The following is a 922746-nucleotide window of genomic DNA, read 5'->3' as shown; positions in this document are numbered from 1 at the left end:
GGCAGCAGGCCGTAGAGGGTGGCACGGGTCATGTCGACCCAGAAGTTACCCAAGGTCTTGGTGGACTTGCGACCGATACCGCGGCACAGGGCAACCAGCACGGCGAGGCCGGTGGCGGCGCTGACGAAGTTCTGCACGGTGAGGCCGGCCATCTGACTCAGGTAGCTCAAGGACGCTTCACCGCTGTAGGACTGCCAGTTGGTGTTGGTCATGAAGCTGATGGCGGTGTTGAACGCCAGCGTCCACTCTTGACCCGGCAGGTTTTGCGGGTTGAGCGGCAAGTGGTCCTGGAACAACAGGATCGCGAACAACAGCAAGAAGCCCGCAAGGTTGAAGGCGAGCAAGGCCAGGGTGTATTTCTGCCAGCTCTGTTCTGCCTGCGGGTCTACCCCGGCTACGCGATAACAGCCGCGCTCCACCGGGCCAAGGATCGGTGACAGCCAAGTGCGCTGCCCCTCCATCACCTTGTAGTAAAAACGCCCCAGAAACGGTGCCGGAATCAGCACCAGGGCGAAGAAGGCCAGGATCAGCCAATAGTCATAACTGTGCATAGCCGCTCCTAGTTCCGATCCGCGCGCAACAGCGCAACCAACAGATAAATGAACAGCCCCACTGCCAGTAGCAGTGACACCCCGTCCAGAACGCTCATGGAAGTTCTCCGTGTTACGGCGTATTGCCGCGTGTGGAGTCATTGTCCGCAGGGTGGCTGTAAAGGAACGAGACCGAGGGGTGTGACGGGGCATAAAGAAAGCGTAAAGAGTGGCTTTATGCCGGCGTTACAGCGGGGTTGGGGCGGACGCCATCGCGAGCAAGCTCGCTCCCACAGGGATCGGTGTTGTTTGGGCGAACGCATTCCAACTGTGGGAGCGAGCTTGCTCGCGATGGCGGCATAAATGACGACACCGCCCCCAACTGGCGCACAAAAACAGGCCATCGCGCGGCGATCATCCCCGATACGACAGCTTTCACCCCTTTACGACGCACAAATACAAAATGGCACGCCCACTGCAAAGCCCTCCCCCGAGCTTTCCAAACCGTTCAGGGAGCAACGCATGAACACACAACTCAAACCCACGCTGGGCACGCTGCACTTGTGGGGCATCGCCGTCGGGCTGGTGATTTCCGGTGAGTACTTTGGCTGGAGTTACGGCTGGGGCGTGGCCGGGACATTGGGCTTTCTGGTGACTTCCTTTATGGTCGCCACCATGTACACCTGCTTCATCTTCAGCTTCACCGAACTGACCACGGCGATTCCCCATGCCGGCGGTCCCTTTGCCTACAGCCGCCGCGCCTTTGGCGAGAAAGGCGGATTGATCGCCGGGATGGCGACACTGATCGAATTTGTCTTCGCCCCGCCCGCGATCGCCTTGGCGATTGGCGCGTACCTGAATGTGCAGTTTCCAGCGCTTGATCCGAAACACGCAGCCGTCGGCGCCTACATCGTGTTTATGGGCCTGAACATCCTCGGAGTGAAACTGGCGGCGACGTTCGAACTGGTGGTCTGCGTATTGGCCGTGGCCGAACTGCTGGTGTTTATGGGCGTGGTCGCCCCGGCGTTCAGCTTCAGCAACTTTGCCCTTAACGGCTGGGCCGGTTCCGATGTGTTCAGCATGCCGGCGATTGCCGGGATGTTTGCGGCGATCCCGTTTGCGATCTGGTTTTTCCTGGCCATCGAAGGCGCGGCAATGGCGGCCGAAGAAGCCAAGGACCCGAAACGCACGATTCCGAAAGCCTACATCAGCGGTATCCTGACCCTGGTGCTGCTGGCCATGGGCGTGATGTTCTTTGCCGGTGGCGTCGGTGACTGGCGCACCCTGTCGAACATCAACGACCCGCTACCGCAAGCGATGAAAGCGGTGGTTGGCGAAAGCTCCGGCTGGTTGCACATGCTGGTGTGGATTGGTCTGTTCGGTTTGGTGGCGAGTTTCCACGGGATCATTCTTGGCTACTCGCGGCAGTTCTTTGCCCTTGCTCGGGCCGGTTACTTGCCGAAATCCCTGGCCAAGCTGTCACGCTTCCAAACCCCGCACCGGGCGATTATTGCCGGCGGCCTGATCGGCATCGCAGCGATTTACAGCGACGGCTTGATCAACCTCGGCGGCATGACGCTGACGGCGGCGATGATCACCATCGCGGTGTTCGGCGCGATTGTGATGTACATCATGAGCATGCTCAGCCTGTTCAAACTGCGTAAAACCGAGCCGAACCTGGAACGGACTTTCCGCGCGCCGTGCTATCCGCTGGTGCCGATGATTGCGCTGGTGCTGGCGGTGGTGTGCCTGGTGGCGATGGCCTGGTTCAACGCATTGATCGGGGTGATCTTCCTCGGCTTCATGGCGGTGGGATTCGTGTACTTCATGCTCACCGCACAATTGCGTGCCGATGCGCCAGCAGATGCGATGCTGACCGGGCTCTGACATGCCGAGCCACCCGATCCTAGGGTGGCAACACACCCTTCGGCAGCTCCTACAAGGGTGTTTCGGGCGACCGTGACACCATGCAGGTGAACGAGGCATAACAGGCATAGAATGGAACCACTGCGATTTTCCATCGCTCAAAGTGGTATGCACGATCGGTTGGCGAAATCCGTCAACCGGCCTGCCCTCAAGGAGAGCCCTATGCCCTGGTATGCCTGGTTGATTCTGGTCGTTGCAATCGGCTCGATCGTTGGTGGTTTGATGATGTTGCGCGACACCGCCACCAAGGTCGATATGACCGAAGAGCAACGTAAACGCGTCGCCGAACGCAATGCGGAAATGGATGCCAAGGAAGCGCAGGACCGCTAAACGAAAAACCCCACTCTTGCAGGTGGGGTTTGCTATTGGTCTCAACACAAATCCCTGTGGCGAGGGAGCTTGCTCGCGCTGGGTCGCGCAGCGGCCCTAAAACCGCCGCCTCCTTTCTTGCAGACATACGCATGTATAGGCCTGACGGCTGCTTCGCAGCCGTACGGGTGCAAGCTCCCTCGCCACAAAAGCACGGCTACTTTTCCCAATCGGCCTTGGCGATATGCAAGCCATGCAGCCCTTTATATGCAGCACGTTCAGGCTGGCTCCAGCCTTCGAGCAACGAATCCTCCAACCGATAAATCTCCACCCCCAACGGGCGACACACGCTCAGCGGATCCTGCGCATCCGGCCCCCACATGGCCAGAGACAGGTCGCCACCCGGGCAGGTCGACAGCGCGCACAACAAATCGATTTCGGCAAAGAACTCCAGGTAGTCGCCCTTCTGCGCCGGGCAGGCCTTCATGAAATACATGTCGTCGTGGTTAAGGCCGGTGCACTGGAAGATATTCAGCACGTCATGCACGTCGAACTCGGTCAGGCCATGGGGCAACACGGCGCGGGTCAGGTTCGAATGGCAGTGATGATGGAAGTCTTCGCCGGTGAGCATTTTGTTCACATACGGATCGCAGCGCGTGCCCAGCAAATCGTGCAGCCGGCCACCGTGCTCGTCGATGCCGTATCCCGCCAGGCTGTCATCGGTGATAGTCACCAGCGGACGTAAAAACGGCAGGTTCGACCACAGACGGTCATGAGTACTGACGTGGGCACCCTGCAACTGGCGGGTGCGCGCGGCCCACAGACGTTCCCGTGGGTCATGGGCATTCCAGACGTTGAAATCCCCGACCTGCGGGCCGACCGGCGTGGTCACCCGAAACACATGCCCGGCCGGCACATGCCAGGCGCGCCCGGTGCGGATCGGCACTTCGAATTGCTCGATCAGCGTGCGCCCGTCCTTCGCATCGCGGACTCGTTCATAGAACGCCTTGTCGACCTGCAAGGCCGAGCCTTTGCTGACTTGATAGGCCGCCGGATAGTCTTTGTACATGGCTCGAATCCTCGATCAGTGATGGGAAACAGGGGTCAGCATCTGCAACAGCAGTTGCTCGGAATCGTCGAGATACAGGCTCATTTCATCCAGAGCCAGCGCTTTGTCACCGTCTGCCAGCAAGTCGTGGATCAAACGGTCGCGGGCCAGCCACGGCGCTTGAAAACGCGATTCATCGGGGGCGCTGCAAAACACCAGGCGCAGTTGGGCGACGACGTTGGTGAAGAACTCGTCGAACAAGGGGCTACGCAACAACCCGACGATGTGTTGATGAAAGGCCAGGCTATAGGTACCGACCGCGCGCCAGTCTTCACGATCCCGAGCCAGTTCGGTGGCCTCCAGGGCTTCGAGCATCCGGTCCGACTGGTACTCACGCAGCGGTTGGCTGGCGCTGATGGCTTGCAATTCCAGGGTACGGCGCACGTTGAACAGATCCCGCACGTCTTCGACACCGACCCTGCGCACCATCACGCCTTTGTTGCGCACATAGCGCGTCAGCCCTTCCTGCCCCAGACGGTGCAGCGCTTCGCGAATGGTATTGCGCGATGCGTTGTAGGCCGACACCAGATCGTTTTCCACTAGCGCCATGCCCGGTAGCAAGCGACCGCCAATGATGTCGGCGCGCAACTCCCGGGTGATGTGGTCAGCCAGGGACAGTCCGCTGTTCATGCTCATCGCCTCATGATTGTTCAACAATCGTTGACGAGAGAGTAATCATTATTCATGCCAAGTAGCTGGACACCTCTGGACCCAGTCAGACGCATCTGCATGCTTTTTAGAAGTAGAAGTACAGTCACCATTCAACATTCATTGGTTAATATGGCGCATTGTTGTGGAGAATAAAGATGCGTTACTCGCAGGACCATAAAGCCCAGACCCACCAACGCATCATCAAGGAAGCATCAGCACGCTTTCGCCGCGACGGTATCGGTGCGACTGGCTTGCAACCGCTGATGAAAGCGCTGGGCCTTACCCATGGCGGCTTTTACTCACACTTCAAATCCAAGGATGAACTGGTTGAAAAGGCCTTGGTGGCCGCTGGCGAAGAAGTCGAGGGATTGTGCGCCGAGCTGTTCGCGTCGGAGCATCCGCTGGACGCGTTCATCGACACCTATTTGTCCGAATGGCACCAGACATCGCCCCATGAAGGGTGCCCGCTGCCAACCATGTCGTCGGAGCTCGGGCTGCGCGGGCAGCCGAGCCCGACCAGCGATACGGTGCTCAATGCACGACTCGAACAGGTGCAAGGCACCCTTGAAGGCGAAGATGCCGCCGAGCGCAGCATCGTTATCATGTCGACCCTGATTGGCGCACTGCTGCTCTCTCGCAGTGTCGAGAACACCGAGCTGGCTCAGCGGATTCTCGACGTCACTCGCGATCACCTCAAGCAGTCCAAAGACTAGCCCTGCCAGCGCTTGAACAATACGCTGGCATTTACCCCCCCAAATCCGAAGCCGTTGGACAGCGCGTATTCGATAGGCATCGAACGTGCCTGGCCATGGACGATGTCCACCCCTTGCGCCGCCGGATCCGGGCTATCGAAATTGAGGGTGGCGGGAACGATCTGATCTCGGATAGCCAACAGCGTGAAGATCGCCTCGATCCCGCCGGCCGCACCAAGCAGATGTCCGGTAGCCGACTTGGTCGATGTCACTGCAATCTTGTTATCCGTCCCGAACAACGACTTGATCGCTGCCAACTCACCCAAATCACCGACGGGTGTCGAGGTAGCGTGTGCATTGAGGTGCTGGACCTGCGCCGGCGAAATGCCTGCCTGCGCCAATGCCAACGACATCGCCCGACGCGCTCCGCTGCCATCCTCGGGGCCAGCAGTCAGGTGATAGGCATCAGCGCTGGTGCCGTAGCCGACCAGTTCCGCGATGGGCTGAGCACCACGAGCTAACGCGTGTTCAAGGGATTCGATCACCAGAAGACCGGAGCCCTCCCCCATCACAAAGCCATCGCGACCACTGTCGAACGGCCGCGAGGCGCGCTCCGGAGTCTCGTTGAAGCCGCTGGACAAGGCCCGGGCAGCGGCAAAACCGGCCAAGCTGACGCGATCGATTGCCGCTTCCGCCCCACCGCACACCGCAATATCCGCCTCACCACAACGAATCAGCCGCGCCGCATCACCAATTGCCTGAACACCCGCCGCACAGGCGGTGACCGGTGCGCCCAACGGGCCTTTGAAACCATGCTGGATCGAAACATGGCCAGCCGCGAGATTGACCAGAAACGACGGAATAGTGAACGGCGACAAACGTCGCGGCCCCCGACTGTCAGTGGTGCGCACCGCATCGGCTATCGCGCCAAAACCGCCAACACCCGAACCGATGATGGTCGCCGTCCGTTCCTGAGCGTTGGCGTCCAGGGCTTGCCAATCGGCTTGCTCCAGCGCCTGGCGTGCGGCCTCCATGGCAAACAGGATGAAGCGATCCATCTTCTTTTGCTCTTTGGGCAGCGTTGCCCGATCCGGGTCGAAACCCGCTTCCGCATCTTCAGCCAGGGTCGGCACAGCGCCACCGACCTTGGCCGGCAAATCGGCAACCACCTCATCCGGCAACGCCCGCAATCCGGAACGTCCGGCCAACAAACGCGCCCAGACCGCCTCGACACCGCTACCCAGCGGCGACACCAGGCCCATTCCTGTTACAACCACTCGACGATCACTCATACCGCATTCACCTCAAGCCGATACATGGCGCCTCACTTATAGCGTGCGGCGGCTTTGTCTCGGGACAAGTTCGGCGCCATCACATGACGGGCCGCAACAAAGGCTTCCCATTCGCTGGCCTGTGGCAAGGAAGGAATGGTGATCAACTCACCCTGGTCCAGACCAGCCAAGGCAGCGTCGACCATTTCCCCTGCTTCCATGACCATTTCCGCCGGTATGCCACTGGCGTCGATACCGGAACGCTCCCAGATTTCGGTGCGTGTTACCCCAGGCAACACCGCTTGAACCTGGACCCCGGTGCCATTGAGTTCAGTGTTCAATGACTGAGTCAGACTCAGAACATACGCCTTGCTGGCGCTGTAAGTCGCGTTGAACCGCTCAGGGAACAAGGCGACTACCGACGCGATATTGATGATCGTCCCTCGCCCAGCCTTGGTAAAACTAGCGGCTGCGGCCGAGGCCAATCGTGTAACCGTGGTGACGTTGAGCTGAATCAGGCGCTCCAGTTGCTCCATATCGGCGTTGGCCAACAAACCATCGGCCGCGACGCCGGCGTTGTTGAGCAACAGGCTGATACTGGAATCACTGCGCAGGCGTTGCTCGAGTTTGAGCACTTCATCCTTTTGCGTCAGGTCTGCCTTGAGCACTTCGACCTTGATTCCATACTCTGAACGCAGCTTGCTCGCCGCCGCCTCCAGCCGCTGCTCGTCGCGTGCCACCAACAACAAATCAAAACCACGGGCCGCCAAACGCTCGGCGTAAACCGCCCCGATGCCCGAAGAGGCGCCGGTAACAAGGGCCGTGCCTTGAGACTGGACTGAATTCATGACTGTGCTCCTGAGGAATGCTTGAGGAAGACGAGCGCCAGTGCGCTTCGGCAATTTATTATAGGCATAATCAAAACGCCATATGATAGTCGTAATTTTTTAAATCCCGACGAAAGGGAGCACATCGACGCTTTCGCCAGAATGCAAAAAGGCCGGTCAATGACCGGCCTCTTGGCGTTGATCTACAAGCTTAGTTCACTTGGAGCTTTTCACGATTCCTGTCCAGAATCGCCTTGCCGATCCCTTTCACTTCCAGCAACTCGTCCACGGATGCAAACGGCCCGTTTGTCTCACGATACGCAACAATCGCCTTGGCCTTGGCTTCACCGACGCCGGCCAGTTCGCGCTGCAGTGTCGGGGCATCCGCACCGTTCAGATCAATTTTTTCGCCCTGCGCCTTGGCGGCAACGTCCAGCACCATCGGTGCATTGACAGCCTCAGGCTTGGCCGCGGGTGCCGCGATCGCCGCGATAGAAGCGCTGGTAAGCAGTGCAAAAACCAAGGAGGAGAAATAGCCTGTACGCATAAGTGAAGCTCCATGACATCGATTGAGAAAAGCAGCTTTTCCGAAGCTGCTCCCCAAATTTAGGCGATGTGATGAAGCTGTCAAAAGTGTGTACGTTACAGGATGTGAAACAATCAGGGTTCGAGACGACGTTCCTGATAAATCCAGTCGACGATCTCGCCATCCGGGTTGTAGCCGCTGACGGTGTCGCGCAGGAGTTGACGGACGCGGGAGTAATCGTCTTGCTCAACGGCGTTAAGCAAATCCGTCAAACGCCCCTTGAGCACGTCCCATGGCAGGTGATCTTCATTGGCGCTCATAATCATCGGATGCTGAGTCGCCACGACGTTGTCACCGATCAGCAATTCTTCGTAGAGTTTTTCGCCCGGCCGCAACCCTGTGAACTCGATGGAGATGTCGCCTTGAAGATTTTTATCAGAACGAATACTCAAGCCGGACAAGTGAATCATCTTCTCCGCGAGCTCGACGATTTTTACCGGTTCGCCCATGTCCAACACGAAAACATCACCACCCTGCCCCATGGAACCGGCCTGGATCACCAGTTGTGCGGATTCGGGGATGGTCATGAAGTAGCGAGTAATTTTCGGGTGCGTGACGGTCAATGGGCCACCCGATTTGATCTGGCTGTGGAACAGCGGAATCACTGAACCGGAAGAGCCCAGTACATTGCCAAAGCGCACCATGGTAAATCGGGTCTTGTTCACGCGCGACACATTGGCCTTGTCGCCGAACAACACGGGAGCAATTTCGCGGCTGAGAGCTTGAAGGGTCAACTCGGCGAGACGCTTGGTACTGCCCATGACATTAGTCGGACGTACAGCTTTGTCGGTAGAGATCAATACGAAATTGGCAACACCCGACTGTAAAGCAGCCTGAGCCGTGTTGAGTGTACCGATGACGTTATTGAGCACTCCTTCGGCGATATTGTGCTCGACCATGGGCACATGCTTGTAAGCCGCGGCATGGTAGACCGTGTCTACGCGCCAAGTCTTCATCACATCCAGGAGTTTATCCTTATGGCGGATAGAGCCCAGGATCGGCAACAACTTGACCGATACTGACTCGCGACAGCCACGCTGTTCCAACTCGGAAAGAATGCTGTAGAGATTGAATTCACTGTGTTCGAACAGCAAAAGCGTGGTCGGACCCAGCGAGAATATTTGCCGGCAAAGCTCCGCGCCTATCGATCCGCCTGCGCCAGTTACCATCACTGTCTTGCCCTTGATACAACGAGCGAGCAGGTCCGGTTGCGCGGGTACCGAGTCGCGGCCCAGCAAGTCTGCGATATCGACTTCCTGGATATCCTCGACCTTTACCCGACCACTGGCCAAGTCGGTGAAGTTGGGGACGCTTCGTATGTGAAGGGGGTAACCTTCAAGCAGATTGAGGATCTCCCTGCGCCGTGCGCGGGTCGATGAAGGCAGAGCCAGGAGAATTTCCTGCGCACCAGTGACGTCGATCATCTGTTGAATATGTTTGGGCTTGTAGACCTGGAGCCCCGAGATTGAGCGATCAGAAATACTGGGGTCGTCGTCGATAAACGCTACCGGACGCATTACCCGGCCCATGCGAAGAGCGGCCACGAGCTGGTTACCGGCTACGCCAGCACCGTAGATGGCGACTTTGGTCAGACCATCGTCGCGGTTGGTAAACGGTACGTGCTGGGCGGCGGTGAACCAGTCACCCATGAAGTACTGGCGCATGCACAAGCGCAGGCCACCGATGATGACGAGGCTTAGCCACCAGTAGTTGAAGATGATCGAGCGGGGAACGACGGCTTCGTGATTGCTGTACCAGTAGACGACGAGCGCCAGGATCAGGGAAGAGAGACTAACGGCCTTCACGATCGCGATCAGCGCGTCATTGCCAAAGTAGCGCATGACTGCGCGATACATGCCAAAGCGTATGAAAAGCGGTATGGCTATGATCGGGGCGCAGACGAACAGCCAGAAATGAACCCTGAGGGGGTTGTACATATCATCGATGCCGAGGCGAACGATAAACGCGAGCCAGAGAGAGCCCCAGACCAGAAAAACATCTGTGGCGACTTGAATCAATCGTTTTTGCCTACGTGGCAAACCTAACAAAAAGGCACGTATTTTATCCATAAACCTCAACCGACCAGGCCCATTCCTTGACGAAATCAGCCGTCATTGTACGGAACAATCTGAAACCATTCTGAATTTATCCAATGATCAGCGCTTAACGGTCAACACTTCCACTTTTCCCGCCTTATACCTAACCGCTATTACCAGCAACGGTATGTAAGCGATTACTACCCCAAGCGCCCCATCCAGCCCAAAAATGGTCACGCAAAGCGCAATGGGCAACAGCCAGAACACATTGATCAAGGCTACCGCAGTCGTCACTGGTAAATGCCGCCCGTATTGGCGCGAAGCGTACTGATAAGCGTGGCTTCTATGAGCTTCATAGACCTTGTCGCCACGCAATAGACGTCGTAGCAAGGTAAACGTTGCATCAACAATAAAAACACCCAGCAGAATCAACCACACCCACAGAAAACGCGGCTCGACCGCTGCGGCCTGAAGCGACAACACCCCCAGAATGATTCCAAGGAACCCGCTCGCCGCATCGCCCATGAATATTTTTGCAGGAGGAAAATTCCAGAACAGGAAGCCAAGTACTGACATCGCCAATAGCAGCGGCCCCCAAATCAAGCTCTGGTGCCCACTGACCCAGTAAAGCAGACAAGCAGACAAGCATACGCAGATAGCCTCGACGCTAGCGATACCGTCAATCCCATCCATGAAGTTATAAAGGTTCAACAACCACACCAGATAGAACAACGCCAAAAAATCTCCGGCCCAGCGCAAGTTCAAGACCATCCCGGCCACTTCGATCGGAGCAAGCCCCCCTGTCCAGGCCAGGACCCATGCAGCACCGGCAAAATGGCCAAGCAAGCGCCAGCGGGCAGCAATATGGCCATGGTCATCCATGAAGCCAACGACCGCCACGAGCAAACCAGCCCCCGCCGCGCCGAAAAAAAACTGGGTATCGACAAAATTCCAGCCCCACATTACCGCCAGGGACGTCAGAAAAGTCACTACGATTGACACGCCCCCGCCCCTTGGGGTCGGCACCGTATGTGAGCTGCGATCATTCGGCACATCGAGCATGCTGCGTGCCAGCGCATATCGACGCAATGCTGCAGTCAAAACGAAAGAAAGGCCGCAGACAGCCGGTATGAGCCACCAGAAAATCATTGATCAGAACACTCCGAAAATGTAAGTCGGTACACGTGGCAGAATCCCCATGGGAGCAGAGAGTTGCCTGGAATCAAAGAAAGCCATCACGTAGGTATCGATCCGATACCATTGCGTACGCCCGAAACGAAGCCCGCCACATAACCTGTGATTGCCAAAGCGACAAAGGGTACACGATGTATCGTACCGTCGTGCGCGGGAAAAACCGGCTGAAGAAGCCCTGAAATGCTGCGTTAGTAAGCGGTGGCCTGCAAATGGCGGGTGAACGAAAAGAGTGACGTTCCCTACCCTGCGGATTAAGATTACGGGCTTTTTTTGAAAACATAGGCGACAGCCAAAGGGCGGACGTCTGAAGGAACGCTAAGTGATATTTTTTCTAGTATTACTCTCCGTTGTATTTGTTGTGCGCAGCCAATCAAACCAAATTGGGACTTCCCGGACAGCAGAAAAGACGAAGAAAAAAACAACGACCTGGTGGTCATACAAACTAAATAGTCTCCTTACTGTACAGAAAACCAAATGACCCCCACGACGCATCAAAATATCCGGCATGGGCTTTTCAAGACACTTGCGCTGTCAGCTTTTGTCGTTTTTATTGCATTTACCTGGCAGGGAAACGTCGGTTTCAGTCTCTGGGATGAGGGTTTCCTTTGGTACGGTGCCCAGCGTGTAATGGTGGGAGAAGTTCCATTAAGAGACTTCATGGCCTACGACCCTGGTCGTTATTACTGGTCGGCCGCATTCATGAGTGCTATGGGAGACAGCGGAATTATGGCGCTTCGTTTATCCTTGGAGTCCTTTCAGGCACTGGGGATATTTGTAGGCTTATTACTTATTTCACGCACAGCCAAGCAACATAACAAACACTCTTTTTATTTCCTCTTGCTTGCCAGCATAGTTTTTGCGCTCTGGATGTTTCCAAGGCATAAAATATTCGATTTATCGCTATCAATATTTATGACCGGCGCGCTGACCTTTCTTATCGAAAACCCGACTCGCCTACGTTATTTTATTACGGGTGCATGTGTTGGCCTGGCGGCTTTTTTCGGGAGAAATCATGGCATATATGGTGTCATAGGCAGCCTAGGAGTAATGATATGGCTCTGCATCAAACCAATTGACCTCCCAGGCTTTTTTCGCGGGGGCGTTCTTTGGGGGCTTGGTGTTGTGGTGGGCTTCTCTCCGATATTTTTCATGGCCATATTAATCCCAGGATTTGGTTCGGCGTTTGAGGCAAGCATTCGTTTGCTTTTTGAAATAAAAACAACAAACATTCCTTTGCCGATCCCGTGGCCTTGGACAGTAAATTTTGCGTCCTCCTCTATAATTGATTCAATTCGCCAATTACTTATTGGTATTTTTTTTATTGGCCTACCTTTATTCGGAATAGCGTCCATTGCCTGGATAACATTTCAACGATTTAAAGGTAGATACGTTCCACCCACCTTTGTAGCAGCGTCCTTCCTCGTATTGCCTTACACCCACTATGCGTTCTCCCGGGCGGACATAGCTCACCTTGCACAGGGTGTATTTCCATTTTTAGTGGGGTGCCTGACGCTGCTTTCGGTACAATCACCGAAAAAAAAATGGTCTCTAGGGCTATTACTGGGCGCTGCAAGCTTGTGGGTCATGTCAGCCTTTCAACCCGGCGGGCAATGCCTGTCAAGCATGCAATGTGTGGACATCAATATTTCAGGCAGTACGCTCAAGATCGACCCTAATACTGCCAACGACATAATCCTGCTCAGAAAACTGAGCGCCGAATATACCCCCGATGGCGGAAACTTTATTGTAGCGCCTTTTTGGCCAGGTGCTTATCCGTTACTGGAGCGTAAGTCGCCCATGTGGACAATCTATGCTCTTTGGCCGCGTTCAATTGATTTTCAAAATCAAGAAATTGATCGAATAAAAGCTGCCTCTCCTGAATTCGCACTTGTTCTGGATTGGGCATTGGATGGCCGGGATGACTTACGCTTTAAAAACACCTACCCCTTACTTTATCAATACATCCAGAACAACTTTTATCGCTTGCCTGATTCACCAGCTCCAGGCTATGAAATTTATAAAGCAAAAGAGGCAAAACCATGAAAAAAATTGCCATTTTGCAATCCAACTATATCCCTTGGAAGGGGTATTTCGACATGATAGCTGCTGTTGACGAATTCATTATTTACGATGACATGCAGTACACCAAACGTGACTGGAGAAACAGGAATCAGATAAAAACTCCACAGGGAGTCAAATGGCTGACTGTCCCGGTATTGGTGAAAGGTAAATATCATCAGAAAATTCGCGATACTGAAATCGATGATAATGATTGGGCAGCAACTCACTGGGCCATCCTCTGCCAAAACTATCGAAAATCAGCGAATTTCGACGAGATAGCGAGCTGGTTAGAACCTTTGTACCTAAAAAACAAACACAGTCATATCTCCTCTTTAAATAGGCACCTTATTGAACATATCTGCCTTTATCTAGGAATCAGGACAAAAATCAGTAATTCGTGGGATTACCCTTTGATCGATGGTAAGACTGAACGTTTGGCTGGCTTATGTACTAGCGCAGGCGGCACTGAATACATATCAGGTCCCTCAGCAAAAGACTATATTGATGAAACAGTATTTAAAACCTCGGGGATAAAGCTCACCTGGTTTGATTACAATGGATATGATGAGTATCCACAATTGTGGGGAGAGTTCACCCATGGTGTCACCATTCTTGATTTGCTGTTCAACTGCGGTAAAGACGCATACCGCTATATGAGGCATGTTGACGCATGAAGCTTTCCATCGTTTCCACACTCTACCGTTCTGCTCCATTTTTGGAGGAGTTCTATCGCCGTATCAGCGCTGCAGCGCAGCAGATCGCGGACCAAGACTACGAAATCATTCTGGTTAACGACGGATCCCCTGACCACTCGCTGCTAATGGCGCTTGAACTCCAAGCCAATGACAGCCATCTGCAAATAGTGGATCTATCGAGAAATTTCGGGCATCACGCGGCGATCGTTGCGGGACTGGAACATACGCAAGGCGAATACGTTTTTCTGCTGGACTGCGACCTTGAAGAGCAGCCTGAGTGGCTAGCATTGTTCGTTGATAAAATGCAGGAGACGAAGGCAGATGTAGTCTTTGGCGTTCAATTGGAAAGGGTTTCGTCAGCGGTATCCAATTTGTTGGGGGAGGCATTCTGGTCGTCCCTCAATATCATGTCCAACGTTCGTATTCCTCACAACCCCATGACCTGCCGTTTAATGACTCGACGCTACGTGGACGCCTTATTGAGCATAGGCGATCGAGTCCTTTACCTGGCGGGGGTATTTGCATGGGCGGGTTTTACACAAGCACCTCTTCCTCTGACAAAAACGCCTCGCCCCAAGACTCATAAGTCGACCTATAGTCTGTCACGCAAGCTACTTCAGGTTGCTGATTCTTTTTCTTCATTCAGCGTCGCGCCACTTTCCTTGATTTTCTCCACTGGCTTACTCATCTGGCTAGGTTCTGTACTTTATGGTTTGTACCTACTGATTCAAAAATTGATAAACCCAGAGATTGTGCTTTCTGGTTTTACATCTGTAATGCTATCTCTGTGGTTTTTAGGGGGCACCATTATTTTATTCTTGGGCGTCCTCGGACTGTACGTGGCAAAAATCTTCTATGAAGTAAAGCGTCGACCACTTTATATCGTTCGCAACCTTCACAAAAGGAATCAACATGACTAATCGTCTCGATAGCTATTTGTCTGCCTACGGTGAAGGCTTTGGGTTTGCATTCGACAATAGCATTATGCTGAATTGGTATCCCGAGCGAATTATGCGCCGGTGCAAGAGCGCCGACAGTTTGTTGGAGCTTGGCATAGGCCATGGATACACAACCCAACGCTTCTCCCAGTTTTTTTCTCGACACGTAGTGGTCGATGGGTCTGCATCAGTTATTGAACAGTTTAATCAGCAGTTCCCGGATTGCAGCGCATCTGTCATAGAGTCCTACTTTGAGAACTACTCACCTGATGAGAAGTTCGATATCATCGTTCTCGGCTTCATCTTGGAGCACGTCGCGGACCCCGAAGCCATCCTCCAGCGCTTTAAACAGTTCCTTGCGCCCGGCGGAAGGTGTTTTGTCGCGGTACCCAACGGGGAATCCCTGCACCGTCGTTTCGGACATGCTGCTGGCTTATTGGACGATATGATGGCGCTGGGTGCAGGTGATCTGGAGCTGGGTCATGAGCGCCTCTATTCCGTTACCAGCTTATCTGCAGAGCTTGAGAATTGCGGGTACAGCGTCTTGCGTAAAGAAGGTATCTTCTTGAAGCCGATGACCACCAATCAACTTCTCTCACTGCAACTGACGCCAGAAATCATTCAAGCCATGTGCGAAGTCGGCATTGGTTATCCAGAGCTTAGTTGCGGCTTATTGTTTGAAGTACAGGCAGTTGGCAGTTGAAAATCTTGATTGTCGGGAGCACGTCAGTGATCGGTAGATCGCTGGCAGCACGCCTTATGGCTCAGCATCACGAGGTCAGGCTCGCTGGGCGGCGCGAAGCAGACATCTCTTTCGATCTGACCGACTGGGGAAACCGCCCTGCGCCCAGCGAGACATTCGATGCCGTGGTGCATATCGCCGCAGACTTTGGAGGCGCTACAGACAAAGACTTTGTCCGAGCTGAACTGGTTAATACAGTCGGAACGTTATCGGCCTGCTCATTGGCACGCAAGGTTAATGCAAAACACTTTATTTTGCTGTCTTCCATCTTTGCAACTTATTCTGCCGCAGATCCCTACTTCGGAATCTATGCGCTGTCAAAGCGGCACGGCGAAGAAGTGGCACAGTTGTTTTGTGCAGAAAGGAACATTGACCTGACGATACTCCGACCCTCACAGGTCTACGACGATATAGGCCTCTGCCGCCCGCATCAAGAGTTTCTATATTTGATCGCAGACAAAGCCCAGAATGGCCAGCCTATCGAGATTTATGGTGCGCATGATGCGCGACGCAATTATATTCACCTATTAGATCTGACAGAAACAATTGCTCGCGTAGCAGAGCAACGCCAAGTGGGTGTATTCGCCTGTATACATCCCGACCACGTCCTCCTCAGTGAAATGGCCAACGCAGCATATTGCGCTTTTGAGACAGTCGGCCAAATTACGTTTTTAACAGATAAACCCGATCTCGCGGACTTACCCCAGACGGACGACTTCGAACTGTATTCGAAAATCAGTTTTTGGCCCAGAATTGATATCAAAGACGGTTATAAACGCATAAAAAACCAAAGGGAGATGCGCTCGTGACAACCGTATTAGTTACTGGGGTTGGAGCAATCATGGGGTACGGACTGCTTCGCTCTCTAAGAGCCACCAGGCCAGATATCCGCTTGGTAGGGACTGACATTTTTTCCAACGCGGTCGGGCAGGCATGGTGCGATAAATTTGAACAAGCACCGCTGACTAACAGTAGTCACTATTTGCATTGGCTCAATGACGTTGTAGAAAAACACCACATCGACCTCGTTATCCCCGGTATTGAGCAGGACGTTCAGCGTCTATCGGATGAGCGGGAGAAAATTTTGACTTTCAATTGCAAATTTGTACTCAACAACGCCCTGCTCATTGACCTGTCACGAGATAAGTGGGCAATGCATCAAGCGCTGCTTGAACTGGATGACCCTTCAAGGATTCCAAGCTATTTATCCGGAGATTACGCTAGCCTTTCAACATTATTGAAGGTTCCGTTCATTCTAAAACCTCGTAGCGGTTATGCGTCCAAGGGTTTGGTTAGAGTCAGAAGCGAAAATGACTTCGCGCTCGAAAAAACGCGACTGGGTGAACACCTCATGGCACAGCCTCTAATCGGCTCTGATGATGATGAATTTACCGTAGGTGTCTTTGGGGATGGACAGGGGCAAGTGTGTGCCTCCATCAGTATGCAGCGCCATCTCTCAAAGGAAGGCGCCACTGCTAACGCAAGGATTGTGAATGACGAGAGCCTGAACGACGCAGTGTCTCGCTTGTGTGCTCATTTCAAGCCAATCGGTCCGACAAACCTTCAGTTTCGAAGAGAAGGATTGGAATGGAGACTCCTGGAGATCAATCCTAGAGTATCCTCTACCAGCTCGATACGTACCGCGTTTGGGTACAACGAAGCAGAAATGTGTCTGGATTTTTATCTAAATGGGTTACTGCCCTCTCAACCCGCGATAAAAAATGGTTTTGCAACACGCTTCATAGAGGATTTCATAGTTTATGATCGGGATCATTTCTGATATCCACGGCAATCATGTCGCCCTCAGCGCAGTACTCGCTCGCCTCGACAAGCTGGGCGTCTCTGAAATCATTTGCTTGGGTGATGTCGGCGGTTACTACTGTGAAATCAATGAGTGCTGCGAAGAGCTGCAAGTGCGCAATATATTTAGTTTGATGGGTAACCACGACTGGTATCTTGCTACAGGCGAAAGCTGCCCGCGCTCCAATAGCGTAAATGTATGCCTTGATTATCAACGAGGGGTCATTACTGAAGCCAATAAAAAGTGGCTTTCTTCGCTGAGTCCACAAGCCCAGAGAGGGGCACTGAATATCGTACACGGAGGCTGGCTGGATCCTCTGGACGAATACCTTGTTCCGTCATCAGAGTACTTTTCCCGCATTGAAGGCAAATTTTTTGCTTCAGGACACACGCATGTGCCCTGTATTTGGAAGGGTAGAGAACAAACTTATTGTAATCCGGGCTCAGTAGGGCAACCGAGAGATGGTGATCCGAAAGCTTCTTTTGCGATTCTCGACGAAATAGATTTTACGATACATCGTGTCGAATACGATATTGAAAAAATACAGGCCAAAATGAAAACCGCAGGTTTCACTTCTTATTTCTATGAAAATCTCTCGATCGGCTCCAGAATTGGTGGAAAAATTGACACGCTTAAAAGGTTGATCTGATGGCTCGTCTATTTGATTATTTTTACATTTTGGCCACTATCGGTTTTACCGTTTACGGACAACTAATTCTCAAATGGCGTATCAGTAAATTTGGCCCATTACCGGTTGATGCGTTCGACAAACTGAAATTTGTCATTTCGCTTTTATTCGACCCCGCTATTTTTTCGGGCTTTACTGCTGCGTTTCTCGCCTCTTTAGCGTGGATGGCCGCAATGACCAAGTTTGACTTGAGCCACGCGTATCCGTTCATGAGTTTGAACTTCGTCGTCGTGCTTTTTTTGAGTGGCTGGTTATTGAACGAGCCTCTGACACTTCAAAAAATATTTGGAGTTGCATTGATCGTACTCGGCACTGTAGTCGCCGCTCGAGGCTGAAGGCTCTACAAGGTTCTGGATTTTTCAGTAATATGAATAAAGTAATTTCGTGACGGCTGCATATAAACAACTGTAGTCGGGCGCTGATGGAGTATAGACATATGAGCGATCGCATCCCGTTTAACTGGCCCCATATGACGGGCAAAGAGTTGTACTACATCGCAGAGGCCCACTTTAACGGTCGCCTGGCAGGTGACGGTCCATTCACCAAGCGTTGCCATGGCTGGCTTGAAGATCGAACGGGATGCAGCACCGCGCTGCTCACCCACTCCTGCACAGCTGCGCTAGAGATGGCGGCGCTGCTGATGGATATTCAGCCCGGTGATGAAATCATCATGCCGTCTTACACCTTCGTGTCCACCGCGAATGCGTTTGTGCTAAGAGGCGGCGTACCGGTATTTATTGATATTCGCGAAGACACGCTGAATATGGATGAGCATCTGATCGAGGCTGCTATCACGCCACGCACACGAGCAATAGTCCCGGTCCACTATGCAGGGGTGGCATGTGAAATGGACACCATCATCTCAATCGCTCGCCACCACCAGTTGATGGTGGTGGAAGATGCAGCCCAAGGTGTGATGGCGAGCTACAAGGGCCGGGCCTTGGGCAGCATCGGGGATCTGGGCGCCTATAGTTTTCACGAAACGAAAAACGTGATTTCGGGGGAAGGTGGAGCCCTGCTGGTCAATGATCCTGAGCTCTCCTTGCGAGCGGAAATCATCCGGGAAAAAGGCACCGACCGCAGTCGGTTTTTCCGCGGTGAAGTCGACAAATACACGTGGCAGGAAGTGGGCTCATCATTCTTGCCTGGTGAACTAATTGCAGCGTTCCTCTGGGCCCAACTGGAGGAAGCGGATCGCATTACCCACGCGCGCCTAGCCAGCTGGCAGCGATACCATGAGCTGCTGGAACCGTTGGAATCATCCGGTGTATTGCGTCGCCCTATCGTACCGGTGGAGTGTGAGCACAATGCCCATATGTATTACGTTTTGCTTGCCCCAGAAATCGATCGGCAGGCCGTTCTCGATGAATTGAAGAGCAACGATATCTGGGCCGTTTTTCACTACGTTCCCCTGCACTCATCACCGGCAGGTCAGCGTTACGGCAGAGCGAATGGCGAACTGAATGTGACTAACCATCAATCCGAACGCCTCGTTCGACTACCTCTATGGGTAGGGTTGACCGAGAAACAACAAGACAGGGTGGTTAGTGCACTCAAAAAAGCAGTAAATCTCTTACGTTGATTCGTGCGGTGCTCGCCCGACCTTCGACTAATACTGCCTCTTCTATGTAGAGGACTTCCACTTCAAAGCTTCCAGTTCGACCACCTTGGGCCGAGCTGGTTGCGCTTGTGCGCAACGCCGCACTCGACGTAGGTTCGACGTTTTTTTTCAGCGTGTTTATTGCAAACGAGCTGGTTTACGTTACGTTCAGGCTGCCTCCTCTTTTTGAAGCGCAGCTTTTCGTGATCTCGATTTAGCGTTTGCCATACTCTGCAAAGGCTTTAGTTTGAGCGCTGGTTTTTCAACCAAGTACCAACTGGCTAAGCAAACCGCCAGCAGGGGCAAGGGGAGCCATATCGCCATGTCAGTTGTGGTAGTCGCAATATCGTGCCGAATTAAATAAATAACGATTGGCATATGATAGATGTAGACGCCATAGCTGATATCCGGGAATCGGAACGGGATAGCCTTAAGGCCCACCATGCCTACCCATACAACAGCAAACGCTTGAAAACCTACAGGGCTTAACTGGACAAGCTGATTAAAGTATGGAATGCGGTAATTAAAGATAACGGCGAAAAGCAAAACCCACGGAATGATCGGGTTAACCTTTAGCAAGGTACTACGATGCAGGTATGCCAGATTGCCAATAAAGAACGATGGCAAAAGGAACAAAATCATTTGAGTATGTCCGTCAAGGACACGCCCCCAGTAAACGACGGCGAACGAAGCGGCCAGCAATAGCCAAATGATAGTGCGATGCTTGTAAGCACCAACCAACCAGAGCAAAGCCAGGCAAAGATACGCGATTTCTTCCCACATTAGCGACCAGAGAGGGCCATTGGCTACACCCGGCAATGTATATAAGCCACCTGTAATCCAGTTCAGGAACGAATTGTATAGGGCAAACCAGTCAAAAAGCGCCCAACACAGAATCATTGAAACCACTAATGCCGGAAACAGTCGCAGTGCTCTCTTTCGAATGAAAATACCCCATGAACCGGACTCTTCATAACTTTTGAGTACCAAGAACCCACTGATTGCCAAGAACGCCGGCACCGCCATGATATAACCCGCCCAATTAAATGCGACGTCTGTCATGGCCCAACCATGGACAAATGCTACTTCTACCGCTAGTAACAAGCGAAGTAGATCAAAGTTTGGATATCTCGTATTCATTGGCCAGCACTTTACCTAGATTTTTGGTGTGCGTATGTAAGACGCTACCGCGTTCAAAAAATCAAGCATCTTACCCAGTAACGGCCTCCACGTCGACTGAACGCCCCGAAAAAAGGGGAGCCGATGCTGCCCCCCTTTTCGACCCGCGCCGCTGGGCGCCTTGTAGCATGGATTTTAACCGGCCTTTCGAAGAGCCTCGTGCTTGGCGTATGCAACAGCACCCACATCTCGTTGGTTGCAGCCCTCAGAGCCCTTTATTGCTCTACCCCAGATAACGGGATAGTTTTCAGCGAATCAGGTTGACCAGACTGGTCGCCAGAGATTTCGCGTGTTGTCGCAACTCTGGAACCGCCGTGGCTTCCCAAAGATCGGCCTTAAGCATAGGTCCAATGTAGTGCAGCCAAGTGGATGCTTCACCGTCAGCACCTTTCACTGCAAGGCGCTCATCAACACTCAAGCCCAGACCAAAGGGATCAAGTTGCACAAACCCCTCTGCCCTCAACTGAGTGATCAGACCATCATCGACACGTCGCAGGTTTGTATTGGGGCCAGTGCAGTTAATGACCCGGGCCACATTGATTTGCTCCAGTCGCTGTTCGCCGCGCAATTGGATATCGATGGTCAAACCTGCCTTGCCTGCATTGACGCGTTGAATGCGCCCAGCCATTGAATGTATCTGCCCACTGACAACCGCTTCTTCGAAGCGTTGATAAGCCGCTGGCGCTACCCGATGGCGATGTACATCCCAGTAGGGCTGGACATGGCGCAAGAAGCGTCGGCGCTCGGCATCTGACAGCCGAACCCACAACCCTGGGGTGCTGGAACGCAGGACTGCGAGCAAATCGCGCCAATCAAGACCTTGCAGTTCTGCTGCATCGATTTCTCGACGAATGAGCCGCATGTACTCACGTACGGAGGGGGGAGACTGCATGAGTATGTCGATGAGACCAACTGGCACTTCATGAGCAGGGCGCTGCGGGCGATGTGGCAATGGGCGAAGTCCACGCCGGGAGACCATATGAATAGGTCCACGATGCCCCTGTTGTAACAACCCAAGGGAAACATCCAGGGCCGTAAGCCCTGCGCCCACCAGAAGTACCGGACTATCTGCTTCAGCCAGGGGCGCCACTCCACCAGTCCAAGGATCTGACTGGTAACAGCTCATTGATTTGGAGAATCCTGGAGGATCAAGCGGGGAAAAGTTGCCGAACGCCAACACTACCTGATCGGCCTGGATGCTCTGGCCATTAACCAACTCCAGCACAGCCCCCTTCCCATCTGCCCGCAGACGACGCACCTCCGCGACCACACGCTCAAGTTTTACCCCTACGGAACTATGCTTTTCAGCATGATCCAGCACCGAAGCCAGGTAGTCGCCGTATAATTTTCGGGGTACGAATGACGACGCGGTGTACGTAGGGTTCAGCGCCTGGCAAAACCGCAAAAAATGATCAGGCTCTTCAACATAGGCACTCATGTTGCCGGCAGGCACATTTAGTAAATGCAGTGAGCTGTTTGTCCCGTAGGCCAGACCTCGCGCCATGGTTCCGGAACGGTTGATCAATACGACTCGCACATCGGGTGGGCTATGGCGCAGGAACTGCGCTGCAGTGACCGCGCCGCTGAAACCAGCCCCGATAATGACGAGTGTCTTCATTGAGCGGACCCTTTATCGAGGTAGTCCAATACCCGCTCAACGGAGACCGCCAGATCTTCTGTAACCGTGTTAATGCGAATATTAGGATTGACAGGCGCTTCATACGCAGAGTCGATACCCGTAAAATTTTTGATCTCACCTGCCCGTGCTTTGCCGTACAACCCTTTAGGATCGCGTCGCTCGCACTCTTCCAGCGACGTATCGATGAAGACTTCGACAAACACATCGCTTCCAATTACTTCACGCGCTATGGCACGGTCGCGATGAAATGGAGAAATGAATGCGGTAATCACGATCAACCCGGCATCAACAAACAACTTTGAAACTTCCGCTACGCGTCGAATATTTTCTACGCGATCCGCATCTTTAAACCCCAGATCCTTACACAGACCCATGCGCAGATTGTCGCCATCCAACAGGAAGGTATGTCGACCTTTAGCAACCAAAGCCTGCTCGAGCGCGTTGGCGATTGTCGACTTTCCGGCACCGCTCAGTCCCGTGAGCCAGATAACTGCAGGTTTTTGCCCCTTCACCTGGGCTCTTGCCGAAGCACTGACCGCGGTTGCGTGAAAAACCAGATCCTTACTCATACTGATAAACCTTAAATAAATCAGACGACCAAGGCCCGCCCATGACAACGGCGGGCCTACTTCACGTTATGCCTTCACAATCAGACGATCGCGTAAGGCCTTGATACGAGCTTCGCAGACGCGATACGACTCACTGCCCAGCAAGTCCACCCGCTGCTGCTCATCAGTCAGCGCGAGTGTATGGGTGTCGCCTCCGATACGGTGAATGTAGTCGCCGATGAAGCCGCAGCTTCGCAATGAAGCCCAGTCAGTCCCGTCTCGAGAAAACAATTGCATTGTCAGGTAGTAATCTTCCATGTACTTCATGTCGTCAAAGTAGTGGATCGCCTCAAGATCACATTTATCTAGGTCCAGCATGAAGCTGTGCAATGGCGCATGGTTATGCTGTACAAAATCGAGATAGGAATCACCATAATCATAGATCTTGTCGCGCTTGATAATGCACCCTGTCGCGGAATCCACCATAGTGGAATAGACACGTGCGAAGGTGGCGTTCTTGCCGCTTGCCTTCAGTTGTTCCAGAAGCACGCAATAGGCGTCCGGAAACAGCAAGTCGTCATAATCAAGGAACGCCGCATAGCCCGTGCCGACGGCTTTGAGCGTGTCGTTTAGCATCAACGAGCGCAGATCCGGAGACTGTTCTGTAGAGAAATAGCGGCGGATCACCGGCGCACAATCAACGCTCCAGGGCAGTCTGGCCAGTTCAACCTCAAGTGCTGCTATTTCTTCATCACTCATATCCTGAATGGCCAAAACGGGCTTTACCCGACAACCCGACTGAGCGACCAGGGAAAGAAGTGCGTTCACCAACGACCGCCTGTCACCACGACGGTGGTAACGCATGATTGTTGACACCGTCTCCAGCGCAACTTCCGTGCTGCCGACTTGCGGCAGGAGGCGGAAACACGAAGCCTCACAGCAGATTTTGTAGCCTACCGCCGGATCAACCGGACATAGCTCCATACAGCCGCGCTGAGAAGCGTCGATTGTAAAGTTGACGGTGCTTTCACTTTGTAGAGAGGCCGGATCATTGCGCACGCTGGCAGAGATATTAAAGCCTTTATGCCGCTGCGCCATCTTCAGAAGCGATTCAACAACCTCTGAGGAAAACAGGCAGACATCGCTGAACTCCAGCGTGAAATCAGCAGCGCTGCTTTCATTGTCAACTGCTCTTACGCCCAGCGCCTGTAACGCCTTACTCAGTTGCGCATCTTCTACAACGACCCTGCAACGTTCAAATACATTGGAGTTGGCAAGACACGCCAGGAACTTGCGTTGTGATTCTGGCTCGGCTTGTAATCGCGAAAGCGCCCCTGCCGTCAGCACAACCTTGAGCGTCAGGTTCGAGTCTGGCGCAAAATGACTGGTCTCGGAGAACGACTGACCGGACAGGGCTCGTCCAATGGAGTTGAGGTATCCGTAGCCGAATCGAGTATCCGGCTCCAGGTGTGCGCCTTCAGCCCATTCATTCCATGCATTCACTACCAGGAATCGACGGTCAGCCGGCAGGTTTTGCTCAGAATACTGAACCAGATATTCCATCCAGCTCTGGAATTTCGCTGTGGTGAAGTTGTTCAGCACATAGGCATTGGAGCCATAACGTGCGGTGTTGTCCCACGTTGGAACCAGGGAGCGGAACAGAGTGTAATCTTTGCCCAGATCCTGCCCCATGTAGTGATCAGCGACATCACTGTACTCCAGAACGCTGCCATTGAGCGGCCAGTACGGACGTAGTTCATGGCGTCTGTCATCTACCGCATCGCCAGTCCAGTCGTGTAGCACTCGTTCGACTGCAGCCTCCATGCCGTAGTCCTGCGGCAACGTTGCTCCGCGGGTCAATGTTGCGACTACATAAGGGGCCTTTAGTCCGTTGCTTTCGCACTCCTGGCGCCAGATAGCCATGTAATCATCGACGTGCTCCATCGACGAAGGGCGATAGACAAACAGAACCGGACGCCCGTCTATCTTTATGTAGCGTTCATCTTTGAAGAATGGGATGACGTACTGAATAAACGCTCTTGCGTCGTCTTTTGAATAGACTTGGCCCAGCAGGATTTCCTGCTCGTTGCCATCCCAACGGCGAGTCCAGTTTTCATTCGCCCAGCAGAAAGAAAACGGCATGTTGATCTGTGGATTATCCAGCAGCATCTGCGCCGGCTTCTCCAGGATAAGTTTTCCAGAGAACCAGTAGTGATAGAAGATCAGGCCATGAACGCCCGACTTTTGCATCATTTCCGTTTGTTGGCTTAACTGTGCTGGAGAATCCAGATGGTAGTAGCCGATGTCTTCATGGGGAACATGCTGCTGATAATGCCCATAAAACAGCGGGTTCGCGGAACGAACTTTGTGCCATTCAGTGAAGCCGGCCCCATGCCACTCGTCATTCTCAGGTGTTGGGTGGAACTGCGGCAAATAGTACGCAAGCACTTTGATAGTATCGTGCACGATCGAACCCGAGTAATCGCCCTGCGGTTCGTAATACGCTAGAGGCTCGCGGGTAAGTTGAGGCGATTCGAGCTGATAGTTGCGCCCTTGCGTCTGTGTTGTGAAAATCAGAAGCAGACGCTCAAGACAACGAGTAAGCATTTCTGGTGCTGCAGCTTCTGGCGCATCGACAAAGTCTTCATATTGCAAAGACAATTGAACAAATTTCTCCACCGCACTTGCGCGGGCCCAGAACATGCCGCAACGAGGAAACTCTTTGGTCGGGAACGCAGCACTATCAATCAGGCTATATTTTTCCAGAGCTGCCGGAATCACGCCTCGGGAATCGCTCCAACCAGCCTGATGATACGCTTCCGGCTCGACCAGGTTATCCACCGGATAGACAATTTTACCGTCGCCATTGAGCAAACCGAAAATTTGCGCAACATAAGTGGCGGAACCACATAGAAGGTCCATCAAATCGTTAAAATGCAAGCGCTCACCAGCATCCGGTATACCACCGGCCGCATGGAAGTGCGCCACATAATCGTAAACGCTGAGACGACTACCAAATTGAATGATAAAAGGTGCGATATGCCCGACGTTATCCGGTACCTGTTCAACAACCAGCTTACGCAACAGAGGGGTAGTGGCACGCAGGGCTTTATCGTTTAAAATCTTATCGTGATTGCCTGACCTCGAAACGTAAAGGTCGAACTCGACAGGAATATTTGCGAGGTAAACGTAACCCGCCTCAGCGAGGCTACCATCATTCAGATGAAGATGAACGGCGACCTTCTTCTGCTCAACTTCCGCAACCTCTGACTGATAGGGATCCAGATAATACGGAACTACTTTGAACACCTCGTACTCCATCGCCGCATTGTCACACAGCGGCTTTAATGGTACGAGGTCAAGTAGCTTTTGGTTGCGTTTGAGTTTCCGCGTCGCTATAGCCATGGCATGGCGCAACCCACCACGGCGAGCTTCACGAACAAAGCGTCCCAGTAACTCTGGCTGCTGTACAACCAGATTCAACAACTGCACGACAGTCCGGTTACGACTGACTTTTCTAGAAAAATGGTAGTTGCGCCCATTCGTGTCGTATATCGATCGACCTTCGTAATAGCCGTGACGCAGGTAGTGGACCAATGGATTGATACGTCTCAGACGTACATCTTCATACTGGTTCAGATAAGCCTGAGTCGAGAAGCCGGCGGAAGGATCGCGCCCTTCACGCCAACCTTGCTCCAGGTAATGCTGCAACGGATTGACACCTGCCGCCCTGACATCTTCGTAAGTGTTCAGATAGTAATTGGCGTCGAACAACTCACTTTCGCCAGGATTGTCATCGCGATAACGAAAACCAAAACGTTTGGCAACGAGTGACGCCAACGACTTGATCAGGAAACGCCCAGATGCATAGCGTCGCAAATCCTCCTCGAGCGCGTGCATCGAACGCTCAGACTCTGCCACTACGGACTGGGCAGTATTTACGTGCATCTCAAGTGTGCTGAGCTGAGTCTGGAGGGTACTGAGATGAGTCTGGAGTACACTGCGGTCAGCATTGAGGCTGGCATGTTCTATCTCAAGGTTGCCGTACTCAATCTTAAGAGCGTTAATGCTTTGGCCACTGATCGTATTCTGATTGAAAAGTTGCTGTGCCAGATCAGCATTATTTTCATCAAAGCGGCGCATCAGACGATAGGCTGGCAACCGCTCCAGCATTGCGCGGTAGAGCTCATCCAGCGGCCCCTCAAGAGCCTCGTCGTCTGCCCGCAAGTCACTGGAAAGTTCCAGAAGCAACTTGCTGAGTTTCAAGATATCAACCGATACGGCCTCATCCAGACTAAGTTCTTCCAGGGTAAAATTGTTATGCTGCAAAGAGTGCTGGAGAAACTTGTGCTGGTACTCTAAAAAATCCGGACCTTGTGGGTAAAATGGAAGATCTAGAGCTGCAGAGATACGTTTTAGTTGATGCTCAGGGTCCTGAAGCATCAAGTCATAGTTAACAAATACCCGAGAGAAGCCTTGGCTGTATTTTAGGCTGAGCAACATGTGCTCCAACCAGAGAAAATAGCCTTTCTCCAGTTCGAACTCATTACGTTTGACCAACGAATGAGTGACACTTTTCGGGTTGCGAAATGCAACAACGTAGCTAACTTTTAAATTCAGTTCAGCAAAGACGCTCTGCCAAAAAGGTAAAAGTCTCGCCATGCGAGGGTCTTTCACGCCGAAACAATCAATACCCGACAATTTGTTGCGCAGAATTTCCACTGCACGAAGTTTGCGGTTCTGGGCAATCTGAGAATGCAGCTCATGAGGCATGATTGGCGTCAAACTGTGCCAGTCATGCCCAAGCTCTTTAAGAAACTCATCATTGAATGCCGTTACGTCAATGTCTTCCCAAAAGCCCTTGTCATTGATACCCACTTCAGGGGACAAGAGTTTGCTACCCAGCTCGACGCCGAGAACCTTTAAGCCACGAGTGATGGCACTGGTACCACTTCGGTGCATGCCCAACACGACAACTATTTGTTTATGATCCATAAGATTAATTATGCTCAACACTTGAAATGGTAAAAGCTGAAGTACACTTAAAGTCTACGGTCCCAGTAGCCGTACTCTCCGTTTCCGGGAGAACGCGAAACAGGCATGCATCTATCAAACGGTGCAGATAGGTTTCACCCTCCCCTGCGACGCCGACTACGCCTGAGTTAAGGAAATAGGTGCCAGGATTCAAGTTGCACTCAAATTTGAATTCGACCTCGATATCGGTCTCTGCGGCTACGTACGTAATAGCGTCCTGAACCTTGGCCGAACTCGCGGCCCCACCGATTTCAATACCCGCCAACGTTTTGATCATCATGCCAAAGCGAACAGCGACCGCCCCCGTCGAAAACGCGACCCGATAGGTATAACGGTAGACATCCCCTCGTTTGAGGCAGTTAACTTGCTTACCGGCGGCATTCAGGATGCGCGGATCACTGATCAGAACCCCATGAGACTCATAAGACAATACGCTTTTGGAGACAATGTGCGGATCGTAGTATTCTTCCAGACCATTGTCAGAGGCTTGCGAAACCTCAACAGCAATCGCTGACTTTATCGCCTCACGCTCCAGCTCGAGACGCTCAAGACCGCCAGATTTGATTGCTTCGCGGATGCCGCTTACTTTATCTGCAGGCGCATACAACAACTTCTGGTACTGGCCAACGATGACTTTCGGTACACCCTCTGCCAGTTTTTCACCTTTATCCAGCAACACCGCACGGTCGCAAAGCTCGATAACTGCGCTGCCCGAGTGCGAAACGAAAAGGATGGTGGCACCGCTTGCCTTGATCGCCTCAATGCGCGCAAAGCATTTACGCTGGAACAGCTCATCACCGACTGACAACGCCTCGTCGACAATCAGGATCTGCGGGTCAACATTGATGGCTACAGCGAAGGCCAGGCGCACCATCATGCCACTGGAGTAGGTCTTGACCGGCTGATCGATAAACTCGCCGATCTCTGCAAAAGCCTCGATCTCGGCAAAACGGTCGTCGGTTTCGTCTTTCGTAAGACCTAGAACCGCCGCGTTCATGTAGACGTTTTCTCGCCCGCTGAACTCCGGATTAAATCCCGACCCCAGCTCGAGAAGTGCCGCAACGCGACCATGAGTCAAGATGTCGCCATGGGTCTGATTAAGCGTGCCGCAGATCATTTGCAACAACGTGGATTTGCCGCTTCCGTTGCGTCCCAGAATACCGACCGTCTCGCCCTTGTTGACGGAAAACGAGACGTCCTGCAACGCCCAGAACTCCCGAAAATACTGCTTTTTTCCCCGAGCGAACATTTGTAGCAGCCGATCTCGAGGCTTATCGTAGATCTGGAAGCACTTGCTCAGACCATTAACCGCGATTGCTGTATTAGAGGACATCGGCAAACCCTTTACGCGTTTTTTGGAACCACACAAACCCTAGCCAGAAGACAAGGGCTGCAGCGATATAGTAGAACCCCAAGTGAACCAGGCTCGGAAGCTCCCCACGGAAAAGCAATGCCCTCGTATCTTCAATTGCAGGCGTCAGGGGGTTGAGAAATAGCAAATGTCTGTATTGCTCAGGCAGTGCGGTAATAGGGTAGAAAATCGGTGACAGGAACATAAGAACCGACGTGATGACGCCGATGATCTGACTCACATCTCGCAGGTACACGCCCATAGACGCCAGAAACCAGACCAGACCGATGATAAAAATCAACAGAGGCCCCAGGAACACCGGCAGAAGAAGTGCAGTGTATTGGAGCTTTCCAAAAAATATCATGTAGGCAATCAACCAGACGCTCAGGCTGACCAAAAAGTGGAAAAGCGCTGCACCCAGGGTAACCCACGGCAGGATTTCCAACGGAAAAACGACCTTTTTCACATAATTGACATTGCCAAGGATCAAGCTGGGCGCTTTGTTGATGCACTCTGCAAATAAGTTGAACACGATCAGACCAGCAAACAGCATCAAGGCAAATTCTGTTTTTGAACTGCTATCGACACTCCATCGAGCCTTGAACACGACACTGAACACGAATGTGTAGATCACCAGCATGACGATCGGGTTGAACAGCGACCACAGCATCCCCATGATCGATCCGCGATAGCGCCCGATGATTTCTCGCTGCACCAAGGCTTTGACCAAACCGCGATTGCGCCAGAAACTGCCAACCATCTCCTTCGGCGACGTAGAAAAATTCAGCATTATGCAAAAACCTCAAAAAAGTCGAGGGAGTTGAACTTCATCAGTGAACTCTCTTGTTCAAATATTGCATGAATTACCACAGAACGATTCCCTAAGGAGCCTTCCAGGCTCGTGCGCGCGTCAGATACCATTAAACAGTGTCGCCAAAATCAGCCCCAGGTTGCCCCAAAGGGTCTGCCGATAAACGCCGGACCGTCGCAACCAAATGAGCCTGGCCAATCCTCGTGAGCTACGCGCTCTTTTGAATAGATCCAGCCTCATTCGACTTTCTTCATTCAATCGGGGCCGGACCGCATCCAGCGCCGCGATATTCTTTTGGTTCCAATTGCGGAAACGCCCTTTAAAGAGCATCCGCAGGCGTCCCATCTGCACACCAAACCCCGAGCTCGAACCAATCAGGTTCGAATCATGCTGCCTATAGAGTATCGAGGGAGAAAAGTCGTAAAAAACCTGACCGCCGGCACCAGAAACAAGCAAATACGCCCACCAGTCATGAGAGACAATCTCCAACTCGGCTCCCGCTTGCTGAAACAGCTCCCTGGCAGCACGATTGAAGACCATCGTGTTACCCCCACTGATGCTCTGTACTAACGCATTAGCAAAACCGATAGGACGATCAAACAATGGTGAGAGACCTATATGCTCTCCGCGTTCATCAATCAACTCTGTTCGCCCGCAATAAAGTGCCGGGGTATCAGAAGGGGTACGTTGCAGACGTTGGATTGCCAGCTCCAGCTTGTTCTCCTGCCAGATGTCATCTTGGTCAGCCCAGGCGAAGAAATCGGAATCAACTGACCGATCGCAAGTGACCGACAAGAAATTCGCCGCGAAACCGTGTCCTGGACCATGGAGAATGGTCATTTTGTCTGCGCCCCAGCGATCGCTGTACTCGTGCAACAATTCGAGGGTGGCGTCTGTTGAACCATCGTCCGAGACCCAGACGGTCCAATGAGGATAGGATTGACGCGCAATGGAATCCAATTGCTGAGCCAAAAAACGTTCGCCATTGAAGGTACACAACAGAATCGCTACACGCCCCGCTTGCGCCGTTTTTTTTTGCTTAAAATTGCCTACGTCGCTGGAATCCGATTCGGTTTTTTGAACGATCGGAAAAATAGGGGCTACCACCTAGCGCTCCATTGCCTAAATGATAAAAAATTGACTATGTTCATTCGTTCAACATAGATATGAATTCGACTGGAAGAGCGAGCGCCAAATAATCCACTCATGCATCGCTTCCTGCCGCGAAAAATTCGCAATTATAACGACTATGCATTGCCATTTGATAGCCCAGTGACATTATCGCCTTGAGGCTGCTGAAGACGATAATCAGGGTATAGAAATAAAAATGGAGGCCAGATGCCACCTCCATTCAAAGCGAAAGATCCCCAGATATCAAAGGGAGCGTAGGGTACCAAGTGCCCCTCACCGGAAAAAGGGTGGCAATCTGCCAATGAACAGCGAAATCCAATCGCCGCTTTCGACACGATGCGTTCATCGAGTTCACTTAACGCAGCATTGACTGGCTGTGCGACGCAACGCTTTATCCACACTGACGGGAGGAACCCAACCGAGCGTGGAGCACGTTTTTCCGATGTCCACTTGCAAAGACCCACACAATCTTTGGGCCAGAGAATGCCGCCCGACGAGTACTGCGCCAACATTTAACATCCACGTAGGCACAGCCAACAAACGTGGACGAACATCCATAACGCCAGCCATCCGCCTAAGCAATTGCGAGGTGGATAAGTCCTCACCATCACTGACAAGAAAAGTGTTATCCGCTGCGGCGGGATGGGCAATACAAACGATGACGAGGTCGACCAGATTACCAATCGCAACCAGACTGCGGCGGTTATTAATCGCGCCAAACGGAAGCGGTACCCCCCGCCTCAACCAGCGCATCATATTTAAAAAATTAGCTTTGACACCGGGACCGTACACCAGTGGCGGACGGATGATAACGATCTCCATACCGGTATCCCTGCCGATTTTCCGCAGCGCATCTTCAGCCTCTCGCTTCGACACGCCATAAGGATCGACAGGGGCCGGCTGATCATCAGCCTTGAACGGCGCCCCCGGAGCAGTACCTTCGCCGTTAACCTTGATAGAACTGATGAAAATAAACCGCTTAACACCGGATTGCGCCGCCTTGAGAGCCAGTCGAACTGTCCCCTCCACATTAACCCTACGAAAACTCTCAAGCGGATTCGTCGCAGTGTCTTTCATCACGTGAACTCGAGCAGCGCAATGAATGACAACTGCGACATCGCTCATTGGAGGTAGAGCGAGCTCGTCGTTCAGGTCGAACGGTACAACGGGACACAGACCACTCAACCGTGTTTCGCCACGCACCGCAGCGACAGGCATGAACACCTTGTCGAGCAACAGTTGAAACACTATGGCCTCGCCTACAAAACCGGTAGCACCTGTCACTAAAATCCGACGACGATTCATTTACTTTTCCCACCGATTACCGCAGTGGCGCAGCAAACACAGAAGAAGAACACCTTATCGCGGGTGCGTCGTCGACATTTCCAGGCACTCAGAGACAGCCACAGCAGTTGCCTGCGCCCCAAAGGCAACCATTGCCGAACAAAAGCATCAGTCCCCCGCCCTACCAGGCAAGAAATCATCCGAACCTGAGAAAACCACCACCCGTCATGGATCGTCTTGTAACGTGCGATCAACGGATTGATACCGGTGTTGGCCCCGATCTGATTTCGCTCGTGCTGACGATATTGCATAGACGGCTGCGCATCGATAAACCATTTGAACCCATGACTGCGCGCAAAAGCGTAGCAGTACCAATCGTGCAAACTGACTCTTTGCAACTCAACCCAATTAGCCAGCATTGAAGCTTTCAAAGGCACTATCACGTAACAGCTCATCACATACGTGCAACCTGGTCCGGCCGCCTCAAACAAAAAATCCCAAGCCACCTGGGGCTGAGCCTTATCCAGCAACTGCGTCCTGCCATTTGACCAGAAAGCAGTGACGTTGCTGGAGTAGGCATCTACATGGCGGACTCGGATCGCATCGGTCGCGCGCTGAAGCTTGTCCAAATACCAGATGTCATCTTGATCGGCAAAGGCAACAAAGTCGTACTCATCCAGTTCGACATCGCGGATCAATCTGAAAAAATTGCGCGAAGCCCCGCCAAAGGCTCCTGCAGGAGGAAGAACGACAACACAAGGGTGTTCAACCGCATATGCCGCGCACCAAGCTTCGGTACCGTCAGTAGAAGGGTCGATACTAATGTAAACAGTCACGTCGACAGCTAGCTGACCTAGGATCGAGGCCAGTTGCTCCTCGATCCATTGCATACCATTGTAGGCAGCCAGCAAAACCGCGATCTTGGGACGTTTTACTGACATGCTATTCCTGCTTGTACCGGTTAAACGCGTCGGTCCGAAGTATTGAACTTTCGAGTCAATGAGCAGGCGAATCCAGCAGCTTCTGCAGGTACTGACCATAGCCAGTCTTCTTCAAGGCGTCGGCTTGAGCACCCAACTGCTCGGATGTGATCCATCCGTTGTGATAGGCGATCTCCTCCAGGCAGGCAACCTTCAGACCTTGACGCTGTTCGATGGTGTGCACGAAGTGGCTGGCTTCCAACAGAGAATCATGGGTACCGGTGTCGAGCCAAGCGAAACCACGGCCAAGCATTTCGACGCTGAGTGTATTGCGCTCCAGATAAGCACGGTTCACATCGGTGATTTCCAGCTCGCCACGTTCCGATGGCTTGATACACTTCGCGATCTCGACAACCTCGTTATCGTAGAAATAGAGACCGGTTACCGCATAGTTCGACTTGGGCTTCAGCGGCTTCTCTTCAATACTGAGAGCACGCCCCGTTGCGTCGAATTCAACCACGCCAAAACGCTCGGGATCGGAGACGTGGTAACCAAATACCGTCGCCCCACTCTGCTGATTGGTCGCCGAACGCAAGTTATCCGAAAAGTGCTGACCGTAGAAGATATTGTCGCCAAGGATCAGGCAGCAAGGATCCTTGCCAATGAACTCTTCACCGATGATGAAGGCCTGGGCCAGACCATCCGGGCTAGGCTGCTCGGCGTAGGTCAGCTTGATGCCGTACAAGCTGCCGTCACCCAGCAACTTGCGAAAACACGGCAGGTCCTCCGGCGTGGAGATGATCAGGATCTCACGCATACCGGCGAGCATCAGCACTGACAGCGGGTAAAAGATCATCGGCTTGTCGTAGATCGGCAACATCTGCTTGGACACACCAAGCGTCAACGGATGCAGACGTGTGCCCGAACCGCCAGCGAGGATGATGCCTTTACGATTTGTCGTGGTCATTTGTTCAGAACTTCCCTAAGCATTCGGGTTACGCCACTTTGCCAATCCGGCAAGTGTAGAGAAAAATTGTCACGCAGCTTCTGAGTATTCAAACGGGAATTCAGAGGACGGCGCGCGGGTGTTGGATAGGCGGTCGTTTCGATTGGATTAATTGCCGTGACGGCGAGGTGCTCGCCATTGGCCTGAGCGAAAGCGATCACGTGGCTGGCATAGCCGTGCCAGGACACTTCGCCACTAGCGGCCAAGTGATATAGCCCCGCGAGTTCCGGGCGCAGCAGCACTTGTTGAATGGCCAGCGCTGTCACGTCGGCAATAAGATCCGCACCGGTAGGTGCACCGATTTGGTCAGCGATGACGCTCAGGCTTTCGCGATCCGCGGCCAGGCGCAGCATGGTCTTCGCAAAGTTGTTGCCGCGAGCACCGTAGACCCAACTGGTACGAAAAATCACATGCTTGCAGCCAGACGCAATAATCGCCTGTTCGCCGGCCAGTTTACTGGCGCCATAGTGATTCACTGGTGCGACCGCATCAGTCTCTTGCCATGGTGTCGAACCCTGGCCGCTGAAAACGTAGTCGGTCGAGTAGTGAATCAGCCAGGCATCCTGGGACGCGGCCTCTTCAGCCATGACCTGACTTGCCTGACCGTTCACACGGTCGGCCAGCTCAGTGTCGGACTCGGCCTTATCGACAGCGGTATAGGCCGCGGCGCTGACGATGATGTCGGGCTTGACCTGACGGATCGTCGAGCGCAAAGCGTCGAGGTCAGACAGGTCGCCGCACAAGCCATCGAGCGCATGACGATCCAGTGCAATCAACTCACCAAGGGGCGCGAGAGAGCGCTGCAGCTCCCAGCCGACTTGGCCGTTCTTTCCTAACAGAAGGATCTTCATGCCTTACTCGAGCGATCCGCGTAGTTTTGGTCGATCCACTGTTGATAGCTACCGCTCTTAACGTGATCCACCCACTCAGTGTTACTCAGATACCATTCAACCGTTCTACGGATACCGGTTTCGAACGTTTCTTCCGGCGTCCAGCCCAACTCGCGCTGGATTTTGCTGGCGTCGATTGCGTAGCGCTGATCGTGGCCCGGGCGATCCTGAACATAAGTGATCAGGCTGGCGTGCGGACGATGAGCGGAGTCAGGACGCAGCTCATCGAGCAGTGCACACAGGGTATGTACGACTTCGATATTTTGCTTTTCGTTATGACCGCCGATGTTGTATGTCTCGCCGATAACGCCTTCGGTCACGACTTTGTACAATGCACGGGCGTGGTCTTCGACATAGAGCCAGTCACGAACCTGGTTACCTTTACCGTAAACCGGCAGCGGCTTGCCTTCCAGCGCATTGAGGATGATCAGCGGGATCAGCTTTTCAGGGAAGTGGCACGGGCCATAGTTGTTCGAGCAGTTGGTGACCAGGGTCGGCAGGCCGTAGGTACGGCTCCAGGCGCGAACCAGGTGATCGGAACTGGCCTTGCTTGCCGAGTACGGCGAGCTTGGCTGATACGGGGTGGTCTCGGTGAAGAGATCTTCCGGACCGTCAAGGTCGCCATAGACTTCGTCAGTGGAAATATGGTGGAAGCGGAAGTTGGCCTTGCGCCCGTCATCCAGCGCAGCCCAGTAGTGGCGTGCAGCTTCCAGCAGGGTGTAGGTACCGATGATGTTGGTCTGAATGAACTCAGACGGACCAGTGATCGAGCGGTCTACGTGGGATTCTGCGGCCAGGTGCATGATGGCATCTGGTTGGTGTTCACGCAGAACACGGTCGATCTGATCGCGATCGCAGATGTCGACGCGTTCAAACACATAACGCGAGTTTTGGCTAACTTTGGCCAACGACTCAAGATTACCAGCGTAAGTCAGCTTATCGACGTTAACGACAGAGTCGGTGGTGTTGGAAATAATATGACGAATGACTGCCGAGCCGATAAACCCGGCGCCGCCGGTTACTAGAATTTTCACGCGAAACCATACCCTTTGAGTTGCTGACAGGGCCGGCAACCGAGCGCTGTCTAGTCCATGAGTGCAGAAGCCCTCGTCTAAGCTGAGGCTTCTGACAGAGTCAGTCTGATTCGATGTGGGAATGCCACTATCGGACAAGCCCAGTATTTTACAGCTTAATGACGGTTTTACTAATGGATATAGACAAGCTGTGTTGCAAATTCGATAGGTATTTACTTTTTCGAATTCAGACCAGGCGCTTGCGGGCGGTTCTGGATGCACGCCCCAGAAACCAACCCAAAACAGGTCCGATCAGCATACCGATCAGCAGCGCTAGCACCATGACCAACGACACAGGCAATTGTGGACCTGCCCAACCGAGGAACAGCAGCGAAACCGATTGCTGATTTTCAAGAACAAACGCCAGAATCACCAGAATCAGCAACAGAATAAATACGCCAAGGAGTACACGCTTAAGATTGCGCATGCGTCGCCCCTTTAGTTATGGAGATCAAAGCCTTCCTCCTCTTCCTCATTCACCCGGTCACGCAACTCTTTGCCCGGCTTGAAATGCGGAACAAACTTGCCATCAAGGCTGACGGACTGACCGGTTTTCGGGTTACGACCTACCCGTGGGGCGCGGTAGTGCAGGGAGAAGCTGCCAAAACCACGGATCTCAATACGATCCCCAGTGGCCAGACATTGGGACATTTGCTCAAGCATGGTCTTGATGGCCAGCTCAACATCCTTGGATGAGAGCAGCCCTTGATGGGTGACAATTCGTTCGATCAACTCCGACTTCGTCATATTTTTCCCTTCTTTTTCAAGCAGCTAGATCAGCGCTTCAAAGGTTTTAGCATGCCCGGATGAATTTGAACAGCCCGTGTATTGACATATATTTAGCAAAGATGTGACGCCCATTTGCGGAGCACCACAACACGACAAAATCATTACGCACTCACCGACAAATAACCAACATGGTGCGCGTCACAAACCCTGCCGGATTGAAGCCGAACGGAAATTCGTCCTCGTCCTTAGCATCATCAGATCTGGCGACAACCTTGTAACCACTACCCTTACACTCCCTGTCAGCTCGCTTGCGGCACTTCTCCCACCCGGAACCCAAACCGGAACAATCAACCTCGATACCACTGACGCCACGCACGACGTGAGTCTTGGCATTGGTGGTACAACCTGCCAGTGTCAATAACGCTACTGCGACAATGAGCCTGTTCATTCACTTCCTTATACCGGGCGCTCCGCCCTACCGTCGTTCGTATCAAGCCTAAGCCTAGCTGCAAATAAACGATTGATCCTGTTAAAGAAAGAGACAGCAGGTGTTAGGGATTGGTTTCATAAGGGTCGTTTTTTGGGACGCTAGAAACATTACCAGGATCGCAGCCTTCGACATCCCCGAGCGACTCAGGGAGCTAGCCAAATCGCAGGCACAAAAAAGGGCGACCGAAGTCGCCCTTTTTCTATGGTCTGACAGAACTTAGTTCTGTTTTTCCATTTGTGCACGCAACAGGTCGCCCAGAGTGGTAGGACCAGCAGCAGGTTCCGAAGTCGCTGGCTTGTCGCGCAGGCTCTGGATTGCTTCTTTCTCGTCTTCAACGTCTTTCGACTTGATCGAGAGCTGGATTACGCGGCTCTTACGGTCAACGCTGATGATCTTGGCTTCTACTTCTTCGCCTTCTTTCAGAACGTTACGCGCGTCTTCAACGCGGTCACGGCTGATTTCGGAGGCTTTCAGAGTCGCTTCGATATCGTCGGCCAGAGTGATGATGGCGCCTTTAGCGTCAACTTCTTTCACGATGCCTTTAACGATTGCGCCTTTATCGTTCTCTTGAACGTACTCGGAGAACGGATCGCTTTCCAGTTGCTTGATACCCAGGGAGATGCGCTCGCGCTCTGGGTCAACCGACAGGATAACGGTGTCCAGCTCGTCGCCCTTCTTGAAGCGGCGAACGGCTTCTTCGCCCACTTCGTTCCAGGAGATGTCGGACAGGTGAACCAGACCGTCGATGCCGCCGTCCAGACCAATGAAGATACCGAAATCGGTGATCGACTTGATGGTGCCGGAGATTTTATCGCCCTTGTTGAACTGGCCAGAGAAATCTTCCCATGGGTTAGATTTGCACTGCTTGATGCCGAGGGAGATACGACGACGCTCTTCGTCGATGTCCAGAACCATAACTTCCACTTCGTCGCCGACTTGTACGACTTTCGAAGGGTGGATGTTCTTGTTGGTCCAGTCCATTTCGGAAACGTGTACCAGACCTTCAACGCCTTCTTCCAGCTCAGCGAAGCAGCCGTAGTCGGTCAGGTTGGTTACACGAGCGGTAACGCGAGTGCTTTCTGGGTAACGGGCTTTGATAGCAACCCATGGATCTTCGCCCAGTTGCTTGAGGCCCAGGGAAACACGATTGCGTTCGCGATCGTACTTCAGAACCTTGACATCAATCTCGTCGCCAACGTTGACGATTTCGGAAGGATGCTTGATACGTTTCCAAGCCATGTCGGTAATGTGCAGCAGGCCATCGACGCCACCCAGATCGACGAATGCGCCGTAATCGGTGAGGTTCTTGACGATACCTTTGACTTGCTGGCCTTCCTGCAGGGATTCCAGCAGAGCTTCACGCTCAGCGGAGTTCTCGGCTTCGAGGACGCTACGACGGGAAACGACAACGTTGTTGCGTTTCTGGTCGAGCTTGATGACCTTGAATTCCAGCTCTTTGCCTTCCAGGTGCGTGGTGTCGCGCACTGGACGGACGTCAACCAGAGAACCTGGCAGGAACGCACGGATGCCGTTAACGTCGACAGTGAAGCCGCCTTTAACCTTACCGTTGATAACGCCCTTGACCACTTCTTCGGCTGCGAAGGCTGCTTCCAGAACAATCCAGCATTCAGCGCGCTTGGCTTTTTCACGGGACAGCTTGGTTTCACCAAAGCCGTCTTCAACCGAGTCCAGAGCAACGTGAACTTCGTCACCGACGTTGATAGTCAGTTCGCCAGCATCGTTGTAGAACTGCTCAAGCGGGATGAGTGCTTCAGACTTCAGGCCAGCGTGAACGGTTACCCAGCGAGCTTGGTAATCGATATCAACGATAACACCGGTGATGATGGAGCCTGCCTGAAGGTTCAGGGTTTTTAGGCTTTCTTCAAAGAGTTCCGCAAAGCTTTCGCTCATTTTAATTCCTGTTGAATAAGGGCGAAGAATACGCCCATCTCCACATCCCAGACGATGTGGGTTACGTTCATTAGAAGAAGCATCGCAAGACTATGACTGGCCCCCTGCAAAGCTTCTTGGTCACCCGGCGATATCGCGAATGGCGATCTCGCTCATGATGCGTTCCAGCACCTGATCGATGGATAATTCCGTGGAATCCAGCTGTATGGCGTCAGCCGCCGGTTTGAGCGGGGCTACCGCTCGCTGGGTGTCACGCTCATCGCGGACACGTATCTCATCTAGCAGACTCGACAGACTAACACCATCGACTTTGCCCTTCAACTGCAAGTATCGACGGCGCGCACGCTCCTCGGCACTGGCCGTAAGGAATATCTTCAGCGGAGCATCGGGAAACACCACTGTGCCCATGTCGCGACCATCGGCCACCAGGCCCGGCGCCTCCTGAAACGCCCGCTGGCGCTGTAGCAGCGCATCGCGCACAGCCGGCAGTGCGGCGACCTGAGAAGCCCAGGCGCCGACTTGCTCATTACGCAGGTCGTCGGTGACATCGTCACCTTCGAGAATGATCCGCTGCGGATGACCTTCCGTCGCGCCGACAAACTGCACGTCCAGATGAGCGGCCAACAGCTTCAGCGATTCTTCATTGGTCAGGTCGACGCCATGGTTGCGCGCAGCGAATGCCAATAAACGATACAGCGCACCGGAATCCAGCAGACACCAACCCAGACGCTTGGCCAGAATCCCGGCAATAGTGCCCTTGCCCGAGCCGCTTGGCCCGTCGATGGTGATGACCGGTGGCTTGATAATCACGACTGAGCCTCTTGTGCAACACGAATACCGACCTGCGCGCACAGCGCGAGGAAGTTCGGGAACGAGGTCGCGACGTTGGCACAGTCGTGGATGCGGATCGGTGCAGTGGCGCGCAGCGAAGCAACGCTGAATGCCATCGCAATCCGGTGATCGCCGTGACCATGCACTTCGCCGCCGCCGATCTGGCCGCCGTCGATGATAATGCCGTCCGGGGTCGGTTCGCACTTGACGCCCAGCGCCAGCAAGCCATCAGCCATGACCTGAATCCGGTCCGACTCTTTGACTCGCAACTCTTCGGCACCGCGCAACACGGTGCGCCCTTCGGCACAGGCCGCAGCCACGAACAATACCGGGAACTCGTCGATGGCCAGCGGAACCAGCGCTTCGGGAATCTCGATACCTTTGAGTTTAGCTGCCCGCACGCGCAAGTCCGCAACAGGTTCGCCACCCACTTCACGCTGGTTTTCCAGGGTGATGTCGGCGCCCATCAGGCGCAGGATGTCGATCACGCCAGTGCGGGTCGGGTTGATGCCAACGTGCTCGAGCACCAACTCCGAACCTTCGGCGATCGACGCGGCCACGAGGAAGAACGCCGACGACGAGATGTCGCCCGGCACTTCAATGTGGGTCGCAGTCAGTTTGTGGCCGGACTCGACCGACGCGGTGGCGCCGTTGACGGTCACCGGGTAGCCGAAGCCGCGCAGCATGCGCTCGGTGTGGTCGCGGGTCGGCGCAGGCTCGGTGACGGTGGTCTTGCCTTCAGCGTACAGACCGGCCAGCAACAGGCAGGACTTAACCTGGGCGCTGGCCATCGGCATGGTGTAGGTCAGGCCTTTGAGCTTGTTGCCGCCACGGATAGTCATCGGAGGACGACCTTCTGCGGCGGTCTCGATCACGGCGCCCATTTCACGCAGCGGATTGGCCACGCGATTCATCGGACGCTTGGACAGCGAGGCATCACCGGTCAGGGTGCTGTCGAAGCTTTGCGCAGCCAACAGGCCAGACAACAAACGCATCGATGTGCCGGAGTTGCCCAGATAGATCGGACCTGGCGCAGGCTTCAGGCCATGCAGGCCCACGCCGTGAATGGTCACGCGACCGTGGTGCGGACCTTCGATCACAACACCCATGTCGCGGAAGGCTTGCAAGGTCGCCAGGGCATCTTCGCCCTCAAGGAAACCTTCCACTTCGGTGGTGCCTTCGGCTAGGGAGCCAAGCATGATCGAACGGTGGGAAATCGATTTGTCGCCCGGTACACGAATCCGCCCAGTCAGGCGGCCACCAGGTTGTGCCAGGAAAATCAGGTCGTTGGAGTTCATAGCGTCCACATAAGCCCGGCGGGCCAGGATTTTACTGAAATGTTCGCGGGCAACCCGGGCGCGAGTGAATACGCCCAACAATTGGTGCCCATCCCCTGCATCGACCGCGTCGCGCAAGGCGTCGAGGTCGCTGCGAAATGTATCGAGTGTGCGCAGGACAGCTTCGCGGTTGGCGAGGAAGATGTCATGCCACATGACCGGGTCGCTACCGGCGATTCTTGTGAAATCGCGGAAACCGCCCGCAGCGTAACGGAAGATCTCAAGATTTTCATTGCGCTTGGCCAATGAGTCGACCAAACCGAATGCCAGCAAGTGTGGCAAATGGCTGGTTGCCGCCAACACTTCGTCATGGCGCTCGACCTGCATGTGCTCGACGTCGGCGCCCAATTCGCGCCACAAACGGTCGACCACAGCCAGAGCTGCCGGATCGGTCTGATCCAGCGGCGTCAAAATCACTTTATGGCGACGGAACAGCTCGGCATTGGAGGCTTCCACCCCGCTCTGCTCGGAACCGGCTATCGGATGCCCCGGCACGAAACGCGCCGGCATACCGCCGAACGCCTCAGTAGCCGCACGTACCACGTTGCCTTTGGCACTGCCAACGTCAGTCAGGATCGCTTGCCCCAGATCCATGCCAGCCAGTCGGCCGAGCATTTTTTCCATGGCGAGGATCGGCACGGCCAACTGAATCACGTCTGCGCCCTGACAAGCAGCTGCCAAGTCTTCTTCACAGCGATCCACCACGCCTAACTCAACCGCCAGCTTGCGCGACTGCGGATCAAGATCGACCCCGACCACTTCGCGGCACAGGCCACTTTCACGCAAGCCCTTGGCAAACGAACCGCCGATCAACCCCAGACCGACCACCACCAGGCGACCAATCATAGGTTCAGCAGATTGCAGTGCAGTGACATCAACCACGAGCCAGAACCTTGGTCAGCGCCTCAAGGAAGCAGCTGTTTTCAGCCGGCAGACCAATGGTGATGCGCAAGTGATTCGGCATGCCGTAATTAGCCACCGGACGCACGATCACGCCTTCGCGCAACAAGCCCTGGAAGACCGGCGCCGCAACCTGCCCCAGATCGACACAGATAAAGTTGCCCTTGGACGGAATCCAGCTCAGCCCCAGCTCACGGAAACCCGCTTGCAGTTGCAGCATGCCGGCTTCGTTCAGGCGACGGCTTTCGGCCAGATAGTCGGCATCCTGAAGTGCGCCGCAAGCAGCGGCCAAGGCCAGGCTGTTGACGTTGAACGGCTGGCGCACGCGGTTCAGCACATCAGCGACCACCGCGGAGGACAAGCCATAACCAACCCGCAGCGCCGCCAGGCCGTAGGCCTTGGAGAACGTGCGCGAGACCAGCAGATTCGGGTACGCCGCCAGGAAGTCCAGGCCATCCGGCAAGTCACTGCCTTCGGCGTACTCGATGTAGGCCTCGTCCAGTACCACCAGCACATGAGCCGGTACATCCTGCAGAAACTCGTCCAGTGCTTCGGCGCCGAACCAGGTCCCGGTCGGGTTGTTCGGGTTGGCAATGAATACCACACGGGTGTCGGCATCGATCGCGGCCAGCATGGCCGGCAAATCATGCCCCCAGTCTTTGGCAGGGATAACGCGCGCGTCAGCACCCACGGCCTGGGTCACGATTGGGTAGACCGCAAACGCGTGCTCGCTGAACACGGCGTTCAGGCCCGGCGCCAGATACGCACGACCGACCAGTTCCAGAATGTCATTGGAACCGTTGCCCAGCGTCACTTGATTGAGCTCGACGCGGCATTGATCGGCCAGCAGGGTCTTGAGCGCAAAACCATTGCCATCCGGATAACGGGTCATCTCAGCCAATTCTTCGCGAATGGCTGCTAATGCCTTGGGACTGGCGCCCAGCGGATTTTCGTTGCTCGCCAGTTTGACGATTTTGGCCGGATCGATATCCAGCTCACGCGCCAGTTCGTCCACGGGCTTGCCCGGAACGTAGGGCGAAAGTTGTTGCACGCCCGGCTGTGCCAGAGCGAGGAAGTCACCACTCATTTGCTACCGCCCTTAGAGAACTGCTTTCGGGTAGGAACCCAGCACTTTGAGTGCCACTGCTTCCTGACTGATCTTTTCCAACACACTCTTGACCAGTGGGTCGCGGTGGTGGCCGACGAAGTCGATGAAGAACACGTAGGTCCATTTACCGCTGCGCGACGGACGGGTCTCGATCCGTGTCAGATCGATGCCGTTGTCGTGGAACGGCACCAGCAACTCGTGCAGTGCGCCGGGCTTGTTGCTCATGGAGACGATGATCGAAGTCTTGTCGTCGCCAGTCGGCGGCACTTCCTGGCTGCCGATCATCAGGAATCGCGTGGAATTGTCCGGGCGATCCTCGATTTTCTCGGCCAGACGGGTCAACCCGTACAAACCTGCAGCCATATCGCCGGCAATCGCCGCCGAGTTCCACTCACCCTTGACCCGCTTGGCCGCTTCGGCGTTGCTGGACACCGCCACGCGCTCGACATTCGGGTAATGGGCGTCCAGCCACTTGCGGCACTGGGCCAGGGACTGGGCGTGGGAATAGATGCGACTGATGCTGTCGGTCTTAGTGTTCTCACCGACCAGCAGGTGGTGGTGAATCCGCAACTCGACTTCACCACAGATGACCATGTCGTGTTCAAGGAAGCTGTCGAGGGTGTGGTTGACCGCGCCTTCGGTGGAGTTTTCCACCGGGACCACGCCAAAGTTCACCGCACCGGCCGCCACTTCACGGAACACTTCGTCGATCGCCGCCATCGGCTTGCTGATCACCGCATGACCGAAATGCTTCATAGCAGCGGCTTGGGTGAAGGTGCCTTCGGGGCCGAGATAAGCCACTTTCAATGGCTGCTCGAGGGCCAGGCACGAGGACATGATTTCGCGGAACAGTCGCGCCATCTCTTCGTTGCCCAGCGGCCCCTGGTTACGCTCCATCACGCGCTTGAGCACCTGAGCTTCGCGCTCAGGACGATAGAACACCGGCACTTCGCCTTCGGCCAGCGAGGCCATCTTTACTCGCGCAACTTCCTGGGCGCAGCGTGCACGCTCGCTGATCAGCTCCAGGACTTTGGTGTCCAGGGCATCAATGCGAACGCGCAGTGCCTTGAGTTCTTGCTCAGACATTAGCCGTGTTCCTTCTCGAACTCTGCCATGTACGAAATCAGTGCGTTGACCGCAACGATGTCGACGGCGTTATAGATGGAGGCACGCATGCCGCCCACGGAACGGTGACCCTTGAGATTCAGCAGGCCGCGCTCGTCGGCACCGGCCAGGAATGGCTTGTCCAGGCGATCATCGGCGAGGCGGAACGGCACGTTCATCCACGAGCGGTCCGACTTGTTGATCGGGTTGCTGTACATGCCGCTGGCGTCGATGAAGTCGTACAGCGTGCGCTGTTTCACTTCATTGAGCTTGCCGATGGCTTCAACACCACCCTGCTCTTTCAGCCACTCGAATACCAGCCCCGACAAGTACCAGGCGAGGGTCGGCGGGGTGTTGTACATCGAGCCGTTATCCGCTGCGACCTTGTAGTTGAGCATGGTCGGGCACAGGGAACGGGCATGACCGAGCAGGTCTTCACGAATGATGTTCACGACGATGCCGCTCGGACCGATGTTTTTCTGAGCGCCTGCGTAGATCATGCCGAAGCGCGACACATCGACCGGACGCGAGAGGATGTCGGAAGACATGTCAGCGACCAGTGGTACATCACCGGTTTCCGGGATCCACTGGAATTCCAGGCCGCCAATGGTTTCGTTCGGCGCGTAGTGAACGTAGGCAGCGTCTTTCGACAGCTTCCACTCGTTCTGACCGGGAATTGCGAAATAGTCGTAAGGCTTGGCGGTAGCGGCGACATTGACGTGGCCGTAACGCGAGGCTTCTTCGATGGCTTTCTGCGACCAGATACCGGTGTCGATATAGTCGGCCGAGCCGCCTTCAGGCAACAGGTTCAGAGGGATCTGAGCGAATTGCTGGCTGGCGCCGCCTTGCAGAAACAGCACTTTATAGTTCGAAGGGATATTCAGCAGATCACGCAGATCCTGCTCGGCCTTGGTGGCGATGGACACGAACTCATCACTGCGATGGCTCATTTCCATGACCGACAAGCCCTTGCCGTGCCAATCAAGGAGTTCACCCTGGGCGCGTTTCAGGACAGCTTCAGGAAGTGCCGCAGGACCGGCACAGAAGTTATAGGCTCTCTTGCTCACATCCAATCTCGCTCTGATTTGGTGGTATCACGCAATAAATCTATTTGATCTGTAGGAGCTGTCGAGCGGAGCGAGGCTGCGATCTTTTCGTACGGACCCACATAACAAAAGCGAGAGCAAGATCAAGAGATCGCAGCCTCGCTTCGCTCGACAGCTCCTACAGTCCTACATTAAAAACAATCCCACAGGACAAACAACAAGGGGGCGAATCTTCATCCGCCCCCTGTTTGTCCGCTTATTCCTGCGGTTCTTCGTCGGCTGCGGCGTCGAGTTGCTGGTCTTCGACAGCGTCGTCGATCACGACCTCGCCGTCGAACACTGCACCTTCTTCACCTTCCAGCTCTTCGCCCTCGACTTCCGACGGCTCCTGAACCCGCTCCAGACCGACCAGCGTTTCATCGCTGGCGAGCTTGATGAGGGTCACGCCCTGGGTGTTACGACCCAGGCTGGAGACTTCGTCGACACGAGTACGAACCAAGGTGCCCTGGTCGGAAATCAGCATGATTTCCTCGCCGTCGAGCACCTGGACTGCACCGACCAGACGGCCGTTACGCTCGTTGCTGACCATGGCGATAACGCCCTGACCGCCGCGCTTGTACTCAGGAAACTCGGTAATCGCTGTACGCTTGCCGAAACCACGGGCCGAAGCGGTCAGGATCTGGCTGCCTTCTTCCGGGATCAGCATGGAAATCAGCTTCTGGCCTTCCGGCAGACGCATGCCGCGGACACCGCGAGCGGTACGACCCATGGCGCGAACGTCGGTTTCCTTGAAGCGAGTCACCTTGCCGCCGTCGGAGAACAGCATGACTTCACGATCACCGTCGGTAATCGAGGCAGAAATCAGCACGTCGCCTTCATCCAGCTCCAGCGCGATCAGACCAACGCTGCGCTGACGGCTGAAGGATTCCAGCGGAGTCTTCTTCACGGTGCCATTAGCGGTAGCCATGAAGATGAAGTGACCTTCGGTGTACTCATCGACCGGCAGCATGGTGGTGATGTATTCACCATCGCCCAGCGGCAGCAGGTTGACCAACGGACGACCACGGGCAGCGCGGGATGCTTCCGGGATTTCGTAGGTTTTCAGCCAGTACACTTTGCCTTTGCTGGAGAACAGCAGCAGCGTGGTGTGGCTGTTGGCAACCAGCAGGTGAGCGATGTAGTCCTCATCCTTGACGCCGGTCGCCGATTTGCCTTTACCGCCACGACGCTGAGCCTGGTACGCAGCCAATGGCTGGGTCTTGGCATAGCCACCGTGGGAGATGGTCACGACGCGCTCTTCTTCCGGGATCATGTCACCCAGGGTCAGGTCGAGACGGGCATCGAGGATTTCGGTGCGACGCACGTCGCCGTATTCGGCGCGGATCACTTCCAGCTCTTCGCGGATCACTTCCATCAGGCGCGTGGCGCTGCTGAGGATGCGGATCAGTTCGCCGATCTGGTTGAGGATCTCTTGATACTCGGCCAGCAGCTTCTCGTGCTCCAGACCGGTCAGACGGTGCAGACGCAGTTCCAGAATGGCTTGCGCCTGTTCTGGCGACAGGAAGTACTTGCCTTCGCGCAGACCGTATTGCTCGTCCAGGGTCTCTGGACGGCAGGAATCGGCACCGGCACGTTCAACCATCGCGACTACGGCGGAAGATTCCCACGCGGTCTTGATCAGCGCTTCCTTGGCTTCCGACGGCGTCGGCGAAGCCTTGATCAGGGCGATGACCGGGTCGATGTTCGACAGGGCAACCGCTTGACCTTCAAGGATGTGACCACGCTCGCGGGCTTTACGCAGTTCGAACACGGTGCGGCGGGTAACGACTTCACGACGGTGACGAACGAAGGCTTCCAGCAGGTCCTTGAGGTTCAGGATCCGCGGACGGCCGTCGATCAACGCAACGATGTTGATACCGAACACGGCTTGCAGCTGGGTCTGGGCGTAGAGGTTGTTGAGAATGACCTCAGGCACTTCGCCACGACGCAGCTCGATCACGACGCGCATGCCGTCCTTGTCGGACTCGTCGCGCAGTTCGGTGATGCCTTCGAGCTTCTTCTCTTTTACCAGCTCGGCGATCTTCTCGATCAGACGGGCCTTGTTCAGCTGGTAAGGGAGTTCGGTGATGACGATCTGTTGGCGACCACCGACCTTGTCGATGTCTTCGATCATCGAGCGGGCGCGCATGTAAATGCGACCGCGACCGGTGCGGTAGGCTTCGATGATGCCGGCGCGACCGTTGATGATCGCAGCGGTCGGGAAGTCCGGACCCGGGATGTATTGCATCAGCTCATCGATGGTCAACTCTGGGTTGTCGATGAGCGCCAGGCAACCGTCGATGACTTCACCGAGGTTGTGCGGCGGAATGTTGGTCGCCATGCCCACGGCGATACCGCTGGAGCCGTTGACCAGCAGGTTGGGAATACGGGTCGGCATGACCGCCGGGATCATTTCGGTGCCGTCGTAGTTCGGCACCCAGTCCACGGTTTCTTTGTGCAGGTCAGCCAGCAGCTCGTGCGCCAGCTTGGTCATGCGCACTTCGGTGTATCGCATGGCCGCGGCGTTGTCGCCGTCCACCGAACCGAAGTTGCCTTGACCGTCTACCAGCAGGTAGCGCAGGGAGAATGGCTGCGCCATCCGAACGATGGTGTCGTACACCGCGGTATCACCGTGAGGGTGATACTTACCGATCACGTCACCGACAACACGGGCAGATTTCTTGTACGGCTTGTTGAAGTCGTTGCCCAGCTCGCTCATCGCGAACAGCACACGCCGGTGCACGGGCTTCAAGCCATCGCGCGCATCCGGCAGTGCCCGCCCGACAATTACGCTCATCGCGTAGTCGAGGTAGGACTGCTTCAGCTCGTCTTCGATATTGACCGGGAGGATTTCTTTGGCCAGTTCGCCCATGAGAAGCTCGATTCCTTTTTCTGGTGAAACTTCGTCACATCCATATGGGACGAACGAAGCTCGCCGACGCAGGCTGAGTGCCATGCACCGACTTACGACAAATCAACGAGTTAAGCCATGGATCTGCGCAGTAAAGACAACCCCGTGGGACTGCCTCGGAAAACGCCGGATGTTATCACAAGAGCCGCCACGCACCTATCCCCCAGATGCGCATGGAGCATAGTTAGTTGACCGGTGACAGGCTTAACGGGGACGAGAGAGGCTTAGAGCTGCCACAGCCCCAGATTTGCTAGCGAAATGCGGGAGCTCGGAAGCAGGAGACCGTGTCATCGTTCTTCGCGGGCAAGCCTCGCTCCTACAGGTTTGTGTGTTCAGTAGGAGCGAGGCTTACCCGCAAAGGCGATTTATCGGACAACAAATACCGTCAATGTAGACGCTTGCGGCACATCAACTGCGCCATTTTCGCCGTGTCCGGCCGCTCGACAATGCCCTTTTCAGTGACGATCGCATCGATCAGGTCGGCCGGCGTCACATCGAACACCGGATTGAAGGCGTCAACATTCGCCCCGACCCGCTTGCCGCCGACGTCCAGCAATTCGCTGCCGTCGCGCTCTTCGATAGGAATGTCATCGCCGCTGGCCAGGTTCATGTCGATGGTCGAACTCGGCGCCACCACCATGAACCGCACGCCGTGGTGCATGGCGCTCACTGCCAGTTGATAGGTACCGATTTTGTTGGCCACGTCGCCATTGGCGGTGATCCGGTCGGCGCCGACGATGACCCAGGTAATGCCCTTGGTCTTCATGATGTGCGCGGCAGCAGAGTCAGCATTGAGGGTTACCGGAATGCCTTCATTGGCCAATTCCCACGCGGTCAACCGCGAACCTTGCAGCCAGGGACGGGTTTCGTCGGCGTAGACGCGCTCGACCATGCCCTCGATAAACGCGCCGCGAATGACGCCCAGTGCCGTGCCGAAACCGCCAGTGGCCAAAGCGCCAGTGTTGCAGTGGGTCAGGATCGCCTGAGCGTTGCCCTGATGCTTACGGATCAGGTCGACACCCAGTTGCGCCATGGTCAGGTTGGCTTCGCGGTCGCTTTCGTGGATGGCGATAGCTTCAGCCTCCAGCGCCGCCAGAGGGTCTGCATCTCCCTTGAGACGATCCAGGCGATCCCGCATGCGACTCAAGGCCCAGAACAGATTCACCGCCGTCGGACGGGAATCGGCCAGCACCGCGTAGTCCTCCTCCCACGCTGCCTGCCAGTCACCGCCCTCGGCAATTCGGGCGCGGGCTGACAACACCATGGCATACGCGGCGCTGATGCCAATCGCCGGCGCACCGCGCACCACCATCGAACGAATGGCTTCGGCCACGCCAGCAGCGCTGGTGTAGGCGATCCAGGTTTCCTCGAACGGCAAAATACGCTGATCCAGCAGGTACAGGGCGCCATCACGCCAATCGATGGCCTTCACCTTCTCCGCAGCCAACAGTCGATCGCGCATCATTCACCCCGCACTCATGAACAAAAGCCGCCGATTATAGCGATCCCCCCGCGAAGACGCTCGGGTATACTTCGCCATCCTTTACAAAAGCACTGGAACCGACCCTCGATGCCGAAACCTGCCGTTGCGCTCGACTTATTATTGCTGCCGACCTGGCTGGTACCCGTCGAACCCGCAGGCGTGGTCCTCAAAGAGCACGGCCTGGGTATCCGCGACGGTCGCATCGTGTTTATCGGCCCGCGTGCCGAAGCGCTGAAGTGTAACGCGACTGAAATTCGTGAGCTGCCAGATGTTTTGCTCAGCCCCGGCCTGATCAACGCCCATGGCCACGCGGCGATGACGCTGTTCCGCGGCCTGGCCGATGATTTGCCGTTGATGACTTGGCTGGAAAACCACATCTGGCCGGCCGAGGCCAAATGGGTCGATGAAGATTTCGTGCGCGATGGCACGGATCTGGCCATCGCCGAGCAAATAAAAGGGGGCATCACCTGCTTCTCTGACATGTATTTCTTCCCGAAGGTTGCCAGCGAGCGGGTGCATAACAGCGGTATTCGCGCGCAAATCGCGATTCCGATCCTCGATTTCCCGATTCCAGGTGCTGCCACTGCGGATGAAGCCATTCGTCAGGGCGTTGAACTGTTCGGCGATCTCAAGCACCACGAGCGTATCAAAATCACCTTCGGCCCCCACGCCCCCTACACTGTGGGCGACGAAAACCTGGAGAAAATCCGGGTAATCGCCGAGGAACTGGACGCGGCGATCCACATGCACGTCCATGAAACCGCCTTCGAAGTGCAGCAATCGCTCGAACAGCGCGGCGAACGCCCGCTGGCGCGCCTCGGTCGGCTGGGCTTGCTCGGTCCGCGCTTCCAGGCCGTTCACATGACCCAGATCAGCGATGAAGACCTGGCGTTGCTGGTAGAAAGCAACACCAATGTGATTCATTGCCCGGAATCAAACCTGAAACTGGCCAGCGGCTTCTGCCCGGTGGAACGCCTGTGGCAGGCCGGGGTTAACGTCGCCGTCGGCACCGATGGCGCGGCCAGCAACAATGACCTGGACCTGCTCGGCGAAACCCGTACCGCCGCGTTGCTGGCCAAGGCTGTCGCCGGCTCGGCCACGGCGCTGGACGCCCACCGCGCCTTGCGCATGGCCACGCTCAACGGTGCCCGCGCGCTGGGAATCGAAGCTGAAGTCGGCTCGCTGGAAGTCGGCAAAGCCGCCGACATCGTCGCTTTCGACCTGTCCGGCCTGGCACAGCAACCGGTCTACGACCCGGTTTCGCAACTTATTTACGCCACCGGTCGCGACTGTGTGAAACACCTTTGGGTCGCCGGCAAGCAACTGCTCGACGACCGGCGCCTGACGCGGCTGGATGAAGAACAACTGTGCGCCACGGCCAAGGCCTGGGGCCAACGCATCAGCGGCCATACAGAATCGTAAGCCCCCCGGACCGAACACCGGGGCAACAGGATTTTTCAAGTTTTAGAGGACTTAAACCATGAGCAACGTCGACTACGCCGAAATCGCCAAATTCGAAGCCCTGGCCCATCGCTGGTGGGACCGCGAAAGCGAGTTTAAACCGCTACACGACATCAACCCGCTGCGGGTCAACTGGATTGACGAACGAGTCAACCTGGCCGGCAAGAAAGTCCTCGACGTCGGTTGCGGCGGCGGCATCCTCAGCGAAGCCATGGCTCAGCGCGGCGCTACCGTCATGGGCATCGACATGGGCGAAGCACCGCTGGCGGTCGCGCAACTGCATCAGCTGGAATCCGGCGTGACGGTCGAATACCGGCAGATCACCGCCGAAGCCCTGGCCGAGGAAATGCCCGAGCAATTCGACGTGGTCACTTGCCTGGAAATGCTCGAACACGTGCCGGACCCATCCTCGGTGATCCGCGCTTGCTTCCGCATGGTCAAGCCTGGCGGCCAAGTGTTCTTCTCCACCATCAACCGCAACCCGAAGGCGTACCTGTTCGCCATCATCGGCGCCGAATACATCATGAATCTGCTGCCGCGCGGCACCCATGACTTCAAGAAATTCATTCGCCCGTCCGAACTGGGCGCCTGGAGCCGCATGGCCGGCCTGACCGTCAAGGACATCATCGGCCTGACGTACAACCCGCTGACCAAGCACTACAAACTGGCGGCCGACGTGGACGTCAACTACATGATCCAGACCTTGCGCGAGGAGTAAGCCGATGCGAATCAGAGCAGTCCTTTTCGACATGGACGGCACTCTGCTCGACACCGCGCCGGACTTCATTGCCATCTGCCAGGCGATGCGTGCCGATCGCGGCTTGCCGCCGATGAATGACAAGCACGTTCGCGACGAGATTTCCGGCGGCGCCAAGGCGATGGTCGCAGTGACGTTCTCCATGGACCCGGAATCGCCGGGATTCGAGCAATTGCGCCTGGAGTTTCTGGAGCGTTACCTCAAGGATTGCGCAGTTCACAGCAAACTCTTTGACGGCATGGGCGAACTGCTGGCCGACATCGAGAAGGCCAACCTGATCTGGGGCGTGGTCACCAACAAGCCGCTGCGCTTTGCCGAACCGATCATGCAGCAACTGGGGCTGGCGGAGCGCTCTGCGCTGCTGATCTGCCCGGATCACGTAAAGAACAGCAAGCCTGACCCGGAGCCATTGATCCTGGCGTGCAAGATGCTCAATCTGGACCCGGCCAGCGTGTTGTTTGTCGGCGATGATTTGCGTGATATCGAGTCTGGTCGCGATGCTGGCACCAAGACTGCTGCCGTGACGTATGGCTACATCCATCCGGACGATAACCCGCGGCATTGGGGTGCGGACGTGGTGGTGGATCATCCGCTGGAGTTGCGCAAGGTTCTGGATAGCGCGCTCTGCAGTTGCTAAACCGAGCGTCTTTTTGTGGCGAGGGAGCTTGCTCCCGCTGGGTCGCGAAGCGGCCCCTCTGTCTACCACCGCAATCTGTCAGGCACACCGCATTGCTGGTTTTACGACTGCTTCGCAGCCGAGCGGGAGCAAGCTCCCTCGCCACAAGTGCAACGCCTGCCTACTGCTGAATTGTTGTGAGGTTTTTTATGTTTGATTATTCCGCCCGCCCTGAATTGCTCAAGGACCGGGTCATCCTGGTCACCGGTGCTGGCCGTGGCATCGGTGCTGCCGCCGCGAAGACCTATGCCGCCCACGGCGCCACCGTATTGCTGCTGGGCAAGACCGAAGCCAACCTGACTCAGGTCTACGACGAAATCGAAGCGGCCGGTCACCCACAACCAGCCGTGATCCCGTTCAATCTGGAAACCGCCCTGCCCCATCAATACGATGAGTTGGCAGCGATGATCGAGACCGAGTTCGGCCATATTGATGGCCTGTTGCACAACGCCTCGATCATTGGTCCGCGCACGCCGATCGAGCAGTTGTCCGGCGAAAACTTCATGCGGGTCATGCATGTCAACGTCAACGCCATGTTCATGCTCACCAGCACCTTGTTGCCGCTGCTCAAGCTCTCGCAGGACGCCTCCGTGGTGTTCACCTCCAGCAGCGTCGGGCGCAAGGGTCGGGCGTATTGGGGAGCTTATGGCGTGTCCAAGTTTGCCACCGAAGGCTTGATGCAAACTCTGGCCGACGAGGTCGACACCGTGGCACCGGTACGCTCCAACAGCATCAACCCCGGCGCGACCCGCACCAGCATGCGCGCCCAGGCGTATCCCGGTGAAAACCCGCAGAACAACCCAACGCCTGAGGAGATCATGCCGGTCTACCTTTACCTGATGGGCCCGGACAGCACCGGCATCAACGGCCAGGCATTCAACGCCCAGTAACGGCCGTGCGTCGCTTTTGTGCTGCGGCATTTTATTGCCGCTGCACGCTTCAACCGCTGCAACCCCTGCCCTTTACAGTCAAACAAATGCCGCCGAACTGCGCGGCACTTCTTCAAAAGCGTCCTAACCAAATGATTTAGAACGGCTTTTATCCGAATGAACCGAATGGCACGACTTTCGCTCTAATTTTGTTCAGACACGCAGTGTGAAAGCAGTTGGCAGCAGCGCCTGAGTCGGCAGGTTACTAATCTTCGACAAAGCGGACTAGACTCGGACCAAATGTCCTACGGGACTGATGGACCAGTATGACGCGCAGCCCAAAGCCGCTCTCACCCAGCCTGTAAGACAGCCTTACTGCTTAGGGGCTCACGCCATATGAAATCACCTTCCCAGACCAACGCAATTGACTTCGATAGCGCCAAATTGCAACGCCTGGGCTTTGGTCAGCAGCCTCCTCTTCCGGAACGGCCGGTCAGTCTTGCGCAATTGCGTCAGCAACTGAGCTTGCAGCTGCAAACCAGTCTTGAGCCGCAACGCATTCTCGGGCTCTTTTTTCGTGAAATTCAGCGTCTAGTACCGCTCGATGCCTTGGGCTATCAGCACAAGGCCAGTGACTTGCGGCTGGAGTTTGGTCTTCGCGGTCATCATTCGGTCAGCTACAGCCTGAGCCATGAAGGTGAACATCTGGGTGAACTGGTGTTCCGCCGCAATCAGCGTTTCAGCGAGCAGGAACTGGGCAACCTGGAGTCGCTGCTGTCTGCACTGCTCTATCCAATGCGTAACGCCCTGCTCTACCGCGCAGCGACCCAAAGTGCCTTGCGTGACCCGCTCACCGACACCGGCAACCGCGTTGCCATGGACCAGACCCTGCAACGGGAAATCGAAATGTCGCGGCGGCATTTGCAGCCCTTGTCGTTGCTGATGCTCGATATCGACCACTTCAAACGCGTCAATGACAGCCATGGGCACAGCGCTGGTGATGAAGTGCTCAAAGCGGTTGCCGCCTCGATCAAGGGCCAATTGCGCAACGTGGACATGGTGTTTCGGTTTGGCGGCGAGGAGTTTTTGATTCTGCTGTCCAACACCACTCGGGAAGCGGCGGCCATGGTCGGCGAGCGCCTGCGGTTTGCCGCCCAGGCTCAGGAGTATCACGCCGATGGCCAGTTGATCGAGCTGACCGTTAGCCTGGGTTGTTCGACCCTGCTGCCCGGTGAATCCGCCGAGAGCCTGTTGCGCCGAGCCGACAGTGCGCTGTACGTGGCCAAGCGCGAGGGGCGCAATCGACTGGCGATGGCGGGCTGAGCGTTCACGAACAATACAAAACAATGTGGGAGCGGGCTTGCTCGCGAAAGCAGTGTGACAGTCGACTTAAATGGTGACTGTCAGTCCGTCTTCGCGAGCAAGCCCGCTCCCACATTAGGTTGTGTGTTGCAGTTAGATCAGCTTTCAGCCAGCGCCATCCGCCCACGAACTACCGGCGCCCGTTCCGCGTGTTCCTGCTGCATGCAGCGCTCCAGAAACAGAAACATGTAGTCGTAGCTTTTGCACACAGCCTGGCGCAGTTCCACTTGCAGGGATTTGCTCGGGTTCTGGCCCGCCAGGGTGCAGATGATTTCCAGCGCTTCCCACGGGTGGGCATCGTCGTACTGGGCGTGCATCTTCAGCCACTTCATGGCCCGCTTGCGATCTTCCTCAGGGAAGGCTGCCGCGTACACGCCACTGGAACAGACCAGCGCCGACCACTCCCCGGTCGCGCCCTCAATGGCGTAGTTGGTAGCGGCGATGGCCACGATCAGCGAATCCGCTGAACTTGTGTGCCAGCACCAGTGGCTCAACGCATGAAGCTCCGGGGGCACTTGTTGCGCTTGCAGATCTTCCAGGCTGACACCGTGAGCCCGACTCCAGTGCACCCAGTAATCGGCGTGGTTCAGTTCGACGCGAATGTTACGCATCAACCAGCGGCGCGCCATGTCTTCACCAGGATGGCGGGCAAAGCGGGTTTTAGTCAGGTTTTGTGCCATATACAACGCGAACTGCTCGACTACCGGCCAGCCACCTATCAGGTACTGACGCATCGTCTTGGCGCTGAGTTTGTTATCTCGCATGCGCTGATACAGTTCGTGCTCGACAACCCGACGTTTGCTCTCGCTGCAATCCTGGATCAGTTGCTGAGCCCAGGCGGGATAACTTGCAGCTTCCATGAGTGGTCCGGTTCGGTTGAATGTGTCGATCACTGTTCGGCTCCTTTTGATTTGTGATTGTAAGGATCAGCAAGAGATTTCAACGGAACGTGCCAGGCGCCTTGAATAACAGCGGTTGCGGTCTGGCGGGACGACTTTGCAAGCTATCGCAGGTAAACAGTTGCGGGCGTTCGATGACATACCCTTGAGCGTAATCCACACCGATCTCGAGCAACGCCTGCTCGATCTGGGGTGTCTCGACAAACTCGGCAATGGTGCGTTTACCCATGACATGGCCGATGTGATTGATCACCTCGACCATAGCGCGGTTAATCGGGTCGTCCAGCATATCCTTTACGAAACTCCCGTCGATCTTCAAGAAGTCTACAGGTAAATGTTTCAAGTAAGCGAACGAGGACATTCCGGCGCAAAAGTCATCTAGCGAGAAGTGGCAACCTAAACCTTTGAGTTCATTAATAAATCTGATTGCACTTCCTAAATTCGCAATAGCGCTGGTTTCTGTAATTTCAAAACAAATCATTTCAGGAGGAATAGCGTAAGTAACAAACTGTTCACGCAGGAAGTCCAGGAACGCCTCATCTCCGATAGTAATGCCTGACAGATTAATCGCACACATGGCCAACGGGCCTTTGCGCTGTTCGGCAATACATTGGGCAATGATCTTGAATACGTTCTCCACAACCCAGCGATCCAGCGACGTCATCAGCCCATAACGCTCAGCGGCCGGGATGAAACTGTCGGGCAAAATCATCCGCCCGGCCTCGTCATGCAGCCGCAGCAGTATTTCGATATGCCCACCGCCCTGCTCGACATGCCCCAAAGGAGCGATTTCCTGGGCGTACAGGCAGAACCGGTTTTCTTCCAGCGCCATGTGCAAACGCTGCACCCAGGCCATTTCACCAAAACGCAGAGACAGTTCCGAGTCGTCGGCATGGTAGACCTGAACCCGGTTGCGGCCCTTTTCCTTGGCCATGTAACAGGCCATATCAGCGGCGCGCAGCGAGGATTCGAGCGTGGTGGGTGTCTGCGCTACATGGACCAGACCGATGCTGACGGTGGTCAGGAACGGCCGGCCTTTCCAGACAAAATGCAGGTTTTGCACGGTCTGGCGCAGTACCTCGGCGATTTTCTCCGCATGCTCCGGTGCGCAGTTCTCCAACAGGATGCCGAACTCGTCGCCACCCAATCTGGCCAGGGTGTCGCCTTCGCGCAAACCGGATTGCAGCAAGGCGCAGATATGCCGCAGCAATTCGTCGCCCGCCGCATGGCCGCAGGTGTCGTTGACCAGTTTGAACTGGTCCAGGTCGAGGAACATCAAGGCGTGGCGCCCCGGCTGCCGTGTCAGGTTGTGCAGCGCCTGCTCCAGGCGATATTCGAATTCGCGGCGGTTGGCCAGCCCGGTCAGGGCGTCGTGGGTGGCCTGCCAGGACAGATTGGCGATGTATTGCCGTTCCTGGGTCATGTCATGCAGCACCAGCACGGTGCCGCTGACCTTGCCGGCGTTGCGGATCGGTGCGCCGACCAGGGTCACCGACACGGTGCTGCCATCCAGACGCTGGATCAGTTTGGAATGCTCGCTGCCGCCGCTGAGCTGGCCACTCAAGATGTGCTCGATCAAGGTAAAGCCGTCGGCCTGGGCGTTCTCGTCCAGCAGATTGAACAGCGCGGCCAAGGGCAACCCCGTGGCCTGCTCGGCTTTCCAGTGGGTCATGGCCTCGGCTGCCGGATTCATGTAGGCAATCGCCCCTTCGACATCCGTGGTGATCACGCCATCGCCAATTGACTGCAGGGTGATCTGCGCCCGGTCTTTCTCCAGTTGCAGGGCCTCGGCGAAGGCGTGGCGCTGTTTGAGCAGTTTGTGAGTGCGCAGCAACGCCAGGACGATCAACCCCAGCGCAGTGGCCAGGTTGGTCACCAGCAACAGCCGCAGAATCACCCGCGAGCCCTCGCCCAATGCATCACTGAAGGCCTTGGCGGCCGGGGTTACGCCGTCGTTAATCGCAAAAATCTGATCCTTCCAGCGCTTGATGTCGGCAGAGGTGGCCTGATTATCGACGACACCCTGGTGCATCTCCCGAGCAACGTCATCGAGTTGCACCAGGTAAGCGTCGCCCACGGTCCAGCGATCAATGGCCTTTTCCAGATAACTGAAATGCCGGAAGTTCAGGTACAGCCAGATCAGGCTGGAGACGTCGTCCGGGTGATTGCCGCCCTTGAGAATCCCCACCCGCGCGGCGTCGAGATCCGGCGGCTGCTTGTCCAGCGCCAGACGCAACTCATGCCCGCCCTGAGGCACGGCAATTGCGTTCTGGTATTTGAGGAAGATCGCCTCATCGCGGCTGTCGGCGTAGAGATTGAGGTAATAAATGGCGTCTTTCTGGCCCTTGGACCACAGGCTTTCACCGGCCACATAGCCGCGAACCGCCGACAGCACATACAGGCTGACGCCACCGAGCAACGCTTGAAATAGCACGACGGCGATAAACGGCCAGACGATGCCCAACAATCGTGGCGTTCCGAGAGTCCGTTTTGGCTTCATGAGGTCCCTTGCATAGGCACTGCCCTGATCATCATCCAGATCCGACCACTCCCGCAAGACTAGGAGGCGTTCCCACTCCCCGCAAGGGGCAGGACGTACACCGAAAAAGACGCATCATCCCAGCATAGAGGAACAACGCGACCTTCGCCGTCAGTTGAGCGTTGCCGGGCACGAATGCCCGCCTCCCGGTTAAAGGGTTTCTATATATATGCACCGCACTAGAGCTTCTCGGACTCGCTTAACTGGGCGCCGGTCCTGCCCTTCGGTACGTCAATGAAGTGCAGGTTAAGCAAGCAACTTTGCGAAGAGAATCATTATTAATGTCTGCTGCATTACCAAACACCACCGAATTATCCTCACCGTCATATGCACAACGGCATCAAGGCCAGCTGGAAGATTACGATCTGTTGCTGTCGTCGATGCGCGCCCGTGAACAACCTGCCAATACATTGGCAATGAAGTTGTTGCGACCCAGTCGCTATTCCCCCATGGATCTGGACAGCCAAACAGCACAAGAAGCACTGAAAGCACTGGAAGTGCTTTATGCAAACGAAAACAAAAGTGCACCGGTTATTGAGTCCTACAGTAATAACGTCCCTTCCGCGACCGGCAACTGGGTCGCGACCACAACGCTCCCGCCCCTGTCGACCAACAACCCGCAATGGCGTCTTTACAAGGATGCCCTCGACAATGCCGTGCAATCTTTGGGAGGAACGATTCGCCGCGATGGCCTGTTCCCCCTTCAACAGATGGCGCTGTATTACGGCATCGCGCCGTGGGACCCGCAGAACGCGACCCAGCATCAATCGGTCATCGATACCCTGGAAGAAAAACGCGCCTGCCATTCTCTGGAACTTGAAAATGGCCTGGACCTTGACGAACTGCGACGCCCCGTGAGTTCGAAAGACCGAAAAGCCTACGACTCCATACGCAAAAGCGCTCCGCACCTGATCGAAACGCTGACGTTTGAGCGCTATCTGGCTAAACGGACGAATACCCTGATTATCGAGACCGTACGGGATTTTTTACCGCAACAGACATCGTTGATCGGCTATTTGAGCGATGCGGTTGACGCCAAGGTAGCGCTTGAAACGATGCGGGCAAAACCGAGCGTCTACCTGGAAAAACTGCTGAAATCGCCCAAGGCTCAGGCCCTCGCGAACCTTTTGATCAAGGCACTGGACTGGTACGGCGAAAGGCCCGGGGAGCAGACCTCACCGGCCATGCGCGCCAAACTGGTCTGCCGGGCCATCCGCCTTCATCGCCATGCTCCCTCCGGGGATGCGCCGCAAGAAACCGCCGGTTACGACTGGCGGCAATCCGCTCATTGGGGCAAGAGTTATCAGTCGATCCGCATTGCATTCGAAGCCCACTTGCTCAGCACCCGGCGCGTTGCTACAGCCAATGAGGCGGTCATTCTCGCCCGCCTCTATCAATCGCAACTGACGAAGGATTTTGCGGTACATGATGTCCCCGCCGAACTGCCATATAGAAGTTCTGTGGTGTGGGTGAACTTCATACACGGCGTCTTGCTCTCCGATGCCATGGGATCGGGCTGGATTCAACGACAGACTTTCCAGCAACTGGTCAATCTGCCAATGGCGCTATCGACCGACGCCTCTGCCGAAGAGCTGGAAGCCATTGCGTTTGCGCGGTTGGTCCCAACAATCCATTGGGCAGTGACCCAGGGCATCATTCCCGATCGCGCCGATCGGGATTACAGCCAGGATGAACTCGAACGCGCTTCGAAAGCGCTTGATGCTCACAGCCAGGACCTGCAAAAAGCCATTGTTGAACTCGATGTTCCCCCGCCTGAAAGACTGAAGATGGCCAAGCAAGAGATGGCCAATCTGTTCGGAAGCAAAACCTTCACCAGCGATGGACGCAAATTGGTCGTGCAGGATAAAACCCGCGCGGCTGGCGGCTTTCGCAGTACACCGCTGTTAGATAATCCCCGTGTTCAGGCTTTCACCTTTCTGGACGTTTACGCAGGGGGAAAATTCGACAACGGCGAAATTTGGGGAATGACCGGCAGCGATGGAAAATCTCAAACAGACCGAATATTCAAATTGGGAAATGAGCGCGAGTTACTGACGTCGGTGACGGCTAACACCACTGATCACGACAGGAACGGCTTTTTTATATTCAGCTCCAGAGCCAAGAAGCTGCCCGATGTGAACAAGCTGTTCGAATCGGCATTCGACCTTCACATAGCATCGATCAAAGGGGCTTATGAATCACTGATCATCAGCCAGATCGCCTCTCTGCCGCTGGCCGAGCGCCAGTTGTTCAAGCTTGGAAAGCTAAGAATGCTGGCACTGCGAAAGGAAACGGAAAACCTCAGAGAAGCCGATGAAACCGAAGACATCATCCGGCAGAAGACCGCTCGAATGGGCTTTCTTTTACAGATTATCCACGAGCGTAAAACCTATTTTTATGAGCTGTTTCCGCGGGCCGGCACGATTCGCCAACGCCCGGATTTGACCCTTGACATGACGGGTGCCGTTCGAACAACCGCAGAGTTCGAAGGCTGGTTCTTCGGAGAAAAGTTTGATGCGCCTGTTCTACGAGGCAAACAGCTTCCGCTGGATTGGTCAGCCTATGCAAACGGTACGGCACCCAAAAAAGGGGCGAGCTGCCGAGCGATTCTGGAACAACGAGGAGCAATACTGCTCGCGCCCTCCGCTACAACCGGCGAAAGCGTTGACCCCTCCGGCTGGTCTCGTTTCAAGGAAATTGCCCAACTCGTCTCATCGAACCACCTTTACGTCGATGAAAAACAACTCCGTACCGAAGCGAGTGGCAGAACGGCTTTCGACGAAATCGAAAGCGCTTTCGAAAACAAACTCGACACCGTGAAATCGTTCATCCCGTTCTGGGGCAGCATTGAGGATTTGATGTCTGGGGACACGGATCGAATCTACAGCGGATTGCTTGGCCTCATGATGGACTTGACGGCGTTTGCCTTGCCCATCGGAAAATTCGTTTCCGGCTCGGTCAGGTTGGTCAAATTGGCCGGCACCGCCTCCGTGGCCGGGCGGTTAGGCAGCCAGGCCACGCTCCCCTCATTCTCCACGCTGACCCGCAAGCTGCTGGTTTCGACCGTGCAAAACCTGAACCCGCTGGATGGCATGCCGACCCTGCTTGCGTCGCTCGGCAAAGGGGTTTTATGGCTCGGAAAATTCGGTGCTCGCAAGGTCAGGACACTGGCCGGGGTATCAGGTCAGTACAACTTCATCCAGGGCTTTGCTCAAGCGACAACACCCGGTCGCTGGATGCCGCTCAACAGTGGTGATCAGTTGGCCACCGTCAAAGCCGTCGACGACGTTCCGGTGCGCAACGTTCCTCATGCTGGCTCGCCCCGACACTATTTGGTCGATCCTTTATCCTCCCTGCCTTATGGGCCACAACTGACCACCAGGAAGAAGGATTTTTCACCAGGAAGATCTGCGTTCACGCCCCTGGAAATAAACCACAGCCACGTCATTGTCGAGCTCCCCGAAAACGCCCGGGTGCTTGAAGTGCTTGAGGTCGACGGCCGAACTACCCTGTTCATCGATGACGTACCGTATCGCCTGGATGGGGACACGCTGCGCCGAGCGGACAAGATTGATATCGGTGACACCCCCAAGGCGTTGCCATGCCGGATACGTCGCGCCTTGGGTGCGGATGTTTGTCAGACCCGCTACGTCATCCGCACACCGGGGCCCACACCTCACCTCGGGGTCTTCGATGAAACCAAAAGCTGGGCGCCCTGGTTCGGAAACAGTATTTACACGCCAGCCCCCAACAGAATGCCCATAAGCAGAACCTCGCTTGCCGCACATTCCACCCTCGAAGCCACGATGGAGTTTCAAACCGGTATTTATGGGCGGGTGAAAGTCCGTGTCCCCACACCCGAGCAGGATTTTTTCCATACCTTTAACGCAGGGGCGGTGATTGTCGAAGCCATAGACGACTCCAAACACTATCTTTTCACCCGCCTGAACGCTGGAGACTTTTACGTTGCCGAAGTCACCAAAGGTCAAAGCCTGCGCGATGCGCTGATTTTCAGGAAAGCGTCCTCCCTTCCCGACGAAGTAAGGAAGGAGTTGCTGGTGGTTTACACCGGGTCCCTCAACGCCAATAACACGGTGCGAATCCATGGTTTGAATTCCGTTGAGCGCGCCGTGAAGACCATGGAGGAAATCGCCATTCCGATTGGCGGCCACGCCAACCCACCCGAGACGCTCAAATGGCTGAAGGTCGATACCAGCCCTGGTGAGGCAGCGATGTTCGATCATCGGTCGCGGATGATCATCAGCAAACTGCCAGAAGGTGCCACGTCCTGGACCCGCAGCAAGGACGCCCCGGAGGCCTTGCGCCAGAGAACGGCGGAAATCTTCGATACGCTGTTCCTGGAACCGGTCATTACCCTGAGAAAAGACAGTGCCTTGAAGATCGACGCCACGATGCAACGCCTCCAGAAACTGATCCCGCGTAGACAGCGCCCCCACAACGCTCGGAACATCGCCTATGCCCAAGTCACTACTGCAGCGGGCAAGCAGGAAGTCTATGTCAGTGTTTCAGGCGCTCAGGGGGCTACCGCGCATCTTCCGCTGTTCAAGCACAATGGGGGCACCCATCCGGTCATCGTCGGTGAAACGACCTACTTCAATATCGACCATAACCAATCGTTTCCCAGTACCGCCCTCAACGTTACGGAGGACGGGAAACTGCTCGCCGTGCCACGCACCATCGACAACATCGACACCTACCGCCCGGAGCTGACCAGCCGACCTACTTCGCTGGACAGTGAAAGCAAGTTGATCAGCGTGATTCGCAAGAAATACCCAGATCGCACGTCGATCAAATCGGTCGACGTCGCCACGACGATGCCGCCGTGTGATTCCTGCTCGGTGGTGATGAAGGAGTTCGCCTACGACGGCGGGGAAAATGCGCTGCAAGTCTTGTGGAAATGACTTACAGCTGCTGCAGATGCCCGTAAAGCTTGGCGTACAAACCACCCTCAGCAATCAATTGCTGATGGTCGCCATCCTCGGCAATGCGCCCGCCATCGAACACCAGCACGCGGTCAGCCTGCTTAACGGCTGACAGTCGGTGGGCAATGATCAGGGTGGTGCGCTCGCTGAGGAACCGCGCCAGCGCCTCGTGCAGGTTGTATTCGGTGGCGGCATCAAGGGCCGAGGTGGCTTCATCGAGGATCACCACTTTCGGTTGGGCCAGGACCATCCGGGCAATCGCCAGACGCTGGCGCTGCCCGCCGGACAAGCGCACGCCGGAACGACCTACAACACTGTCCAGGCCCTGGGGCAAGGCGCGAACCGTGCCATCGAGCTGAGCGATTTCCAGGGCCTGCCAGCAGGCTTCGTCGCTGCGTTCGCGGCCCATGGTCAGGTTCGCCCGCACGGTGTCGTTGAACAACGCCGGATGCTGCAGTACCACCGCGACATTTTCCCGAACCGTTTCCAGGCCGATCTCCTGCTGGGTCGAGCCGCCGAAGCGGATCGTCCCGGCCAGCGGCGTGTACAAGCCCAGCAGCAACTGCACCAGGGTGCTCTTGCCGCCACCGCTGGCGCCGACAATCGCGACTTTTTCACCGGGAGCGATGGTCAGGTTCATCTGGTCCAGCACCAACTCGTCGCCGTAACTGAAACTCAAGCCCTGAACGTCGATGCCCACCGTGTCGCGCCCCTGGAACGGATCGACGCCGCCCGGGTATTGCGGCTCATCGGCGCGGGCCAGCAACTCGTTGATCCGTGACAGCGCACCACCGGCAGCGTAGTAGGCGTATTGCAGATTCAGCAATTGCTCCACCGGGCCGATCATGAACCACAGGTAGCTGAACACCGCGAGCATCTGGCCGATGGACAGGTCGGAGAACAGTACGGTGAGCATCGCCGCCGCGCGAAAAATATCGATACCAAACTGGAACAGCAAGCCGCTGGCACGGTTCGACGCATCGGTTTTCCACTGGGAATTCACCGCGTAGTCGCGCACTTCCCGGGCGCGTTGGCCGAGTCGTCCGAGGAAGAAGCCCTGACGGTTGCCAGCGCGCACTTCCTGAATCGAATCCAGGGTTTCGGTCAACGCCTGGGTGAAGCGCGAGGTGCTGTCGTTCTCCAGCTTCTTCAGGTGCTTGACCCGCTTACCCAGTTGCACCGTGGCGTAGATCACCAGCGGGTTGAACAACATGATCAGCAGCGCCAGTTTCCAGTGCATCCAGAACAAAATGCTCGCGGTGCCGACCAGGGTCAGCATCGCCACGAGGAAACGACTGAGGGTTTCGCCGACAAACTTGTCGAGGGTGTCCAGGTCGGTAACCAGGTGCGTGGTCACCGTGCCGCTGCCCAGGCTTTCGTATTCGCCCAGGGAAATACGCTTGAGCCGTTCGATCAGCCGCACACGGATCCGATAAACGATGTCCTTGGCCAAACCTGCAAACAACTTCGCCTGCACCACGTTGAACAGCAATGCCGCACAACGCAGGGTAAACGTCACGAGCAGCATCAACCCGATATAGCCGGCGGCTTTCTGCCAGGCATCGGGCAGTGCGTGGTTCATGATCTTCAGGGCCGAGTCGCCGTGACCCAGCAACACTTCGTCCACCAGCAACGGCAAAAGCAAGGGAATCGGCACGCTGCACAGGGTCGCCAGAACGGCGACGCCGTTGGCGATCCACAGGGATTTCTTGTGATGCAGGGCCAGTCGACGGATTTCCGCCCAGCTCAGTCGATCGACACGCGGTGGAGTTGGGGCGTCATCGGGCAGGTCATGCACAGGCAGCGCGCTCCAGCCAGCGGCCGAGCAGCGGTGACAGGACACTCAGCGGCTGATAGCCGTTGGTAAGTAACGCCAGTTGACCATCACGTTCGGCCAGCAAGGTCGGGAACCCGGCAATGCCGAGGTCCTGAACCCAGGTGAAATCGGCCGCGGTGGCGGCGTGTTGATCGGCGCGGTCGAATGCGGCGGCGAACTCGATACGCGGCACACCGGCCTGCTCCGCCAACTCCACCAGCACGCTGGCATGAGTGACGTCGCGCCCTTCGGCGTAAAACGCGTGTTGAATCAGCCCCAGCAGCGTCCAGGCGCAATCCGGCGCCAGGCTGCGCGCCGTCACCAAGGCCCGGCAAGCAGGCTCGGTGTCGTAGACAAAGCCCTCAGGCAGCGCGCCGTCGAGCTTGAACGGCTGACCGGTAGCCTCGGTGACCGCCTGCCAGTGCTCAAGGATGTAGCGCCGGGTGGTCGGCTCCAGAGCCGCGCCACTGCCGGTGCGCAAGCCGCCTACAACCAGATGCAACTCCACCCCTGCCGCCTGCGCCTGCTCGACCAGCGCTTCGGCCACCGGCGCAAAACCCCAGCACCAGGAACACATCGGGTCCATCACATAGAGCAGGCGGGCAGACATGGATTCAAGCCTCGGAAGGTGATTGCTTGTAGTTGTAACCAATCGGGTGCGGCAGGTTGCGCGCCTTGGCCAGTTCGATCTGCTTCTGCCGGTCGATGGCGCTACGACGGGTTTTCTCGCTCAGCTTATCCCAGCAATGCGGGCAACTGATGCCGGCCACGTAGTGCTCGGATGCGCGGTCGCAGGCGCTGATCGGTGTACGACAGGCATGACATTGATCGTAGTCGCCTTCGCTCAGGTCGTGGCGCACGGTCACACGGTTATCGAACACAAAGCAGTCGCCCTGCCACTTGGTTTCTTCCTGCGGCACCTCTTCGAGGTACTTCAGAATCCCGCCCTTGAGGTGGTAGACCTCATCGAAGCCCTGGCTGAGCATGTAGCTCGAAGCCTTCTCGCAACGAATGCCGCCGGTGCAGAACATCGCGACTTTTTTGTGCACGGCCGGGTCGAAGTGTTCTTTGATGTAGTCGGGGAACTCACGAAAACTGGTGGTTTTCGGATCGATGGCGCCTTCGAAGGTGCCAATCGCGACTTCGTAGTCGTTGCGGGTGTCGATCAACAGGACTTCCGGATCACTGATCAGCGCGTTCCAGTTCTCTGGATCGACGTAGGTGCCGACCTTTTTGTTCGGGTCCACGCCTTCGACGCCGAGGGTGACGATTTCTTTCTTGAGTTTGACTTTGGTGCGGTAGAACGGCTGGTCGTCGCAGTACGATTCTTTGTGATCGATATCGTCCATGCGCGGGTCGTTCTTGAGCCAGGCCATCAGCCCGTCAATGCCTTCGCGGCTGCCGGAGACGGTGCCGTTGATGCCTTCTTCGGCGATCAGCAGCGTGCCTTTGACGCCGTTGTCGACCATCGCTTGCAGCAGTGGCTCGCGCAGCTCAACGTAGTTTTCCAGGGTGACGAACTTATAAAGTGCCGCCACGACAATCTGTTGTGTCATGGGTGATTCTCCAGGTGGCTACCCTCGTAAGGGGTGAACCGGATGCGAAAAAAAACGCGCCGGGTAAGCGGCGCGTTGCGGATTCTAGCAAAAACGGTGTGGTTTTAGGACTGCGAGATGCCTTTGTGGCGAGGGAGCTTGCTTGTGGCGAGGGGGCTTGCCCCCGTTGGGTCGCGAAGCGGCCCTGAAAATACAGGGATCACCTCGGTGCATCTGTCCAACCGAGTTTGCCGGTTTTACGACTGCTTCGCAGCCGAACGGGGGCAAGCCCCCTCGCCACAACAAGCTCCCTCGCCACAACAGCCCATCAGCCCATCAGCCCATCAGCCCACTACCTTAATGCGTGCTACCGCCAGCACAGGTCGGCGAGGCCGGGGCCGCGTCGATCTGTGCCCATTCTTCAGGCGTGTAGGTATGCAGCGCCAACGCATGAAACTCACCCATCAGCTCACCCAGAGTGCCGTAGACCTTCTGGTGACGCTTGACGCGATTGAGACCTTCGAACTGCTGACTGACCACCACAGCCTTGAAGTGGGTTTGCAACCCACGGCTGTGCATGTGGCTTTCATCCAGCACTTGCAGGTGCTCGGGCTGCAACAGCCCCAGCGTCGACTCGATGCGTTGTTGCATGGTCATACCGAACTCCGCTTAAGGCTTTTTCTTGACAGCTGGAGCAGCGGCGCCTTTAGGCACCAGCTCGTTGGTCATGTCATCCAGCAGTTTGTTGACCACAGGCACTGCGCTTTCGAGCTTGGCTTGAGTCATCTGGGCCGATTGCTGAGTCAGCTGCGGCATTTTTTCCAGGACTTTTTTACCCAGTGGCGACTGGTAGAACGCAACCAGATCTTTCAGCTCGGATTCGCTGAAGTTGGTGGTGTAGAGCTTGACCATGTCCGGCTTCAGCTTGTTCCAGCCAATGGCTGCGTCCAGCGCGGCGTTGGCCTTGGCCTGGTAGGTATCCAGCAGGGCTTTTTTCGATTCAGGGGCTTTGGTTTGCTCAAAGCGCTGAGCGAACATTTGCTGCACTTGCATGTACACCGGAGTGCCCAATTTGTCAGCGTGCGCCAGGGTCAGGAAAGCTTCGGCACTGGCGTTGTGGCTGGCGGTATCGGCAAAAACCTGGCCGCTGGCGCAAACCAGTGCAACCGCGGTACAGATGGCACGAAGACGAGTCATCGAGTTTCCTTTTCTAGCAGGCGAGGTAAAACCCCAAGGGCGACCATTCTGCGCCTAAAAAACGTCATGGCTCAACCCCCACCCCTTATGGGGCTTGATTTCTAAGGCTCAGTGGTCAAAAAACAGACTGATGGAACCACTGCTGCCGAACACGGCCTAAACTGCGCAATCAGACCTACAGGAGTGTGACCGATGAGCCGTATCGAAACCGACAGCCTTGGTGAAGTGAACGTCCCGGATGACGCCTACTGGGGCGCCCAGACCCAACGTTCGCTGATCAACTTCGCCATCGGTCAGGAACGCATGCCCCTGGCTGTGCTGCACGCCCTGGCGCTGATCAAGAAAGCCGCGGCCCGGGTCAACGACCGCAATGGCGACTTGCCCGCGGACATCGCCCGGTTGATCGAGCAAGCGGCCGACGAAGTACTCGACGGCAACCACGACGATCAGTTCCCGCTGGTGGTCTGGCAGACCGGCAGTGGCACCCAGAGCAACATGAACGTCAACGAAGTGATCGCCGGTCGCGCCAACGAACTGGCCGGCAACGCCCGCGGCGGCAAGTCGCCGGTACACCCCAACGATCACGTCAACCGCTCCCAAAGCTCCAACGATTGCTTCCCTACCGCCATGCATATCGCCACCGTTCAAGCGGTGCAGCAGCATTTGCTGCCGTCGATCAATGAGTTGTCTGGCGGGCTGGCCGAGCTGTCGGCCCGGCACATGAAACTGGTCAAGACCGGGCGTACCCACATGATGGACGCCACGCCGATCACCTTTGGCCAGGAACTGTCCGCGTACATCGCACAATTGGATTACGCCGAGCGGGCGATCCGCAGCGCACTGCCAGCCGTGTGTGAACTCGCGCAGGGCGGCACCGCTGTCGGCACCGGGCTGAACTCGCCTCACGGCTTTGGCGAGGCGATCGCCGCCGAACTGGCCGCGCTCTCCGGCCTGCCATTCGTCACTGCGCCAAACAAATTCGCCGCGCTCGCCGGCCACGAACCGCTGACGACGCTGTCGGGAGCGCTGAAAACCCTCGCCGTGACGCTGATGAAAATCGCCAACGACCTGCGTTTACTCGGCTCCGGACCACGCGCCGGTATCGCTGAAGTGAAACTGCCGGCCAACGAGCCAGGCAGTTCGATCATGCCTGGCAAGGTCAACCCGACCCAGTGCGAAGCCTTGTCGATGCTGGCTTGCCAAGTGATGGGCAACGACGTCGCCATCGGCTTTGCCGCGAGTCAGGGGCACCTGCAATTGAACGTGTTCAAACCGGTGATCATCCACAATTTGCTGCAATCGATTCGCCTGCTGGGCGATGGTTGCAGCAACTTCCAGCAGCATTGCATCGCCGGGCTGGAACCGGATGCAGCGAAAATGGCGGAACACCTGGAACGTGGCTTGATGCTGGTGACCGCGTTGAACCCGCACATTGGTTACGACAAGTCCGCCGAGATTGCCAAGAAGGCTTACGCCGAAGGACTGACCTTGCGTGAGGCGGCGTTGCAGTTGGGTTATCTGACCGATGAACAGTTTGATGCCTGGGTGCGGCCGGAGAATATGTTGGAGGCCGGCGCCAAGGGCTGAGATGTGTAGCGCCTGAAAGTCAGTTTTCGCGGGCAAGCCTCGCGCCTACAGGTGATCGCATTCCCCTGTGGGAGCGTGGCTTGCCCGCGAAGAACGATGACGCGGTCTATCGACCGACCGCCATCCGCGTCCGCCGCGCCCTGAGCCCGGCCATCAACGATGGCCCCAACGCCACCAGCGCCGACCCGAGCACCACCAACACCGCCCCGCCATAACCCAGGCCATTGATCGTTTCGGCATGCACGTACTCCGGCCACAACGATGCGGCCAGTGCCACGGCGACAAACGTCACCAGCGGCGTAATGGCCAATGTCGCGCTGACCCGCGAAGCCTCCCAGTGCGCCAACGCTTCAGCAAATGCGCCATAAGCGATTAGTGTGTTCAGGCAGCACGCCAGCAGCAGCCAGCCTTGCAGCGGGCTCAGATTCAGCGCCTCCAGCGGATGCACCCACGGCGTCAGCAGTAGCGCGCAGAACAGATAAATCACCATCATCACCTGCAACGAATTCCACACCGTCAGCAATTGCTTCTGGCCCAGCGCATAGAAGGTCCAGACCGTGGACGCCGCCAACACCATCAATACGCCAGCGGTGTAGTCAGTCAGGGAGGTGAGCAATTCGATCAGGCGCTGATTGAAAAACAGCCCGAAACCGATCAGCAGCACCAGCAGGCCAATCCCCTGCCCCACGCTGAACCGCTCCTTGAACACAAACAGACTGGCGATCAGCAACATGATCGGTCCCATCTGCACCACCAATTGCGCGGTGCCGGGACTGAGCAGGTTTAGGCCCATCAGGTACAAAACGTAATTGCCCACCAGGCCGAGCACCGCCATCAGCACCAACCAGCCACCCTTCGGGCCGAGCGCTTTGCGGCTCGGCAGACGCTTGGTCGTCGCCAGATATAGAAAGAGGCAACCGCCGGACACCAGCAAGCGAAACCAGGTCACCGTCACCGGGTCCATCACCAGCAGCACTTGCTTGAGTTTGATCGGCAGGATTCCCCACAGCAGGGCCGTCAGCAACGCCAGGAACAGCCCGTAAACCCAGCGACCTGATGAAATGTGCATGCTGCCCCCGAAGCCCAATGGCGAGAGCGGTCATTCTAGGCCCAGCGCCCGGAGGCACACAGGGACAGTTGCTCGCTGGCCGCAAATGAAACGGTGCAGGTCGCAACGCTAAATTGACGAAGTGCCGTCGATCAGGTCGCCAGGCGCCGCAAGTACTTCAGGCATAAGCTCATTGGATCCGTAAACAGGACCTACACTCAGGAGATTGCCATGTACGGCATGCGCGCCCAGGACAACGCCCCTACCACGCACTTTCGCAGTGACCGGTTGTGCAGGGTGAATGGGGAGTTGTATTTCAGCACTCGGGAAAACACCCTCGAGGGGCCGTTTGACAGCCCTGAAGCGGCGATGCGGGAGATTCAGGCGTATATCGAGCGGATGCAACTATTGAGTACCAGTCACTAGACCGCAGTGCTGCTTTCGCGAGCAAGCCCGCTCCCACATTTAACCGAGTTCTCCCAGGAGAATGCGGTTAAATGTGGGAGCGGGCTTGCTCGCGAAGGCTATTCAACAGGCAATACAAATCTATCGATTTAACGCACCGCCTCAAACAACCCCGTAGCCCCCATCCCGCCACCGACGCACATGGTGACCACGCCATAACGCAAATTGCGCCGTTGTAGCTCATGCACGATATGCCCGACTTGACGCGAACCGGTCATGCCAAACGGATGACCAATGGAAATCGACCCGCCGTTGACGTTGTATTTCGCGTTGTCGATTTCCAGTCGATTGCGGCTGTAGAGGCACTGGGAGGCAAACGCTTCGTTGAGCTCCCACAAGTCGATATCAGCGATCTGCAAACCCTTGGCCTTGAGCAACTTCGGCACCGAGAACACCGGGCCGATGCCCATTTCATCCGGGGCGCAACCGGCCACGGTGAAACCACGGAAGAAGGCTTTAGGCTTGAGCCCCAACTCCAGGGCTTTTTCCAGGCTCATCACCAGGGTCATCGACGCACCGTCCGACAGCTGCGACGAGTTGCCCGCCGTCACCGAGCCGTCCTCGGCAAACACCGGCTTCAAACCGGCGAGGCTTTGCAGCGTGGTGTCAGGACGGTTGCAGTCATCGTGATCAACAACACCATCGAGGATCTGCCCCTGGCCGGTGGCCTTGTCTTCGACCCGGTACTTGACCGCCATCGGCACGATTTCATCATTAAACAACCCGGCGGCCTGAGCCTGGGCTGTGCGTTGCTGGCTCTGCAACGCGTAAAGATCCTGCTCTTGGCGGCTGACGTGGTAGCGACGGGCGACGATTTCGGCGGTCTGGCCCATTGGGAAGTAGATGCCCGGCACCTGTTCCTTGAGCAACGGGTTGATCAGGTTGTCGGTGTTGACGCTTTTCATCGTCAGGCTGATGGACTCGACGCCACCGGCGACGATGATGTCGCTGCAACCCGAGGCGATCTGGTTGGCGGCAATCGCAATGGCCTGCAAGCCTGAAGAACAGAAACGGTTGAGGGTCATGCCGGCAGTGCCGATGCCCAGGTGCGACAGCACCGCAACGTTACGCCCGATGTTGTAACCCTGGGCGCCTTCGTTGGAACCGGCGCCAACGATGCAATCCTCGACGCTGGCCGGGTCAATGTCATTGCGTGTGAGCAGCGCATTGACACAGTGGGCCGCCATGTCGTCCGGACGGGTCATATTGAACTTGCCGCGAAAGGATTTGGCCAGGCCGGTCCGTACGCTGTCGACGATCACCACTTCACGCATGGCATACCTCATTGTTGTTGTCGGTTGAGAGTGGACCGAGCATAAGTCCACCCCATTACCGACCGCGACAATCATTCACCCGGCGTATGCGTAACCATCGTCTTAGTGCTTGTGCTTCTTGGCCTTCTTGTCGGCCTTTTCGAACGCCACTTCCAGCGCCCGGTTGATCGTGCGCAACACTTTGACCCGGGCCCAGCGCTTGTCATTGGCTTCCACCAGGGTCCAGGGCGAGATCTCGGTGCTGGTGCGATCGACCATGTCACCGACGGCGTCGCGGTAGGCGTCCCACTTGTCACGGTTGCGCCAGTCGTCCTCGGTGATCTTGAAGCGTTTGAAGGGAATCTCTTCCCGCGCCTGGAAGCGCTCCAGTTGCGTCTGCTTGTCGATGGCCAGCCAGAACTTGACCACGATGACGTTTGACTCGGAAATCTGCTCTTCGAAATCGTTGATCTCGCTGTAAGCCCGCAGCCAGTCCGCTGGCGGGCAAAAGCCCTCAATGCGCTCCACCAGGACCCGGCCGTACCATGAGCGATCGAACACCGTGAACTTACCCTTGGCCGGGAGGTACCGCCAGAAGCGCCAGAGATACGGTTGCGCCCGTTCCTCCTCAGTGGGCGCGGCAATCGGGATGATGCTGTATTGACGTGGATCGAGTGCGGCGGCAACCCGGCGAATAGCCCCGCCCTTGCCCGCCGCGTCATTGCCTTCAAACACCGCCACCAAGGCGTGCTGGCGCATGCGTTTGTCGCGCATCAGGCCAGAGAATCGTGCCTGTTCGGTAATCAGTTGTTCTTCGTAATCGTCCTTTTCCAGGCTCTGGGTCAAATCCAGGCTGTCGAGCACGTTCATCTGATCAATATGGGTGGGCAGCGGCGCGGCACTGACTTTGTCGGGATGGACCTTGGGCCGCTTCAGCGCATTTTGCAGGCCTTCGAGAAGGATCTGGCCCACCATCAGACTGCGGTAATACGGGTCTACACCTTCAACCACATGCCACGGCGCATAGTCGCGACTGGTGCGGCGTAACACCCGCTCGCCGAACTTCACAAATTTGTCGTAGGTTTGCGATTGCTGCCAGTCCAGCGGGCTGATGCGCCAACTGTGCAGCGGGTCGTCGGCGAGCGCCTTGAGGCGCGCCTTCATTTGCTGCTTGGAGAGATGGAACCAGAACTTGAAGATCAGCGCGCCTTCATCGCAGAGCATTTTCTCCAGGCGTTCGGACTGGTTGATCGCCTGGTCCAGCACCGCGTTCTTGAAATCGCCATGGACTCGCCCTTGCAGCATCTGGCTGTACCAGTTGCCAAAGAAAATACCCATGCGACCCTTGGCCGGGAGCATCCGCCAGTAGCGCCAGGCCGGTGGCCGCGCCAGTTCTTCGTCGGTTTGCTGGTCGAAGGTGCGGACCTCGATCAGGCGCGGGTCCATCCATTCGTTGAGCAACTTGACCGTCTCGCCCTTGCCAGCGCCTTCGATACCGTTGATCAAAATGATCACCGGAAAACGCTTTTGCTGCTGCAGTTCGAACTGCGCTTCAAGCAAGGCTTCACGCAGGGCCGGCACTTCAGCGTCGTAGGTTTCTTTGTCGACGGCGTGACCGATTTCGGCAGATTCGAACATGGGCGGCTCCCTTCCAAGATTGAGCAAGACTAGCGGATTGGGCTGGTGATCATCAGAGAAATTCCCTGTTGCGTGGGGCTTTTGGCTTTTGTGGCGAGGGAGCTTGCTCCCGCTCGGCTGCGAAGCAGTCGTGAAATCAGCCAACTCGATTTACCTGATAAATCGAGTCGTCTGGTTTGAGGGCCGCTTCGCGCCCCAGCGGGAGCAAGCTCCCTCGCCACAAAAGCTTTCAAACCCAATCGCGGATGTTCCCTGACATCTCGTCATCAAGGCTTGCCATGGATCAAGCACACAAGCCCTGATCAGCTAGAATGCCCGCCTTGCCGTTGCCGAGCCTGCCATGAAACCTGTAATGCCTAACGCCCAGCTCGACTGGGACGATCAGGGTCGCCCGTATTCGCGGGTGTTCGATGATGTGTATTTCTCCGACCTGTCAGGGCTTGAGGAAACCCGCTACGTGTTCATCGAGCAAAACCGCCTGAAGGAACGTTTTGCCGCGTTGCCTGCGGACGGTCGACTGGTGATTGGCGAGACCGGTTTCGGCACCGGGCTGAACTTCCTGTGTGCCTGGCAACTGTTTGAAGAGCAGGCCGTGGCCGGTGCACGACTGCATTTTGTCAGCGTGGAAAAGTACCCGTTGACCGCCCCTGACCTGAAGCGGGCGCTGGCGTTGTGGCCAGAACTGAAACCGTTCGCCGATCAACTGCTGGCCCAGTACGTGGCGATCCATCAGGGCTTTCAACGCCTGATTCTGGATAACGGCCGCGTGACCCTGACGCTGCTGATTGGCGATGCGCTGGAACAATTGCCGCAGCTGGATGCGCAGATCGATGCGTGGTTTCTCGACGGTTTCGCCCCGGCGAAAAACCCCGCCATGTGGACCGCCGAACTGTTTGCCGAACTGGCGCGCCTGGCCGCACCCGACTCGACCATCAGTACCTTCACCAGCACGGGCTGGGTGCGTCGATTACTCAATGCGGCAGGCTTCAAGATGAAGCGCACGCCGGGCATCGGGCACAAATGGGAAATCCTTCGGGGTGCCTTTATCGGCTGGCCGGCCGAGGTGGCGACACCGACACCGGCCAAGCCGTGGTTCGCTCGCCCGCCTCGACCTGAAGGCGAACGCCGCGCCTTGGTGATCGGCGCCGGCCTCGCCGGTTGTGCCAGCGCTGCGAGCCTGGCAGCACGGGGCTGGCAGGTGAGTTTGCTGGAACGTCACGCCGACATCGCCCAGGAAGCCTCGGGCAATCCGCAAGGCGTGCTGTACCTCAAACTCTCGGCCCACGGCACCGCATTGTCGCAACTGATTGTCAGCGGTTTCGGGCATACCCGGCGCGTGCTCGAACACCTGCATCGCGGCGTCGACTGGGATGGTTGCGGCGTGTTGCAACTGGCGTTCAATGCCAAGGAAGCCGAGCGCCAGGCGCAGTTGGCGGCGGCGTTTCCTGCGGACCTGCTGCATTTGCTGGACCAGCCACAGGCCCAGGCTCAAGCCGGCATCGCGTTGGCCCACGGCGGATTGTTCTATCCCGAAGGCGGCTGGGTTCATCCTCCGGCGCTGTGCCAGTGGCAAGCCACGCAACCCAATGTTCAACTGCTGACTCATCGCGATGTGTTGGAGCTACGCAAGGTGGATGACCAATGGCAAGCCTGGGACGGCGACACCTTGCTCGCCAGTGCCCCGGTCGTGGTGCTGGCCGGTGCCGCCGAGATCAAACGTTTTGCGCAAAGTGCCGACTTGCCGCTCAAACGCATTCGCGGGCAAATCACCCGATTGGCGCAAACCACCGAGAGCCAGAGCCTGGCTACGGTGGTCTGCGCCGAAGGTTACGTGGCACCAGCACGCCTGGGCGAACACACCCTGGGCGCCAGCTTCGATTTCAACAGCGACGACCTGACGCCGACCACTGCCGAGCACTTGGGCAATCTGCAGCTACTGGAAGAAATATCCAGCGATCTGGTCAGCCGCCTGCACGCCGAGCAACTCGACCCGGAGCAACTTCAGGGCCGCGCCGCATTCCGTTGCACCAGCCCCGATTACCTGCCCATCGTCGGGCCTCTGGCCGACGGCCAAGCGTTCAGCCAGGCCTATGCCGCCCTCGGCAAGGACGCCCGTCAAGTGCCGAATGTCCAGTGCCCATGGCTCGACGGTTTATACGTCAACAGCGGTCATGGTTCACGAGGCTTGATCACCGCCCCGCTGTCCGGTGAGTTGCTGGCGGCATGGCTGGATAACGAACCGTTGCCGTTGCCGCGCAGCGTGGCTGAAGCCTGCCACCCCAACCGCTTTGCCTTGCGCCGGTTGATCCGCGGGGCCTGATCACAGCTGCGGTATCGCGCAAATACCCTGGTCGGCGAGCGCCCCTGTGCCTGCCGCCCGCGATAGCCCAGCCTCACGGCTTATAACCGATCGATCTAAAACTCCCATCAATCCACCAGGTCAGTTTCAGAGTACCCGCCGTTTTGGCGCGGTTTTGATTGACCCTCCCCAACGGAAAAACCGGTAAGGACTTTATGTGTGGATTAGCTGGCGAGTTACGCTTTGATCATCAACCTGCCGACCTCGCAGCGGTTGAGCGAATCACCCATCACCTGGCCCCCCGTGGCCCGGATGCGTGGGGCTTTCATGCCCAAGGGCCGATTGCCCTGGGCCATCGTCGCCTGAAAATCATGGACCTGTCGGACGGCTCGGCGCAGCCAATGATCGACAACCAACTGGGCTTGTCCCTGGCCTTCAACGGCGCGATCTACAACTTCCCGGAACTGCGCACCGAGCTTGAAAGCCTTGGTTATGCCTTCTATTCCGGCGGCGACACCGAAGTGCTGCTCAAGGGCTATCACGCCTGGGGCGAAGCACTGCTGCCCAAACTCAACGGCATGTTCGCCTTCGCCATCTGGGAGCGCGACGCCAAACGGCTGTTCATCGCTCGCGACCGTCTCGGTGTGAAACCGCTCTACCTGTCGCGCACCGGCCAGCGTTTGCGCTTTGCCTCGGCCTTGCCGGCGCTGCTCAAGGGTGGCGATATCAGCCCGATGCTCGACCCGGTGGCGCTGAACCATTACCTGAATTTCCACGCGGTGGTCCCGGCCCCGCGCACGTTGATCGCCGGCATTGAAAAACTGCCGCCAGCGACCTGGATGCGCATCGAGGCCGACGGCACCACCGAGCAGAAAACCTGGTGGACCCTGCCCTACGGCCCCCACGCCGACGAGATGAACCTGACGCTCGAAGACTGGCGCGACCGGGTGCTCGACAGCACTCGTGATGCGGTGGCGATTCGTCAGCGGGCGGCGGTAGATGTCGGCGTGCTGCTGTCCGGCGGTGTCGATTCGAGCCTGTTGGTCGGTTTACTCCGCGAAGTCGGCGTCGAGAACCTGTCGACCTTTTCCATCGGTTTCCAGGATGCCGGCGGCGAGCGCGGCGACGAGTTCCAGTATTCGGACCTGATCGCCAAGCACTACGGCACCCAGCATCACCAGTTGCGCATCCAGGAGAGCGAAATCATCGAGCAACTGCCCGCGGCGTTCCGCGCCATGAGCGAGCCGATGGTCAGCCATGACTGCATCGCCTTCTATCTGTTGTCCCGTGAAGTGGCCAAGCACTGCAAGGTTGTGCAAAGCGGCCAGGGCGCGGACGAGTTGTTCGCCGGTTATCACTGGTACCCGCAAGTGGATGGCGCGGCCGATCCGTATACGGCCTATCGCGATGCATTTTTCGACCTCAGCTACGAAGACTACGCCGCCACTGTGCAGCCGAAATGGCTGACGGCCAACGATGCCGCGGGCGACTTCGTGAAGGAGCATTTCGCACAACCCGGCGCCGATGCGGCAGTGGACAAAGCCCTGCGGCTGGACAGCACGATCATGCTGGTGGACGACCCAGTCAAACGCGTCGACAACATGACCATGGCCTGGGGCCTGGAAGCGCGAACACCGTTTCTCGACTATCGCCTGGTGGAGTTGTCGGCCCGCGTGCCTGGCAAATTCAAACTGCCGGACGGCGGTAAACAGGTCTTGAAAGAAGCGGCACGACTGGTCATTCCAAGCGAAGTGATCGACCGTAAAAAGGGCTACTTCCCGGTGCCCGGTCTCAAGCACTTACAGGGCGATACGCTGAACTGGGTGCGCGAACTGCTGCTCGATCCAAGCCAGGATCGCGGCCTGTTCAACCCGGCCATGCTCGACCGCCTGCTGACCGATCCGCAAGGCCAGTTGACCCCGTTGCGCGGCTCCAAGCTGTGGCAATTGGCGGCGCTGAACCTGTGGCTCAGTGAACAAGGAATCTGATTGATGAAACCCCACGCCACGGCTTACAGCCAACGCTTGTTGCGCGGCCAGTCACCCTCCTACGAACGCTTGCAGGCGCGCCTGGCCGAGGACGGCAGTGAACTCGGCGCGGCACCGATTGCGGTGCATTGCGGTTGGGGCCGGCTGCTGATCGGCCATACCTTTCCCGATGCCGCGAGCATCGCCCAGGAGTTGCTCAACGAGCAGCCCGGCGAGCGCGACATCGCGCTGTATGTCGCCGCGCCCCAGCAGGTTTTGGGGCTGGAACCGGCGCAGTTGTTTCTCGACCCGTCGGACACTTTGCGCCTGTGGTTCAGCGATTACCGCCAGGCGACCCGAGTGTTTCGCGGCTTCCGGATTCGCCGGGCGCAGAGCGAGGCGGACTGGCAGGCGATCAATGTTCTGTATCAGGCCCGCGGCATGCTACCGATCGACGCGTCGTTGCTGACCCCACGTCATCAGGGCGGCCCGGTGTATTGGCTGGCCGAAGACGAGGACAGCGGCGTGATCATCGGCAGCGTCATGGGCCTCAATCATCATAAGGCCTACAACGATCCGGAAAACGGCAGCAGCCTCTGGTGCCTGGCGGTTGACCCACACTGCTCGCGGCCCGGCGTCGGCGAAGTATTGGTGCGGCATTTGATCGAGCACTTCATGAGCCGTGGGCTCAGCTACCTGGACCTGTCCGTGTTGCACGACAACCACCAAGCGAAAAGTCTTTACGCCAAGCTCGGTTTTCGCAACTTGTCGACCTTCGCCATCAAGCGCAAGAACGGCATTAATCAGCCGTTGTTCCTTGGGCCGGGGCCTGAGGCTGAATTCAATCCTTATGCGCGGATCATCGTCGAAGAAGCTCACCGTCGCGGCATTGATGTACAGGTCGACGACGCTGACGCCGGGATGTTTACCCTCAGTCATGGCGGGCGCCGGGTGCGTTGCCGCGAATCCCTGAGCGACCTGACCAGCGCCATCAGCATGAGCCTGTGCCAGGACAAAAGCCTGACCCACAAGGTGTTGAAAGCGGCCGGTCTAACCCTGCCCTCCCAGCAACTGGCCGGTAATGCCGACGACAACCTGGCGTTTCTCGACGAGCACCAACGGGTGGTGGTCAAGCCGCTGGACGGTGAACAGGGCCAGGGTGTGGCGGTGGATTTGCAGACGATCGAAGAGGTCCAGCAAGCCATCGACGCGGCGCGCCAGTTCGACACTCGGGTGTTGCTGGAAAGCTTCCACGAAGGTCTGGACCTGCGAATTGTAGTGATTGGCTTTGAGGTGGTCGCCGCAGCGATTCGGCGTCCGGCGGAAGTGGTTGGCGATGGGCAGCATTCAATCGGTGCGCTGATCGAAGCCCAAAGCCGTCGACGTCAGGCGGCCACCGGCGGTGAAAGCAAGATCCCGCAGGACCACGAAACCCAGCGCACCCTGCACGCGGCGGGTTACGACTACAGCAGCATTCTGCCGGCCGGAGAGCATCTGTTCGTACGGCGTACAGCGAATCTTCATACCGGCGGCGTGCTTGAGGATGTCACCGCGATCCTTCACCCGACACTGGTGGATGCCGCCGTGCGTGCGGCGCGGGCGCTGGATATCCCGATGGTCGGACTCGACCTGATGGTGCCGGCCGCCGACCAGCCGGAGTATGTGTTTATCGAAGCCAACGAGCGCGCCGGCCTGGCCAATCATGAACCGCAGCCGACGGCGGAGCGGTTTGTGGATTTGTTGTTTCCGCACAGTCAGCCGGCGGTTTCCTAGCGATGTAGCGCCTGGACTGGCTTGCTCGCGAAGGCGTCAGCCCAGGCAACAATTGTTTTTCCCTTCATCGAAACCATCGATGTTCGTTACTCATCAGGAGTTTCCATGACCAGCAAAATTCCCGAACCGGATCTCAACTACCTGCAAAAGGTCCTGCTGGAAATGCTCGCTATTCCCAGCCCGACCGGGTTCACCGACACCATCGTGCGTTACGTCGCCGAGCGGCTCGAAGAGCTGGGCATTCCGTTCGAAATGACCCGGCGCGGTACTATCCGCGCCACCCTCAAGGGCAAGAAGAACAGCCCGGACCGCGCGGTATCCGCTCACCTGGACACCATCGGCGCAGCCGTTCGGGCGGTGAAGGACAACGGGCGCCTGACCCTGGCACCGGTCGGCTGCTGGTCCAGCCGTTTTGCCGAGGGCAGCCGAGTCAGCCTGTTTACCGACAATGGCGTGATCCGTGGCAGCGTGTTGCCCTTGATGGCTTCCGGGCATGCGTTCAATACCGCAGTGGATGAAATGCCGATCAGTTGGGACCACATCGAATTACGGCTGGACGCCTACTGCGCCACTCGCGCCGATTGCGACTCTCTAGGCATTAGCGTCGGCGATTTCGTGGCGTTCGACCCGTTGCCGGAATTCACCGAAAGCGGCCACATCAGCGCTCGCCATCTCGACGACAAGGCCGGGGTTGCGGCCCTGTTGGCCGCGATGAAAGCGATTGTCGACAGCGGCGAAGAGTTGATGATCGACTGCCATCCGCTGTTCACCATCACCGAGGAAACCGGCAGTGGCGCGGCGGCAGCGTTACCGTGGGATGTCAGCGAATTCGTCGGCATCGACATCGCGCCGGTCGCACCCGGCCAGCATTCCAGCGAACACGCGGTGAGCGTGGCGATGCAGGATTCCGGCGGACCGTATGACTATCACCTGTCGCGGCACCTGCTGCGCCTGGCCAGTGACAACGAATTGCCAGTGCGCCGTGACCTGTTCCGTTACTACTTCAGCGATGCCCATTCGGCGGTGACCGCCGGGCATGACATTCGCACGGCGTTGCTGGCGTTTGGCTGCGATGCGACTCACGGCTATGAGCGGACTCACATCGACAGTCTGGCGGCGCTGAGTCGTCTGCTCGGCGCATACATCCTCAGCCCGCCCGTGTTTGCCAGCGATGCGCAACCGGCCAAGGGTTCGCTGGACCGGTTCAGTCATCAGATCGAACATGACACGCAGATGGAAAGCGATACGCGGGTGCCGTCGGTGGACAGTTTGGTGGGGCAGCGTAGCGATAGCTGAACCTGGCCTTGTGCTGATGGAAAAATCGCCTTCGCGAGGCTTGCCCGCGAAGGCGTCAGATCAGACACCTCAGGACACCAAAGCTAGCCGCAATCCATCATTCGCCGTAGCATCGCGCCATTGTTTTCGCCGAGGTGCCCATGCTGATCCCCTATGACCAACTTGAAGTCGACACCCTGACCCGCCTGATCGAGGATTTCGTGACCCGCGACGGCACGGACAACGGTGATGACACACCGCTGGAAACCCGGGTGCTGCGAGTTCGCCAGGCACTGACCAAGGGCCAGGCGCTGATCGTTTTCGACCCGGAAAGCGAGCAGTGCCAGTTGATGCTCAAGCACGATGTGCCCAAGCACCTGTTCGACTGATCCTTAACGACCTTTGCTTTTCGCCAGTTTGGTCTGGATGCGTTCGTAGACCTCGGCCCGATGCACGTTGACGTTTTGCGGCGCTTCGACGCCGAAGCGTACGCTGCCGCCATTGACGGCCAGAATGCGCACGGAAATGTTGTCACCAATGGAAATCAACTCGCCTACAACTCGACTGAGTACAAGCATGGCATTCGTCCTTCAGGGTTACTGGCCCCTGAAGATGCCCCGCGTGCGTCGGCGCTTCAATGTGACAGCCGCAAATCAGTCCCGCCCTACGGCACAGGACGAATCCCCCGACAGACGCTTCATGCAAACCGTCTGGATGAAGGACCGTTCCTTCAGGATGCGGAGAAGCGCGGGCCGAACAGAATGACACTCGCACCGATCACGCACAGCGCCACGCCGATCCAGTCCGAGCCCAGCGGACGCACTCGCTCGACCACCGCCAGCCAGCCAATGGACGCAATGATGTAGATGCCACCGTAGGCGGCATAGGCGCGGCCGGCGTAGGTTGCTTCCACTCGAGTCAGCAGCAGGGCGAACAAGGTCAGGCTCAGCAATGCCGGGACGACCCACAAGGCACTCTTGCCTTGGCGCAACCACATCCAGAACGCGAAGCAACCGGCGATTTCGAACAGCGCGGCGAGGAAAAACCACAAGTAATTGAGCATGCAGACGTCTCGTGAGGATGGCCGATGGCGGCCACCCTAACGGCGGTGCTGGCTGCGGGCAAGATCAGCTGGCGGTTTGTTTGGCCTTGGCGCGCATTTTGTCGGCCATGACGGTCATTTCGTTGTAGAGCAGTTGCGGGTTCTTCTGCTTGATCGCCCAGGCCATGCGGCCCTGCTCGTGGGGCAGGATCATGAACTCGCCGGCGGCCACCTGGGTGTAGATGTAGTCGGCAATGTCAGTGGCAGTGATCGGCGAACTCTCCAGCAACTTGCCGACCTGGGCTTTCATGGCCGGCGTCGGGCCGCGGAAAGAATCCAGCAGGTTGGTCTGGAAGAACGACGGGCAAACCACATGGACGCCGACTTCCTGCTGCGCCAGTTCGATCAGCAGGCTCTCGGACAATGCCACCACTCCGGCCTTGGCCACGTTGTAGTTGCTCATGGCCGGGCCTTGCATCAGGGCTGCCATCGACGCGATGTTGATGATCTTGCCTTTGCTTATTTCCAGCAGTGGCAGGAAGGCCTTGCACCCCTTGACCACGCCCATCAGGTTGATTGCGATCTGCCAGTCCCAGTCTTCCAGGGACAATTCGCTGAAGAACCCGCCCGAGGCCACGCCGGCGTTGTTGACGATGATGTCGATGCCACCCAGTTTCTCTTCGCAAGCCTGGGCGAACGCGGTCAGTTGGCTGTAATCGCGCACATCGCAACGCTGGGTAAAACCGTCGCCGCCCGCTTCGCGAACCAGCTTCAGGGTTTCTTGCAGGCCGGATTCGCTCACATCCGACAAGGCCAGTTGCCAGCCTTCGCGGGCCCAGCGCAGCGCGATTTCGCGACCCAGGCCAGAGCCCGCGCCAGTGATCATCATGCGATTTTGCATAGCAAACAGCCTTGTTGTTCTGGGGAAGATGCCCCGAGTGTAGCGAAGGATATTGCCCGACCCACGCTCCATCAGATTGCTGAATGGTCCGGGCAAACCGGCGCGCGTCTTTGGATCGAGTCGCGGCCTTCGCGAAGAACGATAACGCGGTTCAACTAACCAACTAGCGAGACTGCATAAACGAAATAAGCCTGCTTTCTAAAAAACATTAAAAAACTTTGAATTATCTTTCGCACGCACCGGTCGGATTTTGTAAGCAGTTCGGATTTATCGCATTCCGGCTGATAGTTAAAACATTCGGTCAATCCAGAACACTTCCAGTAAGGAAATCGTCATGGGCACAATTCTTATCGTAATTCTGATCCTCTTGGTGATCGGTGGTTTGCCAGTCTTCCCGCACTCCAGAAGTTGGGGGTACGGCCCGTCAGGCATCCTCGGCGTGGTGTTGGTGGTGCTGTTGATTCTGCTCTTGCTTGGCAAGATATAAAGTTTTAAACAGGCAAAAAAAGAGGCCCTTAAAGGGCCTCTTTTTATTGGGTCACCGGTTAGTCCGGCTTGCCGTTCACCACACCGGCCGTATTATCCAGCAGGCTCTTGGTCGCGGTTTGCAGGAACGCCTCGAGTTTCAGCTTGAGGGCCGCCTCATCACTCGACTCTGGAATCACTTCGCCTTTCGGGTCAGCGCCCAATTCGTAGTGATAAAGCTTTGGCGGCATCTCTTTAGGCAATACCAGCACGCGGTCCGCGGTCAGCAATGCCACGGTCTGATCACTGCCCGAAGGCTTGATCACGCCGAAACCCTTGTCGCCTTCCGGCAGGTTCAGCAGGTCACGACCCCAGCATTGATGAACCACATCACCACCGACACGGCCCATGATGGTCGGCACGATGTCGATCTGGGTGCCCACGGTGTGGTCACGCTGACCGAATTTTTCCTGGATGCCAGGTGCGATCATCAGCATCGGCACGTTGAAGCGGCCCAGGTCCATTTCGGTGATCTGTTGCTCGTCGCCGAAACCATGGTCGCCGACAACCACGAACAGGGTTTCTTTGAAGTAAGGCTCTTTACGCGCCTTCTCGAAGAACTGACCCAGCGCCCAGTCGGAGTAGCGCATGGCGGTCAAGTGTTCGTTCAGGCTGCCACGATCGGTCACACGCTCTACCGGCAATGGCGTCGGCAAGGCGTACGGCGTGTGGTTGGACAGGGTTTGCAGCAAGGCATAGAACGGTTTTTTGTCCTTGCCATCACGTGCCTTCAGTTCTTCCAGGCCGCGGTTGAACATGTCCTGGTCGGACACGCCCCACGTCGGGTCGGAGAACACCGGGTTAACGAAGTCGTTGCGTCCGATGAAGTTGGTCATGCCCTGGTTGCTGAAGAAGCCCGACTGATTGTCCCAGGCAAAGTCACCGTTGTAGACGTACACGTCGTCGTAGTCACGGGCGCTGAGCAATTGCGGCAGGCCGGACAACTTGTGGCTGCCTTCCGGGGTTTGCATCAGGTATTCGAAACCCGGCAGGTTCGGGAAGCAGGCCATGGTGGCGAACATACCCTGGTGGGTATGGGTGCCGTTGGAGAAGAAGCGGTCGAACAGCAGGCCTTCCTTGGACAGTTTGTCGAAGGCTGGCGTGATGTTGCCCGGACGACCCAGCGCGCCCACCGAGTGACCGGCGAAGCTTTCCATCAGGATCACGACGACGTTCTTGATCGGCAGGGTCTTGGTGGTGTCCGGCGTGTAGTTACGGCGTACCGCGGCGATGTCGGGATCGACCAGTTTATCGCTCGGGGTCAGCAACATGTCACGCACGGTCTGCTGGGCCAATGGCTGATCCAGCGTGGCTTTCCAGATATTGCTGCGCTCGTCCGACATCCGGCTCTTGGCAGCAGCAATCAGTTGCAAGGTGCCGTTAAGGCCCAACTGGTTGGCGAAGTTGGAATCGGTGGTGTACACGTCACCCCAGCGCAACGGCGGGCCTTGGCGCAGGGTGCCACGGGCGGCGACCACGCAGATCACAAGGCAAACCACGAACACTGCGATGCGCGCATACCACGGCGCAACCTGGCGCGTGCCGATGCTGCCACCGCTGAACGGACCACGAGGACGGGTCGCGCGGTCGGCGCCCTTGAACGCCAGGGTCAGGATCACGGTACCCACGGCCCAGGCCAGCAGGTAGCGAACCACCGGAAAACCGTACCAGAGCATGCTCATCACGGTTTTCGGGTCTTCTTTCACATACTGGAAGACCAGGCCGTTGAGGCGCTGGTGGAACTCGCGGTAGAAGTCCATTTCCATCAGGCCGAGGAACAGCGCGATGCTGGAGGTCACGGTCAGCCAGAAACGGAAGAGCCCGCGAGCCGCCATGGCCCGGGCACTGAACAGCGCCAACAGCAATGGAATAATGAGATAGACCACGATGCGCAGGTCGAAACGCAGACCGTTGGCAAAAGCCTCAAGGAAGGTCGCGGCTGGCGTATCGAGGATCATCGAGCGGTTGTAAACCAGCAGCGCGACGCGCAGCAGGCTGAACATGACCATCATGACCAGGGCGCACAGTAGCGTGTAGGCCAGATGCGATTTGACGGTCGGTTGCAGCAAGCGACTAGAAGCTCGCTGCTGATTCAGGGCGTCCGGGTTTGCCATGTCGTTTTAGGACCCATTGGAAGTTTAAGTTTCAAAAATATAGCTGCGCCCTGCCCTCTGTTGGCCAGTACCTGGCCCCGGGGCTTGCGCGGGTGCGCAAATGTTGCACGATCAGTCGCGTCATTGCCATTGATTACTGTTCGAGGCGTCCAACTCTGTGCTGTAGCGCTCTGGAACACGGGCATTGAGGCTAAGTCGTGGGGAAAGTGGCGAGGTCGGATTGTCTTGGAGACTTTGTGAAAATTTCGTGCAACGCATATCTGGAAACACAATAAAGCCGCTGCACTGATACCTCTCAGCCAAGCCCGCTCCCACATTGGATTGCGCACAACCGGCTGATATCGGCTCAACCCCCAAACAAAAACGCCCCGAACTAAGTCGGGGCGTTCTCACAAGCGCGGCGCTGTTACTTCTCGGCGCGTTCTTTCAGGGCTTTCAAGGTATTAAACGGGGCATCGACCACGAACTTGTTAGCGATCATCGACGGCACACTGCCACCTGGCTCGGTGTGCACCTGATAGGTCACTTCGACCTGATCACCCTTGGGCACGAACTTCCAGAAGCCGTCGACCTTGGTGACCCGCACAAAGCCTTTTTCCTCAGGAATGTACTTCGGCACGCCTTCGAGCTTGCGGGTCAGGCTGCCATCGGCACCTTCGATGGTGGTGACGTGCAACACCGAATCACGCGCGGTCACTGGCCATGGGGTGTTGAACTGGGTATAGGTCCAGCTCTGGTCGCCTTCGTGCTTCAGCAACTTCTGGGCTTTGCATTCGTGAATCCAGGTGCAGGCTCCCGCCACGTCTTCCTGGAGCGCACGCAGTTTGGCGATGCTGGTCTTCATCAGGGTGACGCCCTGATAGGCCTTGTAATCGGAACCGGCCACTTCACTCAGGGAAACCTTGATGCCGTCTTCGTTTTTGGCGACTTTCCAATCGTCGGCCTGAGCAGCCGAGGTGGCCAGCAGAACCGTCAAACCACACAGCACAGCAATACGATGCAGCGAACCCATAGTCTTATTCCTTATTGTTGAAGTTCCGTTCTTTGACACATCACGCGGCCGTCATTTGCTCCCACCAGCCAATCAACCGGATGGCTTCTTCACTGCTGTTTCCGCAGACCTCGGCATCGGCTTCAAAGGCCGAACAGACTGCCGGGCGCTCTGCCTGGCCGAAAATATTGCACAAGTTTTCGACAGACAGTTGTATGCAACGTTCTCCGGCGGCTTTGCCATTGGGCATGCCGGGAATCGCTGAACTGATGGAAGGGGCAATACAACAAGCGCCACAGCCTTCACGGCATTTCATGACGACAAGCACCTCGCGACGGGCAATATGTAAAAGGGACGTGGCACAGAGTAACCGCTAAAACGACTGTTTAAAATTACTTGGACCGGGGTTTTTTCGCTCAAGCGAACGTGACTGAGCAGTCTCCGACGAAGTGTCTGGCCTGCGGCTTACAGATGGGCATGATTTACTGCTTGAACTCGAACTCCAGCGCCGCACCTTCAACGTCACGCCGCTCTTCGTTACGTAGTTGCAGCTGCATTTCGTTGCTGATCAGACGACCATTGAGTTGGAACTGACTGGTCTTGTCGCCGAACATTTGCGGCAGTACCCCGTCGTGTTTGGGCAATGCCACGGTACCGGAGGGTTTGAGCTGTTCAACCATGTGCTGAGGCAAGCTCAAGTCGAGACTGACGGGAGGCAGTTGGGTTTTCACCACTTCGCTGGCCGGCTTGGACTTGGAAGCAATCGGCGGACGTTTCTTTATCGGCGTGGCTTTCTTTTGGACCGGAGCCGCTTTTTTGGCCGCAACCGGCTTCTTCGTCGTTGTCTGGGTGGTGTTGGTGGCCGGGTTTTCCTGAGCAGCCGCCATGACACCTTCCGGTAACACAGTCATCAACAGGCAAATCGACAGCCCGACGGCAGTAAAAATCGGTTTCATGGACCCAACGGCGCTAACGGCAGAGGGCCATATGCTCGCTTGTTGGAAGCGACATGACAAGCGCGGGCAGTGGATGTCCTGCCCGCGGAATCAAAAACCGCTGGCCGTCTCCTGGCAGAGTTGGGTCGCCAGCATGCCAAGCGTCATCAATGCCCGCTCGGCCTCGCGGTTCCAGGGTGTGCCACAGTTCAGGCGAATGCAGTGATTGAACTGCTCCGTATTACTGAAAATCAGCCCCGGCGCAATACTGATGCCCTGCTGCAGTGCGCGCACATGCAACTCCTGAGTGTTGACCCGTCCCGGCAGGCTGACCCACAGAATAAAGCCACCCGTTGGCCGACTCATCTGCGTACCCTCAGGGAAATACTGCTGTACCGCCAACTGGAAAGCGCTGAGGTTTTTGCGATACTCCTGACGGATATAGCGCAAATGCCGGTCGTAGCCACCGTTTTCCAGGTACGCCGCGATGCCCATCTGCGTGACGCTGCACGCCGAATGGGTGCTGAACGTTTGCAAACGCTGGATCTCCTGCTGGTACTTGCCGGCAATCATCCAGCCGATCCGCACGCCCGGCGACAGGGTTTTGGAGAAGCTTGAGCAATAGATCACCCGATCCAAACGGTCGTAAGCCTTGAGCGCTTTGGTACGGCCCTGCTCGAACATCAATTCGCCATAGATATCGTCTTCGACGATCTGGATGTCGAAATCCGAGGCCAGGCGCAGCAATTGCTTCTGGCGCTCTTCAGGCATGGTGCCGCCCAGCGGATTGCTCAGGCGGGTGGTCAGCACCAAGGCCTTGATCGACCACTGGTTCGCGGCCAGTTGCAAGGCTTCCAGGCTCATGCCGGTGGCGGGATCGCTGGGAATTTCGATGACTTTTAGACCGAGCAAGTCGGCCAGTTGCAGCAGTCCGTAATAGGTCGGTGACTCGGCGGCGATCAGGTCGCCCGGCCGGGTCAGGACCCGAAGCGACATCTGCAAGGCATCGACGCAACCGTGGGTGATCACCACTTCAGACGGATCGACCACCACGCCAGCATCGCGCATGCGGATCGCGACCTGACGGCGCAACGGTTCGAAACCTGGGCTGAACATGTAGCTGAACGCCCGCGGACTATGAAATCGGGTGACCTTGGCCAACTGCTGATGCAGCGCCCGCACCGGCAAATAGTCGACGCTCGGCACGGCAGCGCCCAGAGGGAAGACGCCCTCGCGACGGGATTCAACCAGTACTTGCTGAATGATGCTGCTGCGGGTAACCAGCCCAGGCCGTTCGACCCTGGCAATGTCGGGTGTCGGCGCGGTCAGGGCCGGGGTCTGGTGCACGTAATAACCGGACTGCGGCCGGGCGCGGATCAGGCCCTGGTCTTCGAGGTTGGCGTAAGCCTGCAATACCGTTGCATGGCTGACATTGAGCTGCGAGCTCATCTTGCGCACCGAAGGCACGCGCTCCCCCGGTTGGTAGACACCACGGCGGATGTCCTCGGCCAGTTGCTGAGCAATACGTTGGTAGAGCAAAAGATTGGTCATGACGCAGCACTCGATTTCACGGGCATTTTATTCTTGTGTGAAACAATACCGGAACAGTTTAGAAGTGTACTGGGACAGTTGCCACAATAGTCGACCGTACAGTGCGGTGTCAGCAAAATCTGTACTGCTTTGCGAAGCAATTGGCAGGCGCAAAAAAACCCGGCGCTGACTGGCAGGCCGGGTTTTCCAGTGACGCAGCCCTTATCGGGCGGCGCCGAGCTGGCCTTTTTCGTCGGAGAACACAATTTCCACCCGACGGTTCTGCGCGCGACCGCGCTCAGTGGCGTTCACGTCTACCGGGTATTCATCGCCGTAGCCTTCGACCTGAATGCGTTTGTCTTCGATGCCCAGGTCCATCAGCACGTCTGCCACCGATTGCGCACGGTCGCGGGACAGCTTGAGATTGTCCTGCTTGCCGCCGGTGCTGTCGGTGTAGCCCTCGATCCGCACCACGCGCTTGGGATTGAGCTGCAGGAACTGAACGATCTTCAGCACCACACGGTTCGCCGAGTTCTTCAACTCTGCTTCGCCGGTGTCAAACAATACGTCGCCCAAGGTCATCACCAGCCCGCGATCAGTCTGGGTGGTGGCCAGCGCCACGATCTGTTCTTCCAGCCACTTGCCCTGCTGCTGCACGCTGAGCAACTTGGATTCGCGCAGGGCCAGTTGCAGGCGCTGACGCTCCAGTTCGAGCTTCGCGGCTTGCTCCTCGTTGAGCACCTGATTGGTGTGTTCGCGGGCAATTTCGCTGTAGCGCTGGCTCAGATACGCGTAATGCACCACGTCGTAACCGCTACCCCAGTAGGTGGACAGGCGATCGGCCCGAGCCAGGGACTCGCCGGCGCGGATAACGTCCTTGGGCGCGATTCGCAGCACGTTGGAATCTTCCTTGACCTTCTGGAAGTCCGTACCAGCCTGCTGCAACGCGACGTCGCTGTGCTGACCGGCGCAGCCATACAGGCTGGCGCAGCCTGCCAGGATCAAACCACCGATTGCTTTGGTCTTGAGGCTCATTGGGCATCTCCCAGTTGCTTGCGCAGACGAGCGATGCGGGTATTGAGTACGTCCAACTGCTCCTGGCTCTTGAGGGTCAGGACCTTGGCTTCGGCCAGACGCGCGTCCAGCTCGGCTTGTTCGGCCCGCATGCGCGCATTCCTGTAGGACTGGTCGGTCATGTTGCCCTTGGCACGGTTGAACTTGTCTTCGGCCAGTTTCAGTTCTGGCACATCATCAACAGTGGCGCCAACGGCTTTGGCTTGTTCGAGTGCCTGCGCGGTCAGGCGTATTTGTTCATTCGGCGCCGGATCGGCTGCACAACCCGCCAGAGCCAGAACGGCCAGGGCAGCGAAAAGAGGTCGAATACTCACTAAAAATCCCTACTGTTTTGGGGTACTGGCGGGTTGTGGCTGCAGTTGCTGTTGTTGCGCCTTCCAGCGCTCGATATTGCGTTGCAGCACGGCTTCCGTCAGTCCGGACGCGGGCAATTCTGTCATCTTTTTGGCCAGCTGTCCGCGCAACCAAGGATCGTTGCAGGCGGAGTTATGGGAAACCGCGAGGAACAGGCCAGGTTTGTCGACCGGCTGCGGGAATGCCTGCAGGTCATTGACCATGCCCAATGCCTGCGCGGCGGCCATGCCCGCGTAGCGCCCGGCGAGTACATATTCCACCTCCCCCAACAGCAATTTCTGAAAGGCCTGGGTCAGGTTTGGAGTACGGCTGAGGGTTAATTGCTGCTCGGCGAAAGTGCCGAATTCCTGGGTCAATCGAGCCTTTTCCGACACGGCGCCGGGATGTCCGTGCAGGTCTTTCGCCTCGCTGTAGGTCAAGGTCGAGCCTTTGCGAGTCCAGACCAGATAGTCGTTTTCCAGCAGCGGCGGGTAGATGTAATCGAGATTTTCCAGCTCATTGAACGTCAACGGTGCGTCCGCCAGCATGTCCATGCGTCCGCTGCGCACTTCGTCCAGAGCCTGGGAGCGTTTGCCGGCGTAGAGCATTTCGACCTTGATGCCCAACTCCCCCGCCACTTGCTGCAACAAGTCAGCACTGGCACCGATCAGATGTTTGGGGTTTTGCAGGTCTTGCCACAGATAAGGCGGCGCATCCGGGCTGCCGGTGACCACCAGGCGCTCACACTTGCCCGCGGCGACAGTTAGCCCTGGAAAAACCGCCAATCCCATCAGCAATGACCAGCCACATAGGCGGCGCAGATCCATGGCAAAACTCTCCCACTCAAATTCGGAACAAAAAAAAGCCCGACCAAAAGGTCGGGCTCTTTATAAGTCAAGCGACTGGATTAGACCAGTTTCTCGAACTCAGGGATTGCTTCGAACAGGTCTGCCACCAGGCCGTAATCGGCCACCTGGAAGATCGGCGCTTCTTCGTCCTTGTTGATCGCAACGATCACTTTGGAGTCTTTCATGCCGGCCAGGTGCTGGATCGCGCCGGAGATACCGACCGCGATGTACAGCTGTGGAGCAACGATCTTGCCGGTCTGACCGACCTGCATGTCGTTGGGTACGAAACCTGCGTCGACCGCAGCGCGGGAAGCGCCGACTGCCGCGCCCAGCTTGTCGGCCAGGGCGTACAGGTGTTTGAAGTTGTCGCCGTTCTGCATGCCGCGGCCGCCGGAAACGACGATTTTGGCAGCGGTCAGTTCCGGACGATCGGACTTGGCCAGTTCTTCGCCAACGAAGCTGGAAGTGCCAGCGTCGTGAGCAGCAGCAACCGCTTCAACCGAAGCCGAACCACCTTCAGCGGCAACCGGGTCGAAACCGGTGGCACGCACGGTGATCACTTTGACCGCAGCGTTCGATTGAACGGTAGCGATGGCGTTACCGGCATAGATCGGGCGCTTGAAGGTGTCAGCGCTTTCGACCGAGATGATCTCGGAGATCTGGTCAACGTCCAGCTGAGCGGCAACGCGCGGGAGGATGTTTTTACCGTTGGAAGTCGCGGCAGCCAGGATGTGGCTGTAACCAGCGCCCAACTCTGCAACCAGAGGAGCGACGTTTTCCGGCAGTTGGTGAGCGTAGGCGGCGTTGTCGGCCACCAGCACTTTAGCCACGCCTGCGATTTTCGCGGCGGCTTCAGCCACGGCGCCAACGTTCTGGCCAGCGACCAATACGTGGATGTCGCCACCGATTTTCGCAGCGGCAGCCACGGTGTTCAGGGTGGCCGGGGCCACTACCTTGTTGTCGTGTTCTGCGATTACCAAGATAGTCATGATTAGATTACCTTCGCTTCGTTTTTCAGTTTCTCGACCAGTTCAGCCACCGACTTGACCTTGATACCCGCGCTGCGTGCAGCCGGCGCTTCGACTTTCACGGTCTTGTTGGTGGAGGCGGTGGAAACGCCCAAAGCGTCAGGAGTCAGCACTTCGAGAGGCTTCTTCTTGGCTTTCATGATGTTTGGCAGGGACGCGTAGCGCGGCTCGTTCAAACGCAGGTCGGTGGTGACGATGGCCGGCAGTTTCAGGGAAACGGTCTGCGCGCCGCCGTCGACTTCACGGGTCACGGCAACGCTGTCGCCGGACACTTCGACTTTGGACGCGAACGTGCCCTGACCGTAGCCGCTCAATGCAGCGAGCATCTGGCCAGTCTGATTGTTGTCGCTGTCGATGGCTTGTTTGCCGAGGATCACCAGCTGAGGCTGTTCCTTGTCGACAACAGCTTTCAACAGTTTGGCAACGGCCAGGGACGTCAGATCTTCAGCGGATTCGACGAGGATGGCGCGGTCGGCACCCAGAGCCAGCGCGGTGCGCAGTTGCTCTTGGGCGGTGGACGGGCCGATCGAGACGACGACGATTTCAGTCGCAACACCTTTCTCTTTCAGGCGTACGGCTTCTTCCACTGCGATTTCGCAGAACGGGTTCATCGACATCTTCACGTTGGCGAGGTCGACGCCGGAATTGTCCGCCTTGACGCGAACCTTGACGTTGTAATCCACAACGCGTTTGACAGCTACAAGAACCTTCATGGATTCCTCGTTACTCTCCGGTGAAAAGAAAGTCGCCTAGGCGAACCTGGCGGTTGATGCTCGTGGGCGCAAGGGCACCTCTAAAAACGCTGGCATCTGAACGGGGTGACACTGTTCGCAGTAGATGACGACCGTTCGTCAGTGGTGACTGACGAGTCATTCATTACCGCGGCGTGTAAACTGCGCGCCGAATCTTCGCTGCGCATCACCTTGTACTGCCATCGCCCTGTCTTTAGAGGTGCTCTTGAAACCAACAGTCAGCCTACGGCGAGCGCAAAACCGCCCGTATCTTGACCGGAACGCCTATTCCGGTCAATACGGCAAAATGGCCAGTCATAAGCCGAGTTACTTTGATTTCTCTGGCCTGGAGCCGATTCAAACAAACGTTTGTATTGGACGCTAGGAGTGGTGTAGATATAATGCGCCACCTAGAGAGAAAGGTGGTTCATCGATTGTCCACTTCCGGCATTGCGCTGGGGTTCATGGATGCGACACCAAACCTCCATATTAGAAAAAAAACTGTTGAGCCTTGAGTAGGAGATAACCTGTGGAACGCGAATACATGGAATTCGACGTGGTCATCGTCGGTGCCGGCCCCGCGGGTCTTTCCGCCGCTTGCCGCTTGAAGCAGAAAGCCGCCGAAGCCGGTAAGGAAATCAGCGTCTGCGTGGTCGAAAAAGGCTCCGAAGTCGGTGCTCACATCCTGTCCGGTGCGGTGTTCGAACCCCGCGCCCTGAACGAATTGTTCCCGGACTGGAAAGAACTCGGCGCCCCGCTGAACACGCCGGTCACCCGCGATGACATCTTCGTTCTCAAGAACGCCGACAGCGCGCAAAAAATTCCAGACCTCCTTGTGCCCAAGACCATGCACAACGAAGGCAACTACATTATCTCCCTGGGCAACCTGTGCCGCTGGCTGGCCCAGCAAGCCGAGAACCTGGGCGTAGAAATCTACCCAGGCTTCGCCGCTCAGGAAGCGCTGTTCGACGAGAACGGCGTAGTCCGCGGGATCATCACCGGTGATCTGGGCGTTGACCGCGAAGGCCATCCGAAAGAAGGCCTGTACACCCCAGGCATGGAACTGCGTGGCAAGTACACGCTGTTCGCCGAAGGTTGCCGTGGCCACATCGGCAAGCAACTGATCAAGCGCTTCAACCTCGACAGCGAAGCCGACGCCCAGCACTACGGCATTGGCCTGAAAGAAATCTGGGAAATCGACCCGGCCAAGCATCAGCCAGGCCTGGTGGTGCACACCGCCGGTTGGCCGCTGGACATCATGGGCACCGAGAACACCGGGGGCTCGTTCCTCTATCACCTGGAAAACAACCAGGTGGTGGTCGGTCTGATCGTCGATCTTTCCTACAGCAACACTTACTTGTCGCCATTCGATGAATTCCAGCGCCTCAAGCATCACCCGGTGCTCAAGCAGTATCTGGAAGGCGGCAAACGCATCAGCTACGGCGCTCGCGCGATCGCCAAGGGCGGCCTGAACTCGCTGCCGAAAATGGTCTTCAAGGGCGGCGCGCTGATCGGTTGCGACCTCGGCACCCTGAACTTCGCCAAGATCAAAGGCAGCCACACCGCGATGAAGTCCGGCATGCTCGCCGCTGAATCGGTGGCCGAGGCGTTGTTCGCTGACAAGGACGGCACCGAAGAGCTGACCACCTACGTCGACGCCTTCAAGAAGAGCTGGCTCTACGATGAACTTTTCGCCAGCCGCAACTTCGGCCCGGCGATCCACAAGTTCGGCGCTATCGTTGGTGGCGGTTTCAACTGGCTCGACCAGAACATCTTCGGCGGCAAACTGCCGTTCACCTTGCACGACACCAAGCCGGATTACGCTTGCCTGAAGCTCGCGGCGGACTGCAAGAAGATCGACTACCCGAAACCGGACGGCAAGATCAGCTTCGACAAACTCAGCTCGGTGTTCATCTCCGGTACCAACCACGAAGAAGAGCAACCGTGCCACCTGAAGCTGACCGACCCGAGCATCCCGATCAGCAAAAACCTGCCGCTGTACGATGAGCCCGCCCAGCGTTATTGCCCGGCCGGCGTGTACGAAGTGGTGACCAAGGAAGACGGCGAGAAGCGCTTCCAGATCAACGCCCAGAACTGCGTTCACTGCAAGACCTGCGACATCAAGGACCCTTCGCAGAACATCACCTGGGTGGCACCGGAAGGCTCTGGCGGCCCGACTTACCCGAACATGTAAGCCGAACGCTTGAACATCAAGGCTCCCGAAATGGGGGCCTTTTTGTTGCCCACGATTCAAGCAACAACACAAGCCCCCTGTGGGAGCGAGCTTGCTCGCGATAGCAACTTATCATTCAACATCAATGCAAGCTGACCCACCGCCATCGCGAGCAAGCTCGCTCCCACAGGGAATCAACGTCAACTCAAGCAGCGCGCTCATCCCCAGGATTACGCTCAAAGTAGCGCTTGTACTCGCGACTGAACTGCGACGTACTCTGATACCCCACCCGGTGCGCGACCTGCGCCACGCCCAACCCTTCCGACATCAACAACTGCTGCGCCTTGAGCAACCGCAAGCGCTTCAAATACTGCACTGGCGACAACAACGTGCTGCGCTTGAAATGCTCATGAAAGGTCGACGCACTCATGTTCGCGCAACTGGCCAGGGTCTCGACATTCAAAGGCTCGGTGAAATGCCCGTGCAGATGGTTGAGTGAAGCCGCAATCCGCGCGAACTGCCCCTGTTGCTCCACCAGCGCGCGCAATACATCAGCCTGCGGACCACGCAATGCGACGAACAACAATTCCCGCAAACGCGCCTGGCCCATGATCTGGCATTCCAGCGGATCGTGCAGACAGCGCAACAACCGCTCCACGCAACCGCGCATGCCATCATCGAGCACCGTCGAGGTCATGGACTCCAGTGTCTGCGCAGGAATGTTACGCCCCGACACCAGCCCCATGGCCAACACCAATTCGCCAAGCAGTACCCGGTCGATGGCGATGGAAATCCCCAGCATCGGCCCCTCCGGCGCGGCAAAGGTTTCGCACTCGAACGGCACCGGCAGCGCCTGAATCAGATAATGCCCGGCGCCATATTCCAGCGTACGAGCCCCCAAATACGCCAGTTTGCTGCCCTGAACGATGATGACCAGGCTCGGCTCATAGATCTGCGGACCACGGGCCACATCGCAACTGGCGCGCAACACCTGCACACCCGGCAACGCCGTCGGGGCGAAACCGTCGCGATTGGTCAGAGGTTGGAGCAGTGAAACCAACGTGGCATTGGCATCGAGATGACGGGTCAACAACATGGGAAGTTCATCACAGAAAAAGTTGCAGAAATCGGGATGAAAACATCATCGCAGGTCTGAGGACCAATGCGACCAATCCGAGGCACATGCCGGAGGATTAGGCATGACACCCGGAGGAATCGCCATGGCCGCCCTCAGGCACCACGCCCAGAATGGCCCACCTCACCTGTCACCGCTTTTGCGAGGTTCCTCATGTACACCGCTATCGGATACGCCGCCCAGTCGGCCACCACTCCCCTCGCCCCCGTGAAATTTGAACGCCGCAGCCCTCGGGCCGACGACGTGGCGATCGAGATTCTCTACTGCGGCGTCTGCCACTCCGACATCCACCAGGCACGCAACGAATGGGGCATTGCCGTTTACCCGCTGATGCCTGGCCACGAGATCGTGGGTAAAGTTACCGCCATCGGTACGAACGTGACCAAGCACAAAATCGGCGATCTGGTCGGCGTCGGTTGCATGGTCGATTCCTGCCGCAGCTGCGAAGCCTGCCAATCCAACCTCGAGCAATACTGCCTCGAAGGCCCGACCATGACTTACGCTACCCCGGACCGGGTCGATGGCAGCAACACCATGGGCGGCTACTCCGACAGCATCGTGGTCAGCGAGCACTTCGTGGTGCGCATTCCGGAAAAACTCGACCTGGCCAGTGCCGCGCCGATTCTCTGCGCCGGTATCACCACTTACTCGCCGCTCAAGCACTACGGCGTGAAGGCAGGCGACAAGGTCGGGATTCTCGGCATGGGCGGCCTCGGCCACATGGGCATCAAGTTCGCCAAGGCCATGGGCGCTGAAGTGACGTTGTTCACCCGCTCGGCGAGCAAGGCTGAAGAAGCTCGCCGTCAGGGCGCGGACCACGTGATTGTGTCCACCGATGCTGAGCAGATGAAAGCTGCGGCCGGCCATTTCAACTTCCTGCTGGACACCATTCTGGTGCAGCACGACCTCAATCCCTACCTCGATACACTCCGTTTCGACGGTGTGCACATTCTGGTGGGCTTGATCGAACCGGTCGATCCGCCGGTGCATGCAGCCAAACTGGTGTTGGGTCGTCGAGTGCTGGCCGGCTCGCTGATCGGTGGCGTCGCAGAAACCCAGGAAGTGCTGGATTTCTGCGCCGAGCACAACATCACCTGCGACATCGAGATGCTCAACATCCATCAGATCAACGAAGCGTTCACCCGCATGATTGCCGGTGACGTGAAGTACCGCTTCGTGATCGACATGGCGACGCTCAAGGTCTGATCAGACTTTAGCGCCGAGCTCCGCCGAGAGCCGAGCCGTGACCCCTTTGATCAGGGGAATCAGCTCGGCCATTTTTTCCAGCGGCATGTACGGCACCGTACTGGCGATGCTGATGCCAGCAACGATGCGCTTGCTGGCATCACGGATCGGCGCTGCCACGCAGCGGATCGACGGTTCGTTGTCTTCCAGATCGAACGCGTAACCGCCCGCCACATATTCAACCATGCGCTGCTGAAATTGCTCCCAGGACTGCTCCGGGTGCTGCGGCCAGAACTGACTTTTCCCACCCGCCGGCAGGCTGACTTCGTACAGCCGTTTCCAGTCTTCCTGCGTGTCATCGAGCATCAGCGCCTTGCCGATCCCGGTGCGCGCCAACGGCATACGATGGCCAACCCGCGAACGCATTTCCGGGCCGTTGCGCCCCGGATTCTTATGCAGGTACAGCACCTCATCGCCTTCACGAATCGCCAAGTGAACGGTGTCGCCGGTCAATGCCGACAACTCATCCAGATACGGCCCGGCCAAGGTCACCAATGGCAACTCTTCGCGCGCCTGGAAACCCAGCTCGATCAGCTTCGGCCCCAGCAAATAACCGACTTGCGGGACCACACGCAGGTAACGCTCGTCCACCAGGCAACTGGCCAGACGATGGGTGGTGCTACGCGTGGTGCCGATCAGTCGGGCGATTTCCTTGAGATCGCGGGCGCCACTGGCCACGGCCTGAACCACACCCAAACCACGAAGCAGTGTCTGGGTGCCGGTCGGCGCGGCGTCCTTGGCGATTTTTGGGGCGTCTTCCTGCATATCCAGCCTTTACCGTTGAGCGAGTGAACGGGCGGCATTATGGTCGCCCGACGGCTGCGACTACAACTTGATACGTTCGACCTTGCCGACCAGCAACACGTAGGAAAGCGCACCAATCAATGCGAGAACCGCGATGTAGGTAATCGCCGGGGCAAACGAATCACCGCTGGCGAGGAAACCGATGACAATCGGCGTGGTAATCGCCGACAGGTTGCCAATGAAATTGAACACCCCGCCGGTCAGCCCGAGCAACCGCGCCGGGGCCAGGGTCGAGACCAGCGACCAGGTGATCGACGCGAGGCCGTTACCAAAGAACGCCAACGCGAGGAAGGCAATCACCAGCGGCGTCGACTCGACGAAGTTGGCGCCGATGATCGAGGTGGAAATCAGCAGGCCGCCAATGATCGGCAGCTTGCGGGCGAAACCGACGGTGTAACCACGACGGATCAAGAAGTCCGAAAAGAACCCGGAACACAGCACGCCGACAAACGCCGCGAGAAACGGCAGCGACGCCAGCAAGCCAGACTTGATGAAGTCCATGCCGCGATATTTCACCAGGTAGGTCGGGAACCATGTCAGAAAGAACCACAACGTCGAGTTGAGGCAGAACTGGCCGAGGTAAATGCCCCAGAGTTTGCGTTTGCTCAGGACAATCCCGAGGTCGATCCAACTGAATTTGGCTTTGACTTTGGCTTGCTCGGCCTGGATATCCACCAGCCCGCCGCCCTCGCGGATCAGGTCGATTTCAGCGTCGTTGGCGCCCTTGAAATCCCGAGGCTCGCGATATACCGCGTACCAGATCACCGCCCAAATAATGCCGACGATACCGGTGCTGACGAACACCATGTGCCAGCCGTATTGGTGTTGCAGCCAGGCCAGTACCGGCGTGAGAAACGCCAGCCCGACAAACTGCCCGGAGGTGTAGAAACCAATGGCCGTGGCGCGTTCGCGTTCAGGGAACCAGGTGGTAACTACACGGCTGTTGATCGGATACGCCGGGGCTTCCAGCGCACCCACCGCCATGCGCAGGACGAACAACGCGATGAAGCTGGCGGCAAAGCCGAGCATCACCGTGGCCAGCGACCATAGCAGCAGTGCAACACTGTAGAGAATTCGTGGTGGGACGCGATCCACCAGCCAGCCGCCGGGGATCTGCATGGCCGCATAAGTCCAACCGAACGCCGAGAAAATCAGCCCGACATGGATCGGGTCGATGCCCAGTTCGCTGGTCAGCGCCGGGGCGGCAATCGACAGGTTGCTGCGGTCCAGGTAGTTGATCACCACCGTGATAAACAGCAGCACCATAATGAAAAAACGCTTGCGACTGGGCGTCACCAACGTCGCCTGCCCGGTGAGGGTTTGCGGTTGCATGGGGTGTGCCTCTTCTTATGTTTATTGAAGGCGATCTAAAGACTGGCGCTGAAACCCTGTGGGAGCGGGCTTGCTCGCGAATGCGGTTTGTCAGTCGAAATCGATGCTGAATGACACACCGCATTCGCGAGCAAGCCCGCTCCCACATTGGATTTGTGTTGAGTCAGAGCGAACTCACCACTCCGCAAAACTGCCATCGGCATGGCGCCAGATCGGGTTGCGCCAGCGGTGGCCGACTGCCGCGCGTTCGATGACGTATTCCTCGTTAATCTCAATCCCCAGGCCTGGGCCATTCGGGATTTTCACGAAGCCTTTGTCGTAATCGAACACCCGCGGATCCTTGACGTAATCCAGCAGGTCGTTGCTCTCGTTGTAGTGGATGCCCAGGCTCTGTTCCTGGATGAATGCGTTGTAGCAAACCGCGTCCAGTTGCAGGCACGCCGCGAGCGCGATCGGGCCCAATGGGCAATGCAGCGCCAGCGCCACATCGTAGGCTTCGGCCATGTTGGCGATCTTGCGGGTTTCGGTGATGCCACCGGCGTGGGACGCATCGGGCTGAATGATGTCGACGTAGCCTTCGCTGAGCACCCGTTTGAAATCCCAACGGGAGAACAACCGCTCACCGAGGGCAATCGGGGTGCTGGTCAGCGGCGCCAGTTCCTTCAACGCTTCGTAGTTTTCGCTGAGCACCGGCTCTTCGATGAACATCAATTTGTACGGATCAAGTTCCTTCATCAGCACCTTGGCCATGGGTTTGTGGACCCGGCCATGGAAGTCGACGCCGATGCCGACGTTCGGGCCGACCGCGTCACGCACGGCGGCGACGTTGGCCAGGGCCAGATCGACTTTCTCGAAGGAGTCGAGGAATTGCAGCTCTTCAGTGCCGTTCATTTTCACCGCAGTGAAACCGCGCTCGACCGCTTCTTTCGCTGCACGCGCGGTGTCTGCCGGGCGGTCGCCGCCGATCCACGAATACACGCGGATCTTGTCGCGCACCTGTCCGCCCAGCAAGTCACTGACCGAGACGCCCAAGGCTTTGCCCTTGATGTCCCACAACGCCTGGTCAATACCGGCCAGAGCGCTCATGTGGATCGCGCCGCCGCGGTAGAAGCCGCCGCGGTACAGCACGGTCCAGATATCTTCGATGTTGCGTGGGTCTTTGCCGATCAGGTAGTCGGACAATTCCTCGACGGCAGCCGCAACCGTGTGGGCGCGGCCCTCGACCACGGGCTCGCCCCAACCGGTCACGCCTTCGTCGGTTTCGATCTTGAGGAAGCACCAGCGTGGCGGGACGATGAAGGTGGTCAGTTTGGTGATTTTCATCTTTTGCCTCTCTTATTAGATGCAGCGCGCTCGGCGCCAAAAAGTCTTAACGCAGAGCGTTCCATGCCGCGACGTAGGCCTTGGCATTTACCGCGACGTCTTCAGGCGTCATGCCCGGTTTGAACAACCCGGAACCGAGACCAAAGCCTTTGACGCCAGCGTCAATAAACACCTGCATGTTGTCCGGCGTAATCCCGCCGACCGGCGCCAAAATAGTTCCGGCGGGCAACACGGCGAGCCAGGCTTTCACTACGGCTGGGCCCATCTGCTCGGCCGGGAACATCTTCAGCACATCCGCGCCTTCGGCCAATGCAGCAAAGGCTTCAGTCGGCGTCGCTACACCCGGCGACAAGAACAACCCCGCCGCCTTCGCCGCGCGCAACACCTTGGGATCGCTGTGGGGCATGACGATCACCTGGCCGCCCGCCGCTTTCACTAGCTCGACCTGTTCCGGCGTCAGCACTGTGCCTGCGCCGATCAGGCAATCGGCGGGCAAGGTGCTGCGCAGGATGCGGATACTTTCGTACGGCTCGGGGGAATTAAGCGGCACTTCGATGACGCGAAATCCGGCGGAATACAGGACGTTTCCGATGGCCGCTGCTTCCTGCGGGCGCAGGCCACGCAGAATCGCGATCAGGCCGTTTTGCGCCAGGGCTTGCTTGAGCATGTCAGACCTCCAGTCAGGTTTAACGGGATGGGTTGTGTTTGATCAGTCCGGCGGCAACCGCCAGTTGCCACAACCCGTGCTCGGTGGCTTGCTCGGCCAGCGTCACTCGGGCAAAGCCGCAAGCGTCGAGGGCCCGGCTGTAGCGGGCACAGAGTTGTGAATTACCAATAAGAATGATCGAGGGCAGGTGCACGCTGTTGCGTCGGCGCCGCTGAACATTGGCCAGGGCCGACAGTTCATGGCCGATCAACAGGCCGGACAGATAGTCCGGCTGGGCCGTGGCGCTGAGTTCGCCGGTCAGCCCGAGGCTGCGGGCGCTGAATAACGTCGACAGCGGCCCGATCTCGCCGTCCGCCGACAAGGCCACTTGCACACCACGGTCAAACGCCGGGCCATCGAACGACGCGCCCTGTTGCTGGGTGCGCCCGAGAATGCTGTGTTCACTGAGCACGGCGAAGACTTCGCCGGTCATGAAGGTGTCGAAATGAACGATGCAGCCATCGGCCACTTCGACCCATTTCGAATGGCTGCCCGGCAAACCGATCAACAGATCGTTGCCCGCCCCGCTCGGCAGATTCTGCAACACGCCAAGGACCTGGGTTTCTTCGCCGCGCATCACGTTCGGCAGACGCGAACGCTGAATCACGCCCGGCACGATGTGCACATCGACACCGCGAAGACTGCGAACGGTTTGTAGGGAAGTTCCGAGATTAGCGACGTTTGCCGGCGTGTCGCAGTAGGCTGCTTCGCGCCAGCCCTGGGCGCTGCCGACCATGCCGCAGGCAATCACCGGCAAATCGGGTTGGGCATCGAGCCAGTCACCGCAGGCCTCATCGAACGCCAGTTCAAAACCGTTGGTGCATTCCTGGCCGTTGATGATTCGCGGCGTGCGTGGCAATTGCATGATGCCGGACGACAGCGAACGCTGTTCCAGCACCTGGCCACCCGCGGCGAGTTTGTAAGCACGTAATGAGGTTGTCCCCCAATCGAGCGCGATCAATTGCGCCAGCATCGCTTCACCTGTTTTGTTTTTGGCAGTGAGTGAGCTGGACTATAAACCCGGACGCGGGAAAATCTCAATATATAAATATCATTCCCATATTATGGGATATCCAATAACAAAAAAAATACCCGCCGGCGCAGATTTCGGCATTCAATCAGGGATTATGTGCAATGCAGAGCGGCCTCGATGAGATCAAGGCCGGAGAGCTTTCAGATAGTAGTACGACAAGCGCCAAATGGCTGGGCCGTTAGAGGCGGGCAAACACGTGGCGGGCGATGCAGGTACCGCTTGTATTTGCGCAAGTGAGCCTTGTGGCAGATGCTCGCGTTTACTGTTTCGTCGCCGCTTTTAGCAACTCACTCGTCGGGACGCGCATAACCTTTGAGAAGTACGTCTTGTAGGTTGTGGTCTGGACTCTAAATACACATGAAATAAAATCGCATCGTTTCAACAGCGGGACCAAGGTTTCACCGTCTAGATAATTTTCCCCGCCCTTGCCACTTTCCGATTCCCTGAAAATGACATTCGCGCGATACCGCAACGGCAGATCGCCCGCCACGGGTTCTACCAGACCAAAACCAGAACGTTTTATGTGATGGGCTTCGGTAAAGTCGAGGTCATCTTCCAACGCACAGACAAGCCCCTGACCAATCCTGGACTTAAACAACTGCAGAACATCGACGTCAGAGCTGAAATAAATCTGATAGAGCCCAGTATTACGAAGCTCCTCCACACTCAAATACTCGAGAGTGGCCTCTGGTTTTCCGTGATTTAACGAGCATCCGGCACTCATCAATATAAATAGACATAGAAGAACCTTGCGCACCCGGACTTACTTCCTGAAATAGATCAAAATTGATTCATAAAATATTTGTCGAGCCGATTTGCCGCCGGGCAGTATTTGCAAAAACATCCTGTCGGCATCCGCATGATTGACGTCAACGCGACCCATGACATTAGGGCCTTGCGTCACTTCCCACTGTTCACCAAAGTCGGCAACCAGGTCCGACACGTTCCAGTCGACGGCGGCAGCCGGGATATTCAACCAGTAGTCAGCCTTGGGTTTAGGCTCGCGCCGGTAGATATTGGAAATGCCGTAGACAATCTTGCCTTCGCCTACCGGGTCCAGCGTCATTAACATTTTTACTTTAAAGCCTTTATCCGTCAGCACACTGGACAGGTGAGCACCTGTTCCAGCCTCCCAGGCTATGGCCCACAATGTAAATCGCAGTGGAACAATTTGGTATCCGGCTCAGTACGTTCTTTTCGAGATCTTCATCACTGATAAACGCGTTATAACTGAGCGGCCAGGACGGGCAGCGCTTCAATATATTCAACTGCGTTGCATCGTCAATGGTGATCTTTCGGACATAGTCAATATTATTATTCGGCCCCGTCCCGTAGTAACTTTCCTGATCGCCCGCACCGCCAATAAAGAATATGACCAAATCGCGCAAGGCCACAGGAACCGGCTTGACGGATTGGTCGGTCTTGCACGTTAACGTGTGAGTTTTTACTTCTCTTTTTGGCAGTTCTTCCTTCACCGCCGGCGCTGCACCTGCCATCCCGATCACTCCACAAACAGTTTGATAGTTTCAGCCAGATGCGAACTGACGGTGTGGGTGAATCCGGACACGTCCGTAATCCCATGCTCTTCGCTGCCGTCGCCACGCTGAATGGTGTAAGGGTGATAAGGCACCGGTTCTCCAGAGGCCTCGTTAACCACCTGTAGCCTGTCAGTGAAATGCACCGGCATCGGCAACAACCCACTAAACGCAGCCCCGCCGCCACTCTGGCCAATAATCACAGTCCCGGAGCCACCGATTACCACGTTGCCGTGACCACCGGTGCTGTCGAGGGTGGCGGCGTTGAGACCGTTGATGAACACCGTGCCGGACACCGCGCCGGTAATCGGGCTACCGCAGGCGGATTTGTCGGTCATGCGGGCGGCGGCGAGAATACGTCCGGGGAGCCAGAAGCGATCGGGTTGGTGCCATGGCCTGGCAATGGGCACGCGGTAGGGTCGGTTACACGCGCGGCGGGTTTTCCACTCAAGTCAAAGCTCCTTGCTCATGAGTTATAAGTAATGGCGGGGAGATAGCCATGTCGCTCACGGCGAAGACGCCACGGGCGTGGAGATAGAGTGCCAAATGCATTGCAAGTGTCGTCCGTGAGCGCGCAAAAGGCGCGCACAATGCCGGACTAGAGCGGTCGGCACAACAAAATCATCAGATTGCCATCATCCACCTTCGGCAAATTCCCGGAGCACCGTCCCATCCATCCGATACCGCACCCACTCTTCCTGTGGTTGCGCGCCGAGGGATTTGTAGAAGTCGATGGCCGGTTTGTTCCAGTCCAGCACGCTCCATTCAAAACGCCCGCAATCATTGGCGCAGGCGATTTTTGCCAAGTGGCGCAGCAACGTTTTGCCGGCGCCACCGCCGCGTTGTTCGGGGGTGATGTAGAGGTCTTCGAGGTACAGGCAATTGCTGCCGAGCCAGGTGGAATAGCTGAAGAAGAACACCGCAAAACCAATCGGTAAACCGTCCCGCAGGCAGATCAGGCCGTGGGCGGTGGCGCCTTCGCTGAACAGGCTGCGCTCGATGTCGGCAACGCTGGCGATGACTTCGTGGCGGGCACGTTCGTAGTCGGCCAGTTCAGTGATGAACGCGAGAATTTGCGGTGCATCGCTGGGGGTCGCCGGGCGGATCTCGATCGTCATGGACGTGCCTTGTCAGAAGTTGAAAACGCCATACTAAGGCGGTAATCGGCGCTCGTCATATGGGAATGCAAAAAGTACCCTACAAATGGCTTTGTTGGGCCTTGTGTGGGAGCGGGCTTGCTCGCGAAAGCAGTCTTCCAGACACATGAACTTTGAATGTGAAACCGCTTTCGCGAGCAAGCCCGCTCCCACATTTTTACCGCGCATGACCAAAAGGATGTTTATGACCGCCGCCGCTTTCGTACCACTGCAAACCCTCGCCGATACACTGCTGCCCCACGCGCTGGAACCCTCGGAGGACGGCGCCCACGACCTGTCGCACTTGCAGCGGGTATGGCACAACGTACGCACGCTTCATGCGCAAGAAGGCGGAGATCTAGAAGTGCTGCTGGCGGCGGTGTTGCTGCACGATTGCGTGGCGGTGGAAAAGAACTCGCCCCTGCGTTCCCAGGCGTCTCGATTGGCAGCAGAAAAAGCCGCAACGCTACTGACGACACTGGATTGGCCAAACACAAAAATCGCTGCCGTCGCCCACGCCATCGAAGCCCACAGCTTTTCCGCCAACATCGCCCCGACCACCCTCGAAGCCAAAATAGTGCAGGACGCCGACCGTCTCGATTCCCTCGGCATGCTCGGTGTCGCCAGAACGTTCTATATCGCCGGGCGCATGGGCAGTGCGCTGTACGACCCGCAAGACCCGGAAGCCAAGGCGCGGGACTACGACGACAAGCGCTTTTGCCTCGATCATTTCCAGACCAAGCTGCTGCACCTGGCGGACGGTTTCCAGACGACCACAGGCCAACGCCTGGCGCAGACTCGCCATCAACGGCTCAAGGGTTTCATGGAACTGTTCAAGGAAGAAATCGGCGTCTGCTGAACCCCTTACTCCGGTCCGCGCTAACCCTGAAATCGGCAACCTCGGACCTAACATCGGCGACTTGCATGGTAGATAGATGAAGCGCTCATTTATCTGGTCAAGGAACCGCCTCATGTCTACCGCCCCACCCCAGGTCTCAAGCAAGTTGTTCGGCCTGTTTTGCCTCGCCAGTTACCTGCTGTCGCTGTCCTATGGCGCGACGTTTTTGCTCTCGCTGCTGATCGGTTCCCGGGGCGGTAATGAACATGACGCCGGCAGCGTGATTTCGGCGGCAATGCTCAGCACCTTTGCGGCGGTGATTGTCTCCGGGCATCTATCGGACCTGCTCGGTGCAGCGCGTTCGATCGCCCTGTTCGGTCTATTGCTGGTGGCGGCGAGCCTGGGCTTCGCGCTGACACCGGGCTTCGGTAACTTGCTGCTGTTTTTCGGTCTGTTGCTGGGGCTCGGCTGGGGCGTGTTCTACACCTTGGGGCCGATCATTGTGGCGAGCCTGGTCACGCCGTCCCAACGAGCCAAATACTTTGCGTTGCTGTCGGGCAGCATGATGACCGGCATTGGCAGCGGCCCGTTGCTGGGTCGCGCCGCCAGCGCGTTGGGCTATCCGGTGACAGCGGCGTTTTACCTGGCAGCGCTGGCCAGCCTGATCGGCGTGGTGCTGTTCTGGCGATTGGATTCGCACCTGAAAAAAGCCCACACCAACCCGACAGCGGTGTCGCGAATTTCCTGGGGCGCCGCACAGCAAGTGCTGTCCTCCAAAGCGCTGTTCCCCATCATCATGGTCGGTCTCGGCGGGTGCGTTTTTGGTGGACTGTCGAGTTTTCAGACCAGTTACGCAGCGTCGCGCGCACTGGATTACTCGCTGTTCTTTTTCGGGTTCATGGGTGCGGCCATCAGCAGCCGCATGCTGATCGCCAGTTTCGTGGTCAGGCGTGATCCGTTCCGGGCGTCCTGCCTGTTGTCGGGGCTGATGATGGGTTCGATCCTGATGTTCGGCTTCGTGGTCGATAGCAGCTTCACTTACCTGCTGGCGGCGGTGATGCTCGGGGTCGGTTACGGCCTGACCTATTCGGTGATCAATGGCCTGGCAGCAAACGAAGCGCCGACCGGCACCACCGCGCAAGCCTTGCTGCTGTTCAGCCTGTCGTACTTTATCGGCGTGTTCGGCTTTCCGCTGCTGGCCGGAAAAATCATCGTCGAGCACGGGATGGCGACATTATTGTTTGCCGTTTTGCTGATTGCCGCGTTGAACTGGCTGATCACGGTGGGCCGGCTGCTTTGGCGTCGAACTACACTCGCCAAAGCGCTGCAGCAAGCCTAGACCGTTCGTCATTCATCAGGCACCAATCCAGATCGGGGGCGGACCAACATCAGGTAAGGACTCTAATAATTGGAGACGACACCATGATCATGTCCCGGCTGACCGCCCTCGCTCTCGCTGCCCTGCTGTCCTCTACTGCCTTCGCCGCCACCATGGCCTCCGGCACCGGCCCGACCGACCCGGTCGAAAAACCCAAAGCCCCGGCCATCCAGGGTGCCCCGGGCATGAACAGCAATGGCTCGGGCATCGACAGCAGTTTGCCGCCAGCCACGGGCACTGACCCGCGACTCCAGGGCAGCGACGCCGGCCGTCAAGGCGGGATGAACATGCCGGACACCCAGACACCCGATAACGCTGGCAGCGGCATCGGCTCGAAAACCACAACCAGTGGTTCGGATTCCGAAGGTGCCGACCAATAGTTCGCCGACGCGAGTACCGCAACACCCTATCCACATCCATGAAAGAGGTAACCATGAACGTCGATAAAAACCTGGAAAAAGAAGTCCTGACCCGTCTGTTGCACGCCCACCCAAGCGGTTTGGGCAAGGAGGTCCTGGACAATTACCGGGGGGAGAAAGTCGTGGCCAATACCCTCGCCGCTTTGCAGGATCGCGGACTGATCCACCATGGTCATGTGACCTGTAACGAGGCTGGCGAGCATTCACTGAGCTTGCCGATCAAACTCAGCGCGGCGGGGGTTGAGGCGGCGCGCAAGTTGGACGTTTAACCGCAGCAAGATCAAAAGATCGCAGCCTGCCACAGCCCCTACACGGTAGTGCCATACCCGTAGGAGCTGCCGCAGGCTGCGATCTTTCAAAAAATTCGTGAAGCCAGGAGAAATCCCATGCCTCGTGGAAGCAAAGACAAATACACCGCCGAGCAAAAACGCAAGGCCGAGCACATTGAAGAAAGCTACGAACACAAAGGTGTTTCGAAGGATGAGGCCGAAGCCCGGGCCTGGGCGACGGTGAACAAGCAGTCGGGCGGCGGCGAACGGGCCGGTGGTTCCGGGCGCAGGAAACCGGCAAGTGCCAAATCTGAAGATCGTAAAGAGTCGTCCCGTCGGGCGGTGGCCAGCCGTGAAGGTCATTCGCGTAACAGCAAGGCTTCGCGGGACACGCAAACCGTCGACAGTTTGATGAAAGAAGCCCGGGCGAAGAAGATTCCGGGGCGGTCGGGGATGCGTAAGCAAGAGCTGATAGAGGCGTTGCGCAAGGCTGGCTGACGGTCAGGATTTGTGTTGGGTTTGAAGGCCCCTTCGCGGGCAAGCCTCGCTCCTACGGATATACGCGATCCCCTGTAGGAGCGAGGCTTGCCCGCGAAGACGTCGGTTCAATCACCAAAAGTCTTACGGATCAACGCATCCACTTCAGCAGCCCCCGGCGAAGTCGCCGGCCCCCACCGTGTAACGGCCAAAGCCGCCGCCGCATTTGCCCGCCGTGCCGCCTCAACCGCCGCCAACCCTTGCGCCAACCCGGCCACAAACACCCCAGCATGGGCATCCCCGGCACCGTTGCTGTCCACCGCATCAACCTTGAACCCCGGCACGTGCTGACGCTCGCCACGCTGGCTGATCCAGCAGCCCTGCGGCCCATCGCGCACCACCATCAACACCTCGGCCGGCAGATGATCGACCAACCGATCCAACGCCTCGGCGATGTTTGGCGCGCCGGTAAACTTCAGCGCCTCGACGCCGTTGCTGGTCCACAAATCGATACGCGCCAGCAAGGCTTGCATCAATGGTTCATCCGGCGAATCCACCAACGGTCCCGGATCGAACACCACGTTGATCCCCTTCGGCAAACCCAGCACCCAATCCACCAGCGCCTGGGCCTTGCCGCTATGCAGCAGGCTGTAGCCACTGACGTAGACATAGTCACCCACCTCGGCCGGCACGCTGGCCAAATCTTCAGCAGTCACTTCGCCTTCAGCGCCGATGTAGGAAATGAAACTGCGCTCAGCCGAGGCGTCGGTCACCGCGACGCACAATCCGGTATCGCGCTCGGCGCTGTGAGTGATGCCGATCCGAATGCCTTCGGTCCTCATCGCCTCCCGGGCCAGGTCGCCAAAACGCCCGGTGCCATGGCGACCTAGGTAGACCACCGGCAAGCCATTACGCTGGGCCGCAGCCATCACGTTGAACCCGCCGCCGGCTTCGAAACTGGCGGATTGCGCCAACACGTCGCCGCCCGCCTGAGGCAGTTTATCCACGGCCATGACCAGGTCGATGATGACCTGGCCGGTGTGCAACAGCTTAGGCATGAGCGTTCTCAATCAGTGCAGCGCGACGATCCTTGGCCCCGCCGAGTACAAAGTAAATCCCGCCGGCCACCAGGAAGGTCACGATCCAGCCGAGGCCGTTATGGCCCAGCCAGGAGTCGGACAGGAAGCCGCGGAACCAGATGTTTTCTGCAGTGGTGCCGATGGTGGTGAAGCTGAAACCCAGCACAATCGCGAATGCCCACGCACCGAAGGCGCGCCATTCGATGCCGCCGCGATACCAGTAGGCGCTGCTCGGGCTGACGTCCAGCAAGTCTTTGGGGCTGTAGTAATGACGATGAATCAGGTCGACCACGAAGATCCCGACCCACGCGGTGATGGGCACTGCCAGCAGGGAAATGAAGGTGATGAACGGACCGTAGAAACTGTCGGCAATCAGCATGAAGTAGATCGAGCCGGCGAAGATCGCGACGATATCAACCACCACTGCGTACACCCGCTTGACCTTCAGGCCGAGGGTCAGCGTGGTCAAACCGGCGGAGTACACCGACAGGTTGTTCGACAGCAGCAGCCCGCCGAACGCGGTGATCAGGTACGGCACGGCCATCCAGGTCGGCAGCATGTCGCGGATCGCGATGATCGGGTCAGTGGCTTGGGCCAGGTCGTTATTGCCCACCGAGAGCAAGCCGCCGAGGGTGATCAGCAGCACCAGCGGAATCCCCGCACCGAATGCGGCCGAGGCCACCAGGCGCACGGCTTTGACGCTGCGGTGCTGATAGCGCGACATGTCCGCGCCAGCGTTGGCCCAGCCAATCCCGGTGCCGGCCGCCATGGTGCCGACGCCGATGATCATTGCACTCAGTGGTGCCGGCGTGGCGTTGAACACCGCGCTCCAGTCGATGGTCGCGCAGAGGAAACCGCCGACCACAATGTTCAGCGCGCCGAACACATAGGTCGCCCACTTCTGGATCACCAACAACGTAGCGTGGCCCAGGCCAGACACCGACAGGGTCAACAGGACGAAAATCGCAATGAAGATCAGCGTCAGCACGGGTGCGCTTTTGGCTTCTACAGGCGAACCGAACAGGATCGAGCACAACGACAACAACACGAACGCGGCGGTGGTGGTGTTGACCGTTTCCCAACCCAGGCGGGACATCAGCGAGACCACGGTCGGGCCGATGTTGCCGCGCACGCCGAAGATCGCTCGTGACAGGGTCAGACTCGGTGCGCGACCACGACGGCCGGCGATGGAGATGATCCCGACCACCGCGAACGAACCGGCTGCACCAAGGATTGCGACGATGATCGCCTGCCAGATGGCCAACCCGCGAAAGGCCACGAGGGTCGCGCCCAACGGCAGACCGAGGATTGAAATATTGGCGGCGAACCAGACCCAGAACAGTTGCAGCGGATGACCGTTGCACTCGCTTTCCGGCACCGGCTCGATACCGCGGGTTTCCAGTTGCCCGGCGCTTGGCCCGGCGTTCGATGAACTCATGTTGGATGCTCCTGTTGCCATTGTTTTGGTTGTGGGCAGTTTCGGAAGTCGACATCACATCCCGGCAGTCCTGGCCGTCTTCGTGCTTTCCGTTGCGGGTAAAAAAATCAGATCGGCGGCGCGCCCTTCGCGAGCAAGCCCGCTCCCACAGGGGATTTGTGTCGTGCACAGATCAAATGTGGGAGCGGGCTTGCTCGCGAAGGCGTCAGCCCGGTCAGCGTAAAGCCAACAGGCCTTTCACCAACGGTTCAAGCTCCAGACCATTCACGGCTTTGATCTCGTCGATCATCGCCACCGGCCAACTCTCAAGCCCCAGACAGGCCCCGAGCATTGCGCCGAGAATCGCCGCAATGGTGTCGGTGTCGCCGCCCAGACTGGCGGCCATGCACACCGCTTCGAAGGCATTCATCTCGCCAATGGCCACTTGCTGAGCCAGGGCAAACGAGACCACCACCGATTCCTGCGAAGCCACCGAGGTGCCGATCACGTCGTACAGCAAGTCCGCCAACAAGGCCTTGTCGCTGTCGACGCTGATGGTCCGCGCCCAACTGATCCGCGAGGCGATACGTCCGCCAGCGACCCAGTGACCATGGCTTTCAGCTTGCTGGGCGATCTGCATGCCCAGGTTCAAAGCCTCGCCCAGGTCCATGCCATTGATGCCGGCCGAGACCACCGCCGCCACCGCCGCCGCACTGGAAATCCCCAGCGTGGTGTTGTGGGTGACTTGGCAGGCTTGCACCACGGCTTTAATGAAGCGCTGCGGATCGGCGACATCCGCCGCGATCCCGACCGGGGTGATGCGCATCGCTGCGCCATTGGTGGTGCCGTAGCGCCCCGCCTCTTCCGGCGAATGACCGGCGAGAATCATCTCGATCGCGCGTTTGGTCGAAGGGCCGAGCAAATCCTGCGAGCCCTTGGCCTGCATCTCGGCTTCCCACTCGATCAGCCGCTGGGCGAGCACGGCCGGTTCGATCCGGCCCTCGCCTTCAATCAGCAACTGGCCGACCAGGATCGCCTGTTCGGTGTCGTCGGTGATCGAGCCTTTGGGCATGTTGGCGGCGATTGGTTGATCGGGACCGGCATCTTCCAGGTCAGTGATTTCGCCGAAGCGCGCCTTGATTTCGGCACGGCTCAGGGATTGGGTCGGCATGCCCAGGGCGTCGCCTAACGCCAGGCCATAGAACGCGCCCAAGGCACGGTTGAGCGCGGTCACTTTGACTCTCCAAATTGCAGGTGCAAACGAAAATGCACCGGGTCGAGCAGGCTTTCGACCTGTTCCATAAACCGGCCCTGACGGTCGTACGTGGTGCGCAGGGCCTTGAGGAATACCGTGCCGTGCGGACGACCGAGCAGGTCGGCGTCTTCGGCACTCAACGGCTCGGCGCCGATCCACTGATCACCGCGTTCGCCGATGTAACCGTAGGCGGCCAGGGTGATGGTCAGCGAGTTATCAATCAGGCCAACCCGCGGCAGGCTTTCCAGGCCTCCGGTGGCGGGCATCAGTGAACGTTCGAGGGACACCAGCGTGCCGTCGTTGGAACGGCGGCGACGATCAAGGGTGATGAACTTCTCGGTGCCGAACCGCGGCAGCAAGTCAGGACGAGTGACCGCCTCGAGCCGCAGCACTTCGGTATTGATCAGCGCCCCGCTGTCCGCCAGGGCCTGGGCCCAACCACTGCGCTGATCGAGCACCACACCGTCGAAGGTGACAATGGAGCCGACTCCGCTTTGCGTGGCGATGTAGTTGCGCCTCTTCAGTTCGGCCAGGGCTTCACGCAGCGTGCCGCGGCTGACCTTGAATTCTTGAGCCAACTGATGCTCGCCCGGCAACAGAAAGCCGTCCTCCATGAGGCCGCTTTCGATGCGCCGGATGAGTTCGTCGACCACCCGTTGTTTCTTGTCAAATCGAACCTGTCTAATCATGTACAAAGTGATAACCGAAACAGGGTCGGGCGAGCAAGGAATTTTTTGAGGGAGGTGATGGAAGGAAGGAGGATCATAGATCAAATGTGGGAGCGGGCTTGCTCGCGAAAGCGGTCTGTCTGACACATCAATATTGAATGTGCCGACGCTTTCGCGAGCAAGCCCGCTCCCACACTGGATCTCCTGCCCCCACACATTTTGTGTGAGGCAGGTGAATTTATTTAGCGTTGTTTCAGTCGGTCAATCACCACCGCCAGCAACAGGATCGAACCGCGAATCACATACTGATAAAACGTATCGATGTTTTTCAGGTTCATCGCATTTTCGATGATCGCCAGAATCAACACCCCGGCAATCACATGCCGAATCATGCCGATCCCGCCACTCAACGACACCCCGCCCAACACACAGGCGGAGATCACCGTCAGTTCAAAACCCTGGCCAATCATCGGCTGGCCCGAGGTCATGCGCGAGGCGAGAATCACCCCGGCCAACGCCCCGATCAAACCGTGCACGGCGAAGATGATGATTTTGGTCCGATCAACGTTCACCCCGGCCAGCAGCGCCGCTTCCTGGTTACCGCCGATGGCCATGGTGTTGCGCCCGTAGGTGGTGTAGTTCAGCAGCCAACCGAAAAACAGGAAGCAGACGATGGTGATCAGGATCGGTACCGGCACGCCGAACAACTGGCCGTTGCCGAATACGAAGAACTGCTCCTGCGACACGCCCACCGCTTTACCGTTGGCAAAAATGTACGCCAGACCACGGACGATCTGCATGGTCGCCAGCGTGGTGATTAACGCATTGACCCGCAACTTGGCGATCACAATCCCGTTGATCAACCCGACAATCAGGCCCATGAACAGCGCAGCGACAACACCGAGGAACACGCTGTCGGTGTCGCGCATCACCACCGCCGCGACCACGCCGGCGCAGGCAATCACCGAGCCCACCGACAAGTCGAAATGCCCGGACGCCAGGCAATACAACATGGTGCACGCGGCAATCCCGGTGGTGGAAATCGCCAGCCCCAGGCCACGCATGTTCAGCGGCGACAGGAAGTTGTCGATCAGCAAGGTACACGCCAGGAAGATCGCGATGGCCGCCAGCAACATGACCCAGTCGTCGAGAAAACGCCGCAGGTCCAGAGGTTTGCGCGGGGTCGGCAGAGCGTTGTTTTGGATTGTCATCATAGTCACCTCTCAGTTCGCCACGCCGTCAGCGCGTTGGCGCGGCAAAGCCAGTTGCAGCAAGTTGGATTCATTCGCTTCGTCGCGGGACAGTTCACCGCGCAGCGCGCCTTCGCAGAGCACCAGGATGCGGTCGGAAATGCCCATGACTTCCATCAAGTCGCTGGACACCACGATCACCGCGATCCCGCTTTGCGCGAGGTTGTGGATGATCTGGTAGATCTCGGCCTTGGCGCCGATGTCGATGCCGCGAGTCGGCTCGTCGAGCAGCAGGACTTTCATCGGCATCGACAGCCAGCGACCGAGAATGGCCTTCTGCTGATTGCCGCCGGACAGGTACATGATTTTCTGCGACGCACTGGGCGTCTTCACTTTAAGCGCGGCGATCTGCTTGTCGGCGTTGCCCTTTTCCCAGAGGCCGCGCAACAGGCAACCGAAGGTGGAATGGGCGCCACGGGCGCTGATGTTGATGTTCTCGGCGACGCTGGAGAGCGGCATGATGCCCTCCTTCTTGCGGTCCTCGGGGCACAGCAAAATCCCGGCGGCAATCGCATCCCGCGGTGAACGCAGTTTCAGTTCATGACCGCGCAGCTCCAGGCGTCCGGCGGTGTTGCGCGTCAGCCCGCTGAGCATCCGGAACAACTCGGTGCGCCCTGCCCCTACCAGGCCAAACAATCCGAGGATCTCGCCTTTGTGCACCTCGAAACTTACCGGCTCACGCAGGCCCGGCCCGAGCAACCCGTCGACCTTCATCGCCACTGCACCTCGCTGGCGTGGGCGGTAATCGTAGATGTCCTGAATGTCGCGACCGACCATGCAGGTCACCAATTGGTCGTGGGTCAGTTCGCTCATGTTCTCGAACGTGCGCACGAAGCGGCCGTCCTTGAACACCGTCACCGCGTTGCAAATGCGGAACACTTCTTCCATTCGATGAGAGACGTAGAGCACCACTTTGCCTTCGTCCCGCAGCCGCCCAATGATCGCCATCAAACGATCAATCTCTCGGGCCGAGAGGCTGCTGGTCGGTTCGTCAAACGCAATCACATGGGCACCACGGGACAACGCCTTGGCGATTTCCACCAGTTGCCGCTGGCCGAGGGACAGCCGTCCGACTTTCTCTTGCGGATCGATTTCATCCGCCAGGCCCTTGAGGCAGGCCAATGCTTGCTGGCGCAAGGCGCCGCGATTGATCAGACCGAAACTCGCCGGTAAGTGACCGAGGAACAGGTTCTCCGCCACGGTCATTTCCGGGACCAGGTGCAGCTCTTGGTGGATCACCGCCACGCGGCTGGCGATGCTGTCGGCGGTGGACTTGAAGACCATCGTCTGCTCGCCGATCTGCAGATCGCCGCTGCTCGGGATGTAGGCGCCGCCGAGGATTTTCAGCAGCGTCGATTTGCCCGCGCCGTTCTCGCCCATCAAGGCATGCACCTGCCCCGGATGCGCAACGAAGCTGATGCCGTCCAGCGCCTTCACGCCGGGAAAGGTCTTGCCGATCCCGTTGAAGCGCAAGCTGTCGCCGCGGTGTTCTTGTGTTTGTGTTTGCGCTTGCATAACCACCTCATCACACAGATCAGGCAGCCCCGTCGCCAGGGCCACCGATGAAATCAACCGGCCTTCAGTTCCACAGGCCGATCTTTTCCAGTTCCTGCTTGAAGTTTTCACGCGTGATCAGCGTCACATCGTCCATGGCGGTGTATTTCGGCGGTTCTTTGCCGGTGGTCACCCACTCATACATCATCGCCGCAGTGTTGTAGCCCTCGATGTGCGGGCTAGGCAGCATTGAGCCGAAGAAGCCGCTGTTAGGCTTTTTCAGTTCGCCGATGGCGTCGGTGCCGTTGATGCCGATGCCGATTACGTTGGCCGCCGCAAACCCGGCGCTTTCGGTGGCGCGCACGCCGCCGAGCACGGTGTTGTCGTTCATGCCGCCGATGATCAGGTTTTTCGCACCGCTGGGCAGTTTCACCAGCGCCGAGTTGGTGGCGTCCATGCTGCCCGGTACGTCGAGGGTTTTCTGTGCGGTGTAGAGGATGTGGTCTTTCGGGAAGCCCGCATCTTCCAGCGCCTTGGCCGAACCGTCGGTGCGTTTCTTGCCGGTGTCGAGTTCGTTGAAGGTGTTGATCACCGCGTAGGTTTCTTTCCAGTCCCAGCCGCGCTTTTTAGCTTCGGTGGCCATGGCGGCACCCTGTTTCTGGCCGACTTCGAAAGCCGCCATGCCGAGGTAAGGCACGTCTTCCATGAACTTGCCGTTGGCATCGACAAAACGGTCATCGACCGCCATCACTTTCAAACCGTTGAGCTTGGCCTTGGCCACGATGGCCGGGCCGAGGCCGACGTCCGGCGGGCAAATGACGAAGCCCTTGGCGCCGTTGGCCGCCAGGCTGTCGATGGCCGAGAGGGTTTTCTCGCCGTCAGGCACGGCGATCTTGATCACGGTGAAGCCCTTCTCTTTCCCGGCCTTTTCAGCGAAAGCCCATTCGGTCTGGAACCAGGGCTCTTCCGCCTGCTTGACCAGAAAACCGATCTTCACTTGCTCGGCCGCCAGCAGCGAACTGCTCAGGCTGACCGCCGTGACCGCCAAAGCGGCACAGCACAGGGAACGGATCCCACGACGACGATTCATAAGCTGACTCCTTGTTATTTTTTTTGAGCGTTATTTGAAAGCCGATGCAGCGGTCAAACCGTGAAGCGAATAGTCATATCGTATGATGATTGGAATTCAGACGGAGTTCCGCGCTGAAATCCACTTACTCAGTCGTGGTACATCACCGAGCGACCACCATCGATGGTGATGCATGAGGCATTGATGAATGGCGCTTCATCGCTGGCCAGGAATACGGCAGTCATCGCCACTTCCATCGGCTGACCGATGCGGCGCGGTGGATGCAGGTCAAACGCCCGCTGACGCTCAGCATGTGGGTCGGCAAAACCGTTCCAGTAGTCGACGTTCAGTTGGGTTTCGATGTAGCCCGGCGCAATGGCGTTGACGCGAATGCCCTTCGGCGCGTACTCGATGCCGAGGGCGCGGGTCAGGCCGAGCAAGCCGTGTTTGGCTACCGGGTACGGGAAGCAACCGGGAATGATGTGGGTGGAATGGGTCGAGGCAATGTTGATGATGCTGCCGATACCCTGCTCGATCATCTGCGGCAACACGGCTTTGCAGCCATACCAGGCGCCGTCCAGGTCGATGGCGAAGCAACGGCGCCAGTCTTCGTCGGTCATTTCCAGCGGATCGCGGAACACGTTGACCCCGGCGCAGTTGACCAACACGTCGATCCGGCCGTGACGTTCGACGGCCAGTCTGGCCATGGCGTGCAGGTCTTGCTGGCTGGACACGTCAGCCTTGATCGCCTGGACGTCAAAACCTTTGTCCCGCCAATGGGCCGCGACTTTTTCGACTTTCTCGCCCTGGATATCGCTGATGATCAGCTTGGCTTGCTGGGAAACAAAGGTGGCGACGATGGCTTCACCGATGCCTTGAGCCGCACCGGTCAACAGCACGACTTTGTTTTTCAGTCGTTCGCCCTTCGGCGGCTCGGGCACCGGTGGCAAGGAAAGAGGTTCAGCCATGAATCCAGACTCCCTTTTTCAGGCACGACAAAAACCGGGCATCTGTCGATGTCCGGCCGAAAAGCTTTTGAGAAAATCGCTGCATCACTTCACCTGTTTTGTTTTTTTAAGTGTGAGTGCGTGTAACTGATGGAGCCGACTATAAACCCGACCACCAAATAATCTCAATATATAATTTTACGTCTCATATATTGGGATTTATCCGGCAAACCGGATGCAGGTTTTTCCAGGCACATCGAGCCGAATCGATAGCACCGCGCCGTCCAACGGATGGTTAAACGGGCTGGCGGCACTGGTGATGTACAGGGTTTTCAAGTCTTCGCCGCCGAACACACAGCTGGTTGGGCGGCTGATCGGCAGTTCAATGATTTGATCGACATGGCCTTCGGGACTTAATCGCAGCAGACAGCTGCCGTCCCATCGGGCGTTCCAGAGATAGCCCTGCGCGTCCATCGCCGAACCATCCGGGCCGCCGCGTTCGTGGGGGCCGAACCAGGCTTGCGCAGGTTCGAGGCTACCGTCGGTGCGAATGACATGTTGATAGAGCGTGCGGTCGAGGCTGTCGGCGAAATACACGCGGGTCAGGTCATCGCTCCACAATAGGGTGTTGGGAATGCCCAACCCTCGGAGCAGCGGCGTGACCCGTGCGTCGGCATCAATGCGGAACAAGCCACCGGAGCGGCGCTCGATGGGCAAGTCCTCGCCCTGTAAACCGATGTTGTTCTGCATGGTGCCGAGCCAGAGCCGGCCGAGTGCATCGCAGCGGGCTTCGTTGGGGCGATTGCCGGGTTGCGGGTCAGCGACACAAAGCAAAGTCAGGCGCGGTTCCAGGCCTGGCGAATCCAGGTCCAGCCGATACACGCCGCTGGTCATGGTCACCAGCGCATCGCCGCTTTCGCAGGGGATGAAGGCGGACACGTGTTCGGGCATTTGCCAGATCTGCACGTTGGCACCGATCAGCCTCAGCGCTTGCTTGCCGGCGATGTCTACCCAGTACAACGCCTGGGTTGACGCATCCCAGAACGGGCCTTCACCGAGCTGTGCCCGGTGTTGGGTAACGGCAGTCCACGTCATGAAACCTCCTGCATTGTTCTTGTTTTAGGTGGGAGGGGGCTTGCTCCCGAAGGCTGTGTATCTGTGACACCCATGTTGAATGTGTCGACGCCTTCGCGGGCAAGCCTCGCTCCTACAAGGGGACTTGTGTGGTCAGCTGGCTTTTTTGTCGGCCATGACTTGCGGGTAGAAACGCTTGATGGCCAGGTCGGCGTTGTCGATCAGGGTCATGCACGCCCACACACCCCGCGCGGCGTCCCGGGCGGCGATGGCGTCGGCCATGTCTTTGTGGATGGGCAGTGTGCGGCGCAGTTCGTCCGGGTCGGCAGCGGACACTTCGAACGACACCGCCAGCAGCGCGCCGAGGGCCGGGACCATTTGTTCGATGAATTGATTGTGGCTGGCGGCGAGGATGCACTCGTGGAAGAACTGGTCGGCGCGGTTGTAGTCGATGCCGCTATCCACCGCTCGTTCCAGCGCGTTGTAAGCCTGAAGGATCGCTTGAACCTGTTCGACAGTGGCCCGCTCGCAGGCCCAGCGCACCGCCATGGGTTCGATGGTGCGGCGCAAGTCGAGCAAGTCGTCGACAAAGTTTTCCGGCAAGCCGCTGCGGGACAACCAGCCGACGACTTGCGGATCAAACAGGTTCCAGCGGCGCACCGGCAGCACTCGTGTGCCGACCTTCGGCCCGACTTCGAGCATGCCTTTGGCAACCAGGGTTTTGATGGCTTCGCGGATGACCGTGCGACTGACCCCGAGCTGCTCGCCCAGGTCGGCTTCAACCTTGATGGTTTCGCCGGGCTTAACCTGGCCGGCGGCAATCCAGCAGCCTAGCCAATCGACCGTCGACGCATGAAAACTGCTGGACATGAAAACCTCGAGGCAGGGACGGCAAAAAGCCGTTCGCGATGGAGGCCACGCTAATCATCATATGATTGGGTGTCAATTTGATTTTTTCTGATCCGGCAAACGGCCCTTCCAGGCTGACGGTGCTTTTCTCAAGCGATTTGAAACAACCCATTTTGTGACCTACGGTTAGCCCGCGACAGATCAGGCAGTCAATAGCATCTGTTTCACTAAAGTCCGCTATCGACAGGTATGAGCATGAACATGGATGCGTCTACGCAATACCCAATTGTTTTGGTCCACGGCCTTTTTGGCTTCGACACAATCGCCGGCTATCCCTACTTCTTCGACATCAAGGAAGCGCTGGAACGGGCCGGCGCCAAAGTGTTTACCGTTAACATTCCAGCGGTTAATGGAAACGAGGAACGCGGTGAAAAACTGCTCGAACACGTCAATCGCATTTTGCTGGAAACGGGAGCAGCCAAGGTCAATCTGATCGGCCATAGCCAAGGTCCACTGTCCGCACGCTATGTAGCAGCGCTGCACCCGGAAAAGGTAGCGTCAGTCACCTCGGTCAGTTGCCCCAATCATGGTTCCGAAATTGCCGATCAGTTGCATAAGGCTTTGACGCCCGGAGAGTTGCCGGAAGCGTTCGTGCTGGCGCTGTTTGGAGCGGTCGGCACCTTCATATCGCTGATCAGTGGCCATCCGCAAAACCCACAGGACCCTCAAGCAGCTTTCGAATCGTTGACCAGCGCGGGATTGGCAGCCTTCAATAAGAAATACCCACAAGGGGTGCCGAAACACTGGGGCGGGGAAGGCAACGAAGTTGAAAACGGGGTCTATTACTATTCCTGGAGCGGGATCGTACAAAACTTTCAAAGCCTGCAACCACTCGATCCGACTCATTTGAACTGCATCGTGCTGTCGAAGTTATTTTATAAAGAGAAACACGCCAACGATGGACTGGTCGGACAGTACAGCTCGCACTTGGGCAAGGTCATTCGTTCGGATTACCCCATGGACCATTTTGATGCGGTCAATCAAATGGCCGGGATCACGAGTTGGAACGTAAGCCCGGTCCACCTCTATCTTGAACATGCCGCTCGGCTCAAGGACAAAGGTTTGTAGACCCAAAAAAAATGGCCCGCTTAATAGCGGGCCATTGTCCAGAACAAAAAAGCATCGCGCGTTACGGCTCAAGCCCGATGGGAAAGAACTCCCCGCCGCTCCACACACCCAACCATCGCTGCCCGTCGATTTCACGGCTCACCGCCAGTTCCACCAATTGGTAGAACACATTGCGATGGATCAACGCTTCAAGGTTGGTCCGCACGTGCACGTACGGCGCAGGCTCCTGGGTCACTGGATCAATCATCACGCGAATGGGATGTTCAGTGCCCGCCTCGGCGGTCTCATCGACATTGGTGGTGAAGCGCAAGACCTGGGCTTCGCCCTCGCCTTCGACGTCCACGGCAATCGCCACAAACGGCGCGTCATCGACCTTGATGCCGACTTTCTCGACCGGGGTGATCAGGAAGTAATCATCGCCGTCGCGGCGAATGATGGTGGAGAACAGCTTGACCATCGGCTTACGCCCGATCGGCGTACCCAGGTAATACCAGGTGCCGTCGCGGGCGATGCGCATGTCGATGTCGCCACAGAAGTCGGGGTTCCACAGGTGGACCGGGGGCAAGCCTTTGGTCTTGGGGATTTGCCCCAACAGGTCGACGGCTTTTTGCGGGCCACTCATGGCGATCTCCTTTGAATTACTGGTCGCTGAGCCCTAACAAGCCGCGAGCATATTGCGCCAGCGGCGGGCCTATCAGGTCTTCAGGCTTGGTATCGTGGAACGTCAGTAAACCGCCACGACTCTTGATCCGTGCAGTATCAATCAAATACTGGGTGCTGGTCTCGATCAACATGATCTGAATCACGCCGCTGTCTAGACCGAGGCGATCTACGGCTTCCTGGTCGATCAATTCGTCCGAGTTGCCGATACGGTCGTCAGCCTTGGCGAAACGGGTGTAGAGCAGGTAATGCGCGCCAGCAGCACGAGCTTCACCCATGGCAGCGTCGAGACCTTCCGGCGCCTGGGCGCGACGGACCATGGGGAAGTATTCGATAAAGCCTTCGAAGGCGGTTTCCGCCACCACGTTAGGGCGTGGGTAGGCGCTGCCCGGTGGCGCGAAAGCACCTTGGGCGATGAAGATGAACGAGTCCGGCTGAATGCGGAAGTTGTTCGAGCGCTGACTGTTGCTGTGATCCAACAGCCCCGCGTCGCTCATGTGGTAGCGAACACCTTCGCCCATATCGCTGACATTCATGCAGCCACCAAGCGCCAAAACGGCCAGCAGCAAAACCAGGCTACGCATCCTACCCTCCAGAGGCCGGTGACGGAAAACCGGCGAATGGGCGTTGAATGCAGCTTCCGCGCCAGTCCTTGAGTTGATCGAGATTTCAGGCTTGGGAATACAAACCTGTGGCGAGGGGGCTTGCCCCCGTTCGGCTGCGCAGCAGTCGTAGAGTCGGTGAATGCGGTGTTTCTGACGCAACACGGGAATGATTGGGGGCCGCTTCGCGGCCCAACGGGGGTAAGCCCCCTCGCCACAGAGGGACTTTCAGCCGCCGATAATTTTCATGATGGTCGCGCCACCGGAGAACGCCACTTCCTGCTTATCCCCCAGGGCTTTTACCAGCAGTCGCTGCAAGGCCGGCAGCGCTTGATGACGTGGCTTGTCCAGCAGGTCGCCGACATAGTGCCGATTACTCGACGACAGGCAGCCATGGAGCCAACCGGTGGACGACAGCCGCAGGCGTGAACAGGTCCGGCAGAACGGCACGCTTTCGTTGGCGATCACGCCGAAGTGGCCCAGCTCCGGAATCGCGTAGCGTACCGCCGTGGCATCCACCGGCGCGTCGGCTTGCAGGTATTCGTAGCGTTCGCCGATCAGGCTCAGCAACTGCTGAAGGCTGACGAACTGTTGTAGGAAGGCGTTGTTGTCGCTGGCCAGGTGGCCCATGCGCATCAGCTCGATAAACCGCAGCTCATAGCCACGTTCCAGGCAGTAATCGAGCAGCGGCATCACCTGATCGAGGTTCTGCCCACGCAACGGCACCATGTTGACCTTGATCTTGATGCCGGCAGCAGCGGCCTGATTCATGCCGTCGAGCACCGTCGCCAGATCGCCACCACGGGCAATGGTGCGAAACGCACTGGCGTCCAGGGTATCGAGGGAAACGTTGATGCGCCGAATGCCGGCATCCACCAGCAGCGGCAGTTTTTTCGCCAGCAACTGACCATTGGTGGTGAGGCTGATGTCCTCAAGGCCCATCTGGCCGACGGCAGTCATGAAGGCTTCGAGTTTGGGGCTGACCAGAGGCTCGCCGCCGGTGATGCGCAAACGCTCGATGCCGGCGGCTTCGATCAGATACGCCACGCCACGCGCCATGGCCTCGGCCGACAGTTCATCCTGCGCTGCCACCAACCGCTTGCCGTTAGGCACGCAATAGGTACACGCGTAATTGCAGGCTGAGGTCAGGCTGATCCGCAAATTGCGAAAACGCCTGCCTTGACGGTCAACGATCATGATCACTCCGGCGAAAGGATATTCGGACCGCTAAAACCTGACTCACAAATCAAGTTTTAGCAAGTCCTAAGCCTGAGTATATTCCTGCGGTACTGCGCCATGTAGCGAAATAATGGCGCAATAAGGGCGCTGAATGATTTAGCTGCTTGGCGTGTCGGTATCGCGCTTGCGCTTGTTGCCCATGCGCACGCCGATGTCCATCAGGAACTGGAAGAAGCCTTCCTGATCTTCCAGCACATTGCTCCAGAACGGCGAGTGATACAGCGCCACGGCGCCGTGCACCAGCGCCCAGGACGCGCAGTAATGGAAATACGGCGGCACGTCTTCGAGCTTGCCTTCGCTGATCCGGCCCTTGATCAGCAGGGTCAGGCGTTCGAAGTTCGAGGCACGGATCTTGTGCAGCTCCACGACCATCTCCGGCACCTGGTTGCCCTTGACCACCTTTTCTTCCAGGCGATCGAACAAGCGATAGCGTTGCGGATCGCGCATGCGGAATTCGAAGTAGGCCCGGGACAGGGCTTCCTTGTCCTTGTCGACATCGGCCGAATGCAACAGCTCGTTCAAATCGCGCTCGTAATCGAGCATCAGGCGCAGGTAGATCTCCGCCTTGGATTTGAAGTGCTTGTAGATCGTGCCTTTGCCGATACCGACGGCATCAGCAATCATCTCGACGGTGACACTGTCTTCACCTAGTTCGAGGAACAGCTTGAGCGCGGTATCGAGAATTTCTTGCTCGCGGCGACGAAACTCACGGACCTTACGAGGTTCTTTATGCATAAGAAAAGGTCTGTTGGGGTCAAAATTCGAAGCCGCGTATTATGCCTAACTTGCGCCAAAATGCACGGATCATCCGAGCATATCTGTGTTTCTTGATGATTTCATGCAGGGTCGACGATTGATGAGAACTCTTCCGAAGCGCCCGTATTCCAAATTTGTTTAAAAACCGGGGCGGCGAAACTGGCGTCGGCGCAATACTGATCAATACTTGAACTGTCGGCGAGGCATCTCCCCCAAGTGTCGCGCCGATATAGGTACCAACGGACCGCGTACCTTTGTTTTACTCCTAATGGTCTTAACCCGGATTCACCCCCCAGAACCCGGGTTTTTTTTGCCTGCGATTTAACCTTTCACATGCGCAAGCGGGAACAGTCGCTTGAAGTTTTCCGTCGTCTGCTCGGCAAAACGCTCGTAGGACTCACCGCGCAGCATCGCCAGAAACTCTGCCACTTCCCGCACATATTGCGGCAGGTTCGGTTTGCCGCGATAAGGGATCGGCGCCAGGTACGGCGAATCGGTTTCCACCAGCAAACGGTCGGCCGGCACTTTGCTCGCGACGTCGCGCAGGGCATCGGCATTGCGGAAGGTCACAATCCCGGACAGAGAAATGTAATAGCCCATGTCCAGCGCTGCCTTGGCCATGTCCCAGTCTTCGGTAAAGCAATGCAGCACGCCAGCCTGCGGCAATGCGGCCTCGCGCAACAGGTTCAAGGTATCGGCGCGAGCACCGCGGGTGTGGATGATCACCGGTTTGCCGGTCTGCTGGGCGGCTTGCAGGTGCAGGCGGAACGATTCCTGCTGGAGCTCGGCCGCTTCCGGCTCGTAGTGATAATCCAGGCCGGTTTCACCGATCGCCACCACGCGTGGATGATTCAGCTCCTGCAGCAGCCAATCGAGCGCGGGCGCGGCACCGGGTTGAACATCCAGCGGATGCACGCCCACCGAACAATCGACGTCGTCATAGCGCTCGGCCAGGGCTTTGACATCGGCGGCATTTTCGACGCTGACGCCGATACACAGAAAGTGCCCTACCCCGCGCTGACGCGCGGCATCGAGTGCGGCATCCAGAGAGCCGTCATGGGCGGCGAGGTCGAGGCGATCAAGGTGACAATGGGAATCTACGAGCATAAAGGGCTGCAACTTACATCGTATGAGTGGGACGGTCGGATTTCAGGGCTCCGGCCAGATGGGTTTCGATTCGACTGCGGGCGGTGTTGTCACCGTCATTGAACTGCACGCCAACTCCGGCGGCCCGGTTACCCTGCGCACCTTTGGGAGTGATCCAGGTAACTTTGCCGGCGACCGGAATTTTTTCCGCCTCGTCCATCAGGTTCAGCAACATGAACACTTCATCCCCCAGCTTGTAGCTTTTGTTGGTCGGGATGAACAGGCCACCGTTCTTGATGAACGGCATGTAGGCGGCGTACAGCACGGACTTGTCCTTGATGGTCAGGGACAAGATGCCGTTACGGGGTCCGGTGTTGAGCGGTTCATTCATGCTGACCTCCACTGCTGATGGTCAGAGTCTAGGCGCACACGGTCACTTCTGGATAGGCAAAGAGGCCCATTGCACCAGCAGCGCCTCAAGCAGCAACGCCGGATTGAGGTTGGCTTTGCTCATCACTTTCTGACGCTGGGCGAGGATCCAGTCCTGAATGGCGAGCACTTTGCCCTGCGCGGTTTTCTGCGCCAGGTATTGGATGACCTTGCGCATGTCCGTCAGGCCCAGGCCTTCCTCATCCTGGGTCAACTGATAACGCAGGATCAGGCTCGACCAATCGCAGAACCAGTCGAACAACAGCAATTGCGGGATGCTTTTCCATTCTTCCGCAAGCTGGGTCGGTGATTTCTGCTGTTTGAGCAACTGCTTCACGCCTTCAACCACCAGCAAACGCTGTTCGCGCACACCCTGGGTCTGCAACTTGACCGCGGCCAATGGCGAACCGGCGGCGAGGGTCAACAGTTCGACGCGTTCTTCTTGCGAGCAATCCGGCAGCGCCGTCGCCAACCAGGCCAGGCTCATCGCCTCGCTCGGCAGCGGACAGGCCTGCTGCTGGCAGCGGCTCTTGATCGTTGGCAGCAAACGACTGGTCTGGTGGCTGACCAGCAGCAACACCGTATCGCCGGACGGCTCTTCAAGACTTTTGAGCAAGGCGTTGGCGGCGTTGACGTTCATCGACTCTGCCGGCTCGATCAACACCACTTTGCGCCCGCCCATCTGTGCAGTCTGAACCACGAAGCCGACCAGATCACGGACCTGATCGACCTTGATCGCCTTGTCCGCCTCTTCCGGCTCGAGGATGTAGTTGTCGGGGTGACTGCCGGCCTTGAGCAACAGGCAGGATTTGCACTCACCGCAAGCATCCTGCGCGGTTGGACGCTGACACAGCAAATGCGCCATCAGCCGTTCGGCCAAGGCACGCTTGCCGATTCCGGCCGGGCCATGCAGCAAATACGCGTGAGCGTGCTGTTTACGCCCCGCCAATTGCTGCCAGAGGGCGTCCTGCCATGGGTAGGCCTCAGCCACGGGTCAACTCCAACAAGCGCGGCAACAACGCATCCAGCGACTGCTGAACCTGCGGCAACGTCTGGGCAGCATCCACCAGCACATAACGCGCAGGATCTGCTTCAGCACGCTTGAGAAAAGCACTGCGCACAGCATCGAAAAAGGCTCGACCTTCGAGTTCGAAGCGATCCAGTCGACCGCGCGCACTGGCGCGGGCCAGGCCGACTTCTACCGGCAGATCGAAAATCAGCGTCAGGTCCGGGCGCAAGTCACCTTGGACGAAGGTTTCCAGCGTCGCGATGCGCTCCAGCGACAAACCGCGACCGCCACCCTGATAAGCGTAAGTCGAGTCGGTAAAACGGTCACACAAGACCACCGCGCCCCGCGCCAGCGCCGGGCGAATCACCTCGGCCAGATGCTGGGCTCGCGCGGCAAACACCAGCAACAGCTCCGTGTCGGGGTTCATGACTTCGTCCACCGGCGCCAGCAGCACTTCGCGGATGCGCTCGGCCAACGGCGTACCACCCGGCTCGCGGGTCAACAGCACTTCGATACCGGCGGCGCGCAGGCGCTCGGCCAGGTATTCGCGATTGGTGCTCTTGCCGGCGCCTTCAGGGCCTTCGAGGGTAATAAACAAGCCAGTCACAGGCAGTCCTTAATCAGAGTCATTGCGGGCTTTGCGGCGCGGGTGCATCCGGCACAGGCGCGGGTGCGGGTTCTGGCGCCGGCGCTGGTGTTGGCGGTGATGGTTCAGGCGCGGCCGTCGGTGCAGGAGCGGGCTTCTGCGTCGGCACCTGAGGCACTTCTTCGGCCGCGGTATCGGGGGATGCGGCGGGTATCGGCGTTTCGGCATCCGGCGTCACCGGAGCGTTGGCCGGTGCCGGGCTGGAACGGTAATCGGCACGACGCTTGAGCTGGAACTCGCGCACTGCCGTGTTGTGGGCGTCCAGGTCATCGGAGAACACATGGCTGCCGTCACCGCGAGCCACGAAATACAGGCTGTTGCCGGCCACCGGGTTCAACGCCGCATGAATCGCTTCACGGCCGACCATGGCAATCGGCGTCGGCGGCAGGCCGGAGATCATATAGGTGTTATACGGCGTCGCTTCCTTGAGATGGGCGCGAGTCAACTTGCCCTGGTAACGATCACCGAGGCCATAGATCACCGTCGGATCGGTCTGCAGCAACATGCCGATCGCCATCCGTCGCACAAAGACGCCGGCGATCTGCCCACGTTCTTGTGGCACGCCGGTTTCCTTCTCCACCAGCGAGGCCATGATCAGCGCCTGATAGGGTTCGGTGTACGGCGCGTCAACGGATCGTTTGTCCCACTCCTTGGCGAGTACTTCGTCGAGTCGGTCATAGGCTTTTTTCAGCAGCTCGGCGTCGGACATGCCACGCACAAAGCTGTAAGTGTCCGGAAAGAAGCGGCCCTCAGGGAAAATTCCGCTATGGCCCAGCTTGTCCATCACTTGCGTATCAGTCAGCCCCGTCAGGGTTTGTTTGAGCTTGTCGTCCTTGGCCAGCGCCGCGCGGACCTGACGGAAATTCCAGCCCTCGACCAGTGTCACGCTGTACTGCACCACTTCGCCGCGCTTCCACAGATCGATCAAACCGTCGACGGTCATGCCGGGCAGCATGCGGTACTCACCACTGTGGATCGGTGTGCCGGCGAGGTTGAAACGCCAATAGACGCGCAACCAGAACGCGTCTTTGATGACGCCATCGGTTTCGAGTCGAATGAATGTGCCGGTCGGCGTAGAGCCTTTGGGCACCTCCAGCAGTTCTTCCTGGGTGATGTTCAGCGGCTGTTCCAGCGCCGAATTGATTTTCCAGGCCGAAGCGCCCAACAGCAGCCCCGCCAGAACCAGTCCGGTTTCCAGCAGCAGCAAGAATTTACGTCTCACGTATCAAGCATCCAGTAGCGCGCGGGCAATGGTTTGGAGTTTACGGGTGAGCGGGCCAACCGACCAGCTCAGTGCTGCATAGGCGCGCACCGGCCAGATGCCATACACGCTGTTGCAGATGAAGACTTCATCGGCCCATTGCAGCTGATCGAGGCTGATGTCGGTAATTTGCGTGGGGATTCCCAATGACGCAGCCTGAAACAATAACTCAGCGCGCATCACGCCGGCCACGCCGCAACGTTTGAGATCGGCAGTGATCAGTACGCCATCGCGGACCATGAACAGATTGCTGAAGACACATTCGATCACGCGACCAGCCTGATCGAGCATCAAGCCTTCGGCGTGCTCGGCGTCTTGCCACTCGGAACGGGCGATAACCTGTTCAAGTCGATTCAGGTGCTTGAGGCCGGCGAGCAAAGGTTGTTTGGACAATCGTGTCGCACAAGGGAACAAACGAACGCCCTGCTCCCCATGAATAACAGGATAAGCAGCGGGAGGATTGCCTTGCAGAATGCGCCGGGCGCGGGCCGCAGGATCGGGGGCGTAACCGCGCAATCCGTCGCCGCGGGTGAGGATGAGTTTGAGCACGCCTTCACCCAGCACGGCGGCATAGGCTTGCAACTCGCTGCGAATCAACAGGTGATCGGCAGCGATCGCCAGGCGCGAACAGCCGTCAGCCAGACGCGACAGATGCCGATCCAGCAACAACGGTTGCCCACTCCTCACAGCGATAGTCTCGAACAGACCATCACCGTAAGCCAGGCCGCGATCCTTCAGCGACAGAGCGTCAGCCGGCTGACCGTCGACCCAGCTGTCCATCAGTCAGCGAACCGGCGGAACACCAGCGAGCCGTTGGTACCGCCAAACCCGAAGGAGTTGGACAGCACCACATCGATATCCATGTTGCGCGCGGTGTGCGGCACAAAATCGAGGTCGCAGCCTTCGTCCGGCTCATCAAGGTTGATGGTCGGCGGCGCTACCTGGCTGTTGATCGCCAGCACACTGAAGATCGCCTCGACCGCGCCCGCTGCACCCAGCAGGTGACCGGTCATGGACTTGGTCGAACTGACCGCCAGTTTGTAAGCGTGGTCGCCAAACACCGACTTGATCGCACGGGCTTCGGCGAGGTCGCCGGCCGAAGTCGAGGTGCCGTGGGCATTGATGTACTGAACCTGGTCGCCATTGATCTTGGCGTCGCGCAGGGCATTGGTGATGCAACGTGCAGCACCGGCGCCATCGGCGGGAGGCGAAGTCATGTGGTAGGCATCGCCACTGGTGCCAAACCCGATCAGCTCGGCGTAGATCGTCGCGCCGCGAGCCTTGGCGTGCTCCAGTTCTTCGAGAACCAGTGCACCGGCACCGTCAGACAACACGAAGCCATCACGGCCCTTGTCCCATGGACGGCTGGCGCGGGCTGGTTCGTCGTTGCGGGTCGACAGCGCGCGGGAGGCACCGAAGCCGCCCATGCCCAGACCGCAGGCCGCCATCTCGGCGCCGCCGGCAATCATCACGTCGGCTTCGTCGTACATGATGTTGCGTGCCGCCATGCCGATGCAGTGCGTACCGGTGGTACATGCGGTGGCGATGGCGTAGTTAGGTCCCTGTGCACCCAAGTGGATGGACAGGAAACCGGAAATCATATTGATGATCGAGCCAGGCACGAAGAACGGTGAAATTCGACGAGGGCCGGAATCATGCAGCGTGCGGCTGGTTTCTTCGATATTGGTCAAACCGCCAATACCCGAACCCATGGCCACGCCGATGCGCTCGCGGTTGGCGTCAGTGACTTCCAGACCGGAGTTGCGCACAGCCTGGAACCCTGCGGCCAGACCGTATTGAATGAACAGGTCGAGCTTGCGAGCTTCCTTGACCGACAGATACTCCTCGACATTGAAGCCCTTTACCGAGCCGCCAAAGCGGGTGGAATAGGCAGAAAGGTCGGTGTGTTCGATCAGACCAATGCCACTGCGGCCAGCCAGAATGCCCTGCCAACTGCTCGGCACATCCGTGCCCAGTGGCGACAACATACCCATACCGGTGACTACGACGCGTCTACGCGACACAGCACTCTCCTTTTTCAAATGACGACTTTGCATCAGGCCTAAAGAAAAAACCGCACGCCGTGATGGCAGTGCGGTTTTTCCATGACAGCAAGCAACGATTACAAGCTATTAAGCCTGGTGGTTAGTAACGTAATCGATTGCAGCTTGTACAGTAGTGATCTTCTCAGCTTCTTCGTCAGGGATTTCGGTCTCGAATTCCTCTTCCAGAGCCATCACCAGCTCAACGGTGTCAAGGGAGTCGGCACCCAGGTCTTCAACGAAGGAAGCAGTGTTGACCACTTCTTCTTCTTTAACGCCCAGTTGCTCAGCAACGATTTTCTTGACGCGCTCTTCGATGGTGCTCATACCTTGTTTTCACTCCTAATGGACAAATTCAGGCAGCTGGCCAGTGGGTAAGTGTATAGAAAGACTTTTCAGTTTTTCAACTGAAAGCTTCACTCCTCAAACCCAGGGACCCTCTGCCTATAAATAGATTGCAGCTTTATAACGGATTTTAGACAGCTCGTATGACATTTTTTTGAAGCAATCCGTCACATTTAACTCATGTACATCCCGCCGTTCACCGGGATTGTAGCCCCAGTAACGTAAGCCGCACCGTCGGAAGCAAGAAAAGCGACCACAGACGCGATCTCTTGAGCTTGCCCCAGACGGCCCAGCGGAATCTGCGTCTGCAAGGCTTCACGCTGCGCCTCGGGCAGTTCGCGGGTCATATCGGTGTCGATGAACCCAGGGGCCACCGAGTTTACCGTAATCGAACGCGAACCGACTTCACGCGCCAGTGCACGGCTGAAACCTTCCAGACCGGCCTTGGCGGCTGCGTAGTTTACTTGGCCTGCGTTGCCCATGGCACCCACAACAGAGCCAATACTGATAATTCGTCCCCAACGGGCTTTGGTCATGCCGCGCAGAACGCCCTTGGACAGGCGAAACAGACTGTTCAGGTTGGTATCGACGACGTCATGCCATTCGTCATCTTTCATGCGCATCATCAGATTATCGCGGGTGATGCCAGCATTATTGACCAGGATCGCCGGCGCACCGAACTGTGCACTGATGCTCGCCAGTACCGCAGCAACGGACTCGTCGCTGGTGACGTTGAGTTCCAGGCCAGTGCCCTGGATACCATTTTCTTTCAGGGTAGCGGCAATGCGCTCGGCACCCGAGGCGGAGGTCGCGGTGCCGATGACGATGGCGCCCTGACGACCCAGTTCCAGGGCGATAGCCTGGCCGATACCGCGGCTCGCGCCGGTGACCAGTGCAACTTTACCTTGCAGACTCATGCAAGCTTCTCCTGATTCAGACCAACGCTGCACGGGCGGCAGCGAAAGCGTCTGGGGTATTGAGGTTGGATGTCGACACGCCTTCGGCGCAGCGTTTGTTCAGACCGGCAAGCACTTTGCCTGGACCGCACTCGACCAATTGGGTCGCGCCCTTGGCAGCCAGTGCCTGGACTGATTCAACCCAGCGCACAGGCTTGTAGAGCTGTTCAAGCAAATCGCGCTTGAGGGTTTCCAGATCGGCCGGCACGCTGGCGCTGACGTTCTGCACCACCGGAATCTTCGGCGCCTGCCAATCAATGGCAGCGATGGACTCGGCAAACCGTTCGGCCGCCGGACGCATCAGTTCGCAGTGGGACGGCACGCTGACCGGCAATGGCATGGCGCGCTTTGCACCACGGGCCTTGCAGCCTTCGATAGCGCGCTCGACCGCAGCCTTTGCACCAGCGATAACAACCTGGCCAGGGGAATTGAAGTTGACCGCACTGACCACTTCGCCTTGCGCCGCTTCGGCACAGGCTGCCAGCACATCGGCATCTTCCAGGCCGAGGATAGCGGCCATGCCGCCCTGCCCGGCCGGAACGGCTTCCTGCATCAACTGGCCACGACGCTCAACCAGTTTAACGGCGTCGCCCAGGCTCAGGCTGCCTGCAGCTACCAGGGCGCTGTATTCGCCCAGGCTGTGACCGGCAACGTAAGCCGGACGCGCGCCGCCTTCTGCCAACCACAGACGCCACAAGGCGATCGAGGCCGTCAGAATGGCTGGCTGGGTTTTATCGGTTTGATTGAGTTGCTCTTCCGGCCCTTGCTGGGTCAGTGCCCACAGGTCGTAACCCAGGGCATCGGAAGCTTCTTTGAATGTTTCGAGGACAATCGGATGTTGCGCGCCCAACTCGGCCAGCATGCCGAGGGACTGCGAACCCTGTCCTGGAAAGACGAATGCGAGGGAAGCAGACATGTAACAAGCCCCTAATGATCTTGTCGTCGGAGAATTGACGTCCCGCTTGGGGGACGCAAGAAACTGACAGTTGGATGGCCAATTGAACTGAGCGGTCACATTTAAGCATTGTCCGACGAAAACGCCTAAGGCAACAAATCCTCCAGACGACCGTGAAGCCGCTCCGGGAGGTTTTCCTGAATTTCGATCAGTGCGCGCTGTATCGCACTCTGAAAACCCTGCACCCCGGCCGAACCATGGCTTTTGACCACGATACCCTGCAAGCCGAGAAAGCTTGCGCCATTGTGCCGTGCCGGGGCCAGATCCGCCTGCAAGCGCTTCATCAGCGGCAACGCCAGTGCACCGACTATTTTCGACGCCAGGTTTTTCCTGAACAAGGCTTCGATGCGCCCGGCGATCATGGTCGCCAGGCCTTCGCTGGACTTGAGCAGGATATTGCCGACAAAGCCGTCACACACCACCACGTCCGCCTCGCCCCGGTACAAACCGTCGCCTTCGACAAAACCGATGTAATTGATACCACGGGCACTTTGCAACAATGTTGCAGCAAGCTTGACCTGCTGATTGCCCTTGATGTCTTCGGTGCCGATGTTCAGCAACGCCACACGCGGGCGAACGACACCCAGGGTTTCTGCCGCCACCGACCCCATGATCGCGAACTGCAGCAAGTGCTCGGCACTGCAATCGACATTGGCGCCCAGGTCGAGCAACTGGCAATAACCCTTCTGGGTCGGAATGGCCGCGACCATCGCCGGCCGATCGATGCCCGGCAAGGTCTTGAGCACAAACCGCGACAACGCCATCAGCGCCCCGGTATTGCCGGCGCTGACACAGGCCTGAACCTTGCCATCACGCAGCAACTCTAGCGCCACGCGCATTGACGAATCAGGTTTGCCACGCAAGGCCTGGGCAGGCTTTTCGTCCATGGCGATGACTTCGGACGCCGGCGTAATCGACAGGCGCGCGCGATCCACAGCCGGATGACTGGAGAGCAGCTCTTCTAAAAGGGTGGCTTGACCGACGAGGGTCAGGTGCAGCGAGGGCGTAGCAGACAGGCAAGCAAGGCTGGCCTGAACAATGCTGCGGGGACCGAAGTCCCCGCCCATTGCGTCAATCGCGATGACTTGAGCAGACAAGTGATTACTCGTCAGCGCCCTTGTCGATCACTTTACGGCCACGGTATACGCCTTCTGGCGATACGTGGTGACGCAGGTGAATTTCACCGGTGGTTTTTTCTACAGACAGAGTGCTTGCCGTCAGGGCGTCGTGCGAACGACGCATGTCACGGGCAGAGCGGGATTTTTTGTTCTGCTGAACAGCCATAATTGATTAACTCCTAAACGTTTGGGTCACGCTTTAACTGCGCCAATACACTGAACGGGTTGGACCGCGTTACCTCGTCCTCGCTCGGTTCGGGCTCATCGAGACCCGCCGGCTGCTGGCATTCTTCCGGATGATGAGCAGGCACAATGGGCAAGGCGAGCAGAAGCTCCTCCTCGATCAGTGACTGCAGATCCAATGGATCTTCGCCCAGTTCCAGCACGTCATAACCTTTCGGCAACGACTGGGTATTCGCACCCTCCTTCACCACAGCATAACTGCATTCGCTATGGATCGGCAGGGTGACCAGCTCAAGACAACGCTGGCAAACCATTTTGACCTCGGTGTCGATAAAGCTGTGGATGACCACAGATTTACGTTCATCTCGTTCAAAAACGAATTTAGCCTGCACCGTACCGACAGTGTCGGAAAGCGGGTCGCAGAGTCTCTCCAAATCGGCCAGCAGCATTTCACCTTGAAGGGTGGTGCCACGATCAGCCAATTTGCGCGGGTCAACGTGAGGTGGAATCGGGTCATTCAACATAGGCGCAGCATTATAGGGATGCACCCAGCCATGTCAAAGGAAATTCAACCCTGTCCGTCACTTGGAAGCCTCGCTAGAATTCGCCCCTGCCTTTTGGAGATGCGCATGCTGCCTTTATTACTCGCTTCAAGCTCGGTTTATCGCCGGGAATTGCTGGCCCGCCTGCAGCTTGAATTCACCTGCAGCTCGCCAGACATTGACGAAAGCCACCGTCACGACGAATCCGCAATCGACCTGGTAAAACGCCTGGCCGAAGAGAAAGCGCGCGCACTGGCCGGCAGTCATTCCGCTCATCTGATCATCGGCTCAGACCAAGTGGCGGTACTCGGCGAACGGATTATCGGCAAACCCCACACCTTCGAAAAGGCTCGTGAGCAGTTACTGGCCTCCAGCGGCGCCAGCGTGACCTTCCTGACCGGCCTGGCGCTGCTCAATAGCCAGACCGGCCAGTGCCAGGTCGATTGCGTGCCCTTCACCGTCCACATGCGCACACTCGATCAGGCGCGCATCGAGCGCTATCTACGCGCAGAGCAGCCCTACGACTGCGCTGGCAGCTTCAAGGCCGAAGGTTTGGGGGTGAGCCTGTTTCAAAGCACCGAAGGCCCTGACGCCACCAGCCTGATCGGGCTGCCACTGATTCGCTTGATTGATATGTTGTTGGCTGAAGGTGTGCAGATCCCCTGAGCGGCAAAAGATCAAAAGACCGCAGCCTTCGGCAACCCCTACATGCCTGTGGCCGCCGCCGAAGGCTGCGATCTTTTGACTTAAAAAAAACCGGCCACGAAGGCCGGTTCTTTTGTGCATCAAAGAGACTTATCGCAATGACGGGCCATGAAACCCCATCCACATCGCCAACTGCTCGGCCACGCTGGCACCGAGCTTCTTCGAGAAGCGATCAAACGTCGACTCCTGAATAGTGAAGTCCACCAGTTCTTTCTCGCCGATCACGTCACGCGCGACTGAGCTGGTGTTACCCAGCCCATCGATCAAGCCCAGCGGCAGCGCCTGCTCGCCAGACCAGACCAACCCGGAGAACAACTCCGGATGCTCTTTGTCCTTGAGACGATCGCCACGCCCCTTCTTCACACTGTTGATGAACTGCTGGTGCGTGGTATCGAGCACGCCCTGCCAGAACTGAGTTTCCTCAGGCTTCTGCGGCTGAAACGGATCGAGGAACGATTTGTGCTCGCCAGAGGTGTAGGTGCGACGTTCGACACCAAGCTTCTCCATGGTCCCGACAAAACCGTAGCCGGCCGCCGTCACACCAATGGAACCTACCAGGCTCGCCTTGTCGGCATAGATCTCGTCCGCCGCACTGGCGATGTAATAAGCGCCGGAAGCGCCCAGATCGGAAATCACCGCATACACCTTGGTATCCGGGTGCAGACCACGCAGGCGTTTGATCTCGTCGTACACGTAACCCGACTGCACCGGACTGCCGCCCGGGCTGTTGATGCGCAGGATCACGCCCTTGACCTTGGTGTCTTCAAAGGCTGCACGCAGACTGCCAACGATGTTGTCGGCGCTGGCAGATTCCTTGTCGGCGATCACGCCATTCACGTCGATCAACGCTGTGTAACTGGAGCCGCGGGTGGCGCTTTTTTCCATGTCCATCAGCGGCGTGAACAACAGCAACGCCGCAAACAGGTACACAAAGGTCAGCAGCTTGAAGAAAATCCCCCAGCGACGGGAGCGACGCTGTTCCTGCACGCTGGCCAGCAAGGTCTTTTCCAGCAGCTTCCAGCTCTTATCGTCACCGCCATCCGCGCTTGCCTTGGCAGGCGCTTTCCATTCGTCGGTCATGCCATCTACCCCAGCAAAAACGTATTAAGCCCGGTTGAGCCAGGCGTGCAATTCTGAAAAACGATCAATGGCCAGCTTCGGCTCGAACAACTTCAGCGCTTCGATGGATTGGGCGCCATAACTCACCGCAACCGAATCCATGCCGGCGTTACGCGCCATCTGCAGGTCAAAAGACGAATCCCCGACCATTAGCGCCTGTGCCGCCGGCACATCGCAATGAGCGAGGATCTCTTCAAGCATGAGAGGGTGAGGCTTGCTGGCAGTTTCATCCGCCGCACGGGTGATATCGAAATAGGTTTCCCAGCCGTGCGCCTTGAGTACCCGATCCAGCCCGCGACGAGCCTTGCCGGTAGCCACCGCCAAACGGTAACCCTGAGCCCGAAACGCTGCCATCGACTCGACCACACCCTCAAACAACGGCGAAGGCACAGCCTCTGCGGCGATGTAGTGATCGGCATAGTGCTGACGGAACGCTATCAGTTCGTCATCGTCGATTTCCGGGTACAACGTGCGAATGGCCTCGGGCAACCCAAGGCCGATGATGCCTTTGACGGCAAAGTCATCGCACAACGGAAAACCGGAACGCTCGGAAGCGACATGCATCGCCTCGACAATCCGACCAATGGAATCGGCCAGGGTGCCGTCCCAATCGAAAATCAGCAGTTTGTAATCAGATGGGTGCACTCAGGCGCTCCACAGTCTTGGCCCACATCTCATCCACAGGCGCCTGCAGCTTCAGCTCGCCGCCATCAGGCAACGGCACGGTCAGCATGTAGGCGTGGAGGAACAGGCGCTTGCCACCCAGGTCACGAATTTCCTTGCTGAAATCGTCATCGCCGTACTTGGTGTCGCCAGCAATGCAGTGTCCGGCGTGCAAGGTATGGACGCGGATCTGGTGAGTCCGGCCGGTGATCGGTTTGGCTTCGATCAGGGTGGCAAAATCGCCGAAACGACGCAGGACCTTGAACACGGTCACAGACTCCTTGCCCTCCTCCTCGTCGACCTCGACCATGCGCTCGCCGGAGCGCAGATTGCTCTTGCCCAGCGGCGCACGGACTTGCTTGATCGAGGCCGCCCAGTTACCGCGGACCAGTGCCATATAGCGCTTATCGATACCATCACCGCGCAATGCCGTGTGCAAGTGACGCAGCATGCTGCGTTTTTTGGCGATCATCAGCAGGCCGGAGGTGTCACGGTCGAGACGATGAACCAGCTCGAGCTCCTTGCAATCAGGACGCAACTGACGAAAGGCTTCGATCACCCCGTAAGTCAAGCCGCTACCGCCGTGAACAGCGATGCCGCAAGGCTTGTTGATCACAATCAGGGCCTTGTCCTCGAAGACAATCGAGGCTTCGAGGCGCTGGAGCAGGCCTTGTGCCAGTGGCACTGGCTCATCGCGCTCAGGCACGCGAACCGGCGGCACGCGCACGATATCGCCCGCCTGCAGCTTGTATTCGGGCTTGATCCGACCTTTGTTCACTCGCACTTCGCCTTTACGCAAAATGCGGTAAATCAAGGTCTTGGGCACGCCTTTGAGCCGAGCGAGAAGGAAGTTATCAATGCGTTGGCCGGCATATTCCGGCGAGACCTCCAGCAGTTGTACGGCTGGGGTCGAAGGGGCAGTAGTCGTCATGGCGCGGATGATAACAATTTTTTATGGAATTGAAGCACTTAATCATTGCTGCTATAGTCGCGAACGCCGCCAAAAGCGGCCTGGACAGCGGACTAACGGTCAAAAACCGGCCCTGACCAACGCAATTCACCAGGACGCGAGGCCGTCCTACGGGGCTTTCGCTACGTAACGGTGGAGTTTGCAGGTGTAACGAGCGCAGGTGACATGAGGCCTGAATCAAGCGGCAAAGCAGAGTTTTCACTCGCCTTGCGAGCCAATATTCATGGCCAGTTCACAAAGTGCAGTCAGCTGCGAATGACCCCGAGCGAACGCTTCGGAAACAACGCCTAAATTAGCCATGATGCGTGACCTCCCCTTTCGGAGCTCACGGTAAATGCCAACCCGCTGCGGATTCTGCGCGCGGCAGCACCCGAATTATCAGGGATACGTGTAGGGTGGAGATGCACAACCGCTGGACTGTGTAGCAATAGGCTTTATCAAGACGCTTCATCTCGTCCACAGCCGCTGGTTGATTCCTCCTCCTGACTGAGTGCTTAAGTAGCCACAGCAAGCAGGACGCGTACGTCGCGACGCCGGCCCACATTGGCCGGACATCGCTAGACACTGGAGTGTCCAACCACACTCCTGACGCACCTGACACCGACCGTGAGAAGTCGTGTGTGCCGAACGCCGTTTCCGGCAGCCCGGAAACCGACGGTACTACATGAAAAGAATGCTGATTAACGCAACTCAACCCGAAGAGTTGCGTGTTGCACTGGTAGATGGCCAACGCCTCTACGACCTGGACATCGAATCCGGTGCACGCGAGCAGAAAAAGGCCAACATCTATAAAGGCCGGATTACTCGCATCGAACCAAGCCTTGAGGCTGCCTTTGTCGATTTCGGCTCTGAGCGCCACGGCTTCCTGCCCCTCAAAGAAATCTCCCGCGAATACTTCAAGAAAGCCCCCGAAGGCCGCGTCAACATCAAGGACGTCCTGACCGAAGGCCAGGAAGTCATCGTTCAGGTCGAAAAAGAAGAACGTGGCAACAAAGGCGCAGCCCTGACCACTTTCATCAGCCTGGCCGGTCGTTACCTGGTTCTGATGCCGAACAACCCGCGTGCCGGCGGTATCTCCCGTCGCATCGAAGGCGAAGAGCGCAACGAACTGCGTGAAGCCCTGAACGGTCTGGTTGCTCCAGCCGACATGGGTCTGATCGTTCGCACTGCCGGCCTGGGCCGCAGCAGCGAAGAAATGCAGTGGGACCTCGACTACCTGCTACAACTGTGGACCGCTATCAAAGAAGCCTCGCTGGATCGCTCCGCGCCGTTCCTGATCTACCAGGAAAGCAACGTGATCATCCGCGCCATCCGCGATTACCTGCGCCAGGACATCGGCGAAGTGCTGATCGACAGCGTTGAAGCCCAGGACGAAGCCCTGACCTTCATCCGCCAGGTGATGCCGCAGTACGCCAGCAAGATCAAGCTGTACGAAGACAGCGTTCCGCTGTTCAACCGTTTCCAGATCGAAAGCCAGATCGAGACCGCTTTCCAGCGCGTCGTTGAACTGCCTTCCGGCGGCTCCATCGTTATCGATCCGACCGAAGCCCTGGTGTCCATCGACATCAACTCGGCGCGCGCCACTAAAGGCAGCGACATCGAAGAAACCGCCCTGCAGACCAACCTTGAAGCCGCCGAAGAAATCGCCCGTCAGTTGCGCTTGCGCGACATCGGCGGCCTGATCGTCATCGACTTCATCGACATGACTCCTGCCAAGAACCAGCGCGCCGTGGAAGAGAAAGTCCGCGAATGCCTGGAAGCCGACCGCGCTCGCGTGCAAGTCGGTCGCATCTCGCGCTTCGGCCTGCTGGAAATGTCCCGTCAGCGCCTGCGTCCATCGCTGGGCGAAAGCAGCGGCATCGTTTGCCCGCGTTGCAACGGCACCGGCATCATCCGTGATGTTGAATCGCTGTCGCTGGCAATCCTGCGCCTGATCGAAGAAGAAGCCCTGAAAGACCGCACCGCCGAAGTTCGCGCGCAAGTGCCGATCCCGGTGGCCGCGTTCCTGCTCAACGAAAAACGCAACTCGATCACCAAGATCGAACTGCGCACCCGTGCCCGCATCGTCATTCTGCCGAACGATCACCTCGAAACGCCGCACTTCGAAGTTCAGCGTCTGCGCGATGACAGCCCGGAAGCCCACATCAACCAGTCCAGCTACGAAATCGCTGCTGCCGCTGCCGAAGTGGAAGAAGTCCAGCCAGCCGCTGCGACCCGCACCCTGGTTCGCCAGGAAGCCGCGGTCAAGACTGCACCGGCCCGCGCCAACGCTCCGGTTCCGGCCGAAGTCGTCGCTGTCGCTCCGGTTGCTGCACCGGTTGCCGTACCAGAGCCAAGCCTGTTCAAAGGCCTGGTGAAGTCGCTGGTCAGCCTGTTCGCGACCAAAGAAGAGCCTGTTGCTCCAGTCGTGGTTGAGAAGCCAGCGACCACCGAGCGTCCGGCGCGTAACGAAGAGCGTCGCAACGGTCGTCAGCAGAGCCGCAACCGTAATGGTCGCCGCGATGAAGAACGCAAGCCTCGTGAGGAACGTGCACCGCGTGAAGAACGCGCACCACGTGAACCGCGTGAAGAGCGTCAGCCACGCGAAGCCCGTGAAGAGACCACCACGCCAGTAGTTGCTCGCGAAGAACGCGCACCACGCGCCCCTCGTGAAGAACGTGCACCGCGCGCTCCACGTGAAGATCGAAAGCCACGTGGCGACCGCGAAGAGCGTCCGGTTCGTGAACTGCGTGAACCACTGGATGCCGTTCCTGCTGTTGCAGCCGCTGCCGTTGATGCTACCGCTGAAGAGCGTCCAGCCCGTCAGCCACGCGAAGAACGCGCTCCACGCCCACCGCGTGAAGAACGTCAGCCACGTGCCGAACAGGAAACTGTTGCCGCCGTCGCCGAAGAAGAGCTGCTGACCAACGAAGAGCAACTGCAGGAAGACGGTCAGGAAGGCGCCGAAGGCGATCGTCCACGCCGCCGCTCCCGTGGCCAGCGTCGTCGCAGCAACCGTCGCGAGCGTCAACGTGATGCCAACGGCAACGTGATCGAAGGTTCGGAAGAATCCGAGTCCGCCGAAGGCGAAACCAACGAAACCAACAAAGCGCCAAGCGTTGCCGATCTGGCCGCCGGCCTGGCTGTTACCGCGGCCGTTGCCAGCACCGTGATCAGCGCTCCTGCTGAAGCCCAGGCTAACGAGCAAGCCGAACGCGCCACCGCTGCCGTGCAGGAAACTGCCCCGGTAGAAGCGCCGGTTGTTGAAGCGACTACTCCGGTAGAAGCTCCAGCGGCTCCGGAAGTTGAAGTGGCACCGGTACGTGAAGCACAGCCTGAAGTTCAAGCTGCCGCCGAACCTGCTTTCGTCGCTGAGCCAGTGGTTGTCGCAGAACCGGTTGTCGAAACGATCACCGAGACCGTGACCGAAGCTGTCCGCGAAGTTCGTGAAGAGCAAACCGCGTTCAACTGGGTTGCAGAGCCAGTCGTTGAAGCGCCAGCGCCAGTCGCTGAAGCTCCGGTAGCTAAAGCGATGGTCTCCGAGCCAGTGGTTGTGGCTGCCGAGCCTGCTCCAGTGGTTGAAGCCCCGGTTGTAGCCGAAGTGGTTGCACCGGTGGTCGAAGCCGCCCCAGCCAGTGCCCTGACCGAAAATGGCCGTGCGCCGAACGACCCGCGTGAAGTGCGTCGCCGCAAGCGTGAAGCCGAGCGTCTGCAGAAGGAAGCCGAACTGGCTGCCACAGTTGCACCGGTTGCTGCTGAAGTTGTCGAGGCAGCCCCTGCCCCGACTGCCGACGTTGCTGCCGAGCCGGTTGAGTCTGTGATCGACGAAGCACCACGCTCTGTTCAGGATGCGGTACAGCAACACGAACAAGCCCTGGAAAAAGAGCACGAGCCTAAACCTCTCGTCTGATTCCATCGGCCACTAAAAAGCCCCGCCTGGTGATCCAGGCGGGGCTTTTTTTTGCCGGTCCATAAATAGGCAGGCGAGTATTACGAAAGCGTCGCCCAACAGGCAGAATAGAGCGCTTGCAGGGCCCAAAGCACGCCCTGTCACGGCCCGAAAGTCTTCGGCCGGTTATGGAGCAAAGAGTGCATGACGATGGAAATTGCTGAACTGGACGCCTTCAAGGCGATTGTCGACTATGGCAGTGTCACGCAAGCCGCGATCAGGTTGAACCGCGCTCAATCCAGTATTTCCTTTCGGATCAAGACCCTCGAATCACGGCTCGACGCCAAGTTGTTCGAGCGCTCCGGCCGCGGCATCACGATGACGGCTCAAGGCAAGGAGCTCTATACCTACGCCTCACAAATCCTCGAACTGGTCGCTCGCGCCCAAGCCAGCCTGAGCCAGGCCAAAACCGAAACGCGGGTTCGTCTGGGGGTTATCGAGAACCTCTCCATCACTCGCCAGAACCTGCTGCAAGGCATTGTCGCCAATACCGACGGCCTGGCGGTGGATATCAGCATTGGTAACACCCAGTCACTGCTCAATGATCTTGAGGCTGACAAACTCGATGCGGTGATTGTCGGCGCCGGCTTCGCACCTGCGCATTATCGCCGGGTGACGTTGTTCAATGACCCACTGGCCCTGATCTACAGCGCGACACAGCCCGCCATCCAGGATCTGAAAGCCTTTAGCGGCCAGGTATTCCTGGTCAACAGCCGGCGCAGCGCTTCGCAACGCAACCTCGACGAGCTGTTTCTGACGGGAAGCATCACCCCGAAAAAGATCATCGAGTGCGGCTCTTATCCTCTGTTGTTTTCAAACGTGATCAACGGCATGGGCGTCGCTCTGGTGCCCTTGTCACTGATCGATTCGTGCTGCGACAACGAACAGGTGCAGACCTACCGCCCGAACGATTCGTATGGCTCACTGACCACTGAATTCGTATTTTTCGATCATCCCGGCAAGCCTGCACCCAAGGCCTTGGCACAATGGGTGCTGGACTTCGAAAACCCGGATCGCTCACAAACATCAGGCGATCCTGGCGAGCAGTTCAGTTGATGCGCGCCGCTTGATCGAACAGAGGATGACCCCGAAAACGATCAGCACCAGGCTGACCAGGTGATAGGCGTGTAATTGAACGTCGAGAAACACAATGCTGAACAAGCCACCTGACAATGGGACCAAGTGAGTGAAGATCTCGCCGCGTGTAGCCCCGATTTCACCGATGCCTTTGCTCCAGAACAGGTATGAAAGCCAGGACGGGAACACCACCAGATAGGCCAGACCGAGCCAGGGTGCAGCGCCCTCCCCCAAATTGAACGTCAGATCCGGGTGCAAAATCAAAACCCCGACGCTGAATGGAATCAGGCACAACGCCCCCACCACGGCGCAATAAGTCACGAACGCATTGCCGGCGATGGTTTTGGGCTTTGTCCGCAGAAAAGAACAATAGAAAGCCCAACTGACGGCCGAGGCCATTGTCCAGAAATCCCCTTTGTTAAAGCCTTCCAGAAAGCTCAGATCGGAAAGATGTCCCATGGTCACCAGCCAGAACACGCCGACCGTACTGATGAGGACGCCGAACATGTTCGACCTGGAGATGAAATCACCAAAAACGAAACGATTGAGGGCCAAGACCAGGCAAGGCGTGGCCGACAGATAGATCGCGGCATTCAAAGAACTGGTGTACTGCAATCCGATGTACAAGGTCAGCGGGAATACAACTTGCCCGCACACCGCCAACATCACCAGGGTCAACCATGACTGGCGCGCCGCCGGCAAACTGGCGATCACCGCTTTATAGTTGATCAACACCAGCAACCCACTGGTTATGAGCCATCGAAGTTGTGACAGCAGCACCGGGTCGACGTCCACCACCATCAACTTGCCGACAACATAGTTACCGCCCCAGAACACGGCGGCGAGTGAAAGTAATAAGTACGGCATTGACGTCTCCGTTAGGTCTTCCTCAGCAACAGGAAGGGAGGCGGTGTCGGACTCGACACCACACGTCAAATGATCGTAAGTGGGATAAAACCCGTTGAATAACGAGTTCTATAGCTGGCACCCATCGATAAATACGAATGGGCTAAGTGTTTACCCAAACACCAGTTTCTCAGGCACATCCACATCCCATAACACGCCAGGATCGTCCAGCGTCACCTCGACCACCCTCGCCTGCGCGAACAACGGCTTGGCCCCACGATCACCCGACAACCCCATCAACCCCGGACCAAAACTGCGCCCGAACCCGACGGGGTGCCCGAACTCGCCCTCGTGTACCGGCACGCTGATGCAATCGTCCGCAATGCCTGCCAGCACCCGTTCGATACTCGATGGCAGGATGAACGGCATATCCCCGAGCGCAATCAGCCAGCCACCGAGCTGCGAACAGGCGGCAACACTCGCAGCAATGCTGTCGCCCATGCCGGTGGATTCGATCAATACGATCTCGTAACCGTAAGCCTGAGCCATGCGAATCACCTGCGGGCGATCCTCGGTGGTCACCAGCACACGTGTCTCAATCGACGCTGGCAGATTCACCAGCACCTGCTCAATCACCGAGCGCACCGCGCCGTCGCGTCCGACACAGTCGGCCAGCAGCTTGTCCTTGTCAGCACCCGCGACTTGCCGAAACCGACTGCCCTGCCCCGCCGCCAGCACGATGACGCCGATGGATTCACTCATACGTCCTCCCGCAACGGCTTCTTCTGCTTCAGCTCGACGCCATTCTTGATCGCCACAATCTCGGCCAGCAGCGACAAGGCGATTTCCGCCGGAGAGTGGCTGCCGATGTGCAGACCAATCGGGCCGTGCAGCCGATTGATGGCCTGTTCAGACAAGCCTAGCTGAGCCAGGTTGTCTCGGCGCTTCAGGCTGTTGACCCGCGAACCCAGGGCACCGACGTAAAACGCCTTGGAATCGAGGGCGGTGAGCAGCGCCATGTCATCCAGCCGTGGGTCGTGGGTCAGGGCGACGATGGCCGTGCGTTCGTCGGTCTGGATGTTCAGCACGGCCTCGTCGGGCATGCCCGGCACGAAGCGACCGTGTTGCTCTTCCCAGCCGTAGACGAACTCGGTGCGTGGATCGCAGATCAGCACTTCGAAATCCAGCAGTCGAGCCATTTCCGCGACGTATCGCGACAGTTGCCCGGCACCGATCAGCAACAATCGCCAGCGCGGACCGTAAATGGCGCGCAAGGTGTTGCCGTCAAAACTTATCACGTCGGTTTTGCTGGCCGAATGCAAAAGCACTTCGCCGGTCGTGAGATCCAGCGAGCGCGAGACGATTTCATGCGCCTCGCAACGGGCCAGCAACTCGGCAACCCATGCCGGATCACCGACGCGTTCCTCGGTCAGGCGCAACGTGCCGCCACAGGGCAAACCGAAACGCGCCGCCTCCTCACGGGTAACGCCGTAGGTGATCAACTGTACCGGCGGTCCGTCGGCTGGAATGCGGCCATCGTGCAGCCGCGCGATCAGATCGTCCTCGACACAACCGCCCGACACCGAGCCAATTACCACGCCGTCTTCACGCAAGGCCAGCATGGCGCCCGGCGCCCTAGGCGCCGTGCCCCAGGTCTGGACCACGCTGTACAACACCACTCGCTGGCCGGCGCGGCGCCATTCGAGCACGCTGCGCAGAACGTTCAGATCGACGCTGCCCATCAGGCGTCAGCCTTCTGCCAGCCTTGCAATTGATAGCGAACCGGCAGGCTGCGGACGCGTTTGCCGGTGGCGGCAAAGATCGCGTTGCACAGTGCCGGCGCAATCGGCGGCACGCCCGGTTCACCGACCCCGCCCAACGGCACCTCACCCGGCGGCGTGACCAAATGCACCGCGACTTCTTTCGGCGCCAGGGACATGCGCGCCACTTCGTACATGTGGAAGTTGTCCTGCTGAACCTTGCCGTCCTTGAAGCTGATTTCGCCCAGTACCGCGTTGCCCAGGCCCATGACGCAGGCGCCTTCGAACTGTGAGCGAATCCGCTCCGGGTTGATCTGCGGGCCGCAATCGACGGCGATGTCAGCCTTGTGCACGATCAAAGTGCCGTCATCTTTGACTTCCACTTCGATCACCGCCGCCACATAGGTGACGAAGCTGTAATGCACCGCCAGTCCCAAGCCTCGGCCCTTGGGCAACTTGCGGCCCCAACCGGCAGCCTTGGCGGCGGTTTCCAGTACCGTGCGCATCCGCGCGGTGTCGATCGGATAACGCTCGGGGGATTCGCCGTAGTTCCACTCTTCACTCAAGGTGCGCGGATCGATCTGACGGTCCGGGCCGAGCAACTTGATCTGGTACTTGAGCGGATCTTGCCCAGCCTTGTGGGCCAATTCATCAACGAAGGTCTGAATCGCGAAGCCGTGGGGAATGTTCGACACCGAGCGATACCAGCCGACCCGGGTGTGAACCGTCGCTTCCGGGTTTTCCAGACGCACGTTGGGGATCGCGTAAGCCATGTTGGTAAAACCCATGCCCAACTCGAACGCCGCCTCGTGGTTCATACCGGGGGCGAACAGCGCGGTGATGCTCGGCGCGACGGTCCGGTGCAACCAGCCGGACGGCATGCCGTCCTTGTCGAGGCTGGCCTTCAGGTATTCGGCGGACACGGTGTGGAAATACGAACAATGGATGTCGTCTTCCCGAGTCCACTGCACGCGCACTGCCTTGCCGGGGAATTCCTTGGCGAGGATCGCCGCTTCGACAACGAAATCCGGCTTGGATTTACGCCCGAAACCACCGCCCAGCAAGGTGACGTTAAACGTGACGTTATCGAAGGGCAGGCCGAGGCGTTCGCCAATCCGCTCGCGGGTGACTTGCGGCGCCTGGCTTGGTGCCCAGGCTTCGCACACGCCATCCTTGTAGCGGGCGATGGCGACCATCGGTTCCATCGGCGATTGCGCGAGATGCGGTAAGTAGTAGGACGCTTCCAACGTGCTGTTGGCACTCCCCACGGCTTTGTCGATGTCGCCAGTATTGCGCACCACTTTGCCGGGTTTGAGGGACGCGGCTTCCAGCTCTTTGCGATAGGCAATCGAGTCGTAACTGGCGTTCGGGCCGTCGTCCCACTCGATTTTCAGCGCTTCGCGGCCCTTGATTGCGGCCCAGGTGTTGCTGGCCACTACGGCCACGCCACCCAGTGGCTGGAACTCGGACGGCAGCGGACGGCTTTCGATCTGCAAGACCTTGATCACGCCCGGGACTTTCATCGCGTCGCTGGCATCGAAAGATTTGACCTTGCCGCCGTACACCGCAGGCCGGGCGATGGTCGCGTAGAGCATGCCGTCGAAATGCACATCGGCACCGTAGACCGCCCGACCGTTGACGATGTCAGCACCGTCGATGGCGCGCACGCCTTCCTTGCCGATGTAGCGAAACTCCGACGGTTGCTTAAGCCGCAGGCTGTCGCGGGCCGGTACCGCCAGCGCACCGGCAGCGGCGGCCAACGCGCCATAACCCAGTTCGCGACCGGTCGGCTGGTGAATGACCTTGTGCAGGTTTGCGTGGCATTCGCCGACCGGGACTTTCCACTGCTCGGCGGCGGCCTGCTCCAGCATGGTCCGCGCGGCGGCACCGCAACGGCGCATCGGTTCGTACCAATGGCGCATGCTGCGCGAGCCGTCGGTGTCCTGGTTGCCGAAGCGCACTTCATCGCCCGGCGCCTGTTGCACCTTGACCAGCGCCCAGTCGGCGTCCAGTTCATCGGCCACCACCATGCTCAGGCTGGTGCGCACGCCCTGGCCCATTTCCGAACGGTTACAGACCACGGTCACCGTGCCGTCGGCGGCAATGCTGACGTAGACCTTCGGATCGTCGATCCAGCCGTTGGGCATCCCATCAGCACCGAATTTCTTCGGTTTGTCTTCGGCGAAAGCGTCCTGCCAGCCCCAACTTGCGGCGAGCACCAGCGCACTGGTGGCGCCCACACCTTTGAGAAAACCGCGACGGCTGAGGTTGCTCAGCGCGAAATCATTCGGGAGCTGGCTCATGCCTTGGCCTCCTTCAGGTGAGCGGAGGCCTGGCGGATGGCGGTCTTGATGCGGTTATAGGTGCCGCAACGGCAAATGTTGCCGACCATGGCTTCTTCGATCTGCTCGTCGCTGGGATTGGAATTGGTCTTGAGCAGCGCGGTGGCGGACATGATCTGCCCGCCCTGGCAGAAACCGCACTGGGCCACGGCGGTGTCGAGCCAGGCTTGCTGGACGATCTGGCCGACGGGGTCAGCGTGCAGGTTGTCGATGGTGCTGACGTTTTGGCCAACCACCGAACCGATTGGCGTGATGCAACTGCGAGCCGGCAAACCGTCGATATGGATGGTGCAGGCGCCGCACAGGCCCATGCCACAGCCGAACTTGGTGCCGTTGTAACCGGCTACATCGCGGATTGCCCAGAGCAGCGGCATATCCTCGGTGACATCGAGTTGATGATCTTGACCATTGAGTTTCAGGGTAATCATGGGCACGCCCGCATAGTATTTCGGTTATGGGGTCGAGCAATCTGCCGCCAGGGGTTAGCGGTGGGTTCATGCAGATCGGCTCAGGCTAAATGGGCTCTCTTACGCGGACGGCAACGTCTGCATCGGGCTTTGGATGGAGCAAAAGATTGCATCGTTAGGGTGCTAAGTTAACCCAGCATTAACAAAAAAGCCCTGCACATTTGAAGTGTGCAGGGCTTCGAAATTCGCCTTGAAAGCGTAGCTTCAATAGCGATTGGGCTCCATTTCCAGCTCGACGCTGAATCGTTGCCAAATATCTTTCTGGATCCGTTGCGCCAGTTCCAGCAGTTGCAAACCGGTCGCGCCGCCGTAATTGACCAGCACCAGCGCCTGCAATTTATGCACGCCGGCATCAGCCTCACGGAAACCTTTCCAGCCAGCCTTCTCGATCAACCAGCCAGCCGCCAGTTTCATTTGCCCATCGGGTTGCGCATAGGCGACCAGATCAGGGTATTCACCCTTGAGCCGGGCCACCAGCGCCGCCGGCACCAAAGGGTTTTTGAAGAAACTGCCGGCATTGCCAAGCACCAGCGGGTCCGGGAGTTTTTCGCTGCGGATGCTGCAAATTGCCTGGCTGACATCGGTCGGCGTCGGCTGATCGATGCCTTGCTCGGTCAGGCGCTGACGCACCGGGCCGTATTCCAGATGCAAATGTGCGGTGCGGTTCAGGGTGAACCGAACCCGCAAGATCAACCATCGGCCCGGCTGCTGTTTGAACAGGCTGTCGCGGTAGGCGAAATTGCATTCTGCCAGCGTGAAGTCACGCAACTCGCCGGTCTGGCGATCCAGCGCGGTGAGGCCGGCGAACACGTCTTTGATCTCGACGCCGTAAGCGCCGATGTTCTGCATCGGCGCCGCGCCGACAGTGCCGGGGATCAGGCTGAGGTTTTCCAGGCCCGACAAACCCTTCGCCAAGGTGTGTTGCACGAACGGATGCCAAGGCTCGCCGGCCTCGGCTTCGATCACCACCTGACTGCCGTCATCACTTAATACACGAATCCCGCGTGTCGCCATGCGCAGCACCAGTGCCTGGATATCAGCGGTCAGCAACAAGTTGCTACCGCCGCCAATCACCAACAGCGGCACAGCGTTCGTCGCTGCATAGGCCAGGGCTTCGCGCACGTCGGCATCGCTGTGGGCTTCGGCGAACAGTTGCGCCTGGACGTCTACGCCAAAACTGTTGAACGGCTTGAGGGAAACGCCGGGGTGTACCTGCAAACTCATAACCGTCCCTTTAACTCGATCACCAGCAGATCACTGGCGCGCTCGATCAAATCCAGTACTTGCTCGAAGCCTTGGTCACCGTCGTAATACGGGTCCGGCACTTCGTCGATTTCTGAAGCGTAGCGGCGCAGGAACAAGTCCAGCTCAGCCTTGCTCTTGGCCGGTTGCAGGACCTTGAGATTGCGCAGGTTGCTGTTGTCCATCGCCAGGATCAGGTCGTAGGTGGCGAAATCGGCACGGCTGACTTGCTGGGCACGTTGGGCTGACAAGTCATAACCGCGCAACTTGGCCGCAGCCTGGCTGCGCTTGTCCGGGGCCTTGCCGACGTGCCAGTCACCTGTACCGGCGGAGGCCACTTCGATTTGATCGGCCAGCCCGGCCTCGCGCAATTTGTGCCGCAGCACACCTTCAGCCGTAGGCGAACGGCAGATGTTGCCCAGGCAGACGAACAGAACCCGCATCAGGCCTCCAGCAGGCGACGAACGCGCTCAAGGTCTTCGACGGTATCAACGCCGGTCGGCGGTGCGATCAGCGCATCGGCAACGTGAATCCGCACGCCGTGCCACAGGGCTCGCAGTTGCTCCAGGGATTCGGTGTTTTCCAGCCAGCACGGCCCCCAGCTGACGAAGTCATGCAGGAAACCGGCGCGGTAGGCATAAATGCCGATGTGGCGGCGATACGGCACGCCTTCCGGCAACTGGTCGCGGCTCTTGGCGAACGCGTCGCGGGCCCACGGCAAGGTGGCGCGGCTGAAAGTCAGCGCCAGACCATTGAGGTCGCTGACGACCTTGACCACGTTGGGATTGAACAGGGTTTCCACGTCTTCGATCGGCTCAGCCAACGTGGCCATGCTTGCTTCAGTGTGGGCAGCCAGGTTGGCAGCAACCTGATCGATCACACTCGGCGGGATCAACGGCTCGTCGCCCTGGACGTTGACCACAATGGCGTCAGGCGCCAGACCGAGTTTCGCGGCGACTTCCGCCAGGCGATCGGTGCCGGAATTGTGGTCTTCACGGGTCAGTACCACTTCAGCGCCAAAGCCTTTGCAGGCCTCGACGATGCGGCTGTCATCCGTGGCGACTACCACGCGCTGGGCGCTGCTTTTGCTCGCCTGTTCCCAGACGTGCTGGATCATCGGCTTACCGGCGATCAACAGCAGCGGTTTGCCCGGCAAGCGGGTGGAGGCGTAACGCGAAGGAATGACAACGGTAAAGGCTGTGGTCATTTATCCAGACGCTCGTCGGTGGTCAGGGTGCGGGCTTCGGTTTCGAGCATCACCGGGATGCCGTCGCGAATCGGGTACGCCAGGCCTGCGCCTTTGCTGATCAGCTCGGTCTTGTCGGCGCTGAGCTTGAGCGGGCCTTTGCAGACCGGGCAAGCGAGGATATCGAGCAATTTGGTGTCCATGAGCATTCCCTGGATAAAAACGGATTTAAGGCAAAAGACGAGCCGGCAACAGGCGTATCAGCTGCGTATCGAACCAAGCCACGAAGGCCGGCGACGGCACAGCATCAACCGCCAGGTACCACCAATCGGCGGCGGCAAAGGCACGGCACTTCACCGCATCCTTTTCAGTCATCACCAACGGCAATGACGGTGTGAAATTCAAGGCCTGCACGCTGTATTCGGCGTGGTCGGCAAATGCGTGGGGTACTGGCTGCCAGTGTAGCGTTTCGAGGGTTTTGAAGAAACGCTGCGGATTGCCGATCCCGGCGACCGCGTGCAGGGTCTGGCCTGCCGGGAAATGGTCGAATGGTCGACGTTCGCCCGTTTTCAGATTGATCAGCGCAGTGGGTTGCAGTTGAAAGGCAAAACCGTCGTCGCGATCATTGGCGGCGCCGTTGTAGAGCACGGCGTCGACGCTTTGCAGACGCTCGATCGGTTCGCGCAATGGCCCGGCGGGCAGGCAACGTTTATTGCCCAGGCCACGGACGGCATCGATCAGCACCAGTTCCAGATCCCGGGCCAATCGATAATGCTGCATGCCGTCGTCGGACAGGATCAGGTCCAGCTGTTCATTGGCCAACAAGGCTTTGACGGCGCTGCTGCGGTCCGGGTCGATCATCACCGGCACGCCGGTGCGCTGGACGATCAACAGCGGCTCGTCGCCCGCGATGTCGGCGCTTTGATCGGCCTCGACCCGCCACGGCAATTGCGGCGGCTTGGCGCCGTAGCCACGGCTGACCACGCCAACCCGCAATCCGCTTCTCTGACAATGCTCGATCATCCACAGAATCATCGGCGTCTTGCCGGTGCCTCCGACGGTGATATTGCCCACGACAATCAGCGGCACCGGAGGTTGATAAATTTCGCCCTCACCCGCCAGAAAACGTTCGCGCTTGGCGTTGACCACCCGCCGATACAGCCATTCCAGTGGCTGCAACAACTTCAGGGCCGGATGACCTTGGTACCACGCGGCGAGCAAACGATCAGACATGGCCATCAGTGCGCCGGCGCTGCCTCGACGGTGGTCATGCGCAGATGGCTGAAACCGAGCTTGCCGGCGGCGTCCATGGCGGTGATGACAGACTGATGTTGAGTCTTGCCATCGGCGCTGATGGACAGCGGCATGTTGGTGTCGCCGTTTGATTCTTTCTGCATTGCGTCCATCAGGCTGGCCAGGTCGTTCTTGGGCAACAACTGGTTGTTCACCGAGAACACGCCTTCGGCACTGATGGCGATGTCCAGCTGCTTGAGCTGCTGGTCTTCGGCCGGCGAGCCGCTGACGGCTTCCGGCAATTCGACGCGCAACTGGGTTTCCCGGGTAAAGGTGGTGGTCACAACGAAAAACAGCAGCAGGACAAATACCACGTCGATCAGCGACACGAGATTGATGTCCACATTCTCCCGTTGCTTGCGGCGGAATTTCACGCTTTGCCCTCAGCCAGATCCACGTCACGGTCGCCCTGCACCACTTCGACCAGCTTGATGGCTTCCTGCTCCATCCCCACCACCAGCTCATCGATGCGCCGTTGCAGGAACCGGTGGAAGAATACCGACGGGATACCGACGATCAGGCCCGAAGCCGTGGTGATCAAGGCTTTGGAAATACCGCCGGCCAGCACCGCGGCGTTGGTGGTCATGCCCGTGCCCATGAACGAACTGAAGATATCGATCATGCCCAGCACCGTCCCCAGCAACCCGAGCAACGGGGCCATGGCGGCGATGGTGCCCAGGGCGTTGATGTAACGCTCCAGTTCGTGGATGACCCGGGCGGCGGCCTCTTCAATGCACTCTTTCATGATCTCGCGACCATGCCTGGAGTTGGCCAGGCCCGCGGCCAGGATCTCGCCCAGCGGCGAGTTGGCGCGCAGTTCCTTGAGTTTCTCTTTATTGAGTTGCTTGTCTTTGATCCAGACCCAGACCTGCCCGAGCAAATGCTCCGGGGTCACACGGCTGGCACGCAGGGTCCACAGACGTTCGGCAACAATCGCCATGGCCGCGATGGAACTCAGAATGATCGGCAGCATCATCCAGCCGCCGGATTTGACCAATTCCCACACAGTGACAGTCCCCTCGAAAAAGTGCGCCACTCTAACATAGGGGGTCGGCGCACCGAAGACCGTGATGTCGCATCCCGTCCGGCTGTAATAACTCATGGTTATTTGTTCAACCCGGGCGCATCACGCCAGAAGCGTCGTTGCTGACGCAGGGTCCGGGGTGGCTTGAAGCTGCCCAGTTGCAGACGGACGGCACCATCCTCGGCGCTGTCATAGATGTGCAGACCACGCTTGCGATAGCGCGCCATCACCGTGGGATGGGGATGCCCGAAAGAATTACCGTGGCCGCGGGAGATCAGCACGGCTTTGGGTTGCAGGGTTGTGAGCAGTGCCATGGATGAAGAACTGCGACTGCCGTGGTGTGGCGATTGCAACCAATCGGTGGGCACCGCCAGTGGACTGTCCAGTAATGCGCGCTCGGCATGGGTATCGATGTCGCCGGTCAGCAGCAGTCGCTCGCCGCTGGCTTCGATCTGCAGGACGCAGGATTTCTGATTGCTTTCACTGGCTGATGACCATTGCCAGAGCCGGAACGTCACGCCATCCCAGGTCCATTGCTCGCCACTTTCGCAGCCTTCGGCTTGCAGCTCGACGGGCAGCGCCAACGGATCGCCACTGAGTACCCGCGCAACGGGCAGTCCGCTGGCGATTGCTCGCGCACCACCGGCATGGTCGGCGTCAGCATGGCTTAGCAGCATCAGGTCGAGCCCATTCACCCCCAGTTTGCGCAATGACGGCAGCACCACTCGTTCACCGAGGTCGAAATCACCGAAACGCGGGCCGGCGTCATACAGCAGTGTGTGATGGCGAGTGCGCACCAAAATCGCCAAACCCTGGCCAACGTCCAACTGCCAGATATCAGCCAGTCCTTCGGGAACGTCCTCGCGCGGTGAAAAAACCAACAGCAACAACATCGGCCATCCCAGCGGACGTAAGGGCACGCCTCGCGGCATTAAAAGAAGAAAGGCGCCTAATGCGCCGATGGCCCCGATCCATATCGGCACGGCCACTGGCTCCCACGCCGGTAATTGATTCGCCATCAATGCCAGCGCCTTGAACAGCAGGTCGATCAGACCGCCAGCCAACCACAGCAACCCTTCTCCCACGTAGGGGACCGGCAGCAACAAGGTTCCCAGCAAGGCGGGTGGCAATACCACCAGACTGATCCACGGCACCGCCAGCAGATTGACCAGCGGCCCGCTGACACTGATGGGTAATCCCAGCACCAGCAACAACGGCCCCAGACCAATCGCGATCAGCCACTGGGCGCGGGTCCAGGTTTGCCACCAACGCCATGGGCCGAGACGGCCACCGAAGGTGAAAATCAACACTGCCACCGCTGAAAAGGACAACCAGAAACCCGGTTGCAGACTCGCCAGCGGATCGAGCAGCAAAACGCCATTAAGCGCCAGCAACAATGGCCACCAAGCGCCGAGATGACGAAAGCGCAGCCGCCACAACAGCACCAGACCGATCATCACGCACGCCCGCCGCACCGGCACCTCGAATCCGGCCAGCAGCCCGTAACCGAGAGCGGCGGCAAACGCCAGGCCGCAAGCCCACGGCAACCAGGGCCTGCGAGCCGGCCACACGCCATAACGGGCCAGCCCGGCGATCAGCAAATAGACCAACCCCGCCAACAAACCGATGTGCTGACCGGAAATCACCAGCAAATGCACGGTGCCGGTGTCCTGCAATACTTGCCAGTCCTCGCGGCTCAACCCGCCACCATCCCCCAGCACCAGCGCCGTCAGTGCTCCCGCTCGACCTTGGGCATCGACACTGAGCAAACGCTGGCGGATGCCGTCGCGCCAGGCCCAGCGGGCAGGTGACAGGCGCTGGCCATCCTTGACCGTACCAGTGGCGCCGATGCCTTGGGCCAGCAGCCAGGCGTCGTAATCAAAGGCATGGGGATTGAGCAGCCCGGTTGGACGCTTCAACTTCACCGCCAGACGCCAGCGCTCGCCGCTGTTGACCGGCGGCCCGCCGTACCAGGCCAGGCGCATCAGCGACGGAAGCGTCCCGTGGCGCGAGCGCGCGTCCGCCAGTTCGAATCGCACCACCGCTTCATTGTTCTGCGGCAACCCCGTGACCCGGCCTTCAACCCAGCGGGTTTCGCCGTCCAGGCTCGCCCGTAGCCGATCATCCAGCGCCGACTGCGCCTGCCCGCAGGCCCAACTGAAGCCGAAGAGGAAAAACGCCAGCGGATATGTGCGAAACGGCAGCAGCATCAAACCCGCGACCGGCAACAACAGCCATAACCAGACCGGCGGTAAAACCGGTAAAAAACGCAACGCCAATAACCCAAGGGCCAGCGCCACCATCCCTGTGCGCATAAGCCCGTCCTTGAGAGTCCCCCTCCTAGGCATAGCCGGCTCGTTGCACGGGCGTCGTTATTAATTGTCACAAAGTCTGAATGGGCGGCTAATAGAATCCAGACATACTTGCCGCCTGAACCGACCGAGAAGCCTTATGCCCCGGCGCTTATTCAAACGTTACATGCCAGACCCGACCAGCATCAGGGAACACAAATCCTTACGCTTTCTCGGCACGTTGCTGCATGACCCGAACCTTTGGCACCTCAACCGCCATTCTGTGGCACGGGCGATGGCTGTCGGTCTGTTCGCCGCATTCCTGCCGATTCCGCTGCAAATGCTCCTCGCCGCCTTCCTTGCGATCATGGTGCGCGGCAACATGCCGATTGCGGTGAGCCTGGTCTGGCTGACCAACCCGATCACCATGCCGGCGGTGTTCTTCTGCACGTACCAGACCGGCGCCTGGCTGATGGACGTGCCGGCCCGTTCACTCCCGGACGAGCTGACCTGGGAGTGGATCAGCGGCGAACTCTCGACGTTGTGGCAACCGTTTCTGCTTGGCTCAGTGGTGACCGGGCTAGTGCTGGGCGCCCTCGCCTATTGCCTGACGATGATGTATTGGCGTTGGTGGGTCGGACGACAATGGAAGCGGCGCAAGCAACGCCGGATGTAAGAATGCAAAACGGCCTCCGCTTGGGAGGCCGTTTTTATGCGGTGTCTGAGCTGGCGCCTTCGCGGGCAACTCGGTCCCGAATCAGGTACGCATCCCACGTCCACTCACCAGCAACCGCGCACAACCGACGTACAACACCACGGTCGCGACCAGCATGAAGGTGATCGCCACGCTGATCTTGATGTCCGAAACGCCGAGGATGCCGTAACGGAACGCGTTGACCATGTGCAGCACCGGGTTGGCCAGGGACACGGTCTGCCAGAACGGCGGCAGCAAAGTGATCGAATAGAACACGCCGCCCAGGTACGTCAGCGGTGTCAGCACGAAGGTCGGGATGATCGAGATGTCATCGAAGTTGCGTGCAAACACCGCGTTGATGAAGCCCAGCAGCGAGAAGATCGTTGCCGTCAGCACCACCACCAGAATGGTCACGCCCAGGTGATGAACCTGCAAATCGGTGAAGAACAGCGACAGCAGGGTCACGATGACCCCGACCATCAACCCGCGCAGCACGCCGCCCAGGGTGTAGCCGATCAAAATCGTATGCGGTGATACCGGCGAGACCATCAATTCTTCGATGGAGCGCTGGAACTTGCTGCCGAAGAAGCTCGACACCACGTTGCCGTAGGAGTTAGTGATCACCGACATCATGATCAGCCCCGGCACGATGTACTCCATGTAGGTGAAACCACCCATGCCACCAATCTGCTTGCCGATCAGGTTGCCGAAGATCACGAAGTACAAAACCATGGTGATGGCCGGCGGCAGCAAGGTCTGCGGCCAGATCCGGGTAAAGCGCCGGACCTCACGGTAAACGATGGTATTGAGGGCAACGAGGTTGGGTTGCAGCTCGGAACTCATACCGCCACCTTCGACAGATTTTTCTCCACCAGGGACACGAACAACTCCTCGAGGCGATTGGTTTTGTTACGCAGGCTCAGCACTTCGATGTTCTGCTGCGCCAATTGAGTGAACAACGCGGTGATGCCCATGGCCTTGTCCACCTGGACTTCCAGGGTGTGAGCATCGAGCAGTTTGGTCGGGTAACCGAGCAACTGTGGGACCACGGCCAGTGTGTTCTTGGTGTCGAGCAGGAAGGTTTCCACATGCAGTTGGCTGAGCAACTGCTTCATGCTGGTGTTTTCGACAATGGTGCCGTGGTCGATGATGCCGATGTTGCGGCACAACTGCTCAGCCTCTTCCAGATAGTGCGTGGTGAGGATGATGGTGATGCCTTTCTGGTTCAGCTCGGTGAGGAAGGCCCACATCGAACGACGCAGTTCAATGTCCACCCCCGCCGTCGGTTCGTCGAGGATCAGCAGGCGCGGTTCGTGAACCAGGGCGCGGGCGATCATCAGTCGACGCTTCATGCCGCCGGACAGCGAACGCGACGGCACATCGCGTTTGTCCCACAGGCCCAGTTGCGTCAGGTATTGCTCGGCGCGTTCCTTGGCGATTTTCGGCGGGATGCCGTAGTAACCGGCCTGGGTCACGACGATGTCGAAGGTCTTTTCGAACTGGTTGAAGTTGAATTCCTGAGGCACCACGCCGATGGAGCGCTTGAGCTGCGCAGGATTCTTGTCCAGGTCGTGACCGAAGATATTCACCGTGCCGCTGGTCTTGTTCACCAGGGTCGAAAGGATGCCGATGGTCGTGGATTTGCCGGCGCCGTTAGGGCCGAGCAAGGCAAAAAAGTCACCTTCGGCGACATCCAGATCGATACCACTCAAGGCCTGGAAACCGTTGCCGTAGGTTTTGGTTAGCTGCCGGATGGACAGAGCGGAACTCATATCGGGATACGCACCAAGAAGGGAAGAAAGGAATAAATAAGGGCGGGCGGCGACTTATACAACCACGGCGCACGAACGCAATGGTGCTTGTCGCCGCCACACAAGTACAGTCAAGTGTGTCGATAGTGAGTATTAAGTCAACGCGGTCATGACGGCTTTCTGATACGCCGGGCGCTGTTTCAGTCGCGCATACCAGGCCTCTAGATGGGGCTGCGGCGCGCGCTCGATCGGCATCTCGAACCAGGCATAAATGAAACTGCCCAAGGGAATGTCGCCCATACCGATCTCATCGCCGGACAGGTACGGTTTGTCTGACAACGCCTGATCGGCCATCGACAGCAAGCCTTCGCATTCCTTGATCGCCGCGTTGATGGCCGACCAGTCCTGCTGATCTTTCGGGGTGCGCAACACGCCCCAGAACACAGTACGGAACGGGCCGGCAAAGCTTGAAGTGGTCCAGTCCATCCATTTGTCGGCGGTGGCGCGGGCCTGCAGATTTTCCGGATACCAAGCGGTGTTACCAGCATGACGAGCCAGCAGATAACGCACGATGGCGTTGGATTCCCACAGTACGAAACCGTCGTCCTGGATCACCGGCACGCGGCCATTGGGATTCATCGCGCGGTACTCAGGCGTATCCACCACACCGAAAGCGCCGCCGGCATCGATGGCTTCATAAGCCAGGCCCAGTTCCTCGGCGGCCCATAGCGGCTTTCTGACATTCGACGAATTTTTCCGACCCCAGATCTTCAGCATGACCGCCTCTTTATGGATGAATGCGCAGGCAGCATACGCCGGATCAGGCGCGACTCAAATCGCTCTGCATATCGCCCAACAGCGATGGCAGTTGCTCGCCGAACAGGTGCGGATAGCACTTTTGCAAATGCTCGAAAAAGAACGCTTCGGGCACGTCGGAGAACTGGCCATGGTCCACCACGTACTCCATCAGCTTCGCGCCATCGCGGTTGAACGGATGGAAAACGCTGTCGTTGATCCCGTCAAATTCCAGCGGCGCGACATTGAACACTTCGCACAAGCCTTGATTGAACGCGGGCGTGGCTTTGACCCAGCGCTCGTTCAAGTACAGCTCGGTGTAGCCGTGCATGGCGAACACATCGCTCTTGAGCAGTTCGAGCAGGCGCGGGGTCGACAGGTGATTACGCACGTCCGCCAGACCGATCCTTGCCGGGATGCCGCAATGCCGGGCGCATCCGGCCAGCAGCGTAGCCTTGGGCACGCAATAACTTTCGCCCGTCGCCAACGCGTAGCTGCCGCGCAAGGTATCTGGGTCGCGGCTGAAGGTGTAGGGGTTGTAGCGCACCGCCTCGCGCACGACGTAATAGAGATTGATCGCTTGCTCGCGAGGATCACGACTGACGCCGCGATGTTTTTCCGCGAACTCCACCACCGAAGGGTGGTCACTATCGATGAAGCGGCCGGGACTCAGGTACTCGTGCATGAGGATGATCTCCTGGGGGAATCTCGAGTCTATCGACACCTTCAGCACAGAGACAACGACGATTCGGCCAAACATGGGCGCTTTGCCGCTTGCTCCACGAACGATTTCCCAGGCCTGTTGCCCACAGGTCTTACAAAACCCATCTAAGGTTTCCCACGATTTCAATCACCTTGCTCTGACCACCTGTTTTGCGGATGCCGTCTAAGCTCTGAAGGTTGGTTTTGCCTTGGCTTCACGGAGGATTAAATATGCTGTTGTTGTGGATACTGGTTCTGATCGTCGGAATTGCCTATTTGGCCCACCGCCGCATCGCCCCGTTACCTGCTTTGGGTATCGTGGCTGTCTATGTGGTGGCGATGGGTGCCTTCAGCCACCACGCACCAGGCTGGCTGCTGCTGATTCTCTGGGTGTTGATCGCAGCAGTCGCGGCGCCACTGTTGCTACCTGACCTGCGCCGCAAATTCTTCAGCGCGCCGCTGTTCATCTGGTTCCAGAAAACCCTGCCGCCGATGTCGCAAACCGAACGCGATGCGATCGATGCCGGCACGGTCTGGTGGGACGGCGAACTGTTCAGCGGCCGTCCTGACTGGAACAAGCTGCTGTCCTATCCAAAAGCGCAACTGAGCGAAGAGGAACAGGCCTTCATCGACGGCCCGACCGAAGAACTCTGCGCAATGGTCACCGACTGGCAGATTGGCCAGCACATGGACCTGCCAGCCGAAGCCTGGACCCACATCAAGGAACACGGCTTCTTCGCGCTGATAATCCCCAAGGAATTCGGTGGCAAAGGCTTCTCCGCCTACGCCCACTCCCAGGTGGCGATGAAACTCGCGACCCGCAGCGGCGACCTCGCGTCCACTGTGATGGTCCCCAACTCCCTTGGCCCGGCCGAACTGTTGCTGCATTACGGCACCGACGAACAACGCAACCATTACCTGCCACGGTTGGCCCGCGGCGATGACATTCCGTGCTTCGCCTTGACCGGGCCTCTAGCCGGTTCCGATGCTGGCGCGATGCCCGACACCGGGGTGATCTGCAAGGGCGAATGGGAAGGCCAGGAAACCCTTGGCCTGCGCCTGAACTGGGAAAAGCGTTACATCACGCTGGGCCCGGTGGCCACCCTGCTCGGCCTGGCCTTCAAGGCCTACGACCCGGATCATTTACTGGGCGAGAAAGAAGATTTGGGCATCAGCCTTGCGCTGATCCCGACCGACACCGCCGGGGTTGAAATCGGTCGCCGTCACCTGCCGCTCGGCGCCGCGTTCATGAACGGCCCGAACTCTGGCAAGGACGTGTTCATTCCACTGGACTTCCTCATTGGCGGCCAGGAAATGCTCGGCAAAGGCTGGATGATGCTGATGAACTGCCTGTCGGTGGGGCGTTCGATTTCCCTGCCGGCGGTCGGTACTGGCGCGGCGAAGTTCACCAGTCTGGTCACCGGCCAGTACGCTCAGGTCCGCGAGCAGTTCAACGTACCGCTGTCGGCGTTCGAAGGGATTCAGGAAGCCATGGCCCGCATCGGCGGCAACGCCTGGATGATGGACGCCGCCCGGATGCTGACCGCGAATGCAGTGGATCTTGGCGAAAAACCGTCGGTACTGTCGGCGATTCTCAAGTACCACCTGACCGAACGCGGCCGCGAGTGCATCAGCCACGCCATGGATGTGCATGGCGGCAAGGCGATCATCATGGGGCCGAACAACTATCTGGGCCGCAGCTGGAATGGCGCGCCAATCTTCATCACCGTGGAAGGCGCGAACATTCTCTCGCGCAACCTGATGATCTTCGGCCAGGGCGCGATTCGCTGCCATCCGTTTGTACTCAAGGAAATGGCGCTGGCCGGTCGTGAAGACAAGGACCAGGCACTCACCGAGTTCGATGGCCTGCTGCTCAAGCACATCGGTTTCGCGGTGAGTAACGCCGCCAGCACACTAGTGCTGAACCTTGGTTTTGGTCACTTCGAACATTCACCGGGTAACACACTCAGCCAGGGTTACTTCCGCGCGCTGAACCGTCAGGCTGCCGCGTTCGCCATGCTCGCCGACCTCAGCATGATGCTGCTGGGCGGTGAATTGAAACGTCGCGAACGCCTATCGGCCCGTTTGGGGGATGTGCTCAGCAACATGTACCTGGCCTCGGCCGCGCTCAAGCGTTATCACGACCTCGATTCGCCGGAGCACATGGCACCGTTGTTTAACTGGGCGATGGAAGAAAGCCTCGGGCAGTCGGAACGGGCATTGGATGAACTGCTGACTAACTTCCCGAATAAGGTGCTGGGTTGCCTGCTACGGGTGATCGTGTTCCCGTTCGGTCGTCGTCACAAAGGCCCGTCGGACAAACTCGGCGCCGAAGTGGCTGCAGTGATTGGTCGGGCCAAGGGCGATCCGACCCTCGAAGAATTGCTCGGCGGTTGCTACCGTCCGCAATCGGCCGAGGATGCCGTTGGTGCTCTGCAACACGCCTGCAACCTGCTGAATGCAGCGCAACCGTTGCAGAAAAAGCTGCATGTGGCGCTAAAAAGTGGCCAAGTCAAACCGGCGGCCGGGGAGCACGCCATCGATGCCGCGCTGGAAGCCGGGGTGTTGCAGCCGGGTGAAGCGCAGACCCTGCGTGACGCCGAAGTGGCGCGGCGCAAGGTGATCGACGTCGATGATTTCGACAAAGAGGAGTTGGCGCTGGCCGAAGGAAAGGTCCGCTGATCCAGCCATCGATGTAAAAATGGGCGCAGGAGCTTTATACTCCTGCGCCCGTTTTGCTCTTGAGGACTTATCTCGTGTCCAATGTCGTTGCCGACCATCTCGTCTTGCTTGACCACTTGCGCAGCATCCTGGTCGCCGTAGGTGAGGCCGAACAGGTTCCCGAAGAAAGCCATGCCTTGTTCCTGGAGCGCTTCGACGAATTGCGTGCGTTGCTGCCGGTCGATCCGATCGAAAGCCAATACCTGGGCCAGGACATCCTGTGCCAGGTGATCACCCGCTACCCGCAAATCGCTCATCTGGTGCCGCGCGACCTGCTGTGGTACTTCGCTGGTGACTGCCTGCATTACATGCCCGATGATGAAATCGACTTGTATCAGGCGCTGGAAGAGCGTCGTTTCGAAGCCGAACAGAACGATGAACCGTTCGACTGGAACCAGGAAAAACAACTGCTGGCGATGTCGAACCAGGACAGCAAGCACTGATCCCGGATCAGTAATACAAAAGGCCCGCATGGTTGAACATGCGGGCTTTTTTTGTGTTTTGAAGATCAAAAGATCGCAGCCTTCGGCAGCTCCTTGCGCCTGTGGGCGCTGCCGAAGGCTGCGATCTTTTGATCTTGACTTCAGAGCAACCCATCACGCTCGGGTAACTCATACTCCGCCGCCACCTTACCCAACGCACCGGGCTTACCCGGCTTACTCAATGTTGGCTCCTTCTCCAGGCACTCCACCAGATAATCGATAAACACCCGAAGCTTGGGCGGCAGATAGCGGGTCGGTGAGTGCAACAACCAGGCACCGCCATGATAGGAGGCCAGAAAGGTCCAGTCCGGCAGCACTTGCACAATCAACCCCTGCTCCAACGCATAACGGGCGGTGAAGTACGGAAGGCTGCCAATGCCGATGTGCTGCAACACCGCGCCCAAACGCACGCCAGTGTGATTGGCGGCGTATCGCCCGCGCACACCGACGGTCACGGCTTTAGTGCCTTTCTTGAATTTCCAGCGCGCATCGCTCGGGGTTTCGCCCAGGTAGATGCAGCTGTGATTGAGCAAGTCGTGGGGATGCATCGGCGTGCCGTGCTCGGCCAGGTACTGCGGCGTCGCACAGAGCAAGTGGTCAATGGTCAGCAACTGCCGCCCTACCAGTCCTGCGGGCGGCCGATCAGTAATACGGATCGCCAGATCGACATGGTCATCGATCAAATCCACCTGCCGGTCTTCGAGCAACAACTCCACATCCACTTTGGGATATCGGCGCAGAAATTCCGGCATATGCGGGTGAATCACAAATCGCCCCACTGCTTTTGGCACGCTGACCCGCACCAGGCCTTCAGCCTCATGGGTGAACTGGCCGCTGATTTCCATCACTGACTTGGCTGCGCTGACCATCTCCTGGCAACGCTTGAACACCTCTTCGCCACCGTCGCTCAGCCGCAGCTTGCGTGTGGTGCGCTGCAGCAACCGGGTGGCCAGGGCTTTTTCCAGACGCGAAATACTGCGACTGACTGCCGAAGGTGACGAGCCCAACTGACGTGCCGCTTCGGAGAAGCTGCCGGTTTCGACAACCTTGACGAAAATCGCCATTTCACCCAACAGCGGTAGCGGTAGATTTATGCTCACAGCGCAACAGTCCTTTGATGTTTGAACGGATTATCACGCAATTCCACGCTTCATATAATAAAAATAGAAACTTTAATAAGGGCATGGAATATGACGCTTCGCCTCTTTTTCCATAGTGATGACCTCAAAGCCAATGTGGAAGTCCTGGATTGCACGCCCCACGAGAATGAATTCGCGGTCGTTTTGCGCGCCACACTGTTTCACCCCCAGGGCGGTGGACAGCCCTTTGATACCGGCTGGATTGGTGAAAGCCAGGTGCTACGGGTGGTCCAGGATCCGGACCGGATCATCCATTACGTCGACCACCCGGTAAAACTCGGCATGACTCAGATACGGGTCGACGAGCAACGCCGCCAATTCAATACCCGCATGCATTCGGCCGGCCACCTGATTGGCCACTTCGTTCAGGCGCTGGGCTGGATGCCGACCAAGGCGCATCACTGGCCCAACGAAGGCCGCGTGCAGTTCAAACCGGCAGACTCGGCACAAGAGGTTGATGCGCAGATCGTTCAGAGCGGCATCGAACAGTGGATCGCCCATGACCTGCCACGCCTGACTTCACTGCGCGAAGGCGCCCGGGAAATCGGTTTCGGTGAACTTCCGGCCTACGGCTGTGGCGGCACCCATGTACGTAGCCTGAAGGATTTGGGCACAGTCTCGATCGACTCCCTTTCTCAGAAAAAGGGCACGTTGTCCGTCCACTACCACGTGGATTGAGCATTTTGGCGATGTCGACACCGTCATCGCCTGACGCGGGGGCGCCTGCATTCGCGGGCTCCGTTGACTACTCGATAGATGGACCTAAACCATGATGCTTGACGTCGAGCGTCTCGATGAGACGTGCATAAAAAAACTGGCCAATGAAGAAGTCCTCGCCATCCGCGTCAAAGGCTTTTTGCCTCAGCCGCTGGCGGTGCAGATTGGCGACAAGATTCTTGCACCGGGCTTTGAAGGCTATATCAATGCGCCGAGCATCGGTCGCATCGGCATGGCGTTTTACGAAGCGGAAAACCAGCCACTGCTGATCGAAGACTATTTCGAGCGCGCCACCAGCAACATCGAGGAACTGCGCAACCGATGCGCGCCCTACTCGTCCCCGGTCGACACCCTGCGTTGCATGCTTGATGAGTCCTGGCCAGCAGGCGCGCACCTGGAGAACCTCTACGGTCGCAAAATGTATGTCGGGCTGTCCCGAGTGGTGAAGCCCGGGGTGTGCTTTCTCGCCCATCACGACATTTTCGCCAAGGACGCCCCGGACAGTTTCCAGGCCAAAAGCCTGGAGGCGCAATTTGCCTGCAACGTGTACCTGAACATGCCCACCGAGGGCGGCGCGTTGCAGATGTGGGACCACGACATTACCCCCGACCAGTTCGACGAAATGCGTGGCGACAGTTACGGCATCGAGCCGACCCTGCTTGGACCTCCAACCCTGGAGATTCGCCCCGACCCGGGCGATTTCATCATGTTCAATTCGCGCTGCATGCACTCGGTGACCCCGGGCGTGGCAGACCCGCGATTGAGCCTTTCGTTCTTTGTCGGCTACCGCGGCAATGCTTCACCCCTTACCTTTTGGAGTTGAGATGCTTTCGAATTACCTGGGCGAGTTTCTGGCGCTGGCGACCATCCACTTCCTGGCCGTGGTCGCACCCGGACCGGACTTCGCCGTGACCATTCGCCAGAGCGTGCGCTTTGGTCGACTGGTGGGTATCTGCACCGCACTGGGCATCGGTGCGGGGATTTCCGTGCATGTGCTTTACACCCTGCTGGGCGTTGGCGCGCTGATGCACACCACGCCCTGGTTGCTGACAGTGGCCAAGGTCGTGGGCGGCGCCTACATTCTGTATCTCGGCGTCAGTCTGTTGCGCAGCAAACCGAAAACCGCGCTGGAAGGTGACAAGGCGGCAGACGAACCAGTGGTCGAGCAAACACTGTTGAAGGCATTCACCACCGGCTTCCTGACCAACGCGACCAACCCGAAAGCCACGCTGTTTTTCCTGGCGATCTTCACCACCATCATCAGCGCCACGACGCCGCTAAAGATCCAGGCTTTGTATGGCCTTTGGATGTGCTTCGTGAACGCATTGTGGTTTGTGATCGTTGCGCTGTTCTTTTCCAGCGCTCGAGTGCGACTGCTGTTTATGCGCATGGGGCATTGGTTCGAACGCACCATGGGAGTGATTTTGATCCTGTTCGCCGGGCGCCTGATTTTATCGATGTAAACCTCGCGCTCATGCAAAAGGCCCGCTCAGTCTGACTGGCGGGCCTTTTTCGTTTGTGCGTCGCTTTTGCGTTTCTGTGCGACAGATCCCACTTCGAGGGCTCCCCTATCGCTCCCTCATGGTGTTAGTTTAAAAAATGTTTCTGACCTATCGATCAGACATTTCTCACAAACCGCCTGCAAAGGAATGCCCCCAGCAATGGATTTTTCTCTCAAACAACTGGCCGCAACTACATTGATGCTGGCCAGCCTTTCGTCGTTTACCACACTTGCGCACGCCAGCATCACCCCGCAACAGAGCGCGACCATTCTCAAGACTTTCAGTGACGCCTCGGTGACAGACTTCAGGCAGTTCCTGGGAAGCCTGGCCAAGAGCGATCTTGCCAAAACCGACGACCTCGGCCCGGCAATCAGTGCTTTCCTCGACAACAAGACACTTTCCCCAGATCAGCAGAACGAGATATATCGCCTGCTTGGCCTCTATGCACGAGTGAAGTATGGCGCCGATGCCACCGAGACTCTGCGCGAACTGGTGGAAATCCCGACCTTCCAAGTGGAAGGTGTTGCCCAGCATGACAACCCGCAATTCATCAAGATCGCCGACAAGATCAAGGGCCTTGCCCAGGCCTTCAACCTGAACTTTCGCAACATCGACAACCGTGTCTATGAAATCTCCCTGGAAGGCAGTGGCGATGAAGTCGTGGGCATTCACGCGCATGCCGATGTGGTGCCCGTGACGCCGGAGAACTGGGTCCTGAAAGATGGCACCAAACTCGATCCATTCAAGATCACCCTGATCGGCGACCGCATGTACGGCCGGGGCACCGAGGATGACAAAAACGGCATCGTCGTAGCGCTCTACGCCATGAAGATCATCAAGGAAGAGAAGCTGCCACTGGCGAGGAATTTCAAGCTGCTGGTCGACACCACCGAGGAAACCACCGGCGACGCCATCCCCTATTACTTCGAACACAACCCGATACCCAACTACAACCTGGCGCTGGATGGCGGCTATCCGGTAGTGATTGCCGAGAAAGGCTACGGCACCGTCATGGCGAGCTTTGCCAAGCGCAAGGCAGAGGGCAAAGGCGCCGAAATCATCTCGATGACGGGCGGCCTGGCCACTAACCAGATTCCGTCGGCTTCGGTCGCCACCCTGGTGACTGACAAACCCGCCGAATTGGCTGCCAGCCTGCAGACGGCCGGGACTGACTATGCCAAGCGCAATGGCGGCAACTTCGAAGTGAGCGCCAAGGTCGACGGCAAGGACGTCAAACTGACGGTCACCGGCGTCTCCGCCCACTCCTCCGAGCCCGAATCAGGCGTCAACCCGGTAGCCAGGATGCTGGACTTCATCAACAGCCTCGACGGCAAGGTTGCGCTCAAGCACAACCACATCACTGACGCCGCCCGTTACGCCGCCGATAACTGGGGCCTGGACTATCTGGGTGGCAAATTGGGCGTTGGTTTTTCCGATGCCTTCATGGGGCCGCTGACCACGTCCCTGACCTATGTCGGGATGGATAAGAAAGCCTTCAAGCTCGCGGTCAATCTGCGCGTGCCGAAGGGCGAGTCCCCGGAAGCGCTCAAGACGAAAATTGCTGAAAAGATTGGCGCCTGGAGCAAGAAGTCCCACGTTGCAGCAACCTTCAACTACTCGATCGCTGAGCCTATGTACCGCAACCCTGAGGGCGAATGGGTCAAAGCCCTGCTGGCCGTGTCCACTGAAAACCTCGGCATGGAACACAAGTTCGGCAGCTCCGCTGGCGCCACTTCGGTCCATGAGCTGCCCAATGGCGTGCAGTTCGGCCTGGCCCGGCCAGAGGTCAAGTACACCGGGCACACTGACAACGAGTTCAAGACTGTCGACCAGTTCCTGCTGGACCTGCAGATCGTGACCGAGATGATGGGGCGTATCGGGCAGTTGCCGAAGCTCTGATTCGCTAGTCGGGCCCGCTCTATTGGCGGGCCCTACGCAAAAAAATGTGGGAGCGAGCCTGCTCGCGATTGCGGTGTATCAGTCGAAAAGTGCGCCAACTGACAGGCCGTAATCGCGAGCAGGCTCACTCCCACAAAAAAAATGCGCAAACAAAAACGCCGCTCATCACTGAGCGGCGTTTTTGTTAAATATGGAGCGGGAAACGAGACTCGAACTCGCGACCCCGACCTTGGCAAGGTCGTGCTCTACCAACTGAGCTATTCCCGCAAATGGCGTCCCCTAGGGGACTCGAACCCCTGTTACCGCCGTGAAAGGGCGGTGTCCTAGGCCACTAGACGAAGGGGACACGCTAACTGAAACACATGGTGTGTATTCCAGTGCCCAAATCCGTATCCGAAGATATCGGTTCTGGTTTCACTCAGCTTTGCCCGAAAGCAACGCTGTTTAAAATTGGAGCGGGAAACGAGACTCGAACTCGCGACCCCGACCTTGGCAAGGTCGTGCTCTACCAACTGAGCTATTCCCGCATATGGCGTCCCCTAGGGGACTCGAACCCCTGTTACCGCCGTGAAAGGGCGGTGTCCTAGGCCACTAGACGAAGGGGACACACGTACAACATTCACTACCTACCGCGTTTCGCTGTGTGCTTTACGCTGTAAGTGGCGCGCATTCTATGGATGGATTGAGGGGTCGTCAACCCCCTGATATAAATTTATTTAAATCAATGACTTCGCCCCGCTTTGGGAGGCGAATCCGGGTTTTCCGTCGTCCGGCGTTTGACGCCTATATTCTGGCACCCGCCAAGGCGCTATAGTCCACCCACGCAACAAATGATGGCAATGTGCACCTCGCGCGCTATTACTTATATAAGCAGCCTTGCGGCCGATATAAGTAGAGTCGTGGCCGATTCAACTCGTCGAGCGGCCCTATGCGCCCCCATGCCAAGCCACTACACTCGCACGCGAACCCTATAAAGAGGTCTTACCGGTGACACCACTCATGATCACCCTGCTAGTCATAGCCGGGATCGCACTATTGATCGCCATTGGCTACATGAACCATGTGGTGGAAAACAATAAGCTGGAAAAGGCCCGTACCAAGGTTGAACTCAACGACCGTTTGCGTCGCTGTGGCGAAATCACCGAGACCTTCCCCGGTCAGTTGATGACACCAGCGCTCAAGCTGCTGCTGACCCGTCTGGAGCTGAACGTCTGCCAGCGCCTGCTGAACCTTGAGAAAACCAGTGCATCGGTCAAGGCACGAATCGCCGAGCTGAACACCCTGGTTGCCCAAGGCGAATCGATCCCGGTGAACAACCCCCCGGCACCGATCCAGACCGAGGCCAAGGCCAAGGACGTGCGCTTCCTGCTCGAAGCCTTGCATGGCCAGATCACCCGCGCTGCTCAGGACGGCTTCTTGCCGACCAATGAAGCCAAGCGCTGGATCCGCGAAGTGCGCCACATCCTGGTGCTGCTGCACATCGAGTTCTTCAACAACCTCGGCCAACACTCCCTGCAACAGAACCAGCCTGGCCAGGCTCGCCTGGCGTTCGAACGCGGCGTGCAATACCTGCGCAAGCAACAAGAACCGCAGATATACGCCGAACAACTCGAATACCTGGAAAAACTCCTGGCTCGCGCCAACGCCCAAGTCATGGACAAAACTGCCCCGGCAGAAGGCGAGGTCAACCAATTGACCGAAGGCCTCAAAGACGTCGAGGCCGATGCCGACTGGAAGAAGAAAGTGATTTACGACTGATTGGAAGAAAAAAAGAGCCACCGAGAGGTGGCTTTTTTTTGCCTTGGATTTGATGGGGGAAGATCAAAGGATTGCAGCCTTCAGCGCCCACAGAAACCATTGCACTAACAATAGATTGATAGGCCTTCAGTGCGCCTTCGCGAGCAAGCTCAACTCCTACAATGGGGGTGAGTACATCCGAGGGAGATTGGTCGGCTGTCAGGCCGCCTTCGCAGGCAATCCAGCTCCCACAATTGGACCGAGTGCATCCGAAAGATATGGGTCGGCTGTCAGGCCGCCTTCGCGGACAAGCCTCGCTCCTACAAAAGCAGAATCAAAAGCAGAGCGGCGTACACCCACCCGCTCCTCACCACTCATTAGGCCGAGCGTTAGCTCGCCTGCTCTTGATCTTGCTCTACCCGCCCCTTCGGGAGGCTGAGTGGAGGTGTTCATCTGGGGGTTAGGCGCGTAGCGCCGTTCGACGAAGTCGAACACATCGAGAGGAGGTCGAAGCGAAGCCGACCGGAGGCGATGCCCCCAGATGAATACCGGAACGAAGGCACGCCGAGCCTAAGCGAGGGGCCGGACGCCGGGGCGAGACCTTTTGGTTACTTTTGGGGCGTTTGCCAAAAGTGACCCGCTGTAAGAGCGGAACCATAAGAAGCCGTTACCGCAACAAAGGATATGTACTCAACCAACAAGAACCTGGTCGGCCCTAAGGCCGCCAAGTCAACGCGTCAAAGTCGAAAATGCCCGACCATCCCCTTAAGCTCAACCCCCAACTGCGCCAACTCAATACTGGACGCCGCATTCCCCCGCATCGCCAACGAAGACTGATCCGCACTCGCACGAATACTCGTCACACTGCGATTAATCTCCTCAGCCACCGAACTCTGCTCCTCGGCCGCCGCCGCAATCTGCTGGTTCATCTGCTGAATCAACGACACCGCCGCCGCAATACTCCCCAACGCACTCTCAGTCTGCAGCGCATCACTGACCGCCAACTTAACCAACTCACCACTGTTCTGAATCTGCCGTACCGACGACTGCGCCGCCGAACGCAAGGCACTCACCAACCGCTCGATCTCCTCAGTCGATTGCTGAGTACGCTTGGCCAGCGCCCGTACTTCGTCGGCCACCACCGCAAAGCCCCTGCCCTGCTCACCCGCCCGGGCTGCCTCGATGGCCGCGTTGAGGGCCAACAGGTTGGTCTGCTCGGCCACGCTTTTGATCACGCTGAGCACCGTGCCGATGTTCTGGATCTCCGCACTCAGGCTCTCGATACTGGAACTGGCCGAAGTCGCCGAATCCGCCAGTTGCTCGATCCGCGCCATGCTCTGGCGTACGACCTGCTGACCACTCTCGACCTTGTCGTCCGCGGTCTGCGCCGCCGTGGCGGCTTCCTCCGCGTTACGGGCGACGTCATGCACCGTGGCGGTCATCTGATTCATTGCCGTGGCGACTTGCTCGGTTTCTTCTTTCTGGCTGCTGACTTCCAGGTTGGTCTGCTCGGTCACCGCTGACAGCGATTGCGCGGAACTGGCCAACTGTTCGATGCCGGCCTGCAAACCACTGACGATACTGCTCAGGCCTGCGCCCATCTGTTGCATGGCCTGCATCAACTGACCGATTTCGTCGCGGCGGGTTACTTCAACCGTCGCACTCAAATCACCCGAGGCAATCTGCTGAGCGACACGAATCACACTGCGCAGCGGCGCCACAATCAACCGGGTAATCACCCACGCCGCGATCAGCCCGACCAGCAGCGCCAGCGCCGAGGAGCCAATGATCAACAACGAGTTCTTTTTCAGCTCGGCCTGCATCGCCCCGTCTTCAGCCACGTAGGCCTGATCCACCCGCTCCACCACTTGAGCGGCGCGCTGGTGCAGTTGCTCATAGACGGTTTTTTCCTGGGCCAGGAGGCCGGTGTACTCGGTGAGTTTGTCACTGAAACTGGCGATATGACCGGTCACTTCATTGAGGACAGTCTGGTAACCCTCGTCCTTGACCGTGGTTTTCAGCTGCTCGGCCTGAGCCAGTGCCTGGTCGGCCTGCTCGATCTTGCCCTTGCCGGCGCTGTCGTCGTCACCCTTGCGGCTCTGGTCGAGGCGCACACGGGCCTCATTCATGGCCTGCAACATCAACCGTGACACTTGGCTGACCTGATTGGCCTGCTCAATGAACTGCGAACCATCCTTGCCCTCGGACTCCTTCAAGGCATAGGCGCCATCGTCTGCGAGGCCGGCCTGCAATACATCGAGGTTATTGGCCACGCTGGACACCGACCAACTGGCCATTTCCAGGGCCAGGTCCTTGGCCTGGGTCAATGAGACAAATTCGTCGAAGGCCTTGCGATAGGCACCAAGCGACTGCTCGACATCGTTCATGACCGGCACGTTGAGCGCCGACTGCGCCTTCAACTGAGTCGCCAGGGCAATCAGCGCATCAACCCCCTGATGCAGCGCATCGGCGGTTTTCGGGTTGCCGTGCAAGGCGTACTCCTGCTCTAGCAAACGCACCTTGAGCAAGCCGCTGTTAAGCGATGACATCTGCTTGAGCCCGTCGAAACGCTGACTGATGGTTCGCAGGGACCATACGCCAATGGCTGCCACCAAGGCTGTCAACAACAGCACCAGGACAAACCCGACACCCAGTTTTTTTGCCATACCGAGGTTGGCAAAACGTCCTTGCACGGCCGAAATCATTGCTCGTAGTCCCCTGCCAAAGTCTGTAGATGGAGATTCGCAACGGGCCTGTGTCAACACAAGTCTCTGGCGTCGGAATAATGGCAAAAAGCTACGCCTACGTCGTTTTCAGAACGTTTTAGGTCGATCCACAGCGGTGGCCTGAAAAAACCGCCGGGCACGCGGATCGCAGGCACTGGCGACATTGATCCGTTGCCAGTCATTGGCTTCACCGGTCGGGCTGAATGCCGTAGGAGAAGACAGCAGCACACCGAAACGCCGCGCCTGCACGCGCAGCTGAGCGTAGTCGGACATCGGCGGTCGCGCCCAGATGAACAAGCCTCCGGCAGGCTTGCCGAAGACTTCCCACTCGGCATCTTCGAGCAACTGCAACGCCGCAACCCGGTCCATGCTCAGACGCTGACGCAGGCGTTGTACCAATTTGCGATAGGCACCTGAGGCCAACAACCCGGCCAGCACCGACTCGCAAAACCGCGAGCCGCCCATGCTGCTGATCATCTTGACCTCGGCCAGCCGTGAAATGAGCCCGGCACCCGCCACCACAAACCCCACCCGCAATGAGCTGCTGAGGGTCTTGGAAAAGCTGCCGACGTAGATCACCCGGGCGTCGTCATCCAGCGCGGCGAGGCGTGTGCCCGGACCATGGTGCAAATCCGCATAGACATCATCTTCGATCACCAGCACGCCATGGGTTTTGCACAGTTGCAGAACCCGCTGCGCCACTGCCGGCGTCACGCAACTGCCGGTGGGGTTGTGGTGGTAGCTATTGATGAACAAGGCTCGAGGATTGTGTTTGATCAACAACCGCTCAAGCGCTTGCGTGTCGGGCCCACGCGGCGTGCGGGGCACCTCGAGCATGCTGACTCCGTGCAGCCGGAGCAAATCGAACAGATGAGAAAAACCGGGGTTTTCCACCACCACGCAGTCCCCCGGCCTGAGCAAGGTCCGCACAATCAGGTCGAGCCCTTGGCTGGCGCCGACCGTGGTCAGGACACAACTGTCGTCCACCTCGATATTGAGCGGCTTCAAGCGCTTGAGGATCTGCTGACGCAGCGCAAGCAAGCCCAGTGGCGTGCTGTAGTTGAACAGACCGGCCATGTCGGTACGGGCCACCTGACGGATCGCGTAACTGAGGTCGTCGGTTTCGCGCCAGCTTTCGGGCAGCCCGCCACACCCCAGCATCAGCTCACCCGACAGACTGTTGCTGAAATCCGTTTGCATCGCCTCTGCGCCTTCGAACCTGGGAAGATCCCACGCATCCGGCACCACCGGTGCTGATGCGGCGACAAAGAACCCCGAACCATGACGCGAGGCCAGGACCCCTTGGGCGACGAGGCGCTCACAGGCTTCAACGACACTGGATTGACTGAGCAAATTGATCCGCGCGATGTGTCGCACAGAAGGCAAGCGAGTCGCGGGCGGCACTTCGCTTTGACGGATCCAGCCCGCGAGTCCGTCGACGATTTGCTGTACGACGGGCACCATTGCCTGTCGATCAATTCTCAATTCCATGAGCAAGCCAACTCCTGTCCATTTTGCTGACAGCAGTTAATCACAGGAACACTCGTTCGGCTGTGCGACAACACCGCCAAAACCGCCGGTTCTAACCATTTGAAACACATTGTCCGGGGTCTTCACGGAACCTGTGGGAGCGGGCTTGCTCGCGAAGGCGGTATAACAGTCAACAGAAGTGTTGAATGCCAAGCCGCCTTCGCGAGCAAGCCCGCTCCCACACGGTTCGCGTTAGCAACATTCAGAATGCAGTGACGCCACCATCCACGGCCAGCGAATGCCCGGTAGTGAAGGCCGCGCCGTCACTGCACAGATACAGCACCGCGCTGGCGATTTCCTCGACCTTGCCGATGCGACCTACCGGGTGCATGGCATTGGCGAACTCACCCTTCTTCGGGTCAGCCTCATAGGCGCGACGGAACATGTCGGTGTCGATCACCGCCGGGCACACTGCGTTTACGCGGATCTTTTTCTTTGCATATTCAATGGCGGCCGATTTGGTCAGGCCGATCACCGCGTGCTTGGAGGCGGCGTAAATGCTCATCTTCGGCGCAGCACCCAGGCCGGCTACCGACGCAGTGTTGACGATCGCCCCGCCGCCCTGGGCCAGCAGCAACGGCAACTGATACTTCATGCACAACCAGACGCCTTTGACGTTGACGCCCATGATCGCGTCGAACTCATCGATCGTGCCGTCGGCCAGCTTGCCTTTTTCGATCTCGATACCGGCGTTGTTGAAGGCATAGTCGAGACGGCCGTAGGTATTCACCACTTCGTCCATCAGATGTTTTACCTCGCTTTCCACGGTGACGTTGCAGCGCACGAAGGTCGCTTCGCCGCCCGCCGTGCGAATCAGCGCTACCGTGCCTTCGCCGCCCGCCGTGTCCAGATCGGCAACCACGACCTTCAACCCTTCAGCCGCAAAGGCCTGGGCGGTGGCGCGGCCAATACCGTTGGCGGCACCGGTCACAACGGCTACCTGGCCGGAAAACGTCATGCTCATTGTTATGTCCTCGAAGAGAAGAATGCGGCGCGATTGCGTGCTTGCAGTCTAGCCACAGGGGCCTGCCGCGCGGCAGCACTATCAGAAGGCCGGTTGAGCGCCCATGAATCGCAGTGATAGAAGCGACCGCCCGACTATCACTGCACTGGATCGACCTGCATTCGCCGCATCAGCCAACCTTGCGGCATCAGCCATGAAGGTCTATCAACAAAGCTTCATTCATCTTGAGTGCCTGTCATGACTACCCAGACCAATCGCCAGTTCCTGCTCGCCAAACGCCCGGTAGGCCCGGCGACCCGCGAAACCTTCACCTATCAAGAAGTACCGGTCGGCGAACCGGCCACGGGTCAGATCCTGGTCAAGAACGAATACCTGTCCCTGGACCCGGCCATGCGTGGCTGGATGAACGAGGGCAAGTCCTACATCCCGCCGGTCGGCCTGGGTGAAGTAATGCGCGCATTGGGTGTAGGCAAAGTGATTGCGTCGAACAGCCCGGGCTTTGCGGTGGGCGACTACGTTAACGGCGCCCTGGGCGTTCAGGATTACTTCCTCGGCGAGCCGCGAGGCTTCTACAAGGTTGATCCGAAACTGGCGCCACTGCCGCGCTACCTGTCGGCGTTGGGCATGACCGGCATGACCGCCTACTTCGCTCTGCTCAACGTCGGCGTACCGAAGGCCGGCGACACCGTAGTGCTGTCGGGCGCGGCAGGCGCGGTGGGGAGCATTGCCGGGCAGATCGCCAAGATCAAGGGCTGCCGCGTCATCGGCATTGCGGGCGGCGCCGACAAGTGCAAGTTCCTGATTGATGAACTGGGTTTTGACGGGGTCATCGACTACAAGAACGAAGACGTGGTCGCCGGGCTCAAGCGCGAATGTCCGAAGGGCGTGGATGTGTATTTCGATAACGTCGGCGGCGATATTCTCGATGCTGTACTGAGTCGCCTGGCAATGAAAGCGCGAGTGGTGATTTGCGGCGCCATCAGCCAATACAACAACAAGGAAGCGGTCAAGGGCCCGGCCAACTACCTGTCGCTGCTGGTCAATCGCGCACGGATGGAAGGTTTTGTAGTGATGGACTACGCCGCGCAATTCACCGCCGCCGGACACGAAATGGCCGGCTGGATGGCCAAGGGGCAGTTGCAGAGCCGGGAAGACATTGTGGAAGGACTGGAGACGTTCCCCGAGACGCTGATGAAGTTGTTCAGCGGGGAGAATTTCGGGAAGTTGGTTCTGAAGGTTTAACCCGATATTTCAAAGCACCACAAAACCAATGTGGGAGCGAGCTTGCTCGCGATAGCGGTGTGTCAGACAACATTGATGTCGACTGACATGCCCTCATCGCGAGCAAGCTCGCTCCCACATTTTGATCTTCAGCGTTTGGTCAGGCGATTTCGGCTACAACCGCCGCCAACGCCTTCGCCGGATCCGCCGCCTGGCTGATCGGACGGCCGATCACCAGATAGTCGGAACCAGCATCCAGCGCCTGACGTGGGGTCAGGATGCGGCGTTGATCGTCCTGGGCGCTGCCCGCCGGACGAATCCCCGGGGTGACCAGTTGCAGCGACGGGTGGGCCGCCTTCAGGGCCTGGGCCTCCAGGGCCGAGCACACCAGACCGTCCATCCCGGCTTTTTCCGCCAACGCGGCCAGACGCAGCACCTGCTCCTGCGGCTCGATATCCAGGCCAATAGCCGCCAGATCCTCACGTTCCATGCTGGTCAGCACGGTCACGCCGATCAACAACGGCTTGGGGCCGGTACGCTGGTCGAGCACTTCACGGCAGGCTGCCATCATGCGCAAGCCGCCGGAGCAGTGCACGTTGACCATCCACACGCCCATTTCCGCCGCAGCCTTGACCGCCATCGCGGTGGTGTTCGGAATGTCGTGGAACTTGAGGTCCAGGAACACTTCGAAACCCTTGTCGCGCAAGGTGCCGACGATTTCCGAGGCGCAGCTGGTGAACAACTCTTTACCGACTTTGACCCGGCACAATTTAGGGTCCAACTGGTCGGCCAGCTTCAGTGCGGCGTCACGGGTGGGGAAATCCAGGGCGACGATGATAGGAGTCTGGCAGACGGACATGTGCGGGCTCTCAGGCAGGACGAAATCGGCGCGCATTGTAGCGGAACCAGCGCCGCTGCGGGACCCGATGATCGGTAATTCGTCGTCGCAGCTCAAGCAAGACTAGCCCTTTGGCCAATTGTGTCTAGCCGGATACACTCACGACACGCCCACAACATCCTTCATCGCTACCCTCGGGAGCCGCAACACGCCCTTACAGCACTTCCCGCCTTCGGGCAGGACGCCTATGCTGAAGCCACAACCTCGCAGCCCATCTTTGTGGTTGGCAGCCTACCTGGCAGATGAACGCACGCATGCAAAACACCCCTGCACCTGTGAACGACGATCAAAAAGCGCCCGGCGACGACAAACGCTGGAGCATTCGCGCCCTGATCGTCGACGATGACGTCCCGATCCGCGAATTGATGATCGACTATCTGGCCCGGTTCAATATCCACGCCAGCGGCGTCACCGATGGCGCAGCCATGCGTCTGGCGCTGCAAGCGGAACATTTTGACGTGGTGGTGCTCGACCTGATGCTTCCCGGCGAGGACGGCTTGTCTCTGTGCCGTTGGCTGCGTGCCGAATCGGACATCCCGATCCTGATGCTCACCGCGCGCTGCGAACCCACCGACCGGATCATCGGCCTGGAACTGGGCGCCGACGACTACATGGCCAAGCCGTTCGAGCCACGGGAACTGGTGGCGCGGATTCAGACCATTCTGCGTCGGGTGCGCGACGATCGTACCGAACAGCGTGCGAATATTCGATTCGACAACTGGCGCCTGAACAGCGTTTTGCGCCAGTTGATCGCCGCCGATGGCCTGGTGGTGCCACTGTCCAACGCCGAATTCCGCCTGCTCTGGGTGTTCATCGAACGTCCGCGCCGGGTGCTCAGTCGCGAACAATTGCTGGATGCTGCTCGTGGTCGTTCGATCGAAGCCTTTGATCGCAGCATCGACCTGCTGGTGTCGCGCCTGCGCCAGAAACTCGGGGATGACCCCAAGGCACCGCAGTTGATCAAGACCGTTCGCGGTGAGGGTTACCTGTTCGACGCGAGGGACATCGGCTGATGCGTGCGCGCTTCGATACGCTGTTCGGCCGCCTGTTTGGTGTGTTGCTGATCGCGATCATCCTGGCGCACCTGTTGGCATTTTTCTGGTTTCACCATTACGGCCCACCTCCCCCTCCGCCGCCACCTGGGTTCTCCGAGAACTTCGACGGGCAACAGCCGCCGATGGACCCGCGCTTCCAGAAACGGCCACCACGGCCCTGGTTCGGCGGCCCGTTGGTGCCGCTGACCTTTCAGCTGATCTCACTGGTCATCGCGGCCTGGTACGGCGCCAAACTGCTGAGCCGGCCGATTCAACGCCTGAGCGATGCGGCCGAACGCTTGAGCGAGAACCTCGATAGCCCGCCACTGGACGAGTCCGGCCCCCGGGAAGCACGGCAAGCAGCCCACACCTTCAACAAGATGCAGCGACGCATCATCGAGCAAGTGCAGCAGCGCTCTCGGATGCTCGGTGCGGTGTCCCACGACCTGCGCACCCCGCTGTCGCGACTCAAGCTGCGACTGGAACAAATCGAAGACGACAAGCTACAAGGCCAGATGCGTCAGGATCTGGACGACATGATCGGCATGCTTGACGCCACCCTCACCTACCTCCACGAACAGCGCACCAGCGAGGCCCGCCAGTGGATGGACGTGCAGGCACTGGTGGAATCCCTGAGCGAAAACGCCCAGGACCAGGGCGCCGATGTTCAGGCCAGTGGTCATTGCGCACCGCTGCAAGTCCAGCCCATGGCCCTGCGTTCGTGCATAAACAACCTGATGGACAACGCCCTGCGTTATGCCGGGCAAGCACTGATCACCCTCGAAGACAGCCGTGGGCAACTGGTGATCCGGGTAATCGACCACGGGCCAGGGATTGCAGAAGACAAACGCGAAGCGGTGTTCGAGCCATTCTTTCGGCTGGAGGGTTCACGTAACCGCAACTCCGGTGGCGTCGGCCTGGGCATGACCATCGCCCGGGAGGCGGCGGAACGCCTGGGCGGGCAACTGAGCCTGGAAGAAACCCCCGGCGGCGGCCTCACTGCGGTCATTTGCCTTCCCCGAACCTAAGCCCAACACCTATCCAATGTGGGAGCGGGCTTGCTCGCGAAAGCGATGTATCAGTCAACATGGAATCGACTGACACACCCTCTTCGCGAGCAAGCCCACTCCCACAGGGTTTGCTTCAGCCTGACGACTGTGTACCAACCGGTACAAACGTCACATACCCACGACAACTTGCCCCTTGAGGCTGCATAAGCCGGTGCACTCACCGGTTTTCCATCCCAAGGAGTGAGCCCAATGATCGGTAGCGTTAGCAGCAGCAACACGAGCTATACCAGCACGAGTACCAGCAGCACGTCGGCCAACGCCGCGCGCCGTGCACAGTTCCAGAAAGAGCTGTTCACCAAGCTCGACACTAATGGCGACGGTAAGGTCAGTCAGGACGAGCTGAAGACCGCCCAGGCAGAGAAACCCAACAGTCGCCTGTTGGCCGACCTGAGCAAGAACTTCACCAGCCTGGACAGCGACAGCAGCGGCAGCCTGAGCAGTGAAGAAATGGCCGCAATGGCGCCGCCGGCACCGCCCGCGCAGGATCAAGCGCCTAACACTGATCTGGCTGACGCGATCCTCGGCGCTCTGGATGCCAACGGCGACGGCAACCTCAGCAGTGCGGAACTTAGTAATGGCCTGACCAATGCCGGCAGCAGCGCCGACAGCAGCGCAATTTTCTCGGCCCTGGACAAAAACCAGGACGGCACCGTCAGCAAGGACGAACTCGCCGCCGCCCTCAGCCCTCCGCCACCGCCACCGCCGCAGCAGGCATCCAGCGATCAGTTGTTCAGCCAGCTCGACACCAACAACGATGGAAGTATCAGCGCCACCGAACTGAGCAGCGCGTTGCAGGCCAGCACCAGCAGCTCATCGACCGCTACGTCGAACGCCACCGACACAAGCGCCGCATTAATGAAGATTCTCGACCGCGACAACAGCGGTGGCGTCAGCAACTATGAACTCAAAGCCGCCATGCAAGCTGGCCGCGAGAAAAACAGCGACAGCTCCACCGCTCAGTCGAACGTCAGTGCAGCCCTGGACAAAATGATCGCCAGCCTGAGCCAGCAGTATTCGCTCGACAACGTAGCGAGCGCGGGCAAGAACCTGAGCGTCGCGACCTAAGCCAAAAGCTTCGCGGGCAAGTCGGATCGCCGCACCGCTCGCTCCTTCAGGTCATGCGTTGTTCGCCTCATCGCGATACAACAAAAACCTGTAGGAGCGAGCGGTGCGGCGATCCGACTTGCCCGCGAAGAGGCCATCACAGACACAGAAAAGCCCACTGACCTTCACAGGTTCAGTGGGCTTTTCAAGATCAAAAGATCGCAGCCTTCGGCAGCTCCTGCATAAGTAAATCAGCGGCGATCTTCGACCCGCGCCTGGCTTTTGCTCCAATCGGTCAACAGGCTGTAAGCCACCGCCAACAACGTCGGGCCGATGAACAAACCGATAAACCCGAACGCGATCAACCCGCCAAACACACCCAACAGCACAATCACCAACGGCAAATTTCCGCCGCGACTGATCAGGTATGGCTTCAGCACGTTGTCCACGCCACTGATGATGAACGTCCCCCAAATCCCGAGGAACACCGCCAGCCCGTACTCGCCCTTCCACGCCAACCAAGCCGTGGCCGGGATCCAGATCAGTGGCGGCCCCATCGGAATCAGGCTCAACAGGAACGTCACGATCCCCAGCACCAACGCACCAGGAACCCCGGCGATCAAGAAGCCGATCAATGCCAGAATCGCCTGGGCCGCCGCGGTGCCGATCACACCGTTGACCACCCGTTGCACCGTCCCGGCGACCAGTTCGATGTAGTACCCGGCGCGGTCACCGATCAACCGCTCCAGCAACCCATGGACAAACGCCGCCAATCGCGGCCCGTCACGGTAGAAAAAGAACACGAAGACAATGCTCAACGTCAGTTCGAGAATACCGCCGCCGATCTGCGCACTGCGCGCCAGCAACCAGTTGCCGACCTGCCCCAGATAAGGTTTGACCGCCAGCATCATCGCCGCACCTTGCTCATCAATGCTGTTCCAGACACCCACCAGGCGTTCACCGACCAAGGGAAGTGTACCCAGCCAGGCCGGAGCTTCCGGCAGGCCGTCGACCTGCACATCCTTGATAAACACCGTGGCATCGCGCACGTGATCCGCCAGGTTGAACCCCAGCCACACCAACGGCACCGCCACCAGCAACATCCAGCACAGGGTCAGCAACGCCGCCGCCAGGGATTCACGGCCATGGAGCCAACGGGTCAGTAAACGCATCAGCGGCCAACTGGCGAACGCCAATACCGCGCCCCAGAACAATGCCGACCAGAACGGCGCCATCACCCAGAAGCTCGCGCCAAACAGCACCAGGAGCAGAATCTGCACCAACAGCCGATCGTTATTGAGCATGTAAGGTCTCGAAAAAGTCAGTTCGCAAAAGAGTAGGCGAACGCGCGGGACGCGTTCGCCTGATGCAGCTTATCGCAACAATTCGATGTGCAGCCCAGCACCTTCGACGTTGCCGGCTTCCATCCGCGCCGCACGCACGCCCTGGGCGATCAGCGATTGGCGCCAAGCCTCGGCTTTAGGCCCGGAAACACTGACTCGCAGCGTAGTGTCCAGGTTCAAACCGCGAGAAATCAAACGCAGCCAGGTGTCGTCGGGATCGGCACTCAGTTTCGGGAAATCGAGCTCACCGGTGCTTTTGAGCTGGCGAAGCAAGGTCGCGGACGTTGGCAACAAATCCCCCAGCGGCGCGGCGGCTTCAAATTGCTCGACGTGCAGGTAGGCTTTGCGATTGCCGCGAGTGATGCTGTAGAGCGCCACCAGCGAATTGTCCTTGGGTGCCGCCAGCCGCAGCAACAAGTAAGACTGTTGATCGTCGGCGCCAAACAGCTTGGCGTTGCCGAAGACTTCATTGGCCCACAGGCTGCTTTCGCCGCAATCGCGGGCCTGGCACCAGAACAGCAGTTCGGCGCCCTGCTTCTGCAAGGCTTCGCGCGCAACGGTAAACGCTTCGGTGGCGGAATGTTCCGGCGGTAGCTCGTAGGTCACCGAGGTGGTTTGCCCGCGGGCGCTGACCTGGCCGTCGAAACGCAACTGGCCGCTGATCTTGCGGATCGAGCCCAGCGGATAAATCCGCTCAAGATCCACCGGTGGGCGAAAGTCGACGATCTGCGCATCGGCCAGGCGCGGCACAATGGGCAAGTCCTGACTGCCCGGCACATCGGCGGCAAACAATAAAGGGCTGAAACAACACAACGCCAGCAGACTGAGTGATCGCATGGGCAGGCTCATCGGATCAGCATGGCCTGGGCACCCTTGACGATACTGGCGTCATCGACGTACTCCGGCACCAACAAACCACGCTGTACCGCCGGGCGCGCTTCCATGGCTGCCAGCCAACGCTGCAAGGCCGGCAAGCCTTCGACTTCGACCCCGGACCAGTCGTGACTACGCACCCATGGGAAGGTCGCAATGTCGGCAATGCTGTACTCGCCGGCCAGAAATTCCACAGTTTGCAAACGCGTGTCGAGCACTTCGTACAGGCGCCGGGTTTCATGCTGGTAGCGGTCGATGGCGCCCTGAAGTTTTTCCGGAAAATAACGGAAGAACACGTTGGCCTGGCCCTGCATCGGGCCGATGCCACCCATCTGGAACATCAGCCACTGCAACACCACCGAGCGCCCCTTGGGGTCCTTGGGCATGAGCTGGCCGCTCAGTTCAGCGAGGTAAATCAGGATGGCGCCGGATTCGAACACGGCGAAATCGCCGTTGGCGCGGTCGACAATCGCGGGAATCCGGCCATTGGGATTGATCTTGAGGAAGTCCGCGGACTTCTGTTCCTTTTTGTCGAAACTCAAGGCGTGCACCGTATAGGGCAGGCCGAGTTCCTCGAGCACGATAGAGACCTTGTGGCCATTCGGGGTCGCAGCGGTGTAGAGATCTATCATGGTTGTCTCCCATTTCAACCCGCCCAGCCTCGACAGTTGCCCGGCGCAAGTCAAGGAACGGCGAAGAACCGATTGAAACAGTCTGCGACAAGGTCGGCGCCGGGTTCGTCATTCAGGTGCAAATGATGGCCGCCTGGCAGCTGTTCACGGCTAAAGGGTAGACGCTCCAGCAACTCGGGATGTTTGGCGAGCATGCCGTCAGCCGCGACCACCAGTTTCGCAGGACAACTGATGCGCTGGACGAAGGCCATCGCTTGTTCTTGTGTCAGACGCAGCGGCGATGGCAGCGTCAGGCGGTTGTCGGTGCGCCAGGTGTAACCACCCGGCACCGGCATCAGGCCCCGTTGCGCCAACAGTTCGGCGGCTTCGCGACTGACCGCCACCAGGCCTTTCATGCGCGCTTCGATGGCGCGGTCGAGGGTGCTGTAGACCGGTTTGCGTTTCTCCCGCAGATCCAGTTGCGCTTGTAGGGCCATGCCCATGCGTTCGGCGGCGTTTTCACCTTTATCTGTCGGAGGAATCACGCCATCGATCAAGGCCAGATGCGTGACACGCTCAGGCATCGACCCGGCAATAATCAATGAAGCAATCGCGCCCATGGAGTGCCCCATCAGCGCAAACCGCTTCAAACCCAGCTGTTCTGCGACTTGTAACACGTCGTGGGCGTAGTCCCACATCGCGTAGCCGGCGCCAATCGGACGATGCCCGGAATGACCGTGACCGGCCATGTCCAGCGCAATGATGCGCAAGCCTTTGAGCTTGGGCGCCAGCCGGGCAAAGCTGTTGGCGTTGTCGAGCCAGCCGTGCAAGGCAATCACCGGCAGACCGTCCTCGGGGCCGAACAGGTGCGCCGCCAGCTCGATGTGCGGCAGGCTCAGGCGGACTTCTTCGACAACGTGGCTCATGCGCAATCCTGTTGGTGGCGACCGTCCCAGCGACTGAACAGATCCTTCAGCAGCGTGGCGGTGTCCTGCGGACGTTCGAGGGGAAACATGTGGCCGCCGGGCATGGTCAGCGACTCGCCCAACGGCATGCGCCCGACAGAGCTGGCGTGGTGACGCATGACCACACGGCTGTTACGTCCGCGCACCACCGCCAGTGGCACTTTCAACTGTCGTGCACGACCGGGGCTGGTGTGGGGCACGCCACGGTAGATGCTGATTTCCGTGGCCGGATCGAAGCGCAGGCGCAGCTTGTCGCCGACCTTGTGCAAGCCGTGCTGCAAGTAGGCGTCGAAGCATTCCGGGTCAAAACCGCGAAACAGGGTTTTGCCGGCAAAATAACTGCGCGCGCTGTCCAGATCGGCAAACTCTTCGCGCCGGCCCAAGGTGCGACCGGCCGGGGTCAGGCGATCAATGAAACCGAAGCGCTTGGCGGCGAGGATCACCCATTGATCGGCACGGGTCAGTACCGGCGAATCGAGCATCACCACACCGCGATACAGCTCGGGGCAACGCAGGGCCGCGTGCAAGTGCAGCACGCCGCCAAAGGAGTGGCCGACGCCCCAGACTGGTTCTGGTTGCTGCTTGAGGTGATGGATCAGTTCGTCCACCAGGTTGTACCAGTTGTCATCCGCCGGGAAGCGCGGATCATGGGCGTGCTGCTCCAGATGCGTCACCTGATACTCAGGTGCCAACGCCGCGAACAACTTGCCGTAGGTCCCCGAAGGAAAGCCATTGGCGTGGGCGAAAAAGATCTGCTGCGACATACCGGTCAATCCATGGGCGAGAAACATGGGGTTGATTGTCCGCAAGACGCCGTCCTACAGCAATGACCGTAACTGACAGGAATGATGACAGTCCGGCCAGAGCTATAACCCATTAAGCATTCACGCAGAACCCTGTGGCGAGCGAGCTTGCTCGCGCTCGGTTGCGTAGCAGCCGCAATACCGGCGAACGCGGAACATCTGGGGAGCGATGGTGCCGGGGTTGGCGCCGCTTCGCGACCCAGCGGGAGCAAGCTCCCTCGCCACAGAACTCCGTCTGCAGATAAAACGTCGTTTAACGCGTCGGAGGATTCTCACCCAACGGCACCACAGCCATGGTCAACCGCGAAACACAACTGGCCTTGCCTTCATCACTGCTCAACCGAATATCCCAAACATGCGTGGTGCGCCCAATGTGAATCGCCTTGGCCACCGCCGTCACCCGCCCGCTGCGCAAGCCGCGCAAATGGTTGGCGTTGATTTCCAGGCCCACGCAGTAAAACTTGCTGGCATCGATGCACAGGTAGCTGGCCATCGAGCCGACAGTTTCGGCCAGCACCACCGAGGCGCCGCCGTGCAGCAAACCGTAAGGCTGGTGCGTGCGATGGTCGATGACCATGCTCGCGGTCAGGGACTCGTCGTCGAAGGCTTCGAAGCGGATATCCAGCACTTCGCCGATGGTGTTTTTCTGGATCGCGTTCAACTGTTCGATGTTGGGAGCGGTACGCCAAAGACTCATCGCCGTTTTTCCTTTGTTGGTTTTGTTCGTCACTCAATCCTGCCACAGCACCGCTTCGTTGCGCTCGCTCCATTCTTCGAAACGGGCGCCATACGCGGCTTCGATGACGTTGCGCTTGATCTTCAGGGTCGGGGTCAGAAAACCGTTTTCCACCGCCCAACTGTCCTTGACCACCACTAACCGGCGCAAGCGCTCATGCTTGTCGAGGACGGCGTTGACCTCTTCCAGGAGTTTTTCCAGGCTGGAATGCAAACCCGCCCGCGCCGTGCCAATGGCATCCTGCTGCCCGACTGCCGAGAGTACGCACAACCCTAGCGGCGCACTCAGGCCATCGCCGACCACGCACACCTGCTCGATCCGCGAATGCACCGCCAGGCGATTCTCGATGGGTGCCGGAGCCACGTATTTTCCTTTGCTGGTTTTGAAGATTTCCTTCAGGCGCCCGGTCAAGCGCAGGTTGCCTTCGGCATCTTGTTCGCCCTTATCGCCGGTACGCAAAAAGCCGTCCTCGGTGATGGTTTCGGCGGTTTTTTCCGGTTCCTTGAAGTACCCGAGCATGGTCGCGCCGCTGCGCACCATGACCTCACCGGACTCGGCAATCCGCACCTCGACCTCGGGGCAGGGCTTACCGATCCAGCCGGGTTTGTTCTCACCCGATCGGCCGATGTGCGAGTAACCACAGCTTTCGGTCATGCCATACACCTCCAGCACATCCAGCCCCAGTTTGCGGTACCACAATAACAAGGTCTGCGGCACAGGAGCCGCACCGGACAACGCGATGCGCAACGCATCCAGCCCCAACCCGGCGAGGACTTTGTGCCCTACCCGCTTGCCGATAATCGGCAGGCCAAGCAGGAAATCGAGGCGCTTTGCCGGAATCTTGCTGTACACGCCCATCTGGAATTTGGTCCAGATGCGCGGCACGCCAAATAGCGCTGTCGGCCGGGCGCGCTGCAAGTCGGTGAGGAAAGTGTCGAGGCTCTCGGCAAAGAACACGGTTTGCCCGGTATAGATCGACGCGAGCTCAACGAACATCCGCTCGGCAACGTGGCACAGCGGCAAGTAGGACAACAGCCGATCCGACTCATTGAGGCCAAACAACTGCGTACCACGGGTGGTGGCGAACCCCAGATTGCCGAAGCTGTGCATCACGCCTTTGGGCAGGCCAGTGGTGCCGGAGGTGTAAATGATGGTCGCCAGCTGATCGGCGGCGGGTTTCGGGTCGTCCTGGATCGGCGAGCTTTTTTGCAGGTCGTCCCAACTGAAATCAAAGGTGCCTGGCGGGTGCAATGGCAGGCTGATGGTCGGCAGGTCGGGGCTGACGCCACGGGACATGCCGGGCCAGTCATCGAGTTTGCCGATGAACGCCAGCGCGGCTTCGGAGTGAGTCAATACTTGAGCCACGGACTCGGCAGTGAGGTTGGGGTACAACGGCACCGACACATGCCCGGCCATCCAGATCGCCAGGTCAGCGATGATCCAATGGGCGCAGTTTTTCGAGATCAGGGCGATGTGACTGCCTTGCGGCAATTCCCGGGCGCGCAGCCAGTGAGCGGCGCAGCGAGCCTGATGGCCGACGTCGGCCCAGGTCAGCGTCTCGACCTGGCCACCGCCCACCGGCTGCACCAAAAAGCGCTGGCGGGGATGACGGGCTTCACGCTCGTAGAACACGTCCAGCGGCAAACGAAAGGCAGCAGACATAAGGCTTGCTCCTGATTTTTTGGTCTGGAGCAAGCGTAGTCAACCAAGCAAGTGCTTGGTTGACTATTTCACACAAAAAATCAGGTACACCGCAAAACAATGTGGGAGCGGGCTTGCTCGCGAATGCGGAGGATCAGTCGACATAAATGTTGCCTGACACACCGTATTCGCGAGCAAGCCCGCTCCCACATTAGTCCTGCGCTCACCGAGCTATGGGTGTTTGATACCGTTGAGTTTCATCGCCCCAGCCAGCGGCAAGTCGCCTTCCAGCTCGGCCAAGCCAGCCGTTTTTACCGCTTCCGGCTGCTGCACATGGCCGTGCTGCAAGTAGCCCAACAGGTTGCCCACCAACGGGTTATGGCTGACCAGCAACGCGTAATCCACCGACACCAACTGCTCCGCCACCGCTTGCGGGCGGTTGTCGGGGGTCAGCCACTCGACGGTACGAATCTCCGGTTCAAAGCCCAAGGCCTCACGCACCAACTGCGCAGTCTGCTGTGCTCGCAGGTAAGGGCTGGCGTAGATCGCGCTGATCGGCTGACCGATCAACTCGGCAGCGCTGCGCAGCGCCTCTTCACGACCGTGGGCGGTCAGTGCCCGTTCGGAGTCGGGACGCGAGCCATAAGGCTCGGCTTCACCGTGACGCAATACCCAGAGTTTCATAGCTTGGGTTCCTCATCTCGAACCGGATGCGGAGCAGGCGCCACCACATGCGGCGCTTCACCTTCCGGTGTACGCGGCGCCGGCCAGTCGGCGAACGGCCAAGGTTTCTGGTCGCTGTGAAAGCTGCCGAAACGACCGATCTGCGCCAGGAACTGGCTCAGGCTGTCGCCGAAGTTCATCAGGCTGGCGCTCGGGGCGCCATAGATCAAACGATAGATCAACTGCACCAGCACTACCGCGCCGAGGATGAATTGCGCCACTTGCCAGACCAGCAAGAAGACGATCATCCACAACACCCGCAGCAGGATGGATTCGTACTTGGCTTCTACTTTCGGATCGTTCATGTCTCGTTCTCCCTGCCCGTAGATTAAGGATTCAGTTGAAACCGCTGGTGGAGATAAAGTCGACGTCGGTTTTCGGCTCGGCACGCATTAGCAGCCCGATCACCTGCTCAAGCGTGCGCCCTTCGAACAAAATCGCGTGCAGGCCGGCGACCAGTGGCATGTACACGCCCACTTCCTGAGCCTTGGCCTTGAGCACTTTCAAGGTGTTCACACCTTCGGCGACTTCGCCCAGGCGCGTCACCGCGTCTTCCAGGCTCAAGCCCTGGCCGAGGGCGAACCCGACCTGGTAGTTACGGCTTTTCGGCGACGAACAGGTGACGATCAAGTCGCCCACGCCCGCCAGTCCGAGGAAGGTCATCGGGTTGGCACCCTGATTCACCGCAAAACGGGTCATTTCCGCCAGCGCCCGAGTGATCAGCATGCTCTTGGTGTTTTCGCCCATGCCCAGCGCCACCGCCATGCCGGCAATGATCGCGTAGACGTTTTTCAACGCGCCGCCCAGCTCTACGCCGAAGCGATCGGCACTGGCGTACACGCGAAAGGTGCGACCGTGCAGCGCTTCCTGCACCCGCACGCACAGCTCTTCGTCTTCACTGGCGACGACAGTGGCGGTCAGCGCATGTTCGGCGATTTCACGGGCCAGGTTCGGCCCGGACAACACGCCAATACGCGCTTGCGGAGCGATCTCTTCGAGGATCTCGCTCATCAGTTTGAACGTGTGGGCTTCGATGCCCTTGGTCAGGCTGACCAGCAGCTTGCCGCTCAGACGATTGGCAAAAGGGACCAATACCGAGCGTAGCGCGCTGGATGGCAGTGCGACGAAGCACAGGTCGCAGGCTTCCAGAGTGGCTTGCAGGTCAGTGACTGCCGTAACACCCGGCAGAATCTTGATGCCTTTAAGGTAACGCGGGTTCTCGCGATTGACCCGAATGGCCTCGGCCTGCTCGGGGTCACGCATCCACTGCAAGACCTGATGTCCGTTCTCGGCCAGAAGATTAGCCACGGCGGTACCAAAACTTCCGCCTCCCAGGACCGCAATTGGGCGCTGTTCAGTCATATGCAATCCGTTAATCCATACCAGTGGCGATGCCAGCATTATACGGAGCGGCCCAGTGGCGGCCAGCCCCTGCGTCAATTACCGGCACTTGTAGGAAGAAGACCAATAAAACCGAGGAAAATGCCCCTAACGTGACTGGAAAAGTCACTGAGCTCGGTTAACATGCGCGCCAATTAATCGCTATCAAGGCTGTGTTGTGTCTTTTGGCCCGCCCTCACCTCGCTCGCCGCTGCTTCTGGCGCTGGTCTTCAGCCCGGCATTGCTGGCCGACGATCTGTTCCTGGACAGTGAAACGTTGCCGCAAGTGCTGACAGCCACGCGATTGAAGCAGTCGCCAGCGGCGGTGCCAGGCAGCATGACGGTGATCGACAGCGAACTGATCAACGCCAGCGGCGCCCGGGACATCAGCGAATTGCTGCGACTGGTGCCGGGCATGATGGTCGGCAACATTACCGGCAATCAGCCAGCGGTGAATTACCACGGCACCAACGCCAGCGAAGCCCGGCGTATGCAGGTGTTGATCGATGGCCGTTCGGTGTACCGGGCCGGCCTGGCCACAGTGGACTGGAGCGATATTCCGGTGGCCATGGAAGACATCGAACGTATCGAAGTCTTTCGCGGCCCGAACACCGTCAGCTATGGTGCCAACGCGCTGATGGCGGTGGTCAACATCATCACTCGCAACCCCGCCGACAGCCATGGCACGCGGCTGAAAGTCACCCAGGGCCAGCGCGGCATCAATGACTTTTACGCCAGCCAGGGCACCGGTTGGGACGGTGGCGATTTGCGCCTGTCACTTTCCGGCCAGCAAGACGATGGCTTCGACTCGGACCGCACCGGCGCCGATTACCGCGACAGCCGACGCTTGAACCGCTTCAATCTCGCGGTCAGCCAGACGCTCAACGACAGTCAAAGCATCGACTGGCAATTGAACGCCAAGGACGGGACCAACCAGCGCCCCTACACCTACCGCCCGGTGTTTTCGGGGATTACCGCTGCCGGGAACAATTCCGACGTGGTCGCCAAGGATTACGCCGGCTCGCTGCGCTGGAACCTGGACATCAATCCCGAGCACAGCCTCTATATCCAGGGCTCGGCGCAACACTGGGATCGCCAGCAGACCTGGCGCGCCTGCGACGCCGAAGTGTCGTTCAGCCCACAACTGACTGATCTGTGGCAACTCAGCCCGAACTATGCCGAACGCCTGGCGCGCAACATGGAGCGCTACACCGGCCCCGGCGCACCGGCCGGCAGCCCGGCTGAACGCGCATTGGGCAATCAGGTGCTGGACCAATGGAGAAACGGCGCCCGGCAAACCCTGTGCGGCGACATTGACCAAAGCGCCCGGGAGTCGCGCTATGACCTCGAACTGCAAGACACCCTGAGCCTGTCCGATAGTCTGCGACTGGTCAGCGGCATGAACTATCGTTACGACCGGGCAGACTCCGAGACCTACTTCAATGGCACGCTCGACGACACCACCTGGCGTACGTTCGGTCAACTCGAGTGGCGCGCCAGCGAACACTGGCTGCTGCAGGGCGGTGCCATGTTCGAAGACTCGAAGCTGACCGGCAACTCGCTGACGCCACGGGTAGCGGTCAATTATTTGATCAACCCGCGCCATGGCCTGCGCGCGGTGTATTCCGAAGCGATCCGCTCCCCGGACATGTTCGAGAACAATGTGAACTGGAGTTATCAGGTGACCAACCTGCGGCCCAGCGCCTATGGCCAGACCAGCGCCCGCTACTTTGTGAAGACCCGCGGCCCCGGCGACCTCGACAAGGAGCGCATGCGTTCACGGGAACTGGGCTACAACGGCTACTTCGCCGAACTGGGCCTGGCGGTGGATGTGAAGCTGTTCTACGACGAAATCACCGGCATGATCAGCGAGCCGTTGCGCAACAATCAGTACATTGCCAGCAACGCCAACAACTCGCGGTTCAGCGGGACTGAAACCCAGCTCGACTGGCGCCTCAGCAACGCCGATCGCCTGCGCCTGACGTATGCCTACGTCGATGCCAAGGCCAGCAACCCGCTGGACCAATTGCAGACGGCGCGTAACAGTGGTTCCGCCGGTTGGCTGCGCAATTGGGGCCGGGGCTGGAACAGCGCGCTGTTCTATTATGGTGACGACGCCCTCAACGGCTACCGCTTCGAACGGCTCGACACACGCATCGCCAAACGCATCGGCCTGGGCAAGGCCAACCTGGAACTGGCAGGCGTGTTGCAGCAACGCCTCGACAATCAACCCACCACCTTCGTCGACAATAATTACGACGAACGCCGAGTGCTCTACTTCAGCGCGGAGCTGGCGTTTTAGATGCAGCCTTCGTCACGGAAGACGCCAACCCTTGGCCGCCTGCTGGCCGGGTTGTGCCTGGCCGTCAGCGGCCTGCTGTGCAGTCTGCCGGTCAGTGCCGCGGACATTCTGTTGACCGGCGCCGAAGACAGCCCCGGCGTGCAATCCTTCACTCAGGCCCTGAGCGAGTTACGCCCCTCCGACAGCGTGCGCTTCAAGCTGCTGGCCAGCCTGCCGGCGCCGGGCAAACTGCCCAGCGACACGCGCTTGATCCTGCTCGATTTGCCGAGCCTCGACTGGCGCCTGCAAGACAGCCAGGGCCCGGCGACACTGGTGCTGCGCATCAGCCGCCTGCAAGCGCGGCAACGGCTGAACAATCTGCTGCCATCCCATTTGAGCCTGCTGTGGAGCGATCCGCCGATTGAGCGGCAATTGCGCCTGACCCGGCTGATCCTGCCCCAAGTCCGTCGGGTCGGCGTGCTGTATGACCGGCACAGCGAATTCCTTTTGAAAGAACTGCGCCTGGCCACCCTGCCCCTGGGCCTTGAGATCGTCACGCAACGTTGGGAAAACACCAGCGACAGCCGTCCATTGCAGGCGTTGCTGAAAAACAGTGACGTGCTGCTGGGGCTCGACGACCCCGACCTGTACAACCCCAAAACCGCGAAAAATCTGTTGCTCAGCAGCTACGCGCGGCAGATGGCGCTGATCGGCCCCAATGCCGGTTTCGTCAAGGCCGGCAGCCTGGCCAGCACTTACAGCGACCAGAGCGACTGGCTGGCGATTCTCGACGACTTGCTCGACCAGTCACCGGCCAGTTGGCCACGCACGCTCTACCCCAAACACTTCAAAGTCTTAAGCAACCCGCAAGTGGCTCGTTCATTAGGTATTGAACAGATGGATGAAGCATCGGTCGCAAGCCAGTTGGCCGAAGGAGAACGCCGCCCATGACCTTCCGCCGTTGGGACATCAACACCCGGACCCAGATCATCAGCCTCGGCCCTGCCCTGCTGTTGACCTTGCTGCTGATCAGTTTCTTCACGTTCGTACGGATCCAGGACCTGCGCCAGGAGCTCAACCACACCGGTCAACTGATCGCCAACCAACTGGCACCGGCCACCGAGTACGGCGTGATCTCCGGCAACAACGATGTGCTGGAAAGCCTGCTCAAGGCCACGCTTGCGACGCCCAACGTGCGTTTTCTGGAAGTCCAGGACAGCGCCAACCGCATTCTGGTGTACGTCGAGCAACCGTCGGAGTCGCACACCCGTTCGCAGCAAGTCGAAGTGTTCCAGGCGCCGGTGCGGTTGCAACGCATCGCGCTGAACAATGACTTCTTCCAGAACACCCGCACCTCGGTCAGTGCGCCGAGCGAGGACTACCTGGGGCGAGTGATCGTCGGCCTGTCCAACGACGCCTTCAGCCAGCGCCAGCAAGAAATCCTGTTCAAGGCCGGGATCCTCGCGCTGTTCGCCCTTCTGTTTACTTTCCTGCTGGCCCGGCGCCTGGCGGGCAGCCTGTCGCAGCCGATCCGCGACATCGGCAACGCGGTCAAGGCGATCCAGAAAGGCGACTACACCACGCCCCTGCCGATCGTCGATGACACCGAGCTGGGCGCCTTGTCGCAACACATCAACAACCTCGCCGAGGGGCTCGAACAGGCCAGCCGCGAACAGCATCAAGCGATGGCGCAGCTGATCCAGACCCGCGAAGAAGCGGAAAAGGCCAACAACGCCAAATCCGACTTCCTGGCGATGATGAGCCACGAACTGCGTACGCCGATGAATGGCGTGCTGGGCATGCTGCAACTGTTGGAAACTACTGACATGACCGAGGAGCAGGTCGAATACGCGGCGCTGGCCTCGGAGTCCACCGAACACTTGCTCAAGGTCATCAACGACATTCTCGACTTCTCGCGCATCGAACGTGCAGAGCTGGAACTTGAGCATATTCCGTTCAACCTCGCGGACCTGATCGGCAGTTGCGCCCAGTCTTTCCTGCACAGTGCCGCGCAACGCAAACTCGACCTTGAGCTATTGATCCCTGAAGACATGCGCGCCTTGCAGGTTCAGGGCGACCCGACGCGGATCCGGCAGATTCTGGTGAACCTGATCGGCAACGCATTGAAATTCACCGAACAGGGTCGCGTAACCATCGAGCCGCAGTGGCAATCGCTGGATCACGATCTGTTGTGGTTTACCTGCACTGTGCGCGACAGCGGCATTGGCATTTCGGCCGAAAGCCTGGAATTAATGTTCAACGCGTTCCAGCAGGCCGACAGTTCCATTTCAAGACGTTACGGCGGCACCGGGCTCGGTTTGCCAATTGCCCGCACCCTGGCCGAGCGCATGGGTGGCACATTGCGGGCCCAGAGCGAAGAAGGTCGCGGTTCGGTGTTCACCCTGGAAATCCCCCTCGCCCTTTATAAACAGGCGCTGCCGGAACTGGCGCCGCCGCGGGTACCGACAGGCAATGGCAATGGCGAAGGACGCAATGTGCTGCTGGTGGAGGACAACCCGGTCAACCAGACTGTTATTGAGGCCATGTTGCGCAGCTTGGGCTTTACTGTGAGTGTCGCCACCGATGGCGCGCAGGCGGTACGCAGTGCCGAGAGTCTGATTTTCGAGGCCATTTTGATGGACTGTCGATTGCCGATCATCGACGGCTATGAAGCCACCCGACAGATCCGCCAACTGCCCGGCGGCCTGGACGTGCCGATCATCGCCCTGACGGCCAATGCCTTGCAGGGTGACCGCGAAGCGTGCCTGTCGGCGGGCATGAACGATTACCTGGCCAAGCCCTTCAAACGGACTGATCTGCAGCAAATTCTGCAACGATGGGTGCAGTAGAACTGTCCTTTCGGCTATCTGCGACTGGCGTGAAAGGCGAAAGTGCGGCAGTCTTAGGCACCCGAACAGGCCCGAAAAGGGGCTTGAATAATAATTTCAGTGCACAAGTGTACATTCATGTCCTTGGTGCTGTGACTTTCACCACAACGCAATAGTCTATGAGTAGGCTGTCGACTCGAGGCATGAATGCTTCGATCGGCCGGGAAGATTCGCCCCACCTGCCGCACGGGACTATTGAGGAGCTCGCATGACCAAACAAAACGCCTTTACTCGGGAAGACCTGCTGCGCTGCAGTCGCGGTGAGCTGTTCGGCCCAGGTAACGCGCAACTGCCCGCGCCTAACATGCTGATGGTGGATCGCATCACCCATATCAGCGAAGAGGGTGGCAAGTACGGCAAAGGTGAATTGGTCGCCGAGCTGGATATCACTCCGGACCTGTGGTTCTTCGCCTGTCACTTCGAAGGTGATCCGGTGATGCCGGGCTGCCTGGGCCTCGATGCCATGTGGCAACTGGTCGGTTTCTTCCTCGGCTGGCAGGGTCTGCCGGGCCGTGGTCGTGCGCTGGGTTCGGGCGAAGTGAAGTTCTTTGGTCAGGTCCTGCCGACCGCCAAAAAAGTTACGTATAACATTCAGATCAAGCGTGTCCTCAAAGGCAAGCTGAACCTCGCTATCGCCGATGGTTCGGTCAGTGTCGACGGCCGCGAAATCTACACCGCCGAAGGCCTCCGGGTCGGCGTGTTCACCTCCACTGAAAACTTCTAAGGGTTATCCGCATGCGCCGCGTCGTTATCACTGGTCTGGGCATCGTTTCGTGCCTGGGCAATGACAAAGAGACCGTCTCCGCTAACCTGCGTGCAAGCCGCCCTGGCATCCGGTTTAACCCGGAATATGCTGAAATGGGTCTGCGTAGCCAGGTTTCCGGCTCCATTGACCTTCCTCTCGAAGAGTTGATCGATCGCAAGATCTATCGCTTCGTTGGCCACGCAGCGGCTTACGCCTACCTGGCCATGAAAGACGCTATTGCTGACTCCGGCCTGACCGAAGAGCAAGTGTCCAACCCGCGTACCGGCCTGATCGCCGGTTCCGGTGGCGCCTCCACGCTGAACCAGATGGAAGCGCTGGACATCCTGCGCGAGAAAGGCGTGAAGCGCGTTGGCCCATACCGTGTAACGCGGACCATGAGCAGCACCGTTTCCGCTTGCCTGGCCACCCCGTTCAAGATCAAGGGCCTGAACTACTCCATCGCTTCTGCCTGCGCCACCAGTGCTCACTGCATCGGTACCGCCATGGAACAGATCCAGATGGGCAAGCAGGACATCGTGTTCGCCGGCGGCGGTGAAGAAGAACATTGGAGCCAGTCGTTCCTGTTCGACGCCATGGGCGCATTGTCCAGCAAGCGCAACGACACCCCTGAACAAGCCTCCCGTGCCTACGATGCCGACCGTGACGGTTTCGTCATCGCTGGCGGTGGCGGCATGGTCGTGGTTGAAGAGCTGGAACACGCTCTGGCCCGCGGCGCGAAGATCTACGCGGAAATCGTTGGCTACGGCGCGACGTCCGACGGCTACGACATGGTCGCTCCAAGCGGCGAAGGCGCCATCCGCTGCATGCAGATGGCCATGTCCACCGTCGACACCCCGATCGACTACCTGAACACCCACGGCACCTCGACTCCGGTCGGCGACGTCGCGGAAATGAAAGGTGTGCGTGAAGTGTTCGGCACCAACGCTCCGGCCATCAGCTCCACCAAGAGCCTGTCGGGTCACTCCCTGGGCGCCGCCGGCGTTCACGAAGCGATCTACTGCATGCTGATGATGGAAGGCAACTTCATGGCGGGTTCCGCCAACATCGACGAACTGGACCCGGAAGTGGCGGACATGCCGATTCTGACCAAGACTCGCGAAGATGCCACCATCAACACTGTGATGAGCAACAGCTTCGGTTTCGGTGGCACCAATGCCACGCTGGTACTGAAGCGCTGGGCCGGCAAGTAATACCCCGCCGCCTCGCTGCACACAAAAACGCCCCGACTGGTTCGGGGCGTTTTTTTTCGTCTGGAAAAACTGGCTCGTCCTGCCAACACAAAACCTGTGGGAGCGAGCTTGCTCGCGATGGCGTCGGCATAGCTAAAATAAAGGTTGCCTGACACAACGCTATCGCGAGCAAGCTCGCTCCCACAGGGGATTAGCGCCTGGTTCAGGCAACGGTTTTGTTCAGTGCGAACATGAAACTTTTGTCATTTAACTCAGCAGCCTGCGACCGAATGTCGCGTGTTTAGCGGCCTGCGGGACTTTTGCAGATTTCGCAATTATTCGTTACCGAACGAAAGCGTTTACTTAGGAAGCTAACAAAATATATAACAGAGGCCTGCACACGCCTTGGTGCAGGTAACTGAGATTGGAGCTAGCAGATGACTGTAAAAGTAACTGAACGCGACGATTCACATAAATCCCACGAAGGCATCGCCGCCGGTATCCGCATCTGGGATGTACATCAACAAGACATGCTGGTGGGGATGTTCCATTCCGAGACTGACGCCCACAACTACAAGTCCGAACTGGAAACACTGGAGCAAAAACGCGAAGCGCGTTCCGCCTAGGCGCAAAGCATAAGCAATTACAGCATTGAAAACGACAAACCCCGCCATGAGCGGGGTTTGTCGTTGTTGCAGGCCTTAAAGGCTTACCACATCAGATCATCAGGAATCTGATAGGCCGCGTACGGATCGTCCTCGGCAGCGACTTCTTCTGTCTTGACGTTCAGCTGCACGATCCGCTGTGGATCACGCTCCTGGATCTTCAGGGCCGCCTCATGCGGGATCACTTCGTAACCGCCAGCATGGTGCACGATCGCCAGGAAACCATTGCTGAGCTGGTTGCGCATCAGCGTGTTGACCGAGAGGCGCTTGACCTTCTTGTCGTCCACGAAGTTGTAGTAGTCCTCGGTGGTCAACTTCGGCAGGCGCGAGACTTCGATCAATTGCTTGACCTGGGCCGCACGAGCCTTCGCCTCAGCCTTTTCTTGCTGCTGACGGTTGAGCTCCTGGTCACGCTTGACCTTCTCGGCCAAGGCTTCCTGAGCCAGGCGCTGCTGGGTGTCATCCTGTTCGATCTGGCCTTTGTGAACCAGACGTTGCTGCTTCTGCTTGTCTTTGCCGACCTGTTTGGCCTGCTTTTGGTTGACCAGCCCTGCTTTGAGCAACTGGTCGCGAAGGGAAATGCTCATGGTGCTTATTTCTCACTTAGGCAACTGCTCAACCGCAGCTGGGCAAATTCTTTTCCTGACGTTTGGCTTCGCCCCACAAGGCGTCCAACTCTTCGAGGGTGCAATCTTCTATGGGACGGTGGGTGTCGCGCAATGCCTGTTCGATAAAACGGAAGCGTCTTTCGAATTTGCTATTCGCGCCGCGCAAGGCGGTTTCCGGATCGACCTTGAGATGCCGCGCCAGATTGACCACGGAAAACAGCAGATCACCGACTTCGTCGGCAATCGCCGCCGAGTCATTGTCGGCCATGGCTTCGAGCACTTCATCGAGTTCTTCGCGGACCTTATCGAGCACCGGCAACGCATCTGGCCAGTCGAAACCGACCTGCCCTGCCCGTTTCTGCAACTTCGCCGAGCGGGACAGTGCTGGTAGCGCAGCAGGCACATCATCGAGCAAGGACAGTTGCTGCGGCGCGGCTGACTTCTCGGCCCGTTCTTCAGCCTTGATCTCTTCCCAGCGCTGCTTGACCTGTTCTTCATTCAGACGCGGGACGTCCAGCGGTGCGTACAGATCACCGGTAGGGAATACGTGAGGATGACGACGAATCAGTTTGCGGGTGATGCTGTCGATGACGCCGGCAAATTCGAAACGCCCTTCTTCCCGGGCCAGTTGGCTGTAATAAACCACCTGGAACAGCAAATCGCCCAACTCACCCTGCAAGTGATCGAAGTCACCACGCTCGATGGCGTCGGCGACTTCGTAAGCTTCTTCCAGGGTGTGCGGAACGATGGTGGCGTAGGTTTGCTTGATGTCCCACGGGCAGCCGAACTGCGGGTCGCGCAGGCGGTTCATCAGGTGCAATAAATCTTCGAGTGAATACATCAATCAATCTCTACACAAAACCAATGTGGGAGCGAGCTTGCTCGCGATGCGGTGTGTCAGGCAACGGTGATGTCGACTGACACGCCCTCATCGCGAGCAAGCTCGCTCCCACAGGGGATAATCATCACGGCGTGCGGTTACGCCGGGTTTCGATGATGTTCGGCAATTGGGAAATCCGTCCCAGCAACCGGCCCAATGCATCCAGCCCTGGAATCTCGATGGTCAGGGACATCAACGCAGTGTTGTCCTCTTTGTTCGAGCGGGTGTTGACCGCCAGCACGTTGATCCGCTCGTTGAGCAGCACCTGGGACACGTCACGCAGCAGACCGGAACGGTCGTAGGCGCGGATGATGATGTCCACCGGGTAGGTGAGCACCGGCACCGGGCCCCAACTGACCTGAATGATCCGCTCCGGCTCGCGCCCGCCCAGTTGCAGCACCGAGGCGCAGTCCTGACGGTGAATACTCACGCCGCGGCCCTGGGTGATGTAACCGACGATTGCATCGCCCGGCAACGGCTGGCAGCAGCCGGCCATTTGGGTCATCAGGTTGCCGACGCCCTGGATCTGAATGTCGCCGCGCTTGCCGGGCTTGTAGCCGGTGGCTTTGCGTGGAATCAATTCCAGCTGTTCGTTGCCGCGTTCCGGCTCGACCAGTTGCTGCGCCAGATTGACCAGTTGCGCCAGACGCAAATCGCCGGCACCGAGGGCGGCGAACATGTCCTCGGCAGTCTTCATGTTGGCCTTTTCGGCCAACTTGTCGAAATCCACCGCTGGCAAACCCAGGCGCGTGAGTTCGCGCTCGAGCAAGGTCTTGCCGGCCGCGACGTTCTGATCGCGAGCCTGCAATTTGAACCAATGAACGATCTTCGCCCGCGCCCGCGAGGTGGTGACGTAACCCAGGTTCGAGTTCAGCCAGTCACGGCTCGGGGTACCGTGTTTGCTGGTGATGATCTCGACCTGCTCACCGGTTTGCAGGCTGTAGTTGAGCGGTACGATGCGCCCGTTGATCTTCGCGCCACGGCAGTTGTGACCGATTTCGGTGTGTACGCGGTAAGCGAAGTCCAGCGGCGTCGAGCCTTTCGGCAAGTCGATAGCGTGACCGTCCGGGGTGAAGATGTAGACCCGGTCCGGCTCGATATCGACCCGCAGCTGTTCCGCCAGGCCACCAATGTCGCCGAGCTCTTCGTGCCACTCGAGGACCTGACGCAGCCAGGAGATTTTCTCTTCGTACTGGTTGGAGCCGGCTTTGACGTCGGTGCCCTTGTAGCGCCAGTGCGCGCAAACCCCCAACTCGGCTTCTTCGTGCATGGCGTGCGTGCGGATCTGCACTTCCAGCACCTTGCCTTCCGGACCGATTACCGCGGTGTGCAGCGAGCGGTAGCCGTTCTCTTTCGGGTTGGCGATGTAGTCGTCGAACTCTTTCGGGATGTGCCGCCACAAGGTGTGGACGATGCCGAGCGCGGTGTAGCAGTCGCGCATTTCCGGCACCAGCACGCGCACGGCGCGCACGTCGTAGATCTGGCTGAACTCCAGACCCTTGCGCTGCATTTTGCGCCAGATCGAATAGATGTGTTTGGCCCGGCCGCTGATGTCGGCATCGACGCCGGTGGCGGTCAGCTCATTCTTCAACTGACTCATCACGTCGGCGATGAAGCGCTCGCGATCCAGTCGCCGCTCATGCAGCAACTTGGCGATCTGCTTGTACTGGTCAGGCTCAAGGTAACGGAAGGACAAGTCCTCCAGCTCCCACTTGATATGACCGATACCGAGGCGGTGGGCGAGCGGCGCGTAGATGTCGAAGACTTCACGGGCGACGCGGTTGCGCTTTTCGTCGTCGGCGGTTTTCACCGCTCGGATAGCGCAGGTGCGTTCGGCCAGTTTGATCAGCGCGACGCGAACGTCGTCGACCATGGCCACGAGCATCTTGCGCAGGTTTTCCACCTGGCCCTGAGTGCCCAGCACCAAGGATTGACGGGGGCTCAGGCTCGCGCTGATCGCCGCCATGCGCAACACGCCGTCGATGAGTTTGGTGACGACAGGGCCAAAGCGCTGGCTAACCGCCGGCAACTGGATCTGGCCTTCGCGCACGCCGCGATACAGGATCGCGGCCACCAACGAATCCTGATCGAGCTTGAGGTCGGCGAGAATTTCGGCGATCTCAAGGCCCGTGCGAAAACTCGAGGTCCCTTCGGACCAGAGGTTTTTCGCCGCATTGGCTTGCTGTTCAGACGCACGAGCGAACTCGCACGCTTCTTTCAAGGCTTCGCGATCCAGTGCCTGATCGACAGTGACCGCGTGATCGAGCCAAGCCTCGAGATTGATACTGCCGTCGGTGTTGATCGGCTGGTGTGCTCTCACCTGTACCATCTTGCTTTACCTTCCCTACGACGCAGATTCAATGCGTCAAATCGCTGACCTTCATTGCCCGTGAGCCCGCGCCGGGCTGGAGCGCGGCTGCACAGGCGGCCAGTCGGACCAGACGAGCCTTCCTAGCTCGCTTCAAATAACGCCATGGCCTCGACATGTGCCGTTTGAGGAAACATATCGAGAATCCCGGCACGTTTTAACCGGTAGCCCTGCTTGATCAATTCGACCGTATCGCGCGCCAGAGTTGCAGGGTTGCACGACACATACACCAACCGTTCGGCGCCCAGGGACTTGAGCTTGCGCACCACCTCAAAAGCACCATCACGTGGTGGGTCCAAGAGTACCGCACAAAAGCCTTCGCGCGCCCATTCGGCATCAGTCAAAGGCTGGGATAAATCGGCCTGAAAAAACTTCGCGTTATGCAGATTGTTGCTAGCGGCGTTCGCGGCAGCGCGCTCGACCATCGCTTGCACGCCTTCCACCGCCACCACTTCGCGAACGGTTTTGGCCAGCGGCAAGGCAAAATTGCCTAGACCACAGAACAGATCGAGGACACGCTGATCCGCTTGCGGTTTGAGCCAGTCCAGCGCCTGGGCGACCATCGCTTCGTTGACCCCGGCGTTGACCTGGATGAAATCCCCCGGCCGATACGCCAGGCTCAAGTCCCACTGTTCCAGGCGATAACCCAGCTGTTGAGTGACATCGACCGGTTGCGGCTCGCCATCGCCATGCAACCACAACTGGGCTTCATGGAACGCACAAAAATCCTTGAGGATCGTCATGTCGGCGTCGGACAACGGCGCCATGTGCCGCAGCAATACCGCCAACGACGAACCACTGAACAATTCCACATGCCCCAGCGCCTGAGGTTTGCTCAAGCGGCGGAGCATCTCCGGCAAGCGGGTCATGATCGGCTGCAAGGGCTGTACCAGCACCGTGCATTCGGTGATCGCAACGATGTCCTGACTGCCCGCAGCGCGAAAACCGACTTCGAGTTTTTTCGCCTTCATGTCCCAGCGCACCGCCACACGGGCGCGACGCCGGTAACCGAATTCCGGACCGCTCAACGGCGCGGCCCACTCTTCGGGTTCGACCCCGGCCACCTTGGACAACTGCTCGGCGAGCATGCGCTGTTTCAGGGCGAGTTGTTCGTTGTGGGGCAAGTGCTGCACGCTGCAACCGCCACAGCGACCAGCGTGCGGGCACGGTGCCGGGCGACGCAGTTCGCTGGCCTGGAACACCCGTTCGGTGCGTGCCTCGACCACTTTACCGTGGGCACCCAAGACTCGCGCCTCGACTTCCTCACCGGCCAATGCGCCGATGACGAACCAGGTGCGACCTTCAAAAAACGCGATACCGCGACCGTCGTTAGCCAGGCGCTCGATGTTCAAGCGCTGCTTTTTGCCGGTCGGAATTTGCGGGGCCTTGCTGCCGCCCGTGGGCTGGAAGCGCAGGCCTCTCTCTTGCTTGGCCATCAGTTAGGCGCGTCGAAAATGCCGGTCGACAAGTAACGGTCGCCACGGTCGCAGATGATCGCGACGATCACCGCGTTTTCAACTTCCTGGGACAGACGCAGCATCGCTGCCACCGCACCGCCCGAGGACACACCACAAAAAATGCCTTCTTCGCGTGCCAGACGACGGGTCACGTCTTCGGCTTCGCTTTGCGCCATGTCGACGATGCGGTCGACACGATCAGCTTGATAAATCTTCGGCAGGTATTCCTGCGGCCAGCGACGGATGCCCGGAATCGCCGAGCCTTCCATCGGTTGCAGACCGACGATCTGCACGTTGTCGTTCTGCTCTTTCAAGTAGCGCGACACGCCCATGATGGTCCCGGTGGTGCCCATCGAACTGACGAAATGAGTGATGGTGCCCTCGGTCTGGCGCCAGATTTCCGGGCCGGTGGTGGTGTAGTGCGCCTCGGGATTATCCCCGTTGGCGAACTGGTCCAGCACCTTGCCACGGCCTTCGGCTTCCATTCGCTGAGCGAGGTCGCGAGCGCCTTCCATGCCTTCTTCCTGGGTGACCAGAATCAGCTCGGCGCCATAGGCGGTCATCGCAGCTTTGCGTTCGGCGCTGGAGTTGTCCGGCATGATCAGGATCATCTTGTAACCCTTGATCGCGGCGGCCATGGCCAGCGCAATCCCGGTGTTACCCGAGGTCGCTTCGATCAGCGTATCGCCGACGTGGATCTGCCCACGCAACTCGGCGCGAGTGATCATCGACAACGCCGGCCGGTCCTTGACCGAACCCGCCGGGTTATTCCCTTCGAGCTTGAGCAAAAGGGTGTTGCTGGTGGCGCCAGGCAGGCGCTGCAAACGAACCAGCGGAGTGTTGCCGACGCAATCGGCAATGGTTGGGTACTGCAAGGTCATGGCGTATTCGCAATCCAGACTGCGGGGGCGCCTATCATACCGGCAAACGTTGGCAGGCCATATCACGCAAAGTGCGGTGCTTATGGCTTATGGGAATAAGCGCGGGGTTTGCAGCGAAAGAAATCCTACACAAATGGGTAATAGCTCCGTAGGAACAAGGATTGCCCACGATGATTCTGCAATACACAACGATGTTTCCGGACAATCGCCTAGGATATTTCCCGCAGGTTTTGGCGGCTTTCATGAACTAGTGAGTAAAAGATTTCATTGATAGTCTTTTGGTCGCATTCCGCGCTCCCTAGCGAAATGAAGCACATGCAAACCTCCTGAAGGACTCTAAATCAATGTCCGAAACCTTGACTTTATTTCGCTCTGAAGTTGCTAACGCGAAGAACGAACAACACTTCGGTCGCGTGCTGATCCATCAACCCTGGGGATATGGTGTAGCCGCCATCTTGGCTAGTATGTTGATACTACTGTTGATGACCTATGCCTACTTCGGAACCTATACCCGTAAATCAACTGTTAATGGCTTGCTTATGCCAGAGCAGGGAATGTTGCGTTTAACGTCTGTGGGCACAGGATTACTAACAGAGGTTCTTGCTAAGGAGGGACAAGCCGTTGAGATCGGCCAAGCTTTATTCATAGTTTCTGGCGAACGCTTCGGTACAACGGGCGGTGTACAAAATCTCATCTCAGAGCAACTTACTCAACGCATACAGATAACTGAGCGAAACCTCAACTTGGCGAACGAGCGTCGGAGAGGACAGCTACTCATGCTTGATGGTCGCCTCACTGCGATTACCGAAGAACTGAGTCAATTTCGAGAAGAAATACGACTGCTAAAACGGCGGGTAGCACTGGCTGAAACACAACAGCAACGACAGCACGAACTGGCAGCAGTTGACTTCATTTCGGTTGCACAGCTTCAAAAAGGAGAAGGGGAATTTCTAGCGCTGCAGGGGCAACAGCAAAGTATTCAACGCGCTCGTGCGAGTCTCAATCGCGAACGCATGGAACTGGTGGCGCAAAGACAAGAGGTCGAATTGCGACATCGCGCTGAGACTGCAGAGATAGATAACAGTATTTCCCTGGTCAGGCAGGAGCAGGCGGAAAACGAAGTTCGCCGAAAACAGATAAGCGTGGCACCGTTTGCCGGTACCGTCACTGGTTTGAACGTGCAAAAAGGTCAACAAGTCGAGGCCGGCTCACTGCTGGCTAGCCTTATCCCTCAAGGAGAAAATCTTACTGCTCACTTATATGTCGCTTCTCGTCAAGCGGGGTTTATAGAGAAAGGGCAGACCGTGTTAATCCGCTACGCCGCCTACCCTTATCAGAAATTCGGCATGGCCCGAGGACGGATCTTAGAATTGACGAAGAGCCCCTACGCAGCTCAGGAGTTACCTACCCATATTGCAAGTGCTCTTTATAGCACCGCTCCGCCGTCTGAGCTTTTTTATCGCGTAACCGTTGCACTCGATTCACAGAACATCGCCGTCTACGGTAATTCACACCCCCTGCAAGCAGGCATGCTATTGGAAGCCGATATTCTCCAGGACGAACGTCGCCTTTATGAATGGGCTCTGGAACCGATTTACTCTCTCACAGGCAAACATCTCTATTAAACAGCATTTAAACAGAAACAACAGGGAGCGGTAAACATATGACAAAAAGGGAGCAAGAAGTCCTAAAATCACTTCTCCAAGGACATACCAACAAACAAATCGCCATATTACTTGGAATAAGCGATTTCACAGTACGCGATCACGTTTCTTCAATTCTACGTAAGAAAGGAGCCGGATCAAGGGCGGAGTTATTCGCAGCAGAAATAGGCCAAAGAAAGCCTTACCCCCTACATTTATAGGATTAAAAAATCTCACCAAGTGAATTACACTTCCAATCACACCCAAAACAATACAATCCGTTTTTATTGCCAATGATACAGCGCCCAGCAAATACCAATTATCGGCTACCACCTTGACAAGTAAAAAAGCGCAACCAATTCAACCTCATCCTTAAACCAAAGATAAAAACAGAGAGGACTTAAGCCCAATGGTCGACCACAACCTTGGAGAATCGAGTGAAGGATGGAGCATAGTTGTATTGGGTATTCGCTTTGTAGAAGGCACTGTATCGAACGCCCTAATCTCCGCCCTTTCAATAACTCTTTATTTTATTTTCTTTTATTGGATATTCAGATTGTTACGCTTACGATGGGGACCACCTAAAAGCTTATTCATTACCCTCCTCTTACTTCATATAATTCCCGCCATTATTCTATGGACAACAAAATACGCCCTTCAACAATAGATAGTCAATTGTTCACAGTTCACCCCACCCAGCATCAGGAGCAACTATGCGTGAATTAACGATATGTGACTTTGAATTAGTATCTGGCGCAGTAGGTCCACCCGGAGCTGTTGTTGGAGCGGTTACGGGCGCGGCAACTTATATTGGAGGCGCAATGGCTACTGGCCAGGGCGATGTCGCTGGCCTTACTGCAAGTGCAGTGGCGGGGGGAGCCGCAGGCTTTCTACTGGGGCCTGCCGGTATGGGAGTAGCCCAAACTACCGCTGCAACCATCCTTGGTGCTGAAGTAGGGTTTTATTCCGGCATGCTAGGAGGACAAGCTCAAAGTGCTGTCAATGCAGCCGGGACGAACTACGGCGGCACAAACTACAACTAAATAATAAACTCAGAATGGAGCCTTGCCGCCTTAATGCCGCCAGGCTCCTAAGGTCTATCTTTATGAGCATATCGCTCAACATGTCTTTTGGTGAATTTTTTGAACAATATCAAGAAAAAAAACCACTACTTATTAAGGGGGCAGCTTCTAATACTCGATTCTCATGGGAGGACGTAAATGATATTTTCGATAACAGCGATGCAGCATCCAATGATTTCAAACTTGCCCTAGACGGCATACGCCCCAAATCAGAGTACGTAGAGAACTATCTAGATATTGGAGTATTACGCCATCGACTGATCAAGCCCGTCATCTACGAAAATCTAAAAAACGGCGCTACACTAATCGCCAACAAGATAAAAAATTCAAAAAAAGTCAATGAAGTATCAAATCAAATTGCAGCATTTACCGGCAGACAAGTCGTAAGCAGCGCATATCTATCTTTCGGAAGCAAGGATTCCTTTCGATGCCACTGGGATACTCGGGACGTATTTGCGATCCAATTAATTGGCCGTAAACGCTGGATCGTTTACGAGCCATCGCTGCAGTCCCCTTTATACACCCAACAAAGCAAGGATTACGAACACATGTATCCTTGCCCACCTAGTCCATACATGGATATCGTTCTAGAGGCTGGTGATGTTTTATATCTCCCTCGAGGTTGGTGGCACAACCCTTTGCCATTGGGGGAGGCTACCTTCCATCTTGCGATAGGTACTTTCCCGGCGTACACAGTTGATTATCTATCATGGTTATTCAAACGACTTGAGGTCTTCAATGGTTTACGTCGTTCGCTCCATAATTGGCAACAAGACAAGGACTCCCTTTCGTCGGTGGGTCAGCACCTCAATGAGTTGATCACCGACCCCAACAACTACCATTGTTTCCTTGATGAATTCACTGGTGCAACGCGGGTAGATTCTTCACTGGCTCTGGATATTTTTGGCAATCCTAACGCGGGCACACTCTCCGATCATTACGGCGTTCGACTGTGTACAAATAGTTGCCACGGCCTAAATGATGGTTACATTATTGCTAATGGAACCCGATTAAATCTTGACAAGCAAAGTCAAAAACTAGTACGACATATAGCTAAATCCCCTGACACAAGTATCGGAACGCTGCTCATCAACTTTCCAGAAATGCCGGCTAACCAAGTACGGAAACTGATCATCCAACTCTGCCATCTAGATATCTTGGAACTCTCCCGAGCCTGATCACGTCGTACAACTACCAGGAAGTTCTGCCACATGAAAGTTACGCTACAAGTAGAGAGCCCGGAGTGCGGCCTTGCCTGCCTAGTGATGATCGCCTCATTCCACGGGTTGCACTTGGACCTGATGAACATGCGCAGACACTTCTCCATTTCGCTAAAGGGAACCGACCTATCCCAATTAATGCGGCATGCTCAGTCACTCAATTTTTCCTGCAGGCCTCTGCGATTAGAATTGGAGGAGTTATCCCAGTTACGCACACCATGCATTCTTCACTGGAATATGAATCACTTTGTGGTGCTAGAGAGAGTGAAGGGAAACAGCCTAAGTATTCTAGACCCAGCATTTGGTCGTAGGGTGATGACATCGTCTGAGGCCTCGAGGCATTTCACCGGCGTAGCTCTGGAATTGACACCTAACGCTACATTTCGCCCCGATTCACAGAAAGCTCGAGTCCGCCTGTACGACTTGATTCGCCGCACCATTGGGCTCAAGCGCGCTTTAGGCAATATATTTGTACTTGCACTGGCGTTGGAAACTGTCGCACTACTCGCTCCACAAGTTACTCAATGGGTAATCGATGGGGCACTGGTGTCTTCTGATCATGATCTGCTGTTGTTGGCTGTATTGGGGGGCTGCCTACTGATGGTGACGGATTTTGTCCTACGGATGGCTCAGGGTTGGATGTCATTACGTCTGGGCCAACAGTTGGCAATACAGTGGTCGGGAAACTTGTTCAGCCATATGTTACGTCTGCCCTGGACATTTTTTGAAAAACGTCAACTTGGGGATATCGCTGCCCGTTTCCAGTCATTTGCTGTCATCCGCAAAATATTGACAAACGGCGCTATCACAGGAGTACTTGATGGATTAGTTGCAATAGCGACACTAACAATGATGCTTTTGTACAGCCGCGCACTTACAGCAATTGTATTGATTGCCTTGGTACTGTATGGCGTCGCGCGACTAGTTTTTTACCACCCGCTCCGCAACGCTTCTGAGGAGCGCATAGTACTTGGCGCCAGAGAAAACTCTTATTTCCTGGAAACAATAAGGGCAATTTTACCCATCAAGTTATTCAATGCAACCCAGTTGCGATTGGCGACTTGGCAAAATATGATTGCAGATGTTCAGAATCGAGATGTAACAACACAGAAAATATTGCTAGTGTTTGCCTGTTTGAACATTCTGATCTTTGGATTAGAAGGAATGCTGCTGCTCTATGTCGGTGGCTCCGCCGTTCTCCAGGGCGCACTATCATTGGGTATGTTGTTAGCATTCATCGCCTACAAAACCCAATTTACTGGACGAGCAAGCAAGTTGATTGACTTGGGCATTGAAATTCGTATGCTTTCACTACATTCCGAGCGACTGGCCGATATTGCTTTAGAAACACCAGAGCCTGATGAACCGATGGAAGCGGATTTTGATCGTATAGAACCTTATATTGAATTCAGACACGTTTCATATCGATATGCACATGGCGAGCCCTCGGTAATACACAATCTGTCTCTCACGATCAACGCAGGGGATTCAGTAGCAATCGTCGGTCGTTCTGGTTGCGGTAAAAGCACATTGCTTAAATTAATACTCGGCCTGCTTACACCGACAGAAGGGGAGATTTTGATTGGCGGAATACCTATGCGTCAGCTGGGGCCTCGGACATGTCGTAGCTTAGTAAGTGCTGTAATGCAGGAGGATCAATTACTGGCAGGATCTCTAGCCGAAAATATTGCTTGTTTCGATCCACACTTCTGTCAGGAACACATAGCGGAAGTAGCTCACCAAGCAGATATCCACAAGACTATTACTAATATGCCTATGGGCTACCAGACGCTTGTGTCTGAGATGGGAACCGGATTATCTGGCGGACAGAAACAGCGAATTTTTATAGCACGCGCCTTATATCGAAAACCAAAAATTCTTGCGCTTGACGAGGCAACTAGCCACTTGGATCTGCACAGTGAGCAGCATGTAGTCAGGGCGCTGCGTGAAATGCCAATTACGCGAATAATTATTGCTCATCGTCGTGAAACAATCGCTTTCGCTAAGCGTCTTGTCTGCCTGGACAATGGGAAGGTCGTGGAAGATGTTCGTCTCGATGAGACAAGGGTCAATATATGAGACCCATCAAAATAATTGTGATAAGTGCTGTCTTGTTGCTGGATGGGATGATTGCTAAGGCTCATGACAGTGATCTTTTGCACATCTATCAACAGGCATTATTGAATGATGCTCGGTACACCGCAGAGAAAGCCCATCAGCGCACGGGGCAGGAGCACTGGTTACAAGGCCGATCAGGACTTTTACCCAAAATATCGCTAGATGCTCAAACCCACTGGATAGAAACCGACTACCAAGTTCCTACCGGCAATATCGAGCACAGCCGACAGAATCGTAGTTACGGCATCCAATTGATACAACCTATCTTTCGTTGGCAGAACTGGGTTCAGTTCAAGCAGGGTGAACTTCAACGTGTGCAAGCAAAAATCCGTCTTGAAAACGCGGGACAGGTCTTAATGTTGCGTGTTGCGCATGCTTACTTTGAAGTACTGAATGCAACTGACGTACTTCGGGCAGTACGGGATCTACGAGCTGCCGATGGGGAGCAGTTAGCAAGCGCTAAAAAGAACTTTGAATTAGGTAACACCAGCATCATTGATGTGCATGAGACTCAGGCAAGTTTTGATCGCAGCACCGCGCAACTTATCAAAGCTAAAAGCGACCTGGATCTGACCCAAAACTCCTTAGTTCGAATCATTGGGCAGCATCCAGGCTTACTGAGAGGATTGGACGACAATGTGACTCTCTTACCTCCGCAACCATTAGAGCTATCTACATGGGTTAAAGCGGCTCAGCAATTTAGTCTTGCTGTACAAGCACAAGCATTACTCCTAGACATCGCAGGCAATGAAGTACGTATTCGTAAGGCCGAACACTTACCGTCTATCGATCTGATCATCAGTCAGAACATACAGCAAAACCCTAATGCCAATACGAACCGCATTGACTCGTCTAGTATTGGACTACGTTTAAGCATGCCACTGTATAGCGGGGGTAGACTGAGTTCTGCTACTCGGCAAGCAGTAGCGATGCAGGAACAAACTGAATTTGAATTGGAAGACGCCCGCCGCGCTGCTGCGCTGACAGCCCGAAAGGCTTGGTCGGGCGTAATGGACGGCATAGCGCAGGAAAATGCGCTTAAGGCAGCGAAATCGTCCGCACTCTCGGCAGTGACATCTAATAAAATCGGATACAAGGTCGGAATTCGAGTTGGTATCGATGTACTAGAAGCTCAAAGAAAATACAGCGACATAGTTCAACAACTGTCTCGCGTCCGTTATGACATCTTGTTGGCCCAGTTACAGCTTAAGGCCGCGGTAGGTACATTAAATGAAGTTGATATTGCCGAAATCAACGCGTTGCTGAGCGGTTGATAAAACAATAATTGAAAGTACATTGCTACAAGCTATCTATTATGGGATGTTTCCCCTACTACCAAATCGACTATTTGCCGCCCGATAGGTCGAGAAACTCAACCATGTACGCATCGCGGAATATCTCAAGCGCCGCAGGGTGAGTTTGTCTCAGCGCTGCCGAGACTTTTGCCGGTTGGGTGACGCTGCGCTCGAACAGGGCCGCTTTGAACTGGCGCTCCAGTTCGCGCGTCGACCACCTCTCCTGTATCGCCATACGCAGGTAAAACTCACGCTCTTCCGGGAGTCTGCTCTGAGTCAGGATGAGCAGATTGTGGGTTCAGAGCAATTGTGTCAGCAGCGCTGACACTTTTTTACCGGATGGCACGGCTTCATCGCGAGCAAGCTCACTCCCACAGTGTTCAGTGTTGTTCACGCGGTTTGTGACCTACACAAGTCCACTGTTGATCGGGTTGTCCGACCAAGGCAATTGTCTCACCAGTGGTGAGACTATCTCTTCAGCGCTGTAGAGGGCGGTGACTGGTAGGACGTCTTCGCGAGCAAGCCCGCTCCCACAAGGTTCGGTGTTGTTCATACGGTTTGTAGCCTTACACGAGTCCACTGTTGATCCCGGTTTTGCGACCTGGGCAATTGTCGCACCAGTTGCACGACTATCTCTTCAGCGATGCAGAAGGTGGTGGTTGGGAAGGCCTCTTCGCGAGTAAGCCCGCTCCCACAGGGGATCGGGGGTAACTACACAATTTGTGGGCGACACACATCCACTGTGGGAGCGGGCTTGCTCGCGAAGGCGTCGGCACTGACATCATCGATATCAGCCAACAACCGCATATTCAGCCGCAACCCAGTCCTGGTGTTCTCAGCCCAAAGCTCCCCGCCCTGGCGTTGCACCGCATTACGGGCAATGCTCAATCCCAGTCCAAATCCACCATCCCCCGGCCGCGAACCATCCAGGCGAATGAACGGCGAGAAGATCCGTTCCAGATTGACTTCAGCCACCCCGCCGCCCTGATCCTCCAGCCACAAATGCCAAAAGTCGCCATCGCGCTGTCCACCGAGGCGGACAATGCCGCCATCGGGAGAATGCCGAATCGCATTACGCAGAATGTTTTCCAGCGCCTGGGCGAGGGTATTCAGATGGCCGCGCACCCAGCAGGAAGAATCCACCGCACAGTGCAACCGACTCGCCGGCCAGCCACTTTCATAGCAGGCGTTTTCAGTGAGCATGTCCCACAGCGCCGGAACCTGGATCGATTCGTCGGGCAACCGTGTGCGTTCGGTGTCGAGCCAGGCCAGTTGCAGGGTGTCATCTACCAGCCGTTGCATGCCGTCGACTTCGCGCCCAATGCGCTCGCGCAATTGCACCAGGCCTTGCTCGCTTTCGCTGGCCACTCGCAGACGGCTCAACGGCGTGCGCAATTCGTGGGACAGGTCGCGCAGCAGTTGTTGTTGCAGGGCGACGGTGCTTTGCAGGCGCTCGGACATGTGGTCGAAGGCCCGACCCAGTTCACCCAGCTCATCCGAACGGTTGGTGGTGTGGCTCGACAGACGCACGTTCAACTGATCGGCCCGCCAGGCGTTGGCCTGTTCGCGCAAGCTGTTCAACGGCACCACCAGCAACCGGTATAAACCGACACACAGCAGCAAGGTGAACAGTCCGGGAATCACCCCATTGGTGATCACGCGCCAGAACACCCGGTATTGCCCGGGCAAGAAACGTTGCGGAAGCTCAATCACCAGGCTGCCAGCGGCCGGATCCTTTGGGAACGGCACTCGCAGCCACGGCAAGCCTCGAGTATGGCGACTGGTTGGCCAATCGAGACCGCGTAGAAAGGTCAGGCGTTGGATTTCCTTCTCCACCAGCGGATAGCTGCTCAAGGACTGCAGATCGCTACCGATCACGCCGACCCAGGTTGTCTCGCGCTGACCGACATCCTGCAACCAGACATCGACGCCTGCGCTCTTGCGCTCATCCCACGCCTGCTCCGCCTCAGCGGCATAACGCGTCAGGGTGCTTCGGGCCTCGTCGGACAGGAACAGGTTTTTCTGTTCCATGTAGCGGCCCCAGGACCAGCTCAGCCAGATCATCAGCAAACAGAACGCCACCAACAGGCACGCCAGCTTCCAGAACAGCGAGTGCCGGCCCGGCAGGTCAGACCATTTCATCGACGGCGCTCAATACATACCCTTTACCCCAGACTGTGCGCACTTCGCGCTCGGTATAACCGACGGCCTTGAGCTTGCGACGGATTTGGCTGATGTGCATGTCGAGGCTACGGTCGTGGGCCGCGTAGCCCCGTTGCAGCACCTGCTGATAAAGGAAGGCTTTGCTCAACACTTCATCGTTGTTGCGATTAAGGGTTTCCAGCAGCCGATACTCGCTGCGAGTCAGGCCGGCGGCTTGCTCGCGATAAAAGACTTCGCACTGCTCATCGTCGAAACACAGGCTATGGACCGGCGTCGCAATCGCTGTCGGGGCGGGTCGACGGTCGAAAGCCACCCGCCGCAGGATGGCTTCGATGCGCACCCGCAACTCGGCCATGCTGAACGGCTTGGGCAGGTAATCGTCGGCGCCCAGGCGAAACCCGCTGATGCGATCCGCCTCGGCGCCCAGTGCCGACATCAACACCACCGGGGTGGCATGGCTCTGACGCAGTTGGGTCAGAACGTTCAGGCCGTCCAGGCCCGGCAACAGAATGTCCATCAGCACCACATCGAACGGTTGCCCTCGGGCGATGGCCAGGCCTTCCTGGCCGTTCTGGCACCAGGTCACTTGAAAACCGCAGCGTCCCAAGTGCTCATGGACATAAGCACCCAGCACGAGGTCGTCTTCTATAGACAGGATACGAGGAAGGCCAGCAGCGATGGGAGTCATGACTATCTGCAAATAATTCTCAGTTGCCGATTATTCAAGATTGCCTCGCCAGGGGCAACCCACGGTTTGCCCGGAAGGCAAAAGCGCCCATCCAGCCGACGAATGACGACATCAACTTTACGAAGATTGCCCGCTAGCAAATCGCTACACTGCGCAAGTGGTGCGTGCCGGATGCACGTGCGGGTTATTCAATCGCGGGATGCAGGAGAGTTGCGTGCTCAAGAAACTGGGAATTAAAGGCCGCGTGCTGTTGCTGACCTTGCTTCCAACCAGCCTGATGGCGTTGGTGCTGGGCGGCTATTTCACCTGGATGCAGCAATCGGACCTGCAAACCCAACTCATGCAGCGCGGCGAGATGATCGCCGAACAACTTGCACCGCTGGTTGCCCCGGCCATGGGCCACAAAAACACCGAGTTGCTGGAGCGCATCGCCACCCAGTCGCTGGAACAGACCGATGTGCGCGCGGTGACCTTCCTCGCGCCCGACCGTACACCGTTGGCCCACGCGGGCCCGACCATGCTCAATGCGGCACCGACCGGCAACGGCTCGCAGATGCTACGCCGCAGCGGTAACGACGCGACCCGCTACTTGCTGCCGGTGTTCGGCAAGCATCGCAATCTGGCTGGCGACGTGATTCCCGACGAAGCTGATCGCCTGTTGGGCTGGGTCGAACTCGAACTGTCCCACAACGGCATGCTGCTGCGCGGTTACCGCAGCCTGTTCGCCAGCCTGCTGTTGATCGGCGCCGGCCTGGCCGGTGCGGCGTTGCTGGCTCTGCGCATGGGCCGGACCATCAATCGGCCGATCAGCCAGATCAAACTGGCAGTGGCACAACTCAAGGACGGTCATCTGGAAACCCGCTTGCCGCCCCTCGGCAGCCAGGAACTGGATGAACTGGCGTCGGGCATCAACCGCATGGCCGGCACCCTGCAAAACGCCCAGGAAGAATTGCAACACAGCGTCGACCAGGCCACCGAAGACGTGCGCCAGAACCTGGAAACCATCGAAATCCAGAACATCGAGCTGGACCTGGCGCGCAAGGAAGCCCTGGAAGCGAGCCGGATCAAATCCGAGTTCCTGGCCAACATGAGCCACGAAATCCGCACGCCGCTCAACGGCATTCTCGGCTTCACGCACCTGTTGCAAAAAAGCGAGCTGACCCCGCGCCAGCTCGACTATCTGGGCACCATCGAAAAGTCCGCCGACAGCCTGCTGGGGATCATCAACGAGATCCTCGATTTCTCGAAAATCGAGGCCGGCAAACTGGTGCTCGACAATATTCCGTTCAACCTGCGCGACTTGCTGCAAGACACCCTGACCATCCTCGCTCCGGCCGCCCACGCCAAACAGCTGGAACTGGTGAGTCTGGTCTATCGCGACACTCCCCTGTCGCTGGTCGGCGATCCGCTGCGGCTCAAACAGATTCTGACCAACCTGGTCAGCAACGCGATCAAGTTCACCCGCGAAGGCACCATCGTCGCCCGGGCCATGCTTGAAGAAGAGCACGAAGACAGCGTGCAACTGCGCATCAGCATTCAGGACACCGGCATCGGCCTGTCGAACCAGGACGTGCGCGCCCTGTTCCAGGCATTCAGCCAGGCCGATAACTCGCTGTCGCGCCAGCCCGGCGGCACCGGTTTGGGGCTGGTGATTTCCAAGCGCCTGATCGAACAGATGGGCGGCGAGATTGGCGTCGACAGTACACCGGGTGAAGGTTCGGAATTCTGGATCAGCCTGAGCCTGCCGAAAACCCGCGACGACGCCGAGGACCTGCCCGGCCCGCCGTTGCTCGGGCGTCGCGTGGCGGTGCTGGAAAACCATGAACTGGCCCGCCAGGCGTTGCAGCATCAACTGGAAGATTGCGGCCTGGAAGTCACGCCGTTCAATACGCTGGAAAGCCTGACCAATGGCGTCACCGGCGCCCATCAGACCGAGCAGGCAATCGATCTGGCGGTGCTTGGCATCACCAGCAACGACATGCCGCCGGAGCGCCTCAACCAGCACATCTGGGACCTCGAACACCTGGGCTGCAAAGTCCTGGTGCTGTGCCCGACCACCGAGCAGACGCTGTTCCACCTCTCGGTACCCAACCCTCACAGCCAGCTCCAGGCCAAACCCGCCTGCACCCGCAAACTGCGTCGGGCCTTGTCTGATCTGGTCAACCCGCGCCAGCAGCGCAGCGAGCCCGGCGAACCGGTGTCGAGCCGGGCGCCGAAGGTCCTTTGCGTCGACGACAACCCGGCCAACCTGCTGCTGGTGCAAACCCTGCTCGAAGACATGGGCGCCAAAGTGCTCGCCGTCGAAAGCGGTTACGCCGCGGTCAAAGCGGTGCAGAACGAAACCTTCGATCTGGTGCTGATGGACGTGCAGATGCCCGGCATGGATGGGCGTCAAAGCACCGAAGCGATTCGTCAGTGGGAAAGCGAACGGCATTGCACGCCGCTGCCGATTGTCGCCCTCACCGCCCACGCTATGGCCAACGAAAAACGTGCGCTGCTGCAAAGCGGTATGGACGATTACCTGACCAAACCCATCAGCGAACGGCAACTGGCCCAAGTGGTGCTGAAGTGGACCGGCCTGGCGCTGCGTAATCAGGCGCCGGAGCGCTCCAGTGACAGCCATGGTGCCAGCGACTTGCAGGTGCTCGATCACGAAGAAGGCTTGCGTCTGGCTGCCGGCAAGGCGGATCTGGCGGCGGACATGCTGGCGATGCTGCTGGCTTCGCTGGAAGCCGATCGCGAGGCGATTCGCGTCGCCCGCGAAGCCAACGACCAGAACGCCTTGATCGAACGGGTCCATCGCCTGCACGGGGCCACGCGTTACTGCGGCGTACCGCAATTGCGTGCGGCCTGCCAGCGCAGTGAAACGCTGCTCAAGCAACAGGACCCGAAAGCTGCGGCGGCACTTGAAGAACTGGAGCGCTCGATCAATCGCCTGGCCGCGCAGGCGCGTATCAGCGCCTGACCCAGCGCAATAACACCTGACGCCATCACGGCTAAGATGTTGCAGGGACATTTCCAGGAGGACACGATGCGCACCATTCTTTTCAGCAGCCAGGGCTACGACCGCGACAGCTTCCTCGCCGCCGACTTGCCCGCCGGCATCGAGTTGCAGTTTCAATCGGCACGTTTGAGCCTCGACACCGTGGCATTGGCCGAGCATCACGAGGTGGTGTGCGCCTTCATCAATGATGACCTCAGCACCCCGGTGCTCGAACATCTCGCGGCTGGCGGCACCCGCCTGATCGCCCTCCGTTCCGCCGGTTACAACCATGTCGACCTGGTCGCGGCGAAACGCCTGGGCCTGGCCATCGTGCGGGTGCCTGCCTATTCACCCCACGCCGTGGCCGAACACGCAGTGGCGCTGATCCTGGCGCTTAACCGTCGCTTGCATCGCGCCTACAACCGCACCCGCGAAGGGGATTTCAGCTTGCACGGGCTGACCGGCTTCGACTTGGTGGGCAAGACTGTCGGTGTGGTCGGCACCGGGCAGATCGGCGCGACGTTCGCCAAAATCATGAACGGGTTTGGTTGCCAGTTGCTGGCCTACGATCCGTTCCCGAATCCACAAGTCGAAGCCCTCGGCGCGCGTTACCTGAGTTTGCCGCAATTGTTGGCCGAGTCGCAGATCATCAGCCTGCACTGCCCGCTCAATGAGCAGAGCAAGCACTTGATCAACCGTCAGTCACTGGCCCACATGCAACCGGGAGCGATGCTGATCAACACCGGACGCGGTGGCCTGGTTGACACCCCGGCACTGATCGACGCCTTGAAAGACGGACAACTGGGCTATCTGGGGCTGGATGTCTATGAAGAAGAGGCGCAGCTGTTTTTCGAGGATCGCTCGGACTTGCCGCTGCAAGACGATGTACTGGCGCGGCTGCTGACCTTCCCCAACGTCATCGTCACTGCGCACCAGGCCTTCCTGACCCGCGAAGCCCTTGGCGCGATTGCCGCGACGACCTTGCAGAACATCGCTGCCTGGTCGGCCGGGGCGCCGCAAAATCAAATCGAAGGTTAATGATGCTCAGGGCTTGGGGCCGATCGAGGACGCCAGGATCAACAATCCCAGCCAGCCGAAGCCGATCAAGCGCTGGTGCAGGGAATGCCCGCGGCGCAGCAAAAACCAGACAAAAAACGGTGGTAGTAAAAACGCCATGATCTTCAGCCAACCTTCCACCGGACGTGGCCACGGGTCGGTCGATGGCGCATTCACCGGCGCGCCCCGACGCCTGTGCCGGGAGACGGGAAGTGGAATTTCTGGAATCTCGGGCGCTGGCTCGACCGTCGGTTCAGGTTCGACAACAACCGTCGACACCTCAGGGACATGCTCATCGCGCGGCAGTTGTCCGAATGAAATAGGCGCTGCCCGGGAGGTGTTCGCTTGCCTGGCCGCTGCTGGAGCGCCGCAGTGAATGCACGATAGTGTTTCAGAGCTGATGCTCCTTTTGCATTCATAACACTCGGTCAATGCCATTTCCATTCCTTAGGGGTGCAAAAGCGGCAGTGTGCCATGACTGGGCAGGTGATTTGAACCTGATCGAAGGTCACATGCCCACGCCATGCTGCGTTGATGCCCGTGCTAGCATATCGCGCATATTTGGAGGACCCATGGTCGAACACGATTTTCGCTACACCCTGATGAACCCTCAACACACCCTGACCGAATGCCGCGCCCTGGTGCCGGGGCGTTATCAGGTCACCGGCAACGGCGGCTCGATTCGCAATAATGACGTCCTGGTGGTCACCCTCAAAGGCAGCAAGGACTTGTCCATGCGCCTGAGCGTCGAAACCGTTCGCCACTTGATCAACCCGCCCGGCCAATGGGTCGCGGTGGCCAGTGGTCCGGTGTTTGGTGAACTGGCGATCCACACCTGGAAGGTCAATTGCGACAGCTGCGCCAAAGAACTGAGCTTCGAGTTCGCGGTCGACGCCAAATTGGGCAACAAGGCTGAAAAGCCTGCCGCCACAGCGCGCATTGCCGAGCTGGGCTGGACTAGCGTCGGCGAGAAACACCTGTGCCCGAAATGCCAGGAGCCTGCGTGATGAAACACCTTGTTCTGGCCGCGATGGCGGGCGCCAGCCTGATGGGCTGCGCCGCCGACCCGGTGCAATTGCAGCAAAACCACAGTTACATTCTGGAGTGGATCGGCGAACGTCCGTTGATGGACTACAGCCATTTGACCATCACCCTGGGTGACGACGGTCGCGCCTACGGTAATGGCGGCTGCAACCACTGGTTTGCGCCCTACACCCTGGAAGGCGACAAGCTGAGCTTCGGCAAAGTGGGCAGCACCCGCAAACTGTGCGCACCGGCGTTGATGGAGCAGGAAAAACGTTTCCTGCAAGCGCTGGAAAACGTGCAGCGCTGGGACATCTCGCCAATCGACCAGATGCGTTTCTGGCCGGCAGAGGGCAAGCCGTTGCGTTGGTGGCTTGAAGAGGGTTGATCCCTTCCTCTTTGTGGCTTGGAGAATAACTGTGGCGAGGGAGCTTGCTCCCGCTGGGCTGCGAAGCAGCCCTAAATCCAGCCCCCTCGTTTCGTCAGGGACACCGCATACACTGGTTTTGCGACTGCTGCGCAGTCGAGCGGGAGCAAGCTCCCTCGCCACAGGTGGGAACAATCACTCCCACCGCACCGTTCAGTTAGTTGCCTGCAACGCCTCCAGCTTCGCCATCACCCCCGCCGCCGTCTGCTCACCCATCAACTGTTCCCGCACCTTGCCCTTGTTATCGATGATGTAAGTCACCGGTAACGCTTCACTGCGTGGCAGATCAAAGAAATCCGCCGGGTCCTGGGCCAGCACGGTGAACCTGATCCCCAGTTTCTCACTGGCGCTCTTCAGCTCTTCACCCTGCACATTGTCGAAGTTGACCCCGAACACACCAATTTTCTTGCCGTTGAGCTCTTCGGCCAGCGCGTTCAACTGCGGGATCTCGGTGCGGCACGGGCCGCACCATTCGGCCCAGTAATTGACCACAATCCATTGTTTGTCGAGACGCCCGGACGCCACTTTGTGGCCATCCTGGTCGATGCCATAGTCACTGCCGCAGCCCCCCAGCATTAACGCCCCGATGATCGCCAACGCCGCTGCCAATCGTCTTGTCATGTCGTGATCCTTGCTCAAAATTGAATGCGCCTGCGACCCATCGACTCTCACGGTTCTGGATTGCGCGCTGCACAGTTAGAATAGACGCCACCTTACGCAAGATGCGACCCGCAAATGACCGATCTGACGCTTTATCACAACCCGCGCTGCTCGAAATCCCGCGGTGCGCTCGAACTCCTTGAAGCCCGCGGCCTGACGCCGACCGTGGTCCGCTACCTCGAAACCCCACTGGACGCTGCGCAACTGCAGAGCCTGTTGGGCAAACTCGGGATCAACGCCCGGCAATTGCTGCGCACCGGTGAGGACGAGTACAAAACCCTCAACCTGGCAGATGCCACGCTGACCGAAGCGCAATTGATCGCGGCCATCGCGGCCCACCCGAAACTCATGGAACGGCCGATTCTGGAAGTCGGCGACAAAGCCGTCATCGGCCGTCCGCCGGAGAATGTGCTGGAGTTGTTGCCGTGAGCGCGCCGTACATTCTGGTTCTGTATTACAGCCGCAGCGGCTCGACCAATGAAATGGCCCGGCAGATTGCCCGTGGGGTTGAACAGTCGGGAATGGAAGCGCGCCTGCGCACCGTGCCGCCGATTTCCACCGAGTGTGAAGCGGTGTCGCCGGATATCCCGGACGAAGGTGCGTTGTACGCCAGCCTCGACGACCTGAAAAACTGCGCCGGCCTGGCCCTCGGGAGCCCGACCCGCTTCGGCAACATGGCGGCGCCGCTCAAGTACTTCCTCGACGGCACCAGCAACCTGTGGCTGACCGGCGCCCTCGTCGGCAAACCGGCCGGCGTGTTTACCTCCACCGCGAGCCTGCACGGCGGCCAGGAAACCACGTTGTTGTCGATGATGTTGCCATTGCTGCACCACGGCATGCTGATCACCGGCCTGCCCTACAGCGAATCGGCCCTGCTGGAAACCCGGGGTGGCGGCACGCCTTACGGTGCCAGCCATCACGCCGGGGCTGATGGCAAACTCGGATTGAATGAGCATGAAGTCGCACTGTGCCGGGCCTTGGGCCTGCGCCTGGCGAAGACCGCACAGAAGCTGGAGGGCTGACATGGCCAAGAAGCCAAAGATACTGCCCTCGATCGAATGGCTCGAACCTCGGGTCCGGGCGATGCGGGTTGTCAGCCTGGTGTGCTTTTTCGGTCTCGTGGGGCTGCTGTGCGCCTACTACCTGCTGGTCGCCGACCTGCATGGCGCACGGCCGTGGGTGATTTTGCTGATCGAACTGGTGCCGCTGCTGTTGCTGGCGCCGGGGATGATTGTCGGCAGCGCCCGCGGGCATTCGTGGATGTGCTTTGTGGTGAATCTGTATTTCATCAAAGGCGCACTGGCCGCGTATGACCCTAACCGGCAGTTGTTTGGTTTGCTGGAGATGGGCGCGAGCCTGGCGGTGTTTTGTTCGGCGTTGTTGTATGTGCGGTGGCGGTTTCAGTTGAATCGCAAGTTGGCTGGCGAGGGCGAGATCAGCATCGCCTGATCTGACGCCTTCGCGGGCAAGCCGCGCTCCCACATTGGATCTTCAGGGGACACATTATTTGTGAACACCACAGATCCCCTGTGGGAGCGGGCTTGCTCGCGAATGGGGCGACTCGGTCTCAATGATTCACGGTATAAGCGAGCATCATCGAAATCTGGCTCATCGCCCGCCCACCACTCTGTTCATGCCACTGGTTAAACACGTCCTGCACCAACGCCAGATCCCGCTGGCTGGTCGGCACCTTGTCGACGATTTTCTGTGCATTCAACCCCGCGACCACGTCGTAGCTCGGCACAAACGTGTCTTTGCCAACCATGCGCAAGAAGCGCGGTGCCGACAACCCGCCCAATTGATGGCCGTGTTTTTTCAGGTAGGTCCACAAGCCGACAATATCGGTCACCGGCCAATCGGCGATCAACGCGCCGAAACTGCCCTTCTCATGGGCCACATCCAGAATGAATTGCGCATTGCGCGGCACGCTCTTGAGCTTGCCCAAGTGGCGGATGATCCGCGCGTCCTGCATCAGTCGCTCCAGGTGTTCGGCGCTCATCAGCACGACTTTTTCCGGATCGAACTTGAAAAACACTTCCTCGAAGGTCGGCCACTTGGCGTCCACCAGGCTGTGCTTTAGCCCGGCGCGAAAGACCCGCAGCGCCATGGTCGAGAGGTAGCGGTCGTCGCTGATCTTGCGCAATTGCGCCGGGGTCTTGGGAACCGGCAGATGGGCTTCCAGTTCAGCTGCCGAACCGAAGCGGTTCAGACAGTACTCGTGTAGCCACTTGTAATCGCGCATGCCCTCTCCTGAGGATTGGAATACATCACCTGTGGGAGCGGGCTTGCTCGCGAATGCGGAGTGTCAGCCGACATTGTTATCGACTGAAAGGACGCCTTCGCGAGCAAGCCCGCTCCCACAGTTTGTTCAGAGGTTGACCACGTTGACGAAGCGCGAGGCGGCGGTTTCATCGATGCGCAGGTTGGTGAAGTCAAACAGGTTGCGGTCCGCCAGTTGCGACGGCTGCACATTTTGCAGACTGCGGAAAATACTTTCGGTGCGACCCGGGGTCTTGCGATCCCACTCTTGCAGCATGTCCTTGACCACCTGGCGTTGCAGGTTTTCCTGGGAGCCGCAGAGGTTGCACGGGATGATCGGGAACTGTTTGAAATCCGAGTAAGCCTGGATGTCTTTTTCGTTGCAGTAGGCCAGCGGACGGATCACCACGTTGCGCCCGTCATCGGCACGCAGTTTCGGCGGCATGGCTTTGAGCGTGCCGTTGAAGAACATGTTCAGGAAGAACGTCTCGACGATGTCGTCGCGATGGTGACCGAGGGCCATTTTGGTCGCGCCGATTTCGTCAGCAAAGGTGTACAGCGTGCCGCGACGCAGGCGCGAGCACAGCGAGCAGGTGGTCTTGCCTTCCGGGATCAGCTCTTTGACTACCGAGTAAGTGTCTTTCTCGACGATGTGATACTCGACGCCCAGTGCTTTCAGGTACGCCGGCAACACGTGCTCGGGGAAGCCTGGCTGCTTCTGGTCCATGTTCACGGCCACGATGTCGAACTTGATCGGGGCGACCTTCTGAAAGTGCATCAGCACGTCGAGCAGGGTGTAACTGTCCTTGCCACCGGACAGGCAGACCATGACCTTGTCGCCGTCTTCAATCATGTTGAAATCGGCAACAGCCTCACCGGCCTGGCGGCGAAGGCGCTTTTGCAGTTTGTTCTGGTTGACCGTAAGAGTGCCCATGACGCGAAATCCGTGAGGAGTGACGAAAGGCCGGCATTTTACGCAAAAACGCTTCGCCGGCGAAGTGCCCACAGGGGATTGTGATGACAGACCCGCCCGCGATTAGCAGGTGTATTTACAGCGCGATTTGCTCTAAAGCCCCCCAACCTGCGCCGTTAAGACCTTTCTATACTGCGACATAAGGTCGCATACATATCCAGACCTTTACTTACTTGGCCACTTTGGGCCCGTAGGCGCTCCGCTGGGGGGCGATGGTAAAAACAAGAGGAGTGACTGGCATGATCCATCACGTAGTGGGGCTCTTCACCCACCCCGACCAGGAATGGAAAGAAATCCGTGGCGACCAAGAGGAAAGCATCAGCCACATGTACCTCACCCACACGCTGATTCTGGCGGCGATCCCTGCCGTGTCCGCGTTTATCGGCACCACCCAGGTCGGCTGGGTCATCGGCAGCCGCGCGCCGGTGATGCTGACCCAGGAAAGCGCGATCTGGATGACGGTCATGTCGTACCTGGCGATGCTCGGTGGTGTGGCGGTGATGGGCGCGTTCATTCACTGGATGGCCCGCACCTATGACGCCAACCCGAGCCTGGCCCGTTGCATCGCGTTTGCCACCTACACCGCCACACCGCTATTTATTGGCGGGCTGGCGGCGCTGTATCCACACATGTGGCTGGGGATGATCATCGGCACGGCCGCCATCTGCTACACGGTGTACCTGCTGTATGTGGGGTTGCCGACCTTCATGAACATTCCATCGGACGAGGGTTTCCTGTTTTCAAGCTCGGTGCTCGCCGTAGGGTTGGTGGTGCTGGTAGCCATCATGGCGTTTACCGTGATCGTCTGGGGCCTGGGCGTTGGTCCCGTCTACACGAACTAGAACTCCAATAGAACAAGATCTGCCAATACAGGCCGCCGCGAGGCGGCCTTTTAATGTCTATTGAAAGAGCACGAACAACGACCATTCGGCGCCTGGCCGATTCGCAAGCCCCGGGGGTTGCGGCATACTCGACGTCTCTGGAGATCCATCAAGCATGCCCGAGCAACTCAATACCCGCGTCGAAGACTGTTACCAACAAGCCGAAACCTTTTTCAAACGACCTTTCAAACGCCCCGTGGTAAGCCTCAAGCTGCGCGGGCAAAAAGCCGGTGTCGCGCATTTGCACGAGAACCTGCTGCGCTTCAACCCGCAGCTATACCGGGAAAACACCGAAGACTTCCTCAAGCAGACCGTGGCCCACGAAGTCGCGCACCTGATCGCCCATCAACTGTTTGGCGACCGCATCCAGCCCCACGGCGAAGAGTGGCAACTGATCATGCGCGGTGTCTACGAACTGCCGCCCAACCGTTGCCACACCTACGACGTCAAACGCCGCAGCGTGACCCGCTACATCTACAAATGCCCGTGTGCCGACAGCGATTTCCCGTTTTCGGCCCAGCGGCACAGTTTGGTGCGGCAGGGGCGGCGGTATTTGTGCCGGCGTTGCCGCAGTACGTTGGTGTTTAGTGGGGAAATGCGGGTCGAGTAACAGGTTTTTTTGTGTTCATGCCGGCCTCATCGCGAGCAAGCTCGCTCCCACAGGGGATTTTCGGCGTGACACAGAACCAGTGTGGGAGCGAGCTTGCTCGCGAAGGCGTCTTATCAAGCGCTACACAACCACCTTGGCACGCCGCAATTCCTCGATCCGCTGCGCACTAAACCCCAACTCTCCCAACACCTGATCCGTGTGCTGCCCCACCGCCGCACCGATATACCTGGGCGCCGGCAACCCTTCGGAAAACTTCAACGGACAAGCCATTTGCTGCTGAGTTGATCCGTCACCGCGAGGCACCTCAGTCACCAATCCCCGCGCCTGCAACTGCGGATGCCGCACCGCCTCGCCCACACTCAACACCGGCTCGACACACGCATCAACCCCGGCAAACAGCTCACACAACTCAGAAAAGTCATGCTTCTCGAATTCAATTTTCAAGTCATTTTTCAACGCCTGTTGCTGCTCTGGCTTGGGCGATAAACCCTGGACCGCCAGTTCCGGGCGACCCAGCACCGTGCACAGTTGCTGCATAAACGCCGGCTCCAGGCTGCCCACCGATAACCAGCGTCCATCCCGCGAACGGTAATAGTCATAAAAACTGCCGCCATTGAGCATCTGATCTTCGCGCTCCGGTTCCACACCGCAGGCCAGATACCCGGCGCCGGCCATGGCGTTCAGGCTGAAGGCGCAATCGGTCATGCTCACATCCAGATACTGTCCCTGCCCCGTCTGCTGCCGGGCGATCACCGCCGCCAGCAATCCAATGACGCCGTGTAACGAGCCACCGGCTATGTCTGCGGCCTGAATCCCCAACGGTAGCGGGCCGCTGTCGGCGCGGCCGGTGTAACTTGCCAGCCCCGCCAGCGCCAGGTAGTTGATGTCGTGGCCAGCACGGTCCTTGTAGGGGCCAGTCTGGCCGTAACCGGTGATCGAGACGTAAATCAACTTCGGATTGATCGCCTTCAAGGCTTCATAACCCAGGCCCAGGCGCTCCATCACCCCGGGGCGGAATTGCTCCAACACGATGTCGTGGTCCTGCAGCAGTTGCTTGATCACCTCCAGCGCCTCGGGCTGCTTGAGGTCCAGCGCCAGGCTGCGCTTGTTGCGATTGAGGTACGCATGACTCGCCGAGACGCCCTGGTCGTGGGGCGGCAGCACCCGCAGCAGGTCCATGCGGGTTGGCGATTCGATGCGCAGCACCTCGGCGCCCATGTCTGCCAACAGCAGGGAAGCAAACGGCCCCGGCAGCAGTGTCGAGAAATCCAGAACCTTGAGTGATGCCAGTGGACCGGGCATGGGTGTACTCCTTGAGCGATGCCTCCAGCCTAGGCAGCCAATCGCATTGCAGCAATCACCCGATGTGTCAGCCGTCGTGACCGTTACGCTCAAATCCCAGGCATAAAAAAACCCGCCGAAGCGGGTTTTTCAGTGCAGCCGTCTTATTTGACGTTGCTTGGGGTGACGCCTTCGGACACGCCCAGATCGTCTTCAGGACGGGTGTCGACAATACCGCGACCGCCAGAAGCCAGTTCGGCCTGCATCACGTCGGTGTCCAGTTCCTTGACCCACTTGGCCACAACCAGCGTGGCAACGGCGTTACCCACGAGGTTGGTCAACGCGCGGGCTTCGGACATGAAGCGGTCGATACCGAGGATCAGCGCCAAGCCGGCAACCGGCAGGTGGCCAACAGCCGACAGGGTCGCGGCCAACACGATGAAGCCACTACCGGTCACGCCAGCAGCGCCTTTGGAGGACAGCAGCAACACCACCAGCAGGGTGATCTGGTGCGTGATGTCCATGTGGGTGTCGGTCGCTTGAGCGATGAACACGGCCGCCATGGTCAGGTAGATCGCAGTACCGTCGAGGTTGAACGAGTAACCGGTCGGGATCACCAGACCCACAACGGATTTCTTCGCGCCCAGACGCTCCATTTTGATCAGCATGCGTGGCAGCACGGATTCCGAGGAGGACGTACCCAGCACGATCAGCAGTTCTTCACGGATGTAGCGAATCACTTTCAGTACGCTGAAGCCGTGAGCGCGAGCGATACCGCCCAGCACGACCAGCACGAACACCAGGCAGGTGATGTAGAAGCACAGCATCAACTGGCCCAGTTGCACCAGCGAACCCACACCGTAGGCACCGATGGTGAACGCCATGGCGCCCAGGGCACCGAGTGGCGCGAGCTTCATGATCATGTTGATGATGTTGAACATCACGTGAGCGAAGCGATCGATGAAGTCCAGGATCGGCTTGCCGTAGGCACCCAGGCGATGCAGGGCGAAACCGAAGATCACCGAGAACATCAGCACTTGCAGGATATCGCCGGTGGCGAACGCACCGATGATGGTGTTCGGGATCACGTTCAGCAGGAAGCCGACGACGCTTTGATCAGCACCGGCTGCTACATATTGAGCGACTTTGGAAGCATCCAGCGTGCTCACGTCGATGTGCATGCCGGCGCCCGGCTGGACGATGTTGACCACCACCAGACCGACCAACAGTGCAATGGTCGAAACGATTTCGAAGTAGAGCAGCGCGTAACCGCCGGTCTTGCCGACCGATTTCATACTCTGCATGCCCGCGATACCGCTGACGACGGTGCAGAAGATGATCGGCGCGATGATCATTTTGATCAGTTTGATGAACCCGTCACCCAGTGGCTTGAGGGCCACACCGGTCTGCGGGTAGAAGTGACCGACCAGGATGCCGATGGCGATGGCAACGATCACCTGGAAATACAGGGATTTGTACAGTGGCTGACGAGTCGTCATTGCAAAGTTCCTCAAGAGTGCCCCGTGACAACATCCATCTGTTGCCCCATGACACTTCAATTGCGAACCCTCCTGCACTGGAGGGATTTGTTTTGTCGAGCCGCTCAACGGCAGGCATCTGCCCGATATATCGCAAAGCCCGTGCCACCTCTGCCGAATTCCCTGCAAGCCTTTTGACATCAAGGGTTACAGGGGTTTCTTTGTCACTGGCCGGTTACAGCAATGTGGCGGATTTCCGCCTATCGGCCAGACCGCGTCCTACAATTTGGCGGATATCCGCCTTGTTCATCGCCAAGTCCTGCGGCTACCATCCGGCGCTTAGTGGACGGACCTGCCTCCTATGCGCGAACGCACCATCGCTAGTCATTTCGCCCGTGCCGCCCTCGGTGGCGCGCGTCGGCGTGGTTATGATTATTCAGGCTTGTTGTTACAACTGGGGATCAGCCCCGAGTTGCTCGACGAGCCAAGGGCACGCATCGCGCCGGAACAATTTACCCGGCTGATCCAGGGCCTGTGGCTGGCGCTGGACGACGAATACCTGGGATTCGGGCAGGCACCGAGCAAACCCGGCAGTTTCGCCATGATGTGCCACGCGATTATCCATTGCCGCAGCCTGGAGAAAGCACTTCATCGCGGCTTATTGTTTTATAGCCTATTCCCCGAGGCGCCGCGTCTGACCCTGACCCGCGAAGACGAAATGATCCGCCTGAGCCTCGACGATTCACAGTTGCGGGACCCGGATCACTTCCTCAGTGAATCCCTGCTGGTGATCTGGCATCGTCTCGGCAGTTGGCTGATCGGCCAGCGTATTCGCCTGGAGCAGGCGACGTTCAGCTATCCGAGACCTGAACACGGCGCCGAATACGATCTGCTATTCCCCTGCCCGCAGGAGTTTTCAACGGCCCAGAGCAGCCTGCTGTTTCACAGTCGCTACCTGAGCATGCCGTTGTTGCAGGACGAGCGCACGCTCAAACATTTCCTCGAACGCTCCCCCGCCGACCTGTTGTCGCGCCCGGATGACGGCGACAGCTTGAGCAGCCAGTTGCGCCGTTTGCTCAGCCGCGACAGTGCGCGCTGGCCGGACCTGGAAGCGGTGGCCGCGCACTTGCACATCAGCCCGCAGACCTTGCGCCGGCATTTGCGCGAAGAAGGCAGCAGTTTTCAGGAATTGAAGGACCAGTTGCGGCGGGACATTGCGATTTATCACTTGGGGCGGGCGGATCTGTCGTTGCAACAGATTGCCGAGCAGTTGGGGTTTTCCGAGCCTTCGGCGTTTCATCGGGCGTTCAAGAAGTGGACTGGACTTACACCTGGGGCTTATCGCGCGCAGGAGAATTGAGATCAGTTTGGCTTACTGGCTTTTGTGGCGAGGGAGCTTGCTCCCGCTGGGCTGCGAAGCGGCCCCACGATTTTGCGAGCGCTGCGCACTCGAACGGGAGCAAGCTCCCTCGCCACAATGGATCGGCTATTCCCGCGAACAACCTCAAACCACCGGAAAATGAATCCGGAACGCCGCGCCGCCCATGGCCGAATCCCCCAGAGTCAACTGGGCGCTGTAGCTTTCGATGATGTCCTTGACCACCGCCAACCCGATCCCCTGCCCCGGATGCTGTCGATCCAGTCGTTCACCCCTTTGCAGAATCCGCGCCCGCTGATCCGGCGGCACGCCCGGCCCGTCATCCTCGACGCACAACTCAATCCCGCTAAGCGTTTCGCGCACGCTGATGCGCACCTCACTCAGGCACAGGCGATAGGCATTCTCCAGCAGGTTGCCCATCATCTCCAGCAAGGCGCCCTGCTCGATCGGCACGTAACACGGGTCCGGCAGGTCGAAAGCGACCCGCACCCGTTTGTCGCGGTAGACCTTGTCCAGCGTGTCGCACAGGCTTTGCAGCACCGGGCGCAGGCGCACCTGATGGCGTACCAGACCGCTTTTGCGCAGGCTGGCGCGCTGCAACTGATAGCTGATCTGCTGACTCATACGTTCGATCTGCGATTGCAGCACCCAGGCCTGGTCACGGTCCTGCGGGCGCTGGGCCATGTCCTCGCTGACGCCTTGCAACACGGTCAACGGGGTTTTCAGGCTGTGGGCCAAGTCATCGAGGGAATCGCGATAACGGCTGCGCTGCTCACGCTCGCTGTGCAGCAAGCGGTTGAGGGAACCGGTCAGGCGCAGCAGTTCACGCGGGTGTTCTTCGCTGAGGCTTTCGCGGGTGCCGCTTTCGATCTGGTCCAGTTCCTGGCTCAGCCGGCGCAACGCCTGCAAGCCCCAAGTCAGGCCGATCCACAACAACGACAACAACACCAGCAACGCCGCGCCAAACCCCAGATAGAGATTTTCCCGCAGGCCTTCAAGGGTGGCTTCGTACTCACGAACCGGCTGCAAGGCCACGATACTGAACGCCGCACTTTTACCGCCCAGCAGTTTGACCTCGACGTCATAGACGAAGAACTCATGACCATTGGCCTCGCGAATGCGTGCAAACTCGCTACCGCGCCCGTCGTAACGCGGCTTGTAGTTGATGATCTCTTCCTGGGAGGCCTTCGAGCGCCAGACCAGATGCCCCTCGCGGTCATAGATGTAGCCCAGCAAACGGCTGTCGGTGAGGTTGAAACGCTCATCGGGCAATTGCAAAGGCATCTGCAAGTGGTTGTTCTCCACCCGGGCAGCGGAGATCAGCGTGGTGACGTCCGAGGCCAGGCGTTGCTCAATGGAATCCTGCAACGCCAGGCTGAACGCGCCCTGCATCGCCGGCAGCAACGCCAGCATGAACAACACCGCCAACAGGGTGGCGGCGAGCATCAGGCGAACGCGAAGAGAACGAATCAAGTACAGCGCTCGTTGAACAAGTAGCCGAGGCCACGCACGGTGTCGATCGGTTTGAACCCGGCGGGACCTTCGAGTTTGCGGCGCAGGCGACCGACCAGCACTTCGATCACATTCGGATCACGCTCGTCGTCATCCGGGTAGAGCTGTTCCATCAAGCGGTCCTTGGCCACCACTTGCTGGTGATGGCGCATCAGGTACTCGAGGATCCGGTATTCGTATGCGGTCAGCGCCAGCGGCTGTTCTTCGAGTGACGCCTGCTTGCGATTGAGGTCGAGCATCAACGGCCCGGCGACAATGGTCGACTGAGTGAACCCGCTGGAACGGCGCAACAAGGCATTAAGCCGGGCGTCCAGCTCTTCGAACTGGAACGGCTTGACCACGTAGTCGTCGGCACCGGCGGCGAGGCCTTCAACCTTGTCCTGCCAGTTGCCGCGGGCGGTGAGGATCAGGATCGGAAAGGTCTTGCCCTGGGAGCGCAGCAGACGGATCAGGTCGAGCCCGCCCATGCCCGGCAGTCCGAGGTCGATCACCGCCAGGTCATGGTTGAACTGCTCGGTCTGATACAGCGCCTCTTCGGCGTTGCCCACGGACTCGACCACGTGGCCGCTATCCGTCAGGCGGGTTTGCAGGTGATGGCGCAGCAGCGCTTCATCTTCGACGACCAGCAATTTCATAACGCTCTCCCGGGCAAAACAACATCTCCAAAGGTGCAACGGCAAATCTCGATGGCGACAAGGTGAAGCTTGCAGCCATCCACCAGGCAGAACTGATCATAGCGACCCATGAGGTCTTCCTGACGCAGTTTAATGCCATTGTGCGAGGCCGACATGCAGTTGTAGGTGAGATTGGCACTGGCATGACTGTTTTGCTGGACCAGTCATTGGGGGCATTTCCTCATGCGCAGGCGCGTTTGATCATGGGTCTACATTACCGACCGGCCCCTGAACTCCCCCTGAACGCACTCTAAACCTGAGCTGAATCAAATCGACTAGGCTGTTTTGACGACTTTATTAAAAGGAGATCCGACCATGCGCATGTTCTTCGTCCTCGTTTTACTGGCCTTGAGCGGGCTGACTCAGGCTGCGATCAAGACTCAGGAAATTCCCTACCAAAGTACCGACGGTACAAAAATGATCGGCTACTACGCCTACGACGACGCGATCAAAGGCCCACGCCCGGGAATTGTGGTGGTGCATGAGTTCTGGGGGCTGAACGATTACGCCAAGCGCCGCGCCCGGGACCTCGCCGGTCTGGGCTATAGCGCGTTGGCTATCGACATGTATGGCGGCGGCAAGAACACCGAGCATCCGAAGGACGCCATGGCGTTCATGCAAGAAGCACTGAAGGACAGCGCGGTGGCCAGCGCACGTTTCCAGGCCGGGCTTGATCTGTTGAAACAACAGCCACAGACCGACCCGAACAAACTCGCGGCCATCGGTTACTGCTTCGGCGGCGGTGTGGTGCTGAATGCGGCGCGTCAGGGCTTGCCGTTGAAAGGTGTGGTGAGTTTCCACGGGGCACTGGCGACCAACACGCCCGCGACGCCGGGCAGCGTGAAGGCGAAAATCCTCGTCGAGCATGGCGCCAAGGACAGCATGGTCACCCCGGATAATGTGGCGGCGTTCAAGTCTGAAATGGACAAGGCCGGGGCCGACTACAAATTCGTCAGCCTGGCAGACGCCAAGCATGGGTTCACCAACCCGGATGCGGATCGCTTGAGCCATGGTGATCATGGCGGGCCGGACATTGGTTACAACAAGGCGGCGGATGCCAGTTCGTGGGCGGATATGAAGGCGTTCTTCAAGAAAATATTTAGCTAAGCACACCAGAAACTGGGGCGGGACAGTGACCTCTGTGGTGAGGGGGCTTGCCCCCGTTCGGCTGCGAAGCAGTCGTAAAATCAGCAAACGCGGTTTACCAGTTGAAACCCGATTGCAGGTTTTAGCACTGCTTCGCAGCGCAACGGGGGCAAGCCCCCTCGCCACAGGTTGAGTTTCAACTGGGGTTCTTGCTGTGAACACTACCCAGCCGCAACCCAACCCGGCAAAATGCCCGCCATGAATCCCGCCCCCGCCCTACCCGTCTGCTGCACCCCACTTGAGGCCCATTGGCCGCTACCGTTCGTGCTGCCCGATGCGGTGCTGCTGAGTACTCACTTCGACACCTCGCAACTGGCCAGCGATGACTTCCAGCGCAGCGCCATCGAGCCGCCCGCGAGCATCCAGCGTTCGGTGGCCAAGCGTCAGGCCGAGTTTCTGGCCGGACGCGTCTGCGCCCGGGCCGCACTGCAACAACTGGAAGGGCTGAGCTTTATCCCGGCCATTGGCGAAGACCGGGCACCGGTTTGGCCTGCGCACATCACCGGTTCGATCACCCACAGCACCGGCCGGGCCGCGGCAATTGTTGCGAAGAAGGCCCACTGGCGCGGCTTGGGCATGGACCTGGAAAACCTGCTCAATGTCGAACGGGCCGAACGCCTGGCCGGGGAGATCCTCACACTGCCGGAGTTACAGCGCATGGCGGCGAGCGGGACCGATCAATTGGCGCTGCTGGTTACCCTGACGTTTTCGGTGAAGGAAAGCCTGTTCAAGGCGCTCTACCCGATCGTGCAAAAGCGCTTTTATTTCGAACATGCGGAAGTGTTGGAATGGACCGAGAGCGGTCAGGTGCGGTTGCGGCTGCTCACGGACTTGTCCAGTGAGTGGTGTAACGGGACCGAATTGGACGCGCAGTTTGGGGTGCAGGATGGGCAGTTGTTGAGCCTGGTCAGCATCAAGGCCTGAAGATCTTCAGTGTCTCGAGGGGCCTCATCGCGAGCAAGCTCGCTCCCACAGGGATTTGCGGGGTGGCATAGATCCAATGTGGGAGCGAGCTTGCTCGCGATGGGTCCCTGACTGACAACAAAGACTTCAGCGTTTTTCTTGATTACGCGGCCAACTCAAACTGAAACACGCCCCGCCCAAACTTTTGCTCTTGCTGATCAGCGCCCGCCCGTCATGCCAATGGACGATCCGGCGCACGATGGACAAGCCCAACCCATGCCCGCCCGATGCCCGGGTCCGGCTGTCATCGAGGCGCAGGAACGGCGTGAAGATTTTCTCCCAGGCCACTTCCGGCACGCCCGGCCCGTCATCCTCGACATCGACCCGGCAGCGCAACTGCCCCACCTGATAACTGACGGTCACCCGCGACTGCGCATGGCGCATGGCGTTACTGACCAGGTTTTGCAACGCCCGGTGCAGGTAGCGCGGCTCAGCTTCGACCCAGGCATCGTCACAATCGGCGGCCGACAGGCACAACCCTCGTTGTACCGTGACGTCCGCACGCAACGGTGCCAGTTCCTCGATCACCTGATTGACCAACGCATCGAGATCGATGCGCTGGAAATTCAGCGCCGGTGAGCCTTGTTCCAACCGCGCGTAGGTGAGCATCTCGTCCACCAGTTTGTCGAGGTCCTCGATGTCGTGGTCCATGCCTTCGCGGTACTTTTCCAGTGCCTGGGGCGTGGTGGCCGAGCCGATCATCTCCAGACCAAAACGCAGGCGTGCCACCGGCGTACGCAGTTCATGGGACACCGCGCGCACCAGTTCGCGCTGAATCGCCAGCAGTTGCTGCAAGTGCTCGGCCATGCCGTTGAACGCCGCCGCCAGACGCCCGACCGAATCTGCGCCGCGCGCCGGCACGCGGGTTTCCAGGCTGCCCTTGGCGATGCGCGTGGCGGCGGCTTCGAGGCCACGCAAACGACGCTCCAGTTGCCGCACCAACAGATAGACGATCAAACCGATCAGCGTCAGCCCAAGGGCGGCGATCAGCACCAGCCATTCCGGCGGATACGGGTTCATCTGAAACAGCGGGCCGATTTCCAGCACCCACGGCGTGCCGACCATGCCGGCAAACACCCGGATCGAATCGCCGCCCTTGCCCAGCGCCATCACCGTGTCGCCTTCGGACACCCGGCGACTCTGATCCTCGTCCATGTCGGCCTCTTCGACCGTGACCAGCCGCAGGTCGAAACCGAAGCCTTTATCTTCTTTCAATTGCGCCAGGCGTTTGGGTTGTTCGGCGACCGGGTAGCGCACCAGTTCATCGGCCAACAAGTAAATGGTCGCGCGGGCCAGTTGCTCGCTGATCTGCTGGACTTCCCCGGTGAGTACCAGTTGTTCCTTGTCACTGACCAACCGGTAAACCTTTGCTGCGTGAGGGCCGGTCTGTTCGACCAGCGCATGGCCACGCAACACACGGGTGCGCTGGGTCAGGTCGAGGTCGGTCTGGGCGAAGGTCTGCAACGACAAGGGAATGCCCAACAGACGCTCCCAGACCAGCAACGCCCGGTGGCGCTCGGTCTCGTTCATGGGTTGCAGGTTATCGGCCATCAGCGAAAACGTGCCGTGGGCCAGGCGTTCACGGTATTGCTCGCTGCGCACCTGGTTGAGCAGGTGCAGCGCCAGCACGCCGAGCACTGCCACCAGGACCAGCGCCGCACACATGCCGCCGTAGATGCGCAGGAAGATCGAGTTCACAGCGTGCAGGCTTCCGGAACGAACAGATAACCTTTGCTGCGCACGGTCTTGATCAACCGTGGGTGCTCCGGGTCATCGCCGATCTTGGGGCGAATGCGCGAGATGCGCACGTCGATAGAGCGGTCCTGGCCGTCATAACCGATGCCACGCAATGCGGTGAAGATTTCTTCCCGAGACAGGATGCGCCCGGCGTTGGCCACCAACAGCCAGAGCAAGTCGAACTCGGCGCTGGTCAGTTCGATGCCGTTGTCATTGAGCCAGGCTTCACGCAAAGCGTTGTCCACCACCAGCGGGCCGAACTGCAAACGCCGAAGTTTTTCCGGGGCCACTTCCGGCGCTTCGCTGCGGCGCAACAAGGCCTGGATGCGCGCCAGCAGCAACCGCGGGCGCACCGGTTTGCACACGTAATCATCGGCGCCCAGGTCCAGGCCGAGAATCTGATCGGCGTCATCGGTACGGGCGGTGAGCATCAGGATCGGGCCGTCATATTTGTCGCGCACCTTGCGGCAGATGCTCAGGCCATCCTCGCCGGGCAGCATCAGGTCGAGAATCACCAAGTCTGGCTGCTCCTTGATGATCCGCGCCGCCGCCAGGGCGCCATTGCCTTCGATTGCCACGCACAGGCCATTGGCTTCGAGGTAATCACGGGTCAGTTCGGCCAGACGTTGGTCGTCTTCGACAATCAATACCTGCCAGGCTTCTTGCTCCACGGGTGACCTCTGCTTGCCAACAACACTAATAAGGAAGGATCCGCCCGTCTTTTTGTAATGATTGGGGAGGATAAGAATGCTTGCGTACCGGCCGATTGTATAAACGTCGACTGCCGAGAAAACAAGTCGGCAAATGCGTTCGGACAACGCGGTTTTTTGTGATAGGGTTCGCGCCCTTAAAAACTGCCCCAACCGTTTTCAATCATGAAAATACCATGACAAACGGTCGACTCCAGTAGGGTCGCGGCCTACACGCTGTTTCCACGTTTCACACACAATTTACGCACAGGTTTATCCACAGGTAGTACGTTGCAATCACCCCCCAAAACGCATTATCTTGTACCTCGGCGCTAAAAAAACCCTACATGTAGGGTTTTCGCCCAAAAACCAAACACAAATCAGACACCGAATTCAAGCGCTTTTATTGCCTTTGTCTGGTTGAACCAAACGTATTTTCAGAAGACCAAACCGCACGAGCGGATGGCTGCTGTTTTTGACCCCCAAGCGGCGAAAACGGTACGGGTGTTGCAGTCCATAACTGTCACCCAAAAGGAATTCGGTTTTCAGCCTACGGCTTGAAACCAAAGACTTCGGCATGGAAGCGGCGCTCAAAAGGCCCCCTTCCTGAACTGTCCCGAAGTTGTTATGCCCGGCGCTCGCCGGTTGTAGTGCTTCAGGACGGAACGGTGGGCACCGTGATGGTGCCCAAACAAACATAGAGAACGTGGAGACACCCATGCAAACCGACACAACTCGCGAGAACCCGCAGGGCACCTTGCCGCAGGCCGCTGATTCGAATTCGGATCTGTCCGCCACCGCGCCTGGCCAACTGCGCGTGATCAAGCGTAACGGCACTGTCGTTCCTTACACCGATGACAAAATTACCGTCGCCATCACCAAAGCGTTTCTCGCAGTTGAGGGTGGCACCGCTGCTGCCTCGTCGCGAATCCACGACACCGTTGCCCGCCTGACCGAACAAGTCACCGCGACCTTCAAGCGTCGCATGCCTTCGGGCGGCACCATCCACATCGAAGAAATCCAGGACCAGGTTGAACTGGCCCTGATGCGTGCCGGCGAGCAGAAAGTGGCCCGCGACTATGTGATCTACCGTGACGGTCGTTCGAAAGAACGCGCTGCCCACGCGCCGACCGAAGAAGCCGTCAACGCTCACCCGTCGATCCGCATCACCCGCGCCGACGGCACCTTTGCTCCTCTGGACATGGGCCGCCTGAACACCATCGTCACCGAAGCGTGCGAAGGCCTGGCAGAAGTCGACGGCGACCTGATCCAGCGCGAAACCCTGAAAAACCTGTACGACGGCGTGGCCCTGACCGACGTCAACACCGCTCTGGTGATGACCGCCCGTACCTTGGTTGAGCGTGAGCCGAACTACTCGTTCGTGACCGCCCGCCTGCTGATGGACACCCTGCGTGCCGAAGGCCTGAGCTTCCTGGAAGTTGCCGAAAGCGCAACCCACCACGAAATGGTCGACCTGTACGCCAAGGCCCTGCCTTCGTACATCGCCAAGGGCATCGAATTCGAATTGCTGAACCCGATCCTGGCCACGTTTGACCTGGAAAAACTCGGCAAGGCAATCAACCACGAGCGCGATCAGCAGTTCACGTACCTGGGCCTGCAAACCCTGTACGACCGTTACTTCATCCACAAGGATGGCGTGCGTTTCGAACTGCCGCAGATCTTCTTCATGCGCGTGGCCATGGGCCTGGCGATCGAAGAGAAGAACAAAGAAGACCGTGCGATCGAGTTCTACAACCTGTTGTCGTCCTTCGATTACATGTCCTCGACTCCAACACTGTTCAACGCCGGCACCCTGCGTCCACAGCTGTCGAGCTGCTACCTGACCACCGTGCCGGATGACCTGTCGGGCATTTACCACGCGATCCACGACAACGCCATGTTGTCCAAATTCGCTGGCGGCCTGGGCAACGACTGGACGCCGGTTCGTGCCTTGGGTTCGTACATCAAGGGCACCAACGGCAAATCCCAGGGCGTTGTTCCGTTCCTGAAAGTGGTGAACGACACCGCCGTAGCCGTTAACCAGGGTGGCAAGCGCAAAGGCGCTGTCTGTGCCTACCTGGAAACCTGGCACATGGACATCGAAGAGTTCATCGAACTCCGCAAGAACACCGGTGATGATCGTCGTCGTACCCACGACATGAACACTGCCAACTGGATCCCTGACCTGTTCATGAAGCGCGTCTTCGATGACGGCAAGTGGACCTTGTTCTCGCCGTCCGAAGTTCCGGATCTGCACGACCTGACCGGCAAGGCTTTCGAAGAGCGCTACGAGTACTACGAAGCGCTGTCCGAGTACCCGGGCAAGATCAAGCTGTTCAAGACCATCCAGGCCAAAGACCTGTGGCGCAAAATGCTGTCCATGCTGTTTGAAACCGGCCACCCATGGCTGACCTTCAAAGACCCGTGCAACCTGCGCAGCCCGCAGCAGCACGTTGGCGTGGTTCACAGCTCGAACCTGTGCACCGAGATCACCTTGAACACCAACAAGGACGAGATCGCCGTTTGCAACCTGGGCTCGATCAACCTGCCGAACCACATCACCAACGGCAAGCTGGACACCGCCAAGCTGGAACGTACCGTGAACACCGCCGTTCGCATGCTCGATAACGTTATCGACATCAACTACTACTCGGTGCCACAAGCGAAGAACTCCAACTTCAAGCACCGTCCGGTCGGTCTGGGCATCATGGGCTTCCAGGACGCTCTGTACCTGCAGCACATTCCTTACGGTTCCGACGCTGCCGTCGAGTTCGCCGACAAGTCCATGGAAGCGGTCAGCTACTTCGCTATCCAGGCTTCCTGCGACCTGGCCGACGAGCGCGGCGCCTATGAGACGTTCCAGGGTTCGCTGTGGTCCAAAGGCATCCTGCCGCTGGATTCGCAACAGATCCTGATCGAGCAACGTGGCCAGAAGTACATCGACGTTGACCTGAACGAATCCCTGGACTGGGCACCGGTTCGTGCCCGTGTACAGAAAGGCATTCGTAACTCCAACATCATGGCCATCGCACCGACCGCCACCATCGCCAACATCACTGGCGTATCGCAGTCGATCGAACCGACCTACCAGAACCTCTATGTGAAATCGAACCTGTCGGGCGAATTCACCGTGATCAACCCGTACCTGGTTCGCGACCTGAAGGCTCGCGGTCTGTGGGACTCGGTCATGATCAACGACCTGAAGTACTACGACGGTTCGGTTCAGCAGATCGAGCGCATTCCGCAAGAACTCAAAGAGCTCTACGCGACTGCCTTCGAAGTGGACACCAAGTGGATCGTTGACGCGGCAAGCCGTCGTCAGAAGTGGATCGACCAGGCTCAGTCCCTGAACCTGTACATCGCCGGCGCTTCGGGCAAGAAACTGGACGTGACCTACCGCATGGCTTGGTACCGTGGCCTGAAAACCACTTACTACCTCCGTGCCCTGGCCGCGACCAGCACCGAGAAGTCGACCATCAACACCGGCAAGCTGAACGCTGTTTCCAGCGGCGGCAACCACGGTGACGATTCGGTCCTGGCAGCTCCTGCCGGTCCGGCACCAGTGCCAAAGGCTTGCGCGATTGACGAGCCGGATTGCGAAGCTTGCCAATAAGCTGAGCCGGTAAGCGCTTAACGGCGCTTATCTGAAACCCCCGATTAGTTCTCTGGACTGGTCGGGGGTTTTCTTTTGCCTTAGGGAAAGTGTTGGTCGGTCTGACGTCTTCGCGGGCAAGCCTCGCTCCTACAGATTCTATGTCGCTCCCAAGGCAAATGAACGACGCCAAATCTGTAGGAGCGAGGCTTGCCCGCGAAGAGGCCATCACCCACAACGCAAATTCAGAGACCAGCCTCAAATCCCGTGCATAAAAAAGCCCCTCTTCCGAGGGGCTCTTGGTGAAGCGCTACAACCCAACCAGCATCAGGTCATCTGAATGATGGTCTGCATGATGGTGCTCTGGGTGGAGATGGTCTTGGCGTTCGCCTGGTAGTTGCTCTGCGCCTTGATCAGGTTGACCAGTTCGTTGGTCAGGTTGACGTTGGACTCTTCCAGGGAGTTGGACTCGATAGAACCCAGAGTCCCGGTTTCCGGAGCATCGTAGCCCGGGATACCCGAAGAGAACGTCTCTTTCCAGCTAGTGCCGCCAACCGCTTGCAGGCCTTGTTCGTTAGTGAAGCTTGCCAGTGCAACCTGGCCGATAGCCTTGCTCTGGTTGTTGCTGAAGTTGGCGAACAGGGTACCGGTGCCGTCGATGGTCAGGTTGGTGATCTGGCCAGTGGCGTAACCGTCCTGAGTCGGGATCGAACGCGCGGTGTCAGCGTTGTACTGAGTGGTATTGGCCATGGAGATGGTCACACCGGCCGGGTTAGCGGCAGCGCCATTGGCTGTCCAAACGCCATTGGTCACAGTGCCTGGCACCCAGCTGTTAACCGTCAGGTTGCTGCTGATGATTGGAGCGCCACCCGCCGGATTAGGCGTGCTGACCTGAGTCAACTTACCAGTGGCGTCAAACGACAGTGTCGAAGCGACCGGTGCAGTGGTTTTCGGGTCGCTGCCGGTAGCATCCGGGTTGCGGCCGTCTACCAGGGTGTAGACCTTCCAGGTATTGCCACCGGTTTTCACCAGGTATTGATCCATGGAGTGCTGGTTGCCCTGACTGTCATAGATCGGGGTGCTGAACGACTTGGTGTAGGTCGCCGTCAGAGTCGGGTCGAACTTGCCGGCCGGAACGGTATCGTCGATGACCGGGGCCGTCGAGTTCAGGTTGATCGTCGAAGTCACCAACGAAGTGGTCTTCGGCGCCAGGTTCGAAGTGTCAATTTTCAGATCGGTCAACACACCGTTGATGACTTTGCCATTGGCATCCACACCGTAGCCTTGCAGGCGCGAGGTGTAGTCGGTGTTGGTGATGTAACCATCGCTGTTGACCTTGAACGTACCGGCACGGGTGTAGGTCGTCGAACCGTTGTTGCTCAGGGTGAAGAAACCCGAACCGTTGATGCCCATGTCCAACACGTTACCGGTGTTGTTGATGTCACCTTGGGTGAACTGTTGGGACACGTTGGCCAGTTTTACACCGCTGCCGACGACTTGGCTGCCGCTGCCGAGTTTGGTCGCCGAATAGACGTCTTCAAACTCTGTACGGGAGGATTTGAAACCGGTGGTCGCGACGTTGGCGATGTTGTTACCGGTTACATCCAGTTGTTTGTTGGCTGCATAGAGACCGCTAAGGCCGATATTGAAAGACATATTCCACTCCTTTGTGCCGGTTAGTCGGCTCTATATACCAATGGTTTGAACTTTGGACAGGGCGACCGGGCCCAGGCCTGCGAGGTTGAGCGTCAGCTCGCCGCCGGTCTGGCTCAGGGTCACGCTGTTGACGGTGGCCGGCAGGTAAACCGCCAGGTCCGTCGCCGTACCGTTGACAGGCGCGCTGGCCTTGACGGTATAAGTGCCGACTGGAACGGTGGCGCCGCTCGAGTCCTTGCCATCCCAGGTGAAGGCAGCACTGCCTGCCGCCTGAGTGCCCAGATCGATGGTTCTGACTGTGTTGCCACTGCTGTCGGAAATGGTCACGGTGCCGCTGGCGATGGACGACGTCAGGTTCACCGAACCGTTAACCGCTTTGGTCGGATCATCAACCTGCAGTGAGTTGGTCTGCACGATCACCGAACGACCGACCAACGACGAAGCCTGCAACGCTTGCGAAGAGCTGAAGTTGCTGGCAATCGAGCTGACCGTGGTGTTCAGCGTGGTGATGCCTTCCAGACTGCTGAACTGGGCCAACTGGGCGACGAACGCACTGTTGTCCTGCGGGTCCAGCGGGTTCTGGTTTTTGAGTTGGGTCACCAGCAATTGCAGGAACGCGTCCTTGCCCAGTGTCTGGCCGCCGGTCGCGGCGCCGGCCAAAGAGCCAAGGCTATTCGCGGTGGAGCTGTTGGCCGTCACCGAGGAGTTGGCCAGAATGTCGTTCATGCTGAGGCTGCTGGTGGTATCGGTAACACTCATCTGAGTCGCCCCTTATCACTGACCGAGGGTCAGGACCTTCTGCATCATGGTTTTGGCGGTGTTCATCATTTCCGCGTTGGTCTGGAACGAACGGCTCGCGGAAATCATGTCAGCCATTTCTTCGACGACGTTGACGTTCGGGTAGTAGACGTAGCCCTTGGCGTCGGCGGCCGGATGGTTCGGCTCGTAGCGCGCTTCAAGATTGCTCTGGTCTTCGACCACGCCCAGCACTTGCACGCCTTGACCGGCGGCGTCCTGGCTCTGGAACAGCGAATCGCTGCCGCCGTTCTGGCCGCCCTGGAACATGGTGGCGAATACCGGGTGACGGGCACGATAGGTCTGGTCGATGCTCGACGAGACGGTTTCGGCGTTGGCGATGTTCGAGGCAACGGTGTTCAGGCGAGTGGTCTGGGCACTCATGCCGCTACCGGCAATGTTGAAAACACTGGCAAGAGACATGACTTACTCTCCACGCAGGGCTGAAACCAGCCCTTTGAATTTGCTGTTGAGCAGGGTGAAGCTAGCCTGGAAGCCCACCGCGTTTTCCGCGTAGTTGGATTGTTCCAGTTGGGCGTCCACGGTGTTCTGGTCGATCGACGGTTGCATCGGCGTGCGATACAGCAGCGACTCGTCACCATTGCCCAGGCCTTCGGCTTCGATATGACGGCTGTTCGTCATGTTCAAGGCGAAAGTGCCGTTCTTGGTTTTCTCGTTCTGTGCGGCAAGCACCTTGGAGAAATCCAGGTCCCGAGCCTTGTAGTTCGGGGTGTCGGCGTTGGCAATGTTGTTGGCCAGGACTTCGGCACGCTGAGCGCGGAAGCCCAGGGCTTGTTCGTGGATACCGAGCGCTTTATCGAAGCTGATGCTCATGTCGGGAAACCTTCGGGTGACCTGATTTTTCGTAACGTGAACATAGCAAGCCGCGTGCCAATTAAAAAAAGCCCGTAAACCGGGCCTTTGCGGGCATCGGCAAGGCGGCAATGCCAGAAAAGCGGCAACGGGTTTCCGCCGCCTGCCGCTTTTCTGCCGCTTTCCCGAATCGCGCGCGGCCCCTGTAGGAGCTGCCGAAGGCTACGATCTTTTGATCTTGATCTTAAAAACCAGGATCAAAAGATCGCAGCCTTCAGCAGCTCCTACGTGATGCAAAAGCGGCAGGCATAAAAAAGGGAGCCCTTGAGGACTCCCGTTTTTTTATGCCTGCCGCTTTTGCATCACTTCGCCTGGTAAATGATCCCCGGACTGCACTGGACCATTTGGTAATGGTCCGGCAAACCGTTCAGCGCTTCAGAAGCGCCCAGGAACAAGTAACCACCCGGCTTCAACGTGCTGTGAATGCGCAACAGGATGTCTTTCTTCACCTCGGCGGAGAAGTAGATCAGCACGTTGCGGCAGAACACGATGTCGAACTTGCCCAGTGCTGCGTAGCTATCGAGCAGGTTGAACGAGCGAAACTCCACCCGACTCTTGATCGGCGCCTTGATTGCCCAACGCCCCGGCCCTTTCGGGTCGAAGTAACGCTGCAAACGCTCGGGCGACAGACCGCGACCGATCGCCAGGCTGTCGTACTCGCCAGTCTTGCAGTTGGTCAGCATGGTGCCGGACAAGTCGGTGGCAACAATCTGCACGCCCATCTTCAACTGGCCCATGTTGACCCGTTCGAACTCGTCGATGGACATCGACAGCGAATACGGTTCCTGACCCGACGAGCAAGCCGCCGACCAGATGCGCAGACGTTGACCGGGAGCAGCCTTGATTGCTTCGGGCAGCACCTTGTTCTTCAAGACTTCAAACGGATAGGTGTCACGAAACCACAGGGTTTCGTTGGTCGTCATGGCATCCACCACCATTTCGCGCAAACCACTGCGCGGCTGGGTCTGGATGCGCTGCACCAGTTCACCCAGGGACTTGATGCCCTGCTGTTCCATCAGTTTGTTGAGACGGCTCGAGACCAGGTACTGCTTGTTTTCACCGAGCAAAATGCCACAGGCTTTTTCCAGGAATACCCGGAACTGTTCGAAATCCAAATTACCCGTAGACAAAGATACCGCCTCTTAAATCGTGTTGACCGCCAGGGGCAAAAGGCCCCTAGCTGATGTCTGCTGCTTTGATCCGGTCGACTACCCGGGATGCCAGGTCATCAGGACGGAATTTGGCAAGGAAGTCATCGGCACCGACTTTCTTGACCATCGCCTGATTGAACACACCCGACAACGAAGTATGCAGGATGATATGAAGCTTTTGCATGCGAGGGTCGTTGCGGATCTCGGCCGTCAGGGTGTACCCGTCCATCTCCGGCATCTCGATGTCGGAGATCATCATCAGGAACTCTTCTTCCGGCTTCTTGCCCTCGTCGACCAGCTTGCGCAGGTACTCCAGCGCTTGCCGACCGTCGTTCAACGCCACCACTTCGACACCGATCGTTTGCAGGCAACGGGTCACCTGCTTGCGCGCCACCGACGAGTCATCGACCGTCAGCACTCGCAAGGACAAGGCCTTGTGCTGGGTTTCGACATCGACCACCCCCACCGAAATCGCTTCCGGTGTCGGCGCAACCTCCGCCAGGACTTTCTCGACATCGATGATTTCGACTAACTGATTGTCGACCCGAGTCACAGCCGTGAGGTAATGATCGCGTCCAGTGCCCTTGGGTGGCGGATGAATCTCCTCCCAGTTCATGTTGACGATGCGCTCTACCGACCGGACCAGGAAACCCTGAGTCTTGGTGTTGTACTCCGTGATGATCACGAAGGGATTGCTTTGATCTTTAAGTGCACCGGCACCGGTCGCCATCGCCAGATCGAGGATCGGGATGGTCGCCCCACGAATATTTGCCACACCGCACACGACGGGACTGGACTTGGGCATCAGAGTCAGTTTGGGGCATTGCAGCACCTCACGAACCTTGAACACGTTGATCCCGTAGAGTTGCTGGCCGTCGAGACGGAACAACAACAGCTCCAGGCGATTCTGCCCTACCAGTTGCGTGCGCTGGTTTACCGAATCCATTACACCAGCCATGCCCAGACTCCTACACCAACGCTAAGTTGTGTTGCGACGCACATTCATCACTAAACGGCACGGCGCTTGCTTTTTAACCCTTATGAACGATCAAACGACATTTTTCCGACGCCTGACATCAAACTACCGCAAATTGCTTTGCGTGATGTCGGCTGCTTGCCTGTTGACCCCTGGCAGCCCTGCCGTTGCTGATGCGGTTACCTTGCCTGACATGCTTATCGGCGTCACTCAGGGCTTTCTTGAATTCACCGTAGAGGACTATCTGGCTACCAGTCAAACGGAAGGTCGCTACGAAATCGAGGTCAAGCAGCTCGATCCGCGACTGCGCATGCCCATGTGCGACAAGGAATTGACAGCCTCCCTGGAAAGCCCGGCCACCCCCATCGGGCGGGTTACAGTCAAGGTTCGTTGCGAGGGCAGCTCCCCCTGGACCGTGTTCGTACCCGCTCAAGTGCACCTGTTTCGAGAGGTCGTCACCACCACTCGCCCGCTCAGGCGCGCCGGCATCATCGAACCGGGCGATGTCGTTTTACGCGAGCGCGACATCAGCTTGATCAACCAGGGGTATTTCACCTCGGTTGACCAGGCCATCGGACAGAAACTTACCCGACAAACGGTAGGCGATCAGGTCATCACCCTGGTCCATCTCGAACAGGCGGAAGTCGTACGCAAGGGTGATCAGGTGGTGATTACCGCACGCAGTGGTACGCTCAGTGTGCGCATGCCGGGCGAAGCGCTCTCCAATGGTGGCCTGGCTGAACAGATAAGGGTAAAAAACCTCAATTCCATGCGAGTCATCAAGGCGCAAGTCACCGCGCCAGGCCAAGTGGAAGTGTCCATGTAGGGCTCTCTGTTTTGTGAAGCTATGGCGCGCCGCCTGGCTGTTGCCTAAACTGTGCCCCATGCAGGACAAGTGCTGGCGCATGCGGCTCATTGCTTAAATGAGCCTAAAGTTTTCGCAGGGATTGCCGAAAACATGGCAAGCGTCCAAATACCCAGAGGTTTTTTATCATGGTCATCGATTTCAGCCGTTTAAACAGCTCCTCGCCACTTACGGGCAGTACACGTACCAGCGTTGCCAAGGAAACCGCCGACGCCGGCAAATCCGCACCGCTGACTACCCCGGCCGAACAGGCCAGTACCGTCACAAGCGGGGAATCGGTACATCTCAGCAATGAGGCTCAACAGTTGCAAAAGGTCACTGACAAGCTGCGCGATCAGCCTGCCGTCGACAACGCCCGTGTGGCCGAGTTGAAAGCAGCGATTGCCGATGGCAGCTATAAAGTCGACAGCAACCGTGTAGCCAGCAAACTGCTCAACTTCGAAGCCCAGCGCTAGGCCATCGCCTGCGCCAGGCTTTTGGACGCTTAAAACCCAAGGCCAGCCATGCACGACACTAATCTACTGCAACTGATCACCGACGACTTTGCTCCAGCTCAACGCTTGCTGGCGTTATTGCAAACCGAGTCCCTCGCCTTGCACGGTCGCGACATGCCACTGCTTGAAGAAATTCTGGCGGAAAAACAGGCATTGATCATTTTGCTCGAACAGCATGGCCGCAAGCGCAGCGAAATCCTCGCCAGCCTGAACCTGCCCCTCACTCGCGCCGGCCTTGAGCAACTCGCCAGCCATTCGAGCATTGGCGGTCAGTTGCTGGAACAAAGCGATGTGCTGACCGATCTTCTGGCTCAATGCCAGGCTGCCAACGTCAAGAATGGCCAGTCGATCCTGATGCAGCAGGCCGCTACGGCCAATCAGCTGAAAATCCTCACCGGTGGCGAACCTCCAGCGCTCTATGATGCACGCGGATCAACTGCCAAGATGGCCGGGCCTCGTCCGCTCAGTCAGGCTTGAGTCCGCTAATGAGCACGCCCTATCAAGACGCGAAACATGCTGGCAGAATGCCGGCTAGTAGTCATATTTTGTCTGGAGATTGATGAACCGTGTTCAATGCCTTAAGTGCGGAAGATGCTCCGCAGCCACCCAAGGTGCTCACCACACCCCTGGAAATCTCCGGCAACCTGCGCCAGCTGCAAGACAGCCATGATCCGCTGATCATCACGTTCCACGAACGTAGCCAGCGCTTCCAGAGCTATCTGGTGGACATCGATCGTGACAGCAACATGATCGCCCTGGACGAGATGATCCCCCGTGACGGTGAACGCTACCTGTTGGCCGGTGAACCATTCCGGGTCGAAGGCTTCCACGACGGTGTGCGCATTGCCTGGGAAAGCAACGGTCCGTTGACCATCGACGAGTCCGGTGGTGGTCGTTGCTATCGGGGCGCGCTGCCGACCGAGGTGGTGTACCACCAGCGTCGCAATGCCTTTCGCGCCGCGTTGAAGCTGGCGCAACTGGTTAATGTCGAACTGGGTGGTGAAAAACTCAAGTCGCCGATCAACGGCAAGTTGCTGGATATCTCTGCCACTGGCTGCAAGCTGCGCTTCGAAGGCGATATCACTTCCAGCCTGCAACTGGGCCAAGTCTATGACCGCTTCATCGCCGCCCTGCCCTTTGGCAGCATGACGGCCCCGGTTGAACTGCGTTACTTACACTTCGAAGAAAGAATCTCCACCACGTTCGCCGGCGTACGCTTTCACAACATGAGCGGCCTGGTGCAACGGCAGGTCGAGCGCTTCGTCTATCAGCTTCAGCGCGAAGCCCGGCGCTTCGACAAAGACGACATGTAAGCACTGCGCTTCAATAAAAAACGGGCAGTCCCTTGCGGTGACTGCCCGTTTTTTTATGCATGGATATTAAGGTCTGGCCTCGGTGAAGCTTTGTTCGCGACCTGTGTCCGGGTCGTGCGGTTCTTCCGGGGACGGATCGGTTTCAGGTTTCGGCTCAGGGTCCGGTTCAGGATCGATCGGGTTCTGCATCTGATCCTGCACCACTTGCTCATCGACCCGCGGGTCAAGGGCTGCCACCAGCGGTGAACTCGACATGCTGTCAGGCATGGCCACGTGATGCAGTGGCGCATCGTCGACCTGATGCAGGTTGGTCACCGCTTTCGGGCGAATCCGCCACACCAGCACCAGCGCAAAGAAGCTGAAGAAGGCATACAGCATGTGGCTGCCGAACAGTTTCATCAGCACCCCGGCCACCAGCGGCCCGATACTGGCGCCAACGCCGTAGGTCACCAAAAGCATCGCTGTCAGGGAAACCCGACGATCCCCCTCAACGTGGTCATTGGAAAACGCCACCGCCAACGGATACAGGCAAAACTGCACCAGCGAACAGAAGAACCCGGCGATGAACAGCACCTCCAGCGGCACTTCGGTCATGATCGCCAGCGGCAACGCAGCAACGGCCAGACACAAAGCGAAGCAGCGGATCAGCAACGCCCGATCATAACGATCAGACAACCAGCCCAACGGCCACTGCACCACCAGACCGGCAAAAATGCAGCTACCCATGAACAGACCGACCTGCTCGGTCGAAAGCCCTTGTTGCGAGGCATACAACGGTGCCAGACCGTAGAACGAACCGACGATCAACCCGGCCCCCAACACCGTGCTCAACGACTGCGGCACTCGCTTGATGAAGAACCGCGGCTCCATCGGTGCCGGATGCAAAGGCGCCGGGTGAATGCGTCGGGTCAGGGCCACCGGCACCAGGCACAACGCGAAGCACAAGGCGACCAGCATCAGCAGCTCCAGGCCCAAGGCCGGGTGCAGAACCAGAATCAGCTGCCCCAACACCAGCCCCAGGTACGAGGCAATCATATAACCGCTGAACACCAACCCGCGCTGCTTGGCTTCGGCCTGCTCATTGAGCCAGCTCTCGATGACCATGTATTGGCACATCATGCCAAGACCCACGATCACCCGCAGAAACAGCCACGCAGGCAACCAGTTGATCAAGCCATGGCCCAACACTGCCGCGCCGACAATCCCGGCACACGCTGCATAGGCGCGAATATGCCCGACCCGGGCAATCAACCGGTGGCCGATTTTGCCGCCCAGCACCAGGCCAAAATAGTTGGCCGCCATCAACGCACCGACCCACAAGCTGTCGACATGGTCAGCCGCCAGGCGCAAGCCCAGATAAGTACTCAACAGACCCGAGCCGATCAACATCATCAGCGAGGCGAAATACAGCGCTCGAAAGGATTTCCAGATTTGGCGCATCGGCGTTCCGAGCGGCTCCTTGCAGTGAGTATCGGGCTAGCGAGAACGATAGCCCGAAGACGACGGGTCGTCAGGCCTGGGCTGCTAAAACACGCCGTTCCCAGGGAGTAATTTCATCAAAGAAGCTGGTCAGTTCCATGGTCTTCGAAGCGATGTAGCCTTCGATGAACTCCTTGCCAAACAGTTCCATCGCCAATTGGCTACGTTTCAGACGTTCAAGGGCAGCGTGCAAGGTACATGGCAACGTAAGATTATCCGGCACCACGAATTCGCCCTGAATCGCCTCACTCGGCTCCAGCTCGTTTTCGATGCCGTGCAGCCCGGCGGCCAGGCTTGCGGCAATCGCCAGGTACGGATTGGCATCGGCGCCAGGCAAGCGGTTCTCGACCCGACGGGCCACCGGCGAACTGGCCGGAATACGCAGACCCGCCGCACGATTATCGTGGGACCAGCAGGCATTATTCGGCGAAGCAAACGGGTGGCACAAGCGCTGATAGGAGTTCACGTTCGGCGCAAACAACGCGGTGAAGTCGGCCATGCCGGCCTGCTGACCGCCGATGAAATGACGGAAGGTCGCCGTTGGCTGCCCGGCCTCATCGCTGAACACGTTACGCCCGCTGCCGATCTCGACGATACTTTGGTGAATATGCATCGAACTGCCCGGCGTGTGCGCCAACGGCTTGGCCATGCACACCACCGTCAAGCCGTGCTTGAGCGCAACTTCTTTGAGCAGGTGCTTGAATAAAAAGGTCTGGTCAGCCAACAGCAACGGATCGCCGTGCAGCAGGTTGATCTCGAACTGGCTGACGCCCATCTCGTGCATGAAGGTATCGCGAGGCAAGCCAAGGGCGGCCATGCATTCGTAGACTTCACTGAAGAATGGTCGCAAACCGTTATTGGAACTGACGCTGAACGCCGAATGACCGTCCTCGCGACGACCGTCCAGGCCAATGGGCGGCTGGAACGATTGCGTCGGGTCGGTGTTGGGCGCGAAGACAAAAAACTCAAGTTCGGTCGCCACCACTGGCGCGAGGCCATGTGCGGCGTAACGCGCGATAACCGCTTTGAGTTGGCCGCGGGTCGACAGACGGGAGCTTTCCCCGGTCAGTTCATCCGCATCACAAATGGCGAATGCCCGAGGCTGTTTGCTCCACGGCAAACGGTGGATTTGAGCAGGGTCCGCAACCAGCGCCAAGTCGCCATCATCGCTGCCGTAAAAACGCGCCAGCGGATATCCGCCCATGATGCATTGCAGCAGCACACCCCGCGCCATCTGCAACCGCCGCCCTTCCAGGAAACCCTCGGCAGTCATTACCTTGCCCCTGGGTACGCCGTTCAAATCCGGCGTAACACACTCAATCTCATCAATGCCCGTCAATCGCTGAGCGAGTGAACGCTGGCCATCGGTTGTCATGACGCAATCCTTGTTGTTGTGCGAGCCGCGAACGGCGACCCGTACAAAATAGGCTCCGCCCGTTCGGAATATCAAGCACTGGCGAACAAAAAACCAAACCGATGTCCCACACCCCGGTAGGAGCTGGCGAAGCCTGCGATCTTTTGATCTTGTCTGTAAAAAGTCAAAAGATCGCAGGCTTCGCCAGCTCCTACAGGAACGTGTATCAGGGCAAGTAGAGGCTGAAGACGCCACCGCCCAGTGGACCGCCGTTGCTGATGCGCGTGTATCCGCCAACGCCGTTGCGCTGATGCAACGCAGCGATGCGCCCGGCGAAGTAAAGGCCCAGACCAGTGCTGCCGGTGCTGTGGTTGATGCCCTGCACGTAATCGTCCTGGCGCTCGATCATCTCGGGCGGATAGCCTTCGCCATCGTCGTTGATGGTCACCACCAGTTGACCGGCCTCGTCGCTAACCGTGATCAACAGCGCATCGCGTGCGTAACGGATAGCGTTGTTGATGCTGTTGGCCAGCACCGAAGCAACCAATTCCCGGTCAAAGAAACCCAACGGGCTCAGCGGGTCCACTTCGTAGGTCGCCATGATGCCGCGACTGGCGAACACCTCCTGATGCGCGGCCAGTTGCGCTTCAATAAAGTCATCCAGCTCATGGTAAGCCGGCTGCAATGGCATCTGGTTGACGCCGAGCTTATAGAGCCCGAGCAACTGCACCAGCATGCCGTTGAGGTGGGCGAACTCGAAGTCGATGACGCCCTGTTCCTTGGTGTGCTGCTGATCGGGCAAGCGCGCCAGCCATTGGCTGTGAGCCTGCATCAGCATCGCTAGAGAGTTCTTCATGTCGTGCACGGTAGAGGCAATTACCGTGGAGAAGTCGAGTGCCTGTTCGCTGTCGTTCATTCGCCAAACGCCTTGCTTCGCAGCTTCTGATAACGGGGAAAACGGGTGTCGGTATCGGGCATCAGGCCGACCGTTTTCAGGCAGGTCCGGCACTCTTCGAGTTCCGCCGATGGGACATTGGTGTCAGTGCCATGCAGCAGCGATTGCGCCATGTTCAGCGCAATACTGATGTTCTTCGGTTGCAGCGCCAGGGCTTTGCGGAACACATCCCGTGCTTCCACCAGGTTACCGGTCTTGTACACCCGCACGCCCTGTCGGTTGAGGTCGGCGGCGGCGTTACCGGCATTGAGGATAGTCGGATCGTCAGTCAACTTGGCGATGCCCTGCATCACTGTCGGATCGTCACCGTAGATCTCCGCACAGTTTTTAAGCATCGAAGCGCCCGCAGTGGCTTGCCCGAGCATTTGCAGTTGCTTGGCCACCAGCAGCGCCGCTTCGGCACTCATGAATTGCTCCATGCCATCGAGGCGCATCATCGCTTGTTCGGTGAGCTTCTCGGCGGTCTCGGCATCGTTGAGCAGCAGGCTGGTAGCCTTCATCAGCCGTGCACGAATCTGCAGGCCCGGGTCGGAGGGGTTCTCCTTGGCCACAGCACTGAGGGTCGTGTTGATTTCCAGCCGAGTCCGAGTGTCCAGCCCCTTTTCGCTGCCCTTGCTGATCAAGGCGTGGGCCAGGCCAAGGTTGCTTTCGGCATCCTTGAAGCGAGACTGGGCACCTTGAGCCACCGCCTGGCGATAGGCTTTAGAGGCGGTGTCAAAATCTTCGTTGGCCATCGCCAGTTTACCCAGCAACGCTTGCCGGCGGACCGCCAGTGGCGACAGGCGAATGGCTTCCTCCAACACGCGCTGGGCACCCTTGGTATCGCCTTGCGAGACCAACACATCGGCCATGCCGTCATAGAGCGCCGGCATCATCGGGAATACTTTCAGCGCTTTTTCATAGACGCCTTTGGCCTGGGCAACCTGGCCGCGCTTGAACAGCAACTTGCCCAGCCCGGCAAACGCCCATGGCAAAGGCCGATCAGCGATGATGCCGTCGTAAAGACGTTCCAGCGCTTCGTTCTGGTTCAGGTCGCGCAAGGCATCGGCGCGATAACGCAGGCACAGCGGCGAGTAGCGGATGTCTTGCTTGCACAAGGCGATACAGGCGTTGAGCACCTCGACCGGTTTACCCCGGTCAAGCGCCTGCAGGATCGGCTTGAGCAACGTCTTTCGCTGCACCAGCCGTTCCAGCCGCTGGGCCAGACCAGAACGGTTGAACGGCTTGGTCAGGTAAGCATCGGGCTCGTGCTCCAGGGCGCTGAGCACCATGGCCTGACTGGTTTCGGCGGTGACCATGACGAACACACTTTCATGGCTGATCAGCTTCTCGATCATCAGGTCTTCAAGCACCTGCTGACCGTTTTTCTTGCCATCGCCCAGATGAAAATCCTGCAGGATGAAATCGTAGGACTTCTGCGCACACATACGCAGCGCCTGCTCACCGGTATCAGCGGTGTCGACATCCTTGATGCCCAGCTCCCGCAGCATGGACCTGACGGAGCTGCGGAAATCCGAGAAATCATCGACGATCAGAAAACTCTTTTGGTGATACGACAGCATCGAAGATTTCCAGGCAATTTAAGAAGAACAACCCAAGGGCAAATACACCAACACGCTTAAGTTCGCTGTCTCTTGGCGCGCAGATGATAGCTGGAGGCCAAAGGCTATCAAGCGTTTTCGCATCAACCCGCAAGGATACTTTCGGCTTGCCGCGAGCAAAGAGAACAACGACCGTTTGGGTTATCGGCCAGTGGTGGCCTTCCCTTGAAGCGGTGAGTGTGAAAACGTGCATTTGCCTGAGCTTAATGCACACTTGCACGGCGACAGATTGCCAAGGTCGCTTACTTTATGAACTCAAGGTCTTATTACTGTGCACACCCAAGGACGCTGGATGTTGTCCGCTTGTGCTCTGTTGGTTACCCAGCAGGCACTGGCGACTGGAATGGACTGTACAAAAGCGGCAAGCGCCGTTGAAAAAACCATCTGTGCTGATACGGGACTGTATGAACTAGACACTCAGATGGGGTCGGCTTACCGAGGGTTAATGGATGCGGCTCCTCATTCAAAGTCCGAATTGAAAACCGCTCAGCGCGCTTGGCTAAAGGCGCGCGATCAGTGCGCTGAAAAGGTTGATTGCCTGGATCAGAGCTATCGGAAACGTCTGCTGTCGCTGCAACAGCAGACGAATGAAGCGGTTGCTCAGCAGCCGGCGGGCATAGACAGGTTGGTACTGGATGACCTGAAACAAGCTATTCAGACAGCCAGTAAAACCGATGCAGAGTTTCCGTTAGAGCGGGCACTTGATCCACTGGTGATCAAAAAGGGCACTACTACGTTTTCAAATGTCAGGGATGATGAAAAATCTGTTGAAGACCCGCAGTTCCCGAAGGCGATTCCCAAAGGCGTGACGCAGGACGAGTGGCAGGCTCTCACGGGCTCTAAAGTTGAGAGCGAGGGTGAGAACGGCAACACCTCCTATACCTTGATGGACTTGGACGGTGATGGATTGCGGGATCTTGTTGTCGACACCTATTCTGGCGGCACTGGGTTGTTTTCTTACATAGAAACGTTTCACCGGGTTGGAGACGTATTTGTCAGAAGGACAGGTGCTGGTGACACTGAATCTGAAAGCTCGCTTTTTTCCCTTAATGGTCGCGGTGCGAACCAGTCAGTTGATTGGATAAATATTCGTGGCCGGGTTTATGCCGCTTATCGAAACAGCTACTACGGTGTTGATCAGGTTTACCTGCTTGATCCTCTTAAGGCTCCTGACGCGGTTCCGACTGTGAGCATCAATTACCGCTATCAACTGTCTGTGCCCAATACTCAAAAAGATGATGCCAAAGGCACTAGCGTCACGTTGGACGCGGTGCTGCATACAGCACTGACTAAGGCATTGGTTGGTGTCAGTAAAACTGAAGCCAAGGATGTAGGTGATCAGAGTCGTCCCCTTTGCCCTATCCCCCCAGCAGGACCGGGCGATGGTGATTATTACAGTTATGGCCCTGGGCACTACACCATCGAAATTGTGGGTGATATGCCTGTTGTGATTGGGGAGCAGTGCTATATCGGGAGGTTGGCGGATTGGTTTGGAAGTTATAGCGCCAAAGATGGACTGTTCACAGAACTCGCCCTCCGAAAGCCAGACTTGGAGGGTGACGGACGTAGTTATGAGGTCAATGGGCGACGCCGCATGACCGATGTAACCACTTCGGTTGGCAAGTTTGAAGAAGGCAATGGCGGCTGACGGGGGTGTCGATTGAGGGATACTAAAAAGCCCCATCAGTAGATTCTGATGGGGCTTTTTTATTTATGTGTTTTCGGACACTTTCCTGCAGGCAAAACAAAACCCCTACCTGCATACGCAGATAGGGGTTTCGGAATTTAATCTTGACGATGACCTACTCTCACATGGGGAAACCCCACACTACCATCGGCGATGCATCGTTTCACTGCTGAGTTCGGGATGGGATCAGGTGGTTCCAATGCTCTATGGTCGTCAAGAAATTCGGTAGCCAGGTCGTTCTCCTTGCGGAGTACGCTCCAGCGAATGGGTATGTGATAGATCGTGGTGTTTTGTGAGTGCCTCGAACTTTCGGTTCGTTTCGTCTTCACACACCGCAATCTGGTGCTCTTTCGCTTTTCAGCTCGAAGCAAGCAAATTGCTTGGGTGTTATATGGTCAAGCCTCACGGGCAATTAGTATTGGTTAGCTCAACGCCTCACAGCGCTTACACACCCAACCTATCAACGTCGTAGTCTTCGACGGCCCTTCAGGGGACTCAAGGTCCCAGTGAGATCTCATCTTGAGGCTAGTTTCCCGCTTAGATGCTTTCAGCGGTTATCTATTCCGAACATAGCTACCCGGCAATGCCACTGGCGTGACAACCGGAACACCAGAGGTTCGTCCACTCCGGTCCTCTCGTACTAGGAGCAGCCCCTCTCAAATCTCAAACGTCCACGGCAGATAGGGACCGAACTGTCTCACGACGTTCTAAACCCAGCTCGCGTACCACTTTAAATGGCGAACAGCCATACCCTTGGGACCGGCTTCAGCCCCAGGATGTGATGAGCCGACATCGAGGTGCCAAACACCGCCGTCGATATGAACTCTTGGGCGGTATCAGCCTGTTATCCCCGGAGTACCTTTTATCCGTTGAGCGATGGCCCTTCCATACAGAACCACCGGATCACTAAGACCTACTTTCGTACCTGCTCGACGTGTCTGTCTCGCAGTCAAGCGCGCTTTTGCCTTTATACTCTACGACCGATTTCCGACCGGTCTGAGCGCACCTTCGTACTCCTCCGTTACTCTTTAGGAGGAGACCGCCCCAGTCAAACTACCCACCATACACTGTCCTCGATCCGGATAACGGACCTGAGTTAGAACCTCAAAGTTGCCAGGGTGGTATTTCAAGGTTGGCTCCACGCGAACTGGCGTCCACGCTTCAAAGCCTCCCACCTATCCTACACAAGCAAATTCAAAGTCCAGTGCAAAGCTATAGTAAAGGTTCACGGGGTCTTTCCGTCTAGCCGCGGATACACTGCATCTTCACAGCGATTTCAATTTCACTGAGTCTCGGGTGGAGACAGCGCCGCCATCGTTACGCCATTCGTGCAGGTCGGAACTTACCCGACAAGGAATTTCGCTACCTTAGGACCGTTATAGTTACGGCCGCCGTTTACCGGGGCTTCGATCAAGAGCTTCGCGTTAGCTAACCCCATCAATTAACCTTCCGGCACCGGGCAGGCGTCACACCCTATACGTCCACTTTCGTGTTTGCAGAGTGCTGTGTTTTTAATAAACAGTCGCAGCGGCCTGGTATCTTCGACCGGCATGGGCTTACGCAGTAAATGCTTCACCCTCACCGGCGCACCTTCTCCCGAAGTTACGGTGCCATTTTGCCTAGTTCCTTCACCCGAGTTCTCTCAAGCGCCTTGGTATTCTCTACCCAACCACCTGTGTCGGTTTGGGGTACGGTTCCTGGTTACCTGAAGCTTAGAAGCTTTTCTTGGAAGCATGGCATCAACCACTTCGTGTTCTAAAAGAACACTCGTCATCAGCTCTCGGCCTTAGAATCCCGGATTTACCTAAGATTCCAGCCTACCACCTTAAACTTGGACAACCAACGCCAAGCTGGCCTAGCCTTCTCCGTCCCTCCATCGCAATAACCAGAAGTACAGGAATATTAACCTGTTTTCCATCGACTACGCTTTTCAGCCTCGCCTTAGGGACCGACTAACCCTGCGTCGATTAACGTTGCGCAGGAAACCTTGGTCTTTCGGCGTGGGTGTTTTTCACACCCATTGTCGTTACTCATGTCAGCATTCGCACTTCTGATACCTCCAGCAAGCTTCTCAACTCACCTTCACAGGCTTACAGAACGCTCCTCTACCGCATCACCTAAGTGATACCCGTAGCTTCGGTGTATGGTTTGAGCCCCGTTACATCTTCCGCGCAGGCCGACTCGACTAGTGAGCTATTACGCTTTCTTTAAAGGGTGGCTGCTTCTAAGCCAACCTCCTAGCTGTCTAAGCCTTCCCACATCGTTTCCCACTTAACCATAACTTTGGGACCTTAGCTGACGGTCTGGGTTGTTTCCCTTTTCACGACGGACGTTAGCACCCGCCGTGTGTCTCCCATGCTCGGCACTTGTAGGTATTCGGAGTTTGCATCGGTTTGGTAAGTCGGGATGACCCCCTAGCCGAAACAGTGCTCTACCCCCTACAGTGATACATGAGGCGCTACCTAAATAGCTTTCGAGGAGAACCAGCTATCTCCGAGCTTGATTAGCCTTTCACTCCGATCCACAGGTCATCCGCTAACTTTTCAACGGTAGTCGGTTCGGTCCTCCAGTTAGTGTTACCCAACCTTCAACCTGCCCATGGATAGATCGCCCGGTTTCGGGTCTATTCCCAGCGACTAGACGCCCTATTAAGACTCGCTTTCGCTACGCCTCCCCTATTCGGTTAAGCTCGCCACTGAAAATAAGTCGCTGACCCATTATACAAAAGGTACGCAGTCACCCAACAAAGTGGGCTCCCACTGCTTGTACGCATACGGTTTCAGGATCTATTTCACTCCCCTCTCCGGGGTTCTTTTCGCCTTTCCCTCACGGTACTAGTTCACTATCGGTCAGTCAGTAGTATTTAGCCTTGGAGGATGGTCCCCCCATATTCAGACAAAGTTTCTCGTGCTCCGTCCTACTCGATTTCATGACTAAGAGATTTTCGCGTACAGGGCTATCACCCACTATGGCCGCACTTTCCAGAGCGTTCCGCTAATCTCAAAGCCACTTAAGGGCTAGTCCCCGTTCGCTCGCCACTACTAAGGGAATCTCGGTTGATTTCTTTTCCTCAGGGTACTTAGATGTTTCAGTTCCCCTGGTTCGCTTCTTAAGCCTATGTATTCAGCTTAAGATACCTAACTTATGTTAGGTGGGTTCCCCCATTCAGACATCTCCGGATCAAAGTCTGTTTGCCGACTCCCCGAAGCTTTTCGCAGGCTACCACGTCTTTCATCGCCTCTGACTGCCAAGGCATCCACCGTATGCGCTTCTTCACTTGACCATATAACCCCAAGCAATCTGGTTATACTGTGAAGACGACATTCGCCGAAAATTCGCAATTACTCACAAATTTTACCTTAGCCTGATCCGTTACCAGTGAAAGTAACGTCCAGTCTATCTTTCTATCACATACCCAAATTTTTAAAGAACGATCTAATCAAAGACTAGAAATCAATATTCACCGAGGAATACTCATTTCTAAACTCTAACGACACAAGCCACCTTAAAGGCTGGCTTCTCGTCTTCTTCAATGAATCAAGCAATTCGTGTGGGAACTTATGGAGCAGCTGATGTCGTCGATTAAGGAGGTGATCCAGCCGCAGGTTCCCCTACGGCTACCTTGTTACGACTTCACCCCAGTCATGAATCACACCGTGGTAACCGTCCTCCCGAAGGTTAGACTAGCTACTTCTGGTGCAACCCACTCCCATGGTGTGACGGGCGGTGTGTACAAGGCCCGGGAACGTATTCACCGCGACATTCTGATTCGCGATTACTAGCGATTCCGACTTCACGCAGTCGAGTTGCAGACTGCGATCCGGACTACGATCGGTTTTCTGGGATTAGCTCCACCTCGCGGCTTGGCAACCCTCTGTACCGACCATTGTAGCACGTGTGTAGCCCAGGCCGTAAGGGCCATGATGACTTGACGTCATCCCCACCTTCCTCCGGTTTGTCACCGGCAGTCTCCTTAGAGTGCCCACCATTACGTGCTGGTAACTAAGGACAAGGGTTGCGCTCGTTACGGGACTTAACCCAACATCTCACGACACGAGCTGACGACAGCCATGCAGCACCTGTCTCAATGTTCCCGAAGGCACCAATCTATCTCTAGAAAGTTCATTGGATGTCAAGGCCTGGTAAGGTTCTTCGCGTTGCTTCGAATTAAACCACATGCTCCACCGCTTGTGCGGGCCCCCGTCAATTCATTTGAGTTTTAACCTTGCGGCCGTACTCCCCAGGCGGTCAACTTAATGCGTTAGCTGCGCCACTAAGAGCTCAAGGCTCCCAACGGCTAGTTGACATCGTTTACGGCGTGGACTACCAGGGTATCTAATCCTGTTTGCTCCCCACGCTTTCGCACCTCAGTGTCAGTATCAGTCCAGGTGGTCGCCTTCGCCACTGGTGTTCCTTCCTATATCTACGCATTTCACCGCTACACAGGAAATTCCACCACCCTCTACCATACTCTAGCTCGACAGTTTTGAATGCAGTTCCCAGGTTGAGCCCGGGGATTTCACATCCAACTTAACGAACCACCTACGCGCGCTTTACGCCCAGTAATTCCGATTAACGCTTGCACCCTCTGTATTACCGCGGCTGCTGGCACAGAGTTAGCCGGTGCTTATTCTGTCGGTAACGTCAAAACACTTACGTATTAGGTAAATGCCCTTCCTCCCAACTTAAAGTGCTTTACAATCCGAAGACCTTCTTCACACACGCGGCATGGCTGGATCAGGCTTTCGCCCATTGTCCAATATTCCCCACTGCTGCCTCCCGTAGGAGTCTGGACCGTGTCTCAGTTCCAGTGTGACTGATCATCCTCTCAGACCAGTTACGGATCGTCGCCTTGGTGAGCCATTACCTCACCAACTAGCTAATCCGACCTAGGCTCATCTGATAGCGCAAGGCCCGAAGGTCCCCTGCTTTCTCCCGTAGGACGTATGCGGTATTAGCGTCCGTTTCCGAGCGTTATCCCCCACTACCAGGCAGATTCCTAGGCATTACTCACCCGTCCGCCGCTCGCCACCAGGTACAAGTACCCGTGCTGCCGCTCGACTTGCATGTGTTAGGCCTGCCGCCAGCGTTCAATCTGAGCCATGATCAAACTCTTCAGTTCAAACATCTTTGGGTTTTTAAGAAACCCTAAACTTGGCTCAGCAATCGTTGGTTACATCTTTGATTTCTCGCGGAGTAACTTGTGATGCTGATAATCTTGTTGACTATCAGTCTGACTCCACAAGCACCCACACGAATTGCTTGATTCAGTTGTTAAAGAGCGGTTGGTTAAGATCTTTCGTCTCAACCGAGGCGCGCATTCTACAGCAGCCTCTGTCACTGTCAAGCGGTTATTTTCAGAAGTTTTCAAAGTTTCCTTTGCAACTTCAACCACTTGCGCTTCCGATCTCTCGTTAGCGGGAGGCGAATTCTACAGCGTTACTCGCTGCTGTCAACACCTCTTTTCCGCTACTTTCGACCGAGAAGATCGAACCGTTAATAGAGCCCTACAACACCGCTCCACCAACTCCTTCTGGGCTTCGATGACCTGAAGCAACTCGCTGCCGAAAACTGCATAACTCTTTGTTTACCAAGGAGTTTTCCGTTTCGACTGCGCCGGAAGTGGGGCGAATTATAGACTTCCAGAATCTGCCGTCAAGCCCTGATTTAGCTTTTCTATCAATAACTTGCTGAAAGCTGGAAAACCGCACGATTCCTTCTATATAGGAGAGCAAAACAACGCCTTCTATATAGAAGGAACCCTCAAAGCGCCCTGAATGCAGAACTCAGCGCTCACGCACTGACAGACAGCCGCCGCCAAAGAGGCAAATGAGCACCTAACAAGAAATGGTCTTTTGGAAATCGCTAGCCAGTTCAGGAAGAAAACGACTGAGCGTGAAATTAAGTGGTGTCCCAGGGCAGGTTCGAACTGCCAGCCTTCCCCTTAGGAGGGGGATGCTCTATCCAATTGAGCTACTGAGACACAAGTCGCCCGCGAGAACCGCGGTGCGATGGACGGCGAGCATGTTAACGGGCAAGCCTGCTTTTGTCATGTCGTCCTTAGGCTTTTTAAGTGTAGGCAAATGCCTCAAGCCCAGGGCGCACCACTCGTCATGCAAATTGCATCACCTCAAAACGCCACCATTGCGATTTGCAATAATGAGCCCTCTCAGGAGCACCTTAATCCATTGTTTTTAAAGGAGTTAACAGGCGTTAGACTATTGGCATGCAGGCTGCTTTAGCTGTTCCAAGAACAAGATGGAGCCCCCCCCCCATGAACAGCGCCCTTTTACTCTCGAATGCAATCACCTTGGCGGTGCTGCTCGGCTTTCAATTTACCCCCGAGAATGACACTGCAATGCTCACTCAGCGCGCGCCTCATTACCTGCCGCTGCAAAAGGCACCTCAATTAGCGGTCATGAGCGATCTGCAAGGCGCTGCTAGCCAAGACGTCAGCCAACGCAGATACCTGTTGCCAGCAGAGTCTTCCGAACGCCTGGTATTTTGAATTACCTTAACAGGAGCACCGCATGTCCAAATCAGCCACAGTTTTTTTTATCCTGGCCTTGTTGAGCGGCATTCTTCATCTGTCATTACCCCAAGATAAAGCTGTCACTCTGCCCTTAATCGCCTGCGGCGTATTTGGTGTGTTGTTCGTACTGGCGCTGATCATCGGGCGTCGAATCAAATTTGATCCGGTTTTGCGCTGAGCTTCAGCAGACTCAAAAGCCCCTTGACCGTGACAGCCAAATCACCAGAGTTATCCAGCCGATGGATCAGCACATCACCGATCGAACCGTCAGCCACAAATAGTCCATTGCGTCGAAGCCTGGCCTCAATATCTACCAGACTTTCACGACCCCGCCGCAACAAACGCTCGCGTAACACGTCATCCTTGACCGTCAGCAATACCGGCAGCAGCGTGGGATAACGCTCCAGCGCAGCGAGCAAATGCCCCCGAGAGCCATTCATTAGCACATGGCAACCCGTACTAAGCCATTGGTCTATTTCGATGGGAATGCCGTAATCCAGCCCATTTGCATGCCAGAAGAGTGCGAAGTCGCCCTCGCGCCGGTGCCGCTCGAATTCCGCCAAGGAAACGCCTACCGCCTCCTCCCCTTTAGATTCGGCCGATCGAGTAATGACGCGCCGGACCACCTCACAACCGAGCGCCCGCAATGGCTCTCTAGCGGCATCGATGAGCGTGTCTTTACCCGACCCGGAAGGCCCCATCAGATAAATCAATCTGCCATCCATCCTGAAATCATCCCGCACGACAGGCTCGCCTCTAGTAAATCGGCCATTTGCCACTATCCTATACAAGGTAAGGATCGTGATCGAATCCGCATAGCATGCACCCTCAGGCGTCTTCGGACATTACCCGCGGGAGCAAGAGGACGCGGTCAGAGATGTGGACCTGGGCAAACTTTTCAAACCAGTCCGCATTTCTGATAATTGGTGCTGGCATAACGCCTTTATCCAGTTCAATATTTGTCACAGAATTGACGCCAATGATCTGGCTACTTTGAGGCATGATGCGAGCCTCTATCAATTCAGGTTGAACATTTGGCCAGAGTGCTTGTCCTAACAGACATCCTGCGGCCAATCCCGAGAACCGCTCCCCTGAACTAACCGGTTAAATATATGCGCCCATTGAAACAGGCAATTTATTCCAGCCGTACGGCTGACAAGTTCGTCGTACGTCTGCCAGACGGAATGCGTGAACGCATTGCCGAGGTGGCTCGCAATCATCATCGCAGCATGAACTCCGAAATCATTGCGCGCCTTGAGCAGAGTCTTATTCAGGAAGGCGCACTGGGCGAAGAGCTGAGCATGCGCCTGGACAGCCCAGAGCTGTCACTGCACGAACGCGAACTACTGCAACGCTTCCGCCAACTCTCCCACCGCCAGCAAAACGCACTTGTTTCGCTGATCGCCCATGACGCCGAAATGGCCGCAGACGCGTCCTGACTCACTCTAGAAAACTCAGGCCAGCATAATCGCTGGCTTTTTTTTGCCCGAAATTCGGAGCAAAAAAAAGCCCGCCAATTTGGCGGGCCTTGAAGAAGCTATTCAGAGCAGGAAGATTGTCGCCAACCCCAGGAAGATGAAGAACCCGCCGCTGTCGGTCATGGCCGTGATCATCACACTGGCGCCCATTGCCGGGTCGCGCCCCAGACGCGCGAGAGTCATGGGTATTAATACCCCCATCAGCGCCGCCAGCAACAAGTTGAGCGTCATGGCGGCGGTCATCACTACACCAAGGGACCAACTGCCATAGAGCAGATAGGCGACGACACCAATTACACCACCCCACACCAAGCCATTGATCAAACCCACCGCAAGCTCTTTGCGCATCAAGCGCGACGTGTTGCCGGTACTGACCTGGTCCAGGGCCATGGCTCGAACGATCATTGTGATCGTCTGGTTACCCGAGTTACCACCAATACCCGCCACGATAGGCATCAATGCCGCGAGCGCTACCAGCTTCTCGATGGAGCCTTCAAACAGACCGATTACCCGGGACGCTATAAACGCAGTGATCAGGTTCACCGCCAGCCAGGCCCAACGGTTACGCAGGGATTTCCAGACTGACGCGAAAATATCTTCTTCTTCACGCAGACCTGCCATGTTGAGAACTTCGTTTTCGCTCTCTTCACGAATCAGGTCGACCATTTCATCGATGGTCAGACGACCAATAAGCTTGCCGTTCTTGTCGACAACAGGCGCGGAGATCAAGTCATAACGCTCGAACGCCTGAGCGGCATCGTAAGCGTCTTCGTCCGGGTGAAAACTCACCGGATCGCTAGCCATGACTTCGGAAACCTGTTTATCCGGATCGTTAACCAGCAACCGCTTGATCGGCAGGACACCCTTGAGCACGCCGTCGTAGTCGACGACAAACAACTTATCGGTATGCCCCGGCAATTCTTTAAGGCGACGCAGGTAACGCAGAACCACTTCAAGACTGACATCCTCACGGATGGTCACCATCTCGAAGTCCATCAGCGCACCGACCTGCTCCTCGTCATAGGACAACGCGGAGCGAACGCGCTCACGCTGCTGGCCATCAAGGGTTTCCATCAGCTCATGGACGACGTCTCGCGGCAGCTCGGAGGCCAGGTCAGCAAGTTCGTCGGCATCCATGTCCTTGGCTGCAGCCAGGAGCTCGTGATCGTCCATGTCGGCGATCAGGGTTTCACGGACCGAGTCGGATACTTCGAGCAGAATATCGCCGTCACGATCAGCCTTGACCAATTGCCAGAGCGTCAGACGATCGCCCAGCGGCAGAGCTTCAAGGATGTAGGCAACGTCAGCGGAGTGCAGATCATCGAGCTTGCGTTGCAGCTCGACGAGGTTTTGCCGGTGAACCAGGTTCTCGACCCGATCGTGATGCGGACCTTCCTGGCGATGAGTCAGGTCTTCGACCACTCGCTGACGCTGCAGCAGCTCAACAACTTGAGCGAGGCGGTCTTGCAAGCTTTCCTGCGTTTTCTTTACTTCAACTTCGGACATAGGCGAACTCCACTCCCAGCAGCGGGGTACGCCGGAAGGATCAATCAGTCAATTCATGATTGGAAAAACGGGGTACTGAGTAACTACTGGGTAAGTCCATGGAGGTTTTCCACAAGCCCCGGCGGGGCTGACGGGCGCAATGATACACCGCCTGACGGTTTAAAACGCTAAAAAATCGTGGTTGAAACAAGCGCTTGCAAGACAAACCTGAGCGCTGCCCTTACCGATGAAACTGCGACGACTTATCCTGAAAAGAAAACACACCACCGCCAAAAAATGTAGCGACTACCCTTCAGGCGGAACGTCATGGAGGACGCCGAATGCCATCGAACACACACCTTCTTTTGTTGACCACCCTACTCTGCCTGCCACCTTGGGCGCTTTCAGCGACCATCCACCGATGCGAAGCACCCGACGGGCGCATCACCTTCACAACGATGAGTTGCAAGGCCGAGGAGAGCCTTTCACTTCAGACCGTGCGCCCGTTCATGCCGGGAACCACAGTGGCGGTCATGCCTGAAGCCGACACCCAGGAAAAATCAGGTATGAATGCAAAAAGGAGGGAACTGACCGTTGTCGGCCAATCAGAGGACAAATGTGGAAACCTGATCGACGCCAAACAACGTCGCGAAGCAATCATCAATCAGCGGGTCGTTGCCGGCATGACCCAGCAGGACGTTGAAAGCGCTCTCGGCAAACCGGACAAGATCAGCATTCGGAATTCGGCCACTAGTTATCGCTATGACCTCAAGCGAGGTCGCAGCGCACACGTCGAGTTTGATGAGAAAGGATGCGTCAAAGGAAAAGCCAAATCCCAGACAGCAAAAAGCCCGCGTTAGACGCAGGCTTTTTGGTGTTTGGTGCACTCGACAGGATTCGAACCTGTGACCGCTCGGTTCGTAGCCGAGTACTCTATCCAGCTGAGCTACGAGTGCATTTTGTGTTTTTAAACCAGACCACAACTGGCTGAAGCAAAGTCGCTCGCATTACTGCAAACAACTCTTAAATGGTGCACTCGACAGGATTCGAACCTGTGACCGCTCGGTTCGTAGCCGAGTACTCTATCCAGCTGAGCTACGAGTGCATTTGTTGCCGCGCATTATAGGCCGTCTAATCTCTATGTCAAACACTTTTTCTAGTAATTTCAACAACTTACCGAAGAAGCCAGATTACAACGTACTACGCAAATAATGGCGGAGAACGGGGGATTCGAACCCCCGACACCCTTTTGAGGTGTACTCCCTTAGCAGGGGAGCGCCTTCGGCCACTCGGCCAGCTCTCCGCAACACGGGGCGTATCTTAACCAACCTTTTCCCCGTTTGCAAACATAAAAAACGATAAAAATTAATGGCTTGGTTCTTCGTCCTTCTCTTTCTTGATACGCAGGTAAATTTCCTCACGATGCACAGCCACCTCTTTCGGGGCGTTGACACCAATACGCACTTGATTTCCTTTGACGCCGAGCACGGTCACAGTGATTTCGCCATCACCAATAATCAGGCTTTCTGCGCACCGACGAGTCAGAATCAGCATACCTTTCTCCTCACGCATTTCAGTTCAGGGACAACAGTCTGCAAAAAAAAGGCACTCGACCTACAACCGGAACGATCGCAGCCCTACATGCCTGAGTATTGACCAGCGCGAGCAAAAGAACAGTTCTCGGGTCGCGCTATTCAAAAAAGACGAAGGGCGCGGTCAGACCGCGCCCTTCGGGAACCGCATCACTCACCCTGACGGGCAGGCGCATCCAGTTCGAAAGCCGTGTGCAGAGCGCGCACAGCCAGTTCCAGGTACTTCTCTTCAATCACGACGGAAACTTTGATTTCCGAGGTCGAGATCATCTGGATGTTGATGCTTTCCTTGGCCAGGGATTCGAACATGCGGCTGGCTACGCCTGCGTGAGAACGCATGCCGACGCCGACGATCGAGACCTTGGCGATCTTGATGTCACCAACGACTTCACGGGCACCGATCTCGCGAGCGGTGTTTTCCAGCACGGTTTGTGCGGCCTGGAAGTCATTGCGGTGCACGGTGAAGGTGAAGTCGGTGGTGTTATCGTGCGCAACGTTCTGCACGATCATGTCGACTTCAATGTTCGCAGCACTGATAGGCCCAAGAATCTTGAACGCCACACCCGGGGTGTCTGGCACGCCACGGATGGTCAGCTTGGCTTCATCGCGGTTGAAAGCGATGCCGGAAATGATCGGCTGTTCCATGGTTTCCTCTTCATCAATAGTAATGAGGGTGCCCGGACCCTCCTTGAAGCTGTGCAGTACGCGCAGCGGAACGTTGTACTTGCCGGCGAATTCCACCGCACGGATCTGCAACACCTTGGAACCGAGGCTGGCCATTTCCAGCATCTCTTCAAAGGTAATCTTGTCCAGGCGCTGGGCCACGGACACCACACGTGGGTCGGTGGTGTAGACGCCGTCCACATCGGTGTAGATCTGGCATTCGTCAGCCTTCAAGGCCGCTGCCAGCGCCACGCCGGTGGTGTCGGAACCGCCACGACCGAGGGTGGTGATGTTGCCGTGCTCGTCAACGCCCTGGAAACCGGCGACAACCACCACGCGACCAGCCTTCAGGTCACCGCGAATCTTCTGATCGTCAATCTGCAAGATACGCGCTTTATTGTGCGCGCTGTCCGTCAGAATCCGTACCTGATTGCCGGTGTAGGACACCGCTGGCACGCCGCGTTTGATCAGCGCCATGGCCAACAGGGCAATCGTCACCTGCTCACCGGTGGAGACGATCACATCCAGCTCACGCGGAACCGGCTGACTGTCGCCACTGATTTGCTTGGCCAGATCGATCAGACGGTTGGTCTCGCCGCTCATTGCAGACAGCACAACCACCAGGTCATCGCCGGCATCGCGGAATTTCTTAACCTTGTCGGCGACCTGCTCGATTCTCTCGACAGTACCGACTGAGGTGCCTCCAAATTTCTGTACGATCAAAGCCATTTCAAAGCCGCCTCTGCCCATGAAGGGCGCCCAATAATCACTCAAACAGTTGCCGACACCGCCACTAGACCGCGGCGCCGGCAAACCGCCTTATAAACCCTGCTCTACAAATGGAACGGTCAGGGCCAATGCGGCATCCAGTGCGCCGGCGTCTACACCACCGCCCTGCGCCATGTCTGGACGACCACCGCCCTTCCCGCCCACTGCCGCAGCGGCTTGCTTCATCAAATCACCGGCTTTGAGTTGGCCAGTCAGGTCCTTGGTTACGCCTGCAACCAGAACGACCTTATCCTCATGGACACTGCCGAGCAGGATCACTGCGCGGCCGAGTTTGTTTTTCAGTTGATCGACCAGCGCCAGCAGCGCCTTGCCGTCCTGACCGTCCAGACGCACGGCCAGCACTTTCACACCTTTGACATCCAGCGCGGAAGACGACAGATCGTCGCCCGCCGCACTGGCGGCCTTGGCTTGCAACTGCTCGAGTTGCTTCTCCAGCAGACGGTTGCGCTCCAGCACAGCCGACAGCTTGTCGATCAGGTTGTCGCGGCTGCCCTTGACCAGGTTGGCCGCTTCCTTGAGTTGTTCTTCAGCAGCGTTCAAGTAGGCCAGTGCCGCAGCTCCCGTGACCGCCTCAATACGACGCACACCGGAGGCCACACCGCCTTCGCTGATGATTTTCAGCAGGCCGATGTCGCCGGTACGGTTAGCGTGAATGCCACCGCACAGCTCGACGGAGAAATCACCGCCCATGCTCAGCACGCGCACGTTGTCGCCATACTTCTCACCAAACAGCGCCATGGCGCCTTTCTTTTTGGCGGTTTCAATATCGGTTTCTTCAGTTTCAACCGCGGAGTTCTTGCGAATCTCGGCGTTGACGATGTCTTCCAGCGCCTTCAACTGCTCAGGCTTGATGGCTTCGAAGTGGCTGAAGTCAAAGCGCAAGCGCTGACTGTCGACCAGCGAGCCTTTCTGCTGAACGTGTTCGCCCAGCACCTGACGCAATGCAGCGTGCAGCAAGTGCGTCGCCGAGTGGTTCAGCGAAGTCGCGTGACGCACGTCGGCATCGACATGAGTTTCTACCGGCGCGCCGATCGTCAGACTGCCCGAAGCCAGCACACCGTGATGCAGGAACGCACCGCCGGTCTTGGTGGTGTCGCGCACATCGAAACGGCTGCTGCCGACTTGCAGATAACCGCAGTCGCCGATCTGACCGCCGGACTCAGCGTAGAAAGGCGTTTGATTGAGAACAACCACGCCTTCTTCGCCTTCACTTAAGACGTCGACCGAGCGGCCTTCTTTATAGATGGCGACAATTTTGGCCGAACCGCTGGTGGCCTTGTAGCCGGTGAACTCGGTCGCTACGTCAACCTTGACCAAGGTGTTGTAGTCCAGACCGAACGAGCTGGCCGAGCGAGCACGAACACGCTGAGCTTCCATTTCGCGCTCGAAACCGACTTCGTCAACCGTCAGGTTACGTTCGCGAGCGATGTCAGCGGTCAGGTCCATCGGGAAACCGTAGGTGTCATACAGCTTGAACACCACATCGCCCGGCACCACGGTGCCTTTGAGTTCCAACAGATCCTGCTCGAGAATCTTCAGGCCGTGCTCCAAAGTCTTGGAGAACTGCTCTTCTTCGGCCTTGAGTACGCGCTCGATATTGCCCTGTTGCTGCTTGAGCTCCGGGAACGCTTCGCCCATCTCGGCAACCAGCGCCGCGACGATCTTGTAGAAGAAGCTGCCGGTCGCACCCAGCTTGTTACCGTGACGGCACGCACGACGAATAATCCGGCGCAGCACGTAGCCACGGCCTTCGTTGGACGGCAGCACGCCGTCGGCAATCAGGAAACCGCACGAACGAATGTGGTCGGAGACGACTTTGAGTGAAGACTGATCGTCGTTGCTGCAACCGATAGCCTCGGCCGACGCGCTCAGCAGGTTCTTGAACAGGTCGATTTCATAGTTCGAATGAACGTGCTGCATCACCGCACTGATCCGCTCCAGGCCCATGCCGGTATCTACCGATGGCGCTGGCAACGGATGCAACACGCCATCGGCGGTGCGGTTGAACTGCATGAACACGTTGTTCCAGATCTCGATGTAACGGTCGCCATCTTCTTCCGGCGAACCCGGCGGGCCGCCCCAAATGTGGTCGCCGTGATCGTAGAAAATCTCGGTGCAAGGGCCGCACGGGCCGGTATCGCCCATGGTCCAGAAGTTGTCGGACGCGTATGGCGCACCTTTGTTGTCGCCGATGCGAATCATGCGCTCGACCGGAACACCGATTTGTTTGGTCCAGATGTCGTAAGCCTCGTCATCCGAGGCATAGACCGTTACCCAGAGTTTTTCCTTGGGCAGTTTCAGGACACCGGTCAGGAAGGTCCAGGCGTAGGTAATCGCATCGTGCTTGAAATAGTCACCGAAGCTGAAGTTACCCAGCATTTCAAAGAACGTGTGGTGACGAGCGGTATAACCGACGTTTTCCAGGTCACTGTTCTTGCCACCGGCACGCACGCACTTCTGGCTGCTGGTCGCACGGGTGTACGCACGTTTTTCCTGGCCCAGGAAGCAGTCCTTGAACTGGTTCATCCCCGCGTTAGTGAACAGCAGGGTTGGGTCGTTGCCCGGAATCAAAGAGCTGGAGGCTACACGGGTGTGGCCTTGCTCTTCGAAGAAGCGAAGGAAGGCTTCACGGATTTCTGCGCTTTTCATTAGGTTCTTCCACGGAGGCTGCGGCCAAAGGCCTGTGCGAAACGTCAACAGACGAAGCGACGGCAAAGGGCCGCATTATATCGGCCCTGCGCGCGGGGTACAGCGTGTTTATACGATAGAAACGGTCAATTGGACGGCTAACGCTGTCAGTTGCGCGAAAACTCGACGAATGTCGCGATGACCTGCTCGATTTGTGCGCGGCTGACGTCCATGTGCGTGACCATTCGCAGACGGCCGGCGGCGCTCAGCTTGATACCACGCTCAGCCGCGAACGCCTTGATCGCCTCGGCCTTGTCGCCTATCTGCACGTAAACCATGTTGGTCTGCACCGGTTCGATGTCGTAACCGGCTTTACGCAGGCCGTCGGCAAGAAATTGCGCATTGTCATGGTCGTCGGCCAAGCGCTGGATATTGTGATCCAGCGTATACAACCCTGCCGCCGCCAGAATCCCGGCCTGACGCATGCCACCACCGACCATTTTGCGCAGGCGTCGCGCCTTGCCGATCAACTCGACCGAGCCGCACAACACCGAACCGATCGGAGCGCCCAGCCCCTTGGACAAGCAGACCGATACCGAATCGAAATGCTGAGTGATCTCCCGGGCATCAACCCCCAGCTTGACCGCCGCGTTGTAAAGCCGCGCGCCATCCAGGTGCAGGGCCAAACCGTGTTCACGGGTGAAACTGCGCGCCCGGGCCAGATACTCCAGTGGCAGGACTTTGCCCTGCATGGTGTTTTCCAGGGCCAGCAAGCGTGTGCGGGCGAAGTGGAAGTCGTCAGGCTTGATCGCTGCGGCAACCTGGGCCAGGTCCAGGGACCCATCGGCCTGCACTTCCAGCGGCTGTGGCTGGATTGAGCCGAGCACCGCGGCACCGCCACCTTCGTACTTATAAGTGTGAGCCTGCTGACCGACGATGTATTCCTCGCCGCGCTCGCAGTGGGCCATCAACCCTAGCAAGTTACTCATGGTTCCCGTCGGAACGAATAGCGCTGCAGCAAAACCCAGTCGCGTGGCCAGTTCGGCTTCCAGACGATTGACCGTCGGATCTTCACCGTAAACGTCGTCACCGGTGGCCGCTGTGGCCATCGCGTCGAGCATTCCTTTGGACGGTTGAGTGACGGTGTCGCTGCGAAGATCGATAACGCTCATAAATCTGGCCTCGGTAATCAGGGGAATTCGCTTTCCAAGAGGAATTACTGCGGTCATGCCGACGAATAATCAACCCTTGGGCGAGGAAAAGACGCTTTACCCCTTCGAAAAAATCGATATCAATCATCAGAAAGCAGCGATGCGCATGCACAAAATATGTGTTAAAAACGCTTCGCCGCCAAACATTCTGGCGGCAAAACGTTCTCAGGGCGGGGTGCAACTCCCCACCGGCGGTAATTGCGCGCAATGCGCATAGCCCGCGAGCGCTTGGTGACAGCACGCCTTGGGCGGTGACTGGCGGCAAGGTCAGCAGACCCGGTGTGATCCCGGGGCCGACGGTCATAGTCCGGATGAAGAGAGAACGGGATTGGCGCCAAAGGGCCGTCCGCCGGCATTCGTGCGAGCGCGCGTACCCTTAAATCCCATTCGATTCATAAGCCCTGTTTTTCACACAAACAGGAACCAGAACATGCAACCCACCGCAATCGATAGCAAAAGCAAAAACCATCAGGGCGAGCGCGTTGCGTTCATCCAGGCCTGCTGGCACAAAGAAATCGTCGACCAGAGCCGTAAGGGCTTCCTGGCCGAGATGATTGCCCTGGGCTATCAGGAATCGGACATCGACTTCTTCGAACTCGGCGGCGCCTTTGAAATTCCGCTGCACGCCAAGCTGCTGGCCAAAACTGGCCGTTATGCCGGTATCGTTGCCGCAGGCCTGGTGGTGGACGGCGGGATCTACCGTCACGAATTCGTCGCCCAGTCGGTGATCAGCGGCCTGATGCAGGTTCAGCTGGAAACTGAAGTGCCGGTATTCTCGGTGGTCCTGACCCCGCACCACTTCCATGCTGGCGAAGAACATCAGAAGTTCTTCTTCGAGCATTTCGTGCATAAAGGCCAGGAAGCAGCGAAGACTTGCGCGGATACGCTGCACAAGACGCGTGCATTGCGTCGTAGTGAACCGCGTGCGGTAGCGGTCTAAACACAAAAACTGTGTATGCGGGTGGGGCCTTCGGCCTCACCCAAACCAAATGTGGGAGCGAGCTTGCTCGCGAAAGCGGTTTAACATTCAACACCTATGTTGACTGTCAGTCCGCTTTCGCGAGCAAGCCCGCTCCCACATTGGTTTTGTGTCGGGTTTGAGATCGAGGTCAGGCGAGGTTCTCGTCGCTGGTCGGCACGATCAGGATGCCGGCGCGCAGGCCGTTCTTTACCTTGGGGTTCGGGAAGATGATCCGGGCGCCCTTCTCTTCGATGATCCAGCGGGTCTGGGCGATGTCTTCGGCCAGCACGTAACCCACTTCCAACTCCGAAAAGTTCTCGATGTCCGCTGGCAGGTTCAAGCGAAAGCTGTCGCTGTGCTTGATGATTTCCCGCGCCACGCTGAATAGCTGCAAACCGTCCAGCGACGCTTCGGCCAGGGCTGGCTCGTTGCCTTCGATGATCTGTTTGAGACGGGTCTCGAGCAGATCGACATTAACCCCGGCGTTCTGCCCGAACGGTCGGGCCTTGCCCAATTCGAGGGTAAAAGCCTCGGCCCCGAGCTTGTCGTAGGTGTAGGAACTGAAGACGATGGACGGCTTGTTCTGCAACAGCACTGCTTCCATGCCGGCGGCGCGCAGGCGAGCCAGTTCCAGTCGCGAATGCTGGCGACCTTCCTTCCACGGATACAGCGCGAACTGCTCAATTTTCGAGCCACGAATCGCGGTGTGCAGGTCGTAGTGCAGACGGTCGCGATCCGGCAGGCTGAAGAAACTCGCCGCCAGTCGCTCCAGTTCACAAGCGCGCAGGGCTTCGGAACCGCTGCTTTGCTCATGACGGCCGTTGAATAGCCGGTTGACGTCCTGCTCGATGAAACGCTCGCCGCGACGGATCGCCTCGGGGTTACCGAACAGGAACAGAATACGTGCGCGCGGTTTAAGATCGCCGCGGGCGATGTCATGCAACAGGCGATCAAGCAACTCGATCGGCGCTGTTTCGTTGCCATGGATACCGGCTGACAGCAGCAGGTCCAGGCCATTGTCCCGCGCTTCAGGTGGCCGGACTTCCAGCGCGCCTTCGCTCAACCAGCGCATCCGCACGCCTTCGACAGTCAGTTGAGTCTTCTCCGCCGGTTCGCGGCCGGCGAGGGTCAGTTCAAGCAGTTTGCCGAGGGCGAGCATAGAGCGATTTCCTTAGTGGTCGTGTGCGCAATCCGGGCCGTGCACGTGGTTTTCGTCACCGACTTCGGCCGGTTCCATTTCCAGTTGCAGACTTACCAGATTAGTCGCCAATGGGCGCAGCAGCAGGTTGGCGTATTCAGCATCGCCTTCTTCGACGTCGACGCCGATCAGCAGTTGGCCGCGGCCGTCTTGCTGGATCCACAGCTCTTTGCCTTGCCACATGACCGCGACGCGGGTGCAGGAGGTTTCCAGTTGCGTGCCGTCGGTGTCTTCAAGGATCAGCTGCAGGGTATCGCTCATGTTTTTTACGCTCTCGTTTGAGATGAAGCAGCGCACGCTCAGGTAGAGCGCGCGCCGACGTTCAATTGATCTGGAATGGATAAACCGCGCCCAGTTTAAGGATTTGCGTCAGTTCATCCAGTGCCGTCCGGCACTCAAGCAGCAATTGCGGGTCCGCCAGATCGTTTTCGGTCATGCGGTCGCGGTAGTGCTTGTCGACCCATTCGGTCAATGTGCCGTACAACGGTGCCGTCATGATAACCCCTGGATTGACGGCCGCCAGTTCGGTTTCGTTGAGGGCGACGCGAAGTCGCAGGCAAGCCGGGCCACCGCCGTTCTGCATGCTCTGCTTCAGATCGAAAACTTTCACTTCGCGGATCAGCCCGCCAGAGCTGGTCAAACCTTGCAGGTACTGCCAGACACGCTCGTTGCCACGGCACTCTTCCGGCACGATCAACAGCATGGAGCCGTCAGGACGCGACAGCAGTTGGCTATTGAACAAGTAGGACCGAACTGCATCTTCGACGGTTACCGCGGAACGCGGTACGCAGACAGACTGAAATTTCCCACCGACCTTGGCGAGTTTTCCGGAAAGCTCGGCCAGCATCTGTTCGGTGTCGAGGAACGCGTCCTCGTGATAGAACAAGACCTCGCCATTACCCACTGCGATCACGTCGTTATGGAACACGCCCTGATCGATCACCGAAGGATTCTGTTGCGCGTAGACCACGCCGTCATCGCTCAAACCGTGCAAACGAGCCACAGCCTGGGAAGCTTCGAGGGTCTGTCGCGCCGGGTATTTCTGCGGTGCCGGGTAACGGGTATCGAATGCGCTGCGACCGAACACGAAGAACTCGACGCCGGCTTCGCCATATTCACGGCAGAAACGGGTGTGGTTGGCCGCGCCTTCGTCGCCGAACTGCGCCACGGCCGGCAATGCGGCGTGGTGAGCAAAGTGCTTCTGGTCAGCGAACATCGCGCCCAGCACGCGGCTGGTGGTCGGGTGTTCGATGCTACGGTGATATTTGCAGTTCAGGTTGGCAGCGGTGAAATGCACACGGCCATCGGCGGTGTCAGCACTTGGGCTGACGGTGGCGGCGTTGGCTACCCACATGCTCGAGGCTGAGCAACTGGCGACCAACAGCGGCATTGCATCTTTAGCGGCCTGTTCGATCACCTGAGCGTCGGTGCCGCTGAAACCCAAACGGCGCAATGCAGCAACGTCCGGACGCTCTTGCGGTGCCAGTACGCCTTGTTGAAAGCCCATTTCCATCAGGGCTTTCATTTTCGCCAGTCCTTGCAACGCCGCTTCCTTCGGATTCGAAGACTGCTGGCTGTTGCTTTGGGACGCGACGTTGCCGTAGGACAGGCCGCCGTAGTTATGGGTCGGCCCCACTAGACCGTCAAAATTGACTTCATAGGATTTCATCAGCGAGGCTCCACGAGAATCTGTTTTTATAGGCATCAAGTAACAATTCAGTACAACGTGTCGCGGCCATCGCGAGCAGGCTCTCTCCCACAAGTTTTGCGTAATCCATGTGGGAGCGAGCCTGCTCGCGAATGGGCGTTACGACATCCGCACGCCAGGCGTCAGCGAGGCAGGCATGACCAGGCTCGGGGTTTCCAGCGAAGCCACCGGGTACGCACAGTAATCTGCCGCGTAATAAGCGCTGGCGCGATGGTTACCCGAAGCACCGACGCCGCCAAATGGCGCGCTGCTCGCAGCACCGGTCAGTTGCTTGTTCCAGTTGACGATACCGGCGCGGCTTTCCAGCCAGAACTGCTGATAACGTGCTTCGGAATCCGACAGCAAACCGGCGGCCAGACCATAGTCCGTGTCGTTGGCTTCAGCGATCGCCGCTTCAAAATCAGCGTAGCGGATCACTTGCAGCAACGGGCCGAACAGCTCTTCGTCAGGACGATCAGCCACTTCGCTGACATCAAGAATACCTGGCGTCAGCAAGGCTGCCTGAGCCTGCGGTTGAGTCATTTCCAGCAGCGCGACGGCACCATTCGCCAGCAAATGTTCCTGTGCATCCATCAACGCTTTCGCCGCGCCGAGGGAAATCACCGAGCCCATGAACGGCGCAGGCGTTTGATCAAATGCACCGACTTCAATCGTCGAGCTGACCGCTACCAGACGCGCCAGCAAGGTGTCACCCCAGGCGCCTTGCGGCACCAGCAAGCGGCGAGCACAGGTGCAACGCTGACCGGCAGAAATGAACGCCGACTGGATGATGGTGTAAACGGCGGCATCAAGATCAGCGACCTCGTCGACCACCAGCGGGTTGTTACCGCCCATTTCCAGCGCGAGGATCTTGTCCGGACGACCGGCGAATTGTTGGTGCAAGTGATTGCCGGTACGGCTGGAACCGGTGAAGAACAAACCGTCGATGCCCGAGTTCGCCGCCAGTGCGATACCCGTTTCGCGAGCACCTTGCAGCAGGTTCAACACACCTGCCGGCAGGCCGGCTTCGATCCAGCACTTGACCGTCAGTTCAGCGACTTTCGGGGTCAGTTCGCTTGGCTTGAACAGCACGCTGTTACCGGCCAGCAGCGCCGGTACGATGTGACCGTTTGGCAAGTGACCCGGGAAATTGTAAGGACCAAACACCGCCACCACGCCGTGTGGCTTGTGGCGCAATACCGCGGTGGCGTCGCCCAACGGGCCGCTCTTCTCGCCGGTACGTTCGCGGTAGCTCTGTACCGAGATCGCAATCTTGTTGACCATGCTGGTGACTTCAGTCGCCGCTTCCCACAGGGGTTTGCCGGTTTCTTCACCGATGCAGCGAGCCAGTTCGTCAGCGTGGTTCTTTAGGGCGGCGGCAAAGGCTTCCAGCACTGCGATGCGCTCGTCCAGGGTCCGACGGGCCCAGCCCGGGAACGCCTGACGCGCGGCTTGCACGGCCGATTCAACCTGAGCAGTGGTCGCGCCTTCGCCGGTCCACAGTACTTGTTGGGTCACTGGGTTCAGCGATTGAAAAGCTTCACCCTGGCCAGCCAGCCATTCACCTGCGATGTATAGCGAATTCATTATTTCGACTCCCGAGCAGCGGACAACGGAACGGCGCGCACTTGATCACCGGCGTTGAGTTGAAGGCGTTTGGCGGTCTGCGGATCGACCACCAAAGTACCGGCGGCGAAGCGTGCTGGCGCGGCAGTGATCCGGCAGTCTTCGCGCTTGCGGTTGTGAATCAGGAATGGCGTGGCATCGTCACCCGGCGTGCCGATGGCCAGCACCAGCGCCTGGCTGTCGCGTACCGCTCGGATCTTGCTGGTTTCGCACTCCACTGCCGGGCCTGCGTCGAAAATGTCGACGTAGCCCTGATAGCTGAAACCTTCGCTTTTGAGCATGGCCAGGGCCGGTTCGGTATCAGGGTGAACCTGACCGATCACGTTGCGTGCGTCTGGCGACAGGAAGCAGGTGTACAGCGGAAACTTCGGCATCAGCTCGGCGATGAACGCCTTGTTGCCAACACCCGTGAGGTAATCCGCCTGGCTGAATTCCATTTTGAAGAAGTGTCGGCCCAGGCTTTCCCAGAACGGCGAACGCCCGGCTTCATCGGACACACCGCGCATTTCGGCAATGATCTTGTTGCCAAACAGTTGCGGGAATTCAGCGATGAACACCATCCGCGCCTTGGCCAACATGCGGCCATTGAGGCCTGTACGGTAATCGGCGTGCAGGAACAGCGAGCACAACTCGGAGTTACCAGTCAGGTCGTTGGCCAGGAATAGCGTTGGAATTTCGCGGTAGATGTTCAGCTCTTGCGATGCACTGACAGTCAGGCCAACCCGGAAGTTGTACCAAGGCTCACGCATGCCGACGGCACCGGCGATGGCGGAAATGCCCACCACGCGACCGTTGTCGTCTTCGAGCACGAACAGGTAGTCCGCATCGCCCCGCCCGGCTTCGCCGCGGAAGGTCTTCTCGGCCCAGCCGACCCGATGGGCCAGACGTTCTTCGTTGGCCGGCAAGGTGGTCAGGCCGGTGCCGGTGCTGCGGGCCAGGTCGATCAGAGCGGGTAAATCGCTGCTGCGTACGGGACGAACGATCATGCTATCTCCTCAAACGGGCCGCTTGCGCCACCCGTGAAACTCGCTGCTTTTCAGGCATTCTTTCTAGACACAACGGCAGGCGTTAAACCGCTACCAGGCGCACGCTGGCACCTTCACCGACGCCCAAGGCCTCGGCCGCTTCAAGATCCAGGGTCACGGGTTTGCCCGGCGCGTAATCGAGCTCGAGCAATACGGCGCGGTAATCCTGCAACTGGGCGTTGGCTACCAGGTACTGACGACCGGCGCCTTTGACCGGCTCACCGATTTTCACCGGGACCACACGGCTCTGGGCGATCGAACGAATCCCCGAGACGCGGGCGTGCAGGGTCGGGCCGCCGTCGAAAATGTCGATGTAATGATCAGTCTCGAAGCCTTCGCGCATCAGTATGTCGAAGGTGATTTGCGCACGCGGGTGCACCTGGCCCATCGCTTCTTGAGCGGAGTCCGGCAGCAGCGGCACATAGATCGGGTAATGCGGCATCAGTTCGGCCAGGAAAGTCCGGCTCTTCAGACCACACAGACGCTCGGCAGCGGCGTAGTTGAGGTCGAAGAAGTTGCGACCGATGGCGTCCCAGAACGGCGAATCGCCATTCTCGTCGCTGTAACCGACGATCTCGGTCACGACCGAATCGGCGAAGCGTTCCGGGTGGCTGGCGACAAACAGCAGACGACCACGGGAATTGAGTTCCGCCCAAGGCGAGCCCACCAGTTCTCGTTGCACGTAGAAGCTGGTCAGCAAGCTGTTGCCGGTCAGGTCGTGGCACTGGGAGAGCACGTGGATCTTGTTATGAATCTTCAGCTCGCGGGAGGCATGCACGAAGGTTTCATTACGGAAACTGTAGAACGGCTCGGAATAACCGGCCGACGCAACGATGGCCGAGCAGCCCACCAGTTTGCCGGTGGCGATGTCTTCGAGGACAAAGAAATAGCTCTCTTCACCGTTGAAGCTGACTTCAGCGGAAAACGAGGCTTCGCTTGCCGCGATCTTGTCGCTCAGGCGTTCAACGTCATCCGGCAAGGAAGTGACACCAATCGGGCTGTCCGCAGCCAGACGCTGTACCTCGCCCAGATCAGCCATTTGCGCGGGGCGCATCACCAGCATGGTGTCACTCCTTTCTCGAAAACTCTTTTAGGAAAAATAACCGGGCAGTCATTGCAAACACTCGGACTAATGTGGGACCGGGCTTGTGTGGCGAGGGGGCTTGCCCCCGTTGGGGTGCGAAGCGCCCTTAAAACCAGTTACCACGATCTTTCAGTCAGAAAGAGGTGACCGATTTACGATTGCTTCGCAACCGAACGGGGGCAAGCCCCCTCGCCACAACAAGCCCAGTCCCACATTGAATCTGGCCCGGCATAAAAAATTGGGTTCGACGCCCGAACAGTCAGGCGTCGAAGGGTCTATCAGGCTTGAGTCAGTTTCGCCGCAGCGCGTTCGAAACGGTCCAGCCCTGCATCGATGTCAGCGTCTTCAACCACCAGGCTTGGCGCGAAACGAATCACGTCCGGGCCGGCTTGCAGAATCATCAGGCCTTCACGCTCGGCGGCGTTGAAGATGTCCTTGGCCTTGCCTTTCCAGGCATCGCTCAGCACACAACCGATCAACAGGCCCAGGCCTCGCACTTGAGTGAACAGGCCGTATTTCTCGCCGATCTGCTCCAGGCGAGCCTTGAACTTGTCGTGCTTGGCGTTGACGCCGCTCAGCACTTCAGGGGTGTTGATCACGTCGATCACGGCTTCTGCGACAGCGCACGCCAGCGGGTTGCCGCCGTAAGTGGTGCCGTGGGTGCCGACGACCAGGTGCTTGGCCAACGCTTCGGTGGTCAGCATCGCCGCGATCGGGAAACCACCGCCCAGGCTCTTGGCGCTGGTCAGGATGTCCGGGGTCACGCCGTAATGCTGGTAGGCGAACAGCTTGCCGCTGCGGCCCATACCGGTTTGCACTTCGTCGAACACCAGCAGCGCGTTGTGCTCGGTGCACAGCTCGCGGGCGCCTTGCAGGTAAGCCAGCTCGGCCGGCAGTACGCCGCCCTCGCCCTGGATCGGTTCCAGCACCACGGCGCAAGTCTTATCGGAAACGGCAGCTTTAAGAGCAGCCAGATCGTTGTAAGGAACGTGGGTGATGCCGGTGATTTTAGGACCGAAGCCGTCGGAGTACTTCGACTGGCCACCCACGTTCACGGTGAACAGGGTGCGGCCGTGGAAGCTGTTCAGCGCGGCGATGATTTCGTACTTCTCGCTGCCGAAACGATCGAACGCGACGCGACGGGCCAGCTTGAAGGCGGCCTCGTTGGCTTCGGCGCCCGAGTTGCAGAAGAACACGCGCTCGGCAAAAGTGGCGTCGATCAGCTTATGCGCCAGGCGCAGGGCCGGCTCATTGGTGAACACGTTGGACACGTGCCACAGCTTGTTCGCCTGTTCGGTCAATGCACTGACCAGCGCCGGGTGCGCATGGCCCAAGACGTTAACGGCAATCCCGCCGGCGAAGTCGATCAGCTCGCGGCCAGACTGGTCCCAAACGCGGGAACCGGCACCACGCACAGGGATGAATGCGGCAGGCGCGTAGTTGGGAACCATTACCTGGTCGAAATCGGCGCGTTGTACCGCAGCGTGCTCAACGGACATCGGAGTCTCCTGATGAGGAACACTCGCCTGAAACTGGCGAGCGATGAGGGGATTGTAAGGACAGTTTTCAGCCCGGCCTTGCCGCCAAGCGACAACTTCTTATAGCGCAAACCCCGGTTTCAGCCGGGTTTACGGCAATGCGACATATACCGTCGCAAAGGCGCAGTTTAAACCGATGCACGGGATTAGCGGCAGCGCGGGCGACATTAGATTTCAAGTCGTTGGTGAATGTGCGGTAACTATGTACCGCACATGCCTTTGTCAAAACGGGTTTCCTTGGGTGCCGCCCTATTCAAGGATGAAACCCGTGAATCTTTCCAATCAGTCGTCGACACCGGTATGGCCAATCCATCCGGATGGCCATTTCGAACATCTGGCCAATAATATGCCTCAGTGGCTGCTCAAGGCCTCAACCAAACGGCGGATTGCGCTGGGAAAAACCACGCCGCTTCTGCGAGATGAGTTCCGTAACGCCTCGACCGGCCAACACCGCGTGCTGAAGCGTCTCAATGCCGCCTACTGGACGGCCCAGAACACCGTGGACGAGCGCCTGGAACACCTGCAAGACGCCCGAGCTTTTGGCGAACCCTTGCTGCGTGACGCGATAAAGCAACGCTACGGCCTGGATCTCGATGTGAGCGCCACGTTCTTGCGCCTCTACATCCCGGCCTCAATCCCCTGGTTCCCGGTCAAGTCGGGGGCCGCCCGGACCTGGACGGTGTCGCTGCTCGATGCCGCCCTGCACAACTTCGAACGGTCAGAGACCGGCGAAGGCGCCCACGAGACAGATTCAACCTTCATCACCCAGCCATCCCCCGCCGGTCAATTCGAAACCCTGAATTACATCAAAGACAAACTGACGATCAACGCCTTCACGACGCTATGCCGCGAGCTGGATATCGGTGGGCAATATCGGGCCTGGCTCGAAGACAACCTTGGCGTGAGCAATCCAGTAGTCGCGGCCGTTTTGCGCCCGCAGATCAAGCAAAGCCATAAAGCCGCGCTACGTATGGCGCTGGAGCTGGCGCGCCTTCAGAAAGACACGCTAAAGGAAGACGCCTACCGGTCCATTTCCGGGCTGGTGAACGGCGTGCAAGGCATGCTGCTCGATGGCAAACCCTTGCTGTGTCATGACCTGACGATGATGTCCGCGCAGCTAACCGGCATCATCCTGTTCGCCCCGGATCTGGAGCAGCACCGTGGTGCAGTGAGGGTTATCGCCTACCTACCTGATGATCCGCAGCACCCGATCAAGGAATATCCGTCCAGCGGACACTTCATGATCGAACTCAGCCAAAAATTACGCTCGGGCGATTACCAGCACTTTTTCAGCCGCTTCGTCGCCCATGGCGATCGTGGCTACTTCTTCGCCAACCTGAACAGCCGTCTGACGCAAACCACCTGGCATCCGCGCGCCTCCGGCGACCCACTGCCCTCCTGGCGTGATTCGCCCGCCAAGCATATGAATTTGCAGTTTTGCGCTACACCCATCGCCGGCGATCTGTGGGAGCACCTGTATCAACGAAAACTCGACAAGATTCTCAATGATGCGCGCACGCTTGCCGTGTCCACCGCCAGTGCCGACCGTAAGGCTCGATGGGAGCTTTGGGATTCCTTCAGCAGCATCGCTTCGACACTGCTGCAGATTGCCGCTTTCGTTGCACTGCCGTTTGTCCCCGTTCTGGGCGAGTTGATGATGGCTTATATGGTTTATCAACTGCTGGACGAGGCTTTCGAATCAATCGTCGAATGGTCGCAAGGCCTGACACATCAAGCCCTCACACACACCCTGGAGTTCATCGAATCGCTGGTTCAACTGGGAGCGTTCGCAGCGGGAGGCACCCTTGTTGCGGGAGAGTTTCGCAACGTAATGCCCAAGGCATGCGTGGATTTCATTGACCGTTTCATTCCCGCGCAATCAGCTGACGGTCGAACCCGTTACTGGAACGGCGACCTCAAACCCTACGAGCAGAACATCTCCCTGGCAACCGACAGCAAACCCAACAACCTGGGTCTGTACCCCCACGAGGGAAACGCCATCCTGGCGCTGGAAAACAAACACTACGCCGTGACTCACGACACAAGGATCGGTCAGTTTCAAATTGACCATCCAACCCGCCCCGACGCCTACAAACCGTTGCTGGAACACAATAGCAACGGGGCCTGGCACACAGCGATCGAAAAACCGCTGACCTGGGACCGTGACACGCTATTGCGGCGCCTGGGGTATTTGGCCGATTCGCTCTCCAGCAGCGAACGCGAGCAAGTACTGAAGATCAGCGGCCACCACGAAAACGCGTTACGCCGGATGCACGTCGACAACGCCCCACTGCCGCCGCTCGTGGCCGATACGCTCAAACGCTTCAAGATCGACAAGGACATCCAGACCTTTATCGAACGGATCGGCAGTGAGCATTCACAACGTTGGCAGACGGCGGATCGACCGACCCAATTGCAACTGCTGACAGAACACTTTCCATGGCCGGAAAACAAAGCGTTGCGTCTGATCGACAGCGAAGGCCACACGACATGGCAAAGCGCAAACAGCCTGCCCCACGGCGTACACCTCTATGACGTCCCCGTCAGCAGCGCCGATGTGCTGAAAACGGCGCTACTGTGCTTGAGTGAAGATGAAATAAAAGTGCTGTTTGACGAAACATTCGGCGCACCTGCGCTGGCGCTCGAAGCACGAGCCAGGAACCTTAGAAGCCGTCTGGCGCAGATCGCATTCAAACAGCAACGCTCATTGTTCGACGCACGCTATCGGGCGCAGGAAACCAAGGCCGACCCACTGACCCAACGTCTCATGGACACTGTTTCAGGCTTGCCGAGCAGTGTTGCCGAAGAACTATTGAACACCGCCAGCGGAAATGAGCTACAGCAACTGGAACAGGGCACAGTCCCGTCAGGACTCCATGAACTGGCGCGCTGGGCACAACAACATGTCCGCGCCGTGCGCGCCCGCGAAGGTCTGGAGCTTTCGTCGCAGAACAACCCCGACACCGATCGGCTGGTCATGCACTCGCTACCGCGCCTGCGTGGCTGGTCGGGGGAGGTTCGAGTCGACGTCAACCGTTTTTCATTCAACGGGAAAACCATCGATACGATCGGCAATCCTGAGGCGTCCATGCGCAAGGTGCTGGTCCAGCTCATAGACGGGGAGTACCAGGCCTACAACGATCTCGGAGAAGAACTGTCCGGAGCTGAAGACCTCTATAACGCACTGTTGCGGGCATTGCCCGACAGCGAACGCAACGCAATGAATCTGCAGACAGGGCAAGGCTCGACGCTCAAACAATTGATCGCTGAACACGCGCTGGACCACGAGGAACTGCAAAAGCTCCTGGCGCTAACCCCACTGCGCAAACCACACTACGACCCGAACCTCATGCGCCTGCCCGGCGGCGCGGACTATCCTCAACGCCCCCCCGCAGCCGCGTCACTGCAAGACCATGTCAGGGACCTCTACCCTTCCTTCACCCTTGAGGAGGTGGAGCGTTTTACCCTGGGGTTGCAACGCCACCCCACGGGCGCTCGAATAGAACTTTCGAGGCTCTTCGACGAATACAACCGACTGATTAACGAACTGCGTATCTGGTGCAGTGCAATCCCCCCTTATCACCCGGAAACCGGCGCCCAACTCAGCGCCCGCCAGATCACCGCCTCCCGACGCAACCGCGCACTGCTCGCAGATGAACTGCAACGCTGCTGGCGCCGCCAGACCGCGCTCAACGACGGCGATCAGGATGCCGGCGATCGCGGCTACATGTTCAGGTTCACTCGGCCCATCATTGGAGAGTTGCCGACTATTCAGGCGGATTTCAGCCACATTGCCTACCTGACCCTCGAAGGTGGCGAGGCGACACGCGGTACTCATGAGTTCCTGCGCCACTTCACCGGTTTGCGCCGCATGGAAGTGCGCAATATTCCCTTGGCCACACTGCCCGACGTCCTGCCCTCATTGCCGAATCTTGATCAACTGGTCCTGAGTAATTGCGGGATCGCGTTGACCGCCGAATCTCAGGCAACGCTTTCGTCCTTGAATCGGATGCGTACGCTGGAGTTGTACAAGAATCCGTTGGGGCGGGTATTCAGTGTCGAGGCCATGAATCAACTGGACTACATAGACCTGGGCGAGACCGGTATCTCCAGCCTTCCACCCGGCCTGTTCAGTCGTCCACAGCTGAAAACCGGGATTTTCTCGAACAACCGGATTGTGGAGCTGCCAGCCGAACTGTTCGAGTTGCCCGCGAGCAAGGGCAACGGTTTCGATTTCGCTGATAACCCCTTATCCATCGGCACGCAAAATCGGGTGAAAACCTACTTTCAGAAGACTCGTGAAGACTTGGGCGTGTACGCCGAACTGGGCGATATCGAGCGGATTGCCGCCCTTTACCCGAGTATGGATCGCGAACAGGCCAGCGATTTTGTGTACAGCCTGCCCGGCACGCTGGCGGCAGGGCGAATCGAGCTCAGCCGACTGGAGACAGAGTACGCCACCCTGAGCACCGACCTCGCGACGTGGACCGGCAACATTCCCCCGCTGCACCCGCTCAGCGGCGAACCCTTCAGCGCACAGCAACTGCTGATCGAGCACAACACTCGGGATGAATTCAAACGGATCGTTGAACAAGGCTGGCGCCGGGAAACCGAACTGGATGACTTTAACGAAACCCTTGAACCCTCTTATGAGCTCAGCCTGTCACTGATAGTCACCGGCGAGTTGCCCACACTGAGTGCTGACTTCAGCCACGTTTCCCATCTTTACCTGCATAGCTACAGCGGGTTGACGTCGGTTTCCGATGGATTCCTGAGGTGCTTCCCCAAACTCAAGGGGCTGACCATTCGCGACTACAGCCTGGGCAATATTCCGCCGTCGGTATTCAACCTGGGTGAGCTGGTGGCATTGGTGCTGCCCAACTGCCGAATCAGCCTGACGGACGACACGGTGGCGGCGCTGGCCGGCATGGAACGCCTGGACTTTCTGGACCTGAGTAATAACCCGCTACTGCTGACACCCGATGTCAGTCAGATGCCAAATTTGTCCACGCTCATCCTGAGCCACACGCACATCACCGAGTTACCGCCAGGGTTGTTGAAACTGGAAGCGCTCGACATTGCCAACCTGAGCAATAACGCCATTCGAGAGCTACCTAGCGACATCCTCGAACTGCCCATGGAAATGGGCGAGAGCATCAACCTGCTTGGCAATCCGCTTTCTGAGCGAAGCCTGCAACTGTTGCGTGCTTACTTCAGGCAAAACGGCACCGATTTTGGCGTTGAGGAAATCTTTAACACTGCCGAGATGGAGGTGTCCGATTCAGACGACTCAGAGATAGAGCAATAACCGAAAATCAACCACGCTCTGAAGGTACCGACGACAACTCGAACGGGCTGCTGCTGCGCCGCTGGTTGCGATCTTCCCGCGGCGTGGCACCGAAGAAGTTGCGATAGGCGCTGGAGAAGTGCGGCCCCGAAGAGAAGCCACAGGACAGGCCGATCTGGATGATCGACTTGCTGGTTTGCATCAACATCTGCCGGGCCTTGTTCAGGCGCAGCTCCAGGTAGTACTGGCTCGGCACACGGTTGAGGTATTGCTTGAAGATCCGTTCCAACTGCCGACGGGACACGCACACGTGTTGGGCGATTTCGTCGGTGGTCAGCGGTTCTTCGATGTTGGCTTCCATCAGCAACACCGCTTGGGTGAGCTTCGGATGGCTGGAGCCGAGGCGGTTTTGCAGTGGAATGCGCTGGCGTTCGCCGCCTTCACGGATGCGTTCGACCACCAGTTCTTCCGAGACCGCACCGGCCAGTTCGGCGCCGTGATCGCGGGCCAATACGGCCAGCAGCAAATCGAGCACCGACAGGCCGCCGCACGCGGTCAAGCGATCGCGATCCCAGTCAAACAAATGACTGGTGGCGATGACTTTCGGGAAACGCTCGGCGAAATCGTCCTGCCAGCGCCAATGCACAGCCGCGCGATAACCGTCGAGCAAACCCAACTGCGCCAACGGATAAACACCAGCGGACAAACCGCCAATCACACAACCGGCACGCACCAGTTGTTTGAGCGAACTGCTGAGGGCCGGCGCAAGTGCGGTCGGCGGCTCATCGGCGAGCAAAAACAACTTCTGGAAATTTTCGAGCTTGCCGGCCCAAGGCTCACCGGGCAATTGCCAGGCGCCTTCGGTCGGCGGTTCGGCCTGCAAGAACGACAGTTCGTAGACAACGTCTGGATGCACACGCTGAGCAACACGCAAGGCCTCCTCAGCCAGCGCAAGCGTCAGAGCTTTAGTGCTGGGCCAAATCAGGAAACCAATTCGATGGGCAGTCATGGCGGGCAATCCGAAACTAAAACAGTGTTAAAGGCCGAAGGCGGCTGCAACCAAATTAGACCATCTGGCGCGCGGTGCGCAGCATGACCTAATTTGGTGCGTAACGGGAGCGATTACTTCAGGCTGCCCGAGAGGAATTGTTGCAAGCGTTCGGACTGTGGATTGACCAGTACTTCACGCGGGTTGCCGCTCTCTTCGACGACACCTTTGTGCAGGAACACCAGTTGGTTCGACACTTCACGGGCAAAGCCCATTTCGTGCGTCACCACCACCATGGTCCGGCCTTCCAGCGCCAGGGCTTGCATGACTTTCAGCACGTCACCGACCAGTTCCGGATCGAGGGCCGAGGTCGGTTCGTCGAACAGCATCACCTCAGGTTCCATCGCCAGCGCACGGGCAATCGCCACGCGCTGTTGTTCGCCGCCCGACATGTGGCCCGGGTAAGCGTCCTTGCGATGCGCCACACCGACCTTGTTCAGGTAGTGCTCAGCCTTTTCGCGAGCTTCGGCCTTGGTCATGCCGAGCACGTGGACCGGCGCTTCCATGATGTTTTCCATCGCGGTCATGTGTGACCACAGATTGAAATGCTGGAACACCATCGACAGGCGCGAACGCATGCGTTGCAACTGTTTCGGGTCGGCGGCTTTCAGCGCGCCTTCCTTGTTGGCGACCAGTTTCAGCTCTTCGTTATTGAGCAGAATCCTGCCTGCGTGTGGCTGCTCAAGCAGGTTGATGCAGCGCAGGAAAGTACTTTTGCCGGAGCCACTGGAGCCGATGATGCTGATCACATCGCCAGCCGCCGCTTTCAGGGACACGCCCTTGAGCACTTCGTGACTGCCATAGCGTTTATGCAGGTCTTGGACTTCAAGTTTGTACATGCGGTCGGTTCTCACAAAAACAGTCAGTCAGTCGTTGAGCAAGCGCCCGTGACGCAGCGCTTCGCGCCCCGCCACCTTGGCCAGCCAGAAACCGGGTTGGGCATAACGCAGCCGTTCAATGGCAAACAGCACCCCGGACGTACCAGCACACACCGTGCTGACCCGATCCGCCAACGGATCGATCACTTCGAAAATCTCATCGCCAGCTTCAACCCATTCACCGGGTTTACGCAGGAAACTCACCACACCCGGGTGCGGTGCGAACAACAATTCAGTGCCTTCGAACGGCATGCCTTCGCACGCGTCCTGGGCCGGTTTCGGCCATTCTCCGCTGATCAGGCCTTGCTCGGCGAGGAACGCCAGAATGCCTTCGGCGTACGCTACGGCATCGGCGCGAGTGGTATCGGCCTGACCGCCCAGTTCAATGGTAGTCGCCAGGCACGCCAGTGGAATCTGCGCATCCGGAAAGTGGCGCGACAGACGCAGCCACGGCAGCGAACAGGCTTCGTCAAAGGAACTGCCGCCGGAGTCTTCCGCCAGCAGGCCCACTTTCACATTCAGGTGTGCGGCGAGCGAACGCCATTGCGGCCAGTGTTGCGGCAACGCGTACATGTGCAGCGCCGCTTCGGCATCGCAATGCAAATCCAGCACCACGTCAGCCGTGCAGGCATGGCTGAGCAAGACGCGCTGCATGCCTTGTAGCTGACTCGCCGCCGGTGGCAATGCCGCCAAGGCGTCGCTCATGGCTTGGCGGATCAAGTGAATATTGGCGTGAGGATCATCCCCCAGGCGCCCTTCCAGTTCGGCGGCCACTGGCGCGCTGAGCTCGACGAAATCCCGGTTGAAGTTCTTGCCGCTGCCCGCCTCGAAACGCCCTTGATGATTGCCTTGCAGCAATTGGCCGAGGCCCAGCGGGTTGGCCACGGGCACCAGTTCAATGACGCCGTTCAACAAGCCTTGGGCTTCGAGTTCGGTCAGGCGCTTTTTCAGCTCCCAAGCGGTACGCATCCCCGGCAGTTCATCGGCGTGCAGGCTGGCCTGAATGTAAGCCTTGCGCTCGCCGCGGCCGAAGCGGAACACCGAAATCTGGCGTTCGCTGCCCAGGTGACTCCACGGCAATGAATGATCGATGCGTTCCATATCAGTGCTTCCGCGGGGCCATATAGCCCAGCCAGCGGCGCTCGGCCAGTTTGAAGATCTTCACCAGAATGAAGGTCAGGCACAGGTAGAACACACCCGCCGTGATGTAAGCCTCGAACGGCAAGTAGAACTGGGCGTTGACCGTGCGCGCGGCACCGGTGATGTCGATCAGGGTCACGATGGACGCCAGACTGGTGGTCTGCAGCATCATGATCACTTCGTTGCTGTACTGCGGCAGCGCCCGGCGCAGGGCCGACGGCAACAGGATGCGCTTGTACATTTTGTAGCGCGACATGCCCATGGCCTTGGCCGCTTCGATCTCACCGTTCGGCGTAGCGCGCAGGCTGCCGGCGATGATTTCAGCGGTGTAGGCGCTGGTGTTGATCGCGAAAGCCAGGCACGCACAGAACGTTGCGCTGGACAGCCACGGCCACATGAAGCTTTCACGCACCGCTTCGAATTGCGCCAAACCGTAGTAGATCAAGAACAGCTGCACCAGCATCGGCGTGCCGCGGATCACGTAGGTGAACAGCCAGGCGCTCATGTTGACGACTGCGTTCTTGGAGACGCGCATCAGCCCCAGCGGCAACGCCGCCAACAGACCAAAGAACAGCGACAGCGCGAGCAACTTGAGGGTGGTCACCAGGCCGCCGAAGTACAGCGGCAGGGCCTCCCAAATGACGTTGTAGTCGAAGATCATAGATCAGCCGCCCTTACGCCTACCGAGTAGCGCTTCTCAAGGTGACGCAATGCCAGCAACGAGACGCTGGTGATCACCAGGTACATCGCCGCCACTGCGAGGAAGAAGGTGAAAGGCTCGCGGGTGGCATCTGCCGCCTGCTTGGCCTTGAACATCATGTCTTGCAGGCCCACTACCGAAATCAGCGCGGTCGCCTTGGTCAATACCAGCCAGTTGTTGGTGAAACCTGGAATCGCCAGGCGAATCATCTGCGGCACCAACACCCGGAAGAACACCTGAAAACTGCTCATGCCGTACGCCATGCCGGCTTCTGCCTGACCTTTGGGGATCGCCATGAAGGCGCCACGGAAGGTTTCGGACAGGTACGCACCGAAGATGAAACCCAGGGTGCCGATACCGGCGGCCAACGGGTTCAGATCGATGTAGTCGTTAAAGCCGAGCATCGGTGCGACGCGGTTGAGCAAGTCCTGACCACCGTAGAAAATCAGCAGGATCAGCACCAGGTCGGGAATCCCGCGGATCACCGTGGAATACAGGTCGCCCAGCCAAGCCAGCCAGCGGATCGGGGACAGACGCAGCGAAACGCCGATCAGACCCAGAACAATGGCCAAGACCATGGACGACAAGGCGAGCTGAAGCGTCAGCCATGCGCCATCGAGGATGACAGCCCCGTAGCCTTTCAACATGATTCAGGTCCTCGAAAGTTGGGATGAAAAAATGGCGCAAACCTCAGAGATCCTGTTGCTTGCGCCATTTCGGACTTGTCGCCGGGACGTGTTACTTACCGTAGATATCGAAGGCGAAGTACTTGTCCTGGATTTGCTTGTACTTGCCGTTCTCGCGAATGGCAGCGATCGCACCGTTGATCTTGTCTTTCAGTGCGTCACCTTTACGAACTGCAATACCTACGCCGTCGCCGAAGTATTTGACGTCGGTGAAGGCCGGGCCAACGAAGGCGAAACCTTTGCCAGCGTCGGTTTTCAGGAAGCCGTCATCCAGCAGGGTTGCGTCAGCCACGGTACCGTCGAGGCGGCCGGCAGCTACGTCGAGGTAGATTTCGTTCTGCGAACCGTAAGGCTTGATCTCGGCACCCAGCGGGGCCAGGACTTCGCGGGCGAAACGCTCATGGATCGAACCACGTTGTACGCCGATGTTCTTACCCTTGAGCTCAGTCAAGCCTTCGCTGACTTGAGTGCCGGCCTTCATGACCAGGCGAGCCGGGGTGTTGTAGTACTTGTTGGTGAAGTCCACAGACTTCTTGCGATCTTCAGTGATCGACATGGACGACAGGATCGCGTCGATCTTGCGCACTTTAAGTGCCGGGATCAGACCGTCGAACTCTTGCTCGACCCAGACGCACTTGACCTGCATCTGTTCGCACAGGGCGTTGCCGATGTCGTAGTCAAAACCAACAATGCTGCCGTCCGGCGCCTTGGAGGCAAACGGAGGGTAAGCAGCTTCGATACCGATTTTCAGAGGTTTTTCATCGGCGAAGGTCGGCAGGGACAGCACGGACAGTGCCAGGGCGCCAAGCAGCACAAGTTTCTTCATCTTGGGACTCCATCGGTAAAGGGCAAAAACGGCAGAGTGAGCACAGGCCCAATATGCGAATGGGTTAAACCGGAATGCGGTGCTGCGTCCTGGAAACCCACGTTGATTTCAACGCGAGCAACGACGAGCGAGTGATCGGCATTCTAACGACAGGCCGGAAGCCGATATTTCTTCAATGCGACAACAAATTACAGATGCACTGAGAATGCCGCTTGGGCACGTTGACAGCCTCGCAATTTCATGCAAGAGCAAAAGATAGTGAACCGATCTATGCTGCAAATTGCGGGCCTATTATTGGCAAACCCTTCTAATCCGGCAAGCGCAGCGTGATGTCTAATTTTTCGGAGGGGGTTGAGAGGCCCTGATACGGGGCTTTGCGTTTCCCAATGCCCCGGATCGGGGCGGGCGGTTACACATTCAGTTACTTTCTTGGGACGGGGTAACAGTGGGAAATCGCCTACACGTGAGGCCGATAATTATTGGGCGTTGTTGATCAGGTGTCTGACAGACCGCTTTCGCGAGCAAGCCCGCTCCCACAGGGGATCTGCGTCTGACACACACTCTGTGTTCGCCGCAGATTTAATGTGGGAGCGGGCTTGCTCGCGAAGAGGCCAGTACTGCCAACACAAAAACATCAGTCAACAAAAAGCCCCACCCGGCGCAATGCCGGACAGGGCTTCGTCGACTCAGAAACCGCGCTTACGCGACGTTCATGGTCTTGTGCGTATCAATCAAATGCTGCACCACGCCCGGATCCGCCAGGGTGGAGATATCCCCCAACCCGTCGTATTCAGCCGTGGCAATCTTGCGCAGAATCCGGCGCATGATCTTGCCCGAACGGGTTTTCGGCAGCCCCGGCGCCCACTGGATAACATCCGGCGAAGCAATCGGTCCGATCTCCTTACGCACCCAGTTTTTCAGCTCCAGGCGCAATTGCTCGCTTGGCTCTTCGCCACCGATCAAGGTGACGTAGACATAGATGCCCTGCCCTTTGATGTCATGCGGCACACCGACCACCGCCGCTTCGGCGACTTTCGGGTGAGCAACCATCGCGCTTTCGATTTCGGCAGTGCCCATCCGGTGGCCAGAAACGTTAAGCACGTCATCCACACGACCGGTGATCCAGTAGTAACCGTCTTCGTCGCGACGAGCACCGTCACCGGTGAAATACATGCCACGGAACGTCTTGAAGTAAGTATCGACGAAGCGGTCATGGTCGCCATACAGCGTGCGCGCCTGGCCTGGCCACGAATCGAGAATCACCAGGTTGCCCTCGGCGACGCCTTCGATGATGTTGCCCAGGTTGTCCACCAACGCTGGCACCACGCCGAAAAATGGTCGAGCCGCTGAACCCGGTTTGAGTGCGTGCGCACCCGGCAGCGGGCTCATCAGCGTGGCGCCGGTCTCGGTCTGCCACCAGGTATCGACGATCGGGCAACGGGACTGGCCGACATTCTTGTAGTACCAATCCCACGCTTCCGGGTTGATCGGCTCACCGACCGACCCCAACAGACGCAGGCTGCTGCCATCGGCGCCTTCAACAGCCGCCTTGCCCGAGGCCATCATCGCGCGGATGGCGGTTGGTGCGGTGTAGAGGATGTTGACCTTATGCTTGTCGACGATCTTCGCCACCCGGGTGATGTCCGGGTAGTTCGGCACGCCTTCGAACAGCAGGGTGGTCGCGCCATTGGCCAGCGGGCCGTAGACAATATAGGTGTGGCCGGTGACCCAACCGACGTCGGCTGTGCACCAGTAGACTTCGCCCGGACGGTAGTCGAACACGCGCTCGTGGGTCAGCGCCGCGTACAACAGATAACCCGCGGTGGTGTGCTGCACACCTTTCGGCTTACCGGTCGAACCCGAGGTGTAAAGGATGAACAGCGCTTCTTCAGCGCCCATTTCTTTCGGCGCGCAGACAGTGCCCGCCACTTTCATCAGGTCTTCGTACCAGATGTCGCGATGCTGGTTCCACTTGATGTTGCCACCGGTGCGCTTGCACACAATGACTTTCTGGATGCTGCTGGTTTCCGGGTTGGTCAGCGCGTCGTCGACGTTGGACTTGAGCGGGATCTTCTTGCCGGCACGAATGCCTTCATCGGCGGTGATCACCACTTTGGATTTGCAGTCGATGATGCGACCCGCCAGGGCTTCCGGCGAGAAACCACCGAACACCACCGAGTGAATCGCGCCGATCCGGGTGCAGGCCAGCATGGCGACCACGGCTTCGGGGATCATCGGCATATAGATAGTCACCACGTCGCCGCGGTGCACATCCTGGCCGCGCAAGGCGTTGGCGAACTTGCAGACTTCTTCGTGCAGCTCGCGGTAGGTGATGTTGCGGCTCTCGGCCGGGTCATCCCCTTCCCAGATAATCGCGATTTGATCACCGCGCTCGGCCAGATGACGGTCGAGGCAGTTGTAGGAAACGTTCAGCGTGCCGTCGGCGAACCATTTGATGTCGACATGGTGATCGTCAAAGGACGTCTGCTTCACCGTGGTGAAAGGCTTGATCCAGTCGAGGCGCTTGGCTTGTTCGCGCCAGAAGCCGTCCGGGTTGACGACCGACTGCTGGTACATGGCTTTGTAGGTCGCCTCGTCAGTCAGCGTATTGGCTGCTACCTCGGGACGAACGGGATACAGAGAAGCCGCACTCATCTTTCTTACCTCGGTGGAATAGTTGTTTTTGTATGACCCTGTTGTAGCCGGGCCGGGCCTATAGAACCATTCGACGATGGTAGTAACAAGCCCCTACAAAATGCTGTGAATATCCCGTTAAACCGCTCGAAGCCACGCAACCCGGGCCTCCACATCCCCTGTAGGAGCTGGCGAAGCCTGCGATCTTTTGATCTTTTCAAGGATTGTTACCAAATCCGCGAAAGGTGTTTATCAAAAGCATGGGTATATGAATGTAAACCCGACGCCTAAAATCAGCCTCGCCAACAAGGCAAACCTGATTAACCAAGTTGCAGCCCCCACGAAGGCAGTTAATCAAAAACCAAGTACTGAAGTTCCACACGCAATCCCAAAAGGATTGCGTGACCCCTCTCGACTTTAGAAAGGTAAATTTGAAATGAAAGCTTTATTAGTTCTGGCCCTCAGCAGTCTGTGCGCAACCGCCATGGCAGACGAGATCCCGACTGATGTCGCACAGCAAAAACCCGTGGTAGTTGAGGAATACACTTACTCCACCCACCTGGACATCGCCAACATCGTGTCCATGAGCGAAGTCCCGAACGTGTGTGAAGTTGTTCCGATGAAAATGGAATACGACGACTCCAAAGGCCAACGCCACATCCTGCGTTACAGCGTTATGGGTAACGGCTGCTCTAACGGCTAATCACCCGCACTCCCCTTAACGGTTCGACCCATTTGCCCGCTGCTTAAGGCAGATGAAGCGCCGAACCGTATACATCGATAGATACGATTGTTTAGTGCAATTATCTGCTCTTTTTAATCAAATTTACTGGCGTAGTATGAATTCCACACCCAAGGCACAAAACGCCAACGAACCTGGAGCCACTACCATGAAAACCCAACTGATCCTCGCCCTGACCCTCTCCGTACTGGCCGGCAGCGCTTTTGCCGCCGACGGTTATGACCGCACTGGCTCGGCTGCTTTTACCAGCGATGCGGCTGTCGCTTCCGATGGCTACGACCATACCGGTTCGGCGTCTTTCGCCTCCGATGGTGCTGATCACACTGGTGCTGCGAAACTGGCTTCTGACGGTGCCGACCACACTGGCGCGGCCAAGCTTGCCGCTGATGGTGCAGATCGCGTCGGCGCTGCCCGTTTCAGCTGATGGCTGAACGCGACATTAGGGCCCGACTTCGGTCGGGCTTAGTTGTGTCTGGAGTGGTTGAAAATCGACCAAAACCACAACATGTAGTGATTTTGGCTGTTTTTTGAGCAAAACCGCATCAAAACATTTTCAGCTGAAAACTGCACACAATCGCGTCCACAAAACCCTCTGCATCGCCCTGTAAGCCGTGCCCTGTCTGGCTTGCGGCACATCAACAGACCGCAACGACACCCACACCCCGACTCCACCGTCAAAAACCAGCCAAAAAAAAGCGAAAAAAAACTTCATCCGCCAAAGCCCTGTAAACCCTCGCTCCAACCTCAAAACGCGCCCCGCCGACCGTTCCCAGTGCCACTTGGTCGCACCACGAAGGCAATTTTTTCCCTATAATGCGGGCTTAAACGGGCCTGCAATATTCCCTTACAGGGGATGAACAGTCAGTCCGAAGCCCAAGCAGACGCCGTTCACGTTTCTGCGCACCTCGGCTGCTTCGGATCCTCCGTACAAAATTCTGTTTGATGCCTGCGTATAGCTGCTGCAAAAAACGATTCCTTTAGATCCAACGCGGTCAGTACGACCGTGTGAAAAACCATCACACGGGCAACTGGCCCTCACGCAGGAGACGACACGTCATGCTGAGCTGGGACGAATTCGACAAAGAAGACACGGGCGAAGTAGCCGTAAAAGGCGCCAACGCTGGCCACGCGACTGAAGCCAACATGGACCGCCTCGACACCGCCGGTGGCGTCGCCGCCCAAGAAGCGCGTGCCGTGACCGCGTCCGACTCCGCCGCCATCGCCCGTGCCAAGGCTGCCCTGGACAACCTCGACGTTGCCGAAGGCCTGGCCGAACTCGAAGGCGCCTCCGCCCGTGTCGCCGTCGACGAAAAGCGCATGATCAACTGCCGCGCCGACCTCAACCAACTCGTGCCATTCAAGTACGACTGGGCTTGGCAGAAGTACCTGGACGGTTGCGCAAACCACTGGATGCCGCAAGAAGTCAACATGACCGCCGACATCGCCCTCTGGAAAGACCCGGAAGGCCTGACCGACGACGAACGCCGCATCGTCATGCGCAACCTCGGCTTCTTCTCCACCGCCGACTCCCTGGTTGCCAACAACCTGGTCCTGGCCGTGTACCGCCTGATCACCAACCCGGAATGCCGCCAGTACATCCTGCGCCAAGCTTTCGAGGAAGCGATCCACACCCACGCCTACCAGTACTGCATCGAATCGCTGGCCATGGATGAAGGCGAGATCTTCAACATGTACCACGAGATCCCATCGGTCGCGAAAAAAGCCACTTGGGGCCTCAAATACACCCGCTCGATCTCCGATCCGAAGTTCGAAACCGGCACCGTCGAAACCGACAAAGAACTGCTGCGCAACCTGATCGCCTACTACTGCGTCCTGGAAGGCATCTTCTTCTACTGCGGCTTCACCCAAATCCTCTCCATGGGCCGCCGCAACAAAATGACCGGCGTCGCCGAGCAGTTCCAATACATCCTGCGCGACGAATCCATGCACCTGAACTTCGGCATCGACGTGATCAACCAGATCAAAATCGAAAACCCGCACTTGTGGGATGCTGAGATGAAGGAAGAAGCTTCGCAGATGATTCTGCAGGGTACTCAGCTGGAGATTGAATACGCTCGCGATACCATGCCTCGCGGGGTGTTGGGGATGAATGCGGCGATGATGGAGGACTACCTCAAGTTTATTGCTAACCGTCGTCTTTCGCAGATCGGTCTTAAAGAAGAGTATCCGGGGACTACGAACCCGTTCCCTTGGATGAGCGAGATTATGGACTTGAAGAAAGAGAAGAATTTCTTTGAGACTCGCGTAATCGAGTACCAAACAGGTGGTGCGCTTAGCTGGGATTGATTCCGAGTGCACTGCCTAAAGTAACGATGTGGTTTTTTGGCCCATCGTACTTTTTTGAATGAGAAATAAGTCAGAGCGGAGCCGCAGTCATTGAGATTAGCGGCTCCTACTCAATGTTTCTGCGCACGACTGTTAACCACTGAGCATCTAGCAGTAGCTAAGAATAGAGCCTTGACGTCTGCTATCGAGAGATTGCGAAAAAGATGAGGGGGCAAAAACAAGAAACCCACAGCAACCGTTCGAGCGGATGCTGCGGGCCTTGACCGTACAGGTGAACAAAGCCCACTCGTACGGGCCGTAATCGGGGAAACCCACAATCACGAAAGCATTTGGGAATGCGGGGCGTGATTATGGACGACCTTTGAGCGGTGTCAACGGCTGATCGTCGGAGATCGGATTTCGCACGAAATTTGGTTTCCAAAGTAAATCGGCAAGCTAGGCAAATTATTTGCTAACGCTCAGACATAAACTTGAAGAGAGAACCACATCATGTCTAAGAAAAATCAACACGTCGTTCCCCATGGCAACGACTGGGCAGTTAAAGGTGCAGGCAACTCGAAGGCAACAAAAGTTGTCGGCACCCAGGCAGAAGCTATTGAGCTCGCGCGCGAAATTGCAATAAATCAGGGAAGCGAAATGCTTATCCACGGACAGAACGGACAAATTCGCGAACGCAATACCTACGGAGACGATCCGTTCCCCCCTAAAGGCTAACTATGTAGGCTCAAGAAGGAGCCCCGATCTGATCGGGGCTTTTTTTGGGGTCGGATGAATATGCTTTGCTCATCCCTACGCCACGACGCTAAAACTCCTACAACATTTACAGCCGCTTCCGCGTTGCTGCCCAATCAAAGCATCTCTAAGCTCCATCGCAGGTGCCTAAGAAACGCCCAACGTAGAAGCTGCTCACTCACACAGAATCGTGCTCGTCTCGGAGACAGACGTGCGACTTTTTGTTTGAGAGCGAGTGCTTGTTGGGATTTTCTTGAATCCTCTACGTCGGGTATTGGCCCTCTCCAAAACTACGTAGAGGTAATGGAAATGCCCATAACGATTTCACTCCGTCCCTCCGTCTCGGAGATCGGTCATGCTTGATCCATTCATCCCAACAGTATTCGCCCGCCACAACCTCCCCCTCCACGCCCTCCTACTGGAAAACCAGCCATGGTTCTGCGCCCGCGATCTGGGTCGCTTGATGGGCTTTCATCTGAGTGATCGTGTAGTGAGTAAACTGGATGAAGATCAACGGCATACGTTGCTGATCGACTACCACGGCCAACCAGAGAAACGGTTGATGCTCAGCGAGTCAGGCGTGTACGCGCTCCTGGTCTATCACTACGCGCCAGGAAATCGATTGTTGCGTGAATGGCTGACCCATCAAGTGGTGCCAGCCTTACGCGATGCGGGGCAGTCGAAGAATTCTGATCGGCCGATGTTGAGTTTGCTGGATTGGCCGGAGATGTCATTGAGTCTGTTGCATTGGCAGGATGAAGGCTGGATTCGGCTGCGTGACATGCCTTATTTATTGCTCAATCGCACGCGGCGGCGGGTGCCGGTGGTTAAGCCTTGGTGGCGGAGGGTTTGGGAGGTGTTTCAGTCGTCTAAGCAGTCGGTGGGTTAGTGCGGCAGTGTCTTTGTAGGATAGCTTGAACGACGCGTCGGTCTTTTCTGTAGGAATTTTCGTAGACAGTCGTAATGGCCACTCAGTATCGTCCGAGGGTTTTCAACCCTCGGCGATTGTATGGACACTGAAAAGAAGCAATCTAGATGGACTGACGAGGAGCTAGCAGCTTCGGTCGATACCTATCTAAAAATTCTTGCGCACGAAGAGGCCGGTCAGGCCGTCGACAAACCGCATGAACAGCGAATGCTGCAAGAAGGGGTATTAATCAATCGCAGCACCAAAGCCGTAGATTTCCGCTTACAGAACCTTTCGTTCCTGTTTGTAGAGTTAGGCCTCAAGCCTAATAGTTACCCCTTAATGGCAAATATCGGGTCAGGGGTAGCAGCGCGTGTAGAAATAATCCTTGCCTCAAGAGGCGTGATCGACCTTGACGACTATTTACCAACTGCGGACGAAGAGACGCTTAACCGTCGAACTGAAAAGCTTCGAGGAAAAAAACTCCTAGGCGAACCGGAAGGTATAGAGAAGCCCAAAAAGGTAACGGTCACCACCACCTCGTACGCTCGTTCCCCTCGGATCAAAGCCTGGATTTTGGATAACGCAAAAGGGATTTGCGAAGGTTGCAATCAGCCAGGTCCTTTCGAACAGGCTGATGGCACTCGCTTTCTTGAGGTCCACCATGTAAAGCATTTAGCTGACCGCGGATCGGATCGTCGGAGTAACGCGGTCGCCCTTTGTCCTAACTGTCATAAGCGTTGCCATCATGCCAACGACAAAGACGAATTCACCGAGTCGCTTTATCAGAAGATAGAACGGTTGAAGCGTGAGAAGCTGGACTGAACAACATCTGTGGCGAGGGAGCTTGCTCCCGTTCGGCTGCGAAGCAGTCGCCATGCAAACAACTCGATCTGTCTGATGCAACGCGTTTGCCGGGTTTGGGGCTGCTGCGCAGCCCAGCGGGAGCAAGCTCCCTCGCCACAGTAAGGTGTGTTGCTGCGGAGTCGGCGCGGGGTAGATTGATCGCGTTGATGCGGGGATTCGCGAGCAGGCTCGCTCCCACAGGTTTGGTGTGTTGCCACGGGTTTTGCGGTGTTTTGAAAACAGTCAGTGCAACCCGCCGCGCCTCCCTCTATTAATACCCTCCCCCACTCAAGGACCCGAGCCCACCATGAAATTCGACCTCGCCTACTGCCTCAGCCTCGACGACAAGCTGTCGATCTATGACGTGCGGGATTTGAATTTCGACGAGACGATGGAGTTCGACTCCGCCAAGGAACACTTCCAATGTCCCAATGACGCCTGCAGAGCGGCCTTCGATGGGTTGAATGTGTTGACGACGTTCAACGCCAAGAATGTGAATTACGTTCGCACCCCGCACTTCAAGAACACGCCCAGCACGCGGCATGTGGCGGATTGTCCTTATGTCAGTTTGAAGACGCCGGCGTCGGGGCTTGAGGCGGACGGTGCGGAAACGGATGACAGTCGCGAGGAGCATTTTCCGTCGGAGTTGTTGCTGACTCGGCGTGAGTATGTGCGTAAGCCGTCGAGCCCGGCGGTGGCGGCGGATATGGTGCGGGATGACATAAAACCGGTTGCAGCGGACAGCCACGCTGAGCATCCAACTCGGGAGTCGGCGCCGGACAAGACCAGTGTCTTCGCTCATCCGGTGGAGTGTTTTGTGTCGAACTTCGAGGACAAGGAGTTGCTCAAGCGCACGCCGCTGAAGATTGGCGAGCATACGGCGCCTTATGGGTCGTTCTTCAAGAAGATTGAGTATCTACAGGACAACAAGGGGCTGATTTACTGGGGCAAGATCAAGGAGATCAAGGATTACACCCAGAGCTTTCGCATCGATTTTGAACAGAAGGTCTGGTTCAAGGCGCCGGACGAGGCGAAGAAGAAGCCTTACTCGGTGAATGTTTATTTGAGCAAGAAGCTGATCGACAACTACCGCAAGCGCAAGGCGTTTCTGGAAGAGATCAAGCATGCCATCGAGAGCGGGAAGGAGTTGTTCTGTTTCTTCTATGGCGTGACGCCGGAGTTGAAGCAGGTGCCGAGCAAGAAAAACCCCGAGCAAACGTTCGGGGTGTTCAGTGCGAGTATTGAGAACCTGGATCACTTTATTGTTCGGGAAGCACCGGGGTTGGAGTAGCTATTAACTCTTGGGTAGTTCCAGTTTCACTGCGCCGGGGTGCTGTTTGATCAGCGAGTACGGCAGCACTGACCAGTCCGGCGAGTCGCATCCCCGTTGGAAACGGGCGAAGTAGGCGCCTAGGTACAAGCCCTTCGCGGTGAAGTGCCAGTTGGAGTAACCCCAGACACTTTCGTCGGTGTAGTCGCAGGTGTCTTCATCGCCTTCAGACGGTTTTTTCATTTCATCTGGATAGAGCGCGGTGAATTGCTTGATCAGCCAAGGCACCATCACGTCGCGCTGATGGCTGGCGCGGGTAGCGCATTCTGACCGGAGAAAATCATCCGGCACGGTGAGCAGGCTTATACTCGAGACGTTCCTCTACATCCGTCCACCATGTCCCGCCGCGACCCGAGTATGCAGACCGGCGTTTGTTCACCACGCAGGCGAACGCTGTTGTCATGCTTCGAAAACCAGGCCCCCAACACTGATCAATCCATCACAATCAGACGCGCTGATTTGACACCGATTGCCCAGCATGACGCCTTGGGACAGGATGATGTTTCTTGCCAGAAATAAACTGAGCGCGCCAGCCGCCACCCCCGTTGCAGCATCCTCCAGGTTCTCATCCAGATGATTGAAATTTCGTCCCTCGTACTTATTCAGTTCGTGGTGCGCGTAGGCATAAACGCCGCTCACGGCTGACACCTTCCCCCATTCAACAATCCCATTCAGTGGGGGGCGCAACGCGTACAACGCCTCTGGACTGACCATTTCAACCAATAACTTCGGACTACCAATTGACGCTATTGCAGCGGGGGGCTTGATCGCCGATTCAGTACAGCCGAGCAGTTTTGCAACGGCCCCCATAGAGGGTACAGGCATTTTCACTTGATCAGGTTCGACGCTGATGTGCAGCTCATTTCCTGAGTGCGTAAAGGTCAATAACTGTTTATTCATGGATGTCAGCACCGACCCGGAATATTCAGCGACATTATGGGTGTGCAAGTAATACGCGGCCGCCAGTGATGCGTGCAGACAGAGCGGACTTCTGGCATGCGGATAATAAAAATCGAGAACGCACGACCCGACACCATCCTCCATTATGTTGATAAACACGCAAGCCTTAGCCTTCTGCGCGGCTGCAAAACTTTGACGCTCAGCTATCGACCGTCCGGAGGAAACCCCTTCAAAAATGACCAAAGCTTCATTTCCGCTATTCGGGTCTGCTCCAAAACATCTAAATCGCTTCGAGTGCATTTGGTAGATTCACAAGTGGTTTGGTCATGCGTATTCAGTGTAAGGGGTGCGCCCAATACGCGGACACCATCGCCCTTAATGCTGGAGCTCTGAAGGTGAGTTGGCCGCACGCTTGCGTTTAAGGTCCATGCTTGCGCTCAAGACTGGCACCAAACCCGCGAATCACCTCCAGCAGTGCCTTCACCCGCAGTGGCAGGTTCCCGGCCGGGTACACCGCGTGCATCTGCGGGCTGTCACCGTTGCTGGAGGTGAGCCGGTACTCGGGGCAGACCCGGCGCAGGCGCCCCGCTTGCACTTCGGGCTCCGCCAGCCAGTCCGCCAGGCGGGCGATTCCGATGCCCGCCAGGGCGGCCTGCAACACCGCCACGCCCGAGCTGAAACGAAACCGTGGATGGACCCGAACGCTGATGGCCTGCTGCTCACTGCGGAAATTCCATTCCTTGAGGATGCGCGGCGCCGTGTGCAGGATCAGCGCGTGGGTCTCCAGCGCTTCAATGGCCTCAGGCGTCCCGCGCCGCTGCAGGTAGCCGGGGCTGGCGTACAGATGACGCGAGTAACTCCAGAGTGGATAGCCGATCAGGTCACTGGATTGCGCAAACGCGCCGCGAATCGAGAAGTCCAGCTTGCTCTTGACCGGGTCGAGGGTCCCATCGGTGAAGATCACGTCGACGTTCACATCCGGATAATCCTCGGCGTACTGCGCGATCAATTGCGGCAAAACGCCGTGGCCGAGGGACTCGGGGGCGGAAAAACGCACCCAGCCGCTCGCCATGCCGCTCAGACCGGCCAGGTCTTCATCCGCCTCACGTTGCAATTCCAGCATTTTGCAGGCGTGGGGCAGCAAGCGTTCACCCGCCTCAGTCAAGCTTACGACGCTGGAGGAGCGATTAAACAACTTGACCCCGGCACTGTCCTCCAGGCCTTGAACGGCGCGGGTCAACGCACTGGGGGAGCGGCCCAGCGTGCGTGCCGCCGCGACAAAGCTGCGCTTGCGCGCGACGGTCGCGAAGGCTTCAAGCGTCCATAACTGATCCAGAGCCATTGATCACCTCATTGCATTTATCGCAACGTGGCATTGCAACACAAAAAAGGCCCTTCCGTTAACCTTCGCGCTCAACTTACAGGGATGTAGGCAAACAGGAGCAAATGGACATGGCAAAGATGGAAAAAATGGTCGGGACATCAACGACCTCTGGGGGTGAACACATTCGTGACTGGCAGCGCAGTCACTCAGCGAGCTCAACCCGACAGGCGATACCGACAATTCATGTTTCGTTCGAAGAACGGCACGCGTTACACGCCGGCCTGGCCTCCCTGGACGTGACCGACAGTCTCTCGGGTATCCGTCACATGCCGGCTTTGGGGCAGCTGCTTGAGAGCGTCCTGTGCGGTGAAAAAATCGATCGCTTGCGCAACTTCCCCAAGGCTCCCGAGGCGGCAATGATCGTCAGGGGGTTGCCCCTGGACTCGCACCTGCCCGCCACCCCCTACGACATGGCGCCGGGTATCGAGCAACTGCGGGTAGTGGCCGGCGCGATCCTGGCGGTGCTGCAGACCCTGCAAACCCATCCGGTGGCCTACGAGGGTGAAAACGACGACACGGTGTTCCGCCACGTGTCGCCCAAGCGCCAGCGTGAAACCGAAGAGAGCTCCTATGGATCGCGCATGGACCTGTGCATGCACGTCGACAACCCGCACCTGCCCTTGACCTGCGAACCGGTCTCAGCGTTGTCGGCCTGTCCGGAGTACCTGTGCCTGACCGGCCTGCGCTGCGAGCTGGATGTGCCGACCCGCATCGTTGCCATTAGCGAGGTGCTGGCCATGTTGCCCGACTGGGTTGAAACAGCCTTGTCACAACCGCAGTTCGCCATTCGCCGACCGGTGTCCTTCGGCAAGCCGGGCAATGTGCTGGAACACGTCCCCCTGCTGTACAAAAGCGCAACCGGCGAGCTGTTTTGCCGTTACAACAAAGCCAGTGTCACCGCCACCTGCGCCATCGCGAAGTTGGCCCTGCAGCTGTTTGAAGCCGCCGCCAATCACCCCGACGTCGTACGCTCCGTCCTGCTGCAACCAGGGGACATGCTGATCTTCAAGAACCAGCAAACCCTGCATGCCAGGGAAGGTTTTACCCCGCGCTACGACGGGCGCGACCGCTGGCTGCTGCGGGTTTTCGGGGTCAATGACCCGGCCCGCGTGCTGGCGATGAACCCCCAACAACCCTTCATCGCCAGAGCCTGATATTAATGGTCGATATTGTCCTTCTTTGTGTGTTCGCCTTCGCCGCCGGCCTGATCGATGCGGCGGTGGGCGGCGGCGGCCTGATCCAGATACCCGCATTGTTCAACGTGCTGCCCGCCGCACCACCGGCGGCGCTGCTGGGGACCAACAAAGTCGCGGCCGCGTTCGGCACCGCGTTCGCAGCTCGGTCCTTCGTGCGCAAGGTGGTGATCGACTGGGGCTTGGTGATTCCAGCCGCCTGCGCCGCCTTTGTCATGGCCTTCTTCGGCGCGGCCACGGTATCGTTCGTGCCCCAGTCAGTGATGCGCCCGGCGGTGCTGGTATTGATCGTGCTGATGGCGATATACACCTTCTGCAAAAAGGACTTCGGCGCCCTGCACGCCCCCACTTTCATCGGTATCCGGCAGAAGTGGCTGGCGGTCGTCATCGGCGGCGCCATCGGTTTCTACGACGGGCTGTTCGGCCCTGGCACCGGTACCTTCCTGATCTTCCTGTTTATCCGCTGCTTCGCCTTCGACTTCCTGCACGCCTCGGCGTCAGCCAAGCTGGTGAACATCGCGACCAATGTGGCGGCGCTGATATTCTTCATCCCGACAGGTAACGTGCTGTACCTGATCGCCCTCCCCATGGCGGTCTTCAACATCCTGGGCGCGCTGACCGGCACCTGGCTGGCGGTGCGTAAAGGCGTGCCCTTTGTCCGGGCGCTGTTTCTGGTATTGCTGGTGATCCTGATCAGCAAACTGTCCTACGACCTGTTACTGAAAACCTGAGGAAAGCCCATGCAGCCCATGTTTGATCGCCTGGTCGCGCTACTCGATGCCCACGCCGCCTCCTATCGGGTGTTGATGCACGATGCCGAGGGCCAGTCGGCGCGGGTCGCCGAACTCCGTGGCACCGAACCCGGCCAAGGCGCAAAAGCCATGCTCTGCGCGTTAAAGGGTCAGGCCGAACCCTATGCCTTGGTGATACTGCCAGGGGACCAGAGGCTCGACATGAAGAAAGTCGGAGCGGCCCTGGGAGGAAAAAAAGCCGAGCTGGTGAACGCGCAAACGGCCATGCAACTGACCGGCTGCAGGATCGGCGCCATCCCTCCGTTTACCTTCGATGAGCGGATTCAATTGATCGTCGACCCGTCCCTGACCACGGGCTACGGCGAAATCGCCTTCAACGCCGGTCGGCTGGATGCATCAATGGTGCTCGATACGCAGGATTACCTGTCGATTGCCAAGCCACGGTTGCTGGATATCCGCCAGGGTTGAGCAGCGATGGGCAGGACTGGATTGCGCTGATGGGTGCCGGTGCGAGCTGGCTCCGGGCGGCGTTGCGACGAAAACCTGAGAACGCCACGAGGTGTCAGGTTTTATGCATTATCGTTGGCAACCATCGCGAGCAAGCTCGCGCTTGCAAGGACCCGAACCCACCATAAAATTCGACCTCGCCTACTGCCTCAGCCTCGACGACAAGCTGTCGATCTATGACGTGCGGGAATTGAATTTCGACGAGACGATGGAGTTCGATTCCGCCAAAGAACACTTCCAATGCCCCAACGATGCCTGTCGTTTGGCCTTCGATGCAGCGAATGTGCTGACAACGTTCAACGCCAAGAATGTGAATTACGTTCGCACCCCGAACAGACGTTCGGGGTGTTCAGTGCGAGTATCGAGAACCTGGATCACTTTATTGTTCGGGAAGCGCCGGGGTTGGAGTAGCTATTAACTCTTGGGTAGTTCCAGTTTCACTGCGCCTGGGTGCTGTTTGATCAGTGAGTACGGCAGCACTGGCCAATCCGGCGCGTCGCACGAACGTTGCACTCGGGCAAAGTACGCGCCGAGGTAAAGTCCTTTCGGGGTGAAGCGCCAGGACGAGTAACCCCAGACGCTTTCGTCGGTAAAGTCGCAGCCGTCTTCGTCGCCCTCAGCCGGTTTTTTCATGTCGTCGGGGTACAGCGCGGTAAGTTGTTTGATCAGCCACGGCACGAACACTTCGCGTTGGTAGCGCGAGCGTGCTTCGTCTTCTTCCTTGGTCAGAGGCGTATCGCCGGCGTTGTCACGGTCGGCGTGCAGCAGTGGTTTGCCCTCGCCCACCCACAGCACGTCTTCCAGGGACAAGGTGTGCCCGGTGTGCACGTCGAGGTTGATCGGCGAGTCGCCAAAGTCCGGGTGGGCGCCGCCGCAGTAATAGCTGGTGGAGATGTTCAGGCTGACCACGTCGGGTGACAGCAGCGCCGGTTCGACATGCTGGTCAAACTCAACGTTCTCCCCGCCCTGCAACTGGCAGCCGTGATAGCTGATGACCTCTCGCCACAGGCGCCCCAACAACTGCTGGTTTACTCGAGCCTGATCAGCCTTCGGGTAACCTGACTCGACGCTGAACATCGAAATTTTCGACTCGGGCTCGGTCCACCATTGCAAGTTGTAGCCCATCAGCGATTCTTTTTTGCCGGGCTTGAGCTTCAGCCCTTGCACACGCAAATACTCGTACGGATCGCTTTTCGGCAGCGCGGCGATGAAGGGCAAGGCGTCCGCCGCTGGCGCTGTAAGTTTGGCCTCGGTCAACTGCACCGGGAGGGTTTTGCCCTTGGGGCTTGTCCATTCACCCTGCCAGCCGCTGGCGGTTTGTTTCAGCGTCAGGGTTGGCAGAGGCTTGTCATCGCCGTAGCGGTTATTGCCCTCGTTGAGCGTCAGGGTCTGGTCTTGCAACGCCCCACTCAGCGCCAGATCGCGATGGAATTTCTCATAGAAGTAGCGGCCGGTCACTTCGCTCGCATCGCGGGTGTTCAGCTCCACGACAATCGGCATCTTGCCCAAGGTGCCGGTGAAAACCTGCCCACCGAATTCGGCATGGGCGGTTGAGGCCAGCGTAAGAAACAAAGCGGCGCAGAGTACGAGGCGCAACAGACCTTTAAACATCAAATCATCCTTGGATATGAGAGCGGGAAATGGCGGCGCGCAGTTTAAGGTAATTGCAGCGCTACGCCGCCGGGGTGTTGTTTGATGAGGTTGTAGGGCAAAACATTCCACTCCACATATGCACACGGCGCTTCCGCATGAGAGAAGTAGGGCCCTAGCTTGATTCCCTTCTCAGTGAAATACCAAGTCGGGAACGGCCAACGGTCTTCTTCGCCGTAAGCACAGTTCTCGTCACTGCCAGGTATCTGATCGGGATGAAGCTTATGCAACTGTCCAACTAGCCAAGGTGCAAATTCTTTGGTGCGGTACTCGGAATAAACTTCGCGCGCATCCGGGGACTGTTCGTCATTCAGCTCTTCGTAGTGCAGCGGTTTACCCTGCCCGACCCAGAGGACGTCATCTAACGTCAGGAACTTACCGGTTTTGGCATCCAGGTTGATGGGAGACTCGCTGTAATCCGGGTGCGGGCCGCCACAGCGGGCTTCGGTTTCGACGTTCGCGCTGATTAGCGATGGGGTAATCAGCAACGGTGTGATCGTTTGGATAGAGGAGGTATCGCTACCGCCAGCGAGGCATCCGTAATACGCCACCACTTCCCGCCACATACGTTCCATCAACCGCTGATTAATGCGATCCCGCGCTTCAGGGGTGTAGCCCGAAATAACTTCAAACATCGTCAACTTTGTTTGCGGTTCGCTCCACCACTGCAACGAATAACCATTGAAGGTCTCTGTCTTGCCTTGTTTGAGTTTCAGACCTTGAAGTCGCAGATATTCGTAGGGCTCAGTGTCATGGAGCTTGGCGAGGTAGGGAAGAGTATCGGCCGGGATGGCTGGCGGTTTGGCTTCAACCAGTTCTATCTTCAGCGTTTTGCCTTGCCCGTTGCTCCAATCTCCGAATAAACGATGGGGCTCGATATTTAGATGAATTTTAGGCCCAGGCGCTGTTTCGTCGTAAAGCTCACCTTCATCTAGCACCAGCGTCTCTCCATCCTTGATACCGCTGAGGACCAAGTCTTTGCGGTATTTCTGATAGAAGTAGCGGCCGCTTATGTGTTCAGCAGAAGACGTTTCCAATTCCATAAGGATTGGCATCTTGCCCAGCGTGCCGGTGAAGAGGCGTCGCCCGTCTTCGGCGTGCGCGATGGAACACAGCATGACTAACAGCGAGGCAATTGGCGCCAGGCGTAACAATCCTTTGAGCATCGATCAATCCCTGAATAAGTCGGAGCAGCACCGCATTGAACATCCGCGGCGCACTTAAAGCGACGCGGATTATGGCGGGGTTGTGCAGGAGAATCGAGCCTCATTACATGCTTTAGCTCAGCATCATGCTGACCATCACAAATACCAGCAAACCGACATAAACCCACGCATGAACGCGATCCGGTATCCGCCCAATCCAGGGCGTTGCCAGGCGAATACCAACGATCGATCCAATCGCCAATATCACAAACGCCAGCACATCCACATACCCAATAAACCACGGCCCCAGATCAAACTCGGTGAAGTGCGCCATCGCCATGTAGGTCAGCGTTCCAGCCAGCGCCACCGGCAAACTCAACGGATTGGCCATGGACGTAGCTTGCGACATGCTCAGCCCACAGCGCCTCAGTAACGGCACCGTCATGACACTTCCACCAACTCCGAGAAAGGTTGCAACTGCGCCGATTCCTACACCAGACACCCGCGCTTTCCCCAGTCGCCGTGGGATGGCGCTATCGGCCTGCGTGAGAAAACCACGCCTGAACAAGCAGTCCAGAATCGTGATGCCGAGATAGACGATGAACGCATACCGAATCACCTCGCCATCAGCCCACATGGCGGCAACAGCACCGATGATTGCACCCAGCCCGATGTACCCGCCCAACGGCCACAGATAATGGCGAATGAGGTTACCGGCTCGGTGATGTTTGGCCGTGGCGACTAGGGCGTTAACGATCATCACGCAGGTCGAAGTGGCCACGGCGATGTGCATCGCCGATTGGCCGATGGGGTCGTCGGCGCCGTGGCTGGCCATGAGCATGCGATACAACAACGGCACCACGACGAAGCCGCCGCCGAAGCCGAATAGCACAGCGGTGACGCCGGTCATGCAGCCGAAGAGTGTCAGTAAGAGATAGAACATCACGCGTCGTCCGTTAGCAGAGAGTTGTCAACGATAGGGCGATGCGGCTTGGCCTGCTTCAGCAAGTCAGCCAATAATGTTCGTGTTTACGCCAACCACTGAGTGCTGCTCCGATGCGCAATGTTTCGATCAATCTGCTGGATGACACGCCACGGCCGGTGGTGGCGATCGGGACGGATTATTCCCACGGTCATGTGTTGCCCCGCCATACACACCGCCGAGCACAACTCCTATACGGCGCCACCGGGGTGATGCAGGTCAGCACCCACGACGGCAATTGGGTGGTGCCGCCGCAGCGGGCGGTGTGGATTCCGGCCGGGGTGGCCCATGAAGTGTTGATGCTGGGGGTGAGTACGCGGAGTGTGTATATCGAACCGAGGGCGGTCGATCTGGGGAGTCGGTGCCAGGTGATCAGCGTCTCGCCGTTGATGCGGCACTTGTTGATGGAGGCGGTGGAGGTTCCGCTGGCGTATGACGAGGCCGGGCGCGATGGTGTGCTGATCGACTTATTGCTGCATGAACTGGCCCGCAGCGCTCATCTGCCGTTGCACATTCCGCTGCCCGTCGAAAGACGATTGCTCGGGTTGTGTCAGACGTTTCTCCAGCAGCCGAACATCCATCAATCGCCGCAGCAATGGGCCGATCAGTTGCACATCAGCCTGCGCACCTTCAATCGATTGTTCCGCCAACAGACCGGCCTGAGCTTCAGCCAATGGCGGCAACAAGCCTGCGTGGTGCTGGCCCTGGCGCGGCTGGCGGTGGGGACGCCGGTGACGCGGATTGCCGTGGATTTCGGCTATGACAGCCCGGCGGCGTTCTCGACGATGTTTCGTCGGGTGCTGGGGCAGGCACCGTCCGTCTGGATGGAGACGGCGAAATAGCAAAAATCAAAAAATGCGTTTGATCCGGGATCAAAACAACTGTACAAAAACACAGTATATTTTGAATCAGCACTCTCGAGCCCGGAGAACACCATGGCCTCTCTTGCGATGAAAATCACCCTGGAACGTATCGCCCTCTTCCAATTCACCCCGGCCCACAGCGCCCAGGCCCGAGCGATGCTGGGTTGGAGTGTGGAAGAACTGTCCCGCGAATCCGGGGTTTCCGTGGAGGCCATTGAGCGTTTCGAGGCCGAGCACGATGTGCTGGATGTCACTCGGTTGGCGCTGGCTTATCGGTTTGAATCGGAAGGGTTGGTGTTCTTCCCGGGATTTGCGCCGGGCAGAGGGATGAATGTGAAAGGCTCTACGCCGAACCCGGTGGCGCGGGCGGATTATGCGATGGTTGAGTAAGGAGCCTGCGAATGAATGAAATCGATGGAAGCAACAGCAGCGTTTATGAAGCGCTCGGTTATCCCGATGCTGACGAGATGCGTGCCAAGGCTGAATACGTCATGAAGATAGGCATGCTTCTCGAAACCGGGCATCTGAGTCAGGCCGAGGTTGCGCAAAAGCTCAGGCTGTCTCAGGAGGAACTGAGTGAAATGCTCCGCGGACAATTTCGCGATTTGACCGTCGCAAAGATCTCGGAATACCTGAACCGACTAAACGATGACAGCAGGTAGTTTAGTGGTGAGGCCAGGGCCGCTTTCATGGCAAGCGGCCCGGCGCCACACCATCAAGCGTTTTGCACCTTCACCTGATCCCCAACGTTTTCCAACCCCAGCCACCAGGGGTTGCCACGCTGCGGATACATCACGTTGAACGCCTCGCCCATCTGCGGCGTACTGATCGACACATTTCGCTCCCAGGCCAATGCCAGGATGCGATCAAAGGGTTCGTACCAGGCGTGCATCGAGAGGTCGAAGGTGCCGTTGTGAATCGGCAGCAGCCAGCGTCCTTTGAGGTCAATGTGGGCTTGCAGGGTTTGCTCGGGCTGCATGTGAACGTGCGGCCATTCAACGTTGTAGGCGCCGGTTTCCATCAGGGTCAGGTCGAACGGGCCGTACTGTTCGCCGATGTGTTTAAAGCCGTCGAAGTAACCAGTGTCACCGCTAAAGAAGATTCGTGTGTGGCCTTCGATCATCACCCACGAGGCCCACAGTGTGCTGTTGCCGTCGAACAGGCCGCGACCGGAAAAGTGCTGCGACGGTGTGGCGATAAATTGAATGCCGTCGACTTCAGTACCCTGCCACCAGTCCAGTTGACGGATTTTGCTGGCGTCGATGCCCCACTTGATCAGGGTGTCGCCGACGCCCAGCGGGGTCAGGAAGTACTTGGTCTTGTCCGCCAGTTTGAGCACGGCCTGGTAGTCGAGGTGGTCGTAGTGATCGTGGGACAGGATCACCGCTTCAATCGGTGGCAATTCTTCCAGGCTGATGGGCGGTTGGTGGAAACGCTTGGGGCCGGCCCATTGCACCGGTGACGCACGCTCGGCGAAGACCGGGTCAGTGATCCAGAATTTGTCCCGCAGTTTGAGCAGTACGGTGGAGTGGCCGAGGCGATAAACACTGTGATTGGGTGCGGCAATCAGTGCCGCCCGAGTCAGCGCTTGCACCGGGACGGCAGCGCTCGGGCGGGTGTTGCGTGGTTTGTGGAAGATCATGTTCCATATGATGCGCAGGGTTTTGCGAAAGCCTTCGCGCTCTACAGGGACGTGGTTTCGGAAGTGCCCTTCTACCTGATGGGATGCTTCAGGCGTAGAGGCGTTATCCTCAGGGGAAATTGAAATGGCCATGACTGAATGACTCCAGAAAAACCGCGCAATTCACAGTTTTCCGCTTTGGGACGATAAATGGCCAAGGCACGCACGCATCAGCCGAAGATTCTATTTTTCACTGTGCAGGATGAACAAAACATTACACTGCACAGTGTAGTTTCTAGGTTGCATGAAAGTGGATCACAAGTAAACTGCCGAGTGTAATTCCCCACTTCTTCTTGCCGAAGCGTATTTATGACAGCTCCACAGCGCCTGACCGACCGAAAACGCGAAGCCATCATCCTGGCGGCGATTACCGAATTCCGTGCCAACGGTTTTGAAATCACCAGCATGGACAAGATTGCTGCCACCGCCGGCGTGTCGAAGCGCACGGTGTACAACCACTTCCCGAGCAAGGAAGAGTTGTTCGCCGAAATCCTCAGTCAATTATGGGCGCGGGTGACGGCCGAACAGGAAGCGTCCTACCACCCTGATCTGTCGCTGCGCGACCAACTTCGGCAGATCTTGTTGGCGAAAGTGCAGATGATGGGCGACAACAACTTTCTCGACCTGGCACGAGTCGCCATCGCGGCCACCATCCACTCCCCCGAGCGCGCCCAGAACATGATCACTCGCATGGGTGAACGCGAAGAAGGCCTGACCCTGTGGATTCGCGCTGCCCAGGCCGATGGCCGACTGAAGCCGGTCGCACCGGAGTTTGCCGCGCAACAGGTCCAGGGGCTGCTCAAGTCCTTTGCATTCTGGCCGCAGATTTCCATGGGCCAGACAGGCCTTTCGCCCGATGTACAAACCACAGTGGTCGAGTCGGCCATGGACATGTTCCTGGCCTGCTATCAGCTCTAGATCACGCCTGTGCCACGCCTGCGCCCTGGTTAAATGGCTTCCAGGGACACTGATTATTCCTGTTGGAATAAATGACAATGTCCGCCGCTTTACCGATGAACGGTAGCTCTGAATAACACCAGACAATGTGTTACAGAATGAATCTGGCGCAGAGAACTATGGAAAACCATCGCGGCAAGGGCTTGTCATTTGCCAGACGTATTTACATGCCGCGGATCATCGGCCTGGGCATCGGCAGTATCAGTGTGGGTGCAGCGCTTTATCCGTTGAACCTGCCAGGTTGGGTCTGGGCATTTTTGTTGTTCAACGGGACACTCTGGCCCCACCTCGCCTATCAACTGTCGACCCGCGCGGCTTTTCCCTATCGGGCCGAGCGCCGCAACCTGCTGTACGACTCGCTGTTCGGCGGGTTCTGGACAGCCACGTTCCAATTCAATCCGCTCATCGCTGTCACCATCCTTTCGATGATGACGATGAACAACGTCGCGGCGGGCGGCCTGAAACTGTTTCTGCTCGGTGCTCTGGCCCAGGTGACTGGCGTGATGATTTCGTGGCTGTTGTTCGGCGTGGCGTTTACCCCGTCGGCCACGCAACTCCAGGTGTGGGCCTGCTTGCCGATGCTCACCCTCTATCCGCTGGCAGTGGGCATGGTCTGCTATCGACTGGCGATCAAACTCTCCGAACACAAACGCGCCCTGAGCGCCCTGAGCCGCACCGACAGTTTGACCGGCCTGCTCAACCATGGCGCCTGGAAGGACCTGCTGCACATCAAGTTCCAGCAATGTCGCCAGAACCAGGTGGCGTCGGTGATGGCCCTGATCGACATCGACCACTTCAAAGCGATCAACGACACCTACGGGCACATCATCGGTGATTCGGTGCTGCGTCAATTGAGTATTGAGCTCAGGCGTAACCTGCGTGAAGGGGATCTGGCGGGACGTTATGGTGGCGACGAGTTTTGCGTGATCCTGCCCGCCATGTCGTTGCAGCAAGCCTGGGAAGTCATGGAGCGCTTGCGCGAGGTGCTCAATGACTATCGCCACCCGCAAGTTCCCGAACTGCGAATCCAGCTGAGCATTGGCCTGGCCACCTATCAAACGGCGTTCACCGACGCGATTGCGTGGCTCAACGACGCAGACAAAGCCCTCTACATCGCGAAAAATACCGGGCGCAACAAGATCAGTGTCACCTCGCCCCCTCCAAGCGGCGGCTCAACAACACGCCTCTCAGCCTAAAAACTTGTGCAACATGTCAACAAGCGGGGCCGTTTTTAGTTGCTTGGTCAGAGACCTTGTCGCCGCCTTCGCGAGCAAGCTTTGCTCCTACTGGGGATTTGTGTCGTCCATCGATCAAATGTAGGAACAGAGCTTGCTCGCGAAGACGGACTGTCGTTCAACATTGATTCAGCTAATCAACGCCTGCGCAGGACTATAGTGAACCCAAGTCCCGAATCCTTGCCGAGCGAACTATGAATTCAACCAAGTCCGACACCAAACCCACCGCCGCCCCTGTCGACCACCTGCGCTTCCACCGCCCTCACGCTCACCTCGCCCCGACCTTTGGCACTGACACATTCGCCCTGCGCGCCGAGGCGTTTGCGCGGTTCTTCGGCACGCCGACGTTTCTCGGTGCACAAACCCTGATCGTGGCCATCTGGATCGGCGTCAACCTGGCGGGCGTGACTCACTTTGACGTCTACCCGTTTATCCTGCTCAACCTGGCGTTCAGCCTGCAAGCGGCCTACGCCGCGCCGCTGATTCTGCTGGCTCAGACCCGTCAAGCTGCGCGTGATAAAGCCCAGTCCGAGGCCGACGCGCAACACCGCGAAGCCCTGGCGGTTGCTAACAGCGAGCGCCAGGCTCAGGCCGCACAGAACACGACGCAATTGATGGAGTTGCTGGAGCAGAACACCCGCCTCACCGAGTTGACCAAGAGCCTGACCGAGCGCATCGAAAACCTGACCTCGGAAATGCATCAGCATTTTGTCCACAAGGGCGATCCGAAGGCCTGACGCTCACTCAAGGTAGTCGCAGCGCCCGCCCCAATTCGTCAAACAACGTCACTACCGAGCGCAGCGCGCGGCAGTCCGGGCGGGTCAGCAACCACAGCGCCGTGTCGCAACCGGGCAACGGTTCGGTCAACGGCTGCAAGCTGTCACCTATCAGAAAGTCCGGCAACGCCGCGACACCGAGCCCCGCGCGCACCAACTCCGTCACCGACAACATGCTGTTGCATCGATAGCCCGGCACCACGCCGGGCAATTGCTGACGACGCCAGGCAATGGTCGGATGATCGGGCAGGAAGTCGTCCGGGGCGATCCAGGTCAGTGAAGCCAGATCGGTGGGATCAACGGTTTTCAGGTAGGCCGCACTGCCACAGAGCCGATACGACACTTGCGCCAGGCACCGACCGACCAAATGCTCGGGCGGTGTGCGGGTCAGGCGCAGGGCGATGTCGGCATCCCGGCGGCTGAGGTTGGCGAAGTCGTTGGAGGTACTGAGTTCGATGGTCAGCGCCGGGTAGGACGGCATGAACTGCGCCAGCGCCGGCAGCAACAAACCTTGCAGGACTGAATCGGTGCAGGTCAGGCGTACGGTGCCACTGATGACTTCACCGCCCTGCTCGACGCCGATGCGTGCCGCGTCCAGCGCCTGTTCGGCGCGTTCAGCCTGTTCCGCCAGGGTCTGCGCCAAGGTGGTCGGCAGGTAACCGGCGCGGCTTTTTTCGAATAATTGCTGACCCAGCGCGGCCTCCAGTCGGCGCACGGCGCGGAACACCGTCGAGACGTCGACTTTCAATAGCTGTGAAGCCCGGGCCAGAGAGCCGCCGCGTACCAACGCCAGGATCAGCGCCAGGTCTGGGTAGTCGAGCCGATAGTGCGTCGGTGCATTGATCAATTGGGTTAACGCCAATATTGAGTGCGTGAACGCCAATCTATAGTGGGTGCCAGAAACGAACAACCTTGCTCTTTTGCCCTGTTCCTGTGGCTTGCTCTTGTGGCGAGGGAGCTTGCTCCCGCTGGGCTGCGCAGCGGCCCCGGTTTTGGGGTACGTAAAAGCGACGACTGCTTCGCAGCCGAGCGGGAGCAAGCTCCCTCGCCACAGGGGTTGTTCGGCACAGGGATTGTTCGGCACATTCGTAAATCGCTGTTTAAAAGGAAAACCAAATGGATGCTGTTTCTCCTGCGACTGAAATTCGCATCGCCCTGATCGGCGACTACGACCCGCAAGTCACCGCCCATCAAGCCATCCCCGTCGCCCTCGGCATGGCCGCCGAACATTCAGGCCTGGACGTGCACTTCCAATGGCTCGCCACTGACCACATTCACGCCGATACACCACTCGATACGTTCGACGGTTTCTGGTGTGTGCCCGCCAGCCCCTATCGCGATATGAACGGCGCGCTACGGGCAATCCGTTTTGCCCGCGAACAACAGCGACCATTCCTCGGGACCTGCGGCGGCTTTCAACATGCGGTGCTGGAATACGCCCGCAATGTGCTGGGCTGGGCAGATGCCGAGCACGGTGAGACCTCCCCCTACGCCGCACGGGCATTGCTCACGCCGCTGACGTGTTCGCTGGTAGAAGCGGTCGACAGCATCCGTCTGGTTGAAGGCTCGTTGATCGCCAAGGCGTATGAAAAGTCCGAGATTCACGAAGGCTATCGCTGCCGCTACGGTGTGAATCCGGAGTTCGAACAGGCGTTGCTGAACCATCAACTGACAGCCGTCGGTCATGATTCGATAGGGGATTTACGGGCGGTGGAATTACAAGGTCATCCGTTCTTCGTTGCCACCTTGTTCCAGCCGGAACGAGCCGCGCTCAAGGGGACTTTGCCGCCTCTGGTTCGAGCATTGATCGAGGCCTGTGCGAGGCAAAAGCCATGATCGCCAATACCCCGCCACCTCACTACTACGCCGTGATCTTTACCTCCCTGCGCACCGACGGTGATCAGGGTTACGCCGAGGCGGCCGAACGCATGGTCGAACTGGCTCGCGAGCAACAGGGCTTCCTCGGTGTTGAGTCAGCCCGGGGCGAGGACGGGCTGGGAATTACCGTGTCGTACTGGGCCAGTGAGGCGGCGATTCTGGCTTGGAAGCATCACCCGGAGCACAGTGCGATTCGTGAGCGTGGGCGGTCGACCTGGTATGCGGCGTGTCATACACGGGTGTGTCGGGTTGAGCGGGCTTATGAGTTCAAACTTTAATTGATGCAGCGTTTTGAAGGACGCCTTCGCGAGCAAGATCACCACAAAAACATCACCCCTGAACCAAACTCCGCACCGCCGAAATCTCCGGCACTTCCCGCCGATTCATATAAACCCGCAACGGTTCGCTAATGTTGATCCGCTCATCAATATTTTGATCCAGCAACAACTGAATCAACTCACGCTTGAGGGTCATGGCCTGCTCCGGGCCGGGCGCCCAGACGAACTCGCTGGTGGGAATGATGCCGTCGTCCGCCACGTCCATGCCGAAGGAGTCTTCGCTGAAACGCACGATGTATTGACCGGTTTTGCGATTGAGGCCAACGAAGCCTTTGAGCTGGTCGGCGGCCTGGCAGATGAGCTGGGAAGTGATGCGCATGATAAACCTCACAAAAGGTCGCAAAGGGACCGGTGATCGATGGTTTACACGCAGGGCTGGCGAACGGGTTTCCCTCTGCCGGGGAAACTACCGCGGCCAAGAGTACTGCAAAGAACCGCACAAAAGCGCAGAAAAAAACTGTTTTAAACCGGTTTATGTCGGTCTTGCGATAGCGCTCGCGGCGCTCAGTTGTTAAAAGGGACGTCTTTGAAAACCTCTGCGAAAGGATCTCGACCATGCCTGTTACCTTCACCAAAAGCGCCTTGGTGCTGGGCCTGCTGCTCGGCCTCGGCCAGGCACAGGCTGCCAGCCAGCCCAGCCCCTCCGCGCTGGCGACCACTTTAGGCATCCCGCATCCGGCCGTGATTGCCCACCGTGGCGCGTCCTTCGATGCCCCGGAATCCACCGCCGCCTCCTACAAACTGGCCCGCGATTTGGGCGCCGACTACCTGGAAATGGACCTGCAACGCAGCAAGGACGGTGTGCTGTTCGCCCTGCACGACAACAACCTGCAACGCACCACTGACGTTGCCAGCAAATTCCCTGAGCGCAAGGATGCGCCGGCCAACCAGTTCACCCTCGCCGAACTGAAAACCCTCGACGCCGGTAGCTGGTTCAACGCCGCTTACCCGGATCGTGCGCGTCCGGCCTACGTCGGCCTGAAGATTTTGACCCTCGATGAAATCATCGACATCGCCCAGGGCAATCCGCTGCACAAGCCCGGCCTGTACATCGAAACCAAAGAACCAAAGCAATTCCCCGGCATCGAGCATGACCTCAAGGAGAAACTCCAGGATCGCGGCTGGCTGAGCCCGGCGGGTTCGAAACTGGCGAAGAGCGAGCTGTCGGTCGGTCAGGGCAAAGGCAAGGTCGTGCTGCAAACCTTCGAGAAGAGCAGCCTCGAATTGCTGCAAAAAGAAATGCCGAACGTGCCGAAGGTCCTGTTGCTGTGGGTCGGTGAAGGCAGTATCGAGCCGAAATCCAAAGTGACCTTCGTGGAGTCCGGCGACAAGGACAAAGCCACTTACTACGCCAAGCAAGAGCCGAAAAGCAAAGCCGAATTCCAGCAATGGATCGAGTACGCCAAGGCCCAGGGCGCAATCGGCACCGGCCCTTCGGCGGCGCTGACCAAGGGCGGCGATCAGAGCTATTCGGATCTGGTGCAACCCTGGATGAACCAGTACACCCACGATCAGGGCATGCTGGTGCACGTCTACACGGTCGACGATGCCGTGGATTACCAGAAGGTGATGGACGCCGGCGTCGACGGCATCTTCACCAACCGCGCCAGCGAACTGCTGAAGTTCTACAAACGGCCAGCCGCTGGCACCGTGGCGCAATTGCTGCAGAACAACGGCTACTGATCGGCACCTGACGCGACACCGCGTCAACTTCTTCGCGAGCAAACCCGCTCCCACACTGGATCGCAGTCGTTCACAGACTCTGTGTATGCAGGCGATCCAATGTGGGAGCGGGCTTGCTCGCGAATGCTTTTCAGCAGCCGAGGGGTAATTAAGGGTGAATTAAGTTGCGCTGGCTAACCTGAGCCCACTTAAACAGCTCACCCAAGGAAAGAACCTCATGAAAACCCTGACTGCCCTGTTCGCCGCCGCTGCCCTGACCGTTACTGCGGGTCTGGCCCAGGCTGACGTTCGCCCGGACTTGATTCCGGGGCTGCTCAAGGCCGGCACTATCATGGACCTGGAAAAACTCAACCAGGCCGCCCTCGCCCAGCACCCAGGCACTACGGCGGCGAACATCACCGACACCGAGCTTGAGCAGAAGGCTAACGCTTACGTCTATCAGGTAGAAATCCGCGATGCTAAAGGCGTGAAGTGGGACGTGGACCTGGACGCCAAGACCGGCCAGGTGCTGAGCAACAAACAGGACAAGTAATCACCGCAATCCCTGTAGGAGCGAAGCTTGCTCGCGAAGACGGCAGCACATTCAACATTGATGTGACAGACACACCGCTTTCGCGAGCAAGCTTCGCTCGTACACGTTTTTTGATAACGCACGATCTTCGGGTCGTGCGTTTTTTTGTGCCTGCGTGCGCCAGGGGTCACTAGAATCCGTTCGCGGCGCAGAACGGCACGTTGTTTACCTTCAGCCTGCCGACAGTGGATTAAGCAGTAGTACTGACCATCGACCCGGAAGTGCTGCTGCCTTCGTCTTGTAACGCCTGCACCAACGCCGAGGTGGCGGTTTCCAAAGAGCCCGAGGTGGCTGAGAGCTGCGACTGCGCGGCGGCAACAGCGGCGGCTTTGGCATCGGGGCTTTCTTGCTTGGCCTGAGCCGCTTGCAGTTGCTGCTGTTGTTCCTGCAATTGCTTTTGCAGTTCGGCGATCTGCTTGCGCAGCTCTTTTACGGCATCGGAATCGGTGCTGCTGCTCGAACTGCTACTGTCGCCAGCCGGCGCGGCGCCGCCAGCAGAAGCCTTGGTGCTATCGCTGGAAGTTGTGGTGCTGGAGGTGGTGGAGGTTGCTGACGTACTGTCGTCAGTGCTGCCGTTGATCGAGGTTTGGCTCGTCGGCGTCGAGAGGGTTTGGTTGATCGAAACAGAGGTGATGCTGACCATGGGGCTTATCCTATTTGGGTTCAGGTTAAATCCATCATCGACATCGTTTAGCCGGACTTGAGATCAACTGTGTACCGACTCGGTAAGCAAGCCGGTACACAGCCTTTTCGGTTACGCGCTCAGGCGCGACGTCACTTCATTCAACTGCCCCGACAACCCGTGCAGGTTGTGGCTCGCCGCTTCAGTGCGCTGCACGTGGTCCAGGTTGGTACTGGCGATGCTGGTGATCTCGGTCAGGTTGCGCGAGATGTCTTCGGCCACCGACGTTTGCTCTTCGGCCGCCGTGGCGATCTGGCGGTTCATGTCGCGGATGGCTTCCACGGCATGGGTGATGCGCTCCAGCATGGCGCCGGCCTGCGTCACTTGCTCGACACTTTCTTCGCTGCGCGATTGACCGCTTTCAATCGCCTGGGCCGCGTCCACCGCGCCGGTTTGCACGGTCTGGATGATCTGGTTGATTTCGATGATCGACGCCGCCGTGCGCTGGGCCAGGCTGCGGACTTCATCGGCCACCACTGCGAAACCGCGTCCGGCTTCACCGGCGCGGGCCGCTTCGATCGCCGCGTTCAGCGCCAGCAAATTGGTCTGCTCGGCGATGCCGCGAATCACTTCCAGCACCTTGCCGATACGCCCGCTGTCGGTTTCCAGACGACGGATCACAGTGGCGGTGTTGGCGATCTCGCCGCGCATTTGAGTGATGGTGTGAATGGTGCCCTGCATGACTTTTTCGCCCTGCTGGGCGGACTGGTCGGCATCATCGGCCGCGCGTGCTGCGTCCGCTGCATGACGAGCAACTTCCTGCGCGGTGGCAGACATTTCGTTCATCGCCGTGGCTACCTGATCGGTGCGGTTGAACTGCTCGTTGGTGCCGTTGGCCATCAACGTGGCGATGGAGTTCAGCTCGCCGCTGGCGCTGTCCAGGTCCGACGCACTGCGCTGCAAACGGGTGAAGGTTTCGGCAAGGAAATCGCGCAAGGTGTTGGCGGCCATCGCCAGTTTACCCAACTCGTCTTCACGGCTGCTGGCCACGCGTTCGGCGAATTTGCCCTGGCTGAGTTGTGCCACGTAGTCGATCAGTTTGCGAATCGGGTCCACCAGGTTTCGGTTGATCAGCCACAAGCTCAACAGCCCGATCAGCAGCCCGGACGCGAGCATCACGATGATCCCCAACAACACCGTGCGATCGGCACTGGCGCTGATCAATGCCGACTGCTCGGTGCCGTGCTTGCGCAGCTCGCCGACCAACTCGCTCATCTGATCGCTGGTGGCGCGGTCCATACCCTTGACCGCGTTGTCGCCAGCGGCTGGATCGGCACCGGCAGCAACATAGGCATCACGACCTTTCTGATAGGCGTTGCCCAACTGACGATGTTCGTCACGCAGGCGTTCGATGCTGCTCTTGAGTTGGCTATCCAGACCTTTCTGCCCGACCAGTTCGCCGAGAATGCCCTGCACGTCGCGCTGACGGTCCTCGAATTGCTGCCAGTATTTGTCCAGGTCCGCCGGCTGTTTGCCGCGCAGCAGAACGTTTTTCCACTCCTGAACCTGCACCTTGAATTGCAGGTTGGCTTCATCGATCAATTGCGACGTGCGCAGTGGGCCGTCGATCAGGTTGGCGTAACTTTGGACGCCACTGGACAGGAAGTGAAAGCAGGCCAAAGCGATCAGCAACATCGCCAACAGACTGCCGCTCAGCAACGCGAGGATTTGGGCTCTCAGGGATTTTTGCAGCATCGAGTGATACTCATGACAGGAAAGAAGCACGCCTGATTGGGCGTGAAAGACGTCCAAACTTCCCTGTCTGCAATCTCGGCTCGTGGCCAAAGCCGCGCAACCTAACACCTGCGTCATCGGCGTGCCAGAGCGCTTCTTGAATCAATCCCGACCATCGGTAACGCACACGTTTGCGTCGCCGTGCAACTGTCACAAAACCGTCAAAACTCCTTGCGATGATGCGGCCCAAGTGAACCTGTGAACCCGCGACAGGCGCTTCCTCTCAGCGAGACCTCATGAACCACAGCATCGACCAAAGCCATCGCGACACTGACTTGTTCGGCCTGCTTTACGGCTTCCGTTTTCGTCCCGGTGAGCGCGGCCGGGAGATCGACTCGGCCGAAGCCCTGCGATGCTTGCAACACACCGAAGACAACGACGAATTCCTCTGGCTGCACCTGAACCTGGCCCACGCCGCGTGCGAGCGCTGGATGAAAAGCCATCTGGAATTGCCCGAGGAGTTTTTCGAGGCGCTGCACGAAGGTTCGCGCTCGACCCGCATCGAGCATGTCGATTCGGCGTTGCTGGCGGTGGTCAACGACGTGGTGTTCAACCTCAGCAGCATGGTGTCTTCGGATGTCTCGACGCTATGGGTCTGCGCCCGCAGCAAGCTGATCATCAGCGCGCGATTGCAACCGTTGCACTCGGTGGACAAGCTGCGTTCTTCGGTGAAGGCCGGGGAATGCTTTCGCTCACCGCTGGAGTTGCTGGTGCACCTGCTGCGCGATCAGGGCGAAGTGCTGACGCAGATCGTGCGCAAGACCAGCCAGAGTGTCGATCAGATCGAAGATGAGTTGCTGTCTTCGCGGCTGTCGACCAACCGTGCTGAGCTGGGCGCCAATCGCCGGGTACTGGTGCGGTTGCAGCGGTTGTTGGCACTTGAACCGGGGTCGCTATTGCGCCTGCTCAACCGTCCGCCGCAATGGTTGCAGAAGGAGGACGTCAAGGAGCTGCGCAAGTCCACCGAGGAGTTTGCGCTGATCATCAACGACCTCACGGCCCTCGGTGAACGGATCAAGCTGTTGCAGGAAGAAATCGCGGCCAACCTCAACGAACAGAGCAACCGCACGTTGTTCACCCTGACGGTGGTGACAGTGCTGGCATTGCCGATCAACATCATTGCCGGTTTTTTTGGCATGAACGTCGGCGGGATACCGCTCTCGGGCGACCCGGAAGGGTTCTGGATTCTGGTGGCATTGGTCGCGACGTTTACCGTGCTGGCCGGGCGCTGGGCGTTTCGCAAGCGCCAGGATTATTGAGTCACCTTTTTTGATTCACCGCGATCCCTTGTGGCGAGGGAGCTTGCTCCCGCTGGGTTGCGAAGCGACCCCCAGCACTCTCCCAGGCAAACCGTGCCAGCAGGATTAGCGACTGCTTCGCAGCCGAGCGGGAGCAAGCTCCCTCGCCACAGGTCGTGCCTTGCCTGTAGATCAGTAGTGGATTCCGATCAACGGAAATGCAAAAGAAACCCAAACCCTGACCCACCGCAGTCTCTCTGTCATATTTTGAAACGATCATGGGCGATACTCCTTCCTCACTCAGGATTGTCCGTGATGGCTACTCCTTCCTTGTCCGCTGGTCAGGCGCCTGCCCGCAGCGCCAGACCGCACTTCGATAAAAAACCCGGCCTGTTCACCTTCGTGATTTTCTTCGGGGTGCTGGCCAGCGGGTTGTTGTTCACCGCCTACAGCCTGATGCACGACATGCACGAACTCGGCACGGTGGTAACCACCTGGACACCGTTTCTGCTGCTGGGCGTGGCGCTGCTGATCGCCCTCGGTTTTGAATTCGTCAACGGCTTCCACGACACCGCCAACGCGGTGGCCACGGTGATTTACACCAACTCGATGCCGCCGAACTTCGCGGTGGCCTGGTCCGGGTTCTTCAATTTTCTCGGTGTATTGCTTTCGAGTGGCGCGGTGGCGTTCGGTATCATCGCGTTGCTGCCGGTGGAGCTGATTCTGCAAGTCGGCTCCTCCGCCGGGTTCGCGATGATCTTCGCCCTGTTGATCGCGGCGATCCTGTGGAACCTCGGCACCTGGTGGCTGGGCTTGCCGGCCTCCTCGTCGCACACCCTGATCGGCTCGATCATCGGCGTCGGCGTCGCCAATGCCCTGATGCATGGCCGCGATGGCACCAGCGGCGTGGATTGGGCGCAAGCCACCAAGATCGGTTACGCGCTGCTGCTCTCGCCGTTGGTCGGCTTCGGCTTTGCCGCACTGTTGCTGCTGGCCCTGCGGGCGTTCGTCAAGAATCGTGCGCTGTACAAGGCACCGGAAGGTGATGCGCCGCCACCTTGGTGGATTCGCGGTTTATTGATTCTGACCTGCACCGGCGTGTCCTTCGCCCACGGCTCCAACGACGGCCAGAAAGGCATGGGCCTGATCATGTTGATTCTGGTCGGCACCCTGCCGATGGCGTATGCACTGAACCGCACCATGCCGGCCGATCAAGCGTTACAGTTCGCCGCCGTGGCCGAAGTCACCCAGCAAGCCCTAGTGAAAAGTGCACCGCTGCCGACACCTGCCGACCCGCGTGCAGTGCTGTCCGATTACGTGCGCAGCAAGGAAGTCACGCCGCAACTGGTGCCCGCCCTCGCCTCGCTGGCCGGCAACATCGGGAACGAAGTGAAGGGCTACGGCTCGCTGTCGAAAGTCCCGGCCGAAGCCATGGGCAACGTGCGTAACGACATGTACCTGACCAGCGAAACCATTCGCCTGATGGACAAGAACAAGGTCGGTAACTTCGACGCTGACACCACCGGCAAGCTGCAACTGTTCAAGCAACAGATCGACAACGCCACGCGCTTCATTCCGCTGTGGGTGAAGATCGCCGTGGCCATCGCGCTGGGGCTGGGCACCATGGTCGGCTGGAAGCGCATCGTGGTGACGGTCGGTGAAAAAATCGGCAAGACCCACCTGACGTATGCCCAGGGCGCGTCGGCCGAAACCGTGGCCATGCTGACCATCGGTGCCGCCGACATGTTTGGCCTGCCGGTGTCCACCACCCACGTGTTGTCTTCAGGGGTGGCCGGGAGCATGGTCGCCAATGGCGGCGGCTTGCAGATGAAGACCATCCGCAACCTGATGATGGCCTGGGTGCTGACCTTGCCGGCGGCGATCCTGTTGTCGGGCAGTTTGTACTGGTTGTTCACCAAATTGTTCTGACCCACCAAGGATTTGTAGGAGCGAAGCTTGCTCGCGAAAGCGATCTGTCAGTCAACATCAGTGTTGAATATGAAATCGCCTTCGTGAGCAAGCTTCGCTCCTACACAGGTCAGTCAAAAGATCGCAGCCTTCGGCAGCTCGGGGGCGAATATGTCCCGGCCTGGTTCATTCCGGAGCCGGGATTTTTTTGCCTGGCCTAAGCATTTCGTCGCAAATGCAGCCGTTCTCACTTTTATTGACCCACCAAGCGATGGATCGCACTTCAGTTTGTTACCGTGGTGCCGATTCTTAAGAGACTCGATGCATTCAGGAGTGCGAACCGTGAATCTGTACATCAATCAGCTTCAGAAAAAAGCTGACTTCAAAGAAGCCATCTACGCCGGCGACATCTTCTTGAACACTGAGCTACGCGCTGCCAAAGCGCTGTGCGCGTTCGCCCAGGAAAGCATCACCGCCGCCTTCAATGGCGAGACTAACCACCAGGCCCTGCATACCTTGATGCCGGTGGAAGAATTCGTTGTGCTGGTGACGCGCCTCAAGGGCCAGTTCACCAACAGTCTGCGCGCCAAGGAATTGATCCTGAGCTTCATCGATGAAATCGGTGTCGACCCGCACGAATACATTTTCGACGTGCCGCGTATTCGCGTCGTGCCCAACTACGAATACCTGCACGCGGGCGTGAGCTACGCCTACAAGCCCCATCGCGATACCTGGTACGGCAGCGTCGATTGCCAGATCAACACCTGGATGCCGGTGCACACCATCAGCCCCGACCAGACCATGATGATCAATGCTGGCTACTTCGACATGCCGGTGAAGAACACCTCCAGCGAATGGAGCCTCAACGACTGGATCAGCAACCAGCGGCATAAAGCCAAGGACAACCTCAAAGAGGAAGTCCGCGTGCACCCAGTGCCGCTGGAAGCGATCAACAGCGCCTCTGAAATGCGCGTGGCCGGCAACACCGGTGACATGCTGATCTTCTCCGGCTCGCACCTGCACGGTACTGTTCCAAACCACACGCAACAGACCCGCTTCAGCGTGGACTTCCGCCTGATGCACCTCGACGACCTCAAGCACAAGCGCGGCGCGATCAACGTCGACAGTGCCTGCCCTGACGTCGGCGCCGGTTTCAAAGACTATTTCCACGCCCACGACTTTTCGAATTTCCAAGGAATCCAGCAATGACCAAGCGTCGCATCACGCCCGCCGAGGCCCAGTACAACGAAACCCGTGCCAACGTCCTGAAACGGGTCGATGCCGAGTACGTGGCCGACGCGCCGTTCGTCTTTGCCAACCGCATTGGCGTAACCGCTGCACTGTCGCGCATGGAGCTGTTCAAGAAAGTCGCCGAAGTACCCGGCGCGATCATTGAGTGCGGCGTGTACAAGGGCAACTCGCTGATGCTTTACATGCACTTGTCGATGATCCTGGAACCCTACGCGATCAACCGCTCGATCATTGGCTTCGACACCTTCGAAGGCTTCCAGAGCATCGACAAGAAAGAAGACCCGGCGGACGTCAACGAGACCATGTTCTCCGACACCGACCAGTCGCTGATCCAGGACATGATCGACGCCAACGACCTGCTGCGCCCGGTCAACCGCATCCCGCGTTGCGAGCTGGTCAAAGGCGACATCGTCAAGACCGTGCCGGAGTGGGTCAAGACTCGCCCGGACCTGGTTGTCGCGATGCTGATCCTCGACACCGACCTGTACGAATCGACCAAAGTCGCGCTGGAAACCTTCCTGCCGTACATGCCAAAAGGCGCGGTCGTGGTGCTGGACGAAGTCGCGTACCGCAACTTCCCAGGCGAAACCAAAGCCCTGCGCGAAGTGCTGGACCTGAACAAAATCGAACTCAAGCGCCTGCCGTTTGATTCGTGCGTAGGCTACTTCCACGTTTGATGCATAACCCTGTGGGAGCGGGCTTGCTCGCGAAAGCGGTCGATCAGTCAACATTTGCGTTGAGTGTTATTCCGTCATCGCGAGCAAGCTCGCTCCCACAGGGGATTACGGTTGATCACAGATTTTGTGTACGCCGTAGGTCCATTGTGGGAGTGAGCCTGCTCGCGATAACGGACTATCTGTCGACATCAGTTTTGCAAGTGCCCCAATCCCACAATTCAATGGGTTGTCGGGATGACTTGTCCCAGCCAATCCATGAACGCCCGCACCCGCAAGGGTAAATGCCGTTGCCGTGCATACAGCAGCGACACGTCCATCGACGGCGCGTTGAGTTGCGGCAAGACCGCCACCAGTTCACCGCTCAGCAAGTACAGGTGCATGCCCATCAGCGGCGCCTGGATCAAGCCGAAACCGCCCAGGCACGCCGACTCATAACCATCGGTGTTGTTCACCGTGATGCTGCCGGCCATCGGCACGCGATGCAGCTTGCCCTCTTCCTCGTACAGAAAACCTTCCGAACGCGAACCCAGCACGCCGACGTAATGCACCAGCCGATGCTGCGTCAGGTCTTCGAGTTGCTGTGGCATGCCATAGCGTTGCAAATAGGCCGGGCTATGCGGCGATGAAAGGCGCGATGGAAGCGCTGACTCGGTATCAGGCCAAGGAGTTGGGCGCGCGTGCGATTGCGGTGAACATCCTCGCACTTGGGGCCATCGAAACCGATTTCGGCGGTGGGACCGTGCGTGATAACAGCGCGGTGAACCAGATGGTGGCGAGCAATACAGCCCTGGGTCGCGCCGGTCAGCCGGATGATATTGGTGCGGCGATTGCGCTGCTGCTGTCGCCAGGTGGCCAGTGGATCAACGGCCAGCGCATCGAAGCGTCGGGCGGGATGTTTTTGTAAATAACCCATGGCATGAGCGGGCCGGCATCAGCCCGCTCAACGCGATCAATGGCGCGATAACAGTTGCCCCAAGACCGTCAACAATTCGACCCGGCCCTTGCGCGGTTCGCCTTCAAACTCGATCCAGCCCTCGTTGAAGCCATCGATCATCTGCATCCGTGGCAGTGGATGGTTCATCCCCTGACTTTCGAACAGCCCCTGCCACGTCTCCCGAGGCACGCTTTGCATGCGCACCGGTTTGCCCAGCAGTTCGCTGAAACCGGCGCCCAGTTGCAGCGGTGAAATCCGATGTGGGCCTTCCAGTTCGACAATGCGCTGACCGCTCCAGGTTTCCAGCAGCAGTTGCGCCGCCACTCGACCGACGTCAGCGGTAGCAATCATCGGCACTGGTTTTTCCAGCGGTTGCAGGAAGCTCGGAATGACGCCCGAGCCGAGCGCATGCTCGACGTCCCACAAGGCGTTTTCCATGAACCAGGCTGGCCGCAGAAAAGTGACTGGCAGCGCCAGCGAACCCAATGCCAGCTCCAGCAATCGCAATTGATTGAGCAGGTTTGGCTGACTGGCCTGGGCGCCAATGGTCGACAGGCCCACCACTTTGCCGGGGCGTGCAGCTTCCAACGCCGAACGAATGTTTTCCACCACTTGCCGGGTTTCCGGGAAGCCTGGCGATGGGTCGAAATTCGACGGCATCATCACGAACACCCCTTCTACGCCGGTGAACGCTTCGATCATGGCGTCGCGGTCATCGACATCGGCCACGGCCAATTCACACCCTTGCTGCGCCCACACCGCGCCTTTATCAGCACTGCGAACCACCGCACGCACAGTGTGCCCGGCGGCCAGCAACGTCCGGGCGACCGCGCCGCCCACTTTCCCGGTAATGCCCATGACTGCGTACATCAGCTGTTCTCCTGCTCGAGGGCGACGGTTATCGCGTTGGGCAGATTATTGAGCGCAAGGCAGACATTCTCCGATAGCATGAATGTCATTGAACAAATGACCAGGAATCACCAATGAGCTTTGACGCCAGTCTCGCCAGCGGCATGAGTGTGTTCAGCGCGGTGGTCGATGGCGGCAGTTTTGTCCGCGCCGCCGAGGTGTTGGAGCTGACACCGTCCGGGGTCAGCCGGGCCATCGCCCGACTGGAGAAACGCCTGGGTATCCGGCTGTTTGATCGCACCACCCGCACCGTCACTCTCACCGATGAAGGTCGGCGCTTCCATGGGGAAATCGCGCCGCTGCTGGCCAGTCTGGAAGAAGCCGCCAACTCGGCCTCGACCAGCGCCACTCAGGTGCGCGGCCGGCTGCGGGTCAACATGGACCCCTATTTCTCGCGGCTGATTCTGGGACCGCAGTTGGGGCAGTTCATGACGCGCTATCCCGAGCTGTACCTGGAACTGCAAACCCGCGATCAACTCGGCGACATGGTGGCGGACGGCTTTGACCTGGCGGTGCGTTTCGGTCATCCAACGTCCTCGTCGCTGGTGGCGCGCAAGTTACTGGAAGTGCGAGTCCTGACCCTCGCCTCGCCGGCGTACCTGAAGCGTCATGGCCGACCGCTGGCGCCGCTGGACATGGAGGACGAGCGGCATGTGTGCGTGCAGTTCCGTGACCCGCAAACCGCCCGGCCGTTTGGCTGGGAATTTCATCGCCCGGGGCGCGCGGTGCTGCATGTGCAGCCGCATTGCCGGTTGCTGGTCAATGATGTCGGCACCTTGCACAGTGTTTGCGAAAGCGGCCAGGCCATCGCCCAGGTGCTGGATTTAGGGATTGCTCCGGCGTTGGCCGAAGGACGGTTGGTGGAGTTGTTTCCCGATTGGCCGGATGAGAGATTTCCGTTGTACGCGCTGTACCCGTCGCGGCATTTTCCGGCGGCGAAGGTTCGGGCGTTTTTGGAGTTTGTGAGTGAGTTGTGTGGCGAATAACCCAGGCATCACACAGACCCTGTGGCGAGGGAGCTTGCTCCCGCTCGGCTGCGAAGCAGTCGTAAAACCATCCAACGCGGTTCCTCCCGATGCACCGCGGTTTGCCATTTTGGGACCGCTTCGCGCTCCAGCGGGAGCAAGCTCCCTCGCCACAAAAGCTAGTTGTGCCTCTTAACGCAGCGCTCGGCTCATCAACATCCGCTCCCGCACCACGTCATACCCCCAGTGGTAAACGTAGGTGTATGGCAGGAAGAACAGGAGCACACCGATGTCTAGCAGGAACGCCTGCCACAGACTGACGCTCAGCCACCAGGCAATCAGCGGCACGCCCATCACGATCAGGCCGCCTTCAAACAACAACGCGTGCACCACCCGGACCCAGGCGTTGCGCACAATATCCAGACGCTTGAGCAACCGGTCGAACATGCCGTTGAAGATCACGTTCCAGATCAGGGCAAGCGCGGCGATGGCCATGGTGACGAGACCCATTTCCACCATCGGTTTGTCCATGACCCAGGCCAGCAGCGGGGTGCAGATCATCACGGCGAGCGTTTCGAAACCGACGGCCTGGAAAATACGTTCAGTAATGGATTTGTTGGCATTCATGGCCAGACTCCCTGAGTGACTGTGGTTGCCATGATCTGTCAGCACACCGATACTTCATAACCAATAACCATCGATCAAGGCGATAGTTCATGGCCTCTCACGAAGTGTTGCTCGCGTTTGTCCAGGCCGCGACCCAAGGTTCGTTTTCCGCGGCGGCACGCAAACTCGGGCGCAGTCAGTCGACCATCAGCGCCGCCGTGGCGAGCCTGGAAATCGACCTGAACCTGGTTCTGTTCGACCGCAGCAGCCGCAAGCCCAGCCTGACCCCGGCCGGGCACGTGATGCTGCAACGGGCCGAAGAAATCCTCGCCGCCACCAGTCGCCTGGAAATGACCGCCAGCCAATTGTCCCAAGGGGTCGAGGCGAAGCTGACCGTGGCGATTTCCGACACTTATCAGTCCGACCGTTTCGAAGCGGCCCTGAGTGCGTTCGAGCAGCGTTATCCGGACCTGGAGCTTGAATGCCTGATCGCCGAATGCGACGACCTGGTGGCCTTGCTGCAACGGGGGCGGGCTCAAGTCGCCTTTGCCGAAATGCAGGACAGTTACCCGCCGGACCTGGTCAGTTCGACTGTCGATGAGCGCACGGAAATCGCGTTGTTCGTTGCCCAAAAGCACCCGTTGGCGACGCTCAGCGGGATCGATCAAGACGTGTTGCGACAGCACCGGGAGTTGCGTCTGGCGACCATCGTCAACCCGTATGAAAGCCGTGCCAAGGGCCGGGTCTGGTCGGCGCCGAGTTACTTGATGCTGCTGGAAATGGCTCAGGGCGGATTCGGCTGGGCACCGCTGCCGCGTTGGCTGGTGGGGCGGTTTGGCGCCGGGTCGCTGGTAGAACTGGAGGTGCGGGGCTGGCCAAAACCGGTGTATGTCGATGCACTGTGGTCACGGCTGCATCCGCCGGGGCCGGCGGGGAGTTGGCTATTGAGCAAGATGTTGGAATGAGATCTTTTGATTTTGGTTTTGTTATGCAGCCTCAACCTTTACCGGCCGATTCACCTGAAAATACTCATGCAACCCCCGCAACGCCGGCAACTCCAGCGCCTGCGCCGCGTAACACAACCCGACCCGACGCGTCGGTGCCGGCAGGTGCAAGGCGCGGGTCACGACCCGTTCGTGCCCACTGACCAACGACTGCGGCAACATCGCCACACCGACCCCGGCGGCGACCATGTGCAGCGCCTGTTTCAATGACCCTGCTTGCCCCGCCACCGCTTCCGGCGAACGCCCGTACAACGCCATCAAGCGCTGATGGGACGGATGTTGCGGGCAGGTGATCCAGTCATCGATCGGCGCCCAGGCCTGTCCCGATTCCGCCGATGCCATCGGATGCCCGACCGGCAACGCCATCACATAGGACTCTTCCCACAATGGCAGGAACAATTCGTCCTCGCAGCACATCTCTTCCACCGCCAACCGACCGTCGCCGTGACAGCCTTCTTCCAGCGTCAGCAGCAGGTTGGGCAGCGCCTGATGAGCCATGCGCACGAAGGCTTCGATCTGACGATCTGCGATATCGCCTTCAATGCCCAAGGTTAGCGGCGCACGGTTTTCCCGGCCCCGAAACAAACGGCTCAAGGCCTCGGCTTCGGCCACCATCCGCCGCGCTTGCGGATACAGCACCCGCGCCTCGTCACTGACCTCGACACCTCGGGGCTGACGTACAAACAGCACGGCACCCATTTCTTCTTCGAGTTGCTTGATGGTCACGGATAACGTCGGCTGACTGATGAACAGCCGCTGGGCCGCCGAGGTGATATTGCGTTCCTCGAACACCGTGAGGAAGGCTTTGAGATGACGGATATCCATAGGAAATTCCGATAGCAGACAGAGGAATAAGGCATTTTTCAGCCTGAACGGCGGTAAATATACTGCGCCCCACGTTCAGATATTTGTTTTTCTTATTTCAGGAGTCTAGCCATGAGCAAGCCATTGATCATCATCACCGGGGCCAGTTCGGGCATTGGCGAAGCCGCTGCAAGGCTGTTGAGCGCTGCCGGCCATCCACTGTTGCTGCTGGCCCGTCGGGTTGAACGCCTGGAGGCGTTGGAACTGCCGAACACCCTGAGCCGCCGCGTCGACATCACCGACCGCGCCGCCCTGCTCGCGGCGGTCGCCGAAGCTGAAGCGCAATTCGGCCCGGCGGATGCCTTGATCAACAACGCCGGGGTGATGCTGCTGGGTGAAATGACCAAGCAGGACCCGGCCCAGTGGGACCAGATGCTCGACGTCAATGTGAAGGGTTTGCTCAACGGCGTGCACGCGGTGGTCGCGGGGATGGTCGAGCGCAAACACGGGACGATCATCAACATCAGCTCGGTGGCCGGACGCAAGACGTTCCCGAATCACGTGGCGTATGTCGGCACCAAGTTCGCGGTGCATGGTTTGTCGGAAAACCTGCGTGAAGAGTTGTCGCCGCACAATGTGCGGGTCATCACCATTGCACCGGGCGCGGTGGAAACCGAGCTGTTGAGCCACACCACCGATGAGGCGATCAAGACCGGTTACCAGGCCTGGAAACAGGACATGGGCGGTACAGTGTTGAGTGCCGAGGATGTGGCTTCGGCGATTGCTTATGCGTATCAGCAGCCGCAGAACGTGTGTGTTCGCGAGATCGTGTTGACCGCGACTCGGCAGCAGGCCTGATCCTTTATCGCCGGTCCTGATGACGCTTTCGCGAGCAAGCCCGCTCCCACAGTGGATCCTCGGTGTGCATACAATCTGTGGCACACAGGCGATCAAATGTGGGAGCGGGCTTGCTCGCGAAGAGGCCGGCAATCATAAAGCACCTCCCGAATCATTCCAGATCCCTGAGCCGCCCCTCGATAAACCGCCGCTCCGGCTCTTGCTGCGTCAGTTCAAGCGCCCGTTGATACGCCTCCCGCGCCTCTTCCACCCGTCCCAACTGCCGACAAAACTGCGCTCGCGCCGAGTGCACCAAGTGGTAATCGCGCAACTCCCCGCGCGCCAGTATCCCTTCCACCACCGTCAACCCCGCCAACGGTCCATCGCGCATGGCCAGCGCCACCGCACGGTTCAGTTCGATTACCGGCGACGGCACCGCCCGCAGCAACAAGTCATACAAGCCAACAATCTGCGGCCAATCGGTCTCCCCCGCCGTCGGTGCTTCGGCATGCACCGCCGCAATCGCCGCTTGCAGGCAATACGGCCCGAAGCGCCGCAAAGTCAGCGCCCGCTCCACCAATGCACAACCTTCGGCAATCATCCCGGCGTCCCACAATGAACGATCCTGCTCATCCAGCAGGATCAGCTCGCCAGTGTCCGAGGTCCGGGCCGGGCGCCGCGATTCATGCAACAGCATCAGCGCCAGCAACCCCATTACCTCGGGCTCGGGCAACAATTCCATCAACAAGCGCCCAAGGCGAATCGCTTCGCGGGTCAGATCTTCCCGGGTCAGTTCGGCGCCGATGGACGCCGAGTAACCTTCGTTGAACACCAGGTAAATCACTCGTAACACGCTGTCGAGGCGCTCGGGCAACTCGGCCAGTGACGGTACTTGATAAGGGATTTTCGCGTCACGAATCTTCGCTTTGGCCCGCACGATGCGCTGGGCGATGGTGGCCGGCGCCGAGAGGAAGGCCCGGGCGATTTCTTCCGTGGTCAGGTCACAGACTTCGCGCAAGGTCAGCGGCACTTGGGCGTCGGCCGCGAGTGCCGGGTGACAGCAGGTGAAGATCAGCCGCAAGCGATCGTCTTCCACGTCTTCGTCACTCCAGTCGGCCTGTTCCAGCGCTTCCAACTGAGCGATCAACATCGGTCGCGACGCGTTGAAACGAGCGCGCCGACGCAACACGTCGATGGCCTTGAAGCGCCCGGTGGACACCAGCCAGGTCCGTGGATTGTCCGGCACACCATCGCGCTGCCAGCGCTCGACCGCGACGAAGAAGGCCTCGTGCAAGGCCTCTTCGGCGAGGTCGAAATCGCCGAGCAAACGGATCAGCGTCGCGAGAATCCGCCGCGAGTCTTCGCGGTAGACCTGCTCGACCCGCGCCTTGACGGCCTCGGCCGACATCAGTCCGGCATGCCTTCAGTCACCAGTGTCACCAGGCGATCGAGGCTCTGCCCCCAGCCGTCGTGGAAACCCATGGCCTCGTGGGCCTGGCGATCTTCTTCGCTCCAGTGCATGGCGCGGGCGGTGTAGAGGGTTTTGCCGCCCTGGTCTTCGAGGGTCACTTCGGCACTCATGAACGGTTTGCCCGACGGAATCCAGCCGGGGATAAACGCGTCGGTGAACACCAGTCGCTCAGGCGCGACGATCTCCAGAAACACGCCCATGGTCGGGTACTCGCTGCCGTCCGGGGCGCGCATCAAGGTGCGAAACTGGCCGCCGACCCACAGGTCCATTTCGCACTCCGGCGTGGTCATGCCGTGCGGCCCCCACCATTGGACGAGCAAGGCCGGCTCGGTCCAGGCACGAAAGATTTTGCGGCGTGGCGCGTCGATCACGCGGCTGATCGACAACTCAAATGGGGCAGGTTGTTTTTTAATCGGTTGTGGGCTCATGCAGATCTCCTGTTTATTTTTGATTGTTCAGGGATTCAACTGGCGAACGGGACGGACCTCGACGCAGCCGACCCGGGCCGCCGGAATATTGCCGGCGACCTGGATGGCTTCATTAAGGTCTTTGGCATCGATCAGGTAGAAGCCGGCCAACTGCTCCTTGGTTTCGGCAAACGGGCCATCGGTGATCGATAGTTTGCCGTTGCGCATACGCACGGTAGTGGCGGTCTGCACCGACTCCAGCGCCTCGGCGGCGAGCATCCGGCCGCTGCCCTGGATCGACTCGGCATAGGCCATGCATTCGGCGTCTTCGGGGCTGTCGGGCAGTGAGTGCAGCGCCTGCTCGTTGCTGTAAACCAGGCATAGGTATTTCATGGGGCTCTCCGTGATCGGCTGATCAACTATGGCTGCTGTTGGGTGGGGTGGCTGCTTTTCCGACGAATAAGCTCGACGAATTGGCCCGGGCGATCAGGGTTGCAGGCCGAACAGCGCAGTGCCGGTCATCATGTCGAACGGCGCCGACCAGTGCTCATGGATGATCTGCCAGAGCCCCGACTCTTGCCGATAGCACGCGGTGACGCGCATCCAGCAGGCCTGGGTTTCGCCCTTGTCATTGGTGCCACCGCAATGGGCCAGCCAATGAGCGAACGCGACTTCTTGCGACGCCTCGATGTCGAGTTCATGGAATTCGAAGATGTGCGGGCCGGGGCACATTTCCAGGCATTCCTGCCAATGCGCGCGGTACGCCGCTTTACCCTTGAATTGCAGGGCCTTGACCGCGTCGAAGGAGACGATGTCGTCGGCGTACAAGGCCATGACTTTTTCCACGTCCTTGGCGATGACAGCCTGGCGGTAGGTTTCGATCAGGTTGCGAATTTGGGTTTGCGCATTCATGGCGGTTCTCCATGTTTTTTGTTGTGAAGACACCCTTAGTCGTTCGGCGAAAAGCCAAATCGACAACCGAAATAAAAATAATCCAACAACGCAAACTCGCTAGAATCCGAAGCTCATTTCTATTGGGAAAAGGACACTCCAGTGACAGCCCTACTTGTGCCATACGAAAGCCTGAATGCGTTGCAGCGCCAACAGGTCGAGGCCATTGAAGTCCATTCGGAACAGATCAAGTTTAGCGGCGACATCCATGGTGCGTTGCACACCCTGCTGTCCAAACCCGGCCCCGGCGTCAAAGGCTTTGCTTTATTGGTCGAAGAGATTCCCGTGGCGTTCCTGCTGCTCAAGCGCCCACCGGTTTTACCCGCCTGGGCGAATGAACACAGCGCCACGTTGCACGCCTTGCAGGTCGATCAACGCGCCCAGGGCAAAGGTTACGGCAAGGCCTGCCTGCAAGCCCTGCCCACAGCCGCGCGCCAGGCGTTCCCGGAAATAAAAGGGCTGGAATTGTCGGTGGATGCCGACAATGAAGCGGCTATTGCGTTGTATGCCCGATATGGCTTTGTCGACAGCGGCGAGGCGTACAAGGGCCGGATCGGTTACGAGCGGCGGATGGGTTTGGTTTTCTGAATCGCTTAGGGAAAAACGATGCCGAAGACTACGATCGGGAGGCGTCGGCTCGGGTGCGCGACAGCCTCTATTAGAGATTGAGATCTTCCGATCGCCTTCGCGGGCAAGCCTCGCTCCTACAGGATCGCGCGGGACCTGTAGGAGCGAGGCTTGCCCGCGAAAGCAATTTACGCTGCACCGAATCAATCAGAGCTCAAGCACCATCTCATGCCACGCCATCCCGCCATGATCCGACGCCGAGGGCTTGATGTAGGCAAACCCGAACCCGGCATACAGCGGAACATGCCGTTCCTTGCACATCAGGTGGATGCTGGCCTTGCCCATCGCGCGCATCCGCTCGATGAACTCACCCATCAAGCGCTTTGCCAAGCCAAGCCCCTGATAATCCGGATGCACCACCACCGACATGATCACCACATGGGGACCTGCCGGGTCGTGGCCGATCAGTTCCTTGAACGCTTCGTCCGACATTTCCACCTCAAACGCCGCACCGGAATTGACGAAACCGGCTACAACGCCATCGACTTCGGCCACGATAAAGCCTTCGGGCCAGGTGGCGATGCGGGTGGCGATTTTTTCCCGAGTGGCGGCTTCGTCGCCTTCGTAGGCGACGGTTTCGATGGCGTAGCAGCGTTCCAGATCGGCAGGCGTGACGTGGCGGATGACGGTGTTCATGGCAGCTCGGTTTCAGCGATGGAAAGGTGGGAGATCATAAATTAATAAGGTGTTCATATCGATCACCGCAAGCGCCGTAAAGCCTGCGTATAGGCGCTGTCATTGCTCAATAATTCAGACTATTTGTGTTTCCTGTCTCTGATCATCAATAGGGAAACACACCATGAGCAGCGTTCAGATCGGCCTTCTTATGCTGTTGGGCATCAGCACCTTTGGCTTCATTACCTTGTCTGTCGACCTGTTGCGGGCGCGACGGATGAAGCAAGGTAAATGAGAAGTCGAGAGGCGGACGCGTGGTCCGCCTCTCGCGGTATTCATTCGGGTTTGAGCGGCAGCCAGATTTCCAGCACGCCGGTATTGAGCTTCGGGTTGAAGTCCTCGCTGTAGCGTTCAAACTCCGGGGCATCCGCCGCCGCGCGACCAGACTGCGGCAACCAGGTTTTCCAGATGTACTGAAAGGTCTGCGCCAAGGTGTCCAGTGAACCCTGGTGTTCGAAGACTGCGTAATGCTGTGGCTGAACCTCGACCCAGCGATACTTCTCAGGCAGGTCGTCGAGCTTGCTGATTTCGACGCCGGCGATGTACTCGAAACCGCCCTTGCCGTCGGGATTGCAGCAGATGCCGTAGGTCACTTCGCCTTTTTGACCTGGAATTTTGCCAATCTCGGGAATGAATTTGTCCCAGAGATCGGGGATTTTCTTCGAGGTTTCCTGGGTAAATCGCCCGCCAAACCCGGCAATGAGCAGGAAATGCCCGCTCTCGAATCGTGGCTCGGCCGGTTTGACGCGTGTTTGCTCATCCATGACTCGACTCCTGGTACAAAAAAGTGGGTTCGGCTGGAAGTATAGAAGCCAAACCCGATTCGCCCAATCAGAGGCCGGGAAGCTGCCCGACGGCAGCCTTTTCGATGAACTCGTTATAGCCCGATAGAATCACGTAAACCGCGAAATAGCAGAAGATCGCTGCTGATGCCATATAGGAATAGCGCAGTAACTTGTCACCCAGCAATTTGCCGCCATGGCTCGCAGCGAAGCACAAACCGGCACTCCAGAGCAGACCGGCACAGAGAAACCCACCAAGGAACAACGCAGAACTGAGTGCACCACCACCGCCGGAACGCGCGATCAGCGTGCCGCCCACCGCGGCGAACCAGAGAATCGCGCTAGGCGACGACATCGCCAGGAAAATGCCACGAAAAAATTCTTTGCGGTGCGAGTTCTGACCGACTTCGGCGGTCTGGGCCAACGCTGCTTCGTGGTGAATCGCCGAATAAATCATCTTCGCCGCGAAGTACACCAGCAGCGCCGAACCACCGATCCACAGTACCCAGCGCACGGTTTCGTATTGCAGCAAAACGGTCATACCGGCCAGAGCCAGCACGGCGTAGATTAGGTCGCCGACACACGTCCCCAACCCCAGCGCAAAGCCTTGAAAATAGCCGCGCTGCATCGCCAAAGTGATCATTGCAATGTTGGCCACGCCGATATCCAGGCACAGCGAAAGGCTCAGCAAGAAGCCGCTGCTAAATTCCATCAACCCGTTTCCTTCGGAAAAAATTGTTCACATAGTCGCTGGACAGTGTGCCACATCAGCCCTTACATTCCGCCACAGGCCACCGCAGTGGCCAGCGTCGCTCGGACGGTTCCGGGCGCTCACGTTATCCGAGGCAACAATGGCTAACCCAGGTTCGCCGCGCCGCTTTGCGCGCATAGATCGACTCCCCCCTTACGTATTCAACATCACTGCCGAGCTGAAGATGGCCGCCCGTCGTCGTGGCGAAGACATCATCGACTTCAGCATGGGCAACCCTGATGGCCCGACCCCGCCGCACATCGTCGAAAAACTGGTGACCGTCGCCCAGCGCGAAGACACCCACGGTTATTCAACGTCCAAAGGCATTCCACGTCTGCGCCGGGCGATTTCCAATTGGTACAAGGATCGCTACGAGGTCGACATCGACCCGGAAACCGAAGCCATTGTCACCATCGGCTCCAAGGAAGGCCTGGCGCACTTGATGCTGGCCACCCTCGACCAGGGCGACACCGTGCTGGTGCCAAACCCGAGCTACCCGATTCACATCTACGGCGCGGTGATTGCCGGCGCCCAGGTGCGTTCGGTGCCGTTGATACCGGGCGTGGACTTCTTCGCCGAACTGGAAAGCGCGATTCGCGGCTCGATCCCGAAACCGAAGATGATGATCCTTGGCTTCCCGTCGAACCCTACCGCTCAATGCGTAGAGCTGGATTTCTTCGAACGAGTGATCGCCCTCGCCAAACAGTACGACGTTTTGGTGGTGCACGACCTCGCCTACGCCGACATCGTCTACGACGGCTGGAAAGCCCCGTCGATCATGCAAGTGCCAGGCGCCAAGGACATCGCAGTGGAGTTTTTCACCCTGTCCAAGAGCTACAACATGGCGGGCTGGCGGATTGGTTTCATGGTCGGTAACGCTGAACTGGTCAACGCCTTGGCGCGGATCAAGAGTTACCACGACTACGGCACCTTCACTCCGCTACAAGTTGCAGCGATTGCCGCGCTCGAAGGCGATCAGCAGTGCGTCAAAGACATCGCCGAGCAGTACCGCCAGCGTCGCAACGTGCTGGTCAAAGGCCTGCATGAACTGGGCTGGATGGTCGAAAATCCGAAAGCATCGATGTACGTCTGGGCCAAAATTCCCGAGGCCTATGCACATTTGGGCTCGCTGGAATTCGCCAAGAAAATGCTCGCCGAGGCGAAGGTTTGCGTCTCGCCGGGGGTAGGATTCGGCGAATACGGGGATGATCATGTGCGCTTCGCACTGATCGAAAACCAGGACCGGATTCGTCAGGCCGTGCGCGGGATTCGCGGGATGTTCCGGGCGGATGGGTTGGTAGCAAAAACCAACGCCTGACACACACCAATGTGGGAGCGGGCTTGCTCGCGAAGAGGGCCTGACATTCAACGATGATGTTGACTGTCAGACCGCTTTCGCGAGCAAGCCCGCTCCCACATTTGGTTTTGCGGTGTACTTAGACCACCAGCGACAACAACATAATGAAGCCCAGCGCGACCACAGACAGGATGGTTTCCATCGCAGTCCAGGTCTTGAAGGTTTCCGCTACGGTCATGTTGAAGTACTGCTTCACCAGCCAGAAACCCGCGTCGTTGACGTGAGACAGCACCAACGAACCGGCACCGGTGGCCAACACCAGCAGCTCACGGTTCACACCTGGAATCATCCCCACCACCGGCACCACGATGCCCGCGCCAGTAATGGTCGCCACGGTCGCCGAACCCGTTGCTACGCGAATCACCGCCGCTACCAGCCAGGCCAGCAGGATCGGCGAGATCTGCGCGTTCACTGCCATGTGGCCGATCACGTCACCCACACCGCTGGTGACCAGCATCTGCTTGAAGCCACCACCGGCACCGATGATCAGAATGATCGCCGCAGTCGGCGCAAGACTCGAATCCAGCAGTTTGAGAATCTGTTTGGAGCCGATGCCCTGACGATGGCCGAAGGTGTACAGCGACAGCAGCAACGCCAGCAACAGTGCCGAAATCGGGTGACCGATCAGGTCCATCCAGTTGCGGAAGAAATGCCCGTCCGGCAGTGCCACGTCGGCAAAAGTCTTGAGCAGCATCAGGAATACCGGCAGCAGCACGGTGATCAAGGTGATGGCGAAGCTCGGCAGGGTCGTGGCTTGTGGCTCGCGCGCCAGTTGATCCACCAGTTCCTGGTTAGCATGGCCGGGAATGTACTTGGCGATGAACGTGCCGTAGATCGGGCCGGCAATGATGGCCGTCGGCAACGCAACGATCAGGCCGTACAGAATGGTTTTACCGATGTCGGCACCGAACACGCCGATGGCCAGCAGCGGACCGGGGTGCGGAGGCACCAGGCCGTGCACCGCCGACAGACCGGCCAACAGCGGGATACCGATCTTGATGATCGACACGCCGGTACGCCGGGCAACGATGAACACCAATGGAATCAGCAACACGAAGCCGATTTCGAAGAACAGCGGAATACCGACCAGGAACGCCGCGAACATCATGGCCCACTGCACGCGTTCTTTACCGAACGCGCGAATCAGCGTCTGGGCAATCTGATCCGCCCCGCCTGATTCCGCCATCATTTTGCCGAGCATGGTGCCCAGCGCCAGGATGATCCCGACAAAACCAAGCACACCACCGAAGCCGTCCTGGAACGCCTTGAGAATGGTGCCTACCGGCATGCCGGAAGTCAGGCCGAGGAAACCGGCGGCAATGATCAGGGCAATGAACGGGTGCAGCTTGAACTTGGTGATCAGGAAGATAAGCCCGATCACAGTGACCACTGCATCTAGCAGTAGAAAGGTTTCATGGGACATGCCAAACATGGGGGGGTGTCTCCTGTTTGTTGTTGTTATGAAAGCAATTATTCAAAAGCTATCAGGACAGCGCTATCTCTTGGAGCAAGACTTAACCGGCGAGTTTCAAACCGTGTTTGAGCCACCAGGCTTGAGCTTGTTGAGCCAATTCGTCGACGCTGTGATTCGAGGCGTCGAGGGCCAGGGTCAAGGGTTCGCCGACTGGCGACTCAAGGGTGGCGAACTGGCTGTCGATCAGGGTCGACGGCATGAAGTGGCCCGGTCGATGGGACACCCGCTCGGCGGCGACTTCAGGGGTCAGCTCAAGGAACACAAAGCCCAGGCCCGGCAAGGCACTGCGCAGTACTTCGCGGTAACTGTGTTTGAGGGCCGAACAGGTCAGCACCGGGCGTTCGCCCTTGGCATCGACGCGGCGCAGTTCATCGCACAGGCTGTCGAGCCAGCCGGCACGGTCTTCGTCATTCAGGGGAATACCCGCGCTCATCTTTTCGATATTGGCGGCAGGGTGGAAAGTATCGCCTTCAATGGCAGTCGCGCCGCTGAGTTGGCACAAGGCCTCGCTGACGCAAGTCTTGCCGCAACCGGCAACGCCCATGATGACCAGGGCGGTGATGGGATGATTCATGAAACACCTCAGCGCGCAGACAGCGCTACCTTTGCCAGTTATGACACTAGACCAAAAGTAGAAGTTGCCGACGCCTTCTTGTCATTTTTGTGGGTTGCAGCATGTTCGTTCCCAACGCCAAAAAGCGAGGATCAGGCAAAACTCGCTTACGCATTTGCAGCTGCTTCGGGACAGCGCTACCTTAGTGCCTTGAATTTTGTTTGGCAAGCCGCCCGATGACCTCCCCTAAAAACGACAAAAATACACGCACCACCGGCCGCCCTACCCTCAATGAAGTCGCGCGCCTGGCCGGCGTCAGTCCGATTACCGCTTCCCGGGCCTTGCGCGGTGTCAGCACCGTGGCCACCGAACTGGTGGAAAAAGTCCAGAAAGCGGCGCTTGAGCTGAACTACGTGGTCAACCCCGCCGCCCGCGCCCTCGCCTCGGCCCAGAGCCATTCGGTGGTGGTGTTGGTGCCGTCGCTGTCCAACCTGTTGTTCATCGACACCCTGGAAGCCATTCATCAGGTTCTTCGGCCCAAGGGCTTTGAAGTGCTGATCGGCAACTTCCATTACTCGCGCGATGAAGAAGAAAACCTGCTGCGTAACTACATGGCCTATCAGCCACGCGGCTTGCTGCTGACCGGTTTCGACCGCACCGAAAGCTCGCGACGGATGATCGAGGCGAGCAATATTCCCTGCGTGTACATGATGGAACTGGACAGCGGCGCGGGCCTTAATTGCGTCGGTTTCTCGCAACTGGCCGCCGGCGAAACGGCAGCCGAGCATCTGCTGTCCCGCGGTCGCAAACGCCTGGCCTACATCGGCGCGCAGCTCGACCAACGCACCTTGTTGCGCGGCGAAGGTTTCCGCAAATCCCTGCAAAAGGCCGGCTTGTATGACCCGGACCTCGAAGTGCTGACCCCGCGCGCGTCCTCCGTCGGTTTGGGCGGCGAACTGTTCCTGCAACTGCTGGTCAGCCATCCGGACGTCGATGCGATCTTCTTTGGCAACGACGACCTGGCCCAGGGTGCACTGCTCGAAGCCATGCGTTGCGGGATCAAGATCCCCGAGCAAGTGGCGATCCTCGGCTTCAACGACCTGCCGGCCTCGGCGCACATGGTGCCGCGCCTGAGCAGCATCAGCACCCCACGCGAAGCCATCGGCCGGCGCGCGGCGGAACAGATGCTGACGCTGATGGCCGGCAATGCAGTGGCCAAACCGGTGCAGGACATGGGGTTTGAGTTGATGGTGCGGGAAAGCACCTAAGGCCAACCGCAGTCCATTGTGGCGAGGGGGCTTGCCCCCGTTGGGTTGCGAAGCAGCCCCAGAACCTACGACCGCATTTTTTCAGGTAGTCCGCGTGCACCGGTCTACGACTGCTTCGCAGCCGAACGGGGGCAAGCCCCCTCGCCACAGGTTAACTCGCAGCCCTGGATTCAGCGGTTAGTCTTGCGAATCGAGGTTATCCAGCACCCGATTCACCGCCAGTTCAGCCTGCATGATGATCTGGGCAATCCCCAACGCCGTGTTGCGCTGCGTACCTTCCAGAAACACAGCGAAGTCATGGGCAATGACACACGCCGAGGCCAGTGATTCGCAGGCGTGGGCCAGCAGGGTCTCGTTGTCGATATTGGGGTTGATGGCGAAGATTGGACTGGGTTTGCGCGGGGGGTTGGGAGTTGGTTTGAACATGATCACGCTCCTAGAGTTATGGAGCTGCCACGATTCGCTGCTAGACGAAAATAAGGTGACAGCTGTGCGCGGGCTAGCAGACCGGGACTCTAGAGACCGGTAGACCCGAAGGTCTTCCCACGCACAGCCGCCATAACGTGAACGGATCACGAACGGTGAACGCTATGCGTCTAAAGTACCCAGGCTGCTAGACCCGATCGCTGAATTGCAGCGACACGGGAACGATAGTGTCCGGATGCCAGGCACACAAGCCGGCGGATTCTGGCGTAGTTGTAGGCAATGGAGCAAGAACCTGTAGCCTTCGGCAACCTGCTGAAACCTCTTTCCTACGGAGCATTCCTACATGCTTGTCTGTGGCGAGAGAAGCTGAGACCGGCGACTGATCATCCGCATTCTGAAACACCTTTTATCGGACACTCTATCGGCACGCGTGCAGAATCCTCGGCACTCGTGACCTGACTCAACAACGGCCCCCGGCACTTCCCCCCGGACACCTCCATGCGCAAAACATCCCTTTTTAACCCACTCCTGCTGCTCTGCATCAGCCAGCCACTCCACGCCGCAGAGCCAGACAACTGGACGCACCTTTTGAACGAACCCGGCTTCATGCCGGCGATCAAAAGCTGCCTCGCCGTTCATCCGCAAGGTCAGGGACCGGCCGTTGTCATGAATGTCTGGCATGCCAGTCTCGAAGAGGCCGGCGTCATGACCACCGATCTGGGCGGAGGCCGACAGGTATGTTACGCCAGTAAACAAACGGGCCAGGTCAGTCGATCCGAGACGTTGTTCGATCTGCCCGGGCCGTTGTTTGTTTCCGTTGATCAGGTTTCGGTCGCCCCCAAGGGAACGTGCATCGAATCCACCCCGGTGTACGTCAACCTAAAACTCCAGGGCTGGATTCTCAGGCAACCCGTACTCGACCCCAACCTTCCCAGCGCCTGTTCGTCTCCAATCTGGGACGAACTGCTCAACACTGAACGGGCTAAGTCCGCCCCATCAACTCAACAAACGCCAACGCGCCCTTCTGCAACGGCTGGCTCTTGAGCCACACCGCATGCACCGGTAACACCAAGCCGTTTTCGATGTTCCTGAACCTCAGGCGCTTGAGCCTTCCAGCGTCCAGCAACGGCTGCACCACCGACAACGGAAAGTTGCCCCAGCCCAACCCGGCTTCGACCATTTCCAGTGCCGCCGCCAAGGTGTCGGTACGCCAATAAGACTCAGCCACCAAGGGGCGGGTTTCGCTGATCGGCAAGTCACGGCTGGCGACGATGATCTGCCGTACATGCACCAGGTCTTCCAGAAACAAATCCTGCCCCTGGAACAGCGGATTGTCCGCCGCCAGCGTGGCGATCATCCGCTCGCTGCCGACGAACTGAAAACGCTCCAGCACGTTCATGCTCAACCCGGCGAATGCCAGGCACACGCTGACACGACCACTGTGGAGCAGCGCCAACACATCATCCTGGGGCGCACTGAGCACTTCGATCTCCAGCAGCGGATGACGCTCGGCAATGACCTTGATCGCCGCCATCAAACCGCGTTTGTCGATGTCCGCCACCACCCCGATCGATAACTTGCTTTCCAGCCCCAACGACAACTCGACCGCGTGCACCTGCAACTGCTTGAGCTGATCAAAAATCAGCCGGGCATGAGGCACCAAGGCACTGGCCATGGCGGTCGGCACCGGTTCGCGATGGCTGCGGTCGAACAGCGGATAACCGAGCTCGGCTTCTAGGTTGCCGATGCCCATGCTCACCGCCGACGGCACTTTGCCTAACGCCCGGGCAGCGGCGGAAAACGAGCCGCGCTCGATCACCGCGAGAAACAATTCGATGCTGTCGCTGTTGAAGTTCATCCGGCGTCCTATCAATAAAACTGAAAGCTACTGACTTTTTCTATCAGCTATATTGAAGCTATCTTTTGTCGCCTTCGCCAGTGCTGCTGGCATTTGTTCGCAAGAAAGAGGCAAAACCCTATGCAAGGCGTTAAACGCAAACTGGTCTACGTGTCGCTGTATGAAGTCATCGGCATGACCTTCTCGGCCCTCGGTCTGGCGCTGTTGTCCGGCACTTCACCCGGCAGCACTGGCCCGCTGGCGGTGATCATCACCACCCTCGCCGTGACCTGGAATTTCATCTACACCTCGCTGTTCGAACGCTGGGAAAGCCGCCAGCCTTCGCGCACCCGTACCGTTAAACGGCGCATCGCCCATGCCGTGGGTTTTCAACTAACCTTGATTGTGTTCCTCATCCCGTTGATCGCCTGGTGGATGAACATCAGCCTGGTCCAGGCGTTTCTCCTCGACCTGGCGCTGATCATCTTCATCCCGTGCTACACCTTCGCGTTCAATTGGTTGTTCGATCGCACGCTTGGCTTGCCGGCGTCGGCGCTGCCGGACCCCGCTTAATGTTAGATTCCCGAGGCGTCGATTCGCTAAAGGAGTAGCTCCATGGAACATGCACTGAAGATTCTCGGTAAAGCGTCGTCCATCAACGTCAGAAAAGTCCTGTGGACCTGTGATGAGCTGGGCGTTTCCTACGAACGTGAGGATTGGGGCAGCGGTTTTTCCTCGACCCACAGCCCCGAGTTCACCCGTCTCAACCCCAACGCCCAAGTGCCGGTGATCATCGATGAGGCCGGGGTGTTGTGGGAGTCCAATACCATTTGCCGTTACCTGGCCGGCAAGCATCACAACCACGATTTGCTGCCCAGCGAACCGGCCGCGCGCGCGCGGGTAGAACAGTGGATGGATTGGCAGGCCACCGAACTCAATCGGTCCTGGGGCTATGCGTTTACCGCGTTGGTGCGCAAGGACCCGGAATGCCAGGACCCGCACCAGATTGTCGTCGGCGTCAATGACTGGAACCACAAGATGGGCATCCTCGAACATCAACTCGCGACCACCAAAGCCTACGTCGCCGGACCACGCTTCACACTGGCCGACATCGTTATCGGTTTGTCGGTCAACCGCTGGTTGATGACGCCGATGGAGCGGCCCGACTACCCCGCTGTCGACGAGTATTTCCAACGGCTGGCGCAGCGTCCGGGCTTCATGAAGCACGGCTGCAACGGCTTGCCATAACGACTGTCATCGCCCAAAAAGATAAAGCTGACAATGAATACCCTGTGGCGAGGGAGCTTGCTCCCGTTGGACTGCGCAGCAGTCCCCTTCTTTTTGGATAAAGAGAGGGGCCGCTTCGCAGCCCAGCGGGAGCAAGCTCCCTCGCCACTGGTTCGGTGTCAGGCTTAACTGATCGGCATTACCACCGCCCCTTTTCCAAAAAAGAGAGATTCATGAACGGACTCAACGTACTGCTGACCGGTGCCTGCGGCAGAATCGGCAAAACTTTTTTCGAAGCCTCGAAAGATCGCTACACCTTCGTGCTGACTGATCGCATCAAACCCGACTTTCCGGTCGATGCGCCGCACCGCTTTGTGCGCCTGGACATGGCCGATCCCAAGGCAATAGAAGAGGTGCTGGAAGGCATCGACGTCATCGTCCACCTGGCCGGAATCCCCCACGCCACCGCGACCTTCGATGAACTGTTGCCCAACAACATTCTGGCCACCACCTACCTGTTCGAAGCGGCAGTGGCGGCGGGTTGCAAGCGATTGGTGTTCGCCAGCAGCGCGCAAACCATCGAAGGCTACCCGGTGGACCGGCAGATCACCCCTGGCATGCAGGTCATGCCGGCCAATCTGTATGGCGTCAGCAAATGTTATGGCGAAGCGTTGTGCGCGTTTTACGCCACAAAACGCGGGCTCTCGACCATCGCCATTCGCATCGGCGCATTCGAATTCCCGGATCGTCATGAGCTGACCAACGCCCGAGACTTGAGCGCCTGGCTCAGTCCTCGGGATGCGGTGCAGTTGCTGCAGCGTTCCGTGGAAGTCGAAGGCGTGCAGCACCTGATCGCCCATGGGATTTCCAACAACCGGTTCAAACGTCTCGATCTCAGTGAAACCACGCGGGTGCTCGGTTATCTGCCAGTGGATGATGCGTTTCGCGAGTTTGATATCCCGATCGCGCCATAAACCCTTAAAACGTAAGCCGTTATTGCAATAAATAAGCGAGTTTCGGGATAACGCCGCCAAGATTCACAACCATTCATTTCCGATAGCAGGCTAAGCTTCCTCTTCAACAAGAATCGGATCAGCCCATGCCTGCTCACTCCCCCGCCGCTGCTCAGTCAGACGGCATCGACCCTGTTCGTGCCGCACAGATTTCCGCCCGCATCGACCGCCTCCCCGCCGTCTCCACGATATGGAGGCTGGTGGCATTACTGTCGATTGGTGGTTTTTTCGAGCTGTATGACCTGTTCCAGACCGCATACATCAGCCCCGGCCTGATCCGCGACGGGATCTTCACCACCGGCAGTCAGGGTGTGTTCGGTTTCTCCGATCAGGCAGCGTTTGCCTCGGCGACATTTCTTGGACTGTTCCTTGGCGCGAGCTTGCTGAGCCCTTTGGCTGACCGCTTCGGGCGGCGTGCGATCTTCACGTTTGCGCTGATCTGGTACACCATCGCGACCGTGGCCATGGGCGTGCAGAGTTCGGCATTGGGCATCATCTGCATGCGCTTTCTGGTGGGCATTGGTCTGGGCATTGAGTTGGTGACCATCGACGCCTACCTCTCGGAATTAGTGCCCAAACGCATGCGCAGTTCGGCGTTTGCCTTCGCGTTTTTCGTGCAGTTTCTGTCGGTGCCGGCGGTGGCACTGATGTCCTGGTGGCTGGTGCCGCAGGCGCCGTTCGGGGTGTCCGGCTGGCGCTGGGTGGTGTTGGCCAGTGCGGTGTTTGCCTTGTTCATCTGGTGGTTGCGTTCGCGCTTGCCGGAGTCGCCGCGGTGGTTGGCCCAGCATGGCCGTTTTGATGAGGCCAGCCGGATTCTGGATGGCGTCGAAGCGCGTTGTGTGAAGGATCAGGGCAAGCCACTGGACGAGCCGGAACTCGCGGCGGTCGACGTTCAGGGCCCGGGCCGTTTTGCCGATATCTGGCAGCCACCCTATCGTCGTCGGGCGTTGATGCTGATTGTCTTCCACGTGTTCCAGGCCATCGGCTTCTTCGGTTTCGGCAACTGGTTGCCGGCGCTGCTTTCGGGCCAAGGCGTGAGCGTGACCCACAGCCTGATGTACGCCTTCATCATCACGCTGGCCTACCCGCTCGGGCCGCTGCTGTTCGTGAAGTTTGCCAACCGCTTCGAGAACAAATGGCAGATCGTCGGTTCGGCCTTGGGCGCCATGACCTTCGGCACGCTGTTCGCGCTGCAGACCAGCGCTGTCGGACTGATCGTCTGTGGGGTGATGATCACCTTCTGCAACGCCTGGCTGAGCTTCGCCTATCACTCCTACCAAAGCGAACTGTTCCCCACCAACATCCGTGCCCGGGCCGTGGGCTTCTGCTATTCGTTCAGCCGTTTGTCGACGGTGTTCAGCAGTTTGCTGATCGGGATCTTTCTCGAACACTTCGGCACGCCGGGGGTGCTGGCGTTTATTGTCAGCAGCATGTTGATCGTGATGATCACCATCGGCTACTTCGGGCCGCGCACCCGGAACCTGGCACTGGAGAACATTGCTCACCGCTGACGCCTGCGCGGTTGCCGCCCAGCGGCAAAGTTTGACCGCTGCCGTCGCTCAAACGCCCCAAATACAGGGCGATTCAGCGACGGCACGCTAATTGCTCCGACACACCCGACAGCAATTACCTACAGGCTTACCCATCATGTTGGTCAACGCCCAGAAAGCTTCCATCATTCAACCGACGCAACGCACGGACATGGACCCGACCACGGCCGCCGCCAGCGCGCTGTACAGTGGTTTGATCCAGAACGCGCAGAACACCGTCGCGCAGATCAAGCAGGACAGCACCAACGTCCAGGCCTCCGGACTGACATCTGCCACCCAACAAGTCAGCGCCGCGAGCACCATCAGCGACAACGTTGATGAAGCGTTCGCCAAAACCCGCGTAGGCCTGCAAACCGCTGTCCCGGATGACTCCACCACCAAGTCCACCGACAGCACTGCGATGACCGACTTCAAGGACTACATGAGCAAATCCCCGGAACAGCGGATGCGCGACAGTATCCTGCAAGGGATGGGCATTACCGAAGACCAATTGAGTGCCATGCCACCGGCGCAACAACTGGCCATCGGCAAAGAGATCGCCCAGCGCCTCGAAGATAAAATGAAAGTGGCGCAGACAGAGAAAGCAAATAGCAGTACCTCGAGTGACACGACTCAGGCGACTGACAAGTTTCTTGCTTCGCTGTAAGCCAAAGTACAAAACCTGTGGGAGCGGGCTTGCTCGCGAAAGCGGTATGACAGTCAACGTAGATGTTGAATGTAATTACGCCTTCGCGAGCAAGCCCGCTCCCACATTTGATTTGCGGTGTTCCTGGGATCAGTTCAGTTGCAGGGTTGAGTTGAACTGACTGATCGCATCCACCACATGCCGCGACCCTTGCTGAATCTCCAGAATCACCTCCCCCGCCTCGTTCGCCAGTTCCACGCCTAGCCCGGTTCGGCTCAAACTCGATTGCATGCTCGACACCGCGCTCAGCGACAAATCATGGTTTTTGCGCACCACCTCGACAATCTCCAGCGTTGCCTGACTGGTTCGGGCCGCGAGGCTGCGGACTTCATCCGCCACCACCGCGAACCCGCGCCCATGCTCCCCGGCCCGGGCCGCTTCGATCGCGGCGTTGAGCGCCAGCAGGTTGGTCTGGTCGGCGATGCCGCGAATGGTCTGGACGATGGTGCCGATGATGTCGGACTGCTTGCTCACCGCATCGATGCTCAGGGCCGCTTCGTTGAGGTCGCGGGAAATGTCCTGAATGATCTGCACCGTTTGCTGAACCACCAGGGAACCTTTCTGCGCACAGGCGTCGTTTTGTACCGAGGTGCTGTGGGCCGATTCCGCGGCGGTTTGCAGGGTCATGACCTGTTGAGTGATATCGCTGGCGAACTTGACCACTTTGTACAACCGGCCCTTGGTATCGAACAGTGGGTTGTAGGACGCTTCCAGGAATACCGTATGACCGTACTTGTCTTTGCGCTCGAAACGGTGCGAGTGATATTCGCCGCGATTGAGTGACGCCCAGAACGCTTTGTACTGCGCGGACTCGGCTTCGGCACGGTGGCAGAACAGGCTGTGGTGTTGACCCACTACTTCGTGGAGCGAGTAATGCATGGTTTTGAGGAAGTTTTCATTGGCGGTAATAACGCGACCGTCCGGGGTGAATTCGATTACCGCCATGGACCGCCCGATGGCCGCCAGCATGCTCTCCTCTTCGTGCTCTTTATAGATTCGGCCAGAGATGTCCGAGGCCACTTTCATCACACTTTTAATCTGGCGATCGGGTCCGAATACCGGCATGTAACTGGCTTCAAGCCAGATCTCTTTGCCCGCCTTGTTCAATCGCAGGAAGGTGCCACTGACCGGTTCGCCACGAGCGAGGTCGCGCCACAACTTGGCGTAGGCTTCACTGCGATAGAACGCTTCTTCACAGAAAATGCGGTGGTGTTTACCGCGAACTTCTTCGACGCTGTAGCCCATGGCGGCGCAAAAGTTTTCGTTGGCGTCGAGCACGATGCCTTCGGGGCTGAACTCGATCATCGCCATCGAACGACTGACCGCCGCCAACTTGGCGTTGGTCTCGGTCAATGCACAGTTGAAGCGTTCGATCTCCAGCAAGTCAGCCTTGTGATGTAGGTTGAACATGGCTCTATCACCTTAAGCGCGTTTTTTTGATTGATGAAAGTTCTTGGTCTTTCAAGATCCACCACTACGTTCCACGGAACAGGCGCACGCATCCCTCCACAGGAAGGATTTGTCAGGTGATAAATGATGTTTAATCGGAGAGTCCCTGCTGCGACGCTCTTATCAAGGCATCCTTCTCTTGATAGCCCGGTCGGGCCAACCTAACGTTTTGCTAAGTAACTCCATTTACCGGATGGCTCCATGTTGTTCAGTGTCGGTGCCTTGAGTTGCGCACTCTGCGGCTTATGTCACGGGCTCACTTTTGCAGTCACGAACCATTCATTTTTGCGACTGAAATAGTTAGTTACGACTGAGCATAGCCAGTGAAATGTCGGATGCAATGCCATTAGTCGGCCAGTATTCAGCACAAAATCGGTTCAGCATCCATTCATTGCCGATCATTGATCGGCGAGCATGCCCAGCAACGCTTGTACTGCGGCCGACGGTGCCTTGTGTGCCGCCACCACCAGGGCAAACTCGCGATCGATCCGCGGGGTTAACGGAACAACCCGCAGGCCCTGGCGATTGGCTGGCAGTGTCATTTCTGGCACCAGCGTCACCCCGATGTTTTCTCGCACCAGGGTGAACGCGCTGCTCCACTCGCGGACCTCGGCCCGCACGTCCAGCAATTGCAACCCGGCGTCGGCCGCCAGGCTGCGGGCATTGGTCGAACAACCGCCGGTGGCCAGTACAAAGGGTTGCGCCACCAATTGAGCGAGACTGATACCGTCTTCAATGCAGCCACGCGCCAGAGGGTGGCCGGCGGGCAGCACCGCCACCCAGGCATCGCGCCCCAAGCGCCCGACGCTGCGCCCGGACGCCGGGTTCAACACCACGCCGACATCCACCAAACCGGCTTCGAGCAAGGTTTCGACTTCATCGTCGCTGACTTCCAGGGCCACTACTTGAATGCCGGGGTAGAGACGATTGAACTGGCGTAGCAGCGGCGGTAGAAACGTTGCCAGCACCATCGGAAAACTGGCCAGCCGAATGCTCCCGCGCTGGACGTCCCTGGCGGCATCGACGGTGCTGCGAATGTTCTCCAGGGCACCGAGCATGGTGCGTGCCTGCTCGATCACCGGCAGGCCGATGGCGGTCGGCAGGGTCTGGCGGTTTTCCCGGCTGAACAGTTGAACGCCCAGGGTCTCCTCGATCAGCGCCAACGCCTGACTGGCGCCGGACTGCGTCATGCCGACCCGCTCGGCCGCCCGGGTGATGTTGCCGGTATCGGCCACCGCCACCACCATTCGCCAATGCATCAGATTCATCATGGCAGTAGCTGTCCTTATGGCAGTGTTCTGAAAGATTAATTTTACGAAGCCCGGCGCGCACTATGACACTGGCCTAAACCCCCAACCAGAGCCCTGCCCATGAAGTTGTATTACGCACCCCAAGCCTGTTCGATGGCGCCGCACATTGTGTTGCGCGAACTGGGTCTGCCCTTCGCATTGATTCGTGTCGATAACAGCACCAAGCAAACCGTCGCCGGTGAAGACTTCCTCGCCATCAACCCCAAGGGCTACGTCGCGGCGCTGCAACTGGACAACGGCGAGGTGTTGACCGAAGGCCCGGCGATCCTGCAATACCTGGCGGACCTGCGGCCCGAAGCGAATCTGGCGCCGGCGAACGGGAGTTTCGAGCGAGTGCGATTGCAGGAATGGCTGAACTTCGTCTCGACCGAGATTCATGGCGGGCTCGGTGCATTGTTCAATGCGCAGTTTCCCGATGAGGTGAAAGTGCTGATCAAGGCGAAACTGTTCAAGCGTTTTGGGGTGTTGAGCCAGACGCTGGAGCGACAGGATTATTTGATGGCGGGTGGGTTCAGTGTTGTCGATGCGTATCTGTTTACGGTGATGCGCTGGACCGGTTTTTTTGGCATCGATCTAAACGAATGGCCAGCATTGGCGCGGTTTCAGGCAAGGATTGATTCGCGGCCGACGGTGAAAGCGGCGTTGGCGGCGGAATTGGCGTAGGGCTGAAGGCCATTCGCGAGCAAGCCCGCTCCCACAGGGGATCTCCAGTGAACACAGACTTTGTGAACACCAAAAATCCAATGTGGGAGCGGGCTTGCTCGCGAAGGCTATCGCTCAAACACCACAAAAACATCAGAAAGAACCTACAAACTCCCACTCACCTTGGTCGCCACCTCCCCCGGCACCCAAGCCTTCCATACCTGCGGCTGATCACGCAAAAACGCTTCGGCCACCTGACGCGGTTGCTGACGTTTTTCGCTCATCTGCGCCAGGGTCTGGTTCAGCAGACCAATCGGCAAGTCGACCTTTTCAAAGAACGCCACCAGGTCCGGGTACTGCGTCTTGAACGGCGCGGACACGCCAATCGCCAAGCTGGCCGGCATTGAACGGGTGCCCTTCGGATGCGGGTTGTTGGCATCGGCCAGGGTCTTCCAGGCTTCGGCATCGAACGGCGGCTCTTCAAGTTTCACCAGTTTGAAACGGCCCAACAACGGTGTCGGCGACCAGTAGTAGAACAGCACCGGTTTGCCACGACGGATCGACGACGCCACCTCGGCATCCAGCGCCGCACCGGAGCCGGTGCGGAAGTTGACGTAGTCGGCAGTCAGGTCATAGGCCTTGAGTTTCTGACTGTTGACGATCTCCGAAGTCCAGCCAGTAGGGCTATTGAGAAAGCGCCCGCGACTCGGGTCTTCAGGGTCGCGGAACACGTCCTTGTAGCGGGCCAGGTCAGCAACGGACTTCAGCTCCGGGGCCAACGGTTTGATGCCGCGTTCCGGGTCACCCTTGATCACGTATTCCGGCACCCACCAACCTTCGGTGGCGCCTTTGACCGTGTCGCCGAGGCCGAACACTTTGCCTTCGGCCGAGGCCTTGACCCACGCCGGACTGCGCCCGGCCCATTCTTCGCCGATCACCTGGATATCGTTCTTGGACAGCGCCGCTTCGAGGCTGACGGTGCTGCCGGGCAAGGTGTCGGTCGGGTAGCCGTAACCTTTCTCGACGATCAGTCGCAGGACTTCGGTGATGAAACTGCCGCTTTCCCAGGCAATGTCGCCAAAGTGGATCGGCGTGGGTTTTTCGGCGGCAGGAACGTGGGTAGCCACGAGGCTCAGGGCCAGCAGCGAACTGCCGAGCAGGGTTTTGATCGATCTCATGCGGACCTCTGGGTCAAAGGTGTTCGATTGATGGATTCATTGGCGCTGTGCTGGACGCACAAAGCCTGGGAGCGGGTCATGTAGACGCTGACCGAACGCTGGGAAATGCCCAGTTCGGCGGCGATTTGCGGGTAGGTCAGGCCATCGATTCGCGACAACAGGAACGTTGCCCGGACCTTGCCCGGCAAGCGTTCAAGCGTGCGGTCGAGGCCATGCAAGGCTTGGGTCAGTTGCAGCAGGTCTTCGGGCGATCCCGCCTGATGCGGGTCGAGTTGCTGCAATTGATCGAGGTGCTGGCGCTCTAGATCCCGGCGGCGCCAAAGCTGATAGATCAAGCGCTGGGCGATGGTGGTCAGCAAGGCGCGGGGCTCGCGAATTGGCGTCAGCCCTGGGGATTCCAGCAGTTGGGTGAAGGTTTCGGCGGCAATGTCTTCGACGCTTGCGCTGGCGCCCAACTGCCGGCGCAACCGTGCGCACAGCCAGGCGTAATGCGCGCGGAACAATCCGCCCACGTGGTGACGATGGGAAAGGTCGGCGCCGGACATAGGGGCTCCTGGGGTTAGGGGTCGCTGAATGTCCGGTGATCCGGTGGCGCGATTCTAGCCAAGAGCCTTATTCTTTAATAAGACTTAAAAGGCATTTTTATATTCGATTATGGAATTTACAGAGATAAAGTCAAAAGATCGTACCTAACGCAACCGCCCATACCCCAACGCCTCGGCCTCTTGCTGGTAATCGAGCACGATCTGATAGTCGCTTTCCGTCGCGGGTAACACCTCTCGCAAACCCAGGATCTCGGCAACGTCCGGCAACTCCCGCAACGCCTCATTCATCACCCGCCGAAGCCTCTCGATCTGCTCATCGCTGGCACTGGCAGCGGTGATGTAAGGCAAGGTCGGACTGAAGGCACTTCGAGCGATAACGCGCAAGCCGGCCACTTCCGCTTCGGCGTGCCGCGCCAGGTAGGCGAAGGTCACGCTGTCGATGGCCGCCAGGTCAGCCAGGTCTTCACGCAGCCAGCGCAGGCTTTCGCGGTGGCCACCGCTGATGCCGACACTGGCGAAGAACTGGCCGTCGCGGTGCAACGGCGCCAGTCGATGACGCAGCAGGTTCATGCCGCTGTTGGAGCCTTCGTCGTTGATCACCCCGCGACTGTTGTAAAAGGCCGGCAAGCTGCGGCGCGGATCGTCGGCGCGGCAGAGCAACAGGCTGCAATGGTTGCCGGTGTTGCTGTCCGGCAGTTCGTAATGCGGGCGACCAACGACCCGGACCTGACCGCGTAACAAGGTCATCAGCGGATAGCCGCAGGTTTGGGTCAGCAGCAGGTTCGGGGAGCACCAGAGGTCTGGCAGTGACAGCCCTTCGGCGGTTTGGCGGGACACGCCCAGTCGCTCGATAATTCGGGTCAGCCAGACTTCATTGGCCTGGCGGATTGGCTCGGGGGCGACGTACATCAGTAGTTCGGCGATGCGTTGTGTCATCGAAATCTCCCATACAACGAATATCCAATGTGGGAGCGGGCTTGCTCGCGAATGCGCTGTGTCAGTCGACATCTTGGGTGCCTGATACGCCGCATTCGCGAGCAAGCCCGCTCCCACAAGGGATCACCTTCAATCAATAGAATGGATGCTGCGGGCTGTCGATCGCCTTCACGCCATTTTGGCGCCACAACTGCCCATAACCCTGCACCAAAAACCCGCCACTGCGCGCCAGCCATTGCTCACGACGTGCGTGATAAGCCGCGGGCAAGTCATACCAGGGCAGGCTCGGCAAGTCGTGATGCACCAGGTGCAGGTTGTTGTTCAGGAACAGCCAGCTCCACGGCCACGCCGCTTCATTGAGCACGGTACGTTGCTCGGGTTGGGCGTTCGGGCGGTGTTCATAGTAGGAGCGAATCATTGCAATCGACAGCGCCGGCACGCTGATCAGCAACAGGTAATGCCACACCGGCAGCACGCTGAAGTGCGCGATGAACGCCAGCATCAACACCGTAAGCGTGCTGTGGGTCAACCACATCAGCCAGGCTTGGCGCTCGCCCGCGCGCAGGCGTCGCAGTTCTTTGCGGGCCAGGGCCTGCAACGCCATGGGCGCGCCAACCATGACGCGCCCGAGCACGGTTTTGTTCAGCCGGTGCAGGGCCTGTTTGAACACCGAGCTGCGTTGCCAGTGCGCGGCGCTGAGGTAACGGCTTTCCGGGTCGCGACCGGGGACGGTCAGGTCTTCGTCGTGGTGATGCAGCAAATGGCTGTCGCGATAGAGGGTGTACGGAAACCACACTGCAAACGGTGCGTAACCGATGAGTTTGTTCAGGGCCAGCCTGCGCGTGGGGTGCCCGTGGAGCAATTCGTGTTGCACCGACAACCAGAGCACCACCAACGGAATCAGCAACAGCGTGCTCCACCAAAGGCCCAGCCGGTCACTGGCCAAGACAATGCTGAACCAGGCCGCGTACACGCCAATCAGCAACAACCAGGTGGGCCATTCGGTGCGAGCGGTCAGGCGTTGGCGCAGGGTTTCGATTTCTTCTCGATGGGCGGCGTCGAAGTAATGGGACATGGCTTTGCTCAGAACGGGACTTGTCCCTCTCTGTGCAATAGCGTGGGGAAATCTTGCAGATTATTTGGTTAGGTCGTCAGAGTGTGTTGGTTAAGCATTTGTGGCGAGGGGGCTTGCCCCCGTTCGGCTGCGCAGCAGTCGCAAAGGCGATGACCATTCTTCAGGTCAACCGCAGGGGAGCGCTTCGCGCTCCAACGGGGGCAAGCCCCCTCACCACAAAAAGCCCCTTAGCCACAGGGTGATTCAGGTCTCAGTGCCCGAACACGTCCACCTTCTTGGCCTTCTTGTCCGCGCGCTTTTCATCGGCGGTTTTTGCCGGTTTTTTCTTCGCAGCTTTCTTTGAATCCATGCCTTTGGCCATGATACGTACTCCACTTATACGGGATGTGAAGTCAGGTATACACCTATCGCGCCGCTCGCGTTCTTTTATAATCGCCCGCTCAGCCAACCGACAGCCAAAGCCCATGCCAGACACCCAATACACCTTGCTCGACGAGCCGTTATGGCCGTTGATGAACAAGTTTTACCGCGCCCACCAATCGCCAATGAAAGCGGTGCGCGATGCTCGACTCTGGGTAGCCAGGCGCGGGGAAATCGTCGCCGCGCTGTGCTTGCGCCCTGTGTCGGGCGGGCATTGGTTGACGGGGTTGTTTGTCGATCCGGCCTGTCGCGAGCAAGGCGTGGCGGCGGCGCTGATCGCCGCAGCCGTCAAGGACCTCGACAGCCCGGCGTGGCTGTTCTGCCACCCGGATTTGCGCGGGTTTTACGAGCGTCGCGGCTTTTATTTCGACCCGCAAATGCCCTACGCCATGGTCGAGCGCTTGAGCCGTTACGCGCGTAGCAAACCCATGATCGCCATGGGCTTAGAACCGTTGGCGAGGTCGACCATCGATAATGTGTGATCGCCCGTCGATGGCTGCGTGCTAGCCTCGTGGTCGACTTCGACTTCGCCAGGATGCGCCATGAAACCTGCCCTACTCGCCTTGACCCTCACCGCCCTGCTCGCCCCTGTTTTGGCTCACGCTGCCGACACGCAACCCCTCTCGGCCAAGCAATACGCCGAGGTGCTAAAAGGCACTTGGCGCGCGCCGCAGAACGTGGTGCGCGACGTCTACCGTCACCCGCAACAGAGTCTGCAATTCTTCGGGTTGCGGCCGAATCAAACAGTCATCGAAATCACCCCCGGCAGCGGTTGGTACAGCGAATTGCTCGCCCCGCTGCTCAAGGATCACGGCACCTATATTGCCGCTGTCCAGGCGCCGACGGTCAGTGACTCGGCGCGCAAGAACGAAGAAACGCTGAAGGCGAAATTCGCCGTCGCGCCTGCCCAATATGCCAAGGCCCGGGTGGTCGAGTTCGACCCCAAGGCCCCGGTGTTGGGCAAACCCGGTTCAGCCGATACCGTGCTGACCTTTCGCAACGTGCACAACTGGGTGCTGGCGGACACGGCGCCGTTGATGTTCGAGTCGTTCTTCAAGGTGTTGAAACCGGGTGGCGTGCTCGGTGTGGTGGATCATCGGGCCAAGGACGGGGCGTCGCTGGAGGACATCAAGCACAGCGGTTACCTGACCACGGCGTATGTGGTGAAACTAGCGACCGATGCCGGGTTCAAGCTTGAGGGACAAAGCGAGATCAATGCCAACCCGAAGGACACCAAGGATTACCCTGAAGGCGTCTGGACCTTGCCGCCGACGTTGACGTTGGGGGAGAAGGACAAGGCTAAATATCTGGCGATTGGTGAGTCGGACCGGATGACGTTGCGGTTCATCAAACCCGCGAAATAAAGATTCAGAGCACACCTAAATCAACTGTGGGAGCGGGCTTGCTCGCGAAGAGGGAGTGTCAGTCGATATCTTTTCGCCTGACACACCGCTTTCGCGAGCAAGCCCGCTCCCACATTGTTTTGTGGTGATTCAGTCGTCTGCGTTGGGGTCCAGGTCCGGGAACATCACTTCGGTAAACCCGAACTTGCTGAAGTCACTGATCCGCGACGGGTACAACCGACCGATCAAATGATCGCACTCATGCTGCACCACCCGCGCATGAAACCCCGAGGCAATACGCACGATCGGCTGGCCCCTCGGGTCAACGCCTTCATAACGAATGTGCTGGTAACGATCCACCGCGCCGCGCAGGCCGGGCACCGACAGGCAACCTTCGAAGCCCTCTTCCAGGGTCGGACTCAACGGCGTGATCAGCGGGTTGATCAGAATCGTCTGCGGCACGGCTTCGGCGTCGGGATAGCGTTCGCTGTGCTCGAAACCGAAGATCACCAGTTGCAGGTCGACGCCGATCTGCGGCGCGGCCAGGCCAACGCCACCCACGCTTTCCATGGTCTGGAACATGTCGTCGATCAGTTGCCACAACTCGGGGCTGTCGAACATTTCGGCCGGCACGGGAGGGGCAATGCGCAGCAGGCGTTCATCGCCCATTTTCAGAATTTCACGGATCATGTTCAGGCTTCGTCAGAGGTCGGTTTGAGCGAGTGGTCCCGTCCCAGTCCCGAAACGTGTTGTTTGGGTTCGTCGTTCTCGCCAGGGACCTTTTCGCCAGGGTCCTTGCCTTCGCTCGACATATGCTCGATCACCGCATTCATCTCCGCGCCGAGCAACAGCACCGCCGAGGAAATGTAGAAGTACAGCAACAGCACGATGATCGCGCCGATACTGCCATACATGGCGTTGTAGTTGGCGAAGGTCTTGACGTAAAACGCGAAACCCAACGACGCGATAATCCACACCACCACGGCCAGCACCGAGCCTGGGGTGATGAAGCGAAACTCTTGTTTGACGTCAGGCATGACGTAATAGATCAATGCCACCGCGACCATCATCAGGATCACGATGACCGGCCAGCGCGCGATGGTCCAAACCGTGACGATGAAATCTTCCAGCCCGACCTGCGACGCGATCCAGCCCATCACCTGCGGCCCGAGCACCATCAACGCGGCAGCGGCCAGCAGCATGCCAGCAATGCCGACGGTGTAGAAAACCGACAGTGGAAAACGCTTCCAGAGCGGACGACCCTCGACCACATCGTAGGCGGCGTTCATCGCGTTCATCATCAGCCGCACACCGGCAGAGGCGGTGTACAGGGCGATGACGATACCGACCGAGAGTAACCCCCCCTTGGATTGCTGGAGCTGATCGATGACCGGGTTCACTTGTTCCAGAGCCTGGGGCGGCAACACCAGTTCCGATTGCAGACGCAGCCAGGAGAAGAAGTCCGGCAGGTGCAGGAAACCGATCAGGGCAATCAGGAACAGAATGAAGGGGAACAACGAGAACAGCATTTGATAGGCCAGCGCCGAGGCGTAGGTCGACATTTCATCGTCGATGAACTCTTTGACCGTACGCACCATCACGTGGTGCAGGGGCAGACCTTTCATGTCCGGGAAAATCATTAGCGTCTCCTTTCGCCGCAAAAAGGTTGAAGTCGGGGCGACTCAGAGGCCGTTTTCTACATCAAAGTAGCCTACTTGGCGACTCTGAAACAATTTCGTTGTTTTAACCGGGGCGGCTGACGCAAAAACGGCCATCCGCGGATGGCCGTTTCAGTGTGCCTTGAAGGGGCGGCACGTCAGGACTTATCGACCGCTTTCTTGATCGCGTCCTTGGCTTTGCCGACTGCTTGCTGTGCCTCGCCTTTCTTCTCCTGCATCTTGCCTTCAACTTGCAGTTTGGTGTTGTCAGTGGCCTTGCCGACGCCTTGCTTGACGTTGCCGACCGCTTCGTTTGTCACGCCTTTAACTTTATCGCCAGTGCTGCTCATGGTGTTTCTCCTGTGAACAATTCAAAGGGCATAGTCGTTACACAAAGATTGACCGGCAGCGTTTGCACGGAGTTTCATTTATTTTTAACGCGACATTTCATCGCTGCGCGCAGGTTGGGCTTTATGTTTGCCGTCCAACCCCCGAGAATGCGCAACGTATTCAGGCCATGGCGCTGAAGATCCAATCCCGTAGGAATGTTATGAAACTCGATAAAAAGCAGGCCATTGCCCGCAGAAACCTGGAGCTCGGCGGTGCTGTGCTTGGCGTCAACAACTGCCATTTCACCGAATTGAACCGCAATCGCAACATCTGGTGGTTCGACATCCCGGTAGCGCGCCTTGCCGTTGGTCAGTACGAATGGGTTCACCTGCTGATGCACACACCGGACACCGACGAACTGGTGCACCTGAAAGTGCCGACGGTGTTCCTGCGCGAGAAGCTCGAAGGCCTGGTGGTGCGCAATGAAGGCAAACGCAAAGCAGCCCTGAGCCTGGAACTGAGCGCCGACAAGGACTCGTACCTGCAGGACATGCGTCCGGCGGGCACCAACGTCAACTTCGCGCCGTTCCGACTCTAAAAGCCAACGCGGACCATTGTGGCGAGGGGGCTTGTCGGAATGCCGCACCACCCCGTTCGGCTGCGAAGCAGTCGTAAAACCATCTTATGCGGTGCACCTGATGCACCGCGGTTGCAGGTTTTAGGGGCGCTTCGCACCCCAACGGGGTGGTGCGGCATTCCGACAAGCCCCCTCGCCACAGAAAGCTCTTTGCCCACAAGAGCGCGCCTGATATTTCGGGCAAACAAAAAGCCCCGCATCTGCGGGGCTTTTGTGTTTTACGCGGGGCTTACTTCTTCAGGCCCAGCTTTTTCAGCTCTTCGTCGCGCAGTTCGCGGCGCAGGATCTTGCCGACGTTGGTGGTCGGCAGCGCATCGCGGAACTCAACGGAACGCGGGACCTTGTACCCGGTGACGTTGGCGCGCATGTGCTCCATCACCGTTTCCTTGGTCAGCGTGACGCCCGGCTTGGCAACGATGAAGATCTTGATCGCCTCGCCCGACTTCTCGTCCGGAATACCGATGGCTGCGCATTGCAGCACGCCCGGCAGGGTCGCGAGCACATCTTCCAGTTCATTCGGGTATACGTTGAAACCCGAGACCAGAATCATGTCTTTCTTGCGATCGACAATGCGCATGTAGCCATCAGGCTGGATCAGCGCGATGTCACCGGTCTTCAACCAGCCTTCGCTGTCGAGCATTTCATCGGTGGCTTCCTGACGCTGCCAGTAGCCCTTCATGACTTGCGGACCTTTCACACACAGTTCGCCGATTTCGCCTAGCGGCTGTTCAACACCGGCATCGTCGATGACTTTGCACAGGGTCGATGGAACCGGAATACCGATGGTGCCGACCTGAATGTTCTGGATCGGGTTGACCGTGGCCACCGGGCTGGTTTCGGTCATGCCGTAACCTTCGCAGATGGCGCAACCGGTGACCGCTTTCCAGCGCTCGGCGGCGGCCAGTTGCAGGGCCATGCCACCGGACAGGGTGACCTTCAGCGCCGAGAAATCCAGCTTGCGGAACGCTTCGTTATTGCACAGCGCCACGAACAAGGTGTTCAGGCCAACGAAACCGCTGAACTTCCACTTCGACAGTTCCTTGACCATCGCCGTCAGGTCGCGTGGGTTGCTGATCAGGATGTTGTGGTTGCCGATCAGCATCATCGCCATGCAATGAAAGGTGAAGGCATAGATGTGGTACAGCGGCAGCGGCGTGATCAGGATCTCGCAACCTTCATTAAGGTTGGAACCCATCAGCGCCTTGCACTGCAGCATGTTCGCCACCAGGTTGCGGTGGGTCAGCATCGCGCCCTTCGCTACGCCAGTGGTACCGCCGGTGTATTGCAGCACCGCGACATCGCCGCTGTCCGGGTTGGCTTCAGCCACTGGCTGGCCGTGGCCCTTGCTCAGCACGTCGTTGAACTTGACGGCCTTGGGCAAGTGATACGCCGGGACCATCTTCTTCACATACTTGATGACGCTGTTGATCAGCAGACGCTTGAGTGGCGGCAGCAGGTCGGCGACTTCGGTGACGATGACGTGCTTGACGCCGGTTTTCGGCACCACGGTCTGGGCCAGATGCGCCATGTTGGCCAGGCAGACCAGGGCTTTGGCACCGGAGTCGTTGAATTGGTGTTCCATCTCCCGCGCGGTGTACAGCGGGTTGGTGTTGACTACGATCAGCCCGGCGCGGATCGCACCGAATACGGCGACCGGGTACTGCAACACGTTAGGCAGTTGCACGGCGATTCGATCACCGGGCTGCAAGTCGGTATGCTGTTGCAGGTAAGCGGCAAAGGCACCGGACAATTCGTACAGTTCACCGTAGGTGATTGTCTTGCCCAGGTTGCTGAATGCCGGTTTGTTGGCGAAGCGTTGGCAGGACTGCTTCAACACTGCCTGAATATTCGGATACTCGTCTGGATTGATGTCGGCAGCAATCCCGGCAGGGTACTTATCCTTCCAAAAGTCTTCGATCATGGAAGCCCACTCCTCAGCAACGCGAATTCATCACCGCATTTGATGCGATTATTATTGGTGTATGTTTTTTATTGGTGAGTCTGGCTTTTATATAGCCGAGATGTCACAAAGCGCGCCGAGAGTAGCAGCTTTGCAAAGGGCCGCCTAGAGCCCAAAACAGCCTCCACAGTCATATTAGTGACTCAAGACCAATCAATGGTCTTTTTTAGAGCAAAGATTCTATAGCGACAGAAAACGCTCTAAAACAAGCCTTACAGCCAAACAGCGAATACAAAAAAAGGGGCGACCGCATTTGGTCGCCCCTTTTTGCTGTAGCTTCGCTAACAATTCATTACGCGATATCGCGTAACTCCCGCCGCAAGATCTTGCCCACCGGCGTCATCGGTAACGACTCACGCAACACAATATGCTTGGGCACTTTGTAGGCGGTGAAGTTTTCTTTGCAGTACGCCTTCAACTCTTCAAGGCTGACTCCCGACTCACGGGCCACCACAAACAACTTCACCGCTTCCCCCGAACGTTCGTCCGGCACGCCGATGACTGCGCAGTTGGCGACTTTCGGGTGAGCCATCACCACGTCTTCGATTTCGTTCGGGTACACGTTGAAGCCCGAGACGATGATCATGTCTTTCTTGCGATCGACGATACGCACGAAACCGTCCGGGTCGATCACCGCGATGTCACCCGACTTGAACCAGCCCTCGGCATCCAGCACTTCGGCGGTGGCTTCGGGTTTCTGCCAGTAGCCCTTCATGATCTGCGGGCCCTTGATGCACAACTCGCCCCGCTCGCCCAACGGCTGCTCAATGCCGTCATCATTGATAATTTTGAGCGTAGTGCCCGGCACCGGCAGGCCGACCGTGCCGATTCGCGACTTATCGCCATACGGGTTGGTGCAGGCCACCGGTGAGGTTTCGGTCAGGCCGTAACCTTCGGTGATGCGGCAACCGGTGAGCTGTTCCCAACGCTCGGCGGTGGCCTTGACCAACGCGGTGCCGCCGGAGTTGGTGAGCTTGAGGCTGGAGAAGTCGAGGGTCTTGAAGTCCGGGTGATCCATCAGCGCCACGAACAACGTGTTGAGCCCCAGCAATGCCGAAAACCGCCAGTTCTTGAGTTCCTTGATAAAGCCTTTGATGTCCCGTGGATTGGTGATCAGCACGTTGTGGTTACCGGTCACCATCATGCACATGCAGTTCGCCGTGAATGCATAGATGTGGTACAGCGGCAGCGGCGCGATCATCACCTCCTGCCCTTCGCGCAGCAGCGGCTGACCGTCGTCGCCGAACTGCCCCAGGCACGCCCGCGCCTGCTGCATGTTTGCCACCAGGTTGCCATGAGTGAGCATCGCGCCCTTGGCCAGACCGGTGGTGCCGCCGGTGTATTGCAACACCGCGATGTCGTCGAGGCCGACGCTCAGTGGCTTGATGCCCAGGCCCCGGCCCAGACGCAGCGCGCTTTTGAAGGAAATAGCCTGGGGCAAGGAATAGTCCGGGACCATTTTCTTGACCTTGCTCACCATCGTGTTGACCAGCCAGCCTTTGGCGGTGGGCATCAGGTCGCCCATCTTCGCTTCGATCAAATACTGGATGTCGGTGTCGGCCAGCACTTCCTGAACCTTGGCGCCGAACATGTTCAGGTAGACCAGCGCCCGGGCACCGGAATCCTTGAACTGATGACGCATCTCCCGCGGGGTGTACAGCGGGTTGGTGTTGACCACGATCAGCCCGGCGCGCAAGGCACCAAACACCGCTATCGGGTAATGCAGGACGTTGGGCATCTGCACCGCGATGCGATCGCCCGGCAGCAGGTCGGTGTGGGCTTGCAGGTAACCGGCGAAGGCAGCGCTGTGGCGTTCGAGTTCGGCGTAGGTCAGGGTCACGCCCATGTTGCTGAACGCCGGGCGATCCGCGAACTTCTTGCAGGAACGCTCGAACACCTCGATCACCGACTTGTAAGCCCCAAGATCAATGTCCAGGGGCACGCCGGCCGGGCGTTTGTCATTCCAGAAATCAGGTTGCATTGTTCTTGTCCTCTTTACCTGAATCACCTCGGCCACTTTTCTGTCACTTCTGAAAAAACAAAAAGTGAAAAGCGGAGCTTCACGGACACTAGCAGCTATGGCGAATCAGGCAAATACGGCCAACACCGTCATTGATCGTGTGAATCTTCCTAGCGTGCTGTGGGCTGATCAGACGCCGGGCGAGGGATGCGCTATACAATGCAACCACATCGTGCAAAGGAATCGCCATGATCCACGACACTTTCTGGCTGACCGCGTCTGACCACAGCCGCCTCTTCGTCAACCAATGGTTGCCCGCCACGCCTTTAAAAGCCGTGATTCTGCTGGCCCATGGCATGGCCGAGCACAGCGGTCGCTACGGGCGTCTGGCAGAAAAACTCTGCGAGCAGGGCTACGGTGTCTGCGCGCCGGACCTGCGTGGACATGGCAAAACTGCCGAAAACGGGACACTGGGCCATTTCGCTGATGACGATGGCTGGTGCAAGGTCGTCGGCGACCTGGCCAGCCTCAACCAGCACATCGGCCAGCAGCACCCCGGGGTGCCGATTGTGCTGCTTGGCCACAGCATGGGCAGCTACATCGCCCAAGCCTATCTGCTGCATCACAGCGCCAGCCTGCACGGGGCGATTCTCAGTGGTTCGAACTTCCAGCCCGTGGCGCTTTATCGCGCGGCGCGGCAGATTGCCCGTCTCGAACGGTTGCGTCAGGGGCCGAAGGGGCGCAGCGCGTTGATCGAGTTCCTGTCCTTTGGCTCGTTCAACAAGCAATTCAAACCGGCGCGCACGCGATTCGACTGGCTGAGCCGCGACCCGCTCGAAGTCGATAAATACGCCAACGACCCGCTCTGCGGCTTTCGCTGTACCAATCAGCTGTGGATCGATTTGCTCGGCGGCTTGCAGCAAATCAGCAAAGCGTCCAATCTCGCCCAGGTCGATCCGGGCCTGCCCTTGCTCGTAATAGGCGGCGAATGTGATCCGGTAAGCGAAGGTAAGCGTCTCAAAGATCTGGCTCATGCGCTACGCGCGGCCGGCAGCCAGAACCTGCAATTGAATATTTACCCGCAGGCACGGCATGAGCTGTTCAACGAGAGCAACCGCGATGAAGTGACCGCTGACGTACTGAACTGGATCGCCCAGGCGCTCAGCCACCGCCGTCCGGCCAGAACCGAATAGTTTTTCGAATAGTTTTTTTGTGGATTTTTAAATTCGTCACAGGAATTGAGACAGATGACCCAGGTTACCAACACCCCTTACGAAGCCCTTGAAGTCGGCCAGACCGCCAGTTACAGCAAGACCGTCGAAGAGCGCGACATTCAGTTGTTCGCCGCGATGTCCGGCGATCACAACCCGGTGCATCTGGACGCCGAATTCGCCGCCGGCACCATGTTCAAGGAACGTATCGCCCACGGCATGTTCAGCGGCGCCCTGATCAGCGCTGCCGTCGCCTGCGAGTTGCCTGGGCCGGGCACTATTTATATCGGTCAACAGATGACCTTTCAGAAACCGGTGAAAATCGGCGACACCCTGACCGTGCGTCTGGAAATTCTCGAAAAGCTGCCCAAGTTTCGGGTGCGCATTGCCACTCGCGTGTTCAACCAGCGCGATGAGTTGGTAGTGGATGGCGAGGCCGAGATTCTGGCGCCGCGTAAGCAGCAGACGGTGAACTTGCCGGTTCTGCCGCCGATCAGCATTGGCTGAAACGCCGCTTATCTGTGGCGAGGGAGCTTGCTCCCGCTGGGGCGCGAAGCGGCCCTAGAGTCTGAAACCGCGGAGTATCAGGTACACCGAGTGCAATGGTTTTACGACTGCTGCGCAGCCGAGCGGGAGCAAGCTCCCTCGCCACAGTGATTAGCAGGCACAAAAAAACGCCAGTCAGACTGGCGTTTTTTATTACAGCCAAGAACCCTTACGAACGAGCACGAGCCTGATTACGCAGGGCTTTCACCTGGTCGTGGTTGCGTTGCACGCCGTGATACTGACGCTCAACCAGGTCACGAATACCCACCAGGTTGTGTTTGGTGATTTTTTCCAGCGCTTCCTTGTAGGCCTTCAGCGCATGGTCTTCACCGCGCTCGGCTTCGTTGAGCACAGCCTCCTCGCCCTTGCCGGTAAACATTGCTTTCACATCGACCCAGCGACGATGCAAGTCACCGCTAACGCTGGTGGAGGTTTCCGGATCGCCACCCATGGAACGCACAGCGCTCTGCAGTTCGGCAGCAGCAGTCGCGCAATCGGCGGAACGCTGAACGAACAGGGTTTTGAGTTCTGGGTGTTTGATGTCTTCAGCGCAAGTCTTGAACCCTTCCTGACCGTCTTTGCTGGTTTCAATCAGGTCGTTGAGTACAGAGATCGCTTCTTTATTGAGGTCGGTCATTTTTCAATTCCTTGCGGGTTGATGAAAGATGCAATAGTTGTTGCAGCTCGCATGCCAGCCTTGAATTGATAATTTATTTGTTATTTTTCAATTGCTTAACCTTTAATCAGAAATCTGCATCCGCTTTATTTGCATGATCTGTCAATTGGCCTGCATGCAGAATGCCTGTATTTTCCAGACTGTTTGAATCAAGACGATTAATTGATGAATCCTGAAAAGCTCGAACTGCTGATTACCCGCGAAATGCCCTTCGGCAAATACAAGGGCCGCATCATTGCCGACCTGCCCGGCCAGTACCTGAACTGGTTCGCTCGCGAAGGTTTCCCCCATGGCGAACTGGGGGGATTGCTGGCGCTAATGCAGGAAATCGATCACAACGGTTTGTCGGAACTGCTCGAACCGCTGCGCGCCAAACATGGTAGACCAGCCCCCCGCCACTGAATTGATTGAGTAGCCCATGCCCGAGAATACTCGCCGTGCCCGTGATGAAGCCTTCTGGCAAACCTTTGCCGACCGTTACGCAGTCGAACCTGGCCCCATCAACCTGGAGAACGGTTACTTCGGGCGCATGTCGCGCACGGTGGTCGAGGAGTACCAGCGCAATATCGAGCTGATCAATCGCAGCAACTCGGTCCATGTGCGCCAGCGTTTCGAACAGGGCGAAAGCCTGGACATTCGAGCGCAGCTGGCCGAGATGATTGGCGTGCGCGCTCAATCCGTCGCCTTCACCCGCAACGCCTCGGATGGCCTGCAGTCGCTGATCCGCAACTACAACCGTTTACAACCCGGCGATCAGGTGCTGCTGTGCGACCTGGAGTACGACACGGTCAAGGGCGCGATGCGCTGGCTGGCCCGGCATCGCGGCGTCGAAGTAATCGAAATCGACCACCAGCACCCCGCCACATTCGAGAGTTTGCTGGCCACTTACCGCGAAGCTTTCGTGCGCTATCCGCGACTCAAACTGATGGCCCTGACCCATGTCACCCACCGCACCGGCCTGGTAATGCCGGTGCAGGCGATTGCCGCACTCGCCAAGGAGCACGGCATTGATGTGATCCTCGACGGCGCTCATGCCCTGGGTCAGATCGACTTCGATCTGGAAACGCTGGGCATCGCCTTTGCCGGCTACAACCTGCACAAATGGATCGGCGCGCCGCTAACCCTCGGGTTCATCTACATAGCTCCCCAACGCCTGGCCGATATCGACCCGGACATGGGCGAGATGCATTTCCCGGTCAACGACATTCGCGCCCGCACGCCCTACAGCACGCCGAACATCCCGGCGCTTTTGACCTTGCCGCTGGTGTTCGAAGAACATCTGGCCATGGGCGGTTCCGCCGCCAAGGGTGCACGGCTCAACTACCTGCGAAATCGCTGGGTCAACGCCGTGCGCGAGCTGCCGGGGATTGAAGTCATGACCCCGGATGATCCTCGACTGTATTGCGCCATCACCTCGATGCGTTTTACCCGTCATGCCGATCAATACCTGATGGTCGAACGGCTGCTCAACGACTACAACCTGTTCACCGTGGCCCGCAGCGGCGCGGCGTGCGGGCCGTGTATCCGCATTACTCCGGGGCTGACTACCACCGCGGCGCAAATGGACCTGCTTGTGCAGGCACTGACCGACCTGCGCTGACGCACTGAGGACTGGCGCCTACACCGTGTACTTGTCGAAGTCCTCGGGCCTGATCTGGCTCGACACCGCAAAGGTGTCGATGCCAATGGTCAATTGCCCGAAAAAACCGTCGTCATGGGACTCTCGACCGATGGAGTGAACATCCAGGGTCGAAGCCTCACCGCCCATGCGTTCGTAGTAGTGGTCTTGATCGTTGGTCAGCCGCGACACGGTTCGGCCCCGATACTCCCGCGCATTGAGCACCGACCGGGACGCCACTTCGGGGAAGTAAAGCTGACCGACCCAGGCGACATGCCGCTCTTCCAGATAATTGTTGCCCGCCGTGATTCGAACCGCTACGTGAATGTGCAGCGCACGACCGGCATAAAAACCCGGGTAGATGGTGGTAAACCGCACGACGCCTTTGTTGTCGCTGAATTGCCCGCCGCGCAGGTAGGTGTGGTCATCCGTACGCGGAATCGAACCGATGGTGTCAGCGTCGACCTCTTTGTCCGGATCGACTTTGCTCCAGCCCGAGTAAGCCCCGCGAGCATTGCAATGCCAGATGTCCACCAACGCCCCGATCACCGGCTCGCCGGTCATGGCATCGACAATCGCCAGCCGCATCACCAGGGGAATGCCATCCTGGCCTTCGCTGATGTTTCTTCTGATCAGTTTCGAATTGCGGAAATAGGGACCGGCGATTTGCTCCGGGGACAGCAGGCAGACGGTTTCGCGGGGAGTTGCAGTGTTGTAATCCATGAGGTTCTCTCTTCCATAAGATGATTCAAGGATAGAGAGAGATGCTGGCGGGTATGCGGTAACTATGTATCGTCTGATGTTTTTGTGTAGGAGCGAAGCTTGCTCGCGAAGGCGGTCTGACATTCAACATTTTTGTTTGATGTGATGGCCTCTTCGCGGGCAAGCCTCGCTCCTACAGAGGAATTCTTGTGAGGGACACAGGCATTTTTTTGGGCAAAAAAAAACGGTGCACCGACCAAGTGCACCGCTAAAGCCGTAGAACACACAACGAAGTGTCAGGTAACAATCAGTCCAGCATCAGTCCAGCAGCGCCAAGGCCTCGGCGGTGCATTCCTGAATGCGGGCCCAGTCGCCGTTCTTGATCCACTCCGGATCAAGCATCCAGCTACCGCCCACGCACATCACGTTTTTCAACGCCATGTAGCTTTTGATATTGGCCGGGCTCACGCCGCCAGTCGGGCAGAATTTAACTTCGCCGAACGGACCGCCCAACGCCTTGATGGCCGCGACGCCACCGCTGACTTCCGCCGGGAACAGCTTGAAGCGGCGATAGCCCAGGCCATAGCCTTCCATGATGCCGGAGGCGTTGCTGATGCCGGGTAACAGCGGGATCGAGCTGTCGACACTGGCTTCGAGCAAGTCACGGGTGATGCCCGGGGTCACGATGAACTGCGAACCGGCCCTTTCGGCGGCGGCCAACATAGTGCGGTCAAGCACGGTGCCAGCACCGGTCACCAGTTCCGGACGCTGCTCGCGCAAGATCTGGATGGCTTTGAGGCCGAACTGCGAACGCAGGGTCACTTCCAGGGCTGTCAGGCCACCGGCGGCCAGGGCGTCGGCCAGAGGCAGAATGTCCTGTTCGCGAGCGATGGTGATCACCGGCAAAATCCGCGCTTTGGCGCAGAGGCTGTCGATCAGGGCAACTTTGTCCGCCATGGAAACGGTCGGGGATGTGTTTGTCATAGCGGCTGATCCTTGGCTCATGGGCACCAGTAAATCTCTAACGTAGGTTGCAGAAACGCGCGAATCGGCATGGCGGCGACATCGTCACCGGCCAATGCGGCACTCAGGGTGGTCAGCTTGGACTGACCGGAAATCGATAGAACGGTGTTCTTCGCCGAAGCCAGCAGCGCCAGGCTCATGGTCAGGCGCTGATGCGGCACGGTCGGCGCCAGCATCGGCCAGCAACGACGGCTGCCGTCGACTTTCAAGGCGTCGGCCAGGTTCGGGCTGTTGGGGAACAGCGAGGCGGTGTGACCGTCGTCGCCCATGCCCAGGATTAGTACGTCGATCGCCGGTAGTTCGGCGAGCAAACGGTCGGCCTGCTCGGCTGCCAGTTCAAGGTTGGCCGTGGCGCTATAGAGGCTCAGAAACTTCGCCTTCGACGCCGGGCCTTGCAACAAGTACCGCTTGAGCAAACCAGCATTGCTGTCGGCGTGCTCGACGGGTACCCAGCGCTCGTCGGCCAGGGTCACGACAACCTTGGACCAGTCCAGCGTCTGCTTGGCCAGATGCTGGAAGAACGCTACCGGGCTGCGACCACCGGAAACCACCAGGGTCGCGGTGCCGCGAGCGTCGACCGCCTCACTCAGTTGCTTGGCCACGCTCAGCGCGAGGCCTTCGGCCAACAACGCCGGGCTCTTGAACTCATGGGCGCTGACGCCCTGAGGCAGTTTCAAATTAGATATCGCCATACCACGACCTCCCATCCCGCGTGATCAGTGCAATGGAGCTCATCGGCCCCCAGGACCCGGCCGCGTACGGCTTGGGCGCATCACCGGATTTTTTCCACCCGGCGATCAACTGGTCACACCACTTCCACGCGGCTTCGATTTCATCTTTACGGACAAACAGGTTCTGATTGCCGCGCATCACTTCCAGCAACAACCGCTCGTAGGCATCGGGAATCCGCGCGCTGCGATAAGTGTCGGAAAAATTCAGCTGCAACGGACCGCTGCGCAGCTGCATGCCCTTGTCCAGGCCTTGTTCTTTGGTCATCACGCGCAAGGAGATGCCTTCGTCCGGTTGCAGGCGGATAATCAGCTTGTTGCTGATTTGCAGGCGCTGCTCGGGAGCGAAGATGTAGTGCGACGGCTCCTTGAAGTGAATGACGATCTGCGACAGCTTCTGCGGCATGCGCTTGCCGGTACGCAAGTAAAACGGCACGCCGGCCCAGCGCCAGTTGCGGATGTCAGCACGCAGGGCGACGAAGGTTTCGGTGTCACTCTGGGTATTGGAATTCGGCTCTTCCAGATAACCCGGCACCGGTTTGCCTTCGCTGTAACCGGCAATGTACTGACCGCGTACGACCTGAGTGGTCAGGCCTTCCGGACTGATCGGCGCCAGCGCCTTGAGCACTTTGACTTTCTCGTCACGGATGCTGTCGGCGGACAGGTCGGCCGGTGGGTCCATGGCGATCAGGCAGAGCAGTTGCAGCAGGTGATTCTGGATCATGTCCCGCAGCTGGCCGGCCTTGTCGAAGTAACCCCAGCGGCCTTCGATCCCGACCTTCTCGGCCACGGTAATTTCCACGTGGGAGATGTAATTCTGGTTCCACTGGGTTTCGAACAGACTGTTGGCAAACCGCAGGGCGATCAGGTTCTGGACGGTCTCTTTGCCCAGGTAATGGTCGATGCGGTAGGTGCGGTTCTCCGGGAAGAACTGCGCCACAGCGTCGTTGACCTTGCGCGAGGATTCCAGGTCCGAACCGATGGGTTTTTCCAGAACGACACGGGTGTTTTCAGTCAGACCGACCTTCGACAGGTTGTCGCAGATGGCGCCGTAGACCGCTGCCGGGGTGGCGAAGTAAGCAATGACTCGCTGAGCGGTCCCGGCCTGTTCGGCCAGGGCGACGTAGTCGTCAGCCTTGAGGAAGTCGACGTGCAGGTAGCTCAACCGAGCGAGGAAGCGTTCGAGCACGGCCTCATCCAGCTCTTTGGCGTCGACGTAGCGGCGCAGCTCCGAGGCGATGAACGCCAGGTGTTGCTGCTCGCTGCCGGGTTCACGGGCCAGCGCGATGATTCGCGAGTCCTCGTGCAACAGGCCGGCGCCGTCGAGTTGATAAAGGGCAGGAAACAGCTTGCGCAAGGCCAGATCGCCAAGGGCGCCGAACAAGGCAAAGGTGCACGGTTCAACCGTAATCGAAGGCATGATGTTTGTTCTTTTATCAAGTTAAGCTACAAATACCTTTTTTCAAGGCATCACTCAAGGGAAAATGTAGTAATAACCACAACATTTTCTCAAAATACAGATTCCGAGTGGTGGTCGGTCGGAGCCATCAGTAGGATAGGCCACCGTTACGGGCCACATCAAAGGCCCTTTTTGCATAGCAGACTGCGTGTTTGCGCTGCTGACTCAAGGAACATCTATGGACCGCGTGCGAAATTTACTGGAACAAATCCAGAGTCGCCTTGAAGACCTGAACAAGGCCGAACGCAAAGTCGCTGAAGTGATCCTGCTCAACCCACAGCAGGCCACCCGGTTCAGCATCGCTGCGCTCGCCCAAGCTTCAAAAGTCAGCGAGCCGACGGTCAACCGTTTCTGCCGCTCATTCGGCGTCAGCGGCTACCCGGAACTCAAACTGCAACTGGCCCAGAGCCTGGCCAGTGGCGCGGCGTATGTCAGCCGAGCGGTTGAGGCCGATGACAATCCTGAAGCCTACACCCAGAAGATCTTCGGCAGCGCCATCGCCTCGCTGGACAGTGCTTTGCAGGCCCTGGACCCAAGCCTGATCAGCCGCGCCGTCGACCTGCTGATCCAGGCCCGGCAGATCCACTTTTTCGGCCTCGGTGCTTCGGCCCCGGTGGCGCTGGATGCGCAGCACAAGTTCTTCCGTTTCAATCTGGCCGTTACCGCCCACGCCGATGTGCTGATGCAACGGATGATTGCCTCCGTGGCGCACACCGGCGAGTTGTTCGTGATTATTTCCTACACCGGCCGCACCCGCGAACTGGTGGAAGTGGCGCGCATCGCCCGGGCGAACGGTGCTTCGGTGCTGGGTTTGACCGCCGAAGGTTCGCCATTGGCCAAGGCCAGTACCCTGAGCTTGAACATTCCGCTGCCAGAAGACACCGACATCTATATGCCGATGACGTCGCGGATTATTCAACTGACCGTGCTGGACGTGTTGGCGACCGGCATGACCTTGCGCCGCGGGGTGGATTTCCAGCCGCATTTGCGCAAGATCAAAGAGAGTTTGAATGCAAGCCGATATCCGGTGGGTGACGAGTTCAACTAGTCAGATATCTTCATTGGCTGTCCCGGCCTCTTCGCGGGCAAGCCTCGCTCCTACAGGGATAGGTGATCTTCTGTAGGAGCGAGGCTTGCCCGCGAAGGCGTCAGTAGCAACACCGCAGATTTTCGCCTACACCCCAACCCGCGCCTGCAAACTCAAATGCGCCCTCTCCCCCGGCGCCAGGCTCAGGCTGTCGGTCCCGCCACTCGCCGCTTCCACACAGACAAATTCCAACACCTCGTTCCAGCTCACTCCCAGCAACGGCCGCGCCCCCGGATGCCAGACCACCGTGTCTGCATGGTCACCGGTGTCGATGCACAATTCGCGCTGCCAGGCGTGATCCTTGAGCTGCAATTCGCCGTCATGCTGGAACACTCGCTGACAGCCGCCATCGACCCGCAACTCGCCTTCCTGATGACAAACCTGGCGGTTCAACTGATCGTAACCTTGCGCCCCATCAAGCCCGGACAGCGCTACCTCACCCACGTCACCAATACGCCAGTAAGCATGCAATGCCTGACTCAGTTGGCACGGTAAGGTGTCTTGATGCTCAGTGCTCAGGCGCAAATCCATGCGTTCGCCCAGGTGCGCATGCAGGTCCACCGTCCAGTCGCACAGCTGCAATTGCCAATGCAGGCGCACACCATCGTCGTCATGACTGCTGTCGAGCAGCTTCCAGTCAATCAGCCGCGCCCAACCATGGGACGGCCAGGCGTTTTCGCTCGGATGACGACCAAACCACGGCCAGCACACCGGCACGCCGCCCCGAATGGCACCCACCTGCGGCCATTTCGCTGCGCACCATAACCAGGGTTTCTGCCCCTTTGGCTGAAAGTGCAACAACTGCGCGCCCTGGCGACTGAACACCGCCTGGCACAGCGGATGATCGATCACCAGCACATCGCGCATCTGATAGCGTTCCCACGCAAACACCGGACGTTCGCGCAAGGATTTGAAGAAGCGTTGTAGCGGATGCTCATGCATGTGCCGCGGTCCTGAAAATCATCTTTTACCCGGGGTGCGCAGCCCCCAAAAAAAAGCGGATAGCCTTGGCCATCCGCAAATATGCGCACATAGAGAGGAGCTTATCGCAACAGCGTTAGAACACCGACTGAATTTTCAGACCGGCCACCAGCGCGTTGTCGACTTCATCAACACCGCCCGGGTGAGTGATGTATTGCAGGTTAGGACGCACAGTCAGCCAGTTGGTAACGTGGAAGCCGTAGTTGATCTCGTAGTTGTATTCGGTGGAACGCAGCGGCGAAAACAGCGGATCGTCGTAGTTGGTGGCACCATCGGCGGCGTTGACCAACTCGGCGTTTTTCTTCACGTCATCGTTGACATGGATACGGGCGAAACCGATCCCGACGTCATCTTTTGGACGTGCATCAAACGGACCTTTGTAGACAAACATCAGCGACTGATAGTTGTCGACGACGTTGGTGTCTTTGTCGTGGAAGGTGGCGTTGGCCGCAACGTTCAGACCGCGGGAAGCGTCGCCGTTGTGGGTCGTGAGTTGCTGTTGGATGACGCCCCAGTAGCCGTGCTTGCTGTCGTGAACGCGATAGGCTTCACCGGTGGTCGCTGCGTCATTGCCGTTGCTGTCCTTGAGAACGTCATTGGCGTTGGCCGTGCTCTTGTAGTAACCCACACGGTATTCACCCGGCAGGCCGTTGAGCTTCGGCGACCAGACCAATTCGACCGGCAACACGGTGCCCGCGGTACCACTGCCGCTGAGTTTGAAACCGTTGCCGTGTTCCAGTTGCGACGGGTTCTGGTTGTACGCACCGATCTGCGCATACAACTCAGGTGTGATGTTGTACTTCACACGCAGCGCGGCTTGGCTGACTGGCCAGTTGTACCAGATACCGGTCGCCCAGTTCCCCGCCTGGGAACCGCAGAACGCCAGGTTCTGGAACTCGCACGGGAAGGTGTTGAAGTCTTCGCCTTCGCCGAAGTAACCGGCCTTGACGTCCAGCTTGCCGTCGAGGAACTGGTGCTGAACCCACAACTGGGTCAGACGGACCATATGGCCACGGCCGTAGACTTCCTGGGAGGAACTCAAGGTGCCGGCACGCGGGTCGCCCACACGGTCATTGGAGATGTTCTGACCGTTACGGCTGGTAAGCTCGATCTTGGCCTGGGTGTTATCCCAGCCCATCAGTTTTTGCAGGTCCAGCGCCACGCCCAAGCCAAACTGGTCGGCGTAACGCGCGGTCTTGTCGTTGTTGTAGCCGCCATGAAGGTTGCCGCCCACTTCACCGACGTAGTCAGCCTTGATGTCGACACCCTGCTCAAGCAGCTTGGTCCGCTCGCCACCCCAGTCACCGGTCATCCACTTGGAATCGGCGCTGAACGCGTCAGCCGCGTGAACGCTACCGGCCAGGGTTAATGCCGCCGCAACAGCAGACAACTGGCAGATAAGCTGAGCGTTGTTCTTCTTCTTCATCCCTACATCCTCGTTTTATTGTTATTAACTGTTTTTATCTAACGCGGTTTACATTGAATGCGACGGATGTCCCCATCCGTCGCGTATCCCCTTGTGGGAGCGGGCTTGCTCGCGAAAACGGTGTATCTGTCGACATCACAGGTGAATGTCAGACCGCTTTCGCGAGCAAGCCCGCTCCCACATTTGATCTTCAGCGACCCTTGAACTGGGCGATGTTGCCTACCGATGCTTCGGCTTTTGGCACACCGGCAACCCCCAGGCGCTCCCCAGTCTTGGCATCGAACAACAGCACTTTCGACGGATCAAATTGCAGGGTCAGGGTCTCGCCCACACCCGGCGCAACGTCTGGCGCCAAGCGGCAGCAGACCTTGGTTTCATTCAGATTGACGAACACCAGGGTGTCCGGACCGGTCGGCTCAGTCACCTGGACTTCGGCACGAATGGTCGGCAAACCATTGGCTTCGCTGCCGGCCAGCACGATCTGCTCCGGACGCAAGCCGAGGATCACTTCGCGATCTTCCAGCCCAGCGTCTTGCATGCCCATTGGCAGTTCGCAACGGGCCTGGCCGCTGTCGAGCAGCGCTACCAGACGACCATCCTTGCGCTGCAAACGCAGCGGGATGAAGTTCATCGGCGGCGAACCGATGAAGCTCGCCACGAACAGGTTGGCCGGGTTGTTGTAGATGTCTTTCGGCGTACCGAACTGCTGAATGATCCCGTCCTTCATCACCGCCACTTTGTCGCCCAGAGTCATCGCTTCGATCTGGTCGTGGGTCACGTAGACCGTGGTGGTTTTCAGGCGCTGGTGCATCAGTTTCATTTCGGTACGCATCTCGACCCGCAGCTTGGCGTCGAGGTTGGACAGCGGTTCGTCGAACAGGTAAATCTTCGGCCGCCGCGCCAGGGCACGACCCATGGCCACACGCTGTTGCTGGCCACCGGAGAGCTGGCCGGGTTTACGGTTAAGCAAGTGTTCGATCTGCAACAGCTTGGACACCCGCGCCACTTCGGCTTCGATATCGGCGGCGGGCATTTTGCGGATCTTCAAGCCAAAGGCGATGTTCTCGCGCACGCTCATGGTCGGGTACAGCGCGTAGGACTGGAACACCATGGCGATGTCGCGGTCTTTCGGGCTCATGCCACTGACGTCCTGGTCACCGATCATGATCGCGCCGCCGGTGATGGTTTCCAGGCCGGCGATGCAGTTCATCAAGGTCGACTTGCCGCAACCCGAAGGTCCGACCAGGATCAGGAACTCACCGTCCTTGATCGACAGTTCGATGTTCTTGAGGGTGTCCGGCAGGCCGGGGCCATAGGTCTTGTTTACATTGCGAAGTTCGAGCGTAGCCATGATTACCCCTTGACTGCGCCGGCCGTCAGCCCGCGCACGAAATACTTGCCTGCGACCACATAGACCAGCAGGGTCGGCAGCCCGGCGATCATCGCCGCCGCCATATCAACGTTGTATTCCTTGGCACCGGTACTGGTGTTGACCAAGTTATTCAGCGCCACTGTGATGGGTTGCGAGTCACCGCTGGAGAACACCACGCCGAACAGGAAGTCGTTCCAGATCTGGGTGAACTGCCAGATCAGGCAGACCATGATGATCGGGGTGGACATCGGCAGGATGATCAAACGGAAGATGGTGAAGAAACCCGCGCCATCCAGCCGCGCCGCTTTCACCAACGCATCCGGAACGCTGACGTAGTAGTTACGGAAAAACAGCGTGGTGAACGCCAGGCCGTAGACCACGTGCACAAACACCAGGCCGGTGGTGGTGCTGGCCAGGCCCATTTTGCCGAGGGTGAACGAGGCTGGCAGCAGGACTGTCTGGAACGGCAGGAAGCAACCGAACAGCAACAGGCCGAAGAACAGCTGCGACCCACGAAAGCGCCACATCGACAGCACATAGCCGTTCAGCGCACCGATGGCCGTGGAGATCAAAACCGCTGGGACGGTGATCTTGATCGAGTTCCAGAAATACCCGTCGACCGTGGCCCAGGCCTTGACCCAGCCAATGCCGCTGACCACGGTCGGCCAGCTCAGCAGGTTGCCGGTGTTGATGTCTTCCGGCGTCTTGAAACTGGTCAACAGCATGACCACCAGCGGTATCAGGTAAAGAAATACCGCAAGGATCAGCACCGCGTAGATCGCGATGCGACTCAGGCTGATGGAAGGTTTGGCGGCGAAACTAGTCATGACGCTTGGTCCTCAGCTCGGAGTACAGGTAAGGCACGATGATTGCGAGAATCGCACCGAGCATCAGAATCGCACTGGCCGAACCCATGCCCATCTGGCCGCGACTGAAGGTGAAGGAATACATGAACATCGCAGGCAGGTCGGAGGAGTAACCCGGACCACCGGCAGTCATTGCCGCCACCAGGTCGAAACTCTTGATCGCGATGTGGGCCAGGATCATCACGGCGCTGAAGAACACCGGGCGCAGGCTTGGCAACACCACTTTCAGGTAAATGCGCGGCATGCTCGCGCCATCGATCTGGGCGGCACGGATGATCGATTGATCAACGCCACGCAGGCCGGCGAGGAACATCGCCATGATAAAACCCGAGGCTTGCCATACCGCAGCGATCACCAGGCAATACACAACGCGATCCGGGTCGATCAGCCAGTCCAGGCGGAAGCCTTCCCAACCCCAGTCACGCAGCAATTTGTCCAGGCCCATGCCCGGGTTGAGCAGCCATTTCCAGGCCGTACCGGTGACGATCATCGAGAGCGCCATCGGGTACAGGTAAATGGTGCGAATGAAACCTTCGCGACGAATGCGCTGATCCAGGAACACCGCCAGCAGCACACCGATCACCAGGGTGATGCCGATAAACATGCCGCCGAAAACCGCGAGGTTCTTGCTTGCTACCCACCAACGGTCGTTCTCGAACAGCCGCTGGTATTGCGCCAAACCGGCCCATTTATAAGTCGGCAGGAAGGTCGAAGTGGTGAACGACAGGACGAACGTCCACAGGATATAGCCATAGAAGCCCACCAGGACGATGAACATGCTAGGCGCCAGCACCAGTTTTGGGAGCCAGCGCTGCAGTGCATCTAACGGCGAGGCCTTGCTGAACACAGCAACAGAACTCATGGGAAGATCCAGTACGTAGAGAAAGGATTACAAGCGCATTCCCTTGTGGGAGCGGGCTTCTGTGGGAGCTGGCTTGCCTGCGATGGCATTACCTCGGTGCAACTGATAAACCGAGTTGTCTGCATCGCGGGCAAGCCCGGCTCCCACAAAAGCCACTCCCACAGGGGGCTGCGGCTCTAACAGTTACTTGGCAGACTTGACCGCTGCGCCGAGTTTCTTGGCAGCATCGGCCGGATCGGCTTTCGGGTCGTTGATGAAGTTGGTCACGACATCAAAGAACGCACCCTGTACCGCCAGCGTGGTCGCCATGTTGTGCGCCATGCTCGGCTGCAGGCCGCCGGACTTGGCATCCGCCAGGAAGTCCTTGGCAGCGGTCTGGGCGCAGGAGTCGAAGCCGTACTTGGCCATGTCGTTCAGCATGTCGATTCGAACAGGGATCGAGCCCTTGTTGATGCTGAAGACTTTCTGGAAGTTCTCACCCAGCACGACCTTGGCAATGTCCTGCTGACCGGCAGCAGTGCCCGCGTTTTTCTGCTTGAACACGGCCAGGGAGTCGATGTTGTAGGTGAATGCCTTGTCGGTGCCCGGGAAGGCTACGCACTCGTAGTCCTTGCCGGCGACTTTCTTGGCCGCTGTCCACTCGCTCTTGGCCCAGTCACCCATGATCTGCATGCCGGCCTTGCCGTTGATGACTTTGGCCGCTTCCAGGTTCCAGTCCTGGCCTTTGCCGTCGACGTCCATGTAGGTCGCGACTTTCTTCAGCTCGGTCAGCGACTTGACCATTTCAGGACCGGTCAGAGCAGCGTTGTCCAGGTCGACCAGGGCTTTCTTGTAACCGTCGACGCCCATGACCGAAAGAACCACCGCTTCAAACACGGTGCTGTCCTGCCAAGGCTGGCCGCCGTGGGCAAGCGCGATGAAGCCCGCTGCTTTCAGCTTGTCGCCGGCTGCGTAGAATTCCTGAAGGGTGGTTGGGGCTTTTTCGATGCCGGCTTTCTTGAAGACTTCCGGGTTGATCCACAGCCAGTTGACGCGATGGATATTCACCGGCACGGCCACGTAGTCGCCGTTGTACTTCACGGTATCAGAGACTTTCTTGTCGAGCAGGCTGTCCCACTTCTCTGATTTGGAAACGTCTTTCAAGACGTCGGTGTCGAGCAGACCGGTAGACGCCCATTCCTGGATGTCTGGACCTTTGATCTGTGCGACACCCGGCGGGTTACCGGCAACGGCGCGGCTCTTGAGCACGGTCATGGCCGTAGCTCCGCCACCACCGGCGACAGCGCCGTCCTTCCAGGTGAAACCGTCTTTTTCGACTTGGGCTTTGAGCACGTCAACGGCAGCTTTTTCGCCACCGGAGGTCCACCAGTGAACGACTTCTACCGAACCTTTGGATTCGGCGGCAAGCGCACTGACAGGGAATGCAGAGATAGGAAGCAATGAGGCAAGAGAAATGACAGTAGCGAGGCGAGAAATCGCATTCATCTAGAATTACCTTTCTTGTTGTTATGCATGCAAGTCTGGTGCTTGCGCTGCATGGGATTTTAAACAGGAGTTATCCCTTCGCAGGTAACGAAGGGACGCTTGAATGTCACCACATGGTTACACAGGAGCACTCTGGGACAACTGCCCCAAGGCAGTCGCCATGCTCGGCGCCAGCGGCAGGCGCGGAATCAGCACGGCTTGCCAGGCGTGATACAGATCCGGTTTGCCGGCCCAGATATCGGCGCTCGGGCGGTTTTGCGGGTCGAGTTCATGGTGCCAACTGCCATCGCAGCGGTCGATGAAATGACTGTCACAGAAATCCCAGAACAGTCGGTACCAGGCTTCGTATTGCTCCTCGCCGGTGCGTTTGAGCAACGCACTGGCAGCGGCGCTGGCTTCGCAATGGGTCCAGTGCAGACGATGGCGGACCACCGCGCGGTTGTCCCAGTCGAGGGTGTAGACAATCCCCGGCAGCCCGTCGACATCCCAGCCGTGACGGCAGTTGTGATCGAAGAGTTTTTGCGCATCGGTCGCCAGCCAACCCGGCGTGAGCATCCCCGCCTGCACTCGCGCGGCTTCGAGGTGCAGCAACAGCCGCGCCCATTCAAAACCGTGGCCCGGCGTGGTGCCGTAGGGGCGAAAACCGTCGGCAGGGTTGTCGTGGTTGTACTCGCGCAGCGGCTGCCAATCGCGATCGAAATGCTCGACCACCAGGTAATCGTTGGCGGCGGCGTGAGCGTGGATCACTCGCTCGACAATCCGCTGGGCGCGGACCAGCCAGCGGTTGTCCTCGGTGACATCCGCCAGCGCGAGGAAGGCTTCGGTGGCGTGCATGTTGCTGTTGGCGCCGCGGTAGGCTTCTTCGCAACTGAAGTCGCGATTGAAGGATTCGCGCATCGCGCCCTCCTCCTCGCTCCAGAAATGCGTGTCGATGATGTGGATGGCATCATCGAGCAAGGCGTGTGCGCCGGGCCGTTGCGCGACTACAGCGGAACTTGCGGCGAGGGCGACGAAGGCGTGCAGGTAAGCGGCTTTGCCGGTGTTGTCATCACGATGATGGGCGGTGGCGAACCAGCCACCGTGCTCGGCATCCTTTAGCGGGCCGCTGAGCGCCTGGACGCCGTGATCCACCAACTCGGCAAACCCTGGCAGGCCCTGGATGTGAGCCATGGCGAAGCTGTGGGTCATGCGTGCGGTGTTCATGGTTTCGGCTTGGGCATTGGCCAGGAGGCGGCCCTTTTCATCGAGATTGCCGAAGCCTTCAGGGAGCTTCGAAGCCTTGGCGAACGCCAGCAGGCGCAGCCCTTCGGCGGCGAGCCATTGCTGGTGGGCAGGCGCGTTCAGCCAACTGCTGAAAGCGGGTTGGAAGGTGTCCATGGGGTACCTTTTTTGTTGTTATGACTGGAGGGCAGTCTAAACAACGGTTGAGGCGAGGCAGGTAACGAAGGGGGCGAGTTATGTCACTGAGCCGTGACAAAGCAAAAGCCAGATCAAAAGATCGCAGCCTTCGGCAGCTCCTACAGGCGTACACATTCCACTGTAGATACCGTCTTGAATCTCACCGAGCAAGCGCAAATTCAGGGTCATATGGCTGGCCCGATTTGAGCACTGCGTAAACGTAATGCAGCAGCTTGCGCATGGCAGCACAGATGATCTGCTTGGGGGCCTTGCCGTTGGCCTTCAGGCGATCTTTCATGGCGATTATTGCTTTGTTGTGTTGCAACGCGACCAAGCCCGGCATGTATAGGCCTGCGCGCAAGCGCGCTGAGCCGATCTTCGAGATCGGGCTGCGGCCCTTGAGGAGCCCTGATTCCTGGAGTTCTGGATTCAGGCCAGCAGCCGCGACAAGTTTTCGAGGGTCGTCGTACTTGCGCAGGTCGCCCAGCTCAGCCAGCAACCGCTCAAGCGTTTTCTCGCCAATGCCGTCGATGGTCACGACCAAGTCGCGCATCTGGCGCATGTCGGGGTCGTCATCGATATGTTTTTTGATCGCCTTGTGGGTTTCAACGATTTCTTTTTCGATGTGGCCAATCACCGAGTTGATCGACTCTTTGACCTTTTCGTCGGACACGTCCAGACGATTACGCTCCATTTGCTCCATCTCTTGAAGGTCATCCAGGCGACGAACCATGGCCTTCAGTTGGCGGAACTTCAGCGGTTCCGGAGCCCAAAGCTTGAGCTTTTCATTTTTTTCTTTAGCGAAGTCGGCGATCAGCTTGGCATCACTCTTGTCGGTTTTGATCCGACGTAACTCGCTGCCCGCATACGCGTGAGTCGTGGCCGGATTCACCACGCAGACCCGATAACCCTTGTTGTAGACGAACTCGGCGAGCTCCAGATGATAGACACTGGTCGCTTCCATCACGATCAGGGTCGAAGGCTCGGCCTGCTTCTGCAACCAAACTTCAAACTCTTTGAAACCCTTGGAATTGTTAGCCAGTTTGGCCTTGGTTTTATGCTTGCCATTTGGCAGATGTGTAGCGATATCAAAGGTGTTTTTAGCGACATCGACGCCGACGAAACTGGACATAACACTCTCCCAATCAGATCAATTGCGATCATCACTGCACTCTGCCCGACCTTGCGAATGCGGGCTCTAGCCAGAGGCGGGCCCAAGATACCGTTCGAACTATACGAGTGAGTGCGGAGGGTTGGAGCACGATCTACGTCACAGGCAAAAAGCCTAAGGAGCTGCACGGCTTCCAGGTCCCTCCCTCGATGATCAGTCGAGAACTATCGCTCCTGACGGAGCGATAGTCGAGATACAAGGAGCTGCCGAAGGCTGCGATCTTTTGATCTTTTCAATCGATTGATCGAGGAAGCTGCAACGTCACCCGCAATCCGCCTTCGCGCAGATTCTGCAGGCTGACCTCGCCACCATGGCTATGGGCAATATTGCGCGCAATCCCCAACCCCAACCCATAACCCTGCTGCTGTCCGGCCAGGCGGAAGTGCGGCTCGAACACCTGCTCCATCCGCTGCTCCGGCACTCCGGGCCCTTCATCATCCACATGCAGGATGAACGCGCTCTGGTCGTCATCGATGTGCAGGTGCGCGTTCTGTCCGTACTTCAAGGCGTTGTCGATCAGGTTGCCGATGCAGCGCTTGAGCGCCAGCGGCTTGCCGGGGTATGCCGCCAGTGCCCGGCCCTGTTGGGTCACGCGACCATTGCCGTTGGGCGCCAGGTACGGCTCGACCAAACAATCGAGCACGTGATTGAGGTCCACCGGCTCAATGTTTTCGTGGATGTCGGTGTCTTTCACGCATTGCAGCGCGCCTTTGACCAGCAACTCCAGCTCATCCAGATCGCGGCCGAACTTGGCTTGCAGCTTTTCGTCTTCGAGCAATTCGACCCGCAGTCGCAACCGGGTGATCGGCGTGCGCAAGTCGTGGGAGATCGCACTGAACAACTGACTGCGCTCGGTCAGGTAGCGGCTGATGCGCTCGCGCATCGCATTGAAGGCGCGGCCAACCTCGACCACTTCACTGCCGCCACCTTCGGGCACCGGCTCGACTTCCGCACCGAGGGACATGTCCCGTGCCGCCCGCGCCAGGCGCTTGAGCGGACGGCTCTGCCAGTGCACCAGCAGGCCGATGAACAACAGCAAAAAGCCGCTGGTGAGCACGATGAACCAGACTTGCTGCGCCGGCAGGCCTTGCTCTTCAAGACTGGTGTAGGGCTCAGGCAGCAGCGAAGCGATGTACAGCCATTCGCCCGGCGCCATCTGGATTTGCGTGACCAGCACCGGCGGGTTCACCGGTTCCAGGGTCAACGCGTAGTGCGCCCAGGACCGCGGCAATTCATCGAGTTTCAGCCCGCTGTTGAAGATCCGCAGGTCTTCGGGGCTGACGAAGGTCACCGAGATATCCGTGTCGTGGCCCAGGGACTCGCGCAGCACCTCGTCCACCGCTTTGAGCACCGCTTCTTTGCGCGGGGTGATCGGCAGCACTTCCATGCCCAAGGGTTTGTCGTTGAGGGTCACCACGAACCGGGTGCCGCCCATGCTGCGTAATTGATCGAGTACCAGCGGCCGAAACGCCACCGGCAACGAACGGAAGTAACTGACGCTGGCGGTCATCGAATGCGCCAGGCTACGGGCGCTGGTGACCAGGCCTTCGAGCTGAGTAGCGCGCAGCTGCGAAACCCAGATCACGCTCGACAGCGCCTGAGCGAAAAGCACCACCAACAGCGTCAGCAGCAACATCCGCCCGAGCAACGAGCGTGGCACCGGCACCTTGGCGGCGAGCCGGCGCAACCACTCAGTGGCCATTGCTGGCAACCACATTGGCGGCCAGTTGGTAGCCACTGCCCCGCACGGTACGGATCAGCCGCGGTGGTTTTTCGGTGTCGCGCAGGCGCTGGCGCAAACGGCTGACCGCCATGTCGACGATCCGATCCAACGGCATCAAATCGCGGCCACGGGTGGCGTTACCGATGGTGTCGCGGTCGAGAATTTCCTGGGGATGATCGAGGAACAGTTTCAGCAGCGCGAAGTCGGCGCCGGAGAGAATCACTTCTTCGCCATCGATGTGGAACAGCCGATGGCTGACCATGTCCAGCCGCCAGTCATCGAAGGCCAGTACTTCACTGCCGGAGCGTTCCTGACCGAACTGCGCACGGCGCAACAACGCCTTGATCCGTGCCTGCAATTCCCGGGGGCTGAAGGGTTTGCCGAGGTAATCGTCGGCGCCCAGTTCCAGGCCAATAACGCGGTCGGCCTCGTCGGAGCTGGCGGTGAGCATGATGATCGGCACCTGGGCCTGACGCGGGTGCTGGCGAATCCAGCGGCAAAGGCTGAAACCGTCTTCGTCCGGCAGCATCACATCGAGGATCACCAGATCACTCGGCGCCTCGTTCATCGCCTGGCGAAAGCCTGCGCCATCGGGCGTGGTGCGCACCTGAAAACCTGCACGGGTCAGGTAGGTGTCCAGCAACTCGCGTATCTCTTGATCGTCATCGACCAACAAAATCGACTTGTTGACTGAGCTCACAGGGGCGGCATCCTTGTTGTTTGAATTGGGCGGATTATGCCTTACCACAGAATCTACAAACACCGCAGATCCCATGTGGGAGCGGACTTGCTCGCGAAAGCGGTGTATCAGTCGACATCAATGTTGAATGTCAGTCCGCTTTCGCGAGCAAGCCCGCTCCCACAGTTGATCGTGTTTCAGGCCTGTTCGAGCGCCACACCCGCGCCCATCAGGCCGGAATACGGCGCCGTCACCAGCCACACCGGAATGCCTTTGAAGTAATCGCTCATGCAGCCCTTGTCGGCGAAGCATCGGGCAAAACCGCTTTCAACGAAGAAATCGGCAAACCGAGGAATCACCCCGCCCACGATATACACGCCACCGCGCCCACCCACCGTCAGCACGTTGTTGCCGGCCACGCGACCGAGCCAGCAGCAGAACTGCTCCAGCACTTCCAGCGCGACCGGATCACCGGCCAGTCCTGCCGCCGTAATGGCTTCGGGAGTGTGGAACTGCGGTTCATGACCATCCACCGCGCAGATCGCCCGATAGACCCGCGGCAAGCCGCTGCCACTCAAGGCTGTCTCGGCACTGACATGGCCAATCTCATTGAAGATGTGTTGCCACAGTTGGGTTTCCCGCGGGCTGCTCAGCGGCAAGTCGACGTGACCGCCCTCCCCCGGCAACGCGGCAAATCGGCCTTCGCCGAGGTCCAGCAACGTGCCAACGCCGAGCCCGGTGCCCGGGCCGATTACCACCGCCGGCCGCAACGGTTCCGGCGTACCTTCGCAGACCACCCGAAACTCGTCCGGCTGCAAACGGGTCATGCCCAGCGCCATGGCCGAGAAGTCGTTGACCAGCAGCAGTTGATCCACCTGCAAGGTCTGGCAGAACGCCTTGCGGCTCAGGCGCCAGTGATTGTTGGTGAACTTGAATTCATCACCGCTCACCGGACCTGCCACCGACAGGCACACCGAACCGATCGCGCCAGGCGCCAGGCCCAACCCGCTCAGGTAGACAGCGATAGCCTCCTCCGGGCTGGTGTGATCTGCCGTCGGCAACACCTGGATCGATTCCAGTTGCTGGTTTTTCCACAACGCGAAACGTGCGTTGGTCCCACCGATGTCACCGACCAAAGCCAGTTTCAATTAAGCGTCTCCAGGGCAGAAGTAAAGGCGCTGGCGCCCTGCTCTGCGGAGCTGAAGGCCATGCGCATGAAACCAAACAGTTCGCGCCCGCTGCCGATGTTGTTGCCCAACAGGCCTTTGGCTGGCGTGCGCGCTGCGAATTCTTCGGCGTCCACCTTAAGCTCCAGGGTGCCTTTGACGCCATCGACGCGGATGATATCGCCCTCTTGCACGCGCGCCAAAGCGCCGCCCACAAACGCTTCGGGACTGACGTGGATCGCCGCCGGGATTTTTCCCGAGGCGCCGGACATGCGCCCGTCGGTGACCAGCGCGACTTTGAAGCCGCGATCCTGCAGCACACCGAGGAACGGCGTCATCTTGTGCAGTTCCGGCATGCCGTTGGAGCGCGGGCCCTGGAAGCGCATCACCGCGACGAAATCTTTCTCCAGCAAACCGGCCTTGAACGCATCGGCCAGATCCTGTTGATCCTGGAACACCATGGCCGGTGCTTCGACGACCTGGTTTTCCAGGGCCACGGCGGAGACTTTCATCACCCCGCGACCAAGGTTGCCTTCCATTACCCGCAGGCCACCCTCGGGCGAGAACGCACGGGCGACCGGACGCAGAATAGTTTCGTCGAGGCTTTCAATCGGGCCTTCGCGCCAGACCAGTTCGCCGTTATCGAGGAACGGTTCCACGGTATAGCGGCTCAGGCCATGACCGAGCACGGTGTTGACGTTTTCGTGGAGCAGGCCGGCTTCCAGCAGTTCGCGGATCAGGAACGACATGCCGCCCGCGGCCTGGAAGTGGTTGATGTCGGCTTTGCCGTTCGGGTAGACGTGGCTCAGGGTCGGCACCACCTCGGAGAGGTCGGCCATGTCCTGCCAGGTCAGTTGAATGCCCGCCGCCATGGCGATGGCCGGCATGTGCAAGGTGTGGTTAGTCGAGCCGCCGGTGGCGTGCAGCGCCACAATCGAGTTGACCAGCGAGCGCTCGTCGACGATTTCGCCGATCGGCATGAAGTCGCCGTTCTGCTTGGTCAGTCGCGTGACTTGGTGCGCCGCTTCACGGGTCAGGGCATCGCGCAACGGGGTGTTCGGGTTGACGAAAGAGGCGCCCGGCAAGTGCAGGCCCATGACTTCCATCAGCAACTGGTTGGTGTTGGCGGTGCCGTAGAAGGTGCAGGTGCCAGGGCTGTGGTAGGAATTCATTTCCGATTCCAGCAATTCTTCGCGGCTGGCTTTGCCTTCGGCATAGCGCTGGCGCACATCGGCTTTCTGCTTGTTGGAAATGCCCGAGACCATCGGTCCGCCCGGCACGAAGATCGTCGGCAGATGACCGAAACGCAGCGCGCCCATCATCAGGCCCGGCACGATCTTGTCGCAGATGCCGAGCATCAGCGCACCGTCGAACATGTTGTGAGACAGCGCCACGGCGGTGGACAACGCGATCACTTCACGGCTCGGCAGGCTCAGTTCCATGCCGGGCTCGCCCTGGGTCACGCCATCGCACATGGCCGGGGTGCCGCCAGCGAACTGGCCGACCGAGCCGATTTCGCGCAGGGCTTTTTTGATCTGTTCAGGAAAGACTTCGTACGGCTGATGCGCCGAGAGCATGTCGTTATATGACGAAACAATTGCGATGTTCGCGGAATTCATCATCCGCAGGCTGTTCTTGTCGTCAGTGCCGCACCCGGCCACGCCGTGGGCGAAGTTGGCGCATTGCAGCTTGCCGCGCATCGGACCATCGCTGGCAGCGCCGCGAATGAGCGCAAGGTAAGCCTCGCGAGTTGCACGGCTGCGGGCGATAAGCCGTTCGGTGACCTCAAGGACGCGGGGATGCATGTGTAGAACTCCAGGCTAACGGATGTGGCGACCTGATTGTCTATGCTGATCAAGGGCCGTTGTCGATGGGCTGACGGGCGGCTTTCTTGATCGATCGGACCAGTTGATTCAGGTCACTCGTTGTAGATTGAACAAAATATTGCCATTAAAAAGGCTTGTTTTCTATTTTTATGCGAATAATCTTGTAATTCCAACAACAAAACGACGGCGGCGCTGTTAAATGACTCTTCGAATCGCAATCAATGGTTTTGGCCGAATTGGCCGTAATGTCCTGCGCGCACTGTATACCCAAGGTTATCGTCAGGATCTGCAGATCGTCGCCATCAATGACTTGGGCGACAGCTCGATCAACGCTCATCTGCTCAAGTACGACACCGTTCACGGCACTTTCGACGCTGATGTCCAGCACGATAACGAAAGCCTGACGGTCAATGGCGACCGCATTTCGGTCAGCGCCATCCGCAACCCGGCTGAACTGCCGTGGGCTGCCGAGAAGATCGATGTGGTCTTCGAATGCACCGGTCTGTTCACCGACCGTGCCAAAGCCGCCGCGCATATTACGGCCGGCGCGCGCAAAGTGATTATCTCGGCCCCGGCCAAAGGCGCCGACGCCACCGTGGTTTACGGTGTTAACCACGACATTCTGCGCCAGTCGCACCAGATTATTTCCAACGCCTCGTGCACCACCAACTGCCTGGCCCCGGTGGCCCAGGTGCTGCACCGCGAGTTGGGCATCGAAAGCGGTCTGATGACCACGATCCACGCCTACACCAACGACCAGAACCTGACTGACGTCTACCACACCGACCCGTACCGCGCCCGTTCCGCCACCCAGAACATGATCCCGAGCAAGACTGGCGCTGCCGAAGCCGTCGGCCTGGTGCTGCCGGAGCTGGCGGGCAAACTGACCGGCATGGCGGTGCGTGTTCCGGTGATCAACGTGTCGCTGGTGGACCTGACCGTACAGCTAAAACGTGAGGCGAGCGCAGAGCAAGTGAACGCGCTGCTGAAAGAAGCGGCCCAGCACTCGAAGATTCTCGGCTACAACACCCTGCCGCTGGTCTCCAGCGACTTCAACCACAACCCGCTGTCGTCGATCTTCGACGCCAACCACACCAAGTCCAGCGGCAAACTGCTCAAGGTGTTGGCGTGGTACGACAACGAATGGGGCTTCTCCAACCGCATGCTCGATAACTGCCTGGCGCTGTGCAACGCGGAATAAGCAACGTGATGGGGCACGTCGCCTCATGACGGGTTGACGCGGACCTGTAGGAGCTGCCGAAGGCTGCTCCTACGCGATATTTGCAAGGCCCCCACCGAGAGCAACATTCAATGATCGGTATCAGCTTTACGCAAAAGACCCTGGCGGCGCGCAAGCGTATCGCCCTGGTCGCCCATGACCACTGCAAAGTGTTTTTGCTGGACTGGGCCGAGCGGCAGAAAGACAAGCTGGCGCAACATGAACTGGTCGCGACCGGCACCACCGGGTTGTTGTTGCAACAACGCCTCGACCTGCCCGTGGAAAGCATGATCAGCGGCCCGTTGGGCGGCGATCAGCAACTTGGCGCGCGTATCGCCGAGCAACGGGTCGACATGCTGGTGTTCTTCTGGGACCCGTTCGAACCGCAGCCCCACGACCCGGATATCAAGGCGTTGCTGCGAGTCGCGGCGGTCTGGAACATCCCGGTCGCCTGCAATGAATGCAGCGCCGACTACCTGCTGAGCAGTCCGTTGATGGATCAGGCGCACGAGCACCGGATCCCGGATTACGCGACCTATCTGTTGGGCCGCGCCTAGCCCTCCGCAAATCAGCACTTGACCATTTGAGCGGATGATAAGCATTATCATTCGCTCGAAATGGATCAGGTCCTCCCGTGAGTCAATCGCGCTTCAATCACGTCTTCATCGCTCAGCGGGTTTCGCTGCTGCGCACCTTGGAGCGGATGGTCAACAATCACAGCACCGCCGAAGACCTGTTGCAGGAAACCTACCTGCGCGTGACCCGGGCGCTCAGTGAGCGGGCCATCGATCACCTTGAACCCTTCGTCTTCCAGACCGCCCGCAACCTGGCGCTGGATCATTTGCGTGCGCGGCGCATTCAGTCGCGCACCCTGCTCGATGACGTCCCGCTGGACGTGGTGGAAAGCATCGCCGCCCCGGTCAGCAGTGCCGAGGACGCCGCCCATGCCGAACAATTGCTGGAGCGTTTGAACGTGAGCCTCAGTGAACTTAGCAGCCGTCAGCAGCAGATTTTCATCCTCAGTCGCCTGCACGGCCACAGCTATCTGGAGATCGCCGAACAACTCGGCGTGTCCCTAAGCACTGTGCAAAAAGAACTGAAGCTGATCATGGCGATCTGCATTGGCGTCGCGCAACGGTTAAACGGCGACTGAGTCTGTAGGTTTACTCGCTACCTGCCGAGATCGACTGCGCAGGGCCTTCGAGCTTTGCTACCCTTGCCGCACTTCCACGCTCTACTAAAAAAAACAGCGGTGCACAGACACTGCCGAGGAAACACCGTGACGGACACCCGCCGCTCCCAAACGCCTGACCCGGCGCGGGACACTGCAAGCGCGATGGACCAGGCCCTGGACTGGCTGATCGTGCTGGGCAGTCCGAGTGCGGAACAGAGCCGACAGTTCCACGAATGGCTCGCCGCCGATCCATTGCATGCCGAGGCGTTCGCCAAGGCCCAGGCGATCTGGGACGGCCCATTGGTCCTCCAGTGCGCACAAAACCTGGCCGCTAAACCTGCGAAAGTCACCGTGTTGTCGCGCTTGCGTCCGCACTGGAAACCACTGGCCACGGCGGCGGTGTTGATCCTCGGTTTGTTCAGTTTCAGCAATCTGCCGATGCGTCTTCAGGCCGATCACCTGACCGTGGTCGGTGAACGCCAGCGTCTGCAATTGGAAGACGGCTCGAAGGTCCTGCTCAATACCAATTCGGCGTTTTCCAGCACCATCAACGATCAGCAGCGCGTCGCTCGCTTATATCAGGGCGAGGCGTTTTTCGAAGTGCCGGCCAACCGTGGCCAACCGCTGGAAATCGACGCCGGGCCGGTCAAGGCCAGTGTCCGCGATACTGCGTTTGCCGTGCGTTACCTCGATGGCGTGGCCCAGGTTCGGGTGCAGCGCGGCGACGTGGATTTGCGTGCCACCCGTGACGATGCGCGAGTACGGCTGTCGGCCGGTGAAAGCATCCGCATCGGCCCCAACGGTTTCGACCGCCCGGCCAAGCTCGACGCCGCCACCGACCTGGCGTGGGTTCAGGGCCGACTGGTGTTCGAGAACTGCCCGCTGAGCCAGGTGCTGGCGGAGCTGCGGCGCTACTATCCAGGCTGGATCATCAACAACAACGAGCAGTTGGCCGACGTCGCCGTCACCGGCAATTACCGCCTCGACCAGCCGCTGGACGTGATCCGCTCCCTCGCTCACATCACCTCGGCCAAGCTTCAGGAATTTCCGGCGCTGGTGATCTTGAACTAAATGAGAATTATTTTTACTCGATAGCCGAAGCTCGTTCGTCTCGTTATAGCCAATGCAATTGATTCGCATCTATCGATGCCAATCTGCACCTATAAAGATTCGTGCGACACGGAGCGCTATCGATGTCCTCTCGCCATACCCGCCAGTCCTCTTCACCTTCCTGCGTGCTGTCATTGCTGACCGCCGCCATCCTGATGGCCGGTGCCGCGCCGCTGATGGCAGCCACTGCCGCCGAGCAGCCGAGCCGCAACATGGGCGATTACTCGTTCGCGATTCCTCAGCAGTCGCTGGTTTCGGCACTCAATGCCTTTACCGCCGTGACCGGCTGGCAGGTCGGCTTGCCAGCAGAACTGGCTGAAGGCATCGCCTCGCCGGGTGTGCGCGGATCCTTGCCACCGGAAAAAGCCCTGGATCGCCTGTTGGTGGGGACCAACCTGAGCTATCGCAAACTGGGCACTAACAACATCGTGCTGGAAAAACGCAACGGCGGCGGCGCCCTCAACCTGCAACAGGTGACCATCAGCGCCACCCGTCAGGAACAAAGCATCGACAGCGTGCCGGCCACTGTCAGTGTCCAGACCCGCGAAGAACTGGACCGCAACAACGTCAACAACATCAAGGATCTGGTGCGCTACGAGCCGGGTGTTTCGGTGGGCGGCGCCGGCCAACGTGCCGGGCTGACCGGCTACAACATCCGTGGTATCGACGGCGACCGCGTGCTGACCCAGGTCGACGGCGTGCAAGTGCCCGACAGTTTCTTCAACGGCCCGTACGCCCAGACCAACCGCAACTACGTTGACCCGGAAATCGTCAAACGCGTCGAAATCCTCCGTGGCCCGGCGTCGGTGCTCTACGGCAGCAACGCCATCGGCGGCGCCGTCAGCTACTACACCCTCGATCCGGACGACATCATCAAGCCTGGCAAAGACGTCGGCGCACGTTTGAAAACCGGCTACAGCTCGGCCGATGACAGCTGGCTGACCTCCGGCACCATCGCCGGTCGCACTGGCGACTTCGACGGCTTGCTGCATTTGAACCAACGCAATGGGCATGAAACCGAATCCTACGGCGAAACCGGCGGCACCGGCCTGAACCGCACCGAGGCCAACCCCGAGGACGTGCGCACCACCAACGTGTTGGCCAAACTCGGCTGGAACTACGCCGACGACGCGCGCCTGGGCCTGACCTACGAGCACTACAAGGACGACCGCGACACCAATCAATTGAGCGCGGTCGGCGGTCCGTTCAACGCCGGACGCGGTTTCGGCTTCTACAAATCCCGTACTGGCAACGACACCGTGACCCGCGAACGCTTCGGCCTGGAACACAGCTTCGCGCTGGACACGGCGTTGGCCGACAACATCAAGTGGTCGCTGAACTACCAGATCGCCAAGACCGACCAGTCCACCGAAGAAATCTACGCGCCATCGCGCACCGTGTTGCGCGAACGCAATACCAATTACAAGGATCGCCAATGGGTGCTCGATGCCCAGGCTGACAAATCCTTCGCTATCGCCGACACCAACCACACGGTCACTTACGGCACCACCATCAAACAGGACAAGGTCACCGGCCTGCGCACCGGCACTGGCACCTGCCTGACCGTGGCCGGCGCCTGCCGAGTGATCGGTGCACCGAGCGCCGCGGATACCCTGAAACCGGCCAGCGACTTCCCGGACCCGACCATCAACAGCTACAGCCTGTTTGCCCAGGATCAGATCAGTTGGGGCAACTGGACCTTCCTGCCCGGCGCTCGCTACGACTACACCCAGCTCAAGCCGCACATCACCGACGAGTTCCTGGCTACCGCCGACCAGAGCGGCAACGGCGTGGTGAGCGACGACACCAAGACCTGGCATCGTCTGTCGCCGAAGTTCGGCACCACCTACAGCTTCAACGACAACTACACCTGGTATGGCCAATACGCCGAAGGCTTCCGCACGCCGACCGCCAAGGCGTTGTACGGTCGCTTCGAAAACCTGGCCGGTGGTTATCAGGTCGCGCCGAATCCGGACCTGGAACCGGAAAAGAGCAAAAGCTACGAAACCGGCCTGCGCGGCCGATTCGAGGCAGGCACCTTCGATGTGGCGGTGTTCTACAACAAGTACCGCGACTTCATCGACGAGAACGCGATCACTCCCGGCTACACCGAGACCACGTTCCAGAGCAACAACATCAAGCACGCCACCATCAAGGGCGTGGAGCTCAAGGGGCGCCTGAACCTGGACAGCTTCGGTGCGCCGACCGGCCTCTACACCCAAGGCTCGATGGCGTACCTGTATGGCCGTAACGATGACAGCGGCCAGCCACTGAACAGCATCAACCCGCTGACCGGCGTGTTCGGCCTCGGTTACGACCGGGACAACTACGGCGCCCTGTTGAGCTGGACACTGGTCAAACGCAAGGACCGCGTCGACAGCACCAGCTTCAAGACCCCGGACGGCACCAGCACCCAGTTCAAGACCCCGGGTTATGGCGTGCTCGACCTGGCCGGTTTCTACAAGGTCACCGACGATGTGACCGTCAATGCCGGCCTCTACAACCTGACCGACAAGAAATACTGGCAGTGGGATGACGTGCGCGGCTACGACAGTGTCGGCGAAGCCTCGGTGACCCAACCGGCCAACCTGGATCGCCTGACCCAGCCGGGTCGCAACTTCGCGATCAATCTGGTCTGGGACATCTGACCCTGAGTGCCTCACTGCGACACATTTGTTAATGGGTTGCCGTGAGGTTTTTTTACTGTTTGGCGCCTTGTTGTTCGTCTCGTTACCAAGCGCCTCTTTTTTCTCAAGGACTTCCCATGACCTCCCAGGACACTGCTCAACGCCCTGCTCTGCGTTCGCAACGCTTGAACCAGATCACCAACGAGCCACACACCAAACTCGACGCGTTGGTCAAAGCTCATGCGCCGTTCGAAACCCAGGCTAATTTCGCCCGTTTCGTGGTCGCGCAGTATTTGTTCCAGTCGGAATTGGTGTCGCTGTACAACGATACTGAACTGACTACGATCGTCCCGGACCTGCCGGCACGCTGCCGTGCCGAAGCGGCCAAGGCTGACCTGGCCGATCTGGACACTGACGTTCCGGCAGCGGTGGCTGACGCGGTGAAGAATCCAACCAAAGCCGCGGCCCTGGGCTGGTTATTTGTCTCCGAAGGCTCGAAGCTCGGCGCTGCGTTTTTGATCAAGCGTGCCGTGGGCCTGGGTTTGAGCGACACCTTCGGCGCCCGCCACCTGGGCGAGCCGGCCGGTGGTCGTGCGCAAGGCTGGAAGAGTTTCGTCAGAACCCTCGACTCGCTGGAATTCAGCGCTCAGGAAGAAGCCGAAATCGAGCAAGCGGCGGTTGATGCGTTCAACCGCTTCACCGTGTTGCTGGAACAGGCCTACACCCCGGAACTCGCCTGACAAACCACATTCCCCTGTGGGAGCGGGCTTGCTCGCGAAGACGGAGTGTCAGTCAATATCAATGTTGCCTGTCACACCGCTTTCGCGAGCAAGCCCGCTCCCACAATGGATCTGTGTGTACCTGCAGACATCAATCAACACTTGCCGATCACGCATCACACTGGTCACCATACGCCCCATGCCTCACCTCGCCGCCTCCAAACTCGCCCGAATCCTCTTCGGCCTGCTGGCCTACGTCAGCCTGGGCATCGGCCTGATCGCGATTGTCGTGCCGGGCCTGCCGACCACCGAGTTCATCCTCCTGGCCGCCTGGGCCGCCACCAAGAGTTCGCCGCGCCTGAGTGCCTGGCTGGAAAACCATCGCTTGTTCGGGCCGATCCTGTGCAATTGGCGAAACGGCAAAATCATCGTCCGCCGGGCCAAGGTCAGCGCCACCGTCAGCATGCTGCTGTGTGCAGGCTTGATGCTGGTGATGCTCGATCACGGCTGGCCGGTTTACCTGGCGATTACTGGCATGAGCCTGGGCAACCTGTGGATCTGGTCGCGCCCGGAATCGGCACCTCAACCGTCCTGACAAATAAAAATCCCCTGTGGCGAGGGAGCTTGCTCCCGCTGGGCTGCGAAGCGGCCCCAAAATTCTCCAGACGCACCCGCTACACCGAATTGCGACTGCTACGCAGCCGAACGGGAGCAAGCTCCCTCGCCACAGAATCAACGAAATTCTCCTGAATCCCAGCCCTTTTCAGGGCATTCCCCTGCGCAAACGTTCACCTGTTACCGCTCGTCGGCTTGCCATTCATGCACGCCCTGCCCACGCCGATGTGGATTAAATGGCGCTGAATGGACTTGGCGGATGGGAGTACCCCCGTCTCTTGGCCAACACCTCATCCATTTGCGAGTTCGCCCTATGTTCGACTCCCTGTCCATCCGCCTGAAAATCGTCCTGTTGTCCGGTCTGTGCCTGCTCGGTGTCGTCGCCCTGATCGTCGGCATGAACATGTACCAGACCAACCGCAACAACGACCTGGTCAGCGCCTCCAGCAGCAAAATGCTCACCGCCAGCGTCCAGGACCTGCTCCAGGCCAAAGCCGCCGAGCAAGCCGTGCGGGTGCAGAAGACCTTCGGTGAAAGCCTGTTGGTGGTCACGGCGTTGGCCGATCAGATCAAGGACATGCGCACCATGGCCGCCAAGCGTTCGCTGGACGCCGGCGCCCTGCGCGAGGAGTTGAACCAGAGCCTGAAAACCGCTTTCGAGCGCAACGGCAAAGTGCTGGGGATCTGGCTGGCGTTCGAGCCCAACGGCCTGGACGGCAAGGACAGCGAATTCGTCAATGACGCTGTCAGGCAGTCCAACGAGGTGGGACGTTTCGCCAGTTACTGGAGCCGCGCGGGCGGGGTCGGGCTCAACACGATCATGGTCGAAGACGACATGACCAAAACCACCCTGAGCCTCAGCGGTACGCCGTACAACAGCTGGTACACCTGCCCTCGCGACAACAAACGCACCTGCTTACTCGACCCGTATTCCGACACCGTGGGCGGCAAGGAAGTGCTGATGACCACCATTTCCGTGCCGTTGCTGGTGGACGGAAAAGCCATCGGCGTGGTCGGCGTGGACATCGCCCTCGATGCGTTGCAAGCAGCGGCGGTGGATTCCCAGCGTGACCTGTTCAATGGTGCCGGCCACATGCTGATCGTCTCCGGCAGCGGTGTGCTTGCCGGTTACAGCGTTGATGCCGGCAAGGTGGGTAAAAGCATCGGCGACACCCTCGGTGCCGACGGCAAGGAAGTCCTGCAACTGCTCGGCAACGGCTCGCCGAAGATTCTCGAACAGGGTGACCTGATCCGCGCGGTGTACCCGGTCAGCCCGATCACCGATTCCAAGGCCTGGGGTGTGGTGATCGACCTGCCCAAACAAGTGCTGCTGGCCGATTCGGTGAAGCTGCAAACGGTGCTCGATTACGCGCAACAAACCGGCACACTCAAGGCGTTATTGGTGGCGGTGACGGCCGGTTTGATCGGTCTGTTGCTAATCTGGCTCACGGCGTCGGGCGTGACCCGGCCAATCAACAGCGTGGCGCAAATGCTCAAGGCGATTGCCAGCGGCGACGGCGACCTGACCCAACGTCTGCACTACAGCAAGAAAGACGAACTCGGTGAACTGGTGAGCTGGTTCAACCGCTTCCTCGACAAGCTGCAACCGACCATCGCGCAGATCAAACAGAGCATTACCGACGCCCGTGGCACCGCCGACCAGTCTTCGGAAATCGCCCGCCAGACCAGCGAAGGCATGCAGGTGCAGTTCCGCGAAATCGACCAGGTCGCCACCGCGTCCAATGAAATGAGCGCGACCGCCCACGACGTCGCCAATAGCGCGTCGAACGCTGCCAACGCCGCCAAAGGTGCCGACCAGTCAGCCCGCGATGGCATGCAGATCATTGAGCGCAGCACCCGGGATATTAATTTGCTGGCTGACGAAGTCAGCAAAGCCGTGATCGAAGTCGAAGCCCTGGCGGTGAACAGCGAGCAGATCGGCTCGGTGCTGGAAGTGATCCGCAGCATCGCCGAACAAACCAACCTGCTGGCGCTCAACGCCGCGATTGAAGCGGCCCGTGCCGGCGAAAGTGGTCGTGGCTTTGCGGTGGTTGCCGATGAAGTGCGCAACCTGGCCAAACGGACCCAGGACTCGGTGGAAGAAATTCGCATCGTGATCGAACGCATCCAGACCGGCACCCGCGGCGTGGTTGCCACCATGCACTCGAGCCAGACCCAGGCCCACAGCAACGCAGGGCAGATCCAGCAAGCAGTCCAGGCCCTGGGCAAGATCAGCGACGCGGTGACGGTGATCAGCGACATGAACCTGCAAATCGCCAGCGCCGCCGAACAGCAAAGCGCCGTGGCCGAAGAGGTCAATCGCAACGTCTCGGCAATCCGCACCGTCACCGAAACCCTGACCGGGCAAGCCACTGAATCGGCGCAGATCAGCAGCCAGCTCAATGCGCTGGCCACGCATCAGATGAAATTGATGGATCAGTTCCGGGTTTAAGCGGCTAGCGCCAAACCCTGTGGGAGCGGGCTTGCTCGCGAAGGCGGTGTATCAGTCAAAATTGATGTCGACTGACACACCGCCTTCGCGAGCAAGCCCGCTCCCACAAGGGATTTCATCTGGCCCGGCAGATTTTTGATCTATCATCGAACCCTCGTTCCGGAGGGCCTTCGATGACTGATTTACTCACGTCCATTCAAGCCGCACTCGGCTTGCCGCATACCCCGATCCCGTTTACGTCGAGCGGCGCCCTGCCCTCGGCGTTCGCCGTCACTGACCTGGCCTGCGCCAGCATTGCCGCCGCCGGTCAGGCTGTCAGCGAATTGCTGCACCAACAGACCGGCCGCTTGCCCACCCTTGAAGTCGACCGCCGCCTGGCTTCGTTCTGGTTCGCCACCTCGATCCGTCCGCTGGGCTGGAGCGCGCCGCCGCTGTGGGACCCGGTCGCCGGTGACTATGAGACCAAGGACGGCTGGATTCGCCTGCACACCAACGCCCCACATCACCGCGCCGCCGCCGAAAGCGTGCTCGGTGCCTGTGCCGACCGCGCCGGCATGGCGAGTCAGGTCGCGAAGTGGGCCAAGACCGATCTGGAACACGCCGTGGTCGAGGCCGGTGGCTGCGCCGCTGAGATGCGCACCTGGGCGCAATGGCAGGCCCACCCTCAAGGCATCGCCGTAAACGCCGAGCCATTGATTCAATTCGCCGCCCACAGCAGCCAGAACGCCAAACCGTGGCAAGGCTCGGTGGCGCGACCACTGGCGGGAATCAAAGTGCTTGATCTGACCCGCGTGCTCGCCGGCCCCATCGCCAGCCGCTTCCTCGCCGGCCTCGGCGCCGACGTATTGCGCATCGACCCGCCGACCTGGAACGAGCCCGGTGTCGTGCCGGAAGTCACTCTCGGTAAACGCTGTGCGCGGCTGGATTTGCATGACACGGCTGATCGCGCAGTGTTCGAAAGCCTGCTCAAGGACGCCGACATTTTGCTCCACGGCTACCGCGCCGATGCATTGGAACACTTGAGTTACGGCGCCGCTGAACGCCAGAAGTTGTCCCCAGGCTTGATCGATGTCTGCCTCAACGCCTACGGCTGGAGCGGCCCGTGGCAGAACCGTCGGGGTTTCGACAGTCTGGTGCAGATGAGCAGCGGGATTGCCGAGGCTGGCATGCAGTGGAAGAAAGCCGACAAGCCAACACCATTGCCAGTTCAGGCGCTGGATCACGCGACCGGGTATTTGATGGCGGCTAGTGCGATCAAGTTGTTGGCTGAGCGGTTGACTCGCGGGTTCGGTGGTTCGGCGCGGTTATCGTTGGCGCGGACCGCGAAGTTGTTGATTGAGAATGGTGCAGGGACAAATGAGCCGTTGCGGGCGGAAGATCAGGACGATCAAGGGTTGTTGGTCGAGCAGACACCTTGGGGGCCGGCGCACCGGTTGCACGTTCCGCTGAAAATCACCGGAACGCCTGTGCAATGGGCCATTCCCGCCACGGAATTGGGCTCCCATCGCGCGCAGTGGTGGTGACTGTTAGATAGCCATCGCGAGCAAGCTCGCTCCCACAGGTGACCGAGTTCTCCCGGACGAACGCCATCAAATGTGGGAGCGGGCTTGCTCGCGAAAGCATCAGACCAGCCGCTACAAATCCCGGATCAGCTCAATCAACCCGGCTCAGCGATGTCCACAACTGCTGCGCCGCGTACCCCCGATAAGGTCGCCACACCTCAGCCCGCCGCAGCAACTCCCGCGCCGTCACCGGTCCGCCTTCAAGCGCCGCCAACGCATTGATCAACCCCACATCCCCACTCGGAAACGCATCCCTCTCCCGCAACTGCCGCAACGCAATGTACTGCGCCGTCCAGTCGCCAATCCCATGCAATGCCAGCAACCGCGCCACGCCGCCCTCGCGCGCCGGCTCAAATAACAACGGATCATCGAGTAACGCCTGAGCCACACCGGACAGCGTTCGCCCACGGCTTTTCGGCATCCCTAGCGTCGCCAGGTCCGAGACCGCCAACACCGCCGCCCCAGGAAACACATGAGTCAGCCCGGGCGGCGCTGAATCCAATGCCTCGCCATACTGCGCCACCAGTTTCCCTGCCAGTTTGATCGCCGCGCGCACCGTAATCTGCTGCCCCAACACCGCGCGAATCGCCAGCTCCAGACCATCCCATGCACCCGGCACGCGTAATCCGGGACGCTCGGCAATCAACCGCGCCATTAGCGGATCGGCCGTCAAATGTCGATGGATTGCAGGCAGATCAGCATCCAGATCAAACATCCGCCGCAACCGCGCCACGATCTCGGGCACGCCCGCGGGGTCAGGAAAATCCAGCGTCAGCTCAAGCGCAGCATCCCCCACCGGCTTGATCGAAAACGTGCCGTGCACACCATCCAAGCCGATGCTGCGCGAATACACGCCATCGACCACCGTCTCCATCCCGGCAATCGCCCGCGCCGACAAAAAAACCAACATTGCGGCCCAGTCATAAGGCGGCCGATACGCCAGCAGCAACCTCATAGCGACAGCACCCCACTAACAAATGGATTAATTTAACTAAATAGGCAAAGCGTAATAACGTTCAATAATTAACACCTATTAATGCCTTTTATTTATAGCCGATCAATCTGTGGCAATCGGTGCATAACAGTTTTGTGAGTCAATCCTAATAAATCAATTCTGTACTGAAAACAGTTATCAAAAAGTTGCGAATTCGCGAAAACGAACTAGCTTAAAAACCTCAACGCGATACGTATTATTCCTGCTTGAACTGGCCGAGGCCTCTGAGCCGGGCTTTTCCAGCAATACAGTTATGCCCGCGAAAAGTTCATAAGTCTTTCATTAACAATGGAATGTGCCGATGCACTGATCTATGTCAGCTGATTGAACAGTTAACAGATTTAATCTGTTGTCTCTCTTCTCCTGCATTGGAGTCATGCAATGTCTGAATCCCCCGGAAAACTGAAGCTCGGCGCGCTCGTTGCATTGGTAGTTGGCTCAATGATTGGTGGCGGGATCTTCTCTTTACCGCAGAACATGGCCGCCAGTGCTGATGTCGGTGCGGTGCTGATTGGTTGGGCAATTACGGCGGTCGGCATGCTGACCCTCGCGTTCGTCTTTCAAACCCTGGCCAACCGCAAGCCTGACCTGGACGGCGGTGTCTACGCCTACGCCAAGGCCGGTTTCGGCGACTACATGGGTTTCTCATCCGCGTGGGGTTACTGGATCAGTGCCTGGCTGGGCAACGTCGGCTACTTCGTCTTGCTGTTCAGCACCCTGGGTTACTTCTTTCCGATCTTCGGCGAAGGCAACACCGTTGCCGCTGTGATCGGCGCCTCGGTGCTGCTCTGGGCCGTGCACTTCCTTGTTTTACGCGGGATCAAGGAAGCGGCGTTCATCAACCTGGTGACCACCGTCGCCAAGGTCGTGCCGCTGGTGCTGTTTGTGTTGATCGCCGTGTTCGCTTTCAAGCTGGACATCTTCACTGCCGACATCTGGGGCACTAAAAACACTAGCCTGGGCAGCGTGATGAACCAGGTGCGCAACATGATGCTGGTCACCGTCTGGGTGTTCATCGGCATCGAAGGCGCGAGCATCTTCTCGGCCCGGGCCGAAAAACGTAGCGACGTTGGTAAGGCCACCGTGATCGGTTTCATTACCGTGCTGCTGTTCCTGGTGCTGGTGAACGTGTTGTCTCTGGGCATCATGACCCAACCGGAACTGGCCAAGCTGCAGAACCCGTCGATGGCGGCCGTGCTGGAACACGTGGTCGGTCACTGGGGCGCGGTGCTGATCAGCATTGGTCTGATCATTTCCTTGCTTGGCGCGCTGCTGTCCTGGGTGCTGTTGTGTGCGGAGATCATGTTCGCCGCCGCCAAGGACCACACCATGCCGGCGTTTTTGCGCCGCGAAAACGCCAACCATGTACCGGCCAACGCCCTGTGGCTGACCAACGCGATGGTTCAGGTATTCCTGATCATCACCCTGTTCTCGGCCAGCACTTACCTGTCGCTGATCTACCTTGCCACCTCGATGATTCTGGTGCCTTACCTGTGGTCGGCGGCTTATGCGCTGCTACTGGCGGTACGCGGCGAGACTTATGAACACGCCCTGGCCGAACGCAAGAAAGACCTGATCATCGGCGCCATTGCCGTGATCTACGCGGTCTGGCTGCTGTATGCCGGCGGCATCAAATACCTGCTGCTTTCCGCCCTGCTCTATGCCCCCGGCGCGATCCTGTTCGCCAAGGCCAAGATGGAAGTGGGCAAACCGGTTTTCACTAATGTCGAGAAGCTGATTTTCGCGGCCGTAGTCGTCGGCGCCCTGGTGGCTGCCTACGGGCTGTATGCCGGTTTCCTGACGCTGTAATAGCTGATTGTTTAGATCTGGAGGATCACTGTAATGACCACGGAAAAAGTTAAGTACGGCGTACATTCCGAGGCCGGCAAACTGCGCAAAGTCATGGTTTGCTCCCCCGGTCTGGCCCACCTGCGGCTGACCCCGAACAACTGCGACGAATTGCTGTTCGATGACGTGCTATGGGTTGCCCAGGCCAAGCGTGACCATTTCGATTTCGTCACCAAGATGCGCGAACGCAACGTCGACGTGCTGGAAATGCACAACCTGCTGACCGACATCGTCGCGAACCCTGAGGCCCTGGACTGGATTCTCGAACGCAAGATCACCGCCAATACAGTGGGCCTGGGCCTGGTCAACGAAACCAGTTCCTGGTTGCGCAGCCTGGAGCCGCGCAAGATCGCCGAGTTCCTGATCGGCGGCGTGTCGGCCGATGACCTGCCAACCAGTTTCGGCGGCAAGACCATCGAGATGTTCCGTGACTTCCTCGGCCACTCGAGCTTCATTCTGCCGCCGCTGCCCAACATCCTGTTCACCCGCGACACCACCTGCTGGATCTACGGTGGCGTGACCTTGAACCCTATGTACTGGCCGGCGCGCCGTCAGGAAACCCTGCTGGCCAGCGCCATCTACAAATTCCACCCCGAGTTCACCAACGCCGACTTCCAGGTCTGGTACGGCGACCCGGATCAGGAGCACGGCAACTCGACACTCGAAGGCGGCGACGTGATGCCTATCGGCAACGGTGTGGTGTTGATCGGCATGGGCGAGCGCTCGTCGCGTCAGGCCATCGGTCAACTGGCGCTGAACCTGTTCAAGCACCAAGCCGTGGAGCGAGTGATCGTCGCCGGTCTGCCGAAATCCCGCGCCGCGATGCACCTGGACACCGTGTTCAGCTTCTGCGACCGCGACCTGGTCACCATTTTCCCGGAAGTGGTCAACCAGATCGTCGCGTTCACCCTGCGCCCTGATGAAAGCAAACCGGGTGGCATAGACATCCGCCGCGAAGAAACCAACTTCCTCGACACCGTGGCGGCCGCACTCAACCTCAAGGCCCTGCGCGTGGTGGAAACCGGCGGCAACAGCTTCGCCGCCGAACGCGAGCAATGGGACGACGGCAACAACGTGGTGGCCCTCGAACCGGGCGTGGTGATCGGTTACGACCGCAACACCTACACCAACACCTTGCTACGCAAGGCTGGCGTGGAAGTCATCACCATCAGTGCCGGCGAACTCGGGCGCGGCCGTGGCGGCGGCCACTGCATGACCTGCCCGATCATTCGCGACCCCATCGACTATTAATTCTTGTGCCCCGCTTCGTGCTTATAAAGCGCGAAGCCGGCGGATAACCGAAACCCAAGGAGATCCAAATCATGGCTTTTAACATGCGCAACCGCAGCTTGCTGAGCTTGATGCACCACACCACTCGCGAGCTCAACTACCTGATCGACCTGTCCCGGGACCTCAAACGCGCCAAGTACACCGGCACCGAGCGTCCACACCTGCAAGGCAAGAACATCGCGCTGATCTTCGAAAAAACCTCGACCCGCACCCGTTGCGCCTTCGAAGTCGCAGCCCACGACCAGGGTGCTCACGTCACCTACATCGACCCGGTGTCGTCGCAGATCGGCCACAAAGAAAGCATGAAAGACACCGCCCGTGTGCTGGGCCGGATGTTCGACGCCATCGAGTACCGTGGCTTTGAACAGGAAATCGTCGAAGAGCTGGCCAAGTTCGCTGGCGTGCCGGTGTTCAACGGCCTGACCGCTGAATTCCACCCGACGCAAATGATCGCCGACGTACTGACCATGCGCGAGCACAGCGACAAGCCGATGCATGAAATCAGCTACGCCTACCTCGGCGATGCGCGCTACAACATGGGCAACTCGCTGCTGATGATCGGCGCCAAATTGGGCATGGATGTGCGCATCGCTGCACCCAAAGCCCTGTGGCCACACGCGGACTTCATTGCCCAGTGCAAAGAATTCGCTGAAGAAAGCGGCGCCCGCATCACCATCACCGAAGACCCGAAAGAAGCGGTCAAGGGCGTGGACTTCATCCACACCGACATCTGGGTGTCGATGGGTGAGCCGGTGGAAGCGTGGGACGAGCGCATCGAGCAACTGCTGCCGTACCAGGTCAACGCGAAAATGATGAAAGCCTCGGGCAACCCGCGCGTGAAATTCATGCACTGCCTGCCGGCATTCCATAACAGCGAAACCAAGGTCGGCAAGGACATCGCCGCGCGCTATCCGCACCTGGCCGGCGGCGTTGAAGTGACCGAAGAAGTCTTCGAATCGCCAGCCAACATCGCCTTTGAACAAGCGGAAAACCGCATGCATACCATCAAGGCGATCCTGGTGTCGGCGTTGGCGGATATCTAAAAAGACTGCCGCTTTCCTTCCTGTGGAAGCGGCTTTTTGTGGCGAGGGAGCTTGCTCCCGCTCGGCTGCGCAGCAGTCGTAAATGCATCACCGCATCGCGTCAGGTACACCGCGTATAACCTGATTGCGACCGCTGCGCGCTCGAGCGCGAGCAAGCTCGCTCGCCACAAAAGCCAGTCAACACAGGGATCACCGAACTCTGAAAGGACTGCATTATGCGTATCGTCGTTGCTCTGGGCGGTAACGCCCTGCTCCGCCGTGGTGAACCCATGACCGCGGACAATCAACGCGCCAATATCCGCGTCGCCACCGAACAGATCGCCAGGATCTACCCCGGCAACCAATTGGTCATCGCCCACGGCAATGGCCCGCAAGTCGGCCTGCTGTCGCTGCAAGCGGCAGCCTACACCTCGGTTTCGCCCTACCCGCTGGACGTGCTCGGTGCCGAAACCGAAGGCATGATCGGCTACATCATCGAACAGGAACTGGGCAACCTGCTGGACTTCGAAGTGCCGTTCGCCACCCTGCTGACTCAGGTCGAAGTCGATGCCAAGGACCCGGCGTTCCAGAACCCGACCAAACCCATCGGCCCGGTGTATTCAAAGGCTGAAGCGGAAAAACTCGCCGCCGAAAAAGGTTGGGCGATTGCCCCGGATGGCGACAAGTATCGCCGTGTGGTTGCCAGCCCACGGCCAAAACGCATCTTCGAAATCCGCCCGATCAAGTGGCTGCTGGATAAGGGCAGCATCGTGATCTGTGCTGGCGGTGGCGGCATTCCAACGATGTACGGCGCCAGCGGAAAACTCGAAGGCGTGGAAGCGGTGATCGACAAGGACCTGTGCTCGGCGCTGCTGGCCGAACAGCTGGAAAGTGATCTGCTGGTAATCGCCACCGACGTCAGCGCCGCATTTATAGACTTCGGCAAGCCAACCCAGAAAGCCATCGCCCAGGCCCACCCGGACGACATGGAAAAACTCGGCTTCGCCGCCGGCTCCATGGGGCCGAAGGTCCAGGCCGCGTGCGAGTTCGCCCGCCATACTGGCAAAGTCGCGGTCATCGGTTCACTCTCGGACATCGAAGCGATCGTCCAGGGCAAGGCCGGCACCCGCATCAGCACAGCGACACCTGGCATTACTTACCTCTAAAAAAGAAACTCAGCGGCAGGCCCGGGGTCTGCCGTTCTCCAATGCCTTCGAAGGAGAGATGTTTATGGCTACGTTCGAGCCCGGTCACTTGCACATCGAGCGCCACGCGCTGAACAAGGACGATTACAGCTACAACCTGTGCATCGACTATGAAGTCACCCAGGACCCCAAGGAAGGCAAGGGCATGCTGTTCAAGATGCATGGCAGCATCGAAGGCAAAGACATGAAAGAAGAGTTCTTTCTGCCCAAGGACCAAGCGTTTGACTTCGCCCGGCATGCCATGCAAATCGCACATAAACATGGCATCCCCAAAGAAGCCAACATCGCGTCGATGCACAGGACCTACGACGCAATGTTCGAGGACGTGCGGGCGCAGCTGGACGTTAAATCCGGCGACCCGGTGAAACCCGAACACCTCGAATAAAGGGTTCTGTGCCGAACACAATTGTGCGAACACCAACGATCAACTGTGGGAGCGGGCTTGCTCGCGAAAGCGGTCTGTCAGTCAACATTAATAGTGACTGAGACCCCGCTTTCGCGAGCAAGCCCGCTCCCACAGGGGATCATCGCCACACCGAAGACCTGCGCCAGATTTCACCTAACCCCCTCCTCCAAGGCATACTTGCCACCCTCCGCACTCCAGAACCAAAAACCGCCCCATGCGTATCCACGTCAGCTTCATCGACCGCGTCGGCATTACCCAGGAAGTCCTGGCCTTGCTCGGTGGGCGCAATCTCAATCTGGATGCGGTGGAAATGGTTCCGCCCAACGTCTACATCGACGCCCCGACCCTGAGCCCGGAAGTGCTCGAAGAGCTGCGCGATGCGCTGTTCAGCGTGCACGGCGTGCAAGCGGTGACGGTGGTCGACATCCTGCCCGGCCAGCGCCGGCACTTGCAGCTCGACGCATTGCTCGCGGCCATGACCGACCCGGTGCTGGCCCTGGACAGCGCCGGCAACGTGTTGCTGGCCAACCCGGCGCTGATTGCCTTGTACGGTCGCGAACCCGCCGGTGAAAGCATCACCGAATTGTTTGCCGACCCGGCGCTGCTCGATGCCTTGCTGGAAAACGGCTTTCGCCTGCCGCTGCGCGAGATCACCGTCAACGGCCAGACCCTGCTGCTGGACGCCACGCCGATCACCGACGCGGGCGCCCTGCTGACGCTGTATCAACCGAGCCGCATCGGTGAACGCCTTTCAGCATTGCACCATGACCACGCCGAAGGTTTCGATGCATTGCTCGGCGAATCCCCGGCGATTCGCACCCTTAAGGCTCGCGCCCAACGTGTCGCGGCCCTCGACGCACCGCTATTGATCCAGGGCGAAACCGGCACCGGCAAAGAACTGGTAGCCCGGGCCTGTCACGCCATCAGTGCGCGGCACAGTGCGCCGTTCCTCGCATTGAACTGCGCGGCATTGCCGGAGAACCTCGCCGAAAGCGAACTGTTCGGCTATGCCCCCGGCGCATTTACCGGCGCGCAACGGGGCGGCAAACCGGGGCTCATGGAACTGGCCAACCAAGGCACGGTGTTTCTCGATGAAATCGGCGAGATGTCGCCGTACTTGCAGGCGAAACTGCTGCGGTTTTTGAACGACGGCAGCTTCCGTCGAGTGGGCGGTGATCGTGAGGTCAAGGTCAACGTGCGGATCCTCAGCGCCACCCACCGAGACCTGGAAAAAATGGTCAGCGAAGGCACCTTCCGCGAAGACCTGTTCTATCGCCTCAACGTGCTCAACGTCGAAGTCCCGCCGCTGCGTGAACGCGGCCAGGACATTCTGCTGCTGGCCCGTTACTTCATGCAGCAGGCCTGCGCGCAGATCCAGCGTCCGATCTGTCGCTTGGCGCCGGGCACTTACCCGGCACTGCTCGGCAACCGCTGGCCGGGCAATGTGCGGCAATTGCAGAACGTAATCTTCCGCGCCGCCGCGATTTGCGAAAGCAGCCTGGTGGACATCGGCGACCTCGACATCGCCGGCACCTCCGTGGCGCGCCAGAGTGACAGCGACGTCGACAGCCTTGAGCAAGCGATGGAAGAGTTCGAGAAGACGCTGCTGGAAAAACTCTACGTCAGCTATCCCTCGACCCGGCAATTGGCCAATCGGCTGCAAACCTCCCATACCGCGATTGCTCATCGATTGCGCAAGTACGGCATTCCAAGCAAACCCTAAGCCTTACTCGGTCAAAATGTGGGAGCGGGCTTGCTCGCGAATGCGGTGTGTCAGTTGGCATTGATGTGACTGACACACCGCATTCGCGAGCAAGCCCGCTCCCACAGGGTTCTATGGCGCATTCAAAACCATGCTCGAAAGCGACCTTCATCTGTACTGAAAGCGCTACAGCGGAACGATATCGATACACTGTCCTCCGATCACCGCTGTGCAAGGCTTTGATCCCATTACGCTTTTTTCTTTGCTTCGTACTGTAGCGATTTCGCTACGGGCATTCATTTTGCTCGCCTCTCGAAAGCCAACAAGACTTTGATTTATAAGGACTTATTAACATTGGCAGCGATTTTGCTTAGTAACCTCCTATAAAGAAGGGCTTTTGCCCAAGCATTCAATCGCGTCCACCAGACGAGTCTGGCCCCCTTAGGAGTTTCCATGAGCGAGTTGCGTTTTACTGAAGATCACGAATGGCTGCGTACCGAAGCTGACGGCAGCGTCACAGTCGGTATCACCGCTTTCGCACAGAACGCCTTGGGCGACGTGGTTTTCGTACAACTGCCTGAGCTGCAGTCCTACGAAAAAGGCGCTGAAGCCGCCACCGTGGAATCGGTGAAAGCCGCCAGCGGCGTCTACATGCCGCTCGACGGTGAAGTGCTGGAAGTGAACTCGGCACTCGACAGCAGCCCTGAGCTGGTCAACGAAGATCCCCTGGGCGAAGGCTGGTTCTTCCGCTTCCAGCCAACCGACGCATCGGCTGTTGCCCAATTGCTGGATCAAGACGCTTACGACCGTCTGATCAAAGCCAACGCCGAAGCCTGAGGAGCGCCGACATGACTCAAGTAAACCTCACGACCGCCAACGAATTCATCGCCCGCCACATCGGCCCGCGCTCCGGCGACGAACAAGCGATGCTCAACAGCCTCGGCTTCGACTCCCTGGAAGCCCTGAGCGCCAGCGTCATCCCGGACAGCATCAAAGGCACCAGCGTGCTCGGCCTCGAAGATGGCCTGAGCGAAGCCGATGCCCTGGCGTTGATCAAGTCCATCGCCAGCAAAAACCAGCTGTTCAAGACCTACATCGGCCAGGGTTACTACGGCACCCACACGCCGTCGCCGATCCTGCGCAACCTGCTGGAAAATCCGGCCTGGTACACCGCGTACACCCCGTACCAACCGGAGATTTCCCAGGGTCGTCTCGAAGCGCTGCTGAATTTCCAGACCTTGATCAGCGACCTGACCGGCCTGCCGATTGCCAACGCCTCGCTGTTGGACGAAGCCACTGCCGCTGCCGAAGCGATGACCTTCTGCAAACGCCTGAGCAAGAACAAAGGCAGCCATGCGTTCTTCGCTTCCGTGCATTGCCACCCGCAAACCCTCGACGTGCTGCGCACCCGTGCCGAGCCGTTGGGCATCGACGTGGTGGTCGGCGACGAGCAAGCACTGACCGACGTGACGCCGTTCTTCGGCGCGCTGCTGCAATACCCGGCCAGCAACGGTGACGTGTTTGATTACCGCGAACTGACCGAACGCTTCCACGCCGCCAATGCCTTGGTCGCGGTGGCCGCTGACCTGCTGGCCCTGACCGTACTGACCCCGCCGGGCGAGTTCGGTGCCGACGTGGCCATCGGCAGTGCGCAACGTTTCGGTGTGCCACTGGGTTTCGGTGGCCCGCACGCGGCGTACTTCTCGACGAAAGATGCGTTCAAGCGCGACATGCCGGGCCGTTTGGTCGGCGTCTCGGTGGACCGTTTCGGCAAGCCGGCCCTGCGCCTGGCGATGCAAACCCGCGAGCAACATATCCGCCGCGAGAAGGCCACCAGCAACATTTGCACGGCGCAGGTTTTGCTGGCCAACATCGCCAGCATGTACGCCGTTTATCACGGCCCGAAAGGCCTGACGCAGATCGCCAACCGCGTGCATCACCTGACGGCGATTCTGGCCAAAGGCTTGAGCGCACTCGGTCTCACGGTTGAGCAGGAAAACTTCTTCGATACGCTGACGCTGAACACTGGCGCCAACACCGCCAAGCTGCACGACAAGGCTCGCGCCCAGCAGATCAACCTGCGTGTGGTCGATGCTGAACGTCTGGGCCTGTCCCTCGACGAAACCACTTCGCAAGCTGATGTTGAAACCTTGTGGGCGCTGCTGGCTGACGGCAAAGCGCTGCCAGATTTCGCGGCATTGGCTACAAGCGTTCAAAGCACCATCCCAGCTGAACTGGTTCGCCAATCGCCGATCCTCAGCCACCCGGTGTTCAACCGTTACCACTCGGAAACCGAGCTGATGCGCTACCTGCGCAAGCTCGCCGACAAGGACCTGGCACTGGATCGCACCATGATCCCGCTGGGTTCCTGCACCATGAAACTCAACGCCGCCAGCGAAATGATCCCGGTGACCTGGGCTGAATTCGGTGCCCTGCACCCGTTCGCCCCGGCCGCGCAAAGCGCCGGCTACCAGCAACTGACCGACGAACTGGAGGCGATGCTCTGCGCCGCCACCGGTTACGACGCGATCTCGCTGCAACCGAACGCCGGCTCCCAGGGTGAATACGCTGGCCTGCTGGCGATCCGCGCCTATCACCAGAGCCGTGGCGAAGATCGTCGCGACATCTGCCTGATACCGTCCTCGGCCCACGGCACCAACCCGGCGACCGCCAACATGGCCGGCATGCGCGTGGTGGTGACCGCGTGCGATGCCCGTGGCAACGTCGACATCGAAGACCTGCGCGCCAAGGCCATCGAACACCGTGAACACCTCGCTGCGCTGATGATCACTTACCCGTCGACCCACGGCGTGTTCGAAGAAGGCATCCGCGAAATCTGCGGCATCGTTCATGACCATGGCGGCCAGGTCTACATCGACGGCGCCAACATGAACGCGATGGTCGGCCTCTGCGCACCGGGTAAGTTCGGCGGCGACGTCTCGCACTTGAACCTGCACAAAACCTTCTGCATCCCCCACGGCGGTGGCGGCCCGGGCGTTGGCCCGATTGGCGTGAAATCGCACCTGACGCCGTTCCTGCCGGGCCATGCCCAGATGGAGCGTAAAGAAGGCGCGGTCTGCGCCGCACCGTTCGGCAGCGCAAGCATTTTGCCGATCACCTGGATGTACATCCGCATGATGGGCGGCGCCGGTTTGAAGCGTGCTTCGCAACTGGCGATCCTGAATGCCAACTACATCTCCCGTCGCCTCGAAGAACACTATCCAGTGCTCTACACCGGCAGCAACGGCCTGGTCGCGCACGAGTGCATCCTCGATTTGCGTCCGCTGAAAGACAGCAGCGGCATCAGCGTCGATGACGTCGCCAAACGCCTGATCGACTTCGGCTTCCATGCCCCGACCATGTCGTTCCCGGTGGCCGGCACGCTGATGATCGAGCCGACCGAAAGCGAATCCAAGGAAGAACTGGACCGCTTCTGCGACGCCATGATCCGCATCCGCGAAGAAATCCGCGCGGTGGAAAACGGCACGCTGGACAAGGACGACAACCCGCTGAAAAACGCCCCGCATACCGCGGCGGAAATCGTGGGCGAGTGGACGCATCCGTATAGCCGTGAGCAAGCGGTTTACCCGGTTGCCTCCTTGATCGAAGGCAAGTACTGGCCACCGGTCGGTCGGGTCGACAACGTGTTTGGTGACCGCAACCTGGTTTGCGCCTGCCCGTCGATCGAAAGCTACGCTTAAAAATGTAGGGGCGGGTTCGCTCGCCCCCACTCTCAAGAGCACCGCATATCCCCTGTGGGAGCGGGCTTGCTCGCGAATGCGGTAGATCAGTCACCATCAACGTTGCCTGACCCACCGCATTCGCGAGCAAGCTCGCTCCCACAGGGTCCGTGCAAAGCCCCAGATTCCGTGAATTCCTATAACAAGAAACCGGAGAACAACTCATGTCGTTAAGCGTGTTCGACCTGTTCAAGATTGGCATCGGCCCCTCCAGCTCCCACACCGTCGGCCCGATGCGTGCTGCTGCGCGTTTCGCCGAAGGTCTGCGCCGTGAAGGGCTGCTGGCCGCAACAACCTGCGTCAAAGTCGAGCTCTACGGCTCGCTCGGCGCCACCGGTAAAGGCCACGGCAGCGACAAGGCTGTGTTGCTCGGCCTGGAAGGTGAACACCCGGACACCGTGAACACCGAAACCGTCGCCGCCCGTCTGCAAGAGATTCGCAGTAACGGTCGTTTGAACCTGCTCGGTGAGCACTCCATCGAATTCAACGAAAAGCTGCATCTGGCGATGATCCGCAAACCGTTGGCTTATCACCCCAACGGCATGATCTTTCGCGCGTTCGATGCGGCAGGCATACAAATCCGCAGCCGCGAGTACTACTCGGTCGGCGGTGGTTTCGTCGTCGATGAAGACGCTGCCGGCGCCGATCGCATCGTCGAGGACGCCACGCCGCTGACCTTCCCGTTCAAAAGTGCCAAGGACCTGCTCGGTCATTGCGCCACCTACGGCTTGTCGATCAGCCAGGTGATGCTGACCAACGAAAGTGCCTGGCGCCCGGAAGCGGAAACCCGTGCCGGTCTGCTGCACATCTGGCAGGTGATGCAGGACTGCGTCGACGCCGGTTGCCGCAACGAAGGCATCCTGCCCGGTGGCTTGAAGGTCAAACGCCGAGCGGCGGCGCTGCATCGGCAATTGTGCAAGAACCCGGAATCGGCGCTGCGCGATCCGCTGTCAGTACTGGACTGGGTCAACCTCTACGCTTTGGCGGTCAACGAAGAAAACGCCAACGGCGGACGCGTGGTCACCGCGCCCACTAACGGTGCAGCCGGGATCGTCCCGGCAGTGTTGCATTACTACATGCGCTTCATCCCCGGCGCCAATGAAGACGGCGTCGTGCGTTTTCTGCTGACCGCCGCCGCGATCGGCATTCTGTACAAGGAAAACGCCTCGATTTCCGGCGCTGAAGTCGGTTGTCAGGGGGAGGTCGGCGTCGCCTGTTCGATGGCGGCCGGTGCGTTGTGCGAAGTCCTTGGCGGCAGCGTTTCGCAGGTGGAAAACGCCGCCGAAATCGGCATGGAACACAACCTCGGCCTGACCTGCGACCCGATTGGCGGCCTGGTGCAAGTGCCGTGCATCGAGCGCAACGCCATGGGCTCGGTGAAAGCCATCAATGCGGTGCGCATAGCCCTGCGTGGTGACGGTCAGCACTTCGTTTCCCTCGACAAGGTCATCCGCACCATGCGCCAGACCGGCGCCGACATGAAAAGCAAATACAAGGAAACCGCCCGTGGCGGTTTGGCGGTCAACATTATCGAGTGCTAATGCGCGCGCATTGGCATCTGCACACTTTTTCAGGAGCTGAATATGTCCACCGAACAATTGCTGAAAACCCCGCTGCACGCACTGCACATCGAACTCGGCGCGCGAATGGTGCCGTTCGCCGGCTACGACATGCCGGTGCAATACCCATTGGGCGTGATGAAAGAACACCAGCACACCCGTGATCAGGCCGGGCTGTTCGATGTCTCGCACATGGGCCAGATCCGCCTGACCGGCGCCAATGCCGCCAAAGCCCTGGAAACCCTGGTGCCGGTGGACATCATCGACCTGCCGGTGGGCATGCAGCGCTACGCAATGTTCACCAACGAGACCGGCGGCATCCTCGACGATCTGATGGTCGCCAACCTCGGTAACGACGAACTGTTCCTGGTGGTCAACGCCGCCTGCAAGGATCAGGACCTGGCGCACCTGCGCAAGCACATCGGCGACCAGTGCAGCATCGAGCCACTGTTCGAAGAACGCGCGTTGCTGGCCCTGCAAGGCCCGGCTGCTGTGACTGTGCTTGCACGCCTGGCGCCTGAAGTGTCGAAGATGACCTTCATGCAGTTCGCCCGCGTGAAACTGCTGGGCGTGGACTGCTTTGTCAGCCGTTCGGGCTACACCGGCGAAGACGGTTTTGAAATCTCGGTGCCGGCCGCCAACGCTGAAGCCCTGGCGCGCGCGCTGTTGGCTGAACCTGAAGTGGCGGCCATCGGCCTCGGCGCTCGCGACTCCCTGCGCCTGGAAGCCGGCCTGTGCCTCTATGGCCACGACATGAACACCGAGACCACCCCGATTGAGGCAAGCCTGCTGTGGGCCATCTCCAAGCCACGTCGTGCCGATGGCGCACGGGCCGGCGGCTTCCCGGGCGCTGAAAGCGTATTCGCCCAACAACAAGGTGGTATCAGCCGTAAACGCGTTGGTCTGTTGCCGCAGGAACGCACGCCAGTGCGCGAAGGCGCAGAAATCGTCAACGAAGCCGGCGACATCATCGGTAGCGTGTGCAGTGGTGGTTTCGGGCCGACCTTGGGTGGTCCTCTGGCCATGGGTTACGTCGACAGTGCTTACATCGCGATCGATACGCCGGTTTGGGCAATTGTCCGTGGGAAAAAGGTGCCTTTGCTTGTAAGCAAAATGCCATTTGTTCCACAACGCTACTATCGTGGTTGATTGACTGTTTCTATAAGTAACGCGATTGCGTTAACAGTGCACTAATCTGTAACGCAACCGCCATAAAACAGTGCAGTCGTTCGATTATGAACTTTGCTTATAACGTTCGAAAACAATTGAACACCTTCATCGAATAAGCACGCACTAGTGGACCGACTAATAGCCACCAAGCCGAGCAAAACCGGGCCCCTCACAGGGGCTTGTTTTTTATCGGCTAGTTGGCGTAGAGTTTGTTCACTGTGTTTGCATGGGTCGCTTGGAATCGTGACCTGGGCAGTAGCCTACAAGTTAGCTACATCCCGTTCTACGTCTTCTTACTTTCCTGCAACCAGCCCCAGTACTCTTTCATATGAAGGAGACTGTCATTAATTTTTGCGTCAAAGGAAATAAGAAATGTCCCAACGTCAGAGCGGTACCGTCAAGTGGTTTAACGACGAGAAAGGTTTTGGTTTTATCACTCCAGAAAGCGGTCCGGATCTGTTCGTGCATTTCCGCGCTATTCAGGGCAACGGCTTCAAGAGCCTGAAAGAAGGCCAGAAAGTGACCTTCGTTGCTGTGCAAGGCCAGAAAGGCATGCAGGCTGACGAAGTACAAGCAGAAGCCTAACCTTCTGTAACGAAAAAGCCCCTGATGCTGACATCAGGGGCTTTTTTGTGCGCGTAAATCCGTAAAATGGCTTTCTTTTTTCGCCCAGAGGCTGCCATGTCGAAACACTTGCTCAACCCCCAGGGCGACTTTCCCGCCCCTACCTTGGGCCGTCGCCTGGCAGCGATGTTCTATGACTTTCTGTTATGCACGGCCCTGCTGATCGTCACCAGCGGCATTTACAAGATGATCCAGATGGCGATCATCGGCGAAGACAAGATGCGCAAGCTCACCGAAGCCGGCGCGCTGGACGGCGATCCATTGCTGTCGACGGTGCTGTTTTTCGTGCTCTTCGGTTTCTTCGCCAAGTTCTGGACCTGGTCCGGTCAGACCCTGGGTATGCAGGTGTGGTGCATCCGTGTTCAGAATGCTGACGGCTCGTCCATCAGCCTGTGGCAGGCGCTGCTGCGGTTTGTGGTGTCGATCGCGTCGTGGCTGTGTGTGGGGCTGGGGTTTCTCTGGCCGCTGTTCGACAAACAGAAACGCAGCTGGCATGACATGTATTCCAACACCCAGCTTGTTCGTGTTCCAAAGAAACAAAAGTAGCGCCCATAAAAAAAGATCGCAGCCTTCGGCAGCGCCCATAGGCGCGGAGCTGCCGAAGGCTGCGATCTTTTGATCTTGCTCTTTAAGCGTTACCCGCCAACTTCATCCGCGCCGCCTGGGTGAAGTCCAGCATCCGCTTCAACGGCCGAATCGCCTGCGGAATCAACGCCGGATCCACAAAGATCTCGTTCGTCCCTTCCTTCAAGCTCTTCAGCGTCCGCTCAAGGGTATTCATCGCCATCCATGGGCAGTGCGCGCAACTGCGGCACGCTGCGCCGTTACCGGCCGTTGGAGCCTCGATGAAGACCTTGTCCGGGCACAGCTGCTGCATCTTGTAGAAGATGCCGCGGTCGGTGGCGACGATGAAGGTCTTGTTCGGCAGGGTTTGCGCCGCCGCGATCAACTGACTGGTGGAACCGACGGCATCCGCCAGTTCGATCACCGACGTCGGCGATTCCGGATGCACCAGAATGGCCGCGTCCGGGTACAGCGCCTTCATGTCCTCAAGCTGCTTGGATTTGAACTCCTCGTGAACGATGCAGGCACCGTCCCACAGCAGCATGTCCGCGCCGGTCTTACGCTGGATGTAAGTACCCAGGTGCTTGTCCGGCCCCCAGATGATGGTCTCGCCGTTATCCATCAGGCTTTCGACAATCTCCAGCGCGCAGCTTGAAGTCACCACCCAATCAGCCCGGGCTTTGACCGCCGCCGAAGTGTTGGCATACACCACCACCGTGCGCTCCGGATGCTGATCACAGAACGCCGAGAACTCGTCCACCGGGCAACCCAGGTCCAGCGAGCAGGTCGCGTCCAGGGTTGGCATCAGGACGCGTTTTTCGGGATTGAGAATCTTCGCGGTCTCGCCCATGAACTTCACACCGGCGACCACCACGGTTTTGGCCGGATGGGCATTGCCGAAGCGCGCCATTTCCAGGGAGTCAGAGACGCAGCCACCGGTTTCTTCGGCCAGGGCCTGAATCACCGGATCGCAATAGAAGTGGGCAACCAGCACCGCGTCCTGAGCCTTGAGCTCGGCAGCAATGGCAGCGCGGTAATAAGCCTCTTCCTCGACCGTCAGCGGCTTGGGCTGCTTGGCGTCGAGGTGAGCTTGAACCAGTAAGCGTTCAGAAATTTGCGTCATGATCGCAAGACCTGCGGGCGCTTTCGCGCGAAAGTCGAGTATACACCCGGCTCCGGACCACTTAAGGGTACCGCCGGGAGAGTGAGTATTCATCAGGCACAGCGTTGAAGCTGCGCAAGGCTACAGAATATCCCGCTGATGCAAAAGATGATTCTGACCTGCGTCACGCGGGGCAGCCCAGGACTTGTGCGAGCACAAATCGCGGACAAAAAAAAACCCGGAAATCCTCACTTTCGTGGGCCTTCCGGATTTTCTAAACTGCTATAAAAATGGTGGGTCGTGTGGGATTCGAACCTACGACCAATTGGTTAAAAGCCAACTGCTCTACCAACTGAGCTAACGACCCGCTGTGTGGTGGCGCGTATAATACTGATTTTTAAGGACTATTCAACACCTAATTTGAAATAAATCAGAAATAAGGTGTTGGGTCACTGATTCCGGCCGCCGCGAAGCCTTCTGCACGCAGGCGGCAGCTGTCGCATTTGCCGCACGCATAGCCTTTATCGTCGGCCTGATAGCAGGAAACGGTCAGCCCGTAATCGACGCCCAGCTTCACGCCCGCCTCGACGATCTGCGCCTTGCTCAGGTTTTGCAGCGGGGCCTGGATGCGGAAACCGTTGCCTTCGACACCGGCCTTGGTCGCCAGGTTGGCCATGCGCTCGAAGGACTCGATGAACTCGGGACGGCAGTCCGGGTAACCGGAGTAGTCCACGGCGTTCACACCAATAAAGATGTCGCGGGCGCCCAGCACTTCAGCCCAGCCCAACGCGAGAGATAGAAACACCGTGTTGCGCGCCGGCACATACGTCACCGGGATACCTTCACCCAGAGTTTCCGGGATATCGATACTGTTGTCGGTCAGCGCAGAACCGCCAATGCCATTGAGGTTAATACCGATCACCTTGTGTTCGACCACACCCAAATCACGGGCAACCCGTGCGGCCGCGTGCAATTCGGCGTGGGAACGCTGGCCGTAGTCAAAGCTCATGGTGTAGCAGCTATAGCCTTCAGCACGGGCCATGGCCACGACCGTCGCCGAGTCGAGGCCGCCGGACAGCAGGATCACCGCACGTTTTTCGGTAGTGTTCAGTGGTTCAGTCATATCAGCGCCCCGGCTCGTCATTCCAAAGATATTTATGCAGTTGCAATTGCAGACGCACTGGCAGGTTGTCCGCCACCACCCAGTCAGCCAGATCCCGAGCATTGAGGTCATGGTGACTTGGCGAGAACAGGACTTCGCCGGCACGTCGATCAAGACCGTACTGGATCAGCTTGGACACGGCCCAGTCATAGTCTTCCCGCGAGCAGATGACAAACTTCACCTGGTCGTTGGGCGTCAGCAGTTCGATGTTCTCATAACGGTTGCGGTGCGCTTCTTTCGAACCCGGTGTTTTCAGGTCGACGACGCGACTGACACGGGAATCTACTGCCGAGATGTCGAGAGCACCACTGGTTTCCAGTGACACTTCGTAACCGGCGTCGCACAACTGCTTGAGCAATGGGATGGCATTGGGTTGCGCCAACGGCTCGCCGCCGGTGACACACACATAACGCGGACGAAAACCGGCCACTTGCTCGAGGATATCGTCGAGGGGGCGAATGGTGCCGCCCGTGAACGCGTAGGCGCTGTCGCAGTATTGGCAACGCAATGGGCAACCGGTCAGGCGCACAAAAACAGTGGGCAGCCCGGCAGTCCGCGTTTCACCCTGCAACGAGTAAAAAACTTCGGTGATTCTCAATGTGTCTTGCATAGTCGCCACGGGCGTAACAGCTAAACAGGCTGTCCGCCTCCGTCAGGCTCTTCAAGGAACCCCGCCAACGCGCGAATCCCAAAAAGCGTGTTTCAGAAAAAGGGCATGAATTCTAACGAAAAAACCCGCGACAAGCGCGGGTTTCTTCAAGATCAGTCAAGCAACCTTACATGCGTTGCAGATCGCGTTGAGCCAACTGAGCGGCGGAAGTGCCCGGATATTGGGACACCACCTGCTGCAGAATGCCTTTTACCTTGTCGGTGTGACCCAGGCGGCGCTCTACATCAGCCAGCTTGTACAGCGAATCAGGCACTTTGGCGTGCTTGGGGTACAGCTGCGAAACCTTGGCAAACGCCTGACCTGCACCTTGCAGATCGCCTTTGGCCAAATTGACTTCGCCCAACCAGTACTGGGCATTGCCCGCGTATTGGCTGTTCGGGTATTTGCGCAGGAAAGCGGTAAAAGCCTGGCTGGCCTTGTCGAAATCCTTGGCTTTGATCAAGTCGAAGGCTGCATCGTAATACAGTTTTTCCTTCGCCGGATCACCCGGTTCACTGCTGGCGGCAGGGGCTTGAGCGGCTACCGCTCCCGCACCAGCGCCTGCAGCGGCTGCTGCACCAGGGGCATTCAAATTGCCACCGGTGGAAGAATTATCAGGAGTCGCGGCTGGTGCAACGCCGGTTCCTATGCGCCGATCAAGATCCTGGTATCGCTCCAGGTTTTCTTGCTTCATGCGCGCTACATCATTTTGCAGAACTTCGATCACACCCTGTTGGCGCGAGATCTGCTCCTGCATCGATTGCAGTTGGTTGAACAGCTCGCCCTGTGCCGAGACAGGGGCCGAAACCCCTCCCCCGGCATAGGCGCCGTTCGTACCGTAACCCGCAGGCGGATAACTGCTCCCGCTATTGTTATAACCGGAGTTGTCATCGACCACAGGAACCGCAGCCCACACCGCAAGCGGTGCGAGGCTGAGAGCCAAAACAGTTACAGCACGACGGCACGTTCGCATGACGAATTACTTACGCAGTTCGACGCGACGGTTTTGAGCCCAGGACTGCTCGTCGTTGCCGGTAGCAACTGGACGCTCTTCGCCGTAGGAAACCAGTTCCAGCTGAGCTGGGGAAACACCTTGCAGTACCAGGTAGCGCTGAACGGCTTTCGCACGACGCTCGCCCAGTGCCATGTTGTACTCACGAGTACCACGTTCGTCGGTGTTGCCTTCCAGAACAACGCGAGCGCCGTTTGCTTTCAGGTCTTTGGCGTGAATATCCAGGGAGCGCATGGCTTCTGGCTTCAGGTCCGAGCTGTCGTATTCGAAGTAGAAGGTGGTGATTGCGCGCAGAGCAGCTTCTTCGCTCAGGGAGCCATCAACAGCACCAGTGTTAGCGCCGTAACCAGCGTTTGGATCGACAGCGCCTTGACCGGCATTGTCGCCGCCTTTGGACGAGCAACCTACAGCTACAGCCATGGCCAGAGCCAGCGCAGCAAATTTACCAAACTTCAGCATTTCCATCGTGAAACTCCTAATGAACCCCAGTGTGTTAAGTAAAACGTGTAGCGCCGCGTCAGTTCAGGTAAGGGGACCAGGAAGGTTCTCTGACTTCGCCTTGTGCGGTAGGAAGCGGGAGCCTTACGCGTCCATTAATGGACACGAGCATCAAGACTCCCCGGCCCTGCTGGCGGGTGGCGTAGATTACCATGGTGCCGTTGGGCGCAACAGTAGGCGACTCGTCCAGAGTGCTATCAGTGAGGATTTTTACGCTTCCGCGCTGCAAATCCTGGGCCGCCACCTTGAAATTAGTGAAGCCATCCTGGCGGTGAATCATCACCAGGGTCTTTTCATCAGCCGAAAGCTTAGGGTTGGCGTTGTAGTTACCAATGAAGGTCACACGTTCCGCACCGCCACCACCGACGCTGGTTTTGTAGATTTGTGGCTTGCCGCCACGGTCGGAGGTGAAGTAGATGGTCGAACCATCCTTACCCCAGAACGGTTCGGTATTGATGCCGGGACCGTTGGTGACGCGAGTGATCTGACGCGAACCCAGGTTCATCACATAGATGTCCGGGTTGCCGTCTTTCGACAGTACGAATGCCAGGCGATTGCCATCCGGCGACCAGGCTGGCGCGCCATTCAGGCCTTCGAAGTTGGTGATCTGCTCACGGCGACCGGTGTCGATGTTCTGCATGAAGATACGCGGACGCTTCTGCTCGAACGATACATAGGCGATACGCTTGCCGTCCGGTGCGAAACGCGGCGACAGGATTGGCTCGCGCGATTGCAGCAGGGTCACGGCGCGGGCACCGTCATAGTCCGAACGTTGCAGCGTGTAGCGCGTGTTCTTCTCAGAGAAACGCTCGGCTGTCACGTACAGCAGGCGTGTCGAGAACGCACCTTTAATACCGGTGAGTTTTTCGAACGACTGGTCAGCGATGTAGTGCGCCATGTCGCGCAGTTGATCGACGCTGCCCGACACGCTGCCGGTCAGCACTTGCTGCTCGGTGGCGACGTTGAACAATGCGTACTGAACCTGCAGGCGACCGCCCGCCGGAACAATGCTGCCGACCATGATGTACTGGGCGCTGATCGCCTTCCAGTCACGGAAAATGATTTCGCTGGCCTGGCTCGGCTGGCTGATCATCTGCTGCTTTGGAATCGGCGAGTAATAGCCCGAGTTGCGCAGGTCATTGCCAATGATTTCGGCCATGTCGTCCGGCAGCACAGTGCCGCCCTGGAAACCGAACGGCACTACCGCAATCGGGGTAGCCCGATCACTGCCGCTGGTGACCAGAATGTTTTTTTCGTCTGCTACCGCCATCCCTGCCAGGCAGCAGATAACGACAAGCATTCCTCGAAGAAGGTTTCTCACAAGGCTAGATCCTCAGGTGTGAATGTCATCTTGAATGAACGATACGGAGCAAAATCGCTCGGCTTCATTCCCTGCATTTCTGTCAAACGTCCAATATTCTTCACCGCTGCCACAGCCGACGAGTCGAACGGACCATCGCCACTGGACTTGGCAATACTGACCGAAGTCACCGTACCGTCCGGCAACATGCCGATTTGCAACACGACCGTCATGCCTTTGCGTGCCGAAGGAGGACGAGCCCAGCCTTCTGCTGCACGAGCACGAATCAAATCATCGAAACTGCCGGCGACTTCGTCACCCTGCTCATCGGCCAACGCCTGCTGACGCTGCGGCGTGTCGGAAAGCAAATCTGCCAAGGCCTGGGCCTTTTTATCTTCGGTAGATTTACGTGCCGCATCCTGCGATTTCTTCTTCGCAGCATCGGCAGCAGCTTTCTTCTTCGCTTCGTCGGCGACTTTCTTCTTCGCCTCTTCAGCTTCAGCTTTCTTCTTGGCGTCGTCCGCGGCTTTCTTCTTCGCGTCTTCGACGATCTTTTTCTTCGCTTCTTCAGCGGCCGCTTTCTTGGCCTCTTCTTCAGCAGCCTTCTTGGCTTCTTCTTCAGACTTCTTCTTGGCTATATCAGCCAATTGTTTCTCTTCGACCTTCTTGGCTTCGGCGGTCTTCTTCGCTTCGTCGGCTTTTTTGGCTTCATCAGCCTTTTTCGCTTCCTCAGACTTCTTCGACTCGTCGGCCTTTTTGGCTTCCTCGGCTTTTTGAGCCGCTTCTTCTTTCTTTTGTTCCGCAGCCTTCACCGCTTCCTGCTCGACCTTCTTTTGTTCCATCTGTTCGACTTCGGTCTGACGCGCAGCAGATTTCTGCGCTTCACCCGCAATCTTCTGATTGGTCTGGGTGGTCGCCCGACTTTTCGATTTCAGCTGGTACAGGGTCGCCTGGACAATCGGCTTGGCCGGCGGCAACTCAGGCGTCATGGCGAAACTGACGAACAGCATGCCGAAAACCAGCACGTGCAAGCCAATCGCCCAGACACTAGGCCAGAAGTAGCTTTCCGAGGCTGTTGGCTCTCGTTGTTGCTGCATCAGGGCGCCTCGGTAATCAAGCCAACATTACCGACTCCGGCCTTCTGCAACCCGCCCATGGCGCCCATGACCGAACCGTAGTCGACGGTCTTGTCGCCACGAATGAAGACTTGGGTGTGCTTGCCGTTTTCGTTGCCGGCGCTGATGATTTTGGTCACTGCGCTGGTCATCTGCGGCAAGGTCATGGCCTTGTCCTGCTGCTTATCGGTGTCGACTTCGCTGCCAAGGTTCCAGTAGTAGGTCTTGTCAGCCTTGATCGAAATGGTCAGGACCTGGGTGTTGTTGTCCTGCGGCAAGGCTTCGCTGGAAACCTTGGGCAGATCAACTTTCACGCCCTGATTGAGCATCGGCGCGGTCACCATGAAGATGACCAGCAGTACCAACATCACGTCGATGTAAGGCACTACGTTCATCTCGGCAACCGGCTTGCGCTTTTTGCGAGCTCGAGCGATTAAAGCCATTGGAAATTACCTGCTTATTCTTCGCTGGTGTGCACTTTGCGGTGCAGGATCGCCTGGAATTCATCGGCGAAGGTGTAGTAGCGGCTCAGCAGGGTTTCGCTGCGAGCAGCAAAACGGTTGTAAGCAATTACCGCTGGGATAGCTGCAAACAGGCCGATGGCGGTGGCCACCAGTGCTTCGGCGATACCCGGGGCCACGGTGGCCAGGGTCGCCTGCTGGGCAGTTGCCAGGCCACGGAAGGAGTTCATGATGCCCCAGACCGTGCCGAACAGACCGATGTACGGGCTGACCGAACCGACGGTGGCGAGGAACGGCAGGCTCTGCTCGAGCTTTTCTTCTTCGCGGGAAATGGCCACGCGCATGGCACGGGCCACGCCTTCCATGACCGCTTCCGGGTCAACGCCTGGCTGCTGGCGCAGACGGGAGAATTCCTTGAAGCCGGCACGAAAGATTTGCTCGACGCCCGAATCCGGATCAGGGTTGCTGCCGGCCTGACGGTAGAGCTTGGACAAATCGATACCCGACCAGAAGCGCTCTTCAAAGCTCTCCAGGGCACGTCGACCAGCGCGTATCAGATTGCTGCGCTGAAAGATCATGATCCATGAGGTCACCGATGCGGCTACCAGAATCAGCATTACCAACTGCACCACGACGCTGGCATTGCTGACCAGGCTCCACATGGAGGAATGGTCGACGACGTTAGCTTCCACGCTTTATCTCCTGCTTTGAGTGTGTACCCGCGCCGCTCTCGCCGGCAAAGGCCGCACGTAGAGCTTCGGGAATGGCCCGGGGTTTCAAACTATTAGTGCGCACACAGGCCACCAAAAACTGCCCTTCGCAGAGCAGCACATTATCCGTAGCCCGCCTGACCTGCTGTTTAAAGCGCAGGCTGACACGGTTCAATTCGATTACTTCAGCGCTTACCAACAGCTCGTCGTCCAGTCGCGCCGGCGCGTGGTAACGCGCTTCGCTGGAATGCACGACGAACAACAGGTCCTCCCCTGCCAGCGCCGATTGGGCAAAGCCCAGATCCCGGAGCCGCTCGGTTCGAGCCCGTTCCATAAACTTGAGGTAATTAACGTAATACACAATGCCGCCCGCATCGGTGTCCTCGTAATAAACGCGACAACGATGTGCGAACGGCTCAAGCCCGTTTTGCGCGCGCATACTCTAGTGCTTACTCCTCAGGTTGCCAATCCGGCGAGGCAACTGTTTTTCATTGTTGCTGGGCTTTCGAGTGAAAGATTCGTCATCTGAGCCCCTAGGACCACATAAACCTTCAATCGATCAGCCCGCAAACGTTAATTAATCGTCCACTGCATCGAGAAACTCGTCTACCACGGGCATCTCGCCCAATCGTGACGGAATGTTTAAACCGAAATGCAGATACGCGTGCCGGGTCACCACCCGCCCACGCGGTGTTCGCATGATGTAGCCCTGCTGGATCAGGTACGGTTCCAGCACGTCTTCAATGGTGTGGCGCTCTTCACTGATGGCCGCCGCCAGGCTGTCGACCCCGACCGGCCCCCCGTCGAACTTCTCGATCATGGTCAACAGCAGGCGTCGATCCTGGTGATCGAAGCCACGTTCGTCGACATCCAGCAGGTTCAGGGCCAGGTCGGCAATCGGCTTGGTGATGTGGCCCTTGGCCCGAACTTCGGCGAAATCCCGCACCCGACGCAGCAAACGGTTGGCGATTCGCGGGGTGCCACGGGCGCGGCGAGCGATTTCGAAGGCGCCCTCCGGGTCCAGCGGCAAGCCAAGGATGTTCGCCGAACGGCTGACAATCGTCGCCAGGTCCGCAGTGCTGTAGAACTCCAGACGCTGGACGATCCCGAAACGGTCACGCAATGGGTTGGTCAGCATGCCGGCACGGGTAGTTGCACCGACCAGGGTGAACGGCGGCAGATCAAGCTTGATCGAACGCGCGGCCGGCCCTTCGCCGATCATGATGTCGAGCTGGAAATCTTCCATCGCCGGGTACAGCACTTCCTCGACGATCGGCGACAGCCGATGAATTTCATCGATGAACAGCACGTCGTGAGGCTCAAGGTTGGTCAGCAGCGCGGCGAGGTCACCCGGGCGCTCAAGTACCGGGCCCGAGGTGCTTTTGATCGACACGCCCATTTCCTGGGCGATGATGTTGGCCAGCGTGGTTTTACCCAGGCCCGGCGGGCCGAAGATCAGTGTGTGATCCAGGGATTCGTTGCGACCACGGGCAGCCTGGATGAACAACTCCATTTGCTCTCGAACCGTCGGCTGGCCAATGTATTCGGCCAGGCTAAGGGGACGAATCGCGCGGTCCTGGACTTCCTCGCGGTCACGGGGGCCAGGTGTGGCGGCGATCAGACGATCAGCTTCAATCACTTAAATCATTCCCTTCAGGGCACGACGAATCATGTCTTCACTGCTCAAACCTTTCTCCTTGATCGCGGAAATCGCCTTGCTGGCCTCCTGCGGCTTGTAGCCCAGGGAAATCAGCGCGCTGACCGCGTCATTTTCGGCGGTGGCCACCGGGGCCGGCGCATCCGGCCCACCCGGCTGGTTCGGCACCAGGGCGAACATCGCCGGCACGGTTTCCCAGGCCTTGAAGCGGTCCTTGAGTTCCACCAGCAAACGCTCGGCGGTCTTCTTGCCCACGCCCGGCACTTTGGTCAGCGCCGAGGTGTCCTGGGACTGCACGCAACGCACCAGCTCATCGACTTCCAGGCTCGACATCAAGGCCAGGGCCAATTTCGGCCCTACACCATTAAGACGGATCAACTCGCGAAAAAAGTCTCGCTCACGCTTGCCGTAGAAGCCATAGAGTAACTGCGCGTCTTCGCGTACGACCAAATGGGTGTGCAAGGTCAGCGGTTCACCGACCGACGGCAAGCGATACAGCGTGGTCATGGGCACTTCCAGCTCATACCCCAGACCATTTACATCCAGAATCAGGTGCGGCGGCTGTTTCTCAGCCAGGGTGCCGCGCAAGCGTCCAATCACGTTTCAAATCCTTGAGCGTTAGCCAGCCCGAGGCCAGCGACTGACAGAGCAAGGGTTTTACGCCGACGACACAGGCGCAAAAAACCTCATTCCATAAAAAATGATTGCTGATGCTATCAGAGACGCAGGCGCCCGCCACGACTGCGTGCCGTGCCGAGGCCATGAGGCAGCAGGCTGGAACGGGTGTGAGCGTGACAAATGGCGATGGCCAGGGCATCCGAGGCATCGATTTGCGGCTTGCTGGTCAACTTGAGCATGTGCATGACCATCATCTGGACCTGCTCTTTATTCGCCGCGCCGGTACCGGTCACTGCCTGCTTGACCTGGGTCGCGGTGTATTCCGCAATTTCCAGGCTTTCTTCAGCGCCAGCAACAATGGCGGCACCGCGGGCCTGACCAAGCTTCAGTGCAGAGTCGGCGTTGCGCGCCATAAAGACCTTTTCGATGCCCATGGTCACCGGGCCGTAGGTCTGGATGACTTCCCGCACACCGCGATAGACGATTTGCAGGCGCTCGTGCAACTCGCCGGAGCCCGTGCGAATGCAACCCGACGCCACGTAAACGCAGCCACGCCCGGTATCGCGTACCACGCCATAACCGGTGATGCGCGAACCGGGGTCGATACCAAGAATTAAAGTCATAACGCCTGCGGGTTCAGTAAAAGCACGATATCCAATACACCAAATAAAATGTGGGAGCGAGCCTGCTCGCGAAAGCGGTTTCATATTCAGCAACGATGTTGCCTGAAAATCCGCATTCGCGAGCAAGCTCGCTCCCACATTGGATCTTAGTCGCCCTTAACCCAGCTGTGCGGCAACCGACTCCGGAATGTCCGCGTTGGAATAGACGTTCTGCACGTCATCCAGGTCTTCCAGCATGTCGATCAGCTTGAGGACCTTCTCGGCGCCGTCCAGGTCCAGTTCGGCACTGGTGGTCGGCAGCATGACGATTTCCGCGTCATCGCCTTTGAAACCGGCTGCTTCCAACGCGTTACGCACGGAGTAGAACCCAGCGAACGAGGTGAACACGTCGATCGAGCCGTCTTCGTGGGTGACCACGTCATCGGCATCGGCTTCCATGGCCGCTTCCATCAGCGCGTCTTCATCAACGCCTGGCGCGAAGGAAATCTGCCCCTTGCGTTCGAACAGATAGGCCACCGAACCGTCAGTACCAAGGTTGCCGCCACACTTGCTGAAGGCATGGCGAACAGCGGCTGCCGTGCGGTTACGGTTGTCGGTCATGCACTCGACCATCACCGCCACACCACCCGGGCCGTAGCCTTCGTAGCTGAGTTCGACCATGTCGTCGGTATCGGCTGCACCGGCACCGCGAGCGACCGCGCGATCAATGATGTCGCGGCTCATGTTTGCACCAAGGGCCTTGTCCAGCGCCAGACGCAGACGCGGGTTGGAGCCTGGGTCGCCGCCGCCCTGACGGGCCGCAACGGTCAGCTCACGAATCCACTTGGTGAAAATCTTGCCCTTCTTGGCATCCTGACGTTCTTTGCGGTGCTTGATGTTCGCCCACTTGGAATGACCCGCCATATCTCGCTCCGAATTCTCTTTGAAACATTGCCCGCCGCGCATTGAGCGCCGGCCAGCAACAAAAAAATCTCGACCTATAAAAAAGGCGCATCCCATAAGGATGCGCCTTCAGGGTCAGCCTTACTCAGCCTTCGGCGTTTCGCGCAGACGAATGTGCAGTTCGCGCAATGCCTTGGCATCCACCACACCCGGTGCTTGCGTCATCACGTCGGCAGCACTCTGGGTTTTAGGGAACGCGATCACTTCACGGATCGACTGGGCACCGGTCATCAGCATCACCAAACGGTCCAGACCGAAGGCCAGGCCACCGTGCGGCGGCGCGCCGTATTTCAGGGCGTCGAGCAGGAAGCCGAATTTCTCTTCCTGTTCCGCTTCTTCGATACCCAACAGGCGGAACACCGTCTGCTGCATTTCCTTGCGGTGGATACGGATCGAACCGCCACCCAGCTCGGTGCCGTTCAGGACCATGTCGTAGGCACGGGACAGAGCGGTCGCCGGGTTGGCTTCCAGTTCTTCCGGCGTGCACTTCGGCGCGGTGAACGGGTGGTGCAAGGCACTGAAGCTGCCGTCGTCGTTTTCTTCGAACATCGGGAAGTCGACGACCCACATTGGCGCCCACTTGCAGGTCAGCAGGTTCAGGTCGTTGCCGACCTTGATCCGCAGTGCACCCAGGGCTTCGCTGACGATCTTCGATTTGTCGGCGCCGAAGAACACGATGTCGCCGTCAACTGCGCCAACACGATCAAGGATCACGTTGAGGTTGGCTTCAGGGATGTTCTTGACGATTGGCGACTGCAGGCCTTCAACGCCTTTAGCGCGCTCGTTGACCTTGATGTACGCCAGGCCCTTGGCACCGTAGATGCCGACGAACTTGGTGTAGTCGTCGATCTGCTTGCGCGGCATGCTCGCAGCGCCTGGTACGCGCAGGGCGGCAATGCGGCATTTCGGGTCGTTGGCAGGGCCGCTGAACACCTTGAAGTCGACTTCTTTCAGTTGGTCGGCAACGTCAACCAGTTCCAGCGGGTTACGCAGGTCCGGCTTGTCGGAACCGTAACGGCGCATGGCTTCTTCGAAGGTCATGTGCGGGAAGTCGCCGAATTCCAGATCCAGCACTTCCTTGAACAGGTTGCGGATCATTTGCTCGGTGATGCCCATGATCTCTTTTTCATCGAGGAAGCTGGTCTCGATGTCGATCTGGGTGAATTCCGGCTGGCGGTCAGCCCGCAGGTCTTCGTCACGGAAGCACTTGGCGATCTGGTAGTAACGATCGAAGCCGGCAACCATCAGCAGTTGCTTGAACAACTGTGGCGATTGCGGCAAGGCGAAGAAGGAACCGGCGTGAGTACGGCTCGGCACCAGGTAGTCGCGCGCGCCTTCCGGGGTAGCCCGGGTCAGGATCGGCGTCTCGACGTCGAGGAAGCCGTTCTCGTCCAGGAAGCGACGGATGCTTGTAGTCATGCGCGAACGCAGACGCAGCTTCTCGAGCATTTCCGGGCGACGCAGGTCGAGGAAGCGATAGCGCAGGCGGGTTTCTTCGCCAACGTCGGAGAACTCGTTGAGCGGGAACGGCGGGGTTTCCGACTCGTTCAGCACTTCCAGCTCGTAGCCCAGCACTTCGATCATGCCCGACGCCATGTTGGCGTTGGTGGCACCGGCCGGACGCAGGCGAACCTTGCCGGTGATCTTCACGACGTATTCGCTGCGCACGCGATCGGCGGCGGCGAAGCTCTCGGCGCGGTCCGGATCGAATACCACTTGGGCCAGACCGTCACGATCACGGATATCGAGGAAAATCACCCCGCCGTGGTCACGGCGACGGTGTACCCAACCGCAAAGAGTAATTTCCTGGCCTTCCAGGGCTTCGTTCAGCTGGCCGCAATAATGGCTGCGCATCATGGTAGTGGTTTCACTTCTCGTAATCGAAATTCGTTTGGAGGCCTCGCGTACATCCAGCCCTTTATAAAGGTGCCAGATGATGCAAGAACTCACTCGTGTCGTTCAACTCAGGTTCCAGACCTTAGTCAGCTTTGTCGCCGCCGGCCAGATTCTTCTTGGAACCGGTCTTGAAGTCGGTTTCGTACCAGCCGGTGCCACTGAGGCGGAAACCCGGCATGGACAGCATCTTCTTGAGCTCTGGTGCCTGGCACGCAGGGCAGTCGACCAGCGGTGCTGCGCTGATCTTTTGAATGGCTTCCAACTGATGACCACAGGAAGCACATTGATAGTCGTACATCGGCATGGGGGTTGTCTCGGCGATCAGATTGCTACCGCATACGCAGGGTTTTGCGGCAAAGAGCGGGATTATATCCATTAAATGCAGCCTGTGCAGCCGTAAGACTGCACAGACCGACACACCGCCCACTCTGGCCAACCACACAGGTGAGCCAGGTGAGGGGCGCGCACTACTTAAGGCTGTGTACAACGCAGACAACACGTACCAGCCCGGTGAAATTCTTCACCCCGCCGTGACGCAAATGAACCTCGCGGTCCACGTGGGACAACAGGGCACTGATCGAGCAGCAATTGAGCGTGGCCATTTCACTCAGGATTTCCCAATAGACCTGCTCTAGCCGCAGACAGGTCGCAAAACCGTTCAAGCGCACCGATCGGGATAAAGGCCGGGCCAACCCCATATCGAACTCGCTGACGAACGGATCAATTTTTATTGCCTGTTGTTCGCCGAGCCTCCATTCGCCTCGACTTTCTCCATAAACCATACCGTTGACACTCCTTTGCCATCCCTGGTTTCTATAAGAGCAACCTCCTGTGCCTTTATAAAAACGCAGGCGCAAAGTTATATCCAGATGACTTTATGACCATCAACGTAGGATAAGCAGACAACGGAGAGAGGATCATGGACACGGTCCTACGCCAGACCATTTCCTACATGACCCGGCATGTTTTCTTTAACTGACACGGTGTTTTTCTGAGGAAAAAAACGCTGCGCGGACAACGCCGCCCCCGGCGCCATCCGCGCACCGACGTTATTACTGATCCAGCAACGAGCGCAGCATCCACGCTGTTTTCTCATGAACCTGCATACGCTGGGTCAGCAAGTCCGCCGTTGGCTCGTCACTGACTTTGTCCAGCAACGGGAAAATCCCGCGTGCGGTGCGGGTCACCGCTTCCTGGCCGTCGACCAGTTGCTTGATCATGTTTTCGGCAGTGGGTACGCCCTCCTCTTCTTTAATAGAAGACAGACGCGCATAAACCGAATAGGCACCGGGTGCAGGAAAGCCCAAGGCACGGATTCGCTCGGCAATTGAATCGACCGCCAGGGCCAGTTCGGTGTATTGCTCTTCGAACATCAAGTGCAGGGTCCGAAACATCGGCCCCGTGACGTTCCAGTGGAAGTTGTGGGTTTTCAAATACAGCACATAGGTGTCCGAGAGCAGGCGCGACAGCCCGTCGACGATGGACTTGCGATCCGCCTCACTGATACCGATATCAATTGCCATGTTTACCCCCTAAAGGTGATGAAATTCATCGAACAAGTGCAGGACCACTGTAGCAAGGCGATGGACCCACCGCTGCTTTGCAGGGCCGACAGGCCTGCGACAAATCGACCGTGGGGGCACCGCCGGACTCCCTGATTTGAGTAGCCGCAGCCTTTGCTGTTAAATAGGCAGTGTGTCGCCATGTCCCTATTTTTCGGGGTGTCGCGCATAGGCTGGTACCGGGTGCGTGTCCACCGCCTCTTATTGTTCTGAAGCGAACCGTGCTCAATCAGCTCTTCCTTGTGATCCGTCTTAACGTGAGTCAATCAAAATGTTGAAAATCGTCCACCTGCTAATGGGCGCAGCAGCCTTGCTGCTGTCCTTCATCCCTAGCCTGCGATCCGAAGCCGTACCTTACCTGCAACAACCCGATGCGCTTTACCTGGCCTTTTTCGGCCTGCTCAACCTGACCCTCGCTCCGGTTATTCCTTACTGGAACAAAGGTCCTCGCCATCAACTGCAAAACCTGGTCAGCGCCCTGCTGGTCCTGGCTGTCGTATTGCAAACCCTGACGTTGATCGCACCGATGCCGGTTATCGCCGGTCAACCTGCGGTGCTGTTCAGTCTGGTCATTACCCTGGTCGCTGTGCTCCTGCACCTGGCAATCAGCTTCTACAAATCGTCACCGGCCGCCTCTTCGCCAAGCTATGACATGAGCAACCGCGATACCGGCACCGTCAAGTGGTTCAACACCTCCAAAGGCTTCGGCTTTATTTCCCGCGACTCCGGCGATGATATTTTCGTGCACTTCCGGGCCATTCGTGGCGAAGGTCACCGCGTCCTGGTCGAAGGCCAGCGCGTGGAGTTCTCCGTGATGAATCGCGACAAAGGCCTGCAAGCCGAAGATGTGATTGCCGCACTGCCCCGTCGCTGATTCCAGGCGATAAAAAAACCGCGAGCAGCCTGGCTGTTCGCGGTTTTTTATTGCGTCGACTTTTAGCCGGAGAACTCAATGCCGGCGAAATCAATGCCTTTGAGTCAGTAGTGCGGCGGGGGCGCCTCTTCTTCGGAGGATTCGAACTGGCCGACCATTTCCTCCTGACGCCGCAGCAGAGCAGCCATTTGCAGTTGCAGGCGTTCGACCACCCGTTGTTGCGTGACCAGGATATCGTTCAATGACTGAATGGTGTCGTCCTGGAACGCCAATTGGCTTTCCAGGTCGTTGACGCGCTCTTCCAGGCTCATGTGTCAGCCCTCCAGAAACGTGAATTTGTCGGTCAAGACCAGACGCAGTCGTTCGCGAATTACCGCGACCTGTTCGTCACTGTAGGGCTTGGCCGGGTGCTTGCCCCAGACCGGGGCTGGCCACGCCGCGTCTTCACGCTTACGCACGATCACATGCATATGCAGTTGACTGACAACGTTACCCAGCGCGGCAACGTTCAGCTTGTCGGCGTCGAACGAGTCCTTGAGCATCTCTGCCAGGGCGGTGGTTTCCTGCCAGAGCTGCTGTTGATCTGCGACATCTAACTGAAACAACTCGCTGATATCCTCGCGGCGTGGCACCAGGATGAACCAGGGGTAGTTCGAATCGTTGGACAAGAGCAACCGGCAGAGTGGGAAATCCCCGATCGGTAAGGTGTCTTGTTGAAGTCGTGGATCTAAAGCGAACACTGTGCGCACTCCCGCCGGTTTCATCATTTTCAGCTTAGCGCCCCTCATCTGAGGCTGCGCGCCAAGCGACAGGACGGCAGCATACCTGCGAATGCCCCGGGCTTCACGACGAACCGTACTCATAGCCGACCGGTCCATTCAGCACGCGGGACGAGCGCCCCGACATGAGACATTTTTCACTGGAGCGCACCATTACAGAACCGATACCCACAAAAAAAACGCTGGAATGACCCACTGATAACCGTACGTTTTCATGCCCTAAACGTGCGCACTGTGTGAATTCGGTACAGCGATTAAAATTTTTTGCACCAAAACCGCACAGCGCGTCTACGCTGAGTGCGTCAGGTTGCGCCAATTACTCACTTTTGGTGTGAACCGGTAACGTTTTTTGTGGTCGCTCGACGAGCACGATGTGGCAACACCATGCAAACCATGGCGTCAAGTGCAAACAAAACGGACTTGAACCCCCCGGTTTTATGAGGTTTTTACAGCAGCAAGCAGGCCTACAGAAAAAAACAGGTGCGGATTGCTGATTTGAGCACGCTTGTTGCATTCACACCCATATCGCCTATAAGCGCCCCGCTGGAAGTGGGAACCTTAAGGCAAATAAAAACAGTGGCAGGGTTGCCCGATGGAGATTCAAACGTTTCACCAGGGACTCTTTTTACCGATGCTCAAACCCAGAAAAACAACGCTAAAGTTGTCAATCCGGTTGCGTCGGGGCAGTGAATTTGCGACATCTACCAAGCCGTTTGCGACAGGGTCGTAAAGAAGCTGAAAGGTTAGATACGCAAGTATCGCCAACATTGTCGGCGTGATATAAGTTTGCGCCGACACAAAAAGAAAGAGCCGCCCAGATAATAAAACAGGTGGGACGGCAGTACTCTTCTAAAACCAAAGGAGCAAATCACGATGCGCGTGATGAAGTGGAGCATGATCGCACTGGCAGTTGCAGCAGCAGCCAGTACTCAATTGGCAACGGCCGCACCTTTCGTAAGCGACCAGTCCGAAGCCAAAGGCTTTGTAGAAGACAGCACAGCTAAGCTGCTGCTTCGCAACTACTACTACAACCGTAACAAGACCAATGGCGCAGTCGACGACAAAGACTGGACCCAAGGCTTCCTCGGCAACTTCAGCTCGGGTTACACCCAGGGCACTGTTGGTGTCGGTATCGATGCTTTCGGTTATCTGGCTGTCAAACTTGACGGCTCCGACAAGTACTCCGGTTCGGGCAACCTGAGCACTAGCGCAAATGGCGAAAACAACGACAGCCAAGGCAAAGCCGGCGCTGCTGTTAAATTCCGCATTTCCAAAACCGAGCTGAAAGTCGGCGACATGCAGCCATCCACCGCTCCGGTGTTTGCTGTTGGCGGTTCCCGTGTACTTCCTCAGACTGCCAGCGGTTTCCAACTGCAGAGCAGCGAAGTCAAAGACCTTGACCTGGAAGCCGGCCACTTCACCTCGGCCACCAGCCAGGACCGCAACGCTCGTGATGGCGATCTGTGGGCTACCTACGCTGGCGTGCAAGCCAACTCCATCGACTACTTCGGTGGCAAGTACGGCATCAACGACAACCTGACCGCGTCGCTGTATGCAGCCAAGCTGGAAGACATCTGGAACCAGTACTACGCCAACGTGAACTACACCATCCCGATGGGTGGCGATCAGTCGGTTAACCTGGACGGTAACATCTACCGCACCACCGATACCGGCAGTGCAAAAGCAGGCGAAATCAGCAACACCGCCTTCTCCCTGGCCGCTGCTTTCTCGTTCCTGAAAGCACACACCCTGACCTTCGCTTTCCAGAAGGTTAACGGTGACACTCCGTTCGACTACATCGGCGTGGGCAAAAACAACCGTGGCGGCGACTCGATCTTCCTCGCCAACTCCATCCAGTACTCTGACTTTAACGCTCCTGGCGAAAAGTCCGCTCAAGTCCGTTATGACTTGAAAATGGCCGAGTACGGCGTTCCTGGTCTGAGCTTCATGACCCGTTACGTTAAAGGTTGGGACATCGACGGTACCAACACTCCAGCAGGTTCCTCTTACGCTGGTCTGTATGGCAAAGATGGCAAACACCACGAAACCAACGTCGAAGCCAAGTACGTAGTTCAAACAGGCCCGGCGAAAGACCTTTCGTTCCGTATTCGTCAGTCTTGGCACGTTGCTAACGCCGCTGAAGGCGAAGGTGATATCTCCGAGTTCCGCCTGATCACCGAGTACCCACTGAACATCCTCTAATCGTCATCGATTAAAGTTTGTCAGCATAAAAAAGGCCCATCTTCGGATGGGCCTTTTTATTGTCTACGGTTTACGCTTAATTGATTAGCTTGCTACTCAATAACGCCTGACCCGCCAGTCAGGCATTAATTGATCTCAACCTCAATCCACCGACGCTTCCTGAACCACACGAATAACCCGCTGTGGCAACGGAATATTAATACCAGCGGCCTTCAAACGATTGCGGGATTGTTCGTTGAACAGGAACATCACATCCCAGTAGTCCGCGGTCTTGACCCAAACACGCAGCGAAACAGTAATCGAACTGTCGCCGAGGGTCGAAATAACAGCCTGCGGTGCAGGCTCGGTCATGATTCGCTCGTCTTTAGCCAGTTCCAGCAACACCTCACGGGCCTTCTGCAAGTCCGCTTCGTAGTCCACGCCTACATCGAACACGACTTTACGAGTCGGCTGACGGTTGGTATTGGTGATAATGCCGTTGGACAGTACACCGTTAGGCACGATGACGGTCTTGTTGTCGCCCGTACGCAGGATCGTATGAAAGATCTGAATGCTGTCGACAGTACCTGCTGTGCCTTGAGCCTCGATCCAGTCACCAATGCGGAACGGACGGAACAACAGAATCAATACGCCGCCAGCGAAGTTCGCCAGGCTGCCCTGCAAAGCCAGACCGATGGCCAGGCCGGCCGCACCGATAGCTGCCACGAACGAGGTGGTTTCCACACCGATCATTGAGGCGACGCTGACAATCAGCAGTACTTTGAGAATGATGTTGGCCAGGCTGCTGATGAAGCCCTGCAACGCCAGGTCAGCGTTACGCAGTGCCAGCAAACCGCCGAGTTTTTGCGTGAGCTTGTTGATCAGCCACCAGCCGATGGCCAGGGTAATCACTGCCAGCAACACGCGGCTGCCGTATTCCATGATCATCGGAATCCAGGCTTGAGACGCCTTGACCAGATTGTCCACTTCAGTATTCAAGTCCATCTACTTTCTCCTGATTTCCGGCCATCCGGCACGCGAAAAATAAGCGGCAGAAAAAACCCGCCGAGTTAAGCACTATCAAGGTGGAAGCGGGCTTGCTCCGGGCGGCGTTCCGACGAACGCGGTGTGTCATTCAACAGTGATGTTGACTGATACGGCCCCTTCGCGAGCAAGCCCGCTCCCACAGGTTCCCACGTTGCGAGGTCAGTCGCGGAAGTTGTTGAACTGCAGCGGCATGTCGAACGTCTTGGCGCGCAGGGCCGCAATGGCTTCCTGCAAATCGTCACGCTTCTTGCCGGTAATACGTACCTGCTCGCCCTGAATGGCGGCCTGGACCTTGAGCTTGGCATCCTTGATGTGAGCGACAATTTTCTTCGCCAGCTCTTTGTCGATGCCTTCCTTGAGAACGGCTTCCTGTTTCATCAGCTTGCCCGACGCGTAGGCGTCTTTGACTTCAAGGCACTGCACATCGATTTTGCGCTTGACCAGGGCCAGCTTGAGGATCTCGATCATCGCTTCGAGCTGGAAATCAGCTTCAGCGGTCAGGTTGACGGCCAGGTCCTTTTCCTTGAACTCAAAGGTGCCCTTGCCTTTCAGGTCATAACGACGATCGAGTTCCTTGACGGCGTTCTCGACCGCGTTGGTGACTTCGTGTTTGTCCAGTTCGGATACCACGTCGAACGACGGCATGTAGTTTCTCCAATAAAAAGGCGCGCTCGATAGCGATGGAGCGCGCTTGGCTTGCGGTTAAAATCGGGCTCATTATAACGGGTCTTTCCCCACCGATACTGCGAGCCTCACATGCCTGCCTCAAACCGAGCAAAAAGCTGATGTCCACCACCTGGTATGTTCTGGGCGCCGGCAGCCTCGGCACGTTGTGGGCCACCCGTCTGGCGCGGGCCGGGGTTGCGGTCCGGCTGATCGTGCGTGACGAGCAACGCTTGCAGTCCTATCAAGCGGCCGGCGGTCTGACGCTGGTGGAACACGGTGTCGCAAAAACCTATGACATCCCCGGCGAAACGCCCGACGGCGGTGAGCCGATCAGCCGTCTGCTGGTGGCCTGCAAAGCCTACGACGCCGAAAAAGCCGTGGCCCGACTGGCGCCGCGCTTGGCCTCTGGCGCCGAGCTGATTCTGTTACAGAACGGCCTCGGCAGTCAGGATGCCGTTGCCGCGCGGGTGCCACAGGCGCGCTGCATCAGTGCGTCGAGCACCGAAGGCGCGTTTCGCGATGGCGACTGGCGCGTGGTGTTCGCCGGTCATGGTTACACCTGGCTGGGGGATGCCGGTCATCCGGTAGCGCCGATCTGGCTGGATGATTTGAGCGCCGCCGGGATTCCCCACGAGTGGAGCACCGAGATCCTGACCCGCCTGTGGCGAAAGCTTGCGCTTAACTGTGCGATCAATCCGCTGACTGTGCTGCACGACTGCCGTAACGGCGGTTTGCAGCAGCACCAGTGCGAAGTCGCCACCCTTTGCGCAGAACTGACCGACTTACTGGAGCGTTGCGGCCAACCGGCTGCCGCCGAACTCCTGCAACAGGAAGTCGAGCGGGTGATCCAGGCCACCGCTGCCAATTACTCCTCGATGTATCAGGATGTCGCCCATCAGCGCCGGACCGAAATCAGCTATCTATTGGGTCATGTCTGCAAAGTCGCGGCGCGGCACCAGTTGAACCTGCCGCACCTCAATCAGCTTGAGTCGAGGTTGATCGCTCATCTGCACAGCCTTGGATTGCCCAGCGACTGAGCAGCGGCTACGCTGGCCACTTGTTCCTTTTCAGCGATGAACCTGATGCCACTGCGCCAGCGCCTCGAAAACCTTCCCGTCGGCCAGAAACTGCTGGCCGCCCTGCTGGTGCTGTTGATCACCGTCCTGCTGGTCGCCAACCTGACCTTTATCAGCGCCGCGTATTACATTTCCCAGGAAAGCATGGCGCCCCAGGCCTTGCAGACCATCGGCAGACTGATCTCCAACCCGAGCCTGGTGTCCGACGCATTGAAGTCGCCACAAAGCGCCGATCGCCTGCTCAACGAACTCAACAGCTATTCACCGTTGCGTGCCGCGGCGCTCTACGACGGCAACGGCGAACGCCTGGCCCAGTTGCAGCATGGCGACAAGCTCAAGCTGCCCGAGCGCTACAAGCACATCGAAGCCTGGCAAGCCACGGAGTTTCGCAGCAATCAAATCATCACCCTGCCCCGCCCCGGCACCGATCCTGGCCACCTGCTACTGGTAGCCAGCAGCGAACTGCCGATGGCGTTCTACACCGGCACCCTGACCGCGAGCCTGGGGATTCTGATCTTCAGCGTACTGCTGTGGCTGGTGATCGCCCGGCAGATCAAACGCCTGATTACCCGGCCGATCCATGAACTCGAAGAGCTGTCCCGGCAGGTCACCCGCGAAGAGAACTACGCCTTGCGCGCTTCCCGGGGCAACCACGATGAAATCGGCAGCCTCGCCGAGGCGTTCAACACCATGCTTTCGCGCATTGAAGCCCGGGAGCAGCAGCTCAAACGCGCCCGGGACGACTCCCAGGCCGCTTACGATCAGGCCCAGGGCCTCGCGGAAGAAACCCGCCACACCAACCGCAAGCTGGAACTGGAAGTCCAGGTCCGGAGCAAGATCGAGAAGAAGCTCACCGGTTTCCAGAACTACCTCAACAGCATCATCGACTCCATGCCGTCGGCGCTGATCGCCCTCGACGAACAGCTCTACGTCACGCAATGGAATCAGGAGGCCAGCGCCCTGTCCGGTACGCGGCTGGATGAAGCGCTGAACCAGCCGATCTTCCTGGCGTTCGAACCGCTCAAGCCGTTTCTGCCGCAACTCAAGCAAACCGTCGAGCAGCACACCGTGGCCAAGATCGAGCGGGTGACCTGGTTCAAGGACGACGAACCCAAGCACTACGCCCTGACCTTCTACCCGCTGATGGGTGGTGCCGGGCGCGGCGTGGTGATCCGGATCGATGACATCACCCAGCGTTTGTCCCTGGAAGAAATGATGGTGCAGTCGGAAAAAATGCTCTCGGTCGGTGGCCTCGCGGCCGGTATGGCCCACGAAATCAACAACCCGCTGGGCGCGATCCTGCACAACGTGCAGAACATCCGCCGACGCTTGTCTACCGAACTGCCGAAAAACCTCGAAACCGCCGAGCAACTGGGGATCGAGCTGGACGTGGTCAATCGCTACCTGCAAGGCCGGGAAGTGCCGCAGTTGCTCGACGGCATTCAACAGGCCGGCGCACGGGCCGCGAAGATCGTCACGCACATGCTCAGCTTCAGCCGTCGCAGTACCCGACAAATGGCCCCGTGCGACCTGCCGGCGCTGATCGATCAAGCGGTGGACATCGCCGGCAATGACTTTGACCTGGCCATCGGCTTCGACTTCAAGGGCCAGGCAATCATTCGTCAGTTCGACCCGGCGCTGGGCCCGGTGCCCGGCACCGCCAACGAACTGGAACAGGTGCTGCTCAACCTGCTGAAAAACGCCGCCCAGGCCATTCATCAACGTGAAGATGACAGCGAACCGGGGCGGATAATCCTGCGCACCAAGCTCAATCCGCCGTGGGCCGAAATCCAGGTCGAGGACAACGGCATCGGCATGAGCGAGAACGTGCGCAAACGCACCTTCGAACCATTCTTCACCACCAAGGAAATCGGCCAGGGCACCGGCCTTGGGCTGTCGGTGTCGTATTTCATCATCACCAACAACCACAAGGGTCAGATGGAAGTGCAGTCGACCCTCGGCCAAGGCACCTGCTTTACCTTGCGCCTGCCATTGGCGGGCACCCCGCTCGTCTCTCAAGAACTCAATCAGCTACCGAGGTAACCATGGGCTTTCGCTTGTCGAAGATTTACACCCGCACCGGCGACAAAGGCGAAACCGGCCTGGGCGATGGCCGCCGCGTGCCCAAGGATCATCCGCGGATCGAGGCGATTGGGGAAGTCGATACGCTGAACAGTCAGGTCGGCGTGTTGTTGGCCGGGTTGGCGGCGGAAAGTGATGCGTATCCGGGTTTGACTGAAGTGATCGAGGTATTGGCGCCGTGTCAGCATCGGTTGTTCGACCTTGGTGGTGAACTGGCGATGCCGGTGTATCAGGCGCTGAACGCAGCGGAAATTGAGCGGCTGGAAGCAGCCATTGATGTCTGGAATGAAGAGTTGGGCCCGCTGGAGAATTTCATTCTGCCGGGCGGTTCAGCGTTGATTGCCCAGGCCCACGTCTGTCGCAGCCTGGCCCGCAGTGCGGAACGGCGCTGTCAGCATTTGAATGCCGTTGAACCGCTGGCCGGGGTTGGCCTGGCGTATATCAATCGGCTGTCGGATTTGCTGTTTGTGGTGGCAAGGTTGATTGCCAAGCGTCAGGGGATTGCCGAGATTTTGTGGCAGCCAGCGGCCAAACCTCAGGTTTAGTCGGCGCCTTTCAGGACGCCTTCGCGGGCAAGCCTCGCTCCTACAGGGGTACGCATTCCAATGTAGGAGCGAGGCTTGCCCGCGAAGAGGCCAGCGGCATCACCGCAGAATCAAGCCTCAGGCCAAAACGCCCGAATCCCCGCCACGCCCTGCGCCCCAGCCTCCCAAGCCTTCTCGCGTTCCGCCGGGCCAACACCACCCAACAAGAACACCGGTTTGCTGAAGCCTTCGATCAGGGCCTTCGCCTGTTCCCAGCCCAACGGCTGAGCATCCGGGTGCGTCTGGGTCGACTGCACCGGCGACAGAGTCACGAAGTCGACGCCCATCTGCTCGGCCAACGCCAGTTCTTCCGCGTTATGGCAGGATGCCGCCAACCAGCGCGACGCCGGCAGCGGTCGGCCCTTCTCTGCATACTTGCGCAACTGCGCAGCGGTGATGTGCCAACCGGCGGACGGGAAGTCCCCCAGCCACTCGAACGGCCCCTTGATCATCAACTGCGCCTTGCCGGCACATAGCCCCGCCGCATCCACCGCCAGATCGCGGTATTTAGGGTCGTAGCCGTTCGGTGCCCGCAACACAATCAACTTGATGCCACCGGCAATGGCTTTCTGGATACCGCGCAGCAAGGCCGGGGTTTCCAGATCTTCCGGGGTAATCAGGTACTCCGCCGGCAGCCGTGCGGCCGCAACGATCGGCTGGTTGGCCGCCGGGAACTCGTAGTTCAGCAGATCACGGGGCGCAACCCACTCCAACGGCTGGCCTTCAGCACCGTGAGGCTCGCCGGTAAATGCCGAGACTTCCCAGACGTCCAGCAACACCTGCTTGTCCGGGTAATCGTGTTGAACCTTGATCAGCGGTCGCGCTGCACCGACGACAATCCCCAACTCTTCCTGAAGTTCGCGTGCCAAAGCGGTTTCGACCGACTCGTCGGCCTCGACCTTGCCACCGGGAAACTCCCACAAACCGCCCTGATGCTGGGTATCGGCACGGCGGGCGATGAGGATCTTGCCAGCGCTGTCACGGATAACAGCGGCGGCGACGTGTACTCGTTTCACTGCGTTACCTCCTCCAGAGCGTCCTTCTGCCAAGCCTTGAAGGCTGGCCATTGGTAAATGGTTTCGACATAGGCTTCATCCACAGCAGGCAGCTTCACCTGATAAGTGCGCAGACGCACGGCAATCGGTGCGAAGAATGCATCGGCCAGGGTTGCACCGCCGAACAGGAACGGACCGGTTTCGGTGGCAACCGCGCGGCATTCAGCCCACAACGCCAGCATCCGCTCGATGTCTGCCTGAGCATCCGCCGGGGTCGAGGCCAGCGCTTCGTCACGGCTCAGGTCAAACGACATGTTGCTGCGCAAGCCAAAGAAACCGCTGTGCATCTGCGCGCAAGCCGAACGTGCCTGGGCACGGGCGGCGGTGTCTTTGGGCCAGAGACCGGCATCGGGAAACTGTTCAGCCAGGTATTCGGCAATCGCCAGCGAATCGGCGATAACGCCGTGTTCGGTTTTCAGCAGCGGGACTTTGCCGGTCGGCGAATGCTTGAGCAGGCGTTCACGGGTGTCCGGCTGGCCGAGCTTGATCAGTTCTTCGGTGTAGGGAGCACCGGCCAGATCGAGGGCCAGTGCACCGCGCAGGGACCAGGAGGAAAGCAGTTTGTCGCCGATGATCAGGTGCAGGCTCATGTTCGGGACCTTTTGATGGGGAATTCAGGCCAGAATCTCTAGCGTCTGGTAGTCCGTCTTCGCGGGCAAGCCTCGCTCCTACAGGGTATTGCGATGTACACAAATCCAATGTGGGAGCGAGCCTGCTCGCGAATGGAGCGACTCGGTCTTACGTACGGTACTCGGCGTTGATCTTCACGTATTCGTGGGACAGGTCGGTGGTCCAGATGGTTTCGCTGCAATCGCCGCGGCCCAGTTCGATACGGATAGTGATTTCTTCCTGCTGCATCACCGCCGAGCCCTGGGCTTCGGTGTAGGTCGATGCGCGAGCGCCACGGCTGGCGATGCACACATCACCCAGGAACACGTCGATCTTGCTCACGTCCAGGTTCGGCACGCCGGCACGGCCGACGGCGGCCAGGATGCGGCCCCAGTTCGGATCGGAGGCGAACAGCGCGGTCTTGATCAGCGGCGAGTGGGCCACGGTGTAACCGACGTCCAGGCATTCCTGGTGATTGCCACCGCCGTTGACTTCAACGGTCACGAACTTGGTGGCACCTTCGCCGTCACGCACGATGGCCTGGGCCACATCCATGCAGACTTCGAACACGGCTTGCTTGAGCTTGGCGAACAGTTCACCGCTGGCGCTGGTGATTTCCGGCAACGCGGCCTGACCGGTGGCGATCAGCATGCAGCAGTCGTTGGTCGAGGTGTCGCCGTCGATGGTGATGCGGTTGAACGACTTGTTGGCGCTGTCCAGCAACAGGTTTTGCAGCACCTCGCGGGAGACTTTGGCGTCGGTCGCGATGTAGCCGAGCATGGTCGCCATGTTCGGACGAATCATGCCCGCGCCTTTGCTGATACCGGTGACGGTAATGGTCACGCCGTCATGCTGGAACTGGCGGCTGGCACCTTTTGGCAAGGTGTCGGTGGTCATGATGCCGGTGGCGGCAGCTTCCCAGTTGTTTACCGACAGGTCGTCGAGGGCGGCTTGCAACGCGCCCTCGATTTTCTCGACCGGCAGCGGCTCGCCGATTACACCGGTGGAGTACGGCAGCACCAGGCTGGCATCGACGCCAGTCAGTTCAGCCAGTTTGGCGCAGGTGCGCTCGGCAGCCGCCAGGCCAGGTTCGCCAGTGCCGGCGTTGGCATTGCCAGTGTTGGTCAGCAGGTAACGCACCGGCCCTTGCACACGTTGCTTGGCCAGAATCACGGGAGCTGCGCAGAAAGCGTTCAGGGTGAACACGCCCGCGACCGTGGAACCTTCGGCACAGCGCATGACCACGACATCCTTGCGCCCTGGGCGCTTGATGCCGGCCGAGGCGATACCGAGTTCAAAACCGGCAACCGGGTGCAACGTTGGCAAAGGACCAAGACCAACAGCCATGAATGCGCTCCTTTAAAAATGATGTCAGCACCGTCATCAGGAAGACGGTGGGTTTAAATGGCAAAACGCCGCGACGGCTGATGCCGGTCGCGGCGCGGGTATTTCAGCGTTTGAAACGGGTTTTACTGGATCTGCCCGTGGCAATGCTTGAATTTCTTGCCCGAACCGCAGTAGCACAGTTCGTTACGGCCCAGCTTCTGTTCGTTGCGAACCGGTGCGACAGCCAAGGCTACGTCGACCTCTTCACCGAGCAGTTCCGGTTGTTCAAGACCTGGCGCTTCGTCATGCAGGAACTGCATACGCGCGGCCAGTGCCTCGGCTTCCTGACGCAGGCGTTGTTCCTCTGCTTCCGGATCTTCGCGGCGAACCTGAACGTGGGACAGCACACGGATCGAGTCGCGCTTGATCGAATCCAGCAGCTCGGAGAACAGCGTGTAGGACTCGCGCTTGTATTCCTGCTTCGGGTTCTTCTGAGCGTAACCACGCAAGTGGATGCCGTGACGCAGGTGGTCCATGGTCGACAGGTGGTCTTTCCACAGGTCGTCCAGAACGCGCAGTACGATTTGCTTCTCGAAGCTGCGCAGCGCTTCAACGCCCGCCTGGTCTTCTTTCTCGTTGTACGCGGCGATCAGCTCGTGCATCAGCTTCTCGCGCAGGGTTTCTTCGTACAGGTGATCGTCTTCGTCGAGCCATTGCTGGATCGGCAGTGCCACGCCGAAGTCGCTCTGCAAGGTCGCTTCCAGACCGGCCACGTCCCACTGCTCTGGCAGCGATTGCGGTGGAATGTGCGCGCTGACGGTAGCGTTGAGCACGTCCTGACGGAAGTCGGCGATGGTTTCACCGATGTTGTCGGCGGCCAGCAACGTGTTACGCATGTGATAGATCACTTTACGCTGTTCGTTGTTGACGTCGTCGAACTCGAGCAGTTGCTTGCGAATGTCGAAGTTACGGCCTTCAACCTTGCGCTGAGCCTTCTCGATGGCGTTGGTCACCATGCGGTGCTCGATCGCTTCACCGGACTGCATGCCCAGGGCTTTCATGAAGTTCTTCACCCGGTCAGAGGCGAAGATGCGCATCAGGCTGTCTTCCAGCGACAGGTAGAAGCGGCTCGAACCGGCGTCACCCTGACGACCGGCACGACCACGCAACTGGTTGTCGATACGGCGCGATTCATGACGTTCGGAAGCGATCACCTGCAGGCCACCGGACTCCAGCACTTGCTGGTGACGTTTCTGCCAGTCAGCCTTGATCTGAGCGATTTGCTCAGGGGTCGGGTCTTCCAGGGATGCCACTTCCACTTCCCAGTTACCGCCCAACAGGATGTCGGTACCACGACCGGCCATGTTGGTGGCGATGGTCAGTGCGCCTGGACGACCGGCCTGGGCAATGATCTCGGCTTCCTTTTCGTGGAACTTGGCGTTCAGAACCTTGTGTTCGATGCCTTCTTTCACGAGCAGGCTGGACATGTGCTCAGACGTTTCAATGGTCGCAGTACCCACCAGCACCGGACGGCCCTGGGTCATGCATTCCTTGATGTCGGCGACGATGGCGGCGTACTTCTCGTCCGCGGTGAGGAACACCAGGTCGTTGTAGTCTTTACGCGCCAGCGGTTTGTTCGGCGGGATAACCATCACCGACAGACCGTAGATCTGGTGGAATTCGAACGCTTCGGTGTCTGCGGTACCGGTCATGCCGGACAGCTTGTTGTACAGACGGAAGTAGTTCTGGAACGTGGTCGAGGCCAGGGTCTGGCTTTCGGCCTGGATGTTCAGGTTTTCCTTGGCTTCGATGGCCTGGTGCAGGCCTTCGGACAAACGACGGCCCGGCATGGTACGACCGGTGTGTTCGTCGACCAGGACAACCTGACCGTCCTGCACGATGTATTCGATGTTGCGATGGAACAGCTTGTGCGCACGCAGACCTGCATAAACGTGGGTCAGCAGGCCCAGGTTATGCGCCGAATACAGGCTCTCGCCTTCAGCCAGCAGGCCGATACGGGTGAGCATTTCTTCGACGTACTGGTGACCGGCTTCGTTGAGTTCGACCTGGCGGGTCTTCTCGTCGACGGTGTAGTGGCCAGCCTTGGTAACTTCGCCTTCGACTTCTTCGATGTGCAATTCCAGCTGCGGGATCAGTTTGTTGATCTCGATGTACAGCTTGGAGCTGTCCTCGGCCTGACCGGAAATGATCAGTGGAGTACGGGCTTCGTCGATGAGGATGGAGTCGACTTCGTCGATCACGGCAAAATTGAGTTCGCGCTGGAATTTTTCTTCCATGCTGAACGCCATGTTGTCGCGCAGGTAGTCGAAACCGAATTCGTTGTTGGTGCCGTAGGTGATATCGGCGGCGTAAGCCAGGCGTTTCTCTTCCGGCGGCTGGAACGGCGTAACCACGCCGACCGTCAGGCCGAGGAATTCGTAGAGCGGACGCATCCAGTTGGCGTCGCGACGGGCCAGGTAGTCGTTCACCGTTACAACGTGCACGCCCTTGCCGGACAGCGCGTTGAGGTAAACACCCAGTGTTGCCACCAGGGTCTTGCCTTCACCGGTACGCATTTCCGCGATCATGCCTTCATGCAAGGTCATGCCGCCGATCAGTTGGACATCGAAGTGACGCATACCCATGACGCGCTTACCGGCTTCGCGGGCGACCGCAAAGGCTTCTGGCAGCAGCTTGTCGAGGGTTTCCCCTTTGGCGATGCGGGCCTTGAACTCGTCTGTCTTGGCACGCAATTGATCGTCCGAAAGGGCTACCATTTGCTCTTCGAAGGCATTGACGAATTGCACCGTCTTGAGCATGCGTTTGACTTCACGCTCGTTCTTGCTTCCAAAAAGTTTCTTTAACAAAGGCGCAAACATATCGGCAGGATCTTCCACACTAAAGGGATGGAGGGCGGCCCCGTGAGTCGCCCGTGCAGCCCTCATGGCCGCATGCGAACGAGCATTCTACCCGGAAACGATGGTGAGGAAAGTGGCGTTATTCCACGATGCATGCACTGCGCTGTTACGGGGCTCACTTAAAATAAGGGCTTTTTACTGAACTTCAACCCATTCACGGCAGAAGTTACTTGTTGATTTAATGGGTAAAGCGCTCGCAAAGCAATGGGTCAGGCTCATCGAGTGCTTTCTGCTACCATGGCCGCTCTGTTACTTCAGGTGTCTGATCATGGCATTTCGCCCTCTTACGGCCAGAGCACCCGCCGTTCTGCTTCGCGAAGCCAAACCGCTGAAAGCCATCTTCGGCCACGCTCAACGCCTGGGTCATTTACAACGTCTGCTGGAAAGCCAGTTGCAGCCCGCCGCCCGCGAGCACTGCCATGTAGCCTCGTGGCGCGAAGGCAGTTTGTTGTTGATCGTCACCGACGGTCACTGGGCAACCCGCCTGCGTTACCAACAAAAGCGTCTGCAACGGCAATTACAGTTGTTTGATGAGTTTGCCAGCCTGACCCGGATTCTGTTCAAGGTGCAGCCGCCGACCGTTCAGCAGGGCGCGGCGGGGCATACCATCAGTTTGTCGATGGATGCGGGCGCGACGATTCAGGCGACGGCCGACGGCATCACAGATCCGAACCTGCGGGCGGCGCTGGAGCGCCTTGCGGCTCACGCCAAACCCAAGGACTGACACAACCCCTGCAGGAGCGAGGCTTGCCCGCGAAGCTTTTGGCGGTCTTGAAGGGCTCTTCGCGGGCAAGCCTCGCTCCTACACGCGGTCTAACATTCAACATCATTGTTGAATGACGCACCGCATTCGCGAGCAAGCCCGCTCCCACATTTTGACCGTGCCCGCTTGCTATCGGCGTTTGCTGCCGCCAAGCAACGAGCCCATCAACCCGCGCACCAACTGTCGGCCCAACTGATTAGCCGCCTGTCGCATCGCCGATTTAAGCGCCTGCCCCGCCGCCGTACCGAGGAATTCCCCGGCTTTGTCGGTGAAACTCGGCTCTTCTGGCGCAGGCTTACCCGCCGCCACCTCGGCTTCAGGCGCCAGACTCTTACGCGCCATCAGCACTTCATACGCCGACTCACGATCAATTGGTTTGTCATAACGCCCCTTGAACGGCGACCCGGCGATCAGCATCGTGCGTTCGGTTTCGGTCAACGGCCCGATCCGCGATTGCGGCGGTGCGACCAGCACCCGCTGGACCATCTCCGGCGTGCCCTTGTCCTGCAAGGTCCCGACCAGCGCTTCGCCAATCCCCAGCTCGGTCAACACCGACAAGGCATCAAACGCCGGGTTTGGCCGGAAGCCTTCAGCCACGGCGCGCAAGGATTTCTGCTCCTTGGTGGTGAACGCCCGCAAGCCATGCTGAACACGCAGGCCGAGCTGGGCCAGCACGTCGTCCGGCAAGTCCCCCGGTGATTGGGTGACGAAATACACGCCGACGCCTTTGGAACGAATCAACCGCACCACTTGCTCCAGCCGATCCTGCAACGCCTTGGGCGTGCCGGCGAACAACAAGTGCGCCTCGTCGAAAAACAACGCCAGCAGTGGTTTGTCCGCATCGCCGCGCTCCGGCAGTTGCTCGAACAGTTCAGCCAACAACCACAGCAGGAACGTCGCATAAACCTTCGGCGCTTCATGCACCAGACGGCTGGCATCGAGCAGGTGAATACGCCCGCGACCATCGGCGGCCGGTTGCAGAATGTCTTCGAGTTGCAGCGCCGGCTCGCCAAACAGCGCTTCGGCACCCTGCTGTTCCAGGGTTGCCAACCGCCGCAGCAGGGCCTGACTGGAACCAGTGGTCATTAATGCCGCATCGTCGCCCAACAATTGCGGGTTGTCCCGCAGGTGATTGAGCAGCGCTTTCAAGTCCTTGAGATCCAGCAGTAACAGGCCTTCGCGGTCCGCGACCTTGAACGCGGCGTACAGCGCCGACTGCTGGCTGTCGGTCAGTTCCAGCAGGGCGCCGATCAGCAACGGTCCCATTTCACTCAGGGTGGTGCGCAATGGATGACCGCTCTCACCGTGAATGTCCCACAACGTCACCGGATAGGCCTGCGGCGTGTAATTGAGCCAAGGCATCCCGGCGATCCGCTCGGCGACCTTGCCTTGCGGATTGCCGGCGGCACCGAGGCCGCACAGGTCACCTTTGATATCGGCCGCGAATACCGCCACACCTGCATCGCTAAACGCTTCGGCCAGACGCTGCAAGGTGACGGTTTTGCCGGTGCCGGTGGCGCCCGCGACCAGACCGTGACGGTTCGCCAGGCGCATGGCCTGGGTGATCGGCTGCCCCGCAAGGTCGGCGCCGATAACGAGTTGCGATGAGTCCGGCATTTTGTCACCCATGGTTAATCTTTGATCCTTCACGGCCGATAAAAAGAGGCGAGAGACCAGACTGAAAAGAGCGTCGGTAATTCCCTAAGGAGAGACGGAATATCAGCTTACTTTCACCACTGCCCGTTTGGCGCGTCTTTATAAAAGCACGCCCTGGACATTTAGACCTTAGCGGACACCCCAAGCCATGAACAAAAATCTGCGCTTCAGCCATAAAATCCTGCTTGCCGCCGCCCTGATCGTTATTGCTGCCTTTGCCTCGTTCACGTTGTACAACGACTATTTGCAACGCAATGCGATTCGCCGCGATCTGGACAACTATCTACAAGAAATGGGCAGCGTTACTGCCAAAAACATTCAAACCTGGCTGGCCGGTCGCAGCCTGCTGATCGAAAACCTGTCGCAAACCGTTGCACTGAACCCAGAGGCTGGCAACGTTGGCAGCCTGCTCGAACAAAAAGCGGTGAGTTCTACCTTTATGGGGGCGTTCCTGGGCAACAAGGATGGCACCTTCATTATTCGCCCGAACAGCAAGATGCCCGACGGCTACGATCCTCGCGTTCGCCCTTGGTACAAAACGGCCCAAGGTTCCAGCGGTTCGGCGCTGACTGAACCCTACATCGATATGGCCTCTGGCCAATTGGTGATCTCCATCGTCAACCGCGTCCTCAAGGACGGTCAGGACGTGGGCGTGGTCGGCGGCGATTTGAGCCTGCAAGTGATCGCCGACAGCCTCAACGCGCTGGACTTCGACGGCATGGGTTATGCCTTCCTGGTCAGCGCCGACGGCAAGATCCTGGTTCACCCGGACAAAGCGCTGGTGATGAAAACCCTCAAGGACGTCTACCCGCAAGACACGCCAGTCATCGGCAATCAACCGAGCGAAATCCAGGTTGATGGCAAAACCCGCATCGTGACTTTTACCCCAATCAAAGGGCTATCCTCGGTCAACTGGTACATCGGCCTCTCCGTGGACAAGGGCAAGGCGTTCGCCATGCTTAGCGAGTTCCGCACCTCGGCCATCATCGCGACCACCATTGCCGTGGCGATCATCATCGCCCTGCTCGGCATGCTGATCCGTATCCTGATCCAGCCGTTGCACGTCATGACCCGCGCCATGGAAGACATCGCCGACGGTGAAGGCGACCTGACCAAACGCCTGACCATCGTGAACCAGGACGAATTCGGCATCCTCGGCACCGCTTTCAACCGTTTCGTGGAGCGGATTCATACGTCGATTCGCGAAGTGTCCTCGGCCACCGGCCAGGTCAACGAAGTGGCGTTGCGCGTGGTCGCGGCCTCGAACTCGTCGATGTTCAACTCCGACCAGCAAGCCTCGCGCACCAACAGCGTGGCCGCCGCGATCAACCAACTCGGTGCCGCCGCCCAGGAAATCGCCCGCAACGCCGCACAAGCGTCGAATCAGGCCAGCGATGCGCGCAGCCTGGCCGAAGACGGTCAGCAAGTGGTGGATCGCAGCATTAAAGCGATGAATCAACTGTCGACCATGCTTAGCGCGTCGAGCACCAACATCGAGTCGCTGAACAGCAAAACCGTGAACATCGGCCAGATTCTCGAAGTGATCACCAGCATCTCCCAGCAAACCAACCTGCTGGCCCTCAACGCGGCCATTGAAGCGGCACGTGCCGGTGAAGCCGGGCGCGGGTTTGCGGTAGTGGCCGACGAAGTTCGTAACCTGGCGCACCGTACTCAGGAATCGGCGCAACAGGTGCAAACCATGATCGAGGAGTTGCAAGTCGGCGCCCGTGAATCCGTGAGCACCATGAGCGAAAGCCAACGCCACAGCCAGGACAGCGTGGAAATCGCCAACCTGGCCGGTGAGCGCTTGAACAGCGTGACGTTGCGCATCGGCGAGATCGACGGAATGAACCAGTCGGTGGCCACCGCTACCGAGGAACAGACGGCAGTGGTGGAGTCGATCAACGTCGACATTACCGAGATCAACACGCTGAACCAGGAAGGTGTGGAGAACCTGCAATCGACGTTACGGGCGTGCTCGGACCTTGAGCAGCAGGCTGCGCGGTTGAAGCAGTTGGTCGGCAGTTTCCGGATCTGATGCGTTCCTGAAGGCCTCATCGCGAGCAAGCTCGCTCCCACATTGGATTTGTGTCGTTCACAAATCCCCTGTGGGAGCGAGCTTGCCCGCGAAGACGGCCTCCCAAACACCACAAAATCCCGCTGACACCCCGCCCCGCTCCACAACCCCCACCGAACATCTATCCTTCATAAAGGTCAACCAAAGGAGTGACACCGACCGGAGGGATGTTCACCGTGCATATCGCTGACATAACCATGTTCTACGCCCCTGCCAGCGGTGGCGTGCGCACTTATCTGGATGCCAAGCACCGTCGCCTGAGTGTAAAACCGGGTATTCGTCACAGTTTGCTGATCCCGGGCAAACATCTGAGCGAGCAGGACGGCGTGTACAAGGTTCCCGCCCCCGCCCTGCCCTTCGGCAAGGGTTATCGCTTCCCCCTCCGCCTGGCGCCGTGGCGCAATGTCTTGCAGGACTTGCAGCCCGACCTGATCGAAGTCGGCGACCCCTACCTCACCGCTTGGGCGGCGCTGGATGCCCGACGCCAACTCGATGTGCCGGTGATCGGCTTTTATCATTCGGACTTGCCACTGTTGGTCAGCAATCGCATGGGCCACTGGGTAACCACCAATGTCGAAGCCTATGTCAGCAAGCTCTATGGCAACTTCGACCGGGTGTTGGCGCCGAGCCAGGTCATGGCGGACAAACTGATCGGTCTGGGGGTGCGCAATGTGTTCGTGCAACCGCTGGGTGTTGACCTGCAAACCTTTAACCCGAGTCACCGCGATCCGGGCCTACGTGCCGAACTGGGGATTGATGAAGACACCCGGCTGCTGATCTTCGCTGGTCGTGGCTCCAAGGAGAAAAACCTGCCGGTGTTGCTCGGTTGCATGCAACACCTGGGGCCTCGCTATCACTTGCTGTTGGTGGGTTCATCGATGCCGGCCCAGGTGCCGGACAACGTCACGGTGGTCGATGAGTTCTGCCCGGCGGCGCAGGTCGCGCGATTGATGGCCAGTGCCGATGCGTTGTTGCATGCCGGCGATCAAGAGACCTTCGGCCTGGTGATCCTCGAAGCCATGGCCAGCGGCATTCCGGTCGTCGCTGTGGCGGCTGGGGCTTTTCAGGAAATTGTCACTGATCAATGCGGCCTGCTGTGCGCGCCGAACAATCCCTTGGCCATGGCCAACACGGTGCGCGAGTTGTTCAGTCAGGGCAGCGTCGCACTGGGTCAGCTGGCCCGGCAACATGTGGAACGGCATTACGCCTGGGACTCGGTGGTCAACAGCCTGCTGGGCCACTATCACGCTGTGCTCGGCAGCCACTGGCCGCTGACCGTCAATGGTTGAGTCCATGAGCGCGCCCGCCCTGCTGTTGGTGCTGCACGACGTGGCGCCGCAGACCTGGGCCGATTACCAGCCGTTCGTCGATGCTGTCGACGCCTTGGGCGGCGTGCCGATGACCTGGCTGGTAGTGCCCGACTTTCACAAGCACAACGCACTCGAAGCCCATCCGGGATTTCGGCGACGGTTGAGCAGCCGCCTCGCCCTGGGCGACGAATTGGCCCTGCACGGCTACTTCCACTGCGATGACAGCCCGCCGGCAACCACGCCACGGGACTGGTTTATGCGGCGGATCTACACTCACGAAGGCGAGTTCTATAGCCTGTCCCGGGAGGCGGCCCTCGCCCGCCTGCGCGCCGGTATTGAAGTGTTTGATCGTTACCATTGGCCCTTACAGGGTTTTGTAGCGCCTGCCTGGCTGATGAGCGAAGGTACGCGTCAGGCCTTGCGTCAGTTGCCATTGAGTTACACCAGCGACTCGCAACATCTGTATCGTCTGCCAGACTTCACGGCGATCGATGCACCGGGGCTGGTGTGGAGTGCCCGAAGCGCCTGGCGCCGTGGCGTGTCCAAACTCGTCAGCGATCAACGTGAACAACGCTGGCAGCAAGCACCGGTGATTCGCCTCGGTCTGCACCCGGTGGACATGCGCCATGAATTCTCGCGCAATTACTGGCTGCAAACCCTTAAACGCTTGCTCGACGAGGGCCGTGTGCCAATGACCAAGGCCAACTGGCTGACGCTGCAAAATGACCGTTTCGGTCGCGCCGCATGAGTCGCGGGATTCTGCTGTTCCTCGCCTTGCTGGCGGCGGTGCTGATCCCGCTGGTGCTGGGCGGCAACGAAACCTGGTCGCGACTGCAAAACTTTCCGCTGAGCGAATTGCTGATCATGTTCGCCATGATCCTGCTCTGCTGGGTGGTCAACACGATGCGTTTGCGCCTGTTGCTCGGCGATCAGCGCGACAAGGTCACCCGCCTCAAAAGCCTCGGCGTGGTGATGGCCGCCGAGTTCGCCTACTGCGCCACACCCGGCGGCAGTGGCGGGCCGCTGACCATCATGGCCTTGCTCGCGCGCAATGGCGTGCGCCCGGCCAGGGGCAGCGCGGTGTTCGCCATGGACCAATTGAGCGACTTGTTGTTCTTTCTCTGCGCCCTCAGCGGGATTCTGATTTATGCGCTGTTCCAGCACCTCAGCCAACGCATGGAGTGGCTGCTGACGGTCAGCGCCGTCTCGATGTTCGGTGGGTTGGTCAGTTGCGTGGTGGTGGCTCGCTACCATCGCCTACTGATTCGCCTGAGCGGTCGGCTGCTGGCGCGCCTGAATGTCAAAGCGACCACGCGCCTGCGTTGGGCGCGAAAACTCCTGCATTTTCTGGCGGCGTTCACTGACACGCTGAAATTGCCTTATCAGACGCTGATCAAGGTGTTTGCCTTAACCTGCCTGCATTGGGCCGTGCGTTATAGCGTGCTGTATCTGGCGTTGCGCGGTTTGGGGGCGGATTTGCAGTGGGCCTGGACCTTTCTGATTCAAATGCTCTCGCTGAGCGCGGGGCAGTTCAGCCTGTTGCCGGGCGGTGCCGGGGCGGCGGAGTTGACGTCGGCGGCGCTGTTGGCGCCCATGGTGGGAAAATCGACTGCAGCGGCAGCGATTCTGATCTGGCGGGCGGTGACGTATTACTTCTATCTGGTCGTCGGTGGACCGGTGTTTTTGCTAATGCTTGGGCGACCGCTGCTTAAAAAGTTAATGAAGCTCAAGCAGGCGTAGGAGCTGCCGAAGGCTCGGGCCGCGTTCGGACGATCTTTTCAGGGTTTAATCCTTTCATCGTCGGACTCGGGCTTCAACTCCTCCCACAACTCGGCCGCACCGGGAAACTCTGTCCCGTCTTCCGGGCTCATCTCATCCGGATCATAACGACTCAAACAACCCTCGCCCAACGTGGCGGGCGCCTTGGAAGTGGCTTTATCCAGTGGATCGGCCATGGTCATGTCCTTAGTGCTGAAACGGCGAAGGGCCTGAGCGATTGAACGCCCAGGCCCTTCGAATTTCAACCGTGCAGTGTTAGAACACGACAGTTTTATTGCCGTGCACCAGCACCCGGTCTTCCAGGTGATAACGCAGACCGCGGGCCAGCACCATCTTCTCGACGTCGCGACCGAAGCGCACCATGTCTTCGATGCTGTCGCTGTGGCTGACACGCACCACGTCCTGCTCGATGATCGGACCGGCGTCCAGTTCTTCGGTGACATAGTGGCAAGTGGCGCCGATCAGCTTCACGCCACGCAGGGAAGCCTGGTGGTACGGCTTGGCACCAACGAACGACGGCAGGAAGCTGTGGTGAATGTTGATGACTTTGTGGGCATATTCGCTGCACAACGCTGGCGGCAGAATCTGCATATAACGGGCAAGTACTACCACTTCGGCATCGTGCTGTTTGACCAGGCGCGAAACTTCGGCGAAGGCCGGCTCTTTGTCTTGCGGATTGACCGGTACGTGGTAGTACGGAATGCCATGCCACTCGACCATGCTGCGCAAGTCGTCATGGTTGGAGATCACGCAGGAAATTTCGCAATCCAGTTCATCACTGTGCCAGCGGTGCAGCAAGTCAGCCAGGCAATGAGATTCACGGCTGGCCATCAACACCACGCGCTTTTTCTGCGCAGTGTCGGTAATACGCCAGTTCATCGAGAACTCTTCGGCTATCGGCGCGAACGCTTCGCGCAAAGCCTCAATACCAAAAGGCAGCGAATCGGCACGAATTTCGTGACGCATGAAGAACCAGCCACTGAGATTGTCCGAGTGATGGCTCGCTTCAGTGATCCAGCCGTTATGTGACGCCAGAAAGTTACTGACTTTAGCAACGATGCCGACGCGGTCCGGGCAAGCAATCACCAGCCGAAAAGTGCGCATGAGGGTCAAACTCCAGAACTTCGCAAAGGCCGCCATTCTAGCGATTGCGCAGCAAAACTGCAGTATTGATGACGCCTTGCCCGGCACGCCGTTCAGCGACAGGGGGTTCTGGCAGCGTCACTGCCCTCGCGATGGTGTTCTTGTAGCCCATCTTCAAGAGAACAATTGTGAATATCTGTGATGACTACCCTGACACTATTTAACAATACATCGGTTTTGTGACCGGCTCACCGTAACTAAATTAAATAAACTCCGGTTAAATGTTTACTTGATGAAACACCCTGACTATTATTGCCGCACTGTCCCCTGCCATCCTGCGTCCTACATAAGGTAGTCCTCATGTCCTTGATCAACGAATACCGCGCCACCGAAGAAGCTATCAAAGAGCTGCAAGCCCGTTTGAAGAACCTGTCCCAAGACGACAAACTGCAAACCGAGCTGGAATTCGAAGGCAAACTGCGCACCCTGATGGGTGAATACTCCAAATCCCTGCGTGACATCATCGCGCTGTTGGATCCAGAGTCCAAAACCAAAGCACCACGCGGCGGCGCAGTAAAAACTACTGGCACCAAGCGTGCTCGCAAAGTTAAACAATACAAAAACCCGCACAACGGCGAAGTCATCGAAACCAAAGGTGGCAACCACAAAACTCTGAAAGAGTGGAAAGCCAAGTGGGGCGGTGACGTGGTTGAAGGCTGGGCTACCCTGCTGGGCTAAGCCGCAACGCCTGTCGCAGACTGATTTCGCGACTCAAAAGAACGCCAGCTGATGCTGGCGTTTTTTTATGCCTGAGGTTCAGGCAACCTTCATGTTCGAACTCAAAGGCTCAAACGTTTGCGTAATACCTGGACATAATCCTGCCACTCATTGAGCACCTCTTGCTGAATCGATGTAGCACTAATCGCCAATTGGGTGGCTGCCTCTGCAAATGATTCCAGGGTATTTGGCGCTCCCCATTCAGGCGCCGACAATCGTTGCTGACAGAATATTCGCCAGCGTTCTTGCTCTTCGAAATTCAACGTATCGGGAAAGTTGCGTGCGCGATATCGAAACAATAATTCAGGTAAACGTTCATCATCGAACGGCCATTGTTGTTGCGCTAATTGTGCAGGGTCAGCGGCTCTGACTTGCTCACACAAACGCCGATCCCGATCTCCGATAAAGCCATCGTATAACTGTTGCTCCGGGTCCTGGCTTGATGAGAAATCGTCGCTGGAATAAATCGCCGCGACTTTATCTCGCCAAACTTGTTGTGCGTCACTTAGCCGCAGCGCCCGTTCCTGATATAGCGCCATATCCAGCCCCAGGCGTTGCTGATCTTCAGAACGAAGTACCGAGAGCGGTGCCACCACCGGGCATTTGTTGATATGAATGAGTTTGAGCGGCACCGGCAACTCGCCGTCGGCCAGATCATCGCGGCGGGTATACAGGCGCTGACGCAGCGTCTCAGCATCCAGATCGAGCAAGCCCTGGGGATCGAGGTGCAAGTCGCAAACTATCAGTGCGTTCTTGTTGCGCGGGTGCCAGGCCAACGGCAGCACCACACCCACATAGTGGCGAGCCGCCGAAAAACGCCCGGAGATGTGCACCATCGGTTGCAGCAGCCGAACCTGATCCATCACCTTCTGTTTACTGCGTAACTGGAACAGCCAGTCATACAGCTTCGGTTGTTTTTCCCGAATCAGACGGGCCAGGGCAATGGTGGCGCGCACGTCCGACAAGGCCTCGTGGGCGTTGCCATGATCGATGCCATTGGCCACCGTCAGACGATCCAGCTTGAGCGTCACCCGTCCTTCGTCATCCGTAGGCCAGCTCAGGCCATCGGGACGCAAGGCATAGGCTGCGCGCACCACATCAATCAGGTCCCAGCGGCTGTTGCCGCCCTGCCACTCGCGGGCATACGGGTCGAAAAAGTTTCGATACAGGCTGTAACGGGTCATCTCGTCGTCGAAACGCAACGTGTTGTAACCCGCCCCACAGGTACCGGGGGCCGCGAGTTGGGCATGCACCCGCGTCATGAAGTCGGCTTCGCTCAACCCTTGCGTGGCCAGGCGACTCGGCGTGATACCGGTGATCGCGCAGGCAGCCGGATGCGGCAGGATGTCATCGCTGGGCTGGCAGTAAAGATTGACCGGCTCGTCTATTTCATTGAGTTCGAAGTCGGTGCGAATCCCCGCCACTTGCAGCGGGCGGTCACAACGGGGGTTGATGCCAGTGGTTTCATAGTCGTACCAGAAGATGGAGGTCACGGGCTGTTCCTGAACTGAAGACCGACGAAGTCTAGGCGCAGACAAGTCGCTGCGGCCAGTCAATCTGTCATTCAATCACCTCTGACAACTCACCGTGCAATACATAGTTATGTCGTTTCCCCCCGAGAGGCTGCTAGCATCGGACGAAGATTGAATCCCGACCCGGCCCCATCATTCAGGTTGCCCATGCTCGAGAGCACAGCACTGCCAAGGAAAGCGACGCTGTCCCCGCCACTGGACACGCGGTATCAAGTCGAAACGCCCGAAGGCATCGACTTGCCACTGCGCCCGGCCGGGCTGATGATCCGTGCACTGGCGTTCTCCATCGACCTCGGGCTGCGCGGGCTGATCCTCGGTTTGCTGTTCACCGTTCTGGCGTTTCTCGGCAAACTCGGTGCCGGGCTGGGCTCAATCCTGCTGTTCGGGGTCAGTTGGTGGTACATGGTGCTGTTCGAGGTGCTCAATCAGGGTCGCTCGCCCGGCAAGCAATGGATGGGTTTGCGGGTGGTGCAGGACGATGGCACGCCCGTCGGCTGGTCGGCCTCGTTGCTGCGCAATCTGCTGCGTTTTGTCGACCTGTTGCCGTTCGGCTATTTCCTCGGGGCCATCAGTTGCCTGCAACACCCGACCTTCAAGCGCCTCGGCGACCTGGCCGCCGGCACGCTGGTGATCTACAGCGAAAAACCGCTCACCCGCCCCGAACTGCCCGAAGCCCAACCCCGGCGCCCGGTGTTTGCCCTGACGCTGACCGAGCAACGCGCCATCCTCGGTTTTGCCGAACGCCAGGGTGAACTCTCCGGTGCCCGAGTCCAGGAACTGGCAACCGTCCTCGCTCAACCGTTGCAGGTTCCAGCACCACAAGCGGTGACTGAACTCAACGGCATCGCCCGCAGCTTGTTGGGCCCCGCATGAAGCAAAGCCTGTTCGAAAGTCGCCACAAGGCCGAATGGGAGCAGTTCGCCCTCATGCTTGACCGGTTGGAACGGGGCAAGGAAGCCTCACGAATCGCCAGTTTCCCGAAAGACTATCGACGCCTCTGCCAACACCTGGCCCTGGCCCGCGAGCGCGGCTACAGCAGTTTCCTGGTGGATTCGTTGCAGCATCAGGTGCTGCGTGGCCATCAACAGTTTTATCGGCATCGCAGCCAGTTGGGGGCCAACGCACTGGCGTTTATCCTGGCCGGTTTCCCGCAACTGGTGCGCCAGCAGTGGCGCTTTGTATTGGCTGCCGGCCTGATGTTTTTTGGCAGCCTGATCGGCATGGGCTTGCTGGTGTACCTGTTCCCGGACCTGATCTACAACCTGATCCCGACCGAGCAGGTGACCGAGATGCAAAGCATGTACGACCCCGTTGCCGGGCACCTCGGGCGGTCGGCCGAACGGGCGGCCAGCGAAGACTGGGTGATGTTCGGCTACTACATCATGCACAACATCGGTATCGCCTTTCAGACCTTCGCCAGCGGTTTGCTGTTTGGCCTGGGTAGCGCGTTTTTCCTGTTCTTCAACGGCTTGACGATCGGTGCGGTGGCCGGGCACCTGACCCACATCGGTTACGGGCAAACCTTCTGGTCATTCGTGATTGGCCACGGGGCCTTCGAGCTGAGCGCAATCGCCCTGTCCGGCGCTGCCGGCCTGCAACTGGGCTGGGCGCTGATTGCACCCGGGCGCCTGCCTCGGGCCGAATCCTTGCGTGTGGCGGCGCGTAAAAGCGTGCTACTGATTTGCGGGGTCATGCTGTTTCTGCTGATTGCTGCGTTTATCGAAGCCTACTGGTCGTCCATGACCGCGCCTACGCCAATGACCAAATACCTGGTCGGTGCTGCGCTCTGGTTGTTGGTGGCGGTATACCTGCTGTTTGCCGGACGGACCCGCCATGCGCCTGAGTGACGCCACCGTGGTGATTCGCCCGCGCATCACCTGGGAAGCCATGGACCTGGGCGTGCTGATGAGTCAACGGCACCGTCGCCTGTTGATGACCAGTTGGGCCATCGTGACCTTGCCGACATTCGCCGTGCTCAGCCTGCTGTTGTGGGATTCGCCGTCGCTGGCCGTGTTTATTTTCTGGTGGCTCAAACCGGCGTTCGAACGACTGCCGTTGTACATCCTGTCCCAAACCCTGTTCGGTGAAACCCCCACCCTCAAACAGGCCCTGCGCCAATGGCCGCAACTGCTCAAGCCACAACTGCTGGCGAGCCTGACCTGGCGACGCCTGAGCCTGAGCCGTAGCTTCGTGATGCCAGTGGTGCAACTTGAAGGCTTGAGCGGTATCGCGCGACAACAGCGTCTGCACGTATTACTGCAGCGCAATGCCGGCGCCGCGCAGTGGCTGACGATCATTGGCGTGCACCTGGAAAGCGCCTTGTGGATCGGCTTGATGGTGCTGTTCTACCTGCTCCTGCCCCAGCAGATCGAGCTGGACTGGAACTGGCAAACCCTCATCGCCGCGGCCAATCACGACTGGCGGTGGCTGGAGCACCTGACCAACGCCTTTTACGCTCTGGTGTTGGTGGTGTGGGAACCGATCTACGTCGCCTGCGGCTTCAGCCTTTACCTGAACCGACGCACGGTGCTGGAGGCCTGGGACATTGAACTGGTGTTCCGTCGGATGCGCCAGCGCCTGAGCGGCGCGGCAGTCGCCGTGTTGCTGGCGGTGATCGTATGCATACCGACGACGCAAACCGTCTGGGCCGCCGAGCCGGTCATTTCACCGGACACGCCGCGCCTGCTGGACCAGCCCCTGACCAGTCAGGCGTCCCGGGACAGCATCAAGGCGATCCTTGATCAGCCGCCGTTCAAGAACAAGGAAACCGTTACCCGATATCGTTTTGGCGAAGACAAAACCACCACCAAAACCCCGAGCGATGGCAACGCCCCAGAATGGCTGAAGACGCTGCTTGGACTGCTGGACAATCAACGTTTCGGCGCACTGGCCACGCTGATCGAAGTGCTGTTGTGGGGCGCGGTGATTGCTGCCGTCGGGCTGTTGATCTGGCGTTACCGCGAGTGGTTGCAGGCGTTTGTCAGCCGTCGACCGGCCTTGCGCAGCAAGGTGAATCGCCCAGTGCCCAAGCAGTTATTCGGGCTGGACGTCCATCACGAAACCCTGCCCGACGACGTTGCCGGGAGCGCCGAAATCCTCTGGCAGTCCAACCCTCGGGAGGCCCTCGGGTTGCTGTATCGCGCCCTGCTCAGCCGCTTGCTGCATGACTTCAACCTGCCCTTGAAAGACGCCGACACCGAAGGCCAGGTGCTGGTGCGCGTCGCGCAGCTGCAACAGCCGGCGTTGCTGGCCTTCAGTCAAAGCCTGACCCGTCATTGGCAGAACATGGCCTACGGGCACCGCTTGCCACCGGCGCAACTGCAACAGGAACTCTGCGACGGCTGGCGCGCGCTGTTCACCCCGGGAGCCGCCCATTGAGCCGGCGTGGATGGCAGGCGCTTGGCGCGTTGTTCGCGGTGTTGCTTGGCGCGTTGTGCGTGTATCTGTACCTCAAGGCCACGCCCTATCAGGAAGTCGTCGATCACGGCGCCTCCCCCGAGGCCCGGGCCAATCCCTACCTGGCGGCGGAGCAGTTCCTGCGCAAACAAGGCCTCGCCGTTACTCACGCCAATAGCCTCGACGTGCTGCCCGGCATCGACCCGCGCCAACACAGCCTGTTGCTGCTCGGGGACCGCTCGACCATGACCCCGCGCCAGATCGATCAGGTGTTGAACTGGACCCGGGCCGGCGGCCGTCTGCTATTCGTTGCCGAATCCTTGTGGGATGAAAAGACTGGCCAGAGCAATGACGTGCTGCTCGATCGAGTGCAACTGCACCAGATCCTCAGCAAAGACCTCAAGGACCCACCGCCCGACCCCATCGACGATCCGTATCCAAAACTGACCAAGCTCTACCTCGAGGACGAAGACGCCCCGGCTTACGTCAGCTTCGATACCGAGTTCCATCTCGAAGACCCGAAAAATCTCGCCCAGTCCTGGGCCAACAGTGGCAAGGCCACGCACATGATGCAGCTGGACCACGGGCTCGGTTCAATCACCGTGGTCACCGACGCCGACCTGTGGAAAACCCCGGCCATCGAGAAATACGACAATGCCTGGCTGCTCTGGTACTTGAACGCCGACACCAGCGTGACGCTGCTGTACAACACCGATCACGATTCGCTGCTGACCTTGTTGCTGCGCTACTTTCCCCAGGCGCTGGTCGCCCTCGCAGCGTTGATCATCCTCGGTTGCTGGCATGTCGGTGTACGTCAGGGTCCAATCCTTGAGCCCGCTCCAAGGGCACGCCGCCAACTTCAGGAACACTTGCGCGCCAGCGCCGATTTCATGTTGCGTCGCAATGGGCAGAACAACCTGCTGCAAGCCTTGCAGCAAGACATTTTGCGCCGCGCCCGACGCCGCCATCCCGGCTTCGAACAATTGGCGGTTGCCGAACAATGGCTGGTGCTCGCGCGCCTGACCCGGCAACCCACCCGCGCCATCAGCCAGGCCCTGAGCCCACGCCCGAAACAGCGGCTGTCCAGCGCTGAATTCAGCCGTCAGGTCGCCCACCTGCAAACCTTGAGGAATGCCCTATGAGTGAGATCGAGCCCGGCACACAACAGCACGCCGCCCAGCAGCGCCAGCGCGCCAGTCAATTGGCCCAGGCCGTGCGCAGCGAATTGCAGAAGGCGGTTATCGGCCAGGACACCGTGATCGATGACGTGCTTACCGCGCTGATCGCTGGCGGCCACGTGTTGCTCGAAGGCGTGCCCGGCCTGGGCAAAACCCTGCTGGTCCGCGCCCTCGCCCGCTGCTTCGGCGGCGAGTTCGCGCGCATCCAGTTCACCCCGGACCTGATGCCCAGCGACGTCACCGGGCACGCGGTGTACGACCTGCAAACCGAGCAGTTCAAACTGCGCAAGGGACCGTTGTTCACCAACCTGTTGCTGGCCGACGAAATCAACCGCGCCCCGGCCAAAACCCAGGCGGCGCTGCTTGAAGCCATGCAGGAACGCCAGGTCACCCTTGAAGGGCGGGCACTGCCCATCACGCAACCGTTCATGGTGCTCGCCACGCAAAACCCCATTGAACAGGAAGGCACGTACCCACTGCCGGAAGCCGAGCTGGATCGCTTCATGCTCAAGGTGCGCATGGACTACCCCGACGCCGAGCAAGAGCTGGACATGGTCCGCCAGGTCAGCCGCTCGACCCGGGCAGATATGCTCGACGTGCAGCCCTTGCGCACGGTGTTGCAGGCCAAGGATGTGATGGCGCTGCAACGCATCGCCAGCGACTTGCCCCTCGATGAACAGGTGCTCGACTACGCCATCCGCGTGGCCCGGGCCACTCGCTCCTGGCCCGGCCTGACCCTCGGCGCGGGCCCGCGGGCCTCCATCGCCCTGGTGCGTTGTGCGCGGGCGCGGGCGTTGTTGCGCGGTGGCGAGTTTGTGATTCCCGACGACATCAAGGGCTGTGCGCTGGCGGTGTTGCGCCATCGGGTGCGGATCGCTCCGGAGCTGGACATCGAAGGGCTGGACGTTGATCAGGTGCTTGAGCAACTGCTCGACCAAGTGCCGGCGCCGCGCCTGTGATCAAGGTCTTGCACATAGCCCCTGTGGCGAGGGAGCTTGCTCCCGCTGGGCTGCGAAGCGGCCCCAAAATATCAGGTCGAATGCGTTCTGCGGATTTACGACTGCTGCGCAGCCGAGCGGAAGCAAGCTCCCTCGCCACAGGATGTGCGCGGCTATGAAACCCTCGCGCCTGCTGCTGATCTGGCTCTCGGTGCTGCTGGGCCTGGGCATCGTGCTCGGTGCATTGCGGGCGCTCGAAATAGCGATGCCGCAAAACCTGCAATCGATCAGTTGGGCGCTGCTGCTGGCGCTTTTTACACTGGCCGTTCTCGACGCCATCCGCCTTAAACGCCTGCCCTCGCCGCGCCTCAAACGGCAGATGCCCGGCAGCCTGGCATTGGGTCGCTGGGGGGACGTGCAACTGGAGGTCGAGCATGATTTTGCCCAACCACTGAACGTGCAGGTCTTCGACTATGCCCCCGATGGCTTGAGCTTCGAACACCTGCCTCAATCCCTCGAACTGCAACCCGGTCAACGCAGCCTGATCAGCTATCGCCTGCGCCCTCTGCGGCGCGGCCACTTCGCCTTCGAACACTGCGAAATCAACCTGCCGAGTCCAATGGGCTTGTGGTCCGACAAACGCCTGCTGAAGGTTGCCGACACCACCCGCGTCTACCCGGATTTCGCCCGCCTCTATGGCGGCCAACTGCTGGCGGTGGACAACTGGCTCAGCCAGCTCGGCGTACGCCAGCGCCAGCGTCGCGGCCTGGGGCTGGAGTTTCACCAACTGCGCGAATTTCGCGAAGGCGACAGCCTGCGGCAGATCGACTGGAAAGCCACCGCCCGCCAGCGCACGCCGATTGCCCGGGAATATCAGGACGAACGCGACCAGCAGATTATTTTCATGCTCGACTGCGGACGACGGATGCGCAGTCAGGATGGCGAACTCAGCCATTTCGACCATGCGCTCAATGCCTGCCTGTTGCTCAGTTATGTAGCGTTGCGTCAGGGTGATGCGGTGGGGTTGTGCACGTTTGCCAGCGAGCAAGCGCGTTACCTCGCGCCGGTAAAAGGCGCCGGGCAACTCAACGTCTTGCTTAACACCGTTTACGACCTGAATAGCAGCCAGCGCAGCGCCGATTACCAGGCTGCTGCCAACCAATTACTGACCCGGCAGAAATCCCGCAGCCTGGTTGTATGGATAACCAACCTGCGAGATGAGGACGATGAAGAACTGCTCAGCGCAGTCAAACTCATGAGCCGCAAACATCGGGTGCTGGTTGCCAGTTTGCGCGAACAAATACTCGACAACCTGCGGCAGGAACCGGTGCAAACCTTGACCGAGGCATTGAATTATTGCGGGACCGTAGACTACTTGAACGCACGCAACGAATTGCATGAACGACTGGGCGCCCATGGAGTGGCGGTGCTGGATGCTCGCCCCGAGGAGTTAGGAACGAATCTGGTGACGCGGTATTTGAGCTGGAAGAAAGATGGGGTGTTCTAGCGCTTCCATATCGCCTGATATCCAACTCGATGGCCAGATATAGCAAAAGAGCCTAATCGACCTGTAAGTTCTGACAGTAGCCCGTTTCTGAATAGCTCCCGATAGTAGAGTTATTTCATCGGTCAACGGGAGACCGCTCATGGCACAGAATCAGAACCCCAAGGCAACTGCTACCGGCTCGTTGTACTTTTGCTATGGCGCTGAGCACACCTTCGCTATCAAAGCCGAAGCCGACAGCCCGTGGATCAATCAGGGCGTGAAACTGGATCGGGATCCAAACCTGCCTGCGTTGCCATTTACCAGCATTCCTGCGGCCAACACTTATCAACCTTTTGGTGAAGCCGGTGTTACCTGGACGGTCAATTGTCCCCGGGCGGCGTCTGATGCGGCGGTGCAGCCTTTCCAGATGTGGGTCCAGACCGAGTTCACTTCCCCTGCCTACAAGATCTCGGGCTCGTCGGGGCATCACCGCCTCAAGTTTCTCGATATCACAGGTAATGAGCAGTTTGTGGTGGTCGAGTATGACGAGGAAGCAACGCTGAAGGCTCGGGAAGTCAGCTATTACACTGACCAGCCCGTGCCTTTTCCGGCGAAGTGGGTACTGGGAAACCAGCAACTGGGTCCGGCCATACCCGATAGTAACGGTGCAGTCACACCTTTGGTTTTCAAACCGGTCGAAGGACGCTCATATCCGATCATTCTGGAAGTGCCCAGTCTGTATTACGAAACAGGTTACGCCCGAGTTGAAATCCCGGTGACCGCACTGGATGTGACGCCTTGGAACAATATGGCCACACTGCAAATAAATGGCAAAGCGGTTCCCGAAGTTGTCGACATTGGCCCCATCTGTACCCGCGGTAAATCCAACACGTTGAAGCTGGTGAATCCGAATTGGATTTTCGCAAACTCAATTCTCACACTGAAGTCATCCAGCGATTTGGCGGCATTGGGCATTACCGTTCCTGATTTGAATATCGGCAAACCGGTGCCTTCGAACGAAACGGAAACCGATTGGCTCATCAATTCCACACCGACGGCGGCTAAAAGTGGCTTTTTCACACTCGAACTGGCTTGTTCAAGACTCAAAAAAAATTGGGACATCCATGCTCGGGTGATCTCGGAGAGCCTCGCGGATGAAGTCTCAAAGATCGAGGTGCGAGACCGGCCAATCTCGGGAATGGGCGCACTGTTTTTTCCGGATGAAACGGCAGTTCTGAGATTGACCTTCGAGCCGTGGATGCGCGGCCTCAATGTGAAATTGACAGAAACAGGCGCCAGCCCGGGCAATGTTTACGAGCCAGCGCTCAACACCTCTCGCGCCGTACCGGACAACCTGCAACTTGAATGGAAGGTGACCGGCAAAACCGTGGGGGCGTTCACTCTCCAGGCGATCTGCGACAACACCCCCACAGCCCTGACCATCAACAGCCGAATCATCTCGAAACTCACAGCCGATCAATTCAAGTCGATCAAGCTCAACAGCGTGGCCATCGGAGATCTGAGCAACCCGAACCTGACGTTTTTCCGGACAGACACCTATGTCCTGGAACTCGAACCGGTGCCAGGCGGTTCACTGCCGGGAATGAAAGTCGCTTTGGTGGCGGATGACCTCAACCCGGACCTGGGCATGACATTCAACCCTCCGCTGGGTGAAGAGCAACTTATCCCGACCTCCCCTGGTGGTGCATTACCGAAATGGACCATCACGACGACCAACAAAAGCGGCTTTCTCGATCTGCAGTTCAAGTTCACGGAAACCGATGAATTGTTTCCACTGCCCTCTCGAGTGTTGTCCAAAAACTTGCTGGATGAAGCGGAGGTCACGATCGACAACGCGCCCGTCCCGGCAGAGGGCAATGTGTTTATCCGGGGAACGGCTCAGGCCCTCACGCTGACACCCAAACCGGGTAGCCCATTGGCCGGCCATCCGGTGACGCTGACGTGCAGCATCAAAAGCGGACTCGATCCGGCGAACGTCACCAGTGCGCCGGCCTACGGCAGCGCTCAAACCACTTATAGCTGGAATATCACCGGGGCTTCCAAAAGCGGCACTTTCCAACTGAGCCTGGCCGGGCAAGGCATGACCACGCCGATCGATGTGGCGATCAGTAAATTATTGTCGGATAACCTGGCCGATGAAGTGGAGGTCAAGATCGCCAACGCGCCCGTCCCGGCAGGGGGCAATGTGTTTTTCCGAGGAACGGCTCAGTCCCTCACGCTGACACCCAAACCGGGTAGCCCATTGGCCGGCCATCCGGTGACGCTGACGTGCAGCATTAAAAGCGGACTGGATCCGGTGAACGTAACCAGTGCGCCCGCCTTCGACAGCGCTCAAACCACTTATAGCTGGAATATCACCGGGGCTACCAACAGCGGCACTTTCCAGCTGAGCCTGGCCGGGCAAGGCATGACTACGTCGATCACTTTGCCTATCAGTAAATTGCTGTCGGATAACCTGGCCGATGAAGCGGAGATCAAGATCGCCAACGCACCCGTCCCGGCAGGGGGCAATGTATTTATCCGGGGAACGGCTCAGACCCTCACGCTGACACCCAAACCGGGTAGCCCATTGGCCGGCCATCCGGTGACGCTGACGTGCAGCATCAAAAGCGGACTCGATCCGGCGAACGTCACCAGTGCGCCGGCCTTCGGCAGCGCTCAAACCACTTATAGCTGGAATATCACCGGGGCTTCCAAAAGCGGCACTTTCCAACTGAGCCTGGCCGGGCAAGGCATGACTACGCCGATTAATGTGGCGATCAGTACGCTACTGTCGGCCAACCCGTCTGACGAACTTCAAGTATTGGCCCCCAGTAGTCCCTTGGATGGTGAGCCCATTCATATTCCAAACAATGTTGCAGGACTGGTGGTTTTTTTCAGGGCGATTGTCAGCAGCCCGACTGACGGTGCGCAGATGAAACTGGCTTGGGAAGTTCCGCCTTCCAATTCGGGTATCGGTCTAACACCGGACATGCAGATAGAACAAATGATCACCACGGGAAGAAATGCATCTTGGGCACTTTACATTCCAAGGGTTAGACCTAGTGACTCTTTCTCGATCAAGGTTGAATGTTCTGTTTTGCCCTCGTCGTATCTGGTAATTCCCGTCATCGTAGACCCTGCCGTCTCCGTAGACCCGGCCGTCTCGGACGGTATCTAAACAGCCCCATCTCGACACGGACACACAACTTGAATTGCCCGGGCTACCGCCCGGGCAATCGCCGACCTCCAATAATCATTTTGACTGGAGAACCGCCCGGTAAATCGGGCTCGCTCTCACAGGATGCGTGGTGCGCTTATCTCACGCAGGCACCGGATATGACCTGTCATCAACTTGCAAACTCGCCAACTTCAGCGGCACAAGATGCAGCTGCACGTCGATGTCAGTGATGCGCAATGCTCTCGATTCGGATTGTTCGGAAGGTCCTAGCAACTCCACCGAAATAGCTCTGTCGTTCGCCACCGCTTTCGCGATGGGGTAGTCGTAAAACTCGTTCCAGGTGGCCAGTGTATCCTCGGAAACTTTCCTGCCACTCAAGTCGATATCATCGACTGTTCCGCTGCTGGTCTTCAGGATCACCTTGGAGCCGGCACCCGCGAGATAGTTTTCATAAACAAAGTTAATCTTGTAGGTTGCGCCTTCGAACTGGCGCGCAGTCAAGATTGCCGTTTCAAACGTCTGGCCGACGGTGGCCTTCATCACCAGCGCCAGGTACTGACCGTAGTCAGGATCGCCATAAGTCGCGACAAACCCGTCGTTATTCAAGCGTGGCCAATTCTCTCTCCAGCTATCAGAAAAGCGCCCATCGGTGATCAGATTACGGCCGCGAATTTCGTCTTCGTTCATGATTGGTGCACCTCTTGTTGATCCATCGCCAATGGGCTGTTCTGCCCGTCAATCACCCAATTTATCCAGAACTGCATCGGTGTAAGCCGTACCGCCCGTCTTCGCCAGATAGCGCAGTGTCACGATGATGTCCGTCAGGCTGTCGAGCAGGTCTGCTTGCTCGGGTGAACCGGGCCGTGGAATCTGCAGTTGAAAGCTCGATACGGCACCCGTGCCTTCGAAGGGCAGGTAGCGCTCATCACCAAACATCAACTGGTGCAGGCCGGCATCATTGATGCCGGTACTGACCCCGACCTGCTGGTGACTGCGCAAGTTGAGCAGGATATCCAGCGGCGGCATGCGGTCCCGTTCTCCATACAGGTACTCAAGCGAATCGACATTGGCCTTGAGCACGGTGAGGCTGCCGGTTTGCATCAGCGTTGCGCGCACATCCTGATAAGGGCCAAGTACCACCGGCAGGGACAACTCGACGCTGGTGATTTGCCGGCAGTAATGGCCAGGGTAATCACTGTCGAACATTGGCTGGGGGAACTCGAAGTCCAGTTTGCCTTTGCGTAATTCGACCAACACCTGTTCCCAGGTTTTCGTGCCCACGAACCGGCCCTTCTCGAATAACTGGCGCAAGGAAACGGTCTTGGTCAATTCCAGGCGCCGTTCATTGCGGTTCAGGAAGTCGCGCTCCAGTCGCAGCAAATCGAGTTGCATGGACTCGCCCGCACTCAGGCCGTGGCGATTATCCATCCACACATTGGGGCGGATGATCCGTGAATCGAAGTCACCCATCTCGTACTGCCAACTGGCCTCGGCACTCAGGCACATCCCTACCACGGCGTCATAGCACTGGAAGTACAGAGTGGCCATCTGGCTTAGCAACCAGCGGTACAGTTCGACGTTGGTGGCCCGGGTTTTGTAGAACGAATAGATGTCCTGGGCCTGCTCGTTGGCTTTTTGCGTCTGTGCCAGGCTGGCCCTGGCGGCCTTTAGGGTGTGGTCCTGGGCTTTAAGTTGCTCTTCGATGACCGCCAACTCACTTTTGGCCTGGGCTTCGGCAAAGCTCCATTCCTGGCCTCGACGCTCGTAAAAGGCACTTCGCTGCGCAGCTTCACCCAACGCATAGGCGCCTGCGCCAAGTATCGTCAGGACGTTTCCCACTTCTGCTACCGGCGCTCCACGATCCCCTCCCTCGGTACCGATGAGTCCAGCAGGGAACGGACCTACCGGCCCCGCAAGTGCCTGTTCCTTGATGGATCCGGTAATCACGCTCCCCGCTGTACGAGGAATAATCGCAGCAGCCCCCAACAACTTGCCGGTCAGTGCTGCCACATCTCCGGCGATTTCCAAACCCAGCAACCAATTCCCGTTGAGGTCCTCATAGTGTTTAACCCGCTCTTCAATGGTTTTTTTACTGAGTTTGAGCGCCTCTCCCGAAGCCTCCAGTTGCTTGATCGTCTCTTCCTGAATGGTTTTGGCATGGGCGCCGAGCGCAATGACATGGCTTTGCTGCAATTCCTCCAGTTGCCCGCGATCTCGCAACTCCATCAATTGACGCACTTCCCGGCCAAAGCCGATCAGCGTCTGCACAGCGTTTTGCGCCGACGCCAGCATCGGGCGGAAGCGATAGTGCGGAATGTTCAGCCAGCCACCGGCGTTGCGTGAGGAGCCCGAAGAACCGCCGGCCTGCGCACGCAGCAGATCGAGTGGATTGGTCGGCGGCGCATACAACGCCAGCATCATCGGCTTGCCGTCGATGGTCAGGTTATGCCGCATGTTCCATAGGCATTCCCCGATGTATTTCCAGATGCCCAACAGTTGATCGTTGACCGGTGGACGAAATTCATCCAGCAACAGAATCTCGAAGTCCGGGGTGCCTTCCACCCGCGCCGGCAGATTGGCGACATCCACCTCCAGCGATTGGCTGAAACGGGTCAACAACGAAGCGACGGCTTCATTGGACGCACCGATAATCTCATCCGCCGTTTTGGGCACCCAATGGTTCATCGCCTTCGCGGCAGGGGCATTGCCCATCAGCGACAGAGCCCGCACATACTGCAGTTTCGCCGCTGCCAGGCTGTCGCGGGTCAAGCGGCGATAGAGCGAATCCGCATGGGCAATAATGCAACGCACATAACTGACAAAAATAGTTTTGCGGTAGTGAGTCCGGTCGGCAAAGGCGATCGCATCCGGATCCACCAGCCCCTTGGCCTCCCAGCCGGAGAGCCCCTTCTCCAGCAGTGGACGGCATAGCCAGTAACGATCACTGGGGCGCACCGGTGTGCCGGACGATACGCGCAGGTATGGGTTGAAGATGTACTGATACCAGCGTTGCGACTCTTGATAGTTTCGTTCTTCACAGAGCCGATGAGCAATCAGGAACGGCAAATGAAAGAACAGCTCCCAGTAAAAGGCGCCGTGGGCACTGTTGAAGTCGATGGCTGTTTTCGTCGCCCCTACAGGAGGCGGTTCAAGGGTGTCCTGGGTCGCACGGGACAGCACCTCATCAATGGAGATGGCGGCTTTGGCCACCAGTTCCGGGCCGAACAGCGAGTTAAGGCGTATCCACGGGACGCCGGCAATAGCCAGCGGCCGGATATCGAGAAACTGTGCGCCGGAGGCCTGCTTGCTGAGCAGCGGCACATTGCTGGCATTGGGGATTTGTTGGATCTGGATGTCATAACGGTCGCGGCCATAACGACCGTCGGCGTCCTCTCCCCACACGACACTTAATTTTTTACCGACTGGATTTCCCGTCCAGCGGTATTCGATCCACGGGGTTTGAAACCACCCTTTCAACTCGCCGGTCTCTTTCCATTGGCCGGGAAGGAGGGTCGTTCCGTCGATCACTTTCAGTGCCAGTGCCACGGTCTCCGCTTTCTTCATGACGGAGAGTTGATTATTACCACTACTTAACGGCAGATATTGAGCGCCCAACTGAATAGAAAACCCCGCGCCTCCCCGGATCTCACTCTCACGGTACAGCCACAGCACTTCCAACTGTTGAGGCGAAAGCATCACATCTTTTTTAACCGTGACCCATTCCACGGCCGTAGTGAAATCCTGTGCTTTAAAAGTGGCGATCGGAACAGGTTTCCCATCGGCGCCATCGAAACATAACGAAAAGTCAAAACCCACATTGGACTGGTGGAAACAGGTCAGTTTTATCCCTTTGGCACCCACCTTGGAAATTTCAAAATAAGTGGTGATCGTATTGACTTCTTGTTTAACGACGAAAGCGATCTCCTTCAAGTCATACTCAGGTCGCGTCAGGTCACACACCCCTTGCACCTGTAAAACATTGACGGTTTCAAGTACGCCCTCAAGCGAACTTTGTCGGCTACTGAAGTTGATATTCAATGAAAGAAACTTGTTCAGCAGGCCATCTCGCGTCTGGTCAATCGCTGCCACTGCCGCCGGTGCTACACGATCTTGACTGAGCACCGCCGACTCACTGAGCAATAGCTTGTGCTGCAAACCATTGCCGTTGCCAAAGCGCCCGTTGGCCAACACTTTAAGGCTGGCGATATTCGGCGGCACAACCTCGAACAGTGCATTCCTCGAAGCAAATATCCAACCGTGTTCCTGGTCATCCGCGGTGGCCACTGCCTGAGCGGGCGGCAAGTCCGTGGTGGTAAAACACACGGCCAATAGATCATCGACATCTTTCTTCAGCCCGGCATACGTCACGACCACCAGCCGCGCGGTGTCTTCAGAGGCCTTGGCAAATTCTTTTTTGCCCAGGCTCAAAGGCGCCGACCAGATCCCGTTCACCGCCAGGTAGGAAAGTTTGGCCTCAATCGACCAGGTGCCTTCAGTGACGATGTCATTACCTTCATCGTCCTTTACCTTCGTGTCCGGGGCTTGTTCGCCCTCGACCTGAACCACCATCAATCGGCCGGCAAAAAATACCGGCCTCATCGCCAGCACGGTCGCGGAGGCGGGAATACCAATGGGCTTCCACTCGGTCCAGGCCGCCGGATCCAGGAATGTACTAGCGGAATTCAACTCGACATGAGCCTTGCGCCAGAAGTAGCCGAAAGGTTGCACCCGTTGCCGGCCGATGAAGTAGTAATCGGCGTCTTTGAAATTTTTGCCCTTGCCAGTCTCCGTACCGTCGATGCTATCGATATACGCCGACACCAGATCCAGGTTGCACACTTCTTCGAATTGCTTGAGGTGCTCAAACAGTGCCATCTGCACCGATTCATCGCTGAGGCTGGCCTGGCCCAGGTTGTTTTCCAGTTCCTTGAACGAATCGGATTTATTCAAGCGCAACGTCGGGTTGATCCAGTTTTCCGGATAATCGAGCAGCATCTGGTAACCGGCGAAGTCACTGATATTGCTGAATCGCTGATGCCAGGCGATTAGTTCATCTTTGGAAAAGTCTTTGGTATGCCCGGGCTCCAGGCCGCCATAGATGGCGCCGATATACAGTTGCATACAGGCAATGGCTTCGGCCAGCCGGGAACTTTCCATTTCCTGGCCCATTTGGGTATCGAGCAACAAGTACTTATACAAATCATCCAATGACGTCAATTTAAGCTTTTTATTGTCCGGCTGACCTTCATCCAGCTTCGGTGCAACTTGCCCTAGATAGTAATCCGCCAGGGCCATGCAGCGGCGTTCTTCCAGCGTACCAATAATGGTCTTATCCATTGCGACTCTCCTGTTATGCGGCAGGGCGCCCGGCACTATTCAGCGGGACATAAACTCAATCAGTCACGCGCCGAACAATACGTTGCCTGACAACCAAACTAGCAGCACAGACAAATTAAAGTTGAGGGCTCAGCCAGCCCATCTCCGATCAGCTTTTATAAACAACGTTTATCGTGAGATCCGGACTAAGCCAAAGTTTGTATATTCCATCAACATACGTCCCGACGCTTATAGAAACATTCGAACTTACAGGTAGGATCGAATTAAACTGAATCCGCCAGCGACCATCACTATTCACCATTCCTTGAGCGTAAATGGTGCCTGCGGAGCGGGGCTGCACCATTCGGACCTCTACATTTGCATTAGGCAGCGCCAACCCCTCGGCCCAAGACTCAGTCTGGACAGTGCTACCTGGGGCGGGACTAAGGACTATTGGCGCGCTCACCAAAGCAATGTTTACCGTAACGCTGATATCTGCTGCCCAAGTCTGCGTCGAATCTTCGCGCTGTTGTTTAACCGACAAAACATGCGCCCCAGCCGTCATAGGTTCGGCAACCCGCAAATACCATTTCCCGTCATCGCCTACATAGGTACGCCCCAACTGCGCGCCCTCCCTCCCCGCGAATACCGAAACCTGCCCCCGCGGGCTGCCCGTCCCCATAAGCAATGGCTGGATCTCTACCGTTGCATTACTGGCGGGAGTCGTCACAACCATAGGCGTTGCATCGGCACTGACAATCACATTCACATCCGCCGCCCACGCCTCAGTCGTGTCCACATGCCGTTGCTTGACCGACAACACATGCGGCCCTGCCGACAGAGGTTTAGACGGCCGCAAAGCCCACTTTCCATCATCACCGACACTGGTACTGCCCAGCACAGGCGCGTCTTTTGCGCGACCTTCGAACACATAGATTTGTGCCGATGGACTGCCGGTCCCACTCAGCAATGGCCAAAGTTCGACAGTCGCGTTGTTGACAGGAGCCAGCACCACCGGCGGTGGCGCATCCAGGCGACCAGACAACACCAGCCGCTGATCCAGTCGATTACAGAAGAAGGTCAGGTCGAAGGCGCCGTTACGCAGGTCCTTGCAATCGATGTCCCAACTGAGTTTGCTCTTGTCGCCGATCACCACATAGGCACCGGTTGCCGGGGTGAAGATCATGCCCAGACCTTTGGCCGAGTAGTCACCGTTCCAGACCAGCATCGCGCGGGCATCGGTAAGATTGACCCCTGGCGGCAAGTCGATGTCGAGGGTGTAATCGTGCCCACGGATAAACGCCAGTGGAGCGCTGGTTTGGGTCTGGTTGGTCGTGGTGTCGGTCAATGTGTAGGCCCAATTGATCGCCGGTACGACCCTGAGGGTAAACGTGCGCTTGTCCTCCGGTGTACTGCGTCGATCGGCCGTCACCAGATAATCCCCTGCCGTCTCGACTTCGAAGGGGAAGGTGGAACGCCCCAAGGCATCGGTCGGGTAGTTGACCGCTTCGACCACCGTCCGGTCCGCTTGCCCTGCGGTTTGAGCCGTCACCGTCCACCAGATCGGGCAATTGGCAACCAGCCTGGCCTGGTTATGCGCGGCTTCCCGAGTCTCGACCCACAACAGGCTAGGCGTGCCGGAGTCCGCCACCGGATAGGCGTAATCCACGGACTCCCCGTGAATCCGTACCTCGCTGGCCACATAAACATTTATCCGCCGTTCCCCTCCCTGGACCCTGGCAATATAAATCTGCGGTCCTGCTGTCGGACTGGACACCGTGAACGTAGCGATCCCGTCCACGCCAGTGGTTACTGATCCAATCTCTGTGTCCGGGGCGGCATCGGAGTACAGCTTCACCACGGCGTCCTTTGAAGGCAGCTTGCCAAGACCCACCACCTCACAACGAATGATCAGCGGTTGCCCGACGACGGCCATCGACGTCACTTCCATCAGCCTGACCGAGGGCCTGTCGACAAACGTGATACCGGTAATAATCCTTGGATCCTTGTCGCTGTAGCTCGCCACCACGCTCGCATTCGCCACCGGTTCCGTACTTTTGATTCGCGTGCGGGCGAAACCGTCTTCATCGGTCAATACCACCAGCGGGTCGACTATCAAGCCCTTGCGACCGGCAAACGTGACGGCACGCCCGCGCCCTGGGTTCCCGTGGACGTCACGCAGACGTATGAACAGTGAGAAATAGCCCTCGCCGCCCGCCAGGTACTCGCCCTCTGGTAGCGAAACGTCGCTAATGCTGAAACCCAGCGAGGCTTCGTCACAATCGATCAGGATTTTTGGTGCGTAAACCACCTGGCCCAGACCGTAGGTGCCCTTCACTTGAACCACCCCCATCCACGGGCCCTTTACCGGTTTGAAACGGACCACGGCACGCCCCTCGTAGTCGCTGAAGGAGGTTTGCTCCAGCAGGCCGACGCGATCACAGGTCCAGCTCACGGTGATGTTCGGCAACACTTGATCGGTCAAATCACGCAGGGTCAATTCGACCTGCGCGAATTGACCGTTCACATTGGCGATCAGGGTATCGTTGATGCATCTGACGGTATGCGTCACGCTCTGCCCCAGCTCACCGAACACCTTATCGTGGCCGTCCACCGAGGACTCGCTCAAGCTTTGCAGCACCTGCTCCGCGGCACTGCGACACAGGCCCTTGTCCGTGTCGTGGGTCAGTAATCCCAGCTGAATGATGGCCTTGGCATCCATCCCGCTACGGACCGCCAGACCGCGAATCCGGATGAGGGTGTCAAGCGTCGGCAAATCCATGACGATCGGCTTGGAGGACGACAGATAGAGCGTACATTCGAGCACTTCCCTCACGCCCCATTGCACCACCTCGGCCAGTTCGCTCGCCGCTGAATCGCGGATCAGCCGCAGATCTTCCGGCGTCAGGTATTCGGGCAAGGCGTTGACCAGTTCCAGGTAGTGCAGCAGTTTTTCCGCAGGCTGCCCGGTGTGCGTGACCATGCGCTGGAACAATGTCAGGTAATACATCGTGCCGAGGCTCAATTCGTCGGCATACTTGAGGCCCAGCCACTGCCAGTTCTGCCGGGTCGTCAGCGCCACCAGCATGGCGGAACTGAGTGCCAGTTTTTTAACCACATCCGCGCGCCGCTCCAGCAGGGCCAGCAACGTCAATACATCATCGCCCAGCTTGATCTGGTCGGAGCCCGACGTCACCGCATTCAGGGCCCGGATGGTTTCCCTGAGCAACAGATAGTTTCCGCCCTTATCGACCCATTTGAGTAACGGCAAAACCAAGTCCGCATCCATGTTCAGATACACCGACAAACTTTCCTGAACCACCGCATTCTGTGCGTCACGGGCTTGCAGCAGCAGCGCCAGGATCGCCGTACAGGCAGACTCGACGTCCCTGTCCGGCACGCCTGCCAGCGTCACCGCCGCCTCGATCTCCCCGCGAGCTATCCCCTCATAGTTATCCAGTTCGACCAGGCTCAACACCAGCCCATCGCGATCGACCAACTCTTCGAGCAGGTGCAGCCACCCGTCATAGTCCGGGTTGCTGTTGGCCGGCACACCGGCGGCGTGCAGCGCCTCCTCCGATAAACGTACCGGCAGCAGCCGCTTATGAACCTCCTGTACCAGGGCGACATTCGATTCGGTCGCCATGGGTGGTGCAATCACGGGCGCCAGATGTTGCACCAGCCAAGGCACCGTCAACAGGTTGTCCCGGCACCACTCAATGCAGGCCGGCGCCGCGTGCAAGACACTCAAGATGTCGCCGGTGTGATTGACGCCGCTCACAAATACGCGTGACTCGCTCAACACCGCTTGCAATAACTCGCCCGCACCGCGGTCACTCAAGGCTTCAAGCATGGCTGCCAGTTCGATGACATTGACCTTGAGAAACGAGGCCAACAGCGCGATGCGATAAAAAGAAGAAAGCACCGCCAGACTGCAGGGCAGTTGATTGACCTGGTTATGGCTTTTGGCAACAAATCGTGCCAGGTACCGCCAGGCTTCGCCGTTGAAACCCAGGCTCTCGCAAATCTTGTTGACGACCAGCTTGTCGACGTCGGTTTGCGGATCGATGGCGAACATGTGACCGTCTACACGCAATGGCGTATCGAAACCGCTATGCACATTGAAAATCCGGTCGAACTGCGAAGGTTGCTCGCCTCGTCCGTAGGGAGATACTTCATCGATCAAAGCAGCGAACTGCTCGGCTGTGCATTTGTACTGTTGGCGAAACTCCTGGAACAGACCGATGGCGCGCAGGGTGTTGTGAGTGATCCGCAGCGGCGTCGCTGGCGCAGGGTTTTCGTCGGTCGGGGCGCGGCGCTCGGCGGTGATGGCGGCGACGATCAGTCGATCACATTCGTCGGGCTGCAACTCCAGCCAACGTCCCAGCCGCAGCAGCCGGTTCATCCGTTCAAAACGGTTGTCGCTGGCATTCTCAAATTTTCGGGTTGTGTTTTTGATCGGCGCTGACAAATCCATCGCGGCAGCAGCGCCTTCGTTGATGAACACCGAACCGAATACCTTCGGTGACACCGTTGTCGTTCCAGACACGTTAGCCGAGCGTTTGGGGGCGAAATCTTCAATCGACAACAGCGACAGCAGTGCCTGGGTATCAATCGAGGTCTGGGCACAGAAGTGCACCGAGTCCTCCAGGTTCAAACGTGCAGAGCCATAGTTGTTCAGGTAAAAGAGTCTGCTCTGCTCCGCTGGCGGATTGGCGGGCATGAAATTTTCGGTCAACAGGCGCTGCCCTTGTGGCCCGATGTTGCACGATTGCCGCAAGGCGATATCGGACAGATTCCCGTGATTGGAGGACTGCTTGAAGTAGGGTGCGGTTGGATCGATGGTGCGCACCACTTCCCCCAGCGACAGCTTGTTCTCCTTCAGGACTTGCCCCCACTGCTCGGCATACCATTCAAACGGCATGGAGCGGAACGGAAAACGGGTGTCCAGCAACACATCATCAACCACATGGTCCTGGAAGGCCGCCGCTTCGATGAACGTTTTGATGATGTTTTCCAGCACCTCGCTGACCAGGCCCACCGTCGATTTGATTTGATACATGCTCACCGGATCAATGACCAGATTGGCGATATCCGGACGTCGGTCCTGGAGGGGCAGTAACGACGAATTACCTTCTGCACGCGTTTCCAGCGCCCGGGCCAGCATCACCAACTTCACAAAATACGAGGCCGGCGAGATCGTCGAGCCGACACCGTCGGCAGGGCTGAGGTTTTCCCAATCGGGTTCGAACAGGTCGTCGAAGCTGGGCGTGTCCACCCACGACGTAATGCCGGTCTGGTGCAATGGATTGGCGGACACCTGGCGCACCAGGCGCTGCTCGCGAAACTGCCGCGCCACATGCACCGCAAGGCTGGTCGCTTTGTCCATCAGCGTTTGCGCATCCAGGCTGTGCAAGCCAAACGTATCTACCACGCCTTTTCGACCCAGTTTCAACAGGTCGAACACCGAACCACCCTGTTCGATAAACGCCTGGACCTCCTCGGAGGTCGATTGAACATCGGCACTGGGCGCCAGCCTGAAGAGTTGTTCAAGTGCTGGATTGGTGAAGTCCTGACTCATCATGTTTCTCCTTCAGCCTGGCGTTAAAAAAACGACAGTCGATAAAAACGAATGCTTCAACAGTGATAGCGAGCCTGATGTATCGAAAGCAGCGGATTATTCGGGCGGAGTTCGGACGTAGAACTTCTGGATATGCGTCATCTGGTCCCAATCATCGCGCCACTTGACGTCCCAGTTGACGTCGTACGGGCCAGGCGCCAGCGGGATCTGGAAGGCAAACTCCCGGGTAGTGAATGAAAAATCTTTAAAGGCGACTTCTCCGTACGGCCCGAAGAAGTAGACGCGCAGATCTTTACGCTCGCCAACACCGGGGTGGTAGAAGCCAGTGACCTGCAACGGGGATGGGTAGTGTTTGCCGGCTAACGGCGTGTACCAGTAGCCGTATTCCGGTTCAATCGGTGCGGTTTGTTGCTCGGCCATGATGCGAACTCCAGAGACTGTGGTTCTCGAAAAGAGTCGTTAATTTTTAACGCTTGCGTAGGCATTTTCCTACCTGTCAGATCTGACAGATCGGACGAATGGTCCTACGGACTTTTCCCACGTTTTTTGAGGCCTACGAAGCCTTGCGCCATTGCCTACAGCTGCGCCAGAATCGGCCGGCTTGTGCACTTTTGGCCTGCCCCGTAACTTGATCCGTGTCGCTGATTGGCAGCGACCGGGTTTAGTCGCTCGGGAGGTTTATGAAAATTGCACTTGTTCCGCCAGACGGTCGGGATGTCCCTATCCCCCTTCCTGAACGTTATGGTGGCTGTGCGCAGGGCGCCCTCGGGCGCGCCGGTTTTCATGAACCTCCCGGTCGACTAACCTGTGCACAGCCGCCACCCCTTCGTTTAGTCGCGAGTCGGTGGCAGCTCCATCCAGAGGTTTATGACTATGTTCAAAGCAACACCCAATCCGCCGAAAACGGACCCGTTTTCGGCCACCCTCGATGCCAAGAAACTCCGCGAGGCCGCCGACCGCGCCCTCGACCACTACCTCAAACCCAACGCCCACCACCTGCGCGCCCCCCAGGATCGAGCCATGAAAATGTTCGCCGTCGCCCCCGATGCCAACGTCCAGGCCATTGCCATCCAGACGTACGAAACCTTTTCTTCGGTCAGCATCCTGCTGCTCGACCTGGCCGAAAGCCTGGACGACAAGCCACGGCACCTGGCCATGGCGATTTATCAGTTGAGTGAGTTGGGGTTGTTGCTGGTGGAGAAGACGCTGGAGAGCGAGGCGGCGGTGACTTCGACTTAATGTTTACCCGTTCAGGATGCATTGCCTGAACTGACGCCTTCGCGAGCAAGCCCGCTCCCACAGTTGATCAATGCCGTACACAGGGTTTGTGTGCACTGAAGATCCAATGTGGGAGCGGGCTTGCTCGCGAAGGCGATTTCAATTGCACCACCTCTATCAAGCCGAAGCAGGCAACGGCTGAAAACTGAAGTACTGGCGCAACGCGCTCACCAATTGCCCATATTCCGGCGGTGCCCGTTGCAGGCTGAACCCGGCGTCATAGTGGTGGGGCGTCGCGTCTTCGTGGCACCACAGGCAATACGCGCGCACGTCGATGACCTGCATGCAGCCATCGCTGGCCGGGATTTTCAGACGCAAGTCAAAGTCCGCACCAATCATCATCGGCAACTGGCTGATGAGCATCAAACCGTCTTCAGACACATTGCCTAGAAAGCCGATGGGCCTGTCGGTGACGCTGTTGAACACTTTCAGAAAATACGGCAGTTGATGCCGCTCGATACGGCGGTCGGTAAACATGCTGAATTCGCTACGCAAGGCCCTTAAGCAGGGCCGCACTAATGCTTCGGAACGCGGCTCTGCTTCATTTATATAAGCAATAGAGGCGCGCTCTCCCCGCTTCCGGTGTGGCAAACCTTAAACCGCTGCCACGTCTACCTCTGCCAGTCGCAGGTGTTACCTCAGTTTAGTTGCAAGGCTCTAAACCGGTTATTCGACTATAGCCCACCCTCTACAGTCGGCCAGCCTTTGTATGAGATCTATCATCAGAAGCCGGTCGGCTGCACCACCGCCGCGCTGCGGGTTGGGTAATGGCCCAGCGACTGCAGGGTTTCCAGGCGCGCACGGGCACGGTAGGCGTATTCGCTTTGCGGGTACGAGGCAATGATGAACTCGTAGGTTTGCGCGGCATCGATAAACAGCTTTTGCCGTTCCAGGCATTGGCCGCGCATCATCGACACTTCCGGCTGCACGTAGCGCCGGGCGCGGCTGTCGCGGTCAACCTTGGACAGCTCGAGCATCACCTGCTCGCAATTGCCCCGGTCATAGGCGCTGTAGGCGTTATTCAAATGATGGTTCATCGACCAACGGGTGCAGCCCGTGACGCTGAGGGCACTGATGGCAAGGGCGGCAATGAGCACGAATCGCATGGGGGTTCTCCTGTCTTGAGCTCTGTATCGACCCGTTGGCGGAAATCTTCAGGAATGTTCGTTTAAAGAAAGAAACGAATAAGTAGTGCACATGAACAATGACTACAGCCAGAGACCATAGTAGCCTCACTCAGCGCTTGAACTCAGGAGTCTATGCATGTCCGTCCGTCGCACCAAAATCGTCGCTACCCTTGGCCCGGCCAGTAACTCGCCGGAAGTTCTCGAACAGCTGATTCTGGCTGGCCTGGACGTCGCCCGCCTGAACTTCTCCCACGGCACCCCCGACGAGCACAAGGCTCGCGCGAAGCTGGTGCGTGACCTCGCTGCCAAGCACGGCCGCTTCGTCGCCCTGCTGGGTGACCTGCAAGGCCCGAAAATCCGTATCGCCAAATTCGCCGGCAAGAAGATCGAGCTGAAGATCGGTGACCAGTTCACCTTCTCCACCAGCCATCCGCTGACCGAAGGCAACCAGCAAGTAGTCGGCATCGACTACCCGGACCTGGTCAAGGATTGCGGCGTAGGCGACGAGCTGCTGCTCGACGACGGCCGCGTGGTGATGCGCGTCGATACCGCCACCGCCACGGAGCTGCATTGCACCGTGCTGATCGGCGGCCCGCTGTCGGACCACAAAGGCATCAACCGTCGCGGCGGTGGCCTGACCGCTCCAGCCCTGACTGAAAAAGACAAGGCCGACATCAAGCTCGCCGCCGAGATGGAAGTCGACTACCTCGCCGTGTCCTTCCCGCGTGACGCCGCCGACATGGAATACGCCCGTCAACTGCGCGACGAGGCCGGCGGTACTGCCTGGCTCGTGGCGAAGATCGAACGCGCCGAAGCCGTGGCCGACGACGACACCCTCGACGCGCTGATCAAGGCGTCCGACGCGGTGATGGTTGCCCGTGGTGACCTGGGCGTGGAAATCGGCGACGCCGAGCTGGTGGGCATTCAGAAGAAAATCATTCTGCACGCACGCCGCCACAACAAGGCTGTGATCGTTGCGACCCAGATGATGGAGTCGATGATCCAGAACCCGATGCCGACCCGCGCCGAAGTGTCCGACGTGGCCAACGCCGTGCTCGACTACACCGACGCCGTGATGCTCTCGGCCGAAAGTGCTGCCGGTCTGTACCCGCTGGAAGCCGTGCAGGCAATGGCGCGCATCTGCGTCGGCGCTGAAAAGCACCCGACCAGCAAGACCTCCAGCCACCGCATCGGCAAGGTCTTCGAGAGCTGCGACCAGTCCATCGCCTTGGCCGCCATGTACACCGCCAACCACTTCCCGGGCGTGAAGGCGATCATCGCCCTGACCGAAAGTGGCTACACGCCGTTGATCATGTCGCGCATCCGTTCCTCGGTGCCGATCTACGCGTTCTCCCCGCACCGCGAAACCCAGGCCCGCGCGGCCATGTTCCGTGGCGTCTACACCGTACCGTTCGACCCGGCATCGCTGCCACCTGAGCAAGTCAGCCAGGCCGCGATCGACGAGTTGCTCAAGCGCGGCGTCGTGGCGAAAGGCGACTGGGTCATCCTGACCAAGGGCGACAGCTACCACACCATCGGCGGCACCAACGGGATGAAAATCCTGCACGTTGGCGACCCGATGGTCTGAGTGATCGGTTGTTAGAAAAACAAAAGCCCTGCCATGTGAATGGCGGGGCTTTTTGGTTTCTGATCCAGGAAGCGTGGTGACTGACCTGACGCCTTCGCGGGCAAGCCTCGCTCCTACAGAGGTTCATCGGTGTTCACAAATTTTGTGTCAACCACAAAACCTGTAGGAGCGAGGCTTGCCCGCGAAGAGACCCGCCCGATCACCACAAGACTCAATGCCGATTGATAAACCCCAACAACGCCGCCATCGCTTCCGGCGAACGCAGCCGCTGGGTAAACAACAACCCCTCTTCCTCGATCACTTTGCGGATCAATTCCCGGTCCGGCGCTTTCATCAATTGTTTGCTGATGCGCACGGCCTCGGTTGGCAACGATTCAAACCTCAACGCCATCTCCCGCGCCTTGGCCAATGCCGCTTCGCCATTGCCCAACGCTTCGGTGGCAATCCCCCACGCGGCGGCTTGTTCACCGCTGAAACCTTCACCGAGCAGCAACAGTTCAGCCGCTTTGGCATGCCCGAGCAAACGCGGCAGGATCAGGCTGGAACCAAACTCCGGGCACAACCCGAGGTTTACAAACGGCATGCGCAACCGAGCATCCCGACTGACGTACACCAGATCGCAATGCAGCAGCAGGGTCGTGCCGATGCCCACCGCCGCACCGGCCACGGCAGCGATCACCGGTTTGCGGCAGTCGAGCAGGCTGAGCATGAAGTGGAACACCGGGCTGTCGAGGTTGCTCGGTGGTTGCTGGATGAAGTCGGCGATGTCGTTGCCGGCGGTGAAGCACTCACTGCTGCCGGTGATCAGCACGGCGTTGATTTCGGGGTCAGTGTCGGCCTGTTTCAGCGCTTCGGCCAAGCGGCTGTACATGGCGCGGGTCAGGGCGTTTTTCTTGTCGGGGCGGTTGAGGCGCAAAGTCAGCAGACCGCGCTCGCGTTCAATCTGGATGGCATCGGGCATGGCGAGTCTCGCGTCGTTAAACGGTCAGCGCTCAACCACGGGGCAGGAAGACATCAGCCAGCAGTTGATTGCGCGGCAATCCCGCCAGGTACAGGCGCCGGGCAAAGGCGTCGACGCTGTCGGGGGCACCGCAGAGTAAGGCCAGGGTTTGCCTTGAAACAAGCCGCAGTTGCGCCAACGCCTGTGGCAACTCGGCCGGGGTCCAGAGCTCGACCGTGAGGTTTTCACGGCCAACGGCCATGGCTTGCAGGGGTTTGGCCAGGTAATGCTCGTTGGCGTCATGGGCCAGGTGAATGACACGGATGGCGCCCAGATGATCCTGGCGCAACGCTTCACGTAACACCCCGAACAACGGCCCCAGACCGGTGCCGGCCGCCAATAGCCAAAGCGGTCGAGTGTGCCAGTCCGGGTCGTAATGCAGGGCACCGCCGCGCAGTTCACCGAGGCGGAGTGTGTCGCCGATCTGCAACTGGCGCGCCGCGTCGCTGAATTCGCCAGGCTGACGGCAATCGAGGTGAAATTCCAGGAAGCGGTCTTCTTCCGGCAGGCTGGCCAGGGAATACGGCCGGGCCACGTTGCCGGCCCACAACACCAGGTGCTGGCCGGCGCTGTAGCGCAGCGCACGCACAGGGATCACGCGCAAACGCAACACGCTGGTGCTGAGCCAATCAACGGCGGCGACTTCAGCCGGGCGACCGTCCTGTTGCGGGTCGAAGGCGTGTACTTGCAAGTCCTCAACCACCGAACACTGACAGGCCAGGCGCCAACCTTGCTGACGTTGCTCGGCACTCAGCGCATCGGGGCGACTGTCGCTGGGCGTGCCTTGTACACATTGCACCAGGCACGCATGGCAACTGCCGGCGCGGCAACTGTAAGGCACCGATACACCCTTTTGATTCAAGGCATCCAGCAGGTTGCTGCCCGCCGCCACCGACCACTGGCGTTCGCCGACTCGTAACTCAGGCATCGATGTTCTCCCACGCCGCCGCGCAACGATTACGGCCGTCGCGTTTGGCGCGATATAGCGCCTGGTCGGCACGTTGCAGGGCATCGTCGAGGTCATCGCCCAGCTCCAGCAGGGTCATGCCGGCGGACAAGCTGAGGTTGCGCACATTCAGGCCGAACAACTCGACATCGGTAAAGGCAATGCGCAGCCGTTCGCAACAGGAGGTCAGGCGCTCGGCATCACAGTCGGGCAGCAACACCACGAATTCTTCGCCGCCGTAACGGGCCAGCACATCACCATCACGCAGGCAGGCCGTGGCCACCCCGGCGAAGGCTTGCAACACCTGATCGCCAGCGGCGTGGCCATGCACATCGTTGATGCGTTTGAAGTGGTCGAGGTCGATCAGCGCCAAGCCGTGGATCACGCTCGCGTCCATGGCGTTGAGCTCGCGGGAGGCCAGGCGCAGGAAGTGGCGGCGGTTGAACAGCCCGGTGAGTTCGTCGGTGGCCACCAGGTCTTCGAGCTGGCGCATCATCCCGCGCAGAGTGTCTTGATGCGCCTGCAAGGCGAAGCGCCGTTGGCGCATGAGTTGACGCGAGGCCTGGACGTAACGGGCGTAAAGCACCAGCCACACCAGCACCATAAACAGCACGCACACCTGCAACAGCGCCAATGCCGGATCGGGCAACTGGAAGTGGTAACCGTCCCACAAGGTGATGGCGCTGAAACTGAAGAACACCAGCAACGCACACCGCACAAAGGCACGACGCGACAGGTGGAACAGGCCGAACAGCAGAATCAGAACATAGAACACCAGAAACGCGCCGCGGGCCCCGTCCAGGTGAAAGATCAACCAGGTTTGCCAGCCCAGGCCCAGCAATACCTGCACTTCGGTCAGGCTCGGGTCGCTAAAGCGCAGGTTGCAACCGCTGTAAAACACTGCGAACAACGCCGCCTGACTGATCACCACCAACGCACTGCCAACGGCGACGCCGGCCAGTGGCTCATCGTAGTGCCCGGTGAAAAACGCCAGCCACAGCAGCAGCAATGCCAGGGCATAGGTGCCGGCCGCGAGGGCAAAACGTTTGAGCAACAGGCGCTGGATGGCGTTATGGGTCAATCGTTGACTCACCAAAGGAAAAGAGGCTGAAAGAGTGTCCTACTCTACAGGCCGATTGCCACTTTAGTGGCGTGACCGATAAATAACCATTCAATTCTCGGGGCGAAAAACTGGCGTCAAAAGCATGGCCCGTTTGACTCGTATTTATGGGCATGACCGCTTCTGTGGCGAGGGAGCTTGCTCCCGCTGGGCTGCGAAGCGGCCCCAAAATAAGGACTGCTGCGCAGTTCAACGGGAGCAAGCGCCATCGCCACAGCAAGCTCCCTCGCCACAGGTCATCTCCTACCAAAAGCCAATGTGTGCCGACCCGCGAGCCGAGTTATACTGCCGCGCCTTTTTAGCGTCGCGCCAGCAGCCCCGGCGTGCCTTGTAAAGGTGCTTGCAACCGACCGATGCACCCAAGCTGCAAGCACCTTATTGAATGTTCCCGTCTTTTAGAGGAGCGCGACTCATGACCGTGATCAAGCAAGACGACCTGATTCAGAGCGTTGCCGACGCCCTGCAGTTCATTTCCTATTACCATCCCGTTGACTTCATCCAGGCGATGCACGAAGCCTACCTGCGCGAAGAATCGCCAGCGGCCCGTGACTCCATGGCGCAAATCCTGATCAACTCGCGCATGTGCGCCACCGGCCACCGCCCGATCTGCCAGGACACCGGCATCGTGACGGTATTTGTCCGCGTGGGCATGGACGTGCGTTGGGATGGCGCCACCATGAGCCTGGACGACATGATCAACCAAGGCGTGCGCCAGGCTTACAACCTGCCGGAAAACGTCCTGCGTGCCTCGATCCTCGCCGACCCGGCGGGCGCTCGTAGAAACACCAAGGACAACACCCCGGCCGTTATCCACTACTCCATCGTTCCGGGTAACACCGTGGAAGTGGACGTGGCGGCCAAGGGCGGCGGCTCCGAGAACAAGTCGAAGATGGCCATGCTCAACCCGTCCGACTCGATCGTCGACTGGGTCCTGAAGACTGTGCCAACCATGGGCGCCGGCTGGTGCCCACCGGGCATGCTCGGCATCGGCATCGGCGGCACCGCCGAGAAAGCTGCGGTGATGGCCAAGGAAGTGTTGATGGAATCCATCGACATCCACGAGCTGAAAAAGCGCGGCCCGTCCAACCGTATCGAAGAGATGCGTCTGGAGCTGTTCGAGAAGGTCAACCAACTGGGCATCGGCGCACAGGGCCTGGGTGGCCTGACCACCGTGCTCGATGTGAAGATCATGGATTACCCGACCCACGCCGCTTCGTTGCCGGTGTGCATGATCCCGAACTGCGCCGCCACCCGTCACGCGCACTTCGTGCTCGACGGTTCCGGCCCGGCCTCGCTCGAAGCACCACCGCTGGACGCCTACCCGGAAATCGTCTGGGAAGCCGGCCCATCGGCTCGCCGCGTCAACCTCGACACCCTGACGCCTGAAGACGTGCAGAGCTGGAAGCCGGGCGAAACCGTCCTGCTCAACGGCAAGATGCTCACCGGTCGCGACGCTGCGCACAAGCGCATGGTCGAGATGCTGAACAAGGGTGAAACCCTGCCGGTCGACCTCAAGGGTCGCTTCATCTACTACGTCGGCCCGGTTGATCCGGTGCGCGAGGAAGTGGTTGGCCCTGCCGGTCCGACGACTGCTACGCGGATGGACAAGTTCACCCGTCAAATCCTTGAGCAAACCGGCCTGTTGGGCATGATCGGCAAATCCGAGCGCGGCCCTACCGCGATCGAAGCGATCAAGGACCACAAAGCCGTTTACCTGATGGCGGTCGGTGGCGCGGCTTACCTGGTGGCGCAAGCGATCAAGAAATCCCGCGTCGTGGCGTTCGCCGAACTGGGGATGGAAGCCATCTACGAGTTCGACGTGAAGGACATGCCGGTCACCGTTGCGGTCGATAGCAAGGGCGAGTCGGTACACATCACCGGTCCTGCCATCTGGCAGAAAAAGATCAGTGAAAGCCTGGCGGTGGAAGTGCAGTAAGTACTTTTTGCCAGTCAAAAACCGGTCTATCCGTAACGATAGACCGGTTTTTTTTCCCCTGAAAAAAGGCGATTAAAAGAGCGACAGGGTCAGCGAATCGTTCTAAGACTTCCCCTTCAGCCTGTCAGATCTGACAGGTCACAGCCTTCGTACTACCTGATAAGTTGCAAGTCATCGTTGCATCCTTCACGGCGGATATGCAGATGGCCACGGAACAGCAAGGCACCCTCGACATCAACGCCCCCGCCCTTCCCAAGGGTGGCGGTGCCATCCAGAGCATCGGCAAGGGCCAGGGCGCGGTGGGCACCAACGGTGCGGCATCGCTGGAATTGCCGCTGCCCATCAGCAAGGCGCCCAATCGCGACCTGGTGCCGGCGCTGGGTCTGGGCTACAGCAGCGATGTGGGCAACAGCCCCTTTGGCATCGGTTGGCGGCTGACCACTAACGCCATCACCTTGCGCACCGCCCAAGGCGTGCCGACCTATGACGGCAGCAACCAGATCGTGGGGCCCAGCGGTGACGTGTGGATGCCCGAGAAGGGTGATGACGGACGGATCATCTCCAGGACGGTCTCGGCGTACAACGGCAAAAACGTTGGCAGTCATCAGGTCGTGCGCTATTGGCCACGGGTCGAAGGCGCCTTCGACTTGATCGAGCACTGGAGCAATGCCGCCGATTCGTCGGGGTTCTGGCTGATCCACGGAGCCGACGGCAGCCTGCACTGCTACGGCAAAACCGAGGCTTCGCGCCGGGCCGATGCCAAGGACAAGACGCATGTCGGCGTCTGGCTGATCGACGAAAGCCTTACTCTTCGTGGCGAGCACGTGGTTTACGAATACCTGGCCGAAGTCGACGAGCCGGCCGCCCCGCAATTTCGTGACTATCGCGCCCAGCGTTACCTGCATCGGGTGCTTTATGGCAATGCCGTGGCATCCGCCGACCTGTACGCCTGGGACGCCAATGGCTGGAAGGCTGTGCAATGGCATTTCCACCTGCTGTTCGATTACGGCGAACGCAGCGACGACCTGAGCCAAAAACCGGTCTACGGCCCGCCCTATTCACAGCCCGATGATGAGTACAACGACTGGTCCGTGCGCAGCGATCCGTTCTGGAACTATGCCTACGGCTTCGAACTGGGTACCCGGCGCCTGTGCCGGCAGGTGCTGATGTTTCATCATTTCCCCGTCGAGTTGGAGCCCGCCCCGGTGCTGGTCCAGCGCCTGCTACTGGAACATCGCCCCAGCCCTCTGGGCTACAACCACCTGACGGCGGCGCATATCCAGGCGTATGACAGTCGCGGTCAGATGGAAAGCCGCCCGCCGATGGAGTTTATGTACAACGCCTTCGAACTCGACCCAGGGCGCCAGGGTTATGTCGAGTTCCCGGCCATGCCTGGTCTTAATGACGGCCAGCCCTACCAACTGGTGGACTTGTACGGCGAAGGTTTGCCTGGCGTGTTGTTTCGCAGTGACAAGGCCTGGTACTACCGCGAGCCCGAACGGGGCGAAAACGGCCCCGATGATGTGCGTTACGGTGACTGGCATCTATTGCCGCATATTCCCGTTGCCGACAGCCGCAAACCGCTGCGTCAGTCCTTGAGCGACCTGACCGGTGACGGCAAGCTCGACTGGGTGATTGCTCAACCGGGGCTCAGCGGTTTTTTCACCCTCAACCCGGATCGCACCTGGTCGAATTTCGTGGCGTATGACGCCTTCCCCAGCGAATTCTTCCACCCTTCGGCGCAGCTGGCCGACCTGGTGGGCAAAGGCCTGACGGACCTGGCACTGATCGGCACCCGCAGCGTGCGGCTGTACGCCAGCCGTCGCGAAACCGGTTTCGCCCACGGCAACGATGTGCCCCACGATGACGACGCCCTGCCCTTGCTGAGCAACAGTCAGACTGAACTGGTGGCCTTCAGCGATGTGCTCGGAAGCGGCCAGCAACATTTGATTCGCATCCGTCACAACGAAGTCAAATGCTGGCCAAACCTGGGCCGCGGGCGATTCGACAAAGGTTTTGTGCTCTGTGCGCTGCCCTTCGATTACGCCACGTTCAACGCGGCGCAGGTGCGCCTGGCCGACCTCGACGGTTCCGGCGCGACGGACTTGATTTACCTTGAGTCCGACCGCTTTCGGGTGTTCATGAACCGCGCCGGCAATGGTTATGACCCGACTGCCACCGACCTGCCCTGGCCCGAAGGGGTACGTTATGACCGGTTCAGCCAGGTGAGCACCGCGGACCTGCAAGGGCTGGGTTGTTCCAGCCTGATCCTGACGGTGCCGCACATGTCACCGAGGCACTGGCGCTACGATTTTGTGCAGGCCAAGCCTTATCTGGTGAACGCCACGAATAACAATATGGGCGCGGCCACCGGCGTGACCTATCGCAGTTCGGCCCAGGAATGGCTGGATGAGAAAGTGCAGTTGATTGCTGCCGGGAAAGACCCGGTGTCCGACCTGCCCTTTGCCATGCACCTGGTCAAACAACAGACCCAACTCGATGAAATCACCGGTAATTGCCTGACTCAGGGCTTCAGCTATCGCCAGGGGTTTTACGACCGCTACGAACGGGAGTTCCGCGGCTTTGGCCTGTTGCTGCAAACCGACACCGAAGCGACGGCCGCCGAACGCACGAGCCTGGGCTTCACCGCGCCGATCCTCAGTAAAACCTGGTTTCATACCGGTAAAGCCGTGGACCTGCGCTACGACGGTTATTACAACCGCGATCCCTTGGCGGTGCCCCTGGGCAACACCCTGCTGCAGGAATACCACCTCAATGATGCGGCAGGCCGTTCGCTGGTTCCCGACGAGGGCCTGGCCCGAGAGATGGCCCGCACCCTCAGCGGTTCGGTACTGCGCACAGAAGTGTTTGCCGCCGATGATGACCCCGCCAGTGCCGTGCCCTACGCCGTACAGGAAAGCCGTTTCCTGGTGCGCGAACTCCGGCCCAAGGGCGAGCATCAGCCCTACGCGGTGCTGCAACCGCTGGCACTGGAAAGCATCGCCTATCAATACGAACCGCAAGTCGCCGACGATCCGCTGTGCCAACACACGGTGAATCTGGAGTGGGACAAGTTCGGCGGCCTGATCCATGGTTTTACCGTGCACTACGCACGGCGCAACACCGTCGATGACCCTCCCCCTTTTATCGTGTGCGAAGCGGGTGACGATCGCGACGAGTGCTATGAAAACACCTGGTGGACTGACGCCCATGATCCCGCCCAGCAAGACTGGTACCTGACCGAGGCACGCGCCGAGTACATCCACCTCGATGATGCACAAGCCTGGCGTCTGCGATTGCCGTATCGCCAGCGTGGCAATGCATTGGTGCTGGCCAAAAACAAACTGCGCCCGCAAGACATCAACCATGAAAACTTTCTGACATGGGCCGAGTACGACGGTGACTGGGCCAAGGCATCGGTATTGATGGGGATGTCTCAACAACACTACCAGGATCCCGCCACCGGCCAAGTGATGCCTCCCGGCAACGCGACCTTCCAGGCCTTGCCCGATTATCTGGAAGCAGCCGAACTCGATGCCACAGCCCTGAGCGCCTACGACAAACTCAAGGACGCTGGCGGCAACATGCCGTTCAACCTGAAGGAAAAGCTCGAATCCAAAGAAGTGGGTTATCACATCATGGTGCCGTTCCTGCCCGATGCCAAAGCAGGCGAACCCGCCGATCCCACAGACGCCAAAAACTATTTATGGTCAGTGTGGCGCGGCTTCCCCGTCTACCACGGGCTGGACAAGTTTTTTAACGTCAAGGAATTCCGCCAGACCCAAAGTCACGGCATCACCCAGGTCAGTTACGACGAGCCTTACTGGTGCCTGGCCACGGCGGTGACGTTACCGGATGGCTGCGCCACTCGCACGCTGAACACTGATTACCGCTCCTTCTTGCCGGCGGCCATCGAAGACCCGAACCAGAACATTCAGGAGGCTTGCTATAACGCCTTTGGCGAGGTGCTGGTGACGAGTTTTCACGGGACAGAACTGGGTGAAGAGGTGGGCTTCAAAAAACTCGCAGGTTATGTCCCTCCGCCGGACCGTCACCCCCAGGACGCTATCGACGCGCCAAAAACCGTCCTCGGCGATTACGCCACGGCCAGCTTCAGCGACCCGTTCAGCTGGATGGGCCGCGTTTCAAAAGCGGCAACAACGCCCTGGCTGATCTGGGCCCGCGCCGAAGGTTACGCACTGCCCACCGGCCATATCTGCACCCGCGCCCGGTTACACCTTGAAGGTCTGGAAAACCCGTCTGCCGACGAGACGCTGCTCAAGCAGTACGTCGACGAAGCCCGACGCGAACCGGTCCACATCGCCGCCTTGCAAGCCGACCGTTACCCTGGCGATGATGCGTTGCAAATCCGCGTGAGCGTGGCGTGCTGGGACGGCTTTGGCCGAGCCTTGCAAACCAAGCAGGAAGTCGAACCGGGCAAGGCCTGGGTGGTCGACGAAAAAGGCGACCTGGCGCTCAACCCCGACGGTACGCCAAAGGAAGCCGAGGCCGTTCGGCGCTGGCGGGTCAGCGAGCCGGTGGAGTACAACAACAAAGGCGAAAAGGTGCGGGTCTACCGGCCGTTTTTCGCTGATCAGTACCGTCATATCAACACACAAGCACTGCGCAAAACCGGCTATCACGACCAACAGTTCTACGACCCCGCCGGCCGGCCGACCCGTACCTTGCTGGCGAAAAAACCACTGCGCCAAGAGGTGTGGTACCGCACCTGGTACACCATCGCTTTCGATGAAAACGATACCTATGAACAAGCCATGGCCGAAATGCAGGCCACGCAAACGGTGACGCCATGAACACCCGCCTCGATCGACACACTCCGAACCTGGCGGTGATCGACAGCCGGGGGCAGCCACTGCGCCAAGTCGCGTATTGGCGTCGCGACAGCAGTGTCGTTGCCGTCGCACGGGTCACGCGCTCGGAATACGACGCGGCCGGTCGCTTGGTGAAACAGCGTGATCCACGCTTTCTGGCACCCGCCCTGCGGGCCAACCTGCAGACGGTTTACAGCCTGTCCGGGGCAGCCTTGAGCAGTGACAGTGTGGACGCCGGCTGGCGCCTGAGTTTGCCCGCAGAGGCGCAGCAAACGCTGGAAAGCTGGGACGGGCGAGGCAGTTATCGGCGCAGCGAGTACGACCTGCACCTGCGCCCGGTCGCGCTGTATGAAACGATGGCCGGGCAACCGGCACACACCGTAGAACGCCTGACCTACGCCACCAACGCCACCGAGTTTGCCGCGCGCAATCAGTGCGGCCAGTTGCTGCGCCATGACGACCCCGCCGGCACGCTGCTGTTCAATCAACAGGCCCTGACCGGTCAAGTCATCAGCCAGACCCGACGCTTTCTGCCGGATGAACAAGCCGCTGATTGGCCGCTGGACATCGCCGCACGGGATACCCTGCTCGAATCCGACAAACGCTATACCACCCTTCAGCGCTACAGCCCCGCGGGTGAATTGATTGAACAGACGGATGCCGCCGACCATCAACATCACTGGACCCTGGACCGTGCCGGCCAACTCAAGAGCATTGCATTGACCCTCAAGGGCAAGACGCCCGAGCCACTGCTGACGGCCACGGACTACAACGCCGAAGGACAATTACTCAGCCAGACCGCCGGCAACGCGGTGGTCACCACGGCGACTTTTGAGGCCAGCACCGGCAGGCTGCTACGCCTCAGTGCTGCGGCCCCGAGTAAAGGCACATTGCAAAACCTGAGTTACGAATACGACCACGTGGGCAACATTACCCATCAGATGGACCACCTCAAGCCCTTGGGCTTTTTCGCCAATCAGCGGGTGGAACCAGAAACCACCTACACCTACGACAGCCTTTATCAACTCTCCACCGCCAGGGGACGTGAAGCCGTCGGGGCAAGCATCCGGCCCGGTTTACCGGACCTGATCAGCCCCATCGACCCAAGCCTGCTGCTCAACTACACCCAGGAATACGAGTACGACGCGGGCGGCAATTTCACCGTGCTGCGGCACATCCGCCCTGGCAACAACTACACCCGCACGATGCGCGTGGCGCAGGGCAGCAACCGCGCCTTGCCGTGGGAGGAAGGTGCACCGGCGCCAGACTTCGAGCAGCAATTCGACCCTAACGGCAACCTGAAAACCCTGGTGCCCGGCGCACAACCGATGCAGTGGGACGGACGCAATCAGTTGCAAAAACTGACGACGGTCAACCGTGACAACGGCGCCAATGATGACGAGTACTACCGCTACGACAGCAGCGGTGCGCGGGTGCGCAAAGTCAGCTCGGCCCAAGCCAAAACCGTGGTTCATCAGCGGGAAGTGCGCTATCTGCCGGGACTGGAAATCCGCACCCTGGACAGCGGCGAAGAACTGCAAGTGATCAGTGTGGCGCTGGGCCGTGGCAGCGTGCGTTGCCTGCACTGGGTCGCTGGCAAACCTGCTGAAATCGAGGCTGATCAATTGCGCTACAGCATCGATGATCACTTGGGCTCCAGCAGCCTGGAACTGGACAAAACCGCCGCCGTCATCAGCCACGAAGGGTATTACCCCTATGGCGGCACAGCGTGGTGGGCGGCGCGCTCGCAGATTGAGGCGGACTACAAGACCATTCGGTATTCAGGTAAGGAGCAGGACGCAAGCGGGTTGCTGTATTACGGGTTGCGGTATCTGGCGCCGTGGTTGGGGCGGTGGGTGAATCCGGATCCGTTGGGGGTTGTGGATGGGTTGAATGTGTTTCGGATGGTGCGGAATAACCCGATTAGCCTAGTGGATGACACAGGAGGAAGTCCATCGGACCCTGCTGTCAGTATTGAAATGAACGACTTGGCAGCTGAGCCGGTTTTCTTTGGCCCTAATCTTCCAGAAAACCCGCAAGACAATCCTCCCCCGATGCCTGACTCATGGACTGTCTGGGGCCGTCAGTTGCGTGATAAAGATTATTGGAAGCAAAAAACGGAAAAAATGGGATTAACGATAGCCAACTCCTGGCTGGCAAAACTCGTGTTCCCTGAAGGCGGTACAGGTTCTTTGACCCCGTGGATCATTTCGACCGCCGGGACATACGGGGCGCAGGCCCTGACAAACGTTCTTCATCCTAATCCAGCATGGTCGATTTGGAGCATGTGGCCCGGAGTTCCCGACCCTGTTGGTCCGGACGATCCCGGGTATCCGGAGTATCAAGAGCAGATATTCGAAGTAACCCAGCACCATAATATGGTGCATTCCAACTATGTACTTGTGGCAAGTGCGACAGGAGCCAGCCTAGGGCCCCTTCATACCCTAATTAACAAGCGAGTTGATGAATTCAGGGACGGCGTAATTAAAGCCAGTAAGGCTGCGACAAAGGCTCAGGGAGCCGCGCGTATGGGCAGAATCGAGCAGGAAATGTTTACGCTTAAATTGAATCAAACAGTGACTGAGGAAGCACAAAACCTGCTCATTAGTGAGTTACTCCTGGCCGAAAAAGAGCTAGGGAGTTCTTCGCCCCAAACAGTTAATTTATTGGAAAGGCTTCGTGCGATGGGGCCTCTCAAGGGATATGAAAAGGATTACATTCCGGATGACTTCGGAAGACGCTCCGACCAGGGTGCTCATCGTCTTGGGGGCACCCCTGGCTCCAGCCGTCTTGTCAGGGAATATGGAGGAACGAGACTCTAGCTATTCGCGCCATCAGATGTTCTGCCATGCACCATCTCCCCCGGCGGGCCCACCATGCTATGGTGCCCGCCCGACTTCCCACCTATTTGCGCCAGCATGCTGCCGACTTCCCGTACCCTGCGTTTGTCGTTGTATACCCTGTTGATCCTCGCCGGCGCAGCCCTCGCTGCGGGGCTGGCGATGCGTCACGCCGAACGTCAGGCCCTGGAAGAAGACGCCGCCCGCGCCAACCAGCAACTGGCGCTGTACGCCAATTCCCTGCACACCCTGATCGACCGCTACCGCGCCCTGCCCGCCGTGCTGGCGCTGGACCCGGAATTGCGTTCGGCCCTCGATGGCCCGGTGAGTCCTGAACAACAGGACCTGCTGAACCGCAAACTGGAAAAGATCAACGGCGCCGCGCAGTCCTCGACCCTGGAATTGCTCGATCACACCGGCCTGGCCGTGGCCGCCAGCAACTGGCGCTTGCCCAGCAGTTACGTCGGCCACAACTACGGCTTTCGCCCCTACTTCAGCCAGACTCGAACTCAAGGCACCGGGCGCTTTTATGCGGTGGGCGTGACCAGCGGCATTCCCGGTTACTTCCTGTCCAGCGCGGTGACCCGGGACAACGGAGAGTTCCTCGGCGCCATGGTGGTGAAACTCGAGTTTCCCGAACTTGAGCGTGAATGGAGCCAAGGCACAGACACGCTGCTGGTCAGCGATGCCCGCGGGATTATCTTCATCGCCAACCAGCCGGGCTGGCGCTATCGCCAGTTGAAACCGCTGAGCGACAGCGATCACGCCGAACTCAAGAACACGCGCCAATACGACAAGCAACCGCTGTCGCCGCTGGCCTATCAATCGAAACGGCGCTTTGACGACAACAGCGACCTGGCGCAAGTCGAGGGCCCCGACGGCACGGCGGATTACCTGTGGGAATCCCTGCCGCTGCCCGCCGAAGGCTGGACCTTGCACCTGTTGCGCCGCCCGCAAGTCGCTTTCGAAGACAGCCGCAATGCTGGCCTCGCTGCCGCCGGGTTATGGCTGGCGGTGGTGTTTCTGTTGCTGTTCCTCTACCAGCGCTGGCGCTTGGCGAAAATGCGTCAGCGCAGCCGCGAAGAACTCGAACAATTGGTGGAAGAACGCACCCGCGACCTGCGCACCGCCCAGGACGGTCTGGTGCAATCGGCCAAACTTGCAGCGCTGGGGCAGATGTCCGCGGCGCTGGCCCACGAAATCAACCAGCCGCTGACCGCCCAGCGCATGCAGCTTGCTACTCTGAGGCTGCTGCTCGATCACGGCCGGGTCGATGACGCCTACAAGGCGCTGAAACCGGTGGACGACATGCTGACGCGTATGGCTGCGTTGACCGGCCACCTGAAAACCTTCGCCCGCAAAAGCCCCAGTGGCCTGCGCGAACGGCTGGACCTGGCGGCGGTGGTCGATCAATCCTTGCAGTTGCTCGATGCGCGCCTGCGCGATGAAAACGTCAGCACCGTGCTGCACCTGACGCGCCCGGCCTGGGTCCGTGGTGATGCGATTCGCCTGGAACAAGTGCTGATCAACCTGCTGCGCAACGCCCTCGACGCCGTGCAGGACAAACCCTGCAAACGCCTGGAAATCCGCCTCGAAGCCGATGAGCAACTGTGGCGCCTGAGCGTTTCCGACAACGGTGGCGGCATTGCCGAAGAACACCTGCCGAACGTCTTCGATCCATTCTTCACCACCAAACCGGTGGGCGATGGCTTGGGCCTGGGGCTGGCGGTCTCGTTTGCCATTGCGCACGAATCCGGTGGGCGCCTGTCGGCCGACAACCACGACAATGGCGCGGTGTTCACCCTGACCTTGCCGATCGATCTGGAGGTGCCCCTCTCATGCTGAATTCGGTGATCGTGGTCGACGACGAAAGCAGCATTCGCAGCGCCGTAGAACAGTGGCTGAGCCTGTCGGGATTCGAGGTGCAGCTGTTCAGCCGTGCCGATGAATGCCTGGCAAAGTTGCCGGCCCACTTCCCCGGCGTCATCCTCAGCGACGTGCGCATGCCCGGCATGACCGGCCTGGAACTGCTGGCCGAAGTGCAGCGGCGTGATGCCGACTTGCCGGTGATTTTGTTGACCGGCCACGGCGATGTGCCGATGGCGGTCGAAGCGATGCGCGACGGCGCGTACGACTTCCTCGAAAAACCCTTTAGCCCGGAAACCTTGCTCGGCAGTTTGCGCCGGGCCCTGGAAAAGCGCCGGTTGGTGCTGGAAAACCGGGCCCTGCACGTACAGGCCGATAACCGAGCCAAACTCGACGCCACGCTGCTGGGTGTGTCCCGCGGCTTGCAGACGTTGCGCCGGCAGGTGCTGGACCTCGCGACGTTGCCGGTCAACGTATTGATCCGTGGCGAAACCGGCAGCGGCAAAGAGTTGGTCGCCCGCTGCCTGCATGATTTCGGTCCGCGTGCTGACAAGCCGTTCGTGGCCCTGAACTGCGCGGCGATTCCCGAGCAGTTGTTTGAGGCCGAGCTGTTCGGTCACGAAAGTGGCGCGTTCACCGGCGCCTCGGGCAAGCGCATCGGCAAGCTCGAATACGCCGACGGCGGCACGCTGTTTCTCGATGAAATCGAAAGCATGCCGCTGGCGCAGCAGGTCAAGTTGTTGCGGGTGTTGCAGGAGCAGAAGCTTGAGCGGCTGGGGTCTAACCAGAGCATTCGTGTGGACTTGCGGATCATCGCCGCGACCAAACCCGACCTGCTGGACGAAGCCCGCGCCGGGCGTTTTCGAGAGGACCTGGCCTACCGTTTGAACGTCGCCGAGTTGCGCCTGCCGCCGTTGCGCGAGCGCCGGGAAGACATTCCGCTGTTGTTCGAAACCTTTGCCCAGCAGGCGGCCGAGCGCCTGGGACGGACCTTCCCGCCCTTGAGCGGCCCGCAACTGAGCCATCTGCTGAGCCACGACTGGCCGGGCAATGTGCGGGAACTGGCGAACGTGGCCGAGCGCCAGGTATTGGGCCTCGGTGAGCCAGAACCGGCGGGCATCGACCCTGGCCAGTCGCTGGCGGCGCAACAGGAAGCGTTTGAAGCGCATTGCTTGCGCGCGGCGCTGACCCGGCACAAGGGTGATGTGAAAGCGGTGCTTGAAGAGCTGCAACTGCCGCGCCGCACGTTTAATGAAAAGCTTCAGCGGCATGGGTTGAGTCGGGAGATGTTCCTGCACGACAGCTGATTTTTGTAGTGACGGCACTTGCCCGCGAAGAGGCCGGTGCAGACAAAGCAACTCCCAACCTCAATGAGCAATTTTCCGCTCACAGACACCAAGCAATAAGCGGATTTCCGCTCAACAAAACCTCCTACCCCCTCTAAACCGGCCCTCCGCCCTTTGGCACAGCTCCTGCTATAGCCCCAGCAGGCTGCGTTTACACGCGCTCCACAAAAACAATTAAACGAAGGATCCTTCAATGGATAACTCCAACGCCCTGCCCCTCGGGTCGGCCGTCGCGCCCGCCAAAGAAAGAACCACTTCGAGCCGGATCAAATCGATCTTCAGCGGCTCGGTCGGCAACATGGTCGAGTGGTACGACTGGTACGTCTACGCCGCGTTCTCGCTGTACTTCGCCAAATCTTTCTTCCCGGCGGGTTCCACCACTGCGCAACTGATGAACACCGCCGCGATCTTCGCCGTGGGCTTCCTGATGCGTCCGATCGGTGGCTGGTTGATGGGCCTCTACGCGGACCGTGCCGGTCGTAAACGTGCGTTGATGGCCTCGGTGTACCTGATGTGCTTCGGTTCGCTGCTGATCGCCCTGAGCCCCAATTATGAAACCATCGGTATCGGTGCGCCGATCCTGCTGGTGTTCGCTCGCTTGCTGCAGGGCCTGTCGGTCGGTGGCGAGTACGGCACTTCGGCTACCTACCTCAGCGAGATGGCGACCAAGGAACGTCGCGGCTTCTATTCCAGCTTCCAGTACGTGACGCTGATCTCCGGTCAGCTCATCGCCCTGGCGGTGCTGATCGTGCTGCAACAGGTGCTGACCACCGAACAACTGTACGCCTGGGGCTGGCGCATCCCGTTCGCCATCGGCGCGCTGTGTGCGGTCGTGGCGCTCTACCTGCGTCGTGGCATGGAAGAGACCGAGTCGTTCAACAAGGTCAAGAAAGAGAAGAAAGAAAGCGCCATGCGCACGCTGATGCGCCATCCCAAGGAACTGATGACCGTGGTCGGCCTGACCATGGGCGGCACTCTGGCGTTCTACACCTACACCACCTACATGCAGAAATACCTGGTGAACACCGTCGGCATGAGCATCACCGACTCCACCAGCATCTCGGCGGCCACGCTGTTCCTGTTCATGTGCCTGCAACCACTGATTGGCGCGTTGTCGGATAAGGTGGGTCGTCGGCCGATCCTGATTGCCTTCGGCGTGCTCGGCACGCTGTTCACCGTGCCGATCCTGACCACCCTGCACACCATCCAGAGCTGGTGGGGCGCGTTCTTCCTGATCATGGCGGCGCTGATCATCGTTAGCGGCTACACCTCGATCAACGCGGTGGTCAAAGCCGAACTGTTCCCGACCGAGATTCGTGCACTGGGCGTTGGCTTGCCGTATGCACTGACCGTGTCGATCTTCGGCGGCACCGCCGAATACATCGCGCTGTGGTTCAAGAGCATCGGCATGGAAACCGGTTACTACTGGTATGTCACGGCCTGCATCGCGGTGTCGTTGCTGGTGTACGTGACCATGAAAGACACCCGCAAGCATTCGCGGATCGAGACGGACTGACTGCTTTATTTGAGGTGACTGTTCCGGCCTCATCGCGAGCAGGCTCGCTCCCACAAGGATCTGGTGTACGCAGATCCAATGTGGGAGCGAGCTTGCTCGCGATGTGGGCAACTCGGCTTTAAGTCAACTCGGCAACCGCTCGCTTGCCATACTTGTTCTGCGCGTAAGCCGCGCCCGCAATCATCACCACCAAAACCCCCGCCAACACCAGCGACGAGCCAATGGTGCCGAAATCCAGGCCGCCCTTTTCATGGGGTTTAGTCAGGAAGTCGCCCAGGGTTGCGCCGAATGGCCGTGTCAGCACGAACGCCACCCAGAACAACAGCACCGACGAAATCTTCGTGAAGTATTTGAGCAGCACCACCACCGCGATGGTGGAGCCGATCAACAGTGCGCCGCCGGCAAAGCCCAGGCCCGAGTCGTCGGCCAGGTAATCGCCGAGCGCAGTGCCCAAGGTGTTGGAAAACAGAATCGCCATCCAGTAGAACATCTCGCCACGAAAGGTCTGGACCTTGCTGACGTTCAACGAGTCGCCGCTCAGACGCCAGGCTGAGAAGATCCCCGCCAGAATCGCAATCAGGATCATCGAACCCGTGGCGTAACCCAACCCGAGGGTGCGGTCCATGAAGTCGGACATGGTGGTGCCGGCCGTGCTGGTGGACAGAATCACGATCCAGTACAGCACCGGCTTATAGGTTTTGGACATCAACTGCGTGACCAGGGTCAGCACGAACACACTGATCAAAATCAGCGAGCTGATGGCGTAGCCGACGTTGAGGGTCATCGACAGCAAGTCACCGGCGGTTTCCCCCAGGGTCGTCGCACAGATTTTCATCACCCAGAACGCCAGGGTGATTTGAGGCAGCTTATTCATTACGGGTAAAACTCCAGTGGTCATGACGGCCGTTTTCTTAGGGTTATGGCCGACGCGCAGACTGGCGGCGAAGCGGTGAAAAATAGGTAGGTGCTGTATGAAAAATCTGTCATGCAAGCAAATTGCTTCACGCATAACCCGGCAAAATCACTAATCCCCGCGACCTTTTCCAGCCGGGCGCATCCATACCCGCATGACGCACGTATATCAGTTGCAGGCCCCAAAGCGACGAAGGCCTGAGGGTCGGGTAGACCTGCATGAAAAAACTGTCATCCCGGATTAATCACCGGTTAATGCCCGAAACTCATCCTGCTCCTGCCTGATCGATTAATTGCGATGCGCTCAACCAAGCCCCGAAAGCGAAAAAGCCCGACGACCTTAATATCTAATTAATCGATAGTTTTTAGCATTAAATTGTAAATTCAAATCAATTTAAATGAACCTGGAGTCACTAACATGAAAACTCAACTGTTCTTCGCTCTGGCCCTCTCCGTACTGGCGGCCAACACCTACGCCGCGGATGGTTCCGACAAAACCGGCACCGCAGACTTCATTTCTGGAGCCACTGCTGCCGTCGAACACACCCACTCGACGGCTGTTGCCTCGGATGGTTTCGATCACACCCGCACTGCTGGCGCCATCGCCGCTGATGGCTTTGATAAAACCGGTACGGCGGGTGCCATCGGTTAACACTTGGAGGGCATTGAATAGCCCGGCTTCGGCCGGGCTTAGTCGTTTTGGGGGGTACGCAAAGTTCGACATCAACACAAACCACTGTGGGAGCGGGCTTGCTCGCGAAAGCGGTGTGACATTCAACAATGATGTCGACTGACACGCCCTCTTCGCGAGCAAGCCCGCTCCCACAGGGATCTGCGTCTGACTGGAAATTACCTGCGCGCACTTGCACTATGGCCAATGCCCCTCTTCCAGGAAATCCAGCGCCATGCCCGACGACATCCACTTCTACGAACCCGCCAACGGCCACGGCCTGCCCCATGACCCGTTCAACGCCATCGTCGGCCCGCGCCCCATCGGCTGGATTTCTTCGCAAGATGCCAATGGTCACCTGAACCTGGCGCCCTACAGCTTCTTCAATGCGTTCAACTACATTCCGCCGATCATTGGTTTTTCCAGCGTCGGGCGCAAAGACAGCCTGAACAACATCGAGCAGACCGGCGAGTTCGCCTGGAACCTGGCGACCCGGCCACTGGCCGAGCGGATGAACCAGAGCAGCGCCATGGTCGCGCCCGACACCAATGAATTCGAGCTAGCCGGATTAACACCCGCCGCATCGAAAATCATTCAGGTGCCACGGGTCGCTGAAAGCCCGGTGTCCTTTGAATGCAAGGTCACGCAGATCATTCAGTTGCAGCGCGCGGACGGGAACGTGGTGCCGAGCTGGCTGATTCTCGGCGAAGTGGTCGCCGTGCATATCGCCAAGTGGCTGTTGAAGGATGGGGTGTACGACACCGCCGCGGCAGAACCGATTCTGCGCGGCGGCGGGCCAGCGGATTACTTTCAGCTGGGACCAGAGGCATTGTTCAAAATGTATCGCCCGGGGGCAAAAAAATAACTTACCAGAGCAGGCCGGCGTCTTCTTTGACGTCTTTGAGGCGGGTCAGCTCTTTGGCCGCGGCCAGATCGGCCTCGTTGGCAGTCTTGAAGATTTGCCCTTCAAGCACTTTATGAAAGCGCGGCGCACCCGCGCCACCGATGGCTTTGACGGCGATCGCGGCGTGGTAACCCCCCTCGCCCGGTACGACAGCGGAAACAGCTTCAAAATGATCAAAGGCTTTACGTGCCATGTCGCGGATCCTGGCTAATTGAGAATGGAGCCATTAAACCCTCAACCGGCCAGTTTGTGTACCTGCGCCGTGGACTGACCCAACGCCTGGGCAGCCGAGACATCCTTGAAGGTATGGAAATCCAGGCTGTTGACCACCAGGTCTTGTACCAGCTCGGCGAAAATCTCCATGGCCGGCGTGTTGAAGTAAGCAGTCATGGCCTGTTGATGGGTCCAGAAACCGGACACCAGCCACAGGTCCGGATCGCATTGCGAGTGTTGCAGGGCAAAGCTCAGGCAACCGTTGGCTGCACGCGATGGTTCGATCAACGCGCTCAGGCGAATACCGAGTTCTGCCGAACGCCCGGCGCGGGCACGAACGAAGGCCATATGACTGACGGGGATCTGCGTAGACATGTTCAACCCTCCCAGGGAGTTGTGTAGCAGCCAGGGACGGGCTGCGACAGGATCCAAGATTAGGCGGCGCAACAGGGTTGCCGTTAGTCGATTCCTGCCGGCTTGTTGCACAATCCTGCGAGGATCAGTGAATCGGCCTGAAACGCCGGTCCAGACATGTCTGTGCGATGACACAACGGTTTCAAGCAAGTTTCAGCGCCGCGACACGGCTAAAACAATGCCGCGAAACAACCCAATGCAGAATCAGGCAAGCATCAGGCAGGATGTGTCTACCACTGTGGCTTGCACAAACTTATGCTCTTCCCATCAACAACGCCTCACCGAGGAGGCCCTGCATGTCGTCGTTCGATCACTTTCAAGCCCCGCTGGACGCCGACATGGAGAAACAGCGCGAGGAACTGGCCGCGATCATCCGCCGCAATACCAGCGAGGATGGCAATTACGCCACTGCCGTCAGCTCGCTGTTCATGTCGCGTCACAGTCAAACCCATCAGTTCGCCCCGGTGCTGGCGCAACCGGCACTGTGCATCATGGCCCAGGGGCGCAAGGAAGTTCGGCTGGCCGACGAAGTCTTCAATTACGACCCGCTCAATTACCTGGTGGTGTCGGTCTCGATGCCGGTAACCGGCCGCGTGGTGACCGTCACCTCTGAAGAGCCGATCCTCGCCGTGCGGCTGGACATCGACCCGGCGGAAATCACCGCGCTGATCGCCGACGCCGGCCCCATGGGCGTGCCGACCCGGCCCACCGGGCGCGGGCTGTACGTTGAACGACTGGACGCGGCGATGCTCGACGCCGTACTGCGCCTGACCCGTTTGCTCGACACGCCAAAAGACATCGCCATGCTCGCGCCGCTGATTCGCCGGGAGATTCTGTATCGCCTGTTGCGCAGCCAGCAGGGTCATCGACTGTATGAAATAGCCATCGCCAACAGCCAGAGCCATCGCATCAGCCAGGCGATCAAATGGCTCAACGGCCACTATGAACAGCCGTTGCGTATCGATGATCTGGCGAAGGAAGTGAACCTGAGCGTGTCGACGCTGCATCACCGCTTCAAGGCGATGACGGCCATGAGTCCGTTGCAGTATCAAAAGCAGTTGCGATTGCAGGAAGCCCGGCGCTTGATGCTGGCCGAAGGGCTGGAAGCGTCGGCGGCGGGGTATCGGGTGGGGTATGAAAGCCCGTCGCAGTTTAGCCGGGAGTACAGCCGGTTGTTCGGGGCTCCGCCGCTACGGGATTTGGCGCGGTTACGATTGAGTGTTTAGCTGAGATTTGTGTTGGTTGTGCCGCCCCCTTCGCGAGCAAGCCCGCTCCCACATTTGACCGCATTCTTCAGAACTACTCGGTCTAATGTGGCAGCGGGCTTGCTCGCGAAGAGGCCAGTCAAGGCAGCATAAGGCTAAAGGTCAGGCGCTGAGTACTCGGCAAGCCTCCGCCGGCAACGTCACCGAAACCGGATTGCCGATACTCAACCCAAACCCCTGACACGGCGTGCTCAGCGCGGTAAACGACACCCCTGAACACTCCACCGTCGTTTCAATCGTCGCGCCAATGTCGCGCACAAACGTCACCTTGCCCAACAGGCGATTCCCCGCCGTGGCTTGCGGTTGCGACAGTTGCAGATCCTCAGGGCGAATCAGCATCTTGATCTTCTCCCCGACCACAATACTGCTGCAGATCGGCACTTCCAGCGCATCACCACCGGGCAAGCCAACCTTGCCATTACCCAGCGCGGTGGCCGGGAAGATGTTGCCCGAGCCGATAAAGTCCGCGACAAATTCATTGGCCGGATGACGATAGATCTCAATCGGCGTGCCCACTTGCTGCACCTTGTGCTCACCCAGCACCACGACGATATCGGCCATGGTCATCGCTTCACGCTGATCGTGCGTCACCATGATCGTGGTGATGTTCAGCCGTTGTTGCAGCTGACGGATTTCCACCTGCATCGATTCACGCAACTTGGCGTCCAGCGCCGACAGCGGCTCATCCAGCAGCAGGATTTTCGGCCGCGAGGCAATCGCCCGGGCAATCGCCACGCGCTGGCGTTGACCGCCGGAAAGTTTCGCCACCGGGCGATCAATCATTTCCTGCAGTTGAATCAGTTCCAGCAACTCCACCACCCGCGCCTGCTGATCGGCCTTGCTCACGCCGCGCAGTTTCAGCGGATAAGCGATGTTCTCCCCCACCGTCATGTGCGGAAACAGCGCCAGCGACTGGAACACCATGCCGAAGTTACGCAGGTGCGCCGGGGTGTGGCCGATGTCCTCACCGTCCAGGCGAATCTCGCCGCCGGTCAGGGTTTCGAGCCCGGCGATCATCCGCAGCAAAGTGGTTTTTCCGCAGCCCGACGGGCCAAGAAAACACACCAGTTTGCCCTCAGGCAAATGCAGGTTTACATCCTTTACCGCGCAGGCCGAGCCGTAATGTTTCTCGACGTTTTCCAGAATCAGACCAGTCATGTTGCACCTCAAGAATCAGAACGAAACGCCACCTTCACCAACCAACTTTTCGAGCGCCCAAATCAGGACGAAGTCGATCAGCACGATCAGCACGGCAAACGAGAAAACGGTTGGGTCGAGCGATGACACGGTGCGGCTGTACATCCAGATCGGCACGGTCATGACATCGATGGTGTAGAGGAAATAGGTCACGGTGAATTCGTTGAACGAGACGATGAACGCCAGCAGCATCCCCGCCAGAATCCCCGACTTCATCAGCGGCACCACCACATCGACAATCGCCCGGGTCGGCGAGGCGCCGAGCATTTGCGCGGCCTCTTCGACTTCGCTGCCAATCGACAGCATCGCCGCCGTGCAGTTTTTCACCACGAACGGCAACGCGAGGATCACGTGGGCGATCACCAGCCGCGAGGTGGTCATCTGGAACGGCAAGCTGTCGAACACCAACAACAATGCCAGGCCCAACACCACCATCGGGAACACCAATGGCAGCGACATCAATTGCAGGGCCACGGCTTTGCCACGGAACTCGCAACGGGTCAGTGCGTAAGCCGCCGGCACTGCGATGATCGTGGCGAAGACCATGGTCAGGCACGCCACCATCAGGCTGGTAGTCATGGCTTTGCCCAGGCTCAGCACATCGCTGGCGTCCGGCGAAGCGAAGGTGTGCCAGGCCGCGCGATACCATTGCAGGCTGTAGCTGCTGGGCGGAAAGTCGAGGTTCGAGGCGCCGCTGAACGACATGACGATCATCGTCAGGATCGGCAGTACCGCCAACAACAGGATAAAACCGGACAACACGCCCGCGAACTTGCCGGTTTCCCCGGGCAGCAGCGAATAACGCTTCTTGGTCAACGTGCTCATTGCGAAGCCTCCAGCATGCGCCGACGACGGCCAGTGATGTATTCAGACAACGTCATGATCGCCAGGGTAGTAATGATCAACACCACACCGGCAGCGGACGCGGCGGGCCAGTTCATCAGCGGAGCGATCTGGTCATGCACCATCACCGCCAGCATCGGCACCCGGCGGCCACCGAGCAGCAGCGGCACCACGAAGCTGCTGGCGTTGTAGGCGAACACCAACGTCGCACCGGTGATGATCCCCGGAAAACTCATCGGCAACACCACCTGACGGAACACCTGGAAGCGGCTGGCGCCCAGGGTCGCGGCAGCTTCTTCGTAAGTTCGGGCGACGCCACGCATGGCGCTGGCAATCGGCAGCACGGCCAGCGGGAACGCGGTTTGCACCAGGCCCATCAGCACGCCGTTCTGGTTGTACAGCAGCATGATCGGTCGCTTGATCAGGCCCAGGCCCATCAGCGCCTGATTGAGCATCCCGCCCGGGCCGAGAATCACCAGCCAGCCGTAGCTTTGCAGCAGCAGGTTGACCAGCAACGGCAGCAGCACGGCAGCGAGGAAGATCCGTCGAATAAACGGCGAGGTCAGGCGCGACATGGTGTAAGCCACCGGGATCGCCAGCAGCACCGCGATCACCGCGCTGAACAGCGCCAGGCGCAGGGTCAGCATCAGGGACTTGAGGTAATACGGTTCCAGCAACTGGGCGTAACTGGCCAGGCTGAACCCGGTCCATTCCGCGCCTTTGGTGCCGACGCTCATGCGCAGTACCAGCAGGCTCGCAGCAATCAGCACGCCGAGAAACAGCATCGATGGCGACAGGAAAAACCAGGCGCGGGCGGTCGGCGACACACCACGGCGCGAACGCACTGGCACGGCGGCGACCGGATGAGTAAGAGGTTGGTGTTCCATAGCAAAGGTCTCGTCAATGGAAGATCAGAAATATCCGCGCACCCGGTCCTGTAGGAGCTGCCGAAGGCTGCGATCTTTTGATCTTTTCAGAGCCGCCGAAGAACAGGATCAAAAGATCGCAGCCTTCGGCAGCTCCTACGATCAGGAAGAAAAGATTTCCGTGTAGCGACGAATCCATTGGTCATGCACGGTGGCCAGGAAGGCGTTGTCGTGCATGATCGCCTTGTCGGCAATCTGCTCTGGCGTAAGGATGTACGGGCTCTTGCGCGCTTCGGCGGAGATGATCGCCTTGGCGTTGACCGGGCCGTTGTAGATGTCTTCAGCCATCTTGCCCTGCACCAGTGGGTCCAGAGAGTGGTTGATAAAAGCGTAGGCCATGTCGGTATCGCCGGGGCGATTCTTCGGCATCACCGATTGCATCAGGTCGGTGTAGAAACCTTCCTTCATGCCGAAGGTTGCACTCAGACCGTAGGCCGGATCGCGGATCTGTTTCGGGAAGAACGCGGGTGCGTACAAGCCGCCCATGTCCAGGGAGCCAGTGCGGAACAGCTCGGCAATCTGGTTCGGGTTTTCGCCCAGGGTCACCACGCGCTCTTTCAGTTCAGCGAGCTTCTTGAAGCCGGGCTCGACGTTGTGTTCGTCACCACCGGCCAGTTTGGCGGCGATGATGATCAGGTCCATGGCCTCGGTCCAGTTCGGCGGCGGCAGGAAGATGTTCGGGGCCAGGTCTGCGTCCCACAGCGCGGCGTAACTGTCCGGCGCTTCTTTCTGGGTGCGGGTGCTGTAGACCAGACTGTTGCACCACAGCAGGTAACCGATGCCGTGACCGTTGGCGCCCGTGCGGTATTTCTCCGGCACGTCCACCAGGTTCGGGATGCGGTTGAGGTCGGGTTTTTCCAGCAGCCCGGCGGCGGCCAGACCTTCGGCGCCGACGCCTGCCAGGGTGATGACGTCGTACTGCGGACGATCACCGCCGGCCTTGAGTTTGGCGACCATTTCCGAGGTACTGCCGGTGCGGTCAGCAATGACCTTGCAGCCGTACTTCTCTTCGAAAGTCGCCGCAATGTTGCGCAGTGCCGCCAGACCGGTGTCATCGGACCAGGTCAGCAGGCGCAGGGTCTTGCCCTGGAAGCGCGTGTCGCTGGCATTCGCCCGGATGAAGGGCATGCTCATGGCCGCCGCTGCAACCGATGCTACGCCCACGGTTTTGATGAATTGACGCCTGTTCAGATCATGCTGGCCCATGAAGGACTCCCTTTGTTTTTTTAAGTATGAGGTTGGTCGCAACCGTTGCATCCGCGCGCTCAGATCTGCGTTAAGCCCCCGGTTTGAAAGGGCTTGAGCTGAGTCGACGGCTTCATCCTGAGGTCGTGCAAAACACCTGACTATCGATAAAAACTCATTGTAGCCATGACCCTGGCGCATGCCTCAGAACGAGGCATGCGCTCACCTTTTTCGAGCGCTTAGACGGCCCGAATCACGTGTTTTATTTCCTGGAAAGCCTGCAAGCCCCACGGCCCCAACTCGCGGCCGATGCTGCTCTGTTTGTAGCCACCCCAAGCGGTCTGCGGGAAGATCACTTGCGGCGCGTTGATCCACACAAGGCCCGCTTGCAGAGCGTTGGCGACCCGATCAGCGGCAGCGTTATCACGGCTGACCACGCTGGCCACCAGGCCGAACTGGCTGTCGTTGGCCAGGGCAATCGCATCGGTTTCGGAGGCAAAACTGCGTACGCAGATCACTGGCCCGAAAATCTCTTCACACCACAGCGCACTGTCGAGGGGCACTTCGGTGAAAATCGTCGGCTGCAAAAAATATCCGCGCGGCAGATCGGCCGGACGATTGCCGCCGCAAATCAGCCTGGCGCCAGCGCTCAAGCCACGATCAATGTGGCCGAGCACGCGCTGGTATTGCGCCTGATTGACCAGTGCGCCCATCTCCACGTTCGGGTCGAACGGGTCGGCCACGCGAATCGCTTCGGCGCGGGCCTGCAAACGGATCAGGAATTCATCCGCCAGTTCATCGGCGACCAACACGCGGCTGGTGGCCGAACACATTTGCCCGGCGTTGAAGAAACCACCGCCGCAGGCCAACTCCACGGCCAGTTCAATGTCGGCGTCTTTGAGCACCAGCAGTGAGGACTTGCCGCCCAATTCCAGACTCACGCCCTTCACGGTTTCAGCAGCACGTTGCATGACCTGAACACCGACCGCGTTGCTGCCGGTGAAGGAAATCTTGGCGATGCGCGGCTCAGCCGAGAGCGGCGCGCCGACCGCCAGGCCAGTGCCGCAGACCAGGTTGAACACGCCCTTGGGCAGGCCGGTCTCGGCGATGATCGCGGCCAGTTCCAGCTCTGGCAACGGCGTGACTTCCGATGGTTTGAGCACCACGCAGCACCCGGCAGCCAGGGCCGGGGCGAGTTTCCAGGCAGTGGTGACCATCGGGAAATTCCACGGCACGATCAGCCCGACCACACCGCAGGGTTCACGGCGCAGGCGTGCGTTGAAGTCGTCGCTCGGCAGCTCGACGGCGCTGTCCTGTTTGGCGTCCAGGCCCTCGGCCAGACCGGCGTAGTACTCGAACGTGGCGATCACGTCGTCGACGTCGATGGCCGCTTCGAACAGCGGTTTGCCGTTGTTGCTCGACTGCAAATGCATCAACTGTTCGCGACCGGCCTTCACGCCATCGGCGATTTTGCGCAGGATCGCACCGCGCTCGGTGCCGGTGGTTTTTGACCAGTCGTTGAAGGCAAGGGTCGCAGCATTAACGGCTTGATCGACGGCATGTGCATCGCCGCCATTAACGGTGGTCAACAGGGCTTCGGTGGCCGGGTTGAATACACGCAGGTGTTCTTGGCCGGCAGACCATTGGCCGTCGATGTACAAACCATCGAGAGCCGTTGGGAAAGTCATGCGAAAACTCATTTCGACACCGCCTTCATCCACGAAGTCTGATCGATTTCAATCAGGGTCGGGCCCTGACGATCGGTGGCAGCACGCAGTGCGCTGCGCAATTGCTCGACACCGTTGACCGCTTCGGCGGCGCAGCCCAAAGCCTTGGCCACACCGATAAAGTCCGGGGTGTAGATGTCCACGCCCACCGGTTCGATGGCGCGGTTGACCATGTACTTTTTGATTTCTTCGTAGCCCTGGTTATTCCACAGCAGGACGATTACCGGCGTGCACGCTTCAACGGCGCTGGCCAGTTCCGGCAGGGTAAATTGTAGACCGCCGTCGCCGATCAGGCACACCACCGGAGGACGCGAAGAGCCCTCAACGCTGCCGCCGAGCCAGGCGCCGATTGCCGCCGGCAAGGCGTAACCCAAGGTGCCGTAACCGGTGGACGAGTTGAACCAGCGGCGCGGGCGCTCCGGGTTAAAGGTCAGGTTGCCGGTGTACACCGGTTGGGTCGAATCGCCGACAAACACAGCGTCCGGCAGCTCGTGCAGCACGGTTTCGAGAAATCGGGTCTGGGCCAAGGTTGGCGCATCCCAGGTGGCAGCCAGTTCTTCACGCAAGCGCGCGGCACGCACCTGGCCCCAATCGTTGCGACGCTCGGCCAGCGACTGGTGCGACAACGCGCTCAGCAAGGCTTGAGCGGCATTACGCGAGTCGGACACCAGCGCGACGTGCGGCGGATAGTTGCGTACGGTCTGGTCCGGGTCGATGTCCACGCGCAGCAGTTTGCCGGGGATTTCGAAGCCGCCAGCGAAGGTCACGTCGTAGTCGGTTTCGGCCAGCTCGGTGCCAATGGCCAGCACTACGTCGGCCTCGGCCACCAGGGCGCGGGTGGCGACCAGGCTTTGGGTCGAACCGATCAGCAGTGGATGGTTGGATTCGAGCATGCCCTTGGCGTTGATGGTCAGCGCGACTGGCGCGTCCAGCAGTTCAGCCAGTTCAGTCAGCTCGGCGGCGGCCTCGATGGCGCCGCCACCGGCCAGGATCAATGGGCGTTTGGCAACCGCCAGCAGTTCGGTCATGCGCGAAACGGCGGTCGGCGAGGCACCGGCGCGGTCGATGTTGACCGGGACGCTAGTGAGCAGGTCGTCAGCTTCTTCTACCAACACGTCCAACGGAATTTCGATGTGCACTGGACGCGGACGACCGGCCTGGAACAACGCGAACGCACGGGCCAACACGCCCGGCAACTCCGACGCCGACATCAGGGTGTGGGAGAACGCCGCCACGCCGCCGACCAGTGCACTCTGGTTCGGCAGCTCATGGAGCTTGCCGCGACCGCCGCCCAATTGGTTGCGGGTTTGCACGCTGGAAATCACCAGCATCGGGATCGAATCGGCATACGCCTGCCCCATCGCGGTGGTGATGTTGGTCATGCCTGGGCCGGTGATGATGAAGCAGACACCCGGTTTGCCGCTGGTGCGGGCGTAGCCGTCGGCCATGAAGCCGGCGCCCTGTTCGTGACGCGGAGTGACATGGTTGATGCTCGAACGGGCCAGCCCGCGATACAGCTCAACGGTATGCACCCCGGGAATGCCGAACACCTGCTCGACCCCGTAGTCTTCGAGTAACTTGACCAATACTTCGCCGCACGTCGCCATGTCTTTGCCCTTTTTGTTCGTTTGAGACGCCGAGCCTGCGCAGTGTTTATGATGCGTAGGCAAGCCCTGGGATGGCCTCATTGGAACGGGCGACAGGTAGCCGCAACAATGGATAAAAAGTCATACTAGCCATGTCCTCACGTCATACCTTGGGTCCTCATGAAACGACTGCCTCCCCTGCCCGCCCTGCACACTTTTCTGATCACGGCCCAATGTTGCAACTTCACCCGGGCGGCCGAGCAGTTGCACATCACTCAGGGCGCGGTGAGTCGACAGATCGCCGGGCTGGAAGATCATCTGGGTTATGAGTTGTTCATTCGACAAGCCCGAGGCCTGGACTTGACCGCCGAAGGACGGGAGTGGCTGCCGCGGGTTCAACAGATTTTCGGCTTGATCGGCGAGGCGGTGGAGCAGATCGGAGCGAAGCGCGAAACCCTGCAACTCAAGGCCCCGACCTGCGTGATGCGCTGGTTGTTGCCGCGCCTGATGCAATGGCAAAAGGAGCGCCCGGACGTGCCGGTGGAGCTGACCACCACGGTGCGGCACGGGGTGGATTTTCATCGTGAGCAGTTCGATGCGGCGGTGATCTATGGCGCGCCACCAGACACTTCACTGGCGTCACTTCGGCTGTTCGATGAGCAACTGACCCCGGTTTGCTCGCGGCCATTACTCGAAGGGCCGGTGCCATTGCACACGCCGCAGGATCTGGAACAACACATGCTGCTGCACCCCACTCGCGACGAACGCGACTGGAAAGCCTGGCTGGCCACGGCGGATATTCACTTGAGCAATGTCAGCAAGGGCCAGCATTTCGAAACACTGGACCTGGCGATGTCGATGGCGTCCCAAGGGACGGGTGTGGCGATTGGCGACTGGTCGTTGATTGGCGATGACCTGAGTGCCGGGCGGCTAGTCATGCCCTTTGAATTGAAGGTGAAAACCGGGTTGGCGTATTACCTCGTGTTGCCGCAGAAGCCCGCACCTTCGCCGAAGTTACAGGAATTGTTGGGGTGGTTGGTGGAGCAGGCTCAAGCTCGCTGACACCCTAAAAAGCTTCGCGAGCAGGCTCGCTCCCACATTGAAATGCGATCAAATGTGGGAGCGAGCTTGCTCGCGAATGGTTTCAGCCGCGCTATCAGTAACCGACTGCAAACCGCTGACGCGAATGTTTCGGTGCTTCAACTTCATCCAGCAGCGCAATCGCATAATCGGCGAATGTGATCCAGCTCCGGCCTTCAGCACTCACCAGCAAATCATCCTTGCCGATCCGGAACTTGCCGGTGCGCTCACCTTCCACAAACTCCGCCGATGGCGACAGGAAGGTCCAGTCCAGTTCCTTCTCCTGACGCAGGTTTTCCAGGAACACCGCACCGGCACTGGCCTCAGCCTTGTACGCTTCAGGGAAGCCTTCGCTGTCGATGACACGGCCGCCATTAGGCAGCAACAACGAACCGGCACCGCCCACCACCAACAGACGTTTGACCCCGGCCTTTTTCACCGGCCCGATCACGGCACTGGAAGGCAACGTCGAGAAGTGCGCGGCGCTGATCACCACGTCATGACCGGCGACGGCGGCTTGCAGTGCTTCGGCATCCAGGGCGTCGACGTTCTTGCTGACCACACCGGCACGCTGGCCGATCTTCGAGGTATCGCGGGCGATGGCAGTGACGCTGTGACCGCGACGCAGGGCTTCTTCCAACAGTTGGCTACCGGCACGACCGGTGGCACCGATGATTGCGATTTTGCTCATGACGTTCTCCAGTTGGGTTATGGCTGCGATTTATGACGAGTGAAGCTTGTGTGAACGATGAAACCCTTGTGGCGAGGGGGCTTGTCGGATCGCCGCACCGCCCCGTTCGGCTGCGAAGTAGTCGCTAAACCTGAGAATGCGGTGTAGCTGAAGGAATGCAGGGGAGCCCTTCGCACTCCAACGGGGGCAAGTCCTCTCACCACAAAAGCTCCCTCGCCACAGTCATCATCTGCATCTCAAAGCCGCTTCAGCTTCAGGTACGGCGGATTACCACTTCATCTCGCCCTTGGCGACTTTCGCACTCAACTCCAGCGAGCTTTCTTCGCCCAGGGTCGGGTAGCGTTTTTTCATGGCTGCGATCAGTTCAGCAGAGTTTTTCGCCTTGGCGGTTTCTTCGTCGAAAGCCTTGATGTAGCCAGCGGTGAATTGCACAGCGGCCAGGGAACGAGCGCTCTCACCCAGGTAGTGACCCGGCACGATGGTCTTCGGTTTCAAGGTTTCGATCGAATGCAGCATCGTCAGCCAGTCGGCGTGGGATTGCGCCGTCTGAGTGTCGGCCATCCACACGTGGATGTTTTCAGCGACGACCACGCCACCGACCACAGCCTTGATCGACGGAATCCACACGAAGCTGCGATCCGGCTGCTTGCCGTCCAGGCCCACTACCTGCAATTTCTGCCCTTCGAGCATCAGGCTGTCGCCCTTGAGCACGCCCGGCACGATGGTTTTGGCCGGCACGTCAGCGCCCATTTTCGGGCCCCAGAACGCCAGTTTGCCCTCGACGGTTTTCTTGATGTGATCCACGGTCGGCTGCGAGGCCAGTACTTTGGCGTTCGGGAAAGCGGCGGTCAGGGTGTCGAGGCCGAAGTAGTAATCCGGGTCACCGTGGCTGATGTAGATGGTGGTCAGTTGCTTGCCGCTGGCGCGGATTTTCTGTACCACTTGCTCTGCCTGGGATTTGCCGAATTGCGCGTCCACCAGGATCGCGTCTTTCTCGCCGCTGACCAGTACCGATGTCACCGGAAAAATCGCCTTGTCGCCCGGGTTGTAGACGTCCAGGGTCAGGGTCGATGCGGCGGCAGCGTGAGCGGCGAAGCCGAGGGTGGCGGTTGCCAGGAGAATGCGCTTGATTGCGGTGAAACCGATCATCTGTTGCTCCGTTGTCCGAATGCCGTGCTTGGCGATGGGACAGAGCTTAGTTGCATGACTCAGTACAAAAAATGCGATGCTTGAACATAGTTTGTTTCTGAAAGTGAGCAAATCATGGATCGTCTACAAGCAATGCGGGTGTTCGTCTCGGTGGTGGACCTCGGCAGCCAGTCAGCGGCGGCCGATCACCTGGACCTGTCACGGCCGGTGGTTTCGCGTTATTTGGCGGAACTGGAAGATTGGGTCGGCGCCCGGCTGATGCACCGCACCACGCGCAAGCTGAGCCTGACCGCTGCTGGCAGCGAGATCCTGCCGCGCTGTCGGCAGATGCTCGACTTGTCCACCGACATGCAAGCCGCCATCAGCGAACCGGACGAAGCGCCCCGTGGCCTGCTGCGGATCAGCGTCAGCACCTCGTTCGGCCAGGCGCAACTGGCGGACGCCATGGCCGCTTACGTCAAGCGCTACCCCGGCGTCAGCATCGATATGCAGATGATCGACCGCACGGTGAACCTGGTCGATGAGCGCATTGACCTGGCGATCCGCACCAGCAACGACCTGGACCCGAACCTGATCGCCCGCCGACTGACGGTGTGCCGCTCGGTGATCTGCGCCTCCCCGGCTTACCTGCAAGAACACCCGACGCCGCAGCGGGTCGAGGACTTGAGCCAGCACAACTGCCTGACCCACTCCTACTTCGGCAAAAGCCTTTGGCATTTCGAACAGGATGGCGAGCAGGTGTCGGTGCCGGTGCAGGGCAACATCAGCGCCAACGAGGCCAGCACCCTGCTGCGCGCGACCATGGCCGGTGCCGGCGTGGCGATGCTGCCCAGCTACCAGGCCGGCGTGCACATTCACAGCGGCGAGTTGATCCGCCTGCTGCCCCACGCCGAGCCACGACAAATGAACATGTACGCGGTCTACGCCTCACGCAAACACATGCCGGCGACGATGCGCAGTATGCTGGACTTCCTGGTGCTCAGATTCCCCGAAGAACCGGCGTGGGATGTGGGGTTTTAAGATCTTCTCGTATCAGTCACCTCTATGTTGGATGTGCCGACGCTTTCGCGAGCAAGCCCGCTCCCACAGAGGTGCATTAGTGTCCTGAATACCGGGTTACATGGGAGGGTCGCGCGGGTGGCAACTCAGTGGCGCTGACCTATGCTGAAGGTAATACCGAAGGGTATTCGTTCAGAGGTCAACGCCATGAACATCAGAACAAGAAGGTACCTCGCCATTTTCATCACCTGCGCGGCGACGCTGGCGCTGTATGGCACCGCTGCCTGGCGGGTCGAGCAGTTGCGCAACCTGCCTCGTGAATTCGCGAGCTGCAACTTCGAGCGCTGCATTCCCCACAACGCGACCCTCAACGCCCTTCGCTAGCGAAGCGTGTCAGGCCTCGTTGTCCTGATCGGCCTTCAAGCGGTCGCGGAAGGCCTTGGGCGAGATCCCCACTCGTCGCCGAAACAGGCGCGTGAAGTTGGTTGGATCGGAAAACCCCAACACGTCGGACATTTCGTAAATGGTCATGCTGGTGTAAGTCAGCAAGCGCTTGGCTTCCAGCAACTGCCGTTCGTGCATGATCTGTAACGCCGGTTGCCCCGCCAGTTCACGGCAGGTGCCGTTGAGGTGGGACACGGAAATCCCCAACCGATGGGCCAGGTCCTCGACCTTGACGTGCTGGCGATAGGTCTCTTCCACCAGTTGAATAAACCCGTTGAGGTATTCCCGGGCGCGCTGCGGACGTTGACTGGCACTGCGGCGCTGGATCACCTGGCGGCTGACCCAGACCATGATCACGCTGACCAGCGAATGCATGAGCATTTCCCGAGCCGGTTGATGACCGGTGTATTCGCTTTGCAGCGCCGCAAACAGACTGTTGAGGTACTCGCTGTCCTTGCCAGCCGGGTAACTTTCGGCTTGCGCCAGGGCGTTCACCGAATTGCCCAGTTGCACCTGCAGATGGGCAACCAACGGCGCGGCCAACGTCACGACAAAACCTTCGACGTCTTCAGAAAAGCGATAACCGTGCACCGATAACGGCGGCAGGATCAGCATTGCCGGCTCGGTCAAATCAGTGCGTTTACCTTCGATTTCAAGCTCTGCCTGACCTTTGAAAACGAAGAGTAACTGGCACAAATCAGCATGGCGGTGGGGTTTGATTTCCCATTGATGTTCGCGGCTGCGTTTGGAAATGGTTTCACAGTGCAGCAAGTCGGGGGTCGGCCAGTCCAGGCTTTCACCGTAGAGCTTGAACACCGGAATCGAAGGCAGGTCAGGCTTGTTCATCACTTCAATCCAGGCCTCGGGGGTAGACGGGGCGATAATCGCACCGATTGGCAGAATGTACAGGTATCGGCTCAGTTTTCACCTTCAATTGACAGACTCGCAAGGGAAAAATGCAAGCACTCGATCCATAAAAATTATTCACCGGCCGTGGTCGCGTGAAGCTTGCGAGTCATAAAAACAATGAAAACGCTGAAAACCCAAATCGCCATCATCGGCGCCGGTCCGTCCGGTTTATTGCTTGGTCAGTTGCTGCACAACGCAGGCATCGACACTCTGATTCTCGAACGCCAAACGCCGGATTATGTGCTCGGCCGAATCCGCGCCGGCGTCCTTGAACAAGGCATGGTAGAGCTGTTGCGTCAGGCCGGTGTCGGTCAGCGCATGGACGCCGAAGGGCTGGTTCATGGCGGCTTTGATCTGGCCCTCGACGGCCGCCAGGTGCACATTGACCTGCACGCCCTGACCGGCGGCAAAACCGTGATGATCTACGGCCAGACCGAAGTCACCCGCGACCTGATGGCCGCTCGTCGGGACGCCGGGGCACAGACGATTTATGCGGCGAGCAACGTCGTCCCTCACGGCATGAAAACCGATGAAACCTTTGTCACGTTCGAAAAGGATGGCGAAACGTATCGCCTCGATTGCGACTACATCGCCGGGTGCGACGGCTTCCACGGCGTGGCCCGGCAATCGATTCCCGCCGAGAGCCTGAAGGTCTTTGAGCGGGTCTACCCGTTCGGCTGGCTGGGGATTTTGGCTGACACCCCGCCGGTCCACGAAGAGTTGGTCTACGCCCGCCACGAACGCGGGTTCGCTCTGTGTAGCATGCGTTCGGCGACCCGCACTCGCTATTACCTTCAGGTGCCGACCGAGGAACAGGTCGAGGATTGGTCCGATCAGCGTTTCTGGGATGAACTCAAATCCCGACTGCCACAGGCGTTGGCGGCAAAACTGGTCACCGGGCCATCCATCGAGAAAAGCATCGCGCCGCTGCGCAGCTTCGTGGTGGAACCGATGCAGTACGGGCGGATGTTCCTGGTCGGCGACGCGGCGCACATCGTCCCACCCACCGGCGCCAAGGGCCTGAACCTGGCGGCCAGCGACGTCAGCACATTGTTCAATATTCTGCTGAAGGTTTACCGCGACGGGCGCGTGGACTTGCTGGAGAAGTACTCCGAAATCTGCCTGCGCCGGGTCTGGAAAGCCGAGCGATTTTCCTGGTGGATGACCTCGATGCTGCACCGCTTTGACGAGCACGATGCATTCAGCCAACGCATCAGCGCCTCGGAACTGGACTACTTCGTCAACTCCGAAGCCGGGCGAAAAACCATTGCAGAAAATTACGTCGGGCTTCCATACGAGGCTATCGAATAGCCTGCTATCGACTTACACTGGCGAGCACTAACCCGCTCGCCTTGCCTCTTGCGGGAAAATCACTGCCCGCAGGTTTTATCGTGACCAATCTGAACCAGCCTGAAACGCCCAAACCGGCCATTCGCAGTGTGCTGATCGCCCTGATGCTGGCGATCTTTCTCGGCGCGCTGGACCAGACCATCGTGGCCGTGTCGATGCCGGCCATTTCCGCGCAGTTCAAAGATGTCAGCCTGCTGGCCTGGGTGATTGCCGGTTACATGGTGGCAATGACCGTGGCGGTGCCGATCTACGGCAAGCTCGGCGATCTGTACGGTCGACGCAAGTTGATGTTGTTCGGGATGGGGCTGTTCACCATTGCGTCGTTCTTTTGCGGCATGGCCCAAAGCATGGAGCAACTGGTGCTGGCGCGGATCCTTCAAGGTATCGGCGCCGGCGGGATGATTTCGGTTAGCCAGGCGATCATCGGCGACATCGTCCCGCCCCGGGAGCGCGGTCGTTATCAGGGTTACTTCAGCAGCATGTACGCAGTGGCCAGTGTCGCCGGGCCGGTGCTCGGCGGGTACATGACCGAGTACTTGTCGTGGCGCTGGGTGTTCCTGATCAACCTGCCGCTCGGGCTCGGCGCGTGGCTGGTGGCCAATCGCACACTGGTCGGGCTGCCAGTGCCGCAGCGCAAACCGATCATTGATTACCTCGGCACATTGCTGATGATCGTCGGCTTGACCGCGCTGCTGCTCGGCATCACTCAAGTCGGTCAGGGCCATTCGTGGCGCAGCGCCGAAGTGCTGGGCCTGCTCAGTTGCGCGGTGGTGGTGCTGGCGGTGTTCGTCTGGCATGAGCGGCGGGCGCGGGAGCCGTTGCTGCCGATGCATTTGTTCGCCAACCGCAATGCGATCTTTTGCTGGTGCACGATTTTCTTCACCAGTTTCCAGGCCATTTCCTTGATCGTGCTGATGCCGCTGCGGTTCCAGAGCGTCACCGGTGCCGGGGCCGACAGCGCCGCGCTGCACCTTTTGCCACTGGCGATTGGCTTACCGATTGGCGCCTATTTCGCCGGACGCCGCACCTCGGTAACCGGGCGCTACAAACCGATGATCCTGAGCGGTGCGCTGCTGATGCCGATCTCGATTCTCGGCATGGCGTTCAGTGCGCCTCAAGACTTACTGATGAGCAGCCTGTTCATGTTGTTCAGCGGGATTGCCAGCGGCATGCAATTTCCGACCTCGTTGGTCGGCACACAGAACTCGGTCGAGCAACGGGACATTGGCGTGGCCACCAGTACCACGAACCTGTTTCGTTCGTTGGGTGGCGCGGTGGGTGTGGCGTTGATGTCGGCGCTGTTGCTGGCGTTGTTGCAGGACTCCAGTTTCGCTCACATCGCTGGATCAGCAATTGGCGAGGGCAGTTCGGGGAATGTCTTGCTCGATGGTTTGAACGCTGCACCGGGGGATGCGCAGAACGCCTTGCGGGCGGAGTTGCTGCTGACCTTCCGGCATTTGCTGATGGTCAGCGCGGCGGTGTCATTGCTGGGGCTGGCGGCGGCGATTGCGATGCCGAACAGGGTGTTGCGGGGGCGGGAAGATAAGGTCCGATAGATAGACCGAGGCGCGGCCTTCGCGAGCAAGCCCGCTCCCACAATTGATTTCTGTCGTACACAAAATCTGTGATCGCTGGAAATCCAATGTGGGAGCGGGCTTGCTCGCGAAAGCGGTCTATAAGTCACGACGATTCAAGGGCTGTAATACCCGACAGCCACCAGAAAATGCCCGACCTTCTTCAGGTACGCATGCTTGTCCTCGACCTTGCCGGTCACCGGGTTCTTCCAGCGATACTCGTACTCTCCCCGATCCTGCTTGCCCATAATTGCCAGAATCGGCTCGCCCACCGGTTTGCCTTCCGGGTCGTTGACCTTGCCGAAGTCGGTGTTGATCAGCCGCAGATTGGTGCCATGAGCCACGTAGCGCTGGTTATTCAGGTCAACCACAAAGACGTATAGATCGTCCTGCAAGTACCCGCCCTTGAGCGAGTTGATCGCCGTCAGCGTGCCCTTCTCGTCCTTGGTCAGGTCAGTTGCCGCTTTATCGAGCAAGGCCTGGGCTTGCTGCGCCGATGCGCGAGGCAGGTAGTAGCCGACCGCCAGGATCCGCTGACCAATGCGCTGATAGAACACGTGCTTGCGTTCGACCTTGCCGTCGGCCCAGTTCTGCCAGTGGTATTCGGCCTGTTGAATGCCGTTGCCCTCCGGCACGTTCAAGGCGTCTTTGAAGGCTTTCTGCAAATCCGGTGGCAGCGTCTGCGACACATCCCGGCCGATCAATGCCGAAGACGGCCCACCGCTGGCGAGCATGACGCCCTTGGTATCGACCACAAACACGTAACGGTCCTTGTCGACAAACTCGCCCTGACGGCTGAATGCAGCGAAGGCCTTGTCGCCATTGTCGTGGTAGTACGCCAGGGCTTTTTCGAGCAAGGCCCTGGCAGCCTGGCCCTCATCCTTTGGCGCCGTGGCCGCCTGAACCTGGCCCAGGCTCAGCAAAAGCATCCCGCCCAGCAAGGCTAACTTGTGCACAAACCCCATAACGCATCCCCCGTTCTTGTTGATGTTTCAAGAGCGTAGACGGGCTGGGGATATGTATGAATATTCAGAAAATCACTGCGTCACAGTGGTAAGACAGGCTTTTGTGGCGAGGGAGCTTGCTCCCGCTCGGCGGCGAAGCAGTCGTAAAACCTGAGAATGCGGTGTGCCTGACACAATGCAGGGGAGCGCTTCGCACTCCAGCGGGAGCAAGCTCCCTCGCCAAAAAATCACCTCGCCACAGGCAAGCCTCCCATAACAAAGGCTCCTCGCCAGAGGTATGGTGTGCCGGACTACTGCGCCCGGGCGTTGATCTGCTGTTGCAGATTCTGGATCTGCGACTGAAGGGTATTGAGGTTGCGGGTGGTCTGGCCGCGGAACGCGTCGAACTCGGCGGTATTGGTCGCGCCTTGTGGGGCGGCCGGGCGGTTGTCCTGCTGGGCTTTGAGGATGACGATTTCCTGTTCCAGACGATCGATCGCAGTGCTCGGGTTGCCCTGTTTCTTCAGCGCAGCGATGTCGGCGTTGAGGCTTTTGAGCTCGGCGTCGACTTTGCTGGTGTCGGCAGGCGCGCTCTTCAGGGCGACCAATTCACCGCTCAAGGCTTTGACCTGAGCCTGCAACTGCGTGTTGGCCGCCTGTTGCTCGGTGGTTTGCGCGGTCATTTGCGCCAGGCGCTTGTCCAGTTCGCTGGTCTGACCGACCACACCTTGTTGTTGCTGACTCTGATCCTGGAGTTTGCTTTCCAACTGCTTGATCTGCAGTTTCAGCGCTTCGCTGTCGCTGTTGACGTTGGTCTGACTGGCCACGACCTTGCCGGAAATGTCCTGCAAGCGCCCCGCCGCTTCCTCACTGATCCGCGCGAAACTTTCCTGGGTCGCCACCAGTTGCTGCTCCATCAGCGAAATCTGCTGAAAACTCCACCAGGCCAGGCCCGCGAAGGCAAAGAACAAGGCGCCGACCAGTGCCCACAACGGGCCAGTGCTCGGGCCTTTGACTTTAACCGCCGCAGCGCTGCGCGCAGGTGCGGCGGTGCGATCACGAACGACCGGAATGGTCGGAAATTCATCGTGGTCGTGAACGTCGGCGCGCAGGCTTGGTACATCGTCGAAATCGTCGTTGGCATCGTTACGCATGGACATTGAGTCAACCTTTGTGGAACGCGGTGGTGGCTTGATGCGGCGAAGTATAACCCCCACTGCCGCACCGATTGACCCTGAACCCGGAACTCGGTTCAGTCAGCGAATGTCCTGGGCCTTCCACCAGCCGCAAAATTCATCGAGGGCCGCCCAGAGACTGACCTTCGGATCGTAGTCCAGATAATGCCGGGCACGGCTGATGTCCAACGTGAAATTTTTGTTCATAACCTGCATGCCCAGACGCGACAGGGTCGGCTCGGGACGCCCAGGCCAGAGCTTGCACACGCCCTCATTGAGCGCCGCTACGCTGTAGGCCAAGCCGTAGGAACGGTAGCGAGTGACCTGTGGGACGTCCATTTTTCGCATCACGTAATTCACCACATCCCACAACGGCACCGGCGTACCGTTGCTGATGTTGTAGGCCTTGCCCAACGCCGAACCGCTGGCCAGCAAACTGCTGAGCAACGCTTCGTTGAGGTTTTGCATGCTGGTGAAATCAACTTTGTTCAAGCCGTTGCCGACAATCGCCAGACGCCCCTTGCGCTGCATTTTCAGCAGGCGTGGGAAGATGCTCATGTCACCAGCCCCCGTGACGAAACGCGGGCGCAGGGCGATGGTTTCTAGACCGAACTCCTGGGCGCCAAAGACCTTTTGCTCGGCGAGGAACTTGGTCGCGGCATAGTGATGCTTGAAGCGTTTAGGCACCTGCTCTTCGGTCAGGCCCAGATGATCGCGGCCATCGAAGTAGATCGACGGCGACGACAAATGCACCAGCCGCCGGACCCGTTGCTTCAGGCAAGCCTCGACCACATTTTCAGTGACCTGGACATTGCCCTGGTGAAAGTCCTGATAACGGCCCCACAAACCAACGGCGCCAGCGCAATGGACCACGGCTTCAACGTCCGAGCACAGGTCACGCACCAGTTCCGGGTCGCTCAAGTCTCCCTGGATGAACTCGGCGCCACGGCGCACCAGGTGCTCGACGCCCTCGGCCCGGCGACCGTTGACCCGCACGTCCAGGCCCTGCTCCAGGGCGAAACGCGCAAAGCGTCCGCCAATGAAGCCGCTTGCGCCGGTGACCAGAATTTTCATGTAAAGCTCCGATGTCTATCGTTTTGCGTAATGCGTGAGTCTTGACGCTGCCCGTCAGTCCAACGGCACCAGCCATTGCTTCGACGAACTTACCAATTGGTCAGTCAGTAAACCCAGTAACTGACCGCCATTGCGCCAATGATGCCAGTACAACGGCACATCAATCGGCTTATCTGGCAATAGTTCCACTAAAACACCGCGTTCGAGTTGCTCGCGCACCTGCAATTCCGGCACCAGGCCCCAACCGAGCCCCGCCTCCGTAAGGCGGATAAAGCCTTCGGACGATGGGCATAAATGGTGTTCGAAACCGCCGTCCACGCCTAAGGACGCGAGGTAGCGATGCTGTAGGAAATCGTCCGGGCCAAACACCAGCGCCGGCGTGCGCGGCAACAACTCGGCACGCACACCGTCGGGGAAATGCCGGGCAACGAATGCCGGGCTGGCCAACGCCCGGTAACGCATGGCGCCCAACAGCACGCTCCGCGCCCCGGCCACCGGGCGTTCGCTGGCGCAAACACAGGCCGCCACTTCGCCGGCGCGCATGCGTTTGAGACCCACGGTCTGGTCTTCCACCACCAGATCCAACAGCAAATGTTGCTCGGCGCAAAAATCCCCGACGGCGTCGGCCCACCACGTAGCGAGGCTATCAGCGTTGAGGGCGATGCGCAGGCGTTCCGGCAGACCTTCTTCGTCCAGCGCCGGCACCAGCGTCTGCAAATCCCGCTCAAGCAAGCGCACCTGCTGCACATGGTTGAGCAAGCGCCGACCGATTTCGGTGGGCGCTGGCGGTGTGACACGCACCAACACCGGTTGGCCGACCCGCGCTTCCAGCAGTTTGATCCGCTGGGAGATCGCCGATTGCGACAAACCCAGCACCTGCGCGGCACGTTCGAATCCGGCCTGCTCGACCACGGCGGCCAAGGCAGAAAGCAATTTATAGTCGAACATCAGTTTTCCTAATGAGCGATCAGCACTATTGGTTTTTCTTATACAGCGTAGCGCCGGAGAATGGCCAGCAAGAACTTTTGAACAAGGAATACCGACATGGCTGGCGAAACTTCATTGGCAACCCTGCTACGCAGCATGAGCCCGCACCTCAACGTCGGCGAATACGTGTTCTGCACCCTGCGCGACGGCACGCTGCCGGCAGGCCTGGAAATCGTCGGCAGCTTTCGCGAGCAGGAAGGCCTGACAGTGATTCTGGAACGTTCCCACGCCGAAAAGGCCGGTTTCAGCTTCGACTACGTCGCTGCGTGGATCACCTTGAACGTGCATTCGGCCCTGGAAGCCGTCGGCCTGACCGCCGCTTTTGCCACAGCGCTGGGCAAGGCCGGCATCAGTTGCAACGTAATCGCCGGCTACTACCACGATCATTTATTCGTCGGCCAGGCCGATGCCGATCGTGCCATGCACGTGCTGCGGGATCTGGCAGCCAACGCGGAGTAAAACCTTATGTGGCAAAGCTATGTAAACGGCCTGTTGGTCGCTGCGGGGCTGATCATGGCGATCGGCACCCAGAATGCGTTTGTGCTGGCCCAAAGTCTGCGCCGCGAACATCACCTGCCGGTTGCCGCACTCTGCGTGGCCTGCGATGCATTATTGGTCGCCGCCGGGGTCTTCGGCCTGGCGACGGTGCTGGCGCAAAACCCGACGCTGCTGGCGGTTGCCCGTTGGGGCGGTGCGGTGTTTCTGATTTGGTACGGCAGCCAGGCATTGCGCCGGGCCTGCTCGAAACAAAGCCTGCAACAAGGCGAAAACCAGACCGTACGCTCACTGCGGGCGGTGATGCTCAGTGCGCTGGCGGTGACGCTGCTCAACCCGCACGTTTATCTCGATACCGTGTTGCTGATCGGCTCTCTCGGCGCACAACAATCGGTGCCCGGCGCTTATGTCGTGGGGGCGGCGAGTGCGTCGTTGCTGTGGTTTTTCACTTTGGCGCTGGGCGCTGCATGGCTGGCACCGTGGCTGGCCCGGCCCAGCACCTGGAGGATTCTCGACCTGCTGGTGGCCGTCATGATGTTTACCGTAGCGATTCAACTAATCACCTCGGCCTGAATATTCTAAAAGGCTTTGGAACCTCTATCCCACACAGTTGTTGCGTGGTTATGCCGCACCCCCGGTGCTATGATCCGGTTCGATGCGCCGCAAAGAGTACAAACTCCCCGGCGCTTGTCTGGCCGCCCGTGATCGGCCTTGCGCTCACCGCAACTGACCTGATTAGGAGAATCATCATGGCTTTCGAATTGCCGCCGCTGCCTTACGCACACGATGCCCTGCAGCCGCACATTTCCAAGGAAACTCTGGAATACCACCACGACAAGCACCACAACACCTACGTCGTGAACCTGAACAACCTGGTGCCAGGCACCGAGTTCGAAGGCAAGACTCTGGAAGAAATCGTTAAATCTTCTTCGGGCGGTATCTTCAACAACGCCGCTCAGGTCTGGAACCACACCTTCTACTGGAACTGCCTGGCGCCAAACGCCGGCGGTCAACCTACCGGCGCACTGGCTGATGCCATCAACGCAGCCTTCGGTTCGTTCGACAAGTTCAAAGAAGAATTCAGCAAAACCTCCATCGGCACCTTCGGTTCCGGCTGGGGCTGGCTGGTGAAAAAGGCTGACGGTTCCCTGGCCCTGGCCAGCACCATCGGCGCCGGCAACCCGCTGACCAGCGGCGACACCCCGCTGCTGACCTGCGACGTCTGGGAACACGCTTACTACATCGACTACCGCAACGTTCGTCCGAAGTATGTCGAAGCGTTCTGGAACCTGGTCAACTGGAAATTCGTGGCTGAGCAGTTCGAAGGCAAAACCTTCACCGCTTAAGATCGATACCAGTCAAAAAACCCGGCTTAGGTCGGGTTTTTTTATGGGTGTTGGATATGTATTGCCTGGTAGGCCGCCTTCGCGAGCAAGCCCGCTCCCACATTGGAATGCGTTCCCCTGTGGGAGCGGGCTTGCTCGCGAAGAACGATGACGCGGTCAACCTGACTGAATGCCTATTGCTGCGGATCGACAATATCCAACGCCCGATTCACGGCCAACTCCGCCAACATCACGATCTGCGCGATAGCCAGCGCCGTATTGCGTTGGGGACCTGTCAGGCCGGTGGCGAAATCACTGGCCAGGACACTCGCGGAGGCCAATGACTCACAGGCATTTGCCAGGAGCGATTCGATGTCCATGTTCGGGGAAATCATGAACATGGGATTCGGGGGATGGGGGTTGATGGGCGGATCGGGGATTAACTTATCCAATTACATTTCCTTTTGAGTTGGAGCCATCCACTCCCGATCTCACTCGAAGAAGAGGTGGCAGCTATGTGCAGGGTGAGATCACCGGCAAAAGGAACCCGGCCGGACCTAAGTCCGCCCGCACACAGCCGCCATAAAACAATTACTGACAGCCCGAAGCTGGCGGCAATTATGGGGGGCCTTGCGCTGGTTTCCAATTGCTAGCCGGGGATCTCACACCCGGTCGCTGATGTTCAGCGACAGCCAAAAGGTTATTGAGCCCGCTTCCGACAGGCAACCTGAAAACCTCGTGGGAAAGTTCTACCGACGTCCTACACAGTAAAAACCCCAGTAGGAGTGAGCCTGCTCGCGATAGCGGCAAGTCAGCCAGATTGAAATTGAATGCGCCAACGCCATCGCGAGCAGGCTCACTCCCACAATGAATTGATGTGTGACAGGAAGAAACAGGTCGACTGTCAGGCCGCCTTCGCGGGCAAGCCTCGCTCCTACAAAAGCAAAATCAAAAGCAGGAGCTGCGTACACCACCCGCTCTTCACCACTCATTAGGCCGAGCGTTAGCTCGCCTGCTCTTGATCTTGATCTTGCTCTACCCGCCCCTTCGGAAGGCTGAGTGGAGGTGTTCATCTGGGGGTCAGGCGCGTAGCGCCGTGCGGCGAAGCCGCACACATCGAGAGGAGGTCGAAGCGAAGCCGACCGTAGGCGATGCCCCCAGATGAATACCGGAACGAAGGCACGCCGAGCCTAAGCGAGGGGCCGGACGCCGGGGCGAGACCTTTTGGTTACTTTTGGGGCGTTTGCCAAAAGTGACCCGCTGTAAGAGCGGAACCATAAGAAGCCGTTACCGCAGCAACGGATATGTACCCAACCACCAAGAGCATGGTCGGCCCAAAGGCCGCCAAGCCCAACCCAGTCAAATCGCAATTTCCTACGATGAAACAAGCCAAGAGCCCCTTGCCCCAGAGCCACAGCCGACTAACATCAACCCAAAGGAAAAATACTCCCAATCCCCCTCAAGTTGCAGCCCAAAACTACCGACACAGTACAAATAGGACAAATACTCAAAACAACAGCATATTAGCCAAGCTACAGGCAAAATCCCCTGAGCTGAATTGTCCCTTTGACTGCCACCACGGGATTGCCAATACTCATGGCAACTTGATGCTACCCGCACGGAACAAGGAATAACCCTTTGAAGCTGGAACTCAAGAACAGCTTGTCGGTGAAGTTGCTCCGGGTCGTGCTCCTGTCGGCATTGATCGTCGGCGTAGTCTTGAGCTGCGCGCAGATCGTTTTCGATGCCTATAAAACACGTCAGGCCGTAGCCGGCGACGCCCAACGCATCCTCGACATGTTCCGCGACCCCTCGACCCAGGCCGTCTACAGCCTGGACCGGGAGATGGGCATGCAGGTAATCGAAGGCCTGTTCCAGGACGACGCCGTGCGCCAAGCCTCCATCGGCCATCCCAACGAAGCCATGCTCGCGCAAAAATCCCGCGAACTGCAGCACTCCAACAGCCGCTGGCTGACCGACCTGATCCTCGGCCAGGAACGCACCTTCACCACCCAACTGGTGGGTCGTGGCCCCTACAGCGAGTATTACGGCGACCTGAGCATCACCCTCGACACCGCCACCTATGGCCAGGGTTTCATCGTCAGCTCGGTGATCATCTTTATTTCCGGGGTGCTGCGCGCGCTCGCCATGGGCCTGGTGCTGTATCTGGTTTACCACTGGCTGCTGACCAAACCGCTGTCGCGAATCATCGAGCACCTCACCGAGATCAACCCCGACCGCCCCAGCGCACACAAGATCCCGCAGCTCAAGGGCCACGAAAAAAACGAACTGGGCATCTGGATCAACACCGCCAACCAGTTGCTCGAGTCCATTGAGCGCAACACCCATCTGCGCCATGAAGCGGAAAACAGCCTGCTGCGCATGGCCCAGTACGACTTCCTCACCGGTCTGCCGAACCGCCAGCAATTGCAGCAGCAACTGGACAAAATCCTCGTGGACGCCGGCAAATTGCAGCGTCGGGTTGCCGTACTGGTCGTAGGACTGGACGACTTCAAAGGCATCAACGAACAATTCAGCTACCAGACCGGCGACCAACTGCTGCTGGCCCTGGCCGATCGCTTGCGCGCCCACAGCGGTCGCCTCGGCGCCCTCGCCCGCCTGGGCGGCGACCAGTTTGCGCTGGTCCAGGCCGACATCGAACAACCCTACGAAGCGGCCGAGCTGGCCCAAAGCATTCTCGATGACCTGGAAGCGGCGTTTGCCCTCGACCATCAGGAAATCCGCCTGCGCGCCACCATCGGCATCACCCTGTTCCCCGAGGACGGTGACAGTACCGAGAAGCTGCTGCAAAAAGCCGAGCAGACCATGACCCTGGCCAAGACTCGCTCGCGCAACCGCTATCAGTTCTATATCGCCAGCGTCGACAGCGAAATGCGCCGCCGCCGCGAACTGGAAAAAGACCTGCGCGACGCCCTCGCCCGCGATCAGTTCTACCTCGTCTACCAGCCGCAGATCAGCTATCGCGACCACCGAGTGGTCGGCGTCGAAGCGTTGATTCGCTGGCAACACCCTGAGCACGGGCTCGTACCGCCCGACCTGTTCATCCCGCTGGCCGAACAGAACGGCACCATTATCGCCATCGGCGAATGGGTGCTGGATCAAGCCTGCAAGCAACTACGCGAGTGGCACGACCAGGGGTTTGTCGACCTGCGCATGGCGGTGAACCTGTCCACCGTGCAACTGCACCACGCCGAGTTGCCGCGGGTGGTCAATAACCTGCTGCAGATGTACCGCCTGCCACCGCGCAGCCTGGAACTGGAAGTCACCGAAACCGGCCTGATGGAAGACATCAGCACCGCCGCCCAGCATTTGCTGAGCCTGCGCCGCTCCGGTGCCTTGATCGCCATCGACGACTTCGGCACCGGCTACTCGTCACTCAGCTATCTGAAAAGCCTGCCGCTGGACAAGATCAAGATCGACAAGAGCTTTGTGCAGGACCTGCTCGATGACGACGACGATGCAACCATCGTTCGGGCGATCATCCAGTTGGGCAAGAGCCTTGGCATGCAGGTGATTGCCGAAGGCGTGGAAACCGCCGAGCAAGAGGCCTACATCATTTCCGAAGGCTGCCACGAAGGTCAGGGTTACCACTACAGCAAACCGCTGCCGGCAAGGGAGTTGAGCGCTTACTTAAAGCAGGCCCAGCGCAGTAACGCGGTCATTCTTTGAATTCTTAGTCATTGCCAAAAGATCGCAGCCTTCTGCAGCTCCTACATGGATCGCATTCCCAGTAGGAGCTGCCGAAGGCTGCGATCTTTTGATCTACAGCACCGCCGCCATCTGAATAAGAAATATTTCCAAGCGCTACCCTTTACACATAATGCGAAAGATTTGCATCATGTCGCAGTTTTGCGCGCCCACAGCGCCATTCCACCCTCTATCGAAGCAGGATGTTCGCCATGATTCGTATGCCTCTGGCTACCGCCAGTCTGTTGGCCATCGCTATTTCCCTCGCCGGTTGCGGCGAAGGCAAAGACAAGGCCGCCGCGTCGCAAGCGCCGACCCCGGCCGCCAGCACCGCCGCTGCCCCAGCTACTACGCCAGCCGCTGCCGGTAAAGTCGACGAAGCCGCCGCCAAAGCCGTGGTCGCGCATTACGCCGACATGGTCTTCGCTGTTTACAGCGATGCCGAATCTACTGCGAAAACCCTGCAAACCGCCGTTGACGCTTTCCTCGCCAAACCGAACGCCGAGACCCTGAAAGCCGCCAGAACTGCCTGGATCGCCGCTCGCGTTCCTTACCTGCAGAGCGAAGTGTTCCGCTTCGGCAACACCATCATCGACGACTGGGAAGGTCAGGTGAACTCCTGGCCACTGGACGAAGGCCTGATCGACTACGTCGACAAGTCCTACGAACACGCACTGGGTAACCCGGGCGCCACCGCCAACATCATCGCCAACACCGAAATTCAGGTCGGCGAAGACAAGGTCGACGTCAAAGACATCACCCCGGAAAAACTCGCCAGCCTGAACGAGCTGGGCGGTTCCGAAGCTAACGTTGCCACCGGCTACCACGCCATTGAATTCCTGCTGTGGGGCCAGGACCTGAACGGCACCGGCCCTGGCGCTGGCAACCGTCCTGCTTCCGATTACCTGGAAGGCGCCGGCGCAACCGGCGGTCACAACGATCGTCGCCGCGCTTACCTGAAAGCCGTGACCCAACTGCTGGTCAGCGACCTGGAAGAAATGGTCGGTAACTGGAAGCCGAACGTGGCCGACAACTACCGCTCCACCCTGGAAGCCGAACCTGCCGAAACCGGCCTGCGCAAAATGCTGTTCGGCATGGGTAGCCTGTCCCTGGGCGAACTGGCGGGCGAGCGCATGAAGGTTTCCCTGGAAGCCAACTCCCCGGAAGACGAACAGGACTGCTTCAGCGACAACACCCACAACTCGCACTTCTACGATGCCAAAGGCATTCGTAACGTGTACCTGGGCGAATACACCCGCGTCGACGGCACCAAAATGACCGGCGCCAGCCTGTCGTCTCTGGTGGCCAAGGCCGACCCGGCTGCCGACAACGCACTGAAAGCCGACCTGGCTGCCACCGAAGCCAAGATCCAGGTCATGGTCGATCACGCCAACAAGGGTGAGCACTACGACCAGTTGATCGCTGCCGGCAACACCGCAGGCAACCAGATCGTACGTGACGCCATAGCGTCGCTGGTCAAGCAGACCGGTTCGATCGAACAAGCCGCTGGCAAACTGGGCATCAGCGACCTGAACCCGGACAACGCTGATCACGAGTTCTGATCAACGTTGGCTGAATAAAAGGCGACCTTCGGGTCGCCTTTTTCATTTCAGGGCTGACTGGCTTTTTGGCCCACCGTGCCGAACTCGATCGGCGCCTTTATGTAGAACAGGGAAATGTCTTCAGCTTCCAGGCGCAGGAACAGGCGAACCGACTCCTCCTCGGTAATCGCCAGGCGAATTTCCATGGGCTGATCAGCCAATTCGAACAGATGCGAGGAGTGCAACCGACCGGTATGCCCAAAGCCTTCGATGCCGGTGGTCAGCGTCGCACCGCGCAACCCCAGCTCCTTGGCCAGATCGACCACCCACTCGCCCAGCATCTTGCCGTGGTGACGACGATTCTGTTGGGTAAAGAAAATCACCAGAAAACCATTCACGATTGATCTCCCGCCAGCACACACCCCCTTTATTGAGAATAGGCCGGCCTGGGAAAGGTCAGCGATATTTGTGTTGAAACGACTAGCGCTTTCGCGAGCAAGCTTCGCTCCTACAGGTGACTGCGGTCTTCGGTGAAAACCTGCCTCAGATCAACCAAACGATAATTCCTCTTATTCAATCCCCCCTGCCCTGTTAGACTTTGCGCCCTCGTTTTGCTCGTCTTTCAGGAAGTCTGATGCCGTCGTTGTTTCTTCGCTTGTGCACCTTGTTCATGGCCCTGGGCCTGAGTGCCTGCGATGACGCCCCGCGTTTTACCAAGGCCGAGCCCGGTGAAGCCCGGTCCGGTGGGAGTGCAACGGTGCGCAAGACCGATCAGAATTCATTTTCCCTGCCCTCCGCCAATCTGCCGCCGTCACGGCGCGTGGATTTCAGCGTCGGCAACAGTTTTTTCCGCAGCCCCTGGGTGATCGCTCCGTCGACCACCACCGCCCGGGATGGCCTCGGGCCGTTGTTCAACACCAATGCCTGCCAGGGTTGCCACATCAAGGACGGTCGCGGCCATCCGCCGACACCTGATTCGCCGAATGCAGTGTCGATGCTGGTGCGCCTGTCGATTCCCAATGCACCGGCCTACGCCAAGGTCATCGAGCAACTGGGCGTGGTCCCGGAGCCCGTCTACGGCGGCCAGCTCCAGGACATGTCCGTGCCCGGCGTCGCACCGGAAGGCAAGGTACGTGTCGATTACACGCCCGTACCCGTGCGCTTCAAGGACGGCACCGAAATCGAGTTGCGCAAACCGAGCCTGAACATCACGCAACTGGGCTACGGCCCGATGCACCCCGACACCCGATTCTCGGCACGCGTGGCACCGCCAATGATTGGCTTGGGTTTGCTCGAAGCGATTCCCGAAGAAGCCATCCTGGCCAACGCCGCCGCTCAGGCAAAAGACAACAACGGCATCGCCGGGCGCCCGAACCAGGTGTGGGATGACGCCCTACACAAAACCGTCCTCGGCCGATTTGGCTGGAAGGCCGGGCAACCGAACCTCAATCAACAAAATGTTCACGCCTTCTCGGGTGATATGGGCCTGACCACCAGCCTGCGCCCGTTCGATGACTGCACCGACGCACAAACCGCCTGCAAGCAAGCGCCCAACGGCGGTGGCCCGGATAGCGAGCCGGAAGTCAGCGACAACATTCTGCGACTGGTGCTGTTCTACAGCCGAAACCTCGCCGTCCCGGCCCGCCGCGATGTCAGCGCGCCGCAAGTGCTGGCCGGCAAAAATCTGTTTTTCCAGGCCGGCTGCCAGTCCTGTCACACCCCGAAATACACCACTGCCGCCAATGCCGCAGAGCCTGAACTGGCCAATCAAGTGATTCGCCCCTACAGCGATCTGCTGCTGCATGACATGGGCGACGGCCTGGCCGACCACCGCACCGAATTCAAGGCCAGTGGCCGCGACTGGCGCACCCCGCCGTTGTGGGGCATTGGCCTGACGCAAGCGGTCAGTGGCCACACCCAGTTCTTGCATGACGGCCGCGCCCGCAACCTGCTCGAGGCAGTGCTCTGGCATGGCGGCGAAGCGAGCGCGGCGCAGCAACAGGTTTTGTCTTTCAATGCCGAGCAGCGCGCTGCGTTGCTGGCGTTTTTGAATTCTCTTTAAACACCTTATAAAAGAATCGGGAGCCCGACATGTTCCGTCCCAAATTGTTGTTCACCAGCCTTGCAGCGCTCGCCTTGGGCGCCTGTTCGCCGCAGGACCCGCAAGCGGTTACGTCGGCGGCCATCGCCAAGCAAGTGATCCTGCCGACCTACAGCCGCTGGGTTGAAGCCGACCGCCAACTGGCCGTCAGCGCCCTGGCCTTCTGCGAAGGCAAGGAAAACCTCGACACCGCCCGTGCCGATTTCCTGCATGCACAAAAAGCCTGGGCCGAGCTGCAACCGTTGTTGATCGGGCCGCTGGCCGAGGGCAACCGTTCGTGGCAGGTGCAATTCTGGCCGGACAAGAAAAACCTGGTCGGCCGTCAGGTCGAGCAATTGGTCACCGCCCAGCCGCAGATCGATGCCGCTGCGTTGGCTAAATCGAGCGTGGTGGTCCAGGGCCTGTCGGCCTACGAATACATCCTGTTCGACAGCAAAATCGACATGGCCGACGCCACCCAGAAAGCCAAGTACTGCCCGCTGCTGACCGCCATCGGCGAACGTCAGAAGCAACTGGCCGAAGAGATCCTGTCGCGCTGGAACACCACCGACGGCATGCTCGCGCAAATGAGCAAGTTCCCGAACCAGCGCTACGCCGACTCCCACGAAGCGATCGCCGATCTGCTGCGCGTGCAGGTCACGGCGCTGGACACCCTGAAGAAAAAACTCGGCACGCCGATGGGTCGTCAGACCAAAGGCATTCCGCAGCCATTCCAGGCCGATGCCTGGCGCAGCCAGTCGTCGCTGCAAGGGCTGGAAGCCAGCCTCGCGGCGGCGAAAACCGTCTGGGTAGGCGTCGACAACAAAGGCCTGCGCGGCCTGTTGCCGAGCGAGCAGAAACCGTTGGCCGACAAGATCGACGCTGCCTATGCCGCCTCGCTCAAACTGTTCGCCAGCAACCAGCGCTCGCTGACCGAAATGCTCAACGACGATGCCGGTCGCCAACAACTCAACGATCTCTACGACAGCCTCAACGTCGTCCATCGCCTGCACGAAGGCGAACTGGCCAAGGCGCTGGGCATTCAACTGGGCTTCAACGCCAACGACGGTGACTGATGAGGGCGAGTGCCATGCTGCGACGTCAGGCTCTGACTTTAGGTAGTTTGCTGCTGGGAGCAGTGACACTGGGCGGCTGGACGCTGTTCAAGCAAAAGGACAAGAGCCCGCTGCTGCTGTCGGCACGGGACGATACCGACGGCAAGCATTACGCCGTCGGTTATCGGCTGGACGGCACCCGGGTGTTCGCCACCCAGGTCGGCCAGCGCTGCCACGACATCATCAATCACCCGACGCTGCCGGTGGCGCTGTTTGTCGCTCGTCGTCCGGGCACCGAGAGTTATCTGGTTGACCTGCGCGACGGCACGCTGCTGCAAACCGTGACCTCGCAGCCGAACCGGCATTTCTACGGGCACGCGGTGATTCACAAGGATGGCGAGTGGCTGTACGCCACCGAGAACGACACCCGCGATCCGGGTCGCGGTTTGCTGGGTGTGTATAAGTTCGAAGGTGAGCGACTTATCCACAGCGGCGAAATCCCCACCCACGGTGTCGGCCCGCATCAGGTGTCGTGGATGCCCGACGGCGAAACCCTGGTGGTGGCCAACGGCGGGATTCGTACCGAGGCCGAAAGCCGGGTCGAGATGAACCTCAACGCCATGGAACCGAGCCTGGTACTGATGCAACGCGATGGTAGGTTGTTGAGCAAGGAAACCCTCGCCCAACAGATGAACAGCGTGCGCCACTTGGGGATTGCCAGCGACGGCACCATCGTCGCCGGCCAGCAATTCATGGGGCCGTCCCACGAGTCGTCGGAGCTGTTGGCGATCAAGCGTCCGGGCCAGCCGTTCGTGGCGTTCCCGGTGCCGGAGCATCAGTTGCAGGCCATGGGGCATTACACCGCCAGCGTCGCGGTGCACAGCGAGTTGCGGCTGGTCGCGCTGACCGCGCCCCGGGGCAACAGGTTTTTTATCTGGGACCTGGACAGCGGCGAAGTGCGCCTGGATGCGCCACTGCCGGATTGCGCCGGGGTCGGTGCGGTGGCCGATGGGTTTGTCGTGACGTCGGGTCAGGGCCGCTGCCGGTTCTACGATTGTCGCCAGACCGATCTGGTCGCGCAACCGCTGGAACTGCCGGCGGGGCTCTGGGATAACCACCTTCACCTGATGGCGATCTTTTGATGTCAAAAAAAAGGCCTCGCATCTGCGAGGCCTTTTATTTGGGCTTTAGTGTATTCAACTCTGCGGCCTCAATCCCTGGGACATCCCGAACATGAACAGCAACAAATCATGGTCAGGTTGGGATGCCACGGCTGCTTTCACAACCCGTGGCAACGGGCAATGAGCGCCTTCGCTCATTGCGCTGAGGACTTGCGTGCGGGGCTGCTCCCAGGCCGCCACCGCCAATGAAGCAACTGCCAAGGCTCCAACCAGGAACAAACCTCGTGCAATTTCGAGTTTCATCGCTATAAACCTTTGATAGAGCTGCCAAACGCCTTGTCATAAAAGTAGACCAGATTCTTCCAGTCTGTATCACTGAACGACGAGTGGCGACGCAATTGCTTCAGGTCATGGGCGGCGGCGCGCTGGGCGGTCAAGCGCTGCCGGCACTTCTCAAGATCGATCAAGGCCACTTCAACGGTCGCCGCGTCACCTTCGCCGGTCACCCGCACAAATACGTGCTTGATGTAGATGCAACTGTGCTGCCAGCGCCCCTTGTGCATGCGGGCCAGGTTCTCGGCCAGCTCCTTGAGGACACGCTCGTGCACCGCCTCGCCATGCCGCTCGCGACCGCCACCGGCGTACCAGTGTTCGATTTCCTCGAAGCCGTCCAAGGACTTGGTGACCAGCAAGGCACGCCATTTGTGCACCGGGTCACGCTGGGCGCCGCAGAACACCATTTCCGGTACCCGCACACCCAGCGAAGACAGACCGATCAACGCATCACGCTCGCGCAATACCGTTGGTCGACCGAAGGGGTGCAACCAACTGCGATAGATATGCCCGGTCTGACGCTTTACATACAGCAGCTGTCCGCTACTGCCCATGACGCGCTGCACACCACTTTCCCCACCGCGACGGACGTTGGGTTCTTCTACCCACTCACCGCGCTGATTCCAGAAATAGTCGAAGCGGTCCTGGGGAGCGACTTCCGTTTCTGCTGCACATTGAACTGCCATCCTGTTACCTCTTGCGTAATACGTAAACCCGCCACATGGCATAGAGCGGTAAAAAGTCCAGTTGTTCCTGAATGCGGAAACCCGCTTGTTCGAATTCCTTTTCTACCGTGGCGGCCGGTAGCACAAACCGGTTTTGGTAACCTTCCTGCCCGCGCGCTTTCTCGGCGCGCTTGCGTTTCCAGGCCTTGAAGTTGCCGTCTACCCACAGCGAAATGATCACGCTGTCACGGGTGACACGCTCGAACTCGCGCAAAATGGCCAGTCGATGCTCGGCTTCCCCGATGTGATGGAGCAAACGCATGCAGAAAATGCTGTCTACGGCGTTATCGGGCAAGGCAATGTCGAAGGCTGAAGTGTGCAAGGGTTGTACCCGCTTTACCACTTCGGCTGGTTGCGACTGGGTCGCAATTTTCAACATTGATTCGGAGTTGTCAGCCCCGATGATCACGCGGTTGTGTTTTTCTGCCAGCAACGGCCAGAAACGCCCGGCACCGGACGGTAAATCGAGGACCAGCCCAGGTTCACCGGCCAGGGTCAGCGCCTTGCGGGCCAATTGCTCGTCACGCCAGTGGGACAATCGGCGACCGAGGCCTTCCTTATGCTTGCGCAAGTATTTCTGCGCATGCTGATCGTCGTACTTTTCGGAAAAATCCAGTTTGATCGGGCCGGCCATTATCAAAGTCTCCTGAGCTGCTGATGACAACCACATTAGGTAGCGTCGTGTCAGCTTCAGGTCATGACTTTGTGAAAACTTCGTTGTGTAAAAGGGCGAAGTATTTCAGGGTTTTACAGGGTGTAAAACGGTAGCGCGGGGCCAGCATTGTTGGGCCTGTTATGCTCAGGGCTGACTCAACTCGACCTCAAAGCGACAACCATTAGGCTCCATGGTGGTCAGGCTAACGGTCCAACCCTGATTTTCACAAATCCGCTGCACCAGCGACAGACCCAGGCCCAGGCCTTCGCCGCGTTTTTCGCTGCCCCGCACGAAGGGCTCAAACATTGCCTCGCGCTTCTCTTCCGGAATCCCGACGCCACTGTCCTCGACCCGAAACCCGCGGGCCGTGAGGGTTAGACGAATGAACCCGCGCTCGGTGTAGTGCAGCGCATTGCGCAACAGGTTACCCATCACCGCATGCAACAGGGTGGCGTTGTAGCCGGTACCAGGCGGATTGCCCGGTTCGAAATTCAGTATCAGGCCCTTGGACTCGATCGGTTCTCGCCAAAGACCCAGCAGCCCTTCGGCGACCTGACTGACGGTTTGCTGTGGCGACATGCTGGCGTCTTCACGCTGGGCGCGAGCGAGCATCAGGAAGGTCTGCACCAGTTCGCGCATTTCCTCACAGGCCCGGGCGATTCGCTCGACCTGGGCGCGCCCGCGCTGGTCGATGCCGGGGTTCTCCAGTAGCAGTTCACAGGAACTGGCCAGTACCATCAGTGGCGTGCGCAATTCATGGCTCACGTCACTGGTGAACAAGCGTTCACGGGTCAAGGCCTGGCGCAGGCGACCCAACGTGGCGTCGAAGGCCACCGCCAGTTCACCCACTTCATCGGCGGCGTAGTCCGGCGCCAGTGGTGGCGCCAAACCCAGCAACTGATCGCGGTGGCGCACCTGACGGGCCAGCCGCACCACAGGCGCCATGACTTTGCGCGCCAGGATCCAGCCGAGAAATACCGCCAGCGCCAGGCTCAGCACGAAGCCCACCAGCACCACGGCAAACAGCACTCGCTCACGTTCTTCGAAATCACTCTGGTCCTGCAACAGCACGTAACGCCGACCGTCGACGATCTCGACCATCGCGTGATACGACAGGTGTTCGCGAAAGACTTCGTGAAAACCGGAGTCCAGGTGACGCAGATCTTTGGGTAACTCGAAGTCGCCTTTGCCACCACTGAAATAGAACAGTTGGTCAGGCTCCGGGCGGTGACTCCAGTCCGAGACACTGTCCATCAGCAATAGGCGCTGCAAATCGCCACCCAGCCCTGCCGAAATCAGCTTCTCTTCCACCAGGTGCACGGTCGCCACGATGCCCATGGCGAAGGCCCCGGCCACCAATGCACTCATCAGCGCAAAGGCAATGATGATCCGTTGAGCAAGGCTCTGCTTAAACTCCATCTCGGCCCTCGGCCAAGCGATACCCCACACCGTGCACGGTTTGCAGCAGTGGCTTGGCAAAAGGCTTGTCGATCACCTGGCGCAGTTGGTGAACGTGGCTGCGCAGGCTGTCGCTGTCTGGGCAATCATCGCCCCACAGGGCTTCTTCGAGGATTTCGCGACGCAATACGTGAGGGCTTTTCTGCATCAGCACCGCGAGCAATTTGAGGCCGACCGGGTTGAGCTTCAGCAGGCGGCCTTCACGGGTCACTTCCAGGGTATCGAGGTCGTAGCTCAGGTCGCCGACCTGCAGCGAACGGCGACCACCGCCCTGGGTACGACGCATGACCGCTTCGATGCGCGCGGCCAGTTCGGACAAAGCGAACGGCTTGATAAGGTAGTCGTCGGCACCGGACTTGAAGCCTTGCAGGCGGTCATCCAGTTGATCCCGGGCGGTGAGCATGATCACCGGCGTGTCGCGGCGGGCGTCTTCTCGCAGACGCTTGCACAAGGTGTAGCCGTCAATGCCGGGCAGCATGATGTCGAGCACGATCAAGTCGTAATGCTCGGTGGCCGCCAGGTGCAGCCCCGACAAGCCGTCCTGCGCGCAATCCACGGTGTAGCCCTTGAGCCCCAGGTAATCAGCCAGATTGGCCAGGATATCGCGGTTGTCTTCAACCAATAGAATTCGCATGGGGCATTCCTCCGTACACAGTAACAGCCGTCATGGCCCGCGCAGCTTAAGGCCTGAAGTGACTCAGGGCTAGGGCCGGGTATCAGTGGGATCGATTGGCTCAACTAGCGGGCGGGCTTTACAAGTTTTTCACTATCGATTCACACCCTCAATACAGTACGTCGGTTAGACTCCCGCGGCTGATATTAAAGGAATAAAAACAATGGATTTTTTCAAGACGGCGCCAATGCGCTTTCTGTTGCTCGTCACCGGCGCATGGCTGGTTATTTTCTTTCTGACCCGCACGGTTCTGTTGCTCACTCACCTGGATGAGGCCGGTAGCGGTTTTCTCTCGGTTTTCGGTATCGGGTTTCTTTACGACCTCGGTTTCATTGCCTATGCGGCCTTGCCAATGGGCCTCTACCTGCTGCTCTGCCCGCCCGCCTTGTGGCGCCGCCGTGGCCATCGCTGGTTTCTGCAAGGGCTGCTGACTGTCAGTCTGTTTGCCATGCTGTTCACCTCCGTCGCCGAATGGTTGTTCTGGGACGAGTTTGGTGTGCGCTTCAATTTCATCGCCGTCGATTACCTGGTGTATTCCGACGAAGTCTTGAACAACCTGCTGGAGTCGTACCCGATTGGTACGCTGCTGAGCATGCTCGCCGTGCTGGCCCTGGTCCTGAGTTTCGTGTTGCGCAAGGCTTTCAATGCCGCACTGGACGCGCCGCTGCCGCCGCTGCGCCGGCGCCTGTTCAATGCCTTGGCCCTGTTGATCGTGGCAGGCCTGAGTATGCAACTGCTCAGCCAGGACGCCCCGCGTGCCCAGGGTGGCAATGCCTATCAGAACGAACTGGCGAGCAATGGCCCGTATCAGTTCTTCGCCGCGTTCCGGAACAACGAACTGGATTACCCACAGTTCTATAAAAGCCTGCCACCCGACGTCGTGGCCAAGCAGATTCGCGCCGAACTGAGCGAGCCGAACGCACAGTTCGTCGGCCAGGACCCGCAAGACATCCGCCGCAACATCGACAACCCGGGCACCCCGCGCAAGCCCAACATCGTGTTGGTGACCATCGAGAGCTTCAGCGCCAAGTACATGGGCAGCAATGGCGACGAGCGCAACCTGACACCAAACCTGGATGCCTTGCGTAAACAGAGCCTGTACTTCAACAACTTCTACGCCACCGGCACCCGTACCGACCGCGGCCTGGAAGCCATCACCCTGGCTATCCCGCCGACGCCGGGCCGCTCGATCGTCAAACGCGTGGGCCGTGAAAGCGGTTTCGCCAGCCTTGGCCAACAGCTCAATGCAGTGGGTTACGACAGCGTGTTCGTCTATGGCGGGCGCGGCTACTTTGACAATATGAACGCGTTCTTCAGCGGCAATGGTTATCGAGTTGTCGATCAAAGCAGCGTCGATGAATCAGAGATTCACTTCAAGAACGCCTGGGGCATGGCTGACGAAGACCTGTACAACCAGACCCTGAAACTGGCCGACGCCGACTATGCCAAACAGCAGCCGTTTCTGCTGCAACTGATGACCACCTCCAACCATCGTCCTTACACCTATCCGGAAAACCGGATCGACATCAAGTCCGGCAACGGTCGCGACGGTGCGGTGAAGTACACCGACTACGCCATCGGCCAGTTCCTTGAGCAGGCGCGTAAAAAGCCGTGGTTCGACAATACGATTTTCGTGTTCGTCGCCGACCACACCGCAGGCAGCGCCGGCAAGGAAGACTTGCCGATCAGCAACTATCAGATTCCGTTGTTCATCTACGCACCGAAGCTGATCGACGCCCGGGAAACCGCGCAGTTGGCCAGCCAGATCGATCTGGCGCCGACCCTGCTGGGCTTGCTGAACATGGACTACCAATCGACGTTCTTCGGCCGCAACCTGTTGCAGGACAACCCGCTGCCACCGCGGGTAGTGGTCGGTAACTATCAGCACCTGGGGTTGTTCGACGGCAAGGATCTGGCGATCCTGAGTCCGCGCCAAGGGCTGCGCCGTCACGACGACGCGCTGACCGAGAGCCGCGAATCGAAGGCCGAAGCCAGCGACCCGTTGATCACTCGCGCCATCACCTATTACCAAACCGCCAGTTATGGCTTCAAGCAACAGCTACTTGGCTGGAAAGCGCCCAAGGAGGGCGACCACCAAGTCAGCGAACGTTAATCGAATAGCCCCGGGCTGATGCCCCGGGGCTTTTTCTCATGTTCAGGATCCACCATGTCATCAACCGCTGCTCGCCCCGTCTCCCGGCCACTCAACTTCTGGGTGTGCCTTGGGGTTCCCGTCATTGCCGCAATCATTCTGGTGCTACTCGAACTGACATCGCTGGACATGAACCTGGCCAACCTCTTTTATGACCCGGTGGCCGGTGACTTCATTGGCCGGCACAGTTACTTCCTCGAAAACATCCTGCACAACAAGGCCAAGGACGTGGTCATTGCGTTCTCGGTGTTTGCCGTGATCGCGTTTATCTGCTCGTTTTTTGTTGAAAAACTCAAACCGTTCAAACGGGAATTGGGCTGCCTGGTGTTGTCTCTCGCGCTGGCCACTTCCTTTGTCACGCCGGTCAAAGTGGTGACGTCGGTGCAATGCCCCTGGAGCCTGGAACAGTTCGGCGGTCATGAAACCTACAGCGAGCTGCTCAGCCCGCGCCCGCACACCGATAAACCCGGCCGTTGCTGGCCAGGCGGTCACGCGGCCACCGGTTTCACGCTGTTTGCACTGTTCTTCGTGTTGCGCGACCGGCGTCCGCGCCTGGCCCGCATCGCGTTTGTCTTCGCTTTTGCCCTCGGCTCGGTGTTTTCCATCGGCCGGATGATGCAGGGCGCGCACTTCTTCTCCCACAACGTGTGGACGGCGGTGTTCTGTTGGCTGATTTGCCTGGGGTCGTATTACTACGTGTTGTATCGACCGGCGGGCAAGGTTGATCGGGCTGACAAGGCAAAACCTGCCCGCGCCTGAAACACAGATCCAAATGTGAGAGCGGGCTTGCTCGCGAAGAGGGAGTGTCAGTCAACATCAATGTTGCCCGACACACCGCTTTCGCGAGCAAGCCCGCTCCCACAGGGTCCAGTGCAGTTTCAAGATCAGCGTAAATTGAGGGCAATAAAAAACCCCGCCTGCTTTCGCAGGCGGGGTTTTTTTATAGGGGTAAGGCTGGCTTACATCATGCCGCCCATGCCACCCATACCGCCCATGTCTGGCATACCGCCGCCAGCCGAGCCTTCATCTTTGATCTCAGCGATCATGGCTTCGGTGGTGATCATCAGGCTGGCGATGGAAGCCGCTGCCTGAAGAGCCGAACGAGTCACTTTAGCCGGGTCAAGGATGCCCATTTCGATCATGTCGCCGTATTCGCCGGTAGCAGCGTTGTAACCGTAGTTACCCGAACCCTGCTTGACCTTGTCGACTACTACGCTTGGCTCGTCGCCGGAGTTGGCAACGATCTGACGCAGTGGCGCTTCAACAGCGCGACGCAGCAACTGGATACCAACGTCTTGATCGGCGTTGTCGCCTTTCAGTTCGGAGATAGCCTGCAGAGCGCGAACCAGTGCCACGCCACCGCCAGGTACCACGCCTTCTTCAACGGCTGCACGAGTAGCGTGCAGGGCGTCTTCAACGCGGGCTTTCTTCTCTTTCATTTCAACTTCGGAACCAGCGCCAACCTTGATCACTGCAACGCCGCCGGACAGCTTGGCCAAACGCTCTTGCAGTTTTTCACGGTCGTAGTCGGACGAAGTGTCAGCCACTTGCTGACGGATTTGCAGAACGCGAGCCTGGATATCAGCTTCAACGCCGGCGCCGTCGATCACGGTGGTGTTTTCTTTGGACAGGATCACGCGCTTGGCATTACCCAGGTGTTCCAGGGTAGTGCTTTCCAGGCTCAGACCGATCTCTTCGGAGATAACGGTACCGCCGGTCAGGACAGCGATGTCCTGCAGCATGGCCTTGCGACGGTCGCCGAAGCCTGGAGCCTTGACGGCTGCGACTTTAACGATGCCACGCATGTTGTTCACAACCAGAGTCGCCAAGGCTTCGCCTTCAACGTCTTCAGCCACGATCAGCAGTGGACGGCCGGCTTTTGCAACGGCTTCCAGTACTGGCAACATTTCGCGGATGTTGGAGATTTTTTTGTCGACCAGCAGGATCAGCGGACCGTCGAGCTCGGCGGTCATGGTCTCTGGCTTGTTGACGAAGTACGGGGACAGGTAGCCACGGTCGAACTGCATGCCTTCAACAACTGACAGTTCGTTTTCCAGGCCCGAGCCTTCTTCAACGGTGATCACGCCTTCTTTACCGACTTTTTCCATGGCTTCGGCAATGATGTCGCCGATGGAGTTGTCGGAGTTGGCCGAGATGGTGCCGACCTGAGCGATTGCCTTGGTGTCAGCGCAAGGCTTGGACAGGGCTTTCAGCTCTTTGACAATAGCGATGGTCGCTTTGTCGATGCCGCGTTTCAGGTCCATCGGGTTCATGCCGGCAGCGACGGCTTTCAGGCCTTCGTTGACGATCGATTGAGCCAGAACGGTAGCGGTGGTGGTGCCGTCGCCTGCGTCATCGTTGGCACGGGAAGCAACGTCTTTAACCAGCTGCGCGCCCATGTTTTCGAAACGGTCTTTCAGTTCGATTTCTTTGGCTACGGAAACGCCGTCCTTGGTGATGGTCGGAGCGCCGAAGCTCTTCTCGATGATCACGTTACGGCCTTTAGGGCCCAGGGTCGCTTTTACTGCGTCAGCCAGGACGTTTACACCGGCGAGCATTTTCTTGCGGGCGGAGTCGCCGAATTTAACTTCTTTAGCAGCCATGATCGATATTCCTTAAATACTTTGTAGTAGCGGGAAAATGAACGGGAAATCAGCCTTCGATAACAGCGAGAATCTCGTTCTCAGCCATTACCAGCAGGTCTTCGCCGTCAACTTTCACAGTGTTGCTGCCGGAGTACGGGCCGAACACAACCTTGTCACCCACTTTTACGGCCAGTGCACGCACTTCACCGTTTTCCAGCACACGGCCGGTACCGACAGCGAGGATCTCGCCGCTGTTGGCTTTTTCAGCAGCCGAACCTGGCAGGACGATACCGCCAGCGGTTTTCTTTTCTTCTTCGCTGCGACGGATAACGACGCGGTCATGCAGAGGACGAAGCTTCATTGTCGATCTCTCCTAATTGTGGTTTTCATCGGCCGGTGTATTCCCGGCGGGTTTAACAAATCCGGCGATGCCGGGTGCGGTTCGTCGAGCGAACCGCGGAAGTCTGTCTGGCTTGATCGCCAGAAACCTTGCGGTGACCGTTACATAAGGGCGCATAAGCTTATTACAAGGGCGAGCCAGCAAATTTTTTCATGTTGTTGCCCGCAAATGAACACGGCACCCGAAGGTGCCGTGTGGCTCAAACGCTTTACTTGGGATCGCGGTGTTCGAACTCGCCTTCGATCACGTTGGGCTCGCGGCCCAACGGCTGACGCGGAGCAGGACCGCCCCGCGGTTGCAGGTCATCGGCGAATGCACGCTGACGGATCGCCTGTTCTTCGGCGCGCTGACGCATCTTGTTCGCCACCAAACGGCGAGACAGCGGCAGCAACATGATCAGGCCCAGTACGTCAGTGACGAAACCCGGCAGGATCAACAAGCCGCCAGCCAGGGCCAGCATCAAGCCTTCAAGCATGGTCTGGGCCGGCAGTTCGCCGCGGTTCAGGCTTTCACGGGCACGCAGTGCAGTAGCCAGACCGGCGATACGCAGCACGAACACGCCGAGCATCGAGCCGAGAATGACCAGCAGCAGAGCCGGGAAAAACCCGATCGCACCGCTGACCTTGACGAATACGAACAGCTCCAACACCGGAAACAGTACAAAGAGCAATAAAAAAGGGCGCATCAAATGGTTCCTCAACGCAAGAATGCCTTGCCAGTGTTCCCTAGATGACGTCGCCGATTCGTGAATTCAAGCGTCGGCCACTTCATTTTTTGGCCAATGCTCGGCGTGAGCCAGGAAAACCAAGGCTTCGCGCACTTGTGTCGGCGTATTACAAGGCGCTTGAAACGGTAGCCAGTAGAGCCCCTGACCGATGCGCAGGTGCATGCCTTCGGTGTCGATGCCGGCCAGTTGCGCCGGGGTTGTCGTCGGCAAACCGGCGAGTTCGACATAGTGTGCGATGGCTTTGGTGTGGTCGGCATTCATGTGCTCGACCATGCTCACTTCAGCCTTGCCGGCGAACGGGTTGGCCAAGGTCAACTGATCGACCCAATGAATCGCGCCGAAACCGCCGATGTAGCGGTGACGCACCGGTTTAAGCACCCAGAAATCGAAATCGTGGGCCTTGTGGTAACTCTGCGAATCCGGGAAATAGCGGTAGTACCGCTCGGCTGCCGCTTCGATGGCCGCCTCGTCCTCGAGTTTTTCTGCTTCGGCAAGGTACGTCAGGCGACCAACGGCTTGAGCATCTTCAGCCCCACGCTCGCCGACGAACAGTGAGCATTTCGGATCTTTTTGCAAATTATGAGTGTGTTGGGCAATGCGGCTGATCAGGATCAGCGGCCGGCCCTGCTCGTCCAGGCAGTACGGGACCACCGAGCCAAACGGGAAACCGGGCATGGCCTTGGAGTGTGTCGAAAGCACTCCGCGGTATTCCTTGAGAAGCAATTCTCGGGCATTCTTCGCCGCTTCAACGCTCAATTTATGACTCCTTATATAGAATCCGTCGAAAAAACGGACAGGCGCCTGGGGATAAGTTCCAGTACGCCATCGGGGCAGTTCTCATGTGCAACCAGGCCACATCAGGTGCAGATCGAGAGGCCCTCTAGAAGGAACCACTCTCTGACCTGCAATTGGGGCATGCGAATGCAACTCACTGACAAAGTAATCATTATCACTGGCGGTTGCCAGGGTTTAGGCCGTTCGATGGCCGAGTATTTAGCCGGCAAGGGCGCGAAGCTGGCGCTGGTCGATCTGAACCAGGAAAAGCTCGACGACACCGTTGCCGCTTGTAAAGCCAAGGGCGTCGAGGCCCGCGCCTACCTGTGCAACGTCGCCAATGAAGAGCAAGTGACGCACATGGTCGCTCAGGTGGCCGAAGACTTCGGTGCGATCCATGGCCTGATCAACAACGCCGGGATCTTGCGCGATGGCCTGTTGCTGAAGGTCAAGGACGGCGAAATGACCAAGATGAGCCTGGCCCAATGGCAGGCCGTGATCGACGTCAACCTGACCGGCGTGTTCCTGTGCACCCGTGAAGTCGCGGCCAAAATGGTCGAGCTGAAAAACAGCGGCGCGATCATCAATATCTCGTCGATTTCCCGTGCTGGCAACGTTGGCCAGACCAACTACTCCGCTGCCAAGGCTGGCGTGGCCGCAGCCACAGTGACCTGGGCCAAGGAACTGGCGCGCTACGGCATTCGCGTGGCGGGCATTGCGCCGGGCTTCATTGAAACCGAGATGACGTTGGGCATGAAGCCTGAGGCTCTGGAGAAGATGACTGCCGGGATTCCGCTCAAACGCATGGGCAAGCCTGAAGAAATCGCCCATTCGGCGGCGTACATTTTCGAGAACGACTACTACACCGGTCGGATTCTGGAGATGGATGGCGGGTTGCGGATTTAAGTCCAGACACAAAACAAATGTGGGAGCGAGCTTGCTCGCGATGAGGCCATAACATTCACCATTGATGATGACTGTTACACCGCTATCGCGAGCAAGCTCGCTCCCACATTGGATTGCGTTTCTTCAGCGAATCAATCGTCGCTGACGGTGATGTTCGGCATCGCCGGTGTTGCCGCTTCCTGCAACACAATCCGCGCACCGACATGGCGGGCCAGTTCCTGGTACACCATCGCAATCGGACTGTCCGGCTCGGCGATCACCGTTGGCTTGCCGCCGTCGGCCTGTTCGCGGATGGTCATCGCCAGTGGCAACGAGGCCAGCACTTCGACGCCGTACTGGTTGGCCAGTTTCACACCGCCGCCCTCACCGAACAGATGCTCGGCATGCCCGCAGTTGGAGCAGATGTGCACGGCCATGTTCTCCACTACGCCCAGCACCGGAATGTTGACCTTGCGGAACATCTCCACGCCTTTGCGCGCGTCCAGCAGCGCCAGGTCTTGAGGGGTGGTGACAATCACAGCACCGGCCACCGGGACTTTTTGCGCCAGGGTCAGTTGGATGTCGCCGGTGCCTGGCGGCATGTCGATGACCAGATAATCCAGATCGCCCCACGCGGTTTGTGTCACCAGTTGCAGCAAGGCGCCAGAAACCATCGGACCGCGCCAGACCATCGGCGTGTTGTCGTCGGTCAGGAACGCCATGGACATCACTTCAACGCCATGGGACTCGATCGGAATGAACCACTTCTGATCCTTGACCTTTGGTCGGGTGCCTTCGGGGATACCGAACATGATGCCCTGGCTCGGGCCGTAGATGTCTGCGTCGAGAATCCCGACCTTGGCGCCTTCACGGGCCAGCGCCAAAGCCAGGTTGGCGGCGGTGGTGGATTTGCCCACTCCACCCTTGCCGGACGCCACCGCGACCACGTTCTTGACGTTGGCCAGGCCCGGGATCTGTGCCTGGGCCTTGTGCGCGGCGATCACGCTGGTGATCTCGACGCGAGCGGTCGTCACCCCGTCCAGCCCTTCAATAGCCATTTGCAGCAACTGCGCCCAGCCACTTTTGAACAGACCGGCGGCGTAACCGAGCTCGAGCTGGACGCTGACGCGATCGCCCTGGATGTCGATGTTGCGCACGCACCCGGCGCTGACCGGGTCCTGGTTCAGGTAAGGGTCGGTGTATTGGCGAAGGACGGCTTCCACCGCTGCGCGATTGACGGCGCTCATGAGCAACTCCGATAGCAAGACTGGAAAATCAGGCGGGTATCCTACGCCGGACATACATTTGTGGCGAACAGATTACTGTGGCTGGAAAGCTTTCTTGTGGTGAGGGGGCTTGCCCCCGTTGGGCTGCGAAGCAGCCCCAGGAACCAGCGCACGCAATCTGACAGATACACCGCATTCACCGGTTTTACGACTGCTGCGCAGCCGAACGGGGGCAAGCCCCCTCGCCACAAAAGCATCCTCGCTGCGGCAGAGCCTCTCGCCACAGGGGTGAAAAATATACGCCAGCGCTTTATAGTGGCCGACCTCCGTTTCATCAAGTAGCCGAGCCCCATGTCCGAGCCACGCAAGATCCTCGTCACCAGCGCCCTGCCCTATGCCAATGGTTCGATCCATCTTGGCCACATGCTGGAATATATCCAGACCGACATGTGGGTGCGCTTCCAGAAGCACCGCGGCAATCAATGCATTTATGTCTGCGCCGACGACGCTCACGGCTCGGCCATCATGCTGCGCGCGGAAAAGGAAGGCATCACCCCGGAACAACTGATCGCCAACGTCCAGGCTGAACACAGCGCCGACTTTGCCGAGTTCCTGGTGGACTTCGACAACTTCCACTCCACTCACTCCGAAGAAAACCGTGAGCTGTCGAGCCAGATCTACCTGAAGCTGCGTGACGCCGGGCACATTGCCCAGCGCTCGATCACGCAGTACTTCGACCCGGAAAAGAAAATGTTCCTGGCCGACCGCTTCATCAAGGGCACCTGCCCGAAATGCGGCACTGAAGACCAGTACGGCGACAACTGCGAAAAATGCGGTGCAACCTATGCACCGACCGACCTGAAGGATCCGAAGTCGGCGATTTCCGGCGCCACCCCGGTGCTCAAGGATTCCCAGCACTTCTTCTTCAAACTGCCGGACTTCCAGGAAATGCTCCAAGCCTGGACCCGCAGCGGCACCCTGCAAGATGCCGTCGCCAACAAAATCGCCGAATGGCTGGATGCCGGTCTGCAACAGTGGGACATCTCCCGCGACGCGCCGTACTTCGGTTTCGAGATTCCGGGCGAGCCGGGCAAGTACTTCTACGTGTGGCTGGACGCGCCGATCGGCTACATGGCCAGCTTCAAGAACCTTTGCGCCCGTCGTCCGGACCTGGACTTCGACGCGTTCTGGGCCAAGGATTCCACGGCCGAGCTGTACCACTTCATCGGCAAGGACATCGTCAACTTCCACGCATTGTTCTGGCCAGCGATGCTCGAAGGCGCCGGTTTCCGTAAACCGACCGGTATCAATGTGCATGGCTACCTGACTGTAAACGGTCAGAAAATGTCCAAATCCCGCGGCACCTTCGTCAAGGCCCGGACCTACCTGGACCATCTGTCGCCGGAATACCTGCGCTACTACTACGCGGCCAAGCTGGGCCGTGGCGTCGACGACCTGGACCTGAACCTCGAAGACTTCGTGCAGAAGGTCAACTCCGACCTGGTGGGCAAAGTCGTCAACATCGCCAGCCGTTGCGCAGGGTTCATCCAGAAAGGCAACGCCGGAGTGCTGGTGGCGGGTAACGCCGCGCCGGAACTGACCGACGCGTTCCTGGCTGCTGCGCCAAGCATCGCCGACGCCTACGAAGCCCGCGACTTCGCCCGCGCCATGCGCGAGATCATGGGCCTGGCCGACCGCGCCAACGCCTGGATCGCCGACAAGGCACCGTGGTCGCTGAACAAACAGGAAGGCAAGCACGACGAAGTCCAGGCCATCTGCGCTTTGGGCATTAACCTGTTCCGCCAACTGGTGATCTTCCTCAAACCGGTTCTGCCGCTGCTGGCTGCCGACGCCGAGGCGTTCCTGAACGTCGCGCCGTTAACCTGGAACGATCACGCCACCCTGCTCAGCAATCATCAGCTGAACGAGTTCAAACCGTTGATGACTCGCATCGACCCGGTAAAAGTGCAAGCCATGACCGACGCCTCGAAAGAAGACCTGACCGCCAGCGCAACCGATACCGGCGAAACTGCACCGGCCGGCAACGGTGAACTGGTCAAGGAACCTCTGTCGCCGGAAATCGAGTTCGATGCGTTTGCCGCGGTGGACCTGCGCGTTGCACTGATCCTCAAGGCCGAAGCCGTGGAAGGCGCCGACAAACTGTTGCGCCTGACCCTGGACATCGGTGATGAACAACGCAACGTACTTTCCGGGATCAAGAGCGCTTACCCGGACCCGTCCAAGCTCGAAGGTCGCCTGACCATGATGATCGCCAACCTCAAGCCGCGAAAAATGAAGTTCGGGATATCCGAAGGCATGGTGATGGCGGCCGGCCCTGGCGGTGAAGAAATCTACCTGTTGAGCCCGGACAGCGGCGCCAAGCCGGGTCAGCGCATCAAGTAAGGCTCGACTTGCCAGACCGATCCCACAGTCGTGCCCGGCATGACTGTGGGATTTTCATGTCTGGCCCATAATATCTCTCAGGCTTGGCTTCACCTTGTAGGAGCTGCCGAAGGCTGCGATCTTTTGACTTTGTTTTCAAGATCAAAAGATCGCAGCCTGCGGCAGCTCCTACGGAGTTATCAGCAGTCTGCAACACCGCGTGGATACGGACGATCATGACCGAACTGCTTCTTACGCTTATCAGCGCTGCCCTGATCAACAACCTCGTGTTGCACTGGTCGCTGGGCGTCGATCCGCTGTTGAGCAGTGAGCGCGACAAGGTCCACGCACTGGGTATTTCGACGACCTGCCTGATGCTGATCGTCGGCGTATTGAGCTACTCGGCTTACCATTGGCTGCTGGTGCCGCTGCAACTGACGGCCCTGCGCCTTTTCGTGTTCCTGCCGCTGAGCGTTTTGCTGATCGCGCCGTTACTGAAGTTGCTATCCAGAATATTCCCAAAGCTTACGTTCGATGGCCTCTGGCCCCTGCTGCTGGGAAACGCTGGCGTGCTCGGGCTGACCTTGCTCAACGCCCAAGACGACAAGGGATTGCTTCACGCCAGCGTCCTGAGCCTCGGCGCCGGACTGGGTTTCTGGCTGGTGCTGAGCCTGTTCAGCGACTTGTGCCAGCGCACACGCGATAACGATGTTCCCCTGCCCTTTCGTGGCTTGCCGATCCAGTTGATCGGCGCCGGACTGATCGCAGTGGCCTTTCTCGGATTCAGTGGACTGATCAAAACATGAGTCTGATTCAACGCATCGACGCCCTTTTGCCCCAGACCCAATGCGGCAAGTGCGGTCACCCCGGATGCAAGCCCTACGCCGAAGGCATTGCCAGCGGCGAGTCGATCAACAAGTGCCCGCCGGGCGGCAGCGAAACCATCGCCGCCCTGGCCGAACTGCTGAAAGTGCCGGTGCTGGAACTGGACATCAGCCGCGGCTCGGCACCGGCGCAGATTGCCTACATCCGCGAGGCCGAATGCATCGGCTGCACCAAGTGCATACAGGCCTGCCCGGTGGATGCGATTGTCGGCGCGGCGAAGTTGATGCACACCGTTATCGTCGATGAATGCACCGGTTGTGACCTGTGCGTGGCGCCGTGCCCGGTGGATTGCATCGAAATGCGTCCACTGCCGCTGGCCACGGTGCTGCCGATTGTCGGTGGCCTGGCGTTCAGTCTTGAAGAGCAACAGGCCCGAGCCACCAAGCGCAATCGTGCGCGGCGTCGCTTCGAACAGCGCAACGCCCGACTGCAACGTGAGGAGCTACAGAAAATCGCCGAGCGACAGGCCCGGGCCCAACGCGTCGCACAACCCAGCGAAGTAACGCTCGATCCGGTGCAAGCCGCGCTTGAGCGAGTCCGCGCGCAGAAAGCGGCAACGGCTGATGCGGCGTTGAAAAAAGCCAAGATCGACGTGGCGATGAGTCGGGCGCAATTGAACAAATCGCTAAAGGCGTTCGGGCATCCGCCGACCTTCGAGCAGCAGTCGCAACTGATCGTCCTGCAACAGCAATTCGAAGCTGCCGAACAGGCTCTGACACAACTGGAAAGCGCCGCACCGCCGGCCCCGGCACCTGTTGCGCCAGCGAAGGACGCGGAGCTGAAACGGGCGAAAATCCAGCTGGCCATGCGCCGCGCCGAACTGAAAAAAGCACAAACCAGCGATGCCTCGGCTGAACAAATCGAGCTACTTGAGCAAGCCCTCAAGGACGCCGAACACAACCTGCACACGGCCGAAGCAGCGAGTGATCAACCTTTGCCTGACCTGATGCGCGTCGAAAAGCGCCCCATCGACAGCCAGCTTCGACAGCTGAAAACCGAATTGGCCTACGCCCGTGCCGACGTCAGCAAACTGGAACGACGCACCGACACTCCCGCCGAGCAGATGGACAAGGCTCGTGCCCGACTTCAGGAAGCCGAACGCCTGGTGGAGGCTTATGTCGCCCCTTGAATCGGTGGACGAACGCCTTCAGCAGGCCATGAAGCTGGTGTTGCTGGCCACCGTGCCGGGGCTGCTGATGTTGTTTTGGCTGTATGGCTGGGGCGTTCTGATCAACCTGATTCTGACGGTGGTGACTGCGCTGGCAGTAGAGGCTGCGGTGCTGAAGTTGCGCCAGCGTGCCCTCACGCCAACGTTGAGCGACGGCAGCGCCCTGGTCACGGCGACGCTGCTGGCGCTGGCCTTGCCGCCTTATTGTACGTGGTGGCTGACTATCAGTGCCGCGGCGGCGGCATTGCTGTTTGGTAAACACTTGTATGGCGGCGTCGGCAAGAACCCGTTCAATCCGGCCATGCTCGGTTTTGCGCTGGTGCTGGTGACCTTCCCCCAACCAATGACGCACTGGCCGTCGTCCCATGGCATGGACCTGCTCGGCGGTCTTTCCCAGGTCTTCGGTTTCAGCTTCAGCCAGACGCCGGATGCCTGGGTCCAGGCCACGGCGCTGGACAGCTTGCGCATCAATAAAAGCCTGACCATGGATGAGCTGTTCGCCGGCAACGCCGCATTCGGTCACTTCGGCGGCTACGGCGTGGAATGGGTGAACCTGGCATTTCTGGCCGGCGGCGCCTTTCTGCTGCAACGGCGAGTGTTCAGTTGGCATGCGCCGGTGGGCATGCTCGCCAGCCTGTTCGTTATCAGTCTGTTGTGCTGGAACGGTTCGGGCTCCGACTCCCATGGCTCGCCGCTGTTTCATCTACTGACTGGCGCGAGCATGCTGGGCGCATTCTTTATCGTGACGGAACCGGTGTCCGGCGCCAGAAGCCCCAGTGCCCGACTGCTGTTCGGCGTGGGGGTGGGCCTGCTGACCTACTTGATCCGAACCTGGGGCGGCTACCCGGACGGCGTGGCATTTGCCGTGCTGTTGATGAACCTCTGTGTGCCGGCGCTGGAGCGATTTGTCGCCGCCCGGCAAGAGCGAACGGCATCATGAACCGAGCGATCAGCGTTGTGACATTGGTGTTGTTGGCCGGACTGGGGATCGGGGCGACGTATCTTGTGCAGCACACCAGCGCAGCGCGGATTGCCACTGAACAGCGCCTGATCGACAGCCGCACGTTGCTGGACATGCTGCCCCCAGGCAGCTACGACAACCAACCGTTGGAACAACCGCTGGCCCTCGAAAACGTCCCGCTGACCAACAGCACACTGCTCGGGGGTTATTGGGTGACCCTCGCTGGCCAACCCAGCGCCGTGTTGCTACGTAGCCAGACTTTGGGTTACACCAGCACCATCGAGTTGCTGATCGCCATCGACGCCAACGGCAAGCTACTGGGGGTCAAGACCCTCAAACAAGCAGAAACACCGGGCTTGGGAGGCCGGCTCGCCGACTGGCCAAATGCCTGGCTGCACATCTTTACCGGCAAGTCGCGTACCGACCCTGCCGACAATGGCTGGGCGCTGAAGAAGGATCAGGGGCAATTCGATCAAATGGCCGGAGCGACCACGACCTCAAGGGCGGTGATCAACACTGTCCATGATGCGTTGCGCTATTTCGATGAACATCGGCAACAACTGGTGGGAAGCAACGCCCATGAATAAGGTATCGGTACAGAACTCGCTGATGCTGGCGCCGCTGATCGGTGCCACCGGTTCCCTGATGTCCGCCTTAGGCCTGTGCGTGACGTTCGTGGTGGTGATTGCTGCTTATGACCTGGGGATGGGGCCGTTGCGCGCCCGACTCGATCCGTCGGCACGCTTGAGCGCCGGCGTCCTGCTCGCGGCGACGCTGACAAGTTGTGTTGAACTCGCCGGACAATCCTGGTCGCTGCAATGGCAGCAACACCTGGGGATGTATGCCGGGTTGATCGCGCTGCAATGCGTGGTACTGGAAAACAATGGCTTCTTCCAGAGCTCGCGGCACGACCGTGTGCGTCTGTGCGCCCTATTCAGTGCGTTGATGGTGAGCTTGGGCCTGTTGCGCGAGCTCATCGGCAACGGCACCCTCGGTGCTCATCTGTCCTGGCTGACCGGCGCAACAGACTGGCCCGGCTTGGTGCTGACCGCTGATGGAGGCTTGCGCCTGGCTACGCTGGCCCCCGGCGGATTCATACTGCTGGGACTGTTGATTGCCGCCAGGCAAGCCTGGTCTCGCCCGAGCCCCTCAAACTGACCACTTTCGAGGAAACGCATCATCCATGAATGCCGCAAAACGTTATGAAATCTTCCGCAGGCTTCACGAAGACAACCCGGAACCGAAGACCGAACTGGCGTACTCCTCACCGTTCGAACTGCTGATTGCCGTGATTCTGTCGGCGCAGTCCACCGATGTCGGCGTCAACAAGGCCACGGCAAAATTGTATCCGGTGGCCAATACCCCGGCAGCCATCCATGCCTTGGGGGTCGAAGGGCTGTCGCAGTACATCAAGACTATCGGCCTGTTCAACAGCAAGGCCAAGAATGTGATCGAAACGTGCCGCTTGCTGGTAGAGCGCCATGGCGGCGAAGTCCCGCAAACCCGTGAGGAGCTGGAAGCGTTGCCAGGCGTTGGCCGCAAGACTGCCAACGTGGTGCTGAACACGGCATTTCGTCAACTGACCATGGCCGTGGACACCCATATTTTCCGGGTCAGCAACCGTACCGGGATTGCACCAGGCAAGAATGTGGTCGAGGTGGAGAAGAAGCTGATGAAATTTGTGCCCAAGGAGTTTCTGCTCGATTCCCATCATTGGCTGATCCTCCATGGACGCTACGTCTGCCTGGCCCGCAAGCCCCGCTGCGGCAGTTGCCGGATCGAGGACTTGTGCGAATACAAGCAAAAGACCTCGGACGATTGAGGCACTATTAGATTTATTGATTTACCGATTGAAAAAATCTTTTTTACCCGCCGGGAGAATGTCGATATAAGGAGCCCCAAAGGCAGTCTTAGCCTGGAGTAACAAAATGAGTACTGGCAAAGAGCAATTGGACGTAGAAGACGACTTCACCCCCGTTGAGGCCGATGACGCTGAACCGGTGGTTGAAGTGGCGAAGACCAACCTGAGCAAGCGCCGCACCATCGACAATCTGCTGGAGGAGCGCCGACTGCAAAAGCAATTGGCCGATTACGATTTTGATCTATGACACCTGAAAGCCTCCCGAAACGGAGGCTTTTTACTATGTGCCGTCATACCAGGCCATTGCGCTGGGCCAGCTCGATCAGGTCCACCAGCGAGCGGGCATTGAGCTTTAGCAATAACCGGGTTTTGTAAGTACTGACAGTTTTGTTGCTGAGAAACATTCCATCGGCAATCTCCTTGTTTGTTTTCCCCCGAGCCAGTTGCTGCAACACCATCATTTCCCGCCCCGACAATCGATCCACCATATCGGCCTCACTGGCATTGCCCAGGCTGGACCGAACCGTATGCAAGGCTTGATTAGGGAAGTAGCTGTAACCCGACAATACAGCTTTGATAGCACTGAGCAATTCAGTGAGATCCTGTTGCTTGCAAACATAACCAGCAGCACCCGATTGCATGCAGCGCATTGAAAAATGCCCTGGTGCCTGGGAAGTCAGCACCAACACTTTCAACGGCGAAGCCACTGATGTCAGACGCGCGATGACTTCCAGCCCATCCAGTTTCGGTATACCAATATCCAGAATGACAATGTCCGGCATAAGTTCGCGAGCAAGTTGCAATGCATCCACACCATTGTCTGTTTCTGCGATGACTTCGTAGCCATGACGTTCCATTAGCAAACGCACCGCAAGACGAATGACGGGGTGATCATCCACGATCAGCACTTTATTCATGGGCAAGTCCAATTTTCGCTGTTCGAATTTTTAGAGCCCGCACAATATCCTAGTCGTTTCACCCGTGGGATGCCGTACCCCCCGGGCATCCACACCGAGAGACATTCCCTACAAGTAACACGGACAAGTCCTACAAAAAAGCCGTGGATATAAGGCGTTTTAAAACCTCCAAATTTAAGAGTGTGCCGCTTTCTGCCGACTTTTTTGTATCTGCTTACAACCAACGCTTCGCACAACCGTCAGCCTCGCAACTAACCAAACACCCAGCGCTCAAAGGCCCACGCTTAAAGGCAACCGATATTTTCAATACAAAACACAATCCATCAAATATTTTTTAACATTAAAATAAAACAAACCATAGAAAATAAGAATTTTTGAAACAAGAAGATCCGACATACAACAAACACGAGCATTACAGTAACTCCATATAATCACAGAAGGAACATCTCCAAAAATCATTACCAAGAACTCAAACAAACAATCTCCCCCCCTTTATCGACAAGAGAAAAAGACGTTATTCCATGAGAAAAAAACATGAAAAAACTCAAAAGAAAAATTTCGAACCCCATGACAATTATCGCTATATTCGCAGCAGTTTCCGAAACGTCGGCGGTTGTTTCACTGCCCTTCCTTAATGACGACGAACGAGAAATATATGTCTGGTTCTTAATCAGTTTCCCGCTCTACTTGCTCTTTCTTTTCTTCCTTACTCTCAATTTCAATTACCGATCGCTTTACGCCCCCTCTGACTTTGATAAAGGCAAGCACTTCATAAAAGTCATTGATAACGCCGAACGTTCGGAAAACAAAAAACACTTACGCCCAAACGCCTCATCTGCAAAATGCAAAAGGTCCAGTACGGCTTTGATGTCTGGGCGCGCCCCCCCAGGCTTTTCAACTGGCGTGAGAAGGTTTCGTTGCCGGCTCTGGAACGCACAAGATCCGTTGGCCAAAATCTATCTGTCGGGACCGCTTGAGGACCTGAGGATCATCGATACGCGCGGGATGAATACCCATGTGGACTTCACCACCTTAGTGGACAAAACCCGGAAACCACGTAAAAACGCCACTAAAGTGATCGTGTTTCTTGCTTGCAACCAATCGGAGAAACGACTGAAGGAAGGCACGCTCAGGTATTCGAGACACAAAAATAAAAGCGCCAGGAAAACCTTTTACATCGTTTACAACTTGAATTCACAGGATGTGACGGTGCTGGATCAAACTTGAAGAGCGGCAGAATGCGCTCCTGTTTGATTGATCAGGAAGAGAAGAGACTGAATAGAAATGAGATAAGCGCTGACAAAATAATGCTAGAAGAACAACCGTTTTTTGAGCCGTGGCCCTGTCGACGACAGGGCCACAACCTCAATAACCGCTACAAAGGTCTCAGAACAGCTTGCGACCCTTGTTGGCGGCAATACGCATGCGCAAGGCGTTGAGCTTGATGAAGCCCGCCGCGTCGGCCTGGTTGTAGGCGCCGCCATCTTCTTCGAAGGTCGCGATGTTGGCGTCGAACAACGATTCATCGGACTTGCGGCCGGTGACGATCACGTTGCCCTTGTACAGCTTCAGGCGCACGACACCGTTCACGTGGGCCTGGGACGCATCGATCATCTGTTGCAGCATCAGACGCTCAGGGCTCCACCAGTAACCGGTGTAGATCAGGCTGGCGTATTTAGGCATCAGCTCATCTTTGAGGTGAGCCACTTCGCGGTCCAGGGTGATCGATTCGATCGCCCGGTGAGCACGCAGCATGATGGTGCCGCCTGGGGTTTCGTAGCAGCCACGGGACTTCATGCCCACGTAGCGGTTTTCGACGATGTCCAGACGGCCGATGCCGTGTTCACCACCGATACGGTTCAGGGTCGCCAACACGGTGGCCGGGGTCATTTCGACGCCGTCCAGTGCGACGATGTCGCCGTTGCGGTAGGTCAGTTCCAGGTATTGCGCTTTATCAGGAGCGTTCTCCGGGGAGACGGTCCATTTCCACATGTCTTCTTCGTGCTCGGTCCAGGTGTCTTCCAGCACGCCGCCTTCATAGGAGATGTGCAGCAGGTTGGCATCCATCGAGTACGGGGATTTTTTCTTGCCGTGGCGCTCGATCGGGATGTTGTGCTTTTCAGCATAATCCATCAGCTTTTCACGGGAGAGCAGGTCCCACTCGCGCCAAGGAGCGATTACTTTCACACCTGGCTTGAGGGCGTAGGCGCCGAGTTCGAAACGAACCTGGTCGTTACCCTTGCCGGTCGCGCCATGGGAAATGGCATCTGCACCGGTTTCGTTGGCGATTTCGATCAGGCGTTTGGCGATCAACGGACGAGCGATGGAGGTACCCAGCAGGTACTCGCCTTCGTAAACGGTGTTGGCACGGAACATCGGGAACACGAAATCACGCACGAACTCTTCGCGCAGATCGTCGATGTAGATTTCTTTTACGCCCATGGCCTGAGCCTTGGCGCGGGCCGGTTCGACCTCTTCGCCCTGACCCAGGTCAGCGGTGAAGGTCACTACTTCACAGTTATAAGTATCCTGCAGCCACTTGAGGATCACCGAAGTGTCCAGGCCGCCGGAATACGCCAGAACGACCTTGTTTACGTCCGCCATGCCATCACTCCACGGGGTTCTACGGAAAGCCGAGAAGTCTACCGCTCATACAGAATAATTTACAGTGGCGCGACAGCTTATGACGACGAAGCGACAGATTATGTCGAGCGAGCGACGATTACAGCGGGTTCAGGAGGTCGCCGCAGCGCCTGCAGAAGCGGTGGCCGCAGGTGCCGGTTTGTCGATGGGCGCAACGCGCTCCAGGCGCACGGCCACCCGACGATTCTTGGCCCGGTTGGCCGCATTGGTGTTTGGCGCCAAAGGATAGCGCTCACCGTGGAAACGCATGGTGATCTGCGACTCCTGAATGCCATTGGCCTTGAAGAAGTCCATCACCGCCAGCGCCCGGCGGCGTGACAGTTCACGGTTGGTCAGACGATTACCGCTGTTGTCGGAATGACCGTCAAGTTCGATGTGATTGACCGTCGGGTCAGCCTTCATGAACGCCAGCATGACCTGCAACTTGGCCTTGGCTGCCGGATCCAGATCGACACCTTCACCAGAGAAGCCGACTTCGGATTGCTTCACCTGCTCGAAATTCTGCGGCAACAGCTTGGCCACGCAACCTTGATAGTCATTGAAGGCTTTGCTGAACTTGACCGGCAGCAAACGCACTTCAGACACCCGACCGTCGCCCGAAGCGTGCCGAATGACTGGGCTACGACCGTCCATCAAACCACTGATCAGGCGCCCGGCCTGAACCTGCGAACTGTTGAACAGCACGTTGCCGCTGCCAATGTTCACCGAGCCCAGGTTGATGTCCCCACGCCCCGGTTGCCACGGCGCGGCGGCCGCCAGCAAAGTCGCGGAACCGCCGCCAATCATTGAGTTGTAGGCTTTGAGACGAAAAATCGCCTGCTCGCCGGCACGACGCACGAACTCACCGGAACCGAAATCGGTGATCGGCTGGGTCAGTCGGCATTCGAACTTGTCACCTTCGACCGTCCACTCGATGCTCTCCAGACGGGTCTGGAAAGTGAGCGCCATCGCGGGAAGGCTGGCAAACACACTGAGCAAGGCTAAATAACGCTGGCGCACGGGAGGCTCCACTGGCTTCTACAACAAAAAGACCGACACATACGTTTACGGCATACCTATTGGATATCGGAAGCTTGCTGCAAAACTTGATAGCGAGTGCCTGCATGAGTCTTTTCCGGTAGCATTCCCCTCAGTTTGACCCGCCTGGAATCCCCTCATGTCCGACCGCCTGACCCTGCTGCGTCCCGACGACTGGCATATTCATCTTCGCGATGGTGCTGTTTTGTCAAATACCGTTGCGGATGTCGCGCGCACCTTTGGTCGCGCCATCATCATGCCCAACCTGGTACCTCCGGTGCGCAACGCCGCTGAAGCCGACGGCTATCGCCAGCGGATTCTCGCTGCACGCCCGGCCGGCAGTCGTTTCGAACCGCTGATGGTGCTGTACCTGACCGACCGCACCCAGCCCGAAGAAATTCGTGAGGCCAAGGCCAGCGGTTTCGTTCACGCCGCCAAGCTGTACCCGGCCGGCGCCACCACCAACTCGGATTCTGGCGTCACCAGCATCGACAAGATTTTCCCGGCGATCGAGGCCATGGCCGAAGTCGGGATGCCTTTGTTGATTCACGGTGAAGTCACCCGTGGCGATGTCGACGTGTTCGACCGCGAAAAGATCTTCATCGATGAGCACATGCGACGTGTGGTCGAGCGTTTCCCGACACTCAAAGTGGTGTTCGAACACATCACCACCGCTGACGCCGTGCAGTTCGTCAACGCGGCTTCGGCCAACGTTGGCGCGACCATCACCGCTCATCACCTGCTCTACAACCGCAACCACATGCTGGTGGGCGGGATTCGGCCGCACTTCTACTGCCTGCCGATTCTCAAGCGCAACACTCACCAGGAAGCCCTGCTCGACGCCGCCACCAGCGGCAGCGAGAAGTTCTTCCTCGGCACCGACTCGGCGCCGCATGCCCAGCACGCCAAAGAAGCCGCTTGCGGCTGTGCCGGTTGCTATACCGCTTATGCTGCAATCGAGATGTATGCCGAAGCCTTCGAACAGCGCAACGCGCTGGACAAGCTCGAAGCCTTCGCCAGCCTCAACGGCCCGCGCTTCTATGGCCTGCCGGTGAATACAGATCGCATCACCCTGGTCCGCGATGAGTGGACCGCCCCAACCAGCCTGCCATTTGGCGAGCTGACCGTAATCCCGCTGCGCGCCGGTGAAAAACTGCGCTGGCGCCTGCTGGAGGAACACGCGTGAGTGAAGACCATTTCGACGACGAACAGGACGGTCAAGGCGGCGGAGGCGGTCCTCGTCATCCAATGGCGGCCCGATTCCGTGGTTACCTGCCGGTTGTCGTCGACGTAGAAACCGGTGGTTTCAACTCGGCCACCGACGCCCTGCTGGAAATCGCGGCGACCACCATCGCCATGGACGAAAAAGGCTTTGTGTATCCCGATCACACTTACTTCTTTCGTGTAGAGCCGTTTGAAGGCGCGAACATCGAAGCGGCCGCCCTGGAATTCACCGGGATCAAGCTCGATCACCCGCTGCGCATGGCAGTGAGCGAAGAAACCGCACTGACCGATATCTTCCGGGGCATCCGCAAGGCCCTGAAAGCCAACGGTTGCAAACGGGCGATTCTGGTCGGCCACAACAGCAGCTTCGATCTGGGCTTCCTCAACGCCGCTGTCGCGCGCCTGGACATGAAACGTAACCCGTTTCATCCATTCTCCAGCTTCGACACCGCAACCCTCGCCGGCTTGGCGTATGGCCAGACTGTACTGGCCAAGGCCTGTCAGGCTGCCGATATCGACTTTGACGGTCGTGAGGCCCACTCGGCTCGCTACGATACCGAGAAGACGGCCGAGCTGTTCTGCGGCATCGTCAATCGCTGGAAACAAATGGGCGGCTGGGAAGACTTCAACGACTGATACGGTCGAAGGGATTTATCCCGCCCACAAAAAAACCGGCCTTGGCGGCCGGTTTTTTTATGCCTGACGCTTGGGCTTACAGCGCCGCAGCGTGCTCGGTCAGGTAAGCCGCAACACCTTCGGTGGAAGCGGTCATGCCTTTGTCGCCTTTTTTCCAGTTGGCAGGGCAAACTTCGCCGTGCGCTTCGTGGAATTGCAGAGCGTCAACCAGACGGATCAGCTCTTCCATGTTACGGCCCAGCGGCAGGTCGTTGATGATCTGCGAGCGGACAACACCTTTGTCGTCGATCAGGAACGCGCCACGGAATGCCACGCCGTCAGCGGACTGAACGTCGTAGGCCTTCATGATTTCCTGCTTGATGTCGGCAGCCATGGTGTAGCGAACCTGGCCGATACCGCCATTGTTCACCGGGGTGTTGCGCCATGCATTGTGAGTGAAGTGCGAGTCGATCGACACCGCGACCACTTCCACGTTGCGCTCTGCGAAGTCACCCATGCGGTTGTCCAGCGCGATCAGCTCGGACGGGCAAACGAAGGTGAAGTCCAGTGGGTAGAAGAACACCAGGCCGTATTTGCCTTTGATGGCCGACGACAGGGTGAAGCTGTCTACGATTTCGCCATTGCCGAGTACGGCCGGTACGGTGAAGTCAGGGGCTTGTTTGCCTACGAGTACGCTCATTGGATATCTCCTGGTCAAAATAACGTGAAGCACTGGGTCCGCGTCAGCTTGCCACCCTCAAGCGACATCCCTGTGACACGAACCTGCTTCGCAAGGACCGAACATCATACACGGCACATTTGAGCTGTCCTTAACGGTTTTTCACTGGCGGGTTCATTTGCCCTCGCCACGCTTACTGGCGGATTGCCCAGCGGGAAAACCGTTCGTCAGTCATGTGCACTTATAACGCAAAGCTTTCAGAAACCACTTTGACAATCATTCTCGTTAACATTAAGATCCATCGCAATTGAGTCACAACCAGCGACGGTTCTCACTTTATGTATGTCTGCCTCTGCACTGGCGTCACCGACGGTCAAATCCGCGATGCAATCTATGAAGGTTGCTGCAGCTACAAGGAAGTCCGTCAGGCCACCGGCGTAGCCAGTCAATGCGGTAAATGCGCCTGCCTTGCCAAGGAAGTGGTGCGTGAAACCCTGACCAAGCTGCAAACGGCCCAGGCCGCTATTCCATTTCCTGTTGAATTTACTGCTGCGTAATTACCGTATTTCAAAAATACCGGACTCATGTCCGGTTTTTTTATGCCTGAAAATCAACCGCTTAGGTACTAGACGCGGAACACAAACATTCTTATTCCGATTAATTTTCATATAAGTTTCAATAACTTAGGTTTGACACTCTTAAATACGCGGCTCAAACTCTGCCTTATAGTCAGTTAATAAAGGGCAGGACCCCATCATGAAAGGCGACATTACAGTCATCCAGCATCTCAACAAGATCCTTGCCAATGAGCTGGTCGCGATCAATCAATACTTTTTGCATGCGCGCATGTACGAAGATTGGGGCCTGAACAAGCTTGGCAAGCATGAGTACAAAGAATCCATCGACGAGATGAAGCACGCCGACAAGCTGATCAAGCGAATTCTGTTCCTTGAAGGCCTGCCGAACGTCCAGGACCTGGGCAAGCTGCACATCGGCGAGCACACCAAGGAAATGCTTGAGTGTGACCTGCGTATCGAGCGCACCGGTCATGCGGATCTCAAGGTCGCGATCGCGCATTGCGAAACCGTCGGCGACTTCGGCAGCCGTGAACTGCTTGAAGATATTCTTGAATCCGAAGAAGAACATATCGACTGGCTGGAAACCCAACTGGGCCTGATCGATAAAGTCGGTCTTGAGAACTATCTGCAATCGCAGATGGGCGAAGAGTAGGAGCTGCCGCAGGCTGCGATCTTGGCGATTGCAGCCGCAATAGTGCAGTAACTTCTTAAGTGCAATAAAAAGCCCCGCCTTCTTTCGAGAGGCGGGGCTTTTTTACATCTTGAAGATCAAAAGATCGCAGCCTTCGGCAGCTCCTACAAGGGAGCCTGCGCTTTAGGCTTCGGTCTTGGTCGCAGCAGCAGCTTCGACAGCAGCCTTGATGGTGGTTTGCAGCGAACCGTCTGCAGCCATCTCGGTCATGATGTCGCTACCGCCGACCAGCTCACCACCGACCCACAGTTGCGGGAAGGTTGGCCAGTTCGCGTACTTTGGCAGGTTGGCGCGGATTTCCGGGTTCTGCAGGATGTCCACGTAAGCAAACTTTTCACCACATGCCATCACGGCCTGCGCGGCTTTTGCGGAGAAGCCACACTGCGGGGCATTCGGCGAGCCTTTCATGTAAAGCAGAATGGTGTTGTTAGCAATCTGCTCTTTAATCGTTTCGATGATATCCATGGAGCACCTCGGCTGAACTTTCCGACTCAAGGGTCGGCACGGTGGCGCATTGTAACGGAAACCCGAGCGCCATGCTCGGTCTCCCCGACAGACACGCTCAAGCGGCTGCCACGGTCACCGGCACACCATTGAGCGCCGCATTCCCCGACAACTCGTCGAGCTGACATTCGTCAGTCAGGTCATTGGCGCTAGACCCGGGCTGGCTGCTGGCAATCGTCATCTGCACGCCTGGGCGCGCATGGCCCCAACCGTGCGGAAGGCTGACCACGCCTCTCATCATATCCAGACTGCCGAGCACCTCAACTTCGATCACGCCAACCCGCGAACTGACCCGTACTCGCTGCCCATCGCTAAGCCCACGACTGCTGAGGTCATCCGGATGCATCAACAGTTGATGCCGCGGCTTGCCCTTCACCAGACGGTGATAGTTGTGCATCCACGAGTTGTTGCTGCGCACATGCCGTCGGCCAATCATCAACAGTTCATCAGCAGCCGGTGCTTGCAGCGATGCAAACCGGGCCAGATCTGCAAGGATCACTGCCGGCGCGGCCTGGACATGTTGGTTCGCGGTTTTGAGCCGTGGTGCCAGGTTGGATTTGAGCGCGCCCAAATCAACGCCGTGAGGATGATCGAACAAAGACTCCAGCGACAACTTGTGCTCCGACGCATCGCCGTACAGCCCCATCCGCAAGCCACGGTCGATCATTTGTGCCGGGGCAATGGTCGGTTTGAGCTCCTTGCCGGTCTTCGCGGCAAAGGCCTTGGCCAGACCGACGAAAATTTCCCAGTCATGCAGCGCGCCCTCCGGCTTGGCGAGGATCGCCCGGTTGAAGCGCGTGACGTTACGTACGGCAAACATGTTGAACGTGGTGTCGTAGTGATCGTTTTCCAGGGCTGAGGTCGACGGCAGGATCAGGTCGGCGTAACGGGTGGTTTCATTGATGTAGAGGTCGATGCTGACCATGAACTCCAGCCCGTCCAGCGCTTGCTCAAGTTGCCGGCCATTGGGCGTCGACAACACCGGATTGCCGGCCACGGTGATCAGCGCACGAACCTGCCCTTCCCCGCCGGTGAGCATCTCCTCGGCCAGCGCCGACACCGGCAATTCGCCGCCGAACTCGGGACGTCCGGACACCCGGCTCTGCCATAGATTGAAATGCCCACCCGAAGTCGACGCCACCAGATCCACCGCCGGCTCAGTGCACAGTGCACCGCCGACCCGGTCGAGGTTGCCGGTCACCAGGTTGATCAACTGCACCACCCAATGGCACAACGTACCGAAGGCTTGAGTCGAAACCCCCATGCGGCCGTAGCAGACCGCCGTCGGCGCTGCCGCAAAGTCTCGGGCCAATTGGCGAATCTGCTCGGCGGGAACGGCGCACAGTGGGCTCATGACCTCGGCCGTGAAGCCCGCGACCGCCGCACGCACCTCGTCTAGACCATCCACTGGCAAATGGCTGTCGCGGGTCAGGCCTTCGGCAAACAACGTATTGAGCATCCCGAACAACAACGCCGCATCGCCACCGGGGCGCACGAACAGATGCTGATCGGCAATCGCTGCCGTTTCGCTGCGGCGTGGATCAACCACCACTACTTTGCCGCCCCGGGCCTGAATCGCTTTCAGCCGCTTCTCCACATCCGGCACGGTCATGATGCTGCCGTTGGACGCCAACGGATTACCGCCCAGGATCAACATGAAATCGGTGTGATCAATATCCGGAATCGGCAACAGCAAGCCGTGGCCGTACATCAAATGGCTGGTCAGGTGATGAGGCAACTGATCGACCGAGGTCGCAGAAAACCGGTTACGGGTTTTCAGCAGGCCAAGAAAGTAATTGCTGTGAGTCATCAGCCCATAGTTGTGCACGCTGGGGTTGCCTTGATAAACCGCCACCGCGTTCTGTCCATGACGCGCCTGAATCGCAGCCAAGCGTTCGGCTACAAGGTTGAAGGCGTCTTCCCACGCGATGGCCTGCCATTCGCTGCCGACCCGGCGCATCGGCTGGTGCAAGCGATCCGGGTCGTTCTGGATGTCTTGCAGGGCTACGGCTTTGGGGCAGATGTGCCCGCGGCTGAACGTATCCTGCGGATCACCCTTGATCGAGGTGATCTGCACGCGACCTTCGGCCTCGGTGGTTTCGATGGTCAGGCCGCAAATGGCTTCACACAGGTGGCAGGCACGGTGATGGAGAGTCTTGGTCATGGCCAGTCTCTGTTTTGTTCTGGGCGGGCAATATCGGCCGCGGGAACAAAACTATGGCGCCTGCCCCGTCGCTGCGCCAGCGACGTTCGTCTTGTGAATCGGCAACCATCAGGCCAGCCGATGGCCGCGGGGAATCAGTTCGGCGGCAACCGGGCAGGCAACTGCATCTGAATCTCCTGGACGGTTTCGATCTCCTCGTGGGCGACATGCACGCCGGTGAGTTCGCCGATCAGCCGCCAATGTTCATCGAGCCCGGTGCTGATGGTGGCCATGCGGTCGATCATCCGGCGACCCGCGGCCTTTGTCACTTCGTCGTCACTGCGCATCAACTCAAAGGACATTGAGGTCATGGATGCCGTGAGGTGAGTCAGGGAGCGGGCCGTGAGACCGAGTAGTGCCATCAATTGCTGTTCTTTCGATTCCATTCTTAAGCCTTCCTGCGTCGCTCGTGAGGTAGTTATAACCCAGCACTTTGCATTAGCAAATGTTTCAGACGAGACACAGTGCCACTACGTATCACGAATCATAGGTCAGAAACCGACTATCGCTATGCCGTCCCCGCCCCGTTTGATTGCAATGCCCGACGAGCCCGGTGTACAAATGACGGGCTGCTTTCAGGAAACAGGCTTCAAAAGCGCTACTGCGGTCACCCCGTAGCCCCTCTGAACTCCCCTAAAAACTGTAGCCCTATTGGTAAGACGCGACATTTAATTATAAGATCGCGCCTTCCCCTATTTCGTCGCCCCGTGCGGCTTACGCCGCAGGTCTCGCCCGTTTTTCAATTAAACAAGGCTTTGAGCATCTGCGGTCTGTAGCAAAAAGGTAGTCAATGATGAGCGCAAGGCACTTTCTCTCCCTGATGGATTGCACGCCCGAAGAGCTGGTCAGCGTGATCCGTCGAGGCGTTGAGCTCAAAGACCTGCGTAACCGCGGCGTACTGTTCGAGCCTTTGAAAAACCGTGTCCTGGGGATGATTTTCGAGAAGTCCTCGACCCGTACTCGCATCTCCTTCGAAGCGGGCATGATCCAGCTCGGCGGCCAGGCGATTTTCCTGTCGCCGCGCGATACCCAACTGGGTCGTGGCGAGCCGATCGGCGACTGCGCGATTGTCATGTCGAGCATGCTCGACGCGGTGATGATCCGTACCTTCGCCCACAGCACCCTCACTGAATTTGCCGCCAACTCCCGCGTACCGGTGATCAACGGCCTGTCCGATGACTTGCACCCGTGCCAGTTGCTGGCCGACATGCAAACCTTCCTTGAGCATCGCGGCTCGATCCAGGGCAAGACCGTGGCCTGGATCGGCGACGGCAACAACATGTGCAACAGCTATATAGAAGCCGCGATCCAGTTCGACTTCCAGTTGCGTATTGCCTGCCCGGAAGGTTACGAACCAAACGCTGAATTCGTGGCCAAGGCCGGCGATCGTGTGACCATTGTCCGCGATCCTCTGGATGCCGTGCGCGGCGCCCACCTGGTCAGCACTGACGTCTGGACCTCCATGGGCCAGGAAGAAGAAACCGCCAAGCGCCTGAAGCTGTTCGCACCGTTCCAGGTCAACCGCGCCCTGCTCGACCAAGCCGCTGCGGATGTGCTGTTCATGCATTGCCTGCCGGCCCACCGTGGCGAAGAAATCAGCGTCGATCTGTTGGATGACCCGCGCTCCGTTGCCTGGGACCAGGCGGAAAACCGTCTGCACGCACAAAAAGCCCTGCTGGAGTTTCTGGTCGCGCCGGCGTACCACCACGCATGAGTCAGCCATTACTGCTCAATCTGCGCAACCTTGCCTGCGGCTATCAGGACCAGCGAGTTGTGCAGAACCTCAACCTGCACTTGAATGCCGGCGACATCGGCTGTCTGCTGGGCTCTTCGGGCTGCGGCAAGACCACCACCCTGCGGGCCATCGCTGGTTTTGAACCGGTGCACGAAGGTGAAATCCAGCTGGCTGGCGAGACCATCTCCAGCGCCGGTTTCACCCTCGCCCCGGAGAAACGCCGGATCGGCATGGTCTTCCAGGACTACGCACTGTTCCCGCATTTGAGCGTGGCCGAGAACATTGCCTTCGGGATTCGCAAGCATCCGCAAAAGGATCGCGTCACCGAAGAGTTGCTGGAACTGGTCAACCTGAAGAACCTCGGCAAGCGCTTTCCCCACGAGTTGTCCGGTGGCCAGCAGCAACGCGTTGCCCTGGCCCGCGCCCTGGCGCCGGAGCCGCAACTGTTGCTGCTCGACGAACCGTTCTCCAACCTCGATGGCGAATTGCGGCGCAAGCTCAGCCATGAAGTACGCGACATTCTCAAGGCCCGTGGCACCAGTGCAATTCTAGTGACTCACGACCAGGAAGAAGCTTTCGCTGTCAGCGATCATGTCGGGGTTTTCAAGGAAGGTCGCCTGGAACAATGGGACACTCCCTACAACCTGTATCACGAACCGCTGACACCGTTTGTGGCCAGTTTTATTGGCCAGGGCTACTTCATTCGTGGCCAGCTAAGCAGCCCGGAGTCGGTGCAGACCGAGCTCGGTGAGTTGCGCGGCAATCGCGCCTACACCTGGCCAACTGGCGGCGCGGTGGATGTGTTGTTGCGCCCGGACGATATCGTTTATGCGCCGGACAGCACCTTGAAAGCACGCATTGTTGGCAAGACGTTCCTCGGTGCGTCGACCTTGTACCGCTTGCAGATGCCAACCGGCGCACAGCTGGAATCGATCTTCCCGAGCCATGCCGACCATGAGGTAGGTGCTCAAGTGGGCATTCGTGTGGCGGCTGAGCATCTGGTGCTGTTCCAGGCATCTGGCAGCACGGCGGCGCAGATTCCGCTGGTCGAATCCGGCGTGCGGCGGTACAGCACCGTTAGCTGAAAAACACGGACCCATGTGGAAGCGGGCTTGCTCGCGAAAGCGGTGTATCAGTCAATGATGATGTCGACTGACAGTCCGCTTTCGCGAGCAAGCCCGCTCCCACATTAGATTTGGGTCAGCCGAGGTGCAGCGTTCCGCTCGCGACCAGCGTCGCATTCCCCCCGATCTTCACCCGATCCCCTTCCAGCCGACAAAACAACTCACCGCCGCGCGCCGAGCACTGATACGCCGTCAGACTCGACTTGCCCAAGCGCTTCGACCAGTACGGAATCAAACTGCAATGGGTTGAGCCGGTCACAGGGTCTTCGTTGATGCCGATTGCTGGCGCGAAGTACCGGGACACAAAGTCATGCTTGCCTCCCTTGGCGGTGACGATTGCACCGGGCCATGGCAGTTTTGCCAGGGCAGCCATGTCTGGTTTGCAATCGAGCACGGCCTGCTCGGATTCCAGAACCACCAACAGCTCGTTCGAACCCAGCACATCCACCGCCTCCACGCCCAGGACGCGCTCGACGTCCAGGGTCACGCCGACTTCCGTCGGCACTCGCGCCGGGAAGTCCAGCCACAACCGCTCGCCTTCGTGGCTGACACTCAGCGGGCCGGACTTGCAGATGAAGTCCAGGCGTTCGGCCGGTTCTTTATAGATTTCAAACAGCACGAACGCACTGGCCAGGGTCGCATGCCCGCACAGCGGCACTTCGGTTGCCGGGGTAAACCAGCGGATATGCCAGACCAGGCCTTCACGTACCACGAAGGCGGTTTCGGCGAGGTTGTGTTCGGCGGCGATTTTCTGCATCAGCTCATCGGCGAGCCAGGCATCGAGGCGATACACCATCGCCGGGTTACCACTGAACGGCCGATCACTGAACGCGTCGACCTGATGAAATTCAAGCTGCATAACTGACTCCCTAAGTCTGGTCACCGAGCATGAAGCTGGCGTTCAACAGGCGCCAGTGACAGACCAGGCAAATTTGCACCATACAGCGTCGACTCAAACCCGACCGATATCGGCGAACTTCGCCTGGGTGTGTTCGGCCAGGACCGCAGGCGCCAATTCGACTTCAAGACCACGTCGCCCGGCGCTGACAAAAATACTGGCGAAGGGTTGAGCCGAGTTATCGATAAAAGTGCGCAGTCGCTTCTTCTGCCCCAGCGGACTGATGCCGCCCAACAGATAACCCGTCGCCCGTTGTGCCGCCGCCGGGTCGGCCATTTCGACTTTTTTCACCCCGGCCGCGTGCGCCAGGTGCTTTAAATCCAGACTTCCGACGACCGGTACCACCGCCACCAGTAATTCGCCCTTTTCACTGGCTGCCAGCAAGGTCTTAAACACCCTTGTTGGATCCAAACCCAGCTTTTCCGCGGCCTCCAGACCGTAGGACGCTGCCTTCGGATCATGTTCGTAACTGTGCACGTAATGTTCGGCACGAACTTTTTTCAACAAATCCAATGCGGGGGTCATGGCATCTCCAGGCTCGGCGACAGAAGAAAAATACTGCTCAGAATTCTAGATCATTGATCAACAGAAGGCTCTATTACGGCACTGTTTCAAAGGCTTGGAACCGCCCGTTTCCATTAGGTCGCAACCCCTTCTATCAGTGACCCACACGATCATTGATGCGACGAATAGCTTAAATATGACTGATGGTTCACTTTCGACCTTTGACATCAGCGTTTCTTGTCTATATTTTTTCGAATGCGAATACTGTAGGAATGATCCCGAAGTAGTACTCGGCAGTAAACCAAGATCAGGATGGGGATCCTGCCTCGGTGAAAATCGCGCTTTGACCAAGATGATAAAGCGCCAGACAACAACAAAAAAATGAGGTTTTCGATGACAACTGCTTTGAAACAACCGTCGCTCTCGAGCCAATGCATGGCCGAGTTCCTGGGTACTGCACTATTGATCTTTTTTGGTACGGGTTGCGTTGCCGCGCTCAAGGTCGCGGGTGCCAGTTTTGGTCTATGGGAAATCAGCATCATTTGGGGCGTAGGCGTCAGCATGGCGATCTACCTGACCGCCGGGGTTTCCGGGGCTCACCTCAATCCTGCAGTCAGTATCGCCCTGAGCATTTTCGCTGACTTCGAAAAGCGCAAACTGCCCTTCTACATCCTTTCCCAAATCGCCGGTGCATTCTGCGGCGCGCTGTTGGTTTACACGCTCTACAGCAATCTATTCCTCGATTACGAACAAACTCACCACATGGTGCGTGGCACTCAAGCAAGCCTTGAGTTGGCGTCGGTGTTCTCCACTTTCCCGAACCCGGCCCTGTCCACTGCCCAGGCGTTCCTGGTTGAAATGATCATCACCGCCATCCTGATGGGCGTGATCATGTCCCTGACCGACGACAACAACGGCTTGCCAAAGGGTCCGCTGGCGCCGCTGCTGATCGGCCTGTTGATTGCGGTGATTGGTAGCTCGATGGGCCCGCTCACCGGTTTCGCGATGAACCCGGCACGTGACTTCGGTCCCAAGCTAATGACTTTCTTCGCAGGCTGGGGTGAAGTTTCCTTCACCGGCGCACGCGATATCCCGTACTTCCTGATTCCGATTTTTGCACCGATTGTCGGTGCCTGCCTCGGTGCTGCTGGCTATCGCGGGCTGATTGCCCGTCATCTGCCGACTCCCGAACCTGCTACAAAGGACGCAACACCGGCCATTGACGGCAAACCAAGAACCTCTTGATACCGTTGGCGCGCGATCCTGCCCATTTGATCGCGCGCCTGACCTCACCTCCTTATTTCGTCCAAGGCAATCGACATGACCGACATTCAGAATAAGAACTACATCATTGCCCTCGATCAGGGTACGACCAGCTCCCGCGCGATCATTTTCGACCGCGACGCGAACGTGGTCTGCACCGCACAACGTGAATTCGCCCAGCACTACCCGCAAGCCGGCTGGGTCGAGCATGACCCGATGGAAATTTTCGCGACCCAAAGTGCCGTGATGGTCGAGGCCCTGGCTCAAGCCGGCCTGCATCATGACCAGGTGGCGGCCATCGGCATCACCAACCAGCGCGAAACCACCGTGGTCTGGGACAAGACCACCGGCCGCCCGATCTACAACGCGATCGTCTGGCAGTGCCGCCGCAGCACCGAGATCTGCCAACAACTCAAACGCGATGGCCACGAGCAATACATCAGCGACACCACCGGCCTGGTCACCGACCCGTACTTCTCCGGCACCAAGCTGAAGTGGATCCTCGACAACGTCGAAGGCAGCCGTGAACGTGCGCGCAACGGCGAACTGCTGTTCGGCACCATCGACAGCTGGCTGATCTGGAAATTTACCGGCGGCAAAGTCCACGTCACTGACTACACCAACGCCTCTCGCACCATGCTCTTCAACATCCACACCCTGGAGTGGGATGCGAAGATGCTGGACGTGCTGGATATCCCGCGCGAAATGCTGCCGGAAGTGAAGTCGTCGTCCGAAATCTACGGCCACACCAAAAGCGGCATCGCCATCGGCGGTATTGCCGGCGACCAGCAGGCTGCCCTGTTCGGCCAAATGTGCGTCGAGCCAGGCCAGGCGAAAAACACCTACGGCACCGGTTGCTTCCTGCTGATGAACACCGGCGACAAAGCCGTGAAGTCCAAGCACGGCATGCTGACCACCATCGCTTGCGGCCCTCGCGGCGAAGTGGCTTATGCGCTGGAAGGCGCGGTGTTCAACGGTGGTTCGACCGTGCAGTGGCTGCGTGATGAACTGAAAATCATCGCCGATGCCACCGACACCGAATACTTCGCCAGCAAGGTCAAGGACAGCAACGGCGTGTACCTGGTGCCGGCCTTCACCGGTCTGGGCGCTCCGTACTGGGACCCGTATGCCCGTGGCGCACTGTTCGGCCTGACTCGCGGCGTACGCGTGGATCACATCATTCGTGCCGCACTCGAATCGATCGCCTACCAGACCCGTGACGTGCTCGACGCCATGCAACAGGACTCCGGCGAACGCCTGAAAGCCCTGCGCGTGGATGGCGGTGCGGTAGCGAACAACTTCCTGATGCAGTTCCAGGCCGACATCCTCGGCACGCAGGTTGAGCGTCCGCAAATGCGCGAAACCACGGCACTGGGCGCCGCTTACCTGGCCGGCCTGGCGTGCGGTTTCTGGGGCAGCCTGGACGAGTTGCGCGGCAAGGCTGTCATCGAACGCGAATTCGAACCGGCCCTGGAAGAAACCGCGAAGGAAAAACTCTATGCAGGCTGGAAAAAAGCCGTCAGCCGCACCCGCGACTGGGAACCTCATGAAGGCGCTGAATAAGCCAACGTAAGTACTCGTATCGGTATGTAACTGGTAGGGAGCAGATTCCTGCGGCATCATGGGCAAATTTTGCACGGCAGCCCAAAGGAAGCCCCATGAATCTGCCTCCCCGTCAGCAGCAAATCCTCGAGCTGGTCCGCGAACGCGGCTATGTCAGCATCGAGGAAATGGCTACGCTGTTCGTCGTTACACCGCAAACCATTCGCCGCGATATCAATCAGCTCGCGGAAGCCAATTTATTGCGTCGCTACCACGGCGGCGCAGCCTACGACTCCAGTGTCGAAAACACCGCCTACGCCATGCGCGCCGACCAGATGCGCGATGAAAAGCAGCGTATCGGCGAAGCCATTGCGGCCCAGATCCCCGATCACGCCTCGCTGTTCATCAATATCGGCACCACCACCGAATCGATTGCCCGGGCGCTGCTCAACCACAATCACCTGAAAATCATCACCAACAACCTGCACGTCGCCTCAATGCTCAGTGCCAAGGACGATTTCGATGTCCTGCTGACCGGCGGTAACGTGCGGCGTGACGGCGGTGTGGTGGGCCAGGCGAGTGTCGACTTCATTAACCAGTTCAAGGTTGATTTCGCCCTCGTCGGCATCAGTGGTATCGATGAAGACGGCAGCCTGCTGGACTTCGATTACCAGGAAGTGCGGGTGTCCCAGGCGATCATCGCCAACGCCCGGAAAGTGATTCTGGCGGCGGACTCCAGCAAATTCGGGCGCAATGCCATGATTCGTTTGGGGCCGATCAGTTTGATCGATTGCCTGGTGACTGATCAGCAGCCCGTTCCGGCGCTGGCGCAGCTGTTGAGTCAGCACAAGATTCGGCTGGAAGTGGTTTAACCCCCCCTTTCGAAAGCAGTGCGCTCCCTTGTGGCGAGGGAGCTTGCTCCCGCTCGGCTGCGCAGCAGACGCAAATCAGACGACAGGTTCTTTCTGAAATACCGCAATTGCCAATTTTAGGGCCGCTTCGCAGCCCAGCGGGAGCAAGCTCCCTCGCCACAGAAGCACTCACCACCCTCGCTCAATGTTCGTAAATTTTCCTTTAATGGCCCTTCGATCAGTATTTTCAATCGAAGTTGACTAGCTGTGGGCGCCTTTATGGGCTACCATTTTCGCAAATGAACATTAATGTTCGAATTCAAATATCGAAAATCATAAAAGCCCGAGGCCAGCCGATGCCCACTTCTACCTTGCCTACTCCCCCTCTCGCCGAGGTCTACGATATCGCCGTCATCGGTGGTGGGATCAATGGTGTGGGGATTGCAGCGGATGCCGCCGGTCGCGGTCTTTCGGTGTTCCTTTGTGAAAAGGACGATCTGGCCAGCCACACCTCGTCCGCCAGCAGCAAGCTGATCCACGGCGGCCTGCGCTACCTCGAACATTACGAATTCCGCTTGGTACGCGAAGCTCTGGCCGAGCGCGAAGTGCTGTTGGCCAAGGCCCCGCACATCGTCAAGCAGATGCGCTTCGTGCTGCCACATCGCCCGCACCTGCGCCCTGCGTGGATGATCCGCGCCGGCCTGTTCCTTTATGATCATTTGGGCAAACGCGAAAAACTCGAAGGCTCGAAAAGCCTGAAGTTCGGTCCGGACAGCCCGCTGAAAAGCGAAATCACCAAAGGCTTCGAATACTCCGATTGCTGGGTCGACGATGCCCGCCTGGTGGTCCTGAATGCCATGGCCGCTCGCGAGAAAGGTGCCCACGTTCACACCCAGACCCGTTGCGTCAGCGCCCGTCGCGCCAAGGGCCTGTGGCACCTGAATCTGGAACGTGCTGACGGCAGCCTGTTTTCGATCCGCGCCAAGGCGCTGGTGAACGCCGCCGGCCCGTGGGTCGCCAAGTTCATTCGTGACGACCTGAAAATGGATTCGCCGTACGGTATCCGCCTGATCCAGGGCAGCCACCTGATCGTGCCAAAACTGTACGAAGGCGAACACGCGCATATCCTGCAAAACGAAGATCAGCGCATCGTGTTCACCATTCCGTACCTGAACCATTTCACCCTGATCGGCACCACCGACCGCGAGTACACCGGCGACCCGGCTGCCGTGGCGATCACCGAAGGCGAAACCGATTATCTGCTCAAAGTGGTCAACGCCCACTTCAAGAAGCAAGTCAGCCGCGAGGACATCCAGCACAGCTATTCCGGTGTGCGTCCGCTGTGCAATGACGAGTCAGACAATCCATCGGCCGTGACCCGCGACTACACCCTGGCGTTGTCGGGCAGTGGCGAAGAAGCACCACTGCTGTCGGTGTTCGGCGGCAAGCTGACCACCTATCGCAAACTGGCCGAGTCGGCGCTGGCTCAACTGGCGCCGTACTTCACGCAGATCAAGCCAAGCTGGACCGCGACGGCCACCCTGCCCGGCGGCGAAGACATGACCACCCCGCAAGCCTTGAGCGCACGGATCCGCGACACGTTCGACTGGGTGCCCACCGAAATCGCCCGCCGCTGGGCTACCAGCTACGGCAGCCGCACCTGGCGCATGCTCGAAGGCGTGCAGAGCCTCAGCGACCTGGGTGAACACATCGGCGGCGGTCTCTACACCCGCGAAGTCGATTACTTGTGCAGCGAAGAGTGGGCAACCACCGCTCACGACATTCTGTGGCGCCGCAGCAAACTGGGGTTGTTCACCACCGAAGCCGAACAGCAGAAGCTCGCGGACTACCTGAGCAAGGTCGAGCAGAACCGCAGCAAGATCGAAGCGGCCTGATCGGGAATCCGGTTATACGAAAGCCCCTGAATCGTGAGATTCAGGGGCTTTTTGCATTATTGGCAAAACTGCAGGAGCGAGGCTTGCCCGCGAAGGGGTCACTGCGGCTTGCCTGAAGCACCGCGTTATCGTTCTTCGCGGGCAAGCCTCGCTCCTACGGAATATCGGGGGATTGCATTCGGTTTTCCGAACGCGACCCGTCGGCCGATTCGGTTTACCGGATAATTCGACGGTATTTTCAGCGCCATAAATATTTAATATCCTTACAAATCAATACCTTGATCAACATCACCTGGCCTGGCACGAGTCATGCTCTACACTCTGGGACGAATGTACTGCCGTGCCCAATCTTCAGGAGCACCCAGGCACTCGAAGCACAAAAGGGCCGACGAACTGGCTCCATAAAAAAAACAATGTCGAGGAAAATTTGATGCGCATCGTTCCCCATATCCTGGGCGCAGCCATTGCTGCCGCTCTGATTACCACTCCAGTTTTCGCTGCCGAACTCACCGGCACACTGAAGAAGATCAAAGAGTCCGGCACCATCACCCTCGGGCATCGTGACGCCTCCATTCCGTTTTCCTATATCGCGGACGCTTCCGGCAAACCGGTTGGCTACTCCCACGATATCCAGCTGAAAATCGTCGAAGCTATCAAGAAAGACCTCGACCTGCCGGACCTCAAGGTCAAATACAACCTGGTCACCTCGCAAACCCGTATCCCGCTGGTGCAAAACGGCACCGTGGACGTCGAGTGCGGCTCCACCACCAACAACATCGAGCGTCAGCAGCAAGTTGACTTCTCCGTCGGCATCTTCGAAATCGGCACCCGCCTGCTGACGAAGAAAGATTCCGTGTATAAGGATTTCGCCGACCTCAAGGGCAAGAACGTCGTGACCACCGCGGGCACCACGTCCGAGCGCATCCTCAAGTCGATGAACGCCGACAAGCAGATGGGCATGAACGTCATCTCCGCCAAAGACCACGGCGAGTCCTTCCAGATGCTGGAATCGGGCCGCGCTGTTGCTTTCATGATGGACGACGCCTTGCTGGCGGGTGAAGCGGCCAAGGCCAAGAAGGCTGATGACTGGGCCGTTACCGGCACTCCACAGTCCTACGAAATCTACGGCTGCATGGTCCGCAAGGGCGACGAACCATTCAAGAAGGCTGTAGACGACGCGATCGTAGCCACCTACAAGTCGGGCGAGATCAACAAGATCTACGAAAAATGGTTCATGCAGCCAATCCCGCCTAAGGGCCTGAACCTGAACTTCCCGATGAGCGACGAACTCAAGAAGCTGATCGCCAGCCCGACCGACAAAGCGGCTGACGACAAAAAATCCTGATTTCTGACTAACCCTATCTCCTGAGAGGGCGCCTGCCCTTTCAGGTGGTTGTCATTCCCTGCTGGCATTTTCTGGAAACACTCGAACCGGTGGTTGTCGAGCCGATCGCGTGTGCCTGATCTTAGTGGCCTGTACCACACAGGCCACCCAGGTTGGGCGGGAACGGAGCTTCCCCAAGCGGGCACTTGTACATTGATCGATCCGAGGGGAGACCCTAATGAATTACAACTGGGACTGGGGCGTGTTCTTCAAGTCCACCGGCGTGGGCAGCGAGACCTATCTCGACTGGTACATCTCCGGTTTGGGCTGGACTATCGCCATCGCCGTCGTGGCGTGGATTGTTGCCTTGCTGCTGGGCTCGATCCTGGGTGTCATGCGCACCGTACCGAACCGCGTCGTATCGGGCATCGCGACCTGCTACGTCGAACTCTTCCGTAACGTGCCGCTGCTGGTTCAGCTGTTCATCTGGTACTTCCTGGTGCCCGATCTGCTGCCGCAAAACCTGCAGGACTGGTACAAGCAAGACCTGAACCCGACCACCTCGGCCTACCTGAGCGTTGTCGTGTGCCTGGGTCTGTTCACCGCTGCTCGCGTTTGCGAACAAGTGCGCACCGGCATTCAGGCGTTGCCACGTGGCCAGGAATCCGCCGCGCGTGCCATGGGCTTCAAGCTGCCGCAGATCTACTGGAACGTGCTGCTGCCCCAGGCCTACCGCATCATCATTCCGCCGCTTACCTCGGAATTTCTGAACGTCTTCAAGAACTCGTCCGTGGCCTCGCTGATCGGCCTGATGGAGCTGCTCGCGCAGACCAAACAGACTGCCGAATTCTCCGCCAACCTGTTCGAAGCCTTCACCTTGGCGACCCTGATCTACTTCACCCTGAACATGAGCCTGATGCTGCTGATGCGCCTGATCGAGAAGAAAGTCGCCGTACCCGGCCTGATCTCCGTAGGGGGTAAATGATGGATTTCGATTTCAGCGGCATTATTCCGTCCCTGCCCGGCCTGTGGAACGGCATGGTCATGACCCTGCAACTGATGACGCTGGGCATCATCGGCGGGCTGATCCTCGGCACAATCCTGGCGCTGATGCGCCTGTCGTCGAGCAAACTGCTGTCGCGGGTTGCCGGCGCCTACGTGAACTACTTCCGTTCGATCCCGCTGCTGCTGGTCATCACCTGGTTCTACCTGGCGGTGCCGTTCGTGCTGCGCTGGATCACCGGCGAAGACACCCCGATCGGCGCGTTCACCTCGTGCATCGTGGCGTTCATGATGTTCGAAGCGGCGTACTTCTGCGAAATCGTCCGCGCTGGCGTGCAGTCGATTCCCAAGGGCCAGATGGGCGCAGCCCAGGCACTGGGCATGAGCTACGGCCAGATGATGCGTTTGATCATCCTGCCGCAAGCGTTTCGCAAGATGACCCCGCTGTTGCTGCAACAAAGCATCATCCTGTTTCAGGACACCTCGCTGGTCTACACCGTCGGCCTGGTGGACTTCCTCAATGCCTCGCGCGCCAGTGGCGACATCATCGGCCGCTCCAATGAGTTCCTGATCTTCGCAGGTCTCGTGTACTTCACAATCAGCTTTGCCGCCTCGCTGCTGGTCAAGCGTCTGCAAAAAAGGTTTGCCGTATGATCTCTATCAAGAACATCAACAAGTGGTATGGCGACTTCCAGGTACTGACTGATTGCAGCACCGAGGTCAAAAAAGGCGAAGTAATTGTGGTCTGTGGCCCGTCGGGCTCAGGCAAATCGACCCTGATCAAATGCGTCAACGCGCTCGAACCGTTCCAGAAAGGCGACGTGATCGTCGATGGCACGTCCATCGCCGACCCAAAGACCAACCTGCCGAAACTGCGTTCGCGGGTGGGCATGGTGTTCCAGCATTTCGAGCTGTTCCCGCACCTGACTATCACCGAAAACCTGACCATCGCGCAGATCAAGGTGTTGGGCCGCAGCAAGGAAGAAGCCACCAAGAAAGGCCTGCAATTGCTGGAGCGCGTCGGTTTGTCGGCCCACGCTCACAAGCATCCGGGCCAACTCTCCGGTGGCCAGCAACAGCGTGTGGCGATTGCCCGTGCGCTGGCCATGGACCCGATCGTCATGCTGTTCGACGAACCGACCTCGGCCCTCGACCCGGAAATGGTCAACGAAGTGCTCGACGTGATGGTGCAACTGGCCCAGGAAGGCATGACCATGATGTGTGTGACCCACGAAATGGGCTTCGCCCGTAAAGTGGCCGACCGGGTGATCTTCATGGACGCTGGCAAGATCATTGAAGACTGCCCGAAAGAGGAGTTCTTCGGCGACATCAACGCCCGCTCCGAGCGTGCGCAGCACTTCCTCGAGAAGATTTTGCAGCACTAAGAAAGGCACCGCTCCCCAACTGTGGGAGCGGGTTTGTGTGGTGAGGGGGCTTGCCCCCGTTGGGTCGCGAAGCGGCCCCGGCATTTCAAAGTTAAACCGCATGCAATGGGTTTACGACTGCTTCGCAGCCGAACGGGGCGATGCGGCGTTCCGACAAGCCCCCTCACCACAGGCCCGCTCCCACATTGGATCGGCGGTGGCTTCTAGATTTGTGTTGTGGTTGACCCAAGGCATCTGTGATGAAATGCGACCCCACTCTCTATCGCGCCGCGCCGCCATCACTCGCCGTGAAACCCCGTCTGATTCGCCATCTGTTCCTGCCGCCGCTGGTCATCGCCCTGATGATCGGGTTGGGTTACATCGGCTTCTGGGTCAGTGAGCACTACGGGATTCGCAGCCTCAGCGAGAACGGCCAGCGTCAGCTGGAACTGCACGCCCGCGCCGTCGAGAGCGAGATCAGCAAGTACACCTACCTGCCCAGCCTGCTGGAACTTGAATCCAGTGTTTCAAAACTGCTCGACGACCCAACGCCGCAAACCCGGCAAACGGTCAACGATTACCTTGAAGGCCTGAACCGGCGCAGCCGCAGTCGGGCTATCTATGTGATGGACACCACCGGTCGCGTTTTGGCCTCCAGCAACTGGCGCGATGTCGACAGTTACCTCGGTGAAGACCTGTCCTTCCGTGCCTATTTCCAGAATGCCATCCGAGGCCAGCCGGGGCGGTTCTACGGCATCGGCAGCACCAACGGCGAACCCGGTTATTACCTGGCTCACGGCCTCGAAGAACACGGCAAGATCATCGGCGTCGCGGTGGTCAAGGTGCGTCTCGAAGCCATGGAAGAACGCTGGCAGCGCGCGCGCCTGGAAGCCTTCGTCAGCGACGAGAACGGCATCATCATTCTCTCCAGCGATCCGGCGCGGCGGCTCAAGTCAGTGGTGCCGCTGAGCGACGAGACCAAGGAAAAACTCGCCCGCAGCCTTCAGTACTACTGGTTCCCGCTGAACGAACTGCAACCCCTGGCCCGCGAAACCCTGGCCGAAGGCGTGGAGAAACTGACGTTCCCCGCCAACAGCGAACTGGCCTCCGACGAACAAGACATCACCTACCTGGCCCAGACCCGGCCCTTGAGCGACACCCCGTGGAATTTCACCCTGCTCACGCCGCTGGCAGACTTACGTCGTGAAGCAATCAATCAGGGGATTCTGGTGGCCGTGGCGTTTGCCTTGGTGGCGTTCCTGCTGATTGCCTGGAACGAACGGCGCAAGGTCATCGCCACCCGCCTCGCCGCCCGGGAAGCCTTGCAGGAAGCCAACAATCAACTGGAGCGTCGGATTACCGAACGCACCACCGACCTGCGGGCCAGCAACGAACGGCTCAAAGGTCAGATCCGCGAACGCCGCCAGGCCGAAGAGACGTTACGCCGGGCTCAGGATGAACTGGTCCAGGCCGGTAAACTGGCGGCCATCGGCCAGATGTCGACCAGCATTGCCCACGAATTGAACCAGCCACTGGCCGCGCTGCGGACCTTGTCCGGCAACACCGTGCGCTTCCTCGAACGCGGTCAGCTGGACGTCGCCAGCACCAACCTGAAAACCATCAACGAACTGATCGACCGCATGGGCCGGATCACCGCCAGCCTGCGCTCCTTCGCCAAACGCGGCGATGACAAGGGCCAGGCCAGTCTGGGCAAAGCCGTCGACGCGGCGCTGCAACTGCTCGGCAGTCGGGTGGAAAGCGCTCACCTGCAACCGCATCGCGACTTCAAAGATGTGCAGGTGCAGATCGACCAGACGCGGCTTGAACAGATTCTGGTCAACCTGATCGGCAATGCCCTCGACGCCATGCAGGCCCAACCGCTACCGGAACTGTGGCTGGAAGGCGAAGAGTTCGACGGCAAATATCGCCTGCGGGTGCGCGACAACGGCCACGGCATCGACGCCGAAGCGCGCAAGCATTTGTTCGAACCGTTCTTCACCACCAAACCCGGCGCACAGGGCCTGGGCCTCGGCCTGACCCTCTCCGCCAGCCTGGCCGCGGCCACTGGCGGCCACTTGGGTGTCGAACACCCGGCCAGCGGTGGCACCACCTTCGTCCTCAGTTTACCGTTGGTAAGCCCCACTCCCGCCGAGCCAATATGAACAACGACCTTAGTGTGCTGATCGTCGAAGACGACCCCCATGTGTTGCTCGGCTGCCAACAGGCGCTGACCCTGGAAGACATTCCCTGCGTCGGCGTGGGCAGCGCCGAAGAAGCGTTGGAGCGAGTCGGCGAGAACTTTGCCGGCATCGTCATCAGCGATATCCGCCTGCCGGGCATCGATGGCCTGGAATTATTGACCCGGCTCAAGGCCCGGGATCGCAGCCTGCCGGTGGTGCTGATCACCGGCCACGGCGACATCTCCATGGCCGTCGGCGCGATGCAGAAAGGCGCCTACGATTTCATGGAGAAACCGTTCTCCCCGGAACGTCTGGTAGACGTCGCCCGGCGAGCGCTGGAACAACGCAGTCTGGCCCGTGAAGTCTCGTCGCTGCGCCGGCAACTCGCCGAGCGTGATTCCCTCGAGGGCCGGATCATCGGCCGCTCGCCTGCGATGCAGAACCTGCGCGAATTAATCGCCAACGTCGCCGATACCTCGGCCAACGTGCTAATTGAAGGCGAGACCGGGACGGGTAAAGAACTGGTCGCCCGTTGCCTGCATGACTTCAGTCGTCGGCACACCAAGCAATTCGTCGCGCTGAACTGCGGCGGCCTGCCAGAGAACCTCTTCGAAAGCGAAATCTTCGGCCACGAAGCCAACGCCTTCACCGGCGCTGGCAAACGGCGGATCGGCAAGATCGAACACGCCGATGGCGGCACGCTGTTCCTCGACGAAGTGGAAAGCATGCCGTTGCCGTTGCAGATCAAACTGCTGCGGGTGTTGCAGGAACGTACCCTCGAACGCCTCGGTTCGAACCAGAGCGTGGCGGTGGATTGCCGGGTGATTGCAGCGACCAAATCCGATCTGGATGAGTCGAGCAAGGCTGGCGAGTTCCGCAGCGACCTGTATTACCGTCTCAACGTGGTGACCCTGGAACTGCCTCCACTGCGCGAACGTCGCGAAGACATCCTGCAACTGTTCGAGCATTTCCTGCAGCAGTCGTCCCTGCGTTTTGACCGCGCGGTGCCGGACCTGGATAACCAGACCCTGTCCAACCTCATGAGCCACGACTGGCCGGGCAACGTGCGCGAACTGCGCAACGTCGCCGAGCGTTTTGCCCTCGGTCTGCCAGCCTTCAAGAAGTCCGGTGCCAGCGGCAGCAATCAGGGCCTGGCCTTCGCCGAAGCGGTGGAAGCCTTCGAACGCAACTTGCTCAACGACGCCTTGCAACGCAGCGGCGGCAACCTGACCCAGGCCAGCCTGGAACTGGGGATGGCCAAGACCACGCTGTTCGATAAAGTTAAGAAGTATGGGTTGAGCCACTGATGGACCTGATTCTCAAGGCTGCTCTGGGCGCGGGGGTGGTGTTGATCCTCGCCGCGCTGGCCAAAACCAAAAACTACTACATCGCAGGCTTGGTGCCGCTGTTTCCAACCTTTGCCTTGATTGCGCATTACATCGTTGGAAAGGGTCGTTCGGTAGATGATTTGAAGACCACCATCGTGTTTGGCATGTGGTCGATCATTCCGTACTTCGTCTATTTGGCGACGTTGTACGTGATGGTCGACCGGATGCGGTTGGAGGCTTCGTTGGCGGTGGCTGCGGTAGGCTGGTTGATCGCCGCGACCGTGCTCGTCAGCGTTTGGGTACGCGTCCACGCCTGACCAGTTGATCACCAAAATCTAATGTAGGAGCGGGCTTGCTCGCGAAGGCGGTGGGTCAGTTGCCATCATTGTTGACTGACACAGCGCCTTCGCGAGCAAGCCCGCTCCCACATTGGGACTGCGGCGCTGATGACTGGCCCGTCCCTTGCATTTACCCCCAAAGCCCTCTCGGCCGGCCTTCATGTGTGATGAACCCTGGTGTCTGAGAGCGCCCGCCAAAGGGTGAATCCTGACCGTGACCTTCTTAGATCCCGACCTGACGCTGACCGTCGTGCTGCTGGTCGCCTTTTCCATCGTGCTGGACGTCATCGGCCAGCTCTGCTTCAAGCTCGGCCTGGACCGTTTGCCAGAACTGGAAGGCGGTTTCCGGCTGAACGCGTTCTGGGGCCAGGTGTTCAACGCACCGCTGCTGTGGGCCGGTATCGGCGCTTATGCGCTGGAGTTTTTCGTCTGGCTGGAAGCCCTGTCCCGCGCGCCTCTGAGCCTGTTGTTCCCCGCAGGAGCCCTGGCCTATTGCGGCGTGGTACTGGCGGGCAAAGTGGTGCTCGGTGAAACCGTCAGCCGCCGACGCTGGCTTGCAACCCTGGTGATTACGGTGGGCGTGATGCTCGTGTGTGCCGGCCATGCCTGACGCTCAATTGATCAGCAAAAGGAACAACTCGATGGATTGGCTGCACGGGCGATTCGGCACTGTAGTGCTCTGGGCGCTGTTGATTCTTCTGGAGAGTGCCGGGCAGATCGCGACCAAGGTGGGCGGCGATCAAATCGGGCAAATGACCTTCACCCTGCAATGGTTGCAGTCGGTCGTGGTCGACCCCGGCGTACTGTTTGCGGTGGGCTGCGGCATCGGCGCGTTCTTCGTGTGGATGCTGATTTTGCGCCGCAGCAGTCTGTCCCTGGCGTTTCCGCTCAGTTCGCTGGTATTCGTCGGGGTGTTGTTGGGTTCGTGGCTGGGGCTGGGCGAGCAGATCAGCCTGCTGCACTGGGTGGGCGTGGCGGTGATTATTGGTGGGATTGCGTTGTTGGCGGAAGGCGAACAAACCTGAGGGCTACGCGATCCATTGTGGCGAGGGAGCTTGCTCCCGTCGGGGGGCGCAGCGGCCCCAGCAATCTGTCAGTAGAATCACATTGGCAGGTTTACGACTGCTTCGCAGCCGAACGGGGGCAAGCCCCCTCGCCACACAAGCTCGCTCGCCACAGAGATCTGAGTGTTTTCAGGTTATTTGAACTTGTAAGCCACCGCAGCCTGCACTTCACCCTGATCGGGATTCCCCACCTGTTTGACGATGCTGCTGTCCGCCGCCGAACCGGTCAGGTGAATCCAGCTGGCGCTGGTCACCAGCGACCAATGCGGGGTCAGTGGAAATTCGAAGCTCTGGGTCAGCGCGACATTCTGCAAACCACCACTGGCGTTGTACCGGGCAATGCCCGAGTTCTGCGAGGCGTGAGCACTGACGCCGAAAAACGCCTGATTTTGCTGGGCATCGGCGAAGTGCGCGGTCAGATTACTACTGCCGATCACGCCGCCACCCAGTGGATAACCGATCTCGCCACCCAAGCGCCCGACCACGCCGTCCGGCCCGCCGATGGCCTCGCCGATCGAGGCAAATACCCGCCAGAAATCAGCCGGTGCGTACTGCACAAAACCACCGACGACGCCCATGTCCGGCACATCGTGCAAGCCTTGCAAATCACCGTTGGCAGTGCGCCCCGGCAGGTAATTCAGAAACGGCCCGGCGCTGAAACCATTGGCCTTCAAGGCGCTCCAGGTCAAACCGTCGTCAGTACTGAGGCTGACATCGCCCCAGTCCAGATCCAGATACGGCACCGGCCGGGTTTCATTACGGCTGCCGGTCGGATCGTGGGGCTGATAACTCAGGCCCAAACCCGCTTCACCTGTGATGCCTTCGGCCATGACTTGGGCTGGCAGGCACGTCAGCGCCGCGAATAAAACAACTGTAATCCTCACCATGAGGCACTTCCTTATCTGAACATGCGCGCATCAATCCTCGTTTTGCCGATCCTGCGCAAGCACTCATGTTGTTTGTAGCAAGCTACAAAAATTGTAGCTTGCCTGACACAACCCCCTACCACAACCCCGGCAATACGGGGCCAGACCGGGTTGGCACAGTCCCTGCTCTACCCCCTTGGCAAGCGCAAACAGCGCGCCCTGCTCAATAGGTAAAGCAGATGAATGATTGGCATATCGTGTGTGATTTCGACGGGACCATCACCCGCACCGACGTGATCGACAGCATCCTCCAGCGTTTCGCCGACCCAAGCTGGGAAGCGATCGAAGATGAGTGGCTGCGAGGCGACATTGGTTCGCGTGAGTGCCTCAGCCGCCAGCTCTCGCTGGTCAAGGCCACGCCGACCGACCTGCTCGCCTTTTTCGACACGATCGAAATCGATCCGGACTTCCCCGACTTCGTCGATCACGTGATCGGCCTCGGCGCCTCCCTTGAAGTGGTCAGCGACGGCATCGAACAAGGCATCGCGCGAATCCTCGCGCGCAACTACGTGACCCTGTTGCCGATCCTCGCCAACCGTTTGCGTCAACTCGATCACGAGAGCTGGCGCATCGACTTTCCATACTCCAGCGATGCCTGCCGCGCCGCTTCCGGCAACTGCAAATGCAAGTCCACGCCCAAGACCAAACGCGTGTTGGTGATCGGCGACGGTCAGTCCGACATGTGCGTGGCCTCCACCGCCGACTTCGTGTTCGCCAAGGATCGCCTGGCCGAGCACTGCGAGCGCAACGGCATTGCCTACGCCCGCTTCGACAGTTTCGCCGAGATCCCGGCCCTGCTGGCCCAACTGCCGGCCGGCCGCGCAGCCAACGCTACCGCTTTCGCCCTTGAAACCACTTCTGACTACGCGTCAAACAATCAGGAACTCTTCAATCATGTCTGATATCCGAATTGCTACTCCCGAAGACCAGGTGCTTCTGGATAAAGAAGCCAAGTACTGCTCTTACGGCGACACCGTTCACTACATCGATCCGCCGCGTATTTTCAGCCGTTGCGAAGGTTCCTACGTCTGGGACACCGAAGACCAGGCTTACCTCGACCTGCAAATGTGGTACTCGGCCGTTAACTTCGGTTACGCCAACCCGCGCCTGAACAACGCGCTGAAACAGCAGATCGACACCCTGCCGCAGATCGCCAGCCAATACCTGCACAAAGGCAAAATCGAGCTGTCGGAAATGATCGCCGTCGATGCCAAGAACAAGTTCGGCCTCGACGGTCGCGTGCACTTCAACGTCGGCGGTTCGCAGTCCATCGAAGACTCGCTGAAAGTCGTGCGTAACGCTTCCAACGGCAAGAGCCTGATGTTCGCCTTCGAAGGCGGCTACCACGGCCGTACCCTCGGCGCGTCGTCGATCACCTCCAGCTTCCGCTATCGTCGCCGCTACGGTCACTTCGGCGAGCGCGCCAACTTCATCCCGTTCCCGTACCACTTCCGCGGCCCAAAAGGCATGACCAAGGAAGAATACGGCAGCCAGTGCGTGCAGAATTTCGCTCGCCTGTTCGAGACTGAATACAACGGCGTTTGGGACCCGAAAACCAACCAGTGCGAATACGCAGCCTTCTACGTCGAGCCGATCCAGGGCACCGGCGGCTACGTGATCCCGCCGATGAACTTCTACAGCGAACTCAAGCAAGTGCTGGATCAGCACGGCATCCTGATGGTCGTCGACGAAATCCAGATGGGTTTCTGGCGCACCGGCAAGCTGTGGTCGATCGAACACTTCGACGTCAAACCGGACGTGATCGTCTTCGGTAAAGCGCTGACCAACGGCCTAAACCCGCTGGGCGGCATCTGGGCCAAAGAAGAACTGATCAACCCGAAAATCTTCCCGCCAGGTTCGACTCACTCCACCTTCGCGTCCAACCCATTGGGCACCGCGGTAGGTCTGGAAATGTTCAAAATGACCAGCGAAGTCGACTACGGCGCGATGGTTATGGCCAAGGGCAAATACTTCCTTGAAGGCCTGAAAGAACTGCAAAAACGCTACCCGATCATCGGCGACGTCGATGGCCTGGGCCTGGCTCTGCGCTGCGAAATCTGCGGCCCGGACGGTTTCACTCCGGACAAGGCCACCCTGGACTTCATGGTCGACGAAGGCATGAAGGGCGACATCGAAGTTGATGGCAAACGCCTGGGCCTGATCCTCGACGTGGGCGGCTACTACAAGAACGTGATCACCCTGGCGCCGTCGCTGGAAATCAGCTACCCGGAAATCGACCTCGGTCTGGCCCTGCTCGACCGTCTGCTGCACCGGGCAATGAAACGATGAACCACGACGAGATCGATCTTGGCGAAGGCAACGCCGGTTTCGTTCTCGGCACAGGGGAGGTCGCGGTGGTGTTGATCCACGGCCTCACCGGCACCCCGACGGAACTCCGTCGGGTGGCCATGGGCCTGGCGAAAGCCGGGCACACGGTCTACGTGCCCACCCTGGCCGGGCACTGCGGTGGCAACGCCGACCTGCAAGCCACTGGCTGGCGCGACTGGTACGAAAGCGCGCGCAACACCTTCGTCGGTGTACGGCGCAAGCACGAACGCGTATTCGTCGGTGGCTTGTCCATGGGCGCGGTCATGTCGATGTACATGGCAGCCGAGCACCCGGGGCAAATCGAAGGGCTGATGCTGTATTCGACCACCCTGCGCTACGACGGCTGGAGCATCAACAAACTGGCGTTCCTCACGCCATTGCTGATGAAAATCCCGTTCGGCGTGAACCTGTGCAGCTTCGAAGAAAAACCACCTTACGGCATCAAGAACGAACGCCTGCGGGCGATCGTCGAGCGTCAGATGAAGGAAGGCGAAAGCAGCCAGGCCGGTTTGCTGACCATGGAAGGCGTCACTGTGCGCGAACTGCACCGTCTGAACGCCGTCGTGAAAAAACGCATGCCGTCGATCACCACGCCTGCGTTGGTGGTGCACTCCATCGAAGACGACATCACCAGCCGCTGGAACGCCGATTACGTCGAACGCAAGCTCGGCGGGCCGGTGGTCAAAGTGTTGCTGGATGACTGCTATCACATGATCACCGTCGACCTGCAATATCGCCGGGTGATTGAACTGAGCGTGGACTTCATCGATCAGCGCTTCATGCAACAACGCTCCGCCCCGCTCCCCCTGCGCGAAGAGTATCGGCAGTTAGCCTGACAGCCTGGCGCACCCGGTTGTAGACGGGTCGCCACTGGCGGGGCAATGTCGGCTACTGTATTGACCAAGGCATCACCCAATATCCTGTAGTGAACCTGTTTATCGATTCGAACTGAACCGACCCGCCATGGCTTTCGACAAGCGAAACCCGATGACCAAACACCGACCTGCCAAAGCCCGACCCTTCGCCCTCTCCGGCTGGAGCCTGCAACGCAAACTGGTCCTGGCCTTCTGGCTGGTCAGCGTGATCCCGACCATGATCGCCGCCGAACTTGCGGCCACCACCCTGTCGCAGATCTTCGACAGCAACGTGCGCATCTGGCTGCAAGAATCGACCAAGATCGTCGAGGACGAGATCAGCGAAATCCTGCGGGACAACGCCCGAGTGGCGCAGTTGTTTCTGCGTTACACCCGCCCGCAGATTGATAAGTTTTCGGGGCGCCACAACCGCATGACCACAGACATCGCTGATTCCATGGGCATCGACGCCGTCGCCCTGGTGCGCAGCAGCGACCATGCCGTGGTGTTCAGCACCGCCGCCGATGACATCATCCGGCAGATCAGCACCGCGCCCAAAGCCGTGTTGCAAACCTTGCAAATCGGCGGTGTCGCGACCGGCGCAGTGGTGTCGACCTTCGAGACCGAGCAGAACGGCGTCGCTTACAAACTGGTGATTGCCACCTACCTCGACAACAGCTTCCTGACCAGTGTCTCCGATGTGCACTCGCTGGACTTGCGCCTGTACTTGGCCAAGGGCGACAGCTTTTCGGAGATTTTCTCCAGTCAGCGCTTCGAGGATCACCCGGCGGCCGTGCCGGAAAAAATCGAGCAGATCCTGCGCACCACCAAGCAGCCGACCGAGCAATTCACCAGCCGTTACAGCGGCATCTATCGGCCGATCCTCAACGAAAACGGCGATCTTCAGGGCGTGATTTTCAGTGGTCTGCTGCGCCACACCAGCCTGGTCGGGCTGGTGAATCAGAGCAACCTGTTCATCCTGATCTTCCTGCTCAGCTCAGCCGCTTCCCTGGGCGTTGGCTGGCTGGTTTCGCAACGCCTGACCCAACCGTTGCGCGGTTTGTCCAAAGGCGTGCAAGCGGTGATTGCCGGGGATTATCGCCAACGCTTGTCGGTGACTGGTGGCGATGAACTGGCGGAGTTGAGCAGCACCTTCAACCACATGAGCGAACGCCTCGGCGAATTGCAAAACCTCGAATCGCAGCTGCGCCGCCGCGACCGTCTGCATGCACTGGGCGAAGTCGCCATGGGCCTGGCCCATGAAATCCGCAACCCGCTGGGCATCATCAAGACCGCGACCCAACTGTTGCACCGACGCGCCGATTTGCCCGAGACCGACAAGCGTCACCTGGAATACGTGGTCAGCGAAGTCAGCCGGATCAACGACCTGATCACCGATTTCCTCGACTTTGCCAAACCCAGCGCGCCGCTGCGTTCGACCGAACCGGCCCGGATGTTGGTCGATGAACTGGTCGGGTTCTGCGCCCCGGAACTGGCCAGCCATCACATTGAGGTGCACATCGACGATCAAGCCCCCGGCGCGACCCTGTACGCCGATGCGCGCCAGCTCAAACAGGCCGGGCTGAACCTGATCGTCAACGCCATCGACGCCATGCCCGACGGCGGCCAACTGACCTTGGGCATTCGTCGTGATGCCACCTTCACCGTGATCAGCGTGGCGGACACCGGCATGGGCATTGAGCCAGACATGCTCGAACGAATTTTCACCCCGTTTGTCACGACCAAGGCCTCCGGCACCGGGCTGGGCCTGGCCAAGGTCTTTTCGATCATGGAAAACCATGACGGGCGCATCGAATGCACCAGCGAAAAAGATGCCGGGGCGACCTTCAGCCTGTACATTCCGGCCCATGGTGAAGACTTCGACGAGGCAAGCGATGACACATAACGTACTGGTGGTCGACGACGAGCCCAAGCTCTGCGACCTGCTGGCATCGGCCCTGAGTCAGAACGAGATCACGGTGTTCACCGCCGGCAACGGCCTGCACGCCCTCAAGGTGCTGGAGGCCGAAGACATCGACCTGGTGATCAGCGACTGGCGCATGCCCGGCATGGACGGCCCGCAATTGCTGGCGGAAATCAAAAACCGCTTTCCGCAGTTGCCGGTGATCGTCATGACCGCCTACAGCACGGTGAAAAATGCCGTGCAGTCGATGCGCAACGGCGCCTTCGACTACATCGCCAAGCCGTTCGACATCGACGAGATGGACATCACCGTCAGCAAAGCCCTGCAATTTCGCGACATCCTTAGAGACAACCAGCGCATGCGCGCCGAACTCGATGAACACCAGCAGATCGACAGTCTGGTGGGCGACAGCCCGAGTTTTCGGCAAGTGCTGCAAGCGATCGATTCGGTGCGTGAAAGCAACGCGACCATCCTGCTGACCGGCGAAAGCGGCACTGGCAAGGAAATGGTCGCCCGGGCGATCCACAAACATGGCAACCGCGCCGACAAACCGTTCGTGGCCGTCAACTGTGCAGCAATCCCCGAAGGCTTGCTGGAAAGCGAAATGTTCGGCCACCGCAAAGGCGCGTTTACCGGCGCGGTAGCGGACCGGGTCGGACGCTTCCAACAAGCGGACAGAGGCACGCTGTTTCTCGATGAAATCGGCGAAATGCCATTGGCCTTGCAGGCGAAAATCCTCCGCGCCTTGCAAGAACGGGTGATCGAGCCGGTGGGCGACCCGCGCGAACGCAAGGTCGATGTGCGAGTGATCGCGGCCACCAACAAAAACCTGCTGGACGCGGTGGCCAACAAGGAGTTTCGCGAAGACTTGTACTACCGCCTCAACGTGTTCCCGATTCCGCTGCCGGCCCTACGCGATCGGGTCGAAGACATCGCCCCGCTGGCCCGGCATTTCGCCCACATCCTGGGCGCGGCGGCGGGCAAACGCTTTAGCGGGTTCAGCCCGGAAGCGTTGAATGCCATGGCCAATTATTCATGGCCGGGGAATATTCGCGAACTGCAAAACTGCGTTGAGCGGGCAACCATCGTCGCGAGCGGAACGGTGATCGAAGAGGATGACCTGCCGGCGTATCTGTTTGCCTCACGGCCGAGCGATGGCAGCGTCCCGCTGGTTGAAAACAACGGCGTGCCGGCGGATCTGGAAGCGGCCCTGGCAGAAGTCGAGAAGAGCTACATTCTGGCGGCGCTGCAACAGAGCAACGGCGTACAGGCCGCGGCGGCGCAGTTGATCGGGATTTCCGAGCGCAGCTTTTGGTATCGGCTGAAGAAACTGGGGATTCATGTGGACAAAATCGTCCGCTGATAATCGCAAGGCTCCCACCATCCTGTGGCGAGGGAGCTTGCTCCCGCTCGGCTGCGCAGCAGTCGTAAACTCTGCAAATACGGTTTATCTGAAGGACCGTGGCGGATGGTTTTGGGGCTGCTTCGCAGCCCAGCGGGAGCAAGCTCCCTCGCCACAAAAGCCTCTCTCCAGGGTCAGTTCACCTTCCCGCCCTTGGCCTCACTCATGATCTGCCGGATCGCCCCAACAAACGCTTCCACCGGCTGCCCGCCACTGACCGCGTACTGGCCGTTGAACACCACCGTCGGCACCGAACTTACCCCGCGCGATAGCCACAGCTGCTCCTCTTCTTTGACCTCTTTGACGTACTCGTCCGACGCCAGAATCGCCTCGGCCCGCGCCTTGTCCAGCCCGACGCTTTCAGCGATCTGCGCCAATTGGCGAGGATCGGACGGGTTGCCGCCATCGGTGAAATACGCCTTGAACAGCGCCTCTTTCAAATTGAACTGCAACCCTTCCAGCCCCGCCCAATAGAGCAAGCGGTGGGCGTCGAAGGTGTTGTAGATGCGGCTGTTGCCGTCGGTGCGGAAGGCAAACCCGACTTCGGCGCCACGGGCGCGGATCATCTCGCGGTTTTTCTGCGATTGCTCGGCGGTCGAGCCGTATTTTTCGGTGATGTGTTCGGTGATGTTCTGGCCGTCGGGGCCCATGTTCGGGTTCAGCTCGAACGGCTGGAAACGGATCTCGGCCTGCACTTCGTCACCCAATTGGTCCAGCGCCCGGGTCAGGCCGTACAGGCCAACGACGCACCAGGGGCAGGACACGTCGCTGACGAAATCGATTTTCAGGGAGTTACTCATCGCATACCTCGCAGTCTTTGATTGCGCCGCAAAGATCGAACGATACACCCGACAGGTCCGAGCGTGCAGATCCCGTTGTTCACACCGCTCCCACAAGGGGATTTGTGTGGTGTTTAAGTGGTTTGTTTAAACCGGTTTCCGAAAGTTTCCGGGAGGCTACAGCGCCTTGCGTCGTTGCCTACACGTAAGCCAGAATCCGCCGGCTTGTGCGCCTTGGGGGCTGTCGGTAACTTTGTTCGCATCACTGATTTCCAGTGATCGGGTTTAGTAGCCCGGCTCGATCCCTCTCATACGGTTGCACAAGCGTCGTTCAGTCAGGCTCTCGCCTGCACTTGATGGTAGCTGTGCGCATGGCATCCTCGGATGCGCCGGATTTGAGGTGGGTATCCGGTCTACTAACTTGCGCACAGCTGCCACCCTTCCGTTTAGTAGCGAGACAGGTTGCAGCTCTACTTAGAGGTGTACCCCCTTATGTTCAAAATTACGCCAAATCCACCGGAAACCGATCCGGTCCCGCACGACCCATCGCTCGACGCCAAAAAACTCAAAGAGGCCGCCGACCGCGCCCTTAACTATTACCTCAACCCCGCCGCCCTGAAGACCACACCGCGCAAACCCAGCACCCTCTTCTCCATCTCCGTCGATGCGGACCACGAAACCCTGCTGGCCAGCGCCTGCGAATCCCTGGCCTCGGCCAGTGTGATGATGAGTGATTTCGCAGCGTTGATGGACGGGCCGCAACGCAACACCCTGCTGGGGATTCAACAAGTGGTCATGCTGGGTGAACTGGCGGTGAACCGGATGCTGGATAACGTTGTTCCAGCGACGTAACTGACCGGCAAGGACTCACGGCCACAGAAGATCCAATGTGGGAGCGGGCTTGCTCGCGAAGAGGGAGTGTCAGCCAACATCAATTCAGCTGACACACCGCCTTCGCGAGCAAGCCCGCTCCCACAGGGGACAGCGTCATCCACCAAATATGCGGAGGGTGTTACAACAGATTCGGCGTCTCCACCGGCTCAATCTGCGCCCAATGCGAGGTGTCTTCGCGGTGGGCCTGCAAGTACGGCAACACCGCCGCCAGTAACGGCGCCTTGAACGCTTCCTGGAAACGATGGGCCATGCCCGGAATCAGTTTCAACTGGCTGCCACGGATATGCGCCGCCAGGTGCACGCCGTGCATCACCGGCAACAACGGATCCGCCGTGCCGTGCACCACCAGCGTCGGCACCCGCAATTGATTGAGCAACGCCACCCGGCTCGGCTCCGCGAGGATCGCCATGATCTGGCGCTTCACGCCTTCGGGGTTGAAGGCCCGGTCGTACGACGCGGCAGCCTGTTGCAGCAGCAGCTTTCGATCATCACTCACGTTTGGGCTGCTAAGCGCCGCGAGCAAATCGGCTTGCTGCTCCAACGCCACCTCGCGATTCGGTGCACTGCGCCGCGACAATAACTGCACCAACGCCGCACTCGGCGCCGGCAAGCCTTCAGCCCCGGAACTGGTCATGATCAGCGTCAGACTCTCGACCCGTTGCGGCGCCATCGCCGCCAGATGCTGGGCGATCATCCCGCCCATACTCGCGCCCAACACGTGAAATTGCTCGATGTGCAACGCATCCATCAGCCCCAACGCGTCCTCGGACATATCGGTCAACGTGTACGGCGCCGCCACCGGCAAACCGAGTTTGTAGCGCAACACTTCAAAAGTCAGGTTGGCGTTGGCCGGGGCCTGGCGCCAGGTCGACAGCCCGACGTCGCGGTTGTCATAGCGAATCACCCGAAAGCCCTGCTGACACAACGCAACCACCACCTCGTCCGGCCAGTGGATCAGTTGCCCGCCAAGCCCCATCACCAACAGCAACGCCGGATCGGACGCACGGCCGATGCTTTGGTACGCCAGGCTCACCTGATCCAGATCGACGTGCTCGGTCGGAACATTGACATCGCAGCGCGACGCCGCAAAGGACGGCAGGCCGAACAACAGCGCTGCCAGTAAAAGAAATACACGCATGAAAAACACCGAAACGCAGAACCCCAGTAGAGCGCGAGTCTGATGAAGTTTGTTCAAGCGCGCTGCCACAGTTGCGTGACAGTTTGATGAAGATTGCCGAGTGGTCATGTGCGGTAACTCTATACCCCCCTGGGGATGGGCAGTCCGTCTCACATGGACCGTCTGGCGAGGGCCTTCCTGCCCCGCTCTTGCGCAATGACCATTCATCGAAAACCACTCGATACCTGTTATTTCTGACAGTAGCCAACCCCATCCCTGAAGCATCCAATCAGCCATGCATCCACTGTCATTTATGCGCCCTGCCACCGGAGCCCGGATCATGAGCACTGACTATCGTCGCCAAGAGCATTCGTTCCATATCCCAAAAAAACGCCCGCGCCCGGCGATTGATATTCCGACAGCGCTGCCCTTTGCCGATAGCGCGATCCTGGGCGTCAATCAGGCCATGGTCAAAGCGTCTGGATTGCAGGTCCGCATTGATTCCGACTCGGTCAAACCCGGCGACAGTGTATTGGTGTATATCGACGACCGCCTGGTCCTGGTGCTGCCGGTCAAGGTGGATTACGCGGGCGAACCGATCATCCAGTACATCCCGGCAAGGCTGATCCCCGAAGGTTTGATCAGCGTGACTTATCGGGTGAATCTTGAGTGGTCTGTGCCGCAGAAGGTGCTGGTCAAAACCCGTCTGCCCGGCGGCATCGATCCGAACCCGGACGCGCCGGGGCATTACCTGTTGGCGGCACCACAGCTCAGCTCGCCCCTCCTGAGCGGCTTGCGGGATGAAACGGTCACGGTTGCCCCTTACGAAAACATGTGCCGTGGCGATGTGGTGACGCTGGTATTCGGCAAGTCCGCCATACCCCATACCGTGGAAGCAGATGAAGTCGAAAAGCCTCTGACCTTTACCCTGCTTAAGGACATGTTTGCCGAGAACGGTGATGGCGAAGTCGTTCTGTACTACAGGATTGTTGATGAAGTCGGCAACAGCGCCACGGATCACTCACTGGGCCTCTCAGTCACGATCCAGAGCGACGCCAATGAGTCCGCACCGCCGACCGTGGCGGGCGTTGACGAGCAGAACACCCTCTACCTGAGCCAACTGGGGAGCCAGGCGCTCGATGTCCGTCTCGATACGCAAGACTTTGACCCCGGCGACATGCTGGCGCTTTACTGGTTAGGGCTGGACCGTACAGGCGAGCCACACGTGCTCACCGAAACACAAACCCTCGAGACCCAATCGACGCTTAATTTCAAGATTGCCAACGCCGATATCCAGGTACTTGCCGGCGGCAGCGCCCGGCTTTCCTTTACCCGGACTGACGGCAACGGCGGCACGCAGCCATTACCCTCACGGGAAATACTCATCGTGGGTAACACCCGCAGGGGCAGTGAGGCGCAGCATCCGCCAGAAGCCGACACAGTCGGCAGCCCACTCAGCGAACCCGAAAGCGCTGTCTTGAGGATCGACGTGCCGATTATTCCGGGAAGTACCGAGCCTGTGGTCGGGGCGCACTGCGGGGTCTCGATCAGAATATACGATGACCAGGACCCGAATGGAGCCCAGGTCGTCATCGACCCCCTGGTCGGGGGGGAGCCACTTGATGTCCTCGACATCGTTCTCAACGATAACATTGTCGATACCCTCATCGTTGCAGACGGCGAAGAGAATGCTCGGCATCTGATGAAAATCCCCAATCATCAGCTCAACCCGTATGCCGTCAATTTTCTTGTCGCCATCGTCAGTCGGGTCGGCGGAAATGCCGATTTTTCCGAGCCGCCATTGAGTATCTTGTACAACGAAATCCGCCCGGGTAACAAAGACCTCGACACCGAGCCAGGACACTCCGAACTGCAACTGAAATTGCCGCAAGACATCATCGACAATGGCCTGGATGCCGCTCGGGCGTTGCAGGATGTCGAGGTGAGCTTTTGCTACCCCTACTGCCGGGCTTACGACATCATCGAGCTGCGACTGGGGACCTCGACTCTGCACTTCGCGGTTTTGCCGAGCGAGGCCCCAGAGTTCGGTGAAAGCACGCCCCTGTGCATTGTGCGCAAATTGATTGCGCAAAACTTCAAGGATGCCGGCGACAGCCCGGAATTTGTGTTCAGTTACACCGTGCATGACCAGATCACCAACGGCGCGGACCCGTCCGACCCGTTCTCGGCGCCTATCTTTATCGATGTCGATCTCGCGGGTGTGCGGCGCCCGGCTCCGGTGTTTTTCGACAACCCGAACGACACGGATTCAACCCTTATCGACCTGGAACAGATGGGCAGCGAAGACCTGATCATGCTGGTCAGGGCCGCCGCCCCGCAGTTTGTGATTGGCGACACGATCGACGCCAAATACAGCAGCCCTCCCAGCCCTGACTTCGCGGTGTCAGGGACAGTGACCGGCCAGTTCGGCATCCCCTTGCCGTTGCCACTGCTGGTGCCCAATAACCTGGTCATCTCCGGACGGGGGGTGACTGGCAGCTATGTGCAATCCAGAAACGGCGTCTTCATTGCCAACTCGAAAATTGCCACCGCGCGGGTTATTGGCGTCGGCGTACCGGACTTGCCACCGCCCGAGGTGATCGTCGCACCCGGCGGCGTGCTTGAGCCCAAAGACAACCCGCAAGGGGCCAGGGGGCGGGTCAGCGTTCCGGGGTTCCGCCCAGGCGATGAGGTCCAATTGATTGTTCGGGGCGCTCCCGGGGACGGCTCCCCGGCGTTCACTCCGGTGGAACTGGACGACAACGGTCTGGCCGACTTCCCCTTGAGCACCGCCTTTATCAAGGCCAACAGAGGCCGGGTGGTGATCGTGAGTTACATGTTTATCCGGGGTATCCGGCAGCTGCCATCACGGGAGTTGACGCTCATCGTTCATGACTCGAGTGAAACACCGGAAATCACCAGCGTGACGGCCGGCGGAGCGGTGGTTGGCGATCGGGGATCGACGTATTACCGCACGCTGAGCATCAGCGGTACGGCCGAAGCGGGGGAAGAGGTGGAGGTATTGGATAACGGCGCCCCCCTCGGTCGGTTCCCGGTCGATGACAGCGGGATCTGGACGGTCCCGGCACGAACATTCAACGTGACCACTCATACCCTCACGGCACGAACCACCGATGGTAGCGACCTGGTCTCTGGGCCACGAGCGTTCACGGTGCTGGAAGGGCTTGTGCTCGAAATTACAAACTTCGTCAATCCGGCCTACAACGGCTGGCAGCAAGGGCCGGCGGCTCAGCCAAATGACCTGCGTTTCATCTTCCTAGCCCAGTTCAACATCAACCAATACGTGCTGTTCAACAACACCAACACCAATAACTCAGCGGGGGTCGTCCTGTACAAGGACTTCAACAATTTGACGCCCGGCAAGACTTACTACTTCACCGTCAATTTCGCACGATTCCCGCAAGACTACGCGGTACCGATAGTGACCTTGAGAACTAACGGCGCCACGAGCCCAAACCTAACCATCAACCATCCCGATGCCCGGTATTACACGCTGAATTTCATCCCGACCAGCCCCAGCGACAGACTGATGATCTCCAATGTTCTGGCCACCGGCACAGGCAATGACTGGATCATTCCCTGGATTCAAATCCAGCGGGTCAACTAAGGCCTCAATTCCCGCTGACCGGAGATCGGTCAACGGGTTTTGAGGGCTCAGTGGCGTGACAGTTTGATGAAGATTGCCAAGTGGTCATTTTTGAGACCGCGTTATCGTTCTTCGCGAGCAAGCCCGCTCCCACATTGGACCTTCAGTGATCACAAATGCTTTGTTCGCAAAAGATCCAATGTGGGAGCGGGCTTGCTCGCGAAGGCGCCAGAGCAGGCGCCGCTGAACCTTACGCCAACTGACTGCGCAACTGCCGCGCCGCCGCCACCATGTTCACCAGCGCCGCCTCGGTCTCCGGCCATGCGCGAGTTTTCAACCCACAATCCGGATTCACCCACAGCCGCTCAGCCGGAATCCGCTTCACCGCTTTGCTCATCAACTTGACCATCTCAGCCGTGTCCGGCACCCGTGGTGAGTGGATGTCATACACGCCCGGGCCGATATCGTTCGGGTAGTCGAACGCTTCGAAGGCCTTGAGCAATTCCATGCCCGAACGCGAGGTTTCGATGGTGATCACGTCGGCGTCCATGGCCGCGATGGACTCGATCACGTCGTTGAATTCGCTGTAGCACATGTGCGTATGAATCTGCGTTTCATCCCGCACACCGCTGGCGCTCAAACGGAACGCTTCCACCGCCCAGTCCAGATATTCCTGCCATTGCGCCCGGCGCAGCGGCAAGCCTTCGCGGAATGCGGCTTCGTCGATCTGGACGATTTTGATGCCGGCGTTTTCCAGATCCACCACTTCATCGCGCAGGGCCAAGGCCAATTGCTGCGCCTGGATTTTGCGCGACACGTCTTCGCGCGGGAACGACCACATCAGCATGGTCACGGGACCGGTGAGCATGCCTTTCATGACTTTGTCGGTCAGGCTCTGCGCATAAGTGATCCAGTCGACCGTCATGGCGGTCGGACGGCTGAGGTCGCCGTAGATAATCGCCGGTTTCACACAGCGCGAACCATAGCTCTGCACCCAACCGAAACGGGTGAACAGGTAGCCGTCGAGTTGCTCGGCAAAGTACTCGACCATGTCGTTGCGCTCGGCTTCACCGTGCACCAGCACGTCCAGGCCCAGGCGTTCCTGGACTTGCACCGCGTGGCGGATTTCGCTGTGCATGGCGTCGGTGTAATCGTTGGCCGAGAGCTTGCCTTGCTTGAAGGCTTGGCGAGCGAGACGGATGGAGCCAGTCTGCGGGAACGAGCCGATGGTGGTGGTCGGGAACGCCGGCAATTGCAGGCGTGCGCGCTGCTGTTCGATGCGCTTGGTAAACGGCGAATGGCGTTGGCTGTCTTTGGCGCCGATGGCGGCGATTCGGGCCTGGACTTCGACTTTGTGGATGCGCGGCGACTGGGCACGACTGGCTTGAATCGCACGACTCTCGACCAATGCGGCTTGTACCTTGGGTGATTGCGGATCGTTGAGGGCATCGCGCAGGACGGCGATTTCGCCACACTTCTGCACAGCGAAGGCCAGCCAGGATTTCAGTTCCGGGTCTAGTTTGTCTTCGCGCTCCACGTCCACCGGGCTGTGCAGTAACGAGCAGGAACTGCTGACCCACAGGTTGTCGCCAAAACGCTCTTGCGCCGGTTGCAGTTGCGCGAGCACTTGCTCCAGTTCGCAGCGCCAGATGTTGCGACCGTTGACCAGGCCCACCGACAAAATCTTGTAGGTCGGCAGGCGATCCAGCACTTGGCCAAGTTGATCCGGCGCCCGTACCGCGTCGATGTGCAAACCTTGCACCGGCAGGCTGACGGCCAGGCCGAGATTATCTTCCAGGCCGCTGAAGTAAGTCGCCACGAGTTTTTTCAGCGGCGAATATTGAAGGATGTGATAGGCGCGTTCGAAGGCACTTTTCCAGGCTTGCGGCAGATCGAGGGTCAGGATCGGTTCATCGATCTGCACCCATTCCACGCCTTGTTCAGCGAGGCGGTTGAGGATTTCGTTGTAGACCGGCAACAGGCGTTCCAACAGTTCGAGCTTGTCGAAGTCGTTGCCACCGCCCTTGGATTTGCCTTTGCCCAGCCACAGGTAAGTCAAAGGGCCAATGATGACGGGTTTGACGTTGTGGCCCAGGGCCTTGGCTTCCTCGACTTCGTCGAACAGTTGTTCCCAGCTCAGTTTGAACGGCTGATCCGCGCTGAACTCCGGGACCAGATAGTGGTAGTTGGTGTCGAACCACTTGGTCAGCTCTTGGGCGTATTGCGCTTTGGTGTGGTCGCCGCCGCAGCAGTTAGCCGTGGCGCCACGGGCCATGGCGAACAGGGTGTCGAGGGTCGGCTGGCCGCTGGCACCCAGCGTGCTGTCGAAACGCTCGGGAACCACGCCGAAGGCCAGGGAATGGCTCAGCACCTGGTCGTACCAGGCGAAGTCGCCCACCGGCAGCAGGTCGATGCCGGCGTCTTTCTGCAATTGCCAGTGGGTGGCGCGCAATTGGCGGCCGACGCTTTTCAGCGAGTCCTGATCGAGATCGCCCTTCCAGTAGGATTCGAGGGCTTTTTTGAGTTCGCGGTCAGCGCCGATGCGCGGGAAACCAAGTGTGTGGGCCAGGGCCATGGTGTGTTTCTTCCTGTGAAAGAGGTTGTGAAAACATGGCGCTATTGTCGACAGTCAACCCAACATGAGACAAACTCAACCTTTTCGTGTTCATCACAAGTTTTCCTCATGGAGCCCCCGGTGCTTGAAATCCGTCACCTGAAGACCCTGCACGCCTTGCGCGAAGCCGATAGCCTGGTGGATGCGGCTGATCGCCTGCACCTGACCCAGTCGGCCCTGTCTCACCAGTTCAAGGAACTGGAGGAGCGTATGGGCATGCCGTTGTTCGTGCGCAAGACCAAACCGGTGCGTTTCACCAGCGCCGGTTTGCGCCTGCTGCAACTGGCCGACGCGACCCTGCCGCTGCTGCGTGGCGCCGAGCGCGACATCGCGCGACTGGCCGGCGGCACCGCCGGGCGCCTGCACATGGCGATCGAGTGCCACAGTTGCTTCCAGTGGCTGATGCCGACCATCGACCAGTTCCGCGATGCCTGGCCGGAAGTCGAACTGGACCTGGCCTCGGGCTTCTCCTTCGCCCCGCTGCCGGCCCTGGCCCGTGGCGATCTGGATCTGGTGGTGACCTCCGATCCGCTGGAACTGGCCGGGATCACCTATGTGCCGTTGTTCACCTATGAAGCAATGCTCGCGGTGGCCAATCAGCACCGGTTGGCGAACAAGGCTTATATCGTGCCGGAAGATTTGCTCACGGAAACCTTGATCACTTACCCGGTTGAGCGGGATCGGCTGGACATCTTCACGCGGTTTCTGGAACCGGCGGACGTCGAACCGGCACAGGTCCGGACCTCGGAACTGACGGTGATGATGATGCAACTGGTGGCCAGCGGTCGCGGCGTGTGCGGCATGCCGCATTGGGCGCTGCATGAATACAGCTCACGGGGTTACGTGAAGGCCAAGCGGCTGGGCGAGAAAGGGTTGTTTGCGACGTTGTACGCCGGGATTCGCGCCGACATGCTGGACGCGCCGTATATGCGCGATTTTTTGCTGACGGCAAAGGACACGTCATTCTCGACGCTGGATGGGGTTAGCGCGGTTCGCTAATCGTTATCGACCTGAAATGCGATCAAATATTGGAGCGGGCTTGCTCGCGAAAGCGGTGTGTCAGCCAACATCAATGTTGAATGTTAGACCGCATTCGCGAGCAAGCCCGCTCCCACAGGGGATTGTCGGGGTGTCAGACTTCTCGCCACATATGGATCTTGTCGAAGTACTCCTCGCCCACCCGCACCGCCAACGGTTCTAAACCGTACTGGATGAAGCCGCAGCGTTGATACAACTTGAACGCGGCTTCGTTGCCAGCGGTAACGGTCAACTGGATCAGCCTCAGGCCCGGATGGTTTTGCGCTTCAGCCAACGCCGCCTGCACCAGTTGAAAGCCGAGCCCGCGCTGGCGGACTGTGCCAGACACGTACATGCCAAACAACGTCGCCTTGTGCCGGGCCTTTTCCCGGGGTTCGAAGGCCAGGCCGACGATGCCGGCCAACTGGCTATCCTCGAACGCGCCAAACACCGCGTCGAGTTTGCTGGTCAACCGCGATTCCCACCAGCTCAACGGCATCGTGGCGCGCTCGCGTACGCTGGAAGTGAACGCTTGCGGATGCAGGTCGTAGGCTTCAAGCATCAACGCCCGATAGTTCAGGGCATGGCTGGCATCCAGTCGTTCGATCCACATGGTCAAGCCGCCTTACGTTGTTCAAACATCAGCCGCACGGCCAGTGCCGACAGCACAAACCCCATGAAATAACGCTGCACCGCGAGCCAGGTCGGGTTCTTGACGAACCACGAGGCGATCCCGGCGGCGAACAATGCAATCAGCAGGTTCACGCAGAAACTCACGCTGATCTGGGTCAGGCCAAGAATAATGCTTTGGGTAAACACCGAGCCATGTTCCGGGCTGATGAACTGCGGGAACACCGACAGGTAAAACACCGCGATCTTCGGATTCAGGGCGCTGGTGAGAAAGCCCATGGTGATCAGTTTGCGCGACGAATCCGGCGGCAATTGCTGGGCCTCGAACGGCGAGCGAGCACCGGGCTTAACTGCCTGCCAGGCCAGCCACACCAGATATAGGGCGCCGGCCCATTTCAGTACTTCATAGGCCATTGGCACGGCCAGAAACACCGCGGTCAAACCGGCCGCGGCAGCGAACAAATGAACGAAGAACCCCGCCACCACGCCAAGCAATGAGGTGACGCCGGCCTTGCGCCCCTGGCAGATCGAACGGGAGATCAGGTAGATCATGTTCGGCCCCGGCGTCAGGACCATCAGCAATGCAGCGGCGGTGAAAATCAGCAAGTCTTGGAGCGGGATCATGGGGCAGCCCTTTGGTCCTGTTTTGATCAGGCGATCGTGGTCAACGAGGCTCGATAAAACGGCAGGATCACGTCCCGTGTCAATGGCGCCAGCGTAAGGTTGCCGTCGGTAGCCGGATCGATCCAGCGTACCTCTTCGATCTCTGCCGCCGGCGAGACGTCTGAATCGATGCGTAGCAAGAACAACTCGGCCTGCACGACAAAACCCGGCTCGTTGGCGGCCGGTGCCGAAAACTGTCCCAGATAGGTGGCCTGCGCCGGGTCGACGACCAGGCCCAACTCTTCTTCCAGCTCCCGGGCCAGGGCGTGGGCCGGTTGCTCATGGGCTTCGATCTTGCCGCCCGGCTGCATGAACGCCTCGGTGTCGCGTTTGCGCACAAGCAACGTGCGGCCATCGGAACCGATCAACAGGGCCGCAGCGATACGGATGATGCGTGGCGAGGCAGCGACTGAAAGGGTCATGGATGGGGGTTGGCCTTGGTTAAAAGGCGCAAGAATAACCTGTGATGAGGGAGATTACCTGTGGCGAGGGGGCTTGCCTGTGGCGAGGGAGCTTGCTCCCGCTGGGCTGCGAAGCGGCCCTGAAAAGCTGGGGACTGCTGCGCAGTCCAGCGGGAGCAAGCTCCCTCGCCACAACAGCCGTCTGGCCACAGGTTCATTGTCGGGCATTACAGCAATGCCTCGCGTATACGAAATAGCGCGCTCCAACAGGGCTTCGACTTCCTCCGGCACTTTTACGAAGACGCTGTATTTGGCGCCTTCCATGGTTTCGAAGGCGATCAATTTGTCCACCAGCGGTGCATTCAGCACCTTGCCGGCATTGAGCAGCAACATGCCGTTGTCGGCGTTGAGGTTGCGCGCCAGGATCATCCCCGCCGCCAGATCCCGCGTATTCAGCACTTTGACCGAAGGGTCGGCTAACGTCACATCGCTCAGGTACGCGGCGCAGACGTGGATGAAATCCTCCACCAGTTCGGGATCGTAGAGACGCCCGGTATAGCTGCGGATATACACCAGCGCTTCGTCGCTGTTCATCTGCCGTTCAAGGATCAACCCGCGCTGCAATTCAATGAAATCCACCGCCAGTTTCAATAACCGCGAACCGAACGGAATCGCCTCCCCCTTGAGTCGGTCAGGGAACCCGCTGCCGTCCCAGCGCTCCTGGTGGTGCAGGATCAGACGGGCGGCATCCTTCATCGGGTCGAGGGTCATCAGCAGCGACTCGCTCTGCTTCGGGTACTCGCGATAACGGTCGCGGTCAATGTGATGGAGCATGTCCGACGGCGTGATCATCATGCTGTCGGTCCAGCTCAGCTTGCCGATGTTGTAGAGCGCGGCAGCCATGGTCAGGTCGCGGCTGGTGCCTTCGTCCAGCCCATGGAGTTTGCAGTACACCCGCACCAGTTCGATGATCTGGCGGTTGGTCTGCTTGGCCGGCGGCAGGCGCAAGTTAGCCAGCAGCGAGAACACCTCGGTGCCCGTGACATAGCTGTGTTTGAGCTCTTCATAGGCCAGGTCGAGCATGTCGGCGGTCTGTTGCAACTCGCAAGTGCGCGCCGCGACATGTTTTTCCAGGGTGGAATTGAGGGTTTTCAACTGATCGTTCTGTTGCCGGGTCAGTTGCACCAGGCGCACACGTTCGCGCTCGGAATGCTGATGGTCCAGGGCCTGGCGCAGGGTCAGGAGCATTTCCTCGTCGTTCCAGGGCTTGCTGATGTAGCGGTGAATCTGCCCGTCATTAATGGCCTTGATGATCGTCGGCAGGTCCGCGTAACCCGTGAGCAAGATACGCGTAGTCGTCGGGTAAATCTGATGGATGTGCGCCAGCAAGGTGGCGCCATCCATGTTGGGCATGCGCGCATCGGTCATCACCAGATTGATGCTGTGTTGCGCCATGATCTCCAGCGCCTGGGCACCGCTGGTGGCCAGCAGCACCTCGTAGGGTTGGCCGCGCAACAGCCGACGCAGGCTGTTGAGGATTGATTCTTCGTCGTCGACCAGCAACACCTTGGGTTTATCGGTCAAATTCGTAGGGAGTTGCTCTTCCATGGCGTCACCTCGAGTGAAACAGGGTCTTGCGTTATGTCAGGCGGCGACAAACATCCACTCTTGCCGGAGCCTGACCTACAGGCTAGATGATTTTCAGGAACTCTCGGTATTTCATTTCCCTGATACACACAAGCGAACTCCGGGTAAGGGGACTATGCTCAGCGAACTCGGATCCACAAATCTGTAACCGTTCGGCCAGGTGATCAGGGAAAGGATGCCCCTATGAACAGACCGTTTCGAACCGCTGTCGGCCCAGGCGTCTCCCTATGAGTACGCTACTTGCACGGGTCAACCGGCGAATTCTCATCGTTGACGATACCGCCACGATCCATAGGGATTTCGAAAAGATCCTCAGCCCTCAGTCAATCGAGGACGACGATCTGGACAGTACCGAAAGAGCGCTTTTCGGATCAACGGCTGCCATCACGTTGCAAAGCTTTGTGCTCGATTCCGCGTTTCAAGGCCTTGAAGCCCTGTACATGGTCGAAAACGCACTGGCCAACGACCTGCCCTACGCCATGGCGTTCATCGACATGCGCATGCCACCGGGCTGGGACGGCCTGGAAACCATCGAACGGCTGTGGCAAGTCGACCCCAAGCTGCAAGTGGCGCTGTGCACAGCGTATTCCGACTATTCCTGGGAAGACATCGACGAACGCCTGGAACTGGGCGATCGCCTGCTGATCCTGAAAAAGCCCTTCGATGCCATCGAAATCCGTCAGATGGCCAGTGCGCTCACCGCAAAATGGCAGATGACCGAAGACGCCGCGCTGAAAATGTCGCTGCTCGAACAAGCGGTCGAAGAACGCACTCTGGAGCTGTCCGACGCCAACATCATCGTGCAAAACAGCCCGACGATCCTGTATCGGCTGCGCGGCGAGCCATCGTTTCCGTTGATGTACATCTCGCACAACATCACCAAGTACGGTCACATCGCGGCCAAACTGGTGGCGTCGGCCAATTGGTCCAAAGAGCTGATTCACCCCGACGACCTGCCGAAGGTCGACACCGCCATGGCACGGGTGCTGGACCGCCATGCCGAGGGCGCCTCCATCGAATTTCGCATGCGCACTGGCGACGGTGCCTGGCGCTGGGTCGAAAACCGCTATATCCCGGTGCGCGACGCTGAAGGTCGGTTACTGGAAGTCGAAGGCATCATCCTCGACATTACTGAACGCCGACTGGCCGAAGAAAAAATCGCCCTGCTGGCCCGCACCGACGGGCTGACCGGGCTGGCCAATCGCGCGACCCTGATCGAACGGCTGCATCAGGCATTCGCGGCGGCGCGTCGAGGGGCGGCCGCCTTCGCGATTTTTTACCTGGACCTGGATCACTTCAAGCGCATCAACGACACCCTCGGCCATCCGGTGGGCGACTTGTTGCTGCAAGAGGTGGCCCGGCGGATCAAGGCCTGTGTGCGCGAAAACGACGTGGTCGCCCGGCTCGGTGGTGACGAGTTCGCCATCCTGCAACTCGATGTCAGCGACCCGACCCAGTCTGCGGCGCTGGCGGTGAAGGTCCGCGATGCGCTGATGCAGCCCTACTCCTTGGCCGGCAACGATGTCCGGGCCTCGGTCAGCATCGGCATCAGCAGTTGCACCGCGGAAATCCTCAGCGCCGACAGCCTGTTGACCCAAGCCGACATGGCGCTCTATCGCTCCAAGGAGCAGGGTCGCAACCAGTACCACTTCCATTCCGAGGAGATCAATCAGGAAGTGGTCGAGCGCATGACCATCGCCAGCGAACTGAAAACCGCCATCGAACACGAAGAACTCGAACTGCATTACTGGCCGGAAGTGGACCTGAGCACCGGCAAGATCCTCGGCATGGAAGCCCAGGTCACCTGGAACCATCCCACCCGCGGGATTCTCGAAGGCCCGGCGTTCCTGCCGGCCGCCGAAAAAACCGGGACTATCGTCGCCCTTGGCCACTGGGTGCTGGATCAAGCCTGCCGACAGATGCGCCAGTGGCGCGACGAAGGCATGGCGCCCCCGGTGATCGCGATCAAGCTGTCCCTGGCCCAGCTCAAGAGCGGGCCGGAACTGATCTATGACGTGCTGCGCACCACTGCGCGCTGGGAACTGTGCCCGTGGGACCTGCGCTTCGATGTCACTGAAGCGACCCTGGCCCAGACCAAGTGGACCCACAACGATGTGCTGCCACGGCTGCGGGAGCTGGGGGTGAAGATCGCCATCGACGACTTCGGCACCGAATATTCCTCGTTCGATTACCTCAAGACCTACCAGGTCAATCACCTGAAACTTGCCCAGGCGTTTATCGACACTGCCGCTCAGGACCCGGCCAGCGCGAACACCTTGCGGGCCATCATCAATTTTGCCCGTGAGGTAGGGATCGGCATCATCGCCGAGGGCGTCGAAACCCAGGAGCAACGCAGTTCGCTGATGGCCACCGGTTCACCGATGAACGCTCAGGGCTACTTCTTCAGCAAAGCGGTCAGCAGCCAACAGGCCGCCGAGCTGCTGAAGGCCGGCAGCATCGTGCCCTCGGGCACTGACAGCGACCGCACCCAGGACGATCCCCGGCGTTCCACGGAGGAAAACGGATGAAGTCGCCTTTCGTTCGGACCAACCGGCGCATCCTGATCATCGACGACACGCCGTCGATTCATCATGACTTCCGCAAAATCCTCGACCCCGACGCCGAAGGGGAACAAGACCTGGCCGGTACTGAGGAAGCGCTGTTCGGCACCCTGCCGCCCGACCGGCTGACCTTTGAGCTCGATTCCGCTTACCAGGGCCAGGAAGCCCTGGAACTGGTCAAGCGCGCCCGCTCCGAAGGTCGCCCGTATGCCTTGGCGTTCACCGACATGCGCATGCCGCCGGGCTGGGACGGGCTGGAAACCATCGAACAACTGTGGAAAGCCGACCCGCACCTGCAAATCGCGCTGTGCACCGCTTATTCGGACTACAGCTGGGAGGCCATGGCCGAGCGGCTCGAATTCGGCGACCAGTTGCTGGTGCTGAAAAAGCCTTTCGACAGCCTGGAAATCCGTCAGATGGCCAGCGCCATGACCTGGAAATGGCAGATGGCCCAGGACGCCGCGAATAAAGTGCTGAGCCTGGAACAGACCATCGAGGCCCGGGTGCACGAACTGCTCAAGGTCTCGCACTTATTGCAGTACGACGTCCTCACCGAGTTGCCCAACAGCACCTTGCTCGGTGACCGTTTGAACCAGTCCCTGGCCTTGTCCCGGCGCCATGACAGACAACTGGCGGTGATGTTTCTCGGGCTGGACCGTTTCAAGCGCATCAACAATGCCCTGGGGCATCCGGCCGGTGACGAGATGCTCAAACGGGTCGGGCAGAGCCTGGTGGCGAGCGTGCGCGAGTCCGACTCGGTGTTTCGCTACGGCTCCGATGAGTTCGTGGTGATCCTGGCGGACGTTCGCCATCCACAGCAGACCAAGGGCATCGCCGAAAAACTCTTGAATGCCATCCGTACTCCCCAGCATATCGCCGGCCACGACCTGAGCGTCACCGCCAGCCTGGGGATCAGCATTTACCCCGAGGATGGCCTGGACGCCATCGTGCTGATCAAGAAAGCCGAAACCGCGATGCGCAACGTCAAGGAAAACGGCCCGAACGATTTCAGCTTTTTCATTGACGAAATGAACCAGCGTGCCCGGGAACAACAGAGCATTGAATCGGGCATTCGCCTGGCCCTGGAACGCAATGAATTTGTGCTGCATTACCAACCAAAAATGGACCTGAGCAGTGGCCAGGTGGTCGGCGCCGAAGCGCTGATCCGCTGGAAAAAACCCGGGCAAGGCTGGGTCTACCCATCGGATTTCATCGCCGTGGCCGAAGACAGCGGCTTGATTGTGCCGCTGACCAAATGGGTGATGGCCCAGGCCTGTCGGCAGGCGTGTATCTGGCAAGAGGCCGGGCTGCCGAAAATCTGCATCTCGGTGAACGTGTCGGCCATCGACTTCCGGCAGCGCGACTTTGTCGATGTCATCGAACAGATACTGAAGCAGACCGGTATGGATCCGACGCTGCTGGAGCTGGAAATCACTGAAGGGGTGTTGATGCAGAACATCGACGCCACCGTGACCGCCCTGAACCGGATCAAGGCCTTGGGCGTGCGACTGGCCATCGATGACTTCGGTACCGGTTATTCCAGCCTGAGCTACCTGCGACGGTTTCCCATCGACGTGCTGAAAATCGACCAGTCGTTCATTCGCGGCTTGAGCCGCGACAGCAGTGATGCCGCCCTCGTCAACGCCATCATCAGCCTGGGCAAGAGCCTCAAACTGACCGTTATCGCTGAAGGCGTGGAGACCCTCGAACAGCTGGATTTCCTCAAGGCTCACCACTGCGAGGAAGGCCAGGGCTATTACTTCAGCAAAGCTGTGGCACCGGATGCGTTTGCACATTATTTGATGTCAGTGAAACCACTTCCATCTGCCCAGACATAAGCGACGCGCCACGACACACAGGCCAACCGCCAAGGAAATAACCGATGTCGCCCTATCGTGCCCACTTGCTTGCGATTTTATTGTTGGCGATCTCCCTGACCGCCACCGGCGCTCCGCTGGACGAACCGCTCAAACCGTTACCCGCCGCGCCACAGCAAAATCCGCTGCGGGTCGAACTCGGCCGGCAGTTGTTCAATGAGCCGCGCTTGTCGGTCAATGGCAGCCTGTCCTGCGCCAGCTGCCATCGTCTGGAAACCGGCGGCGCCGACAACAAACCGTTTTCCATCGGTTTCAACGGCCAACCGGTCGCCATGAACACCCCCTCGGTGTTCAACGCCACCCTGAACTTCCGTCAGTTCTGGAATGGCCGGGCCGACACCCTGGAAACCCAGGTCCACGAAGTGGTGCAGAGCCCCAGCGAAATGGGCAGCAACTGGGAGCACGTGGTGCAGACGCTGGCCACCGACCCGACCTATAAAACCGCGTTCGCCAATGCCTACCCGGACGGCGTGACCATGGGCAATGTGCAAAACGCCCTGGCCAGCTACGAGCGCACGCTGCTCAGCGCCAACTCGCGCTTTGATCAATACCTGCTGGGCAACACCGACATTCTCACCCTCGACGAAAAGTACGGTTATCTGCGCTTCAAGGATTACGGCTGCATTTCCTGTCATCAAGGGGTGAACATCGGCGGCAACATGTTCCAGAAATTCGGGGTCATGGGCGATTACTTCCAGGCCCGGGGCAACCTCACCGAGTCCGACCTGGGACGATACCTGGTGACCAAGGATGAAGAGGACCGCAACGTGTTCAAGGTCCCGAGTTTGCGTAACGTCGCCGTGACCGCACCGTACTTCCACGACGCCTCGGCGAAAACCCTCGAAGAGGCGGTGGATGTGATGTTCAAGTACCAGCTCGGCCGTGTGCCTTCGGCCGATGACAAGGCACTGATCATCCTGTTCCTCAAGACCCTGACCGGTGAATGGGAGGGCAAGCCGCTATGAAAATGTCGCGACGTCGCAGCATGGCCTTGCTGAGTTTTGTGGCGCTGGCCCTGGCCTCAATCCTGTTGTTCCTGTACCTCAAATCCAGCTCCGACCAGACCTCGACTTACACCGATTCCCGGGATTTGATCGGCCGGATGAAACAGCTCAACGCGCAATGGGAAACCGAGATTCTCAAGGCCCGGATCACCATCTATCACAACTACGATCCGCTGGTCACACCGCTGACCGAGATGACAGAACTGTGGGAGCGGTTCGACAGCATGGAGTCGGGCCACGGGCGCAATGACGCGGCCATGTGGAAAACCAGCCATGACGCCTACCTGGCCGCCATCCAGGAAAAGACCCGGCTGGTGGAACAGTTCAAATCCCACAACGCGGTGCTGCGCAACTCCCTGGCGTTTTTGCCCACTGCCGAGGACGACATCCAGCAACCCCTGGCCGAACTGGTGGATGGCGACAAACTGCAACTGCAGAACATCGCCACCGACACCTATGACCTGCTGCTCAGCAGCCTGGAATTTGCCCAGGTCACCTCTGACGACAGGGCCGCCGACATTCTGGTAGGCCTGAACAAACTGGGGGTGAACAAAACGCGGCTGCCGGAGCCGTTCCACGAGCCGATCGACATTTTGAGCAACCACATCGCACTGATCCTGCGCGAACAACCGATCGTCAACCGGCTGCTGGACAACATTGAAGCCGTTCCCGTGGCCGAACGCCTGGACGACATCACCGGCCTGTTGAACAAGGATCAGCAACAGGCCGACGCGGTTTATCAGCGCTATCACTTATACATGCTGGTGTTCTCGACGTTGCTGGTGCTGGTGCTGGTGTACCTGGCGATTCGCTTGATGCGCAGCTTCACCGAGATCAATCGCGTCAACAAAGCCCTGCAAACCGCCAACGAAGAGCTGGAGATACGCGTCGAAGAACGCACCCAGGAACTCAAGGATACCCAGAGCGAACTGCTCGACACCGCGCGCCAGGCCGGCATGGCCGAGATCGCCACCAACGTGCTGCACAACGTCGGCAACGTGCTCAACAGCGTGAACATCTCCGCCGATCTGGTCACCCGCAAACTGCGCAGCAGCAAGGCCTTGGGGCTGAGCAAGGCGATGCAATTGATCAACGAGCACCCGACGGACCTGGGCAGTTTTCTAACCGAGGATGCAAAGGGTAAATTGCTGCCCGGTTACCTTAATCAACTGGTGGACGCCATTGCCCTCGAACAACAGGGCATGACCGACGAGTTGGCGCAACTGACCAAAAGCGTGGACCACATCAAGGACATCGTCGCCACCCAGCAGTCCTACGCAGGCGCCAACAGCCTGATGGAGCCGCTGCACATCAGCGAACTGCTGGAGGACGCCCTGCGCATGAACTCCGGCGCCCTGACCCGGCACCATGTCACGGTGGTCAAGGAGTACAGCGAAGTGCCGCGGGTGATGGGCGACAAGCATCGGCTGCTGCTGATTCTGATCAACCTGATCAGCAACGCCAAATACGCGATGTCCGACCTGAGCAACCGCCCGCGCCAGATGACCCTGGGGGTGAAAATCGTCGACGACGCCACCCTGCAAGTCAGCGTCAAGGACGACGGTGAAGGGATCCCGGAGGAGAACATGACACGGATCTTCGCCCACGGTTTTACCACCCGCAAGGAAGGCCACGGCTTCGGCCTGCACAGCTGCGCCCTGGCCGCCATCGAGATGAACGGACACTTGACCGCCCACAGCGACGGGCCGGGCAAAGGCGCACAGTTCACCTTGCAGATCCCCCTGAAAACCGTAGCAGGTGACGCATGAGCGAACCTTCGAATCGACGCATTTTGTTGATCGATGACACACCGTCCATCCACGTGGACTTTCGCAAGATCCTCACCCCGAACCCGGTGCAACACGTGGAACTGGATGAGATGGAGGCCGCACTGTTCGGCGCCGCAGCGAAATCCGCCAGCGCATTGTTCGAACTGGACTCGGCGTTCGGCGGCCAGGAAGGCCTGGGCAAGCTTAAATTCGCCCTGAAGGAAAACCGTCCCTACGCCATGGCCTTCGTCGACATGCGCATGCCCGACGGCTGGGACGGTGCACAAACCATCGAATACCTGTGGCAGGAAGACCCGCGCCTGCAAGTGGTGGTGTGTACCGCCTACTCTGATTATTCGTGGGATGAACTGCTGGACCGTTTGCAGGCCCATGACCGGCTACTGATCCTGAAAAAACCGTTCGACAATATTGAAGTCCAGCAGATGGCCAATACCCTGCTGACCAAATGGGACATGACCGAGCGGGCCAGCGTGCAGATGGACCATTTGGGGCAGATGGTTGAGCGCCGGACCCGGCAGTTCAAAGAGGCCAGCGTGGAACTGCAACGGGAAATCGACGAACGCAAACAGCTTGAATCGCAACTGGTGCAATCGGAAAAACTCGCTTCGCTGGGGCAACTGGCCGCCGGTGTCGCCCATGAAATCAACAACCCTATCGGTTTCATTTCTTCCAACCTCGGCTGTCTGGACGGCTACTTCAAACAACTGCAGGAAATGCTCGATGCGTATCGAGGAGCCGAAGCGTCGATTACTTCACCCGAGGTGATCGAGCGGCTTAATGTGCTGCGCGAACGCGTCGAGCTGGAGTTCCTGCGTGAGGACATTCCGCTGCTGATCAAAGAGTCAAAGGACGGCATCAGCCGGGTCGGGCAGATCGTCAAGGACCTGAAGGATTTCTCCCGGGTGGATTCCAGCCAGGAATGGCAGTGGGCCAATCTGCAACAAGGCATCGAATCGACCCTGAACATCGTCGCCAACGAACTCAAGTACAAGGCCGATGTGGTGAAGGAGTATCAGGTGCTGCCGGAGATCGAGTGCCTGCCGTCGCAAATCAACCAGGTGATCATGAACCTGATCGTCAACGCCTCGCAGGCTATCGGGCCGGAACGCGGAGTCATCACCCTGCGTACCGGGCTTGAGGGGGAAACCGTCTGGATTGAAGTTGCCGATACCGGGTCTGGCATTGAGCCGCAGTGCTTGCAGAAGATATTCGACCCGTTTTTCACCACCAAACCGATTGGCCAAGGCACCGGGCTTGGGTTGTCACTGTCGTACGGGATCGTGAAAAAACATCACGGGGATATTTCGGTGCGCAGTGAAGTCGGCGCTGGCACAACCTTCAGAGTCGAGTTGCCGGTGCACCAAACCAAAGCCGCTGCCTGAACCCCGATTAAATGTGGGAAACATAAATCAAATGTGGGAGCGAGCTTGCTCGCGATAGCGGAATGTCAGTCACTATAAATGTTGACTGACACGGCCCAATCGCGAGCAAGCTCGCTCCCACAGGGTCATGCAACAGGTTGGGTTTATGTGGCTTCCTGGAAATCCATTTCCGGAGGCTGACGACGGAACCCGCCGGTGAGCACGGCCAGGTACACCACGCCAATCGCCAGCCAGCTCAGGCCAAGGTAAATCGCCAGGTGATCGAGGCTGACCATCAGCCACAGGTCCGCAACCAACCCAATGAACGGGAACACCAGGAACAGCACCAGTTCACGCGGGCCTTTCTTCTCGCCAGCGATCCAGTAATGGAAGATCACCGACAGGTTCACCAGGCTGAAGGCCAGGAACGCGCCGAAGTTGATGAACGAGGTCGAGGTGGTCACGTCCAGTTTCAGCGCCAGCAAGGCCACCACTGCACACAGCAAAATGCTGTTGACCGGCGTGCCGAACTTCTCATGCAAGGTGCCGAAGAACGACTTGGGCAACACACCGTCGCGGCCCATGGCGAACAGCAACCGCGAACCGCTGGCCTGGGCCGACAGACCCGAGGCGAACTGGCCGACGATCAGGCCGATCAGGAAGATCGACACAAACAAGTCGCCGCCAATGTTGCGGGCAATCTCATAGGCCGCCGAGTCGACGTTATCGAACTGGAACGCCGGATGGGCGATCTGCACGAAGTACGACACACCGACAAATATCAAGCCGCCGATCAGGGTAATCAGCATGATCGCCCGTGGGATGGTGCGGCGCGGGTCGCGGGTTTCTTCGGTCAGGGTACTGACCGCGTCGAAGCCGAGGAATGAGTAACAGGCGATGGCGGCGCCGCTCATGATCAGCGGCATTTGCATGTCGCCGTTGAAGAATGGTTTGACCGTCCATAGCGGTGTGCTCGCATCGCCGCCGATGTAATGGATACACAGCACGACGAAGGCAATCAGCACCAGCGCTTGCACCAGCATCAGCAAGGCGTTGATGCCGTTGGCCAGCTTCAGGCCGACGATGTTGATCGCGCTGGTGATGCCGATAAACGCCAACACCCAGATCCACTGCGGCACCGCCGGGAACGCGGAGTTGAGGTAAGCGGCGCCGATCAGCCAGATCGCCATCGGCAGGAACAGGTAGTCGAGCAACACGGCCCAACCGGCGATGAACCCGAGTTTCGGGCTGATGGCTTTGCGCACATAACTGTAGGCCGAGCCAGCGACCGGGAACGCGGCGGCCATGCGCCCGTAGCTCATGGCGGTGAAGAACATCGCCACCAGCGCCGCCAGGTAAGCGGCCGGAACCATGCCGGCGGTGGATTGAGCGAGGATGCCAAAGGTGCCGAGCACAATGATTGGCGTCATGTAGGCGATGCCAAACAGCACCACCGAACCCAATGACAGGGTGCGTTGCAAACGAGCCATGAGCGACTACTCCGAATTTATTAGATTTATGGCAGAGCCGAGTTCGGCGCAAGTTACGGGTGTTGCTTTGTTGTTCTGGGTTCAACGGTCCAGCAGGTGTGTCGTCTGTCAGGGCCTCTTCGCGAGCAAGCCCGCTCCCACATTTGATTTATGTCGTTCACAAATTGCATGTCCGCTGAAGATCCCCTGTGGGAGCGGGCTTGCTCGCGAAAGCGTCAGTCCAATCGACACAGAATCCGGATCAGTTCGAAGGAATCAGCAGCTCCCGCAATCCCGAAGCATGCTCAACAATCTCCCCGGGCAACTTCAGCCGCTGATCGTCCAGGTAGCGATAATCCTGCCGAGCCGCCGTCAACTGATTCAGGTCCAGTTCAACCGTAAACTGTCCCTCCTCCCGCCCGGCCTCGAACAGCAACGTGCCCAGCGGATCCACCAACGCGCTGCCGCCGGCAAACAACAAGCCGCCATCACCCGCTTCCACCCGGTTGACCATCAGCGCAAACGCCTGGTTTTCCTGGGCGCGAGCCATGATCGCGGTACGGTGAGTCGGGCCGTACGGGTCCATGTTGCCGTTGGTCACCAGCAGCAGCTCAGCGCCCAGTTGCGCCAAAGCGCGGGCGGTTTCGGGGAATTCGATGTCGTAGCAAATCAGCAGGCCGACCCGCACCCCGTTCCACAGACAAGTGGCGTAGCGATCACCGGCCTCGTAGACGCCGCGATCCGACGCCCACAAATGCGTCTTGCGATAGCGCAGGGCAATGCCTTCGGGGGTAATCAGCAGCGTGGTGTTGTAGAACCGGCCGTTGTCGTTCTCGGCCATGCCGACGACCACCGCAACCTTGCGTTCGCGGGCCGCATCAATCACCGCGCTGACGGTCGGGCCATCCAGCGCTTCGGCGACCTGGGCCGCGGTCTCTTCCGACGCAAAGCCCATCAAGTGGCCTTCAGGGAACATGATCAGTTGCGTGTCGACGGCGCAGGCAGCAATCGCCGCCAGTGCGCGTTCGAGGTTGTAAGCCGTGTCGTTGTCACGGCCCGCCAATTGGGCGAGTTCGACCTTCATGGGTATTCCTTGTTATGTGCGCCGGGGATGCAGAAAGATTGCCCGGTCGGTGTCTGTGCGCCAGTATGCGCAGCAAGCAACCGGCCAGGGAATTACGCGGCTGGGGTAACCCGATAGGGGTAGATGTATGACACTCTCGCTGGATGACATCGCCTGGCACCGCTCGGTGGGGCAACTGATCGACGCCCTCGACAAGCCCAATTTCTGGACGCAGCTTGTCCGGTTGCTGGATCAATACGTGACCTTCGACAGCTGGGTGGCGCTGCTTTTCAGCGCCGATCAGCACCCGCTGGTGTTCGCCGAATGCCCGGGCGAGGACGGCAGCCCCGATCAGTTGTTCCAGGATTACCTGCGCGGTTTGTACCTGCTCGACCCGTTCTACATCGCCTGCCGCGAACAATCGCGCACCGGGCTCTATCGCCTGTCGGAAGTGGCCCCCGAGCACTTCGAGCTGACCGAGTATTACCAGCGCTACTTTCGTCTGAATGTGGTGGCCGACGAAATCCAGTTCAATTGCCAACTCGAAGGCGACCGCACGCTGTGCCTGTCGCTGGGCAGCAAGCAGCGCTTCAGTGGCCAGCAGATTGCGTTGCTGTCGCTGATCCAGCCGTGGGTGCTGGGTTTGTTACGCCAGCGCCTGCCCTATGAAATCAACGAAGTCGTGGCCCTGGCGCCGGCACCACCGCAGGTCGACTGGCGGGTACAGCTGGAAGCCTCGGTGCAGCAACTCAAAGGTGCGCAGTTGACCGCTCGGGAGCTGGATGTCGGGCGATTGATGCTCAGCGGTTGCTCCAGTAAAGAAATCGCCCGTAAGCTGGAAATCTCCGTCGAAACCGTGAAAGTCCATAAGAAACACATGTACAGCAAGCTGGGGATCAAATCCCAATCCGAGCTGTTTTCGATATTTCTCCAGGCGCAGAATGCCTGAAATGGTTAACCGTAATTTCGGGCAAAACCATTGTGGCGAGGGGGCTCGCCCCCGTTCGGCTGCGAAGCAGTCGTGAAACCAATTGATGCGGTTGCCTGAAGGAATGCTGGGAGTGCTTCGCACTCCAACGGGGGCAAGCCCCCTCACCACGGAGCTCCCTCGCCACAAAAAGCAAGATGCAGCATTGCCAAACAATGACCGAGTCCGAACCCAGGGAAACCGTATGAGCCTGTCACTCCTGAGCCGCTACGCCTTCTTTGCCGTCTGCGTGATATTCACCCTCGCCAGCCTGCCCTTTCTGGAGCACGACTGGCTCTGGCCGATCACAGCCGTCACCGGCATCCTCAGCCTGGTCGGCATCTTCGACCTGATGCAAAGCCCCCACGCGGTGCGCCGAAATTACCCGATCCTCGGCAACATTCGTTATCTGGTAGAAGGCATTCGCCCGGAAATCCGCCAATACCTGCTCGAATCCGATAGCGACGCCCTGCCCTTCTCCCGGGCCCAGCGTTCGCTGGTCTATTCACGGGCCAAAAACGAAAGCGCCGACAAACCGTTCGGCACGCTGATCGACGTCTATCAGTCAGGTTTCGAGTTCATCGGCCACTCGATGCGCCCGGCACCATTGAGCGACCCGAGCAGTTTCCGGGTAATGGTTGGCGGCCCGCAGTGCACCCAGCCGTACTCGGCCTCGGTGTTCAACATCTCGGCCATGAGCTTCGGCTCTCTGAGCGCCAATGCCATTCGCGCATTGAACCAGGGTGCCAAGCTCGGCAACTTCGCCCACGACACCGGTGAAGGCAGCATCAGCGCCTATCACCGGGAAAATGGCGGCGATCTGACGTGGGAACTGGGCAGCGGCTACTTCGGCTGCCGCACCGCCGACGGCCGCTTCGACCCGGAACGCTTCGCCGCCCAGGCCCAAACCCCGCAAGTGCGGATGATCGAAATCAAAATGAGCCAAGGCGCGAAACCCGGCCACGGCGGCATCTTGCCCAAGCACAAGGTCACCAAGGAAATCGCCGAAACCCGCGGCATCATGATGGGCGAAGACTGCATCTCGCCGTCACGCCACAGCGCGTTTTCCACGCCGATCGAACTGATGCATTTCATCCAGCAACTGCGTGAACTGTCCGGCGGCAAACCGGTGGGCTTCAAGTTCTGCCTGGGTCACCCGTGGGAATTCATGGGCATCGCCAAGGCCATGCTGGAAACCGGCATTCTCCCGGACTTTATTGTCGTCGACGGCAAAGAAGGCGGCACCGGCGCTGCGCCCGTGGAATTCACCGACCACATCGGTGTGCCGATGCGCGAAGGCCTGTTGTTCGTCCACAACACGCTGGTGGGCCTGAACCTGCGGGACAAGATCAAACTCGGCGCCAGCGGCAAAATCGTCAGCGCCTTCGACATCGCCAGCGTCCTGGCCATCGGCGCCGACTGGGCCAACTCCGCCCGGGGCTTCATGTTCGCCATCGGCTGCATCCAGTCGCAAAGCTGCCACACCAACAAATGCCCGACCGGCGTCGCCACCCAGGACACCCTGCGCCAACGTGCGCTGGTGGTTCCGGACAAGGCTCAGCGGGTGTTCAACTTCCATCGCAATACGTTGAAGGCTCTGGCGGAAATGCTGGCGGCGGCGGGTTTGGAACATCCTTCGCAGTTGTCGGCCAAGCATCTGGTGCGGCGCATGTCGGCGACCGAGATCAAATTGTTCTCGCAGTTGCATGTGTTTTTGAAACCGGGGGAATTGCTCACCGGGGAAGTGAATGGCGAGTTTTACTCGCGGATGTGGCAGATGGCGCGGGCGGATAGTTTTGAGCCGAGTGAGGTTGTTGCTGCGTAAGACCTTCTTGAACGCCATCCTCCGTGGGGGTGGCCGTTGAGTCGAGGACGTACAGACGGGCTTCAATCTTGCGGTCCTTGAAGCCTTGTACGTATCTCCAGTCCTTGCCAAACAACTCCTCATCGGCTGAATGAGGCAGATCAGTGACCCACCAGACTCTCCTGTCACCCTGTTTCAGTACAGCAACATCATGGAAAAACATCCATTTCGAACGCTGTGGAATGAGTGCCAGAGCACCATGACCGGGTGACAGCAAAGTGAGCATCTCCTGTGCCGACCTGATGTAGAACCTCGGCTGGATACCTGTTGTGTTGTAGTACATAAACGGGAGATACCAAAAAAAACTGTCGAACACTATCTCGTCGCCTGGTCGAGCATCCCGGCTTATGTGAGCCGCTACCCCCTCCAGCCCCATGGTCTTACGCACGCTACTCCCATTCAAATCATCCGTTTGCCCGTAGATGGCCGACACGCCTTGTATCTCCCCTATGAGAAAAAACGCCATAAGCCCAATAACAAGGGCTCGTCGTACCGGCCACCAGGAGGCTAGCGCAGTCGCAATGATTAACGGCAATCCGACAGCCGCAAACCCAAGGTATCTGGGAACAAATATCGGCTTGAACAAGGCGACCAAAAAGACCGTTAGAACCGGCACAAAAAAATAGCCGACCAACAACACACTAAAACGAGGCTTGATACGATCCTTCAACAAGATCCTTGCCGAACAGATAATGATCAGAACTGTCGATAAAACACCCCAGAATGACGAATCAGTCACCGGACCTTTCATGACCATGAACTGCCAGACGATGGTCAATATCGATTGCCAAGTCGCAGGTGGTATCCAGCCTAGTGATGGGCCTGCTCTCAGTTGATCGATGACATACGGTAACCACGGCACAAACAACACGACAATGGCAGCGTTGGCCAATATCCATGAACGAGCAGCCAGCCCTGCGCCTGAAATACTTCGCGACTGCCACCAATAAAGCCAATGCACCATGACGCACAGCGCCGCAAAGTAATGCGTATAGAAAGCGGCAGTCATCAGCAACACATAGATAATCGCAAAGCGCGTTCTATCTGGAGCCTGGCACCAACACACCAATGCTACGGTTGCCCCCATTAGCCAGAACCCCAGCAGGGCATACATACGAATTTCCTGGCTGTAGCGAACTGACATCGGTAGCAACGCCAACAATAATGCCGCCATCCACATTGCCTTGCGCGTCGTAAACAGACTCATCAACTTAATGCAAAGTAACAGCGTGACGACATCGGCCACCACGCTCAGCGAGCGGGCGGAAACAGCATTATCACCAAATATCATCAGCCAATAATGCAGCAGGATGTAATACAACGGTGGATGAACGTCCCACGCAGTAATAGCCCATATTTGCACGGGTTCTTCTTTTGAAATGAGTAGACTGAAGGCCTCGTCATACCAGACTGACGGCACCGCAATACCGTGAAATCGCACGATCAGCGCCAGGATCACTATTGCAACAAGGCCCGATGCTTCAAGTAAAAAGCCAGGATGCTCGACCCGATAAGCAGCAAAATATTTCATCTGGCAATAGTCCATGTTATGTACAGCGGCTCATTTCTTTTGAGCCGCACACTTCAGAAACTTAATGAGTTAAACACTCATGTCCCGCATCCGTTGAAAAAGGCCCAACTGCATAAAGCCGCAACTCCATATCCCCCGCATCCTCAACAATCAAACACTTCCAATTGGCCGGAAACCGGGTTTTGTCGTCCACCAAGGCCGTTCCGGTTATCCACCACACCCGATTTACACTCGTCGGTAACTGACCAAGGTCTTCGAGAAAGACCTTGTCGCGATCCTGATAAATCAAGGTAGACGCACCATAGCCATTCGGTCGGTTGTCGGTGGTGTCACCCATAGGGGGGTCATACAGCAAGGGGGAAATCCCGGCGCGACTGTAGTACGCCACGGTCAACCACCAATAACCGCCATCAACGACAATACTGTCGCCAGCAATGGCGCTCTCGTTGATACGCGCCACCATGTCGTCCAGCGGATGGCTCGCTTCATTGCGCGGATCATCCAGTTCATCACGCTGTTGATAAAGAGTGGCCAACCCCGCGCACTGAATACTCACCAGCGCACAGGCGAAAACGATCGCCAGCACTAAATGTCGACGCGCCACTCTCGCGATGGCCAGCGCCAATATCATGGGTATGCCCATGGCGGCAAAGACCATGTAAGGCTCGACGAACATCGGGAACTTGAACGAGATCAAGGCAACGGCCAATACCGGAAAAAGCGTATAGATCAGTAATAGAAAACCGAACTTCCACCGACCGTTTTCCTTGATCGCCACCCAGACAGCAGCCAGCGCCACCAGAATAGGAAGCAACAGGTAAAACGTCGCGGGTAACTCTTCGTTACTGCGTAACGTTAAAAACTTCCAGATCGAAGAAGGCAAGGTGTAAGGCGCCAGTGCCGGAATCCAGAAAATATCGCCGCCGATCTTTAACTGCTCGGTGTGGACAAAGACCTCATCCACCAGGCTGATCAGCCACGGGATGTAAAGAAGGGAAATGCCTGTGTAGGTCACCCACAGCATCGGTCGCGACAGGTAGTGCAGGGTTTCGTCCCGTTCAAACCTCAACATCACCAGATACAGGAAGTGAGACAGCGCACATAAAATCGCCAGGTAGTGGGTATACAGAGCGGCGGTCATCAATAGCCCATAGACCACCAGATATCGATTGCGCGGAGTCTTCAACCAATAAACCAGGGCAATCGTGGCGCCCAACAACCAGACGGCCTCCAGCGTGTACATCCGCGCTTCTTGACTGTAACGAACGGAGATCGGCAACAGCGCAATCAAAAGACCGGCGAGCAGCGCCGTTTTCGGCGTGCTGATCATCCGCATCAACCACATCCCCAGAGCGACCGTTGCCACACCCGCCACGGCACTCAGCGAACGAATGGCCAAGACGCTGTCGCCAAAAACGGAAATCCATAAATGCAGTAGCAGAAAATAAAGCGGTGGATGCACTTCATGCCCCATATGAAACCAGATCGCCTGCGGTGATAAAACGCTCACCAACGCCGAAAAGGCTTCATCGGTCCAGAAGTACGGAAGATTAATATTATGAAAACGCACCATGGATGCGAGCAGGATGATCAACAGCCAAGCTGTACTTTCTGTGCCTGAGTGCAGGGAAATAAATGATCGCTTCATATTTCGTCACTACGAAACACAAAGAACTTCGAAAAAAAGAACCCGCATACCAGACTCAATAACGAAAACGACGTCACCGTTACCATTCCATGAAGTCGCCACTCATCAGCCAGACGCCCGATGCCGTAGCTCATCGCCCCCATAAAACCAATAAGCAGCAAGTACCCGTACAGCGACACCTTGCCATCGAAGGTGTACAGCGCATTCACATAAAACGAAAACGACGCAGCGACGCAAAACGCCGCAAAGTTACTGGCTGCCTGACTGAATTCAGCAGCGGTGGTGAGCACAAAGAATAGCTGCCAATGAATAATCGCATTGGCCAGCCCGACCACCGTGTAAGTGGAGAATCCTTTCCAAAAGGCTTTCATGCTGGTCCCTTGCTGCGTCGCCGTTTCAGGAGTCTGTCAAACTAAAATCATGAGCGGGAGCCGTCTACTGTAAGAAGTTACAGGGCGGCTGTTGTTCCTGACAGACGGTCACGACTCACCAGCGCAGCGCAGTGATCGGCGCCGGCTCTTTCATGACGATAAAACCGTAATCCCCCAGCAGATAAATGCGGTAGTACTGGCTATCCACCAGCGGCACAAACCCTTGATAGCCGACCCGCGTCGCGTTGCGCCGCTCTCTCTCGGCGACCACGTTGGTGATGCCGACCTTCGGCAGGTTTTCGGCCAGCATGTAGTAGTCGGTGTTGAGCAAATAGCGCAACACCGGCATCTGTTTGAATGAACCGGCGGCGCCCGACAGCCAGTGATCGGAATACGTCACCGACATATAAATACGTTTGGCATCGCGCAGTGCCGGGCGCGACGCAATGTCGTAGCTCAGGGCATACAGCGCGCTGTTGGCGAAGGTCTTCTGCACCATCAGCACCCGCCCGTAGGCGAAGGACAACGACAGCATGGCCAGCAGCGGAATCAATAGCAGCAACGGCAGTCGTTCATGCACAGCGGCCAGCACCAGATGACTGAGGTAGAACAGCAGCAACATCAGCACGGCAAAGCCCATAAAGGTTCGGGCGCCTTCATTGAAGTCGCGAAATAACAGTGCGATACCCGATACCAACACCACGGTAGCGGGCACGATCAGCAGACACAGCACGCCGATCAGGGCTTTCTTCTGCCCCGCCTCCCGGCGCTCAAGCAGGCGTCGTCCCACTTGAACGCTGCCGGCAGCCGCGCACAGCAACAACGCGGCAAACACCCAAGCGAATCCGCCGTGGAACAACAGCATGACTTTTTCCAGCACCCGGCCCGCGTTGATTTCGGCTTGCAGCAGAGGATCCGCCGTCCAGTTCAGCAACAGGGTGCGACTCTGATTCATGTAGGCGTAAGCCGTAGCGCCGTAGATCAACCAGGCCAGCCCCGTTTGCGCCAGTTTCCAGCCGATCAAGCGGTACCACTCGGGCCAGGGGCGCCGGTCATTCGCGAATCGCAGCAACTCCAGACAACACAGCCCGAAAAACACATTGATGCTGACTTGATACAGCCCGATGGCCAGCGCAATCAGCAACGCAGGCACGATCCATTGCTGGACGCGGGAGGCGCTGCAAAAGGTGATCGCGAAGATCACGGCCACCAGGCTCAAGACCATGGCCGGCCCGTCGTATTGATAGGAAAGGTTTTGCAGAAAAAACGGGTTGTACCAGAGCGCGAGCACCACCAGACAGTGGGATAACCTCGGCTCGTCAAAGTAATGGAAGGTCAGGCGGGTCAATGCCCAGGCCATGGCCAACGAGGCAATCAACAACGGTAACGGGAAGATGTTCGGCGCTGCACCGCTGAAGGTCATCGCGTTGTAAAACAGCTGTGTGAATAACCGCCCCTCCCCGGCCCAGCCCAAACCGGCGGCCAGTGAGCGCCAGTTGTCATCGATGTAGGAATAATCAGCGAGGATCAGCGGCAGGACGTAGGCAAAGGTTGCGAACACAAAGAACAGCCAGACCCGACGGCCGCCGAGTTCTCTGTCGAGCCATTCGCCGATCCTCATGCCCGTGCCCCTTGGGGTGCCCACGCTCAAGCCATGAAACTTTGAACCCGGCGCCGGGCATACATCACCGGCTTTTAGACAGACGGCGTAGCCGGGCAATACCCGGAGACATCCCGAAATATCCCGCCTTTGCAATTAGCGGCCAACCACGGCACCCTGCGCGCCGCCGACGTGCGGCATGCACCTTTTGCGCAGCGCTCCACTCCTAACTCAACACCCGTTCAAGAGCCCTCAGTCATGACGTCTGAACGCGATCATCGAATCGACTTTTTTCGAGGCCTGGCCCTGATCTTCATTTTTTGGGATCACGTGCCGCATAACCCCCTCGGCCAGATTACCCCGCGTAACTTCGGGTTCAGCGACGCAGCCGAAATCTTCGTGTTCCTCGCCGGGTACGCGGCAGTCCTGGCCTACGGCAAGATCCTTGCGCGCGATGGTTACCTGATCGCTTGCGTGAAGATCCTGCGCCGCGCCTGGGTGCTTTACGTGGTGCATATCTTCCTGCTGGCGATGCTGATGGGCATTGTGTTCTTCGCCAACAGCCATGTGGAAACCCGCGACCTGGTGGAAGAAATGGGCATGCACCACTTCATCACCAATCCTCAGCAGGCCTTGGTGGATGAGTTGCTGCTGCGCTTTAAACCGAACCTTATGGACCCGTTGCCGCTGTACATCGTGCTGCTGGCGGGTTTGCCGTTGGTGCTGCCGATGCTGGTGCGCAAAGCCTGGGCGGTCGTGGCCATGTCGTTGACCGTGTACCTGTTGGCGCCGTGGTTCGGCTGGAATCTGGCGGCGATCAAGGATGGCGTGTGGTACTTCAACCCCGTCGTCTGGCAATTGCTGTTTGTGCTTGGCGGCGCCACGGCGATCCACGGGCAGCGACCACGCTTGCCCGAGACTCGCCCGCTGATGCGCCAGCCGTTGTTTGTCAGTGCGGCGGTGTACGTGGTGGTGGCCGGTGTCATTACCGTCTCTTGGCGCTGGCCGGACATACACGACGCCGTGATGCCGGCCGCCCTGAGCAATCTGTTGTACCCGATCAGCAAGACCGACCTGTCGCCGGTGCGGCTGGTGCATTTCCTGGCATTGGCCTACGTCACCGCCAAGTTGCTGCCCGGTCGCGGCTGGACGCAAAACTGGCTGGCACAGCAAAGTTGCCGCATGGGCCGTTATTCGCTGGAAGTCTTCTGCCTGGGGGTGCTGTTGGCGCCTTTGGCGGACATGGTCAATGCCATGACCGACGATGCGTTCGTCATGCAGGTCTTCACCGCGCTGGTGGGGGCCGGGTTGATGGCGTTGTTGGGGGCCTGGCTGGATTTCAACAAGCGGTTGACCCGGCCTGTTCAAACCTTGGCAGTCAATTGATTGATGCCCGGTTTTTGTGGCGAGGGAGCTTGCTCCCGCTCGGCTGCGAAGCAGTCGTAATCCGGTCGATGCTGTACACCTGAAGGATTGCGGTGTCTGCATTTAGGGCCGCTGCGCGCCCCAGCGCGAGCAAGCTCGCTCGCCACAGTAAACTACGTGCCGCAACAAAAAGCCCCGATCATCAAGACCGGGGCTTTTGCGTTTCAGGCGTTACACACTCAAGAAACCGAACGCGCCGCGCCTTGCGTCACGTTGGTTGGTTGCAGCTTGAACACGTAGAACAACACCGTCAGCAGCACCAGGAACGCCGGTCCTACATACAGCGCCACGCGGGTGTCCGGGAAGTACGCCATCAGGCCGACCACCAGCACCAAAAACGCCAGCGCCAGATAGGAGCTCACCGGGTACAACCACATCTTGTATTTAAGACCGGCACGTTCACTGGCGCTCAGACCTTTGCGGAACTTGAGCTGGGCCAACAGGATCATCACCCAGGTCCAGATCGCGCCGAAGGTGGCAATCGCGGTGACCCAGACGAAGACTTTTTCCGGGACCATGTAGTTGAGCAGCACACCCAGTAACAGCACGAAGATCGACAGCAGCAACGCGCGACGAGGTACACCATTGCTCGAGGTGGTGGCGAAACCGGCCGGGGCCTGGCCGTTCTGCGCCAGACTGTAAAGCATGCGGCCGGTGCTGAAGATGCCACCGTTGCAGGACGACAGCGCTGCGGTAATCACCACGAAGTTGATGATGCCGGCGGCGGTTTTGATGCCCAGACGCTCGAACGTCATCACGAATGGGCTGCCTTGGGTGCCGATTTCATTCCACGGGTAGATCGACAGGATCACGAACAACGCACCGACGTAGAACAACAGGATCCGCCAGAACACCGAGCCGATCGCGTTGGGAATGGTCTTCTGCGGGTTCTTCGCTTCACCGGCGGTCAGGCCGATCATTTCGACGCCGAGGTAGGCGAACATCACCATTTGCAACGACATCAACACGCCTTGCACGCCGTTGGGCATGAAGCCGCCGTGGGCCCACAGATTGGAAATCCCCAGTGCTACACCGTCGTTACCGAAGCCGAAAGCGATCACACCGACACCCCCGACGACCATCGCAATGATGGTGACGATCTTGATCAGGGCGAACCAGAATTCGAATTCACCGAAGGCTTTCACCGCGATCAGGTTGATGGTGCCCATGCTGATCAGCGCCGACAGCGCCCAGATCCAGCGCGGCACCTCGGGAAACCAGACGCCCATATACACCGCCACGGCAGTGATTTCCGCGACGCAAGTCACCAGCCACAGGAACCAGTAGTTCCAGCCTGTCAGAAAGCCTGCCAGTGGGCCGAGATAATCTTGAGCGTAACGGCTGAAGGAACCGGCGACCGGGTTGTGCACGGCCATCTCGCCGAGGGCGCGCATGATCACCAGGATCGCCAGACCACCGATGATATAGGACAGCATGATGGCCGGGCCGGCCATTTCAATAGCCTTGGCCGAGCCGAGAAACAAGCCGACGCCGATACAGGCTCCGAGCGCCATCAAGCGAATATGCCGTTCGCCGAGTTCTCGTTTGAGCGGGCCGCCCTGAGCGGTCTCGCCTTGGGGCAGGTGATTGCCAACTGGCATAGGGGTGCAACCTCGTCTTGTTATTGGATGTGACCACCGAGTGTCGAAGCGTCGACCGATAAGCCGTTGCTTGTCTGAAACCGGGCCTGCCTCGTGGGCAAACCCGTCTTGTAGGACAAAACCTGCAAGATCAGCGGGCGTGCAGTATAAAAAGCTTATTGCAGGGATTTTCACTCTATAAACCAAAACATTTAGCGACAAGTCCCGCCAAAAGCCCGGTTTTCGGAGGGGCATTACCTGGGTTTATGCCCGGTCATCACCCGTAGAAACGGCGCCAAGTATTGCACAGCATTGGTGCATCGTCATGCTCAGACCTAGGTCGTATTTACCCGTAAACAGCTCTAACTCGGCACTTTCAGGCATAGACCCATTCCAATTGGCTACAAGAACCTGTGGTGAGGGGGTTTACCCCCGTTGGACTGCGGAGCAGTCCCCAAACCTCCTGACCGGTTATGGATCTGATGCATCGCATCCATCGGGTCGGCGACTGCTGCGCAGCCGAACGGGGGCAAGCCCCCTCACCACAGGCAAGCCCCCTCGCCACAGTTTGTCCTTCACAGGAATCAGAATTTTCACTCAGCAATTGCAGCACCGACATCAACAGTCGGGCACTAGCCTGAAAGCGTAAATTGACTACTACGCAGGGAAGCAAAGGATTGCCTACTCAACCAAACTCTCACCGTCTACGTGAGGGACGATATTCCGAAAGCGGCCGTGCTTATCTCATCACCACCGTTACTCTCGACCGTGTACCCGTTTTTTCTGATTGGCGACTCGGACGCCTGCTCGTCGCAGAACTGCGCCGAACTCACGAGCAGGGTCTGGCGGAGTCAATTGCCTGGGTTGTAATGCCCGATCATTTTCATTGGCTAATGCAATTACGCGACGACAGCCTGGGGAATGTCATCGGCGCGACCAAATCACGTTGTACCCAGGCAGTGAACAAAGTAACCGGCCGGCGAGGCCCGCTTTGGCAAACCGGCTATCACGACCGGGCGATCCGCGATGGTGAAGGTCTCCTGCCATTCGCCCGCTACATCGTTGCCAATCCATTACGTGCACGGTTAGTGGAGAAAATTGGCGACTACCCGCTCTGGGATGCTTGCTGGCTATAAGGCCAGAGCAGAACTTCACTTGGAAGGCGCTCCCTTCCTGTGGCGAGGGGGCTCGCCCCCGTTCGGCTGCGTAGCAGTCGTGAACCGGATGAATGCGGTGTGCCTGATGCACCGTAGATTCTGTAGTTTCTGGGGACTGCTTCGCAGTCCAACGGGGGCGAGCCCCCTCGCCACAGAGGTTCCAGTTCCCACAGGCACATCCTTAATTACCGCAAGCCCTTTGGACGCACCTCGTCATGCCATTTCGAAATTTCTATGTTCACAATTTTTTCACCATCGCCAACCACCGTCTAAGCTTCAGACAAGTCCGATCAATCTGCGTGAATGGATCAGTCGACTATGGGCGCGTTATGGCAAAGCGATTCGAGCAAGACCGAAGTTCCAACTGAACGTGTGGATGACGCGCCGCCACCTGAAAAACCCCGCCGTTCCAAGCATGGCTGGAAGGCGTTCTGGTTGCTGCTGCTGATTATCCTGATCGTGCTGGGCCTGGCTGCCGCCAAGGAAATGCGCACCTCGAAGTTTCAGGCCCGGGAAGTCAGCAAATTTGCCGCGTCCCTGAGTTACGAACTGCAACCCGGGCCCAGCGACGCCATTCGCTACCCCGGCGCCGGCCCGTTCGATTTGCGGCTGGGCTACAGCTCGATGGGGGATTTCCTGCCGCGGCTGATCAAGCGTAACTATGTGATTGCCTCGCAAACCCGCTTTTCCCCGGCGCTGCTGAAGTACAGCGACCACGGCTTGTTCGTACCGTATTCGGAGAAAATCCAGGCCGGGCTGTCGATCACCGATTGCCGCGCCGCTCCGCTGTACCAGTTCAACTATCCGCAACAGCTCTATTCCAGCTTCGAATCGATCCCGCCGGTGGTGGTCAACAGTTTGCTGTTCATCGAAAACCGCTTCCTGCTCGACCCCCAGCAGCCCCTGGCCAACCCGGCGGTGGACTGGCCACGGTTTGGCATGGCCGCGTGGTCCCAAGTGGCCAAGCTGATGCACTTGCCGGGGCAGTCGGCGGGCGGCAGTACCCTGGCGACACAGCTTGAGAAATACCGCCACTCACCCGACGGCTTGACCGTGTCGGGAGCGGAGAAGATCCGGCAGATGATTTCCGCCAGCGTGCGCGCCTATCAGCCCGGCCCGCAAACGCTGGAGGTGCGGCAAAATGTGGTGCGCGACTACCTCAACAGCGTGCCGCTATCGGCCGTCCCCGGCCACGGCGAAGTGCATGGCATGGCCGAGGGCTTGCGTGTCTGGTACGGCGCCGATTTCAGCAAGGCCAATGAAAGTCTGGCCAGCACCGCCACGGATCCAAAAACCATGGCAGCAAAAGGCCTGGCACTGCGTGAAATGCTCTCGCTCATGATCGCCCAGCGCCGCCCTTCCCATTACCTGACCAAGGGCCACGAAGAACTGGCCGACCTCACCGACAGCCACATTCGCCTGCTCGCCCAGAACAACGTCATCGATGCACCGCTCGCCGCCGCCGCGCTGGCCAGTCAGGTGACCTACCGCGACTGGCAGACCCAACCGACCATCCAGCCGATCGAAACCAACAAAGGCATCAGCACCGCCCGCAGTCGTTTGGCCTCGATGCTTAACCGTCCGCTGTATGACCTCGACCGCCTCGATCTGTCGGCCACCACCACCTTGCAGAGCGACTTGCAGGCTCAGGCCACCGAGTACCTCAAACATCTGGCCGACCCGGTCTTTGCCGGGCAGATCGGCCTGATCGGCGAGCGCCTGTTGACGCCGACCAGTACCACTCAGGTGCGCTACAGCTTCACCCTGTTCGAACTGACCCCGGACGGTTCGCGCGTGCGGGTACAGACCGACAGTACCGACCAACCCTTCGACATCAACGAAGGCAGCAAACTGGAACTGGGCTCCACCGCCAAGATGCGCGTGCTGACCACGTACTTGCAGATCATTTCCGAGCTGCACGATAAATACCTCGACAAGACCGTTGCCGAGCTGAAGAAAACTCCGGTTCCCGAGCAGGATCGTATTAGCCGTTGGGCCGTCGATTACCTGATCCAGAACTCCGACCGCAGCCTGCCGAAAATGCTTGGCGCAGCGCTGGACCGTAAATACTCGGCCAGCCCCGGCGAGGCGTTTTTCACCGGTGGCGGCCTGCACGTGTTCCATAACTTCCGCAATGAAGACAACGGCCGTATGCCAAGCCTGCGCGACGCCATACGTGAGTCGATCAACCTGCCGTTCATTCGGCTGATGCGCGACCTGGTGCGCTACAGCACCTATTCCGGACCCAACAGCAGCGCCGAATTGCTCGGCGATGACAGAGACCCGCGCCGTCAGGAATACCTGGCCCAGTTCGCCGACCGCGAAGGCACCTCGTTCCTATTGCGGTTCTGGAAGAAGTATCAGAACAAAGACACCGAAGCCCGACTCGATACCTTCCTCGACGGCATGCACCCCACCGCCATGCGCCTGGCCGCCGTGCACCGTTACTTGCTGCCGCAAGCCAGTCAGGAAAGCTTCAACCTGTTTGTGCGCTCACACCTCAAAGGCGTGAAAAGCACCGACAAGCTCAACGAAAAACTCACCGATGAGCGCCTCGACCGCCTCTATCAAAGCTACGGCCCCGGCGCCTACGACCTGCCGGACCAGGGCTTTATCGCCAAGGTCCACCCGCTGGACCTGTGGTTGATCGGCTACTTGCTGAACAACCCCGACGCCAAGTTCAGCCAGATCGTCAAAGCCAGTGAGTTTGAGCGCCAGGAGGTTTACAGCTGGCTGTTCAAGAGCAAGCACAAGGGTGCCCGTGACAGTCGTATCCGCACCATGCTCGAGATCGAAGCGTTCCTCGACATTCACCAACGCTGGCAGAAAGTCGGCTACCCGTTCGATCACCTGGTCCCTTCGCTGGCCACGGCCATCGGCAGCTCCGGCGACCGGCCGGCCGCGTTGGCCGAACTGATCGGCACCATCCTTAACGATGGCGTGCGGATGCCAACATTGCGCATCGACAGCCTGCACTTCGCAGCCAATACGCCGTATGAAACGCAGTTGATCAATGACCCGAACGTTGGCAAACGAGTGATGCCGTCCGAGGTGGCGACGGCCATGCGCGAAGCCTTGTCGCAGGTGGTAGACGCCGGTACCGCCAAACGGGTGGCCGGCAGTTTCAAACTGCCGAACGGCACACCGCTGGCCATGGGCGGCAAGACCGGCACCGGGGATAACCGCATCGAAGCCATTGGTGCTGGTGGGCGGATCCTCAGTTCGAAATCGATCAACCGCACCGCGACTTTCGTGTTCTACATCGGCGATCACCACTTCGGCACCTTGACCGCGTTCGTACCGGGGCGCTCCGCTGAAACATTCAAATTCACTTCGGCGTTGCCGGTACAGGTGCTCAAAGGGATGGCGCCGATTCTGACGCCGTATTTGCAGCCGGGTCGCAACACTGAGTGTCAGGCACCAGCGGTGGTGCGGCGATGACGGCCACGTGAGTTTTCGATTTCTCCTACGGCTTAAACGGCATTAGTTACAAAGGTGGTAATTAAATACTTTCGGGACTCTGTTTTTTAATCATTAACACGACAACCTCCAACTTAAGGAGCAGACATTTAGACTTTTATTCCTCACGCCAGCGGATAGTTTTAAGACTTCCCCTAAACGTGAAGACAACTCACCATGCTTCAGTTACAAACAGTAAACAACTGGGCTGAATCGGACAACTCCCATAACAATAAAGGTCGTCATTACTCATTAATCAAAGACACGACCAACCATTGTTTTACCCAGGCTTCAGTCAAAAGAAGCTTGGCATTGGGCAGCGTCCCGCCAATCCGCGAAAGCTGGTACAGCAGCGCCGGCCAAGCGCTTGAAAAGGCCAATATAGAGGCCTGGAACAGCCAAAATGCGGTGGATCGATTACTCGACTCACTTCAAGATATCCATACCTTTGCCGAGCCCTTGCTCAGGTCTGCGCTAAAACAGCGCTATCGCCTGGACCTGGATGTGCAGGCAACATGGTTAAGGCTTTACATTCCCAAGGATCAACCTTGGTATGTGATCGATACTTCCGATGGCGTCATCACTCGAACCGTCTCCTTACTGGATGCGGCCTTGCATAATTTTTCAAGATCCGAAACCTTCCAAGAGCCGTCGGAGTTTATTACCAGGCCCGATCAGCGCGGGCACTTCGACGTGGTGCCCATCAAACATAAAATGACCATCAAACAATTCCAGACACTGTGCCGTGAACTGGATATCGGCGCCCGTTACAGGCGTCATCTTGAACATGTTCTGTTGCCGGCCAGCCCCGTGGCCGCCGGGGCCTTGCAGCATTTTGTCAGCCTCAACCGGATATCCGCACTCAAGGCCGCAGCGCACCTTGCGCTGAAGAGAAAAGACATCAGCCAAAATGCCCACAGCCTGGTGCTGGGCCTGGCCCACGGGCTCACGAGCCTGACCCTGGACGGCAAAGTCATGCAGGCGTGTGACCTGCGCCTGCTGGACACCACCCTGACCGGTATCGTGGTCTTCACGCCCGTGGAGCAACAGCAGAATATGGGCATCAGTCGAGTGCTGGTGTACGTCCCTCATGACCCGGAGCACCCGCTTAAGGAATACCCGTCGGGGACCGCCTGCCTGAGGGAAATGACCCGCCAACTGTTCGAAAACAAAGTCCTGCCGTCTACCGGCAAAACGTATCGACAATTCTTCAGCCAGTTCGTTGACCAGCAACAGCGCGGGCATTTTTTCGCCGGCCTGGAGCAACGCCTGAGCCAGGTAAAATGGCAGGAAAAGTCGCCGACCGATCCAAACCCAAGTTGGCGAGAAACGCCGGTCTCCAATCCCAACCTGCAGGTTTATGCAACGCCGATCAGCGGCCCACTCTGGGAGCATCTGTACCAGCAATCACTGAACAAGATTCTCAATGATGGCCGGGAGATCGCCGTTTCCACCGCCGACACCGACAGCCGAGCGCGTTGGGCCTGGTGGGACAACTTCAAGAAAATCCTCTCGGACATCTTCAATGTCGCGCTGATGGTGGTAACACCTTTTGTGCCAGGCCTGGGAGAACTGATGCTGGCCTACACCGCCTATCAACTGACCACGGATGTCATCGAGGGCGTGGTCGACCTGGCCGAAGGCTTGTGGGCCGAAGCCGCCGAACATGTGATCGGCGTGGTCACCGACGTCATTCAACTGGCGGCGTTTGGTGTCGGTGGCGCTATCGCCAGCGAGTTCAAGCTCAAGCTTTCACCGCTGATCGAAGGCATGACTACCGTGCAACTGCCCAACGGTAAAACCCTGTTGTGGAACCCCGACCTTGGCCCGTATGAGCAAAAGCAAATCAGCCTGTCCAAAGATTCGACGCCCGACGCCCTGGGGCTGCATCACCATGAAGGCCAAGTCATTTTGCCTCTGGACGAGGGGCTTTATGCCGTAAAAAAAGATCCCGCTACCGGCGACCATCACATCCAGCACCCCAGTCGCCCCGACGCCTACACGCCGAAAGGGACCAACAACGGTCGCGGTGCGTGGCTGTTCGAAGGGGAAGATCCACGCAGTTGGGACGTCCAGACCCTGATGAAACGTCTTGGCCACAGCACCGATGGCTTCAGTGCCGAGCAACTGGAAGCCATCCGACTGGTCAGCAGCACGGAAGAAGGGGTGTTGCGCCGAATGCACGTCGAGCACAACCCGCCGCCGTTGCTGCTCGACGACACCCTCAAACGCTACAGGGCCTTCAATGATATTGGTGTGGCCCGTGAGCAAATTCGTTCGGGGCAGGCCATCGACCCGGCTTCCTACTGGTTCGAACAACTGGTCACCGAACTCCCTGGCTGGCCAGCGGATTGCGCGCTGAGCGTGTATGCACGGTCCGATCTGACCGGAATGTTTCGTACCTATGGCCATGCCCAAGCGTCCGCCAGCCAGACGCTGAACATCAGCCTCGGCGACGTGATGGCGGGCAAGCTCCCGGTGCGAGTGGTGGACTTTCTGAATGATGCGCAACTAGCTGATTTACTCGGTGCAAGCCTGCCAACCGATGAACGCGTACAAGCGCTGCGTGAGCACCTGGCTGCGCGGGTGGATGGGCGCAAGGCCGACCTCGCGCAATACCTGTATCGCGCCAGGGAGGTCAGCCACGATGCCAACGTTCAGCGATTGCAACAGCAGTGGCCGGACCTGCCGACGGACATCGCCGAAACCCTGCTGGCCGGTGCCGGAAAAGCCGAACTGGACGCGCTGACCCAACAGCAGCGCATTCCCCTGCGACTTAAAAGCCTGGCCCGCGAATGCGCCTTTGAAACCCGCGCGGCAAGGGCCAGCGAGGGGTTTTACCAGAACGCCCGTATCACCGCCGACACCGAGCGTTTGGCCCTGAACGTATTGCGGTTGAACAGTGACACCTTTAATGGGCTGCGCATCGAAGTGCGCGACGGCACCTTCGACGGCCCGTTGCGTTGCCAGGCAGGCGCCGAAGATGCCACTAACGTCAGGGTGCTGGTACGTGATGAACGCGGGCGATACAAGGTGCGTGACAACGAAAATCGCATGCTGCACAGACCCTACAATCTGTATGAGTCGATCTTGCGCGCCATACCCGAAGCATCGCGCCTCGAACTCGGTTACCAACCCGGTCAGGGCGCCTGGTTCAAGGAGTGGCTGATGGCCAAGTCCGAAGCGGCGGCCGAACGCCGCACGGCGTTGCTGGAGCCACCGATCCGGCCGGTAGCGGAGCGCGAAACGACCCTATTGCTGCGAGGTCCGTCGCTGACCAAGCAGGCCCGAACCATTGAGCAACGGGTGCAGGATTTGTATCCGCATCTCAGCGAGCGGGAGGTGGATACCTTCGTGCGCTCTGTGCCTCGTGATGTTGACCCTGCCAAGGAGATGAAAAGCCTCGAACACGAACTGCACAAGCTACGCAACATACTGAGCCTCTGGGGGGATCAGATTACGCGGACTCTACCCGACGAGGTCGCCATTGCGCCCGACGCAGTCAGGCACATCGCTGAACGCCTGGTGGAGTGTTTCGAGAGAAAACCGCGGGTGTTCGATGAACGCAGCACTCATTTCGCCGGCGGGTATGCGCTGGACCTGTCCAGCGAACTACGGCATTACAACCTGGAGCGCTGGTGGAAAAAACTACCGGACATCAAAGACTACCTGAATCAGATCACCACCTTGAATCTGGATGGCATGGATTTCTCTCAACGCTCTGACGGGATGTTGCAAGACTTCACCCAGCTTCGCCGGTTCAGCGCACGACGCTGCGGCCTGACAGGCGTGCCGGCCGGGGTCGGCAAAATGTCCATGCTCGAAACACTGCGTCTGAGCGACAACCGCATCCGGCTGACAGACGAGGCATTGGTGCAACTTGGCAATCTGACACGCCTGCAAACCCTGCGACTTGAATACAACCCGCTGAGCCTGGCGCCGAATGTCCGGCGCATGCCACGCCTGAGGGTACTGAACCTGGCCTACACAGGCATCGACACATGGCCCGAGGGTTTGCTGGGCAAGTATCGTCCCAGGGGCTTTTTCCTTGATCTGTCGGGTAACCCGATCCGAACCATCCTCCGCGCCGTACGAGGCTCGAATAACGCATGGACTGTCGCCCGTGCGCGACTGGACTCCAGCAAACTGTTGGACGCCCACCGCCAGGCCTTTCACGAGTACCGCCGCTCGGTGGGCTTGCCCCGCGAGAACGCCTACGAGCCGCTGGCGCAAAACGCGCGGGACAAATGGCAGCTGAGTGACGACTCGTCACTGTGGGGCAATCGCTCCCCCGGCTTGGGCAACTACCGGGTCGAAGCCTGGGACAACCTGATGAGCGAAGACAACAGCGAAGGCTTTTTCAGGCTTATCGACAGCCTGACCACTTCCGCGGATTACCGGGCCGGCGGATGGGTACGGGAACAACTGTCGCGCCGTGTCTGGGAACTGATCGATGCCATGGATCTTGATTCGCCCTTGCGTGAAAAACTGTTCCGCACGGCTGAAAACCCGGAAAACTGTGAGGATGCCAGCTCCGAAATTTTCAACCGTATGGGCGTGCAGGCGCTCGTGTACCAGGCGCACGCCTATTCGACGTCTGCCGCCGAACTGGAGTCCCGACTGGTAACGTTGAGCAAAGGTGCGACACGTCTGGATCGGGTCAACCAAATTGCCCTGGCCGATTCCCTGTCGCGCCCCGGCAGGGCCGAAGAAGTGGAAATCTATCTGGCCTATCAGACCGCATTGGCGCAACGCCTTGACCTGCCCTGGCAATCCGATTCCATGCTCTTCAGAGCCATCGCCGGGGTGACGGAGGACGCCATCGACCGGGCCTACGACACCGTGCTGGAGAGGGAGGTCGGCGACGGTCTGGTCAATGGCATGCTCGAACAACCGTTCTGGGAACAGTATCTGCGTGACATCTATCCTGACCGGTTCGAGGCCAATGATCGCCTCTATGATCAGCGACTGGATCGCCTCGAAGCATTGCGCGAACCCTCTGCCAATCGTGCGCCGATATCCGATCAGGAATACGCGCAACGATCCATTGATCTGGCCTACGAAAGACTCGAGCTGGCGCGAAGCCTGAGCCGAATGCTGTTGCAAAAGTACGGCCTGTAGACGCGGCGACTCAGCCTCCCGGCGCCCTGGCATTGAACAACAACAGCACATTGCCGTAGTAGTCCCCGGCCCGATATCCCCCGGCAGGTTGTAGCGGTTCTATCTCCAATAGCACGCGCGAACCCACCGCTGCGTCGGCGGCCGATACCACTAGCCGGGGCTCGACGGCATGGCTCAACTCGACACCATTGAAGCTGACGCGCAACGGGATATCGTCTGCCGGGCGGCCATTGGACAGATAGGGCTGCGAGTCGAGGCGCGCCTCGATCGCACTGGTATCGTGCCGCACATCAAAATATTTGCGCAGATTACCTAGCTTGGAGGTCGCAACATTCCAGGGCAATATCTGCTCGCGGTGAATCCAGCCAGTGTCCACCGGCACGATGTAAAAAGAGCGCGTCGGGATCGTCACGGACACTTCAAACGAGTGTTCCTCGCGAGCCGCGAAGACCGTCAGGCTGGCCAACCCCGTTGCAGCCATCAGCGTGGCGACAGTGCATTGCTTGATCATGTTTGTTACCCACAGCGTCAATTAAAAGCAGCCACTATCGACTCGCTATCTTCAGCACTTTCTTGCTGTCGCCCTCAATCACAATGAAGCGGTGTTCACGGCCCTTTTCCTTGTCGAAACCAAAGGTCTTTCCGGCCAGCAGATGATGTTTGGTGGTCGGCCGACAATCACTATCATCGCTGAGCGAACAGCTTTTGAACTCATCGACCACCACGACCGTGTTGCCGTTATTGTGAAGTTCATACCGGGTGGCCGTGTCATTGATAACCGTATCGAATCGGGCGTTTTTGGGCCGGACAAAAAAGATCGTGCCAAACCCGGTCATTACATTGACCCCCGCAGACAGGCTCTTTTTATAGTCCTCACGTTCTTCGCTGGAGAGCACGAACTCATCTTCCTTTTCCGGGACTACCGGCACGAAGCGCACGCGGAAGTAACGCTCGGTGTCGCGCTCGCCCATGTACAGCAAGCGCGTGCCCTGCATGCCTTTAGCCGGTACGATCAAACGGGCCGGGCTGGCCATGATGCCCTTGCGAGAAGCACCGTCCACCGCACTTTCGATCGGTACTTCCCGAGGAGTACCGTCGGTGTCATAGATGATTTCCAGCACATTGATTTTGACGAAAGCGGTACTGTCGCCACTGTTGAAAACCCGTTTGAGGTACGTACTTTTATCGCCGTCCAGATAGTCGTACACCGTGCCGACATTAATCTGCGGCCCGGCTTGCGCCGTCAGACAAAACACGCTGGCAACCCACATCAACAACAGACGTTTCATCGTCTTCAACCTCAAAAAATTGGCGAATGTTTGTACTGTCAGACTTCCGAATCCCAGACCACCGTCATGGTGCCCGAGTAATCACCCGGAACACCGGACTGGAGCATGGCGTGGGTCCAGAACTCTCCGATTTCGAAGTGCAGGATTCCCTTTCCGCGATCCACATAGAAGCTCGGAGCGAAGTGCAAGGCTCCCGAGCTGCCGATCCTCAATGGCACTCGGTTGACCGGACGTCCGTATTGATCCGTCAGCCCGTTGGGCAGCGTCACGCTCAGTTCCACCATGCCGTACTTGCGTGCGGTCATATCGTTAATGACGCAGTTGTTGCTGATGCTGCTCGAGCAAAACAAGGTCATCTTGAAGCGTGATGACGCCGAGATATGAAAGGTCTGATCACGGAACAACCGATTGGGCTTGCGTCCTTCGTTGATCCAGCTCTGCCAGCCACCTTGCGGCACCAACTCGACTTTGTTGCCGCCCGGCGGCAGGGTCACTTTGAGTGTGTGCTGCACATCGAGGACGAAATCCAGGGTCAGGTTGCTGTCATCAGCATTCAACCCGCCGATGTCGAAATCTTGCCCTGGGCCGAGGAAGTAGTTCATGGAACCGGTGTACAGCCCGCTCGACATCCCCAAAGGGTTAGGCGTTCGGAGCTCATAGGCAAAGTCCAGGGTGTCCCAAGACATGTACGGAATTCGGAAATCCGCCACTTTGGTACAAAGTGCTTCTTGCGGAGTCTTCCAAAAAAAACGATAGGTGGGGCCTGTAAAGAGTCCTACGCCGCTGTACACACAGGGAGGCGCCGCGTACACCCAGCTTTGACCGCCCCATAGCTTGGCATGCCCTTCACGCAGATCGGTTACCCCAGCCAGATTGGCGGCGGTATCGCTGAGGATGTAGTTAGAGCCAATACCCGTGATTCGCACTTCGACGATTTCCGATTCGCCGGTTTCCCTGTTTGTGACTGTCAGTTGTCGCCAATTGGCCGGTACCTTGACAGAAACGCCAGTGCCGGGCGCAATCGCTGAGCTGGGCCCGAAATGCACCGGTATCCGAATGCTGAACATGTTTTGTTGCTTGCACTCGTCGGGATAGTCCCTGCAATACCCACTGTCCGGCGTCTTGTTGATGAATACGTTTCGTTGCGGCTGCGCCGGATCCGGCGCGAACGACGCCCGGATCTCCTGGTTAAACGCCTCAGCGGTCGGCACCATCAGCGCCATCATCAGTCCCAACCAACCCGTGGACTTTTTCATAGGTTTCAACCTGCCTTCTGATCAGTGGAGCTGACGTCGGCCAGGGTGTCCGGCGTGCACCGCAGGTCACCGATCATCAACACGTTGTTTTCGCTGCGATGACGACTGGCATCGAGGCGGAACTGGCAGAGCAATTGATTGCCCTGGCGCACTTCCAGCGTCGGCGCACCGGCGTTCATTTCCATGGAGAAGAACCCATCGACTTCAGTCACCCCGCGGCTGGCGTGATTGATCACGTGATGGCCCTTGAGCGGCTGTCCTTGGGAGTCGACCAGCCGCCCTAACACGGTCAGGGTTTTCATCACCCGCACCTTGCGATACTCCACGCCGCCCTTGTTCAGGTGATAACGGGTGCGCGGCGGGTCGATGCTGGCGGCAGGCACGTGATTACCTTCGAAGTCGAAACTCACCGAACTGTTTTGATACGCGGTAATCGGGATGAAGTTTCGCCCAGGTTTCAGGGCTGCGCTGCCACCGCTGAAGTCGTCGGCGCGCAAGGCGATACCGTCGATATCGGACTCCACATCGACGATCAACCCCGCACCCCGCACCTGATGCTCACTGGTCAGGACCATCTGCTGGCCGCCAACGACCAGTGTGCTGTCGAGGTTCAGGCCGCCAGTGAAGTTATCGTTGTAGGACGAGCGCTGAACAAACCCGTCGCCGCTGAGTGCCTCGGTGCGAAAACTGGCCAGGCTGGACAGGCCGACGCCATAGGTGTCAGTGAGTGCGGTGACCGAGACGTTTTGCAGCACATGGTCTTTCAAGTCTTTGCGCCAGCCGAGAGAGGCGTTGTTGTCTCGACCGCCCTCGCGAGCGGTTCGTGAACCGATGCTGCCGGTGAACTGTTGACCCGGTGCGCCCAGTGCCAGGTTGAGACTCAGGTCGACCCCGCGATTGCGCGCATCGCCGCTGCTGTAACTGCCCGGGCGGTCGAACAATGCCAGCCGCCAGTTGGCATCACTGCCGAAGAACACGGTGCGCTGGGTCCAGCCCAGATCCACACCAACGCCTTCGGTATTGCCCTCGCTATGAGAAACCCGGGCATTTACCGAGTTTTTGCTGCTGACCCGATGATTGAGCGCCAGGGATGAGTTGCTGGTCTCGCCGACAAACACATTGCGTTGCCGCACCCGGGTGCCGTCCGACAGGGTGTCGTAGGTATCCGTGGTATCGAGCCAACTGCGGTTGTGGCTGAAGACCACACTGCCGGAGCCGTAGTTATAGAGGCTTTGCAGATCGACGCCGGTGCCGTGGTCTTGCGTCTGGTAGACGTTGGCGTACAGGCTGATGTGATTGGCCAGGGTCCAGTCGATGGACGTGCCGTATTGCAGTTTTTCGCGAATCTGCCGCGCCGACAGCCCGAGAATCACCCGTGGATGCATCAAGTAGTTGAGCGAAGCCCCGGCCGTCGCGCTGCCGCTGGCCTGTTGGTCCCAGTTACTCAGCAGCTTGGTTTCTTGCCCGGCAAACAGGTTGTAGCGCCAGCGCTCATCAAGGTTGCGCCAGTTGTTGGGCTTGTAGACCAGCTCCTGGCTGGTGCTGGTGATTTGGCCGTCTTCGATCAGCCGAACTTCCACTTCGTAGATACCGCCGGGCAGTGGTCGGGTGTCGAGGGTCTGCAGGCCGGCGGGCACCGATTGGGTGTTGATCAGCAAACCGTCGCGCAGGATCTCGACCGAAGCCTGGCGGTTGGCCGTGACGTAGATCGGATACACGCTGGGCATCGGGCTGTTGATTGCCAGGCTGTCGGAGCTGCCAAACATGACGCCGACGGCGGTGTCGGGGCTGGTGCCAAACGTTCGCGGTTGGCGGGTCAGCCCTTCTGAATTGGGGGTGAAATAACCCAGGCGTGCGAAGCTGCCTTGCAATTCGCGCTGGGTGTAAAGCTCATGTACCGCGTGGTAGAGCTGGTCATCCGGACCACCCAGCCGGGCCAGTTGCATGTTGAACGTCTGGCTCCAGCTGCCGAGGCTGCCACTGGCTTCCAGACCAAAGCGTCCGCCCAGGTCCTGGCCCTGACCACCATTGAGGTTGAGCTGATTGCGCAGCATCAGCCCGCTGCTGCCGCCTTCGGGCTGGTCGTAGTAGCGTTTGACTTCAGTGTCGCGCTCAGCGTTCTCGGTGAGGATCGATACCAGCGAGTTTTCCAGGTTGTAGTGCACCGCCAGCATCTGTTCCGGGCATTGTCCGGCACAGTCGCCCAGCGCCACGCCGGGCTTGAGGTAACTGGCCCAGGTGTCGCGTTCGGCCGCCGTGAATCGGCTGTCGCTGGTGTCGGTAAATTCGAGCAGGGTGATGCGGTCATCGCGAGACAGCACGACCATCGCCTCCCCCAACGGCTGCTGATCAAGTTCCACGCGAACCGCCAGCGGCACATCAAAAAAATGCTCCTCGAACTCCGCCGGCAGACCTTTGGCCTGGGCCAACAGACTTCGCGGTGTAGAACCGGTGGAAACCGGAGCCGCCGCCGCGCTGGCACAAAACAACAGCGCAAGCGCAGCCGCGATGGGTGTCATCGGGAACATGAACACGTACTCTGATTGCAGACAAATGGAAGTCCGGCGAACCAACTAAGTTGTTGGCTCGTCGGTTGACGCTCTACCGGGAGAAGTTAGAGAACCGGTGGTACGGCATCAAAGATCATTGCCACTTCACCGGTATAGTCGCCCGGTGCAAAAGTGCTGCCCGTGGCGCTGATACGCAATGGGGCGCGATAGTTCACGTTGGATTCATCTTCACCTACAACCATTTGCGGGGTCGTGGTCAGCTCTTTGCCATTGAGTTCAACTTTCAAGTTAATGGTGCTGGCACCGGAGTACAGTACTGGAGCCGTGACAACACTGGCGTGTACCGAGCCATTGTTGTTGCGCATGTCAAAAAATCCGTTGACCTCGTCCATTGCACCGGTAGTTGGGAGGAAATCCATACGCTGATCTTTGTTGACCAGATCCGGATCGACAGGTACCACGTAGAACCCGTTGGTCGGCACGTGGGCAACGAGGTTGATGGAGTGCTTGGCTTCGCCGGCCGCAAACACCATGGAGGAAGTCAGTGCCAGCATCGCCAGAGGAGCTGCAATCGTCATTTTCTTGAACATCAGTCAGTACCTGTCTTTTCAATATAAAGGGTTCATTGAAAGCTCAAACAACGCCAGTCCGGAACCTATCGCAGCGAGGTAGGCTTGAACTTTCAACGCCGGCAAATGATCGGCCAACGCCCCTGGAAAGTAAGCAAGTAACTTCCGATGATCGTGTAGTTAAACGCCTCCATGACCGGAAAGAAAAAAACACAAAAAAGAAAATTATCGATTTGTAACTGTCGGCAACTACCTACATACAGTTTCGCTTAAAAAACCATACAGACCATTCAACTTAAAACCGGGCACTTGAGGAGGTTTAGAATATATGATCAACAATTAATAGAGTGATAGCTTTAACTTTAAAGTTACTTCCAGGCGCAACGAAAAATACCTGCTTGGTGGTGATTTTTCGTGATGAACCGCCTCGCTCAGCGAACCTCGCCGCTCGTCGGCCGACGCAAACCTCTCTCGAAAAACGTCTTGCCTTCGTCTAAAGATATATCTTAAGTTGTATCTAAACACGACGAGAGAACGCAAAAAATGAGAGACCATCATTCCCACCGCGAACACGGTGACGGCCGCGACGGCTTCGAGAAACGCCCAGGCCGCGAACGCGGCGGCCGTGGCCCACGGGTCTTTGCCCCTGGCGATTTGAAACTGCTGTTACTGGCGCTGATCGCCGAGCAGCCGTGCCACGGCTACGACCTGATCCGCCAGATCGAAGGCATGTTCGACGGTGCCTACAGCCCCAGCCCCGGGGTGATTTACCCAACCCTGACCTTTCTGGAAGAAAGCGAAATGATCGCCGGTGACGCCGAGGGCGGCAAAAAACGCTACAGCGTGACCGACGCCGGACGTCTATCCCTGAGTGACCAGGCGATTGCCCTGGAAGGTGTGCGGATGCGCATCGATGTCAGCAAACGCTCGCTGCGCGGCCATGATCGCCCGGCCGAAATCCATGAAGCGGTGCATAACCTGCGTCATGCACTGCAAATGCATCACGGGCGCTGGAGTGCGGAAGAAATCATCCGCGTCGCGGCCCTGCTCAACAACACCGCCAAAGCCATCGTCGACGGCCCCGCCGTTCAAGCTGCCCAGGAGAAAGCCGAATGACTGCAGTCGATACCCAAACCATTCACCGTGTCATGCACGAAATCAAACGCCGTCGCCTGGAAGTCTTGCAGGTGGTCGACCTGACGCCTCGCATGCGTCGGATTACCTTGGGCGGGCCGGAACTGGCGGGCTTCGTCAGCCTCGGCACGGACGACCACGTCAAACTGTTGTTCCCGCAGAACGCGGCGCAAACAGCGGCGCTGGAAACCCTGGTCCTCGGTGCCGGTAAAACCGACCAGCCGATGCCGGCGATGCGGGATTACACGCCGCGTCGCTACGACCTGGATTCGCTGGAGCTGGACATCGATTTCGTCCTGCACGGCGACGGCCCTGCCTCGACCTGGGCCGAGCAGGCCGAGCCGGGTCAGTTCCTGCACATCGGCGGGCCACGGGGTTCGATGATCGTGCCGGACATCTTCGACAGCTACCTGTTGATCGGCGACGAAACCGCCCTGCCCGCCATCGCCCGACGCCTGGAAGGCCTGGCGGCCAATCGCCGCGCGCTGGTGATCATCGAAGTGGCGAACGGCGCCGAACAGCAACGCCTGGAAAGCGCCGCGCAGGTCAATGTGATCTGGGTGTTGCGTGACGGCGGCAAGAACAACCTGCTGACTACCGTGAAGCAATTGCAGGTGCCGAGTGGCGATCTATACGCGTGGATAGCGACCGAGACCAAAGTGTCACGGCAGATCCGCCGGGTGCTGCTGGATGAGCACGGGCTGGATGATCAGTTCGTCAAAGCGGTGGGCTACTGGCGGGCGGATGGCACCCTTGATGAATAATCGATAGCGCAAGGCCAATTGGCTTTTGTGGCGAGGGCGCTTGCTCCCGTTGGACTGCGCAGCGGTCCGCTTCTTTTTGGGGTCGCTTCGCGACCCAACGGGAGCAAGCTCCCTCGCCACAGTGGGTGTTCACTTTCGAGTTGCGCACCACCGATCAAGCCCAACCACCACTAACGCAATCGCTACAAACCCCGCCAATATCCCTCCGGCATTGATGAACACCTGTGGATAACCCAGCGTGCCGACATCAACGAACGGATACGGATACGTACTCAGCAGATGCCCGCGCAATAACGTGAAAGCGAAGTACACCAACGGGTAAATCACCCACAAGGCGATGTGCCCCAGGCGCAATGTGCCCTTGGTCACGCACAACCACCAATACGCCAGAAACAGCAGCGGCATGATGTCGTGCAGCAATTCATCGGCGAGCAACTGCCAGCCTTCGGGATGCCAGAGATGGCGCAACAAAAGGCTGTAGGCGATCCCGACCACGGCGATGCTCACCGCAATCCCACTGCTGACCCACGGCTGCAAAAACCAGCGGCGCGCTGCCGACTCACGAGCCGTCAGCTCACAGGTCAGCACAACGGCGACCAAGGTATTGCTCAATACGGTAAAAAAACTGAAGAAACTGATCAGGCCGCCCATCAGGCTGGCGCCGAGGCTCCAGCGTGAGCCGAGAATCAGGTACAGCTGAACACTCAAACCGACCCAGCCCAGCACCGCCGCCACGGCCACACAACGACGCCTCGCGGCAGCTCCCGGCGTCGATAGGCTGAGCATGTTCAGACCGGGCGCTTGGTGCGCATCAACTTCACGTACAGATGTTCAACCTTCTCCCGCGCCCACGGGGTTTTGCGCAGGAAGGTCAGGCTCGATTTGACGCTCGGATCGCTTTTGAAGCAGCGAATGTCGATACGCTCGGCCAGCCCCGACCATTCGTAGTGCTCGACCAGGACATTGAGGATCTGTTCCAGGGTCACGCCGTGCAGCGGGTTGTTGTTCAGTTCGGTCATGCCGGGCCTTTGCGCGAAGAAAGAATAAAGAAGCCGCGCACCTTAGCCGAGGCCCTCGTTCGGTGGAAGGACTCGATGCGCTGGTCAGTTAACTGTAGGTGAACAATAGCTTTTTGTAGGCGTTCGCGGCGTCGGACAACGTGCCGCTCCTACAGGTGATGGTCTCTAAGACAGCATCGCCACTCAGTAATAACGGCGCGGATCGGTATCGATCAGGCTGGCCAGTTTGGTCAGGGCAAAGCGCAATTCGTCATGGCTGGTAGGCGACATCAATACCAGCCTCACACACCGGGTTATGCCAGAGCGTTCGGCCTGGAACTGTGTGCCGCTGAGCACCAACACACCATTGGCCCGGGCCAACATGGTGAACTCATCGCTGGTCCACGGCTCCGGCAGCGTCAACCAGACGTGATAGGAGTACGGCTGGGTCTTGAGCTCGAATTGGGCAAAAATTTCCCGGGCAATGGCTTGCCGCGCGGCCGCTTCGTTGCGCTGGATGCGGATCAGTTTTTTGTCCAGGCCTTCGGTGATCACGTTACTGGCCAGTTGCGCGGTCAGCGGCGACGGCATCCAGACGCTGCTACGCACCATCGAAGTCAGGCGCGACAGCAATTTAGGCGGGCTGTAGAGATAGCCGATTCGCAGCGCCGGCATGATCGACTTCGACAGGCTCGTCAGGTACACCGAACGGTCCGGCGCAAACGCCGACAATGGTTTGATCGAAGGATCAGTGGCGAGAAAGCCATAGATGTCATCGTCGAGGATGATGAAGTCGAATTCTTCGGCCAGCGCCGCGATTTGCGCCCGACGCTCTTGCGACATGATCGCCGCCGTCGGGTTCTGGCAGGTCGCCACGCAGACCAGCATCGCCGGTTTCTCCCGCAGACACAGTTCGCGCAGCGCCTCGGGAATGATCCCTTCATCGTCCATCGGCACGCCACGCAAGCGGCGCTCAAGACCGTGGGCCAGGGAAATAATACCGGGGTAGCAAAGCGCTTCGCAGAGCACCAGGTCACCTGCGTTGGTCAGGGCGCTCATCGCGACCATCAAGCCATGCTGGGCCCCGGCGGTGATCACCACTTGCTGCCACTGCGCATCGGGCAACCAATGCCGCAGAAACTGCGCCCCCGCCTCGCGATGCGCCGGGTGACCGCCATCCGGCGCGTAATCCAGGGCTCGGGCGAAATCGGTGCTCTTGGCCATGCCGATCAGGGCATCACGCAGCCAGTATTCCAGGGTTTCGCTGTAGGGCTTGATGATGGAAAGGTCGAGCAGTTCGGACTGCCCCAGGTTGAGCGCCGTCGGGCCATGACTCACTGGTAATTCGGTCGGTTTCTGGCTCTGCACATAAGTGCCGCGCCCCACTTCGCCCTGCACCAGCCCGCGCCGATGGGCCTCGCTGTAGGCACGACTGATGGTGCCCGGCGTGACATTCAGTGTGGCGGCCAATTCCCTCAGGGTCGGCAGGCGATCGCCCTGGTTCAGCACGCCATTGCTGATGTCGCGAGCCAACGCATCGGCAATCGACAAATACATCGGCTGGCTGAATTCGCTTAGCTGAGGAACCCACATGAATGATCGCTGCCCATCGTAGAAATCAGAAAAATCGGAGCATATCACATCGAAGTTTGATGCCTGACAAACCGGTCAATTCAGCACATTGAGTCGATTGCTACTATCGATAAACCCATGAACATCGGGGAACAAAAAACTCTTAAAAAATAATTTCTTTTAAAATCATATGGATGAAGCCAGATCAAACGTTCAAAGATCGGATTCACCCAATGAGATTCCAGACATATATTGAATCAACTCAATCCATTCAAATACACTCACCACGAATCGAATCAATCGAATCAATCAATCCCCTGATCACTGCGCGACTCTGCCGCGCCAAGTCGAGACATCATGGACACACTCAGAAAGGATCTATCCCTGTCAGCGGTCATTGCAGGTTTTATCGCGGTGATCATTTCCTATGCCGGCCCGCTGATCATCGTGTTTCAGGCAGCCAAGGAAGCACACCTGCCCAGCGACCAGGTGTCCTCGTGGATCTGGGCGATCTCCATCGGCAGCGGCATCACTGGCCTGTTCCTGAGCTGGCGCCTGCGGGTTCCGGTGATCACCGCGTGGTCGACGCCGGGCGCGGCGTTGCTGGTGTCCATGTTGCCCAGCGTCACCCTGCCCCAAGCCATCGGCGCCTATGTGGTAGCAGCGGTAATCATCGCCGTGATCGGTTTATCCGGAGCGTTCGACAAACTGATGAGTCGCCTGCCCAAAGCCATCGCCGCAGCCATGCTCGCCGGTATTTTGTTTCGCTTCGGCGCTGAGCTGTTCACCTCGATCAAGCTGCAACCGGCGCTGGTGCTGTCGATGATCGCGGCGTACCTGATCTGCAAACGCCTCTCGCCGCGCTACGCGATTCTGTCCGTGTTGATTGTCGGCTGCGCCGTGGCCGCCTCGTTCGGTGAACTCAACAGCGGTTCGATCACTATCGCGGTAGCCCACCCGGTCTTCATCGCTCCCGAGTGGAGCTGGCACGCGATCATCAACATTGGCCTGCCGCTAGCGCTGGTGACCCTGACCGGCCAATACGTGCCAGGCATGGCGGTGTTGCGCACTTCGGGCTACAACACCCCGGCGCGCTCGATCATTTCGGTCACCGCGATTGGCTCGATCCTGATGGCGCCGTTTGGCTCCCACGGCTTAAACCTGGCCGCCATTACCGCAGCGATCTGCACCGGCCGCGAAGCCCACGAAGACCGCGATAAACGCTACATCGCAGGGATCGCCTGCGGGGTGTTCTACATTCTGATGGGCACCTTCGGCGCGACCCTGGCCTCGGTGTTTTCCGCGTTGCCTAAAGAACTGATCGCCTCCCTCGCCGGGCTGGCGTTGTTCGGCGCGATCAGTGCCGGGTTGACCGGGGCGATGGCAGACGAGAAGCAGCGTGAAGCGGCGCTGATTACTTTTCTGGTGACCGCTTCGGGCATGAGCTTTCTGGGTTTGGCCGCTGCGTTCTGGGGGTTGATCTTCGGTCTTGTGGCGCATTTTGTGCTGACCTGGACTCGGGAGCGCAACGTCGCTGCGGTGGCTGCGGGCGACTGACGGATATTTGAGCACCGCAATCCCTGTGGGAGCGGGCTTGCTCGCGAAAGCGGAAGGTCAGTCGACATTGATGTTGCCTGACACGACGCCTTCGCGAGCAAGCCCGCTCCCACAGGGTGTGTTTTTTGCCTGTTAAATCCCTGCGGCGAGGGGTCGCACACGACTGTTACAAAATCTGAAATGATCCATGTCAATAAAAGCGCTTTCTCTCTTTGTAACAGATCATTATCCTGCCGCCCTTAAGCTGAAACGCTTCACTGCCCGTTCCATCTCGTTGCTTTCAGTTCACCTCCCAGAAAAAGACCAAGAATTACTTCTCTATGCCTGACTTTCCAACTTCGCGAGACAGCGCTGTCTCCACCCCTGTGGCCAACCGAAAAGCCCTGAACCTGATCGGCGGTCTCAGCGCCTTCGGCCTCGCCACCTGCGTTCACGCGGCCCCGGCCTTTGATAGCGACTCACCGTGGATGCTCGGTGACTGGAATGGCACGCGCAGCGAACTTTCGGAAAAAGGCTACGACTTCAAAGTCGACTACACCGGCGAAATGGGCAGCAACCTGCATGGCGGCTATGACCACGACCGCACCGCCCGCTACAGCGACCAGTTCGGCCTCGGTACGCACCTGGACTTGCAGAAGATCCTTGGCTGGGACGACGCCGAATTTCAGCTGACCATCACCGAACGCAACGGCAACAACATCAGCAACGACCGGATCAACGACCCGCGGGTCGGCGGTTTCACCTCGGCTCAGGAAGTCTGGGGCCGTGGCCAGACCTGGCGCCTGACGCAGATGTGGTATCAGCAGAAATTCTTCGACCAGAAGCTCGACATCAAGGTCGGCCGCTTTGGCGAAGGCGAAGACTTCAACAGCTTCCCGTGCGACTTCCAGAACCTGGCGTTCTGTGGCTCGCAGGTCGGCAACTGGATCGGCGGCATCTGGTACAACTGGCCGGTCAGCCAATGGGCGATGCGGGTCAAATATCACCTGACGCCGGAGCTCTACGCGCAAATCGGCGCCTATGAGCAGAACCCCTCGAACCTCGATCGCGGCAATGGCTTCAAGCTCAGCGGCAGCGGCACCCAGGGAGCAATTCTGCCGATTGAACTGGTCTGGTCGCCGAAGCTCAACGGCCTGCCGGGCGAGTACCGCGCCGGTTATTACTACAGCAACGCCAAGGCCACAGACGCCTACAAAGACAGCAATGGCCAGCCCGCAGCGCTGAGCGGCGAAGCGTATCGCAGCGCGTCGAGCAAGCACGGCGTGTGGCTGGGTGTGCAGCAGCAGATCACCAGCCGCGCCAGCGACAACTCCCGTGGCTTGAGCGTGTTCGCCAACGGCACGATGCACGACAAGAAGACCAACGCCATCGACAACTACGTCCAGGCGGGCGTCGTCTACAAAGGCTTGTTCGATGCGCGCACCAAAGACGACATCGGTTTCGCCCTGGCCCGGGTTCACGTTAACCCGGCCTATCGCAAGAACGCCGAGGCGACCAATCAGGCCCGAGCCGTCTACGACTACGACGACCCATCGTTCCTGCCGCCGCAAGACACCGAATACAGCGCCGAACTCTATTACGGCGTGCACGTCACCAACTGGCTGACCGTGCGCCCGAACCTGCAATACATCCGCCACCCCGGTGGCGTGGACGAGGTCGATGACGCGCTGATTGGCGGGATCAAAATCACCTCATCGTTCTAACCCACACCACACCCCCCTGTGGGAGCGAGCTTGCTCGCGATAGCGGTATGTCAGTCGACATCAATGCTGAATGTTAAGCCGCCATCGCGAGCAAGCTCGCTCCCACAAGGGAATGCTTCAACTAAACACGCTCCAACCAAGTTTCACTTTTGCAACTGAACCAATACCCACGCCTGATCGTCATCTACAGTGAACTAGCGCGGGACTACTTAAACGTCACGGAGAACCACACTATGAGCACTGATGGTGCTTTGAGCCGAAGCCGTCTGCTGCCGAGCCTGCTCGGTATCCTGCTTCTGCTAATGGGCCTGGCCATGCTGGCCGGGGGGATCAAGCTGAGCATGCTCGGCGGCTCGCTGTATTACCTGCTGGCCGGTATCGGCTTCGCGCTGAGCGGCGTGCTGCTGATTGCCGCTCGCCGCGCAGCACTGGGCCTGTACGCAGTGGTGCTGTTCGCCAGTACCGTTTGGGCCCTGTGGGAAGTCGGCCTCGACTGGTGGCAACTGGTGCCGCGCCTGTCGTTGTGGTTCGCGCTGGGCGTAGTTCTCTTGTTGCCGTGGTTCCGCCGACCGTTGCTGCGCGATGGCGCTGCACCGCTGGGTACCGCTGCGCTGAGCGTCGCCGTGATTCTGTCCGGCGCCACCGCCGTTGCCAGTCAATTCACGCATCCGGGTGAAGTCTTCGGCGAGTTGGGCCGCGACACAACCGATATGGCCAGCACCGCCCCGGCCATGCCCGATGGCGACTGGCAGGCCTATGGCCGCACCGAATTCGGTGACCGCTACTCGCCGCTGAAGCAAATCACCCCGGCCAACGTCGGCAAGTTGCAGGAAGCCTGGCGTATCCGCACCGGCGACCTGCCGACCGCCGATGACCCGGTAGAGCTGACCAACGAAAACACGCCGCTGAAGGTCAACGGCATGGTCTATGCCTGCACCGCTCACAGCAAAGTGCTGGCGCTGGACCCGGACACCGGCAAGGAACTCTGGCGCTTCGACCCGCAGATCAAGAGCCCGGTGGGCTTCAAGGGCTTCGCCCACATGACCTGCCGTGGCGTCTCTTACTACGACGAGAACGACTACGCCAAGTCTGCCAATGCCTCGACCGCTGTCATCTCCGAAGCTGGCAAAGCCGTTGCCCAGGCCTGCCCGCGTCGTCTCTACCTGCCAACCGCCGATGCACGCCTGATCGCGATCAACGCCGACACCGGCAAGGTCTGCGAAGGCTTCGGCAATAAAGGCACCGTTGACCTGACTCAGGGTATCGGTCCGTTCACGCCGGGCGGCTACTACGCCACCTCCCCGGCCGCGATTACCCGTGATCTGGTGATCATGGGCGGTCACGTCACCGACAACGAATCGACCAACGAGCCTTCCGGCGTGATCCGCGCCTTTGATGTGCATGACGGTCACCTGGTCTGGAACTGGGACAGCGGCAATCCGGAGGCGACCGAGCCTTTGGCGCCGGGCAAAACCTACACCCGCAACTCGCCGAACATGTGGTCCCTGGCCAGCGTCGACGAAAAACTCGGCATGGTTTACCTGCCACTGGGCAACCAGATGCCTGACCAATGGGGCGGCGACCGCATGCCCGGCGCAGAGAAATTCAGCGCCGGCCTCGTGGCTTTGGACCTCGCCACCGGCAAGGTACGCTGGAACTATCAGTTTACCCACCACGACCTGTGGGACATGGACGTCGGCAGCCAGCCGACCCTGCTTGACCTGAAAACTGCCGACGGCGTGAAGCCGGCGCTGATCGCACCGACCAAACAGGGCAGCCTGTATGTGCTCGACCGTCGCGATGGCACGGCGATTGTGCCGATTCGCGAAATTCCGGTACCGCAAGGCGCAGTACCAGGCGACCGCACCGCACCGACCCAGGCGCGCTCGGACCTGAACCTGCTGGCCCCGGAACTGACCGAAAAAGCCATGTGGGGCGCCAGTCCGTTTGACCAGATGCTGTGCCGCATCCAGTTCAAGGAACTGCGTTACGAAGGCCAGTACACCCCGCCGTCGGTGCAGGGCAGCCTGATCTATCCGGGTAACGTCGGTGTGTTCAACTGGGGCAGCGTCTCGGTCGACCCGGTTCGCCAGATCCTGTTCACCAGCCCGAACTACATGGCGTTCGTTTCGAAACTGATCCCCCGCGCCGAAGTGGCGGCTGACAGCAAGCGCGAAAGCGAAACCGCTGGCATCCAGCCTAATGCTGGCGCGCCGTACGCAGTCACCATGCACCCGCTCATGTCGCCGTTCGGCGTACCGTGCCAGGCCCCGGCCTGGGGCTATGTCACCGGCATCGACCTGACCACCAACAAAGTGGTGTGGAAACGCAAAAACGGCACCAGCCGCGACAGCTCGCCATTGCCTATCGGCCTGCCGATCGGCGTGCCAAGCATGGGCGGCTCGATGGTGACTGCGGGCGGCGTCGGCTTCCTCAGCGGCACGCTGGACCAGTACCTGCGCGCCTATGACGTCAACAGCGGCAAGGAACTGTGGAAGTCGCGCCTGCCGGCCGGCGGCCAAGCGACACCAATGACCTACACCGGCAAGGACGGCAAACAGTACGTACTGCTCGTCGTTGGCGGCCACGGCTCGCTGGGCACCAAAATGGGCGACTACGTGATCGCTTACAAACTGTCCGAGTAAGTTTTAGCGGCGGTTAAACGAAAGGCGACTCCTGCGAGGGGGTCGCCTTTTTTTGTGGCCACCGGGTAGGTAAACACTCCCCCGTAGGAGCGAAGCTTGCTCGCGAAGGCGAATTTATATTCAACATCGTAGTCGGCGGGCCCACCGCTTTCGCGAGCAAGGTTTGCTCCTACAGAGGATCTCCGGCGTTCGCAAATGCTGTGTTCACCGAAAATCCACTGTGGGAGCGGGCTTGCTCACGAAGGCGATTGAACATTAAACATTGGTGTTGAATGACACGACGCCTTCGCGAGCAAGCCCGCTCCCACATTTTGATCGAGGTCAGTTTGGAGGTTTTTTGATGTGGTCCTACAGATGAGATGGTTTTGGGGAATATTTCCGACAGGTTTTGACGGTTGCCCGTCGGAAGTGCGGGGGGATAGGCTTTTTAAGTCGCTGCAAAAATCAGCGACCGGGCTTGGTCGCCCGGGTTTAGAATGGCGCACTTTTTCGCATGCTTAATGGCGAGCTGTGCGTGGGAGGGCTTCGGCCCTGCCGGGTTTCCATTCCCTGGTCGACCAACCTGCGTACGGTTCGCCACCCTACTGTTTGGTCGCAGTACTGGCGAACTTCATATTCTTGAATGGAGTTTCACCATGTTCAAAGCAACCCCGAATCCCCCTGAAACCGAAAGCACTGCCCTCGACGCAAAAAAACTAAAAGAAGCCGCCGACCGCGCGCTCAATTTCTACCTCAACCCCTCCGCCCTGAAAGCCCCCGCCGCCCGCAAACCCAGCACGATGTTCGCCGTCACGCCAGATACTGCTGACGAATACCTGTTAGCCCACGCCTGCGAGTCACTGGCCTCGGCAAGCATCATGGCCAGCAATTTTGCCGGGCATCTGGAAGGCCCGCACCGACACACCGCGATGGGGCTTCAGCAGCTCATCATGCTGGCCGAACTGGCGGTAAACCGGATGCTGGATAACGTCGATATACAAAAACCTTCGCCACACAGCTAACCCCCCTGTGGGAGCGAGCCTGCTCGCAATGACTGCCTGACATCCAACAATGATATCGACTGACATTGCGCCATCGCGAGCAGGCTCACTCCCACAATTTGACCGAGGACATCCGGGAGGGATAGGTCGGCTGTCAGGCCGCCTTCGCGGGCAAGCCTCGCGCCCACAATTGGACTGAGTGCATCCGAAAGATATGGGTCGGCTGTCAGGCCGCCTTCGCAGGCAAGCCAGCTCCCACAATTGGACCCAGTACAACCGGGAGAAATGGGTCGGCTGTCAGGCCGCCTTCGCGGGCAAGCCTCGCTCCCACAATTGGACCCAGTACAACCGGGAGAAATGGGTCGGCTGTCAGGCCGCCTTCGCAGGCAAGCCAGCTCCCACAATTGAACCCAGTACAACCGGGAGAAATGGGTCGGCTGGCAGGCCGCCTTCGCAGGCAAGCCAGCTCCCACAAAATCAAAAGCAGGAGCTGCGTACACCGCCCGCTCCTCACCACTCATTAGGCCGAGCGTTAGCTCGCCTGCTCTTGATCTTGCTCTACCCGCCCCTTCGGGAGGCTGAGTGGAGGTGTTCATCTGGGGGGTGGGCGCGTAGCGCCGTGCGGCGAAGCTGCACACATCGAGAGGAGGTCGAAGCGAAGCCGACCGTAGGCGATGCCCCCAGATGAATACCGGAACGAAGGCACGCCGAGCCTAGGCGAGGGGCCGGACGCCGGGGCGAGCCTTTTTGGGTACTTTTTTGGCGTTTGAAAAAAGTGCCTCGCCGTAAGGGCGAAACCGCCAGCCGCCGTTACCGCAAAAATGGATATACACACCACCACCAAGAACATGGTCGGCCCTAAGGCCGCCAAGTCCAAAAGACCTGTCAAAAACCTGAACACACACCTTGAAATATCCATCCCCATTGAAACCACCCCCCACCTGCCCCATCTAAGACCCATACCCCATTGCGCAGGTGCCCCATGAGCGACCAGCAAGAATTCCCTGAAGACCCGAGCGAATACGCCGAAACAGACCAAATCGAACACCACTCCACCGGCAAAGGCCTCGCCCTGCCTGGCCAGAACCTGCCGGACAAGGTTTACATCATCCCGATCCACAACCGCCCGTTCTTCCCGGCCCAAGTGCTGCCGGTCATCGTCAATGAAGAACCGTGGGCTGAAACCCTGGACCTGGTGAGCAAATCCGATCACCACTCCCTGGCCCTGTTCTACATGGACACGCCCCAGGAAGATCCGCGCCATTTCGACACCAAGGCACTGCCGGAGTACGGCACCCTGGTCAAGGTGCACCACGCCAGTCGTGAAAACGGCAAACTGCAATTCGTCGCCCAGGGCCTGACCCGGGTACGGATCAAAACCTGGCTCAAACACCATCGCCCGCCGTACCTGGTGGAAGTCGAATACCCGCACCAGCCCACCGAGCCGACCGACGAGGTCAAGGCCTACGGCATGGCGCTGATCAACGCGATCAAGGAATTGCTGCCGCTCAACCCGCTGTACAGCGAAGAACTGAAGAACTACCTCAACCGCTTCAGCCCCAACGATCCGTCGCCACTGACCGACTTCGCCGCCGCGCTCACGTCCGCTACCGGCGGCGAACTGCAAGAAGTGCTCGACTGCGTGCCGATGCTCAAGCGCATGGAAAAAGTCCTGCCGATGCTGCGCAAGGAAGTCGAAGTTGCGCGCCTGCAAAAAGAAATCTCCGCCGAAGTGAACCGCAAGATCGGCGAGCATCAGCGCGAGTTCTTCCTCAAGGAACAGCTCAAGGTCATCCAGCAAGAGCTGGGCCTGACCAAGGATGATCGCAGCGCCGACATCGAGCAGTTCGAGCAACGCCTGGAAGGCAAAGTCCTGCCACCTCAGGCGCAGAAACGCATCGAAGAGGAAATGAACAAGCTGTCGATCCTCGAGACCGGTTCGCCGGAGTACGCGGTCACTCGCAACTACCTCGACTGGGCGACGGCCGTGCCGTGGGGCGTGTATGGCGAGGACAAGCTCGACCTCAAGCACGCGCGCAAGGTGCTGGACAAACACCACGCTGGCCTCGACGACATCAAGGACCGGATCCTCGAGTTCCTCGCGGTCGGTGCTTATAAAGGCGAGATCAGCGGTTCCATCGTGCTGCTGGTCGGCCCGCCGGGCGTGGGCAAGACCAGCGTTGGCAAATCCATCGCTGAATCCCTTGGCCGGCCGTTCTATCGCTTCAGCCTCGGCGGCATGCGCGACGAAGCAGAGATCAAGGGCCATCGACGCACCTACATCGGCGCGCAGCCGGGCAAACTGGTGCAGGCGTTGAAAGACGTCGAAGTGATGAACCCGGTGATCATGCTCGACGAGATCGACAAGATGGGTCAGAGCTACCAGGGCGACCCGGCCTCGGCGCTACTCGAAACCCTCGACCCGGAACAGAACGTCGAATTCCTCGACCACTACCTGGACCTGCGCCTGGACCTGTCGAAAGTGCTGTTTGTCTGCACCGCCAACACCCTGGACTCGATCCCCGGCCCGTTGCTCGACCGGATGGAAGTGATTCGCCTGTCGGGCTACATCACCGAAGAAAAAATCGCCATCGCCAAGCGTCACCTGTGGCCAAAACAATTGGAAAAGGCCGGCGTGGCGAAAACCAGCCTGGCCATCAGCGACAGTGCCTTGAAAGCCTTGATCGACGGTTACGCCCGTGAAGCCGGGGTGCGTCAGTTGGAAAAACAACTCGGCAAACTGGTGCGCAAAGCTGTGGTCAAGCTGATCGACGAGCCGCAAGCGGTGATCAAGATCGGCCCGAAAGACCTGGAAGCTTCACTCGGCCATCCAGTGTTCCGCAACGAGCAAGTGCTGTCCGGCACCGGTGTCATCACCGGTTTGGCCTGGACCAGCATGGGTGGCGCGACCCTGCCGATCGAAGCGACGCGGATTCATACGCTCAACCGTGGCTTCAAACTTACCGGGCAACTGGGCGACGTGATGAAAGAGTCGGCGGAAATCGCCTACAGCTACGTCAGCTCCAACCTGAAGTCGTTTGGCGGTGATCCGAAGTTCTTCGACGAAGCCTTCGTCCACCTCCACGTACCGGAAGGCGCTACGCCGAAAGACGGTCCGAGCGCCGGTGTGACCATGGCCAGCGCCCTGCTCTCCCTCGCGCGCAACCAGGCACCGAAAAAAGGCATCGCCATGACCGGTGAACTGACACTGACCGGGCATGTACTGCCGATTGGCGGGGTGCGCGAGAAAGTGATCGCGGCGCGGCGGCAGAAGATCTTCGAACTCATCCTGCCAGAGCCGAACCGTGGCAGCTTTGAGGAATTGCCGGAGTACCTGAAGGAAGGGATTACCGTGCACTTTGCCAAGCGCTTTGCGGATGTGGCGAAGATATTGTTCTGATAGTTCTCTAGCGCTTGCACCATCGATTCGCGAGCAGGCTCGCTCCCACAGGATCATCGCAATCCACTGTGGGAGCGAGCCTGCTCGCGATGGCGTCGGCACTTACGACGCCAACTTCTCGGTCGCCCCGACCTGACCGTCACACTTTGTCGCATCTTCAGTTATGCTCGCCGTTCGTCGTGAATGCCGGAGCCGCTGATCTTATGTCCCCCACCCGCCTGTTGGTCCCCCTCGCCCTTTCTTTGCTGGCCGCCTGCGCCACGCAACCGAAACAGAACGTGACCGTGGAAAAACAAAGCGAATGCCCGGCCAAGTTGAGCAACGGGCAAAATCTGATCGTGATTCTGCCGAGCAACCCGACCACGGGTTATCGCTGGTCCATTCAGGATTCCGCCGGCGGCGTGTTGCGGGCACTTAGCCCCGAGGTTTATAGCAACCCGGAAGATGCCGGGATTGTCGGCAGCGCCGGGATGTCGACCTGGCGCTTCCAGTCCTTCGCCGCCGGTACTGGCCGTTTGCGCCTGACCTACTCGCAGCCGTGGGCGCCGGAAGTCCCGGCGGTCAAAACCTTCGATTGCGCGATCTCGGTTAACTGATCGTGGGCTGGCTGATTCTGGCACTGATGGGTGCGGTGACCTTTCTCTACGGGCTGAGTGTGCATGCCGCGCTGCTTTGCCTGTTGGTCAAACCGTTGCCGGTGTTGGCCTTGCTGGGATGGCTGCACGACGCGCCGCCCACCGAGTATCGGCGCTGGATCAGCCTCGGTTTGATCTTCTCCCTGGTCGGTGACGTGTTGTTGGCGTGGCCGGGGGATTTGTTTGTGTTTGGCCTTGGGGCGTTTTTGGTGGCGCATCTGGCGTACTTGAAAGCGTACCTGAGCGATTGTCGGCGGTTGGCGATGTTGCCGTTGGTCCTGGCGCTGGTCGTTGGTGCAGTGCTGTTGGGGATTCTGATTTCCCACGGGCTGGGGCCGTTGCTGGTGCCGGTGATTGTTTACGGTATGGCGATCAGCGCGATGCTTTGGCGGGCGCTGGCCCGGCTCGGCACTGACGTGCCCAAGCGCTCGGCGTTGCTGGCGGCGGCGGGTGCCGTGGCGTTTGTGTTTTCCGACAGCGTGATTGGCATTAGCCGGTTTGTGCTGCCGTTCGAGGCGGCACCCTATGTGATCATCCTCAGCTACTGGGTCGGGCAATGGGGAATTACAGCGTCGGCGTTCGGCCCGAAACCGCGCTGAACCTTGTGGTGAGCCCCCGTTGGAGTGCGAAGCGCTCCCTTGCACTCCTCCAGGTTCACCGCAATCACCGGATTTACGACGGCTGCGCCGCCGAACGGGGGCAAGCCCCCTCGCCACAACAGCGTTCTGCACCCTAAAGCCCGGCGGTTTATCAGACAACCCGCGCATCCCCCCGTCAATTTGGCTAAAATGCCGGCCTTTCCACCTACGCCGCTGGAACCGCCGTGAGCAAAGAACCCGATCGCCTTTTCGCCCAGCCTTTGGCCCAGGTGCCTGACTTCGCCTTTAACGAGGACGTGGTGCGGGTATTCCCGGACATGATCAAGCGCTCGGTGCCGGGTTATCCGACCATCGTCGAAAACCTCGGCGTGCTCGCTGCGCAGTTTGCCCAGCCCAACAGCGTGCTTTACGACCTCGGTTCGTCGCTGGGCGCCGTGACCCAGGCCCTGCGCCGTCACGTACGCACCGACGGTTGCCGGGTTATCGCTGTGGATAACTCGGCGGCGATGGTCGAGCGTTGCCGCGAGTACCTCAACGGTCAGGACTCGATGTTCCAGGAGTTGTTGCCGGTGGAAGTGATCGAGGGCGACATCCTCGCCCTCGAGTTCCAGCCAGCCTCGGTGGTGGCGCTGAACTTCACCCTGCAATTCATCGCCCCCGAGCAGCGCACCGCGTTGCTCTCGCGCATTCGCCAATCGTTGTTGCCGGGCGGCGCGCTGATTCTGTCGGAGAAGCTGCGCTTCAACGATCTGGAAGAACACGCGCTGCTCACCGATCTGCACGTCGCGTTCAAACGCGCCAACGGCTACAGCGAACTGGAAATTGCCCAGAAACGCAGCGCCATCGAAAACGTCATGAAGCCCGACAGCCTCGAAGAACACCGCGAACGCCTGTTGGCCGCTGGGTTCTCGAAAGTCGTGCCGTGGTTCCAGTGTCTTAACTTTGCCTCGTTGATTGCCTTGCCATGATTGATCTGTCCCCCCTTGCCCGCCGTTTGGCCGGCACCCCGCTGGCCGATTGGGCCAACACCCTGCAAGCGCAACTCGACAAGAAAATGGAGAAGGGTCACGGCGACCTGGAGCGCTGGCAAAGTGCGCTGGACGCCTTGCCGAAGATCCAGCCGAGCAAAGTTGATTTGCTCAATGGCCTGACGCTGGACACCGATTGCGACGACGAAACTCGCGCGCAGATGCGTACGGCGCTGATGGGCCTGTCGCCATGGCGCAAGGGGCCGTTCGACCTGTTCGGCGTGCACGTCGACACCGAATGGCGCTCGGACTGGAAATGGTCGCGGGTTGCCCCGCACCTGGACCTGAAGGGCAAACGCATCCTCGATGTCGGCTGCGGCAATGGTTACTACATGTGGCGCATGCTCGGCGCCGGCGCTGACAGCGTGATTGGCGTCGACCCGAACTGGCTGTTTTTCTGCCAGTTCCAGGCCGTGCAGCGTTACCTGTCCGAGCCGAATGCCTGGCACCTGCCGTTTCCTTTCGAAGACCTGCCGCCGAACATGGAAGGCTTTGACACGGTGTTTTCCATGGGTGTGTTCTACCACCGCCGCTCACCAATCGAGCATTTGCTGGCGCTGAAGGACTGCCTGGTCAAGGGCGGCGAGCTGGTGCTGGAGACGCTGGTGATCGAAGGTGATCAGCAACAAGTGCTGGTGCCGGAAGACCGTTATGCGCAGATGCGTAACGTGTGGTTCCTGCCGTCGGTGCCGGCGCTGGAGTTGTGGCTGCGGCGAGCCGGGTTCACGGATGTTCGTTGTGTGGATGTCAGCGTGACCACCGTTGATGAACAGCGTGGGACAGAGTGGATGAAGTTTCAGTCGCTGAGCGATTTCCTCGATCCCGAAGACCACAGCAAGACGATTGAAGGACTGCCGGCGCCGATGCGTGCCGTCATCGTCGCCCGCAAATAAACCCCGATCTCCCTACCCAATGGAGATTCAAATGTGGGAGCGGGCTTGCTCGCGAAAGCGGTGTATCAGGCGACATTAATGCCAACTGACACTCCCTCTTCGCGAGCAAGCCCGCTCCCACATTTTTGATTAGTGTTCAGTCTGCGGGTTTGGCTCTTCGGGCCTTGAAGAATTCGCTGAGCACCGCACCACACTCCTCCGCCAACACCCCGCCTTCAAACAGCACCCGGTGATTCAAAAAGCCCTGGGTGAAAAACTGCCCCTGACTCTGCACAATCCCGGCCTTGGGCTCCAGCGCGCCGTACACCACCCGCGCAATCCGCGAATGCACGATCAGGCCGGCACACATGCTGCACGGCTCCAGGGTCACGTAGAGGGTGCTGCCGGGCAGGCGATAGTTGCTGGCGGCCAACGCTGCGGCGCGAATCGCGACCATTTCGGCGTGGGCGCTGGGGTCGTTGCCGCTGATCGGGCAGTTGAAGCCGCGACCGATGATTTCCCCGTCCTGCACCAACACCGCGCCCACCGGCACTTCACCGAGGGCTGCGCCTTGGGCAGCGAGGGTCAGGGCTTCGCGCATGAAGTCGCGGTCGCGACTGCGGTCGATAATTGCAGCGGGACGAATCTGGCGCATCACGCCACCTCGATGGCGGCCATCAGGCCGGTTTCCATGTGGTCGATCACATGGCAGTGGAACATCCAGACCCCCGGGTTATCTGCCACCAGCGCCACTTGCGCGCGCTCGTTCTTGCCCAACAGGTACGTGTCGGTGAAGTACGGGATGACCTTGTGCCGGTTCGAGGCAATCACTTTGAAGCTCATGCCGTGCAGGTGAACCGGGTGCTGATACTGGGTCATGTTTTTCAATTCAAAAATGTAGCTCTTGCCCTTTTCGAGCTTGGCGATCGGCCGGTCGGCGCAGGTCTTGTCGGTGATGTCCCAGGCCTTGCCATTGATCTGCCACAGGCTTGGCGGCTTGCCGTTGTCGACGTTGACCGACACCGAACCCACCCATTCGAAATTGAAGTTGAGTTTCTCGGCATTGGCCAGGTCCGGCTCGGCCACCGGGTTGGCGGGCAGCGCGGGCGGCCACTGGGTCGGTGCGTCGGTGTTTGCCACCGAACGCAGCGTGCCCAGGCGCACCGGGCCGTTGCGCAAGGATAGCTCTTCACCGGCCGGCGGTGCCTTGATCGCCAGGCAAATGCGCATGCCGGGGCCGAGCCAGTATTCCTTGCCCAATGGCCGTGGTTCGATCGGGTTGCCGTCCAGCGCGTAGATCTGCGCTTCGACACCAGGGATGTTGAGGCGATACGTCAGGGTGTTGTCGAGGTTGAGCAAACGCACGCGAGTGATTTGCCCGGCAGGCAAATCGATCACCGGCAGCGGCACGCCATTGATGGTCGATAGCCGCCCGGCCGTGCCGCCTCGCGCCGCTTCACGCGGAACACTGAACGCGACGAACGCGCCCTCTTCATCGACGTGCCAGCTCTTGAGGCTCAGGGTTTTTTCGTACTTGAAACCGGTAGGTTCGCGCTCCTCGATGATCAGCGGGCCGACCAGGCCACGACCGAGTTCTTCGCTGCTGTTCACGTGTGGGTGATACCAGTAGCTGCCGGCGTCCGGCACGCGGAATTTGTAGTCGAAGTACTCGCCCGGCAACACTGGAAGCTGCGAGACGTAGGGCACGCCATCCATTTCCAGCGGCAGACGGATGCCGTGCCAGTGGATGGTGGTCGCGACCGGCAGGTGATTGATGAAGCGCACCCGCAGCCATTCGCCCTGGCGCACCCGCAACTCGGTGCCCGGCGCCGACGGGCCGAACGCCCAAGCCTCGGTTTTGTGACCGGCCACCAGTTCGACATCCAGTGGCGCGGCGATCAGCTCATAGTCGTGGCCAGCCTCGGCGTCGGCCATTTTCCCCAGCCAGTAACGCGACGCGCCACCGGCCCCCACGCCAACCACCACAAGACCGGCCAGACCACCGAGTATTTGTCGACGGGTAAAGGACATGAACTCAACTACCTCACGTATCAGCGACGGGCCTGGGGCCCGCAAAAGGCGAATACGATACACCTGCGGTTGAGAAACAGTAAGGGTGGGGCGGCAATGGGACACAGGGGATCAGGCTGGCAGTTGAGAGGTGAGCTTGCCCTGTGGCGAGGGGGCTCGCCCCCGTTCGGCTGCGAAGCAGTCGCAAAACCAGTCAACACAGTGTGCCTGATGCAATGCGATTGCAGGGTTTGGGGCCGCTTCGCGACCCAACGGGGGCAAACCCCCTCGCCACAGGCAAGCTCCCTCGCCACAGGGTTTTGTTTATGCTTGGAGGCCGGTGATCAGGTGCACCACTCCATCATTCAGCATCATGACGCCCGGCACACCTGCCAAATTCAAAGCCTGCCGATCCATCCGCGCCACATCCCGCAACTCCACCCGTACCCGCGTCAGCGCCACCGGCTGCTGCGACTTGAGGTTATCCACCCCGCCCAACGCGGCCACGATATCCCCAGCCAAACCCGATACCGGTTGAGCAAACTGCTTGGGCTCATCCACCACCAGATCCGGGGTCAACGCTTTCCAGAACGCCCGCTGCATTTTCTCGAACATGCTCAGTTCTCCAGAACCAGTGAAGTATCGACCGTCGCCGCGTGATACAGCCGCAATGCCTCGCGCACCTGCTCGGCGCTTTCCAGCCCCAGCACTTGCTGGGCAATAGCCTGGCAATCCGCCAGATCAACTTCGCGCACCGCCGCTTTGACCGCTGGAATCAGCGGCACACTCACCGACAATTCATCCACCCCCAACCCGAGCAACAGCGGGGTCGCCAGGGTTTCCGAGGCCAGCGCACCACACACGCCGACCCATTTACCGTGGGCATGCGCCGCTTTGACCGTGCCGGCGATCAAGCGCAGCACCGAAGGGTGAAAGCTGTCGGCCTGACTGGCCAGACGTGGGTGATCGCGGTCCATCGCCAAGGTGTACTGGGTCAGGTCGTTGGTGCCGATGGAGAAGAAATCCACCTCGGGCGCAAACAGATCCGCCATCAACGCCGCTGCGGGTACTTCGATCATGATCCCCAGTTTCGGCAGTTCCGTGAGGCCCAACGCCAGCGCCTCTTCCTCCAGCATTTGCCGGGCCAGTCGCAATTCGGAGAGCTGCGTGACCATCGGCAACATGATGTGAAGACGAGCTAACCCGGCGCTGCTGAGGATCGCCTTGAACTGGTCGCGCAGCAGCTGCGGACGCTCCAGGCACAAGCGAATCCCGCGCATGCCGAGGAATGGATTGGTTTCGCTGTCCATCGGCACATAGGCCAGCGGTTTATCGCCGCCGACATCCAGGGTTCGCACCACCAGATTGCGTGTCGGCCCCAGAGTGCGGGCGATGGCGCTGTAGGTGGACGCTTGTTCGTCGTGGCTCGGCGCGTGGTTGCGATCCAGATACAGAAACTCCGAACGCAACAGCCCGACGCCCTCACCGCCCAGGGTCATGGCCTGTTCGGTTTCAGCCAGCGAGGCGACGTTGGCCGTCACCTCGATGTGATGACCGTCGCGGGTACACGCGGCGAGCGAGGCCTGCGCGAGTTCGTGTTGATGGCGTTTGTGTTGTTGCTGACGATTGGCTTGAAGCTGTTCGATAGCGGCGAGATCCGGATCAAGGTGCAACTCACCCTTGTCGGCATCGAGCAACACTTGCGTGCCATTGACCAGCCCCAGCACCTGAACCGGCAAACCGCAGATCGCCGGCAGGCCAGCGGCCCGAGCGAGAATCGCGACGTGGCTGGTAGCGCCACCGCCGACCGTGGCGAACCCCAACACCTTGTGGGTATCGAGCCCGGCGGTCTGGGACGGGGTCAATTGTTCGGCGATCAGGATTGCCCCGTCCGGCAATTCCATCGCGCGGTCCTGTACGCCAAGGATGCGCTTGAGCACCCGTTGGCCGACATCCGCCAGATCCGCCGCGCGTTCAGCCAGCAATGGGCTGCCGAGACTTTTAAACTGAACCGCCGTCGCCTCGGTAGTCGCTCGCCAGGCGAACCCGGCACTTTTACCTTCGGTGATCAGCGACTGGGCCTGATCCAGCAGACTCGGATCTTCGAGCAGTTCCTGGTGCGCCTTGAATATTTCGGCCTGAGCGTCACTGGTGGCGTTGTCACGCAGTTGTTGCAAGTCCCGCAACGCCTCGCTCAAGGCTCCTGACAGTTGCTCACGCTCAGCTTGCGCACCCTTGCCAAACTCGCTCACTTCCAGCGTCTGCCCGGCGATCTGCACCACCCGGCCAAACGCCGAACCCGCCGATGCACAAACCCCACGCAGCACCGTCAGCGTCGAGGCCTCGACCGCGTCCACAGCCGCCACCACCGTCACGGTTTCGCCACAGCCTGCGACCAGTAACTCGGCCAACGCCTTGATCGCAGCCTCGGCATCCGCCCCCGCCGCGCTGACTTGCACGATGTCACCGTGGGCCGTTTGCAACGCCATGATCGCCACCAGGGATTTGGCGTTGGCACTGTCCTGCTGTTTATGCAGATAGATGCTTGCCGAAAACCCTTTCGCCGCTTGGGCAAACACCGCCGCCGGACGCGCGTGCAAGCCGTTCGGATTGGCCAGCGTCACTGGTTTCGAGAACAGGGCTTCGCCCTCCTCCGCCAGCACCTCATCGATGGTTTGCCCCGCCGTGTTCAAACCCAGCAACGGTTGGCCGCTGTCCACCAGACCCGTTTCGGGCACCAGCCAGGTGAACGGTTCACCGCTGACCACCAGCATCAGCGTCAACAAACTGCGCGCATTCAAAGCGATGTAATCGACATCAAATTCGATCAGTGCCTGCCCTGCTTCAACCCGCTGACCTTCCTCCACCAACCGGGTGAACCCCTTGCCCGCAAGGTTCACGGTGTCGAGGCCGATGTGCATCAACACCTGCACGCCGTTGTCATCGGTGATGCTGACCGCGTGACCACTGGCCTGCACATTACTGATCACCCCGGCCAGCGGTGCGCACAAGGTTTTCGATGTCGGGTCGATGCACAAACCGTCACCGATCACGCGGCTTGCGAACACCGGATCGGGCACTTGGTCCAGCGGCATCAGCACGCCGGACAGCGGCGCGAGCAGTTGCAAATGTTGGGGTGTGGCCATGACGTCACCTGCTGTTTTGTTCTTTTAAAAGACGCTTGCGATACCTGTAGGAGCTGCCGAGGTTATGCGTTTATTTCCACCAATACTCGACCTGCAATCCGACATTCGCACCGTGGAGTGCCGTGCCGAAGGCGCCGGTGTCGGACAACGCCGAGCCCGCCGCCAGTTCATTGGCCGCCCGTTTGGCCGCCTCGTTCCAGCTTGCATAGGTGTAATACAGACGCACCTCGGGGCGCGCCCAGAAATCCGGGCCTTTGGGCGACCACGTCGGGGCAAAGGTGAACTTGCTCAACTTGCGCGTCCCGCCGGGTGCTTCTACCTGATCGTGGCCCAATTCGGTCACCAGTTTGAACTGCTCGGTGATTGCATACGCCGGGCGCACGCCAAGGGACATCCAGTTCTGATCGGCGCCGTCCGGGCGAATGTCTTTCTGATACACCGCCTCGATCTGCCCGCCAAAACGCGGTGTCACCTGCCAGTCGAAGAACTCCACCACGCGATAGCTTTTGTTGCTGTCGTCGAGCTTCACGTTACCGGTATAGCCCAACCCTGTGCCGGGACCTTCACCGTATTGGAACGCCAGTTTGTTCTTGCCACCAAGAAAGCCTTTCTGCACATGCTGGGTGGTGATCGCCCAGCCACGGTGCGCGTCTTGGCTGTCGGGTTTGTCGATGTAACTCAGGCCGAACTCCAGCTCGCCGCCGGGGTTGGTCTTGAAACCGGCGACGTTGAAGTCATGCCGGTTGATGTAGTCCTTCTGGTACAGATTGTCTTTACGCGAAAGCGCGTAGCTGTATTTCAGATCGCCAATCTGCACGTCCTCAATACCACCGCCAGTGGCGCTCTGGTTCCAGTAGTAGAAGTCAGAAATATGGATATCGTTCCGTTTGTAATAACGCCGCCCGGCCCATAGCGAACCACCGTTGAGACTCGGCAGGTTCGACCACTGCGCGTACATCTGCGGCATGCGCACCGAGCCGTTGTCACCGTTGAAAGTCAGGTCCTTGTCGTACTGGTTGTACAGCGACGCCATGCCGTCGACGCTGAGCACCGAGCCGTCGTCCAGGGTGTATAGATCCTGGCGCAACTCCAGTTCCGCGTACTGCTCGCATTCATTGCCCAAGCGGTATTTGGTCTGCGCGCCCGGCAGTTGAAAACACTGTTGTTTGCCGCTGTTGACCGAGGTCCCGACGCCGCTACGCAAGTAACCGGCGAACTCCAGCGCCTGGGCCGACAGAGGCAAAGCCAGGCACACGCCTGCTGCTACAAGGCTGCGATTTATTGTTGTTTTCAAGAGCCACCCCATTATTTTTATTGTGTGCTGCAGCAAAAAACGGCGCGCAAAACTCCCCCGCGCAGCGTTCTGCGTGTTGTTTAAACCGTGTTTTTTAGTGGTCGGTCAGGTGCAGGACAAACGACTCAAAGGGCCGCAGAAACATCTGCCGATTACGCGGCGGACAGTCCGGGTAGTTGCTGATCACCAGCCGTTGCGACATCGCTTCGCTGATCACGTCATTCGGCAATTCAACTTCACACGGTGTGCCGTAAAAGTTGTTCAGCACCAGCAACCGCTCACCCTGGCCTTCACGGACATACGCCCAGATTTGCCTGTGCTCGGACAGCAGCTGCCGGTACACGCCGTCGGACATCAACGCTTCGTTGCGACGCAAAGCGATCAACTGGCGGTAGTGATGCAGCACCGATTCCGGGTCGTCGAGTTGACTGGCGACGTTGATCTGCGCGGCGTTGGCCGGCACGCCAATCCACGGCTCGGCGGCACTGAAACCGGCGTTCGGCTCGGCATTCCAGTGCATCGGTGTGCGGCCGTTGTCCCGGGACTTCTGCATGATCGCCGCCATGTTGTCGGCATCGCTCACACCGGCCTCGCGCTTAAGCCGATGGATGTTCAGCGTCTCGACATCGCGGTACTGATCGATGTGATCGAAGCCCGGATTGGTCATGCCGAGCTCTTCGCCCTGGTACACAAACGGCGTGCCCTGAAGGAAGTGCAGCGCGGTGCCAAGCATCTTCGCCGAGACCACCCGATGCTCGCCATCATCACCAAAACGCGAGACCACCCGCGGCTGATCGTGGTTACACCAGAACAACGCATTCCAGCCGCCACCGGCCTGCATGCCGGTCTGCCAGTCCGAGAGGATGCGCTTGAGTTCAAGGAAGTCGAAGTCGGCGCGAATCCACTTTTGCAGGTTCGGGTAATCGACCTTCAGGTGATGGAAGTTGAAGGTCATCGACAGCTCTTTCGACTCTGGTCGCGAGTAGCGAATGCAATGCTCAAGACTGGTGGAGGACATCTCGCCGACGTTGATCAGGTCATGGCCTTCAAACACTTCGCGGTGCATTTGCTGCAAGTACTTGTGGACGTTCGGGCCGTCGGTGTAGAAGCGTCGACCGTCGCTGGTGTCCTCGGGGAAATCCGCCGGTTTGGAGATCAGGTTGATCACGTCCAGCCGGAAACCACCCACGCCTTTGTCGCGCCAGAACCGCATCATCTTGAAGACTTCGGCGCGCACCTTCGGGTTGTCCCAATTCAGGTCGGCCTGGGTGTGGTCGAACAGGTGCAGGAAGTACTGGCCGGTCTGGGCTTCGTACTCCCAGGCCGAACCGCCGAACTTGGATTCCCAGTTGTTCGGCTGGTCGCGCCAGATGTAGAAATCGCGGTACGGGTTATCGAGGCTGCTACGAGCCTGCTGGAACCAGGTGTGTTCGATCGAGGTGTGGTTGACCACGATGTCGAGCATCAACTTGATCCCGCGCTTGCCGGCCTCGGCGATCAGTAATTCGCAGTCAGCCATAGTCCCGTAGCTCGGGTCGATGGCGTAGTAATCGCTGATGTCGTAACCGTTGTCGCGCTGCGGTGAACGCAGGAACGGCGTGATCCACAGGCAATCGACACCCAGCCAGTGCAGGTAGTCGAGCTTGGCCACGACGCCGAGCAAATCACCCGTTGGGTTGCCGGCGTGGCTATGAAAACTCTTCGGGTAGATCTGGTAGATCACCGAACGTTGCCAGTCTTGCATGGCGTTATTCCTTCAGTAAGTTGATGCGGTGACCGTTATGGCCCCTTCGCGAGCAAGCCCGCTCCCACATTTTGGAATGCGGTCAACCTGTGGGAGCGGGCTTGCTCGCGAAGGCGATCTATCAGGCGACCCGATACCCAGGCCGGACAATCTTCATGCTCAACCCACAGGTCAAAACAAACGGCACGACCATGGCGATGATCATCCCGATCACAAACATCGGAATGAACTGCGGAATGATCGAGATAAAACCGGGCAAGCCACCGACGCCAATCGCCGAGGCCTGGACCTTGTTCAGCGACAGGAAGATGCAGCCCAGCGCCGAGCCGATCAGGGCCGAATAGAACGGAAATTTGTAGCGCAGATTGACCCCGAACATCGCGGGTTCAGTGATGCCGAAATACGCCGAAATTGCCGAGGTCGAGGCCATGCTTTTGTCCCGCACATTGCGGGTCATGTAGAACACCGCCAGCGCCGCGCTGCCCTGGGCGAGGTTGGACATGACAATCATCGGCCAGATAAACGTGCCGCCCTGGGTCGAGATCAACTGCAGGTCCACGGCGAGGAACATGTGGTGCATGCCGGTGATCACCAGCGGGGCATAGAGCAGGCCGAAAATCGCCCCGCCGACCATTGGCGCCAGGTCAAACAAAGTGACCACGCCTTCGGTGATCAGAATCCCCAAATGCCGGGTCACCGGACCAATCACCGCCAGCGCCAGCACACCGGTGACGACGATGGTGGTGATCGGCACCACCAGCAACTGCACGGCGTTCGGCACCCGCGCCCGCAGCCATTTTTCGATGACACTCATCACGTAGGCGGCCAGCAGGATCGGCAGGATCTGCCCCTGATAACCGACCTTCTCGATTTTGAACCAGCCGAAGATGTCGAAGTACGGCAGGCTCTGACCGTCGAGCCCGGCCACAGCCTTGCCGTAGTTCCAGGCGTTGAGCAGGTCCGGGTGCACCAGCATCAGGCCGAGCACGATGCCGAGGATTTCGCTGCCGCCAAAACGCTTGGCCGCCGACCAGCCCACCAGCGCCGGCAGGAACACAAACGAGGTGTTGGCCATCAGATTGATCAGGCTCCAGATGCCATCAAGGCTCGGGTACGCATCCAGCAGCGTCTTGCCCTCGATGAACATGCCCTTGGCGCCGATCAGGTTGTTAACCCCCATCAGCAGGCCGGCAATGATCAGCGCCGGCAGGATCGGCATGAACACATCGGAAAACACCCGCACCAGGCGTTGCATGGCATTGATCTTGTCGGCGCTCTTTTGTTTAACGTCGGCAATGGTCGACGCGGCGAGACCGGTTTGCCGGCGCAGTTCGGCGTAGACCTTTTCCACTTCGCCGGGGCCGATGACCACCTGGAACAGGCCGCCGGTAAAGAACGAGCCCTTGACCAGATCAATCTGGTTCAGCGTGGCGCTGTTGACCAGGCTCGGGTCCTTGAGGGCCAGGCGCAGGCGAGTGACGCAATGCGCGGCCTGCTCCAGGTTGTCGCTGCCACCGAGGCTGATCAGCAGCTCGCTGGCGATATTCGGATAGTCGTGGCTCATGCTTGATCTTCCGTTGTAGTTTTTTGTTATTGGCAGCACGCCGAAACGAAAAGTACTCGTCTGTACGAGTTAAAGCAACAACTCGTACAGACGAGTTTGATTTTGTTTATCCTGAACCCGACCGGCGGCGACATTTCCTACCTCCGAAGTCAAAGAAACCTAATGCCGAATGGACAAACCCCTACCCTGCCCTTAAGGTTCCAAGCCTTGAGTACAGCGCGGCATAGAGCCATCCCATGAGTAAATACAACCAGATCTACACCGATCTGCTTGCCAGCATTACCACCGAACGTCTGGAACGCGGTGCCCGGTTGCCTTCTGAAACCGAACTGATGGACAGCTACCAAGCCAGTCGCGGCACTGTGCGCAAGGCCATCGAGCAATTGCAGGAGCGTGGCTTCGCGCAGAAAGTCCACGGTAAAGGCACCTTCGTGCTGTCGACCAACCCGATCGAATTTCAATTGGGTGGCATCGTCAGCTTCCAGGAGACGTATCCGCGGTTGGGCAATGACGTCAGCACCGAAGTGGTCGAGTTCGACCAGATTCCTCTCGACGGCGCGCTGCTGGAACACATCAAGGCTGAAGAAGGCAGCCTGATCACGCGAATCAAACGGGTGCGGCGGATCGACGGCAAACGGGTGATCCTCGACATCAACCATTTCGTCAGCGATGTGATTCCCGGCCTGTCCCGTGACATCGCCGAACAATCGATCTACGCCTTCATCGAACAGACCCTGCAACTGCAAATCGCCTACGCCCAGCGCACCATCGAAGCGGTGCCTCGGAGCAAGGACGACCAACTGCTCCTGGATCTCGACGGCCAGAGCCATGTGATCGTGGTCAGTAACCAGACGTTCCTGCAGGATGGTCGCCAGTTCGAGTACACCGAATCGCGGCACACGCTGGACAAGTTCTACTTTTCGGATGTGGCTCGGCGCTGATTCGTACAAGGGTCATGGCTTCATTCTGTGCTGCCGGGTCTGCCATAACCTGCAACCGATGAGGCCGTATCCGACATCTTTATCGTGGCGGCCTTGGGATATTGAAGGTGAACCTTCTATCCGAGAAGCACGCTATGACTGCCATCGAAACACCCGCCGCCGCCACTGACCTGCCCAATGCCGCCGATGCCCAAGCCCTCAAGGCGCTGGTCCCGGCACTGGTCCAGGCGTGCCCCGACATGTATGAAATGGCGACCGCATTCGCCAAACGCATCCTCACCGAGCACCGCATTACCGATCTGGAACCGGATCAGGTTTACTGGCACCGCTTCCACGGCTCCCAGAGTAACTCGCAGACCTTCACTGGCTGGGAGCACCTCGAACACCCCCACGATTCCATGACCCTGACGCAACTGGTGATCCAGCGGTTCACCGTGCATGACCAGGACAACATGGACATGCTCGACAACGACTGCGGTTTCTACACCGCAGGTCCGGAAGTCGGCACTTATGACCAGACCAACGAAGTGCGGCTGTTCGGCAGCCAGGTCTTGAAAGCCTTCTGGGCCTACAACTTCATTGATCACTACAAGGAAAAAGTCGGGGCGTTCTGGGGCACCCAGAGCACCCCTTTCAGGACCCTGGCCAAATGCACGTTCCTGGCCAAAGCCATGGAAGATCGCGAAGCCGGGCGTTTGTCCGATGACAACTTCCGTACGGTGGTCAAAGCGGTTGCCAGCAACATCACCTGGCCCGTTACCCGACAGATGCTCGAAGCACAAACCCGGCCAGCGGCAGGTTTGCGTGTACGACGCCTGACCGTAGGCGGCTTCATCGCCACTGACATACTCAGCATCGTCGACAGCCAGGGTCGGCAGATCGTCTATGTTCCGGGGGAGTTGTGGGGCTTCCATGTGCTGGAAAGCGTCATCGACCTGCACTGGTGGATCATGTCCGAAGTGCAGACGCCTTCGGCCCGCAAACGCTTCATGTCGCACTTTCAGGTCGCCGATCACGACATCATGGAAGACACGGCGGCCTTCAAGAAAAGCACCGAAATGTTGTTGGCAGCGATACCTGTCGCGGACCTGCTGACCCGTTTTATCCATGAGCCGCGCATCGAGAACGTCGGCCTCGAGCATGTGCTGGACCTGTTGTTCAACGCCTGGAAATCCAACGATCACCAGTTGCTCGAGACGCAGGACGCCTGGATCACGGATGATGCCTTCACCCTTCTGCGTGACGCCACTCATGCCCGCATGATCAGCGACGCGAGCTTCATCATGAGCTCCAACGGCGAGCTGCGTAAAAAACTGTGGATGGGTTACCTGAATGCGTTTGGCCGTATGTTCGGGCCCCTGGCGGCGGTGGGCTGGCCGGTGGCGCTGGCGGTTGTCGGCGCAGGCATCGCTAACGTCGGCCTGAACATCGACCAGGCGATCAACGGCAAAACGCCGATGGAGCGCAAGGCCGGGGTCACCGGCGCGATATTCGCCGCCATCGATACCCTGTTTAACGCAACGTTCCTCAAGAGCGGTGGCGAGTTGCCGGACATGGTCGAGGCCGACAGCGCTCTTTCAACTGAAGAGAAAATCAGCGAACTGGAAATAGAACGCACGGCGTTGCCTCTGCCGGAAAAACTCCCGCTTGAGCCGGTCAATGCGCTTGAACAGGAAGACTTTCTCGCCCCCTTCAGAACCGAGATCACCGAAGCCACCCGCGAAGGCACCGGCATTGCCAAGGGGGTTATCGAGACCTTTTCGGGCAAAAAATACATCTACTTGCGCTGGGCTGCCCGGAACGGGTTTTATCAGGTTCGCTACATTGGGCAGATGAAATGCTGGGCCATTATTGATCCGGCCAACCCTTGGTCGTTTTACCGTAATGTGCCCGTACGCTTGAACGAATACCTGGAATGGGAACCCGTCGCCGCACCAGGCCTGAAAGGTGGCATCGGCGGCAAAATCTTTGGCTTTAAGGGTTGGGGGCAGAGTGCTAGCCCATTACCGCCGGTCGAGACCCCGGTCACACCTTACGATGTGCCTGAAGCGCTAAGACCTGCCTACAGCAATGCCGCCAATGGCAGGGCGAGCATCAGGGACCTGGATGAGCATTATTTTGATGACGGTGAATACCGCGATTTCAAAGCCCTGCGTCGAAGGCTCTACGACGATGCCACGGCTTTCTTCCTCGACCCACCCTTGCCCGCCAGGCCCAAAATACCCTCCTTCACAGCCAATGTGGCACCCAAGGTCATCATCAAGGGACTGCTCAAGGACTCACCGGGGATTTTGATCGGGGAGAGTCACTCCAGCGTCGCCAGTAAACAGTTTCTCATTGAGAACATGCCGATCCTGAGCAAGCAAAAAGTCAGGACCCTGTACCTGGAACATGTGCTCACCGACTTCCACCAGGCTGACCTGGATGTATTCAATAAAACCGGCACTATGTCGGAGAATCTGGAACGCTATCTCAAGGAACTGGACCAGGGTCAAATAACCGACCCCTCCGGCCAATTTACCTTTCTGGAAGTGGTCAAGACCGCCCAGAAAAATCATATCCGGGTCCAGGCCATCGATTGCATGGCCAGTTACAGAAGCCAGGGAATAACCGGCGCCAAAGGAAACTTCCGGGGCCGGATGATGAACTACTTCGCTCGCAACGTGATCAACGCCGACCAGGCCGCCCGCGGTGCGCACAAATGGGTTGCGTTGGTGGGCGAGTCACACGCCAACACCTTCGAAGGCGTTGCAGGACTCAGCGAGCTGGAGGGCGCTATCGGTTTGCGCATCGAAGAACCCGAGACCGGCCTGGCTCGCGGAATCGAACCGGACCCCGGAAGGATTGCAGACAAAGGCCTTCTGAAGGTCCCGGTCAAAAACGACCTGCGTCTGCAACTAGATACCCCGCCCAGCGTCAAGCAGGCACGTCAAATGGACAGGCTGCTGACTGAGAAAGGCATGTTTACCCTGCAGAGCGAGTCCGGCACAGCGGTGCTGTTCAGCCGCAATCGCGACGGCATATTGTTAAGAACCCCGATTCAGCAAGACAGCGGTGGATTTTTTGTGGATCGTCCCGAGTGGACGTCGGTGCATGTTCGTCGCTTCGCCACCCTTGAGGAGTTGCGCAACGCCCTCATCGCCAGACGGATGCGCATGGTCAAGCTACCTGCTGAAGGGACTGCACCAACGACCAATATCGCCCCCGCCGATCCGCAACCATCGACCAGCAACACTGAGCCACGCCCAGGTCCCAGCCGTCCCAACACCGCGCCAAAAACGCCAGCCACCCCCTACGACACCCATCCCCTCTCCCGGGCCGACATGAAAAGCTGGGTATGGAAAACAGAAGCACTGCGCGGGACCAAACAGACACACGAACAACTGCTGGAATCCTTCGGGCCAGAGATGAATTTGTCTTCCCGGCGGGCGTCATTGCTCATCGATGCCCAGACGCTGGAGAACGATCAGGAATGGAACAACCTGCCTGATCGTCCGCCGATCCCAACCCAGAGCCGTAATTTCATCGAGTTCATCAACGAGTTGTTCAGAGACTCCCCGGGATTGGTGATCGGCGAAAGCCTGGACCGTATCGCCAGCACGCGACTGCTGATCGAGAACATGGCCGAATTTGCCCGGCAAGGGGTCAAGACGTTGTATTTGCCGCGCCTGCTCAATGACTTCAACCAGGCCGAACTGGATTTGTTTTTTACCTCCAAAACAGCCGCCATGCCTCAAGACCTGGAAGCCTACCTCAGGACGCTCAGCTCGGATCAACCGGAGCCATTCACGGACCTGGAGCTGGTAAAAACCGCCCGCCAACACGGGATCCGGGTGCAAGGTACCGACTGCGCAGCCAGTTACACCGTGACCTCACCTGGCTTCTCGCCTATCGAGACACAGCGAACAAAAATCTTCCTGACTACCCGGATCATGAAGCGCAGCCAACAGATTCACGGTTCCTCTAAATGGATCGCCGTGACCTCGGCTGAAAATACCAACGCGTTTCGCGGTGTCATCGGATTGAGCGAGCGTACGGGCAGTGTGGGCTTGAGAGTCGAAGAGGTCGGGCTTGGGCGCGGGCGGAGCATCGGGCTGGACCCGGGCATTGAAGTGGGTCGTAACGAAATAGACGGGCCGATGTATAACGGAAGCTCGGATACGCTTTACGCCGACCTGTACTTGCCCATAGAAACTCCATGGTTTGCCAGGTCCGCAGCACAACGCGAACGGCTGCTGTTCAAGCCCGGCTTTTATTGCTTCGAACGTTCCGGCGAGACGTTTACGCTCTGGCATCGCGATGGCAACTACGCGATGACACGAACGCCCATAGAACGCCTGGCCAACGGCGACTTCTACATCACTCGCCCTTCGTGGACAGAGATCGACCAAAAGCCATTTTCGAATTTGCTCGACCTGTCCCATGCGCTCAACCAAAGAGGCATGTACCCACGAGGTCGCACTCCACAATGACGTAACCCGAAAACGCAAAACCCCGGCACCAGGCCGGGGTTTTGTTTATTCAGCAGCGGTCAGCGTGAGGGATTATTCCCACTCGATGGTCGCTGGCGGCTTGCTCGACACGTCGTAGGTAACGCGGGAGATGCCTTCGATTTCATTGATGATGCGGCCGCTGACGGTTTCCAGCAGTTCGTAAGGCAGGTGAGCCCAACGCGCGGTCATGAAGTCGATGGTTTCTACGGCACGCAGGGCAACTACCCAGGCGTAACGACGGCCATCGCCAACAACGCCAACCGATTTGACTGGCTGGAACACCACGAATGCCTGGCTGACTTTGTGATACCAGTCGGCCTTGCGCAGTTCTTCGATGAAGATGTGGTCGGCGCGACGCAGCAGGTCGGCGTATTCCTTCTTCACTTCACCGAGGATCCGCACGCCCAGGCCCGGGCCCGGGAACGGGTGACGGTAGACCATGTCGTACGGCAGGCCCAGCTCCAGGCCCAGACGACGGACTTCGTCCTTGAACAGTTCGCGCAGCGGCTCGACCAGTTTCAGGTTCATTTCTTCCGGCAGGCCGCCCACGTTGTGGTGCGACTTGATCACGTGAGCCTTGCCGCTTTTGGCGCCAGCCGACTCGATCACGTCCGGGTAGATAGTGCCTTGGGCGAGGTACTTGATGTTGTCCAGTTTGTTGGACTGGGCATCGAATACGTCGATGAAGGTGCGGCCGATGATCTTGCGCTTCTTCTCTGGGTCGCTTTCGCCAGCCAGGTTGTTCAGGAACTGATCTTCAGCGTTGGCGCGGATCACCTTGACGCCCATGTTCTCGGCGAACATGGCCATCACTTGCTCGCCTTCGTGCAGACGCAGCAGGCCGTTGTCGACGAAGACGCAGGTCAGTTGGTCGCCAATGGCTTTGTGCAGCAGCGCGGCAACCACCGAGGAGTCAACGCCGCCGGACAGGCCGAGCAGTACGTTGTCGGTGCCGACCTGGGCGCGAATGTTGGCGATGGCGTCTTCGGCAATTTTCGAAGGCGTCCACAGGGCTTCGCAGCCGCAGATGTCGAGGATGAAGCGCGAAAGGATGCGACCGCCCTGCTTGGTATGGGTCACTTCCGGGTGGAACTGCACGCCGTAGTAGCCGCGAGCGTCGTCGAACATGCCGGCAATCGGGCAGCTCGGGGTGCTGGCCAGGATGTGGAATTCCTGAGGCATCTTGGTGACTTTGTCACCGTGGCTCATCCACACGTCGAGGCCGAACAGGCCGTCAGCGTCGATGTGGTCTTCGATGCCGTCGAGCAGGCGGCTCTTGCCGACTACGTCAACGCGGGCATAACCGAACTCACGCAACTCGGAACCTTCGACCTTGCCACCCAGCTGTTCAGCCATGGTCTGCATGCCGTAGCAGATACCGAAGACCGGTACGCCCAGGTCCCAGACAGCTTGCGGTGCGCGCGGGCTGTCGGCGACGTGTACGGACTCGGGGCCGCCGGCGAGGATGATCCCCTTCGGTGCGAATTCGCGAATCGCTTCGTCGTCCATGTCGAACGGATGCAGTTCGCAGTACACGCCGATTTCACGCACGCGGCGGGCGATCAGTTGGGTGTACTGGGAACCGAAGTCGAGGATCAGGATGCGGTGGGCGTGAATGTCGAGGGCCATGAAGTCAGTCTCGTCTAGTGAATCAGAAACAACTCGGGGCTGAATAAAACAGCCCCGGTTACTTAACTTATTGCTGGAAGCCTCAACCTACGCGGTAGTTTGGCGCTTCTTTGGTGATCTGTACGTCGTGAACGTGGGACTCGGCCATGCCAGCGCCGGTGATCCGTACGAACTCAGGCTTGGTGCGCATTTCTTCGATGTCGGCACTGCCGGTGTAGCCCATCGAGGAACGCAGGCCGCCCATCAGTTGATGGATGATGGCGCTCAGGGTGCCCTTGTATGGAACACGCCCTTCGATGCCTTCAGGTACAAGCTTCTCGGCGCCTGCCGAGGAATCCTGGAAGTAACGATCGGAGGAACCTTGAGCCTGGGACATGGCGCCCAGCGAACCCATGCCGCGGTAAGCCTTGTACGAACGACCCTGGAACAGTTCGATCTCGCCCGGTGCTTCTTCAGTACCAGCGAACATCGAGCCCATCATCACGCAGGAAGCACCGGCAACGATAGCCTTGGACAGGTCACCGGAGAAACGGATGCCGCCGTCGGCGATCAACGGAACACCAGTGCCTTCAAGGGCAGCAGCAACGTTGGCGATGGCACTGATTTGCGGGACGCCGACACCGGCGACGATACGAGTGGTGCAGATCGAGCCAGGACCGATACCGACCTTGACTGCATCAGCGCCAGCTTCGGCCAGAGCCAGAGCAGCAGCGCCGGTAGCGATGTTGCCGCCGATGACCTGCACTTCAGGGAAATTCTGTTTGACCCAGCGAACGCGGTCGATCACGCCTTTGGAGTGACCGTGTGCGGTGTCGACCACCACCACGTCAACGCCGGCAGCAACCAGTGCTGCAACGCGATCGCCGGTGTCTTTACCGGTGCCGACCGCAGCGCCTACACGCAGACGACCTTGATCGTCCTTGCTGGCCAGCGGGTAAGCCTTGGCTTTTTCGATGTCGTTGACGGTCATCATGCCTTTGAGGGCAAACTTGTCGTCGACGATCAGTACGCGTTCGATGCGATGTTTGTGCAACAACTCGCGGACGTCGTTCTTGTCGGCGCCTTCCTTGACCGTGACCAGACGCTCTTTAGGCGTCATCACTTCACGGACAGTGGCTTCCAGACGGTTTTCGAAACGTACGTCACGGGAAGTGACGATGCCGACCAGGTCGCCATCGTGCAGTACCGGAACGCCGGAGATGTTGTGCAGGCGGGTCAGTTCGAACAGTTCACGAACCGTGGCGTCAGCCTCGATGGTGATCGGGTCCTTGACCACGCCGGCTTCATAACGTTTGACCTTGCGAACTTCGGCAGCTTGCTGCTCGATGGTCATGTTCTTGTGGATGATGCCGATGCCACCTTCCTGAGCCATGGCGATTGCCAGACGGGCTTCAGTGACGGTGTCCATTGCGGCAGAAACCAGAGGAATATTCAGCTCGATGCCACGGGTTAGGCGGGTCTTGAGACTGACTTCGTTAGGAAGCACCTCGGAATAACCGGGCACTAGGAGAATGTCGTCGAATGTCAGAGCTTCTTGGCTGATACGCAGCATCGCGGGGGCTCCCGAGCGGGAAAATGGAAGCGCGCCATTATAGTCAGACACCCCCTCGGGTTCAATGTAAAACTCTGTCTATTATTGGCATTACTGATATACGGGGATTGCCGAGCGGATCTGCAGGGTCTGCGGCTTTTTGTAGGAACTGCCGAAGGCTGCGATCTTTTGATCTTCAGCGATTTCAATTCCGTCGAAGATCAAGGTCAAAAGATCGCAGCCTTCGGCAGCTCCTACGGTGTCCCCCCGACGTTATAACTCGACTTTCACCCAACTCACGGGCTGATCGAGCCAATCGGCGAACTCATCGATAAAGCTCTGCTTGAACCCGGCCTCGGCCCAGTTGTTGAAGATGAAACCCAGGTTTGAGAAACCGCATTCCTGCAAAAACAGAAACCCGTTGATGTCATCTTCATGCCCGCACTCGGGGCAGGTGAAGTTATCGGTGCGCCCCGGCATCCACTCTTCCAGGCTTTCGAACAGCGCTTCACCAACTTCCTTGCGGCACTCGGCGCAACCCGCCTCTTCCAGGAAACCCTTGGCCGGCGTGTAGATGCAGCGTTTGGTGATGATTTCCAGGCCATTGATCGGCTCACCGAACGGCAGCGCTTCCGGGTGCAGGACCACGGCGCGCGCGCCGTCAGCCAGTGCGTAACCCATGCGATTACCAGTGCGCCCGCAGGTCGTCAGCTCTTCTTTGATAATGTTCTTGCGCACCAGCCACCGAACGATTGCCCGGGCCCGGGGTTCGTGCACCGGCAACGTGGAGATTTTCGGGACAATGATGCTTTGGGAATTCATGGTGCAAGCCTGCAAATACTGAATGATCACCCTTGTGGGAGCGAGCTTGCTCGCGATGAGGGCATTGCAGCCAACATTAATGTTGCCTGACCCACCGCCATCGCGAGCAAGCTCGCTCCCACAGGATCTGCGGCCGGCAGCTTAATCCCTGACACACTCAGGTCAAGTACTCAAATAGCGCCCGATCAAGGCAATGCCGCTGGCCAGCACCAACCAGGTCACCATCCGTACAAAGGCCTCCCGGGACAGCTTCATCGTCAACCGCCGGCCGATCCACAACCCCAGCGCCATGGCCGGTAACAAGCACACGGCCAATACCAATAAGGGTAGCTCGGCATACACACCCGCGACGGCAAACAGGCTCAAACGCACCACGGTGCTGCAACTGATCAGCGCACTCTGGGTCGCCCGGGCCGCGTCCTTGGGCAGGCGACTGTTCAGATAGATCGCATATAAAAAGCCACCGCTGCCAAACAACGCCCCGAACATCCCGCCCACCGTGCCCATCGGCACTGCCCAACCGGCAGACAACTGTGTCGGACGGGTTTTGGCCCACAAGCTGTACACCGCATAGGCGCTGATAAACAGCCCCATCAACAGCAACAACAAATCGGATTTGAGGTTCAACAGGAAAATCACCCCCAACGTGCAGCCCACCGCCATACACGGCAGTAGCCGCAGCAGTTCGGGTTTGTCCACATCCCGCCGCGAGGGCAGCAGATTGCCGAAGGCCGCGACAAAATCCAGCAGCACCAGCAATGGCACGATTTTCGACAGCGGCATAAACAGGATCAGGATCGGCCCGGCCACCAGCGCGGTGCCAAACCCGGCAATGCCAAACACGATGTACGCCAGGACGATGCCCAGTCCGATCACCAACCAAGCCGTCGCACCGAACGGCCATTGGTTCAACATCTCAAGCACATTCATTTGCAGGCTTTCCTTGAATACCTGTGATGACTTTAGCCAGCGCCAAGCGTTGCGACTAATATCTTCAAAGTCGCCAACCCATCTCGAAAAGGCATGCCTCGTGCTTTCAACCCGCCAATTGCGTTACTTCGTGGAAATCGCCGAGTGCGGCAGTTTCAGCGCTGCGGCCGAACGCCTGTTTATCGCACAGTCCGCCCTTAGCCGGCAGATCAAGGACATGGAAACCCGCCTGCAAACACCACTGTTCGAACGCACCGCGCGCCAGCCCCGACTGACCGCCGCTGGTGAAGCCTTTTTGCCCCGGGCCAGAAACCTGTTGCTTGAGCTGACCAAGGCCAGCGAGATGGCGACTCAGGTCGGCAACGGTCAACTCGGCACTTTGCGCCTGAGCCATTCCAGTACGGTGCCGATGAGCGGCCGCTTGTTGCGGGGCATCAGCGCTTATCTGGATCAGCATGCCGGCGTGTCCATGGACATCGTCAAACTGTCCTCCGAAGCGCAGTTGGAAGAGCTGGCCGAAGGTCGTCTGGATGTTGGTCTGTTGCGCTTGCCAGTGCTGCGTCAGCGCGAAGGCGTGCAGATTGTTCCTTTATATAGCGAGCGTTTGCTGCTGGCTGTGCCACCGAATCATCCACTGGCTGTGGATAAGTCCACTCAAGGCATCGATCTGGCGCAGTTGAAGGATGAGGCGTTTATCTCGATTCCTCATCCGCAACGTGGCGGCTTGAGTTACTTGTCTGCCGAGTTATGCATGCGCCAGGGCTTTTTCCCCAAGGCCGCTCGGGTGGTGTCGCGCAAAACCACGCAACTGCAATTGATTCAGGCCGGGTTCGGCATTGCGCTGTTACCGGAATCGCTGCTAGACATTGCCCCGCCCGACATCCATTTCCTGCCACTGGCCGACCCGGATTGCCACAGCACCGTCGCCCTCGCCTGCAGCCAAAATCCTCCGCCCCTGATCCAACACTTCATCAACATCTGCACAAATCCCTGTGGGAGCGGGCTTGCTCGCGAAAGCGGCCTAACATTCAACATTGACGCTGACTGACACTCCGTCTTCGCGAGCAAGCCCGCTCCCACAAGGGATTTGTGTGTACGCATGGAGATTGTTCGCCGAATGCCTTTATCATGCGCCCCATGATTAAAGATCCCTTTGCAAGACTCGGCCTGGACCGTGAAGTCCTGACTGTCAGCCAGATCAACGGCCGCGCGCGGGTGTTGCTGGAAGACGTGTTCAGCAATATCTGGGTCGAAGGCGAAATCTCCAACCTCGCCCGCCCGGCGTCCGGCCATGTGTATTTCACCCTCAAGGACAGTGGCGCCCAGGTCCGTTGCGCACTGTTTCGGCAGAACGCCGCTAAGGTTCGCCAAGCGTTGAAGGATGGCCTGGCGGTCAAGGTCCGTGGCAAGGTCTCGCTGTTCGAGGGCCGTGGCGACTATCAACTGATCCTCGATACTGTGGAGCCGGCCGGTGACGGTGCCCTGCGCCTGGCCTTCGATGCGCTGAAAGAAAAACTCAGCGCCGAAGGCCTGTTCAGTGCCGAACGCAAAGTGCCGCTGCCGGCGCATCCACAACGCATCGGCATCATCAGTTCGCCCACCGGCGCGGTGATTCGCGACATCATCAGCGTGTTCCGCCGCCGCGCGCCGCAGATCCAACTGACGCTGATCCCGACCGCCGTACAGGGTCGCGAAGCCACTGCACAAATTGTCCGCGCCCTGAAACTGGCGGACGCCCGGGGTTTCGATGCGCTGATCCTGGCCCGTGGCGGCGGCTCGCTGGAAGACCTCTGGTGTTTCAACGAAGAAGCCGTGGCCCGCGCCGTGGACGCCTGCGTGACGCCGATTGTCAGCGCCGTCGGTCATGAAACCGACGTCTCGATCAGTGACTTCGTCGCCGACGTTCGCGCCCCGACGCCTTCCGCCGCTGCCGAACTGCTGGCGCCGGACTCCAGCGATCTGGTGCGCCGGGTCGAAAGCCTGCATCGCCGCTTGGTCATGCGCATCCGTGACCGCTTGATGCGCGATCGCCTGCGCCTGGAAGGCATGTCCCGTCGCCTGCGCCATCCCGGCGAACGCCTACGCCAACAAGCGCAACGCCTGGACGATCTGGACATGCGCATGCGCCGCGCCTTCGAGCGCAGCCTCAATACCCGTCGAGAACGCTTGATCCGCCTGGAAACCCGCCTCGCCGGGCAACATCCAGGTCGGCAATTGGCGATGCTGCGCCAGCGCCTCGACAGTCTCGCCGAACGCCTGCCCCGGGCCATCCGCGAAGGCCTCAAAAGCCGTCGCCTACAACTGCAAAGCCAGGTGCAGACACTGCAAGTGGTCAGTCCGTTGGCGACCCTCGCCCGTGGCTACAGCATTCTGCTGGACGAGCGTGGCAACGCGATCCGCAGCGCCGAGCAGACCCACAACGGCCAGCGCCTGAAAGCCAAACTGGGCGATGGCGAGCTGCAAGTTCGCGTCGAAGACAATCACCTGACGCCTGTCACCCTTTCTTTACTGGATTGATCCATGCCACGTTTTTTAGCTCCGTTGCTTTTGTTGTGCCTGACCTTCAACGCCCACGCTGACAGTTACATCACCCGCCTGTTGAACAAACCGGTGCCGGGCGGCGTGGCCGTGGTGGACCTGGGCACCGCTGCCCAGGCGCCAAAAGCCACGTATCAAGGCAAACCGGTGCTGGTGGTCAAGGAACAGAGCAATTGGCTGGCGATCGTCGGTGTGCCGTTAACGGTCAAACCGGGGACCCAGCAAGTGAACAGCGGCGGCCGTAATCTGAGCTTCACGGTCGGCAACAAGAAATACCCGGAACAGCACATCACGCTGAAGAACACCCAGCAGGTCAATCCAAACCCGGAGAATCTGAAGCGTATCGAAGGCGAACTGGCAGAACAAATCCAGGCTTATCGCAGCTTCAGCCCCGTCACCCCGAGCAACCTGCTGCTGGACAAACCGGTCAATGGCCCGCTGTCGAGCAAGTTTGGTGTACGTCGATTCTTTAATGGTGAGGAGCGAAATCCTCATGCGGGGCTGGACTTTGCGGTGCCTGCGGGTACGCCGATCAAGACGCCGGCGGCGGGCAAGGTGATTTTGATCGGTAACTACTTCTTTAACGGCAACACCGTGTTTGTCGACCATGGCCAGGGCTTTATCAGCATGTTCTGCCACATGTCGAAAATTGATGTGAAGGTTGGGCAGCAAATGGCCCGTGGTGGCGTGGTTGGCAAGGTCGGTTCGACCGGGCGAGCGACCGGGCCGCATATGCACTGGAATGTCAGTCTGAATGATGCTCGGGTCGACCCGGCGATTTTTATTGGGGCGTTTCAGCCTTGATTAATGGGTGAGGCTCGTGGCCTCTTCGCGAGCAAGCCCGCTCCCACAGTGGATTTTCGGTGTACACACATCCCGTATTCACACCGGTCAAATGTGGGAGCGGGCTTGCTCGCGAAGGCGGCATCACTGGCGCCGCTTATTCCGCCTCCAGGTCCTCAATCCCATGGACCTCCCTATGCGCCAGACACTCCTTGATCCAGGCCTGCGTCTCCTCCGAGAAGCCTGCTAATTCCTCAGGCGTGACCAACTCACGGGCACACAGCCCCAGCAAGTGAGAACTGGCCTCATGGCGCGAGAACCTGAAAACCCCAAACGCCCAGTACAACTCCTTTTGCCCGGCCTTCAGCAGTTCCTCGCTGGCCTCGATTCGATCATAGGGCGCCAGGCTTTTATCCAGCACCGTGCGCTCGACCTCCTCCATGATCCGAATGCACATTCGTTCATGGGCCACCGGACGCAGCGCGCTGTACAGCTTCCAATCAGACTCGTTCATTACCGACTCCTGCTTGCCAGTCGTCTTGTTGAGGCTTTAAGAATAGCTGTGCTTGTCAGGCCATCCGCACAAACTTTCAATTGCGCACCAGCCAAACCTCGCGCAAACATCAAAACAATCACGCCACATCACAGCAATAAAATCTCGCAAAACCCGGCTTTTCGGGTATTCCTCTCAATTTTTTTCGACTGCTTGCCAACCTTAACCCCGGCGGTTAGGGTTGAAGACATGAAAACCTCTCACACCCTCATTCAGCTTCGCCAGCACCGCAGCCTGTGCCTCGTCAGTGCACGACTGCCGGGCTGAATTGCGGTGCCTCGCCTTACACGTTTCCCCAAACACTTTTGATCCACCGGCAGGCCGCCTTTTTTCGGCCCACACAATAAGGATTTCCCGATGAGCATGCTCAAAGACCCGTCTTCGAAATACCGCGCGTTCCCGACCATCGACATCCCGGACCGCACTTGGCCGTCGAAGACCATCACCGCCGCGCCGATCTGGTGCAGCTCGGACTTGCGCGACGGTAACCAGTCGCTGATCGAGCCAATGGACGCGGTCAAAAAGCTGCGTTTCTGGAAAACCCTGGTACAAGTCGGCGTGAAAGAAATCGAAGCGTCGTTCCCGGCGGCTTCGCAAACCGACTTCGACTTCGTGCGTACCCTGATCGAAGACGGCCACATCCCGGACGACACCACCATTCAGGTGCTGACCCAGGGCCGTGAAGACTTGATCGAGCGCACTTTCGAATCCCTGCGCGGCGCGAAGAAAGCCATCGTTCACCTGTACAACGCGACCTCCCCTTCTTTCCGCCGCATTGTCTTCAACCAGGACAAGGACGGGATCAAGGCCATCGCCGTGAACGCTGCCAAGCTGTTCGTCAAATACGCCGCCCAGCAGCCGGACACCGAGTGGACCTTCGAGTACTCGCCAGAAACCTTCAGCGCCACCGAGCTCGAGTTCGCCAAAGAAGTCTGCGACGCAGTCATTGAAGTCTGGAACCCGACGCCTGAGCACAAGGTGATCCTCAACCTGCCAGCCACCGTCGAATGCGCGACCCCGAACATCTACGCCGACCAGATCGAATGGTTCGGCCGTCACATCAACCGTCGTGACAGCGTGATCATCAGCCTGCACACCCACAACGACCGTGGCACTGGCGTGGCCGCCACCGAGCTGGGCCTGATGGCCGGCGCTGACCGTGTCGAAGGTTGCCTGTTCGGCAACGGCGAGCGCACCGGTAACGTCGACCTGGTCACCGTGGCGTTGAACCTCTACACCCAGGGCATTCACCCTGAGCTGGACTTCTCCGACATCGACGGCGTGCGCAAAGTCGTCGAAGAGTGCAACCAGATCCAGGTGCACCCACGTCACCCGTACGTTGGCGACCTGGTTCACACCGCGTTCTCCGGCTCCCACCAGGACGCCATCCGCAAGGGCTTCGCCCAGCAGAAACCGGACACCCTGTGGGAAGTGCCGTACTTGCCGATCGACCCGGCCGACATCGGCCGCAGCTACGAAGCGGTGATTCGCGTCAACAGCCAGTCGGGCAAGGGCGGTATCGCTTACCTGCTGGAACAGGAATACGGCATCAGCTTGCCGCGCCGCATGCAGATCGAGTTCAGCCAGGTGGTGCAGCGAGAAACCGATCGCCTCGGTCTGGAGATGACCGCCCAGCAAATTCACGCGCTGCTTCACAGCGAGTACTTGCAGGCCAACACCCCGTACGCACTGGTCAGCCATCGCTTGCAGGAAGAGAACGGCAACAGTTCGGTCGAAGTGGAAGTCTCTGGCAAGGGCCAGGGCGAAACCAACCTGCACTGGCGCGGCAAGGGCAACGGCGCCCTGGAAGCACTGGTGGCTGGCCTGCCGATCCCGGTGGAAATCATGGACTACAACGAACACGCCATCGGCGCGGGCACCAATGCCAAAGCTGCGGCCTACATTGAACTGCGGGTTGACGGTCAGCGTGCGGTGCACGGCGTAGGTATCGATGAAAACATCACCACCGCCAGCTTCAAGGCGCTGTTTAGCGCACTGAACCGCTCGCTGAGCCAGCCGGAAGCGAAAGAAGCGGCGTAAGCCTTCGCTGAAATGCAAAAGGCCCCAAGGTGAGAACCTTGGGGCCTTTTTGTTGATCGTTCCCACGCTCTGCGTGGGAATGCCTCAAGGGACGCTCCGCGTCCAGTGACGCGGAGCGTCACGGGCTACATTCCCACGCAGAGCGTGGGAACGATCGGTCAGGTGAACTCGAAGGTATCAGCATCCAGATTCGCTGGAAACCGCGTGCGGTAAGCCGCCAGTTCCGCCGCATTCAGCACCGCCTGAAACACGCCATCCGCTTCGCCTGCGCTGAGCAATGTCTCGCCCTGGAAATCCAGAACCTGACTGTCGCCGGCATACGCAAAGCCCTTGCCGTCAGTACCAATCCGGTTCACCGCCGCCACATAGCAGAGGTTCTCGATTGCCCGGGCCGGCAACAAACGGTTCCAGTGCTGACGCCGTGCACCCGGCCAGTTGGCGGTGTACAGCAGCAAGTCGGTGTCCTGAGCATCACGGCTCCAGACCGGGAAGCGCAGGTCGTAGCAGATCAGCGGCCGAATCCGCCAGCCCTTGAGTTCAAACTGCACTTGGCGCTCGCCGGGAGTGTAGTGGTTGTGTTCGCCGGCCATACGGAACAAGTGGCGCTTGTCGTAATGCAACACATCACCGTCCGGTCGCGCCCAAAGCAGGCGATTGCGGTGACTGCCATCAGCCGCCTGAACGATCACGCTACCGGTGATCACGGCATCGAGCTTCGCAGCCTGGACCTTCAGCCATTTAGTGGTCGGGCCGTTCTCCGCCTCGGCGAGGGTCTCGGATTGCATGGAGAACCCGGTGGTGAACATCTCCGGCAGGATGATCAGGTCCGCACCGCGGGCCTGTTCCAGCAACTGCTCGAAATGCTCCAGGTTGGCTTGGCGGTCATGCCAGGCCAGGGTGGTCTGGATCAGAGCGATGTTCAGGTTGGGCAGCGCACTCAGATCACGCATAGTTTTTCCGCTGCTTCACGTAGGGTCTCCTCGCGTTTGGCGAAGCACAGCCGCACCAGGCGCTGGCCGACCGGTGGGTTTTGGTAGAACACCGAAACCGGGATGCTCGCCACGCCGTGTTCGCGGGTCATCCACATGGCCATTTCGACGTCGTTGAGGTCCGGGCGAATCTGCGAATAATCGACCAACTGGAAATAGGTGCCGGTTACTCGAGTGAAGCTAAAACGCGATGGCGTCAGCAGATCGCAGAACAGATCGCGCTTGGCCTGATAGAAACCGGGCAATTCTTCGACGTGTTCCGGATGCTCGGCCATGTAATCGGCCAACGCATATTGCAGCGGTGTCACACCACAGAAACTGACGTACTGGTGGACCTTGCGCAGCTCCGCCGTGAGGGCCGGTGGTGCAACGACGTAGCCGGTTTTCCAACCAGTGACGTGGTAAGTCTTGCCGAACGAACTGACGACGAAGGCACGTTTATACAGTTCTTCGTGGGCCAGAACACTGACGTGGGGCACACCGTCGAACACCAGGTGTTCGTAGACCTCGTCGCTGATCACATAGATGTCACGGTCGCGGATCAGCGCTGCCAGTTGATCCAGCTCGGCGCGACTGATCAGCGCACCGCTCGGGTTGTGCGGGGTGTTGAGGATGATCATCCGCGTTCGCGGGCTCAGGGCCTCAGCGAGCTTCTGGAAGTCAATGGCGAAGTCTTTCAGACCCAACTGCACATGGACGCAACGGCCACCGGCCAACTCAACCGCCGGCTCGTAGCTGTCATAGGCTGGATCAAACACGATGACTTCATCGCCGCTGTGGATAACTGCCTGGATCGCGCAGAAGATCGCCTGGGTCGCGCCGGGGGTGACGGTCACTTCATGGTCGGCATCCACTTGGGCGCCATAGCTGCGGGCGATCTTCGCCGCAATCTGCTGCCGCAACACCGACAGGCCGGTCATCGGCGAATACTGGTTGTGGCCGCTGGCGATATGCCGACCGACTGCATCACGCAGCGCCTGAGGACCGTCGAAATCGGGAAACCCCTGGGACAGGTTGATTGCCCCGGTTTGCGCCGCGAGTTGAGACATCTGAGTGAAGATAGTGATGCCGACATTCGGCAGCTTACTGGTGATCATCGGTGATTCCCTGCTCTACACCCGGCTCTAACGGCGGCGCGGGAGAGCCCGAGGATAGCCCAAACGGCGCCCATAAAAAAAGGGTGCCAACAGGCGCCCCTCTTCTAAAACATTCATCGCATAACCTGTGGTGAGGGGGCTTGCCCCCGTTGGGTCGCGAAGCGGCCCCCAAATCTGCAATCGAGGTGTAAGTGACTGAACACCTCGATCGATTTGCGACTGCTTCGCAGCCGAACGGGGGCAAGCCCCCTCACCACAACAAGCCCCACACATAAAGGGTGTGGAACCAGCAATCAACGCTTGTCGCGGCGCTTCTTGTCGGCTTTTTTGTGGTGCGACATCATGCGACGCTTCTTGTTGACCTGACGGTCGGTGAGCGAGTTCTTGTTGCCTTCGTACGGGTTCTCGCCGCCCTTGAACTCGATGCGGATCGGCGTACCGACCAGCTTCAAGACACGACGGTAAGTGTTTTCCAGGTAACGGACGTAAGACTTCGGCACCTTCTCGATCTGGTTACCGTGAATCACGATGATCGGCGGGTTCGCGCCACCCAAGTGGGCATAACGCAGCTTGATCCGGCGGTTGTTGACCATCGGCGGCGCGTGCTCACCGACCGCATCTTCCAGAATCTGGGTCAGGCGGTTGGTCGGCCAGCGGGTAACCGCGGACTTGAACGAGTTCTGTACCGACGCGTAAAGGTTACCTACGCCAGTGCCGTGCAGGGCCGAGATGAAGTGGATGTCGGCGAAGTCGACGAAGAACAGACGACGTTGCAGCTCGACCTTCACGAAGTCGCGCTCGCTCGGCGTCATGCCGTCCCACTTGTTGATCGCAATAACCAGCGCACGACCCGCTTCGATGGCAAAGCCCAGCAGGTTGAGGTCGTGATCCACGACGCCTTCACGGGCGTCCATCACGAAGATCACCACGTTGGCGTCTTTGATCGCTTGCAGGGTTTTGACCACGGAGAATTTTTCAACTTCTTCGTGGATTTTGCCGCGCTTGCGCACACCGGCGGTGTCGATCAGCGTGTACTTCTCGTCGTTACGCTCGAACGGGATGTAGATACTGTCGCGGGTGGTGCCGGGTTCGTCATAAACGATTACCCGGTCTTCACCGAGCATGCGGTTGACGAGGGTCGACTTGCCGACGTTCGGACGGCCGATGATGGCGATCTTGATCCCGTCTTTTTCGCTTGGACCAGGAATGCGCTTGGCTTCCTCGCCTTCAGCAACGATCTCTTCTTCGCCGTCTTCCGACTCTTCTTCGTCTTTCGGGAAAGTGCTGAGAGCAATTTCCAGCATCTGGGTGATGCCACGACCGTGGGCACCGGCGATTGGAATCGCGTGACCCATGCCCAACGGAGCGAACTCGGCGCGGGCCATTTCAGGGTCGATGTTGTCGACCTTGTTGGCAACCACGTAGGAACGCTTGTTACGTTTGCGCAAATGCTCGGCGATCATCTGGTCGGCGGCGGTGAAACCAGCCTTGGCATCTACCAGGAACAGAACGACATCGGCTTCTTCAATGGCCAGCAGCGACTGCTCGGCCATTTTTTCGTCCATACCGTGCTCGTCACCGGAGATACCGCCGGTGTCGACCAGAATGTAGGAACGCCCTTGCCACTTGGCCTCACCGTATTGGCGATCACGGGTCAGACCGGACAAGTCGCCGACGATGGCGTCACGAGTCCTGGTCAGGCGGTTGAACAAGGTGGACTTGCCGACGTTCGGTCGGCCCACCAGGGCGATTACGGGAACCATGCGGCTCTCCACTTCGTTATTTCAGAAAATACAAAAGCCGCTGCGAGGCAGCGGCTGGTGCTCGGGGCAGCGCTTGGAAGCGCTGCGAGCCTTGCAGAACAAGGCCGCTTGGGGGTTAAACCCCAAGCATAGTCAAATCTTTACTTAATGGTCAGGGCTTCCAGTTTGCCACTGTTGCCATACACATAAATCGTGTCACCCACCACCAGCGGACGGGCGCGCAGGCCGTCGCTGTCGATGCGTTCGCGGCCGACGAAGCGACCGTCCACCTGGCTCAGCAGGTGCAGGTAGCCTTCCATGTCGCCGACTGCAACGTAGCTGGAGAACACTTCCGGAGCCGACAGTTGACGGCGAGCCAGCGAATCGTTGGTCCACAAGGCTGTGGTAGAACGTTCGTCGACGCCCTCAACGGTGCCCGAAGACAGGCTCACGTAAACGCTGCCGAAACCCTGGGCGACACCCGCATAGCTGGAAGCATCACGCTGCCAGAGCTGACGACCGCTTTCCAGGTCCAGTGCCGCAACGCGACCCTGGTAGCTGGCGACGTACAGTGTACCGCCGGAAAGCAGCAGACCACCGTCAATGTCGACCACGCGCTCCAGTTCCGAACGACCCTGTGGAATCGCAATCCGCTGTTCCCACACCGGCACGCCGTTGGTAATGTCGAGAGCAACCACTTTACCGGTCGACAGGCCAGCCACCGCGAGACGGTTGGTGACGATTGGCGCACTGGTGCCGCGCAGGGTCAGGACCGCTGGCGTGCTGTCATACAACCAGCGCTGGGTACCGGTTGAAGCATCCAGGCCGATCAGACGATCGTCCTGAGTCTGAACCACCACAACGTCACCGTTGTTGGCGGGCGGTGCGAGAACTTCGCTGGAAACGCGAGCCTTCCACTTCTCTTCACCGTTGGTGGCGTCAAGGGCAACGATTTCGCCCTTGAGCGTACCGATCGTAACCAGACCATAACCTACGCCAACGGCGCCGGAGACAGGCAGGTCGAGCTTTTTCTTCCACTTCACGTCGCCAGTGTTGCGGTCCATCGCCACCACAACGCCTGTAACGTCGGCGGCATAGATGGTATCGCCATCGATCGCCGGCACCAGCATGTTGTAGGTTTCGCCCTGACCGTCACCGATAGAACGACTCCACTGCTTGTGCAGGACCACTTCTTCTTTGAAGTCGACCAGTTCGGCTGGCGGCAATTCTTTTTTGCTGTTGCTGCTGCAACCCGCGGCCAAAATGGCCAGAGCCAGCAATGCTGCATGTTTCCAACGGATCACGTCACGCATCCCCTTTGGCCAGGTCGTCCAGCTTGATTTGTAGGCCGCCGACTGCCGCTTCATCCGACAGTGCTGCCTTGGCTTTTTGATACGCCGTATTCGCTTCGTCAGTACGACCCAACTGCACCAGCAGGTCGCCCTTGAGTTCTTCGCGAGTGGCCAGGAACGACTTGTCGGCATCGCCTTCAAGCAGTTTCAGGGCGTCTTCGACCTTGTTCTGCGCCGCCAGCACCTGCGCCAGACGCTGACGGGCGATTTCGCCCAGCGCCGGGTTGGCCGGTTTGTCGGTAATGGCTTTCAGCTCGCTGGCTGCGTCGTCCAGCTTGCCGCTGTCGACCGCAACTTTCGCCACGAACAGGCTGCCGTATTGCGCATAAGCAGAACCGCCGAACTCGCTGTTGAGCTTGCCGGCCAGGTCCGCAACACGGGCTGCGTCAGGCTTGCCGTCAGGCGTCAGCGTGGTTTCCAGCAGTTGCTGATAGAGAATCGAGGCGCCTTGCGACTGATTGCTCTGATACTTGTGGAAGGCCTGCCAGCCGAACACGATGACCAGCGCCAACAGGCCGCCAGTGACCAGGGGCTTGCCGTTACGTGTCCACCAGTCCTTAAAATCCGCCAGTTGTTCGTCTTCGGTACTCGACACCCCAATACTCCTTAATCGCTAAATCGGCTGTTTGACAGCTTCAACCCTGCACGACGCAGGTGGCCAGGTGTGCAGCGAGCGCATCCCAGGCAATGCTTTGTTGTTCGCCCTGGCCACGCAGGGGTTTGAAACCTACCACTTGCTGGGCCATCTCGTCGTCACCAAGGATCAGCGCATACAGCGCACCGCTCTTGTCGGCTTTCTTGAACTGACTTTTGAAACTGCCGGCGCCGGCATTGACTTGCAGGCGCAGGTTGGGCAACTGGTCACGAACACGTTCACTCAAGGCCAGACCGGCCAACTCGGCAGCTTCACCGAAGGCGCAGAGGTAGACGTCGACCTGACGGGAGATTTCTTCCGGGATCTGCTCCAGGGTTTCCAGCAACAGCACCAGACGCTCGATGCCCATGGCGAAACCAACGCCCGGGGTCGGCTTGCCGCCCATTTGCTCGACCAGACCGTCGTAACGGCCACCGGCACACACGGTACCCTGGGCGCCCAACTTGTCGGTGACCCATTCGAAAACGGTCTTGCTGTAGTAGTCCAGCCCGCGAACCAGCTTCGGGTTGATCACGTAAGGAATGCCGGCAGTGTCGAGGCGAGCCTTTAGGCCCTCGAAGTGCACGCGGGATTCGTCGTCGAGGTAATCGGCCATTTTCGGCGCGTCGACCAATACCGCTTGAGTGTCGGCGTTCTTGGTGTCCAGAACCCGCAACGGGTTGGTTTTCAGACGGCGTTGGCTGTCTTCGTCGAGCTTGTCCAGGTGCGCCGAGAGGAACTCAACCAGGGCTTCGCGATAACGACCGCGGGATTCAGCAGTCCCCAGGCTGTTGAGTTCAAGCTTGACCGCATCACGGATGCCCAGCTCGCCCCACAGACGCCAGGTCAGCACAATCAGCTCGGCATCGATGTCCGGACCATCCAGGTTGAAGACTTCGCAACCGATCTGGTGGAACTGGCGATAACGACCTTTCTGTGGACGTTCGTGGCGGAACATCGGGCCGATGTACCAGAGTTTCTGCACCTGGCCACCGCCGGTGATGCCGTGCTCGAGCACCGCACGCACGCAGGCCGCCGTGCCTTCAGGGCGCAGGGTCAGGGAGTCGCCGTTGCGGTCGTCGAAGGTGTACATCTCTTTTTCGACGATGTCGGTCACTTCACCGATGGAGCGCTTGAACAGCTCGGTGAATTCGACGATCGGCATGCGGATCTGCTTGTAACCGTAGTTATCCAGCAGACGCGAGACAGTGCCCTCGAAATGACGCCACAGGGGCGTCTGCTCGGGCAGGATGTCGTTCATGCCACGAATGGCTTGCAGAGACTTGCTCACTATAAATCCTTAAATTCGTTCGATCAGCCGCGAGCGATTACAGCTGCGTCGGCCTCGACCTTTTCGGCCGCTTTCTGGCGGATCAAGCGTTCAAGCTCATCCACCAGATTATCATTCGTCAGTTTCTGCGCCGGCTTGCCGTCGATGTAAATCAGGTTTGGCGTGCCGCCGGTCAAGCCGATATGGGCTTCCTTGGCTTCGCCCGGCCCGTTGACCACACAACCGATGACCGCGACATCCAGCGGCACCAACAGATCTTCGAGGCGCCCTTCCAGCTCGTTCATGGTTTTGACCACATCGAAGTTCTGCCGCGAGCAGCTCGGGCAGGCGATGAAGTTGATACCACGGGAACGCAGGTGCAGGGATTTGAGAATGTCGTAGCCGACTTTCACTTCCTCGACCGGGTCAGCCGCCAACGAGATGCGAATAGTATCGCCAATCCCTTCGGCGAGCAGCATACCGAGGCCCACGGCGGATTTCACCGTGCCAGAGCGCAAACCGCCGGCTTCGGTGATACCCAAGTGCAGCGGCTGGACAATTTCCTTGGCCAGCAAGCGATAGGCGGCGACGGCCATGAACACGTCGGAAGCCTTCACGCTGACCTTGAAGTCCTTGAAATTCAGGCGTTCCAGGTGCTCGACATGACGCAGGGCCGACTCGACCAGCGCGGCCGGGGTCGGCTCGCCGTATTTCTTTTGCAGGTCTTTTTCCAGGGAACCGGCGTTCACGCCGATGCGGATCGGGATCCCGCGGTCACGAGCGGCATCAACCACCGCACGCACGCGATCTTCACGACCGATGTTGCCCGGGTTGATGCGCAGGCAGTCAACGCCCAGTTCGGCTACGCGCAGAGCGATCTTGTAGTCGAAGTGGATGTCGGCAACCAACGGCACCTTGACCAGTTGCTTGATCTTGCCGAATGCCTCGGCAGCGTCCATGTCCGGCACCGAAATGCGCACGATATCGACGCCAGCGGCTTCCAGGCGATTGATCTGGGCCACGGTGGCGGCCACGTCATTGGTGTCGCTGTTGGTCATGCTCTGCACAGCGATAGGCGCATCGCCGCCAACAGGCACGTTACCGACCCAAATCTTGCGGGATTCGCGACGTTTGATTGGAGATTCGCCGTGCATGACTTATTGACCCAACTTCAGGCGAGCAGTCTCGCCACTGGTGAACGGAGCGACATCAACCACCTGACCGTTGTAGCTGACTTGCGCGCCACGGGCGAAGCCCAGACGTACGGCAAAGGGTGGCTTGCCGCTGACAGAAACGTTTTCGCCTTTGCGCTTGAGACCGCTTAACAGCACTTTGCCGCTGCCGTCAGTCACTTGCGTCCAGCAATCAGCGGTGAACAGCAGTTGAACCTGACCCTGGCCGGCCACTGGAGCCACAGGGGTGCCTGCGGCAGTCGCGGCGGGTGCAGCAACAACCGGAGCAGCCATGGCCGGCGCCGGAGCAACCGGTGCTGGAGCTACTGGAGTCGCAACGACAGGCGCAGCATTGTGAACCGGTGCCGCAGGCGTTACAGCCGGGGCTGCGAGTGCTGGAGCAGGCGTGGTCGGCTCTGCTTCGGTCGGTGCTTCAGCCGAGGTCTCGGCTTGCGGCAAGGCAAGCGTGGTCGCGCCTTCAGTCTGACCTTGCGCGACAGCCTGGTCTTCTGGCTCGTCCAGCGGATGGATCTGAGTGGTACCGTCGGCGCCTTCGACTTCAACGTGTTCCGGAGTCAGGCTGGCCAGGTCCTTGGTGCGCAGCGAGGTTTGATCCTGCCACCAGACAAAACCACCACCAATCACCGCGATCAGCAACAGCAGGCTGACAATTCGCAAAATGGTGTGGGAAACCCGAACCGGCTCTTCGATACGACCCAGGCTATGGACGTTGCTGCCCTGGGAGTCGGTGCCGGTGGATTGGTCGAATTGTTGGACCAGAACGGTCTGGTCCATGCCGAGCAATTTGGCGTAAGCGCGAATATAGCCGCGAGCAAAGGTATGCCCTGGCAGCTTGTCGAAAGCGCCGGATTCCAGATTACCCAGGGAATTAACGGTGAGGTTGAGCTTGAGGGCCACTTCGGCCAGCGACCAGCCATTGCTTTCGCGGGCCTGGCGCAAAGTCTCACCGGGGTTAACGCGATTCGCTGCTACAACTTCGGGATGCGCCGCTTTCATCATTGCTCCGACAGGTATTGCTGATATTCCGGCGTACCGGGATAGAGTCGTTTTAATTGCAGGCCAAAACTGGCGGCCTTGTCGCGATCTTCAAACACTTTTGCGAGCCGAACGCCGAGCAATAGACTACGTGCATTTTGCTCGGTGAGCAGGCTAAAACGGTCGTAATAGTCACGTGCGGGCACATAATGCCTGTCTTCGTAAGACAACTCAGCCATTTCCAGCAATGCGCGTGGTTGTTGACGGTTCAAACGCAGGGCTTTTTCCAGTTGCTGCTGGGCCAGATCACGCTGGCCAAGCTTGGAAGCGGTCATGCCCAGGTTTTCGAACACCCGAGAACGCTCAGGATACAGGGTATCGGCGGCGGCCTGCTCAAAGCGCTCGTACGCTTCCTTGTATCGTTTTTCTTCGTACAGAAAACTGCCGTAGTTGTTCAGGATACGTGCATCGGTGGGACGGGAAGACAGCGCTTTGCGAAAGTGCTGATCGGCCAGCTCCGGCTCCATCTCTGCCTGAAACACCAGACCCAGCGCCGCGTTGGCGTCAGGGTCCGAATTATCCAGGTCCAGCGCCTTTTTCAACGGCACTTTCGCCCGTTCGGTCATCCCTTGCTGCAAGTACCCCAGCCCCAGCTGCACGTAGGCGGCACGCGCTTCGTCGCGGCCCTTGCTGGTCTTCATCGGGTTGAAATCGCCCGACAGGACACAACCAGCACAGAGGCTGGCCAACAGCACAAGCAGCGCAAAGCGCAGGGACATAGAGATCCTCTCTTAATTATTGTTCGCGGCGTTCTGTGCCAAATCGTTCTCGGCGCTCAATTCACGCACCGCGATATAACGTTCGCTGCGACGGGTGCGATCCAGCACCTGCCCTACCAATTGGCCACACGCGGCATCGATGTCTTCACCACGCGTGGTGCGCACGGTGACGTTGTAGCCGGCATGGTGAAGCTGATCCTGAAAACGGCGAATGGCGTTGTTGCTTGGACGCTCATAGCCGGAATGCGGGAACGGGTTGAACGGAATCAGGTTGATCTTGCAGGGTACATTCTTGAGCAGTTCGATCATCTCGACGGCGTGCTCAACCTTGTCGTTGATGTCCTTGAGCATGGTGTACTCAATGGTCAACACACGCTTCTCGCCCAAGGTCGCCATGTAGCGCTGGCAAGACTCGAGCAGCATCTTAAGCGGATATTTCTTGTTGATCGGCACCAATTGGTTACGCAATGCGTCATTTGGTGCGTGCAGCGACAACGCCAGGGAAACGTCGATGTGCTTGGACAGCTCATCGATCATCGGCACCACGCCCGAAGTGGACAGGGTCACGCGGCGCTTGGAGATTCCGTAGCCCAGGTCATCCATCATCAGATGCATGGCAGCCACGACGTTGTCGAAGTTCAGCAGCGGCTCACCCATGCCCATCATCACCACGTTGGTGATGGCACGGTCGGCGGTTGCCGGGATGCTGCCGAACGATTTATTGGCAATCCACACTTGGCCGATGACTTCGGCGGCGGTGAGGTTGCTGTTGAAACCTTGCTTGCCGGTGGAGCAGAAACTGCAATCCAGGGCACAGCCTGCCTGGGACGAAACGCACAACGTGCCGCGTTTGCCCTGGGGAATGTAAACGGTCTCGACGCAGCTACCGGACGCCACGCGCACCACCCACTTACGGGTGCCGTCGGTGGAAATGTCCTCGCTGACCACTTCAGGACCGCGAACTTCAGCAATGACCTTGAGCTTGTCGCGCAAGGCTTTGCTGACGTTCGTCATGGCGTCGAAATCATCGACGCCAAGGTGGTGAATCCATTTCATTACCTGACCGGCACGGAAACGCTTCTCCCCGATTGAGTCGAAGAATTTTTCCATTTCCAGCTGAGTCAGACCCAGCAGGTTAGTTTTAACAGTCGATGTAGTCATGGATTCACCTTCACTCATAAGCCAATGCTTAGCGAGTGGTTACTTCAGTAGCTGCGAAGAAGTACGAGATTTCGCGAGCAGCAGCGGCTTCGGAGTCCGAACCGTGTACAGCGTTGGCGTCGATCGAATCAGCGAAGTCAGCGCGGATGGTGCCGGCAGCAGCTTCTTTAGGGTTGGTAGCGCCCATCAGCTCACGGTTCAGAGCGATAGCGTTTTCGCCTTCCAGAACCTGAACGACAACCGGACCGGAGATCATGAAAGCAACCAGGTCGCCGAAGAAACCACGAGCGCTGTGCTCAGCGTAGAAGCCTTCAGCTTCAGCTTTGGACAGTTGCTTCAGTTTCGAAGCTACAACGCGCAGGCCAGCTTTTTCGAAACGAGTGGTGATCTCGCCGATAACGTTTTTTGCAACAGCGTCAGGCTTGATGATGGAGAAAGTACGTTGAACAGCCATGGTGTAACTCCAGAAACGGTAATTTGTGAAAAATTAAACCCGCGAATTATACGCGGGTTCTTGGGTATTGCCTAACCTGCAGCGTGGCTCAGTCGCGTTCTTCGATCCAGTGGGCCTGAATGGCCTCCAGGACCTTCTCGCCACAGTGCTCAGGCTTGTCGTCGAACTCGGGCAATTCCATCACCCATTTGCGCAGATCGACGAAGTTGACCGACATAGGGTCCACTTCAGGCTTGCTTTCAGCCAACTGTATTGCGATTTCCAGCACATCAGTCCACTTGAGACTCATGACAGTTCCTTGAATCAGTGCGGCGCTTCGGCTGCATGGTTGAGCGAATACTTTGGAATCTCGACGGTCAGGTCTTCAGTCCCGACAATCGCCTGACAGCCTAGACGAGATTGCGGCTCCAGACCCCAGGCCCGATCAAGAAAGTCCTCTTCCAGCTCATCGGCTTCTTCGAGCGAGTTGAAACCTTCACGAATGATGCAGTGACAGGTGGTGCAGGCGCAAACGCCGCCACAGGCGCTTTCCATCTCGATGTGGTTGTCATGAGCCACTTCGAGAATGGACTTACCGGTTTCAGCCTCGACAACCATACCGTCCGGGCAATGCTCGGCGTGAGGCAGAAAAATGATCTGCGGCATCAGTTATTCCTCGATTTCATTCAGGTTGCGCCCCGCCAGAGCGGCTTTCACCGTCGAGTCCAGGCGGCGGGCAGCAAAGGCATCAGTCACTTGCGACAGACGCTTGGTCTGCTGCTCGATGGCGAAACCATCGGTGCCTTTCATCAGTTCGGTCAGTTCCTGCACTTGCATCTCGATGACCATCCGCTCTTCGGCGTCGAGCAGGCGCTCGCCATCAACCTCGAGGGCGCCCTGCACCGCTTCGATCAGGCGCTGGGCATCGACTTGCTGCTCACGCAATACACGAGCGACTTTGTCGTCGTTGGCGTGCTGGAACGAATCTTTCAGCATCTTGGCGATTTCGCCGTCGGTCAGGCCGTAGGACGGCTTGACCTGAATACTGGCTTCGACGCCCGAGCCCAACTCACGCGCCGCAACGCTGAGCAGACCATCGGCATCGACCTGGAAGGTCACGCGAATCTTCGCCGCGCCAGCCACCATCGCCGGAATGCCGCGCAATTCGAAGCGCGCCAGGGAACGGCAATCGCTGATCAACTCACGCTCGCCCTGCAAGACGTGAATCGCCATGGCCGACTGGCCATCTTTGTATGTGGTGAAGTCCTGGGCGCGGGCGACGGGGATGGTGGTGTTGCGCGGAATCACCTTCTCCATCAGGCCGCCCATGGTTTCCAGCCCCAGGGACAATGGAATCACGTCGAGCAGCAGCAGCTCGCCGCCATCGCGCTTGTTGCCAGCCAAGGTATCGGCCTGGATCGCGGCACCAATGGCCACCACTTGATCCGGATCGATTTCGGTCAACGGCTGACGACCAAAGGCTTCAGCGACGGCGTCGCGAACGCGAGGTACGCGAGTAGAGCCGCCGACCATAACTACAGCGTGCACTTCTTCCAGCTCGATGCCGGAGTCACGCACTGCACGGCGACAGGCTTTCAGGCTGCGGGCAACCATCGGCTCGATCAGCGCATCGAAGGCTTCGCGGGTCAACTGGGCTTTCCAGTCGCCGCAAGCGACTTCAACAGTTGCGACCGTGGTCAGGGCTTCTTTGGCCGCACACGCGGTTTGCAGCAGATGGCGTTGTGCGCCCGGATCGAGGTCGGCGGACAAACCGGCGCGCTCAATGATCCAGCCAGCGATCGCGTGATCGAAGTCGTCGCCGCCCAAGGCGCTATCGCCACCAGTGGCCAACACTTCAAACACGCCGCCAGTCAGGCGCAGAATCGAAATATCGAATGTACCGCCGCCCAAGTCATAAATAGCGACCAGGCCTTCAGCATGCTGATCCAGACCATAAGCCACCGCAGCGGCAGTCGGCTCATTGAGCAAACGCAGCACGTTAAGACCAGCCAGCTTGGCCGCGTCCTTGGTGGCTTGGCGCTGAGCATCATCGAAATAGGCCGGAACGGTGATCACCGCGCCCACCAGCTCACCGCCCAACGTCGACTCGGCGCGCTGACGCAGCACCTTGAGGATTTCGGCAGAGACTTCGACCGGACTTTTCGGACCTTGCACGGTGTCGATGAACGGCATGTGCGATTCGCCACCGACAAAGCGGTATGGCAATTGATCGCCCAATTGCTTGACGTCGGACAGACCACGACCCATCAAGCGCTTGACCGACAGCACGGTGTTCAAGGGATCGGTAGCGGCAGCCAGTTTGGCGGATTCGCCAACTTCGACGCGGTCGGCGTGATAGCGCACGGCAGACGGCAGGATGACCTGCCCATCGGCGTCGGCCAGAGGCTCGGAAAGACCACTGCGCAATGCAGCGACCAGCGAATTGGTAGTGCCCAAGTCGATCCCCACAGCCAGACGACGCTGGTGCGGTTGAGGACTTTGGCCGGGTTCGGCGATCTGCAGTAGGGCCATCGTAATCAGGACTTATCTGTATATCAGGCGTGCGACCGGAGCGGCACTGGGTTAATCGTCGAGGCGCTCTTCTAACTGGCGCACTTCGTAGGTGAGCTTGTCGAGGAACTGCATACGCCGCATCAGGCGTTCGGCCTGCTCACGTTGCGCTGCATCATCCCAACAAACTGCGAAGCTTTCGTTCAGTTCATCCTGTGCAACCTTCAAGCGGCGCTTGAACACGGCAATGCCGGCCAGGTCGGCGCTGTCTTGCAGGTCTTCGAGCTCTTCGCGCCATTGCATCTGTTGCAGAAGAAACTCCGGATCATGCACCGTGACCTCCAGCGGCAACTCGCGACCACCCATGGCGAGCAGATAACGCGCGCGTTTCGGGGGGCTTTTGAGCGTCTGGTAAGCCTCGTTGAGGTTCGCGGATTGCTCGAGCGCCAGCCGCTGCTCGCGCTCGGGAGCGTCGGCAAAGCGGTCCGGATGAACACCGCGCGCCAACTCACGATAGCGCGTGGCCAACTGTTCGAGATCCAGACGGAAGCTCGGCTGCAGTTCAAATAAAGCGTAATGACAAGGAATACCCACGCGCAGCCTCAGATGTTGAAGCTTTCGCCGCAGCCACATTCACCGCGTACGTTGGGATTGTTGAACTTGAAGCCTTCGTTCAACCCTTCCTTGACGAAATCGAGCTCGGTGCCGTCCAGGTATGCCAGGCTTTTCGGGTCGATGATCACTTTCTCGCCGTGACTTTCGAACACCTGATCCTCTGCAACCACCTCGTCGACGAACTCCAGCACGTAGGCAAGGCCGGAACAGCCTGTGGTGCGAACACCCAGACGAATCCCTTCACCTTTGCCGCGCCCGTTGAGGGAGCGTCGCACGTGTTGAGCTGCCGCTTCTGTCATGCTGATAGCCATCGGTGACTCCTTACTCGTCGCCAATACTTGAAAGTCAGATCAAGCCTTTCTTCTGCTTGTAGTCGCGAACGGCCGCTTTGATAGCGTCTTCAGCAAGTACGGAGCAGTGAATTTTCACTGGCGGCAGGGCCAGTTCTTCAGCCAGCTGAGTGTTCTTGATGGTCTCTGCTTCATCCAGAGTCTTGCCTTTCATCCACTCGGTGGCCAGGGAGCTGGACGCGATAGCGGAACCGCAACCATAGGTCTTGAACTTGGCGTCTTCGATGATACCTTGCTCGTTAACCTTGATCTGCAGACGCATCACGTCGCCGCACGCCGGAGCGCCGACCATGCCAGTGCCGACATCCGGGTCTTCCGCGTCCATCTTGCCGACGTTGCGCGGGTTCTCGTAGTGGTCGATGACCTTTTCGCTGTAAGCCATGATTCTTAATCCTCACTCATCAGAGAGTCGCTCTTGAGCCCTGCACACTTAAGTATTGCAGGGCCGGTTTGCGGCGACTTGAAATCAGTGTGCCGCCCACTCGATTTTCGAAATGTCGACACCGTCTTTGTACATGTCCCACAGCGGCGACAAAGTGCGCAGCTTGGTAACGGCCTCGCAGACTTTCTGCGCGGCGTAGTCGATTTCTTCTTCGGTGGTGAAACGGCCGAAGGTGAAGCGAATCGAGCTGTGTGCCAGTTCGTCGTTGCGGCCCAGGGCGCGCAGTACGTACGAAGGCTCAAGGGAGGCCGAGGTGCAGGCCGAACCGGACGAAACCGCCAGATCCTTGAGGGCCATGATCAGCGACTCGCCTTCAACGTAGTTGAAGCTCAGGTTCAGGTTGTGCGGTACGCGGGCGGTCATGCTGCCGTTGATGTACAGCTCTTCCAGGCCTTCGACCTGCTTGAAGAAGCGGTCGCTCAGGGCTTTGATGCGCACGTTCTCGGCAGCCATGTCTTCCTTGGCTACACGGAAGGCTTCACCCATGCCGACGATTTGGTGAGTCGCCAGGGTGCCGGAACGCATGCCACGTTCGTGACCGCCGCCATGCATGGTCGCTTCGATGCGAACACGCGGCTTGCGGCTGACGTACAGCGCGCCGATGCCTTTAGGGCCGTAGGTTTTGTGGGCAGAGAACGACATCATGTCGACTTTCAGCTTCGACAGGTCGATATCAACCTTGCCGGTGGACTGAGCCGCGTCAACGTGGAACAGAATGCCCTTGGAGCGGGTCAGTTCGCCGATGGCTGCGATGTCGTTGATGGTGCCGATTTCGTTGTTCACGTGCATGACCGAAACCAGGATGGTGTCGTCACGCAGTGCTGCTTCGATCATTGCAGGCGTTACCAGACCATCAGTCTGAGGCTCGAGGTAGGTCACTTCGAAGCCTTCACGCTCCAGTTGGCGCATGGTGTCGAGGACAGCCTTGTGCTCAATCTTGGTGGTGATCAGGTGTTTGCCTTTGGTCGCATAGAAATGCGCCGCACCCTTGATTGCCAGGTTGTCGGATTCGGTGGCACCAGAGGTCCAGACGATTTCACGCGGGTCGGCGTTGACCAGATCTGCGACCTGACGACGGGCGTTTTCGACGGACTCTTCAGCTTTCCAGCCGAACACATGGGAACGGGACGCCGGGTTACCGAAGTTTCCGTCGACCAGCAGGCATTCACTCATCTTTTGCGCGACACGCGGATCAACCGGGGTGGTCGCAGAGTAATCAAGGTAAATCGGCAATTTCATGGACTATCTCCTAAATCAGGCTGGCTGGCGTGCCGCTTGCTCTTTGGCTGTCATTCGACGGCGGACGCTTCAATCTTGTCCAGGCGTGGCGCCTTGCCATTGCAACGGCGCTGATCCTGACGCTGGGCTACTTCTTGCACCTCACGGCGAGTTACAAGGTCAGCCAAGCTGATACCGCTCAGAAATTCGTGAATCTGCAGGCTCAGATCGCACCACAAGTGGTGGGTCAGACAGGTATCGCCGGAATGGCAATCACCTTGGCCCTGGCATTTGGTTGCATCGACCGATTCGTTTACCGCATCGATCACTTGGGCGACCTGGATGCCCTGCATGTCGCGGGACAGTTGGTAGCCACCGCCCGGACCACGAACACTGGAGACCAGATTGCTACGACGCAATTTGGCGAAAAGCTGTTCAAGGTAGGACAGGGAGATGCCTTGGCGCTCGGAGATATCGGCCAGGGACACCGGCCCGTGCTGCGCATGCAACGCCAGGTCAAGCATGGCGGTCACGGCGTATCGGCCTTTTGTAGTCAGTCTCATGGACAATTACCACGGAGTTCGGAATGGGGCGAGTATGCAATTCCCGAGTATTTAAGTCAACTATAAGACCTAGTACTTTAGTCAGGTTTACCCGCAAAAGAGCGCGCGCATCATATCAGGGTCTGCAGCCTAATGGCACACCGGTCAGCGCCGTGCCATTGCATGATCACGACCTACGTAGATACCGTCTTGAATCTCACCGAGCAAGCGCAAATTCAGGGTCATATGGCTGGCCCGATTTGAGCACTGCGTAAACGTAATGCAGCAGCTTGCGCATGGCAGCACAGATGATCTGCTTGGGGGCCTTGCCGTTGGCCTTCAGGCGATCTTTCATGGCGATTATTGCTTTGTTGTGTTGCAACGCGACCAAGCCCGGCATGTATAGGCCTGCGCGCAAGCGCGCTGAGCCGATCTTCGAGATCGGGCTGCGGCCCTTGAGGAGCCCTGATTCCTGGAGTTCTGGATTCAGGCCAGCAGCCGCGACAAGTTTTCGAGGGTCGTCGTACTTGCGCAGGTCGCCCAGCTCAGCCAGCAACCGCTCAAGCGTTTTCTCGCCAATGCCGTCGATGGTCACGACCAAGTCGCGCATCTGGCGCATGTCGGGGTCGTCATCGATATGTTTTTTGATCGCCTTGTGGGTTTCAACGATTTCTTTTTCGATGTGGCCAATCACCGAGTTGATCGACTCTTTGACCTTTTCGTCGGACACGTCCAGACGATTACGCTCCATTTGCTCCATCTCTTGAAGGTCATCCAGGCGACGAACCATGGCCTTCAGTTGGCGGAACTTCAGCGGTTCCGGAGCCCAAAGCTTGAGCTTTTCATTTTTTTCTTTAGCGAAGTCGGCGATCAGCTTGGCATCACTCTTGTCGGTTTTGATCCGACGTAACTCGCTGCCCGCATACGCGTGAGTCGTGGCCGGATTCACCACGCAGACCCGATAACCCTTGTTGTAGACGAACTCGGCGAGCTCCAGATGATAGACACTGGTCGCTTCCATCACGATCAGGGTCGAAGGCTCGGCCTGCTTCTGCAACCAAACTTCAAACTCTTTGAAACCCTTGGAATTGTTAGCCAGTTTGGCCTTGGTTTTATGCTTGCCATTTGGCAGATGTGTAGCGATATCAAAGGTGTTTTTAGCGACATCGACGCCGACGAAACTGGACATAACACTCTCCCAATCAGATCAATTGCGATCATCACTGCACTCTGTCCGACCTTGCGAATGCGGGCTCTAGCCAGAGGCGGGCCCAAGATACCGTTCGAACTATACGAGTGAGTGCGGAGGGTTGGAGCACGATCTACGTCACAGGCAAAAAGCCTAAGGAGCTGCACGGCTTCCAGGTCCCTCCCTCGATGATCAGTCGAGAACTATCGCTCCTGACGGAGCAATAGTCGAGATACAAGGAGCTGCCGAAGGCTGCGATCTTTTGATCTTCGCCTTTGAAAAGCAAAGTCAAAAGATCGCAGCCTTCGGCAGCTCCACAGGCATCAGCCGGCCTTGGTTTCGTCTTTGCCTTTTACGCAGGCGAAGTCTTCTTCACGCAGTTCAGGCAAATCCTTGGCGCAGTAATTACTGCCCAGATCCTTCAAGGCACCGCACATCCCCTCCAGACGACCATCGACCGCCTGCAGGTGATCCAGCAACTGACCAATGGCACGCGCCACCGGGTCCGGCATGTCTTCACCGACGCCATAAGCATCGAAGCCGATCTTCTCGGCCATTGCCTTGCGCTTGGCATCTTGCTCTTCATCGGACTTGACGATGATCCGCCCTGGAATCCCGACGACCGTCGCACCCGGCGGAACAGCCTTGGTCACCACTGCATTGGAACCGACCTTGGCCCCGGCGCCGACCGTGAATGGCCCGAGCACCTTGGCGCCCGCCCCCACCACAACCCCGTCTTCGAGGGTCGGGTGACGCTTGCCCTTGTTCCAACTGGTGCCACCGAGGGTCACACCCTGATAAAGGGTGACGTCGTTGCCGATTTCGGCGGTCTCACCGATGACAATGCCCATGCCATGGTCAATAAAGAAACGACGACCGACCTTGGCGCCCGGATGAATCTCAATCCCGGTCAACCATCGGCCAAAATTCGAGACCAGACGCGCCAGCCACTTCCAGCCCATACCCCATAGGGCTGACGACAGGCGATGAATCCAGATGGCATGCATGCCGGGGTAGCAAGTCAGGACTTCAAAAGCGTTACGCGCTGCCGGATCACGGTGGAAAACACTCTGGATATCTTCACGCAAACGCTCAAACATTTTTCAATCCTTCCGCTTAAGAAGCTCACCACGGGCCGCTTTCTGGGTTTCCGTGAGGATGCCACGCAATATATTCATTTCCGCCCGGCTGACCGAGCTTCGTCCGTACAACCGACGCAGGCGCGCCATCAAGTGTCGCGGCTTTTCCGGATCGAGAAATTCAATGGCCACCAGGGTTTGCTCCAGGTGCTCATAGAATCGCTCCAGCTCATCCATGGTCGCCAATTCACCACTCTTGGTGGACGCCACTTCATCCTTCTCGACCTTGCTCGGCTGACCCGCGGCTGCGAGCCAGGACATGCGCACTTCATAACTCAACACCTGCACCGCCGCCCCAAGGTTCAGCGAGCTGAACTCAGGGTCTGATGGGATGTGCACGTGATAATGACATCGCTGCAGCTCTTCATTGGTCAGGCCGGAATCTTCACGACCAAAGACCAAGGCAATCTCGGCACCCTGCGCAGCCTCCTCGACCACTTTCACACCGCATTCGCGGGGATCGAGCAGCGGCCAGGGAATGCGGCGGTCACGAGCACTGGTGCCGAGCACCAGATTGCAACCGACCAAGGCATCTTCCAAGGTGGCGACGACTTGCGCGTTTTCAAGGATGTCACCGGCACCGGAGGCACGAGCATCGGCCTCGTGATGCGGGAACAACCGCGGTTCGACCAGCACCAGCCGCGACAGGCCCATGTTCTTCATGGCACGCGCAGCCCCGCCGATATTGCCGGGATGGCTGGTATTGACCAGGACGACACGAATGTTTTGCAGCACGGGAGGCGATCTCGAACACTAAATTAGGGAGCCGAATCTTACAGCTCAACCTACCGTTAAGCTATGAAAGCGAACACCGACCTTCACCTGTAGAAACTTTCTGATAGAATGCCCGGCTTTCTTTAACAACCTTAGGTGACACATCCATGCAGCCCATGCTGAATATCGCGCTGCGCGCCGCCCGCAGCGCCAGTGAATTGATCTTCCGCTCCATCGAGCGCCTGGATACCATCAAGGTCGACGAAAAAGACGCCAAGGATTACGTATCCGAGGTGGATCGCGCCGCCGAACAGAAAATCATCGACGCGCTGCGCAAGGCCTACCCTACCCATGGCATTCTCGGTGAAGAAACCGGTATGCACCCAGGTAGCGGCGAAGGCGAAGAATACCTGTGGATCATCGATCCGCTGGACGGCACCACCAACTTCCTGCGCGGCATTCCTCACTTCGCTGTCAGCATCGCCTGCAAATACCGCGGTCGCCTGGAACACGCTGTTGTTCTGGACCCGGTTCGCCAGGAAGAATTCACTGCCAGCCGTGGTCGCGGCGCTCAACTGAACGGTCGTCGCCTGCGCGTCAGCGGTCGCACCAGCCTCGACGGCGCCCTGCTGGGTACCGGCTTCCCGTTCCGTGACGACCAGATGGACAACCTCGACAACTACCTGGGCATGTTCCGCGCCCTGGTTGGCCAGACCGCCGGCATCCGTCGCGCCGGCTCGGCTAGCCTGGACCTGGCCTACGTGGCTGCCGGTCGTTTCGACGCATTCTGGGAGTCGGGCTTGTCCGAGTGGGACATGGCTGCAGGCGCCCTGCTGATCCAGGAAGCCGGCGGCTTGGTGAGCGACTTCACCGGCGGTCACGACTTCCTTGAAAAAGGCCACGTCGTTGCTGGCAACACCAAATGCTTCAAAGCAGTTCTGACGGCCATCCAGCCTCACCTGCCGGCTTCGCTGAAACGCTAAGCGAGCGCTACAAAAAAGCACCCTTCGGGGTGCTTTTTTTATGCCTGGAATTTGCCTTCAAGACCACCACAAAACCCAATGTGGGAGCGGGCTTGCTCGCGAATGCAGTCTGTCATTCAACATCCATGTCGACTGATACACCGCATTCGCGAGCAAGCCCGCCCCCACAGGGGTTAGTGGCGCTGCGAAAATAGCGGGCACAAAAAAGCACCCTTTCAGGTGCTTCTTTTTGATTCTGGCAATCAGCTCATCACTGAGCCGGTTCGTTCTGCGACAAAACCAGCTTGCCTTCTTTATCGACCGGAATCTGGTTGCCCGGATCGCGATCCATCCGCACTTTGCCTTCCTTGCCGTCCAGCGAGTAACGGACGTCGTAGCCGACAACCTTGTCGCTGATGTCGTTCACCGTATTACACCGAGTTTGCGTCGTGGTGTAGGTATCACGGTTCTGCATGCCTTCCTGAACCTTGTTACCGGCATATCCGCCGCCAACAGCGCCCGCAACGGTGGCAAGCTTCTTGCCATTACCGCCACCAACCATATTGCCCAACAGACCACCACCGACAGCACCGAGCACTGTGCCCATGATCTGATGCTGATCCTTGACTGGCGCTTGCCGAGTCACTGCAACGTCCTTGCACACTTCACGTGGAGTCTTGATCTGTGTCTTGACCGGCTCAACCGCCAGAACTTGCGCATACTCAGGGCCGCTTTTTACCAGGCTGTAGGTGGCAACAGCACCCCCGGCAGTCACACCGACAGCACCCAATACCGCACCAACCAGTAACGACTTGTTCACATGAACCTCCTGACCATCACATGCGGGTCATTGCCCGCGCTTCTCCCAGCCTTGGAGCATAAAAAAAGGCGCGAGTTCAACTCGCGCCTTTTTTGGCTAACAGCTGGAAAAACGATGGCCGTTATGGACGGTCGTCGATTTCCTTCTCGGTAGCCGCAGGAGGAATCAAATCCTCGCTGTTCAGGTTCAGCCAGATCAGCACCACGTTCGCGATGTAGATCGACGAGTAGGTACCCGCCAGAACACCGATGAACAGGGCGATCGAGAAGCCGAACAGGTTGTCGCCACCGAAGAACAACAGCGCCGAGATCGCCAGCAAGGTGGAGATCGACGTCGCCATGGTCCGCAGCAGGGTTTGCGTGGTCGAGATGTTGATGTTCTCGATCAGGCTGGCCTTGCGCAGTACACGGAAGTTCTCACGAACCCGGTCGAATACCACGATGGTGTCGTTGAGCGAGTACCCGATAATCGCCAGCACCGCCGCCAGGACCGTCAAATCGAAGGTGATCTGGAAGAACGACAGGATACCGACGGTCACGATCACGTCGTGGATCAGCGAAACAATGGCGCCGACCGCGAACTTCCACTGAAAGCGGAAAGCCAGGTAGATCAGGATGCCGCCCAGCGCCATCAGCATGCCGAGGCCGCCCTGGTCGCGCAGCTCTTCACCTACCTGCGGGCCGACGAACTCGACACGCTTGACCTCGGCCGGGTTATCGCCGCCGACCTTTTTCAAGGCATCGGCCACCTGGTGACCCAGTTGCGGGTCTTCACCCGGCATACGCACGAGCAGATCGGTGGTCGCACCAAAGCTCTGAACGATGGCTTCGTGGTAACCCGCCGAAGTCAGTTGCTCACGCACCTTGGTGACATCGGCTGGATGCTCGTAGGTCAGCTCAATGAGCGTACCACCGGTGAAATCCAGCCCCCAGTTCATGCCCTTGTGGACGACGCTGAAAATGGCCAGCGCCGTAAGGAACAATGTGACGCCGAACGCGAAGTTGCGAACGCCCATGAAGTTGATTGTACGTAACATGGCAGCCCCTTAAATCCACAACTTCTTGAAGTCCCGACCGCCGAAGATCAGGTTGACCATCGCGCGGGTCACCATGATGGCCGTGAACATCGAGGTAAAGATCCCGAGGGACATGGTCACTGCGAAGCCTTTGACGGGACCGGTGCCCATCGCAAAGAGAATCCCGCCGACCAACAATGTTGTCAGGTTGGCGTCGAGAATCGCGGTGAATGCCCGGCCGAAGCCTTCGTTGATTGCCCGTTGTACCGTCATGCCTGCCGCGATCTCTTCACGAATACGCGAGAAAATCAGTACGTTGGCGTCGACCGCCATACCCATGGTCAGCACGATACCGGCGATACCCGGCAGGGTCAGCGTTGCACCCAGCAGCGACATCAAGGCCAGCAGCAGCACCATGTTCACGCCCAGAGCGACGGTGGCGATGATGCCGAAGAAACGGTAAATGGCGATGATGAACAGCGAGACAAACAGCATGCCCCACAGCGATGCATCGATACCCTTGGTGATGTTGTCAGCACCCAGGCTCGGGCCAATGGTGCGCTCTTCAGCGAAGTACATTGGTGCAGCCAGACCACCGGCACGCAACAGCAGCGCCAGTTCGGACGACTCGCCCTGACCGTTCAGGCCAGTAATACGGAACTGAGCACCCAGTGGCGACTGGATGGTCGCCAGGCTGATGATCTTCTTCTCTTCTTTGAACGTTTGAACCGCGACGTCTTTCTCGACACCATCAACCAATTGCTTGGTGTAGGTGGTGACAGGACGCTGTTCGATGAAGATCACCGCCATGCTGCGACCGACGTTGCTGCGAGTCGCACGACTCATCAGCTCGCCACCATGACCATCCAGACGGATGTTCACTTCTGGCGTGCCGTGCTCGCCGAAGCCAGCCTTGGCGTCAGTTACCTGGTCACCGGTGATGATCAGGCCACGCTCGATCTGTGCCGGCGGACGCTTGCCTTCACGGAACTCGAAGGTTTCGGAAGTGGCTTTCGAAGCACCTGGCTCAGCAGCCAGACGAAACTCGAGGTTGGCCGTCTTGCCGAGGATACGCTTGGCTTCTGCGGTGTCCTGCACGCCCGGCAGCTCAACCACGATGCGGTTGGCACCCTGACGCTGAACAATCGGTTCGGCAACACCCAGTTCGTTGACGCGGTTACGTACCGTGGTCAAGTTCTGCTTGATGGAGTATTCACGGATTTCCGCCAGCTTGGCCGGGGTCATCGCCAGACGCAGCACCGGTTGACCATTGAGATCGGCCGGAACAATGTCGAAATCGTTGAAGCTCTTGCGGACCAGCGCACGGGCCTGTTCGCGGGTTGCTTCATCAGTGAAGCCCAGCTGAATGGCACCATTGAGTTGCGGCAGGCTGCGATAGCGCAGTTTCTCTTTACGCAACAGGCTCTTGACGTCGCCTTCGTAGACTTTCAGGCGGGCGTCGAGGGCTTTGTCCATATCCACTTCCAGCAGGAAGTGCACACCACCGGACAAGTCCAGACCCAGCTTCATCGGGTGCGCGCCGAGGCTGCGCAGCCATTGCGGGGTGGTTTGTGCCAGGTTCAGTGCAACGACGTAGTCATCACCCAATGCCTTGCGCACTACGTCTTTGGCCGGCAGCTGGTCTTCAGCCTTGGTCAGACGGATCAGGCCGCCCTTGCCGTTCGCCGACAGCGTGGCTGCCTTGACGTTGATCCCGGACTCTTTGAGCGCAGTGCTCACACGGTCCAGATCAGCCTGATTGACCAACAGTGCAGTACTTGCACCGCTGACCTGAATGGCCGGGTCATCAGGATAAAGATTGGGAGCGGAATAAATCAGACCGACCGCCAGCACCGCCAGGATCAGAATGTATTTCCACAGAGGGTATTTGTTCAGCATCACGCCGCCCGCTTATGACGCGGGGCGCCTTGCGCGCCCCGTCGATTGAGTAGAAGTTGAAACTTAGATCGCTTTTAGCGTGCCTTTTGGCAGCGTGGCGGCGATGGCGCCTTTCTGGAACTTCATTTCCACGGTGTCGGAAACTTCCAGAACCACGAAGTCATCAGCCACTTTAGTGATCTTGCCGGCGATACCACCGGTGGTCACAACTTCGTCGCCTTTTTGCAGGCTACCCAGCAGGTTCTTCTGCTCTTTGGCGCGCTTGGCCTGTGGACGCCAGATCATCAGGTAGAAGATGACCAGGAAGCCGACCAGGAAAATCCACTCAAAGCCGCCGCCCATTGGGCCTGCAGCTGCGGGTGCAGCACCATCGGCCATGGCATTAGAGATAAAAAAGCTCATTTAGCACTCCAGTTGCAAATGTTGAATCTTGGGGTCAGAAAACTCAGTCCAAAGGCGGAACAGGTAGCCCGCGTTTGGCGTAGAAGGCATCGACAAAGGCGGCCAATGTACCCTGTTGAATAGCCTCGCGCAAACCAGCCATAAGCACCTGGTAATGGCGCAAATTGTGGATGGTATTCAACATGCTACCCAGCATTTCGCCGCACTTGTCCAGATGGTGCAGATAAGCACGGGAGAAGTTCTGGCAGGTGTAGCAATCGCAGGTCGGATCCAGCGGCGTATCATCATGGCGATGGAACGCGTTACGGATCTTCAGCACGCCTGTATCAATGAACAGATGCCCGTTGCGGGCATTACGGGTTGGCATCACGCAATCGAACATGTCCACACCGCGGCGCACACCCTCAACCAGATCTTCCGGTTTGCCAACGCCCATAAGGTAACGAGGTTTGTCAGCCGGCATCATGCCCGGCAGGTAATCCAGCACCTTGATCATTTCGTGCTTGGGCTCGCCCACCGACAGGCCGCCAATGGCCAGGCCATCAAAGCCGATCTTGTCGAGGCCTTCCAGGGAGCGCATGCGCAGGTCCTGGTGCATGCCGCCCTGAACGATGCCGAACAGCGCCGCCGTGTTGTCGCCATGGGCGTTTTTCGAACGCTGGGCCCAGCGCAGCGAGAGCTCCATGGACACACGGGCAACGTCTTCGTCAGCCGGGTACGGGGTGCATTCGTCGAAAATCATCACGATGTCAGAGCCCAGGTCACGCTGGACCTGCATCGACTCTTCCGGGCCCATGAACACTTTGGCGCCATCAACCGGAGAGGCGAAGGTCACGCCCTCCTCCTTGATCTTGCGCATCGCGCCCAGGCTGAACACCTGAAAACCGCCGGAGTCTGTAAGAATCGGGCCTTTCCACTGCATGAAATCGTGCAGGTCGCCGTGCTTCTTGATCACTTCAGTGCCAGGACGCAACCACAAGTGGAAGGTGTTGCCCAGAATGATTTCCGCGCCGGTGGCGGTGATATCCCTCGGCAACATGCCCTTCACGGTGCCATACGTGCCCACCGGCATGAAAGCCGGGGTCTCGACGGTACCGCGCGGGAAGGTCAAACGACCGCGACGAGCCTTGCCGTCAGTGGCCAGCAGTTCAAACGACATACGACTCATACAGTTTCCTCTGGGCCCGATTCTTTAGGGGCAGTCGGCGCAGGATTACGGGTGATAAACATCGCATCACCGTAGCTGAAAAAGCGGTAACCATGCTCCACCGCTGCTTTATAGGCAGCCATGGCTTCGGGATAACCGGCGAACGCCGAAACCAGCATCAACAGCGTGGATTCAGGCAAATGGAAGTTGGTGACCAGGGCATCGACTACATGAAACGGCCGGCCCGGGTAGATAAAGATGTCAGTGTCGCCACTGAACGGCTTGAGCACGCCATCGCGGGCGGCGCTTTCCAGGGAACGCACGCTGGTGGTCCCCACCGCCACCACCCGACCACCGCGCGCGCGGCAGGCAGCGACCGCATCCACCACGTTCTGGCCGACTTCCAGCCATTCGCTATGCATGTGGTGGTCTTCAAGCTTCTCGACCCGCACCGGCTGGAACGTCCCCGCACCGACGTGCAAGGTCACGAACGCCGTCTCGACGCCCTTGGCGGCAATCGCATCCAGCAACGGCTGATCGAAATGCAGCCCCGCCGTCGGCGCCGCCACTGCGCCGAGGCGCTCGGCGTACACGGTCTGATAACGCTCGCGGTCCGAACCTTCGTCCGGGCGATCTATATAAGGAGGCAGCGGCATGTGCCCGACACGATCGAGCAGCGGCAACACCTCTTCGGTGAAGCCCAACTCGAATAACGTATCGTGCCGCGCCAGCATTTCTGCCTCGCCGCCGCCGTCGATCAGGATCTTCGTACCGGGCTTGGGCGACTTGCTGGACCGCACATGGGCCAGCACGCGATGACTGTCGAGCACCCGCTCCACCAGGATTTCCAGCTTGCCGCCGGAAGCCTTCTGGCCAAACAGCCGCGCCGGAATCACCCGGGTATTGTTGAACACCATCAAATCGCCCGGGCGCAAATGCTCGAGCAAATCAGTGAATTGACGGTGTGCCAGGGCGCCGCTGACCCCATCCAGGGTCAACAGGCGACTGTTGCGACGCTCGGCCAAAGGGTGGCGAGCGATCAGCGAATCAGGGAGTTCGAAAGTAAAGTCAGCAACGCGCATGATGGAGTTCGTCTAGCAGGGGCCGGGAGTCTAGCCGAAATAGTGAAAATTCTCTATGTACCTGATTGACCAACGGTAATCTCATCTCTATACTCCGCGGCCATTAAGCCCTGATGGCGGAATTGGTAGACGCGGCGGATTCAAAATCCGTTTTCGCAAGAAGTGGGAGTTCGAGTCTCCCTCGGGGCACCAAAATTAAGAAAGGTCTTGCTTTGCAAGGCCTTTTTTTTCGCCTGTAGAAAAGTGAGCCAACTCACCGCTGTCGCGTAGGAGCTGCCGAAGGCTGCGATCTTTTGATCTTGCTTTTCAACGCCACAACCCGAAACCTCCCGGCTAACGAATCAAGGATTCACACAATGGAATTGCCACTGGAAACCGTTGCCCTATTCGCCCTCAAGCTGGCTTACGAGCGGGAGGGGGAAAGCCCGATTCTGCGGGATGATCCGATCATGAGTGATTATGAGCGGGAGGTTTTTGGGTTGTTGGTGCGGCGGGGGGATGTTGAGGGGATTCAGTTTCGGGTGATGCATTGTGTTGGTTTGGCGCTGGAGGCTATAGGGGGTGCTGGTACACCGTTGGGGCGGGAGTTGAATCGCTTGGCTGTTGATTTTGGCAATGCGCGGACGATGGAGCAGCTTGAAATGCCGGTCATTGCGCTCAAGGATTACCTGAACGAAATTTTGTGAATGCTCGTCCGAGTGAAAACCAGAAATCCCGATCCACTGCACACGCTAAATTTGATTGCCTGACCCCACAGCGAGCCCACATTTCCCACGATGAACAAACGAGGAAAATGTGATCATTCTCGATTCTCTAAATGGAACGTCTCAAAAAAAACGAGAGCGCTGGAGAATTCGTTGGATTAGCTGTGCCTGAGAACCGGACAAGCACCGGTTTTGCGGGAAAGACAACACTACACTTCGTACAGGAACAACATCTGCGATTGCCCTCGGAGTGAAGTCAGCCTCGCAACCACCCACAGCGCTGACAATTTTTGCGGAGCTTACGGCCTCAAAACAGAAGGATAGCTGCGCCATTGTCTCAGCTTCGCGTTTTTCTTCTAACCGATCCATACACAAGCTCCTTCGCTACTGGCCTTTAAAGGCGGCAGGATTCTAGTCCCTTCACCACCAATCCTTCAAGAGTAGAGACCGCCTCCATTGAGATACGTGCCACTGGTTCCGCATCTCTTAGGATCATGCGCCCATCTTTTTTCCGACCAGCGGGATGGGCGGAAAAGAATTTGAGGAACCGCGATGGCGCCACGCCATCGAAAGGGAGCACCCGCACCTTCGATGTATCACTCTCATTCTCAGTTATAGCATCCTGATGCAATCTGGTAGCAAGACTCTTACGGTAAGGCTCAAGAAAAATCACTTCTTTAATTCCCGCTGCTACCAAATGCCTTGCACACGAATGGCAGGGATAAGTGGTGACAAATAATTTCCCATTTCGAATTTTTGCGCCGTCTGTTGCCCCAGCATTGAGCAAAGCGTGCATTTCAGCATGTACCGCTCTAGAGAATTCAATCAAACTCTTAAGTTGAGTTTTACTTCTAATAACTAATAAAGCCGCGTCCTTTTTATCAGCAGGTATGATTTCCGACTCAATCAGCTTATCCACAATGAAGTTAGATATTGCCTTCTTTTCCTGATCATTTGAACAAACACCACCCCCCATATTCCAACACCGACGATCCTCATCAGAACTGAGCCCATCACCCTCTGTCTGATACAGCCCACCGAATGCTTTAGGAACATCATTCCACCCTGTCGATATCAACTCCCCTTCTTTACTAGTAATTGCAGCACCAACTTGCCTGGAAAGGCACGCTGAACTCCTAGCTGCCGAAAAAGCAGCATACATTGCGCGTTCATTAACTGTCGGAGTTGCAATTACGGTCCCCAGCATCAAATCCAAAAAGCGCCTTACTCTACTAATTCGATGTGAATCGGTTGTTTTCTCAACGCGCAGAAAAAAATCGGATTGCGGGAATGTATCCTCAACGCGCTGACCGTGGTCTATCTCTTCGCCTGAATCACGATCAATCAAATCATGGATTTTCTCATTCTTTGATTCACTCTCAAGTCTAGCTATGCGCATTTCTATAGGAGAATAGACACCTACTACATACAACATCTCTCCATAGATCGATCGCAACAGACGTAGCTCGTCGACATGCTTCACAGAATCAATAATATGACACCATTTCAGTGTCACATTCGGGACTAATACATCATCTGCATCATCATTAAATAGGTCAGGATGTTCAGATTTTTTTGCAGCGGTAGCTTTCGCCTGCTCAGCGGCTCGGGCAACACTTATTCTCCTCACCGCCAGTTTCGCTAATACTTCATTCCCATGATCTCTGCGCAACTCATTTCCAGCTTCAATGAGCTCTTGGGTTGAGCTTTCAGGGCCGATGCCTTTATGATTTCGTATCTCGTCACTTAGCCTGATTATCTCTACATATTCGTAGCCGTAATCCGTACTTAGCAAAAGCTCCTTGAAACTTTGAGCAACCTCATGTAGCGGAGTCCCCAAAGGGCCACACAAAGCGATTACAACTTGTGGAGTCAATGTTTTTTCAATCGCAAGCACGTCATCAAAGCCGCTACCAATGCTTGTTCCTCCTACTACACGAAGCCCTGCTTCGACAGCTGCCATGAGCCACATCCTTTTTTTTGTAATTGTACTTTTTTATTTATGGTACGCCGCCACTGACCCGATTACCCTTTCGATAAAAGATATATCAGTGTTTATCTTATAGCTTGGAAAAAGCTTGGCAGCTTATGCAATTTCAGAATTAAAAACTCGATCATTCTTCAATTGCTGCTTTGCATGCTTATTTTTACCCTCTGTTCACTAGACTCGGGATAATAAAGGAAGGCAATAGGAGCGCATATAGGACGTTTCGGAAATGGCTGTAGGCATTTTTTATGCCCTCCCCACACGCAGAGCAATTCAACAAAAAGAACTTTGTCTAGGGCTTTCGAAGGTTGCAGGAAGCGGATCTCCACGATACCCTCCCACCGTCGCTGCCAATTCAGCGACCGGGCTTGGTAACCCGAGGTAAATCACTGCGCAACAGTGCCATGCGTTCGCAGGCGCTTTTTTTTCGCCTGCGATCTGCGTTATGGCGGCTGTGCGTGGGACGTCTTCGGACGTGCCGGTTTCCTTGATTTCCCGGTTTACCAACCTGCGCACAGCTGCCACCCATTCGCTTGGTAACGAATTGTGGCGGCTCTTCAAATTAAGGAGCTTTTGCAATGCGCAGCATCAATCCGTACAAAATCTGGCTTTCCCCTCTACGCAATTCCCAATCGCGTAACGCTTCCACCCTGCCCCACAGCCTCTCCACCACCGGAGATGCCCAATGACTGACCACCCAGAACTCAAAACCATCGGCCTAACCCCCGCCCTCTACTGCTCAGACCGCGCGCTATTCCACGTAACCCGCGATGTGCCGCTCGGCGACGCGTTGTCCATGGCTTCTGACTTTCTGTTTCTGGCTAAGGCGCTCACAAAAGAGGCTGCCTACAACAGAGACACTGATACTCACGCCTGGGCTGCGCATTATTTGACGTCGATGGGTAAGGCGGTGGTTGATGATGCGGTGAAGGTGTTGATGCGGGGGCGGGCTTCGACGGTGTCGTCTAAGCGGGCGGCGGAGAAGGCTGAGGAATAGCGGCTGGGGGATGGGGTTGCTTGCGATGGGGTTGTGTCAGTTGGTTTTGGTGTTGGCTGATCTGGCGCTTTCGCGAGCAAGCCCGCTCCCACATTTTGGATTGTGTTTAGCCAGTTGGAGCCCCGAGTTTTCGGGGCTTTTTCGTGTTTGGGTCAGAGGACGTGTTGGGAGATCAGTTTTGAGATTTCTACCATTGATGTTCTGCCGGTGAATTCGAATTTCACTTTGCCTAGTGACGAGAAGTAGATCTCCAGTTCTGAATCCAGGTCGAACGTGCCGGAGGTTTCCACTGAGTACGCGACGATGTTTTTGTACGGCAACGAGGTGAAGTCTTTTTTGCTGCCGGTGATGCCCTGGACGTTGACGGCGATGATGCGTTTGTTGGTGAACACGACGCCGTCGCGCATGGATTTGTAGGAGTCGATGACGTGTTCGCCGTCGAGCAAAAGGTCGGTAACGCGTTGGGCGTATTCTTCGTTTTGCTTGAGTTTGAAGAAGCCCTTGTTGTTGAAGTCGATCATCTGTCCATCCTTCCTTTGAAGAAAAATTCCTGCGGGTTACTTCAGCGCCTTTACGACTCGAATGTCGATGGGAAATCCATCCGCTCCGTTCAATGTCTTCCACCCCACGTACTGAAAAATCCCGTCCTCATCAATATTGTCGCCTCGCTCCACCGTTTCACCGCCCAGCACTGCGACGCGCCTATTGACGGCGCAGTTGCCATCCCAACGATGAGCGATGTAGATCACATAGGGTTTGACGTATTGCGCGGCGCGGAAATGGCTGCCGCAGCCAGCATCGACTTTGATCATCAAGGTCTTCAGATTCGCTTCGCCATCCAATTCAGCGTGCTGGTCGAGAGCCCCGATTTCGCCGACGTCGCTGAAGCCCAGCGAGCGAGCGCGCTTGTATTCCGGGGAGTTCAGGTGATCGGTCTGGGCTTGCCGAAAATGCTGATCCAGCGCCTCGTCGTTTTCTGCACTGCCCTTGGCCGCTATGTCTTTCACTTGGGGGATGATGCTTTCGCAGCGGGCGTAATCGGGGGAGCCGAGGCTTGGCTGGGCGAGGTTCTTGCGATGTACCGTAATGGTTCGCAGATAACTCTCGATACTGGGCACGACATCCTTGGCCGTCTTGCGCCCGTCCTGCACATCGGTCACTGATCGCTGTAATTGCTGGCAATCGGAGAGGTAAGTCTTCCAGGCGTATTCCGGGGATTCTTGCCAGTCCCAGTCGGCAAGTGCTGGGGTCATCACGACGGTGAAAGTGATCGCGCAGAACAGGCGCGTGGCTTGAGCGACAGAGAGCATGTGTAGTCCGTTACGTAGATGAAGAAAGTGGCGCGACGCTACTATTTTGCCGTCTTGCCGTCCACTTACAGCAAAGGGGGGACAGACCCATTCCTGCACACTGTAGTGGGCGGATGTGCGGCGCTTGTGCCACAAATCATTTCAGACAGTGCGCGCCTTCGGCAGTGCTCTTCTAGACTTAACGGGTGGTCGTGGAAAGAACCAAGCACGTCGCTTTTGTACAGTTGAATCAATGCCAGCGTGGCAAGCTGCAATTTATGCCCTGAACAGGTGCGGCAAAGACCGCGCCGGGCCCAACAAGATGCCCAATCAGGGTGCCTGGCCAACGGCCTGAAAATGCCACGATACCGTGACGTGGTGTGAACGCCGCAGCCGACACTTTCGGACAACCGACAACCGCCTGGTTTGTCCGTGACCGTGAGGAATGCTGTATGCCTGATGAGATGTTGCAACTGCCTATGCTTCACAGCTTGCTGGAGCGCCATAAAGGCTCCGCGGGCGCACTGTTGCCGATTCTTCATGAAATTCAGGCGGGCATCGGTTATATCCCCGATGCCGCCATTCCCGAGATTGCCCACGCCCTGAACCAGAGTCAGGCCGAGATTCGTGGGGTGATCAGTTTTTACCATGACTTCCGCACCGCGCCGCCGGCCCGGCATATCCTGCGTCTGTGCCGGGCTGAGTCCTGCAAGAGTCGCGGTGCCGAGCAGCTAGCGGCGCAGTTGCGCGAACGTCTGCAACTGGACGACCACGGCAGCAGTGCCGACGGCAATATCAGTTTGCGTCCGGTGTATTGCCTCGGCGCCTGCGCCTGTTCGCCCGCTCTGGAGCTGGATGGTCAGGTGCATGCGCGGCTCAGTGCCGAGCGTCTGGATGCCCTGCTTGATGCTTGCCGGGAGGACGTATGAGCCTCTATCTATCCTGTGATTCTCTTGCCCGCGCCGTGGGTGCTGATGAGGTGGCGTTGGCCCTTGCCAGTCTGGACCTGCAACGCACCAGTTCCCGTGGCCTGTATTGGCTGGAACCGCTGCTGGAAGTCGACACCCCGCAAGGTCGGATCGGCTTCGGCCCGCTGACCGCTGCCGATGTGCCTTCGGTGCTTGATGCCCTGAAAGGCGAGCCGTCCGCCCATCCGCTGGCCTTGGGTCTGGTGGAAGAATTGCCTTATCTCAAGACCCAACAACGCCTGCTGTTCGCACGCGCCGGTATTACCCGGCCATTGTCGCTGGACGATTACCGGGCCCACGGCGGTTTCGAGGGCTTAAAAAGAGCCGTCGATATTGGCGGCGATGAGACCGCGACTGCGGTGTTCGATTCAGGCCTGCGTGGCCGAGGCGGTGCAGCGTTCCCAGCCGGGATCAAGTGGCGCACGGTGCGCGCCACCCAGGCTGCGCAGAAATACATTGTGTGCAACGCCGACGAAGGCGACTCCGGCACTTTCGCCGATCGCATGCTGATGGAAGGCGATCCTTTCCTGCTGATCGAAGGCATGGCCATTGCCGGCATCACCGTCGGCGCCAGTTACGGCTACATCTATGTGCGCTCGGAATATCCACAGGCCGTGGCGACCCTGCGCGAGGCGCTGGATATCGCCCGGGCCAACGGTTACCTCGGCGCCAATGTCGGCGGCAGCGGCCTGGCTTTCGATATGGAAGTACGGGTCGGGGCCGGCGCCTATATCTGCGGTGAAGAAACCGCGCTGCTGGACTCCCTCGAAGGCAAGCGCGGGATTGTCCGCGCCAAGCCGCCGATCCCGGCTCTGAAGGGTTTGTTCGGTTTGCCAACCCTGGTGCACAACGTGCTGACGCTGGCCTCGGTGCCGCTGATTCTGGCCAAGGGCGCGCAGTTCTATCGCGATTACGGCATGGGCCGTTCTCTGGGCACGATGCCTTTCCAATTGGCAGGCAATATTCGTCACGGCGGTTTGGTGGAGCGAGCCTTTGGCCTGACCCTGCGCGAACTGGTGGAAGACTACGGCGGCGGCACCGCCAGTGGCCGGCCGCTGAAGGCCGCGCAGGTTGGCGGGCCGCTCGGCGCGTGGGTGCCACCTTCGCAATTCGATACGCCGCTGGATTACGAAGCGTTCGCCGGCATCGGTGCGATGCTCGGTCACGGTGGTGTGGTGGTGGCGGACGACACCTTGGACATGGCCCACATGGCGCGCTTCGCCTTGCAGTTCTGCGCCGAGGAATCCTGTGGCAAGTGCACGCCGTGCCGTATCGGTTCGACCCGTGGCGTAGAGGTGATCGACCGTCTGCTGGCCGCGCCTGACCAGAGCGCTCGCGATGAGCAAGTGATCATCCTCAAGGACCTGTGCGACACGATGCAATACGGTTCGCTGTGCGCGTTGGGCGGCATGGCCCCCTTTCCGGTCGTCAGCGCCCTCAAGCACTTCCCCGCCGACTTCGGTCTGCAATCTTCGGAGGCCGACCAATGATCACTCTCTTCGACCCGAACACCGATATCGACCTGGGCACTCCGGCTCGCGAAAGCGACGTGCAGGTGACGCTGAACATCGACGGCCGCAGCATCAGCGTGCCCGAAGGTACTTCGGTGATGCGCGCCGCCGCGTTGCTGGGCACAACCATTCCGAAACTGTGTGCCACCGACAGCCTGGAAGCCTTCGGCTCCTGCCGCATGTGCCTGGTGGAGATCGACGGCATGCGCGGTTACCCGGCGTCCTGCACCACGCCGGTTACTGAAGGCATGAGCGTCCACACGCAGACGCCAAAGCTCGCGACGTTGCGCCGGAATGTTATGGAGTTGTACATATCCGATCACCCGCTGGACTGCCTGACCTGTTCGGCCAACGGCAACTGCGAACTGCAAACCGTCGCCGGCCAAGTCGGCCTGCGGGAAGTGCGTTACGGCTATGAAGGTGAGAACCATCTGGCCGACGTCAAGGACACGTCCAACCCTTACTTCGACTATGACCCGAGCAAGTGCATCGTCTGCAACCGCTGCGTGCGCGCCTGCGAAGAAACCCAGGGTACCTTTGCCCTGACCATCACCGGGCGCGGGTTTGAATCCAGGGTTGCGGCCGCCGGGGGCGATAACTTCCTAGATTCGGAATGCGTGTCCTGCGGCGCCTGTGTGCAAGCCTGCCCGACCGCGACTCTGATGGAAAAAAGCGTGGTCGAACTCGGCCAGCCCGAACGCAGCGTGATCACCACTTGTGCCTATTGCGGTGTGGGCTGCTCGTTCCGCGCCGAGATGAAGGGCGACAAACTGGTGCGCATGGTTCCGGACAAGAACGGTCAGGCCAACCATGGTCATTCCTGCGTCAAAGGACGCTTTGCCTGGGGCTACGCGACCCACCCGGATCGCATCACCAAACCGATGATCCGCAGCCACATCAACGATCCGTGGCAGGAAGTCAGCTGGGATGAAGCGGTGACCTACGCCGCCAGCGAATTCCGCCGCTTGCAGCAAAAATACGGCCGCGACTCCATTGGTGGCATCACCTCCAGCCGCTGCACCAACGAAGAAACCTATCTGGTGCAAAAACTGGTGCGCGCCGCGTTCGGCAACAACAACGTCGACACCTGCGCGCGGGTCTGCCACTCGCCGACCGGCTATGGCCTGAAACAAACCCTGGGCGAATCGGCCGGCACTCAGAGCTTCGACTCGGTGATGCAGGCCGACGTGATTCTGGTGATGGGCGCCAACCCCAGCGACGCCCACCCGGTGTTCGCTTCCCAGCTCAAACGCCGTCTGCGTGAAGGTGCGCGACTGATCGTCATCGATCCGCGACGCATTGATCTGGTGGACTCGGCGCATGCCCGCGCCGAACTGCACTTGGCCCTGCGCCCGGGCACCAACGTCGCCATGCTTAACGCCCTGGCCCACGTCATCGTCACCGAGGGTCTGCTTGACCAGGCCTTTATCGACGCCCGTTGCGAGGGCAGCGATTTTGCCCGCTGGAGCGAGTTGGTCAGCCGCGCGGAAAACTCGCCGGAAGTCCTTGGCGAGATCTGCGGCGTAGCCCCGGCCGACATCCGTGCCGCCGCCCGTTTGTATGCCACCGGCGGCAACGCAGCGATCTACTACGGCCTGGGCGTCACCGAGCACAGCCAGGGCAGCACGGCGGTCATGGGCATCGCCAACCTGGCCATGGCCACGGGCAACATCGGCCGCGAAGGCGTGGGCGTGAACCCGCTGCGTGGGCAGAACAACGTTCAGGGCTCCTGCGACATGGGCTCCTTCCCCCACGAGTTGCCCGGCTACCGGCACATCTCCAACGAGGTGGTTCGGGCGCAGTTCGAACAGGCCTGGAACGTGACCCTGCAACCCGATCCGGGCCTGCGCATTCCCAACATGTTCGAGGCCGCCCTTAGCGGCAGCTTTAAGGGCCTGTATTGCCAGGGCGAAGACATTGCCCAGAGCGACCCTAATACCCAACACGTGACCGCGGCGCTGTCGGCCATGGAATGCATCGTGGTGCAGGATATTTTCCTCAACGAAACCGCCAAGTTCGCCCACGTGTTCCTGCCGGGCAGCTCGTTCCTGGAAAAAGACGGCACCTTCACCAACGCCGAGCGACGCATTTCGCGCGTGCGCAAAGTCATGGAACCGCTGGGCGGCAAGGCCGACTGGGAAGGCACGGTGGCCCTGGCCAACGCGCTGGGTTACACGATGAGCTACAAGCACCCGTCAGACATCATGGATGAAATCGCCAGCCTGACGCCAACCTTCACCAACGTCAGCTACGCCTCCCTGGATCGCCACGGCAGCCTGCAATGGCCGTGCAACGCGGCGGCACCGGACGGCACACCGACCATGCACATCGAAGAATTCGTGCGCGGCAAAGGCCGTTTCATGCTCACCGGTTATGTGCCCACCGAGGAAAAGGTCAACAATCGCTACCCGCTTCTGCTGACCACCGGGCGCATTCTCAGCCAGTACAACGTCGGCGCCCAGACCCGGCGTACCGAGAACGTCGCCTGGCACGACGAAGACCGCCTGGAAATCCACCCGACCGACGCGGAGAGCCGTGGCATCAACGAAGGTGACTGGGTCGGCATCGGCAGCCGCGCCGGCCAAACTGTCCTGCGCGCGCGGGTCACCGAACGGGTCGCCCCAGGCGTGGTGTACACCACCTTCCACTTCCCGGAATCGGGGGCCAACGTGATCACCACCGACAACTCCGACTGGGCCACCAACTGTCCGGAGTACAAGGTCACCGCCGTGGAAGTCAGTCGCGTCTACCACCCTTCCGAATGGCAAAAACGCTATCAGGCCTTCAGCGACGAACAGGACCGTCTGCTTAAAGACCGCCGCCATGCAAGTGATGGCAAAGCCGAGGTACGCCGATGAGCACTGACAACCTGATCAAAATGGTCAACCAGATCGCCCAATACTTCGCCAGTGAACCTGACCAGAAACAGGCGGTGCTCGGCGTGCGTAATCATCTGCAAATGTACTGGACGCCCGGCATGCGCAAGGAATTGCTGGCCTGGCAGACGGAGCATCATGGGGCCGACTTGCACCCGCTGGCGCAGGCGGCGGTCAGCGGGGCGGGCTGGGAGGCTTAGGTTCGTTTGATTCCTTGGAGTCAGCCCCGAGCTTTCGGGGCTTTCCATCATTTCAAACTAGAACTCGACCCGCTGATAAGCCCCTTCAGCGCCCACATTGTGGCCAAAACCGCACGACTCACCCGCCGTGCGATTTACCGTGAGCACATCCTTTTTAATGGCGAAGTCATATTCACAGTCGCCATCATCCCCGCTCATGGCGTAATGCGCCTTGCCGTTATCAAAGGCTAATACCGTTGAAAACTCACCGAGATTGGGACCGTAATACATCGCCATCAAGCCCGCGTAATAACCCTCGAAATCAACTTGGTACTTCTGGCCTTTTGGCTTGATCGTCATGGAATTCCATAACGCAGCCCCGGCATATTGCCAATACTGCCCTTGCGGTTTATTCGACTGTTTCTCAAGGGCGTTTTTGATGTCACCACTGATCTTGCCAAGGTTAAACATCGACTTTTTGTCGTTCGGTAGAATGCTCAACCACGCCCGGGCCTTCAGGTAATTGCCTTCGTGGATGTAAGTAAGTGCCACGTTGTTGTAGGCCATCGCGACTTTATCTTCGTCCAACTGACAGCTTTCAGACCAGCCGGCTTGCTGCTGATATTGTTCTCGAGCCTTGGCATATTGCTTGAGCTTGTAATACTTCCCGCCCTCGGCGGAATACTCGCTGATCTTGAGGCAATTGGCAGTCGCTTGTTCCTCGGTAATATCCGCTTGCGCAAACAACGGTGTGATGAGCAGCAGTAGGATCGCTTCAATTTGTATGAAGCGGCGCCAATTAAAGTCCATATTAGTTCTCTGTTTGAACGTAGACCGTAAGTACTGATCGCAGTAACAAACGGGATTATCTATTGGTCTGGCCGCTGAGCGGCCAGGTACTGATGTCAATGCCGCGAATCTATCCGCGCCACTAGATTCTCTCGGTGCACCTTAATTTCCCCCGTCACATCCGGCCCCTCGTACACCATCGAGGTTTCATAGTTGGCCCAGCGACCACGGTTCGCACTAAACCAGTTAAATGACCCCATACACAGCAACTCATCATCGGCCATGACGATTTTGCTATGCACACGGGCCACTACATGGGATTCGATACGCTGACCTCGCAGGGCTTCAATCGCATGCTTGAGTTCATCTCTTCTTGCTTGAGTGTCTGGCGACTGTTCTGGAATATTGAAATCCCTGTCGGTATAAACACGCACTTTGACGCCGCGCTCAACCGCCGCGCTCATAGCATCCCATGCGCCGATTTCGTGGATCCGCTTCAATTTTATCCATGGCGAAACGATGTGTACCTCACGGATTGCTGTGGCCAAGGTTTTCAACAAGAAGTCGTCGTGAGCATCCGCGTCTATCAGATGGCTAAGGGTTGACCGGGGAGACTCCAGGTCTTTGCGCGGCAGGTATTCGAAAGCCATCTCACTCGCAGAATCGCGCAGCAAGTAATCGGCGAGCAGGGCACGAGGTTTACCTGTCGGCACCATTCCGAACAGGTCCATGTCGCCGAAAACCAGGAAGCTATCCTTGGCCCGGGATACCGCTACGTTGAGCATGCTCGGTCGACGATCAATGAAGCCACCATCGGCGTGCTTGGAATACACCGCAGAAAAGATCACCACCGGCCGCGCCGCCCCCTGAAAGGAATGAACGGTGCCGATGGTCAGTTCGCCTTCGCCTTTGCCAGTCTTGATGCCTCTCGCGGCGCATGCATCGGCGATGGCTTGGGATTGCGCGCCGAAGGGTGTGATCACGCCCACGATCTTCCACAACTCCCGACCGTAGCACTCTTCCAGTTGCTCGCGGTGAGCAGTAATCCACGCAGCGATTGTTTCAGCTTCGAGGCGGTTCACGCGACTGCGGCCGTTCTGCTGTCGGCACAGACCATCGACATGAAGATAACCCAAGCCGGGCAACAGGCCGCCTTGAGGTTTAGAGCCGCGCTTGGGTACCAACTTACCCTGGTAACACAAGGTGTTGCAGTAATCGACGATCGAGTCATAACAACGACGATGTTCGTACAGGAACATGCCCCGGTCCATGTCGGGGTCGTACCAATAACGACTGGCATTCTGGGCAATTTGCATCACGCTGCCCGACGCAGCACTCACGCCGGTGATGCAAAGTTTTCCATACGCTTCATCGACACCGACACGAGGCAGCAGATAAGCACCCAACAGGTTACCGATATCAACCGAGGTAGGGATCGACCAAATGGGTTCGATTTGCAACCTATCTCCGATGACCAAGGCTTTCTTGCCCAGGGCAAAAGAGGCACCTGCAACCTCAGGCAGTACCTGGCCGGCTTCGTCGACGATCAATAGATCGATGAGGTTGTACATGTAGTCATCAATCAGGCCTGCGCCGTTGTGCTTGCTGCCCTTCATATGGGCGGGCAGCATGAAGAAAGTCGACACGACGCACGGAGTCAACTTCATCCACCGATACCATTTTTTTTCCAGGGCCTTGCGACCGTTCTTGCTTTGATCCTTGATGATTTTCGGCAATGTTTGCTCAACTTCGAGCAACCAGCGCCCTTCCCAGTAATGCGTGCTCAACAGGAAGATGGGAAAGCGAATCCGCGTGTCGGCCAGCGGATCGCAATCGTTCAAGCTCATGTCATCGGTAACAACATCGGGAGCCAGTTCCAGCGGCGCCAATGCAGATCGCCAATTCGTCAGGCAGCCCTGCCGCGCTAGCAGCAAGTCTTTTGTGGCGTTGATTTTCGACTCAAGTGCGCTGATCTCGGCGCTTGTCTTGGCACGCCAAGCGGCTAATGCGTCGCTGATTGCCGGCACATTGGCTAATGCGAGCAGTTGGGCCAATTGAGCTTCGTTCAACAACGGTTCCGATGCCTGTAAAGCATGATGGCTCTGTTCAAGGTGAAGCCGTGCGCGAAGCAAGCGCTTTTCTTGAACAGGTGCAATCCAGGCGAAGATCACGTACCACAGAGACTCTTTGGCGAGATATTCCCGAAACGAATTCTCCAGCGCTTTTTGTTGGGCGCTTTTAGCCTTGAGTTTCTGCACGTCTTGCTGCGCAGCCGTGATACCGGCATCAGGATCATCGCCCCACACTGCCACAAGTGCCTGGCATGCGTTTGTCAGGGCCTGCCATGAGCCTTCGATATTGTGCAACTCATTGGCACGAGCTTGCAGCGTATGACGCAACTGTCCAACAACGCCTTCCACGGTGAGCGACGGCAAGGAGGGGAAGGCCGCTGATGCTTTGCTCAACCACACGTCTTTTGCCTGTTCCAGATAACTGGCAGATTCGGTGTCGGTAAAGAAGCTTTGGCACTGATATTTGCGCGTCGTTTCCGGGTCTGCAAATTTGCTCGGAAAATAAGCCCCAAAACTATTGATTTCCGGCAACCAGCGTCCGGCAAATGGCCCGCTGCCAGAGGCGAAATCGGTGGCGAAAGCATCGAGAATGTTGGTCACCGCCTGGTTGTTGGTAGAGCTGGCGACAATCACCGGAGGCTCTGCCCCTGCCAGCGCAGCCTTGGCCCACAACGAAGCCACAACCGATAGCAGCAAGGTTGTCTTGCCCGTACCAGGCGGCCCGTTCACCCCTAGAATGTCTCCGTCTTTGGAGGCCAGGAAATGTGCCAGGGCATCACGTTGCTCACTGGCCAACGCATACTCATCGCTGGCATGGCCCAGGCGTGTGGCGAAACCGGCGTTCGGAGGCAAGCAGGGTTCAGGATCGTGCGTTTCCTGACTGGCGTAGCGTTCAAAGAGTGCGCTTTGAGGGGCCGTGTCACGCAGGTGATCATATAAACGCACAATGTGCTGACTGACACCGGATACCTTTTCTTCTTTGAACAGGCACCATTCATTCGATCGTTCGTAACCGTTATCGCCTTGCAGCCAGCCGGAGCTGACTTCGTCGACAAAACGCTGACAAAACCTCAGATACGTTGCCCACTGTTCGGCGTACTCGTCGGTCGCAGCAGCCTGGCCTTCTTCGGGGGCCTCGAATGCGGGAAGCGTGTTGACCGCCAAAAATCGATCGACGTCCGCAACATCACCCAACGCGAAACAGCCTGATTCAAGAGGCTCCAGGATATCTCGCGGAATAACGGTGTTTTTAGTCGGGAACAGTTGCCCATGACGATTTACCTGCACATGCCCAATCAGTGGCGTAACCAATGCATGCATACCGTTACGGGGTTTTCCGTGCTCCAGTCGGGCCTTGAATACCCAAGGCCGAATGGTGACTTCAAGCGTATGACATTGCCGAGGTTCATCCTTGAACAGCACTTCGACGATTTCGCTTCCCAAGTAACCGACGAGCAAAGCTTCGAGTGGGAGGTGAACATGACCAGCCAAGCCATCGAGTTTCAGACCGCCGCTGCCATTCTCGGCATCGACAAGAGAGTTGCGCCAGTATTTGGCAAATTTAAGAGAGTTTTCGTTCATCGTCCTGATTCAGTCATGTCGTGCACCTGACGCCACTGGGTATGGCCAGGTACTAGCGAAAATGGGCCCATGCGTTCTTTCGCAAGCCCATTGGCTGGGGAATCCATAATGTGGAGGCAGGTTCAGCCCCGCTCAATCAGACCTTGGCAACAACCAACGCAACGGCCTCAACAGTCTCAATCACACTGCCGTCATCAATGAGCAACGCCTGATGGGTCAACGCACTATCGTTGAGCATTCGCAGGGCTTTCTTCTCCTGCAACTTGGCGACCAGGCTTTCGCGATGGGTCAGGGTGTGATTGATGAAGGTCGTACGAGAGAGGATCAAACGGACAGGCGTTGGCAGCATTTCATACGCTTTTTCGACCAACATGATGAAGACCTCATCATCCTTGAGCTTTTCTTCCGTGACGGTCAGCAAGCCATTGACCAAAACGTTTTCGACCTTGCCCCAGTTATTATCCAAAAACTCAGAGGCTTTCGATGTGCCTGCCGAAAAATTGCCGGACACAGTGTCTTTGGCTGCCATTGCTTTGTCGGCGATCCCACCTGAAAGAGTTCGCGCTTTATCCGTAAGAGACTTGAACATCTTCTACTCCATGAAATGTGGATCCATTTATGCGCAGAACCTTAGCAGACGAAGAAGTGATGGCATAGCGCCTTCACCCAGAGTGTAATCGGAGACGATCGGGATGACCTTCGCGTTACCCCACCTGGACCGGCAACACCACCAAAGCCTGCACCCCTCCCCTCGCTCGATTGCGCAGGGTCAATGCCCCGCCATGCTCCAGTACGATGGCCCGCGCCGCCGATAACCCCAGACCAACGCCGCCAGTGCTTTTATTGCGCGACCCTTCCAACCGAAAGAACGGCGCAAACACCTGTTCAAGGCTGGCCTCAGGGATACCCGGCCCACCATCCAGGACTTTGATCCGCACCTGCCCGGCATTCGAGCTCAGTTCAACCGCCGGCTCGCTGCCGTACTTGATCGCGTTATCCAGCAGATTGGTCATCACCCGCTTAAGCCCCAACGGTCGACCGAAATACACCATCCGCTGCGGCCCGGCGAAACCAATTTCAACGCCCTGATCCCGGTAATCATCCAGCAAGGTTTGCAACAGTTCCGCCAGATCAAACGAGGTGGCCGGTTCGAGCCGGGCATCGTCGCGGAAGAACTCCAGCGCGGAGTTGATCATGTCCTGCATTTCATCCACGTCACGAAACAGCCGTTGCTGTTGTTCGGTGTCGTCGATGAATTCGCCACGCAAGCGCATCCGCGTCAGGGGCGCGCGCAGGTCGTGAGAGATGGCAGCGAGCATTTGCGTGCGGTCGCGGATGAAGTGCTGCAACTGCGCCTGCATCGCATTGAACGCGAGGATCGCCTGGCGGATTTCGTGGGGGCCAAGCGGCTCGATGGGCGGTGCGCGGAAGTCGGTGCCGAAGCGGCGGGCGCCTTCGGTGAAGCGTTGCAAAGGGGTCGCGAGGCGGCGGGTGGCGATCAGCGCGACGAGGGCAGTGGAGATCAGCACCAGCAGCAGGACGATCGAATAACGGGGCACATCGTCGAGCCCCCAACTGCGCGAGGGCGCGGAGAACATCAGCCATGACCCGTCCGGCAGTTCGATCAGCAGCGCGTAGCGCGCGTCCGCCTGGTGCTCCGGCCAGTCGGCCGGCTGATAGACCTCGATCCGCCGACTGGCGGATTTAAGCAACGGCCGCAAAACCATCGAGCCGGTTTCAAACCTTGGATCTGCCACCGCTGGCAGATTGAGGTCGTGACGATCAAGGTGCCAACTGGCGGTGAAACCTTCATCGCTGACGGCTTGCGCCAATTGCTTGCGCAGTGGCACCGGGGCGGCGTCGATGAGGCGGGTGATGGCCGCGATTTTTTCCAGCAAACCGATTTCGGTCAGCGGCGGACGCGCCCACACACCCGCCAGTTGGATAAACAACCCGTTGAGCGCCAGCGAAATGAGCATGGCCAGGATAATCGTCAACGCGATCCAGCGCGCCACCGTGTCTTGCGGCCAGTTTCGGGCGCGCACCCGCTGCAGCCAGCTCATCGCCGGGTCACGCTGGGCGTGAACAGGTAACCGCCATTGCGCACGGTGCGGATCATTGCCGGCCGCTTGGTATCGGATTCGAGCTTGCGCCGCAGGCGGCTGACCTGAACGTCGATGCTGCGATCAAACGCCTCGTGACTGTGCCCACGCGCCAGGTCCAGCAACTGCTCGCGGGTGAGGATGCGTTGCGGGTGTTCGACAAACACCAGCAGCAAGTCGAACTCGCCGGCCGACAGCGGGATCATCACGTTGTCCGGCGAGCGCAGTTCACGGCGTGTGACGTCCAGGTGCCAGTCGGCGAAATCGATCAGTGGCCGTGGCCGCTCTTGCAACACCGGGCGCCGCTCATCCACGCGGCGCAACACGGCGCGCACCCTGGCCAGCAGCTCGCGGGCGTCGAAGGGTTTGGTCAGATAATCATCGGCGCCGAGCTCGAGCCCTACCACCCGATCACTGAGTTCGCCCATGGCCGTCAGCATGATCACCGGCATGGCGTGGCGAATGCGCAGTTGCTGGCACAGGATCAGCCCGCTGTCGCCCGGCAACATCACATCAAGAATGATCAGATCCGGCGGCTGTCGCTCGATGGCCGCCCACAACGACGCGCCGTCGGTGGCGACCTCGACGCTGTAGCCGTGTTGCATGAAGAATTTTTTCAGCAGATCGAGGACCTCTAGGTCATCGTCCACGATTAAAAGGCTGTTCACCGAAGGTCACTTAAGGGCCGAATGGAACCGCCATCTAAAACCATTCACGGCAGCCCGTCATATATTTCAATCGTGCAATAAAGCGTCACCGGCGCAATAAGCCAGACATCTTTGTGCAAGGCGTGGGGCTCAGCATCTCGGCGAATTCCTCCCGAGACTTGCATCCATGTTGCCTTTCAAGTGTGCTCCCTGGCTGGCCCGCAACACCTCGATTGCCGTACTGGCCGCAGGGCTGTCGGGTTGCAGCAGCCAACCGCCGTCCACCACCGTGACCTGTGCCGAAATCAACTATTCGGTGTACGACCCGGCGGAACCGCTCAATCGCGGCGTCTTCGCCTTCAACCGGGTGCTCGACGACTACGCACTCGCGCCGGTCGCTCGCGGCTACCGCTACTCGCCGGATTTTTTCCAGGCAGGTGTGCATAACTTTGTAGCGAACTTTGGCGAGCCCAAGGTCTTTATCAATGACCTGCTGCAAGGCAACCCGATGCGCTCGGTCAATACCCTGGGGCGTTTCGCGCTCAACACCACCGTCGGAGTGGTGGGTTTGATCGACGTCTCCGGCATGGCCGGCATCCCGCGTCACAACGCGGACTTCGGCCAGACCTTCGGCGTGTGGGGCATCGGCAATGGCCCGATCGTCGAACTGCCGTTGCTGGGCACCTCCAACAGCCGCGACGCGGCGGGACGTGTGCTGAGTTTTGTGGTCGACCCATTTGGCAGCAACAGCGATACCGTGGACACGCTCGCCACTCTCAACCTGGTCGGCGGCATCGTCGATGGTCGGGCCGAAGCGTTACCACTGACCGACAGCCTGCAAAAACTGCCGGATTACTACAGTGCCTTGCGCAATGTGGTTGCCGAGCATCGCGCCGCTTACGTGGCCGATGGCAAACAAGGCTCGCCGCACACGAGCAAGCCACAATGCACGGGAGCACCCGCCGATGGCTTCTGAAAATAGAGGTTTGATTCTGCAGCAACGGCTGATCCGCCACGACCCGGCCAATCTGCACTGCCGGGAAATCACCCTGCGCCTGTCAGCAGACTGCCGCCAGTTGGTGCTCAGCCGCTACACCGAGCATTACGGCCCGGCGCTGGTGCGCTGGATCGAACGCAGTCACACGGTGTCGGTGACCGACCTGTTTCGCTGGCTCGTGGCCAATGGCGAGGCGGACGTTATGAAAATTGGTACACAGCCGCTGCCGTGATGGTTGGCATCCGGCCAGTTGCGATTCATTGACATCAGCTGCGCTATTATTCCGCGACTCTTTGTAGCCAGAACCCGGATATTCATGTCTTTGCCGCTGCCTGACGCTCATCAATCCTTGCCCCCGGTGTTGATCGGGCCGCTCTTACGGCGCCTGGAGCCTACGCGGCTGGTGCTGTGGTTGGTGGGGTCGCGAGCACTGTCGCTGACGTTGCGCCTGCAAGGTGTCGGCGACATTCGTCTGGACGCCGGGCAATGCGTGGTTGTCCCGGTTGGCACCCATGCTTTTGTGCACTTGATCGATGTGCCGCTGGACACCGCCCTGCCCTGCGACACCCTGATCAACTACGACCTGTTGATTGATAACAAGGGCATCGCCGACTGGGCACCTCATCTGCGGTACGGTAACGCCGCGTCTCCAAACTTCGTGTTGCGCTCAACAATCGATCAACTGCTGCACGGTTCCTGCCGTAAGCCTCATCACCCGGCGGCGGACGGTTTGCTGTGTGTCGATCGTCTGTTGGCGGCTGAACATGTAGCGACAGAGCGCCCGGCCCTGTTGATGATGAGCGGCGACCAGGTCTACGCCGACGACGTCGCTGGGCCGATGCTGCGGGCCATTCATGCCTTGATCCAGCGGCTGGGGTTGTTCGACGAACACCTCGAAGGCGCCGTGGTCAGCGACAGCGCCAGGCTCTACGAGCACCCGGCCAGTTACTACCATCGTGCGGATTTGTTACCGGCGCTTGAGAGCAACGAAACCCTGCGCGAGCGATTTTTCGGCGGCGCCCGTAAGCCGATTTTCACCAGCAGCAGCGCCGACAATCACCTGGTGACCTTTGCTGAAGTCATGGCCATGTACCTGCTGGTCTGGTCGCCGACGCCCTGGACGTTGATCGATCCGAAGCCGCCAGCACTGACGGCCGAAAGACTTGAACGTTATGCCCTTGAACAGACCCGTATCGACGCCTTCAAGGCTGGCCTGTGCGGCGTTGGCCGGGCGATGGCGCACCTGCCGTGCCTGATGATTTTCGATGACCACGATGTCACCGATGACTGGAATCTTTCCGCGCAATGGGAGGAAACGGCCTACGGGCATCCGTTCTCCAAGCGCATCATCGGGAACGCGCTACTCGCCTATCTGTTGTGCCAGGGTTGGGGCAACAATCCGGATGCGTTCGCAGGCGTGTTAGAGAAAACCCGTCTGTTGAGCAGCACCAGCCAATACCTCGACAGCGCCATCCAGGATGACCTGATCGACGAATTGCTGAGCTTCCAGAACTGGCATTACGTGTTGCCGACCACTCCCGCCCTGGTGGTGCTGGATACTCGTACTCGGCGCTGGCGCAGCGAGATGAACCTCAAGCAACCCTCGGGTCTGCTGGACTGGGAAGCCCTCAGCGAGTTGCAACAGGACCTGTTGGATCACCCATCGGCAATCATCGTTTCGCCAGCGCCGATCTTCGGCGTCAAACTGATCGAGACCGTACAAAAAGTGTTCAGTTGGTGCGGTTATCCTCTGCTGGTAGACGCCGAAAACTGGATGGCCCATCGCGGCGCGGCCCAGGTCATCCTGAACATTTTCCGACACTCGCGCACACCCGGTAACTACGTGGTGCTGTCGGGTGATGTGCATTATTCCTTCGTCTACGAAGTCCTGATCCGACACCGCAAGGCCGGCCCGCGCATCTGGCAGATCACCAGCAGCGGGATCAAAAACGAATTCCCGCGAGCCCTGCTCGAATGGTTCGACCGCCTCAACCGCTGGCTCTACTCGCCACGTTCGCCGCTTAACTGGTTGACCAAACGTCGACGCATGCGCATCGTCCCGCACATACCCGAACACGCTGAAGCGGGCGAGCGGTTATGGAACTCGGCGGGGATTGGCCAGGTGCTGTTTAATGAAAAAGGCCAGCCGCGGGAGATCTATCAGCACAATGCCGATGGTTCGCCGCGCACGCGCATGGTTGCGCCTGAATAGCCGCCCATAGGACCCCAGGCTATTTAGTGGCAGACGCCATCAATACGCCGAAACCAAAGAAAGTCATGCCGGACAGTTTTCCGGCAATCCTGGCGCCGCGCGCAGTGGAGAGCCAGCCACGCGCGCCATTGGCCATGAGTGCGTAACCGCTATGGACCAACACCACCAGCAGGCTGTAAGAAGACACCAACAAAAAGAACTGAGCGTAATAGTTTCCGGTCGGTTTGATGAACTGAGGAAACACCGCCAGAAAAAAGAAGCCGGCCTTGGGGTTCAGTAATTGAATCGACAAGGCTTCGACAAACCGGCGCCATGGACGAGAGGACGTAACGCTGAGTTCGGGGATAAAACGCTGGGTTCGCCACATCTTGATCCCCAGGTACAACAGGTACAGCGCGCCCGCATACTTCAACACTGTGAAAGCCGTTGCAGACGTCGCGAGAATCAGTCCTGCACCGCTGGCTGAAATCCCGGCAACGATAAACGCCCCCAAGGCGATACCACAAATGCCCGGCAGCGAGCCCGCCCAGCCATGACGCAACGCATTGGAAATCGTCAACACCACACCGGGGCCGGGGCTTAGTACGGTTAACGTGGCAAGTATCAAAAACAGTCCGTAACTGGCCATGCTTGGCTCCTGATCCGCAATCCTCTGAACGGCTGCAGATTGGCGGGACGAAACAAGCCTGACAAACGCTTTAATTGCGCCTCATATGTGACTAAATTAGACACATGATCGCCAACCTTCCCCCACTCAATGCCGTTCGCGCCTTTGCCGCCGCCGCTCGCCATGAGAGCTTCAGCCGCGCAGCCGAAGAGCTGCATGTCAGCCACAGTGCCGTCAGCCGCCACGTCAAGTTGCTTGAAGAGCATTTGGGTGTGTTGTTGTTTGAACGCCGAACCCGGCAATCATTGCTGACGCCCGCCGGTCAGGCGTTCTACGAGCAAGTCAGCCTGGCGCTGGCTCAGATCGCCAATGCGGCGACGAACCTGAAAAATGCACGGGGGGTGCGCAAGGTAAAAATCAATGTGCGCCCCTCCTTCGCGGTGCGCTGGCTGATCCCACGGTTGCCTGCGTTCATGGCGCTGCATCCCGATATTCAGCCTGAGGTTGTCACCAGCACCTTGTCCCCGGATCAGACCCGAGAACGCTTCGACGTGGTCATCCGGCGAGGTGAAACCGATTGGGCTAACAACATCCAGCCGCAGGTCCTTCTGGACGACGACATTATTCTGGTGGCGACCCCTTCGCTGATTCAAAACACACCGCTGAACAGCCCTGGAGACCTGCTTGAGCACACGTTGTTGACCGGCCGTACTCGCAGTCTGGACTGGCAGAACTGGGCCAGACACGCGGGCATTGCCATACGGCGCCATCAACCGGTGCTGAAGTTCGATCACATGCACCTGGTACTTCAAGCTGCCGTTGATGGGCTCGGCGTTGCGCTGTGCCCGACCTCTCTGTTGGGAAAGGACTTGGCCACCGGGCGCCTGATATGCCCTTTTCCCGAACTGCGGCTGCCATTGACCCGCTATTACTACGGCGTCTCACAGGACGCCGGGCGCGACGCGCAGGTCTTTATTGACTGGATGTTCTCCAGGATCCAACAGGATGTCGCGGATAACGGCCCAAAATTGCCATTGCAGTAAACGGCTTTATGAGTAGGAACAAACATCACAGCATGAACCTCACCCGAACCCTGATCATCGGCAACTCTGGCTCAGGCAAAAGTTGGCTGGCCCAGCGACTGGCCGAACAGCAGCACGTGCAGTGGACTGATCTTGACTTGATTCACTGGGTTTCAGACGAACACAGCATCGCCCGCCCTCGCGCCGAAGCCTTGGGCATGGCGCGAGTGGCTGCCAGTGAAGAGGCTTGGGTGATTGAGGGCGTTTACGGCTGGATCGTCAGCGAACTCCTGCCTCAAGCGACTGCGCTGATCTGGCTGAATCTGGAAGACGACGATTGCGTGGCCCGGATTCATCAACGAGAGGCGCAACGCGACGCCAACGACGCGTTGCTGATAGCGTTACTGGAATGGGCCGGCAGCTATCATAGTCGCGAAGGGTCCAGCGGATTTTCGGGCCATCTACGGCTGTACGAAGGGTTCGCCGGCTCGAAACTTCAACTGACGGGCCAGGCTGACATCACTGCGTTTATGAGTGCAATGCAACAACCCGACTGACCCCAATCACCCAAGGATGCGTATGTTTGCACGAAGCAAGTTAGTCCCCGAGTTGATGGTCACCGAGCTCCATAAAAGCCTGCACTTCTGGACCTCGCTGATCGGTTTCAACATCGCCTACGAACGCCCGGAAGCTGGCTTCGCCTACCTCGATCAACGTGGCATTCAACTGATGCTTGAGCAATACGACCCAAACGAAGACCAATGGCTTTCCGGTCCGTTGGAAGCACCGTTGGGGCGCGGCATCAATTTTCAGATCACCGTCAATTCAGTCGAACCAATTCTCCAGCGGCTGGCCGAAGTTCAATGGCCGATGTTTCGTCCTTGCGCCGATGTCTGGTATCGCGCGGATGCGGTCGAAGTCGGCCAGCGTGAGTTTCTGGTTCAGGATCCGGACGGATACTTGGTCCGGTTGGTGGAAAGTCTTGGGGAACGACCATGTTTGAACACATAGATCTCCACTATCTGCTGGCCACTTACGGCTATTGGGCAGTGTTCTTCGGCTGTTTGCTGGAGGGCGAAACCATCCTGATTCTGGGTGGCATGGCGGCTCATCAACACTTGCTACACCTGTGGCCGGTGATTGGCTGGGCCAGCCTGGGCGGGATGTTGGGCGATCAGTTGCTGTTCTGGAGCGGACGTTATTTCGGCGGACGACTGTTGCCGCGCCTGAAGCGCCAACAAGCGTCGATTGATCGAGTGACAGGGTTGATCGCGCGTTACCCGTCGACCTCGGTGTTTGCCGTGCGTTTTCTCTATGGCATGCGGCTGGTCGGGCCGATGGTCATTGGAGCCAGTGGCCTGTCGCCGTTGCGGTTCACGCTGTTGAATGCGGTGGGCGCCGTGGTCTGGGCCACCGTGTTCGCCAGCGCTGGATACTGGGCCGGCGAAGCGCTGCACAGTATGTTGGGCAATCTGAAACCCTATCGCCTGCCGATTGCACTGGGGGTTGTGGTGTTGGCGATGGTGATTGCGCTGGTTCGGCATTGGCGCAAGAAGGTCAAAGAGCGTCGCGTTTTGTGAGTCGCTCCAAAGACATTAGGGGCGACCACATGACTATCGGAATGGGATTACAGCGGTTGCGGAAACGTCTCGAAGAACCTTCGGCGATACTCAGTACAAGCGTGGATGCATCGTCTGCGTAACGACCACTCGTAGGTATCGCCTTGTCATCCTGTACTCATTTTTGTACGTTCTTTGCATTGAGCGAGGACTACACCATGCAAACAATCAACTACACCACCGCGCGTGCACATCTGGCCGAAACCATGGATCGGGTCAACGAAGACCGTGCGCCATTGTTGGTGACCCGGCAGAAGGGTGAACCCGTGGTGATGATGTCTTTGGCGGAGTACAACGCGCTAGAAGAGACCGCATATTTGCTCCGTTCCCCAGCCAATGCTGAACGCTTGATCAAATCGATCAGCAACCTGCGGGCAGGGAAAACCAAAGCCAGGCAACTCATCGAAGAATGAATATCGAGTCCACTCCTGAAGGTTGGGACGACTATCTGTGGTTCCAGCAAAACGATAAGGCCGGGCTCAAACGGATCAACTTGTTGATCAAAGCGATTCAGCGTGAGCCTTTCAACGGACCCGGTAAGCCGGAGCCTCTCAAACACAATCTGAGTGGTTTCTGGTCCCGCCGGATTACAGCTGAGCATCGCTTGGTCTATGCGATTGACGATGACACGGTTCAAATCGTGATGTGCAGATACCACTACTGAATATAGATTCAGACCGATATCAGCGCCCGGCAAACCCCTCTAACAATCATCTCCACTTCCCGCTCATCAATCGTCAGCGGTGGCAGCAGGCGAATGGTTTTGCCGCGGGTCACGTTGATCAGCAGGCCATGATCCCGTGCGGCGATCAGGGTCAGGTCGCGGATCGGTTGGGCGAGTTCGATGCCGATCATCAAGCCTTGGCCGCGGATCGCCAGGACGTTCGGGTCATCGGCCAGTTCGACGCGTAATCTGGCGAGCAGGCGTTCGCCTTGCAACCGGGCATTCTCTAACAGACCTTGTTCTTCGATGATGTCCAGCACAGTGCAACCGACCCGGCAGGCCAGTGGGTTACCGCCGAACGTGCTGCCATGGCTGCCGGGGGTGAACAGGTCCGCCGCTCGGCCCCGAGCAAGACAGGCGCCAATGGGTACGCCGTTACCCAGGCCTTTGGCCAAGGTCATGACGTCCGGGACAATGCCTTCGTGTTGGAACGCGAACCATTGGCCGGTGCGGCCGATGCCGGTCTGGATTTCGTCGAGCATCAACAGCCACGAGCGCCGGTTGCAGAGTTCGCGCACAGCCTTGAGGTAACCGGGCGGCGCCAGTTGCACACCGCTTTCGCCCTGGATCGGCTCCATCAGGATGGCCACGATCCTTGGGCCGTGGGCCTGTTGCACTTTGTCCAAAGCGTTGAGGTCGCCGAACGGCACTTTGACGAAATCCCCCGGCAGTTCATTGAAACCCAGGCGTACCGCCGGGCCGTCGCTGGCGGATAAAGTGCCGAGGGTCCGGCCGTGGAAGGCGTTCTCCATGACCACCACCAGCGGCTGCTCGATGCCTTTGTGCCAGCCGTAAAGCCGTGCGAGTTTCAGCGCCGTCTCGTTGGCTTCGGCACCCGAGTTATTGAAAAACGCCCGCTCCATGCCCGATAGCCGAGTCAGTTTTTCCGCCAGTCGCTGCTGCCAGTCGATGCTGTAAAGGTTCGAGGTGTGCAACAGCAACCCGGCCTGTTCGCTGATGGCCGAGACGATTTTTGGATGAGAGTGACCAACGTTGGTCACCGCTACGCCCGCCACTGCGTCCAGATACTCGCGACCGGCCTGATCCCACAGGCGCGTGCCCAGGCCTTTGATGAAACTCAGGGCCAGCGGTTGGTAAGTGGTCATCAGGCAGGCGGTGGTCATGGCATCAAGCTCCAGCAATGGTCGGTGTTTTTGCAGTATGGTTAGCCACCTGAGCTGGATAAACGCTGCAATACTTTAATCATTTAAAAGCTGAGCTTGATAATGGATCTGTTCCAGGCAATGACCGTTTACGTCCGCGTGGTGGAAACCGGCAGCATGACCGCCGCCGCATTGCAGTGCGAAATGTCCACGACCATGGTTGGCAATCACCTGCGCGCCCTGGAGCAACGTCTCGGCGTGCGTCTGCTCAACCGTACGACCCGGCGCCAGCGCTTGACGGAGTTTGGCACCGCGTATTATCAGCGCTGCCTCGAAGTGCTGGGGCTGGTGGCCGACTCTGAACGCCTGGCGGAACAAACCCTCGACGAGCCGAGCGGCACGCTGCGCATCACCGCGCCGCTGACCTTTGGCACTGAGCGGCTCGCGCCCGCACTCAGCGAATTCGCTTTGCGCTGCCCGCAGGTCAAGCTCGACGTGGTGCTCACCAACGGCCGCCCGGATCTGCTGGAGAACGGCTTCGATGCAGCCATTCGCCTGGGCGCAATCGAGCCGTCCAACATGATTGCCCGCCCCCTCATCGACTACACCCTGACGATGTGCGCCTCCAAGGAGTACCTCGCGCGTCGGGGCACACCGCAAAAACCCGAAGATCTGCAACACCACGACTGCCTGGCCTTTGCCTATCCGGCCGGAGATGACTGGCACTCGGTGGAAAAACAGTGGCGACTGACCGGCCCCGAAGGCGAGGTCCTTGTGGCGGTCAGCGGCCCGATGCTGATCAACAGCTCGGCGGGCCTGCATCAAGCGGCGCGAACCGGCATGGGCATCGTGATGGTCCCCGACGCACTGGTGGAGCAAGACCTGAAGGACGGAAAACTGGTGGCCTTGATGCAGGACTACCAACTGCCGAGCCGGCCAATGCATCTGGTCTACGCCCAGGATCGCTACCGGTTGCCAAAACTGCGCAGCTTCGTCGACTTCGCCATGCAGATGTGGGGCAAGTACTAGCGGCGCCGATGTGCCATGGACTACTCTGCTCGGCGGGCAAAAGACATCGATATAAGGGCGGCAAGGAGAGCGGTGATGGGCGACGCATCGAATATCGAATCGTTGAAGTTCAATCTGTCGGACTTCAACGAAGACATGCTGCACACCATTATGGAACTGGTCAGCGATGGCATCTGGGACTGGAACGCCAACACCGGTTTCGTCTATCGCAATCCCGGGTGGTACGAGATGCTCGGCTACGCGCCGCACTCCCTCGACAACACGGTGCTGACTTGGGAAACCGTGATGCACCCCGACGATTATTCGCGGGTCATGGCCTCGTTCGACGACTACCTGAGTCAGCGCACGCCCGGCTATCAGGCCGAGTATCGCTGCCGCATGCAGGATGGTTCCTACATCTGGATCGAAGATCGCGGCTACATCCTGGCCCGCAATGCCGATGGCTCGGTGGCGCGGATGGTCGGGGCGCACCGCAGCATCGAAGACAAGAAGCGCCTGCTCGAAGAACTGGAGCGACGCAATCACTCCCTCGAAGCCCTCGTCGAAGAACGCACCCGTGAGCTGTCCCGGGTCAATCAACAGCTGCAAATCCAACTCGAAGAAAACCGCAAACTGGCAGAAACCGATGCACTGACTTCGGTTGCCAATCGCTATCGCCTGGAAAAAGCCCTGCCTCAGGAGTGCGACCGCGCCCAGCGCTTCCGCCTACCGCTGTCGCTGATCGCCATGGACATCGACGATTTCAAAACCATCAACGATCACTACGGCCACGCGTTGGGCGATGCGGCGTTGGTGCATGTGGTCGAGTGCCTGAAAAGCTGTGTACGCGAAGGCGATATTCTGGCCCGCTGGGGCGGCGACGAATTCATCATGATCCTGCCCAATACTCTGCTGGCCGATGCCCGTGAGGTCGCTGAAAAAATCCGTTTGGGCCTGGCGAGCCTGCTGCCGGTCGGGGACTTTCAGGTGACCATGAGTTTTGGCGTGGCTCAGCGCTTTGACGAGGAACAACAGACCGGACTGCTGGCCAGGGCCGATCAGGCGCTGTATCGGTCCAAGGTGATGGGCAAGAATGTGATTTCAGGATGACGACTGCCTGGCATGTCCGCGATGTAAAGCCTTCGCAAATCGAATCCGTCTGGTTGTTTCTTGGAGACAATGGCTGGGGCCACCGCACCGGTTCAGCCGAGTATTTCGCGCAACTGATCACCCACTCCCAACGCACGGCCGTTGCCATGAAGGGTTCGCAGATCGTCGGATTTGCGCGAGGCATTACCGATGGGTTGTCCAACGGTTATCTGTCGATGGTGGTCGTGTGTGGGCAGCATCGACGTGAAGGTGTTGGCCGCGCGCTGGTTGAGCATGTCATGGGTGAAAACCGCGACATCACTTGGGTGCTGCGTGCAGGCCGGGAAGGTGCTTCGGAGTTTTTCTCCAGTCTGGGTTTTGAGACATCGACCATTGCCATGGAGCGTTCGCGTAGCAAGTAACTCAACGTGCCTTCACCTACACAATTAAACGCTAAGGAAAGCCAATGACATCCCCTCCCCTGTATCGCCGGGCGACTCCGGACGATCTCCTCGCCATTTGCGAACTGGGCCAACAACTCAACAGCCTCCACCACCGTGAACGACCGGACATCTATGCGCCGGCCACCGAGGACTTCGCACGGGACAGCGCTCACTGGCAGCCCTATCTCGACAGCGAGCATCAGGTGACCTTCCTCGCCGAGCAGGCTGGCAAAGCGATCGGGTTCATCACCGTGCAAGTCACTTCGTTCAACAGCCCGTTGATTCAGAATCAACAGGTGGGCCGGGTGGGCTCGGTCTGTGTTGACGACAATGCTCGTGGCCAAGGCGTTGGGCGTGCTTTGATGGAGCGCGCTCAAGCCTGGGCCGTCCAACAGGGCGCCTCGGATCTTCGACTCACCGTTTGGGCATTCAACGCTCCGGCACTGCGGCTGTATGAAGAACTGGGTTATGAGATGCGAGCGTTCGAAATGGGCAAGCGCCTGAACGAATCACATTTATGACCCTGCCTTCACCAACACCGCTTTCTCCTGATACCGATCCGGATACAGCTGCTTCAACTGCGCCACTTTCGGCATATCGTTGATCACGATGTACGGATAGGTCGGATGCTCGGTGAGGAAGTCCTGATGATAATCCTCCGCCGGGTAGAAGCCGTTGTAGGTTTCCAGTTTAGTGACGATGGGTTTGTTGAATGAATGCGCGGCGTCGAGTTGGGCGATATAGGCCTTGGCGACGCGTTGCTGTTCAGCGTTCTCCGGGAAAACTGCCGAGCGATACTGGGTGCCGCTATCAGGCCCCTGACGGTTGAGCTCCGTCGGGTTATGGGCCACCGAGAAGTAGATTTGCAGCAAGGTGCCATAGCTGACCTGAGTAGGGTCGAAGGTGACTTCGACCGATTCCGCATGACCGGTGTCGCCATCGCTGACCCGCTCGTATTGAGCGGTGTTGGCCGCGCCACCGGCATAACCGGAGACGGCTTTCTTCACGCCTTTGACGTGCTGGAACACGCCTTGCACACCCCAGAAGCAACCGCCGGCAAAGACTGCCGTTTCGCTGTGGGCCTGGGTGGTTTCATCGAGTGCGGGTGGCGCAATAACCACGGCGTCTTCAGAGGCACCGAAAGAGAACGCCGAGCATTGACCGATAACGCTGGTCGCAGCCAGGGCCAGCAAGGTACGGCGCCAGGTGAATAAGGTTTTCATGGGGCTGACTCCTTGGAAAATGAGATCGCTATCAACCGAACGTGAAGGCATACGCCGAGACGCCCGGATCGAGAAACTCGATGCTGAAGGTGCGGTCCGTGACATCGCCGGACTGACGCACCAGCTGATACAAGCGTTGTTCGGTCACACTGCCGCTGCCATCGGGCGCCACGTCAGTACCGTGAGCCTCACCCGGGGCCTTGCCGTCGATCAGCACTTTGAAGCGCACTGGCTTGCCATCTGATCCTGGCCCCAAGACCAGATGCAGATCCCGAGCATGGAAGCGGTAGACGATGCGACTGGCCGGCGCGCTTGCAGTGGCTCGCTCCGACCCGACATTCCATTGGCCGCCCAGGCTCCAGTTGTTGAGGGCCAGTTGGGCCGGCGGGTTGTACGTGGCGACCTTGTCCGCCGCGAGGCTCGCTTCAGGTACGAAATTCTCCGCCCGCTGATAGCCGACATAGGTTTCCGGGGACTTGACTTCGTTCATCTGCGGCGCGAGCTCAACCCCCTTGGCGCTGGCATTGATCAGCCCGTCCGCGACCTTCGTCGCCCCGGCTTCCTTGAGCAATTGCTGGATCACCCGCTCCGACTCGGCGTACTCGCCTTCGCCAAAGTGGTGATAACGAATGCGCCCCTGAGCGTCGGCAAAATAGTGCGCCGGCCAGTACTCGTTGTTGAACGCACGCCAGATCTTGAAATCGTTATCGATGGCCACCGGGTAGTTGATACCCAGGTCCTTCATGGCTTTGGTGACGTTGCCGACATTACGTTCGAAGGCAAACTCCGGCGCATGGACGCCAATCACCACCAGCCCCTGATCGCGGTACTTCTCGGCCCAGGCCTTCACATATGGCAGGGTGCGCAGGCAGTTGATGCAGGAGTAGGTCCAGAAATCCACCAGCACCACTTTGCCCTTCAACGCCTCGGCGGTGAGTGGTGGCGAGTTAAGCCATTGCACGGCGCCGTCCAGCGGTGGAAGGTTGCCTTCAACGGGTAACGTGCCGGGTGTTTTATCCGCCACTTGCATCACACCACCAGAGGTCGAAATCGGTTCACTGTTGCTCGGCGATTTACCGGCCAGTTTCCCGACCAATGCCTGTTCAATACCGCCGGTAGACGCGGTCGAAAACCGCGCCAGAATCCCGGTATCCAGCCCCAGAGCGATAGCCGCCACACCCGCCAGCATCAGCGCACCGAGCCCACGTCGTACCCACTCGCCAGCGCCGATGGAACGCTTCATCGCCGCAAAAACCTTACCGCCCAACAGCAGCGCCACGGCCAGGGACGTTGCCGCACCAGCGGCGTACGCCAGCAGCAACAACGTAGTGCCGATACTTGCCCCTTGCAGCGCGGCACCGGTCAGCACCAACCCCAAAATGGGTCCGGCACAAGGCGCCCAGAGCAGGCCCGTGGCGACACCGATCAGGAACGAAGCGCCGGGACGTGGCCGGGCATCTGCGCCCGCCACTTCCGACAACCGACTGCCCGCCGCCACCAGTGGCCGGGTCAAGCGGTCGGCCAGTTGTGGCAACAACAGCGTCAGCCCGAACAGCGCAACGAACACCAACGCGACCCAGCGACCGTACTGATTGAGTTGCACCACCCAACCACCACCCACTGCCGCCAGCGACGCGACGAGCGCGAAGGTCATGGCCATACCCGCCAGCAGCGGCAAGCCGCTTTTCATAAACGGCTGCCCGGTACGCGCGAAGACGAAGGGCAATACCGGCAGAATGCACGGGCTGACAATCGTCAGCACACCACCGAGATAAGAGAGAATCAAAAGCCACATAGTGTCGACCTGCATCAAGAGAGAGAAAGGAGTGCCCGTGGATCAAGTGGTCTGTGGCTTAAAGGTCATCGCCAGGCCATTCATGCAATAGCGTAGCCCCGTCGGTTTTGGCCCATCGTCGAAGACATGGCCCAGATGACCGCCACAACGCCGGCAGTGGACCTCTTCGCGCACCACGCCGAAGGAGCGGTCCTGACGCGTGGCCACGGCCTTGTCCAACGGTTTCCAGAAACTCGGCCAACCGGTGCGGCTGTCAAACTTGGTCTCGGATGAAAACACCGGCAGATCACACCCGGCGCAAGCGAATGTGCCAGCGCGGTGCTCATCGTTCAACGGACTGGTATAGGCCCGCTCGGTACCTTCTTCGCGCAGGATCTCGTACTGTTCGGCGCTGAGGATGGCGTGCCATTCGCTGTCGGTGTGCGTGACCTCGAAAGCCTCAGCCGCGCTGGCATCACTGACCAGCGCGGTGCTCGCCGCAAATTTTGGCAATACACCAATCACCAGGGCTGCAGCCCCCAGCCCACCGCTCGTTAAAAGAAATTGTCTGCGTGAAAACATGGCCGTCTCCAAAATTCCAGGTGCCTGTCATGGAACACAGCCTAGGCTTGGGTTGATCGCCAAATCCTCACGGGAAGTTAAACAATTCGTGATAACTCCCCCTGAGGAAAACCCGCACAATGTGCCCATTCGCTGCAAAGGATTGAGCTTCATGGAACAGACCAAACGCGTCCTGGTGGTCGAGGACGATTTGCACATCGCCGACCTTATCTGCCTGCATCTTCGCGATGAGCAGTTCGAGGTCGTGCATTGCGCCGACGGGGACGAAGGCATGCGCCTGTTGCAGCAAGGAAGCTGGGACGCGCTGATCCTCGACCTGATGCTGCCCGGCGTCGACGGCCTGGAAATCTGCCGCCGCGCCCGGGCCATGGCCCGCTATACGCCGATCATCATTACCAGTGCGCGCTCCAGCGAACTGCACCGCATCCTGGGCCTGGAGCTGGGCGCTGACGATTACCTGGCCAAACCGTTTTCCATGCTGGAGCTGGTGGCACGGGTCAAGGCACTGCTGCGACGGGTCGACGCCATGGCCCGCAACCTGAAGATGGACGCCGGCAGCCTGATCGTCGATGGCCTGTCCATCGACCCGATCACCCGCGAAGTGTCCCTCGACGGCCGGCGCCTGGACCTCACGCCACGGGAGTTCGACCTGCTTTACTTCTTCGCCCGCCAACCGGGCAAGGTGTTCTCGCGCATGGACCTGCTCAACGCCGTGTGGGGCTACAGCCACGAAGGCTATGAGCACACGGTCAACACCCACATCAATCGCCTGCGGGCCAAGATCGAAACCGACCCGGCACAACCGGTGCGCATCCTCACGGTGTGGGGACGTGGTTATAAATTCGCGGCACCCGAGGACCCGTCATGAGATTGACCCTGACACAGCGCCTGTCCCTGGTGTTCGCCGTGTTGCTGCTGGTGTGCTGCGGCACCTCGGCATGGATGCAGGTGCGCTCCAATCAGATGCATGAGTTGGAAGTGGTGCAGGGGTTGTCCCGGGACCTGGCCCAGCACATCGCCCACGACACCGTGCTGATGGACAGCAAAGGCCTGATGCCCAATGCCGTGCGCGATCTGTTCAGCCAACTGATGCTGGTCAACCCGAGCGTCGAGGTTTATCTGCTGAACAGTCAGGGACGGATTGTCGGCAGCGCCGCGCCTGAAGGACGGATACGCCGCGAGCAAGTCGATCTGCTGCCGATCCAGCGTTTGCTCAAGGGCGATGCGCTGCCGATTCTCGGTGACGACCCGCGCAGCATCGATGGCCGCAAGGTCTTCAGCGCTGCACCGTTGCAGGTCGACGGTAAACCGGCGGGCTATCTGTATGTGGTGTTGCTGAGTGAAGAACACGACCGCTTCGCCGAACGCGGTGCAACCAGCGCCGCGCTCAACACGGCCCTACTGTCCATCGGATTGGTGGCGCTGTTGTGCCTGATTGCCGGCCTTACAGCCTTTGCCCTGATTACCCGGCCCTTGCGGCGCCTGACCGAAACCGTCAGCCAGTTCGACATCGACGGCGTGCCGGTCACACCGTCCGCACCAGCATCGGTTGAAAAAGCTGCCAGCCACGATGAGATTGCCGTACTCGACGCCGCGTTCCGGCAGATGCAAACCCGCCTCAGTGAGCAATGGCGTTCGCTGACCCGGCAGGACCAGGAACGCCGCGAACTGGTGGCGAACATCTCCCACGACCTGCGCACGCCGCTGGCCTCGCTGCACGGCTATCTGGAAACCCTGTCGCTCAAGGATGCCACGCTGTCTCCCGCAGACCGCCGCCGTTATCTGGGCATCGCCCTCGATCAAAGCCGCAAGGTCGGTGGCCTGGCGCAATCGCTGCTGGAACTGGTACGACTGGAGCACGGTTTCGTGCAGCCGATACTGGAACGTTTCTCCATGACCGACCTGGTGCAGGACATCTTCCAGAAATTCGAACTCACCGCCGAAGCACGCCAAGTGGAACTCAAGGCGACCTTCGCCCCCAACATTTCAGCCGCTTGTGCTGACCTGGGGCTGATCGAACGGGTGCTGACCAACCTGTTCGACAATGCCCTGCGCCATACGCCTCAGGGCGGTGAAATCGAACTCAGCTTGCGGCCGCAAGGCTCTTTCGTTGAGGTGACCATCAGCGATACCGGCCCCGGCATCGCCGCCGAACTGCGTGAAGGGCTGTTCCTGCGGCCGTTCAATATTGGCGGCGCACGGCGCGATGGTGGGTTGGGGCTGCGGATCGTGCATCGGATCCTGCAACTGCATGGCCGCGATATCCAGTTGATCGATGTGCCTGGGCGTGGCGCAACCTTCCGCTTCACGTTGCCCGTGGACGAACAAACAGCCGAACAAGGGGTGGTTCGTTCGATGAATCTGAATTCGCCGGGGAAATAGTCGGGGCAGGCGCGATGACAGTCGTAAGTCGCAATGACATCCGTCAACTCCGTTGCGCTTGAAATCCCCCTGAATAAAAATGAGATCTTTTTCTGAACAACATGTAGGAAACTTCCTTAGTTTAAAAACCACACCACACACCCACTACTCACGCGTCGAAAATACGTTCAATATCCCGCGCTACTAAAACCGAAATACAACAACCTCACCATTCAGCCGGTCTTATCCGCCGCTGAAACCCAAGGTAGCCCAATGATATTCAGCTCTACAAAATTTATATTTTTGTATTTGCCTACTGTGTTCTGTTTTTATTTTATCCTTAACAAATACCGACTTATTGCAATTGGAAAACTGTGGCTCGTTGTTGCAAGCCTGCTGTTTTACGGATACTGGAGTGTCGCTTATCTTCCACTGCTAATAGGTTCCATCACGCTAAATTTTTTTATTGGCAAGCTTGTCTCGCCGGTAACACAAACCACTCATATTATCCTCAGCAAACAAACAACTCTTATAATCGGCATCACCATCAACCTGATGCTGCTTGCTTACTTCAAATACGCGAATTTCTTTATAGATAATCTCAACACCGTCGCCGGAACGACGCTCCACTTCCAGCAACTTATATTGCCACTGGGAATAAGTTTCTACACCTTCACCCAAATAGCCTTTCTGGTAGACAGTTATCGTAGCCAAGCCAAGGAATACGACTTCATCAATTACGCTTTATTCGTTACCTTCTTCCCTCACCTGATCGCCGGCCCCATTCTTCACCACAAGGAAATGATGAGCCAGTTCCAGTCTCGTTGGACGCTCGCAATCCGCTACAAAAATGTCCTGATGGGACTTTTTATTTTCAGTATCGGTCTTTTCAAAAAAATCATGATTGCAGATACATTTGCCATATGGGCAGATGCTGGATTTGCCAATGGCGCTCCTCAGGATTTTTTCAGCGCCTGGACAACCAGCCTGTCGTATACCTTTCAGTTGTATTTTGACTTCAGCGGGTATTGCGATATGGCGATTGGTGCGGCCCTGTTGTTCAACATCTGGTTGCCCATCAATTTCAACTCCCCTTATAAATCGCTGAACATCCAGGATTTCTGGCGTCGCTGGCATATGACCCTGAGTCGTTACCTTCGGGATTATCTGTACGTGCCACTGGGTGGGAATCGCTGTTCACGAACCCGCCTGTATTTAAATCTGATGATCACTTTTACCCTGGGAGGCTTGTGGCACGGCGCCAGTTGGATGTTCGTCATCTGGGGCGTATTGCACGGCGGAGCGCTTGTAGTGCATAGAATATGGAGCCAACTGGGTATGCGTTTGCCCACCTGGATAGCCTGGCTTGTGACCTTTTTGTTCATCAACATTACATGGGTATTTTTCAGAGCGGACTCGCTGGAGGATGCGACTCGAATCTTGTACGGCATGATCGATATCGGCTCGATCAATAGCGTATCTGTCGACGATATACCCACGTCGAATCTTTCTTGGGGAGGACACTTCTCTGACCGTTTGATTGAAAATATGCCTCTTGGTCTGGCGGCCAACCTGATCCCCCTCATCATGATTGCTATCGCGTTTCTAATCATCGCCCAAAAGAACGCCATCGACCTTACGGTAAAATCCAGATTCGGCTGGCCAAAGTTTACAGGGATGCTGGCGCTATTTAGCACTGCACTGTATTCGACCATACAGAGCACCAGCACCGTATTCCTGTATTTCAATTTTTAATCGGCGCCCACCATGAAAAAAAAGCTCTGCCTATTCCTGATTGCACTAACACTGATATTACTTATTGTCCCAGCCATCAACCTATACAACGTTTTCACTACACCGCACACCGGAAAATGGTGGAAACGCAAAGTACTGTACAACATGGACTTCACACTTCCGGCGTTCGGAAAACTTCTCTATCCACTGGGCGTGTCCGTTGACCCAGCGCGAGCAATCATCGGAAAAGAAGGGTGGTTATATCTGGGAGATGCTTATGCCGATTCGATAACAGTGAAACGCCTGGGGATAAAAGCCGAAGATACAGACATCGCCGAGCGCCTGGCCAAATCGGCTGAGTCCTGGGATACATGGTTCAAGCATCAAGGTGTAGACGCGTTTCGAATCATTCTGGGGCCGGACAAGGACTCTATTTATCCAGAGTACTTACCGGACTGGTCAAAGCATGCTCCCACTTCTTTAACCGACGCTTTAACGAATCGAGTCCAGTCAGACATTTACATAAATCCCGCAAGAAAATTACGCCAGGAAAAAGACAGCTACCCGCACCCGCTGTATTACAGGACAGATACACACTGGAATAATCTCGGCGCGTGGGTGGCTTTTCATGAGTTTTCAAAAAATCTGGCAACCGCTCAACCCGACCTCAAATGGCCGCAGAAACCTGAAGGGGCATTCTCAACCACAGCGGAACGTCTTGGCGGAGACCTGGCAAACTTTCTGCGAATTCAAACTTCGCTGTCAGATCAAGAAGTCATACTGGACCTCCCCGACTACGCCATGCCCCTCGAGCACTATGACTTCGAATCCGGCAATGTTGTCTTTACGGGGCAGAATGGACCGGTGGAAGCGCCGATGACGCCGCTGCTGATGAGGTCGACACAGGCGCTGAATTCTAAAAAAGTGTTATGGCTCCGCGACTCATTCGGCGCCGCCATGGCGCCGTTCATGGCAGCCACCTTCAGTGACACGCTTCAGGTGCACTATTTGGCTCTAAAGCCTGGCGCGCTGGCAGAGTTGGTCGAACGCTACCAACCCGACTACGTTTTTATTACGGTCGTCGAGCGGGACTCCCGCGGTGTTTTTTTCCAGACGCTTGCCCCGCTGCCTGACGAATCCACACCGTAATGCGACAGGGTACCGTTGCGCTCCTGGACCAGATTATTTCCCCCGCTCACCGGTTCACTCGTGACAACGTCGCCTCGGTCCAATAGATTAGGCCCCCTGAAAAGGCCTAGCGCTTTCTCGCCTCAACTCAAGTTAAAAGAAGTAGTGAAATTTCAATGTCCGATTCCAACACCGCTGAATCCGTAGTCACCTTGTCGTCCAAAGCGGAATACGAAAACTCCATCAATCTTTCACAGCATGTGCCACAGGCCAAGACCATCAGTGAGATGGTGCTGGACGCTTTCCAGTCCACTCGCGAAAGCGACCAGATCCGCGAACTGCGCACCGCGATTCGCCAGGCTCACGACAGCTTCGATGACGATAAAGCCTACGAACTGATGGGCGAACTCAAGCAACTCAAGGATGCCGAGGCTTCCGACATTGCAGCCCTGGAAGACCTGAGCAGCAAATTCCCGATCAGCCGCATTCTGTCCAGTTTCAAGGACGACCCGGCGTTTCAGGAAATCGTCTACGGCTTGGCACTGACGGTGCTGAACCAGACGCATCAAGCCATCAGCAACCCGAGCAGCGGCAAGAGCAAGACCGCTCGGGCCAAGAAAGAAGTCGAAGTGTTCACCATCAGCAAGGATGGCGTGAACGTCACCCTGCCGCTGCGCACCCCGCGCTCGCGCCTGAACGTTGACCGTGAGGCCCTGGAATTCCTCGGTTTTACCTTTGTTGGCGAAGGTGAGGAAGCGGAACTGGAAAGCGAAACCTTCCTGGACAATGCCGGGACCGAACAAGCGGTGAACCGCAAAAACATCATCACTGCGCTGCAGCAGCAAACCGCGTTTGATGGTTACAGCATCGCCGCGCAGTAATACGATTCAGCATTGCTGCAAAAACCAAAAGCCTCGTACTGAAACTCAGTGCGGGGCTTTTTGTTGCCTGGAACTTCACGTTGCAGGGCGCAACGCAGCGATCATATCCAGCTGAACTGCCGCGTTGTTCGGCAGTTGATACACCCCAATCGTCGTGCGTGTATGTTTGCCGGCATCACCCAGCACATGGCTGAACACATCCGACGCACCATTGGCCACTTCACTCAGATCAACAAAGTCCGCCGTGGACTTTACATAGACCGTGACGCGCAGCAGCGACTTGATTTTGTCCAGCGAGCCGATGGCATCGACAATCAACGCCAGACCGCGCATCGCACAAATGCTGGCGGCGGTTTGAGCATCGGCCAGGGTCAGCTCAAGACCGACTCTGCCGGGGTACTGAACCTTGCCATGCACACGCGGCACCAGACCGCTGAGATACAGTTCATGGTCATGCCGAACCAGCGGCGCGTAATGCCAGTCGGCGATGCTCTCACCGTAAATGTCATAACCGAGTTCCAATGCCAGGGCGATGTAGCGCTCATCGCAAGTCATGTGTTCAGTCATTTCCCTGCCCCAACCTGTTTATCAATCCATCAACAACCCCTACTTTCAAAAGATTAGACCAAGGCCACTCTCCACCACGCAATTGAATGAAAAAGCCCCGAATAACCGGGGCTTTTTAGTCCGTGATTTCATCTACAACGCCGATGGATGCAACGCCGCGATCAAATCCACTTCGATGGGGGCGTTTTTCGGCAGTTGATAAACACCGACGGTCGTTCGGGTATGTTTACCGGCGTCGCCCAGCACATGAGTGAAGACATCCGACGCGCCGTTCGCCACTTCACTGAGATCAACGAAATCAAAGGTTGATTTCACAAAGACCGTTACGCGAAGCAATGACTTGATGCTATCCAGCGAACCGACGGCACCCATGATCAGAGCCAGTGCGCGGATTGCACTGATGCTGGCGGCCGCTTGCGCATCCGCCAGGTTGAGTTCCAGCCCCACTCGCCCGGGGTACTGAATTTTTCCGTTCATGCGTGGCACCAGACCACTGACATACAGTTCATCGTCATGCCTGATCAGCGGGGCGTAATGGCCGCCGACGGCGTTCTCGTCGTAGATGTCGAAACCGAGCTCTTTGGCCAGCTCGATGAAGCGTTCGTCGCGGGTGGTGGGCTTGATCATTTACGGAACCTTCTTAATCAATCATGCAAAACGCGCCGTTGATGGTAGGCACAGACGCTTGTCTTGATCAGAGCAAGTTCGTATAGAATCCAGCGAACTTTACTGCCAGGGAGACCAGTAAAATGCAGGCTCAACGCGCGGTGATCGCCGCCATCGAGTTTCAGGCGGGCGTGCCGCTGGTGCAGCAGATCGTCGATCAATTGTCCGTTGCCATCAGTCAGGGCGGCCTGCCCCACGGCACCAAGCTGCCGCCGATCCGCGAGCTCTCCGAGTTGCTGAACGTGGGTAAGTCGACAGTCGTCGATGCCCTGGACCGCTTACGCGCCAAGGGTTTGGTGGTTTCCCGCCAGGGTTCGGGGCATTACGTGCACCGCTCCAACACCACGATTGCGACGGCCCCCGGGCCGGACCTGCAACCCCAAGACACCCTCAGCGTGATCCGCCGCGCCGTGCTGCTGGACAACGGTGCCCTGCGCCCCGGCTGCGGATTCTTGCCGTCCTCCTGGCTGCCCGCCGAAGAATTGCTCAAAGCCGTGCGCGGCACCCTGCGCACCACGGCTCTACGCATGGGCGAATATGGCGTCATCGGCGGTTATCTGCCGCTACGTCAGGCCTTGCGGGTCAAACTGTCGACCTTCGGCATCGACGTGCCGATAGAACAGATCATCACCACCGCCAACACCATGCAAGCCATCGACCTGCTGATGCGCCTGCTGATCAAACCCGGCGACACGGTGCTGCTCGACGACCCCTGCTACTTCAACCTGCACACCAACCTCGCCCTGCATGGCGCCAAGGTCATCACCATCGCCCGGGATTGCGACGGCATGGACCTGGAAGCCTTTGAACAACTGCTGATCGCCCACAAACCCGTTCTGTACATGACCAACAGCACGCTGCATAACCCGACCGGGCACTCGTTCTCCCCGGCCCAGGTGTATCGGTTGCTGGAGTTGAGTCATCGCTATGGCTTGCACATTGTCGAAGATGATTTGTATGGCGACCTTCAACAGCGTCGTACCCCGCGTCTGGCGGCGAGCGGGTTGGAGAATGTGAGTTATGTGTCCGGGTTCTCCAAGACACTGACGGCCAACAGCAGGGTCAGTTATGCGGTGCTGTCGCCGCAACTGGCTGCACGGTTGATCACCTTGAAGATAAGTTGTGGCGGTGTGACCTCGGAATTCGCCGAGCAGATCATCTGCACGATGCTCAGCAACGGCAGCTATGCCAAGCATGCACGGCGCACGGTGGATCGGCTGTATGAGTCGAGCAGCCGGGTGGCGCGATGGTTGGTCGAGGCGGGTTGTTCAGTGTCGTCACTGCCCGGTGAAGGCCTATTTATCTGGACGCGTTTGCCGCCAGGGCTGCATGCCGAAACGTTGGCTCGCAAAGGTCTGGAAAGCGACCTCGTCCTCGCACCCGGCACCTTGCTCAGCAAAGCCCCGGATGCCAGCCAATTCCTGCGATTCAACGTGGCGCACAGCGATCATCCACAGGTGCGAGAGCGATTCTTCCGGTTGCTCGACACACCCAAAAAATAACCGACCACTGCACGCTTAACTGCCTGACACAAATCCTGTGGCAAACGAGCTTCCTGTGGCGAGGGGGCTTGCCCCCGTTGGAGTGCGAAGCACTCCCCTGCATTTCATCAGCCACACCGCATTAGCAGGTTTTACGACTGCTGCGCAGCCGAACGGGGTGGCGCGGCATTCCGACAAGCTCCCTCGCCACAGGGGTTCAGCGTCGATCACAAGAAGTAGCCGCAACGCCAATCCAATGTGGGAGTGAGCCTGCTCGCGAAAGCGGCAACTCGGTCCACCAAAAGAAACCCAATAAAAAACCCCGCTCCATCTCTCGAAGGGCGGGGCTTTTCGTACAGCGGCTAAACCTTAAGGCGCATAAGTCAGCAACAGCTCACTCGGCACTTTGAAGTCCAGCGACATCATCACGCTCAGCGCGGTAATGGTGAAGATCGAGAACACGAACAGCTTGCGTGCCCAGACCGTGTCATCCACTGCCTTGTAACCGGTCCAGGCCATGTACAACCAGTACATGCCCATGGCCGCGGCGACGGCGAGGTAGCTCATGCCGGCGTAGCCGCTGAAGGTCAGCATCAAGGTCGCGACCAGGAATGCCAGGATGTAGAGCAGGATGTGCTTCTTGGCGACCTGGATCCCGCGCTTCACTGGCAGCACCGGAATTGATGCGGCCAGGTAATCGTTGAAGCGGAAGATTGCGATGGCGTAGGAATGCGGCATCTGCCACAGGCTGAACATCACCAGCAGGGTCAGCGCGGCCATGTCGAAGCTATTGGTCACGGCAACGTAACCAATCACCGGCGGCATGGCGCCCGACAGACTGCCCACCAGCGTGCCGTGAACCGACTTGCGCTTGAGGTACAGGCTGTAGAAGCCGACGTAGATGACAAAACCGATCACGGCGAACAGCGCGGCCAACGGGTTGGCCACCTTGTACAACAGTGCAACGCCGGCGATGCCCAGGACGGTCGCGTAGATCAGGGCCAGTTTCAGGGAGATCAAGCCCTGGACCAGCACCCGGTTCTTGGTGCGTTCCATCTTCAGGTCGATGTCGCGGTCGATGCAGTTGTTGAACACGCAACCGGAAGCCACCACCAGGGACGTGCCGATCATGGCGGCCAGGAATATGGCCAGATCGACATGCCCTTTCGAGGCCAGGAAAAACCCGCCTGCCACAGAAAGCACGTTACCGAAAATGATCCCCGGTTTGGTGATTTGGATAAAGTGCTTAAAGGACATCCGGACTTTCCTCAGTGCGCCATCATGACGGTGTGGATGCTGAACATGATCCACAGCGACAAGCCAACCAGCAGGACGATCACCATCGCAGCGAACACAAACGCAATCACGTTGTTACGCTGGGCGGCAGAGCGGTCCAGGTGGAGGAAGTACACCAGGTGAACGAGCACCTGGATCACTGCGAAGGCCAGTACGATCCACAGCGTCCAGACTTTCGGCAGCGATGGGTACATCACCAGGCCGAACGGAATGATCGTCAGGATTACCGACAGGATGAAGCCGATGGCGTAGGACTTTACGCTGCCATGGCTATCGTCGTGGCTGTCGTGGCCGTGGGCATCGTGGCCATGATTTGAGTGAGCTGCATTAGCCATTACAGGGTCCCCATCAGGTAAACAACGGTGAATACGCAGATCCACACCACGTCCAGGAAGTGCCAGAACAGGCTCAGGCAGCTCAGGCGGGTCTTGTTGGTCGACGTCAGGCCGTGCTTGTTGACCTGATACATCATGATCGCCATCCAGATCAGACCGCTGGTCACGTGCAGACCGTGGGTGCCGACCAGGGTGAAGAACCCGGACAGGAAGCCGCTGCGGCTAGGGCCGAAGCCTTCGGAGATCAGCTTGTGGAACTCGTTGATCTCCATGCCGATGAAGCCCAGGCCGAACAGGAAGGTGATGGCCAACCAGCCCAACACTGCCTTCTTGTTGCCCTTGAACAACGCCAGCATGGCGAAGCCGTAGGTGATCGAGCTGAGCAACAGGCAGGCGGTTTCGCCCAGCACGTATGGCAGTTCGAAGATGTCGTGGCCCGACGGGCCACCCGCTACGTTGTTAACCAGTACCGCGTACACCGCGAAGATCGACGCAAACAAAATGCAGTCGGTCATCAGGTAGAGCCAGAAACCGAATACGGTCATCTCGCCCGAGTCGTGGTGATGGTCATCGTGCCCATGTTCATCGACATGGGTGTGTCCAGCATTGGTCACTAAGTTCGACATGGTTTAAGCCTGTTCCAACGAGGTTTCAACACGGGTGGCGCCAGCTGGGACTTTCCCGGCCGCTACCAGACGCTTGTGCTGCTCGGCTTCGATGCGCTCGATCACGTCGACCGGCACCATATAGCCCTGGTCATCACGGGCAGCATGGATAACGAAGTAGATCACGGTACCGGCGAGGCCGAAGATGGCCATCCACCAGATGTGCCAGATCATCGCGAAACCGAACACGGTCAACAGAGCACCCATGACCAGGCCGGTCGCGGTGTTGTTTGGCATGTGGATCGGCTCGTACTTGACCGGAGTCTGGTACGCAGTACCGTTTTCCTTGGCTTCGGTGAACGGGTCGATGCCTGGGGCTTTCGGCAGTACGGCGAAGTTGTAGAACGGCGGTGGCGACGAGGTCGACCATTCCAGCGTGTGGGCATTCCACGGATCGCCGTGTTCGCACATGTTCTCTGGCTTCTTGCGGTCACGCACACTGACGTACAGCTGGATCAACTGGCAGGCAATGCCGACAGCGATCATGAACGCGCCGAACAATGCAACGTGCAGGTAAGGCACCCACTCAGGGTTGGTGGTGGCGTTCAGACGACGGGTCATGCCCATGAAGCCCAGTGCATAGAGCGGCATGAACGCGACGAAGAAGCCCGAGATCCAGAACCAGAACGCTGCCTTGCCCCAACCTTCGTGCAGCTTGAAGCCGAACGCTTTAGGGAAGAAGAAGGCGAAACCAGCGATGTAGCCGAACACGGCGCCGCCGATGATCACGTTGTGGAAGTGAGCGATCACGAACAGGCTGTTGTGCAGGACGAAGTCAGCACCCGGGATGGCCAGCAGTACGCCGGTCATGCCGCCGATGGCGAAGGTCACCATGAAGCCCAGGGTCCAGAGAACCTGGCTGGTGAACTGCAGACGACCGCGATAGATGGTGAACAGCCAGTTGAATAGCTTCACCCCCGTCGGAATCGAGATCAGCATCGTCGCCAGACCGAAGAAGGCGTTAACGCTGGCACCCGACCCCATGGTGAAGAAGTGGTGCAGCCAAACCATGAAGCCCAGGATCGAGATCGCGCCAGACGCGTAGATCATCGAGTGATGGCCAAACAGACGCTTACCGGAGAAGGTCGAGATGACTTCGGAGAAGACCCCGAACGCCGGCAGAATCAGGATGTAAACCTCGGGGTGACCCCAGGCCCAGAACATGTTCACGTACATCATTGGATTGCCACCAAGTTCATTGGTGAAAATGTGGAAATCCATGTAACGGTCAAGGGTCAGCAGTGCCAGGGTAGCGGTCAGGATCGGGAACGAAGCCACGATCAGGACGTTAGCCCAGGTGCAGGTCCAGGTGAAGATAGGCATGTCCATCATCTTCATGCCTGGGGTACGCATTTTCAGCACGGTGGCCAGGAAGTTGACCCCCGTCAGTGTCGTACCTAGCCCGGACAGTTGTAATGCCCAGATGTAGTAGTCCACACCCACGCCCGGGCTGTAGCCCAGTTCCGACAGCGGTGGATACGCAACCCAACCGGTACGGGCGAATTCGCCGACACCCAGGGACACGTTCACCAGCACGACGCCGGAGACCAGCAGCCAGAAGCTCAGGGAGTTCAGGAACGGGTAGGCAACGTCACGCGCGCCAATCTGCAGCGGCACTGCAAGGTTCATCAGGCCGGTGAAGAATGGCATCGCCATGAAGATGATCATGATCACACCGTGAGCGGTGAAGATCTGGTCATAGTGTTCAGGCGGCAGGTAGCCAGGCGAACCCTCGGTGGCCATGGCCAACTGGGTACGCATCATGATGGCGTCGGCAAAGCCGCGCAGCAGCATGACCATGGCAACGATGATGTACATCACGCCGATTTTCTTGTGGTCGACCGACGTTAGCCATTCGGTCCACAAGTAGGTCCACTTCTTGAAGTAGGTGATTGCAGCAAATACCGCCAGACCACCGAGCGCGATCATGGCGATGGTAATCATCACAATCGGCTCGTGGAACGGGATCGCTTCCCAACTTAATTTACCAAACATCGTTTACTCCTCTGCCCCGGCAGCTGAATGCGAACTCATGTCCATCCCTTCCATGGTGGCCATTTCGTGCTCTTTACCTTCGTGTTCCATTGGCTTGCCCGGTTTCATGCCTTCGTACTTGTCGAGGATGATCTGGAACAGGTTTGGCGTGAACGAGGCGTAGAGCTCGACTGGGTTGTTCTGGCTTGGTTTGGAAAGGGCTTCGTATTCAGCTTTTTCCAGCTGTTTAGGTGCCTTCTTGACATCACTGACCCACGCATCGAAATCCGCCTGGGAAGTGGCGATAGCTTTGAACTTCATGCCGGTGAAACCCGCGCCGCTGTAGTTGGCGGAGATACCGTCGTATTCAGCGTTCTGGTTGGAAATCAGGTGCAGCTTGGTCTGCATGCCCGCCATCGCGTAGATCTGGCCGCCCAGGCCCGGGATGAAGAACGAGTTCATCACGGTGTCGGAGGTGATTTTGAAATTGACTGGCGTGTTGGCCGGGAACACCAGTTTGTTAACGGTGGCGATGCCTTGTTCCGGGTAGATGAACAGCCACTTCCAGTCCATGGAGACCACTTCAATGGTGATCGGCTTGACGTCGGATTCCAGCGGCTTGTAAGGGTCCAGTGCGTGGGTCGACTTATAGGTCACGTAACCCAGGGCAATGATGATCAGGACCGGAACAGCCCACACCGCGATTTCGATCTTGGTGGAGTGCGACCATTTAGGCGCGTACACCGCGTCCTGGTTGGAAGCGCGGTATTTCCAGGCGAACAGGAACGTCATGACGATGACCGGCACAACGACCAACAGCATCAGCAGCGTTGCGGTGATGATCAGGTTTCGCTCATCCAGGCCCACCTGGCCCTTGGGGTCGAGCAAGGTCATGTTGCAGCCTGACAGCAACAACGTGCCGATCAGCGGCAATAAGCCTAGTAGTCTGGGGTACCTGTTTTTACTCATCTCACGACCTCTAAAGCAGCTTGCGCAATGCAGTTGGGTTTTGATCGCCAACACTTCACCCTGCCAAGGGTTGGCATTTTCTTTGATTGAATAAGGGCTGCCCGTCGCGCGTCAGACGCTGTTCGACAAAACCTGGGCTAGCGGTGAGTTCTTATTCGAATTCGTGGTCAAAGGCCTTGTTACAGACCAATTCCATTTGGTGCGGATAGTCGGAAAGGCACCAACACCAGGAGGTCGCATGAAGCCGTTAAGCTTCTCGACGCCCTATTCCGCTCAGTCGAGAGCAGTGCCGGGAATTCAGTGCGGGCGATTGTAGATACGTCGCGCTGTATAAACCATGTCTCATCTCGAAATAATTTTTATCCGTTCCAGCAACAATCATTAACGGATTTTGCAAAAGTTCAGCATGGTATCGAAATAAATTCTCAACAAAAACACCAAATTTTGTGGGGCTACCACCCACAGTTCAGACAGCCTTCATGGCGCTTTGCCTTCCTGCGACCCTTCTAACCCCCCGATTTGGCAGGGTTCTGAGGCTTCGTCGGCCCCTGTTAAAACTGCCTGTTTAAGCACAATGGGGTTTGAATGAGTGGAGGCTCCAAACCGGTCATTTCATTGCGTAGCTATGCACGAACTCCGCCTTTTGAAATGCCTTGCGACACTCAAGCTGTGACAACATGTCGCACATGTCGCACCCCCTTCGCTGCCACACATCACAATCTGTTTACCTGAGCTCTGAAATGCAAAACGCCCCTGCCCTCATTACGAGGACCGGGGCGTTTTTTGTTTAGCGCGACGGGTTAGCGCAGCGCCTTGCGGTTACGCGAGACCAGCAACGGCACCAGCACCACCACCAGCACAAACGACACCAGCGCCCACTGCGCCAGCGACAGGCCCAGGATCGGCGGGTACGGCGTGTCGCAGAAGCCGTCGACCTGGAAGCCCAGCGGGAAGATCTTCGCCAGCGGCAAGCCGTCGACAATCGGTTGCAGCACATCGACGCCACAGCTGACCGCCGGATAGAACTGCGTATAAACATGATGCCCGGCCGCCGCAACGCCACCGAGCGCGGCGATCACCACCAGCACCTCGAACACCGTGAGACTGCGACGAGTGCGCATGGCGGCGCCAATAAAAGCGAAAATCGCGATCAGCAACAACGCGTAGCGCTGCAGGATGCACAGCGGGCACGGCGCCTCTTCCAGAACCACCTGCATGTACAGCGCGCCGCCGATCAATGCCAGGCAGATGATGCCCAGCAACACCAGATAACGCCGTTCACGGCCCAATCGCATCGTTTCGTCACTCATCGCGTTTCCCTTCTAAATATCGATTGCCGGAAGTCTACACGCAGACCGTGACTGTTGAGAGCCAGGTGCGCGCCGGTAGATGTCGGGGAATAGACGATAGACCGGTTAAGAAGGGATTAACTTTTGAGCGTTTTCCAGAATTTAGACCGAGGTGTGGCCATTCGCGAGCAAGCGACTCGGTCTCCGACTGTTACTCCAAAGCAGAAGCCGGCCCAAAGAATTCATAACGACTCTGCTTCTCCGGCACACCCAGCGCTTTCAAATGACGCTTGATCACCGCCATAAAGCCTTTCGGCCCCAAGAAGTAAGCATCCAGATCCCGCTGCTGCGGCAACCACGCCCCCAACTGCTCCTGACTCAACAGCCCGACCTTGTCCGCCACCGGGCTCACGCCATCGTCTTCGGCGTAGCAATAGAAGCGCTTGAGCTGCGGATGACGCGCCGCCAAACCATCGATCCAGTCACGGAACGCATGAACACTTCCATTACGCGCACAGTGAATAAAGTGCACCGGCCGCTCGGTCGCCAGCGCCGCTTCAAGCATCGCCAACGTCGGAGTGATGCCGACGCCGCCGCTGATCAGCACCAGTGGTTTGTCGCTGGCGGTCAGGGTGAACTCGCCCGAGGGCGGGAACAGCTGAATGCTCGCGCCCACATGCAGTTGATCATGCAAATGATTGGAGGCGCGGCCGCCAGCTTCGCGTTTGACGCTGATGCGGTACTGGCCGTTGTCCGACAGGGAGGACAACGAGTAATTACGGCGAATCTCTTCGCCATCGAGGATCAGCTTCATGCCGATGTACTGACCCGGCTCGGCGGCGAGGATCGGGCCTTTGTCGGCGGGCTCGAAGTAGAACGAGATGATTTCCGCGCTTTCCTCGACCTTGGCCGCGACGATGAACTCCCGCGCCCCGCGCCAGCCGCCCGGCGCCTGTTCCTTCTGGTCGTAGATGCTGGTTTCGGCACCGATCAGAATGTCGGCCAATTGGTTGTAGGCAGCACCCCACGCCGCGATGACTTCAGGGGTGGCGATTTCATCACCCAGCACTTCGGCAATCGCGCGCAGCAGGCACGCGCCGACAATCGGGTAATGCTCCGGAAGAATTTGCAGGGCCACGTGTTTGTTGATGATCTTCGCCACCAAGTCACCCAACTGGTCGAGCTGATCGATGTGCCGCGCGTACATCAGCACGCCGTTGGCCAACGCACGAGGCTGGTCACCGCTGGCCTGGTGGGCCTGGTTAAACAGTGGGCGGACTTCCGGGTATTCGGAGAGCATCATGCGGTAGAAGTGAGTGATCAGCGCTTCACCACCGCTTTCCAGCAGCGGCACGGTGGATTTAACGATGGCACGGTCTTGAACGCTAAGCATAAGGGCGACTCCTGAGCTTTATGTGAATACCCTTTACTTATCAGTTTCCATGCCAAGAATTAAAACTTTATAAATCAATAAGTTGTATTCGCCATAGTCATATCGACACGCAGTGCTTTATAGTCATGTCGACTACATGGAGTCACTATGACTGCAAAATCCCTGCTCACTGCCCTGCTCCCGCTGGTCTCCGACCTGTCCCGCGAATTGCCTGAAGGCGAGCGCTATCGGCGCCTGCTCGAAGCCATGCGCGCCCTGCTGCCCTGCGATGCCGCTGCCCTGCTGCGTCTCGACGGCGAATGGCTGGTGCCGCTGGCCGTGGACGGCTTGAGCACCGATACCTTGGGCCGGCGCTTCAAAATCAGCGAACACCCGCGTTTCGAGGCGCTGCTCAGCAGCCCCGGGCCGACCCGCTTCGCCGCCGACAGCGACCTGCCCGACCCTTACGACGGTTTGGTCGATGGCCTCGACGAGCATCTGGAAGTCCATGATTGCATGGGCTGCCCGCTGTTTATCGATGAGCGCCCGTGGGGCCTGTTGACCCTCGATGCGCTAGACCCGGAGCGCTTCGAGCCGATCGAACTGGACGCCCTGCAAGCCTTCGCCAGCCTCGCCGCCGCGACCGTCAACGCCGCCGAGCGCATCGAACGGCTGGCCACTCGCGTCGAAGACGAACATCAGCGCGCCGAGATCTACCGTCAGGCCAGCGGCCAGCAGAACCGCGAGATGATCGGCCAGAGCAAGGCTCACAAACGCCTGGTGGAAGAAATCAACCTGGTGGGCGGCAGCGACCTGACCGTGCTGATCACAGGGGAAACCGGGGTCGGCAAAGAGCTGGTAGCCCAGGCAATTCACGCCGCTTCGCCACGCGCCGACAAACCGATCATCAGCCTCAACTGCGCCGCCCTACCGGACACCTTGGTCGAGAGCGAGCTGTTCGGTCATGTGCGCGGCGCGTTCACCGGGGCGATGAACGACCGGCGCGGCAAGTTCGAACTGGCCAATGGCGGCACGTTGTTCCTCGATGAAGTGGGTGAACTGTCCCTGACCGTGCAGGCCAAGCTGCTGCGGGTGCTGCAAAGCGGTCAACTGCAACGATTGGGCTCGGATAAAGAGCATCAGGTCGACGTGCGGCTGATCGCGGCGACCAACCGCGACCTCGCCGAAGAAGTACGCAGCGGCCGCTACCGCGCCGACTTCTATCATCGCCTCAGCGTGTATCCGCTACTGGTGCCGGCGCTGCGGGATCGCGGGCGCGATGTGTTGCTGCTCAGTGGCTTCTTCCTCGAACAGAACCGCTCGCGCATGGGCCTCAACAGCCTGCGCCTGAGCAGCGATGCCCAAGCGGCGCTGCTTGCGTATCAGTGGCCGGGGAACGTGCGGGAACTGGAGCACTTGATTGGCCGCAGTGCCTTGAAGGCGCTGGGCAACTGCAAGGAACGGCCGAAGATTCTCAGTTTGAGCGCGGCGGACCTGGACTTGCCCCATGGCAGCGTTGAGGTGCCAGCCGAGCAACCGGCCGTCAGCCCTGTGGCTTTGGTCGCGGGTGACTTGCGGGCGGCGACCGAGGAGTATCAGCGTCAACTGATCAACGCCTGTCTGGAACGCCACCATAACAATTGGGCGAGTGCGGCCCGTGAGCTAGGCTTGGATCGGGCGAACCTTGGGCGGATGGCCAAAAGATTGGGTATGAAGTGATGGCCCCTTCGCGAGCAAGCCCGCTCCCAAATTTCTAAAGCCTGCCCCCATCAAGTCGATAACCCGGCATCAATAGCTTTTGGCGACGTTCCACTCGCCCATCACCTTTCTCCAAAGAAGGTTTTTATGTCCTCCACCAAAGCCCGCGCAGATTCACTTTCGCTTCTTCTGTTTACCTTGCGCAGCGGCAAGCTGATGGCGATCAACCTGCTGAAAGTCAGTGAAATCATCCCCTGCCCGCCGCTGACCAAGCTGCCGGAGTCGCACCCTCACGTCAAAGGCATCGCCACCCTGCGCGGCGCGTCGTTGTCGGTGATCGACCTGAGCCGCGCCATTGGCGAACGGCCGCTGGAAGATCCGAACGGCGGCTGCCTGATCGTCACCGACGTCAGCCGCTCCAAGCAGGGCCTGCACGTTCAAGCGGTGAGCAAGATCGTTCACTGCCTGACCACCGACATCCGCCCGCCGCCCTTCGGCTCTGGCGGCGTGCGTTCGTACATCACCGGCGTGACCTCGGTCGACGGCGTGCTGGTGCAAGTACTGGACATCGAAAAAGTCATCCACGGCATCGCCCCGGCGCAGATCGAAACGGCGCCGACCGAACTGAGTATGGAAGATGCTGAAGTCCTCGGTAACGCGCGGATTCTGGTGGTCGATGACAGCCAGGTCGCGTTGCAACAATCGGTGCACACCCTGCGCAACCTCGGCCTGCAATGCCACACCGCCCGCAGCGCCAAGGAAGCCATCGATTGCCTGTTGGACCTGCAAGGCACTGCCCAGCAGATCAACCTGATCGTCTCGGACATCGAAATGTCGGAGATGGACGGCTACGCCTTCACCCGCACCCTGCGCGAAACCCCGGACTTCTCGCACCTCTACGTGCTGCTGCACACCTCGCTGGACAGCGCGATGAACAGCGAAAAAGCGCGCTTGGCCGGCGCCAACGCGGTACTGACCAAGTTCTCCTCGCCAGAACTGACCAGGTGCCTGATCGAAGCCGCCAAGGCTGTCGCCGAGCAAGGTCACTGAGTGTGGCCGAGGACTTTTGCTTCTTGATGCGGCGCAACCTCGCTGAGGCTGTGCCCGACATCGCCTGGCCAACCGGCATTGAACTGCGCCAATACCGCCCCGAACTCGCTGAAGCCGTGCATCAACTGATGGAACTTGGCTATCGCGAAGGTGGCGGTCGCGTGCCGGCGCTGGACGTCTGGCAGCAGCGTTTTGAAACCGATCCTGAATACGATCCGAGCCTGTGCTTCATCGCGCTGGACGCCGAGGGCATCGTCGGCGTTTGCCAGTGCTGGACCAGCGCCTACATCAAGAGCCTGGTGGTGCATCCACGGGTTCAGGGTCTTGGGCTGGGTCGTGCTTTGCTGCTACATGCTTTCAAAACGTTTCAGCAACGCCGCGAGGGGTTTGTTGATCTGAAGGTGCTGGAAGACAACCTTCGGGCGCAGGGATTGTATGAAAGTGCCGGGATGCGGGTGGTTCGCCGGGAACCCGTTCCGGCCTAACACCGCTTTCGCGAGCAAGCCCGCTCCCACATTGGAATGCATTCCCCCTGTGGGAGTGGGCTTGCTCGCGAAGAGGCCCGCACAAACACCACACAACCATCAGGCATACTCCAACCTTGGCCAAATCACGCCCAAGGACGCCCAAATAATGAAAACCACCACCCTGCTCTTACTCTCCCTCACCGCCCTCACGACCCAAGCTCACGCCGCCAGCCCCGACGCCTGGGCCGCTTACGACAAAGCCGTCCTCGCCACTTGCACCAAGGCCAGCGGCCTGAAGGACGCCAAACCCGTCGGCACCGCCGCGCAATTCGACGACCGGGTTGGCTACACCGCGCTCCTGTTGCAAGGCCAATACCCGCAAAAGCACATGAAGGGCCAACAAGGCACCGAGCTATGCCTCTACAACAAGGCAACCAAAACCGCCTACGTCACCGAATGGGACTCCATCCGCCCGACCGCCAAGAAGCCGTGAGTGGCGCATAACTTGCTTCGAGACACGCCTTGGCGATGGCTTTCTGTCGCCATTTGATGACCTTACCGGCGATCGATCGAACAATGAACACGACGTTTTCCTGCGTAGGTTGCGGCAAATGCTGCAACGACCACCATGTCCCCCTGACCCTGACGGAAGCCCGCATGTGGGCTGACGATGGCGGCCAGGTGATCGTGTTGGTGGAAGGCTTTCTGGGCAATGGCCTGGGCCTGCCTCTCTTGCAGCGAGAACACGCCGAACGTCGTTCGGTGCTGGTTCGCAGCGGGGCAACCGAGGCGTACGTCGCGATCACCTTCGCGGCCTACAACGTCGGCCGTTGCCGGAATCTTGACGAAGAGAATCTCTGCCGCATCTATGAGCGCCGGCCGCTGGTGTGCCGCATCTACCCAATGGAAATCAATCCGCACATCCCGCTGAACCCGGCAGTGAAGGAATGTCCGCCCGAGTCCTGGGAACAAGGGCCGGACCTGATTGTGGGTGGCGAGTTGGTGGATCAGGAGTTGAAGACGCTGATCCAACGCTCACGCCAGGCGGATCGCGATGATGTTCAGACCAAGGATGCGATTTGCGGGTTGTTGGGGATTCGCACGACAGCGCTGAAGGGCGATGGGTTTACCGCTTATTTGCCGGAGATGGGGGCTTTTGCTTCGGTCATTGATCAAGTCGTGGCGCAACCGTTGGAAGCTGCGGGCAGTGAATGGCTGTTTCACGTCTCCGGCGAGGACATTGCCGGGCAAGTGCTGGCGGCTGGGGGTGAAGTGGCGACTGAAGCGCCGGTTAACTATGCGTTTATTTCGTTGCGGGCCGCCTGATCCCAGGCATGTGGCGCCTGTAATGGCCCCATCGCGAGCAAGCTCGCTCCCACATTTGATCTGTGTCGTGCACAAATCTCCTGTGGGAGCGAGCTTGCTCGCGATGGCGGCAGACCAGCCACTCCGACCACTACGAAGTTGCGCGTAGGCTTTTTCCGCAGCCTCTACTTGCCGGGCATTCGGCTTGGTGCGAACCGACTGATACTCCACGGCGCGGCCCGTTACCAGGAGGTTGATCTTCATGGATAGCGCGCTCGTTTTATTGGGAAGAGTCGGCAGGGCTGCTGACTCTAAGCGCGCTGAAGCCACAAACACTGATCTGGCTCAGTTTCCCGGCATTTAGCCATCACTCCTGACGTGAATCAGCGAGCAGCCACCGCCAGGCATTCAACCTCGACCCGCGCGTCCAGCACCAACGCCTTGGCGACGAATGTGGTGCGAGCCGGCAAACGATCCGCCGGGAAGGCGCGCTTGTACACCTCATTCATCGCGCTGAAATCCTTGATGTCGGCAAGGATGACCGTGCATTTGGCCACATGGGCCAGGGACGAACCACTGCGTTGCAATGCGGTACGCAGGTTCGCCATGGTCTGGGTCATCTGTGGGCCGATACCGCCCTTGACCAGTTCACCGTCAACCCCAAGACCAAGGACACCGGACAGATAAATGGTCTCGCCAAATTGCACCGCATCGGAAAATGGCAGGCCTTCGTCGTTAGGAAAATAGATTGGAGCGTTGACGGCTACGGGTGGCAAGTAGCGCTGAGTAATCAACGCGTACTGCCCGTTCTGCTTCAGACGCTCCAATGCGGCGTTCAGGTTGTCGCGTAGCGCGGTGTCACTTTTGCGCACAGCCATGGCCACGCCACTGCCCAGCATCGGGTCATCGAGGGCCGGCCCGGCAAAGGAGAAATCGCGGCCATGGGGATGGTTCAACAGTGCATGGCTGATTTCAATGGCGTCTTGCACAGTGGCGTCGATTTCCCCCGCCTGCAGGCTGGCAATCAACTGATTGTTGAATTTGAAACTGCGAACCTCCACACCTGCCGTCGCCCAGCGGGCCTTGGCGAATGCCTCGCGACTGGTGCCCTCGAGCACGCCGATGCGCTTGCCCTTGAGCGACTCCGCCGTCGGGCGCAGATCCGAACCCTCACGCGCCACCAAACGGCTGCTTAGGGGGTAAAGGTTGTCGGTGAAGTCGATCCGCTCACGACGCGCCGGCGTGGCGGTCATCGGCATGATCACGTCGAAACGCTTGGCCTCAAGGGCTTCGATATTGGTGGCGTAATCCTGATCGACCCAGACACAGCTGGACTTGAGTTCCGCACACAGCGCATTGCCCAGTTCGATGTTCAACCCGACCAGTTCGCCTTTGTCGTTACGGCTTTCGAACGGCGGGACCAGGGCTTCGACCCCGAAGCGGATCTGTGGATCGGCCGCAGACGACACACAACCGGTGGTCAGGACCGCCAGCGACAATACAGAGAGGATTTTTAGCAGAGGCATTTCGGTGGCCTTCATCGAATATTCACGGAAGCGAATCTTCGACGAGTGACCACCGACTTTCCCAGAGGACGAATCGCTCATCCTTGTGGGAACAGTCTCGATATTAGAAAGGCTTTTTTTCTAACAAGCGCTGACGGTCAACGTTTACCCATCGAACGGCGAGTACCCGGTGGCGCTGCGCCTGGGGTTTTGGTGTGGCCGTTTTTGGCGCCGTTCTTGTACCACGGCTGGTTGGCGTTCTTGGCCGCAGCCAGTTCGCCCGGTTTGAACGGAAACTTGAACGCCGGGATCGCGGCTTTGGTTTCGCTGTCTGCGCTGGAGTCGACGCTGTCTGGCAGGTCTGCCGGGTCGTCGCTCAAAGCGTCGGCGACCGGCGGTTGTGTCGGGGAAGTCATGAAAGCTCCGGGTGGTGCACAAAGAGTCGCGCCCGGTGGGTGGGCCGCGAAAGGCGGCAGTATACCTGTGTCGGGGCCGGCAAGGTGCAAGCGGCGAGTTTCAAGCGACAAGTAGTCGGTCTGTGGGTTTTGTGTTGATTGGGCTGACGCCATCGCGAGCAGGCTCGCTCCCACAGGTACGGCGGTGTCCTTGTGGGAGCGAGCCTGCTCGCGATGAACGATAACGCGGTCTACACCGGGTCGACGTTATCCAACGCTCGGTTCACCGCCAATTCCGCCTGCATGATGATTTGCTGGATGCCCAACGCGGTGTTGCGCTGCGGGCCGCTCAGGTTGTTAGCGAAGTCGCTGATCATGACGCTCGCTGACGCCAACGATTCGGTGGCGTGGGCCAGCAGGCTTTCGGTGTCGACGTTTGGGGCGATCTGGAACATGGTGCTGGGGCGACGGGGCTTGGCGGCGCTGGGGTCGGCGGGATTGAGGTAGTAGTCGAGGGCGCGTTGGGTGGCTTCGCGGTCCTTGAGTAATTCTTCGGCTTCTGAGGTATTGACGGGTGGATCGGGTATTAATTTGTCCATTGGAAATTCTCCAGCCTTGGAGCCTCCACTCGCCGCTTCTCACACGGCAAAGAGGTGGCAGCTATGTGCGAGGTGAGAAGACCGGTAATGGACACCCGGCCGGACCGAAGTCCGCCCGCACACAGCCGCCATAACGCAATTGCTGGCAGCGAATAAGCTGGCGGCAATTATGCTTGCACAGACACTGTATGACCATTACTTGCCGGGCTTCTCACACCCGATCGCTGATGGGTCAGCGACAGCCAAAAGACTAGAGAGCCAGCGTCCGACGGACAACCTGAAAATGTCGTGGGAAAGTTCTACGGTTCAGACCCTCGTATAAACACCGAGGGCATTCCTGTCGGCATTTCCTCATGTGAGTGTGGGAATGATCGACAAGTGTCGGTCAGAGGGTTTTGTGTTGTTTGTTCTGACGCCTTCGCGAGCAAGCCCGCTCCCACATTGGAATGCGGTCCCCTGTGGCAGCGGGCTTGCTCGCGAAGAACGATAACGCGGTCTATCTGAATGCCGGCATCGCCCCCAAACTGACAGCGCCGTCAGTTAGCAGTCACTTTGCTGACCGGGTAACAGGGCTATAAGGAGAGGTATAAAATCTGTCCATATTCCCGTCCCTCTAGCCCGGCGCCCCACAAGCATGCGAATTCAGAAAAAACCCGCCTTGATCGCAACCCTGCTGATTGCAGTCGCAGCACTGGGCTTGTGGTACGCCACCAAACCGACCACGGCCAAACTCGCCGTCTCTACCGCCGTGCCGGTGCGGGTGGTTGCGGTTGCCGAGAAGGATGTGCCGCGCTACGTCAGCGGCATCGGCTCGGTGCTGTCTTTGCACAGCGTTGTGGTGCGCCCGCAAATCGACGGCATCCTCACCAAGCTGCTGGTCAAGGAAGGTCAACTGGTCAAGGCCGGCGATTTGCTCGCGACCATCGACGACCGCTCAATCCGCGCCAGCCTCGACCAGGCCCGCGCCCAACTGGGTGAAAGCCAGGCGCAGCTGCAAGTGGCGCTGGTCAACCTCAAGCGTTACAAACTGCTGAGCGTCGATGACGGCGTGTCCAAGCAGACCTACGACCAGCAACAGGCCTTGGTCAACCAACTCAAAGCCACCGCCCAAGGCAATCAAGCGTCCATCGACGCGGCTCAGGTGCAGCTTTCCTACACGCAGATTCGCTCCCCGGTCACCGGTCGCGTCGGTATTCGTACGGTGGACGAAGGCAACTTCCTGCGCATGGCTGACGCCCAAGGGCTGTTCACGGTGACCCAGATCGACCCGATTGCCGTGGAGTTTTCCCTGCCGCAGCAAATGCTGCCGACCCTGCAAGGTTTGATCAGCGACCCGCAGCGCGCTCAGGTGAAGGCCTACATCGGCGCCGACACCGATGGCGAAACCGGCAACCTGCTGGGCGAAGGCCACCTGACGCTGATTGACAACCAGATCAGCGCCAACACCGGGACCATCCGCGCCAAGGCTGAATTCGACAACGCCGGCCAGAAGCTCTGGCCCGGCCTGTTGGTGACGGTAAAAATTCAGACAGCGCTGGATAAAGATGCGCTGGTGGTGCCGCCGACCGTCGTACAGCGCGGCCTCGATCAACATTTCGTTTACCGGGTCAACGGCGACAAGGTCGAGATCGTCCAGGTGCAGATGGTTTATCAGGGCAGCGGCCAGGACATCATCACCGGCGTCAAACCGGGCGATGTGCTGGTCAGCGACGGCCAGTCCCGGCTCAAGCCCGGCTCGACCGTGCAGGTGCTGACCGAGCCGGCGCAAGTGGTGCAAGCGGAGCCTAAACAATGAAGGGCCCCTCCGCGTGGTGCATCGATCACCCGGTCGCCACCATCCTGTTGACCTTTGCTCTGGTGTTGCTGGGCGTCATTGCCTTCCCGCGTCTGCCTATCGCCCCGTTGCCGGAAGCAGAATTCCCGACCATTCAGGTGTCCGCGCAACTGCCCGGTGCCAGCCCCGACACCATGGCGTCGTCGGTGGCCACGCCGCTGGAAGTGCAATTCAGCGCCATCCCCGGCATGACCCAGATGACGTCGAGCAGTGCCTTGGGTTCGAGCCTGCTGACCCTGCAATTCACCCTCAATAAGAGCATCGACACCGCCGCCCAGGAAGTCCAGGCCGCGATCAACACCGCCGCCGGCAAACTGCCCAAGGACATGCCGACCCTGCCGACCTGGAAGAAGGTCAACCCGGCCGACAGCCCGGTGCTGATCCTCAGCGTCAGCTCGACCCAAATGCCCGGCACTGAACTCAGTGACCTGGTGGAAACCCTGCTGTCGCGTCAGATCAGTCAGATCGATGGCGTAGGCCAAATCAACATCACCGGTCAGCAACGTCCGGCGATCCGCGTCCAGGCCTCGGCGGACAAACTCGCGGCCATCGGCCTGACGTTGGCCGATATTCGCCTGGCGATCCAGCAGACCAGCCTTAACCTGGCCAAAGGTGCGTTGTACGGTGAGTCGAGCATTTCGACCCTGTCCACCAACGACCAGCTGTTCCACCCTGAGGATTACAGCCAACTCATCGTTTCCTACAAGGACGGTGCACCGGTTCACCTCAAGGATGTCGCCAAAGTCGTCAACGGTTCGGAAGATGCCTACGTTCAGGCGTGGGCTGGCGATCAACCGGGGGTGAACCTGGTGATCTCCCGGCAACCAGGGGCGAACATTGTCGAAACGGTCGATCGTATCCAAGCTGCACTGCCGGGCCTTGAAGCGATGCTGCCGGCCTCGGTGCAGGTCAAGGTGTTGATCGACCGGACCCAGACCATTCGCGCATCGTTGCATGAAGTGGAAATCACCCTGCTGATCGCGATCATGCTGGTGGTGGCGGTGATGGCGCTGTTCCTGCGCCAATGGTCGGCGACCATGATTGTGTCGGCCGTACTGGGTGTGTCGCTGACCGCCAGTTTCGCCCTGATGTACATCATGGGCTTCAGTCTGAATAACCTGACCCTGGTGGCCATCGTGGTGGCCGTGGGGTTTGTGGTGGACGATGCGATTGTGGTGGTGGAAAACATTCACCGTCACTTGGAGGCCGGCGACGGCATGCGCGAGGCAGCGATCAAAGGCGCCGGCGAGATTGGCTTCACGGTGGTCTCGATCAGCTTCTCGCTGGTGGCGGCGTTTATTCCGCTGCTGTTCATGGGCGGCGTGGTCGGGCGGCTGTTTAAAGAGTTTGCCCTGACGGCGACCTCGACCATTCTGATTTCGGTAGTGGTGTCGCTGACACTGGCGCCGACCCTGGCCGCGCTATATATGCGCGCACCGGTGCATCACGCTCACAGTAAAAAGACCTTCGGCGAACGCTTGCTGGATGGCTATGAAAAACTGCTGCGCCGCGCCCTCGCCCACCAGAAGTTGATGATCGGTGTGTTCTGCCTGTCGCTGGGCCTGGCGATTGCCGGTTACATCTTTATCCCCAAAGGTTTCTTCCCGATTCAGGACACCGGTTTCGTCCTCGGCACCACCGAAGCGGCTGCTGATATTTCCTACGGCGACATGGTGAAAAAGCACTTGGCGATGGCGGAAATCGTCGCGACTGACCCGGCCGTGCAGGCGTTTTCCCACTCGGTCGGGGTGTCGGGCAGCAACCAGACCATCGCCAACGGCCGGTTCTGGATTGCGCTGAAACCACGCGGTGACCGCGACGTGAGCGCCAGCCAGTTCATCGACCGGATTCGCCCGCAATTGATGAAAGTCCCCGGCATCGTGCTCTATCTTCGCGCCGGCCAGGACATCAACCTCAGTTCCGGTCCGAGCCGCGCCCAGTATCAATACGTGCTCAAGAGCAATGACGGTGGCGTGCTGAGTACCTGGACCCAGCGCCTGACGGAAAAACTGCGGACCAACCCGGCGTTCCGTGATATTTCCAACGACCTGCAACTGGGCGGCAGCATCACCCACATCAGCATCGACCGCAGCGCCGCCGCGCGTTTCGGCCTGACCGCCAGCGATGTCGACGAAGCGTTGTACGATGCCTTCGGCCAGCGGCAGATCAACGAGTTCCAGACCCAGATCAACCAGTACAACGTGATCCTGGAACTGGACACCAAGCAGCGCGGCAAGGCTGAAAGCCTGAACTACTTCTACCTGCGCTCGCCGTTGAGCGGGGAAATGGTGCCGTTGTCGGCGCTGGCGAAATTCGATGCGCCGACCATCGGCCCATTGTCCATCGCCCACGACGGGATGTTCCCGGCCGCCAACCTCTCGTTCAACCTGGCGCCCGGCGTCGCGTTGGGTGATGCGGTGATCATGCTCAATCAGGCCAAAACCGACATCGGCATGCCGACGGCCATCAGCGGTAACTTCCAGGGCGCAGCCCAGGCGTTCCAGAGTTCGCTGGCCAGCCAACCGTGGCTGATTCTGGCGGCGCTGGTGGCGGTGTACATCATTCTGGGCGTGCTCTATGAGAGCTTCGTCCATCCGCTGACCATCATCTCGACTCTGCCGTCGGCCGGACTCGGGGCGGTGATCATGTTGTGGATCTGGGGCCAGGACTTTTCGATCATGGCGCTGATCGGGCTGGTGCTGCTGATCGGCATCGTCAAGAAAAATGGCATCCTGATGATCGACTTCGCCCTCGAAGCGCAGCGCAAGGGTGGCTTGCCGCCGGAAGAGGCGATTTTCAAGGCCTGTATCACGCGGTTCCGGCCCATCATCATGACCACCCTCGCCGCCCTGCTCGGCGCCTTGCCGCTGATGCTCGGCTACGGCACCGGCGCCGAACTGCGCCAGCCATTGGGTATTGCGGTAGTCGGCGGCTTGCTGGTGAGTCAGGCGCTGACGCTGTTTACCACTCCGGTCATATACTTGTGGCTGGAGCGGCTTTTCCATCGGCCCAAACCAATGCCGCTACCGGCACTGGCGACCACAGACTGAGGCGGGGTCATGCGCGTTCTGATTATCGAAGATGAAGAAAAAACCGCGGATTATCTGCACCGCGGCCTGACGGAACAGGGTTACACCGTGGATTTAGCGCGCGATGGCGTAGAGGGCCTGCACCTGGCGCTGGAAAGCGACTATGCGGTGATCATCCTCGACGTGATGCTGCCGGGTCTCGACGGCTTCGGCGTGTTGCGTGCCTTGCGCGCCCGCAAGCAAACCCCGGTGATCATGCTCACCGCCCGCGAGCGGGTCGAAGACCGGATCAGAGGCCTGCGCGATGGCGCCGACGATTACCTCGGCAAACCGTTTTCCTTCCTTGAGCTGGTGGCGCGCCTGCAAGCGCTGACCCGGCGCAGCGGCGGCCATGAACCGGTGCAAGTGAGCATCGCCGACCTGTGGATAGATTTGATCAGCCGTAAAGCCACCCGCGCCGGTGCTCGCCTGGACCTGACCGCCAAGGAGTTTTCACTGCTCAGCGTGCTGGCCCGACGCCAAGGTGAAATCCTCTCGAAAACCGCCATCGCCGAGATGGTCTGGGACATCAATTTCGACAGCGACGCGAACGTCGTCGAAGTCGCAATCAAACGCTTGCGGGCCAAGCTCGACGGGCCTTTCGACGAGAAGTTGCTGCACACCATTCGTGGCATGGGTTATGTGCTGGAGAGTCGCGGTGTCCAGTAACTCAATCGCGCTACGTTTGAGCGGGATGTTCACGCTGGTGGCATTGCTGGTGTTTCTGTTGATCGGCTGGGCGTTGTACCAGCAGGTCGACAAGGGTTTGGGGTTGTTGCCCGAAGCCGAGCTGGATGCGCGCTACAGCGTGCTTGAGTCTACGGTCGGACGGTTCGGCACGCCCGAGCACTGGGTGAAGATCTACAACAAGCTCAAACTGCTGGGCGAAGAAGACAAGCGCATCAGTTTCTGGATCATCAGCGGCGATTCACAGTATGAGTACGGCAACATCACCCCGCAGATCCGCGCCTTTGCCGAAGGGCCGCTGGGCCGGCGCGACCTTCAATTACCGGAACATGCCTACCCGCTGAAAGTGCTGGTCAGTCAGTTTCCGGCCAAGGACCAGCGCCCGCCGCTGCGTTTCATCATCGGCATCGACACCGAGACGTTTTTGCAGACTCAGCATCATCTTCTGCTCGCCTTGATCAGCCTGGCGATTATCGGCGTGTTGCTGGCCTCGGCGCTTGGTTACTGGGTGGCGCGGATCGGCCTCAAGCCGTTGATCAAGTTGTCGCAGGAAGCTCAGCGCCTGGCCCCGCCATTGCGTTCCGGGCGTTTACGGTTGTCGCCGTTGCCGCCGGAGCTGGATCAGTTTGTCAGTTCGTTCAACTCCACATTGGAGCGAGTCGAACAGGCCTATTCGCGGCTTGAGTCGTTCAACGCCGACGTCGCCCACGAACTGCGCTCGCCGCTGACCAACCTGATTGGCCAAACGCAAGTGGCGCTGACCCGCGGACGTTCGGCCGAACACTATTTCGAGGTGCTGCAATCGAACCTTGAAGAACTGGAACGGCTGCGCTCGATCATCAATGACATGCTGTTCCTCGCCAGCGCCGATCAAGGTAGCAAGGCAACCAAACTGACTTCCACGTCCCTGGCTGATGAAGTGGCCACGACCCTGGAGTATCTGGATTTCATTCTTGAAGATGCTCAGGTTCAGGTTCGGGTCAGCGGTGATGCACAGGTGAGCATTGAGATCGCGCATCTGCGGCGAGCATTGATCAACCTGCTGAGCAATGCGGTGCAACACACCGAGCCTGGCCAGGTGATTGAGGTGCGGATTGTGGTTGAAGAGCATCAGGTGAGTATTGGTGTGGCCAATCCGGGCTCACCGATTGCCAGTGAGCATTTGTCGCGATTGTTCGAGCGGTTTTATCGGGTGGATGCGTCGCGCAGCAACAGTGGGAATAACCATGGGCTGGGGTTGGCGATCGTCAAGGCGATTGCGTTGATGCATGGCGGCGATGTTTTTGTGCGCAGTGATCATGGGATGAATACGTTCGGGATTCACCTGCCTGTCTGACTGACCCCATACCCTGTGGTGAGGGGGCTTGCCCCCGTTGGGTTGCGAAGCAGCCCCAAAAACATCCAACCGCGTTCCTTCATACACACCGCGAAAACCGGGATTACGACTGCGGCGCAGCCGAACGGGGGCAAGCCCCCTCGCCACAAGGTTCACTGCGGACCATCTACTGTTGCTTCGCGCGCAACAGTCCTTTCTGAAATCAGCTCTGTTTCCCATCGTCCTTGAACCTTAACCTTGGCGCACCAAACAGCACTTGCCAAGCAAGAAGGTTTTAAAGATGTCCAACACTATGGGTATTGCCAGCGCTTTCGTTTTGTCCGCTTTGTTCCTGTCCCCGCTCGCCATGGCTGAAGAGTCGCCAGCCTTTGTTGCCCAAAACGCGGCACGGGCAAAAGCGTTCGAACAGTCTCAGGCCGAGATGACCGCAAAAGCCCAAGACGCTGCGCAAACCCCTCAAGCGTCCACTTCTGCAACCAAGCCACCGGTTGAGAAAGACAGCTGATCCACCGTATTGCTCTGTTTCCCTCGACACTTTTCATCGGCTCTTCCCTTTGAAAAGTTGTCTTCAAAGCCGCTGCTATCAGCGGCTTTTTTTATTGTGCAGAAAACACGTTCCGCTTCGTCTCCCTAAACAAGAAATAAAAAACGTCGATCCATGAACTGACGTTAATGACCCAAAAGGAGCTGTATCGCACGTGTCTTTTTCTCTGAAACTCAGCCCGTTGTTCATTGCAATCGCTGCAACGATGGCCGCCAATACCCAGGCCGCCGACGACACCAGCCGCGAAGGTTTTGTCGAAGGGTCGAGCCTCAACCTCAACGCCCGCAACTACTACATGAACCGCAACCGGCACCAGCACACCGATGACAACATCGAGTGGGGCCAGGGCTTTCTCGGCAAGTTCGAATCCGGCTTCACCGAAGGCACCGTCGGTTTCGGCCTCGACGCCCACGCCATGCTCGGGCTGAAACTCGACGGCGGTGGCGGCACCGACAATTCGAGCATCCTGCCGGTGAGCGCTGGCAACGGCAAAGCGCCGGGCTCGTTCTCCACCGCCGGCGGCACGCTGAAAATGCGCGCCTTCGATACCGAATTGAAGGCCGGTGACCTGTTTCTCACTAACCCGGTAATCGCCGGCGGTGAAAGCCGCATGCTGCCGCAGACCTTTCGTGGTGTCAGCCTGACCAATCACAGCTTCGATGGCTGGTTGATTGAAGGTGGCCAGGCCAGTTTCACCAAGCCTTACAACCAGAGCGGCCACAAGCGCATCAGCACCTCTTACGGCACCCTCGCCGACGGTGAAGAGAGCCAGCACCTGAACTGGGCCGGCGTGGCCTGGAGCGGTTTGCCGGGTCTGACCAGCAGCCTGTACGCCTCCGAGCTCAAGGACATCTGGAACCAGTACTACTACGATCTGGATTACACCTACGCGTTGAACGACCTCGTTAGCCTCAACCCGGGCCTGCACTTCTATCACACGCAAGACACCGGTGATGCGCTGCTCGGCAACATCGACAACAACACCTACAGCCTGCATTTCACCGTCGGCGTGGGCAATCACAGCGTTACGGCCGCGTATCAGCGGGTCAACGGCAACACGCCGTTCGACTACATCAGCCAGGGCGACAGCATCTACCTGGACAACTCCCAGCAATACTCGGACTTCAACGGCCCGAACGAGCGCTCGTGGAAACTCAAGTACGCCTACGATTTCGTCGGTCTCGGCTTGCCTGGCCTGACCTCGGCGGTTTCCTACTCCCGGGGTGAAACGGACTTGACCAAGGTCGATCCGGACAGCAAGGGCTACGCCTCGTGGTACAGCGCCGACGGCAAACACGCCAAGCATTGGGAGCGCGACGTCGATCTGAAATACGTGGTTCAGGGCGGCAAGGCCAAGGACCTGGCGGTGCGCCTGCAATGGGCGACCAACCGCGGTGGCAATGGCTACGGCGCGCTCGATCAGGACACCGATGAATACCGTGTGATCGTCGATTACCCGATCAACGTCTTCTAAGCCTGGATATATAAGCCCGGCAAAAAATCAAAAGGCCAGCATGTTTTGCTGGCCTTTTTTTGGCCCGACATTTATACCTTTACCCAGTAACACCTGAATTTTAATGACTGATTGCTGCGATGAGCGCGAGTCCTTCGGGAAACGACGTTTATGGAACTACGCTTATAAAGTCCCTTCAGCAGACATCAGAACCATGACAGCAAGCCGAACCACGTACATTCCAGGCAGGACCGGACGCCCTGAGCTCCTGCTGATTCTCGGCAGCTGCCTGACGGTCATCGCGATCCTGAGCATCGTGACCTTCCTGCTGATCCGCGAGCACGCCAATGCCCAGCAGGACGCGACCCGCAGCGCGACCACCATTGCCCAGTTGATCGACGCCGACGTGTTGCGCACAGTCGAACTCTACGACCTGACGCTGCAAGGGCTGATTGCCGCTTCGCAACGCGATGACCTGAAACAGATGCCGCCGCAGGTCCGCCAACTGGTGCTGTTCGATCGCTCCACCGCGGCGCGCTTCAAGGGCGACATCCTGTTGCTCGACAAGCACGGCGAGGTGCTGGCCGACTCCTCATTGACCGACCCCAAACCGGGCAACTTTGCTGACCGCGACTACTTCGTCGCTCATGTCTTGGACCGCGACACCGGGATGTTCATTAGCCGTCCGTTCAAGCCCCGCTGCGATTGCGCAGACAGCGATCAATGGCGGATCAGTTTCAGTCGGCGCATTTCCTCGCCCACCGGGGAGTTCATGGGCGTGGCGGTGGCGTCGATGCGCCTGACGTACTTCGACGAGTTGTTCAACAGCCTGAACATCGGTAGCGACAGCACGCTGAACATCATCAACAACGACGGCATCCTGCTGGCGCAAAAGCCTTACCTGCAAAGCGACTCGATCGGCAAAAGCTTCGCCAGCCGCCCCAACGTCGTGCGCATCCTGCGCGATGGCAGCGGCAGCTTCAACAGCGTGTCGAGCATCGATCACCGAAAGCGCCTCTACACCTTTTCCCGAGTCGGCAATCTGCCGTTAACGGTGATTGTCGCCCTCTCCAGTGCTGAAGTGTTCGGCACTTGGGAACGCACAGCGATGGTCATCAGCGGCGCCACCAGCGTGCTGTGTATCGGCCTGTTGTGGCTGACCTGGTTGCTCTGCCGCGAATTGCGCTTGCGTCACAACGCCGAGCGAGAGCTGGCGCAACTGGCGGCCACCGATGCCTTGACCGGAGTGGCCAACCGCCGAACCCTGGATCAGGCCCTACGCCATGAATGGTTTCGCGCCCAACGCTCCGGCAAACCGCTGTCGGTGTTGATGATCGATGCCGACCACTTCAAGGCCTTCAACGACCGGCATGGGCATCAGGGCGGTGACGATGCGCTGCGCTCGCTGGCCCGGGTGATCAGCACCAATGTGCGACGGCCAAGCGATGTGGTCGCCCGTTACGGCGGTGAGGAGTTTTCGGTGATCCTGCCGGAAACCGACAGCGCGGGCGCGAAGCAGATCGCCGAACACATCCGTGAGGCGGTGGAGCAACTGCCATTGGTGGCGGATGCCAAGACGCCGATGACTGTCAGTATCGGGATTAGTACCTGGACCAGTGCGAGCGAGATCAGCCTGGAGCAGTTGTTGTTTGCGGCGGACAAGGCGTTGTATCAGGCCAAGGAAACGGGACGTAACCGGGTGGTGGCTTAGCTGAGTTTTTCGCTGAGCCGACGGGCTTGCTCGCGAAGGGGCCAGCGCAGACAACACAAAAAATCGCGGGTATAAAAAAAGGCCACCCGAAGGCAGCCTTTAAAAACTAGAGAGGTTTTTGCTTACACGGCCGCAACAGGACGCATGTAAGAGATCGGTGCAGTGCTGGCGTCTTCGAAAGTCACGACTTCCCAAGCATCTGTCTGCTCAATCAACTTGCGCAGCAGCTGGTTGTTCAATGCATGTCCGGACTTGAAGCCCTTGAACTCACCAATCAGGCTATTGCCCAGCAGGTAGAGGTCACCAATTGCATCGAGGATCTTGTGCTTCACGAATTCGTCTTCATAGCGAAGGCCGTCTTCGTTCAGTACACCATCCGCGTCGACCACAATAGCGTTTTCAACGCTGCCGCCGAGTGCGAGGTTGTGCTTGCGCAGGTACTCGATATCACTCATGAAACCAAAGGTACGGGCGCGGCTGACTTCTTTTACGAACGAAGTACTGGAAAAATCCACGCTTGCACTTTGTGTGCGGTTACGGAAAACCGGGTGATCGAAATCGATCTCGAAGCTCACTTTGAAACCTTCGAAAGGGACGAAAGTGGCGCGCTTGTCGCCGTCTTCCACTGTCACTTCCCGCAGGATCCGGATGAACTTCTTGGCAGCGTCCTGTTCTTCCAGGCCGGCCGATTGAATCAGGAATACGAAAGGTCCAGCGCTACCATCCATGATTGGGACTTCGGACGCGGAGAGCTCGACGTAGGCGTTATCGATGCCCAGGCCAGCCATGGCCGAGAGCAAGTGCTCCACCGTATCCACTTTGACGTCACCGTTGACCAGCGTGGTCGACATCGTGGTTTCGCCAACGTTTTCCGCGCGAGCAGGAATCTGCACCACAGGGTCCAGATCGGCACGAACAAACACGATGCCGGTGTCGATAGGTGCAGGCTTGAGGGTCAGGTATACCTTCTCCCCGGAGTGCAGGCCTACACCTGTGGCACGGATAATATTTTTCAGTGTGCGTTGTTTAATCATGGCTTGGGCCGCTTCAGCGCAAATTGCGAACTGGTATCAACAAAGGCTGGCGATGATAGCAGACCAGACCTTTGCTGAACACCAATCACCTTCATCGCCCTGATACATTCCATCAATCAGCCTGACGACGCAGGAAAGCCGGGATGTCCAGGTAATCCAGATCGTCTTGCGGATTCATCTTCGCGGCAGTCGCAGCACCGGCCTGAGCCTGGTTGCGCATGACGGTCGGACGGTCCAGGTCACGGTAGTTCACAGCAGGCGCTTCCTGACGAGAAGGCGCTTGTTGCTGCGGCTGCGATGCCACGGACGTATGCATGGTGTTGTCGATGATCTTCACAGGCTTCTCGATTTTCGCGCCCAGACCAGTAGCAACCACAGTCACGTGCAGCTCGTCGCGCATGTCTGGATCGATAACGGTACCGACCTTGACCATCGCGTGCTCGGAAGCGAAGGCTTCGATGATGCTACCCACGTCGGAGTACTCACCCAGGGACAGGTCAGGACCGGCGGTGATGTTCACCAGGATGCCGCGTGCACCTTGCAGGTTCACGTCTTCGAGCAACGGGTTGCGAATGGCCGCTTCGGTGGCCTCGCGTGCACGGTTCGGACCGCTGGCGCAGCCAGTGCCCATCATCGCCATGCCCATTTCGCTCATCACGGTACGTACGTCAGCGAAGTCGACGTTGATCATGCCCGGACGCTTGATGATGTCGGAGATACCGCGAACGGCACCGGCCAGTACATCGTCAGCCTTGGCGAAAGCCGACAGCAGGCTTGCGTCTTTACCGAGGATGGTCAGCAGCTTCTCGTTGGGAATGGTGATCAACGAGTCGACGCTTTCAGACAGCAGACGGATACCTTCGTCGGCGATCTGCATACGCTTGCGGCCTTCGAACGGGAAAGGACGAGTCACCACCGCAACGGTGAGGATCCCCATTTCCTTGGCCACTTCGGCAATGATTGGCGCAGCACCGGTACCGGTACCGCCGCCCATGCCAGTGGTGATGAACACCATGTTGGTGCCCTGCAGGACTTCGGCAATGCGCTCACGATCTTCGAGAGCGGCCTGACGACCTACTTCAGGGTTGGCGCCGGCGCCCAGACCTTTGGTCACACCGGTACCGAGTTGCAGGATGGTCCGCGCGCCGATGGATTTCAGCGCCTGGGCATCAGTGTTGGCGCAGATAAATTCAACGCCTTCAATGTTGCTCTTGACCATGTGGTTGACAGCGTTGCCGCCGCCTCCGCCAACACCGATAACTTTAATAACCGGGCTTGCGGGGATGTTGTCTACGAGTTCGAACATGTTCCCTCTCCTTACATTCTCTAGTTTTTTCGCCTACTGCGTTTGTTGCGGTGCTGCGGTAAATCTTTAGAAATTGCCTTGTACCCAGCTCTTGATGCGATCGAGCAAGGCGGCTTTCGGTTCTTCATTGCTGTAGCTGTCGCGGCTGCTGATGCCCGAGAACGAAATCCCGTCAGACTGCTTTTGCAGGCCGTACATCAACAGGCCAACGCCAGTGGAATAAATCGGGTTGCGGACCACGTCATCCAGCCCCTTCACGCCGTGCGGCACGCCCAGGCGAACCGGCATGTGGAAGATTTCCTCGGCCAGTTCGACCGCGCCTTCCATCTTCGACGTACCACCGGTTAGCACGATGCCGGCCGGGATCAGGTCTTCGTAGCCGCTGCGGCGCAGTTCAGCCTGGATCAACGTGAACAGCTCGTCGTAACGCGGCTCGACCACTTCGGCCAAGGCTTGGCGGGACAGCTCGCGCGGTGGACGGTCGCCAACGCTTGGGACCTTGATGGTTTCACCGGCACCGGCCAGTTTGGCCAGGGCGCAGGCGTAGCGAATCTTGATTTCTTCGGCGTATTGGGTCGGTGTACGCAGCGCCATGGCGATGTCGTTGGTCACCTGATCGCCCGCAATCGGGATCACGGCGGTGTGACGGATCGCGCCTTCAGTGAAGATCGCGATGTCGGTGGTACCGCCGCCGATGTCCACCAGGCACACGCCCAGCTCTTTCTCGTCGTCGGTCAGGACCGAATACGCGGAAGCAAGCTGCTCGAGAATGATGTCGTCGATTTCCAGACCGCAGCGACGCACGCATTTTTCAATGTTCTGTGCGGCGTTGACGGCGCAGGTCACCACGTGAACCTTGGCTTCCAGACGTACGCCCGACATGCCCAGCGGCTCACGGACGCCTTCCTGGTTATCGATCACGTAATCCTGCGGCAGGGTGTGCAGCACGCGCTGGTCAGCCGGGATCGCCACGGCCTGGGCAGCATCGAGTACACGCTCAAGGTCAGCAGCGCTGACTTCGCGATCACGAATCGCCACGATGCCGTGGGAGTTCAGGCTGCGAATGTGATTGCCGGCCACGCCGACGAACGCCGAGTGGATCCGGCAACCGGCCATCAGCTGCGCTTCTTCGATGGCGCGCTGGATCGATTGCACGGTGGACTCGATGTTCACCACCACGCCTTTCTTCAGGCCACGGGACGGATGAGTGCCGATCCCGACGATTTCCAGCGTGCCGTCGTCCGAAACCTCGCCGACCAGCGCCACCACTTTGGAGGTGCCGATATCGAGACCGACGATCATTTTGCCGCTTTGCACGTTTGCCATGGGTCCTGCCTCTTCTTAATTCTTCGCGACAGCGGGTTTGGCTGTCGTCGGCGCTACAGGTTCCCGCCAGCCAACAGCGAGGCCGTTGGCGTAGCGCAGATCGATGCGCGCAATGTTCGTAATCTGTTCTTTAAGCGTCTTGTCGTAGATGGCAATGAAGCGGCGCATCTTTTCTACCAAAGCGCCGCGTCCCAGCAGCAGTTCGATCCCCGGGCCAGCGCTACCGGCCCCCGTAGTCAGGAACCAGCTGCCTCGGTCACGCAACTCCAGGCGTGCAATCGAGAAGCCCAATGGCCTGAGCATCTGGCTCAGCACCTGGTATTGCTGCATCACTTGCTGCTGGGCCCGTTGTGGGCCGAACAGCTGTGGCAGGTGTTCGTAGTTCGCCAGCTCCTTGGGCGTAAACGCCTGGCCCTGGTTGTTCAGCAACGCCTCGTCGCCCCAACGGGCCACCGGCAATTGTTCTTCGAGGCGGATGACCACCTGATCCGGCCACACCCGACGCACTTCGGCGTGGGCAATCCATGGCATCTGTTCCAGCTCGGTACGCATGCTCGCCAGGTCGATGGTGAAGAAGCTCGACGCCACGTACGGGGCGATCCGCTGCTGCACGGCTTGCTGGCTGATGTAACTCAAATCGCCCTGCACGTTGATCTTGGTGATCGGCCGGTCGGCGTACGGCAGCAAACGCTGCGCGCCTTCGTAAGTGCCAAACCCCAGTGCAACCAACAACACCGGCCAGAACAACGCTTTGAGAAAACCAAAATTGGCTTTCGGCAGGCGCACAGACATCGGCTCTTTGGCCACCATTCGGCTGGCACCCCGCGGCACCGGCTTGCGGCCGGGCGGTGCGGGGGGCTGATGTCTCAGCTGTGCGCCTTGCATGGTCTTAACCTCGCGGCTCGTGGTTGCCGGCAACGCTGGCGGCCAAAATCGCCAGAACCAGTTGCTGGAAATCCAGACCAGCAGCACGGGCCGCCATCGGCACCAAGCTGTGATCGGTCATGCCCGGTGCGGTGTTGACTTCCAGGAACCAGAACTGCCCGTCGGCGTCCTGCATCACGTCTGCCCTGCCCCAACCGGCGATACCCAGCGCCTCGCAGGCTTTCGCCGTGAGGTCCATGAGTTCCTTTTCTTTGTTGCTGTCCAGGCCACACGGAATCCGATACTGGGTATCGTTAGCCACGTATTTGGCGTCGTAGTCGTAGAAGCTGTGCGTGGTGCCCAAGGCGATGACTGGCAACACCTGGTCACGCAGGGTGGCAATGGTGAACTCCGGACCTTGAATCCATTGCTCGACCAACACTTGCGAATCGTAGGTACTGGCCGCTTTCCATGCGTCGATCAACTCAGACGCGGAACTCACTTTGGCCATCCCGATACTTGAACCTTCATGGGCCGGTTTGACGATCAAAGGGAAGCCCAGTTCCGTGGCCGCCGAAATACAATCGGCCTCGGAGCCAAGAACGGCGTGGCGTGGCGTCGGAATCCCGAGGCTGTGCCAGACCTGTTTGGTGCGCAGCTTGTCCATCGCCAATGCCGACGCCAGGATGCCGCTGCCGGTGTAGGGAATGCCCAGGCATTCGAGCAGGCCTTGCATGCTGCCGTCTTCACCGCCACGACCGTGGAGGATGATGAAGGCGCGATCGATTTTTTCGTTCAGCAGACGCTGCAGCAGGTCATCGCCGACGTCGAGGCCAAACGCGTCCACACCGGCGCTTTGCAGCGCTTCGAGAACCGCGTTACCCGACTTCAGGGAAACCTCACGCTCGGCACTCTTGCCGCCGAAGAGCACGGCGACGCGGCCGAAATCTTTCGGCGCGATCGTGGAGACGAGGTTGGCGTAGGCAGCAGTCATTTCAATTTCCCCACAGCCGGCGCAGCGATGGCACCGGCGAACAACGGACTGTTCAACAGTTTTGGTGCGAGACCACCGATATCACCGGCGCCCTGGCACAGCAGGATGTCGCCGGCACGTAGCAGCGGCTTGACGATCGGCGCCAGGTCGACACCGCGCTCGATGTAGATCGGGTCCAGTTGACCGCGCTGGCGGATGCTGTTGCACAGCTTGCGGCTGTCGGCGCCCGGGATCGGTTCTTCACCGGCCGGGTAGACTTCCATCAGCAACAGGACGTTGGCGTCGGCCAGTACATTGACGAAGTCGTCGTACAGGTCCCGCGTGCGGCTGTAACGGTGCGGCTGGTAAACCATCACCAGACGACGCTCCGGCCAGCCACCGCGTACGGCTTTGATCACCGCGGCCACTTCGGTCGGGTGGTGACCGTAGTCGTCGACCAGCATCACGTTGCCGCCGTCTACCGGCAGTTCGCCGTAGACCTGGAAGCGTCGGCCGACACCCTGAAACCCGGACAGGCCCTGGACGATGGCTTCATCGCTGACGCCTTCGTCGGAGGCAATGCAGATGGTCGCCAAAGCGTTCAATACGTTGTGGTTGCCCGGCATGTTCACCGAGACATCCAGCGGCTCGCGCTCAGGGCGCAGCACGGTGAAGAAGGTCTGCATGCCTTGCTGGCGCACATTGATTGCACGCACGTCGCAGTCATCGCCGAAGCCGTAGGTGACTGTCGGGCGTTTGACCAGCGGCAGGATTTCACGCACCACCGGATCGTCCAGGCACACCACCGCCAAACCGTAGAACGGCAGGTTGTGGAGGAACTCGACGAAGGTTTTCTTCAGTTTGTTGAAGTCACCGTCGTAGGTCGCCATGTGGTCGGCGTCGATGTTGGTGACCACGGCCACCAGCGGCTGCAAGTGCAGGAAGCTCGCATCGCTTTCGTCGGCTTCGGCGATCAGGTAACGGCTGGTGCCGAGCTGGGCATTGGTGCCCGCAGCATTCAGGCGGCCACCGATGACGAACGTCGGGTCCAGGCCACCGGCCGCGAACACCGAAGCGATCAGGCTGGTGGTGGTGGTTTTGCCGTGGGTACCGGCGACGGCGATGCCGTGGCGATAACGCATCAGCTCGGCAAGCATTTCGGCACGCGGCACCACCGGAATTCGGCGCTCCAGGGCAGTGACGACTTCCGGGTTGGAGGTGTTCACGGCACTGGAGGTCACCAGCACATCGGCGCTCGCGGCGTTCTCGGCACGGTGGCCGATGTAGATGTGAGCACCGAAAGATTCCAGGCGCTCGGTCACCGGCGATGCTTTGAGGTCGGAGCCTGAGACTTCATAGCCCAGGTTCAACAACACTTCAGCGATGCCGCACATGCCTACGCCGCCGATACCGACGAAGTGGATTTTACGGATGCGGCGCATTTCCGGTTGAGGCATGGCTTTCTGATTCTCAACCATGGGCCACCTCCAGGCAGGTGTCGACGACGTTACGGGTTGCATCGGGTTTCGCCAGTCGGCGGGCCGCGTTGGCCATGTCATTGAGTCGTTGCGGTTGCATCAGGACCTCTGTCAGGCGTGCGGCAAGATCTGCGGCGCCAGTCGTTCTTTGCGGCATCAGGAAGGCAGCACCTTCACGAGCCAAATATTCGGCGTTGCGGGTCTGGTGATCGTCGATCGCGTGGGGCAAAGGCACCAGCATCGAGGGCAGACCGGCGGCGGCCAGTTCACTGATAGTCAATGCGCCTGCACGGCACACCACCAGGTCGGCCCAGCCATAGGCTTGGGCCATGTCTTTGATGAAAGGCTGCACTTGTGCCTCGACGCCAGCCTCGCGATAGCGCTGTGCGGTCACTTCATCGTGGTTTTTGCCGGCCTGATGAAACACTTCCGGGCGCAGGTCGGCGGCGACTTGCGACAGGGCTTCAGGCAGCAACTTGTTCAACGGTTCTGCGCCCAGGCTTCCGCCCAGGATCAGCAAACGCGCCTTGCGACCGGCCAGGGCTGGTCGCGGTGTTTCGAGGAACAGCTCGGTGCGCACCGGATTACCGGTGGTCCGTCGGCTGTCCGACAGGGTAAAGGTGTCGGGGAACGCTTCACAGACTCGGGCGGCCAACGGCATGAGCAACCGATTGGCGGTACCTGCCACGGCGTTCTGCTCGTGAACGATGATCGGCACGCCGGACAATTTGGCGGCAACACCGCCAGGGCCAGTCACATAACCACCAAAACCGACCACACACACCGGCCGCAGCCGACGAATGATCGCCCGCGCCTGCCAGATCGATTTGAGCAACATGAACGGTGCCTTGAGCAGCGACAGCTTGCCCTTGCCCCGCAGACCGCTGGCATTGATACGATGCAGTTCCAGACCGGCCGCCGGGACCAGGTCGTTTTCGATGCCGCGCGGGGTACCCAGCCAATGCACGGTGTAGCCGCGGGCCTGGAACTCGCGAGCGCAGGCCAACGCCGGGAACACGTGCCCGCCGGTGCCGCCCGCCATGATCAATACGTTAGCGCCCATGGGGTGGCTCCTCGGCGAAGTCACTCTCCTGGAACTCCATCTCTTCACTGCCCAGGTGGGTTCGACTCTCCCACTCGATGCGCAGCAACAACCCGAGACAGGCACAGCAGATCACCAACGAACTACCGCCGTAACTGAGGAACGGCAGGGTCAGGCCCTTGGTCGGCAGCAGGCCGACGTTCACCCCGATGTTGATCAGGAACTGACCAATCCACAGGAACGACAGGCCGTAGGCCACGTACGCCGCGAAGAACTGCTTGGCCTTCTCTGCCCACAAACCGATGTACATGCCACGAATACAGACAAAGACGAACAGCGCGACAGTACACAAGGAACCCACGGCACCCAGTTCTTCGGCCAGGACCGAGAACACGAAGTCCGTGTGGGCTTCCGGCAGGTAGAACTGTTTCTGCACGCTGTTGCCCAGGCCAACGCCCAACCATTCGCCGCGACCGAACGCGATCAGTGCTTGAGACAACTGATAGCCGGCACCGAACTGATCGGCCCACGGATCCGCAAAGTTGGTCAGACGCGCCATTCGATACGGCTGCACTTGAATCAGCAGCACCACGGCCGCGACAGCGAGCACCACCATCAAGGAAAACCGGAACAGCCCGACCCCGCCGAGGAACAGCATCGCCGCCGCTGCCCCCATCATTACGACGGTGGCACCGAAGTCCGGCTCCATCAGCAACAGGCCCGCCATCGGCAGCAGTACGATGAATGGCTTGAAGAAACCCATCCAGCTTTCGCGCACTTCCTTCTGACGACGTACCAGGTAACCGGCGAGGTAGATCACCACGAACACCTTGGCGATCTCGGAAGGCTGGACGTTGAAGAAGCTAAAACCGATCCAGCGCATCGAACCGTTCACTTCACGGCCGATCCCGGGGACGATCACCATAATCAGCAAACCGAACGCGCCCAGCAGCATCAACCAGCCCAGGCGTTGCCAGGTGGCAATCGGGATCATCATGGTGATGACGCAGGCACCGAGGCCCAGCACGATGTAGATAAGATGACGAATCATGTAATACAGCGCGCTGCCCGACTGCGCTGCGGCCACTTCGGTGGATGCCGAGGCAATCATGATCAGGCCAAGGCCCAGCAATGCCAGGCAGCCAGCGAGCATCGGGAAATCAAGGTCGATACCGCGCCCGGTAATGATCGGCGACGGATACGGCTTGATGATATTTCTCAGGCTCATGCCAGATCCTCCACAGCGCGGACGAACTGGTGACCACGGTCTTCGTAATTTTTGAACATGTCGAAACTGGCGCAGGCCGGCGACAACAGCACGGCGTCGCCCGGTTCGGCGAGGGCGCGGCATTGCTCTACGGCTTCAAGCAGCGAGTTGACGCGAATCAGCGGCACGCCATCGCCGATGGCCTGGCCGATCAGGTCGGAGTCGCGGCCCATCAGCACCACGGCGCGGCAGTTGGCCGCCACCGGGTCACGCAAATCCTTGAACTCGGCACCCTTGCCATCGCCACCGGCGATCAGCACGAGTTTGCCTTCGATGTCCGCGCCTAAGCCTTCGATGGCGGCCAGTGCGGCGCCAACGTTGGTGGCTTTGGAATCGTTGTAATAGCTCACGCCATTGAGATCACGGACCCACTGGCAACGATGCTCAAGCCCGGCAAAGGTGCGCAGGCTCGACAGCATCGCGTCGAACGGCAGGCCAACGGCGTGCCCCAGTGCCAGCGCCGCGAGGGCGTTGGACTGGTTGTGAGCGCCACGAACTTTCAATTCGCGCACCGGCATCAGGTTCTGGAATTCGAAGGCCAGGTATTTCTCGCCGTCCTCTTCCCGGATACCAAACGCCTTGAAATCAGGCTTGCTCAAACCGAAGGTCCAGCATGGCTGACCTTCGCCCATCAATGGACGGCTCAGGGCGTCCTGACGGTTGACCACAAACTGCTTGGCCCCGCGGAAGATCCGGTGCTTGGCCAAGTGATAGGCCGGCAGGCCGCTGTAGCGGTCCATGTGGTCTTCGCTGACGTTGAGCACAGTCGCCACTTCGGCGTTAAGTTGATCGGTGGTTTCGAGCTGGAAGCTCGACAGCTCCATTACGTACAACTCGACGTCGTCGCTGAGCAGATCCAGCGCCGGCGTACCGAGATTACCGCCAACCGCGACACGCTTGCCCGCCGCAACGGCCATCTCGCCAACCAGGGTGGTGACGGTGCTTTTCGCGTTGGAACCGCTGATGGCGACAATCGGCGCCTTCGCGTTACGCGCGAACAGCTCGATGTCACCGGACAACTTCACGCCACGGGCCGCAGCGGCTTGCAGGGCTGGGGTCGCCAGTGCCAGGCCGGGGCTCACGTAGAGCTCGTCGGCACGGCACAGGAACTCGACGTCCAGCTCGCCACAACGCACTTCCACGTGCGGATAGTCACGACGCAGCGTGTCTAGCTCCGGTGGATTTTCCCGCGTATCGGCCACAGCAAACGACACGCCCCGGTTCGCCAGGAAGCGAACCAGGGACATGCCGCTCTTGCCGAGGCCGACAACGATGCGGAAGTGGTCAGAAGCGATCAGAGACACTCGTTCTACCTCAGCTTCAGGGTGGCAAGGCCGATCAACACGAGAATTACGGTGATGATCCAGAAACGGACGATCACGCGCGGCTCGGGCCAGCCCTTGAGTTCAAAGTGGTGGTGTATGGGTGCCATTCGGAACACACGGCGACCGGTCATCTTGAAGGAGGCCACCTGGATGACCACCGACAGGGTTTCCATCACGAACACGCCGCCCATGATGAACAGGACGATTTCCTGACGGACGATCACCGCGATGGTGCCCAACGCGGCGCCCAGTGCCAGCGCGCCGACGTCGCCCATGAAGACTTGGGCCGGATAGGTGTTGAACCAGAGGAACCCCAGGCCCGCACCGATCAACGCGCCACAGAACACGATCAGTTCACCGGCGCCCGGGACGTAAGGGATCAGCAGGTATTCAGCGAATTTCACGTTACCGGACAGGTAGCAGAAGATCCCCAACCCGCCGCCGACCATCACCGTCGGCATGATCGCCAGACCGTCGAGGCCGTCAGTCAGGTTGACCGCGTTGCTCGAACCGACAATCACGAAGTAGGTCAGGATGACGAAACCTGCGCCCATCGGAATGCTGTAGTCCTTGAGCATCGGCAGGATCAGCGTGGTTTCTACCGGCGTGGTCGCGGTCATATAAAGGAAGAGCGCCGCGCCCAGACCAAACACCGACTGCCAGAGATACTTCCAGCGGCTCGGCAAGCCACGGGAGTTCTTCTCGATGACTTTGCGGTAATCGTCGACCCAACCAATGGCGCCGAACAACAGGGTCACCAGCAACACGGTCCAGACATAGCGGTTGCTCAAGTCAGCCCAGAGCAAGGTGCTGACGCCGATGGACGACAGAATCAGCGCGCCGCCCATGGTCGGGGTGCCCGATTTGGACAGGTGCGATTGCGGGCCATCGTTGCGAACGGATTGACCGATCTGACGGTTCTGCAAGGTGCGGATCATCCACGGGCCGTAGCACAGCGACAACACCAGCGCGGTGAGCACGCCGAGAATCCCGCGCAGGGTCAGGTACTGAAAGACCGCGAAGCCTTTGTAGAACTGTTGCAGATACTCCGCTAGCAGCAGCAGCATTAATGTTTCTCCAGACTGGACCCGCACAAAGCGGCGACGATGTTTTCCATCGCAGCGCTGCGCGAACCCTTGATCAAAATAGTGGTGTTTGTATCTTGCTCGGCGCCCAGAGCTTCGATCAGTTCAGCCTGGCTGCTGAAGTGAAAGGCCTGCGGGCCAAACGCGTTCACGGCATGAACCATCATCGGTCCGACCGCGTAAAGCGCAGAAACCTTGCCACGGGCATACTCGCCCACGTCGCGGTGCCCCTGCTCCGCCCAGTCGCCCAATTCGCCGATATCCCCGAGCACCAGAACGGTGCGTCCGGAAAAGCCGGCGAGTATATCAACGGCAGCGCACATGGAGGTGGGGTTCGCGTTGTAAGTGTCATCTATTACGCGCATTCCGTTCGTCGCCAGTTGCGCAACGGTGCGGCCCTTGACCGGTTGTACTGCACCAAGGCCCGTGGCGATGCCGAACAGCGACACGCCAAGGGCGTGTGCGGCGGCGGCGGCAGCCATGGCATTGGCGACGTTATGGGTGCCGAGCAGGTTCAGTTGAACCCGTTCCACACCTTCAGGACTGTGCAGGTTGAATGCCGGGCAACCGCGAGCATCGCGATCCAGCTCGCTGGCGTAGAAGTCGGCGCTTGGGTTGTTCAGCGCGAACGTCAGCACTTTTCGAGCGCCAGCGCGGGTCTTCCAGATGCCGAATGCCTTGTCGTCGAGGTTGAGAACGGCGACGCCATCGGCATCCAGCCCTTCAATAATCTCACCTTTGGCTTCAACGATTTTTTCCGGCCCGCCGAATTCGCCAACGTGGGCAGTCCCGGCGTTATTGAGGATGGCCACGTGAGGCTTGGTCATGCCCACGGTGTAAGCGATTTCGCCGAGGCGCGACGCACCGAGTTCGATCACGGCGGCGGTGTGTTCCGGCGCCAGTTCGAGCAGGGTCAGCGGTACGCCGAGGTCATTGTTCAGGTTGCCACGGGTCGCCAGCACAGGGCCGCGAGTGCGCAGAATGCTCGCGAGCATTTCCTTGACCGTGGTCTTGCCGCTGGAACCAGTGATAGCCGCGACCGGGTTGCTATAAGCCGCACGGTTCAGCGCGCCCAGTTGGCCAAGGGCCTGGCGAGCGTCTTTTACAAGTAGCTGCGGCAGCGAACTGTCGGCGACTTCGCGCTCGACCAAGGCTGCTACGGCGCCTTTGGCAGCCACGTCGTTCAGATAGTCATGACCATCGAAGCGCGGACCGGTCAGGGCAATAAACAGCTGACCTGGCTTAATCGCGCGGCTGTCGATGCTGACACCGTCGAAACTGGCATCGCCGGACACCAGGCGAGCATTCAGCACGCGTGTCAGTTCGCTCAGTTTCAAGGCTTTAAGCATGTGACACCTCCCACGCAGTCAGGGCATGATCGGCCTCGACCAGATCGGAAAAGGCATGGCGTTCGCCGTTGATTTCCTGATAGTCCTCGTGACCTTTACCGGCTAGGACAATCACGTCATCAGCGGTTGCGCTGGCGATCAACTGGGCAATCGCCTGACCACGACCCGCCACGAACATCACTTTTTCCACAGCGGTGAAACCGGCGCGGATGTCGTCGAAAATTACGGATGGATCTTCGGTGCGCGGGTTGTCGTCGGTGACCAGCACGCCATCGGCCAGACGCTCTACCACTTCAGCCATCAGCGGACGCTTGCCGCGATCGCGGTCACCGCCGCAACCGAATAGGCACAGCAACCGGCCTCTGGCATGTGGACGCAGGGCCAGCAAGACTTTTTCCAGCGCATCCGGGGTGTGGGCGTAATCGACCACCACCAGCGGCTGAGTCCCGCCGCCCAAGCGCTGCATACGACCCGCAGGGCCTTCGAGTTTTGGAAGGACCTGGAGGATTTCGTCCAGCGCGTAGTCCAGACCGAGCAAGGCACCGACCGCTGCCAGGACGTTGCTCAGGTTGAAACGACCGAGCAAGGTGCTGCGCAAATGGTGCTCGCCTTGCGGCGTGACCAAGGTGGCGCGCACCCCTTCGTCATCAAACTGCGCTTCACGGCAATAAAGGTAGGCGCTGGTGTCTTCCAGGCTATAGGTGATCAAACGTGATTCGCGCTTGTCCGCCGCCAGTTGCCGGCCGAACTCGTCGTCGAGGTTGATCACCCGGCATTTCAAATCGTTCCAGGCAAACAGCTTGGCCTTGGCTTCGCCGTAGGCCTGCATGGTGCCGTGGTAATCAAGGTGATCGCGGGACAGGTTGGTCATCACTGCCACATCGAACGCCAATGCGGTCACGCGGCCCTGATCCAGACCGTGGGAAGAGACTTCCATCGCCACAGCTTTGGCACCGGCCTTTTTCAGGTCGGCAAGGGTCGCTTGCACGGCAATCGGGTTCGGCGTGGTGTGCAGGCCGCTTTCAAGCGCGCCATAGAAACCGGTGCCCAGGGTGCCGACGATGCCGCAGTGTTGACCGAGCAAGTCCAAAGCTTGCGCGACCAATTGTGTCACGCTGGTTTTGCCGTTGGTGCCGGTGACACCGACCAGATTCAGATGGCGGCTCGGGTCGCCATAAAAACGCCCGGCAATGTCCGACAACTGCGCCGCCAGGCCTTTGACCGGAATCAGCGGCGCATCGGTAATTGGCAGCACGGTGGCGCCTTCGACTTCATAAGCCACGGCAGCAGCACCGCGCTGCAACGCATCGGCAATGTGCGCACGACCATCGAATTTGCCGCCAGGGACAGCCAGGAACAAATCACCTGCCCGTACATTGCGGCTGTCCAGGGTCAGTTCGCGGATCAACAGATCACGACCGGCATGGGCGAAAATCTTGTTCAGACTCAGAGACATCAGCCGCGCCCTCCATTGGCTTTCAGCGGAACGACCGGTGCAGCGTTGGCTTGTTGGGTCGGTGGCAGGTTATCCGGGGTGACGTTCATCAGGCGCAGCGTCCCGGACATCACTCGGCTGAACACCGGCGCCGATACCAGACCACCGAAGTAGCCGGCCTTGGACGGCTCATCAATTACCACCACGATGGCGTAACGCGGATCGCTCATCGGGCCGAAGCCGGCGAACAGCGAGCGGTAGGAATTCTCGGCATAGCCTTTGGTGCCCACGGACGTCTTACGCGCGGTACCCGACTTGCCGGCCACGTGGTACGCCGGCACCTGGGCACGGAATACACCGCGCGGGGCCTCGATCACCTGGGTCAGCATGCCTTGCATGGTTTTGGCGACGTTTTCCGGGATCACCTGGGTGGTCTGCGGTGGCTTGTCGGTCTTGATCAGGGTCAGCGGCGCGATACGACCGTTGTTGGCCAGCGCCGAGAACGCGTGGACCAACTGGATCGCCGTCACCGAAATACCGTAGCCGTAGGACAGAGTTGCGGTTTCAGCCTTGCGCCATTCGCGGTAGTTCGGCAGGTTGCCGACGCGCTCGCCCGGGAAGCCCAGGCCGGTGTCCTGGCCGAGGCCGACTTTTTGCGCCAGACGGAAAATGGTTTCGCCGCCGATATCGAACGCGACCTTACTCATGCCAACGTTACTGGAGTTGATCAGGATGCCGGTCAGGTCGAGCACCGGACCTTCGGTCTTCGATACGTCCTTGATGGTGTATTTACCAATCTGCAAGCTGCCCGGGTACACCTCGACGGTGTCGCTCGGCTTCCAGCGCCCGGTTTCCAGGGCGGCACTCATGGAGATCGCTTTCATGGTCGAACCGGGTTCGAACACGTCGATCATCGCGCGGTTACGCATCATCGCCGGCTGCAGGTTGCGACGGTTGTTCGGGTTGTAGGTCGGCTGGTTGACCATGGCGAGGATCTCGCCGGTCTTCACGTCCATGATCACCAGGCTGCCGGCCTTCGCGCCGTTCTCGATGATCGCGTTACGCAGCTCGCGGTTGGCCAGATATTGCAGACGCAAGTCAATGGACAACGCCAAGGGCTTGCCGGCCTTGGCGTTTTTGGTGACCTGGACATCTTTGATCAGTCTGCCGCGCCGATCCTTGATGACCTGTCGCTTGCCGGCGACCCCGGCCAGCCATTCGTCGTAGGCCAGCTCGACGCCTTCGCGCCCGTGATCGTCAATGTCGGTAAAGCCGACCATGTGCGCGGTGACTTCACCGGCCGGGTAGAAACGGCGGAACTCTTCAATGCCGTAGACGCCTGGCACTTTAAGGTCGAGCACCGACTGGCCTTGCTCAGGCGTCAACCCGCGCACCAGATAGATGAATTCTTTATTGGCCTGGGCTTCGAGACGTTCGGTCAGGGCTTTCGGATCCTGGCCCAGCGCTGCGGCCAGTGCTGGCCACTTCTCTTTGGCCAGCTGCATTTCCTTGGCGTTGGCCCACAGGGTGGTGACCGGCGTACTCACGGCCAAAGGCTCGCCGTTACGGTCGGTGATCAGACCACGGTGAGCGGGAATAGGAATGTGACGGACGCTGCGCGCGTCGCCCTGCCCCTTGAGGAAGTCACGGTCGACCACTTGCAGGTCGATGATGCGCCAGCAAATTGCAGCCACCATGACACCGAGCAACCCCATGACCACGCGGAACCGCCAAGGGAAAAGTGCACCTTCAAGTTTCATCATGGCGCCACCATCCGTACTTCAGCAGCGCCGGGAATGCGCATCTTCAGTTGTTCGGTGGCCAGGACTTCGATGCGGCTGTGGGCGGTCCAGGTGCTCTGCTCGAGAATCAACCGGCCCCACTCGGCCTGCGCCTTGTCGCGCACGCTCAACTCGTTGTACAGCGAGTTCAACAACTGACGGTTCCAGTGGGCGCTGTAAGACACGCCGATGGCCGACACGATCACGCCAATAAACAACAGCAGCATGAAAAAGCTTCCGCCGGGAAGTGGCTTGGCGAAAAGCTTGCTCACCGCAGCTTCTCCGCGACGCGCATGATGGCGCTACGAGAACGTGGGTTGGCTTTGAGTTCGGCCTCGGAGGCGGACTGCGCTTTGCCATGGACTTTGATTTTCGGTTCGAAGGCGACGTGACGGACCGGCAGGTTGCGCGGCAGGTTGTCGGACTCGCCTTTCACCAGTTTGCGCATGAACAGTTTGACGATGCGGTCTTCCAGGGAATGGAAGCTGATGACCACCAGGCGACCGCCGATTTCCAGACATTCCAGCGCGGCTTCGAGGCCGGCTTCCAGATCGCCCAGTTCGTTGTTGACGTGAATACGCAGGCCCTGGAACGCACGGGTGGCCGGGTTCTTGCCCTTTTCCCATGCAGGGTTCGCGACTTTCAGGACTTCGGCCAGGTCAGCAGTGCGCTCGAAAGGCTTGATGTCGCGACGCTCGGCCACGGCACGGGCCATGCGACCGGAGAAACGTTCTTCGCCGTATTCCTTGAACACCCGGGCGATTTCTTCCACCGGCGCGGTGTTGACGAATTCGGCAGCGCTGATCCCGCGGGACGGGTCCATGCGCATGTCCAGCGGGCCATCGTTGAGGAAACTGAAGCCGCGCTCAGGGTCGTCGAGCTGTGGCGACGAGACGCCCAGGTCGAGCAGAATGCCGCTGACCTTGCCGGCCAGACCGCGTTCGGCGACTTCCGAACCGAGCTCGGCAAAGCTGCGCTGCACAACGACAAAGCGGCCGTCTTCGGCCGCTAGCGTTTGCCCGGTGGCAATCGCTTGAGGATCTTTATCGAATCCAAGCAACCGACCATCGGGACCGAGCTGGCTGAGGATCAACCGGCTGTGTCCGCCGCGTCCGAACGTACCGTCCAGATAGCAGCCATCAGGACGTACGGCGAGAGCCTCCACGGCTTCGTCAAGCAGTACGGTGATGTGGTTAAAGCCGCTATCAATAGTCACAGGATCAAATCACGCAGTTCATCAGGCATGGCGCCCGGTTGTTGAATAGCAGCCAGGTCAGCGGCAGAAACCGCATCCCAGGCATCCTCGTCCCATAATTGGAACTTGTTCAGTTGGCCCACCAGCATTGCGCGCTTATCCAACTTGGCATATTCGCGCAGACGCGGCGGAACCAGAAAACGACCACTGCCATCGAGCTCGAGGTCGACGGCATTACCAATCAGCAAACGTTGCAGGCGACGGTTCTCTTCGCGAAGCGAAGGCAGTGCGCGCAGTTTGGTTTCAATAATTTCCCACTCATCGAGGGGGTAAACGCACAAACATGGATCAACGGCATCGATGGTGACGATTAATTGCCCGGAACTTCTCGAAACCAGCTCGTCACGGTACCGGCTCGGCATAGCGAGACGGCCCTTTGCATCGAGACTGATAGCGTTAGCTCCGCGAAACACGTCAGCGTTTCTCCAATTTTTAGCGTTTTGAGCTCAAAAAACCCACTTCATGCCACTTTCCGCCACTTGCGCACACTATAGGAATGCGCCCACCACACCGTCAAGGCGCGGATTAAAGGAAAACCCTTACAGAACGGAGATTTAGGAGTGTAAAAGGAGGGGGAACGAGAATCTGGCGTATGTTTTCGCTCAATAACTTGAATCAGCACGGATAGCTGCATTCGAAAGTTAAAGTAATTTGTTAAGAGTAAGATTTTTTCGGTATTACGAGAGGGGGTCTGCTGGTGTTTATGTAAGGAGGGAAATTGCCACTACCAGCACCCTGCTCAATGATTCAAGCAGGGGAGAAAAAAAGGTGGAGAGTCGATCTGTAAGCCGGGTTCTGTCTTGAACAGTCATTCGTCTACGATGGCCATCACTGGACATCTTTAGCAACCTACCCGGTCCCAGCGCGGGCCACGCCTTGGGACCCTATTTGGTCTTGCTCCAAGTGGGGTTTACCTAGCCACGAACTGTTGCCAGACGTGCGGTGCGCTCTTACCGCACCTTTTCACCCTTACCGGCGCCGAAGCGCTTAGGCGGTTATTTTCTGTGGCACTTTCCGTAGGCTCACGCCTCCCAGGCATTACCTGGCACTTCGCCCTATGGAGCCCGGACTTTCCTCCCCCCCCTAATTTTCATAGAGGGCAGCGACTGTCCAATCGACTCTCCGCCGCAAAGGTTAACGGCAGAGCGGCCGAAGAACAAGCGCTAAAAGCCTTTGGCCACTCCTGCGCGTCGGGTTTTACTCGCTCTTCTGTTTATCCAGCGCGACTTGATACAGAACATTCTTACGCTCGCCGGTAATTTGCGCGGCCAAGGCGGCGGCGCGCTTGAGTGGCATTTCTTCGAGCAACAGGTTGAGGATGCGCATGGCTTCGCTGCTGACTGCGTCTTCCGTCTCCGGCGCCGACCAGCCGGCCACCAGCACCACGCACTCCCCGCGCTGCTGATTGCTGTCGGACTCGACAAACTCACGCAACTCGGCGAGCGGCAACCCCTTGAGTGTCTCGAACGTTTTAGTGATTTCCCGCGCCAACAACGCCGGGCGCTCGCCGCCGAATACCAGTTCCATGTCTTGCAGGCATTCAAGGATGCGGTGCGGAGCCTCGTAGAAAATCAGCGTGCGCGGTTCTTCCTTGACCAACTCCAGTCGCGCCCGACGCCCCACAGCCTTGGCCGGCAGGAAGCCTTCGAAAATGAAGCGATCCGACGGCAGCCCCGCCGCCGAGAGTGCGGCGATCAACGCGCAAGCGCCGGGCACTGGCACCACATTGATCCCCGCTGCACGGGCCTGACGCACCAGGTGATAACCCGGATCGGAAATCAGCGGCGTGCCGGCGTCAGAGATCAATGCCACATCGTCGCCGGCCAGCAGGCGTGTGATAAAGCGGCTACCTTCATCACGTTCGTTGTGTTCATGGCAGGCGGCCAACGGCGTAGGAATGCCGAAGTGCTGCATCAAACGCTGGGAGTGACGCGTGTCTTCGGCGGCAATCAACGCCACCTCGCGCAGGATTTTCAGCGCACGGGCACTGATGTCGTCCAGGTTGCCGATGGGCGTCGCCACCACATAAAGCGAGCCAGCAGCGGAATTCAAAGCACCTGGAGCAGTCAAAGCGCACACCTCATGATCGGTAAAAGTCGCCATTGTAGCGCGTAGCAGCTTTCGCGATACGCCCCACCCACCCTTGGTTTTTCGGCCTTTTGTGCAGTACTGCAACATTTACACGAGCTAAATTGACGGTTTCACGCCAGTAACATCGCGCCCCGGCCAGCGCTTGGGTACAATTCCACGCTAATTTGATCGAGTATCAGGAACACTTACATGATCGCTTGCCTGCGGCTGTTCTCTGCCCTCTGCCTCGCTGCCTTGCTGGTGGCTTGCGCCAGCTCGCCCTCCTCCAGCCTTGGCGAACTTCCACGCACCCCGGATGCCAGTATCGAGCAATTGCTCGAAAAGGCTGCCCAAAGCAAAACGCCGGAACAAGCTGCACTGTTTCGCCTGAGCGCGGCAGACCTGGCTTACCGTCAGGGCAATGCCGGCCAGTCCGCGCAAATCCTGCAACAGGTGCCGATGGAACAACTCAAGCCTGGCCAACAGGTCTTCGCCAGCACTCTGGCGGCTGAACTGGCCATGGTGCGCAATCAGCCCAAAGCGGCGCTGACTGCCTTGAGCCATCCGAGCCTGCAACGCTTGGGCGAACTGCCTGTCGAGCAACAAGTACGCACCGGCACCGTTCACGCCCGCGCCCTTGAAGCCGATGGCCAGACCCTGGCCGCTGCACGGGAACGCATCTTTATTGCGCCAATGCTCGAAGGTGAAGCAGCCAGCAAAAACCACGAAGCGATCTGGATCCTGATCGCCTCGCTGCCCACAGATCAATTGCAGCCGACCACCTCCGACGACCTCGGTGGCTGGATGGGCCTGGCTCTGGCGGTGAAAACTGCCGGCACACTGGAGCAGCAGCAAGCGGCGATCGACAACTGGCGCGCACAGAATCCCAAGCACCCAGCCGCCCTTCAATTGCCGCTGCCGCTGACCAAACTCAAAGAGCTGGCGAGCCAGCCCCTGAGCAAAATTGCTCTGCTGCTGCCACAAGAAGGCCAGTTGGCGGCGGTTGGCAAGGCACTGCGCGACGGTTTCATGGCCGCTCACTACCAGGCACAACAAGCCGGGCAGAAGCCGCCAGCCATCGTGTTCTATGACAGCTCGAAACTGACCTCGATGGACGAGTTCTATCGCAAGGCCCAGGCCGATGGCGTGCAACTGGTCGTTGGCCCGCTGGAGAAGCCGCTGGTCAAACAGCTCAGCGCTCACCCTCAGCTACCGATCACCACGTTGGCGCTGAACTATAGCGAAGGCGAGCAAGGTCCGGCACAGCTGTTCCAGTTTGGCCTTGCGGCTGAAGACGAAGCTCGCGAAGTGTCCCGCCGCGCTCGCGCCGATGGCTTGCATCGTGCTGCCATCATGGTGCCAAAAGGCGAATGGGGCGACCGCGTAATGAAGGCATTCAGCCAGGACTGGCAAGCGAACGGTGGCAGCATTGTCGCCGTCGAACGTGTTGACCAGCCGGTACAACTGGCACAGCAGATTGCTGACATGTTCCAGTTGCGCCAGAGCGAAGGTCGCGCCAAGAGCCTGCAGAGCACCGTTGGCTCGCAAGTCGCCGCCCAGCCTTCCCGTCGTCAGGACATCGAGTTCATCTTCCTGGCGGCCACCCCGCAACAGGCGCAACAGATCAAACCAACCCTGAACTTCCAGTACGCCGGTGACGTCCCGGTTTACGCGACGTCCCACGTGTTCAGTGCCAGCGGCGATGTAAACCAGTACAACGACATGAACGGTGTGCGCTTCTGCGAAACCCCGTGGCTACTGGATGCCAACGATCCACTGCGCAAACAGGTCACTGCACAATGGCCGCAGGCCGGTGGCAGCCTCGGTCGCCTTTACGCAATGGGTGTTGACGCCTATCGCCTGGCACCGCGCCTGGGGCAACTCAAGGCTTTGCCGGACAGCCGCATCGAAGGTCAATCGGGCAGCCTCGGCATGACCCAGAACCAACGCGTGGTTCGCCAGTTGCCGTGGGCACAGTTCGTTAATGGTCAGATTCAACGCCTGCCGGACACCCCGCGCTAATGCCTGACAGGTCACGCCAGCAAAGCGGTAAAGATGCCGAGCGCCATGCGCTCGAGCATCTTCAACAACACGGTCTGCGCCTGCTGGCGCAGAACTGGTTGTGTAAACGCGGCGAGCTTGATCTGGTCATGCTTGATGGCGATACAGTAGTATTCGTTGAAGTCCGCTACAGAAAAAACACTCAATGGGGTGGCGCACTCGATAGCATCGATGGGCGCAAACGGCAGAAACTGATTTTCGCCGCGCAGTATTTTCTTCAGCGCGAGTCGCGTTGGGCCAATTCCCCTTGCCGTTTCGACGTGGTTGCCATCGAAAGCAGCCTTGATCAGTTGAACTGGATGCAGAATGCCTTCGACAGCTGATCGCTTGCACCCCGAACCGGACACCTTCACCCAACACTTTTGCTCTTTGCTTTGCGGGCTGCACATTCATGTGCCGAGTAGCCGCGCTAATTAAGGTCACACAGATGGACATGCAATCCCGAATTCGCCAGCTTTTTCAGGCCAGTATCGACACCAAGCAACAGGCGATGGACGTACTTGCACCGCACATCGAGCAAGCCAGCCAAGTGATGGTCAACGCCCTGCTCAACGAGGGCAAAATGCTTTCCTGCGGCAACGGCGGCTCTGCCGGTGATGCCCAGCACTTCTCGTCGGAGCTGCTCAACCGCTTCGAACGCGAGCGTCCGAGCCTGCCAGCCATCGCGCTGACCACCGACAGCTCGACGATCACCTCGATCGCCAACGACTACAGCTACAACGAAATCTTTTCCAAACAGATCCGCGCCCTCGGCCAGCCGGGTGACGTATTGCTGGCGATTTCCACCAGCGGCAACTCGGCGAACATTATTCAAGCGATCCAGGCCGCACATGATCGCGAAATGATTGTCGTAGCATTGACCGGTCGTGATGGCGGCGGCATGGCGTCGCTGCTATTGCCCGAGGACGTCGAGATTCGCGTACCGGCCAATGTCACCGCACGTATTCAGGAAGTCCACCTGCTGGCGATCCATTGCCTTTGCGACTTGATCGACAGCCAACTGTTCGGGAGTGAAGAATGACCCCTAATCGCCTAGGCCTTCTGGCCTTGACCCTGTGCCTCGTCGGCATCAGCGGCTGCACCTCGGTGGTTAACGCCAGCCGTGAAGCACCGATTGAAGATGACCGCGGCACGCGCACCTTTGGCAGCAAAATCGACGACTCCCTGATTGATACCAAGGTTGGCGTTAACGTCGCCAAGGCCGATCCAGGGCTGGATAACGATTCGCACATCGTCGTCACCAGCTTCAACGGCGTTGTACTGCTGGCCGGGCAAACGCCTAGTGCAGACTTGAAGGCTAAGGCCGAACAGGCCGCTGCCGCCGTCCAGCGTGTGAAGACAGTCCATAACGAGCTGCAGATCCTGCCGCCGTCCGGATTCATCGCCCGCCAGAACGACACCTGGCTGACCACCAAGATCAAGACCCAGATGCTGGCCGACGCCAGCATCCCGGGTTCGCGTATCAAGGTCGTGACCGAGAACGGCATCGTTTATCTGCTGGGCCTGCTGACCAAGCAGGAAGCCGCCCAGGCTACCAATCTGGTTCAGAGCGTTGCCGGCGTGCAGAAGATTGTGAAGCTGTTTGAGTACATCGACTGATGCCCCTCTTGTAGGAGCATGGCTTACAAGCGATGGCGCCCTTAAGATCGTCTTCGCCAGCAAGCTGTGCGCCTACAGGACGATGGCATTCTTGAGGACGCCTTCGCGAGCAAGCCTTGCTCCTACACGTAATAAAAAAGGCGATCCTTTCGGATCGCCTTTTTTATTACTTCACCACTTTCAAACTTGGTCGACCGCTGGGACGCGGCGGTTCGTTGTCGGGTGGCGGAACATCATCGTCCGGCTCGATCTCTTCGTCGTCTTCCATAGGCGACTCCAGATCAAACACCATGCCTTGGCCGTTCTCCCGGGCGTAAATGCCCAGGATCGAAGCGATAGGCACGAACAGGGTGTGCGGCACGCCACCGAAGCGCCCTTCGAAGCTGACCGCTTCGTTGTCCATGTGCAAATGACGCACGGCTGCCGGCGAAACGTTCAGGACAATTTGTCCATCACTGGCGAAACCTTGAGGCACCTGCACCGACGGATATTCGGAATTGACCAGCATGTGCGGGGTGCAATCGTTATCAACAATCCACTCGTAGAGCGCGCGGACCAGATAAGGTCGACTGGAGTTCATAGCGGCTCCTTAAGCCTTAGCGCATATCGCGTTCGACACCAGACAGACTCGCCTGGAAAGCCTCACGCGCGAAAGAGCGCTCCATGTAATCAAGCAGCGGCTTGGCAGGCCGCGGCAGTTCAATACCCAGAATCGGCAATCGCCAGAGTATTGGCAATAGGCAGCAATCCACCAGACTTTGTTCCTCGCTGAGGAAAAACGGCTTGTCGGCGAACAACGGCGACACGCCAGTCAGGCTTTCGCGCAGCTCTTTACGAGCCACGACGCGGGCTGCTTCCTTGGACCGGGAATCCAGAATCAGATCCACCAGACCACACCAGTCACGCTGAATACGATGAATCAGCAGACGGCTATTTGCACGCGCCACAGGATAAACCGGCAGTAAAGGCGGGTGCGGGTAACGCTCATCCAGATATTCCATCACCACGGTCGACTCCCACAACGCCAGGTCACGATCGACCAGGGTGGGCAAGCTGCCGTAAGGGTTCACTTCGATCAGTTTAGGCGGGTGACGACCAGCTTCCACGTAAATGATCTCGGCGCTGACACCCTTCTCTGCAAGTACGATGCGTACTCGGTGGGAATAGTGGTCGGCGGGGTCGGAGTAACAGGCCAACCGATTGGTCACGCCCATGGCGGTCCTCCTCGCTTGTAGAAATTATCGGAAGCGGAAAAACGCGCGCGCCCAGAGGACGCCTCCCGTAACGCCTGGCTCACCAGACTCGTTACACCTTCAGAGACGCCCCTGGGCGCGCGCGATTAACAGCAATTGCTTACAGCTTTATCAATGTACGTCTTTCCAGTATTCACGCTTGAGCAAGTATGCGAATACGAAGAAGAACGCCAGGTACAGCAATACATAGGTACCGATGCGCTGATGTTGCAGCTTAACCGGGTTAGCCGAGTAAGCGAGGAAGGTTACCAGATTCTTGACCTTCTCATTGAACTGCTCTTCGTTCAGAGCACCGGTCTTCGGCACGATGGTCAGCTGATCGCACGCTTCATGAGTCAGTGGCGTACCGGTCAGCGGATCATACTGCTTCTTGTCGTCCTCGACGATTTGAACCTGTTTGCAGCCGACTACCTGACGACCTTGCAGGCCGACCAGCACGTTAGGCATACCGACATTCGGGAAAACCTTGTTGTTCACACCCCAAGGACGCGCCGGGTCTTCATAGAACGAACGCAGGTAACCGTAGAGCCAGTCAGTGCCACGAACGCGAGCAACGAGGGTCAGGTCCGGCGGTGCAGCACCGAACCAGGCCTTGGCGTCTGCAGACTGCATGCCGATGGTCATGTGGTCGCCGATCTTGGCACCCGTGAACACCAGGTTTTTCAGCATCAGATCATGAGGAATACCCAGATCGTCGGCAACGCGCTCATAGCGCTGGAACTTGGCGCTGTGGCAGCCCATGCAATAGTTGGCGAACGTACGCGCGCCGTCCTGCATGGCCGCTTTATCGGAAACGTCGATGTCGACTTTTTCCAGCTCGGGACCACCGTGCTCGGCTGCAAAGGACAACATCGGCATGGCAGCAAGAATCAATACAGCAAATAGCTTTTTCATCAGCCAGTCACCCTTTCCGGAACCGGTTTGGTCTTCTCGAGCCTGGTGTAGAACGGCATCAGAATGAAGTAGGCGAAGTACAGGAAGGTGCAAATCTGCGATACCAGCGTACGCTCAGGGGTTGGGGCCAATACGCCCAGCACGCCGAGGATCACGAAACAGATACAGAACACCCAAAGCCAGATCTTGCTCAGCCAGCCCTTGTAGCGCATGGACTTGACTGGACTCCGATCGAGCCACGGCAGGACAAACAGCATGGCAATCGAAGCACCCATGGCGATAACACCCATGAGCTTGTCCGGAATCGCCCGCAAGATTGCGTAGAACGGTGTGAAGTACCAGACCGGAGCAATGTGCTCTGGGGTCTTGAAGGCGTTGGCCACTTCAAAGTTCGGCTTCTCGAGGAAGTAACCGCCCATTTCCGGGAAGAAGAATACGATCGAGCAGAAGATGAACAGGAACACCACCACGCCGACGATATCTTTCACGGTGTAGTACGGGTGGAAGGCAATGCCGTCCAGCGGTACGCCGTTTTCGTCTTTGTGTTTCTTAATGTCCACGCCGTCCGGATTGTTCGAGCCGACTTCGTGCAGCGCCAGAACGTGCAATACCACCAGACCGAGGATCACGATCGGCAGGGCCACAACGTGCAAGGCGAAGAAGCGGTTCAGGGTAATACCGGAAATCAGGTAGTCACCACGGATCCACTGGGTCAGGTCGTTACCGATAACCGGGATCGCACCGAACAGCGAGATGATCACCTGGGCACCCCAGTAGGACATCTGGCCCCACGGCAGCAGGTAACCCATGAAAGCTTCGGCCATCAGCGCCAGGTAGATCAGCATGCCAAAGACCCACACCAGCTCACGCGGCTTCTGGTACGAACCGTAGAGCAAGCCACGAAACATATGCAGATAGACCACGATGAAGAACGCCGAAGCGCCGGTGGAGTGCAGCAGACGCAGGATCGAGCCGTACTCGACGTCGCGCATGATGTATTCGACGGAGGCAAATGCTTCCTCAGCCGACGGGGTGTAGCTCATGGTCAGCCAGACACCGGTTACGATCTGGTTGACCAGAACGAGCAGTGCGAGAGAACCAAAGAAATAGAAGAAGTTGAAGTTCTTCGGGGCGTAGTACTTGCTGAGATGGTCTTCCCACATTTTGGTCGCGGGAAAGCGCGCATCAACCCAATCCATGAACTTGCTCATCACGCTTTCTCCGTATCGACGCCAATGACAATAATCTCATCGGTCTCATAGGAATGCGGGGGAACTGGCAGGTTCAGAGGCGCAGGTTGCGACTTGTAGACGCGACCAGCCAGATCGTAATGGGAACCGTGGCAAGGGCAGAAATAGCCGCCCACCCACTTCGGACCAAGGTCCGCAGGTGCCACTTCCGGTCGAAACGTCGGCGAGCAACCCAGGTGCGTGCAAATACCGATCAGCAGCAGAATTTCTGGCTTGATCGAACGCGTTTCAGGGTCGACATACGCTGGTTGCGTGGAGTTCTTGGAGTCCGGATCGGAGAGCTGGTCTTCGATCTTCTTCAGATTTCCCAGGATTTCCGCGGTTCGGCGGACAATGAATACTGGCTGACCGCGCCACTCAGCAATCATCTGCTGGCCTGGCTCGATTTTGCTGACATTCACCTTCACCGGTGCACCTGCGGCTTTCGCCTTGGCACTGGGAAACCATGACCCCACGAACGGGACCGCAGCCCCCACCGCTCCTGCAGCACCCACCACGGATGTGGCTGCTACCAAGAAGCGACGCCGGCCTGCATTCACGCCGTCATTGCTCATTCAGTCCTCTCCCATCAGCTTTGTGGCCTGTTAAATCAGGCATCTACTAAGTTAAAACTATGTACTTATAAAAATTTTGCCGAATGGTAATGAAAAGCCCCAATTCTGACAAGGTAATTACCCAAGGGCTCCACTGCCAAGCCTTGCAGTATAGGGGCTCTACGGATGTGGCAAGTTGTCACAGCGCAATTCTTTGAGAAATCGCACGCATAAAAAAACGCCCAGCTCCGTGAGGAGATGGGCGTTCTTTTTGAACGTGGAAGCGAATTAACGCTTCGAGTACTGCGGACGCTTACGCGCTTTACGCAGACCAACTTTCTTACGTTCAACTTCACGAGCATCGCGAGTAACGAAGCCAGCTTTGCGCAGAGCGCCACGCAGGGTTTCGTCGTACTGCATCAGTGCGCGAGTGATACCGTGGCGGATTGCGCCAGCTTGACCACTTACACCACCACCGATCACGGTGACGTAGATGTCGAATTTCTCGACAGTCTCAGTCAGTTCCAGCGGCTGACGAACTACCATGCGGGCAGTTTCGCGGCCGAAGAAATTTTCCAGGGTGCGGTTGTTGATGGAGATGTTACCAGTACCCGGACGCAGGAAAACGCGTGCGGTTGCGGTCTTGCGACGGCCAGTGCCGTAATTTTGAGTCGCCGACATAATGAACTATTCCGTTAAAACTTCAGTTCTTGGGGCTGCTGAGCAGTATGAGGGTGTACAGCGCCCGCATAGACTTTCAGCTTACGATACATGTCGCGACCCAGCGGGTTCTTAGGCAGCATGCCTTTGACCGCGGTCTCGATCACGCGCTCAGGGGCTTTAGCGATCAGCTTTTCGAAGTTGATCGACTTGATGCCGCCCGGGAAACCGGAGTGGGAGTAGTAGATCTTGTCGGTGGTTTTAGCACCAGTTACACGAATCTGCTCGGCATTGATAACGACGATGTAATCGCCGGTATCAACGTGAGGAGTGTACTCAGCTTTATGCTTGCCACGCAGACGGCTCGCGATTTCGGTGGCCAGACGACCCAGGGTCTGACCTGCAGCGTCGACGACAAACCAGTCGCGCTGTACTGTTTCCGGTTTAGCAGTAAAAGTTTTCATTCTTTATAGCCTCAGGGGCCGCCCTGTAAATTAGACGGCGGATCTTACTGAATAGTGCGTACTTTGACAAGTCAAAGGCAGCCGGATACAGACGCTTTCGGGGGCTCGGGTCGGCGCGTCCGTTCAACGGCAAGATTCTTCGGCGGCGGCGCATCACTTCCACTGCAGAAAGAGGTGCGCAATTATGCAGATTGCGAAAAATATTTCAACCTGCTTTTATGATTGTTTTGCCCAAGGAGCACCCGATGGACTATCGCCAGCTAGGCCGAACCAATCTGAACGTGAGTGCAATCTGTCTCGGAACCATGACCTGGGGCGAGCAAAACAGCGAGGCTGAAGCCTTCGCCCAGATTGAACGGGCCAAAAGCGCCGGGATCAATTTCATCGACACCGCCGAAATGTACCCGGTGCCGCCCAAGGCCGAAACCTACGCCACCACCGAGCGCTACATCGGCAATTACTTCAAAAGCCGTGGTGATCGTGCCGACTGGATCCTGGCGAGCAAGATCGCCGGCCCCGGCAACACCATCGATTACATCCGCGACAAAAACCTGCGGCACAACCGCCAGCACATCACCGAAGCGGTGGATGCCAGCCTCAAGCGCTTGCAGACCGACTACATCGACCTCTATCAATTGCACTGGCCGGAACGCAGCACCAATTTCTTCGGCCAACTGGGCTACAAGCACAAGATCGAAGCCAACCTCACCCCGCTCGAAGACACCCTCGAAGCGCTGGACGAGCAGGTCAAGGCCGGCAAAATTCGCCACATCGGCCTGTCCAACGAAACGCCGTGGGGCACCATGCGCTTCCTCGCCCTGGCCGAAGCCCGTGGCTGGCCGCGCGCCGTGTCGATCCAGAACCCGTACAACCTGCTCAACCGCAGCTTCGATGTCGGCCTGGCGGAAATCGCCATTCGCGAACAGTGCGGCTTGCTGGCCTATTCGCCGCTGGCGTTCGGCTTCCTGTCGGGCAAGTACGAAGGTGGTGCACGTCCGGCAAAGGGCCGCCTGAGCCTCTACAGCCGCTTCAGCCGCTATTTCAACGCGCAGTCGGAAGCAGCGTGCAGCCGTTACGTAGCACTGGCCCGTGAACACGGTCTGGACCCGGCGCAGATGGCGCTGGCATTCGTGACGGCGCAGCCGTTCGTGACCAGCAACATCATCGGCGCCACGACGCTTGAGCAACTGGATAGCAACATAGCGAGTTTCGAGCTGAAGCTTTCCGACGAAGTGCTGGCGGGAATCGAGGCGATTCACAAGGATCACCCGAATCCTGCTCCTTGATTGATCTATAGACCCAATCGCGGGCAAGCCACGCTCCCACAGGTTTGTGATCCTCTGTGGGAGCGTGGCTTGCCCGCGATGACGGCCTAACAGTCACCGCAGATCAAAGCGACCGCGCAATAATCTCCTTCATGATTTCGTTGGTCCCCGCATAGATCCGCTGCACCCGCGCATCCGCCCACGCCCGAGCTATCGGGTATTCCCACATGTACCCGTAACCGCCATGCAATTGCACGCACTCGTCGAGTACCTTGCATTGCAGGTCCGTGCCCCAGTACTTGGCCATCGCTGCGGTAGGCACATCGAGTTTGCCTTGCAGGTGCAGTTCCAGGCACTTATCGACGAAGACCCGGCCAATCTGAATCTCGGTGGCCATCTCCGCCAGTTTGAAACGGGTGTTCTGGAAGTCTGCAATCGCCTTCCCAAAGGCCTTGCGCTCACGGGTGTAATCCAGCGTCCATTGCAACGCCGCTTCTGCCGAAGCCAGCCCGCCGATGGCGACGGTAAGGCGTTCCTGCGGCAATTCCTGCATCAGGTAGGCGAACCCTGCCCCGGCCTGACCCAACAGGTTTTCCTTGGGCACCCGCACATCCTGGAAGAACAGCTCCGAGGTGTCTTGGGCCTTCATGCCGACTTTTTCCAGACGCTTGCCCTTGGCAAAGCCCGGCGTATTGGCTTCCACCAGAAACAAGCTAGTGCCCTTGGCCCCGGCCTTCGGATCGGTCTTGGCGACGACGATCACCAGATCCGCCAGAAAGCCATTGGTGATGAAGGTCTTCGAGCCATTGATCACATACTCGTCGCCGTCCAGCACGGCGGTGGTCTTCACCCCTTGCAGGTCGGAACCGGCGCCAGGCTCGGTCATGGCAATCGCCGTTACCATTTCGCCAGACACCAATTTCGGCAGGTACTTGTGCTTCAACGCTTCGCTGCCGTAATGCAGGATGTACGGCGCCACGATGTCCGAATGCAGCGAGAAACCGATCCCGGTCAGGCCGAGACGACCGACCTCTTCGATCACCACCGCGCTGTAGAGAAAGTCCGCCCCCAGCCCGCCATATTCCTCCGGCAGATGCGAGCAGAGCATCCCCGCCTCCCCCGCCTTGTTCCAGAGCTTGCGGTCGATGTAACCCTGCTTTTCCCATTGCCCATGGAACGGCACAGCCTCTTTTTCGAGGAACGTTCGCACGCTGTCGCGAAAAAGTTCGTGCTCGGAACTGAACAAGGTTCTGGGGATCATGCGGCACCTGTCGTGGTTGTTGGGAGGAGTTGACCTCAGAGACTAAGCCGCGCTTGCGATACAGGACACTGGACACATCAGACAAAAAATAAGACGATCCAGCCGTCTGGTGACCACTTTCCCCTATAAGAATAAAGTTGAATTATGTCTAACCAAGTCTCCACGCCTTTACGGCGCGTCAGCATCCTGGCTATCGACCGGGTTTTCGCTTCCACCCTCATGCAAGCCAAGGATTTCTTCCATCTGGCCAGCCTGCGCTACGGCAAACAACTGGGCCACGGCCTGACACCGGCGTTCGAAACCCGGCTGGTCAGTCCCGATGGCAAATCAGTGAACAGCTTCAGCGATGTGATCATGCCGGTGGACGGCGGCCTGGAAAATGCTGACATCATCATCCTCCCGGCCTTCTGGGACGATTTCGACACACTCTGCAAACGTTACCCACAGGTGCTGCCGTGGCTGCGCGAACAACACGCCCGGGGCGCGGTGCTGTGCGGCGAAGCGACCGGGGTGTTCTGGCTGGCGGAAGCCGGGTTGCTCGATGGCAAGGAAGCGACTACGTACTGGCGCTTCTTCAATGCGTTTGCAGAGCGCTTCCCGCAGGTTCAACTCAATCAGGACAAGCACCTGACCGACGCCGACAACCTGTTTTGCGCCGGCGGCACGACCTCGGCGTGCGACCTCTACATCTATCTGATCGAACGGTTTTGCGGCGCCAACGTGGCCCAGGCCGTGGCCCGGGACATCCTGTATGAAGTGCAGCGCAACTATGCGCCAGGACGGATCGGTTTCGGCGGACAGAAGTTGCACCAGGACGTGATCATCCTGCAGATCCAGCACTGGCTCGAAGAACACTTTGCCGACAAGTTCCGCTTCGAAGATGTCGCACGAGAGCACGGCATGAGCATCCGCAACTTCATGCGCCGTTTCCAGACCGCCACTGGCGACAAACCGTTGCATTACCTGCAACGCCTGCGCATTGAAACCGCCAAGGGCTTGTTGTCCGCCAGCCGCAAAAGCATCAAGACCATCAGTTATGAGGTCGGTTACGACGATGCGAGCTTCTTTGCGCGGCTGTTCCGCCAGCACACCGAGCTGTCGCCAAACCAGTATCGGCAGCAGTTTCAGCAGGCTGCCTGACACACCAGAGATCCAATGTGGGAGCGGGCCTGTGTGGCGAGGGAGCTTGCTCCCGCTCGGCTGCGAAGCAGTCGCAAAGCTTTTTTGGGGCCGCTGCGCGACCCAGCGGGAGCAAGCTCCCTCGCCACACAAGCCCGCTCCCACAAGGGATTATCAGCGCACAAAAAAAGGGCCTGCATCTGCAGGCCCTTTTTTATCTTCCGAATCGTTCTACGGCTTATGCGCCCGCGACAGGAATTCGTGCGACTGCATCTCCAGCAAACGACTCAGAGTCCGCTGGAACTCGAAATTCAAACGACCGCCGGTGTAGAGGTCTTTGAGCTCGACTTCCGCAGAAATGATCAGCTTCACGTTACGGTCGTAGAACTCGTCGACCATGTTGATAAAGCGCCGGGCGATGTCGTCGGTGGTGACGTTCATCTGTTCGACACCGCTGAGCAACACGGCGTGGAAGATCTTGCCCAGTTCGATGTAATCGTTCTGGCTGCGCGGGCCGTCGCACAGTTCGCGGAAGTCGAACCAGGCCACGTCATCACAGGTGCGCAAGGCACGGATTTCGCGGTTCTCGATCATCAACACGTCGTCTTCGGTCGCGGCCGTGCATTCCGGCGTCAGGGCCCGGAAGCTCTTGCGCAAGCTCTCATGGGACGCGTCGTCGAGCGGGAAGTGGAACAGCTCGGCCTGCTCAAGGTGACGCAGACGATAATCGACGCCGCTGTCGACGTTGACGATGTCGGTGTTCTGCTTGATCAGCGCAATGGCCGGCAGGAAGCGCGCACGTTGCAGGCCGTCCTTGTACAAACCGTCCGGCACGATGTTCGAGGTCGCAACCAGGGTCACGCCGTTCTTGAACAGCTCTTCCATCAACGTGCCGAGGATCATGGCGTCGGTGATGTCGGAGACGAAGAATTCATCGAAACAGATCACCCGCGACTCGTCGGAGAAGCGCTTGGCGATGATGGTCAGCGGGTTTCTCTCGCCGCCAAGGGTCTTCATTTCTTCGTGCACGCGCTTCATGAAGCGGTGGAAGTGCGTCCGAGTCTTTTCCTTGAACGGCAGGGCTTCGAAGAAGGTGTCGACCAGGTAGGTCTTGCCACGGCCAACGCCGCCCCAGAAGTACAGGCCCTTGACCGGCGCCTGGTCTTTCTTGCCAAACAGTTTGCCGAACAGGCCTGGCTTGCTCTGCGAGGCCGCGACCAGATCGTCGTACAGGCGCTGCAAATGACGCACGGCCGTTTCCTGCGCAGCGTCATGGAAGAAGTCCGGGCGTTTCAGATCAGCTTGATATCGTTCTAGGGGCGTCATAATTCGTTAGCAAGGCAACAAAAACGGGCCGCCACTGTAGCGACGGCCCGTGAGAATGGCAATCAGCCCTTGGTCGGGCCGCGCCGCTGATTTATTCCTGAACCGGCGTCAGTGCCACGCGCAGGGCGTCGATGGCCACGTCGCGAGCGGCGCTGTCAGCGAAGGTTGCGCTGTCGGCCACGCACTCGCCTTCCAGCCAGACGCTGAAGCTCAGGTCTTCGCTGCGCACGTCCAGTGGCTGGCCGGCTTGCAATTGCTTGGTCACCTGGCCGGCGGTTTTGCCGTCGGCGAAGTTGCGCGACAGCAGCAGTTGCTCACCATCGGCCGCCAGCAGACGAAAGCGGAAACTGCCGTCGTCTTCGCGGAAGCTGACGAAACGCGCGGCTTTCGCGGCTTTCTTCTTGGTGGTCGCCGCGACTTGGGTTTGGGCCACGAAAGAACGCAGGCCAACCGCTTCGCGCAGCTCGTGGAGGAACGGCGTCGCTACCGAACGAGCCTTTTTGGCGCCGATCTGCAGGATGTCTTCCAGGTCTGCCGGGCGCTCGATCAACTGGTGATAGCGCTCGCGGGATTCACCCAGCTCGCTGTCGAGCAACTGGAACAGACGATTCTTCGCCTCGCCCCAGCCCAGGCCCTGCAACAGTTCGCTGCGGAATTCGTCGGACTGCGCCGGCGTGGCGAAGGCCTGGAACAGAGTGAACAGGTGCGAGTTATCCGGATCTTTGGCTTCGCCCGGCGCACGGGAGTCGGTGACGATCCGCGAAATCGCGTCTTTCATTTCCTTGGCGCTGCTGAACAACGGAATGGTGTTGTCGTAGCTCTTCGACATCTTGCGACCGTCGAGGCCTGGCAGTGTGGCAACGCTTTCTTCGATCAACGCTTCCGGCATGGTGAAGAATTCTTTGCCCTGACCGAACAGATGGTTGAAGCGCTGGCCGATATCGCGGGCCATTTCCACGTGCTGGATCTGGTCACGACCGACCGGCACCTTGTGGGCGTTGAACATCAGAATGTCCGCGGCCATCAGCACCGGGTAGCTGTACAAGCCCATGGTGATGCCAGCGTCCGGGTCTTCACCGGTTTCGACGTTCTTGTCCACCGAAGCCTTGTAGGCGTGGGCGCGGTTGAGCAGGCCCTTGGCGGCGACGCAGGTCAGCAGCCAGGTCAGTTCGGGGATTTCCGGGATGTCGGACTGGCGATAGAACGTCACACGGTCGACATCCAGGCCGCCGGCCAGCCAGGTCGCGGCGATTTCCAGACGCGAACGCTGAATGCGCAGCGGGTCATCGCATTTGATCAGGGCGTGGTAGTCGGCCAGAAAGTAGAACGAATCGGCATTGCTGTCACGGCTGGCGACGATCGCCGGGCGGATGGCGCCGGCGTAGTTGCCCAGGTGCGGCGTGCCGGTGGTGGTGATGCCGGTGAGGATACGGGTACGAGTCGTCATGGGTAATCGCTTGTCAGACTGCAATCAATTCGAAAGACGCGGCAAGATCAGATCCTTGAGATCGGTCAGCTTGCCATGAAAAAAGTGTCCGCATTCTGCCACTTTCAGCAGCTCATGGGGGCGATCGAGTTTCTCGGACCAGTCGTAGACGAGCTGGGGATCGATGACTTCGTCGGTTTCCGGCTGGATCAAGGTCAACTCGCCGAGTTGCGGTAGTTGATCCTGCTCGCCGAGGCGCATGACCGCCGGCGCAACCATGAACAAATGCTTGAGCTGCTCGCCTTTGGCTTCCAGGCGTCCACCGAGACTTGCTGCAACAAAACCGCCAAAGGAGAAACCGAACAGGGTCAGTGGCAACTCGGGGTGTTTGGCCCGCAGCCATTCGGCCGCCGCTTGAGCGTCGTCGACTTCGCCGGTACCCATATCGTGGCTACCTTCGCTGGCGCCGACGCCGCGATAGTTGAAGCGCAAGGTAATCAAACCGGCATCCCGGGCGGTGCGTTGCAAGGTCGACACGACTTTATTGAGCATGGTGCCGCCCTGCACCGGGTTCGGATGGCAGATTAGCGCCACACCGCGGGGCTGTTCGTTATCCAGGTACAAAGCTTCCAGTTGGCCGACAGGGCCATCAATCACTACAGGGGTTTCGCGCATAAGCAAGGAAGGAACTCCGTGACCTCGAATCGGGTCGACTCGTCTAGCAAATTGTCTGTGCCAATCTATTGCGAGTGAATCGCGGTATACAGCGCAGGTTCGAGCCGTTAACGTAAAGCAAAGCCGTTTATAGAGGAAGGACTCGTGGAACACTCGCTCTTAGTTTGGTTGTTGCCGACTCTTGCCCTGGTTGTGGGTGTCGCCCTTGGATTCCTGGTCGCTCGTCTGGTGCCGAATGCCGCGCCTAACCGCACGCAACGTCAGCTGGATGACATTCAGGAACGTTTCGACAGTTATCAGAACGAGGTGGTCACCCACTTCAACAGCACTGCAACACTGGTCAAGAAACTGACTGCGAGCTACCAGGAAGTGCAGGATCATCTCGCCGAGGGCGCCAACCGCCTGGCCCTGGACGAGCAGACCCGCCAACGCTTGCTGGCCGCCCTGCACGCCGACGCCTCCGTGGCACCACGGGAACGCCTGACGCCGCCGCGCAATCAGGAGCCGCCTCGCGACTACGCGCCAAAAGCCCCGAACGCGCCAGGCATGCTTGATGAGCATTACGGCCTGAAGAAGTAATCAGGTTTCGCGCGATACAAAAAGCCCTCGGATGAGTGATCGTCCGAGGGCTTTTTTGTGGCTGGCTGTTTGGTCGCCTGTCAGGGCCTCATCGCGAGCAAGCTCGCTCCCGCAGTCGATCGGTGTGAACACAGATTTTGTGTACACCCAGGCTCCTGTGGGAGCGAGCTTGCTCGCGATGGCGGCCGAACTGACACCAAAAAAAGCCCGCCCGATCTGCTGAGAATCGGGCGGGCTTTTTTATACCTGGGGTTCAGTCAGGTTGTTACTGGTACTGCTGAACAGGCTGCCCCGGTTGCTGATACTGCTGACCCGGAATCGCCTTCAGGTTGACTTCAACCCGACGGTTCTGCGCCCGGCCATTGACGTCGCCATTGCTGGCAATCGGGTTATCCGGCCCGGCACCGAGTGCAGACAGGTTGGCGCCGCTCACGCCTTGGGACGTCAGGTAAGTCGCCACGCTCTGGGCCCGACGCTGGGACAGGTCCATGTTGTGCTGACGGCTGCCGGTGCTGTCGGTGAAGCCGACGATCTCGATCTGGTTTTGGTTGAACTCCTTGAGCGAGCCCGCCAGGTTGTTCAGCGGCTGATAGAAGCTTGGAGCGATGTTCGCCGAATCGGTAGCGAACGTGATGTTGCCCGGCATGATCAGTTTGATTTGATCGCCCTGGCGCTGCACTTCAACCCCAGTGTTGGCCATGCTGGCCCGCAGCTTGGCTTCCTGCTTGTCGGCGTAGTAACCGTAACCGGCAGCGGAGGCACCTACCACGGCAGCGCCAATCAGCGCGCCCTTGCCACGGTTGTTGTGATCGATCGCAGCACCGGCCAATGCACCGGCCAGGGCGCCGAGCCCACCGTACTTGGCGGTTTTGCTCACGCCAGACGATCCGTCGGCCTGGCCCTGATTGTCATAAGGATTGGGTGAAGCGCAACCGGCCAACAAGGCCACAGCGGTAGCAACAATAATCAAGCGAGGCGTGGTGAACATGAAGAGCTCCTACTTTTGCATTCTGTGGTGCAACGGACGTTGGCAATAGACCATCGCGGGCGTTGGATCATCGCAGACGAAAAAAATTCAATCGCTGACCGTCATGCCCGAACAAAGGGGTTACCGCGCATTTCATCGCCCAGACACGTGTCCGGACCATGCCCGGTCACCACGGTCGCTTCCTCGTCGAGGGTATACAGCCGCTGCTTGATCGAGCGCACGATGGTCGCCTGATCGCCGCCCCACAAGTCCGTGCGCCCTACCCCGCGACGGAACAACGTGTCACCGGCAATCAGCAGCTTAGCCTCTGAAAACCAAAAGCTCATGGAACCTGGCGTATGCCCCGGCGTGTGAATCGCCACGCCACAACCACAAGCCAGCTCTTCATCATCGGCCAACCAGAGATCCGGCGGTGGCACCGGAGTGTAAGGCACGCCGAACATCTGGCATTGCATTTCCAGGTTGTCCCACAGGAACTGATCCTCTTTGTGCAGGTGCAACGTCGCGCCGGTCTTTTCCTTCAACTGACCGGAGGCCAGGAAGTGATCGAGGTGCGCGTGGGTGTGGATGATGCTGACGACTTTCAGGCCAAGGGCATCGAGGCGAGCGAGGATCAATTCGTGGTTTCCACCCGGGTCGACGACGATGGCCTTTTTGGTAATCGGGTCACCGATGATTGTGCAATTGCATTGCAAAGGGCCGACGGGGAAGGTTTCGCGGATGAGCACGGAACTGGGAACGGTCATGGAAATCGATGGCCTGTATTGGACGGAAGGCAGTGAAGATGGTTTCAGGATTCTACGCCACTCGCCGATACAGATCGCCAGGCCAGTTATTTGACGCCATCAATCAAAAAAGTAGTGGCCAGATGATGTCAAACATATCGTTTCTGGTGCAAAATCGGACTTTTGTAGCGGTCGCATCCAGGAAGGGCCGCAGCGCACTCAGGAATTTCGCATGCCTACGCCCACTACCTATTCTTTTAGCTTTCCTTCTTCACTGACTGGCAACAAGTCCGTCGACAGCCTCATTTCGGGTACCTACTGGTTAGGTTCCAACTGGAGTCCGTTCGGCACTACCCAGCTCAGCTACAGCTTTATTTCGGAAACCACCTCGTACTTTGCCACCCAATATAGCCCCGACAATGAGTACACCGCTGCGTATGCCCTGTCCTCCGCACAGCAAAACGCAGTCATCGGCGCTCTGAGCGCCTGGAGTGCCGTTGCAAATATCAACTTCACACTGACAACCGATACCCTTACAAACGTCGGCGACTTGCGGTTCGGCGGTTACTTGTCGATGGATCCGAAGACCGCTGCCTGGGCTTACTTCCCCGACGATACCCCAAGGGGCGGGGATGTATGGATTGGCCCGTCGACGAACAGTACCAATCCGGTCCAAGGCACCTACGACTACCTGACCTTTGTACATGAAATCGGTCATGCGCTGGGTTTGAAGCATCCGTTCTCCCCAAGTGCGACCAATACGTTGCTGCTTGACCCCGCGCTGGACAGCGTCTTTTACACCGTCATGAGTTACAACGACTCGTACTCTTATCAACCTACTACGCCGATGCTGCTGGACATACTGGCGATCCAGAGCCTGTACGGTGCCAACACCCTTTGGCATAACGGGGACAATGTCTACAAGTGGGCGCCGGACCAATCAGTTTTCGAGACGATATGGGACGCCGGAGGTACCGATACTATCGATGGTAGCAACCAGCTTCAGTCGGTGCGTCTTAACCTGAACGAAGGTGCTTACAGCACCATCGGTAAAGCGTTTCTCGATCTCACGAACAATACTGCTGTCACTGATGCATTGACGATTGCCTTCGGTGCCAAGATCGAAAACGCCATTGGTTCGGCGTTCAATGACATCTTGATTGGTAATGCCCTGGATAACATTCTCGATGGACGTGCAGGTGCTGACGCCATGACGGGCGGCGATGGTAACGACATTTATGGCGTCGATAACGTCGGCGACACCATCAACGAACTTGCCAACGCTGGCTCAGGAATAGATACCGTTGTTTCGTCGATCAGCTACAGCTTGGGCGCCAACCTCGAGAACCTGACGCTGACAGGTAGTTTCAACCTCAATGGCACCGGCAATGCCCTGAACAACACGCTCATCGGTAACGCTGGCAATAACACGCTGGATGGTGGTCTGGGCGCCGATATCATGATCGGAGGCACAGGCAACGACACCTACATCGTCGATAACATCGGCGACGTTGTCACAGAAACCAGTACCGCAGCCAGCGAGATCGACAACGTCCTCTCCACCGTCAGTTTCGCTCTCGGCGCCAACATTGAAAACCTCACCCTGACGGGTAGCGGCAACATCAATGCCGTCGGTAATGCGTTGAACAATATACTGACGGGTAACTCTGGCAACAACACGCTGGTCGGCGGAGCAGGTCTGGACACCATGATTGGTGGCGCAGGCAACGACATCTACAATCTTGACCAGGCTGGCGAGTTGGCGTTGTTGCAGGAAAATGCCAACGAAGGTTCGGACGTACTGAACATCACCTACGCGGCTACGGCGCAGACTAATGTCATCAATCTGAATCAGAGCAGTCTGGTAAACGTCGAAAACGTCTTGTTGACCGGCGCCGGGGCATTCACCGTGATCGGCAATGATCTGGACAACATCATAGTTGGCAATGCAGCCAACAATATCCTTCAGGGTGGGGCCGGCAGCGATCAGCTCGACGGTGGTGCAGGTGCAGATACATTAAGCGGTGGCACAGGCGATGACATTTACACCGTCGATAATGCAGGTGACGCCGTCATCGAACTGACAGGCGAAGGCCATGATTTGATCAAGGCTTCAGTCAACTACGCGTTGTCGGCCAACGTCGAAGACGGGCTGCTCCTTGGTTCAGCCGCCTTAAACATGACCGGTAATGACCTCGACAATACCCTGACAGGCAACTCAGCCGCCAACATCCTCAATGGCGGCATCGGCGCTGACATCATGGACGGCGGAGTAGGTAACGACACCTATTACGTCGACAACATCGGCGATGTCGTTAACGAAACCAGTACCCTGGCCAGCGAGATCGACACCGTGATGGCGTCGATCGACTACACCTTGGGTAGCAACCTCGAAAACCTGACCCTGCTGGGTTCTGCCAACCTCAATGGCACCGGTAACGCTCTGAACAACACCCTCACAGGTAACGTCGGTAACAACACCCTCAATGGCGGCGCTGGCGCCGACACTCTGATCGGCGGCATGGGCAACGACACTTACATTGTCGACAACATCGGCGATGTCGTTGTCGAAACCAGTACCCTGGCCAGCGAGATCGACACCGTGATGGCATCGGTCTCCTATACCCTCGGTGCCAACGTCGAAAACCTCACACTGACCGGTTCCGCCAACATCAACGCCTACGGCAACGCCGGCAACAACGTGCTGATCGGCAATGCCGGCAACAACGTCATGTTCGGTGGTGCAGGCCTCGATACCCTGATCGGTGGCGCGGGTAACGACATCTACAACCTCGATCAAGCCGGTGAGCTAGCACTGCTGCAAGAAAACGCCAACGAAGGTTCGGACGTACTGAACATCACCTACGCCGCCACGGCGCAGACCAGCGTAGTCGACCTTAGCCAGAGCAATCTGGTAAACGTCGAAAACGTCTTGCTGAGCGGCGCCGGGGCATTCACCGTGATCGGCAACGACCTGGACAACATCATGGTCGGCAACGCGAACGACAACGTCCTGAATGGTGGCCTCGGTGCCGACACCATGACCGGCGGCACGGGTAACGACACCTATTACGTCGACAACATCGGCGATGTCGTTAACGAAACCAGTACCCTGGCCAGCGAGATCGACACCGTGATGGCGTCGATCGACTACACCTTGGGTAGCAACCTCGAAAACCTGACCCTGCTGGGTTCTGCCAACCTCAATGGCACCGGTAACGCTCTGAACAACACCCTCACAGGTAACGTCGGTAACAACACCCTCAATGGCGGCGCTGGCGCCGACACTCTGATCGGCGGCATGGGCAACGACACTTACATTGTCGACAACATCGGCGATGTCGTTGTCGAAACCAGTACCCTGGCCAGCGAGATCGACACCGTGATGGCATCGGTCTCCTATACCCTCGGTGCCAACGTCGAAAACCTCACACTGACCGGTTCCGCCAACATCAACGCCTACGGCAACGCCGGCAACAACGTGCTGATCGGCAATGCCGGCAACAACGTCATGTTCGGTGGTGCAGGCCTCGATACCCTGATCGGTGGCGCGGGTAACGACATCTACAACCTCGATCAAGCCGGTGAGCTAGCACTGCTGCAAGAAAACGCCAACGAAGGTTCGGACGTACTGAACATCACCTACGCCGCCACGGCGCAGACCAGCGTAGTCGACCTTAGCCAGAGCAATCTGGTAAACGTCGAAAACGTCTTGCTGAGCGGCGCCGGGGCATTCACCGTGATCGGCAACGACCTGGACAACATCATGGTCGGCAACGCGAACGACAACGTCCTGAATGGTGGCCTCGGTGCCGACACCATGACCGGCGGCATGGGCAACGACACTTACATTGTCGACAACATCGGCGATGTCGTTGTCGAAACCAGTACCCTGGCCAGCGAGATCGACACCGTGATGGCATCGGTCTCCTATACCCTCGGTGCCAACGTCGAAAACCTCACACTGACCGGTTCCGCCAACATCAACGCCTACGGCAACGCCGGCAACAACGTGCTGATCGGCAATGCCGGCAACAACGTCATGTTCGGTGGTGCAGGCCTCGATACCCTGATCGGTGGCGCGGGTAACGACATCTACAACCTCGATCAAGCCGGTGAGCTAGCACTGCTGCAAGAAAACGCCAACGAAGGTTCGGACGTACTGAACATCACCTACGCCGCCACGGCGCAGACCAGCGTAGTCGACCTTAGCCAGAGCAATCTGGTAAACGTCGAAAACGTCTTGCTGAGCGGCGCCGGGGCATTCACCGTGATCGGCAACGACCTGGACAACATCATGGTCGGCAACGCGAACGACAACGTCCTGAATGGTGGCCTCGGTGCCGACACCATGACCGGCGGCACGGGTAACGACACCTATTACGTCGACAACATCGGCGATGTCGTTAACGAAACCAGTACCCTGGCCAGCGAGATCGACACCGTGATGGCGTCGATCGACTACACCTTGGGTAGCAACCTCGAAAACCTGACCCTGCTGGGTTCTGCCAACCTCAATGGCACCGGTAACGCTCTGAACAACACCCTCACAGGTAACGTCGGTAACAACACCCTCAATGGCGGCGCTGGCGCCGACACTCTGATCGGCGGCATGGGCAACGACACTTACATTGTCGACAACATCGGCGATGTCGTTGTCGAAACCAGTACCCTGGCCAGCGAGATCGACACCGTGATGGCATCGGTCTCCTATACCCTCGGTGCCAACGTCGAAAACCTCACACTGACCGGTTCCGCCAACATCAACGCCTACGGCAACGCCGGCAACAACGTGCTGATCGGCAATGCCGGCAACAACGTCATGTTCGGTGGTGCAGGCCTCGATACCCTGATCGGTGGCGCGGGTAACGACATCTACAACCTCGATCAAGCCGGTGAGCTAGCACTGCTGCAAGAAAACGCCAACGAAGGTTCGGACGTACTGAACATCACCTACGCCGCCACGGCGCAGACCAGCGTAGTCGACCTTAGCCAGAGCAATCTGGTAAACGTCGAAAACGTCTTGCTGAGCGGCGCCGGGGCATTCACCGTGATCGGCAACGACCTGGACAACATCATGGTCGGCAACGCGAACGACAACGTCCTGAATGGTGGCCTCGGTGCCGACACCATGACCGGCGGCATGGGCAACGACACTTACATTGTCGACAACATCGGCGATGTCGTTGTCGAAACCAGTACCCTGGCCAGCGAGATCGACACCGTGATGGCATCGGTCTCCTATACCCTCGGTGCCAACGTCGAAAACCTCACACTGACCGGTTCCGCCAACATCAACGCCTACGGCAACGCCGGCAACAACGTGCTGATCGGCAATGCCGGCAACAACGTCATGTTCGGTGGTGCAGGCCTCGATACCCTGATCGGTGGCGCGGGTAACGACATCTACAACCTCGATCAAGCCGGTGAGCTAGCACTGCTGCAAGAAAACGCCAACGAAGGTTCGGACGTACTGAACATCACCTACGCCGCCACGGCGCAGACCAGCGTAGTCGACCTTAGCCAGAGCAATCTGGTAAACGTCGAAAACGTCTTGCTGAGCGGCGCCGGGGCATTCACCGTGATCGGCAACGACCTGGACAACATCATGGTCGGCAACGCGAACGACAACGTCCTGAATGGTGGCCTCGGTGCCGACACCATGACCGGCGGCACGGGTAACGACACCTATTACGTCGACAACATCGGCGATGTCGTTAACGAAACCAGTACCCTGGCCAGCGAGATCGACACCGTGATGGCGTCGATCGACTACACCTTGGGTAGCAACCTCGAAAACCTGACCCTGCTGGGTTCTGCCAACCTCAATGGCACCGGTAACGCTCTGAACAACACCCTCACAGGTAACGTCGGTAACAACACCCTCAATGGCGGCGCTGGCGCCGACACTCTGATCGGCGGCATGGGCAACGACACTTACATTGTCGACAACATCGGCGATGTCGTTGTCGAAACCAGTACCCTGGCCAGCGAGATCGACACCGTGATGGCATCGGTCTCCTATACCCTCGGTGCCAACGTCGAAAACCTCACACTGACCGGTTCCGCCAACATCAACGCCTACGGCAACGCCGGCAACAACGTGCTGATCGGCAATGCCGGCAACAACGTCATGTTCGGTGGTGCAGGCCTCGATACCCTGATCGGTGGCGCGGGTAACGACATCTACAACCTCGATCAAGCCGGTGAGCTAGCACTGCTGCAAGAAAACGCCAACGAAGGTTCGGACGTACTGAACATCACCTACGCCGCCACGGCGCAGACCAGCGTAGTCGACCTTAGCCAGAGCAATCTGGTAAACGTCGAAAACGTCTTGCTGAGCGGCGCCGGGGCATTCACCGTGATCGGCAACGACCTGGACAACATCATGGTCGGCAACGCGAACGACAACGTCCTGAATGGTGGCCTCGGTGCCGACACCATGACCGGCGGCATGGGCAACGACACTTACATTGTCGACAACATCGGCGATGTCGTTGTCGAAACCAGTACCCTGGCCAGCGAGATCGACACCGTGATGGCATCGGTCTCCTATACCCTCGGTGCCAACGTCGAAAACCTCACACTGACCGGTTCCGCCAACATCAACGCCTACGGCAACGCCGGCAACAACGTGCTGATCGGCAATGCCGGCAACAACGTCATGTTCGGTGGTGCAGGCCTCGATACCCTGATCGGTGGCGCGGGTAACGACATCTACAACCTCGATCAAGCCGGTGAGCTAGCACTGCTGCAAGAAAACGCCAACGAAGGTTCGGACGTACTGAACATCACCTACGCCGCCACGGCGCAGACCAGCGTAGTCGACCTTAGCCAGAGCAATCTGGTAAACGTCGAAAACGTCTTGCTGAGCGGCGCCGGGGCATTCACCGTGATCGGCAACGACCTGGACAACATCATGGTCGGCAACGCGAACGACAACGTCCTGAATGGTGGCCTCGGTGCCGACACCATGACCGGCGGCACGGGTAACGACACCTATTACGTCGACAACATCGGCGATGTCGTTAACGAAACCAGTACCCTGGCCAGCGAGATCGACACCGTGATGGCGTCGATCGACTACACCTTGGGTAGCAACCTCGAAAACCTGACCCTGCTGGGTTCTGCCAACCTCAATGGCACCGGTAACGCTCTGAACAACACCCTCACAGGTAACGTCGGTAACAACACCCTCAATGGCGGCGCTGGCGCCGACACTCTGATCGGCGGCATGGGCAACGACACTTACATTGTCGACAACATCGGCGATGTCGTTGTCGAAACCAGTACCCTGGCCAGCGAGATCGACACCGTGATGGCATCGGTCTCCTATACCCTCGGTGCCAACGTCGAAAACCTCACACTGACCGGTTCCGCCAACATCAACGCCTACGGCAACGCCGGCAACAACGTGCTGATCGGCAATGCCGGCAACAACGTCATGTTCGGTGGTGCAGGCCTCGATACCCTGATCGGTGGCGCGGGTAACGACATCTACAACCTCGATCAAGCCGGTGAGCTAGCACTGCTGCAAGAAAACGCCAACGAAGGTTCGGACGTACTGAACATCACCTACGCCGCCACGGCGCAGACCAGCGTAGTCGACCTTAGCCAGAGCAATCTGGTAAACGTCGAAAACGTCTTGCTGAGCGGCGCCGGGGCATTCACCGTGATCGGCAACGACCTGGACAACATCATGGTCGGTAATGCCAACAACAACACTCTAAAGGGTGGGCTAGGTACAGACACTCTCACTGGTGGCGCAGGAGCTGATACTTTTGTTTTTGCCGCAGTCAATGAGATGGGAATGGGCGCCAATCGCGACGTCATTACCGATTTCAACAGCCTGCAGGGCGATAAAATCGACCTTACGAAATTCGATGCCAACCTGCTGAGCGCTGGCGTAAACGGCTTCAGTTTCATCGGCGCCAATGACTTTACCGGCGCCGGGCAACTGCGCTTCGTCGACCATGTGCTGTCGGGCAACGTCAGCGGCAACGCCGGCGCAGACTTCGAAATCCAGCTCGTGGGTGTCAATACCTTCACCGCCCAAGACCTGGTGGCCTGACGGCTCCATTGCTACAACTCCCGGCCTGTAAAGCAGGCCGGAACAAACAAAAACGCCCCGACTGGTTCGGGGCGTTTTTTATTTGTAATCGCGCAACGTGTCAGTTAGCCCAACACGCCCAATTCCTTGGCCCGCGCCACCGCCTGGGTTCTGCGCTCAACCCCAAGCTTGCTGTTGATATGACTGGCGTGGGTCTTCACCGTATGCAGCGAGATAAACAGCTGATCGCTGATTTCCTGGTTTGAGCAACCTTGGGCGATCAGTCTTAAAACCGCCAGTTCTCGCACGCTGAGCTGCTCTGTCGCGTGGGATGACTCCAGAATCGGGAGGGCAGACGAAACCGGAAGCTTTTCTTCAAGACTCTGTGAAACAGCCGTTGCCGCACAGGATAGAAGTTGCCCGCGCAGCCAGTCCGGATGTTCGGCCAACAACCCATCAAACGGTTGCAGCACACCACCGGCCGCCGCCTCCAGTGCCTGAGCCAATGCCTTGCGTGCTTCAGGCTCACGCCCACTCGCCAGCAACAACATAATTTTCTGCGTCAGCGCCATCACACAGAGCATCTGCCGCCCCGTCTGCTGCCCATGCTCAAGCAACGCATTCAAACGCCCCTCGGCCAGCATCGGCTGCCCCTGAATCACCTCAAGCAAGGCTTGTTGCAACTCGATGTGCAGCGGCAGTTGTGGATGGAATTCCGGCGGCGCGGCGGCGCGTTCACCGTTGTAGGTCTGGCCCAATCGCGCGAGCCAGGCTTCGGCCAGATCGGTGCGGCCCTGAGCCAGCCAGAGCTCGCATTTGACCAGGGTGATCATCGCCAGGTAATAGATCGGCGGGACATCCCAGATGTGCATCAACCGTTCGGCTTCGGCCAGTTCGGCAAAGGCTTTGGCGAACTCGCCGCTGCTGCCCTCGAGCCTGGCGATCACACAGTGGCCGATCAATACACTGATGTCGCGACAGGCCCGCGCTTCGCTCAAACCGGCCTGCAAACGTAACCGAGCGGCGTCCGGCTGCAAGCGCAGCGCCAGCAGAAAACCCTCGTACAAGATCAAACGGGCGCGCACCGCATACAACCGTTGCGGCGACAACCCGTGCAGGCGTTGCAGCCCCTGACGGACCTCATCGAGCGAGCGCAGGATCTCCCCGCGCGCCTGCAACACGCGGGCGCGGTCGTAATGGGCCAAGGCCTCGAACAACGGATTGCCGACGCGCTGCGCCAACTCCAGGGACTCGCGATTCAGGCCCCGGGCGCGCCACAAGTCGCCATCGGCAATCGCCAGGTTGGACAAGGTAGAGAGGCACATCAGTCGCTGGCCGTAACGTTTGGCGGGCAGGCTTTCCAGCGCTTCGCTGCAATAGAGCAGCGTCAGTTCACGATTGCCGCGTCCACGGGCGATGATGCCGCTCAGGGCCAGCCATTGCGCCAGCATGGACTTCTGCGCCGTGGCCGAAGGCGCTGGCAGGAAACGGCTCAAGTGATTGGCCAGTTCCTCGGCAGCGTCCAACTGGCAGGCCAGCCCCAGCGCCCAGCTATAAAGCACGATCAGCCGTGGCGTGCTAATCAGCAGGCTGTCGGGCAAGTCCATTTTCCAGCGCAGCAGCATGCCGACGTTTTGCTCCGCCAGCAGCTGTTCTTCCGAAAGGTTTTGCACCAGGTTCGCCGCGACATCCAGGTGCCCGGCGCGCAAGGCCTGCTCTACCGCCTCATCGAGCAATCCCTGGGCGTTGAACCAGCGGCAGGCACGCAAATGCAGGCTGGCGGCCGGCACCAGGGCCTGAGTCGTGGGCCGCGTGCGCAGCAAGTCGGAAAACAAGTGGTGATAACGGTACCAGTGACCGTGCTCGTCCAACGGCACCAGAAAAATCTGATGGGCCAACAGGAAACGCAGGATCTCGGCGCTGTCATGTGCCTCGCGCACGGCGTCGCACAACTCGCTGCAAAAGCGCTCCTGAGGCGCGGTGTCATAGAGGAATGCCTGCACTTCGGCGGGCAAACAATCGATGACTTCTTCCAGCAAGTAATCGCGGATCAGCCCTTCCCCGCCGTGCAGCGACTGCGGCAACGCGCCATCGCTGCCGACTTCGGACGCCGCCAGCAGCCAGAAGCGCAGGCCGGCCACCCAGCCTTCGCTGCGCAGGATCAGGTTTTCCAGCGCCTCCCCGCGCAATGAACTGCTATGGCGATCCAGCAGGGTCAGGGCTTCGTCACGGGTCAGTCGCAGGTCTTGCTCATGCAGTTCGAGCAGTTGCCGCGACAGCCGCAGTCGCGCCAGGTGCCAGTCAGGACGTTGCCGACTGGTGACCATGACCAGCAGGCCATCGGGGAGGTGATTGAGGAAAAATTGCAGGCAGCGATCGAGCACCGGTCCCTGGGCCAAATGGTAGTCATCCAGCACCAGCAGCAATGGCGTACTCGGCGACAGGTGCACGGCCAGCTCATCCAGCAAACCGTCCAGCCATTCTTCGAAGGCGAAGGGTTGATGGCGCTGACGCATTTTCAGCAGCCCGAGCGCCTTGCTGCCCAGTTGCGGAAAAAAGTCCTGAAGGCCTTCGAGCAGACGCTCGAGGAAACGCCCCGGATCGTTGTCCCGCGGGCTCAATCCCAGCCAAAGACTTTGCCAATGAGCCGGCAGGCTCTGACAGAACTCCACTGCCAACGAACTCTTGCCGAACCCCGCCGGGGCGCTGACCAGCAGCAACCGGCCACCCAGCCCCGCACCCAGGCGTTCGCACAGGCGAGGTCGCAGCACATGGCCGTCAGGCAACGGGGGCCGGAAGAAACGCCCGTCCAATGCCGCGACGGCGACGGTTGCAGGACCCGGAAGTGGGGACAGATCAGTCATGGCCGGCTCTTGTTTGAATTGCTGTTGGCGGCGTTGCAGATGTCCGCAGACTAGCGGTAAACGGAGCGGTATTGAAGGTTGTTGCTACAAATGGCTACAAAAAGAATACAACCAAAGGTGTCAGGCTTTTGATACATCCGTATCAGTGAAAAGATCGCAGCCTTCGGCAGCTCCATGGGATCGGCGTATACCCGTAGGAGCTGCCGAAGGCTCGGGCCGCGTTCGGACGATCTTTTGATGTTTTTCCCCAAAAAAACGCCCCGAACCAGTCGGGGCGTTTTTCGAGGATGCGGCCTCTGATTACTGCTTAGCGAATACCATCCTGACCCAGGTTGCCCGGCTGGAATTCACTTTTGCTGGCAGAGAAGCCGAAGTCATACGCCTGTTTCTCTTCGTTCTTCATGCCCAGTGCCAGGTAGCGGCCCGATTGCAGGTCGTACAGGACTTCCAGCGCATACCACGGCACTTGCTTGTCGTAGTAATCCTCGGCATGGGCTTCGGCCACGCGCCACAGCTGACCACGACCGTCGTAATGGTCGATGACCGCTGCCTGCCAGGTGTCTTCGTCGATGAAGAAGTCACGTTTGGCATAGATATGACGCTGACCTGGCTTCAAGGTCGCCACCACATGCCAGACCCGGCGCAGCTCGTAACGCGTCAGGTCCTGGTTGATATGGCCGGCCTTGATGATGTCGGTGTACTTGAGAGTCGGCGAATCGATCTTGTAGCTGTCGGAGGCAATGTACATCTCCTTCTTGCCCTCGAGCGCCCAGTCATAACGATCCGGAGCCCCGTTGTACATGTCCAGGTTGTCGGAGGTGCGCAGGCCATCCGCGGCAGTGCCCGGGCCGTCATAGGACACTTGCGGTGCCTGACGCACACGGCGCTGGCCAGTGGCGTAAACCCAGGCCTTGCGAGGTTCCTTCACTTGGTCAAGGGTCTCATGCACCAGCAGCACGGTACCTGCCAGACGGGCCGGCGCGGTCACTTTCTGCTTGAAGTAGAACAGGACGTTGCCCGGATTTTTCGGGTCGTAGTCCTTCATCTTGTCGCGGAACACGAACTGATCCTGGAAATACACCAGGCTGAACGAGCCATTGGTCTGTGGCGTCGCCTGGGTCACGAGGCGGGTCACGCTGCCACCGCGATAGCGGGTGATGTGGTTCCAGATGACTTCCAGACCGGTTTTCGGGATCGGGAACGGTACGGCGGTTTCGAAGTTTTCCAGACCGTTGCCACCGGCGACCAGGTTGGTGGTCGTGGCGTTCTTTTTGATGGCGGCAAACACGTCATCCGGCACGGTGGCGCCGCGATGGGACGGATAGACCGGCATTTTGAACGTGTCCGGGTAGCGCTTGAACATCGCGTACTGGCCCGGTGCAAGCTTGTCCTTATATTGGTCAACGTTTTGTGCGGTGATGGTGAACAGCGGTTTTTCGCTGGCGTAAGGGTCGGACAGGAAGCCTTTGCTGTCGACCGTGCCGGCATTTTTCGGCAGCGGTTTCCAGGCCGGGATCGAACCGTCGGCGTTACCCGCCATCTCGGCCCCCATCGGCGTCAGGCTTTTGCCCAGCTTGTCGGCTTCGGCAGCAGGAACCGCCGCCATGACCGCGCTGGCCAGCAGCGAAAGCCCCAGAACACCGGCGTGGAACAGACTCTTTGTTATTTTCATATGTGTGTTCGTCCTGAAAAAACTGTGCTTAGAAGTTCACGCCGACGCTGAGGGCAACGAAGTCGCGATCATCCACCGTGCTGTAGTCGCCACCAAAGAAGTTGGTGTAGTTCAGACTCGCTGTGTAGGTGTTCTGGTATTCGGCATCGAGCCCAAGGCTGATTGCCTTGCGACCTTCTTCGAAGTTGCCGCCTGGGCCTGGTGAGTAACCCTTGACGTCATGGGACCAGGCCACGTTCGGCTTCAGGTTCACGCCGGCAAACACGTCGCTGTAATCCCAGATGGCGCGACCGCGATAGCCCCACGAAGTAGCCGTGGTAAAACCATCGTTGTTGCAATTGCTGCTTTGGTTGCTGGTCGATGCACCCGCACCGGCACCTGCGATGGTGGAGGCGTTGAGGATCTGCGAGCAAGTGTTGAGGCCACCGGTAGACGGCAGTTCACCCGGACCGAAGACCGGATCGCGGCCATAACGGGCATCGGACTTGCTTTCCAGACCGCCGACGTGGGTCACGCCGACTTCACCGACCAGGGTCAGACGGTTGGCGCCCATGACCTGATCGAAGAAATGCGTGAACGTCGTCTGGAACTGGGTGATTTCCTTGCGGTTATAGCCGTGCAGATCCTGACCGGGGACGCCGCTGAGAATCGACGCATTGGTCAGCGCACCGCCCAACGGACGCACACCGGCGAACAGAATGTCGGTGGAGTTCAACTGCACCGGCGCATTCGGCCGGTAGCTGATCTCACCGCTCCACGCCGTACCGGTAGGCAGGGTGGTGGAGAAGCTCAAACCATACAGACGAATGTCTTCTGGGTACTCGATGAAGTATTCCGAGTTACCCGCAACCACCAAAGGCCCCAGTGCCTGGAACGGGCCTGGCAGTGCCTTGACGCCGTTATAGACCGACTGTGGCGCACCCGTGGCGCTGAAGATCGGCGCACGGCTGTGGTAGTTCATGAAGTAGGCACCGAATTCGGTGGCCAGCGGATCGAACATGTACTTGGCGGCAACACCAAACTGCCCACTGTCCCGCGCGTTGCGGTTAGGGGCGCGGCGCACCAGAACGCCTTCGTCGTTGACGTCGACATTGGCAGCGGCCAATGGACCGAGCGCCACGCCTGGAATCGTCGAACTCTTGTTCAGTACCCGCAGGTTGTCATCGCAACCGGTGGTCACGATGTCGGGCTGAGAGAAAAACGTGCCGCAGTTATCGGTGACGGTCTTTTGCCAGTCAAGCTGATAGAAGCCCTCGGCCGACAGGTTTTCGGTAAGGCTCTGGGACACGTAGAACATGTTGACCGGGATCAGGCCTTCCTTGATCTCGGCACCTGGACGACGGAACGCGGACACGTCGATCGGGTTGATCGAGTTGATACCGCCGCCAATGAAAGTACTTTCACCCCAGTTCACAACCTGCTTGCCCAGACGCACCGAACCCGGCTCATCGGCAATGGAGTAGTTGTGGTAAATGAAGGCGTCGAGGATCTGGCCGCCCGATGACTTGGCCGCTTCATCCCGGTGATCGTTGCTGACGTTCTTGAATTCCAGGTCCTGGTTTTGCAGCGCGAAGTCGTACCAGTATTTGCCCCGCACGAACACGCCGGTATCGCCGTATTTCAATTCAAGGTCATGGATGCCTTTGAAGATCTTCGAGAAGGCTTGCCCGCTCTTGAAGTTCGCGTGACCGTCATCGGAGGTTTGGGACAAGCCCTTGCCACCGTTGTTGACACCAATAAGGTCCTTGTTCGGCTGCTGGGTCGAAACACTCATGCCCAGGGAGAGCGACGAGTCGAACTGACCTTCGATTTCACCGATATTGAAACTGACGCCGAATGCGGGCCCGGCGAGCGTAGAAGCAAGACTGACCGCCAGCGGCAATTTCGCCCGGCGCCAGAACTGGTTTACTGATGTCATCGACGCTACTCCATGTGCATTATTGTTATGGCAGTGAGTACTTTTAAAAACGTTGTGGGTGACCGGGAGCCAAGAGATCCCGACGTCAATCCAAATGTGCATCGCCCCGTTTGTGCGTTTGCTCCGTTCTTAAAAATCCTTGAGCGGACTATAGCCAGCAGGTAGTACGGCTTGATCCCTCTAAAGTGTGATTTGCAGCTGCCGGCCACTCTGGAACAGTCCTTTCGCCAGTCCGACACATGTCGGCACGGCAAGGATGGCTGAAAATTTGGATTTAACAAGCCAAGCGCTTGCTTGGTGGGGCTGGCGTGCCTTTTCGGGCACGCCAGTGGAGCTCAGATAACGCTTAAAGCGTCGAGAGGAAGGTGCTGTTGTTGGCCTGCCATTCGGTGATGTCGAGGCGGATACGCTTCTTGTCGAGCTTGCCGACACTGGTCTTGGGAATTTCAGTAACAAGGGCAATCTGGCTCGGGATCGCCCACTTGCTCAGGTGCCCCAACTCAACGAACGGCTTGAGGTGTTCCTTGAGTTCCCTGGCCCCGATCACATGGCCCTCGCGGATCACCAGCAAGGCAAACGGGCGCTCGCCCCACTGCGGATCGGCAATGCCCACCACTGCTACTTCACGTACCGCTGCGTGACGGCTGATCAGATCTTCGAGGTCCAGGGACGAGATCCACTCGCCGCCGGTCTTGATCACGTCCTTGATCCGGTCACGGATGTCGATCACGCCCATGCTGTCCAGCGTCGCCACGTCGCCGGTGTGCAACCAGCCGCCGGCCCAGAGCTCGGCGCCCTTCTGGGGCTCGTTGAAATAACCTTCGGTGAGCCACGGCGCACGCAGCACCAGTTCGCCCTGGGTCTCGCCATCGGCGGGCAGGAAGTTGCCATCGCTGTCGATGATCGCCGCGTCCACCAAGGGCCCCGGCACGCCGGCCTTGATTCGATAGGTGGTGCGCTCGTCTTCGGTGCCGGCCATCAACTCGTCGTTGAGGTGAGCGCACGAGACCAACGGCCCGGTTTCCGACATGCCGTAAGCGGCGGTCAATTGAATACCCTTGGCCTTGGCAGACTCGTACAACGTGCGGTTCAGCGCACTGCCGCCAATGACGATTTTCCAGCCGCCGAAATCGACGTTCTGCGCAGCCTTGGCGTTGAGGACCATTTGCAGGATGGTCGGCACGCAGTGGGAAAAGCTGACCTTCTCTTTGCGCCACAGCTCCACCAGGTATTCCGGGTCGTAGCGGCCGGGATAAACCTGCTTGAGCCCGAGCATCGTCGCCACATACGGCAAGCCCCAGGCGTGCACATGGAACATCGGCGTAATCGGCATATAGACGTCGTTGGTACCCAACAGCCGCACGCTGTCGATGGAACCCATGATCGTCGACACGCCCATGGTGTGCAGCACCAGTTGCCGATGGGTGAAGTACACGCCTTTCGGATTGCCGGTAGTGCCGGTGGTGTAGAAGGTGGTCGCGACGGAGTTTTCGTCGAAATCCTGGAAGTCGTACTGCGTGCTCGCGGCGGCCAGCAGTTGCTCGTATTCACCGACAAGGTTCGGCAAATCGGCGGTTTTCTCTGGCAGGTCGGTCAACAGCAGGGTTTTCTCAACCGTGGTCAGGTGCCCGGCGATGGCTTGATACAACCCCACGAACTCGCTGTTGACCAGCACGAAGCGGTCCTCGGCGTGGTTCATGGTGTAGAGGATCTGTTCCGGTGACAGCCGCACGTTGATCGTGTGAATAACCGCGCCAATCATCGGGATGGCGAACATACATTCCAGGTAGCGATGGCTGTCCCAGTCCATCACCGCCACGGTATCCCCGGCCTTGACCCCGGCCGCCGTCAACACGTTGGCCAACCGTGCGACTCGCTCGATCAACGTCGGGTAGCTGTAGCGCAATTGGTCGCGGTACACGATCTCGCGGGTTTTCTCGTAACGAGCGCCGGACATCAGCAGTCGTTTAATCAGCAACGGATACTGGTAAGCGCCTTCGGCTGGCGGAATAACGCGAGTCTGCAACATAAGAATCCCTTTTCTGACTACACGGTGTTGGCTATTAAAGATCATTACTCTAGAGCCGTTATACCGCAGCCAAATCAGTCAAAGGAATGATTTGCACAGCCGTACAAATGCTAGCTTTGCGCCAGCATTTGCAGGATTTCGTCACCGGTTACGCCGTTTGCCCTACAGCAGCCTCAGACGGCGTCCGTGGGAAAACCAGTGCAGCGACGAAGGTCAACGCCGCAAAACCCGCCAATATCAGGTAAAGCCCTACAAATCCCTGGCGTGGTTCGACGAACGAAATTAGCGGAATCGCAGTAGCACTGGCACCGAACGATAAACAGTAACGCAGCGCAAAAACCCGGGATTGCCACTGCGGCGCGACGAAGTTGGCGACCATCGCGTCATTCACCGTGACCTGGCCAAACACCACGAACATGAACGCCGCGCCCAGTGCAATCACGGCCCAGCCATCCACGTAGGCCAATCCGAACAGCAGCGGCGCCTGGCACAACGTCAACACAAGGAACGGCCATTTCAGACTGAAACGATGCAGGACCCGGCCGATGCTCAACTGCGCCACGGCGCCGAAGGCATACGCCAGGCTGACCACAACGCCCAGGATTTGCGGCGAAGCAAACAGATCGTGCAGGCGCTCTTGAAACAGTTTCGGGTAGGTCATGGTCGTGGCGTTGAACACCACGCCGCCGGTCGCCGTGGCCAGGGCCAGCACACCGAACACCATGACCATGGAAATCCGCTGGCCGGCCGCGCCTTTGAGCGGCGTATGGGGACGCTTGGGAATCGGCTCTTCACGCACCTGCAAGGCAAAACCGATGCCCAGAACAATCGCCACCACGCCCGGCAGAATGAACGCCGAACGCCAGCCGAACTGCGCCACCAGCAACCCGGTGATCAGCGCCGAAAACGCCACGCCAAGGTTGCCCCACATACCGTTGATGCCGATTTCCCGGCCACGGTTCTGTGCATAGGCCACCAGCATCGCAGTGCCCACCGGATGATAAATCGCGGCGAAGATCCCGATCAGCGTCAGGCCCAGTACCAACATGGGTGCGCTGGTGCTCAACCCGGTAAAGATTGCCGAGGCGCCAATTCCGAAGAAAAACACCAGCATCATCTTCCGCCGGCTCCAGTGATCACCCAGCCAACCGGCCGGTAGCGAACAGGCGCCGAAGGCAATGAAGCCGCCCAAGGACAGGCCGATCAGCGCGGCGTAATCCAGGGCGAAGGCTTGGGTCATGCCAAGAATGGCGGCGGGAAAGATCAGCATGAACATGTGGTCGATCACATGGGCTGCGTTGATGTAGCGGATGACGTTTCTGGATTGGTTCATCGCGGCACGCTTTACGTTGTAGTGAGCGGCTTATGCTAAGTTGGCGAAAAAGCGTATTCCTGACAACAAAGTCATCGGAACTGACATGTTAATCAGCCACTTCCAGCACGGCCCGGTCAGCGCCTATCCGCGCGATTACATGGATGGTGCGCACCAGGCGTTGCATCAACATCGCGAAGCACAGTTGCTCTATGCCGTTTGCGGGACCATGCGGGTGGTCACGGCGCAGGGTGCCTGGGTGATTCCGCCGACCCGGGCGGTGTGGATTCCACCCATGGTGGCCCATGAGATTTTCATGTCCGGTGAGGTGCGTATGCGCTCGCTGTTCATTGCTCCGGAACTGTCGCCGCCGAGCCTACAACAATGCTGCGTGCTGGCCGTTACGCCGTTGCTGCGCGAGTTGATCCTGCGGGCAGTGCAAGGCCCGCAACACGCGGAAAATCCGTTGATCCAGAAGTTGATGCTGGAAGAAATCGCCGGCCTGGAAAACCTTCCCCTTCATATCCCTATGCCCGAGGACCGGCGCCTGCAAGGCATCTGCCTGGCACTGCTGCGCACACCGGACCACCCCAACACGCTGGAAGACTGGGCACAGCAGGTCGGCGCCAGTTCACGAACCCTGGCGCGGCTGTTCCAGCAACAACTGAAGATGAATTTCAATGCCTGGCGCCAGCAACTGCGCCTGATGGAAGCCCTGCCGCGCCTGCTCGTCGGTGAAAGCGTGCAGAGCGTGCAGAGCGTGGCGCAGGATCTGGGCTACGGCAGCGCCCGGGCGTTCAGCGCGATGTTCCGCCGCTTGCTCGGGGAGAACCCTCGGGAATACCTGAGTGCGTTGAACAAATTGAGCGAACTCAATCCCGTGTAGGAGCTGCCGAAGGCTGCGATCTTTTGATCTTCGGCGTTTCAGTACCGTTAAGATCAAAAGATCGCAGCCTTCGGCAGCTCCTACAAGGATCAGGGTCGTTCTTTTCAGGGTGCTATCAATGCATCTCGGTGAACGCGAGTTTCACGCCGATGGCGATCAGCACCGCGCCCATGGTCCGGTCGAACCAATGGCCCATGCGGGCGAAACTGGCGCGTACGCGCTGCTGGCTGAACAGCATTGCCACCAGGCAAAACCAGAACGCCGTCGCCACCGCGAGATAAACCCCGTAACCAGCCTGCACGGCCAGCGGCGTGTGCGGGTTGATCACCACGGTGAACAGCGACAGGAAAAACAGCGTGGCTTTCGGGTTCAGGCCATTGGTCACGAAGCCTGAGGTGAAGGCGCCGCGAGCAGTGCGCTCGCCGACTTCCTTGTGCAAATCGTCCGCCACGGGTTTGGCCGGTTGTGCCCGCAGGGCCTTGAAACCGATGTACAGCAGGTACGCGGCGGCGGCCCATTTCAAGGCGTTGAACAGCACGATCGACTGGGACACGATCAGGCCGATGCCCAGCAGCGAATAGCCAACGTGGAGGAAAATCGCCGACCCCACACCCAGCGCGGTCCAGGTCCCGGCACGTCGACCGTGGGTCACGCTCTCACGCACCACCACGGCAAAGTCCGGGCCGGGGCTGGCGACGGCCAGCAGGTGAATCAGGGCAACGGTCAAAAACTCTGTCCAGTACATGGGGGCTCCTCTAGGGCGACGTGGTCAATAAATAAACTGAAGCAAACTCAATTTCTATGGCTTGCATAAAACCTGTGGCGAGGGGGCTTGCCCCCGTTCGGCTGCGAAGCAGCCGTAAATCGGTGCACTCGGTACACCTGATGAAGCCGGGTTGCTGTTGAAAGGGGCCGCTTCGCGCCCCAACGGGGGCAAGCCCCCTCGCCACAGGACTGCGCCGTACTTCAAAGTCTCAACCGAGTGACTTTCAGCCAGTGCGTAACCATTTGTTTCATCTGGTAGGCTCGGCAGATTACGCCTTCAGTTCATTGCACAAAAGGTACAGTTGATGACGAACTCTCGCCGCGCCGTTTTCCTCGACCACCCGTCCCTGGATCTGGGCGACCTCAACCTGAGCCCCTTGCGCGAGTGCTTCAGCGATTTGCAGTTGTTCGCCCAAACCACGCCGGACCAAGTGATCGAGCGCCTCAAGGGCGCCACCGTCGCCATCAGCAACAAGATCCTGATCGATGCCGCCGCCATGGCCGCCAACCCTGAATTAAAGCTGATCCTGATCACCGCCACCGGCACCAACAACGTCGATCTGGCCGCCGCCCGCGCCCACGGGATCACCGTTTGCAACTGCCAGGGTTACGGCACGCCGTCGGTGGCCCAGCACACGATCATGCTGTTGCTCAATTTGGCGACACGCCTGGCGGACTACCAGAAAGCCGTCGGCGAAGGTCGCTGGCAGCAAGCGAAACAGTTCTGCCTGCTGGATTACCCGATCGTCGAACTGGAAGGCAAAACCCTCGGCCTGCTCGGCCACGGTGAACTGGGGGGCGCCGTCGCACGGCTGGCTGAAGCCTTCGGCATGCGCGTAATACTGGGGCAGATTCCTGGCCGCCCTGCCCGCCCGGATCGCTTGCCGCTGAATGAACTGCTGCCGCAAATCGACGCCCTGACTCTGCACTGCCCGCTCAACGAACACACCCGCCACTTCATCGGCGCCCGTGAGCTGGCCTCGATGAAACCCGGTGCCTTCGTGGTCAACACCGCCCGCGGTGGCTTGATCGACGAACAGGCACTGGCCGATGCGTTGCGCAACGGTCATTTGGGCGGCGCCGCCACCGATGTGCTGAGCGTCGAACCACCGACCGCTGGCAATCCGCTGCTGGCCCACGACATCCCTCGACTGATCGTCACCCCGCACAACGCCTGGGGCAGTCGCGAAGCGCGGCAGCGGATCGTTGGGCAATTGACCGAAAACGCTCAGGCGTTCTTCAGCGGTACAGCGCTGCGGGTCGTCAGTTGATAAACTGCCGCACTTTTTTTCAAGGAGCAGAGTATGGATCCGCGCAGTGAAGTACTGCTTCGTCAGGCCGAGTTGTTCCAGGGTTCGGTGTTGTTGGCCGGTTTGCCCGCCGACGACTTGCTGGGCCGCCTGCCCGACGCCCACGGCTGGTGCTGGCATGCCGGCGATCAAGCGACACTGGACGCACGCTTCGCCGATCGCAGCCAGTTTGGCGTGAATGCGCCCGAGCGCGAATTCGAAACCGCCGTGGTGTTTCTGCCCAAGTCCAAGGATTTGACCGACTACATCCTCAACGCCCTCGCCTCACGTCTGGCCGGGCGCGAGTTGTACCTGGTCGGCGAAAAACGCAGCGGTATCGAAGGCGCGGCCAAGCAACTGAACCCGTTCGGCAAACCGCGCAAGCTCGACAGCGCACGGCATTGCCAACTGTGGCAGGTCACCGTCGCCAACGCGCCAGAAGCCAAGTCGCTGGAAAGCCTGGCCCAGGAATACGAACTGCCATTGGCCGAAGGGCCGCTGAAAGTCATCAGCCTGCCGGGCGTCTTCAGCCACGGTCGCCTGGATCGCGGCAGCGCGCTGTTGCTGGAGCATCTGGACAAATTGCCGAGCGGCCACTTGCTGGACTTCGGTTGCGGTGCCGGCGTGTTGGGCGCGGCGGTCAAGCGTCGTTATCCACACAATCAGGTCACGTTGCTCGACGTGGATGCGTTTGCCGCCGCCAGCAGTCGTCTGACATTGGCCGCCAACGGTCTGGAAGCCGAGGTGATTACCGGTGATGGCATCGATGCCGCGCCGATGGGTTTGAGTGCGATTTTGAGTAACCCACCGTTCCATGTCGGGGTGCACACCGATTATTTCGCGACCGAGAACTTGCTGCGAAAAGCAGCCAAACATCTGAAAAACGGTGGCGAACTGCGCCTGGTTGCGAACAGCTTCCTGAAGTATCAACCGCTGATCGAAGAGCACCTCGGCGTGTGTGCGATCAAGGCTGAAGGACAGGGTTTCCGGATCTACCGGGCCAAACGCGGCTGAAACTTCTTTTAAAAAAGAGGCTTGCCCAATCGGATTTGCCTAGGCAGAATCCGCTCCGTCCTAGGGGAGTAGTCTCCCACGAGCGCCATGCTCGTCCGGCATACGTCAACATACTTGGTCAACAGACCATGGCGTATGCGACCTAAGCGTCCGCACAGACGGATCGCCAGGGTTTGACAAGACCTATGACACGAACACCTTACCCGGGGCGGGAAGGCTGTACGTGTCATAGCCGTGTCGACCCGCCCCTTAGGAAAACCCTGATGCTGGATTCTCTTCTCGTTCCTACCGCAATCGTTGCCTTGGCCGAAATCGGCGACAAGACGCAACTGCTCGCGCTCATTCTCGCCGCGCGCTTTCGCAAACCCTGGCCAATCATCGCCGGTATCGTCGCCGCGACGCTGGCCAACCACGCGGCAGCCGGTGCGGTAGGTGCCTGGTTTGGTAGCTTCTTCACGAATGCGACGCTGCACTGGATCCTCGCCGCGAGCTTTACCGCAACGGCATTGTGGACCCTGGTACCGGACAAGATGGACGACGACGAAGCCAGCACCGCCCGCAAGTTCGGGCCGTTCCTGACCACACTGATCGCGTTCTTCCTCGCCGAAATGGGCGACAAAACCCAGGTCGCCACCGTGATGCTCGCCGCGCAATACCCGGACCTGTGGCTGGTGATCATCGGCACCACCGCCGGTATGTTGATCGCCAACGTGCCAGTGGTATTGGCCGGTAACTTTGCGGCGGACAAACTGCCATTGACCTTGATTCGTCGCCTGGCGGCAGCGGCGTTCTTTGTGCTGGCGATTGTCGCGGTGTACAAGGCGATGCAGAGCAGTGGGTGGGTTTGACGGCGTAGGTCGGTAGACCGCGTTATCGTTCTTCGCGAGCAAGCCCGCTCCCACAGGGGAATCTCGGTGGCCACAATATTTGTGAGCACTGGTGATCCAATGTGGGAGCGGGCTTGCTCGCGAAGGCGTCAGCAGCCTCGCCCCATGAATATCAGGACTTCGCAGCTTTCTCGTACAACGGCATCACCTTCGGAATCGCTGCCTGCAGCGAAGCAATCCGACTGGTCGACGCCGGGTGAGTGCTCATGAATTCCGGCGACGAACCTTCGGAAGCCTTGCTCATCTTGTTCCACAAGGTGATTGCGGCATTCGGGTTGTAGCCGGCGCGAGCCGCCAGTTCCAGACCGATCAGGTCGGCTTCGTTTTCATTGGCGCGGCTGTTGGGCAACGTCATACCGTAGTTGGCCACGGTGTCAGCCAGGGCCAGGCTGTCCTGCCCCAGACCGAACAAGGCACCAGCGCCCTGCTTGGCCATTTCGATGCCATAGGCCTTGGACATTGCTTCACGACCATGCTCGCGCAGGGCGTGGGCGATTTCATGCCCCATGACTGCGGCGATTTCATCGTCGGTGAGTTTCAGGCTGTCGATCAGCCCGGTGTAGAAAATGATCTTGCCGCCAGGACCGCAGTTGGCGTTGAGTTCATCGCTCTTGATCAGGTTGACTTCCCACTTCCACTGGGCCGAATCCGGACGGAAGTTCGGCGCTTGGGCAATCAGCCGATCGGCAATGGCCTGGATACGCTTGGCGTCGGTACTGGTTTTGTCCAGTTCGCCCTTGCTCGTCGCCTCCCCTACTGTCTTCTGATAGGACTGGGCATACATCTGGTTGACCTCATCCGAGGACAGCATGCTGAACATGTACTGCTTGCGCTCAACGCCTACGGCTCCGCCGCTGGTGGTGTTGACCGACTGACAACCCGCCAGCAGCAATGCCGCGCTCAGTGCACTTACAACCAATGACTTGTTCATCCAAAAGCTCCCTGAAAACATGCCGCATATCCTAGGACGTGAATTGTATCGGCGCCAGATACAAAAGACGCGTAGCACGCACTTTCCGAAAAGAGGCTGCTCTTTGTAGGAAAAAATTCACATCCCTCACACGCCACGCCCGCAATGCCCATATGCGACATCCAGCGCTCCAAAACAGTCATTTCGCCATCACCCGCTCATGGTCCCCGATCCCTCTGCCGATACCCCAACGCAGACGTCCTCTTGCGTGCGGAGCCCCCATGAAATTCAAGTCGATCCAGTTTTCCGTGGCGGCCCTTGCCGGCGCTATCGTCCTCAGCGTTGTTGCCGCCCTGGTGCTGTACGCGCTGTTTTCTGGTGCCCGGACGCAAGACATGGTCCAGGAGCGGACCCAGGCGCAGTTCGAACAAGTCATCGAGCAACGCCTGACGTCCCTGGCGCAGACTCAGGTCAGCCAGATCCAACGTGAACTCGAAGCGCCGCTGCTGATTGCCGGCGGACTGGTGCGCGTTAATGAACTGATCGGCACGCCGGGGGCTGATGGCCAGCCGCAACTGAATCTGAGCCGTGAGCAGTTGATCAGCCTGATCAAGGAAAACGTCACCAAGAACCCGAAAATCCTCGGCACCTACATCGGCTGGGAAAAAAACGCCCTGGACCATAACGACGCGGCCTACGTCGACACCAAGGTGGTCGGCATCGACGCCGCCAACGGGCGTTTCCTGCCGTGGTGGTTCCGCAACGAGGATGGCAGCCTGGGCCTGGACAAACTGGTGGACGTCGACGACCAGAAAACCCTGTCCACCGGCGTGCGCGCCAGCGAGTACTACCTGTGCTCGAAGGAGACCAAAAAATCCTGCGTGATCGATCCGGCGCCCTACAAGGTCGGCGACAAAATCGTCATGCTCGCCTCCTTTATTGAACCGATCATGCTCAACGGTACCTTTCAGGGCATCGTCGGCGCGGACCTGTCGGTGAACTTCATCCAGGAAATGCTGCTGGGCGCCAACCAGAAACTGTATGGCGGCTCAGGCGTGATGGCGCTGATCGGCGGCAATGGCCGAATCGTCGCCTACACCAAGGACCCGAGCAAATTCGGCGAGAAGGTCAGCGACATCCTCGACAGCCAGCAGATCGCCAATATGTCCAATCTCAAGCGCGGCGAAGTGACTTACACGGTCGACAAGGCCCAGGGCCGGATCGAGTTGTACCTGCCATTCGGCATCGGCCAGACCGACGCCCGCTGGACGCTGATGCTGCAATTGCCGCTGAACGCAGTGATGGCGGACTTGCAAAAACTGCAAGGCGATCTGGATAAACAGCGCAAATCCGACACCTTCGGCATGGCCATGGTCGGGTTGCTGATTGCCGGTATCGGCTTGCTGGTGATCTGGCTGGTGGGCCACGGCATTGCCCGTCCGCTCAAGCAAATGGTGGCCATGCTCGACGACATCGCTCAGGGCGAAGGCGACCTCACTCGACGCCTGACCAGCGACCGCACCGACGAATTGGGCTCGATCGCCAAAGGCTTCAACACCTTCCTGGCCAAGTTGCAGGCGATGATCACCCAAGTGGTGACGTCGGTGCAGAGTGTCAGCGATTCGTCGGAACACACCGCCGACATTGCGATTCGCACCAATATCGGCGTGCACAAGCAAATGGCCGAGATCGATCAGGTCGCCACGGCGGTGCACGAAATGACCGCCACCGCTCAAGACGTGGCGCGTAACGCGACGTCCGCGGCGCAGGCGGCCAGTCATGCCGATCAGGCGGCAGCCCAAGGCATGCAGATTGTGCGCGACACCTCGAATTCGATTGGCGTGCTGGCGGTGGAAATCGGTAAAGCGGTGGCCGTGGTGCAAACCCTGGCCAAGGACAGCGAGAACATCAACGCGATCCTCACCGCCATTCGCGGGATCGCCGAGCAGACTAATCTGCTGGCCTTGAACGCGGCCATCGAAGCGGCCCGCGCCGGTGAACAGGGCCGTGGTTTTGCGGTGGTGGCCGATGAAGTACGCAACCTGGCGCAGAAGACCCAGAAGGCCACCGAAGAAATCCAGACCATGATCCAGCAACTTCAACAAGGCACCCGCGATGTGGTGCGGGTCATGGAAGACAGTCAGAACCGTACCGACGAAAGCGTGCAGCACGCGGCGAAAGCGGCCGAGGCGCTGGAGACGATTACTCAAGCAGTGTCGGTAATCAACGACATGAACACGCAGATTGCCAGCGCCGCGGAGGAACAGAGTGCGGTGGCTGACGACATCAATCGGAACGTGATCAACATTGGGCAAGTGGCGAATGAAGTGGCGGGCGGGGCGGATGAATCGAGCGCGGCGAGTGCAGATCTGACCAAATTGGCGGAACAGCAGCGGCGGTTGATCAATCAGTTCAAGGTTTGATCCGAGGCCCTCTTCGCGAGCAAGCCCGCTCCCACATTGGATCTGTGGCGTTCACAAATCCCTGTGGGAGCGGGCTTGCTCGCGAAGGCGTCGGAACAGACGCCCAATCAGCCGGGGGTCAGACACTCCGGCCCATTCAGCTTCGGATCATTCACCAGATTCGCCAGTACCCGCTCACGCAATGGGGCGGGCTCACTGGCCAGCAACCCCTGCAACACATGCAACGGCGTCTCGGGATCAAGCCAGGCGGCTTGCCCCGCCTCATCCAGAATCAACGGCCGACGCTGACTCGCCGCCGGCTGAGTGATCACCGCCGTGCTCAGCCACACCTGTTCCTGCACCGGATACGCTTCCCAGATCGCCGCGAAAAACAGCGCCGAGCCCTCCCCCGGCGTCAGCCAATACGGACGTTTGCGCTGGGTGCCGCGCCACTCGTAGAAACCATTGGCCGGCAACAGGCAACGGCGCTCGCGCAACGCCTGGCGGAACATCGGTTGTTCGGCGACGGTTTCGGCCCGGGCATGGGCTGGCGTGCGCGACAGGTCGGTCAGCCACGGCGGCGTCAGGCCCCAGCGGGCACGGGCCAGTTCACGCTGGCCGCTGGTGCCGGCACGCAGCATCAACACCGAATCGTTGGGAGAAATATTCCACTGGGCCTGCTGATCGGCGGGAAAGCCAGGCAGGGCCGCGAAGGCGGGGTTCCAGCGAAACAGGGCATAACGTCCACACATGGGGCAACACGACTCTTGATAAAACGAACGTCAGCCTAACAGACCAGGGTGCCGGGAAAACTTTCCGGTTCATCACCGGGCATCGGCAGCGCGGCATTGTAGGCGGTGATCAGCTCTCGGGCGTATTGCGCCTGGTCGTTATCCACTGACAATCCCAGCAACCCGTAAATCGGCAACTCGCCCGTGCCGCCGAGCAAATCACGCCCCACCAGATGCGCCTCGATGCCCTCGCTGGCGAGCATGCTTTGCAGCAATTCACCTTCCATCAGGTTTTCCGGTTCGTAGATTCGCTGCATACGCGCCCCTCACTCGTTTTCGCTGAAGACTTCGAGGTGCCATTCCTCTCCGTCAACCTGCAATACAAACTTGATCGGCTTACAACACACCTGACAGTCCTCGATGTAGGTCTGATCACCACCCGACAGATCCACGGAAGTCTCAACCTCCTCACCACAATACGGACATTCATACACTGCGCTTTCCAGCATCGCGGTCTCCCAAGTGACTTGTGCGTATAATCGCCGGTCTATTTGCAGGGCTATTTTTGTCTGGCTAACTTTTCAGACCGTGCCCCGTTGGTTTTCGATCAAAACCTTTACTTACCCTAGCCGTTTCTAACAAGAGAGCATGATGGGCGAATTCGATGCCATCCGACCTTACGACGACAGCGAAGTCCCAGCGGTGCTGGCACGGCTGCTCGGCGACAAGGCGCTTCTAGATATTCTCATCCACTTCCGCTTCCCGCGTTACGCCGGTGCTTTCGGCTGGATGCTCAAACCTCTTATAGCTCATCGGCTGCGCCGTGAGTTCGCCGGCGTCAATTCGGTGGCCACATTGCAGGACAAAGTCGAAGTTTATGTCGACCACACCATCGAACGCGCCACCGACGGCGTGACTTACACCGGCGTCGAGCAGTTCAAATCTGGCAGCGCTTACCTGTTCATCGCCAACCACCGCGACATCGTGATGGACCCGGCCTTCGTCAACTATGCCGTGTACCACGCTGGCCTGCCGACCCCGCGCATTGCCATTGGCGACAATCTGCTGCAAAAGCCCTTCGTCAGCGATTTGATGCGCCTGAACAAGAGCTTCATCGTGCACCGTTCGATCACCGGTCGCCGCGAGAAGATGGCCGCTTATCAGCTGCTGTCGGCCTACATCAACCACTCGATCCGCAAAGACTGCGCCTCGATCTGGATCGCCCAGGCCGAAGGCCGGGCCAAGGACGGCGACGACCGTACCGAGTCGGCGATCCTCAAGATGTTCCACATGAGCCGCAAGGACGAGCCGTTCGGCGAGGTCATTCAGTCGCTGAACGTCACCCCGGTGTCGATCAGCTACGAATACGACCCGTGCGACCAGGCCAAGGCCCGCGAGCTGTTTATCCGCGCGACCACCGGCAGTTACACCAAAGTGCCGGGCGAGGACGACGTGAGCATCGCCAAGGGCATCACCGGCTACAAGGGCCGAGTCCACGTGAACTTTGCCACGCCGATCACCGAGCTGTTCGATGACACCAAGCAATTGGCGATCGAGATGGACCGGCAGATCCTCGGCGGCTACCGGTTGTTCCCGGTGCACTACCTGGCGTACGCCATGTGGAAGGACGCGGATCCGCAACTGCAGGTGCCGAAAGCGACCGAAGTGTTTGCGGCGGATGAACTGGCCAAGGCTCAGGAAGAATGGCAGCGACGCCTGGAAGCCTGCCCTGAGGAGCATCGGCCGTTCATGGTGCTGCAATATGCGACGCCGGTGAGGAATCAGTATCGGGTGAAGGCCGGGCTGACGCTTTAAGCGGTTTGACCCGATACGACAACGGCGCCCCTGTGGCGAGGGGGCTTGCCCCCGTTCGGCTGCGCAGCAGTCGTAAGATTTAGGGGTCGCTTCGCAACCCAACGGGGGCAAGCCCCCTCACCACAGGCAAGCTCCACTGTTCACAGGGTTTTGAGTCAGCAGCTTAAAACCGTGTGCTGATCCACGACACCACTAGCGCCACGCCCAGGCAAGCGAAGCCGAATCGATAGAAAAACCGGTTCATGCGCTGGGTGGCGCCATCCAGCATCAACATCGAGTCATCGACGCGGCGGTTCTGGGTGGCTGCCTCAAGAACGGCCAACGCGCGCTGTTCACGGCGACGAGTGGCGTGCAACAACCAACTGCCCGGGAAGGCGAGCAGCAAGGCCAGCAAGTTGATCAATTTGGCGGGATGGTTGGTAAACAGCGAAATCAAATGCAACGACATCACGGACCTCGGGCAGAACCAGGGTGGCAGGCGCCGGACCGACGACTGCGGCGTGGATTCTACCGAAAGCCTGCCCGCCTGCCCTCACCTTTGCGACAAATAACGCACCACTTGGCCGATACCTGTCCGGCGTCACAGCATCGTCATCTGAATGCGCCAGTCTGGCGCCCCTCGAAACCCACACAGAGTTCAACATGCTGCACGCCGAAAACCAGGACCGCCTCTACCTCATCGCCCAAAGCGACGAACAGCAGAATCTCGTTGGCAGCCTTGCCTTCAATGTCCAGGACCGCCACTGGCTGGTGTATTGCGCATTGGGCGGGCATCAACATGCGGATCTGCCGGAGACGGATATGCTGACCGGCGTGAGTGTGCTGGATTTTTACTCCGAAGCAGCGTGATGCTTTAGATCCATGTAGGAGCGAGGCTTGCCCGCGAAAGCGGTGTGTCAGTCGACACTAATGTTGAATGTTCGGTCCCTTCGCGGGCAAGCCTCGCTCCTACAGGGTTCAGAGTTGATCGGTCATTATGTGGCCTCCGCCAATCCCATGTGGGAGCGGGCTTGCTCGCGAAAGCGGTGGGTCAGCTGCATTGATGTTGACTGACACACCCTCTTCGCGAGCAAGCCCGCTCCTACATTGGGTCGGCGTCACCCACAAAAAATCGCAGACACAAAAAAGCCCGGAACCATCACTGGCACCGGGCTTTTTTTGAATCTCGCGAAAGGTTATTCGCCGAGCATCTGACCCACGGTCGGGTCCTTGAACAGGCGCGTCAGCGCGTCGCTCAACACATCGCTGACCAGTTTGGTGTTGGTTTCCTGGTTCGGCGCCATACCGAAACGCTGATCCAGGGAAGCACCGTAACGGCCGCTGTAACGACGGTTGGCGTTCTGCACATCAGAGCGGAAGGTCGCGCCGATGGTCGCTTCAGTCACATACATGCCTTCTTTAGGCGACTGATAACTCAGCTCCGCCAGGGTCACGGTCAACTGCGGCGCGTTCATGCCGTTGGACACCGGGGTGAAACCCAGCAAACGCACGGCGGCTTCAGCCTGGGCTTGCAGCTTCGGCAGAATCTGCGCGCCCTGCACGGTGATCGCGCTGGTCTCAGGGTACAGACCGCCACGGGTTCCCAGGGTTGGCGACGGACGGCCATCCACCACACGCACCACAACCTGCTGGCCATGGCCAACCGGCGCCAGCTGAGTGGTCAGCTTCGGTTCCGGGCTCAGTTGTTGCGGGCTGTGGGCGCAGCCAACCAGGGTCAAACTGGTCACAGTGATCAAACCGAACAACAGGCGTTGCAACATGCTCTTCTCTCCAGAATCAGGCACTAACAGTGCCCGCAGTATAGCGGTGGGCGCCTGCGACGAACTAGGGGACTACAAACATTACTGAAATCTCTGACGAACCCTTCAGACCGCGGCTCCTGTCACAAATATGTCACCGTCCTTACACTTGCACGTCACGGCTCGCGGGCATGCTTCACAGCAGCCCCCACAAGGTACTTTGCCATGCGTTATCTGATCTCGCTGTTCGCACCACGCCCATTGCACCGCAGCTTTGCCCTGCTCGACCGCAACGGCCACTGCCAGGCTTTCAAGCAGTGCAGCCTCCAGCCCATGGGCGATGGCTGGGTCGAAATTGAAGAAATCCGCCTCAACTGGCTGCACCATCCCCTGCCCGCCAGCGCCCGCATCAGCCAGCGCCAGTCACGCGCACGCGCTCAACAGCTGTTGACCACCTGACCAGACGCCTAATAAAAGTCATTAAACACGTCCATTTCCCTGCGTTTCTTAGATACAATCTCACCCCGATTATAAGGACGTCTCCTGATCGGGCCTCGCAGCATCGTTAATGCCTCGGTATTGACACCCCGCACCGCCCACAGAGAGCCGCCCACACAGATCGAGTGAAGCTGGCGCGCTTGCTGTTCCCTGAGCAAAAACCCCACTTTTCGCGAATCTGCAGAGCTGTCATTACGCTCGGTTACTGAGCTGTTTGCCCGTTTTGCCTGTCATGTATTCCATGGCGGCAATCCATCCGGGCACGGTGCCAGGCTGGGACAGCCCTTTTTTGAGGTTCACGTCTTCAAAAGAGCGTGAAAAAAACGGGTTTTCACAACTTCACAAGAGTGTGGCGAGCAAATGAATAGTTTTGCGTCTGAACATGCACCATTAGCGTCTGAAACAGCCCAACGACACAGGACCGAGTACTCCTCGAACACCGGAGCCTGAAGCCTGTCCGCTACGGATTTGGTTGCACAAACGGATGTCTCGACCATAAGTCGAATTGCCAGTCGCGCGCTGAAATGAGTTCATGTGATTCATAGGCCCGGCCGGTAGCGTCCGTCGAAGTTGCGAAAAATTGCGAAGATTCGGACATGGCGATCCTGGCCATGGGTACCTGGGGCATCACTGACACGCCCCGTCACTCCTGGCAGCTATGCCGACAATTTGGTGCTGCAGATTTTGGAGACGCGTTAAATGGCGCATAACGAAGCAGTCGACGTAGTACTCGTTGGGGCCGGCATCATGAGTGCCACCCTCGCTGTACTGCTCAAAGAGCTCGACCCCGCGATCAAGCTGGAAGTCGTCGAGCTAATGGATTCCGGTGCTGCGGAGAGTTCCAACCCATGGAACAACGCCGGTACCGGTCACGCCGGGCTGTGTGAGCTCAACTACACGCCTCAGGCCGCCGACGGCACCGTCGACATCAAGAAAGCCGTGCACATCAACACCCAGTTCGAGGTGTCGAAGCAGTTCTGGTCGTACCTGACCAAAAAAGGCACCTTCGGCTCGTGCAAATCCTTCATCAGCCCGGTGCCGCACCTGAGCTTCGTGCAAGGCGACAGCGGCGTGTCCTTCCTCAAGGATCGCTTCAACGTGCTGAGCAAGCACCACGCCTTCGCCGACATGGAATACACCGAAGACAAGGCCAAGATGGCCGAATGGATGCCGTTGATGATGCCGGGCCGTCCGGCCGACGAAGTCCTCGCGGCCACCCGCGTGATGAACGGCACCGACGTCAACTTTGGCGCGCTGACCAATCAACTGCTCAAGCACCTGACCAGCGCACCCGATGCCCAGGTCAAGTACTGCAAGCGTGTGACTGGCCTCAAGCGTAACGCCAATGGCTGGACCGTCAGTATCAAGGACGTCAACAGCGGCAACACCCGTGAAGTCGACGCCAAATTCGTCTTCCTCGGCGCTGGCGGTGCGGCATTGCCGCTGTTGCAGGCGTCGGGCATCGAAGAAAGCAAAGGCTTCGGCGGCTTCCCGATCAGTGGCCAGTGGCTGCGTTGCGACAACCCTGAAGTGGTCAAGCATCACCAGGCCAAGGTCTACAGCCAGGCAGCGGTCGGTTCGCCACCGATGTCCGTGCCGCACCTGGACACTCGCGTGGTCGATGGCAAGAAGTCCCTGCTGTTCGGGCCATACGCCGGTTTCACCACCAAGTTCCTCAAGCATGGTTCTTTCATGGATCTGCCGATGTCGGTACGCGCCGGCAACATCGGCCCGATGCTGGCCGTGGCGAAAAACAACATGGACCTGACCAAGTATCTGGTCAGCGAAGTGATGCAATCGATGGAACAGCGTCTGGAATCCCTGCGCCGCTTCTACCCTGAAGCGAAAGCCGAAGACTGGCGCCTGGAAGTGGCCGGCCAACGGGTGCAGATCATCAAGAAAGACCCGAAAAAGGGCGGCGTTCTGCAGTTCGGCACCGAACTGGTCGCGGCCAAGGACGGTTCTCTTGCTGCCCTGCTCGGCGCTTCGCCAGGCGCTTCGGTGACCGTTTCGATCATGCTGGAACTGATCGAGAAGTGCTTCCCGAACAAAGCGTCCGGTGAGTGGGCTGCCAAACTGGCGGAAATCTTCCCGGCTCGGGAAAAGGTCCTGGAAACCGACGCGGCGCTGTATCGCAAGATCAACGCGCACAACAACGTCGCGCTGGAACTGGTTGAAGCCAGTAACGAGACCGAAAGCTACGCTTGATTCGGTCCCATAAAAAACGCCCCGTTCTCATTGAGAGCGGGGCGTTTTTTTATGCCGCTGATCTTGGCTTTTGATCTTAACCGCGAGCCTTGGCGATCAATTCGATGTACTCGGCCGCATTGCGCTGATCCTTGATCACCGCGACGAAATCATTGCCGTGCTCATCTTTGCCGTCCAGATCAAACCCGGCCTCGACGAAAAACGTCAGGAAACGCTCGAAGTCGTCGATGCGCAGGCCGCGATAAGCCTTGATCAGTTTGTGCAGGGACGGGGAAGTGGCGTCGACCGGTTCAAAATCGAGGAACAGTTTGATCTGCTCATCGCCGATCTCGTCACCAATCACTTGCTTCTTATCTTTACGCATTGCCGACTCCAGCTCGCAGACATTTCACGGGGCGGGCAGTTTACCCCTCGTTTGACGCCGGGCTCAACGCGAACGAACGCTGCCGGTGTGCAGATCGGCCCAGACATGGCCGTTGGCGTAGCTGAGGAACTGGCAATACACCGTGTCGTTGCGCAGCAGATCGATCACCACCCGGTATTGGGCCAGCGGGTAGTAGAGCGTCAGGGTTTTACTTTTTTCGTCGTAGATCGGCTTTTTCTGGCTTTTGCTTTCACCATCGAAGTTGACCAGCACCTGATTGATGCTCGCGCCCTTGTTCAAGGATTTGCCCTTGAGGCGGATCAGCAGTGGTGACGTGACCGGAATCGGCTGTTGGGTGGACTGGCGCTGGCTACCCACCACCACCGAATACTCGGTGACCTGCAACAGTTGCTGTTGCTCCGGTTCAGCGTCACGCAGGGTCAGGTCGTCCGGCGGCAAAAACTGTGCATGCATCGGCGCCGGGGCAGCGGCCAAGGGCAGACTGAGGGTCAGCAACAGGACGGCGCAGCTGCGGATCAAAAGACTCATGACGGGCTCCGGAGGCGAGGCCGAGCACTCTAGCATGGGTGTACAACGGTGGATGCAGAACACAGAACCATTGTGGGAGCGGGCTTGCTCGCGAAAGCGGTCTTACTGACACATTGATGTTGAATGTGCCGACGCTTTCGCGAGCAAGCCCGCTCCTACAAGGGATTGGTGCCGGGAGTTACATGCCTTTAACGGCAAAAATCCCGTTGGCGTTACGCCAGTAGCCTTTGTAGTCCATGCCGTAACCGAAGATGTAACGGTCGATGCACGGCAGGCCGACGAAATCGGCTTTGAGGTCCGGGCGAGCCTTGCGGTCGTGGTCTTTGTCGATCAATACGGCAGTGTGCACAGCGCGAGCGCCGGCGTGTTTGCAGTAGTCGATGATCGCGCCCAGGGTGTGACCTTCATCGAGGATGTCGTCGATGATCAGCACGTCACGGTCCAGGAACGAAACTTCCGGCTTGGCTTTCCAGAACAGGTCGCCGCCGCTGGTTTCGTTGCGATAACGGGTGGCGTGCAGGTAAGACGCTTCCAGCGGGAAGTGCAAATGGGTCAGCAGCTTGCCGGCGAAAATCAGGCCGCCGTTCATTACACAGAACACCACCGGGTTGGTATCAGCCAGCTGTTCGTTGATGTGTGCACCGACACGGGCGATGGCCGCCTCGACTTCAGCTTCGGTGTACAGGCAGTCAGCCTCTCGCATGATTTGACGGATATGCTCGAGATCAGCAGGCATGGCGCTCTCCAGGGGGGGTAAAGGGAGGGACGGATTCAGGAAAAGCGGGCAAAGGTACGCATCAAGCGAGGCCAGATCAAGCGTTTGTGGACTAACGTACCTTATGTCTATAGGACAACACCCTCGGATAGATTAATCTAGGCCGGTTTTTTTGCCCGCCGCCGGAGCCTTTCCCCATGCCCATCCAAGAGATCCGCCATCCGCTGATCCGTCATAAACTTGGCCTTATGCGCCGCGCAGACATTAGCACGAAGAATTTCCGTGAGCTCGCTCAGGAAGTCGGTGCCCTGCTGACCTACGAAGCCACCAAAGACCTGCCGCTGGAAACCTACGATATCGAAGGTTGGTGCGGCACTGTGTCGGTGGAGAAAATCGCCGGCAAGAAAATTACCGTGGTGCCGATCCTGCGCGCCGGTATCGGCATGCTCGAAGGCGTGCTGAGCCTGATCCCGGGCGCCAAAGTCAGCGCTGTAGGCGTGGCCCGTAACGAACAAACTCTGCAAGCTCACACCTACCTGGAAAAACTCGTTCCGGAAATCAACGAACGCCTGGCGATGATCATCGACCCGATGCTCGCCACCGGCAGCTCCATGGTCGCCACCATCGACCTGCTGAAAAAGGCCGGTTGCCGGGACATCCGCGCCATGGTGCTGGTAGCGGCACCTGAAGGCATCGCCGCCGTCGGGAAAGCTCACCCGGACGTGATGATCTACACCGCCTCCATCGACGAAAAACTCAACGAGCACGGTTACATCATCCCGGGCCTGGGCGATGCCGGTGACAAAATCTTCGGCACCAAGCAGAAGGACGCTTGAGCATGCAGGAAGAGTTCAACGATCCGCTCTGGCGCACAGTGCTGTCGGGTGCACAGATGCTGTTCGTGGCGTTCGGCGCCCTGGTGTTGATGCCGCTGATTACCGGCCTCGACCCGAATGTGGCGCTGTTCACCGCAGGTCTGGGGACGATTTTGTTCCAGATCGTCACCGGGCGTCAGGTGCCGGTGTTTCTGGCGTCGAGTTTTGCCTTCATTACCCCGATCATCCTCGCCAAGGGCCAGTTCGGCCTCGCAGCGACCATGGGCGGTGTAATGGCGGCGGGTTTCGTCTACACCTTTCTCGGCCTGGCCGTGAAGATCAAAGGCACCGGGTTCATTGACCGGTTGCTGCCACCGGTGGTGATTGGTCCGGTGATCATCTCCATCGGCCTGGCCATGGCGCCGATTGCCGCCAACATGGCGATGGGCAAGGCTGGCGACGGTTCCGAGCTGATTCATTACCAGACCGCGATGCTGATCTCGATGCCGGCGCTGCTGACCACCCTGATCGTCGCAGTGTTCGGCAAAGGCATTTTCCGCCTGGTGCCGATCATCTCCGGCGTGTTGGTAGGTTTTGCCATGGCGTTCTACTTCGGCGTGGTCGACACCGCGAAGATTGCCGCCGCCCCATGGTTTGCGATCCCGCACTTCACGGCGCCGGAATTCAACTGGCAGGCGATTCTGTTCATCGTCCCGGTAGCCTTGGCCCCGGCCATCGAGCACATCGGTGGCGTGATTGCGGTCGGTAGCGTGACCGGTCGCGATTACCTGAAGAAGCCGGGCCTGCACCGCACCCTGCTCGGCGATGGCATTGCCACCACCGCAGCCGGTCTGTTCGGCGGCCCACCCAACACCACCTACGCCGAAGTGACTGGCGCGGTGATGCTGACCAAGAACTACAACCCGAAAATCATGACCTGGGCGGCGATCTTTGCCATCAGCCTGGCGTTTGTCGGCAAGTTCGGCGCGCTGTTGCAAAGCATTCCGGTGCCGGTGATGGGCGGGATTCTGTGCCTGTTGTTCGGCTCAATTGCGGCGGTGGGCATGAACACGCTGATTCGCCACAAGATCGACCTGAGCGAGGCGCGCAATCTGGTGATTGTCTCGGTGACCCTGGTGTTCGGGATTGGCGGCGTGCTGATCGGCACCGGCACAGGGCCAGACGACTTCGGCCTCAAAGGCATCGCACTGTGTGCGGTGGTGGCGATTGCGCTGAACCTGTTGCTGCCGGGCAATGACAGCTGGAAGCACAAGAAGGCGGATGATCCGTTGTTGTAAAAGTTGACGCATCACCCTGTGGCGAGGGAGCTTGCTCCCGCTTGAGTGCGCAGCACTCACAAAATCTTCATCGGCTGCGATAATTTTGGGGCTGCTTCGCGGCCCAGCGGGAGCAAGCTCCCTCGCCACAGTTTGTGTGCTTACAGGGCTATCGGTGCCCGCTCGCACAACATGTTCAACGCCCGCGCCCACTGCGGATCATCGTTAAGACACGGCACCAGCACCAACTCCTCTCCTCCCGCTGCGCGGAACTGTTCCAACCCGCGATCCCCGATTTCCTCAAGCGTCTCGATGCAATCGGCAACAAACGCCGGGCACATCACCAGAATCTTCTTCACGCCGCTTTTGGCCAATTCATCGAGGCGTGCTTCGGTGTAGGGTTCGATCCACTTCGCCCGGCCCAATCGCGACTGGAATGACACCGACCACTTGCCATCGGCCAAACCCAGGCGCTTGGCAAACTCGGACGCGGTGCGCAGGCACTGGGCTCGGTAGCACGTCGCCAATACGGCCGGCGATGCATTCTTGCAGCAGTCTTCGTTTTTGAAGCAATGCTGGCCGCTCGGATCAAGCTTGGTCAGGTGCCGTTCCGGCAAACCATGAAAGCTGAGCAGCAGGTGATCGTGATCTTGCTCCAGATAGGGCTTGGCACTGGCCACCAGCGCATCGAGGTATTCCGGCTGATCGTAGAACGGCTGGAGAATCGAGAACTGCACGTCGAGCCTTTTCTCGCGCACGACACGTTTGGCTTCCTCGATCACCGTGGTCACGGTGCTGTCGGCGAACTGTGGATAAAGCGGCGCGAGGGTAATTCGCTTGTGGCCCTGGGCGGCCAGGCGCACCAGTGTCGACTCAATCGACGGCTCGCCGTAACGCATCGCCAACTCCACCGGGCCGTGAGTCCATTGGGCGGTCATGGCCTGTTGCAGACGTTTGCTGAGCACCACCAGCGGCGAGCCCTCCTCCCACCAGATCGAGGCGTAGGCGTGGGCCGACTGTTCCGGGCGCTTGAATAGGATCAGCGACACCAGCAAGCGTCGTACCGGCCACGGCAGGTCGATCACATACGGGTCCATCAGAAATTGATTGAGGTAACTGCGCACATCCGCCACCGAGGTGGAGGCCGGTGAGCCCAGGTTGACCAGAAGCAACGCGTGATCGGTCATGCAACATCCTATTTCAAAGGCGGCTGGAGAGATCGTCCAGGGCCGCGCGTAAATCAGTGAACTGGAAAGTGAAACCCGCTTCCAGCAAGCGCGCCGGCATGGCTTTCTGGCCACCCAGCAACAGCAATGACAACTCGCCCAGGGCCACCCTCAACGCCAGGGCCGGCATGGGCATGAACGCCGGGCGGTGCAACACGGCGCCCAGCGTCTTGGCAAATTCACGATTGCGCACCGGTTTTGGCGCGCAGGCATTATAGGGACCGCTGGCGTCGTTGCGATGCAGAAGAAAATCAATCAGGGCGATTTGATCCTTGATATGAACCCACGGCATCCACTGCCGACCACTGCCAATCGGCCCGCCCAGCCCCAGTTTGAATGGCAGCAACAGCCGCGACAAAAAGCCGCCCTCGGCGGATAGCACCAGCCCGGTGCGAAGCAAAATTACCCGAATGCCCAAAGCCTCGGCACGCAGGGCCGTCTCCTCCCAGGCGATGCTCAATTGGCTGGCGAAATCATCGATCACCGGCGGCGAGTTCTCAGTCAACTCGCGCTCGCCACCATCGCCATACCAGCCAACCGCGGAGCCGGAAATCAGCACCTGCGGTTTTTGCTCACGGCTTTCGAACCAGGCCAGCAACGTTTCGGTCAGGGTAATCCGACTACTCCAGAGCAGCGCTTTGCGCCGGCCAGTCCACAAGCGATCGGCAATGGGGGCACCCGCCAAGTTGATAACGGCATCCACCGGTTCCTCGCCAAGGTCTTCGAGACGGGCAATGCCTCGCACCTGAGCGCCACATATTTTCGCCACTTTTTCAGGCGTGCGACTCCAGACCGTGAGGCGATGTCCCTGGCTCGACCAGTGTTGGCAGAGCTGACGTCCTATCAAACCAGTACCGCCGGTCAGCAATATGTGCATGACTTCTTCCTCGCGTGGCGTTTTACCTTGATCACTAGTCTATTTTTATATGCAGGGATCTTTGGTATCGGGCAGTGTCTGTGTTTAACAATAGGCCAAGCTGTCAGAACGAGAACGCTAAAAGTTATACCAAAAAACAATATTGTACAGGTTTAAACCACGGCGTAGTCTGTACAGAAAGGTAAACGAGGCCCCTATGACTGTACCTATCGCAATCATCGGCACCGGCATCGCCGGACTGTCAGCCGCCCAGGCCCTAACGGAGGCCGGGCATGTCGTTCAACTTTTCGATAAAAGCCGTGGCAGCGGCGGACGCATGTCGAGCAAGCGCAGTGACGCGGGGGCTCTGGACATGGGCGCGCAATATTTCACTGCCCGCGACCGCCGCTTCGTCACCGAGGTCCAGCGTTGGCAAGCCAATGGCTGGGTCGCCGAATGGACGCCACTGCTCTATACGTTTCAGGGCGGCCAGCTCAACCTGTCGCCGGACGAACAGACGCGCTGGGTCGGCACGCCGCGAATGAGCGCTATCACCCGCGCGCTGCTCGGGGACCTGGAGGTGCACTTCGCCTGCCGGATCACCGAAGTCTATCGCGGTGAAGAGCACTGGCATCTACAGGACGCGGAAGGCTTCACCCATGGACCATTCAGCCATGTGGTGATTGCAACGCCGGCGCCTCAGGCGACCGCGCTGCTGGCCGCTGCGCCGAAACTCGCGGGGGCCGCTGCCGGGGTAAAAATGGACCCGACCTGGGCCATCGCCCTGGCCTTCGACAAACCGCTGGATACGCCCATGGAAGGCTGCTTCGTGCAGGACAGCCCCCTCGACTGGCTCGCGCGCAACCGCAGTAAACCCGGGCGCGACAACACCATGGACACTTGGGTATTGCACGCCACCAGCGCCTGGAGCCGGCAACACATCGACCTGCCGAAGGAAGCGGTGATCGAGCAACTGCATGGAGCTTTCGCCGAACTGCTGCACAGCGCGATGCCCGCACCGACCTTCAGCCTCGCCCATCGCTGGCTCTACGCCCGTCCCGCCAACAGTCATGAATGGGGCGTGTTGGCGGACGCCGATCTGGGCCTGTACGTGTGTGGCGACTGGTGCTTGTCCGGACGCGTCGAAGGCGCCTGGCTCAGCGGCCAGGAAGCTGCCCGCCGTTTGCACGAGCACTTGCAGTGAACCGCATCAATCCAAGCAAATTGCGGCTGTCGAAATGGACAGCAGCCCAGCCGCAAAACCGCGAAAAACATTTTCTGGTGACCGAGTTGTTCCGGGATGAGGAAGGTACGGTGCTGGAAGTCGAGTTGCAGGCAGTGTTGACTCAGCGTAGTGAGCGGTTGGATTGGCAAACCCTGAAAGACAGCAACACCTGGCAATTGGGCTGGAAGTAGATCCCCTGTGGGAGCGGGCTTGCTCGCGAATGCGGTGGGTCAGCCGCACATGTGTTGACTGACTCATCGCATTCGCGAGCAAGCCCGCTCCCACATGGGAATCGCGAGCACTTCAAAAACCTATACAAATAATTTGACTTGTACAGCTTCGAATCTATGATGAAGATTATGTTGTACAACGCCAATGCGCTGTACAGGTTTAGATTCGAGGTGCTTCGATGTCCATCGCCCCCGCCAAACCGAAAATCGCGATCAGCGCCTGCCTGATGGGTGCCGAGGTGCGCTTCAATGGCGGGCACAAGGAATCGCGGCTGTGCAGTCGCACCCTTTCGGACTACTTTGATTTCGTCCCGGTCTGCCCGGAGGTCGCCATCGGCCTGGGCATTCCCCGCGAGCCGATCCGCCTGGTGGGCGATCCCGAACATCCTGAAGCCGTCGGCACGATTCATCATGAGATTAACGTCACTCAGCCGCTCGCCGAGTACGGCCAGAAAATGGCAGTCGAACTGGGCGACATCTGCGGCTACATCTTCATGCAGAAATCGCCTTCCTGCGGGCTGTTGCGGGTCAAGGTTTACCACACCAACGGCGCACCGGTGGATGGCGGTGGTCGCGGCATCTACGCCCAGGCGTTCTGCGCACAACATCCGGACCTGCCGGTGGAAGAGGACGGTCGCCTCAACGATCCGGTGTTGCGGGAAAACTTCCTGACCCGAGTCTTCGCCTACAGCGCCTGGCAGTCATTACTGCAAGAAGGCCTGACCCGGCGCGCGCTCATCGATTTTCACTCGCGCTACAAATACCTGCTGATGGCCCACAACCCGGTCCAATACAAAACCCTGGGCAACCTGCTGGGCAGCATGGGCCAGACCGATCCGAAAGAACTCGGCCCACGCTATTTCAGCGAACTGATGGAGGCGCTGAAAAAATGCGCCACCCGTCGCACCCACAGCAATGCCTTGCAACACATCAGTGGTTACCTCAAACAGGCCATCAGCGCTGAAGACAAACAGGAAGTGCAACACGTCATCGGCCAATATCGCCACGGCATCGTGCCGCTGGTGGTGCCGCTGACGCTGCTCAAGCATTACTTTCGCCAACACCCGGACCCGTACATTGCGCAACAGGTTTACCTGCAACCGCACCCGGAAAACCTCAGCCTGCGAAACGCGATCTAAATGAACAACACACCCGACACCAGCGCCAGCGAAGACTTCGGCGCCGACTTCAAAAAAGCCCTGGACGATGGCTGGCTGCCGATTCGTGAAGTCGCGCGCCAGACCGGCGTCAACGCCATCACCCTGCGCGCCTGGGAACGGCGCTACGGCCTGATCGTCCCGCAGCGCACGCCAAAAGGTCATCGGTTGTTCTCGGCCGAACACGTTCAACGAATCCTGACGATCCTCACCTGGCTCAACCGCGGCGTGGCCGTCGGCCAGGTCAAGCAACTGCTCGATACGCCGCAAGCCTTCACCGATTGCGCCGAAAACGATTGGCACCTGCTACGCCACACGCTGCTGCAAGCGGTCACGCAACTGGCCGAACGCACCCTCGATGACACTATCAATCAAGCGATGGCGCTGTACCCGCCGCGGACCTTGTGCGAACAACTGTTGATGCCCTTGCTGACGGAACTCGAGCAACGCTGGCAAGGCCAGTTCGGCGCACAGATGGAGCGGGTATTCTTTTATTCCTGGCTACGCAGCAAATTCGGCGCGCGCATCTACCATAACAACCGTCAGTTACGTGCCGCGCCGCTGCTGTTGATCAATCACTCGGACCTGCCCCTGGAACCTCACCTGTGGCTCACCGCGTGGCTGATCAGCAGCGCCGATTGCCCGGTGGAAGTCTTCGACTGGCCACTGCCGGCCGGGGAGCTCGCGCTGGCGGTCGAACAGCTGCAAGCCCGCGGCGTACTGCTGTATTCCAGCAAAGCCATGAACCTTGCGCAGCTGCCTAAACTTTTGAACGGTGTCAGTTGCCCAAAAATGATTGTCGGACCAACGGTATGCATCCACCACGCCGAGTTGTCCGTAAGAACTACCGAGATTGCTGATTTGTTCCTGGCCGAAGATCCCTTGTCGGCTCATCAGGATCTTGTTCAGCGTGGGCTTGTTTAATGATGCTTTTTTAATGAATCGTACGGATACCACCATGCAATTGATCTGGCTGCGCAGCGACTTGCGCCTACACGACAACACCGCCCTCTCGGCCGCCGCAGCGCGCGGCCCGACGGTGGCGGTGTATCTGCTGAGCCCGGAGCAATGGCGCGAACATGACGACGCGCCATGCAAGGTGGATTTCTGGCTGCGCAACCTGACTGAATTGAGCCTGGCGCTGGGCAAGCTCAACATCCCGTTGCTGATCCGCTCTGCGCCACGCTGGGAGGCCGCGCCAGAAGTTTTGCTGGATCTATGTCAGCAGTTGAACGCCGACGCCGTACACGTCAACGAGGAATACGGCATTCATGAAACCCGCCGGGATGAAGCGGTGGCCCAAACGCTGAAGGCGGCAGGCATCGACTTTTACAGCTACCTCGATCAACTGCTGTTCTCGCCGGGCACCGTGCTGACCAAGACCGGCACTTACTTCCAAGTGTTCAGCCAGTTCCGCAAAGTCTGCTACGACCGGTTGCATCGTTCACTGCCCAGCCTCGTAGTCGCCCCCGGGGTCCAAGCGCCGTTGAGCGTCGAAAGAGATGAAGTCCCTTCCCGGGTCGAAGGTTTCGAAACGCCTCAAGAGCGTTTGATCACACTCTGGCCCGCCGGTGAAGCCGAAGCCCGACGCCGCCTCGACACCTTCGCCGATGCACAAATCGACTATTACCAGAGCGAGCGCGACTTCCCGGCGAAGCCCGGCACCAGTCAGCTTTCGGCTTATCTCGCGGCCGGGGTGATTTCCCCGCGCCAGTGTTTGCACGCGGCGTTGCAAAGCAATCAGGGCGAGTTCGAAAGCGGCAAGGTCGGCGCGGTCACCTGGATCAACGAGCTGCTGTGGCGCGAGTTCTACAAACACATTCTGGTGGGTTACCCACGGGTCTCGCGCCACCGCGCGTTCCGCCCGGAAACCGAAGCCCTGGCCTGGCGTGATGCGCCGGATGAACTCGCGGCCTGGAAAGAGGCTCGCACCGGCCTGCCAATCATCGACGCGGCCATGCGCCAATTGCTCGAAACCGGCTGGATGCACAACCGCCTGCGCATGGTGGTAGCGATGTTCCTGACCAAGAACCTGCTGATCGACTGGCGTGAAGGCGAGCGCTTCTTCATGCGCCACCTGATCGACGGCGACCTCGCGGCGAACAACGGCGGCTGGCAGTGGAGCTCGTCCACCGGCACCGATTCGGCGCCCTACTTCCGGATTTTCAACCCGCTGAGCCAGTCGGAAAAATTCGACGCCGAAGGTGTGTTCATCAAGCACTGGCTGCCGGAACTCGCAGGGCTGAACAAAAAAGAAGTGCACAACCCGGCGAATGTCGGCGGTTTGTTCGGTGCTACAGATTATCCATCGCCTATCGTCAATCTCAGTACCTCTCGCCAACGAGCGCTGGCGGCATTCAAGAACCTGCCATCGCGACAAGATGCCGGAGGTGGGTATGAGTGAATTCCTGCGGCGCTTTGCCCAGCAGTTTTCGGACCTTAACAAGGACAATCTGCAACGGCTCAATCAGCTCTACACCCACGACGTGCAGTTCACTGATCCGCTGCACGAAGTTCAGGGCCTGGTGCAGCTGCGTAGCTACTTTGAGGAGCTCTATGCCAATGTCAGCGAACTGCGTTTCGACTTTCACAGCTTCGACCAGATTGGCGAAGGCGAAGGTTATCTGCGCTGGGTCATGAGCTACCGTCACCCGCGCCTGGCCGGCGGCCAGTTGATTCGGGTCGACGGCTGCTCGCACCTGCTCTGGCGCGACAAGGTTTATCGCCACCGGGATTACTTCGATGCCGGGGCACTGCTTTATGAACATCTACCCGTATTGGGTCGGGCGATCGCCTGGCTGAAAAGGAGAATGGGATGAGCCTTACACCTCCACGTCGATACTGGTTAACGGGAGCGAGCAGCGGCATTGGCGCCGCGCTCGCCGAAGAAATATTGAAAACCGGTGCTCATCTGGCCGTCAGTTCACGCTCGGTAGTGCCACTGAAAATCCTGTCCCAGCGCTATCCGGGGCAAGTGATGGTGGTGGCCGGCGACCTGACCAACAGCCAGACCGTGCGCGAAATCGGTGAACAGATTGCCGCCGACTGGGGCTCACTCGACACCGTGATTCTCAACGCCGGCACCTGCGAATACGTCGATGCCAAGCAGTTCGACGCCTCGATTGTCGAGCATGTGGTGCGCACCAACCTGCTTGCCAGCAGCTATTGCATCGAAGCAGCCCTGCCGTTGCTGCGCGCCGGCACTGCACCGCATCTGGTCGGCGTCGCCAGCTCGGTGACTTACCTGCCGCTGCCACGGGCCGAAGCCTACGGCGCCTCGAAGGCTGGCTTGCGCTACCTGTTCGAATCCTTGCGCATCGACCTGGCGCCCGAAGGTATTGAAGTCACCGTGGTCAGCCCTGGGTTTGTCGACACGCCGCTGACGGAGAAAAACGACTTCCCGATGCCGCTCAGTTGGCCTGTGGATAAAGCCGCGCGGCACATCTTTTCCAAACTGAAGAACCGCCCACTGGAAATCGCTTTCCCGGCACTGTTCATGGCCGCCCTCTGGCCACTCTCGAAATTGCCCGACCGGGTGAAGCTGGAGATCGGCAAACGCATGGTGCGCAGCAATCCGCCGATCAAGGATCAGCCGTGAACATCGCCGTCATCGGCAGCGGTATCTCGGGGCTGACCTGCGCCTACCTGCTCAATCGCAGCCACGAGATCACCCTGTTCGAGGCCGGCGACTGGATCGGCGGGCACACCCACACTGTGGAGGTGACCGTCGATGGCCAACGCTATGCCGTGGACACCGGTTTCATTGTGTTCAACAACTGGACTTACCCGAATTTCATTCGCTTGCTGGGCCGACTCGGTGTGGGCTTCAAACCCACCGAGATGAGCTTCTCTGTCACCGACCCGGACTCAGGCCTCGAATACAACGGCAACAACCTCAACAGCCTGTTCGCCCAGCGGCGCAACCTGCTGTCGCCAGGGTTCTGGGGCATGTTGCGGGACATCCTGCGCTTCAACAAAGAAGCCCAGCGCGACCTCGAAGAACAACGAATCGCCGCCGACACCACCCTCGATCAATACCTGAAAGCCGGCGGCTACGGCGAGCGCTTTATCCTGCATTACATCGTGCCGATGGGCGCGGCGATCTGGTCGATGTCCATGGCCGACATGCTCGGTTTCCCGTTGCAGTTCTTCATCCGGTTTTTCAAGAATCACGGTTTGCTGTCCGTCAGCAATCGGCCGCAATGGTGTGTGATCGAGGGTGGCTCAAGCGCTTATGTCGCGCCACTGACCGCGTCCTTTAAAGAGAAGATTCGCCTCAACTGCCCGGTGACCCGCGTCGAACGCGATGAAGACGGCGTAGTTATCCACAGCGCCAGCGGCAGTGAGCACTTCGATAAAGTGGTCTTCGCCTGCCACAGCGATCAAGCGCTGACGCTACTGGCCAAACCAAGCAGCGCCGAACAGTCGATCCTCGGCGCCCTGCCCTACGCCGACAACGAAGTGGTGCTGCACACCGACACTCGCCTGCTGCCCGAACGCAAACTCGCCTGGGCCAGCTGGAATTATCGACTCGGCGGCGCCGGGCATGCATTGGCCGCCGTCACCTACGACATGAACATCCTGCAAGGTATTCGGAGCGACACCACGTTCTGCGTCAGCCTCAACCAGAGCGCCGGCATCAGCCCGTTCAAAGTGCTCGCCAAATTCACCTATGCCCATCCGCAATACAGCCTCAAAGCAGTGGCCGCGCAGCAGCGTTGGGACGAATTGGACGGCGCGCAGCACACTCATTATTGCGGCGCCTATTGGGCCAACGGCTTTCACGAAGACGGGGTGGTCAGCGCTCTGCGCGTTGCCCGCTCGTTTGGTGAAACCCTGTGAACAGCGCCCTCTACAGCGGCTGGATCGCCCATCGGCGGTTTGCGCCCAGACGCCACGAATTCCGCTACCGGATCGGCCTGCTGTACCTGGACCTCGATGAACAGGACGCCGTGCGCGGGTTGTCGCCGTTGTCGGGCAGCAGTCGTTTTGCACCGTTCTCGTTTCGCGAGAGCGACTATTTGAAAGCCTTTACCGGCACCGGCATGCGTTTGATCGACGCGGTACGCCAGCAGGTCGGCCAAGCGATCGGCCATGCGCCCCAAGGCTCGATCTGCCTGCTGACCCAGGCCCGCAGCTGGGGCCTGTCGTTCAACCCGGTGAGTTTTTTCTATTGCCACGAAGCCGATGGCCAACTGGCGGCGATTCTCTGCGAAGTCACCAACACCCCGTGGCGCGAGCGTTATCACTACGTGTTGCCGGCCAAGGCCCCCGTGGACTTGCAGGACTTCCACCAGCACTTCGCCGTGGCCAAGGCCTTTGATGTGTCGCCGTTTTTGCCGCGGGATCTCGAATACCGTATGAGTTTCAGCCCCGCCGCGCAAAAGCTCGGGGTGCACATGGCTGACTGGCAGGGCGAACTGAAACTGTTCGACGCCACGCTCAGCCTGCAACGCGAAACCCTGAATCGCGACAGCTTGCACCGTTACTTGCGGCGTTTCCCCTGGATGACCGCGAAAACCTGCCTGGCGATCTATTGGCAGGCCATTCGCCTGTTGCTCAAGCGCGCACCGATTTTTGCTCATCAGGCTGCCGATGGCAGCTTTCAAACCGCCATCGTTCCCCCAAAGGATCGCCGCCATGAAATCCTCTAGCATTTCGGCCAAAGCCAACCTGCTCAGCACCAACGGCCTGTCCGGCTCGCTGTTGCGGCGGGGCGTGCTGCGCCAACTGGCGCACCTCAAACATGGGCAACTGGTGGTGGTCGAGGACGGCGAACGGCATGTATTCGGCACGACCGGCGATCATCTGCTGGGGGAGATCCATATCCTTGATGCGTCAGTCTGGGGCCTGGTGGCGAGCAACGGTTCGATCGGTGCCGGTGAAGCATTCATTCACGGTTACTGGAGCTCGCCCGATCTGACGGCGGTGGTCCGGGTGTTCGTCAGCAACCTTGAAGTGCTCGATGCTTTGGAAGGTGGCCTGGCCAGACTCAGCCGGCCATTCGTGCAAGGGCTGCATTGGCTGAACCGCAATACACGCAAGGGTTCGCAGAAAAATATCGCGGCCCACTACGACTTGGGCAACGACCTGTTTGAGCAGTTTCTCGACCCGACGATGATGTATTCGGCGGCGCAGTTCCTCACACCCGAAGACAGCCTTGAGCAGGCGCAACTGAACAAACTGGAGCGAATCTGCCAGAAACTCGCCCTGCAACCCAGTGACCATTTGCTGGAAATCGGTACCGGTTGGGGCAGTATGGCGCTTTACGCGGCGCAACATTACGGCTGTAAAGTCACCACCACTACGCTCTCCAAAGAGCAGTACACCTTCACCGCCCAGCGGATCGAAGCACTTGGCCTGCAAGATCGGGTGACGTTGCTGCTCTCGGATTACCGAGACCTCACCGGGCAGTACGACAAACTGGTGTCGATCGAGATGATCGAAGCCGTCGGCCATCGCTTCCTGCCGACCTACTTCAAGCAATGCGCGCAGTTGCTCAAGAGCAACGGTTTGATGCTGTTGCAGGCGATCACCATCCGCGAGCAGCGCTACGAACAAGCCAAGACCCATGTCGATTTCATCCAGCGCTACATTTTCCCCGGTGGTGCCTTGCCCAGCGTGCAGAAGATGCTGGAGATCGTCAGCCGAGATACCGACATGAACCTGCTGCACATGGAGGATTTCGGCCTGCACTACGCCCGAACCCTGCGCCTGTGGCATGAGAACTTTCGCCGCGCCCACGGTCGGCTGGGCGAATTGGGCTACGACGATTATTTCCTGCGGCTGTGGGAGTTTTACCTGTGCTACTGCGAAGGTGGCTTCCTGGAGCGCACCATCGGCACCGCACAAATGCTGCTGGCCAAACCGGCGGCGATGCCAGCGCCATTGCTCGGCCGTTTCGATGCTTGAACGTCTGGCCAATGCCGCGCTGTTTCAGGTCGGCTGGTTTGCCTGCGTGGTGGGCGGCAATAGTCTGTGGCTGTTAGTGGCACTGGCGGCGCTGGTGATTCATCTGCTGTGGATAAGTCGTTGGGTCGATGAAGGCCGGTTGATCCTCAGCGTGGTGCTGCTGGGCACTACCGTCGACAGTTCGTTGCGCTGGCTGGGAGTGTTCGACTTTACGGATGTCGCACCGTTGATTCCGCTGTGGCTGATGCTGCTGTGGGCGCTGCTGGCGACCACTTTGCGCCACTGCTTGCTGTGGAGCGCCAACCCTTGGTGGCTGGCCAGTCTGTTGGGCGCCGTCGGTGGGCCGCTGTCGTATTACGCCGGCAGCCAACTGGCCGGGGTGCAATTTCCCTACGGCCAGGTACCGACGCTGATTGGCATCGGCCTGCTCTGGGCGATGCTGTTTCCTACCCTGCACTTCATGGCCCAGCGGCTGGCGGCGGATCACCCCGACTGAGCGTCCGTCAGGCCTTTCACACAGCATCGGTCGACTGCCTTACACTGCGCCCCATGAAAACCATCCCCCACACGCAAATCGCCGAACCGGCGGTCACTTGCTCGACCTGCTCAGCCTGCTGTTGCCAGCTCGAAGTCATGCTGATCACCGAAACGGGCGTGCCCGAACGCTTTATCGATACCGATGACTGGGGCGGGGAAGTGATGTTGCGCCTGGATGACGGCTGGTGCGCAGCGCTGGATCGCAACACGATGATGTGCACCATCTACGAAAAACGGCCGCTGATCTGCCGGGAATTCGAGACGGGGTCGCCGGAGTGTATGGAAGAGCGTCAGGGGATTACGTCGGTTTATCGCTGAAAGCGAAATCACCGACGATCTAATGTGGGAGCGGGCTTGCTCGCGAAAGCGGACCGACAGTCAACGTAAATGTTGAATGTTAAATCGCTTTCGCGAGCAAGCCCGCTCCCACATTGACCGCGCTTACAACGGCATCGTGTAGTGGAGCGCGTAGCTTTCTACACCACCGTTATTACTGTTGATCCCGGCATTGGAATAGTGCGTCGCACGAATCCCGATCTCATGCCCACCGGCAAAGCGCAGCCCGAAACCCAAGCGGTCTTCGAACTGAAAGGACTCGCCAATGTTGTTGTCTTCAATTTGCGTACGTGAAAACAACGCCACGCCAATCCCCGCCTCGACATACGGTTTGACGTTTTGCCCGGCAAACTCGTAAACAAGTACCGGCGAGAACGACAGGCTACTGGCAGCGGGAGTCTTGTCGCCCTCCCAATAGGTGTAGGCGCCGCTCCAGTAACCGGTCACGCGACCGACGTCACTTTGCAGCCAGGTCTTGTCCCAATCGAATTGCAGGCCCAAGCGGTAGGTCATGGTCGAATCGCTGGTCTGGCCGACCCCGAACTCCACGCCAGCCGCCTGTGCGGTAATACTTTGCCCCATCAATGCGGTCGCAATCGCGGCCAAACAGAATAGTCGCTTCATTAGAAACATCCTTTTCCGAACGATTTCGTGTGGTTTTTTTTGTAGCTCACAGACTCAGCTATAGAAGTTGACGCTTAATTAGAAGTTCACCCCAATTACTCGTTTGCCCCAGCATCTTCTCTAACAGTCGAAGCTTCGCACAACGCCAGACGAATTCCACAGTACCGGCAAGATATTTCTGAAATGTTCCGGTTCGGCACTGGTCCAGAACTGCGCGGCACGAGCAGGTCCCTCGGCGAGCAATTGCCCCTCGGCCAACAGACGTTGCAGTTGCCGCGCAACAGCGGCGCCGGTGTCGATCAGGCTGATGTGCTCCGGAATCATCTGCTTAAGCAACGGCTTTAGAAAGGGGTAATGCGTGCAGCCAAGAATTAGTGTGTCGGCGCCGGCGGCCAACAACGGTTCGACATAGCCTTGAAGCAACTGACGCAGGGCCGCGCTGTGCAAGTCGCCGCTTTCAATCAGCTCTACCAGGCCTGGGCATGGCTGGGTGATGACGCGCACATCGGCGGCAAACCGGTCGAGCAACGCAGCGAACTTGGCGCTCTGCAAGGTGCCGGTTGTAGCCAATACACCGACCACACCACTGCGGGTGGCCGCAGCGGCCGGTTTGACCGCAGGCTCCATTCCGACGATGGGCCATTCGGGATAATCGCGACGCAAATTGGCGACGCCGGCCACGGTGGCCGTGTTACAGGCCAGCACCAGCGCCTTGGCGCCCTGCTGCCGAAAAAAGTCGGCGATCACGCTGCAGCGCTGCTGGATGAATTCCGGGGTTTTCTCGCCGTAGGGAATATTCCCGCAGTCGGCGACATACAACAGCGACTCGTTGGGCAGCAAACGCTGGATCTCGGCCACCACCGAAAGCCCACCGACGCCGGAGTCGAGCACGCCAATCGGCGCTTCACGCATGGGCTGGCCCACAAACGCTGCAACCCGGATCACGCTTGACCCGCAACTCACGGAAACGTGTGCCCAAGGCATCGATCAACAACAAGCGACCTACCAGCGGCTCACCGAAACCGGCCAGCAACTTGAGTGCTTCGAGGGCCTGCAGGCTGCCGACCAGCCCCACCAGCGGGCCAATGACCCCGGCTTCGCTGCAGGTCAGTTCGGCTTCGCTGCCGTGACCATATAAGCAGTGGTAGCACGGACTCTCCGGACGCCGCGGGTCAAACACCGACAACTGCCCTTCCAGACGAATCGCCGCGCCACTGACCAGCGGTTTACCAGCAGCCACACACGCGGCGTTGACCGCCTCGCGGGTGGAGAAATTGTCGGAGCAGTCGAGCACCAGATCCACCGCTGCAACCGCAGCGGCCAGGGAATCTTCGTCCAGCGCCGCACGATGGGCGACCAGTTGAATCTCAGGATTGATCGCGCTCAAACGGCGGATCGCCGAATCGACCTTGCTCGTGCCAACGCTGTCAGTGTCGTGAATGATCTGGCGTTGCAGATTGGTCAGGTCGACCGTGTCGAAGTCCGCCAGATGCAGCTCGCCGACCCCCGCCGCCGCCAGGTACAGCGCGACTGGCGAACCCAGGCCACCGAGACCGACGATCAGCACACGGCTTTGTTTGAGCCGCAACTGACCGTCGATGTCGACGTGTTGCAACAGAATCTGCCGGCTGTAGCGCAACAATTCCTGATCATTCAGCACGGCAGGCGCCCCAGGCTGATCCGTTCGTGACCGCCCAGATCGGTGCGGCTGTGGACTTCTTCAAAACCACGAGACAGCAGCAAATCACGCACCGCGTCGGCTTGGTCGTAACCGTGTTCCAGCATCAACCAGCCACCGGCTTCAAGGTAGTCCGGTGCCTGGGCGACGATCAAACGCAGATCGTCAAGCCCGTCGACACCGGCGACCAAGGCACTGGCCGGTTCAAAACGCACGTCACCTTCCACCAGATGCGGATCGGCGGACGCAATGTACGGCGGGTTGCTGATGATCAGCTCAAAGCGCTGACCTTCCAGGGCGCTGAACCAATGACTGCTCAGCACCGTGGCGTTGTTGAGGTGCAGACGCTGGCGATTGCGCTCGGCCAATGCCACGGCTTCGAGTACACGGTCGACAGCGGTAACCTTCCAGGCCGGACGCTCGCTGGCCAGGGCCAATGCGATCGCGCCACTGCCGGTGCCCAGGTCAAGGACCAAGGCTTGTGTGGCGGGCAACAGTTCCAGCGCAGCTTCCACCAGCAATTCAGTGTCCGGGCGCGGGATCAGCGTGTGCGGCGCAACTTCCAGATCAAGCTTCCAGAAACCTTGCTGCCCCAAAATGTAAGCCACCGGCTCACCGCCGCGACGACGCTGCAAATAGCTGGCAAACATCAGCGCCGCTTCGCTTGGCACGATGCGCTCGGGCCAGGTGTGCAGGAAGCTGCGGGACTTGCCCAAGGCAGCGGCCAGCAACAATTCGGCATCCAGGCGCGCCGTCGGCGAGTCGGGGAGTTCGGCAGCACGCAACAAACTGGCAATGATCGTCATTTACTCACCTATCGCCGCCAATTGGTCGGCCTGGTACTCGGCCAACAACGGCTCGATCACTGCATCGACGCCACCGGCGAGGATTTCGTCGAGGGAATACAGCGTCAGGTTGACCCGATGGTCGGTGACCCGGCCCTGGGCAAAGTTGTAGGTGCGGATCCGCTCGGAGCGATCACCGGAACCTACCAGCAGCTTACGCTCGCTGGCGATGGCATTCGCGGCGGCGCTGGTCTGCTGGTCGTTAAGCTTGGCCGACAGCCAGGACATCGCCCGGGCGCGGTTCTTGTGCTGGGAGCGTTCTTCCTGGCACTCGACGACAATACCGGTCGGCAAGTGCGTGATGCGGATTGCCGAGTCGGTTTTGTTGACGTGCTGACCGCCGGCGCCGGAGGATTTGTAGGTGTCGACCCGCAAGTCCGACGGATTGATCTCGATCGCTTCCTGCTCGTCCGGCTCTGGCAACACCGCCACGGTGCAAGCCGAGGTGTGAATGCGGCCCTGGGATTCGGTGGCCGGCACCCGTTGTACACGGTGCGCGCCGGATTCGAATTTCAGCTTGCCGTAGACATTCTCGCCTTCGACCCGGGCAATGACTTCTTTAAAGCCGCCGTGCTCGCCGATGTTCTCCGAGAGAATCTCCACCCGCCAGCCACGCCGCTCGGCGTAACGCGAATACATGCGGAACAGGTCGCCGGAGAAAATCGCCGCTTCGTCACCACCGGTGCCGGCACGAATTTCGAGGAACACGTTGCGCCCGTCGTTCGGGTCCTTGGGCAGCAACATGCGTTGCAGCCGGGATTCGATTTCGATCAGTTGCTCTTTGGCTTCGCGGACTTCTTCCACGGCCATTTCGCGCATGTCCGGATCGCTGTCCTTGAGCAGTGCCTGAGCGCCTTCGAGGTCGCCTTGCACTTTGAGCAGCTGTTTATAGGTTTGGACAATCGGCTCGACTTCCGCGTATTCCTTGGAATAGGCGCGGAATTTGTTCTGATCGGAAATGACTTCGCCATCGCCAAGCAGAGCGGTCAATTCCTCGAAACGGTCCTGGAGGATGTCCAGCTTATTGAGCAGTGACGCTTTCATTGCGGTTTTTTATCCGAGCTATCCGACGAGCCCTCACCGAGGGCAAAGAGTTCCTGGGCCATGGCCAGCGCATCGAGGCGGCCTTCGGCAGTCAACTTTTTCAACTGCACGCTAGGCGCGTGCAACAGTTTGTTGGTCAGCCCACGGGCCAGTTGCACCAGCACGTCTTCGGCGCTGCTACCGTTGGCCAGCATGCGCTGGGCCTTTTGCAATTCTTCGTCACGCATGCGCTCGCTTTGCTGACGATAAGCCTTGAGCACATCTACCGCCGCCAGTTCGCGCAGGCGAACCATAAAGTCATCGGCGCCGATCGAGACCATCTCTTCCGCCGCTTGGGCAGCGCCTTGTCGGCTCTTGAGATTTTCAGCGACCACTTCGTGGAGATCGTCGACGCTGTACAGGTAAACGTCGTCGAGTTCGCCGACTTCAGGCTCGATATCCCGAGGGACGGCGATATCCACCATGAAGATCGGTTTGTGCTTGCGCAGTTTCAGGGCACTTTCCACCGCGCCCTTGCCCAGGATCGGCAACTGGCTGGCGGTGGAGCTGATGACGATGTCGCTGCGCACCAGTTCGGCCGGGATGTCCGAGAGCAGCACGGCGTGGGCGCCAAACTGTTCGGCGAGAATACTCGCGCGTTCCAGCGTCCGGTTGGCGACGACGATGCGCTTCACCCCCAGCTCGTGCAGATGACGGGCGACCAGGGTAATGGTCTCGCCTGCGCCGATCAGCAAGGCCTGGCTGCGTTGCAAGTCGCTGAAAATCTGTTTCGCCAGGCTGACCGCGGCAAACGCCACGGACACCGGGTTTTCGCCGATGGCCGTATCAGTACGCACTTGTTTGGCCGCGTTGAACGTGGCCTGGAACAAGCGACCGAGCAGCGGGCCGATGGTGCCGGCCTCACGCGCCACGGCGTAGGCCGATTTCATCTGGCCGAGAATCTGCGGCTCGCCCAACACCAGCGAATCGAGCCCGGAGGCGACCCGCATCATGTGACGAACTGCCGCATCATCTTCGTGCACATAAGCGCACGCACGCAGCTCTTCGAGGCTTAAATGATGATAATCAGCCAGCCAGCGCAAGATGACGTCCGCCGAAAGGTGATCCTGCTCTATATAAAGTTCACTGCGATTGCAGGTGGAGAGGATCGCAGCTTCGCGGCTGTCAGTGAGTCGGCAGAGCTGTTGCAAGGCCTCCACCAGTTGCTCAGGGGTAAAGGCCACGCGCTCGCGGACGTCTACTGAAGCAGTCTTGTGGTTAATACCGAGTGCAAGAAAGGCCATTCAAGGTCGCTGATGGTGACGTGAAGCCGGCAATTGTCCTACTTCGACAGAGACAGAACAACTACCGCTGACTATTGTCCCAATCACCTGCCTCTATAAAGGCACCAACTGAGACTCGGTTATGTTTGGCCGAAGGCTTGTGTCATGATGATCCGACCGCAGGTTAGTCGTCCTTCTCCTATATGAATAGATCTTCCGCGTTGCTCCTCGCTTTTGTCTTCCTCAGCGGCTGCCAGGCCATGGCACCCGTTTCGTCGGACGGTACGCCGCCGACTGAAGACAGCACTCCAGCCCCTGAAAAGCCCAAGGTTTACAGCTCATTCAGTGAAGAAACCGTCTTCAGTCTGTTGAGCGCCGAACTGGCTGGCCAACGCAATCGTTTCGACATTGCGCTGGACAACTACGTGACCCAGGCCATCAACACCCAGGATCCGGGCGTCTCCGAGCGGGCATTCCGCATCGCCGAGTACCTGGGCGCCGATCAGGCTGCCCTGGATACCGCGCTGATCTGGGCGAAAAACGCCCCGGACGACCTCGAAGCCCAACGGGCGGCAGCCGTGCAACTGGCGCGTGCCGGGCGCTATGACGACTCCATGGTCTACATGGAGAAAGTCCTGCAGGGCAAAGGCGACACGCATTTCGATTTTCTGGCCTTGTCGGCGGCTGACACCGACCAGGGCACCCGCAACGGCCTGATGAAAAGTTTCGACCGCTTGCTGCAACGCCATCCAAAGAACAGCCAGTTGATTTTCGGCAAGGCCTTGCTGATGCAGCAGGACGGCGATGCCAAAGGCGCGCTGACCTTGCTCGAAGACAACCCGCCGGACGACGGCGAAATCGCCCCGATCCTGTTGCGGGCGCGCTTGCTGCAAACGCTCAACCGTGGCGGTGAAGCATTGCCGCTGCTGCAAAAAAGCATCAAGAAATACCCGGATGACAAACGCCTGCGCCTGACCTACGCCCGCATGCTGGTCGAACAAGACCGCATGGATGACGCCAAGGTCGAGTTCTCCAGCCTGGTTCAGCAGTATCCGGAAGACGACGAACTGCGTTATTCCCTGGCGCTGGTATGCCTGGAAGCCAAGGCCTGGGACGAGGCCAAGGGTTACCTGGAAGACCTGATCGCCCGGGAAAGCCATGTGGACTCGGCGCACCTGAACCTCGGCCGTATCGCTGAAGAGCGCAACGACCCGCTAGGCGCCCTGATCGAGTACGCCCAGGTCGGCCCCGGCAACGATTACCTGCCAGCGCAACTGCGCCAGGCCGATATCCTGATGAACAACGGCAAGAGTGCCGAAGCTCAAAGCAAACTGGCGGCCGAGCGCGATACTCAACCCGATTACGCGATCCAGTTGTACCTGATCGAGGCCGAGACACTGTCCGCCAACAATCAGGGCGACAAGGCCTGGAAAGTCCTGCAACAAGCGTTGCTGCAATACCCGGACGATCTGAATCTGCTTTACACCCGGGCCATGCTCGCGGAAAAGCGCAATGACCTGGCGCAGATGGAAAAAGACCTGCGCCTGATCATCAAGCGCGACCCGGACAATGCGATGGCTTTGAACGCCCTCGGCTACACCTTGTCCGACCGCACGACCCGCTACGAAGAAGCCAAGGCCCTGATCGAGCACGCTCACCAGCTCAATCCGGAAGACCCGGCGGTACTCGACAGCCTCGGCTGGGTGAATTTCCGCCTGGGCAATCTCGAGGAAGCCGAACGTTTGCTGCGCCAGGCTTTGGAGCGCTTCCCCGATCAAGAAGTCGCCGCGCACTTGGGCGAAGTCTTGTGGGCCAACGGCAAGCAACGGGAAGCCAAGCAAATCTGGGGCAAGTTCCTCAAGGATCAGCCCGACAGCCCTACCCTGCGCGGCACCATCAAGCGCCTGACCGGATCAGAGACTCTTTAAGATTATGTTTTTGCGCCACGTTATTGTTTTCAGCTTTATCGCCCTGCTCGCCGGTTGCGCGGGCTTCGGTGCTCGCGAGTCAGTCCAGGGCCAGGGCAACCCGGTCCAATGGAACGCGTACAAACAGCAGATGACCAGCCTTGATGGCTGGCAAATCAACGGCAAGATCGGCATTCGCGCACCCAAGGATTCGGGCAGCGGCACGTTGTTCTGGCTGCAGCGACAGGATTACTACGACATCCGTCTTTCCGGTCCATTGGGTCGCGGCGCTGCTCGCTTGACCGGTCGCCCGGGCAAAGTGTCGCTGGAAGTCGCCAACCAGGGCCGCTATGACGCGACCTCTCCAGAAGCCTTGCTTGAAGAGCAATTGGGCTGGAAATTGCCGGTATCCAATCTGGCCTGGTGGGTTCGCGGGCTCCCGGCCCCTGACAGTAAAAGTCGCCTGACCCTGGACACCGACAGCCGTCTGGCCAGCCTTGAACAGGATGGCTGGCAGGTCGAGTACCTCAGTTACGCCGAACAAAACGGCTATTGGCTGCCCGAGCGGATCAAACTGCACGGCACCGACCTTGATATCACGCTGGTGATCAAGGAATGGCAACCACGCAAACTGGGGCAGTGAACATGACCGCTGCGCGCTTGACGCTGCCCTCGCCGGCCAAACTCAACCTGATGCTGCACATTCTTGGGCGCCGTGCAGACGGCTACCACGAGTTGCAGACGATTTTTCAGTTTCTCGATTACGGTGACGAAATCACCTTCGCCGTGCGCGATGACGGTGTGATTCATTTGCACACCGAATTCGAGGGTGTTCCTCACGACAGCAATCTGATTGTTCGAGCAGCGAAAAAACTTCAGGAGCAATCCGGTTGTTCGCTCGGTATCGACATCTGGATCGAAAAAATCCTGCCCATGGGCGGTGGAATCGGTGGCGGCAGCTCAAATGCCGCGACGACGTTGCTCGGTCTCAATCATCTCTGGCAACTGGGCTGGGATGAAGATCAACTGGCCGCGCTGGGCCTGACACTGGGCGCAGACGTCCCGGTTTTCGTACGCGGGCACGCGGCTTTCGCCGAGGGTGTCGGGGAGAAACTCACCCCTGTAGACCCCGAAGAACCGTGGTATCTGGTGCTGGTGCCGCAAGTATCTGTAAGTACAGCAGAAATTTTTTCAGATCCGTTGTTGACACGTAACTCTTCTCCCATTAAAGTGCGCCCCGTTCCCAAGGGAAACAGTCGTAATGACTGCTTACCGGTAGTAGTAAGACGTTACCCAGATGTACGTAACGCTTTGAATTTGTTAGGTAAATTTACCGAAGCAAAACTCACCGGCACTGGAAGTTGTGTGTTTGGGGGCTTCCCAAGCAAAGCTGAAGCTGATAAAGTCTCGGCCCTTCTGACAGAGACCCTTACAGGGTTTGTAGCAAAGGGAAGCAACGTTTCGATGTTGCATCGCAAGCTGCAAAGTCTGCTCTAAAAGAACCGATTACTGGGTAATCGTTGCAACAGATACAGGGGCGTCGCCAAGCGGTAAGGCAGCAGGTTTTGATCCTGCCATGCGTTGGTTCGAATCCAGCCGCCCCTGCCATTTTCCTATACTCATCCAGGTTACCCTCAGCCTTCAGGTACTGCGCGTGTCCAAGATGATGGTCTTTACGGGGAACGCTAACCCCGATCTGGCTCGGCGTGTTGTACGTCAGCTGCATATCCCTCTCGGTGACATCTCTGTCGGTAAGTTTTCCGACGGCGAAATTACCGCCGAGATCAATGAAAACGTCCGCGGTAAAGATGTCTTCATTATTCAGCCGACCTGCGCTCCGACTAACGATAACCTGATGGAACTGGTAGTGATGGCTGATGCCTTCCGCCGCTCCTCGGCTACTCGTATTACTGCTGTTATTCCTTACTTTGGTTATGCCCGTCAGGATCGCCGTCCGCGCTCCGCACGTGTGGCTATCAGCGCGAAAGTCGTCGCTGACATGCTTACCGTAGTCGGCATCGATCGTGTTCTCACGGTTGATTTGCATGCTGACCAAATCCAGGGTTTCTTCGATATTCCGGTAGATAACATCTACGGCTCCCCAGTATTGGTGGATGACATTGAAGATCAGCGCTTCGAAAACCTGATGATCGTGTCCCCGGACATTGGCGGCGTCGTGCGTGCACGTGCTGTTGCCAAATCCCTGGGCGTTGATCTCGGGATCATCGACAAACGCCGTGAGAAAGCCAATCACTCTGAAGTGATGCATATCATCGGTGATGTCGAAGGGCGTACCTGTATTCTGGTCGATGACATGGTCGATACCGCCGGCACTCTGTGCCACGCGGCCAAGGCCTTGAAAGAGCATGGCGCTGCCAAGGTTTTCGCCTACTGCACACACCCTGTGCTGTCCGGTCGGGCGATCGAAAACATTGAAAATTCCATGCTGGACGAACTGGTGGTGACTAACACCATCCCGTTGTCCGCAGCTGCTCAAGCCTGCTCGCGTATCCGTCAACTGGATATCGCGCCGGTAGTTGCCGAGGCGGTTCGCCGCATCAGCAATGAAGAATCGATCAGCGCGATGTTCCGCTAAGGGCCCTGCCCTTCTCGAACGTCTCGTTGACGAAAAGCGCCCCGCCCCGGCATTCCTGTCGGGGCGGGGCTTTTTTGCCCATATCGCCTTTAGCGCTGGTCGCAACCGCTGGGGCGAATGTGGTTATTTTGGAGATACAAAATGAACGAATTTACCCTGAATGCTGAAGTGCGTTCCGACCTGGGGAAAGGTGCGAGCCGCCGCCTGCGTCGTCTCGCAAGCCTGGTACCAGCTGTAGTTTACGGTGGCGAAAAAGCCCCTGAATCCATCAGCATGCTGGCTAAAGAAGTTGCCAAACTGCTCGAAAACGAAGCGGCTTACAGCCACATCATCGAGCTGAATGTTGGCGGCACCAAGCAAAACGTAATCATCAAAGCTCTGCAGCGCCACCCGGCTAAAGGCCACGTGCTGCACGCTGACTTCGTACGCGTTGTAGCTGGCCAGAAACTGACCGCTACCGTGCCTGTACACTTCGTTGGCGAAGCTGCTCCGATCAAGAAAGGCGGCGAGATTTCGCACGTTATCGCTGAAGTCGAAGTATCTTGCCTGCCGAAAGATCTGCCTGAATTCATCGAAGTTGACCTGGCTAACGCCGAAGTCGGCTCGATCATTCACTTGTCCGACCTCAAAGCCCCTAAAGGCGTTGAGTTTGTTGCTCTGGCTCACGGTAACGACCTGGCTGTTGCCAACGTTCACGCTCCACGTGTTGCTCCAGAAGCTACCGAAGGCGCTGCAGAGTAATTTTACTCGGCACGTCGGAGTGACCGGAAACATCGCGGACTAGAACGTAGCGAGAAAGCGGGCGAGAACGCGGAGTTTACATAATGGTAAATGAGCACTTGTCGTCCACTTTCGCCGCACACACTGATTGCGGCGATGTTATCCACCACTCCAAGGAAGGGCCCCTATCGTGACTGCCATCAAACTGATCGTTGGCCTGGGAAATCCAGGCGCTGAATACGAACAGACCCGGCATAACGCAGGGGCCCTTTTTGTTGAGCGCATCGCGAATGCACAAGGCGTAAACCTTGTGGCGGACCGCAAATATTTCGGCCTGACCGGGCGCTATTCGCATCAGGGTCAGGATGTTCGTCTGCTGATTCCCACCACGTACATGAACCGCAGCGGCCAAGCCGTAGCGGCACTCGCTGGTTTCTTCCGCATCACGCCTGAAGAAATCCTGGTGGCGCATGACGAACTCGACCTGCCTCCGGGCGTTGCCAAGCTCAAACAGGGCGGCGGCCACGGCGGTCACAACGGGTTGCGCGACATCATCGCGCAACTGGGCAATCAGAATACCTTTCATCGCTTGCGGCTTGGCATTGGCCACCCGGGCGTTGCCAGTATGGTTTCAAATTTCGTCCTGGGTCGTGCGCCACGCGCCGAACAGGAAAAACTCGATGCCAGCATCGACTTTGCCCTCGGCGTGCTGCCGGATATCCTCGCCGGGGAATGGAACCGCGCGATGAAAAACCTGCACAGCCAGAAGGCCTGACTCACTCCTCGGGGAAAACACCATGGGATTCAATTGCGGCATCGTCGGCCTGCCTAACGTCGGCAAGTCCACCCTATTCAACGCCCTGACCAAATCCGGGATCGCGGCCGAGAACTTCCCCTTCTGCACCATCGAGCCGAACACCGGTATCGTGCCGATGCCGGACCCGCGTCTGGAAGCCCTGGCTGCCATCGTCAATCCAAAGCGCATCCTGCCGACCACCATGGAATTCGTCGACATCGCGGGCCTGGTTGCCGGCGCGTCGAAAGGTGAAGGCCTGGGCAACAAGTTCCTCGCCAACATCCGTGAAACCGATGCCATCGCCCACGTGGTCCGCTGCTTCGAAGACGAGAACGTGATTCACGTCTCCAACAGCGTCGACCCGAAACGCGACATCGAGATCATCGACCTGGAATTGATCTTCGCCGACCTCGACAGCTGCGAGAAGCAACTGCAGAAAGTCGCCCGCAACGCCAAGGGTGGTGACAAGGACGCCGTGGTCCAGAAAGGCCTGCTGGAGCAACTGATCGCTCACTTCACCCTCGGCAAGCCTGCGCGTACGCTGATGAAAACCATGCATGCCGACGACAAAGCGGTGATTCGCGGTTTCCACCTGCTGACCACCAAGCCGGTCATGTACATCGCCAACGTCGCTGAAGACGGTTTCGAGAACAACCCGCTGCTGGACATCGTCAAGGCCATCGCCGAAGAAGAAGGCGCCATGGTGGTTCCGGTCTGCAACAAGATCGAAGCCGAAATCGCCGAGCTCGACGACGGCGAAGAGAAAGACATGTTCCTCGAAGCCCTGGGTCTTGAAGAGCCTGGCCTGAACCGCGTGATCCGCGCTGGCTACGAGATGCTGCACTTGCAGACCTACTTCACCGCCGGTGTTGAAGAAGTCCGCGCATGGACCGTCCGCGTCGGTGCCACCGCACCACAAGCCGCTGGCGTGATCCACACCGACTTCGAAAAAGGCTTTATCCGCGCCGAAGTCATCGCCTATGACGACTTCATCCAGTACAAGGGCGAAGCCGGCACCAAAGAAGCCGGTAAATGGCGTCTGGAAGGCAAGGATTACATCGTCAAAGACGGCGACGTGATGCACTTCCGTTTCAACGTCTAAGTTTTTTCAAGACGAAGCCCCCCCAAGAAAAAGCCGCGTTTGATACGCGGCTTTTTTGTGCCTGAAATCCGGGCAACTCCTAATCCTGTAGGCGCGAGGCTTGCCCGCGAAGGCGTCATCACTGACGCTAAAAGCTTCGTGGGCAAGCCTCGCTCCTACAGGTCGGTGGTGTTCAGAGCTTTTTGGTTCTCGGCAGGAAGATCGCCAACACCCCAAACAGCGGCAGGAACGAACACAGGAAGTACACGTATTCGATCCCGCGAACATCCGCCAGATGCCCCAACAGCGCCGCGCCTATCCCGCCAAACCCGAACATCAAGCCGAAGAACACCCCGGCAATCATCCCGACATTTCCCGGCACCAATTCCTGCGCGTACACCACGATGGCGGAAAACGCCGAGGCCAGGATGAAGCCGATGACCACGCTGAGGATGCTGGTCCAGAACAGGTCGACATGGGGCAGGATCAACGTGAACGGCGCAACGCCGAGGATCGAGAACCAGATAACTGCCTTACGCCCGATCTTGTCGCCGATCGGCCCACCGAAGAAGGTCCCCGCCGCCACAGCCCCCAGGAACAGGAACAAATGCAACTGAGAACTGGCCACCGACAGGTCGAATTTCTCGATCAGGTAGAAGGTGAAGTAACTGGTGAAACTCGCCATATAGAAATACTTGGAGAACACCAGCAACCCGAGCACCACCAGTGCACTGATCACCCGGTTTTTCGACAAGCCATGAGTCGCCACCTGACCTTGCTTGAGCTTGAACAGATTCAAGTGATTGGCGTACCAACGGCTGATGCGATAGAGCACAAACAGAGCAAACACCGCGAACAGCCCAAACCACGCGACGTGCCCCTGACCGTAGGGAATGATGATCGCCGCGGCCAGCAGTGGACCGAAGGCCGAACCGGCGTTACCGCCGACCTGAAAGGTCGATTGCGCCAGGCCGAAACGCCCGCCAGAGGCCAATCGCGCCACGCGAGAAGCTTCCGGGTGAAAGGTCGAGGAGCCGATGCCGATCAACCCGGCCGCCAACAGGATCAACGGGAAACTGCCGACCTGGGACATCATTAAAATGCCGATCAATGTGCAGACGGTGCCGGCCGGCAACAGCCATGGCTTGGGATGGCGATCGGTGTAGTAACCGACCCACGGCTGCAACAGCGAGGCCGTCAGTTGAAAGGTCAGGGTGATCAGGCCGACCTGAGTAAAGGTCAGGCCATAGTTGGCCTTGAGCATCGGGTAAATCGACGGCAGGACCGACTGAATCAAGTCGTTGATCAAATGCGCCAGCGCCACGGCGCCGATGATGCGCATGACCAGCGGGCTGCTTTGCGGAGTCGCGGGTGCCGGCGTCGAGCCGGTCTGGGCATTGCTGATAGCCATGAGAATTTCCGTACAGCAGATGGGTGCACACGGGCAGGTGCGCCAATGTGCCATTTTTCAGTGCAGCAGCGCCATCCCCTTAGCCTGCTAACGACCTCGACGTTCATCGCTGAACGGGTGATAGCGCAACGCCATGGTCTGAATCTTGCCTTGCTAAACCCCTTCAACGCGGCCGCCTTACAAAGGCGACCGAGAATGGGAAGTTTCGCTACAGAGTCAGCCTACCGAGCTGGCGAGGGTGAACTTTCGAGGCCTTTTAGAGGGCACAAGTCGCGGTCGCAACGACCACGGCGCACGCCAATGGTGCGTGGTGTCCAGAGGAGTCATGGGGCATGCAGGCTTTTTTATCACCGGGGATCGGGCTGCTGGGGCGTTTCGGTTTCGCACGCAAATTTCAGCTGCTGTTTCTGCTGTTTATCCTGCCGCTGGCCGGCAGCCTGTGGATGATCGGCCAAGACTATCGCGACAAACTCCAACTGATTTCCGGCGAACGTGCCGGGGTTCGCCAGCTGCTTGCCCTGGATGCGCTCGACAACCTGCTCGCCGCTCAGCGTGACCGCGCCGCCCGCTGGCGCGCCACCGAAACCAATCGCCAGCCGACACCCGCCACAATCGCCGCCATGGGCGCGTTCGACGCGGTGCAGCCTGCCGTCGCCCAAGCCACTTCGGACCTGGGCAATGCCCTGAAAACCGAAGGCGCCGAGGGTGAAACCCTGACCCGCTATCAAGCCCTGCAAACTGCCCTCAACAGCCTCGACTCAAAAAGCCTGAGCAGCGTCGGTTGGTGGCCGGACGGTTACGATCGCTTCACCAACGCCTTGAGCGCCCTGCAAGCCCTGCGCGAACAGATCACCATGGACAACCGCCTGACCCTGGCGCCATGGCTTGAAACCTATTTGCTGACCCAGATCTCCACCCAACACGCACCAGACCTGATCGAACGGGTCGGACGCCTCGCGGCGGTTGGCCAGGCGTCGGTGGTATCCGGCCAGTTCACCCTGCAAAGCCGTCTGCAACTGCGGGATTTGCGCGGTCGCATCGGTGATGCCCGCGAGCAGCTTGTTAAAACTGCCAGCCTGCTGGAAGCACGACTGCCCAGCGCCCTGCAAACCTGGGCCGGGCAGTACCATGACAGCCTCAAACATTTGGACGCGAGCCTGAAAGTCCTCGACGACGGCGTGTTCGGCGGCAGCATCAATCTCAAGCCGGATGACTTCGAACGCAACCTCGACTCGCTGCTCACCGACCTCGCCTCGCTACGCCAGCAATCGCTGGTGTCGCTGGATCAACGCCTGGATTACTACCACACCTCAGCCATCCGCCAATTCATCCTGGTGGCGACGATCCTGGGTTGCCTGTTGTTGGCCGCGCTGTACCTGTTCGTGTGCTTGCAGGCCTCGATCCGTCGCAGCGCCAGCGGCATCACCGTGCTGGCCGAAGCCTTGCGCGACGGCAACCTGAGCCTGCAAGTGCCGGTACAAGGTCGCGACGAACTGGCGGCAATCAGCACCGCGCTCAATGTCGCCGTGGTGCAATTACGCAACAGTTTGCTGGGGGTCGATCACGAGACCTTGCAGTTGAGCAATGCCGTGCGCACCCTCAACGATCACTCCAGCGGCGCGTTGGGGGAAGTCGAGGCTCAGCAAATTCAGATCAGCCAGATCGCCGCTGCCGCCACGCAACTGGCCGCCACCTCGCAAGGGGTCGCCCAGAGTTGTGAACAAGCGTCCGGCAGCGCGCAACACACTCAACGCATCGCCGCCGACAGCAGCCGCGACAGCCAACGCACCACGGCGAGTATTCAGCAGCTCAATCAGCGGCTCAACGACACGGCTGCGGCGTTGGGCCGAGTCAGTGAGCAAGGGCAACAGATTCAATTGGTGGTCGACACCATTCGGGGCGTCGCCGAGCAAACCAACCTGTTGGCGCTCAACGCCGCCATCGAAGCCGCTCGCGCGGGTGAGCAAGGTCGCGGCTTTGCCGTGGTGGCCGATGAAGTGCGCAGTCTTTCCCAACGCACCCAGTCTTCCACCGCGCAGATCGCCGGCACCGTCGACAGCCTGCGTAGCACGGTGAATGAAGCGGTAAGTCTGATGGAAGCGGCCTGCGGACAGGCTCAGTCCGACGCAGAAGCCGTCACTGGCCTGGGCGAACGCCTGGGAGAAATCGCCAGCGCCGTGCAGAGCGTCACCGACACCCTGGCGCAAATCGCCACCGCTGTCGAAGAACAAGCGAGCACGGCTGATGAGGTCAGCGGCAACATCCAGCAGGTCGATCAAGCCGCCGTCAGATTGCTGGAAGGCGCGCGTGCAGTGAACCTCGCGGCAGACACCTTGAGCCAGGGCAGCAAGGCCTTGAGCGCCAATACCGGCAGATTTCAGCTGCGTTGAGACCCCGCCCTGCCTCGATTTTTCGGGCCGGGGCGATAAGCAGTTGAAAGCGTAGAGAAATATTTTAGATTTACGCTTGACACATCGTCGTTACGAGCCAATAATGCGCGCCACTTGGCTACATAGCTCAGTTGGTTAGAGCATAGCATTCATAATGCTGGGGTCCGGGGTTCAAGTCCCTGTGTAGCCACCAAGTACTAAAAACGGCTTACCGAAAGGTAGGCCGTTTTTTTATGCCTCGAGAAAAGTACCGTTAGCGCAGAGCTGCAGATGCGCAGGATTCCGGTTCTCCGCTAACGCTAATTCCAGAGAACCGGATCAGTATCAAAGCGTCGCCAACGCGGACAGCCCTCGCTCCCAAATCTGCCAGGTGCGCAGCCAGACCATGGACTGCCAGTCAGTGTCGGCCGGATAGAACTGCTCCAGCAGATTGAGCTTTATCCCGCGCCCCACCGCATCACTCGGATTGCCATGCAGATGCAGCCAATGGTCATCGCGCAAATGCCGATGAACGTCGGCCCCCGGATACGTCCCGCACTCAATCACAAACGGCATCAATCGCACGTTCGGCAAAGCATTGAGCAACGCCTGCGAGGTGTAACCCGTTGCGGTCGCCGCCACCCCGGTTTCGCTGGTGGTGTTGGCGCCGGTGTGCAAGGTGTAGAGCCATGGGCCATAAATGGCCTGGGCATCTGCCAGCGCCGGATAGGCCGCTTCGGTAATGGTCAGCAACATCGGATGACCGTACTCACCCGCCCCGGTGTGCAAGTCAAAGCACATCGCGACATCAGCATGGGCGACGTGTTTCTGAATGATCTGGTGCAGCATGCGGTTCGACCAGTTCGGCGCCAGACCACCATAGAACAAGCCATCAGGATGACTGTGCTGCCCGCCTTCGACAATCGACATCACCGCCGGCCAGCCATGCTCATTGATCTGCGCCTCAAGCAAAGCATCGGCGCGCTCACGCTCTGGGCCATGCAGTTCGGTGCTGGCATAAATCTCATGCAGCGCGGCGTAGGCCTGGTTGTCCGGCAATGGCCGCTCGAAGTTCAGGTGATTGCGGTTGAGGTCGATGTTGTCTTCATTGACCCGACGCAGCCACGCGGTGCCCCACGGGTTGATCAGATGGATCATCACCACCGCCACATCGGCCGGCAGCGAACGCTTGCCCAAATCCTGCAACCATTTGGTCTGACACCCCGAGCCATAGAAGCCTTCGACCCCGTGGGTCCCGCTCAGCGCAATCAGCAGACGCTTGGCGCCCGGGTCACCGAGTACCGCCACATCAGTGCTCAACGATTCACCGAACGGCCCTTTGAGTGGATGCGGATATTCGGTCAACGTCGCGCCGGCAGCGGTGGCCGCTGCCAGGAATTGCTCACGGAGCCCACGGTAACTTGGCTGGGTAGGAAACTCGGTCTGCATGTCTGCCTCTTGTTGGTTTTCTGGCCGCACTGTTGACCTCGACCCTACAGAAAATTGTCCCGTTGATGAAGGACAAAAGTGCCTTGGCTGCAGGACACGGTTTGCGTCCCACTCTGTCGGCCGATAAAGTCCCACAATCTTTTATCCCACGGACGGAGTGCCCCGCGTGTTCTCAGCCTTCCACTTGAGTCGCTATCGCCTGTCAGCCCTGTCGCTGATCGCCACCGCATTAACCCTCACCGCCTGCAACGCTCCGCCCTCCTCGCCTTCGGTCTCGACCTTGCCGGTCGCCCCGGAAGCCGCTACCGGTTTCCGCACCGACCTGCAGACCCGCTACGCCTCGAAACACATGGCGGCCGCGGCCAATCCGCTGGCGGCCGCTGCCGGGCGGGAGATGCTGCGTCAGGGCGGTTCGGCGATTGATGCCGCTATCGCGATGCAAGCAGTGCTGACGCTGGTGGAGCCGCAATCGTCCGGCATCGGTGGCGGCGCGTTGATTGTGTTGTGGGACGGCAAGAACGTGCGCACCTACGATGGGCGCGAAACTGCACCGGCCGGCGCCACCGAAAAGCTTTTCCTGCAGGCCGACGGGCAGCCGATGCCGTTCACCCAGGCGCAGATTGGCGGTCGCTCCGTCGGCACGCCGGGGGTGTTGCGGGCACTGGAACTGGCCCATCAAAAACACGGTCGCCTGCCATGGGCGAAGCTGTTCGAGCCGGCGATCAAACTCGCCGAACAAGGCTTTGCGATCTCACCGCGCCTGAATCAGTTGATCGCTTCGGACTCGTCGATGCAGCGTTCGCCGGACATGATGGCGTATTTCATGAATGCCGATGGCAGCCCGAAAGCCGTCGGCACGCTGCTGAAAAACCCGGCACTGGCGGCCGTGCTTAAACGCATCGCCAACGAAGGTCCCGATGCGTTGTACAAAGGGCCGATTGCCGAAGAAATCGTCGCCAAGGTCCAGGGCCATAAAAACCCCGGCAGCTTGTCGCTGAATGATCTTCAAGGCTACAAGGCCAAAGAGCGCGCGCCGCTGTGCACCGACTACAAACGCTGGCAGGTCTGCGGCATGCCGCCGCCGTCATCGGGCGGAATTGCCGTGGCGCAGATCCTCGGCACCTTGCAAGCCCTCGAAACCCGCGACCCGCGCTTTGCCCTGGCGCCGCTCAAACCGCTCAAGACCACAAAACCGGCGGGCATCGAACCGGCGCCTGAAGCCGTGCACCTGATCTCCGAAGCCGAACGCCTGGCCTACGCCGACCGCGCGCAATACGTCGCCGACACCGATTTCGTGCCAGTGCCGGTCAAAGGCCTGGTCGACCCGGCTTATCTCGCCAGCCGCGCCGCCCTGATCGGCGACCGCAGCATGGCCACGGCCAAACCCGGCACACCGCCGGGGATTCAAGTGGCCTACGCACCGGACCGTTCGCCGCTGCGCATCTCCACCTCGCAAGTGGTAGCCGTCGATGACGAGGGTGGGGCGGTGTCCATGACCACCACCGTCGAAGCCGCATTCGGCTCGCACCTGATGGTCCAGGGCTTCATGCTCAACAATCAGATGACCGACTTCTCATTCATCCCCGAAGAGAACGGCCAGAAAGTCGCCAACCGCGTCGAACCGGGCAAACGCCCACGCTCGTCCATGGCGCCGACCCTGATCTTCGACCGCCAGAACGGCGAATTCCTCGCCACCGTCGGTTCTCCTGGCGGTTCGCAAATCATCGAATACGTCGCCAAATCCACCATCGGCCTGCTCGACTGGAACCTCGACCCACAAGCCGCCATCAGCCTGCCCAACTTCGGCAGCCGCAACGGCCCGACCGAACTGGAACAAGGGCAGTTCAGCACGGCGCTGATTCAGGCGTTGAAAGACAAGGGGCATGCGGTGAACGAAATCGACATGACCAGCGGAACCCAGGCGATTGTTCGGGTGAAGGATGCGCAGGGGAAAGCGTCGTTGGCGGGCGGGGCGGATCCGCGGCGTGAGGGGGAAGCGCTGGGGGATTGAGTCGTACGCTGGAATGAGAAAGGGCTTACCGGGAGGTAGGCCTTTTTTTGTTACTCACCACGATTCGAGTGGAGCACGCCGCCACCAACCGTATTTTTTCATTTATCTGCTTACAGTTTTTGACTTAACGCAGAGAACGAATAGAGATAATTTTCACACCGAAGTAATAAATGGCCTTATAAATAGGGCCTATTGAGGACCTCATTAGAGATAATCTTCCGCAAACCTAGAGATAATTTTCACATGCCAGAATTTTCTCACCATGAGCTTCAGCTGCTTAATCCAACATTCGACTCCCCGCTGGTTGATGTGCTGAGTGAACTGGAGCACCTCCGCCGACTCAGGCTTAAAGGCGATACCCCTGCTCCTGTTTTTTTTCAGCTCAAGGCTATTTTTCATACTTTGGAAAGCTTGGGATCAGCGCGAATAGAAGGAAATCACACGACCCTGGCTGACTACCTCGACAACAAAATCGAGGGAAAAGCGACAGATAGCGACCAACTGCGCGAAGTAGCCAATATCGAAAAAGCCATGGGTTACATCGAGGAAATCATGCAACCGGGTGAGCCTCTGACAGAACGGATCATTCGCGAAATCCACGCGATGACCGTCCAGGAGTTAGAGCGCGAAGGTGACAGAACTCCAGGTGCTTATCGCCAGACCCCTGTTCGTATTGCACAGTCGCAGCATCTTCCACCCGAAGCCTTTCAGGTCCCGGGATACATGCAAGAACTGGTGGCTTTCGTTAACCACGATGACCTGCCCAAATACGATCTGATGAAAGTCGCCTTGGCTCACCATAGGTTTGGATGGATTCACCCGTTCGGGAATGGCAATGGTCGCGTGGTGAGACTGCTCACTTATGCACTCCTGATGAAGTACGGATTTAACGTAAACACTGGCGGAAGAGTGCTAAATCCAACAGCCGTTTTCTGTAACGACCGAGAGCGCTATTACGAAATGCTAGGCGTTGCTGACACCGGCACTACAGTAGGCCTGGAAGCATGGTGTACCTATGTGTTGGAAGGGGTGAAGGAGGAGATTGCCAAAGTTGATCGTCTAACCGACTACACCTACCTCAAGCACTCGATTCTTACGCCCGCCGTTGCATTCGCTCGTCAGCGTGAATGGATCACCAAAACGGAAGAGGCTGTACTGGATAAAGCGATCATTGAAGGAGTCGTTAAGTCTGCTGATCTCGCAACAGCATTACCGGGCCAATCAGCAGGGCAACGCACTTATCTCATCAAAAAACTTGTTAGCCAAGGGATGCTTCTGCCTATCAGCGAAGGAGCAAGACAGTACACCATTGGCTTCTCAAATAACTACCTGATCCGAGGCGTAGTAAAAAGCCTTAGAGAGCAAGGGTTTATTCCTGCGCCACTGGAAAATCCATAAAACAAAAACTACCAAAAAGATCTGCACGTTGAACACCCTAGATCTCTCAAACGAACAGGAGTATCGCTCAGCACTAAAGGAGATTTCCTTGCAATTTGATAATGAGCCAGAACCGGGCACTCCTGAAGCCGAACGATTTGAATTAATGATCAAACTGATTGAAAACCATGAAACTGTTCAGGTTACGAGCCCGCTCCCTTGAAATAGATTTTCTCAACGAACTTGACCTTTCAACCAGATCATTTGAAAAAGGTCACAAGCCACCCTGTAATGCAGCCCGCAGTTACGGACGCGGCAAGTCCCAAGCCTGGAGCTAACCACCAGCCACGTCGCCGCTCCAGGTACTCATGAAAATAGAGCAATCCTTTAGCAGCAATGAAAAATGTGGAGTCATGCCCTTCGTCAGTGAAAATTCCAACACCACCGTAATTCTGATGACCGGAACCTTGAAAGTAACACTGCAATACTCATGAAAGTTGATAGGCATCAATCGGATTAAGGGGGGCGTCTTTCTCTCCAGCCTTAGGAATTGGGCCAGAAAAGCCGATGAATCCGTCGGCTATCAACGCAGCCATGGGGTAGAAACCCCGATGATCTCCAGTCTTCCGCACCATAAGTGACATCAACACTCGCGCTTCAACCTCATTACGCTCGTATATGTACTTCAACACATCATGGATTTGTTGGTCCATTTAAAGTCTTCCTTGATCTAGATGAATAACGCGCCCTACGCAACTACACGCTCACATACACCCATGCTTCAATCCCGGACTCCAGCACCACACTAACGCGCTGGTAGTCCGACACTTCATAGCTATCAGCAGCCACCAGTTCTTCAGGTGTGATCTGAAACACCATCCCGGGAATCGGCGCGCTGCTGTCGCTACCGGGGCGCAGAATCGGGTGATGGGTCTTGCCGCTGGTGGCCAACACTTCGGGGTCGGTGATTTCCACCCAGGATTGCTCATACCCCAGCATCGCGTCGGCGCTGCCGGTCAGTTCGCGGCCGAAGTTGGCCAGTTGCACGGCTTTGTCCTGCAAGGTGCCGTAGGAAAACAGGTAAACAGTTGAAGCCGTCATCGATACATCCTTGATTGAGTTTTTAGACACAGCCTAGCGGCTGATTTTCAACGTCTGCCGCGCGTGATGTTTCTCCAACGCCAGGTCGATCAAGCGGCTGACCAATTCGCTGTAGCTCATGCCGGTGGCCTGCCACAGTTTGGGATACATGCTGATGCGGGTGAAGCCTGGCAGCGAGTTGATCTCGTTGATCAATACTTCGCCGCTTTCGGCCAGGAACACATCGACCCGCGCCAACCCGGAACAGCCGAGCACCTGGAATGCCTCGACGGCCAGGGCGCGAATACGTTCGCTCGCTTCAACACTGATGTGGGCCGGCACCACTACTTCGGCGGCCTGGTCGTCGATGTATTTGCTGTCGTAGGAATAGAACCCGCTGCGCACCACGATCTCGCCACAGCCACTGGCGATCGGCTGGTCGTTACCGAGCACCGCGCATTCGATCTCGCGACCGTTGACGGCGGATTCGATCAGCACTTTTTCGTCGAAGCCCAACGCTAATTCAACGGCTGCTGTGTATTCGGCTTCGTTGCTCACTTTGCTCACGCCCACCGAAGAACCCTGATTCGCCGGTTTGACGAACAGCGGCAGGCCGAGTTTGCCGTGCACCTCGGCGAACCCGGTACGCGCGGCGGTGGCACGGTTCAACGTCACGAACGGTGTGACCGCAATCCCGGCGTCACGCAGCAGGCGCTTGCTGATGTCCTTGTCCATGCACACGGCAGAACCCAGCACATCGGAGCCAACAAACGGCAAATCTGCCATGCGCAGCAAGCCTTGCAGGCAGCCGTCTTCGCCGAGGGTGCCGTGGACAATCGGGAAAATTACATCCACATGGCCCAGCAGCTCCTGGCTCGACGTTTCAACCAATTGCTGACTGGCCTTGCCCGGCACCACCGCCAGTTCTCGATTGGATTGGTTGAGAGCGATCAGGGCCGGATTTTCCTGGTTGAGCAGGAAGTTGGACGGATCGTTGAGGTGCCAATGGCCTTGTTTGTCGATACCGATCAGCACCGGTTCGAAGCGCGAACGGTCCAGTGCATCGACAATGTTTTTCGCCGATTGCAGCGACACTTCATGCTCTGCCGAACGGCCCCCGAAAATAATCCCTACCCGCAGCTTGCTCATTACCTGGCCTCATTGTGAACGTGCTGTTTCATACCATGGCAAAGCGCCGAAGTTAAAGACTGAAACTTCGCGCAGCCCCAAGCAGTCATTGCTAATGCGCATCCCGTCACCCAGAGACCGCCCTTGAACGCACCTACCGATCGTCGCAATGGCCTCTCCCTGGACGGGCTCAACTTCTTTCTCGCCGATGTACGCGACGGGCTCGGGCCGTACCTGGCGATTTATTTGCTGGCCGTGCATCACTGGGACCCGGCGAGTATCGGTCTGGTGATGACCCTCGCCGGGATCGCCGCGCTGCTGACCCAAACCCCGGCGGGTGCGCTGATCGACCGCACCCGGCGCAAGCGTGGGGTGATCATCGTGGCCGCGTTGTTGGTGACGGTGAGTTGCCTGGTGCTGCCGTTCATTACCTCGTTCACTTGGGTGGCCCTGACCCAGTCCTTGAGCGCCGTCGCGGCCTCGGTGTTCGCACCGGCCATTTCCGCTGTTTCGCTGGGCATTACCGGCCCTCGGGCCTTTACCCGCCGCACCGGGCGCAATGAAACCTTTAACCATGCGGGGAATGCTGTCGCGGCGCTGCTGGCTGGTGGTTTTGCCTATTTGTTCGGCCCGGTGGCGGTGTTTTACCTGATGGCCGTGATGGCGTTGGCCAGCGTGATCGCCATCAGCTTCATCTCACCCCACGCCATCGATCACGACGTAGCGCGAGGCTTCGACCCGCAAGGGCCGGCCCATGGCGAACAGCCCTCCGGACTGAATGTTTTGCTGCACAACCGGCCACTGCTGATATTCGGTATTTGCTGTGGGCTGTTTCACCTCGCGAACGCAGCAATGCTGCCGCTGGTGAGTCAGAAATTGTCCCTGGTGAATTTGCAGATGGCCACGCCACTGACATCTGCCTGCATCGTCGCCGCGCAATTGGTGATGGTGCCGGTGGCCTTGCTGGTGGGATGGAAGGCCGATGTGTGGGGACGCAAGCCGTTGCTGCTCGCCGGTTTCCTGATCCTGCCGTTGCGCGGGGTGCTTTATACCCTGTCGGACGATCCGTACTGGCTGGTGGCCGTGCAATTGCTGGACGGTGTCGGTGCCGGGATCTTCGGCGCATTGTTTCCGGTGGTGATCAAGGACCTGACCCAAGGCACCGGGCGCTTCAATGTAAGCCTGGGTGCGCTGTCGACGGTATTTGGCCTGGGCGCCGCACTGAGCAATGGACTAGCCGGACTGGTGGTTCAGCAGGCAGGCTACAGCGCGGCATTCCTGACCCTGGCGGCGGTGGCGGCGACAGCCCTTGTGTTGCTTGTCGTGGCCATGCCCGAGACGCTGAATCGGACACCCGCCGCCGCCCGTCCATCGCCGGATAAAGCCACGGCACTGACCTGACACGCTTCAGCGATTGGCCACCAAATGCGCACCAAACAGCAAGTAGCAACTGCCGGCAAAACGGTCGAGCCACTTGCGTGAACGCTCATAAACGCCCGCGACCCGGCGGCTGGCAAACAGCAGCGCGACGCTGCAATACCAACTGAACGACAGGCTTGCCATGGTCAGCACCGCCAGCGCCAGCAACATCGGCGGCGGTGAGGCCGGCATGGCAGTGGCGAAAATCGTCGCGACGAACAGCGCAGCCTTGGGGTTGGTCATGTTGCCGACAAAGCCGCGACCATAGGCCGACAGCAGCGTACGCCCTGCCCCATTCAGCGGATCGTGAGCGCCTGACAGCGCTGCCGGTTTGCGCTTGAACTGCTTCAAGCCCAGATAGATCAGGTAACAGCCACCGGCAATCTTGAACGTCAGATAAAGCGTCGGTGCCGCGCTGAACAGCGACTTGATGCCCAGGCCACCGGCCAATCCCCACAGCACCGTGCCCGTGGCGACGCCCAGCGCAGCCACTACGCCATGCTTGCGAGAGCAACTGGCGGCCAGTTGTGCGGTGTTGAAGAAGTTGGGGCCGGGCGTCACCACCGCGACGGTCCACAACAGCGCCAATGACAACAAGGGTGCCGCGTAACTCAGGTGAGTGATTTCCATGGGAAGGGTCGCCTGCTTGGCTTCAGAGAGTGTTCAGTACATTGCAATATTTGCTGACTGATTTCCACTTGTCCTGGCGACTCTATCCATCAGCAGACAGACGGGTTGGCACTGGGTTAACGTGTTCTGCATCTAAGTTCAAGACAACAGCATCATGGTCAAGCACACGCCACCCAGCGACTGGTTCCATCGCGCGCCTAACGTTGGCGGGCTGGAGCGTATCGAGGCGTTTTTTGCGGGTCACGGCTACGAACTCCACCGCCACGACACCTATGCCATCGGCCGAACCCTGGCCGGCGTGCAGAGTTTTCAATATCGCGGCAGTCGGCGTCACAGTCAGCCGGGCGGCACACTGGTGCTGCACCCGGATGAAGTCCACGATGGCGAGGCCGGCAGCGATATCGGTTTCCAATACCGAATGATGTACATCGAACCGGCGCTGATCCAGCAGATCCTAGGCGGCCAACCGCTGCCGTTTATCAAGACCGGCCTGTCCACCGATCCGCGCCTGTTCGCGGCCACCGATGTGTTGATGCGCAGCCTGGATGACCCACTCGATCCACTGGAGGAACAGGACGCGCTGTTCGATCTGGCGCACGCCTTGAGCGCAGTGTCCGGCACGTCCAGCAAGCGCCAGGGCTTCGACTATGTGGCGGCGGAGCGCGCCCGGGTGTTCATGCACAGTGCACTGGATCGCCCCGTGACCCTGGACGAACTGGCGCAACACAGCGGTCGGGATCGCTGGAGCCTGTCGCGGGATTTCCGTCTGCTGTTCGGCACCAGCCCTTACCGTTACCTGACCATGCGCCGCCTGGACCTGGTCCGCTCATTGCTGATTCAGGGCCAGTCACTGGTCAGCGCCGCCCTGATCGCCGGCTTCACCGACCAGAGCCACATGACCCGGCAGTTCAGCAAAACCTACGGCCTGTCACCGGCCCGCTGGATGAAAATGCACCGGCGCTGAGTCACGCACAATCGTTCAAGAATCACATCGACGCGCTGGTTATCGTGGGCCCGAAATCAACCCGGAGCGCCACCGAATGAACACTTACAAAAGCCTGAATTTCGCACAGAAAATCGACCTGATCGACCAGCACTGGTCACCTCGGGTCGTTGCTGAAATGAACGATTACCAGTTCAAAGTGGTGAAGCTGCTGGGGGATTTCATTTGGCACGATCACCAGGATACCGACGAAACCTTCATCGTCCTTGAGGGGCAACTTCGCATCGACTTTCGCGACGGTCACGTGCTGATTTCGGCGGGAGAAATGTACGTCGTGCCCAAGGGCGTCGAGCACAAACCGTCGGCTGAACAGCAAGTGAAACTGCTGTTGATTGAACCCAAAGGCGTGCTGAACACCGGAAGCGAGGGAGGTGAACGTACGGCGGTGAATGATCTGTGGATTTGAAAAACACTGAAAATGCGCAGACTGTGACCGCGGCGATCACTTGACCGACTTCCCGGCCGAAGAATAAGGACATTCCATGAGCAACTTCCCGAGCCTCGAAACCCCGCGTCTGCGGCTACGCGAAATCGTAAGCGCCGATGCGTCGGCACTGCTGGCGATTCACGGTAATCAGCAGGCCATGCGCTGGTTTGGCATGGACCCCATTACCGAAATCGCCCAGGCCCAGGCATTAGTCGACACCTTCGCCGAATCGCGCACGCTACCGAACCCCGGTATTCGCTGGGGCATTCAGTACAAAGAGCACGAAGAGTTGCTCGGCAATTGCGGCCTGTTCAAATGGAACCGAGAGTGGAAAAGCTGCTCACTGGGTTTCGCGCTCGGGCAGTCGGCCTTCGGCAAAGGCATCATGTCCGAAGCGCTGCAAGCCACGCTGGTCAGGGGGTTTGAGCAGATGCAGCTCAATCGGATCGAGGCCACCGTCCACCCTGAGAACCAAGCGTGTTTAAAGTTGCTCGAACGCTTGGGTTTCGTCCAGGAAGGACGGCTTCGTCAGGCAGGTTTCTGGCTGGGTGAACATCACGACTTGCTGCAACTTTCGTTGTTGCGCGCAGAGTTTGAACCGTCGTCGATCAGCGTTCCTTAGTCAGACTCGCCCAGCGCTTTGCCATCCACCGGGTCGCCAATCTTCAGGAAGTGCCCACCAGCGACATGGTGCAGCGTGCGCAATGCGTCTTGCCCTTCGAAGTGCCAGCGGCCATCGCTGAATACACGTTCATCGGCCTGGGCGGCAATCACCTCGGCCAGAAACAGGTCGTACTGCTGATGATTGTGCGGCTCCGGCAGCAACCGGCATTCCAGCCATGCAACGCAACCTTCAAGCATCGGCGCCTCGATCAGCTCGCCGCTAAAAGTCTGCAAGCCATAGGCCTGGAACTTGTCTTGGCCTTGTCCTTGGGTTAATTCCAGGCCAGACGTCGAGCCAACGGTCTGGACGATGTCGGCCTGGGCGGCGCAAGGCACGTTCACCACGAACGTGCCCGAGGCTTCCAGCAGTTGCCGGGTCCAGGTGGACTTGTCCAGCACCACGGCGATTTTCGGCGGTTCAAAATCCAGCGGCATCGCCCAGGCAGCGGCCATGATATTGCGCTGGCCATCGTGGGCTGCGCTGACCAGCACAGTCGGCCCGTGATTGAGCAGACGATAAGCCTTGGACAACGGCACAGGACGGCGATGGGAAACGGTCATGGAAGTCTGCTCCGGGGAAATCGCCGATTGTAGCGGGAACCGTGATGCAGGCCATGACGAGATACGGTGGTGTCGTTATGAAAAGATCGCAGCCTTCGGCAGCTCCTACAGGGCTGCGATCTTTTCGCGTTTACTTCTTTAAGCCTGCGAATCAAGTCGACAGCTGATTGGCAAACTGCCCAACCGCGTTCACCACTTTCTGCGCGCCATCCTGAATCTCGACAATCACCGTGCCCGCTTCTGCTGCCAGCGCCAGGCCCTGTTCGGCCTGAAGTTTGCCGTCGGTCATGAGGCTTACGGCGTTGCGCGCCATGTCCTGGTTCTGCCGCACGACACCGACAATTTCGTCCGTGGCCTGGCTGGTGCGCGACGCCAATTGCCGGACTTCGTCCGCCACCACAGCAAAACCCCGGCCCTGTTCACCGGCACGCGCCGCTTCGATGGCCGCGTTGAGCGCCAACAGGTTGGTCTGCTCGGCAATGCCGCTGATGGTCTTGACGATGGTGCCGATCACCAGCGACTGCTCGTTCAAGGCTTCGATGCCTTCACCGGCGGTTTGCATGTGCTTGGCCAGGTCGCGCATCACGCTCACGGCCTGAGTGACCACCGCCGTGCCGCGCTGGGCGCTGTTGTCGGTTTGCAGCGAGGTGCTGTAGGCAATGTTGGCCGCTTCGGCAACCGCTTGCTCCTGATTCACCTGATCGGTAATCACCGTGGCGAACTTCACCACTTTGTAGAGTTTGTTGTTGGCATCGACCACCGGGTTGTAGGACGCCTCCAGCCAGACCGTACGACCATGGCTGTCGAGGCGCTTGAAACGCTCGGCCACAAACTCGCCGCTATTCAGACGGCGCCAGAAGTTCTGATACTCGGCGCTGTTGTACTCCTCGGGAAAGCAGAAGGTGCGGTGATGTTTGCCCTGAATCTGCGCCAGGCTGTAACCCATGCCGCTGAGGAACCGATCATTGGCGGTCAGCACATTGCCGTTGAGGTCGAATTCGATCACCGCCGTCGAACGCACCAGCGCGCCGATCAGGTTCTCGTGCTCGCGGGAGGCTTCGATGGTGCGGGTCAGGTCGCTGGAGTAAATCGAGAAGTGTTTGATGCGACCGTCCGCCGAACGCACAGGTTGCACGATCGAACGCAGCCAGGCCTCGACGCCATTGCCGCGCAGCAGACGCACGGTGCCGGCAAAATGCTCGCCACGGGTCAGCGCAGTCTTGAAGCGGTTGTGGAATTCGTCGGATTTCACATGAGCCGGCACGATGTCTTCGATCTGCCGCCCGATCAGATCGTTGCTCTTGTAGAGCATCTCGCCGAGGAAATTCTGGTTGACCGATTGAATCCGCCCGTCCGGTTCGAGCGTCAGGACCAGCATCTCGCTTTCCAGACTGTCCTTCACTTGCAGGAGGCTGGAGAGTTCTTCGCGAAGAGCGGACAGCTCCTGCTTCAAGCGTTTATTGAACATGGGAAAGCACCGAGGGCTGGGTAGAAAGCGGCATACAGCCTAACCATCGGCCGTCGGGATATTTTCTAAAGAGTGTTTTGGGTTTGTCCTACAAAAATAATGGCCGCGTGCCATTTAGTTTGCCGAACTCCCCTGCGAGCCGGTTACAAAACCCAGCGCTCTGCCCCACCCATATCAGGTATTCTCCGAACAAATTGCAACAACATGTTGCGACGGTATCTGCCCGATAAGGAGTCCCGTTTTGGATTTATCGACCGCTGCCTGGATGGTTCACGACACCCGTTTGATCCTTTGCTGCCTGCTGGCGATTGCCACGATTATCGTGTTGATCAGCGCCACCAAACTCCCGCCCTTTCTTTCGATTTTGATTGGTACGTTCATTGCCGGTGTTGGCGCTGGATTGCCGCCCGAAGATGTGGCCAAAGCGTTTAGCAAAGGCGCGGGGGCGATTCTTGGTGAAGCGGGGATCATCATTGCCCTCGGATCGATGCTCGGTGCGTTGATGGCCGAATCCGGCGCCGCCGACCGCATCGCCTCGACCCTGCTTGGCCTGGGCAAAGGCAAATCCTTGCCGTGGGTCATGGCGCTGGTGGCGATGGTGATTGGCCTGCCGCTGTTTTTCGAAGTCGGGCTGGTGATGATGGTGCCGATCATCTTTGTGATGGCGCGCCGTTCGGGTCAGCCGTTGCTGAAGATCGCCATTCCGGCGCTGGCCGGGATGACCACGTTGCACGCCTTGATGCCGCCGCATCCAGGGCCGTTGATTGCGGTTAGCGCGTTGCACGCCGACCTGGGCCTGACCATGTTGCTGGGTTTCAGCATCGCCATTCCGGCGGTGATTCTGGCCGGCCCGATCTACGGCAACTGGCTGTCGAAACGCATGCACGTCGATGAGCCAGCGGAACTCGGCGCACTGTTTAGCGCCCCGCCCAAGGCCCCGCGCCAGCCGAGTTTCGGGATGTCGTTGCTGATCATTCTGCTGCCGGTGTTGCTGATGCTCGGCAGCACGTTGGCGAAAGTCGCGATGAGCCCCGAAAGCTCCGTCGCCCTGACCCTGAAATTCCTCGGTGAACCACTGGTGGCGTTGGGCATTGCAGTGATGGCGGCGGTGATCTGCCTCGGCTGGGCCAATGGCATGCCCCGTGAACAAGTGGGCGGCACGTTGCGCAAAGCCCTGGCGCCGATTGCCGTGTTGCTGCTGACCATCGGTGCCGGTGGTGGCTTGAAGCAAACGCTGCTCGATGCCGGAATCAGCCAGACCATCAGCAAAGTCGCCGAAGGCGCGCACATGCCGTACTTGTTGCTGGCCTGGTTGATCGCCGTAGCGTTGCGTCAAGCCACCGGTTCGGCGACTGTTGCGACCACCACCACGGCGGGCATTCTGGCGCCGATGATGGCGGGACTGGCGGCGACGCAAAGCTCTTTGGTGGCGTTGGCGATTGGCGCCGGTTCAGTGTTTTTCTGCCACGTGAACGACGCCGGATTCTGGATGGTGCGCGAGTACTTTGGCTTGCAGCTCAAACAGACAATCTGGGTCTGGTCGATTCTGCAAACCATCGTTTCGGTGGTGGGGTTGGTCGGGACGTTGTTGTGGTGGCATTGGTTGACGTGATGGCCGCTCCGTCCCCGGGATAGTTACAGACAGGGAGCCACGCGGCGGCTCCCGACATGGGGCATGCGCGCGCTGAAATATGCCGCGCTGCCCACGCCCACTGCTCCCATCACTGTACAGAACATCACGCAGATCCACGGACTCCACGGCATCAGACCGATCAACAGCAGCGGTGTGATACTCGCCCACGCGGCGTAGGCAATGTTGTAAGTGAAGGATATCCCCGAGACGCGAATCCGCGCCGGGAACAGGCTGACCATCACCGAAGGCACCGCGCCGACCACCCCACAACTGAGGCCGGCAATCGCGTACGCCAGACCGATCCAGTCACCGCCAATGATCAGGCAGGTGTAGAGCACGCCGATGCCCAGCGGCAGCAGCAGGCTGTAAAGCATGACCGTGCGCCAGGCACCGATGCGGTCAACGAGCAAGCCAGCAAGCACGCAACCGATGTTCAGGAACACGATGCCCAGCGCACTCAGGGCGAAGGTGTGACTGGCGGTCATGCCGAAGGTTTTCTGCATCATGGTCGGGGTGATGACCACAAACACCACCACGGCGGAGGTCAGCACGCAGGTGAGGATCATCGCCGGCCACATGGCCAGGCGATGCTCGCGCAGAACCGTGCGCAGCGGCAGTTCGACGGTCGCATCGCGCTGGGCCTGCATGGCCATGAACACCGGGGTTTCGCTAAGCCAACGACGCAGCCAGACACCGATCACCCCAAACACGCCACCCAGCAGGAACGGGTAGCGCCAGGCGTAATCAAGGATTTCTGCCGGAGTGAATGCCTGCGCCAGAAAGGTCGCGGTCAACGCGCCGATCAGGTAGCCAAACGTCAGCCCGGCTTGCAGGAAACCCAGCGCATAACCGCGATGACCGACCGGCGCGTGCTCAGCAACGAACACCCAGGCGCTCGGCACTTCACCACCCACCGCCGCCCCCTGGAGGATGCGCAATGCCAACAGCAGCAGCGGCGCGAAATAACCGATTTGCGCGTACGTCGGCATGATGCCGATCAGCAGGCACGGCAGCGCCATCATCAGGATGCTCAGGCTGAAGACTTTCTTGCGCCCCAGTTTGTCGGCGAAGTGCGCCATCAGAATCCCGCCCAGCGGCCGCGCCAGGTAACCGGTGACAAAAATCCCGAAACTTTGCAGCAAGCGCAGCCACTCGGGCATTTCCGGTGGAAAGAACAGTTGGCTGAGGGTCAGGGCGAAAAACACGAAAATGATGAAATCGTAGATTTCCAGCGCCCCGCCGAGCGCCGCAAGGCCCAGGGTCTTGTAGTCAGCACGGGTGAACGGCGCCGGGCGCGTTTCGGTATTGGCAGTCATGAAAAGAACTCTGGCACAGGCAAAAACCAAGGCGCCCATGGTCTACGCAAATGCGCCACTGGACAACCCGATCAGGCCCCTGGGTTGGTTTTTAGCGGTTCTCTGTGCATTGAATTCACTGGCGCGACACCAATAATCGGGCACTTTCCAATCCACAGGAAAGCCGCCATGAGCAGCCATAACCGCAGTAAACGCCTGACCGTTCCCCAACTGGTAGCGATGAAAGGCCAACAGAAAATCGTCTCGCTGACCGCCTACACCCGCTCGATGGCCGAGTTGATGGACCCGTTTGTCGACTTCGTGCTGATCGGCGATTCCACCGCCATGGTCGGCTACGGTCGTACCTCGACCCTGGACATGAGCCTGGAAGAAATCATCGGCCATACCCGCGCGGTGGTGGCCAGCACCCGGCAGGCCTGCGTGATTGCCGACATGCCGTTCGGCAGTTATCAGGAATCGCCGCAACAGGCCTACCGCAATTGCGCCGAAGTGCTGGCCCGCACAGGCTGCGATGCGCTCAAGCTCGAAGGCGGCAAGGCCTTGGCCAGCACCGTGGAGTTCCTGGTGCAGCGCGGCATTCCGGTGATGGCGCACATCGGCCTGATGCCGCAATACGTCAACGTCATGGGCGGTTTCAAGACTCAAGGTTTGAATGATGCGACCGCAGCGGCCATCGAGGAAGATGCTCGCGCGCACCTCGCGGCCGGCGCGTTCAGCTTGTTGCTGGAAGGTGTGGCCGAACCGTTGGCCCGGCGCATCAGCGATTTCTCGCCGATGCCGACCATTGGCATCGGCGCCTCGCCAGCCTGCGACGGGCAAGTGTTGGTGACCGAGGATGTGCTGGGACTGGGCGGCGACTATGTGCCTCGCTTCGTCAAACCCTATGCGGACGTCGGCGCACTGATCAGCCAGGCCTTCGAGCGTTTTGCCGATGAAGTGCGCAGCGGCCAGTTTCCGCAGATGCAGCATTGTTATGGCGTCAGCTGAAGCTCCTGATCAATCGCCTCGGCCAGCGACTTCACTGCTTGGCCGATGTCCTTGCTCCAGTCGACGGTGTAACTCAGGCGCAGGCAATCACCCCACAACCCCTGCTGGCTGAACAGCGCTCCGGGTGCGATCACGATGCGTTTGGCCAACAGACGCTCGTACACCCGGCGCATGTCCACCGGGTGAACTGATTGCACCCACAGCGTCGCGCCCCCGGCTGCCGCCACCACGTTGAGTTGGTCGGCGGCGTGCTCTTGTAGCAGACGAGTCATCTGCGCCATGCGCCCAGCCAACAGGCCGCGCAACACCTGTGTGTGCTGATCGATACGTCGCGAGCTGAATAAACGGGCGAGGGCTTTTTGACGGATTGGCGACAGGCGAAAGGCCCGGTCCAGACACTGACGCTGCATCGCCGCTTCCTGTCCACGAATCAGCACATAGCCGAACGGTGCTTCCGAACCGATGACCTTATCGATGGTGGAAAACACCAGCAGCCGTTGGGGGTTGGCGAAATCACGGTAGCGCGACTGCTCGGCAAAGAAACCGAATTCGCCGTAGCTGTCGTTTTCGAACAACCAAACATTGCGCTCACTCAACCATTCACATAACTGTTGTTTGTCGGCCGCCGCCATGAGGCTGCCGTGGGGAATGTTCACCGTCGAAGAAAGCACTGCCAACGCCACAGGCTCACGCTGCAACACCTCGTGTATCTGTTGCAGGTCGAAGCGCCCGTCGGTGTTCAGCGGCACCTCAATTACCCGGATATTCGCTGCGTGCAACTGCCGCAAAATCGCCCAGGAACACGGCGACTCGACCAACGCCACGCTCCCGTGCAGGTTCAGCGCGGCCAGCGACATGTCCAAGACACTGCGCAGGTCGGCACCGATGTACACCTGTTCCGGCCGCCAGTAATGTTCGGTCGAACGGGTGTAGCGCTCAGCCAATACCGTGCGCAACTCGATCTCGCCAAACGGTTGATACAACGGCACGGCCGAACGCGGGTATTGGCGCGCCAGTTCGCGTTCGATCATCAGCAGTGGATTTTCCAGGGACAGCAACATCGACGGCGCATCGCTGCACAGCGCCAGCATGCCAGGCTGGCGCGCGTAGGCGTAAACGTTGTCGAGCAGATTGTCGGCCGGTGCCGGGGGTTGCATCGCAGTCGCAGGGCAGAAGTAGCCAAGTTTGGGTCGGGAAAAGACGCGCCCCGCATCCTCAAGCAAGGCATAGGCATATTTGGTGGTGGATACCGAGACATTCAGGCGCAACGCCAACTGGCGCAATGACGGTAGTTTTAACTCGCCGTCAGTCCTGGCCGAGTCAATCAGCTCGACCAGATAGCGATACACGGCCTGGTAGGCGAAAGCACTGTCCTTGTTCAATCGTGGTCATTCCTGAGGTTGGGCACGGCGCAGCATCCTCCCTTGGTGGACATGACGCAATCCGCACAAAACAGCAAAACAGCCCCGCAAAAAAACCTCGATTGATTTACTGTTGGCACCTGACCAGACGGGCCTTTGCGGCCCGGAACACCACAATAATCATAAAAATCCGAGGTACACCCGTGGCCGCTGATATCGACGATAGCCGCTATGCCCGTTTTGCCCTGCGCTGCTCAAGTTTTGCCGAGCGCTGGTTCCCCGATTCCTGGGTATTCGCAGCCCTTGCAGTGATCATCGTCGCCGTGGCGACCATGGCCATGGGCGCCAAACCCACCGACGCCGCCATGGCGTTCGGTGACGGGTTCTGGAGTCTGATCCCGTTCACCATGCAGATGGCGTTCGTGGTGATCGGCGGTTATGTGGTCGCCAGTTCACCGCCAGCCGTGAAGCTGATTGATCGCCTGGCGCGAATCCCGAAAAACGGCCGCTCCGCCGTAGCCTGGGTCGCGTTGATTTCGATGGTCGCGTCGTTGCTCAACTGGGGACTGTCGCTGGTGTTCGGCGGTTTGCTGGTACGCGCCCTCGCCCGCCGCACCGATCTGAAAATGGATTACCGCGCGGCCGGTGCGGCGGCTTATCTGGGGCTTGGCGCTGTCTGGGCGCTGGGGCTGTCCTCGTCCGCCGCGCAATTGCAGGCCAACCCGGCCAGCCTGCCGCCGTCGATTCTATCGATCACCGGGGTCATCCCGTTTACTCAAACGATCTTTCTCTGGCAGTCCGGCGTGCTGTTGCTGGCGCTGATTGTGGTCTCGCTGATCATTGCCTACGCCACCGCGCCCGGCCCGAATACCGCGCGTGACGCCAAGGCCTGCGGCATCGACCCGAGTTTCAACCTGCCACCGCTGCAACCACGAACGCGTCCCGGCGAATGGCTGGAACATAGCCCATTGCTGACGATTCTGCTGGTGTTGTTGGCCGGCGGCTGGCTGTTTCATGAGTTCTCGACCAAACCGGCGATCAGCGCGATCTCTGGGTTGAACACCTACAACTTCCTGTTCCTGATGCTCGGCGCCCTGCTGCACTGGCGCCCGCGCAGCTTCCTTGATGCGGTGTCCCGGGCGGTGCCGACCACCACTGGCGTGCTGATCCAGTTCCCGCTGTACGGTTCAATTGCTGCACTGATGACCACCGTCAAAGGCGCTGACGCCCAGACCCTCGCCCACCACATCTCAACCTTTTTCGTACAGATCGCGTCCCACGACACCTACGCGTTGTTGATGGGTGTGTACTCGGCGATTCTCGGCTTCTTCATCCCGTCGGGCGGCGGCAAGTGGATCATCGAAGCGCCGTACGTCATGCAAGTGGCCACTGACCTCAACTACCACCTGGGCTGGGCGGTGCAAATCTACAACGCCGCCGAAGCCCTGCCGAACCTGATCAACCCGTTCTACATGCTGCCGCTGCTGGGCGTGCTGGGGTTGAAGGCGCGGGACTTGATCGGGTTTTCGTTCGTGCAGTTGCTGGTGCACACGCCTCTGGTGTTGTTTCTGCTGTGGGCGTTGGGGACGACGCTGGTTTATACGGCGCCGGTGATGCCTTAAATACTCTCAGGCGTTCATCGGTTCTACGATGAACGCCGCTTCTGTGGCGAGGGAGCTTGCTCCCGCTCGGCTGCGAAGCAGTCGTAACGCGCCCACCTCGTTTCTCCTGAAACAACACGGTTGCTGATATCAGGGCCGCTTCGCGCCCCAACGGGAGCAAGCTCCCTCGCCACGGGTTTTGTGTCAGGCATGCAACTGCGGATCAGATCCGACATCGTGTAACCTCCCCGTCACATCGCGCTGCTAGCGTCCCGCCGAAATACATTGCAACAATTTCGCGAAAAAGGAATTGGAATGAACGACGACAAAGACGGAAACGACCTCCCCTCCTCCGAAGCCGATCAACCCACGGATACCAGTCGCCGCCGCTTCCTTGGCGGTGTTGCCGTACTGGGTGTCGGTGCAACGCTGAGTGCTTGTGGTAATCAAGGGGACAGTTCCGGCAAACCGGTTGAACGCTCGCTGACACCTGCCGAGCTGGATAAAGCCCTGCAAGAAAACGTCAAAAACGTCGTGGTGATCTACGGCGAAAACCGCAGCTTCAATAACTTGTTTGCCGACTTCCCGGGCGTCGAAAAACCGCTGTCGGCGCTCAAGCCGGAGGAAGGCGCGCAGCAGGATCGCGACGGCAGCGCGCTGTCGACCTTGCCGCCGGTTTGGGGGGGCATTAACCAAGTTGGCCCGCAAACCCTCGATGGCGTGATTTACCCCGCCGGTACGCAATTTCAGGAACACCTGCCGAATGCGCCGTACGCCCTCAAAGGCCCGCAAGGCGAAGACTTGCCGCTGAGTCTGGTGACCCGCGACCTGTGGCACGTGTTCTATCAGAACCAGATGCAAATCAACGGCGGCAAGAACGACCGCTTTGTCGCCTGGGCCGACTCCGGTGGCCTGACGATGGGCCATTACGCCCAGACTCGTTATTCATTGCGTTTGTGGGATGTGGCCAAGGAGTTCGTGCTCTGCGACAACTTCTTCCAGGGGGCATTCGGTGGCTCGTACCTGAACCATCAATACCTGATCAGCGCCCAGGTGCCGTTCTACCCGGATGCTGCCAATTCGATCGCCAAGCCGCAGATCGCCACGCTGCAAAGCGATGACCCGACCGACAATCGCCTCAAGCCGCTGGACGCCTCGCCCGCCAGCGCCATGACTGGCCCGCCGCAGTTCGGCCCAAGCCTATTGACGCCGGATGGCTACGCGGTAAACACCATGGCGCCGCCCTATTGGCCGACCTGGATCCGCGATCCCGAGCGCCCGGACTACGCCAAACCTTTGCCGAGCGTGCTGGTACCACAAACCCACGACCACATCGGCGACAAGCTCTCGAAAAAGAATGTCGACTGGGCCTGGTACGGCGGCGCATGGCAAGCCACGATCGAGGAGTACAAGGATTCGGGCGCCATTCCGAAGATCCCGAATTTCCAGTACCACCATCAGCCGTTCAACTACTTCAAGCGCCAAGGTCCGGAAAACCCGGCCGAGCGCACCAAGCGCTTGCGCGATGGCGGTTTGGGCGATGAGTCGAGCACCAACAAGTTCCTGGCCGACGCCGAAGCCGGCAAGCTGCCCGCGGTGACGTTCTACAAACCCCAGGGCAACCTGAACATGCACGCCGGTTACGCCGACATCGCGTCGGGCGACCGGCATATCGTCCGCGCACTGAAAGTGCTGCAGCAAAGTCCGCAATGGAAAAACATGGTGGTGGTGATCACCGTCGACGAGAACGGCGGCTGGTGGGACCACGTTGCCCCGCCCAAAGGCGATCGCTGGGGCCCGGGAACGCGTATTCCGGCCCTGGTAATTTCACCGTTCTCGCGCAAGGGCACGGTGGATCACACGGTGTATGACACCGCTTCGATCCTGCGGCTGATCACTCGCACCTTTCAACTGGAAACCCTCGACGGGATCAAAATGCGTGATGACGCGATGATCGCCCGGGGCCAGAAGCCGATGGGGGATTTGACCAACGCTCTGCATTTTCCGGGTTGATTGATTGAAGATCAAAAGATCGCAGCCTTCGGCAACTCTTACGGGGGAATGTCATCGGCTGCGATTTTTTGCGTGGGTACTGGACCGCTCGACACATCTGGTTTCAGTATGGAGGCGCCCCGCCTACGAGGGCCCACGCTGAAAAGGATCTGAGCATGTTCAAACTCGCAGGACTTACCCTCGCCGCCCTCACCCTGAGTGCCGCCGCCCACGCCGATGTCGATCTCAAGCTGGGCAGCACCGAGCGCGTCACCCGACTCTTCGCTTACCCCAACAACTGCAACGTAATCTGCTTTCGCAACTGGACGCTGGAGCAGACCGTCGAGCATTACCTGACCCAAAGCGTGCAGCGCGATGGTTACAGCGCCGCCAAAGTCCTGGTGAAAACCGATAACGATCAGCTCTACGCCGAAATCAGCGGCGTACCCAATGGGTATGAAAAACCCCTGGCAGCGCTGCTCGATGCCGGGGATCTGGCCTACAACGGCGCCAGCAAACTCAACGCCGACGGCAAGTGGGCTTACAGCTGGTATCTGTTCCTGCCATTGGGCATGGCGCTGGAAAACCGCAAAAGTGTCGAGCTGCTGCACTTCCCGCCGGATTACTCGTTGACCCAGGCCCAGGATTACCTGGAGTCGGCCACGACCGATCGCTGGGCCACGCTGCTGGTCGACAACGGTATTCCAGCCGCCCAGACACCGGCCTATCAAACCATCATCGACATCGCGCCAATTGCCGCGCCGTCCAACGCGGGCAAGGATCTGGAAGGTGTTTACGACTACTTCAAGGACTACCAGACCACCATGGTCAAGGAAGTCAGCCAGAACGCCAAAGGCGCAACATTGCCAATGGTCGCCTTCGGTGCGCCGGTGCGTAACTGGATCAAGCAGCAATACGGGGTGACCGTAAATGTGTTGGGCCTGGCAACCATCAGCCCTAGCGCTGGCGTAAAAGTGCCGGTCTTGGGTTCCAACCATCCAAGTTACATCTGGTACGCCGCCGACCCGGCCAGCTACACCGGTCCGGATGCCCAGGCCAAGGCGGATGCCGCAGGCCTGACAGTCATGGGCCAGGATTTGAGCGCTGCCTGCTGGCAAGCCGGGATGGGCAGCAAACCGGGCAGTGATCCGAGTGCCCTGCTCAATAGCTGCACCCAGACCTGGCAAGTGACCCAGAAAGAAAAAACCTGTGAGCTGTTCTACACCTCGGTCCGTAACCTGACGCCGGCAGACGCGGCAGCCAAATGCGCCACGCCACCGGTCAAGTCCCAGCTCCAACAGCTGCAAGCCCCGGCACCCGCAGCGGCGATCCCTGAACCGCACCTTTGAAACGATAAAAGCCTTTTGCGCGTGAGCCATGGCTGACGCGCAAAAGCGCACTATTCGCCTGTCAGTTCTGACAGTAGACCGAATGATTGATTTGCGAGAGGCTTGAGGCATACCCAACTGTTGCAGGGCTGACAGGAGCGTCAGCTTTCAGAGGTCGCAACACCTTGCCGACAAGGATCGTTATGAAAACCCAAACGTTGGACGGGATGCGAATGCCAACACCCGATGGCATCTATCCCTTTGCAGAATTACCCATTCGCCTTGGATTTCCTTCCAGGGCCGACTTTGAAATCATCTGCGACGCCCAAGGCTCAGCCGAGGCCGTGGTGGCACGTCGGTCATTTCCACGCATCAGCCGAATCTGCCGGGCTTCAGGGCATCTGCTGCCTTATCGCTGTGCGCATACACGGCAACTGGCTCCCGGCATCCACGTCTACGACCCGCGCTTTTGCGGGCTGCTAAGTCACTCCTGCGACCCGAACGTGTTTCTCGATATGAGCGAGCTGTGGTTATGGGCACTGAAGGACATTAACAACGGCGACAGGCTGACAATGGATTACGCCGCGACCGAAGACAAACTGCTGCGCCAGTTCGCCTGCCAGTGTGGCTCGGCGGACTGTCGCGGCTGGATCACCGGCTACGATGAGCCACCCAACGCCGACGGCCAGCTGTTTTTACTGCACTGGCGTCGGCGAAGTCTGTGTTGAAAGACGTTACAACGCCCCGACTGGACGCAAGCGATACTGCGGCGGCAGTTGCTCGAAGCCGCTGATCGTGGCGTTCAGGCTTTTCCAGCGACCATCCTTGATGCCATAGATGCAACCGTGGATCGACAGGCTTTGCCCACGATGCCAGGCGTTTTGCACAATGCTGGTGTGACCGACGTTGGCCACTTGCTGGACCACGTTGAGCTCGCAGAGGCGGTCGACCCGCTCCTCTTCGGTCGGCAACTTGGCCAGCTCTTCGCGCTTTTCATAATAAAGATCGCGAATCGAGCGCAACCAGCCATCGATCAGGCCCAATTGACGGTCCTGCATAGACGCACGCACGCCACCACAGCCATAGTGGCCGGTGACCAGGATGTGTTTGACCTTAAGCACGTCCACCGCGTACTGAATCACCGACAGGCAATTAAGGTCGGTGTGCAGCACCACGTTGGCGACGTTACGGTGCACGAACAGGTCGCCGGGCAGCATGCCAACGATCTCGTTCGCCGGCACCCGGGCGTCGGAGCAACCGATCCACAGGTATTCCGGGGTTTGCTGACGCGCCAGCTTGGCGAAGAAATCAGGATCTTCTTTCGTGATCGCGTCGGCCCAGCGCTCGTTGTTATCAATCAGATCTTGTAATTCGTTCATGCAATGAAGCCTCAAGAATGATGCGCAGCTTTGACAGACGACCGCCCGTCGGGGTCACGCGCGCGATGCAGATACCCCTGATGCCCTGATGTTTACACCAGCTAGCCCGCAGCTCCATGCCGGGGGAATTCTCGGCAACCCAGTGGGTCCACCTTAGTAAGGCCCACAGTATGAGGAATTGCCATGACTGAATCACGACGTCCGTACGATGCGGTGCAACCCGAGCCCATCGACGACAACGAAGACCGCATGGGCTCGATGCATGAGCTGGATTTCGACGAGGAAGAACCCAGCGCAAAAATCGGTGACGAGTTGCCGGAAAATGAACGCGAGCGACTGATGCCCCGCGAACGTGTCCGTGAAGCCGGCATGACCGGTGCTTCGACCGACGACCATGAGTCTACCGACGATGACATGAGCCCGGAAACCCTGATCCGTGAAGATGGCGCACGGGATGCCCACGAGGCAGGCGAAGGGGAACCGGCCGATTGGGATTTAAGCATCGTCGATGAGGAGGACATTGGCGGCGGGAATGGGTTGGATGAGGCGGAAATGGCGAATCGCGATCCGGTTGACGGGAATCGTTGATCAATTTTTTGGACTAACACCGCCGATCTATTTGATTGATCGGATTTCCCTGTAGGAGCTGGCGAAGGCTGCGATCTTTTGATCTTGAGAGACAGAAAAATCAAAAGATCGCAGCCTTCGGTAGCTCCTACAGGGGATTGGTGTTCAGTCGACCAAAGTGCAGGCCATAACGACGGCATCTTCACGCCCACCCACCGCCGGGTAGTAATCCCGACGACGTCCAATCTCATTAAACCCATACCGCTCATACAACCGAAACGCCCCACGGTTGCTGTCACGCACTTCCAGGAAACACTCGCGTGCCTTGGCGTCATACGCCCGGGACATCAAGTGTTCCAGCAACGTCAAACCCAGGCCACGGCCCTGATTCTCCGGTTTGACGGTGATGTTCAGCAGATGCGCTTCATCAAGAATGATCTGCACCACGCCATGCCCGACCTGCTGCGAACCTTCGAACATCAGCCAGATCTGGTACTTGCCCAGGCCATCGAGAAAAATTCCGCGGGTCCACGGGTGGCTATAGGCCGCGTATTCGATTTTCAGTACAGCGTCCATGTCCGCCTCGGTCATCGGGCGGAACGATACAGCATCAATCATTTGATTCTTTCCAGCGCGCCATCAGCCGACGCATGGCTTGCCAGACATCAGCCTTACGCTGTGGCTCTTCCATTAATAATTCCAGACCCGGCAGGGCCCAGACCGAGCCCAGGCCTTCGACCTGGAGTTCACGGTTGAAGGATTCGGCGTTCGCCTCACCGGCAAACCGCACCGCCGGCAAACCAATCAGCCACAGGCAGACGCACGGGGCGTCTTCGAGCCGGGCCGAGAGGAAACCTTGCACGAAATCGCGAGCGGCTTCCGGGCCTTGATCCATGGTGCCGCGAGACAACAGCGGCCAGCGCACCGGCTCGCCGACAATTTGCGGGCTGTCCGGCAGACCGGCGGCACGCAGCATGTCCTTGAGCAACATATAGGCGGGATCGCGGGTCTGGAAGGTTTCGCCTGTGGGTAACTCCACCAACAGCAGGCAGCGCCCGGCCCGCAACAATTGCAGGGCGAAACGCGGCGGCGGCACAACTGGCGCCTTGATGGCGACCGGCGCCGCCTCTTCTTCAACCTTGGCGTTGGTGCGTGTGCTGGCCAGCGATGGCCGCGGCACCTCGATTTTCACCCGTTCGGCCGGTTTGACCAGCGGTTCCACGGGCGTCTCAGCCACTGGAGCCGGCGCCACCGGGGCGATGACCAACGGCTCAAGCGCCTCCAGCAGTTCGGGGCGCGAGGGCGCAGCAAAGGGCAATTCGGTGCGCGGCAGCCAATTGACCACCTGCATGGCGGTCAAATAAGCGCGGCGGCGAGACTCGATAAGCAAAGGTCGGCCACTTGTGGATAACTAATAGTGCGCTGATTCTACCGCCCTTCGCCGAAGATCGCCCGCGCTTGATCGATACTCTTACCCATAGAAACAGCGACAGCCCGTCCCGAGAGTGAATCGCAACAGGCGCGATGCAGTACAATCGCCGCTTTTAATCGTCAACCAGCCGGCCATCCCGATGATCGAACCCAAGCGCGTCTTGCGCGCCCTCGCTGAACACTGGGCACTTCTGGAGCCACTGTGCGAGCACTTCGACCAAGGCACTTTGAGCCTCAACGAACTGCGTTCACAGTTGGCCGCCCAGCAACTGGACAGTACACCGCAGGACATCACCAGCCTGCTGGACGTGTGGATCCGCCTCGACATTCTGGTGCCCGTGGCGAAAAGCCCGAACCGTTTCGAGCTCAATGCGCAGATCCACGACTTCCTCGCTTACCTGCGCCGTGAGCACCGTTTGGGCTTGTGCCTGGAAATCGAAGCCTATCTGCGCCATCTCGAGCGCCTGGCCGGTTATATCCAGGACGCGTTCGACATCCGCGACGGCCACGATTTGGCGCGCCAGTTGCGCTTGCTCGACATGCGCGTGCGGGACGTTTTGAAGAAACTCGCCAACGACGAACAGGCCCTGGTGGCCGTTGCCGAGCGGGCCAAGACCAGCGACCGGCAGATCCCGCTGCGTCAGCGTTACGCCGAAGTACTGGCGACCTGGGACGAATACGTCGAACCGATGATCCAGTTGGTGAACGCCGACGGCGCCTTCGAGCAAGGCGTGCGCAAAGTCGAAAACGTTCTGCTGCGCATGCTCACCGAACAGCAGCGCCTCGGCCACTTGGTCGATGACGACATGCTGCTGCGCACCCACGCACGCATCCTCGAAATGCAGACCAGCGCCCAACTGACCTTGCGTCATGCCCGCGAACTGCTATTGCCGCTGCGTGAAGAAGCCCGCCGCCACAACGCCGTAACCCGTGGCGCAGCGCTGGCCCTGTCGGCCATCCGCCGTAAAGGCATTGATGCGGTGCCGCAAGCCGCGATGCCAATGTTCACGCGTCCGCAAAGCACCTTCCTCGGCAGTGCCAGTCAGGTCGAAGCCTATGTCTACGCCCTGGCGCGTTTCGAGCCAAAACCGGCGCGTTTCCCCAAGGCTCACAAAACCCAGAAAGGCGAAGCCCCGCGCGCGCCACGCACGGTTCGGGAAATGCTCGAACGCTGTGAAGACGCGTTGCCGATGCCGGACCTGATGACCTGGCTGCTGGAGCAGGAACCGGACGGCGCTACCGACGAATTGCTGTATTGGTTCTCGCGCTTGTCACGGGAAAAACGCTTCAAACGCGAGCGTCTGGAACGCCGCGATTACCACACTCATGAGCACCAGGTCAGCCTGCGCTCCTTCGCCCTGCTCTCGGCCGGCGACACCGCCGCCGAGGATTCCGCGAGCATCCCAAATGCATCTTGATCTAAACGAACTGTCCCAGCTGGCGCCGATCTTTCGCGAGCTGTTCAAGGGCTATCACGTCAGCCGCCGAGATCCGGAGCTGTACGCACAACTGTCGAACTTCCAGGACCAGTACCGCACGCTGTTCAAGGCGTTGGGTTTTGAACTGGTCTGCGACACCCGTGGTTTCTACTACTTTGTGCCAGACCTTGCCGCTGCAGCGGTGAACAAGACCGCTCAGCGTCTGGCGTTGTTCACTTTCATCCTCGTCGAGCATCTGGCGGATCAGGGCCGCGATCCGGTCGCCGTGCTCGACGGTGGCAGCCTCGGTCGTGATGAATTGCCATCGTTGCTGGAGAAGTATCGCGACCTGTTCATCCAGGCCGAAGTGCAGACCGTCGAAGAACTCGAAGAAAAAATCATGCGCCGCATGACCCAACTCGGTTTTGCCGGCGAAGAAAACGGCATCTACCGTTTCCTGCCGCCGATGCACCGTTTCCTCGACGTTTGCCTGTCAGTCCAGCAAGACCGCGATCTGGCGGCCAGCCTGCACAGCGTGCTGCCACTGCCAGCGCCGGTGCTGATCGATGATGACAGCGACGAAAAGCTGCTGGAAACCGATGACCCGCTGGACCTCAGTGACTTCGCGGAAGAAAGCGAAGAAGACGCCATGGCCCGCGCCATTGCCGAAGAACAGGAGACCGACGCATGAGCAAGGAACGCTACGGCATTCGCCGCTTCGCCCTTTTGAACACCGCCGGTTACAGCCTCGGGCTGTTCCCGCTGGAAGAGCCGCTGTCGGTCTACGGCGCGAACAACCTTGGTAAATCCGCGTCGATCAACGCCTTGCAGTTCCCGATCCTGGCGCGCATGTCGGACATGAGTTTCGGCAAGTACAGCCTGGAACAATCCCGGCGTTTCTACTTCGCCTCGGACACCAGCTACATCCTGGTCGAAGTCTCGCTGCCCCATGGTCCGCACGTGATCGGCGTGGTCGGTCGCGGCCCGGGTGGTGGGTTCGGTCACCAGTTCTTTGCCTACGCCGGCAAACTGGATCTGGCCCATTACCAGAAAAACGACACCTGCCTGCGCCAGAAAGAGTTGTTCACCAACCTTGAGCGAGAGGGCCTGAAAGCCTACGAACTCAAGCCAGATGAACTGCGACGTTTGCTGGTCGGCGGCCACACTTCTATTCCGCTAGACCTGACCCTGATCCCGCTGCGTTCCACCAGCGAACAGAGCCTCAAGACTTTCCGCGCGTTGTTCATCAACCTGCTGCACATGCGCGAAATCACCGCGGCCAAGCTCAAGCAACTATTCCTCGACGCCTTCGAACACAGCCTGCGTTCCGGCAGCGTCGACTACATCGCTGCGTGCGAAGAAGCCTTCCGCGATGTACGACGCATGGAGCAGGACTACAACTCGCTGGTCACCGCCGGCCCGCTGGTTGAAGCGTTGGCCTCAGGCGTTACCCAGCGCAACATCCTGCGCGGCAAGTTGCACCGCATCTCGCCGTTGCTCGATTCGTTGCTCGGCACCTGGTCGGACTACGCCAGTGCGCGCAAGGAAGAGCTGACCATCCAGGCCGAGCATTACCGCGGCGAGCAGGACGCGTTGCAAAACGATCAGCGTGGCGGTACGCAAGAGCTGATGCGCCTGGAGCGGGAAATCACCGGAATCCAGCGCTGGCTCGGCGAGTTGTCGGTGCTCAAGCATCGCTTCGCGCTGGTCACTGACGTCAAAGTCCTGGAGCAGCAACTGCTGGCGGCCAAGGATGCGCACGATGAACTGGCTGGTGCACTGGCCCAGTCCCGGCAGTTCAGCGCCGAAGACCTGGAAGAACGTCTGCGGGATCTGGAAAAACGCCTGAAGTCGGTGAAGCAGCAACTCGATCACGCCGACAACAACAGCTACGCCCGACTGCGAGAAGAGTTCTCGCAACAGGACGTCGAGCGCCTGATGCGCCTGTTCAACAGCGCGCTGTTCAGCCTGCCGCTGGGCGAGCACGGGATTACGCTGGACGAGGACGGTCAGTGGGTCAAATCCCTGGAGCTGATCCTAGACGGCTTCAAAGGCGAACGTTTCGAGGTGCCGGGGCTGTCCATCGACATCTCGCACATCGAGCCGCCAGCCCTGCAAGCCCTGGCCGACCGCGCAGCCTTGCGCGATCAGAAAGAGCGTCTGGAAAAAGAGCTCAAGCAACTGAAAACCCAGGCTGCCGTGGTCGCTGACCGCGCGGCGAGCAAGACCCAGACCGAAGCGTTGTACCAGCAAGTGCTGGATGCGCAGAAAGCCCTGGAAGATTTCCGCCGCGCGCAAACCTTGAGCGCCGAGGAAGACGACAAGCTTGAGCAATTGGCGCAGATGGAAGCGGCGCAGGAAGAGTTGAAGCGTTCCAGCGACGCCTTCACCGAACGCGTCCAGCAATTGTCGGCCAAGCTGCAACTGGTCGGCCGGCAGATCGGCGACATGGAAGCCAAGCAACGCACCCTCGACGACGCCCTGCGCCGCCGTCAGCTGTTGCCGGCAGACATGCCGTTCGGCACACCGTTCATGGACCCGATCGACGATTCCATGGACAACCTGTTGCCGTTGCTCAACGACTACCAGGACAGCTGGCAGGGTTTGCAGCGCAGCGATGGTCAGATCGAAGCGCTGTATGCGCAGGTCCGTCTCAAGGGCGTGGCCAAGTTCGACAGCGAAGACGACATGGAACGTCGCCTGCAATTGCTGATCAACGCGTACGCGCACCGCACCGACGAAGCGCTGACCCTCGGCAAGGCGCGCCGTGCAGCGGTCACCGACATCGCCCGGACCCTGCGCAATATCCGCAGCGACTATGACAGCCTCGAGCATCAACTGGCGCTGTTCAACCGCGAGATCAACAAGCGTCAGGTCTCCAACCTGCAGAGCTTCCGCATCGTGCTCGCGCCGAACAAGGAAGCCCTCAAGCACATCGACCAGATCATCCACAGCGCCGGCCAATACGAAGAAGGCGAAACCCTTTCTGTGTTTGACCTGAGCCAAAGCGCCGATCAAGACAACAAGAACGAAGAAGCCAAGGAATACCTGGCGCGGCTGGTGGCGGCAAACCACAACCAGCTCGGCCTCAAGGACTTGTTCGAGCTTGCGTTCGAGATCACCAAGGTCAACGGTCAACCGGTGATTCACACCGACATCGACGGCGCGGCGTCCAACGGCACCACTATGACCATCAAGGCGCTGACCAACATGTATTTGTTGCTGCACTTGATGGACCGCGACCAGGCCGGTCGCGTGCGTCTGCCGTACTACCTCGACGAGGCGGCGGACATCGACGAGAAAAACCAGGCAGCGCTGCTGGAAACCAGTCTGCAACTGGGCTTCGTGCCGATCCTGGCGAGTGTGAAGCCACAGGTTTGCGCCAGTGTGGCGATTGACCTGGAAGGTGGTAGCGGGCCGAACGGGATCTACATTGATGAGGCGGACTGGAAGTACATTCGTCGGCATGATGAAGTGAAGCCGACTTTGAACGTTGAAGCCGATGAGCCGGAGCTGGATGCGGTTTGATTTAAACCGTTAGAGACGAAAAAAGGCCGCAATCCATTGGATCGCGGCCTTTTTTATTGAAGGCTTTTCGGTGGTTTTGAGGGCCCCATCGCGAGCAAGCTCGCTCCCACAGGTTTTATGTTCGACACAAATCCACTGTGGGAGCGAGCTTGCTCGCGATGGCGGCAGCACAGCCGCCAATAAACTACTTACCGAGGGAAATCTTCGGCGCCCAGGTCAGCCATTCATCTTCAAACTTGTCGAACAACGGGAACGTCTGTTCTGGCCGGGCCGGACTGCCCATGCGCTCACCCTCCGGCGTGGCAAAAGCGATACCACCCTGGATCAGCGTCTCCAGCGACTCGGTCCGCACCGTCGCGCCTTTGAACAATCCAAAATCAAAGCCAAAACCGCTGGTGTTCCAGAACCGCGTGCCGCTGCGCACCAATGGCGCGTACTTCGGCTCGATCAGGATGTGCACCAACACACGATCCGCGGTCTGGCCCAATTCATAACCGATTACCTTGCCGACGGTGATTTCACGGTACGTCACCGGCACGCCGGTTTTCAGCGAACCACGACGCGCCGCGCTCAACACCAGACTCAACCCGGCTTCTACCTTGGCGGACTCCGGCGGGTTGGCCAGCGCCACGAAGTTTTTCTGCGGGCCGAGGTTTTTCGCGGCCGGCTGCACTTCGATGTACTGACCCGTGACCAGGGTTTCGAGGTTCGACGTCTTGATCAACCCCAGCTCAGGCTTGACCACCCAGAACTGACTGCCCTCCCGCGCGATGCGTTCCGGTACTTCGGTAATCCGCGCGGTCAGCATCACCGACTGCAGGTCATCGCTGAGGTCGACGTCTTCAATCTTGCCGACATCCAGCCCTTTGAAGCGAATCGGCGTACCGCTGCGCAGGCCATCAGCGCGATCGACCTTGATGGTGACCACGGCGCCTTTCTGGTTTGCCTCGTCATGGCTGGCAAACAAACGGAAGCGCGGGATTTTCTTTTGCAACGGCGCCTTGGCTTCCGGGGTTTCGAAAGCAATACCGCCGGCCATCAGACTTTGCAGTGACTCACTTTTGACCTGGATTCCGCCGGTCAAACCACCGCTGAGCGTAATGCCGCTGGCATTCCAGAACCGCGTCGAGGCGTTGACCAGCCCCTCGTATTCCTTCTCGATGTGAACGCCGATGATCAATTGTTTTTTGGTCTTGGAAAACTGATAGCTCTGGACCGAACCGACTTTGACCTGTTTGTAGAGAATCGGGCTACCGACCTCCAGGGAGCCGAGATTATCGGTGAACAGCACCATGTGCAGGCCCGGCGAGCGCAGGTCCAGGGGCGGAGCCTTGGCCCGGGCCACGAACTCGCGCTGCGGCGCGCTGCCCTTGTCGCCCGGGCGCACGGCAATGTAGTTGCCTTTGACCAGGGCTTCGAGACCGGTGATACCCGCCAGCGAGATCGACGGCTTGACCACCCAGAACTGAGTCCCGGTGACGAGGTAATCTTCAGCCAACGGGTCAAGGGTCAATTCAGCGGTGGCACCCGACAAGTCCGGATCGATCTTCAGAGCTTTCAGATTGCCGACCTGGATGCCTTTGTACATCACGGGCGTACGGCCAGCCTGCAAGCCTTCAAAGTCGCTGAGTTTGACCTTGACCCGAATACCGGCAGCCGCCGCATCGAAGTCTTCATACAGACGGAACGGCAGGCTCGGATCGGTGGGCGGGCTGTCCTTGCGGTTTTCCGGAGTGGCAAACGCGATGCCGCCGGCGACGATGCTGGCCAGGGACTCGCTGCGAATTTTCACACCGGACAGATTGGCGTCGATGCTGATGCCACTGGAGTTCCAGAAGCGCGTGTGTTTGCGCACCAGGCTGGCGTAGGTAGGCTCGATGAAGACTTTGAGCTCGACCGTGCTTTGGTCTTCGGACAGCAGATAGCTTTTGACCTGGCCAACTTTGATCTGCTTGTAGAACACTGGGCTGCCGCGATTCAGAGAGCCCAGACGATCAGCCTTGATGGTCAGGTGCAGACCGGGTTTGGAGTCCGACAGCGGCGGCTCTTCAGCCAGGGCTTTGAACTTGCGGGCCGGCTCGCCTTCACCGGGGCTGATGGCTACGTAGTTGCCCGACACTAGGGTTTCGAGACCGGTGATACCGGCCAGGCTCACGCTCGGTTTAACCAGCCAGAAGCGCGTACTGGTCTTGAGGTATTGCTCCACGTCCTTGTTCATCTCGACCGTGGCGATCACTCCTTTGGAGCTGCCGTCGTCATCGAGTTTGAGGGTCTTCACCTTACCGACCGACATGCCTTTGTAGACCACTTCGGTCTTATTGGCCTGAATGCCTTCGCCGCTTTCGAAACGCACCTGAACCTCGATACCGGTTTCGTTGTAGGCACGCCAGCCGAGCCAGCCGCCGATGATCAGGGCGATCAGTGGCAGTACCCAGATAGCTGACCAGTTCGAGGCCGGTCGGGTTTTCGCTGTAGGCAAATCAGTCATGGTCGTCGTCCGACTCCGTGTTATCCCAAATCAGTCGGGGATCGAAAGTAACTGCGGCAAGCATCGTCAGAATCACCACACTGGCGAAGGCGATGGCGCCAAGATTGGCTTCGACGCTGGCAAGCCGTCCGAAATTCACGACCGCCACCAGGATGGCGATCACAAAGATATCCAGCATTGACCAACGGCCGATGAACTCGATAAAGCGGTACATCACAATCCGCTGGCGTGCCGACAGTGGCTGGCGACGCTGCACCGAAAACAGCAGTAATGCGATACCCACGAGTTTGAACGTTGGTACCAGAATGCTGGCAATAAAAACCACGGCCGCGATTGGAATCATGCCGTGCTGAACCAGTTGGATCACGCCAGACATGATGGTGCTGGGATCACCCTTGCCGAGTGAGCTGACGGTCATGATCGGCAGCACATTGGCCGGGATGTAAAGAATCGCGGCGGTGATCAGCAATGCCCAGGTGCGCATCAAGCTGTTCGGACGACGGGCGTGAACCAATGCACCGCAACGGGTGCACACCTGCTCATCGGTGTCGGCTTCCTGCTTGTTCAACTCATGGCATTCGGTACAAATCAGAATGCCTGCATCAATCGCCCGCATGGGCATCTTCTCCTGACAAAGCCTGCCAGATCTGATGAGGCGACATCACAACCTCCAGCCAGACCTGGACCAACAACAAACTGATAAAGCACGCCAGGCCAAGACCTACGGTGATGGCTGCCATATCTGCCAGCTTGACGATCGCTACCAGCACGCCCATGAGGTAAACCTCGAGCATCCCCCAATCCCGAAGATGGTGGTAAATGCGGTAGAGCAACAAACCGTAACTGCGCCCGATGTTGAAACGAATGCTGAGTAGCACCGCCAACTGACAGAGTAACTTGAGCAGCGGGATTCCCATGCTGCACAAAAACACAACCACCGCGACGCCTTGCATACCGGTATCGAACAGGCCTACAACGCCGCTCCAGACAGTGTCTTGCGACGATTGCCCGAGTAGATTGAGCTGCATGATGGGTAAAAAGTTCGCCGGGACATACAACAACAGTGCGGCGATGACCAAGGCGAGGCTGCGTTGAACGACATTGTGCCGATGGGCATAGAGCTCATAACCGCAGCGCGGACAGAGGGCTTTCTCGCCATGGGCGAGTTCGGGCTTACGCATCAGCAGGTCGCACTCGTGACACGCCACCAAGTCGTCCAGCGGTAAATCTGACAGCCGTGAGGCGTCAACCGGATCTGGCATAAAAGGCTCTGGCTCCGAAAAAGGTGGGCCTATTCTAGTGTTCTGAATCGAAAATAACTGTGCAAATTTGTGCGGCTGTCGAAGCCATGCTTTTCTTCGGGCAAAACAAAACCCCTACCTGCATACGCAGATAGGGGTTTCGGAATTTAATCTTGACGATGACCTACTCTCACATGGGGAAACCCCACACTACCATCGGCGATGCATCGTTTCACTGCTGAGTTCGGGATGGGATCAGGTGGTTCCAATGCTCTATGGTCGTCAAGAAATTCGGTAGCCAGGTCGTTCTCCTTACGGAGTACGCTCCAGCGAATGGGTATGTGATAGATCTCGGTGTTTTGTGAGTGTCTCGAACTTTCGGTTCGTTTCGTCTTCACACACCGCAATCTGGTGCTCTTTCGCTTTTCAGCTCGAAGCAAGCAAATTGCTTGGGTGTTATATGGTCAAGCCTCACGGGCAATTAGTATTGGTTAGCTCAACGCCTCACAGCGCTTACACACCCAACCTATCAACGTCGTAGTCTTCGACGGCCCTTCAGGGGACTCAAGGTCCCAGTGAGATCTCATCTTGAGGCTAGTTTCCCGCTTAGATGCTTTCAGCGGTTATCTATTCCGAACATAGCTACCCGGCAATGCCACTGGCGTGACAACCGGAACACCAGAGGTTCGTCCACTCCGGTCCTCTCGTACTAGGAGCAGCCCCTCTCAAATCTCAAACGTCCACGGCAGATAGGGACCGAACTGTCTCACGACGTTCTAAACCCAGCTCGCGTACCACTTTAAATGGCGAACAGCCATACCCTTGGGACCGGCTTCAGCCCCAGGATGTGATGAGCCGACATCGAGGTGCCAAACACCGCCGTCGATATGAACTCTTGGGCGGTATCAGCCTGTTATCCCCGGAGTACCTTTTATCCGTTGAGCGATGGCCCTTCCATACAGAACCACCGGATCACTAAGACCTACTTTCGTACCTGCTCGACGTGTCTGTCTCGCAGTCAAGCGCGCTTTTGCCTTTATACTCTACGACCGATTTCCGACCGGTCTGAGCGCACCTTCGTACTCCTCCGTTACTCTTTAGGAGGAGACCGCCCCAGTCAAACTACCCACCATACACTGTCCTCGATCCGGATAACGGACCTGAGTTAGAACCTCAAAGTTGCCAGGGTGGTATTTCAAGGTTGGCTCCACGCGAACTGGCGTCCACGCTTCAAAGCCTCCCACCTATCCTACACAAGCAAATTCAAAGTCCAGTGCAAAGCTATAGTAAAGGTTCACGGGGTCTTTCCGTCTAGCCGCGGATACACTGCATCTTCACAGCGATTTCAATTTCACTGAGTCTCGGGTGGAGACAGCGCCGCCATCGTTACGCCATTCGTGCAGGTCGGAACTTACCCGACAAGGAATTTCGCTACCTTAGGACCGTTATAGTTACGGCCGCCGTTTACCGGGGCTTCGATCAAGAGCTTCGCGTTAGCTAACCCCATCAATTAACCTTCCGGCACCGGGCAGGCGTCACACCCTATACGTCCACTTTCGTGTTTGCAGAGTGCTGTGTTTTTAATAAACAGTCGCAGCGGCCTGGTATCTTCGACCGGCATGGGCTTACGCAGTAAATGCTTCACCCTCACCGGCGCACCTTCTCCCGAAGTTACGGTGCCATTTTGCCTAGTTCCTTCACCCGAGTTCTCTCAAGCGCCTTGGTATTCTCTACCCAACCACCTGTGTCGGTTTGGGGTACGGTTCCTGGTTACCTGAAGCTTAGAAGCTTTTCTTGGAAGCATGGCATCAACCACTTCGTGTTCTAAAAGAACACTCGTCATCAGCTCTCGGCCTTAGAATCCCGGATTTACCTAAGATTCCAGCCTACCACCTTAAACTTGGACAACCAACGCCAAGCTGGCCTAGCCTTCTCCGTCCCTCCATCGCAATAACCAGAAGTACAGGAATATTAACCTGTTTTCCATCGACTACGCTTTTCAGCCTCGCCTTAGGGACCGACTAACCCTGCGTCGATTAACGTTGCGCAGGAAACCTTGGTCTTTCGGCGTGGGTGTTTTTCACACCCATTGTCGTTACTCATGTCAGCATTCGCACTTCTGATACCTCCAGCAAGCTTCTCAACTCACCTTCACAGGCTTACAGAACGCTCCTCTACCGCATCACCTAAGTGATACCCGTAGCTTCGGTGTATGGTT

809 protein-coding genes, 12 tRNA genes, 5 rRNA genes, 1 other RNA gene, 16 pseudogenes and 2 riboswitches (2 of these 845 cut by a window edge) are annotated in these 922746 nt (G+C 58.6%); of the genes and pseudogenes, 362 read left to right on the top strand and 481 right to left on the bottom strand.

All coding sequences use genetic code 11. From position 1 onward, the window contains the following. Together kdpA and kdpF are read right to left on the bottom strand one after the other, a co-directional pair. Window positions 1-551: the start of a potassium-transporting ATPase subunit KdpA gene (gene kdpA, locus AC1MEW_RS12455; RefSeq protein WP_480426453.1), read on the bottom strand. 1144 nt of this gene lie to the left of the window's left edge; only the first 551 of its 1695 coding nucleotides appear in the window; it begins with the start codon at window positions 549-551; its stop codon lies beyond the left edge, outside the window. 8 nt (window positions 552-559) lie between these two features. Beyond that, window positions 560-649: a K(+)-transporting ATPase subunit F gene (kdpF, locus tag AC1MEW_RS12450; protein WP_007899818.1), complete on the bottom strand. Its 90-nt coding sequence runs from the start codon at window positions 647-649 to the stop codon at window positions 560-562. A 403-nt stretch (window positions 650-1052) separates the two neighbouring features. Between kdpF and eat the strand changes: the two genes are divergently transcribed. Both eat and AC1MEW_RS12440 read left to right on the top strand, forming a co-directional pair. Beyond that, window positions 1053-2417 carry an ethanolamine permease gene (gene eat / locus AC1MEW_RS12445; protein ID WP_201256593.1) on the top strand — a complete coding sequence of 455 codons (1365 nt, stop codon included), beginning with the start codon at window positions 1053-1055 and terminating at the stop codon, window positions 2415-2417. 201 nt (window positions 2418-2618) lie between these two features. Continuing rightward, the gene (locus AC1MEW_RS12440) at window positions 2619-2786 is read left to right on the top strand and encodes a DUF2897 family protein (RefSeq protein WP_123406749.1); all 168 of its coding nucleotides are present in this window, start codon (window positions 2619-2621) and stop codon (window positions 2784-2786) included. Window positions 2787-2982: 196 nt separating this feature from the next. On the opposite strand, the gene AC1MEW_RS12435 is transcribed toward AC1MEW_RS12440, so the two are convergent. Then, window positions 2983-3834 carry an urea carboxylase-associated family protein gene (locus tag AC1MEW_RS12435; RefSeq protein WP_322269250.1) on the bottom strand — a complete coding sequence of 284 codons (852 nt, stop codon included), beginning with the start codon at window positions 3832-3834 and terminating at the stop codon, window positions 2983-2985. A gap of 15 nt (window positions 3835-3849) precedes the next feature. Beyond that, a complete protein-coding gene (locus AC1MEW_RS12430; protein ID WP_480426450.1) occupies window positions 3850-4503 on the bottom strand; it encodes a GntR family transcriptional regulator in 654 nt (217 codons plus the stop codon). 176 nt (window positions 4504-4679) lie between these two features. Between AC1MEW_RS12430 and AC1MEW_RS12425 the strand changes: the two genes are divergently transcribed. Then, complete coding sequence (locus tag AC1MEW_RS12425) at window positions 4680-5237, top strand: TetR/AcrR family transcriptional regulator (RefSeq protein WP_322269253.1); 558 nt, start codon at window positions 4680-4682, stop codon at window positions 5235-5237. Here AC1MEW_RS12425 and fabF (AC1MEW_RS12420) read toward each other — a convergent pair. The 5 genes from fabF (AC1MEW_RS12420) to AC1MEW_RS12400 all read right to left on the bottom strand — a co-directional run bounded on the left by fabF (AC1MEW_RS12420) (window position 5234) and on the right by AC1MEW_RS12400 (window position 11085). After that, window positions 5234-6508 carry a beta-ketoacyl-ACP synthase II gene (gene fabF, locus AC1MEW_RS12420; protein WP_201256589.1) on the bottom strand — a complete coding sequence of 425 codons (1275 nt, stop codon included), beginning with the start codon at window positions 6506-6508 and terminating at the stop codon, window positions 5234-5236. The genes AC1MEW_RS12425 and fabF (AC1MEW_RS12420) overlap by 4 nt on opposite strands. 32 nt (window positions 6509-6540) lie before the next feature. Then, window positions 6541-7335, bottom strand: a complete 795-nt coding sequence (locus AC1MEW_RS12415; protein ID WP_480426447.1) for an SDR family NAD(P)-dependent oxidoreductase — start codon at window positions 7333-7335, stop codon at window positions 6541-6543. Window positions 7336-7525: 190 nt separating this feature from the next. After that, window positions 7526-7861, bottom strand: a complete 336-nt coding sequence (locus AC1MEW_RS12410) for a ComEA family DNA-binding protein (protein ID WP_201256587.1) — start codon at window positions 7859-7861, stop codon at window positions 7526-7528. A 113-nt stretch (window positions 7862-7974) separates the two neighbouring features. Next, the gene (locus tag AC1MEW_RS12405; protein ID WP_480426445.1) at window positions 7975-9969 is read right to left on the bottom strand and encodes a polysaccharide biosynthesis protein; all 1995 of its coding nucleotides are present in this window, start codon (window positions 9967-9969) and stop codon (window positions 7975-7977) included. A gap of 87 nt (window positions 9970-10056) precedes the next feature. After that, window positions 10057-11085 carry an MraY family glycosyltransferase gene (locus tag AC1MEW_RS12400; protein ID WP_480426443.1) on the bottom strand — a complete coding sequence of 343 codons (1029 nt, stop codon included), beginning with the start codon at window positions 11083-11085 and terminating at the stop codon, window positions 10057-10059. A 519-nt stretch (window positions 11086-11604) separates the two neighbouring features. Here AC1MEW_RS12400 and AC1MEW_RS12395 point away from each other — a divergent pair. The 9 genes from AC1MEW_RS12395 to rffA all read left to right on the top strand — a co-directional run bounded on the left by AC1MEW_RS12395 (window position 11605) and on the right by rffA (window position 19637). After that, complete coding sequence (locus AC1MEW_RS12395; protein ID WP_480426441.1) at window positions 11605-13173, top strand: hypothetical protein; 1569 nt, start codon at window positions 11605-11607, stop codon at window positions 13171-13173. Beyond that, complete coding sequence (locus tag AC1MEW_RS12390; protein WP_480426439.1) at window positions 13170-13865, top strand: WbqC family protein; 696 nt, start codon at window positions 13170-13172, stop codon at window positions 13863-13865. Before AC1MEW_RS12395 ends, AC1MEW_RS12390 begins: the two co-directional genes overlap by 4 nt. Then, entirely contained in the window at window positions 13862-14806 is a 945-nt protein-coding gene (locus tag AC1MEW_RS12385) for a glycosyltransferase family 2 protein (RefSeq protein WP_480426436.1), read from the top strand. Before AC1MEW_RS12390 ends, AC1MEW_RS12385 begins: the two co-directional genes overlap by 4 nt. Then, complete coding sequence (locus AC1MEW_RS12380; RefSeq protein ID WP_480426434.1) at window positions 14799-15527, top strand: class I SAM-dependent methyltransferase; 729 nt, start codon at window positions 14799-14801, stop codon at window positions 15525-15527. The genes AC1MEW_RS12385 and AC1MEW_RS12380 overlap by 8 nt, the downstream gene beginning before the upstream one ends. Beyond that, window positions 15524-16375, top strand: coding sequence for an NAD-dependent epimerase/dehydratase family protein (locus AC1MEW_RS12375; protein WP_480426432.1), 852 nt, complete (start codon window positions 15524-15526; stop codon window positions 16373-16375). Before AC1MEW_RS12380 ends, AC1MEW_RS12375 begins: the two co-directional genes overlap by 4 nt. After that, on the top strand, window positions 16372-17346 hold the full coding sequence (locus AC1MEW_RS12370) for an ATP-grasp domain-containing protein (RefSeq protein ID WP_480426430.1): 975 nt from the start codon (window positions 16372-16374) through the stop codon (window positions 17344-17346). Before AC1MEW_RS12375 ends, AC1MEW_RS12370 begins: the two co-directional genes overlap by 4 nt. Further along, window positions 17327-18016: a metallophosphoesterase family protein gene (locus tag AC1MEW_RS12365; RefSeq protein ID WP_480426428.1), complete on the top strand. Its 690-nt coding sequence runs from the start codon at window positions 17327-17329 to the stop codon at window positions 18014-18016. The genes AC1MEW_RS12370 and AC1MEW_RS12365 overlap by 20 nt, the downstream gene beginning before the upstream one ends. Next, a complete protein-coding gene (locus AC1MEW_RS12360) occupies window positions 18016-18390 on the top strand; it encodes an EamA family transporter (RefSeq protein WP_480426426.1) in 375 nt (124 codons plus the stop codon). The genes AC1MEW_RS12365 and AC1MEW_RS12360 overlap by 1 nt, the downstream gene beginning before the upstream one ends. Before the next feature lie 101 nt (window positions 18391-18491). Then, on the top strand, window positions 18492-19637 hold the full coding sequence (rffA, locus tag AC1MEW_RS12355; protein ID WP_480426424.1) for a dTDP-4-amino-4,6-dideoxygalactose transaminase: 1146 nt from the start codon (window positions 18492-18494) through the stop codon (window positions 19635-19637). A gap of 186 nt (window positions 19638-19823) precedes the next feature. Here the strand turns inward: rffA and AC1MEW_RS12350 are convergent, their stop codons facing one another. From AC1MEW_RS12350 to mtnA, 23 genes are all read right to left on the bottom strand, one after another. Continuing rightward, window positions 19824-20717, bottom strand: coding sequence for an acyltransferase family protein (locus AC1MEW_RS12350; protein ID WP_480426423.1), 894 nt, complete (start codon window positions 20715-20717; stop codon window positions 19824-19826). Window positions 20718-21081: 364 nt separating this feature from the next. Continuing rightward, window positions 21082-22452: an FAD/NAD(P)-binding protein gene (locus AC1MEW_RS12345; RefSeq protein ID WP_480426421.1), complete on the bottom strand. Its 1371-nt coding sequence runs from the start codon at window positions 22450-22452 to the stop codon at window positions 21082-21084. Further along, complete coding sequence (cysC, locus tag AC1MEW_RS12340) at window positions 22449-23042, bottom strand: adenylyl-sulfate kinase (protein WP_480426418.1); 594 nt, start codon at window positions 23040-23042, stop codon at window positions 22449-22451. The genes AC1MEW_RS12345 and cysC overlap by 4 nt, the downstream gene beginning before the upstream one ends. 66 nt (window positions 23043-23108) lie before the next feature. Continuing rightward, window positions 23109-28016, bottom strand: coding sequence for a glycoside hydrolase family 99-like domain-containing protein (locus AC1MEW_RS12335; protein ID WP_480426417.1), 4908 nt, complete (start codon window positions 28014-28016; stop codon window positions 23109-23111). Window positions 28017-28020: 4 nt separating this feature from the next. After that, window positions 28021-29388 carry an ABC transporter ATP-binding protein gene (locus AC1MEW_RS12330; protein ID WP_480426415.1) on the bottom strand — a complete coding sequence of 456 codons (1368 nt, stop codon included), beginning with the start codon at window positions 29386-29388 and terminating at the stop codon, window positions 28021-28023. Beyond that, window positions 29378-30196, bottom strand: a complete 819-nt coding sequence (locus AC1MEW_RS12325; protein WP_480426413.1) for an ABC transporter permease — start codon at window positions 30194-30196, stop codon at window positions 29378-29380. Before AC1MEW_RS12325 ends, AC1MEW_RS12330 begins: the two co-directional genes overlap by 11 nt. 120 nt (window positions 30197-30316) lie before the next feature. Next, complete coding sequence (locus AC1MEW_RS12320; RefSeq protein ID WP_480426411.1) at window positions 30317-31324, bottom strand: glycosyltransferase family 2 protein; 1008 nt, start codon at window positions 31322-31324, stop codon at window positions 30317-30319. Window positions 31325-31699: 375 nt separating this feature from the next. Further along, window positions 31700-32653: a UDP-glucose 4-epimerase family protein gene (locus AC1MEW_RS12315; RefSeq protein WP_480426409.1), complete on the bottom strand. Its 954-nt coding sequence runs from the start codon at window positions 32651-32653 to the stop codon at window positions 31700-31702. Then, entirely contained in the window at window positions 32650-33573 is a 924-nt protein-coding gene (locus tag AC1MEW_RS12310) for a glycosyltransferase (protein WP_480426407.1), read from the bottom strand. The genes AC1MEW_RS12315 and AC1MEW_RS12310 overlap by 4 nt, the downstream gene beginning before the upstream one ends. 55 nt (window positions 33574-33628) lie before the next feature. Further along, window positions 33629-34519 (bottom strand): glucose-1-phosphate thymidylyltransferase RfbA, encoded by an 891-nt coding sequence (rfbA, locus tag AC1MEW_RS12305; RefSeq protein WP_480426405.1) that lies wholly within the window; start codon window positions 34517-34519, stop codon window positions 33629-33631. Further along, window positions 34516-35409: a dTDP-4-dehydrorhamnose reductase gene (rfbD, locus tag AC1MEW_RS12300; RefSeq protein WP_480426403.1), complete on the bottom strand. Its 894-nt coding sequence runs from the start codon at window positions 35407-35409 to the stop codon at window positions 34516-34518. The genes rfbA and rfbD overlap by 4 nt, the downstream gene beginning before the upstream one ends. After that, window positions 35406-36482: a dTDP-glucose 4,6-dehydratase gene (rfbB, locus tag AC1MEW_RS12295; RefSeq protein WP_480426401.1), complete on the bottom strand. Its 1077-nt coding sequence runs from the start codon at window positions 36480-36482 to the stop codon at window positions 35406-35408. The genes rfbD and rfbB overlap by 4 nt, the downstream gene beginning before the upstream one ends. 226 nt (window positions 36483-36708) lie before the next feature. Beyond that, window positions 36709-36948 (bottom strand): LapA family protein, encoded by a 240-nt coding sequence (locus AC1MEW_RS12290; protein WP_480426399.1) that lies wholly within the window; start codon window positions 36946-36948, stop codon window positions 36709-36711. An 11-nt stretch (window positions 36949-36959) separates the two neighbouring features. After that, complete coding sequence (gene ihfB / locus AC1MEW_RS12285; protein ID WP_054051920.1) at window positions 36960-37268, bottom strand: integration host factor subunit beta; 309 nt, start codon at window positions 37266-37268, stop codon at window positions 36960-36962. A 151-nt stretch (window positions 37269-37419) separates the two neighbouring features. After that, window positions 37420-37698, bottom strand: a complete 279-nt coding sequence (locus AC1MEW_RS12280) for a hypothetical protein (protein WP_201256572.1) — start codon at window positions 37696-37698, stop codon at window positions 37420-37422. Window positions 37699-37956: 258 nt separating this feature from the next. Next, window positions 37957-39651, bottom strand: a complete 1695-nt coding sequence (gene rpsA / locus AC1MEW_RS12275; RefSeq protein WP_059406800.1) for a 30S ribosomal protein S1 — start codon at window positions 39649-39651, stop codon at window positions 37957-37959. Between the two features lie 120 nt (window positions 39652-39771). Then, window positions 39772-40461 (bottom strand): (d)CMP kinase, encoded by a 690-nt coding sequence (cmk, locus tag AC1MEW_RS12270; protein ID WP_008148720.1) that lies wholly within the window; start codon window positions 40459-40461, stop codon window positions 39772-39774. After that, window positions 40458-42665: a bifunctional prephenate dehydrogenase/3-phosphoshikimate 1-carboxyvinyltransferase gene (locus AC1MEW_RS12265; RefSeq protein ID WP_242486218.1), complete on the bottom strand. Its 2208-nt coding sequence runs from the start codon at window positions 42663-42665 to the stop codon at window positions 40458-40460. The genes cmk and AC1MEW_RS12265 overlap by 4 nt, the downstream gene beginning before the upstream one ends. Window positions 42666-42693: 28 nt before the next feature. After that, on the bottom strand, window positions 42694-43806 hold the full coding sequence (gene hisC / locus AC1MEW_RS12260; protein WP_480426396.1) for a histidinol-phosphate transaminase: 1113 nt from the start codon (window positions 43804-43806) through the stop codon (window positions 42694-42696). Window positions 43807-43818: 12 nt separating this feature from the next. Beyond that, a complete protein-coding gene (pheA, locus tag AC1MEW_RS12255; RefSeq protein ID WP_099169125.1) occupies window positions 43819-44913 on the bottom strand; it encodes a prephenate dehydratase in 1095 nt (364 codons plus the stop codon). After that, entirely contained in the window at window positions 44913-45998 is a 1086-nt protein-coding gene (gene serC / locus AC1MEW_RS12250) for a 3-phosphoserine/phosphohydroxythreonine transaminase (RefSeq protein ID WP_201205613.1), read from the bottom strand. The genes pheA and serC overlap by 1 nt, the downstream gene beginning before the upstream one ends. A gap of 235 nt (window positions 45999-46233) precedes the next feature. After that, complete coding sequence (gene gyrA / locus AC1MEW_RS12245; protein WP_201205615.1) at window positions 46234-48888, bottom strand: DNA gyrase subunit A; 2655 nt, start codon at window positions 48886-48888, stop codon at window positions 46234-46236. Between the two features lie 424 nt (window positions 48889-49312). Continuing rightward, entirely contained in the window at window positions 49313-50389 is a 1077-nt protein-coding gene (gene mtnA / locus AC1MEW_RS12240) for an S-methyl-5-thioribose-1-phosphate isomerase (protein ID WP_201206747.1), read from the bottom strand. 108 nt (window positions 50390-50497) lie between these two features. Here mtnA and AC1MEW_RS12235 point away from each other — a divergent pair, with 108 nt between their 5' ends. The 5 genes from AC1MEW_RS12235 (at window position 50498) to AC1MEW_RS12215 (ending at window position 55496) form a co-directional block, all read left to right on the top strand. Then, the gene (locus AC1MEW_RS12235; RefSeq protein ID WP_201205617.1) at window positions 50498-51832 is read left to right on the top strand and encodes a TRZ/ATZ family hydrolase; all 1335 of its coding nucleotides are present in this window, start codon (window positions 50498-50500) and stop codon (window positions 51830-51832) included. 58 nt (window positions 51833-51890) lie between these two features. After that, window positions 51891-52589, top strand: coding sequence for a bifunctional 2-polyprenyl-6-hydroxyphenol methylase/3-demethylubiquinol 3-O-methyltransferase UbiG (ubiG, locus tag AC1MEW_RS12230; RefSeq protein WP_480426394.1), 699 nt, complete (start codon window positions 51891-51893; stop codon window positions 52587-52589). Window positions 52590-52593: 4 nt separating this feature from the next. Next, window positions 52594-53265 carry an N-acetylmuramic acid 6-phosphate phosphatase MupP gene (mupP, locus tag AC1MEW_RS12225; RefSeq protein ID WP_201205619.1) on the top strand — a complete coding sequence of 224 codons (672 nt, stop codon included), beginning with the start codon at window positions 52594-52596 and terminating at the stop codon, window positions 53263-53265. Window positions 53266-53453: 188 nt separating this feature from the next. Then, window positions 53454-54194, top strand: coding sequence for a YciK family oxidoreductase (locus AC1MEW_RS12220; protein WP_201205621.1), 741 nt, complete (start codon window positions 53454-53456; stop codon window positions 54192-54194). A gap of 375 nt (window positions 54195-54569) precedes the next feature. After that, entirely contained in the window at window positions 54570-55496 is a 927-nt protein-coding gene (locus AC1MEW_RS12215; RefSeq protein ID WP_201205623.1) for a GGDEF domain-containing protein, read from the top strand. A 137-nt stretch (window positions 55497-55633) separates the two neighbouring features. Here AC1MEW_RS12215 and AC1MEW_RS12210 read toward each other — a convergent pair whose 3' ends face one another. Together AC1MEW_RS12210 and AC1MEW_RS12205 are read right to left on the bottom strand one after the other, a co-directional pair. Beyond that, a complete protein-coding gene (locus AC1MEW_RS12210; protein ID WP_207200039.1) occupies window positions 55634-56395 on the bottom strand; it encodes an iron-containing redox enzyme family protein in 762 nt (253 codons plus the stop codon). 79 nt (window positions 56396-56474) lie between these two features. Continuing rightward, window positions 56475-58934 carry an EAL domain-containing protein gene (locus AC1MEW_RS12205; protein WP_201205627.1) on the bottom strand — a complete coding sequence of 820 codons (2460 nt, stop codon included), beginning with the start codon at window positions 58932-58934 and terminating at the stop codon, window positions 56475-56477. Between the two features lie 320 nt (window positions 58935-59254). On the opposite strand from AC1MEW_RS12205, the gene AC1MEW_RS12200 reads away from it, so the two are divergent. Then, complete coding sequence (locus AC1MEW_RS12200) at window positions 59255-63895, top strand: hypothetical protein (RefSeq protein WP_480426391.1); 4641 nt, start codon at window positions 59255-59257, stop codon at window positions 63893-63895. Between the two features lies 1 nt (window position 63896). Here the strand turns inward: AC1MEW_RS12200 and AC1MEW_RS12195 are convergent, their stop codons facing one another. From AC1MEW_RS12195 to AC1MEW_RS12175, 5 genes are all read right to left on the bottom strand, one after another. Then, complete coding sequence (locus tag AC1MEW_RS12195; RefSeq protein ID WP_201254930.1) at window positions 63897-65714, bottom strand: ABC transporter ATP-binding protein; 1818 nt, start codon at window positions 65712-65714, stop codon at window positions 63897-63899. Further along, window positions 65707-66309 (bottom strand): DsbA family protein, encoded by a 603-nt coding sequence (locus tag AC1MEW_RS12190; RefSeq protein WP_201206749.1) that lies wholly within the window; start codon window positions 66307-66309, stop codon window positions 65707-65709. Before AC1MEW_RS12190 ends, AC1MEW_RS12195 begins: the two co-directional genes overlap by 8 nt. A 37-nt stretch (window positions 66310-66346) precedes the next feature. Then, window positions 66347-67288, bottom strand: coding sequence for an oxygen-dependent tRNA uridine(34) hydroxylase TrhO (gene trhO / locus AC1MEW_RS12185; protein ID WP_322269300.1), 942 nt, complete (start codon window positions 67286-67288; stop codon window positions 66347-66349). A 336-nt stretch (window positions 67289-67624) separates the two neighbouring features. Further along, a complete protein-coding gene (locus AC1MEW_RS12180; protein ID WP_201254931.1) occupies window positions 67625-67924 on the bottom strand; it encodes a BolA family protein in 300 nt (99 codons plus the stop codon). Between the two features lie 12 nt (window positions 67925-67936). Then, complete coding sequence (locus tag AC1MEW_RS12175; RefSeq protein ID WP_201191427.1) at window positions 67937-68464, bottom strand: DUF2059 domain-containing protein; 528 nt, start codon at window positions 68462-68464, stop codon at window positions 67937-67939. A 192-nt stretch (window positions 68465-68656) separates the two neighbouring features. Here AC1MEW_RS12175 and AC1MEW_RS12170 point away from each other — a divergent pair, with 192 nt between their 5' ends. Beyond that, window positions 68657-70051, top strand: coding sequence for a class II fumarate hydratase (locus AC1MEW_RS12170; RefSeq protein ID WP_480426388.1), 1395 nt, complete (start codon window positions 68657-68659; stop codon window positions 70049-70051). A 106-nt stretch (window positions 70052-70157) separates the two neighbouring features. On the opposite strand, the gene AC1MEW_RS12165 is transcribed toward AC1MEW_RS12170, so the two are convergent. Next, window positions 70158-71120 carry a DMT family transporter gene (locus AC1MEW_RS12165; RefSeq protein ID WP_480426386.1) on the bottom strand — a complete coding sequence of 321 codons (963 nt, stop codon included), beginning with the start codon at window positions 71118-71120 and terminating at the stop codon, window positions 70158-70160. Between the two features lie 210 nt (window positions 71121-71330). Here AC1MEW_RS12165 and AC1MEW_RS12160 point away from each other — a divergent pair, with 210 nt between their 5' ends. Continuing rightward, entirely contained in the window at window positions 71331-71525 is a 195-nt protein-coding gene (locus tag AC1MEW_RS12160; protein ID WP_201191433.1) for a DUF6316 family protein, read from the top strand. A 128-nt stretch (window positions 71526-71653) separates the two neighbouring features. On the opposite strand, the gene AC1MEW_RS12155 is transcribed toward AC1MEW_RS12160, so the two are convergent. After that, window positions 71654-72838: a thiolase family protein gene (locus tag AC1MEW_RS12155; protein WP_480426384.1), complete on the bottom strand. Its 1185-nt coding sequence runs from the start codon at window positions 72836-72838 to the stop codon at window positions 71654-71656. Between the two features lie 102 nt (window positions 72839-72940). After that, window positions 72941-74455, bottom strand: a complete 1515-nt coding sequence (gene pap, locus AC1MEW_RS12150) for a polyphosphate:AMP phosphotransferase (RefSeq protein ID WP_201205642.1) — start codon at window positions 74453-74455, stop codon at window positions 72941-72943. Between the two features lie 340 nt (window positions 74456-74795). Between pap and mnmC the strand changes: the two genes are divergently transcribed. The 5 genes from mnmC to AC1MEW_RS12125 all read left to right on the top strand — a co-directional run bounded on the left by mnmC (window position 74796) and on the right by AC1MEW_RS12125 (window position 82158). After that, the gene (gene mnmC, locus AC1MEW_RS12145) at window positions 74796-76775 is read left to right on the top strand and encodes a bifunctional tRNA (5-methylaminomethyl-2-thiouridine)(34)-methyltransferase MnmC2/FAD-dependent 5-carboxymethylaminomethyl-2-thiouridine(34) oxidoreductase MnmC1 (RefSeq protein WP_480426382.1); all 1980 of its coding nucleotides are present in this window, start codon (window positions 74796-74798) and stop codon (window positions 76773-76775) included. Window positions 76776-76969: 194 nt separating this feature from the next. Next, window positions 76970-78742, top strand: coding sequence for an N-acetylglutaminylglutamine amidotransferase (locus tag AC1MEW_RS12140; RefSeq protein WP_201205650.1), 1773 nt, complete (start codon window positions 76970-76972; stop codon window positions 78740-78742). A gap of 3 nt (window positions 78743-78745) precedes the next feature. Continuing rightward, the gene (ngg, locus tag AC1MEW_RS12135) at window positions 78746-80494 is read left to right on the top strand and encodes an N-acetylglutaminylglutamine synthetase (protein ID WP_201205653.1); all 1749 of its coding nucleotides are present in this window, start codon (window positions 78746-78748) and stop codon (window positions 80492-80494) included. Window positions 80495-80599: 105 nt separating this feature from the next. After that, the gene (locus AC1MEW_RS12130; RefSeq protein ID WP_201205655.1) at window positions 80600-81790 is read left to right on the top strand and encodes an osmoprotectant NAGGN system M42 family peptidase; all 1191 of its coding nucleotides are present in this window, start codon (window positions 80600-80602) and stop codon (window positions 81788-81790) included. A gap of 140 nt (window positions 81791-81930) precedes the next feature. Then, on the top strand, window positions 81931-82158 hold the full coding sequence (locus AC1MEW_RS12125) for a YheU family protein (protein ID WP_007945785.1): 228 nt from the start codon (window positions 81931-81933) through the stop codon (window positions 82156-82158). Between the two features lie 3 nt (window positions 82159-82161). On the opposite strand, the gene csrA (AC1MEW_RS12120) is transcribed toward AC1MEW_RS12125, so the two are convergent. The 3 genes from csrA (AC1MEW_RS12120) to AC1MEW_RS12110 all read right to left on the bottom strand — a co-directional run bounded on the left by csrA (AC1MEW_RS12120) (window position 82162) and on the right by AC1MEW_RS12110 (window position 83712). Further along, window positions 82162-82347 (bottom strand): carbon storage regulator CsrA, encoded by a 186-nt coding sequence (gene csrA / locus AC1MEW_RS12120; protein ID WP_201205657.1) that lies wholly within the window; start codon window positions 82345-82347, stop codon window positions 82162-82164. Window positions 82348-82499: 152 nt separating this feature from the next. After that, complete coding sequence (locus AC1MEW_RS12115) at window positions 82500-82832, bottom strand: YnfA family protein (RefSeq protein ID WP_201205659.1); 333 nt, start codon at window positions 82830-82832, stop codon at window positions 82500-82502. 64 nt (window positions 82833-82896) lie between these two features. Further along, window positions 82897-83712 (bottom strand): SDR family oxidoreductase, encoded by an 816-nt coding sequence (locus AC1MEW_RS12110; RefSeq protein ID WP_480426378.1) that lies wholly within the window; start codon window positions 83710-83712, stop codon window positions 82897-82899. A 328-nt stretch (window positions 83713-84040) separates the two neighbouring features. On the opposite strand from AC1MEW_RS12110, the gene AC1MEW_RS12105 reads away from it, so the two are divergent. Continuing rightward, window positions 84041-84199 (top strand): DUF3309 family protein, encoded by a 159-nt coding sequence (locus AC1MEW_RS12105; protein WP_201206751.1) that lies wholly within the window; start codon window positions 84041-84043, stop codon window positions 84197-84199. 58 nt (window positions 84200-84257) lie between these two features. Here AC1MEW_RS12105 and AC1MEW_RS12100 read toward each other — a convergent pair whose 3' ends face one another. The 10 genes from AC1MEW_RS12100 to AC1MEW_RS12055 form a co-directional block, all read right to left on the bottom strand. Then, entirely contained in the window at window positions 84258-86351 is a 2094-nt protein-coding gene (locus tag AC1MEW_RS12100; RefSeq protein WP_322269307.1) for an LTA synthase family protein, read from the bottom strand. A gap of 406 nt (window positions 86352-86757) precedes the next feature. Next, entirely contained in the window at window positions 86758-87363 is a 606-nt protein-coding gene (locus AC1MEW_RS12095) for an START domain-containing protein (protein ID WP_480426376.1), read from the bottom strand. Between the two features lie 40 nt (window positions 87364-87403). After that, window positions 87404-87658 (bottom strand): YkgJ family cysteine cluster protein, encoded by a 255-nt coding sequence (locus AC1MEW_RS12090; protein ID WP_480426374.1) that lies wholly within the window; start codon window positions 87656-87658, stop codon window positions 87404-87406. A 166-nt stretch (window positions 87659-87824) separates the two neighbouring features. Next, window positions 87825-88298, bottom strand: a complete 474-nt coding sequence (locus AC1MEW_RS12085) for a translation initiation factor 2 (RefSeq protein ID WP_201256923.1) — start codon at window positions 88296-88298, stop codon at window positions 87825-87827. 90 nt (window positions 88299-88388) lie between these two features. Beyond that, a complete protein-coding gene (locus AC1MEW_RS12080) occupies window positions 88389-89828 on the bottom strand; it encodes an aminotransferase-like domain-containing protein (protein ID WP_123510082.1) in 1440 nt (479 codons plus the stop codon). Window positions 89829-90029: 201 nt separating this feature from the next. Next, complete coding sequence (locus AC1MEW_RS12075) at window positions 90030-90842, bottom strand: OmpA family protein (RefSeq protein WP_201205673.1); 813 nt, start codon at window positions 90840-90842, stop codon at window positions 90030-90032. Next, window positions 90839-91195 carry a DUF4398 domain-containing protein gene (locus tag AC1MEW_RS12070; RefSeq protein ID WP_480426371.1) on the bottom strand — a complete coding sequence of 119 codons (357 nt, stop codon included), beginning with the start codon at window positions 91193-91195 and terminating at the stop codon, window positions 90839-90841. Before AC1MEW_RS12070 ends, AC1MEW_RS12075 begins: the two co-directional genes overlap by 4 nt. A gap of 9 nt (window positions 91196-91204) precedes the next feature. Further along, on the bottom strand, window positions 91205-92041 hold the full coding sequence (locus AC1MEW_RS12065) for a substrate-binding periplasmic protein (RefSeq protein WP_480426369.1): 837 nt from the start codon (window positions 92039-92041) through the stop codon (window positions 91205-91207). Between the two features lie 80 nt (window positions 92042-92121). Then, a complete protein-coding gene (locus AC1MEW_RS12060; protein ID WP_201205677.1) occupies window positions 92122-93051 on the bottom strand; it encodes an electron transfer flavoprotein subunit alpha/FixB family protein in 930 nt (309 codons plus the stop codon). A gap of 2 nt (window positions 93052-93053) precedes the next feature. Beyond that, window positions 93054-93803: an electron transfer flavoprotein subunit beta/FixA family protein gene (locus AC1MEW_RS12055; RefSeq protein ID WP_449645175.1), complete on the bottom strand. Its 750-nt coding sequence runs from the start codon at window positions 93801-93803 to the stop codon at window positions 93054-93056. Between the two features lie 547 nt (window positions 93804-94350). Here AC1MEW_RS12055 and AC1MEW_RS12050 point away from each other — a divergent pair. After that, window positions 94351-96015, top strand: a complete 1665-nt coding sequence (locus AC1MEW_RS12050; RefSeq protein ID WP_201205681.1) for an electron transfer flavoprotein-ubiquinone oxidoreductase — start codon at window positions 94351-94353, stop codon at window positions 96013-96015. Between the two features lie 184 nt (window positions 96016-96199). Here AC1MEW_RS12050 and AC1MEW_RS12045 read toward each other — a convergent pair whose 3' ends face one another. Continuing rightward, window positions 96200-97090, bottom strand: coding sequence for an AraC family transcriptional regulator (locus AC1MEW_RS12045; protein WP_201256924.1), 891 nt, complete (start codon window positions 97088-97090; stop codon window positions 96200-96202). A gap of 192 nt (window positions 97091-97282) precedes the next feature. Between AC1MEW_RS12045 and AC1MEW_RS12040 the strand changes: the two genes are divergently transcribed. Continuing rightward, window positions 97283-98335: an NAD(P)-dependent alcohol dehydrogenase gene (locus tag AC1MEW_RS12040; RefSeq protein WP_480426366.1), complete on the top strand. Its 1053-nt coding sequence runs from the start codon at window positions 97283-97285 to the stop codon at window positions 98333-98335. On the opposite strand, the gene AC1MEW_RS12035 is transcribed toward AC1MEW_RS12040, so the two are convergent. The 9 genes and pseudogenes from AC1MEW_RS12035 to AC1MEW_RS11995 all read right to left on the bottom strand — a co-directional run bounded on the left by AC1MEW_RS12035 (window position 98336) and on the right by AC1MEW_RS11995 (window position 106225). Beyond that, complete coding sequence (locus AC1MEW_RS12035; protein ID WP_201205687.1) at window positions 98336-99139, bottom strand: IclR family transcriptional regulator; 804 nt, start codon at window positions 99137-99139, stop codon at window positions 98336-98338. Between the two features lie 60 nt (window positions 99140-99199). Then, window positions 99200-100510, bottom strand: a complete 1311-nt coding sequence (locus AC1MEW_RS12030) for an MFS transporter (protein ID WP_201205689.1) — start codon at window positions 100508-100510, stop codon at window positions 99200-99202. 174 nt (window positions 100511-100684) lie between these two features. Further along, entirely contained in the window at window positions 100685-101833 is a 1149-nt protein-coding gene (gene dgoD / locus AC1MEW_RS12025) for a galactonate dehydratase (RefSeq protein ID WP_090186690.1), read from the bottom strand. Window positions 101834-101879: 46 nt separating this feature from the next. Beyond that, complete coding sequence (locus AC1MEW_RS12020; RefSeq protein WP_322269313.1) at window positions 101880-102500, bottom strand: 2-dehydro-3-deoxy-6-phosphogalactonate aldolase; 621 nt, start codon at window positions 102498-102500, stop codon at window positions 101880-101882. Between the two features lie 19 nt (window positions 102501-102519). Further along, window positions 102520-103512, bottom strand: coding sequence for a 2-dehydro-3-deoxygalactonokinase (locus AC1MEW_RS12015; protein WP_201205694.1), 993 nt, complete (start codon window positions 103510-103512; stop codon window positions 102520-102522). Window positions 103513-103831: 319 nt separating this feature from the next. Continuing rightward, window positions 103832-104329 carry a hypothetical protein gene (locus AC1MEW_RS12010; protein WP_322269317.1) on the bottom strand — a complete coding sequence of 166 codons (498 nt, stop codon included), beginning with the start codon at window positions 104327-104329 and terminating at the stop codon, window positions 103832-103834. Between the two features lie 6 nt (window positions 104330-104335). Then, window positions 104336-105068 (bottom strand): annotated as a pseudogene (locus tag AC1MEW_RS12005) (alpha/beta hydrolase). A gap of 5 nt (window positions 105069-105073) precedes the next feature. After that, window positions 105074-105558: pseudogene (locus AC1MEW_RS12000) on the bottom strand (PAAR domain-containing protein). Between the two features lie 184 nt (window positions 105559-105742). Beyond that, window positions 105743-106225: a GNAT family N-acetyltransferase gene (locus AC1MEW_RS11995; RefSeq protein ID WP_201205701.1), complete on the bottom strand. Its 483-nt coding sequence runs from the start codon at window positions 106223-106225 to the stop codon at window positions 105743-105745. A gap of 223 nt (window positions 106226-106448) precedes the next feature. On the opposite strand from AC1MEW_RS11995, the gene AC1MEW_RS11990 reads away from it, so the two are divergent. The 5 genes from AC1MEW_RS11990 to AC1MEW_RS11970 all read left to right on the top strand — a co-directional run bounded on the left by AC1MEW_RS11990 (window position 106449) and on the right by AC1MEW_RS11970 (window position 109645). Continuing rightward, window positions 106449-107102 (top strand): HD domain-containing protein, encoded by a 654-nt coding sequence (locus tag AC1MEW_RS11990; RefSeq protein ID WP_480426361.1) that lies wholly within the window; start codon window positions 106449-106451, stop codon window positions 107100-107102. A gap of 112 nt (window positions 107103-107214) precedes the next feature. Further along, window positions 107215-108420 (top strand): MFS transporter, encoded by a 1206-nt coding sequence (locus AC1MEW_RS11985; RefSeq protein WP_480426359.1) that lies wholly within the window; start codon window positions 107215-107217, stop codon window positions 108418-108420. A gap of 83 nt (window positions 108421-108503) precedes the next feature. Next, a complete protein-coding gene (locus AC1MEW_RS11980) occupies window positions 108504-108839 on the top strand; it encodes a hypothetical protein (RefSeq protein ID WP_322269319.1) in 336 nt (111 codons plus the stop codon). A gap of 53 nt (window positions 108840-108892) precedes the next feature. Continuing rightward, a complete protein-coding gene (locus tag AC1MEW_RS11975; protein ID WP_323570538.1) occupies window positions 108893-109147 on the top strand; it encodes a hypothetical protein in 255 nt (84 codons plus the stop codon). A gap of 117 nt (window positions 109148-109264) precedes the next feature. Then, the gene (locus AC1MEW_RS11970) at window positions 109265-109645 is read left to right on the top strand and encodes a Rho termination factor N-terminal domain-containing protein (protein WP_201205707.1); all 381 of its coding nucleotides are present in this window, start codon (window positions 109265-109267) and stop codon (window positions 109643-109645) included. Between the two features lie 107 nt (window positions 109646-109752). Here AC1MEW_RS11970 and AC1MEW_RS11965 read toward each other — a convergent pair whose 3' ends face one another. From AC1MEW_RS11965 to AC1MEW_RS11920, 10 genes are all read right to left on the bottom strand, one after another. After that, complete coding sequence (locus AC1MEW_RS11965; protein WP_201205709.1) at window positions 109753-110682, bottom strand: PfkB family carbohydrate kinase; 930 nt, start codon at window positions 110680-110682, stop codon at window positions 109753-109755. After that, window positions 110675-112141: a purine-cytosine permease family protein gene (locus tag AC1MEW_RS11960; RefSeq protein WP_201205711.1), complete on the bottom strand. Its 1467-nt coding sequence runs from the start codon at window positions 112139-112141 to the stop codon at window positions 110675-110677. Before AC1MEW_RS11960 ends, AC1MEW_RS11965 begins: the two co-directional genes overlap by 8 nt. Window positions 112142-112355: 214 nt before the next feature. Further along, window positions 112356-113354, bottom strand: coding sequence for an ADP-ribosylglycohydrolase family protein (locus AC1MEW_RS11955; protein ID WP_322269320.1), 999 nt, complete (start codon window positions 113352-113354; stop codon window positions 112356-112358). Continuing rightward, complete coding sequence (locus AC1MEW_RS11950) at window positions 113351-114064, bottom strand: GntR family transcriptional regulator (RefSeq protein WP_201205715.1); 714 nt, start codon at window positions 114062-114064, stop codon at window positions 113351-113353. Before AC1MEW_RS11950 ends, AC1MEW_RS11955 begins: the two co-directional genes overlap by 4 nt. 221 nt (window positions 114065-114285) lie before the next feature. After that, the gene (gene araH, locus AC1MEW_RS11945; protein ID WP_201257005.1) at window positions 114286-115254 is read right to left on the bottom strand and encodes an L-arabinose ABC transporter permease AraH; all 969 of its coding nucleotides are present in this window, start codon (window positions 115252-115254) and stop codon (window positions 114286-114288) included. Between the two features lie 12 nt (window positions 115255-115266). Further along, complete coding sequence (gene araG / locus AC1MEW_RS11940; RefSeq protein WP_480426355.1) at window positions 115267-116808, bottom strand: L-arabinose ABC transporter ATP-binding protein AraG; 1542 nt, start codon at window positions 116806-116808, stop codon at window positions 115267-115269. A 64-nt stretch (window positions 116809-116872) separates the two neighbouring features. Continuing rightward, window positions 116873-117877 (bottom strand): substrate-binding domain-containing protein, encoded by a 1005-nt coding sequence (locus AC1MEW_RS11935; RefSeq protein ID WP_201205719.1) that lies wholly within the window; start codon window positions 117875-117877, stop codon window positions 116873-116875. Between the two features lie 128 nt (window positions 117878-118005). After that, entirely contained in the window at window positions 118006-118824 is an 819-nt protein-coding gene (locus AC1MEW_RS11930; RefSeq protein ID WP_201205721.1) for an SDR family oxidoreductase, read from the bottom strand. A 198-nt stretch (window positions 118825-119022) separates the two neighbouring features. Beyond that, window positions 119023-119898 carry an SMP-30/gluconolactonase/LRE family protein gene (locus AC1MEW_RS11925; RefSeq protein WP_322269324.1) on the bottom strand — a complete coding sequence of 292 codons (876 nt, stop codon included), beginning with the start codon at window positions 119896-119898 and terminating at the stop codon, window positions 119023-119025. A gap of 132 nt (window positions 119899-120030) precedes the next feature. Then, window positions 120031-120747: a FadR/GntR family transcriptional regulator gene (locus AC1MEW_RS11920; protein WP_201205725.1), complete on the bottom strand. Its 717-nt coding sequence runs from the start codon at window positions 120745-120747 to the stop codon at window positions 120031-120033. Window positions 120748-120981: 234 nt separating this feature from the next. On the opposite strand from AC1MEW_RS11920, the gene AC1MEW_RS11915 reads away from it, so the two are divergent. Then, a complete protein-coding gene (locus AC1MEW_RS11915) occupies window positions 120982-121854 on the top strand; it encodes an esterase/lipase family protein (protein WP_201257006.1) in 873 nt (290 codons plus the stop codon). Between the two features lie 61 nt (window positions 121855-121915). On the opposite strand, the gene AC1MEW_RS11910 is transcribed toward AC1MEW_RS11915, so the two are convergent. The 17 genes from AC1MEW_RS11910 to AC1MEW_RS11830 all read right to left on the bottom strand — a co-directional run bounded on the left by AC1MEW_RS11910 (window position 121916) and on the right by AC1MEW_RS11830 (window position 135665). Next, window positions 121916-122476, bottom strand: a complete 561-nt coding sequence (locus AC1MEW_RS11910) for a DUF1285 domain-containing protein (RefSeq protein ID WP_322269325.1) — start codon at window positions 122474-122476, stop codon at window positions 121916-121918. 16 nt (window positions 122477-122492) lie between these two features. Next, window positions 122493-123098 (bottom strand): DUF4823 domain-containing protein, encoded by a 606-nt coding sequence (locus AC1MEW_RS11905; RefSeq protein ID WP_201205729.1) that lies wholly within the window; start codon window positions 123096-123098, stop codon window positions 122493-122495. Between the two features lie 246 nt (window positions 123099-123344). Beyond that, on the bottom strand, window positions 123345-124313 hold the full coding sequence (locus tag AC1MEW_RS11900) for a GTP 3',8-cyclase MoaA (RefSeq protein WP_201205731.1): 969 nt from the start codon (window positions 124311-124313) through the stop codon (window positions 123345-123347). A 138-nt stretch (window positions 124314-124451) separates the two neighbouring features. Continuing rightward, entirely contained in the window at window positions 124452-125090 is a 639-nt protein-coding gene (locus AC1MEW_RS11895; RefSeq protein ID WP_201191498.1) for a TetR/AcrR family transcriptional regulator, read from the bottom strand. 342 nt (window positions 125091-125432) lie between these two features. Then, window positions 125433-126218 (bottom strand): TatD family hydrolase, encoded by a 786-nt coding sequence (locus AC1MEW_RS11890; protein WP_323570372.1) that lies wholly within the window; start codon window positions 126216-126218, stop codon window positions 125433-125435. Window positions 126219-126231: 13 nt separating this feature from the next. Further along, on the bottom strand, window positions 126232-126588 hold the full coding sequence (locus AC1MEW_RS11885) for a PilZ domain-containing protein (protein WP_123406950.1): 357 nt from the start codon (window positions 126586-126588) through the stop codon (window positions 126232-126234). Window positions 126589-126630: 42 nt separating this feature from the next. Next, the gene (locus tag AC1MEW_RS11880) at window positions 126631-127617 is read right to left on the bottom strand and encodes a DNA polymerase III subunit delta' (protein WP_201205736.1); all 987 of its coding nucleotides are present in this window, start codon (window positions 127615-127617) and stop codon (window positions 126631-126633) included. Beyond that, entirely contained in the window at window positions 127610-128242 is a 633-nt protein-coding gene (gene tmk / locus AC1MEW_RS11875) for a dTMP kinase (RefSeq protein ID WP_480426349.1), read from the bottom strand. The genes AC1MEW_RS11880 and tmk overlap by 8 nt, the downstream gene beginning before the upstream one ends. Before the next feature lie 19 nt (window positions 128243-128261). Further along, on the bottom strand, window positions 128262-129503 hold the full coding sequence (mltG, locus tag AC1MEW_RS11870) for an endolytic transglycosylase MltG (RefSeq protein WP_201205740.1): 1242 nt from the start codon (window positions 129501-129503) through the stop codon (window positions 128262-128264). A 3-nt stretch (window positions 129504-129506) separates the two neighbouring features. After that, the gene (pabC, locus tag AC1MEW_RS11865) at window positions 129507-130322 is read right to left on the bottom strand and encodes an aminodeoxychorismate lyase (protein WP_480426347.1); all 816 of its coding nucleotides are present in this window, start codon (window positions 130320-130322) and stop codon (window positions 129507-129509) included. Continuing rightward, entirely contained in the window at window positions 130322-131566 is a 1245-nt protein-coding gene (fabF, locus tag AC1MEW_RS11860; RefSeq protein WP_201205744.1) for a beta-ketoacyl-ACP synthase II, read from the bottom strand. Before fabF (AC1MEW_RS11860) ends, pabC begins: the two co-directional genes overlap by 1 nt. A gap of 108 nt (window positions 131567-131674) precedes the next feature. After that, window positions 131675-131911 (bottom strand): acyl carrier protein, encoded by a 237-nt coding sequence (gene acpP, locus AC1MEW_RS11855; protein WP_003442511.1) that lies wholly within the window; start codon window positions 131909-131911, stop codon window positions 131675-131677. Window positions 131912-132102: 191 nt separating this feature from the next. Next, entirely contained in the window at window positions 132103-132846 is a 744-nt protein-coding gene (gene fabG, locus AC1MEW_RS11850; RefSeq protein ID WP_201191512.1) for a 3-oxoacyl-ACP reductase FabG, read from the bottom strand. A 16-nt stretch (window positions 132847-132862) separates the two neighbouring features. Beyond that, window positions 132863-133801: an ACP S-malonyltransferase gene (fabD, locus tag AC1MEW_RS11845; protein WP_201205746.1), complete on the bottom strand. Its 939-nt coding sequence runs from the start codon at window positions 133799-133801 to the stop codon at window positions 132863-132865. 125 nt (window positions 133802-133926) lie between these two features. Further along, on the bottom strand, window positions 133927-134937 hold the full coding sequence (gene plsX / locus AC1MEW_RS11840; protein WP_201205749.1) for a phosphate acyltransferase PlsX: 1011 nt from the start codon (window positions 134935-134937) through the stop codon (window positions 133927-133929). Window positions 134938-134941: 4 nt separating this feature from the next. Next, a complete protein-coding gene (gene rpmF / locus AC1MEW_RS11835) occupies window positions 134942-135124 on the bottom strand; it encodes a 50S ribosomal protein L32 (RefSeq protein ID WP_008152339.1) in 183 nt (60 codons plus the stop codon). A gap of 13 nt (window positions 135125-135137) precedes the next feature. Next, window positions 135138-135665, bottom strand: a complete 528-nt coding sequence (locus AC1MEW_RS11830; protein ID WP_008152342.1) for a YceD family protein — start codon at window positions 135663-135665, stop codon at window positions 135138-135140. Window positions 135666-135770: 105 nt separating this feature from the next. Here AC1MEW_RS11830 and AC1MEW_RS11825 point away from each other — a divergent pair, with 105 nt between their 5' ends. Beyond that, window positions 135771-136349 (top strand): Maf family protein, encoded by a 579-nt coding sequence (locus AC1MEW_RS11825; RefSeq protein WP_201205751.1) that lies wholly within the window; start codon window positions 135771-135773, stop codon window positions 136347-136349. Window positions 136350-136478: 129 nt separating this feature from the next. On the opposite strand, the gene sppA is transcribed toward AC1MEW_RS11825, so the two are convergent. From sppA to rluC, 3 genes are read right to left on the bottom strand one after another with little or no spacing between them, the layout of a single operon-like run. Then, complete coding sequence (sppA, locus tag AC1MEW_RS11820; protein ID WP_201205753.1) at window positions 136479-137468, bottom strand: signal peptide peptidase SppA; 990 nt, start codon at window positions 137466-137468, stop codon at window positions 136479-136481. 24 nt (window positions 137469-137492) lie between these two features. Next, window positions 137493-138152, bottom strand: a complete 660-nt coding sequence (locus AC1MEW_RS11815; protein ID WP_480426343.1) for an HAD-IA family hydrolase — start codon at window positions 138150-138152, stop codon at window positions 137493-137495. Continuing rightward, the gene (gene rluC / locus AC1MEW_RS11810) at window positions 138139-139101 is read right to left on the bottom strand and encodes a 23S rRNA pseudouridine(955/2504/2580) synthase RluC (RefSeq protein WP_201205757.1); all 963 of its coding nucleotides are present in this window, start codon (window positions 139099-139101) and stop codon (window positions 138139-138141) included. The genes AC1MEW_RS11815 and rluC overlap by 14 nt, the downstream gene beginning before the upstream one ends. A gap of 703 nt (window positions 139102-139804) precedes the next feature. On the opposite strand from rluC, the gene rne reads away from it, so the two are divergent. Beyond that, the gene (gene rne, locus AC1MEW_RS11805) at window positions 139805-143029 is read left to right on the top strand and encodes a ribonuclease E (RefSeq protein ID WP_201256097.1); all 3225 of its coding nucleotides are present in this window, start codon (window positions 139805-139807) and stop codon (window positions 143027-143029) included. 183 nt (window positions 143030-143212) lie between these two features. Further along, the gene (locus AC1MEW_RS11800; protein WP_480426340.1) at window positions 143213-144124 is read left to right on the top strand and encodes a LysR family transcriptional regulator; all 912 of its coding nucleotides are present in this window, start codon (window positions 143213-143215) and stop codon (window positions 144122-144124) included. Here AC1MEW_RS11800 and AC1MEW_RS11795 read toward each other — a convergent pair. From AC1MEW_RS11795 to AC1MEW_RS11735, 13 genes are all read right to left on the bottom strand, one after another. After that, window positions 144095-145012: a DMT family transporter gene (locus AC1MEW_RS11795; protein ID WP_322269334.1), complete on the bottom strand. Its 918-nt coding sequence runs from the start codon at window positions 145010-145012 to the stop codon at window positions 144095-144097. The genes AC1MEW_RS11800 and AC1MEW_RS11795 overlap by 30 nt on opposite strands. Window positions 145013-145162: 150 nt before the next feature. Further along, window positions 145163-145753 carry a nucleotidyltransferase family protein gene (locus AC1MEW_RS11790; protein ID WP_480426338.1) on the bottom strand — a complete coding sequence of 197 codons (591 nt, stop codon included), beginning with the start codon at window positions 145751-145753 and terminating at the stop codon, window positions 145163-145165. Next, window positions 145750-146733: an XdhC family protein gene (locus AC1MEW_RS11785; protein WP_480426336.1), complete on the bottom strand. Its 984-nt coding sequence runs from the start codon at window positions 146731-146733 to the stop codon at window positions 145750-145752. Before AC1MEW_RS11785 ends, AC1MEW_RS11790 begins: the two co-directional genes overlap by 4 nt. Further along, window positions 146733-149054 (bottom strand): xanthine dehydrogenase family protein molybdopterin-binding subunit, encoded by a 2322-nt coding sequence (locus AC1MEW_RS11780; protein ID WP_480426333.1) that lies wholly within the window; start codon window positions 149052-149054, stop codon window positions 146733-146735. Before AC1MEW_RS11780 ends, AC1MEW_RS11785 begins: the two co-directional genes overlap by 1 nt. Beyond that, the gene (locus tag AC1MEW_RS11775) at window positions 149051-149521 is read right to left on the bottom strand and encodes a (2Fe-2S)-binding protein (RefSeq protein ID WP_201205767.1); all 471 of its coding nucleotides are present in this window, start codon (window positions 149519-149521) and stop codon (window positions 149051-149053) included. The genes AC1MEW_RS11780 and AC1MEW_RS11775 overlap by 4 nt, the downstream gene beginning before the upstream one ends. A gap of 243 nt (window positions 149522-149764) precedes the next feature. Continuing rightward, the gene (gene murB / locus AC1MEW_RS11770) at window positions 149765-150784 is read right to left on the bottom strand and encodes a UDP-N-acetylmuramate dehydrogenase (protein WP_480426331.1); all 1020 of its coding nucleotides are present in this window, start codon (window positions 150782-150784) and stop codon (window positions 149765-149767) included. Beyond that, the gene (locus AC1MEW_RS11765) at window positions 150781-151245 is read right to left on the bottom strand and encodes a low molecular weight protein-tyrosine-phosphatase (RefSeq protein WP_480426329.1); all 465 of its coding nucleotides are present in this window, start codon (window positions 151243-151245) and stop codon (window positions 150781-150783) included. Before AC1MEW_RS11765 ends, murB begins: the two co-directional genes overlap by 4 nt. Next, a complete protein-coding gene (gene kdsB / locus AC1MEW_RS11760) occupies window positions 151245-152009 on the bottom strand; it encodes a 3-deoxy-manno-octulosonate cytidylyltransferase (RefSeq protein ID WP_201205773.1) in 765 nt (254 codons plus the stop codon). Before kdsB ends, AC1MEW_RS11765 begins: the two co-directional genes overlap by 1 nt. Next, entirely contained in the window at window positions 152006-152191 is a 186-nt protein-coding gene (locus AC1MEW_RS11755) for a Trm112 family protein (RefSeq protein ID WP_007945752.1), read from the bottom strand. Before AC1MEW_RS11755 ends, kdsB begins: the two co-directional genes overlap by 4 nt. Window positions 152192-152216: 25 nt before the next feature. Then, window positions 152217-153227, bottom strand: a complete 1011-nt coding sequence (gene lpxK / locus AC1MEW_RS11750; protein WP_480426326.1) for a tetraacyldisaccharide 4'-kinase — start codon at window positions 153225-153227, stop codon at window positions 152217-152219. Next, complete coding sequence (locus AC1MEW_RS11745) at window positions 153227-153655, bottom strand: ExbD/TolR family protein (RefSeq protein ID WP_201205777.1); 429 nt, start codon at window positions 153653-153655, stop codon at window positions 153227-153229. The genes lpxK and AC1MEW_RS11745 overlap by 1 nt, the downstream gene beginning before the upstream one ends. Next, window positions 153652-154287 carry a MotA/TolQ/ExbB proton channel family protein gene (locus tag AC1MEW_RS11740; protein ID WP_167368554.1) on the bottom strand — a complete coding sequence of 212 codons (636 nt, stop codon included), beginning with the start codon at window positions 154285-154287 and terminating at the stop codon, window positions 153652-153654. The genes AC1MEW_RS11745 and AC1MEW_RS11740 overlap by 4 nt, the downstream gene beginning before the upstream one ends. 98 nt (window positions 154288-154385) lie before the next feature. Further along, window positions 154386-156620, bottom strand: a complete 2235-nt coding sequence (locus AC1MEW_RS11735; protein ID WP_480426323.1) for a DNA internalization-related competence protein ComEC/Rec2 — start codon at window positions 156618-156620, stop codon at window positions 154386-154388. A gap of 136 nt (window positions 156621-156756) precedes the next feature. On the opposite strand from AC1MEW_RS11735, the gene AC1MEW_RS11730 reads away from it, so the two are divergent. Further along, on the top strand, window positions 156757-157272 hold the full coding sequence (locus AC1MEW_RS11730; protein ID WP_480426321.1) for a DUF2062 domain-containing protein: 516 nt from the start codon (window positions 156757-156759) through the stop codon (window positions 157270-157272). 81 nt (window positions 157273-157353) lie between these two features. Here the strand turns inward: AC1MEW_RS11730 and AC1MEW_RS11725 are convergent, their stop codons facing one another. The 4 genes from AC1MEW_RS11725 to AC1MEW_RS11710 form a co-directional block, all read right to left on the bottom strand. Continuing rightward, window positions 157354-158133, bottom strand: coding sequence for an ABC transporter permease (locus AC1MEW_RS11725; protein WP_322217348.1), 780 nt, complete (start codon window positions 158131-158133; stop codon window positions 157354-157356). Continuing rightward, window positions 158130-159062 (bottom strand): ABC transporter ATP-binding protein, encoded by a 933-nt coding sequence (locus AC1MEW_RS11720; protein ID WP_323570369.1) that lies wholly within the window; start codon window positions 159060-159062, stop codon window positions 158130-158132. Before AC1MEW_RS11720 ends, AC1MEW_RS11725 begins: the two co-directional genes overlap by 4 nt. A 132-nt stretch (window positions 159063-159194) precedes the next feature. Then, window positions 159195-159818, bottom strand: coding sequence for a glutathione S-transferase family protein (locus tag AC1MEW_RS11715; protein WP_480426319.1), 624 nt, complete (start codon window positions 159816-159818; stop codon window positions 159195-159197). Between the two features lie 43 nt (window positions 159819-159861). Then, window positions 159862-160521, bottom strand: coding sequence for a transglutaminase-like domain-containing protein (locus AC1MEW_RS11710; RefSeq protein WP_201205789.1), 660 nt, complete (start codon window positions 160519-160521; stop codon window positions 159862-159864). Window positions 160522-160769: 248 nt separating this feature from the next. On the opposite strand from AC1MEW_RS11710, the gene AC1MEW_RS11705 reads away from it, so the two are divergent. After that, window positions 160770-163220 (top strand): acyl-CoA dehydrogenase, encoded by a 2451-nt coding sequence (locus tag AC1MEW_RS11705; protein WP_480426316.1) that lies wholly within the window; start codon window positions 160770-160772, stop codon window positions 163218-163220. A 74-nt stretch (window positions 163221-163294) separates the two neighbouring features. Continuing rightward, complete coding sequence (locus AC1MEW_RS11700; RefSeq protein WP_007905217.1) at window positions 163295-163702, top strand: PA2817 family protein; 408 nt, start codon at window positions 163295-163297, stop codon at window positions 163700-163702. A gap of 140 nt (window positions 163703-163842) precedes the next feature. Here the strand turns inward: AC1MEW_RS11700 and AC1MEW_RS11695 are convergent, their stop codons facing one another. Continuing rightward, window positions 163843-164841 carry a LysR family transcriptional regulator gene (locus AC1MEW_RS11695; protein WP_201205793.1) on the bottom strand — a complete coding sequence of 333 codons (999 nt, stop codon included), beginning with the start codon at window positions 164839-164841 and terminating at the stop codon, window positions 163843-163845. Window positions 164842-164931: 90 nt separating this feature from the next. On the opposite strand from AC1MEW_RS11695, the gene AC1MEW_RS11690 reads away from it, so the two are divergent. The 4 genes from AC1MEW_RS11690 (at window position 164932) to AC1MEW_RS11675 (ending at window position 168998) form a co-directional block, all read left to right on the top strand. After that, entirely contained in the window at window positions 164932-165558 is a 627-nt protein-coding gene (locus AC1MEW_RS11690) for an alanyl-tRNA editing protein (RefSeq protein WP_201205795.1), read from the top strand. Window positions 165559-165649: 91 nt separating this feature from the next. Beyond that, the gene (locus AC1MEW_RS11685; protein ID WP_201205797.1) at window positions 165650-166420 is read left to right on the top strand and encodes a 2OG-Fe(II) oxygenase; all 771 of its coding nucleotides are present in this window, start codon (window positions 165650-165652) and stop codon (window positions 166418-166420) included. Window position 166421: 1 nt separating this feature from the next. Beyond that, the gene (locus AC1MEW_RS11680) at window positions 166422-167060 is read left to right on the top strand and encodes a LysE family translocator (protein ID WP_201205799.1); all 639 of its coding nucleotides are present in this window, start codon (window positions 166422-166424) and stop codon (window positions 167058-167060) included. Window positions 167061-167258: 198 nt separating this feature from the next. Further along, on the top strand, window positions 167259-168998 hold the full coding sequence (locus tag AC1MEW_RS11675) for a dipeptidase (RefSeq protein WP_480426313.1): 1740 nt from the start codon (window positions 167259-167261) through the stop codon (window positions 168996-168998). A gap of 191 nt (window positions 168999-169189) precedes the next feature. On the opposite strand, the gene AC1MEW_RS11670 is transcribed toward AC1MEW_RS11675, so the two are convergent. The 4 genes from AC1MEW_RS11670 to AC1MEW_RS11655 form a co-directional block, all read right to left on the bottom strand. Beyond that, window positions 169190-169265: transfer RNA gene (locus AC1MEW_RS11670), tRNA-Gly, on the bottom strand. A gap of 3 nt (window positions 169266-169268) precedes the next feature. Further along, window positions 169269-169344: transfer RNA gene (locus AC1MEW_RS11665), tRNA-Glu, on the bottom strand. Window positions 169345-169449: 105 nt separating this feature from the next. Then, window positions 169450-169525, bottom strand: a tRNA-Gly gene (locus AC1MEW_RS11660). Between the two features lie 3 nt (window positions 169526-169528). Then, a tRNA-Glu gene (locus AC1MEW_RS11655) sits at window positions 169529-169604 on the bottom strand. Window positions 169605-169997: 393 nt separating this feature from the next. On the opposite strand from AC1MEW_RS11655, the gene AC1MEW_RS11650 reads away from it, so the two are divergent. After that, a complete protein-coding gene (locus AC1MEW_RS11650; protein WP_201205802.1) occupies window positions 169998-170756 on the top strand; it encodes a hypothetical protein in 759 nt (252 codons plus the stop codon). 716 nt (window positions 170757-171472) lie between these two features. Here the strand turns inward: AC1MEW_RS11650 and AC1MEW_RS11645 are convergent. From AC1MEW_RS11645 to AC1MEW_RS11630, 4 genes and pseudogenes are all read right to left on the bottom strand, one after another. Beyond that, window positions 171473-172177: a methyl-accepting chemotaxis protein gene (locus tag AC1MEW_RS11645; RefSeq protein WP_416350745.1), complete on the bottom strand. Its 705-nt coding sequence runs from the start codon at window positions 172175-172177 to the stop codon at window positions 171473-171475. 204 nt (window positions 172178-172381) lie between these two features. Continuing rightward, window positions 172382-173284 (bottom strand): annotated as a pseudogene (locus tag AC1MEW_RS11640) (HAMP domain-containing protein); the annotation flags it as partial. Between the two features lie 264 nt (window positions 173285-173548). Further along, entirely contained in the window at window positions 173549-174952 is a 1404-nt protein-coding gene (locus AC1MEW_RS11635) for an aminotransferase-like domain-containing protein (RefSeq protein ID WP_201256105.1), read from the bottom strand. A gap of 241 nt (window positions 174953-175193) precedes the next feature. Continuing rightward, window positions 175194-175955 carry an SDR family oxidoreductase gene (locus tag AC1MEW_RS11630; RefSeq protein WP_201191566.1) on the bottom strand — a complete coding sequence of 254 codons (762 nt, stop codon included), beginning with the start codon at window positions 175953-175955 and terminating at the stop codon, window positions 175194-175196. Between the two features lie 237 nt (window positions 175956-176192). Here AC1MEW_RS11630 and AC1MEW_RS11625 point away from each other — a divergent pair, with 237 nt between their 5' ends. Next, window positions 176193-177197 (top strand): NADP-dependent oxidoreductase, encoded by a 1005-nt coding sequence (locus tag AC1MEW_RS11625; RefSeq protein ID WP_201205807.1) that lies wholly within the window; start codon window positions 176193-176195, stop codon window positions 177195-177197. A 139-nt stretch (window positions 177198-177336) separates the two neighbouring features. Here AC1MEW_RS11625 and pyrF read toward each other — a convergent pair whose 3' ends face one another. Then, window positions 177337-178035, bottom strand: coding sequence for an orotidine-5'-phosphate decarboxylase (pyrF, locus tag AC1MEW_RS11620; protein WP_201256106.1), 699 nt, complete (start codon window positions 178033-178035; stop codon window positions 177337-177339). A gap of 293 nt (window positions 178036-178328) precedes the next feature. On the opposite strand from pyrF, the gene AC1MEW_RS11615 reads away from it, so the two are divergent. The 3 genes from AC1MEW_RS11615 to xopAW all read left to right on the top strand — a co-directional run bounded on the left by AC1MEW_RS11615 (window position 178329) and on the right by xopAW (window position 181243). Then, window positions 178329-179087, top strand: a complete 759-nt coding sequence (locus tag AC1MEW_RS11615) for a response regulator (RefSeq protein ID WP_201205811.1) — start codon at window positions 178329-178331, stop codon at window positions 179085-179087. Beyond that, on the top strand, window positions 179087-180136 hold the full coding sequence (locus AC1MEW_RS11610; RefSeq protein WP_201205813.1) for a sensor histidine kinase: 1050 nt from the start codon (window positions 179087-179089) through the stop codon (window positions 180134-180136). The genes AC1MEW_RS11615 and AC1MEW_RS11610 overlap by 1 nt, the downstream gene beginning before the upstream one ends. 231 nt (window positions 180137-180367) lie before the next feature. Next, complete coding sequence (gene xopAW, locus AC1MEW_RS11605; protein WP_201256107.1) at window positions 180368-181243, top strand: XopAW family type III secretion system calcium-binding effector; 876 nt, start codon at window positions 180368-180370, stop codon at window positions 181241-181243. A gap of 230 nt (window positions 181244-181473) precedes the next feature. Here the strand turns inward: xopAW and AC1MEW_RS11600 are convergent, their stop codons facing one another. From AC1MEW_RS11600 to AC1MEW_RS11555, 10 genes are all read right to left on the bottom strand, one after another. Continuing rightward, the gene (locus AC1MEW_RS11600; RefSeq protein ID WP_201256108.1) at window positions 181474-182526 is read right to left on the bottom strand and encodes an AI-2E family transporter; all 1053 of its coding nucleotides are present in this window, start codon (window positions 182524-182526) and stop codon (window positions 181474-181476) included. Between the two features lie 69 nt (window positions 182527-182595). Beyond that, window positions 182596-183402: a DUF4892 domain-containing protein gene (locus AC1MEW_RS11595; protein WP_201205818.1), complete on the bottom strand. Its 807-nt coding sequence runs from the start codon at window positions 183400-183402 to the stop codon at window positions 182596-182598. Between the two features lie 8 nt (window positions 183403-183410). Continuing rightward, window positions 183411-184070: a glutathione S-transferase family protein gene (locus tag AC1MEW_RS11590; RefSeq protein WP_201256109.1), complete on the bottom strand. Its 660-nt coding sequence runs from the start codon at window positions 184068-184070 to the stop codon at window positions 183411-183413. A gap of 50 nt (window positions 184071-184120) precedes the next feature. Beyond that, window positions 184121-184975: an alpha/beta hydrolase gene (locus AC1MEW_RS11585; protein WP_201205820.1), complete on the bottom strand. Its 855-nt coding sequence runs from the start codon at window positions 184973-184975 to the stop codon at window positions 184121-184123. Beyond that, entirely contained in the window at window positions 184972-185778 is an 807-nt protein-coding gene (locus AC1MEW_RS11580; protein ID WP_480426307.1) for an alpha/beta fold hydrolase, read from the bottom strand. Before AC1MEW_RS11580 ends, AC1MEW_RS11585 begins: the two co-directional genes overlap by 4 nt. A gap of 292 nt (window positions 185779-186070) precedes the next feature. Beyond that, window positions 186071-186514, bottom strand: a complete 444-nt coding sequence (locus AC1MEW_RS11575; protein WP_201205824.1) for a hotdog fold thioesterase — start codon at window positions 186512-186514, stop codon at window positions 186071-186073. A gap of 33 nt (window positions 186515-186547) precedes the next feature. Beyond that, a complete protein-coding gene (locus tag AC1MEW_RS11570) occupies window positions 186548-188215 on the bottom strand; it encodes an AMP-binding protein (protein WP_201256110.1) in 1668 nt (555 codons plus the stop codon). A 210-nt stretch (window positions 188216-188425) separates the two neighbouring features. Further along, window positions 188426-188878, bottom strand: coding sequence for a phosphohistidine phosphatase SixA (gene sixA, locus AC1MEW_RS11565; protein ID WP_201256111.1), 453 nt, complete (start codon window positions 188876-188878; stop codon window positions 188426-188428). Next, the gene (locus AC1MEW_RS11560; RefSeq protein WP_201205830.1) at window positions 188875-189222 is read right to left on the bottom strand and encodes a DUF4389 domain-containing protein; all 348 of its coding nucleotides are present in this window, start codon (window positions 189220-189222) and stop codon (window positions 188875-188877) included. Before AC1MEW_RS11560 ends, sixA begins: the two co-directional genes overlap by 4 nt. A gap of 31 nt (window positions 189223-189253) precedes the next feature. Further along, a complete protein-coding gene (locus tag AC1MEW_RS11555; protein WP_201205833.1) occupies window positions 189254-190279 on the bottom strand; it encodes an NAD(P)H-dependent glycerol-3-phosphate dehydrogenase in 1026 nt (341 codons plus the stop codon). 196 nt (window positions 190280-190475) lie between these two features. On the opposite strand from AC1MEW_RS11555, the gene AC1MEW_RS11550 reads away from it, so the two are divergent. From AC1MEW_RS11550 to AC1MEW_RS11525, 6 genes are all read left to right on the top strand, one after another. Then, window positions 190476-192599 carry a TonB-dependent receptor plug domain-containing protein gene (locus AC1MEW_RS11550; RefSeq protein WP_480426304.1) on the top strand — a complete coding sequence of 708 codons (2124 nt, stop codon included), beginning with the start codon at window positions 190476-190478 and terminating at the stop codon, window positions 192597-192599. Next, entirely contained in the window at window positions 192600-193529 is a 930-nt protein-coding gene (locus AC1MEW_RS11545; protein WP_480426302.1) for an ABC transporter substrate-binding protein, read from the top strand. Beyond that, window positions 193526-195427 carry an ATP-binding protein gene (locus tag AC1MEW_RS11540; RefSeq protein WP_201256112.1) on the top strand — a complete coding sequence of 634 codons (1902 nt, stop codon included), beginning with the start codon at window positions 193526-193528 and terminating at the stop codon, window positions 195425-195427. The genes AC1MEW_RS11545 and AC1MEW_RS11540 overlap by 4 nt, the downstream gene beginning before the upstream one ends. 247 nt (window positions 195428-195674) lie before the next feature. Continuing rightward, window positions 195675-196190, top strand: coding sequence for a 3-hydroxyacyl-[acyl-carrier-protein] dehydratase FabA (fabA, locus tag AC1MEW_RS11535; protein WP_042560484.1), 516 nt, complete (start codon window positions 195675-195677; stop codon window positions 196188-196190). Window positions 196191-196201: 11 nt separating this feature from the next. Beyond that, window positions 196202-197422 (top strand): beta-ketoacyl-ACP synthase I, encoded by a 1221-nt coding sequence (fabB, locus tag AC1MEW_RS11530; RefSeq protein ID WP_201205842.1) that lies wholly within the window; start codon window positions 196202-196204, stop codon window positions 197420-197422. Between the two features lie 416 nt (window positions 197423-197838). Further along, window positions 197839-198027 (top strand): hypothetical protein, encoded by a 189-nt coding sequence (locus AC1MEW_RS11525; RefSeq protein WP_201205844.1) that lies wholly within the window; start codon window positions 197839-197841, stop codon window positions 198025-198027. Between the two features lie 83 nt (window positions 198028-198110). On the opposite strand, the gene AC1MEW_RS11520 is transcribed toward AC1MEW_RS11525, so the two are convergent. The 5 genes from AC1MEW_RS11520 to cysM form a co-directional block, all read right to left on the bottom strand. Then, window positions 198111-198653 (bottom strand): DUF2058 domain-containing protein, encoded by a 543-nt coding sequence (locus tag AC1MEW_RS11520; RefSeq protein WP_480426299.1) that lies wholly within the window; start codon window positions 198651-198653, stop codon window positions 198111-198113. 28 nt (window positions 198654-198681) lie between these two features. Continuing rightward, on the bottom strand, window positions 198682-199515 hold the full coding sequence (gene mazG, locus AC1MEW_RS11515) for a nucleoside triphosphate pyrophosphohydrolase (protein WP_201205848.1): 834 nt from the start codon (window positions 199513-199515) through the stop codon (window positions 198682-198684). A 124-nt stretch (window positions 199516-199639) separates the two neighbouring features. Then, a complete protein-coding gene (relA, locus tag AC1MEW_RS11510; RefSeq protein WP_201191607.1) occupies window positions 199640-201883 on the bottom strand; it encodes a GTP diphosphokinase in 2244 nt (747 codons plus the stop codon). A gap of 122 nt (window positions 201884-202005) precedes the next feature. Beyond that, entirely contained in the window at window positions 202006-203358 is a 1353-nt protein-coding gene (gene rlmD, locus AC1MEW_RS11505) for a 23S rRNA (uracil(1939)-C(5))-methyltransferase RlmD (RefSeq protein ID WP_201205850.1), read from the bottom strand. Continuing rightward, window positions 203358-204260: a cysteine synthase CysM gene (gene cysM, locus AC1MEW_RS11500; RefSeq protein WP_201205853.1), complete on the bottom strand. Its 903-nt coding sequence runs from the start codon at window positions 204258-204260 to the stop codon at window positions 203358-203360. The genes rlmD and cysM overlap by 1 nt, the downstream gene beginning before the upstream one ends. 344 nt (window positions 204261-204604) lie before the next feature. On the opposite strand from cysM, the gene AC1MEW_RS11495 reads away from it, so the two are divergent. The 6 genes from AC1MEW_RS11495 (at window position 204605) to AC1MEW_RS11470 (ending at window position 211597) form a co-directional block, all read left to right on the top strand. After that, on the top strand, window positions 204605-205885 hold the full coding sequence (locus AC1MEW_RS11495; RefSeq protein ID WP_322269348.1) for an HlyD family secretion protein: 1281 nt from the start codon (window positions 204605-204607) through the stop codon (window positions 205883-205885). 38 nt (window positions 205886-205923) lie between these two features. Further along, on the top strand, window positions 205924-206124 hold the full coding sequence (locus tag AC1MEW_RS11490) for a LuxR C-terminal-related transcriptional regulator (RefSeq protein ID WP_480426295.1): 201 nt from the start codon (window positions 205924-205926) through the stop codon (window positions 206122-206124). Window positions 206125-206616: 492 nt separating this feature from the next. Then, window positions 206617-206946 (top strand): hypothetical protein, encoded by a 330-nt coding sequence (locus tag AC1MEW_RS11485; protein ID WP_323570322.1) that lies wholly within the window; start codon window positions 206617-206619, stop codon window positions 206944-206946. 62 nt (window positions 206947-207008) lie between these two features. After that, on the top strand, window positions 207009-208163 hold the full coding sequence (locus tag AC1MEW_RS11480) for a JmjC domain-containing protein (RefSeq protein ID WP_323570323.1): 1155 nt from the start codon (window positions 207009-207011) through the stop codon (window positions 208161-208163). Between the two features lie 33 nt (window positions 208164-208196). Then, window positions 208197-210284, top strand: coding sequence for a peptidase domain-containing ABC transporter (locus tag AC1MEW_RS11475; protein WP_323570324.1), 2088 nt, complete (start codon window positions 208197-208199; stop codon window positions 210282-210284). Further along, window positions 210281-211597, top strand: coding sequence for a TolC family outer membrane protein (locus tag AC1MEW_RS11470; RefSeq protein WP_322269351.1), 1317 nt, complete (start codon window positions 210281-210283; stop codon window positions 211595-211597). The genes AC1MEW_RS11475 and AC1MEW_RS11470 overlap by 4 nt, the downstream gene beginning before the upstream one ends. 76 nt (window positions 211598-211673) lie before the next feature. Here the strand turns inward: AC1MEW_RS11470 and AC1MEW_RS11465 are convergent. From AC1MEW_RS11465 to AC1MEW_RS11455, 3 genes and pseudogenes are all read right to left on the bottom strand, one after another. Then, a pseudogene (locus tag AC1MEW_RS11465) lies at window positions 211674-211916 on the bottom strand (DUF1016 N-terminal domain-containing protein); the annotation flags it as partial. A 413-nt stretch (window positions 211917-212329) separates the two neighbouring features. After that, entirely contained in the window at window positions 212330-213760 is a 1431-nt protein-coding gene (locus tag AC1MEW_RS11460; RefSeq protein WP_480426292.1) for a histidine kinase sensor domain-containing protein, read from the bottom strand. Then, on the bottom strand, window positions 213747-214469 hold the full coding sequence (locus AC1MEW_RS11455) for a response regulator transcription factor (RefSeq protein WP_201205859.1): 723 nt from the start codon (window positions 214467-214469) through the stop codon (window positions 213747-213749). Before AC1MEW_RS11455 ends, AC1MEW_RS11460 begins: the two co-directional genes overlap by 14 nt. A gap of 214 nt (window positions 214470-214683) precedes the next feature. Here AC1MEW_RS11455 and AC1MEW_RS11450 point away from each other — a divergent pair, with 214 nt between their 5' ends. Together AC1MEW_RS11450 and AC1MEW_RS11445 are read left to right on the top strand one after the other, a co-directional pair. Continuing rightward, on the top strand, window positions 214684-217434 hold the full coding sequence (locus AC1MEW_RS11450; protein WP_201205861.1) for a response regulator: 2751 nt from the start codon (window positions 214684-214686) through the stop codon (window positions 217432-217434). Window positions 217435-217500: 66 nt separating this feature from the next. Further along, the gene (locus tag AC1MEW_RS11445) at window positions 217501-218490 is read left to right on the top strand and encodes a 2-hydroxyacid dehydrogenase (RefSeq protein ID WP_322269353.1); all 990 of its coding nucleotides are present in this window, start codon (window positions 217501-217503) and stop codon (window positions 218488-218490) included. A 6-nt stretch (window positions 218491-218496) separates the two neighbouring features. Here AC1MEW_RS11445 and AC1MEW_RS11440 read toward each other — a convergent pair whose 3' ends face one another. Beyond that, complete coding sequence (locus tag AC1MEW_RS11440; RefSeq protein ID WP_201254927.1) at window positions 218497-218946, bottom strand: hypothetical protein; 450 nt, start codon at window positions 218944-218946, stop codon at window positions 218497-218499. A 134-nt stretch (window positions 218947-219080) separates the two neighbouring features. Between AC1MEW_RS11440 and AC1MEW_RS11435 the strand changes: the two genes are divergently transcribed. Together AC1MEW_RS11435 and AC1MEW_RS11430 are read left to right on the top strand one after the other, a co-directional pair. Next, window positions 219081-219515: a hypothetical protein gene (locus AC1MEW_RS11435; RefSeq protein ID WP_201205866.1), complete on the top strand. Its 435-nt coding sequence runs from the start codon at window positions 219081-219083 to the stop codon at window positions 219513-219515. Then, entirely contained in the window at window positions 219515-219919 is a 405-nt protein-coding gene (locus tag AC1MEW_RS11430) for an META domain-containing protein (RefSeq protein WP_201205868.1), read from the top strand. Before AC1MEW_RS11435 ends, AC1MEW_RS11430 begins: the two co-directional genes overlap by 1 nt. Before the next feature lie 192 nt (window positions 219920-220111). On the opposite strand, the gene AC1MEW_RS11425 is transcribed toward AC1MEW_RS11430, so the two are convergent. After that, window positions 220112-220579, bottom strand: coding sequence for a TlpA family protein disulfide reductase (locus AC1MEW_RS11425; RefSeq protein WP_480426289.1), 468 nt, complete (start codon window positions 220577-220579; stop codon window positions 220112-220114). Window positions 220580-220693: 114 nt separating this feature from the next. Between AC1MEW_RS11425 and arsC the strand changes: the two genes are divergently transcribed. Genes arsC through AC1MEW_RS11410 form a run of 3 tightly spaced genes read left to right on the top strand, consistent with a single transcriptional unit; the run spans window position 220694 to window position 222067 of the window. After that, a complete protein-coding gene (arsC, locus tag AC1MEW_RS11420; RefSeq protein ID WP_201205872.1) occupies window positions 220694-221047 on the top strand; it encodes an arsenate reductase (glutaredoxin) in 354 nt (117 codons plus the stop codon). Then, the gene (gene wrbA, locus AC1MEW_RS11415) at window positions 221044-221640 is read left to right on the top strand and encodes an NAD(P)H:quinone oxidoreductase (protein WP_201191627.1); all 597 of its coding nucleotides are present in this window, start codon (window positions 221044-221046) and stop codon (window positions 221638-221640) included. The genes arsC and wrbA overlap by 4 nt, the downstream gene beginning before the upstream one ends. 1 nt (window position 221641) lies before the next feature. Further along, window positions 221642-222067, top strand: a complete 426-nt coding sequence (locus tag AC1MEW_RS11410) for a DUF2069 domain-containing protein (RefSeq protein ID WP_480426286.1) — start codon at window positions 221642-221644, stop codon at window positions 222065-222067. 118 nt (window positions 222068-222185) lie between these two features. Here AC1MEW_RS11410 and AC1MEW_RS11405 read toward each other — a convergent pair whose 3' ends face one another. Together AC1MEW_RS11405 and ttcA are read right to left on the bottom strand one after the other, a co-directional pair. Further along, window positions 222186-222860 carry a DNA-3-methyladenine glycosylase I gene (locus AC1MEW_RS11405; protein ID WP_201205875.1) on the bottom strand — a complete coding sequence of 225 codons (675 nt, stop codon included), beginning with the start codon at window positions 222858-222860 and terminating at the stop codon, window positions 222186-222188. A gap of 126 nt (window positions 222861-222986) precedes the next feature. Continuing rightward, window positions 222987-223811, bottom strand: a complete 825-nt coding sequence (gene ttcA / locus AC1MEW_RS11400) for a tRNA 2-thiocytidine(32) synthetase TtcA (RefSeq protein ID WP_201205877.1) — start codon at window positions 223809-223811, stop codon at window positions 222987-222989. Between the two features lie 278 nt (window positions 223812-224089). On the opposite strand from ttcA, the gene AC1MEW_RS11395 reads away from it, so the two are divergent. Both AC1MEW_RS11395 and AC1MEW_RS11390 read left to right on the top strand, forming a co-directional pair. Then, window positions 224090-224692, top strand: a complete 603-nt coding sequence (locus AC1MEW_RS11395; RefSeq protein ID WP_201205879.1) for a Yip1 family protein — start codon at window positions 224090-224092, stop codon at window positions 224690-224692. A gap of 154 nt (window positions 224693-224846) precedes the next feature. Further along, a complete protein-coding gene (locus tag AC1MEW_RS11390; protein WP_201205881.1) occupies window positions 224847-225341 on the top strand; it encodes a SprT family zinc-dependent metalloprotease in 495 nt (164 codons plus the stop codon). 120 nt (window positions 225342-225461) lie between these two features. Here AC1MEW_RS11390 and AC1MEW_RS11385 read toward each other — a convergent pair whose 3' ends face one another. Both AC1MEW_RS11385 and AC1MEW_RS11380 read right to left on the bottom strand, forming a co-directional pair. Next, the gene (locus AC1MEW_RS11385) at window positions 225462-226643 is read right to left on the bottom strand and encodes a CaiB/BaiF CoA transferase family protein (RefSeq protein WP_201205883.1); all 1182 of its coding nucleotides are present in this window, start codon (window positions 226641-226643) and stop codon (window positions 225462-225464) included. A gap of 143 nt (window positions 226644-226786) precedes the next feature. Beyond that, complete coding sequence (locus AC1MEW_RS11380) at window positions 226787-228121, bottom strand: dicarboxylate/amino acid:cation symporter (RefSeq protein ID WP_201205884.1); 1335 nt, start codon at window positions 228119-228121, stop codon at window positions 226787-226789. A 340-nt stretch (window positions 228122-228461) separates the two neighbouring features. Between AC1MEW_RS11380 and AC1MEW_RS11375 the strand changes: the two genes are divergently transcribed. Beyond that, a complete protein-coding gene (locus AC1MEW_RS11375) occupies window positions 228462-229460 on the top strand; it encodes an AraC family transcriptional regulator (protein ID WP_201254926.1) in 999 nt (332 codons plus the stop codon). 144 nt (window positions 229461-229604) lie between these two features. On the opposite strand, the gene AC1MEW_RS11370 is transcribed toward AC1MEW_RS11375, so the two are convergent. Further along, on the bottom strand, window positions 229605-230951 hold the full coding sequence (locus AC1MEW_RS11370; RefSeq protein WP_201205888.1) for an ATP-binding protein: 1347 nt from the start codon (window positions 230949-230951) through the stop codon (window positions 229605-229607). After that, a complete protein-coding gene (locus AC1MEW_RS11365; protein ID WP_201205890.1) occupies window positions 230948-231625 on the bottom strand; it encodes a response regulator transcription factor in 678 nt (225 codons plus the stop codon). The genes AC1MEW_RS11370 and AC1MEW_RS11365 overlap by 4 nt, the downstream gene beginning before the upstream one ends. 354 nt (window positions 231626-231979) lie before the next feature. Here AC1MEW_RS11365 and AC1MEW_RS11360 point away from each other — a divergent pair, with 354 nt between their 5' ends. Both AC1MEW_RS11360 and AC1MEW_RS11355 read left to right on the top strand, forming a co-directional pair. After that, window positions 231980-232771, top strand: coding sequence for a dienelactone hydrolase family protein (locus AC1MEW_RS11360; protein ID WP_201205892.1), 792 nt, complete (start codon window positions 231980-231982; stop codon window positions 232769-232771). A gap of 237 nt (window positions 232772-233008) precedes the next feature. Further along, a complete protein-coding gene (locus tag AC1MEW_RS11355; protein WP_480426281.1) occupies window positions 233009-233734 on the top strand; it encodes a 4'-phosphopantetheinyl transferase family protein in 726 nt (241 codons plus the stop codon). Window positions 233735-233860: 126 nt separating this feature from the next. Here AC1MEW_RS11355 and AC1MEW_RS11350 read toward each other — a convergent pair whose 3' ends face one another. Then, window positions 233861-235471 (bottom strand): ATP-binding protein, encoded by a 1611-nt coding sequence (locus AC1MEW_RS11350; protein WP_201254924.1) that lies wholly within the window; start codon window positions 235469-235471, stop codon window positions 233861-233863. Continuing rightward, window positions 235468-236181: a winged helix-turn-helix domain-containing protein gene (locus tag AC1MEW_RS11345; RefSeq protein WP_201205898.1), complete on the bottom strand. Its 714-nt coding sequence runs from the start codon at window positions 236179-236181 to the stop codon at window positions 235468-235470. The genes AC1MEW_RS11350 and AC1MEW_RS11345 overlap by 4 nt, the downstream gene beginning before the upstream one ends. A 736-nt stretch (window positions 236182-236917) precedes the next feature. Here AC1MEW_RS11345 and AC1MEW_RS11340 point away from each other — a divergent pair. Then, window positions 236918-239812, top strand: coding sequence for a ribonucleoside-diphosphate reductase subunit alpha (locus AC1MEW_RS11340; protein ID WP_201254923.1), 2895 nt, complete (start codon window positions 236918-236920; stop codon window positions 239810-239812). A gap of 306 nt (window positions 239813-240118) precedes the next feature. Here the strand turns inward: AC1MEW_RS11340 and flgE are convergent, their stop codons facing one another. The 6 genes from flgE to AC1MEW_RS11310 all read right to left on the bottom strand — a co-directional run bounded on the left by flgE (window position 240119) and on the right by AC1MEW_RS11310 (window position 245224). Beyond that, window positions 240119-241447, bottom strand: a complete 1329-nt coding sequence (gene flgE / locus AC1MEW_RS11335) for a flagellar hook protein FlgE (RefSeq protein WP_201205902.1) — start codon at window positions 241445-241447, stop codon at window positions 240119-240121. A 30-nt stretch (window positions 241448-241477) separates the two neighbouring features. Continuing rightward, window positions 241478-242206, bottom strand: a complete 729-nt coding sequence (gene flgD / locus AC1MEW_RS11330) for a flagellar hook assembly protein FlgD (protein ID WP_201205904.1) — start codon at window positions 242204-242206, stop codon at window positions 241478-241480. Between the two features lie 15 nt (window positions 242207-242221). Next, window positions 242222-242665, bottom strand: coding sequence for a flagellar basal body rod protein FlgC (gene flgC, locus AC1MEW_RS11325; RefSeq protein ID WP_054054819.1), 444 nt, complete (start codon window positions 242663-242665; stop codon window positions 242222-242224). Between the two features lie 3 nt (window positions 242666-242668). Next, window positions 242669-243076, bottom strand: coding sequence for a flagellar basal body rod protein FlgB (gene flgB, locus AC1MEW_RS11320; protein WP_201191654.1), 408 nt, complete (start codon window positions 243074-243076; stop codon window positions 242669-242671). A 341-nt stretch (window positions 243077-243417) separates the two neighbouring features. Continuing rightward, on the bottom strand, window positions 243418-244245 hold the full coding sequence (gene cheR / locus AC1MEW_RS11315) for a protein-glutamate O-methyltransferase CheR (protein WP_007899126.1): 828 nt from the start codon (window positions 244243-244245) through the stop codon (window positions 243418-243420). Window positions 244246-244291: 46 nt separating this feature from the next. After that, a complete protein-coding gene (locus AC1MEW_RS11310) occupies window positions 244292-245224 on the bottom strand; it encodes a chemotaxis protein CheV (protein ID WP_201254922.1) in 933 nt (310 codons plus the stop codon). 82 nt (window positions 245225-245306) lie between these two features. On the opposite strand from AC1MEW_RS11310, the gene flgA reads away from it, so the two are divergent. The 4 genes from flgA to AC1MEW_RS11290 all read left to right on the top strand — a co-directional run bounded on the left by flgA (window position 245307) and on the right by AC1MEW_RS11290 (window position 247914). Next, window positions 245307-246068 (top strand): flagellar basal body P-ring formation chaperone FlgA, encoded by a 762-nt coding sequence (gene flgA / locus AC1MEW_RS11305; RefSeq protein ID WP_201205908.1) that lies wholly within the window; start codon window positions 245307-245309, stop codon window positions 246066-246068. Window positions 246069-246235: 167 nt separating this feature from the next. Continuing rightward, window positions 246236-246562, top strand: a complete 327-nt coding sequence (gene flgM / locus AC1MEW_RS11300; protein ID WP_201205910.1) for a flagellar biosynthesis anti-sigma factor FlgM — start codon at window positions 246236-246238, stop codon at window positions 246560-246562. Between the two features lie 48 nt (window positions 246563-246610). Next, window positions 246611-247078 carry a flagella synthesis protein FlgN gene (locus AC1MEW_RS11295; protein ID WP_322269364.1) on the top strand — a complete coding sequence of 156 codons (468 nt, stop codon included), beginning with the start codon at window positions 246611-246613 and terminating at the stop codon, window positions 247076-247078. Window positions 247079-247167: 89 nt separating this feature from the next. Beyond that, a complete protein-coding gene (locus AC1MEW_RS11290) occupies window positions 247168-247914 on the top strand; it encodes a flagellar brake protein (RefSeq protein ID WP_201205914.1) in 747 nt (248 codons plus the stop codon). 66 nt (window positions 247915-247980) lie between these two features. Here AC1MEW_RS11290 and AC1MEW_RS11285 read toward each other — a convergent pair whose 3' ends face one another. The 4 genes from AC1MEW_RS11285 to AC1MEW_RS11270 form a co-directional block, all read right to left on the bottom strand. Then, window positions 247981-249354 (bottom strand): MFS transporter, encoded by a 1374-nt coding sequence (locus AC1MEW_RS11285; RefSeq protein WP_201205916.1) that lies wholly within the window; start codon window positions 249352-249354, stop codon window positions 247981-247983. Between the two features lie 70 nt (window positions 249355-249424). Then, window positions 249425-250666 carry a glutamine synthetase family protein gene (locus AC1MEW_RS11280; RefSeq protein ID WP_480427217.1) on the bottom strand — a complete coding sequence of 414 codons (1242 nt, stop codon included), beginning with the start codon at window positions 250664-250666 and terminating at the stop codon, window positions 249425-249427. Window positions 250667-250973: 307 nt separating this feature from the next. After that, window positions 250974-251663, bottom strand: a complete 690-nt coding sequence (locus AC1MEW_RS11275) for a sensor histidine kinase (protein ID WP_201205918.1) — start codon at window positions 251661-251663, stop codon at window positions 250974-250976. Next, on the bottom strand, window positions 251660-253264 hold the full coding sequence (locus AC1MEW_RS11270) for a response regulator (protein WP_322269366.1): 1605 nt from the start codon (window positions 253262-253264) through the stop codon (window positions 251660-251662). The genes AC1MEW_RS11275 and AC1MEW_RS11270 overlap by 4 nt, the downstream gene beginning before the upstream one ends. A gap of 382 nt (window positions 253265-253646) precedes the next feature. Here AC1MEW_RS11270 and AC1MEW_RS11265 point away from each other — a divergent pair, with 382 nt between their 5' ends. Beyond that, the gene (locus AC1MEW_RS11265) at window positions 253647-254951 is read left to right on the top strand and encodes a lysozyme inhibitor LprI family protein (RefSeq protein ID WP_480426274.1); all 1305 of its coding nucleotides are present in this window, start codon (window positions 253647-253649) and stop codon (window positions 254949-254951) included. 141 nt (window positions 254952-255092) lie between these two features. On the opposite strand, the gene rrf (AC1MEW_RS11260) is transcribed toward AC1MEW_RS11265, so the two are convergent. From rrf (AC1MEW_RS11260) to AC1MEW_RS11245, 4 genes are all read right to left on the bottom strand, one after another. Further along, window positions 255093-255208 (bottom strand): 5S ribosomal RNA (gene rrf / locus AC1MEW_RS11260). A 173-nt stretch (window positions 255209-255381) separates the two neighbouring features. Continuing rightward, window positions 255382-258273, bottom strand: a 23S ribosomal RNA gene (locus tag AC1MEW_RS11255). Window positions 258274-258573: 300 nt separating this feature from the next. After that, a 16S ribosomal RNA gene (locus tag AC1MEW_RS11250) occupies window positions 258574-260112 on the bottom strand. Together the 16S, 23S and 5S rRNA genes form the textbook arrangement of a ribosomal RNA operon. Window positions 260113-260896: 784 nt before the next feature. Beyond that, window positions 260897-260973: transfer RNA gene (locus tag AC1MEW_RS11245), tRNA-Arg, on the bottom strand. 291 nt (window positions 260974-261264) lie between these two features. Here AC1MEW_RS11245 and AC1MEW_RS11240 point away from each other — a divergent pair. Both AC1MEW_RS11240 and AC1MEW_RS11235 read left to right on the top strand, forming a co-directional pair. Further along, entirely contained in the window at window positions 261265-261498 is a 234-nt protein-coding gene (locus tag AC1MEW_RS11240; protein ID WP_201256352.1) for a hypothetical protein, read from the top strand. Window positions 261499-261520: 22 nt separating this feature from the next. After that, window positions 261521-261700 carry a PA3371 family protein gene (locus tag AC1MEW_RS11235; RefSeq protein ID WP_480426272.1) on the top strand — a complete coding sequence of 60 codons (180 nt, stop codon included), beginning with the start codon at window positions 261521-261523 and terminating at the stop codon, window positions 261698-261700. On the opposite strand, the gene phnN is transcribed toward AC1MEW_RS11235, so the two are convergent. Beyond that, entirely contained in the window at window positions 261675-262247 is a 573-nt protein-coding gene (gene phnN, locus AC1MEW_RS11230) for a phosphonate metabolism protein/1,5-bisphosphokinase (PRPP-forming) PhnN (RefSeq protein ID WP_480426270.1), read from the bottom strand. The two genes, AC1MEW_RS11235 and phnN, sit on opposite strands and share 26 nt — an antisense overlap. Window positions 262248-262634: 387 nt before the next feature. Between phnN and AC1MEW_RS11225 the strand changes: the two genes are divergently transcribed. After that, a complete protein-coding gene (locus AC1MEW_RS11225) occupies window positions 262635-262961 on the top strand; it encodes an Arc family DNA-binding protein (protein WP_003178899.1) in 327 nt (108 codons plus the stop codon). 102 nt (window positions 262962-263063) lie between these two features. Here the strand turns inward: AC1MEW_RS11225 and mgtE are convergent, their stop codons facing one another. Further along, on the bottom strand, window positions 263064-264506 hold the full coding sequence (gene mgtE, locus AC1MEW_RS11220; protein WP_201205930.1) for a magnesium transporter: 1443 nt from the start codon (window positions 264504-264506) through the stop codon (window positions 263064-263066). 320 nt (window positions 264507-264826) lie between these two features. On the opposite strand from mgtE, the gene AC1MEW_RS11215 reads away from it, so the two are divergent. Further along, complete coding sequence (locus AC1MEW_RS11215; RefSeq protein ID WP_201256354.1) at window positions 264827-265345, top strand: cell envelope protein SmpA; 519 nt, start codon at window positions 264827-264829, stop codon at window positions 265343-265345. 19 nt (window positions 265346-265364) lie between these two features. On the opposite strand, the gene AC1MEW_RS11210 is transcribed toward AC1MEW_RS11215, so the two are convergent. The 7 genes from AC1MEW_RS11210 to ltaE all read right to left on the bottom strand — a co-directional run bounded on the left by AC1MEW_RS11210 (window position 265365) and on the right by ltaE (window position 271329). Continuing rightward, window positions 265365-265441, bottom strand: a tRNA-Arg gene (locus AC1MEW_RS11210). Window positions 265442-265513: 72 nt separating this feature from the next. After that, a tRNA-Arg gene (locus AC1MEW_RS11205) sits at window positions 265514-265590 on the bottom strand. Window positions 265591-265697: 107 nt separating this feature from the next. Continuing rightward, window positions 265698-265788 (bottom strand) — tRNA-Ser (locus tag AC1MEW_RS11200). A 62-nt stretch (window positions 265789-265850) separates the two neighbouring features. Continuing rightward, entirely contained in the window at window positions 265851-266039 is a 189-nt protein-coding gene (gene csrA, locus AC1MEW_RS11195; protein ID WP_002554426.1) for a carbon storage regulator CsrA, read from the bottom strand. A 188-nt stretch (window positions 266040-266227) separates the two neighbouring features. Then, window positions 266228-267469, bottom strand: coding sequence for an aspartate kinase (locus tag AC1MEW_RS11190; protein ID WP_201205934.1), 1242 nt, complete (start codon window positions 267467-267469; stop codon window positions 266228-266230). Between the two features lie 90 nt (window positions 267470-267559). Further along, window positions 267560-270178, bottom strand: a complete 2619-nt coding sequence (gene alaS, locus AC1MEW_RS11185; RefSeq protein ID WP_322269369.1) for an alanine--tRNA ligase — start codon at window positions 270176-270178, stop codon at window positions 267560-267562. A gap of 146 nt (window positions 270179-270324) precedes the next feature. Further along, window positions 270325-271329, bottom strand: coding sequence for a low-specificity L-threonine aldolase (gene ltaE, locus AC1MEW_RS11180; protein WP_480426267.1), 1005 nt, complete (start codon window positions 271327-271329; stop codon window positions 270325-270327). Window positions 271330-271525: 196 nt separating this feature from the next. Then, window positions 271526-271696, top strand: a riboswitch (FMN riboswitch). A 102-nt stretch (window positions 271697-271798) separates the two neighbouring features. Here ltaE and AC1MEW_RS11175 point away from each other — a divergent pair. Next, window positions 271799-272308 (top strand): 6,7-dimethyl-8-ribityllumazine synthase, encoded by a 510-nt coding sequence (locus AC1MEW_RS11175; protein ID WP_480426265.1) that lies wholly within the window; start codon window positions 271799-271801, stop codon window positions 272306-272308. A gap of 169 nt (window positions 272309-272477) precedes the next feature. On the opposite strand, the gene astE is transcribed toward AC1MEW_RS11175, so the two are convergent. From astE to AC1MEW_RS11140, 7 genes are all read right to left on the bottom strand, one after another. Then, window positions 272478-273488: a succinylglutamate desuccinylase gene (gene astE / locus AC1MEW_RS11170; RefSeq protein WP_201205942.1), complete on the bottom strand. Its 1011-nt coding sequence runs from the start codon at window positions 273486-273488 to the stop codon at window positions 272478-272480. 12 nt (window positions 273489-273500) lie between these two features. After that, window positions 273501-273788 (bottom strand): topoisomerase II, encoded by a 288-nt coding sequence (locus tag AC1MEW_RS11165; protein WP_480426263.1) that lies wholly within the window; start codon window positions 273786-273788, stop codon window positions 273501-273503. Window positions 273789-273849: 61 nt separating this feature from the next. Continuing rightward, complete coding sequence (gene astB, locus AC1MEW_RS11160) at window positions 273850-275196, bottom strand: N-succinylarginine dihydrolase (protein ID WP_201205945.1); 1347 nt, start codon at window positions 275194-275196, stop codon at window positions 273850-273852. 138 nt (window positions 275197-275334) lie between these two features. Continuing rightward, a complete protein-coding gene (gene astD / locus AC1MEW_RS11155) occupies window positions 275335-276804 on the bottom strand; it encodes a succinylglutamate-semialdehyde dehydrogenase (RefSeq protein ID WP_201256362.1) in 1470 nt (489 codons plus the stop codon). Then, a complete protein-coding gene (astA, locus tag AC1MEW_RS11150) occupies window positions 276801-277826 on the bottom strand; it encodes an arginine N-succinyltransferase (protein ID WP_201205948.1) in 1026 nt (341 codons plus the stop codon). Before astA ends, astD begins: the two co-directional genes overlap by 4 nt. An 82-nt stretch (window positions 277827-277908) precedes the next feature. After that, entirely contained in the window at window positions 277909-278928 is a 1020-nt protein-coding gene (gene aruF, locus AC1MEW_RS11145) for an arginine/ornithine succinyltransferase subunit alpha (protein WP_201205950.1), read from the bottom strand. A gap of 299 nt (window positions 278929-279227) precedes the next feature. Continuing rightward, window positions 279228-280448: an aspartate aminotransferase family protein gene (locus tag AC1MEW_RS11140; protein ID WP_201205952.1), complete on the bottom strand. Its 1221-nt coding sequence runs from the start codon at window positions 280446-280448 to the stop codon at window positions 279228-279230. Between the two features lie 307 nt (window positions 280449-280755). On the opposite strand from AC1MEW_RS11140, the gene AC1MEW_RS11135 reads away from it, so the two are divergent. After that, on the top strand, window positions 280756-285795 hold the full coding sequence (locus AC1MEW_RS11135) for a dermonecrotic toxin domain-containing protein (protein ID WP_480426259.1): 5040 nt from the start codon (window positions 280756-280758) through the stop codon (window positions 285793-285795). A gap of 7 nt (window positions 285796-285802) precedes the next feature. Here AC1MEW_RS11135 and argR read toward each other — a convergent pair whose 3' ends face one another. From argR to acs, 7 genes are all read right to left on the bottom strand, one after another. After that, window positions 285803-286783, bottom strand: coding sequence for a transcriptional regulator ArgR (argR, locus tag AC1MEW_RS11130; protein ID WP_054044763.1), 981 nt, complete (start codon window positions 286781-286783; stop codon window positions 285803-285805). Window positions 286784-286896: 113 nt separating this feature from the next. Next, window positions 286897-287661, bottom strand: coding sequence for an ABC transporter ATP-binding protein (locus tag AC1MEW_RS11125; protein WP_201205959.1), 765 nt, complete (start codon window positions 287659-287661; stop codon window positions 286897-286899). 27 nt (window positions 287662-287688) lie between these two features. Further along, on the bottom strand, window positions 287689-288801 hold the full coding sequence (locus AC1MEW_RS11120; protein ID WP_480426256.1) for a M14 family metallopeptidase: 1113 nt from the start codon (window positions 288799-288801) through the stop codon (window positions 287689-287691). 1 nt (window position 288802) lies between these two features. Then, window positions 288803-289501 (bottom strand): ABC transporter permease, encoded by a 699-nt coding sequence (locus AC1MEW_RS11115; protein WP_201256356.1) that lies wholly within the window; start codon window positions 289499-289501, stop codon window positions 288803-288805. Continuing rightward, window positions 289498-290187, bottom strand: coding sequence for an ABC transporter permease (locus AC1MEW_RS11110; protein ID WP_054044772.1), 690 nt, complete (start codon window positions 290185-290187; stop codon window positions 289498-289500). The genes AC1MEW_RS11115 and AC1MEW_RS11110 overlap by 4 nt, the downstream gene beginning before the upstream one ends. A gap of 91 nt (window positions 290188-290278) precedes the next feature. Further along, on the bottom strand, window positions 290279-291052 hold the full coding sequence (locus AC1MEW_RS11105) for an ABC transporter substrate-binding protein (RefSeq protein WP_201193875.1): 774 nt from the start codon (window positions 291050-291052) through the stop codon (window positions 290279-290281). Window positions 291053-291751: 699 nt separating this feature from the next. Continuing rightward, the gene (acs, locus tag AC1MEW_RS11100) at window positions 291752-293707 is read right to left on the bottom strand and encodes an acetate--CoA ligase (RefSeq protein WP_201205967.1); all 1956 of its coding nucleotides are present in this window, start codon (window positions 293705-293707) and stop codon (window positions 291752-291754) included. Window positions 293708-294122: 415 nt separating this feature from the next. Here acs and AC1MEW_RS11095 point away from each other — a divergent pair, with 415 nt between their 5' ends. The 7 genes from AC1MEW_RS11095 to AC1MEW_RS11065 all read left to right on the top strand — a co-directional run bounded on the left by AC1MEW_RS11095 (window position 294123) and on the right by AC1MEW_RS11065 (window position 300511). Further along, window positions 294123-294389: a DUF2790 domain-containing protein gene (locus AC1MEW_RS11095; RefSeq protein WP_201256357.1), complete on the top strand. Its 267-nt coding sequence runs from the start codon at window positions 294123-294125 to the stop codon at window positions 294387-294389. A 187-nt stretch (window positions 294390-294576) separates the two neighbouring features. Next, a complete protein-coding gene (locus tag AC1MEW_RS11090) occupies window positions 294577-294852 on the top strand; it encodes a hypothetical protein (protein ID WP_480426252.1) in 276 nt (91 codons plus the stop codon). A gap of 632 nt (window positions 294853-295484) precedes the next feature. Next, window positions 295485-296735 (top strand): ribonucleotide-diphosphate reductase subunit beta, encoded by a 1251-nt coding sequence (locus tag AC1MEW_RS11085; RefSeq protein ID WP_092279009.1) that lies wholly within the window; start codon window positions 295485-295487, stop codon window positions 296733-296735. 489 nt (window positions 296736-297224) lie between these two features. Further along, complete coding sequence (locus AC1MEW_RS11080) at window positions 297225-297449, top strand: DUF2188 domain-containing protein (protein ID WP_082356588.1); 225 nt, start codon at window positions 297225-297227, stop codon at window positions 297447-297449. Between the two features lie 373 nt (window positions 297450-297822). Beyond that, a complete protein-coding gene (locus AC1MEW_RS11075) occupies window positions 297823-298356 on the top strand; it encodes a BRO-N domain-containing protein (RefSeq protein ID WP_322269382.1) in 534 nt (177 codons plus the stop codon). 120 nt (window positions 298357-298476) lie between these two features. Then, window positions 298477-299199, top strand: a complete 723-nt coding sequence (locus AC1MEW_RS11070) for an HNH endonuclease (RefSeq protein ID WP_323570225.1) — start codon at window positions 298477-298479, stop codon at window positions 299197-299199. Window positions 299200-299527: 328 nt separating this feature from the next. Beyond that, window positions 299528-300511, top strand: a complete 984-nt coding sequence (locus AC1MEW_RS11065; RefSeq protein ID WP_480426248.1) for a hypothetical protein — start codon at window positions 299528-299530, stop codon at window positions 300509-300511. Window positions 300512-300514: 3 nt separating this feature from the next. On the opposite strand, the pseudogene AC1MEW_RS11060 reads toward AC1MEW_RS11065, so the two are convergent. The 3 genes and pseudogenes from AC1MEW_RS11060 to AC1MEW_RS11050 all read right to left on the bottom strand — a co-directional run. Beyond that, a pseudogene (locus AC1MEW_RS11060) lies at window positions 300515-300799 on the bottom strand (hypothetical protein); the annotation flags it as partial. A gap of 150 nt (window positions 300800-300949) precedes the next feature. Further along, window positions 300950-301693: a PhzF family phenazine biosynthesis protein gene (locus AC1MEW_RS11055; protein ID WP_480426246.1), complete on the bottom strand. Its 744-nt coding sequence runs from the start codon at window positions 301691-301693 to the stop codon at window positions 300950-300952. 175 nt (window positions 301694-301868) lie between these two features. Further along, window positions 301869-302792, bottom strand: a complete 924-nt coding sequence (locus AC1MEW_RS11050) for a LysR family transcriptional regulator (protein WP_480426244.1) — start codon at window positions 302790-302792, stop codon at window positions 301869-301871. A 110-nt stretch (window positions 302793-302902) separates the two neighbouring features. Here AC1MEW_RS11050 and AC1MEW_RS11045 point away from each other — a divergent pair, with 110 nt between their 5' ends. The 4 genes and pseudogenes from AC1MEW_RS11045 to AC1MEW_RS11030 all read left to right on the top strand — a co-directional run. Beyond that, window positions 302903-303988: a TauD/TfdA family dioxygenase gene (locus tag AC1MEW_RS11045; protein ID WP_322269389.1), complete on the top strand. Its 1086-nt coding sequence runs from the start codon at window positions 302903-302905 to the stop codon at window positions 303986-303988. A gap of 5 nt (window positions 303989-303993) precedes the next feature. Continuing rightward, a complete protein-coding gene (locus AC1MEW_RS11040; protein WP_201193904.1) occupies window positions 303994-304758 on the top strand; it encodes a sulfite exporter TauE/SafE family protein in 765 nt (254 codons plus the stop codon). 9 nt (window positions 304759-304767) lie between these two features. Next, the gene (locus AC1MEW_RS11035) at window positions 304768-305247 is read left to right on the top strand and encodes a YbaK/prolyl-tRNA synthetase associated domain-containing protein (protein WP_323570223.1); all 480 of its coding nucleotides are present in this window, start codon (window positions 304768-304770) and stop codon (window positions 305245-305247) included. A 163-nt stretch (window positions 305248-305410) separates the two neighbouring features. Beyond that, window positions 305411-305644 (top strand): annotated as a pseudogene (locus AC1MEW_RS11030) (hypothetical protein); the annotation flags it as partial. Between the two features lie 56 nt (window positions 305645-305700). Here AC1MEW_RS11030 and AC1MEW_RS11025 read toward each other — a convergent pair. The 3 genes from AC1MEW_RS11025 to AC1MEW_RS11015 form a co-directional block, all read right to left on the bottom strand. Beyond that, the gene (locus AC1MEW_RS11025) at window positions 305701-306897 is read right to left on the bottom strand and encodes a hypothetical protein (protein WP_322269390.1); all 1197 of its coding nucleotides are present in this window, start codon (window positions 306895-306897) and stop codon (window positions 305701-305703) included. A 44-nt stretch (window positions 306898-306941) separates the two neighbouring features. Then, window positions 306942-308102, bottom strand: coding sequence for a hypothetical protein (locus tag AC1MEW_RS11020; RefSeq protein WP_480426240.1), 1161 nt, complete (start codon window positions 308100-308102; stop codon window positions 306942-306944). Window positions 308103-308214: 112 nt separating this feature from the next. Next, the gene (locus AC1MEW_RS11015; protein ID WP_480426238.1) at window positions 308215-309024 is read right to left on the bottom strand and encodes a sulfite exporter TauE/SafE family protein; all 810 of its coding nucleotides are present in this window, start codon (window positions 309022-309024) and stop codon (window positions 308215-308217) included. 113 nt (window positions 309025-309137) lie between these two features. Between AC1MEW_RS11015 and AC1MEW_RS11010 the strand changes: the two genes are divergently transcribed. From AC1MEW_RS11010 to AC1MEW_RS11000, 3 genes are all read left to right on the top strand, one after another. Continuing rightward, window positions 309138-309905, top strand: coding sequence for an AraC family transcriptional regulator (locus AC1MEW_RS11010; RefSeq protein ID WP_322269394.1), 768 nt, complete (start codon window positions 309138-309140; stop codon window positions 309903-309905). A gap of 93 nt (window positions 309906-309998) precedes the next feature. Then, complete coding sequence (locus AC1MEW_RS11005) at window positions 309999-310316, top strand: helix-turn-helix domain-containing protein (RefSeq protein ID WP_480426235.1); 318 nt, start codon at window positions 309999-310001, stop codon at window positions 310314-310316. An 11-nt stretch (window positions 310317-310327) separates the two neighbouring features. After that, a complete protein-coding gene (locus AC1MEW_RS11000) occupies window positions 310328-310588 on the top strand; it encodes a helix-turn-helix domain-containing protein (protein ID WP_322269397.1) in 261 nt (86 codons plus the stop codon). A 53-nt stretch (window positions 310589-310641) separates the two neighbouring features. Here AC1MEW_RS11000 and AC1MEW_RS10995 read toward each other — a convergent pair whose 3' ends face one another. Next, window positions 310642-311700 carry an MBL fold metallo-hydrolase gene (locus tag AC1MEW_RS10995; RefSeq protein WP_480426233.1) on the bottom strand — a complete coding sequence of 353 codons (1059 nt, stop codon included), beginning with the start codon at window positions 311698-311700 and terminating at the stop codon, window positions 310642-310644. 216 nt (window positions 311701-311916) lie between these two features. Here AC1MEW_RS10995 and AC1MEW_RS10990 point away from each other — a divergent pair, with 216 nt between their 5' ends. From AC1MEW_RS10990 to AC1MEW_RS10980, 3 genes are all read left to right on the top strand, one after another. Then, window positions 311917-312525 (top strand): TetR/AcrR family transcriptional regulator, encoded by a 609-nt coding sequence (locus AC1MEW_RS10990; RefSeq protein ID WP_480426231.1) that lies wholly within the window; start codon window positions 311917-311919, stop codon window positions 312523-312525. A gap of 158 nt (window positions 312526-312683) precedes the next feature. Beyond that, window positions 312684-313760 (top strand): diguanylate cyclase, encoded by a 1077-nt coding sequence (locus AC1MEW_RS10985; protein WP_480427214.1) that lies wholly within the window; start codon window positions 312684-312686, stop codon window positions 313758-313760. A 233-nt stretch (window positions 313761-313993) separates the two neighbouring features. Then, window positions 313994-314536 (top strand): DUF1003 domain-containing protein, encoded by a 543-nt coding sequence (locus AC1MEW_RS10980; RefSeq protein ID WP_322269401.1) that lies wholly within the window; start codon window positions 313994-313996, stop codon window positions 314534-314536. A 7-nt stretch (window positions 314537-314543) separates the two neighbouring features. Here the strand turns inward: AC1MEW_RS10980 and AC1MEW_RS10975 are convergent, their stop codons facing one another. Further along, complete coding sequence (locus AC1MEW_RS10975; RefSeq protein ID WP_322269402.1) at window positions 314544-315485, bottom strand: LysR family transcriptional regulator; 942 nt, start codon at window positions 315483-315485, stop codon at window positions 314544-314546. A gap of 206 nt (window positions 315486-315691) precedes the next feature. Between AC1MEW_RS10975 and AC1MEW_RS10970 the strand changes: the two genes are divergently transcribed. Then, complete coding sequence (locus AC1MEW_RS10970; protein ID WP_480426228.1) at window positions 315692-316411, top strand: CTP synthase C-terminal region-related (seleno)protein; 720 nt, start codon at window positions 315692-315694, stop codon at window positions 316409-316411. Continuing rightward, window positions 316408-316731, top strand: a complete 324-nt coding sequence (locus AC1MEW_RS10965) for an antibiotic biosynthesis monooxygenase family protein (protein WP_201205999.1) — start codon at window positions 316408-316410, stop codon at window positions 316729-316731. The genes AC1MEW_RS10970 and AC1MEW_RS10965 overlap by 4 nt, the downstream gene beginning before the upstream one ends. 52 nt (window positions 316732-316783) lie before the next feature. Here the strand turns inward: AC1MEW_RS10965 and AC1MEW_RS10960 are convergent, their stop codons facing one another. Then, window positions 316784-317110, bottom strand: a complete 327-nt coding sequence (locus tag AC1MEW_RS10960; protein ID WP_201206001.1) for a DUF2025 family protein — start codon at window positions 317108-317110, stop codon at window positions 316784-316786. 236 nt (window positions 317111-317346) lie between these two features. Between AC1MEW_RS10960 and AC1MEW_RS10955 the strand changes: the two genes are divergently transcribed. Together AC1MEW_RS10955 and AC1MEW_RS10950 are read left to right on the top strand one after the other, a co-directional pair. Further along, a complete protein-coding gene (locus AC1MEW_RS10955) occupies window positions 317347-318474 on the top strand; it encodes a glycerophosphodiester phosphodiesterase (protein WP_201257433.1) in 1128 nt (375 codons plus the stop codon). A 217-nt stretch (window positions 318475-318691) separates the two neighbouring features. Continuing rightward, the gene (locus tag AC1MEW_RS10950; protein ID WP_201257434.1) at window positions 318692-319006 is read left to right on the top strand and encodes a PepSY domain-containing protein; all 315 of its coding nucleotides are present in this window, start codon (window positions 318692-318694) and stop codon (window positions 319004-319006) included. 229 nt (window positions 319007-319235) lie between these two features. Here AC1MEW_RS10950 and AC1MEW_RS10945 read toward each other — a convergent pair whose 3' ends face one another. Beyond that, window positions 319236-319688: a hypothetical protein gene (locus AC1MEW_RS10945; RefSeq protein ID WP_201257435.1), complete on the bottom strand. Its 453-nt coding sequence runs from the start codon at window positions 319686-319688 to the stop codon at window positions 319236-319238. Window positions 319689-319799: 111 nt separating this feature from the next. After that, on the bottom strand, window positions 319800-321422 hold the full coding sequence (locus AC1MEW_RS10940) for a methyl-accepting chemotaxis protein (RefSeq protein WP_480426225.1): 1623 nt from the start codon (window positions 321420-321422) through the stop codon (window positions 319800-319802). 275 nt (window positions 321423-321697) lie between these two features. Here AC1MEW_RS10940 and AC1MEW_RS10935 point away from each other — a divergent pair, with 275 nt between their 5' ends. The 4 genes from AC1MEW_RS10935 to AC1MEW_RS10920 all read left to right on the top strand — a co-directional run bounded on the left by AC1MEW_RS10935 (window position 321698) and on the right by AC1MEW_RS10920 (window position 326535). Then, on the top strand, window positions 321698-322720 hold the full coding sequence (locus tag AC1MEW_RS10935; protein WP_201257437.1) for a transporter: 1023 nt from the start codon (window positions 321698-321700) through the stop codon (window positions 322718-322720). A 294-nt stretch (window positions 322721-323014) separates the two neighbouring features. Beyond that, window positions 323015-324628, top strand: a complete 1614-nt coding sequence (locus tag AC1MEW_RS10930) for an inorganic phosphate transporter (RefSeq protein ID WP_201206017.1) — start codon at window positions 323015-323017, stop codon at window positions 324626-324628. A 321-nt stretch (window positions 324629-324949) separates the two neighbouring features. Next, window positions 324950-325816 carry a phytanoyl-CoA dioxygenase family protein gene (locus tag AC1MEW_RS10925; RefSeq protein WP_201257438.1) on the top strand — a complete coding sequence of 289 codons (867 nt, stop codon included), beginning with the start codon at window positions 324950-324952 and terminating at the stop codon, window positions 325814-325816. Then, a complete protein-coding gene (locus AC1MEW_RS10920) occupies window positions 325813-326535 on the top strand; it encodes a TylF/MycF/NovP-related O-methyltransferase (protein ID WP_123514271.1) in 723 nt (240 codons plus the stop codon). Before AC1MEW_RS10925 ends, AC1MEW_RS10920 begins: the two co-directional genes overlap by 4 nt. Before the next feature lie 218 nt (window positions 326536-326753). On the opposite strand, the pseudogene AC1MEW_RS10915 reads toward AC1MEW_RS10920, so the two are convergent. Continuing rightward, window positions 326754-327149, bottom strand: a pseudogene (locus tag AC1MEW_RS10915) (LysR substrate-binding domain-containing protein); the annotation flags it as partial. Between AC1MEW_RS10915 and AC1MEW_RS10910 the strand changes: the two are divergent. Beyond that, window positions 327146-327439: pseudogene (locus tag AC1MEW_RS10910) on the top strand (SDR family oxidoreductase); the annotation flags it as partial. The pseudogenes AC1MEW_RS10915 and AC1MEW_RS10910 sit on opposite strands and share 4 nt — an antisense overlap. Before the next feature lie 45 nt (window positions 327440-327484). Here the strand turns inward: AC1MEW_RS10910 and AC1MEW_RS10905 are convergent. Next, the gene (locus tag AC1MEW_RS10905; RefSeq protein ID WP_322269408.1) at window positions 327485-328339 is read right to left on the bottom strand and encodes an NmrA family NAD(P)-binding protein; all 855 of its coding nucleotides are present in this window, start codon (window positions 328337-328339) and stop codon (window positions 327485-327487) included. Window positions 328340-328452: 113 nt separating this feature from the next. Here AC1MEW_RS10905 and AC1MEW_RS10900 point away from each other — a divergent pair, with 113 nt between their 5' ends. Then, window positions 328453-329364: a LysR substrate-binding domain-containing protein gene (locus AC1MEW_RS10900; RefSeq protein ID WP_480426221.1), complete on the top strand. Its 912-nt coding sequence runs from the start codon at window positions 328453-328455 to the stop codon at window positions 329362-329364. Between the two features lie 171 nt (window positions 329365-329535). Here AC1MEW_RS10900 and AC1MEW_RS10895 read toward each other — a convergent pair whose 3' ends face one another. Next, window positions 329536-329970, bottom strand: a complete 435-nt coding sequence (locus AC1MEW_RS10895; protein WP_201257441.1) for a multidrug/biocide efflux PACE transporter — start codon at window positions 329968-329970, stop codon at window positions 329536-329538. Between the two features lie 89 nt (window positions 329971-330059). Between AC1MEW_RS10895 and AC1MEW_RS10890 the strand changes: the two genes are divergently transcribed. Then, window positions 330060-330914: a LysR family transcriptional regulator gene (locus tag AC1MEW_RS10890; protein WP_201206025.1), complete on the top strand. Its 855-nt coding sequence runs from the start codon at window positions 330060-330062 to the stop codon at window positions 330912-330914. A 21-nt stretch (window positions 330915-330935) separates the two neighbouring features. Here the strand turns inward: AC1MEW_RS10890 and AC1MEW_RS10885 are convergent, their stop codons facing one another. Then, window positions 330936-331778 carry a LysR family transcriptional regulator gene (locus AC1MEW_RS10885; RefSeq protein WP_480426218.1) on the bottom strand — a complete coding sequence of 281 codons (843 nt, stop codon included), beginning with the start codon at window positions 331776-331778 and terminating at the stop codon, window positions 330936-330938. 111 nt (window positions 331779-331889) lie between these two features. Between AC1MEW_RS10885 and AC1MEW_RS10880 the strand changes: the two genes are divergently transcribed. Then, a complete protein-coding gene (locus AC1MEW_RS10880; protein ID WP_201206029.1) occupies window positions 331890-332615 on the top strand; it encodes an SDR family oxidoreductase in 726 nt (241 codons plus the stop codon). A gap of 151 nt (window positions 332616-332766) precedes the next feature. On the opposite strand, the gene AC1MEW_RS10875 is transcribed toward AC1MEW_RS10880, so the two are convergent. The 4 genes from AC1MEW_RS10875 to AC1MEW_RS10860 all read right to left on the bottom strand — a co-directional run bounded on the left by AC1MEW_RS10875 (window position 332767) and on the right by AC1MEW_RS10860 (window position 335384). Next, window positions 332767-334002, bottom strand: a complete 1236-nt coding sequence (locus AC1MEW_RS10875; protein ID WP_201257442.1) for an RNA polymerase sigma factor — start codon at window positions 334000-334002, stop codon at window positions 332767-332769. Next, complete coding sequence (locus tag AC1MEW_RS10870) at window positions 334002-334493, bottom strand: SRPBCC family protein (protein WP_480426216.1); 492 nt, start codon at window positions 334491-334493, stop codon at window positions 334002-334004. The genes AC1MEW_RS10875 and AC1MEW_RS10870 overlap by 1 nt, the downstream gene beginning before the upstream one ends. 27 nt (window positions 334494-334520) lie before the next feature. Continuing rightward, window positions 334521-334865: a YciI family protein gene (locus AC1MEW_RS10865; RefSeq protein WP_201257444.1), complete on the bottom strand. Its 345-nt coding sequence runs from the start codon at window positions 334863-334865 to the stop codon at window positions 334521-334523. Between the two features lie 93 nt (window positions 334866-334958). After that, window positions 334959-335384, bottom strand: a complete 426-nt coding sequence (locus AC1MEW_RS10860; protein WP_322269414.1) for a YybH family protein — start codon at window positions 335382-335384, stop codon at window positions 334959-334961. Between the two features lie 141 nt (window positions 335385-335525). On the opposite strand from AC1MEW_RS10860, the gene AC1MEW_RS10855 reads away from it, so the two are divergent. Further along, window positions 335526-336011 (top strand): GNAT family N-acetyltransferase, encoded by a 486-nt coding sequence (locus AC1MEW_RS10855; RefSeq protein WP_201206037.1) that lies wholly within the window; start codon window positions 335526-335528, stop codon window positions 336009-336011. Window positions 336012-336197: 186 nt separating this feature from the next. Here the strand turns inward: AC1MEW_RS10855 and AC1MEW_RS10850 are convergent, their stop codons facing one another. The 3 genes from AC1MEW_RS10850 to AC1MEW_RS10840 form a co-directional block, all read right to left on the bottom strand. Continuing rightward, the gene (locus AC1MEW_RS10850) at window positions 336198-336686 is read right to left on the bottom strand and encodes a GNAT family N-acetyltransferase (RefSeq protein ID WP_201257445.1); all 489 of its coding nucleotides are present in this window, start codon (window positions 336684-336686) and stop codon (window positions 336198-336200) included. Between the two features lie 314 nt (window positions 336687-337000). Continuing rightward, on the bottom strand, window positions 337001-337489 hold the full coding sequence (locus AC1MEW_RS10845; RefSeq protein ID WP_201257446.1) for a GyrI-like domain-containing protein: 489 nt from the start codon (window positions 337487-337489) through the stop codon (window positions 337001-337003). Window positions 337490-337556: 67 nt separating this feature from the next. After that, window positions 337557-338219, bottom strand: coding sequence for a LysE family translocator (locus AC1MEW_RS10840; RefSeq protein ID WP_201257447.1), 663 nt, complete (start codon window positions 338217-338219; stop codon window positions 337557-337559). Between the two features lie 139 nt (window positions 338220-338358). Here AC1MEW_RS10840 and alaC point away from each other — a divergent pair, with 139 nt between their 5' ends. Then, complete coding sequence (alaC, locus tag AC1MEW_RS10835; RefSeq protein WP_201206045.1) at window positions 338359-339576, top strand: alanine transaminase; 1218 nt, start codon at window positions 338359-338361, stop codon at window positions 339574-339576. A 118-nt stretch (window positions 339577-339694) separates the two neighbouring features. Here alaC and AC1MEW_RS10830 read toward each other — a convergent pair whose 3' ends face one another. Both AC1MEW_RS10830 and AC1MEW_RS10825 read right to left on the bottom strand, forming a co-directional pair. Continuing rightward, window positions 339695-341047, bottom strand: a complete 1353-nt coding sequence (locus AC1MEW_RS10830; RefSeq protein ID WP_201206046.1) for a GntP family permease — start codon at window positions 341045-341047, stop codon at window positions 339695-339697. Between the two features lie 82 nt (window positions 341048-341129). Beyond that, window positions 341130-341663 carry a gluconokinase gene (locus AC1MEW_RS10825; protein WP_201206048.1) on the bottom strand — a complete coding sequence of 178 codons (534 nt, stop codon included), beginning with the start codon at window positions 341661-341663 and terminating at the stop codon, window positions 341130-341132. A 215-nt stretch (window positions 341664-341878) separates the two neighbouring features. Here AC1MEW_RS10825 and gntR point away from each other — a divergent pair, with 215 nt between their 5' ends. Next, window positions 341879-342910: an HTH-type transcriptional regulator GntR gene (gene gntR / locus AC1MEW_RS10820; RefSeq protein ID WP_480426215.1), complete on the top strand. Its 1032-nt coding sequence runs from the start codon at window positions 341879-341881 to the stop codon at window positions 342908-342910. Window positions 342911-343087: 177 nt separating this feature from the next. Here the strand turns inward: gntR and AC1MEW_RS10815 are convergent, their stop codons facing one another. After that, the gene (locus AC1MEW_RS10815) at window positions 343088-343336 is read right to left on the bottom strand and encodes a DUF6124 family protein (RefSeq protein ID WP_480426214.1); all 249 of its coding nucleotides are present in this window, start codon (window positions 343334-343336) and stop codon (window positions 343088-343090) included. A gap of 498 nt (window positions 343337-343834) precedes the next feature. Here AC1MEW_RS10815 and AC1MEW_RS10810 point away from each other — a divergent pair, with 498 nt between their 5' ends. Continuing rightward, entirely contained in the window at window positions 343835-344380 is a 546-nt protein-coding gene (locus AC1MEW_RS10810) for a hypothetical protein (protein ID WP_322269416.1), read from the top strand. Here the strand turns inward: AC1MEW_RS10810 and AC1MEW_RS10805 are convergent. Then, the gene (locus AC1MEW_RS10805; RefSeq protein ID WP_480426213.1) at window positions 344319-345194 is read right to left on the bottom strand and encodes a LysR family transcriptional regulator; all 876 of its coding nucleotides are present in this window, start codon (window positions 345192-345194) and stop codon (window positions 344319-344321) included. The genes AC1MEW_RS10810 and AC1MEW_RS10805 overlap by 62 nt on opposite strands. 120 nt (window positions 345195-345314) lie before the next feature. Here AC1MEW_RS10805 and AC1MEW_RS10800 point away from each other — a divergent pair, with 120 nt between their 5' ends. From AC1MEW_RS10800 to AC1MEW_RS10780, 5 genes are all read left to right on the top strand, one after another. Further along, on the top strand, window positions 345315-345746 hold the full coding sequence (locus tag AC1MEW_RS10800; protein WP_480426212.1) for a PACE efflux transporter: 432 nt from the start codon (window positions 345315-345317) through the stop codon (window positions 345744-345746). Between the two features lie 42 nt (window positions 345747-345788). Further along, the gene (locus tag AC1MEW_RS10795) at window positions 345789-346421 is read left to right on the top strand and encodes a glutathione S-transferase family protein (RefSeq protein ID WP_480426211.1); all 633 of its coding nucleotides are present in this window, start codon (window positions 345789-345791) and stop codon (window positions 346419-346421) included. A 212-nt stretch (window positions 346422-346633) separates the two neighbouring features. Beyond that, window positions 346634-347374, top strand: a complete 741-nt coding sequence (locus AC1MEW_RS10790) for an NAD-dependent epimerase/dehydratase family protein (protein ID WP_201257453.1) — start codon at window positions 346634-346636, stop codon at window positions 347372-347374. Between the two features lie 125 nt (window positions 347375-347499). Further along, the gene (locus AC1MEW_RS10785) at window positions 347500-348924 is read left to right on the top strand and encodes an MFS transporter (RefSeq protein WP_201206056.1); all 1425 of its coding nucleotides are present in this window, start codon (window positions 347500-347502) and stop codon (window positions 348922-348924) included. Window positions 348925-349060: 136 nt separating this feature from the next. After that, window positions 349061-349609 carry a hypothetical protein gene (locus AC1MEW_RS10780; protein WP_322269424.1) on the top strand — a complete coding sequence of 183 codons (549 nt, stop codon included), beginning with the start codon at window positions 349061-349063 and terminating at the stop codon, window positions 349607-349609. 129 nt (window positions 349610-349738) lie between these two features. Here AC1MEW_RS10780 and AC1MEW_RS10775 read toward each other — a convergent pair. The 3 genes and pseudogenes from AC1MEW_RS10775 to AC1MEW_RS10765 all read right to left on the bottom strand — a co-directional run. Then, a pseudogene (locus AC1MEW_RS10775) lies at window positions 349739-350161 on the bottom strand (methyl-accepting chemotaxis protein); the annotation flags it as partial. A gap of 168 nt (window positions 350162-350329) precedes the next feature. Further along, a pseudogene (locus tag AC1MEW_RS10770) lies at window positions 350330-350953 on the bottom strand (PAS domain-containing protein); the annotation flags it as partial. Between the two features lie 542 nt (window positions 350954-351495). Next, window positions 351496-352368 carry a LysR family transcriptional regulator gene (locus AC1MEW_RS10765; RefSeq protein WP_322269426.1) on the bottom strand — a complete coding sequence of 291 codons (873 nt, stop codon included), beginning with the start codon at window positions 352366-352368 and terminating at the stop codon, window positions 351496-351498. A 99-nt stretch (window positions 352369-352467) separates the two neighbouring features. On the opposite strand from AC1MEW_RS10765, the gene gstA reads away from it, so the two are divergent. Then, window positions 352468-353070: a glutathione transferase GstA gene (gene gstA, locus AC1MEW_RS10760; RefSeq protein WP_480426210.1), complete on the top strand. Its 603-nt coding sequence runs from the start codon at window positions 352468-352470 to the stop codon at window positions 353068-353070. 143 nt (window positions 353071-353213) lie between these two features. Here the strand turns inward: gstA and AC1MEW_RS10755 are convergent, their stop codons facing one another. From AC1MEW_RS10755 to AC1MEW_RS10740, 4 genes are all read right to left on the bottom strand, one after another. Further along, window positions 353214-354227, bottom strand: a complete 1014-nt coding sequence (locus AC1MEW_RS10755; RefSeq protein ID WP_201206062.1) for an ABC transporter substrate-binding protein — start codon at window positions 354225-354227, stop codon at window positions 353214-353216. Then, the gene (locus AC1MEW_RS10750; protein ID WP_322269428.1) at window positions 354224-354772 is read right to left on the bottom strand and encodes a sigma-70 family RNA polymerase sigma factor; all 549 of its coding nucleotides are present in this window, start codon (window positions 354770-354772) and stop codon (window positions 354224-354226) included. Before AC1MEW_RS10750 ends, AC1MEW_RS10755 begins: the two co-directional genes overlap by 4 nt. 144 nt (window positions 354773-354916) lie before the next feature. Then, window positions 354917-355708 carry a phosphate/phosphite/phosphonate ABC transporter substrate-binding protein gene (locus tag AC1MEW_RS10745; RefSeq protein ID WP_480426209.1) on the bottom strand — a complete coding sequence of 264 codons (792 nt, stop codon included), beginning with the start codon at window positions 355706-355708 and terminating at the stop codon, window positions 354917-354919. 133 nt (window positions 355709-355841) lie between these two features. Continuing rightward, window positions 355842-356783 carry a fatty acid desaturase gene (locus tag AC1MEW_RS10740; RefSeq protein WP_480426208.1) on the bottom strand — a complete coding sequence of 314 codons (942 nt, stop codon included), beginning with the start codon at window positions 356781-356783 and terminating at the stop codon, window positions 355842-355844. A 464-nt stretch (window positions 356784-357247) separates the two neighbouring features. Here AC1MEW_RS10740 and AC1MEW_RS10735 point away from each other — a divergent pair, with 464 nt between their 5' ends. Both AC1MEW_RS10735 and AC1MEW_RS10730 read left to right on the top strand, forming a co-directional pair. Then, entirely contained in the window at window positions 357248-357685 is a 438-nt protein-coding gene (locus tag AC1MEW_RS10735) for a GNAT family N-acetyltransferase (protein WP_480426207.1), read from the top strand. A 60-nt stretch (window positions 357686-357745) separates the two neighbouring features. Continuing rightward, window positions 357746-358567 carry a class I SAM-dependent methyltransferase gene (locus tag AC1MEW_RS10730; RefSeq protein ID WP_480426206.1) on the top strand — a complete coding sequence of 274 codons (822 nt, stop codon included), beginning with the start codon at window positions 357746-357748 and terminating at the stop codon, window positions 358565-358567. Between the two features lie 129 nt (window positions 358568-358696). On the opposite strand, the gene def is transcribed toward AC1MEW_RS10730, so the two are convergent. The 3 genes from def to AC1MEW_RS10715 all read right to left on the bottom strand — a co-directional run bounded on the left by def (window position 358697) and on the right by AC1MEW_RS10715 (window position 360554). Further along, window positions 358697-359236: a peptide deformylase gene (gene def, locus AC1MEW_RS10725; RefSeq protein ID WP_480426205.1), complete on the bottom strand. Its 540-nt coding sequence runs from the start codon at window positions 359234-359236 to the stop codon at window positions 358697-358699. Between the two features lie 2 nt (window positions 359237-359238). After that, a complete protein-coding gene (locus tag AC1MEW_RS10720) occupies window positions 359239-360186 on the bottom strand; it encodes a YihY/virulence factor BrkB family protein (protein WP_480426204.1) in 948 nt (315 codons plus the stop codon). A gap of 176 nt (window positions 360187-360362) precedes the next feature. Continuing rightward, window positions 360363-360554, bottom strand: a complete 192-nt coding sequence (locus AC1MEW_RS10715) for a CsbD family protein (protein WP_201206077.1) — start codon at window positions 360552-360554, stop codon at window positions 360363-360365. Window positions 360555-360754: 200 nt separating this feature from the next. On the opposite strand from AC1MEW_RS10715, the gene AC1MEW_RS10710 reads away from it, so the two are divergent. Further along, window positions 360755-361132 (top strand): hypothetical protein, encoded by a 378-nt coding sequence (locus AC1MEW_RS10710; RefSeq protein ID WP_322269434.1) that lies wholly within the window; start codon window positions 360755-360757, stop codon window positions 361130-361132. A 268-nt stretch (window positions 361133-361400) separates the two neighbouring features. Here the strand turns inward: AC1MEW_RS10710 and fadD1 are convergent, their stop codons facing one another. Then, window positions 361401-363092 (bottom strand): long-chain-fatty-acid--CoA ligase FadD1, encoded by a 1692-nt coding sequence (gene fadD1 / locus AC1MEW_RS10705; RefSeq protein WP_322269435.1) that lies wholly within the window; start codon window positions 363090-363092, stop codon window positions 361401-361403. Window positions 363093-363423: 331 nt separating this feature from the next. After that, window positions 363424-365112: a long-chain-fatty-acid--CoA ligase FadD2 gene (fadD2, locus tag AC1MEW_RS10700; protein WP_201206083.1), complete on the bottom strand. Its 1689-nt coding sequence runs from the start codon at window positions 365110-365112 to the stop codon at window positions 363424-363426. Window positions 365113-365339: 227 nt separating this feature from the next. Between fadD2 and AC1MEW_RS10695 the strand changes: the two genes are divergently transcribed. Further along, the gene (locus AC1MEW_RS10695; protein ID WP_201206085.1) at window positions 365340-366284 is read left to right on the top strand and encodes an alpha/beta hydrolase; all 945 of its coding nucleotides are present in this window, start codon (window positions 365340-365342) and stop codon (window positions 366282-366284) included. 54 nt (window positions 366285-366338) lie between these two features. Continuing rightward, complete coding sequence (locus tag AC1MEW_RS10690) at window positions 366339-366809, top strand: MaoC family dehydratase (RefSeq protein ID WP_201206087.1); 471 nt, start codon at window positions 366339-366341, stop codon at window positions 366807-366809. Window positions 366810-367017: 208 nt separating this feature from the next. On the opposite strand, the gene AC1MEW_RS10685 is transcribed toward AC1MEW_RS10690, so the two are convergent. After that, window positions 367018-367485, bottom strand: coding sequence for a ferritin-like domain-containing protein (locus AC1MEW_RS10685; RefSeq protein WP_201194003.1), 468 nt, complete (start codon window positions 367483-367485; stop codon window positions 367018-367020). A gap of 204 nt (window positions 367486-367689) precedes the next feature. Between AC1MEW_RS10685 and AC1MEW_RS10680 the strand changes: the two genes are divergently transcribed. Beyond that, entirely contained in the window at window positions 367690-367926 is a 237-nt protein-coding gene (locus AC1MEW_RS10680; RefSeq protein WP_201194005.1) for a DUF3820 family protein, read from the top strand. Window positions 367927-367942: 16 nt separating this feature from the next. Beyond that, window positions 367943-369124: an aminotransferase class V-fold PLP-dependent enzyme gene (locus tag AC1MEW_RS10675; protein ID WP_201256793.1), complete on the top strand. Its 1182-nt coding sequence runs from the start codon at window positions 367943-367945 to the stop codon at window positions 369122-369124. Between the two features lie 18 nt (window positions 369125-369142). Here the strand turns inward: AC1MEW_RS10675 and AC1MEW_RS10670 are convergent, their stop codons facing one another. From AC1MEW_RS10670 to zwf, 4 genes are all read right to left on the bottom strand, one after another. Then, complete coding sequence (locus tag AC1MEW_RS10670) at window positions 369143-369865, bottom strand: intradiol ring-cleavage dioxygenase (protein ID WP_323570487.1); 723 nt, start codon at window positions 369863-369865, stop codon at window positions 369143-369145. Window positions 369866-370162: 297 nt separating this feature from the next. Beyond that, window positions 370163-370828, bottom strand: a complete 666-nt coding sequence (locus AC1MEW_RS10665; RefSeq protein WP_201206093.1) for a bifunctional 4-hydroxy-2-oxoglutarate aldolase/2-dehydro-3-deoxy-phosphogluconate aldolase — start codon at window positions 370826-370828, stop codon at window positions 370163-370165. Window positions 370829-370845: 17 nt separating this feature from the next. After that, window positions 370846-371559 (bottom strand): 6-phosphogluconolactonase, encoded by a 714-nt coding sequence (gene pgl / locus AC1MEW_RS10660; protein ID WP_201206095.1) that lies wholly within the window; start codon window positions 371557-371559, stop codon window positions 370846-370848. Beyond that, window positions 371546-373015 carry a glucose-6-phosphate dehydrogenase gene (gene zwf, locus AC1MEW_RS10655; RefSeq protein ID WP_201206097.1) on the bottom strand — a complete coding sequence of 490 codons (1470 nt, stop codon included), beginning with the start codon at window positions 373013-373015 and terminating at the stop codon, window positions 371546-371548. The genes pgl and zwf overlap by 14 nt, the downstream gene beginning before the upstream one ends. A gap of 226 nt (window positions 373016-373241) precedes the next feature. Here zwf and AC1MEW_RS10650 point away from each other — a divergent pair, with 226 nt between their 5' ends. Then, window positions 373242-374102, top strand: a complete 861-nt coding sequence (locus AC1MEW_RS10650) for a MurR/RpiR family transcriptional regulator (protein ID WP_201206763.1) — start codon at window positions 373242-373244, stop codon at window positions 374100-374102. 126 nt (window positions 374103-374228) lie between these two features. Here AC1MEW_RS10650 and AC1MEW_RS10645 read toward each other — a convergent pair whose 3' ends face one another. The 12 genes from AC1MEW_RS10645 to edd all read right to left on the bottom strand — a co-directional run bounded on the left by AC1MEW_RS10645 (window position 374229) and on the right by edd (window position 389075). Then, complete coding sequence (locus AC1MEW_RS10645; RefSeq protein WP_201256792.1) at window positions 374229-375083, bottom strand: D-hexose-6-phosphate mutarotase; 855 nt, start codon at window positions 375081-375083, stop codon at window positions 374229-374231. A 115-nt stretch (window positions 375084-375198) separates the two neighbouring features. After that, window positions 375199-376548, bottom strand: coding sequence for a carbohydrate porin (locus AC1MEW_RS10640; RefSeq protein WP_201206101.1), 1350 nt, complete (start codon window positions 376546-376548; stop codon window positions 375199-375201). 190 nt (window positions 376549-376738) lie between these two features. Beyond that, the gene (locus AC1MEW_RS10635; RefSeq protein ID WP_201206103.1) at window positions 376739-377899 is read right to left on the bottom strand and encodes an ABC transporter ATP-binding protein; all 1161 of its coding nucleotides are present in this window, start codon (window positions 377897-377899) and stop codon (window positions 376739-376741) included. A 2-nt stretch (window positions 377900-377901) separates the two neighbouring features. Beyond that, window positions 377902-378747: a carbohydrate ABC transporter permease gene (locus AC1MEW_RS10630; RefSeq protein ID WP_201206105.1), complete on the bottom strand. Its 846-nt coding sequence runs from the start codon at window positions 378745-378747 to the stop codon at window positions 377902-377904. After that, a complete protein-coding gene (locus AC1MEW_RS10625; protein ID WP_201206107.1) occupies window positions 378740-379648 on the bottom strand; it encodes a carbohydrate ABC transporter permease in 909 nt (302 codons plus the stop codon). The genes AC1MEW_RS10630 and AC1MEW_RS10625 overlap by 8 nt, the downstream gene beginning before the upstream one ends. A gap of 183 nt (window positions 379649-379831) precedes the next feature. Further along, window positions 379832-381133 carry an ABC transporter substrate-binding protein gene (locus AC1MEW_RS10620; protein ID WP_322269439.1) on the bottom strand — a complete coding sequence of 434 codons (1302 nt, stop codon included), beginning with the start codon at window positions 381131-381133 and terminating at the stop codon, window positions 379832-379834. A 117-nt stretch (window positions 381134-381250) separates the two neighbouring features. Next, entirely contained in the window at window positions 381251-382510 is a 1260-nt protein-coding gene (locus AC1MEW_RS10615; protein ID WP_480426203.1) for a D-mannose isomerase, read from the bottom strand. Between the two features lie 181 nt (window positions 382511-382691). Beyond that, window positions 382692-383663: an IS110 family RNA-guided transposase gene (locus AC1MEW_RS10610; RefSeq protein ID WP_480423023.1), complete on the bottom strand. Its 972-nt coding sequence runs from the start codon at window positions 383661-383663 to the stop codon at window positions 382692-382694. Between the two features lie 271 nt (window positions 383664-383934). Next, window positions 383935-385404: an ATP-binding protein gene (locus tag AC1MEW_RS10605; protein ID WP_201206111.1), complete on the bottom strand. Its 1470-nt coding sequence runs from the start codon at window positions 385402-385404 to the stop codon at window positions 383935-383937. Continuing rightward, entirely contained in the window at window positions 385394-386125 is a 732-nt protein-coding gene (locus AC1MEW_RS10600; RefSeq protein ID WP_008155851.1) for a response regulator, read from the bottom strand. The genes AC1MEW_RS10605 and AC1MEW_RS10600 overlap by 11 nt, the downstream gene beginning before the upstream one ends. A 176-nt stretch (window positions 386126-386301) precedes the next feature. Further along, window positions 386302-387252 (bottom strand): glucokinase, encoded by a 951-nt coding sequence (locus AC1MEW_RS10595; RefSeq protein WP_201256791.1) that lies wholly within the window; start codon window positions 387250-387252, stop codon window positions 386302-386304. After that, window positions 387249-389075: a phosphogluconate dehydratase gene (gene edd, locus AC1MEW_RS10590; RefSeq protein WP_201206113.1), complete on the bottom strand. Its 1827-nt coding sequence runs from the start codon at window positions 389073-389075 to the stop codon at window positions 387249-387251. Before edd ends, AC1MEW_RS10595 begins: the two co-directional genes overlap by 4 nt. A 220-nt stretch (window positions 389076-389295) precedes the next feature. On the opposite strand from edd, the gene gap reads away from it, so the two are divergent. The 10 genes and pseudogenes from gap (at window position 389296) to AC1MEW_RS10540 (ending at window position 400535) form a co-directional block, all read left to right on the top strand. Continuing rightward, a complete protein-coding gene (gap, locus tag AC1MEW_RS10585) occupies window positions 389296-390297 on the top strand; it encodes a type I glyceraldehyde-3-phosphate dehydrogenase (protein WP_201206114.1) in 1002 nt (333 codons plus the stop codon). A gap of 110 nt (window positions 390298-390407) precedes the next feature. After that, complete coding sequence (locus AC1MEW_RS10580) at window positions 390408-390872, top strand: methylglyoxal synthase (RefSeq protein ID WP_213941134.1); 465 nt, start codon at window positions 390408-390410, stop codon at window positions 390870-390872. Window positions 390873-390949: 77 nt separating this feature from the next. After that, window positions 390950-391468 carry a sigma-70 family RNA polymerase sigma factor gene (locus AC1MEW_RS10575; protein WP_201206116.1) on the top strand — a complete coding sequence of 173 codons (519 nt, stop codon included), beginning with the start codon at window positions 390950-390952 and terminating at the stop codon, window positions 391466-391468. A 126-nt stretch (window positions 391469-391594) separates the two neighbouring features. Next, a complete protein-coding gene (locus tag AC1MEW_RS10570; RefSeq protein WP_480426202.1) occupies window positions 391595-392560 on the top strand; it encodes a FecR family protein in 966 nt (321 codons plus the stop codon). A gap of 122 nt (window positions 392561-392682) precedes the next feature. Continuing rightward, the gene (locus AC1MEW_RS10565; RefSeq protein WP_480426201.1) at window positions 392683-395247 is read left to right on the top strand and encodes a TonB-dependent receptor; all 2565 of its coding nucleotides are present in this window, start codon (window positions 392683-392685) and stop codon (window positions 395245-395247) included. A 116-nt stretch (window positions 395248-395363) separates the two neighbouring features. After that, a complete protein-coding gene (locus AC1MEW_RS10560; protein WP_201206122.1) occupies window positions 395364-395966 on the top strand; it encodes a biliverdin-producing heme oxygenase in 603 nt (200 codons plus the stop codon). 178 nt (window positions 395967-396144) lie between these two features. Continuing rightward, entirely contained in the window at window positions 396145-396540 is a 396-nt protein-coding gene (locus tag AC1MEW_RS10555; RefSeq protein ID WP_201256788.1) for a YbaN family protein, read from the top strand. A 279-nt stretch (window positions 396541-396819) separates the two neighbouring features. Continuing rightward, window positions 396820-398106, top strand: a pseudogene (locus AC1MEW_RS10550) (PDC sensor domain-containing protein); the annotation flags it as partial. Window positions 398107-398256: 150 nt separating this feature from the next. Next, window positions 398257-399012: a methyl-accepting chemotaxis protein gene (locus AC1MEW_RS10545; RefSeq protein WP_446739935.1), complete on the top strand. Its 756-nt coding sequence runs from the start codon at window positions 398257-398259 to the stop codon at window positions 399010-399012. Between the two features lie 173 nt (window positions 399013-399185). Next, a complete protein-coding gene (locus AC1MEW_RS10540) occupies window positions 399186-400535 on the top strand; it encodes a CoA transferase (protein ID WP_323570604.1) in 1350 nt (449 codons plus the stop codon). Window positions 400536-400665: 130 nt separating this feature from the next. Here the strand turns inward: AC1MEW_RS10540 and AC1MEW_RS10535 are convergent, their stop codons facing one another. Further along, window positions 400666-401529 (bottom strand): DNA-3-methyladenine glycosylase family protein, encoded by an 864-nt coding sequence (locus AC1MEW_RS10535; RefSeq protein ID WP_323570603.1) that lies wholly within the window; start codon window positions 401527-401529, stop codon window positions 400666-400668. 420 nt (window positions 401530-401949) lie between these two features. Here AC1MEW_RS10535 and arcD point away from each other — a divergent pair, with 420 nt between their 5' ends. From arcD to AC1MEW_RS10475, 12 genes are all read left to right on the top strand, one after another. Next, entirely contained in the window at window positions 401950-403377 is a 1428-nt protein-coding gene (gene arcD, locus AC1MEW_RS10530) for an arginine-ornithine antiporter (protein WP_201206132.1), read from the top strand. Between the two features lie 33 nt (window positions 403378-403410). Next, window positions 403411-404667 (top strand): arginine deiminase, encoded by a 1257-nt coding sequence (arcA, locus tag AC1MEW_RS10525; RefSeq protein WP_201206134.1) that lies wholly within the window; start codon window positions 403411-403413, stop codon window positions 404665-404667. Window positions 404668-404738: 71 nt separating this feature from the next. Next, the gene (locus tag AC1MEW_RS10520; RefSeq protein ID WP_201194045.1) at window positions 404739-405749 is read left to right on the top strand and encodes an ornithine carbamoyltransferase; all 1011 of its coding nucleotides are present in this window, start codon (window positions 404739-404741) and stop codon (window positions 405747-405749) included. A 215-nt stretch (window positions 405750-405964) separates the two neighbouring features. Beyond that, a complete protein-coding gene (gene arcC / locus AC1MEW_RS10515) occupies window positions 405965-406894 on the top strand; it encodes a carbamate kinase (protein ID WP_201256786.1) in 930 nt (309 codons plus the stop codon). Between the two features lie 64 nt (window positions 406895-406958). Continuing rightward, complete coding sequence (locus AC1MEW_RS10510; protein WP_201256785.1) at window positions 406959-407318, top strand: DUF5064 family protein; 360 nt, start codon at window positions 406959-406961, stop codon at window positions 407316-407318. 235 nt (window positions 407319-407553) lie between these two features. Next, complete coding sequence (locus tag AC1MEW_RS10505) at window positions 407554-409062, top strand: sigma-54-dependent transcriptional regulator (protein ID WP_480426200.1); 1509 nt, start codon at window positions 407554-407556, stop codon at window positions 409060-409062. A 432-nt stretch (window positions 409063-409494) separates the two neighbouring features. After that, window positions 409495-409878 carry a glycine cleavage system protein GcvH gene (gene gcvH / locus AC1MEW_RS10500; protein WP_480426199.1) on the top strand — a complete coding sequence of 128 codons (384 nt, stop codon included), beginning with the start codon at window positions 409495-409497 and terminating at the stop codon, window positions 409876-409878. An 11-nt stretch (window positions 409879-409889) separates the two neighbouring features. Then, a complete protein-coding gene (gcvP, locus tag AC1MEW_RS10495) occupies window positions 409890-412742 on the top strand; it encodes an aminomethyl-transferring glycine dehydrogenase (RefSeq protein WP_480426198.1) in 2853 nt (950 codons plus the stop codon). A 203-nt stretch (window positions 412743-412945) separates the two neighbouring features. Continuing rightward, entirely contained in the window at window positions 412946-414322 is a 1377-nt protein-coding gene (locus AC1MEW_RS10490; RefSeq protein WP_323570480.1) for an L-serine ammonia-lyase, read from the top strand. A 42-nt stretch (window positions 414323-414364) separates the two neighbouring features. Continuing rightward, window positions 414365-415489, top strand: coding sequence for a glycine cleavage system aminomethyltransferase GcvT (gcvT, locus tag AC1MEW_RS10485; protein ID WP_201206144.1), 1125 nt, complete (start codon window positions 414365-414367; stop codon window positions 415487-415489). A gap of 393 nt (window positions 415490-415882) precedes the next feature. Continuing rightward, complete coding sequence (locus AC1MEW_RS10480) at window positions 415883-416095, top strand: cold-shock protein (protein WP_003175786.1); 213 nt, start codon at window positions 415883-415885, stop codon at window positions 416093-416095. Between the two features lie 96 nt (window positions 416096-416191). Continuing rightward, window positions 416192-416680: an RDD family protein gene (locus AC1MEW_RS10475; protein ID WP_480426197.1), complete on the top strand. Its 489-nt coding sequence runs from the start codon at window positions 416192-416194 to the stop codon at window positions 416678-416680. Between the two features lie 82 nt (window positions 416681-416762). Here the strand turns inward: AC1MEW_RS10475 and nadA are convergent, their stop codons facing one another. The 19 genes from nadA to AC1MEW_RS10380 all read right to left on the bottom strand — a co-directional run bounded on the left by nadA (window position 416763) and on the right by AC1MEW_RS10380 (window position 431966). Next, a complete protein-coding gene (nadA, locus tag AC1MEW_RS10470) occupies window positions 416763-417821 on the bottom strand; it encodes a quinolinate synthase NadA (RefSeq protein WP_201206148.1) in 1059 nt (352 codons plus the stop codon). A gap of 270 nt (window positions 417822-418091) precedes the next feature. Then, window positions 418092-418167: transfer RNA gene (locus AC1MEW_RS10465), tRNA-Lys, on the bottom strand. A gap of 63 nt (window positions 418168-418230) precedes the next feature. Next, complete coding sequence (gene queC / locus AC1MEW_RS10460; RefSeq protein WP_201206150.1) at window positions 418231-418923, bottom strand: 7-cyano-7-deazaguanine synthase QueC; 693 nt, start codon at window positions 418921-418923, stop codon at window positions 418231-418233. A gap of 1 nt (window position 418924) precedes the next feature. Continuing rightward, entirely contained in the window at window positions 418925-419572 is a 648-nt protein-coding gene (gene queE / locus AC1MEW_RS10455; protein ID WP_046032066.1) for a 7-carboxy-7-deazaguanine synthase QueE, read from the bottom strand. 166 nt (window positions 419573-419738) lie between these two features. Next, window positions 419739-420584: a tol-pal system protein YbgF gene (ybgF, locus tag AC1MEW_RS10450; protein WP_201206153.1), complete on the bottom strand. Its 846-nt coding sequence runs from the start codon at window positions 420582-420584 to the stop codon at window positions 419739-419741. Window positions 420585-420590: 6 nt separating this feature from the next. Then, the gene (gene pal, locus AC1MEW_RS10445; protein WP_201206155.1) at window positions 420591-421088 is read right to left on the bottom strand and encodes a peptidoglycan-associated lipoprotein Pal; all 498 of its coding nucleotides are present in this window, start codon (window positions 421086-421088) and stop codon (window positions 420591-420593) included. Window positions 421089-421140: 52 nt separating this feature from the next. Next, entirely contained in the window at window positions 421141-422391 is a 1251-nt protein-coding gene (gene tolB, locus AC1MEW_RS10440; protein ID WP_416195313.1) for a Tol-Pal system beta propeller repeat protein TolB, read from the bottom strand. 47 nt (window positions 422392-422438) lie between these two features. Continuing rightward, window positions 422439-423518 (bottom strand): cell envelope integrity protein TolA, encoded by a 1080-nt coding sequence (gene tolA, locus AC1MEW_RS10435; protein ID WP_201206160.1) that lies wholly within the window; start codon window positions 423516-423518, stop codon window positions 422439-422441. Further along, entirely contained in the window at window positions 423518-423970 is a 453-nt protein-coding gene (gene tolR, locus AC1MEW_RS10430; protein ID WP_201206765.1) for a protein TolR, read from the bottom strand. The genes tolA and tolR overlap by 1 nt, the downstream gene beginning before the upstream one ends. Before the next feature lie 23 nt (window positions 423971-423993). Then, on the bottom strand, window positions 423994-424689 hold the full coding sequence (gene tolQ / locus AC1MEW_RS10425; protein ID WP_201194068.1) for a protein TolQ: 696 nt from the start codon (window positions 424687-424689) through the stop codon (window positions 423994-423996). Further along, window positions 424679-425146, bottom strand: a complete 468-nt coding sequence (gene ybgC, locus AC1MEW_RS10420; protein ID WP_201194070.1) for a tol-pal system-associated acyl-CoA thioesterase — start codon at window positions 425144-425146, stop codon at window positions 424679-424681. Before ybgC ends, tolQ begins: the two co-directional genes overlap by 11 nt. Window positions 425147-425284: 138 nt before the next feature. Further along, window positions 425285-426346 carry a Holliday junction branch migration DNA helicase RuvB gene (gene ruvB / locus AC1MEW_RS10415; RefSeq protein WP_201194072.1) on the bottom strand — a complete coding sequence of 354 codons (1062 nt, stop codon included), beginning with the start codon at window positions 426344-426346 and terminating at the stop codon, window positions 425285-425287. After that, a complete protein-coding gene (gene ruvA, locus AC1MEW_RS10410) occupies window positions 426347-426964 on the bottom strand; it encodes a Holliday junction branch migration protein RuvA (RefSeq protein ID WP_090187430.1) in 618 nt (205 codons plus the stop codon). It abuts the gene before it with no gap. 116 nt (window positions 426965-427080) lie between these two features. Continuing rightward, on the bottom strand, window positions 427081-427605 hold the full coding sequence (ruvC, locus tag AC1MEW_RS10405; RefSeq protein WP_008147379.1) for a crossover junction endodeoxyribonuclease RuvC: 525 nt from the start codon (window positions 427603-427605) through the stop codon (window positions 427081-427083). A gap of 156 nt (window positions 427606-427761) precedes the next feature. Continuing rightward, complete coding sequence (locus AC1MEW_RS10400) at window positions 427762-428508, bottom strand: YebC/PmpR family DNA-binding transcriptional regulator (protein ID WP_046049662.1); 747 nt, start codon at window positions 428506-428508, stop codon at window positions 427762-427764. Between the two features lie 120 nt (window positions 428509-428628). Further along, window positions 428629-430404: an aspartate--tRNA ligase gene (aspS, locus tag AC1MEW_RS10395; RefSeq protein ID WP_201206162.1), complete on the bottom strand. Its 1776-nt coding sequence runs from the start codon at window positions 430402-430404 to the stop codon at window positions 428629-428631. Window positions 430405-430525: 121 nt separating this feature from the next. Then, window positions 430526-430747: an FmdB family zinc ribbon protein gene (locus tag AC1MEW_RS10390; protein WP_010457489.1), complete on the bottom strand. Its 222-nt coding sequence runs from the start codon at window positions 430745-430747 to the stop codon at window positions 430526-430528. Window positions 430748-430910: 163 nt separating this feature from the next. Beyond that, window positions 430911-431225, bottom strand: coding sequence for a ribbon-helix-helix domain-containing protein (locus AC1MEW_RS10385; protein WP_201206164.1), 315 nt, complete (start codon window positions 431223-431225; stop codon window positions 430911-430913). Window positions 431226-431495: 270 nt separating this feature from the next. Next, window positions 431496-431966 (bottom strand): Dps family protein, encoded by a 471-nt coding sequence (locus AC1MEW_RS10380; RefSeq protein ID WP_201206166.1) that lies wholly within the window; start codon window positions 431964-431966, stop codon window positions 431496-431498. A 310-nt stretch (window positions 431967-432276) separates the two neighbouring features. Here AC1MEW_RS10380 and AC1MEW_RS10375 point away from each other — a divergent pair, with 310 nt between their 5' ends. Further along, window positions 432277-432879 carry a cold-shock protein gene (locus AC1MEW_RS10375; protein WP_201206169.1) on the top strand — a complete coding sequence of 201 codons (603 nt, stop codon included), beginning with the start codon at window positions 432277-432279 and terminating at the stop codon, window positions 432877-432879. 104 nt (window positions 432880-432983) lie between these two features. Here AC1MEW_RS10375 and AC1MEW_RS10370 read toward each other — a convergent pair whose 3' ends face one another. Together AC1MEW_RS10370 and AC1MEW_RS10365 are read right to left on the bottom strand one after the other, a co-directional pair. Further along, entirely contained in the window at window positions 432984-433190 is a 207-nt protein-coding gene (locus tag AC1MEW_RS10370; protein WP_123598145.1) for a SlyX family protein, read from the bottom strand. A gap of 3 nt (window positions 433191-433193) precedes the next feature. Continuing rightward, the gene (locus AC1MEW_RS10365; protein WP_201194079.1) at window positions 433194-433619 is read right to left on the bottom strand and encodes an HIT family protein; all 426 of its coding nucleotides are present in this window, start codon (window positions 433617-433619) and stop codon (window positions 433194-433196) included. A gap of 912 nt (window positions 433620-434531) precedes the next feature. Between AC1MEW_RS10365 and AC1MEW_RS10360 the strand changes: the two genes are divergently transcribed. Beyond that, window positions 434532-435860, top strand: coding sequence for an OprD family porin (locus AC1MEW_RS10360; RefSeq protein ID WP_322269456.1), 1329 nt, complete (start codon window positions 434532-434534; stop codon window positions 435858-435860). A gap of 141 nt (window positions 435861-436001) precedes the next feature. Here AC1MEW_RS10360 and AC1MEW_RS10355 read toward each other — a convergent pair whose 3' ends face one another. Both AC1MEW_RS10355 and AC1MEW_RS10350 read right to left on the bottom strand, forming a co-directional pair. After that, a complete protein-coding gene (locus AC1MEW_RS10355; protein ID WP_322269457.1) occupies window positions 436002-436844 on the bottom strand; it encodes a mechanosensitive ion channel family protein in 843 nt (280 codons plus the stop codon). A gap of 201 nt (window positions 436845-437045) precedes the next feature. Then, a complete protein-coding gene (locus AC1MEW_RS10350; protein WP_201206175.1) occupies window positions 437046-437531 on the bottom strand; it encodes a YajQ family cyclic di-GMP-binding protein in 486 nt (161 codons plus the stop codon). Window positions 437532-437671: 140 nt separating this feature from the next. Between AC1MEW_RS10350 and AC1MEW_RS10345 the strand changes: the two genes are divergently transcribed. From AC1MEW_RS10345 to AC1MEW_RS10335, 3 genes are read left to right on the top strand one after another with little or no spacing between them, the layout of a single operon-like run. Beyond that, complete coding sequence (locus AC1MEW_RS10345) at window positions 437672-438589, top strand: putative 2-dehydropantoate 2-reductase (protein WP_201206177.1); 918 nt, start codon at window positions 437672-437674, stop codon at window positions 438587-438589. 45 nt (window positions 438590-438634) lie between these two features. Then, a complete protein-coding gene (locus AC1MEW_RS10340) occupies window positions 438635-440671 on the top strand; it encodes a sensor histidine kinase (protein ID WP_323570481.1) in 2037 nt (678 codons plus the stop codon). A gap of 2 nt (window positions 440672-440673) precedes the next feature. Continuing rightward, window positions 440674-441255: a cob(I)yrinic acid a,c-diamide adenosyltransferase gene (locus AC1MEW_RS10335; protein ID WP_322269460.1), complete on the top strand. Its 582-nt coding sequence runs from the start codon at window positions 440674-440676 to the stop codon at window positions 441253-441255. Window positions 441256-441365: 110 nt separating this feature from the next. On the opposite strand, the gene AC1MEW_RS10330 is transcribed toward AC1MEW_RS10335, so the two are convergent. The 4 genes from AC1MEW_RS10330 to secA form a co-directional block, all read right to left on the bottom strand. Further along, window positions 441366-442310 (bottom strand): Nudix family hydrolase, encoded by a 945-nt coding sequence (locus AC1MEW_RS10330; RefSeq protein ID WP_480426196.1) that lies wholly within the window; start codon window positions 442308-442310, stop codon window positions 441366-441368. Then, window positions 442307-442939 carry a glutathione S-transferase family protein gene (locus tag AC1MEW_RS10325; RefSeq protein WP_201206185.1) on the bottom strand — a complete coding sequence of 211 codons (633 nt, stop codon included), beginning with the start codon at window positions 442937-442939 and terminating at the stop codon, window positions 442307-442309. Before AC1MEW_RS10325 ends, AC1MEW_RS10330 begins: the two co-directional genes overlap by 4 nt. Window positions 442940-443087: 148 nt before the next feature. Then, on the bottom strand, window positions 443088-444305 hold the full coding sequence (gene argJ, locus AC1MEW_RS10320; protein ID WP_480426195.1) for a bifunctional glutamate N-acetyltransferase/amino-acid acetyltransferase ArgJ: 1218 nt from the start codon (window positions 444303-444305) through the stop codon (window positions 443088-443090). A 122-nt stretch (window positions 444306-444427) separates the two neighbouring features. Further along, the gene (gene secA / locus AC1MEW_RS10315) at window positions 444428-447163 is read right to left on the bottom strand and encodes a preprotein translocase subunit SecA (RefSeq protein WP_201206189.1); all 2736 of its coding nucleotides are present in this window, start codon (window positions 447161-447163) and stop codon (window positions 444428-444430) included. Between the two features lie 307 nt (window positions 447164-447470). Between secA and AC1MEW_RS10310 the strand changes: the two genes are divergently transcribed. Beyond that, entirely contained in the window at window positions 447471-447926 is a 456-nt protein-coding gene (locus tag AC1MEW_RS10310) for a DUF721 domain-containing protein (protein ID WP_201206191.1), read from the top strand. 168 nt (window positions 447927-448094) lie between these two features. Here AC1MEW_RS10310 and AC1MEW_RS10305 read toward each other — a convergent pair whose 3' ends face one another. Beyond that, window positions 448095-449582: a helicase HerA-like domain-containing protein gene (locus AC1MEW_RS10305; protein WP_201206767.1), complete on the bottom strand. Its 1488-nt coding sequence runs from the start codon at window positions 449580-449582 to the stop codon at window positions 448095-448097. 187 nt (window positions 449583-449769) lie between these two features. Here AC1MEW_RS10305 and AC1MEW_RS10300 point away from each other — a divergent pair. The 5 genes and pseudogenes from AC1MEW_RS10300 to gpgF form a co-directional block, all read left to right on the top strand. Then, window positions 449770-450753 (top strand): annotated as a pseudogene (locus tag AC1MEW_RS10300) (HAMP domain-containing protein); the annotation flags it as partial. 141 nt (window positions 450754-450894) lie between these two features. Beyond that, the gene (locus AC1MEW_RS10295) at window positions 450895-451659 is read left to right on the top strand and encodes a methyl-accepting chemotaxis protein (RefSeq protein WP_416195314.1); all 765 of its coding nucleotides are present in this window, start codon (window positions 450895-450897) and stop codon (window positions 451657-451659) included. A gap of 206 nt (window positions 451660-451865) precedes the next feature. Beyond that, a complete protein-coding gene (gpgS, locus tag AC1MEW_RS10290; protein WP_201256806.1) occupies window positions 451866-452987 on the top strand; it encodes an N-acetylglucosaminyl phosphatidylglycerol synthase in 1122 nt (373 codons plus the stop codon). Further along, window positions 452980-453756, top strand: a complete 777-nt coding sequence (gene gpgD / locus AC1MEW_RS10285; RefSeq protein WP_201206197.1) for an N-acetylglucosaminyl phosphatidylglycerol deacetylase — start codon at window positions 452980-452982, stop codon at window positions 453754-453756. The genes gpgS and gpgD overlap by 8 nt, the downstream gene beginning before the upstream one ends. After that, window positions 453753-454748, top strand: coding sequence for a glucosaminyl phosphatidylglycerol flippase (gene gpgF, locus AC1MEW_RS10280; protein WP_201206199.1), 996 nt, complete (start codon window positions 453753-453755; stop codon window positions 454746-454748). The genes gpgD and gpgF overlap by 4 nt, the downstream gene beginning before the upstream one ends. 38 nt (window positions 454749-454786) lie before the next feature. Here the strand turns inward: gpgF and AC1MEW_RS10275 are convergent, their stop codons facing one another. Further along, window positions 454787-454963, bottom strand: a complete 177-nt coding sequence (locus AC1MEW_RS10275) for a hypothetical protein (RefSeq protein ID WP_322269465.1) — start codon at window positions 454961-454963, stop codon at window positions 454787-454789. 79 nt (window positions 454964-455042) lie between these two features. Further along, window positions 455043-455891 carry a formyltetrahydrofolate deformylase gene (gene purU / locus AC1MEW_RS10270; protein ID WP_201206202.1) on the bottom strand — a complete coding sequence of 283 codons (849 nt, stop codon included), beginning with the start codon at window positions 455889-455891 and terminating at the stop codon, window positions 455043-455045. Window positions 455892-456230: 339 nt separating this feature from the next. Here purU and mvaT point away from each other — a divergent pair, with 339 nt between their 5' ends. Next, the gene (gene mvaT, locus AC1MEW_RS10265) at window positions 456231-456608 is read left to right on the top strand and encodes a histone-like nucleoid-structuring protein MvaT (protein WP_007933316.1); all 378 of its coding nucleotides are present in this window, start codon (window positions 456231-456233) and stop codon (window positions 456606-456608) included. Between the two features lie 101 nt (window positions 456609-456709). Here the strand turns inward: mvaT and sbcB are convergent, their stop codons facing one another. Beyond that, window positions 456710-458140, bottom strand: a complete 1431-nt coding sequence (gene sbcB / locus AC1MEW_RS10260) for an exodeoxyribonuclease I (protein ID WP_480426193.1) — start codon at window positions 458138-458140, stop codon at window positions 456710-456712. A 186-nt stretch (window positions 458141-458326) separates the two neighbouring features. On the opposite strand from sbcB, the gene AC1MEW_RS10255 reads away from it, so the two are divergent. The 7 genes from AC1MEW_RS10255 (at window position 458327) to AC1MEW_RS10225 (ending at window position 468358) form a co-directional block, all read left to right on the top strand. Further along, window positions 458327-459052 (top strand): RDD family protein, encoded by a 726-nt coding sequence (locus AC1MEW_RS10255; protein WP_323570181.1) that lies wholly within the window; start codon window positions 458327-458329, stop codon window positions 459050-459052. Then, window positions 459049-460026 (top strand): stage II sporulation protein M, encoded by a 978-nt coding sequence (locus AC1MEW_RS10250; protein ID WP_322269469.1) that lies wholly within the window; start codon window positions 459049-459051, stop codon window positions 460024-460026. Before AC1MEW_RS10255 ends, AC1MEW_RS10250 begins: the two co-directional genes overlap by 4 nt. Next, window positions 460013-461557, top strand: a complete 1545-nt coding sequence (locus tag AC1MEW_RS10245; protein ID WP_322269470.1) for a DUF4129 domain-containing protein — start codon at window positions 460013-460015, stop codon at window positions 461555-461557. Before AC1MEW_RS10250 ends, AC1MEW_RS10245 begins: the two co-directional genes overlap by 14 nt. Beyond that, window positions 461554-462717 (top strand): DUF4350 domain-containing protein, encoded by a 1164-nt coding sequence (locus AC1MEW_RS10240; protein ID WP_323570182.1) that lies wholly within the window; start codon window positions 461554-461556, stop codon window positions 462715-462717. The genes AC1MEW_RS10245 and AC1MEW_RS10240 overlap by 4 nt, the downstream gene beginning before the upstream one ends. After that, window positions 462714-463712 carry an AAA family ATPase gene (locus AC1MEW_RS10235; RefSeq protein ID WP_201206214.1) on the top strand — a complete coding sequence of 333 codons (999 nt, stop codon included), beginning with the start codon at window positions 462714-462716 and terminating at the stop codon, window positions 463710-463712. Before AC1MEW_RS10240 ends, AC1MEW_RS10235 begins: the two co-directional genes overlap by 4 nt. A 154-nt stretch (window positions 463713-463866) precedes the next feature. Further along, entirely contained in the window at window positions 463867-465198 is a 1332-nt protein-coding gene (locus tag AC1MEW_RS10230) for a DUF58 domain-containing protein (RefSeq protein ID WP_480426192.1), read from the top strand. Between the two features lie 139 nt (window positions 465199-465337). After that, a complete protein-coding gene (locus tag AC1MEW_RS10225; RefSeq protein ID WP_480426191.1) occupies window positions 465338-468358 on the top strand; it encodes a hypothetical protein in 3021 nt (1006 codons plus the stop codon). Between the two features lie 141 nt (window positions 468359-468499). Here the strand turns inward: AC1MEW_RS10225 and AC1MEW_RS10220 are convergent, their stop codons facing one another. From AC1MEW_RS10220 to AC1MEW_RS10205, 4 genes are all read right to left on the bottom strand, one after another. Then, the gene (locus tag AC1MEW_RS10220; protein ID WP_480426190.1) at window positions 468500-469045 is read right to left on the bottom strand and encodes a hypothetical protein; all 546 of its coding nucleotides are present in this window, start codon (window positions 469043-469045) and stop codon (window positions 468500-468502) included. Between the two features lie 48 nt (window positions 469046-469093). Continuing rightward, a complete protein-coding gene (locus AC1MEW_RS10215) occupies window positions 469094-473695 on the bottom strand; it encodes a Tc toxin subunit A-related protein (protein ID WP_480426189.1) in 4602 nt (1533 codons plus the stop codon). Window positions 473696-473843: 148 nt separating this feature from the next. Next, a complete protein-coding gene (locus AC1MEW_RS10210) occupies window positions 473844-479255 on the bottom strand; it encodes a Tc toxin subunit A (RefSeq protein ID WP_480426188.1) in 5412 nt (1803 codons plus the stop codon). A 96-nt stretch (window positions 479256-479351) separates the two neighbouring features. Continuing rightward, window positions 479352-479675, bottom strand: a complete 324-nt coding sequence (locus AC1MEW_RS10205) for a hypothetical protein (protein ID WP_201256011.1) — start codon at window positions 479673-479675, stop codon at window positions 479352-479354. Between the two features lie 453 nt (window positions 479676-480128). On the opposite strand from AC1MEW_RS10205, the gene AC1MEW_RS10200 reads away from it, so the two are divergent. Continuing rightward, window positions 480129-480494: a DUF6124 family protein gene (locus tag AC1MEW_RS10200; protein WP_201256012.1), complete on the top strand. Its 366-nt coding sequence runs from the start codon at window positions 480129-480131 to the stop codon at window positions 480492-480494. 156 nt (window positions 480495-480650) lie between these two features. Here the strand turns inward: AC1MEW_RS10200 and AC1MEW_RS10195 are convergent, their stop codons facing one another. Next, entirely contained in the window at window positions 480651-481010 is a 360-nt protein-coding gene (locus tag AC1MEW_RS10195) for a PilZ domain-containing protein (protein WP_201206220.1), read from the bottom strand. Between the two features lie 245 nt (window positions 481011-481255). Next, window positions 481256-481639, bottom strand: a complete 384-nt coding sequence (locus AC1MEW_RS10190; RefSeq protein WP_201206222.1) for a tetratricopeptide repeat protein — start codon at window positions 481637-481639, stop codon at window positions 481256-481258. Between the two features lie 157 nt (window positions 481640-481796). On the opposite strand from AC1MEW_RS10190, the gene pyk reads away from it, so the two are divergent. Then, window positions 481797-483248, top strand: coding sequence for a pyruvate kinase (gene pyk, locus AC1MEW_RS10185; protein WP_201206224.1), 1452 nt, complete (start codon window positions 481797-481799; stop codon window positions 483246-483248). Window positions 483249-483459: 211 nt separating this feature from the next. Here the strand turns inward: pyk and AC1MEW_RS10180 are convergent, their stop codons facing one another. The 3 genes from AC1MEW_RS10180 to AC1MEW_RS10170 are packed head-to-tail and all read right to left on the bottom strand — an operon-like array spanning window position 483460 to window position 486275. After that, window positions 483460-484209 (bottom strand): enoyl-CoA hydratase-related protein, encoded by a 750-nt coding sequence (locus AC1MEW_RS10180; protein ID WP_480426187.1) that lies wholly within the window; start codon window positions 484207-484209, stop codon window positions 483460-483462. 31 nt (window positions 484210-484240) lie between these two features. Next, window positions 484241-485176, bottom strand: coding sequence for an iron-sulfur-binding ferredoxin reductase (locus AC1MEW_RS10175; RefSeq protein ID WP_201206228.1), 936 nt, complete (start codon window positions 485174-485176; stop codon window positions 484241-484243). Next, window positions 485169-486275: a GGDEF domain-containing protein gene (locus AC1MEW_RS10170; protein WP_201256013.1), complete on the bottom strand. Its 1107-nt coding sequence runs from the start codon at window positions 486273-486275 to the stop codon at window positions 485169-485171. The genes AC1MEW_RS10175 and AC1MEW_RS10170 overlap by 8 nt, the downstream gene beginning before the upstream one ends. Window positions 486276-486726: 451 nt before the next feature. On the opposite strand from AC1MEW_RS10170, the gene AC1MEW_RS10165 reads away from it, so the two are divergent. The 6 genes from AC1MEW_RS10165 (at window position 486727) to AC1MEW_RS10140 (ending at window position 500650) form a co-directional block, all read left to right on the top strand. Then, window positions 486727-488250, top strand: a complete 1524-nt coding sequence (locus tag AC1MEW_RS10165; protein WP_123508568.1) for a fumarate hydratase — start codon at window positions 486727-486729, stop codon at window positions 488248-488250. A gap of 203 nt (window positions 488251-488453) precedes the next feature. Then, complete coding sequence (locus AC1MEW_RS10160; RefSeq protein ID WP_480426186.1) at window positions 488454-493064, top strand: SpvB/TcaC N-terminal domain-containing protein; 4611 nt, start codon at window positions 488454-488456, stop codon at window positions 493062-493064. Continuing rightward, complete coding sequence (locus tag AC1MEW_RS10155; RefSeq protein ID WP_480426185.1) at window positions 493061-495904, top strand: RHS repeat-associated core domain-containing protein; 2844 nt, start codon at window positions 493061-493063, stop codon at window positions 495902-495904. Before AC1MEW_RS10160 ends, AC1MEW_RS10155 begins: the two co-directional genes overlap by 4 nt. 96 nt (window positions 495905-496000) lie before the next feature. Then, complete coding sequence (locus AC1MEW_RS10150) at window positions 496001-497767, top strand: sensor histidine kinase (RefSeq protein ID WP_201256016.1); 1767 nt, start codon at window positions 496001-496003, stop codon at window positions 497765-497767. Further along, on the top strand, window positions 497761-499095 hold the full coding sequence (locus AC1MEW_RS10145) for a sigma-54-dependent transcriptional regulator (protein WP_480426184.1): 1335 nt from the start codon (window positions 497761-497763) through the stop codon (window positions 499093-499095). Before AC1MEW_RS10150 ends, AC1MEW_RS10145 begins: the two co-directional genes overlap by 7 nt. Before the next feature lie 232 nt (window positions 499096-499327). After that, a complete protein-coding gene (locus AC1MEW_RS10140) occupies window positions 499328-500650 on the top strand; it encodes an MFS transporter (RefSeq protein WP_201206238.1) in 1323 nt (440 codons plus the stop codon). A 118-nt stretch (window positions 500651-500768) separates the two neighbouring features. On the opposite strand, the gene AC1MEW_RS10135 is transcribed toward AC1MEW_RS10140, so the two are convergent. Continuing rightward, the gene (locus AC1MEW_RS10135) at window positions 500769-501524 is read right to left on the bottom strand and encodes a COG4705 family protein (RefSeq protein WP_201206240.1); all 756 of its coding nucleotides are present in this window, start codon (window positions 501522-501524) and stop codon (window positions 500769-500771) included. A 456-nt stretch (window positions 501525-501980) separates the two neighbouring features. On the opposite strand from AC1MEW_RS10135, the gene AC1MEW_RS10130 reads away from it, so the two are divergent. Continuing rightward, window positions 501981-502214, top strand: coding sequence for a hypothetical protein (locus AC1MEW_RS10130; RefSeq protein WP_480426183.1), 234 nt, complete (start codon window positions 501981-501983; stop codon window positions 502212-502214). A gap of 253 nt (window positions 502215-502467) precedes the next feature. Then, on the top strand, window positions 502468-503097 hold the full coding sequence (locus AC1MEW_RS10125) for a flavin reductase family protein (RefSeq protein ID WP_201206243.1): 630 nt from the start codon (window positions 502468-502470) through the stop codon (window positions 503095-503097). Window position 503098: 1 nt separating this feature from the next. Here the strand turns inward: AC1MEW_RS10125 and AC1MEW_RS10120 are convergent, their stop codons facing one another. Next, the gene (locus AC1MEW_RS10120; RefSeq protein ID WP_480426182.1) at window positions 503099-503329 is read right to left on the bottom strand and encodes a hypothetical protein; all 231 of its coding nucleotides are present in this window, start codon (window positions 503327-503329) and stop codon (window positions 503099-503101) included. Window positions 503330-503370: 41 nt separating this feature from the next. Next, a complete protein-coding gene (locus AC1MEW_RS10115) occupies window positions 503371-503724 on the bottom strand; it encodes a putative quinol monooxygenase (protein ID WP_201206246.1) in 354 nt (117 codons plus the stop codon). A 335-nt stretch (window positions 503725-504059) separates the two neighbouring features. On the opposite strand from AC1MEW_RS10115, the gene AC1MEW_RS10110 reads away from it, so the two are divergent. Continuing rightward, complete coding sequence (locus AC1MEW_RS10110; protein WP_201206248.1) at window positions 504060-504989, top strand: AraC family transcriptional regulator; 930 nt, start codon at window positions 504060-504062, stop codon at window positions 504987-504989. A gap of 141 nt (window positions 504990-505130) precedes the next feature. On the opposite strand, the gene AC1MEW_RS10105 is transcribed toward AC1MEW_RS10110, so the two are convergent. The 6 genes from AC1MEW_RS10105 to AC1MEW_RS10080 all read right to left on the bottom strand — a co-directional run bounded on the left by AC1MEW_RS10105 (window position 505131) and on the right by AC1MEW_RS10080 (window position 512513). Next, a complete protein-coding gene (locus AC1MEW_RS10105) occupies window positions 505131-506186 on the bottom strand; it encodes an ABC transporter ATP-binding protein (protein ID WP_201256018.1) in 1056 nt (351 codons plus the stop codon). A gap of 15 nt (window positions 506187-506201) precedes the next feature. Next, complete coding sequence (locus AC1MEW_RS10100; protein ID WP_201256019.1) at window positions 506202-507050, bottom strand: ABC transporter permease; 849 nt, start codon at window positions 507048-507050, stop codon at window positions 506202-506204. Further along, window positions 507047-507955: an ABC transporter permease gene (locus tag AC1MEW_RS10095; protein ID WP_201256020.1), complete on the bottom strand. Its 909-nt coding sequence runs from the start codon at window positions 507953-507955 to the stop codon at window positions 507047-507049. The genes AC1MEW_RS10100 and AC1MEW_RS10095 overlap by 4 nt, the downstream gene beginning before the upstream one ends. Window positions 507956-508096: 141 nt before the next feature. Further along, window positions 508097-509200 (bottom strand): ABC transporter substrate-binding protein, encoded by a 1104-nt coding sequence (locus tag AC1MEW_RS10090; RefSeq protein ID WP_201256021.1) that lies wholly within the window; start codon window positions 509198-509200, stop codon window positions 508097-508099. Between the two features lie 218 nt (window positions 509201-509418). Next, window positions 509419-510867 (bottom strand): aldehyde dehydrogenase family protein, encoded by a 1449-nt coding sequence (locus tag AC1MEW_RS10085; protein WP_480426181.1) that lies wholly within the window; start codon window positions 510865-510867, stop codon window positions 509419-509421. Between the two features lie 8 nt (window positions 510868-510875). Next, the gene (locus tag AC1MEW_RS10080) at window positions 510876-512513 is read right to left on the bottom strand and encodes a 5-guanidino-2-oxopentanoate decarboxylase (protein WP_322269496.1); all 1638 of its coding nucleotides are present in this window, start codon (window positions 512511-512513) and stop codon (window positions 510876-510878) included. A 159-nt stretch (window positions 512514-512672) separates the two neighbouring features. On the opposite strand from AC1MEW_RS10080, the gene AC1MEW_RS10075 reads away from it, so the two are divergent. Further along, window positions 512673-513554 (top strand): LysR substrate-binding domain-containing protein, encoded by an 882-nt coding sequence (locus AC1MEW_RS10075; protein WP_201256023.1) that lies wholly within the window; start codon window positions 512673-512675, stop codon window positions 513552-513554. Between the two features lie 94 nt (window positions 513555-513648). On the opposite strand, the gene AC1MEW_RS10070 is transcribed toward AC1MEW_RS10075, so the two are convergent. Further along, the gene (locus tag AC1MEW_RS10070; RefSeq protein WP_480426180.1) at window positions 513649-514263 is read right to left on the bottom strand and encodes an NAD(P)-dependent oxidoreductase; all 615 of its coding nucleotides are present in this window, start codon (window positions 514261-514263) and stop codon (window positions 513649-513651) included. 267 nt (window positions 514264-514530) lie between these two features. Continuing rightward, window positions 514531-515412 carry an MBL fold metallo-hydrolase gene (locus AC1MEW_RS10065; protein WP_480426179.1) on the bottom strand — a complete coding sequence of 294 codons (882 nt, stop codon included), beginning with the start codon at window positions 515410-515412 and terminating at the stop codon, window positions 514531-514533. A 114-nt stretch (window positions 515413-515526) separates the two neighbouring features. Between AC1MEW_RS10065 and AC1MEW_RS10060 the strand changes: the two genes are divergently transcribed. Next, window positions 515527-516432, top strand: a complete 906-nt coding sequence (locus AC1MEW_RS10060) for a LysR family transcriptional regulator (RefSeq protein WP_207202658.1) — start codon at window positions 515527-515529, stop codon at window positions 516430-516432. A gap of 186 nt (window positions 516433-516618) precedes the next feature. Continuing rightward, window positions 516619-516795: a hypothetical protein gene (locus tag AC1MEW_RS10055; protein ID WP_201206261.1), complete on the top strand. Its 177-nt coding sequence runs from the start codon at window positions 516619-516621 to the stop codon at window positions 516793-516795. 9 nt (window positions 516796-516804) lie between these two features. Here AC1MEW_RS10055 and AC1MEW_RS10050 read toward each other — a convergent pair whose 3' ends face one another. Further along, window positions 516805-517701, bottom strand: a complete 897-nt coding sequence (locus AC1MEW_RS10050; protein ID WP_201206263.1) for a helix-turn-helix domain-containing protein — start codon at window positions 517699-517701, stop codon at window positions 516805-516807. Window positions 517702-517890: 189 nt separating this feature from the next. Here AC1MEW_RS10050 and pobA point away from each other — a divergent pair, with 189 nt between their 5' ends. Continuing rightward, the gene (gene pobA, locus AC1MEW_RS10045) at window positions 517891-519075 is read left to right on the top strand and encodes a 4-hydroxybenzoate 3-monooxygenase (RefSeq protein WP_416195315.1); all 1185 of its coding nucleotides are present in this window, start codon (window positions 517891-517893) and stop codon (window positions 519073-519075) included. Between the two features lie 80 nt (window positions 519076-519155). After that, window positions 519156-520670 (top strand): MDR family MFS transporter, encoded by a 1515-nt coding sequence (locus tag AC1MEW_RS10040; protein WP_201206268.1) that lies wholly within the window; start codon window positions 519156-519158, stop codon window positions 520668-520670. Between the two features lie 134 nt (window positions 520671-520804). Here AC1MEW_RS10040 and AC1MEW_RS10035 read toward each other — a convergent pair whose 3' ends face one another. The 4 genes from AC1MEW_RS10035 to AC1MEW_RS10020 all read right to left on the bottom strand — a co-directional run bounded on the left by AC1MEW_RS10035 (window position 520805) and on the right by AC1MEW_RS10020 (window position 524829). After that, entirely contained in the window at window positions 520805-521653 is an 849-nt protein-coding gene (locus tag AC1MEW_RS10035; RefSeq protein WP_201206270.1) for a cache domain-containing protein, read from the bottom strand. Window positions 521654-521943: 290 nt separating this feature from the next. Then, the gene (locus AC1MEW_RS10030) at window positions 521944-522792 is read right to left on the bottom strand and encodes an ATPase (protein WP_322269500.1); all 849 of its coding nucleotides are present in this window, start codon (window positions 522790-522792) and stop codon (window positions 521944-521946) included. A 96-nt stretch (window positions 522793-522888) separates the two neighbouring features. Then, on the bottom strand, window positions 522889-523881 hold the full coding sequence (locus tag AC1MEW_RS10025; protein ID WP_201194176.1) for an NAD-dependent epimerase/dehydratase family protein: 993 nt from the start codon (window positions 523879-523881) through the stop codon (window positions 522889-522891). A 54-nt stretch (window positions 523882-523935) separates the two neighbouring features. Then, on the bottom strand, window positions 523936-524829 hold the full coding sequence (locus AC1MEW_RS10020; protein WP_201206274.1) for a LysR family transcriptional regulator ArgP: 894 nt from the start codon (window positions 524827-524829) through the stop codon (window positions 523936-523938). A 96-nt stretch (window positions 524830-524925) separates the two neighbouring features. Here AC1MEW_RS10020 and AC1MEW_RS10015 point away from each other — a divergent pair, with 96 nt between their 5' ends. The 3 genes from AC1MEW_RS10015 to AC1MEW_RS10005 all read left to right on the top strand — a co-directional run bounded on the left by AC1MEW_RS10015 (window position 524926) and on the right by AC1MEW_RS10005 (window position 526709). Then, on the top strand, window positions 524926-525327 hold the full coding sequence (locus tag AC1MEW_RS10015; RefSeq protein ID WP_480426178.1) for an ACT domain-containing protein: 402 nt from the start codon (window positions 524926-524928) through the stop codon (window positions 525325-525327). 6 nt (window positions 525328-525333) lie between these two features. Then, on the top strand, window positions 525334-525936 hold the full coding sequence (locus AC1MEW_RS10010; protein WP_201206278.1) for a LysE/ArgO family amino acid transporter: 603 nt from the start codon (window positions 525334-525336) through the stop codon (window positions 525934-525936). A gap of 176 nt (window positions 525937-526112) precedes the next feature. Further along, window positions 526113-526709, top strand: coding sequence for a superoxide dismutase (locus AC1MEW_RS10005; RefSeq protein ID WP_201194184.1), 597 nt, complete (start codon window positions 526113-526115; stop codon window positions 526707-526709). A gap of 173 nt (window positions 526710-526882) precedes the next feature. Here AC1MEW_RS10005 and AC1MEW_RS10000 read toward each other — a convergent pair whose 3' ends face one another. Beyond that, complete coding sequence (locus AC1MEW_RS10000; RefSeq protein ID WP_480426177.1) at window positions 526883-527140, bottom strand: DUF6124 family protein; 258 nt, start codon at window positions 527138-527140, stop codon at window positions 526883-526885. A 1186-nt stretch (window positions 527141-528326) separates the two neighbouring features. On the opposite strand from AC1MEW_RS10000, the gene AC1MEW_RS09995 reads away from it, so the two are divergent. Continuing rightward, window positions 528327-530378, top strand: coding sequence for a putative bifunctional diguanylate cyclase/phosphodiesterase (locus tag AC1MEW_RS09995; protein WP_201206279.1), 2052 nt, complete (start codon window positions 528327-528329; stop codon window positions 530376-530378). 230 nt (window positions 530379-530608) lie between these two features. Beyond that, a complete protein-coding gene (locus AC1MEW_RS09990; protein ID WP_201256711.1) occupies window positions 530609-531958 on the top strand; it encodes an imelysin family protein in 1350 nt (449 codons plus the stop codon). Between the two features lie 47 nt (window positions 531959-532005). On the opposite strand, the gene AC1MEW_RS09985 is transcribed toward AC1MEW_RS09990, so the two are convergent. Beyond that, window positions 532006-532335: a DUF190 domain-containing protein gene (locus AC1MEW_RS09985; RefSeq protein ID WP_201256710.1), complete on the bottom strand. Its 330-nt coding sequence runs from the start codon at window positions 532333-532335 to the stop codon at window positions 532006-532008. 236 nt (window positions 532336-532571) lie between these two features. Between AC1MEW_RS09985 and AC1MEW_RS09980 the strand changes: the two genes are divergently transcribed. From AC1MEW_RS09980 to AC1MEW_RS09970, 3 genes are read left to right on the top strand one after another with little or no spacing between them, the layout of a single operon-like run. After that, entirely contained in the window at window positions 532572-533999 is a 1428-nt protein-coding gene (locus tag AC1MEW_RS09980) for a di-heme oxidoreductase family protein (protein ID WP_201206283.1), read from the top strand. A gap of 29 nt (window positions 534000-534028) precedes the next feature. Further along, the gene (locus AC1MEW_RS09975) at window positions 534029-535093 is read left to right on the top strand and encodes an imelysin family protein (protein WP_201206285.1); all 1065 of its coding nucleotides are present in this window, start codon (window positions 534029-534031) and stop codon (window positions 535091-535093) included. Between the two features lie 14 nt (window positions 535094-535107). Beyond that, window positions 535108-536214 (top strand): DUF1513 domain-containing protein, encoded by a 1107-nt coding sequence (locus tag AC1MEW_RS09970; RefSeq protein WP_201206287.1) that lies wholly within the window; start codon window positions 535108-535110, stop codon window positions 536212-536214. A 54-nt stretch (window positions 536215-536268) separates the two neighbouring features. Here AC1MEW_RS09970 and AC1MEW_RS09965 read toward each other — a convergent pair whose 3' ends face one another. From AC1MEW_RS09965 to colR, 5 genes are all read right to left on the bottom strand, one after another. Then, entirely contained in the window at window positions 536269-536496 is a 228-nt protein-coding gene (locus AC1MEW_RS09965) for a hypothetical protein (RefSeq protein WP_201206288.1), read from the bottom strand. A gap of 2 nt (window positions 536497-536498) precedes the next feature. Next, on the bottom strand, window positions 536499-537212 hold the full coding sequence (locus tag AC1MEW_RS09960; RefSeq protein ID WP_201206290.1) for a lipopolysaccharide kinase InaA family protein: 714 nt from the start codon (window positions 537210-537212) through the stop codon (window positions 536499-536501). 4 nt (window positions 537213-537216) lie between these two features. After that, window positions 537217-537885, bottom strand: a complete 669-nt coding sequence (locus tag AC1MEW_RS09955; RefSeq protein WP_201206292.1) for a class I SAM-dependent methyltransferase — start codon at window positions 537883-537885, stop codon at window positions 537217-537219. A 165-nt stretch (window positions 537886-538050) separates the two neighbouring features. Further along, complete coding sequence (locus AC1MEW_RS09950) at window positions 538051-539325, bottom strand: sensor histidine kinase (RefSeq protein WP_201206295.1); 1275 nt, start codon at window positions 539323-539325, stop codon at window positions 538051-538053. Continuing rightward, complete coding sequence (gene colR, locus AC1MEW_RS09945) at window positions 539315-539998, bottom strand: two-component system response regulator ColR (RefSeq protein WP_090180812.1); 684 nt, start codon at window positions 539996-539998, stop codon at window positions 539315-539317. The genes AC1MEW_RS09950 and colR overlap by 11 nt, the downstream gene beginning before the upstream one ends. A 202-nt stretch (window positions 539999-540200) precedes the next feature. Here colR and AC1MEW_RS09940 point away from each other — a divergent pair, with 202 nt between their 5' ends. Both AC1MEW_RS09940 and AC1MEW_RS09935 read left to right on the top strand, forming a co-directional pair. Continuing rightward, window positions 540201-542150 carry an LTA synthase family protein gene (locus AC1MEW_RS09940; RefSeq protein ID WP_201206296.1) on the top strand — a complete coding sequence of 650 codons (1950 nt, stop codon included), beginning with the start codon at window positions 540201-540203 and terminating at the stop codon, window positions 542148-542150. Between the two features lie 54 nt (window positions 542151-542204). Continuing rightward, a complete protein-coding gene (locus AC1MEW_RS09935) occupies window positions 542205-542948 on the top strand; it encodes a phosphatase PAP2 family protein (protein WP_201256709.1) in 744 nt (247 codons plus the stop codon). 200 nt (window positions 542949-543148) lie between these two features. Here the strand turns inward: AC1MEW_RS09935 and groL are convergent, their stop codons facing one another. The 4 genes from groL to AC1MEW_RS09915 form a co-directional block, all read right to left on the bottom strand. Then, window positions 543149-544792 carry a chaperonin GroEL gene (groL, locus tag AC1MEW_RS09930; RefSeq protein WP_201194211.1) on the bottom strand — a complete coding sequence of 548 codons (1644 nt, stop codon included), beginning with the start codon at window positions 544790-544792 and terminating at the stop codon, window positions 543149-543151. A gap of 49 nt (window positions 544793-544841) precedes the next feature. After that, a complete protein-coding gene (locus AC1MEW_RS09925) occupies window positions 544842-545135 on the bottom strand; it encodes a co-chaperone GroES (protein ID WP_054045166.1) in 294 nt (97 codons plus the stop codon). 247 nt (window positions 545136-545382) lie between these two features. Further along, the gene (locus AC1MEW_RS09920) at window positions 545383-545859 is read right to left on the bottom strand and encodes an FxsA family protein (protein WP_201206300.1); all 477 of its coding nucleotides are present in this window, start codon (window positions 545857-545859) and stop codon (window positions 545383-545385) included. 66 nt (window positions 545860-545925) lie between these two features. Beyond that, complete coding sequence (locus tag AC1MEW_RS09915; RefSeq protein ID WP_201206302.1) at window positions 545926-546657, bottom strand: HugZ family pyridoxamine 5'-phosphate oxidase; 732 nt, start codon at window positions 546655-546657, stop codon at window positions 545926-545928. A gap of 165 nt (window positions 546658-546822) precedes the next feature. Between AC1MEW_RS09915 and AC1MEW_RS09910 the strand changes: the two genes are divergently transcribed. Next, on the top strand, window positions 546823-547581 hold the full coding sequence (locus AC1MEW_RS09910; protein WP_201206304.1) for an SDR family oxidoreductase: 759 nt from the start codon (window positions 546823-546825) through the stop codon (window positions 547579-547581). 131 nt (window positions 547582-547712) lie between these two features. On the opposite strand, the gene apbC is transcribed toward AC1MEW_RS09910, so the two are convergent. Continuing rightward, a complete protein-coding gene (gene apbC, locus AC1MEW_RS09905; RefSeq protein ID WP_201206306.1) occupies window positions 547713-548807 on the bottom strand; it encodes an iron-sulfur cluster carrier protein ApbC in 1095 nt (364 codons plus the stop codon). 330 nt (window positions 548808-549137) lie between these two features. Between apbC and metG the strand changes: the two genes are divergently transcribed. The 8 genes from metG (at window position 549138) to AC1MEW_RS09865 (ending at window position 556290) form a co-directional block, all read left to right on the top strand. After that, window positions 549138-551189, top strand: coding sequence for a methionine--tRNA ligase (gene metG / locus AC1MEW_RS09900; RefSeq protein ID WP_201256708.1), 2052 nt, complete (start codon window positions 549138-549140; stop codon window positions 551187-551189). A gap of 215 nt (window positions 551190-551404) precedes the next feature. Then, on the top strand, window positions 551405-551974 hold the full coding sequence (locus AC1MEW_RS09895; RefSeq protein ID WP_201206310.1) for an electron transport complex protein RnfA: 570 nt from the start codon (window positions 551405-551407) through the stop codon (window positions 551972-551974). Continuing rightward, window positions 551971-553182 carry an electron transport complex subunit RsxB gene (rsxB, locus tag AC1MEW_RS09890; protein WP_201206312.1) on the top strand — a complete coding sequence of 404 codons (1212 nt, stop codon included), beginning with the start codon at window positions 551971-551973 and terminating at the stop codon, window positions 553180-553182. Before AC1MEW_RS09895 ends, rsxB begins: the two co-directional genes overlap by 4 nt. After that, entirely contained in the window at window positions 553169-554161 is a 993-nt protein-coding gene (locus AC1MEW_RS09885) for an RnfABCDGE type electron transport complex subunit D (protein ID WP_322269506.1), read from the top strand. The genes rsxB and AC1MEW_RS09885 overlap by 14 nt, the downstream gene beginning before the upstream one ends. Continuing rightward, entirely contained in the window at window positions 554158-554769 is a 612-nt protein-coding gene (locus AC1MEW_RS09880) for an RnfABCDGE type electron transport complex subunit G (protein ID WP_201256706.1), read from the top strand. The genes AC1MEW_RS09885 and AC1MEW_RS09880 overlap by 4 nt, the downstream gene beginning before the upstream one ends. Further along, window positions 554762-555340: an Rnf-Nqr domain containing protein gene (locus AC1MEW_RS09875; RefSeq protein WP_201256705.1), complete on the top strand. Its 579-nt coding sequence runs from the start codon at window positions 554762-554764 to the stop codon at window positions 555338-555340. The genes AC1MEW_RS09880 and AC1MEW_RS09875 overlap by 8 nt, the downstream gene beginning before the upstream one ends. Before the next feature lie 25 nt (window positions 555341-555365). Beyond that, a complete protein-coding gene (gene nth, locus AC1MEW_RS09870) occupies window positions 555366-556004 on the top strand; it encodes an endonuclease III (protein WP_201206320.1) in 639 nt (212 codons plus the stop codon). A gap of 106 nt (window positions 556005-556110) precedes the next feature. Then, window positions 556111-556290 (top strand): PA3496 family putative envelope integrity protein, encoded by a 180-nt coding sequence (locus tag AC1MEW_RS09865; protein ID WP_007898493.1) that lies wholly within the window; start codon window positions 556111-556113, stop codon window positions 556288-556290. 43 nt (window positions 556291-556333) lie between these two features. On the opposite strand, the gene AC1MEW_RS09860 is transcribed toward AC1MEW_RS09865, so the two are convergent. Then, window positions 556334-556960: a response regulator transcription factor gene (locus tag AC1MEW_RS09860; RefSeq protein ID WP_201206322.1), complete on the bottom strand. Its 627-nt coding sequence runs from the start codon at window positions 556958-556960 to the stop codon at window positions 556334-556336. Between the two features lie 534 nt (window positions 556961-557494). Here AC1MEW_RS09860 and AC1MEW_RS09855 point away from each other — a divergent pair. Beyond that, entirely contained in the window at window positions 557495-558187 is a 693-nt protein-coding gene (locus tag AC1MEW_RS09855) for a hypothetical protein (protein ID WP_480426176.1), read from the top strand. Window positions 558188-558346: 159 nt separating this feature from the next. On the opposite strand, the gene AC1MEW_RS09850 is transcribed toward AC1MEW_RS09855, so the two are convergent. Together AC1MEW_RS09850 and AC1MEW_RS09845 are read right to left on the bottom strand one after the other, a co-directional pair. Further along, the gene (locus tag AC1MEW_RS09850) at window positions 558347-559564 is read right to left on the bottom strand and encodes an argininosuccinate synthase (RefSeq protein WP_088422930.1); all 1218 of its coding nucleotides are present in this window, start codon (window positions 559562-559564) and stop codon (window positions 558347-558349) included. A gap of 129 nt (window positions 559565-559693) precedes the next feature. Next, window positions 559694-560602, bottom strand: a complete 909-nt coding sequence (locus AC1MEW_RS09845; protein ID WP_201206323.1) for a flagellar protein MotY — start codon at window positions 560600-560602, stop codon at window positions 559694-559696. A gap of 157 nt (window positions 560603-560759) precedes the next feature. On the opposite strand from AC1MEW_RS09845, the gene pyrC reads away from it, so the two are divergent. Beyond that, window positions 560760-561806: a dihydroorotase gene (gene pyrC, locus AC1MEW_RS09840; RefSeq protein ID WP_201206325.1), complete on the top strand. Its 1047-nt coding sequence runs from the start codon at window positions 560760-560762 to the stop codon at window positions 561804-561806. Beyond that, the gene (rnt, locus tag AC1MEW_RS09835; RefSeq protein WP_054045196.1) at window positions 561803-562480 is read left to right on the top strand and encodes a ribonuclease T; all 678 of its coding nucleotides are present in this window, start codon (window positions 561803-561805) and stop codon (window positions 562478-562480) included. Before pyrC ends, rnt begins: the two co-directional genes overlap by 4 nt. A gap of 76 nt (window positions 562481-562556) precedes the next feature. Here the strand turns inward: rnt and AC1MEW_RS09830 are convergent, their stop codons facing one another. Beyond that, window positions 562557-563159, bottom strand: coding sequence for a peroxiredoxin (locus tag AC1MEW_RS09830; RefSeq protein WP_038981872.1), 603 nt, complete (start codon window positions 563157-563159; stop codon window positions 562557-562559). Window positions 563160-563476: 317 nt separating this feature from the next. On the opposite strand from AC1MEW_RS09830, the gene AC1MEW_RS09825 reads away from it, so the two are divergent. Together AC1MEW_RS09825 and bfr are read left to right on the top strand one after the other, a co-directional pair. Next, entirely contained in the window at window positions 563477-563695 is a 219-nt protein-coding gene (locus AC1MEW_RS09825; protein WP_008057530.1) for a bacterioferritin-associated ferredoxin, read from the top strand. Window positions 563696-563894: 199 nt separating this feature from the next. After that, on the top strand, window positions 563895-564368 hold the full coding sequence (gene bfr, locus AC1MEW_RS09820) for a bacterioferritin (RefSeq protein WP_149657986.1): 474 nt from the start codon (window positions 563895-563897) through the stop codon (window positions 564366-564368). A gap of 162 nt (window positions 564369-564530) precedes the next feature. On the opposite strand, the gene grxD is transcribed toward bfr, so the two are convergent. The 3 genes from grxD to AC1MEW_RS09805 form a co-directional block, all read right to left on the bottom strand. Then, window positions 564531-564872: a Grx4 family monothiol glutaredoxin gene (grxD, locus tag AC1MEW_RS09815; protein WP_122840070.1), complete on the bottom strand. Its 342-nt coding sequence runs from the start codon at window positions 564870-564872 to the stop codon at window positions 564531-564533. A gap of 97 nt (window positions 564873-564969) precedes the next feature. Next, window positions 564970-567075, bottom strand: coding sequence for a molybdopterin oxidoreductase family protein (locus AC1MEW_RS09810; RefSeq protein ID WP_480426175.1), 2106 nt, complete (start codon window positions 567073-567075; stop codon window positions 564970-564972). Between the two features lie 134 nt (window positions 567076-567209). Further along, on the bottom strand, window positions 567210-567500 hold the full coding sequence (locus AC1MEW_RS09805; RefSeq protein ID WP_480426174.1) for a hypothetical protein: 291 nt from the start codon (window positions 567498-567500) through the stop codon (window positions 567210-567212). 407 nt (window positions 567501-567907) lie between these two features. On the opposite strand from AC1MEW_RS09805, the gene argF reads away from it, so the two are divergent. Continuing rightward, window positions 567908-568828, top strand: coding sequence for an ornithine carbamoyltransferase (argF, locus tag AC1MEW_RS09800; protein WP_201206331.1), 921 nt, complete (start codon window positions 567908-567910; stop codon window positions 568826-568828). After that, window positions 568825-569934 carry an ABC transporter ATP-binding protein gene (locus AC1MEW_RS09795; protein ID WP_480426173.1) on the top strand — a complete coding sequence of 370 codons (1110 nt, stop codon included), beginning with the start codon at window positions 568825-568827 and terminating at the stop codon, window positions 569932-569934. Before argF ends, AC1MEW_RS09795 begins: the two co-directional genes overlap by 4 nt. A 115-nt stretch (window positions 569935-570049) precedes the next feature. Here the strand turns inward: AC1MEW_RS09795 and AC1MEW_RS09790 are convergent, their stop codons facing one another. Then, window positions 570050-570832, bottom strand: a complete 783-nt coding sequence (locus AC1MEW_RS09790) for a PhzF family phenazine biosynthesis protein (protein ID WP_480426172.1) — start codon at window positions 570830-570832, stop codon at window positions 570050-570052. 93 nt (window positions 570833-570925) lie between these two features. Next, complete coding sequence (ybaK, locus tag AC1MEW_RS09785) at window positions 570926-571396, bottom strand: Cys-tRNA(Pro) deacylase (protein WP_201256405.1); 471 nt, start codon at window positions 571394-571396, stop codon at window positions 570926-570928. Window positions 571397-571768: 372 nt separating this feature from the next. Here ybaK and AC1MEW_RS09780 point away from each other — a divergent pair, with 372 nt between their 5' ends. The 13 genes from AC1MEW_RS09780 (at window position 571769) to AC1MEW_RS09720 (ending at window position 585487) form a co-directional block, all read left to right on the top strand. Then, window positions 571769-572620: an MIP/aquaporin family protein gene (locus AC1MEW_RS09780; protein WP_201206336.1), complete on the top strand. Its 852-nt coding sequence runs from the start codon at window positions 571769-571771 to the stop codon at window positions 572618-572620. 75 nt (window positions 572621-572695) lie between these two features. Then, a complete protein-coding gene (glpK, locus tag AC1MEW_RS09775) occupies window positions 572696-574201 on the top strand; it encodes a glycerol kinase GlpK (protein WP_480426171.1) in 1506 nt (501 codons plus the stop codon). A gap of 95 nt (window positions 574202-574296) precedes the next feature. Beyond that, window positions 574297-575052, top strand: coding sequence for a DeoR/GlpR family transcriptional regulator (locus tag AC1MEW_RS09770; protein WP_027922833.1), 756 nt, complete (start codon window positions 574297-574299; stop codon window positions 575050-575052). 335 nt (window positions 575053-575387) lie between these two features. Then, window positions 575388-576926, top strand: coding sequence for a glycerol-3-phosphate dehydrogenase (gene glpD, locus AC1MEW_RS09765; RefSeq protein WP_201206340.1), 1539 nt, complete (start codon window positions 575388-575390; stop codon window positions 576924-576926). A 430-nt stretch (window positions 576927-577356) separates the two neighbouring features. Then, entirely contained in the window at window positions 577357-578271 is a 915-nt protein-coding gene (locus tag AC1MEW_RS09760) for a glutamate/aspartate ABC transporter substrate-binding protein (RefSeq protein WP_201256404.1), read from the top strand. Between the two features lie 217 nt (window positions 578272-578488). Next, window positions 578489-579235 carry an amino acid ABC transporter permease gene (locus AC1MEW_RS09755; protein ID WP_201206344.1) on the top strand — a complete coding sequence of 249 codons (747 nt, stop codon included), beginning with the start codon at window positions 578489-578491 and terminating at the stop codon, window positions 579233-579235. Further along, entirely contained in the window at window positions 579235-579906 is a 672-nt protein-coding gene (locus tag AC1MEW_RS09750) for an amino acid ABC transporter permease (protein ID WP_416350755.1), read from the top strand. The genes AC1MEW_RS09755 and AC1MEW_RS09750 overlap by 1 nt, the downstream gene beginning before the upstream one ends. Beyond that, entirely contained in the window at window positions 579903-580637 is a 735-nt protein-coding gene (locus AC1MEW_RS09745; RefSeq protein WP_201206348.1) for an amino acid ABC transporter ATP-binding protein, read from the top strand. Before AC1MEW_RS09750 ends, AC1MEW_RS09745 begins: the two co-directional genes overlap by 4 nt. 239 nt (window positions 580638-580876) lie before the next feature. Further along, window positions 580877-582778 (top strand): two-component sensor histidine kinase AauS, encoded by a 1902-nt coding sequence (gene aauS / locus AC1MEW_RS09740; protein WP_201206350.1) that lies wholly within the window; start codon window positions 580877-580879, stop codon window positions 582776-582778. Window positions 582779-582822: 44 nt separating this feature from the next. Continuing rightward, the gene (gene aauR / locus AC1MEW_RS09735; protein ID WP_242486338.1) at window positions 582823-584103 is read left to right on the top strand and encodes a two-component response regulator AauR; all 1281 of its coding nucleotides are present in this window, start codon (window positions 582823-582825) and stop codon (window positions 584101-584103) included. A gap of 8 nt (window positions 584104-584111) precedes the next feature. Beyond that, a complete protein-coding gene (locus AC1MEW_RS09730) occupies window positions 584112-584441 on the top strand; it encodes a GlpM family protein (protein WP_201193861.1) in 330 nt (109 codons plus the stop codon). A 256-nt stretch (window positions 584442-584697) separates the two neighbouring features. Further along, window positions 584698-585072, top strand: a complete 375-nt coding sequence (locus AC1MEW_RS09725; protein WP_090188490.1) for a DMT family transporter — start codon at window positions 584698-584700, stop codon at window positions 585070-585072. Window positions 585073-585103: 31 nt separating this feature from the next. Beyond that, the gene (locus AC1MEW_RS09720; protein WP_480426170.1) at window positions 585104-585487 is read left to right on the top strand and encodes a DMT family transporter; all 384 of its coding nucleotides are present in this window, start codon (window positions 585104-585106) and stop codon (window positions 585485-585487) included. A gap of 173 nt (window positions 585488-585660) precedes the next feature. On the opposite strand, the gene AC1MEW_RS09715 is transcribed toward AC1MEW_RS09720, so the two are convergent. Continuing rightward, on the bottom strand, window positions 585661-586413 hold the full coding sequence (locus AC1MEW_RS09715; RefSeq protein WP_201256402.1) for a MipA/OmpV family protein: 753 nt from the start codon (window positions 586411-586413) through the stop codon (window positions 585661-585663). Between the two features lie 218 nt (window positions 586414-586631). Between AC1MEW_RS09715 and AC1MEW_RS09710 the strand changes: the two genes are divergently transcribed. From AC1MEW_RS09710 to AC1MEW_RS09690, 5 genes are all read left to right on the top strand, one after another. Next, entirely contained in the window at window positions 586632-587354 is a 723-nt protein-coding gene (locus AC1MEW_RS09710) for an HAD-IB family phosphatase (protein ID WP_201256401.1), read from the top strand. Continuing rightward, window positions 587347-588741 (top strand): aspartate aminotransferase family protein, encoded by a 1395-nt coding sequence (locus AC1MEW_RS09705; protein WP_201256400.1) that lies wholly within the window; start codon window positions 587347-587349, stop codon window positions 588739-588741. The genes AC1MEW_RS09710 and AC1MEW_RS09705 overlap by 8 nt, the downstream gene beginning before the upstream one ends. Beyond that, on the top strand, window positions 588738-589616 hold the full coding sequence (locus AC1MEW_RS09700) for an alpha/beta hydrolase (RefSeq protein WP_201256399.1): 879 nt from the start codon (window positions 588738-588740) through the stop codon (window positions 589614-589616). The genes AC1MEW_RS09705 and AC1MEW_RS09700 overlap by 4 nt, the downstream gene beginning before the upstream one ends. 151 nt (window positions 589617-589767) lie before the next feature. After that, complete coding sequence (locus tag AC1MEW_RS09695; protein ID WP_201256398.1) at window positions 589768-591540, top strand: sensor histidine kinase; 1773 nt, start codon at window positions 589768-589770, stop codon at window positions 591538-591540. Next, window positions 591530-592921: a sigma-54-dependent transcriptional regulator gene (locus AC1MEW_RS09690; protein WP_201256397.1), complete on the top strand. Its 1392-nt coding sequence runs from the start codon at window positions 591530-591532 to the stop codon at window positions 592919-592921. The genes AC1MEW_RS09695 and AC1MEW_RS09690 overlap by 11 nt, the downstream gene beginning before the upstream one ends. A gap of 173 nt (window positions 592922-593094) precedes the next feature. On the opposite strand, the gene AC1MEW_RS09685 is transcribed toward AC1MEW_RS09690, so the two are convergent. Further along, window positions 593095-593760, bottom strand: coding sequence for a DsbA family oxidoreductase (locus tag AC1MEW_RS09685; protein WP_201256396.1), 666 nt, complete (start codon window positions 593758-593760; stop codon window positions 593095-593097). Window positions 593761-594231: 471 nt separating this feature from the next. Between AC1MEW_RS09685 and AC1MEW_RS09680 the strand changes: the two genes are divergently transcribed. After that, a complete protein-coding gene (locus AC1MEW_RS09680) occupies window positions 594232-594591 on the top strand; it encodes a DUF6124 family protein (protein WP_201256395.1) in 360 nt (119 codons plus the stop codon). A 160-nt stretch (window positions 594592-594751) separates the two neighbouring features. Here AC1MEW_RS09680 and AC1MEW_RS09675 read toward each other — a convergent pair whose 3' ends face one another. Then, window positions 594752-595771: an alpha/beta fold hydrolase gene (locus AC1MEW_RS09675; RefSeq protein ID WP_201256394.1), complete on the bottom strand. Its 1020-nt coding sequence runs from the start codon at window positions 595769-595771 to the stop codon at window positions 594752-594754. A gap of 319 nt (window positions 595772-596090) precedes the next feature. On the opposite strand from AC1MEW_RS09675, the gene AC1MEW_RS09670 reads away from it, so the two are divergent. Beyond that, the gene (locus AC1MEW_RS09670; protein ID WP_480426169.1) at window positions 596091-599378 is read left to right on the top strand and encodes a hypothetical protein; all 3288 of its coding nucleotides are present in this window, start codon (window positions 596091-596093) and stop codon (window positions 599376-599378) included. Window positions 599379-599607: 229 nt separating this feature from the next. Here the strand turns inward: AC1MEW_RS09670 and metE are convergent, their stop codons facing one another. Beyond that, window positions 599608-601932 carry a 5-methyltetrahydropteroyltriglutamate--homocysteine S-methyltransferase gene (gene metE / locus AC1MEW_RS09665; protein ID WP_201256392.1) on the bottom strand — a complete coding sequence of 775 codons (2325 nt, stop codon included), beginning with the start codon at window positions 601930-601932 and terminating at the stop codon, window positions 599608-599610. Between the two features lie 120 nt (window positions 601933-602052). Between metE and metR the strand changes: the two genes are divergently transcribed. Beyond that, window positions 602053-602970, top strand: a complete 918-nt coding sequence (gene metR, locus AC1MEW_RS09660; RefSeq protein ID WP_123515140.1) for a transcriptional regulator MetR — start codon at window positions 602053-602055, stop codon at window positions 602968-602970. Between the two features lie 133 nt (window positions 602971-603103). On the opposite strand, the gene AC1MEW_RS09655 is transcribed toward metR, so the two are convergent. The 4 genes and pseudogenes from AC1MEW_RS09655 to nosR all read right to left on the bottom strand — a co-directional run. Beyond that, complete coding sequence (locus tag AC1MEW_RS09655) at window positions 603104-603601, bottom strand: GNAT family N-acetyltransferase (RefSeq protein WP_201206357.1); 498 nt, start codon at window positions 603599-603601, stop codon at window positions 603104-603106. Between the two features lie 2 nt (window positions 603602-603603). Next, complete coding sequence (locus AC1MEW_RS09650) at window positions 603604-604242, bottom strand: LysE family translocator (protein WP_480426168.1); 639 nt, start codon at window positions 604240-604242, stop codon at window positions 603604-603606. Between the two features lie 26 nt (window positions 604243-604268). Continuing rightward, window positions 604269-604703, bottom strand: coding sequence for an NUDIX hydrolase (locus AC1MEW_RS09645; protein ID WP_201256391.1), 435 nt, complete (start codon window positions 604701-604703; stop codon window positions 604269-604271). 240 nt (window positions 604704-604943) lie between these two features. Further along, a pseudogene (gene nosR / locus AC1MEW_RS09640) lies at window positions 604944-606290 on the bottom strand (response regulator c-di-GMP phosphodiesterase, NosR family); the annotation flags it as partial. Window positions 606291-606556: 266 nt separating this feature from the next. Between nosR and AC1MEW_RS09635 the strand changes: the two are divergent. The 5 genes from AC1MEW_RS09635 to AC1MEW_RS09615 are packed head-to-tail and all read left to right on the top strand — an operon-like array spanning window position 606557 to window position 614943. After that, window positions 606557-608857 carry a putative bifunctional diguanylate cyclase/phosphodiesterase gene (locus AC1MEW_RS09635; RefSeq protein ID WP_480426167.1) on the top strand — a complete coding sequence of 767 codons (2301 nt, stop codon included), beginning with the start codon at window positions 606557-606559 and terminating at the stop codon, window positions 608855-608857. Then, entirely contained in the window at window positions 608854-610728 is a 1875-nt protein-coding gene (locus tag AC1MEW_RS09630) for an EAL domain-containing response regulator (RefSeq protein ID WP_201256388.1), read from the top strand. Before AC1MEW_RS09635 ends, AC1MEW_RS09630 begins: the two co-directional genes overlap by 4 nt. A 44-nt stretch (window positions 610729-610772) precedes the next feature. Then, window positions 610773-611732, top strand: coding sequence for a cytochrome-c peroxidase (locus tag AC1MEW_RS09625; RefSeq protein ID WP_480426166.1), 960 nt, complete (start codon window positions 610773-610775; stop codon window positions 611730-611732). Beyond that, window positions 611729-613540, top strand: coding sequence for a DAHL domain-containing protein (locus tag AC1MEW_RS09620; protein WP_480426165.1), 1812 nt, complete (start codon window positions 611729-611731; stop codon window positions 613538-613540). The genes AC1MEW_RS09625 and AC1MEW_RS09620 overlap by 4 nt, the downstream gene beginning before the upstream one ends. Beyond that, window positions 613537-614943 carry an ATP-binding protein gene (locus tag AC1MEW_RS09615; RefSeq protein ID WP_201256385.1) on the top strand — a complete coding sequence of 469 codons (1407 nt, stop codon included), beginning with the start codon at window positions 613537-613539 and terminating at the stop codon, window positions 614941-614943. The genes AC1MEW_RS09620 and AC1MEW_RS09615 overlap by 4 nt, the downstream gene beginning before the upstream one ends. 143 nt (window positions 614944-615086) lie before the next feature. Here the strand turns inward: AC1MEW_RS09615 and AC1MEW_RS09610 are convergent, their stop codons facing one another. Beyond that, window positions 615087-616412, bottom strand: a complete 1326-nt coding sequence (locus AC1MEW_RS09610) for an APC family permease (RefSeq protein ID WP_201256384.1) — start codon at window positions 616410-616412, stop codon at window positions 615087-615089. A 241-nt stretch (window positions 616413-616653) separates the two neighbouring features. Continuing rightward, window positions 616654-617475, bottom strand: a complete 822-nt coding sequence (locus AC1MEW_RS09605) for a carbon-nitrogen hydrolase family protein (RefSeq protein WP_480426164.1) — start codon at window positions 617473-617475, stop codon at window positions 616654-616656. Window positions 617476-617602: 127 nt separating this feature from the next. On the opposite strand from AC1MEW_RS09605, the gene AC1MEW_RS09600 reads away from it, so the two are divergent. Together AC1MEW_RS09600 and AC1MEW_RS09595 are read left to right on the top strand one after the other, a co-directional pair. Next, on the top strand, window positions 617603-618403 hold the full coding sequence (locus tag AC1MEW_RS09600) for a helix-turn-helix transcriptional regulator (RefSeq protein WP_201256382.1): 801 nt from the start codon (window positions 617603-617605) through the stop codon (window positions 618401-618403). A 223-nt stretch (window positions 618404-618626) separates the two neighbouring features. Then, window positions 618627-620246: an FMN-binding glutamate synthase family protein gene (locus AC1MEW_RS09595; protein WP_322269537.1), complete on the top strand. Its 1620-nt coding sequence runs from the start codon at window positions 618627-618629 to the stop codon at window positions 620244-620246. Here AC1MEW_RS09595 and AC1MEW_RS09590 read toward each other — a convergent pair. The 4 genes from AC1MEW_RS09590 to AC1MEW_RS09575 all read right to left on the bottom strand — a co-directional run bounded on the left by AC1MEW_RS09590 (window position 620155) and on the right by AC1MEW_RS09575 (window position 625456). After that, window positions 620155-621816 carry a glycosyltransferase family 39 protein gene (locus AC1MEW_RS09590; protein ID WP_201256527.1) on the bottom strand — a complete coding sequence of 554 codons (1662 nt, stop codon included), beginning with the start codon at window positions 621814-621816 and terminating at the stop codon, window positions 620155-620157. The two genes, AC1MEW_RS09595 and AC1MEW_RS09590, sit on opposite strands and share 92 nt — an antisense overlap. 61 nt (window positions 621817-621877) lie before the next feature. Beyond that, window positions 621878-623464, bottom strand: a complete 1587-nt coding sequence (locus AC1MEW_RS09585) for a glycosyltransferase family 39 protein (RefSeq protein ID WP_323570146.1) — start codon at window positions 623462-623464, stop codon at window positions 621878-621880. Next, entirely contained in the window at window positions 623461-623835 is a 375-nt protein-coding gene (locus AC1MEW_RS09580) for a GtrA family protein (protein WP_201256525.1), read from the bottom strand. The genes AC1MEW_RS09585 and AC1MEW_RS09580 overlap by 4 nt, the downstream gene beginning before the upstream one ends. Before the next feature lie 115 nt (window positions 623836-623950). Continuing rightward, a complete protein-coding gene (locus tag AC1MEW_RS09575; protein WP_480426163.1) occupies window positions 623951-625456 on the bottom strand; it encodes a glucosyltransferase domain-containing protein in 1506 nt (501 codons plus the stop codon). A gap of 237 nt (window positions 625457-625693) precedes the next feature. Here AC1MEW_RS09575 and AC1MEW_RS09570 point away from each other — a divergent pair, with 237 nt between their 5' ends. After that, window positions 625694-626821 carry an OpgC family protein gene (locus tag AC1MEW_RS09570; protein WP_322269542.1) on the top strand — a complete coding sequence of 376 codons (1128 nt, stop codon included), beginning with the start codon at window positions 625694-625696 and terminating at the stop codon, window positions 626819-626821. 218 nt (window positions 626822-627039) lie between these two features. Here the strand turns inward: AC1MEW_RS09570 and AC1MEW_RS09565 are convergent, their stop codons facing one another. Then, window positions 627040-628461 (bottom strand): amino acid permease, encoded by a 1422-nt coding sequence (locus AC1MEW_RS09565; RefSeq protein WP_201206371.1) that lies wholly within the window; start codon window positions 628459-628461, stop codon window positions 627040-627042. A 656-nt stretch (window positions 628462-629117) separates the two neighbouring features. Here AC1MEW_RS09565 and AC1MEW_RS09560 point away from each other — a divergent pair. From AC1MEW_RS09560 to AC1MEW_RS09550, 3 genes are all read left to right on the top strand, one after another. Then, complete coding sequence (locus tag AC1MEW_RS09560) at window positions 629118-629576, top strand: REP-associated tyrosine transposase (protein WP_480426162.1); 459 nt, start codon at window positions 629118-629120, stop codon at window positions 629574-629576. Between the two features lie 339 nt (window positions 629577-629915). Further along, entirely contained in the window at window positions 629916-633038 is a 3123-nt protein-coding gene (locus AC1MEW_RS09555; protein ID WP_201256521.1) for a transglycosylase domain-containing protein, read from the top strand. A gap of 195 nt (window positions 633039-633233) precedes the next feature. Continuing rightward, window positions 633234-638177, top strand: coding sequence for an NEL-type E3 ubiquitin ligase domain-containing protein (locus AC1MEW_RS09550; protein WP_480426161.1), 4944 nt, complete (start codon window positions 633234-633236; stop codon window positions 638175-638177). A 10-nt stretch (window positions 638178-638187) separates the two neighbouring features. Here AC1MEW_RS09550 and AC1MEW_RS09545 read toward each other — a convergent pair whose 3' ends face one another. The 5 genes from AC1MEW_RS09545 to AC1MEW_RS09525 all read right to left on the bottom strand — a co-directional run bounded on the left by AC1MEW_RS09545 (window position 638188) and on the right by AC1MEW_RS09525 (window position 643822). Next, window positions 638188-638688 carry a CS1 type fimbrial major subunit gene (locus tag AC1MEW_RS09545; RefSeq protein WP_201256519.1) on the bottom strand — a complete coding sequence of 167 codons (501 nt, stop codon included), beginning with the start codon at window positions 638686-638688 and terminating at the stop codon, window positions 638188-638190. Between the two features lie 34 nt (window positions 638689-638722). Beyond that, window positions 638723-639466, bottom strand: a complete 744-nt coding sequence (locus AC1MEW_RS09540) for a molecular chaperone (protein WP_201256518.1) — start codon at window positions 639464-639466, stop codon at window positions 638723-638725. A 38-nt stretch (window positions 639467-639504) separates the two neighbouring features. Then, window positions 639505-640722 carry a hypothetical protein gene (locus AC1MEW_RS09535; RefSeq protein ID WP_201256517.1) on the bottom strand — a complete coding sequence of 406 codons (1218 nt, stop codon included), beginning with the start codon at window positions 640720-640722 and terminating at the stop codon, window positions 639505-639507. A 5-nt stretch (window positions 640723-640727) separates the two neighbouring features. Further along, on the bottom strand, window positions 640728-643250 hold the full coding sequence (locus tag AC1MEW_RS09530; RefSeq protein ID WP_323570147.1) for a CS1-pili formation C-terminal domain-containing protein: 2523 nt from the start codon (window positions 643248-643250) through the stop codon (window positions 640728-640730). Window positions 643251-643336: 86 nt separating this feature from the next. Then, a complete protein-coding gene (locus AC1MEW_RS09525) occupies window positions 643337-643822 on the bottom strand; it encodes a CS1 type fimbrial major subunit (protein ID WP_201256515.1) in 486 nt (161 codons plus the stop codon). Window positions 643823-644344: 522 nt separating this feature from the next. On the opposite strand from AC1MEW_RS09525, the gene AC1MEW_RS09520 reads away from it, so the two are divergent. Both AC1MEW_RS09520 and AC1MEW_RS09515 read left to right on the top strand, forming a co-directional pair. After that, the gene (locus AC1MEW_RS09520) at window positions 644345-644917 is read left to right on the top strand and encodes a PadR family transcriptional regulator (RefSeq protein WP_201256514.1); all 573 of its coding nucleotides are present in this window, start codon (window positions 644345-644347) and stop codon (window positions 644915-644917) included. After that, window positions 644914-645699 (top strand): siderophore-interacting protein, encoded by a 786-nt coding sequence (locus AC1MEW_RS09515; protein WP_201256513.1) that lies wholly within the window; start codon window positions 644914-644916, stop codon window positions 645697-645699. The genes AC1MEW_RS09520 and AC1MEW_RS09515 overlap by 4 nt, the downstream gene beginning before the upstream one ends. A 129-nt stretch (window positions 645700-645828) precedes the next feature. Here AC1MEW_RS09515 and AC1MEW_RS09510 read toward each other — a convergent pair whose 3' ends face one another. From AC1MEW_RS09510 to AC1MEW_RS09500, 3 genes are all read right to left on the bottom strand, one after another. After that, complete coding sequence (locus AC1MEW_RS09510; RefSeq protein ID WP_201256512.1) at window positions 645829-646485, bottom strand: Pr6Pr family membrane protein; 657 nt, start codon at window positions 646483-646485, stop codon at window positions 645829-645831. Between the two features lie 2 nt (window positions 646486-646487). Beyond that, window positions 646488-646718: a VF530 family protein gene (locus AC1MEW_RS09505; RefSeq protein WP_201206398.1), complete on the bottom strand. Its 231-nt coding sequence runs from the start codon at window positions 646716-646718 to the stop codon at window positions 646488-646490. Window positions 646719-646901: 183 nt separating this feature from the next. Further along, window positions 646902-648290: an aminotransferase-like domain-containing protein gene (locus tag AC1MEW_RS09500; protein ID WP_201256511.1), complete on the bottom strand. Its 1389-nt coding sequence runs from the start codon at window positions 648288-648290 to the stop codon at window positions 646902-646904. A 336-nt stretch (window positions 648291-648626) separates the two neighbouring features. On the opposite strand from AC1MEW_RS09500, the gene AC1MEW_RS09495 reads away from it, so the two are divergent. The 9 genes from AC1MEW_RS09495 to cmoB all read left to right on the top strand — a co-directional run bounded on the left by AC1MEW_RS09495 (window position 648627) and on the right by cmoB (window position 661709). Then, window positions 648627-649826, top strand: a complete 1200-nt coding sequence (locus AC1MEW_RS09495) for a benzoate/H(+) symporter BenE family transporter (protein WP_201256510.1) — start codon at window positions 648627-648629, stop codon at window positions 649824-649826. A 320-nt stretch (window positions 649827-650146) separates the two neighbouring features. Further along, window positions 650147-651529 (top strand): carbohydrate porin, encoded by a 1383-nt coding sequence (locus tag AC1MEW_RS09490; protein WP_480426160.1) that lies wholly within the window; start codon window positions 650147-650149, stop codon window positions 651527-651529. 233 nt (window positions 651530-651762) lie between these two features. Further along, on the top strand, window positions 651763-654174 hold the full coding sequence (locus AC1MEW_RS09485) for a glucose/quinate/shikimate family membrane-bound PQQ-dependent dehydrogenase (protein WP_201206402.1): 2412 nt from the start codon (window positions 651763-651765) through the stop codon (window positions 654172-654174). 635 nt (window positions 654175-654809) lie between these two features. Next, window positions 654810-655175 (top strand): DUF6124 family protein, encoded by a 366-nt coding sequence (locus AC1MEW_RS09480; RefSeq protein WP_322269549.1) that lies wholly within the window; start codon window positions 654810-654812, stop codon window positions 655173-655175. A gap of 961 nt (window positions 655176-656136) precedes the next feature. Next, a complete protein-coding gene (gene lon / locus AC1MEW_RS09475; RefSeq protein ID WP_207200225.1) occupies window positions 656137-658554 on the top strand; it encodes an endopeptidase La in 2418 nt (805 codons plus the stop codon). Between the two features lie 203 nt (window positions 658555-658757). Next, the gene (locus AC1MEW_RS09470; protein WP_201206406.1) at window positions 658758-659150 is read left to right on the top strand and encodes a protease inhibitor I42 family protein; all 393 of its coding nucleotides are present in this window, start codon (window positions 658758-658760) and stop codon (window positions 659148-659150) included. Between the two features lie 2 nt (window positions 659151-659152). Then, entirely contained in the window at window positions 659153-659788 is a 636-nt protein-coding gene (locus tag AC1MEW_RS09465) for a lysoplasmalogenase (RefSeq protein ID WP_480426159.1), read from the top strand. 224 nt (window positions 659789-660012) lie between these two features. Next, the gene (cmoA, locus tag AC1MEW_RS09460) at window positions 660013-660756 is read left to right on the top strand and encodes a carboxy-S-adenosyl-L-methionine synthase CmoA (RefSeq protein ID WP_054045323.1); all 744 of its coding nucleotides are present in this window, start codon (window positions 660013-660015) and stop codon (window positions 660754-660756) included. Continuing rightward, window positions 660753-661709 carry a tRNA 5-methoxyuridine(34)/uridine 5-oxyacetic acid(34) synthase CmoB gene (gene cmoB, locus AC1MEW_RS09455; protein ID WP_201206413.1) on the top strand — a complete coding sequence of 319 codons (957 nt, stop codon included), beginning with the start codon at window positions 660753-660755 and terminating at the stop codon, window positions 661707-661709. The genes cmoA and cmoB overlap by 4 nt, the downstream gene beginning before the upstream one ends. 136 nt (window positions 661710-661845) lie before the next feature. Here cmoB and tadA read toward each other — a convergent pair whose 3' ends face one another. From tadA to treP, 7 genes are all read right to left on the bottom strand, one after another. Further along, window positions 661846-662343, bottom strand: coding sequence for a tRNA adenosine(34) deaminase TadA (gene tadA, locus AC1MEW_RS09450; protein ID WP_201206415.1), 498 nt, complete (start codon window positions 662341-662343; stop codon window positions 661846-661848). Further along, the gene (locus AC1MEW_RS09445) at window positions 662343-663719 is read right to left on the bottom strand and encodes a multicopper oxidase family protein (protein ID WP_201206417.1); all 1377 of its coding nucleotides are present in this window, start codon (window positions 663717-663719) and stop codon (window positions 662343-662345) included. The genes tadA and AC1MEW_RS09445 overlap by 1 nt, the downstream gene beginning before the upstream one ends. A gap of 303 nt (window positions 663720-664022) precedes the next feature. After that, the gene (locus AC1MEW_RS09440; RefSeq protein ID WP_480426158.1) at window positions 664023-664313 is read right to left on the bottom strand and encodes a PTS sugar transporter subunit IIB; all 291 of its coding nucleotides are present in this window, start codon (window positions 664311-664313) and stop codon (window positions 664023-664025) included. Window positions 664314-664315: 2 nt separating this feature from the next. After that, window positions 664316-666844: a phosphoenolpyruvate--protein phosphotransferase gene (gene ptsP / locus AC1MEW_RS09435; protein WP_480426157.1), complete on the bottom strand. Its 2529-nt coding sequence runs from the start codon at window positions 666842-666844 to the stop codon at window positions 664316-664318. A gap of 70 nt (window positions 666845-666914) precedes the next feature. Beyond that, entirely contained in the window at window positions 666915-668138 is a 1224-nt protein-coding gene (locus tag AC1MEW_RS09430) for a maltoporin (RefSeq protein ID WP_201256505.1), read from the bottom strand. A gap of 94 nt (window positions 668139-668232) precedes the next feature. Next, the gene (gene treC, locus AC1MEW_RS09425) at window positions 668233-669882 is read right to left on the bottom strand and encodes an alpha,alpha-phosphotrehalase (protein ID WP_480426156.1); all 1650 of its coding nucleotides are present in this window, start codon (window positions 669880-669882) and stop codon (window positions 668233-668235) included. A 121-nt stretch (window positions 669883-670003) separates the two neighbouring features. After that, the gene (gene treP, locus AC1MEW_RS09420; RefSeq protein WP_201256503.1) at window positions 670004-671446 is read right to left on the bottom strand and encodes a PTS system trehalose-specific EIIBC component; all 1443 of its coding nucleotides are present in this window, start codon (window positions 671444-671446) and stop codon (window positions 670004-670006) included. A gap of 236 nt (window positions 671447-671682) precedes the next feature. Between treP and treR the strand changes: the two genes are divergently transcribed. Together treR and AC1MEW_RS09410 are read left to right on the top strand one after the other, a co-directional pair. Further along, window positions 671683-672387, top strand: coding sequence for a trehalose operon repressor (treR, locus tag AC1MEW_RS09415; RefSeq protein ID WP_201256502.1), 705 nt, complete (start codon window positions 671683-671685; stop codon window positions 672385-672387). A 134-nt stretch (window positions 672388-672521) separates the two neighbouring features. After that, window positions 672522-676859, top strand: a complete 4338-nt coding sequence (locus tag AC1MEW_RS09410) for a membrane-targeted effector domain-containing toxin (RefSeq protein ID WP_480426155.1) — start codon at window positions 672522-672524, stop codon at window positions 676857-676859. Window positions 676860-676931: 72 nt separating this feature from the next. Here AC1MEW_RS09410 and guaA read toward each other — a convergent pair whose 3' ends face one another. The 4 genes from guaA to AC1MEW_RS09390 form a co-directional block, all read right to left on the bottom strand. Continuing rightward, on the bottom strand, window positions 676932-678509 hold the full coding sequence (guaA, locus tag AC1MEW_RS09405; protein WP_046046047.1) for a glutamine-hydrolyzing GMP synthase: 1578 nt from the start codon (window positions 678507-678509) through the stop codon (window positions 676932-676934). Window positions 678510-678591: 82 nt separating this feature from the next. Then, window positions 678592-680061 carry an IMP dehydrogenase gene (gene guaB, locus AC1MEW_RS09400; RefSeq protein ID WP_322269553.1) on the bottom strand — a complete coding sequence of 490 codons (1470 nt, stop codon included), beginning with the start codon at window positions 680059-680061 and terminating at the stop codon, window positions 678592-678594. Window positions 680062-680313: 252 nt separating this feature from the next. Then, window positions 680314-680862 carry a sugar ABC transporter ATPase gene (locus AC1MEW_RS09395; RefSeq protein ID WP_201206426.1) on the bottom strand — a complete coding sequence of 183 codons (549 nt, stop codon included), beginning with the start codon at window positions 680860-680862 and terminating at the stop codon, window positions 680314-680316. A gap of 162 nt (window positions 680863-681024) precedes the next feature. Continuing rightward, window positions 681025-681792 (bottom strand): sulfite exporter TauE/SafE family protein, encoded by a 768-nt coding sequence (locus tag AC1MEW_RS09390; protein ID WP_201206428.1) that lies wholly within the window; start codon window positions 681790-681792, stop codon window positions 681025-681027. A 100-nt stretch (window positions 681793-681892) separates the two neighbouring features. Here AC1MEW_RS09390 and AC1MEW_RS09385 point away from each other — a divergent pair, with 100 nt between their 5' ends. The 3 genes from AC1MEW_RS09385 to AC1MEW_RS09375 all read left to right on the top strand — a co-directional run bounded on the left by AC1MEW_RS09385 (window position 681893) and on the right by AC1MEW_RS09375 (window position 685134). Then, the gene (locus AC1MEW_RS09385) at window positions 681893-682840 is read left to right on the top strand and encodes a LysR family transcriptional regulator (protein ID WP_480426154.1); all 948 of its coding nucleotides are present in this window, start codon (window positions 681893-681895) and stop codon (window positions 682838-682840) included. Window positions 682841-682929: 89 nt separating this feature from the next. Continuing rightward, window positions 682930-684309, top strand: a complete 1380-nt coding sequence (gene xseA / locus AC1MEW_RS09380; RefSeq protein ID WP_480426153.1) for an exodeoxyribonuclease VII large subunit — start codon at window positions 682930-682932, stop codon at window positions 684307-684309. 3 nt (window positions 684310-684312) lie between these two features. Beyond that, on the top strand, window positions 684313-685134 hold the full coding sequence (locus AC1MEW_RS09375) for a peptidoglycan DD-metalloendopeptidase family protein (RefSeq protein ID WP_480426152.1): 822 nt from the start codon (window positions 684313-684315) through the stop codon (window positions 685132-685134). 136 nt (window positions 685135-685270) lie between these two features. On the opposite strand, the gene AC1MEW_RS09370 is transcribed toward AC1MEW_RS09375, so the two are convergent. Continuing rightward, window positions 685271-685627 (bottom strand): hypothetical protein, encoded by a 357-nt coding sequence (locus tag AC1MEW_RS09370; protein WP_201256475.1) that lies wholly within the window; start codon window positions 685625-685627, stop codon window positions 685271-685273. A gap of 396 nt (window positions 685628-686023) precedes the next feature. Between AC1MEW_RS09370 and leuA the strand changes: the two genes are divergently transcribed. Continuing rightward, on the top strand, window positions 686024-687706 hold the full coding sequence (leuA, locus tag AC1MEW_RS09365; RefSeq protein WP_201206435.1) for a 2-isopropylmalate synthase: 1683 nt from the start codon (window positions 686024-686026) through the stop codon (window positions 687704-687706). Window positions 687707-687864: 158 nt separating this feature from the next. Here leuA and AC1MEW_RS09360 read toward each other — a convergent pair whose 3' ends face one another. The 22 genes from AC1MEW_RS09360 to trmJ all read right to left on the bottom strand — a co-directional run bounded on the left by AC1MEW_RS09360 (window position 687865) and on the right by trmJ (window position 708072). Beyond that, window positions 687865-688656 carry an amidohydrolase gene (locus AC1MEW_RS09360; RefSeq protein ID WP_480426151.1) on the bottom strand — a complete coding sequence of 264 codons (792 nt, stop codon included), beginning with the start codon at window positions 688654-688656 and terminating at the stop codon, window positions 687865-687867. Beyond that, window positions 688644-689792: a pyridoxal phosphate-dependent aminotransferase gene (locus AC1MEW_RS09355; RefSeq protein ID WP_480426150.1), complete on the bottom strand. Its 1149-nt coding sequence runs from the start codon at window positions 689790-689792 to the stop codon at window positions 688644-688646. The genes AC1MEW_RS09360 and AC1MEW_RS09355 overlap by 13 nt, the downstream gene beginning before the upstream one ends. Before the next feature lie 293 nt (window positions 689793-690085). Further along, window positions 690086-691555, bottom strand: coding sequence for a ribosome biogenesis GTPase Der (gene der, locus AC1MEW_RS09350; RefSeq protein WP_201206442.1), 1470 nt, complete (start codon window positions 691553-691555; stop codon window positions 690086-690088). Window positions 691556-691695: 140 nt separating this feature from the next. Next, window positions 691696-692847: an outer membrane protein assembly factor BamB gene (gene bamB / locus AC1MEW_RS09345; protein ID WP_201206444.1), complete on the bottom strand. Its 1152-nt coding sequence runs from the start codon at window positions 692845-692847 to the stop codon at window positions 691696-691698. Continuing rightward, complete coding sequence (locus tag AC1MEW_RS09340; RefSeq protein WP_201193725.1) at window positions 692840-693481, bottom strand: tetratricopeptide repeat protein; 642 nt, start codon at window positions 693479-693481, stop codon at window positions 692840-692842. Before AC1MEW_RS09340 ends, bamB begins: the two co-directional genes overlap by 8 nt. Before the next feature lie 40 nt (window positions 693482-693521). Next, complete coding sequence (gene hisS, locus AC1MEW_RS09335) at window positions 693522-694811, bottom strand: histidine--tRNA ligase (protein WP_201206446.1); 1290 nt, start codon at window positions 694809-694811, stop codon at window positions 693522-693524. A gap of 23 nt (window positions 694812-694834) precedes the next feature. Then, on the bottom strand, window positions 694835-695944 hold the full coding sequence (ispG, locus tag AC1MEW_RS09330) for a flavodoxin-dependent (E)-4-hydroxy-3-methylbut-2-enyl-diphosphate synthase (protein WP_133840204.1): 1110 nt from the start codon (window positions 695942-695944) through the stop codon (window positions 694835-694837). Between the two features lie 3 nt (window positions 695945-695947). Beyond that, entirely contained in the window at window positions 695948-696979 is a 1032-nt protein-coding gene (locus AC1MEW_RS09325; RefSeq protein ID WP_201256476.1) for a RodZ domain-containing protein, read from the bottom strand. After that, on the bottom strand, window positions 696979-697737 hold the full coding sequence (gene pilW, locus AC1MEW_RS09320) for a type IV pilus biogenesis/stability protein PilW (protein ID WP_201206450.1): 759 nt from the start codon (window positions 697735-697737) through the stop codon (window positions 696979-696981). Before pilW ends, AC1MEW_RS09325 begins: the two co-directional genes overlap by 1 nt. A gap of 12 nt (window positions 697738-697749) precedes the next feature. Next, window positions 697750-698898, bottom strand: coding sequence for a dual-specificity RNA methyltransferase RlmN (rlmN, locus tag AC1MEW_RS09315; RefSeq protein ID WP_201206452.1), 1149 nt, complete (start codon window positions 698896-698898; stop codon window positions 697750-697752). A gap of 28 nt (window positions 698899-698926) precedes the next feature. Then, the gene (gene ndk / locus AC1MEW_RS09310) at window positions 698927-699352 is read right to left on the bottom strand and encodes a nucleoside-diphosphate kinase (protein ID WP_007916882.1); all 426 of its coding nucleotides are present in this window, start codon (window positions 699350-699352) and stop codon (window positions 698927-698929) included. Window positions 699353-699440: 88 nt separating this feature from the next. Further along, on the bottom strand, window positions 699441-699641 hold the full coding sequence (gene iscX / locus AC1MEW_RS09305) for a Fe-S cluster assembly protein IscX (RefSeq protein WP_201206454.1): 201 nt from the start codon (window positions 699639-699641) through the stop codon (window positions 699441-699443). Between the two features lie 14 nt (window positions 699642-699655). Continuing rightward, complete coding sequence (gene fdx, locus AC1MEW_RS09300) at window positions 699656-699997, bottom strand: ISC system 2Fe-2S type ferredoxin (RefSeq protein ID WP_133840209.1); 342 nt, start codon at window positions 699995-699997, stop codon at window positions 699656-699658. Window positions 699998-700000: 3 nt separating this feature from the next. Then, window positions 700001-701863, bottom strand: coding sequence for a Fe-S protein assembly chaperone HscA (gene hscA, locus AC1MEW_RS09295; protein WP_480426149.1), 1863 nt, complete (start codon window positions 701861-701863; stop codon window positions 700001-700003). A gap of 51 nt (window positions 701864-701914) precedes the next feature. After that, window positions 701915-702436, bottom strand: a complete 522-nt coding sequence (gene hscB, locus AC1MEW_RS09290) for a co-chaperone HscB (protein ID WP_480427207.1) — start codon at window positions 702434-702436, stop codon at window positions 701915-701917. An 8-nt stretch (window positions 702437-702444) separates the two neighbouring features. Continuing rightward, a complete protein-coding gene (gene iscA, locus AC1MEW_RS09285; protein ID WP_007903589.1) occupies window positions 702445-702768 on the bottom strand; it encodes an iron-sulfur cluster assembly protein IscA in 324 nt (107 codons plus the stop codon). A gap of 34 nt (window positions 702769-702802) precedes the next feature. Further along, window positions 702803-703189: a Fe-S cluster assembly scaffold IscU gene (iscU, locus tag AC1MEW_RS09280; RefSeq protein WP_003443374.1), complete on the bottom strand. Its 387-nt coding sequence runs from the start codon at window positions 703187-703189 to the stop codon at window positions 702803-702805. An 84-nt stretch (window positions 703190-703273) separates the two neighbouring features. After that, window positions 703274-704488, bottom strand: a complete 1215-nt coding sequence (locus AC1MEW_RS09275) for an IscS subfamily cysteine desulfurase (protein ID WP_059403380.1) — start codon at window positions 704486-704488, stop codon at window positions 703274-703276. A 50-nt stretch (window positions 704489-704538) separates the two neighbouring features. Next, window positions 704539-705030 (bottom strand): Fe-S cluster assembly transcriptional regulator IscR, encoded by a 492-nt coding sequence (gene iscR / locus AC1MEW_RS09270; RefSeq protein WP_007956690.1) that lies wholly within the window; start codon window positions 705028-705030, stop codon window positions 704539-704541. Between the two features lie 196 nt (window positions 705031-705226). Next, window positions 705227-706198: an IS110 family RNA-guided transposase gene (locus tag AC1MEW_RS09265; RefSeq protein ID WP_480423023.1), complete on the bottom strand. Its 972-nt coding sequence runs from the start codon at window positions 706196-706198 to the stop codon at window positions 705227-705229. A gap of 323 nt (window positions 706199-706521) precedes the next feature. Then, entirely contained in the window at window positions 706522-707298 is a 777-nt protein-coding gene (cysE, locus tag AC1MEW_RS09260; RefSeq protein WP_149658082.1) for a serine O-acetyltransferase, read from the bottom strand. Window positions 707299-707301: 3 nt separating this feature from the next. Next, the gene (gene trmJ / locus AC1MEW_RS09255) at window positions 707302-708072 is read right to left on the bottom strand and encodes a tRNA (cytosine(32)/uridine(32)-2'-O)-methyltransferase TrmJ (RefSeq protein WP_201206458.1); all 771 of its coding nucleotides are present in this window, start codon (window positions 708070-708072) and stop codon (window positions 707302-707304) included. A gap of 146 nt (window positions 708073-708218) precedes the next feature. Between trmJ and suhB the strand changes: the two genes are divergently transcribed. Then, a complete protein-coding gene (gene suhB, locus AC1MEW_RS09250; protein WP_008147729.1) occupies window positions 708219-709034 on the top strand; it encodes a type III secretion system regulator SuhB in 816 nt (271 codons plus the stop codon). A gap of 250 nt (window positions 709035-709284) precedes the next feature. Here suhB and AC1MEW_RS09245 read toward each other — a convergent pair whose 3' ends face one another. From AC1MEW_RS09245 to queA, 6 genes are all read right to left on the bottom strand, one after another. Continuing rightward, window positions 709285-709833 carry a glycine zipper 2TM domain-containing protein gene (locus AC1MEW_RS09245; protein ID WP_201193704.1) on the bottom strand — a complete coding sequence of 183 codons (549 nt, stop codon included), beginning with the start codon at window positions 709831-709833 and terminating at the stop codon, window positions 709285-709287. A gap of 121 nt (window positions 709834-709954) precedes the next feature. After that, window positions 709955-710869: a protein translocase subunit SecF gene (gene secF / locus AC1MEW_RS09240; protein ID WP_201206463.1), complete on the bottom strand. Its 915-nt coding sequence runs from the start codon at window positions 710867-710869 to the stop codon at window positions 709955-709957. A 9-nt stretch (window positions 710870-710878) separates the two neighbouring features. Continuing rightward, complete coding sequence (gene secD / locus AC1MEW_RS09235) at window positions 710879-712747, bottom strand: protein translocase subunit SecD (protein WP_201206465.1); 1869 nt, start codon at window positions 712745-712747, stop codon at window positions 710879-710881. A 63-nt stretch (window positions 712748-712810) separates the two neighbouring features. Further along, entirely contained in the window at window positions 712811-713149 is a 339-nt protein-coding gene (yajC, locus tag AC1MEW_RS09230) for a preprotein translocase subunit YajC (RefSeq protein ID WP_201193698.1), read from the bottom strand. A gap of 43 nt (window positions 713150-713192) precedes the next feature. Next, window positions 713193-714308, bottom strand: coding sequence for a tRNA guanosine(34) transglycosylase Tgt (tgt, locus tag AC1MEW_RS09225; protein ID WP_201206781.1), 1116 nt, complete (start codon window positions 714306-714308; stop codon window positions 713193-713195). A 5-nt stretch (window positions 714309-714313) separates the two neighbouring features. Then, window positions 714314-715378: a tRNA preQ1(34) S-adenosylmethionine ribosyltransferase-isomerase QueA gene (queA, locus tag AC1MEW_RS09220; RefSeq protein WP_480426148.1), complete on the bottom strand. Its 1065-nt coding sequence runs from the start codon at window positions 715376-715378 to the stop codon at window positions 714314-714316. A 107-nt stretch (window positions 715379-715485) separates the two neighbouring features. Between queA and AC1MEW_RS09215 the strand changes: the two genes are divergently transcribed. Together AC1MEW_RS09215 and AC1MEW_RS09210 are read left to right on the top strand one after the other, a co-directional pair. Beyond that, window positions 715486-715570 (top strand) — tRNA-Leu (locus tag AC1MEW_RS09215). 164 nt (window positions 715571-715734) lie between these two features. Further along, window positions 715735-716064 carry a hypothetical protein gene (locus AC1MEW_RS09210; protein WP_480426147.1) on the top strand — a complete coding sequence of 110 codons (330 nt, stop codon included), beginning with the start codon at window positions 715735-715737 and terminating at the stop codon, window positions 716062-716064. Window positions 716065-716476: 412 nt separating this feature from the next. On the opposite strand, the gene AC1MEW_RS09205 is transcribed toward AC1MEW_RS09210, so the two are convergent. Beyond that, window positions 716477-718045 carry an anti-phage dCTP deaminase gene (locus AC1MEW_RS09205; RefSeq protein WP_480426146.1) on the bottom strand — a complete coding sequence of 523 codons (1569 nt, stop codon included), beginning with the start codon at window positions 718043-718045 and terminating at the stop codon, window positions 716477-716479. A gap of 709 nt (window positions 718046-718754) precedes the next feature. On the opposite strand from AC1MEW_RS09205, the gene AC1MEW_RS09200 reads away from it, so the two are divergent. Further along, window positions 718755-719066 (top strand): DUF3077 domain-containing protein, encoded by a 312-nt coding sequence (locus AC1MEW_RS09200; protein ID WP_480426145.1) that lies wholly within the window; start codon window positions 718755-718757, stop codon window positions 719064-719066. A 152-nt stretch (window positions 719067-719218) separates the two neighbouring features. Here the strand turns inward: AC1MEW_RS09200 and AC1MEW_RS09195 are convergent, their stop codons facing one another. Together AC1MEW_RS09195 and AC1MEW_RS09190 are read right to left on the bottom strand one after the other, a co-directional pair. Next, entirely contained in the window at window positions 719219-719587 is a 369-nt protein-coding gene (locus AC1MEW_RS09195; RefSeq protein WP_480426144.1) for a PH domain-containing protein, read from the bottom strand. Window positions 719588-719623: 36 nt separating this feature from the next. Then, window positions 719624-720376, bottom strand: a complete 753-nt coding sequence (locus AC1MEW_RS09190; RefSeq protein WP_480426143.1) for a hypothetical protein — start codon at window positions 720374-720376, stop codon at window positions 719624-719626. Window positions 720377-720807: 431 nt separating this feature from the next. On the opposite strand from AC1MEW_RS09190, the gene AC1MEW_RS09185 reads away from it, so the two are divergent. Genes AC1MEW_RS09185 through AC1MEW_RS09170 form a run of 4 tightly spaced genes read left to right on the top strand, consistent with a single transcriptional unit; the run spans window position 720808 to window position 725910 of the window. Further along, window positions 720808-721284, top strand: coding sequence for a formate dehydrogenase subunit gamma (locus tag AC1MEW_RS09185; protein ID WP_322269572.1), 477 nt, complete (start codon window positions 720808-720810; stop codon window positions 721282-721284). Further along, window positions 721281-722813, top strand: coding sequence for a formate dehydrogenase beta subunit (locus tag AC1MEW_RS09180; RefSeq protein WP_480426142.1), 1533 nt, complete (start codon window positions 721281-721283; stop codon window positions 722811-722813). Before AC1MEW_RS09185 ends, AC1MEW_RS09180 begins: the two co-directional genes overlap by 4 nt. Beyond that, the gene (gene fdhF / locus AC1MEW_RS09175; protein WP_480426141.1) at window positions 722810-725692 is read left to right on the top strand and encodes a formate dehydrogenase subunit alpha; all 2883 of its coding nucleotides are present in this window, start codon (window positions 722810-722812) and stop codon (window positions 725690-725692) included. The genes AC1MEW_RS09180 and fdhF overlap by 4 nt, the downstream gene beginning before the upstream one ends. Further along, entirely contained in the window at window positions 725689-725910 is a 222-nt protein-coding gene (locus tag AC1MEW_RS09170) for a formate dehydrogenase subunit delta (RefSeq protein WP_322269576.1), read from the top strand. The genes fdhF and AC1MEW_RS09170 overlap by 4 nt, the downstream gene beginning before the upstream one ends. Window positions 725911-725967: 57 nt before the next feature. Here the strand turns inward: AC1MEW_RS09170 and AC1MEW_RS09165 are convergent, their stop codons facing one another. The 5 genes from AC1MEW_RS09165 to AC1MEW_RS09145 all read right to left on the bottom strand — a co-directional run bounded on the left by AC1MEW_RS09165 (window position 725968) and on the right by AC1MEW_RS09145 (window position 733101). Further along, window positions 725968-726699: a tetratricopeptide repeat protein gene (locus AC1MEW_RS09165; RefSeq protein WP_480426140.1), complete on the bottom strand. Its 732-nt coding sequence runs from the start codon at window positions 726697-726699 to the stop codon at window positions 725968-725970. Between the two features lie 95 nt (window positions 726700-726794). Then, window positions 726795-730331: an AAA domain-containing protein gene (locus AC1MEW_RS09160; RefSeq protein ID WP_480426139.1), complete on the bottom strand. Its 3537-nt coding sequence runs from the start codon at window positions 730329-730331 to the stop codon at window positions 726795-726797. A gap of 136 nt (window positions 730332-730467) precedes the next feature. Further along, the gene (locus AC1MEW_RS09155) at window positions 730468-730920 is read right to left on the bottom strand and encodes a hypothetical protein (RefSeq protein WP_480426138.1); all 453 of its coding nucleotides are present in this window, start codon (window positions 730918-730920) and stop codon (window positions 730468-730470) included. A 115-nt stretch (window positions 730921-731035) separates the two neighbouring features. Further along, complete coding sequence (locus AC1MEW_RS09150) at window positions 731036-732394, bottom strand: sensor histidine kinase (protein ID WP_480426137.1); 1359 nt, start codon at window positions 732392-732394, stop codon at window positions 731036-731038. After that, window positions 732391-733101 (bottom strand): response regulator, encoded by a 711-nt coding sequence (locus AC1MEW_RS09145; RefSeq protein WP_480426136.1) that lies wholly within the window; start codon window positions 733099-733101, stop codon window positions 732391-732393. The genes AC1MEW_RS09150 and AC1MEW_RS09145 overlap by 4 nt, the downstream gene beginning before the upstream one ends. A gap of 166 nt (window positions 733102-733267) precedes the next feature. Between AC1MEW_RS09145 and AC1MEW_RS09140 the strand changes: the two genes are divergently transcribed. The 3 genes from AC1MEW_RS09140 to AC1MEW_RS09130 all read left to right on the top strand — a co-directional run bounded on the left by AC1MEW_RS09140 (window position 733268) and on the right by AC1MEW_RS09130 (window position 736289). Further along, window positions 733268-734056 (top strand): MlaA family lipoprotein, encoded by a 789-nt coding sequence (locus AC1MEW_RS09140; protein WP_480426135.1) that lies wholly within the window; start codon window positions 733268-733270, stop codon window positions 734054-734056. Further along, a complete protein-coding gene (locus AC1MEW_RS09135) occupies window positions 734046-734309 on the top strand; it encodes a hypothetical protein (protein WP_201256300.1) in 264 nt (87 codons plus the stop codon). The genes AC1MEW_RS09140 and AC1MEW_RS09135 overlap by 11 nt, the downstream gene beginning before the upstream one ends. Window positions 734310-734393: 84 nt before the next feature. After that, the gene (locus AC1MEW_RS09130) at window positions 734394-736289 is read left to right on the top strand and encodes an alkaline phosphatase D family protein (protein WP_480426132.1); all 1896 of its coding nucleotides are present in this window, start codon (window positions 734394-734396) and stop codon (window positions 736287-736289) included. Between the two features lie 19 nt (window positions 736290-736308). Here AC1MEW_RS09130 and AC1MEW_RS09125 read toward each other — a convergent pair whose 3' ends face one another. Next, window positions 736309-736917, bottom strand: coding sequence for a LysE family translocator (locus AC1MEW_RS09125; protein ID WP_201256298.1), 609 nt, complete (start codon window positions 736915-736917; stop codon window positions 736309-736311). 104 nt (window positions 736918-737021) lie between these two features. Between AC1MEW_RS09125 and gcvA the strand changes: the two genes are divergently transcribed. The 6 genes from gcvA (at window position 737022) to AC1MEW_RS09095 (ending at window position 740201) form a co-directional block, all read left to right on the top strand. Further along, window positions 737022-737939: a transcriptional regulator GcvA gene (gene gcvA / locus AC1MEW_RS09120; protein ID WP_201256297.1), complete on the top strand. Its 918-nt coding sequence runs from the start codon at window positions 737022-737024 to the stop codon at window positions 737937-737939. A 32-nt stretch (window positions 737940-737971) separates the two neighbouring features. Then, window positions 737972-738475: a P-loop NTPase family protein gene (locus AC1MEW_RS09115; protein WP_242486330.1), complete on the top strand. Its 504-nt coding sequence runs from the start codon at window positions 737972-737974 to the stop codon at window positions 738473-738475. Between the two features lie 22 nt (window positions 738476-738497). Next, window positions 738498-738929 carry a bleomycin resistance protein gene (locus tag AC1MEW_RS09110; protein ID WP_480426129.1) on the top strand — a complete coding sequence of 144 codons (432 nt, stop codon included), beginning with the start codon at window positions 738498-738500 and terminating at the stop codon, window positions 738927-738929. Then, the gene (locus AC1MEW_RS09105) at window positions 738914-739498 is read left to right on the top strand and encodes a DedA family protein (protein WP_201256294.1); all 585 of its coding nucleotides are present in this window, start codon (window positions 738914-738916) and stop codon (window positions 739496-739498) included. The genes AC1MEW_RS09110 and AC1MEW_RS09105 overlap by 16 nt, the downstream gene beginning before the upstream one ends. A 197-nt stretch (window positions 739499-739695) precedes the next feature. After that, window positions 739696-739950 (top strand): type II toxin-antitoxin system prevent-host-death family antitoxin, encoded by a 255-nt coding sequence (locus AC1MEW_RS09100; protein WP_090180373.1) that lies wholly within the window; start codon window positions 739696-739698, stop codon window positions 739948-739950. Continuing rightward, complete coding sequence (locus tag AC1MEW_RS09095) at window positions 739947-740201, top strand: Txe/YoeB family addiction module toxin (protein WP_201256293.1); 255 nt, start codon at window positions 739947-739949, stop codon at window positions 740199-740201. Before AC1MEW_RS09100 ends, AC1MEW_RS09095 begins: the two co-directional genes overlap by 4 nt. A gap of 8 nt (window positions 740202-740209) precedes the next feature. Here AC1MEW_RS09095 and AC1MEW_RS09090 read toward each other — a convergent pair whose 3' ends face one another. Further along, window positions 740210-741385, bottom strand: a complete 1176-nt coding sequence (locus tag AC1MEW_RS09090) for an aspartate aminotransferase family protein (RefSeq protein WP_201256292.1) — start codon at window positions 741383-741385, stop codon at window positions 740210-740212. Between the two features lie 102 nt (window positions 741386-741487). Between AC1MEW_RS09090 and AC1MEW_RS09085 the strand changes: the two genes are divergently transcribed. From AC1MEW_RS09085 to AC1MEW_RS09070, 4 genes are all read left to right on the top strand, one after another. Next, window positions 741488-742393 carry a LysR family transcriptional regulator gene (locus AC1MEW_RS09085; protein WP_201256291.1) on the top strand — a complete coding sequence of 302 codons (906 nt, stop codon included), beginning with the start codon at window positions 741488-741490 and terminating at the stop codon, window positions 742391-742393. A gap of 75 nt (window positions 742394-742468) precedes the next feature. Then, window positions 742469-743482 carry a sensor domain-containing diguanylate cyclase gene (locus AC1MEW_RS09080; protein WP_201256290.1) on the top strand — a complete coding sequence of 338 codons (1014 nt, stop codon included), beginning with the start codon at window positions 742469-742471 and terminating at the stop codon, window positions 743480-743482. Then, window positions 743479-743883 carry a GNAT family N-acetyltransferase gene (locus AC1MEW_RS09075; protein WP_201256289.1) on the top strand — a complete coding sequence of 135 codons (405 nt, stop codon included), beginning with the start codon at window positions 743479-743481 and terminating at the stop codon, window positions 743881-743883. Before AC1MEW_RS09080 ends, AC1MEW_RS09075 begins: the two co-directional genes overlap by 4 nt. Before the next feature lie 44 nt (window positions 743884-743927). Beyond that, window positions 743928-744425, top strand: a complete 498-nt coding sequence (locus AC1MEW_RS09070) for a GNAT family N-acetyltransferase (RefSeq protein WP_201256288.1) — start codon at window positions 743928-743930, stop codon at window positions 744423-744425. On the opposite strand, the gene msrA is transcribed toward AC1MEW_RS09070, so the two are convergent. Genes msrA through msrB form a run of 3 tightly spaced genes read right to left on the bottom strand, consistent with a single transcriptional unit; the run spans window position 744420 to window position 747483 of the window. Beyond that, window positions 744420-745127, bottom strand: coding sequence for a peptide-methionine (S)-S-oxide reductase MsrA (gene msrA / locus AC1MEW_RS09065; RefSeq protein WP_201256287.1), 708 nt, complete (start codon window positions 745125-745127; stop codon window positions 744420-744422). The genes AC1MEW_RS09070 and msrA overlap by 6 nt on opposite strands. 31 nt (window positions 745128-745158) lie before the next feature. Beyond that, window positions 745159-746922: a cytochrome c biogenesis protein DipZ gene (locus tag AC1MEW_RS09060; protein ID WP_480426124.1), complete on the bottom strand. Its 1764-nt coding sequence runs from the start codon at window positions 746920-746922 to the stop codon at window positions 745159-745161. 42 nt (window positions 746923-746964) lie between these two features. Then, on the bottom strand, window positions 746965-747483 hold the full coding sequence (gene msrB / locus AC1MEW_RS09055; protein ID WP_201206497.1) for a peptide-methionine (R)-S-oxide reductase MsrB: 519 nt from the start codon (window positions 747481-747483) through the stop codon (window positions 746965-746967). Window positions 747484-747634: 151 nt separating this feature from the next. On the opposite strand from msrB, the gene AC1MEW_RS09050 reads away from it, so the two are divergent. The 5 genes from AC1MEW_RS09050 (at window position 747635) to AC1MEW_RS09030 (ending at window position 753587) form a co-directional block, all read left to right on the top strand. Next, a complete protein-coding gene (locus AC1MEW_RS09050; protein WP_480426122.1) occupies window positions 747635-748351 on the top strand; it encodes a response regulator transcription factor in 717 nt (238 codons plus the stop codon). Continuing rightward, window positions 748348-749865, top strand: a complete 1518-nt coding sequence (locus AC1MEW_RS09045; RefSeq protein WP_480426120.1) for a sensor histidine kinase — start codon at window positions 748348-748350, stop codon at window positions 749863-749865. Before AC1MEW_RS09050 ends, AC1MEW_RS09045 begins: the two co-directional genes overlap by 4 nt. Before the next feature lie 252 nt (window positions 749866-750117). Continuing rightward, the gene (locus tag AC1MEW_RS09040) at window positions 750118-751599 is read left to right on the top strand and encodes an MBOAT family O-acyltransferase (RefSeq protein WP_480426118.1); all 1482 of its coding nucleotides are present in this window, start codon (window positions 750118-750120) and stop codon (window positions 751597-751599) included. Between the two features lie 12 nt (window positions 751600-751611). Further along, the gene (locus AC1MEW_RS09035; protein WP_480426116.1) at window positions 751612-752727 is read left to right on the top strand and encodes an alginate O-acetyltransferase AlgX-related protein; all 1116 of its coding nucleotides are present in this window, start codon (window positions 751612-751614) and stop codon (window positions 752725-752727) included. Between the two features lie 155 nt (window positions 752728-752882). Beyond that, the gene (locus tag AC1MEW_RS09030) at window positions 752883-753587 is read left to right on the top strand and encodes a hypothetical protein (RefSeq protein ID WP_322269595.1); all 705 of its coding nucleotides are present in this window, start codon (window positions 752883-752885) and stop codon (window positions 753585-753587) included. A 75-nt stretch (window positions 753588-753662) separates the two neighbouring features. Here AC1MEW_RS09030 and AC1MEW_RS09025 read toward each other — a convergent pair whose 3' ends face one another. Further along, window positions 753663-754154, bottom strand: a complete 492-nt coding sequence (locus AC1MEW_RS09025; protein WP_201256283.1) for a RidA family protein — start codon at window positions 754152-754154, stop codon at window positions 753663-753665. A gap of 132 nt (window positions 754155-754286) precedes the next feature. Further along, the gene (locus AC1MEW_RS09020; protein WP_201256282.1) at window positions 754287-754781 is read right to left on the bottom strand and encodes a RidA family protein; all 495 of its coding nucleotides are present in this window, start codon (window positions 754779-754781) and stop codon (window positions 754287-754289) included. Between the two features lie 122 nt (window positions 754782-754903). On the opposite strand from AC1MEW_RS09020, the gene AC1MEW_RS09015 reads away from it, so the two are divergent. Then, on the top strand, window positions 754904-756322 hold the full coding sequence (locus AC1MEW_RS09015) for an aminotransferase-like domain-containing protein (RefSeq protein ID WP_480426112.1): 1419 nt from the start codon (window positions 754904-754906) through the stop codon (window positions 756320-756322). 348 nt (window positions 756323-756670) lie between these two features. On the opposite strand, the gene cyoE is transcribed toward AC1MEW_RS09015, so the two are convergent. The 7 genes from cyoE to hmpA form a co-directional block, all read right to left on the bottom strand. Next, entirely contained in the window at window positions 756671-757558 is an 888-nt protein-coding gene (gene cyoE, locus AC1MEW_RS09010; protein ID WP_123410182.1) for a heme o synthase, read from the bottom strand. Between the two features lie 11 nt (window positions 757559-757569). Further along, complete coding sequence (gene cyoD / locus AC1MEW_RS09005) at window positions 757570-757932, bottom strand: cytochrome o ubiquinol oxidase subunit IV (RefSeq protein WP_201206506.1); 363 nt, start codon at window positions 757930-757932, stop codon at window positions 757570-757572. Next, complete coding sequence (locus tag AC1MEW_RS09000; RefSeq protein WP_054613570.1) at window positions 757932-758558, bottom strand: cytochrome o ubiquinol oxidase subunit III; 627 nt, start codon at window positions 758556-758558, stop codon at window positions 757932-757934. Before AC1MEW_RS09000 ends, cyoD begins: the two co-directional genes overlap by 1 nt. 3 nt (window positions 758559-758561) lie before the next feature. Next, the gene (gene cyoB, locus AC1MEW_RS08995; protein WP_201206508.1) at window positions 758562-760592 is read right to left on the bottom strand and encodes a cytochrome o ubiquinol oxidase subunit I; all 2031 of its coding nucleotides are present in this window, start codon (window positions 760590-760592) and stop codon (window positions 758562-758564) included. A 3-nt stretch (window positions 760593-760595) separates the two neighbouring features. Further along, a complete protein-coding gene (cyoA, locus tag AC1MEW_RS08990) occupies window positions 760596-761540 on the bottom strand; it encodes a ubiquinol oxidase subunit II (RefSeq protein ID WP_201206510.1) in 945 nt (314 codons plus the stop codon). Window positions 761541-762340: 800 nt separating this feature from the next. Beyond that, entirely contained in the window at window positions 762341-762850 is a 510-nt protein-coding gene (locus AC1MEW_RS08985) for a disulfide bond formation protein B (RefSeq protein WP_149658143.1), read from the bottom strand. A gap of 190 nt (window positions 762851-763040) precedes the next feature. Further along, complete coding sequence (hmpA, locus tag AC1MEW_RS08980) at window positions 763041-764222, bottom strand: NO-inducible flavohemoprotein (RefSeq protein WP_201206512.1); 1182 nt, start codon at window positions 764220-764222, stop codon at window positions 763041-763043. 147 nt (window positions 764223-764369) lie between these two features. Between hmpA and norR the strand changes: the two genes are divergently transcribed. The 5 genes from norR to AC1MEW_RS08955 all read left to right on the top strand — a co-directional run bounded on the left by norR (window position 764370) and on the right by AC1MEW_RS08955 (window position 768742). Next, window positions 764370-765920, top strand: a complete 1551-nt coding sequence (gene norR / locus AC1MEW_RS08975) for a nitric oxide reductase transcriptional regulator NorR (protein WP_480426107.1) — start codon at window positions 764370-764372, stop codon at window positions 765918-765920. Window positions 765921-766046: 126 nt separating this feature from the next. Further along, a complete protein-coding gene (locus tag AC1MEW_RS08970) occupies window positions 766047-766949 on the top strand; it encodes a chemotaxis protein CheV (RefSeq protein WP_201206516.1) in 903 nt (300 codons plus the stop codon). Between the two features lie 26 nt (window positions 766950-766975). Continuing rightward, window positions 766976-767434 carry a GNAT family N-acetyltransferase gene (locus AC1MEW_RS08965; RefSeq protein ID WP_201206517.1) on the top strand — a complete coding sequence of 153 codons (459 nt, stop codon included), beginning with the start codon at window positions 766976-766978 and terminating at the stop codon, window positions 767432-767434. A 148-nt stretch (window positions 767435-767582) separates the two neighbouring features. Then, window positions 767583-767909 carry a hypothetical protein gene (locus AC1MEW_RS08960; RefSeq protein ID WP_201206519.1) on the top strand — a complete coding sequence of 109 codons (327 nt, stop codon included), beginning with the start codon at window positions 767583-767585 and terminating at the stop codon, window positions 767907-767909. A gap of 83 nt (window positions 767910-767992) precedes the next feature. Beyond that, entirely contained in the window at window positions 767993-768742 is a 750-nt protein-coding gene (locus AC1MEW_RS08955; protein WP_480426104.1) for a YkgJ family cysteine cluster protein, read from the top strand. 362 nt (window positions 768743-769104) lie between these two features. Here the strand turns inward: AC1MEW_RS08955 and AC1MEW_RS08950 are convergent, their stop codons facing one another. From AC1MEW_RS08950 to AC1MEW_RS08940, 3 genes are all read right to left on the bottom strand, one after another. Then, window positions 769105-770247, bottom strand: a complete 1143-nt coding sequence (locus AC1MEW_RS08950; protein ID WP_480426102.1) for a transporter substrate-binding domain-containing protein — start codon at window positions 770245-770247, stop codon at window positions 769105-769107. A 137-nt stretch (window positions 770248-770384) separates the two neighbouring features. Next, window positions 770385-770642: a hypothetical protein gene (locus AC1MEW_RS08945; RefSeq protein WP_213938545.1), complete on the bottom strand. Its 258-nt coding sequence runs from the start codon at window positions 770640-770642 to the stop codon at window positions 770385-770387. Window positions 770643-770872: 230 nt separating this feature from the next. After that, window positions 770873-771220, bottom strand: coding sequence for a DUF6124 family protein (locus AC1MEW_RS08940; protein WP_480426099.1), 348 nt, complete (start codon window positions 771218-771220; stop codon window positions 770873-770875). A gap of 634 nt (window positions 771221-771854) precedes the next feature. Here AC1MEW_RS08940 and AC1MEW_RS08935 point away from each other — a divergent pair. The 7 genes from AC1MEW_RS08935 to AC1MEW_RS08905 all read left to right on the top strand — a co-directional run bounded on the left by AC1MEW_RS08935 (window position 771855) and on the right by AC1MEW_RS08905 (window position 781853). Then, window positions 771855-773015: an efflux RND transporter periplasmic adaptor subunit gene (locus tag AC1MEW_RS08935; RefSeq protein WP_480426097.1), complete on the top strand. Its 1161-nt coding sequence runs from the start codon at window positions 771855-771857 to the stop codon at window positions 773013-773015. After that, a complete protein-coding gene (locus tag AC1MEW_RS08930; protein WP_480426095.1) occupies window positions 773012-776104 on the top strand; it encodes a multidrug efflux RND transporter permease subunit in 3093 nt (1030 codons plus the stop codon). The genes AC1MEW_RS08935 and AC1MEW_RS08930 overlap by 4 nt, the downstream gene beginning before the upstream one ends. Window positions 776105-776113: 9 nt before the next feature. Next, entirely contained in the window at window positions 776114-776791 is a 678-nt protein-coding gene (locus AC1MEW_RS08925) for a heavy metal response regulator transcription factor (protein WP_201206535.1), read from the top strand. After that, entirely contained in the window at window positions 776781-778145 is a 1365-nt protein-coding gene (locus AC1MEW_RS08920) for a heavy metal sensor histidine kinase (RefSeq protein ID WP_480426093.1), read from the top strand. Before AC1MEW_RS08925 ends, AC1MEW_RS08920 begins: the two co-directional genes overlap by 11 nt. Window positions 778146-778425: 280 nt before the next feature. Further along, window positions 778426-778650 carry a hypothetical protein gene (locus tag AC1MEW_RS08915; protein WP_201257067.1) on the top strand — a complete coding sequence of 75 codons (225 nt, stop codon included), beginning with the start codon at window positions 778426-778428 and terminating at the stop codon, window positions 778648-778650. Between the two features lie 244 nt (window positions 778651-778894). Then, complete coding sequence (locus tag AC1MEW_RS08910; protein ID WP_416195319.1) at window positions 778895-780163, top strand: OprD family porin; 1269 nt, start codon at window positions 778895-778897, stop codon at window positions 780161-780163. A gap of 193 nt (window positions 780164-780356) precedes the next feature. Then, entirely contained in the window at window positions 780357-781853 is a 1497-nt protein-coding gene (locus AC1MEW_RS08905) for a sensor domain-containing diguanylate cyclase (protein ID WP_322269604.1), read from the top strand. Window positions 781854-781975: 122 nt separating this feature from the next. Here AC1MEW_RS08905 and lpxC read toward each other — a convergent pair whose 3' ends face one another. The 18 genes from lpxC to rsmI form a co-directional block, all read right to left on the bottom strand. Then, entirely contained in the window at window positions 781976-782887 is a 912-nt protein-coding gene (gene lpxC, locus AC1MEW_RS08900) for a UDP-3-O-acyl-N-acetylglucosamine deacetylase (protein WP_054045542.1), read from the bottom strand. Window positions 782888-782999: 112 nt separating this feature from the next. Then, a complete protein-coding gene (ftsZ, locus tag AC1MEW_RS08895; RefSeq protein ID WP_201206545.1) occupies window positions 783000-784193 on the bottom strand; it encodes a cell division protein FtsZ in 1194 nt (397 codons plus the stop codon). Between the two features lie 66 nt (window positions 784194-784259). Continuing rightward, a complete protein-coding gene (ftsA, locus tag AC1MEW_RS08890; protein WP_046048247.1) occupies window positions 784260-785519 on the bottom strand; it encodes a cell division protein FtsA in 1260 nt (419 codons plus the stop codon). Window positions 785520-785534: 15 nt separating this feature from the next. Further along, window positions 785535-786404, bottom strand: coding sequence for a cell division protein FtsQ/DivIB (locus AC1MEW_RS08885; RefSeq protein WP_323570062.1), 870 nt, complete (start codon window positions 786402-786404; stop codon window positions 785535-785537). A gap of 4 nt (window positions 786405-786408) precedes the next feature. Next, window positions 786409-787377, bottom strand: coding sequence for a D-alanine--D-alanine ligase (locus tag AC1MEW_RS08880; protein ID WP_201206549.1), 969 nt, complete (start codon window positions 787375-787377; stop codon window positions 786409-786411). Further along, complete coding sequence (gene murC / locus AC1MEW_RS08875; RefSeq protein WP_480426088.1) at window positions 787374-788834, bottom strand: UDP-N-acetylmuramate--L-alanine ligase; 1461 nt, start codon at window positions 788832-788834, stop codon at window positions 787374-787376. Before murC ends, AC1MEW_RS08880 begins: the two co-directional genes overlap by 4 nt. Then, window positions 788827-789897, bottom strand: coding sequence for an undecaprenyldiphospho-muramoylpentapeptide beta-N-acetylglucosaminyltransferase (gene murG, locus AC1MEW_RS08870; RefSeq protein ID WP_201206554.1), 1071 nt, complete (start codon window positions 789895-789897; stop codon window positions 788827-788829). The genes murC and murG overlap by 8 nt, the downstream gene beginning before the upstream one ends. Continuing rightward, window positions 789887-791104 carry a putative lipid II flippase FtsW gene (gene ftsW / locus AC1MEW_RS08865; protein ID WP_416195296.1) on the bottom strand — a complete coding sequence of 406 codons (1218 nt, stop codon included), beginning with the start codon at window positions 791102-791104 and terminating at the stop codon, window positions 789887-789889. The genes murG and ftsW overlap by 11 nt, the downstream gene beginning before the upstream one ends. Beyond that, complete coding sequence (gene murD, locus AC1MEW_RS08860) at window positions 791101-792447, bottom strand: UDP-N-acetylmuramoyl-L-alanine--D-glutamate ligase (protein ID WP_201206556.1); 1347 nt, start codon at window positions 792445-792447, stop codon at window positions 791101-791103. The genes ftsW and murD overlap by 4 nt, the downstream gene beginning before the upstream one ends. Before the next feature lie 5 nt (window positions 792448-792452). After that, the gene (gene mraY / locus AC1MEW_RS08855) at window positions 792453-793535 is read right to left on the bottom strand and encodes a phospho-N-acetylmuramoyl-pentapeptide-transferase (protein ID WP_201206558.1); all 1083 of its coding nucleotides are present in this window, start codon (window positions 793533-793535) and stop codon (window positions 792453-792455) included. Then, window positions 793535-794902, bottom strand: coding sequence for a UDP-N-acetylmuramoyl-tripeptide--D-alanyl-D-alanine ligase (locus AC1MEW_RS08850; protein WP_201206560.1), 1368 nt, complete (start codon window positions 794900-794902; stop codon window positions 793535-793537). The genes mraY and AC1MEW_RS08850 overlap by 1 nt, the downstream gene beginning before the upstream one ends. Beyond that, window positions 794895-796358, bottom strand: coding sequence for a UDP-N-acetylmuramoyl-L-alanyl-D-glutamate--2,6-diaminopimelate ligase (locus AC1MEW_RS08845; RefSeq protein ID WP_480426084.1), 1464 nt, complete (start codon window positions 796356-796358; stop codon window positions 794895-794897). The genes AC1MEW_RS08850 and AC1MEW_RS08845 overlap by 8 nt, the downstream gene beginning before the upstream one ends. Then, on the bottom strand, window positions 796358-798097 hold the full coding sequence (locus AC1MEW_RS08840) for a peptidoglycan D,D-transpeptidase FtsI family protein (RefSeq protein WP_201206791.1): 1740 nt from the start codon (window positions 798095-798097) through the stop codon (window positions 796358-796360). Before AC1MEW_RS08840 ends, AC1MEW_RS08845 begins: the two co-directional genes overlap by 1 nt. Beyond that, window positions 798097-798390 carry a cell division protein FtsL gene (gene ftsL / locus AC1MEW_RS08835; RefSeq protein WP_201193606.1) on the bottom strand — a complete coding sequence of 98 codons (294 nt, stop codon included), beginning with the start codon at window positions 798388-798390 and terminating at the stop codon, window positions 798097-798099. The genes AC1MEW_RS08840 and ftsL overlap by 1 nt, the downstream gene beginning before the upstream one ends. Further along, on the bottom strand, window positions 798387-799334 hold the full coding sequence (gene rsmH, locus AC1MEW_RS08830) for a 16S rRNA (cytosine(1402)-N(4))-methyltransferase RsmH (protein WP_446739745.1): 948 nt from the start codon (window positions 799332-799334) through the stop codon (window positions 798387-798389). The genes ftsL and rsmH overlap by 4 nt, the downstream gene beginning before the upstream one ends. After that, a complete protein-coding gene (gene mraZ, locus AC1MEW_RS08825) occupies window positions 799331-799786 on the bottom strand; it encodes a division/cell wall cluster transcriptional repressor MraZ (protein WP_008147486.1) in 456 nt (151 codons plus the stop codon). The genes rsmH and mraZ overlap by 4 nt, the downstream gene beginning before the upstream one ends. Before the next feature lie 355 nt (window positions 799787-800141). Beyond that, window positions 800142-800495, bottom strand: an RNA gene (rnpB, locus tag AC1MEW_RS08820) — RNase P RNA component class A. Between the two features lie 75 nt (window positions 800496-800570). Next, a complete protein-coding gene (gene rsmI / locus AC1MEW_RS08815; RefSeq protein WP_185058240.1) occupies window positions 800571-801476 on the bottom strand; it encodes a 16S rRNA (cytidine(1402)-2'-O)-methyltransferase in 906 nt (301 codons plus the stop codon). A 177-nt stretch (window positions 801477-801653) separates the two neighbouring features. Between rsmI and AC1MEW_RS08810 the strand changes: the two genes are divergently transcribed. The 4 genes from AC1MEW_RS08810 to AC1MEW_RS08795 all read left to right on the top strand — a co-directional run bounded on the left by AC1MEW_RS08810 (window position 801654) and on the right by AC1MEW_RS08795 (window position 805103). Continuing rightward, window positions 801654-803465 carry a penicillin-binding protein activator gene (locus AC1MEW_RS08810; protein WP_201206564.1) on the top strand — a complete coding sequence of 604 codons (1812 nt, stop codon included), beginning with the start codon at window positions 801654-801656 and terminating at the stop codon, window positions 803463-803465. Further along, window positions 803465-803827 (top strand): YraN family protein, encoded by a 363-nt coding sequence (locus tag AC1MEW_RS08805; protein ID WP_201206566.1) that lies wholly within the window; start codon window positions 803465-803467, stop codon window positions 803825-803827. Before AC1MEW_RS08810 ends, AC1MEW_RS08805 begins: the two co-directional genes overlap by 1 nt. Before the next feature lie 104 nt (window positions 803828-803931). Then, a complete protein-coding gene (locus AC1MEW_RS08800; RefSeq protein ID WP_007904374.1) occupies window positions 803932-804525 on the top strand; it encodes a phosphoheptose isomerase in 594 nt (197 codons plus the stop codon). Beyond that, complete coding sequence (locus AC1MEW_RS08795) at window positions 804522-805103, top strand: BON domain-containing protein (RefSeq protein WP_201206569.1); 582 nt, start codon at window positions 804522-804524, stop codon at window positions 805101-805103. The genes AC1MEW_RS08800 and AC1MEW_RS08795 overlap by 4 nt, the downstream gene beginning before the upstream one ends. 166 nt (window positions 805104-805269) lie before the next feature. On the opposite strand, the gene AC1MEW_RS08790 is transcribed toward AC1MEW_RS08795, so the two are convergent. The 7 genes from AC1MEW_RS08790 to rplM form a co-directional block, all read right to left on the bottom strand. Further along, window positions 805270-805683, bottom strand: coding sequence for a ClpXP protease specificity-enhancing factor (locus AC1MEW_RS08790; protein WP_054045578.1), 414 nt, complete (start codon window positions 805681-805683; stop codon window positions 805270-805272). Between the two features lie 16 nt (window positions 805684-805699). After that, a complete protein-coding gene (locus AC1MEW_RS08785) occupies window positions 805700-806317 on the bottom strand; it encodes a glutathione S-transferase N-terminal domain-containing protein (RefSeq protein ID WP_201193598.1) in 618 nt (205 codons plus the stop codon). A 150-nt stretch (window positions 806318-806467) separates the two neighbouring features. Further along, window positions 806468-807250, bottom strand: a complete 783-nt coding sequence (locus AC1MEW_RS08780) for a cytochrome c1 (protein WP_201206571.1) — start codon at window positions 807248-807250, stop codon at window positions 806468-806470. Beyond that, window positions 807250-808461 carry a cytochrome b gene (locus tag AC1MEW_RS08775; RefSeq protein WP_054045582.1) on the bottom strand — a complete coding sequence of 404 codons (1212 nt, stop codon included), beginning with the start codon at window positions 808459-808461 and terminating at the stop codon, window positions 807250-807252. The genes AC1MEW_RS08780 and AC1MEW_RS08775 overlap by 1 nt, the downstream gene beginning before the upstream one ends. Continuing rightward, window positions 808461-809054, bottom strand: a complete 594-nt coding sequence (petA, locus tag AC1MEW_RS08770; RefSeq protein WP_480426078.1) for a ubiquinol-cytochrome c reductase iron-sulfur subunit — start codon at window positions 809052-809054, stop codon at window positions 808461-808463. The genes AC1MEW_RS08775 and petA overlap by 1 nt, the downstream gene beginning before the upstream one ends. 267 nt (window positions 809055-809321) lie before the next feature. Further along, a complete protein-coding gene (rpsI, locus tag AC1MEW_RS08765) occupies window positions 809322-809714 on the bottom strand; it encodes a 30S ribosomal protein S9 (RefSeq protein WP_003216038.1) in 393 nt (130 codons plus the stop codon). A gap of 14 nt (window positions 809715-809728) precedes the next feature. Further along, window positions 809729-810157, bottom strand: a complete 429-nt coding sequence (gene rplM / locus AC1MEW_RS08760) for a 50S ribosomal protein L13 (RefSeq protein ID WP_007905295.1) — start codon at window positions 810155-810157, stop codon at window positions 809729-809731. Window positions 810158-810402: 245 nt separating this feature from the next. On the opposite strand from rplM, the gene AC1MEW_RS08755 reads away from it, so the two are divergent. Further along, on the top strand, window positions 810403-811443 hold the full coding sequence (locus AC1MEW_RS08755; protein WP_480426076.1) for an NADP(H)-dependent aldo-keto reductase: 1041 nt from the start codon (window positions 810403-810405) through the stop codon (window positions 811441-811443). A 103-nt stretch (window positions 811444-811546) separates the two neighbouring features. Here AC1MEW_RS08755 and AC1MEW_RS08750 read toward each other — a convergent pair whose 3' ends face one another. Then, on the bottom strand, window positions 811547-812683 hold the full coding sequence (locus AC1MEW_RS08750; protein WP_201206577.1) for an acyl-CoA dehydrogenase family protein: 1137 nt from the start codon (window positions 812681-812683) through the stop codon (window positions 811547-811549). Between the two features lie 243 nt (window positions 812684-812926). On the opposite strand from AC1MEW_RS08750, the gene AC1MEW_RS08745 reads away from it, so the two are divergent. Next, on the top strand, window positions 812927-813823 hold the full coding sequence (locus AC1MEW_RS08745; RefSeq protein ID WP_201206796.1) for a GlxA family transcriptional regulator: 897 nt from the start codon (window positions 812927-812929) through the stop codon (window positions 813821-813823). A 210-nt stretch (window positions 813824-814033) separates the two neighbouring features. Here the strand turns inward: AC1MEW_RS08745 and zapE are convergent, their stop codons facing one another. From zapE to AC1MEW_RS08730, 3 genes are all read right to left on the bottom strand, one after another. Continuing rightward, complete coding sequence (gene zapE, locus AC1MEW_RS08740; RefSeq protein ID WP_201206579.1) at window positions 814034-815128, bottom strand: cell division protein ZapE; 1095 nt, start codon at window positions 815126-815128, stop codon at window positions 814034-814036. Between the two features lie 91 nt (window positions 815129-815219). Next, window positions 815220-816575 carry a tryptophan--tRNA ligase gene (locus tag AC1MEW_RS08735; RefSeq protein WP_480426073.1) on the bottom strand — a complete coding sequence of 452 codons (1356 nt, stop codon included), beginning with the start codon at window positions 816573-816575 and terminating at the stop codon, window positions 815220-815222. A gap of 24 nt (window positions 816576-816599) precedes the next feature. Next, complete coding sequence (locus AC1MEW_RS08730; RefSeq protein ID WP_322269612.1) at window positions 816600-817229, bottom strand: alpha/beta hydrolase; 630 nt, start codon at window positions 817227-817229, stop codon at window positions 816600-816602. A gap of 144 nt (window positions 817230-817373) precedes the next feature. Between AC1MEW_RS08730 and AC1MEW_RS08725 the strand changes: the two genes are divergently transcribed. Next, the gene (locus AC1MEW_RS08725; protein ID WP_201206586.1) at window positions 817374-817808 is read left to right on the top strand and encodes a Z-ring associated ZapG family protein; all 435 of its coding nucleotides are present in this window, start codon (window positions 817374-817376) and stop codon (window positions 817806-817808) included. A gap of 265 nt (window positions 817809-818073) precedes the next feature. Here the strand turns inward: AC1MEW_RS08725 and AC1MEW_RS08720 are convergent, their stop codons facing one another. Further along, window positions 818074-818796, bottom strand: a complete 723-nt coding sequence (locus tag AC1MEW_RS08720) for a YiaD family glycine zipper/OmpA-like lipoprotein (protein ID WP_480426070.1) — start codon at window positions 818794-818796, stop codon at window positions 818074-818076. 101 nt (window positions 818797-818897) lie between these two features. After that, window positions 818898-819542, bottom strand: coding sequence for an MBL fold metallo-hydrolase (locus AC1MEW_RS08715; RefSeq protein WP_322269617.1), 645 nt, complete (start codon window positions 819540-819542; stop codon window positions 818898-818900). Between the two features lie 211 nt (window positions 819543-819753). On the opposite strand from AC1MEW_RS08715, the gene AC1MEW_RS08710 reads away from it, so the two are divergent. Then, window positions 819754-827592: a M10 family metallopeptidase C-terminal domain-containing protein gene (locus AC1MEW_RS08710; protein ID WP_480426068.1), complete on the top strand. Its 7839-nt coding sequence runs from the start codon at window positions 819754-819756 to the stop codon at window positions 827590-827592. A gap of 104 nt (window positions 827593-827696) precedes the next feature. Here AC1MEW_RS08710 and AC1MEW_RS08705 read toward each other — a convergent pair whose 3' ends face one another. From AC1MEW_RS08705 to AC1MEW_RS08685, 5 genes are all read right to left on the bottom strand, one after another. Continuing rightward, complete coding sequence (locus AC1MEW_RS08705; protein ID WP_480426066.1) at window positions 827697-830435, bottom strand: winged helix-turn-helix domain-containing protein; 2739 nt, start codon at window positions 830433-830435, stop codon at window positions 827697-827699. A 307-nt stretch (window positions 830436-830742) separates the two neighbouring features. Further along, entirely contained in the window at window positions 830743-832107 is a 1365-nt protein-coding gene (locus AC1MEW_RS08700; RefSeq protein ID WP_201206597.1) for a DUF1329 domain-containing protein, read from the bottom strand. A gap of 28 nt (window positions 832108-832135) precedes the next feature. Beyond that, the gene (locus AC1MEW_RS08695) at window positions 832136-834025 is read right to left on the bottom strand and encodes a DUF1302 domain-containing protein (protein ID WP_201206599.1); all 1890 of its coding nucleotides are present in this window, start codon (window positions 834023-834025) and stop codon (window positions 832136-832138) included. Between the two features lie 346 nt (window positions 834026-834371). Then, window positions 834372-836054, bottom strand: coding sequence for a fatty acid--CoA ligase (locus AC1MEW_RS08690; RefSeq protein WP_201206601.1), 1683 nt, complete (start codon window positions 836052-836054; stop codon window positions 834372-834374). A 148-nt stretch (window positions 836055-836202) separates the two neighbouring features. After that, a complete protein-coding gene (locus AC1MEW_RS08685) occupies window positions 836203-837387 on the bottom strand; it encodes an MFS transporter (protein WP_480426063.1) in 1185 nt (394 codons plus the stop codon). Window positions 837388-837472: 85 nt separating this feature from the next. Here AC1MEW_RS08685 and AC1MEW_RS08680 point away from each other — a divergent pair, with 85 nt between their 5' ends. Then, window positions 837473-838252, top strand: coding sequence for an AraC family transcriptional regulator (locus AC1MEW_RS08680; protein WP_480426060.1), 780 nt, complete (start codon window positions 837473-837475; stop codon window positions 838250-838252). Between the two features lie 115 nt (window positions 838253-838367). On the opposite strand, the gene AC1MEW_RS08675 is transcribed toward AC1MEW_RS08680, so the two are convergent. After that, window positions 838368-838997 (bottom strand): LysE family translocator, encoded by a 630-nt coding sequence (locus AC1MEW_RS08675; protein WP_322269624.1) that lies wholly within the window; start codon window positions 838995-838997, stop codon window positions 838368-838370. A 325-nt stretch (window positions 838998-839322) separates the two neighbouring features. On the opposite strand from AC1MEW_RS08675, the gene AC1MEW_RS08670 reads away from it, so the two are divergent. From AC1MEW_RS08670 to AC1MEW_RS08660, 3 genes are all read left to right on the top strand, one after another. Next, window positions 839323-840288 (top strand): 2-hydroxyacid dehydrogenase, encoded by a 966-nt coding sequence (locus AC1MEW_RS08670; RefSeq protein WP_480426058.1) that lies wholly within the window; start codon window positions 839323-839325, stop codon window positions 840286-840288. Between the two features lie 33 nt (window positions 840289-840321). Then, a complete protein-coding gene (locus tag AC1MEW_RS08665) occupies window positions 840322-841320 on the top strand; it encodes a class I SAM-dependent methyltransferase (RefSeq protein ID WP_201206610.1) in 999 nt (332 codons plus the stop codon). A gap of 50 nt (window positions 841321-841370) precedes the next feature. Continuing rightward, a riboswitch (yybP-ykoY riboswitch) is annotated at window positions 841371-841495 on the top strand. Window positions 841496-841583: 88 nt separating this feature from the next. Beyond that, complete coding sequence (locus AC1MEW_RS08660) at window positions 841584-842168, top strand: TMEM165/GDT1 family protein (protein WP_201193568.1); 585 nt, start codon at window positions 841584-841586, stop codon at window positions 842166-842168. Between the two features lie 151 nt (window positions 842169-842319). On the opposite strand, the gene AC1MEW_RS08655 is transcribed toward AC1MEW_RS08660, so the two are convergent. Further along, the gene (locus AC1MEW_RS08655; protein WP_480426055.1) at window positions 842320-843138 is read right to left on the bottom strand and encodes a M48 family metallopeptidase; all 819 of its coding nucleotides are present in this window, start codon (window positions 843136-843138) and stop codon (window positions 842320-842322) included. 152 nt (window positions 843139-843290) lie between these two features. Between AC1MEW_RS08655 and AC1MEW_RS08650 the strand changes: the two are divergent. Next, window positions 843291-844637, top strand: a pseudogene (locus AC1MEW_RS08650) (cache domain-containing protein); the annotation flags it as partial. 60 nt (window positions 844638-844697) lie between these two features. Next, window positions 844698-845540, top strand: a complete 843-nt coding sequence (locus AC1MEW_RS08645; protein ID WP_480427204.1) for a methyl-accepting chemotaxis protein — start codon at window positions 844698-844700, stop codon at window positions 845538-845540. 107 nt (window positions 845541-845647) lie between these two features. On the opposite strand, the gene AC1MEW_RS08640 is transcribed toward AC1MEW_RS08645, so the two are convergent. Genes AC1MEW_RS08640 through AC1MEW_RS08630 form a run of 3 tightly spaced genes read right to left on the bottom strand, consistent with a single transcriptional unit; the run spans window position 845648 to window position 846759 of the window. Beyond that, a complete protein-coding gene (locus tag AC1MEW_RS08640) occupies window positions 845648-846271 on the bottom strand; it encodes an SOS response-associated peptidase (protein ID WP_201206616.1) in 624 nt (207 codons plus the stop codon). A gap of 35 nt (window positions 846272-846306) precedes the next feature. Beyond that, window positions 846307-846567 carry a putative signal transducing protein gene (locus AC1MEW_RS08635; protein ID WP_201206618.1) on the bottom strand — a complete coding sequence of 87 codons (261 nt, stop codon included), beginning with the start codon at window positions 846565-846567 and terminating at the stop codon, window positions 846307-846309. Between the two features lie 9 nt (window positions 846568-846576). After that, window positions 846577-846759: a CPXCG motif-containing cysteine-rich protein gene (locus AC1MEW_RS08630; RefSeq protein WP_201206620.1), complete on the bottom strand. Its 183-nt coding sequence runs from the start codon at window positions 846757-846759 to the stop codon at window positions 846577-846579. 142 nt (window positions 846760-846901) lie between these two features. Between AC1MEW_RS08630 and AC1MEW_RS08625 the strand changes: the two genes are divergently transcribed. After that, window positions 846902-848065, top strand: coding sequence for a 1-acyl-sn-glycerol-3-phosphate acyltransferase (locus AC1MEW_RS08625; RefSeq protein ID WP_201257038.1), 1164 nt, complete (start codon window positions 846902-846904; stop codon window positions 848063-848065). 163 nt (window positions 848066-848228) lie between these two features. Here AC1MEW_RS08625 and AC1MEW_RS08620 read toward each other — a convergent pair whose 3' ends face one another. Further along, window positions 848229-848513, bottom strand: coding sequence for a hypothetical protein (locus AC1MEW_RS08620; RefSeq protein ID WP_201257039.1), 285 nt, complete (start codon window positions 848511-848513; stop codon window positions 848229-848231). A gap of 194 nt (window positions 848514-848707) precedes the next feature. Here AC1MEW_RS08620 and AC1MEW_RS08615 point away from each other — a divergent pair, with 194 nt between their 5' ends. Beyond that, the gene (locus AC1MEW_RS08615; protein ID WP_480426051.1) at window positions 848708-848914 is read left to right on the top strand and encodes a hypothetical protein; all 207 of its coding nucleotides are present in this window, start codon (window positions 848708-848710) and stop codon (window positions 848912-848914) included. A 326-nt stretch (window positions 848915-849240) separates the two neighbouring features. On the opposite strand, the gene AC1MEW_RS08610 is transcribed toward AC1MEW_RS08615, so the two are convergent. Continuing rightward, window positions 849241-849825, bottom strand: coding sequence for a YajG family lipoprotein (locus AC1MEW_RS08610; RefSeq protein ID WP_201206627.1), 585 nt, complete (start codon window positions 849823-849825; stop codon window positions 849241-849243). A 204-nt stretch (window positions 849826-850029) separates the two neighbouring features. Here AC1MEW_RS08610 and AC1MEW_RS08605 point away from each other — a divergent pair, with 204 nt between their 5' ends. Continuing rightward, complete coding sequence (locus tag AC1MEW_RS08605; protein ID WP_480426049.1) at window positions 850030-850263, top strand: hypothetical protein; 234 nt, start codon at window positions 850030-850032, stop codon at window positions 850261-850263. Window positions 850264-851001: 738 nt separating this feature from the next. Further along, window positions 851002-852510 (top strand): malate dehydrogenase (quinone), encoded by a 1509-nt coding sequence (gene mqo, locus AC1MEW_RS08600; RefSeq protein ID WP_201206629.1) that lies wholly within the window; start codon window positions 851002-851004, stop codon window positions 852508-852510. A 76-nt stretch (window positions 852511-852586) separates the two neighbouring features. Here the strand turns inward: mqo and AC1MEW_RS08595 are convergent, their stop codons facing one another. The 3 genes from AC1MEW_RS08595 to AC1MEW_RS08585 all read right to left on the bottom strand — a co-directional run bounded on the left by AC1MEW_RS08595 (window position 852587) and on the right by AC1MEW_RS08585 (window position 854159). After that, window positions 852587-852874, bottom strand: a complete 288-nt coding sequence (locus AC1MEW_RS08595) for a PA4642 family protein (RefSeq protein WP_092278109.1) — start codon at window positions 852872-852874, stop codon at window positions 852587-852589. 63 nt (window positions 852875-852937) lie between these two features. Further along, the gene (locus AC1MEW_RS08590) at window positions 852938-853423 is read right to left on the bottom strand and encodes a hypothetical protein (RefSeq protein ID WP_480426046.1); all 486 of its coding nucleotides are present in this window, start codon (window positions 853421-853423) and stop codon (window positions 852938-852940) included. A 178-nt stretch (window positions 853424-853601) separates the two neighbouring features. Continuing rightward, window positions 853602-854159 carry a hypoxanthine-guanine phosphoribosyltransferase gene (locus AC1MEW_RS08585; RefSeq protein WP_133840271.1) on the bottom strand — a complete coding sequence of 186 codons (558 nt, stop codon included), beginning with the start codon at window positions 854157-854159 and terminating at the stop codon, window positions 853602-853604. Window positions 854160-854335: 176 nt separating this feature from the next. Between AC1MEW_RS08585 and upp the strand changes: the two genes are divergently transcribed. Both upp and AC1MEW_RS08575 read left to right on the top strand, forming a co-directional pair. After that, on the top strand, window positions 854336-854974 hold the full coding sequence (gene upp / locus AC1MEW_RS08580; protein ID WP_201193530.1) for a uracil phosphoribosyltransferase: 639 nt from the start codon (window positions 854336-854338) through the stop codon (window positions 854972-854974). 2 nt (window positions 854975-854976) lie between these two features. After that, complete coding sequence (locus AC1MEW_RS08575; RefSeq protein ID WP_201206633.1) at window positions 854977-856251, top strand: uracil-xanthine permease family protein; 1275 nt, start codon at window positions 854977-854979, stop codon at window positions 856249-856251. A 140-nt stretch (window positions 856252-856391) separates the two neighbouring features. On the opposite strand, the gene hemH is transcribed toward AC1MEW_RS08575, so the two are convergent. Next, window positions 856392-857417, bottom strand: coding sequence for a ferrochelatase (hemH, locus tag AC1MEW_RS08570; protein ID WP_480426043.1), 1026 nt, complete (start codon window positions 857415-857417; stop codon window positions 856392-856394). 13 nt (window positions 857418-857430) lie between these two features. After that, a complete protein-coding gene (locus AC1MEW_RS08565; RefSeq protein WP_201206637.1) occupies window positions 857431-858333 on the bottom strand; it encodes a TIGR01777 family oxidoreductase in 903 nt (300 codons plus the stop codon). 196 nt (window positions 858334-858529) lie between these two features. Between AC1MEW_RS08565 and AC1MEW_RS08560 the strand changes: the two genes are divergently transcribed. The 12 genes from AC1MEW_RS08560 to AC1MEW_RS08505 all read left to right on the top strand — a co-directional run bounded on the left by AC1MEW_RS08560 (window position 858530) and on the right by AC1MEW_RS08505 (window position 868691). After that, entirely contained in the window at window positions 858530-859516 is a 987-nt protein-coding gene (locus AC1MEW_RS08560) for an NAD(P)/FAD-dependent oxidoreductase (protein ID WP_201206639.1), read from the top strand. Continuing rightward, window positions 859513-859728: a TIGR02450 family Trp-rich protein gene (locus tag AC1MEW_RS08555; protein ID WP_322269632.1), complete on the top strand. Its 216-nt coding sequence runs from the start codon at window positions 859513-859515 to the stop codon at window positions 859726-859728. The genes AC1MEW_RS08560 and AC1MEW_RS08555 overlap by 4 nt, the downstream gene beginning before the upstream one ends. 218 nt (window positions 859729-859946) lie before the next feature. Beyond that, a complete protein-coding gene (locus AC1MEW_RS08550) occupies window positions 859947-860906 on the top strand; it encodes a YbgA family protein (RefSeq protein ID WP_480426040.1) in 960 nt (319 codons plus the stop codon). Continuing rightward, a complete protein-coding gene (locus AC1MEW_RS08545; RefSeq protein WP_201206645.1) occupies window positions 860907-861848 on the top strand; it encodes a MerR family transcriptional regulator in 942 nt (313 codons plus the stop codon). It begins immediately after the preceding gene. Window positions 861849-861882: 34 nt separating this feature from the next. After that, entirely contained in the window at window positions 861883-863328 is a 1446-nt protein-coding gene (gene phrB / locus AC1MEW_RS08540) for a deoxyribodipyrimidine photo-lyase (protein WP_201256976.1), read from the top strand. Further along, entirely contained in the window at window positions 863321-863743 is a 423-nt protein-coding gene (locus AC1MEW_RS08535; protein WP_201206647.1) for a nuclear transport factor 2 family protein, read from the top strand. Before phrB ends, AC1MEW_RS08535 begins: the two co-directional genes overlap by 8 nt. Then, window positions 863740-864522, top strand: coding sequence for an SDR family NAD(P)-dependent oxidoreductase (locus AC1MEW_RS08530; protein WP_201206649.1), 783 nt, complete (start codon window positions 863740-863742; stop codon window positions 864520-864522). Before AC1MEW_RS08535 ends, AC1MEW_RS08530 begins: the two co-directional genes overlap by 4 nt. After that, window positions 864519-865766: an NAD(P)/FAD-dependent oxidoreductase gene (locus tag AC1MEW_RS08525; protein WP_322269634.1), complete on the top strand. Its 1248-nt coding sequence runs from the start codon at window positions 864519-864521 to the stop codon at window positions 865764-865766. Before AC1MEW_RS08530 ends, AC1MEW_RS08525 begins: the two co-directional genes overlap by 4 nt. Beyond that, window positions 865763-866578 carry a DUF1365 domain-containing protein gene (locus AC1MEW_RS08520; protein ID WP_201206653.1) on the top strand — a complete coding sequence of 272 codons (816 nt, stop codon included), beginning with the start codon at window positions 865763-865765 and terminating at the stop codon, window positions 866576-866578. The genes AC1MEW_RS08525 and AC1MEW_RS08520 overlap by 4 nt, the downstream gene beginning before the upstream one ends. Continuing rightward, window positions 866565-867836: a class I SAM-dependent methyltransferase gene (locus AC1MEW_RS08515; RefSeq protein ID WP_480426036.1), complete on the top strand. Its 1272-nt coding sequence runs from the start codon at window positions 866565-866567 to the stop codon at window positions 867834-867836. Before AC1MEW_RS08520 ends, AC1MEW_RS08515 begins: the two co-directional genes overlap by 14 nt. Next, on the top strand, window positions 867829-868332 hold the full coding sequence (locus AC1MEW_RS08510) for a DUF2878 domain-containing protein (RefSeq protein ID WP_201206657.1): 504 nt from the start codon (window positions 867829-867831) through the stop codon (window positions 868330-868332). Before AC1MEW_RS08515 ends, AC1MEW_RS08510 begins: the two co-directional genes overlap by 8 nt. A 53-nt stretch (window positions 868333-868385) precedes the next feature. Next, window positions 868386-868691: a YkgJ family cysteine cluster protein gene (locus tag AC1MEW_RS08505; RefSeq protein WP_201206659.1), complete on the top strand. Its 306-nt coding sequence runs from the start codon at window positions 868386-868388 to the stop codon at window positions 868689-868691. A 123-nt stretch (window positions 868692-868814) separates the two neighbouring features. Here AC1MEW_RS08505 and AC1MEW_RS08500 read toward each other — a convergent pair whose 3' ends face one another. The 6 genes from AC1MEW_RS08500 to hemA all read right to left on the bottom strand — a co-directional run bounded on the left by AC1MEW_RS08500 (window position 868815) and on the right by hemA (window position 874183). Next, a complete protein-coding gene (locus AC1MEW_RS08500; RefSeq protein ID WP_201206661.1) occupies window positions 868815-869333 on the bottom strand; it encodes an acyloxyacyl hydrolase in 519 nt (172 codons plus the stop codon). Window positions 869334-869453: 120 nt separating this feature from the next. Continuing rightward, window positions 869454-870245, bottom strand: coding sequence for a glutamate racemase (gene murI / locus AC1MEW_RS08495; RefSeq protein ID WP_201206663.1), 792 nt, complete (start codon window positions 870243-870245; stop codon window positions 869454-869456). Then, window positions 870238-870993, bottom strand: a complete 756-nt coding sequence (locus AC1MEW_RS08490) for a molybdopterin-synthase adenylyltransferase MoeB (protein ID WP_201206665.1) — start codon at window positions 870991-870993, stop codon at window positions 870238-870240. Before AC1MEW_RS08490 ends, murI begins: the two co-directional genes overlap by 8 nt. After that, window positions 870987-871817: a peptide chain release factor N(5)-glutamine methyltransferase gene (gene prmC / locus AC1MEW_RS08485; protein ID WP_201206666.1), complete on the bottom strand. Its 831-nt coding sequence runs from the start codon at window positions 871815-871817 to the stop codon at window positions 870987-870989. Before prmC ends, AC1MEW_RS08490 begins: the two co-directional genes overlap by 7 nt. Further along, window positions 871818-872900: a peptide chain release factor 1 gene (prfA, locus tag AC1MEW_RS08480; protein WP_201206668.1), complete on the bottom strand. Its 1083-nt coding sequence runs from the start codon at window positions 872898-872900 to the stop codon at window positions 871818-871820. Beyond that, window positions 872897-874183: a glutamyl-tRNA reductase gene (gene hemA, locus AC1MEW_RS08475; protein ID WP_201193495.1), complete on the bottom strand. Its 1287-nt coding sequence runs from the start codon at window positions 874181-874183 to the stop codon at window positions 872897-872899. Before hemA ends, prfA begins: the two co-directional genes overlap by 4 nt. A 182-nt stretch (window positions 874184-874365) precedes the next feature. Here hemA and AC1MEW_RS08470 point away from each other — a divergent pair, with 182 nt between their 5' ends. The 8 genes from AC1MEW_RS08470 (at window position 874366) to ychF (ending at window position 881283) form a co-directional block, all read left to right on the top strand. After that, on the top strand, window positions 874366-876090 hold the full coding sequence (locus AC1MEW_RS08470) for a tetratricopeptide repeat protein (protein WP_480426030.1): 1725 nt from the start codon (window positions 874366-874368) through the stop codon (window positions 876088-876090). 4 nt (window positions 876091-876094) lie between these two features. Then, the gene (gene lolB / locus AC1MEW_RS08465; protein ID WP_201206672.1) at window positions 876095-876712 is read left to right on the top strand and encodes a lipoprotein insertase outer membrane protein LolB; all 618 of its coding nucleotides are present in this window, start codon (window positions 876095-876097) and stop codon (window positions 876710-876712) included. Between the two features lie 2 nt (window positions 876713-876714). After that, on the top strand, window positions 876715-877566 hold the full coding sequence (gene ispE / locus AC1MEW_RS08460; protein ID WP_480427202.1) for a 4-(cytidine 5'-diphospho)-2-C-methyl-D-erythritol kinase: 852 nt from the start codon (window positions 876715-876717) through the stop codon (window positions 877564-877566). Window positions 877567-877602: 36 nt separating this feature from the next. Then, window positions 877603-877677, top strand: a tRNA-Gln gene (locus AC1MEW_RS08455). A 46-nt stretch (window positions 877678-877723) separates the two neighbouring features. Beyond that, complete coding sequence (locus AC1MEW_RS08450) at window positions 877724-878665, top strand: ribose-phosphate pyrophosphokinase (RefSeq protein ID WP_003208392.1); 942 nt, start codon at window positions 877724-877726, stop codon at window positions 878663-878665. A gap of 141 nt (window positions 878666-878806) precedes the next feature. Continuing rightward, on the top strand, window positions 878807-879406 hold the full coding sequence (locus AC1MEW_RS08445) for a 50S ribosomal protein L25/general stress protein Ctc (RefSeq protein ID WP_201206674.1): 600 nt from the start codon (window positions 878807-878809) through the stop codon (window positions 879404-879406). 169 nt (window positions 879407-879575) lie between these two features. Next, window positions 879576-880160, top strand: coding sequence for an aminoacyl-tRNA hydrolase (gene pth, locus AC1MEW_RS08440; protein WP_008153430.1), 585 nt, complete (start codon window positions 879576-879578; stop codon window positions 880158-880160). Between the two features lie 22 nt (window positions 880161-880182). Continuing rightward, complete coding sequence (gene ychF / locus AC1MEW_RS08435; protein ID WP_201206676.1) at window positions 880183-881283, top strand: redox-regulated ATPase YchF; 1101 nt, start codon at window positions 880183-880185, stop codon at window positions 881281-881283. Window positions 881284-881455: 172 nt separating this feature from the next. On the opposite strand, the gene AC1MEW_RS08430 is transcribed toward ychF, so the two are convergent. Next, the gene (locus AC1MEW_RS08430) at window positions 881456-882673 is read right to left on the bottom strand and encodes an MFS transporter (RefSeq protein WP_480426027.1); all 1218 of its coding nucleotides are present in this window, start codon (window positions 882671-882673) and stop codon (window positions 881456-881458) included. 332 nt (window positions 882674-883005) lie between these two features. Here AC1MEW_RS08430 and AC1MEW_RS08425 point away from each other — a divergent pair, with 332 nt between their 5' ends. Both AC1MEW_RS08425 and AC1MEW_RS08420 read left to right on the top strand, forming a co-directional pair. Then, a complete protein-coding gene (locus tag AC1MEW_RS08425; protein WP_201257117.1) occupies window positions 883006-885063 on the top strand; it encodes a methyl-accepting chemotaxis protein in 2058 nt (685 codons plus the stop codon). Between the two features lie 116 nt (window positions 885064-885179). Continuing rightward, a tRNA-Met gene (locus tag AC1MEW_RS08420) sits at window positions 885180-885256 on the top strand. 131 nt (window positions 885257-885387) lie between these two features. Here the strand turns inward: AC1MEW_RS08420 and AC1MEW_RS08415 are convergent. Further along, window positions 885388-886491, bottom strand: a complete 1104-nt coding sequence (locus tag AC1MEW_RS08415; RefSeq protein WP_201257116.1) for a DUF2817 domain-containing protein — start codon at window positions 886489-886491, stop codon at window positions 885388-885390. Window positions 886492-886657: 166 nt separating this feature from the next. Between AC1MEW_RS08415 and ggt the strand changes: the two genes are divergently transcribed. The 3 genes from ggt to AC1MEW_RS08400 all read left to right on the top strand — a co-directional run bounded on the left by ggt (window position 886658) and on the right by AC1MEW_RS08400 (window position 890102). Then, window positions 886658-888502 carry a gamma-glutamyltransferase gene (gene ggt, locus AC1MEW_RS08410; RefSeq protein ID WP_480426024.1) on the top strand — a complete coding sequence of 615 codons (1845 nt, stop codon included), beginning with the start codon at window positions 886658-886660 and terminating at the stop codon, window positions 888500-888502. Between the two features lie 243 nt (window positions 888503-888745). Beyond that, window positions 888746-889900 carry a Fic family protein gene (locus tag AC1MEW_RS08405; protein WP_480426022.1) on the top strand — a complete coding sequence of 385 codons (1155 nt, stop codon included), beginning with the start codon at window positions 888746-888748 and terminating at the stop codon, window positions 889898-889900. Window positions 889901-889928: 28 nt separating this feature from the next. Next, complete coding sequence (locus AC1MEW_RS08400) at window positions 889929-890102, top strand: hypothetical protein (protein WP_201257113.1); 174 nt, start codon at window positions 889929-889931, stop codon at window positions 890100-890102. 265 nt (window positions 890103-890367) lie between these two features. Here the strand turns inward: AC1MEW_RS08400 and AC1MEW_RS08395 are convergent, their stop codons facing one another. Genes AC1MEW_RS08395 through ddlA form a run of 3 tightly spaced genes read right to left on the bottom strand, consistent with a single transcriptional unit; the run spans window position 890368 to window position 892108 of the window. Further along, window positions 890368-890592 carry a hypothetical protein gene (locus tag AC1MEW_RS08395; protein ID WP_201257112.1) on the bottom strand — a complete coding sequence of 75 codons (225 nt, stop codon included), beginning with the start codon at window positions 890590-890592 and terminating at the stop codon, window positions 890368-890370. Between the two features lie 43 nt (window positions 890593-890635). After that, window positions 890636-890980, bottom strand: a complete 345-nt coding sequence (locus tag AC1MEW_RS08390) for a gamma-glutamylcyclotransferase family protein (protein WP_480426019.1) — start codon at window positions 890978-890980, stop codon at window positions 890636-890638. Between the two features lie 33 nt (window positions 890981-891013). Beyond that, window positions 891014-892108, bottom strand: a complete 1095-nt coding sequence (gene ddlA / locus AC1MEW_RS08385; RefSeq protein WP_480426017.1) for a D-alanine--D-alanine ligase — start codon at window positions 892106-892108, stop codon at window positions 891014-891016. A 123-nt stretch (window positions 892109-892231) separates the two neighbouring features. Here ddlA and AC1MEW_RS08380 point away from each other — a divergent pair, with 123 nt between their 5' ends. Beyond that, window positions 892232-893488, top strand: a complete 1257-nt coding sequence (locus AC1MEW_RS08380) for an MFS transporter (protein WP_480426015.1) — start codon at window positions 892232-892234, stop codon at window positions 893486-893488. A 6-nt stretch (window positions 893489-893494) separates the two neighbouring features. Here AC1MEW_RS08380 and AC1MEW_RS08375 read toward each other — a convergent pair whose 3' ends face one another. Further along, a complete protein-coding gene (locus AC1MEW_RS08375) occupies window positions 893495-894136 on the bottom strand; it encodes a LysE family transporter (protein ID WP_201257108.1) in 642 nt (213 codons plus the stop codon). 154 nt (window positions 894137-894290) lie between these two features. On the opposite strand from AC1MEW_RS08375, the gene AC1MEW_RS08370 reads away from it, so the two are divergent. From AC1MEW_RS08370 to AC1MEW_RS08360, 3 genes are all read left to right on the top strand, one after another. Further along, the gene (locus tag AC1MEW_RS08370; protein WP_480426012.1) at window positions 894291-895100 is read left to right on the top strand and encodes an AraC family transcriptional regulator; all 810 of its coding nucleotides are present in this window, start codon (window positions 894291-894293) and stop codon (window positions 895098-895100) included. 76 nt (window positions 895101-895176) lie between these two features. Continuing rightward, window positions 895177-895545 (top strand): cupin domain-containing protein, encoded by a 369-nt coding sequence (locus AC1MEW_RS08365; protein ID WP_480426010.1) that lies wholly within the window; start codon window positions 895177-895179, stop codon window positions 895543-895545. A 76-nt stretch (window positions 895546-895621) separates the two neighbouring features. Further along, window positions 895622-896188, top strand: coding sequence for a GNAT family N-acetyltransferase (locus tag AC1MEW_RS08360; RefSeq protein ID WP_201257105.1), 567 nt, complete (start codon window positions 895622-895624; stop codon window positions 896186-896188). Here the strand turns inward: AC1MEW_RS08360 and AC1MEW_RS08355 are convergent. From AC1MEW_RS08355 to AC1MEW_RS08345, 3 genes and pseudogenes are all read right to left on the bottom strand, one after another. After that, window positions 896185-896790, bottom strand: a complete 606-nt coding sequence (locus AC1MEW_RS08355; RefSeq protein ID WP_201257104.1) for a flavin reductase family protein — start codon at window positions 896788-896790, stop codon at window positions 896185-896187. The genes AC1MEW_RS08360 and AC1MEW_RS08355 overlap by 4 nt on opposite strands. Window positions 896791-896941: 151 nt before the next feature. Next, window positions 896942-897373 (bottom strand): annotated as a pseudogene (locus AC1MEW_RS08350) (methyl-accepting chemotaxis protein); the annotation flags it as partial. Between the two features lie 156 nt (window positions 897374-897529). Beyond that, a pseudogene (locus AC1MEW_RS08345) lies at window positions 897530-898168 on the bottom strand (PAS domain-containing protein); the annotation flags it as partial. A gap of 331 nt (window positions 898169-898499) precedes the next feature. On the opposite strand from AC1MEW_RS08345, the gene AC1MEW_RS08340 reads away from it, so the two are divergent. Next, on the top strand, window positions 898500-899870 hold the full coding sequence (locus tag AC1MEW_RS08340; RefSeq protein ID WP_201206706.1) for a GntT/GntP/DsdX family permease: 1371 nt from the start codon (window positions 898500-898502) through the stop codon (window positions 899868-899870). Window positions 899871-899893: 23 nt separating this feature from the next. Here the strand turns inward: AC1MEW_RS08340 and AC1MEW_RS08335 are convergent, their stop codons facing one another. Next, window positions 899894-901207: an MFS transporter gene (locus tag AC1MEW_RS08335; RefSeq protein WP_480426007.1), complete on the bottom strand. Its 1314-nt coding sequence runs from the start codon at window positions 901205-901207 to the stop codon at window positions 899894-899896. A gap of 168 nt (window positions 901208-901375) precedes the next feature. Between AC1MEW_RS08335 and panB the strand changes: the two genes are divergently transcribed. After that, window positions 901376-902194: a 3-methyl-2-oxobutanoate hydroxymethyltransferase gene (gene panB, locus AC1MEW_RS08330; protein WP_480426004.1), complete on the top strand. Its 819-nt coding sequence runs from the start codon at window positions 901376-901378 to the stop codon at window positions 902192-902194. On the opposite strand, the gene AC1MEW_RS08325 is transcribed toward panB, so the two are convergent. Continuing rightward, window positions 902179-903576, bottom strand: a complete 1398-nt coding sequence (locus tag AC1MEW_RS08325) for an aminotransferase-like domain-containing protein (protein ID WP_322269652.1) — start codon at window positions 903574-903576, stop codon at window positions 902179-902181. The genes panB and AC1MEW_RS08325 overlap by 16 nt on opposite strands. Before the next feature lie 182 nt (window positions 903577-903758). Here AC1MEW_RS08325 and AC1MEW_RS08320 point away from each other — a divergent pair, with 182 nt between their 5' ends. From AC1MEW_RS08320 to AC1MEW_RS08305, 4 genes are all read left to right on the top strand, one after another. Beyond that, window positions 903759-905177: a TIGR00366 family protein gene (locus tag AC1MEW_RS08320; protein WP_201255210.1), complete on the top strand. Its 1419-nt coding sequence runs from the start codon at window positions 903759-903761 to the stop codon at window positions 905175-905177. 294 nt (window positions 905178-905471) lie between these two features. Next, the gene (locus AC1MEW_RS08315; protein WP_480426002.1) at window positions 905472-907169 is read left to right on the top strand and encodes an acid phosphatase; all 1698 of its coding nucleotides are present in this window, start codon (window positions 905472-905474) and stop codon (window positions 907167-907169) included. Between the two features lie 155 nt (window positions 907170-907324). Further along, window positions 907325-908497 (top strand): hypothetical protein, encoded by a 1173-nt coding sequence (locus tag AC1MEW_RS08310; protein ID WP_480426000.1) that lies wholly within the window; start codon window positions 907325-907327, stop codon window positions 908495-908497. A 182-nt stretch (window positions 908498-908679) separates the two neighbouring features. Next, the gene (locus AC1MEW_RS08305) at window positions 908680-909204 is read left to right on the top strand and encodes an SET domain-containing protein-lysine N-methyltransferase (RefSeq protein ID WP_201255208.1); all 525 of its coding nucleotides are present in this window, start codon (window positions 908680-908682) and stop codon (window positions 909202-909204) included. A 6-nt stretch (window positions 909205-909210) separates the two neighbouring features. On the opposite strand, the gene can is transcribed toward AC1MEW_RS08305, so the two are convergent. Beyond that, a complete protein-coding gene (can, locus tag AC1MEW_RS08300) occupies window positions 909211-909855 on the bottom strand; it encodes a carbonate dehydratase (RefSeq protein ID WP_123514497.1) in 645 nt (214 codons plus the stop codon). A 183-nt stretch (window positions 909856-910038) separates the two neighbouring features. Here can and AC1MEW_RS08295 point away from each other — a divergent pair, with 183 nt between their 5' ends. Further along, complete coding sequence (locus tag AC1MEW_RS08295; protein ID WP_201206715.1) at window positions 910039-910443, top strand: serine kinase/phosphatase; 405 nt, start codon at window positions 910039-910041, stop codon at window positions 910441-910443. Window positions 910444-910587: 144 nt separating this feature from the next. Here AC1MEW_RS08295 and rimI read toward each other — a convergent pair whose 3' ends face one another. Then, on the bottom strand, window positions 910588-911040 hold the full coding sequence (gene rimI / locus AC1MEW_RS08290; RefSeq protein ID WP_480425997.1) for a ribosomal protein S18-alanine N-acetyltransferase: 453 nt from the start codon (window positions 911038-911040) through the stop codon (window positions 910588-910590). Then, window positions 911033-911773 (bottom strand): energy transducer TonB, encoded by a 741-nt coding sequence (locus AC1MEW_RS08285; RefSeq protein ID WP_201206802.1) that lies wholly within the window; start codon window positions 911771-911773, stop codon window positions 911033-911035. Before AC1MEW_RS08285 ends, rimI begins: the two co-directional genes overlap by 8 nt. Before the next feature lie 220 nt (window positions 911774-911993). On the opposite strand from AC1MEW_RS08285, the gene mksB reads away from it, so the two are divergent. The 3 genes from mksB to mksF are packed head-to-tail and all read left to right on the top strand — an operon-like array spanning window position 911994 to window position 916799. Next, a complete protein-coding gene (mksB, locus tag AC1MEW_RS08280; RefSeq protein WP_201206719.1) occupies window positions 911994-913271 on the top strand; it encodes an Mks condensin complex protein MksB in 1278 nt (425 codons plus the stop codon). Further along, window positions 913261-913962: an Mks condensin complex protein MksE gene (gene mksE, locus AC1MEW_RS08275; RefSeq protein ID WP_201206721.1), complete on the top strand. Its 702-nt coding sequence runs from the start codon at window positions 913261-913263 to the stop codon at window positions 913960-913962. Before mksB ends, mksE begins: the two co-directional genes overlap by 11 nt. After that, window positions 913959-916799 carry an Mks condensin complex protein MksF gene (mksF, locus tag AC1MEW_RS08270; protein ID WP_201206723.1) on the top strand — a complete coding sequence of 947 codons (2841 nt, stop codon included), beginning with the start codon at window positions 913959-913961 and terminating at the stop codon, window positions 916797-916799. The genes mksE and mksF overlap by 4 nt, the downstream gene beginning before the upstream one ends. Window positions 916800-916983: 184 nt before the next feature. Here mksF and AC1MEW_RS08265 read toward each other — a convergent pair whose 3' ends face one another. The 5 genes from AC1MEW_RS08265 to AC1MEW_RS08245 all read right to left on the bottom strand — a co-directional run. Further along, complete coding sequence (locus AC1MEW_RS08265; protein WP_201206725.1) at window positions 916984-919287, bottom strand: PqiB family protein; 2304 nt, start codon at window positions 919285-919287, stop codon at window positions 916984-916986. Continuing rightward, the gene (locus AC1MEW_RS08260) at window positions 919280-919903 is read right to left on the bottom strand and encodes a paraquat-inducible protein A (RefSeq protein WP_201206727.1); all 624 of its coding nucleotides are present in this window, start codon (window positions 919901-919903) and stop codon (window positions 919280-919282) included. Before AC1MEW_RS08260 ends, AC1MEW_RS08265 begins: the two co-directional genes overlap by 8 nt. Further along, window positions 919890-920549, bottom strand: coding sequence for a paraquat-inducible protein A (locus AC1MEW_RS08255; RefSeq protein WP_201206729.1), 660 nt, complete (start codon window positions 920547-920549; stop codon window positions 919890-919892). Before AC1MEW_RS08255 ends, AC1MEW_RS08260 begins: the two co-directional genes overlap by 14 nt. Before the next feature lie 150 nt (window positions 920550-920699). After that, window positions 920700-920815: ribosomal RNA gene (gene rrf / locus AC1MEW_RS08250) — 5S ribosomal RNA — on the bottom strand. Between the two features lie 173 nt (window positions 920816-920988). Then, window positions 920989-922746 (bottom strand): 23S ribosomal RNA (locus AC1MEW_RS08245); it runs 1134 nt beyond the window's last position.

It is taken from the genome of Pseudomonas sp. ASL4 (assembly GCF_056680395.1).
The sequence above is the reverse complement of the archived record's forward strand: the minus strand, read 5'-3'. Positions and strand labels throughout refer to the sequence as shown.

Excerpts from the sequence above, each read along its gene's own strand:
- AC1MEW_RS11165 (WP_480426263.1), bottom strand. The coding sequence starts at position 273,788 with ATGAGCGATACCCTGCAGCTGATCCTTGAAGACACCGACGGCACGCAA.
- AC1MEW_RS11105 (WP_201193875.1), bottom strand. The coding sequence starts at position 291,052 with ATGAAGAAACTTGTGCTGCTTGGCGCCCTGGCACTGTCCGTGCTGTCC.
- gyrA (WP_201205615.1), bottom strand. The coding sequence starts at position 48,888 with ATGGGCGAACTGGCCAAAGAAATCCTCCCGGTCAATATCGAAGACGAG.
- AC1MEW_RS09545 (WP_201256519.1), bottom strand. The coding sequence starts at position 638,688 with ATGATCAAGCAATGCACTGTCGCCACGCTGATGGCTGCAACGGGGTTG.
- AC1MEW_RS11800 (WP_480426340.1), top strand. The coding sequence starts at position 143,213 with ATGACGATGGAAATTGCTGAACTGGACGCCTTCAAGGCGATTGTCGAC.
- AC1MEW_RS10890 (WP_201206025.1), top strand. The coding sequence starts at position 330,060 with ATGGCCTCTCACGAAGTGTTGCTCGCGTTTGTCCAGGCCGCGACCCAA.
- flgC (WP_054054819.1), bottom strand. The coding sequence starts at position 242,665 with ATGTCTCTTGCCAGTGTTTTCAACATTGCCGGTAGCGGCATGAGTGCC.
- AC1MEW_RS08310 (WP_480426000.1), top strand. The coding sequence starts at position 907,325 with ATGTTCAAACTCGCAGGACTTACCCTCGCCGCCCTCACCCTGAGTGCC.
- AC1MEW_RS09075 (WP_201256289.1), top strand. The coding sequence starts at position 743,479 with ATGACGACTGCCTGGCATGTCCGCGATGTAAAGCCTTCGCAAATCGAA.
- astA (WP_201205948.1), bottom strand. The coding sequence starts at position 277,826 with ATGATCGTTCGTCCCGTACGCAGCAGCGATTTACCCGCTCTGATCGAC.
- AC1MEW_RS11430 (WP_201205868.1), top strand. The coding sequence starts at position 219,515 with ATGAAACACCTTGTTCTGGCCGCGATGGCGGGCGCCAGCCTGATGGGC.
- AC1MEW_RS12075 (WP_201205673.1), bottom strand. The coding sequence starts at position 90,842 with ATGAGCCTCAAGACCAAAGCAATCGGTGGTTTGATCCTGGCAGGCTGC.
- hscA (WP_480426149.1), bottom strand. The coding sequence starts at position 701,863 with ATGGCCCTACTGCAGATCGCCGAACCCGGCCAAAGTCCTCAACCGCAC.
- AC1MEW_RS12045 (WP_201256924.1), bottom strand. The coding sequence starts at position 97,090 with ATGTTGTTGACCCGTCATCTCGATGCCAATGCCACGTTGGTTTCACTG.
- AC1MEW_RS10180 (WP_480426187.1), bottom strand. The coding sequence starts at position 484,209 with ATGCCCGATGCCATCCAGATTGAACGCGAGCGCGGTCTGCTGACTTTG.
- AC1MEW_RS09690 (WP_201256397.1), top strand. The coding sequence starts at position 591,530 with ATGACACATAACGTACTGGTGGTCGACGACGAGCCCAAGCTCTGCGAC.
- AC1MEW_RS08690 (WP_201206601.1), bottom strand. The coding sequence starts at position 836,054 with ATGTTGCAGACTCGCGTTATTCCGCCAGCCGAAGGCGCTTACCAGTAT.
- AC1MEW_RS08515 (WP_480426036.1), top strand. The coding sequence starts at position 866,565 with ATGAAATCCTCTAGCATTTCGGCCAAAGCCAACCTGCTCAGCACCAAC.
- AC1MEW_RS08805 (WP_201206566.1), top strand. The coding sequence starts at position 803,465 with ATGCCTGACAGGTCACGCCAGCAAAGCGGTAAAGATGCCGAGCGCCAT.
- AC1MEW_RS10480 (WP_003175786.1), top strand. The coding sequence starts at position 415,883 with ATGTCCCAACGTCAGAGCGGTACCGTCAAGTGGTTTAACGACGAGAAA.
- AC1MEW_RS11680 (WP_201205799.1), top strand. The coding sequence starts at position 166,422 with ATGCTTTCGAATTACCTGGGCGAGTTTCTGGCGCTGGCGACCATCCAC.
- AC1MEW_RS10555 (WP_201256788.1), top strand. The coding sequence starts at position 396,145 with ATGCCTCACCTCGCCGCCTCCAAACTCGCCCGAATCCTCTTCGGCCTG.
- AC1MEW_RS12140 (WP_201205650.1), top strand. The coding sequence starts at position 76,970 with ATGTGTGGATTAGCTGGCGAGTTACGCTTTGATCATCAACCTGCCGAC.
- treP (WP_201256503.1), bottom strand. The coding sequence starts at position 671,446 with ATGAGCCACGACTATCCGAATATCGCCAGCGAGCTGCTGATCAGCCTC.
- AC1MEW_RS10490 (WP_323570480.1), top strand. The coding sequence starts at position 412,946 with ATGTCGTTAAGCGTGTTCGACCTGTTCAAGATTGGCATCGGCCCCTCC.
- AC1MEW_RS11225 (WP_003178899.1), top strand. The coding sequence starts at position 262,635 with ATGCGCCCATTGAAACAGGCAATTTATTCCAGCCGTACGGCTGACAAG.
- rpsI (WP_003216038.1), bottom strand. The coding sequence starts at position 809,714 with ATGTCGGCGACTCAAAATTACGGCACTGGCCGTCGCAAGACCGCAACC.
- AC1MEW_RS11175 (WP_480426265.1), top strand. The coding sequence starts at position 271,799 with ATGCAACCCACCGCAATCGATAGCAAAAGCAAAAACCATCAGGGCGAG.
- AC1MEW_RS11635 (WP_201256105.1), bottom strand. The coding sequence starts at position 174,952 with ATGGAATTGAGAATTGATCGACAGGCAATGGTGCCCGTCGTACAGCAA.
- AC1MEW_RS08590 (WP_480426046.1), bottom strand. The coding sequence starts at position 853,423 with ATGAGTCTTTTGATCCGCAGCTGCGCCGTCCTGTTGCTGACCCTCAGT.
- AC1MEW_RS08985 (WP_149658143.1), bottom strand. The coding sequence starts at position 762,850 with ATGAGTGACGAAACGATGCGATTGGGCCGTGAACGGCGTTATCTGGTG.
- AC1MEW_RS09150 (WP_480426137.1), bottom strand. The coding sequence starts at position 732,394 with ATGAGCTGGCTGCAGCGGGTGCGCGCCCGAAACTGGCCGCAAGACACG.
- AC1MEW_RS11715 (WP_480426319.1), bottom strand. The coding sequence starts at position 159,818 with ATGCTGAAGATCTGGGGTCGGAAAAATTCGTCGAATGTCAGAAAGCCG.
- AC1MEW_RS10295 (WP_416195314.1), top strand. The coding sequence starts at position 450,895 with ATGTTCAACTCCGACCAGCAAGCCTCGCGCACCAACAGCGTGGCCGCC.
- AC1MEW_RS12130 (WP_201205655.1), top strand. The coding sequence starts at position 80,600 with ATGACCAGCAAAATTCCCGAACCGGATCTCAACTACCTGCAAAAGGTC.
- AC1MEW_RS11580 (WP_480426307.1), bottom strand. The coding sequence starts at position 185,778 with ATGTCGCAGCAGATCTTTTTCGCCCACGCCAATGGCTTTCCTTCGGGG.
- AC1MEW_RS10275 (WP_322269465.1), bottom strand. The coding sequence starts at position 454,963 with ATGGCCGATCCACTGGATAAAGCCACTTCCAAGGCGCCCGCCACGTTG.
- AC1MEW_RS08715 (WP_322269617.1), bottom strand. The coding sequence starts at position 819,542 with ATGACCGTTCCCAGTTCCGTGCTCATCCGCGAAACCTTCCCCGTCGGC.
- hisC (WP_480426396.1), bottom strand. The coding sequence starts at position 43,806 with ATGAGTGGTGACTTCCTCGCTCTGGCACAGCCGGGCGTGCAACAACTT.
- AC1MEW_RS09565 (WP_201206371.1), bottom strand. The coding sequence starts at position 628,461 with ATGCCAGTTGGCAATCACCTGCCCCAAGGCGAGACCGCTCAGGGCGGC.
- ihfB (WP_054051920.1), bottom strand. The coding sequence starts at position 37,268 with ATGACGAAGTCGGAGTTGATCGAACGAATTGTCACCCATCAAGGGCTG.
- AC1MEW_RS12385 (WP_480426436.1), top strand. The coding sequence starts at position 13,862 with ATGAAGCTTTCCATCGTTTCCACACTCTACCGTTCTGCTCCATTTTTG.
- AC1MEW_RS09620 (WP_480426165.1), top strand. The coding sequence starts at position 611,729 with ATGAAAATGTCGCGACGTCGCAGCATGGCCTTGCTGAGTTTTGTGGCG.
- AC1MEW_RS08925 (WP_201206535.1), top strand. The coding sequence starts at position 776,114 with ATGCGCGTTCTGATTATCGAAGATGAAGAAAAAACCGCGGATTATCTG.
- AC1MEW_RS09155 (WP_480426138.1), bottom strand. The coding sequence starts at position 730,920 with ATGTTCAAGTCTCTTACGGATAAAGCGCGAACTCTTTCAGGTGGGATC.
- ybgC (WP_201194070.1), bottom strand. The coding sequence starts at position 425,146 with ATGCGCGCGCAAAACGGGCTTGAGCCGTTCGCACATCGTTGTCGCGTT.
- AC1MEW_RS10015 (WP_480426178.1), top strand. The coding sequence starts at position 524,926 with ATGGCTGGCGAAACTTCATTGGCAACCCTGCTACGCAGCATGAGCCCG.
- AC1MEW_RS12350 (WP_480426423.1), bottom strand. The coding sequence starts at position 20,717 with ATGACAGACGTCGCATTTAATTGGGCGGGTTATATCATGGCGGTGCCG.
- aspS (WP_201206162.1), bottom strand. The coding sequence starts at position 430,404 with ATGATGCGCAGCCATTATTGCGGCCAGCTGAACGAAGCCCTGGAAGGC.
- AC1MEW_RS08640 (WP_201206616.1), bottom strand. The coding sequence starts at position 846,271 with ATGTGTGGACGTTATGCCCTGTTTCGCTGGAACCCCGCCTTCGCGGCC.
- AC1MEW_RS12030 (WP_201205689.1), bottom strand. The coding sequence starts at position 100,510 with ATGCAACCGCAAACCCTCACCGGGCAGGCGACGTTGGTGACGCCCAGT.
- AC1MEW_RS09360 (WP_480426151.1), bottom strand. The coding sequence starts at position 688,656 with ATGCGTGATCTGAGTGCGCTGCCCAACCTGAACATCGCTCTGATCCAG.
- AC1MEW_RS08505 (WP_201206659.1), top strand. The coding sequence starts at position 868,386 with ATGAAAACCATCCCCCACACGCAAATCGCCGAACCGGCGGTCACTTGC.
- AC1MEW_RS11970 (WP_201205707.1), top strand. The coding sequence starts at position 109,265 with ATGCCTCGTGGAAGCAAAGACAAATACACCGCCGAGCAAAAACGCAAG.
- rluC (WP_201205757.1), bottom strand. The coding sequence starts at position 139,101 with ATGACGACTACTGCCCCTTCGACCCCAGCCGTACAACTGCTGGAGGTC.
- ubiG (WP_480426394.1), top strand. The coding sequence starts at position 51,891 with ATGAGCAACGTCGACTACGCCGAAATCGCCAAATTCGAAGCCCTGGCC.
- AC1MEW_RS10340 (WP_323570481.1), top strand. The coding sequence starts at position 438,635 with ATGCCACTGCGCCAGCGCCTCGAAAACCTTCCCGTCGGCCAGAAACTG.
- AC1MEW_RS11085 (WP_092279009.1), top strand. The coding sequence starts at position 295,485 with ATGCTGAGCTGGGACGAATTCGACAAAGAAGACACGGGCGAAGTAGCC.
- AC1MEW_RS10905 (WP_322269408.1), bottom strand. The coding sequence starts at position 328,339 with ATGTACGCAGTCATGGGCATTACCGGGAAAGTGGGCGGCGCGGTCGCC.
- sppA (WP_201205753.1), bottom strand. The coding sequence starts at position 137,468 with ATGACCGACGAATGGAAAGCGCCTGCCAAGGCAAGCGCGGATGGCGGT.
- AC1MEW_RS11235 (WP_480426272.1), top strand. The coding sequence starts at position 261,521 with ATGTCCAAATCAGCCACAGTTTTTTTTATCCTGGCCTTGTTGAGCGGC.
- AC1MEW_RS12110 (WP_480426378.1), bottom strand. The coding sequence starts at position 83,712 with ATGCAAAATCGCATGATGATCACTGGCGCGGGCTCTGGCCTGGGTCGC.
- AC1MEW_RS11595 (WP_201205818.1), bottom strand. The coding sequence starts at position 183,402 with ATGCGATCACTCAGTCTGCTGGCGTTGTGTTGTTTCAGCCCTTTATTG.
- ndk (WP_007916882.1), bottom strand. The coding sequence starts at position 699,352 with ATGGCTGTTCAACGTACTTTCTCCATCATCAAGCCTGACGCTGTTGCA.
- AC1MEW_RS10035 (WP_201206270.1), bottom strand. The coding sequence starts at position 521,653 with ATGGGGTTTGTGCACAAGTTAGCCTTGCTGGGCGGGATGCTTTTGCTG.
- AC1MEW_RS09045 (WP_480426120.1), top strand. The coding sequence starts at position 748,348 with ATGAGATTGACCCTGACACAGCGCCTGTCCCTGGTGTTCGCCGTGTTG.
- AC1MEW_RS10095 (WP_201256020.1), bottom strand. The coding sequence starts at position 507,955 with ATGGAACACCAACCTCTTACTCATCCGGTCGCCGCCGTGCCAGTGCGT.
- AC1MEW_RS10950 (WP_201257434.1), top strand. The coding sequence starts at position 318,692 with ATGAAAACCCTGACTGCCCTGTTCGCCGCCGCTGCCCTGACCGTTACT.
- AC1MEW_RS11685 (WP_201205797.1), top strand. The coding sequence starts at position 165,650 with ATGATGCTTGACGTCGAGCGTCTCGATGAGACGTGCATAAAAAAACTG.
- ybgF (WP_201206153.1), bottom strand. The coding sequence starts at position 420,584 with ATGCGAACGTGCCGTCGTGCTGTAACTGTTTTGGCTCTCAGCCTCGCA.
- AC1MEW_RS10940 (WP_480426225.1), bottom strand. The coding sequence starts at position 321,422 with ATGCTGCAAAAATCCCTGAGAGCCCAAATCCTCGCGTTGCTGAGCGGC.
- AC1MEW_RS11075 (WP_322269382.1), top strand. The coding sequence starts at position 297,823 with ATGCTTGATCCATTCATCCCAACAGTATTCGCCCGCCACAACCTCCCC.
- AC1MEW_RS11525 (WP_201205844.1), top strand. The coding sequence starts at position 197,839 with ATGACTGTAAAAGTAACTGAACGCGACGATTCACATAAATCCCACGAA.
- AC1MEW_RS10305 (WP_201206767.1), bottom strand. The coding sequence starts at position 449,582 with ATGCCGGACTCATCGCAACTCGTTATCGGCGCCGACCTTGCGGGGCAG.
- AC1MEW_RS08355 (WP_201257104.1), bottom strand. The coding sequence starts at position 896,790 with ATGACCGTTTCCCATCGCCGTCCTGTGCCGTTGTCCAAGGCTTATCGT.
- AC1MEW_RS11600 (WP_201256108.1), bottom strand. The coding sequence starts at position 182,526 with ATGCTCAATAACGATCGGCTGTTGGTGCAGATTCTGCTCCTGGTGCTG.
- AC1MEW_RS10995 (WP_480426233.1), bottom strand. The coding sequence starts at position 311,700 with ATGGCCATTTCAATTTCCCCTGAGGATAACGCCTCTACGCCTGAAGCA.
- AC1MEW_RS10565 (WP_480426201.1), top strand. The coding sequence starts at position 392,683 with ATGTCCTCTCGCCATACCCGCCAGTCCTCTTCACCTTCCTGCGTGCTG.
- AC1MEW_RS10195 (WP_201206220.1), bottom strand. The coding sequence starts at position 481,010 with ATGTTTACCGACCGCCGTATCGAGCGGCATCAACTGCCGTATTTTCTG.
- AC1MEW_RS11650 (WP_201205802.1), top strand. The coding sequence starts at position 169,998 with ATGATCACCCTGCTAGTCATAGCCGGGATCGCACTATTGATCGCCATT.
- AC1MEW_RS09355 (WP_480426150.1), bottom strand. The coding sequence starts at position 689,792 with ATGATCACCAGTAAGCTGCCGAATGTCGGCATCACTATCTTCACTCAG.
- AC1MEW_RS10250 (WP_322269469.1), top strand. The coding sequence starts at position 459,049 with ATGAAGCAAAGCCTGTTCGAAAGTCGCCACAAGGCCGAATGGGAGCAG.
- AC1MEW_RS12400 (WP_480426443.1), bottom strand. The coding sequence starts at position 11,085 with ATGATTTTCTGGTGGCTCATACCGGCTGTCTGCGGCCTTTCTTTCGTT.
- AC1MEW_RS08775 (WP_054045582.1), bottom strand. The coding sequence starts at position 808,461 with ATGAGCAAGTTCATGGATTGGGTTGATGCGCGCTTTCCCGCGACCAAA.
- apbC (WP_201206306.1), bottom strand. The coding sequence starts at position 548,807 with ATGAGCGCCGTCAATCGCGCAGCGGTGGAAGCCGTCCTTCGCCAATAC.
- pabC (WP_480426347.1), bottom strand. The coding sequence starts at position 130,322 with ATGGACAGCTGGGTCGACGGTCAGCCGGCTGACGCTCTGTCGCTGAAG.
- glpD (WP_201206340.1), top strand. The coding sequence starts at position 575,388 with ATGCCCACTTCTACCTTGCCTACTCCCCCTCTCGCCGAGGTCTACGAT.
- pal (WP_201206155.1), bottom strand. The coding sequence starts at position 421,088 with ATGGAAATGCTGAAGTTTGGTAAATTTGCTGCGCTGGCTCTGGCCATG.
- AC1MEW_RS09105 (WP_201256294.1), top strand. The coding sequence starts at position 738,914 with ATGTTTGAACACATAGATCTCCACTATCTGCTGGCCACTTACGGCTAT.
- mnmC (WP_480426382.1), top strand. The coding sequence starts at position 74,796 with ATGAAACCTGTAATGCCTAACGCCCAGCTCGACTGGGACGATCAGGGT.
- AC1MEW_RS10685 (WP_201194003.1), bottom strand. The coding sequence starts at position 367,485 with ATGACCGACCTCAATAAAGAAGCGATCTCTGTACTCAACGACCTGATT.
- mksF (WP_201206723.1), top strand. The coding sequence starts at position 913,959 with ATGAGCAAGGAACGCTACGGCATTCGCCGCTTCGCCCTTTTGAACACC.
- AC1MEW_RS08945 (WP_213938545.1), bottom strand. The coding sequence starts at position 770,642 with ATGACTTCCCCGACACAACCGCCGGTCGCCGACGCTTTGAGCGACGAC.
- AC1MEW_RS10970 (WP_480426228.1), top strand. The coding sequence starts at position 315,692 with ATGGATGCTGTTTCTCCTGCGACTGAAATTCGCATCGCCCTGATCGGC.
- AC1MEW_RS11560 (WP_201205830.1), bottom strand. The coding sequence starts at position 189,222 with ATGAACGATCCGAAAGTAGAAGCCAAGTACGAATCCATCCTGCTGCGG.
- AC1MEW_RS10780 (WP_322269424.1), top strand. The coding sequence starts at position 349,061 with ATGTTGGTCAACGCCCAGAAAGCTTCCATCATTCAACCGACGCAACGC.
- AC1MEW_RS12085 (WP_201256923.1), bottom strand. The coding sequence starts at position 88,298 with ATGAAACCGATTTTTACTGCCGTCGGGCTGTCGATTTGCCTGTTGATG.
- AC1MEW_RS12290 (WP_480426399.1), bottom strand. The coding sequence starts at position 36,948 with ATGCGCAATCTTAAGCGTGTACTCCTTGGCGTATTTATTCTGTTGCTG.
- AC1MEW_RS09210 (WP_480426147.1), top strand. The coding sequence starts at position 715,735 with ATGGAATTGCCACTGGAAACCGTTGCCCTATTCGCCCTCAAGCTGGCT.
- AC1MEW_RS08955 (WP_480426104.1), top strand. The coding sequence starts at position 767,993 with ATGAACACGACGTTTTCCTGCGTAGGTTGCGGCAAATGCTGCAACGAC.
- AC1MEW_RS11190 (WP_201205934.1), bottom strand. The coding sequence starts at position 267,469 with ATGGCTTTGATCGTACAGAAATTTGGAGGCACCTCAGTCGGTACTGTC.
- AC1MEW_RS11555 (WP_201205833.1), bottom strand. The coding sequence starts at position 190,279 with ATGACTGAACAGCGCCCAATTGCGGTCCTGGGAGGCGGAAGTTTTGGT.
- AC1MEW_RS10030 (WP_322269500.1), bottom strand. The coding sequence starts at position 522,792 with ATGTCCATGCGTAACGATGCCAACGACGATTTCGACGATGTACCAAGC.
- AC1MEW_RS09960 (WP_201206290.1), bottom strand. The coding sequence starts at position 537,212 with ATGGCAGTTCAATGTGCAGCAGAAACGGAAGTCGCTCCCCAGGACCGC.
- panB (WP_480426004.1), top strand. The coding sequence starts at position 901,376 with ATGAGCAGCCATAACCGCAGTAAACGCCTGACCGTTCCCCAACTGGTA.
- AC1MEW_RS10720 (WP_480426204.1), bottom strand. The coding sequence starts at position 360,186 with ATGATTTTCCCGGACATGAAAGGTCTGCCCCTGCACCACGTGATGGTG.
- AC1MEW_RS09580 (WP_201256525.1), bottom strand. The coding sequence starts at position 623,835 with ATGAAAGCCTTTTGGAAAGGATTCTCCACTTACACGGTGGTCGGGCTG.
- AC1MEW_RS12335 (WP_480426417.1), bottom strand. The coding sequence starts at position 28,016 with ATGGATCATAAACAAATAGTTGTCGTGTTGGGCATGCACCGAAGTGGT.
- AC1MEW_RS10765 (WP_322269426.1), bottom strand. The coding sequence starts at position 352,368 with ATGATGAATCTGATGCATTGGCGAATGGTGGTGGCGGTGGCCGATACC.
- AC1MEW_RS12055 (WP_449645175.1), bottom strand. The coding sequence starts at position 93,803 with ATGAAGGTTCTTGTAGCTGTCAAACGCGTTGTGGATTACAACGTCAAG.
- AC1MEW_RS09100 (WP_090180373.1), top strand. The coding sequence starts at position 739,696 with ATGCAAACAATCAACTACACCACCGCGCGTGCACATCTGGCCGAAACC.
- AC1MEW_RS10230 (WP_480426192.1), top strand. The coding sequence starts at position 463,867 with ATGAAACCCTCGCGCCTGCTGCTGATCTGGCTCTCGGTGCTGCTGGGC.
- xopAW (WP_201256107.1), top strand. The coding sequence starts at position 180,368 with ATGATCGGTAGCGTTAGCAGCAGCAACACGAGCTATACCAGCACGAGT.
- AC1MEW_RS09790 (WP_480426172.1), bottom strand. The coding sequence starts at position 570,832 with ATGCAGCTTGAATTTCATCAGGTCGACGCGTTCAGTGATCGGCCGTTC.
- AC1MEW_RS10980 (WP_322269401.1), top strand. The coding sequence starts at position 313,994 with ATGAATTCAACCAAGTCCGACACCAAACCCACCGCCGCCCCTGTCGAC.
- murG (WP_201206554.1), bottom strand. The coding sequence starts at position 789,897 with ATGGGCGCTAACGTATTGATCATGGCGGGCGGCACCGGCGGGCACGTG.
- murC (WP_480426088.1), bottom strand. The coding sequence starts at position 788,834 with ATGGTTGAGAATCAGAAAGCCATGCCTCAACCGGAAATGCGCCGCATC.
- AC1MEW_RS11375 (WP_201254926.1), top strand. The coding sequence starts at position 228,462 with ATGCGCGAACGCACCATCGCTAGTCATTTCGCCCGTGCCGCCCTCGGT.
- tolB (WP_416195313.1), bottom strand. The coding sequence starts at position 422,391 with ATGGCGGTAGCAGACGAAAAAAACATTCTGGTCACCAGCGGCAGTGAT.
- AC1MEW_RS08260 (WP_201206727.1), bottom strand. The coding sequence starts at position 919,903 with ATGCGGGCGATTGATGCAGGCATTCTGATTTGTACCGAATGCCATGAG.
- mksB (WP_201206719.1), top strand. The coding sequence starts at position 911,994 with ATGATCGAACCCAAGCGCGTCTTGCGCGCCCTCGCTGAACACTGGGCA.
- AC1MEW_RS08790 (WP_054045578.1), bottom strand. The coding sequence starts at position 805,683 with ATGAACTCCAGTCGACCTTATCTGGTCCGCGCGCTCTACGAGTGGATT.
- AC1MEW_RS09395 (WP_201206426.1), bottom strand. The coding sequence starts at position 680,862 with ATGAATTCCCAAAGCATCATTGTCCCGAAAATCTCCACGTTGCCGGTG.
- astB (WP_201205945.1), bottom strand. The coding sequence starts at position 275,196 with ATGAAATCCTATGAAGTCAATTTTGACGGTCTAGTGGGGCCGACCCAT.
- AC1MEW_RS09520 (WP_201256514.1), top strand. The coding sequence starts at position 644,345 with ATGAGAGACCATCATTCCCACCGCGAACACGGTGACGGCCGCGACGGC.
- AC1MEW_RS09700 (WP_201256399.1), top strand. The coding sequence starts at position 588,738 with ATGAACCACGACGAGATCGATCTTGGCGAAGGCAACGCCGGTTTCGTT.
- AC1MEW_RS11785 (WP_480426336.1), bottom strand. The coding sequence starts at position 146,733 with ATGGGCAGCGTCGATCTGAACGTTCTGCGCAGCGTGCTCGAATGGCGC.
- AC1MEW_RS10175 (WP_201206228.1), bottom strand. The coding sequence starts at position 485,176 with ATGCCTGAGTTACGAGTCGGCGAACGCCAGTGGTCGGTGGCGGCGGGC.
- sixA (WP_201256111.1), bottom strand. The coding sequence starts at position 188,878 with ATGAAACTCTGGGTATTGCGTCACGGTGAAGCCGAGCCTTATGGCTCG.
- AC1MEW_RS10020 (WP_201206274.1), bottom strand. The coding sequence starts at position 524,829 with ATGTTCGACTATAAATTGCTTTCTGCCTTGGCCGCCGTGGTCGAGCAG.
- AC1MEW_RS09180 (WP_480426142.1), top strand. The coding sequence starts at position 721,281 with ATGAGCCTCTATCTATCCTGTGATTCTCTTGCCCGCGCCGTGGGTGCT.
- AC1MEW_RS11385 (WP_201205883.1), bottom strand. The coding sequence starts at position 226,643 with ATGCCCGGTCCACTGGCATCACTCAAGGTTCTGGATTTCTCGACACTG.
- AC1MEW_RS11795 (WP_322269334.1), bottom strand. The coding sequence starts at position 145,012 with ATGCCGTACTTATTACTTTCACTCGCCGCCGTGTTCTGGGGCGGTAAC.
- AC1MEW_RS09595 (WP_322269537.1), top strand. The coding sequence starts at position 618,627 with ATGAGCCTGTCACTCCTGAGCCGCTACGCCTTCTTTGCCGTCTGCGTG.
- AC1MEW_RS10615 (WP_480426203.1), bottom strand. The coding sequence starts at position 382,510 with ATGGACACCTTCCAACCCGCTTTCAGCAGTTGGCTGAACGCGCCTGCC.
- AC1MEW_RS09570 (WP_322269542.1), top strand. The coding sequence starts at position 625,694 with ATGACGTCTGAACGCGATCATCGAATCGACTTTTTTCGAGGCCTGGCC.
- AC1MEW_RS10690 (WP_201206087.1), top strand. The coding sequence starts at position 366,339 with ATGACCCAGGTTACCAACACCCCTTACGAAGCCCTTGAAGTCGGCCAG.
- gcvP (WP_480426198.1), top strand. The coding sequence starts at position 409,890 with ATGACTCAAGTAAACCTCACGACCGCCAACGAATTCATCGCCCGCCAC.
- mqo (WP_201206629.1), top strand. The coding sequence starts at position 851,002 with ATGGCGCATAACGAAGCAGTCGACGTAGTACTCGTTGGGGCCGGCATC.
- AC1MEW_RS11630 (WP_201191566.1), bottom strand. The coding sequence starts at position 175,955 with ATGAGCATGACGTTTTCCGGCCAGGTAGCCGTTGTGACCGGTGCCGCC.
- AC1MEW_RS10140 (WP_201206238.1), top strand. The coding sequence starts at position 499,328 with ATGGATAACTCCAACGCCCTGCCCCTCGGGTCGGCCGTCGCGCCCGCC.
- lolB (WP_201206672.1), top strand. The coding sequence starts at position 876,095 with ATGTTTTTGCGCCACGTTATTGTTTTCAGCTTTATCGCCCTGCTCGCC.
- iscR (WP_007956690.1), bottom strand. The coding sequence starts at position 705,030 with ATGAGACTGACTACAAAAGGCCGATACGCCGTGACCGCCATGCTTGAC.
- AC1MEW_RS08965 (WP_201206517.1), top strand. The coding sequence starts at position 766,976 with ATGCGGCGCAACCTCGCTGAGGCTGTGCCCGACATCGCCTGGCCAACC.
- AC1MEW_RS09855 (WP_480426176.1), top strand. The coding sequence starts at position 557,495 with ATGAAAAAACTCAAAAGAAAAATTTCGAACCCCATGACAATTATCGCT.
- AC1MEW_RS11310 (WP_201254922.1), bottom strand. The coding sequence starts at position 245,224 with ATGGCTGGTGTAATGGATTCGGTAAACCAGCGCACGCAACTGGTAGGG.
- AC1MEW_RS10225 (WP_480426191.1), top strand. The coding sequence starts at position 465,338 with ATGGCACAGAATCAGAACCCCAAGGCAACTGCTACCGGCTCGTTGTAC.
- AC1MEW_RS08885 (WP_323570062.1), bottom strand. The coding sequence starts at position 786,404 with ATGCAAGGCGCACAGCTGAGACATCAGCCCCCCGCACCGCCCGGCCGC.
- AC1MEW_RS10640 (WP_201206101.1), bottom strand. The coding sequence starts at position 376,548 with ATGAAGAAGAAGAACAACGCTCAGCTTATCTGCCAGTTGTCTGCTGTT.
- AC1MEW_RS12410 (WP_201256587.1), bottom strand. The coding sequence starts at position 7,861 with ATGCGTACAGGCTATTTCTCCTCCTTGGTTTTTGCACTGCTTACCAGC.
- nth (WP_201206320.1), top strand. The coding sequence starts at position 555,366 with ATGAATGCCGCAAAACGTTATGAAATCTTCCGCAGGCTTCACGAAGAC.
- AC1MEW_RS12020 (WP_322269313.1), bottom strand. The coding sequence starts at position 102,500 with ATGCTCAAGCAAGCCCTGGCGCAAAACGGCCTGATCGCGATTCTGCGT.
- AC1MEW_RS12265 (WP_242486218.1), bottom strand. The coding sequence starts at position 42,665 with ATGATTGGTCGCCTGGTGGTGGTCGGTCTGGGGTTGATCGGCGGTTCG.
- AC1MEW_RS11380 (WP_201205884.1), bottom strand. The coding sequence starts at position 228,121 with ATGACGACTCGTCAGCCACTGTACAAATCCCTGTATTTCCAGGTGATC.
- AC1MEW_RS08595 (WP_092278109.1), bottom strand. The coding sequence starts at position 852,874 with ATGCGTAAAGATAAGAAGCAAGTGATTGGTGACGAGATCGGCGATGAG.
- AC1MEW_RS11645 (WP_416350745.1), bottom strand. The coding sequence starts at position 172,177 with ATGACCGCCACGGTGCATGACGTCGCCCGTAACGCGGAGGAAGCCGCC.
- AC1MEW_RS08880 (WP_201206549.1), bottom strand. The coding sequence starts at position 787,377 with ATGACTGCTGCCTACGCCAACCTCGTCTCCACGATCGCGCCGAAAGAT.
- msrB (WP_201206497.1), bottom strand. The coding sequence starts at position 747,483 with ATGTTTTCACGCAGACAATTTCTTTTAACGAGCGGTGGGCTGGGGGCT.
- AC1MEW_RS11280 (WP_480427217.1), bottom strand. The coding sequence starts at position 250,666 with ATGACTGCCGAGGGTTTCCTGGAAGGGCGGCGGTTGCAGATGGCGCGG.
- AC1MEW_RS09505 (WP_201206398.1), bottom strand. The coding sequence starts at position 646,718 with ATGACCGAACTGAACAACAACCCGCTGCACGGCGTGACCCTGGAACAG.
- AC1MEW_RS11045 (WP_322269389.1), top strand. The coding sequence starts at position 302,903 with ATGGCAAAGATGGAAAAAATGGTCGGGACATCAACGACCTCTGGGGGT.
- AC1MEW_RS08610 (WP_201206627.1), bottom strand. The coding sequence starts at position 849,825 with ATGTTGCAACGCCTGTTGTTCGGTTTGATCACTGTGACCAGTTTGACC.
- AC1MEW_RS08360 (WP_201257105.1), top strand. The coding sequence starts at position 895,622 with ATGAGCAACTTCCCGAGCCTCGAAACCCCGCGTCTGCGGCTACGCGAA.
- AC1MEW_RS11115 (WP_201256356.1), bottom strand. The coding sequence starts at position 289,501 with ATGATCTTCGACTACAACGTCATTTGGGAGGCCCTGCCGCTGTACTTC.
- fabG (WP_201191512.1), bottom strand. The coding sequence starts at position 132,846 with ATGAGTCTGCAAGGTAAAGTTGCACTGGTCACCGGCGCGAGCCGCGGT.
- flgB (WP_201191654.1), bottom strand. The coding sequence starts at position 243,076 with ATGAGCATCAGCTTCGATAAAGCGCTCGGTATCCACGAACAAGCCCTG.
- AC1MEW_RS09200 (WP_480426145.1), top strand. The coding sequence starts at position 718,755 with ATGACTGACCACCCAGAACTCAAAACCATCGGCCTAACCCCCGCCCTC.
- ngg (WP_201205653.1), top strand. The coding sequence starts at position 78,746 with ATGAAACCCCACGCCACGGCTTACAGCCAACGCTTGTTGCGCGGCCAG.
- arsC (WP_201205872.1), top strand. The coding sequence starts at position 220,694 with ATGACCGATCTGACGCTTTATCACAACCCGCGCTGCTCGAAATCCCGC.
- AC1MEW_RS11975 (WP_323570538.1), top strand. The coding sequence starts at position 108,893 with ATGAACGTCGATAAAAACCTGGAAAAAGAAGTCCTGACCCGTCTGTTG.
- AC1MEW_RS12035 (WP_201205687.1), bottom strand. The coding sequence starts at position 99,139 with ATGCAGGAAGACGCCCCAAAAATCGCCAAGGACGCCGCGCCGACCGGC.
- AC1MEW_RS12395 (WP_480426441.1), top strand. The coding sequence starts at position 11,605 with ATGACCCCCACGACGCATCAAAATATCCGGCATGGGCTTTTCAAGACA.
- AC1MEW_RS12200 (WP_480426391.1), top strand. The coding sequence starts at position 59,255 with ATGTCTGCTGCATTACCAAACACCACCGAATTATCCTCACCGTCATAT.
- guaA (WP_046046047.1), bottom strand. The coding sequence starts at position 678,509 with ATGGCCCTCGACATTCACGCCCACCGCATCCTGATCCTCGACTTCGGT.
- queC (WP_201206150.1), bottom strand. The coding sequence starts at position 418,923 with ATGACTGAACCACTGAACACTACCGAAAAACGTGCGGTGATCCTGCTG.
- AC1MEW_RS11900 (WP_201205731.1), bottom strand. The coding sequence starts at position 124,313 with ATGATCGTTGACCGTCAAGGCAGGCGTTTTCGCAATTTGCGGATCAGC.
- AC1MEW_RS11440 (WP_201254927.1), bottom strand. The coding sequence starts at position 218,946 with ATGGCATTGACCGAGTGTTATGAATGCAAAAGGAGCATCAGCTCTGAA.
- AC1MEW_RS10145 (WP_480426184.1), top strand. The coding sequence starts at position 497,761 with ATGCTGAATTCGGTGATCGTGGTCGACGACGAAAGCAGCATTCGCAGC.
- leuA (WP_201206435.1), top strand. The coding sequence starts at position 686,024 with ATGAGCATGCTCAAAGACCCGTCTTCGAAATACCGCGCGTTCCCGACC.
- AC1MEW_RS09600 (WP_201256382.1), top strand. The coding sequence starts at position 617,603 with ATGACACTCTCGCTGGATGACATCGCCTGGCACCGCTCGGTGGGGCAA.
- AC1MEW_RS08615 (WP_480426051.1), top strand. The coding sequence starts at position 848,708 with ATGCTGCACGCCGAAAACCAGGACCGCCTCTACCTCATCGCCCAAAGC.
- AC1MEW_RS11790 (WP_480426338.1), bottom strand. The coding sequence starts at position 145,753 with ATGAGTGAATCCATCGGCGTCATCGTGCTGGCGGCGGGGCAGGGCAGT.
- mksE (WP_201206721.1), top strand. The coding sequence starts at position 913,261 with ATGCATCTTGATCTAAACGAACTGTCCCAGCTGGCGCCGATCTTTCGC.
- AC1MEW_RS10375 (WP_201206169.1), top strand. The coding sequence starts at position 432,277 with ATGTTGAAAATCGTCCACCTGCTAATGGGCGCAGCAGCCTTGCTGCTG.
- AC1MEW_RS08935 (WP_480426097.1), top strand. The coding sequence starts at position 771,855 with ATGCGAATTCAGAAAAAACCCGCCTTGATCGCAACCCTGCTGATTGCA.
- queA (WP_480426148.1), bottom strand. The coding sequence starts at position 715,378 with ATGCGCGTTGCTGACTTTACTTTCGAACTCCCTGATTCGCTGATCGCT.
- AC1MEW_RS12325 (WP_480426413.1), bottom strand. The coding sequence starts at position 30,196 with ATGCTGAATTTTTCTACGTCGCCGAAGGAGATGGTTGGCAGTTTCTGG.
- AC1MEW_RS08395 (WP_201257112.1), bottom strand. The coding sequence starts at position 890,592 with ATGGACCAACAAATCCATGATGTGTTGAAGTACATATACGAGCGTAAT.
- astE (WP_201205942.1), bottom strand. The coding sequence starts at position 273,488 with ATGCTCGCCCTCGGCAAACTGCTTGAACTGACCCTCGCCGGCCGCGAA.
- AC1MEW_RS11910 (WP_322269325.1), bottom strand. The coding sequence starts at position 122,476 with ATGAGTGGCCCGCAAAAAGCCGTCGACCTGTTGGGGCAAATCCCCAAG.
- AC1MEW_RS11980 (WP_322269319.1), top strand. The coding sequence starts at position 108,504 with ATGATCATGTCCCGGCTGACCGCCCTCGCTCTCGCTGCCCTGCTGTCC.
- AC1MEW_RS10870 (WP_480426216.1), bottom strand. The coding sequence starts at position 334,493 with ATGAGCCCACAACCGATTAAAAAACAACCTGCCCCATTTGAGTTGTCG.
- AC1MEW_RS09050 (WP_480426122.1), top strand. The coding sequence starts at position 747,635 with ATGGAACAGACCAAACGCGTCCTGGTGGTCGAGGACGATTTGCACATC.
- pheA (WP_099169125.1), bottom strand. The coding sequence starts at position 44,913 with ATGTCTGAGCAAGAACTCAAGGCACTGCGCGTTCGCATTGATGCCCTG.
- AC1MEW_RS09950 (WP_201206295.1), bottom strand. The coding sequence starts at position 539,325 with ATGGAGTTTAAGCAGAGCCTTGCTCAACGGATCATCATTGCCTTTGCG.
- upp (WP_201193530.1), top strand. The coding sequence starts at position 854,336 with ATGCCCATCCAAGAGATCCGCCATCCGCTGATCCGTCATAAACTTGGC.
- ruvC (WP_008147379.1), bottom strand. The coding sequence starts at position 427,605 with ATGACTTTAATTCTTGGTATCGACCCCGGTTCGCGCATCACCGGTTAT.
- AC1MEW_RS09515 (WP_201256513.1), top strand. The coding sequence starts at position 644,914 with ATGACTGCAGTCGATACCCAAACCATTCACCGTGTCATGCACGAAATC.
- gcvH (WP_480426199.1), top strand. The coding sequence starts at position 409,495 with ATGAGCGAGTTGCGTTTTACTGAAGATCACGAATGGCTGCGTACCGAA.
- AC1MEW_RS10985 (WP_480427214.1), top strand. The coding sequence starts at position 312,684 with ATGGAAAACCATCGCGGCAAGGGCTTGTCATTTGCCAGACGTATTTAC.
- AC1MEW_RS10505 (WP_480426200.1), top strand. The coding sequence starts at position 407,554 with ATGCGTATCCACGTCAGCTTCATCGACCGCGTCGGCATTACCCAGGAA.
- alaS (WP_322269369.1), bottom strand. The coding sequence starts at position 270,178 with ATGAAAAGCGCAGAAATCCGTGAAGCCTTCCTTCGCTTCTTCGAAGAG.
- AC1MEW_RS09805 (WP_480426174.1), bottom strand. The coding sequence starts at position 567,500 with ATGGAATCGAAAGAACAGCAATTGATGGCACTACTCGGTCTCACGGCC.
- AC1MEW_RS10350 (WP_201206175.1), bottom strand. The coding sequence starts at position 437,531 with ATGCCGTCGTTCGACGTGGTATCCGAACTGGACAAACACGAAGTCACC.
- AC1MEW_RS10210 (WP_480426188.1), bottom strand. The coding sequence starts at position 479,255 with ATGAGTCAGGACTTCACCAATCCAGCACTTGAACAACTCTTCAGGCTG.
- msrA (WP_201256287.1), bottom strand. The coding sequence starts at position 745,127 with ATGAAAACCTTATTCACCTGGCGCCGTACCTTGCTGGCCCTGGCTGCG.
- AC1MEW_RS09445 (WP_201206417.1), bottom strand. The coding sequence starts at position 663,719 with ATGTCCTTTACCCGTCGACAAATACTCGGTGGTCTGGCCGGTCTTGTG.
- AC1MEW_RS11050 (WP_480426244.1), bottom strand. The coding sequence starts at position 302,792 with ATGGCTCTGGATCAGTTATGGACGCTTGAAGCCTTCGCGACCGTCGCG.
- AC1MEW_RS09685 (WP_201256396.1), bottom strand. The coding sequence starts at position 593,760 with ATGAGTAACTCCCTGAAAATCGATTTCGTCAGCGACGTGTCCTGCCCC.
- fabD (WP_201205746.1), bottom strand. The coding sequence starts at position 133,801 with ATGTCTGCTTCCCTCGCATTCGTCTTTCCAGGACAGGGTTCGCAGTCC.
- AC1MEW_RS12205 (WP_201205627.1), bottom strand. The coding sequence starts at position 58,934 with ATGAAGCCAAAACGGACTCTCGGAACGCCACGATTGTTGGGCATCGTC.
- rfbA (WP_480426405.1), bottom strand. The coding sequence starts at position 34,519 with ATGACCACGACAAATCGTAAAGGCATCATCCTCGCTGGCGGTTCGGGC.
- AC1MEW_RS08705 (WP_480426066.1), bottom strand. The coding sequence starts at position 830,435 with ATGACTGATCTGTCCCCACTTCCGGGTCCTGCAACCGTCGCCGTCGCG.
- tgt (WP_201206781.1), bottom strand. The coding sequence starts at position 714,308 with ATGTCGTTTGAACTGCTGGCCACTGACGGCAAGGCTCGTCGCGGTCGT.
- edd (WP_201206113.1), bottom strand. The coding sequence starts at position 389,075 with ATGCATCCCCGCGTCCTTGAGGTCACCGAACGGCTTATCGCCCGCAGC.
- AC1MEW_RS10710 (WP_322269434.1), top strand. The coding sequence starts at position 360,755 with ATGAAACTCGATAAAAAGCAGGCCATTGCCCGCAGAAACCTGGAGCTC.
- AC1MEW_RS12210 (WP_207200039.1), bottom strand. The coding sequence starts at position 56,395 with ATGGAAGCTGCAAGTTATCCCGCCTGGGCTCAGCAACTGATCCAGGAT.
- AC1MEW_RS10645 (WP_201256792.1), bottom strand. The coding sequence starts at position 375,083 with ATGCATGAGCATCCGCTACAACGCTTCTTCAAATCCTTGCGCGAACGT.
- mvaT (WP_007933316.1), top strand. The coding sequence starts at position 456,231 with ATGTCCTTGATCAACGAATACCGCGCCACCGAAGAAGCTATCAAAGAG.
- AC1MEW_RS10075 (WP_201256023.1), top strand. The coding sequence starts at position 512,673 with ATGAAACGACTGCCTCCCCTGCCCGCCCTGCACACTTTTCTGATCACG.
- AC1MEW_RS08425 (WP_201257117.1), top strand. The coding sequence starts at position 883,006 with ATGCAGGCTTTTTTATCACCGGGGATCGGGCTGCTGGGGCGTTTCGGT.
- rsmI (WP_185058240.1), bottom strand. The coding sequence starts at position 801,476 with ATGGCGACTTTTACCGATCATGAGGTGTGCGCTTTGACTGCTCCAGGT.
- AC1MEW_RS11270 (WP_322269366.1), bottom strand. The coding sequence starts at position 253,264 with ATGCTGTCGTATCACCAAAAGAGTTTTCTGATCGTCGATGATTTCTCG.
- lpxC (WP_054045542.1), bottom strand. The coding sequence starts at position 782,887 with ATGATTAAACAACGCACACTGAAAAATATTATCCGTGCCACAGGTGTA.
- arcD (WP_201206132.1), top strand. The coding sequence starts at position 401,950 with ATGTCTGAATCCCCCGGAAAACTGAAGCTCGGCGCGCTCGTTGCATTG.
- AC1MEW_RS09530 (WP_323570147.1), bottom strand. The coding sequence starts at position 643,250 with ATGTTCCCGATGACACCCATCGCGGCTGCGCTTGCGCTGTTGTTTTGT.
- AC1MEW_RS09860 (WP_201206322.1), bottom strand. The coding sequence starts at position 556,960 with ATGAATAAAGTGCTGATCGTGGATGATCACCCCGTCATTCGTCTTGCG.
- AC1MEW_RS09555 (WP_201256521.1), top strand. The coding sequence starts at position 629,916 with ATGGGCGCGTTATGGCAAAGCGATTCGAGCAAGACCGAAGTTCCAACT.
- AC1MEW_RS09625 (WP_480426166.1), top strand. The coding sequence starts at position 610,773 with ATGTCGCCCTATCGTGCCCACTTGCTTGCGATTTTATTGTTGGCGATC.
- AC1MEW_RS10610 (WP_480423023.1), bottom strand. The coding sequence starts at position 383,663 with ATGTCCAGTTTCGTCGGCGTCGATGTCGCTAAAAACACCTTTGATATC.
- AC1MEW_RS08510 (WP_201206657.1), top strand. The coding sequence starts at position 867,829 with ATGCTTGAACGTCTGGCCAATGCCGCGCTGTTTCAGGTCGGCTGGTTT.
- AC1MEW_RS10535 (WP_323570603.1), bottom strand. The coding sequence starts at position 401,529 with ATGAGGTTGCTGCTGGCGTATCGGCCGCCTTATGACTGGGCCGCAATG.
- AC1MEW_RS10070 (WP_480426180.1), bottom strand. The coding sequence starts at position 514,263 with ATGAGCAAAATCGCAATCATCGGTGCCACCGGTCGTGCCGGTAGCCAA.
- AC1MEW_RS09755 (WP_201206344.1), top strand. The coding sequence starts at position 578,489 with ATGAATTACAACTGGGACTGGGGCGTGTTCTTCAAGTCCACCGGCGTG.
- araG (WP_480426355.1), bottom strand. The coding sequence starts at position 116,808 with ATGCAAGCGCAAACACAAACACAAGAACACCGCGGCGACAGCTTGCGC.
- AC1MEW_RS10920 (WP_123514271.1), top strand. The coding sequence starts at position 325,813 with ATGACCAAGCGTCGCATCACGCCCGCCGAGGCCCAGTACAACGAAACC.
- AC1MEW_RS11095 (WP_201256357.1), top strand. The coding sequence starts at position 294,123 with ATGAAAGCTTTATTAGTTCTGGCCCTCAGCAGTCTGTGCGCAACCGCC.
- AC1MEW_RS09540 (WP_201256518.1), bottom strand. The coding sequence starts at position 639,466 with ATGAAACGTCTGTTGTTGATGTGGGTTGCCAGCGTGTTTTGTCTGACG.
- AC1MEW_RS09135 (WP_201256300.1), top strand. The coding sequence starts at position 734,046 with ATGGCTTCTGAAAATAGAGGTTTGATTCTGCAGCAACGGCTGATCCGC.
- zapE (WP_201206579.1), bottom strand. The coding sequence starts at position 815,128 with ATGACGCCCCTAGAACGATATCAAGCTGATCTGAAACGCCCGGACTTC.
- AC1MEW_RS11025 (WP_322269390.1), bottom strand. The coding sequence starts at position 306,897 with ATGTTTAAAGGTCTGTTGCGCCTCGTACTCTGCGCCGCTTTGTTTCTT.
- AC1MEW_RS09750 (WP_416350755.1), top strand. The coding sequence starts at position 579,235 with ATGGATTTCGATTTCAGCGGCATTATTCCGTCCCTGCCCGGCCTGTGG.
- AC1MEW_RS11585 (WP_201205820.1), bottom strand. The coding sequence starts at position 184,975 with ATGAGCCACGTTGTCGAAGAAGTCCGCCTGAGCCTGCCGCACATCGAG.
- AC1MEW_RS10945 (WP_201257435.1), bottom strand. The coding sequence starts at position 319,688 with ATGGTCAGCATCACCTCTGTTTCGATCAACCAAACCCTCTCGACGCCG.
- AC1MEW_RS10370 (WP_123598145.1), bottom strand. The coding sequence starts at position 433,190 with ATGAGCCTGGAAGAGCGCGTCAACGACCTGGAAAGCCAATTGGCGTTC.
- AC1MEW_RS09375 (WP_480426152.1), top strand. The coding sequence starts at position 684,313 with ATGCCACGTTTTTTAGCTCCGTTGCTTTTGTTGTGCCTGACCTTCAAC.
- AC1MEW_RS10540 (WP_323570604.1), top strand. The coding sequence starts at position 399,186 with ATGACTGATTTACTCACGTCCATTCAAGCCGCACTCGGCTTGCCGCAT.
- AC1MEW_RS12040 (WP_480426366.1), top strand. The coding sequence starts at position 97,283 with ATGTACACCGCTATCGGATACGCCGCCCAGTCGGCCACCACTCCCCTC.
- secA (WP_201206189.1), bottom strand. The coding sequence starts at position 447,163 with ATGTTTGCGCCTTTGTTAAAGAAACTTTTTGGAAGCAAGAACGAGCGT.
- gpgS (WP_201256806.1), top strand. The coding sequence starts at position 451,866 with ATGTTCACCGTGCATATCGCTGACATAACCATGTTCTACGCCCCTGCC.
- AC1MEW_RS09195 (WP_480426144.1), bottom strand. The coding sequence starts at position 719,587 with ATGATCGACTTCAACAACAAGGGCTTCTTCAAACTCAAGCAAAACGAA.
- AC1MEW_RS10120 (WP_480426182.1), bottom strand. The coding sequence starts at position 503,329 with ATGGCACGTAAAGCCTTTGATCATTTTGAAGCTGTTTCCGCTGTCGTA.
- iscA (WP_007903589.1), bottom strand. The coding sequence starts at position 702,768 with ATGGCTATCAGCATGACAGAAGCGGCAGCTCAACACGTGCGACGCTCC.
- AC1MEW_RS11295 (WP_322269364.1), top strand. The coding sequence starts at position 246,611 with ATGCACGACACTAATCTACTGCAACTGATCACCGACGACTTTGCTCCA.
- rlmN (WP_201206452.1), bottom strand. The coding sequence starts at position 698,898 with ATGACTACATCGACTGTTAAAACTAACCTGCTGGGTCTGACTCAGCTG.
- AC1MEW_RS11490 (WP_480426295.1), top strand. The coding sequence starts at position 205,924 with ATGACAAAAAGGGAGCAAGAAGTCCTAAAATCACTTCTCCAAGGACAT.
- phrB (WP_201256976.1), top strand. The coding sequence starts at position 861,883 with ATGCAATTGATCTGGCTGCGCAGCGACTTGCGCCTACACGACAACACC.
- ftsA (WP_046048247.1), bottom strand. The coding sequence starts at position 785,519 with ATGGCAAACGTGCAAAGCGGCAAAATGATCGTCGGTCTCGATATCGGC.
- AC1MEW_RS11755 (WP_007945752.1), bottom strand. The coding sequence starts at position 152,191 with ATGGACACCAAATTGCTCGATATCCTCGCTTGCCCGGTCTGCAAAGGC.
- AC1MEW_RS11390 (WP_201205881.1), top strand. The coding sequence starts at position 224,847 with ATGCCCGAGCAACTCAATACCCGCGTCGAAGACTGTTACCAACAAGCC.
- AC1MEW_RS09190 (WP_480426143.1), bottom strand. The coding sequence starts at position 720,376 with ATGCTCTCTGTCGCTCAAGCCACGCGCCTGTTCTGCGCGATCACTTTC.
- zwf (WP_201206097.1), bottom strand. The coding sequence starts at position 373,015 with ATGCCTTCGATTACGGTTGAACCGTGCACCTTTGCCTTGTTCGGCGCC.
- AC1MEW_RS08730 (WP_322269612.1), bottom strand. The coding sequence starts at position 817,229 with ATGCGCGAAACCCCTGTAGTGATTGATGGCCCTGTCGGCCAACTGGAA.
- AC1MEW_RS08780 (WP_201206571.1), bottom strand. The coding sequence starts at position 807,250 with ATGAAAAAGCTATTTGCTGTATTGATTCTTGCTGCCATGCCGATGTTG.
- AC1MEW_RS09680 (WP_201256395.1), top strand. The coding sequence starts at position 594,232 with ATGTTCAAAATTACGCCAAATCCACCGGAAACCGATCCGGTCCCGCAC.
- bfr (WP_149657986.1), top strand. The coding sequence starts at position 563,895 with ATGAAAGGCGACATTACAGTCATCCAGCATCTCAACAAGATCCTTGCC.
- AC1MEW_RS11915 (WP_201257006.1), top strand. The coding sequence starts at position 120,982 with ATGAACATGGATGCGTCTACGCAATACCCAATTGTTTTGGTCCACGGC.
- AC1MEW_RS11070 (WP_323570225.1), top strand. The coding sequence starts at position 298,477 with ATGGACACTGAAAAGAAGCAATCTAGATGGACTGACGAGGAGCTAGCA.
- AC1MEW_RS10105 (WP_201256018.1), bottom strand. The coding sequence starts at position 506,186 with ATGACTGGTCTGATTCTGGAAAACGTCGAGAAACATTACGGCTCGGCC.
- AC1MEW_RS11265 (WP_480426274.1), top strand. The coding sequence starts at position 253,647 with ATGGACTGTACAAAAGCGGCAAGCGCCGTTGAAAAAACCATCTGTGCT.
- AC1MEW_RS09040 (WP_480426118.1), top strand. The coding sequence starts at position 750,118 with ATGATATTCAGCTCTACAAAATTTATATTTTTGTATTTGCCTACTGTG.
- AC1MEW_RS10085 (WP_480426181.1), bottom strand. The coding sequence starts at position 510,867 with ATGACTTTCCCAACGGCTCTCGATGGTTTGTACATCGACGGCCAATGG.
- AC1MEW_RS11015 (WP_480426238.1), bottom strand. The coding sequence starts at position 309,024 with ATGTTCTATCTCTTACTGACACTCTTCGGCTGCATGACCGGCGTCACC.
- AC1MEW_RS09160 (WP_480426139.1), bottom strand. The coding sequence starts at position 730,331 with ATGAACGAAAACTCTCTTAAATTTGCCAAATACTGGCGCAACTCTCTT.
- AC1MEW_RS12390 (WP_480426439.1), top strand. The coding sequence starts at position 13,170 with ATGAAAAAAATTGCCATTTTGCAATCCAACTATATCCCTTGGAAGGGG.
- AC1MEW_RS12365 (WP_480426428.1), top strand. The coding sequence starts at position 17,327 with ATGATCGGGATCATTTCTGATATCCACGGCAATCATGTCGCCCTCAGC.
- flgA (WP_201205908.1), top strand. The coding sequence starts at position 245,307 with ATGAACGATCAAACGACATTTTTCCGACGCCTGACATCAAACTACCGC.
- AC1MEW_RS08800 (WP_007904374.1), top strand. The coding sequence starts at position 803,932 with ATGGACATGCAATCCCGAATTCGCCAGCTTTTTCAGGCCAGTATCGAC.
- fdx (WP_133840209.1), bottom strand. The coding sequence starts at position 699,997 with ATGCCGCAGATCATTTTTCTGCCTCACGCCGAGCATTGCCCGGACGGT.
- AC1MEW_RS09895 (WP_201206310.1), top strand. The coding sequence starts at position 551,405 with ATGACCGAACTGCTTCTTACGCTTATCAGCGCTGCCCTGATCAACAAC.
- fadD2 (WP_201206083.1), bottom strand. The coding sequence starts at position 365,112 with ATGCAACCTGATTTCTGGAATGACAAACGCCCGGCCGGCGTGCCCCTG.
- AC1MEW_RS09020 (WP_201256282.1), bottom strand. The coding sequence starts at position 754,781 with ATGATCAAGCCCACCACCCGCGACGAACGCTTCATCGAGCTGGCCAAA.
- csrA (WP_201205657.1), bottom strand. The coding sequence starts at position 82,347 with ATGCTTGTACTCAGTCGAGTTGTAGGCGAGTTGATTTCCATTGGTGAC.
- kdpF (WP_007899818.1), bottom strand. The coding sequence starts at position 649 with ATGAGCGTTCTGGACGGGGTGTCACTGCTACTGGCAGTGGGGCTGTTC.
- AC1MEW_RS11545 (WP_480426302.1), top strand. The coding sequence starts at position 192,600 with ATGCAGCCTTCGTCACGGAAGACGCCAACCCTTGGCCGCCTGCTGGCC.
- AC1MEW_RS11410 (WP_480426286.1), top strand. The coding sequence starts at position 221,642 with ATGGCCAAGAAGCCAAAGATACTGCCCTCGATCGAATGGCTCGAACCT.
- AC1MEW_RS08680 (WP_480426060.1), top strand. The coding sequence starts at position 837,473 with ATGTTAATCAGCCACTTCCAGCACGGCCCGGTCAGCGCCTATCCGCGC.
- AC1MEW_RS11830 (WP_008152342.1), bottom strand. The coding sequence starts at position 135,665 with ATGTTGAATGACCCGATTCCACCTCACGTTGACCCGCGCAAATTGGCT.
- metG (WP_201256708.1), top strand. The coding sequence starts at position 549,138 with ATGTCCGAGCCACGCAAGATCCTCGTCACCAGCGCCCTGCCCTATGCC.
- AC1MEW_RS12155 (WP_480426384.1), bottom strand. The coding sequence starts at position 72,838 with ATGCGTGAAGTGGTGATCGTCGACAGCGTACGGACCGGCCTGGCCAAA.
- AC1MEW_RS08970 (WP_201206516.1), top strand. The coding sequence starts at position 766,047 with ATGTCCTCCACCAAAGCCCGCGCAGATTCACTTTCGCTTCTTCTGTTT.
- gpgF (WP_201206199.1), top strand. The coding sequence starts at position 453,753 with ATGAGTCGCGGGATTCTGCTGTTCCTCGCCTTGCTGGCGGCGGTGCTG.
- AC1MEW_RS08685 (WP_480426063.1), bottom strand. The coding sequence starts at position 837,387 with ATGAACCAATCCAGAAACGTCATCCGCTACATCAACGCAGCCCATGTG.
- AC1MEW_RS08305 (WP_201255208.1), top strand. The coding sequence starts at position 908,680 with ATGAAAACCCAAACGTTGGACGGGATGCGAATGCCAACACCCGATGGC.
- AC1MEW_RS11240 (WP_201256352.1), top strand. The coding sequence starts at position 261,265 with ATGAACAGCGCCCTTTTACTCTCGAATGCAATCACCTTGGCGGTGCTG.
- AC1MEW_RS10115 (WP_201206246.1), bottom strand. The coding sequence starts at position 503,724 with ATGTCTACGCAGATCCCCGTCAGTCATATGGCCTTCGTTCGTGCCCGC.
- AC1MEW_RS09000 (WP_054613570.1), bottom strand. The coding sequence starts at position 758,558 with ATGTCGAACTTAGTGACCAATGCTGGACACACCCATGTCGATGAACAT.
- secF (WP_201206463.1), bottom strand. The coding sequence starts at position 710,869 with ATGTTACGTACAATCAACTTCATGGGCGTTCGCAACTTCGCGTTCGGC.
- AC1MEW_RS10150 (WP_201256016.1), top strand. The coding sequence starts at position 496,001 with ATGCTGCCGACTTCCCGTACCCTGCGTTTGTCGTTGTATACCCTGTTG.
- mupP (WP_201205619.1), top strand. The coding sequence starts at position 52,594 with ATGCGAATCAGAGCAGTCCTTTTCGACATGGACGGCACTCTGCTCGAC.
- AC1MEW_RS12175 (WP_201191427.1), bottom strand. The coding sequence starts at position 68,464 with ATGACTCGTCTTCGTGCCATCTGTACCGCGGTTGCACTGGTTTGCGCC.
- murB (WP_480426331.1), bottom strand. The coding sequence starts at position 150,784 with ATGAGTTTGCAGGTACACCCCGGCGTTTCCCTCAAGCCGTTCAACAGT.
- rplM (WP_007905295.1), bottom strand. The coding sequence starts at position 810,157 with ATGAAAACTTTTACTGCTAAACCGGAAACAGTACAGCGCGACTGGTTT.
- AC1MEW_RS11990 (WP_480426361.1), top strand. The coding sequence starts at position 106,449 with ATGACCGCCGCCGCTTTCGTACCACTGCAAACCCTCGCCGATACACTG.
- AC1MEW_RS10165 (WP_123508568.1), top strand. The coding sequence starts at position 486,727 with ATGACCGTGATCAAGCAAGACGACCTGATTCAGAGCGTTGCCGACGCC.
- AC1MEW_RS11495 (WP_322269348.1), top strand. The coding sequence starts at position 204,605 with ATGTCCGAAACCTTGACTTTATTTCGCTCTGAAGTTGCTAACGCGAAG.
- AC1MEW_RS09695 (WP_201256398.1), top strand. The coding sequence starts at position 589,768 with ATGACCAAACACCGACCTGCCAAAGCCCGACCCTTCGCCCTCTCCGGC.
- AC1MEW_RS10360 (WP_322269456.1), top strand. The coding sequence starts at position 434,532 with ATGCGCGTGATGAAGTGGAGCATGATCGCACTGGCAGTTGCAGCAGCA.
- AC1MEW_RS09795 (WP_480426173.1), top strand. The coding sequence starts at position 568,825 with ATGAGTCAGCCATTACTGCTCAATCTGCGCAACCTTGCCTGCGGCTAT.
- AC1MEW_RS10235 (WP_201206214.1), top strand. The coding sequence starts at position 462,714 with ATGAGTGAGATCGAGCCCGGCACACAACAGCACGCCGCCCAGCAGCGC.
- groL (WP_201194211.1), bottom strand. The coding sequence starts at position 544,792 with ATGGCTGCTAAAGAAGTTAAATTCGGCGACTCCGCCCGCAAGAAAATG.
- AC1MEW_RS09885 (WP_322269506.1), top strand. The coding sequence starts at position 553,169 with ATGTCGCCCCTTGAATCGGTGGACGAACGCCTTCAGCAGGCCATGAAG.
- AC1MEW_RS08500 (WP_201206661.1), bottom strand. The coding sequence starts at position 869,333 with ATGAAGCGACTATTCTGTTTGGCCGCGATTGCGACCGCATTGATGGGG.
- AC1MEW_RS11140 (WP_201205952.1), bottom strand. The coding sequence starts at position 280,448 with ATGTCCGTTGAGCACGCTGCGGTACAACGCGCCGATTTCGACCAGGTA.
- AC1MEW_RS08645 (WP_480427204.1), top strand. The coding sequence starts at position 844,698 with ATGATCACCCAAGTGGTGACGTCGGTGCAGAGTGTCAGCGATTCGTCG.
- AC1MEW_RS10310 (WP_201206191.1), top strand. The coding sequence starts at position 447,471 with ATGGCATTTCGCCCTCTTACGGCCAGAGCACCCGCCGTTCTGCTTCGC.
- AC1MEW_RS10670 (WP_323570487.1), bottom strand. The coding sequence starts at position 369,865 with ATGGATTACAACACTGCAACTCCCCGCGAAACCGTCTGCCTGCTGTCC.
- AC1MEW_RS11395 (WP_201205879.1), top strand. The coding sequence starts at position 224,090 with ATGATCCATCACGTAGTGGGGCTCTTCACCCACCCCGACCAGGAATGG.
- def (WP_480426205.1), bottom strand. The coding sequence starts at position 359,236 with ATGATCCGTGAAATTCTGAAAATGGGCGATGAACGCCTGCTGCGCATT.
- AC1MEW_RS10955 (WP_201257433.1), top strand. The coding sequence starts at position 317,347 with ATGCCTGTTACCTTCACCAAAAGCGCCTTGGTGCTGGGCCTGCTGCTC.
- AC1MEW_RS12065 (WP_480426369.1), bottom strand. The coding sequence starts at position 92,041 with ATGGATCTGCGCCGCCTATGTGGCTGGTCATTGCTGATGGGATTGGCG.
- AC1MEW_RS11935 (WP_201205719.1), bottom strand. The coding sequence starts at position 117,877 with ATGAATCGTCGTCGTGGGATCCGTTCCCTGTGCTGTGCCGCTTTGGCG.
- gcvT (WP_201206144.1), top strand. The coding sequence starts at position 414,365 with ATGTCCACCGAACAATTGCTGAAAACCCCGCTGCACGCACTGCACATC.
- purU (WP_201206202.1), bottom strand. The coding sequence starts at position 455,891 with ATGCGCACTTTTCGGCTGGTGATTGCTTGCCCGGACCGCGTCGGCATC.
- AC1MEW_RS09910 (WP_201206304.1), top strand. The coding sequence starts at position 546,823 with ATGCAACTCACTGACAAAGTAATCATTATCACTGGCGGTTGCCAGGGT.
- AC1MEW_RS10675 (WP_201256793.1), top strand. The coding sequence starts at position 367,943 with ATGCCCGAGAATACTCGCCGTGCCCGTGATGAAGCCTTCTGGCAAACC.
- lpxK (WP_480426326.1), bottom strand. The coding sequence starts at position 153,227 with ATGGCCATGTCTGATCGTTTGCTCGCCGCGTGGTACCAAGGTCATCCG.
- AC1MEW_RS09030 (WP_322269595.1), top strand. The coding sequence starts at position 752,883 with ATGTCCGATTCCAACACCGCTGAATCCGTAGTCACCTTGTCGTCCAAA.
- mtnA (WP_201206747.1), bottom strand. The coding sequence starts at position 50,389 with ATGCGCGATCGACTGTTGGCTGCGGAGAAGGTGAAGGCCATCGATTGG.
- AC1MEW_RS10245 (WP_322269470.1), top strand. The coding sequence starts at position 460,013 with ATGCGCCTGAGTGACGCCACCGTGGTGATTCGCCCGCGCATCACCTGG.
- guaB (WP_322269553.1), bottom strand. The coding sequence starts at position 680,061 with ATGCTGCGTATCAGCCAAGAAGCTCTGACATTCGACGACATTCTCCTA.
- AC1MEW_RS09140 (WP_480426135.1), top strand. The coding sequence starts at position 733,268 with ATGTTGCCTTTCAAGTGTGCTCCCTGGCTGGCCCGCAACACCTCGATT.
- AC1MEW_RS08575 (WP_201206633.1), top strand. The coding sequence starts at position 854,977 with ATGCAGGAAGAGTTCAACGATCCGCTCTGGCGCACAGTGCTGTCGGGT.
- AC1MEW_RS11485 (WP_323570322.1), top strand. The coding sequence starts at position 206,617 with ATGCGTGAATTAACGATATGTGACTTTGAATTAGTATCTGGCGCAGTA.
- pyk (WP_201206224.1), top strand. The coding sequence starts at position 481,797 with ATGTCCGTCCGTCGCACCAAAATCGTCGCTACCCTTGGCCCGGCCAGT.
- AC1MEW_RS09110 (WP_480426129.1), top strand. The coding sequence starts at position 738,498 with ATGTTTGCACGAAGCAAGTTAGTCCCCGAGTTGATGGTCACCGAGCTC.
- pgl (WP_201206095.1), bottom strand. The coding sequence starts at position 371,559 with ATGGCGATATCTAATTTGAAACTGCCTCAGGGCGTCAGCGCCCATGAG.
- arcC (WP_201256786.1), top strand. The coding sequence starts at position 405,965 with ATGCGTATCGTCGTTGCTCTGGGCGGTAACGCCCTGCTCCGCCGTGGT.
- ltaE (WP_480426267.1), bottom strand. The coding sequence starts at position 271,329 with ATGAGCGTTATCGATCTTCGCAGCGACACCGTCACTCAACCGTCCAAA.
- AC1MEW_RS10090 (WP_201256021.1), bottom strand. The coding sequence starts at position 509,200 with ATGGGCCAGCATGATCTGAACAGGCGTCAATTCATCAAAACCGTGGGC.
- AC1MEW_RS08915 (WP_201257067.1), top strand. The coding sequence starts at position 778,426 with ATGTCCAACACTATGGGTATTGCCAGCGCTTTCGTTTTGTCCGCTTTG.
- AC1MEW_RS11590 (WP_201256109.1), bottom strand. The coding sequence starts at position 184,070 with ATGATAGATCTCTACACCGCTGCGACCCCGAATGGCCACAAGGTCTCT.
- AC1MEW_RS11825 (WP_201205751.1), top strand. The coding sequence starts at position 135,771 with ATGCTGCCTTTATTACTCGCTTCAAGCTCGGTTTATCGCCGGGAATTG.
- prmC (WP_201206666.1), bottom strand. The coding sequence starts at position 871,817 with ATGACGATCATTGCCAGTTTGTTGCGTGCTGCCGAACTCCCCGACTCG.
- ftsW (WP_416195296.1), bottom strand. The coding sequence starts at position 791,104 with ATGAGCCTGAGAAATATCATCAAGCCGTATCCGTCGCCGATCATTACC.
- argF (WP_201206331.1), top strand. The coding sequence starts at position 567,908 with ATGAGCGCAAGGCACTTTCTCTCCCTGATGGATTGCACGCCCGAAGAG.
- trhO (WP_322269300.1), bottom strand. The coding sequence starts at position 67,288 with ATGACACAACAGATTGTCGTGGCGGCACTTTATAAGTTCGTCACCCTG.
- AC1MEW_RS10800 (WP_480426212.1), top strand. The coding sequence starts at position 345,315 with ATGCAAGGCGTTAAACGCAAACTGGTCTACGTGTCGCTGTATGAAGTC.
- AC1MEW_RS08905 (WP_322269604.1), top strand. The coding sequence starts at position 780,357 with ATGACAGCAAGCCGAACCACGTACATTCCAGGCAGGACCGGACGCCCT.
- AC1MEW_RS08415 (WP_201257116.1), bottom strand. The coding sequence starts at position 886,491 with ATGCAGACCGAGTTTCCTACCCAGCCAAGTTACCGTGGGCTCCGTGAG.
- araH (WP_201257005.1), bottom strand. The coding sequence starts at position 115,254 with ATGACAATCCAAAACAACGCTCTGCCGACCCCGCGCAAACCTCTGGAC.
- AC1MEW_RS09060 (WP_480426124.1), bottom strand. The coding sequence starts at position 746,922 with ATGTGGCTTTTGATTCTCTCTTATCTCGGTGGTGTGCTGACGATTGTC.
- AC1MEW_RS11080 (WP_082356588.1), top strand. The coding sequence starts at position 297,225 with ATGTCTAAGAAAAATCAACACGTCGTTCCCCATGGCAACGACTGGGCA.
- AC1MEW_RS11215 (WP_201256354.1), top strand. The coding sequence starts at position 264,827 with ATGCCATCGAACACACACCTTCTTTTGTTGACCACCCTACTCTGCCTG.
- AC1MEW_RS08840 (WP_201206791.1), bottom strand. The coding sequence starts at position 798,097 with ATGAAACTTGAAGGTGCACTTTTCCCTTGGCGGTTCCGCGTGGTCATG.
- cysC (WP_480426418.1), bottom strand. The coding sequence starts at position 23,042 with ATGAGTAAGGATCTGGTTTTTCACGCAACCGCGGTCAGTGCTTCGGCA.
- lon (WP_207200225.1), top strand. The coding sequence starts at position 656,137 with ATGAGCGACCAGCAAGAATTCCCTGAAGACCCGAGCGAATACGCCGAA.
- AC1MEW_RS09025 (WP_201256283.1), bottom strand. The coding sequence starts at position 754,154 with ATGACTGAACACATGACTTGCGATGAGCGCTACATCGCCCTGGCATTG.
- AC1MEW_RS10960 (WP_201206001.1), bottom strand. The coding sequence starts at position 317,110 with ATGCGCATCACTTCCCAGCTCATCTGCCAGGCCGCCGACCAGCTCAAA.
- pilW (WP_201206450.1), bottom strand. The coding sequence starts at position 697,737 with ATGTCCCTGCGCTTTGCGCTGCTTGTGCTGTTGGCCAGCCTCTGTGCT.
- AC1MEW_RS09390 (WP_201206428.1), bottom strand. The coding sequence starts at position 681,792 with ATGAATGTGCTTGAGATGTTGAACCAATGGCCGTTCGGTGCGACGGCT.
- fabA (WP_042560484.1), top strand. The coding sequence starts at position 195,675 with ATGACCAAACAAAACGCCTTTACTCGGGAAGACCTGCTGCGCTGCAGT.
- AC1MEW_RS10380 (WP_201206166.1), bottom strand. The coding sequence starts at position 431,966 with ATGGCAATTGATATCGGTATCAGTGAGGCGGATCGCAAGTCCATCGTC.
- AC1MEW_RS11960 (WP_201205711.1), bottom strand. The coding sequence starts at position 112,141 with ATGAGTTCATCGAACGCCGGGCCAAGCGCCGGGCAACTGGAAACCCGC.
- AC1MEW_RS09590 (WP_201256527.1), bottom strand. The coding sequence starts at position 621,816 with ATGAAATATTTTGCTGCTTATCGGGTCGAGCATCCTGGCTTTTTACTT.
- AC1MEW_RS09550 (WP_480426161.1), top strand. The coding sequence starts at position 633,234 with ATGCTTCAGTTACAAACAGTAAACAACTGGGCTGAATCGGACAACTCC.
- AC1MEW_RS08660 (WP_201193568.1), top strand. The coding sequence starts at position 841,584 with ATGCTGGATTCTCTTCTCGTTCCTACCGCAATCGTTGCCTTGGCCGAA.
- AC1MEW_RS10220 (WP_480426190.1), bottom strand. The coding sequence starts at position 469,045 with ATGAACGAAGACGAAATTCGCGGCCGTAATCTGATCACCGATGGGCGC.
- AC1MEW_RS09675 (WP_201256394.1), bottom strand. The coding sequence starts at position 595,771 with ATGCGTGTATTTCTTTTACTGGCAGCGCTGTTGTTCGGCCTGCCGTCC.
- can (WP_123514497.1), bottom strand. The coding sequence starts at position 909,855 with ATGAACGAATTACAAGATCTGATTGATAACAACGAGCGCTGGGCCGAC.
- AC1MEW_RS10005 (WP_201194184.1), top strand. The coding sequence starts at position 526,113 with ATGGCTTTCGAATTGCCGCCGCTGCCTTACGCACACGATGCCCTGCAG.
- AC1MEW_RS11615 (WP_201205811.1), top strand. The coding sequence starts at position 178,329 with ATGCAAAACACCCCTGCACCTGTGAACGACGATCAAAAAGCGCCCGGC.
- AC1MEW_RS11780 (WP_480426333.1), bottom strand. The coding sequence starts at position 149,054 with ATGAGCCAGCTCCCGAATGATTTCGCGCTGAGCAACCTCAGCCGTCGC.
- AC1MEW_RS11355 (WP_480426281.1), top strand. The coding sequence starts at position 233,009 with ATGAATCCCGCCCCCGCCCTACCCGTCTGCTGCACCCCACTTGAGGCC.
- AC1MEW_RS09085 (WP_201256291.1), top strand. The coding sequence starts at position 741,488 with ATGGATCTGTTCCAGGCAATGACCGTTTACGTCCGCGTGGTGGAAACC.
- metE (WP_201256392.1), bottom strand. The coding sequence starts at position 601,932 with ATGGCCCTGGCCCACACACTTGGTTTCCCGCGCATCGGCGCTGACCGC.
- petA (WP_480426078.1), bottom strand. The coding sequence starts at position 809,054 with ATGAGCAATGACGGCGTGAATGCAGGCCGGCGTCGCTTCTTGGTAGCA.
- mgtE (WP_201205930.1), bottom strand. The coding sequence starts at position 264,506 with ATGTCCGAAGTTGAAGTAAAGAAAACGCAGGAAAGCTTGCAAGACCGC.
- ispE (WP_480427202.1), top strand. The coding sequence starts at position 876,715 with ATGACCGCTGCGCGCTTGACGCTGCCCTCGCCGGCCAAACTCAACCTG.
- iscU (WP_003443374.1), bottom strand. The coding sequence starts at position 703,189 with ATGGCTTACAGCGAAAAGGTCATCGACCACTACGAGAACCCGCGCAAC.
- AC1MEW_RS09605 (WP_480426164.1), bottom strand. The coding sequence starts at position 617,475 with ATGAAGGTCGAACTCGCCCAATTGGCGGGCCGTGACAACGACACGGCT.
- gstA (WP_480426210.1), top strand. The coding sequence starts at position 352,468 with ATGAAGTTGTATTACGCACCCCAAGCCTGTTCGATGGCGCCGCACATT.
- argR (WP_054044763.1), bottom strand. The coding sequence starts at position 286,783 with ATGACTGCCCATCGAATTGGTTTCCTGATTTGGCCCAGCACTAAAGCT.
- AC1MEW_RS09760 (WP_201256404.1), top strand. The coding sequence starts at position 577,357 with ATGCGCATCGTTCCCCATATCCTGGGCGCAGCCATTGCTGCCGCTCTG.
- AC1MEW_RS12440 (WP_123406749.1), top strand. The coding sequence starts at position 2,619 with ATGCCCTGGTATGCCTGGTTGATTCTGGTCGTTGCAATCGGCTCGATC.
- AC1MEW_RS08565 (WP_201206637.1), bottom strand. The coding sequence starts at position 858,333 with ATGCACATATTGCTGACCGGCGGTACTGGTTTGATAGGACGTCAGCTC.
- AC1MEW_RS09470 (WP_201206406.1), top strand. The coding sequence starts at position 658,758 with ATGTCCCCCACCCGCCTGTTGGTCCCCCTCGCCCTTTCTTTGCTGGCC.
- AC1MEW_RS10735 (WP_480426207.1), top strand. The coding sequence starts at position 357,248 with ATGCCAGACACCCAATACACCTTGCTCGACGAGCCGTTATGGCCGTTG.
- AC1MEW_RS11735 (WP_480426323.1), bottom strand. The coding sequence starts at position 156,620 with ATGCGCACAGGGATGGTGGCGCTGGCCCTTGGGTTATTGGCGTTGCGT.
- AC1MEW_RS10900 (WP_480426221.1), top strand. The coding sequence starts at position 328,453 with ATGAGCTTTGACGCCAGTCTCGCCAGCGGCATGAGTGTGTTCAGCGCG.
- cyoE (WP_123410182.1), bottom strand. The coding sequence starts at position 757,558 with ATGTCCTTTAAGCACTTTATCCAAATCACCAAACCGGGGATCATTTTC.
- ptsP (WP_480426157.1), bottom strand. The coding sequence starts at position 666,844 with ATGGCCACACCCCAACATTTGCAACTGCTCGCGCCGCTGTCCGGCGTG.
- AC1MEW_RS11425 (WP_480426289.1), bottom strand. The coding sequence starts at position 220,579 with ATGACAAGACGATTGGCAGCGGCGTTGGCGATCATCGGGGCGTTAATG.
- hemH (WP_480426043.1), bottom strand. The coding sequence starts at position 857,417 with ATGACCGATCACGCGTTGCTTCTGGTCAACCTGGGCTCACCGGCCTCC.
- AC1MEW_RS11000 (WP_322269397.1), top strand. The coding sequence starts at position 310,328 with ATGAATGAAATCGATGGAAGCAACAGCAGCGTTTATGAAGCGCTCGGT.
- AC1MEW_RS11540 (WP_201256112.1), top strand. The coding sequence starts at position 193,526 with ATGACCTTCCGCCGTTGGGACATCAACACCCGGACCCAGATCATCAGC.
- AC1MEW_RS10795 (WP_480426211.1), top strand. The coding sequence starts at position 345,789 with ATGGAACATGCACTGAAGATTCTCGGTAAAGCGTCGTCCATCAACGTC.
- AC1MEW_RS10875 (WP_201257442.1), bottom strand. The coding sequence starts at position 334,002 with ATGTCGGCCGAGGCCGTCAAGGCGCGGGTCGAGCAGGTCTACCGCGAA.
- AC1MEW_RS12015 (WP_201205694.1), bottom strand. The coding sequence starts at position 103,512 with ATGCTGGCGCAATTGATCGCGCTCGATTGGGGGACAACCTCATTACGT.
- AC1MEW_RS09490 (WP_480426160.1), top strand. The coding sequence starts at position 650,147 with ATGCCTGACTTTCCAACTTCGCGAGACAGCGCTGTCTCCACCCCTGTG.
- AC1MEW_RS08605 (WP_480426049.1), top strand. The coding sequence starts at position 850,030 with ATGCGTTATCTGATCTCGCTGTTCGCACCACGCCCATTGCACCGCAGC.
- AC1MEW_RS09670 (WP_480426169.1), top strand. The coding sequence starts at position 596,091 with ATGAGCACTGACTATCGTCGCCAAGAGCATTCGTTCCATATCCCAAAA.
- rsxB (WP_201206312.1), top strand. The coding sequence starts at position 551,971 with ATGAGTCTGATTCAACGCATCGACGCCCTTTTGCCCCAGACCCAATGC.
- AC1MEW_RS10390 (WP_010457489.1), bottom strand. The coding sequence starts at position 430,747 with ATGCCGATGTACGACTATCAATGTGCTTCCTGTGGTCATCAGTTGGAA.
- AC1MEW_RS11470 (WP_322269351.1), top strand. The coding sequence starts at position 210,281 with ATGAGACCCATCAAAATAATTGTGATAAGTGCTGTCTTGTTGCTGGAT.
- AC1MEW_RS11040 (WP_201193904.1), top strand. The coding sequence starts at position 303,994 with ATGGTCGATATTGTCCTTCTTTGTGTGTTCGCCTTCGCCGCCGGCCTG.
- AC1MEW_RS10790 (WP_201257453.1), top strand. The coding sequence starts at position 346,634 with ATGAACGGACTCAACGTACTGCTGACCGGTGCCTGCGGCAGAATCGGC.
- AC1MEW_RS11720 (WP_323570369.1), bottom strand. The coding sequence starts at position 159,062 with ATGAGTTCCGCTCTGTCCATCCGGCAGCTAACCAAAACCTACGGCAAC.
- AC1MEW_RS09525 (WP_201256515.1), bottom strand. The coding sequence starts at position 643,822 with ATGTTCAAGAAAATGACGATTGCAGCTCCTCTGGCGATGCTGGCACTG.
- AC1MEW_RS09615 (WP_201256385.1), top strand. The coding sequence starts at position 613,537 with ATGAGCGAACCTTCGAATCGACGCATTTTGTTGATCGATGACACACCG.
- AC1MEW_RS09130 (WP_480426132.1), top strand. The coding sequence starts at position 734,394 with ATGTCTTTGCCGCTGCCTGACGCTCATCAATCCTTGCCCCCGGTGTTG.
- AC1MEW_RS08940 (WP_480426099.1), bottom strand. The coding sequence starts at position 771,220 with ATGGACAAATTAATACCCGATCCACCCGTCAATACCTCAGAAGCCGAA.
- AC1MEW_RS11725 (WP_322217348.1), bottom strand. The coding sequence starts at position 158,133 with ATGAGTTCCGAGCTGCAACCCAACCTCGTTGCCCTCAATACCATCGTT.
- AC1MEW_RS10025 (WP_201194176.1), bottom strand. The coding sequence starts at position 523,881 with ATGAAAATTCTGGTCACCGGCGCAAGCGGCTTCATTGGCGGACGCTTT.
- AC1MEW_RS10935 (WP_201257437.1), top strand. The coding sequence starts at position 321,698 with ATGAACCACAGCATCGACCAAAGCCATCGCGACACTGACTTGTTCGGC.
- AC1MEW_RS08710 (WP_480426068.1), top strand. The coding sequence starts at position 819,754 with ATGCCTACGCCCACTACCTATTCTTTTAGCTTTCCTTCTTCACTGACT.
- AC1MEW_RS10100 (WP_201256019.1), bottom strand. The coding sequence starts at position 507,050 with ATGAGCACGTTGACCAAGAAGCGTTATTCGCTGCTGCCCGGGGAAACC.
- AC1MEW_RS10580 (WP_213941134.1), top strand. The coding sequence starts at position 390,408 with ATGATCGGTATCAGCTTTACGCAAAAGACCCTGGCGGCGCGCAAGCGT.
- ybaK (WP_201256405.1), bottom strand. The coding sequence starts at position 571,396 with ATGACCCCCGCATTGGATTTGTTGAAAAAAGTTCGTGCCGAACATTAC.
- gntR (WP_480426215.1), top strand. The coding sequence starts at position 341,879 with ATGACCTCCCCTAAAAACGACAAAAATACACGCACCACCGGCCGCCCT.
- AC1MEW_RS08375 (WP_201257108.1), bottom strand. The coding sequence starts at position 894,136 with ATGGAAATCACTCACCTGAGTTACGCGGCACCCTTGTTGTCATTGGCG.
- AC1MEW_RS08845 (WP_480426084.1), bottom strand. The coding sequence starts at position 796,358 with ATGTCTCTGAGTCTGAACAAGATTTTCGCCCATGCCGGTCGTGATCTG.
- AC1MEW_RS10695 (WP_201206085.1), top strand. The coding sequence starts at position 365,340 with ATGATCCACGACACTTTCTGGCTGACCGCGTCTGACCACAGCCGCCTC.
- AC1MEW_RS12115 (WP_201205659.1), bottom strand. The coding sequence starts at position 82,832 with ATGCTCAATTACTTGTGGTTTTTCCTCGCCGCGCTGTTCGAAATCGCC.
- AC1MEW_RS09715 (WP_201256402.1), bottom strand. The coding sequence starts at position 586,413 with ATGGTGAGGATTACAGTTGTTTTATTCGCGGCGCTGACGTGCCTGCCA.
- AC1MEW_RS12415 (WP_480426447.1), bottom strand. The coding sequence starts at position 7,335 with ATGAATTCAGTCCAGTCTCAAGGCACGGCCCTTGTTACCGGCGCCTCT.
- gap (WP_201206114.1), top strand. The coding sequence starts at position 389,296 with ATGACTCTTCGAATCGCAATCAATGGTTTTGGCCGAATTGGCCGTAAT.
- AC1MEW_RS10520 (WP_201194045.1), top strand. The coding sequence starts at position 404,739 with ATGGCTTTTAACATGCGCAACCGCAGCTTGCTGAGCTTGATGCACCAC.
- AC1MEW_RS12080 (WP_123510082.1), bottom strand. The coding sequence starts at position 89,828 with ATGACCAATCTTTTGCTCTACCAACGTATTGCTCAGCAACTGGCCGAG.
- acs (WP_201205967.1), bottom strand. The coding sequence starts at position 293,707 with ATGAGTGCGGCTTCTCTGTATCCCGTTCGTCCCGAGGTAGCAGCCAAT.
- kdsB (WP_201205773.1), bottom strand. The coding sequence starts at position 152,009 with ATGACCACAGCCTTTACCGTTGTCATTCCTTCGCGTTACGCCTCCACC.
- AC1MEW_RS11965 (WP_201205709.1), bottom strand. The coding sequence starts at position 110,682 with ATGCCTAAGCTGTTGCACACCGGCCAGGTCATCATCGACCTGGTCATG.
- AC1MEW_RS08365 (WP_480426010.1), top strand. The coding sequence starts at position 895,177 with ATGAACACTTACAAAAGCCTGAATTTCGCACAGAAAATCGACCTGATC.
- AC1MEW_RS09810 (WP_480426175.1), bottom strand. The coding sequence starts at position 567,075 with ATGACCAAGACTCTCCATCACCGTGCCTGCCACCTGTGTGAAGCCATT.
- eat (WP_201256593.1), top strand. The coding sequence starts at position 1,053 with ATGAACACACAACTCAAACCCACGCTGGGCACGCTGCACTTGTGGGGC.
- AC1MEW_RS09185 (WP_322269572.1), top strand. The coding sequence starts at position 720,808 with ATGCCTGATGAGATGTTGCAACTGCCTATGCTTCACAGCTTGCTGGAG.
- rpmF (WP_008152339.1), bottom strand. The coding sequence starts at position 135,124 with ATGGCTGTTCAGCAGAACAAAAAATCCCGCTCTGCCCGTGACATGCGT.
- cmoB (WP_201206413.1), top strand. The coding sequence starts at position 660,753 with ATGATTGATCTGTCCCCCCTTGCCCGCCGTTTGGCCGGCACCCCGCTG.
- AC1MEW_RS09970 (WP_201206287.1), top strand. The coding sequence starts at position 535,108 with ATGCTGCGACGTCAGGCTCTGACTTTAGGTAGTTTGCTGCTGGGAGCA.
- ttcA (WP_201205877.1), bottom strand. The coding sequence starts at position 223,811 with ATGGGCACTCTTACGGTCAACCAGAACAAACTGCAAAAGCGCCTTCGC.
- AC1MEW_RS08585 (WP_133840271.1), bottom strand. The coding sequence starts at position 854,159 with ATGCCTGCTGATCTCGAGCATATCCGTCAAATCATGCGAGAGGCTGAC.
- AC1MEW_RS11475 (WP_323570324.1), top strand. The coding sequence starts at position 208,197 with ATGAAAGTTACGCTACAAGTAGAGAGCCCGGAGTGCGGCCTTGCCTGC.
- AC1MEW_RS09780 (WP_201206336.1), top strand. The coding sequence starts at position 571,769 with ATGACAACTGCTTTGAAACAACCGTCGCTCTCGAGCCAATGCATGGCC.
- AC1MEW_RS08550 (WP_480426040.1), top strand. The coding sequence starts at position 859,947 with ATGTCCATCGCCCCCGCCAAACCGAAAATCGCGATCAGCGCCTGCCTG.
- rfbD (WP_480426403.1), bottom strand. The coding sequence starts at position 35,409 with ATGAAGATCCTTCTGTTAGGAAAGAACGGCCAAGTCGGCTGGGAGCTG.
- AC1MEW_RS12280 (WP_201256572.1), bottom strand. The coding sequence starts at position 37,698 with ATGAACAGGCTCATTGTCGCAGTAGCGTTATTGACACTGGCAGGTTGT.
- AC1MEW_RS10545 (WP_446739935.1), top strand. The coding sequence starts at position 398,257 with ATGCAGGTGCAGTTCCGCGAAATCGACCAGGTCGCCACCGCGTCCAAT.
- AC1MEW_RS09485 (WP_201206402.1), top strand. The coding sequence starts at position 651,763 with ATGAGCACTGATGGTGCTTTGAGCCGAAGCCGTCTGCTGCCGAGCCTG.
- AC1MEW_RS09990 (WP_201256711.1), top strand. The coding sequence starts at position 530,609 with ATGATTCGTATGCCTCTGGCTACCGCCAGTCTGTTGGCCATCGCTATT.
- AC1MEW_RS11925 (WP_322269324.1), bottom strand. The coding sequence starts at position 119,898 with ATGACGTGGACTGCCGTTACCCAACACCGGGCACAGCTCGGTGAAGGC.
- AC1MEW_RS11020 (WP_480426240.1), bottom strand. The coding sequence starts at position 308,102 with ATGCTCAAAGGATTGTTACGCCTGGCGCCAATTGCCTCGCTGTTAGTC.
- AC1MEW_RS12215 (WP_201205623.1), top strand. The coding sequence starts at position 54,570 with ATGAAATCACCTTCCCAGACCAACGCAATTGACTTCGATAGCGCCAAA.
- AC1MEW_RS10680 (WP_201194005.1), top strand. The coding sequence starts at position 367,690 with ATGAATCCTGAAAAGCTCGAACTGCTGATTACCCGCGAAATGCCCTTC.
- AC1MEW_RS09865 (WP_007898493.1), top strand. The coding sequence starts at position 556,111 with ATGAGTACTGGCAAAGAGCAATTGGACGTAGAAGACGACTTCACCCCC.
- rne (WP_201256097.1), top strand. The coding sequence starts at position 139,805 with ATGAAAAGAATGCTGATTAACGCAACTCAACCCGAAGAGTTGCGTGTT.
- AC1MEW_RS10750 (WP_322269428.1), bottom strand. The coding sequence starts at position 354,772 with ATGTCCGGCGCCGACCTTTCCCATCGTCACCACGTGGGCGGATTGTTC.
- AC1MEW_RS10815 (WP_480426214.1), bottom strand. The coding sequence starts at position 343,336 with ATGTTCAAACCAACTCCCAACCCCCCGCGCAAACCCAGTCCAATCTTC.
- relA (WP_201191607.1), bottom strand. The coding sequence starts at position 201,883 with ATGGTACAGGTGAGAGCACACCAGCCGATCAACACCGACGGCAGTATC.
- AC1MEW_RS11405 (WP_201205875.1), bottom strand. The coding sequence starts at position 222,860 with ATGCGCGATTACAAGTGGCTACACGAGTACTGTCTGAACCGCTTCGGT.
- rimI (WP_480425997.1), bottom strand. The coding sequence starts at position 911,040 with ATGATTGATGCTGTATCGTTCCGCCCGATGACCGAGGCGGACATGGAC.
- AC1MEW_RS08960 (WP_201206519.1), top strand. The coding sequence starts at position 767,583 with ATGAAAACCACCACCCTGCTCTTACTCTCCCTCACCGCCCTCACGACC.
- AC1MEW_RS09935 (WP_201256709.1), top strand. The coding sequence starts at position 542,205 with ATGTCATCAACCGCTGCTCGCCCCGTCTCCCGGCCACTCAACTTCTGG.
- AC1MEW_RS09655 (WP_201206357.1), bottom strand. The coding sequence starts at position 603,601 with ATGTGGATCGAACGACTGGATGCCAGCCATGCCCTGAACTATCGGGCG.
- AC1MEW_RS09630 (WP_201256388.1), top strand. The coding sequence starts at position 608,854 with ATGAAGTCGCCTTTCGTTCGGACCAACCGGCGCATCCTGATCATCGAC.
- AC1MEW_RS12160 (WP_201191433.1), top strand. The coding sequence starts at position 71,331 with ATGTACGGCATGCGCGCCCAGGACAACGCCCCTACCACGCACTTTCGC.
- AC1MEW_RS11985 (WP_480426359.1), top strand. The coding sequence starts at position 107,215 with ATGTCTACCGCCCCACCCCAGGTCTCAAGCAAGTTGTTCGGCCTGTTT.
- AC1MEW_RS08655 (WP_480426055.1), bottom strand. The coding sequence starts at position 843,138 with ATGAACAAGTCATTGGTTGTAAGTGCACTGAGCGCGGCATTGCTGCTG.
- gcvA (WP_201256297.1), top strand. The coding sequence starts at position 737,022 with ATGATCGCCAACCTTCCCCCACTCAATGCCGTTCGCGCCTTTGCCGCC.
- AC1MEW_RS12180 (WP_201254931.1), bottom strand. The coding sequence starts at position 67,924 with ATGACCATGCAACAACGCATCGAGTCGACGCTGGGGCTGTTGCAGCCC.
- AC1MEW_RS11610 (WP_201205813.1), top strand. The coding sequence starts at position 179,087 with ATGCGTGCGCGCTTCGATACGCTGTTCGGCCGCCTGTTTGGTGTGTTG.
- ftsZ (WP_201206545.1), bottom strand. The coding sequence starts at position 784,193 with ATGTTCGAACTCGTAGACAACATCCCCGCAAGCCCGGTTATTAAAGTT.
- AC1MEW_RS12235 (WP_201205617.1), top strand. The coding sequence starts at position 50,498 with ATGCCGAAACCTGCCGTTGCGCTCGACTTATTATTGCTGCCGACCTGG.
- AC1MEW_RS11675 (WP_480426313.1), top strand. The coding sequence starts at position 167,259 with ATGGATTTTTCTCTCAAACAACTGGCCGCAACTACATTGATGCTGGCC.
- AC1MEW_RS11765 (WP_480426329.1), bottom strand. The coding sequence starts at position 151,245 with ATGCGGGTTCTGTTCGTCTGCCTGGGCAACATCTGCCGTTCGCCTACG.
- AC1MEW_RS10050 (WP_201206263.1), bottom strand. The coding sequence starts at position 517,701 with ATGAACAAGCCTGACCTGCCTTCGATTCCGGTGTTCAAGCTCTACGGT.
- dgoD (WP_090186690.1), bottom strand. The coding sequence starts at position 101,833 with ATGAAAATCACCAAACTGACCACCTTCATCGTCCCGCCACGCTGGTGC.
- rlmD (WP_201205850.1), bottom strand. The coding sequence starts at position 203,358 with ATGGCCAAGCAAGAGAGAGGCCTGCGCTTCCAGCCCACGGGCGGCAGC.
- AC1MEW_RS11520 (WP_480426299.1), bottom strand. The coding sequence starts at position 198,653 with ATGAGCATTTCCCTTCGCGACCAGTTGCTCAAAGCAGGGCTGGTCAAC.
- gpgD (WP_201206197.1), top strand. The coding sequence starts at position 452,980 with ATGGTTGAGTCCATGAGCGCGCCCGCCCTGCTGTTGGTGCTGCACGAC.
- AC1MEW_RS08405 (WP_480426022.1), top strand. The coding sequence starts at position 888,746 with ATGCCAGAATTTTCTCACCATGAGCTTCAGCTGCTTAATCCAACATTC.
- AC1MEW_RS10885 (WP_480426218.1), bottom strand. The coding sequence starts at position 331,778 with ATGGATATCCGTCATCTCAAAGCCTTCCTCACGGTGTTCGAGGAACGC.
- AC1MEW_RS12425 (WP_322269253.1), top strand. The coding sequence starts at position 4,680 with ATGCGTTACTCGCAGGACCATAAAGCCCAGACCCACCAACGCATCATC.
- AC1MEW_RS09850 (WP_088422930.1), bottom strand. The coding sequence starts at position 559,564 with ATGGCGGACGTAAACAAGGTCGTTCTGGCGTATTCCGGCGGCCTGGAC.
- ychF (WP_201206676.1), top strand. The coding sequence starts at position 880,183 with ATGGGATTCAATTGCGGCATCGTCGGCCTGCCTAACGTCGGCAAGTCC.
- tadA (WP_201206415.1), bottom strand. The coding sequence starts at position 662,343 with ATGCGCCAGATTCGTCCCGCTGCAATTATCGACCGCAGTCGCGACCGC.
- hemA (WP_201193495.1), bottom strand. The coding sequence starts at position 874,183 with ATGGCCTTTCTTGCACTCGGTATTAACCACAAGACTGCTTCAGTAGAC.
- AC1MEW_RS10810 (WP_322269416.1), top strand. The coding sequence starts at position 343,835 with ATGCGCAAAACATCCCTTTTTAACCCACTCCTGCTGCTCTGCATCAGC.
- AC1MEW_RS10110 (WP_201206248.1), top strand. The coding sequence starts at position 504,060 with ATGTCGTCGTTCGATCACTTTCAAGCCCCGCTGGACGCCGACATGGAG.
- AC1MEW_RS12310 (WP_480426407.1), bottom strand. The coding sequence starts at position 33,573 with ATGTCAGTAAAACGTCCCAAGATCGCGGTTTTGCTGGCTGCCTACAAT.
- AC1MEW_RS09875 (WP_201256705.1), top strand. The coding sequence starts at position 554,762 with ATGAATAAGGTATCGGTACAGAACTCGCTGATGCTGGCGCCGCTGATC.
- AC1MEW_RS12220 (WP_201205621.1), top strand. The coding sequence starts at position 53,454 with ATGTTTGATTATTCCGCCCGCCCTGAATTGCTCAAGGACCGGGTCATC.
- AC1MEW_RS12060 (WP_201205677.1), bottom strand. The coding sequence starts at position 93,051 with ATGACTATCTTGGTAATCGCAGAACACGACAACAAGGTAGTGGCCCCG.
- AC1MEW_RS11890 (WP_323570372.1), bottom strand. The coding sequence starts at position 126,218 with ATGCTCGTAGATTCCCATTGTCACCTTGATCGCCTCGACCTCGCCGCC.
- AC1MEW_RS08700 (WP_201206597.1), bottom strand. The coding sequence starts at position 832,107 with ATGAAAATAACAAAGAGTCTGTTCCACGCCGGTGTTCTGGGGCTTTCG.
- AC1MEW_RS10345 (WP_201206177.1), top strand. The coding sequence starts at position 437,672 with ATGTCCACCACCTGGTATGTTCTGGGCGCCGGCAGCCTCGGCACGTTG.
- AC1MEW_RS10880 (WP_201206029.1), top strand. The coding sequence starts at position 331,890 with ATGAGCAAGCCATTGATCATCATCACCGGGGCCAGTTCGGGCATTGGC.
- AC1MEW_RS08795 (WP_201206569.1), top strand. The coding sequence starts at position 804,522 with ATGACCCCTAATCGCCTAGGCCTTCTGGCCTTGACCCTGTGCCTCGTC.
- AC1MEW_RS10335 (WP_322269460.1), top strand. The coding sequence starts at position 440,674 with ATGGGCTTTCGCTTGTCGAAGATTTACACCCGCACCGGCGACAAAGGC.
- AC1MEW_RS10895 (WP_201257441.1), bottom strand. The coding sequence starts at position 329,970 with ATGAATGCCAACAAATCCATTACTGAACGTATTTTCCAGGCCGTCGGT.
- AC1MEW_RS08635 (WP_201206618.1), bottom strand. The coding sequence starts at position 846,567 with ATGCAGCGAATCTACGAACCGGAAAACCTGATGGAAGGTGAATTGCTG.
- AC1MEW_RS10965 (WP_201205999.1), top strand. The coding sequence starts at position 316,408 with ATGATCGCCAATACCCCGCCACCTCACTACTACGCCGTGATCTTTACC.
- murI (WP_201206663.1), bottom strand. The coding sequence starts at position 870,245 with ATGCGTGAAGCGCCGATTGGCGTGCTCGACTCCGGCGTCGGTGGGCTT.
- AC1MEW_RS12125 (WP_007945785.1), top strand. The coding sequence starts at position 81,931 with ATGCTGATCCCCTATGACCAACTTGAAGTCGACACCCTGACCCGCCTG.
- AC1MEW_RS08445 (WP_201206674.1), top strand. The coding sequence starts at position 878,807 with ATGAACGAATTTACCCTGAATGCTGAAGTGCGTTCCGACCTGGGGAAA.
- AC1MEW_RS08560 (WP_201206639.1), top strand. The coding sequence starts at position 858,530 with ATGACTGTACCTATCGCAATCATCGGCACCGGCATCGCCGGACTGTCA.
- AC1MEW_RS12345 (WP_480426421.1), bottom strand. The coding sequence starts at position 22,452 with ATGAAGACACTCGTCATTATCGGGGCTGGTTTCAGCGGCGCGGTCACT.
- AC1MEW_RS09095 (WP_201256293.1), top strand. The coding sequence starts at position 739,947 with ATGAATATCGAGTCCACTCCTGAAGGTTGGGACGACTATCTGTGGTTC.
- AC1MEW_RS11285 (WP_201205916.1), bottom strand. The coding sequence starts at position 249,354 with ATGCGCCAAATCTGGAAATCCTTTCGAGCGCTGTATTTCGCCTCGCTG.
- AC1MEW_RS10255 (WP_323570181.1), top strand. The coding sequence starts at position 458,327 with ATGCTCGAGAGCACAGCACTGCCAAGGAAAGCGACGCTGTCCCCGCCA.
- pap (WP_201205642.1), bottom strand. The coding sequence starts at position 74,455 with ATGTTCGAATCTGCCGAAATCGGTCACGCCGTCGACAAAGAAACCTAC.
- AC1MEW_RS10745 (WP_480426209.1), bottom strand. The coding sequence starts at position 355,708 with ATGACACAACGCATCGCCGAACTACTGATGTACGTCGCCCCCGAGCCA.
- AC1MEW_RS11120 (WP_480426256.1), bottom strand. The coding sequence starts at position 288,801 with ATGGAACGCATCGATCATTCATTGCCGTGGAGTCACCTGGGCAGCGAA.
- AC1MEW_RS08255 (WP_201206729.1), bottom strand. The coding sequence starts at position 920,549 with ATGCCAGATCCGGTTGACGCCTCACGGCTGTCAGATTTACCGCTGGAC.
- AC1MEW_RS12360 (WP_480426426.1), top strand. The coding sequence starts at position 18,016 with ATGGCTCGTCTATTTGATTATTTTTACATTTTGGCCACTATCGGTTTT.
- rffA (WP_480426424.1), top strand. The coding sequence starts at position 18,492 with ATGAGCGATCGCATCCCGTTTAACTGGCCCCATATGACGGGCAAAGAG.
- AC1MEW_RS09940 (WP_201206296.1), top strand. The coding sequence starts at position 540,201 with ATGGATTTTTTCAAGACGGCGCCAATGCGCTTTCTGTTGCTCGTCACC.
- yajC (WP_201193698.1), bottom strand. The coding sequence starts at position 713,149 with ATGAGCTTTTTTATCTCTAATGCCATGGCCGATGGTGCTGCACCCGCA.
- AC1MEW_RS10130 (WP_480426183.1), top strand. The coding sequence starts at position 501,981 with ATGAAAACTCAACTGTTCTTCGCTCTGGCCCTCTCCGTACTGGCGGCC.
- AC1MEW_RS08630 (WP_201206620.1), bottom strand. The coding sequence starts at position 846,759 with ATGCTGGAAAGCGCAGTGTATGAATGTCCGTATTGTGGTGAGGAGGTT.
- AC1MEW_RS11885 (WP_123406950.1), bottom strand. The coding sequence starts at position 126,588 with ATGAATGAACCGCTCAACACCGGACCCCGTAACGGCATCTTGTCCCTG.
- AC1MEW_RS10850 (WP_201257445.1), bottom strand. The coding sequence starts at position 336,686 with ATGAACACCGTCATCCGCCACGTCACGCCTGCCGATCTGGAACGCTGC.
- mraY (WP_201206558.1), bottom strand. The coding sequence starts at position 793,535 with ATGCTGCTGCTGCTAGCGGAGTATCTGCAACAGTTCTACAAAGGCTTC.
- AC1MEW_RS10860 (WP_322269414.1), bottom strand. The coding sequence starts at position 335,384 with ATGAATGCGCAAACCCAAATTCGCAACCTGATCGAAACCTACCGCCAG.
- AC1MEW_RS10385 (WP_201206164.1), bottom strand. The coding sequence starts at position 431,225 with ATGGTTTATGGAGAAAGTCGAGGCGAATGGAGGCTCGGCGAACAACAG.
- glpK (WP_480426171.1), top strand. The coding sequence starts at position 572,696 with ATGACCGACATTCAGAATAAGAACTACATCATTGCCCTCGATCAGGGT.
- AC1MEW_RS10560 (WP_201206122.1), top strand. The coding sequence starts at position 395,364 with ATGACCTCCCAGGACACTGCTCAACGCCCTGCTCTGCGTTCGCAACGC.
- AC1MEW_RS11005 (WP_480426235.1), top strand. The coding sequence starts at position 309,999 with ATGGCCTCTCTTGCGATGAAAATCACCCTGGAACGTATCGCCCTCTTC.
- AC1MEW_RS09325 (WP_201256476.1), bottom strand. The coding sequence starts at position 696,979 with ATGAAAGCGGCGCATCCCGAAGTTGTAGCAGCGAATCGCGTTAACCCC.
- AC1MEW_RS09880 (WP_201256706.1), top strand. The coding sequence starts at position 554,158 with ATGAACCGAGCGATCAGCGTTGTGACATTGGTGTTGTTGGCCGGACTG.
- AC1MEW_RS10205 (WP_201256011.1), bottom strand. The coding sequence starts at position 479,675 with ATGGCCGAGCAACAAACCGCACCGATTGAACCGGAATACGGCTACTGG.
- AC1MEW_RS08930 (WP_480426095.1), top strand. The coding sequence starts at position 773,012 with ATGAAGGGCCCCTCCGCGTGGTGCATCGATCACCCGGTCGCCACCATC.
- xseA (WP_480426153.1), top strand. The coding sequence starts at position 682,930 with ATGATTAAAGATCCCTTTGCAAGACTCGGCCTGGACCGTGAAGTCCTG.
- AC1MEW_RS11460 (WP_480426292.1), bottom strand. The coding sequence starts at position 213,760 with ATGAAATGGTCTGACCTGCCGGGCCGGCACTCGCTGTTCTGGAAGCTG.
- AC1MEW_RS10125 (WP_201206243.1), top strand. The coding sequence starts at position 502,468 with ATGCCCGACGACATCCACTTCTACGAACCCGCCAACGGCCACGGCCTG.
- AC1MEW_RS10755 (WP_201206062.1), bottom strand. The coding sequence starts at position 354,227 with ATGAGATCGATCAAAACCCTGCTCGGCAGTTCGCTGCTGGCCCTGAGC.
- AC1MEW_RS08755 (WP_480426076.1), top strand. The coding sequence starts at position 810,403 with ATGGACTATCGCCAGCTAGGCCGAACCAATCTGAACGTGAGTGCAATC.
- acpP (WP_003442511.1), bottom strand. The coding sequence starts at position 131,911 with ATGAGCACCATCGAAGAGCGCGTCAAGAAAATCGTTGCTGAGCAACTG.
- rpsA (WP_059406800.1), bottom strand. The coding sequence starts at position 39,651 with ATGAGCGAAAGCTTTGCGGAACTCTTTGAAGAAAGCCTAAAAACCCTG.
- flgE (WP_201205902.1), bottom strand. The coding sequence starts at position 241,447 with ATGTCTTTCAATATCGGCCTTAGCGGTCTCTATGCAGCCAACAAACAA.
- AC1MEW_RS10830 (WP_201206046.1), bottom strand. The coding sequence starts at position 341,047 with ATGTTTGGCATGTCCCATGAAACCTTTCTACTGCTAGATGCAGTGGTC.
- AC1MEW_RS09275 (WP_059403380.1), bottom strand. The coding sequence starts at position 704,488 with ATGAAATTGCCGATTTACCTTGATTACTCTGCGACCACCCCGGTTGAT.
- AC1MEW_RS10055 (WP_201206261.1), top strand. The coding sequence starts at position 516,619 with ATGAACATCAGAACAAGAAGGTACCTCGCCATTTTCATCACCTGCGCG.
- AC1MEW_RS08430 (WP_480426027.1), bottom strand. The coding sequence starts at position 882,673 with ATGGCTATCAGCAATGCCCAGACCGGCTCGACGCCGGCACCCGCGACT.
- AC1MEW_RS11920 (WP_201205725.1), bottom strand. The coding sequence starts at position 120,747 with ATGTCCAGCAGTTTTCATGCGTCGACGGTCGATTGGCTAGGCTGCTGG.
- tolA (WP_201206160.1), bottom strand. The coding sequence starts at position 423,518 with ATGCAGCAACAACGAGAGCCAACAGCCTCGGAAAGCTACTTCTGGCCT.
- AC1MEW_RS09080 (WP_201256290.1), top strand. The coding sequence starts at position 742,469 with ATGGGCGACGCATCGAATATCGAATCGTTGAAGTTCAATCTGTCGGAC.
- AC1MEW_RS10845 (WP_201257446.1), bottom strand. The coding sequence starts at position 337,489 with ATGGATGAGCAAACACGCGTCAAACCGGCCGAGCCACGATTCGAGAGC.
- AC1MEW_RS11480 (WP_323570323.1), top strand. The coding sequence starts at position 207,009 with ATGAGCATATCGCTCAACATGTCTTTTGGTGAATTTTTTGAACAATAT.
- AC1MEW_RS09035 (WP_480426116.1), top strand. The coding sequence starts at position 751,612 with ATGAAAAAAAAGCTCTGCCTATTCCTGATTGCACTAACACTGATATTA.
- AC1MEW_RS09440 (WP_480426158.1), bottom strand. The coding sequence starts at position 664,313 with ATGTTCGAGAAAATGCAGCGGGCGTTCTGGAAAGCGTTGACCCCGGAT.
- cysM (WP_201205853.1), bottom strand. The coding sequence starts at position 204,260 with ATGACCTTGCAGTACCCAACCATTGCCGATTGCGTCGGCAACACTCCG.
- AC1MEW_RS09070 (WP_201256288.1), top strand. The coding sequence starts at position 743,928 with ATGACATCCCCTCCCCTGTATCGCCGGGCGACTCCGGACGATCTCCTC.
- AC1MEW_RS12430 (WP_480426450.1), bottom strand. The coding sequence starts at position 4,503 with ATGAACAGCGGACTGTCCCTGGCTGACCACATCACCCGGGAGTTGCGC.
- AC1MEW_RS10730 (WP_480426206.1), top strand. The coding sequence starts at position 357,746 with ATGAAACCTGCCCTACTCGCCTTGACCCTCACCGCCCTGCTCGCCCCT.
- AC1MEW_RS09575 (WP_480426163.1), bottom strand. The coding sequence starts at position 625,456 with ATGAGGATCGGCGAATGGCTCGACAGAGAACTCGGCGGCCGTCGGGTC.
- AC1MEW_RS09770 (WP_027922833.1), top strand. The coding sequence starts at position 574,297 with ATGAATCTGCCTCCCCGTCAGCAGCAAATCCTCGAGCTGGTCCGCGAA.
- AC1MEW_RS10190 (WP_201206222.1), bottom strand. The coding sequence starts at position 481,639 with ATGCGATTCGTGCTCATTGCCGCCCTTGCCATCAGTGCCCTCAGCGTC.
- AC1MEW_RS11275 (WP_201205918.1), bottom strand. The coding sequence starts at position 251,663 with ATGAACGACAGCGAACAGGCACTCGACTTCTCCACGGTAATTGCCTCT.
- AC1MEW_RS10635 (WP_201206103.1), bottom strand. The coding sequence starts at position 377,899 with ATGGCTACGCTCGAACTTCGCAATGTAAACAAGACCTATGGCCCCGGC.
- AC1MEW_RS11710 (WP_201205789.1), bottom strand. The coding sequence starts at position 160,521 with ATGCACGAGTACCTGAGTCCCGGCCGCTTCATCGATAGTGACCACCCT.
- AC1MEW_RS09955 (WP_201206292.1), bottom strand. The coding sequence starts at position 537,885 with ATGGCCGGCCCGATCAAACTGGATTTTTCCGAAAAGTACGACGATCAG.
- AC1MEW_RS11625 (WP_201205807.1), top strand. The coding sequence starts at position 176,193 with ATGACTACCCAGACCAATCGCCAGTTCCTGCTCGCCAAACGCCCGGTA.
- AC1MEW_RS10785 (WP_201206056.1), top strand. The coding sequence starts at position 347,500 with ATGCCTGCTCACTCCCCCGCCGCTGCTCAGTCAGACGGCATCGACCCT.
- AC1MEW_RS10930 (WP_201206017.1), top strand. The coding sequence starts at position 323,015 with ATGGCTACTCCTTCCTTGTCCGCTGGTCAGGCGCCTGCCCGCAGCGCC.
- AC1MEW_RS08665 (WP_201206610.1), top strand. The coding sequence starts at position 840,322 with ATGGATCCGCGCAGTGAAGTACTGCTTCGTCAGGCCGAGTTGTTCCAG.
- AC1MEW_RS10605 (WP_201206111.1), bottom strand. The coding sequence starts at position 385,404 with ATGGCCACTGAGTGGTTGCGCCGGCTCGCCGCCAAGGTGCCGGTGCCA.
- aauS (WP_201206350.1), top strand. The coding sequence starts at position 580,877 with ATGAAATGCGACCCCACTCTCTATCGCGCCGCGCCGCCATCACTCGCC.
- AC1MEW_RS08315 (WP_480426002.1), top strand. The coding sequence starts at position 905,472 with ATGAACGACGACAAAGACGGAAACGACCTCCCCTCCTCCGAAGCCGAT.
- secD (WP_201206465.1), bottom strand. The coding sequence starts at position 712,747 with ATGCTGAACAAATACCCTCTGTGGAAATACATTCTGATCCTGGCGGTG.
- AC1MEW_RS10325 (WP_201206185.1), bottom strand. The coding sequence starts at position 442,939 with ATGAGCCTGCACCTGATCATCGGCGACAAACTGCTTTCCTCCTGGTCC.
- AC1MEW_RS11730 (WP_480426321.1), top strand. The coding sequence starts at position 156,757 with ATGCCCCGGCGCTTATTCAAACGTTACATGCCAGACCCGACCAGCATC.
- AC1MEW_RS09830 (WP_038981872.1), bottom strand. The coding sequence starts at position 563,159 with ATGAGCGTACTCGTAGGCAAACAAGCCCCTGACTTCACCGTACCGGCC.
- AC1MEW_RS11895 (WP_201191498.1), bottom strand. The coding sequence starts at position 125,090 with ATGCATAAAGAACCTCGTAAGGTCCGTGAGTTTCGTCGCCGCGAGCAA.
- AC1MEW_RS11110 (WP_054044772.1), bottom strand. The coding sequence starts at position 290,187 with ATGTTGAAAGGCTACGGGGCTGTCATCCTCGATGGCGCATGGCTGACG.
- AC1MEW_RS11995 (WP_201205701.1), bottom strand. The coding sequence starts at position 106,225 with ATGACGATCGAGATCCGCCCGGCGACCCCCAGCGATGCACCGCAAATT.
- AC1MEW_RS09645 (WP_201256391.1), bottom strand. The coding sequence starts at position 604,703 with ATGACCCTTTCAGTCGCTGCCTCGCCACGCATCATCCGTATCGCTGCG.
- AC1MEW_RS10805 (WP_480426213.1), bottom strand. The coding sequence starts at position 345,194 with ATGAACTTCAACAGCGACAGCATCGAATTGTTTCTCGCGGTGATCGAG.
- AC1MEW_RS12405 (WP_480426445.1), bottom strand. The coding sequence starts at position 9,969 with ATGGATAAAATACGTGCCTTTTTGTTAGGTTTGCCACGTAGGCAAAAA.
- cysE (WP_149658082.1), bottom strand. The coding sequence starts at position 707,298 with ATGTTTGAGCGTTTGCGTGAAGATATCCAGAGTGTTTTCCACCGTGAT.
- AC1MEW_RS10060 (WP_207202658.1), top strand. The coding sequence starts at position 515,527 with ATGGATCGTCTACAAGCAATGCGGGTGTTCGTCTCGGTGGTGGACCTC.
- pyrC (WP_201206325.1), top strand. The coding sequence starts at position 560,760 with ATGTCCGACCGCCTGACCCTGCTGCGTCCCGACGACTGGCATATTCAT.
- colR (WP_090180812.1), bottom strand. The coding sequence starts at position 539,998 with ATGCGAATTCTATTGGTTGAAGACAACCGCGATATCCTGGCCAATCTG.
- AC1MEW_RS09410 (WP_480426155.1), top strand. The coding sequence starts at position 672,522 with ATGACTGCCATCGAAACACCCGCCGCCGCCACTGACCTGCCCAATGCC.
- AC1MEW_RS09635 (WP_480426167.1), top strand. The coding sequence starts at position 606,557 with ATGAGTACGCTACTTGCACGGGTCAACCGGCGAATTCTCATCGTTGAC.
- bamB (WP_201206444.1), bottom strand. The coding sequence starts at position 692,847 with ATGCGTGACGTGATCCGTTGGAAACATGCAGCATTGCTGGCTCTGGCC.
- mazG (WP_201205848.1), bottom strand. The coding sequence starts at position 199,515 with ATGTATTCACTCGAAGATTTATTGCACCTGATGAACCGCCTGCGCGAC.
- AC1MEW_RS09610 (WP_201256384.1), bottom strand. The coding sequence starts at position 616,412 with ATGGCTCGTTTGCAACGCACCCTGTCATTGGGTTCGGTGGTGCTGTTT.
- prfA (WP_201206668.1), bottom strand. The coding sequence starts at position 872,900 with ATGAAAGCGTCACTGCTCAATAAGCTGGACATCCTCCAGGACCGTTTC.
- AC1MEW_RS10010 (WP_201206278.1), top strand. The coding sequence starts at position 525,334 with ATGTGGCAAAGCTATGTAAACGGCCTGTTGGTCGCTGCGGGGCTGATC.
- AC1MEW_RS10620 (WP_322269439.1), bottom strand. The coding sequence starts at position 381,133 with ATGAATGCGATTTCTCGCCTCGCTACTGTCATTTCTCTTGCCTCATTG.
- AC1MEW_RS08335 (WP_480426007.1), bottom strand. The coding sequence starts at position 901,207 with ATGACTGCCAATACCGAAACGCGCCCGGCGCCGTTCACCCGTGCTGAC.
- queE (WP_046032066.1), bottom strand. The coding sequence starts at position 419,572 with ATGCAAGACACATTGAGAATCACCGAAGTTTTTTACTCGTTGCAGGGT.
- AC1MEW_RS10400 (WP_046049662.1), bottom strand. The coding sequence starts at position 428,508 with ATGGCGGGTCATTCCAAGTGGGCGAACATCAAGCACCGCAAAGAACGT.
- AC1MEW_RS09265 (WP_480423023.1), bottom strand. The coding sequence starts at position 706,198 with ATGTCCAGTTTCGTCGGCGTCGATGTCGCTAAAAACACCTTTGATATC.
- AC1MEW_RS09090 (WP_201256292.1), bottom strand. The coding sequence starts at position 741,385 with ATGACCACCGCCTGCCTGATGACCACTTACCAACCGCTGGCCCTGAGT.
- AC1MEW_RS10080 (WP_322269496.1), bottom strand. The coding sequence starts at position 512,513 with ATGGCGACGTGCGGCGAAGTATTGGTCAAGTTACTCGAAGACTACGGG.
- AC1MEW_RS11950 (WP_201205715.1), bottom strand. The coding sequence starts at position 114,064 with ATGATTAGACAGGTTCGATTTGACAAGAAACAACGGGTGGTCGACGAA.
- AC1MEW_RS10160 (WP_480426186.1), top strand. The coding sequence starts at position 488,454 with ATGGCCACGGAACAGCAAGGCACCCTCGACATCAACGCCCCCGCCCTT.
- AC1MEW_RS08735 (WP_480426073.1), bottom strand. The coding sequence starts at position 816,575 with ATGACGACTCGTACCCGTATCCTCACCGGCATCACCACCACCGGCACG.
- AC1MEW_RS08285 (WP_201206802.1), bottom strand. The coding sequence starts at position 911,773 with ATGCAGGTGGTCAATTGGCTGCCGCGCACCGAATTGCCCTTTGCTGCG.
- AC1MEW_RS09535 (WP_201256517.1), bottom strand. The coding sequence starts at position 640,722 with ATGAAAAAGTCCACGGGTTGGTTGGGACTGATGATGGCGCTGATGGTG.
- AC1MEW_RS09920 (WP_201206300.1), bottom strand. The coding sequence starts at position 545,859 with ATGCGCCCTTTTTTATTGCTCTTTGTACTGTTTCCGGTGTTGGAGCTG.
- treR (WP_201256502.1), top strand. The coding sequence starts at position 671,683 with ATGAGTAAATACAACCAGATCTACACCGATCTGCTTGCCAGCATTACC.
- AC1MEW_RS09975 (WP_201206285.1), top strand. The coding sequence starts at position 534,029 with ATGTTCCGTCCCAAATTGTTGTTCACCAGCCTTGCAGCGCTCGCCTTG.
- suhB (WP_008147729.1), top strand. The coding sequence starts at position 708,219 with ATGCAGCCCATGCTGAATATCGCGCTGCGCGCCGCCCGCAGCGCCAGT.
- AC1MEW_RS12380 (WP_480426434.1), top strand. The coding sequence starts at position 14,799 with ATGACTAATCGTCTCGATAGCTATTTGTCTGCCTACGGTGAAGGCTTT.
- AC1MEW_RS09650 (WP_480426168.1), bottom strand. The coding sequence starts at position 604,242 with ATGATCCCGCTCCAAGACTTGCTGATTTTCACCGCCGCTGCATTGCTG.
- AC1MEW_RS09510 (WP_201256512.1), bottom strand. The coding sequence starts at position 646,485 with ATGCTCAGCCTATCGACGCCGGGAGCTGCCGCGAGGCGTCGTTGTGTG.
- AC1MEW_RS08850 (WP_201206560.1), bottom strand. The coding sequence starts at position 794,902 with ATGCTTAAAGCCTTGAAACTGAGCGAACTGACACGCGTGCTGAATGCT.
- AC1MEW_RS09370 (WP_201256475.1), bottom strand. The coding sequence starts at position 685,627 with ATGAACGAGTCTGATTGGAAGCTGTACAGCGCGCTGCGTCCGGTGGCC.
- AC1MEW_RS08370 (WP_480426012.1), top strand. The coding sequence starts at position 894,291 with ATGGTCAAGCACACGCCACCCAGCGACTGGTTCCATCGCGCGCCTAAC.
- AC1MEW_RS12090 (WP_480426374.1), bottom strand. The coding sequence starts at position 87,658 with ATGAAATGCCGTGAAGGCTGTGGCGCTTGTTGTATTGCCCCTTCCATC.
- AC1MEW_RS12190 (WP_201206749.1), bottom strand. The coding sequence starts at position 66,309 with ATGTGTTCCTGGTGCTGGGGTTTTGCGCCGGTGGCCGAAGCGCTGGTC.
- AC1MEW_RS09585 (WP_323570146.1), bottom strand. The coding sequence starts at position 623,464 with ATGAAGCGATCATTTATTTCCCTGCACTCAGGCACAGAAAGTACAGCT.
- AC1MEW_RS09980 (WP_201206283.1), top strand. The coding sequence starts at position 532,572 with ATGCCGTCGTTGTTTCTTCGCTTGTGCACCTTGTTCATGGCCCTGGGC.
- AC1MEW_RS08675 (WP_322269624.1), bottom strand. The coding sequence starts at position 838,997 with ATGTACTGGACAGAGTTTTTGACCGTTGCCCTGATTCACCTGCTGGCC.
- AC1MEW_RS09115 (WP_242486330.1), top strand. The coding sequence starts at position 737,972 with ATGAACCTCACCCGAACCCTGATCATCGGCAACTCTGGCTCAGGCAAA.
- AC1MEW_RS10215 (WP_480426189.1), bottom strand. The coding sequence starts at position 473,695 with ATGGATAAGACCATTATTGGTACGCTGGAAGAACGCCGCTGCATGGCC.
- AC1MEW_RS09745 (WP_201206348.1), top strand. The coding sequence starts at position 579,903 with ATGATCTCTATCAAGAACATCAACAAGTGGTATGGCGACTTCCAGGTA.
- AC1MEW_RS12330 (WP_480426415.1), bottom strand. The coding sequence starts at position 29,388 with ATGTCCTCTAATACAGCAATCGCGGTTAATGGTCTGAGCAAGTGCTTC.
- AC1MEW_RS11035 (WP_323570223.1), top strand. The coding sequence starts at position 304,768 with ATGCAGCCCATGTTTGATCGCCTGGTCGCGCTACTCGATGCCCACGCC.
- phnN (WP_480426270.1), bottom strand. The coding sequence starts at position 262,247 with ATGGATGGCAGATTGATTTATCTGATGGGGCCTTCCGGGTCGGGTAAA.
- AC1MEW_RS08620 (WP_201257039.1), bottom strand. The coding sequence starts at position 848,513 with ATGTCGTTGCATTTGATTTCGCTGTTTACCAACCATCCCGCCAAATTG.
- AC1MEW_RS09925 (WP_054045166.1), bottom strand. The coding sequence starts at position 545,135 with ATGAAGCTTCGTCCTCTGCATGACCGCGTCGTTATCCGTCGCAGCGAA.
- AC1MEW_RS10135 (WP_201206240.1), bottom strand. The coding sequence starts at position 501,524 with ATGAATAAGCTGCCTCAAATCACCCTGGCGTTCTGGGTGATGAAAATC.
- pyrF (WP_201256106.1), bottom strand. The coding sequence starts at position 178,035 with ATGTCCGTCTGCCAGACTCCTATCATCGTCGCCCTGGATTTCCCCACC.
- AC1MEW_RS11435 (WP_201205866.1), top strand. The coding sequence starts at position 219,081 with ATGGTCGAACACGATTTTCGCTACACCCTGATGAACCCTCAACACACC.
- AC1MEW_RS11365 (WP_201205890.1), bottom strand. The coding sequence starts at position 231,625 with ATGAAATTGCTGGTCGTCGAAGATGAAGCGCTGCTGCGCCATCACCTG.
- AC1MEW_RS09015 (WP_480426112.1), top strand. The coding sequence starts at position 754,904 with ATGCAGGCTCAACGCGCGGTGATCGCCGCCATCGAGTTTCAGGCGGGC.
- AC1MEW_RS09710 (WP_201256401.1), top strand. The coding sequence starts at position 586,632 with ATGAATGATTGGCATATCGTGTGTGATTTCGACGGGACCATCACCCGC.
- AC1MEW_RS11690 (WP_201205795.1), top strand. The coding sequence starts at position 164,932 with ATGACGCTTCGCCTCTTTTTCCATAGTGATGACCTCAAAGCCAATGTG.
- fdhF (WP_480426141.1), top strand. The coding sequence starts at position 722,810 with ATGATCACTCTCTTCGACCCGAACACCGATATCGACCTGGGCACTCCG.
- norR (WP_480426107.1), top strand. The coding sequence starts at position 764,370 with ATGACTGCAAAATCCCTGCTCACTGCCCTGCTCCCGCTGGTCTCCGAC.
- AC1MEW_RS10200 (WP_201256012.1), top strand. The coding sequence starts at position 480,129 with ATGTTCAAAGCAACACCCAATCCGCCGAAAACGGACCCGTTTTCGGCC.
- AC1MEW_RS11705 (WP_480426316.1), top strand. The coding sequence starts at position 160,770 with ATGCTGTTGTTGTGGATACTGGTTCTGATCGTCGGAATTGCCTATTTG.
- alaC (WP_201206045.1), top strand. The coding sequence starts at position 338,359 with ATGGCTAACCCAGGTTCGCCGCGCCGCTTTGCGCGCATAGATCGACTC.
- AC1MEW_RS09495 (WP_201256510.1), top strand. The coding sequence starts at position 648,627 with ATGGACACACTCAGAAAGGATCTATCCCTGTCAGCGGTCATTGCAGGT.
- AC1MEW_RS08390 (WP_480426019.1), bottom strand. The coding sequence starts at position 890,980 with ATGACGGCTTCAACTGTTTACCTGTTTTCCTACGGCACCTTGCAGGAC.
- hmpA (WP_201206512.1), bottom strand. The coding sequence starts at position 764,222 with ATGCTTAGCGTTCAAGACCGTGCCATCGTTAAATCCACCGTGCCGCTG.
- treC (WP_480426156.1), bottom strand. The coding sequence starts at position 669,882 with ATGCAAGACTGGCAACGTTCGGTGATCTACCAGATCTACCCGAAGAGT.
- csrA (WP_002554426.1), bottom strand. The coding sequence starts at position 266,039 with ATGCTGATTCTGACTCGTCGGTGCGCAGAAAGCCTGATTATTGGTGAT.
- AC1MEW_RS10740 (WP_480426208.1), bottom strand. The coding sequence starts at position 356,783 with ATGTCCCATTACTTCGACGCCGCCCATCGAGAAGAAATCGAAACCCTG.
- AC1MEW_RS10665 (WP_201206093.1), bottom strand. The coding sequence starts at position 370,828 with ATGACAAACACATCCCCGACCGTTTCCATGGCGGACAAAGTTGCCCTG.
- ispG (WP_133840204.1), bottom strand. The coding sequence starts at position 695,944 with ATGCACGGCGAATCTCCAATCAAACGTCGCGAATCCCGCAAGATTTGG.
- AC1MEW_RS09825 (WP_008057530.1), top strand. The coding sequence starts at position 563,477 with ATGTATGTCTGCCTCTGCACTGGCGTCACCGACGGTCAAATCCGCGAT.
- AC1MEW_RS09500 (WP_201256511.1), bottom strand. The coding sequence starts at position 648,290 with ATGTGGGTTCCTCAGCTAAGCGAATTCAGCCAGCCGATGTATTTGTCG.
- AC1MEW_RS08910 (WP_416195319.1), top strand. The coding sequence starts at position 778,895 with ATGGCCGCCAATACCCAGGCCGCCGACGACACCAGCCGCGAAGGTTTT.
- AC1MEW_RS10155 (WP_480426185.1), top strand. The coding sequence starts at position 493,061 with ATGAACACCCGCCTCGATCGACACACTCCGAACCTGGCGGTGATCGAC.
- AC1MEW_RS11065 (WP_480426248.1), top strand. The coding sequence starts at position 299,528 with ATGAAATTCGACCTCGCCTACTGCCTCAGCCTCGACGACAAGCTGTCG.
- AC1MEW_RS11930 (WP_201205721.1), bottom strand. The coding sequence starts at position 118,824 with ATGGCTGAACCTCTTTCCTTGCCACCGGTGCCCGAGCCGCCGAAGGGC.
- AC1MEW_RS11010 (WP_322269394.1), top strand. The coding sequence starts at position 309,138 with ATGCGCAATGTTTCGATCAATCTGCTGGATGACACGCCACGGCCGGTG.
- AC1MEW_RS08535 (WP_201206647.1), top strand. The coding sequence starts at position 863,321 with ATGAGTGAATTCCTGCGGCGCTTTGCCCAGCAGTTTTCGGACCTTAAC.
- AC1MEW_RS12100 (WP_322269307.1), bottom strand. The coding sequence starts at position 86,351 with ATGGCAAACCCGGACGCCCTGAATCAGCAGCGAGCTTCTAGTCGCTTG.
- aruF (WP_201205950.1), bottom strand. The coding sequence starts at position 278,928 with ATGCTGGTGATGCGCCCCGCGCAAATGGCTGATCTGGGCGAGGTACAG.
- AC1MEW_RS12315 (WP_480426409.1), bottom strand. The coding sequence starts at position 32,653 with ATGAATCGTCGTCGGATTTTAGTGACAGGTGCTACCGGTTTTGTAGGC.
- AC1MEW_RS12165 (WP_480426386.1), bottom strand. The coding sequence starts at position 71,120 with ATGCACATTTCATCAGGTCGCTGGGTTTACGGGCTGTTCCTGGCGTTG.
- AC1MEW_RS11905 (WP_201205729.1), bottom strand. The coding sequence starts at position 123,098 with ATGCGTAGCCTGGTTTTGCTGCTGGCCGTTTTGGCGCTTGGTGGCTGC.
- AC1MEW_RS09205 (WP_480426146.1), bottom strand. The coding sequence starts at position 718,045 with ATGGCAGCTGTCGAAGCAGGGCTTCGTGTAGTAGGAGGAACAAGCATT.
- AC1MEW_RS11455 (WP_201205859.1), bottom strand. The coding sequence starts at position 214,469 with ATGACTCCCATCGCTGCTGGCCTTCCTCGTATCCTGTCTATAGAAGAC.
- argJ (WP_480426195.1), bottom strand. The coding sequence starts at position 444,305 with ATGGCTGTTGGTCTTGGTCCTTTGCCAACGTTGCACCCGGTTGCCGGT.
- AC1MEW_RS08810 (WP_201206564.1), top strand. The coding sequence starts at position 801,654 with ATGATCGCTTGCCTGCGGCTGTTCTCTGCCCTCTGCCTCGCTGCCTTG.
- AC1MEW_RS09705 (WP_201256400.1), top strand. The coding sequence starts at position 587,347 with ATGTCTGATATCCGAATTGCTACTCCCGAAGACCAGGTGCTTCTGGAT.
- AC1MEW_RS11570 (WP_201256110.1), bottom strand. The coding sequence starts at position 188,215 with ATGTCTGCTGCCTTTCGTTTGCCGCTGGACGTGTTCTACGAGCGTGAA.
- AC1MEW_RS11090 (WP_480426252.1), top strand. The coding sequence starts at position 294,577 with ATGAAAACCCAACTGATCCTCGCCCTGACCCTCTCCGTACTGGCCGGC.
- AC1MEW_RS10715 (WP_201206077.1), bottom strand. The coding sequence starts at position 360,554 with ATGAGCAGCACTGGCGATAAAGTTAAAGGCGTGACAAACGAAGCGGTC.
- cyoB (WP_201206508.1), bottom strand. The coding sequence starts at position 760,592 with ATGTTTGGTAAATTAAGTTGGGAAGCGATCCCGTTCCACGAGCCGATT.
- AC1MEW_RS12435 (WP_322269250.1), bottom strand. The coding sequence starts at position 3,834 with ATGTACAAAGACTATCCGGCGGCCTATCAAGTCAGCAAAGGCTCGGCC.
- AC1MEW_RS10630 (WP_201206105.1), bottom strand. The coding sequence starts at position 378,747 with ATGACTAGTTTCGCCGCCAAACCTTCCATCAGCCTGAGTCGCATCGCG.
- AC1MEW_RS08950 (WP_480426102.1), bottom strand. The coding sequence starts at position 770,247 with ATGCCTCTGCTAAAAATCCTCTCTGTATTGTCGCTGGCGGTCCTGACC.
- AC1MEW_RS08295 (WP_201206715.1), top strand. The coding sequence starts at position 910,039 with ATGACTGAATCACGACGTCCGTACGATGCGGTGCAACCCGAGCCCATC.
- AC1MEW_RS11360 (WP_201205892.1), top strand. The coding sequence starts at position 231,980 with ATGCGCATGTTCTTCGTCCTCGTTTTACTGGCCTTGAGCGGGCTGACT.
- AC1MEW_RS09720 (WP_480426170.1), top strand. The coding sequence starts at position 585,104 with ATGGATTGGCTGCACGGGCGATTCGGCACTGTAGTGCTCTGGGCGCTG.
- AC1MEW_RS10865 (WP_201257444.1), bottom strand. The coding sequence starts at position 334,865 with ATGAAATACCTATGCCTGGTTTACAGCAACGAGCAGGCGCTGCACTCA.
- der (WP_201206442.1), bottom strand. The coding sequence starts at position 691,555 with ATGGTTCCCGTAATCGCCCTGGTGGGCCGACCGAACGTCGGCAAGTCC.
- AC1MEW_RS10825 (WP_201206048.1), bottom strand. The coding sequence starts at position 341,663 with ATGAATCATCCCATCACCGCCCTGGTCATCATGGGCGTTGCCGGTTGC.
- arcA (WP_201206134.1), top strand. The coding sequence starts at position 403,411 with ATGACCACGGAAAAAGTTAAGTACGGCGTACATTCCGAGGCCGGCAAA.
- flgD (WP_201205904.1), bottom strand. The coding sequence starts at position 242,206 with ATGAGTGTTACCGATACCACCAGCAGCCTCAGCATGAACGACATTCTG.
- iscX (WP_201206454.1), bottom strand. The coding sequence starts at position 699,641 with ATGAGTCTCAAGTGGACTGATGTGCTGGAAATCGCAATACAGTTGGCT.
- AC1MEW_RS12095 (WP_480426376.1), bottom strand. The coding sequence starts at position 87,363 with ATGGGTTCGCTGCATCGTATTGCTGTGCTGTGTGGTTTGACGGTTCTG.
- AC1MEW_RS10510 (WP_201256785.1), top strand. The coding sequence starts at position 406,959 with ATGGCTACGTTCGAGCCCGGTCACTTGCACATCGAGCGCCACGCGCTG.
- AC1MEW_RS12170 (WP_480426388.1), top strand. The coding sequence starts at position 68,657 with ATGAGCCGTATCGAAACCGACAGCCTTGGTGAAGTGAACGTCCCGGAT.
- AC1MEW_RS08695 (WP_201206599.1), bottom strand. The coding sequence starts at position 834,025 with ATGACATCAGTAAACCAGTTCTGGCGCCGGGCGAAATTGCCGCTGGCG.
- AC1MEW_RS09480 (WP_322269549.1), top strand. The coding sequence starts at position 654,810 with ATGTTCAAAGCAACCCCGAATCCCCCTGAAACCGAAAGCACTGCCCTC.
- AC1MEW_RS08785 (WP_201193598.1), bottom strand. The coding sequence starts at position 806,317 with ATGGGCGTGACCAATCGGTTGGCCTGTTACTCCGACCCCGCCGACCAC.
- AC1MEW_RS08750 (WP_201206577.1), bottom strand. The coding sequence starts at position 812,683 with ATGATCCCCAGAACCTTGTTCAGTTCCGAGCACGAACTTTTTCGCGAC.
- AC1MEW_RS11445 (WP_322269353.1), top strand. The coding sequence starts at position 217,501 with ATGCGCACCATTCTTTTCAGCAGCCAGGGCTACGACCGCGACAGCTTC.
- AC1MEW_RS10625 (WP_201206107.1), bottom strand. The coding sequence starts at position 379,648 with ATGAGTTCTGTTGCTGTGTTCAGCAAGGCCTCGCCGTTAGATGCACTG.
- fabF (WP_201256589.1), bottom strand. The coding sequence starts at position 6,508 with ATGAGTGATCGTCGAGTGGTTGTAACAGGAATGGGCCTGGTGTCGCCG.
- AC1MEW_RS11775 (WP_201205767.1), bottom strand. The coding sequence starts at position 149,521 with ATGATTACCCTGAAACTCAATGGTCAAGATCATCAACTCGATGTCACC.
- AC1MEW_RS10065 (WP_480426179.1), bottom strand. The coding sequence starts at position 515,412 with ATGATCGGTTTCACCGCAATCAAGCGCATTCTCCTGGCAACCGCCACC.
- nadA (WP_201206148.1), bottom strand. The coding sequence starts at position 417,821 with ATGACGCAAATTTCTGAACGCTTACTGGTTCAAGCTCACCTCGACGCC.
- ddlA (WP_480426017.1), bottom strand. The coding sequence starts at position 892,108 with ATGAGCAAGCTGCGGGTAGGGATTATTTTCGGGGGCCGTTCGGCAGAG.
- AC1MEW_RS10355 (WP_322269457.1), bottom strand. The coding sequence starts at position 436,844 with ATGGACTTGAATACTGAAGTGGACAATCTGGTCAAGGCGTCTCAAGCC.
- AC1MEW_RS10990 (WP_480426231.1), top strand. The coding sequence starts at position 311,917 with ATGACAGCTCCACAGCGCCTGACCGACCGAAAACGCGAAGCCATCATC.
- AC1MEW_RS10475 (WP_480426197.1), top strand. The coding sequence starts at position 416,192 with ATGTCGAAACACTTGCTCAACCCCCAGGGCGACTTTCCCGCCCCTACC.
- AC1MEW_RS09165 (WP_480426140.1), bottom strand. The coding sequence starts at position 726,699 with ATGGACTTTAATTGGCGCCGCTTCATACAAATTGAAGCGATCCTACTG.
- AC1MEW_RS08470 (WP_480426030.1), top strand. The coding sequence starts at position 874,366 with ATGAATAGATCTTCCGCGTTGCTCCTCGCTTTTGTCTTCCTCAGCGGC.
- grxD (WP_122840070.1), bottom strand. The coding sequence starts at position 564,872 with ATGGATATCATCGAAACGATTAAAGAGCAGATTGCTAACAACACCATT.
- cyoD (WP_201206506.1), bottom strand. The coding sequence starts at position 757,932 with ATGGCTAATGCAGCTCACTCAAATCATGGCCACGATGCCCACGGCCAC.
- AC1MEW_RS09125 (WP_201256298.1), bottom strand. The coding sequence starts at position 736,917 with ATGGCCAGTTACGGACTGTTTTTGATACTTGCCACGTTAACCGTACTA.
- fabB (WP_201205842.1), top strand. The coding sequence starts at position 196,202 with ATGCGCCGCGTCGTTATCACTGGTCTGGGCATCGTTTCGTGCCTGGGC.
- AC1MEW_RS08545 (WP_201206645.1), top strand. The coding sequence starts at position 860,907 with ATGAACAACACACCCGACACCAGCGCCAGCGAAGACTTCGGCGCCGAC.
- AC1MEW_RS08530 (WP_201206649.1), top strand. The coding sequence starts at position 863,740 with ATGAGCCTTACACCTCCACGTCGATACTGGTTAACGGGAGCGAGCAGC.
- AC1MEW_RS11340 (WP_201254923.1), top strand. The coding sequence starts at position 236,918 with ATGCAAACCGACACAACTCGCGAGAACCCGCAGGGCACCTTGCCGCAG.
- AC1MEW_RS09965 (WP_201206288.1), bottom strand. The coding sequence starts at position 536,496 with ATGAAACTCGAAATTGCACGAGGTTTGTTCCTGGTTGGAGCCTTGGCA.
- AC1MEW_RS08265 (WP_201206725.1), bottom strand. The coding sequence starts at position 919,287 with ATGACTGATTTGCCTACAGCGAAAACCCGACCGGCCTCGAACTGGTCA.
- cyoA (WP_201206510.1), bottom strand. The coding sequence starts at position 761,540 with ATGAGTAAAAACAGGTACCCCAGACTACTAGGCTTATTGCCGCTGATC.
- AC1MEW_RS08720 (WP_480426070.1), bottom strand. The coding sequence starts at position 818,796 with ATGTTCACCACGCCTCGCTTGATTATTGTTGCTACCGCTGTGGCCTTG.
- AC1MEW_RS10840 (WP_201257447.1), bottom strand. The coding sequence starts at position 338,219 with ATGGAATTTAGCAGCGGCTTCTTGCTGAGCCTTTCGCTGTGCCTGGAT.
- fadD1 (WP_322269435.1), bottom strand. The coding sequence starts at position 363,092 with ATGATCGAAGACTTTTGGAAGGATAAGTACCCTGCCGGGATTGCTGCC.
- AC1MEW_RS11575 (WP_201205824.1), bottom strand. The coding sequence starts at position 186,514 with ATGAGTCTTTGGCGTACCGCTCCCAACATCGAACAGTTGAACGCGATC.
- AC1MEW_RS08670 (WP_480426058.1), top strand. The coding sequence starts at position 839,323 with ATGACGAACTCTCGCCGCGCCGTTTTCCTCGACCACCCGTCCCTGGAT.
- AC1MEW_RS09170 (WP_322269576.1), top strand. The coding sequence starts at position 725,689 with ATGAGCACTGACAACCTGATCAAAATGGTCAACCAGATCGCCCAATAC.
- AC1MEW_RS11125 (WP_201205959.1), bottom strand. The coding sequence starts at position 287,661 with ATGTACAAACTTGAAGTCCAAGACCTGCATAAACGCTATGGCAGTCAC.
- flgM (WP_201205910.1), top strand. The coding sequence starts at position 246,236 with ATGGTCATCGATTTCAGCCGTTTAAACAGCTCCTCGCCACTTACGGGC.
- AC1MEW_RS08625 (WP_201257038.1), top strand. The coding sequence starts at position 846,902 with ATGGGCGAATTCGATGCCATCCGACCTTACGACGACAGCGAAGTCCCA.